Source organism: Priestia sp. LL-8, assembly GCF_036227845.1.
GTDB classification, from domain to species: domain Bacteria; phylum Bacillota; class Bacilli; order Bacillales; family Bacillaceae_H; genus Priestia; species Priestia zanthoxyli.
Genome location: NZ_JAZAQH010000001.1, coordinates 247,501 through 1,170,246, shown reverse-complemented (window position 1 = coordinate 1,170,246; position 922,746 = coordinate 247,501). Strand labels below are relative to the sequence as shown.

The following is a 922,746-nucleotide window of genomic DNA, read 5'->3' as shown; positions in this document are numbered from 1 at the left end:
ACAAAATTATTCGTTCCTTTTTTTTCAGAATCTTTTTTCATTTCAACACTTTCGGTAAATGTTTCGAAGTGATTGTAAAATTTACCGTTATACTTCTCAAAAGCAATATATCCAACACATTTTTCTTTAATATTCTCTAAATTAGGAATAAAAAAAATCCTTTGCTCATTATTCATAGGGAATTTCTCTACATTACCATTTGGATACGTTATAATAAATTCGATAAGCATATCTCCTAAGCCAACAATATCACTAGCACTAATTTCAAAATGTACTATATATTCATTTAATATCGTGGCTTGTTTCTCTATGCCCACACTCTTATTGCTAATCATTTTAACCTGAACAGTAGATCCTCTTAAATGAAGAAGTTCTCCATTTTCTCTTCGAAATTTAAATCCTAAAGACGTAAAACCCTCGCGTTTAATTATCGAACCATCCAATACTTGTTCCACTGAATTTCCTGCCTGATACATAGTAATTGCCTCCAAATTGATTTGATTTAATTTATATTATGCATTTAACAGAATCTTGTCCCATTATTTCGCCCTATAACCCAAAAAATTCACAAATCAATCTAATTTATAATCATTCTCCCAATTATGTAATAAATGATGCTCCACTTTGATTGTATCCTCAGGTGGAGATGAGAAGGGTAATACAGTTCTTTATACATAATAATCAACAGATGGAGCTTTTTCATGCTAAACTCCTAGAAATAAGGTTAATAAAGTTATCTTTTTATTGCTTTATTTAGGTTTGCTTAATAAATTCTAAATGCTTTCTTCTACAATCTCTATCAATTAAAGAGTATTTCACTTCGTCAGAATAGTACAAACTAAAGATATAGAAGAAAACCTATATAACTTAAGTTTTTTTTCTATATCTTACAAATAAGAACCTGCACCAAAACTGATGCAGGTTCTTATTTTCCAATCATACTCATTATTTCATGTTCATTTTTCCTTGTGAGGCCCTCTCGCTACCTATATCTGTTCATAACTAGGGTGCCAATCGTCAAATTAGAATATGCGCTTTTCGTGTGAAGTAATAAGTTTGCTGAAGTTGCTTCTAAGTACTCCAAACTAAACCAGTCCCTTCATTGAGCCAAGTATTCACCTTTCACAGCAGCACTGAGAAAATATTTACTGGATCTGTACTATTTGTACACCACGTCTCGATTTAGTGAAATAAAGAAATTTTCACTAAAGGAACATAACCATCAACAACCTAATATAAATGGAGCTTTACCCCTTCATGAGAAGCTGTGAATCCAAGCTTTTGATAAAAACGCAAAGCCTCTGACCGTTCCTTGTCGGTTGTTAATTGTACTAACTGACAATTACGTTCTTTCGCTCGTTCAATCGCCCATGTAATCAGCTGATAGCCAACCCCTTTTCCGCGCTGTGACGAAGCGGTTCGAACTCCTTCAATCGTGGCTCTCCACCCGCCTTGTCGTGCAATGTGGGGCGTAAAGGTTATTTGTTGAACACCTATTACTTCACTATCTTTACATGCGACAATCAGTTCATTGTTTGGATCCGCATCAATTGCCTGAAATGCTTGCACATAACAGTCTGGAAGCGGTAATTCGTAGCGTTCTCGTTTGCTTCCGAGCATATCATCAGCGAGCATTCCAACAATTTGATCTAAATCTTCCCGCACTGCTTCTCTAAAGGTTATCTCTCCCATTTCACACAGCACCTTTCCCGTGTCTATTTATGATATTAAAAAGAACACTGACGAACAAGCTCAGAATCGACGCCAAGAACAAAGCGACCGCTAAAGCACCAAGACCCATTCCTTCAAAGCCGCCAACTCCAAATATGCTATATAGAAATAGAAATATGCTTATTAGCATGCTGCTAAGTGAAATTCCGTACTGCACGGGCGAGTTCTTTCTATAGAAGAAATACGACGCACCAAAAAGCAGCACAAAGAAAGCACCCATTAATCCAAATAAAGAAATCATTTACACCCTCCTCCCTCTTCAAAAAAGGAATTTATATCCATTATATACTATCATTTTTATTTATTCTATCTATATTAATAGCCCTGCAGCCACAACTAAATAGACATGACCAAAGCGGCCATGTCTATTTTTCTACTATATTATTAAAAAGAAAGTTCTTTGAACCAAAAAGAATAAGGGGCTAAGCAAGCTTCATCAATTTCATTCATACGTTTTTTGCATCGCTGCAGCACCTCAGCAGGAATGTGTCTCTCTAAGTATGCAGATTCTCCGTTAGCTTGAATCGTTTCTTCTACTAGCTCTTCAAACACATCTAAGCATGCTAAAAACTGCGGGAAAGTTGTATTCACGAAACGCTCGCAGTCATCGTTGGACGTATCGAGCAGCACAACCGAACCGTTTTTTTGATGAAGACAAATTGGATCTCCAGCGCCTGTTGTTCCTAAAAACCAATAGTGCTGGTAGCGAGATGATAACTCAAATGTTTCGCATAGCGTTGTTAGCTTGCCTTTGGATGAAACGAACTCTAGAAATGGTGAAGCTTCTTTGGGCAATCCTTTCTCTGTTAGCAACTTCTTTGTCTCTTTATCAATATCAAGGGGTGCAAGCTGTTCGGCATCAAACTTCATTCGTTTTTCTTGTCGTTGCATCACATTTGACAACTTCTTTCACTCCTTTTCACCATTTGCTCTTTCTTTGCTTTTGTTTATTATAAAAGAAATCCAGCTCGTATTATATGCTACAAATGAACTTAATTAGACTGAAATTTTTTCCAATCTTTATTTATATAGCCCGATTTGCTCTTTATAAACACAGGTAAAAAGAAACCGCTCAGATTTTCTCCAACAGATTCTGCTTTTAAAAATAATTCTCATTCCCTTCTTTCCTTTTCAACGTACTTTCGCCTCTGATAAACAGGCTCAATCTTTATTATTCCAATTTTTTCTACTTTTTGCAACCAGGACTTATCTCACCATTTCTTATACGAGATTAATAACTTGACAAAATACTAAAATAAGCAACAGTAATTATTTACAAGTTTTTAAACTTTATGGTTTAATAGGTATGTAATTCCTGTTTTTTACTATATTTTTTTGGAGGTTTAACATGAAAAAAGGGTCAATTTATCGTTTTATTGCTTTTGCTTTAATGTTCACCTTGTGTTTTAGCCAATTAGGCTTACTGAAAACACAAGCGGCAGGCAATCCTCCTGCTAATGAAAAAACATTAAGCATTGGTAAAGCAGCAAAAGGAACATTTACAGAACCAGAACAAACACATTGGTACAAAATTAATCCTTCTAAGCAAGAGGTAGCAAAGTTTTCACACTACAGAATTAAGCTTCAAAGTGATGATGAAGTAAATATCACAATTTACTCTAGTCTTGAAGATGCCAAAAACAACGTGGCATTTGACCGTTATATGGGATACTCTTACAAAGATGAGCCTGCTCAGCTAGATTTTCCAATCGCTTGGACAGGTCCTTATTATGTAAAGGTTGAATATTACGGAGATGAAGATATCATCATCGAAGACGATACAGAAGAAGATGGAAAAAAACCTTCTGAACCTCAACCGGAATTAAAAACAGAAGTTCCTTACACAATCGGCTATGAAGGCGCTTCACTTCCTCCTTCTCAAATGATGGAAGAAGAATGCCCGGCTGAATTAAGTACAAGCCAAAAAGAAAACGGAAAAGGTATTTTAAAAGATTTGCGTACAATTCGTGACGCTGTGCTTTCAAAAACAGCAAGCGGAAAGGACCTTTCTTCTCTTTACTACAAAGCCGCTCCGTTTATCAGCTCTAAAATGATTATTGATAAATCGATGCGCGAACAAGTATACAAAGATTTAGTTCAGCTAAAGGGTCTATTTACAGATGTGGCGAAAAACGGCGCATCAAGCACATATATGATCACAAGTGCTGATCAAAAAGCAATCAATGATTTATACAGCATCGCTTATAAATCTGTTCCGACTGCTTTAAAGAAAGATTTAGAAAAAGTAGCAGCGCAGACAAAATTAAAAGACGTAACGGACTTAAACGTATCGTCTGTATTAGTAAGAGCTAAATTAGTCAGCGCAAACAGCGTTTCAACAAAAGCTGAAACTCGCTATATTGTTAAATTAAAAGATGGTGCAAATGCTAAATCATTTAAAACAAAAGCACAGTCAAAATCAGCAAGCATTGAATCTATTAATCCATTGAAACAATCAGCCGCTTCTTTTGATAATATGTTTGTTATTCAATTAGATGACAGCAATGGAAAAAGCTTCAGCACGTCATCTGCTCAAGGTAAAATGACGGCAAAACAAATTCAGGCACTTCCTGAAACTGAATTTATCGAGCCGGTTCAAGAGTACCACGCTCTTTCGATGGATTCACAATATCCGTATCAATGGTCATTAAACAACACGGGTAAAAATGATGGCACTCAACATGCCGATATTCAATATGAATCGCTTGAAAAATTACTAAACGGTCAAAAATTAAAAGATACGGTTATTGCCGTTGCCGATACGGGCGTCGATTCATCACTAGCTGATTTAAAAGGCGTAGTGGATACAAAGACAGGCTATAACTACGTGGATCGTTCGTCAAATGCAACTGACGACAACGGACACGGAACTCACGTAGCTGGTATTATCGCAGCCTCTGCAAATAATAACTATTCAATGGCCGGCATTAATTCTCACGCTAAAATTTTACCGGTTAAAATTCTAGACGCATCTGGAAGCGGAGATACAGAACAAATTGCGTACGGTATTAAATACGCGGTTGATCACGGTGCAAAAGTTATTAACTTAAGCCTTGGCGGATCTTACAGCCGCGTGCTTGAATATTCATTAAAATATGCATACGACCATAACGTAACGGTTGTAGCAGCAAGCGGAAACGACGGTATGGAAGAGCTCTCGTACCCTGCTTCATCTGCCTATGCGATTTCAGTAGGCGCATCAAACCGTTTAGATATCGTATCTGACTACTCAAACTATGGAAAAGGATTAGATATTACAGCTCCAGGCTCTGATATTCCAAGTCTTGTTCCAGACGGAAACGTTACTTATTTAAGCGGAACATCAATGGCAACACCTCACGTGGCAGCCGTTGCGGGATTATTGCTATCACAAAACCCAGGCTTAAAGCCAAAAGACGTTGAAAAACGCCTAACGGATACAGCTAAAGATATTAAATTCGATGAAAAAGATGCTCCTGTATACGATGACGAAGAAAGTCCAGCAGAACCTCCTGCTCCAGGCTACGATTACGTATCAGGATGGGGACGTTTAAATGCGTACAGCGCGGTAAGTGCACAGCAGCTGCAAGCGCAGGTAAATACATTTGTCAGCACGCAAAAAACAGTAACAGGTAAAGCTCAAAGCGGTTCAACTGTTAAAGTAATGAACGGCTCAAAAACACTTGGCACAGCCAAAGCTGATGCAAAAAATACGTTCTCTATGAACATTCCAGCTCAAAAAGCTGATACCGTTTTACAAGTGGTTGTAACAAACGGTAAAGCAAGTACAAGCATTCGTGCAGTTGTTCAAAAAGCACCTGCCAAACCAGCCTTAAAAGCCGTAACGAATAAAGATGAGTATGTAACAGGAACGTCTAAAGCGAATTTTACTGTAAATGTTAAAAACAGCGCCAAAAAAGTGATTGCTTCAGCAAAAGCTGACGCAAAAGGCGCGTTCAAAGTAAAAATTCCAAAACAAAAAGAAAACACAGTCTTGTACATCACAGCTACAAATAGCCAAAAACAAGAAAGTGAAGAAGTAAAAGTAACGGTGCGTGACGTTATTGCTCCAAATGCACCTAAAGTGAATCCAGTCAGCGACGCGGATACAGCTATTAAAGGAACAACAGAAGCAAACGCGTCCGTTGTAGCGAAAGTAAACAATAAAGAAATTGGCAAAGCAAAAGCCAATGCAAAAGGTCAGTACAGCATTGCCATTAAAAAACAAAAAGCAGGTACAGCAATCAGCGTAACAGCAGCAGACGCAGCCAACAACACAAGTAAAGCTACGACTGTAAAAGTAAGCGATAAAACACCCCCTGCTGCACCAAGCGTAAATGCTGTCACAACAAAAAGCACGGCTGTAACGGGTAAAGCAGAAGCAAATTCTACCGTAACAGTAACAGTAAACAAAAAAAGCATTGGCTCTGCTGCTGCTAACAGCAAAGGACAATACTCAGTAAAAATTAAAAAGCAAAAAGAAAAAACAGTTTTAAGCGTAACAGCAAAAGACAAAGCAAATAATACGAGTAAAGCAACAACAAAAACGGTGACAAAATAAAGCAAAAAGGCGCTTGGCTTATGGCCAAGTGCCTTTTTGTTATAACAGCTGTTTGTTTTTAAAGTATTTCCACATTCCCCACGTTAACACAATTAACATAACGATAATAACAGCAGTAGCCCAGTGGGAATTTTGATATGGAATCGGTACGTTCATTCCGAAAAATCCGGTTACGAACGTTAGCGGAAGCATAATCGTTGAAATTAACGTTAAGACATTCAGCTTTTCAGATGAAGTTGCATTGGTAATAGAATAATACGTATCAAGTGCACTGTTTACGAGGTCTCTAAACGTTTCGGCAGAGTCTACAATACGCTCTAAGTGGTCAAGCAAATCAATGTAGAAAGGAACATTTTCTTCTCGTATGTCGAATTTCCACTTTCCATTAACCGTTAAGAAAATTCGGCGCTGAGGCAGAATAACGCGCCGGATTAAGATAATCGTTCTTTTTAAAGCCAAGAACTCTTCCGTCACTCCGCGCACTTCTTTGTTGTAGATCTCATCTTCTAATTCATCAATACGCATGTCAATTCGGTCTAAAATCGGAAAGTATTCGTCCGTGATGCCATCAATCAAAGCATATAGTAAAAAGTCGGCGCCGCGGTTCATAAACTTCGGATAGCGTGAGCACACGGCATCCATTTTGCGAAGCCAGCCCATTTTATGTTTATGAATCGTCACTACGTAATTTGATCCGACAAAGGCATTTAACTCAAGCGTCGTAATCTCGTCATCACTTTCTTCGTTATAGCGAAGCGCGTGAAAAACGAAAAATTTATAATCTTCGTAATCATCCATTTTAGCGCGAGGACTGTCGTGTAAGCAGTCTTCAATCGCCAATGGGTGAAAATCGAATAATTTAGCAATTTGAGCAAGCTCTTGTCCGTGGACATCATACAAATCAATCCACAGCAAATTATCAGGATTGCGCAATTTCTCATGCACGTCTCCTAAATCAAGATTCGTTACCATTTCTTTTGTTTCATCATCATATAAGTATGTTTTAATCATTGATTTTTCACCTCACATCATTGAGGCATTAAGGAGTATTTTCCTTTGTTGAAATGAGAGGAACATATACACCTTTGTTGCCCCTATCTTGTTTTGCAGTAACCTTCATCGAAATGGGGTCATCAGTGCCCATTCATCTCACCTCCTAATTAGTTGAAGGAACGCTGACTTGTAATACAGCTACTTCACAAAGTTTAATTTTAACATACAATCCAACTCTAGCGTAGCGCTTTTTTCAAAACCTTTTCCTCTCTATTTAAAGTTTCAAACAAAACTTCCGATACTATAAAAGCAGTTATTATACTTCTTACGAATGCCTAACTAATATACCCGCTATTTAATAATCCGATAGTACTCACAATCGGCAACCGGTAGTACATAAGGCCACTTGAATCCTCCCACAAAGGTTCACCTAATCGTAGGCCACCAACCCCGCAAGGGGGGTGACCTACGATTAGGTCTAGAATATCTACCATGGCCGGTCTATGGCCATGGTAGATATTCTACATCGATAAACATTATATGGGGGATGGGGAAAAACGTGTAGGAATTTTTAGACTTTCATCGAATACTTACTTAACAAACTTAGATTACGAAAAGGACTGATGATACATGCATTTTAAACGTGAAGAACCGTTTCGCTTTTTATTCGAGACTCCCATTGTTGGAACGTTTTCCATTGCTAAATACGACAACAAAGAAATCGATTCTAAGCCAGGTCCTTTGTCTGTTATCGACCTTTCACCAAAAGGAATCAAAATAATTACGCCGCTTGATTTACCTATTTTCAACCATCAAATTCAGCTAAAAATCAGCTTTTATTTAAATGAAAAACCCATCCATATTACCGGACTTTGCGTGTGGAAAGAAAAACGGCACACCGAATACCTTTATGGCATTGAAGCGTTTAACGATGTGGAAGAACAAGCAATCTTAATTACGGAACTCAAAACCTACGCCAAGAAAAAGCAAGATAAGTAATAAAAATAGCGCTCATTTGTTTTACTCCCCTTTTAAGATGGCAATACTACGAACGACTTCGATAGAAAAAGGTGAGACGATGAGCAGCAAAGCAAAAAAAGAGTGCATTGGCGGTCTCGTACTATTTTTACTCGTCAGTTTTGTCAGCATCACATTTGCAGGCTATCATACGGTGAAAGCTGCCGTTGATCAAACGTATGTACCGCTTGAGCATGGTAACAAAACACACGTCAATTTGAAAAAAGGGCAACCGTTTTCCCTGCTTTTAATTCAAGAAAACCATCAAAATACGTCATTTGTGTATATGACTGTTAATAAACAGCATGAATCAATAAAGATGACCCACTTGCCAGGGTCAACTCAGCTCGGCAATGAAACACTGCGAACTATTTATCACCAAGGAAATATGAATGCTGTTGTAAAGAAAGTCGAAACGTATGCAAAGCTTCCTGTTGATTATTATGTCAAGACGGATCAGCAGTCAGTCGTCGATGCTGTAGATAAATTAGGCGGCATTATCGTCACAAACAAACGTGCTTTTGAACATAGCAACATTGTTTTTCCAAAAGGATCCATTCGCCTTAACGGAAAAGAAGCGCTTGTTTTTTTAAAGGAGCGTAATGAGCAAGACATCTTTACTGCCCATGAAAGACAGCTGTCTGTAGCGAAAGCTATTTTCAGTCAAGCAGCTACGATTCCCAATGTTGCAAAGCTGCATTCCCTTGTATTTACGCTGGCTGATCACATTGAAACCAATGCAACATTTAATGATATCAAACGGATTCAAAAAACCTACAAACCGGCAGTTTCCCATGTAGATAAGCAGCAGTTTCCGCAAAACGAATGGAACCAAAAACAAGTCACAACGCGACTGCATAAGCACTTAGAACGTGAAGAGCTGTTTTTATAAAAGACGCCTCACGAAAAAACCATTGACCACAGGCTCAATGGTTTTTTATATTACTTATCTTCAGCAGGCACCACTTTTTCATTTATTTTAACCACAATTCTTTCATCCTGTTCATCCTTAAGATAGCTCTTTTGATAAAAAGAATGATTATTAGGCGGTCCAATCACAACTGTATCCGTAATCGGAGCGACGGCTTCTGCTACTTCGCTTGCACTTACTCCGTATGCTTTTTGAAACACGATCGGAGGCGTTAAGCGCAGCACGTCGGATCCTTCTGTAGACTCAAATTGATCGTTGTTAAAAAAGAGATGCAGATGCGCTTCTTCCGATAGCGGTTCAATCCAATGCCACCAGCCCATCGGTATAAAAACAACTTCGCCTTCTTTTATTCGGTAATTGTGCATGCTGCTTGTATCAGGGTCCAAAATAGATACCTGCACTTCACCTGAAACGACAACATCTAATTCCCACGCATTTGGATGCCAGTGCGGTTCTCTCATATGCCCTTTCGTCATATATAAATCAACAAAAGCACCTCCGAGCATAGCAGGCAGCTGAGTTGAGGTTAGTTGATACGCTATATTTTGGTCGTTTCGTTTGAACAGGACATTTTGCTTATAATTCACTGACAGATTAGGCGTTCCTGAGCTTTTTTTGATATTTGAATTATCCGGCACAAATCCAGATTTACTCATAGTGTCATACCCTCTTTTCATTAAAAAGTTATATGCACTATCCTATTAAAACTCTTAGCTAAGGGTGTTTTAATTAGAAAAAATAAAAAACGAGCGTTTCCGCTCGTTTTTTATCCGACAAGACGTTCAATTTTCTTTTTCTTCCATACAAATTGATAATAGCTGTACTGCAGGATTAAGCTGACCACAAACGCCGCTGGATATCCAATCCAAATCCCTTTGATTTCAAGAGACGTGAACTGCGATAACACGTAGGCTACGGGCACTTCTACACACCAAATCGCCATAATACTAAATACCGTAGGCCAAAGCACCGTACCGCTTGCTCGCATCGTAGCGGTAATAATTTGCGCATGACCGAAAATCAAATAGCTCCAAAGCGTTATCACTAACAGCTCTTCGGCAATATGGAGCGTGTGCTGACTTGTTAAAAACAGTGCTAAAATTTGATTAGAAAAGAGATAAATAAGTAAAATCAACACGCTGCCAATAACGTAATTCAGCATAATTCCAGAGCGAATCACTTCTTTTAAACGCTCAAATTTATTGGCACCAATCGACTGCGCCGCAAAAATAGAAACCGCAATTCCTAAGCTGATTGCCGGCATTTGTACATAGCTTGCCACTTGGTTCACCGCTCCGTACGCCGCTGTAGCGTCTGAGCCAAATCCGTTTACAAACGTAATAACCGCAATTTCAGAAAGAGAAACTAAAATCATATTGATACTCGCGGGAATCCCTAAACGCATAAGCAGTTTTAAAAGCGTTCCGTCCATTTTTAATGAAATAGAGGAGTCAAACTTTAACGGATGATTTTTCTTGCGCAAATAAATGATCATAATAATGAACGTTAATACGGTTGAAAACACCGTTGCGTACGCAGCGCCGTACACTCCAAGCTTTGGCACTCCGATCCATCCAAAAATTAAAATCGGAAGAAAAATGAGGTTTAAGACCGTACTCACAACTAAAAAGTAAAAAGGCGTTTTAGAGTCGCCGGTTCCGCGCATAAACGTCGTATAAACAAAGTATAAAAACAAAACAGGAATCGCCACAAACAAAATGCGCGCATAGTGAACCGTTACATCAATAATATTAGCGGGCGTCCCCATAATCCGAAGAATCTCCGGAGCAAATATGCTTCCCAAAACAGCAAGCACAATTCCGACTAAAAATGTAAACGTGAGCGTGGTACCGATAATTTCTTTGACTCGTTTTTCATTTTGTGCCCCGTACGCTTGCCCGATTAAAATGGAACTTCCTGACCCAATTCCAATTGAAAACGACACAAGCAGAAAAAACAGAGGAAAAAAAGCGGAAATAGCGGCTAACGCATCAACTCCAAGCGCTCTTCCGACAATAATACTCCCCGCCAGCTGCCCAACGGACTGCATGGCGTTACTTAACATGAGCGGAATCAAAAACACAAGCATCAGCTTACTGACGGATTTTTCCGATTCCACTACTTCACTTTTCACATCTTGATTCTTCACACCTATTTCTCCTTTGTATCAGCTTTCGGCGAATGATAGCCTTTTTCGCCGTAAGGCTGCAGCTTCTCTAACCATTTCGCTTCTAGTTTCAGCAAATCCTTTTTTGAAAGTGCTTTTTCTTCTTCTCTTTTAATCGTTTCCAACATCTCAATTGAAAAAGCATCCGCTCCGTACGTATTCCACTCGTTTTGAAGCTCTTTATTTTGATGAGTGTTCGTCTTTAACGTGAACTTTACGCCGTTTAACGTTTTGATGTTAGGCGTAGAGCCAATGTAAATCTTATCGTTTTGAAGGTTTTTAATTTGATACACGCCGCCTTCTGTTTTTACTTCTTTCGCTAGCTGCTTCATTTGTTTTTTATAGTCTTTCGAATCAGTACTCATCTCTGTCTCTCCTTTTCTCCAGTAGCTGCTTCCGTCTGCGCTGCGCTCTAAGAAACCGTACTCAATTAAATAGCGTCGCAGCACCGCATAGTCGTCATAAAAAGGTGTTAACCTATCATTTACTTCTTTTTCGGTATACGTGCTACCAAAATCAAAATGCCCGCTTAATTCTTCAAGAACAACAAGACGGTGTTTTTCTTGCAAATGAAAAGTACGAAGCGGTCCGTTTAAACCTTGAGGAAAATTCTTCGCTAAAATTTTTTCACGCTCTTCATCACTGACGCTGTAGCGCTGACTTCTTCTAGTCGCCGTATTTGTTACAGGTACCGCCTTCTCTTCTTCCCCGTCGTTTAACAGTTCCATCAGCGTTAAAAACACTTTTGCCTGACGCTCTTTTTTCTTTAACGTAAAGCGGTGATTCCGAATGGTGGATGAACTGCCGATTCCCATTTCTTTTTGAATATCACTATCGCTTTTTCCTTCTTTAAAAAACTTCACTAAATTTTTTTGATGATCAGAAAGACCGGTTACCTCTTTATCTAGCCCTATTAAATGATGAAATACAGATCCGTGCTGCTGTTCCACATGAAGCTTCATATAGCGTTTTGCTTCATAAAAAACACCTTCCACCGGATAAATAATGCCTTTTTCAATACTTTCACCGCACAGTAAGCAGTGGTAGTGATCTTCGCTTTCCCCGTACCCTTTCTTCATATCTTCAAAAGATGATTCCCAAAACAAGTCGTTTACCATTTAAATAGACACCTTTCTATTTTGTTTATCGATTTATAAACAAATATATTATATGTTTATTATTATGTCAATCTTACGTTTATGATACATAAAAAAGGTTGAGACATAACGAAATGAATCCAACCTAAAGATGAACAAACGGGATACACGAGCTCGTATAGATCGCTTATGACACCGCAGTTAATTTCCATGCAAGACTTCGCTTTCCGCGGGCGGCCGCTGAGCCTCCTCGTCGCTTTCGCTCCTGCGGGGTCTCATCTGCTCCGCTTTTCCCGCAGGAGTCTTCGCCTTGCCCTCCAATCAACTGCTAGAAAGACCTACACATATGAAACCTACGTTTACCATAACTAAAAAAAAACGATCCACTAATCAAACACATTGATCAATGGATCGTTTTTCACTTGGGCTAAAATAATTTCGTCCCTGTCTCTTTATTCCATTCACTCAAATACGGAAAATCCTTAGATACGACAGGCTCATCATTCAAAAGCGTAATTAACTCCAAGCTGTTACCGTCAGGGTCATTAAAGTACACGCAAGCCGCCGGCATCCACGTATGAACAATTGGCTCTGTTTGAGGCTTTCCAAACGACGTTTCTTCCGGCTCAATACCTTTTGAACGCAGCCACGTTAACGCTTCATGAATATCTGCTGCTTCAATTCCAAAAGCAAAATGACTTCTTTTTAACTCTTTTTCGTTTGTTTCCCAAAGCCCGAGCATCTGCTTTTGTTCCCCAACAAAGAAAAAAGCACAGCGCCGCTCTTCAATTTTATGAACAAACGTCAGCCCAAGACGTCTATAAAACTCAATCGAATCCTCCAAACTCCGCACCTGCACATGCGTCTCATAAATACTCTTAATCATAGCCTCTCCTCCATCCTTTCCTACTACTATAAGCCATTTCACACCAAACAGCTTCCTAACAAAGAATGAAAAGTCATCAGTCTTAAGAACGAGAAACCCTCAAACAAACGTACAGCTTGGAAATCCCGAAGAGCACTATGGGTTTGACTTTGAATTTGACTTTGACTAAGGGTTTGAGGCTACCCCGCAAGGGGTGCCTCAAACCCTTAGGTCTAGAAAAAACCTCATGGCTGCACTTTAGCCATGAGGTTTTTTCTACATCGATAAATTAAGCGTGGGCTTTTGCGAGGCCGATACAGATACCGCCTGAAATAATCAGTACACTCGCAAGAGATACATAGAATAATTGACGCTTCGTTTTCTTTTCTCCCAAGAAGACAATACCGCCAAAAATTGAAATAACGATACCCATTTGCGATAATGAAAAGCTTGTTGCTACGCCTAGTCTTGATTGAGATAAGAATAAGAACATATTTCCAGATGCCCAGATTAGACCTGGTAAGATATTACGAATCGTATATTTGTTAAATGGCTTATGTTTGTATGTAATGATTAAACCGCCAATTAACATACCAATTGCTTGCGGGAATAGTGCTGCCCATGCGTCTACGTTAAAGATACGTGCGATAACTACGTAAACTAAGAATCCAAGACTTGAAATGATAAGAGTGATAACTCCTTTTTTCGTTTGTCCTGGAGTCCCTTGTGCCCCTTCTTTTTTACCGTCTAATGAAGAAAGCACAACGCCTGCTAGTATTAAAAGAATTGCAATAGATCCAAGTACAATCGTTTGAAGCGTTGACCATTCTTTAAATACAATAACACCAAAAAGAGCTGTTGATACTAATTGCATACCCGTTGAAATCGGCATTGACTTCGAAACGCCAAGGTATGGAACACTTTTAAACTGATTGCTTTGACCTACTGACCAGAACAAACCTGAAACAATTCCGACAATAACAAGCGTTGGCGTTAACACCGGCTGCACAATCATAAACTGAACAAATGAAAGAATCAAAGCTCCAATAATTGTTCCCAGCGTTTGACTGTAAGGTCCACCGCCCATCTTCATACTAACTAAAATCATGCTTCCCCACGCAACGGAAGGAAGAACACCTAGCAAAATATCCATCTTTCTCTTAACCTACTTTCCTATTTCTAATCTATGTACATCGTATGTAACGACCTGCTGCTTTTCTTTCATCAAGGGCCAAGCACTTATACTCCCTTGAATATTCCCCAAAAGGTCTAGAAAATATATAACGTTTTCATAAATAGTGGTAAAACTGCTACTTTTTGCTGCTCGTATTATACTAACACGAACATTTATTGTTTAGCTAGAAATTTTTTTGATTATTTTTTAAAAATAGAAAAAATTTTTTTCTTCTTGCTCCGCAGCTCGCTTTTTCCTCTTATGTGATCTGCAATCAGCAGAAACGGACGCCTCTGCTGATTGAAAATAAGAAGAGATAAAGCCTTTTCATTTTAGTTAGCTACAGGCTTACAAAATTGCTCTACTACTTCTTTGGCTGGAATGGAACTGATCGCACCTTTTCCAGTTGTCGTTAAGGCACCGCTTGCATTTGCAAAGCGCAAAATAGCATCGTGGTCGCGGTCAAGAATAGCCGTTAAGTTTTCTTGTGACACATCGCGGCTTAATAGCTGATAAAGGAATCCGCCAATAAACGCATCTCCTGCACCTGTTGTATCAACAACTGCTACTTTGTAACCGTTTGATTCATAGACAGCTTCTTTTGTATAAAGCGTTGCGCCTTCTGCACCTTTTGTGAACACAACTACTTGAACGTCACCTGTAAATAGAGACTGAATCGCTTGCTGTTCATCTTCAATGCCTGTGATAAACGCTAGCTCGTCGTCTGAAATTTTGACAATGTGCGCTTGAGGAATAAATTCTAAAATCGTTTGACGGCATAGCTCATGGTCTTTCCACAGTGGAAGACGTACATTTGGATCAAAGCTGATAACGCCGCCTTTTTCTTTCATGCTTTTAATCGCTTTCATATGAGCGTATTTCATAGGACTTTCAACTAAATCAACCGAACAGAAATGAAGAAGATCGTTGCTTGCAAACCAATCAGGGTTAATTTCGTCTTCAGTTAGCAATAAATCTGCTGAAGGATTACGATAGAAGCTGAAATCTCTTTCTCCGTCTTCACGCAGAGAAACAAAAGCTAAAGCTGTGTTTGCTTCTTCTGTACGATAGACCATATCAGTACCTACTCCTACTTCACGAAGCGTATCTACTAGAAAGTCTCCAAACGCATCTTCTCCAACTTTTGTAATAAGCGCTGACTCATTACCGTATGTAGCAACAACTGCCGCAACGTTTGCCGGCGCTCCGCCTGGCACACGCGTAAACGATTCCACTTCTTTTAATTGAAGACCTTTTTGAGCTGGAATCATATCAATTAATACTTCACCGATACTAAATAACTTACCCATTCTATTCACCTTACTTTTCTTTTTTGTCATATTGTCATACTATCATACTATGTTCCAAAAAATCCTTAAATCAAATTATACGTCCCAAACATCTTTTTCGTAAAGAGAAATTTCCCATTTTTTTAAAAAAAATCGTAAATTATAGTTTTTTTCTGACAATCCTTTATTGGCCAAATCCCTTCCATCCCTTGTCAAATCTGGGATTAAAATGACTTTCTTACATAAAGATAGAGGGATAAAAAAAGCAATGTCCAGTTTTAACTGTTTATCTACTCATTTTTCGTTCGACATTTCTTCTCTTATTTCCTGTTTATTCGCCTCGGATATGCAAATAATGATAAAATTTCGTGTTTTTACCCCTATTTAAGAAGGAATAGCTTAAAACGTGTCGAATAGACTTAGGTAGGTATATGACATTATGTATGTTACACTAAATACAAGGCAAGGAAGGGAGAATCAGTCATGAAAATCAATGTTTTTCTAGACGACTATCGCAAATGCCCTGACGGTCATGTTTTAGCCGAAACGATTGATGAATGTATTGATCTTTTAAGATCATTCGATGTTGAACATTTGTCACTCGATCACGATTTACTCAGCAAGACACGGAATGGATTAATGCTCGTGCATTTTATGGTAAAGCATCATTTATATGCCGATCGAATTACGATTCACTCCGCCAATCATTTAGGCAGCAAAGCAATGTACAACTGCTTTAAGGAAGCTCAAAAAGAGCATAAAATGCCAAACAACATTAAAATTCTAAGATGCCCTCTGCCTCTTCGATGATATCTGCACCCTCACACATTCATTTCAACAGAATCTGTCCGATTCAATTCTCACAGACATCCTGTTTCTATAAAATGAAGAACAATACTGCTTGTTCGATACGTATAGATGTGAATACGCTTTAAGCAGTTTATATTATATAGAAGAAACCGCTCTAAAATACCGTGATGATAGCTTTAAAAAGCAGACTATATGGTACAAAGAGCGGTTTTTGCTATTTAGACAGTTTTGCAGAATCCAAATCAGCTGAGAGAGCAGCCGGCTGTTTTTTAACTTCTTTTAGCTGCCTAGCGTTCACGAACCAGTAAATGCTTCCTACAAACAGTCCTCCCCCTACGATGTTTCCGAGTGTAACAGGAATTAAATTATGCAATAGTCCAGCAGCCGAAATCGCATCTGGATGCGGAAGCAATAAGGCTAGACCAAGAAACGTCATATTTGCCACGCTGTGCTCGTATCCTGAAGCAACAAATGCAAACAGCATCCAAAAAATAAGCATGATCTTTGCCGCATCGCTTTTAGTGCGCGAAGCGGTCCAAATCGCCAGACAAACAAGCCAGTTGCAAAGGATGCCCCGAAAAAACAATTCACTGACCGGCAAATTCATTTTTTTAGCTGCCAGCGCCATAAGTAAATGATTAGGTTCAATTCCTTTAAACAAACCGGTTCCGGTAATTAACAAACAAAGCCCAAACGCACCTATCGCATTTCCGATAAAACACCACGTCCAGTTTTTAAACGTATCTTTCCATGTCGTGACTCCTGATAGCGTACTGACCGTATAAACCATATGATTCCCCGTAAACAATTCGGCTCCTGCAAATACAACAAGCAGGAGAGCAACAGCAAATGTTAACCCCATCACAAGAGAAACAACCGGTAAAGAAGCAGAAGCTAAAGGCCCTCCTACCGATAGAGCTAATATAACACCAAGTCCTACGTAAGCACCCGCTAGCACGGCTAAAAGCAAATAACTCGGCAAATGATCATTCATAAGCTTCGTTTTTTCACGGGCTAACTCATTCATTGACTGCAGTGAATTCTTAAGCAAAAGTGTTTCCTCCTTTTATTCATCTTAGACGCATACTTTTTCTTCTGTTTTTTCCAAAAACCAAGAAAGAGCAGAAGCTTGCTTCACCACTTCACCAATCACAATCATCGCGGGATTGCTCACTTGCTGCTCAGCAGCCGTGTCTACGATTGTACCAAGCGTACCTGTAACCGTGCGCTGATAAACCGACGTGCCTTGTTCAATAAGAGCGACCGGCGTATCCGCGCTTTTTCCCGCGTCTAAAAGCTGACGGCAAATATAAGGCAAGTTTTTAACGCCCATGTAAATCGCAAGCGTATCAACTCCTTTTGCTAAGTGCTCCCAGCGAATACTTTCCGGCTTGCCGCTCAAACAGTGTCCCGTCACAACGGCAAACGAACGGCTCAGCTCACGATGCGTCACAGGGATTCCAGCATAAGCCGGTGCCGCGATGCCTGCTGTAATACCCGGAACGATTTCAAAAGGAATTCCATGCTGAGCGAGCACTTCTGCTTCTTCACCGCCTCTTCCGAAAATAAACGGATCTCCGCCTTTTAACCGCACGACGGTATTTCCTTTTCTTGCGTAGAATACAAGCAAATCATGAATATCCTCTTGAGAAACGCAGTGATCACCAGGCTTTTTCCCGCAGTAGACGAGTTCGGCTCCTTCTTTTGCATACTGAAGAAGAACAGGGTTCACTAAACGGTCATATAAAATAACATCTGCTTTTTCTAAACACTTTGCTGCTTTTATTGTTAGCAAATCTGGATCTCCTGGTCCGGCTCCTACAATGTACACTTTTTCTGTTCTCATTTTTGCTTCGCTCCTTTTAGTGTGTCCCCTTGAATTTTTGTGGCGCGTTGAAAGTCAACGCGCCACGGTACTTATTCTTCAATTAAAAGATACAGTAAATCTCCTTCAACAGACGCTTCGTACGTGTCTACACATCCGCTGTCAGGCTCTTGTACGTTACCGTCATGCAAGCAAATCTTCCAGTCGTGCATCGGACAAAACACCGAGTCGCCGCTCACGATTCCTTCACTTAGCACCCCCCCTTTATGCGGACAGCGATTTTCAATTGCCCGGATTTTTCCGCTTGATAGCTTAAACACCGCAATTTCTTTTCCGTTTACTTTCACTGTTTTACCCAGGCTTACCGGAAAATCATGAATCGACCCTACGCATACTTTTGTAATGTTTTTATTCACCATCTTTATTTCCCCCCAGCTTTATGATGTGACAACTGTTTCGAACAGCTCTTTTTTCGTCTTTTTGCTTTCGACGATTTCTTTCCAAGGATCACGGTACGTAGATAACGCTTCGTCCATACGCATATTCAGCTCTCTTCTCGTCTCAGCGTCATCAAGCACTGACTGGATGTGCGAAAGTCCCATGCGCTCAATCCATGCAGACGTACGTTCTAAATAATTAGCCGTTTCTCGGTAATACTGCAAATAAGCTCCTGTAATATCCATCAATTCTTCGTCTGTTTTTACTTTATACAATAAATCTCCGCCGCGAAGATGCGTACCTCCATTTCCGCCCACGTAAATTTCCCAGCCGCCGTCAATTCCAATAAAGCCAATATCTTTAATACCTGACTCCGCACAGCTTCTCGGACAAGCAGATACAGCCATTTTCACTTTATGAGGCGTCCATAGTCCTTCAAATTTTTTCTCAAGCGCAATTCCAACGCCCATTGAATCCTGCGTGCCAAAACGGCAAAACTGTTCGCCGACGCATGTTTTCACCGTGCGCAGCGACTTGCCGTACGCGTAGCCAGAAGGCATATCTAACTCTTCCCATACGCTAGGCAAATCTTCTTTTTTAACACCAAACAAATCAAGACGCTGACCACCCGTCACTTTTACGAGCGGAATTTCATATTTATCAACAACATCTGCAATTTTTCGTAAATCTTCTGCGTTTGTGACGCCTCCGTACATGCGAGGAACAACAGAATACGTGCCGTCTTTTTGAATATTGGCGTGCATGCGTTCATTCACAAATCGTGATTCGCGTTCATCAACGTATCCGGTTGGATTCACCATACCTAAATAATAGTTCAGCGCCGGACGGCATTTCGAACAGCCTTCTTCATTATTCCATCCAAGTACATTCATCACTTCACGCGTATGCGAAAGTCCCTTTGCTTTAATTTCTTCGACAACTTCATCTCTTGAAAGAGTCGTACAGCCGCAAATCGCTTCTTTTTGAGCCGTCGCGTCAAAGCCAGCGCCAAGAGTATGCTGAAGCACTTCCGCTACAAGCGGTTTACATCCTCCGCAGGAGCGAGAGGCACTTGTACAAGCTTTGATTTCACCAACCGATGAGCATCCTTGTTTTTGGATAGCTTCCACAATCGTACCTTTTGTTACGCCGTTACAGCCGCAAATAATATCATCCGCGCTCATGCTTGCTACTAAGCTTTCACCCGCGTTACCGCCAGATGGCTGTAAAATCGTCACTTTTGCGACATCGGATACATCTTCTTGCTTTTGAATCATTGAAAACAGTCGATTTCCGTCGCTGCTGTCTCCAAAAAGAACGGCTCCTACGATCTGATTGCCTCGCAGAACAAGTTTTTTATAAATGCCGTCTTGTTCATCGAACACTTTGATTGCTTTTTTCTCTTCATCTTCTGTGAAGTCTCCTGCTGAGAACACTTCAACACCTGATACTTTGAGCTGCGTGGATAAAACCGATCCTTCATAAGACACTTTTTCTGCCCCGCAAATCGCTTTTGCCAATACTTTTCCTTGTTCATACAAAGGTGCCACCAGTCCGTATACCAGTCCTCTATGCTCTGCACATTCTCCAACCGCGTAGATGTTTGGAATATCCGTTTGCATATAGTCATTCACAACAATTCCTCGGTTTACGTTAAGTCCCGCTTCTTTTGCAAGCTGAACATTTGGTTTAATTCCAACGGCCATCACGACTAAATCAGCTTCTAAAAACGTCCCGTCTTTAAAAGATAATCCTTCAACTCGCTCATCGCCGACGATTTCTGCCGTTTGTTTTTCAAGCAAAAACTTCATACCTTGTTTTTCTAATTCGTTTTGAAGCAATTTGCCCGCTGTTGGATCCAGCTGACGTTCCATTAAATACGGAGCTAAATGAATTACAGATACGTCCATCCCCAGATTTAACAGTCCCCGCGCTGCTTCTAATCCAAGCAGTCCGCCTCCAATAACCGCTGCTTTTTTATACTGCTGAGAAGCCTGCAGCATTTCATCCGTGTCTTTTATATCTCGAAAAGCGGTAACTCCTTTTTTATCGGATCCTGGAATCGGAAGAATAAAAGGAAGAGAGCCCGTTGCTAAAATTAACTCATCATACGATTCTACTCTGCCGCTATTTGTCGCTACTTCTTTTTTTACTGAATCGATACTCGTAACCGTTTCGTTCGTATATAATGTAATATTGTTTTCTTGATACCAGTTCCAATCGTTTAACGTAATGTCTTCAACATTTGTATCTCCTTGCAGCACTTTTGACAGTAAAATACGATTATAGTTCGGATGCGGCTCGCTTCCGAAAATCGTAATTTCAAACGCTTCGTTTGAAACCTTCAATACTTCTTCAATCGCTCGAACTCCAGCCATTCCATTTCCAATCAATACGAGTTTCTTTTTTTGCATCTTCCATTCCTCCCCTGGCGTCTATACCTGCTTGTTTCAAAGATATATTTTCTATGCATCTTTAAAGATATATTTAAGATATATGAATTTTCTGAATCGTTCAACTTATGTGTTAGGTTATCTAACATAATAGTTTTATGTATACGATTACAATATTGGAATATAAAGAAAAAATATTTATACGAAAAGTCTCGCATAGGGAATGGAATGCTTTTGAAGATGCTTAAAATAACGGAAACTCAGTCTCAAAAACTTATTTTTTACATGTTTTTACAGAATAAATATAGTAAAATATAACTTAAATTATATTACTACAGAAAAAGGCAAACTAATTGAAAAGTTAGGACGCAAAACTACAGATCTACGGTTTTTACACTATGATGGCTGAGTTTCCTTTACTAAAGGAGCAGACTTGATGGAAAAGCTGAACAAAGTATTTGATAACGAACTAGATAAAGAATGGCTACAACTTATTTACGAAGCAAAACAGCTGGGCTTATCTAGCAAAGAAATTAAGGATTTTTTACAACAAAATAAAGAACGATAATAAAAAAACCATTAGAACCTAGGTTCTAATGGTTTTTTTGCTGCTACGTATACTTTTGTTTTCTAGAGATTTTTGTTTAAGAAACTCTTCAAACTGATTCTTCGTTATATTTGAATCCATTGCTTCCTTAACAAGGGCCATCCATTCTGGAGGAAGCAATCTATCATTTTTTTCATTAATATCCATTTTATCCCTTCTTTCAACCTTTCTAATTATAAATCAAATTCTGTTGCAATATAACCCTCATACCTATTTTTTTACGTTAATTTAATAAAATTATACTAAACTCCCTAAACTATTATGTCAGTAAAACAGACATTATTCTAGAGAAAAAACGCATTTTTGTTTCTGATAAAGAACATTTTTTTATTTTGTTCTTTATTAAGGTTTACCAACCGAGGATTTTTTTGTATAATTAACTCAAATTTTGTAATATTAATCCATTTTATTCAGGAGGACCATAATGCCCTTATCTTATTCTTTAAAACGAATTAAAACACCTTTGCAGTTTTTTGGTATTACGCTTTATAAATGCCCAAGCACCGGCTCTTATTATTATAAAAGCAGAGCAAACAGGCACTTAAAAAAAGTAAAATAACACAATAATGTGAATGAAGTTTTCTAGCTTTATCATAGAAAGCTTCGTTCAGCTATTTTTACCTAGTAGTTGCTTAGTATAACATCAGAAAATCTATTATTTAATCTCTTTTTTAGTATCAGTGAACCAATTCACTAAATAGTCTCCCCACACTTCACCTCCTTTATTTGTTAACCTTCCGTCGTTTTTATTAATATACTCTCCTAAATGAAACGGCCAAATGAGCGAATGATTTAGATAATGCACCCAATTTTTTTCTGCCACTCCCCTGATAGCTTCTACGCCTTCTTCATAGGACTCCGTCTGTGAAATGTACGGTTGGGACGGCTGAAGGATCAGGGTTTTTTTCAAGTCTTTAAGCTGATAAATCAGCTCGTCTGTATTTTTAAGCGTATCGTCTAACGTAAGCTTCTGACAATCATTTTTAAGAGGTGCTTCAAATAAAATAATATCTGGCTGAAGTTGATTAATTTGATCCGCAATGTGTGAGGATAAAAGCTCACCAGTTGTTTGGCTGCCGTATGAGAGTGTTTTAACAGTGAATACATCACTTCCATATGTAGCTTCTAGCTCTTTCTTTAACTGCTGTGGCCATCCGCTTTCCTTCGCAGAAGTAGCAAGCACAAGAGTCAAAGGTTTTTTAGTTGCAATCGCCGACTCAATTTGCCTTGTAATAAAGTCTGGAAGATTTCTTGTATAAGCAGACACATCAGAAAACTGTTTTTCTTTATGTACAACATTCGCTTTCGTTTCACTTGCTTGAACCTGTGCCTCCGCTCTCTCCTGCCAGTGCTGCGTCCCTCCATATATAACCGCCCCGCACAAAACAGCCGCCGCCACATTTACCCCAACCATCGCCTTCATTCAATCTCCCCTTTACCCGTTTTTAAAAACCAACTATATTCTGCATTCAACAAAATAAACAAATGGACAAACACAAAAATACTTCACTGCACCTGCCCTAAAAGGTCCACCTATCCGGATGAGACCAGCCCGCAAGGGAGGGGCTCATCCGGATAGGTCTAGCAACTCTACCATCACTGCTCTTCCGTGATGGTAGAGTTGCTACATCGATAATAGATATATAAATAATTATAGATTAGTAGAAATTGGAATAGGGGACCTTTCGTACGTAAAATCTCTACAAATACACGTCTACTTCGCATATTTCCTAGCGAAACGTGAAGTTTCCGGGGAAATTACGTCACGTTTCTTAAAAAGAAAACATAATGTACGTTCATTCGCGCATATGACCTGTCCCTTGTACAGTAGAAATACCGGCGGAATACAGCAAAAACGCGTTTTTGAAAAAGGAATGCTACATGCAAAAAAGCTCTTTTGATCAAATCGCTTCATCCTTTCATCCATTAATTGTGTCAATGATTAAAAGATTTCACATTTACAAAGACTTTGATGAATATTATCAAGTTGCTTTAATTGGTTTATGGAGAGCACACCAAAAATTTGATGAAAGCAAGGGTTCTTTTTCCGCTTATGCTTACACAACCGTACGCGGTACAATCCTTTCTTATTTAAAAGGAAATGCATTGCGTAAAGAACGAGAAACTCCTGCTGAATATGATTTACTTGCGTTAAATGAAGACCCTGCTCCTATTGTTCCATTAGAAGCTGATACAATTAACCAATATATTGAACATCTCACCCCTAGAGAAAAAATCTATGTAATAGAATATTTGCTTGAAGGATATTCTTATAAAGAAATTGCATACAAATATCACGTATCAACAGGAGCCGTTAAGAACTGGGGAAAGACAGCCCGTAAAAAACTAAAGGTCCTGCTTCTTCAAGAATAAAAAAATAAGATAGGGGAAGCTTGTTTAAGCTTCCTCTCAACACACCGGGACCAAAATATTGACCTTATGTAAACAAGTGCGTTTGATAAAACGAACAGATTAAGAAAAAAAAAGCTGACTTTCTAAGCAATAGTTTCGAATAACGGCTGCTCTCGCTAACTTTTTTTCCAAACTGTAATAGGAAAGTTTGACAGTAATGAACGTGTCGTCTTTGAAGTAAATCACCGTAGAATTTGAACTAACTGAAGCAAGCGTATGTGAAGTATGAACATGAGAGGAAAAAATCCAGGCGCAGCTATAGTCGTTTGGTGAAGATGTCGGAAACGCAATGATGGCTTGTGAACGACTAATGACAAGAGGCGTAAGCTGTTTGTACGGAAACATTTTTCGAACGGCAGCGATGGAGCCGTTAAACGTACTTAATTCTCGAATACATGCTTCTTCTAATAGTTGTTTACATGTCTTGCTTATCATATATTCTCCTGTTTCATCTAGCACCTTTGTGCGGTAAATAGGATCATTCACGGGAACCAGCGCTTTTGTTGTCAAACTAATTCGATAATTTTCATTATTTGTCATACATCTACCCCCTTTTGTTACTTTATCACTATTCTATACTATCGAAATAAGGAAAATCTAGTATTTTTTTCTCATTATTTGAAATTTTTTTGTATTTCATTGTAAATAAGAAAAAAGCGCTGAAACCAGCGCTTTTTCTCTTAGATGAAAATGTCTAAAATAAGAACCATTGCAAACGCCGCAAATGATAGAATCGTTTCCATCACTGTCCACGTTTTTAACGTTTGAGCCACTGACATGTTGAAGAATTCTTTGATTAACCAGAAGCCAGAATCATTTACGTGCGATAGCATTACAGAACCTGCGCCTGTTGCTAGCACCAATAGCTCTGGGCTTACGTTTGGCATCGTTGCTGCAATCGGTGCGACAATACCTGCTGCTGTTGTCATTGCTACTGTTGCTGAACCAACTGCTGCACGAATCAAGCCGGCAATCACAAATGCTAGCACGATAGGAGAAAGATGTGCATCTTGAGCAAATCCTGCAATTGCATCACCTACACCGCTTGCTGTTAAAATTTTGTTAAAACCGCCGCCTGCACCGATGATTAAAATGATCGAAGCAACGGGTCCAAGACATTCATTTGTGAATTTTAATAGATCGTCTTTGTTGTACCCTCTTGCAAAGCCGAACGAATAAAAAGCAAACACTAACGAAATTAACAGCGCTACGATTGGACTTCCAATAAAGTTTGTTACGTAGCGAATCGTACTTGTTTCTGGATAAACAAAGCCAGTTATCGTTGCTAAAAGCATTAATAGTACCGGTAGTAAAATCGTGAATAACGTAATTCCGAAGCCAGGAAGATCTTTATGCTTTGACTCTGTGAACTGCTCCATAATTTCACCCGTTGGCTCTACGTGAACACGGCGTGAAATGAATGATCCGTAAATAGGACCTGCTACCGCTGCAGCTGGAAATGCCACAACTAATGAATACAAAATCGTTTTACCTAAATCTGCTTTAAAGATATCCACCGCTAGCATCGCTGCTGGATGTGGAGGTACTAAACTGTGAACAACGGCTAAGCCGGCAATTAATGATAAACCAATTTTAATAAGTGACGTACCCGTATGCTTGGCAATTACAAACACAAGTGGAATTAATAACACAACACCAACTTGGAAAAAGACTGGGATACCGCAAATAACGGCTACAACCATCATGGCCCAGTGTACGTTCTTTTCACCGAATACTTTAATTAACGTGCGGGCAATACGCTCGGCTCCGCCTGACTCTGCCATCATTTTACCTAACATCGTTCCAAGACCAAGAACAATCGCGATAAACCCTAAGACGCTCGCTACGCCTTCTTGGAAAGCTGTTACGATATCAGGCAGCTTCATTCCTGAAATAAGACCCATAAACAAAGCCGCGACAATTAGCGCTACGAACGGATTTGTTTTAAACTTAGCAATTAAAAAGATAAGTCCGACAATCGATACAATCGCATACAGCAAAAGACTTGCTTCATGACTTAATCCGAATACTGAATTCATATGTTCATCCCCTTAGTGTGACCATTTTTCATGTACGTACATCCAAATAATGTATACGCTTTCAAATATTTTCTAAAGTGAACGCACCTCGTACGTTCACTTCTGCTTATTTACTTAATAACTCAACCGTTTCACGAAGCGTTGTTTTAGCTCCAACATTCCCAGGGAAAATGATGTATGCAATGCCTGGAAACTTGCTTTCCTCTCCCGTTACCCATACCGGAATACCCGGCTTGATTTGTCCAGCAACCGTCGCACGCTTTACGGATAAGCCGTTTACACCAATATCACTTGACGTAATGCCGCCTTTTGCGACGATAAAGTTTGGACGAACGTTTAAGCGGCGAACAATGCTTGTCACTGCATCTGAAATTTTCACCGATAGTTTAAGCTCTTCTTCTTTTTTTCCTTCACCAAGATCTAAGCGCTCGCGTCTTGTATACACAGCCACCGTTTGACCTTTAGAAATAAGCTTTTCTGCTTCATTGATAATACGATTCACTTCTTCTTCAAACTTTTCAGGTTTTAAGACAAGATGACAGTCAAATTCAATAAATTCAATGAAGCTGCATTTCTTTAATTCTTCTAACTGCTCTGTTGTTTTTTTAACATGCGAACCGACCATAATTAATCCGCCGTTTGACGACTTTTCTTTAATGAGCTCTTCTTTTGTTAAAAGGTCTTTGTCGCTCACGCCGCCCATTACTTTTGTTAAAGCCGCAGCGCTTCGATACATAAAATGCTTTCCAAGCTTCATCGCGCGAAGAAGTGCAATCGTCACAACTTTTACATCTACATAATCCACTGCGTTCACGACTACTTTGTTAAAGTCTTTCACTTCCATTAACTGATTTGTGATCGTCACTAAATCAAGTGCACGAATACTCCCAAGCGAAATATACGTCGTATGACTTGCTTTAAATTTACCTTCTGACTTTTCTTCTACCCACTCGCCTAAATGAGACTTACTGTAGCCAAACGTACGGTCTTTTGCAAATTCTGTTTCTCCTGCCGGCACTAGGTAGTCTTCATCTTGCACGTAGTGAATGTTATCAACTGTGAATCGTCCGCCTTCTTTAAAGAAAGGAAAAATCACTTCGCCGTCGAGGACTTGATTCAAGTGCTGTTCAACGGTTTTCTTTAATACTTCTGTTTCTAGCGGGTAGTGACCACGAAGAGTGGAATCACCTCTGCTGATAATTAAAAACTCTTTATCTACTTCAGCCGCTACCTCTGTAATAACAGCCGCAATGTCCGCGTGGGCTTTTTCCGTTTCAGAAGCGGTAAATCCGCGTGAATTTGTTAGAATAAAAAACATGGAGTTTTCTTCTAAAAATCCTTGCTTGATGCTGTCTTTACTCCAGTCTGTATAAACGGAAATGCCGTTAACGGTTTGAACCCCCGTTGGATCATCATCCAGAACAATGATTTTTTGGTTGAACGTCAGAAGCTCTTCGTCGAGCATTTTTTGTACAAGTGCTTCATCGACCGCTGGAATGTCTTTAAACACATCGCTTACAAGGCGTTTTTCCTGTTGTTTAATCATGCTTCCACCTTCTTTTTCACTTCAACGTTTGCTAATTTTTCATAGTACTGTACAATTCCGCCGTGATCATCGCTTGCTTTTCCGTCTACTTTTAACGCATGGAAAATTTCTACAAGCTGACTTGAAAGCGGAAGCGGTACGCCAATGTCATGAGCCGTTTCCATCACGTTTGTCATATCTTTTAAGTTAATATCAATGCGTCCGCCTGCTACAAAGTTGCGGTCTAAAATAAGCGGCACTTTTGCATCTAATACAGCGCTTCCTGCTAATCCGCCGCGAATCGCTTGATACATTTTTTCAACGTCAATGCCTGCTTTGGCTGCTAGTACAAGTGCTTCAGACATCGCTGCGATATTTAAGTTTACAATGACTTGATTTGCAAGCTTAGCCGTTACGCCGCTTCCGTTGTCTCCAACAAGCGTTATTTCTGCTCCCATCGCATGAAGGATAGGTGAAACGCTTTCAAAGATATGCTCATTTCCCCCGACCATAATCGCAAGCGTGCCGTCAATTGCTTTAGGTTCTCCGCCGCTAACCGGAGCGTCTAGCATGTGAATTCCTTTTTGTGCAAGTTCAGCCGCAATTTCTTTTGATGCTACCGGTGAAATGGAACTCATATCGATGATAACGCTTCCTTCTTTTGCGCTATGAATCAACCCTTCTTCTCCAAGCACCACGCTTTTTACATGATGTGAAGCCGGAAGCATCGTGATCATCACGTCGCTGTTCACTGCAACTTCAGCAAGGCTTTCTGCTCCAAATCCTCCTGCTGCTTTCACTTCTTCCACTGCTGCTTTATTAATATCGTAAACCGTTACCTCAAAACCTGCTTTTAATAAATTGAGTGTCATCGGTTTTCCCATAATTCCAAGTCCAATAAATCCAACGCGTTTTGTCATTTCCGTTTCCTCCCCTTGTTGTATACGTTTTCAAATAGTGTTTAAAAAATAATGTATACGTTAAAATGTTTTTTGTATACATTTCTGATAATTTTGTATACACTCATCATATTCGCATTTTATTTATTTGTCTAGCCTTTTTTTAAATGAAATTTATTTCTAAAAGCGAAACTTTCCGTCCCACCTTTTCACAAGTTATAGTATGATTTGGGTATACGCGTACAAAATGATAAAAAATAAAGAGAGAAAGAGACGAGATTTTCTCGTGTCGAATGCTAGAGGTGAAGTAGAGTATGTTAAGAAATCAAGGTTCTCGTTCGTCTCATCACCCTTCTTATGAGATGATTCGAGATAAAATTTTAAACGGTGAGCTTGAAGGCGGTACAAAAATCGTCGAAGAAAAATTAGCGAGCGAGCTTGGATTCAGCCGAACGCCGATTCGTGATTCCATCAGACGCTTAGAATATGAAGGACTGATTGTTCGAAAAAAAGTGGTGTCGCCGACAGAAAAAGATTTACGCAACTTGTTTGAAGTGCGAATGCTGCTAGAAGGCTCAGCTTCTAAAGCTGCGGCAACTTTTTTATCTGATAACGAATTAGAAGAGTTAAAGGAATGCGTAGACATCGGAAGAAACGGCTCGTTTGAAGAAATCATGAGCGCAAATGAACGTTTTCACGCCATCATTGTGAACGCAAGCAACAATGACGTCATGATTAATATTATCGACCGCATGCAGTCCATCATTTACTTATTCCGTCATACGGTCGTGTTTTACAACCGCCCGTTTTTAATTGACGAACATGAAGACATTTATAACGCGATTAAAGAACGCAATGCTGAAAAAGCGGAAGCATTAATGCAAGAGCATCTTCAAAAAGACTTAGAGTTTTGCCTGCATTTACTTCAAAGAAGACAATAAAAAGCTGCCGATTGGCAGCTTTTTATACGTACATCTTTTCCTTTGTAGAAATATCAGCTAACTGTCCGCTGCTGTTTTTGAACACCACGTGTTTTTTTGAAAATTTCGTTGGCGAATCAATACCGGCAGCTGCGGCTAAATTAAACAACCCTTCACGTAATGACAGCACGTAGTTGCACACGCGGTATGATTTCTCTTCAATAATAAGCGCTTTTTGCAGCTTCGGATCTGTTGTCGCTACGCCCACTGGACAACGATTATTATGACAAACCTGTGCTTGAATACAGCCAACAGAAAACATAAAGCCTCTGGCAATATTAACGCAGTCGGCACCTAGCGATAAAGCCGTCGCAATTTTATCAGCCGTTAACAGCTTGCCCGATGCAAAAAGCTTCACTTCATCGCGAACGCCATATTTTCTAAGCAGTTCATCCACAAAAGGAAGTCCTGAAAACAGTGGCACGCCGGCTCCGTCCGCTAATTCTTGAAACGATGCGCCCGTTCCGCCTTCTGCTCCGTCGATCGTAATAAAATCAGGACCGCTTCCCGTCTCTTTCATATACGCCGCCATTTCTTCAAGATCATTTGTGTTTCCGACAACCATTTTAATACCTACTGGCTTGCCGCCTACATCTCGAAGTTTTTCAATAAACTGGAACATTTCAGGATATGAAGCGAATTCTTTGAAACGGTTGGGGCTGTCTACCGATTCTCCTGGCTTCAAGTTGCGGATTTCGGCGATTTCTTCCGTTACTTTTGAACCATCTACGTGACCGCCTCGCGTTTTGGCTCCTTGGGCAAGCTTAATTTCAAACGCTTTGATTTGCTTCATTTTACTTTTCTTTTTAAATTCTTCCCATGAAAATTCGCCTTCTTTTGTCCGAACGCCAAAAAGCCCGGGACCAATTTGAAAAATAATATCGACGTTTCCTTTTAAATGATACGGTGACAGGCCTCCTTCTCCCGTGTTCATCCACGTGCCGCCTGCTCGACCTAATCCTAGTGATAAAGCGGTAATCGCATGGTCACCAAGCGCTCCAAAGCTCATGCCTGATTGACCGATTAATCCTTTTACAACAAACGGCTTTTTGCATGAAGGCCCTATAACGACCGCCTCTTCATCCCGTAAATAAAATGGATCCGCTTCTTTTTCTTCGCGGTGCTCTCTTCGGCTGAATAAGTTATCTGCGTCCATTTTATATACTTTTGTTTTAATTTTTGTCGTATTATCCGCTTTCATTTCGTCGCGCTGCTTTGGAAACACCGCATTTCGAATATAGTAACCCGGTTCGCTAAAATCACGCTCTGAGCCAAACCCCATCATCCGGTTCAAGTATTTACCTGACTTAACGGTTTGCTCGTATTGATTTCTAGAAAACGGCTTGCCTTCATTATTATTTAAAAATAAATACTGACGCAGTTCAGGCCCCATTTTCTCAAAAATATAGCGCATTTTTCCGAGCAGCGGATAGTTTCTAAGCACCGAATGCTCTTCTTGTTTTTCATCTTTTAACCAAAGAATAACAGCGATAATAACCGGCACTACAATCACAAGCATCATGACCGCACCAAAAATAAGTAAAATGATTTCAAACACTCCCATGATATCCCTCCTAAAAAGACTCTCCTGTAAGGAGAGTCACTGATTAAAGCATTCTGCTTAGTCCTTTTCGAAGCGGCGGCATTTCAAGCTCATGTTCTTTAAAGAACTTTTTCATAATATGCTTCGAATAATTGGCTGCTTGTCCAAATGAAATTTTGCCTGGAAGCGGCGGTTCATCCGCGACAACGACATCAATCACAACAGGAACATTCGCAAGCGCTGCTTTTTCAAACGCTGTTTCGAGCTCCTCGTATTTTTCAACGCGGTAGCCAATTCCTCCGCACGATTCAGCGAACTTTGCAAAGTTCATTTCACCAAGCTGCGTTTGGTAATCCAAGTGACCTTGAATGGCTTGTTCATATTTAATCATCCCGATTTCACTGTTATTAAGGACGACGACAACGATCGGCAGCTTGTACTTCACAGCCGTCACAAAATCTTGCATGACCATCGTAAAGCCTCCGTCACCGCACACGGCTACCGATTGTTTTTCCGGATGGGCAAGCTTTCCTGCGATCGCAGCTGGAAGTCCGCAGCCCATCGTTGCCAGCCAGCTTGAAATCACAAATTTTTGATTCGTCATGCGGAAATGTCTCGCCATCCATACCGTAACGTTCCCGACATCAACAGATACAATCGCATCATCGTCAACAATTTTTTGCAGCTTAGGAATGACTTGCTGCGGCTTGATTGGCGTACTCACTTCGTTTTCTTCTTTTTCTACGTGTTTCCACCAGTTTTCCATATTAACTTGACACTCTTCTAAGAAACGGCGGTTTTCTTGGTAATCTAAATTATGCGTAAGCTGTGACAGCGTCGTTTTAGAGTCTCCGACTAATCCAATCGATACAGGATAGCGTCTGCCGATTTGTGTGGCATCGGAATCCAGCTGTATTGCTTCGACTCCATCTGGTAAAAACTCGCGGTATGGAAACGAAGTTCCAATCATAATTAACAAATCGGTTTCTTCCATCGCTTCATACGCCGGCTTCGTCCCAATTTGCCCGAGCTGCCCCAGGTTATAAGGATGATGATCAGGCAGTATTCCTTTACCCGGAAGCGTAAAGATAATCGGCGCCGCAATTTTTTCCGCAAACTGCGCTAATTCAAGCTTGGCGTGCTTTGCACCTGTTCCTGCTAAAATAACCGGTTTTTTTGCGTATTTAATCGCTAGAAGCGCTTTAGCTACATCTTCTGGGTCACTGTGAGAAATGGTTTTTGATACATTGGCAATTGGCGTTTTTTTATCAATTTTAATCGTTGAAGACGGAATATCATCTGGAATAACTAGAACCGCGACGCCTTTTTTAGCGTAAGCCGTTCGAATCGCTTGCTGCAGCAGATGCGGAAATGATTCAGGTGAATCTACTCGGTGATTAAACACCGACACATCGTCAAAAACACGTTCTAAATTCACTTCTTGAAACGATTCATTGCCAAGCTTCGCGCGTGGCACCTGTCCCGCTAGCACTAGCACTGGTGCTCCGTCCGCTTTCGCATCATACAAACCGTTTAACAAATGAATCGCACCCGGTCCTCCAATCGACAGACATACGCCGATTTTACCCGTGATTTTAGCGTAAGAAGATGCGGCAAGTGCGCCTACTTCCTCGTGACGGACTTGAATAAACTCAATTTCATCTTTTTCACTTCGCAGATTGTCCATAAAATGATTGATTGAATCTCCCGGCATACCGAAAATGTGATCGATCTTCCATTCTTTTAATACCGACATAGCTGCTTTTCCAGCTGTAGTTTTTATCATATTCAGCCTTCCTTTCTTTAACTTTGTTTCTATTCCATACCACAATGAAAGAAAGACAAAACAAGGGACTTTCCCGTTTTTATGGAAAAGTCCCTTGTTTTTAGCTAAATAATTTAAATAAACTAAATTTTTTCATCGGCTCAGGCTCTAATTGATGCACCGGACGACCGTCGATAATCGCTTCTGCATTTTCGATAAAAAAATAAAGTTCTGACGCACCGTACATATCGGAAATATAATCATACGCTTTTGAAAGTGAATAGTCGTGGTAATTGCGAGCATGAACGCCAGAGGCAATCACGTGGGCGAAGCGGTATTTAATAAACGTACAGGCCGCTTTTCTTTCTTTTTTTCCGTTTAAACCGAGAATACTAGCCGCACTTAGCTGAACGAGCACGCCTTTTTTAACAAGCTCATACAAACGCTCAGGGTGATCTCGGAAAATCGGATGACATTCTGGTGAACGTAGAATAGGCACAACGCCTTTTGTGAGAAGATCATACAGCGTTTTTTCAAAATAAGGTGAGACATCATAGTCAGGCAGTGAAAGAAACAAATATTTATCGGTGTGATTAAGCGTAAGAAGCTGATTTCGCTCATAGTTTCGCAGAAGTTGAGGCGATAAAGGGACAAGCTGACCTGGTAATACTTGAAGAGGAATACATGAATTCGTGAGCCATTCATTAGCTGCATTCACATAGAGAAATAAATGGTGTTTCATAAACTCTTGATCGCTGTCATAAAGCGGCGTAGCCACAACGGATTGAACGCCTTGATCCGTTAAGGAGCGTGCCATTTTCAAAAAGCCGTCTACTTCCTCAGGTCCGCTATCGATATTAGGCAATATGTACGTATGAATATCAATCACTTTATTTCCCTCCCTGCGTTTTGTATAGCTCTATTCTACGACGATTTCTAGTGTGAAACTATGTATTCTTCTCGACATTTACCTCCACGAACCCCGGAAAACCGCGTACTTTCCTGTCATCTACTTAACTAACAATATTTTACTATTACTCTATGTGAAAACGCAAACATAATTTGTAAAATAACTCCAAATAATGATGAAAAAAGAAGGGTCTGAAATAGGTCTTTGTATGCAAATACCCTGATTAAGCGAATGTTAATCAGGGTACAAAGGGAAAAGTTAAAAGATTCCTAGGAATTTTGTTTTTTTGATGCGTTCAGGCTCTTGTTTATAGACAGCCTTCCCGCTCGCAATGGCCTCAGTATTTTCCATGAAACGATAAAGCTTGCTGTTGCCGTATTTTTTAGAAACAGCAGAATAAGCTTTTTGGAGACCGTACTGCTGGTAATTTTCACGATTCACGCCTGATGCAATAACGTGTGCTAATCCGTGATCAATGAACTGATAAGCTCCTTTTTTAGCTTTACTGCCGTTGTCGCCCAGCACACTTTGTGCAGACAGCTGAACGACTGCTCCATTTTTTACGAGCTTGTATAAGTTCGCCGGATTATCTATAAATAACGGGTGGCGTTCAGGCTCATTTAAAACCGGCACGACTCCTTTTAGCTGCAGCTCATATGTAATATTTTCTACTACTTCAATTTCCATATCTTGCGGAATCTCCAAAAACATATATTTTTCATTTTCATTTATAGTCATCTTATAGAAATCTTGATTAAACAAAGTCATATGATTGGAGGCAGTTACTTTTTGTCCCGGTAAAATGGTTAGTGAGATAGAAGCTTTTCGCAGGTATTCATTTGCAAATCCTACCGCTGATGTGCAGCTTGAAGCAGGTCCTTCATATTTAGGAGTCGCAACCACTTTTGTTATTCCTTGCTTCACTAGTGCGTCTGCCATCTGCAAAAGTTCATCGTGGCTTTTAGGTCCATTTTCCATCTCCGGCAAAATGTATGTATGTATGTCAATCATTCGTTTGTCTCCTCTTTCTATGTCTCAATTCATGGGTAATATTCCATAAATTATATTATAACATACGTACTGCACGAACTTTTCCACATACAGGAAGACATCTTCTTATGTGCATGTTTTGAGTCCTAAAAGCTATATTTACGTCTTAAAATGCACTATATCATCATTTTTTAGTTCTTTATACCTATGAACATTTAAACAGATTAGCGGAAGAGGTAACCTGCTTGTTTCTATTATTCTGATGGTGAATTAGTAAAATACGCTTCCAAATACTGTGCCCATAGCTGCTCTCCCTTGTCATTAGGCTGACCAGAAGCTTTCCCTAAAAATGTTAAGATGTCTTTAGAACGATAATTAGGCCATGCATTCCAATGATCAAGATACTCGTATCCATTTTCTTTAGAAAATTCCTCTAACGCCTTTACATCATTTGGATAATTTTCTGCTTTATATACAGGTGCTGATGGCTGTAGAATAGTAACGAGTTCACTACTTTTCTCTTTTAAACGGCTCATAATCACAGTAATATTTTCTAGCGTATTATTGATCCCTACTACTCCGTTATCATTTAACAGAAACGGTTCAAACAATAAAACGTCTGGTTTTTCATTTGAAATTTGTTTGTAAGCTTCATCTTTTACAAATTCCAGCGTTGTCATATCTGTATATTCGTACACTTTTGTAGTTATTAAATCTTCACCGTACGTACTTTGTAAGCTTTCTTTCAGCAAAGCTCCCCAGGTCTTATCTATCTTCTCTTTAGGAGCAGAGCCTACAATTACTAGCTTAATAGGCTTTTGTGTTTTTTCAGCTTGCTCTATTTTTGCTATTACCGATTTGGGAAGGTTTTGCGCATACTTTTTCCAAGAAGCTTCTTCACCTTTTGTATAACTAGAACCTTCTATTTTTGTTGGCCTTACCGCTGACTGCTCAGAAGCTTGATGATTCCAATACATTTTACCCGCTACTAAAGATGCTATAAGCACAAGCAAAGCTAGAACATTGACCCATATTTTCATAAATTGTCTCCTCTACTATATCTTTCTTTTTTGCCTTTATTATAATATAATTTGAGAATAAGTGGATAAAAATAAGTCAATATGTCATATTTATATAGGCTTGCTGTTACGTATAAAAAAGAGATAAGAATTAATGAAGTACATAAGTAATTCATTTGTTTTATCAATATATTAAGTAAAGGAAGAGAAACCGATTATGACAGAGCCTCAAACTCGACGACGTAAAAGAAGAAAACCAAAGAAAAAACGCGCTTTAAAAATTACAATGGCCATTATTTTAGTACTAATTCTTGGAGTAGGAGCTTATGCTTATAGCATTTGGCATTCGGTTGAAAAGACTTTTACACAAACACATGAGCCATTAAACCGTGATGTTTCAGAGAAACGCTCGGAAAAAGTCTCATTTAGTAACCGTGACCCTATCTCCATCCTCCTTCTAGGAGTAGATCAGCGCGCTGGAGATCGCGGCCGTTCAGATTCGTTAATCTTAATGACCGTAAATCCAAAAGATCAATCGATGAAAATGGTTAGTATCCCTCGTGATACGCGTACAGAAATTGTAGGAAAAGGAACTACGGATAAAATTAACCATGCCTATGCATTTGGAGGCGTAGATATGGCTGTTAATACGGTAGAGAAATTCTTAGACGTGCCTGTGGATTATTACGTACAGGTTAACATGGAAAGCTTTAAAGACATTGTAGATGCAGTTGGAGGAGTTACAGTTAACAACGACCTGAATTTTGATTATGACGGATACAGCTTTAAAAAAGGAAAGCTTACGCTTGATGGAAAAGAAGCTCTTGCTTACTCACGTATGCGTAAACAAGATCCTCGCGGAGACTTTGGACGTCAAATGCGTCAGCGTCAAATTATTGAAGGAGTTATTGAAGAAGGAGCAAGCGTTCAATCTCTTGCTAATTACGGTACAATTCTAGATACAATCGGAACGAACGTTAGAACAAACCTTACATTTGACGATATGAAACAAATTCAGTCTAACTACAAAGATGCACGTCATAACGTAGAACAGCTGCAAGTGGATGGTAAAGGTGAAAAAATCGACGGCATTTACTACTATGCCGTATCAGATGCTACGCGCGAAGCGCTTTCTAGTAAGTTAAAACAACATTTAAATCTTAACTAATAAAAAAAAGTGATGAAGGAAACTTCATCACTTTTTTTATTAAAAATGAATGTTATACGCGTACTTTTTCTTGTTTCAACAATTCTTCCATAAATACAAGGAGATTTTCACGTAAATCTTCATGCTGAAGAGCAAATTCTAAAGATGTTTGAATAAAGCCTAGCTTTTCTCCTACATCATAACGTTTTCCTTCAAAATCGTAGGCAAATACACGCTGAATTTCATTTAGCTTTTGAATCGCATCTGTTAACTGAATTTCACCGCCCGCTCCTACTTCCTGCTCTTCTAAGAACTTAAAGATTTCCGGTGTAAACACATAGCGGCCCATAATTGCTAGATTAGAAGGTGCAGTTCCTGGCGCTGGCTTTTCAACAAACGAATTAACCTGGTAACGGCGGCCCTTACTTGAAGTTGGATCAACAATGCCATAGCGGTGCGTTTCATTATCAGCAACAGTTTGAACACCAATAACAGATGATAATGTTTGTTCGTATTCATCCATCAACTGACGTAATCCCGGCGTTTCTGCTTGTACGATATCATCTCCTAGCAATACCGCAAAAGGCTCGTTGCCAATAAAGTTACGCGCACACCACACTGCGTGCCCTAATCCTTTTGGATCTTTTTGGCGAATGTAGTGAATTTCCACATTTGAAGACTGACGAACTTTCTCTAGCAGCTCAATTTTTCCTTTTTCGGCTAAGTTTTGCTCTAGCTCAGGTGCGTTGTCAAAATGGTCTTCAATTGCACGCTTACCTTTACCCGTCACAATAATAATATCTTCAATACCTGATTCAATTGCCTCTTCAATAATATATTGAATCGTTGGCTTATCGACGATTGGAAGCATCTCTTTTGGCATGGCTTTTGTTGCTGGTAAAAAACGAGTTCCTAATCCTGCTGCTGGAATAATGGCCTTTTTAACTTTTTGCATATTCATTTCTCCTTTTAAATAAGTAGTTTAGTATAAATAAAGCACTTTAAAAGATGCCTAAAAACTTTTTCTTTTTAATCATCTCTGGAGGGTCTTTATAGCACATTTGACCCTGTATCACATACTGAGCATTTTCTAGAAACACATATACTGTATCCTGTCCATGCTCACTTTCTATTGCTTCTAAAGCTTCCCTCATATAAAACGAGCGGCCTTCAAGGTTATGGGCATCAGAGGATACAAAGTGGACGAGATTTGATTGAATCAACTGGTGAGAAAACTTCTTAATTTTTTTCCCAAAACGTCCCGTCACGCTTCCTGCTGTTAATTGAGCAAGCGCTCCGTTCGTTATAAATTTATAAAGCAGGTCAGGTTCTTCGAGCAAACGGCTGTTCCTTTCGGGATGCACAATAATTGGAATTAGCCCTTGTGATTGAATATCAAACAATAATCGTTCTGCATAGTGGGGAACCTGACTAGATGGAAATTCTATAAATAAATACTTCCCCGTATCATTTAACGTCAAAATTTTCTCTGCTTGATAATCTTCAAGGATTTCACCGTAAAGCCGTATTTCCTGTCCAGGTAAAATCGTTAATGGAAGCTTTTCCTGCTTCAATAGCTTATTTAATTTCTGAACATATTGTACAATATCTTTTTTCTCGTTAAGATAGCGACCATTCTGATGATGAGGGGTAGCTACGATTGTATGAATACCTTCTGCAACGGCTTCTTGGGCCATTTTCAAACTAATTTCTTCATTTAAAGGGCCATCATCTATACCCGATAGAATGTGGCAATGCAAATCAATCATCTATGATCCTCCTTTCCAATACCCTACCTTAAGACCTAATTAAAGTAGTGTTATAGTAGCATATTTTTTTCTTTATTTCTATGTGTTTTTTGTCAAATTCTTCATACCGAAAAAAACCTATATGCTAGATTCATATATAAATAAGACCTCGAAACGATTACGTTCCGAGGTCTTATTGCATATAGGCTAAGCAAAATCTAAAATTCCCTTAAAAAATTAGTTACTTCCATAATAATAATAGTAGTTTCCACTGTCTGTTTTACGGTTATTTAACACTGCGCCAAGCAGCTTTGACTTTGCATGAACTAGCAATTCTTTTGCTTTTACAGCCGCTTCTTTTTCTGTTTTCCCACTGCTTACTACTAAAATAGAAGCATCTACTTGATTAGCTAAAATTTGAGCGTCTGCAACTGCCAAAATAGGAGGCGTATCAAAAATAATCATATCAAACTGCTGCTTCATTTCTTTCAACAGCTCTTCCATTTGAGAAGAGGCAAGAAGCTCAGACGGATTCGGCGGAACAGGCCCACTTGTTAACACGTAAAGATCACTAACTTCTGTCCCCTGAACCGCTTGTCCCAAACTAGACTGTCTGGTTAGAACGTTTGTAAGACCACTATGGTTTTCTAAACGGAATGTGTAATGAACCGTCGGCTTGCGTAAATCTGCATCAACCAATAATACCTTTAAGCCCTGCTGAGCATAAACAGATGCTAAATTTGAAGCCGTTGTCGATTTCCCTTCAGCTGTTCCACTTGAAGTTAAAAGCAATGACTTAATGTCTTGATCCACACCAGAAAACTGAATATTCGTACGAATCGTACGATACTGTTCAGCAACCGGATCTTTTGGACTATTATGCGCAAGAAGTCGTCGCTTTAATGTTAGCATCTTGTCATTTTTATTTTCTTTACGAGCCAAATGTCTCACCTCTTTGCGGTACGCGAGTCTTCATATCAGGACGCTGTACGTTTGTTGCTTTAGGTACGTCCTTAATATTTGTAATGACGCCCATTACTGGAAGCTCTAGAATATTTTCAATATCTTGCTCTGTTTTAATCGTATTATCTAAATACTCTAATAAGAACGATAATCCAATACCTACCATTAAGCCTACAACCAGCGCAATTGCAATATTTAAGATAGGCTGTGGTTTGATAGGGCTATTACTTGCTGCAAGATCTGCCTTAGATAGAATACTAACATTATCAATATTCATATTCATAATCTTAGGAACTTTCTGTTGAAAAACAGATGCTGTTGTATTAGCAATCTCCGTTGCACGCTTTGCATTTGTGTCTTGAACGGTAATTACAGCAACCTGCGAATTTTCAGCGCTAGTTACTTGAATTTGTCCACCTAAAGATTTAGCTGAGCTATCTAATTTTAGTTTCTCAATAACTGTATCTAAAATAGCAGGGCTTTTGATAATATCATTGTACGTGCTAATCAATTGAACATTTGTTTGCACAGCCCCCGCATTATACAACTGCTGCTCTGACTTAGCCTGATTCACAAGGATTTGTGTGCTTGTTTGATACACGGGTGTTAATACAAAAAAGCTAATAACTGCACTAATAGTGGCTGCGATAATTGCTATTAATGCAATAAGCCATAATCGCTTACGCAATACTTGAAACAAATGTCGCAAACTAATTGTTTCTTCCATGATTGACCTCCGAACGTAATAGCTTGTAATAACATAGACATATATTTTATTATACTTGACAAAATATACAATTACTATATGGTTTCGTCAATATAGTTATTATTTTACTACTTATTTTCTTTTATATCGGTGTCGATAAAAGATTGTTTACACTTTCCATTACTTTTTTCTCTAATATTGCTAGAGCTTTTTCACTTTCTTTTAAGGAATCTTTCTTCACACCAAAATAGAATTTTGCTTTTGGTTCTGTCCCAGAAGGACGAATCGTAAACCAAGAGCCATCTTCTAAATGGTATTTCAGTACATTTGACTTTGGCAGTTGAATCGCTTCAACAGTCTGATTTACCATGTTTGTTCTTTCACTAATAAGATAGTCCTCGACAGTAGCTACTCTTAAATTGGCAACTTGTGTTGGAGGGTTAAGACGAAACTCAGTTAAGATACTAGCAATCTGTTCTGAGCCATCTTTTCCTTTTAATGTTAAAGACTGCAGGGATTCTTTATAAAATCCATATGTTTCAAAGATTTCTAATAAACCTTTATATAATGATTTCCCTCGCTCTTTATAGTATGCTGCAACTTCAGCTGCAAAAACTGCTGACTGAACAGCATCTTTATCACGAACAAAGTCACCAATTAAATAACCATAGCTTTCTTCATAGCCGAATTGAAATTGATATTCTTTTGTCTGCTCAAATTCATTAATTTTTTCACCAATGAATTTAAAGCCTGTTAGTGTATCAATGGTTGGTAAACCAAAGCTCGAAGCAATGGTACGCCCAATTTCAGATGTCACAATTGTTTTTACTACAATTCCATTTTCAGGTAAAATACCTTGTTGTTTCTTTTGTTTTAATAAATAGTGAAGCATTAAAGCTCCCATCTGATTTCCTGTTAGTACTACGTAATCACCTTTTTCGTTCTTTACAGCAACCCCTAATCGATCAGCATCAGGGTCTGTTCCCATAAGAATATCAGCATCGATTTCTTTACCATATTGAATTGCTAATTCAAAAGCATCGTGTTCTTCCGGGTTAGGTGATGTTACCGTTGAAAAATTAGCGTCAGGAAGTTCTTGCTCTTTTACAACTGTTACATTCGTAAAGCCAAATGCTTTTAACCCATCACGAACAGGTTTATTAGCTGTGCCGTGTAAAGGTGTAAAGACAATTTTTAAGTCTTTTCCCACTTCTTCACCAATTTCACGATTTAATTGGATTGTCTGTAGTTGTTCAATATAAGCAGCATCTACTTCTTCACCAATGTAAGTTAATAAGTTGTTCTGAAGAAGCTCTTGCTCTCCTTGAACAGGAATTGTTAACTCATTTTCCACTGCATTAACATATGAAATAATAGTGTCAGCAGCAGCTGGAGGAAGCTGTCCACCGTCTTCTCCATACACTTTGTATCCATTATACTCAGGAGGATTATGACTCGCTGTAATGACAATACCAGCAAAAGCATGTAAATAACGAACAGCAAAAGATAATTCAGGCGTTGGACGCAATTCATTAAAAATATATGTCTTAATACCATGTTGTCCTAATACTTTCGCTACTTCTAATGCAAATTCAGGAGATTTATGGCGGGAATCATATGCCACAACAACTCCTCGCTTCTTAGCTTTTTCTCCGTTTTCTTCTATATAACATGCTAACCCTTCTGTTGCCTTACGAACCATATAGATGTTCAAACGATTCGTCCCAGGACCAAGCTCTCCTCGCATTCCACCTGTTCCAAACTCTAAATTTTTATAGAAAGCATCTTCTGCTTTTTTTGAGTTTTCTTTCATTGTTAGTAATTCATCTTTTAAGTCTTTATTTAAATTATTAAACGTTAGCCACTTGTCTAGTTGTACCTGCCACCTCACGCTGACGACCTCCTTTGCTGTTTGGTTGTGAAGCAATTAATTGAATGTCACCTTCAATTATAAATGAATGCATTTCATTTGGAAGAATGAAATGATCACCAAAATTAATTGGATATTCTTTATCTTCTGAAATCAATTTACCCTCACCGCTAATAACACTTACTAACGTGAAGTAGTGTTCCTGAGTAAGTGCTAATGAGTTGGTAATATCCCATTTATAAACTGTAAAATAATCATCTTCTACAAACGTTGTGATACTCCCTCCGATTGTTTTAGCTATAGCCGGTTCGACTTTAGCTGCTGTATGTGGAATAGTAGTCACATCGATTGCTTTATCTAAATGAAGGTCACGAAGCTTCCCCTCTTGCCCAATACGATTGTAATCATAGACACGATATGTAGTATCAGAATTTTGCTGAGTTTCTAATACAAGCGTTCCTTTACACAAAGCATGAATTGTTCCACTTGGAACATAGAAAAAATCCCCTGGTTTAATTTTAATTCTCTGTAATAGTCCTTCCCAGTCTTCCTGTTCCACTAACTCAACAAATTCCTCTTTAGATTGGGCATGATGTCCATAAATTATATCTGCATCTTCATTACAGTCGATAATATACCAACATTCTGTTTTACCTAGTTCACCGTTTTCAAACTCATCAGCATATTCATCGTTTGGATGAACTTGGACAGATAAATCATCATGTGCATCTAGAATTTTAGTTAACAAAGGAAAACGGTCACTTTGAAAATGACCAAATAACTCTGGATAGGCTCCCCATAGTTCTCCCAAGCTTTTTTCAGCAAAATCTCCAGATGCTACAACACTTTGGCCATGTGGATGAGCAGAAATGGCCCAGCATTCTCCTGTGTTTGAGGATGGAATCGAATATCCATACTTTTTTTCAAGCTGATTACCACCCCAAATCCGCTCTTGAAATGATGGTCGTAAAAAAATAGGTTGTTTCAATGATTTTACATCTCCTCTATGATCACTTTTACATAAAATATGTTATTCTTATTAATCTAAAACTCTTAGCCTAGCATTTTATAAAAATAAAAAAAGAGCAGATACTCTCTACTCCTTTTTGTTACTATACTTTTTTCGCCTCTAAAACATGCTCTTGTATTTCGTCCCATGTCATGTATATTCGGACGATATCTTCTTCAATTAATTGAGAACCAGTTTGTACTTCGATAAACTCCAAATCAGTGATTGCTCTAATAGCATGTTTCTCTCCTGAAGGAATTTTAACTACATCTCCTGGTTTAACTATAGAAGTTTCCTCGTTTAAAATAACTTCACCTTGTCCCCCAACTATAGTCCATATTTCATCACGATAGTCATGAAGTTGATAACTTAAATTTTTTCCAGAAGCAATACAAATTCTTTTTGTTAACACTTCTTGTTCTTCAGCTAACTTTGTGTAATCAAGTACTCGGTACCAACCCCATCGTCTTTCTTCATACATAGGACGGCTGTTAAATTCCCCCACTAGCTCTTTAATCCGTGGACTGGCTTCTTTATCAGATACTAATATTCCATCAGGGCTAGCCGCTACTACTAAATTAGAAGCTCCTAATACTGTCACAGGAATATCTAGTTCATTAATCAAATGTACATTGCTACTGTCTTTACTGATAACTCCTTTGCCAATTTGACTAGTTGCCATTTCTTCCGTTAGCGTGTTCCAAGTGCCGAGATCTTTCCAATACCCTTCATATGGCAAGACTACAATTTCTTTTGTTTTTTCTACTACCTCATAATCGAAGCTAATCTTAGGAAGGCTTTCGTATCTTTTTAGAAGTTCTATATATTGAGTTGGCAAACCTTTAGCTTCCAAAATTGAAAGAATATATCCCAACTTAAATGCAAAGACACCACAATTCCATAATGCACCTTGTTCAATGAGATTTGATGCATCGGCTTCTGAAGGTTTTTCTGTAAATCGCTTTACGGAAACATATTCATTATTAGCAACCTTACGTTCTGGCACAATATATCCATACTTTGAAGAAGGATAGGTAGGCGTTACCCCAATAAGTGCAAGTTGAGTATCGCTGTTTTTAACAACTTCTTCTAAATCTTTTACTCTATTAAAAAATTCATCTTCTACGTAAGGATCTACTGGAAGGATAGCTACAACATCATCTAAATCTGCCTTTTTAACACTATAGATATAAGAAGCCGCTAAGGCAATAGCTGGAAAAGTATCTCTTCGAGCAGGTTCAATAATTAAATCTACTTCATCATTTAATTGGCTTTTTATCATATCCACTTGAGACTTTCCGGTAGCAATGACTGTAGATTCTCCAAGTTCTACATTAAGAATTTGATTCCAAACTCGTTGTACCATGGATTGTAAAGAATCCTTCTCGTGTTCTAAAACTTTTAAAAACTGTTTTGATCGAGAATCATTGGATAGGGGCCATAAACGTTTACCAGATCCGCCAGATAATAAAACTAGATTCATTGTCACACCTCGTTACTTAGCTTCTCAGCTACAAATTTGTTTACTTTACTTACTAAATCAACGACCTCTTCATTGGATAAGTCATTTTCAAGCATGCCGAGCTGTTGAGTAGCTTGCCGAATTAAATCTAAACCTTTCAATTCCATATTAATGTTTCTTGGAATTACATGAATATGAAGATGCCTAACTGCTTCGCTAATGCTAACTGTATACACTCTGTCTGCATAGACATTTTCTTTGAGAAATTCATCTAATAACTGCACCATCCTACTAGATTCAGTTATTTCTTCATCGCTTAGCTCACTCCATCTTTCCACATGACGTTTAAATTCGATATAAAAATATCCCTTAACTTGAGAAGTTAAGGGACCATGACTAACGACAATATATTTATTTTCATATGCATTATATGAATCTTCTTTGCTATGTTTGTTACAAATAATACAATTATTCAAGTATTTTCCTTCTTTCTATAATACGTCTATTGAATAACTTTGTTCTTCTCATATATAAACTCATGTACGAGTTCTTCAAAATTTGTTTGCTCACGTAAAATTGATTCAACCATTTCTCTTACAGCACCATTCCCACCTGAATGTTTCGTTACAATGTCTACAGATTCTTTAACTAGGCCCACTGCATTATCAGGGGCAAATGATACACCTGCCGTTTTTAAAATAGGGAGGTCGTTAATATCGTCACCCATATAACAAATTTCTTCCTCTTTTAGTCTTAACTCAGTAAGTAATTCAGACAGCACTTCTAATTTGTTACTAATTCCTTGATACACATAGTTAATCTTTAACTCTTTTGCTCTTTTAGCGACTGCTTCAGATTTACGCCCTGTAATAATGGCAGTTTTTAAACCAGCATAATGAGCAATTGTAATTCCCATACCATCTTGTGTATTAAACTGTTTATATTCCACTTCATTTGATCCTATATAAAGACTTCCATCTGTTAAAACACCATCGACGTCTAATACAATCAATTTTATGTTTTTCATTAATTAAATCCCCATTTTAACCACGTCTTGAATATGGATCATGGCCACAGGCTGTTGATGCTTATTTACCACAGGCAAGACGTTTACTTTATTATCTTCCATAATTTTCAGTGCTTCTGCTGCTAGTAATTCTGATTTAACAGTAATTGGATTTTCGTTATATAATTTGTTTACTTTTTCCTGTAAGATATTAATTTCTTTAGCAAGGCCTCTGCGGATATCTCCATCCGTTAAAATACCTTTTAATTTACCATTGCTATCAATAATGTTAATAGCTCCTAAGCCAAACTCTGTCATTTGGAACAGCACTTCATTAACGTTACTATTTTCGTTTGCAACAGGGTTTCGATTAGTCGTTGAAATAATATCTTCAACTGTTAATAACAATTTTCTTCCTAAAGACCCTCCAGGATGAAAAACAGCGAAGTTCTCAGGTTTAAAATCCCTAGCTTTTAATAAAGAAATAGCAAGAGCGTCTCCAATAACTAATGTTAAAGTTGTACTTGTAGTAGGTGCTAGTCCTAACGGACAAGCTTCTTCTACAATTCCATAACTTAAGATTAAATCTGCACGTTCTGCTAAAGAAGAATTTGAATTCCCTACTAAAGCAACAATTTTAGCACCAATTCTCTTAATTGAAGGAATTGTTTTCAGTATTTCTTCAGTTTCTCCACTATTTGAAATAGCTATAACAACATCATTATCCGTGACCATTCCTAGGTCACCATGCAATCCTTCTGCAGGATGTAAAAAGAAAGAAGGAGTACCCGTACTTGCCAAAGTAGCAGCAATTTTTTTGCCAACCAACCCTGACTTTCCGATACCTGTAATAATAACTCTTCCTCTGCATTTGAGAATAAAGTTTACACATTCACTAATTTGAGCACTTAGATATTCTTTTCTTTCAAGAATAACTTTTGCTTCTAGCTCAAGAACTTCAGAAATGGTATCTTTAAAATTAACCTTAAGGTGTGTAGAAGACATTGGGCAACTCCTCTCAATTTTTATCCTTTAATAATGTCATCGATTGCTTTAATAGGTTTTAGAACTTCTTCCAATTCATGAAGCTTTATCATATTAGGTCCATCTGAAAGTGCATTGTCAGGATCAGGATGTACTTCTGCAAATAAAGCATCTACGCCTACAGCCATAGCTGCTCTTGATAAATACGGAACAAATTCGCGTTTTCCACCTGTACTTGTACCGTTACCTCCTGGAATTTGAACACTATGCGTAGCATCAAATACTACTGGTGCACCTAATTCTCTCATTGTCGGTAAAGATCTCATATCCACTACTAAATTATTGTAACCGAACGTACTTCCTCGCTCAGTTAAAAGGATTTGTTCACAACCCGACTCTTTCAGTTTAACCACTACATTTTTCATGTCCCAAGGAGCTAAAAATTGTCCTTTTTTCACATTAATTATCTTTCCTGTCTTAGCTGCAGCTACTAGTAAGTCTGTTTGGCGGCATAGAAAAGCAGGAATTTGAATAATGTCTAGTACTTCACCAGCAAGTTCTGCTTGAGATGCATCATGAATATCCGATGTAACAGGAACACCAAAAGTCTCTTTAACTTTTGCTAAAATTTCTAAACCTTTTTCAATCCCAGGTCCACGATCTGAGTAAATGGAAGAACGGTTTGCTTTATCAAAAGATGCCTTGAATACAAAAGGAATATTTAATTTGCTAGTAATTTCTTGAATAGCACTAGCAGTTTGAAATACTAATTCTTCACTTTCAATCATGCAAGGTCCAGCAATCAATACAAATGGATTATTTCCTCCAAATTTAATTTCCTCATTTAATTTCACGATATTCGACATGTAATTATACCTCCAGCAGGTTTTCAATTTTTTTAATATCTTCAGGTGTGTCTACGCCTATAGAGTCATAGGTAGTTTCTAAAACCTTCATTTCATATCCATTTTCCAACAATCTGAGTTGTTCCAACATTTCCACTTCTTCATATTGGGATTTAGGTAAATTAACAAATTCCTGCAAAATATGTTTTGGATAACAATAAATACCTAAATGTTTATAATATGTAATATTTTTATCAGATCTGTTGTAAGGAATAGGTGAGCGAGAAAAATAAATCGCTTCTTTGTTTTGGTTAGTAATTACTTTTACAACATTAGGGTTTTCAACGTCCTCTTCAGATTCTATAGCTTTTTTAGCAGTGATTACATAATTATTATACTGTTTAGATTGTTCTACAATTTCTGCAATAAGCCTTTCATCTATTAATGGCTCATCCCCTTGAACATTAAGAAAGATATCTCCATCAATTAATTTTGATACCTCAGCCATGCGATCTGAACCTGACTCATGTGTATCTTTTGTCATTACCACTTCTCCACCAAAAGACAATACAGTATCGTAGATTTTTTTACTGTCAGTAGCAACTACTACTTTATCTAGATTGGAAACTTTTTTTACTCTTTGGTAGACATGTTGAATCATAGGTTTATTATTAATTAACGCAAGAGGTTTTCCAGGAAATCTGCTTGAACCGTATCGAGCTGGAAGAACAGCTATTACCTTCATATTTTTCATCTCCTTATTCCAAAATTAATTTAGTAATTCTTTATATTCAACCACAATCTTTTCGTTCATAGTTTGACTGGTAAATCTCTCTCGAAAGCGTTGATACGCTTTATTTCCCATTTTTTCTAGTTGTGGCTTACTAATATTTTGTAATATGTTATGCAGAGAACTTAAATTGTCTAAATCGAAAATAAAGCCAGTTTCTCCGTCTTTCACGATTTCAGGCAATGCTCCACGGTTACTAGAAATAACTGGTTTCTTGTTCTTCATTGCTTCAGTAGCTACTAGACCAAAACCTTCCCATCTAGAAGGGATAATGATAGCATCCGCCAGTTTGTAATACTCGTCAATTTCTTTGTTGTTAACCCAACCTAGCATCTTTACATTATCGCTATATGTAACGGTCTTTTGATCTGACAATACTTGGGCACCAATTACATACAGGTTAATGTTAAAAGACGAGTATTTATGAAAAAATTCTAGCAAAATATCTAAACCCTTTTGACGATCGAATCTTCCTACAAATAATAAGTTGATTTTTGTGGAATCTAACTCTATATTGCCCTGGATAGTTTTGGTTTCTTCATTCAAACTAATACCATTATGAATAACCACGGATTTATTTTCAGGTAACTTATATTCCAATGATTTGTCATGCTCATATTGAGATATATTTATAATTAAGTCTGTCTTAATACTTAACACTCTTTCAATTAAGCTGTATATTTTTTGTTTTGTTTGACTAGTATCCATTAAAAAAGCCCAACCATGAGAGCAGTAAACTACTTTAAATTTCTTTCTTCTGAAAAATAAAGGTAATCGAACAAAGAAACCAGCAAATGTACTATGAATATGTACAATATCTGGATTGACTTGATCAATGTAATTAAAAATTTGTTTAGCAGCTTTTATAAAAAACTTTGGTGAACGCTCGTATTTATAAAGCAAAACTTTTTCTTGTACTAGAGGAATTTCCTTTTCCGAGTTATGTTCGCTCATAGTAAGAAATACTTCTTCTATGTTAGAGTTATTTGTTTGATACTTAATTAATTCGTTAACGTATGTTGAAACTCCGCCTTTTACATATTCACCAATATGTAATACTTTCATATTATCTCCCACTCAATCATATTTTTAATGTAGTGACAGTGTCTATCAATTCTTGTGCACATTTAGTCCACGTGAATTTTGCAGATTGCTCATAACCTTTAGCGATCATTTCCTCTCTCAACGTTGGATTAGTAGTCACCTTCTTGATTTGTTCTGCTAGATCTTCAGGACTATCTGGATTGCAATAAAGAGCAGCTTCTCCTCCAACTTCAGGTAAAGATGCACGATTTGAGATAATAACAGGGCATCCTATACTCATAGCTTCTAATGGCGGTAGACCAAAACCTTCATAAAAAGATGGATAAATGAAGCAAAAAGCATTTTGATACAATGTTTTGAGCTCCTCGTCTGTAACATAGCCTACATGTTTAACCGTTTTAGGTAATTCAGTATCCTTAGAACTAAATACCTTTGGATCTGTTCCACCAGCAATAACAATATTAAAATCGTGATGTTCTACATGATCGAGCGCTTTTATGATTGCTCTAAAATTTTTGTTAGGGTTTAGACTACTAACCGCAAGTAAATAAGGTTTTTCATTTAGATTATATTTAGTTATGATACCAATATCTGTACTTTGTCTTGTGAAATGTTCTTTTCCCTCATAAATAACTTCAACCTTCTCTGAAGAGATATTTAGATATTTAACTAATTCACTTTTAGAAAAGTTAGAAACGGTAACAATTTTCTTAGAGAATTTTGCTTGAGATGTCAGCATAACCTTGTACCACATTTTAAATAAGAAAGAGAAATTTTCCCCATTGGAGAACACTGCCGCATCATGTATAACAGAGATTTGATCTTTCTTTAGTATAGGTCCGGTGTTACATAAATTGACTAAAAATTCCCCTTTACAAAACTTAAATAAATCTAGTTGTTCCCATAAATGTCCTTGTCGAGATCCTATTGTTTCTATTGAAATATGCTTAAACATAGATTTATTAACCTTTTCGAACTTTGGCGCTAAAATTGTTACCTTATAATCTTTAGAGAGGTCACCATTTTCATATAAATCATCAATGCCTCTCAATAACTCGATAGCAAATCGTTGAACACCTGTTATCTTTTGAGTTAAAAATCTTCCATTTATAAAAATGTCCATTACTTATTCGCTCCACCATGGTTATTTTTTCTTCGTAGCTTTTAAGCCAAAACTGCGTTGATTTTATCTTGAAGCTCCTTAGCATTGAATATTCCTTTTCGCCAATCACCTTCTATCTGGTAACTGAACCTCAGATAAAATAAAAATTTATTTATTGCTTCTCTATCCACATCTTGAGTCAAAGCTTTGTGAAAGACTTCATATAGATTTTTATAGTTACTACATTTATAAGCAATTCCATCTATACCATAATAAGAATTTCCTAATGTAATGACCGGTTTATAGCTTTGTAACGCTTCAATCCCTACAGTTGAATTAATAGTTACTACTAGATTACTTTTCTGCAATATCTCATTTGTGTTTCCACTTGTTAGAAAATTTACATGGGTATGGTTTTTAAATTTGTCATACAGGGATGAATAATTAACCCTACCTTGGTCTGCCGGGTGTTCTTTAAAAACAACGTGCAAATCTTTATTATGCTTTCTATTGTATTCATCCAGTTGAAAAATAATAATTTCTACCAATTGCTCCATGTTTTTTATGCTATCAGAGTTCATAATGATTTGAGAATCATCATGCACTTGGAAGGGAACGAACAAGTAATCTTTAGGCAATTCACTGTCCTTAGTGTGAATATTGTTCTTGTTATTTTTGCGCTTGTTTGAGATTACTCTTTTTATCTTGTTAGTAGGTTTTTCAAAAATAACTTCTAGTTTCAGCTCACGTTTAAAGATGTTTCTATTAACATAATCAACTAACCGCTCTTTTAAATAAGTATCCCCTACATTTTTTGTCTGACTTTGAAAAATGTGCTGTTTGTCTTTAATAGAAGATAAAAATTCCTGATAATCATTCATGTGGAATTGTACATCCTTATAAGCTGACATTTCCTGAGGTACAGAGTTTCCATAATTTACGCCTTTCCCATCTACTGTAATGGTATATGGGCGAAATATTCCTGCTTCAAAAATTAATACGGGAATATTGTTAACCTGTGCGAATCGCTTAGAAATGCTGTCAAACATGAAAGTATCGTTCCAACTAATAATAAGTTCTAACTTCTTGTCCGAATTTAATTTATTTAAAAAGTTTATATATCGTTTCGCATTAATTAGCAATTCCTGCTTATTGTAAGAAAAATGATTAATTTTATTAAATTCGAATGTGTAGTAAAGTAATTTTTCTAAATCATAATTTTTCTTATCATCTTCATTTAATTCAGAGGAAAAGGTCTTTAAAACTTTAGGTAAAAAATAAGGTTTTTTTACATTATGAGCTGTATATACAGCTTCTTCTAACCTACTAAAAGTTAAATGAATTGATTCGTATCCCTGAGTACTGAGATAATTGGATACGCTACTAAAAAAGATTGCTTTATCTCGCTCATGTGCATGAACAAATAAGCAGTTTTTATTCATTCTTAATTACCTCGTTACATTTAATTATATTGACTTAATTTTTTTCAATAGGTTCTCTTGCGTTTTTATACTTAATAGCAAATATTAGCTTTAGTATAAACAACATAAAAAAAGCACCAAATGTGCTAGTAGCACCACCAATCAAACCAAACTTCGGAACCAACAAAATGTTTAGTAAAAGTGAGACACCTAGAGAAATTAGACTAGAAACAATAATTGCTTTATCCTTAAACCTTACATACAAGGTTTGGTGAGGCAAAAGTGCCAGTACTGAAAAAGCATAAGCACCTATCAATGTCCAATATGCACTTAAATGCTCTGCATAAATAGGCTTACCTATTAATTTCGTAATGGGTATAATACCTATAGCTAGAGCTAAACTTATAAATATAGTAGAAATTATTACGCCGCTAGTCATTTTTTTCATTTGAATTTTATATGTTTTATAGTCTCCACTTTGGAAGTTACGAATGACTTTAGGTCCTAGGATCATAATGACACCTGTTTGAGCAAAAATAACGAGTAAATTAGACAAACTTCCATAGAAAGTATAGGCCCCTACAAGCGCCTTACCTTTATAGAATGTAATAAAATAACGATCAAGATACTCCGCTAATTTTAACGCAATATTTCCAACAAATAAGGGGAAAGATACGACAACCCCTCTTTTTACCCATTTCCAATCGATCTTTTTACTTTTAACTATATGCCAATTTAAATCTTTTAGATAATAGATACTTAATAACACACTAAACAAAACCCCACTTACCCAACCTATTAAAACAGTCCAAAGGTTATGGGTCTCATCTGATATAAAAAATAAAATCATAGCAGCATATGCCCAAGCTCCACTTCGGAAAAACAAAGTAATATTTGCTACAATCGGTTTAGACAGGGTAATGAACACTCTATTGAATTCTTGAGATAGATGTTCTAACACAAGTAATACATAAAATATAAACGCATATTTCACTGGTATAATGTTTAGTATGAATAAGATAATTAATATCGGTAAAAATATAACATAGCTAAAAATATGAAATAGAAATTGATCTCGAATAAAGAATTCTTTATTTTCTGATTTGCTACTTAAGATTTCCCTAGTATTAAAAACATAGAAATCCATTCCTACTATATAAATTGATAAGCCGATAGTAGTGGATAATACTCCATAAACCCCTACTTCCGCTGGTGCTAACAATCTTGTCATACCCATAATCAACAGAAACTTACTGCCTAGAGTAATAATTCTGAGAAGAAGATTAATACTACTAAGTTTTAACAATTAAAATCTACTCCAATTAATGATTTTTCTATAGTTTATTAATAAGCATCTTTTGATCCAAATAATAAACCTATTGTTTTAAGGATAATTTTCATATCAAATAACATGTTACGATTTTGCGCATAATAGATATCTAATTTTACCATATCTTCAAATCCTATATTACTTCTTCCACTTACTTGCCATAGTCCTGTACATCCTGGTTGAACTAATAATCGTTGTTTATCATATGTAGTATATTCTGAAACTTCTCTAGGTAAAGGCGGACGAGGACCGACTAAACTCATATCACCTTTTAAGACATTCCATAATTGAGGCAACTCATCTATGCTCGTTTTCCTAATAAAATTTCCTACTTTTGTGACTCTAGGATCATTTTTCATTTTAAACATAGCTCCAGTTGTTTCGTTTTGTTCAAGTAAATCTTTCAGCCTTGATTCAGCGTCTGTTACCATTGAACGGAATTTATACATATTGAATTCTTTCTCATTTTTACCAGTTCTCTTTTGCGAAAAAAAAATTGGCCCTTTAGGATCCTCAATCTTTATTAAAAGAGCAACTATCAGAAAAACCATTGAAAGAACTATTAATCCTACAAATGCACCAACTATATCAATAATTCTTTTCACAAAAAGGTAGATGGGTTTATCATTTATACAAACTTGAATTCCAGTAAAATCTTTGTTAACTTCTTTCTTAGCCATTTGAGTCATACTTATCTTCACTTCCCTTCTTAAATTTCCTCAATTTAAACCTTTATTTTTTGACATAGTTATTTATAGTTATTTATAGTTAAGATCCCTTTAAAGAAATTAATTAACTATAGTTTATAAGTGTATTCTATTGATATTAATCGTGGGCATCTAACCCATCCTCACACAGTACTACTGACAACTTCAGTGTCTAAGGTGCTTAATCACCCACAATACAGCCGAGTACCCCCATTGATAATGGTAAGGAGATATCACCACTGTTATTTTAACTAAATAATAAACTTTATTTATCGACACAAAAAGGAATTTGTCAGGATTTGAGACACATTTCACTAAAATATATTTATAAAAACAGCTGTTAATAATTTTATTTTTATATAGTTTTAATAGTTTTAATATTTTTAATAGTTTTAATAAAAAAATAAAGCAATATATAGATTCTTAAATTCTTAACTGCAAAGTACAAAAAATGATGGGGGGTGAAAAATTGTTTAATAAAGTTTCCAGACTATTAAAACCATTTCCTATAAACAACTTAGCAACAATACACTCACACTTGTCTTCACTCTTTATTAGGTCTTTATCTTTAATTTTAAAGAACTTCATAAAAAGTTCCAAAGACCTAATAATGTTACTAATACTAGAAAATACTAGCATACACCTTCCTCATATTCAATGTCTCATTTTGTCGAAATATATCAAATGTCATGTTTTAAACGTTTTCATACGGTATTTATATATATGAACGGTTCATTAAACTTTATTTAAAAAAAATATAAAATTTTAATATTTTCCTAATATGAAAATATTATCAATAATCTTATTATTTATCTTGGGTAATGAGAATTATTTATTTGCTTTTTTTAAGTAAAATATTATATTTTGATAGCGTTTACATTTTTTTGTATTTTTAAATATTTTTATTTTTTTGAATCGTTGGATATGTAAAATTACATTTTTTTCAAAAAAATTAGACTTATATTCCTTTATCAGCTTTAAAAACTGTAGTTAAGGTAAGTTTTACTACCTCTATCTTGATAATTTATAATAGGCTTATAGCAAAACACTCAACTAAGTTTTTTATTCAATAAAACTAAGCCGTACTAGTTATTCTTTTAGTACGGCTTAGTTTTATATTTTTTTATAAAAACTTCAAATATAGAATGTAAAAATTTATATCTGATGAATACTAAATCGCTGAAATTTAACTGAGACTTTTTACAATAAAAAAGACTTAATCAATTACAAGGTAGCTAGGGCTATTGGAAAAATTTAAAGGAGCATGTTGCTTCCAACTAATCTCTCTCGTAGCTCCTAACATAGAAATAATTTTACCTTTTCCTTTTTTTAATACAAAGTTCAGACTATGACTTTGACCTGTAGTCCAAAAGACAATTATTTTTTTATTACGATCGTTTACAAATTCTAATATATAATCTCCCTGTTTATTAGATTGATAATTTATATTTTTAGAAAACTTATACCCCTTCAATTGTTTGGTAAGTACCTGAATACTTAAAAAAGAGACTTTAGGATTTCCACTATTCCACATTACCCCAAAATTATGTTCTTTGTTTGCAGGATCAACTCCATCATTTTTCCAATCATACCAAATGCTTATAGGCACTTGTTGCTGTGCATTAATCATAATCATTCTCACTAGATAATTAGCCTGTTCCATTTCAGATAATGGCTTTTCAGTGGTATTCGCCATTGAGTACCCCCACTCCCCAGATATAATAGGAATATCTCTATTAGCATAATGCTTAATCAGCTTCTTTAAATTTTGATAATCTATAATACTTTCTTCAGGGGGGCCACTTCTGTACGGATGTACACTAATTGCGTCAATTTCATTTTTTAACATTCCTTCCTTTAATACTTTCTCTAACCAAGAAAAAGATTGAGAGTTTATTCCTGCTAAGGCTGGGGCCACAACAAACCCACTCTTATCGTTTTTCTTAATTATAGGAACAGTATCCTTAACTAATAAAGAATATTCTTCATAATTCGGTTGAGGATTCCAAAATGTTTCTGTATTTGGCTCGTTCCATATCTCCCAGATTGCCCCTTGATTCTTATACCTTTTAGTTACAAAGTTTACATACCTACCAAAAGCTTCTCTGCCTTCTTTTGTAACAATAGAGCGATTTTGCTCATAAAGTTTATTCGAATAATCAAGTATATAGTAAGGCTTCATCCCTTCATCTTTTAGCCACTTATTTAGTTCGTCATATTCTGTGTTTTCCAAATCATATGTTCCTTTTTCCGTTTCTATGTATTCCCATGGTAAATCAATACGAACCCATTTAAAACCTGCATTTGCTATCCATTTGATATCTTTTTTTTCTAATCCTGGATGAATACTCACTCCCAAACCTTCAGGTATTGTTTGATAATTTATTATGTTTTCTTTTTTTAATGGATACTGCTTACTCTCTTTAGAAACATAATGAAATACAATAAAAAATATAGAAATAACACTTATAGATATAACGCTGATGGTATATAAATTTTTATTCATCTAGCAAACACCTTCCTTTTTCTAATATAAATAAATTTTATTAGAAATATAGTAAATTTTTTCATAGTAAAGTATAATATCTTTAAAATTAAGGAGGCTTCTAATGAAAAAAATACAACGACAAAGAATAGATTTTTTAGACGCATTGCGATGTATAGCTGCTCTTTTGGTAATATTTCAACATATCGGAGAAAAATATTTTTCTTCTTTTTCTTACTTTACTACCCATTATTTTCAGTTTGGTATGTTCGGCGTAACATTGTTCTTCTTAGTAAGTGGCTTTATTATCCCAGTATCTCTGCAAAAGAAAACTTCATTAAAAACGTTTTGGATAAAACGTTTTTTCAGATTGTATCCACTTTATATTTACAGTATAATTTTGGCAATGATCTTTATAGGATTAGGATCCTATGCCCAACATCATCAATTATTACCCGTACAAGATATGCTATTACAATTAACAATGCTTCAAAAATTACTAGGAATTCCTTTATTGGTTAATTCTCATTGGACACTTAGTTTAGAAATGCTGTTTTATATCTCAGTAACTCTTTTATATATGTTGAATATATTACGTTATTCAACCACCTTAGCTTTTGTAGCATTGACATTAGCTTTAAGTGGGGGGATAATTCTACAAAACGGTTACGGTCTTTTATTATATTTTTCACTGATGTTCGTAGGTACCGTATTCTATAAATTTAATAGTGGACAAATTAAAAAGTTGCCAACTTTTCTAATTTGTCTATATGCAATTTTTTGTATCACGATCATATCTTATGTTAACATGTTTGGCAAAAATGACCTTAGTGAGTATGGCGCTCGAAACTTTGTTCCAGCCACTTCAGCTTGGATTTCGGCTTTACTTATATTTACTGTATTTTTAATTTTTAGAAATTATAACTACCCTCGCTTTTTACTCTTTTTAGGTAAGATCAGTTTTTCACTGTATTTAGCTCAAGCAGTCTTCATCTCAAGTGTACCTTATATATTTAATGATTATTTTACAGTAGTAGTTACACTATTGTTGATTTCTGGGTCTTCTGTAATAACATATTACTACATAGAAAAACCTTTTGTTAATATTGGAAATAATATAGCAAATAAGAAGTATGTAAGAAAGCACTTATCAAAAACCATATAAAAATTCTAAAAAACAAGAGCCTATGATAGACTCTTGTTTTTTGTCAACATATGCTCTCTTATATGTTTTTTATCCTTAATATTCGGTTGTATGCTATCCCTAAAAATAACCATGTAGAGAGGTATGAATACTCTGGTACTGCAATCATCATAGATAAAAAGATAATTACTAAGATTAATTTTAAAGTTTTTGAATGAGCATCATTGTGCAATTTCAATATAGGATATATAAATATCAAACTGAATAGCACTGTACCAAATATTCCAGTGTTAACCATGAGCGTACTAAATAAATCTGTTGATCGTATATAACCAAATCCCACTCCAAAAATTTGATTTAATAACGGAAGGCTCTTATAAAATTCCATATGAACTTGAAACCATCCAGACCTCGTACTTCCAGACACATCTAATCCGCTAAGTTTCTGCAAGACTATTGTATTAAAAATATCATAAAGTTTGTCAGAACTAAAAACATTCAAGTAAAAAATTAAACCTCCCAGAAAAAAGAAGGCTAAAGCAAGAGTTAACGTATTCTTTCTTATAGCTCTAATTAAATATTTAGCTCCTAAAAATACACAAATGACTATCCCGATAAAAAAAGTAGTTGACGTTGATAAAAGCAGTGAGACTCCTAATATAGTAGCAATAATTTTTTTTCTTAAATATAGAGCGTAAATAAAGAAAGGGGTTATTGTAAAAGCATACATCGAAGGTTCACCCGTTAAGCTTTTTAAACGTTGTAGAGTTAATCCGCCTATAACAATTTTCTGAAATCTACTTCCAGCATCAGTACCGTCTCCAAAAGTTCTATTAGATATAAAATCTCCTTGAGATCCTGTTATAAGGAAGTACGTTACTTCATAGATTCCATATAACGCTAAAACTGTTGCTCCTGCTAAAATGTATTTGTTCCAATTTTCATTGTATAGGACACGTACATAAGCAAAGGTTGCAAATGCAGCTACCATATACATTGATTGCGTAAACATAGAAGATTTTAATAAATATGTATTGTCATTAGGATCTATAAGTAATACACCAACAAAATTAATTCTAGGAGATAATGATAATGACAATTGACTAAGTAATAGAATAAATATATATATCGCTAAAATAAATACGAAAGTATAAAAATAGCTACGCATAGGAGCTCTATATTTTAATAATAAAGGAACTAATGCTAAACTAGCAAAAGCCATTAAGTAACCTATAGTTGTCCCCTGAATGGATGGTATGAGCAAAAAAGATGTAATAGGTAAAAAAATTGACCATATGTAAAAATATATATCTACTTTAAAATATGTTTTTTCATTTACTGTAAAATTTTCCAATTTAACCTCCCTCCTAGTTAGTGTTATTTTATACTTTAAAAAATACACATTCAAGTATTTTTTGAAATGATTTCTAAATTATAATTGGAACATTTATTACTAAATGATTAAAATAACAATATTTTTAGAGAGCGTAAAATATCTTGTGTAAATAAATACAAAAAAGAAGACCTTTTCTTGTAGAATTAAGTCACCACGACCAATTCAAAGAAAGAGGGTCTTTTTTTGAATTGGTTTACAACAGATCTTGTTCAATCTCTAGTCCAAAAAGAAGATGTGACGGAAATTTTCCATTCTCACTTAGAAACTGCGCTTAATAAAATCTTAGCGAGCAAATTGACAGCTTTTTTGGACTACGAAGAATATAATCGTATTGGATTTAATACGGGGAATTCACAAAATGGTTCGTACGTACACAGAGTTTGGAGAACTTCACCTTGTTATTCCTCGCGATCGGAATGGTGACTTTAAGCAACAGACAGTGGCTCCTTATAAAAGAGCCACTAATACGCTTGAATCGTTTCTCATTCATATGTTTCAAAAGGGTGTAGCGAAAGCTGAAATTACTCATTTAATGGAGCGTATGTATGGTCATCACTACACATTTCAAACCATTTCAAATATGATAAACTTACTGATTAAATTAAAACTCCTCCTATAAATCCTCTAACAAAAAATCTTGCGAGTTAAGATTTTTTGTTATATACATACTTCTCACCTGCTTATTCAACCCTTTTAATGCATAATAAAAAATGGTTATTAGTGGTTTAGTTTTAAAGTCATATAAATAACTGCAAAATAATCCCTTCCTCTCAAAATGAAAAGAGGACTAATGTAGTCCTCTCAAATTTGAACATTTACTTATTAAAATTAAACAATTAAAAAGTAGCATCTTATTAATCCCACATCCATCTATAAGACACTTAAGATAGATCCATAAAAATATAGTAACGTTCTTTTTTTAAGAAAGCATAAGATAGCTATCTTTTTTGAAAAAGAAATAAAATGTAATTTTTATATAAGTTGTATTTAAAATAAGGTATACAGTTATAAAGAATTGTTCTTCTTCAATCAATTACTAAGTAATTCGGACTGGATGAAATATTCAATTCTACTTTACGATCCCACTCTATATTCTGCATACCGCCTAGCATAGAATAAAGTTTTCCTTTTCCTGAATCTAAAGGAAAAAGAAAGCTATAACTGGTACCGGTTGTCCAAAAAGAGAGTAACTTCTGTTTGTCCGAGTTTTGAAACTCTAATATGTATGTATCATCTCGACCGTATTTTATAGCCCTTGAAAATTTATATCCATCTAACCTGCTTGTAAAAGTTTGAATAGCTAAATAGGACAATTTAGGTTTTCCGCTATACCACAATACCCCAAAGTTATGTTCTTTGTTATTTGGATCAAATCCATTATTTTTCCAATTATATAAGATACTTATAGGAATGCCCTCTTCAGCATTAACAAGAAACATTCTTATGACATAATCAGCTTGTTGCATTTCCGTTAAGTGCTGCGTTGGAGTATTTAATATAGAATAGCCCCATTCGCCTGATATAATAGGAATATCTCTATTTGTATACTGCCTAATTATTATTTTTAATTCTTTATAATCTTTGAGTGCATCCTCTGGATTAGTAAATCTATAGGGATGAACAGATACAGCATCAATGTATTTTAGTGTGCCTTGTTTAAAAAATTGTTGTAACCACTTTAAAGATTCTTGATGAATTCCAGCAAGTGCAGGAGCTACTACTCTACTATTAGGATCATTCTTTTTAATAATAGGAGCTACTTTTTTCACTAAAAGACTGTATTGTTTATAACTAGGTTGGGGATTCCAAAACATCTCAATGTTTGGCTCATTCCATATTTCCCATATTGCGTTTTGATTTTTGTACCTCTTAGTAACAACATCTACAAACTCCATATAAGCTTTAAGCCCATCACTTGTCATGATCGAACGATTACTTTCGTATAACTTATTTGAATAGTCAAAGATATAATATGGCTTGAGTCTTTTTTCTTTAAGACTTTTATTCAACTTATCATATCCGCTTTTCTCAAAATCATAACTTTCTTTTTTACTCTCTATATTCTCCCAAGTCATATCCACTCGCACCCATTTAAATCCGGCATCTACAATGTTTTGTAAATCTTCTTCTGAAGTTCTAGAATCTATGTTCACTCCTATGCCCTCAGTGAAACTTTGATATTCTGGAGAGATTTTAGGATCAGAGGACTTATCAAATACAAAATGAGAAACGATTAAACAAATGCCTAATAAAAAACTGAGTGAAAAAAGAAGTAACTTTTTTTTCATTTTAACGCTACTTTATTTCTAAACTTAATGCTGTTCGGTTTAGACACTCTATTTTTAGAATGTGATATTGGAAATTTATTTTCAATGAATAAAAGAATTCCCATAGATACAAATATATTAAAGAAATTTGCATACATTAAAGGCTCTGTTGCTGCTGATACAAAATAAAACAAGGTAAATGCTAATGCAGCAAAAAAACCTTTAATATCAATTAGTTTTATTGAAATAATTAATACTGGTATACAAAGAATTATAAATCCCAAAACGCCTTGTTGGAAAAGCAAGGATACAAAACCATTACTATTGGTAGAAAATCCTGTTAGAGCTTCAAACCCAGAGTTATTCAAGAAACCCCAGCCAAAAAGTGGCTTCTCATAAAAAAGCTGCAGACCTACTCCTAAGTCATCTGCTCGTAGGTCATATGAAGCAGATCCGTTATTTGCTTTTTGATTAAACACTGAAGTTCCTACATATATACCTCCAATTAAAAGAACTGGAAAAAGATAAACTTTTATTAACATTGATAACAATTCTTTGGATTTGAGTGAGACAAATTTGATAACTAAAATCACTAATGTTAACATTGTCCCCGTGGTTGAAAAGGTAGTAAACATACTGAAAATCAATAATGCCATAATTTTTTTATTAGCTTTCTTAGCTAAAAATAATTGATAAAATATTGCATAACTAATATAAATTTGGAATACCCCTGGTTCCCAGAAAATCGAATTATTTCTAGACACTCTCCACGAAAACCAGTTTAGATCCTGCCAATGGTAATGTAACCCCAAATAAATTTGGTATGGCTTATTATTTATAACTTCTACATGCGAAGAAGAAATCACATGCATAACATCCAAAAATACGTACGTAAAAACTGAGTAAATGCATATTCCAACAACTACATTATTTAACATTTTCAATATATCTATCTTTTCTAGAATACAATATCTCACGAAAATAAAAATTAGCGATAATTTTATGAGAAATAATAAGTAGTTAACTATAGTTGGACTATAATTAATATAATTCACAAGAATATAAATAGGGAAAATCATTCCTGCTAAAGCAATGTATTTCTTATTAATTACCCTCAGCAGAAACACCGAGCATAGAAAAATCAACAATATTTGAGAAAAGTTGAAATACTTTTGATCAAGTATTGCTCCACTTGAAAAGATAATAAAGAATACAACTGTGTACAAATAAAAATTAAAGAGTTTAATACTAGGTAAATACAACTTAGGTTTTTTAATCCTTAAATCCAACATAAATTCGCTCCCGTAATTATTTTCTTATTCCCCTACTTTATATTACCTTCTACCTAGCATCAATAGGTTTTTCATAAATAATTAACAAAAATTATAAAATTGACTCAAACCTTAGTAACCTATATTTCTTTAACTCACACATTGTATGCAAGATTTCAGGTTTCTGACTATATTTAATCCAAGTTGAGAATTCTATACTTCAGCTTCTCTAATTTTACATTTGAAATAGGATATCTAAATAGCTCACAATTAATATTTATTTTCTCTGTAGCTCGTATTAAAGATTTCCTTTGAACATTAATAATTTATTATACAAAAACATCTGTTAGCATCCGGTTTCCGGGTAAAACACTTCTATAATTAGGTTGACATTCAATCATTTGGAGTAATCCAAGTATATCAGGTATATAATAGAAACTATAAAGGATAGTGACACATCCTAGACATGGTTCAAACTATAGAAAGCATCAAAAAAAGATCATTAAATCTCCTTTCAAGAATATTTAAAGCCAATTCAGCGTATGTCTTTCTTTATAAAAAAGAGTTTCACAGCCCAAATACATACGACAGTAACCATCAATAAAAAATAACATTTAATACAAAATCCGTTCTTCATAAAGAACATTTTTTTGCATTAAATGTTATTTTTTTAATTTTATTGTATTGAAAACGCACAAAAATCCTTTATAATGAACAACAGATACTACATATAAAGGAGAGGTTTCCACGTGATTGGTGATCGCATTAAAGAAATGAGATTGCAAAAACGTTATTCTATTACTAGGCTAGCGGAGAAAGCACAAATATCAAAATCCTACCTTTCACAAATTGAAAAAGGTTCAAACTCAAACCCTTCCTTACAAATGCTTCATAAAATTGCTGCTTCTTTGGGCACAAGTGTTGACTATTTAATTGACGAAACAAATGAACATATTGAAGCTAATCCCTATATTACGGAAGAATGGATGGAGTTATTAAGCAAAGCTATAGGCCAGGGCATGACAAAAGAGGATTTTATTGAATTCTACCAGTACCTGTCCTTCAAAAAAAATCTACAGACAGTGAAGGATTCTGAGCATTAAGTAAAAACACTGCGTGACAATACTCTGATTAACTTCTTTTCACCTACTCTTATTCACACATAAATAATCCTTTATAACTATATTCTGCATAATATTTGCAAAGTAAAATTGATTGTTTGTATAATTGTTAATAAAAGTAAGTAAGGCTAGTATCGAGAGCTTCTTCAACCACGACAGCTTTACTCCTTAAGGTCTGGGGAGGAATAATCATGACTGACAAATTAAAAGAAAAAGTAGATTTAGAGAAAGAGTGGATTTTACTCATGAAAGAGGCCTATGAGATGGGTTTATCGATTGATGAGGTAAAGAATTTTGTTCAAGAAAGTAAACAAAATTAGCTGAATTTTGTTTCTTTTATATTAGTTTTATATTAGATTATTTAAAAATTTGTTATCAGCTCTTAAATTTCTTGCTTTTTTCTCTTTTTTTTCTTAAGCTAATACAATCAAGTAAAATAAAGGAAATGTCATCATGATAAAAAAAATCGCTGTTATATTAATGATGCTTGGCATCACCCATTTTTCCCACACACCTCATTTACAGGTCACAGCTCCAAGCAGCTGGAGTAACTCCTCTGTTTGGGACCATAATGCTACGCTCTGGTCTATTTTAAAACCTGGCAGTGAGTTTTACACTTCCTACAGCTACGGATTTAATCTAGAATTTATCCTTCGTAAAATTGCTCATATTTCCTTCTTTGGTGTATTAGCTGTTTTAATTTACTGGAACTTAAAAGAAAAGCCTGGGCGTTATGTAAAAGCAGGACTATTGCTTGCTTCCTTTGCTTTTTTGGATGAGGTTCACCAAGCTTTTATTATTGGTCGAGACGGCCGGATTGTAGATGTACTAATTGATTCATTTGGAGGCGCTTTGTTTTTGTTTCTTCTATATAAAAATAAAACAAAGCATAGAAAAGCGAAATGAATATAGTTCTTCTATTATAAAAAAATGAGCCCTTTAAATCAGGGTTCATTTTTTTATGTTTTTATTTACACCTACTCTCTTAAATACCTCTTGCTGAAGCTCTTTTATTCTTCCTTTACTTTCTGTCATGCTCCTGCCTGCTACTACGAAATAAAACTTAATTTCCGGCTACGTTCCCAAAGGACGAACAGCTACCCATGAACTATCTTGCAAATAGTATTTCAGTACATTTGATTTTGTTAAATCAATCGTTTCATACGTCTCTTCTACTGTATATATGCGCTCTTTGCTTTGATAATCTTCTCTCTTTGTAACAGGTACGGTTCCAAACTCTAAAGGCGGATCATCTCGTAAATCCGTTAAGATATCGTTAATTTGCTCGATACCTTTTTGTCCTTTTATGGTTATAGAAGAAAGAGCTCCTTCGTAATAGTCATATGTTTCAAAGAGTACCATCAAACGTTCGTAAAGCGAGCTTTTAATTGATTCATAGTAAGCAGCGGCTTTATCTCTTACAAAGTCTCCAATTAAATAGCCGTAGCTTTCTTCATACCCAAATTGAAAGATATACGTTTCGTTTCTATTATATTCTTCAATTTTCTCTGCAATGTATTTAAACCCTGTTAATGTATCAACGGTTTTCATTCCAAAGTCTTCGGCGATCGCTCTCCCTAATTCTGACGTAGCAATCGTTTTTAATATAACGCCGTTACTTTTGAGATCGCCTTTTTGCTGCTTTTGTGTTAGTAGATAATCAATTAGCAAGGCACCAACTTGGTTACCAGTTAGAAGTCTATACTCTCCTATAGAATCTTTTACAGCTATTCCTAAACGAGGGGCGTCAGGGTCCGTTGCCAGGAGCAGCTCAGCTCCTTCTCTTTTTCCGTAATGAATGGCCATTTGAAAAGCTTCCGGATCTTCAGGATTAGGTGATGCTACAGTTAAAAAGTCAGAATCAGGTCATGATTGCTCTGTGACCATCATAATGTTTGTAAACCCAAATGAGCGGAGAGCTTGAGGAACAACTTTGCTTCCCGTGCCGTGAAGCGGCGTATACACAACCTGCAGCTTTTCTTTTTCTAGTGAATTTCCTTGCTGCTGGAGACCTTTGACATAATCCACATATACATAATCCAAATTTTCTCCAATATAGCTTAATAGGTTTCGTTTCAGCATGACATGTTCATCTTGTACAGGAATATACAGCTCATTTTTGATTTCATTCATATAAGACATAATCTCATCTGCGGCTGCTGGAGGAAGCTGTGCACCATCTTGTCTATATACCTTATATTCGTTATAATTCGCGGGATTATAACTTGCCCTAATCATAATGCCTGCATACGCATGCAGGTAGCGTACGGTAAAAGACAGTTCAGGTGTCGGGCGCAACTCTTCAAATACATATGAATGTCGTGTATATCAAGTGTTTTAGCTGCTTCTAGCGCAAATTCTTGTGATTGATGACGAGAATCATAAGATATTACCACACCTCTTCTTTTTGCAACGGTTCCTTATTTTTCAATATACCTCGCCAGTCCTTCCGTTACTTTTCGGACTGTGTAGATATTCATGCGGTTAGGACACTCTCCTCTCATGCCTCCTGTTCCAAATGCTAGGTGTGTATAAAAAGCATCTTTCAGCTGCGATTTTGTCATTTGCTGCCGCTCTTCTTTTAATTCTGTCTGAAGGCCTCTAAAGTCTCTCCATACCTTGTATGCATTCATTCAGCTCATATTTATCTCTCCTTGTTCTATGTTTCTTTCTTTTATTGTGAATGCTATTTATGAACTGTGGGTGAATAACAGCTTGTAAATTAGTTAAAAACACTACTTTTCCAATTCAACCATTTTGCTATTCCTTAAAAAGAACCTATAAAGATGTAAATTAAATATTTTTTTAGAAACTCGACCTATTTCGACACCATTTCTGCTAGTTTTCCACTAAAATAATAATAGTTATTAGAAAAAATTATTCAGATAAAGGCAAAGCTGCTGAAAAGCAGTGACGCAAAGCTTCAGGTCTAAGGCAATGTTTACAACATGCTAAGATGGCTGGGTTCCCTGACAAGGGTGGATGAATAGTGATGAACACAGATAAAAAATTAGCAGTAGATCAGGAATGGATTGATCTAATAAAAGCCGCTCATGAACTCGGATTAAAAATAGAAGACGTCCGAGAATTCTTATTAACGAATAAGAACAACCAATAGTAAAAGCACGCTTCTTTTATATTGAAGCGTGCTTTTACTATTACTTATATTTTTACCCCTTTTGGCTGACGCTGATCAAACGTATAAATGTCCGTAAACCCGCACTGTTTCGCCATTTCAACTGCTTCTTTCATATGTGCCCCTACAGTTTCTGCAAAGTGTGAATCAGATCCAATCGTTAAGATTTCTCCGCCTAAATCGCGGTACAACCCAACGACTTCAAGTGCTGGCAGCGCTTCGCCTAGCTTCCCTCTTATACCTGAAGTATTAATTTCAATTCCAATATTGCGATCAATTGCTTTTTTCAAAATATCCGCAAGGATATCTTTAAATTGATGAAAGTCATAAATGCCGTATTGCTCAAACGCATAGCGCTTCATTAAATCTAAATGAGCCAATACGTCAATGTCGGCGTCGCTTACTAGCTTATACATTTCGTTAAAATAAGCGCGGTAAATCGCTTCTTTGTCGTTGAGTTCTAAATGTTTGCGAAGCTTGATGTTATTAATGTTGTGAACAGACCCTAAAATAAAATCAAAACTCTCTTGCATCATCGTTTCTTGATACTTCTCTTTTAAATAGTGCGGCTCGCAAATTTCAATTCCTTTTTTAATTACTAGCTGGCCTTGAAATTGATCTCTGCATTCCGTTAGTTCTCGTTCATATTTATCAAAATCCATATGACCGTACGTTGGCGCTAATGGATTTAATGAAAAGTGTTCGGTAAAACAAATTTCGTTTATGCCGTTTTTTACAGCTTGTTCGCACACTTCTTTCATGACTGCCTGTGAGTCAAATGAATTGTTTGTGTGATGATGGTAGTCTACTAGATACATAATTAGTCACCTCTAGGTTTATTATACATCTCTCCTGCACTTACTGCACATAGAGACCCTTTTCCTCTCTATTACACCTTTTTTGGTATTTTAGGAGAGGTGTTTTCAGCACATTAACTTAAAAAATTCTCCCTAAGACTGTTTTGGAGAACCTTTCTTCTATTTATATCCCCATGAATATTACGTATAAATCTTCCTTTTATGCTTTTGTTCACTAATCAAACTATTTTATGCCTTAAGTATCTTGTTTTAATTTTCAGAATTGTTTATACTCAAGACGTCTTTGTTTTTTCAGAAAAACAATGGAGGTGAATTTGCAGCACGATTTATACATAATCAAGGGGGATTTTTTATGTTGAAATTAATTGGGGTTTTGCTAGTGGCAGTGGGATTTTTATTTCGTTTAAACACGCTGCTCGTGGTAACTGTTGCAGGCATCGTGACTGGCCTTGTGTCAGGTTTGTCACTTCATGAAGTAATTACAATGTTCGGCCAATTTTTTGTAGATAACCGCTATATGTCTATGGCTATTTTACTTACTCTTCCTATCTTTGGCGTGTTAGAAAAATACGGGTTAAAAGAACAAGCGGAAGTACTGATTAAAAAAGCGAAAAACGCTTCTTCTGGAAATGTTTTACTTATATATCTTTTTATCCGTGAAATCTCAGCCGCAGTTGGATTAAATATTGGAGGACATGCTCAGTCTGTGCGTCCGTTAGTCGCACCTATGTCTGAAGGCGCTGCTCGTGCAAAATACGGAGAGCTTCCGCCTAAAGTAAAAGAAGATATTCGCGCTCATGCCGCGGCAGCTGAAAATACGGGCTGGTTTTTCGGCGAAGATATCTTTATCGCTACGGGTGGAATTCTTTTAATGAAAGGATTCTTCGACTCCGTAGGCATTCATGTTGACGTCTGGGATATGGCGCTTTGGGGAATTCCCACAGCCATCGCAGCTCTGCTGATCAGTGCCATTCGCTTCCGTCAGTTAGACCGAAGAATTCACAAAAAAATGACGAAGCACAAACCAACATCATCTTCCAAGACGGAGGCGAGCTAAATGAAAAGCATTCTGACGCTTGATACGATTTACTACTTACTCGGTATTATTGTCGCTTTTATCGCGATTCGAATCGCACGCGATCATAACCATCCTAACCGTTTAGGATCTTCATTATTTTGGGCACTGTTTTCCATTACGTTTTTATTTGGCAACGTGATTCCACCTTTTTATGTAGGGTGTTTAGTTATTATTATGGTGCTGCTTGCTTCATTTAACCGTGTCACTAAATCGAATGAAGCTGAAACACCAGCTGAAGAACGTGTGGCTCACGCGCAGCGATTAAAAAACAAAATCTTTTTACCGGCTTTATTTATTCCTATTTTTACGATTATCGGTACCCTTCTGTTTGGCAAGATCAAGTTTGCAAACTGGGCATTAATTGACCCAGAAAAAGTCACGTTAATTTCATTAGCAATTGCAGCTGTTATTGCGTTTATCGCTTCAATGGGCGTCACCAAAGCAAAAATGGACGTGCCTGTTAAAGAAGGAAGCCGCTTGCTTCAAGCAGTGGGCTGGGCGGTTATTTTACCGCAAATGCTGGCAGCGCTTGGCGGCATCTTTTCAAAATCAGGCGTTGGCACAGTCGTTTCGGATATTGTAAGTGATGTGCTGCCGACTAACTATGCATTTGTTGCTGTGCTTGCTTACTGCTTGGGAATGCTGCTATTTACAATTGTAATGGGAAATGCCTTCGCGGCGTTTGCCGTTATTACGGGAGGTATTGGTCTTCCGCTGATTGTACATATGCACGGAGGAAACCCAGCCATTATGGCAGCTCTTGGCATGTTTGCTGGCTACTGCGGCACGCTGTTAACGCCAATGGCAGCTAACTTTAATATCGTACCTGCCATGCTGCTTGAATTAAAAGACAAAAATGCCGTAATTAAAGCTCAAGTGCCGATTGCGCTATCCGTTTTTGTTGTTAATACACTATTAATGTACTACCTTGTATATCACTTTTAAAGGAGACTAGTAGAATGACAACTGTATTACTAACCGGCTTTGAACCGTTTGAAGGTGAAAGTATTAACCCGTCTTTAGAAGCTGTCAAAGCCTTAGACGGCGTAGCTGTCGAAGATTATCACATTATCGCTAAGCCTCTTCCTACTGTGTTTGGCGAATCAATTGCAAAGCTTCATACGTATATAGAAGAAATTAGCCCTTCTATTGTCATTTGCGTTGGGCAAGCAGGCGGTCGAGAAGGAATTACGGTCGAACGCGTTGCTATTAATGTGGACGACGCGCGGATTCCTGACAACATTGGCCAGCAGCCCATTGATCGCCCTATTATCGTAAACGGACCTGCCGCATACTTTTCGACACTGCCCATCAAAGCAGCTGTCGAAAACCTGCGCCAAGCACGCATTCCAAGCAGCGTTTCTCAAACTGCTGGAACGTTTGTCTGTAACCACGTATTTTACGGGCTGATGAACATGATTCAAAATTGTTCGATTAAAGGCGGGTTCGTGCATATTCCTTATCTTCCTGAACAGGCTGTGCATCATTCAGGGAAAGCAAGTATGGCTCTGGATTTGATTGTGAAAGGACTGCTTTCTATCATAAAAACTACAATTGTAACGGAAGATGATATTTTAGTTTCAGGCGGCGCTACTCATTAATACTAAAAAACCAGCTCATGTAGAGAGCTGGTTTTTCTTTTTATATACATACAAATTTTTCATTAAATAAATTAATAAAAGCTATAAACAACCTTCTCTCTCAGTCGATATATAGTATGAACATATTTTCCAAGGATGTTCAATTACTTTTATCCCATTTTAAAACGGGACACTTCTTGTATACAGGGATGTAAACCAAGAAGTAAAACCATTATACGGAGGTAAGGAAAATGAGAATTAATCACAATATTACAGCTTTAAACACGTACCGCCAGTTTAACAATGCGAATAACGCTCAGGCAAAATCAATGGAGAAGTTATCTTCAGGTCAGCGTATTAACAGTGCTTCTGATGATGCAGCTGGACTAGCTATCTCGGAGAAAATGCGTGGACAAATCCGCGGGTTAGATCAAGCTTCTCGCAACGCTCAAGATGGTGTTTCGTTAATTCAAACTGCAGAAGGTGCTTTAAATGAAACACATGACATCCTTCAGCGTATGCGTGAATTAGTAGTTCAAGCTGGCAACGGTACAAACAAAACTGAAGATCTAGATGCTATTCAAGATGAAATCGGTTCATTAATTGAAGAAATTGGTGGAGAAGCTGACAGCAAAGGAATTTCTGACCGAGCACAATTTAACGGCCGAAACCTGTTGGATGGCAGTCTGGATCTTACGCTTCAAGTTGGAGCAAACGCAGGACAGCAGGTAAATCTAAAAATTGGAGATATGAGTGCTGGAGCTTTAGGAGCAGATACTGATTCAGACGGTGCAGCGGATGCTTTTGTTAATAGCATTAACGTTAAAGATTTTACTGCTACATCATTTGATGATCAATTAGCTATTATTGATGGTGCTATTAACCAAGTGTCAGAGCAGCGTTCCGGACTAGGTGCCACTCAAAACCGTTTGGATCATACTATTAATAACCTAAGTACATCATCTGAAAACCTAACAGCGTCTGAATCAAGAATTCGCGACGTAGATTATGCTTTAGCAGCGTAAGCAGCAAAAAGCACAGTCGTCCTAGCTGGTAACGGCTAGTGAGTATAACCGGGTGAATTGCTGGAAACCCCTGAGAGCTTTTCTTACCACAGCGTAGTTGGAAACGACAGACGTAACGGTTTTAAAAAAGAAAAGATTGGGCAATCAGCAGCTAAGCTCCTGTGAGGAAACTCTGGAGACAGTTCAACGACTAGGATAAACCGTCTAAGGCAATGTGTGCTATGACGATGAAATCCGTAGGTATTTAATATGCCGTTCCGTATATTAATATCCGAAGTGCCCGGCCCCTGCTTTTTTAGAGGGTGAAGATATAGTCTAGTCATTTGTGAAAGCAAATGTTCGCACGATGGCGAAAGAAATGATGGAACAAACAAAGAATTCAATTCTATCTCAAGCTTCTCAAGCTATGCTAAGTCAAGCTAACCAGCAGCCACAAGGCGTACTTCAATTACTACGTTAATAAAAAAGCGAGCTTTCCTAAGAAAGCTCGCTTTTTTATATAAATGTTATAAGCTATTACTAGTAGATGCCGCAGTATCTTTACTCGTATTTACTAGCGCATCCCACGTTTGAGGACCCACTACTCCATCTGCCGTATAACCTTGTTTTACTTGAAATTCTTTTACGGCTTGCTCTGTTTCTAGACCAAAGTAACCGTCTGGATTAAGCCCTAAAGATTTTTGAACCGCTTTTACTTCTTCTCCTGCTGAACCTTTGCCAAGAGCTGCTACACTGCTAAGCGATAGAATTTGAGTTTTATCTTCTTCTTTAGCTTTAGCCTGCTGCATAAGGCTTGCGTATTCTTTAATTCTTTTTTCTTCAGCACTGCTTAATGTTTGTGTATGTTTGAAGTTAGACATAATAAAAAAGAATCCTGCCACGATAATAATAGGAACAAATATTTTCATAAGATTTCTTACAATAGTCATGGTACTCTCCTTTAAATACATAATTATTTAACTTTCCAAGTTCCTTGTCTTCTAGGGTCTGCTGCTCCGTAAATACGATTGTTTTTTTGATCAATAACAATCGCTTGTATACCGCCGTAGTAAATAGCAGAGCTCTTCTCCTTCACGTCATATCCCATTCCTTCTAGTTCTTCTCTTACACTCGTAGGATATTGAAACTCGGTATACAGATGGTTATTCTCTATTGAAAACCTTGGTGCATCAATTGCATCCTGTAAAGAATCCTTAAATAAAAGGTGGCGAACCAAAACTTCCGTAAGCATCATAGGTATTCTGCTTCCTCCAGGCGTTCCAATCCCGATAACCTCGTCATCTTTTTTAAGGATAGTAGGTGCCGTAAACGTTCGTGAACGCTTATCAGGCTCGTAATAATTAAGAGAAGTCTTTGTGTTATTAAAGTTGTTCAAATTGTTATTAAGGAAAAATCCCTCTACATTTTCTCCTGAACCAAAAAAGTTGCTGAGTGTATTTGTAACGGATACAACCGTTCCTTCTTTATCTGTTACAACAAAATGCGTCGTACTAATATGTTCTTCTTCAAGATCATCGCCTTCAAGCTTATACTTATCAGATAGCTTATTTAACGAGAGGTCTTGTGCAAGCTTCCTTGAATATTCTTTTGACGTTAACGCTTCATCATCTATATCAGAAAAAGCTGGGTCTCCAATATGAGCCACGCGATCACTATTCGCTCTATTAGTAATTTCAGAAATAACATGTGTAAAAAGCGCCGTATCTTGTTCTGTCTTTTGAATATTTAACATTTCAGCCATTTGCAAGGATTGTATCAGCGTAACCCCAGAAAATGGAGGAGGCGCAGAAATAACGTCATAGCCGGCAAATTCTCCGTGAACAGGTTCTCTTTCTTTCACAGAATACTTTTCTAAATCTTCTTTTTGTATTCCTGGCACGTCCTCTGCTATTTCTTCGGCAAGTTCGCCATTATAGAAGACGTCTGAACCTTTTTCTTTAATGAGCTCAAGCGTTTCGGCAAGTTCAGGCTGCTTGAGCGTTTTACCTTCTTCAATCGGCTTGTTTCTAGGGAAGAAATTAGGAATTTCCGCTTCTGATAGGCGGTACTGCGCACCTTTTAGACGCTCTGAAAGCTGCTGACCAACTGGAAAACCATCGTTAGCTAGCTTAATAGCTGGGTCGATTAATTGGTCCATGTTTTCACTTCCATATTTTTCATGAATGACTTCCATTCCTTTTACGAACCCAGGGACACCTATCTCTTTTTCAGAACCTTCAGTTGAAATTGGACTTGTTTCTCGGTAATCAAAGAAGGTAGGCTTGTCTGATTGATTGCCAGGAAGAATGAGCATCCCGCCCCCTCCTCCAATACCTGATCCGTAAGGCTCTACAACACCTAAAGCATACGAAACAGCAATAGCAGCATCTACTGCGTTCCCTCCATTTTCTAAAACATCTGTTCCAACTTCGACAGCAATTGAATTTGAAGAACTTACGCCATACTCACCAGAGCCATTCTTAATTGCTTGGCTAGACTCGAATTTATTAATTTTTTTATATAGTTTATTATCTGTTTGACTATTAAATTGCTGTAAAACAGCATACCCTCCAGCTGCGATAGCTATGAGGAATATCAACCAGTAAATCCATTTTCGCTTCATTTATTCAGCTAACCCCTTTTTTACTACTCTAGAGTGGTCGACCGTAAAGACTAACTTGTTGTTTTCCTCTTTGATAGCAAGAGCACTTGAAGAAGTTTTAGTCAAACGTTTAAAGATTTTTTCTTTGTAATACGCGTCCCACTTACTTAAAAGCGTAGGCGTAGCTTCTTTAATGAGTAAGGGTGTAACTTCAAATCTAGCTGTGCCATCCTTCTTCAACTTATACTGCACGAGCGCACTTTCTCGTGATGCTGACCACCCTTGATCAAATACAAAATTTCCTAAGCTGTAAAAAATCACAGTATTTTTGTACGTATCAATCGGCTGCAGCACGTGCGGATGATGACCTAGAATAATATCAGCTCCCGCATCTGCCATTGCTTTTGCCAATCCTTTTTGTCTAGGAGAAGGCGTTGTGTCGTACTCTTCTCCCCAGTGCGCATGCACGACAACTAAATTAGCTTTTTCTTTTGCTTCTTGAATAAGCGGAATAAAGATTTCTGGTTTAGCAGGAAGAATTCCCGGATCATTGTCATTCGCAGCTGAATAAGCAGTATATGTATCCGTAAAACCTAGGGTAGCTATTTTAATTCCATTAACCGTTTGATAGTTAATGTTGCTAGCTTCTTCGAGATTTCTCCCCATTCCTACAAAGTCCATTTTAGACTGGTTAAATGCCTTCACCGTATCATTTAATCCTTGCTCAAGGTAATCCATAGAATGACTGTTTGCTGCATTCAAGACGGAAAGATTAAGATTCTTCAAGGTCTTTACAGACTGCTCATCAGTTCGTAATACAATGGGTTTATCCTGCGCTGGATATTCGTCATTCGCTGTTACTGGATGATCAAAGTTTGCCGTAGAGTAATCTGAGTTTTTAAAATAAGATTCTACATCACGAAATAGATAGTCTTGTCCCTGACGATTTGTTACCTTTTCAACATTGCGTCCGAGCATAATGTCTCCAACCATTGTTGCTGTTACTAATGAATCATCTTTGGTATTGTTTTCTACTGCTTCACTTGGCTTACTGATCCAAATAGCTCCGTACATGAAAACTACCAAAATGGCCAGTGTAATCCATACATGTTTATCTGTATTCTTTTTTGTTGATTTTATAAATTTTAGTAACTTTTCTTTAAAATCCAATTTCCTATCCATCAAATCACCCTAAATAAAAAAGTTGTATACAAACATTAAGCTGAATGTAGCACCGCTGATTAAAAGCGTGCTTCCCATCGTCATTGCCAACCCTTGCTTTTGAATCGTATTTGCAATTAAGCCAGGAACAATGATCCCTATACCGCGAAACTCATAGATTTCAAAAGGCATAACAGGATAGAAGTAATCGAATATTAGTTTCAGTGAAATTCCCACTACTAACATAGCAGCAAATTTTCGACGACCGTACAAAATCACAAACCTTCCAATTCCGTGTTTTACAATGACATAGGTTAATAGACTAATAATTAATACCATAACTAAAAAAACCGGCTGATCAAAAATTAAGCCAATATAACCTGGCACAACTAGCCCTGCAGGAATAATCCCTGTTTTTTCTGTAAAGATTAAACTTAAAATAACCCCTAATACCAACGCTACATATAAATCCGAGCCAAACATGCACTTTCCTCCTAGACAACTTCCTCAATATGTTCATAATTCTTCATTGCTTCAATTAACGGCTCAGCAGCACCGTGAATATTTCCTACTCCGTAAATCATTCGATTATGTAACTCAGGTCTTAGTTTATTGATTATCTCTTCTGTACTATGACCTTCAAGATTCCAAATTTCTTTTGCTGGAATTATCCCTTCATTATAGGCATCCATAATAGGACTTGTTGTTTCCCCAATCAACACTAAAATGTCGGTATTAATATATGGTAAAACATCTCGCGCAAACTGCTCTGTACGATCAACACGATCAGGGCGGCAATTCATAATTACAATTGGCGAATCTACTGAATACCCAACTTCTCCTACTCTTTCCCAAATTCTCAATGTTGAAGCAGCATCGTTTGCAGCAAATCCATTTACCAAAAATGCAGGCGCTTTAGGATCACCAAACTGGGTAATTCTCATTGCACCGGGATCAGGATGAGCATTCAACATTCCTCTAAAAGCAACTTCTTCAGGAATATCTAATGCTTCTGCTACCGCTAACGCAAGCGACGCATTATCTGGAAATACCATATAATCAAATTTCCTTAAAAACTCATCCGTAACTTTTGAATTATCTGCTACGATTACCTTTGTTCTTCTTTTTGCAGCTGCTGTTTTGAAATACTCAAGATACGGACCATCTATTGTAATTAAATGCCCCTTATAAGGAATCGTTGGTAGAAACGCTTCTGCTACTTCGTCTAGTGTTGGTCCCATAACATCCATATGATCCTCTAATACATTTACAATAACTCCAATATTTGCCTGAAGCATTTTTTCTTGGAAAGTAATTTGATAATCAGGATTCACTGCCATACATTCACTGACTAATGCTTCAGCTTCAAGTTTGGCCGCTTCTTTTACAACGCGTCTCTGTTCTCCGATATTTGGCCCTTCAGGTCGTCTGACAATTGGCTTCTCTTCATCTGTAAACCAATAAATCATCCTGGCTGAAGTTCCCGTAGTCTTTCCAATAGTTTTATATCCAGCTTCTGTTACGATTCCAGTTATCAATCTAGTAACTGTCGATTTTCCGCGAATGCCATTAATATTTATTCTCACCGGAATAGAATCGATATTTTTTTGATGTTTAACCTGTTCCCATGCTCCGTAAGCAAAGACTAAAAACAAACAGATTAAGACAATACTAAGCACCATTTCGATTGTTTCCTCCTTATTTCGACTAGCTTTTGTTTTAATAGGAAGCTTCGACCATAAAAATAATTATAATTTCGCCCTATATTTCAAATTTTTTACTTAACTTTTATAGTTAATCATACCTAGCTAAGTTTATCAATAAGAGAATTAAATGTAATTTATGTTATTTACTAGTAATTATACCTCTTTGAATCTCCTGCTATTACGGCACCTGACGATCCTTAAGCAAACCACTTCATCTATAGTCTCAAAAACCTAAAACAAATAAAAAATCAGTCGAATATTGTTATACTTTTATAGGTAAAAAAAACTATTTATATGGTAAAATATAAAATAATATTCATTATAAAGTTTCTTTTTTATCTTTTATGTTCTTTTTAAAAAACAATTTGATACTTGTACAGACAAGGGCAAACCAGTTGAAAGGCTGGGACGCAAAACCTCGGGTCTAAGGTCACAGGACTAGGACGGCCGGGTTTCCTGATACATCAGGAGGTAAAGAAAAAAATGAACAATCAGCGTGTTGTTACTGGAAGTATTGGAGCTTCGTATATGAGGCCGCGCATCGTGGCTTTTATTCCGGCGCACAATGAAGAAAAATCAATTCGCGACTGCTTGGCAGGATTAGGCGATCAGCTTCTTCCCAATAACGTGGAGCTCGATGTGTTTGTGATTGCAGATAACTGTACGGACCGCACAAAAGAAAAAGCGGAGCTGGCTGGAGATGAATTTGATTTAAATGTAAAAGTACTGGTCACTGAAGGCAATAAACAACGAAAAGTCGGCGCGTTAAATACGGCTTGGAAAAAGATATATGGAGATACACTGGATTTATATAATACGACGCTGACGAAATATCAGCAGCTGTATAAAGAGTCGATTAAAGCGATTTTAGGGATGGACGCAGACAGCCGCTTAGCCCCGAAAGCACTCATTAATTTATGGGAAGATTTAATGACGTCGCGAAACATCGGCGGCGTGATGGCAAAATATACGATGAGAATGCCTAAAAAGAAAAGCTCATTGTCAAAAGATGATGTCCATTACGAGGAAAAGCTTGCAAGCGGCGAGTACGGCGGACCGATAGCCCGGTGGTGGACACATCAGCAAAAGCAGGATATGGCAAGCTGGCTGTTAGATCTTCAGTATCACGGCGGAAGCACGTACGTACTTGGGGGTCAGGCTACGCTGTTTCGCCCTGAAGCGCTTCAAAATATAGTAGAAGAAAATAAGCTTGACGGTCCTTGGCAAAATGACAGCGACGTTGAAGATATGCTTCTGACGTGGCAGCTGCAAAAGTCCAATTGGAAAACGTTAATCAGTCCAGGCGCTCGCTGCTTTGTGGATTCGATGAGAAGCTATCACACGTACCGTGAACAGCGTAATAAATGGAAGTCTGGAACCGTCGATTTACTGACAAACGGAAACTTAGACGTTAGAACCAAGCATAAAGGAAAGCTGTGGCGTTCACAGGTTAAAACGCTGTGTGATTTACTTATTCGCCTGCTGTTTATTTTATTGTTATCGGCTGCGCTTGCGACCGATCAATTTTACTGGTCGTGGCTTTGGATCATTCCAATTGCGTTAGCTTCTGTGTTAAATATTATGCTCGCTGTCAAAACGCCGATGCACAGGCCGATTGATGTAATACTGGCCGGTCTTTTGATTAGTCCGGAGATTTATCTGTGGGTGAATTTAATTACGTTTAGTCAAGTATGGCTGGAGAGACTTGCCGCTAACAAAAAAGACGGCTGGGCAAATCAATACAACGCAGAAAACGGAAAAACGCGGAGTAAATTAGGGCAAGGGATTTTAACGGGCTTTGCGTTTACAGGAATGATTGTTGTCCTGTGCATTTACTTCCGTGATTACTTAACGAGCCCTTCTGTACAGCAAGCCATTTATCCGTACTTAATGAACGGCTGGATTTTGCTGACGTATTTGACCATCTATCAGTCTCTTTATATGTTTTACCAAATTTGGACGCTTCGAAAACCTATTCAAGCGTAAAAAAAGTGATGTCTCGACGGAGACATCACTTTTTTTATAGAAATCGTTTCTTTAAATATTCGGCGATTTTTTGATGACTATCCGGCTGACTGACGATATAGCCCTGAATAAAAGAACATTTGTGCTTTTGTAAAAAGGCGAGCTGCTCTTTTGTTTCAACACCTTCTGCGATAACTTTCATGTTAAGAGCATGAGCTAAGTACAAAATGCTTTTTGTAATATCCTGCTGCTTTCCTTTATCAGTCGCGTGTTGAATAAACGTTTTATCGATTTTTAACGTGTTAAATTCAAAGTCTTTTAAATGTGATAACGAAGAAAAGCCGGTGCCAAAATCATCTAAAGCAAACGTTACACCAAATTTTTTTAATTCGTCCATGACTTTTTTTACGTGTTCTTCATACTGAATAATCGAGCTTTCCGTTACTTCAAATTCTATAAATGAAGGATCGATGTTGTAACGGGCTAGCGTTCGTTGAACGTGCTCTACGAATCCCCGTTTCAGCAAATGTTTAGACGAGACGTTAATCGACACAGGCACGGTTTGTAACCCTTGACTCCTCCACTGCTGCAGCTGCTTGCAGACACGCTCGATTACCCAGTCGCCGAGTTCAATAATTAAATGAGTTTCTTCCGCTAATGGAATAAAGTCTTCTGGTGATACGCGTCCCCATTCTGGATGATTCCAGCGAATTAACGCTTCAATACTATCAATCTCTCTGCTGTTTGTATGAACCTTTGGCTGATATTCAATAAAAAACTCATCTTGCAGAAGTGCATTGCGCAGTCCTTTTTCCAGATGATAGCTTTTATACGTCTCGCTGTCCATTAACGGAGAATAGAGCTGCCAGTCGCTTCGCCCCATTTCTTTTGCACGGCGCATAGCAAAGTTAGCATTCATCAATAAGGTTTTCACATCTTCACCGTCATGCGGGTAAATACTGATTCCTATACTGGCTGTGACGTAGAGAGAAAAGTCGTCAACAGTAATTTCTTTTTCGATTTCTTGAAAAAGAGCAGCAGCTAGCTTTTGGCACTCATTTATATGTGCCAGAGATAAAAAACAAATCGCAAGCTCGTCTTCTCCTACTCTGGCTAGCATCACACGGGGCGTCACGAATTTTTTTAAACGACTGGCAATACGCTGCAGCAAGCGATCGCCTACGTCATGGCCTAATGTATCGTTAATCTGTTTAAAACGATTCAGCCCTAGATGAAAGACCGCTAATGAACCTCTATCTTTTTTCATCTGTCGAATGAAGGTTTTTAATTCTCTTTCAAACTTTCTTCGATTCGGTAAGTTCGTCACATAATCATGAGTCGCAAGATATTCAATTTGATCCATATACTTTTTTTCTGCGGTGATATCTTCAATAATGCCATCTATGCGCACTAGCTTACCGTTCTCGTCAAGCGTCGGAATACATCGATCTTTTAGCCATTTCATCTCTCCCGCTTTTGTGTAGATCCGATACTGCTGGCGAATTGTTTTTCCTTTTTCTAATTGATACTGCGCTTTTGCAACAGCTGGTTTATCTTCCGGGTGAATAAAGCTTTCCCATAGATCCCTGTTCCCAAAAAATCTAGCAGCGTCTTCTCCGTAAATGTTGCTAACCCCTTTTGAGCATACAATTGCTTTATTACTTTGCACATCAACGGACCATATTCCAGCGTCCAAATTATTATAAATTGTTTGAAACTGCTGTTCTTTTTGCTTTAATTCATTCGTAATCACTTTTGATTCTGTAATATCATGAACAACACCAATCAGCTGTATAACGTTTCCTTGCTCGTCTGCTACTGCATCCGCTTGTTCAAACACCGTACGTTCTTCACCGCTCGGCCGCATCAGCACGTATTCAATTTTATAGCTGTCCCCGGTTGAAAGTGCCTCCATAACGGCTTTTTCTAACCTTTTTTGATCACAGTCATTAATAAATTGAAGAACGTCTTTAAAAGAAGGAGTAAAGAGCTGATTAGTGTTTAATCCGTAAATATTATACAGCTGAGGTGACCAATAGCTTTTATCTTCCGTCACATCGTAATACCAGCTTCCTACATTCGCAAGCTTTTGCTCCATTTTCAAATGTGTTTCTAATTGAGAAATGTGATTAGAGCGCTCTTGTTCTTTTGAATCATCTCGGCATACGGCATAGACACCCACTACTTGCTCATTTACGACAATAGGGATAAGAGTAATATATAAGTGAAATTCTTTTTTCATTTTGTGATCAATTGTCGTCGAAAACTGAACTTTTTCCCCTTTTAAAGCACGTTGAAAAAGATCTTGTGCCTGCTGTTGTTTCGATTTATGTATAAGAGCTGTCAGCTCCTGGCTTTTTTGTTTGTGTTCGTTTCCTGTTAGCTTGAAGGCTGCTTCGTTGCTAAACATGATATCTCCTTCACAGTTGATAAAAAAAATACCTTCACTGTATTCTTTTAAAAGCTGTGTATTCAAACGATCAAGATGTTTCATGATCATGATCGACTGCTCCTTCTCCGTGTTTTTATCTGGCAAGGTCTCATGCTGCCTCCTTTTATCTATTTCTTTTATATTATTATAAGCTATATTTGACATATATTTTACTTTATTTTCCCGAAATGAGGAACATATCAGGAAAAGATAGCCAAAGGTATTTTTTAAGGCTTTTTTGTTTGGTAAAATAAAACATGTAAAGGAGGGATTATTTGACTTACAGTGCTAAAAAACATGATTTATTTTCTAGAGGCTCTTTTCAAACCGCTACTTTTCTACTTCTTTTCTCGCCTCTTTTTACTCGTTTGTTTCAGCAGAACGTCTGGGCGTATATAATGGTGTCTTGCATCATCGTTCTTTTTAATTTCATCACCGAGTGTATTCTAGTAAAAAGAATCAGCGCTGCACCTAAAAACTACATTGCTTTTTTCCAAACGATTTGTCTGCCTGTGAACGTACTTCTGCTATGTTTCTTTTATTATGTTACGTAAAAAAGCATCTATCGATTTGATAGATGCTTTTTTATATTATGACTTTTTCAAAAGGCTCGATACATGCTTGGCTACAATCGCTCCTTGACCTGCTGAAGAGCTGATACTAGAAAACAAGGGAGTCGTGCACGCGTCTCCAATGGCATAAATAGCTGGGTTGCTGCTTTGATGCACTTCATTAATGACGATGAGTCCGCTTTGCGTAGTGGTGACTTTTTCTTTAATGAGTTCAACATTGGGCGCTACGCCTAGTCTGATCAGCACTGCGTCTACTGATAGGTTTTTACATTCACTGTTTTTACTTTTTAAATCGATCGATGTGACGTGATGCTTTCCGTGGATAGCCGTCACTTCGGTATCTGTCATTACTTTAACACCGGGGTCGGAAAGAACTTTTTTAACGTATTGCTCTCTTGCTTTAAAATGCGTAGAGCGATGAATCAAATATACTTGCTTTGCTTTTGATGCTAAAAGATGTGCTCCTTCAAAAGCCCGGTCTCCTCCCCCAATAATAGCCACTGTTTTACCTTTTAACCCCTCTCCGTCTGCTGAAGCTGAATATACTTCTCCTCGGTCAATCATTCGCTGTTCACCCGGCACTCCGAGCTTTCGCTGACTAGAACCCGTTGCTAAAATAAGATACGTATAGCCAATTTCTTTTTCTGTTTCCTGCTGCTTTACTTTTACTGTTTTAGAACGTTCGTCAATAGAAATTACTTTTGTATTCGCTTCATATAAGCAGTCCATATCGATAAAATGCTGAACCATTTTACGCTGCATCTCAATTCCATTTTCCGCTTGTATTCCGGGATAATCAATAATCTCATTATAAATCGTAAACAGCTGTCCGCCTAACTGTGCCTGCTCTTCAAGAAGCAAGCACTCAACGCCTAGCCTCTTACACCACACGGCAGCAGAGATACCAGCGGGTCCTCCGCCAATAATCAGTACGTCAACATGTTGCATACAGCTCACCTCGCTTCTGCCTCTCAGCTTATATGGCTTTTTGTTTCTTTACATTTGTCGCTGTAAAAGAGATAAAAATTCTCCTCGAACTTCTGGTTTTTCCATAAATGTTCCTCGAACGGATGAAGTGGCTGTAGAAGCTGAAGATTTTTTAATTCCTCTTCCGCACATGCACATATGCTTCGCTTCAATAATCACCATAACTCCTTTCGGCTCTAACACTTCTTCGATTGCATCTGCAATCTCATTGGTTAGACGTTCTTGAACTTGAAATCTCTTTGCATATCCTTCTACCGTACGAGCGATTTTAGATAGACCTGTAATTTTTTTATCCGGTATATACCCAACGTGGGCAACGCCAAAGAACGGCGCAAAGTGATGTTCACACATTGAGTGAAACTCGATATCTCGTATTAATACCAGTTCGTTGTGATTTACATCGAATGTTTTTTCCAAATGAGCTTTCGGGTCTTCTCGGTAGCCTTCCGTGTATTCCAAAAATGCCTTTAACACGCGGTACGGCGTCTCTTCAAGACCGTCTCTTTCCGGATTATCTCCGCATAAATCAATCAGTTCTTTCACCGCATTCATAAATGTGTCAGCTTGATCTATTTTTTTATCTATTTCAGTTGAGTCTGTTCCTACTGTTTCTAAAAATTTTTGAGCAATTAAATTTTGTGTACTAAGTGCCATGTTTCTATTTCCTCTTTCCTGTTTAATTAATTTTCTATCTCAATCGATACTTTGATCATCGCCGCTACAAAAAAATGATTCAAAGCCTTTTGCGCATAGCGGTCGACTAAATAAGTATCCTTGCATATGCACACAGCCATTTTTAAGTAGAAAATCTTTTTGGTAGTCTAGCTCGACGCCTTCTGCAATTACATTTAAATTTAAGCTTTCAGATAAGCTGATAATTGCTTGTATAATCTTACGGTTGCTGTCATCTTCGTTCATATCCATAATAAAAGATCGATCGATTTTCAAACAATTTATAGGTAAATTTTTCAAATAACTCAACGAAGAGTAACCTGTACCAAAATCGTCGATAGAAATTGATATACCATATTCTTTTAGTTCATGTAAAGCTTTAATTGTTTCCTGAGTGTTAATAAGCAGTGTGCTTTCAGTGATTTCCATTTCAAAGCTTCCTGGGTTAAGGTTATACAAGGAGAGAGCCCCCTTAACCTCATGAACTAGTAAAGAAGAGTCCTGAAACTGGCGTGGTGAAAAGTTCATTGCCAATGTTAATTCTTGATTGAACATTTTATTCCACTTGCTGATTTGACAGCAGGCTATGTTCATCACACTTCCCCATAAGGAATGAATCAAACCCGCCTCTTCCGCTATACCAATAAATACCTCAGGCGAAACAAATCCAAGCTCTTCATCATGCCAGCGAACAAGAGCCTCTACTCCTGTTACCGTATTATGTCTAGCATCTACTTTCGGCTGGTAGTATACCTCAATTGTTTCTTTTTGAATAGCTTTACGCAAACGTTTTTCAATTTGCATTTTTTCAGTTTGTTCTTTATTTAATAGCTGATGGTAGGTCACGACTTTGTTCCCACCTTGTCTTTTAGCAGCATACATCGCCATGTCAGCATACGTAATGAGTGTATCCAGATTTTCAGAATGCTCTGGATAAAAACTTAAACCGCTGCTTATACTTACAACTATTTCATCACTTTCGATATAGCAAGGCTGCTGAACATCTAAAATAATTTTCCTGGCCAGCTTTTCGACCTCTACAGGTGGAAAATCACTGAATAAAACTACAAATTCATCTCCCCCCTGCCTTGTCAAAAAGCTATTGTATGGAGGCAGGCAAGCTTTAATTCTATTCGCTACAAGCTGTATCAGCTGGTCGCCTTTTGAATGCCCCAACGTATCATTAATGTCTTTAAACCGATCTATATCCATAAACAGTACAGCTACATGTTTAATTGATTTTTGCTCAGATTCCATTAAACGCTTATTGAGTTCTTCCTTGAAATACCTTCTATTAGGCAGTCCTGTTAAAAAATCGTGATACGCATGAAATTCACTTTCTTCTTGACTGCTTTTCAAATCATCCAAATACGTTTTCAAGAAATGTGATAAATGATTAATATTTTCGATAAGACCTCCCAGTTCATCCCTTCTTCTTACAGTCGATAGTTCACCGAAATTCCCTTTTGCAATATAATTCACGTGCTCCACCAAATTTTTAATAGGGCGTGTAATAGACGTAGAAAAGATAATGCTGACGATCAGTACAAGGGTGATAAAAGGCAGAGATAAAAGCAGATGCTTCACTAATTCATCATGAAGCTCTGTTTCAATCAAATCATAATCATAGACGACCCCTATGACGTAGGAAGCAGATTTTTCTTCCTTGATTGGTACAAATGTTTTCAGTACTTTTTTCTTGTTGATTTCTGAAAGATAGCTTTGCGACATTCCTGTTTTCAAGGCATTTTTAATAAATGTTTTATCGCGATTCGTATTTTGATATGTATATGTTCCATACCAAATTGGCTGATCTTTCATTTTCACGTATCTATTTCCATTCAAATAGACGCTTTGATTTTGTTTCCCAAAATTATTGGGATTAAACACTGTTAATTCAAGAACACCCTCTAAACTCTTCGTAAAGCGATTCATAACATTAGTAGGGCCAAACTGCTTTTCAATATCTATTACATTCTTATCACGAAAATATGGGTTAATAATATAGTTAGTCGAACCATCATAATAATATCCCCATTTATCAACATGCTTTGGATTACTAGAAGCTACTTCAATTGGACCACTCCAAAAGTTGGGCAGAGCCATACCTTTTTTTGTAGTGACCGGTCTATTAGCCAGAAGCTCTTGAAAAGACGTGTACCAATATCCCCATTCTTTAGTAGACATATTAATTTCTTTTGAGTCTGACGACCTCACACCAATAATGTCATCTCCGCTAGGAGCTAATAATGTAATATGAGATACCCTGAGCTGCTTTGCTAACTCCTTAAGCTGCTCATTACTTATATCCTGATATTTAGAAGGCAGAGAACGCTGTATAGCAATTGAAGCTGTTCTTAATTCCTGTGCCATTCTATCTTCCATATACAAAGCGCTATTTTTAGAGTTTTCTACCTCGTATGCAATTTCTTCCGTTACAAGAGTAATTTCTTTTTGATTAAAATCTATTAATCTATTTTTAGATCTAATGTAATGCAAAGTGTTATTCGCCAGTAAAATACACAACACTAGCAAAGTAAAGAATAGCGATATTTTTTTCTTTATAGACACAAGTGCTGGCCTCCCATTGGTACCAAAACGCTCTTATATTTTTAAATATATAATAAATTTCTTCGTGTAGCGGTATATTTATTTTAATTTTCACAAAATAATCAACTCATGCAAAAAACCAACCGATGCGGTTGGTTACTCTCAAAAAACATATGTAAAATAATTCAATATAAAAACTTTTATTTACACAGATAGAATAATTTTATATTCTTATAATATTCTATCTGTTTTTTCAAAAATATCAATGGATAAAATTTGTCTTTTTCGTAAGATCAACTTTCTTTTAAGCTGCAAAGGTATCGTGACACTATCTTCTTTTTAACACACTTATATTAAATTACCTAAGTCACTTAAAGGAACTTTTTCTCTTTTCCAGACGACGATATCAATAGAATCTCTTAGTTCCTTAAGCTGTAAGCTGTCTAAAGTACTGATATGGCTTTTTATACAGCTGAAAGAATCATCCATACTCTCAGAACCCAGCTCTTTTATTTCCCAGCTTAAAAGAACAGCTGGGTGCACTTTAAGGGCCTGAGCCAGCTTTTCAACTACATCAATTGTTGGATTAATACAAATACCACGTTCTATATTGCTTAAGTAAGATTTAGCAATGTCAGCACGTTCGGCAAGCTGTGAAAGCGACAGCTTTTTTTGCATTCTTATTTCTTTTACACGACGACCAATCATTATTATTAAGCACTCTCCTTATTAAAATGTAGATTTAGCTTAAGGAACACCGTTAATAGTTATAAGTGAAATTTTTAATAATATTGCGCCTTTATTTTATTGTGAGTTAAACATCAAATAGATTATGCTGATAAATTAAGAGCGCTTACCTTTATTAAACAGTTTGAAATTGTCCTTCTAATAATTTATGAAACGCGCCTTCTTCAAAGGCCAGCTGATTAAAGCTCCCTTTTTGAATCACTTTTCCTTCTTCCAACACAAGAACCTGATCCGCAGCTTGTATAGTGGACAGCCTGTGAGCTACAACAACAATCGTTACTTTCCCTTTTAACCGGTCAATTGACTCTTTAATTTTATTCTCATTATTAGTATCTAAGGCGCTTGTAGCCTCATCTAAAATGAGAAGAGCTGGTTTTTTTAGAATTGCTCTTGCCAAAACAAGCCTTTGACGTTCTCCGCCCGATATCTTCATTCCTCTATCTCCGATAACAGTATCTAGACCCTGAGGCAAATTTCCTACAAACTGATCTGCCATCGCAAATTCTAATGCTTCCCATAATTCTCTTTCACTAGCTTGTGCATTCACCGTCAGTAAATTCTCTCTTACGGTAGTGTTAAATAAGAACGAGTCTTGAGGTACATAGCTGATGGCTTGTCTTAAAGACAGTAGGAGTTCATCTTTAAGCGGGTGACCATTTACAAGCACCTCGCCTCTTTCAGGAGAGTTCAGTCCCATTAATAAGTCAATAAGCGTACTTTTTCCAGCTCCAGAAGGACCTACAATAGCGGTCATTTGGTTAGGAAGAATAGTCAAGTTAATATCTTTTAACGTATAACTGTCTTTTTTGTAGCGGAAATAAACGTCTTTACACTCTATTTGCGTCTCTGTAATTGGCGAAAGCGCGTCTGCTTGCTTGAATTCTTGTTCTTTAGAGCAGTCCTCTATGAGCTTCTTAACAGCCTGACAAGCGGGAAGAGTAGCTGCTATTTGTTCAAAATTTGATTGAATCGCAATAAATCTCGGCCATAACCGAGAAAAGATAAGAATAATTAAAAAAAGCTGCTCGCCTTGAGCATGAAAAGCTTTTACAGATATAAATATAAATACTGCAACGAGAAGAGCCGCACTCACTTTATATACTAGCTGAGAGCTTGACTTAAGTTTTACATATTCAATTTGTTCTGCATTCATTCTTGAGGTTAAAGAACGCAGCCAATCAATATAGCTGTATTCTAATTTATTACTCTTAATATCTTTAATGCCACTAAGCTGATCTGTGATTCCAGCCATGTAGTCTTCCCCTAATTGAGAGGTTCTACGTCCTAAGTGTCTAGATTTTTGTACGAACTTTCTTGAAAGATACCCTAGTATCAAACCAAACAGCACGATAAAAAGAGTCATTTTGACAGACAGCCACAGGGCAATAGCTAATTGTATAATCATAAAAATAGTATTAGACAGCAGCTGAAGAGCAAAATTAATACCGCCTATCACACGTGCCAGCTCCGAAGTTAATAGATTAATAAGCGTTGACTTTCGTTTTTTTAAAAATAACGCCCACTTCGAGTGCAGCAGCAAGCTGTAAATTTCAATTCTTAAGTCTCTGCTGAATTTTTCTCTAATCTTAACATCTCGAATAGCTAAGCTTCTCTGCAGGAGATTCTGCCCAATAATAATTACTACATACATGCACAAGATTAACGGTAAATACAAAGACGACGGCAATGCGGTAAGGAAATTAAACAGCTGACTGAGCTTGCTAGACGCAGTATTTGCTTCTATTACTCCACCAATGCTTAACAACGGGATAATCAGCAAGATGCCGAATCCCTCCATTAAACTAGCAATGGCCATACCAAAAACATTAAAATATATAATTTTCCCTGCTGAAGAATGCAGTTTCTTAATATAATACAGTAACGGTTCCAATATACGTTCTTCTGCCTCCTATCAGTTTGACCTATAAAATATCTATCCCACCCGCGCTTAATTCACATATGCTAACCATTTCACAAGAAAAGTTTAAAATAACACTGGCTTCTTCAGTTTTCTCCACGACCACAAAAGTGGTCTTAGTAAGAAATATAAAAAATACAAACTTTTCGGCAGCCTAAAGGTTCGTTCGTCTAGAGGGTTGGGATAAAATGAAATAATGAAAAATTTACATTTTTGTCGTTTGGTTTTTATCGAGAATAAATAGTTTTTATAGGACTTTTCTAGATTTTTCGGCTGAGGATGCACATGTAATTGAACCATTTCCTTTATATAAGGGATTGCTTTGTCCGCTAATCGATTGGCTCTCCTTGTATTTACAATATCCTGAATCTCTTCATGTACCGGCGTTTGAAAAAACAGAGTAGATAATTGAAATGCCTGTCCTACTAAGTGCTTCTGCTGATGCCTGATTGCCAGTGCCTTAAAACGCACATAGTTGATATCTTTGTTCCTTACCATTTGGTCGATATCTTTTAACCAACGCAGACGAAACCAACCGTGACGAGCCCCATGAGAAATTAAATACAGCAGCAAATCCTCTGTACCCATAAAAGATATAGGATGCTTGGTTAATTGACTTTCTCTTTTTCCGTTCCACAGTTCTTCAAACCTCGTTCTTTTCATTGAACGAGGGTGCAGCCGCCAATGAACTTCAACCTGAATCTTTTTTTCTGGATGATAATAGGCAATGTGGTGATGGCGCCATTTTATTTCATTTAATACAGTTGGTATTTCTTCCTTTTCATAGCCTAGGCTGAGAAGAATATTTTCTGCTTTTTCCAGTTCTTCCTCTCTCACTAAAATATCCAGATCTTTGGACATTCGAAGAGAAATATCTCCAAAAAGATCATTAGCAATCGGCGGCCCTTTTAAAAACAAAGTTTCAATATTATTTTCATTGAAGACCTTATCTAGTGCTTCCATTTCTCCACTCAACTGAAGCATCTTAAAGGTATTTTTTTTATATTCTTGAAGCAGCACTTCTATAACGTGCGATGGAACAGCATCCGACTTATCTTTTAACCTTATATAAATTAACGGACAAACTCGATGATGCTTTACTAGCTCAAGAAAATGATTCCAATCAAGCTCTTTTAAGGGTATGATTTCTTCAGATGTGTTCTCTTCTCTTAACAGCGTCAATAAAAAATGAAGCTCTTTGGACTGACTTGTATCAATTATTGGTTGTTTGTCTATCATCGTTTTTCCTTTCGATTCCCTTTATTATTCAAGGTTTTAGAGAAGTTCCCTACGACTGTAAACCTTTCCATTCCCTCTGATCCTGTTACGTATGTTGAGCCGCTTCGCAGCCAGGCATGTGCAATAAAGTTTCCGTTTTCATCTTTTCCTGTACCTAAATACAGCGTACTTTCAATACGGCGCCTTTCTAGCATCTTCATACCTGCGAAGGCTTTCACAAGACATTGGCTTTCCCAAAAAGTGTACCTGCTCATTTGATAGATAGCTTTTGAAACATGCCTTAACGTTTTAGTTTCATAGCTATCTTCATCCATGCTACTCTCTTTCATATGCTCCCCTAACATAGGAGTAACCTTTGAAAATGGCAGTGCTTTAAGTATTCTTCCGTAAGCAAGATAATAAAAGGCTTCTAGTAACAGAAGCTTTTGACTGGTATCTAAGCATAAAAAATGTTTAGCTTTTTTTATCAATTTCATCACAGCTACTCCAATATTATTCATATAAAATACACATGAAAATTTATCCTTCCACAACCAGCTCAATCAAATTTTCTTGATACATGTTCTCTAAAAATGAAATAACTTCTTCTTTACATTTATCCGTTTGAACATCGTACTTTTTTACAATATGATTCACTAATTCGTTTACTTGTGTGGGTTTACTAATACTTTCCCAGATGTCTCCTCCAATTTCACCTAGGTTGTAGTACTTACCGTTTTCAATATTTAGCATAACTTTCTCATTTCCCATATCACTTACGATATTTCCCTCACTCTGTGTTACAACATGCTTAGGTAGAATCTGCTCTGATTTAGTCAATTAAATTCCCTTCTTTCACTATATTTAGTATTTTGGATACCGACTCATACGGCGTAAAGATAGAAGAAGATCGCGTTACTTGAAACGTATTTACGCTTTTAAGAATCTCTGAAGAATAAATGAAATGCCACTCCTTTAATCCCAGCCTTTGTAAGAGTGAACCTCGAAACGTATGGTGAAGTAAAATCCGAAAGCCCTCTAAGCCGTTTGTTTGACGAATTTCTACAGATTCCCCGCTCCCTTTTACAAGCTCAAAGATGCCAGCTAAAGGAATTGGTTGATTATAAAAACTGTCTTTTACGGGCACTGAATATTTTGTTTCTCTTTCAAACAAAGGATTATATTTTCTGGAATCAATCCCGAACTCGTTTAAGCTTTCTTCCCACAGCTTTTGCTGCGGATACGTTGGTTGAACCATCGGAATACGCTCATTTGAAAAGGTGACAGGAATTACGTCATCGCTTATAAGCTTATATCCTTTCTGAATAAAAGCTGACGCCAAGGTAGACTTTCCAGCTCCAGAGTTGCCAACAATAGCATAAGCTCTTCCATCTATAGCTATTGCACTGCCGTGGAGAGGCAAAGTTTGCTGCTGCATTAAAATGACTCCCATACAAGTTCCCAGTATATATAGCCTCGCCTTAGCTTCATCAAAGTCATTAAGGGGTGCTACTACAATTTCTTTTCCGTTCTTTATAGAAAAAATAGCTAGACTGGGAACTTCAAAGGCTACGTAATGACTTCGGACCGTGAAGCCGTTTTTTTGATCTAATTCAATTTTGTCTATTGATAAGTCTGAAAGTTTAATAGAAACGTCTATATGATCACCTGGAAAAACTGGACGATTTAATTCTGGCAAAGACAGCTCACTCAAAATATTTAGCCCAAAAGCATCGTAAGTATATTTTTTTTTGATACTAATCATTAATTTCACTCCAGATGTTATTAATTTTTTGAAAAGCCCTCATACAACTTAATGTGTATCAGGGCAATTGTTGTCTATAATCATTTATTCAAATTAGCTGTAGTGAACTGTTTCGTCTGGATCTGGCTGTACCGCATCAGGAATACTAGTTCCTGGACCGGCCATCGTCATATTTACATCAAGTACTTCTAGTACTGGCTTTTTCCATTCTTTTTTCATAGTTTCACCCCCCTTCAAAGAAACTTATTTATAAATCGATATACTATTAAGCTTCGCATTAACAGCTTAAAGTCAGTGCTGAATACAGATTCCGGTTTAGGATTGTCCCTTAAATTTGCCAAAGCGGCCTTTATTAAGTTCACATCAAAATATTCAGCTATAAAATCAGAGTTTGTTACTTTTTCCATTTCATTTATAAACAAATTCCATTCTGGTATCATACGCTGAATGCCATCGGCTCCTTGCAAGCCCCTTGTTCTTTGATTAAGCCTTATATCGTCCGGAAGAACATTCTTAGTTGCTCTTCTAATCAGAGATCTATCTTGACCATTTTGAACAAACTGCGTTTCAGGAACTGATAAACAAAAACGAATAACTCTTAAATCGTTTGTCGGATCACGATCCCATAAAGAATGATATAAAGAAAGCTTTGTTGTATATGTACCGTTAATACTCCAGTAATATGGCTGTAAAAACTGTGTTTTCTTTATTTCATAAGCACTTTTAGTAAGTAAGCCATCCATATTGATGTCATGTTCTTTTAGTCTGGCATATACATCAAATCTCTGGGCAAAGTCAGGATTAATGATAGGTGGATATGGTGTACCCTGCCTTGATGAGATGAGCGAATGCAACCTTGGAAAAGCTTTTTTCGCTACTATTGGAAGAACACGAGATCTTCCTACTCCTAAATTCCTGCTATACAAACGTAGCTCTCGCAAGAATTTAGCTAGATTTCCCTTCTTTAAAAGCTGTGCCTGATAATCTAGCGCTGGCCCCCAGGAAATTGTCCAATTCCCCCTCTGCCCATTTAGTAAAACTCCTACTCCTTTTTTAGAGGCTTGTTCATAAATACCTTTAAGCCAAAAGCTGTTTTCAAAGAACTTGTAAGGTGTTTCTAATATTTCAAGCCATTCATCAATTTCGGAAAAAGGACTTTTTTCTTCAAAATCAAAGTAATTATCTTCTATATTACCTATGTAATTGACAGTTGATTTGATAAAGGGCTTTTCATTTGCCACTCTGCTTTTAGGGGACCAATCCTCAAACTCATTTATTGGGATATAGCTAAATGTATGTAATTTTTTGTTTTCTTTATAAAGAGATTTAGAAGCAAAACCAGCTACTGATCCTGAATCCAATCCTCCGCTTAAGTGAGCGCCGACCTGTAATCGGGTTCTAAGCTTAGAATCCACGGCTTGCTGAAATACATCGCGAAATGCTTCTTCGTACTCTTCGTTTGATTTTAGTTTCAGCTTTTTCTCTTCTCGCACTATACAATACCTTTTCACTTCAAGCCGATTATGACAAATGGTTATTGAATGAGAAGGCGGTATTTGTTGAATTTCTTTATAAACAGTTGATGCAGCATCCGTTGACTCAAATGTTATTGGAATGGCTAAAAATTCTGCAAGCCACTCTTCATTTAAAGATTTTTTTATATAAGGTAGCGAAAATAACGGATTAATAGCGGTGCAAAAAGCCATGCTTGTAGCATTTTTGAAAAAATATAGAGTACGGTTTCCTGAAAAATCCCTTGCTCCAAATAACTTTTGCTGTTTCTCATCCCAAATGACAAAAGCAAAGTCTCCCACTAGAAATTTCGGAGCTTCTTCTCCCCATTTATGATACGCAAGCAAAATCAATTCACTATCTGTAATTTTCGTTTTATAGATATCCTTGATTTGCAACTGATCTACTAATTCTTCACGATTATCAATAATCGCATCTGCGGTAATAGCTAATTGCTTCTCGTAGTCATAATAAGGTAATTTTTCTCCAACAGATTCTGGCGTAATCCATTGAGTATGGCTCAAAAGTGCAACACTTTCTTTTTTCCATACCTGTATGTCATCAGCTGGATATTTGGATAAAGCTTGAAGAACGTTAGCTACCTCTTCATGAGATACGGGATTGTTATTGAAATGGTAAATTCCAGCTATTGCACTCATATTTTCTCCTCTCACGACTTCCTTGTTCTTTATTAAGAACAAAGATAACCACTATACCCTGTTATTTGTCATATATATCTAATCAAACTTTGTTTTTAATTCTTTTTTACTAAATAATCACCAAGTAATGACTATTATAGAGAACAAATGACAAAAAGTAAACCTCAATAAAGAACATTTTTCGATAAATATCCACTAATTAGTGCAAATGTCGTGTTCAATCAGATATTGATCTTAATCAAGAACAAACTTCCTTCTTATATTCTTACATCACCTAGAAAAAATAATTTATCTACTTAACAATCAGCGAGCACCTTTTTTAACTCTTCACTAATAAGCGTTTTGCTCATGGAATAATTTAACACACCCTTGTCCACACTATACTTATCTGTTTTTTATAAATACGTACCATTTTTATAGATAGGAGGAAAGCCAATTGAACGCAGAAAGCAAGCGTTTGACTTCGCCTGAAATAACGAGTCTATGCGCGCAGTATCAGCAGGATACGCTGGCGGCTTGCGTAGCAAAATACGTTCTTGCAACGGTAACGGATGCAGAGATTCGGTCGCTATTTGCCTTTTCGCTAGAGCTATCGAAAAAGCATATTGAGCTGCTGACTGCCATTTTTCATGCTGAACATTTTCCGCTGCCAAAAGGTTTTACAGATGAAGATGTGGACTTGCACGCACCTCCGCTTTTTACAGACTCGTTTTGGCTGAAGTATCTTCATGACATGACGATTCACGGCTTGTCAGGGTATGGCATTTCATTTAGCGTTTCGGTTCGCCGAGATCTTCGAGATTATTACCATCAGTGCAATTTAGATGCGATGGAGATCTATAATCGGTCGCTCGATCTGCTTTTAGCAAAAAATCTTTATGTACCCGCTCCTTATTTTTTAAATCCGAAAAAACAAGAGCCGATCACGGATTTGACTTACGCTCTTGATTTTGTAGGAAAGCAGCGCCTTTTAAACGCAACGGAAGCCGGTAATATTTATTTTAACTTACGCAAAAGCATGGCAACCAAAGCGCTTTTAATTGCTTTTAAACAAGTGAGCAAACGAAAAGATGTGAAGAAAGTAATGGAGACTGGACTTGATGTGGCCCACAAGCATATTGAGCTTTTTTCTTCCATTATGCACGAAGAAAACCTTCATACGCCTCCGCTTTTGGATAATGAAATCACAACGTCTACGCACGCGCCTTTTTCAGAAAAGCTGATGACGTTTCACGCAGGCGCAATGTTTAAAGTAGCCATTACCTATTACGCAACGGCAATGACTACTAGCATGAGGCTTGATATTGTTGGGCACTGTGAAGCGTGTATTTTACGAGACTTAAAAGTAGCGGGGCGCTGCAGCGAAGTGATGATTAAAAATGGATGGATTGAAAAGCCGCCTGAAGCAAGCGATCGTAAGCAAATGTAAGTTTTTTCATAGCAGCTCTTGACCTGAAACGCGTTTCATACTTTATGCTGTATTTATTCTCATCAGCCGGCGTGACACGAACGGTGGCGTTACGGTTGATATGTTATCCATAAAAAAATCCGGTGTGTTCACCGGATTTTTTTGTATGCTTACATATTCATTTCTTTTTTATACGCCAAGTACGAATACAGATAAGGAATCGCCACGCACAGAACGATACTCCCCCACATGGTAACTGACTTGTATCCATCAGGTAAAAAAGCGCTAATAAGAATTAGCAGTCCGCCGATAAAAAAGACCTTTCCGGATAAACGGTGCGTCTTTTTCCATACGTTTTCATTGCTCAATGTCCACGGTGTACGAATCCCCATAAAATAGTTAGAGCGCACGCGCTGCAAGTAGTTTCCGATAATGATAAAAACGAGTCCAGCCATAATCGGAGCAATGTACGACATCGGCACGTTATAGCCCAGCCCCTGTAAAATAGTGCTCATATTTACAAAAAAGAATAATAGCAGTACGGCGTTTAACAGGATGTTATATGTTTTTGAAAAGTACTTATAATTTTCTTTACGCGGGTCAATTCGCGGCACAAATGCGATGACAAAATAAATAAGCACCATGATTCCTACTGTTAAAATCATTGCATTTATCTTTGTGGCAAATCCGTCTGCTTCTCCATTTGCTCCCCAGTGAATGGGCATTGTAGCTGGAAGATGCGGCAGTGCAATCAGCCATGCAATTAGTGTGAAAAGGGTAATGCTTAAAGGAAATACGTGTTTTTTCATTTAACTCTCTCCTTTCTGAAAGCTGAAAAACCAGCCGATTAAATCTTGAAAAACGGTTGTATTTAACGAATAAATCACAAACTGCCCTCTTTTTTCATCTTGAACGAGGTCCGCTTGCTTCAAGATTTTCAAATGATTTGAGATGCTTGGTTTGGTCATATTAAAATACTCGGAAATTTCTCCTGCGGTTAAATCCCGCTCTTTTAGCAGCTCTAAAATCTTCCTGCGAGTAGGATCCGCTAAAGCTTTAAACGTTTCATTCAATTAAAGTTCATCTCCATCACATTTAAGTATTTAGATAATTATCTAAATATTAAACTATAAATTATACTATGTCAATATGTTGAAAAGAGTACGGGTTTGACTCATTTTTTTGTTTTTCCAAAGCAGTCCATGCATACAAACTGCGCCTCTTGATGTAAAAAAGCTTTGATTTCGGTCATTCCTCTTTTACTTGGATACTTCATTCTCATCCATACTTCTTCATTCGGCTGAATTTCTTTTTGACAAACGGAACATCGCTCTTTTATTCGAAACATACTACCCCTCCATTTCTTTATCTAACTATACGTTTGACTAGTCAAAAAGTTTCATAAAAAAGAGGCTGGAACGTAACCAAATCAATTCCAGCTAAAGACAAACAGATGAGAGAATGAGCTGAGTCGCTTGTGACACCGCAGTTGATTTCCGTGCAAGGCTTCGCTTTCCGCGGGCGGCCGCTGAGCCTCCTCGTCGCATATGCTCCTGCGGGGTCTCACCTGTTCCGCTTTTCCCGCAGGAGTCTTCGCCTTGCCCTCCAATCAACTGCTAGAAAGACTTACACACATGAAACCTATGTTTACCCTAACAAAAAAACCGAACCACGAATCAAACATCTTGATTAATGGTTCGGTTTTCACTTTGTCTAAAATCCTTTTGTCCCAGCCTCTTCCTTCAACTAAATTACTTATGTCCTAACCTCTTTTAAACATTATAGCGGCGTTACGTCTTCCTGCTGTTTTTGCTGTATTCTTTGTTTTTTCGATTTTCTAAAGTGAAGCAGTTCATATACAACTGGAATGACTACAAGTGTAAGCAGAGTTGCAACGGCTAATCCTCCGATTACAACGACTGCAAGACTTTGAGAAACAAGGCTTCCGCTTTCGCTTTGTTTAAATAAAAGCGGCAGCATCGCACAAATCGTAGCAGCAGACGTCATGACAATTGGACGCATACGCGTAGCGGCTGCTTCGACAATAGCATCGCGCATAATCATTTTCTTTTCATTTTGCTTCACGCGGTCTAATAGTACAATCGCATTCGTTACAACAATACCAATCAGCATCAGGGCTCCAAGTAAAGCTGTTACGTCTACTGGGATACGGCTGATTAATAATCCTAAAACGGCACCGATTGCAGCAAGCGGAAGTGAAAATAAAATGGCAAAAGGCGTGCGGATCGTTTTAAACGTAATGACCATAATTAAGAACACAATACCAATCGACACGAGCATCGTAATGAACAAGTCAGAGAAATCTTCTCCTTGCTGAGTGCTTGCTCCGCCGATTACAACGTCAACATCTTTTGAAATCGACAGTCCTTTATTCTTACCGTCTCCAAAAATGGTTGTTTGAATGTCTTTATTAATTTCTGAAAGCTTTTCTGGATTGACATCCGCTGTTACTTGAATATATGGGTCTCCATTTTTATGAAACTGATTTGTTGGCTTTTCAGCTTGCGTTAGCGAAGCCACTTTTGAAACAGGTGACGGTCCTGTCTCTGTCATAATAGAAATATCTTTTAACTCTTTTGGTGACGTTGGATTTAAGACAGATTCAAGAAGTACGTTTGCTTGCTTGCCTTCTAAATCTATCGCTCCAATCGGCGTTTTATTCAGCATAACGCCAAGCTGCTGCGCTACTTGCTGCGTGTTCGCTTTTGTTGGATCTACGTCTAAAGAGTAAATCGTTTTCTTTTCGTCTTGGTTCGTAGAAACTTTGTCTACTCCTTTTATATCGCTGATTTCTTTCTTAATGCTGCTTGCTGTTTTTTCTAACTTGTTCATGTCGTTTCCAATTACATCAACGGTAATGGAAGTAGTGGACGCTCCCATTAGTGAAGCTGCACTTACGCTAAGATCCCCTCCGTCATAGAGTTTCTTTTGATTTTGAATTCGTTTCATTAGCGAATCAGTGTTTCCACTGTCTTTTACGGTAATCGTATACGTAGCTTCAGTAGGCGAACCAACGTCTCCCCACTTGGCTCCTTCATCCGTATTACCAAGCTGCATATATACCTCTTTTACTTCTTTTTGAGCTAAAATGTAGCGTTCAAGCTGCAGTGATTTTTCTTCTACGGTTTTAATTGGCGTGTTATTTGGATAGCTTAACGTTGTGCCTACAAAGTCAGATGAAGAGTTATCAACCGCTCCTTTAGGCATCATCGTGTACGCGCCAATAGATCCGACAAATAAAAGCAGCGAAAGCAGCAGCACAACCCATTTATGATTAAGCGACCATGTTATAACCTTTGTAAAACGAACCGGCTGCTTGTGCTTGCGAAGTTTTTCATTTTTTAATAACCCGGCACTCATTAACGGTACAACGGTAAGCGCCACAATTAATGAAGACAGCAGCGAATAGGTCAGCGTTAGAGCGAACGGAAGCATAAAGTCTTGAAGCCCTCCGTTTACAAGGCCGATTGGTAAAAAGACGGCTACTGTTGTTAATGTAGAAGCGGTAATAGCAGAGCCTACTTCTTTTGTGGCATCAATAATCAGTCCAAGCGAAAACTCTTCTTTTTGCATTTTGCGGAAGATGTTTTCAATGACAACGATACTATCATCTACCAATCTCCCAATCGCTACCGCTACTCCTCCAAGCGTTAAAATGTTGAGCGTGACGCCTGATTTGGATAATAAAAAAAGCGTAAAGCAAAGCGATAGCGGAATGGATACAATTGTGATAAACGTAGAGCGAACGCTGCGTAAAAACAGCATGATGACAACGGTCGCAAAAAGTGCGCCTAGCAACACTTCTTTCATCATGGAATGAACAGAGTTTTGTACGCTGTCCCCTGTTGCAAAAAATACAGAAGCATTCACATTGTTATAGTCTTTGTTAATTTGCTGAGACAGTTTTTTTACTTCTTTTGTGATGCTAACGGCGTTTGAGTGACTGTCTTTTGTAACAATAAGTAAAAGTGCATCTTTTCCGTTAATATGCGTCACGACGCCTTCAGGCTTTTTCACCTCTACTTTTGCAAGGTCGCCTAGCGTTACACCCTGTGCAACCGGCAGCTTTTTCACTTTGTCCAAGCTGTCAATTTTACCAGTTACGTTGATATTGCTCGACTTGTTATTAATGACTTTTTCTCCAACTGCAAGCGACGTGTTTTTTCCTTCTAACACGCTGATGACTTTATCAATAGTCACGTTCTTTTGTGACAATTTTTTATTATCAACTTTAATAGACACGTAGGAATCCGCTGTTCCATACGTTTGAACACTCGCAATGCCTTTAACGTCTTTATATTTAGGGATCAGTTTTTTCTCTGCAAGATCCAGATTGTCTCTTGTTAATCCTTCTTTAAATGTGAGTGAAATATCTGCGATGGGAATCATAGAGGTATTTAATTGAATAACATTAGGCTTTGATACACTGGCTGGAAGCTGCACCGAAGACAGCGCTTCTTGGACGTTTGTTTTTGCTTCTTTCATATCCGTTTTGGATTCAAATGAAATATCGATTTTGGAATAGCCGTCTCCCGTCGTTGAATACACGTTGCTTTTTCCTTTAACACCGGCTACCGCTTCTTCAATCGGTGACGTCACTTGTTTTTCCATCGAGTCTGCATCCGTTCCTTGCCCCATAACTACTACTGACACTTGAGGCTGATCAGCGGTCGGCAGGAACTCCATCGGAAGTGTAAAATAACTAATGACTCCTAAAGCTAAAATTAAAATAGACATAATGGTAATAGCCGCTTTATTTTTGAACGACCATTTGGTGAGCCATGACATGAAATATCCCCTTTCACTTTTTCGTACAAACTCAGTCAAACATTTCTAAAATATGCTAAATAACCACTAAATTATACCTAATCTCCCTTACCATTTAAAGACTTATTTTTGTAAAAAGTCCCATTATTTGAACAAAATTATTTATAGATATGCTTTGGGTTATATAAGCAGCTTTTTTACAACGCAAAAAAAGACGCCGATACCCGGCGTCCCACATGTAGTAAGTGAAAGAAGAAGAAGAATATGCCTACGATTTCTCAGGCAATTCTATGACCTTATTTGGTTTCTTCCCGTTTTTTTATGAAATAAACATATTTAGCATAAATTCCCTTAACTAGCAGCTCGACTGTGCTTTGTTTCCGTATCGTTTTGAATCTTTAACGACGTTAATAAAGCCACGATGCTTCCGGCAAAGCCAAATAAAAACAAGTGATGAATGCCTGCCATAAAGCTTCCGCCTGAAGTCAGCAACGCACCCATAATCGTAACGCCGATTGCTGTTCCCATGTTTCTGCAAAACATAAAAAATGACGTTGAAATACCTCTTTCATGTCCTCCTACTAATTGCTGTACACCAATGACTCCAACCGTAGACAGCAGACCAAACGATAGCCCTTGTACAATCATGACGCAGAACACGTAGAAGAAACCGTGGCTTTCATTTAGCATCAGCAGAAGTGTTCCTGAGCCAACGAGCAGCACATTCCCGATTAACAACAGCTTTCTGTAGCCGTGTTTCAAAATCCATTTACCTGCAGGCACGGACACAGACATCCATCCGACCGCTGTTCCTAACAGCGCAACTCCGCTCATAAACAGTGACAAATGCGCTACTCGCTGTAAAAATAACGGAATGTAGCTTGACGTTCCGAATAAAGCCACCGTTCCAATAAACGCATTGATATTAATCCATGACAGCGTTTTGTTTTGGAACATGGACAGCGGTACAATCGGAGAAGCATGTTTTCGTTCATGGAGATAAAAAATGACCAATAAAATAAGTCCCGCTACTGCATACACAACTCGGTTTTGTTCCACTACCGTCACAAGCAGCAGTGACGTAACGCCAGCTCCAAACAATATAGCACCGATGTAATCGACTTTTGCTCTTTTCGGCTCATAGCTTTCCTGATACGGCATTAACGCTAGAAACGCGACGATACATACCGGCAAATTAATAAAGAAAATCCATCTCCACGTTAAATAATCCACAAAAAAAGCGCCTAAAAGCGGAGCCAACACAGCTGATAATCCCCACATCGTTGTAAACAGCGCCTGAATTTTCCCTCGTTTCTCGACAGGAAATAAGTCTCCGGCAATAATAGCGGGAAAGGCCACCATAAACCCGGCTCCTATTCCTTGAACCGCACGGAAAAGAACAAGCTGAATCATCGTATTTGCCACGCCGCAAAGCATTGAACCAATTAAAAAAGCAATAATTCCAAACCCAAATACTTTTTTGCGGCCAAATAAATCCGATAATCTTCCCGCTACCGGAGATAAAATCGTACTTGCAATCATGTACGAAGCAAACGACCACGCGTACAAATCAAATCTTCCAAGCTCTTTTGCAATAACGGGCATCGTCGTATTCATAATCGTTGAATCAAGCGAAGCCACTAGCATTGCCAGCACAATACTAACCATTACGGACGTTCTGCTCTTCATGTACCAATCTCCTTATCTCTATAATCTGAGCGTCTAGTGTACTCCTCCTTGCCGTTTGTTGTCTATACTTATGCATACAAAATGCTAAAAAGCTTCTCACTTTACTATGAGAAGCTTTTTACCCCCTTATTCACATATCTTCTTGAACCTTTTCTTGATCAGACAGTTCTTTGTTTCGAGCCATAACCGCAAATCCAGCCATTACAATGATGCTGCTTGAAATTCCGTATAGGATTGGCGTGGTAGAAGAAAGTCCTTCAATTAATAGACCTCCAAGTACTACTAGCGTACTAACAACAATCGCTGAAACTCCTGCTTTTGGATGAATGTCTTTCCAAAACAGCGAGACAACAAACGGAACAAAAATCGCTCCTGATAAAATCGCATACGCCACGTCTAAAGCAACAAGCACGTCTTGAATCCAAAGAGCAAAAATAATAGCAAGCACGCCGACAATAAGTGTATTCACACGGGTTAAAATTAAATAATTTTTCTCTGAAATATTTTTAAGCCACACTTTTTTAATGATATCGTTGCTAATGAGCGTAGAAGACGCAAGCAGTGTTCCTGAAGCAGTTGACATCAGCGCCGAACAAACGCCTGCAAGTACGAGACCTAATAACCCTTGAGGCAGAATTTGAATCGCAAGCGTCGCAAAAATGCTTTGACTGCTTTCTGCGTTTGGCAGCAGCAAATACGCACACATTCCAATTACACTTCCCGCAATTGCGTAGGCAATGCTGTACACCCCTGCAAAAATAGAGCCGTTTCGCGCAATTTTTTCTGTTCGCGCCGTAAATACTCGCTGCCAAATATCTTGAGAAACTGCCATACCAAGCGTATACAAGAGGAAATACTGAAAAATTTGACCGTATCCAATCGATGAAAAATCAAAATACGATGATGGTAAATCACCGGTGAGCGCTTTGAGACCCCCTGCTTCTGATACGCTCATTGGAAGCATAAATCCAAAAATCGCCACCGTCATCACAACAAATTGAATAATATCAGTAACCGTTACGCTCCACATTCCGCCTAAAATCGTGTAGAACAAAACAATCGAACCGCCAATTAACATCGATGCCGTCATGTTCCATCCAAGCAACGCATGAATGATGGTTCCCATTCCAATCACCTGAGTGACTGATACCATGAGTGTATAAATAGCGGCAACAACCGCGCTGATAATTTGCGCTTGAGCGTTATATCTTTTTCCTAGCAGCTCACTGATAGTCGTCACTTTCAACGACGAAATCCGCTTAATAAAAATCGTGCCAAGCGTAATGATTCCAAGTCCAATCATCGTCACAAACCAAATGCCAGACAGCCCGTGCTCGTAGCCAAGCTGAGCCGTTCCAATCGTTGACGCTCCGCCTAAAATAACGGCTGATAAACATCCTAAATACATAAACATCCCTAAGTTTCTTCCGGCTAAAATAAAATCTTCTGATGACTTTGCTTTTAACGAGCCAATAATACCCGCTACAACCAATACGCCAAAATAGACAAACATAACCGTCATATCCAGTCCGTTCATAACAGATTCCTCCTTATTATGGGTCAATTTATCTTTTGTTGAAACAAAGAGCTTCTTAAAGCTTTAGATCACGTGAAGACTTGTGATTTCTGTCAATGCTTCGTCTAACACGCGAAGCCCGGCGTCAATTTCTTCTTTTGTAATCGTTAAAGGAGGAATCATTCGAATCACTTCTCCGCTATTTCCACAAAGGTAAAACAGCACCCCTTTTTCCAAACATTTGTCTAAAATCTCAAGAAGAAGATTTCCGTCACCTTGCTTTGTTTTCGGATTAATAATTTCAATTCCAATCATTAGTCCCACTGAACGAATGCTCCCGATAACTTCATGCTTCGCTTTTAAATGCTGAAGCTGATCCGCTGCATATTTCCCCATTGCTTTTGAGTTCTCAATCAGCTTTTCTTCTTTTAATACGTCCAGCGTCGCAAGTGCTGCTGAACAAGCAATGGGATTGCCTCCAAAAGTTGTTCCATGTGTACCAATCGGCCACTTTTCCATGAGCTGTTTAGAAGCTACAGTAGCACTTAACGGAAGTCCTGATGCTATGCCTTTTGCGATTGCCATAATGTCAGGCGTCACGTCAAACGTTTGAGCTGCAAACCACTCGCCGGTACGTCCAAACCCTGTTTGCACTTCGTCAAAAATAAGCAGAATGCCGTGTCTATCACACACTTCTCTTATTTTTTGCAGCCATGCTTTCGGAGGGATTACGTAGCCGCCTTCTCCAAGAACCGGCTCTACAATCATGCACGCCACTTCTTCCGGCGTTACTTGATGCTTAAACAACGTGTCAAAATCTTTTTCTAACTTTTCCACGCAGTAGATTTCCGGATCTTCTCCTTTTGGACACTGAGTCACGTCTGCATAAGGCACTTGATACGTTAAGCCCGATGGCTGAAGAAATTTCCGGTATTTGCTTTTTGATGTCGTCACGCTAAGCGCTCCGAGAGAACGGCCGTGAAAGCAGCCCGTAAATGAAACCGTATAAGGTCTTTGCGTCACGTATTTTGCCAGTTTTAACGCTCCTTCTATTGCTTCAGTTCCGCTATTAGCAAAGAAAAAGCAGTCCAGGCCTCTTGGCAATACTGTTTTTAATTCTTCCGCCAGCTGTAAAATGGATTCATACATAATCACACCTGACGGGCCGTGCATAAGATGATCAACGCTATCTTTAATCGCTTGTACAACTTTAGGGTGACGATGACCTGTATTCGCTGTTGCAATACCTGATGTAAAATCTAAATACGTTTTTCCGTCCGCTCCGTAGTAGTAGCAGCCCTCAGCTTTTACCACCGGTAAATTAGGGTGATCTTTCGCCATGCTTGGTGCTAGTAAATCCGGTAAACTGTTCATTAACTGTGTAAGTGATGCCTGCGTCATCTGACTTCCTCCTCGCAATCTATCAAGTAATGTGTTTGTACTTGTTTTACATGCAAAGAGCGTGCCAAAGACGTTAAAAAACGGAATGTTTTTTTAATTTTCTAACAACTGAAGGCTGACTGATTCCGAGTGCTTCACCTATTTCTGTTGTCGTTTTATACTGTTTTTTTGCTCTTACTAATATCTCTTTTTCCAGCTCGTTTAACGCGTCATTAAGCTTCATTTCCCCATGTTCTTCAACGTACTGAACCCGTTTTTTCCTATGCAGAGAATGCGGCAAATGCTCCATTGTAATCAGCGTTTGTGAAGATACAACCACCGCGTGTTCAATCACATTGATTAACTCTCGTACGTTTCCTTTCCACTCGTGGGAAAGCAGTGCGTGAATAACCGCATTATCAAACGTTCTTTTTCGGTTATATTTCTTTTCAAACTGCTCGGCAAAATGTGTGAGCAGCGGAAAAATATCTTCAGGGCGCTCGTTCAAAGATGGAATGGTAATCGGTACGACGCTTAAACGAAAATATAAATCTTCTCGAAATTCTTTTTCGGCAACGGCTTTTTCTAAATCTTTGTTCGTCGCTGCAATTAAGCGAAAGTCCACGGTTTTAGGCTTTCTTCCTCCAACGGAATAAAACTGTTTTTCTTGAATGAGCTTTAAAATTTTCACTTGATGCGCCGGTGACAGTTCTCCCACTTCATCAAAAAAAAGCGTGCCCCCGTCTGCTAATTCGACCAGCCCCACCTTTCCGTTTTTCGATGCACCGGTAAAAGCCCCTGCTTCATAGCCAAACAGTTCCGCTTCAAATAAATGATCTGGAATTGCCCCGCAGTTCACTTCAATAAACGGCCCTTTGCTTCTTGTACTTTTGTTATGTATCAGCTTGGCTAAGTGCGTTTTCCCTACTCCTGACTGCCCTAAAAGTAAAATATTTACGTCCACGTTCGAAACGTGAACGGCCGTACGAAGAACGTGCTGCATCTTATCGCTGTTGCATACAATTCCTTCAGTTGATAGGTTTTGGTTTCTTAGCAGCATAAGCTCGCTCTTTACGCGCTGCATTTCGCCTTCCATCGCATCAAGATATGTCTTCATTTCCATCAGCTCCGTCACATCGTGAGAATAGCTGACAATTCTTTTAATCTCTCCTTTTTCATCTTTGACAGGAATGCCTGTAACGAGCACTTGCTTGCCTTGTTTAGTTGTTTGTACAAGCGTAATTTTCTTCTTTGTTTCAAGCACAATTGGGGTAACGATTGGCGTAAACAACCCTTGTTTTTCAAGTTCATACACAGACTTTCCGAGCAGTTTTTCAGCTTTTACATCGTAAATGTTTCCCGTTCCTTCATGTATTCGGACAATGATGCCTTTTTCATCCGTGACAAGCAAATCATCTTTTAATGAATGAAGGATCCACTGATTTTCATTCCATTCTGAATTCATGTATGCTCCCCGCTTTCTATTCACTTTTGAATAAAATACAATTCGTTTTTGAATAATGGCATTTATTTTTGAATAATCAATTTATTATATCACGAAGGCTTCTTTTTATTTTGAAACAGTAATTGAAATGAAGTTTAAAATGCATTAATATATCTTTATGAAGTTATAACTTCTTTTTTTAGGAGGCTATATGAATCCATCATTTCAAGAATTAATTAAACATAAATTCCCTGACCTTTCTCGCGGTCAGAAAAAAGTAGCGGAGTTTCTCGTTAATTTTATGGAAAAAGGCTCGCTGTACACGGCCGGGCAAATTGGCAAAGAAGCAGGTGTCAGTGAAACAACCGTTATTCGCCTAGCTTACGCACTTGGGTTAAATGGTTTTTCAGATTTGCAGGAGCTAATGCGAAAAGAATGGCTTTCTTCTGCCGAATCAAAAGAAGCAGCTAACAAGCATGCAGCTGATTCTGCAGCGGAAGAAAAGAAACCTTTTAGTGAATGGCTTTCCCCCGTTGACGAAAAGGATTTATCTCAAGCTGTAGATGCGCTTATCAAAAGTGATCAAGTGTATATTGCGGGTTTCCGTGAATCTCATACGGCAGCCTACTGGCTGTATTATAAAATGAATCAGCTTCGCAATCATGTTCTTTTATCTTTTCCAACTGGATTCTTGCTTGAAACGCTATGCAATCTCACGAGCGCATCAACCGTTGTGGTATTTTCACTGCCGCGCTATACAAAAGAAGCGCTTGAAGTAGCTCAGCAGGCTAAAAAACAAGGAGCAAAAGTCATTGCCATTACAGACCGCCGTCTGTCTCCGGTAGGCCAAATCGCTGATATCACGCTTTTAGCCGGCACAACCGAACATATTTTATCACTTCTTGCCCTATCGCAAGTTGTAATTGGCAGCATGCAAAAAAGAGATGAAAAAACGGCTGGAAAACGACAGGAACACTTGGAAAAGCTCTATGCCGAGCAAGGCATCTTTTTAGAATAAATGATCAAAAGAAAGGAAGTAAATATATGACTGAAGCTTTAACGATTCGTTCACTTATAACAACCAATGAACTAGAAGAAGTACGCGCATTAGAAAGCCGCGTCTGGGGAGAAGAAGAAGCAACGCCTGTTCACCAAACTTTGACCGCTGTTAAAAACGGAGGTCTTGTTCTCGGTGCGTTTCTAGATGAAAAGCTGATTGGCTTTCAATATAGCTTTCCAGGGTTTGATGGAACTTGCGTCTACTTATGTTCTCATATACTAGCAGTTGACCCTGCCTATCGCAGCATGGGCATTGGCGCTAAGCTTAAGCATGCGCAGAGACAGGAAAGTAAAAAAAAGGGTTATTCATATATCAGCTGGACGTACGATCCGTTAGAAAGCGCCAACGGGTATTTAAATATTGGAAAGCTTGGAGCCGTTTGTTCTACATATATTGAAAACTGCTACGGAGACATGAATGATCCGTTAAATGCTGACTTGCCTTCTGATCGATTCGTTGTAGAATGGGCATCTTTAGAGGATACAAAACGAGCTCAGCCTCTCTATACGCCAGATCAAATAATGGAGGCATCGCTTACTCAATGGACGTTAACGGATGAAGGGTTTCCTTCTGTTACAAATATTGATGAAAAACTGTTAAATGATGAGGTTGTAGCTGTAGCTATCCCATCTGCTTTTCAGCAAATGAAAGAAGTCTCTCCTTCTCTTGCATTGGACTGGCGGATGCGTACAAGATACGTATTTCAAGCGTGTTTTGCAAAAGGATTTGAAGTAACAGGTTTTATGAAGCATCCAGAAAGCAGCGCACCCGTTCATTTTTATATTTTAACGAAAAAAGAGGTGCAAAAATGAAGATAAAACACGTCATTTTACGGCATTTAAAAATGGATTTACTTCATCCGTTTACGACAAGTCTTGGAAAAGAAGTGGATCGAGATTTTATTTTAGTAGAAATTCAAGACGAAGACGGACAATCCGGCTGGGCTGAATCCGTAGCGTGCGCAGATCCTTTTTATAAAGAAGAAACGCTTAAAACAAACTGGCACATTATGGAGGATTTTTTAATTCCTTTGCTTCAACAGAAAGAAATTCAGCATCCTGATGAAGTATCCCAACGCTTTGCTCATATTCGAGGCAATTACATGGCAAAAGCGGCGTTAGAAGGCGCAGTTTGGGATTTGTATGCGCGGAGGCAAAACCTCTCTCTATCTAAAGCGTTAGGAGGCAGTAAAAGTCAAATTGAAGTTGGTCTTAGCGTTGGCATTCAGCCTACGATTGACGAAACGCTTCGCAAAATTGAAGTCGGATTAAATGAAGGATATAAGCGAATCAAAATTAAAATTAAGCCGGGCTGGGATCTTAACTTGACGCGCGCGGTTCGAAACGAATTTCCTTCTATTCCCCTAATGGTTGATGCGAACTCTGCTTATACGCTTGCAGATGCTGATCACCTTGCTCAGCTTGACGAGTTTGATTTAATGATGATTGAACAGCCGTTAGCTCATGATGATTTAATTGATCACGCTGAACTGCAGGCCCGCATGCGCACGCCTATTTGCTTGGATGAAAGCATTCATTCAGCTGAAGACGTTCGAAAAGCTATTAAACTTGGAAGCACGCAAATTATTAACATTAAAATTGGCCGGGTAGGCGGACTAACCGAAGCCAAAAAAATTCATGACCTTTGTCAAACTCACGGTGTACCCGTATGGTGCGGCGGTATGCTCGAATCAGGTGTAGGACGAGCACATAATATTGCCATTACCACACTGGCTAATTTTACGCTTCCCGGAGATACGGCTGCATCATCTAAATACTGGCCGCGTGATATCGTTCACCCGGAAATCACAGTCGACAACGGTATTATTTCCGTTCCTGATACACCGGGCATTGGCTATGAACCTGACCGTGACCAGATACAAGCGTTAACTTTACACGAAAAAACCTATACTTGCTGACCTTGAAGATCCTGGACCAAAAGTATGTTAGTTGAAGAAAGATCCGAACGATGAATCGTTCGGATCTTTTTATTGTGATGATAAACGTGAACGTAGGTTTCATGTATGTAGTGGCTTCTAGCTGTGGATTGGAGGGCAAGACGAAGACTCCTGCGGGAAAAGCGGAACAGATGAGACCCCGCAGGAGCGTATGCGACGAGGAGGCTCATCAACCGCCCGCGGAAAGCGAAGTCTTGCACGGAAATCCACAGCGGCGTAACAAGCGATCCTACTAGCTCATTTATCACATTTGTTCGTCTTTAGATTGGATTGATCTAGTCTTCTTGTAGGCTCCTCTCCCGAGATGATACGTGCCTTGGCAAGATAAACAAACATATTAGCAAAAATGGTCTTATGCACAATCCTTCTAGTAATAAATGAATATAAATAGAGTGTAAGGGACATGCAAGGGTATATTCATTACAAATTTTAGAAGAAAGGAGCATACTGATGAATATTGAAATTGGAATTGCCATTTTCGTGTTTACAATGACAATGCTCGTCATTTTTTGGAGGCCAAACGGCATCAACGAAGCATGGCCGGCAGCCATAGGAGCAGCCATTATCCTGCTTACAGGGATTGTATCCAAATCAGACATTGTTGATATTTTCGCAAAGATAAGCGGCGCTTCTATTACCATTATTGCCACCATTGTCATGGCCGTCATATTAGAAAGTTTTGGATTCTTCCACTGGGCAGCTGCACGACTAGTGAGTTTATCCAAAGGCTCAGGGTACCGATTATATTGGTACATTCAACTGCTTTGCTTTTTAATGACTTTACTATTTAATAATGACGGCAGTATTTTAATTACCACTCCAATTTTAATTCTACTTTTGAAAAACCTTCAGCTAAAACCCCACCAGCAGATCCCCTACCTTTTAAGTGGAGCGCTTATTGCTACCGCTTCCAGCGCGCCTATAGGTGTAAGTAATATTGTCAATTTGATTGCCTTAAAAATTGTTCACATGTCGCTTTATATGCACACGGCGATGATGTTTGTACCGGCGACACTTGGTTTATTATTTATGTCTTGGCTCATGTATACGGTCGTAAAACGCCATTTGCCAAAAAAACTGCCGCATGCTTCAAAAGATATAGAAGAAAGTTTCTTTACGAAACAGTTTCACCCCTTAAAAGGAAGCATTTCTGTTGAAACAAAACGTAAACGCACACAATTTATGCTGAAAGTTTTATTATTTGTGTTTGTTATGCGCTGTCTCCTATTTGTCGCCTCTTATTTCGGCATACCAATCGAATTGGTTGCTGTACTGGGCTCACTGATCTTACTCATTTGGAGATGGTATCACTTACGTACAAACCCAATTGATATTTTAAAGAAAACGCCATGGCACATTTTCGTTTTTGCATTTTCGATGTACGTTATTATTTACGGACTGCATAACGTAGGGTTAACGGAGCTGCTTGTAAAAGTTTGCGAACCAATTGTAAATCGAGGACTTTTTGAAGCAAGCTTTATCATGGGAGGACTTGTTTCTATTCTTTCCAACTTGTTTAACAATCACCCCGCCCTGATGGTCGGAACCATTACCTTGACTGAAATGGGGCTCGATCCTATTACTCTTAAAACCATTTATCTTGCTAATATTATTGGAAGTGATATGGGCTCGCTTTTATTGCCGATTGGAACACTAGCTTCTCTTATCTGGATGCATATTTTAAAAGAAAATCATATCAAGATAAAATGGAAAGATTATTTAAAAGTATCACTTATCGTTATCCCGCTTACCACGATCGTTACTCTTTTCCTTCTATTCTACTGGGTGCAGCTCATTTTTTCTTAATACTGATTTACAGGACGGATTGTACTCTTTTGAAGCTTACAGTCCGTCAGAAATAAACAAATGTCTCCCATAAAAACCCCACTATATTTTTCTATTGTTTTTTATAGATACACATTCACCCAATAAAAACATTTTTTTACATTCACTAATTATTTAGAACAATTTAAAAAGAAAATCAATAAATATATTGAATCGAATTTCGTTCATGTGATAAGATATGGTTATATTGTTACTTTAACAATACATAGAGCGAATGAAGTAGAAAATATGCAGATGCATAGAACTTTCTAAACCCCACACGCAACACTTAGAAAGTGACATTCATTTTCTCAGTAACACCCATACCTTTCTGAAAAGAGTGAGTACATTAGACTTGCTCTTTTTGTCTGTTTACTAGCAAGGTGCACTCCTTATGTAAGGCCTTGTTTTGCAATAAGACGACAAAAAAACAGGTAACTAAGCATGCCGCTTCTTACCTGTTTTTATATGCTAAAATGATAAAATCAAATTCTATCGCGCGAACGCCCTTTACGAAATTGATTTTAATTCTTCAATTAATTGAAAAAATTTCTCTTTGTTTCTTTCTTCTAATGTTTGATCGACTTCACGTAAAATTTGATCTCTTCTAAAATCTCGGATAGCCTTATTTAATACCATTTTAGCAAATATAGAATCGAGGATATCCATACGGATGGGCTGCGAGTCTGTCGGGTGCTTTTCGATATAAATCCACTCCTATCCTTTCCTCTATTATAACAAATTCTAGCAATGTATCAAAATTTCATCGAGATATGCGCTGTTGTGAAATAGCTTCGTATTCTGTTTCTAGTTCTTGAAGCGTAAGCTCATATAGCTGCTTGTTTCCTTTTTTATAAACCCCTGCATCCAGCAATAAATCAATCATTGATGTTTTTTTACATTGTATGTGAGAGTAAGGTTGTTTTGTCATCGTTACACCGCCTATTTTACACTTAAAAATGAAATGATTTCTCTATCTTTCACGACCTTTCTTTATCATACGGCCCGTCCTTTAGCTTACTGTGAAGAAAATGTTAAATTTATGTAATAATGCATAAAAAGAGGCCGGGACAGATGAAGCTGTATTCACCATAACAAAAAAAACGAACCACTAATCAAACTTGTTGATCAATGGTTCGTTTTTCACTCGGGCTAAAATACTTTTGTCCCAGCCTCTTAGTTCTTCTATTAAAAATCAAAGTTGTCCGGATCTGGACCTACTCGGTGATTTTGGTTTAATTCATTAATTTTACTTATGTCTTCAGCATCCAATTCAAAATCAAATAACGATGAATTTTCAACAATACGATGTTCTTTTGTCGATTTTGGAATCGTTACAACTCCGTTTTGCAGATCCCATCGCAGAATAATTTGAGCAACTGATTTACCGTGTTTTTCAGCAATTCCTTTTAACACATCGTTATCTAATAGTTCTCCTTGCATAAGCGGAGACCATGCTTCTAGCTGAATATCATGCTTTTGACAAAAAGCATGCAGCTCTTTTTGCGTCAAACGAGGATGATATTCCACTTGGTTAATAACAGGCTTAACATCTGTATCTTTCATTAAATCTTCTAAATGATGAATTTGAAAATTGCTTACGCCCACAGCTCTTACTTTTTCTTCTTTATACAGCGTTTCTAATGCTTTCCACGCTGCTTTATACTTACCTTCTACCGGCCAGTGAATTAAGTATAGATCTAAATATTCTAAGCCAAGCTTTTGTAAGCTTGTTTCGTAAGCAGCCAGTGTCTCTTCATAGCCTAAATCTGCGTTCCAAACTTTTGATGTAACAAAAATGTCTTCGCGTGAAAGACCAGCTTCTTTCAGGCCTTGGCGAATTCCTTCCCCCACACCTTCTTCATTTTCATAAATAGCTGCCGTATCGATGCTTCGGTAGCCTTTAACAATAGCTGTTTTCACCGCGTTCACTAATTCAGGCCCTTCTTCTACCTTAAATACACCTAATCCAAGCCAAGGCATTTTGACTCCGTTGTGAAGTGTTACTGTATCTTGCAAATGATTACTCATTATAAAAACCCCCTGCTAATTTCTTTACATTTGTTATTATGAAACAGGAAAAAAGAAAAAGATAGAACCCACTTTAAAGTAAGTTAGGAACTTCAAAGTTCTAAGGTAACTTTTTAGTAACCTTCTATCCCACTTAAAAATCACTAAAAAAGAATCCTCCGCAGAGAATTCTTTTTTGCTTTTATTTAACGTTTATATTGACTGCTGAACTTGTATTTCCAGCGGCATCTTTTGCCGTCACAGCCAGCTTTACGCCTGCTTTTTGTTTTGGAATCGTTACTTTAAACTGTCCTTTGCTATCTGCTTTGCCTGATCCGATTACTTTTGTACCGCTTTTAATCGTAATCACGGCATTTGCTTCCGTTTTTCCAGAGAGAAACGTGGACAAAGACGTAACGGCATTCACTGCCGGAGGTGCCGGCGGGGTTGTGTCTTGCACTTTTACAATTTTATACGGACTGTATCCTACTTTATTTTGCAGAACTGCCGTCACTTCCGTTCCTGCTTTTTGAGCAGGAATTTTCACGCTGAACTTGCCGGTTGCATCAATTTTCCCACTCGCAATAATCTTTCCGCCTACTTTAATATAAATAGACGCATTTTTTTCTCCTGTTCCCGTTACCGCTGTACTTTTTTCAGTAAGCGTATTAACGGCTGGAAGCGCCGGTTTTGTCTGCGCGGCACTAACTGTTACAAACGTGTTGGAGCTGTAGTTATTGGCTGCATCTTTTGCAATAACAGCTAATTTTGTAGCAGCAGGCTGCTTTGGAATGGTGATGCTGAACGTTCCATCCGATTTTGCATTTCCTTTGCCAATTACTTTTTTGTCAATTTTCACATGCACTTCTGCTCCTGCTTCTGTGCTTCCCGTTACTACTGTATCTTGATTGCTTACACCGTTCACTTTTGGTGTAACGGGTGCTGTTTTATCCTGCACGGTTACGGTTACAGCTGGACTTACGCCCGCTGCGTTTCCAGCCGTTACAGACAGCTTGCTTCCTGCTTTTTGTTTCGCAATCGAGATGCTGTATGTTCCTTTGGTATCTGCTTTTCCTGCTGCAAGCTGAAGACTTCCGTTTTTAATGATAACCATCGCATTTGCTTCTGCTGTACCCGTAACAGCTGTACTTCGATCACTCACTTCATTCACTGTCGGTTTTATCGGAGCTTTTTGCTTTGCTGTAACGATTACAGTGGATACAGAGCTGCTATTTCCTGCTGCATCTTTTGCTTGTACGCTTAGCTTTGTATTCGCTTTTTGCAGAGAAATGGTAACAGAAAACGCTCCATTTGCACCTGCTTTAGCCGTTCCCACAGTTGTTGTTCCTGCTTTTACAGTAACCGTCGCATTTGCTTCTGCTGTACCTGTAACTTTTGTATCTTGATCACTTACTGCGTTTACTTTTGGCGCAGCTGGTGCCGTTTTATCCTGTACGGTCACCGCAGTGGCTGAACTTGTTCCACCTGCATTTTGAACCGTCACGTACAGCGTGCTTCCTGCTTTTTGTTTCGCAATTGAGATGCTGTAATTTCCTTTAGCATCTGCGTTGCCTGCTGCAAGCTGAAGACTTCCGTTTTTAACGATGACCGTCGCATTTGCTTCAGCCGTTCCTTTAATCATTGTATCTTGATCACTTACTTCATTTACTTTTGGTGCAAGCGGTGCTTTTAACGTAGATTTAACCGCAAAAGAAGGCGCTTGGCTTTCGTTTCCTGCTTTATCTTTTGCACTTACCGCTATTGTTGTTCCGCCTATTTGTACTGGAATTGAAACAGTAAATGTACCGTTGCCATCCGCTACTGCAGAGAACGTTGCATCGCCTGCTTTTACCGTCACGGCGGCGTTTGCTTCTGTTACGCCTGTTACGGTCGTATCTTGGTCACTCACTTCATTTACAATAGGAACCGAAGGCGGCGTTTGATCCGTTACGGTCACTACTGTGGCCGTGCTTTCATTTTCAGCTGCATCTTTAGACGTTACCGACACTTTGGTATCTGCTGGCTGCTTGGCAATCGTAATTGAAAATTTTCCGCTTTCATCAGCAAGACCCGTTCCAATTACTTCATTTTCCACTTTGGCAATAACAGAAGCATTTGGTTCTGTCACGCCCGTAAGCGATGTTTGGTTATCTCCTAATGCATTAACTGAAGGTGCATCAGGCGCAACCATATCTTTCGGTGCTTCTTGCTCCTGCTCTTTTCGCGGATATTTTGTTGTATAAAAACTTAAAAGAGTAGTTGTTGGATAATAAAAATCTAAAATTTCACGATAGTCTTTTCCTAGGCTTGCCATTTTTTGAGCGCCGTATTGACTCATTCCAACACCGTGTCCATTTCCTTTCCCATTAAAAGTTGTTGATGTGCTTGTTTCATTTGTTTCCGTTACAAGCAGACTAAGCATCGCACGGCTGTTTAACATCGATTTTAGCTTCGTCGATGTTAAATCTGTCAATTCTAAATGATGAACCACTAGTTTTTGCGAACTGTCTACATCTCCTTTAACGAGATAGTCTACTGTAATCGCACCTTTAGTCACACGACCTCCTGATGAAGGAGCATAAAAACTCACCTTTGGAATGGACGTAATTTTAATCGTTTTACCAGGATGCTTATTGGCTACTAACCATGACTTCAAATTATCCGTAACGGTTTTATCTTTTTCAGAAACCGTATTCCACCAAGCGCTATAGTTGGCTAAATCTTTTTCTGTTAAATCAATTTGCGTTTTTTGAATAGCTAACGTCCAAGGCGTCTGCTTATCGTATGGATCTTCTTTCACCGGGAAATAAGAAAGCTGAGTTCCTCCCCAGGCATTGCTGTTTGATTCCGTTCTTCCACCGTTGCTTGATGAGAAAACGGCGTTGATTAATTTATTGTTATAGGTTACTACTTGTCCGAATGTCTGATCTACTGCTTGGTTTGTGCTGTCATACCACGTATAGCCACCGTACACTTGATAGCTTACCGTGTCATTGATTACTTTTCCTGCATAGCTCATTGCGTATGTTCTCGCTGCTACTGCCTGAGTTTTTAAGGCTTGCAGATTCCAAGATGTATAGACTTCATTTGGCACAACGCCTTTTAAATAGTCTTCAATCGGCAGCGTATTAACAGGTCTGACGTACGTTCCTTTTTCATTTGTAAACGCAACGTCCCCTAAGTATTGTCTGCCGTTAATAGATACGGGATTTTTATAAAGAGACGGTGTAATTTCAAAGCTTGTAAAATCACCTAAGACCGTGCTTCCTTGTTTTAAAGTGACACCTTGAGTTGTTGCGGTTACCGTATACTCTGTATTTGCCTTTAAGACCAAATCCGAGTTTTTAATAGTGTATAAATAAGACGGCTTAATTGTAATTGCATGCTGATCTCCTAAATAATTTACTAATTTTACAGACACAACTGGTTCTACCGTTTCAGCTTTCACGCTAGCAAGCGGCGTGAATTGAAACAGCAGTACGCTTAGTACTAAAGCTAATGCCGTTAACTTTCTCATCTTGTTCCCCCATTTTCATGTACTGTCTAATGCATGTTACTATCACTTTTTATATCGACACCGTTTTATAGAAACTGAAGCATTTTACCTAATTTTCTTTTCTGCTCGTCCACTTTTTTGTCGAAAAAACGCTTTTTTTATATCATATGAACGACAAAAAAACGTGTGACATAAATCAATTGATTTAGTCACACGCTTTTATAGGTCTTTTCACCTTTTATTTTTTCATTTCTTCATATGCCACGATACCGTCTGCAACATGATTCATCAGCTTTATAAGATAGGCCTGATCAGACAGGTTCCGGTCTTCTTCTGGATTCGTCATATATCCGAGCTCCACTAGCGTTACGGGTACAGTCGACCAGTTAAACCCTGAAAGATCACTGCGATAACGAATGCCGTCTACTTCGACAAACTGATCTTTTTTCACCTCTGTCAGAATAGCTTGAGATGCCTGCAGACTGCTTTGATAAATAGGTTTTGTATAAGAATTATCTTCTGCAGGAGTGAGCACAGAAAGTCCTTTTACAGAACTATTTTCAGAACCATCTGCATGTATCCGCACGTGTAAGTCAGCTTTCGAATTGTTCGCAAGCTCCGCTCGTTCCCGGTTGCTAATATTCACATCGTGAGAACTGCGAGTAAGCTTTACGGTTATGCCTTTTTCTTCGAGCAGTTGTTTTAATATCATAGACGCTTCTAACGTCAGCTTGTATTCCGGCTTCTTGGTGACCACACCTGATGTGCCTCCGGAAACCTTTATTTTTGTTTCTGCTGCTCCCGGTCCGATTGGCTCTTTCTCTAGGTTAGCATGAGCTTGATGACCAGGGTCAATGTAGACTAAAAATGGAGGCGGATCCGCTTTTTCAGGCATGTTGTTTTTTACATTTTTCATTTCATTACCTGCTTCATGAGGCTGTACTGCTTGGAACTGTGAGATGGGCTGCTTCACTCTTTCTCCCTGCGCATGAGCTTTTGGTACATTTCCGCTAACGACGGCTTTCTCTGTTTGACCTTTCATCATAAAGAAAAGTGAGAGTACTGCTACTATTGCAACAATACCTATTCCATAACTCCATACTAAGCGCTTCATCTTCGCTCACCAAACTTTCGAATAGAGTGGGATGTTCCTTATGTTAAAGTACAAAATGTGTTAACGTTATTATCTCATAGAATATGGATTTTTTTGTATAAAACGTTAAAAATAATATCGGCAATATGTTATGTATATGCAAACAAAAACAACACTACATAATGTAGTGTTGTTTTCCAAAAAAATGACGGATGGTTAAATCCGTTTTGCACCAATATAACGTGCTTTCCAGTAGCTGTTGCTAAGAGATGTAATTGTCACTCCTTTAGACGTAGAAGCTTGAAGAAACTGATTGTTCCCTAAGTACACGCCTACATGTGAAGGACCTTTTTTATACGTTTGAAAGAAAACTAAATCTCCTTTTTGAAGCTTTGCTTTTGAAACGCTTGTCCCTACTCGATACATTTGTTCCGTTGTGCGCGGAAGTGTTTTTCCAGCTTTTTTGAAAATGTATTGAATAAATCCAGAGCAGTCAAAACCTTTTGTTGTTGTGCCTCCCCATTTATAAGGAACACCCATTAATTTTTTACCAGTAGCAATAGCCGTGTCTTTGTATGAATATGACGCTGCTTCCACTGTTTGAGCAGGTGCAATAAACGGACTGGCTCCGCTAAATAAAACTGCAGCTGCCGCTATAGACCCAATGATGGCTTTTTTCATTTTTTTCCTCCATTATGTAACCGAACGTTACGTTTCTATGAACCTATTTTTCAATGTGTTCGGTTTAATTATAATGAAAAAAGCCTCAAAAACTATTACGCTATGATTAAATAATGTTACAAAATGGTTACTTAGGAATTTTTATCTTTAGTTGTTTATAAAAAAGAGGATGGGACAAAAGCATTTTTCACTTAGGGAAAAACGAACCACTAATCAGCATGTCTGATTAGTAGTTCGTTTTTTTGTGGTTGTGAACATAGTATTATTTGTTTCGTTCCTTCTAGCAGTTGATTGGAGGAAAAGGCGAAGACTCCTGCGGGAAAAGCGGAGCAGGTGAGACCCCGCAGGAGCGCAAGCGACGAGGAGGCTCAGCGCCCGCCCGCGGAAAGCGAAGCCTTGCACGGAAATCAACTGCGGTGTCACAAGCAGTCCAGGTCATGTATCTCATTTATTCGTCTTTAGGCTGGATTCATTTCATTATGTCTCAGTTTTTTTCTTTTTGCTGTTTCAAAATTAAGTCCTGTTTCGCTTTAGCATCATGATGCTGCGCTAACTCGCGTGAAAATTCTTCATTTGCTTGATCCGGAGCAATTTTTAACTCTTTTGGTGTTTGAGGCAGTGACCCTTTGTTGTTATGTGATGATTTGTGATTATTTGCTCTTCCCATGTTGTGACCTCCTTGTATCAATCATTTGTTTTTCATCTTTAGTTACTATTCCCAACTTTTCAAAGCAAATTCAAACGAAAAAATCCGAACGATTACTCGTTCGGATCTTCCTTCAACTAAAATACGTTTGTAATTACGATACTTTTTTCGTTACTTCGTTAATATAAGCTTCCTTGTCTTTATCGTTAAATTGACCTTCCCACTTCGAAATGACGATTGCACCAAGTGAGTTTCCAATTACGTTTACCGCTGTACGTCCCATATCTAACAAACGGTCGATTCCAGCGATAAAAGCAAGTCCTTCTACCGGAAGTCCTACAGATCCAAGCGTTGCAAGCAGTACAACAAACGAAACGCCCGGAACTCCTGCAATCCCTTTAGATGTAACCATTAAAATTAATATCAGTGAAATTTGCTGTGTGATGCTCATATCAATACCGTACATTTGCGCGATAAAAATCGCAGCAAGCGCTTGATAAAGAGTAGATCCGTCTAAGTTAAACGAATATCCCGTCGGAATAACAAAAGATGTAATTGCTTTAGGACATCCGAACTTTTCCATTTTCGCAATAATACGCGGCAATACCGTTTCTGAACTTGCAGTTGAAAATGCTAGCAGCAATTCATCTTTTAGCACTTTTAATAAGTGGAAGATGTTAACGCCTGCCCATTTAGCTACAAGTCCTAGTACAACTAATACAAAGAAAATCATTGTGCCGTAAGCAACAATTACAAGCTTACTAAGCGGAATCAGAGACGCTAGTCCAAATTTTGATACGGTTACACCGATTAATGCAAATACGCCAAACGGTGCAAACTTCATAACTAAATTCGTTACCCAAAACATCGCTTCTGCCGTGCCTTCAAAGAATCTTAAAACCGGCTTGCCTTTTTCACCGATTGATGCAATTCCAAGTCCAAATAGGACCGAGAAGAAAATAATTGGCAGCATGTCGCCTGCAGCAATTGACTCAAATACATTCGTTGGAACGATGTGAACAAATGTTTCTACAAATCCTTTTTGCTCTGTAGCTTCTGCCGTTGATGTGTAGCTGCTGATATCTGATTTTTCAAGACCGCTGCGGTCCACACCAGTACCGGGGTGAAGCAAGTTAGCTGCTAATAAGCCTACAACAATGGCAACCGTTGTAATGATTTCAAAGTAAAGAATTGTTTTTCCGCCTAATTTACCAAGCTTCTTAATATCACCAACACCCGCAACGCCCACAATGATACTAGATATAACAATCGGCACCACGATCATTTTAATTAAATGAATGAATACGTCTCCAATTGGCTGCAGCACTTCAACTGCTTTAGGATTTCCGTAAAAAATAGCCCCTACAATAATACCTGCAATCAAACCAATTAAAATTTGTCCTGCTAATCCAAGCTTTTTGAACATATCTTTGCACCTTCCTTCTTTTTTCTAACAGCTCGAAGCTGTTTATTTGCACTTAATGTATTCAACAGATACAATTCCATTAAGAACTGTTTATTAAGTAGTTCTTTTATTCATAAGATTACATTATCACAGGCATCACAAAATCTAACAAAAACCTACTGAAACTAACAAAAAGTTTTTAGAAAATTACAAAATGAAAACGCTGTAGTTTTTTTACTACAGCGTTTGTTTGACTTCATAATAGAGCATTTGAATAAATTTCTTTACATTTATACGACTTGGCGTACTGCTTTTGCCCGTGCCTTTTTCTATATCTCTCATGCGCTGATGCACCATTGAAAAATCGAAAAACTTAGAAGCATAATTTTCAAATTTAGGATTAAAGAAGTCAACCATACCAAGAGAGGTCAAATGATTTAAAGACTGATAAATAGCTCTTCTTACTCGCTGCTCGGCTGCTTTCATTTCTTTTTGCAGCACGTCTTCTGAAAAAGATGAACCAAGCTTTCTCACGGTAATTTTCTCAAAAATTTCTTTGAGAGAAGGAAAATGCTGTTCATACATCGTGCTTTTTTCCGTTTGATGCAGGTAATTGATGATTTCAATTAAATCTTTACTTCCGCTTTCTCCTAAAATCCCAAGTTCTCTTAAAAGAAACCTGCACGCTTCTGCCGGATCGCTTTCTTTTTTACCAAAAGAAGGCGTTTTTTGCTGGTTTCCTATATTAAGTACGGTATTTAACGATTCTTGAATTTTCTCCATTGATTGTTGAACATGAATTCGTTCAATTACTTTTTGAATGACCATGAGCACTTCCATACGATTAAGCGGCTTCGTGATATAGTATTCAATGCCAAGCGAGTAGGCTTTTCCAATCAAATCTTTTGTTTCTACCTGTGACATCATAATAATTTTGCCTTTAAAAGTATCCTTTATTTTGCGCACGGTTTCGATTCCGTCTTGAATGGGCATCAACAAATCAATAAATAAAATATCGATCTGCTGCAATAGAGAAGACTGATCATTTAAGACAATTCCGTCTTCTGCTTCCCCTATAACCTCTCCTAGATCATTATCTTCAATAATTTCAGCTAACATTGAACGAAAGACTTCGTCATCATCTATGATATAAAATCGCATATTAGTCCTTATCCCCCATTAACGTAGACATAGGTAAATCTATAGTAAATTGAACACCGGGGCTTGGAGACAGATTAATAAATTGAATACTCCCGCCCAGCTGCTCGGTCATTTGCTTAACGTAGACAAGCCCAAGACCTGTAGAAGGCGTCCCGTCCTTTGCATATTTGGATGTAAATCCCGCTTTAAAAATGAGACGTTCATGCCTTTTTTTCACGCCGGGACCGCTGTCTCTTACATACAATAAAATGCGGTCTTCTTCTCGGCATACGTCGATAATAATGGTGCCTTCTTTTTCAATCGCTTCGACTGCATTCGTTACTAGGTTATTAATTAATGATAAAAACAAGTACACGTGATAGCGAGGGTGCTCTCCTAGAATCGAATGTGAAAAATGAATATCTTTTGCTAACAGCGCTGCATATTTTTCATTGCTGCGCATGACGATTTGAAGCAGACTTTCGATTTCCATATACTCAGAAAATTCTTCTTTTGTAATGACCTTGGACAGTCCTGCTGATATCCGCTGATTGTCTTTTTTAATATCATGTACTTCTCCTGCAATTTGTAATGCTTTTTGGCTAAATTCGTGCAGCGAAGTAAGCTGGTGGATATCCGCTTCGTGTAATTCTTCATATAAATCATACGACTTTTTCGTAATTCTCTCAGCGTCTTGCAGCGTTTTTTTCAAATGAATGGATTCTTCATACAAATTTGAAAGCACAACAAGCAGCTGATCATTTTTTTGAGAGATTTGCCGTTCTCTGAGCTGCCCTTCGTAGAGTTTGATCATGCTAAACAGGCATAAAACAAAGAAACTTCGAAAGACCCCTACAATAAAAATTTGCATGAACTCTGGAAACATAATATGATGATGAACCATCACATACATACAAAGCAGTTCCATGCCGCCCGAAACCGTTTCGATGATGATGCTCCATATGCCAATAATCCATGGCTTTGAATGAAAATCGTTAATCTTAAACCAAGAAAAAGCAATCGCATAAACAAGATAATAAATCCCTGCTGAGCACCGGATCTGCAAAGAATGCAGAAAATCAAATGATTCGTAATTATACCAATCAAGGTACATCCGAAAGGCCACTATAGCACTAGCAACTAAAATACCTGGTATGACAGGAGATACCTTTCTTAAAAGCAGCAGTGAAAAGAAAAAAATGGGCACAGCAAAGCTAACTCTATACGTATCATGAAAAGGATAATATTTGAGCTCGCCTGCTAGCGGCACAACAACTATCATCACCAAAATGAGTAAAACATCTTTTTTTACTACCGTATCAACTTTCATTGTTCACGTCCTGCACTTTTTGAACATAAGTATATAGTTTAGCAATCTAAAAGACAATCGCTCTTTCCTATATTTTTTACACTCCCACTTCCATTTATAAATATAGCCCATATATAAACGATTATTTATTCTCTTTCATTATTCTTTGTAGTTTTTTAGATTTTCTTGTTTTATTTTGTAATTTTTGTTGTATAGTAGAAGTACCTTTTAAAATGTGAGGCTGTATCACAACTATTCAATTATTATTACATCACCTGATAGCTACACTAAAAAGGAAAACTATTATTTTATAGGGGGAGCTTATTTTACAATGTGGATCATTACCGTTTACTCGAAAAACCAAAGTCCGACTATGTTTGAATTTGAATCAGAGGTAGAGGCGAAAAAGACATTTCAGGAGATTAAAGGGTGTAAGATCCTATCGGAAGTTATTTACTATAACGACCGAGTTCCCGCTTTAGCGTAAATCAGTTGATGTAGGAAATTTTACAAATTATCGGTTAAAAGCCACGTAAAGAGCCAAAGGATGATCCTATTCCTTTGGCTCTTTGCTGTTTGATTAGAAAAAACGAGGCTGAGACATAATGAGATGAATCTAATCTAAAGACGAACAAACGGTAGACATGAGCTGAACCGCTTGTGACACCGCAGTTGATTTCCGTGCAAGACGTCGCTTTCCGCGGGCGGCCGTTGAGCCTCCTCGTCGCTTGCGCTCCTGTGGGGTCTCACCTGTTCCGCTTTTCTTCGTCTTGCCCTCCAATCAACTGCTAGAAGGGTCTACCGTTGACCCTAACAAAAAAACGAACCACTAATCAAACCTGTTGATCAATGGTTCGTTTTTCACTTCGTCTAACATACTTTTGTCTCAGCCTCGTTTTGCTTTGTGAGCATACTGACTGCCCACATTACGATAAAGTTGATAAGCAGCGCAATAAATCCGACGTTGATATCTTTCATTTGCTGAGGCAGTGACGGGAATAACGTACCAATAGTAGATCCGCTGATTGTAATATAGGCTACTACAATAATTCCGGCAACAATCCCCCACGCTGCTCCTTGTTTCGTTACAAAGTTATTTTTCTTCAAGCTGAAAAGCAGAGATGGAAACAGCTGTGTCATTAGACTATAGCCCATTAAAATAATTGTTGACAGCGTCGTTCCTCCGTTTAGCGTAAAGTAAACGGAAATAAGAGCCACAACCGGTACAAAGCTTTTCGCTAAACGAGCAATACGCGCTTCGCTTGCTTGAGGCGCAAACGGTTTGTATATGTTTTTCGCCAGCAGCGTTGACGCACTCATTAACAGCATCGATCCCGGCACAAGCGCTGTCAGCAAACCCGCTCCTCCTATAATTCCAATAAACCAAGGATCAAACGTTTGGATTGAGATCCTTAATAGCGCAAGATCCACGTCTCCTCCGCTTAAACCAGGAACTTTTAAGATAGCTGCAAATCCAACAAAAAATACAAAAAGCAGCATCAGCGTATAAAGAGGACTAATGATTGCATTTTTACGAAATACCTTTGCGTTTTTCGCTGTATAGCTTGAGCTAAACACCTGCGGCCACATATAAAAACCAAGCACTAGTAAAATAACGGTCGAAATAAACCATGAGACGCTTAATCCTTGCTCAGGAAACTTTAAAAACCCGGGCTTCGCTGTATTCACCGCTTCAAACATTGGACCGTATCCTCCGTAATAATGAAAAGGTAAATAAATGCCTAAAAATCCAATCACCGCAAGCATCATAATGTCTTTAATAACGGCCGTCCATGCAGAACCGTGGATACCGGATATCATCACATACAGCGTTAAACTGATAGCTCCCATCCAAATGGCTGCCGGCATTGAAATGGCACCGTATGATGCTTGTGATACAATAATCCCCAATCCTTTTAACTGCACAACAATAACAGGAATGACGGCGATCACTCCTACAACAGCTACAAGCACACCAAGGTAAGGGCTTTTATATTTGCTTACAAAAAAATCAGGCTGCGAGACGAGCTTATGATCTCTTGCATACTTCCAAATAACAGGAAGAAGCCAGTATGATAAGACATATGATAAGCTAATATAAATTAAGACATAAAGTGCAGGAGCTCCTTTTCCATAAGCCCATCCACTTCCGCCTAAAAACGAAAACGTTGTATAGATTTCTCCGGCCATCAGCACAAACACTAAAATAGCCCCGAAACCGCGTCCGCCTACCGTCCACTGCTCCAAGTTCATATCCTTGCCTTTGGTTGATCGTATGCCAAGAAAAATAGCTGCCACTAAAAATAGTAAAATAATAATAAGTGCACTATTCATTCTTCTTCCCCTTCCCGATTTCTGGGATCAAGCTTGTACATAACCCCTAAAATAATGGACGTAAGCACCACCCATATCACCATCCAAAACATATTGAACGGCATACCGAGAACAAACGGAGTCACTCGATTAACAAAGGGAAGAAACCCTAATATGCCTACGAACGGAAGGACAGACAAAATATAGATAAATTTCATGACTAAACTCCTCCGACTTTCTAAAACTAACTTCTTTATATTACCACATATTCTGTGTATTCAATGAAGGAATGCTTGCATTTAAACTGAAATAATCTCCAAAAGATAAAATATTCTGTACTATTTTACAAAAATACTGTTTTCATTTTTCTGAATAAATAGTATAATCTTTTCTTATAGTTCGCAGGAGGTATCGTACAGATGAAAACAATAGAGAAAATCAGTACATTTGCAGGAAAAACGTTTACGCTTTGGGTTATTTTAATTTCCGTTATTGCCTACTCATTCCCAGAGCACTTTGTATGGATTGGAAAGTACATCGTTCCGCTTTTAGGAATTGTCATGTTTGGAATGGGATTAACGCTCTCAGCGTCTGATTTCAGTGAAGTATTTCGAAGACCGAAAGAAGTAGCACTAGGCGTGATAGGACATTTTATCATTATGCCGCTTCTCGCATTCGGTTTGGCGATTGGCTTAGATTTACCAAAAGAAATAGCAGTGGGCGTTATTTTAGTAGGCTGTTGTCCAAGCGGCACATCATCAAACGTAATGGTCTTTTTGGCTCGAGGAAACGTTGCGCTCGCAGTTGCCATCGCTTCTGTTTCAACCATTTTAGCACCGATCGTTACACCGCTTCTCATTTTATTATTTGCAAGCAAGTGGGTCGATATTGATATCATGTCTCTTATTATTTCCATTATACAAGTTGTCATCATTCCGCTTGCTCTTGGATTTACGATCAAAAAGTTTTTTGGAAAAGCTGCAGAAGCAAGTTCCAAAGCTCTTCCCCTTGTTTCAGTAGTCGCAATTGTTTTGATTGTATCCGCTGTTGTGGCAGGAAGCCAAGCGCAGCTTGCTAAAACGGGCGGTATCATTTTTGCCGTAGTCGTGCTTCACAACATTCTTGGTTTCACAATCGGTTTCTTCTTTGCCCGCTTATGCGGAATGGACCTAGCCAAACAAAAAGCGGTCGCAATGGAAGTGGGCATGCAAAACTCAGGGCTCGGCGTTACCATTGCTTCCACTCACTTTTCGCCACTAGCCGCTGTCCCAAGCGCCATATTCAGCGTCTGGCACAACATCTCAGGCTCAATTCTTGCCTTTATCTTCAGCAAACTAAAAGACAAAAACCAGCCATCGTCTAACAAAAAAATGGCTGGCTAATACAATAAACTTATAAGGGAAGCACAAAAAGCTCCCTTGAACCTTCCCAAAAAGGTTTTAAAAAGTTCTTAAAAGCTTTTACCTAGGAGAATTTCACCAACCCCGAAAGGGGGGTGAAGTTCTCTTAGGTATAGAAAAAAAAGACATGGCGCTTTTTGCCATGTCTCTTTTTTCTACATCGATTCTAAACTATATTAGCCTCTTCCTGCTTGGAAAGAAGGATATTTCGTCATACCGCCATCAGCAAATAATGTAATACCTGTTACATAGCTTGCTTGTGATGATGCTAAGAATGCTGCAACTGATGCTACTTCTTCTGGTTTACCGATGTAACCCATTGGAATCATGCTTTCTACGTCCGCACGTTGTACAGGATCTGCAAATTTCTCTGCGTTGATTGGTGTGTTCATCGCACCTGGTCCAATGTTATTTACGCGGATACCTTTTGGCGCATATTCAAGAGCCAATGTTTCCGTCATTAGTTTCATACCGCCTTTACTTGCTGCGTAGTGAACAAATAATGGCCAAGGAATCATTTCGTGAACACTAGACATGTTAATAACGTTTCCTTTAATGTCGTTTTCAACGAAATATTTAATTGCTTCACGGCTTCCTAAGAATGCACCTGTTAAGTTTGTATCAATAACTTTGTTCCAGTTATCTAAAGATAGCTCATGAGAAGGAACTGGGTTTTCAACACCAGCGTTGTTAATCATAACGTCTAATGTACCGAATTCTTTAATAGCTGTTTGAACAAGATTTACAACGTCTTCTTCTTTTGTTACGTCGCCTTGAACGATGATCGCTTGTCCGCCTGCTTCTTCTACTTCTTTTTTCGCATCTAAAGCTTCTTCTTCATTGTTGTAATAGTTAATAACAACTTTTGCTTCTTCTTGACCGAAACGAACAGCCATTGCACGTCCTAAACCTGTTGATCCACCTGTAATTACAACTACTTTATCTTTTAAATCTGTATACATAATAAAATCCTCCTAGTGTTTTCATTTATTCATACATACTATCATTAACTTTTACGTAAACGTTAACTTTTAGCCATTCCGAGGAATACGCCACCTAAAATGATGAGCACAATACCAATCGTAATTGAAATAAGCTGACGCTTTGTTTTCTTTTCTCCAAGTAAGAAGATACCGCCAAGCGTTGAAATAACGATTCCCATTTGTGATAATGAGAAGCTTGTTGCAACCCCTACTTTAGGTTGAGAAATAAATAAGAACATGTTACCAGCTGCCCAAATGAGGCCTGGAATAATGTTGCGAATTGCGTATTTATTAAACGGTTTGTGTTTATAAGTAAGTATAAGTCCACCAATTAACATACCAATTGCTTGTGGGAATAGTGCCGACCAGCCGTCTACATTAAATAAACGAGCGACAACTACATACACTAAGTATCCAATTGTTGAAACAATAAGGGTAATGATCCCTTTTTTGAATTGTCCAGATTGCTCTGGGTTTTTTTCGCTTTCTAGTGATGTTAGCACGATACCAATAACAATAAAAATAAGAGCTAACACGCCTAAAATAACGGTTGTTGTTGTTGACCACTCGTGAAACACGATAACACCAAATAGTGATGTCGTCACAAGCTGCATACCAGTTGAAATTGGCATGGTTTTTGAAACACCAATATAATCAATCGTTTTCAACTGATTACTTTGCCCAACTGCCCAAAATAATCCTGAAACGATTCCGACAATAAAAATAAGCGGCGTCAACACTGGATGAACTACGAAATAAATAACGGCTGAAAAGATCAGCGCACCAATTGTAGTCCCAAGCGTTTGACTGTAAGGACCTCCGCCCAATTTAACGTTGAACAGGACAATACTTCCCCAGAAAATCGCAGGAAGAATAGCCAAAAGGATATCCATTTGATACTAACCTTCTTTCTCAAACTCTTGATGTAATTGTAAATTTAAAGTACCTTTTATTTAACTAGGTAACTTTATGTAACCAATCTTAGACCTTTTTTCTTGATACGTCAATAATAATATGTCGATTCTGTGACTTTTTTTTAAAACTTTACAATACAGCGTTTCCAAGCTACTGAAAGTTTTGAAAATAAAAAAAGATAGCCTTTTCATTATCCAAATGCTAGTATATAATAACATTATAAGGGTTACTTTTAATATCCTATATACGATAAAGTAGGTGGCATGAATGAATGAATTTGATGAGTTATGTCCAAAAGTGTGGAAAACGTTTGATATAATAGGAAAAAGATGGAACGGGTTAATTATTTATGTACTGATGAGCGGTCCTAAACGCTTTAGTGAAATTCACAGCAGCATTCCCTCTTTGAGTAAACGAATGTTAACCGAACGAATGAAAGAGTTAGAAGAAGAAGGAATTGTAATCCGGCACGTTATTCCTGAACGTCCGGTTCGTATTGAATATATCTTAACTAAAAAAGGATCAGAGCTTGGTATGATCTTAGGACCCGTGAGCAAGTGGGCAAAAACATGGATAAAATAAAAAAAGCCTCTTTGGAGGCTTTTTTTACGTTTGATAGAGGATATAATTATTTTTCCCTTCTCTTTTTCCTTTATATAACGCATCATCTGCATTTTTTAATAATGAAGCAGCCGATTCCCCGTCTTCTGGATAGATAGAGACGCCGATGGTAGTTGTTGTGCACAAACAATAGCCCCGTACATTCCAGCTTTGCTGAAGAGATACGTGAATTCGCCTAGCAATTTGTTCAATTTCTCGTCCATTTGTTACGTTTAAAATAATGATAAACTCGTCTCCGCCCAAACGATAAATACGATCGCCTTTCCTCACACAGCTCTTTAATCTCTTCGTGTATACTTTTAGAAATTCGTCGCCTATATGATGGCCATATTCATCGTTAATCTGCTTAAAATTATCACAGTCAAGAAACAAAAGCGCAAAAAACTCATCGCTTTTTTGCTGCCCTTTTTCAATTACTTTGTTTAACTCTTTTAATAACATCGCCCGGTTGGGAAGACCTGTTAAACTATCGTGAGTGGCTTCAAAATGAAGTTTATTTTCTAGCGCTTTTTGTTCAGTAATATCATTATGAATGGATACATAATGAGTAATATTTCCGTCTATATCTTTTAACGGCACAATTGTTTTCGATACCCAGTATGACTGATGATGCTTCGTCCCCATTTCAAGCTGTCCTCGCCATACTTTTCCGCTTTTTATTGTTTCAAGCAGCTCATGATGATCATGATTAAGCCCTGCATCTCGATAATACTTCCCTACTAAATCTTCTTTTTCGTAACCTGAATACTGTACATACATATCATTTACATAGGTAATAGTTCCACTTGCATTTATAATCATAACGCTAGCTGATTCATCAAGCGCATATTTTATATTTTCAAGTTCTTTCAGCGTATACGCCAGCTGTTCTTCTGCTTCTTTTTGGGGCGTAATATCGTGTAAGATTGCATAGGCGCCAACCGTTTGATTATTTACTTTAACAGGAATCGTTGTAATATACACATGTTGTATAGAATGTTGGCTTCTGCGGAATGTTAGCTCTGTACTATAGCTAATTTCTTCATATACATTCCAACGTTTGTAATTACAGGCTCCCAGTCTTTTAGCAACATCTCGGTAATTTTGGTGCAGCACATCGCTTGCAGAAAGCTGCAGCGTTTCTAAGAATGCGCTGTTAATATTTAAAATCGCACCGTCCAAATTCAGCATACAAACCGCGTGGTGGTGGTTTGTAAATAGCGATTTGTACCACTGTTTGCTTTTTATGAGCTCTAATTCTAATCTTTTAATAGCTGTAATATCTCGGTAAATCACTGAATAAGCGACCAGTTGATTTTGATAGTCATAAATCGGTGAACAGCTGACAGATACACACACGCTTTCGCCGCTTTTTGTGTACCTGACTGTTTCATAAGGAGACAGCGTCTTACCATTTTTTAATTCTGCTATTAATTTAAGGTTTTCTTGTTCCTCTTTCTTTGACACGATGTTCATCTCTTGACGGCTTTTTCCTATAACTTCTTCTTTTCTCCACTGAAATAGCTTTTCAAATGCTCCATTGACTGTTAAGACCTTCTCATCACAATCAGCAATCAGAATGGCGTCTACCGTGTTTTCTAGAAACGCATCGAGCAAACGCGTGCTCTCTTCCTGTGTTTTTTTATAATGAATTTCTTGAGCCATGACAAGGACATGTGAAGGGTTTGTCGCTTGATTAAATAAAGGGGTAAAAGTTACTTCATATGCATGCCGGTCGGGCTGAAAAAGCTGTATGTATTGATATTGAATCGGTTCTTTCGTGACAATGGCTTTTTCACAAAGTGTGTAAAAAAGCTGATTTTCTTCTTTATTGATTATCTTGTCTTCCATTTTGTCAAAGAATTGCTGAGCTGCTTTGTTACATTCTTTATAATATAGCTGATGTTTTTCTTGCTGAATTAAAATAACAGGCTGCGGCATATTCATAAAATAAAATTGGAATACCCCTTCACTATACATACTAAATATCCTCCATCTGCCTTTGGAATTTCACTAAACGTCTTGTTTCGATATGCAATTCACTCATTCTCCCAAACCAACACGTCTTCTTTACCCTTTAAAATATTTTAACAATCGCACAAAATCACATAATTTTATAAAAACTCAAGACATCTATGTTTCATATAGGTCTAATTACTCACTTTTATATTACGATAAATTATCTATTTAGTGAAGTGTATGGTTTAAGAGTTCAGCAGCCTTTCTCGTCTGAATAAACTGCGGTACTTATTATAAGTTAAGTAGGAAGAGATCGACTGCGGCGTGCCCAGCAAATAGCCCTGAGCAGCATGTAGGTTTAACGAAATCGCTGCGGCTAAATCTTTATCTCGTTCAACGCCTTCTAAAATGAGATTCGTATGCGGATAATAATTAACAAGCAAATCAATCAGATCTTTCTTTTGCTTGCAGTCAGCTAGCCCTTCCGCATAGCTTCGGTCCAATTTCATATAGTGAGGCTCATACATGCTCACCTGTCTCATCGCTGCGGCCCCTGCTCCAAAATCATCAATCGCAATTTTGAAACCGGCCTCTTTCAAACTCATTGCTCGGGCAAAAAGAGCAGGCGATTCCCATATTTTTTTTTCATGAAGCGTTTCATTTAACTCCCATACAATGCGATGTTTCGCATTTTTATAGGTGTTCAACAGATATGCTAAAAACCGTTGGAAATGCGGGTGGAGAAGAGTAGATGGAAACACGTTGATAAATAAATCTTCAGATTTCAATACCTCAAACGGAAAGTTCTTTATAGCCCCTTCAATTGCCATCGTATCAAGCTTGTACAAATAATTATGGCGTCTTGCCAGTGAAAACAACTCTTCAATTTGCCCTTTTGCGAAAGCTGTGCGCAGCAAAGCCTCAAAACCCAGCGTCTCCCACGAATTCAACGCATAAATAGGCTGATATACAAACTGAAAGTCTTCATACGTCAGTTCCTTTAAAACATGAGCATCCATTCTTTCGTTTAATCACCTTTCATTTTCAATATACTATTTCTTCCATAACCTAAACTTATAAAAATATATCCTAAAAACAGATAATTGTCCATTAAAAGTAAGATATTCCATTAGGCGATTTAGGTATTTTGAGACTTGCTGGAGGCTTATGATAGCAACAAAGAAGTGTTTTAGAGACTTTTATGCTTTTGATAGATAGGCTGTAAAGGATGTTTCAAAAAAGAGCGAAATCAATCTCATCTAAAACGAACAAATTGGATAAAGGAGCTGGACTGCTTGTGACACCGCGGTTGATTTCCGTGCAAGGCTTCGCTTTCCGCGGGCGGCCGCTGAGCCCGCAGGAGTCTTCGCCTTGCCCTCCAATCAATCGCTAGAAGCACCTAATATGTGAAATTTACGTTTACCATAACAACAAAAAAATTCGAACGATTAATTAATCGTTCGAATATCTCTTCGACTAAAATACTTTTGTCCCAGCCTCTTTAAAAAAAGCGGGATTTACGTGTTAATCTTTATACACTCGAGGCCTGAAGCAAGCCATGAATGAAACAATAAGGGCCCCGATCTCAAAAATAAATATGTAAACAGCTATTTGGTTTGTGTTAGGTTCCCATTCTTGCTTAGAAACTAATAGCATCATATACGTTAATACAAGAAATAAGTTTGCTTGTATAAAGCTTTTCAAGCCGCGATATACTGAGAATTTTTTTAATAACGACGTTCGTTTTACTTTATTAGGAGAATACGAGGATACTTCCTTTTTAAGCAGCTCAACTTTTGCATTTTCAATCAAACTTAAAAAATCATCCAATTTAGCACTTACAAAATGAACTTCTTTACTTTCTTTTTGAACATCTGGAAGCCAGCAATAACGGTTCCCAGGAATAAAAGAAAGGACAGTTTGGACGTGCTGATCGTTTTGGAACATAACGTGGACAATTTCTTGACCATTATCCTTAAAGTCTTGTAAAAACTTTTTCATTTGTACCTCTACTGAATCATCCTCAATCATCTTATTTAAAGCTTTTGATGACATATGATGAAGAGAATCATATGTACTATCAGATAAACTAACTTTAGTTTTGAAAACACAATTCTCTCCCTGATTTAACTTATAAAAATTTGTAACCTCTTCTCCAAAACCTAGAAGAGAATGAGTAAACGAAAAAGTATGTTTTTTCTGGAATTGTTGCTCTATGATTATATGATTATTATTTACCCAATAGAAATTCAGACTCTTACTTTTGTGCACAAACTTAATTTTCTTAGGTGCCTCTACTATGTGTTGAATGAGGCTGACCATTGTTTCATTTATTCCTACATCAGTTTCGTCATCCCATAAGTTAGATTTTTGCATAATAAAGTCCGGCCCATATAATATCTGGTCAAGCTCCATTTTTTTGATTTTTTGTTGTTTTCCTACACTTTGCGCTTCTTTTTCATATCCGCATAAGGTTAAGGCTGCGATTAGTTGATTCGTGCTTAAAGTAATAGGGCTCTGTGTCATTTTTTAAACTACCTTCCTTTATCAAATGTTATAAATCATCCCCGTTGTAAAGCCTAATATCCAAAAGCAAATGACAAAAATTAAGGCTAATAAACGATTCACAATAAATGGAGCTCTGTTAATCCTTTTTTGCACGTAATAGTTAGGTGTAAATACAGCCATAACTAAATATTTAGCGCAATAACCTCTTATCGTTGGCTTGTAATCATAGACAAATTGCTCATATTGATAAATAGACGCTCGTTGGAAAATTAACGATAATAGCCCATATAAAGCATTACAAAAAAACATGGCAAATAAATATGCTGACAAGAAAGGGAAACCTCTTCCGTTTCCCCAAAAAAACATTGTACCTACAGCTAATATACTAACAGCTAAAGCAAATCCTATAACTTTCTTCATTTAACGCGCTACCCCTCTTCGCTAATTACCTACTATTTTTCAACAAACCTTTATAGCTTTTCTCTTCTAGTAGATCTTTAACTTTGAAATAAAAGCCATCTGTTGAAAGAGGAACGATAAATATCTCATCTTCAGAGATATTATCGTACATTACATACCATATAAAGTCTTCACTAGGCATAAAAAATAAAATTTTATCAAATTCTATCTCATTGTCTAAATAGTTCATGTCTATAAGAGAAATATTATTAAACTTACAGTCATTTTTTTTAAAATCCTTGAGAAAATTTTTTAGAGAATCGTTTATATCGGCTTTATTAATGAGATTATCCAACTCTACATGTTTCAATTGTAGTAAATTGTTATAGATATCCTCAGATAACATCAGTGGTTCAATTCCGTCTAAATCTTCAGATGTAGATTTTCCTAATTCGAACTTTTTAATTAATAGTTCTTTAACGTCTTCCATAAGAAATTTCGTATAGAAATAATGACGTTGCTCCTCTATTACTTGTACAATAAACTCGTTTGAATTTACAAAATGAAGAAAAAACACCTCGTTTTCTCTAATACACCGAATCTTTCTTCTTGTATGTACTAATTTATCAATAAAGTGTTCTATTTCAGCAAAAAGTAAGCTCTTACTACTTTCGTCCCAGTATCCTTTATCTTTTAAGGTATACTCTGTTTGCTTAATAAATTTTTCAAATTTTAATTCATCTTCTAGCAGCTCTAAATTACTTAACACATCGTTTGCCATATCTTCATAACCACAAAGGGCAAGAGCACATCCCAGTTCAGTAGTTGAAAGTGTATAACACGGCTTCATAATTTTTGATACCCCCATATTTTACCTGAATATTCCTGTAACAAACTTACCTGCATTAGATAAATTATCAACTGATTTTGTCAATATATCACCTAGTTTTTTAGATTTTTCTTCAGCAAACCTTCCTAATTTTTCACCTGCAGCTTTTACTTTATCCTCTACCTTTAACGAAGTCACAACACCGATTGAAGCCCCGATAGCTCCTCCTATAAAGGTGCCTGGTCCAGGTGCAATTGCAGTTCCTATAGCAGCACCTGCTAGAGTAATTCCAGTAACACCTGCATCGAGACCTAATCCAGCACTAAAGCGTCCTATCTTTTCACCGGTAGATTTATTTCTACCCTTAGGACCGATAATTTCTCCTGAATTCATAACTACAGAAACTGCTATACCAGCCAATGGAATTTTTTTCAATAAAGTCGATACTCCCTTTGCATGTGTAGCCTGTTTTAATGTAGCCTTTACATCAACTGGAAACTTACTATAAGCGTTAACCTTCTCAGGGTTAAACTTCAAAAAGGAAAAATGTTCTTCCAGAATAGTACGGTACGCTCGCTTGGTAGTACCTTCCTTAAAGCCAGCTAAATGCTTCAAAAATTTCACTGGTTGATTTTTGAATTTTTCAAATTTATTTTGAACGAACTTAATATTACTACTAGCTCCCTTTTTTAGAACTTTATGAATAATATTAGCTAGCATAGAAGGGTATTTTCCATTTTGTTTCTTCCACCCTTGTCCTGCTACTAATTTAAATAATCCATTAGTACCCTTTGTTATTTTTAACTTACCTGATAACAACACTGTAGCTGCGGTTACACCTTTAGCAATATCTTTATATGCCGTCACCTTGCCTAATTTATCTAAAACGCCTGCTGTCCCAGTCAAGATATCTCCTTCACCATCATCTGCCGACTGTTCAAGAGCATTTTCCATAGCTTCATTAACCGAGTCCTTATTCATGTATTCATTAATTTCTTCCAAAGTAGAAGTGGTTAAATTCACACCACCCTTACTCCAATTAGAAACTTGATTAATCAGTTTTTTTAGCTCACTTAGTGTATCTACAGGGTCTTTCAGCCCCTTAACAACCTCTGCATCTAGTTCATTCAACTTAGTAAGCGTCTCTTTATTTATGGCTCTTGCCTTATGGAGATGTACATTAAGCTCTCCTGTAGAAATAGACTCCACCATTGCCACAGTTTTAATACTATCTATATGTTTATTAATGCTTTCCACTATAGTTTGGGTGGTCTCTTCAAGTCGTTTTAAGCTATTTTCAACCTCAGTTTCGATAAAATTCTCTCTAACCAATCCATCTTCATTTTCATATTCTTTAATTTTTGTTTTGATATCTTTTAGTTGTTTTGTGTACTCTTCTAAAAAATAATTAATTAATATAACTGTAGGATAGTGAAGATTCACTAGGTTTTCTTTAATAGCGTCTGCTCCTTTACCACTTAAAGAGTTGAGACCAATTATTCTGTTCATTGAATCACGAACGGCTAATATCTGTTTCTTCTCTTTTTCCTTACTAGAAATAGAGCTTGCTAACTCTGGTAATATTTCTGCAACCTTTATAACTTTCATATTATTTATGTACCTCGCTATTCTACTTCATTTTTGTTGCAATTTCTTCATCAGTTTGAATCATTTTTTCTACACTTTCCCACGCATTTAACTCTAACTGAGTTAAAATCTCTTTATATTGTGTAAGTAATTCATAGTAGGTTTGTTCAATTTCTTCAATCTTTTTAGTTACATCAAGTTTGCTTTCAGTAAATTCTACTTTGCCAGCAGAAGTTTCAAGAGATTGTATTTCATTTTTAAAACTCTTAAAAGCTACTTCTACTTCAGACTTCACAATTTTGATTTCTGACATATTTATCCTCCTTTACTCTTTTTCAATATTTAATTGATTAATTCTATTGTTAACGGAACTGATAGACTCTCCTAAAGATCTATTTTGATTTTGAAGGTATGTAATTTTAGTTTCGATAGTTTGCAGTACTTTTTCAACTTGATTATTGCCAATTTCTTTAAAGGCATGTTCTAACTTAGATCTATTTTCACTAAACTCTGTTGCATATTTACCTGCCCAACTCTCTGAAGATAATTGAGGATTATTCACTAAATTCGCATTATTCATCAATTCCTCTTGTTCAAGCGATATTTCATCATGAGCTGATTGTAATTGCATAATTTTTTTATTATTTAGTGCCATTTCTTTTTCTAAATGAGAAACATTGTTCGTTAGCATTTTTACCAATAATTCATCAAACATTTAAGACCTCCATAATTACTCTACTACTTTCAAAAAAACTTAAAAATTCTCTTTCGATACTATCATACTTATAATGGGAGAGTCATAAGCAGAACGAATCAAAGAACCATAATTAGGAAGTGGTTATTTTTTACTATCACTTACCCTTTCTATTAAAGAAATAATCACTTCTTTTTTTATCATTGTTACCTTTATTAATGATTTCTCTCAATAAAGAAAACCCCACTTTAAAAAAAGTGAGGTTGATTACATAATATAGGCCATTTACTGAACGCTTTGCTCTCCTTGCGCCAGCACATCAATTTCAGCATCAATCTTTACGCTGTGGGTTTTTCCATCAAGTCCAAGGATGACAATTTCGTATTGCTTGTTAGCAAGAACAATCGATTCGATAATGCCTTTATGCTGTCTTAACGCGTATGCTTTTGCACGGCTTTTAGTTAAAGGAATCGTTTTTTCTTTCAAAATACTGCCGGTTTGGGCATTAATTTTTACTTTATGCTCTTCTCCGTTTAACGTAAGGATGTCTACTATATAAATAGGAAGAGTGAGTATTTTACTCAGAGATATGGATTTGACAATGCCTTTATATTCTTTTAATGCGAGAAGCTTTGCTTGTTCTTTCAACAAAAGTGATCGTTTTTCAGAAATCATTTGACGCCATCCTTTCTAGTTTATAAAACGGACTGCTGTTTCAATTTCTTAACGTACCATATCCTATGTATACGTCTACTAACTAGTATAGCGGGCTTGTCTTAAATTTCTCTTAATATTACATGAAAGATAGCTGAAGAAAGCTGTTATTCACTGAAAAAACTAGACCTGGTTAGATCTAGCTTCTTATCGGTGAATGTGAACTCTACATTTTTTTCGTTTCGAATCGTTCTACGGCTCTCATTTGTTTGATTGACGGGGATTTGTGGACGCACATGCCTAGATGGACTTTTTGAAGCAAATAGGGATCAATGTAAAAACCATTTTGAAAGATGTTTTCTTTTTCCTGTTCGTCATGAAATTTGGAGCATCTTACACAGTAATACATATCATAACCTCCTTGCGGGCTATTTTATAAACGGGGATAGTTGTGAATGGTATATTTACCTACATCATATGGAAAAGAACAAAAGTCGTGCTTGTTTAGGGAAAATGTCCGAAAAGAAGAAGGCTTGTTCGTGGGCTAAAACACTGGATTTTAAAAATGATTATTTAGAACATAAATCAGTTTAATCTTAATAAAAAAGCCTCTTTTAAAGAAAAAAGAGGCACTTTTTATTAATTTGTTACTTTTGCGCTGTTTTGATGCCAGTTCCAAGCTGATGCGATAATTTTTTCTAATGAAATTTGCGCTTTCCAGCCTAATTCTGCGTGAATTTTATCAGAAGATGCGACTAAGCGTGCCGGATCTCCAGCGCGGCGGTCTGCCATTACGACATTCGCTTTTTTACCCGTTACTTTTTCGCACGTTTCAATCACTTCTTTTACAGAGTAGCCAAGGCCGTTTCCAAGGTTGTACGTTGCTGTTTTCTTCGTGCCGTCTAACAGTGCCTGAAGCGCTGAAATGTGAGCATTTGCTAGATCCGTTACGTGAATGTAGTCACGAATGCATGTTCCGTCTTCAGTATCGTAGTCTGAGCCGAATACAGAGATGTTTTCACGTTCACCGAGCAGGTGCTGAAGAATAATTGGAATTAAGTGCGTTTCAGGATCATGGCACTCGCCAATTTCTGCTGTTTCGTAAGCACCCGCTGCGTTGAAGTAACGAAGCACAACATATTCCATGTCGTAAGCACTTGCAAAGTCAGCTAAAATCTGTTCGATCATTAACTTTGAACGTCCGTACGGATTGATTGGGTTTGTTGCCGTATCTTCTGTAATAATATCTACAGAAGGAATCCCGTATGTAGCAGCAGTAGATGAAAAAATAAACTTTTTCACATTGTGCTTCATCATCGTTTGTAAAAGGGTTAACGTCGCAGCTACGTTATTTTGATAATATTTAAGAGGATCTGTTACTGACTCCCCTACTAAACTATTAGCAGCAAAATGCATGACAGCATCAATTTTATGATTTGTGAATACGCTTTCTAAATCTTTCTCATTACCTAGATTTCCTTCTACGAATACCGCTTTCTCATCGATTGCCCAGCGATGACCCGTTGATAGATTATCAAGTACCACAACTTCATTTGTTTTTACTAATTCTTTTACTAGGTGGCTTCCGATATAGCCTGCTCCTCCGATGACTAAAATCATACTGTCAGTCAGCTCCTTTTTATTAAGTGTCGCTACAGATATCGTACCCGTTTCTTTTCCATTTGTAAATATTTCATTTTTCAGTATATGATAACGCAGCTGTCTCTTTTAATTAGTATATCTACTAATTGTGAACTGAGTGTGAAGATATTCGTTTCTACTTAAAAACCCGCGCATGTAAGCAACGGGTTTTCTTCTTAGATTTGCTGAGGCACTTTCTTCATATCTTTCACTTTATTTTTTAATGGAAGCATGCCTTCAATATGGCATTCAATACAGTCCCCGTCTTCAATAACAGCGGGTCCCGGCGTTCCGGTTAAAATGATATCTCCTGGGTGCAGCGTCATGACTTTTGAGAAAAATGAAACACAGTATGCGATGTCGTAAATCATATTAGACACGGTATTTTCATGCTGCATGTCTCCGTTTAGCAACGTGCGCACTTGAAGTGATTTCACGTTTGATATGCTTTCTTTTGTGATAAATTCTGAGCCTATACTACAAAATGTATCAAAGCTTTTTGCTCGCATTAAGTAGCGATGATTCGCCGCGTGAATATCAGCTGCGGTTACGTCAATGGCTGACGTATAACCAGCAATTACGTTTATGGCTTCATCTGGCTCTATATCCTTACACGTTTCGCCGATTACCACCGCTAGTTCCGCTTCAGCCGTTGTTTTGTAGGACTGCTTTGGAATACGAATGCTGTCATCTGGTCCAATAATGGCGGTTGCGGGTTTTAAAAAACTAACTGGATCAATGGCACGGTCGTAGTCTTTTAGTTTTTCTTCAGAAGCTGCATAATTAAATCCAATGCCTAACAATTTTGACGGATTACTAATGATAGGAGCTGTTTTTCTGTCCTGCAAGTGAAGTGCGGGAAAAGAGCTGTTCATACCAAATTTATTATGGGCATACCATGTTTCGAGGTGGCGAAGTTCTTTATATTGAATAAGATCCCAAATTGTTGTAGACCAGTTTGTTAAATATTTAGTATTGATATCTTCTATAAGCAGAATGCTGTCATTATCTAAAACAGCTGCTTGTTCTTTCCCTTGCTCTATTATATTTACTAACTTCATGATACGCTCCTTACCGATGCTTGAATGATATGATCGCTGTTTTCTTTTACCCAATTTAATAATTTTTCATCTTGGTTGTATCCTGCAATAAAAGATAAGCCGATTGGCAAACCATCTAGTTCTCCTGCAGGTATCGTAACTTGCGGAAGTCCGCTTAGGCCGGCAATACACGTCATTTGAAGTGTTCGCAATCTTCTGTTTTCTAACTCCAGTCCTTTTGCATCTTTTACAGGCGCGGGTCCTGGAGCAGTAGGAAGGACTAATATTCCGTCTTCTCCAAGCTGTGAATACATAAAATAGCGAAGTTCACGACGCTTTTCTTCTATATAATTCATATTTAATAAGGTAAGAGTGCTCGCCCATTGAAAGCGGCTTCCGATATCTTCTCCAAACGTTGGATTTTCTTTTTGAATCCATTCTCCGTGCGTTTGCCAGATTTCTTTTCCTTGCAGCAAACGAAAAGTTTCCATATATGTAGAAAAACCCTGAGGGGCAATTACTATTTCTTCTGTAGTAGAAAAAGACTTCATTACGTGCTTAATAGGTGGTGCAAGAGCCTGCATGCTTTGTTCTTCCACAAGTTCCATTACGTCTGTTGGTACATAAAGTCGTGTAAAACCGCTAACAAGAGACGTTGAGTTCAATAAAACCGATCCAACTTTTTGCAGGGTGTGGCCGTCTCTAGCCATTACACCGACTGTATCAAAGCTTGGAGCCAGTGGAATCAGGCCGTTTGTAGAAATGCGTCCGTGAGAAGGACGATACCCAAAAATACCGCAGTAGCTTGACGGAATTCGAACCGATCCTCCCGTGTCTGTTCCAATTGCAAAATCAGTTATTCCCGCTGCCACAGCGACCGCTGAGCCGCTCGAAGATCCTCCCGGAATTCGATCTGCGCTTTTTGGGTTTACCGGTGTTCCGTAATGCGCGTTTTCTCCATTTAATCCGTACATAAGCTCATCAGTATGCGTAACTCCCTTTAGCGCAGCTCCTTCTTTTAAAAGAACAGCTACTACGTCTGCATGTTCGCTTGCAGGCTGATGCGTGGCGAGCCAATCCGGATTTCCTGCACTTGATATATGTCCTTGTACATCAAATACGTCTTTTAACGCAAAACTCAAGTTATTTAACATCCCCGTTCCCGTTGGAGGTACGTAAAGGTCACTGTCTACAAATGCGTTCCACGTATCTTTCATTCAACCATCTCCTCATTTCTTATATCTGTTTAGAATATAAAATTTGGAATAAGTTGGTCAATGAATGTGTCAGGTCTGTTAACATTAATATTATGTAAACCTCCCAGCTTCTCTTTCCCTAGAGAAACTAGCCGTTTTATTTCCCTTTTAGCACGTTTGCGAGTAAAGTAGAAACATATCATTTTACGAAAAGGACTATCGCGATGGAACAATCTACTACGCTTTTCTTATTTATTTTATTAGCTTTTGTGCTAACAAGAGGCATTCCATTTATAGGTTCATTTGCTCCTAGCATTAATACACTGCTTCGGCATATTGGACGTTATTTTTCAAATTTAAATACGATGTTTCATGAAGATGGCCACGCGTTAATGGGGCTTATTGTCGGAAAAGGCGTCAATCGCATTGAGCTTTATACCAATAACGAAGGTGTAGCTGTGACTGCCACCTACGCGGGATCCCGTGGATGGCTGCCGCGCGTCATTATTGCCTTAGCCGGCTACCCGTTCAGCTCAGCAATGGCGTATTTGTTTTTCTACCTGCTCATTCACCACCACTACGACTGGCTTTTTTACGGGTTAGGAAGTGTTGTTGTTATTAATTTACTGCTTTGGGTACGTAACGGATACGGAATTGTTTGGCTTTTTTCTATCGGTTTGATCCTCGGCGGTATTTATTATTTACAAGACCCACAGCTTATGCGCTACAGCATGATGTTTGTTGGTGCACTGTTACTTGTAGAATCTCTATTTTCTGCCTTTATTATTTTTGTGTTAAGCATCAAATACCCACACGATGCGGGTGACGCTACCAGTCTAAAGCAGCTTACCCATCTTTCAGCACGCTTTTGGGGTTTTTTATTTTTCGCACAGGCCGTGTATGTGGCTTATTTGATTTTCCAGCTGATTTATTAAGGACAAAATTCTATGATTCCCCTAAGAAAACTTTGGGATTTTTATAATTTAAAGGAATAATTTACTTTTATACGCTAATAGTGGTTTACGAGTTCCCTAAATGAGGTATATATTGGGTACTATGAAGTCGTAAAGAGGTGTGGGATACTTGTCATTATTTTTAAAGTGGAAGCAAAAGAAGCAGGAAAAAGAAGTAGAGCGTGTTCTTTGGGAATCAATCTCAAAAAGAAAAGACTACTGGAACACAATTGGACATGTCGACGGAGACGTATTAACTCATTTATTAAATCCCATGTTTTTTGGCGGGCCTGCTTGGCCGTCTGGACGTCAAACTTTTATTCGTGTTCAAAAAACAGAGACGGTTATTTTAGCAAGCGACGGCTTGTCCGATCCGTTTCAACTACCTGAAGAAAAGAGCCAAAGACAAGGAAAGGGATTAGAATTCTATATCGAATGCGATGATGAATCTCTTCGCGGACCTTTATCGGATATCCAGGATCACTGGGCATTTGACCTTCTTTATCAAATGAGTCAAAATGCTGCCGCTCACCCTAATATGCTAGAACTATTCATGAAACATGATGTTCTTTCAATTGAATTTACGGATTTGGACGTACCGCCTCATTTTGTAAATAAAAATGGAGATATTGGTGTATTGCTAGGAGTTCAGTCTCCTTCCGTTTCAACTAGCCTCTCTTTACCTTACGAATCTATTAAACTGATTAGCATGAAGCTTCTTACACCAAACGAATTAGATTATGTGCGCGAACAAGGAGCGCAAGGACGCAGGCAGCTCGCTGAAACATTTCAGCTGTCAAAAAGTTATCATATTACCATGACTAAAAGAGAGTCTCTTATTTAAAAGAGGTTCTTTTTTTATTTCTGCTATTGAAATAGAGCCATGTAGAATATACTCCTTATTTACGTGTAACTCAAGTTCACATACTTTTTTAAAGCTGCTTTTCATATGAGCGTACTATTTTTGATTCGTGGTATATTTTGCTATAGTAAAAAAGAAGATATAAAAAAGGAGATGGACGTTAGACATGGCAGAAAAAGTGCAGATTGGAAAATCCGAATTATATGTTAATCCTATTGGACTTGGAACAAACGCTGTAGGAGGACATAACTTATATCCTAACCTAAACGAAGAAGTCGGCAAAGACCTTGTTCATAAGGCGCTAGATAATGGCATAAATTTACTTGATACAGCGTTCATTTATGGTCCTAAACGTTCTGAAGAATTAATTGGCGAAGTGCTAAAAGAACGCGGGAATCGTGAAGAAGCGGTGATCGCTACAAAAGGAGCTCATAAAATTGTTGGAGATGAAGTACTGCTAGACAATTCTCCTGCATTTTTAAAACAGTCGGTTGAAGATAGCTTAAAACGCCTTCAAACAGATTATATCGATTTATATTATATTCACTTTCCAGATAAAAACACACCTAAAGACGAAGCGGTCGGTGCGTTAAAAGAATTAAAAGATGAAGGTAAGATCCGTTCTATTGGCGTATCAAACTTCTCGTTAGATCAGTTAAAAGAAGCAAATAAAGATGGTTATGTAGACGTGGTACAAGGCCAATATAACTTAATTCAGCGAGAAGCAGAAAACGATATTTTACCTTATACGGCTGCAAATCATATTTCATTTATTCCATACTTCCCTCTAGCTGCTGGTTTACTTGCTGGGAAATATGATAAAAATACAAAGTTTAATGACCTGCGCGAAGATATGCCTCATTTTATCGGCGAAGCATTTCAGCAAAACTTAGAAAAAGTAGAGCGTCTTCGTCAAATCTCTAGCGCAAAAGGCGTAGAAGTAGCTCACCTTGTTCTGGCTTGGTACTTAACGCGCGATTCAATTGATGTATTAATTCCAGGAGCAAAACGCGCTGATCAAGTACTTGATAACTTAAAAACATTAGATGTTCAGCTCACTTCTTCTGAAATTAAAGACATTGATCATATTTTTAAATAATATAAAAAGAGCTTTACCATAGGTAAAGCTCTTTTTTCTATACAATTCTGCCGGCTAATAAAACAAATCCCGTAAAGAAGAATCCCAGCTGTACAAAGCTTGTTACGTATTCTTTTGTTTCTTGTTTATATTTCCATTCATCTATGCTTTTCAGCAAAATATTCACGACTAAAAATAGGAAAGATACGATATAAGGCTCCACAAACATAAAGACCATATCGAGTAACAGACAAAGAACAAAAGCTATCGTCACATATTTATCCCATCGGCCTAAAGCTAGACTTTCATACTCATATTTTCCCCAAAATTTGCTGCGAGGGATATCAAGGACTTTTCTTAAAATAAAGTCTGCTAAGACCGCTGCTGCTACAAGTATTATTAATATATACATTGCCATCCCCCCTTCCTTTTTATGGTATCATTTCAACTCGTTTCTGTTAAGGTCTCAGCTACAAAGTGCTTAAACTGCTTTGTTTCTTCCGTTTCACCTTTTGTTACGATATATGTATGTGAAGAAGGTCGGATAATTTTCTGCTGTGAAATGACGCTTAACGTTTGATTTTCAACTTCCTTTTTCACCATAGAAAATGGCAAATAAGATACGCCTAAACCTTCTTCAATAAAGCGCTTTGTAATTTCTACTTGCGTCACAGGAAGCAGCTGAATGCGAGGATAACAAGCCTTGATTTGAAGGAGTAAATCTTCCCAATAAACAGGATGATTATTCGTAAGCAGCCGGTAGGAAGATAACAGCTCCTGTTCCGTACGTGCCTCTGCAGAAAACGGGGCAACTAAGACTGCTTTTTCTTTATGTATTAACTCATAAAAAACGTCTGCCTGACCCGGAAGCATCCTTGTTAATCCAATATCTGACCTTCTGTCGCTGATGTCTTTTCCCACTTGAAACGAATTTGTGATATTAACCGTGACTTCAATATGGGGATATCTCTCTACAAATTGTTTGATTAGACTCGGCAAAACAGATGCTGCTATTTGAGGAGCAGCGGATATAGTCAGTTTTCGGTTATATCCTTGCTTCCATAACTCAAAATTTCCTACTCCTTCTTCATATGCCCTCACCATTTTTTGTGCATGAGGCAAAAAAAAGCGTCCTGCCTCAGTCAGCGTGATATATTTACCTTTTTTTTCAAAAAGCTCAGCACCTAGCTCTTGCTGCAGTCGCTGAATATGCTTTGATACAGCAGGCTGTGTTAAAAATAAATCTTCAGACGCTTGCCTGAAATTTTCATAAGAAGCCGCTATGATGAATGTTTTTAACCATTTGATCTCCATTTTCTTCTCTCCATCTCTTTCTATTCATAACAAACTGGAATCAATACTGCCTATTTTTGTTTATTTTCTTTTCTACCAAACTTCTATACGATATATGTATCTCAATATTACCAAATAAAGGAGCTGTAAAAATGAAAAATAACGTTAAAGAAAAATTTAATGCCCATGCTTCTCAGTATGACGAGCAGCGCCGCAAACTTATTCCTTGTTTTTTTGATTTTTATTCCATTCCCGTTTCTCTTCTTCACTTTTCAAACAAGCCGCTTCGCGTACTTGATATCGGAGCAGGTACAGGATTGTTTTCTTCTTTTGTAAAAGAAAAATACCCAAATGCTCATTTCACGTTGATTGACGTGTCAGATCAAATGCTTGAAAAAGCTAAGGAGCGCTTTAAAAACGAACAGCATATGAAATTTCTTGTATCAGATATAACAAGCTACGAATTTGAGCATTCATTCGACATTGTGATTTCTTCACTTGCTATTCATCATTTAGAAGACCAACAAAAGCAAAAGCTGTATGGGCAAATTTATAATTTGCTGCATACAGGAGGAATATTTATTAATGCCGATCAAGTATTAGGCCATTCTTCTATTATTGAAGAGTTATATAAAAAAGACTGGAGTGAAAGAATTGCCTCAAGCGGATTAACTCATGAGCAAATTGAGGCTGCTCATGAACGTACGAAGTTAGATAAAATGGCAACTTTACATGATCAGTTAAATTGGTTAACAGCAAGCGGGTTCAGCACAGTGGATTGCATCTATAAATTTTTTAATTTTGTTGTAATGTATGCTCAAAAATAACGGTTTAAAAACTACTTGTCTCTTTGCAAGTAGTTTTTTTACTCTGTTCCTCCCTATATTCGAATAAGAATATTTATCTATTTCCGCAAAACTACGCATACTTCTTTTCCAGTTTCGTATATCTAATAATAGCTTCGTTCTCCTGAACTTTTGAATTTTTTGTACATAAAACCCATATAAAGTATTTTTATACTATTTTATGTCTTTTTATGGTATAAAAAATACAACTATGTTACAATATGATTACAAAACAATCTGTATAACGCTTTCATTTCTTTACACGAAAATGAAGAACTGGAAAGGATGTGCTGCTTATGTAAATATAAATCCGCTAGATTAGTAAACTTATATTAGTAAAATTATGCAAAACATCAAGAAAAACTTAGTTATTCTTATTATTATAAATTCCCGCTAGTAAAGTCTTTCTACTTAATGATTTCCTTATTAAGCGCATACATACAGGTATAGAAAATGCAGCTATTCGTCTTTTATTTTATTAGTGAAGAATTTATAGCACTGCCGCACCATACGTTTTTCATTAATGCAGCCTAAGGAGGCGCAGCACATGGCAAATAGAATATCAAGAACAACAATCGTACTCATAGCGGCTATTCTAGCTCTAGCCTGCTTGTTTGTAGGGGTTCCAAAAACAGAAGCTGCTTCAACACCATCTCATTTAATTATCATTAACAAAGCAACAAATAAACTCGCTTATTACCAAAATGGTTCACTTGTCCGAACGTTTTCAGTCGCAACAGGGCGCACGCAGTCTCTTACACCAGAAGGGCATTTCAAAGTAGTGAATAAAATTGTCAATCGCCCTTATTACTCAGGGAACATTCCTGGTGGAGATCCTAGAAACCCTCTTGGCAATCGCTGGCTAGGTCTAAATGCGAGAGGTACATACGGCACGACGTATGCTATTCATGGAAATAATAATCCTGCTTCCATTGGCAAATATGTAAGCAGCGGATGCGTTCGTATGTACGATGAAGAAGTGGCATGGTTATTTAGTAAAGTGACCGTCGGTACACCAGTTGTGATTACAACTTCTTCTAAATCGTTTAACGACATTGCAGCAGCAAACGGATACAATGTTTCTGGAAACTCAGGTTCTACTCCAGCTCCTTCTACAGGAACTGTTTTAAAGAAAGGCAGTAAAGGAAATGCAGTTAAAGAACTTCAGCAGAAGCTAACTTCACTTGGCTATAACACAAAAGGTACGGACGGTGTGTTCGGTGCCAATACAGATTCAGCTGTTCGTAAGTTCCAAAAAGACCACGGCTTAACCGCTGACGGCATTGTTGGTCCATCAACATATAAAGCTTTAGGAAGTTCAGGAACGAAACCGAACCCGACGACACCAACAAACCCAACAAATCCAAAACCAACAAATCCACCAGCAGATACAACAATTAACACAAAACAAACGCTTAAAAAAGGAAGCAAAGGCAGCAATGTTCAAGCTCTTCAAAAGAAATTAACGTCGCTTGGCTATGATACAAAAGGCACGGATGGTATCTTCGGTGCCAATACAGAAGCTGCTGTGCGTAAGTTTCAAAAAGACAATAAGCTAGCAGTTGACGGCGTTGCCGGACCTAATACTTTAACTGCTATTTCCAAACGCTAATAGAGCCTGAAATCAGGCTCTGTTTTTTTATTTATAAACCTCTTTTACATTGACTCCTTAATGAACCATTACGCCGTCTTTCTTTTCTATCACATACTTAATCAACTGATAAACGTTTCTCATAAGAATTTGCTGCTGATAGATATCGTTTTTGGCAGGAATCACACTTTCTATCACCCTGCTATATTTATACGGTTGATCGTCTTCTTTTTCTTTATAAAGAGCGAGCCAGTCCTTACGGGCATTTTCAAGTAGCTGTTCGTTGAAATAGGAATAAACGACGGTTGCGAACTCACCTGCCAACTCTTGAATAACCTGCTGTCGGTCGGTGACCGAATGATAGGTACTTGACCATCCAGACGGCTGGCTTAGAAAATGCTCGTAGACAGATGAAATAAAAGCGGACGCAATGACTGGCACCGGCCCTTCATGCTCTCCTAAGGAAATGTTCAAACACGTTTCTCTATCCATATAAGGAATGTTCAGCGACTCCATCGCCTCATAAAAAGCCTGGGAAACAGTTAAGTTTAAATAAATAGGATGAAGTTCTTGCTGCTTTTTTCTCGTTTCTAATACTAAAGCTGCCTTTAAGTCTTTATAAAGAAGGTGACTCTCTTCAAATTCCTCGTGTACACATTCTAAAATGGTAGTATTCCCTACTGTTAAATAGTAGTGAAGCTGCTTTTTCATAAGAGGTGATACGCTTTTAAGCGCACCATCTATCATTTTAGCCATGGCATGTTTTTTAGCATAATCCGTCCGGCAGCTTGGAGAGGTAAGCAAATCTCCGTGTGTAACACAAACGTTTACCTTAGCACCGTGACCATGTACGATAAGCTGTTGAAGAAATTGAATATCTAATTCTTTAAGCCCATGATGTACGTATAAAATAGAAGCTGCTTTTTTAAAAGAATCGTGGATGGTGCTCGTATATTCAACAGATGGGTGCTCGCAAATTGCTACCCCTTTCTTAAAAGAAAAAGGGCCGCAAACTTCAATTCTACGAAACAGTGGATAAATAAGACGTCCGTTATTTTCTTCTTCTTCATTTGTTAGCGGATCAAAGGAAGACAGCTCCTTTGCTGTAAGACGGCAGGATATTGGCCAGTCGTCTTCTCCTACTTCCCATATTGCTTCCTTGTATTCTTTCAAGCGGGATTCAATTGCCAGAAGCATTTGCTCAGTGATCTTCCTACATTCAAGCCGCTTATGCCATACCTCTGCAAAATCTCTTCCTTCTTGATCAACAGCGTCTTTTACTATTTCACTTTCTCGTTTAATTGCATCTACAAATTGTTTGAATGAACTATTTTCGTCGCTCATTCTTAAAGGAACATCATCATTAAAGTAACGGGCTTTGTATGGGATATCTCCTAAAAGAGCGCGCAGATTAAAAGAGGAATCTCCGTGTAATAACTCAAAGACCAAGTCATAATCCGTGCCTCCTTCAGCATACACTGCAGCGCTTCTTAGTAGGATATTCTCCAATTTTCTTTGCACTTCACTTCGCGTAAAAAAAGAGACAGCAGCTTCATAGTGTTGGGAATCCTTCACCTTATACGTAGCAGAATAAGCGCCTTTACTGCCTATTCCTAGAAAGCCACATTCCTTTTTTATACCAAGAAGCTGGCGGATTAAGGATGTTTTGCCGCTTCCTTGTTCTCCTATTACATGGACGTACTCATACTCGCTGTCAATTTGTTCGCTCGTCTTTTTTTCAATATCGTTATAAAAAGCATTTACTACTCGTTCATCATATCTTGCTTTTGCTCTTCCTTTTGCAGTACTTGTCCAAAAATCCTGCACTCTCAGCAGTTCATTCATCTCTTCAACCAGAATGTCAATTTCATCGTGTTGCTCTGTATGCATAAACCGTTTAACAAACGGGTGCGATCTTCCTCTTTCATCTTTTTTAAACGGATGCTGAAACATAATTGACCAGCCTTTTCGCGTAGGAGACTGACAGGCTTTTGCACGAAAAACTTTCATTCATTTCCCCTTCTTTCCCTAACATTGTCCTATTTGAAATGTATGGCTTTTAAAGGGGGGATATGTCTATCATTTTCCTCTTTTTAGAAGGATTTTTCCTGCATTTATCGAAGTAATTAATTGAGGTGATGGGAGAATGTTGACAAAAATTGTGAAATGCAGCATACCGACTGATAAAAAAGCATCTTTTTCATATACGCAACAGCATTGGGCTGCTCTTGCACACGTGAATGGTTTCATTGGCCAATTAGGGGGTTGGAACGTGGAAGATGAAACAGATGCTTGTATTCTAGCTCTGTGGGAAGATGGAACAACTTATCAAGAATTCATGAAGCATACTCATGATTCTATTTTTTATAAAAGCAAGCAGGATCAAACATATACGAATTTGGACGTTTCAACATCAGATCCGTCCTACTTCATAGGAGCACGCTACAATTATTATAGAAGCAGCGCCATTGAAAGCCGTTATTTAGTAAAGACGGAAATTGAAGTCGATTTTTACGACAAAGAAGATATTCATGAGATGGTAAAAAGCTTGATAAATCCTTCTTATCGTTGTTTATCTCACGTTGTATCACCAATCGAGCATAGCAAGCTTGTCATTTTTTCATTATACGGATCTGCTTGTCCGCAAAAAACAATTGATACTTTCGTTCATCCAAATGTACTGAACGCGTCTCAATACATATACCAATTAGAGAAAAATTGGAACGTTCTTTCCAATTAAAAAATAGAAGCCTAGGCCCGACGCCAAAGCTTCTATTTTTTTATGATATGAACCTCTTGATTTTGTACGGTAATGACTTCCTCCGTCATTCCTACAAACAATCCGCTTTCTACTACGCCTGGAACTCTTATCAGCTGTTTTTCCAACTCAGCAGGATTTTCAATTTCTGAAAAATGGCAGTCTAGAATGTAATTTCCGTTATCGGTGATAAACGGCGTATGATCATCTAAAAGCCTAAGCTGCGGTACACAACCTGCACTGCGAATATGCTTCGCCGTCATTTCCCAGCCAAAACGTATAACTTCAACAGGAAGAGGAAAAGCTCCTAGCGTCTTCACTATTTTCTTAGAATCCGCAATCACGATAAACCGCTTCGCTGCGTACGCAATCATTTTTTCTCGAAGCAGTGCGCCTCCTCCTCCTTTAATTAAAGAAAGTTCGCTATCCACTTCATCCGCTCCGTCAATTGCTATATCAATATATTCAACATCCGCTAAGGTAACAATAGGAATACCTAGTTTCCTTGCCAGCTCTTCTGTTTTTTGAGAAGTAGGAACGGCTTTGATGTTTAATCCATTTTTTACTCGTTCACCTAGTTTTACAATTGTATAATAAGCTGTTGAACCTGTCCCTAGCCCTACAATCATTCCATCTTCAACAAATTGTGCTGCTTTTTCACCAACTGCTTGTTTTTCAATCATACGAAGGCCTCCTTACTCATATTGTACCCGTTTACATAAAAAAGCAAAAGTATTATGAACCCTTACGTAAAAACTCAGCTGACTATTCAGCTGAGTTTTTTTGAAACTGTGTATTCAGAAGAATTTTTTCTACCCAATACTGCTGTTTTGTACTGTTTGTCTGTTCGTTGCTTTTTAGTTCAAACGTATAGTAAATATACTTGTCTGAATAATCATCATTCACATAAGCATGATAAATGCTATGCTTTCCATCTCTTGTTTGTTTTTTCACATAAATCGTTGCATTTTTACCTTTTAACATGTAATCAGGCTGAAACGCATCCATTTTTTTTTGAGCTGCTTTGCTTTTTTTCTTAGAAAATAAAGCCGTTATTTTCCCAGCATTGTATGAATCATTTTCCTTCGTTGATGCTGTCCATACTTCACTTTCATCTTCACTGCTTTTATAAGAAGATTTATGAATAACATACTGAAGCGGAAACCACATGCTATATTGATTGGTATCCGAAGTAAATAATTCAAATCCATTGTCTGTTTGTTCATGATCGACCAAAAACGTACTCGTAAACTTATCTGCCTGGGCTTCACTTTTAAATTTCCCGCTTTGAAACAGCCAAATTCCTACGGCAATGACCAATGCTCCAGCTACTGATGCGGCTTTTTTTCGATCCATTGTTTCCACACACCTTTTAATACCCCTTTAACTTTCGATATTACCATATTAACGTTTATACCGTCATAAGGAGAAATAACCAAAGGGTTAGAAGAGGCACATGATAATTTAACTAGAGAATATAAACTTTTTTACAATAGTAAATTTGATAGCAGGCGCTGAGCTAATAGCCGGTTAGCTTGGCTTGGTTGTATCGTGTAGGTTAGTAGTTCCTGCTTTTCAGCTTTCGCTTTTATCAAACATTCACCGGTGGGAGAAAGAAGAGAAGTCGTGCTTTTTTGATTTTCTAAGGCATAGTTCACGCTTGCAAAATAGATCCCATTCTCTGTACTTTTTGCAATCATTGCATAGTCATAAAACTCTGGATCAATCTTCATTCATTGCTCCTCCACTTCCAATATCATAAAAAACTCATGCTACTAGCGTAACATGAGTTTTTTATCTTTACGTAAATAATTTAATTAGCATACTGAGAAGAATACCTACCGCACTAAAGTCCGAATCTCCAAATGTTGTGCCTTTAAAACCTAGCGACGCGAGAACAGGCAGTAAAATAGCCGGTAAAAAACTAATTAAGATTCCATTGGCAAATGACCCGACCACTGCTCCTCTTCTTCCCCCCGTTGCATTTCCAAACACTCCCGCGGCGGCTCCAGTAAAAAAGTGCGGAACGAGGCCTGGCACAATAATACTTAGCCCAAATAAAGGCAAAAAGAACATTGAAATAAGGCCTGCGATAAAGCTTGAAAAGAATCCAATGACCACTGCGTTAGGAGCAAAAGGAAACACAGTTGGACAATCTAACGCTGGAATAGCATTTGGTACCACTTTGTCAGCAATTCCTTTAAATGCTGGCACGATCTCTGCTAAAAGCATACGAACACCCGCCAGCACGACATATACCCCTGCTGCAAACGTGATCGCTTGAATGAGCGAGTACACAATAAAGTTTTGACCCCCGCTTAATTTTGTTTCGATAAATGAAGGACCAGCAAAAAGGGCAACAACAATAAATAAAACGGTCATCGTGAGCGAGACAGAAACAGACGTATCTCGAAGAAACCCTAGGGATTGAGGAACTTTAATTTCTTCTGTAGTTTTTTCACGATTCCCTACTCGCTTGCCGACAAACCCTGCTACTAAGTAGCCTAGGGAACCAAAATGACCAACGGCAATATCGTTTGACCCTGTAATTTCACGCACATAAGGCTGAAGAAGTGCAGGGAATAAAACCATTAAGATACCTAATAATAGCGCACCGATAAAAATCAGAGATGCTCCTGTTAACCCGCCTGTAGATAAGATAGCTGCAATCAAACAAGCCATAAACATGGTATGATGCCCCGTTAAAAAGATATACTTAAATTTTGTGATGCGCGCGATAACAATATTTACAATCATACCTAAGAGCATAATCATCGCTGTTTCTGTACCAAACGTTTGTTGAGCTACAGCTACAATTGCTTCATTATTAGGGATGATGCCTTCAACAGAGAACGCTTTATTAAACATTTTTCCAAACGCTTCAAGTGAAGCAATTAATATGTTAGCTCCTGCTCCTAATATAAGAAAGCCCATAATCGTTTTTAAAGTGCCTGATACAATATCTGCACTTTTTTTCTTTTGAAGCAACAAACCGATTAGGGCAAACAAGCCTACTAGAATAGCAGGTGTTCCTAATATATCTTTCATAATTAAATCAAACATGGCTTACGCCTCCACGAAGTATTTTTGCAGTGCTCCTTTAATTTCCGCTTGATTTAAAATGTTTTGCAGTGCCACGACCGTTCGAGTGCCATCATCCAATTGATTTACAATATCTGCAGATCCTAAATAGATATCTGCCTGCTCCGTTTTACTAGTTGTTAAATCTGTATGAGATACCTGTGCTTCAACACCAAGTTCTACTAAAATTTTCTTTACATTCATTTCCACAATAAAACTGCTTCCTAAACCGTTTCCGCATACCACTAAAATCTTTTTCATTTTTCATCTCTCCTTTTAATTTGAGTAAGCTTCAATTAATGCAAGCATTTCTTGTTTTGTTTTCATTGCAATAAGCTTGTCAATATTATCGTTTTCAGATAGCATCATCGAAAGCTGAGACAGTGCTTTTAAGTGGGTTTCATTATCAGTAGCAGCAAGTACGATAATTAGCTGTGCTCCGTGCTGTTTTTCAGTAGAAAAATAGACGGGTTCCTTTAAGCGAAGCATGCTCATACCCACACGATTTACACCTTCTTCTGGCCTTGCGTGAGGGAGCGCAACTTTTGGCGCAATAACAATATAAGGGCCTAACTGTTCTACACTTTTAATCATTGCCTCTACATAAGAAGGTTCAATATATTCGTAGTTCAGCAAAGGCTTGGCAGCAAGCCTAACAGCTGCTTTCCAATCATCTGCTGAATCTGTAAGCTGCAAGAATGGCTCCTGCAATACTTCATGCAACATTGGCTTTCTATCCTCTCTTACCATTTTTTTAGATTGCTGTATAACCAGTTTTAAATTAGCTAACAGAGCTTTTTCATCTTGTATATTTGCATGCTGCTTGATAATACCCATGATGGCTTGAGTCGTTAGCTGAGAGGAAGATGGTTCAACTAAATCGATTAATCTCTGCTTTTCATCATCTGTTAAAATAGGATTCACAAGCATCACGTTCATTCGCTTTTTTAACGGCGTAGTTGTAATAACTAAATCATAGCTTTCCTTAAATTGTTCATAATCCCTTACCGTCATCGGCCCTATTAATTCAGCGTCTGTTAACAGTTGTTCAAGCTGATACTGAAGCATGCGAGACGTTCCAATTCCATTGGCACAAACAATAACAATACGCTTTTGTTTTTGCCTTCCCGCTTGTTTTTTCATCCATCCTCCAAAATGAAGAGCAAAATAAGAAATTTCGTCTTCATTAATACGTGTTTGAAGGCTTTTTTCTAAAGGAAGCAACGCTTTTTTTGTCAGTTCCACTATATCCTGATATTTTGTTTGAATAGCCGAAAGCATAGGATTAGGGAGATGAATATTATAGAGAAGCCTGTAATAAGCCGTCTTCAAATGAATATATAAATTTTGTTCAAGCCGGTTTCGATCTTCAAATACTACACAAGCATAGGCTTGAAACCGCGATACCATTTCTTTTACAATGCTTCTCATCCAATCATCACTATCTGCTTGATTTACTACATTTACTTTTGCACTTAGTAAGACAGTGGCAAGATAGTGCTTTTCTTGTGATGGAAGCCCCAACCCTAAAACGCTTTCAATTTCTTGCAGCGCTTTATATTGCCTAGTTTTTTCTAATTCGTCTTTTCTAGTAATCAAGGAGTCTACGTAGCGCTTGCTTTGAATGCGCTGGATGCAGCATGTGAGCATATACGCTAATTGCGTCAGCATCTTGTCTGTAAACGCCATTCCTAGTTTATCTTCACACTCCACAAGCCAGTTATAAATCATTGAATATTCGTAATCTGCTTTCATGACTCTTTTCAGCAATTCTTCTTGATGTTGACTTATTAATTCTGCGATGTGTATATAAAGCAAATTTCGAATGTCGCTTTCAGATCCTTGTGCCTCGTAACCATCTTTATAGCTGTATATCAAAGATATATCTTTTTTTGCCCACTTGTTTTTTAAGTCTTTAATGTCTTGCAGCACAGTATTACGACTAACTTCTGTTTCTTCCATTAGCTGCTGAGTTCCGATTTTTCCGCCTCGAAGTATACACATCAAAGCAACGTATATTTGCCGGTCCTCAACTGATAAATAAGCAGATGGCATAACATGAGAAAATTGTTTAGCAACTTGGTCCTTTGCCTGATCGTTTAGAAAAAAACCTTTTCCATATGTGTACTGAACAAACTCTAATTCTTGCTGACACAGCCAATCGTTAATTTTCTCAATATCGTAATAGATGGTACGTCTTGACACTTGAAACTGTTTCATTAACTCTTGTACCGGTATAAATGTTGCAGCTTGAAGCAAAACTTGCAATACGGCCGTACTGCGTTTGTCTAACACATGAATCACCTTCAGTCCAATTCGTGCACAAATTGAAATCCTTACTATGCTTTATGCTTTTACTATACTACGGGTCTCGCAAAATGATTAGACCGAATTCACCCACATACATTGTGCAAAAAACGTACTCAACAAAAAAAAGAAGTGCTGTATGCACTTCTTTTAGGGGTTAATTTTTAGTCTGCTGTTCCACTGCTTCTCCAATCGCTTTTTTTAAATGTCCGTCATGTTTATCAAGCAGCCGGTGCACTTCATCACCTTCTATAGAAGTAAGAAGCGCAAGGATAGCGGCTTTTGGTGTTTTGTATGTTTGTAAACTTTCCGCTGCCTCTTCTGATGAGACGCCTGTTAGTTCTGCAATAATATTTTTAGCACGCTGTACGAGTTTATCATTAGTCGGCTGTACGTCTACCATTAGATTGCTGTAGACTTTACCGATTTGAATCATAGAAGCGGTCGTCAGCATATTAAGAACAAGCTTTTGAGCAGTTCCGGCTTTCATTCTTGTAGAACCTGTTACAACTTCCGGCCCTGATTCTGCTACTATTGCATATTTTGCTTCTTGTTCCATAGCTGATTGAGGAGAATTTACAACGCAGCCCGTTACTGCCCCCAGGCTGTTTGCATAAGCAAGCGCCGAGAGTGTATAAGGAGTTCTTCCACTTGCAGCTATCCCTACAAGAATATCTTTATTTGATAAATTAATCGCTTTCAAATCTTCTATCGCTTGTTTCTTATTATCTTCTGCTCCTTCTAACGCATGCCGGAGCGCCTTGTCTCCCCCGGCTATGATCCCAATTACTTGTTCGGCAGGTGTACCGAATGTTGGTACACATTCAGATGCATCTAACACGCCTAGCCGCCCGCTTGTACCTGCTCCGATATAAATCAGACGTCCTCCTTGTTTAAAAGCACTGACAATTTCATCTACTAACAGAGCAATAACAGGCAGCACCTTATTGATTGCCTGAGGCACTTGGTGATCTTCTTCATTAATTTTTTTTACAATTTCCAGGCTTGATAATTCATCAATGTTTAACGTTTGCGGATTGCGTTTTTCTGTTAAGATATGATTTAAGTTCACTGTGATCCCCTGCCTTTTCCACCATCATTTTTTCTCTATTTATAATCATTCATGAACAGCTGATAAGCTCCTTTAGCAGATGATACTCGCTGTGTTGCCCACTGGATATGCTTTATTTCTTTCTCACATGCTTTTTTATAAACATCAAACACTTCTGGAATTTCCGTTAAAATGCTGCCTTTGCATGCCAGCAAGCAGCTCCCTTCAAACCGCTGTTTCTTATACAAATGAAGAGTCATGTTTGCAAGGTTCTTTCCAGCCTGTTGAAGGATGTCACTCGCTTCTTGTTTATGATTTCTTGCTTGCTGTACAACAAGCGGAGTGAGTGAAGCAACTTCTGATTTAGGAGATGAGTAGACAAACTTTTTTATGTCGTGTATAGTGTCTGCTTTTACATGTTGCAAGATTGTCTGACTAAGGCTGCTGTACGGACGGTTTTGATCATGCTCTTTCGTCAGCAATATAAGTGCTTGAAGACCAATCCAATATCCGCTTCCTTCATCTCCAAGAAGGTGTCCCCACCCTCCTCCGTATTCGTATACCCCGTCTTTTTTTCCAATGCTGACGGCTCCAGTTCCTGCAATGGTTAAAATCCCTTCTTTTCCATGCAGTAGTGCTTCATGTGCAATCATGGCGTCATCATATAAACCTACTTCTACTTGATAACGATTATAAAAATATCTTTTTATTTCTTCTTTGGATAATGATTTACTTCCAGCAAGTCCTAGTGAAATGCCTTTACATGTATGACCAGCAAGCTCAGTTTTGCACGCCATAATACATTCATCAATATGAGTAATAGCCGTGTTGTAATTAATGAGTAAATTGCCGTAACCGCTTTTTGAAGCAGCGAGCTGTTGGCCGTCTAAGCTGTACGCAACGGCTTCTGTTTTTGTTCCCCCGCCGTCAATACCAATAATATAGTCCATTTTATCACCGCTCACAAAAAGCAAATTTATCCCATGGCTGCAGTTCATTTAATAAGAAAATTTCCTCTTCCGCAATGCGGCCTACTACGTTTGTTTTACCTGAGTTCTCCATGTCTAACAGCGCAATTTGCAGCTCTCCTTTGTACTGACCGTAGAGTTCATTTTCTATTAAAATATCGCCTCTTCGAATGGAAGGAGTATGCGTAGGCTTGAATTCTTCTTTTTTATATTTTACTCGGCTTTGCGTAGAGCGAATTAAATAATCCGATACGTCTCCACGGTAAAAATGAAACTCTTCCAGCACAATTTTTTTCTCAAGCTCGGTAATCGTATCATACAGGTTCACATTAAAGGTAAAGCGCTCTTGCTGAACAACATCACGCAGCGCCTTCATTTCTTCTTCCGATGCATAAGCATTCGCAATGATTGCACAATCAATTAATCCCGTTTTAAAAAGATGCTTAGCCTGCACGTCGATCGGAAGCGTGCGATGCATTTCAAGCGTACAAAGCCCTTCAGTAACAGGCCACGGTCCAAAAGTAGCGCTTGGTGAATTAATAAACGCTGCTGTTTCAAGGTTATGTTCTTTAAACAACGCTGAACACTTCATAAAGTGATCATACGACAATCCCGCGTATCGATGAGGATAGAAGTTGTGCGACCCCAATAGCTGTTTTCGATTCGGCTGGTAACTTAAAATATTATCAACATACTTTGTTGCATTACTCATATTAATTTCAATTTTTAAGCCGTATGGATTAAAGGTCATAATGGACTCTTCATTTCCCGTATAGCCTAGATCAAGACGAATAGCATAAGCCCCTAATTCTTGAAAAAAAGATAGATCATCATAAGAAATGCCAAGCGCTCCAAATACGCGAGGAGCGATATCCACTACTACTTCCATCTCTAGCTCATTGGCAAACTCAATAATTTCTTTAAAGTTTGCCATTACCTTTTCCTGATCGCCTTCAACAGAAAGCAAGCATGTAAAAATACGTGTAAATCCGTATTGATGCGCAAGTGCTATATACGCTTTATCTTTTTCCACGGTCGAATGTTCCGGATAAATCGCAATACCTAGCTTTTTCATTAATTTTCGCCTTCTTTTTTAAATTTTTTAATAAGCTTAATCATATGTTCAATTAATTTTTGCTCTGAAATAGCCGTCATTAAATGATCTTGTGCGTGAATTAAAAGCAGCGACTTTTCAATTGTTTTTCCGTTCAATTCACGTTGAATAAGCGCAGTTTGCGTTTTATGAGCATGACCGAGCTCTTCTTGAGACTGTTTTAAAAGTTCGTCAGCTTTATTAAAATCATAATCTTCAGCTGCTTCTAATGCTTCGTATGCCAGTGACCTAGCATTTCCTCCGTATGCAATAAGTTCAAAAATTTCATTTTCCATATTTGCTGCTTCTGTCATTTCTTCCATCCCCTTTTTTATAGTGGTACAGGCGTAATGTTTCCTAATATTACAGGAGACACGGCGCCGGTTGCACTTGGTACATTGCTTGGATAACCCGAAAGTGTTTCATTTGCGAGCACTGCGAAAGCTACGGCTTCTTTTGCTTCTGAAGACATTCCTATTTCTTCTTGTGTATACACACTGCAGCGCTTCCCTAGCTTGGCTTTAATCATATTCATAAGCGTATTGTTATAACTTCCGCCTCCTCCAATAATTACTTCGTCAATAGAATAGGCAGGAAAAATAAATGTTTCATAGTGATGTACAATGGATGATGCCGTGAACATAGTAATCGTAGCTAGCAAATCTTCTTTTTTATGTTTGCTATATTTCTCTAGCAGTCTCCTTGTGTACTGTGTACCGAACAGCTCTCTTCCCGTCGATTTAGGAGGAGAAAGCTTCATGTAATCATGATTCATACAGTCTTCTAAAAGCTCTGAAATAATAGTTCCTCCAGCTGCTAAACGCCCATTTTCATCAAATGAAATATTAAAAAGCTGCTGACACGCTTCATCTATCATCATATTTCCCGGCCCCGTATCAAAAGCTACTACCGGTATAGGAGAGTGTTTTGGAGGAATCAACGTTACATTTCCAATACCTCCAATGTTTTGAAGCAGCCTTGTACGGTCAGCGTGGCTGTACAAAATCCGTTCTGTGTGAGGAACTAGCGGAGCACCTTGCCCGCCCGCTGCCATGTCCATCACCCTGAAGTTTGCTACTACCTTCGTTTTGGTTTCATAGGCAATAACAGCGGGCTCTCCAATTTGGAGTGTAGACATCGCTGTATTTTCTAAAGCATACGGCTGATGATAAATCGTTTGCCCATGCGATCCAATGACATCTACTTGTTCAAGAGAAAACCCGGCTTCTTGGCATACTCTTTTCACTGCATCTGCAAACGCATAGCCAAGTTTAAAATTTAAGCTGCAGATCAGCTGTACATTTGAATGTTCGAGAGAAAGCGCCTGTTCAATTTCTTTTTTTAACGGCGGTGAAAACGGCATGGTAATGAACTGAAGAAGTTTAACTTTACTTTCATAGCCGCTTCCTTCAATCTCCACAAGAGCTGCATCAATTCCGTCCAGTGACGTTCCCGACATAAGTCCAACGGCATACATACTATGCTTTCACTTCCTTAAAAAAAGCGGGTAAATACTTACGATGAGCTTGAAGCAGTTCATCTAACACCGACTTAGCCAATTCGTCACTTGGAACAAGCGGATTAATCGTAAGTGCAACCAGTGCTTTTTCGTAAGATCCTGTAACCGCAGCTTCTGCTCCTACTCGTTCAAACGATTTAATTTGCTGTACCAGTCCATTCACTTCTACAGGAAGTTCACCGACAGCGAGTGGGACTGGTCCTTGCTTTGTTACCACGCAGTTTACTTCAACCGCAGATTCGTTTGGGAGTGAGGAAATAGCGCCATTGTTTTTTACATTTAATGTTTGGATATCACCTTTATCGTTATAAATAGATGAAATTAAATTACATGCGGCATCGCTGTAGTAAGCGCCTCCTCGTTTTTCTAGCTGCGGAGGCTTAATTTCTAGATTTGGATTTTTGTAGAGTTCAAAAAGCTCTCCTTCCAGTACTTTGACCACTTCAGCGCGCGTAGTACCTGACTGAAAGGCCACAAGCTCTTCTGCTACTATTTCTTTTGTTTTGTAGTAATAGCGGTGATAAGGACATAAAATCACGCCAAGAGCTTCCAAAAAGTCTGGTTGCCATGGAATAGGAGCTATGTTTCTCATTGTTACTTGGGACTTTGGATCACTTAAACGCTGAATGACTTCTTGCGTTACTTCCTTTCCTTTTGCATACACGTGCAGCCCATATACCAAGTGATTTAACCCTGCAAATTCAATGTGAACATCTTCTTTTTCGATTTGAAGCAAGCTGGCGATTGAGTTTGTCATATGTACAGGCAGGTTACAGACTCCTACTACTTTAGAATGCTTTCCGTAGCGAAGCAGCGCCTCCGTTACCATGCCAGCAGGATTTGTAAAATTAATAAGCCAGGCATTTGGACAAATTTCGTGTATTTCCTCGGCAATTTTCAACAAAACCGGGATTGTTCGCAAGCCCTTAAATAACCCTCCTGCCCCGTTTGTCTCTTGACCAATCATTCCGTACTTAAGAGGAATACGTTCATCATGAATACGCGCATCAAGCTGGCCTACTCTAAGCTGTGTCGTTACAAAATCAGCATTCATTAACGCTTTTTTTCGATCAAGCGTTAAATGAATTTCCATATCAACACCTGCTTTTTTGACCATTCTTCTAGCAAGTGCTCCTACAATTTCAAGCTTCTCTTTTCCTTCTTCAACATCTACAAGCCATAGCTCTCGAATTGGAAGCTCATTATATCGTTTAATAAACCCTTCGACCAATTCCGGTGTATAGCTTGATCCTCCCCCTATTGTCACTACTTTCATTTTTTGACCCTCCTTGTTAAAAAACGGCTAAATATGTAACGGCTGTGCACCCTGCCCCTAGCAAAACAAAGCGTATACAAACAGCGGTTTTAGATAAAGCTGCGGTTGAAAGCCGAATAGAAATAAATGTTGTAAGCAAAGCTGCTGACAGACTTGTAATGCCAAATAAACTATGCTGTGCTGACAGACCAGCATACTGCAGCAGAGGTGTAAAAATAACGTTACAAAGAACCATGGTTAATAGAAATAAAAACACTGTTTTATAACGAAACCGAACAAACATTGACCCTCACTCCTATTAAAGAGATAGAAGCCAAACAAGTTGGCTTCTCTTTCTTTACATTTGAACTGAACTATCGGATGGTGTAACCGTTGCTTCATCGCTTTTTTCCATTTCAACCATTTTTCGGTCATAAATTTTAAAGAACGGAAGATAAATGACAACAGAAATAGCAATATTGATAACGACTAGCACAACCGCCCGCCAATCTCCTCCGGTTGATAGATAAGCTCCTATTGGCGCCGGGAGCGTCCAAGGAACCATTACGTAGGTTGGAGTAATAAGGCCTGTCGCCGTTGCTGCATACGAAATGATCGTTGTAATAATTGGGATGATGATAAATGGAATAATTAAAATAGGATTTAAGACAATTGGCAGACCGAAAATAATTGGTTCATTAATGTTAAAAACCGCTGGAATAAAAGATGTTCTAGAAAGCGCTTTCGAATATTTAGATTTTGAGAAAAACAGCATAGCTAAAACAAGGCCCAGCGTTGCTCCAGATCCTCCAATCCACACAAACCACTGAAAGAACGTTTCAGGTGCAATATACGGAAGTGTGGAAGCTCCGTCTGCCACCGCTTCAGCATTTTTCGCTAGGTACACTTCCCATACAGGCCGTGCCACTGTCCCAACAACAGAGACGCCGTGTATTCCAAATGACCAGAAAAACGTAATTAAGAAAACCGGTATTAACACTCCTGCTAAACTATCTCCGGCTTCCACAAGCGGAGCAACTAGTTTATCAACTAAATGGTGAAGATCGATACCTAAAACAATCGTAATAATCGTCATAAGTACAACAACAATCGCAACCGGTATTAGTGCTTCAAAAGACCTCGATACCGAAGGCGGCACTTGTTCCGGCATTTTAATGGTGACATTTTTTGCTTTACAAAACCTGAGAATCTCGACCGATAAAATCGATACAATCATCGTTACAAATAAACCGTGACCTCCCAGATTGGCCATTGGAAGCATAAACCCTTCTTCTTCAATCAGCTTTGGAGTCAGCGTAAGAAGTAGTGCAGCTACTGCAATTTGTGCTCCTGACAGCGGATCGAGATTATAGCTTTTGGACAAGTTATACCCTATCCCAAAGGCTATATATAAAGACATAATAAACATCGTTACTCGATACGGTATTAAAATGTTGGCGCTGTTGTCAGCTGCCCATTTCGCAATTGTGCTATCTTGAGGCACAGGCGGAAATGCTAGAATCAAGAAAAAACTTCCGATAATGATAAACGGCAAAGCGGAAATAACACCATCACGAATGGCTTGAAGATGCCGCTGTTCTGATAACCTGGCCATGGGTCCCGATAAATTGTTCTCTAAAAACGACACAAATTTGCTCATATACCCTTTCCCCCTCTATATTCTCCCCTTGTGTAATAAATCCCCTATTTATTTAAAAAGCAGGAATACACCTGCTTTCCTCAGCTAACGAGCTGTTGAACCGTTTTATAAAGCGTCGGACCTCCAAGCGGCGTATAAGCCTGCGGCGGAATGGGCCCGCATGGAACAGAAGCTTTATCCGCTTCCGCTTTCACTGCGTTAAACCGGTGACGAATCTGCGGTGCAACCATTACAACGTCCCAGCCCTTTTGAATTTCCTCTGCCACTTCATTTGTCCCAATTGCCAGCACTTCCATATCTGTTCCGTGCTTTTGTGCTTCCGTTTTTAATGCTTTTACCACAATTGAACTTGACATTCCTCCAGAACATACAAACAATACCTTCATTTTCTCGTTTCCCCCTACCTCTTTATTTTTTGAATTACATTATGTGTATCGATTATGCGTTCAAACACTTGATTGCCTTTTTGAATACATAACCGTATAAACATCGCATCTACAATGGCTAACTGAGCAATACGAGCGCTCATCGTTCCAATTCGAATATGCTGCTCTTCTACTGAAATAGTCAGTAGAATATCAGCTAATCTAGAAGCTGGAGATGATCCGTGCTGCGTTAGCAAAATAACCGCTGCTCCTTTATCTTTGGCTATTTGCATCAGTTCCACCACTTCTTTTGTTTGACCAGAAGTTGATACTACAAACAGCACATCATCTTTTGTCATATTCGTAGCCATCACCATTTGAACATGACTATCTAATGAAAACAGCGCTGAAATATCAATTCGAAGCAGTTTATACTGAGCATCTAGTGCAACCACTGATGACCCTCCTGCTCCGTATAAAAACACTCGCTTCGCTCCATGAATAGCTTCCGCAGCTTCATCAATTGCAGAAGAGCTCACTAAACGACTCGTGTTCATCAGTGCGCTCATACTTTTGCTCATGACTTTTTCAAGCACAGCTTCGGTATCGTCTTCAAAATTAACCGGAAGATTCGGCAGCTGCTCGTTATTCACCTTATGGGCATCTTTTGCTAATTCAATCTTTAATTCTTTAAAACTATTGATCCCTACACGCTGACAAAAGCGGATAATCGTAGCTTCGCTGCACTGACAATGCTTAGCTAGCTGTTTGGTCGTTAAGTTCAACGTGGTCGTAGGATTTTCTAACACGTAATCAGCTACTCTTCCTTCAGCAGGACTGTAATGATTCATTTGTGCATCGATTAAAGTAAGTACGGAAAATTGGCGCATGAATTCCTCCATCGTTAAGTAACGTATTTCTAAAATATTCTTTAAATTACCATTATTATATTTTTTCTGAAGTTTAATTTCAATATTTTTCTGATATTTTTAAAACTTTATTTTATTTTTCAGAATATTTTATTAAAATCTATTGTGAATATAACGACCGCATGCTATATTATGAAAGAAATTTTATCTCAACCAAAAAAAGAAGGAGGAACGAACATGCATATTAAAAAATGGGTTGGAGGCATCTTGTTTTTACTGCTGTTTTGTTCGAGCACATTACCTGCTAAAGCAGACGTACCTACTACGTATCAAAAACGGGAGCTTCGAGCGGCTTGGATTGCAAGCGTATACAATATTGACTGGCCTTCTCAGCCTGGTCTTCCCGTTGAGCAGCAGAAAAAAGAGTTTACTTATTTGCTAGATGAAGTACAAAAGATGGGGATGAATGCTGTGGTCGTTCAGATTAAACCGACCGCTGATTCCTTTTATCCCTCAAAATATGGCCCGTGGTCAGAATATTTAACCGGTACACAAGGAAAAAATCCCGGCTACGATCCTCTGGCTTTTATGGTGGAGGAAGCACACAAGCGCAACTTAGAATTCCACGCATGGTTTAATCCTTACCGTATTACAATGAATCATACCGATTTAAACAAACTTGCCGATAATCATCCTGCCAAACAACATCCTGATTGGGTCGTCTCCTACGGAAAACAACTCTACTACAACCCAGGTATTCCAGAAGTGAAAAATTTTATTATTGAAGAAGTGCTCGAAGTCGTAAGAAACTATGATATTGATGCTGTTCATATGGACGACTATTTTTATCCTTACAAAATTGCAGGTCAAACGTTTCCAGATCAAAAAACATATGAAACCTACGGTGCTCAAACGTTTTCGAATATTGAAGACTGGCGACGTGACAATGTTAACCAGCTTGTTCGAGATTTAAATACGTCTATTAAAAAAACAAAATCATACGTGAAGTTTGGCATCAGTCCGTTCGGCGTATGGCGAAACATCGCTAATGATCCAACCGGCTCTGAGACGACTGCTGGACAAACAAACTACGATGATTTGTATGCAGATACGCGTACATGGATTCAAAATGGATACATTGATTACATCACTCCGCAAATTTATTGGAATATCGGATTTGAACCCGCTGCTTACGATACGCTGCTCAACTGGTGGAGAGATGAAGTTCGCGGAAAGCCAGTCCACCTCTATATTGGACAAGCTGCTTACAAAATTAATAACAACGCGGTGGAAGCTTGGTCTGATCCCGATGAGTATCCAAGGCAAATTGCTCTGAATCACCAGTTTCCAGAAGTACAGGGGAGCATGCATTTTAGCCTGAAAGATTTGAACCGAAACCCGCTAGGAATAAAGGACAAGCTGCAAAACGATATTTATAAACATCCTGCTCTTATTCCGTCAATGCCTTGGCTTGATGATACGGCTCCAAAAGCACCAAAATTAAAAAACGCGGGCCCTCATACAAAAGAAGCAGCGTTTGAAATTCGAGATCACCAGCAGAATGATTCCGCATATTATGCCATTTATCGCTTCCAAGGCAATAAAAAAGGCGATATTAACAACGCAGAAAACTTGCTGACAACCGTTCGAAAAACAGGAGAAAAACAATTGTTTGTAGATCAAAACGCACTCAAAAATCAAACATACACATATGTTGTAACCTCTGTTGACCGTTTGCATAACGAAAGTGCTGTTTCCCGTACACTTACTGTAAAAGCATCTCATTAAAAAAGGTTCTATAGCAAAATGTATGGTAGGATAAAGAAATCAAATGATGCTTTATCAAGCCATTCTGTTATAGAAAGTAGTGAAAAAAGATGGAAGCAAACTATGATCGCGCTTTTGGCGTATATGGAATTTGTATGCGAGATGACAAGCTGCTTGTTATTCGAAAAAATAGAGGCCCCTATATTCATCGCTTTGATTTGCCAGGCGGACAGCTAGAACACGGCGAAACATTAACAGATGCGATGAAAAGAGAATTTAGTGAAGAAACAGGCTTTGAAATTACTATTATTTCTCAAGCGGGTACAACGGATTTTCAGTATCCCTGTAAGTGGAAAGAATTTACCCATGTACATCACATTGCCGTTTTTTATTACGTAGACATTGCCGGCGGTGAGCTTCTTTCCAACCCCGTCCAGTTTGAAGGACAAGATTCTTTGGAAGCATTGTGGATCGCACCGCAAGATCTTAACATCGATAATGCTTCTCCTCTTGTTCTAAAAGCAGTGGAATCTTTAAGCTTATTATCATGGCCTTATGAATCTCAGATTTATGATGAGTGGGAACTTAAAACCTCCGAATGATGATAGTGACTAAACAGTACTTCTAAATATCGCAGGCTTAGCTTCTGTTTAGGCCAAAATCAGAAAATATGTTTAATTTCTTTCTAACGGTGGAATAGACAAGTAACACTACTTAATCACTAATAGAAAGGAAGATTAAAATGAGTAAAGGTTTAGGAGATAAAGTTAAAGGAAATGTATCAAAAGCTAAAGGTGAAGTAAAAGATCAAGTCGGAAATGCAACGAATAACCGCGATCTTCAGCGTGAAGGAAAAGCTGAGAAAGCAAAAGGAAATGCTCAAAAAGCAGTAGGCGAAACAAAAGATACATTTAGCAATAAATAAAAAAGGACGAGCTTAATGCTCGTTCTTTTTTTATTTAATAAGCTGATTTAAGCTTTTAATGATTACGTTTGGCTGCAACTCTTTATGCTCAGCTACATTTCCTTTTCGGTTAACCCAAGCCGCTGCGAACCCGTAGTTTTTAGCACCGGCAATATCCCATGTATTCGATGACAGAAACAATACTTCTTCTCTTTTTGCATTCATTTTATTTTTTGCATAATGATAGCTTGCCATTGTAGGCTTGTACTGTTTGATTTCGTCTACGGAAATAACATCTTCAAATAAATGATTCATATTGTGATAAGAAACAAGCGGATCAATCATGTGCTTAGGACCATTCGTAAAAATAGCCAGACGATATCCTTTTTCTTTTAAATAGGCGAGCACCTCTTTGACCTCATCGTAGACATTCAGCTTCATGTAAGCACTCATCAGCATTTTTTCTTCATGTTCCGTTAAATCAATATCATTTGCTTCTGCTGCATATTTCAGGGATTGATTTGTTAATGTATAAAAGTCAACGTATCGTCCCATCAGCTGATATTGCATTGCATATTCAATTTGCTTCAAACGCCATAAATGGCTAATACTTTCTCCTCGTTCCGGATACAGCTTATCACACGTTTCAATAACGGTATGTACATCAAACAGTGTTCCATATGCATCAAATAAAATCGTTTTAAATTTCATCTGTGTTCGCCTCCTTCTTTCATTTTACCCACTCGTAAAAAAACATAACGTTTTTTCTGTTAAAAAAGAGGCATATTACCAGCTGAGGTATACTCATTTCTTATGAAGATAAAAAACAGCAGGCTCTCCTACTGTTTATAATCCCACACGACTTTCCATTCTCCTTTTTCACGAACAGCATACACTTTCTGCACCAAATCAAAGTTTCCATATTTCCCTTTATACGTTTGGATAACGGTCATTTCGTAAACAACAGGAAACGCTTTACGATCATTTTCCATCTTCCAGCTCTTTCTTTTTTCAACATCTTCAATGGAATACGTAAAAGTGTCTACTCCGAAATGATTGAGAAATACGTGTGCTCGATCTTGTATGTATGCACCTTTTGTCCACTTCTTTTTCATGGACGAATGAAAAAGGTTCCATGATTCCGAAAAGTTCCCTTCCTGTTCTAGCGTATAAAATTCTTTTACAGCAGATTTGGCTTGATGACTCGGAGAAAAGAATGTAAATTGAAACATCCAAATTCCCAGCGCAATCAAAGCAAGAAACACAGCTACTCCTAAACTTCGCTTCAAAAGCAGTGTTTTTTTTCGATACAAGTAAAAAGCCCCTTTATCAAAAATGCAGTATACAACAGCTTATTCAATATCAGGGCTTTTTAGTATTGCCGAACTAAACTTATCGGACATATCCTCAAAAAAGAGATTGAGACATAACTACACACATGAAATCTACGTTCACCTTAACCATAAAAGATCCGAACAATTCACCGTTCAGATCTTCCTTCAACTAAACTACGTTTGTCCCAGCCTCTTTCTGCGCTATACAATGTGAAAAGCCATTTGCATGGCTGCTAAAAAGCCCACGAACACAAGGCCCGTCACGAGACCCTCTTTCCAATCTGGCCGGTCCCCTCGAACAAATTTAGCAATATCATACGATAGCATGGCTGCTAAAAAAATCGTTAAAACGATATACAGCGGCTCCATCTTCTATCACCCACTATTTCTTTTCTTCAGTGTAACAACTTTTTCATAAGTATGCATGTAAGAAAAGCAACTTAAAATTCTTGACGAATGTGTGAAATTTCTCTTTTTTATGCATAAACTACTTAAAAGCGTGAAAGGAAGATGCCCTTTGTCTGCTTTTAATCCTCAGCAATTTAGCGTCACATACCGGCAAGGAAGCACGCCCACCTTTCCTTTTATTGGGCGACGCTATACGCTCACACATTCTGAACAAACAGACGATTTATTTCTTTGGATCGACGAAAAGTTTGCTGTTGATCAATTAAATGAGCAGCGAAATGAGCTTTTTGCCGAATGGCTCCACAAAGACGGTGTTGATACGCTGTATGTATACGTATTTATTGGAAATGAACAGACGGAAAAGTCTGTGCAAGCCATACGTTATGCTATTTTCAAACAAGAAATGCCTTACTTACTAAAAGCATTGCGCTACGGTGATGCCACCTTTTTCAACGCTCACCCTGCTTTAGATCGTTCCCCCATTTACGTACATTTTCATTCCAGTGACAAAGAATTTCATTCCATTCGATATTTTCAAACGCCTTCTCACTATGCCTAAGCATATGAGAAGGGGTCTTTACTTAGTTAATCTCCTGTTTTCCAAACCCCATTTCTTCTAGGGTCTCCCGCTCCTTCCATTTGTTTATCTTGAAAATTAATGATTAACGCTTGGATACCTCCATAAAAGACGTCGCTTTCCTTTGTTTCTATTCGAAACGCAGAAGGAATATTTTTTGTATTTAAATCGGGCTCTACATAAATAGTCGAATCGTCAAAAATAAATCGCGGTTCGTTTACAGCTTCTTGAAGCGGTTCATTTCCTGCGAGGTTTTTAGACAGTACCTGAGTTAAAATTTGAGGAATCCGCGTTCCGCCCGGAGAACCTATTCCCATCGCCCACTCGCCTTTTTCTCTTATAATAGTTGGAGCCGTAAAGGTTCTTGCTCTTTTTCCTGGCTCGCGATTATTCGGTTCTTTGCTTCCAAACGTATCAGCATTGTTATTAAGAAAAAATCCGTCAACTTGTTCGCCTGTACCAAAGAAGTTACTTAACGTATTGGTTGTAGATACGACGGTTCCTTCTGAATCAATAACTACAAAATGTGTTGTACTTTCGTGTTCTTCATCGCCTTCACCTGAAGAGCGTGTCGGGTGATTGACCAAGTTTGTTATATAATCATCACTAACTAACTTACTTGAGTTTTGATTATGAAAGTCAGGATCGCCGATTTGTTTTAACCGGTCGGAGTAAGCTGCTTTTTTAATTCTGTTCATCGTTTCGTAATAGTCTTTGTCAGGCATTGTTTCAAGATTTTCTTTCTCTGCCATTTTTAACATTTGAATCAGTGTAATTCCAGAAAAAGGCGGAGGCGCCGAAATCACTTCCGTTCCATTGTAAGCAGAAACGACAGGCTTGGTTTCTGTCACTTGATAGGAAGATAGGTCTTTTTTAGAAATAGGCGTTGCATCAGCAAGATCTTGTGCCAAATCCCCTTTATAAAAAGCAGATGCACCTTCTCGCTGAATTTTGATTAGCGTTTTAGCAAGCACTGGCTGCGAGAGCGTTTCTCCTTCTTCGATTGCTTCTCCCTTCGGATAAAAAGCAGATAGATCATCCACATCCATCCTTCCTCTAGAATAATACAATCGCGAAGATAAAAGAGAGTCTACTTCAAACCCTTTTTCAGCGTATTCAACAGCCGGCTGAATTAAATCACTCATTGATTTTGTGCCATACTTCTGCTGAATATATTCCATACCAGCAACAAATCCCGGCACGCCGTTTTTACCGCTCATAGAAGTTGGAGCGGTTTCCCGGTAATCGATAAAGGTAGCAGGCTGATCTTTTTTGGCAATCAGCATACCTCCACCTCCGCCAATTCCGGATCCAAAAGGTTCGACTACATTGAGGGCATACGAAATAGCAATAGCCGCATCTACTGCATTCCCGCCTTCTTTTAATACGTCCATCCCTACATTTGCTGCCAGAGAATTAGAAGAGCTCACACCATAAGAATGATCATTATTTTTTTTTAGGAGCTTTTCAGGACTAAGGTCTGTACTTGATTGAGTCATAAAGAAAACGGCTATAACGCCGATTAACAACAAAACAGCAACAATATTAAATAACAGTAATTTTTTATTCACACATTCCCCTCCATTTTTACTCATATGTATATTTTGTGAAGCGCTTTCATTTTTATCCATAAAATACATTAAACACAAAAAAGACATCGCCCCGGACGATGCCTTTTTATTACTATATATGTTTTATTTCCCAGACGCTGCTGCAGCATCATTTACTGCATCTGTAGCAGCTGATTTTGTTTGTTCAATCATTTTTACGTTATTTTCAATTTTTTGCTGTTCATCCGTTGAAAGAGTAGCTGGATGTTTTAAAGCTCCAAGTCCTGCTACTACTCCTGCTACAATAGCAATTGGTCCTACAATCCCTACGATTCGTTTTGCGATCATTTTCTATTCCTCCAATTAAGTTAGTCTGTACTTTTTTCCCATAAACCGTGGCGGCGCGGATCAGCGTCACCTTGAATTTTGTTTTTCTTTAAGTCTTTCACAAGTGCTTGAACGCCTCCGTAAAACATCGCGTTATCATTGTTTTTCAAGTCATAGCCGTACGTTTTTAAACCATCTTTAGTTGACTGTTTAAGCTTAGCTTCTGAATAAAACTTATGAGAATCAAAAATGACACGCTTGTTTTCTACTGCGTTTTTAATGGAATCTTTGTCTTCAAAATAATCCCCAATTACTTGTGTTAATACTTGAGGAATGCGATTTCCTCCCGGTGTGCCAATGGACATTACCCATTCATCACCTTCACGAATAATGGTAGGGGCTGTAAATGTTCTTGGACGCTTACCAGGTTGACGCTTATTAATTCCTTCTCCAAACGTATTGAGCGTATTATTTAAAAAGAATCCATCTACATATTCACCGCTGCCGAAGAAATTACTCAGCGTATTTGTTGTTGATACAACGGTTCCATCACCGTCCATAACAACAAAATGAGTGGTACTTTCATGTTCTTCGACGTCGCTTACTTTGGTGTGATCTGTTTCAGTATTATTTAATTTATTACGAAGTAAATGCACGTAATGATCGTCGATCCAATCATTTGGCGTTTCTTTTATAAAAGCCGGATCGGCAATTTTTTTCAAGCGGTCTTGATAAGCTACTTTTGAAATTTGACCAAGAAAATGATAATAAAGACTAGGATGCGATTCCTTCAGCTTCCAAATATCTTCTTGATCCGTCATTTTTAACATTTGAATGAGCGTAGCACCAGCAAAAGGAGGAGGTGCTGAAATAATTTGATGACCTTTATAATTCGTCGATAGAGGTTTGCGCTCAACAGGCGCATACTTTCGCAAGTCTTTGTGACTTACTTTTGTTTCTTCTGTAATATCGTCTGCAATTTCCCCTCTATAAAAAGCATTTGGTCCTTCTTCCTTAATCTTTTGCAGCGTGTTCGCTAATTCATGCTGTTTGACAATTTCACCTGTGTTAATGGCGTCCTTATCTGGATAAAAGCTAGGAATTTCATCTTCATTCACATTATCTTTGTATGAAACCAGCCTATCGTGCAAATCTTTGTCCACTTTATACCCATTCTCAGCATAGTTAAGGGCCGGGTCGATTAGTTTGCTCATCGACATAGATCCATAGTGGTGCTGAATATAATCCATACCAGCAACGAACCCTGGTACGCCAATCTCATCTTCTTTATCATTCTTAGGTGCAATTTCTCGGTAGTCAATAAATGTTGGAGAGGCATCTGCTGGATCAATCAGCATTCCGCCGCCTCCCCCAAGTCCTGATCCGTACGGTTCCACAACACCAAGCGTGTAGGAAATGGCAATAGCTGCATCAACTGCTGTACCGCCTTGTTTAAGGATTTCCATACCTACTTTTGTGGCGCGAGGATCTGAAGTACTTACTGCATATTCTTGTTTTGGAAACATAAATTGATAAACACATACACCTACTATGAGTGAAAAGATGACAATGGAAACAATAATCGTATTACGTTTATTTATCATCTTTTACCTCCTCTGTGTATGACGGCTATTAGTTAGCTTGCGCTTCGTTCTTTTTGCGCTCCTCTGCATGTTTTATAATGCGAGAATGATCTAAGTTTAATTCAAACTTGTTTCGTTCTTTTTCTAACAGCTCAGGGTTTGAAGAAAATTTGTTTAAATCGTTATAAATACGCTTCATGCGCCAAGGGTTATCCGTTGGAGTTGGTGTACCTGCTTTAATAACCATTGGAATAACATCAATTTTAGCTTGGCCCTGCTTGTTTAAATGATACTGAACCATCGCTGTATTTTTTGTACTTGACCATCCTTGGTCAAAAATAAAGTTTCCTAGGCTGTAGAAAATAACCGAACCTTTATATACATCATATGACTGTAGAACGTGCGGATGGTGACCAATGATAATGTCCGCACCAGCGTCTACCATCGCTTTTGCTAGTCCTTCTTGACGAGGACTTGGCTGTGCATCGTATTCTTCACCCCAGTGGGCATTTACTACAACTAAATCAGCATTTGCTTTCGCTTGCTGGATCGTGCTGAAAATAAGATCCGGATCTGCTTTTAAAATACCTGGGTTGTTTTTTCCAGCGGACATTCCGTCTGAATGTACATCCGTAAATCCTACGGTTGCAATGCGGATACCGTCAGCATCTTTATACGAAATATGCTTTGCTTCTTCAGAGTTACGGCCAGCACCAACAAAATCTAATTTGTTTGCTTCAAAAGTAGAGATCGTATCTTCTAACCCTTTTGCACTGTAGTCCATTGAATGGTTGTTCGCTAAGTTTAATACGTCGAAACCTGCATTTTTAACAGTCGCTAGATCAGCAGGCTTACTATATAAATGAATACCTTTTTCCATTGCTTTATATGAATCTACGTCATTTGTTAAAATCGGCGTTTCGTAGTTCCCGCTTACGTAATCCGAATTTTTAAAGAACGGCTCCACGTTGCGGAATACAAAATCTTCTCCGTAGCGTTCAGTTACTTCTCTTACATGGCGACCCATCATAATGTCTCCGACCATAGTCATCGTTAAATCATTATTGGCCTCTGGATTAGCCGTCTCAGGGTTTTCAAGAGCATCCGAACGCTCCATCCATCCTGAAAGAGCTAAAATTACGATTAAAATTGGCGTTAAGATAAGAGCTTGCTTGCCCGTTGTAGGCTTTGTTTTCTTTATAAACATCAATACTTTTTCTTGAAAGTTTAATTTTTTCTCTTTCAACGCTTTCACCTTCCTTTACCAGCTGCGGTTTGTTTGTGTATTAAAATAAATAATAAACTTGCATAATTCCAAATGTTACACCACTTAATAAAACCGTTGTTCCAACTGTTAAAGGAAGACCTTGCTTTTGCATTGTATTTGCAATTAAGCCCGGTACAATGATACCAATTCCGCGTAATTCAAACACTTCAAACGGCAAGATCGGGAAGAAATAATCAAATGCAACTTTAATCACAATACCCGTAATTAACATCGCTGTAAATTTGCGACGTCCATATAAAATAACTACTTTTGAGATTCCGTACACGACAATAACATACGTTAAAATACTAATTAAGAAAATCATTAAAATGGTAATTGGCTGATCAAATACAAGAGCTAAATACCCCGGTACGATAAGACCTGCTGGCAATACGCCCGTTTTTTCTGTAAAAATTAAGCTTAGTGTAACCCCTAACACAAGGGCAATATATAAATCTGATCCGAACATGAAATGGCCTCCTAGATTAAACTGCTTTTCTCATCTTTTTCATTTCAATAATAGCTTCAACAAGCGGCTCGGCTGAACCGTGGATATTTCCGACACCGTATACGATACGATCTTTTAAATAAGGCTTCATGCGCTCTAAAATTTCTTCTGTAGAAGCGCCTTCCATATCCCAGAATTCTTTTGTTGGTAATTCGCCTCTTTGGTGTGCAGCAGCGATTGGTGAGGTCGTCTGACCAATTGCAATCATTACATCCGCTTCAATGTATGGCATTACATCTTCAGCAAATTGCTCGGTGCGATCTACACGGTCCGGACGGCAGTTCATAATGACAATAGGAAGCTTTTCACTATAGTTCATTGAATCTACACGTTCCCAAATACGAAGCGTGGAAGAAGCGTCGTTGGCAGCAAATCCATTCACTAAAAATGCTGGATTTTTTTCATCGCCAAACGTTGTAATTCTCATAGCTCCTGGGTCAGGCTGGGCATTTAACATTCCTCTCATCGCTGTTTCAGCATCGATGCCAAGTGCTTCTGCTACTGCTAAACCGATGGAAGCATTATCAGGGAAAACCATATAATCAAATTCACGTAAATACGCTTCAGATACTTTATCATTGTCAGCTACAATAACCTTTGTGTTGCGCTCTGCGGCTATTTTTTTATAATATTCCAAATATGGACCTTCAATTGTAACAAGGTGGCCATCATAAGGAATAGTAGCAGTGAACGCTTGAGCAACTTCATCTAGAGTTGGACCCATTACATCCATGTGATCTTCTAGTACGTTTACAATAACGCCTACCTTGGCTTGAATCAGCTGATTTTGGAATGTGATTTGATAATCAGGCTGTACCGCCATACATTCACAAATAAGAGCTTCCGCGCCAATATCGGCAACTTCATTTACCACTCGTCGCTGTTCTCCAATGTTCGGACCTTCTTTACGACGAATAATTGGTTCTTCTTCACTTGTATGCCAGTAGATCATACGTGCTTGTGTTCCTGTCGTTTTCCCTACTGTTTTGTAACCTGCTTCTTTTACAATACCTGTAATCAATCGTGTAACGGTGGATTTTCCGCGAATACCATTAACATTCACTCGTACAGGAATTGAATGCAGCTTGCGTAAATGTCTGCGATACTCCCAAACGCCATACCCTACTAAAAATAGGCAGCAGAGGATAATTAAGATCATGTTTCATTCTTCTCCTTCCAAACTTCTCCTGTTGGATACGTTATGAATGCTTTTGATTCATAATAATAGATATACGATTTCATAGTTTCACTCCCTTTATATATGTATGGGAGCTAATCAATTAACAGCGCTAGCATGCTGCTAAAACACCTGCTTTGAAAAATGGACTCGAGTACCAATTTCAACAGCTCTAAAACTATCATCTGCGCTCATTAGTGGTCAATAGCTCAAATGTTATATATTCTTACAATTCCGATTGTCTATTTACAGAATTAAAAACTCATCGTTTTATTTAAAATTTACAGAATAGGTCTAAAGTTTAATTACCTAGAAAAATCCCATCGATACCTTTTTTTACCATAACAACAGGAATATTTTATACATCACTCTTACAATTAACACACGGAAATATTACGTAATTAAAAATTTCTTAACTTTAGAAAACGTTTTGTAATATAAAGGTGGAATAAAAAATAGTTTATCCCATTAATTCCTTTTTATGGATATACCAATTGAATTTGTCTAACAACCATACTTGTGAGGATGATAGATAGATATAAAAGTAAGAAAAATACATTTATTTATCATTTTCTGCTTACATTTAACTTACTTAAATAGAAAGGACATTAAATATTTTTTTCTAATTTTATAAGCATTTAGACTCCATATGTACCTAGTTCTTTTGTTGTTATTTTATAGATTCCCTTTATTTAATAATCAATTCAGTAAATCTAAATCTCTTGACTATGGCCTCTTTTCCTATTTTTATTTCAATATTTTCTGAATCTTTCTACCGATAAAGGCATCTTTTGTCCGTTAAGATTGCCTAGAAAAATGCATGATTTCTCACTTTTTTGGCATATGATGTTATCATAAAAAGAAGAAGTATCATCAAAAGGAGGAAAACAATGGTTGATACAATCCTTTATTTTCTATTTTCTTTTTGCTACATTGTCCTGTTTTTCTTTAGCATATATGTAGTACGAAAAAACACTTCGCCGTTTTACATGCTATTTCTTCCTTTAGTAATAGCTGGACTAATTTACGATAATGTAATGATTGGGATTGGTTCATTTATCGGTGAAGGCGATACTTTACGTTCACTCAGCATGCTTCGCTTTTGGTTTCACGCTTTATTTACCCCTACTTTGGTGCTCTTTGCGTATGGCGTAGCGAAATATTCGACGATCACATGGGCTAAAAAACCTGTTGCCAGCATTGTTTTTTTGCTAACTACGTTTGCCTTAATTAGCTATGAAATAATCGAGACGATTAGTCAGCGTATGGAAGTTGTACGTGAATATGGCATTGTTCGCTATACATTAGTGGGATCATCCGGTCCTCCTCTTATGGTTCTTATTGTGGCGATTATTTTGCTTTTTGTTGGAATTTCTTTATTTCGCAAGACCAGGTGGAGCAGCATGATGATTGGAGTAGCCGTGATGATTGTAGGAAGTGCCGTGTCAATTCCTATACCAAGCACAGCCGTAACAAATACGTTTGAGCTTATTTTTATCTTTTCTTTATTTTTAACTCAGCGTCATTTAGTAAAAATACATTAAAAAGAAGCGATTCCCTTGCTTCTTTTTTTTATATTTGATATCTTTTACCTAACGACCGTTAGTTAGATTGAGGAGGAGCTTTTTTGAGTGAATTATCAACTGTAGAAAAAATTAGAGCTGCCGCAATGGAGCTCTTTGGAGAAAAAGGCTATACAGAAACATCGCTTGCTGGTATCTCATCAAAAGTAGGCATAAAAAAACCTTCCCTGTACGCTCATTTTAAGAACAAAGACGAATTATTTTTACTAACCGTGCATGATTTAATGAATTTATTTTTAACAAAGTTATCTGTTATATACGAACAGCATAAAACAAAGTCTGCTAAAGAACAGCTTCACTGCTTTGTTGTAGATTTCTGCACGATGATTGAAAAAGATTCTTTTGGCCAGATGTACCGTCGTCTTATTTTGTTTCCACCTGAGCATTTGCAGTCGGAAGTAAAAGCTATTTTCTTAAGAAGCGAACGATTGTCTGATCAAATTCTGCATGCTATTTTTACACAGGGAATGGCTGAAGGCGAAATAATTAAACGTCCGATTGATTTGTATATCAATAGCTTTTATTGTTTAACCGACGGACTGTTCATTCAGCGCTTTTACTATGAACCAGAGTATTATGATCAAAAAATCCACGATGCTTGGACAATATTTTGGGAAGGCATACGCGCTAAATAGGCCCTGTAAAAAGGGCTTATTATTATGTAAGGAGGAATTAAAATGGCTTGGATTTACCTTATTATCGCTGGTTTGCTCGAGATTGTATGGGCAATCGGCTTAAAATATTCACACGGATTTACTGAATTAACTCCAACAATCATTACGATCGTCACAATTGTCATCAGCTTTTATTTCTTTTCAAATGCCTTAAAAAAAATTGCTGTGGGAACAGCTTATGCAGTGTTCACTGGTATAGGAGCTGCTGGTACAGCGATACTCGGTATGACTGTTTTAGACGAAGGCGTAAATATTGGAAAGATTTTATTTTTAGGATTAATGATTTTTGGAATTATCGGTTTAAAGTTAATTTCTACTGAAGAAACAGAAAGAGAGGAATCGTAACATGGCCTGGATTGCATTAATAGCTGCTGGTTTCTGCGAAGTGGGATTTGTGATTTTCTTAAAACTTTCGGATGGATTTAAGCGATTGCTTCCTTCAATTGGATTTATCCTTTTCGGTGCAGGAAGTTTTTATCTTCTCTCCTTAGCGTTAAAAGAAATACCTCTTGGAACAGCTTACGGTATATGGACGGGAGTAGGCGCTGCCGGAAGTGTACTTCTTGGCATGCTTTTCTTTCGCGAAGCAAAAGATATGCGTCAAATTCTATTTATTTTTTGTATTGTAGCAGGTGTAATCGGCCTTAAAATCACTGGATAAGGGTGTACTACTTCCCCTCTTTTCGTGCTATACTAAACTTGTAAACACTTTCAAAAAATAGGAGACGATGACAATGAACCTTGGGTTTGGAGAAATTGCCTTAATTGTATTTGTCGCTCTATTGCTTTTTGGTCCAAAGAAACTGCCGGAATTAGGCAAAGCTGCTGGAAAAACATTAAAAGAGTTTAAAAACGCTACAAAAGGAATTATGGAAGAAGACGAAAAAGAAAAAGCCCCTCCTAAATAAGAGGCTTATATCTCTTTTAAAAGCTGACTCAAACGTTTGAGTCAGCTTCTTTGTGGTGAGAATACACTGAAATTCGATTTCGACCCGTACGCTTTGCTTCATATAAAGCCTGATCTGCTCCATGGATAATTGAAATCGGCGGTATGTTTTCGGATGGAACGACCGTCATTATTCCAACGCTGATTGTGATACACTTAAACACTTCAGAAGCCTGGTGGACAATTCCACGCTTCTCCACTTGCTGTCTAATAGCTTCTGCCATTTTTATCGCTTCATATTGATTAGCTCGAGTTAACAATATACCAAACTCTTCTCCTCCGTATCTTGCGACAAAAGCCAATTCGTCAAAAACAACGCTTTTAGCAATATTCGCTACCTCTTTTAAGCATTCGTCTCCTTGAATATGGCCATAGGTATCGTTATACGCTTTAAAATAATCAATATCAAATAAAAGAAAAGAAAGCGGCTCTTTTTCTTTCCGTGCGTATTCCCACTCGATTTCCAGCTGTTTATCAAGAGATCGGCGGTTGTTCAGACCCGTTAAGCCATCTTTCATGGACAGCATTTCAAGCTTTTTATTAGCTTTGAGAAGATCACACTCAGCCTTCTTTTTCTCCGTAATATCTCGATATTCCCAATAGTGGCCAATATACACGTGACCTTCATAGATTGGAATGTAGTCACGCGCATAAATTTTACCGTTAATAAACGTAATTTCTTCATCTACTATTGACTCTTTTGAATAAACGGTGCTTTCTACCGTTTTTAAAAACCTAGCAGGATCTTTCAACATAGGAGCGTGAGATAAAAACAGCTGATTACTTTCCAGTCCAACATATTGATTAGGAGGCCCGGGTATATCAAACATGTCACAAAAAGTTTGATTAATAACGGCTACTTCGCGCTCCGGCGTTTCAATCATGGTACCTGTCTTTGCATTTTGAACCATAACCGAAAACATTTTAGACAGTTTTTTATGCTGACTTGTCGTTACGCGAGATACATATATATATCTACCTGCTAGATACACTAAACACCCCCCTATAAAGGAAGCAGGGAGTAAATAGACGATAGTCGCAGCGGCGTGCTTCATATCTTTAAAAAGAAAGGACAATGAGAAAAATACGCAAAGCAAGCTAATAGAATTCATTAATTGAAAACGAATAAATGGACGATAAGGTAAGCGAACCGTCCACCCAGACAGTAAAGCCATTACGATAATTGTAGCAGCGCCTATTATTCCGCTTTCCGTAATTCCAAATAAAAGCAAACGCATTACTCCTATAATACAAGCTGCAATGATAGCCGGTATCATTCCTGCATAAAGACAAACAATTGTCACCGCTAAAAAGCGAAGGTCAAGAATAATAGTAGAATCTATTTTAATTGTATATATCATTAAAATGCTGCCTAATAGTCCATAAGAACATCCGTAATAAATTAAGCGATACATTTTATACCGTTTTATTCCTTCTACTCTATAAATGATTTGCTCTCGAACTATACTCGCAGCAAACAAGAAAGAAATAATTAACGTGATATTAAAGAGAAGTTGACTCACTCTATTCTTCACCTCTTTCCAAAAGCTAAAACAAAAACAATAGGCTTCTTAGCTTACATATTGTTTACAGCTGCTTTTTTATAACTAGTACTGTTTGATTTATCGAACAGTACTATCATTTTTTTTCTTCATTAAATAAAACTGTTCTATACTCTATTTGTTGCCGACCATCCTCACTATATAAAGAGTGTTTATCTTCCTTTTCTACAAGAAATTCTACTTGTTAGTATACTACTAAACTCTATGTGTACACATCACCTTTTACCTTTTTTAAAATATTTATCCATTTTCTATTTTTTGTATTTTTCACTGAAAGGTACGTAGTCGAAATGCAGCAAAAATAAAAAAAAGAGCGTCGATACAACGAGCGCTCTTTTTTATTTATGGCGTAAAAATTCCCAAAGCCCTGGCGTTTTGGAAAAATCAAACGTCTTAACAGCGGAAAGAATTTTAATCTTTAAATCTTGCTTTACGTCTTCTCTCTCATGCAGTGAAAAGCTTTGGACAGCTTTATTTAGTTTTGGTTCCAGCTTTTTTAATAAACGCCTTGACGCTTCTTCATCTCCGGCTTTCACTTTATTTACAAGCTCATATAGAGTTTCCATTTCTTCACTTCTTTCTTAAGTCAGTTGTTAATTCTTCCACTTTTTCTTCGAGTCGCTTTATATTGTTTTCTACACGCAGTAATAAATAAAAAGAAAGGACAGCGGGAAATCCTACGTTTCCAACAAGTTGAAGCCATTGAGGATCAAACATATCTATCACTCACCTTCATAATTTTTTTCAACTTGCTTAGCGCACGTTGGTAATGGTTAGAAACCGCTTGCTGAGAAATAGAAAAATAAGCAGCTATTTCTTTATGAGTCCAGCGTTCGACAATAATCAAGTGCAACATACACTGCTGCTTGGCCGTTAATTGGCGAAATGCATGATGAAGAATACGATTTTCAAGTTGATTTCCTAAAAATTCATGCTCCCATACAGCTCCGTCCTGTACTCCTAGCATATCTTCAACTGTTCGATTTCCATCTAGCGCAGCCGGCTGCTGCAGGCGAAGAGGAATATATGAACGCTCTTTTTCTTTTACACGCATAACATCTCTGGAATAATGTCTGCAAAGCTTGTTAATATAATGAAGCAATCTAACTTCACTATAAAACTGATGAAATTCTTTGTTTAGAAGTCTTTGTTCTTTTGTATCATTTTTAACAACCGCTTTTTGTAATCGCTCATAGCGTTCTGGTGTCAAAAATGTATTCATTATATGAGTCTGAAGAGTTGCGCTGTGGTTTGTAAGAAATGTATGAAAGGTACATTCTTTGTCGTGCCGCTTTTCTTGCTGCGAATAGAGCTGAGTCATTGTGCAAATCTCCTCCTTTTTTTCTTATACTTATTAAAAAGGGAGAAAAGAGTAAAATAACAACACCAAAAACGAACGTTTGTTCTTATATAAATTTAACTATATTAGGTTTTTTATGTCAATATGATGAAATGCTCATTAATAATCAAAACGACTCAGTAAAAATAAAAAAAAGAGATTGAGACATAACGAAATGGATCCAATCTAAAGACGAACAAATAGGATACATGAGCTGGACTGCTTATTACACCGCAGTTGATTTCCGTGCAAGACTTCGCTTTCCGCGGGCGGCCGCTGAGCCTCCTCGTCGCTGGCGCTCCTGCGGGGTCTCACCTGTTCCGCTTTTCCCGCAGGAGTCTTCGCCTTGCCCTCTAATCACCTGCTAGAAGGAACGAAACAGATGAAATCTACGTTCTGCATAACAAAAAAAACGAAACACTAATCAAACATGTTGATCAGTGTTTCGTTTTTCACTTCGGCTAAAATATTTTTATCCCGGCCCTTTTTATTTCTTCTTCATGTATAGATTATTCTTCTCCTAAAACGCGATTGATACGTTTGCGAAGCATTGGCATTCCATTTCCACCCGCTTGGAAATGACGAAGCTGACCTTCTTTATCAAATACATAATATGCTGGTACATATTTATTTTCAAAAGCGTCTGTTAACTTATGCTCACTGTCTACATAAATTGGCTGAGTAATATCGTGTCCCATTGCCATTGCCTCAATAACACCCATATCTAAGTCATCTTCCGAACGAGGCATATGAACCGCTACAACATTCAATTGATCATCATACTCATCACGAAGATCATTAACTTCAGGCATTGCTTCTTTACATAAATGGCAGCTTACTGACCAAAAGTGGATAAGCGTTGCTTTATCACCTACTAAATCTTCCTTTGTTACTTCGTCGTTAATCCAAGATGTTGCTCCAGTTAATTCAGGCATTTGTTCACGTAATTTCATGTTAAAATCCTCCTCATAAATAAAACTGAATATTCTGTCTTTTATAATTAGAAAACTATCTTTTCTATCTTAATGGCAGCAGTAGAGGAAGTTCTCCTCTACGCCACCGTTATTTATTAAAGTGTTTTTTGACCTGGTTTCCAGTTAGCTGGGCAAAGTCCGCCAGTTTGAAGTGCTTGAAGTACACGTAATGTTTCTTCTACGCTGCGGCCGATGTTGTTATGGTTTACAACTGCATATTGTAATTCACCTTCTGGATTAATAATGAATAATCCGCGAAGCGCTACGCCTTCTTCTTCAATTAATACGCCGTAATCACGTGCTACTGCATGAGTTGGATCTGCAGCTAATGGATAATTTAAATCTCCAAGCCCATTATCTTTACGATCTGTGTTAATCCAAGCTAAGTGAGTATGAATTGTATCTGTAGAAACACCTACCACTTCAGCATCTAGATCCTCAAACTCTTCGTAGTGATCTGATAGAGCTGTAATTTCTGTTGGACATACGAATGTAAAGTCCATTGGATAGAAGAATAATACTGTCCATTTACCATTTTTCATATTTTCTTCTAAACTTACTTTTCCAAACTCCTTATTTGCAAGTACCGCTTCCATCTCAAAGCGTGGTGCTTGTTTTCCTACCATACGTTCTGCCATGTCAAAACCTCTCCTTGTGCAATATATTTCACAAGCTTATGCTTGTATGTATTATTTTTAATGCAATCAGCGCTATTTACTATTTGATAACGATTATTAGTATCATTATAAACTAGTAATAACTATTGATTACATTCTTTATTATACACGAACTATTATTATAGTCAATACTTTTTTATAATCATTTTAATCTAGGACTGATTATCGAATATTTACCACTCTTTTTATTCTTTCCCTTGATCAATCCTATGTATGCAGGGATGAATGAACATAGAAGATACTAAAAAACTTCCCTAATTTCAACATATTTGCTTTTAAAGTGTGCTGCAGCAAGATTTCGAATCTCAATTATGCTCTTTATAACCACGATAAAAGAGAATGAGACATAACGATCAGAATCCAAGTTAGAGACAAACAAATGGTATAAATCATCTAATAAGTATCACTACTTGTTACTTGAAACCTGCTTTTACCCCACCCACGAAAAATCCGACCGAGTTTGATTCTACATCAAGAATCAAACTCGGTCGGATTATCCTTCAACTAAACTATTTTTGTTCCAGCCTCTGTTATTTACTTCTTATCATTTGGATATACAAGACCAATTTGCTCTCGTACTTTATCCATTGCACGCATTGTTAGATACGAATTTTCATACGAATTTGTGTCTGATTCCGTCTTTCCTTGCTTCAACAGCTCTACGAATTCATTTATTTCATAGTACATAGCAGGATAAGGCTGATCGACCGTTAACTCTTCTACACGTCCGTCATTGTATCGAATTTCTACCTTTTCAGCGGTATGTATTTTGTCAATAATTATACTGCCTTTTTCTCCTTGAATTTCACTTGGTAAATGCGAATTTGTAATCTTAGAATACATGATGACCGCGTCGCGATCTTCGTACTCTAAAGCAACTGACCCTTCTCCATCTACTCCAGATTCTAGCATAAACGCCGTTGCCTTTATTTTATGAGGCCCTCCAAACAATGTAATCAGTGGATAAAGACAATATACACCTAAATCCATCAGTGCACCGTTGGCAAGCTCTGGCTTAAAGGCATTAAGCACGATACCTTCTTTATATTTATCATAACGAGAAGAATACTGACAGTAAGATGCAACGTATTTCCGAATTGGACCAATTTTATGTAAGTTCTCTTGAATCACTTTGAAGTTAGGAAGAAGGGTTGATTTCATCGCTTCCATTAGTAACACCTTGTGATTTTTGGCTGTTTGAATCATGCGAGTTACTTCTGCTGCATTGGCTGCGAGCGGTTTTTCACACAGTACATGCTTGTTATTTTTCAAAAATAAGATAGCTTGTTCCGCATGATAAGCATTTGGAGTAGCAATATACACTGCATCAATTTCCGCACTCGCTGCCATTTCCTCTAAATCAGTAAATATATGAGGAATGTCATATTTACCTGCAAATTCTTCTGCTTTTTCAATGGTTCGAGAATAAACAGCTGCAAGCTGAAAGTTGTCTACATACTGAGCTGATTCTAACAATCGATCTGTTATCCAGTTTGTTCCTATTACGCCAAAACGAATCATCTTTTCATCTCCTTTTTATCATCTATGTTGTATTGTATCGTTTTTAAAAAGAAAAACGAAGAAATAATAAAAAATCTATACCGTTTTCCATTGCTTTATATCTATTTTTATTTTGTTCTGTATAAAAAACAGCTCACAACAAATGTAAGCTGTTTCTCAATATGATTCAAACGTAAGCTTATGCTTTCTCACCCACTACAGCAAAACGTTCATTCACATGGTTTTTATTCTCTAACTCATCTATTAAAGCAATCGCATAATCAGCATAGCTAATATAGCTTTCATTTTGACTATTTGTGATCACATGATCTTTTCCTAATTGATAGGCTCCCGTGCGAGCACCTTCTGCATCAAAGAAGGCTGCTGGGCTTAAATAAGTCCAATTTATAGTCGACTTTTCAAGTTCTTTTAAACCTTTTCCCATGTTTGAAGCCGTTGGATAATAAGCTGCTGGAAAACCTTCTGTGCTCATTAAAGGCGTTGTTTTTTCTGCATCTACAAATAAACTTCCCGCTCCGCCCACTACTGCGAGTCGCGTTTGAACACCTTGAAATACTTTAATAAGTGATTGTATAGACTCAACGTGGAGCTGTTCGCTTCCAGGAGGTGCATTAAATGCATCTACCACAGCATCGAACTGTTCAATGTCTTTTGAAGTAATGGCAAAAATATCTTTTTCAATTACGTTTGTTTGATTTTTTAGTTTAGAAGCATTTCGAACAATGGCTGTTACTTCATGTCCTCTCTGTTTTGCTTCTTCCATAATTAATTGACCTGCTTTTCCTGTTGCTCCAATAACACCAATTTTCATTTTTATTCTCTCCTTTTATTTTCGTTGTAACCATCATAGTTACATTTGACACAAAAAAATTTGAGCTTTTTATAGCACTGCTAATTCTTCTCAGCTCGTTGTAACCATTATAGTTACACTTTATTCAATTTGTCAACCTCGCTATTCATTTTTTTACGAGATAAAAGATTTTAGGGATTGCTAAAAATCCACAAAACAATAGCTTGTTTGCCATTTCAAAATATATCCATATTTTCAACTTATTTTTATCTCAGAGTACTTTTTTATGAAAAAAGGTTTCTTTTTTATAAAAAAGTGTTATACTAGGTATATTATTTCTTGTTCGGTGTTAACAAATAGAAAGACTTTCTTTAAAGTGATTCTTATTGAAATTGAGCAGAGATAGTAATATATTCGTGGATTTTCCACACAGGAGGTACTACAATGGTACAAGGTAAAGTAAAATGGTTTAATGCAGAAAAAGGTTTTGGATTCATCGAAGTAGAAGGACAAGACGACGTATTCGTACACTTCTCAGCTATCCAAGGCGAAGGTTTCAAATCACTTGAAGAAGGTCAAGAAGTTACATTTGAAATCGAAGATGGAGCTCGTGGACCACAAGCTGCTAACGTTCAAAAGTAATTGATTAAGAAGCTGTCACTAATGTGACAGCTTCTTTTTATGCTTATTTAACCAATTAAAATTTGATTTTCCTGCCAAAGGTTGGTCAAGTTTGTATCCGCGAGCCGCTGATGCGTCTCTTTTACGCTAAGCCAGCGATGCTTGTTAAAAACAAAGCGAGTTTCAGGAAGTTCAGTCCATATTTCCTGTACAGACTGCACATTTAATAGAACAAAGTTTGCTTCGTTTCCTTCTTCGACTCCATACTTTTCTTTTCCAATCAGCCGGGCTGGTATACTTGTAATCATGCGGAGCAACTGCCGCTGATCATCCGGACTTCCCATATGTGCAGCATAGGCAGTTAGTAACCCTACTTGCAGCAAGTCTGCTTTTCCAAACGGATGAAAGGGGTCGTTCACGTTATCAGATGCAGTAGCAATTGGAATCGCTGCTTTTTGTATGTCTCGAATACGCGTTACGCCTCGTCTTACAATTCCTTTATCTTCTCTTCCCTGTAAATATAAATTAGAAGCAGGTAATGTGACAACTCCAATTTTTGCCTCTTTCAAAAGATTTAAGATTTCTTTCACTTTTGCATCAGTCATTCCTGCAAGCGAGCAAAGATGCCCCACTACCACTTTTCCTTCCATATTCAGTTCAATCGTTCTATGAGCAATATTAATTATTGTATCAACAGACGGATCATCGCTTTCATCCACATGTAAATCAAGAGGTTTGTTATAGGCTTGAGCCAGCGAAAATAGAGCATCAATCTCTTTTTCTGGATTTCTAGCTAAATGAGGACAACCTCCAATCGCATCAATTTCAAGATTCAATGCTCGTTCAATTTTATTCATCTTATGCATATCATCAATGTCTAGGTTAGAGAATAGCGGAACAACCTGCACGTCCATATATGGGCTTAATTCATCTCTCACTTCGACAGCCGCTTGTAAACTTCGAAATAAACTATCTTCTTCCATGCTGCAGTCAAAATCAATATGCGTTCGAATCGTAGTCGTACCGTTAGCTAATGCCTGCAAAGCAGTTTTAAACATTCGCTGCTTAATTTCTTCTTCTGGAAATGTCGGCAGGCTGCTGCTGTAATTTTTAATGGCTTCTTGAAGAGTTCCAGATAGATTGGGCACTTGAGGAAGCGAATGAGCTTTGTCTAAATGCATATGCATATCTACAAATCCTGGTAATAGCACACGACCCTGTGCATCAAGTGACGTTTCTTTTCCTAACACGGCTGCGTGTAGCGGAAAAAACTCGTCACCTTCAAGATAACCGTTTTGTAAAACGATAGAAGTATACATTCCATTTGAAATTTTCACTTCAAAAAGAGCGTGATCGTGCATAATTGGCAAGCGAACATTAATTAAGTGAAGCAATATAATTCCCTCCTCAATTTTTCAACTTCTTCATTTTTCATAGACCGCTTTATCTTCTCTATCATTTATTGTTTAAAGCATTAATTCGCCAAATTTCGCAAATCACCTTCTCTTTAGAGGCCTTTATTTACAGAGAAAAAAGCAAGAACAAAAAAAGGAGCAGCGTCCCCACGCTGCTCATCAAAGAAAAAATGCTAGAAAATAGATAGAATGTACTTCCCATGGTTAAATGAGGGCTTACAGATAAAGCTTCAGTGAGTGATTTCATGCTTTACATCGCTATTCTCCCCAGAAAGCAATGCAGATACAAACAAGAAATTTTCATTACTCGCTCATACTGTAAATAGACACATAAGAAAAAGCCCAAACAAAGGCAGGTCTCTCAAATACAATGAGCAAAAACCTACCCGCCTGGGCTTTTATCCCTTCGGTGTCATATCCACTTCTTTTTAAAAGTGAATATGTGAATCGCTTGGACCAAACTTTCTACTAACGTAAAAATGGGAACCTAGATTCACTTTTTACTCATAGTCCTATCATTTACGGTGATAAGGTAGAAACGTCTGAGCCATATTCTCAAACATATATGAGTGAACCGTATTTAGCTTTTTCTTGTCTACAAATATACTATAGGTCTCTCTATAAGTCAACTATAAACGAATAATCTTTTTAATTAAATTATATATAGTTCGCCTTTTACAAAAGTTTACTTTTTTAAAAAGTTTGTTAAACTATCTAACACAGTAGTTGCATCTTCCTATAATCCTGCTTATACTTCGAACTACTTACATTATCTATAAAGGTCTTCACTCTGTTGAAGACAAAAAGCGATCTAGGGTTCCGTTTAACACATGTTAAAGGCTGGTCCGAGAGAGAGCGTACGGAACGGTCCGTATACACGGAAGGATAAAAGCCTGGGAGAATGACATCATTCTCCCAGGCTTTTCTTTTTTACTAGTATAAAATAGAGGAAAGAAGGGATTTGTATGAACAACCAACCAGCGTTAAGTAAATCGCTAAAGGTATATCAAATTGTATTTTTGGGTCTTGCCTGGATGACTCCGATGATTTTCTTTACAGTTTACGGAGTAGCCTACGATGCGGCTGGAGGGCAAATGGTCCTTGCTTATTTAATTGCTTTTTTAGCTATCTTTTTTACCGCATATAGCTATAGCCGAATGGTAAAAGCATATCCAATAGCGGGATCTGCTTATACGTATACGAAAAAAGCTATACATCCTCGCCTTGGCTTTTTAGTAGGCTGGGCACTTCTTTTAGACTATATTTTCTCCCCTATTATCGCTATTTTAACATTTGGTATTTTTATGCATACGGAATTTCCTTCTATTCCTGTATACGTATGGGTCATTGTCATGAACATTATCTTAGCTTTAGTCAATATTGTTGGTATTAAATCTGTAGCTCGTATAAGCGGCATCTCTGTTGTAGTTCAGATTCTATTTATAAGTTTGTTTTGTTTATTTATTATCAAAGATATTGCAACAGGTCAAGCTAGTTCTTCTACTCTTTTTTCACTTCATCCTTTTTTGGCTTCAGATGTACCGTTTACGACTATCTTTTCTGGAGCTGCGCTCATTTGCTTTTGCTTTTTAGGATTTGATGCAGTTACAACAATGGCGGAAGAAACGATTCAACCGGAAAGGACAATTCCAAAAGCCATTTTTCTTATTGTTTGTATTGCAGCTGTTATGTACATCGCTATCTCGTATTTTACACAGATTGCTTATCCGGGATTCACATTTACTAATCCTGATAATGCTGCCTACACCCTTGTAAAATTAGTGGGCGGAAATCTTTTAAGCAGTTTATTTATTACGGTCTTAATTATCGCAACCTTTACTCAAGGAGTTTCTTCAGTCACAAGCGTTACTCGGTTTTTATATGCTTTAGGCCGTGAATCCGTACTGCCTCAAAAGGTATTTTCATATATTCATCCAACGTTTAAAACGCCCGTGGTGAATATCTTGCTTGTTACTACTTTTTCGTTTTTGGGAATGTTCATTGATTTAAACACAGCCGTCACTTTTGTCAGTTTCGGTGCCTTAACCGCTTTTACATTTGTCAATCTATCAGTCATTGCCCATTTTTATATTAAGTTAAAGAAACAGTCGTTTACTGAAACAATACTTTATTTAATCTTCCCTTTAATCGGAGCGGCATTTATCGGGTGGCTGCTTACACTGTTAAACAAAGACACTCTTTTGATTGGTGTCGCCTGGCTTACGATTGGATTTCTCTATTTATTTGTAAAATCTCGACTGTCCGCTCCTTTTGTAAAGAGAGATCGTTCAAAAGTGACGGTTCCTGAAAAATAAACTGAAAAATCAGTTTTTGTGTCAGGCATTCTAACAAACTGCTTGTCAACTTATTTTCACACATACTATACTACGATTAATCGAAAGCCACAAATGAATAAAGGTTCTTACAGCCGTTAAGAACAAAAAAGCTGTCTAGGGTTCCGTTTAACATATGTTAAAGACTGGTCCGAGAGAGAGCGATATGGCGCTATGCTGTATAACACGGAAGGATAAAAGCCTGGGAGACTACTCTCTCAGGCTTTTATCCTTTTTTTATTCTAAGGAGGTTATTTTATGAGTTATATGTGGAAGCAAACCATCCCGGCAGGCGGAAAATGGTCAGGACGAATTGGAAGAGGAAAATCGGTGACGTTTACCGCACAAGAATCCGGTGCAAACGTATCCGTACTATTATACAACGCTTATGATTTAACGGAACGATACAACATGCCTGATACCTTAAAAGCTCAGCATACTGCTCACTTAACAAAAGGACACGTTCTGATGAGTGACAACGGCAGAGCATTTGCAAGCATCACTGCCGACACCACCGGCTGGCATGATACGATTTCAGGCTACACTACGCGCAGCTTCACTCAGCAAAAATACGGTGTATCTACTTATCAAGAATCTCGAAACGAATGGAGAAGAAATGGAGAAGAAAATTTTTCAATGGAGCTTCTGCGCAACGGTTTAACAACACGGGATTTAGTCCCTAACCTTAACTTATTTTCAAAAGTATACTGCGACGAACAAGGCAATATGAATTTTGTTTCTTCTCATTGTAAAAAAGGAGATTTTATTACGCTTAGAACAGAAATGGATTTGCTTTTTGTACTGTCTAATACACCTAACCCTCTAGACCCGAGCGGAACGTATCCTTCTGTTCCGATTGAAATAACCGTTGATGAAGCGGCTCCGGTAAGCTCAGACGACTACTGTTTAAATTTTAGACCTGAAAATAAACGAGCGTTTGAAAACACATGGTCTTATGACCTATTGCTTGGAAATAAAACATTATCAACGATTTAAAAATGAAGGAGGCTTCTATAATGGCTGTATTTAATCGAGTGGAAAGCAACAGAAAAATAGAGAACGCAATTTATGATGAAACGGTACTGGCTGGGGACGGCTGGATGCACGAACTTAAACCAGGCCAAACTCTTAGAATAATAGATGTAGAAGGCAATCAAGCAGCGGATACTTTATTCTTTGATGCAGAAAATCCAGAAGATCATTACAGTGCAGTGTCTACGATTGCTAATCAAGGAAATATTTATTTATCCACCGGCACAGTGCTGCTTTCTCAATCTGGCAAAGAACTAGTCAAAATTGTAGCTGACACGTGTGGACGCCACGATACCTTAGGCGGAGCTTGTTCCGCACAAAGCAACACCGTACGTTATGCACATGACACGCTTCCGATGCATAACTGCCGGGATACATTTATGCTGCAGCTATCAAAATATGATAGCCGCTACACCAAAAGAGATTTAGCACCAAACGTAAACTTTTTTATGAATGTACCTGTGACGCCAAGCGGCGGATTAACGTTTGATGACGGGGTATCTGCACCTGGATACTATGTAGAAATGGAAGCTATCAATCCTACACTTGTATTGATTAGCAACTGCCCTCAGCTTAACAATCCGTGCAACAATTATAACCCTACCCCTATCCGCTTAGTTATTTGGGATTCACTATAAAAAGGAGTGTTCATCTATGTTTACAAAAGTATTAATTGCTAATCGAGGAGCAATTGCCGTTAGAATTGAGCGAACATTACGACATTTCGGAGTGAAATCTGTGGCTGTTTATACAGAAGCTGATCAAGACAGCCTGCACGTTGATGAAGCAGATGAAGCTATTTTAATCGGCAGTGGCCCGGTCAAAGAAAGTTATTTAAACGAAGACCTTATTCTAGATATTGCAAAGAAAACAGGCGCGGAAGCTATTCATCCAGGCTACGGTTTTTTAAGCGAAAACGCGGAATTTGCTCGTCGCTGTCGAGCTGAAGGAATTGTATTTATTGGTCCTACACCTCAACAAATGGAAGTATTTGGATTAAAACATTCAGCTCGTGAAATTGCGCAAAAAGCCGACGTGCCTTTGCTGCCTGGTACATCTCTTATTACAGATGTATCAGAAGCTATATGTGCTGCCGAAGAAATTGGCTATCCCGTTATGTTAAAAAGTACAGCGGGCGGCGGAGGAATTGGAATGCGTGTTTGCCAAGATGAAAAAGCGCTTCAAGCCGCTTTTGACTCAGTTTGCCATTTAGCACAAACAAACTTTAAAAACAGCGGTGTTTTTTTAGAGAAATACATTCAAAAAGCTCGCCATGTGGAAGTTCAAATCTTCGGGAATTCTTTTGGAGAAGTAGTGGCTTTAGGAGAACGCGACTGCTCTATTCAGCGAAGAAATCAAAAAGTAATTGAAGAAAGCCCAGCTCCAAACTTCCCTTCATATATACGGGAAAATATGCTGCAAGCAGCTACTAGACTAGCTAAAGAAGTAGGATACCGAAGTGCAGGAACGGTAGAATTTTTATATGACGCCGAAGCGAAGAAATTTTATTTTTTAGAAGTAAATACTCGTCTTCAAGTAGAACACGGAGTTACAGAAGAAGTGTTAAACATCGATTTAGTAGAATGGATGCTTAAAGAAGCATGCGATGAGCTAGTAAACCTTCCTTCTTTGCTTCCTGTGCCTTCAGGTCACAGTATCCAAGCGCGTATTTATGCCGAAGATTGCTTAAATGATTTTCGTCCAAGCGGCGGGCAAATCGACCAAGCCATTTTCTCTAAAAGTGCTCGAGTTGAAACATGGGTGCGAGACGGTATTACTGTAACATCACTTTATGACCCTATGCTGGCTAAAATTATCGTTCATGGAAAAACACGAGAAGAAGCTCTTCTAAAATTGAGCGCTGCTTTAAAAGAGACGAGACTATACGGCGTTACTACTAATCTTCAATACTTGCAGGGACTGTTAGAAGAAAAAGCGTGCAAAACAGGCGATGTGTATACTCAAATGCTTAACTCATATACTCCGAGCGAACAAGCAATTGAAGTATTAGACGGCGGCGTTCAGTCCACTGTTCAAGATTACCCGGGACGCACCGGGCATTGGAACGTAGGAGTTCCTCCGTGCGGTCCAATGGATCCTTTTGCTTTTCGCATAGGAAACAAGCTTCTCGGAAATTCACCGGATGCCCCGGGAATTGAAATGACTCTCCGAGGCGGCTCTTATAAATTTAGAGACGATGTATCTTTTTGCATTACAGGCGCCAACATGCATGCTACATTAGACGGCGCTGAAATTCATATGTATAAAACCATTCAAGCAAAGCCGGAACAAATTCTTTCATTTGGTGAAGCAACCGAAGGAATGCGTACGTATTTGCTGATTGGCGGCGGACTTGATATGCCTAAAATATTAGGCAGTTCTTCTACTTTTACACTAGGAAGCTTTGGCGGACACGGCGGAAGAGCACTTCGCACAGGAGATGTACTGCGTGTTTCTGACTACGCTCACGTTGAAAATGAACTTGCTCTTTCTGATCAGCCGACCATGTCTAAAGAATGGACAATCGGGGTGATTCCCGGCCCTCATTGTACAGAAGAGTTTTTGCACCCAGAGTACTTGCAGCAGCTAACAAATACAAAATGGGAAGTTCATTTTAACAGCTCTAGAACAGGTGTTAGGTTAATAGGTCCCGCTCCTTTTTGGACGCGTGAAGATGGAGGAGAAGCCGGTTTGCACCCATCAAATATTCATGATAATGCCTATGCCATCGGCACCTTAGACTTAACTGGAGATATGCCTATTTTACTTGGCCCAGACGGCCCGAGCCTTGGCGGCTTTGTTTGCCCTGTTACGACTGCTTCAGCAGAGTTTTGGAAAATAGGACAGCTTCACCCCGGAGATAAAATTTCGTTTAAATTAATTGATCTTGAACAAGCTGAAAAACTCAAATGTACGCAGGAAGACTTTTTACAGCGTATCGGAACATCTGCATCACTTCCTGTGCTTACAAATCCAGTAGCACAGCCGATCAAAAGCGATTATCCGCTGCTGATCAACGAAACGGAAAATAGACGATTCCCTTTTTCCGTCCGCTGCTCAGGCGATGCGAATATACTTGTGGAGTACGGAGAAATGGAGCTTGATCTGCTGCTTCGCTTCCAAGTGCATGCTTTAATGGAAACTATTCAAAAGCGTAAGGATTTACCAGTTCTAGATTTAACGCCTGGTATCCGTTCTCTTCAAATTCATATTGATGCAACAAAGATGTCTATTCTTGAACTTTGCCAGCACATTTCAGCTATAGATCGCGCACTTCCTCCACTTGAAGAAATGGAAGTTCCCTCTCGTATTGTAAAACTTCCACTTTCATGGGATGATCCTGCGACTCAATTAGCTATTGAACGCTATCAGCAAAACGTTCGCCCAGATGCCCCCTGGTGTCCAAGCAATCTAGAGTTTATTCGCCGAGTAAACGGTCTGGATCACATTGAAGATGTTAAACGAGTTGTATTTGACGCTAATTATCTTGTAATGGGGCTTGGAGATGTATATTTAGGCGCACCTGTTGCTACGCCTCTAGACCCTCGTCACCGTTTAGTTACAACGAAATATAATCCCGCTCGTACATGGACGCCTGAAAATGCGGTTGGTATTGGCGGTGCGTATATGTGCGTATACGGAATGGAAGGTCCTGGTGGCTATCAATTTGTGGGACGCACGATTCAAATGTGGAACCGACTTCGTCAAACGGAAAGTTTTGAAGCAGGAAAACCGTGGCTTCTTCGTTTCTTTGATCAAATTCAATTTTACCCAGTAGAAGCAGATGAGCTTTTAAAACTGCGCGAAGATTTCCTTCGTGGGAGATTTGAAGCAGATATTACGGAGACAACGTTTAAACTTGGAGAATATTTAGATTTTCTTTCATCTATTGAAGAAAGCACGGCTGCTTTTCGTCACACCCAGCAGGCTGCTTTTCAAACAGAGCGAGAAAATTGGAAAGCACTCGGCTTAGCTGAGTACGTCTCTGAACATGAAACCGCTGAAATTACGGAACAAGAACTGCCCGAAGGTACGGAAGCCGCGCGCTGTACAATGCCGGGAAGCGTATGGAAAGTTCTTGTAGAAGAAGGACAAAAAGTTGAAAAAGGCGATACGTTAATTATCGAAGAAAGCATGAAAATGGAGTTTCCACAGCTAGCACCTATGGATGGATATATCAGTTCTATTCATGTAAAACCCGGCGATGAAGTACAAGCTGGACAGCTGATTGCCGGTATAAAAGCCTTTGCTCCAATTACTAATTAAGGACGGTGGATACAATGAAAACAGTGAGCTTGTCTAAAACATTTTCGGTTCAATGGTTACGTGATATGTATATCAAAAAAGAATTAACTCCGGAAGATGTAGTACATCAAATTCTTACACGTGTAGAAGCTGATAAAGACATGAATATTTGGATTACCCCTCCTACACTCGGTAAGTTAAAACCTTATCTGGATCGCTTAGCTACGCTAAGCCCTGAAGCGTTACCTTTGTGGGGAATTCCATTCGCCGTTAAAGACAATATCGATGTAGCACATGTACCGACGACAGCCGGATGTAAAGAATATACGTATATCCCTTCTGAACATGCTACGGTTGTTCAACGCCTTATTGATGCAGGTGCTATTCCTCTTGGAAAGACCAACTTGGACCAATTTGCTACAGGACTTGTCGGTACACGAAGCCCTTACGGCGAAACGCACAACGCGTTAAAGTCCGAGCTCATTAGCGGTGGATCGAGCTCTGGGTCAGCTGTATCCGTAGCTCGGGGGCATGCTGCTTTTTCTTTAGGTACCGATACAGCAGGTTCAGGACGCGTTCCAGCCGGTTTAAACCGTTTAATTGGCTATAAACCTTCTCTCGGAGCGTGGCCATCTGCAGGTGTAGTTCCGGCGTGTAAAAGCTTAGACTGCGTCACTGCTTTTGCTCATGAATGGAATGATGTAGTGCTCGTAGATTCTATTATTAGAGGAATAGACGATCAAGATCCATGGTCACACTCTGTTGTTCGGGCTTCTTCGGCTCTCCCTGAAAAAATTTGTATGGTAAAAGAACCGCTCTCATTTTACGGACCGTTTGCTGAGCAGTACGAGGAAGCGTGGAAGCAAGCAGTGAAAAAGATTGAAGATTTATCTATTCCCATTGAATACATTGACGGCTCGTATTTAAGTGAAGCAGCTGCTTTATTGTATGACGGACCATACGTAGCGGAGCGCTGGGCTGACTTAGGAGAATTTATTACTTCTCATGAAGAAACAGCATTTCCTGTAACCGAGCAAGTCCTTCGTTCAGGAGCTAAATCAGAATATGATGCTGCTGCTTTATTTCAAGCTTCACATAAGCTTCAATCCTTTAAACATAAAGCATATCATCAGCTTAAAAATGCTGTTCTTGTTATGCCAACAGCAGGCGGAACGTGGACGCGGGAACAAGTAAGAGAAAATCCAATTGAAACGAACAGTGACATGGGGCGTTTTACAAATCATTGTAACTTACTCGACTTGTGTGCTGTATCTCTTCCATCTCAAGATGCAGATCTTGATTTACCGTTTGGCATTTCATTTTTCTCTACATTTGACGGCGAACAATTCATTTGCGGACTCAGCGAATTGTTTTTAAATGTTGAACGAACGGCTGATTCAAAAAAAGATACAACATTAGTAGCTGTTTGCGGTTTGCATATGCGCGGGTTCCCACTTGAATCTCAAATGCGTGAACACGGAGCTTCATTCGTACGAAAAGACCAAACCGCTCCTTATTACCAGCTTTTTAAACTGCCTACTTCTCCAGCAAAACCGGGGCTGTTGCGAACACATCAACAAGGAAAAAAAATTGAAGTTGAACTTTGGGAAATGCCTTTATCACTACTCGGCTCTTTTGCCGATTCTATCCCTTCTCCTCTTGGACTAGGCAAAATCACTCTCGAAGACGGCAGTGAAGTAGCGGGTTTTCTTTGTGAAGCTCATGCGACAGAAGATGCGGAGGATATTACGTCTTATAGAAGCTGGCGGGCTCTCTCAACTTACTAATAAATCGATTATTTACTAAGCTGTTGAGTACATTCTCAACAGCTCTTTTTCATCAAACCTTCAATGTATATAAAAATAAGAACTTAGCATTAACTATGACAAAGTGAAGGTATGATCTCACACTTTTATATTTATTCTTGATTCTTACGTTTACCGTTTTAACAGAGAATACCCCCACTTTAGGCTTGCTAAATGGGGGTACTTCAATTAAATAGACCTAAAAGGTAAGCTGCACAATACTCTCCAGAGCACCTATCTTGTAGAATGAAAACGCAGCTGATCTTGTCCCACAGCGTCATGAGAAACATACTTCTTGCGCGGATGCTTATCTAAGTATTGTTTAGCCGTTTGTAAACATTGGCGCGCAAACTCTTCATACCCTAATTCGTTGGCACGTTTTACATTTGGCAACTCTATGGAATAAGGAACCTGCGGGATACGATTAATAATACTTGCAACATCAATACCTTCTTCATTTAAGTACAATCGTTCTTCTCTAAGAACTCGCGTCATCTCCTCCTTTGAACTTGGAATCTCCGCAGAAGCATTGCAAAGATGAAGATAGCGAAACCACTCACGAGGCACGTCGTCCAAATCTTCCACCTTATCTCCTGATCGATGAAAATGGTGAATATCAATCATAAGACCTGCATTTTCACGGTTAGCGGTATGAAGAACATCCATTGCGCCTTTAAGGTTGTATACGCTCGCAATAGGAACAAATTCTAATTCAATGGTTAACCCAAAAGGCTTAGCTAGATCACAGAGTTCAGCAAAGCATTCGATACCAAAATTGCGATCGTCCGTCCAAATGCTGCTAAGGACGTGACGTCCTCCAAGTTCAGCAGCTGCTTCCATTGCAGGTAAGTAACGTTTTGGATCAACTCCTTCATAGATACGTGCTAACTCTATATCAAGGAGCTTCACTCCTGTCTCTGACATGGCAGATTTTGTTTCTCGCATCAGCTGCTTATTTTTAGCTAACGCATAATTAGGCTCTCCAGGCAACCCCATGTAAATAGGCCTTAAACTAACAAAATCATACCCTGCCTTTGCAGCCATATACGTCATTTCAGGCGGTGAACATCCAAGAACAGTAAGATATGCAAGGGAAAATTGATTAGACATTTTATAAATTCCTCCTTTATTCAAACGGATTAGATCGATCTAATCAAAATGACGATATATATTTATAAACGTCCTACATATTGATTTGGTTTTAATTCTCCGTAGGCAGTCTTAATACAATCATCTTCGTTTCAGTCATTTCTTCAACGGCGTAACGTGGGCCTTCTCTGCCAATACCGCTGTTTTTCACTCCGCCATATGGCCAATGATCTAATCTAAAGTTAGATGTTCCATTAATAACTACACCGCCCATTTCAAGAGAATGAGCCACTTTATAAGCCAAATCCATTTTGTTCGTAAAAATCCCTGCTTGAAGACCAAAAGCAGAATCATTTGTCTCTTCAATAGCTTCTTCAATCGTACCGTACGGGACAATACTAATAATAGGACCAAATACTTCTTCACAAATAACTTTACTTTCTTTAGAAGGGTTTAGTAGAACAGTAGGTTCCACCGTAGCTCCGCGGCGCTTTCCTCCGCATATCACTTGTGCTCCCGATTGTACGGCCTCATCAATCCAGCTCGTCACTCGCTCAGCTGCATGGACATCTACTACACACCCTACATCCGTATCAGGCAATAAAGGATCTCCGATTTTAAGTTTCAGCACCTCGTCTTTTAAAAGATTGGTAAACTCAGAGATCACAGATTGATGTACATAAATTCTCTGAACAGAGATACAGCTCTGGCCAGAATTGCTAAATCCGGTTTTAGCACACATAGCCGCAGCACGATTTAAATCTGCGTCGTTATGGACGATCGTTGCAGCATTTCCTCCTAGCTCTAGCAATACTTTTTTCATTCCAGCTAGCTCACAGATGTTCTTACTAGCTACTGTTCCACCTGTAAATGAAATAATATTCACACGATCATCTTTTACAATTTGCTGTGCAACCTGTCTTCGACCAAGCACCATATTTACAGCATTTTTAGGGAAGCCTGCCCGCAGCAGCAGCTTTAAGAGCTCTGTTGCAATTAAAGTTGTTTGCGAAGATGGCTTTAAAATCACGCTATTCCCAGCAGCAAAAGCCGGCCCAATTTTATGGCATACAAGATTTAAAGGGGCGTTAAATGGTGTGATAGCCGCTACAACACCAACAGGCACTCGGAAAGTAGATGCAATAGCTTGTGCCCCCCGTTCTGAAACGTCGCCAGGCAATGTTTCACCAATCAATCTTTTTGCCTCTTCCCCTGACAGTTCCAATGTTTCGATTGAACGGGCCACTTCGTCCAGCGTGTTTTTCAAAGGCTTTCCTAATTCTAAAGAAATAAGTCGAGCAAATTTTTCTTTCTCTTGTTCTAGTAATAGAGCCGCTTTCTTTAAAATTTTAGAACGCTGGTAAGAAGAAAGGGCGGCGACATGTTTTTTTGCTTCATAGGCTGATGCTAATGCTTTTTCAACATCTTCTTCATTCGCTAATAGCTGCTCACCTATGACTTCTCCAGAATAGGGGTTTTTTATTAAAGCTACTTCTCGATCTTCAATAATCCATTCACCGTTAATATAAGGCTGTGATTTCTTTTCAATAGTTTCTATCATGTTTAGCACCAACTTTTCATTTTTATTAAACAAACTTTTATATAAAACAAGGCCTGAACGTTTTTACATGAGAGGAAAATAGATCGATCTAATTCATTTTAATTTAAACGCTATCATCACCTCCTAAAAGGCTATCATGTTCACGGCTTAGTTATACTAATTTCTCTTGAACCTTTGGCTTGGCATGAAGTTCTGAACAAGGACCTGCTTGTAGCATGTAGCTTCCACCGTCATGACCAATTACGTGCTTCACCTCTTTTGCTGCTTGAATAAGCTTGTTAAGATCAATACCCGTATGAATTCCCATTTCACTTAATCCATGAACCAGGTCTTCTGTAGCTATATTTCCAGTGGCGCCTGGAGCGTAGGGACACCCTCCTAAACCGATAATAGAACTATCAAAATGAATAACACCCTGCTGCAAAGCAGCCACTACATTAGAAAATGCCATTCCTCTCGTATTGTGCAAATGCATAGAGAAAATAGTGCCGGGATAATTTTGTTTAAGAAACCCTAGCATACGATACACTTGCTGAGGATTTGCCATCCCGGTTGTATCCGCTAAAGAAATTTCTTCGACACCCATCATTCTGTATCGTTCTACAATAGAAGAAATGCGTTCTATAGCAACTTTACCTTCATAAGGACATCCAAACGCTACCGAAATTGAACCTCCCACTTTAACGTTATGCTTTTCTGCTAATTCGATAATAGGGTAAAAGCCTTTTTGGGCTTCTTCTACAGAACAATTTGCGTTAGATAAGCTGTGAGAATCTGTAGCTGAAAGCATAAGCTTTAACTTTTTCACTCCGGCGTCAATGGCTCTCTGTGCACCTTTTACATTTGGCACTAACGCGCGAAATTTGATATTGGTTAAATCTTGAACACTTTCTACGACCTGCTCGGCATCCTTTAACTGAGGAATCGCTCTCGGATGTACAAAAGACGTGATTTCCATTGATTGAATGCCTGTCTTGGCTAGCTGACGAATAATAGATATTTTTTCTTCTGTAGGAATCCACTCATGTTCAGCTTGAAACCCATCCCTTGGAGCTACTTCACAGATTATGACTTTTTCCGGTAATTCTATTTTTTGAATAGTATTCATTAAATAACCCCCTTTTCTTTTAACACCGCTAAGTCTTCACTTGATAACCCCAGTTTTCCACCTAGAATTTCTTCATTATGTTCTCCCAATTCAGGGGCACGATGACGAATTGCTCCCGGTGTATGTGAAAACTTTGGCACTACTCCCGGAACCTTAATTTTTCCTAGGCGGGGGTGCTCTACTTCTACAATGTTTTCTCGTTCTCTATATTGAGGATCATTAAATATATCTTCAATGCTGTAGATAGGACTAACTGGCACACCAAATGAATCTAACTTTGCCTGCAGCTCATCTTGAGTGAAGGACTTAATCCAATTTGACACAATTTCCTGAACTTCATGATCATGCTTTAGACGCTCTACGTTTGTATAGTATCGCGGATCCTTTAACATATCTTTTCTTTCCATTGCCTCTGCAAGACGATCAAAGGTAGAGTCTGTACTGCATACTAATACAACAAACTTTCCGTCTTTTGTTTCATATGTGCCTGCAGGGCTTGAGTGACCTGCAAGTCCAGGGCTTCTCTCTCTTACTTTTCCGTTTTGATCATATTCAGCGATTAAAAACTCCATCATTCGAAAAATAGATTCATATAATCCCATTTCTACTACTTGACCTTCCGGCTGTTTGTGTACATCTCTATGATAAATAGCGCTTACACAAGCGAACGCAGTATATATGCCCGTTACATAATCTAGTAAAGAGTAAGAAGGACTGACGGGCGGACGATCTGAATACCCTTGTAAATAAGTATGTCCGCTAAATGCTGTCCCCGGTGTACCGAATCCAGCTTTTTCTCGATAAGGACCTGTTTGTCCATAACCTGATACGCGCACCATTACTAGCTTAGGGTTAACTTTTTTAAGCTCTTCATATCCTAAGTTCCATTTTTCCAGTGTACCGGGGCGAAAATTTTCAATTAAAATGTCTACTCCACTAATTAGCTTTTTGAAAATTTCTGCTCCTTCTTCTGATCGAATGTCCAGCGTAACAGACTTTTTATTGCGAGCAAGTCCGGGCCACCTTAAGGGTTCAGTCCCTTTCCAAGGCCCTACAGTCCGAAGCGTATCTCCTTTTCCTGGAAGTTCAATTTTGGTTACTTCCGCCCCTAAGTCTGCTAGTAAAGTAGCTCCAAAGGGAGCAGCAATCATAGTAGAAATATCTAGTATTTGAACTCCTGTTAAAGGTCCATAATTTTTGGTTAACACGTTGAATCCCCTCCGGTAATAACTGTTTGTATGCTTAATTAAGATAATTAATTAGTAGATTTCCTTTGATATGTTAAAAATGAATACCATTAGTCAAAATATTAAGATTATTTATTTTTCTAAAGTTAACTCTTTTTCTTCTAATAGGATAGACTCTTTGCTTTCAATCGGGTCTAAATCTGTTAATAAAAACGTATAGCTTAAAATTCCAATCACTAAAAAAGCAGCTGCTAAAAGGAAAGCATACATAAATGAACCCGTGGCCTGAACAATAAACCCAGTCGTAATAGGTGCAACAATAGCCATCGAGTTGTTCCCAAATGTTAAAAGTCCCGTTAATGTTCCTACCGTTCCTTTTGGTGCAATAAATGTAGGAATACTGTAGGCAACAGCAGATGTGACAACAAGACCTCCAAGTGCTGTTGAAATCCAAAATACAGCTACATTTGCACTGTGAGTAAACGCTGCCCCAATAATTGACAAACCAAATACCATACCTATTACTAGAAAAAACTTGCTGACACGCGTCCGGTTATACCCTTTGTTAATAAGACGATCAACAAGCCAGCCCCCGATTACTATTTCAGTAATGGTACCTACAATCCAAGGTATAGCCGAGTACCAGCCTGATTTTAAAATAGACATGTTCATTTCTGCTGCTAAATATCCAGGAAGCCAAGTCAAGAACAAAAACCATGAATAGCCGTATGCCGCAAACCCAATGAATACTGCCCAGACTTTTCTTTTAGTTAGCAAATATCGAATGTTCTCCATTGCACTGCCTTTAACTTCTTCTGAACTTTGAGAACCGCCTTGAACAATGTAGTCATATTCTTCTTTCGTCAAACGCTCATCTTCATGAGGTTCACGATACCAGATCCAATAAACAATAGCATATATGAAACTAAGAATAGCAGTTGCTAAGAAACCACCTCGCCAGCCCCACTCTGTTACAATTAGCGCTAATATAGGCGCCCCGATGGCGTTGGAAAGTTTGGATTGAGAATCATAAGCTGCGATAGCTTTTCCGCGTTCCTGACGCGGAACCCAATGGCTAACTGCTTTAGCAGCAGATGGAAAAAATGGTGCTTCTCCAACTCCTAACAGCACTCGAGATAAAATAATTAACCCCCATCCATTTGCTACTGCAGTTAAAAGACAAGATACTGTCCATATCACGGTCGCTACACGCGTTACCCATTTTACGCCTATTTTATCTAGCAAAGGCCCTATAGGAAGTTGAAGTAAAGCGTAAGACCATGCAAATGCTGATAGAAAAATCCCCATCTGACCTGCTGTCAAGTTAAATTCTTTTTGTAACAATGGCATAGCAATGGACATATTAATTCGATCAAAATAGTTTACAACTACACCAACCGCAATCAAGAATACAATCGACCAACGATGTTTTTTCATTATCTTCCCTCACTCATAAGATTTTAAGTATGCGCTTTCATTTTTATGAAATATTTCTTTGCTCAGATCCCATTTACAATTGCTTACTTACATAAAGTCTGCCTGAACTAAAGTTGAAAGATGGCAATGCTGAAAACCTAATCCTCTAGCTATTTACTTGTTCTCTTATCCTTTCCGTAAAACTTTTATTAGTGGAATTAAAAAGATTAATAGAAAGTTCTAATTAGAACGATCTAATAAATTTTTATTAGAACGATCTAATTTCAGTGGGAATCTCTTCACATATTGCGGAACGATGCCGTATATTTTATGATCTACTCAAATATCCGAACATGATGTGATTAATGTCTGCTTTTTTAATTTCTCATTGTAACACCTGCCTTTTTTTACTAAGCGTCGTCTTTTGACACAGCCTAATGTAAAATTAATTCAAACTTGAGTTTTAGTATACTGAATTACATTTTTCTGCGCAATATATATTTTTAATTTTTAGAAAATTGAAATATATACTTTTTTAATATAACAAAACCTTTTATATATTAATCGTCTAGAATCATTTTTTTATTGTGCTAGAGGAAAAGAAGATATAGTCCCTTCATTTATACAAATTTCTAGCAAAGTTAAAAAATACGCGTTTTTAATACTGTAAGCTCGGTTCAAACATTTGTTCCTTAATATACTCCACAGGCATCTCTTTTCCTGTCCACAATTCAAACGCCATGGCCCCTTGCCAGATCATCATTCCTATTCCATTAACGGTGTGACATCCGATTGATTCAGCTTGTTCTAACAGTTTTGATTTCATAGGCATATACACGACATCTGTTACAATTAAATCAGGACGCAGCATTGATATATCTTCAATAATGCTGAATTCTTCTAACGGTTTCATTCCTACTCCTGTTCCATTTGTCAAAATATCGCTCGTTCTAATTTCTTCTCTTAACCTGTCTGTATCCTCAAGAGAATACAGCTTCGCCTTACATGAAACATGTTTCATCTCTTCATTAATAATTTTTACGTTTTCTACAGCTTTTGAATAAAATTCATCATGACGAGCAAAAATTGTTAATTCTTCAAGGCCTTCCAAAGCCGCTTGAATAGCAATAGGCGTTGCTGCTCCGCCCGAACCGACCAACGTCATTTTTTTCCCTGTGATATCCACGCCGTTCTCTTTTAAATTTCGAATGTAGCCCATACCGTCTGTGCTATGCCCAACTAGTACGCCATTATCGTTTACGACGGTATTGACAGCTCCTGAAAATTTGGCGCTGTCTGCTAATTCATCAAGAAACGGGAGAATTTTTGTTTTATTTGGCATGGATACATTAAAACCTTTAACATTTAACGCTCTCAGTCCTTTAATCGCATCTTCTAACGAGTCATTTCCTACCTCAAAAGCTAAATAAGCATAATTCAATCCCAGTTTTTTAAAGGCCATATTATGCATAGATGGTGACAATGAATGTCCAATTGGAGTTGCTAAAAGGCCTATGAGCTGAGTTTTGCCATTAATACGCCCTACGTTCTTCATGATTTTACCTCCTGTTTTATTAAAATTTCAGAAATACTTGGGGTACCTAACCTGTAATTTTTAAGCTTATTTTCATTTACGATCAAACACATTTCACATTCATATAGTACGGGTAATTAGATCGATCCAATTTTAAGCTATATTCATTATTTAACCAATCTGTAACAAGCTGCATTCAAAACGAAAGCTGCTCTACTCACATGTAAAAAGAAAGAAATCGCTTACAAATTTATGGTTTTAATAACATACGTTGGACGCGTGCTGTACGTCTTACCTCCCTTCGCAAGGCAGCATTTCTCAACATTACTAGAAACAAAGCTTTCACCTATACCTAGCTTCTTTTATTAAATGACTGCAGTAAACACCCGGTGAACCAAGACAACTCTTAGCGACCTTATGTACCATAGTATCACATTTTTTTAAAAGGAAAAATGTTTTTTTGTAACTTTTCAGAAAAATGTTTTTATTTAAATAATTTCTTTATATTAAAATAAAGCTATAACCATCATTATAGCTTTATTCTTGAGCTTGGCTTTCTCTTTTTTTTTTCATCCACCAGCCTGCACCAACTATCACTCCGATTATAAGAATAACAAATATTAAACGATCTACATCATGCAAATATTTTTGGATTTTTTCAATATCTCCAAGTCCTCCTACATAGAGCAAAAAAACAAACCACGGAAAAATTCCTAAGGTGCTGTATAAAACAAAGTCCTTAGATTTGATTTTACTAAGTCCTGCCAAATAGGTTATATAGTTTGCGATACTGATGGGACGAGAAATCGTAATACTCCATTTTCCATATTTATGAAACCATTTTTGGGCACGCTTTATATTTTTTTCACCAAACCAGCGCTTGGTAATAGATTCAAACCTGTATCCCATAACGAACGGAATATAGTTGAATGCGATATAAATAACGGTATTGACAGCTGAAACAATAAGGATTTTCCATATTGAAAGCTGCAGCACCGAGCCAATGAGCAAAATCGATAACGTACACGGAAAAGGAATTGCCGCAGCTTCGATTGCTGTAGCAATAAAGATGCCCACTATGCCTAAATTTTGTACAAAATCAATAAACCCTTGCACCTTTTTTCTCCTTTCAATCATACAAATTTCACGTTCTTTCATCATAACTCAAACTATTCAAAATTTCACGATTTCAAAGCAATTTTACTAGTAAAAAAAGCTCATACGCACCCGTTTGCTATATTTGATTATCTTCTATCATATGCAGTTCATAAGTGAAGTAACGCAAAAAAAGAAAATAGCAGAAAAAAACTCTTTTATTAGTTGTAATAAAAGAGTCTTTTCTGTCCTGCTATTATTTAATTTTAGCAATGATTTTCCCTTTCACATGGCGTTTTGAAAGCTCTTCTAATGCACTGGGCACTTCTTTTAACGAGATGATGCGCTCAATCATCGGAGCTACTTTCTTCTCTGCTACTAATGCTAAAAGCTCATCGCCCATTTTTGCTAAATCCGCTTGCGCCATCATGTCATCAATGTGGTGTGCAGCATTTAAAGCTACTTCATGATAAGAAATCACCTTTGTAAAAGGCTTTACTTTTGTATAATCAGGTGCACCAGCAATATGTGCTAAGTGTCCTCTATAGGCAATCATATCTAAAGAATCCGTTGCGTTCTTTGCGCTCACCGTGTCAAGCACAGCATCTACGCCGCGGCCATTTGTCAGCTCCAATACTTTTTCTACGACGTTTTCCTCGCGATAATCAATTACATAATCAGCTCCTAACGACTTCACATACTCATGATTATGTGCTGAAGCTGTTGAGAAAACGGTTTTTCCAGCATTTTTAGCAAGCTGCACGCCAAAGCCCCCTACGCCTCCAGCTCCTCCGTGAATTAAGATGGTTTGAATATGGTTCATTGGAAGTTTACGAAATAGTGCTTCATACGCCGTGTAGCCTGCAGTAGGCAATGCAGCAGCTTCTTCAAATGTAACGGCATCAGGAATGCGCGAAATTGAATGAGCAGTTGTAACCGCATATTCAGCATATCCGCCCTTTTTCATAAAGTCCCCGTGATAGACGACGCGGTCTCCTTTTTTCCAGTCAACTACTCCTTCTCCAACTTCATCAATTGTCCCAGCTACATCTAAACCTAGAATGTGAGGATATGTCCAATGAGGGTTTCCATTAGTAGCCGTCTTATAATCCACTGGATTAAGTCCCACTGCGTGAACTTCAACTACTACTTCTCCTTTATTTGGAAGAGGTTTTTCCACTTCTTCTACTTTCATTTCTGTCCATTTATTTTTATCTTGCAATAATAATGCTTTCACAGTCTAACTCTCCTTTTTAAGTCATGTTTAAGTTATATGGTGGTGTTGCTTTTATTATTTTATCTAAAAATGATTTGCTTACTATTTTTATTTTAAAGAGAGCTTGTCTATAATACAAATTAGAAAATAATTAGATATCCATAAATAAATTTATAAGAAAGGGTAGCGTAAATGATTGATTTTGAATGGTATCGCAGCTTTATTAGCATTTATAAATATCGATCCGTTTCTGAAGCAGCCAGAGCGAGGATCTTAACGCAGCCGGCCATGAGTCAGCACTTAGCTGCTTTAGAGGCTGAAATAGGCGAAGATTTATTTATCCGTGCACCGAGAAAGATGATTCCAACCGAAAAAGGCAAAGAACTGTACACGCGTATCGTCCCGTTAGTTGAAAGTCTAGAAGCTGCTTCACTTCAATTAAAAATGAGCGCATCATCTCCCGACGCGCTGCCGGTCGTAAAAATTGGTTCTCCCGTAGAGTATTTTACCGAACGAGCTTTAGAAAGAATAAAAGATGCAGGTATCCGCTGCTACAGCCAGTTTGGTATTGCTTCTGTTTTACTTGAAAAGATACAAAACGACGAAATTGATATTGCTATTACAACCCAAAGATTACAAATACCAGGAGTCGAATATACGGTCATTGAAGAAGAAGAGTTTGTCTTAACCGTCCCTCCTTCTTTTGAAATGACAGCTAGTAAAGACGTAGAAGATTTTTTATACAATCAGCGGTGGATTAGCTATGGCCTTGAACTTCCTATTATCAGGAGATTTTGGCGGCAGCATTTTAAAAAACGACCTGAAATCCAGCCTCATCATGTGATTCCAAATCTTCAAACGGTGTTAAAAGCCATTCAGCATCACATGGGAATCAGCCTGCTTCCCCGCTATTTGATTCAAGAAGCGCTCCGAGAAAAAAAGGTAAAAATCGAACTTGAACATTTAGCGGTAAAAAATCAGATCTTTCTTGCTTATAAACTTAAGCATCGAGATCATCCTGTCATTCAAAAAACGATACGCTCGTTAAAAAAAGAAGAGGTTGAGAAAGAATGACATGAATCCATTCTAAAGACGAACAAATAGGATACATAAGCTGAACCGCTTGTTACACCGCAGTTGATTTCCATGCAAGGCTTCGCTTTCTGCGGGATCTCACCTGTTCCGCTTTTCCCGCAGGAGTCTTCACCTTGCCCTCCAATTAACTGCTAAAAGGAACGAAAACAGATGAAACCTACGTTCACTATAAAAAAAAACCCGAGCCATTAGTCAAACATCTTGACTAATGGCTCGGTTTTCACCTCGTCTAAAATCATTTTGTCCCAGTCTCTTCTTTTTTTGACAGCTGCTGTGCTGAATCTACTCCTACTAGATCTAAAAAGAAAATAAAAATAGGAATACCAAGAATCAGCCCCCATACGCCCAAGAAGTGTTCACCAAATACTAAAATGATAAACGTAATGAACGTCGGCAAGTTGGTTTTAGATGACATAAGCTTTGGATTTAATACATAGCTTTCAAGTGCATGAAGTACTACCACCATTATTAACACAGATAGTACTTTTACACCGCCTCCTAAACTGTAAGCGATTGTACAAAGCGGAATGAGTGAAACAAATACCCCAAGAACCGGCACTAGCCCTAGTAGAAAGACCATAACGCCAAGCGCAAGCAAATTAGGAAACCCTAACACCCACAGCGCAATAACGGATAAAATGCTGTTCACAAAAGCGATAATAAACTGAACTTCTATTACCTTGCCGAAGGAATTAACAAATTTTCTTCCCAAATAGCCAGCTTCTTTGAAAAACCAGCCCAGCCTAGATTGTTCCAGTTGGACAAATAATCGGTGAATCCGCGACTTTTCAAGTAAAAAGAATAGGCTTAACAATAGTGCTAAGAAAACTTGTGCACTTACTTTTCCAATATTGGATAAATAGCTGTATACTAAATCAATATTCTGCTGAATATTTTCTGGTGATTTGAATCTCTTTAAATTATCGATAATATAGGTGACGAATGTATTATCAGGGGGGTGCTTGTAAAAATACATCAGCTTCTGTACAAGCTCAGTAACTTGCGTCATAATAACCGGGATATATACATATCCTACAATACCGAGGGCCCCAATCAGTGCGATATAGATGACGATGAGTATAAGCGTTGAATTAAGCGGAAGCTTTCTTCTTAACGCTTGTTGAAGACGACCAATTAAAAAGGTAAAAATAAACGTAAATAACAGCAGCTGAAGCATACTTCTAATGCTGACAAGTAAAACTGTAATGATAATAAGCGTAATGATGCGAACAGTAAGTTTGTTGTGAAGCCAACTTCTTGCAATATTCATGAAACCTTCAATTCTCCTATCTCTCTTTTTCCCAAGTCATTTGTATACATATAAATAAAACGGATACGCTAGACGCTCATATCCGCTTTCGCTATATATAGTGTATCATTTAATATTCAAATTTTACTATATTTCGGCGCTTTTTAGTATGTCTTTATTTTCTCTCCGCTATTCTTTTTCATTTTCCCATATATTATGATAAATTAGCTTGTCTAAATCCCTTCTTTTTTCCCAGTTAGCTTGTTCTAAGATTGGTTTCTCAGGGTATTTATCTGTATAGCCAATTGACATGAGCGCTACAGGATCAATATGAGGAGGAATATGTAAAATGTCACGTACATCATTTTTCTTATAAAAACTTACCCACCCCATTGCCAGTCCTTCTGCATATGAAGCAAGCCACATATTTTGAATCGCACATGCAGTTGACATCATATCGGTTTCTGGAATTGAGTTTCTTCCGAGAACATGAGAGCCTCCTCTTGTTGGATCACACGTTACGCAAATAGTTAACGGCGCTTCTTTTAACCCTTGAATCTTTAGCTCTAAAAAATCTTCTTTCTTTTCACCTTCATAATGAATAGCCAGTGCTCTTCTCTCTTTATCTGCTGCCCAGGCAAGTTTATTTTTCACTTCTGTATCAGATACTAGTATAAAATTCCAAGGCTGCATAAACCCGACGGAAGGTCCGCTGTGAGCAGCCTGTAGAATGTTATAAACGGTTTCATTCGGAATCTCATCAGACAAAAATGTTCGTACATCTCTTCTTCCGTAAATCGCTTTATATACCGCTTGCTTTTCGTCGTTTGTAAACGAGTTCATCTTCTTCAACCTCCATTAAACTCTCTTTTTAACTATTTTTCTCAAAAAACATTTAAAAAATGTGATCCAAACTTTATGTTTTCTCGTAGTACTATATGAATCTATCATAAAGGAGGTTGCAAACATGTTCAACGACGTTTTAATGAACTTATTTAACGCGGTAAGCAGCATCATTAACACAATTGGATAATTTGATTGTACATATTTAGTAAGAGAGGAGGCATATTACATGCTAAACGAGGTACTTATGAACTTTTTTAACGCAGTAAGCAGCATCATCAACACAATCGGATAAAAAAAGCACAAAGAAAAGGGTAACTGCCATTACCGCCGTCTTTATGCTTTACTAGTTCAAAATCATATATTTTACAATAAAAAGAACTCTTTGATTAGGAGTTCTTTTTACTTATCCTAACATGTTCCCTTTTATTTGTATATATGCCCTGCCATTTCAACAGATTCACTTATATGTTGCAAGCATACACATAGGTCTGCAGCTCGTAGTGCAGTTCTTTTAAGTCTTCAGCTGCTTGAGTCAATAACTTCTTTCGCTGAGCTGTATACACATCTAGAATAGCTCTTTCTACTTTTACCTTTTCTTCATATAAAATATCTAACTTATCTTCATTTCCTTCAAGGGAAATAGGCTTTAACATAGCAAATTGATAAATGGGTTGTCCATAATCCAATTTTGTTAAAATAGAACCTACTAATACATCCTGCGAGCATTCATATACGAAGTTTAACAGCGTACTTAATTCTTCTAGACGAGAAATATCCAGCTCTGCATTTTCGTTGATCACAGCCCCTATATATTGAAAGCACTCTTCTTCTAGCTCATTATAAATAGTTGTGATGCGGTGCAACACTTCATTCAACTTCATAAAGTTCCCCCTTCACACACGCTTCTTGATACAACCATATGACAAAACTTGGTGTTTTATACTAACGAAAAAGCGAGGAATATAAACCTCGCTTTTTCTCTTTATCGATACATACTGGCAATGTCTTCAATAAACATAAGCGGTTCTTCTTCTGTTAGTTGTTTAATTGGAGAATAATCCTCTCCACCAAAACTTTGATCTATGTCTTCAATAAACGAAGAAACTTCTTCTGACTCTTCACGATTAGCCGGCACTTCGTATTTCTGTAATTCTGTACGGTGCACGACGGATAAAATATGGCGAGGGAATTGCTGCTTCGTTTTTCCAAAACAGTATACCGGCTTGTGTTTCAAAAAGCGTTCTACTTCCTCTTGCCGGTTATAAACGCTTCCATGATCACCCCAAGCTACCACAACCAGTTCAGCATCTTCCACTGCTTTTTGAATATATTCACCTGTTCTTGTTCCAACAGCTTCTTCTTTTGAAAGCATGCGTAAAAACGAAACATGGTCGGTTTGATAGCTGAATAAATAAACGATTTCTAAGACTCCAAATCCCCACTTTTGCGCCAGTTCTATGCATTTGGATACAGCGGTATCGTCGCTGTATTCATACGTATTCTCTGGAAATGACAAGATAAACGTAAGTTTACGTTCGTTTACTTCACTCCATTTGCATAATAGAGAGTATTTGTATGTGCCTGTTTCATCAAAAATAACTTCTTTTTTCACTGCGTCCATCCCCCTGCCTTCTTACAATCTTGTTACTTATCTATTGCAAATGAGCTAAGCAGTAATCGTAACCTTGACTGTTAAAAGTTTTATTTTATATGTATTTCAAAATCATGCCTTCATGACAACTTTTCTGCCATTTTTTCAAAAAGCAATTTTTTTCTTCTATACATGCTTTTTACAGCTAGTGAACATTCACATATACATCTTTCCTCTTTTCGGACCTCCAGTCAAAATAGATAAAATCAAAAGAATGGTCTATAATAAAGAAATAACCAATGACTTTTTCACTCATGTTTTTGACCGTTACGGATTTTTTCTCAGCAGGTATGTTCAAAACTGATCCTCTGAGAAAATAGAAGATAAATTTGTGTAAAGAAAGGATTTTGTAAATGGCTACTACACACACATTTACAAGAGGAGAAGAAATTGCAAATGCGATTACACACGGCGTTGGAGCCGTACTCAGCATTGTTGGATTAACGCTTTTAATCGTACTTTCTTCGTTAGAAGGAACGCCTTGGCATGTTATCAGTTTTACTATTTACGGAGTAACCATGCTGCTTCTCTATGTCTCCTCTACGCTTGTCCATAGTTTTCCGGAAGGTAAGGTAAAAGACCTTTTTGAGATATTTGACCACTCTTCTATTTATTTGTTTATTGCCGGGACGTACACTCCATTTTTATTTATCGCAGTTAAAGGAACCACCGGCTGGACACTTTTTGGAATTGTATGGGGCATCGCTCTTGCAGGAATTGTATTCAAAGCTTTTTTTGTGAAGAAATTCCTTTTTATTTCCACCATTCTTTACGTATTTATGGGATGGATGATTGTGTTTGCGTGGGATTCGTTAACTCAAAACATTGCCCATCAAGGAATTGTCCTTCTCGTAGTTGGAGGCGTATTGTATACAATCGGGGCCGTTTTTTACGTATGGCGAGGATTTCGTTTTCATCATATGATTTGGCATATGTTTGTTCTTGGCGGAACCGTACTCCACTTTTTAGCAATCATTTTATATGTATTGCCTATAACCAATTAAAAAAGGGCCAGAAGGCCCTTTTTTAATTGGTTATAGCATTCCTTACCACAGTTTTGCCATTTGAGTCACAAGCGTATAGACTCCTAGCACAGCCATAATAACGACCACAAAACCGCCAAAAACGGTAAGCCAAGTCGGATGCTTGTAATCGCCTACTATCTTCTTTTTATACGCCGCAATAAGCATTGTACCGAGTGTAATAGGTAAGATTAACCCATTTAATGCTCCAGCTAAAATGAGCAGCGTGACCGGCTGACCAATCGTTAAGAAAACCAGGGTTGAAATTGTAATAAATGCAATGATAATCCAGTTTTCATATTTCTCAATCCTTTTGCTGAAGGATTTAATAAAGGAAACCGATGTATATGCCGAACCAATAACTGAAGTGATAGCCGCCGCTGCCATAACGACACCGAATAATTTATAGCCAATATCTCCTGCGGCTAACTGAAAAACAGAGGCAGGTGGATTATCAGGATTCAGTTTTAACCCTTGACTCAACACACCTAATGTCGCTAAAAATAGAAAAATTCGAATGATCGAAGCAATGGTAATACCGGATACTGCTCCTCTTGTTACTTCAGGAATCGCGGCTTTTCCTTTGATTCCTGCATCTAATAAACGGTGACCTCCTGCAAATGTAATATATCCTCCTACCGTTCCTCCTACAAGCGTAACAATCGCCATGACGTCAATTTTATCTGGCCAAAATGTTTTAGATACCGCTTCTCCTACTGGAGGAGCGGAAGAAACAGCAACATATACCATTAAAACAATTAATATTCCGCCCATTAATTGAGCAAAACGATCCATTAATTTTCCGGCTTCTTTGACTAAAAAGATTGCGATAGAAATGATGGCTGTAATGACTGCACCCGCTTTAGGAGAAATACCAAATAGCGCATTAAAGCCAAGACCCGCGCCTCCTACATTTCCAATATTAAATGCTAAGCCTCCGATTACAATTAAAATAGCAATAAATAAGCCGAGACCTGGCAAAACACTGTTAGCGATATCCTGTGCTCTTTTTTCTGAAACGGCAATAATACGCCATACGTTTAGCTGAACGCCAATGTCTAATAAAATCGACAGTAAAATGACAAAACCAAAACTTGCGGCGAGAGCTTGTGTAAAGACCGTCGTTTGAGTTAAAAAACCTGGCCCCACTGCTGAAGTAGCCATTAAAAATGCTGCGCCGAGCAGCACGCTCCAGTTGCGTTCTTTTTTCATGATGTCACCTCATTGTGGTTGAATAATAATTTGTTCTTCTTTTAGCTTGTCACAAATAGCTTTGGCAAATTCAACAGCATGTGCACCGTCTCCATGAATACAAACGGTATCTGCTTGAATGGAAATCTCTTCATTTTGCACAGTGAATACTTTCTTTTCTTTGACCATTTTAATTACTTGAGAAATAGCCGCTTCTTCATCTTGAATCACGGCGTTTTCAACGTTTCTCGGCGTCAGCATGCCGTTCTGTTGATAGGTTCGATCTGCAAATACTTCCTGAGACGTACGCAATCCCATTTCGTTTCCGGCTTTAATCAATTCACTTCCAGCCAAACCATATAGAATAGCTTCCTCACTAACATTATAAACAGCTTCAGCAATAGCTTTAGCTATGTCTCGATCCCCTGCAGCCATATTATATAAAGCACCATGAGGTTTCACATGATGAAGGGTCCCTCCTTCTGCACGTATAAAAGCTGAAAGAGCCCCCATTTGATACACCATTAAATCATAAGCTTCTCGAGGCGTAATTTTCATATATCTACGTCCAAATCCAGCTAAATCTTGCAATCCGGGGTGCGCGCCAATCGCCACATTTTCACTCAAAGCCAGCTTTACTGTTTCTCTCATAACCGAAGGATCTCCGGCATGAAAGCCGCAGGCAATGTTTGCTGACGTTACATAGCGTAAAATTTCTTTATCATTTCCTAATCTATAGTTTCCAAAGCTCTCCCCTAAGTCACAGTTCAAATCAACGGTAGCCATCTTCTTCTCTCCTTATATTTTCATTCGAAGTGCTCTTTTAATATGATTTATTTTCTTTTCCTGCTCCATATATAAATGCTGCGCTTCATCCAGTGAAATTGCTTGAAAAGAAACCTTTTTCCCTGGAGAAATTTGCGCAAGCGCTGAAAAATCTGCAGTTGCTACCTGTCCGATTCTAGGATATCCTCCTGTGGTTTGATGATCTGCTAATAAAACAATGGGCTGTCCTTCTTTTGGTACTTGAATCGTACCGAACGTCACAGCGCTAGAAAGTAGCTCTTTTTCCTGCTCAAGGACTAGTTTCTTCCCTTTTAGCCTATAGCCCATGCGGTCAGATTGAGGGGTAACGTCAAATTCTTGATTAAAGAAATGCTGTTGACTTTCTTTTGTAAACCAATCAAATTCCGCACCCTTCATCGTGCGGATAATAGGCGTCTCGTATGAAGGAATAAGTTTAGGATGAATCGTCCAAAAAGCCTGCTGAAAAGAGCGGTCCGTTTGCTGTTTCACCAGTTTCTTTATAATTGCTTCCCCTGTTTCTGTAAGAGGATGGCTTAATATTTCGTCTCCTGACTGTAATGCTTTACCATGCAGCCCGCCTATTCGAGCGCGAAGTGAAGTGGATGTACTTCCCATAACTGCCGGAACATTAAAAGCACCGGAAACCGATAAATAAGAACGGCACCCTAAAGTCGGAACACCAAACTGCAGCACGCTCCCTTTTTTCACATATAAAGGCCGCCACATCTTTACGGCTTCACCATTAACAGTTGGCGATAAATCCCCTCCTGTCAGGGCAATCAAAGCATCTTGCTGAAATTCCATTTTTGGTCCCATTAACGTAATTTCAATAACCGGCTGATTTTCTTGATTTCCTACTAATAAGTTGGCAATCCTTAAAGCAACTTTGTCCATTGCCCCGCTGACAATCATGCCGTCCTTTTGATATCCATGTCTGCCGATATCTTGAATCGTTGTTAATAAACCGGGACGTATCACTTTAATACTCATCTTCATCCACCTCCTTTTGGGCTTTATATTCCGTTTCAGAAATGGAAACAAATCGAATACGATCACCTGCTTGAAGCAAGCTTGGCGAATCTTTTTTTGGGTTAAATAGTGTAAGAGGAGTACGCCCGATTAACTGCCATCCTCCAGGTGTCTCAATTGGGTACACGCCGGTTTGCATTCCTGCAATGCCAACTGACCCTTTTGGTATGCTGCTTCTCGGTGATTCTTTTCTTGGAGTCGCAATTTCTTCGCTCATCCCTCCCAAGTAAGGAAAACCAGGAGCAAAACCTATCATATACACTAAATATTCTCCACTCGTATGAATGGAGATAACTTCATCAGGCGTTAAGGAATGAAAAGCAGCTACTTTCTCTAAATCCGGTCCGTACTTTCCTCCGTAACACACCGGAATATCAATTTGTCTAGCGACCGCTTCAGATTTTTCTTCCTGATTGGAAAGCAGTTCTTCAATATATGTAGATATTGCTGTGTAAGGATTTCTTCTTCCTTTTTCACTCATTATCCAAGGGTCATAATAGATTGTAACTGTTGTAAAAGCCGGCACATATTCAATCATTCCCTTACATAATGATTGCTCTAGTACCTGAGTAAACTGCTGAATGCGTTTATGTATGCCGAAATTAATTTCGTCTCCAAATGAAACGACAATGCCGCTGTCACCAAGAGGATAAAGTCGATAATCGTTACTCATTCCGTCTCCTCCTTTTTACTTAGTATTGTTTGAGCAGCTCTCTTTAATGCTGTAGATAAATACCTTTATTAGAATTACTAATGAAATTATCGTTTTTAAATAACAATTTCTTATATATCTAATAAAAAAAAGAACAATAAACCCCTATTCTGTATGAATAACATTATACAAATATAAAATAATCTTATGTTCTACTAAAACAAATTCTAAAGAAAAATTCAACCTTTTTAAAATTTTATCGTCAAAAGGATGATGCTTTTTCAATTTTTTACATAAAAAAACTGCTTTGTTTCCTATACCAAAGCAGTTTTTTGTGTAAGTATCTATAAATTCATAGGGAGTAGAACATTATACGCCTCTGCGAGCAAAATCTACAAAACGGAATTTATCAAGACGATGACGTGATTCCGTATATTGAAAAAGGCTTGCATCTTCTAGATACACATAGTTTCTTACTACCACAATATGTTCATAGTCTTTCAAATCTAAGTAACATTTATCTTCGTCCGTCAGCTCGTCAACGGAAATTTCTTTTTTAGCAAAGCTGATTTTCAGCCCAAGATCTTTTTCTAAGTATTCATAAATAGAGCCTTTGCATATGTCTTTTGTGAGGTGAGGAACATACTTTTTATGAAAAAAATCTTTATCTAAAATAATTTTTTCTCCATCGATTTCACGTGCTCGAATTACTTTCCATATGAGATCTTTTTTTGTCACCCCAAGCTGTGTGCACAGATCTTGATCGGCCTTGACTAATTCAAATTCTTCTACAATAGTAGTCGATGTATGTCCTAGCTTTTCCGCCACTTCTTTGAAGCTAACAAGTCCTGATACTGGAAAATCAAAGCGTGATACATCTAATACAAAAGAACCTTTTCCTTTCATTTTTTGAATGTATCCATTTTGTGAAAGTAAATTTAACGCTTTCCGTATCGTTTCACGAGACGTTTGATACTGTTCAACAAGCTCATTTTCAGAAGGAAGTTTTGTATTAGGACGCCAGTCACCACGTTTAATTTTATCGACTAACTGTTCGTAAATGCTGATAAATTTATTTTCTTTCAATTGCCATCACCTATTTTACTTTCTATATATACCCAATTGTATAAAAAGAACGATAGATTGTCACCCATCGTTCTTTTTACTTTTTTCTCTATTTTTTTAAATGATACACGATTGATTCATACGGCCGAAGTAAGACTCGCTTGAATTCCTTTGATGAACCTTCGTAGTTAGACAGCAATATTTCACTATCATATCCTTCAAAAGTTATATCTTCTGGCAGTTCAAAAATTGTTTCGCTGCCGTAGAAATTATTTATCACGAGCAGCTTTTCGTCTGCTCCATTTCGGATATAAGCGAAAATCTGCTCGTCTTCTCCAAGAATCAATTCATAGTTTCCATAGGTGATAATCTCGTACTGCTTGCGTAGTGCAATAAGCTTTTGATAAAAGTAAAAAATTGAATCTTTATCATCTAGTGCTTTTTCCACATTAATTTCACGGTAGTTATCAGCCGGATTAATCCATGGCTTTCCTTTTGTAAAACCTGCACTTGGCTCATCGCTCCATTGCACCGGTGTACGGGAATTGTCTCTTGATTTATGTTTTAAAATCTCCAAAATTTCAGTTTCGTCCATTCCTTGTGCACGTTTTATCTCATACACATTTAATGACTCCACATCTCTATATTCATCAATAGAGGAAAATTTCGGGTTTGTCATACCTATTTCTTCCCCTTGATAAATATAAGGTGTTCCCTGCATCAGATGAATTGTTGCAGCGAGCATTTTAGCAGATTTATTATGATAGAGTTCATCGTTTCCATAGCGTGAAACAACGCGAGGCTGATCATGGTTGCACCAAAATAATGCATTCCATCCTCCACCTTTATTCATTTCCGTTTGCCAAGTTGATAAAATCTCTTTTAATTTAATAAAATCAAAATCTGCTAGCGCCCACTTTTCTCCGTTTGGGTAATCAACTTTCAAATGATGAAAATTAAACGTCATGCTAAGCTCGTCCCGATCCGGATGAGAGTACTGAATGCAGTGGTCAACGGTTGTCGATGACATTTCCCCAACGGTCATACTATCATATTTTGAAAAAACTTCTTGATTCATTTCCCGCATATATTCGTGCACGCGAGGACCGTCGGTGTAGAATTTTCGGCCATCCCCTGGTGCAACCGAACCATCATCATCTAAGAAGCGCTGATCTTTTGAAATTAAGTTAATGACGTCTAGCCGAAATCCATCTACACCTTTTTCAAGCCAAAACGTCATCATGTCGTACACGCTGCGGCGCACACGCTCATTTTCCCAGTTCAAATCCGCTTGCGTTACATCAAACAAGTGCAGATACGATTGTTCTGTCAGCTTATCATGCTCCCACGCTGATCCTCCAAATTTTGAAACCCAATTCGTCGGAGCCCTCCCATCTTCTTTTTGATCTCGCCAGATATAAAAATCTCTGTACGGATTATCTTTCGATTTTTTAGCTTCTTGAAACCATTCATGTTCAGTTGACGTATGATTAACGACAATATCCATGATAATTTTAAGATCCCGCTTATGCGCTTCTGTTATTAAACGATCGAAGTCCTCCATTGTTCCGTATTCTTCTTGAATAACAAAATAATCACTTATATCATACCCATTATCCCGCTGCGGCGATTTATAAATTGGGGTTAACCAAACAACATCTACGCCAAGCTTTTTCAAATAATCTAGCTTTTCAATAATGCCAGCTATATCACCCACGCCGTTGCCAGTCGTATCATAAAAACTTTTTGGATAAATTTGATAAACAACAGATTTTTTCCACCAAGGTTCTTGCATTTTTAACACCACCATTTAATTCTTTGAATTATGTTGAAACGAGTCTGTACCCGCGACAGTTGATGTAACGGTTGATCTTTTCTGAAGCTTTCCAAGCGTTAACGTTAAAAGAAACGGTACTACGATTACGATTATCATTCCAATAATAAAAGGCGGCCAGCTCTGTGGAACAATTGATAACGGAGCAGGGATACCACCGATTCCCACCGATGCTGCTTTTACTCCCGCAACGGATATGACGACACCAGCAATAGCAGAACCAATCACTGCAGAAATAAAAGCAAATCTAAAGCGTAGATTTACACCAAACATTGCAGGCTCCGTAATGCCAAGCCACGCTGAAATCCCTGACGTTAAAGACAATCCTTTTAATTTCTCATCATTTTTTGAAAGAATCATTATCGCAAAAGCCGCAGAGCCTTGTGCAATATTCGATAATGCTACCATTGGCCATAAAAACGTACTTCCCACGCTTCCAATCAGCTGTAAATCTACGGCTAAAAATGTATGGTGCATGCCCGTAATAACAAGAAGAGCATATAAGCCTCCGTACACAAGCCCTCCAATAAATGGAGCCGTTTTAAACAGCCATACAACTGCACCTGTAATAACATTTCCTATTGCAAATGTAATTGGACCAATCACAATAAAAGCGAGAAACCCTGTTACTAAAAGAGCTACAGGTGCTACAATCAAAAGTTGAAAACCATCCGGTATGCGTTTTCGTAAAAACAATTCGATTTTTGCCAAGACGAATGAAGCAGCTAACACAGGTAAAACCTGTCCTTGATAGCCGACTTTCTCAACATGCAGGCCAAATAAATTCCAAGTATCGATACTTCCTTTTTTTAATGCTTCTCCGTAAGACCATGCATTTAGCAAATCAGGGTGTACGAGCATGAGCCCAAGGACAATTCCAAATAAAGGACTTCCTCCAAAACGCGTAACAGCTGACCACCCAATAAGAGCTGGCAAAAAGGCAAAAGCCGTATTCGCAATTAAATTAATCATACTTGCGAAGTCTTTCCACTGTGTATGAACATCTACGATTGATTTATCATCGTAAAAAATTCCGGCTCCTGTTAGTACATTATTGATTCCCATCAATAAACCCGCGGTTACGATGGCCGGTAAAATGGGAATAAAAATGTCAGCTAATGTTTTTATTGCGCGCTGCAGCGGATTTAAGTTTTTAGCCGCTTCGTTTTTCACTTCTTCTTTAGATAGTTCGCCTATACCTGTAAGCGCCACCATTTCTTTATATACTTTATCAACCGTGCCTTGACCGATAACAACTTGAAACTGGCCGTTTGTAGAAAAAGATCCTTTTACTAATTCGTGCTCATCTAGCATACGTTGATTGACTTTACCTTCATCTTTTAAAACAAGTCGAAGACGCGTTACACAGTGCGTTGCAGCAGAGATATTTTCTTTTCCGCCAACGGCTTCTACAATGCGCTCCACAGATTCTCGATTCATGTCTTTTCCCCCTTGTTTCCGCTTTCATTTTATTCCTGTATTTCCTATCCCCCATATAAATCTCACCACAAACCTGTATATACAAGTTTTATGTTTTTATTCTAACCTGTATATACAGGTTCGTCAACAAAAATAAAATTACTTCTTTTTCATTTCATGATATAGTCAAAAAGCAGAGTATATGGAAGGAGACGTTACATGCTACAAGTAAGATTAATGGGAACGCAAGAAGAAATTAATGAAGCAATCAAACAATTTGAACAGAACTACCATATAGAACATCAGTCAAAAGAATATACGCGAAGCGCTAATCCAAAATATGAGCGCAAAAAAGATACTCGCGTTTATCTTTCAGTGCATTTAAAAGATAAATAAAAAGAACAAGAGCATAGCATGCTCTTGTTCTTTTTATTTTATATCGAACCAATTTGATGGAAATGATTGCTCTCAGGACCCGTAACTTTTTTTGTTAACTGAATTATTTTTCGTAATTCATCAATTGGAACTTGCCCAGGAGCTGAGCTGCTTTTCCCTACAGCGAAAGTAACAGAAGAGCCGTACATCCACCCGACGATCCGGCTAATAGCTCCTAACCCTCCCATTGACATGGTAATGAGAGGAATGCTGAGCTCTTTTTCAGCCTCTCTTGTAGCTTCCAATAAAGTTAAAACATCTTGATTGTTCTGAGGCATGACAGCTGCTTTTGCTGCATCTGCTCCGTAAAATTCAGCTAGAAATAAGCTTTTAAAAATTTCCGCTTTAGGAGGCGTAAAAGAAAAATTATGATAAGAAAGCACAAGTTTCTTGTTATTTTCCTTGGAAACTTCACGCAAATAGCGGATGTGATCCGGCTGATTTGATACTTCAAAATCAATAATTGCTACATACGGGTGTTTACATACCTCTGCAAGTATGGCTACTACTTCCTTTTCTGATAAAGAAATAGGCTGCCCTCCTTCTTTTTGAGAACGTACAGTAAGCAAAATAGGAGTACGCTCGCTATTTTCATATATACCTTTAGCTGCACAAAGGACGCTGTTTATATCTTGAATTTCTTCATAAAAATCTAAGCGCCATTCAATTATATCCGGCTTTTTTAATAGAATGTCCGCCAGCTCTGTTAAAAGCTCTTTGTGATTTTTGCCTACTAAAGGCGTACAAATAGATGGAGAATGAGTTCCTTCCCCTCTCTCTAACATAGGAACAGCTCCTTTTTATCAAAGTTAAATATTTCCGTTTCTATTTCAGCATTTGTTCCATACTTGTTAAACAGATACATGGTGTACTTTCTTATCTGGAGAATAAATATCCATGATGTTCCAATGTCCTGATGTTGGTACGGGATTGTTTAACATCGCTACATCAATTACAACTGGTTTATTAGAAGCAACAGCTCTTTGAAGCGCCGGTTTAAACTCTTCGGCTGATTGAATTTTTATACCTTCTACTCCATAAGCTTTAGCGATACCTGCAAAGTCAGGAGAATATACCTCTCCATCTTTTTCAAATACTGTGCCTAGAGTGGTTCCAAAATGTGCTTTTTGCAGTCCCGCTATCGTACCAAACGCAAAGTTGTTCATAATGATCCAAACCACAGGAATATTCTCTTCGGCTGCCGTAGCAAGTACAGCTGGATTTTGGCCGAATCCCCCGTCCCCTACTAGAGAAACAACTACTTTATCAGGCTGAGCTACCTTTGCTCCTAAAGCTGCCGGCGCTCCAAATCCCATTGTGGCAAAACCTCCTGGAGTTAATATACTTCCAGCTTCATAGATTGGAAACTGCTGTCCTACCCCATTCTTATTCCAGCCTACATCAGTAGTAATATAGGCATCTTTCGGCAGGACTTCACGAACTTCATTTAAAATTCGCTGCGGCTGCATTGGGAATGAATTATCGTGAATATACTCTTCATTGCTAGCTTTAAACTCTTCACGATAAGAAGCAATCTCTTTGATTAATGCTTCATTTTTTTCCCCTTCTGGAATAAGCTGTTTAGCTACGCGATTTAAGACTTTAAGGGCTTGTTTTAAATCAGCTACTGCACCAATTTCGGCGGGATAATTACGCCCTATCTCGCTAGGATCAATATCAATATGAATCAATTTTGTGTTTGAAAAATCAAACGTATACTCCGGCTCCCATGAGCTAGAATCTGCTTCTGCAAACCGTGTTCCTAATGCTAAAATATAATCGGCAGTCCGGCACTTTTCATTAATAAACTTCGTGCCCCAAAACCCTGTCATCCCTAGAGTCAAGTCATGATCATCTGGAAGCGCTCCTTTTCCCATCAAGGAATGGGCTACCGGAATATTCAAGTGATCCACGAGCTCTTTTAGTTCATTTGCTGCATCTGCTAATAGGATACCTCCGCCTACATATAACACTGGATTTTTGGCATTAATTAGTTTTTGTACAATACTCTTTGCCGTTTCGTCATCGATAGAAGGTTTTTGCAAAGATTTCGTTTGGCGATGCAATCGATCAAATAAAGAAACATCGATCTTTTTTGAAAAGATATCCATAGGTACAGATACTAATACGGGGCCAGGATTTCCACTTTCCGCTAGTAAAAATGCTTTCTCTAATATTTCTGGAAATAAATCTGGACGGTCAACTCTCCATGCACGCTTAACGAATGGACGATAAATTTCATATTGCGAAGCATCAGCATGTAAATTTACCTCTTGATGCGGATGCTTTCCATAATAATGAGTAGGAACATCACCAGCGATGACAACCATTGGAATTGAATCTAACGCTGCATTGGCTACACCTGTAGCAGCATTTGTTAAGCCAGGACCTAAGTGACTTAATACTACTGCTGCTTTTTTCGTCACACGCGCATAGCCATCAGCTGCATGCGCTGCAATTTGTTCGTGTCGAACGTTGATAAATTTAATTTTGCTTTCTTCTAAGGCTGTTAGTACCGCTATGTTTGTATGACCACACAAACCAAAAATATGCTCGATGCCTCGCTCCTCAAGATAATTTACTAATTGATGTGATATTAATTTTTCCATTGTATATCCTCCTTTAAATTCACTATATAGTTTGTCAGGTAATAAACTCAGCTACGATAGCTGCAGGACAATCATTTTTGTTTCTGTCATATCTTCAATCGCAAAGCGAGGTCCTTCTCTACCAACGCCGCTGTCTTTTATCCCACCGTACGGCCAATGGTCGAGTCGAAAATTAGAGGTTCCATTAATCACAACTCCTCCTACTTCTAAAGATTCAGCAACACGGTAAGCTAAATCCATTTGATTTGTAAACAGCCCTGCTTGCAAACCGAATGATGAATCATTTGTTTCCCGAATAGCTTCTTCAATGTTTTGATAAGGAATGATGCTCACCACAGGGCCAAACACTTCTTGACACACTACTTTGCTTTGTTTAGGAGGATTTAATAGAACAGTAGGTTCTATAGAAGCTCCTGTCTTTTTGCCGCCACATATCAGCTTCGCACCTAGATCGACTGCTTCTTCAATCCAAGCCAAAACTCGGTTTGCTGCTTTTTCATCTACTAAACATCCAACATCCGTCTGCGGCAACAGAGGATCTCCAACTTTTAAAGACATTACCGCACTCTTCAGAAGCTCTGTAAATTCAGAAACAACTGAGTCATGTACATAAATACGCTGAACTGAAATACAGCTTTGACCGGAGTTGCTAAACCCTGTTCTCCCACACATTTCAGCAGCTTTCTTAATGTCTGCATCTTCATGAACGATTGTTGAAGCATTTCCTCCTAATTCTAGAAGCACTTTTTTCATTCCAGCCAGCTCACATATATTTCTGCTTGCCACTGTTCCACCGGTAAAAGAAATGACATTTACCCGGTCATCTTTTACGATTTGCTGTCCTGTTTCTACTCCGCCTAAAACCATATTGATAGCGCATTCAGGCATTCCAGCTTCTAATAATAGAGCTATAAACTCTGAAGCAACTAAGGTTGTTTGCGGAGCTGGTTTTAAAATAACGCTGTTGCCGGCAGCAAAAGCCGGTCCAATTTTGTGGCATACTAAATTCAAAGGTGCATTAAAAGGAGTAATAGCAGCAACTACTCCCACAGGCACACGGAATGTAGAAGCTATCGCTTTTCCTCCTCGTTCAGAAACATCTCCGGGGATCGTTTCACCGATAAGCCTTTTTGCTTCTTCCGCGGACTGCTCTAATGTTTCTACAGATCGAGATACTTCATCCAACGTATTCTTCAGCGGTTTTCCTAACTCATTTGAGATGAGAGAAGCAAATTTTTCTTTTTGCTTTTCCAAAAGCCTTGCTGCTTCTTTTAAAATTTTTGCTCTTTCATAAGAAGACAGGCCCGCAACTGTTTTTTTAGCTTCATAGGCGGCCGATAGTGCTCTTTCAACATCTTCTGGCGTTGCTATAACTTGCTCACCAATTACTTCCTGCGTATACGGACTTTGAATACTTACTGCTGATCGATTACCTTCAAGCCATTCTTTATTTACATAAGGCCTTGCTCGTCTAAAGCTCATTGTTATCTCTCCTTTTAACAATTGACCTGACTGCTTTTTAGATCGATCTAATTTTAAATATAGATCGATCTAAACTTGATGCAGTATTCTATAAATCCTATTAATTTAAAGTAATAACTCGTTTTGTAAACGTTATCATAATCCTACAACAGAAATTTTAATCTAGCAATAGTAAATTAAAGAATTTTCTAAAAATATTTATTTATACTGAGTCTAGTTTGCTTATACTCTCTTACGTAGTCTCACGTTCACTTCTTTTTTTCTTACATACACTGTAGGAGCACTGTCAATATGACAAAGATTAATGATTGTGATCGAGCTTACCTATTACTAATTTGCTTTGGTTACAGCATATCACCATCTGTTGACTAACAAAAATTTTATAAACGCGAGCTGATACTTGCTTCGTAGGACATAATATACCTTTCACTGTTTTTACAAACAGTAAAATTTGTATTATAATTCTAATAACTAAAATACAAAATAATAAGTTTTTTATTGTTAAAAACAGAAAGAGGCTTTGAAAAATGACTTACAGCGAGATGTCTCTTAGAGAAAAAAGCATTGTATTTATTGGCTTTATGGGCGTAGGTAAAACAACAATCGGCGAACTAGTCGCTAAGAAATTATACAGAGATTTTGTCGATATAGACCAAGAAATCGAAAAAATGTTTCAAATGCCTACATCACAAATCTTTAAAGAGTTTGGTGAAGAGTTTTTCCGAAATAAAGAAAAAGAAGTAATTAGCCAGTTATCTCAGCAGCGTTTAAAAATTATATCCGTTGGCGGAGGCGCATTTCTTCAAGAAGAAATTCAAAAAATATGCTTATCAAATTGTATTGTATTCTTTTTAGACCTTTCATGGGATTCATGGAAAGAACGCATCAGCCTCATTATTGACAGTCGCCCTGTTTTACAAGGAAGAAGTCTAGAGGATATTGAAGAATTATTTTATACGCGACAAGCAATTTATTCCAACCACCACTCCAAAGTAGAAACTGACAATTTGGATATTGAAGAAGTAGCAAATTATATTGTTGATTCCTTGAAAATGGCTTGGGATATTTACGAACCGTCCAAATAATTCACAAGGAAAAGAAGCAGTTCATTAACTGCTTCTTTTTTTTGATGACGATTCTCGAACAACTAACTGAGGCGTTAAAATAATGCGATGATGATGTTCTTTTTTATCAACAATTTGGTTATGAAGACACCGTGCAGCATCTTTTCCTATTTGTCTTGCAAAAGAAGAAACGGTTGTTAGAGTAGGGTGGCATACGGATGATTCCATGACATTATCAAATCCCACTACCGCTATATCTTCTCCCGGAGCGATCCCTTTCTCTTTTAAGCCTTGCATGACGCCAAATGCAACTAAGTCGCTAAAACAAAAAACTGCTGTTGGAGGCTCAGAAATGTTCAGTACTTGATGTGCAGCTTCTACACCGCCGCTTCTTGTCGGACCGCTCGGAATAACAAGCTCTTCATCAATAGAAATTCCTGCGTTCTTTAGCGCCGAACGGTAACCTTCCATTCTTTCTTTCCACGTTGTAGAACCGGTTGTTCCTCCTAAAAAGGCGATTCTTTTATGTCCCTGTTCAAGTAAGTGTTGAACCGCTTTTTGAACGCCTAAGCTATAATCTACCCCTACATAATCTGACTCCACTTCAGGCAATTCCCTTACTGCTAGTACTGAAGGAACATCTAAATGCTGAATTTTTCTTACCGTATCTTCCGATGTACCCGCAACAGGACATAAAATAATGCCCCCTACCCGATGCTCTAGCATCGTAGAAAGCAGCTGATCCTGTCGATTATCCGAATCAAACGTCGTACCTAAAAACACCGTATATCCGTCTTTCTCGAGCTCCTCGTGTACTCCAATTAACAATTCTGTAAAGAACGTATTAGATATATCCGTAATAATAACTCCGATTGTTGATGAAGTTTGAGATCTTAAATTTGCTGCAATACGATCATATACGTATCCTAACTCTTTCATCGAAGCTAGAACTTTTTTTCTTGTTTTTTCGGAAACACTTGGACTATTTCGTACAATAAGAGAAGCGGTAGCTCGAGATACTCCCGCGTGTTCTGCCACTTGTTGTAAGGTGACACGTTTGCGTTTACTTTGTTTCAATTTATTCCACCAACCCTTTATAAGGCACCTTTTATAATTATTTTACAATTATCTAAAATAAAAGAAAAGCTTCATTCTTTCACGATGTTCTCTGACAAGGACTCAGTAACAAAAAAAGACGTAGCTTGAGGCTACGTCTTTTCTTCCTAATGGGAACTCATATAAAAATTGATAAAAAAGGCAATGGTGATTACATACATCATCCAATGAATTTCGCGATGGCGTCCTGTAAACAGTTTAATCGCTGTGTATGAAATGAAGCCGAATGCTAACCCTTCTGCAATGCTGTAGGTTAACGGCATCATGACAATTGTTAAGAAAGCGGGAACAACCTCAGTAAAATCGTCGAAGTTAACGTTTCGAATGTCACTTAGCATAAGCGAACCAATAATAATGAGTGCTGGAGCAGTAGCAACGCTTGGGATAAATTGAATAAGCGGTGCAAAAAACAAGGTAAATATAAATAAGATGGCAACCGTTAATGCCTTTAAGCCGGTACGTCCTCCTTCGGCAATACCTGTTGCATTTTCAATATACGTATTTAGTGCTGTGCTTCCAAAAATAGCACTCGCCATTGTACCGATTGAATCCGCTGCAAGCGCACGATTTAAACCTGGAATTTTACCGTTTTTATCTACTAAATTTGCTTTTTTAGATAGTCCAATCAATGTCGCCAGCGTATCAAACAATTCTACGATGGTGAAAGAAAATACAACTGAAAAAATACCGTAGGCAACTGCACCTTTTAAATCCATTTGAAAGAATGTTTCTCCGACGCTTGGCGGCGTAGCTGAAAAAACGTCTTTCACCGAATGAGGAACTGCTTGTACTCCTACAATCATCGCTAATATTGTCGTAGCAAAAATACTTATAATGAGAGCGCCTTTTACATTTTTAGCCATCAGTACAGCTGCTAATATCAGCCCAAAAATAGCCAGTAAGGGGCCTTTATCCATGACATTTCCAAGTCCTACAAAAGTAGACTCGTTTGCCACAACTAATCCAGCGTTTTTCAAACCGATAAACGCAACAAAAAGACCAATTCCAACTGCTATTGAAGACTTTAATACGTTCGGAATGGCATCAATAATCTTTCCGCGTATTCCTGTTACCGTTAAAACAAAAAACAACACGCCGGATATAAAAACTGCTCCAAGTGCCGTTTGCCATGACAACCCTTGCCCTAATACGACTGAATACGTAAAAAACGCATTTAAACCCATCCCTGGACCGGTTACAATCGGGAAATTTGCCCATAGGGCCATCAGTAACGTACTAAATACAATGGCGTAAATGGTAGCTGCAAGAGCCGCTTCTCGGGGGATACCCGCGTCAGACATGATAATGGGATTGACGATTACCATATAACTGACCGTCATAAAAGTTGTAAGTCCTGCTAGTATTTCTTGTTTTGGTGTTGTGTTGCGCTCTGATAGTTTAAACAAGCGCTCTAATATTCCGTTACGCTCCAACACGCGCGCCTCCCTACTTCTAAAAAAAATAAAAAATCCTACCTATTCAAATGTCCTAAAAAGGACACGATTTAGGAGGATTTTACGTTTCAAAGTAAAATCTTTTGTCCTATTATAGTCTTAATTTGTAGATATGCAAAGGTAGAAAACGCTATCATTATAAAAATTTTTATCTTCCGTTAGTTTGGAATTTTGAAAATTTATTTCTCTTATCTTTTTAGTCTGTTGCAAGAGTACCCTTTTTACTCATTTATACAAAAAAGAGATTGAGACATAACTAAATAAATCCATTCTAAAGACAAAGAAATGGAATAACCGCAGAAGTCTACGCCTTGTCCTCCAATCAACAGCTAGAAGCAACTAAACAGATGAAACCTACGTTCACCTTGACAACAAAAAACTCGAATTATTAATCAATAACTCCGATTAATAATTCGAGTTTACTTCCACTAAAATACTTTTATCCCAGCCTCTTCTTCGTTTTACATCTTACGAAATTAAAAGTGGAATTCTTTTTAAAAGACGATCAATCGAACGATTTGCCTCTTTTAGCACGATTCCCTGGTCAATTGTTTTTAGCACGCGATTTTCCATCAGAATTTCTCCATCAACCATCGTTAACTCTACATCTCCTCGCGTTGCTGAATACACAACTCTGGAAATAGGGTCTACGCCGTAAGATGGAAAGGTATGAAGCTGATTTAAATTTAAAATGGCAAGATCCGCTTTTTTCCCAACCTCTAAACTTCCAATTTCTTTTTCAAGCCCAACTGCTTTCGCTCCGCCGATTGTAGCCATTTCGAGCACGTGCTTTGCATTCATGGCCGTTGGTCCGTAAGAGGGTTTATGAATCGTAGCGGCCAGCCTCATTTCGTTGAACATATCCAAATTATTATTACAAGGAGCACCATCAGCGCCAAGACTTAAAAATACACCTTGCTCTAATAAACTGGGCACATCTGCGATTCCCGATGCAAGTTTTAAGTTTGAGCCTGGGCAATGACTGACTTTTACTCCTTGATTCTTAATAATTTGCTTTTCTTGATCGTTTAGCCACACACAGTGCGCTAAAATAAGGCGCTCATTGGCTAATCCTAAATGGTCTAAGTACATGATATTTCTCATACCCGTTTCAGCTTCTACAATGCGAATTTCTTCTTGATTCTCAGAAGCATGAGTATGGACATGAACATTATAGGCAGCTGATAAATGGCTCACTTCACGCAGCAAATCTTCCGTACACGACAGCACAAATCTTGGGGAGAATGCATATCGAATACGACCGTTATTTGAATTATGCCATTTTTCAAGCAACTCTACACTTTCTTTGATCGAGTCAGCCGTTGTCTCCTGCAGAGCTTTTGGCAGATCGTCGCCTTTTTTATCCATCATTACTTTTCCTGCAAGAGCTCGGATTCCACTCTTAGATATAGCTTGAAAAGCAGAGTCCGTATGATGAACCGTTTCCATATCTACAATTGTTGTAGTCCCGCTTTGAATGAGTTCGCCGATCCCTAACAGTGCTGAATAATAGATAGATTCTTCATCATGCGAAGCTTCAAGAGGCCATATTTTCTTTTTAAGCCAGTCTAGCAGCTCTAAATCATCTGCTTGCCCTCTAAAAAGCGTTTGACATAAATGAATATGAGTATGTATAAAGCCCGGCACAATCGTTTTATTTGCTGCATCAATGACTTTATCTACCTTTTCCGGATGCAGGTTTTTCCCGATGGCTGCAATACGATTTCCCACAACATAAAGGTCACCGTAAATAATATCATTCTTCTCATTCATCGTAATAATCTCTGCATTTTTAATTAATGTGTGCGTCATACCTTCTTTCCCCTCTTTCGTAACATCTATCTATTTCTAGCTCAAGCCGAACACTAAATCTTCAAGCAATCTTTCTTACACTGGTCTTAAATATATATGGTGCATGCTCTGAGTTGAATAAGTGTAGATAACCTCATGGGCGATAGAGACTTTGGGTAAAAAAAATTCCTAGCTGATTATACAGCTAGGAGGTTGGATTTATGATAAAATCCCAAGTCCCTTTTTCAAGAGGTTATACGAAATCGCAGGAGAATAATGTGATCTTGTATATATAATATGGTGTTTTCAGTCTACATACCAGCTTTTTGTCAGAAGTTCTAACATTGTTTTTTTATTCTTTTTCGTTATGTGACTTTTCTTAACACCCTTAATTTTCATGTTATGCAATTTATTTTCGTTTCTTCTATGTAATATTGCCTAAAAATAAAGAATCTATCTTCTGTTTCTATACAAAATAGAAAAGTTATTTTATGATTTGTATGATTAAAAAACTACAAATCTATATTTTAGGGGTGATTAACTTGGAAAAAATAAATGTTGGCTGTCGTTTTACACTTTCCGTTATGAGCGATAACTTCATTGATATTATTTTAGGTGCACTGAACGAAGTGGATATGTCTAAAGTTCAGCGAAAAACGGACCGTGTTAGCACGTTTATTGAAGGAACTGCCAAAGACGTATTTGAAGTTGTGGAAGCCGTTTATAAAAGTGCTGGAAAATCAGAAAAGCATATTGTTCTGAATGCCACGTTTTCAACAGGGCGTCACGAAGAATATTTCGAAGAAAGAAAAATAAAACCAAAAGAAAACATGTCTTCAACCCAACAGCTTTGTGCTTCGTTCCCTGTATCCACTCAATTTTCTTTGTATCCATTAGATACGCCGCATTATGTAGACATCATCAAAAGCGGAATTGACGCAGTTAAACAACAGGGAGTATTTGCCGAAACCGTGCCTTTTGCAACAGCTTTAGAAGGAGATGTGGACAAAGTATTCGCTTCTCTATACGAATGCTTTATGAAATCTGTACAGCAAGCTCGTGTCGTGATGACAGTTAATACGTCAGCACACAGTCCTTCTTCAAAACGATAAATTACTTCTTATCTATTTATAACAATAGGGTACTAGAAAGGATTTATATAAATATGGCTACAAAAAGAACGTTTTTTTCTTTTTTCCTGATAATTGCATTATTATGTCTATTAATCGTACCAAACTCTGTTATGGCTAGTGAAAAACCTGCTCATTTGACGGTTGCTTCTTACACGCAGTTCTTGAAAGCACAAAGTGATAAAAGTTCACTGTATGAATTTTCAAAACTATCGCGTCAACAAAAGCAAAAAGTTGTACAATCACTAAGGGATCCATCTCTGTTAAAAATGGATATTGAAGAGATTAGCGGCACGGTCGAAGCTGCAAGTACAGCAGCATACGGAGCAAGAACAGCTTCACCTTTATTCAAAACAGCAGCTTATACGGCTTCTTATAAAGCGGCTGGATTTACAACAACAAAACTAACGGTGTATGTAGATTATTACACGAAAAGCTCCTCGGTAACTTCAGTTAAAAGTGTACGAGGTGTGGTCACAAAAAATGTAAACCCCCTTGTGTCTATTACAAAAAAGAGCTCAAAATCTTGGGTACAAAATAATCGCGCCTACGGGCGAATTGACTGGCAGTGGAAAGTTGCAGCTAAAAATGCTGGAATCAAAAGACAAACCGCTTATGGTACGGCTTCTGGCGTTTCAGGCGGATCTACAGCTACAGTCAATTGATAATGAGGAATAAACGATGAAAAAAATGATGTGGTGGATTATTAGTATTACGACCGGGGTACTTTTACTAGGAATTCTGGTAGGTTATTTATCATTTTACAGCATATAAAAACAGCAGGTAATTTCGCCTGCTGTTTTTTATTTAAATGTCATATTCTTGTCATAAAATTAAAACCTCCACTTACAGTGTCTAGGTGCCTGTAAGAAGAGGTTGGGATCACAATTGTTAGTAAACCTGGTCTCTTCTTATCTTTCAAGCACTGCTTGTGGGAGTTGGCACGGTTCTATAAAGTCCGTTGCCGAGGTTTCACAGGGCCTATCCCTCCACCTCTCTTGATAAGAAGTTTGTCGAATTTTGTTGATAATTGTTGATAAGATAAATATTATGTTACATGCTGCACAAACAGATGTCAACTACTTTTCAGAAAATTGTTTTCCCTCTAAAACTATGATATCGCTACCATTACTATGACAACTAGGTTACAAATATATAAATTTTTTATATTTTTTTATTACGCTTTTACAGCTGACTTTTTCTCAAAAGAAGTAATAGCTTCATCTAGCATACGAATGCCGGCATCTATCTGTTCTTTTGTTACAGTAAGCGGAGGTACCATGCGAATAACTTCACTTGCATTTCCGCAAAAATAAAATAACACGCCTTTTTCTAAAGCTAAGTCCAGAATCTCAAATAAGGCGTCTCCATCGCCTTCTCCCGTATCCGGATTAACAATTTCAATTCCAATCATAAGTCCTAAACCACGGATATCCCCAATAACTGAATGTTTGTCCTTTAAAAGATGCAGCTTTTCTAACGCATAAGCGCCCATTTTTCTCGTGTTATCGAGCAGTTGTTCTTCTTTCATCACTTCAAGAGTTGCAAGGGCTGCTGAACATCCAATAGGATTTCCTCCAAATGTTGTACTATGTGTGCCAAGAGGCCACTGCTTCATTAGTTCTTGAGAAGCTACCGTTGCACTAAGCGGAATTCCAGAAGCAATTCCTTTTGCTATAGCCATAATATCTGGTACGACATCAAACGTTTGTCCAGCAAACCATTCGCCGGTACGGCCAAACCCTGTTTGCACTTCATCGAAAATAAGTAATATTCCATGACGATCACAAATCTCTCTTAACTTCTTCATCCAACTTTTCGGAGGAATAATATAGCCGCCTTCTCCTAATACTGGTTCCAAAATAACGGCCGCTACTTCTTCAGGCGTGACTTGGTGCTTAAAGAGTATTTCAAAATCTTTTTCAAGCTTTTCAGTAAAGTATACATCGCTGTCTAGATCCGCAGGGCACTCTTTTGGATTGGCATATGGAATTTGATATGTCAGTCCCGAAGGCTGCTGAAATTGTCTATATTTGCTTTTCGATGTTGTAACACTTAAAGCTCCCATCGAGCGGCCATGAAAACACCCTAAAAAAGAAATAACATACGGACGTTTTGTAACATGCCTCGCTAATTTCAAGGCTCCTTCAATTGCTTCGGTGCCGCTATTTCCAAAGAAAAAGCAGTCTAAATTGCCCGGCGTTACTTTTCCTAACTCATCGGCTAATTTTAATATCGATTCGTACATAATCACACCTGAAGGACCGTGCAATAATTGATCTGCTCCGTCTTTAATTGCTTTTACTACTTTCGGATGTCTGTGTCCTACATTTGTCGTAGCGATTCCAGAAGTAAAATCGAGATATTCTTTACCATCCAATCCATAATAATAACATCCTTCTTCTTTCACAACGGGCAGATTCGGATGGTCTTTAGCCATCGTCGGTGCTAGCAACTCAGGCATTCTTTCAAATAAGTGACTCCAATCTTTTGACATACTACATCCTCCTTGAAATTATACAAATCAATTAATCTTATTCCGAAATATAGTTACTTATTAAACAATATTAGGAAATTCAGTTATACTAAACGCTTTAATAGAATAGTAATAAAACTTATTTTACTATGCATTTTTATTAAAATCAATTGTATAAATATTTATATATAAAATTAATATGCGGAGTCTCATCCCTTCCGCTTTTCACGCAGGAGTCTTCGCCTTGCCCTCCAATCAACAGTTAGAAGTACTTACATATACGAAACCTACGTTCACCATCACCATAAAAAAATCCGAACGATTAATCGTTCGGATTTCCCCTCAACTAAAATGCTACTGTCACAGCCTCTTTAAGTATATTTATTCAAGATGCTTGGCATCGTTGATCGTTTCAAGACGCCATTTTCCACTTTCATAAGCAAAAGTTGTAATTGATGTATTTTGTAAAATAGTAGTCCCTGTTCCTTGTTCTCCACTTGTTACATGATGAATGAATGTATTAATTGCTGCCCCGTGACTAACAACTGCTACTTTCTTTCCGATAGACTTCTTCATAATTTCCGTTAACCGCTGAACCATCCGTTCTTGAGCGGCTTCGAGTGTTTCGATATTATATAAAGGCTCTTCTCCCCAATTTGTCGCATAGTTTGGCACAAGCTCATGCAGAACTTCTACATTCTTTGATTCTAGTTCTCCAAAAGAGCGCTCACGCAGCTGCTCACAAACCTCGACTTTCTCTACTTTAGCAGCTGCTGCAATTTCCCTAGCCGTCTCCTGCGCACGAAGCAAATCGCTTGTATAGATTACATCAATATGGATATCTCGAAAACGTTCCGCTACGCGTTTAGCTTGTTGCTTTCCCGCTTCGTTGAGCAGAATATCAGCATGCCCTTGAATAAGTTTGTTTTTATTCCAATCTGTTTGGCCGTGCCTAATTAAGTAAAGCATCGTAATCCCCCTTTAATCTCGTTTTAGAAATTGATAGACAGCTTTATCAACCTCTGAGCTTTCATGTAAATCCGAATGTGCTTCATGAAACGTTTGGAGATGAATGTGTTCGGTAAACTCTTGCAGTCCGTACGCACTTTCTACTGTTACCACTCCATCTGTCTTATCTCCAACGTCTCCTGCTCCTGAAAAAACGTCGATTTCTTTTGAGAAATCTTGACGACTTTCGTACAGCTTATTTAACGCTATAGAGTGAAAAGCTAAATCACGAGCACCCATAGATTCAATATGATTGCGTGCATGAGGGTACATCTCCATTAACTCCTGATAATCTAATCCTTGAATTGGCGACCCTAACGTAACTAACTTTTGAATATATTGAGGGTTAGACAAACTAACAGCTGCTGCCGTTACTCCTCCCATACTATGTCCAACTAAATCAACAGAAGATGCTTTATATGTATCACGTACATCTTGTATAATAGCTTCAATCCATTTTTGCTGCTGTGCAATACTGGCATCTGGCTTTTTAAAGACGATATGAATAAGCGGAAGTTTTCCCTCTTTTGCTTTCATAATATGCTTCCACTGAATAGCTCCATCTTTTTGAACAACGCAGTAGCCTACTTTAGTTCCCCATCCGTTTTGTTCAAATCGTTTAATCATTTTCCCTAAGCTTTTTTGACTGCCTAAATAGCCATGAATAAATAAAACCGGCACATTTTTCGATTGGGCACCTCGTTTTATTTGTGGGGCAAAAATATAAAAACAAAGCGAAATAAATAGTATGATACTGATCAATAAAATTAACAGCCGCAAGTTCTCACCCTCCGATCGTCTCGTCCATTACACTCATTAATGAAAAAATTTGGAGTAAATTTTATTCTGATACGTCCTATAAGCTGCAGAACTTGTCATCTTTTTCTTGTCAACGAGCTGCTCAAAGCGCAAACGCTTTTCCGTAAGCATCTCTGTTAGCCTTTGTTCTTCATTAGCATCTGTGCATATAGAAATCAATTCTTCTATTGTAGCCATATCTCGTTTTAGCTCTTGTTCATCACTTATCATATTTGCATTTTTTAACATTCTATATGCTTGGCGCAGTTCTTCAGGTATATGTGACAAATCTTCTAACTTTAATGGTTTTCCTTCCCCAGGCAGCTTATCAAAGTCACCGTCTTTTATTGCTTGTCTAATTCTTTCTTCAGCAATTATATACGCAATATCCAAGGAAAGACCTCCTTTAAGCAAATATAAAATTCAATCTTACCTTCTATATAAAAGATGTATAACAAACACAGCTTTTATAACCGTATTTTTTATTATACTATGATTATAAAAATTGAACTACCTTCACTTCTTGGATAGACTCCCCTCCCTTTGTGAAATAATTCCCAGAGCTTCATGCCTTTCGCTATCAAACTTTCTTAACTAGCTGAAATTCAATAAACGATTCTGCATCAGGTTTTGTTATCTTATCTTACTATATTTATACAAAAAAGCCTCCTTACGCATGTAAGGAGGTGGAAAAAGGTAATTCTAAGGTCATCATGTTATGCCTACTTTCTATAAAACCACAATTTGAGAACGTTTTCAATGTTTTTTTATCTTACTTTACTAATTTTCTTTTTATATGGTGAGGCTCCGCAAAAATAACGGAGCTGCCCACATTTCTACTCTTCTTTATCCGAAGGAATCATAATTTCTCCTTCATGCTCTTGCCTTTTCAAAAGCAGATGGAGAATCGTTTTGGATAATTTACTAGGCTGATAAGGTTTAATCAGAAACTCACACACTCCAAGCTCTAATCCTTTGCTTCTTTCGTCTAAAGCAGATGAGATTAAAATAGGAATTTTTTCTGTCTCTGTATTTTCTTTGAGATGTCTTAAAACATCCCATCCGTCTAACTTATTTTCTCCTAGCATAATATCTAGAACAACCACTTCAGGCTTTTGCTGATGAATAGAGTTTAATGCGTCTTCTCCATTGTTAAAATACCGAACGTGAAAACCGCTTTCTTTTAATTCTACCTGTAAAAGCGTCGCTAAACTTTTATCATCTTCTACAATCACTACGCTTTTACGGTTATCATTCGTACTTATCATCTCTTCATCGTACTGAACTTCATATAGAAGCGGGAGAACAACCGTGAATGTTGTTCCTTTTTTCCATTCCGATTGTACAGTAATGTCTCCACCATGAGCTTTTACAATTTCTTTTACAATTGCTAATCCTAGACCCGTTCCGCCAATTTTGCGCATATCGGAGTTATCTACTCTGTAGAATTTGGTAAACAATTGACCTAGCGCTTCACTTGGTATACCAATTCCTTCATCTTGAATATCAATATAAACAGCGTGTTCCTTTTGATACACTTTAACTGTAACGTTCCCTCCATCGGGCGAATATTTCACTGCATTGCTAATTACATTATTAAACAATTGCAGCAGCTTATCTTTATCTCCCATTACTGTAAAATGCTCTTGATCAGAAATCATATCAAATTCATGCTTATTTGTTTGTATTTTCTGGACCTCAATCACCTGCTTAATAAGCGGCAGAATGTCTTGATACTTTTTATCGTAGGTTTGTTTCCCCGCTTCCATTCTTTGGACGTCCAGAAAATCGTTGATTAAAGACGTTAACCGCTGTGCTTCCTGATAAATAGTAGTTAAATACTTCTTCTGCCTTTCTTCTTTTAATGTTTTGTTTAGCATAAGCTCAGTGAACCCTAATACGCTTGCTAAAGGTGTGCGCAGCTCGTGACTCACAGTGCTTACAAATTCCGACTTCATCTGATCAACTTCAAATTCTTTCGTAATATCACGATGAACGAACAATACGCCAAACATCTGACGGTTTCGATATACGTATTCGCTATAAACTTTTATAACTTTTCTCTTACCCTCCGTGTGCAGGTAATAAACAAAAGACTTTTCTACTTGCTCTCCCTTACAAACGGCTTCAACGTATTGTCTTAGCTGCCCTATATTTTCGACTTTTTGAGAGAGCGCATCTAGCCATTGATCGAGAGAGAGCTGAAGAAGCCCGCTTTGATGCTCATATTGAAACAATTCGCTAATCTTCGTATTCACTTGTAGAATCGTACCGCTTGTATCTACAAGCTGCATTCCTTCTTGAATCGAATTTAAAATATCTTGAGATAGCAATCGGTCGTGCTCAGACTCTTCGTAAATATAAATTTTTTCAAGAGCAATTGTGATTTGTTTGGCCAGTATTTCAAATGTCTGTAATTCATGTTCTGTGTATTCATCCGCGTAGCGGCTGTAAAACATATAGGCTAGCATATCTCCCTGTGAAGACAGCACCGGTACGATAACATCATACAAATAAAACGTTTGCTGATGATATAGGCGCTCATGTTCTGTACACTCTCTTTTTACTACCATGCATTCTTTCGTCTGCTGTACATGATCAACATAATTATTATGAAGATTTGCTACCATCTGTTGAACACTGGATGAAGAAAGCCCAAATGAGGCATGTGTCTCTTCATCAGCTAGCATAATAAAGCCGTGATCAGCTTTCATCACCCGGCTCATGTTTGTGACAGCACTCGTGAGAACTTCTTGCTTGTGAAGAGAATTTGTTAGTCCGTGCACAAATAAATTGCGCAATTCTAACTCTCCTTCTCGTTCCTTTGTCAGTTCTAATGCGTGCTGAAGTTCATCTTGCTGGCTGTGCAACTCATCTTGCTGTGCAATCAGCTCCTCGTTTTGAGCCGTTAACTCCTGTTCATTATTTTGCAAAGTCGATACCATTTTGTAAAAGGCCTGAGATAGCATACCGATTTCGTCTCTTCTATGTTCGTCAAATGTTATAGGCATTTCTTTTCCGGCAGCAATCTCGCTTGCCGTATATGCTAGCTGACTCAGTGGCTTTACAAACTTATTTAGCAGTACCCGTGTAAGTAACAATAAAATGACCACTGTAAACGCTAAAAATAAAATAAAAAGCGTTTGACTTTTCTGCATGTCACTCGACGTATCATCGTACTGTACATTTAAGTCTTTGGCTAGTTCGTTTTGGTAATCATCAAGTTCTCTTTGCATTTGTTCAATTGATTTAGAAGCAGCTTTCCGCTCAGAGTTAGAGCGGACTCCTTCAATACCTTCTTTGTCATAAATATCTTTAAAATAAGGAAGCGTTTGATTAAAGTACGTATTTAGCATCACAGTCGCTTCATTTACAAACGTACGTTCACGTCTATCTGCAGCTAAACCTGAAAGTCGATTAAGATTTTCTTCAATGATTCTTTGCTGACTTGTAGCCTGTTTGTACATATCCTCTGAATCAAAAGCAATAAAACCACGAGCCTGCAAAAAAGCTCTGTTCATTGATTTATCAATTGTAGATAACAGCTGTGCCTTTTCTCGTACCTGTGCCCTGTACTGGGCATAATCAGCTGTAATTTCTTTTTGTCGTACGACAAGAACAGTTGAACCCGCCGCAAAAGCAAGTAAAAGGACACTTGCCAAGATAATAAACTGAGTTGAAATACTTTTTCGTTTTAGTTTAGTGTTCATGTAAAATTTCCTCAACACGTTCGGCCAGTAAAAGCGGGCTAAACGGCTTAGACATAAAATGCGTAGCCCCCGCTTCTAACACTCGACTTTGATCAGCAGCTTGATTCTTAGCTGAAAGCATCAATACTTTTGTATGGCACTTATCTTTCATTTCTTTCAGCTGCTGAATGACTTCAAGCCCGGTGAATACGGGCATCATATAATCCAAAATAATTAAGTCAAAATCACGTTCTTTAATAAACTCCAAAGCTTCTTCGCCATTTTCTGCTTCCGTCACATCATGTCCTTCATCTTCAAGCGTATCCACCACCAACATACGAAGCACTTCTTCATCTTCCGCTAATAAAATTTTGGCCATTGTTATTCCTCCGCTTGTAGTCGTCCATACGTTTTTTGCAATATGAAGTAGGACGGCTTTAGTCGTTCGTGAAAAGTTGGATACTCCCAATTTTTCCACTTGTATAAGTAAAAATCTTTTAATAAAAGTTCTCCTTTTTTCTGAGTCGGAAACGTATCTTCAACGTCATTGCTCTTCTTATTAACAGCTACGACTCCCACTTGAATTCCTTTTATTTTCTCGCTGGATTCCAATCCTTTTTTGGACCAAATATCTCCCATTATTTCTTTTTGACTCGGGTCTTTTACATTTAAAAGCGCCCAAGGAATGCGAAGTTCAGCAATTCCATTTGATTCGTTTACTTTAAAATCCGCAAGCGAATCAAATGAAGAAGAGTTAGGGTCGCTATTTCCTTCTTGGAGCTTCCCTGTTTCATAGGCGTCAAAAGGAATGGTTCTCTTATTTTCCCCCTCTCCAATCGCTAACTCTTTGTTAAGGGCGAGCCTGATTGGATTAAACATGCCGTTGTCTTTTGTATTGGTTCCTTTTACCGCCGGAATCATTTGAAGCTGATGAGCATATGAAAAATAATACGTATCGTAATAGCTGTCTATCCATAAATGACTGTCTTCTTTCCCGTTTAATTCTGCTACAAAATCAATTCCTTTTGTTTTTAAGGAAGGGATTTGAGGTATCTTTGACTGTCCCTGATTATTAATCGTGTTAAACAAGAAATAAAGCTTTTGATTTTCCAGTTCTTTTGTACTCACGTGTAGATATAAATAACCTTCATCACTTGTAATGTTCAATGCTTTTAACTTCTTAGACGGCTTATATGCCGACTTGCTGTTCAGCTTTTTCCAATCATCTGATTTACCGTCTACTTTGACTTTTAGCTTCGTTCCTGGATCAAAACTCAGCAGTCCAAAATGCTGCTCTCCCGTTTGCAAATTCGTCCAAAATGGCCTTCGATTCGGATTGTCGTACTCCATCGTATTCCACGTTCGCTTAAACCATTCATCTTGCCATGTAAAGACCATACCGCCAGCCATTTTTTCTTCGACAATGTCTTCATATAAGCGTGACAGAATCTTTCCTTGTTCTTGTTCCGTGTGAAAGCCTTGATCCCATCCGTATACGTTTCTATGGGTGAGTCCTCGCGAAGCCGGAATGCCAAATTCAGCAACAAGAACGGGCATATGATGAACTTCTTTCATATTTTGCAAATAGCCTGCATAGTTATTTTTCTCTCCTCGATGATCTTTATAAGCGAGATAACGAGGTTCATAGTTTAAGAAATCAGGATAGTACGGATAAATATGATAAGAAGCAAATAAGCCCGGCTCAAATTTTTTAGTTGTGTGAATTAAATTAGGATTAACAGACACTTTATCTTCGTCTTCAGAAGGCTCATATGGATGAGTAAGCAAATCCGTCGTCACCCAGTTTGTAAAGCTCATAGGCCGCTGCCAATCATATTTATCCTGCTCATAGGAAATTGTTTTTTCCATAAGCTGAGCAAGCCAAATTTCAAAGGGGTTGCCTGTTTCGGTATAGATATACTGCCCTTTAAAATCTTTCATTCCTTTATGTTTTTCATTTGTTGAAAAAGCTACCGTGGGATCCCATTCAACTCCTATAATCCACCCCAACACATAAGGAGAAACGTCTGCTGTATACGTTCCGCTAGCATGTCCCGTCCGTTTTGGCAGTGTTGCATTTCCATGAATAACGTTTACAATCCTTTTCATTTCAGCTTCAAATTCTTTTGTATTTTCCTTTGCAAAAGCATCTTGTGAATCATAGAAAACTTCTTCATTCACCCATACCCCATGAAAAAGATAAATGGGTTTCTTGGATTTTTGATTATACTCAGCAAGTGCTTCATAAAAGGCGGGAGGATGAATGGTGTATACGCGGATTGAGTTTGCATTCATCTTTCCAATTTCTTTAAACCAACGCAAATATTCTTCTTTCGAAATAGCAGTCTCACCGGGGAAATGTCCTGGCTTACTAATGCCCATATTCACTCCTTTAATCAACAAATTCTTCCACTTGCCATTTTGATAAACTTGCAAATAATCTTTTCCTACTTTCCCTGCTACTTTATGGTCAGCATCTTCATAAATTTCCATATTTTCATTAAAAGTAGCAGCGGCTGGCTGCGATTCGTTTTTCCGTTGCTCCACAATCTTGTTCATTAGCGGCAGGTAAACAGTCCAGTAAAATGAAGACTCATCTTCTTTTCCAATTTTCTCTGTCCACTTCTTCCACACCGGGTAAAAAGAGGTTTGATAAATGGAAGGTACTTCTCCTTGATCTGCAAAATCTCCTGCAAAGTAATAGGTATCATATCGCTCTTTATTATGATGAACGACTGCTGGTATGGACAAAGGAATACCATTTTCCTTTAGCTTGTTTTTTCCTTCAGAATCCAAGTGAAAGACAAACTGAGCCTGCACATCACTTTTTTGATGCGGTGTAATTACGTCAAACCAATATTGATAAGCAGATTCATCCTGTAAATTCAATGTTTTCTTTCCTTGTTTTGTATATTGAAACCATACTGGATTTTCTTTTAATTCTTTTTCCGTTATAATAACAAGCTTATTAGATTCATTAACAAACAGTAAGCCTTTGCCTGTAAGGTTCCACTCTTTGTTGTACTGCTTTTTGTAAGCACTTTTCACCCAAGCAGGAACTTCTTCACTGCCGAATTCCTCAAAATAGCGGCCAATCCAGCCGGACCACGTAACATTGTACAATTCATACAGTTCTTTACGAACGTCTAAAGAAGTAGGGCTTCCAAATGTATTAAACTCTCCAATCAGCGTTTTTGTACGTCCATTCATCGCTTTCTTAACGTAGCTCACGTCTTCAGAAGTCATGCCGCCATACACCAGCTGAGAGCGATCTCCTTTTTTAGCTTTTACGCCTAAATCTTCTTTGTATACGCCGTACGTGTCCGTGATATAAATCATATCTGCAGAGTTTGTCTTTGGCAGAGATTTAATGCTGTATGTTTTATCTCCATTCGGATAAAACCCTGCATAATCTTTTGAGATTTCATAAGGCTTCCCCTCTTTGCGTACTTTCGCTTGATTCAGCATCCACATTAAGCCCTGATGTTCTCGAAACGTTTGATTCGGCACTGTTTTATCAATGACAAGCATATTCAAATCAGTTGGTTTCTTTAGCTGCCAAATAAGAAATGGAGAAGCTGTTACTGCCATAACCAAAATAATGCTGCCGATTAATAACCATTTTTTCATTGTGAAACTCCTTTTCGCTGCATGTCTCCCCAGCCTTTTTTATTGCGAATAACATCCAACAATCCATGACAGCGCCATATAACAGTTAGAGGGCGATACCAAAAGGATTCAGTCAGGGAAAAGACAAACAGCTTAGCGATATCAGATACTTTTGGATATTTGCGAAGGCTCCACTCTTCTAGCAAAACGGCCGCCATCGAATAAAGAGAACCATATACAACCATTAAGAGAAAAAGCAAATAAGCAAATTCTACATAAATCCCGCCTACAACTAGAGAAATAACAATAAACAAATAGCCTAACATTTCCATGACCGGCCCGATTAGTTCAATAAACACAAAATAAGGCATAGAAATCATTCCGATACTTCCGTATTTCGGATTAAACAGCATCTCTTTATGCTTCCAAAGACTATCAAATAAACCGCGGTGCCAGCGGTTTCGCTGTCTTCGCAAATATTTGATTTCATCGGGTGCCTCTGTCCAGCATACGGGATCTGGAATATAAACAATTTGATTGTTGGCTTTTTTCTGTTTAATTAGTCGGTGCAGGCGAACAACAAGCTCCATGTCTTCGCCGACTGTATGAGAATAACCCCCAGCTTCAATTACCCAGCGCTTAGAAAATACGCCAAATGCCCCTGACACAATAAGTAGTAAATTATGGCGACTGAGACCAATGCGCCCCATAAGAAAGGCACGTAAATATTCAATAATCTGCATCACAACAAGCGGCTGCGTATCAAGTCCAATCGATACGACCGCACCGTTTTCGATTTTACATCCGTTAGCAATTCGAATACTTCCCCCTGAAGCAATTACTTCTCCGTCTGAATCAATAATTGGCTTCATAACTTTTAAAAAAGCGTCTCTTTCTAACACTGAATCGCCATCGATCGAACAAAAATAAGGATAGTTGGATAAATTAATTCCTGCATTTAATGCATCTGACTTTCCCCCATTTTGTTTATCGACTACATATAAATAATCGTATAATTTAGAACGATATACAGCTTTTACTTCTTTCGTCTCCACTTGCTTTCTCACAACTCGATTCATTTTCACAAGAGAAAACTCTTCGATGAGCTTTTCTAGCGTATCATCTGAAGATCCGTCATTTACTACAATTACTTCATATTCCGGATATTCAATTCCAAGCAGCGAACGCACGCTTCCAATAATCCCGACAGATTCGTTATAAGCGGGAACTAATATAGATAACGGCGTTGTATAGCTGACCGCAAGCAAATCTTCATAAGGTTCTTCATCATTTAATTGATATTGCTTTCGCAGTTGAAAAGCAGAGATGATAAACATCATAAAATAAAAACAAAGCACAAAAATCATATATGCAAATACAGCCCATCCGCAAATGGACAATAAAAGATGCCAAACACTATTCCACAACCGTAATTCCTCCTTTTTCAAGCCATTCTGCTGCCATATCTTTCGAAAACTTGTCATCAGTCGTTTTATATACATGAACTAAGTATTCTGTACCTGTTGGGATTTTCATCATTGACTGAGCAGCATTCGAACGCACAAGAAAATGAGAATCTTTTAGCGACTGCTCGAGAAATGACAATCCCTTCTCATCTCTCGTTTTGCCTACTAGTTTTGTAGCCATCATTCTTTCTTGCCACATATCTGATTGAAGATGTTTCGTGAGCTCCTCTATTTTTAATGGAAAAGATAAAGCGTTAAGTGATTTCAACGAACGAATTCGCAGTTCTTCTGATGAACTTTTCATATACACTTTTAAGAAATCTATATACTCTAATTTACGATTGATACCGATCATATCAATGAGTGGCAGCTGAATTTCTTCTTGCAGGTCTTCAAATTTATTAATAAATTGCTGAAACTGCTCACTGTTCATAGTTCCAAACAAAGAGCGGTACATAAATTCAGACAGCGGTTTAGAGGCATTCGTCATGTATATAACAAACTCAGGGCGGTTCAGCTTAACTAAAATCTTTAAAATTTGATTTTTTTCAGCCGCTGTACTATTTTTTTTCTCATACATTTCTAGTAATTGGTCTGTTAGCGTAGTAAGACCAAAGTCTTCAATAGCATAAAGGGCATTCATTCTGACACTCCACCTAGAATGATGCAGCTCTTTTTTATATTTAGGTGTAAAAACCTTCTCCGCATAGAGCGTGATGTTATTTAGAATGTCATCGCCTTGCACGGCTGCAGAAAAGCCGCTCAATAGTTCTTCTACACCTGTCAGCTCTATTTTATTTTTAGGCTCCACCCGATGCTCTTCATCTTTTCTATATAAGTAAATGAAAAGAGATTCTTTAACACTCTCTTTATAGGATTCTACTTTTGCTCGAAAAGCGTTTAAACGCGCTTTTTGAATAAGTAAATAACTTAAAAAACAAACCAACAGCAATAGCAATCCGCTAAATAAGATATATACCACTTGAATTGACATCGCCATTTATTTCACCTTCTTCATTAAATGACGTACGCGCGCTTCAAGCTCCATTAACTTAAATGGCTTTGTCATGTAATCGTCTGCCCCAAGTTCTAATGCTCTTTGAATATCTTGTTCACTGTTTCGTGATGTAAGCATAATAACCGTGTACTGATCGTGACGTTTCTGCTGTCTTAATTTTTGCAGAACTTCCAAGCCATCCATCTTGGGCATCATTCCATCTAAAATAACAAAGTACTGATCGCTAGAGTGAATCCATTGGGACTCAAAAAATTCGATGCCGTCTTTAAACACTTCTATTTTCACTTCATAGCGATCTCCTACATCAATCTTGCTTAAAAGCTCTTTTAGCATCGTTCGAATGATAGAATCATCATCAATAATAGCCATACGAAGCGTTCGCTTTTTAACCAGCTTGCTTTGAGAAGAAGCTACAATTTTTTGACGTCCTGATTCCTTCGCTATATATAATGCTTCATCAGCTTGATGAAGAGCTTTTTCTAACGGCCATTCATTGTTATGAACTTCTACAACTCCGCCGGAAAAGCTGCAATAAAACGAATCGCTTTGATGTGTGAAAACTTTTTTTACAAAGAAATCCAATAGCCTATTTAATACTGTTTCTGCCTCTTTTATATTGGTTTTTGGCAGTAAAAGAATAAATTCTTCGCCTCCATATCTAAAAATGTGATCTGTTGGACGAATTTCATGCTTCATATACTCTACAAATTCTTGCAGCACGCGGTCTCCCATAAGATGTCCATATTGATCATTTATTTTCTTAAAGAAATCTAAATCTAAAATCGCTAAACAAAAAGGATCTTTTAAGCGGTCGAAGCTCGACAGCTGCTGACTGTAGATTTCTTTTAAATACGTTCGGTTATAAGCTCCTGTTAATTCATCAAACATTAAATAGGAGTTAAACATCTGCTTTCGTTCAATATGGTGACCAATTCGAAGTAGACTTTCTTCCATATCAAGAGGTTTAACAAGGAAGTCATCGGCCCCTAATTTAAAAGCCTTCAAACGCGCCTCTCTTTGATTATCAACGCTCATCATGACAATCGGAACGAACAGTTGCTTTGTTTTATCACGTAAAAATGAAAGAATGTCAAATCCGCTACCGTCTTTCATATGTACATCTACAACAAAACAATCCGGCTTTAATTCGTAAAAAGCCGTAATGGCTTTTTCTTTAGATGCAGTTGCTAATACGTACCAGCCTTGTTTTTCAAACTGTTCTTTTAAATACATCAGCATTGAAAGATCATCGTCCACAAGTAAAATATTAGCTGTTTGTTCACTGATTTCTAGCGGTTTATTTATATCTTCTACGGATTGAATTTCATCTTGATAACAAATTTTAATAATATCTAATAAAAAAGTATTCAATTCGGCGTAATTCCAGGTTTTTTTCTGTTTTTTTTCAACAGCTTCCATTAACTCGCGGGAGCGATCTCCTAAATAATGCAGTCCAATAGTTGCAGACGTTCCAGAAATTGAATGCAAAAAGCGGTACACCTCTTCATGAAGTATTTCTTCATTTTGATCAGTCCACTCTTGCAGCTGCTTACGCACATTAGCTAATAATGCAATTTGATATTTATCCATCTTATACACCCTTTGTTCGATATAGTTAACACTTACCCCATATTACTCCATCCATTTTTCTATAATATTTTGTAAGTAAATGAAATATTTTCTTACTTTTATTTTAAGTATGTTTTTTCCAATTGAAAAGTAATTACTCTTTAACCATACTTTTCCTCCAATGATTTTACTTTAAAGTGATTCTTTTTTCACCTATTATTTTTCCTTATCAATAAGTAAAATGACCTGTTACCTCCTTTATAAATAGACCTTCAAACTTATTGACAAAATTAATGAGTCTTTGTTAACCTTATACACGTTGTGAAAAATTTAAAAGTAAATGTTAAGGAAAGCAGCCGTTTTGATGAACGATCAATCAAATCAGGTTCTTTCCTTTTTATATTTTTACTAAGGTAGATACTTTATAAAGTTTCGCTTTATACACCGTGTTCTCTTTGTCATAGGCGCGTTTAGACCGAAAACAGACGGAAAGGAGTATAAAATGTTTACTCAGCTTACAGAAAAAAAACAAAATGCAGACGAACTAAAAGAAACACTTGATGATTTAGAGTTTCAGCTGTTTCGCATGCAGGATAATTTAAAAGAAATAGCCAAAAAGTATGAAGTTATTGGTGTTGATCAGCCTGAAGATAATCAGTTAGTTATTGTATCGGCACAAAATGACGGAAGTGCATGTAAAATTATGCTAAACGAATGCACAAAAGCTTATAGAGGGTCTTGGGATTTTGCTATCGACGGGGTATATGAAGATAATCACACGATTTTTATCGGTGACATTAAAGGGCCTGCTAATAAAGGATATGGCTCTGTATGTATGAATTATTTAAAAGAAGTAGCGGTTGATCAAAATGTTCATGTCATTAAAGGCGATATCGCTGAGCGTGACTGGGATCATCTCGAAAGATTAATTCATTTTTATGAAAAACATAACTTTGAAGTAAATATTGATTATACAAATAAGTGCGGAGAGATTGAATGGACTCCAGCTTATCAATAAAAAACGAACAGACGCTGTCTGTTCGTTTTTTATTTGATATATGCTAAGCTTTTTTTAATACTGCTAAGAGGACTTTCTATGCACTGATCTTGTTCAACGATCCACCATTTTACGCCTGCTCTATGTCCTTCGTGCATTACAGCCTTTACATCTACTCCTCCGGTACCAAGAGGAGCAAAAAATTGCTCGCCGTCTGTTGTCATATCTTTTAAATGGATAAAAGGCGTCCGATTTTGATAATGCTTCATCCACTCCACTGGATCTTCGCCTGCTTTAGTCAGCCAATAAATGTCCAGCTCTACGTTTACCTCAGTTTCTTCTAAGATCGTGTGGAGAGCTGACTTTCCAGTTGACAATTTCTTCAGCTCAAAATCATGATGATGATAGCTAAACGACATGCCTTCTTTTTTACAATACGTATCAATATCGTTTAAAGAATCAATAAGTTCGTAATACCCTTTTTCCGTTTGACGTTCAGGCACTAAATAAGGACAAACAATATGTGAATTTCCAACTTGCTGTTCATAGTGAATCACTTGCTCTAAATTAGATTCTAATTGTTCAAGTGGAATATGACTAGAAGCTGGCTTCAGCTGCAAATCCATTAACCACGCTCTTACTTCTTGCGCTGTATATCCTTCATACCCTGCAAACTCTACCCCTTGATATCCTAATGCAGCTACTTTTTGAAGCGTTCCTTTAAAGTCTTTTTTCGTTTCTTCACGCAGCGTATAAAGCTGAACTCCTACAGGTATTTCTCCCATCTTCTCTCCTCCTGTTCATTGAGAAAGCTCCTATAATAGGAGCTTCTGCTTTTATTTCACTGCACTTCCAAGCATTCCTGAAATAAAATGACGCTGAAGTGCCAGGAAGAAGACAATGATTGGAATGGTTGCAATCGTTACCCCCATCATTACTTGACCGTAATCAATAATCGATAAGCCAATTAAGCTTGAAAGAGCAACTGGCAATGTAGCCATTTCGTTAGATGTAGTCGCAACTAGAGGCCACATAAAGTTATTCCACTGTGTCATAAATAAGAAAATAGCTGCTGCAGCCATAGCAGGCTTCATAGAAGGAAGCACAATCGTTAAAAAGATTCTCATCTCTCCAGCTCCGTCCAAACGCGCCGCTTCGATCAGTTCCGTTGGAAAAGCTAAAAAGTTCTGACGTAATAAAAAGATGGCGAACGGAAAGCACAGCTGCGGAACAATAAGAGCAAAATACGTATCAAGCAAATTAAAATTCGACATCAGCTGAAAAAGCGGAATGAGCGTTGCTTGATATGGAATCATCATGGACAATAAAAGCGTAGTGAAAATTGCGTTTCGGCCTTTGAATTCAAATTTAGATAGCGCATATGCAGCTGTAGAACAGACCATTAAAGCTACAATCACATACACGACTGAAACAAATACTGAGTTAAAAAAGACCCGCCCTAAATCAATTGAAGCATTTAAATTTTGTAGATTTGTCATAAATTGATCGCCAGGCTTCAGCGTTGGAGGGTTTGTAAACATTTTTCCTGATTCATTCGTAGCGCCGATAATCATCCAGTAAAAAGGAAAAATAGAGATAATCGTGAACAGCCCAAGCATGCTGTATAATCCTATTTTGCGCATGATGTTACTTTTCTTTTTAACCTTAGGCGCGGTAGCTACTGCAGTTGCTTCTACTCTCTCTAATACACTCATGATTTATCACCCGTAAATTTAAATTGGAAGAACGTTAAAATACCGACTAATAATACAACAACGTACGCAATGGCTGAAGCATATCCAAAATCAAAATATTTAAAGCCATTTTGATAAATATATAAGCCTAGCGTCATCGTGGAATCAGCAGGGCCGCCTTTTGTTAAGTTAAAAGGTTCGTCAAACAATTGAAGCGTGCCAATTGTTGATAAAATAGTAGCAAACAAGATAACGGGTTTTAATTGTGGAACCGTTACGTGGAAAAACTTTTGAATACGATTTGCCCCGTCTAAATCAGCTGCTTCGTAAACTTCATGAGATAAACTTTGAAGAGCTGCTAGAAAAATAACCATGTTATAACCTGTCCATCTCCAAGTCATCGCAACGATGATTGAGACTTTAGCCCAGAAAGGATCTCCCAGCCACTGAATGGCATCGATACCGAAAAATCCTAAAATAGTATTCATAATTCCTTCATCTTGAAGAATGATTGAAAACAAAATAGAGTAGGCAACTAGTGACGTTACTGCCGGCAAGAAAAATGAAACTCGGAAAAAACCTTTTAGCCTTAAAAGCTGACTGTTTAACGCGTTAGCTAGTACAAGTGCTAATAAAATCATTACGGGCACTTGAACGATTAAAATAATGCCGGTATTTCCAAGCGCTTTCCAGAAAATATCATCTCCAAGCAATCGTGTATAGTTTGATAACCCGGTAAATACATACTTTCCGCCTTCCATGCTCTGAAAGCTTAGAATAAAAGAAGAAAAAATAGGGTAGATGGTAAACAGCGCAAACAGCAAAAGTGCTGGAGCAATAAATAAGTAAGGCAATGATTTATTTGTCTTCATGATGACCTCCTAGTACCGCAAGAAGAAGAGATAGAAGGCAATTTTCTAAAAATCACCTTCTATGCTTCTTGATTATTTTTGAATTCGGTTTTCTAAGCGTTTTTGAGCTGCTTCAAGCGAGTCTTTAACGCCCTTACCATTTGTTACTTCTGACACAGCTTTGACTGCTTCACTGTTTGCAACTGAGTAATTGCCTGTAAAATTAACCGGTTTAATATCTTTCATTTCATCTGCGAATGTTTTCCAAATCGTTTGATTGTTAAAGTACTCATCTTGTGCAGTGAATAATTTTGAAGAATATACGGTATTTAATGATGGGAATAATCCACCCTTCATCGCTTCTTCTTGAACTTTATCCGTTGTTGAGAAATACTCCATAAATTTGTACGCTTGATCTGCTTTTTGACTAGTTGCTGAAATCACATAGTTGCTTCCGCCTAAGTTAGAAGCACGGTTGCCTCCTTCTTCAAACGAAGGTAATAAAAACACTCCCCATTTTCCTTTTAAATCTGGAGCCTGTTGCGTAATAGAACCGGATAGCCAAGCACCCGATGGTGAACTTGCTACTTTACCTTCTGCTAAAGCACTGATTGAAGCATCCCATCCCACTGTATTTTTAACAATGCCTGCTTCTTTTAACTTCTTATTTAATTCCATTGCTTTTTTCGCTTCTTTAGAAGTTAAATTTAATTTTCCTTTGTCATTAAAATAGAACGTACCTTGCTGTGTCAGCGTCATTCGGAATAAGCCATCGTCATTATTAAAATCTAATCCTAATAAATCAACGCCAACTTTTTCTTTAATTTTTTTACCAGCCGCAATGTAATCATCCCATGTTTTGATGCTGTTTGGATCTACACCTGCTTTTTCAAAGTAATCTGTGCGATAGAAAACCCCTGTTGGACCTGCATCAAACGGGAAGCCGTACATGTCTCCATCCTTTGATAAAAGAGCTCTCTTAAACTCTGGAAACTTATCTTCTTGTTTATCGAACCCTTTTTTAGATAGGTTTAAAAATGCTTTTGGAAATGCATCCAAGTATCCTTGGAAACGATCGTCTTCTACTAATACAATATCAGGAAGGCCTTTTCCGCCAGCTTGCAATCCTGTTGTTAATTTTGAATAAACATCTTCACGTCCCATATCCACTACTTTTAATTTAAATCCTGGGTTCTCTTTTTGGTATTCTGCTGCTGCTTTCTTTAATACCGGTACGTTAATATTCCAAGCCCATGCAACAACTTCTTTTCCACCGCTACCACTTGTTTCATTAGCGGACTTTCCTCCGCATCCTGCAAGTACTAGGGTTAAAATGAGTGCAAAACTGATTAAACTAAACCAACGTTTCAATGAATACCCCTCCTATAATCTCGTCTCCTAGTGTGGCAAGTTTTTTTGTAAACGCTCATGACTCTTTCTCCAGAGAATTATTGAAAAATAATTCTGTATATTGAAAGCGTATACAATTTACTTAATCTAAATTATATGAATGAATACCCTTTTCCTCAATGGTAAATATAAAAGGCAAAAACCTTACATTTTTGCCTTTTTCTAAATTGATTTTGTTATTATGGTTTCTATTAACTTTTTCGTTCATAAAAAAAAGCGAATGTACTGTTGTTGTTGAAACAGAACACAATCGCTTATTTAAAAAAATCCAATGTATACTATTTTTTTGCTACATAAGTAACACTTTCTTGCTTATTTGGGACGTTCTAAGGAAAATAATTGCCCCAATTTACTATAGTTAGAACCCGCAAGTCGACTGACCGGCTTCACACGTTCTGCAGAAACGCGATCGTTTTCTATCACTTTTTCACTAATATGAAACATCACAACTTCACCGATAAACAAATCTGAGCTGTATGCCTCATCCGTTCCTAATGGAACAATTTGGTGAAGCTTACATTCCATCCGAATGCTGGCTTCTTGAATTCCGGGAACTTGCACTTTTTTGCTCGGTGCTAGTGTTAATCCTGTTTCTTCGACTTCACTCACGGAAGAAGGATAAGAAGATGCCGCTTGATTCACCTGTTCCACTAAGTTTTCGTCTACAAGATGAACTACAAATTCTTTAGATGCACTAATATTTTTGGCCGTATCTTTCGTCATTTGACCTTCACTTCTCGAAACCGAAACAGCAATCAGCGGAGGCTCTGCCGCAACTACATTAAAGAAACTAAACGGCGCGGCATTCACTACACCGTCATCATTTTGACTTGTAATAAACGCAATCGGCCGGGGAATGACGACACCTGTTAGCAAATGATAATTGTCTTTTGCACTTTGTACCGCTGGATCCACGATCTTCATTTTACCCACTCCTTTTCTTCCATTTACTTTATTGTATGGTAACGAAAAGAGCATAGATTAGCTAGCAACTTGCTCACCAAACATGCAAAAAAGAGATTGAGACATACCTCCACCTAACCCGAAGACGAACAACTGGGAGTAATGAGCTGGTATAGATCACTTGTGACACCACTGTTGATTTCCCTGAAAGGCTTCGCTTTCAGCGGGCGGCCGATGAGCCTCCTCGTCGCTTACGCGCCTGCGGGGTCTCATCACTTCTGCTTTTCCCGCAGGAGTCTTCGCCTTGCCCTTCAATCAACAGCTAGAAGCAACTAACTAGATGAAACCTACGTTCACTAAAACAATGAAAAAATCCGAACGATTCATCGTTCGGATTTTCCTGCAACTAAAATATTTTCAGCCTATTTCTTTAATTTAACACCGTAATTTTTACTGTACGACGTCCGAATGCTTTTGCAGCTGAATCAGAAGGTACTAATACGTCAATTCGATATCCTTTAATCGCACCGCCCGTATCACCTGCTGTTGCCACTCCGTATCCTTCTACATATACTTTTGAACCTAATGGAATAACGGATGGATCTACCGCAATAATTTTATGAGTGCCTGAACTTACATTTTGTCCAGTGGCTGTTACGCCGCTACATCCTGCACAATTAGCTGTATAAGCTGTTGCTTCTACATACATTTCTTTTCCAGAATGCTTTTGTGTGCTTTCTTCTTTTTTCGTTTCTTTTGCTTCTGAAGAAACGGCTGCTTTCTTCTCTGTAGCCGCAGCTGTTTTTACTTCTTGTTTTGGCTCTGTTTTTACTTCTTTTTTAGCTGTTGCTAATTCAGCTTGACGCTTTGCTTCTGCATCAGCCTCAGCCTTTTCAGCCGCCTGCTGTTTTGCCACTTGCTCAGCTTGCTTTTGAGCTGCTTCTTTTTCTTTTGCAATCTTATCTTGAATGCCTGTTAGTTCAGACTGAAGATTTGCTTTTTCTGAAGAAGCTGCATCAATTTCATTTACGACCGTACTGTATTTTTCTTGCATAGTTGTTAACGTTGCTGTTTGTTTCGCAACGTTTTTATCTAATTCAGCTTGTTTAGCCGCTAGGCTACCTTTTGCTGCTTCTAATACTTTTTCTTGCTTATCGATTTCTTTTTTATCTTTTTCAATTTGATCTAAATCATTTTGATGCTGCTTTAAAATATCATTATCTGCTGACAATAAAGTTGTGACCGCACCCATACGTGCAACAAAATCTCCAAAGTTATCAGCATTCATTAATGTATCAATAACAACGCTTGTTTTATCGTCTTGCTGTAAAGCAACTAATCGATTTTCAATAATATCTTTACGACTTAACACTTTTTCCTGAAGCAAAACGATCTCTTTTTTCTTTTTCTCAATCATTTTGTTCGCTTCTGAAATCTGCTTTTCAGTCGATGCTAATTCTTTTTTATTGCTAGAGATTACTGTATGTAATGAATTTAATTGTGATTGAATGTTTTGAACATCTGAATTGATAGACTGTTTCTCTTTCTCTTTTTGTTGAACAGCCTTTTCTGTTTCTTTAATTTTATTTTCAGTAGTCTGGAGCGCTTCTTCATTCGATTGGGCGTGAGTCTCTGTAATGCCGGTCATGAAGAAAATTCCTGTGACTGCTGCAAGAGTCATACGCTTAAAAATTTTCATAAAGTAATAGTCCCCTTTCCTCATAGACATAGTTATACCATAAAAAACTAGCTGTTTATGTTACAATACAGTTAAAAGTTTCCCATAATCTGTATAACCAAGAATCTCTTTCTGGGAATTCATCACCAAAATCCCTTGATAGAGAGGTTTACTGTTTATTAAAAAAGATATATTTTTGTCATAAAGAGAGCAAAATCACTCTTTAAAAATCGAAATAAACGCTTATTATTACAGGTATATTACAAATTTTTCACAGAAAATTATGTGTTTTACCGTCTTTTTTCGGTGTTTTTTACTTTTTATTACATAAATTCCACCTACATAATTCCTACACTATTTATAAAGTTGTGACTTTTTCACTTCTTTTTTACACTTTATATACATAAAAAGACGCCCATAAATCAAATGAGCGTCTTTTTTCTCCACACGTATAAAACCATTATTTTTCAGAGGTTACTAGTTTTAAAGGCACGGGAATCTGCTTATCTACTTTTTTGCCTTGAAGAACATTTTTAGCAGACTTTACAGCAAGTTTACCAATTAAAACAGGCTGCTGGGCTACAGTTGCTCCTAGCTTCCCTTCTTTTACCGCTTTAATTGCATCGTCGTTTCCATCAAACCCTACTACTAGCACATCTTTTCCTGAGCTGTTAATCGCTTGAATAGCTCCTAATGCCATTTCATCATTGTGAGCAAATACGGCTTTGATACCAGGGTTTCCTTGAAGAACGTTCTCCATAACGTTTAAGCCTTTTGTACGGTCAAAATCAGCTGACTGTTTAGCCGTAATATCTAGCTTTTGATCTGCAACGTTGTGGAACCCTTTTCCTCGTTCACGAGTTGCTGAAGCTCCCGGTACACCTTCAAGTTCTGCTACTTGAGCTTTTTCACCCACTTTTTTTACAATGTAATCAGCAGCCATTTGACCACCTTTTACATTATCTGAAGCTACCAGTGTTTCTACTTTTCCTTTTTCTGCTGAACGATCTAGCGTAATAACTGGAATCCCTACATTGTTAGCCGATTGTACAGCTGTTGAAATAGCAGCTGAATCCGTTGGGTTAATAAGCAGAATGTTAACACCTTGCTGCATTAAATCTTCTACATCGTTAATTTGTTTGGCTGAATCATTTTGAGCATCTACCACAACTACTTCCATGCCCAGTTTTTTTGCTTCTTTTTGTACCCCTTCTTTTAGCGAAACAAAGAACGGATTGTTTAATGTAGACACGGATAAACCAATTTTAATATCTTTTAAATTTTTACTTTCAGATGGTTTCGCCCACTCAGGAGGCTGAAGTGAACAAGCCCCTAACAGTAATAATGAAAATGATAATAGCACGAGCCAAATTTTCTTCATGTTTTTCCCTCCTAAGCTGACTTTTTGCGATCAATTAATACCGCGATTAAAATAACAATTCCTTTTACGACCATTTGGTAAAATGACGAAACGCCGAGTAAGTTCAAACCGTTGTTTAACGTTCCGATAATCAGCGCACCAATTAACGTTCCAACAATGCGTCCACGTCCTCCAGAAAGGCTTGTTCCACCCAGTACTACTGCAGCGATAGCATCTAACTCGTAAGACGTACCTGCCGTTGGCTGAGCAGAGTTCAAGCGAGAAGTCAAAATCGCTCCTGATAGCGCTGCCAATAATCCTGCTAGTGAGTAAATCATAACCTTAACTTTCGGAACTTTGATTCCTGAAATAAATGCTGCTTTTTCATTTCCACCGATTGCATATGTTCTACGGCCAAACGGTGTTTTATGCAAAATCACCCATAGGACAGCAAACGCTAGTACCATCGTAATTGCTGGAACAGGAATACCTAGAAAATAGCCGCGGCCAAATAACTGGAAGTAATAGTTTTCACCTAAGCCCGTAATCGGATTTCCATCTGTATAAACAAGCGTTAATCCTCTAAAAATTGTCATCGTCGCTAGCGTCGCAATAAACGGCGCCATTTTTCCTTTTGTAATAAGTAAGCCATTAATCATACCCATTACAGCTCCTAACACACATCCTATTAAAATAGCTAAAATAGGATCTACACCTGACACAATCATACCTGCCATTAACGCACTTGATAGAGCAAGTATAGAGCCCACGGATAAATCAATTCCCCCTGTTAAAATAACAAATGTCATACCGAATGCAATTAAAGCATTAATAGCCACTTGACGCAGCAAGTTTAAAATATTTAAAGGTTCTAAAAAGCTTGGATTTAAAATGGATACAATGACAATAAGAATAAATAAACCTAGTAACGGACCTAGCTTTTGCATCACGTTATCAACGCGATTTTCTTTTATCGCTGTGTTTGCTTTCATTTTACTGACCTCCTGTTGCAAATGTCATAATTTTTTCTTGAGTTGCTTCTTCACTTGTCAGTTCACCTGTTATCTTTCCTTCATGCACAACCAAAATGCGATCACTCATGCCGAGTACTTCCGGAAGCTCTGAAGACACCATGATAATAGCCACGCCTCTGTCTGTCAGTTCATTCATAAGCTGATAAATTTCACGCTTCGCCCCGACGTCAACTCCTCGAGTTGGTTCATCTAAAATTAGCACTTTTGGTCCAATGCCAATCCACTTGGCAATAACTACTTTTTGCTGATTTCCTCCCGATAAATTAGCCGCACTCGTCTCAGACGACTCGGTTTTGATCGTTAAACGTTTAATAAGCAAATCTACAAATTGCTGCTCGCTTTTTTGTTCAATAAAGCCTTTTGGCGAAAAGCTGAATAGACTTGGAAGTGCAATATTTTCTCGAATAGAAAAATCCAGAACGAGCCCTTCTGTTTTACGATCTTCTGTAATGAACCCGAGACCTAATTTAATGGCTTGGTCTGGCTTTGTGATACTGACCCGTTTGCCATTTAAGATAATTTCGCCTTTTTCTAACGGATCAAGCCCGAAGATAGCGCGCATAATCTCGGTTCTTCCAGCTCCCATTAGCCCCGCAACGCCGACAATTTCTCCTGATCGCACTGAAAAATGAACGTCTTGAAACACACCTTTTCTCTCCAAGCCTTTTGCTTCAAAAACAACGTCTCCCTTAGGAGATGTCCTAGCAGGAAATCGATCCGTTAGCTCTCTTCCTACCATTTTGCGAACAACATCATCGAAGCTGGTTTCTGGAATCGGCTTTTTGTCTACCGTCTGTCCGTCACGCATGACCGTAATGGAATCACAAATAGCGAAAATCTCTTCCATACGATGTGAAATATAGACAATCGATACACCTTGTTTTCGCAGCGCATTAATTACGTCAAATAACTTTTGAATTTCTCTTTCAGTAAGCGCAGCGGTTGGCTCATCCATGATAATGACCTTTGCATTCGTCATCAGCGCTTTGGCTATTTCAATCATTTGCTGCTGTCCGACAGAACAAAGTCCCGCTTCTTGATCAAGAGGAATAGTAACAGCTAATTTTTCAAATTGCTTCTTTGCTAACGCTTTCATTTCTTTTGTTTTTAAAAAACCTAAAGATGTTTTTAATTCTTTGCCGATAAATAAGTTCTCAAGCACCGTCATTTCAGGCCAAACGTTCAGCTCTTGATGAATAAAGGTAATTCCGTTTTGTTCTGCTTCTTTTGGATTTTGAAAATACGTCTCTTTGCCATCAATCAGAATCTGCCCTTCATCTTTTTTATGAAGGCCGGTTAAAATATTCATCAGCGTAGATTTCCCCGCTCCATTTTCCCCCATTAGTGCGTGAACTTCACCTTCATGTAATTCAAAATCCACGCCTCTTAGTACACGGTTTGCTCCAAAGGCTTTATGAATCCCTCTCATTGCAATATGCATGCTGTTCACCTCTTTTAAAAAATAACTCCCGCTTGTAAAATACAGTTTGCATAAGGAGTTGCTTCTCCTGTACGAATCACAACTTTCGCTTTGCTTGTCAGCATTTTTAATTGTTCATGCGATACTTCTTCTACTAAGATGTTTTGCTTTTCCATCAACTCGTAAGCCTTTTGATTTCTTTCTTTCATCTCAGAAGCAATCACTATTTTTTCTGTAGCCATATCTTCTAACACAGCTACTACTACATCTTCAAAGCTAGGCACTCCTAGCTTTAAAGATAAATCAATTTTAGGCACATCACTCGGAACAGGTAACCCTGCATCTGCAATGACAATAGTGTCTGTATGACCTAGATCTGTTAGTATTTTCGTAATATGACTGTTAATCATTCCGTGACGTTTCATTTACAGACTCTCCTCCACTTCTTTGCGAGTCGGCATACCGCCTTGTGCACCAAATTTAGTGACGGATAGCGAAGCTGCGCGATTAGCAAACTGAATTCCTTTTTCAAAACCCATTCCTTCGGCAAGTGCCACAGCAAGGGCTGCGTTAAATGTATCTCCTGCTCCTGTTGTATCAATCGTTTCTACTTGATAAGAAGGAACCAATACTTCTTTCTTGCCGTTAAAATAGCGTACACCTTGTTTTCCTTCTGTAATAAACAATTTATTTGGATACTGTTTTAATACTTCTTCTTTTTCTTTTCCTTCAAATAAAAGCGCTGCTTCATGTTCATTTGGAGTGATGTAAGAAACTTGTTCAATCACTTCTGCTTTTAATGGTCTTGCAGGCGCCGGATTTAACAAAAGCGGTACTTTAAGTTCCTGACAAAGCTGAGCAACATATTCAACCGTTTCTTCTGGAATCTCTTGCTGAATAAGTACGATATCCGCTTCTTTAATTTTTTCTTTTGCTTTTTCCACGTAGTCTGGAGTAATATAATCGTTTGCTCCTTTGACGACTACAATGCTGTTATCTCCTTCAGCGAGTATAATGTGCGCTGTTCCGCTATCTGAATCTGTAACCGGTTTCACATTTTCCACGGATACACCGTTTGATTTGAAATTCTCCAGAATTGCTTTTCCGTAATGATCTTCGCCCACACACCCAATCATGCTCACATCAGCTCCAAGACGGGCTGCTGCAACAGCTTGGTTCGCTCCTTTTCCTCCGGGAACAGTTTTGAATGATTCTCCTAACACTGTTTCTCCAGCTCCAGGACGAATATTTGATGTTACTACTAAATCCATTGATGAACTTCCAATCACAGTTACTTTAGCCATGTTCCTCAACCTTTCGTGTCGTATTTCGTTCAATAAACGTAACGGGTAGTTGTACTTGCTTTTGAATTAAAGGTTCTTTCTTAATGCATTTTATTAACAGACCTGCTGCTTGCTTGCCCATTTCATAAGCAGGCTGACGAATTGTAGACAGGGCTGGAAACGAAAAGCGGCTTTGCGGAATATCATCAAAACCAATTACTTGCAGATCATCGGGCACGCTTTTTTCTAATCGAAACGCCTCGTGTAAAACGGCTGTGGCTACAATGTCATTACTTGCGATAATCCCGTCTGTTTCAGGGTACTTTTGAAAGATTTCCTTTGCCCATTTCTGCGCATCGTCAAATGCTAGAGAATTTGTATTTAATACGTAAAAGTCTGCATCAGACTGACTCAAGACAGAAAGAGAGCCTTGAAAACGTTCCTGAGCAGGCTTTACATTTACTGGACCTTTGATAAGAGTAATTCTTTTACTTCCTCTTTTGATTATTTCTTCTGCAGCGATTTTCCCGCCTTCAAAACCATCAGCATAAACGGATGGATACTGATCAGAACTTCTATCTAAAAACACGACGGGAAATGTAAGACCTTCATATAGTTTCTGAGCTAAACTTGTTGTTGCCGTAATCATTCCTACTACATGATTTTGCGTAAACGTTTGGAGATATGTCAATTCTTTCTCTAACTGCTCATCACTATTGCCAAGAATTAAACGAAATCCATGGCTATGTACTTCATCTTCTATTCCTCGTGCGAGCTGAGGGAAAAAAGGGTTTGTGATGTCTGGAAGCAATAGACCAATCAAACGTGATTCACGTGTATAAAGCGAACGGGCTACTTCGTTAGGGCTGTAGTTTAATTTTTGAATTGTATTCATTACTCGCACACGCGTGTCTTCTTTTACATACCCTGTACTGTTTAAAACACGCGAAACGGTCGCAACGGACACGCCTGCTTCTTTTGCTACATCACGAATTGTTACCACTTTATTTCCCTCCCTCCATATATGTAACCGTTTACACAAATAATATCATGGAAAAGTGAAGTTGACAATCTTTTTATCAAAAAAAAATCACTCCATTAAGAAGTGATTTTTCTTTCATTAGATATTAGCGTCTAGTTTCTTAAATAATTTCAAAAATTGCTCTTGATCTTTCGGCTCATAGCAAGAAAAGAAATGAGCAATCATCTTTTGCACAATTTCATTTGCTTCTTCAATCACTTGTTCACCTTTAGCAGTTAACTCAATGTTTACCTTACGGCGATCCTCTTTAGAGTGATAGCGTGAAACTAACTCTAAGTCTATTAAACGAGTAATAACAGGAGTGATCGCACTAGGCTTTACACGCATCTCCTCTGCCAGCTTGGTTACTCCAATATGACTGCATTTACCGATAATTAATAAGATATGATATTGAAAAGGCGTAATCCCTTGTGAAAGTAACCTTTCTTTTATCTCTGTCATTACCTTTTTGTTAAGGGATATCGAAATTCTCTGGACCTCTTCAATAAATGTGAGCTGTTCCATGTTTTGACGTCCCCTTTCTTATAATCAGGGAGTCGATTCTAACATGTCAGCCCCCTGCTGCACTCCAAGCGAAACCTAACCTGGGGAGAGCGGCTGGTTTCGCGGAATGCTTATGACCTATTTTCTATCTGTTTTATTCCGTACTATTATAATAGAAGAAACTCATTCATTATCGTTTTTCTTAAACGATCTTAAAGCTTTACGAAAAGCGTCATCATTCATAACGTCACGTTCTTCTTTTGTGAAAACCGTGTCGTCTTTTTCGCCTTCTCTAAACTTTTGCAGCACTTGACGATACATATCATCGTTCATGACATCTTTTTCTCTCTTATGTCTAGATGTTCTTGTTTCCGTCTTCGCCTGCGGCTCTTTTGGCTCTTCTTTTGGTGTTTCTTTTGGTGTTGCAGGTTTTTCTTCTGCTACTTTTTTCTCTTCTACTTTTGGCTCTTTAGGAGCATTTGAAGCAGCCGCTTCTTTTTTAGGTGGAACTGTACGCTGGCGCTTAGAAGATGATGCTTTAGCATTCATTGTAATAATTAGCACAACCAGAATCACAGCTACGACGATCAGTAAAATACCTAACATACCGTCACCTACTGTCCTTGTGTCATTCGTTTAGTCACTTGAACAACACGTTCTCCTAACGCTTTACCTAGCGCTTGGTCGTTCTCTGTTAATAATTCGTCACCTTCGATTGGACAAGTAATTCCCACACCGTAATAAGTACCGTACAGCGCATTTTCTGGAATGTTACCTGGTAAGCCAGCGATAACCATTCCTTGGTGAAGCATTGGTGTAATTAAATTTAAAAGCGTTGCTTCTAAGCCACCGTGCGTTGTAGCTGTTGTACAGAACACCGCACCTACTTTATCAATTAATTTACCTTCTGCCCATAAATAACCTAATTTATCAATCCACGTTTTTAACCCTGAACTGATTGTTCCAAAATGCCCTGGGCAGCCCCAAATAATAGCATCCATTTCAGGCAGTTCACGTACATCTGCTTCTTCGACATGCTTTACATATACAGTTGCTTCTCCAGACAGCTCGGCGCCAGAAGCAATCGCTTTTGCTAATGCCTCTGTATGTCCGCCTTCACTATCATATACGATACAAATTTTCATCCTTTATCCCTCCGTTGCTTATGAGTTCATATCTTTTGGTGCCGGTAACATACGAATATCGTCTGTTGTTTCTTTTTCTGTCTCTTCTACTTCTACCACTGGATCTTTACGAACATCACGTAGGAAGAAACTTAAAATCAATCCAATAATGGCAATGATAACTGTCCAGTAAAACGCGTCGTTAATTCCTTGTACAGTTGCTTGCGCTTGAACTTTTCCAGCTAATGTTGTTAAAGCTTGTTTTTGCGCTTCTGTTTGAGAAAGGTGAAGCGTTTGAGCAATCTTTTGCACAAATACCTGGAAGTTATTCATAAAGAATGGATCAGATGTAGTCATTGAACTGCTCATTTCATTCACATGATATGTTGTGCGATTTGTAAAGATTGTAGTCATTAAACTGATACCGATTGAACCACTCACCTGACGAAGCGTGTTCGACATAGATGTACCGTGGCTGCTTAATTTTGCCGGCAGCTGATTTAAACCAGCTGTCATAATTGGCATCATTAATAATGACATACCGAATGCACGAATCATATAAATAATAACAATATGACTAAACGGTGTTTCAAGCGTTAATTTTGTAAATTCAAATGTTGTCACAACCGTAATCAACATCCCGACAATCCCTAGTGGACGCGGTCCTAATTTATCAAACAGCGTACCAGAAATCGGTGACATGACTAACATAACAAGTGCACCAGGCAAGATTAATAAGCCTGAGTCAAACGCTGAATAGCCACGGATGTTTTGCAAATAAATCGGTAATAAAAACATACCAGCATACATGCTGATTGTAATGGCAATACTGATGATATTAGATAATGAGAAAATATTGTATTTAAATACTCTCACATCAAGCAATGGACTTTTAAGTCGAAGCTGCTGTACAACAAAGATGATTAATAAGACAATACCGCCGATCATCGTTGATAATACAACTGAATCCGTCCAGCCATCGTTTCCAGCTTCACTGAAGCCGTATAGAAGTAAAGCCATACCTGCAAGAGATGTAAACACAGAAATTAGATCTACTTTTACATTTTGAGGCGGTTTAATATCTTTTAATTTAAAAGCTGCAATAATAAGTACGAGTGCACCTAGTGGCACCATTCCCGTAAATAAAATGTGCCAGTCATAGTTTTGAATAACCCATCCTGAAAGCGTCGGTCCAATTGCCGGAGCGAACATCATGGCTAAACCAAAGATACCCATTCCTTTTCCGCGCATATGAGGAGGGAAAATAAATACGATAATGGTCATAACTAGAGGTGCTAGCACTCCGCCCCCGACTGCTTGAACCAGACGTCCAATTAGCATAATTGAGAAAGTCGGCGCGATTCCGCAGACAAGCGCTCCAATTGTAAAGCAGGCCATCGCAAATAAGAATAAGCGACGAACGCCAAAACGTTCAATTAAATAGGCTGATAATGGAATAAGTGCCCCATTTACAAGCATATATCCTGTAAGCAACCACTGTGCGGTATTAGCCGTAACGCCAAACTCTGTAATCAGATGCGGAATCGCAACATTTAGCAGCGTTTGGTTTAAAATTGCTAAGAACAATCCAAGCATAAGTACGACTAGTAGCGGGATATGCTTTTTAACTGAGCTTTCCTCTGGTTGTATCGTGTTTGCTGACATCAGTTCCTTCCTCCTTTCTTCTCTTCTTAATCATGTACGTTCTTAGTTTTTAGAGATTTTAACTTCTGCGTTCATACCTGGTAGTACGTTTTCAGAGTAGTTAGAAATAGAGATTTTAACAGGAACTGTTTGTGATACTTTCGTATAGTTGCCGTCTGAATTAGAGCTTGGCATTAATGAGAAAATTGAGTTTGTTGCATAACCGATTTCTTCTACTTTTCCATCGATTGTTGTTTTAGTATCTCCGTCAACTGTTACATCAACGTCATCGCCAGCTTCAATATCTTTTAATTTGTCTTCTTTAATGTTTGCAATGATGAATAAGTTATTCATATCTACTTCGCTAGCAATTTGTTGACCAGCTTGAACCATTTGATTTTCTTTTACCTGTGTTTTGATGATTTTACCGTCTTCTGGTACTGTAACTGTTTTTTCTCCATCTTCTGATTGGATTTTAGCTACCTCATCGTCTTTTGAAACATCTTTACCTTCTTCAACGTTCCAGCTTGCTACCTTACCTGCTGCTGGCGCTACTACTGTATAAAGGTCGCCGGACACTTTTGCATTGTCTGTGGATACATAATTAGATTTTTGAATATAATAGTATCCCCCACCAATAATTAAAGCTAATACTACAATAATTCCGATAAAGTTCATTAAAATTAAACGCCCTCTTGACATTTATTTTACCTCCTTAATATTTCATTCAGTTAAGTATTACGCTAGATAACTTTATCACAAAGATATTTAGTTGTAAATAACTTTGATTTTAATTTATTTTTAAAACTAAACATTTATGTTTCATAAAGTTTTCCCGACTGAATACTTTACTACATCTTTAACTGAAATACAACTTAAAAGTTTTGGTTTCTTTACAAGTACTTTACTTTACTTTAAAGTTAGATATATAAGCATAGAGTTATACACAAAAACAGCTTCTTTTTTTGGAACAAACTCCCTATATACATAAACCACAATAGGTAACTAGCAGCAATTGTTTAACACCTATAATGATAAAGAAAAGGTGATTATGATGGATCAGCAGTTAATAGATAAACTAGAAAAACTTGACCAAGTTAAAACCTCATTATTTGAACTCAAGCGAACGCTCTTAGAAGATAAAATCAATGAGCAGCCCTATAATTTAACCATTACGAAATTTTTAATTTTAAAATTCATCGGAGTCAGCTCTAAACGTATGGTAGCCGAAATTTCTTCAAATCTAAAGCTAACCTCCGGGGCTACTACCATTTTATTAAATCAATTAGAAGATGATGCACTCGTTCAGCGTGTACGTGACCAAAAAGACCGCCGAATCGTATGGATATCCTTAACAGAAGCTGGTGAAACATTAGTGAACTATGTAATTGAGCAGCGAAATTTATTTTGGCAAGACATGCTTTTTGCTCTAACTCCTGAAGAACAGGATGAGTACCTCCGCATGCTTGAAAAAATGGAAAAAAGAATTAGACAAACTGTAGATCGTTAATGCTAAAAAGCGTGTGTTCATTTATTTTATGGACACACGCTTTTTATGACCCGCTACTATTGACGACTTTAGGAAGCTTTTTGTTTCCTGCCTTTAAAATTCAGGATTATTTTTCAAAAATCCATTCCAAGCCTGTGCTGTAGCTTTCTCAATTTCTTCTTTGGAAGCTTGAAGCCTCTTAGCGCTATCTCCATAGCCAATTTCGATTTTACCTTTTTTCAATTCTTCAAATATCGAATCAGCAAAGTCATCAAGCGGTGCTCCAAATGTATGAAGTCCCGGTCCTCCTAAATCGGTGTTCACGGCTGGAGGAAGAATTTCTATCACTTCGGTATTTGTTTCTTCTACTTGATGTCTTAAACTAATCGTAAACGACCTTAACGCCGCTTTTGTTGCGCTGTAGATTGGCACCCATGCTCCAGGTGTTAAAGACAGCCCGGACGTTACGTTAATAACCGCAGCACGTTCTTGTTGAACGAAATGAGGAATCAATAGCGAAGTTAAATGAATAGGAGCACTTACATTACTCATTAGTTCTTTTTCGTAATACTGCCACTCTTCGTGCATGTGTAAAAGATTTACGCGCTGCTGAATGCCTGCATTATTCACAATAACATTTAGTTTTGGGAACGTTTCGGTCGCCCATTTTACTAGCTCTACTCTGCTTTCTTCTATTGATACGTCGCACACTTTTGTATGTAACGAAGGGAATCTTTCTTTTGCTTCTTGCAGCTTTGATTCCCTTCTTCCACAAATAATGACTTGATTTCCTTCATTTAAAAACCGTTCTGCAAGCCCCAACCCAATTCCAGACGCTCCGCCCGTAATCAAAATAGTATTTCCTGACATTTTCATTACTTTTCCTCCTCGTTCAACCATCACATTTCCTATTTAATAAACAAAGCGCTACTGCATGAATGACAATAGCGCTTTGTTTATTATTTATCTTACAAGACGTTTTAGTCTTGATTTAAAATTAAAAGTCAAAGTTATCCGGATCTGGACCTACGCGATGATTTTGATTTAATGCGTTAATTTTTTCAACTTCTTCTGCATTTAATTCAAAATCAAATACGTCTGCATTTTGGATAATACGATGTTCTTTTGTTGACTTAGGAATCGTTACTACTTCGTTTTGTAAGTCCCAGCGTAAGATAACTTGAGCAGTTGATTTTCCATGCTTTTCAGCAATTTGAGTTAACACTTCGTTATCAAGCAGCTCACCTTGTGCAAGCGGTGACCATGCTTCCACTTGGATTCCTTGTTTTTTGCAGTATTCACGCACTTCTGTTTGTGTTAAAAGTGGATGAAATTCGATTTGGTTTACCATCGGCTTAACTTCTGCATCTGCAATTAAGTCTTCTAGATGATGAACTTGGAAATTCGATACGCCAATTGCACGAATTTTCCCGTCTTTATAAAGCTTTTCAAGTGCTTTCCACGTATCTTTATACTTACCTTCAACCGGCCAGTGAATTAAGTATAAATCTAAATATTCAAGACCTAGCTTGTTTAAGCTTGTTTCAAACGCTTGAAGAGTTGTGTCATATCCTTGATCTGCATTCCACACTTTTGATGTAACAAATAGCTCTTCGCGAGAAACACCTGATTCTTTAATCGCTTGTCCAACGCCTTCTTCATTTTCATAAATTTTAGCCGTATCAATGCTTTTATATCCAGCTTTGATTGCATATTTAACTGAATCTACAACTTCTTGACCATCTTCTACTTTATAAACACCTAAACCTAACCAAGGCATTTTAACGCCGTTTGCTAAGGTCGTCGTTGACTGTAAGTTTTCCATGTTGCTGTTCATCCCCTTTTTTACTATTGAATTATTCGTAAAGAGTAATTGCTTGTGAAATTTGTTCTGCGCACTGTTTAACAAGTGCAGCATGTTCTTCGTCTTTCTCTTGTGAAATACGAAGCGATGGACCTGATAAAGCAATAGCCGCCATTATTTTTCCTTTTCTAAAAATAGGGGCTGCAATACAGCGAACGCCAGGCTCCCGTTCTTCATCATCGACAGCATATCCTCTTTCTTTACTTAAAGCCAAATCAGCTTCAAGCTCGTCCAGCTCGGTGATCGTTCGATCTGTATAAGCTTCAAGCGAAAGTTCGTGAAGAATAGATTTTTGTACGCTGTCCTCTTGATAAGCAAGAATACACTTTCCAATAGCATTTGCATGAAGCGGCTTTTTATTTCCTACTTCGGAATGCGTACGAGTGCTATATTGCCCGTTGACCACCTGAGTTGTAACCATTTGTTTATGATGGAGAATTCCCGCGTAAATGGTCTCTTTGGTCTCTTCACTCAGCTTCTGCATAGCAGGAACAGAGAGCCAATTCATTTCATAGTTCGTATGCATCGTATTTTGCACGAGTGCCAGCACCAGTTGTGGTGAAACCGTATAGCGGTTAGACGGGTTTCTTACAATAAATCCATTTTGCTCAAGCGTGCTCACAAGACGATACATCGTACTCTTATTAAAACCGAGCGCTTCCATCATTTCTGGAATAGTCATATTCGGACGGTTTAAAAGCAAAGAGAAGATATCTAATCCTTTTTTTAAAGTTCCAACCTCGGACATGCCCTTCTTCCTCCTTTTATCCGAACAACAATTTTATTATAAAACAAAGCTCTTTATCGTATCAAATAAGGAAACTCACCTAAGTTATTTTCCCTATATGAGAGAATACATGACGTAATTGTTCTTCTTAATCTATTCCACTGTTTTTTCTATTTAAACATAAAAAAAGCCTTAACAATAGAATTTTTTTACAGTTTTTTAAAATTAGTTTTGCTTTTCACTCTTTAACTTCTTCAAATCGCTTCAGCTGCTCCAGCTGATTTTCCTTTTTCATAATTTCTTTCTGACGCTCGCCTAGTAAATCGAAATGAGGATAGCCGGATCGATTATCAATATACTTAGCGGGAATACCATACTTTTTTCCCCACTTAATCAGCTTATTTAAGTCACTGCAACCTACTTTTGTTACGGTAGTTGCATGTGGAAAACGCTCATCAAGCCAATAATGAGTTAAAAATGCGATCTCTCCTCGCTTAACAGCTGCTTTCCATGCGTTTAGTTCCGGGCGTTTAATTCCAAATGCCATTCTTTCACCTTTTCTCTTTTATATAAGTAGTCACATTGTTTGTTTACTATAAAGAAAAACTATCATTCATTATAGAAATCTTTCATAATATCTTGTCTATTTATAACCATCTCTAAATAATAGCGTACTTTCTTTACCTGTTTTCTATTTAACATTATTGTGTGCTTATGATTTTATCATCATCTTCTTTTACTTTTCAAAAGATCAAACAAAAAAATGACGTTTAAATAATAAAGAAAAGCCTTATATGTAAAAGAAACTAAGGGTTAATTTCAACATTTCTGTTGCGAATGATTTTTCCTTTATATTGAATGTTGTTCTTTTTTTATTATGGCAGTATGCATTTAGTTTGAACCTTTAGTATATTAAAAAACTTCCAAAGTTACCATTCTCACAAAAAGACAGAATTTACTTTTTATTCCGAAAATAATATAATTCAAGTGATATGAAGCTTTTTGCTTCATTTATTTATTATCAAAGGGGGAATTCCGCTTGGCGATGAATGAAAATTCTTTAAAGAAGGTAAACAATGCTTCTTCCTCTCCTGATTACACAGAAATTGTACATTCTGCTTCATTTCAAAAGCTTTTGAAACAAAAACGCAATTTTATTTTACCGCTCTCTCTGTTTTTTCTTGCTTTTTATTTTACCTTGCCCATCTTAACGGCTTACACAACCGTCTTAAACAAACCAGCTTTTGCTTCTATGACTTGGGCGTGGGTATTTGCTTTTGCACAGTTTGTGATGACATGGGCCCTATGCATCTTATACACAAAAAGAGCCTCGAAATTTGATGAACTTGTTGACACGATAAAAAAAGAAGCTGCAAATTGAATAGGGGGTTAAATGAATGAACGTACTAGCTTTTTCACTTTTTTTAGCCATTGTAGGTCTTACGCTAATCATTACGTATGCGGCATCCAAGCGGACAAAAACAACCAGTGACTTTTATACAGCAGATGGAAGTTTAACCGGCTGGCAAAACGGCATGGCGATTGCCGGAGATTATATGTCTGCTGCCTCATTTTTAGGCATAGCTGGAATGGTAGCGCTTTCTGGATTTGACGGTTTTTTTTACAGCATCGGCTTTTTAGTTGCCTATCTCGTTGTGTTATACATTGTCGCTGAACCACTTCGCAACTTAGGAAAGTACACGATGGCAGATATGATAGCAGCTCGTTTTAACGAAAAGAAAGTGCGGGGAGTTGCTGCGTTAAACACGATCACCATTTCCATTTTTTATATGATTGCACAGCTTGTTGGAGCAGGAGCATTAATTCATTTATTACTTGGTCTAGATTACGTGTATTCTGTCTTGATTGTCGGCGTCTTGATGACGGTTTACGTTGTATTTGGAGGGATGACGGCGACTAGCTGGGTGCAGATTGTCAAAGCCTTGCTTCTAATGATTGGTACGTTCATTATTTCCATTATTGTATTTTCAAAATTTGATTTTAGCTTAGCTAAAATGTTTTCTGAGATGAAAACCGCAACTCCTCTTGGTGACGGCTTTTTAAATCCAGGAAATAAATTCAAAAATCCGCTGGATATGATTTCGTTGAATTTAGCTCTTGTTCTTGGTACAGCAGGCCTGCCTCATATCCTTATTCGTTTCTTTACAGTAAAAGATGCCATCACCGCACGAAAGTCTGTTATTTATGCAACGTGGATCATTGGCGTTTTTTACATTATGACAATCTTTTTAGGATTCGGTGCTGCTGCATTCGTAGGGTACGATGATATTATCAAAGCAAATGCAGCAGGAAACATGGCAGCTCCCCTGCTCGCTCAAGTTCTTGGCGGAGACTTTCTCTTTGCGTTTGTCTCAGCTGTAGCTTTTGCTACGATTTTAGCTGTTGTAGCTGGGCTGGTGCTCTCAGCAGCTTCAGCATTCGCACACGACTTCTATAGTCATATTCTCCGTAAAGGAGCTGCAACTGAAAAAGAACAGGTAGTAGCTGCACGATGGGCTTCTATTGGGGTATCCATTCTATCTATTATTCTTGCATTATTTGCTCAAAACATGAACGTAGCATTTTTAGTTGCACTTGCCTTTGCCGTAGCAGCGAGCGCTAACTTGCCAATTATTCTTCTTACTATTTTTTGGAAACGCTTCAATACAGCAGGAGCAGTCACTGGCATGCTGGTTGGACTATTCAGCTCACTTTTTTTAGTTGCCATTAGTCCAAACGTGTGGGCACCTGAGCCTGGAGCTGCTATCTTTGTAGGTGAACCGCTCATCACATTAACAAACCCTGGTATTATCTCTATTCCTCTAGGCTTCTTAGCTGCTTTTATAGGAACACTTCTTTCGTCTAAAAAAGCAGACGAAAAGAAATTTGATGAGATTTTAGTAAAAGCAAATACAGGTATGGGAATCGAAGAGCCTGTCAAACATTAATGCCAAAAAGCCTTGAAGCAGTTTGCTTCAAGGCTTTTTACTAGAATAAATCTTCTTGTAAGCCAATAGCGGCAATTTGTTCATTTCTAAACTTTACAGCTAACATATGCTCTTCTTCCCACGTACATTCAAAAAACAAACCAAGTTCTCTTGTATCATGAGGTGCTTCAGGAACAAAGATTTGAATACACTCAACTAAAAAACCGATGTCTTTTCGCTTTTTTACATTCGGAACTAATAAGTCTACCACGTCTTTTTCAACTTGAGTTCTGTATTCATCTCGCACCTGTTGATAATAATCAAAAAGAGCTTTTTCCGTCCTCTTTAACAATAATTCACCTTGAAGCCAAAATGCTTGAAAAGCCTCTTCTTGCCGTTTTTGAAATGGCTTCTCTTTATCTCCATCAATTGTCAGCAACACGTGTTGTTTTTGTCCAAAGAAAGTGACCTGTTTTTCTCCAACCCAGGCCGAGTCATATAACAAAGATCCAAAAAGTGGATGGTGTACTCGTAATGTTTGATTCATTGCATACCTGACCCTCTCAAAAAGTGGATTTCTGCTTGCATTGGCGTATAATAAATGGTGCTTGAAACAAACTTCTAAACTTATTCTATGTTACCATATTTTTTACAGAAAGGAGTGCCACAATGTGTGAATACAATTAAATCTTTGTACCCTTACTTAAAACCTTACAAATGGCTCGCGCTGCTTGCCCCGCTATTGATGGTAATTGAAGTGTTAGCTGACCTTCTTCAGCCTACTATTATGCAGCATATCATTGATTATGGCATTGCAAACAATAATCAAACATATGTTATCACCCGAAGTATCCTTATGCTCATGTTAGCAATCATTGGCTTAGCTGCTGGTATCGTCTGCGCCATTCTTAGTACAAAAGCGGCAGTAAACTTTTCGACCGATATTCGGAAAGCGCTGTTTGAAAAGATTGAAAACCTCTCAAACAGCAACAGAGACAAACTAGGAACCGGTCACTTAATTACGGTCATGACAAATGATGTAACGAGTGTTCAAAACGCATTGAATATGACGTTAAAAGTCTTAGTGAGAGGCCCTTTACTTTTTGCAGGAAGTATTGTGATCGTGTTATTAACCGCTCGTTCTTTGTTTCCTATTATCGTCGTGGTCGTCCCTATTTTATTTTTATGCATTTGGTTTGTGATCACAAAAGCTGGAAAACTTTTTAAAAAAGTTCAGCAAAGCGTTGATCGTGTAAACACAAAAGTTCAAGAGAATTTATCGGGGATGCGTGTAGTAAAAGCGTATGTAAGAGAATCATATGAAATCGATCAATTTAAAGAAGCAAACAGCTCCTTGACGCGAGCTAATATGAGTGCTGTTCAGCTTATTTCGCTTTTAATGCCCGTTATTTTATTTGTCGTAAATATCGGAATGGTAGCTACTCTATGGCTGGGAGGGCTTCAAGTCGAAGCAGGAAAAATTGAAGCAGGTGTGATTTTAGCTTTTATTAATTACTTAACGATTATTTTAAACGGACTTATGTCAAGCAGCATGGTGCTGATGCAAATTACACGCGCATTCCCTTCAGCTGAACGAATCGATTCTGTATTAAAAACAAAAATAGACATCCCTCCAGCAAACTCTGCTGCTCAAATCAACAGACTTAAAGGTGATCTATCGTTTCAAAACGTTACATACAGCTATAGTAAAAATGGCGAAAACGTATTAAAAGATATTTCATTTACTGCTAAACACGGGGAAACCATTGGCATTATCGGCTCTACTGGAAGCGGGAAGTCGACGCTTGCAAAACTTATTTCCCGCCTATATGATCCCGATGACGGCGAAATCTTCGTGGATGGAAAAAATCTTACGGACTATGACGTAAAAGTGCTTCGCTCATCCATTGGGTTTATTCCTCAAAAAGCTACGCTGTTTACCGGCACGATTGATATGAATATTCGCATGGGAAAAGATCATGCTTCTCCCTCAGAAATTGAAGATGCTGCAGCTTTTGCATGCGCAACGGAGTTTATTGAAAAACTCCCAGAAAGATATAAGTATCCTTTAACGCGAGGGGCGACCAATTTATCAGGAGGGCAAAAGCAGCGTCTTTCAATCGCGCGTGCATTTGTTAGAAAGCCCGCTATCCTGGTTATCGATGATGCAACTTCAGCATTAGACGCTGTCTCAGAAGCACAGGTACTAACACATTTAAAAGAAGAGTTTGCTGATGCGACCGTTATCATTATTGCTTCTAAAATTTCGTCTCTTCTCCACGCTGATCATATTGTCGTCATGGATGAAGGTAAAATTGCTGAACAAGGGACTCATGAAGAATTGCTTCGTTATCGCTCTCTTTATTACGACATTTATCTTGCACAAGGCGGAAAAGAGGTGTTGCCTAGTGAATAATCAAGGTAAAAATCAAATGAGCTCTATTCGCGGCCCTAGAGGAATGATGAAAGGTCCTGTAGTGAAGCCAAAGAATGCGAAAAAAACACTGCACAGAATCTGGTCATATATGGGGAAACGAAAACCTCCGCTTGCGGCTGCGATCATCTTAGTTATTGTGACTTCCCTGCTTAATTTATTAGGCCCTTATTTAATTGGGGTTATTATTGATGAGCATATTATTCCCAAAGATATCAGCGGAACGATACGAATGTCACTTATTCTTGCAGGAATTTATATTACGACATCTTTATTAACATGGCTGCAAACCTATTTAATGGTGAACGTTTCGTTTACGACCATCGGAATGCTCCGCCAAGATTTATTTGCAAAGCTTCAAACTCTCTCTCTTCGCTTTTTTGATAAGCGAGCTCACGGAGAGTTAATGAGCAGGGTAACTAATGATATTGATAATCTAAACAACGCTCTGAGTCAAAGCGTCATTCAGGCTCTGTCCTCTATTTTATCTCTAGTCGGTATTACCATTGCGATGTTCTCGCTCAACTGGATTCTTGCCATTATCACGCTGATTGTTATTCCATTGATGGTTATAATCGTTCGACAAATATTAAAACGAAGCAGTGAAAATTTTGTCAAACGCCAAAAAGACTTAGGTGAGCTAAACGGCTTTGTAGAAGAAGCAATCTCTGGAGGAGAAGTTGTTACGCTTTTTAGTAAGGAAAAAGATTTTTTAACTGTTTTTAATGAACGAAATGAACAGCTGAGAAGTTCAGCAACAAAAGCGGAAACATTTTCAGGCTTTTTAGGTCCTGTGACAAACTTCATCAACAACTTAGGCTTAGCACTAGTGATCGGAGCGGGAGCATTTATGGCTGTTCAAGGCAGCGTTACCGTTGGGATGATCGCTTCATTTGTTAACTACTCACGTCAGTTCTCTCGCCCAATCAGTCAAATGGCAAACTTAGTAAACACCATTCTTTCGGCTATTGCCGGCGCAGAGCGCGTGTTTGCGATTATGGATGAGCAGCCGGACGTCACAAACAAGCCAAACGCTCTTTCTATTACAAAATTTGCAGGAGACGTTGCTTTTGAGAACGTATCATTTGGCTATAACGATGAAAAAATGATTTTGAAAAATGTTACACTGACCGCAAAAAAAGGTGAAATGGTTGCTTTGGTTGGTCCGACGGGCTCTGGTAAAACAACAATCATAAACTTGCTCACACGATTTTATGACATTGCAAACGGAGACATTAAAATTGACGGCCGCTCCATCAGTGACTATAAAATACATGATTTAAGAAACCGAATCGGCATTGTTCTTCAAGATACCTATTTATTTTGCGGTACGATTGCGGACAACATTCGATTTGGCCGATTAGATGCCAACGATGAAGAAGTGAAAAGCGCGGCAAAAATGGCAAATGCTCATTCGTTTATCAAGCATCTGCCGCAGCAATACGATACCGTCATTTCAGCCGGTGGAGGAAATTTAAGTGAAGGCCAAAAGCAGCTTTTATCGATTGCTCGAGCGATGCTTTCTGACTGCGATATTTTAATTTTAGACGAAGCTACTTCCAATATTGATACAAAAACAGAAATTGATATTCAACGAGGAATGAGCAATCTATTAAAAGGAAAAACAAGCTTTGTAATTGCCCATCGACTCAAAACGATTGAAAACGCAGATCAAATTCTTGTCTTAAAAGACGGACAAATTATTGAAGAAGGAAATCACCTTGAGCTGTTAGAGAAACAAGGTTTCTACCACAAACTCTATACGCAGCAGTTTACGATTTAAAAAGGCAAGCACATTTATTGTGTTTGCCTTTTTCGTTCTATCATTTATCTATCACAGCTACAATTTTCCCTTTTACTCGACGAGTCGCCAGTTCATCTAATGCCGCCGGCACTTCATCTAGTGAAATAACTTTTTCCACAAGAGCATTCAGCTTATTTTCTTGTAAAAGCGAAAGCATACTATTGCCCATCTCAGCAAGTTTTCGCTGTTCTTTTACGTTATTAGACTGATGTACACTTCCTAATGCAACTTGATGAAACGATAGTGGATGCGCAAACGAAATTGCATCGTTTACATTAGGAGGTCCTGCGATAAATGCAATTTGACCATTAAAAGCAAGAGCCTTCACCGATTCGTCTGCATTGTCACGTCCAACGGTATCTAGAACTAAATCTACACCGAGTCCATCGGTAAGCTCCAGCACTTTTTTCACAAAATCTTCTTTACGGTAGTCGATTGCATAGTCAGCACCTAAACTTTTCACAAACTCATGATTGGCAGAAGATGCAGTTGTAAGCACTGTAAGCCCTGCATTTTTGGCAAGCTGAATAGCAAAGCCTCCAACCCCTCCAGCACCTGCGTGAATTAAAATCGTTTGTCCTTTTGAAGCGTTCATTTTGTGAAACAATGCTTGATATGCTGTATATCCCGCACATGGAATAGCCGCAGCGTCTTCAAATGAAACCCCTTTTGGAATAAGAGAAACTGTATGAGCTGTTGTCACTCCGTATTGTGCAAACCCGCCTTTTTTCGATAAATCGCTATGATATACAACGCGGTCTCCCACTTTAACAGTTGTCACTTCTTCTCCCACTTCCTCGACAACGCCAGCTGAATCAAGTCCTAATACGTGAGGATATGTCCAACTAGGATTACCGCCATTTCCTGTTTTATAATCTACAGGGTTTAGGGCAGTAGCTTTAATTTTAACTAAAATTTCACCTTTAGCTGGATGCGGCTTTTGGATATTTCCGACTTTCATCTCACTTACTTTCCCTTTGCCTTCTAGCAGTAAAGCTTTCATCAAGATCTCCCCTTTTACATTTCTTCCTTCAATTAAAAGTTCTTTTTCAGTATAATAAATACATGTTGTTTACAAAAGAAGGCACTTTCATGTAACCAGGTACCTTCCCGGTAACCTAGGTCTATGGATATTAAATTATTATATCCATATTTCATATCTGTTTATGAATGGAGGATTAGCGGTGAAAGCACCCCACTATAATGTACCTGTTGAAGCAACGCTTGAAGTAATCGGCGGGAAATGGAAAGTCGTTATTTTATGCCTATTAAAAGAAGGCGAAAAACGTTTTAGCGAACTTCAGCGAGCTATGCCTGCTATTACCAAAAAAATGCTGTCTCAACAGCTAAAAGAATTAGAAAAAGACGGTGTAGTTAATAGAAAAGTATACAATGAAGTTCCTCCTAAAGTAGAGTACTCACTCAGTGAAGAAGGCGAAACCTTACGAGAAATTTTAAATATGATGTGCGCATGGGGAGATAGAAGAATGGGAAACACTCCAAATTGCAGCTAAGTTCTCCTAGCAGCTTTGTTAAAACAACCGAATAGCTGCTGGGAAGACCTATTCGGTTGTTTTATCTATTTCCCTACTCTTTCTTCTGGGTCGCCCTTGTGTAAGAACATCTGACAACACTATAGAATTCTTTCGCATTTTCATATATGATGATGTCGAACGATGCAGCCAGAATTGTCGAAATAAAACTCAAGAATGATAGGTGATTCAATGATGCAATTAGGTTTAGATTTATCTCAAAAACAACTATTAAAATTGGCCATGACACCTGAATTACGTCAGTCTATCAACATTTTAAATTATTCTACGGCCGATTTAGTTCATTATCTTCATGAGCAAGTCAATGAAAATCCTGTAATTAAACTGTCTGCTGGCGATCCTCAGCAAAAAAATTCATTTAACACTCGAGAGCAGCGTTCATATTCAAAAGGTCACACCGATGACGAGTATAATCCGTTTAATTATATATCCGATCAAACTGTGACATTAGAGAGCCATTTATTAGAGCAGCTTTCTATGTTAAATCATTTACACTCACAGCAAAAACACATCGTTCAATTTCTAATTGGAAACTTAAATAAAAACGGCTTTTTAGCAATTGAGCCAAAATTGGCAGCCGAACTGCTGAACGTTTCAATTGACGAAGTCAACGATATGATTCACGTTTTACAAAGCTTTGATCCAATCGGAGTGGGCGCTCAAAACTTTGTCGATTCACTGCTTATTCAAATTAAGTCCAAAAAATCAAAGCCTCCTCTTTTATACGATGTGGTGAAACACGATATTGAAGATATTGCTAACAAAAAATATCGGAACATTTCAAAAAAATACTCTATTTCGATGCGCGAAGTACAAGAAATTGTTGACTGCTTGCGGACATTGAATCCTCGTCCAGCAGGAGATTTCTACGTTCCGCTTACGAAGTACATTTCGCCTGATGTAACGGTACAAAAAATAGACGGCCGCTATCATGTTATTCTTCATAGCGAGCTGCTTCCGCCCATCGAAATTAACAGCACCTACCAAAAGCTGGTTCATCGCTCTGCATGCGTAACAACCGATCGATACGTACAGGGAAAAATGCACGAAGCTACTTGGCTAATTAATAGTATCGAGCAACGTAATGCGACGATTTACAACGTGTCTAAAGCCATTGTGGAACATCAGCAAGGATTTTTCGAAGTAGGTATCTCGGGGCTAAAGCCGCTTACCTTAAAAGATATTGCTCAAAAATTAAACTGTCACGAATCAACGGTAAGCCGTGCGACCAACGGAAAGTATATTCAAACGCCGCGCGGACTGTTTGAATTAAAATACTTTTTCACTAATTCTTTAGAGAGAACCGATGGCGAACAAAGCAATTCTACTGCCTTTATAAAAGAAAAAATTAAAACATTAATTGCCGAAGAAAATAAATTAAAGCCTCTTTCAGATCAAAAGCTCATGTCTCTTCTTTCCAGCGAAGGAATTCAAATTTCAAGAAGAACAGTAGCTAAATACCGTGAAGAAGCAGGGATTGAAAGTTCTTCTAAGCGGCGACGATTTTAATATTACTTATCCTAAACTACAGCTCTATCACTACTAAAAAGAACCCGTTGATTTTACTCAACGGGTTCTTTTTATCGGTTTCCAATAAATAAAAGCCATATGATATTGATACGTATATTCATATATACCATTTACTTTTTTTACATGCTGTAAAATAATCTTCTCAGTTTCTAATTTGTCAACATCTTTCGAAAGCAGCTTTGTGGAGTTCTTCTTGATGAGATCTTCGTACGTCTCATACGTTACCGTTTTGGTTATAGGAACCAGCTTACAATCTGCATAAATGCCCAGTTCATATAAAATATTTAGTAAGTCAATATATTCCTTACGGCGCCATTTAATCTCGTACCCAAGTTTTCTATGTAACTCTATGTAATGAGGCTTTTCTGGACCCGTTGACATGCCGATAACCGCCAAACGATTAGCCGAATCATTCATATTTAAGAGACCATCGACAATATTATGCATACGGTAAAAGCAGTTTATTCCTACTACGACATCATAGTTATCTGTTAGACGCTCATACTCCCATTTACCTTCTATGAACTTTAGATTAGAGCGGGCATCTGATTGCGTTTGTAGGTAGCGAATAATGCTTGGCGAACAATCCATACACGTAAGTTCTTTTACATGATCCGCAATCGAAAACGTATAATTTCCCCAGCCAGGGCCAATTTCCATAACAGAGTCGTTTGGATTCAAAAAAGCAAGAAGTTCTTGTTGAAGCTGTTTTACCACAGAATCATTTTCTGAATTAAAAGACATTTTTTCTACATACCGCTGCCAAAATTCATCTTCAGCTCGGTCATTTATCATCCGTTCCGATATTGAGCCATCCCACTCTTTTAACCCTTCCTGCCACTTTCTTACCTGATCACTTTCATATACCGAAAATTTTGTAAGCTGCATGCATTCACATTCCCCTCTTTTATACGTAAACCTATACTAACATAAAGAAAAAGAGAGTTCCTTTTTAAACTGGAACTCTCTTTTTATATTAATTAAATTATGCTGCTGCCTCTTCCTCTGTGTGATGCTTCTCTTTTCTGGCATTGATATAAAACATTATCAATGAAAGAGTGATGAAGATTGCTGCAAAGATTCCAAGTACGCCAGCCTGATGCCATACATAGCCGAAATCATCACCAATTGAAATGATTTCACGGAAACCGCGAATTGCATAGGTCATAGGCAAGTATGGATTGATTGCCTGGAAGAATTCCGGCACAAGTGCTTTAGGGAATGTACCTGCACTGCCGCCAATTTGAAGCAGCAGAATAATAAACGCTAAATACTGCCCTACTTTTCCTAACCCTGTTGTTAAGAACAAGATCAGTGTAAAGAACGTTACACCTGTAATCATGGTGAAGATATAGAAGTGCCAAATGCTTGTTACGTTTAAATGCAAGCCCCATAGAAGAGCTGTAACAGCAATCGCCGCCTGCAGCATACCTACAATAGTGATGACACTAAACTTACTTAAGAACCACGAAATACCTGATGTCGGTCGAATTGATGGCTCTTTCATTGGGTACACCGCTGAAAACATTAATGTTCCCGCAAACAAGCCAATACATAAGATGTATGGAGCTAATCCGACACCGTACTTATCTACGTTGTTTTGTTTATCTGATTTTAAATCCGTTGGATTTGAAAACATACTGTATGTTTTATCGTCCGCTTTAACATCTTTTGCATCTTTTGCACCGTCCGCTAAAGATGAATGAAGCTCGCTTGTTCCATCTGATAATTTAGATGAACCATCATATAATTTTGACGAACCATTCGTTAACTCTTTAGATCCGTTTGCTAGTTTAGTTGCCCCGTTTTCTAGCTGCGTTAAACCATTTGCTAGCGCTGCGCTTCCTTGTTCAGACTTCTTAAGTCCATCCACAATTTGCTGCTGCCCGTCAGCAAGCTTTCCAGCTCCTGTATGAGCGTCAGCTATACCGCTGTTGAACTCGGCAAATTTGTTGTTGAACTGCTTTTCTCCGTCTGCTAGTTTAACAGCACCGTTGTATAATTGAGTTTGGGCATTATATAATTTTGTTTGGCCATTGTACAGCTGACTTTGTCCATCAGCAATTTTATTAATAGCGCTTTGAATATCTTCTCCGCCTTTAGACAGCTTTTGAAGAGCCGCAGATAACTCTTGCACTTTATCTACTTTTGCTTTTAGCTGCTCTGCTTTTTGCTGCTGTTCATCCATAAACTGCTGCGACGTGAGTTTTTTAATTCCTGCAATCAGCGTTTGTTTTTGCTCATCAGGAATGGACTCGTTGCTGTTAATGCTGTCAATGAGGGCTTGCTGTTGCTGTTCAAACTCTGCTTTTTTTGAATCGACCTGCTGTTTAATCTGCGTAATTTCCTGTTCCGCTTGATTAATTTGCTGCGTAACGCTGCTCACTTCAGCGTCCACTTGATTTAAGCCGCTTGTAAACTGCGGTAATTTCCCTTGAAGTGTCTTTGTTCCTTCATTGAGCTGTTGTGTCGCATCTTGCAGTTTTGCAGTTCCGTCTTGTAGTTGCCCTAATCCATTGCTAAGCTTTCCTGCACCTGTTTCAAGTTCTTTAGAAGCCGCATAAAGCTGTCCGCTCCCACTTTCTAACTTTCCTAAACCGCTGTTTAGGCTGCCTAAGTTTTCATTAATTGTGTCCGCACCGTTTAGTAGCTTAGCTGTACCAGCATTTAAATCTGTTGCTCCTTTACGTGCATCCGTTAATCCACTTGCTAATTTAGCTGTACCGTCTTCAAACGTAACTGTGCTGTCTGCTAGTTTCTTCATGTTATCTCGCAGCGTTTTCGATCCGTTTTCTAGATCACCTGCACCGTCACTTGCTTTTTGAAGACCGTCCGCTACTTGCTTAAAGCTGTCAAATACCGTTTCAGCATACTGCTTTGTGACTGCTTCTTTAATCTGATCATTGATTTTAGCCACTGCATTTGAGCTAATTTGAGCGCCTGAATAGTTCTTTCCGGCATTTGTATGATAGATAAATTTCATCTTTTTAGGATTCTCATCCATTAATGTTGTTGCATTTTTAGAGAAATTCTTTGGAATTTCTAAAACTAAATAGTAGTCCTCGTTCTTTAAGCCTTCTAACGCTTTTTCTTTGTTCGTGAATTTCCAGTCAAATTTATCGTTTTTCTTTAAATCATCAACAAAATCACGACCGACATTCAATTTCTTTCCATCTAACGTAGCACCTTTATCTTCATTTACCACTGCAACTGGAATTTGATCTGTTTTTCCATATGGATCCCAGTAAGCAGATAAAAAGATGACATTATAAAGTAATGGAACAAATAACAATCCGCAAATCACAACAATAGTCATTGGTTTGGAAAAGATTTTTTTCCATTCTCCTTTAATCATATTCATGTTTTTTAGCCTCCAATAATCCTTACTTCCGCCTGACTGTTTGACCGAAAAACATTTTCGGTCATTAAGTTCTGATTAATGTTACCATATTCACAAGAACAAGGTCAATCGTTATTCTGTAATTAAAAGCTGATTTTAACAGAAAGTTTAAAATCAGCTTTTTTTAAGATAACGTTCATGCTATAGGCTTAAATCATTAGCTTCATCCGCATCGTTTTTAACAAATGCCCTTCAAATTCATCGTCAAATTCATCCACGAGCTGGAAACCTTTTGATTGATAAAAAGCACGGCCTATTCCGTTTTCCCTTTCTACGTTAATGTAAACGATTTTTAATTCCTTCGAGCGCTTCATTCCTTTTTCTAACAATTGCGAACCGATTCCTTTTCCTTGATAAGCAGGCAGTATATAGATAGATCCTAGTTCTATTTCCCCTCTGTTTTGCAGTCGGAAAAAGTTAGCGTATCCTACGATTTTCTCATCAATAGTTGCTACGTAAATGAAAGAATTGTGCAAGCGCCACAGCAGCCTTTTATTGGAGTATGCTTCTGAAAGAAACCGATTCTGAACGCTCCTAGGAATAATTCCTTCATATGTATCGTACCAGCTCATCTTTGCGACGTATTGAACAGACGTAATATCTTCTTTTCTCATTTTGCGAATGATTACCTCCACTCACATCCCTCCTGACAATTTGCTGCTAAAATCGTACATAATTTCACCTGAAAAATATAGTTATAAATATATATTTTTAATTGTAACGCTCTAGAAGCATTGATTGATTTTAGAACCTTATGTATAATCGAGATAGATACAAATTGAAAATGATTATCATTAACAGGAGTGCTGAATGATGAATTTAACTACCGTGAGTATTGGCGACAAAGTAAAAGTTAAAAACATTGAATTTTTAGATAGATCATTAGAACGCCGCCTTCTTTCTTTTGGAGTAAAAAAAGGCTGTGAACTATGCATGAAGCAAAAAACCATCTTAGGAGGACCTTGTATTATTGAATGTCAAGGTCAAATGATTAGCATCCGAAAACGCGATGCGGCTAAAATTGAGGTTGAGACAGCATGAGTACAATTGCACTTTTAGGAAATCCAAACACAGGAAAAACTTCTTTATTCAATATATTAACAGATTCCTATGAATACGTAGGAAACTGGAGCGGTGTAACCGTTGAAAAGAAAGTTGGGTCTATTAAAAAGCAAAACAGCCAGCTGGTTGATTTGCCGGGTGTGTATGATTTTACTCCTCTTTCTTCAGATGAAGCAGTGGTAACTAACTTTTTGTTAACCGGAGAATTTAACAGTATGCTGAATATTGTAGACGCTTCTCAGTTTGAAAGAAGCATGCATCTCACTATTCAAGCATTGGAATATGGAAAGCCATTAGTAATCGGCTTAAATATGATTGATGTAGCGGAAAAACGCGGATTGACTTTTAATTTGGAGAAGCTTAGCAAATCATTACATATTCCGGTTTCAGCGATTATTGCCCGCAATGGAAAAGGAATTAATGAGCTTCTCACCACTTTGAAGCAAGATTTAAAAGCCCCTTCATTTCAATTAAATTATGGGGAAACCGCTGAACAAGCAATTCATATGATTCAAACAAAAGCGGACGTCAGCAGATGGATTGCCATTCAATTCTTAGCGGAAAATAGCGTAATCGAATCAACATTAAAAGAAAAAACGAGTTACCCAGAGCTGCTTGAGCTTCGAAAAGCCGCTGCACAAAAATTAACCAAGCCGCTTAGCGAGCATTTCTTCGACGTGCGTACAGCATTTATTGAGCGCATTTCCAGCGAGTGTATCGTAAAAGGCAGCGAAACACCGCTAACCTTCACAGATCGAATCGATCGAATTGTGACGCATAAGTGGCTTGGTCTCCCTATTTTTCTTGGCTTAATGTATTTGATTTTTAATATTACGTTTACGTGGATTGGCGTTCCGCTTTCTGATAAACTGGACGGCTTCTTTGGTGGAACGCTTAGTGAAGGCGCTGATTCTCTTTTAAATGCAGCTGGTGCCGCTCCATTTATTCACGATTTAATTGTGGATGGCATTATTGCAGGAGTAGGCGGCGTACTAGTATTTGTACCACAAATTTTTGTCCTGTTCTTTTTCATTTCACTGCTTGAAGATTCAGGATACATGGCTCGAATTGCTGTAGTAATGGATCGTATCATGGAATTTTTCGGTTTGAACGGAAAAGCATTTATTCCGATGATTATTAGCTTTGGATGTAACGTACCGGGGATAATGGCCGCGCGTACAATTGAACAGCGAAAAGAGCGCCTTATGACCATTTTAGTCAATCCATTTATGAGCTGCTCAGCACGTCTTCCTGTATACGCTTTGTTTGTAGGTGCGTTTTTTGTGCAAAACGGAGCAGCTGTGGTGTTTTCTATGTACTTGCTTGGCATTATTTTAGCACTTGTTGTAACGAAAATTTTATCAGTAACGCTTCTTAAAGACGAACAATCAACTTTTATTGTTGAACTTCCTCCTTACCGCGTACCTCAAGCCAAGACTCTTTGGAGAAGCACGTGGGAAAAAGGCCGAAATTTCGTCCGAAAAGCAGGTACGGTTATTTTAGCTGGCTCTGTATTTATCTGGCTATCATCTTACGCTGGTCCTGGCGGTTTTGGAGTAGATATGGAAAATAGCTTTATGGCTATTATTGGAGGTGCTATCGCTCCTCTATTTATCCCTTTAGGTTTTGCGACATGGCAAGCTGTAGCATCACTGATTACAGGCTTCCTAGCAAAAGAAGTGGTTGTTTCAACTATGAGCATCATTTATAAAGTACAAGAAGGACAGCTTGGCGACACAATGAAGACATTCTTTACACCGCTAACAGCCTATACGTTTATGGTGTTTGTTCTTCTTTATGTTCCGTGTCTAGCAACCGTCGCTGTTATTCGACGAGAAACCGGCTCATTAAAATGGACAGCATTTGCTGTGGCCTATCCTTTAGTTGTCGCTTATCTCGTAGCTTTGCTTGTACACACGGTCGGAAAAATACTTGGGTTTTCTTAAAAGGAGTGACTAACATTGATTATTAATATTTTAATTGGGGTTTTAATATTTGGGTATGCCCTTTATCATATGACAAAATTCTTCCGCAAGAGCACTCAGGGAAAATGCGCAAGCTGCGGACAGCAATCTTCTTGTACAACGGATGATTGCGGTATTGATTGGGATAAAACAATTCAAGAAGCTCAAAATCAATCATCTTAATACATTAAAAAAGCATCCTGATAGCGGGATGCTTTTTTAATGTTACGCAACTAGTTTTAAAATGAGATGAGAAAGAACTTCTTTTTCCTCTTCACTGCTGACTTTCCATAACTCATGAAGGACTTTTTCTTCTCGGTTTCGAGGTTCCTCATTTTTGGCTAAATAGCTAGCCACTTTTTTTGTAGCGGCCGTTAATTGTTCCTCACTTAACCCGAGCTTTTTCCCGACATAAACTTTTTGACTTAAATAATCAGTAAACGTATCAAAATTCTGCAAAATTGCTTCTTTCTTCTCCGTCCCTAAATTATCTGCCGTTTCTTCAATTTTATTCATGTCTTTTGTGGTGCCTTCATTCATTTGACTCACAGTAAACATCTCCTTTTTAGTGAATAGATTGGTATGTTCTTTCACGCTCAGCTTCTGGTTTTTCGTCTGGGGTCATTTTGTCCTTACTAATTTCAGAAGTTGCATCTTTCACTTTTTCACCAATTTGCTGTAAATCACTTTTAGCATCTTCTACCGTCGATTTTGCATCATGCGTAACGCTTTTCACATCCTCTGCTTGCTTAAAGAAATCTTCATTTACACGCTCGTACAAATGTTTGGCATCATTAATTGCATCTTTTAAAAGATTCGATGCATTTTTCATTTGTTGCACCATTTTTTCCTTTGTTTCTTGAGGGTTCTCTTTTACTTGATTAATCATGTTTGCAGAGGAGTCCTTTAATGTAACGGCTCTTCTTTTAACAGATGAGCGAGTTTTATTATCAAGCAATGTTATACATCCACCCACAACTGCTCCGACAACAACACCTTTTACTAGCTTGCTGCTGCAGCTTTTTCCAGTGTTAACAGCAGCAGTGCTATTAGCTGTCTGTGGATTGTTATTAATTCCTACATCGTTGTTAATGCCTGCGCTGTTGCTTAAAGCAGGGTTTTGTAATTCAGATCGGTTTCTTTCCATTTTTACTGCCTCCTTTAGCATCGTTATTGAGTGATTTCCCATCTTTTTTTATATTTAAACAATTGAATTCCTTAAAAATAAAAAACATGACTAAAGGCCACCTTTTACACCTCACTAGTCAAGAATAACTATATAGTAAGAAAAGCTAAGTTTTTTAATGGAAAGATACAAGCCGGATTTTTGTAAAAGGATTGTCAGCACCGGTATAATAAGAAGTACTGTAAAAGAAATTTTATACTATTGGTCATAGGGGTGAAACAATTGAGCCAGCTTAATAAGGAATTTAACTGTGAAAAAGAATTAACGCTTGCTATTATCGGCGGAAAATGGAAGATGCTGATACTATGGCACTTAGGACGTGAAGGAACAAAACGGTTCGGGGAACTAAAATCGCTTATTCCTGATATTACGCCGCGCATGCTGGTTAACCAGCTGCGGGAACTGGAAGAAGATCTAATTGTTAACCGTAAAGTTTATCCTGTCGTACCACCTAAAGTCGAATACTCACTTACAAAAGAAGGAGAAAGTTTAATGCCTATTTTGACAGCCATGTACGATTGGGGTAAAAATTACCGTGATACAGTGCTGATCAATCAAGAACAAAAGGCAGAAACGTTAATTAAATGATGGAAACTAATCCTTCTATTCCATAGTTTTTATTTTTTATGCGGATGATATTAATCAATATCATCCGTATTTTTAATGAAAATTAAGCGGTTACAAGACTGATATGTCCATTAGTATACTTCTGTATACTATCATTCCCCACACTATTTGTGGGAAAAGTGCGTACTTTTAAGAACCTCAAACTGCGGGTACAATAACTACACCAGCTGCTTTTTATGTAAAAAAGCACAAAAGGTATCTATAGATTTCTGTAAGGAGTGGAGTAGAATGGAATTACAATTAGCGTTAGATCTTGTTAATATTTCTCAAGCAAAAGAGGTAGTAAAAGAAGTTGAAGAACATATTGATATCGTGGAAATCGGTACACCTGTTGTAATCAATGAAGGGCTTCGCGCCGTTAAAGAAATTAAAGAAGCATTTCCTAATTTAAAAGTATTAGCTGACCTAAAAATCATGGATGCAGCTGGTTATGAAGTACAGCAAGCTTCTCAAGCTGGAGCAGACATCATTACCATCTTAGGTGTAGCTGAAGATATGTCAATTAAAGGTGCAGTTGAAGAAGCGAAAAAACAAGGTAAAAAAATTCTAGTCGATATGATTGGTGTAAAAGATATTAAAGGACGCGCAAAAGAGCTAGACGAATTTGGCGTTGACTATATCTGTGTACACACAGGATACGACCTTCAAGCAGTTGGCCAAAACTCTTTTGAAGATTTAGTAACAATCAAAAGCGTTGTGAAAAATGCAAAAACAGCCGTTGCTGGCGGCATTAAATTAGAGTCTTTACCTGAAGTAGTAAAAGCACAGCCTGATCTTGTTATCGTTGGCGGAGGAATCACGAGCCAAGACGATAAAAAATCAGTTGCTTCTCAAATGAAAGAGCTTATTACAAATTAAGGAGCTTTCTATGCAGACGAGCGAACATTTAAAAACGGTTATGAATGAGCTTTTACAAACAACAGCTCTAATCGCTGACGATGAAGCTGAACAGCTTGTAAATGGCATCATCTCATCTAAAAAAGTGTTTGTCACCGGAGCAGGCCGTTCAGGTCTTATGGGCAAGTCATTTGCTATGCGTATGATGCATATGGGCATTGATGCGTATGTCATTGGAGAAACCGTGACGTCAACTTTCACGAAGGATGATTTATTAATCATCGGATCAGGTTCTGGCGAGACGAAGAGCTTGATTCCTATCGCTCAAAAAGCAAAAGAACTTGGAGGAAAAGTTGGAGTAGTTACAATTTCTCCCGATTCCAAGCTTGGCAAGCTGGCTGATTTTATCGTGAAGCTGCCCGGTGCTCCGAAGGATCAAGAACAAAGCAGTTATCAAACAGTGCAGCCTATGGCGTCACTGTTTGAACAAACGCTTCTTCTCTTTTACGATGCGCTGATTCTTCGCTTCATGGAGAAGAAAGAACTTGATACCCATACAATGTACGGAAAGCATGCAAATTTAGAATAAAAAAAAGGTCTTGCTCTAGGCAAGACCTTTTTTGTTTTGAAACTTTCTATCTCACCAAATATTTATTTATCGCATAACTAAATGTACTTTATCGTTAACTTTTTCCAAAAACCCTATTCCAATTTTGTTGCATCTCCATAAAACGGCTGCCCTGCGACTTTAATGGATTCTGTTGGGCATCCTTCATACGCTTCCATCATCTCATCTTGCTGATGTTCAGGAACCTCTTTTGTTCCTTCGTTGTTATCTAGCACTGCATAAGCAAGACCTTCTGAATCGTAATCATAAAGATCTGGTGCACTCCCTCCACATGCTCCGCAAGCAATACATGTTTCCTTATCTACTATCGTAAAAGCCATAAAAAAACCTCCTTTACCTTTTCACTTTCTCGTTCAGAAAGTTACGTTCAGTATAAGAAGGTTTTTTTAAATTTGTTTTAAATTATTTAATTGGATTCTACAATATTCTCAAACATTTCAGCTACATTTGCCTTTTTCTTAATTAATCCTGACTCTTTTAACCAGTCCACATTTGACTGCCATGATTCTTTCGTTTGACTGCCAAATCCTTGTTCAGACTTCATTTTAGGAAGTAAAATATTTAAACTTTTTGTTTCCACGTCTTTTTCAAGAGGGAAGTTTGATTTATCTTGGTTATCTAATAGAATTTGAAGTGATTCTTTTGGATGTTTCTCTGTGTACTCATACCCTTTTGTCGCGGCACGCCAAAACGCTTTAATCGTATCAGAATCTTTTGCCCACGTTTGATCCCCAGTAACTGCCACTAGCTCATAGTACGATGGTACGCCGTAATCCGAAGGATCAATGTCAACTGTTTTGTACCCTTTTTTGTGAAGCAATGGTACTTCGTGATTAATATATGCCCCTATTACGGCATCTACTTTTTTACTAATCAGCGATGAATTTAACTCAAATCCTACGTCTACTAATTTTACCTTATTCGGATCTCCTCCATCGCTTTTTACCATTTTCTTTAGAACAGATTCACTTAATGGTGTTCCGCTGTAGCCTACTACTTTTCCTTCTAAATCTTTAGGACGCTTAATACCGCTATCTTTCAATGCCACAACTCGGTTTAGCGGAGATCTTACAATCGCTCCCACCGACTTTACCGGCACATCTTCATTTGCTCGTGCCATTGCTACATCAGGCTGATAATAAAGGCCGAGCGTAACTTTCCCCGCAGCTGCTAAATTAAGCGAGTCCGTTGGATTAGCAGGAAACTGTACTTTTACATTCAGCCCTTCTTTTTTAAAATATCCTTTTTCTTGTGCAGCGTAAATGAAGCTGTGCACTGCATTTGGGTACCAATCAAGCATAATTGTAACGTCTTTTAATTTTTTACTTTCACCAGCTTTATTTTCCTTGTTCTGACCGCAAGCAGCGAGCATCAAAACAAGCAGCAGGCTTAACCCAATCGCAAACCATTTTTTCATTCTGTTTTCCTCCACTTTAATGAACGTTTTTCGAAACCTACTACAATAATAAAGAATAAAATACCAAGCGCAGATAAAATCACAATTGGTGCAAATACACCAGCTGCATCAAACTGTGTCATCATGCGACGGCTGAAATATCCTAAGCCTGCTTGCGCACCTAACCATTCCCCAATGGCAGCACCTATTATACTAAAGGTAACCGCTACTTTGAGCCCTGAATAAAAATGAGGCAGTGCAGAAGGAATGTTCAACTTAAAGAAAATATCTTTTTTTGTTGCTCCCATCGTTAGCATGAGTTCTTTTAACTCTTTGTTTGTGGAACGAAGCCCGTCAAATGTGCTGACGGTAATGGGAAAAAACGTAATTAATACGGTCACAATCACTTTGCTCCAAATAGAGTAGCCAAACCACAGCACAAATACAGGAGCAATGGCAATGGTCGGAATCATTTGCGACGCAATAATAAGCGGATAAAAAGCACGCTCAATAAGCGGACTCCAATTCATCCATACAGCCAGCATAACTCCCAGCACCACGGATATAACCAGCCCAATTACGACAATAGATAGCGTAGCTGGTAAATGTTTAAACAATAGATCCATTCGCAAATCCCAAAGCTTTGTTAAAATACCGCTGGGCGTTGGTAAAATAAACGGATAGTTTACAATGCGTGCTCCAATTTCCCAAGCAGCCAGCAAAATGAAGACTAAAATCACTGAAGCCCCGTACTTTTTCATGTGTTCACCTTCGATCTTAGCTGTTCAATTAAATAATCTTTCACGTCAAGCACACGCTGTTGATTCAAATCTTTTTGCGTTCGAGGCCTGCTAAGCGGCACTTTAACCTCTTCAAGATAACTTACCGGCTTGTCTGAAAAGATAAAAATACGATCTGACAAAAAAAGCGCTTCGTTTACATCATGAGTGATAAATAAGATGGTGTGCTTACGCTTTTGCCATTGTTCAAGCAGCCATTCCTGCATCGACAAACGCGTGATTGCATCAAGTGCACTAAAAGGCTCATCTAAAAGCAGCACGTTAGAACCGCTTAATACCGTCCGCAGAAACGAAACGCGCTGCTTCATCCCTCCGGATAAATCACTTGGAAAACGGTTTTCATACCCTTTTAGGCCAAACTCTTCAAGCAGCTGAGACACTTGCTGATGAGCACTTGCTTTTGACACATTGTGCAGCTCAAGCGGCAGCGCTGCATTGTCTAAGATTGTACGCCACGGAAGCAGCAAATCTTGCTGCGGCATGTAGCCTACTTTTCCTAGTCGCTTTTCATAAGACTGCCCGTTAATCACGATATCGCCTTCACTCTGCTGTTCAAGACCTGTAATGAGACGAAACAACGTACTTTTTCCAGATCCGCTCGCTCCAACGATACTGACAAACTCGCCTTCTTTCACGTCTAAGTTTAATGATTTTAAAATCGCTTTATCACCATTTTTGTACGTAAAACTGACGTTTTGAAAAGATAACACAGAGTTATTCATGAATTGGCCACATCGCTTCGTTATAAGCCATATCCCAGAACATATACTCAAAACGCGTCGTATTTAAGAAAATTTCTTCGAGCTTTTCTAACTCCGCTTCTGATTTGTCTTCAGTAAGTGAGTCAAATAAGTTGATACACCACGTCGCAAGTTCTCCAAATTCTTCTGAGCTGTACATTTCAATCCACTCGCGGTAAAATTCATTGCTAGCTCCAGGCTTTTCACTGAGTTCTTTTCCTATTTCCCAGTAGCTCCACATACAAGGCAAAAGAGCCGCCACTAATTCAGCTAATGTTCCGCTTTGACCAACGTGTAGCATATAGTGTGTGTATGCAAGCGTTGTAGGCGATGGCTGCGCTTTTTCTAATTCTTTTTCGCTGATTTCAAATTTCTTGGCATACTCACGGTGAAGGCTCATTTCTTCATTTAACGTAGAATCTAAAAGGCCTGCAAATTTCCCCATCGTTTGAAGATCGGTAGCTTTCATGGCTCCAATTGCAAATAACTTGGCATAATCAATTAGGTAAAGGTAATCTTGAATCATGTAAAAGCGAAACTTTTCCTTTTCAAGCGTTCCGTCTCCCATTCCCTGTACGAAGGGATGATTATGATTTTGACGCCAAATAGGCTGCAGCTTTTCGTATAATCGTTCACTAAATTTCATGATGTTCACTCCTTATGCGTATGCAGCCACGTATAAATGAACTGCACCATCACTTTTGTATATTGAACAAGCTGATTAATATCTAATTGTTCGTTCACAGCATGTGCATTTGCTAAATTTCCCGGACCGTAAATAGCCGCCGGAATTCCCGCATCAGCTAGCCATCCCCCGTCTGTTACGCTAGTTGACACATCAATTGGAGGCTTTTTCCCTTCCATTTGTTCATGAGTATTTGCAAGCAGCTGCACTCCTCCATGATTTTCATCAATTTCTAATGACGGAAAGATTTCTCCTCTGTCTTCGATCATTGATGTGCCTCCCCATTCAAAGGTTGGCAGATTATCTTTTAACCATGGATCCGCTTTTGCAATAGCTAAAATGTATTCTTCCACTTCTTTTGATACTTGGTCGTACGATTCATTGGGATAATAGTGAACGGTGATCCACAGCCTGCATTCATCTGCAATAAAAGCAGCATGTCTTCCGCCTTCGATTACTGCTGGATTAATCGTATTTGTCCCTGGCAAAAATCCTGGATAGCTCTTTGTAACAGCCCAGTGACGCTCCAATTCTTGCAGCCCTCCGATCACTTTTGCCATCTTTTCAATAGCGCTTGCGGCTAAAAGCCCTCCTCCAGCATGAATCATACTTCGGCGTGTACCGTCATGATAGGTTTTACTGCTTTTTATCGTAATCCATCCCGTGATGACTCCGCCTTGACCTTGAATATGCAAATCACTTGTATCCGCTACAAGCGCAAAGTCAGCTGTATACCCTTTCTGACAGCATTGCAGCGTACCTGCCTCTCCTACTTCTTCTCCTACAACGGATTCAAAAATCAAGTCTCCCGGCAGCTTGATTCCTGCTTCCGTTAAAAGCTGAACTGCAAACAACGCTCCTGCCAAGCCGCCTTTCATATCAGCAACTCCGCGTCCGATGATTTTATTGTCTTTCACGACAGCTTCAAACGGATCTGTTTCCCATTTTTCATTTTCTTGTACCTCAGCAACATCCATATGACCGTTAATAATCAGGCTTTGATAGTCAGCTGATTTTTGTCCTTTTAACGTACCCACTACGATGGGGTCGTTAGAATATAAGTCCCACATATCAATGGAGAAACCGCAGTTTTTAAGAAAATTCGCTACGTACAGCTGCGCTTCATGAGAATTTCGTGCAGGAGGCGCTGGCGTTTTATACGAAACAAGCGTTGTTAATAACTGGATTAACTCTCCTTTGCGCTCCTCTACCTGTTTGACAAGCAAATCAATTGTTTCTTCCATGTATGACACCTTCCTTTACGCATAAAAAAACACTTCTTTCGCAGGAAAGAAGTGTTTTTGTTTATGTACACAAAATTATTATAACGAGTTCGTAAGGAAATCCCATACAAAACATCCATTACAATACCTCTTTCCTACGCTAGTATTACCTAGTTCAGGTTATAAGGGTTAAGACTTCTCGTCTCTCTCAGCTTCGAAAGCACCCCTAGTGGTGTTGTATCTCTATGAAATTAATCTATTATCATATGTTTACCTGTAATAGTTTTATCATAGTAAAGCGTTTTATTCAATAGAAAGGTTCATGATAGGGTAATGAAAATAGTTTCCTTTTTAGTAAAATAAAAAGCACACACCTTTTTCAAGCAGTGTGTGCTCTTTGTTTTTGTAAGATTACTAGTTAGCTATCAGCTTCTTTAAAAATACACGTTTTTTCCATTTAGACAGTAATAAGCTCAAGTTTTTGACCCGATCTCACTAACGAAAGCAGTTCATGATCTTCTTCTATCACATGCCCAATCACGTTAACATTAGCATTTGCAGGCAAATTCCTTTTAGCTATTTGAACCTCTCCTCTGTAACGTCCGTAGCCATCATTGTCCATTGTAATTGCTCCAATTCCGCGCTCGACTGTATGATATGGCGGCACTGGTTCTACAGATCGTGTATCCACCAAACGCAGAACGTCTCTTGATATATCCGGACGCACGCTGTACGTTCCCTGTATATGAGGTGAACGAATGCGTAGCGGAATAATGCGGTTTTCTTGATATTGAACTAAACGTTTTAATAAACTTGAACTGGCGTATGGATCTCCAATATAAACCTCCGTTACTCCGCATCCGTATAAATCTACTGCAGAGATAAAAGGACATCTATTACGGTCCTTCTCTCTAGTAGGAAGACCTTGATAAATAGGACCTCTCTTTTCGCCTTCTCCAGGAGTATAAGCACACACTGGAATACAAAGTTCATTGAATAAATCTGTCTGCTGTTGAAAAAACGTTTCTTCAAGCCCTGTTTCAGGCCGCGGATAAAAATTATGCCAAGCAAGCAGCTGATGATGATGAAGGCCTGCAGATAACAGCGCTTCTATTTCTTGTTTTGACAATGTACTTGCATTAAGGGCAATATAAAACTCATTCGCAAGTAAAATCGTTTCTTCTACGCTAAAGCCATCGTCTAGTCTAATACCTGATACGCCAAGTGAAGATAGAGTCATAAGGCTTTCGATACCTAAATGAACTGGTGTATCCTTGGATACATCTGCATACACGCTTATTCCACACTCTCTAGCCACATGAAGCAATTCTTTTGCCCGTTCAGCCAAATCTCCTTTTTCCTCTGGAATGTGAAGTGAAGTGAATGCGCGTGTAACGCCGCATTCACTCGCTTCTACTAATCTTTGTTTGGCATCTCTATCGTTCAAATAAAACGAAATGCCAATCATTCAAACTCCCTCGCCATTTCATCGTTAAATCCAAAGAAATAGGTACAAATAAAGCCTGCTGCGTAAGCAATAACTAATCCAAGTAAATAAAGAAGAATTTGATGCGCATGAACTAAAAACGTAAGCGGTAAACCTGATACTCCCACTGCTACAGTTGCAATATGGAAGTGCGCCTGAAACGCTCCGCCGATTCCAGCTCCAAGACAAGCGGTTAAGAATGGACGCCCTAAAGGAAGTGTGACTCCAAAAATAAGCGGCTCTCCGATTCCGAGCAGTCCTGAAGGAAGTGCGCCTCCAATTGCTCGCTTTAAACGTTTTTTCTTTGTTTTGATATAAATAGCAAAAGCTGCACCGACCTGACCGGCTCCGCCCATTGCTAGTATAGGAAGAAGCGGATCATCTCCAATTGAATTGATAAGCTCTAAATGAACAGGAGTAAGGCCTTGATGCAGTCCCGTAATGACGAGCGGCAAGAACGTTGCCCCTAAAACAAAGCCTGCTACAACTCCTCCAACCTCTAAAACTCCTAAAAGACCTTTTGTGATTCCGTCTGAAATCAAGCCGCCGATTGGCATGAATACCACATACGTAATAATTCCTGTAATTAACACCGTAACGGTTGGTGTAATAATAATATCCAGTGACTGAGGGACAAATTTACGTACTCGTTTTTCTAACACGGCCATAAAGATTGCTGCAAGCAATACGCCTATTAAGCCACCCCGCCCCGGCAGAAGTGCTTCCCCAAAAAGTTTAATATCAGCTACGGCAGGATTAATGACTAAAATACCGGCTAAGCCTCCTAGAGCTGGCGAACCTCCAAACTCTTTTGCGGCATTAATACCTACTAAAATACCAAGATAAGCAAATAAACCGCTTCCGATAACGGTTAAAAGAATAGCAATCTGTGAATCCGCCGGAAGCCACTTCGCTTGCACAGCTGCTTTTGTCACTCCAGTAATAAGTCCAGATGCTACAAGAGCAGGTATCAACGGAATAAAAATACTTGCAATTCGGCGAAGCAAGAGCTTAAACGGAGTTGCATTTTTTTCTTTTAGCTCCGATTTCCGCTGTGCTGCACGATTTTCTAAGTTAATACCGCCGGATTCATCAATTAACTTTCCAAACTCCTCTGTTACTTTGTTCACTTTGCCGGGACCAATAATGATTTGCAGCGTTTCTTCTTCCACTAACCCGAGCACGCCTTCAAGTTTTCGTATATCTGCTTTTTTAACGATTGAATCATCTTTTACAGTCACGCGCAGCCGCGTCATACAATGCGTATACGCTTCAATATTGGATGCTCCCCCAAGCATCTCCAAAACAGCCTTTGCTAATTGATGATTATCTAAAGACATGTTAATCCCCCTTTGTATTTTCCTCTTAGATGGATACGCCACTGAGGAAACAGACCACAAAATCCCCTTTTTGCAATCGCTTTCTTTTTTTATTTTTTATCTTTCAAAAACTGAATGGCATCTCTTGTTTTGTCAATATACTCAATCGTCTGGTCGTACTGCTGCGCTGCAATACTTAAAAATAAAACATCAATCACATAAAGCTGGGCTAAACGAGACGATGTAGCTGCGCTTCGAAACGGCGCTTCTTGAGAATAAGACGTATACAAACAAATATCTGCTAAAGACGAAACGGTAGACTGTCCGTATTTAGTTAAGCTAATCGTCTTTACTCCGCGATTTTTAGCTAAAGATAAGACATTGCTTACTTCAGGGGTCTCCCCTGAAAAAGAGATGCCCACAACTACATCGTCTTTACTTGCATTTGCGATGAGTGTAGCTGCTAGATGGCTATCTGCAAAAGCCGTCGCATTTTTATTAATTCGAAGAAATTTTTGTTGCGCATCCATAGCAATAATATGTGAAGCACCGATTCCAAAAAAATGAATGTTTTTGGCTTCAATCAATGTCAAAACAGCCCGCTCTGCTTCTTTATAATTCACAAGCTCGGCCGTATCACTTAAACTTTGAATGCTGTTGCTTACTGTTTTTTTGACAATAGTTTGAATCGTTTCGTTTGTTTCAATATCGCGGTATCCTTGTTCTGTATCTTTAGCTAAATCACCGGCTACTCTTACCTTTAATTCTTGAAAGCCGCTAACCCCGATAGATTTACACAAACGAATAACAGCGGCACTGCTCGCATTCGCTAGTCTTCCTAGTTCCCCAGCCGTACTGTTTACCACAGTATGCGGGTTGTTTAAAATATATTCAGCAATTTTCCTCTCCGAATCCGGAAGCTTAGCCACCGTGTTTTTAATCATTGTTAATCCGCCTGTTGACATCGTTTCTCTCCTTTATACGTAATGTTCAATCGCTTTTCTCACATAACCCCCCGCATTATTCAGTAACGTCTTTGCGGTATCGTAATTTTCATTTGTTTTGATCATAATCACTGCTGTTTTTACCTCATTATTTGCTTCTTCAAGCGTTTGACTTGCTTGCTCATAAGAAACACCTGTAATTTTACAAATAATACCTATCGCTCGCTCTTTAAGCTTTTCATTACTCACATGAACATCTATCATTAAGTTTTCATACGCTTTTCCTACTTTGATCATAGCCGCGGTAGAAATCATGTTGAGAATCATTTTATGAGCGCTTGCTGCTTTTAACCTTGTGAAACCTGTTAGCACTTCTGAACCTACTACCACCTCAATACTATGGTCCGCTTCTTTTCCAATAAGAGAATTACCATTGCAAGACAGCGCCACCGTTTTAGCTTTTACAGATTTTGCATATCTTAATGCACCAATCACATAAGGAGTGCGTCCGCTTGTTCCCGCACCGACATAAATAAGCCGGCCTTCCTTTTGAAATAATTCACTTACAAACTCAACTGCTACCTCTACGTTTGGAAGTACTTCTTGCACAGCCAGCGCCACTTTTTGATCTTCTTTATTCATTACGTGCAAAATTTCTTTTGTACTAGCCGTATCTATCTTCATGGTCTGCTCATTTTGGGACTCTGTGTTAATAATGTAAGCTGTTCATTCATTTTTTTAGCTACTTTTTCATCATGTAGTGAAGTTATGGTTATTATAATTCCTTTAAAATATAATTTCAATAATTTATTTTATTTTTAAAATTATATTTTAAACAAACATAGAAAAAGACTTCAGGCATATAGCTGAAATCTTTTTCTATGTCTATTTATGATTGTTGAGCAAATGTTAACAGATACTCATCTTGCATTAAAACTTCGTAATCTTTTTCACCATTTCTTATAACGTGTACAGGGACTGTTTTTGCCGGAAGTAATTCAACTGGCTCACGATAGCGTTTTGCTACTCCGTTAATAAGTTCGTTTACTAACTGCTCGTTACTCAGCTCACCCGCCTGATATTTTTCTGCAAGTGGTGTCATGACTTCCGCTAATACACTTGCATCGTTAAATCCTTGAATTTCGACTTGTACAACGTACGCATCATCTTCAGCACTATACGCTGTATCTTTAATGTTATATTTTGTAGATGAAAGAGCTTTTAGAAAAGCGCTGCTTACTTCGTTTAACTGCTCATCGGTTATATTTGAGCTCAATGATGATAAAGCACCTTTAAAATTCGTTTCAAAAAACTCTACAAACGAACTCTTTTGGAACTCCCCTTTTTCTTTTACCTGCTTCTTATCTTGCTGATTCGGATGTTTAGCAACAAATTGATCTGTATTTTGATAAACAGTTGCTTGAATTAAAGCATCCACGTATTGTCCCGCTTCCTTGGCATAGGCAGCTTGCTTTTCTTTACTTGGCGTTTCGGTGCTGCTATCTTTAGAAGCAGCAGCGGATTTTGCTTCCACTTTTGGTTTTGTTACATTGTCTAATTGATTATATGTATACGTATACGTTTGCTTAGACTTTGAGTTTTCTGTTTTTCCGTCTACTTTAACAGAATACGACTGTTTTTTCTCTACTTTCTTTACTTGCTTCGTTTCTTTATCAATTGTCACAACAAGTGAAAAATCTTTTCCTTTAATTTGATCAAGATCTACAGCAGTATCGCTGCCTTGATTTGTTATTTTATAATAAGCTTTAGCATCATCTGCTACAATTTTTTGCTTTTTGTCTTTGTCTCCGTTGAATGTTAATACATACTCTTTGTCTTTCTCGGTAACGTCAAATTCATTTGGAAGATTTTTATCATATTTTTGATAGTAGCGTATTGGATTTTGTTGAAGCTCCATAGCATTATTAATTAAAGCCGTAACGTACTTTTTTTCTTCTCCCTGTACTTTTGTGCTTTCTTCTCCAGCCACAGCTAACGTTTCATCTCCGTCATGATACATCTTTAGTTCTTCGCCGTTCATTCTTGTGTTAATGTAACCTGCTTTGCTTTTAAAATCAAACTCTTGTACTCCGTTGACTTTGTAATCAGAGGATCCTTCTTCTTTCCCAGTGACTTTCACTTGGACATTTTTCACCTTTTCTTGTGCTTCTTTCACGTCACCCGTTAATTCCTCTGAAGACGGCATCCCACATGCCGAAAGCAATAGAGCGAATGATAGTGCTAAGCCTGTATTCATTATTTTTTTCATGTAAGAAACTCCTTTTTAAATATTTTCCAAAATTAAGAATCTATGTACTTAGTAAATACACATTTTTACCATTTATGAAACTCAACTTTACTAATTTACCATATTTACATTTAAATGGTAAATGACAAAAGAAGGAAAATGAACAGCAAAAAAAGTCACGAACCCGTGACTTTTCTAACCATATTCATAACTCACATTTTGTTAACGCTTTCAATTTAATCTCGAATAATTCCATTACTTGTCCCTATCAGTACTTCTTTACCTTGTTGATTTCGATACACTGATTTGATTTTCACTTTTTGAAAACCATCTGCTTTTTCTACTTCAGTTAATACGCATTCACAGGTAATCGTATCTCCTGCAAAAACTGGACGAAGAAATTCACTCACCATTTCTCTTGCAATGTAGTTTAAGTCTCCACCTATTTTTGTCCCAATACTAGCAGTCATAAGTCCATGCACCATTAGCCGCCCTTTTTCGTCACGTTCTATATGATGTTTGCCCCGGTCTCCAGTCATTTCTGCAAACTGCATGATTTCTTCCTCTTGAAACGTTCTTTGCCACGTAAATGTATCTCCTGCTTTACATTCCATCTTATCCCTCCCCTTAAGAATATGCCTTTACTTTTTAACTATATCACAAGAATGAACAGCCGTTCATTTTCACATCAAAAAAATAGCAGAATAAATATATCCTGCTATTTTTGACAAGTAGGACAGTAATAAAGCCTTCTAGAAGCAGCCTGCACTTTTAAGATAGGCGTGCCGTCAATTCGGCAAGCTTCTCCTTCACGGTTAAAAACCCAGTGGCGGTATTCAGAGCGCTTTTGGCCTTTCTTTTTTAACGTTTCAGCAAGCTCTACGTCATTTGTAATGCCACCTGTTTCATAGGACTGTTTTACAAGAGAAATGGTTGCTTCAGCTGCCTTTTTAAGCTGTTCTTCCGTGCAGTCTACTGGACGAGCTGCAGGATTAATTCCCGCTACAAATAGAATTTCACTGCGCAAATAATTTCCAATCCCCGCTATAAAGCTTTGGTCTAGCAGCAGCGACGCCCATTTTCTGCGGTAAAATGCCTTAGAGTAAAAGCGGTCTAAAAGCTCGCCTGCCGTTACTTCTTCACTTAAAATATCCGGACCTACTCTTGATACAAAAGGATGAGCAGAAACTTCTTCATCACGCAATACTTCAATATCAGAAGCGCTATAGAGCAGCGCTGATTTCTTTTCATTATGAATAGCAAGACGCAGCTGTCTGTTTGTAGATGGATAATTGTAAGATGAACGTACATACCATTTTCCATAAAGCTGATTATGTGAATAAATGGTATAGCCGTTGTCAAAACGAATAAGCATAGCCTTCCCTTTTGTATCTACCCTTTTAATACGAGCACCCGTTAATACTTCTTCGTAATGCTGTAAAGATGGAAAAGCAAACCATATCTCTCTAACGGGAAGACTGATAATCGCTTTTTCCACTTCATCGGCTGCTCGTCTAATTTCTGGACCTTCTGGCATATAATGAAACTCCTTTCTTGCCTGACTTTCTTCATTTATTATTTCGGTTTTATTTCTGCTTTGCAAGAAAGAAGCGGTTGAGCTCTTCTTTTCCTAAAAGAACCTTTAAATTATGCATGAAGGTTACTCTTATAGTAAAATGTTGATACCTTTTTTTACTTTCTATAGTGTTTATCTTACTTCCTTTGACTTATACTAGTTAATAACCTTTTAGAAACTTGTTAATTATCTATATATGAGGAGTTTATTATGAACAATCAATCATTTTCTCCACTGTCAGCCGCCGAGATGGCTGTTATTTGGAAGCAATATATGAACGATAAAGCAATTTCTTGTATGCTTAAACATTTTCTGTATCATGTAGACGATTTGGATATTCAAAAAGCGATTCAAGGTACACTGCACATCACAACCAAAAACAGTGATGCGCTCACTGCTATCTTTTTAAAAGAAAATATGCCAATTCCGCTTGGCTTCGGAGACGAAGACGTTGATGCTGAAGCACCAAAGTTGTTCTCGGACTCCTTTTATTTGCTTTATTTGAAGCATATTTCAAATGTCCTTCTGCTGTCAGCAACTACGGGCGTCGATGTTGCCGCAAGAAATGATGTACGGTCTTTTTTTCGCAGCTTGCTGCTAAAAGCGGAAAAGCTCAATCAAACGATTACAGATTTGCTGTTAGAAAAACAAATCTTTATAGAGCTTCCTCCTATTCCGATTGCAGATGCGTCTGATATGAACGACAAAGAACTCTTTCTAGGGAGCTATTTTGATGAAAAGCGCCCGTTAACCGTCATTGAAATTTCTCATATCGTATCAAGTATACAGACGAATTTGATTGCAAAAGATTTAATTTTAGGATTTGCTCAAATAGCTCCTTCTCAGGACATTCAGGCTTTTTTATTAAAGGGTAGAGAACTTGTGCAGCAGCATATTGAATCCCTGTCACAACCGCTGATGGTAGAAAACATACCGGTCACAATGAAGTGGGATTACGGAGTAGAAAAGTCTTCCGTTCCTCCATTTTCAGAAAAACTCATGATGTTTCACCTAGCCGCGATGATTACTGAAAATGTACGTGGATACGGGCTGGCGATGTCAACGAGCCCGCGTTTAGATCTCGCGTTAAATTATACAAACTTCACAACTGAAATTTTGGAATATGCCAAAGAAGTATCAAGAATAAGTATTGAACAAGGATGGCTAGAAGAGCCTCCGCATATTCCATTCCCAAAAATTCATTTGGAATAAAAATAAGCTCGCGCTAAAGCGCGAGCTTATTTTTTAGATTCTCTCCACAATAAATAAAGAAAATACGGAGCGCCGATAATGCCAATAATTAATCCGGCCGGAATTTCAATCGGAGGAGCAATTCCTCGCCCAATTAAATCTGCTGCTAGTACAAACAAAGCGCCAAGTAAAGCGGCTGTAGGAATTAGTTGTTTATGTCTCGGTCCCACTAACCGTTTGGCCACATGAGGAATAATAAGCCCTACAAAGCCAATAGTGCCAACAACCGACACAACAGCAGCCGTCATTGCCACTGCGCTTGCTAGTAATACTAGACGAATTAACTCTACTCTAGCCCCTAGTCCTCGAGCCACTTCATCACCTAAATGAATTAAATCTAACCGAGCAGCTAACAGCCAAATCAGCGGTACTAGTATAACGACCCACGGAAGTAAACCAATCAATTGATCCCATGTTCTTCCCCATAAGCTGCCGCTCAGCCAAATGAGTGCCGCATTGACGTTTGGATTTGCTTTTGAAATTAACAAGTGAATACCCGATGAACAAAAAGCGCTGACTGCTACACCTATTAATGCAAATCGAATAGGTTCTACTCCTTTTTTATAAGCAAGCAAATAGACGATTACAAAGACAATAGAGCCTCCTGCAAACGCAGCGACTGATAAAACAGACGGGCTTGCTAAAGGCAGTAAAATAGTGACTGCAACAGCAGCTAACCCTGATCCGCTTGAAAGACCTAATGTATCTGGACTGGCGAGCGGATTTCTCATAATAGACTGTACGACGACTCCGGACACAGCTAGGCCGATTCCCGTTAAAATAGCCAGCAAAATACGAGGCAGGCGAAATTCTACCAAAATAGACGTCAAGTCAGGATCGCCAATGCCAATAAAAGACGTAATAATATCTAATGGCGGTATGTTAATGTCTCCTAAGCTAAGGCTTATCACGCTTAGCGCTATAATTAAGACAGAAAGAATGATAAACAGGCCGACAGACTTGAATCGAGATGGCTGCTTTTTTGTTTTATTGACAGTCTGCATATATACTCATGCCTTCCTTTCTGTTTTTTTGCGTCTCGCCAAGTAAATAAAGTACGGTGTTCCAAGCAATGCTGTTACTGCACCTACAGGGGTCTCATACGGATATGTAATAAATCGCGACAATACGTCTGCTAATAGCAATAAAGATGCACCAAGCAGCGCGCTCATTGGCAAAACAACTCGGTAATCTACACCTATTAAATAACGAACCATATGCGGAACAACAAGCCCTACAAAGCCAATGGGACCCGCAATTGCCACAGAAACACCTGCTAATACAATCACAACAACTGCAGTGAACGCTCTAATGGCAAAGACTCGCTGCCCGAGTCCTCTAGCTACATCATCTCCTAAAGATAACAAAGAAGACGCTCTTCCCAGACCAAACGCAATAAGCAGACCCACAATGCTAAAAGGAAGCAACACGTGAACATGTCCCCAATCCCGCCCAATAACTGAGCCGGTGAGCCAAAACATAACGCCTTCTGTTTTGCTTTCATTAAAAATTAACAGCGTTTGCGTAAGAGACATAAGCATACCTTGTATAGCAACACCCGTTAAAGCAAGCTTTACATCGCTGTCTCCTCCTTTAATCAACGAACTCATGACGTAGACAATAACAGCAGCAAAGGCGCCTCCTAAAAATGCTCCAAATACCCCACCAATCATGCTTACACTCGGAACTAAAACCGTTAAAAATACCATTGCCGCTGATGCCCCGGCATTAATACCAAAAATACCAGGAGAAGCTAATGGGTTTCTAGTTAATGCTTGCATCAACGCTCCGGCGACAGCCAAATTAGCGCCAACAAATGCCGTTACCAATAAGCGAGGCAGACGGACAGTTTGAATAATAGATTGTTCTTTTGATCCGTCAAAATTTAGTATAGCTTGCTTAATCGTTCCAAAAGAAATATGTATAGAACCGATGGAAATAGATAAAAACATAGAAATCAGTAAAAGAATAATAACCGCAAGGAAAATAGCTATTATACGAAGTGGAGATTTGTTTCTTTTGGATAAACCGTGAACAGCTTTCATAATAGACTGCGCCTCCTTTCATTTGAAAGTTCAATAAAAAGAAAAAAACAACCCCGCTGGATTGTTCTTTTCTTCGTTATTATTTGCCTTCAAATAATAACTTTTCTGCTTCATCTGCAATACCATTTGCACCTTGTACACTTCGGCGAAGAGACCATTTAAATACATCAACTTCATACACTTGATTGTTTTTAACCGCTTTTAGCTCTTTCCATAATGGCTGTTTTGCTAAAGGCGTATGACCTTTTTCATTTCGCATAACAATGAGTTTGTCCGGATCTGCTTTTACCAGCTGTTCCATTGTCATTTTTACACTGTACTCTTTTGTAGGATCTGTTAATGCATTTTTGAAGCCTAATTGCTCAAGAACACCCGTTGTAAAGAAATTTGAAGTTCTAGCATTAATATTACCATTTGCATCAGCGATAACAAGTACATTGCCCGGATTTTTTGGTGCTTTTGCTTTTAAATCCTTCATTTTTTGCTTATGCTCTTCTACCACTTTTTCAACTTTTGCTTTCTTGCCAACCGCTTCTCCTACTTTTAACTCCGTATTTAGTAAATCATCGTAATTAGCATTTAAGTTTTTTAACTCAATCGTTGGCGCGATTTTTGATAATTCTTTATATACATTTTTATGACGTTCTGAATCAGCGATAATCAAATCTGGCTTCAACAGTTTAATCGATTCCAAGCTTGGCTGTGCTCGCGTGCCAACTGATTTGTATCCTTTAATTTCTTTTAGTACATCTTTATCAATAAGCTGTTCTGCTTTATCATCATCAGCTACTCCTACAGGTTTAATCCCAGCATCTAACAATGCATCAATAAAACCTAACTCTAATACGACTACTCGCTTTGGATTTTCTTTTACTTTTGTCTCTCCAAGCTCATGTTTAACCACTCTTGTTTTTTCATTTTTTTCATCGGCTGAATTTTCCTTGTTCGTGCTGCTGCAGCCGATAAGCATTCCGATTGCCAGCATTGTAATAAAAGCCAGCAGTCCTATTTTTTTCTTATTCAAATGTCATTCCTCCTGCTTGTATCTTTATGTAGATAATTGACTCTTGAAACTGATAATCGTTATCATTATATCAGTTTTATCTATTTAAACAAGCTGATTCGTTATTTTTTAATTAAAAAAGTTATACCTATTCTAGTAAAAAAGAAATAGCTACATAATGAAATCCACCCAATCAACAGCTAGAAGCAACTCAATATAAGAAACCTACGTTCACTCTAACCATGAAAAAATCCGAACGATTCATCGTTCGGATCTTCCTTCAATTAAAATACTTTTGTCCCAGCCTCTTTTTAGCAGACTTTCTATGAATATGGGGTAATCGGCGGCAGTTCACTGCTAAGATACCATTTACCTATGTCACGCAGCTTGTAAGCAACAGGATCGTGTAAGCTAATTGTTCGTGCGTTGCGCCAGTAGCGATCAAATTTATACTGATCAGACGTGGCTCTAGCCCCCATCCCATCAAATATAGTGGAAGTAATATGTAAGGCCGTTTTGGCAGTAAATGTTTTAGCCATCGCAATGGCGACTCCGCACTCGCCCCGCTGCTGTTTCGTTAACGCGTCTTCTTTTTTCCATGCATGATCAAATTCTGCAACAGCTTTTTCGATAAGTGCTGAACAAGCATGAAGATTTAAACTCATTTCACCGTATTGCTGAATAATATAAGGATCTTGCTCTGCTGCTTCAACATCTGAACTTAGCCACGGTTTTGTATGAGCCTTCACGTAAGCTTTTGATTCTTCCAAAGCGCCTTGAGCAATACCGTACAATAAGTGAGTGAGCATAAGCTGAGCCAAATGCGTTCGTACCGTAGGAAAAACCTTTTGCTCTTCAGCTGCTTTATGCAATATTTCTTCTTCATACACGATAACACCTTCAAACTTTACGCTTCCGCTATCCGTTTGGCGCTGTCCAAATCCGTCCCAATTATCTTCAGTAACAATTCCGGCTCTATGAGTAGGAAGTACACATAGCAATACCTCACCGTTTTCTTCTTGAGCCGATACTAACAAACGATCGGAATCCGTTGCCCCAGAACAAAAACTCTTGCTTCCGCTGAGCATTAATCGTCCATTTTCTCGAACTGCTTTCAGCCCCGAATCTCTAGGATTAAAGGCATTGCCCCAAAAAAGCTGCTGAGCTGCCGTTTCTTTGTAAAAAGTTTTGTACTGCTGAGTACTTCCAAACAGAAACGTCGAACAAATCGTCAAATAATGATAACCCAACAAGTGTGCAAGTGAACTATCTGCTTTCGCAATGATATTCACGATTTTAAAAACAATCGGCCAGTCGGCTCCATAACCTCCGTATTCCTTAGGAATTGGGAAGGCTAAAAGACCGCTTTTTCTAAGCAGATTACGCTCATGTAGAGGCGTTCCGCCTTCTCTATCTCTTTTTACAGCAGTTTTGGAAAACTCTTTAGCCAACCGGTTAGCCAATTCAAGGATCTTTTCTTGAGACGCTGCAATCGTTTGGGTATTGTTCACTGTTTCCCTCCTTTCTCACCTTTTAGCCGGTGTTTTATCATTCACTTTCACTTCACCAAATGGACTGATAAATGTGCGCTCGTTCTCATCGTGCTTACGCTTAACTGGAAGCCTTGGAAACAAAAGCTCTGCTGTTCGATATGCTTCTTCTAAATGAGGATACCCGGATAAAATAAATGTTTCGATACCTAACTCTGCATATTCTTTGATTCGTTGTGCCACTGTATCAGCATCTCCTACTAAAGCAGTCCCTGCTCCTCCTCGAACTAACCCTACACCAGCCCATAGATTAGGGCTTACCTCTAAGTTTGAACGGTCGCCTTGATGCAAGGCGCTCATACGTTTTTGACCTTCTGAATCCATTCGAGAAAATACTTTTTGGGCTGATTTAACGGCTTCTTCATCAACATGTTGAATCAGTTCATCTGCCGCTTTCCAGGCTTGTTCTTCAGTTTCACGAACAATGACATGAAGCCTGATGCCAAATCGAATTTCTCTTCCTGTCTGCCTGGCTTTTTCTTTCATTCGTTCAATTTTTTCTTTTACTTGTGCAGGAGGCTCTCCCCAAGTCAAATAGACGTCTATATGCCTTGAGGCAACGTCCATCGCTACAGGAGAAGAGCCTCCAAAATAAAGGGAAGGATACGGTTTTTGGATCGGCGGATAAAGTACGTCTCCACCTTTAACACTCAAGTAGTCTCCGTCGAAGTGAACATCCGATTCATTTAATACCCTTCTCCATATGGTTAAAAATTCATCTGTCAGCTCATAGCGATCGTGATGGTTTAAAAACACTCCGTCTCCTTCTAACTCAACGGGATCTCCTCCTGCTACAACATTAATAAGAAGCCTTCCTTTAGAAAATCGGTCAAATGTTGCAGCCATTCTTGCGGCTTGTGTAGGCGACATTAAACCCGGGCGTACTGCTACTAAAAACTTCAGATTGTCAGTGACGGGCACTAAAGTAGATGCAGCAATCCACGCGTCTTCACATGACTTTCCCGTCGGAAGCAAGACCCCGCTATAGCCTAGCTCATCCGCAGCTTGTGCAACTTGTTTGCAATAAGAATAGCTTGCAGCCCTGGCTCCTTCATGGCTTCCTAAATAACGTCCATCCCCATACGTTGGAATAAACCAAAACAACTCCACTTGTATTCGCCCCTTTTTAAAGCTACATAAAAAAACTCCGTTATTACAAATAAACTGCAATAAGGAGCCTCAGTTGTCTGATAGCTTCATTTTTTACTATTTTTAAATCAAGCATACGGATTAGGTGTAGGGTACTGCTGATTCAACACCCAGTCCCCAACCGTTCGAAGCTTGTATTCAGCTGGATTATGAAGAGTATGAGTTCTTACATTACGCCAGAATCGGTCGTATCCGTATTCAGCATGAACCGAACGCGCTCCCATAACTTCAAATATCTTACTTGTGATATCCAGTGCGGCATTACCAGCAAAAACATTGGCAGCCGCTACGTGAACTGCTAGATTTCCACGTTCTTCTTCCGTTAGTTTTTTGCCTTTTTCCCACGCTTCATCCAATATGAGAGCTGCTTCATCTGCAAGTGCACTGGCTGCTTTCGCTTGAATCCAGAGTTCACCGTATTTTCGCAGTATACCTGGATCATCCGAAGCTTTTTTTACTCCTGATGTTAACCAAGGCCTTGTTTTAGAAGCCGTGTAGTTTTGTGCTTCTTCAATTGCTCCAAAAGCGCTTCCTATAAAGACATTCGTTAAAATAATTTGCGACAGCGAGGCTCCAATAGTTGAAAAAGGAGTAGGATTTTCAACAAAATCTTGAACCACTTCATGTTCTTCTATTCGTACATTTTTAAAATCTACATTTCCACTTCCCGTCTGTCTTTGTCCCATCGCATTCCAATCATCTTTGACGGTAATGCCTGTTCTGTCAGTAGGCACGACTCCGTTTAAATATTGCCCCGTTTCCCTGTCATTAAACGATAGCCATAAGTACTGAGAATCAGGTGAACCAGAACCGAAAGCTTTCGTTCCATTTAATAGATAACCTTGTGATTGCTTATCGCCTTTTAGACTTTCTACTAAAGGATTAGAGGCATTTCCCCAAAAAGCTTGCTGCTGAACAGATAAAGGATAAAAATAGGCCTGCTGTTCTTCTGTACCTTTGATTCGGATATCTGAGACAAACAAGGAGTGATAGCCATATAAGTGACCTAATGCTGCATCGCCTTTCGCCAACTCTCGAACAATAGCCAAAGCCGTTGACCATTTCCCGCCTTCTCCGCCATATTTTTGAGGAATTAATAAATTTAACAGCCCGCTTTGGCGAATAGCATCTTTTTGCTGTTTCGGTGTTCCCCCTTCTTTATCTCTTTGTGCTGCATCCTTTGCAAAAGAAACGGACAGCTTTTTTGCTTGATCAAGATAAATTTCTTCCTTTACAGTGGTCACAGTCATGTTAAACTCTCCTTTTGGCTCGTCTTTCGATATCGAGCGCCATAGTGTTCATCAGGCAAGAATTGTGATTTTTCAAATAGCTTTTCTCTATAAGTTCCTTCACTGTAATCCGTTTTGAATAAATCTCTTTCCTGCAAAACAGGAATCACTAAATCAATAAAATCAGCAAACGTCCCCGGTGTGGTTACATAAGCCATATTAAACCCATCCATGCCCGTATCGTTTATCCATTCTTCCATAAAATCAGCTACTTGTTCTGGACTCCCCACAGTAACTGGGCCCATCCCTCCGATACTGACAAATTTCACTACTTCTTCTACCGTCCACTTTCTATCCGGATCACTTATTGTAAATTTCTCTAAAGCGGAACGGACTGAATTTGTCGCAATAAATTCAATGAGCTGTTCTGGTTCATAGGCAGAAACATCGATTCCCGTCCAGCCGCTAAACAGCGTAGCTGCCCCTTCAAAATTCACATAGCTTTCAAAACGAGCAAGCTTCTCTTCAGCCTCTTTTTCTGTTCGTCCAACAATTGGGGTAAATAAATTAAAAATTAATACGCTATCTGGGTCTCTGCCCTCTGCAGCAATTTGAGTGCGCATTTTTTTCACATAATCTGAGGCTACTTTTTTAGTAGGAAAACTTGTAAAGATACATTCAGCGTGTTTGGCAGCAAATTCTCTTCCTGGTGCAGAAGCTCCTGCTTGGAATAAAACTGGAGTTCGCTGCGGTGAAGGTTCTGACAAATGTACGCCTGGAACACTAAACCACTTCCCTTTATGATTAATAGGATGAACCCGGTCTGGAAGTGTAAAGATCCCTTTTTCTTTATCTTTTACAACAGCTCCTTCCTCCCAACTTCCTTCCCATAACTTATAGCAGACTTCTAAAAATTCATCGGCAATATCATAGCGGGTTTCATGCGTAAAGTGTTCTTCTAATCCTAGATTGATTGATCCACTTTCAAGGTATGAAGTCACAATATTCCATGCAATACGGCCATTTGTTAAATGATCCAATGTCGAAAATTTACGCGCAAACGCATAAGGCTTCTCATAAGTAGTAGATACCGTTACCCCAAACCCTAAATGGTTTGTAGCATACGCCATAGCGGAAATAAGCGCAGTTGGTTCATTCACGGGAAGCTGAGTAGCTTGTTTAAGAGCTCCTTCGTTACTTTGCCTATAAACGTCATAAATGCCTAATACATCGGCTAAAAACAAACCGTCAAACTTTCCTTTTTCCAATAGCTTAGCTAACTCTACCCAGTAATCTAACGTTTTATATTCGGACGCCTGATCACTTGGGTACGTCCACAAACCAGGTGTCTGATGTACAACACAATTCATATCAAACGCATTTAAATAAATATGTTTCCCCATAGCAACCTCCAAAACTAATTAAATACATAAATTAACTAAGAATTAAATCTGTTTGGAAGTAATCTTAAAACATATTCTTCCAGAGTGTCAATGAAACTTCTTGCCTTATAACGAAACATAAATGAAGCTATTACTAATACTGAATTAGGATTTCTTTAAAGGTTATTGACTTATTATTCTAATAACTAAAAAGCATTACGACGGTGTCTATAACCCTGTAGATAATCCTTTTGATTTGACTGAAGAAGCAGTAAAACAATAAAAAAAGCGGTACATTTTCTTTTGGAAAATGTGCCGCTTTTAGCTTTAGTCTTCAATACAAAGATACTGAATCACTTCTTTTAAACTTTTCTCTTTCATCGATTCGATATGTAAGTGATATCTTTCGAATGACAGGTGTTTAGTTAACGGATTTGGTACAATTACACAGCGCAAGCCTGCTGCCATGGCAGCTTTTGCTCCATTAGAAGAATCTTCAAATGCTAAAGCTTCAGAGGGTTCTACTCCTAGCTTTTCAATTGCATTTCGGTAAAGAGCCGGATCTGGCTTCACTTTTTCTACATCATCGCGCGTTTGAATGACTTCAAAATAGTGCAGCAAATCTAGCTCTTTTAAAAATGCTGTTACCCAGTCGCGATACGAGCTGCTTGCTAAACCAATTTTTAATCCAAGTTCTTTTGCTTCTGCCAAGTACTCTGCTACACCTTCTCGGGCTACTAATGATTTCATTTTTTCTTGATGACGTCTTAACGATTCTTGAGCCAGTTCCTCTTTCGTGAACTCATTGTTAAACTGCTGAAGCAAGTAATCGTAAAGTGCCGTAGCATCCGTTCCCACATAAGAAGCAAACGTTGCAATTGGTAGATCTACTCCCCTGTCTTCTAACATTTCGCGGTACACTTCGTACCACACTGATTCTGTATCAATAATTAACCCATCAAAATCAAATACAACTGCTTTAATCATAATTTACCTACCTTTTTCTATCTTATCGTTCTTACATAGTAACACGTTCAAAATACGTAATCCATAAATGTGGCTTCTTTAATAAGATAGGCTTAAACAGGTAGTTTCTATCCTTACTTTTCTCCGACTTTCATCAAAGGTGACATTTCTTCTGTTTCCTTAAACTCAATGGAAGACAGCTGTCTTCTAAAACCTTTCGTTGCATACACTAAATAAACTAAACCGGCAATCGCCCAGCCAATACCAAGTAAAAATGAATTGCGCTCCAAGTTAAGCCATAAAACGCCAATCGCCGCTGCTCCTAATAGTGGCATAATAATGTATGACCAAAAACCCTTAGCCGACCGGTGCTGCTTTTGATGAACAGCATAGTGCGCAATAACCGAAATATTAACAAAAGAAAACGCAATGAGTGCTCCAAAATTAATAAATGACGTAGCCGTTGCCAGACTAAAGAAAATGGCAGTTGCTGATACCACTCCGACTAATACAATATTTCGCGAAGGTGTACGCAGCTTAGGATGAACATAACCAAAAAATGACTGAGGTAAAATTCGGTCGCGTCCCATTACGTATAATAAACGCGAAACGCTTGCATGCGATGACATGCCTGATGATAATGTTCCTGCAATTCCTCCAGCTAAAAAGACAATTTGAAACAGCGTACCGCTCACATACATAGCAATTTCAGGAGCCGCAGCGTCTGGATGCTTGAATCCTTCTAAAGTCGGAAAAACCGCTTGAATAAAATAAGATGTCACGGTAAACATGACTCCTCCGATTAACGCAACTAAAAAAATAGCTCGCGGAATCGTTTTTTTAGGATTGGGCGTTTCTTCTGATAACATAGCCACTGCATCAAACCCTAAATAGGAAAAACACATAAGTGTAGCTCCTGCTATTAGCCCTGATGACGTCATGTTCTGATTAAAGAAGGGCTTCATAGAAAAAAGTGTTCCTTCCCCCATTCCGCCTAGCAAGGCTTTGATTGAAACAGCAACAAACAATACTAAAATCGTCATTTGAAATACAACAAGAAACGTATTGAAATTGGCAGTGAAATTAACGCTTCGTAAATTTAGCAGCGTAACGATAATAACGAAGCTGACAACCCAAATCCACGATGGTACAGAAGGGAAAATAGATGATAAATAAATTTGAAAAATAAGTGCGTTAACCATCGGTAAAAAGAGATAATCCATTAGTGCAGACCAGCCAACTAAGAACCCTAAATGTGGATTGATTGTCTTTTGCGTATATGTATAAGCTGATCCTGCATTTGGAAACACTTGAATCATCTTTTTGTAGCTTACTGCCGTGAGAAGCATCCCGACAAGGGCTATGATATAAGACGTGGGAACGTGTCCATTCGTCATATCAGACGCAATCCCAAACGTATCAAACACTACCATCGGAGTCATATATCCGATCCCCATTAATACAATCTGCGATAATTTCAACGACCTTTTTAATGTTACTGTTTCATGTTTCATTTATCTTCCCCCTTCACTTTATTAAGAACATTCTGACAATTTAATCCATAAATGCATATGATTTAATTTCTTTATATAAAAATGAATGACTTTCATTCATTTTTATATAAAGGGTTGTTACGTTTACTATAGCAAATATATGATTTATTTCTTTAAGTTGGTAAGGGTTGCTAACAAACTATCTTTTTCTTTTATCATATTATGAAAGCGCTTTATTTTAAATAGCTATATGTTCCTAATCTCCTGCTATATCAACGCAGAAATACCCTCTGAATGAGAGGGATTTCTGCTTACAAGCCATTATTCAATCGTCGTATCCAATGACTTTCTTTTCGTTTTCACTGCAACTAAACTAGCAAAATCATGAATGATTGTAGCTGCAAGCAAAGAGGTTATCTGAGTTGGATCATAAGAAGGCAGCACTTCTACTAGGTCAAATCCAACATAGTTAAATCCCGTTAGAGAACGGATCATTTGCAGCGTTTCTCTGCTGCTGAATCCGCCTACTTCAAGCGTTCCCGTGCCTGGTGCACAAGAAGGATCAACAAAATCAATATCAAATGTTAAAAAGCACGGCGTATCTCCAATCGCTGTCTTCATTTGCTCCAAAATCATTGAAAACCCCTGACGTTCAAGCTCTCCTGCCGTTACTACATGGTAACCGAGGTCTTTGCTTTCTTGAACATCTCCCGGATGATTTAATGTCCCGCGAATACCAATTTGAAAAACTTTCTTCGGATCTACTAGCCCTTCTTCATATGCGCGTATAAAAGGAGATCCGTGCCAATATTTTTCATCATAATACGTATCCCACGTATCTGTATGAGAATCAAAATGAATCATAGCCACTGGGCCATATCTTTTAGCAGCAGCACGAAGGCTTGCTAAAGTAACGGAATGATCTCCTCCAATTCCAATTGGAACGATTCCTCTATCCATAAGAGCTCCTACCGCTTCTTCCATCAATTCATAGCTTCTGTGAATATTATGCGGAATAACCGGCACATCACCAATATCAATGGCATTTGTATCATCAAATGGGTATACGTCGTGTACCGGGTGATAAGGAAACAGCGTCATGGAAGCTTGCCGAATGGCTTGAGGTGCAAAACGCGCACCTACTCTGAAAGATGCCGCCGTATCAAACGGCATCCCTACTAGCCCTACTTTTGCATTTCCTCTTTCCGCTGGAAGCCTCATAAATGAGCCTGTTGTACAAAATTCTGGTTTGACATCTGGGGACAATGGATATTTCATGATTTACTCCTCCGTTTCGATAATTTCAGTTAGTCGCTAGGCATTTGTACTACTAAAATCATCGAAAGCAATACGGGAATAAGAAACGTTTGACGATTCATATTCATTGCTCCTTGTTACATTTATTGGTTGCTTAGCTCATTTAATACTTTTTCAAATGTAGAAATGACTTGATCTACTTCTTCCGCTGAAATAGTCAACGGTGGCTCAATACGAATTGTTTTAGAGTTTACAAGCGTCCCAGCTACTAGAATTCCTTCATCAAACATACCTTTAGAAAGCGCGTAGCCAATTTCATCTTGGTGAAATTCAATTCCAATCATTAAACCTTGCCCTCTGATTTCAAGTACTTTATCTCCATGTTTTTCAGCAGCTTTCTTTAAACCAGCAAGGAAGTATTCCCCTAGCTCTTTCGCGCGGTTTGGCAGCTGTTCTTCAATCAACACGTTAATAGTTGCAATAGCCGCTGCGCAGGCAAGCGGGTTGCCTCCAAACGTTGTTGTGTGCATAAACGGATTATCAAAGAAGCTTGAAAACACTTTTTCTTTTGCTACAACCGCGCCAGCAGGCATAACTCCTCCTCCAAACGCTTTAGCAAGACATAAAATATCGGGTACAACATCATATAGTTCTGATGCAAACATTTCACCGGTACGTCCCATACCTGTTTGAACTTCATCAAAAATTAAGATAGCGTCGTACTCATCACACAGTGCACGCACTTCTTTTAAATAATTTTCAGGAGGAAGAATAATGCCGCCCTCTCCTTGAATTGGTTCTAATAAAACAGCTGCCACATCTTCCCCTACAAGCGCGCACGTTTCAAATGTTTTGCGCATCATGTCAATATCACCAAACGGCACGTGACGGAAACCTGGAATTAACGGCAGAAATGGTTTACGGAACATTCCTTTTGCCGTACCTGATAAAGAACCTAGACTTTTTCCATGAAAAGAACGTGTTGTGGAAATAAACGTTGTTCGATCACTATACATTTTCGCTAGTTTTAAAGCGGCTTCTACGCTTTCTGTTCCGCTGTTTGTGAAAAAGGAATACTTCAAATCCCCCGGTGTAATATCTGCTAAAATTTTCGCAAGCATCGCACGAAGTGGATCTAATAAGTCTTGGCTATGGAGCGCTTGACGCTGAAGCTGATCTTGAACAGCTTTGACTACTTTAGGATGACGGTGCCCCACGTTATAAATTCCAAATCCGCCCAAACAATCAATGTATTTTTTACCGTTTACATCAGTAAAACAAGAACCTTCATCTGACCATTCAACAGCTGCAAACTGCGTATCCACCGTTACCGTTTTACGATATTCTAAAAAGCCTGGGTTGACATGCTCGCGAAATCCGTCTACTGTTTCTTTCGTAATCCACTGTGCTTCTTCAGCTGATACTTCGCTTTTTTCAATAAGTCCCAGCACTTTGTTGATATATTCGTTTACTTCACCGTATGCTTTGTTTACCTCTTGATTTTTCGTCACTGTATTCATTTTAATATCGCTCCTTCTCTACTTTTTAATTTTTAAACCAGCCGATTGGCTCTACTTGTAAATTAATATTAATTTGTTTTACTTCTTGAAATTCTTCCAAACCAAACGTTCCTAGCCCTCGGCCAATTCCGCTCTGCTTATATCCGCCCCAAGGCGCTTCATTAAACGTAAAATGATACGTGTTTACCCAAGTGATACCCGCACGCAGCTTTTTAATCACCCGAAGAGCTTTTGCACCGTCGTTTGTAAACACGCTGCCTGCTAAACCATATTCCGTATCATTTGCAAGCTTAATAGCTTCTTTTTCATCTTTAAACGTTTGAATAACGACAACAGGCCCAAAGATTTCATCTTGCACAATTTTCATATTTGACGTAACGTTACTAAAAACTGTAGGTTCTACAAAAAAACCTTTTTCCAACCCACTGCTGGTGATTCGGTTGCCTCCGCATACAAGGCGAGCGCCTTCTTGCTTTCCAATTTCGATGTACTTTAATACTTTTTTCATATGTTCTTCACTTACAAGAGGGCCCATTTCAATCTCTTGATCCATTCCATTTCCTACTTTAATTTTTTGAGCACGCTCTGCAAAACGTTCGATAAATCGCTCAGCAATGCTTTCTTCTACTAAAATACGAGAACCTGCAGCGCAAATTTGGCCGCTCCCTGCAAAAATTCCAAACAAGGCATAATCTACAGCTGTTTCAAAATCAGCGTCAGCAAATATAATGTTCGGTGACTTTCCTCCAAGTTCTAAAGAGACTTTCGTTACATTTTCTGCTGCTTGACGCATAATGTGTTTTCCAGTTACCGTTCCGCCTGTAAAAGAAATCTTATCAACACGCTTATCTTGAATAAGCGTATTTCCCACAGTATCTCCGGCTCCCATAACAAGATTTGCTACTCCTTTTGGCAATCCTACGCTTTCTAAAATCTCAAAAAGTTTTGTAGGAGTAACTGGTGTCACTTCAGAAGGTTTAAATACAATCGTATTTCCTGCAGCTAAAGCAGGTGCAATTTTCCACACGCTCATCAAGAGCGGATAATTCCAAGGTACAATCAGTCCGCACACCCCGATTGGTTCTTTTATAACCATTGCTTGCATAGGTGCAGGAACACTGTACGTTTGACCGTCTGGTTTTGTAATTAACCCAGCGTAATACCTAAAACAAGCAGCTGCATCTTCCACATCAGCCTCAGCTTCACGATATGGCTTTCCGTTATCCATTGTTTCTAGCGCTGCTAATTCCTCTTTCGCTTCCTCAAGCTTATCGGCAATTTTGAATAAGATGGCTGCTCTTTCAGATGCAGAAGTCTCAGACCAAATTCCGCTGTCAAAGGCTTCTCGTGCTGCTTCAATTGCTGCTTTCATATCTTCTGCGCTGCCTTCTGCAGCATATCCAATTACTTCACCTGTCGCTGGGTTAACAGTTGGACGCTGCTTCTCTGCTTTTCTCCACTCTCCATTTATGTACATATTCAAAGCTAAAGTTTTAACGGCTGTACGATCCATAAGATACCTCCTTATCAAATAACGACTGATTGTCAGTCATTTTAAACCTTTAAAAACTTATAATTCTGATAACTAATTGTATATTTTGAATGAATGTCAGTCATTTTAATGGGTGTAATATTAGCATCGCTAATATTACAATGGCACAAGAGAACGCTTTAAGAATTGAAAAAGTTCTTCCTTCGATTGTTCAAGTGTGACATCTTGCTCTCGCCCGATATAAAAAAGTTCAGCAGCGTTTTCAATCAAATTAATCATCGTCTTAGCTGTCCATTTAACGTTAAGCTGCTTGATGACTTCTTCTTTTTTCACTGCCTCATTTAATACCTCTTCAAACCAGTTGTAATAAGGTAAATAAATAGCTTCCCATGTTTCTAATGAATAGTCAAAAGCGAGCCCCGAATAGCATAAAACAAGAACATCTCTATATTCATCTGTTGTTTTATACGTTTCGTCAATCATCACCTCTAATGTACTTAAAAAATTTGTTGCTGTTTTAGCTCTTTCTTTAATTTTTTCAAGCGACAAAGAAAGTAAGTTTTCTGCAATAGCAGGAACAAGGGCATTTTTGGATCTGAAATAAAGATAAAAAGTTCCTTGAGCTACGCCTGCACGCTTTACAATGTCTGAAATTGATGTTTTATCAAGTCCTTTTTCAGATATAACTTCAATCGCTGCCTGTAAAATCTTATCGTATTTTTCACTTGTGCTTGTAACCAAATCTTTCCCTCCACCTATAAAATGAATGACTTTCATTCATTTTACTATAAGCAGCAGAAATTATGCAAGATAAAATTTTCTGAATCTTTAAATTCAATTAAAAAATCAGCCGTATACTGGCTTCATAAATATTTTTTATTTTATCAATTTTCCCTTACGCTTCTTATATGACTTGTTGCTATTTCTACTCCTTTTACAATTCAAGGTAAAAGCTGATACAACGCACTTTAAGCACCAAATCTTCTGAAATAATAACTTTATTAGAAAGATACTTTTCTGCGTTTATTTATACAGCTTGATCTCCTAATTACTCCTCACTTAAAGTTGACGGAGTAAAAAAAAGAGTGATAACATGTAAGACTGATTCTACAGTCACTTATTTTATCCATTTATTTCCCATAATTTCTCTTAACTACGATGTACATTTTTAGCTAAAAATAACTTTACAACGCCGAAAAATCACCCACTCTATTTCACATTTTATATTTTCTATGTTTATCACCTAAAAAAACCGGGTATACACTTCGTTGTGTTTAGCATCCGTTCTACATATCAGTCATATTGATTTAAAACTTTATAAAGGAGTTACATTGCATGAAGAAACTATTTTTAATCAGCATGATTTGTTTTCTTCTAGTTATTACTTCAGCTTGCGGCAACGGTAATGGCGCCTTTAAAGATAAAAAAACCATTACCATCGGCATGAATAACTATACTGAAAACATTGCCTACACGTACGTATGGAAACAGATTTTAGAAGATCAAGGTTATAAGGTTAGAACTGTTTTCTTAGAGAAAGCCGGTGTTTGGGTAGGAACAGCTAATGACGACATTGACATTTCGTTTGCACCATGGCTTCCTACAACAGATGCGCCTTTTTACAAAAAGTATAAAGACCAAGTGAATATCGAAGACCCTTGGCTTAAAAACGCACGCTTAGGATTTGCAGTTCCCGCCTACATGAAAGATGTGAACACAACGGAAGACCTTGCTAAGGTTGCTTCTGATGTCGATAACAAAGTTATTGGAATTGACCCAGGCTCCAGCATTAACGGATTAGCCGAACAGGCGTTAAAAGATTATAACCTTAAAAGCTATACGCTTGTAAAATCGTCTGAGGCAGCTATGCTCAGTGAACTGCGCAAAGCCTATGATGCCAAAAAACCAATTGTTGTTACTATGTGGAATCCTCACTGGGCTTTTGCAGACTTTGACATCAAATACTTAAAAGATCCTAAAAATTCGTTTGGAGACCCTGACAACATTTACACAATGACAAGCAAGGAATTTAAAAAGACAAACCCTCAAGTCATAAAATGGATGAATAATGCACAGATGAACGATAAATTAATCAGTCCTCTTCTGTCACAAGTTGAAAAATCTTCAAACCCTGAAGAAGCAGCACAGAAATGGGTAAAAAAACATAAAAAGTTAATCGACAGTTGGACGAAAGAGTAATGAACGTAAAAGAAAACAACAATTGAGGTGGACATATGGAACACGTAAAATTAAAAGTACAAAATATAACCAAAGTGTTTGGTAAGAATCCGTCAAAAGCGATTGATTTACTTCAAAAAGGAAAAACAAAAAAAGAAATTTTAGAAGAAACAGGAATGACAATTGGAGTTAATCAAGCAAACTTCGAAATCAAGTCCGGTGAAATCTTCGTCATTATGGGCCTGTCCGGAAGCGGTAAATCCACTTTAGTTCGCATGTTTAACCGCCTTGTTGAACCAACGTCTGGATCTCTTATTTTAGACGGTGACGATGTAGTAAAAATGAACAAAGAGGAACTTCGCGACATGCGCCGAAAAAAAATGAGCATGGTTTTCCAAAACTTTGCCTTATTCCCTCACCGTACGGTTCTTGATAACACAGAATACGGATTAGAAGTTCAAGGTACACCAAAAGCCGAACGTGAGAAGAAAGCAAAAGAAGCGCTTGAATTAGTAGGTTTAAAAGGATACGAAAATCAATATCCCGGTGAACTGAGCGGCGGTATGCAGCAGCGTGTCGGACTGGCCAGAGCACTTGCCAATGACCCTGACATTTTATTAATGGATGAAGCATTCAGTGCATTAGATCCCCTTATTCGTAAAGACATGCAAGATTTTTTACTAGAGCTTCAAGAAAAAATGGAGCGTACAATCATTTTTATTACCCATGATCTTGATGAAGCTCTTCGAATTGGAGATCGGATCGTATTAATGAAAGACGGCAGTGTTGTTCAAGTAGGAACACCCGAAGAGATTATGACAAACCCTGCCAATGATTATGTCGAGCGCTTTGTGGAAGACGTTAATGTAGCTAAAGTATACACAGCTGAAAGCGTGATGAATCGTGCCGAATCCATTACCGTAGACCGAGGTCCGCGTGTAGCTCTTAAAATTATGCAAGAAGCTGGTTATTCAAGCATCTACGTCGTAGACAAGAAAAAAACTCTTCTAGGAGTTGTAACGGCAGATGATATTAGCCGTGCGATTAAACAAGATAAACTGACAGCAGACGTATTAGATACGGATATTCCAACTGTTACAACAGATACGCTACTAGAAAACTTGTACGACAAAATGGTTATCAGCCGTTTTCCGCTACCGGTTGTAGATGAAAACCATCGTCTGCGCGGCATCATTAAAAAAGAACGAGTGATTGAAGCACTCGCCGGTACTGATAGTAATGAGGTGAACGTAAATGAATAGTATTCCTAAAATTCCCGTTGGCAATTGGATTGACCATTTTGTCACGTTTTTAAATGATAATATCAAAGGGTTTTTTGATGTTATTTCAGCTATTGTCGATGGTATTGTAAGTTTTATTGTACTAGTGCTAACCTTTCCACCAGCATTAATTTTAATCTTAATTGTCGGAATCATTGCTTGGTTTTCAAGTAAAAAATGGTCATTTACTATTTTATCGATGATTGGTCTATTATTTATTCTTAATCTTGGCTACTGGCAAGAAACAATGGACACACTAGCCCTCGTTTTAACAAGCGTACTGATTTCGATTATAGTAGGAATTCCGCTTGGCATTTGGGCATCTCAAAGCGAAAAGACAGCTCGGATTATTACGCCAATCTTAGACTTTATGCAAACGATGCCTGCATTTGTTTATTTGATTCCAGCACTTTTCTTCTTTGGAATTGGGGTGGTACCAGGTGTTATCTCATCTGTGATCTTTGCAATGCCTCCGACGATTCGCTTAACGAACCTAGGTATTCGTGAAGTACCCGCTGACTTAGTAGAAGCAGCAAATGCCTACGGTTCAACAACAAAACAAAAATTATTTAAAGTACAGCTTCCATTAGCTACAAAAACAATCATGGCCGGAATTAACCAAAGCATCATGCTATCTCTTTCAATGGTTGTTATTGCTTCTCTTGTAGGTGCTCCGGGACTTGGTGCGGAGGTATATCGTGCAGTTTCTCGACTTGAAGTCGGCACGGGCTTTGAAGCTGGAATTTCAATCGTTATTTTAGCGATTATTTTAGACCGTATTACGCAATATTTTGGAAATCGTTCAAAACAACGAGCATAAGTAAAAAAAGAAGCCAACTCCGGTGAGTTGGCTTCTTTTTATTTATTTTTGTAACACGCTACAAAGATTGCTTCTCCTTGAAACGATTCAATTCCCTGTTGATTCGTTTTGATGTCGAAAAACTGTTTAAATCCGCTTGGTATATTCAGCATATATTGAGTAAGCTCACTCTTTGTCTCTTCCGGAACATTCATCATCCCACACCAGTCATCAAATAAAAAGCGCTTTGGAAAAGTTGTCAGCACTTCTGTACGGAATCCTTGCATTTCAAGCATAGAAAGCCACTCTGTTTTTTTATAAGCACGATAATGGCTTGGATCTCTTGTCTTTTCAACTCGATTATAAAACTCGTCATAGGCATTCACTTCCGGCGCTACATTATCAATGAGCAAGAACTGTCCGCCGGGCTTTAACACTCGGTATACCTCTTTGATGAACTGTTTAATATTAGGAAAATGGTGCGGTGCAATTCTGCACGTTACCGTATCAAACTCGTCATCTTGAAATGGCATATCCTCAGCATCTCCTTGAACAAATGATACATTTTCATGACCATTTTCTTTAATGAAGCCTTCAGCACTTTGCAACATTTGAGGAGTTAAGTCAAAAGCCGTTACTTCTTGAAAGACAGGTGCTAACTTATTTGCCACGTGTCCTCCTCCAGTTGCTACATCAAGCAGCTTTCCCCCTCTATTTTCTTCAGCAATTTCCGCTAAAACAGCTAAATCTTTGCCTTTCGCATGACCTTTACTTTTGACGTACTTTCCAGCATTCCCCCCGAACTGACTGACCACCATTTCTTTATTACTCATCTATTCTCCCCCATTTCCCTCTTTAAAACTCACCCTTACTTTGCCTAGTGCATTCACATATTTATTATGAAACGTGTGAATGTATTCTTTTTCTTTCTCCCCACTGATGAAACAATCGAAATAGCGGAGGAAGAAGAAGCCAAATGGTTAAAATTCGAAGCACTTGGACCGCTACTACTAACGTCGAATCAGCCTGCAGTACAATGGATGTAGTCGCCATTTCTGCAATGCCTCCAGGAGCAAACGCTAAAATAGACGTGATAAGCTCAATTCCAGTTATTTTGGAGACTACTAGTGCACATACGAACATAGCGGCGATTAAGCCGATTGTATTAATAAGCGCGACAACCATAATTTTTTTTACGCCAATAAACATTTCTTTATGAAAGCGAGAACCAATGCTTGAAGCAATAAAAATTTGCGATAAAATCATCACAGAATGAGGCCAGTATGCTTGAAGATTATACCCCACGTACGATGAAGCAGCTGTTTGAACAATCGCAACAGTAAGCATTCCTCCTACTAACCAAGGAGCAGGAAATTTTAGTTTTTTTCCTATATAATAGCCTACTACTGCTGTAACGATTAAAACGCCTGTCCATAACAGTGATCCCCACCCAAAAACACTTGGAGTAACTGACACTGCATGCCGTCCTGTATTACTTCCCCAATAGACCACAAATAAAGGAACAGCAAGCACAACTAAAAACACGCGCATCGTTTGAATGATGCTTACAACTGCCGTATTGGCTCCTACCTCTTCAGCCATACCTGGCATTGCGCTCATTCCACCCGGAGTCGTACCGAAAAAGCTTGTTAATAAGTCTGTGGAACTGAACTTCCATAGCAAATAACCGGATAAAAGAGAAAATACAACGGACAGCAAAAGCATAATCGTAATGGTGGACCAGTGAGATTGAAACGTAGTCAACACAGACAAGTTAATCTTTTGACCTAATTCAATCCCTAAAATGCACTGTCCAGCGTACAGCCAATATTTTGGAATACCTTTTTTGCTTGTTTGAGATAAAAAACGCGGCTTTCGAAAAGCTAGAATAGCAGCTAAAATGAGAGTACCAAGCATCCAGCCAATGGATAAGCCTGTTAACGATAAAAGAAATCCTCCCACGCTTGTTAATAGAATAAAAAATATAGACTTTAAAAAAACAACTCTTGCGTTCATACCTACTTCCTTCCTTCTACAAGGCTTTTCTTTCTTACACCGAACATTCCTCTTCTTAACTATAGTATAATTTTAGAGATAATTAAAATATCGAAATTTTATTATAAACCATTCATTTTTTTTATTCCTGGAGGGGTAGTATGGACGATCGAGATTGGCTTATTCTACAAGTGTTGTATCGAGAAAAAAACATTACAAAAGCAGCCAAGGAGCTATTTATATCTCAGCCTGCGCTTACGCATAGACTGCAGCAGATGGAGAAGGAATTTCATGTTCAGATCGTGAACAGAGGGCGCCGCGGAGTTCAATTTACACCGCAGGGAGAATATTTAGTGAAGTGCGCAGAAGAAATGCTGCTTACGGTTCAAAAAATAAAAGAAAATGTGTTAAACATGGATGATCAATTAACCGGTACTTTACGTCTAGGAGTGTCTAACTTTTTTACTGACTACAAACTCCCTGGACTATTACGCTTATTTAAAGAGCGATTTCCTGACGTTGAATTCAAAGTCACGACCGGATGGAGCAGCGACATGGCCCACTTACTTTATAAGCACGATGTTCATATTGCGTTTGTAAAAGGGGATTATAACTGGCAAGATCAGAAAGAGCTGCTTTTTAAAGAAACAATTTGCATTGCGTCTGCACAGCCTGTCGACATAAACAATCTTCCCAATCTACCTCGAATTGATTATCATCAAGATCGTTTTTTAAAAACATCCGTTGATAACTGGTGGGCTGAAAATTACTCTCAGCCTCCCCTTGTCAGCATTGAAGTAGATAAAGCAGAAACATGCAAAAAGATGGTTGTAAACGGACTCGGTTATGCGATTTTGCCGAGTATGCTGCTTGATGACGCAGCAGAGATTTACAGATACACGTTAAAAACAAAAGACCAGCAGCCTTTAACGCGCAGCACATGGATGTTTTACCATGAAGATTCCTTAAAAATTAACATCGTAAAAGCTTTTATTGAGTTCATTCAAAACTTGGATTTAAAAGATGTACACTGATAGAAAGGGATTGAAACATAACGAAATGAATCCAATTCTAAAGACGAACAAATGAGATATATGAGCTGAACTGCTTTTGACACCGCAGTTGATTTCCGTGCAAGACTTCGCTTTCCGCGGGCGGCCGTTGAGCCTCCTCGTCGCTTACGCTCCTGTGGGGTCTCACCTGTTCCGCTTTTCCCGCAGGAGTCTTCGTCTTGCTCTCCAATCTACTGCTAGAAGGAACGAAACAGATGAAACCTATGTTCACTACAAGAAAAAATGAACCATCAATCAAACATTTTGATCAATGGTTCGTTTTTCATTTCGTCTAAAATCCTTTTATCCCAACCTCTTTCTATTGTATTTATTCATCATTTGTTCCGCCCATTAAGTCAGAATACAGCTTGCTTTGCTGTTCAAGAAAGACTTTAGCACCGCTGCTATTTTTATAAAAAGAGGTTAAATCGTTATCTTTAAGCAGCTGTTCCCATTCTTTTGTATGAACCATGTCATACACGGCCTTATTCCAATATGCTACCTGCTCTTTGGTCATATTAGGCGGTCCCATTAGACCTCTCCAATGGCTAAATGTTACGTCAATTCCCGCTTCTTTCCACGTTGGAATCTCTTTTAACTCTTCTAGCCTGCTGGGAGAAGAAACGGCGAGTATTCTTACCTGCCCTTGTTCATACTGCTTTTTTACTTCTGATAATGACATCGGTGCTACATCTAGCTGATGATGAACGAGTGCATCAATCACTTTATGACTGCTATTGTAAACGAAAAACTCAAGTTTGGAAGAATCTACACCTGCTTTTTTATTCAGCTGCATAAACGATAAATGATCATCGTTTCCTAAGCGGGGCGATATCCCCACTTTAATATTGGACTCACTTTGGTCTAAAGTGCGTATGAGCTGTTTTAAATTATATATAGGAGAGTTAGCAGGGACTACGATGACCTCCCATTCAGATGTTAAAATAGCGAGCGGAGTAAAGTCTTTATAGGTTAATTGACTTTGCCCCAGCAAATTATTTGTAATCAGCAAACTAGAATTTCCGGAAACAATGTTCCCTTCTTTTCTCTGTTTAATATATTTCCATCCTTCTTCACCTTGCCCACCTATTTTATTGCTCACAGAAACGGGGACCTTCACAATCTTCTTTTCCGTTAGCACTTGTTGAATAGCTCTCACTGTTGCATCTGCCCCTCCGCCTTTTGCACCGGCTGCCACAATTTCAATTTTCTCCATATCAATACGATCCTTTTTAGAGGGAGAAGAGCAGCTAACAAGACATATACTTATAAACACTATCATGAGCTTTTTGATCATATATACCATCCTTCAAGGGGAATGCTACGCTAAATAGTACTTGCGCTCCGGCCGTCCAATAATCCCATAATCATATTCAACGTGACACTCACCAGTTGATACTAGATACTCTAAATATCGTCTAGCGGTCGTGCGAGATACTCCCATGTGCTGCCCCATCTCTTCAATCGTAATTCCTTTGATGCTTTTTAAAATGTCTTTTGACTTTTGTAATGTGATACCATCAATACCTGAAGGAAGAGATTTATCCGCTTTTGGCTTTGTTCTGACATGTCCAAAGTACGCATCAATAAATGATTGATCAACTTCTTCATGCGTACTAAATAGTTCCTTTTTCTCTTGATATTGTTTAATAGCATTGATGAAGGATTCCATCATAACCGGCTTAATCAAATAATTAACGACGCCGTTTCTCAAACAGATTTCTACAATGTTTTTTTCTGTTGCAGCCGTTACCACGATAACGTCAACTTGTGGAAACTGCGCTCTAATTTTCGGCAGTAAATCCGTCCCCATTTCATCTGGCATATAAATGTCTAAAAGGAGCAAATCAACTTTCTTCTCCTTTAGCATTTCAAGCGTCTCTTTTGCATTCAACGCTTTGCCTACAACTTCTATACCATCTACTTCTAATAAAAATCGCTCTTGAACTTGAGCAATTCGAAAATCGTCTTCTGCAATTGCGACTCGTAACATTTCGACTCTCCCCTTACTTCTCATGATTCAGTTTTTTGGAAGGTAAACTGAAAAAATGGCTCCTCCTTCCGGCTGATTATACACTTCAATAGATCCTCCAAGTTCATCTATCATTTTCTTTATATTTGCCAGTCCGTATCCTCTGTCTGTACCTTTGGTTGAAAACCCTTTTGTGAAAATTTGATTTAGTACTTCTTCTGATATACCGGGTCCGTTATCCATCACTTCAATAATTAAATCATGACCAATATCGGTAATAAAAAACGACACTTCTTTTTTAGACTGCTGACTCACGGCTTCAAATGCATTATCAATTAAGTTCCCAATAATGATAATGAGATGCGAAATTTCAATATGTTCTGGGAGCGTATCGAGTGTACTCTCCGGATCAACCGAAAAATGAATTTTCTTTTCAGATGCTTTTCCAATCTTCCCAAGCAATATTGCTTGGACTTTGGAATCTAATATCTGATCAAATAGAATACGATTTTGCGTTTGGTGTACAGCTGATTCTTTTTGAATAAACTCCAATGCATCTTTGTACTGCCCTAACTGCAGCAAACCCGACAAAACATACAGCTTATTCGTAAACTCATGCGTTTGAGCTCGTAAATCCTCTGAATATTTTCGTACTTCTGAAATCGTATTGATTAAGCTTTTTAATTCTGTCTTATCACGAAAACTAGCGACCACTCCTACAATTCGCTGATGTTCAATAATGGGTGTTAAGTTTAAGATAAACGTTTTTTCATTCAAAAAAATCTCTTGATCGCTTCGGGCTATTCCTGTATCTAGCACTTCAATCATATTCGTATAAGGAAATACTTCAATAATATGATGCTGTAAGTATTCCGTCTGTAACCCCAGCATATTTTTAGCTGATGTATTCATCATCGTAATAAAGCCTTGATGATCAATAGCAATAATTCCTTCTTTTATCGAAAGTAAAATTGCATTTCGTTCACGGTATAAAGAAGCGATTTCATGGGGTTCAAGACCGAGAGTATCTTTTTTAATACTTTTAGCTAAAAAAACACCCCCGATCATACCAAGCAATAAAACAGCTAGTGAAAATAGGATAATTTGCTGAATACGCGTAATGAGCTGAGCATGAACATGAGACTTTAAAAACTCAACCGTCACCACTCCCACGACTTCCGTATACTTTCCGTGACTGATGACAATAGGCGCTTTCCCCATAATAGCAGGACCTGTAGTTCCCTCTCCGTCAAGCGTATAATATCCGCCAAACAGCAGTGCTCTATCGTTAACCGCTTCTTTATTTTTCTTTCCTATCCATTTTTGATTAGAATGAGAATAAATGATTTGCTCACGGTTTTGAACCACAATACTTGCTGCTCCGATTTGTTCCCTGACCTGCTCTGCGAGAGGCTGAATATAGCGACTCGGCTGTTTTTTTTGAAAAGCAGCTTTGACTTCCGGCATAAACGATATTGATTTGGCTGCTTGAAGAGCCAGCTGCTCGGCTTGCCTTTTAGATTCTACAAACTGCATGTAAGAGAAAATACTCGCTAAAAGAACAATAACAGTGATGATTAATGCTGCGGATAAACCTACGATTTTTGTTTGCAGCGATACTTGAAACCATTTTTTCATTTCATCGCACCTTTAGCCTTTACCTTATAGTTCTATTCCTCTTTTATTTTATCAAAATTTTTTGTATATCCGCTTCTTATTCTAAAAGCTTTTTAGACAAAAAAACTTATCAATTCCAAAAGCGGAATTGATAAGTTTTTAAGTTCGTGATCTTTACAGCGTAATAACTCCTGTAATAATAGCTACTAAAAGCATCACCATCGCTGTTCCAATCGTCCACTTTAAAGTAAAGCGCTGAAATTCACCAAGCTCGACTTTTGCCATACCGACCAATAGATACGTAGAAGCAACTAAAGGACTTAGTAAGTGAACAGGTTGACCAATCAATGAAGCACGGCCAATTTCTGCAGCATCAATACCGTATGCTGAAGCTGCTTGAGCAATAATTGGTAAAATCCCATAGTAGTAAGCATCATTTGACATAAAGAACGTAAATGGCATACTTGTGATGGCTGTAATCACAGACATGTAAGGCCCTAACGCATCTGGAATTAATCCTACTAAACTATTACCCATTGCATCTACCATTTTTGTACCTGATAAAATGCCTGTGAATACGCCTGCTGCGAATACAAGAGACACAACAGCAAGTACATTACCAGCATGTGCTGTGATACGCTCTTTTTGAACTTCTAGATTTGGATAGTTAATCATGATAGCGATTGCAAATCCAATCATAAATAGAATTTGAAGCGGCATAACTGCTGTGATGAGTCCTACTAATAATAAAGCTGTTAAAGCAAAGTTTACCCATAAAAGCTTCGGACGCTTGTACTCGATTCCTTCAGCGGCTGCTGCTTCTGCAAAAGCTACTTGAGCATTTGTAACATCTTGAATATCAATAACACCTAGGCGCTGGCGCTCTTTTTTCCCAAAGTAGTAAGCCGTGAATAATAACCAAACGGCTCCACCAATCATGGCTGGAATCAGTGGTGTAAACACCTGTGAAGCATCTAACTTCAATGCACTCATCACACGAGCAGTTGGTCCTCCCCAAGGTGTTAAGTTCATAACCCCACTACCCATAATCGCGATACAAGCTAAAATCATCGGCTTCATATTTAGCTTTTTATAAAGCGGAAGCATCGCTGAGAGCGTGATCATATATGTTGTTGTTCCGTCTCCGTCTAATGAAATAATAAGAACTAAAATAGCTGTACCAATTGTGATCTTTAGTGGATCACCTTTTACAATTTTCAAAATTCTTCCTACAACTGGATCAAACAAACCAGCATCAATCATAATTCCAAAATATAAAATAGCAAACATTAACATAACGCCTGTAGGCGCTAATTCTTTTACACCATTTAAAGCCATTTCTCCAATATCACTTGTGAATCCCCCTATGATTGCAAACAATACTGGAATAACCATTAAAGCAATAAGCGGCGTTAATCGTTTTGTCATAATCAGAAACATAAATGTACAAACCATCAAAAACCCAAGAATAGCTAACATTATTACCCCTCCTATTTTTGAATCCGCTTTCATAATAGTGGAAGCGATTCGTTTGTATGTATGACTCGCATATGTATGCCAGTTTGTCTATACGATTACAACATCGCTTGTTCACTATTAAGTTGTACCTTAAAACTTTAAAATTTTCTGTTTTTTCTTAAAATAATCATAATTTACAGGAGGGTATAGTGTAAATAATTCGTACTATAAAAACTTTTAAAACTTTATGAGTAATTAAATCCTTTTTGTTCATTGAAAGGATAAAAGAGAGAAAGAGGAAAAAGACAGGAAAGTAAAAAACGGAGAGAAAGGAACTATTCTCATGAATTATTCAATTTGAACTCTAAGAGAATACGCTCCAGGGTGAGGAGTTTTATTCCATTGAGTAAGAGATTCCTCTAAAAATGGAATGTTTTTCAACTTCTTTGTTTGGAACTTTTCTATTTTTGAATATTTCTCTAAAGCATACGTATTAGCAAACATTTCTTGCGTTCTATTTCCTTCTTTTAAAAGCGTTCCATTTGTCATACGATCCACATGATGGCCTAATTCATGCAAAATGATAAAAGCAAATTGATGAGGCTTTTTATTTTTTGTTGTATCGATAAAGATAATCGGGCATTCCGTTACTGTATATTTAATATAGTCAATTTCAAACTGAAGTTTGCGCTTCTCTTTTGGAAGGTTATCATTAAATTGGCCATAGTACACGCCTAGCACATCTTTTCCTTGCACCTTTACACTGCCTAAGCAATACACACCTTTTAGCCCATCCCAGTCCTTTTCGTCTGTTACATTAGCAATTTCCTGCAGGGCGGCTTTTTGCTTCGCACTCATGACTCCATGAAACGTTACGCCATGAATTTGGATTTTTTCACTACGCTTAAACATCTTCTTGCCTCCTTTACTAAATTCCTTCTACAACATATTATTTATTAATAAGTATATTCATTCACAATACATGGTTAAAAACATGAAGTTAATGTCAAGATTCCCGTTTTGATGTTTTTTAACCCTGCTTATATGCTGCTTCATTTATTTTCTATTTTTACTATATTACATATGTAGCCATTAATAAAATATCATTTTTTTATGATTTATCATTACTTTTTTTTATTTCTATTTTTGCTTATCGATAACCTGGAGCCTGCGTATCATTTTTAAATTTAAAACCATTGCTATATAAAGAAACGGATAGCAAAAAAACGAGTATAGAATCTTCCATCCATTATAATAAAACACTTCCGTTTGGGTACTCCTTTTGTAAAGAATCCATAAAGATCATATTTAACATCAAGATATATATCTGCTACCGATCCTAAAAACATGACAAACAAAGACGTTGTGTATATTTCTATCCAGCTGATGCGCTTTGGCATAACTAGTACACTCAGAATAGAAATCACCGTTGTAAGGATTAAGAGCACCATAATGAGGACCTCGTTTCCTATAGGAGATAAAAACAGCTTTCCCATTGGTTATTAAATTCATTCCTAAGCCTACATTCACCATCGCAATAAAAAATCCGAACAGGTTGGATTCTCTATCAAGAACCTCGATTCACCGTTCGGATTTTCCTTCAATTAAAACTACAAACTACTTTTTCTCAGCCTCTTTTTTTAACGAAAGGAAATGATGCAAGAACCAAGCTCTTGCTCTCCCCATTTAAGTGAAAGATGATCCTGATGTGAAAGCGGACCTACTCCTTCAGGTGTACCTGTAAAAATAAGATCTCCTTTATCAAGACCAAAATGTTTTCCTGTAAAATCAATAATCGTTTGTAAATCAAAAATCAAATCTTTGATATTTCCCAGCTGCACGCGTTTATTGTTTTTCACTAACGAAAAGTCTTTCTCCTTAGATGCTTCTACTCCTTCAAACGGCAGAAATTTTCCCACGACCGCTGAATGTTTAAATCCTTTTGCAAGCAGCCAAGGGTGCTTTTTTTGTTTTAATTCGCTCTGTACATCTCGAAGCGTCAAGTCTAATCCAATCGTCATCTCGTCAACAAGTTCATCCACTGCTATGCCTTCTTTGTAAGATTGTCCAATATGAAGAATCAGTTCGGTTTCAAAGTGCACCTCTCCTTGGTCGCTAGGAAGAGTGATTGATTGTCCAGCTGCTTCAACGAGAGCGTGAGTAGGTTTGGAAAATAAAAAAGGTGATGTTGGAATATCATTATGTAATTCTTTTGCATGCAGTGCGTAGTTTCGGCCTACACAATAAATATTTTTAATATCTTTCACTTTCATCATCCCTTCTTTCGTTAAAATAAACCCTTTTCAACTTTTCTTCTTTTATTTTACAAGAAGAAAAGAAGATTACAATGAATCTTCTTTTCTTTCAATCCGTTATTTTCTAGCCCATTTTGTAATGCCTTTAATATCATCTGGAGTTGTGCGACAGCACCCTCCAATTAACTGAGCTCCTGCTTCATACCAGCTGTGAGCGCTGCACCCGTAGGTTTCACCCGCAGATGTTCCGTTCCATGTTTTAGATTCAGCGTCATAATGCTCCCCTGAATTTGGATACACAATGACTGGCTTATCCGTTTGAGATTTAATTTCTTTAATAAGTGAAGAAATATATTGAGGCGGTGTACAGTTAACTCCAAGAGCCGCTATTTGCTCATAAGAATTCAGATAGCGGGCACACTCCGAGATTAATGTTCCGCTGCTAATGTGCAGGTCATCTTTTGCGCTGAACGTAATCCATGCGTACGCTCCTTCAAATTCTTCTAGCAGCCTCGCAATGGCTCTTGCTTCTATTACATTAGGAATGGTTTCACAAGCTAATACGTCCGCTCCAGCTTCAATTAATGCTTTCATACGAGGACGATGAAATTCCATTAACTCTTCTTCTGTTACGTCATACTGTCCAGTATATTCCGATCCGTTTGCTAAAAATGCTCCGTAAGGACCTACCGAAGCAGCAACAATTGGTTTTGGACGATTAAGACGATTCTCTTCTTGCTGCCAAAATTCATCTCTTGCTTCAGCCGCAATTTTTACAGATGCTTGAATTAGCTCGCGAGCCTCTGCTTCACTCAAGCCACGTTTAGCAAAACCTTCAAATGTGCTTTGATAACTTGCTGTAATTGCACAGTCAGCTCCGGCTGCAAAGTAGTCTTGGTGCACTCTCTTAATCTGTTCGGGCTGCTCCATCAACACTTTTGCAGACCATAAGCTGTCATTTAAATCACAGCCATATCTTTCAAGTTCAGTTGCCATTGCACCATCTAGTACAATCACAGGGAATGTATGTAAAATTTGTTGGATAGGATTCATTGTTTAATCTAGGGTTGTCCACTAGCAGTTAGCTTCGATTACCCTATCCTCCTTTCAGATAATTTAAAATATATGCAAAAAAGTCTAAAGGACTAGGCAACTTTTGTCAAGAAACCGAAAAAATGAGCATGGATTTATAACCAAGCTTTTTTTAATCGTTTTATTCCTTCTTCTATTTCTTCTCTCCCCAAACTTCCAAAGCCTAACAAAATATGAGGCTTTTGCTGGAGTGATTCTGTAAGCCAATAACGAGAGGTGCCGTAGACGGAGACATCTTGCTTTCGAGCTGCGTTAATTAATTGCTGTTCGTTCATATCGTTGCGCACGCGTACAAGTATATGTAAACCTGCAAATTCACCTGATATCGTAATGTTTTCATTAAACTCTTTCTGTAAAGCTGCTAAAAGAGTACCGTGTTTCAGTTGATAAGCAGTTCTCACTCTTCTTAAATGCTTATTCCACTCTCCATTTTTCATTATCAGCCCGAGCGTCTGTTGATGGAGAGTTGGAACAGCTTGCTCGTATAAAGAGAAACGTTCATGATATTCTTTTAGAAGAACTTCAGGTAATACAAGATAGCTGATTCTTAAAGAAGGCATAAAAGATTTTGAAAATGTACCTGTATAAATGACGCGCCCCTTAGTGTCTAAGCTTTGCAATGAAGGGATGGGAGAGCCTTTATAACGAAATTCTCCATCATAATCATCTTCAATAACAAATCCATTGCAGTCATTCGCCCATTTAAGAAGCTCTATTCTTCTTGAAACAGGCATGATCATTCCATATGGAAACTGATGAGATGGTGTAACATAAACAGCTCGTGCTTGGCTATCATAAAGCTCTTGAATGTTTATGCCTTTGTTATTAAGCGACACGGGCTTTAAGGAAAATCCATGCTGCTTAAATACAAAGCTAGCCCCGTCATAACAAGGATTTTCAAAGGCAATATCTCTGATGCTTTGCTTTAACATCTGCGCTAATAAACTGAGTGATTGCTGCGTACCTGCTCCAATAATAATTTGATGTTTTGAACAAGCCACTCCTCTTGACTGATAAAGGTACGTCGCAATTTCTTCACGCAGTGATTCTTCTCCTTGACTTTCTTGGTACGTGAACAAAGCTTCTCTATAAGTTTGAAGACTTTCATTGTATCGTTTTTTCCACTCATTCAAGGGAAACAAACGGCTATCAACTTTTCCATACCGAAAATCATAGGTACACGACTTTGTTTCTGAGTGAGGGTGTAAAAATACAGTCGGCTTTCTATCTGTTTGCAGTAAATCAAACTGTGTATTCGTTACGTACAGTCCACTTTTGGGCCTGCTTTCTACATACCCTTCAGCTAAAAGCTGCTGATAGGCCATATCTACAGTATTTCGACTTACGTTTAAGTAATCAGCAAGAGACCGGATAGAAGGCAGTTTGTCATTCACTTCTACCCTGCTGGATACAATTTCTTTTTTTATATATTCATATAGCTGGTGATATAAAGGCATATCATTCCTTCGGTTTAATAAAGGTGTGAACTTCACGCTAGCTCCTTTCATCTGTCCCTGTTTTATTTTTCAAATCTGGCTCTTTTAGAGGGGATACATTTCTTTTACTATAAGTGTAGATCATCTAATTAAAAAGGAGAAGATTTAATGACTACTATTACAATTCGTCAAGCTAATGCTGCTGACATGGAAGCACTTATTTCATTAATGAACGAATACATTGTTGGTTTTTACAAGCGCCCTCAGCCTGCCAAAAAACAGCTGAGAAATTTAATTGATCACTTGTTTCAACGTCCCGATACTGGCGTTCAGTTTATCGCGACTCAAAATGACGAGGCAGTAGGTTTTTCAACGCTTTATTTTACATTTAGCACCACGCGTGTAAAGCCTGTAGCGATTTTAAATGACTTGTACGTTACTGAAAAAGCAAGAGGTCAAAAAATTGGGGAAAAGTTATTTTCGATTAGTCACCAGTATACAAAAGAACATCAGTATGCAGCTATGTCTTGGGAAACGGCTTATGATAATACAAGAGCCCAAATGCTTTACAGAAAGATGGGCGGAAATGTAACGAACGATGAGTGGATTCACTACGACATTTCAAACGATATTTTATAATATTTTTCCATCCATAAAGTTTTAACATGTTCTTAATACTCCTTTCATAAATGTGTTTTATGATGAATACGACAAATAAATCAGTTTCTGTATGTATTTGTCACATTCTCTGTTAAAGTTTTCACAAAGTGTTCAAACTTTTAGTGAAAACGCTTTCTATTTTTGTGTATAATAAAAATATGCAAATGAAAATGAATGTTACAGCTCGTTAATCATACACATTTTAAATATGGAAGGAGTTTTGAAAATGATTTTAAAAGCATTAAGAAAAAACGGGGCCGTTACAATTAACTATTATAAAAACGGTTTGCTTCAAACATTTAAAGGAAAAGTACAGCGCTTAGATTTAACAGACCAAACGCTTTCATTAAAAGATGAACAGCAAAATACTTTCTCTATTCGCTTATCGGGAATTAAAGAAATTTATTGATGAATAGTTTACAGTAAAAAAGAACATGATGCTCATTCTGCTTTGCAGAAGTCATCATGTTCTTTTGATTTTAGCTTTATTTAGCTGATGTTTCTGTTTCTTCTTTCCCGTACATATATTTCGAAGGGTCGACTGTTTGGAAATCCTTCAGCTTGTGGAAACGAAGTAAGTCTCCATAAAGCACTTGATCAGATAACTCTAGTTCTTTCGCTACCTTCTGTTTATAAGCCTTCATTTGATTATTTTCTTTAAGCGTTTGGCCCGTCTTAGAATCATAATACGTTCCATCCACTAATGTATACTTCGGAGATACGTAGTTGCCATTACGGAATGCCACTACATCATCATGATTTTTAGAAAATAAATCTGTACCAAATTGGATAAATTCTTTGCTGTCAATCCCTACTAAATGAAGAAGAGTTGGCACAACGTCAATTTCTCCACCGTACGTATGATTAACTCCACCTTTTACTCCAGGAACGTGAATGAATAGAGGTACACGCTGCAGCTGAGCATTTTCATAAGGCGTAATTTCTTTGCCCATTACTTTTTCCATTGCCGCATTATGATTTTCAGAAATACCGTAGTGATCTCCATAAATCATAATCACAGAATTATCATAAAGCCCAGAGGCTTTCAGTTCTTGGAAGAAAGATTGCAATGATTCGTCTAAATAACGAGCCGTTTGGAAATAACGGTCAACTGTTGCATCCCCCGTGTTAGCCGGCTGTATGCTTGCCTCATTGTTTCCAAGTAAAAATGGAAAATGGTTTGTTAACGTAATTAAATGCGCATAGAACGGCTGTGGTAAAGACTGCAGCATTGGAACAGATTCTTTAAAGAACGGTTTGTCTTTTAAGCCATAATTAATTTTATTTTCACCCGTCATATTGTAATAACTTGCATCAAAAAACTTATCTACACCGAACTGCTTGTAAATTTCGTTACGGTTCCAAAACGTCTTATAGTCTCCGTGCAGCACAGCGCTCGTATAGCCAGCTTTTTGATCTAAAATAGCTGGTGCTGCCTGATACGTATTGCTTCCTTTCAGCACAAAGGCAGAACCTTGAGGAAGGCCGTATAGAGAGTTGTCCATCATTAGTTCAGCATCTGATGTTTTTCCTTGTCCTGTTTGATGAAAGAAGTTATCAAAATACGTAAAGTCATTTCCATGGGCCAACGAATTTAAGAACGGTGTCACTTCCTGGCCATTTAATTTGTAATCAATTAAAAAAGATTGAAATGATTCCAAATGGATTTTAATAATATTTTTCCCTTTAGCTTTTCCAAAATAAACGGGGTTAGGTTCCGCATAGTGACTATTTTTAAAATTAACGACGTTCGTTAAATCATTGCTGCTTGCAAATGCTCGCTGTTTAGAGTTTTGAGCAGTCTGAACACCATCATACATCGTATAATTATAGGCGCCTAAATACTTTACTAAATAATTGCGGTCAAAAGTTCGAGATAGAAGCTGCGGGCGATCAATTTCTGCTAATGTTAAGTTGACAGAAAAAACCATGAATCCTAAAGAAAGAATGGTTACAGCATTTTTAACCGATACTTTTTCATTATTCCAGTCAATTTTTTTACTAAAAAAGAAGAAAAAATAAATAATAAAATCAGTAAAATAAAAAACATCATGTGCTTTTAATAAATCCATAATGCTTCCGCCCATACTTCCTGCATTACTTGTCTGCAACAGTGTGGGAAGCGTTACAAAATCGTTAAAAAAACGATAATAGAGAATGTTACTGTACAACAGCAGCGTCATAATGAAACTGCCTGCAAGAATCCAAGCTCCTGCTTTCTTTCCTTTAAAAAATAAGCCGATTCCTAAAAAAATCAGCACTGAACTTACAGGGTTTATGAACAGCAGCATTTGCTGCATTACGCCGCTTACGCCTAAGTTAAATTCAGTTTTATAAGCCACGTACGACTTTATCCACATTAAAACAGCGGCTAATATGAAATAGTGCAGCGGCTTAGAAACGATTCGCTTCATTTTGATTTTCCTTTCTCGATTAGTTTATGAGTAGATTCACAAAGAACATATAGAAAACCTTTATCATTATACTCATAGAAAATGAAAATTAAATGAAATCCTAGCCTTCACAACTATAGATAGATTCTTTAAATTCATCTACTAGTTTACCTAATACCCACAAATAAATAAACTAAAATCACCTTTTTTATCATAAAACCCCTCCTCCCCTCATATACTGTATTCTGTTGCAACACCCGTACTGCAAACTTGTGCATTTTTTCACAATTTATCTACAAACTATTCTCATCTTGCTGTATAATAATAATTCTGCCTTGAGCATTCTCCAAATTCGTATGCTTAAGCCACAGCTTTCTTTTCATAACAGATGCACACATGAAAGGAGATGAATAAATGATTTTAAAAGCGTTAAAGAAAAACAAACATGTAACCGTGAATTATTACGAAAATGGCCTGCTTCAAACCTTCAAAGGAAAAATCCAAAATTTAAACCTAACCGACCAAACCCTCTCCCTACGAGATGAAAAACAAAACATTTTTTCCATTCGTTTGTCTGGCATTAAAGAAATTTATTAACAAAAAAGATCCTGAAGAATTCTTCTAGGATCTTTTTTTGTATTTTTTATCCATTACTTATTGAAAAATCATCCAATTGATGTTAAATTAACTTTACATAATGTTAAATCAACTTAACAAATTTATTAAAAAGGCAGCGGGTGATCATATTGACTCTTATTAATCACGTAAAAGAGCTTAGAGCTAAACATGGATATACGCAAGGAGATTTAGCTGAAAAAGTTGGAGCCACTCGCCAAACCATTGCAGCTATTGAAAAGGGAAATTACGTTCCCTCCCTACTACTTGGTTTAACAATTTGTGATGTCTTTCAATTAAAAATGGAAGATGTTTTTACACTTCAAAAGGAGGAGAAAAATGTTGAGTAATGTTATTAAATCTTATTTGTTGAATGTAGTGTCTCTGTTGTGCGTAGGTTGGTTTTTATACGATTTTTTAAGCCTAAATATTCAATTTAGTGAAGTTATGACCACCCCTGAACCCCCGTGGGAAATTACTATGTCTATAGGCTCTTTTGCTTCTTTAATTGTGCTTTTAATCGTCTCATTTTTTTACTACCGCGCGCGTAAAAAGACGAAGAACGTGTCGCCTTTATTGTTCCCTTTTGAATTTGCAGAAGAAGATGAACGTGAAAAGATGATAACAGCAGAAGCTTGTAAAAAAGCCTTTGTTTTTCTCCTATTTTCTATTCCTATAGGTGCTATCTTAATCGCTTTTTATCCGCTGTTACCAAATTCTTTTAGCTTCTATCCCATTGCCGTTCTTTTGCTTCTTTCTCTTGTACAGTTAACGGTTTATTACGTATCAATTAGTAAAATTTATCGCTGAATAAAAAAGGTTTGTTCTAAAAAGAACAAACCTTTTTTATTCTAATAGTTCACTTCATTCCTCATAAAAATAATCCACCCTACATCTATTTCACTATTTTTTCATTTTTTCTGTCTATATTGAACTATAACAATTGAACGATGTATGTTACCTTCCACTGCAATTTTTCTTCAGTGTTCAGTTGCAAAATATGAAAGATAAAAGGAGCATATCAATGGCAGCTAATAAATGGACAAAATGGATGGTTGGTTTATCGAGCGTTGCTGCATTTACAACATTTGTAGGGCTTTCTCAAAAATATGATCAAACAAATTCAACAGCTACAGCAATAAATAACGATACATCAGCCAATCATTCATCTCAAACTCAAACGGAAGATGAGACGGACCTATTTCCAGATTCAGGATCAAACTCCAATACAGAAAACGGAACCAACGGGCAAGATCAATGGTCAAATGATAACTCTAATGAACAGGGCGATCAATGGTCGGATGATAATTCAAACAGTCAAGAGGACCGATGGGGGAATGACGACGATTCGAGTAGCCAGCAAGATCAGTGGTCAAACAATGATTCCACAAATGGTCAGGATAATTGGGGCAATAATGATGATTCTTCTATGCAAACAAGACCTTCTTAAGGATGTGAAGACATGAGCTACTCATTTAAAGCGATGAATACCACATTTAATGTATATCAGCTTGAAACGCCTGTCAGCAAAAAAGTAGAGAGCTGGTGTTATCTTGTAGAAGAAACGCTAAGCCGCTTTCTTTCAACAAGCGAGCTTTCACAGCTTAATTCGCTGAACGGAAGATTATTTTTACCGTCAAAAATGCTGTATGAAGCTGTAAAAGCAGCCTATTACTATTACAATGAGACAAATGGAATTTTCAATCCATTTCTGTATCATCCGATTCAAACTCTAGGATATGACCAAAGCTTTGAGCAGTTGCCTACCGATCAGCTTCCTCAAAAAGTAGCAGCTTTTGATGCTGTCAACCCTATTATGATTCATAAAGGAATGAGAAGTATTCAGCTTGCTTCTAATGTCGGTCTTGATTTAGGGGGAATCGCAAAAGGTTGGAGCATTCAGCAAATGGCCAATCAATTAAAGAAAAAAGGAACTTCACTAGGAGCAATCGATGGAGGCGGAGATATTGTAACGTGGGGGCCTGCTAGCAAGCACTGGTCCATTTCTCTCTCTCATCCATTTGATGCATCAAAAAACCTCACGACCATTAAAGTAAAGAGCAACAGCGGTATTGCCACAAGCAGTGTAGGCAAGCGTTCGTGGAAAGTGAACGGACACACTCACCATCATATTATTGACGGCAGAAATAGCAAGCCTAGTTCATCAGAGCTTCTGCAAGTAACGGTCGTTTCTGAAGACTTGACCGTTTCTGAAGTCTATGCAAAGTGCATACTTATTCTCGGCTGGGACGCTGGATTAAAGTTAGCTAAAAGGCATCACCCTTCTTTAGAAGTAATTGCGGTTACGAAAGAAGGCAACGTACTAATCGAAAAACATGTGAAAGGTCAGGTATACCATTATGGCTACTCTCCTCGCGCAATTTAGTGCTCATTTTCCCGTATGGAACACCATTCGGGCAGCCGGCTTAACTTCTTATTTACTAATGTTTGTATCAGTTGCCGCTGGCATTTCTCACAGTTTTTCGTTTTTTAAACCAAAACGAAAAAAGCAGCTTTTGCTGGTTCATCAATCATCAGGGTGGTTCGGGTTATTGTTTGGCATGATTCACGGACTTGTTTTATCATTTGATCAATCTGTTCATTTTTCACTTTCTGACATTTTAATTCCGTTCACTTCCGATTACAAACCAATTAGCACAGGTCTTGGTACTATTTCGCTCTACATTTTATTTGTACTAATTATTACATCCGACTTTATAAAACAGCTTGGGAGAAAAACATGGAAAGCCATTCATTTTCTTGCTTTTCCAGGCTATTTACTGGCACTGTATCACGGCATTACTTCTGGAACAGATACACAGCACCCCCTTGTTCTTGGGATGTACAGCATCACTGGCGTTATCGTTTTAATCTTGCTTTTCTTACGAATTCAACACCAGTCAGCTCCTAAGAACCAAAAAAAAGCTCAGGAAAACTAAAAAACGCACTCTATCATAGAGTGCGTTTTTTCTTATCCGCGTCCTGCTTGGAATGATGGGTACTGTGTCATACCGCCGTCAGCAAAGAGCGTAATTCCTGTTACATAACTCGCCTCTGAAGAAGCTAGCCATGCAGCAACCGCTGCAATTTCTTCCGGCTCTCCGATGTATCCCATTGGAATCATGCTTTCTACATCTGCACGCTGCTCAGGATCAGCAAATTTCTCAGCGTTAATCGGTGTATTAATCGCTCCCGGTCCAATGTTATTTACACGAATACCTTTTGGAGCGTATTCTAATGCCAGTGTTTCAGTCATGAGCTTCATACCGCCTTTACTTGCTGCATAATGAACAAATAATGGCCAAGGAATTTTCTCGTGAACACTCGACATGTTAATAACTGTTCCCTTAATATCATTTTCAACAAAATATTTAATCGCTTCACGGCTGCCTAAGAAAGCTCCCGTTAAGTTCGTATCAATTACTTTATTCCAATCGCTTAAAGACATTTCATGAGATGAAACCGGATTTTCTAGTCCTGCGTTGTTAATCATAACGTCTAACTTTCCAAATTCTTTAATTGCAGATTGAACTAAATTGATTACGTCAGACTCAACTGTTACGTCACCTTTAACGGCAATAGCCTCTCCGCCAACTTTTTTAATTTCTTCTAAAACGCTGTTAGCTTCGTCTTCTTTAGAACGATAATTCACAACTACTTTGGCTTTTTCTGTTGCAAAACGAATCGCCATTGCTTTTCCTAAACCGGTAGATGAACCTGTGATGACAACTACTTTTCCTTCTAAATCTTTATACATTGTTAATACCCTCCTAGTTAGCTTTTGGCGAGCCCTAACATGACTCCTGCTATGATGATCAGTATAATTCCAATAATAATCCCAACTAACTGACGCTTCGTTTTCTTCTCACCTAAAATAATGATTCCGCCTAATGTTGAAATGACGATTCCCATTTGGGAAAGCGAAAAGCTTGTCGCTACGCCTACTTTAGGTTGTGAGATGAATAAAAACATATTACCAGCGGCCCAAATAAGACCTGGGATAATGTTGCGAATTGCATATTTATTAAATGGCTTATGCTTAAACGTCAGCAATACTCCCCCAATAACCATACCAATTGCTTGAGGTAATAAAGCCGACCATCCGTCTACATTAAATAGACGGGCTACTACAACATAAACTAAATAACCCACGGTTGAAATTAATAAAATAACAATTCCTTTTTTGAAGTTTCCTTTTCCTTCTTCAGCCTCTTTCTCTTCTTTGCTTTGAAGTGATGTTAAAATAATCCCTACAATAATAAAGATAAGAGCGAGCACACCAAGAATGATTGAAGTTTTTGTAGACCACTCGTGAAACACAATTACTCCAAATAATGAAGTGGAAACTAACTGAAGCCCAGTTGAAATAGGCATCGTTTTAGAAACTCCAATTAAATCAATACTTTTCAGCTGATTACTTTGTCCAACTGCCCAAAATAACCCGGATACAACTCCAACGCCAAAGATTAAAGGTGTAAGGGTAGGGTGTACAAAAATATAAATACCGATGGAGAAAATCAAAGCTCCCAATGTGGTTCCAAGCGTTTGACTATAAGGTCCTCCGCCTAGTTTCACATTGAAAAGCACAATGCTTCCCCAAAATATGGCTGGTAAGACGGCTAAAAATATGTCCATGTTTCAAAACCTTCCTGTGCTAAAATTAAATGTCAAAGTGCATATTCCCCGATTTTTCCGCCATTAATCCTTTTTCAGGGACATTTTATGAATTAATGACCGCACGAAATATTCTTTGGATAGCGAAAACTGTATACCTTAATTTGTTCTAGGAGAGAAAAAGATATACTTTCTAACGCAAAAAAACAGCTTTTCCAAATAAAAGCTGTTCTGTATGATTTAATTTATTTTTAACATATAGCGATTAATAGGTCTCCCCACTCTGCCGTATTCAACTGATAATTTCAGCTCGTTTTCCTGTTCCAAAAACTCTAAATACCTTCTTGCTGTAACACGCGCAATTCCTACACCGTCCGCCACTTCTTCAGCAGAAATTGGATGATTTTGTTCTGAAAGATATTGTTGTATCCTCCTTAACGTAACTGCATTTAGCCCTTTTGGAAGCAAATCGGCTTTTTCTTCGAATTGCTGAAACAGCATAGAATCTAATTCAGACTGAGTAATATGTTCTTTTTGACTTATTTTAACTTGAAAAGAACGATACTGCTCAAGCGCTTGCTTCATTCGCTCAAACTTGAACGGCTTCATAATATAATCCACCGCGCCGTATTGAAGAACTTTCCGTACCGTTTCAATATCGCTTGCAGCCGTAACTGCAATGACATCTGTTTTATAGCCATTTGCTCGAATTTGCTGTAAGGTGGTTAAACCATCTTGACTAGGCATATACATATCAATGATTGTTAAATCAGGCTGATGCTGTTTAATGAGCTGTATACCCTCTAAACCATTCGAAGCTGCAGCGATAACGGTGAACCCTTCAACTTGTTCAATAAATTGGCGGTTCACTTCTTGTACCATAGGATCGTCTTCTATTAGAAGCACCGTCCATTCTTTTTTATTCATTTCCCACTCCCCCTATAAAAAGAATGTAATGATAAAAGTCGTTCCAACACCTACTTCTGACTCTACTTCAATCTGACCGTTTCCTTTTTCAACAATTTGTTTTACTAAATGCAGACCAATTCCTCTATTTTCCTTTGCTTTGGTTGAAAATCCTTCATCAAAGATTCTCTCTACTTGATCCTCATTCATGCCACATCCGTTATCTTCAACTAATATAGAAAGAATGCCTTCATCTTGTTCCATACTTATATAGATCTTCCGTTCACGACGCTCTATATGCTGATACGAATCAAAAGCATTCTCAATTAAGTTACCAATAATAATCACAAAATCATGATGATCTAAGTATGGAGGAAATGAGTGAAGCTCGCTGTGGCGATCGATAGCTAACTCAATTCCAAGTTCTTTGGCACGGCTGACTTTACTCAACAGTAATCCCGATATACTTTCATCTTTAATATGCTTATGAAGAAATTGCGTGAGCTCTTCTTGCTGTTCAGACACTTGAAAAACGTACTGAAGAGCCTTGTCTTTATTTCCAAGCTGGATAAGCCCTGCAATCGTATGAAGTTTATTCATGTATTCATGGTTTTGAACTCTAAGAGCGCTTACAAATGATTTAACTCCTGTTAACTCTTCGGCTAATTTTTTAACTTCTGTTCTGTCTTGAAAAATAGCGACCGCACCGACTGTGTGATTATTAACCTTAATCGGCACACGATTGCTTAAAATATTCAAATTCCGAACTTGAAGCTCTCGATTATAAACAGGCTGATTAAGCTTCAGAATTTCTGGAAGCCTTGTATCTGGAATCACATCATAGATCTTTTTTCCAATTACCTCATCGGGTACATCCATCATAACTTTCGCTTTATGATTAAAAATAGTGATGTTCTCCTCTTTATCAATGGCAATGACTCCTTCATGCATGGCATTAAAAGTCTCCGTTCGTTCTACGAACAAACGAGCAATTTCATGAGGTTCAAGCTCAAACATCTCTTTTTTAATACGAGATGCAAGAGCCCACGCTCCCCATCCTCCAAAAAAAAGAGCAAGACCTGAGATAAGAAAAATTTCTTTTTTTAAACTTAAAATAACCTCTGTAAATTTCGGAAGAAGATAGCCTGAGACAACGACTCCTACTTGTTCATGCTGATCGTTTACAACGGGCACAAAAGAGCGAATGACCATTCCGCCTTCTCCTTTTGCTTTATCAGTATAGGTATGTTCTGCAAAAGCCTGGCCCTCATCCTCTCCTTTAGAAATTTTCCCAATCATGCTTTGCAAAGGGTGAGACAAACGTTCGTGATTCATGTTCATAACCACTACATAATAAGCACCGTGAATAATGCGAATCGGCTCTACAATTTGATTAATGTTCTTGCTATCTTTTTCAATTTTTTCTCGAATTTCAGGCATTTCAGCAACTGTTCTCGAAGTGATCAAAGCCCTTTGCTCTAAATCATTTTCTTTTGACTGCACAAAATTATTAATCACGACAATACTTGCTAAAAACAACGAAAAGACCACGATAAAAAAGATTAACCCCGTCATTTTCGTTTGCATCGATAAGCGCATCATAGCGGAACACCTACTGCTGATTGAAGTTTATTTTAATTTTACCACGTTGAGAAATTGCGTGTTAGAATATTTGTAGAGAAAAATTATTGAATCGCGGGGTTGGACATTTTGAAGATGTTTATAGGGGCAAGCATCATTGTTAGCGTTTTCTTGATGATCTATGTTTTTTTGCAGTATACGGTTATAAATCAGGATAATGTGTATCATGATGATGAGCAAAAAGGATTAAATAAGCAAATTGTGATTAATTTTAGCCACGTTGTAGCTGAAAACACTCCTAAAGGCTTAGCCGCTCAAAAATTTGCTGAAATCGTTAATCAAAAATCGGATGGCAAAGTTAAAATTGAAGTATATTCAAACGGTGTATTATATTCAGACGACGAAGAACTTGCCGCCCTTCGCCGAAATGATGTACAAATGATTGCGCCTTCCATTTCAAAGCTAAGTGACCTCTCCCCTACGTGGCAACTTTTTGATCTTCCCTTCATTTTCGATGGTTACAGCGAGGCAAAACAAGTGTTTACCGGAAAAATCGGACAGGATTTGTTAAGTACGCTGCAAGAGAAAAACATTAAAGGGCTTGCTTTATGGAGCAACGGATTTAAACAAATGACTAGCAATACGAAACCTTTGCTCCATCCAGCAGATTTTCAAGGTCAAACGTTTCGGATTATGCCGAGTGAAGTAATCAAAAAACAATTCGAACTTCTTGGCGCTAAGCCTCAGGCTGTCTCGTTTAATAAAGTATATCAATCCCTTGAACGACAGGAATTTGATGGACAGGAAAATACGATTTCTAATATTTATTCAAAACGTTTGTACGAGCTGCAAAAATATATGACCATCAGCAACCATGGATACTTGGGCTATGCTGTTTTAATGGATCAAAAATATTGGGACAGCCTCCCTGAAGATGTAAAACAACTATTAAGTGATGCAATGGTAGAGACAACTAACTGGATTTGGACTCAATCAAAAATGATGAACGATGAACAGCTGCAGCACATAAAAAATAAATCTGGCATGCGCGTTTATTACTTAAATGATACACAGAAAGCCGAATGGAAAAAGCAGTTCAACTCTCTTTATCAATCGTTTGAAGCCAATGCAACAAAACAAACGCTTGATATCATTCAGCAAATAAAAAATATCGAAAGCAAAAAGTGATGACTATATGTTCATCACTTTTTTTTGACCAAAATGACCAAAAAGAACATTATCACCAGAAATATAAATAGTTAAAATTATCAGTTAATATAAGGATAAGAATAATGTAAGCGTTAACAAAAAACATTCTCGAAAGGAGTATTACATATGAAATTAAGTTTTAAAAACCTAACTGTTCAAGTTGTCATTGGTATCCTTCTTGGTATTGCAATTGGCTTCATGTTTCCTGAATTTGGAGCTAAATTAAAAGTATTGGCTGATATCTTCATTAAACTAATTAAGATGGTGATTGCCCCAATCATTTTCTTAACAGTGGTCATCGGTATCGGAAGCATGGGAGATTTAAAGAAAGTGGGACGAATTGGAGGTAAAGCTCTTTTATACTTTGAGATTGTCACTACTTTTGCCTTAGCAATTGGAATTATTGTTGTAAACTTTATCAAACCTGGGGCTGGCTTTAATATCAATGGCGCAAGCGGAGCTGATGTTACTCAATATACGCAGCAAGCAGCTGAAGCGGAGCATGGCTTTATGGAGTTTATCATGGGAATTATTCCAGACAGCGTATTTGGCGCAATGGCAAATGGTGAATTATTGCCAATCTTATTCTTCGCCGTACTATTTGGGATGGCTACAGCTACACTCGGCGAAAAAGCGGCTCCTGTCATTACATTCTTTGAACGCTGTACAGATATTTTCTTTGGCATTGTTAATATGATTATGAAACTTTCACCTATTGCGGCGTTCGGAGCGATGGCTTATACGATCGGTAACTTTGGAATAGGCTCTCTTCAAAAACTCGGTTTCTTAATGGGATCTGTTTACATTACTATGTTCTTATTTATTGTATTTGTACTTGGAAGCATTGCTAAGATTTATGGATTTAATATTTTTAAATTCATTGCTTTTATTAAAGAAGAAATTCTTCTTGTATTAGGTACATCTTCTTCGGAATCTGCACTGCCAAAAATGATGGACAAAATGGAGAAGTACGGATGTTCAAAATCTGTAGTAGGACTTGTCATTCCAACTGGTTACTCATTTAACCTAGATGGAACAGCAATCTACTTATCCATGGCTGCTATCTTTATCGCTCAAGCGTATGGAGTCGACCTGTCGTTAATGCAAGAGATTACGCTACTTGGTATTTTAATGCTAACGTCTAAAGGAGCTGCCGGAGTTACTGGCTCTGGATTTATTACACTAGCCGCTACGCTTGCTGCGTTCCCGATGATTCCAGTTGAAGGAATCGCGTTGTTAATTGGGGTAGACCGCTTCATGTCGGAAGCTCGTGCCATTACAAACTTAATTGGAAATGGTGTAGCAACTGTAGTTGTATCAAAAATGGAAAATGAATTTCATCCTCCTGTAGAGACGATACAAGACGTTAATTCCGCACCTCCATTAGCTAAGTAATAAAAAAAGACCCCCTCACAGGGGTCTTTTTTATTATTAATGCGTTTCTTTTTTAGAACGTCCGCTAAGTTTCCCAACAACAACAACTAAAATAGCTAACAAAATAGGAACAATCGTATGCAAATGCGGATTTAATCCTTCTAATATATGTCCTACCGCTTTGTCTTTAAAGATCATTTCACCAGCAGTATAGCCAAGAAGCGCTGCTCCGGCAATGATGATAATCGGGAATTTTTCCATGATTTTCATTAAAAGCTGACTTCCCCAAATGATTAACGGAATGCTGATAACAAGACCAAGGATAATGAGTAGAATATTGCCGTTAGCCGCACCCGCAACCGCTACTACGTTATCTAAACTCATAACAAGATCCGCTATAATAATTGTTTTAATAGCACCTGCTAGAGTTGAATTCGCTTTAATATCTCCGTCATCTTCACCTTTTAAAAGACTAATCGCAATCCATAGAAGCAGCAGGCCTCCAATGAAATTTAAAAATGGAATTGTTAATAAATATACAGCGACAAACGTTAGCCCTACACGTAATACAACCGCTCCTAATGTACCGAAAACAACCGCTTTGTTTCGATGCTCGTCCGGAAGATTCCGACAAGCTAAAGCAATCACGACTGCGTTATCGCCACTCAGTACAATGTTAATTAGTAAAATTTCTAAAAGATTTAAAATAAAACTCTGATCCATAAAAAAACTCCTTGATTGATTTTTATTAGTCTATTTCTCTATCTCTTATTTCATTACTAGAAATAGAGAACTAAAACTCTATCAATATAACCCGTTCTTACCCTTTAATGAAAAGAAGTAGTTATTTCACTAACAGTATTTTATCACTAAAAAGAACTTTGAAATAGGTATTTGTAAAGGAAAAGTCAGTTCATTACAATAAATCAAACCTTATTCTTTATCTTTCATCTGTTTTTCACCATCATCCTCTACTATTAGTAGCAGGAGAGCATTTATAAAAAACAGAGTAATTTTTATAAATAATACAAGCCTCCAATGCTTCTTCATTATTTTGTAGTTTTTCGTCAGCTACGATATAAGAAGGGAGAAAATAGGTATGATTTTAAAAGCATTAAAAACGAATAAATTACTAACTATTAACTATCAAAACAACGGTTTTGTTCAAACGGTCAAAGGTTATATTCAAAACTTAAACTTGCTCGAACAAACTCTTCTATTAAAAGATGAAAATCAGCATGTGCGATCACTTCGACTATCAAGTATTAAAAACATTTATTGATTGAAAAAAGATCCGAACGATTCATCGTTCGGATCTTTTTTCAATTAAATAAAATATTTTTGTCTGACCCTCTTTTTATTTAGCTCACTGTATAGCGTGCGATTACTTCTTTAATCGATTCATATACAATTTCAACCATTGTTTTTAATTCTTCGTCTGTCATTGAAAGAATAGGCATCATCGTAATCACAGGACCTAGCTCTCTAATAATTAAACCTTTTTGGCGAGCCGCTAAAATAATGTCTCCCATCACTTTTTTATCTTCAAAAATAGACTTTGTTTGGCGGTCTTTCACAACTTCGATTCCTGCCATTAATCCTCTTTGTCTAATGTCTCCCACGTTAGGCAGTTCATAAAGCTTTAATAGATAACGTTTAAAAACTTTTTCCTTTTCTTTTACACTACGGATTAACTCCCTTTCTTCTATCAGTTCAATATTTCTAAGCGCTACTGTACAGGCCAATTGATTTCCCGTATACGTATGTCCATGGAAGAAGGTTTTATTTTCATCTGGATGAGCTAAAAAAGCATTAAATATCTGTTCGCTTGTTAACGTAGCAGCAAGCGGCATATACCCTCCTGTTATCCCTTTTCCTACACACATAATGTCCGGTACAACATCTTCTTGTTCACATGCAAACAGCGTTCCTGTTCGTCCAAATCCAACGGCTACTTCGTCACAAATCAGCAATACCCCGTACGCTTTGCACAGACGCTCTACTTGTTTTAAAAAACCGGGAGGATGTGTAATAATACCCGCTGCTCCTTGTACAAGCGGTTCAATAATCAAACCGGCTACTTCTTCTCCTTTGTTCTGCAAGAGCTTCTCTAGCTGGTGAATACAGTAAGCTGAAGCTTGCTCTTCCGTTTCTAACTCGTCCATACGGTAAGTATAAGGTGAAGGTGTGGGAATTCGTTCAAACAGCAAAGGCTTAAAGATGCGATGAAATAAATCCATGCCTCCTACACTGACTGCCCCAATTGTATCTCCATGATATGCCTCATTCAATGAGATAAATTTACTTTTGTTTTTGTACTTTACAGAGTCGAGATTTTGCCAATATTGATAGGCAATTTTCAACGCAATTTCGACAGCGGCGGAACCTGTATCGGAGTAGAAGACTTTCGATAAGCTGCCAGGAGTAATTTCCGCTAGCTTTTTGGCTAACAAAATGGATGGAACGTTTGCGGATCCAAGCAGCGTAGAATGCGCTAATTTTTCCACTTGTATATGTAAAGCTGTATTTAATTCCGGATCATTATGTCCATGCACGTTCACCCATAGAGAAGCATATCCGTCTAAATATTTGTTTCCCTCTACATCATATAAATAGCTTCCTTCTCCCCTTTCAATAATAAGAGGACTCGATTGACGGTAAGCTTTCATTTGTGTAAACGGATGCCATACGTATTCTTTATCCCATTTCTCCAGCTCAGCTTTTTGATACGGCACAGTCAAACACCTCCTGAATATGTTGAATAACACTTTTTTGCCTCATCATTTTCTCAATATATACATCTAACTCTTCATCGATATGTGTGAATACTGGAACGGTCATTAAAGATGATAGTTGAAGCAGCTTTTCAATTGTTCGAACATTATCGTTATGAATGATACTGCTGTGATTAAAACGATTAAAAATCAGCCCTTTGATTTTAAGCTGATGCTCACTTGCATATGAAAAGGTAGAAAGCGCATCGTGAATAGCTCCTAATCCTGTTGTTCCAACAGCAATAACCGGCATTTGTGCATCTATGACCAAATCTTTAGTCATATAAAACGCTGTTTCCTCTTCAATTAAAGGGACGGCAAGGCCTCCCGCTCCTTCCACGAGTACTATGTCAAATTCCTTTTTTAATTCATCAATGCGTTTTAAGACGATTGAAGGCTCTACCTTCCTGTTGCTCAGTGCAATAGCCAAATGAGGCGACGTCTCCGGCTTTAACTGATAAATACCTGTATTTGCTACTCCTATCTTCGTTTCAAACCAGTGAATATCCGGATAACCTCCAATTTCTTCTTGGTAGCCGGTTTGAAACGGCTTACAAATTGTCGTTTTTATTCCTAGACGGCCAAGTATTTTATACAAAATACTTGTAACCAGGGTTTTTCCAATATCTGTTCCAGTTCCCGTAATAAAATACGCTTTGCCCATTTTCTTTTTTCTCCTTTTTTTCTATGTCTTAGTTACCCCGCTTTAACCCGCTTTGATGACAAACGGCTAAACTGAGGCTGCATTCGGTGAATCAGCACTGAACATAAAATACACAACAAAAGATCTCCAGGCATTGGCAAAACAGCTCCAAAAAGAAGTGTATCCCTCAGTGAAAGAGGCTTGTCAATTATCCATTTCATTGCTCCGTAAAGCCAGAAGCAGCCGACTGCATACACAATAGCTAACGTAGATAAATTAGCTGAAAAGATAGCAAAAGGTTTCCTTAAGTCATATTTTTGAATAAGGTAGCCGTTGATAAATGCACCTGCAGCATAGCCAATTAAATAGCCAAACGTTGGTTTGAAAATATACCCTAAACCTCCTCCTTCTGCAAAAACCGGAACACCAATTAACCCAATACCTATGTAGCATAGCTGACTATACAAACCTAAACGCGGACCTAGCAGCGCACCGGCTAAATAAACAGGAACAATTTGAAGAGTAAACGGTATGTAGGGAATAGGAATTTTTATAAATGCACCGATCGCCGTTAAAGCTGCAAATAAAGACACATACGCAATTGTCTTCGGTTTCATATTCACCCTCCTTTCTCTTTTCGCTGCTTTAAGTTTGCAATAATTTCTTTTTATTTGTCAACTTAATTTTATTTTAAGTTTACAAATAAACAATAAAAAAAGACGCAAAAACCTGGGCTTTTGCGTCTTTTTGATTTTTATAAAATTACTTTTTTGTCGTCTTTAAGCTGCACTTCTTGACGGCTAATAGATAAATCAACTTTCTTTTTTACACGTGCATGATAATAAGCATAAAACAGCAGCGCTAGTGGAATACCGACATACAGTGCCATTCGCTGTTCTGCATCAAATGCCATGCTTCCCAATACGATTGTATTTAATACTAATGCGATTAAAGGTAATACCGGGTAAAGAGGGACTTTAAATTTTAAATCCTCGATTTGCCCTCCTTGATTTATATATCTTTTTCTAAATGCAAGCAGTGATGCAGCAATCGTAATCCAGCCGATTTGTGCACCTAAACCCGCTGCAGAAATGAGCCATACAAATACTGTTTCTTGAGCAAAGAATCCTGAAAGTAGAGATAAAAGCGCAATGCCTAAAGTTAAAAGCAAGGCGTTCATCGGCACACCGCGTTTATTTACTTTCATGAAAGCTGAACTTGCCATGTTATCTTTTGACAATGAATACAGCATACGCGTTGCTGCATAAAGACCTGAGTTAGCTACAGATAACAGTGCCGTTAGGATAACAAAGTTCATAATATCTGCTGCATATGGAATACCAATTTGATCAAATACAACAACAAATGGACTCTCCACTACGCCTGCTTTTTCAAGCGGAATCATACCTGCTAAGACAGCTACAGCTAGTACAAAAAATACAAGCGTTCTCCATACTGTTTGTTTAATTGCTCTTGGTACAGTCTTGTCTGGGTTTTCACTTTCCCCAGCCGCTACACCAATAAGCTCCGTACCTTGGAATGAGAAGTTAACTGTAATCATGGTAATCAACACGGCACTAATTCCGTGAGGGAACACGCCGTGAGCCGTATAATTAGAGAAAAGCGGTGCGCTGTCTCCATTACTTAATGGAAGAAAACCAAACATAGCAGCTCCACCAAGCACGATAAATAAAATAATAGCTAACACTTTAATGCTCGCAAACCAAAACTCCGCTTCACCAAATGCTTTAGCTGACAGTGCATTTAATGAGAATAATAAAAGCGCAAATATAGCGCACCAGATCCATACAGGAGAATCAGGAAACCATCTTTGCATGAGCTGACCTGCTGATAAAAATTCTAATGCAACCGTTACAGCCCAGCCCAACCAATATAACCATCCAAAAGCGAAACCAACACCAGGGCCAATAAATTTTGTTGTATATGTCTGAAACGAACCGGAAACTGGCATTGCTACTGCAAGTTCCCCTAAGCAAAGCATTGTTAAGTACATAATGAAGCCACCTACAATAAACGAAAGGATAGCTCCAATCGCTCCTGCTTGGCTAATCGTGTATCCTGTTCCTAAAAAGAAACCTGTACCGATAACCCCGCCGAGCGAAATCATAAACAAATGTCTGCTTTTCATCGTCTTTTTTAATTCATTTGTTTGCTGTTGTCCTTCTATCATATTAACGACATTTCCTTTCAACCTATTTATTACGAGATATTACCTAGAAAAAAATTAATAAACCTTTGTTTTCTATGCATATTTACTTACATATTTATGCGGCGTTCTCAATTTAAATGAAACAGCCATTTGTAATCTTAACATAATGCTCACTAGATTTAAAATGTTTTTCTGAAAAAGTAAAATGAATTTTTCTTGAATAGTGTGATTTTCTTTTACTGTTGATATTCATAACCGTTTTTCTTTAAATGAATAGAGGATGCAACAAGAAAAAAGCTGTGCTTTCGTCTTCGAAAGCACAGCTTTTTCACTCTTTACCAAACAAACAATCCAACAATCATAGCACTTAATAAAGAAACAGCGATACCGCTCACAAGCAGTTTCCATACGTTTTTTCCAATAATCGTTGATTTACCTTCTGATAACGTAGAATTATACGTCCCATAAATCATACCAACCGTACTGAAGTTAGCAAAAGATGTTAAGAATGTTGTAGCAACTGCAATCGTATGCGGTGGAAGTGTATCTAGATTTTTCTTCAAATCCATCATTGCCACGAATTCATTTGTTGCTAGCTTGATACCCATCAGCTGAGCTACGTACATTGCATCATGTCCCGTTAGCCCTAGTAAGAATGCGAATGGACTAAAGATATAAGAGAAAATCTTTTGTACAGTCAAGCCGTCTACGATAACGCCTAAAATACCGTTAAGCGCAGATGTAAGAGCTACATATCCAATAACCATCGCTAAAATAACAATTACCATGTTCATTCCGACTAACATACTGTTTGAAATGGTAGAGAAAAAGTCTTTTTTCTCCGACTTTGGCGGTACGTAAATCATATCTTCTTCTTTTGTAACATGAACTGGATTCAATAAGCTGACTAAAATAAGCGCGTTTAAACAGTTCAGTGGAATTGCTGTAAACACGTACGTAGCGGGAACCATTGTTAAATAAGCACCGATAATAGATCCGCTAATACTGCTCATACTCATAATTCCAAACGTAAGCAAACGGTTGTCTTTTAACACAGAAAGTTGATTACGAATAACTGCTAATGCTTCCGTATTTCCTAAGAACATCATTTGAATAGCGAAAAAGCTTTCTAATTTAGGCAAACGAGAAACTTTCGAAATGACCCAGCCTACTTTATCAATAATCCACGTTAAAATACCAAAGTAAGATAAAATATCAAAGAACGTCACGACAAAGATTATAGGCAGTAATGCACTGAAGAAAAAGTCAACCGTTTCATTCCCCATTACGGATGGGAACGCAAAAGCAATTCCATCGTTAGCACAGGAAATCAGCCAAGTAAAGAACGAAGCAATTTTATTAATAATCCATGTTCCGATTGAAGTTCCTAACATAAACCAAGTAATGAGGACTTCAACGACCAACAGTGAAGCAATCGGACGCCACTTTATTTCTTTCTTTTTAGGAGAACATAAGAAGACGACACCCATTACTACAAAAACGCCTAATAAATTTAATAAAAAGTACATGCAAGCCACTCCCAGGTGTGTATTTGAAAAACAAAAAAAGCTCTTACTTTTCATAAATTCTGACAATAACAGAAAGTATGAAAAGTAAGAGCTTTGAAAGAAGGCTGTATCTATGATAATACGCCCTTCTTTTTGCTGCTTATATCCAAACTTTCTTGTAGTCTAGTTTTTTACGGTTACTAGGTAGAGACTATCAGACCATATTACTGATAATATACAAGATCGTAATCTTAGCTGTATTCAATTGATATGAACAAATTCTACCCTTTATTTTTTTAATAATCAACACTTTAAAAGTTTTTCGGAATAATAAAATTGGTATGAAAATTCTATTTATTTATCACTTCTTTTGAACTACCCATCGGAAAATTACACAAAAAAAGTGAATTTAATCATCCTTTTAACTCAATTATTTTCCTATTTTTGAAACAAAGAAATTGATTCTTTAATGAGTATGTTTAAATATCTACTTCGCTTTTCATTTAATTCCTCGAAAAAAATGTTTCATTTTTACGACTTGAGACGTAGAAAAAAATAATCCTGCTGTTCGTTGAATTTAACCGCTTTTCAATTTACACTTTATGGTAGAAGAAAACAAACTTAATTTAGGTAGAAAGCGGGTTATAACGTGAAAAAAATGTTGGCTTTTATTTTAGTGATAGGTGGTACTGCAGTTCTCTTTTCTACTGCATTTGCGCCTTCCTCTTGGTCGTTAAGTTCATTCAAGACGTCCAAGTCTGAAGCGGCGTTATCAAGTGATATTCAGCATATTCAAATTGACTCTCCAAGCATCAGTACAACTGTCGTGCCGCAAGATCGTCAAGATATTAAAACAAAAGTAGAAGGTAAAGGAAAAGTAGATGTAAAGCAAAATGGAGACACCCTAGTCGTCACTTATCAAAAAAGTCCTTTTCAATGGCTTTCTATTTTTTCAAACACAAAAGTGACAATCTACATTCCTAGAGATTACCACCACAATCTTGCGCTTACGGTAGGTTCTGGAGACCTTCAAGTTGCTACACAGCCTGAGCAAGCGCTTCAGCTGAAAGATGTTTCGATTAAAGTAGGCTCTGGAAATGCAAGTATTTCAAACTTGAGCAGCACCTCTCTTCGTACGGATGTCAATTCTGGAGATTTACAGCTGAGTAATGTTGAAAGCCAAACGGCTAAATTTGCTGTAGGCTCTGGGGAAATTAAAGGAACAAACTATAAAGGAAAACTTCAGGCGCGCATTGGATCTGGTGATCTCTATATGGATTTTAAAAAGCTAGAAGAAGCCGTTTCTGTAGATGTAGGATCTGGAGATGCCATGTTGGTTCTTCCCAAAAGCGCTGGTTTTAAAGTGAATGGAAAAGTAAGCAGCGGTGATATAAACAATGACTTTAAGTTAAGCAATGCAACCGTAACAGAAGATGTATTAAAAGGAAAGCATGGAAATGGAAAATATCCTATTGATGCAGCTGTTTCAAGCGGAGAGTTAACGTTAAAATCAAAATAAAACGAACACGGAAGTGTTCGTTTTATTTATGGTCTCACTGCAATATACCATGCTACTCCTACAATTGATCCTATGAATACGACTCCGTAAATAATAGATAAATTCACTATACTTTTCTTTTTAGATTTCCCGTAATCTTCATCTACTTTCTTTGCAGCACTGATCGTACCTGCAAGGGCAGCAACGCCGATAATAATGACAAGAAGCAATGCTAATTTCATTCATTCTCTCCTCCATATTTCGGTGATTGAATAAGATTGAATACCAAGATATTATTTATTTCATTTTAAGCAGCACGATTTAATCAGAATATGAAAGCGTTATATCTTCTCTTTCTATCATAAAGCTAAATTATGTAAAATCAACCATCCAATCGTACATTATTTTCCTCTGCCACTTTACATACATAAAAAATTCCCGAGCTTCACTGCTCAGGAATCTTTACCTAATAGACATGACATTTTAAGGTTTTAAAATGACTTTAATGCAGTTATCTTGATGATTATTAAAACTGAAAGACATGTTTTCCTACCAGTACATCTGCCATCTTTACAAAGCGCTTAATTTCTAATACGTCATGAACCCGAACTATTTGTACGCCTTGTGCAATCCCAGCATATACAGTAGCTGCGGTTCCTTCCATTCTTTCCGTAGGAGGAGCATCGACTATTTGTCCAATAAATCCTTTACGAGAAGTAGCAAGCAGCACCGGATAACCCATATTCGTCAGCTGATCTAAATGCTGAATTGCTTCTACATTATGGGCAGCCGTTTTTCCAAAACCAACGCCTGGATCTAAAATAATTTGATCATCTCGAACTCCTGCAGTCTTTGCAATGGAGATGCTTTCTTTTAAATCACTTATCATATCTGTAATCAGATTTGTATAATTGGGCTCATGGCGATTATGCATTAAAATAATAGGAACATTATAGTCAGCTGCAACTTGAGCCATTTTGGGATCAGCCTTTGCGCCCCATATATCGTTAATAATATGTGCTCCTGCTTCTAGCGCATGCTTGGCCACTTCCGACTTGTATGTATCTACGGAAATCGGCACCTCTACGCGCTTAGCCACTTCAGAAATAACGGGTACAATCCGTTTAATCTCTTCTTCATCGCTAATTCTTGTATAACCAGGACGAGTTGATTCTCCTCCGATATCAATGATGTCTGCTCCGTGCTTCACCATTTCCTCAGCATGAGCAACTGCTTTATCTACATCGTAGTATTTTCCGCCATCTGAAAATGAATCCGGGTTTACGTTTAAAATCCCCATAATAAGCGTACGGTCCGCATAATTCAGTTCATACTTTCCGCATTTAATGACGGATTGAGACGTTAAAGTTGACACTATACTCAGCCCCTTCGTAATTTGCAAATTGATGTATATTTATAAATATCATGTATTTTGAGAATGTCATACCGTTCGTAATTATATCAAAAGTCACCAGTTCTATGTTATTTTTCTTGGAGTTTCTTTCTTCTATAGTGTGAGATAAACATTAAAAGCGAATACACAGATAACATTAAAAATCTTTGTAGGGCTTGTCTTTAGGGTCTTTTTTCCTCTTCTCACATCTTTTATGAGTCTTTTTATTCAAAAAGAAAGGAATCGCATAAAAAGCGTTTAATTTATAGCAATAGTTGGGAATTTATAATTAAGCAACTTCCATTTTTATGGAATTCATTTTAAGGAGGATGACTATGACTCAACAACCGTTACAAGTCAAATTAATTCCTTATACAATTGAGTCGATTATCGACTCAACAAACGAAACGCCTAAAGGAGTAAGCTTAATTCAAGCGCCGTCTATTTGGGAACAAAGCAATCAAGGGGAAGGCATTGTAATTGCAGTTATCGACACTGGTGTTGACACAAATCATCCTGACTTAAAAGATTGTATTATCGGAGGAAGAAATTTCACTTCCGATCATAATGGAGATTCTTCTATATTTGAAGACAATAATGGGCATGGTACTCACGTATCGGGTACCATTGCTGCTGCGCTCAATAATGAAGGGGTAGTAGGGGTGGCGCCCAAAGCAAAAATTTTAAGCTTAAAAGTACTTACCGGTGAAGGATCTGGAAATTACGAATGGATTATTGACGCTATTAACTACGCCGTCGAATGGCGCGGTCCTAACAATGAGCGAGCGCGAGTTATTTCCATGTCACTGGGTGGACCACAAGACGTTCCAGAACTGCACAAAGCTGTTCAAGATGCTGTTAATAAAGATGTTTCTGTCGTTGTTGCAGCTGGAAACGAAGGCGATGACCGCGAAGAAACACTTGAATATTCGTACCCAGGAAGTTACAACGAAGTGATTCAAGTAGGAGCCGTAGACAGCAACCTAGACTTAGCTCCTTTTACCAATGTTAATGAAGAAGTAGACTTGGTCGCACCTGGTGTTGACATTATCTCTACTTATTTAGAAGGTAAGTACGCTACGCTTTCAGGAACTTCTATGGCAACTCCCCACGTTGCAGGAGCTGTAGCACTATTAATTAATTTATGTGAGAAAGAATTTGGACGCTCTTTAATTGAAGCTGAAATCTATGCTCAACTTGTAAGAAGGACGCTTCCTCTTGGATATCGAAAAAGCTCCGAAGGAAATGGATTTCTCATGCTTAATCTAGTGGAAAAAATACACGATATTATCAACGTAGCCCGCATCAATATTAGTAAGTGACAAATAAGAAAAAGCGGATCATATAATGGTCCGCTTTTTCAAAAATGATTGGAAAGCTTTTCGTCAGTTTGAAATAAAAACATGCAAATGAATGTCTCTATTCATACCTTAATGCTTCAATTGGATCTAGCTTCGCCGCTTTATTTGCAGGAAGCATACCGAATACAATACCAATCGTCATGGAGAACAATACTCCTCCGAGCACTACTTGCCACGAAATTAATGATGGCCATCCAGCAAATAATGAAACAAGAGCTGCCCCGCCTGCGCCGAGGCCAATGCCAAGCAAACCACCAATAAGCGTGAGCGTAATGGATTCAATCAAAAACTGAGTTAAAATTTGTCTTTTGGATGCGCCTAGTGCTTTACGAATCCCAATTTCCCTTGTGCGTTCCGTTACAGAAACCAGCATAATGTTCATAACGCCAATTCCTCCAACAAGCAGTGAAATGCCTGCAATTGAACCAATAATTGTGGTCATAATGCGCGTTACATTTCCAATACTATCTGCTATTTCTTCTAAGTTCTGCACTTGGTAAGCATCTTCCGCATCATGCAAGTTATTTAACAAATCCGTTGCGTCATTGCCTACTTTTTTTAGCTGATCAGAGCTTTTTGCTTGAACGCTAAGGTTTGTGTAGTCAAGCTTACCGAAGCTTGATTTATACGTATTGTCTGGAATATAAATAGTTGGCATTTCAAATGCCAAAAACCCCGTTGGCTTTTTTGTCACACCAACAATTTTGATAGGCTGTCCTTGAACCCATACTACTTGTCCAAGGGCTTCTTTTTTATCAAACAGCTCTTTTTTCATATCGCTTGTGATAACACCTACTCGATTACCTGATAAAAAATCAGAGCTGTCTAACATTCTTCCTTTTGAAACTTCCAGCTGATTAACTTCAATATACCCTTCATTAATTGCATTAACAGTCGTATCTGATTCCTTGTCCCTATATCTTATTCCCATTCCCATTGAGCTAGAAGCCACCACATTCTTCACGCCGGGAATAGTCGAAAGAGCTTTAATGTCATCCTCTGTAAAGATCGGCTCCCCCATCATTGAAAGGTCATCAGCTTGCATCTCGTCTTCAGGAGGCTGATAGTATACATCAACTGTATTGCTTGCTCCTGTTATTTCCGACTTAATCATCTGTTCTCCGCCTTGACCAATGGCTACAACGATAATAACAGCCGCTACGCCAATGATAATACCAAGCATCGTCAAAACAGAGCGCATTTTATGAGCAAGAACCGAAGAGAGAGCCATGCGAATATTTTCTATCAAACTCATAAGCTATCGTTCTCCTTATCGCTATGACTTAGCACTTTACCGTCACGAACGATAACTGTACGCGATGTGTATTCTGCCACTTCAGGTTCATGGGTAATGACTACCACTGTTGTGCCGTCTGCATTAAGTTTAGAAAATTGCTCCATAATATCAGCACTTGTTTTTGTATCTAGAGCTCCTGTTGGTTCATCTGCTAAAATAAGCGTCGGATTGTTAACAATAGAACGAGCAATAGCAACGCGCTGCTTTTGCCCTCCTGATAGCTCGCTCGGTAAATGTTTCATCCGCTCACTCAGCCCTACTTTTTCAAGCGCAGCTTCTGCTCTGGCGCGTCTTTCCTTACGAGATACGCCGGCGTATACCATTGGAAGCTCTACGTTTTCTACCGCTGTTAAACGCGGCAACAGCTGAAATTGCTGAAAAACAAAACCAATATGAATATTTCTTACTTTTGCCAGCTCCTCATCACTATAAGTGGAGATTTCTTGTTCATTTAATAAATAGGAGCCTGAAGAAGCGCGGTCTAAACATCCGATAATGTTCATTAGTGTTGATTTACCGGAGCCTGAAGGACCCATAATCGCAACAAACTCACCGTCGTAAATCTTCAAATTAATATCTTTTAAAATTGGCACTTCCTCTTTGCCCAGATGATAACTTTTATGAATATTTACAAGTTCAATCATTGAACAGTCACTTCCGCACCTTCAGTTAAGTCCTTTGAAGGATTTGTAATGACTTTGTCTTTAGAAGAAACGCCGCTTTTGATTTCAATAAATTTATTTGTTGTTTCTCCAATCTTTACTTCCTTACGAACCGCCTTTTTATTTTTCACTACGTATACATATTTTTCTCCGTCTTCATTTACAACTGCTTTTATCGGCAGTGATGAAGCTTTTTTACTGCTTGTTTCAATCTCGAGCAGCAGCTTGAATCCCGGCTTAATCATCGTAATATCCTGGTCATCTACTTTTACTTCAATTGGATATTGATTAGCCGCATCATTGCCGGCTTCTGCTGATGCCTGCTGCTGAGGTAGATAGTCAATTTGTTTTACGCTCCCTGCCCATTCTTTATCAGGCAAAACATCTGATGTAATTTTGACAGCTTGACCGGTTTTAATTTTTAATGCATCGTACTCAGACAGCACACCAGTAGCTAAGTATTCATCGGTATTACCAATATGTATAAGCGGTTTTTGAACGTCACTTGTGTTATTAACCGCTTCTTTATCTACTTCTAGCACCGTCCCATTAATATCACTCGCTACATCTAAATTACGTTCTTTTTTAGCAATTGATTTGGCTTCTAGTTTGTTTCGTTCTAAATCAATTTTAGCCGTTTCTAAATCGAGATTGAGCTGCGTACGCTCCGTGTCGATTTGATCTCTCGCTTCTTGCTTACTCATTTCTTTTTCTAATTCTTTTTGTTTTTTATTTAAATTAGAAAGCTGTTTGCTTACTGAGTCAATTTGCAGCTGACTCGATTTTTTTTCTAGCTTGTTTTGTTCTTGCTCTAAATCAAGCGCATCGCTTTCGTACGTTACAAGAGAGGTTCCCTGCTGTACACGAGAACCTTCTGTTACGTGAAATCGTTCAACCTCGCCTTTTTCAGCATCAAAATAGACATATTGCTCATCAGCAAGCTTTAGCGTACCCGGAACCATAACTGTATTTCTTAACTTTTTTTCCTTTATATTCGCTACGTGAACATTGATTGCTTTCCCACTTACACTTTGTGCACGATATACGTTAATCCCAATAACCGCAACAATAACAACTGCTACAGCTGTAATAATTATTCCTTTTTTCATTTACAACCCTGCTCCTTTAAGCGCTTCTGAAGCAGCTCCTCCAACTCCTGAAATAGCCGCTCCTAAGATGAATAAAATAATCACTGTGATAATAGAAGCAGCTTTTGATACATTCGCCACTTTTTGTAGTCCTACTGCTGTCAGAATAAGTCCCCAAATAGAAAAGATTTCAATGGAATTAAATACTCCTCCCATAGCACCTTTAGCCCCAACCATTCCATTTAACGAAGTCACATTCGCTGAAGTATGTGCTAGTGCAGCGACTCCCGTATTAATTAGCTGACCGATTGTTGTGATGAACGTAACAAACAAATTCAAACTAAACATTTGGCGGTACGTTGTTTTTCCAGTTCCTAACTTTGCAATTAAAAACAGAATCAAACTTGTGAATGCCAGTGTAGCAACTACTGCAATAACTCCGCCAATTGCTCCGCCAATCATACTAAATGTTGAATTCACTTCAATGCCAGCTTCTTTTTGCTGTTGCAGCGCCTCTTGTGCCTGAGGGGTATAGACGGCTAGAATCGTTGTTGCAGCTGTTAAGATGAGGATAAGTAAAAGAGGTCCCCAGATGATCGGATTACTTTTCATTTTCTCAAACTGTACAACCGGACTCGTAATAAAACCAAAAATAGAAGGCTTTCCTTTCTCTTGGACTTCGGAAGATACGTTAACTTCTGTACTCATAATCAAACTCCTTTTATTTTGTTTTGTTAGTAGCTCTTAAGACCCGTCTTTCACTACTTTTTCAAGGCTTCTAGCAAAATCGACTCTGTCTAAAAAACTCTCAAACACCTAATATTCTAACATAATTATACAAATATATTGACATTTTTCTTACATTTTATATTTTTTATGGTATTTTTAACAATTAAAGAGATACATCGACACTGAATTATAGTATTGATCTTATTTATAATTTCTAAATATTCTAATTATTATTTGACATCATTCAGTAGAATTCGTATATTATGATTAAAGTTTATTATTCCTATGTTTTTTATACGTTTTTATATCTAAGGAGGAGTTTCAATGTCTGCTAAGAAATCATTTCGTCCTGAAACACAAGCCATCCATTCTGGTCAACAGCTCGATCCTGCTACTTTTTCGCGTGCCGTACCTATTTATCAAACAAGCTCATTTGGATTTAAAGATACGGAGCATGCTGCTTCTTTATTTAATTTAAGTGAACAAGGCTATATCTACACTCGAATTGTAAACCCTACTACGGACGTTTTTGAACAGCGAATTGCTGAATTAGAAGGCGGAGTTGGTGCTCTAGGAGTAGCTTCGGGTCAGTCAGCTACTACCTTTTCCATTTTGAATATCGCTTCCGCAGGAGATGAAATTGTATCAGCAAGCAGTTTATATGGGGGAACATATAACCTCTTTTCGTCTACGCTTCCTAAACTAGGCATTACTGTAAAATTTATAAACGCCGATAATCCAGAAAATTTTAGAAGTGCAATCACTTCCAAAACAAAGGCAATTTATGCTGAATCCGTTGGAAATCCGCAGGGAAATGTGCTAGACATCGAGGCAGTTGCAGACATTGCCCACGAACATGGAATTCCTCTTATTATTGATAATACTGTTCCAAGCCCTTACCTTCTTCGTCCCATCAATTTCGGAGCAGATATTGTCGTTCATTCTGCTACTAAGTTTCTTGGGGGGCATGGAACAGCAATTGGCGGTGTTATCGTAGACAGTGGAAAATTTGATTGGGAAGCGAGCGGGAAATTTCCAGACTTAACAACTCCAGATCCAAGTTACCATGGCCTCGTATACACAGAAGCCGCCGGTGAAGCTGCTTATATTACAAAAGCGCGCGTTCAGCTTTTACGAGATATTGGCGCTGCTTTATCACCTTTTAATTCCTTTTTACTCCTTCAAGGGGTAGAAACACTCCATCTGCGATTAGAGCGTCACAGCGAAAACGCATTAAAGGTAGCGAAATTTTTAGAGCAGCATGAATTAGTAGACTGGGTACATTATGCGGGGCTTCCTTCTCACCCTTCCTATTCATTGGCAAAAAAATACTTACCTAAAGGACAAGGAGCCATTTTAACCTTTGGTGTAAGGGGAGGAAAAAACGCTGCGGCTAAGTTAATTGATTCCGTTCAGTTATTTTCTCATTTAGCCAATATCGGCGACTCGAAGTCACTCATTATTCACCCGGCAAGCACCACTCATCAACAGCTATCTGAAGATGAACAAAAAGCTTCCGGCGTGACGCCAGAACTCATTCGTCTATCGGTTGGAACAGAAGCAATCGATGACCTTCTTGAAGATTTAGATTATGCCTTAAAAGCCAGCCAAAAAGTGAATACAACTGTTTAAAAGCTGTGATTTTTCACAGCTTTTTTTATATCGCCCAATAACTTTTTATACTTTCGCTTATGCTACAATAAACAAAACGAATGAAAAAGGAGCTACTATGAACACGTTCAATTCAATACCTGCTATTACATTTACAGACGTTCATAAAACATTTAAAGATAAAGAACATAGTGTTTTAAAAGGCATATCGGGTACAGTGATGCAAGGCTCGCTCGTCATGATGGTAGGGCCATCAGGATCCGGAAAAAGCACCCTTCTTTCCATGTGCAATCTACTTTCTGCACCTGATGAAGGAAGTATTGAAGTATATGGTAAAGACATTAGCAAATGGAATATTTCTGATTTACGAAAAAAAGTGGGCATTGCTTTTCAATCAGCTCCTGTTATTGATGGAACAGTACGAGAGAATATGATGCTTGTTCAAAAACTGCATGGCAAACAGGATATTATGCCTGACGAACTCTGTGCCTTAACCGGCCTTTCCCCTGACTTGTTAGAGCAGGATGCAAGAGATTTATCCGGTGGTCAAAGACAGAGGTTATCATTAGCGCGCACGCTGTCGAACGGATCGGACCTTTTACTTTTAGACGAAATCACTTCCGCTTTGGATGCCACTTCTGCTCATGAAATTGAACAGCTTATTTCTCATTTACATAAAGAACAGAATAAAACGATTATTTGGGTTACTCATAACTTAGATCAAGCCAAACGTTTAGGAGAGGAAGTCTGGCTTTTAATGAACGGAGTGATTGTAGAAAAAGCGAAGACGGAGACCTTTTTTCATGCTCCTGTAAAAGCTGAAACAAAACAATTTATTGAAGGAGCCTTTCTATGAGTTCACTTTCACTGATTTTCACCATTGTTTTTGTTTTTATTGCTCTTTTTTTATCAAAATCTTTTCGTATAGGACTCGAAAAAGATATTATCATTGCGAGTATTCGAGCAGCCGTTCAGCTGTTAGTGATAGGATATGTTTTATCTTTTATTTTTGACGCGAATCACCCTGCTTTTATGATTCTCATTTTATTTCTTATGCTGACGGTCGCTTCCCAAAATGTTGTAAAGAAAAAAAAGCAGGGGTTTAAAGCTTTCTTTCGTGTATTTGTCACTCTTTTTATTGTAGAAATCCTGACCCAAAGCGTTATGCTCGGCCTACATATTATCCCTGCTACTCCGCGATATGTCATTCCTGTCAGCGGTATGATTATTGGAAATTCGATGATTTTGGCCAATTTATTTTTAAATCGGTTAGACGCTGAAGTAAATAGAAGACGAGACGAAATTCAATTGATTCTGGCACTTGGCGGCACTCCTAAACAAGCTATTCATAGTATTTTAAATGCCGCAATCAAAGCTAGCATGATTCCTACTGTAGAAAGCCAAAAAACAATTGGACTCGTTCAGCTTCCCGGCATGATGACAGGCCAGATTATTGGAGGGGCAGATCCGATACAAGCAGTCAAATTCCAGCTGCTCATCGTTTTTACTATTCTAGCGTCTGCTACGCTTTCCTGCGTCATCTTAAGCCGCTTAACATATCCTACCCTTTTTAATAGCTATCAGCAGCTTATCCGTGAACATACATAAAAAAGAAGAAAGGAGTCTCCTTTCTTCTTTTTATTGAGCAGCTTTTTTTAACCTTGTTCCTATGTCACTTCCAAAGGTCACTCCTAAATCACCGAGCCATCTTCTATAGGCAATACTCAGTCGGTCCGGATTCAAATGAAGCTCTGCTTGTAAGTCAAGCGGCAGCTCTTCCGGTTTTTGACTTTCTACAATGCTCGTATCTTGTTCAATAATAAGCTGCTGAAAATCACGGAAATATTGATCAGGTTCATCAAACGAATAGTTTCTAGAAACCAATGCAAACACGGTCGACTTTCTTTCCTCTTCAGGTAAAACCGCAAACAGCATCGAAAAGATTTCACCCGTTTCATAGTTCACTTTTTTCAACCTTGCAACGGTAGGACGAAGAATTTCAAAAGTATAATAAATAGTTGCAAAGTTACCCGTACCATCTGCATCTGCGTACACAGCGATTTCATCAGAAACGTATCGGTTATCTTTCCAATGTACCTTATAATCAGGAATTTCGGCGTAGTCCGAGTGTCCAAGGCTTCCTTCGTGAACAAAAGCCAAATGGCTTACATCTAAAAAGTTTTCTACTACACGAGGAGCTGCTGCCTGCAGAGTATGAGGGTTGGCGCAAACCGTTTTAAATCCGGGGTTAAGGTATTCGTCATACTGAGGAAGAGGAGTATCACTTGCCTCGCTGTTCATCTTCACCCATATAATCCCGTACTTTTCAACGCAATCATATACCTGTGCTTTTGCTTTTGAAGGAATAGCTCTTCCCGGCGGCTGTTGAGGAATTTTCACACAAGCCCCGGCTTCATCGTATTTCCATCCGTGATAAGGGCACACAATGCAATCATCTACTACTTTTCCAAGAGATAATGCTGCACCACGATGGATGCACAAATCTTTAAATGCTTTAATGGCATTAGTTGTGCGAAAAAGCGCAACTCGCTCTTCTAAAATCGTTACTTGCAAGGGCTGATCCGTTAAATCATGTGAATAAGCTGCAGGCAGCCATTCCTTAGCCAATACTAAATCTTTAATCATCTGCATCGCCTCCGTACGATAAGTGAATTTATTTCTTGTTTATAAAAAAAACCGCAGAAATAGAAGGAGTTCTTCTAATTCCGCAGCTTTTTCATTCCGTAAAACAGACTATAAGCACGCGAAGATTTTACATAATTGCAGATAGAGCGACCTTAGCACTTCATCTACAATGACAATACGTATTCATCGCTATTTTTTTAATCTCAAAACCTAACCCTTATATATTGAATAAAGAGCGGCCAGCCGCTAAAAGCTTTTCTGTCCACTGATTTCTCTTATTTTCACTTTATCAATTTCCCACGGAAAAATCTCTTGCTTTGTAAGCATCTCTAACATAATTTTTTCGGTTAAACGAATAAAAGCTGCGGTTTTAAAAACCGCAGCTTCCTTTATCATGAGCTCATATAACTGGCTGTATATTTTTTCGTCTGTTTTTGTATTTCTTGATTTAAATGTTTGAAAAATGAGAGGGTTTCTTCATAATCCGTCGCTTTTTCATGAAACTTCAATGTAAGATTTTCTTCAAACAACGTTTCTCCTTGATGACCGACCGCTTTCAGCTGAACATCTGTAACAATACCTTGCGAAATTGAACATAATAAATAATTAAAGCAATGAACCGGAACGATATGCATCAGATGGAAATCATCGATAGTTCTATCACTTTTTGTTTTCTTAAATTCCACAGTGAGTTCTTCCGGATGAATAAACACATTTATATGCTGTTTGGACAAACAAGTAGGATTCATTTTTTGTGTATACTCACAAAATTCTAGTCCAATAAATACAGAATTCTCGGAGTCAGCTTCAATGAAAATTTGCGAATTTTTTACCATTATCCTCGTCCTCCATATTCAATCTAGTTACCCCACCACTGGCATTTGCTTGTAGAATATTACCATTTCCTCTCTATTTTATCATTGATTTTTCTCAGTGCCTATTTAACAAGCGGAAGTTCTCTTTAAAAGAGAGGGAACTGACAGGCAGTTCTTTATGTGAGAATAATAAAAAAAAAGACACCTCTTTTGTTTTCTTGAGGTGTCCTTTAATATCATCAACCTGTGTTACGCAACCCTGCTGCAATGCCGTTAATCGTTAATAACGCTTCTTTTAAAAGTTCTTCATTTAACGTTTCAGCCTCATCTTCACGCAGCTTGGAAATGACCTTAACTTGTAAGAAGGTTAGAGGGTCCACATACGGATTTCGTAATTTAATAGATTCTTTAATCGTAGGAAGATGATCCATTAATTCTTTTTGACCCGTGATTTGAAGAATCATTTCTTTCGTAACATTATACTCTGTTTTAATAGCGGTAAAAATCCGCTCTGAAATAACCGGGTCTTGTACCATTTCCGTATATTCTTTTGCTGCCATTAAATCTGCTTTTGTTAAGGCCATTTGCAGATTATCAACGGTCGAGCGGAAAAATGGCCATTCTTTATACATTTGCTGAAGAAGCTGTATATCTCCGGATTTCTCTACTAAGTGCTGTAAGCCCGTACCTGCAGCGTACCAGGCTGGAAGCAGCTGTCTGCTTTGCGTCCATGCAAATACCCACGGAATCGCTCGTAAGTCTTCAAAGCGATCACTTCCTTTTCGACTCATTGGACGTGACCCGATATTTAAAGCCCCCAGCTCAGGAAGAGGTGTAGCTTGTTTAAAATACGTTAAAAAGTCTGGATCTTTGAAAACAAGCTCTTGATATTTACGTAATGAAGCAGTTGAAATCTCGTCCATTGTTTCTTCCCATTCATGTGTACGAATATCACATTGTTCAGCTTCTTGGGAAACATTTGCTGCCGCTGTAAGAAGAGCTGAGACCGCTTGCTCAAGACTTCGGTAAGCAATGTCATATAAAGAGTATCTAGAAGAAAGAACTTCTCCTTGCTCTGTAATTTTAACGCCGTCTCCTAGTGTCTCAACAGGCTGAGATAAAATACTTCGGTTTAACGGGCCACCTCCTCGGCCTAGTGAGCCGCCTCGACCGTGGAAAAACTTCAGACGAACTTGATACTTCCTCGCCATATCGTGAATTTCCTGCTGCGCTTTGTAGAGCTTCCAATTAGCGGTAAGCGTTCCTCCGTCTTTGCTTCCATCTGAGTAGCCAAGCATGATTTCTTGCAAATCCTGCTGTTTTCTTAAGTGCTCTCGATAAAAATCTAATTGAAATAGCTGTTCCATAATTTTAGGGCCTGCTGTGAGATCATCGATTGTTTCAAGCAGCGGAGCTATATTTAACTTACTTTCAATGCGGCCATCTGCATGAAGGCGATAAATACCCGCTTCTTTGGCAAGTACCATGACTTCTAACAAATCACTTGCAGACTGGGTCATACTGATTAAATAGACTTCAATAGATCTTTCTCCAAATTCTTTATGTGCTCGATGAATCATGTTAAATACTTCAATTACTTGCTGCGTTTCTTTGGAGTAATTCTCTACAAACGATATCACAGGTCTTGGATCTTGAAGCACCTTCCCTAGCAGCTTAACTTTTTCCTCTTCTGTTAAGGCTGAATAATCTTCAGCTAAAGAAACAGCATGGAAAATTTCTTTGATCGCCGCTTCATGTTCTCCGCTGTGATTACGGATATCAAGCGTTGCTAAATGAAAACCAAACAGCTCAACTTGGCGAATTAATTTGCATAAGCTTTTTAACTGATAATCCTGAGGCTGGTGCTTTTGCAAGCTATCTTTGATTAGAAATAAATCATGTAGAAGTTCTTCCGACCTTTGATAACCTGCTTCTGACTCTCCAACTAAATTTAATTTATGAAGCATAATCGTAAGCTTGCAGCGGTATACTTCGTGTTTGATTCTCCATCGCTTTTTCTCAGGCAGCAGGGATATTTCTTGATTAATAGAATCAAGAAGGTTATCTGAAACTGCGACTCTTTTTGTAGACTGACTTAACCTTTGTCTCAATTGAGTAAGCGACTCTTTATATTTACGAATAGCTAACTTCCTTTGTTTGACAAGCGTTTGCCACGTTACTTTGGGAGTTACGTTTGGATTTCCATCTCGGTCTCCGCCAATCCATGAACCAAATCGAAGGATATTAGGCACCTTCCAATTTTCTTCGGGGTAATTCTCCTTCAAGGAATTTTCCAATTCCTGATGAAGTTGAGGAAGCACTTCAAATAACGTTTCATCAAAATAATATAATCCATTGGATACTTCATCCATTACGGTTGGTTTGCGATCTCGCAGCTCATTTGTTTGCCATAAAATCAACACTTCGCTAAACAGTCTTTCTTCAATTTCCGTACGTTCACGTTTTGTTAACGTTGGATTATCTAAGTTTTTCAGAAGCTCAGCCATTCGTTTATGAATATCAAGAACACTTCGCCTAGTGGCTTCTGTTGGATGAGCCGTAATGATGAGCTCTAGAGATAAAGTTTGAAGCAAGTTAGCAATTACGTCTGGTGCCACGCCATTATTTTTAAGGGAAACAACGGCACTTTCCAATGAGCCCGGCTGCATAATAGAATCTTCTTGCTGCTGATATTCGCGTCTGCGACGAATTCGATGATTTTGCTCTGCAATATTAACTAAATGAAAATAAACTGCAAACGCCCGAATAACCTGCTCGCGCATCGGCTGTTCAAGAGTAACGATTTCATTTTTTATTTCTTTATAGATAGCTTCATCTTTGTTTTCTCTAAGTGATTTTGCCACTTCGCGTATTTTTTCTACTTTGTTGAGCAGTTCTTCTCCACCTTGGTGAACCAGAACTTTCCCCAACAATTGACCGAGAAACTTTACATCACGGCGCAGAGCAGTGCTGCTGTTTTGTCTTTCTGCTGCTTCTACTGTTACCATTAGACTCGACACCTTTCTTCATAAATGTTGTACTTTTTAAACTTTTTAGAAAATTATATTAAATTCATATTACCATGAACGAAAATAAATTTCATATAATTTTATTTCCTCCTCTCGGTTAGGAGGAAAGATTCATCAAATATAAAAAAGAGGTCGAGACATAACGAAATGAATCCAATCTAAAGACGAACAAATGGGATACATAGGCTGAACCGCTTGTGACACCGCAGTTGGTTTCCGTGCAAGACTTCGCTTTCCGCGGGAGTCTTCGCCTTGCCCTCCAATCAACTGCTAGAAGTACCTACACACACGAAAGCTACGTTTAACACAACAAAAAAAACGAACCACTAATCAAGCATCTTGATCAATGGTTCGTTTTTCACTTGAGCTAAAACACTTTTCAGCCTCTCTTTTATCCTACCAAGGTTGTCCTAAATCCAATACCGAGGCTAGTTCATTGCTTTTTTTACGCACTTGTTTACGCGTGGCAGCGCGATCTGCCCCCGTTTGAAACAGGTATTTTTCTTCTTCTGTTTCTGGAATAAGCTCCGGTACTGTTCGGGGCTTTCCATCATCATCCATTGCCACAAAAGTTAAAAATGATGTGGCTGCAATTTGACGCTCCCCGGTTTTTAAATTTTCTTTAATCACTTTCACAAATACTTCCATGGATGAACGACCTGTCCATGATACGTATGACTCCAAACATACAGAATCCTGAGGCGTAATAGGGTGCAGAAAATGAATAGAGTCTGCTGAAGCTGTCACACACTCTGTACGACTGTGACGATAAGCTGAAATAGACGCAATCATATCAATATCACTCATTAACTTTCCGCCAAATAACGTATTGTGATTATTAATATCATTAGGAAAAATGCGGCTCGTTCGAACGGCCTTTGTATCTTTACAATAATTTGCTTTCATTAGTAAGAACCTCCATTGATGCCTATCATAATAAGAATAAAAGAATGAATGAACCTATACTAGCATATTTTGATAAATTTAGCTTTACAAAAAACTCGTTGATTTATTTACAGAAAACAAAAAAGAGAAGAAAAATTCTTCTCTTTTTTGTCTATCGAATATAGCTTGATCCAAACGTTTTACCTAAAGAATCACTGTATAGGTCACTTGACTTTACAGTCCATTTCCCATCTTCTTTCACCATAAAAATTCGTAGGGGACGACTTCCGTCTTTCGTTTCTAACTCATTTACAATATCTTTGAATTTAGAAGCCGCAAACTCTTCAGAGTGTTCTGTATCGTAATCTTTCGTTTCATCTGTATATGCTCTCTTAAGCTGCGATACGTATGAATATAAGTCTGATAAATTAAGAGTAGTGTACTCCACTTCTACTACGGCTTTATTATTTGCATTCGCAATCACATTTGTTTTCACGCTTGCTTTTTCTTTTAAAACATCTTTATACATGTTAAAAAAATCTTTTTTTGCGTTGTCGGTTAAACTGTTAGAAAAAGCACCTTTTAATTCCTCATTAAACGCTTTTTTCTGTTCTTCTATGACAGCTGTTTTGTCTGCTGTTACATATTTATCATAGTCTACGTTTTCTTTGTTTAAGTAAAGGACTTCTGTATAAGCTTGCAGAGCTTTTTCTGGGTCTTGCAGCTTATTATAGCTTTTCGCGTATTTTTTCGTATCCAGTGTTAATGTCACTTCGTCAATTTTTTCATCATAATCAGATGATGTTGGCTGAAGCCCAATTTTGTACTTTTTATCTTTTTTGACTTCAAAGACAAACGTTAAATTTTTTTGCTTTCCAGCGCCAATCTTGTCAGATGTACTGTTTTCTAGTCCGAGCTCACGACTGTTCACTCCCGTTTTTGGGGACAATTGTTCATCTCCTTCGTATAAATACACACCGTCATAATCTGATAAGGATATACTGTTTTTGGATACATTTTTCACTTTCAAATCAACTTTCAACAGCCCTTTTTCTTCACTTGTAGCTCCTTCATCACTATCTACTAAAATATAAGAAGCGCTGTCAATGGATGCTTCAATCGTCTTATTTTTAGCCGAAGTGGATCCTCCCGTTTCCTTAGAACTGTTGCAAGCCGCTAATACTAGCATAAGTACAAAAGCCAAAGCCAAAACATTCATTTTTTTCACAGCTGCCTAATCCCCTTTATTTTGTTTTTTTAGAACTTTATCCCAAATAAAGGTTCCCTCTATATAAATACTTAAACCTTAAAATCTATATTTTTTACAATATTTTGATAAAAACTAAGTCTAAATTCTCCTCTCATCTAAATAAAAAAAACACGAGCATCAGCTCGTGTTTTTTATTTAGATTGAAAATTTTCTTGATTGATTTGTTCAGCTTCTTTCATATATCGGTTAGATTTGCCACTTTTAATTCCCCAGTAATAAAAAGCTAATGATACACAAGCAATCACTACCATATCCCATCCGAAAGGCAAAATATTTTTGCCTCCGAATTTTTCGCTTCCTATGTAGGAAATAAAAATCATGCACGCTAAATAGATAATCATCCAAGCCCCGGTTAAAAATTCTTTTTTAAAGCCTACCCATTTATTTTTCGCTTGGTAATAAAAATAAATGGGCAGGCCAATTGCCATAATAAAGATCACTTCACCTGTAAGCGGCCACCTTGCCCAGTAAAGCGTCAAAGAAGCAAAAACGAAGCCGCATGGCGCAATAACTGATGCCCCTTTTAAATAAAATGGACGGTAAAAGTGTGAAGCCGTTTTTCTTAATGTTATAAGCGCTACAGGGCCCATAATATAAGAGATAAGCGTCGCTACTGAGATCACTTCTGCTAAGACACCCCATCCTCTAAATAAAAAGAGAAACAAAAAGCAAGCTGCTAAATTTAGCCACATAGCTGGGCGCGGAACATTGTAAAGTGGATGAAGAGTACCAAATATCTTTGGCAAATATCCATTTTTCTGCATCCCGTATAACATTCTAGAAGTAGTTGCCGTATATGTAGCACCTGTGCCGGAAGGGGAAACAAATGCATCTGCGTATAACACAATTGTTAGCCAGTTAATTCCAAGTGCAATCGCTAAATCAGCAAAAGGAGAATTAAAATTCAAATGATTCCATCCATCAGCAATTGATGACGGACTTACTGCTCCGATAAAAACAATTTGCAATATAATGTATACAATTCCAGCAATAAAAATTGAACCAATTACAGCTACCGGAATTGATTTATTAGGTGATTTTGCTTCTCCTGCCATATTTACAGGACTTTGAAACCCGTTAAATGCAAACACAATACCTGATGTTGCAACTGCCGTTAAAACACTGGCCCACCCATAAGGAGCAACCCCATGCTCACTTGAAAAGTTTCCACTATGAAAACCAGCAAAAAATAAAGCCCCTGCCGTTAAACCAGGAATAATCAATTTAACAATCGTAATAAATGAGTTTGCTTTAGCAAAAAGATTTACCGTCCAATAATTCACAAAAAAGTAAACGAATAATAACAAAGACGCAACTGCCAAGCCCTTGGGCGTTAAAATGCCATTATCTACTAATTCATGAGTCCAGCGAGCCCATTTCCACGGCCAAGTACTCATATATTGCACAGATGCAATAGCCTCCACTGTTATCGTTGAAGCGATTGAAATCCAGTTAGCCCAAGCAGCCAAAAACCCAATAAATGATCCGTGTGAATACTGAGGATATTTAACCATCCCCCCTGCTTGTGGAAACATGGCGCCCAGTTCAGCATATGATAGAGCAATGGTCAAAATAACCACCATTCCAATAACCCATGAAAAAATAGCCGCGGGTCCCGCAATTTGAGCTGCTTTCCATGCTCCAAACAGCCATCCCGAACCAATAATCGAACCTATGCCTGTCATGGTTAAAGCAAATGTTCCCATCTTCCTTTGCATATTGCTCATCCAAATCTACTCCTCTTCCCTAGGAAAATAAAAAAAACACTTGCGAAATTTTCTCAAGTGTTTGCCCAGGCGCGCGGCTTATACGCTATATGCTCCCCCATGGTCATCCATGTTGCGCCAGTCACATATAGGAATATATTTTTTATCAGTATATAATATTCATTACTATTACTCAATACACAAAAATATTTACATTGCTTTTCTAAAAATAATAAATTATTCGTAAAATTTCGAATAATCCTTCTGAAAACCTCTTTTAAATTACAAAAAGAACTAAAATCCTAACTTTCTCTATCATTTAATTTTTTTACTCCACGAGCAAATTACCTTCTACAAATTATATTAATATATATTATTCATTTACAAAATAAGAATTAACAGCTATATATCCATAGAATTCTTGCACTAGACCCTTTACTTATATACAATATGAAGAAAAGATACTAAAGTGAACTGCCCACCACTTAGCTACGCTTGAAGTGGGACACTGCTTTTGGGAAAACGTTAAAACCTACATATCATGCACTTCGCAACGAATGAAGTACTTCGAGCAAACTTCTCTGTTTACACAAGCAAAAAACAGGGAAAATTACGAAAAAAGATTGTTAGAGGGATGCTTATGAATTATGCAAATGTAAAAGTTCTTTATTTTGATGACGACGGAACCATTCCAAATCACCCTCGTCTCCCAGTTTTGTTGTATGAACACGTATTTATTAGTAAGAAAGAGAAAGTGGAGAGCATTTTTAATTCTCACAACTGGAAAAACAGCTGGGTAGGCGGCATATATGATTTCCACCATTACCACAGCAATTCTCATGAAGCACTAGGTGTAATTAGCGGATCTGCACGTTTAAAACTAGGTGGACATATGGGGGAAAATATCGTGGTGCATGCTGGCGATGTGCTCGTACTTCCTGCAGGCACAGGGCACATGCGTCTGCAGTCAACTGCTGATTTTAAAGTGGTTGGAGCTTATCCTGAGGGCATGGATTACAATTTACGAACAGGAAAACAAACTGATCGCCCTCACGTATTTGATGAAATTGCCCAAGTACCTATTCCTACAACAGATCCTGTTTATGGCGACAAAGGACCATTGACAGAGTGGTGGAACTAGACAAGCACTTATTGTCTAGTTTTTTTATTTGCTCTGTTTTATTCTTCCCATGAATCTCTATTGGAACATACAAATTCTTTTCTTATGATGCAATAGCAATATACTTTATCTCATCGAAATAACAAAAATTTCTCGGTCAAAACTAAATTTCTTCTTTTCCATTTTCTTTTTGCTTCAAGAGCAACTTCGCTTAGATTCCTCCCCTTTTTTTCTTTCATAATCATTTCAAATATACTCTCATTATAAGCTCTTTTTTGTTTTTCTAAAAAAATTTCCATGGATTATAACGAAATTTTCAAAAAACTTATTGCTTTACCATGTCAGACTTGCTATCATAGTGAACATTGTTAGATAAATTTTTAGTAGGAGGAGTAAAATTGAACAGAAAATTCATAATTTTTATTTTATTCATCATTCCATTTATTGCTCAATTCGCTTTTTTACCTTTTGTAAATAACATTCATCCAATTATTTTTGGATTACCTCTTTTGCATTTATGGTTATTTTTATGGGTCTTCTTAACGCCTGTGTGTACATTTATTATTTATCGTTTACAAAAATCTTGGGGGGACATTGAATAATGCAAGGAAATTTAACAGCACTTTTAATCACATCAGCAATTGTTCTTGTCGTTATCGCAATTGGCTTTATAGCGGGACGTGACAAATCATCTAGAAGCTCAGTTGAAGAGTGGGCTGTAGGTGGAAGACGTTTTGGAAGCCTGCTTGTCTGGCTTTTAGTAGGAGCAGATTTATATACTGCTTATACATTCCTAGGTCTTACGAGTACAGCTTATCAGGGAGGAAGCATCGCATTTTTTGCCATCCCTTACTCTGTTTTAGCCTTTTTAATTTCATACTTTTTTCTTCCAAAGCTTTGGACTGTTGCTAAAAAGCACAAACTTACTACACTTGCTGATTATGCCAGAGAACGTTTTAGCAGTAAATTTCTCTCCTCTTTAATTGCCATAGTAGGTGTATTGATGCTTATTCCATATATTGATCTTCAGCTTAGCGGTATTCAAGATACTCTTCGCGTTGCAGGAACTGGCTACATTAACGTAAAAGCTGTCGTTATTCTTTCATTCTTTCTTGTGGCTCTTTATACCTTTTTCAGCGGAATTAAAGGTCCCACATATACGGCAATTATTAAAGATATTTTAGTATGGGCGATTATGTTATTTATGGTTGTTTCTCTGCCAATTATGCATTTTGGAAGCTGGGGCAACATGATCGACAATGTTGCAAAGGATGCGCCTCAGCTATTAACGGTCCCAACACAAGGACCTAAAGGCATTCCATGGTTTATTACAGCATCACTCGTATCTGCTTTAGCTTTATTCATGTGGGCCCACGCTGCTACAGGTGTTTTCACTGCTAAAAGTGCAGATTCGCTTCGTAAAAATGCTATTTTCTTACCGCTTTACAATATTGTTTTAATTCTAGTCATCTTCTTAGGATTTATTGCTTATCAAGTATTACCTCAAGATACAACGGATCCTAGATTAGCATTATTAACCTTAATTCAATATTCATATGGCGGCATTGGCCAAGGGTTAGCTTATGCAACGATTGCTCTTGCTTCATTAATTCCATGTTCTATCATGGCTATCGGAGCGTCTAACTTATTTGCAAATAATATATTCAGAGATTTAATTAATCCAAATGTACAGGGTAAAACATTAACAATGGTTACTCGTTCTATGGTTTTCGTTGTTATTGGACTGGCACTTTTATTCGGTTTATTATTCCCTCAAGCACTTGTTTCCCTACAGTTACTAGGGGTATCCGGTATGGTACAAATCTTCCCGGCTATCGTTATCAGCCTGTTTTGGAGAAATCAATCGAAAGAAAGTACGATTGCTGGATTAGTAGTAGGGCTGGTTGTAACGTTTACCGTCCATGCCACAGGAAATTCATTTGGTCTTTATGAAGGGTTCTGGGGATTATTATCTAACCTACTCGTAGTTGTTATTTTAAATCCAATCTTTTCGGCAAAAACGAAAGCAGCAACAAATGGCGTGAAAGAAACATTATTTTCTAAAGGCACTACGCAAACTGAATTAAAGAAAAACGCATAAAAAAAGTTCAGCCAACTGGCTGAACTTTTTTTAGATAATATTCTCTTTTTCAGAAGGGGATGAAGTCGATTCTCTTTCCCAACATTCAATATTTTGATTGTTTTCTAACGCATCTTTATAAAAGACTGGATTTTTCCCTTCCTTTTTCTGCTGATTATAGTCATGCAAGGCAGAAAACGCCACTTTCGATAATAGAAAAATAGCAATTAAGTTCACCACTACCATCATCCCCATAAATAAGTCTGCCAAATTCCATACAAGCTGAAGCTGAGCGACCGACCCAAAAATAACCATCGCTAAAACACCTACACGATAAGACCAAAGCCACATCTTATTTGAATTTAAAAATTCAATATTCGTTTCTCCATAATAATAATTGCCAATTAACGTACTAAAAGCAAATAGAAATACCATGATAGCTAAAAACCCTGATGCCCAAGAACCGATATGTGTACTAAGAGAAGCTTGGGTTAATTCAATGCCGCTTAGTCCCTGCTTATAGGCGGGGGATAAGAGAACGATAAATGCTGTGCTTGTACAAATCACGAGTGTGTCCGTCAAGACACCAAATGCTTGGATAAGACCTTGTTTAACTGGGTGACTCGTCACTGCAGTTGCCGCCGCGTTGGGAGCACTTCCCATCCCTGCTTCATTGGAAAACAGTCCGCGCTTTACTCCGTTGATTAACGTTGCACCAATTGATCCCCCAAGCGCCTGTTCAAATCCAAATGCATTTTTCACAATTAGAGATAGAACGGCAGGCATTTGATCAATATTTTTAAAGATAATGAACAGAGCCATTCCAATGTATAAAACGGCTAATACGACAACGATGTATTCCGATATCTTGGCGATGCGTTTGATCCCGCCAAAAATAATTACCGCAAATATAACTGTCATAATAATCCCAATCAACAAGCGGCTCGTTCCGAAAGAGTTCTCAAATGCCAGCGTAATCGTATTAGACTGCACAGCGTTAAACACCAGGCCAAATGATAGTGTAATGAATACAGCAAATAGACCGCCCATCCATCTTTTATTTAACCCTTTTTCCATATAGTAAGCGGGTCCTCCTCGAAATCCGTTTGACCCTTTTACTTTATAGATTTGAGCGAGTGTACTTTCTACAAAACTTGATACTGAACCGATAATAGCAATAATCCACATCCAAAATACAGCACCCGGGCCACCAAGAGCAATAGCAATCGCTATACCGGTAATATTTCCCGTCCCTACCCGAGCTGCCATGCTTATGCAGAAAGCTTGAAACGGAGAGACTCCCCCACCTTTAGCCGCTCGTCCTTCTTTCAAAACAAGTACCATTTCTTTCAACATGCGAAACTGCAAAAAACGAGAGCGAATCGTAAAATAAATACCAATTGATACAAGTAAAATAATTAATAAATTCGACCAAAAAAAATCATTGATGACGCTAATCATACTTTCGATTGCTTGTTGCATGCCTATCACCTCATTAAAAAATTTGGTAGAACAAATGCAAAACATGAAAGTTTTTTCTCTTGGTGTTTATATTATTGAAGCGAATGAAGAGTACGTAAATAGGCTAAAAAATACTCAAATCCCATTCTTTTGCGATTTTTTTTAGCAGCATAACGCCTTTTACGCTATTCCCGTACTCATCAATAGCTGGACTGTAAATTCCGATACCGCATCCTTCAGGAAATGGAGACTGCTTTTTCGTATTAGGTGGCACCAATGACATGATTCCTCCTGATACACCGCTTTTAGCTGGCATACCAACAAATGCCGCAAACTTTCCGGAGGCATTATACATACCGCATGTAAGCATGAGCGCTTTTGTTAATTTAGCTACTTCTTTTGGAATGACTTGTTTGTGAAACACTGGATGATATCCGTCTAATGACAGAATTAATCCGATCAGCGCAATATCTTCAGTCGTTACTTCAATTGAGCACTGCTTTAAGTAAACCTCTAGAACTTCTTCTACTTCTCCTTGTAAGTAGTTTGTTTCTTTTAAATAGTAGGCAAGCGCACGATTTCGATGAGACGTTTGCCATTCTGATTCAAAGACGGTTTCATTAATGAGTGGTGTTTTCCCGGTAAGCATTGTTATCACATCAAACAAATAGCTTAATTTTTCTTTTGCCGTCTCCCCAGATAAAAGAGATGAAACCGTTAAAGCACCGGCGTTAATCATAGGATTGAACGGCTTTCCTGGTTTATGCATTTCCAGTCTTATAATAGAATTAAATGCATCTCCAGTTGGCTCTACATCCACTCTCTCTAGTACATAAGGAATGCCGCAGCATAAGCAGGCTGCTATAAAGCTAATGACTTTAGAAATACTTTGAAGAGTAAATACCGCTTCGTAATCGCCAGACTGGATAACCGTTCCGTCAGCACCAATCAAACAAATACCTAATTGAGACGAGTCCATATCTTTCAGTGCTGGAATGTAATCAGCCGTTTTTCCTTCTGACGAAAATTCTTTTATTTGTTGCACCCACTCCTGTAACCGGTCTTTTGCAGTGAGCTGTAAGTAAGACATTTCCTGTTCAATTTCTCTTTTCATTAAAATCACCTCATCACTTCATTAACTTTTTATTTTAAAGCGCTTTCATAAAGCGCGATTTCATTTTCGTTTTTAATGTACAATGCAACCTACGAGAGCATACAGAAACCTACAAAACTTTTTGGGATTATATTTTTATCTTTGGCACTCTTCTCCATTGTGCTGGACGCTGTCACAATGTATACTAATTCACGAATCACTTCAGGAGGTGCAATTATCTGAATTTTAAATCTTTCATTCAAAAAGATCCGTACATTTTATTGCTCATGCTCATTACTGTTCCGCTGGCGGGAGAGTTAAAATTTTATCCGTTAAATGAAACATTTCGAATTACATTTGGAGCTCCTACATTTTTCTTTTTCCTGTTGCTTTTAAAACGGAAAACCGTGTTATCTGGCGGCTTGTTAACAGCTTTAAGCGTCGTTCTCTTTCGCATCATGCTCGATTATATCATGCTCGATCATTTTCAATTTGCGGCTTCTGCACATACGCATTACCCTACGTTTTTCTTCTACTTTACGTATGCACTTTTATTTTTTGTTTTTAAAGTAAGCCGCATGAACTATAGTGCTATTGTAATTGGATTGATTGGACTCATCATTGAAATTGCTGCTGATATAGTGGAACTAACTGCGCAGTATATCGTTTTGCACACAACAATCCATGTCGATTCATTATCTGACATGGCCGTTATTGCTTTTGCTCACAGCTTCATTGTACTTAGCTTTTTTAATATGATGACGATTTATGAATCACAGTCACGAGAACGTCAAATTCGCAAACAAAATGAGCACATGCTAATGCTTATTACAAGCCTTTATGAAGAAACCGTTCATTTAAAAAAGACCCTTCATAATACAGAAGTGATTACAAAAGCCTCGTACGATTTATACCGTGTATTAAATCAGCAAGAAAAAGATCATTCTGTGCTAAACCAAACGCTCAGTAAAAAAGCGCTTCGGATTGCCGGAGATATTCACGAAGTAAAAAAAGACAACCAGCGTATTTTTGCGGGCTTATCTAAAACAATTTCAAATGAAAGTTTCCAAAATTATATGAAAGCAGAGGAATTAATCGAGCTGATCGTACGCATTAACAAAAAATATGCTGATTCCCTTCACAAACAAATTACCTTTTTTTCCTCTGTAAACGGGGAACATTTCAGCTACCACGTTTATACCATTTTATCGATCATTAATAACTTGGTAGCAAACGCAGTGGAAGCGATTAAAGATGAAGGAAGGATTGTTTTATCGGTACATAGACAAGCTGAACATGTAGAATTCCATGTACAAGACAACGGTCCTGGCGTGCCTTTGAAGTACGAAAAAGCTATTTTTGAACCTGGTTTCACCTCAAAATACGATCAATTTGGAAACCCCTCTACTGGCATTGGCCTTTCTTATGTAAAAGATATTGTTCAAGAGCTTGAAGGTACGATTAAAGCTACACAAGAAGACAGCGGAATGACGTTTATCATTCAAATCCCCCTTCGTAATCTAATTCAGAAAGGATGAGTTTATGCGATTTTGTATTACAGATGACGATTCAGCTATTCGTTCAACGCTCAGTCAGCTGATTGAAGATGAGGATTTAGGAGAAGTTGTAGAAGAAGTCGTCGACGGAAGCTTTTTAGATGCTTCTATGTTAAATTTAAAACAAATTGATATTTTATTTATCGATTTACTTATGCCAGGACGGGATGGGATCGAAACGATCCGTCATTTAAAAGATTCATTTAACGGAAAAATGATTATGATTTCACAGGTAGAGTCTAAAGAATTGATAGGAGAAGCCTATTCATTAGGAATTGAATACTATATTACAAAACCAATTAATCGAATTGAAATTTTAACGGTTATTCGAAAAGTAATGGAACGAATCTCCCTTGAGAAATCAATCGATGATATTAAAACCTCCTTGAACAGTTTAGCGACAGCTCATCACGCTCCCCCTTCAAGCCAGCCGATAACGAAACAAGTCCATCTATACGATGTAGGAAAATTCTTATTAGCCGAGTTAGGTATTGTAGGAGAAAATGGTGCAAAAGATTTACTGGATATTTTACAGTTTCTGTACACTTATGACCAAAGAGAAAGTGTGGAAAAACATTTCCCTTCTCTAAAAAATATTTTTGTGAATGTTGCTGAGAAAAAATTGGGAGCTCACGCGTCTTCCATTGAAATTAATCGTGAAACCAAAGCTTGTGAACAGCGAATAAGACGAGCAGTTACTCACTCACTAAATCACTTTGCTTCTATTGGATTAACAGATTTTTCAAATCCAAAGTTTGAAAATTATGCTTCTAAGTTTTTTGACTTTACAGCCGTTCGTAAAAAAATGAAAGAATTGCAGGGAGATTCTAAAATTTTGCCGATTCGCATTAACACCAAAAAGTTCATTCAAATATTCTTTTTTGAAGCAAAGCGCTTGTTAAGCAAGGAGAAAAGCTGGTATTGATATAAAAGACGGAAAAGGTGCAAATACCTCTTCCGTCTTTTATGCTAATTGATTCAGTTTTACTAAGGAAGGTCCATATACAGTACGCAGAAGCAGCGTCTCTTCGCCCTTTGCATATTCCGCTAGAGAAAATGCTCCTTTTTCTGTTTCTACCTGTACATCTACAGAAACTGAGCACCTCTTTAGCTTACTGACTATCATTTCCGCTTGTTTCACCGACAAATAAGAAGAAAGGCGAATAAGTACATCTAAATCACTGGTTGTCGTGACAACTTCTTCACCGCTTGCAAGCTCGAACCCTACACTGCCGGTTGGTCCCCACACAAATTTTTCAAAAATAATAGCCACCTTTTCTAAAGCGCGTATAGCTGGCATGTTTCTGGACTGGACGTTTTGAAAAAGTGAAACGAGATCTTCCGGCCTAATCCTTTGTTTAACGTTCTGCTCTGATACAAATGCTCCAAAACGCTGATTTCTTCTTTCTCCTCTTACTCCAACAGGTATCAGGCTACCTCGGTGAACAGCCCGTCTTACAACTACAAACGGAGCCTTCGCTAAAGAATGCTCCACCCAATCGGGGATAGGGGTATAACTGATAAGCTTTGCTTCCTCTTTTAACTGAAGCAAATCATGAACTATATATTCCATTGTTTTTCCAACTCATCTCTTACTAATAAAGAAGCTTTTCGCCCTTCCTTTCTTGCTTGCTCACTGTATAGCCGGGTGCTTAAATCGTACACACCTTCACGGCGTACATCTTCTACTGCTCCGGTCAAAATATCTTGAATCGTTTGAACGTCGCGCTCTGTGGGCTGCTCTGCTTGAATACCGCTAACTAGCTCATATAAAGCACCAAGTGAGGCAAATGATTCAATATCATAAGCCATGGATGGGACTTTCTTTGAAGCTTCTTCAAGTTCTTTTATACTTCTTTTAGTAATGCGCGCTGCCGACTGTTTGGACATGGCGTGAACATTCACTCCTTCGTCTTTTAAAGCCACAATTCGGTTTGATTGGTATCCATGAGCCAAAAATGCTCCTGAAATTGCTTTTCCGACAATTAACGTGATAACCGGATGACCTGCTAAGCGCGCTGCTGCATAAGCATCAGCCGCAGCACCGCAAGCATAGTGAATACCTAGAAGTTCTTCATGATAGCCATACGCTTGACTCGGTACGTCCACAATGGCAATTATAGGGCGCGGAGATTGATTTCGATCTTCTTTTATTACTTCACGAACGTGCTTGGCAATTGCCCAGCCTTCATCTAGTCCTACTTCCCCTTTTCGTGCACGTAAGAAACGATTATAAGGATTAGGTACAACCGATATATATCGGACCTTTTCTCTTCCTAGCAATGCGTCTTTATAAAGAACGGAAGGAATGTAAAAATCTGCTTCTTCATCATTTATTAAGGCGTTGATCCACACTCGGCCGCGGCTGTTGGGCATGTTACCTGGAACTTCATTCAGCGAGTAAGAGACTGTTGAAGAGATAGGTTCATTTTTTGTTGCTTTATACAATTCTTGAAACTGATCAGGAGCCATTTTTTTTGAAGGGTCAACCTTACTAAGCAAATGTCTGTAAAAATCTACTTGTTCGGTTTTACTAGTTACTTTTTCTTTCTTTTGAAACGTCTCTTGAACCGCTCGTTGAATAGCAGTGACATCATCCTGTGCTAAGGCATCTGCAAACCCGGTTTCATAGCGTTGAATACCGCCAATCGTTTTCCAGATTAAGCTTCGGTCCCTTGCATCAAACTCTTCAACACCTGCTTCTTGTTCGATCACTTCAGGGCCATTAAGGCCAAACCTTGCTTCTTTTGTCATAATAAGATAACTAAAGAGTGAAGCAGTGATAGACATTCCTCCAAAGCAGCCTACATTTCCTGAAATAACTCCGACAACAGGTGTGTGCTCACGCAAAGCAACCACAGCTGAGCCAATTTCAGATATCGACAAAAGTCCATAATTCGCTTCTTGGAGCCTTACCCCTCCTGTATCAAATAGAAAAACAGGTCTAACAGGAACACCTTTTTTATGATTATTAAGGGCTAGTTCTAAAGCTCCTGCAATTTTAGCTCCCGATACTTCACCAATGCCTCCTCCTTGGAACCCTCCTTCTATTGAAATGACAATGGCTGGCTCTCCTGCTATTAGCCCACTTGCTATGATGACACCGTCATCGCTTTGAGGAACAATATCTTGCTTAGGTAAATGAGGCGATTCGATCCCGTCAAAAGGGCCGAGCAGCTCACAGAATGTGCCTTTATCTAAAATTGCCTGTGCTCGTTCTCTTCCATTTAACTCAATAAAGCTTTGATTATTCACTCCCATTTTCACTCACCTCCAAAGCTTGTGCAAGACGCAAAGCGACTACACCAGGCGTAGCACCGAAATCATTGATGACAATTTCCGCTTGAATCGTATGAACATTAAAGAATCGGTCTAATACGGCTTTCCATGTTTCACTAAACCCTTCACTTCCTGTTCGTACTGATACGCAAGCATGTTCTTCATCAGAAGGAACCATTAAAATTTCTAAATCTCCTGAACCAACAACGCCTACATGTGCACGCTGACTTAACTTTCGATCGGCTTTATATTTAAACACTAACGTTTCCATTGGCCACTCCTCCCTGCAGACGTTTACGATTCTTTAAAAAGAGATATTCGGTCTAAAAATAATACGGCAGCCAGTAAATCTGCGCTTCCACCTGGAGAAGCGTTAGATGATAGAAGCATATGATCCAACACTTCTAGCCGCTGTTTTCCCATTAATGTAGCTACCCCTCCAGCTTCTAACACATTGGATGCAGCCATTTTAACCTCCTCCAACACAGCCGGACCAGCACGATGCAAAATACACGTATCATCAAGGTTGGCGATTAATGTTACTAAAGTATCAATCCTTGCTGATGTTTCATGTATGCCTAGCTTGCGAGCTTTATGTAAAGCAGGCAAGCCTATGTGAATCACATGGGGAAACCCTTGCTGCGCTTCTCCAGCCGCTCCTTTTACGCCATACTGTTTTTTTACACGAAGTCCATTAGATGAATGCAGAGGACAGAAACGATCTGCATAACGAGCAATTTGTCCTGCAGCTTCTGCGATGGATGCTGGTGACGCTTGAATACCGCAAACTGCTGTTGCGGAAGCAAGGAGACCTAATGCCCAAATAGCTCCTTTGTGTGTATTAACACCATGCGTAGCTGCGTACATAATTTGTTCGCCCTCGCGTCCAATTCGAGCAATTTCTTCTCTTAGCGTCTGACTTGGCTGCTTTCCTTGGCTATATAATGCAATCTGTGTAAAGGTCGGTTGTAAAGCATAAGCCGAAGTTAACAGCGTCTCAATATTCATGTCTTGATGAGATCCAGTTGTTGCTGCATCTACGAGCCCAGGCTTAGGTGTAAGTACGGCTTCATCAACTAGAGCAGTAACAGCCATTTTGGCTATTAGACGTGAATAAAATACAGCAGCTGTTTTTGACTCTTCTTGAATACTCTGCATACGCATATTCCTTACCAGCTCCTAAATTTAGCAGGAGGACTATACAAACCATCTGACCATTCTACTAAATCTTCTACACTTCTTGCAGCCAATAATGAACGCTTTGCTTCTGTACGGGGAATCTGTAAATCTTCAGGAAAAGCCACCAGGCCATCTCTGCGCATCTTTTCTACTTTATCTTGGTTGTGCCGCAATCCTATAGGCGTTACCCCTGCTACTGCTGCAAGCGCTGCTTTTCTTTCATCTAAGCTTTGTGCTTTGTATAAATAGGCAATTCCTTCTTCCGTCACAACATGCGTTACATCATTCCCGTAAATCATAACAGGAGCGGTAGCTAAATTTGCCTGTTTAGCTACATTTATTGCATCCAAAGACTCCACAAAAACAGGCTCATTTCCCGCTTGAAAGGTTTCAACCATTTGAACAACTAGCTTTCTGCCTCTTGCTAGTTCGTGCTGCTCGTTTATCATATCCAACCAAGCAGGCGTAGAATGTCGGCGACCTCTAGGGTCATGCCCCATGTTAGGCGCTCCGCCAAATCCTGACAAACGTCCGGATGTGACGGTAGAAGAATTTCCTTCTCCATCTATTTGCAAAGTTGATCCTACAAAAGCATCTACCGCATATTGACCAGCTACTTGACACATCGCACGGTTTGAACGCAGGCTGCCGTCGCGTCCTGTAAAAAACACATCTGGACGTGCCGCTGTGTATTGTTCCATTCCTACTTCTCCACCAAAGCAGTGCACGCTCTCAATCCATCCGCTTTCAATAGCTGGAATTAACGTGGGATGAGGGTTCAGCGCCCAATGCTTGCATATTTTACCTTTCAATCCTAACTTTTCTCCATAAGTAGGCAACAAAAGCTCGATAGCAGCTGTATTAAAGCCAATGCCATGATTTAATGATTGTACGTTGTGGCGCTCATAGATCCCCCGAATTGTCATCATGCCCATTAAAATCTGAAGCTCTGTAATATGACGAGGATCTCGTGTAAATAAAGCTTCCAATTGATAGGGTTGGTCTGCCACGACGATGCAATCAACCCAAGAAGCTGGAATATCGACTCTTGGAAGTTCTTCCACTAGTTCATTTACCTGCACAATAACAATTCCATCCTTAAACGCGGTTGCTTCTATAATGGTCGGTGTTTCTTCCGTATTTGCTCCTGTATATAAATTACCTTGTGCATCCGCTTTGTCAGCAGCCACTAAGGCAATGTTAGGAATTAAATCAATGAAAAGGCGTCCGTAAAGCTCTAGATATGTATGAATTTCTCCCATTTTCAACGTATCATCTTCAATCATTTGAGACACGCGAAGGCTTTGAGCACCTGCGTACGAAAAATCAATTTTTTCAGCAATTCCTTTTTCAAATATGTCGAGATGTTCCGGACGTGAAATACTAGACATAATCATATGAAGGCCATTTATTTTATCAGCGCTTACTCCATTCAGCGCCTTTGATAAAAAAGATGCTTGCTTTTGATTGTCTCCTTCAAGCACTACTTTATCTCCGGGTGATATAAGCAATTCTAACGCTTCAATAATGTGTTCATTACCCAATAACTTTCCTTTAAGAAGATGATCTATTTTCGCAAGGCGAGCTGCTTTTTGATCTCGGCGAGTTGTCCATGATTTTGAAGTTTTTTTTATGCCACTCATGTTCTAGCTCCTTTCTTCTATCCCTAAATTAAGGCGCTTACATTTTTTCTTTTTCCATTAAAATTAACACAGACTTCATGGTAGATTCGGCTGCCGAAATAGCCCTTGCTTCCGGAAAGCTCTTAGCAGTCAAATCCGTTAGTACTCTTCCTGGAGCCATTTCAATATATAATCTTGTACCCATTTCATACATAACTTCCGTCGCATCATGCCAACGAACGGGTAGTGCAACACTCGCTGCCAAATCTTCCTTAACATCAGCAGCTTTCCATAATTTCCGAGCTTTACAATTACCTATAAAAGGAACGACCGGGTCTTTTCCTTTCACTTCAGTTATTGTTTTTCGTAACTCGCTCGAAACTCCTTCCATAAGAGGACAGTGAGAAGGCACCGTTACATGAAGTATTTTAGTTTTTCTAGCCCCTTTTTTAGATGCTTTTTCAAGAACTTTCTCAATTGCTTTTAAGGTGCCAGAAATCGTTATTTGATCAGGAGCATTTAGATTCGCTACGTAAACAGGAGCTGCATCAGTTGATATTTCATGTACAATAGAGAGAAGCTGATGTTCGCGCAGTCCCATTACAACCCCCATACCATAATCATCAGGATAAGCTTTTTCCATCAGTTCCCCTCTTTTTTTCACAAGAAGAAGAGCTTCTTTAAAAGATAACACTTCAGATGTAACTGCTGCTCCAAACGCCCCTATTGAATGCCCTCCTACTACGTCTGGCGAGTATCCTGCCTTTTTAAACGCTCTAGCCGTAGCCACTCCTGCAACAAAAAGACATATCTGAACATTTTTATTATATTTTAATTTTTCTGACGAATCTAACGATAATACATCTTGATGTAAAGCCTCACTTGCTTCTTCAAACGTACTAGCTAATCCCCATTTATTTTTTATATCATGAAGCATATCAGCATATTGTGCGCCTTGTCCTGGAAATAAAAATGCAACACTCATCGTGTTTCTCCTTTCGACTTTGTATCATCCAAGGAGATAATGGATACTTTTATTATAAAGAACATAGGATCAATAACTCTAATACATATTTCTTATATATCCTATAACTTGAAATATATAAAAAGAGATTGAGACATAACGAAATCAATGAAATCTACGTTCATCCTACCAATAAAAAATCCGAACGAGTTAGATTCTCCATTAAGAATCTAACTCGTTCGGATTTTCCTTTAACTAAACTGCTTTTGTCCCAGCCTCTTTTTGCTACATATGACCTGGAAAATGCGGAAGCACTTCTTCACCAAGCTCATGTATGACTTCTTCAGCCGGACGCTTACTATCAAAAAGAGCAAAAAAGAGGTGATTAACTCCTATTTCTTTATAAATAGAAAGAAGCTCAATTAATGTATTACGACCTGCTCGAAATCCTAAACGAATTGGCGTTGGCATTTCATTTGGATCTTCTGCCAAATCTAGATGCATAGGCTGTGTAAAAGGTTTAAAAACGCCTGGATGATAGCTGTCAACCAGTTTCCTCCATTGTGTAATAGCTTCTGCCTGAAAATGCGGATGACGAGGATAATACATCCAGCCGTCTCCATACTGTGCAAACCACTCCATATTTTGCTGACTGTATCCCGTAATCATCGTTGGAATACGTTTCGTTGGCTTAGGAACAACGTTTGCTCCTTGAATGGATCCCAAAGCAGACTGGATAGATGGAAATTCTTTATTTAACGCTTCTTCTAAATAATGAAAAGCCTCTACAAATCGCTTTCCTCTTTCTTCATGAGGAATACCTAACCCTCGAAAATCTGCTTGACGGTCTCCAGAAGATACGCCCATAATCAAACGCTCAGGAAAAAGCTGATCAATGGTTGCCATTTCTTTAGCTACACGAAGCGGATGGCGTAAAGGCAGCACAATAGCAGATGTACTGAGAGCAATTTCTTTTGTTTGACTAGCAAGATAAGTCAAATAAATAAGCATATCATAAATTTGACCCGTGGCTGGATCACCAAATGATGGATCTTGAAGAAGGACATCACGGAACCATAAGCTTGTAAACCCATATTGTTCTGCAAGCTGCGTGAGCTCTACTTGTTTCTCCATCGTAGGCGTCGCATACTGATAATTTTCAAGCGGCATATGCAAACCTAATGTTAACTCATTTTCCTTGTACATACGACGATATGCCTTGTGATCTTGAAATGTAGTCATTTGCTTCCTCTCCTTTTATAACTAAGAGATCATCGCAAAAAGCGATGATCTCTTTTTTTATTTTGCTTTTGCTTCTATTGAACGGCTCCATGCCGTTAATAAGACCGCTCCTAAAACCATAACTCCTCCAATCCAGGGAGTATGAACAAGACCAATGGAATCAACGATTAGGCCGCCTACAAAAGAACCAATGGCAATCCCAACGTTAAATGCAGCAATATTAAGCGCAGAGGCTACATTTACTGCTGAAGGGACATACTTTTCAGCTAAGTTCACGACCAGCACTTGCAGTCCAGGTACGTTCATAAATGCCAATAAGCCCATGGCAAAAATCGTGATTGTTCCCGCTACTTTAAACGACGCGGTAAACGATAAAATAACTAAGATAACTGCTTGAATTAAAAACATCCAAAACAATGCTTTTAATGGATTTTTATTAGCAGCTTTTCCTCCGATCGTATTTCCGATAGCTACCGCTACACCATATACCAGTAGCAAGATACTAACTGCGCTTGGTGCGTATCCTGTTAGCTTTTCAAGAATAGGCGCTAAATACGTATAAGCTACAAACGTTCCCCCATACCCTAAAGCAGTAATAGCAAACGATAGTAAAAGCGGCCCGTTTTTTAAAATTTTCAATTGATCACTAAACTTTGCCGGCGGCGCTTCTTTTAAGTTTTTAGGTACTAAAAGAGCACTTGCAATAATAGCAATAACGCCAAGTAAAGCTACTCCCCAAAATGTTGCTCTCCAACCGAAAGCTTGTCCAATAAATGTACCAAGCGGAACACCTGTAACAGTTGCAACTGTCAAACCTGTAAACATTAAAGCAATGGCACTTGCCCGCTTATCTTCCGGCACCAAATCAGCAGCGATAGTCGCACCGATAGAAAAGAAAATCCCGTGTGAAAATGCAGTAATAATTCGTGCTATAAGCAGCAGACCAAAGCTTGTTGATAAAGCTGCTACTGAGTTTCCTACGATAAAAATAACCATCAATAGCATCAACAGTGATTTTCTGCTCATTTTACTTGTTAAAGCTGTTAATACGGGAGCTCCAAATGCAACCCCCATTGCGTATCCTGAAATTAATAACCCTGCTAGTGTGATGGAAATATTTAAATCATCTGCAAGCGATGATAATAAACCTACTGGAACAAACTCTGTAGTCCCGATTCCAAAGGCGCTAATAGCTAGCGCTAATAGCGGCAAAGCACCGCTTTTTTTACTTTGTTGCGTTTGTGAAAGTGTGTTCACTTCTTAACGCCTCCTGTTCATTATAATAACTTCTTTATAATAGCTTCTTTTACGGCTGATTAGCTTAGGTACCTTTCATATATTCGCTAACTCGCCATCAACAATTGTTATTATGAGCGATGTAAAACCAAAGAAAAAGTACGCACTTTCAAGTGATATAGGTACCTGGAGGTTACAATAAGCGTAAATACTAAAGTCATGAACTATTGGGTATTCTAAAAAAATGCTTACACCTAGAAAATTCTGCGCTATAGTGGTATGATAAACATCAGAAAAAATGCGAAACCATGCATTTAACCGTTATCTCTAGAACAAGGAGAGTTGTTAACGTGAAAAAATATAATATTCCAGTGGAAGCGGCACTAGAAGTCATTGGAGGCAAGTGGAAAGTCGTTATTCTTTGCCACTTAATTAAAGGGACAAAGCGCCCTGGAGAATTAAAAAGAATTATGCCGCGCGTTACACAAAAAGTATTAACGCAGCAGCTTCGCGAACTTGAAGCAGACGGCATCATTGTTAGAAAGATATACAATGAAATGCCGCCTCGAGTAGAATATTCTTTAACAGATTACGGATGGTCTTTAAAAAGCATTCTTGATTCATTATGCTCTTGGGGAGAACATCATATTGAAAAAACGTACCCTGATAAAGAAGCTGTACTTATGCAGCCTGTAGAAGAAGTCACTGTTTCTAATTAAAAAAAGCTGACTAGATAGTCAGCTTTTTCATTCCCTTACTTTCGTTGTTTTTTAAACGATGTACGTATTCAGGAGGAACCCTTATGACAGAACAACTTAAAAAGAAAATTAGTCTTCAAGATGCTATCAAACAGCAGCTTGCTAATAAGAAAAATCAATCTTCAAATAAAGCTAAGAACGGCAGCACCAATCAAGCAACCAAAAAGCTGACGAGTCAACAAACCAAAAAAACGAATAATCAGCGAAAGAGAACAGGTGTATAATGAACGGTCAAAATAGAAAAGACATAGCTCCTGGAACTAAAGTCGACATTGTTTTAAAAGCAGATCAGCGTTCTGGAAAACTTACACACGGAACGGTCAAAGACATTCTGACCAATTCAAGCTTTCATCCACACGGCATCAAAGTCCGTTTAACAGATGGACAAGTCGGACGTATAAAAGAAATTTACCCAAATTAAAAAAGCATGTATTCTACATGCTTTTTTAATTTACACTTTAAATAAATCTACTTATTATTTCCTACTTTTGTTAAAATAAAGAAGCACTGTCGTCCCCTTTCTTTCCCTTGGGAATTCACGCAAGGAAGAAAAAGGTGGTGGATAGTCTGAGACGAATCCTCAAGTCATTTTTCCTAGATGCCGAGAATGTTCAGCTCCTAACGGCTTACGTAGAGCTTTTAGGAGCCATAGTCGCTCTTATTTTGCTATTTTTCCAGTAGTAAAATAAGTAATCACCGATAAGTATCCTCTAAAAGGTTCTTCATCCATAAGGCTCGTGTGCTGATTGTCTTTAGGGAATCGTGTTTGGCGGCACTTCCCTATAGTAAAAAGACAGCTTCCTTGCAGAAATGGACAAGGTGTAGTCAGCTACGGCCGATTATGGGTGCGGGACCTTTTTCTTTATTAGTCTATGTCTTTTTTAAATTTCCATACACAAAAATAAAAAAACCTCCGAGTTGGCGGTCTCGAAGGTTTTTTCTAGTGAATCGTTTTCGACAAATCCTCATCCGGGCTAACAAGGTTCAGATCTAATAAGATTATGTGATGAATTTCTTCACCTTACAAGTTACACTTGTGAAAGCTAAGAATTCATTCGCTTGTTAAGAATAACTGAACGTGCGCTCCAGATTATCATTTTTCCTAGCCTCAGTATATCATACTTGTTGAAAACAGGTAAAAAAAGTGTTCGACAAAGCTTGTCAGTAGCTCTTCACCTATGTCATATTTTTCAAAACAAAAAACATTTTACAAATATGAAGGAATTTCATACTATTAGATAAAAGATAGAAGATAGAAGTATTCTGACTTGGAGAGGATTTCAATGAAGCAACCTCAGTTAGAAAAAGAAATTCGAGCCTTACAATCAGATATTTACCAATTAGCTAAGAAAACAAGCAGCTATTCTCACGGTGAGATTTTAAAATTAAGTCAAAAACTAGATCAAAAAATTGTTAGTTACCAAAAGCTTTTTAACCATACCAAATAAGAGCCGCGTAGGACTTTCACTTGCTATCCCTCAAGTACCATAAACCTACAAATAAAACAGACATGTTTTATTCGCAATAGGTACATCTCTGCTTCCCTAATTAATAGGGAAGTTTTTTATTTAGAAAATTAAAACCTTCTCCTTTCCTTTGGTTAGTTGTCATACAAATTGGGTATTCAATCAGTAGACCTTAAAACTTATTTAAAAAACATAAAGGAGAGAATGCACGATGAGTAATGCCGATACTACTGAAACAAAAAAAGGCGCCGATTTACTAGTAGAAAGTTTGGCAAGTCAGAATGTGCCTTATATTTTTGGCATTCCAGGAGCCAAAATTGATGGCGTATTTGATGTTTTGAAAGAGAAAGGACCAGAAGTAATTGTTTGCCGCCATGAACAAAATGCTGCGTTTATGGCAGCTGCTATGGGAAGACTGACAGGTACGCCGGGCGTTTGCCTTGTCACATCAGGTCCAGGTGCCGCAAATCTAGCCACTGGCCTTGTTACTGCTACTTCTGAAGGTGATCCAGTGGTAGCCCTAGCAGGAGCCGTCCCAAGAGCAGATAGATTAAAAAAGACGCATCAATCAATGGATAATGAAGGACTATTTAAATCTATCGCCAAATTCAGCGTTGAGGTAGAAGATGCTGCAAACGTTCCAGAAGTGATAACAGACGCCTTTCGCGAAGCTGTTTCTTCTCCTTCAGGAGCATCTTTTGTCAGCTTGCCGCAGGATGTAATGGATAGCGAAACATCAGCTTCCACTCTATCCGTTCTAAAAACTCCTACGATTGGCGCTGCTAATTTAGACGCTGTTGCCCAAGCTATACACACTATTCGCATAGCAAAACTACCTGTTTTACTTTTAGGTATGAGAGCAAGTAAATCTAAAGCAGTGGAATCAATCCGTCAACTTATAGAAGAACATGACCTTCCTGTGGTGGAAACGTTCCAAGGTGCGGGAGCTGTTTCACGAGAGCTTGAAACTCACTTTTTTGGACGAGTAGGTCTTTTTCGCAATCAGCCTGGAGATGTCTTATTGAAGCATGCTGACGTCGTCTTAACAATCGGATATGACCCAATTGAATACCCTCCTTCTCTTTGGAACTCAGAAAGTCAAAGAAGCATTATTCATTTAGATGATGTACAAGCGCAAGCTGACCACCATTATCAGCCGGAAATTGAGTTAGTAGGGGATATTCCAAGCACAATTGACATATTAACGGATAAACTCCCACATTTAATACGTTCAAAAGAAAGTGCTTCTTTTTTAAAAACATTAAAAAGCAAACTTGAACAACCTGACGATCAGTACGAGTTTTCTAATGACACTCACCTTCATCCCCTACAATTAATTGAAATTTTGCAGAACTTTGTTGAAGATGACACTACCATCACATGTGACGTTGGTTCGCATTACATATGGATGGCTCGTTATTTTCGTTCCTATGAACCTCAGCATTTACTATTCAGCAACGGCATGCAGACGCTAGGTGTTGCTTTGCCTTGGGCTATTTCAGCTGCACTCGTTCGCCCCCATAAAAAAGTTCTGTCCATGTCTGGAGACGGCGGTTTTTTATTTTCAGCTATGGAGCTCGAGACAGCCGTTCGGTTAAACTTACCAATTGTTCACATTATCTGGAACGATCAAACCTACGATATGGTTGGCTTTCAACAGCAGATTAAATATGGCCGAAAATCTGCGGTAGAGTTCGGCAGTGTAGACTTTGTTACGCTTGCTGAAAGTTTTGGTGCCAAAGGATTTAGAGTTAACTCACCAGAAGAATTTTCGGACACTCTAGCAAGCGCTTTTCGTGAACAATGCCCCGTTATCATCGATGTGCCTGTAGATTATAAAGATAATGAAAAATTAAATACACAGCTACTGCCAGATCAAATTAACTGAAAGGACTGAGTAAAGAATGAGCAATGAAGAAAAATTAACGATTTACCAAACTTCCACTATGATCGCTTTATTAGACGGAGTATTTGACGGTGTTGTCACTTACAAGGACTTAGCTAAAAAGGGTGATTTCGGCATCGGTACGTTTAATCAATTGGACGGTGAAATGATTGCCTTTGACGGAGAATTTTATCATATTGCTGATGGGAAAGCCGCCCCTATTAGCGAAGATGCAAAAACACCATTTGCCATTATGACAACCTTTTATGAAGATATCTCTTACCGTGTAGAAAAGGAAATGAACCGTGAACAACTAGAAACCTTAATGAACAAGCTTATTCCAAGCCCTAATTTATTCTATGCAGTTCGCATTGACGGGAAGTTCAAAGAAGTAAAAACCCGCACGGTTGCAAAGCAAGAGAAGCCCTATCCTTCTATGGTAGATGCAGCGGCTGATCAGCCTACATTTACATCTTCTGATGTAAATGGAACACTAGCAGGTTTTTACACGCCAGAATATTCCTCAGGCATCGGTGTTCCCGGCTATCACCTGCATTTCATTGATGAATATAAAAAAGAAGGTGGACATGTTTTAGACGTCTCCGTTCAGGATGTTACAATTCAAATCTGCAAAAAAACGAAATTAAATCTCAATTTATCGGAAACAAGTGAATTTTTAAATGCTAATTTAGAAGACCATGATGTAGAAGAAGAAATTGCGACGACTGAATAAGCAACGATACTTTTACTGTAAAAAAACTCTCATCGTTACGCATGACGATGAGAGTTTTTTCACTCGAGTTCACCCCGCATATCTATCACAACACAGAAACCTTCCGCCTATACGTAAAAAGAATCCGTGTCTTTTAAAACATAGAAAAAAGGTATTTCAGTCTCATTTAGACATCTAGTCATTCGATCCTTAAAGTTATCTAATTTAATGATGCCTTTTGCTTCTTCGAACGTAAAATATCCTACATCCTGCGTTTCACTAGAAACTGAAATTTCCCCGCTAATCGCTTTTCCCTTTAATAAAATAACAGTAGTAGATCGTTTAACATCTTGTTCTACTCCGAGAAAGTTTGTCACTTCAATAACAATTCCAGATTCTTCTTTAACTTCTCGTATACCCGCATCTGTTATCGATTCACCTGCTTCGACAAAACCACCGGGAAATTCCCATCCCCGTCTATGGTTTTTGACTAGAAGCACGTGATGATCTTGATTTACCACCATAACTGCTACAGCTAATTTTTGATTCACTTTTTTCACTCTCCTTTTAAAGTGTTAAGATATTGTTCAAGAAGGTGAAGAAATCTTTCTATATCTCTATACGTGATATTACCAATATTGGCTATTCGAAACGTTTCTAATTTATCGATTTTACCGGGATAAATAGTAAATCCTTGTTTATAAAAAAAATCATGCATGATATCAAAATTATAATTTTGATAGGAAGGTTCGAGGATAGAGGTAATAATTTTAGAATGATGTGTTTCAGGAACCAAATAGGTCAACCCAAGCCGAGTAATTCCATCCGTTAAAGTAGTCCATGATTTTGAATAGCGTTCATATCGTCTCTCGATTCCTTCCCACTGAGTTTCTATAATTGCCTGCTTTAAGGCATACATAGTCTGAACAGGAGGAGTAAAACGCATTTGTTTATTCATTTGGAAATAGCGATACTGATCATATAAATGAAGATAAAGGTTGCGAGGCTTCATTTTCTTCGTTTTTTCTAACCTTTCTTTATTTGCTATAACAAACGACACGCCTGCCATTCCTTGAAGGTTTTTATTTGCACTTGCGGCCAGATAGCTTATATTCATTTTTTGCATGTCAATTGGAACAGCTGCATAGGAACTCATTGCATCTACAATCATCTCGATATTTTCCACTGCGCAAAGTTTCCCAATTTGCTCAATATCATTAAGAAGCCCTGTTGACGTTTCACAATGAACAAGCGCCAGATAAGAAACGTTCGCCGAAATCTTTTTTATAAAAACTTCTAAGTCATTCATATCAATAGCCCGCTCAGCGGAGCTTTTATATTCTGCATAATCCAGCCCATAAATTTCAGCGATTTTACACATTCTTTCACCGTATGGACCATTATTAATAATAACAACCGTACCGTTATCAATTACTGAACTTAAAATCGATTCCACGGCCGCCGTTCCAGATCCGCCGAATAGTACCGTAGTATATTTATCTGAATTCCCAACAAACTTTGTTAATTCAGCAGAGATAAACTCCATCGTCTCTCCAAATTCTTTTTCTCTCGGGCAAATGTCTTCCACTATTTGAGCATATTTTACGGTGTCTGTTGTAGTTGCCGGTCCAGGATTCAGGAGGATATTTCTTTTAACGGCGTGCGGAATACCTTCACGAGCTTTAATAATCGGATAAACAATAGTAGTTGCTCTTGCCCAGTGATCTTCATCATCCACTTCACACCATGCCAAATTATCCAGTTTATGAACATACACATTTGCTTTTTCGGAAATTTTAACAAGCCCGTATTCATAATCAATCGCTTGATTTAGCTGAAACAGCGTATTTGCTTCATCACAAAGTCTCTGAAATGTAGCATAAGAGAGTTTGGTTAAACCAACTAGTTCTGCATAAATACTATTCAACTCTTCTTTTTGTTTTGACATATTCTTAAGGTTATTATTTTCATCAGCTTCGATATACACTTCATCGCCAGCATCGTTCAATTTACTCGCTAGTATAACATCTGATCTCGAATGATTTATTAATGTTTTCAACGCACTCTTTTCATAAATTACATCTGATTCCAATAGTAAAAAATCTTCTTTAATATAACTTTTAAATTGATACAGCGTAAACAGACTTCCCGTTGTTTCGTATCTAGAATTATAAACACATTTTATTTGAGGGTATCTAACCATTAGCTTTTCATATTCTTCTTTCATATAACCTGTTCCAATAAAAATCGTCTTAACTCCTGCTTCTATTAACTTTGAAATGGAATGTTCAATAATCGATTTTTCATCAATCATCAAAAAACCTTTAGGGCGGTTTCCAGCTCTTTTACGAATCCTGCTCCCCATCCCCGCAGCTAGAATAACAGCTGTCTTAATCATCTAAAAACACCTGCAGTCTTTCTCTGACTTCATAAGGCTTCATTTCAGGACGCCCCAGGTTCTTTTTAGATCCCTTCGCTATTTTAAGATATAAAAATGTTAATTTTTTATCATTTTTCCACTGTTTGATATACATCTCTAACTCATTTAAGTTATGAACATGAATGGAATTTTGATACCCACAGGAAGAAGCAATATCTACAAAATTAATGTTATGAGAGACCGTATGTTGTCCCCCTGTAGAATCATGGGTTTGATTGTCTAAAAGAATGTGTAATAAATTTTCCGGACAATAGTATCCGTTGGTTGCTAGATTTCCCATGCGCATAAGCAAAGCTCCGTCTCCATCAATCGTAATGATGTTCTTTTCATTTCTGCTCAAAGCTAAGCCCAAACCAATGGAACTAACGCACCCCATAGATCCAACCATATAAAAATTATTTTTTGCGTCTTCTATTTCGTAAAGCTCTCTTCCCGTTTTTCCTGTAGCGGCCAATTGAATGGTATCATTGTCCTTTAGTGAATTAACTACTTGTAGTGCCTCATACCTTGAAGGTAACTCGTCGGTTGTTATCTGTTCACTTTTCATTTTAGGAGTAACGTTTTTCATTGATTTTTCTGAAAGCTTAACTGACTCAAACGTTCCTTTTTTCACAATAAAGAAGTAGCTTTCATTATTTTCAATAGCTTGATTAGCCCGCCGTAATTGGTTTTTAACTTCGGTAAAATCAAAAGATAAATATTCCCATTTTATTTTCATTGTATTTAGCAGAGCAGGAGTAATTTCTCCCATTAATTCATGCTGCGGTTCATCCGGAAATCCAGGTTCTCCGCGAAAACTGACAAATCCAAGGACAGGAATTTTAAACGGATGAATAAGAGAGGTTAAAGGGGAAACAGCATTTGCTAATCCGGAGTTCTGCATTAAAACAACCGCTTTCTTGCCAGCAATTGATGCGCCAGCAGCAATTGCTACTGCTTCTCCTTCATTTGCTGCTGCAACGTATTCACATTCGTTGATAGCGTAATTAATTAGAGGTTTAAGATAGGAACAAGGAACCCCACTATAAAATTGAAAACCTAGTTTTTTTAATTGATTCCCAAATGATGATGTACTAATCATTTTTCCCACCATCTTTTTGAAGCTTTATATACGTTTCGGTATCTATCCATGATCCCATCGTATATTTAACAGCAACCGGATGAATTAAATTAATATAATTAAAAAAATCAGAGAACGTGAGCTGAGCAAAATCTTCTCTTTGTGCCAGTTCTTCCAAAACTTTTTTTACAACCTCAGTGCCTTTTCCCGAAACTTTCCAAAGACCAATGAATTCACCATGAATGTTTTTAGAATTGGGACTGGATGACATTTGAATTAAGTCTACTGTTTTGGAATAAAGCTTTTTGGAATAGGGAAATTCAGCCGTTACATAAGATGTTTGATCCCCTTTTAAATCATAATCAGCTCCTGCTACGATAGTGATATCGCCACTTTCATGAATTAACTCCTCAAAAACATGAGTTTTATACACGATGTTACTATCACTGATTAAAGTAGCCGTTCCTAGCTTATCTCTTGCAGCATAAAGATCATATAATTCTCCTTGATTAGGAGACTCCTTGTCTTCCATAGCTTTGTTACTGTCTACTTTTATACTATTTGTCACGCCAACTTTTTTTAACTGATTCATTTGCTCAGTTATTAAAACGTCATTTGCTGATTTTTTTACCAGAATCATAGCGTTAATACTATGATTGGCAGAGCTTAAATAAAGTTTCTCTGCCATATCGAGCTCTTCAGCTTTTTGAAGACGGAAAACTTCCTCAAGCGGAGAGACATTTTTTTCTACGTTAATCAAACTTTTATCGTAATAAATCTGAGCGGACGTTTTCTGCATAGCTGTAATAGAAGATCTTAAATTATGGTTGGCCCAAATGCTTAAGCTAATTCCTAAATCACTAAATTTATCAGTTGGAACCGAATAATATTTGGTTGGAACAATAATAACCGGAAGCCTGTTTCCCCACTCTTTCATAAAAGCTTCAATCTCTGTCATATCTGACCTTTTACTATGAATCAAAACGGCATCGGTTCCCGCTTGGCGATAAGCTTCTGCACGTTTTAAAGCTTCTTTCAGCCCCCACCCTGCAATAAATGCTTCTACACGCGATACCACTACAAAATCTTCGTCATTTTGGCTATCTTTCATTGCTTTAATTTTGCCGCAAAATTCATTAATATCTGCGAGCGGCTGTGCTTCACCTTTAATAAATGAGTTTGTTTTTGGAAACAATTTATCTTCAATACATACGCCTGGAATGTCTCGCTGCTCCAACTTCTTAACTAATCTTCTTGCATTATTAAAATTCCCATAGCCTGTATCACCATCCAGAAGAATGGGAACGGACGTTGCATCACTCATAAACTCTAAGATATCTAATACCTGTGTCCACGAAGCCTCATTATTATCTCTTACACCCAGTGCTGCGGATAAAGACAGGCCGCTGGCCCATATCCCTTTGAACCCTGCTTCTTCTACAATCTTTGCAGATAGCGCACTGTGAGCCTCCATAATAAACTCTAGCTGTTTGCTTTCTATCAACTCTCTTAGCTGTTTGGTCTTTTTCATGTCTATCCTCCTTTTACTCTTCGTTGTCTAGAATAAGTTTATTTCTTAATTCTTTAAAAGTAGGTTTTGTCATAACACGATGTGTTACTTTTAATAAAATTATTGTATTTTCATTTAAATATGGAGCTAGCACATTGTATACTTCATCACCAGTTTTACAAAAATAGACTCTATTAGGGTCCATTCCATATTTTAAAGCTCCTGTTCCAATAGCTTTTGCTTCATCTCCCACTACAACTAGAATGTCAATTTTGGATTCCGCTGCTTTTTTTCCCATATCTTCATATTGTTTAATTGCATAAGGTCCTTCTCCTAGCTGAGGCATGTAGCCTAATAAAGCGATAGATTGTTTCTCTTTTGACATATCACTGAGAACTCCAAGAGCTGTAGCCATCGATAAAGGTGAAGAGTTCCATGTGTCGTTAATTACCGTACATTCATTCATTCCTCTTTTAAATTCCAAATGTTCTTCTACTTGTTCAAATAAGCTTAGTCTTTGTATGGCAACGGAAATATCAACGCCCACATAAGATACTGCAGCAATGGCAGCCAGTGCATTATACACATTATGTTCACCATATCCAGGGATAAAAGCATCGTATTCTTTGTTTTTGTGCTTTAAAGTAAAAGTCATTCCCCCATTAGCATATTTAATATCTTTTGCTTGAAATTGGGAATCATTATTCTTACCTATATATACAACATTTTGAAGATGCTTTACATCAAGCACTCTCTTAATATTTTCGTCATCTGCGTTTAAAATTAAAATTCCGCTATTTGGATCTAAGCCTTCTACAATTTCGGCTTTTGCTTTCATATATTCTTCAGGTGTTTCACAATCAGCAAGATGGTGCACGCCTATATTTAATAGAATTCGTATTTGTGGCTGAAAGTAGCGGCACGCAACTTTTAAATAACCTGGATAAGCGACCGGCATTTCAAAAACAGCTACTTCTGTCGTATCATCAATACCTGTTAAATAACGTAGATTTACAGACATAGAATTCATACTCATCCACGTAGCTTTCACTTTATAGTCTTCAATTAATATTTGTCGGATCATCTCTTTCGTGGTCGTTTTTCCACAAGTTCCTGTAACTCCAATAACAGGAAGATCAAAAAGCCCTCGGTAGTATTCGATAAATTTCCAATAAGCCTCTTCTAATTGAGCTGTTTTAACAAGAATAATATCTCCCTCTAAGTTCGTGCACAGCTCAGGGTGATCTGTTATAACGACAATTGAATGATTTTCTTTCCAATACTTTCCTCTAATCGGTTCTCTATCTAAATGAAAGATGAGTGTATGATCCTCTATATCCTTTTTAGCGTAGTTTATAGCATGTTTAATAACAGGATTTCCTGATCCATAACAAAGGTCTCCCCCCGTTTGTTTAAGGATTTCATTTAATGTAAAGTGCTTCATGTTAAATCCTCCTTTTCTTCTTCGTAACCAGCCAGTGAAGACGCATAATTAAGCAGACGAATCCCCGCCAAAGTACGCAGCTTATAAGCTCTAATTTGTGAGAACAGACTATCTGGTTTTGCATTTATTTCAAGCAACTTTATGGAACCGTACTGATCTATACATAAATCTACCGCTAGCTCTCCAAAAGGACCCACTTTCTCTTCTACTGTTGCCACAATATTTTTAGATATTTTAGCTAATTGGTTTATAATGAGCCTCCTGTCTGTTGGATCGGGATATAAACTATTCAATATTTTACTGAGACGCATATTCGTTTCTGAATCTTCCGTTAGCACATCTTCACCGGTGAGACGCGCAACCATGCCCGTTCGAAGCCAAATTTGCTTTTCATTTTTTTGCATATAAACCCGTATTTCTAAATTTTTATCTTTATGCTGTTTTCTGCGAATTCCTTCTTGAACAAGATAAGGATTGTTTTTCATCAAAGGGGAGAGCAAAGCAAATAATTCTTCCATATTACTGAATTGATGTAGCTCTTTTTTATTAAGATCAAACCAAAAGATGCCTGTTGGTCGGCGAACGATGCGCATGACTCCTTTACTTAAGGCCCCGCCAAGCGGTTTTAAATAAACTTCTCCGTACCTATCAAGCATTTCTGCAATGTCTTTAGGACTTTGTACGAGACGTGACTCTGGAAGAAATTCTTCATATTCTTTCATAAGAAGTTCATATGTTGCCCACTTATCTCCCGTAAGCTGAAACAAGTTTGAAGAATTAACAAAAGGAATTTTATAAATCGCCTGAAGTTTTGCTCTTACTTCATCTATTAAAATATTTTTTCTGCCATCTATGAAATAACGGTCATAAATAACAGCAGGAAAAGGAAAGAGCCCTTCACCGTTAATGGTTGTTCCTTTAACCAATTTTTTCTCCCAATCAATATCTTCGGGTTCAAACACATATACAAGCATTCGCTTTTCATTTGCTAAGCGACATAGATGGTGGAAATAAGTTGTTTGTCTTTCAAAAGGACGGTTAGCAAGAATGCCAATGATAGGACCTAAAGTTATAATGCCTTCTGAAGCTGATAGCTTGGGGCACCAATCTTTTGGGAGAGATAGTTTATCACGGAGAGATTTAGAGAGTTGAACCATATTTGGATGGCGAAATGAAAAAGGATAAGAATGCACAGTTGCCGTTGATATTGCCTTTCCTGCACTAATAATCGTAGACTGCCCCTCTTGGAGGCCGTATTTTAAACGGAGCTTTTTGGGGATTTGGATAATATGTCCGCGGTCATAGATTTCTTTAGAAATCTTTGCATTCCAATTCCTGCGAATATCATTTGATTCATCACAAGGAATTTCTTTTTCGATCATTTCAAATAGAAAAGATAGTTCATTTTGATAGTATGAATAGCTGGATGTTTTCATAAGATTGGCCTTGATATCTTTCCACATTCGTTTAAGAAAGATTTTATTCCCTTGATAGTAGGCACGCTGCGTAAGTGGATGAAATAAAAATTCGCTTTTTAATTCATGATGATGGGTAGCAACTAGCTGAGCAAGAGCTAAAGTGGAGAGAGTAATTCTAGGGTCGATAATCCAAGAGCTTAAAGTTAAATACTCAAATCCATACGGTTTCTCACGATAGCGTCCAAGACCTCCATGGTTCGTTTTTCGTCTGAGTTTAGCGGTCTTAGATTCTTCTATCAGCGCTACGGGAATAGCAAGGTAGTGGTCAAGAGCTCTTAATAAGGATAAAGAAAGCGGAATGCCAAAATGAATATGTCCTCCACATTGATACCCTGAAAACGGCATGCTGCCTGCTCGAAAATGAACATTTTCATATGGTACCTGTGCAGATGCTTTTTCTATTAATTTTTGGATATTCTCAAATAGCTCTGTTGATGAATTCGCTTTTTCAGGCCTAACTTCTACTAATGCATACTCACCGCTATCTTGCTCTATTTGTCTTTCATCACAGCCTACCGGACCTTCAACAGAAAAAAAAGTAGAAGCTGGTAGAAGCTCTCCATCACAACTTAACATAAACTCAACATCAGCACCCATGCTAAAAGGAAGACTAGGCTTTAATGGATTTTCTATCCATTCACTCTCTGATGAGTTAATATCGGTGACGATACACTCTCCATTTTCTAATACCCCCATTTTGACAAAGCCGCTTTTAGCTCCCGTTACGTAGAGCGCTCGAATGGCTACGTTCGTCAGCATTTCCGGTACATCCATGCTGTTTATCTGCTCTAATTTCCAACCGAAGGCTTGCGTTCGAATGGGTATTTCATTAAATACAACATGTTCACTGGTTACTACTTGTACTTTTTTCACGCTCAGTCCTTCTACTTCTAGACAATATTCTTTGTCTATTGCATATATTTTCGTAAAATAATCATATCCTTCATATATTGCTTGGTCCTTTGTATTGACGATAACAATATCTCTTCCGCTATAGTGACCATATTTCCTACCTATCACTGGATATGAACAGGTTTTTGGGTCAACTAATTCAACAGACGGTATATTATTCAGATTAAGAGTTTGCAACGTCATTTCTTTATCAGATAATATCCCTAACTCTTCTCTCATTGGATCCATTTTAAAGCCTCCTAGTTAGAACTTTCTATCGTATTTTGCTCCTTTAATGCCCTATAACAACAATCAGCTACTCATATAGTATGTAACTATACAAAATACTCCTGTACATATATCTATTTATTTCCACCACCTCCGAAAACTTTTTATGTATGTATTTAACTTCTGTAATAATTCACCGATTTTATTTTTACTGCATTTATTATAGAAAGGATAGATTTCAAACGATATAAAAGGAGAAATAGTAAATGACATTAAAATTCATTCATGGAAACTACTTAAAATACAATAAAGGAACTGGCTTTATAAGCTGTCATGTGGATGCACTTCATGCAGAACCACCCGCTGCTGATTTATTTACGGATAAAATTGTAGAGAATTTAGTCAAGAAAACAGGATGTGCAGGAATCGTTAGTACGGTTTCTAGAACCACAGCAGATTTAAATAGAAATCTAAATGAAACAAACTATGAGGGAATACAAGAATATAGAAGAACAATCCAAGAAATTGTTAAATCTTTAAAGATAGTAGATAGTAATAATTGCCTTCTGACACCCTACCTGCATTTATCTTTTCATGGAATGAAGGATACACATTACGGGCCTTATGCAATTGAAGTGGGGACTTTATATGGACAATCCTGCTCAAAGGAAGTTAAAGATTGGTTTCAACAGGCCCTGACTAAAAAAGCTGAAGATTCGTTCCCTAAAATCCATGTAATATTTGATAATAAATTTGTTGGAAACGAATCAATTGCCTTTCACAGACAAGGTGACAATAAGAACTATACAGGTTACAGTCATAATTTTAATACGTTTCAAATTGAATTATCCCGAACTCTGCGCAGCAAACACAGAACTACCATAATAAATATATTTTCCGAGATTATTGATGACTTTCAACAAACATTCGTCGCTACTTAGTTTTTAGGAATCTTTTCCGTCTACTATTTCTTTTATATATTTAGGTAAAACAAATGATGCACGGAAAATTTCAGGATCAACATATTGAGTATGTGTATGCTGTAGCTTCGTCAGATCGGCCTGAAGAGGATCCATTTTTTTAGAAGCAATTGTAAAACTCCAAATGCCACAAGGGAACAGAGGTATAGTCACTAAATATGTGCGGACAATTGGAAATAGCTCCTTTAAGTTTTTAATTGTGCCTTGTAACGTAGAAGTATTGTAGTAAGGAGATCCTGATTGAAAAACAACCACGCCATCATCTTTAAGGCTGTTGTAGACATATTGATAAAAATCAGGTTGAAATAGTTTTTTTCCCGGTCCAACAGGGTCAGGTCGATCAATTATGAGAACGTCATAAACTCCCTTTTGTTCTTGAATCCAATCTATTCCATCGCGATGTATCATATTGAGCCTGGTTTCACCATCGTAACAAGAAGCCGGAGTTAGCCATGTGCGGCAGATTTCTGTAACTTTTGGATCGATTTCGACTACATCAATTTGTTGAATTCCGTCATACTTCATTGCTTCACGTGCAGGACCGCAGTCTCCTCCGCCAATCATTGCAACTTTTTGGGGATTTGAATGCGTTATAATTGGCACATGGCTAATCATTTCATTATAAATAAACCCTTCTCCTGTTGAAATTTGTGGGGTACCATCTAGCACCAGCATTTTCCCATACCATTTTGTATCCACAATACTGATTTGTTGATAGGAAGATTGCTCATAGTGAAGCAGACTTTTTACTTTATACCCCATTTTCACTCTAGCCTGTCCAACGTAACTCCATATCCAGAGAACTCCATTATCATCCTTTTTATAACCTGAAAGAGGATGCTTTTCTGTCACTTTTTCCACCTTCTATTTCGAAAATTTGTGTTCTATATAAAATATGAATTATTTTTGATTTGGCTATAATTCGATAGCACAAATTTATAGGTGCTGACTCTATTAATCTCTCTCATTTTGAATTTCTTTCCCAATTTCCACTATATTTTCACTTACTTTTTTAAAGTCTTTTAACCGTTTCTTTATGAGCACTTAGAGTTTACGACTAGGTTATCCTTTCACTTTTTTCTGCATCCTTTCTCCAGTAAAACCACGGAAGAAAACCTAACACAAAATGATACATAACAAAGAAAGCGTAGTATCATAATTACCATATTGCAACAGCTTTGCGCTGCATATAAAAAAGGAGGTTTTTAAGCAATGTTTTCTAAACGGCCCTTATCTGTACTTCTTATCTCGACTTTATCTATGATTATTGCTTTTTCAGTATGGTCTGTCTTCGCACCTATCGCTGCAGATATTCAAGTGATGTATTCATTAACCAATGCTGAAAAAAGTATTTTAATTGCCACTCCCGTCTTACTAGGTTCTCTGATGCGAATTCCAATGGGGATTTTAACAGATCGCTTCGGGGGAAGAAAAGTGTATTCGTTGACTATGCTGGCTCTTTTGCTCCCCACCATTTGTGCAGGCTTTACTCATTCTTACTCCATGCTGCTCTTTTGGGCATTTTTTATCGGCATGGCTGGAACAACATTTGCTATTTCCATTACATATGTCTCTAAATGGTATTCACCTCAAAAGCAAGGTTTTATTTTAGGAATTGCCGGGATGGGCAACTTAGGATCGGCGGTAGCAAGCTTTAGTGTTCCACTTATCTTTTCTTCTTTTGGCTTGCCTTGGGTATTTTGGAGTTTAGCAATTGCGGTAGCCTTGATGGCTCTTTTATTATGGGTAGGAACTTCAGACCACCCTTCTGCTGCTTCTCCTAAAACGCTTCAGGAATCTTTATCGGTATTAAAGTTTAAAGAAACGTGGTTTTTATCCATTTTCTATTTTTTAACATTTGGTGGATTTGTAACGTTCAGCATCTATCTTCCTACCATTTTGCATGATCAATTCGATGCTTCAACTGTAGACAGTGGGCTAAAAACAGCTGTTTTTGTTATACTAGCGACGTTTGTACGGCCTCTTGGAGGATATTTATCGGATGTATTCGGAGCAAAAAAAGTACTCACCCTCGTCTTTACCGGAATGCTACTAATAGGGTTATTTATTGCATTTACCATCACGGCCTTCTCCCTATTTAGCGTAGGTTGTTTACTTGCAGCTCTTACTCTTGGTATCGGAAATGGAGCTGTTTTTAAAATGGTTCCATCTGTTTCAACAGGAAACATTGGAGCTGTTACCGGGATCGTAGGAGCATTCGGAGGAGTAGGCGGCTTTTTCCCTCCTATTGTGCTAGGCTTTATAAAAGATACAAGCGGAGATTACGTTGTCGGTTTTTCCTTGCTAGCGCTTTTTTCCCTATTCTGTCTCTTACTGAATTATTCTGGATTCAAAAAACAAGATGTACGTATTAACCAAAAGCACCTTGCCTGATTCCACGTAAAAAGCCTCTTTTTTCAAGAGGCTTTTTGCATCAGCATTTTTAATAGCTGCTTCTTTTTACAGAAGGGCTAATATTCACAGCACTTACTTTAAACCCCGGCATCTTACAGGCGGGATCTAATTTCTCAGAGACAAGGTTATTAACATTTTGAGAATCCGCCCAGTGAAAAGGAACAAATACGGTATCTGGCCGAATGCCCTCTGAAAATTTGCTTCTTACCACAATCCTTCCATATGAAGATTCAATTTGTACTAATTCTTGATTCGAAATTTCATATTTTTTCGCTGTTGAAGGGTGAATTTCCATAAAAGATTCGAAATTTCTAGCAGATAAAGACGCACTTTTTCGCGTTTGTACACCCGTTAAATAGTGTGACATCACTCTCCCTGTTGTTAAATAGAGAGGATATTTTTCCGTTATTTTTGCCTTAGGAACAATAGCTTGATTCGAGACAGGGACCATCATCGCTTTTCCATCACTATGAGCAAAACGCGTTTCAAACAGGCGCTCGGTTCCTTTATCTGTTAAGCTTCTGCATGGCCATAAAATTCCTTTTTCCTCTCGTAATCGTTCGTACGTAATACCGGAGTAATCAGCGATCCCTCCTTTACTTGCCGTTCGCAGTTCATTGAATATTTCTTCAGCTGATGAAAACGAAAAATGTTCCTCTTTCCCCAAAACTTTAGCAATTTCACATAGTATTTCCCAGTCGTGTTTGATTTCGCCGCGGCATGGAAAGCTAGCTTCGCGTAATGTAACTCTTCCCTCTACATTTGTCATGGTTCCTTCATCTTCCAAGTAGGAAGATGCTGGTAAGATCAAGTTTGCTAATTTTGCCGTTTCTGATTCAAACATATCTGCTACCACTAGAAATTCAAGCTTTTCAAAAGCCTTCTTAACAAAATTAGCGTTTGGATTTGAAACTGTTGGATTTGAACACATCAAAAACAGCCCTTTAATTTCACCGTCATGAATTTTTTCAATCATCTCATATGCAGAAACACCTTTTCTAGGAAGATCTTTCTCCTCTATGTTCCACACATCTGCTATATACATCCGGTGCTCATGATTTTCGATTGAGCGGTAGCCTGGAAGCTGATCCGCTTTTTGACCATGCTCTCGGGCTCCTTGCCCATTTCCTTGACCGGTAATGGCCCCATATCCGCAGCGGGGTTTACCGATTTTCCCAACAGAAAGTAGAATATTCAAAAAATTTCGCACCGCATCACTTCCGTCTGTTTGCTGCTCTACTCCTCTAGCAGTAAAAATCATTCCTGTTTCTCTTTGACCAAACATACGGGCAGCTTGATACATTTCCTCCAGTGGCACTCCCGTTATTTCTTCAATGACATTAAACTCTAGAGACGCCACATATTGCATCACCTCTCTAAATCCATTAACACGTTCTTGCAGAAATCGTTCATCCAGATAATTTTCTTCAATAATGATCTTTAAAATTCCATTGGCTAATGCTGCGTCGCTTCCCGGTTTAAGTTTTAGATGTAAATCTGCTATTTTAGTTGTAGCTGTTTCTCTTGGATCAATGGCAATAATAAAAGCTCCGTTTTCTTTTGCTTTTTCAAAATAAGGCATAATCGTTGGCTGACATTCTGCAATATTTGTTCCAGCTAACATAATACATTCAGTAAACGGAATCTCTTGCAAGCTATTCGTAAATCCTCGGTCCATGCCAAATGTTTTACTAGCAGCAGAAGCAGCAGCCGACATACATAAGCGTCCATTGTAATCAATATACTTTGTTTTTAATGCAACTCGAGCAAATTTCCCTAATAAATAAGCTTCTTCATTTGTAATAGAGGCACTTCCATAAACACCTAGCGCATCTGCTCCATTCTTCTCTTGAATCTCTGTAACCTTTTCTTTAATATAGTGAAGAGCTTCTTTCCAAGAAATCTTTACAAACTCTCCGTTTACTTTTAATAAAGGGTATTGAATCCGATCTTTATGCAAAGGATGCTGATGCGCATTCATTCCTTTGATACATAACCTTCCTTGAGAAGTAGGGTTGTCTGTTCCAATTGTTTTATACGTTTTCCTTTTTACATGTGTTTGTTCAACTAACTGCATTTTACACTGCATGCTGCAGTAAGGACACTGCGTATTATAGATACGCTCGGTTTCAACATGCTTTTGCTGCTCACGAAAATATTTCAATAGCATCTCAGTCATCGTAGTTCACCCTTCTTTCCTATAATAAATATGTGATTGCACGAGAGCGTTCTGAGCTGAGCTGCTTCATTAAATACTCTCGATTGTCTACCTCAAACAAAACTTCTCTGACATGAACAATTCCTACTCGTTCGATCCAGCTCCCGACAGTTTCTAAATAGTTCCCCGTTTCACGGTAATATTGAATCAAAGAACAGCTGATTTCTACTGCTTCTTCGTTTGTTTCGGCCACATAAAACAGCTCCCCGCTTCTGGCTTCTGCGCTGCTTCCGCCAGCATATATTTCCCATCCTCTTTCTATTCTTCTTAATCCTATATCACTTGTTGTTACACTCTCTGCAATGTGAGAACACGAAGCAATACTGATTTTGATATCACATGGGGTCTTTACATATTCAAGCTGTTTATCCAATTCATTTGATAAAGCAAGAGCAGGTTCATACTGACAAATACACGTTCCTTTTCCTATATAAACAGATACATTTTTAACTGTACGTTCATATAGCTGCTGAAGTCCTCTATCTACTTCCTCACTTATCAACGGAAGATATTCTTTTTTCACTCCAATAAGTTGAATGCGCTGATCACTTGTTAAACGAATATTAGAGATGTTGTACCTTTCAGCTACATTTGCTATGTTCCTTAATTCCTGTACATTTGTCAGACCACCATGAATTTGCGGTACCACTGCATAAGTCCCATCGTGAAGCAAAACTGCCTGGTCATTCTCCGTAGTAAATAAAGAATGTCGATTGTTTTTATAATGAGGATTCATCATATCTAAATAGTAATGAAGACCGCCTTCACATAACGAACAGCCTTTCATGTCTTTAAACTTTAATATTTCTCTTACTTGCTGAACCGTTTCAAATTGATATTGCTGCATTTCTCTTACCAGCTCATCTTCTGATAAATATGTACATGTACAAAAGGTTTTTTGTTCAATGATTTCATCAAACTCATCGCTTTGAATATATGTTAAAAGATCTGTTACAAGGGGTTTGCATCCTCCGCATGAACCAGAAGCTTTCGTGCAATTTTTTATTTCATCTACTGTCGTTAAATCATTTTTCTGTACTGCTTCAATAATGGCTCCCTTTGTTACACCGTTACAGTTGCATACGGTATCTGTAAGTGGCATAGAAGTTACTGCATTTTCTTTTTCATGTTGAGAAGGAAATAGTTGTACTTTTTCCGCTTGCGACAAATCCTTTTTTTCATTAATCATTTGTGACAGCTTTATAGCCTCACTGGTATCTCCAAAAAGAACAGCTCCCACTATTTTCCCTTCGCGAAAAACTACTTTTTTGTATATACCATCTAACATATTCGAAATCGTAATGGCTTTTGCACCTTGATTTTCTTTGAACTCTCCGACTGAGTAAACGTCTATTCCTGATATTTTTAATTGAGTGGAAAGAACGGACCCGCGATAACCATCGTTTGTTATTTGGCAAAGGTGTCTTGCTAAGACTTTTCCTTGTTCGTAAAGAGGAGCAACAAGGCCGTATGTTATCCCTCGATGTTCAGCACATTCACCTACTGCATAGATATCCGGGATGCTCGTTTCTAAATAATCATTTACGATAATTGCTCTATTTGTTTTTATTCCGCTTTTTTTAGCTAGATTAACATTTGGCCTCACTCCTGTAGCCATTACAACTAAATCAGCTGCAATTTTACTGCTATCGTTAAATCGGACGCCTTCTGCTCGGTTGTTCCCTATAATCTCATCTGTATGTTTGTTTAACAGAAAACTCATGCCTTGCTTTTCTAATTCTTCTCTTAACATAGCAGATGCTGCTCTGTCTAACTGTCGCTCCATTAAGAAACCCGAACGATGAATCACTTGAACGTCCATTCCCAAATTTAATAGTCCTCTAGCGGCTTCCAGCCCTAACAGACCTCCTCCAATAACCGCTGCTTTTTTATACTGTTTAGAAATTTCAATCATTTTTCGGCAGTCTTCGATGGTACGAAAACCGAGGACACCTTCTTTGTCAGACCCTTTAACGGGGAGCATATACGGGCTCGAACCAGTAGCAATAATAAGCTTGTCGTACCTCGTCTCTCTGTTTTTATCTGTTTTTATTATTTTTCTCTCGGTGTCTATGTGCGTAACGCTTTCTCCTTTACATAAAGTGATATTATTTTCCTTGTACCATGCAAAAGAATGAATATTTATATCTTCAAGCTTTGTACTACCTTGTAAAACGGTTGATAATAAAATTCGATTATAGTTAACGTGAGGCTCACTTCCAAAAACAGTAATATCAAAACAACCTGGAGAATGAATAAGAATTTCTTCAATACAGCGCATTCCCGCCATTCCATTTCCGATTAATATCAGCTTTTGTTTCGTCATATAAAAACCTCCAACACATAGATTCAGACCGTAAAATATACAGTTTTTATTATTTCATAAACTGCTCTAAAAGAAATGAACCTTGTTATAACTTCTAACACTAAAATCTGTTTAAAGCGTATGAGTACGCCGATACCGTTCGTTGAAAGCAAGCTTTTATATAGAAGATTAATATGCTTTAAAAAGGGGTAGAAAAAAGGATGCTGTGCTTATATCACCTTTCCCTACGCCTTATAAGTAATCTATATAAAATTTTGTTATCTTCTTTTTGCCTACTATTTATTTATTTTGAAATCAATTATGATAAAAGAAAGAGTCTGAATTGGAGGTTTAAAACATGTCAATAACCGTTCACGCCACTCAGTGGATTCATTTTCAGATTAAATTGTATAACCTTCATTCCAAAACGAGATCGCTTAAAGATCAAAAACTAGAATTACCTCTGCCAGAATTCCATCAAAACCTGATCATATTTACATCAGCAGCTCATCATGGCCTTACGTTTGGATATCAAGCCATTCAATGGGATACACCCTATACTTCCTGTCCGATTTACATAGAGCATCAGTCTATTCCATGGTCCACTTTAGAACAACGTTCCCATAAGCACATAACCGAACATATTACAGCTATTTTCTTAGAGACAATGTTTTATAGACAAAGTCAATTCAAACAATGTCAATTTTGTTTTGAATTTATCATTCCTGAGAGTCTTTTTGACCATACAACCTGTCAAAACTGCGCATCACGACATTTTGGAGTGGTGTATTAATTAACAAACAAAAGCCTGAAGGAGTCAGAGGTTCTCTGACTTCTTCAGGCTTTTGTTACATAACTAGCTGAACAAAAAGTGGAATAACGGCAACTGTAACGACACCTACAATAACAACGGCAATACTTGCCATGGCTGCCTCTACTTCTCCCATTTCAATCCCTACGGCTACCCCTAATGCATGTCCAGAAGTTCCAAGAGCTAACCCTTTCGAAATTGGATTTTTCACCTTGAATACTTTTAAAAATAAAGCGCCAAGCGCATATACGATGACTGCATTAAAAATAACAGCAAAGGATGTAATAGCAGGAATCCCTCCAATATCTTGAGACAATGGAAGCGCAATCGCTGTTGTAGCTGCTTGTGGAAGCATTGATTTCATCACGACTTCGTCCATATGAATACCTTTAGCAATCGCAAAAATAATGGCTACCGAACAAACTGACCCTACCGCAATAGAAGAAAGAATTTGCCACCAGTACTTTTTTAATTTATCGGCTTGCTTATATAAAGGGATGGCAAAAGCAATTGTTGCCGGTTCTAAAAAGAAGCTGATAATCTTCCCACCGCTGCTATATTCCTCATAAGAAAAGTGACCAATTTTCAAAAAAGCAATTCCGAGTACCATTGCCACAAATAAAGGAGTAAATAAGAAAAACCCTTTTGACTTTTTAAATAAATACGTTCCAATGCCGTACGCAGCTAAAGAAACCACGATTCCAAAATACGGATTCATCTTTCCAACCACCTTGTCTCTTTATAATTGATGTTAAGCAATACCTTGTTTTTTTGTTTTTTCACTCATAGCTACATCTTTTATTTCTTCTTTTGCTTTATTATCTTTTGTCATGCCAAGTATAAGCTGTGAAAATAAGCCTGTAACACCTAACAAAATAATCGTTGCCACGATGATGACTAAACAAATTTGAATGCCGTACTGCTGCATAACACCTAATGAATTCATAACAGAAATACCTGCTGGCACAAATAAAAATCCGATCAAAGAAGTTAAAGCCGTTCCCAGTGATTCAACTTGCTCTAGTTTAATAATCTTCAAGCAGAGTGCAAGAAATAACAGCACAAGTCCAATGACTGAAGCTGGCATTGGAAAAGGCAAATGCTCTGCAATAAAATCTGAAATCAACATAATTACGGAAAAAATAAATGCTTGTGTTAAAAAGCCATACACTTTTTTAGCACTCATTTCTTTCACCTCTCTCTGTTTGTTGACTTCATTATATAAAATGAAAATCAATTAGAAAGCGTTTTCAAACCGAAGAGTCAAATATTTATGCTCACTTACAAAAATCGAGCCTTGAAATGCAAAAAGCAGCTTGCCAAAATGCATACGCAAGCTGCTTCTTACTTAAATTCCTAAACGTTTCTTCAATTCTTTAGCATATGTACGGCTGACAGGAACTCGCTCATCGTTTTTCATTACTAAATTATACGTAGAATTAAACCATGGCTGTACCTCAGAAATATGATGTACGTTGACGATATAACCACGGTGCACACGAATAAACGACTGAGAAGGAAGCTTTTTTTCTAGCATAGCCAGCGTATCAGCAGTATGATAGGATTCTGTTATGGTCTGAACCGTGACTTCTCCTTCTATCAATCCTGCAAATAAAATATCCTCTATATTCACTAACACAATCGAATCATCTACAGAAATCGCTAACTTTCCAGTTTGTGAAGAAGAATCTCCTATCGATTCTTCTTCTTTGACAGGGTGATGAGGAATACGCATTTTTTTATATTTATGAATGGCCTGCACAACTCTTTCTTCATCGAAAGGCTTCAAAATGTAATCAATTGCATCTACTTCAAAGGCTTGTAAAGCGTACTGATCGTACGCAGTTGCAAATATAATAGCAGGCGGGTTTTTCATTTTTTTAAGCCTTTTAGCAATATCAAAACCGCTGTCATCTGACAATTGTATATCTAAGAATAATAAATCCGGTTTTTCATCCATCATTTTATCCAACGCCTCTTCGATACTTTCAGCTTCTTCAATGAAGTCTACTTCTTTCGTTCGGTGCAATAAGTATTTTAATTCATCTCGCGCTAACATTTCATCGTCTACTATTAGTACTCGCAGCATATTACATACCCTCGCTTTTTAATTCAATTGGTATAACAAACGAAACCGCTGTTCCTTCTGTTACGTCAAACTCCAGCGCTGTTTCTTTTCCAAACAATCCATGTAAACGTTGTTTAATATTGTAAAGAGCCGTCCCCGTTCCTTTTTCTGAAAAAACGGGCTGATTGCCAAGCAGTTCCAATCGTTTTGTGTCTATACCTTGTCCATTGTCTTTTACCTTTACGTATACATATTTATCTTTTGTCTCAATATAAACTTCTACGCGACAGTGCTTTTGTTTGCGCGGAAATGCGTGCCGAATGGCATTTTCCACAAGTACTTGAAGAATAAACGGCGGAAGCAAGACATCATCTAGCCCTTCTTCAATATACATGTCAATTTCGTATTTATTAGGGAACCTGGCTTGTTCAAGCGATAAGTACGCGTGAACATGATCAAGCTCTTTTGATAACGGAATCAGCAGCTGCCTTGCACCTTGCAAATTGGAACGAAAATAAATGCTTAGCTGCAGTAGCAGCTTTCTGGCTTTTTCTACGTCCTGTCTGCACAGCGCCGATATCGTATTAATGGCATTAAATAAAAAGTGAGGATTCACCTGTGCCTGTAAAGCTTTAATCTCCGCATCTTTTAGCAATTTACTTCGAAGCTCTGCTTCGCCGAGCTCTAGCTGAGTTGAAAAAAGTTTAGCTAATCCTTCTGCCAGCTCTTCCTCCACCCGGCTTAACCCGCTCGCATCTTTAAAGTACATTTTTAGTGTTCCAATGGTAGTACCGTGAGAAGTAAGCGGCATCACAATAGCGGCATGAAGCGGGCAGTCTTTATGCTGACAATCAATTTGTTCTCTCGATTTTGCTTTCATAATTTTCCCCGTCTTCAGCACTTCATGAGACAGCCCGGTAATTAAACTATGGGAAGGAACGTGGTGATCAATTCCTTCTCCCACATGAGCTAAAATTTTGTGCGTATCAGTTAACGAAACAGCATCCGTACCTGTGAAGCGATGAATAATATTTGCAACATTTTCACATGATTCACTAGTGAGGCCCTGACGAAAATGTGGAAGCGTTTGATCCGCGATTAATAATACTTTGTGTGTCTGAAGCGCTCTCATTTGTTCCTCTTGCCGTAAAATGGACTGAATAATTGATAAGAAAATATAGCTTCCCGTACCATTTACAATAATCATTGGAATAGCAATGATACTCACTAGCGTCCATGCCGCATCAAACGGTTTAGCAAATAATAAAATAATCAGCATCTGAAGCGTTTCCATCGCTATGCCTACAAGTGCAGCAAAGCGCGGTGTAATCGTTCGACGTTTTTTCCGGTAGGCATAGCCGATATATCCAGTTAACACCCCTGCTAAAACGGACGAAACTGCACAGCTAAACGCCGTACTCCCTCCTAACATAAAGCGATGAACACCAGCAAGCAGTCCGACTCCTAAACCAACAAAAGGACCGCCAAGCAGACCGCCCATTTCCACACCCATAATTCGCGTATTTGCAATCGAGCTTGATGGATCTACTTTTAATAATAAATCTTCACTTCGAATAATGGTTCCTTGAATTTCAATTCCCGTGTAGTTACTAATAATGCTAAAAAGAGAAAAAATAAAAATAAGTACAGCCTTTCCTTTATACCCTTGCTGTTTGCGGAGAAATTGCCGAAAAACTTTTGTATGTGCCAGCAAAAAACCTAAAATGACAATAACTCCGACTCGTTCTACCATCATAATTAATAAGTGAATCATTTTTAGCCACCCTTTGCTGTCTGTTTCTATTTTATATTGTTACACTGATGGTGGCAGAAATCTAGCTTTACACATATAAAAAAGCTGTTCGAATACGTACTGTATTCGAACAGCTTGACTTTAAGCTTGAACCGTTTTAAAAAATTGAGGCAAGTAATCTTTATGAGCTTCTAGCATCTCATCGACAATTTGTTTAGCTAGTTTATCAGAAGCCACAAGAGGATTAATGGTTAATGCTAAAATAGCTTTGTCATAATCTCCTGTCACTGCTGCTTCAGCTGAAATCCGCTCAAATGACTTAATTGTTTGAACAAGACCTCGGACAGGTACGGGAAGGTCTCCGACTGAAATTGGTTTTGGACCATCTTTTGTAATGATACAGCTCACTTCTACAGCAGAATCAGCTGGAATGCTTGCAATAGCGCCATTGTTTACTGTGTTTACAGGTTGAATATCCCCATTATCCGTATAAATGGATGTAATCAATCGTACCGCTGCATCACTATAATAAGCACCGCCGCGCTGTTCTAATTGAGGCGGTTTAATGTCTAGGTTAGGATCTTTGTACAGTTCAAACAGCTCTTTTTCCAACTGTTTTACGACTTCTGCTCTCGTTTCACCTTTTTCATAATTAACAAGCTCTTTTTCTACCATTTCACGCGTTTTGTAATAGTACATGTGATATGGACAAGTTAATGCATTCAGCGATTTTGTAAATTCCGGCTCCCACCCAAGTCCCGCTACATTCTTTACAAAGCTGCTGTTAGTTGGATCACTCAATAAATCAATAACTTGATCTTTGACACTTACCCCATCTACATATACATCTAATCCGTAGACCATGTGATTTAAACCAGCAAAATCAATTCGAATGCGAGAGTGGTCTACATCAAGCAGCTTAGCAATCCCCATTTCCATTCCGATTGGCACATTACAAAGTCCTACAATCTTTTTAATGTTACTATAGCGGAGCACAGCTTCTGTTACCATGCCCGCAGGATTTGTGAAATTAATCAGCCAAGCTTCTGGACATAACTCTTCAATGTCACGGCAGATATCTAAAATAACGGGAATTGTGCGAAGTCCTTTAAATAATCCGCCCGGTCCGTTTGTTTCTTGACCAAGCACCCCGTATTTAAGCGGGATTCTTTCATCTTTCGCTCGTGCATCTAACAAGCCAACTCGAAATTGAGTCGTTACGAAATCCGCATCTTTTAGTGCTTCTCTTCGATTTAACGTTAAATGAACCTCGATTGGCAAACCTGATTTTTTCACCATTCGCTTCGCTAAATTTCCAACAATCTCTAATTTTTCTTTTCCTTCTTCCACGTCTACTAGCCACAGTTCTCGAACTGGAAGTTCATCATATCGTTTAATAAACCCTTCTATTAGTTCAGGCGTATAGCTTGAACCTCCGCCAATCGTTACAATCTTAATACCTTTTGTCATAATGTAATCCCCCCAGAAATTTTGATTGCTTCATATAAATCTACAAATTCAGTAGCCATTTCTTTTACCGTCATCGCATTCATTAAATGATCTTGAGCATGAATCATGAGCAGAGAAATGTCTGTGCTATCCCCTCTAATTTCTCCTTGAATTAACGACGTTTGGATATGATGAGCAGCATTTAATTCTTCCGCAGCTTGTGTAAGCTTTTCACGTGCTTCTGAAAAATCCCCATTTTTGGCAGCCGCTATCGCTTCCATTGCTGAACTTCTGCCGTTTCCACCATGTAAGATTAATTTAAAAATATATTCTTGAACGCTTTCCATTCTTTATCCCCCCTCACACAATATCTTTCTGTGTATCATTCGGTACCCCTTCAACTGCAGGCTGTATACCATTTTCTTCAGTGAATTTTTGTTTATCCCACATTCTAAAGAAAGGATAATAAATGCAAACAGAAATTCCGATGTTAATAGCTTGCATAACTGCACCCGATAATTTTCCTCCTGTGGCCAAATAGCCAGAAATAATCGGAGGCATGGTCCAAGGAACCGCAATACCTGCTGGTTTTGCTACCAGTCCTGTCGACATGGCAATATAGGTTGCTACTACCGTCACAAGAGGGGTAATAATAAACGGAATAAGCATCATTGGATTCATCACCATCGGAAGTCCAAAGATGATTGGCTCATTGATATTAAAAAGAGCTGGCCCTATTCCTAATTTACCAAGCTGCTTCATTTGTTGACTGCGCGCTTTTAAAATCATGGCAACGACTAGAGCTAGTGTCGCTCCGCTGCCTCCGATATTAATCCAAATATCAAAGAACTGCTGTGTAAAAATATTTGGTAATGCTTCATGGTTAGCAAATGCAATTCGGTTTTCATCCATAGCTCCATACCAAATTGGAGCCATAATTCCACCGACAATATTCGCTCCATGAAGTCCACATGACCACATGAGCATAATAACAAGCTCGGCAACTAGCGTACCGCCTAAACTACCGCCTAACACACCTAAAGGCTTTCCAAGCAATTCTCCAACAATATTGTGAAGACTTCCAAAATGCGTTTGTTCTACTAACAAACGTAAAATCCAAATAAATGCTATTACCGTGAAGCCAGGAATAAGAGCGGCAAACGATTTTCCAACAGCGGGTGGAACTCCATCAGGCATCTTGATGACAATATCTTTTTGAATAAACCATCTGTAAATTTCCGTAGAGAGAATCGCGACAATCATTGCTACAAAAAGTCCTTTACTTCCCATTAAAGCGGTTGGAATTCCGCCGTCTACTAAAATGGCTTCTTTAGCGCCGCTTGGGAGAAAGGACACTTTATACGGAGTAGCAAGTAAAAAAGCAGCAAGTGAAATAGCACCTGCGGACAAAGCATCTACTCCGTATTTTTCGGCTAATCGATAGGCTATTCCGAAACAAGCAAGCAGCGCCATAATATCGAATGTAGCTCCAACTGGATAGGCCATTTTTGTTGCCCATTCTTTTCCGAAAATCCCTGCCATAAAGTCGTTGTAACCTGGTATCGGTAAATTCGACAGTATTAAAAATACTGAACCTATAATAATGAGCGGCATTGTCAGAACAATACCGTCTCGAAGTGCTTGTAGATGGCGTTGACCCGCCATTTTTCCGGCGATAGGCATTACTTTGCTTTCAAGCATACTATTAAATTTGCTCATGTAGTCCACACTCCTATTTTGAAACTAGTTGAACTGCAAATTTTAACACTTGTTCTCCATTACACGTTCCGTAGTGAACAGGATTTATAACGTCAACTGGCACTCCTTTTTCTTCACCTAGCTTCTTAAGCTGCGGCAGCAAGTAGCGCACTTGAGGTCCTAATAAAAGTACATCTGCTTGATCAATATGGTTGCGAACAGAGTCACCAGGAACCGCCCAAATTTTATACTCCGTACTTTGGTCCTGAGCACTTTTTTCCATTTTTGTTACTAGTAAACTTGTAGACATTCCAGCTGCACAACATAATAGAATATTCATTTGTCATTCCCCCGTTTTTTTATTTTGCTATCTGTTTTGTTGATAGTTTTATCTTAAAATAAAAGCGCTTACATTTATACACAACCTTTTTCCGCTACTAACGGAAAAATTATGTTTGAACATTCAGATAAAAAAAGAAGTCCCTCTCTCAGACTTCTTTTTTTATCTAATATTTTTCATAAACACCTCGATAAATTCCTCATAATCCTTGCACTTTACTAAGCGCTGCACGACCTGCTTATCATCCACAACGCGGACTAACAAACTGTACATCTTCTGCAAATCGCCTTGATTATTCGCTTTTACACTTAAAAGGCAAATAAATTGTACGAGGTTTCCTTCCCACATAATCGGTTTTTTCAACGTGCAAATGGCCCAAAACGTCGTATCCGTTTGAGGAACCATAGGATGAGGAATCGCAACGAGATTGCCAAAACTTGTTGGTGATGCAGCTTCTCTTTCAAAAACAGATTCTATAAATTGAGAAGGAACTAGTCCTAGATGAGTTAATTTCTCTCCTAAAAAATGAAGTACTTCTTCTCTCGTTTGAAATTCTTGCTGTAAATATACTAATTCTTTTTTCGTGTATTCTAACGAAGACTGCGGTTTATTCTTCATTAAACATTCAATTTTTTTAAAATCATTGTTTCCTAGAATTGTGCTTACTTGTACTACAGGAACAGGAAGATCCTCTGGAATTGGAATGGTACTAACAATAAAATCTAAAGAGTGCAGCGACATTTGGTGAAGCTTATAATACTGAGTTGTTCCTAAAATAGTAAGATTTAATCCAAACGTAGCCTGCAGCTTATATGATAATAGCTTGGCACTCCCTACTCCCGATGCACATACAATCAAACAGCGCTTAGGCTGATTGATAATTTTCCGACGTTCAATGGCCCCTCCAATATGTAAAGCTAAATAGCCAATTTCCGTTTCATGCATGTCAATTTCAAGGCGATTTTTTAAAACCTTCCCAGCAATAATTCCAGCTTCAAAAGCAAGAGGGTAATGACTCTTAATTCCTTCAAGCATCGGGTTTCGCAAATTCATTCCATATTTATAGCGGTTGATAGCCGGTTTCAAATGTAAGCTCATACCAAGAATCAGCTCTGAATCTTGACTAATTCCTAAATGAAGCTCTTTTTCAATTGCTTCTAATATAGCCGCTGTTAATTCATAAATATCTGCGGCAATAAACTGCTTCACTTCTTTGTCTTCATGATTGCTACTGTTGAGCATTTTTGTACCTAACAAATGAATGGCAATATACGCTGTTTCTGATTTCGGAAAACGAATCTTGAATGCCTTTTCAATTTCCCTCACAATTTCAGCTGCTACTTCATATTCTTTATGCTCCATAATTTCAAGCAAGTCTTCTGAATACAAAGAGATAAAATTTTCTTCTTGTATTCGCTTACAAGCTATTGCTAAATGAATGATTAAATTGTTTAATCCAATATCTGAAACCATAATATTATATCGTTTTATTTGATTTAAAATGTGGGCTTTAATCGTTAAGATTGATTCTTGGGGCAGGATGGATATTTCATTGTATACCATATCTACTTCTTTATCTTTTCGGTTAAATATGTACTCAGAAATACAAAACCTCATTTTCATTTCGTCCCCTTTAGCTTTCAAGCCGTAGTTAGGACGTTTTTCTAAAAGAACATCATACTTACACAGCTGTTTTTTAACATCTCTTAAATCATTTTGAACCGTTGATTTGCTAATATACAACTCGTCTGCTAAATCTTCGAGCTTCAAATATTCGTCTGCTAGCAGCAGTCTTTTAATTAAATAATGCACACGGTCATCAGGAACGGTTGGAATAGAAGTTGAATCAAATAATTGATTAGCCGAAAGTTCTTTTAATAGCTGATGAAATTGTTTTTCATCTAAAACGCTAAGCTCATATCCTGTCCCTCTAGCTGATTTAATTTTGGCCCCGTACTGAGACAAAATGTCATCTAACTGTTTTATATCCGTTCGAATAGTTCGAGAAGATACCTGATTTACTGTTGCTAAATATTCACTCGTAACGGTTGATAATGTAGACTGTACGGACATTAGTTCTCTTAATATGACGATCATTCTTGAATTAAGCATGTTTGTTTCTCTCCATTCTCAGAAGATTTCCCCTTTATAACATAAATTAAAAGAGCTGGTTATTTTAAACAAAAGCAAAAAATACCTAAACAGCAACAAACAGAAACTATCTTTTCTGTCCTTGCAGCTTAGGTTTTGCCTGCTTCATCAGTAACAACCCTAAAACAATAGGAATAAATGTCTTTATTTGTAATCTATCATTCTTTCTGTTTTTTTTCAATTTCCACTAAAGCGTTAGGCTTAGTGGCATTAATGAAATTTATGGGGTCTGTTCATACCGGTGTAACCCCAATACGAACGTACGAATTAAAAAATCTAGTGTCTCATCAGTACTTAACGGCATCCCAAATCCCCCTTTTTTCTCCAAAGAAGAAAACCCATGTAAAATGCTGCGAAGACTTCTAACAGCATGAAGGGCTTCATTTTCCGGAAGATGATACGGTTTCAACACCTCCAGCACTAAAAACACGATGTTATCAGATGCTTTTTGTACTTCCTCATCCTGTATCCTTGGTGCTACCGTTGCCGTTGCTTCGTATATTCCGGGAGACTTTCTTACAAATGAAACGTACGCTTTACTTAGCTGATAAACAGCGTCTTCTGCAGAAGCATGTTCAACAGCACTTTTTAGAAGATAGTGTAGCTGCTGCAGTCCACTTAAAGCCAGTTCTTTGCGCAGCTCTTCTAACCCTTTTATATGGTTATATAAAGACGGTGGACGAACATTTAATTCTTTGGCTAATGAAGCAATTGTAACAGCATAAAATCCTTCACGATTGGCTAAATTTTCACCTGTTTGAATCACCTTTTTGAAATCTAGTCCTTGTCGTGGCGACATCCCTTCATCCCCTTTTCTCTATTTTTATTTTTGCTTGTTGTATTGCTTTTTCCATCAATTTTAGCGGCTGAGAAATAATTCTTCCGTGTCCAACAGCAAGAAGTGACGGATTTAATTCATATAACTTTTCTGCACTTTTAAGCGCTAGCTCTTTGCTCCACGTTCCAAAGGCAGGAAACGGAAACAGCGGTTTTAACTGACCTGATACCGCAACTCCTCCCCGCACTTGGAAAGAATCTCCGGCAATTAATGCGTTCGTTCTCTGGTCTAAAAATGACATAGACCCAGGTGTATGTCCAGGTGTAAAAATAGGAGCAAGTGAGCCTATATAAGACTCTTCTTCGATGAAATGATCAATTTTAGTTGAAATCTTTCCTGGTTTTGGTATTCCTCCACGGATTGGGTTTTGAGGTTCTTCAGAATTCAGTATGAAATCTCCTGAAAATAATCGATAATCTCTTTGCGACATATAAACAGAAGCATTCGGCAAACTTTTCTTCAAATTATCAATCGCTCCGATGTGATCTTCATGAGTATGTGTAAAAACAATGCGAGTAATCGGTTTTCCAATTTGATCTGCAGCTTTCAAAATACCTGACGCGCTGTAAGGAAGAGCTGCATCAATTAATGTAAGACTGTCTTTCTCTTCGACTAAATAGCAATTCACTGGAAAAAAGCGAGGCAAAAACGTCAATTGATACAACATTTTCTCACAAACTATTCTCATTTCCTCATCCCCTATTATCAAAATAAAAACTAATAGTATTAGTTTTTATTTTAACTAATGCCATTAGTTTTATCAATCATATATTGGAAAAACAGAAAAAAGATAGATGCACCAGCACCTATCTATCAAAACTAAACGTCTTTTCTTTCTCCCGTAGCAGCCACTACAATCGCACTACCTTTCTTTAACTCTTCTTCATATTTTTTAGTTTCGTCTTTTGATAAGCCTAGTGAAGCCATTTTTGTTCGAAGCTCATCTTCTCTTGTTAAGAATAAACTCGCTGCTGAATGTAAAGGACCTTCTTCAGACAGTCGAATAATATTTGTATCCGTTACTTCTGTTAAATTTTTAGAATTTTCCTTGTCATAGGTAAAAACGTATACTTCATTTTTCTCAAAACCTTTATCTGTAAATTGATTAACTGCTTCGTTAATATTCGCTCCGTTTTCTACTACTTCAACATGTTTCATAATTTATAACCTCCTGTTTCTATTGCGCATCTTTCTTTTATCCTTAGGAAAAAAATAAACTTCTTACTACTATATATACCCGTTTTCAGAAAGGAAAACCCGCATTTAGCGCTTTACAGAGAGTTTGAATCTTATTTCATATTATCTTTTAATTAAATATATACCTCTTTTGATTAACGCATCTAAAACAATCATTCAGCTTATTTTCAGCTACCATTCATAAGAAATTCATCTACATTGCTTACTATAAGAAAGGGAAAAGACGCTAATCAGGTACTTTATACGCATAATGAATGTCTGTGTCAGAGTAAGCCAGATATGGATGCAACAATTCATATCCGGTTTTTTTACATGAAAGAACTTCTAACAATATCCTGTCCTTGCACCTTATAACATACTATAATTCTCCATATTAACTAAAAATTCAGGTTATATAGGAGGTCACAAATGAACAGCCATCCACAGCCACAGTTAAAAAAAGAGTTAAAGATCCGGCATATCACAATGATTTCTCTTGGAGGAATTATTGGGGCTGGATTGTTTATCGGAAGCGGATCACTTATTAACACCGCTGGACCTGGCTCTATTTTTTCGTACGCATTTGCTGGTTTGCTCGTTATTTTAGTCATGCGAATGCTTGGCGAAATGTCTACTGCAAATCCTTCCAGCGGTTCTTTTTCCACTTATGCAAAAGAGGCATTAGGCCCTTGGGCCGGCTACACAATTGGCTGGCTATACTGGTTTTTCTGGGTTATCGTTATTGCTGTTGAAGCCATTGCAGGTGCAAATATTATTCAATACTGGTTCCCGTTTTTGCCATCTTGGGGAGTAAGCCTGGCTCTTACTTTTTTATTAACAATGACCAATCTGTACTCTGTTAAATCTTTCGGAGAATTTGAATATTGGTTTTCCCTCATTAAAGTCGTCAGTATCGTTCTTTTTTTACTTTTAGGTATAGCTATTATTTGTGGATTCATTCCAGGAATCGATTCTCCCGGCACTTCCAACCTTTTGCACAAAGGCGGCTTTTTACCGAATGGAATTAGTTCTGTATTTTTAGGCATTGCCCTTGTGATGTTCTCCTTTATGGGAACAGAAATTGTCGCAACCGCAGCAGGTGAATCTTCTCAGCCTGAAAAAGCCATTACCATCGCGACCAATACCGTTATTTATCGCATTTTGTTTTTCTATTTAGGATCTATTTTTATTTTAGTAACCGTTCTTCCTTGGAATTCATCAAGCCTAATGAAAAGTCCATTTGTATCTATCCTTGAATTAGTGAATATACCTGCTGCAGCTCAAATTATGAACTTTATTATTTTAACAGCTGTTCTTTCCTGTCTGAATTCTGGTCTATATACAAGTTCTCGTATGCTGTTTTCCATGTCTCAAAATGGTGATGCGCCAAAAAGCTTTTCAAAGTTAAATAAAAAAGGCGTACCGGTTAGCGCGATATTAGCGTGTACAGTTATCTCGTACATCAGCGTCATCTTTAACTACATTTCACCGGACAAAATCTTTTTATTCTTGGTAAATGCATCAGGTGGCGTAGCACTTCTTGTCTATCTGGTTATTGCATTTTCACAGATTAAAATGAGAAAAAAATATGAAAAAGAAAATCCCGAAGCATTAAAAATTAAAATGTGGTTATTTCCTTACTTAACTTACGCTACAATCCTTGCCATCACTAGTATTTTTATAGCCATGGCATTTATTGATTCATTACGTTCTCAGTTCTTCTTAACTCTTTTAATTGCTGTACTCGTCGTAGGTTCTTTTTTCTTTCAGCGTACCAAAATGACGAGCGGCTTAGCAGGCAAAGAAAATACATCAAAATAAACGCGGTTGAGACATAACTAAATGAATCCAATCTAAAGACGAACAAGTGAGATAGATGAGCTGGACTGCTTATTACACCGCAGTTGATTTCCGTGCAAGGCTTCGCTTTCCGCGGGCGGCCGCTGAGCCTCCTCGTCGCTTGTGCTCCTGCGGGGTCTCATCTGTTCCGCTGTTCCCGCAGGAGTCTTCGCCTTGCCCTCCAATCACCTGCTAGAAGGAACGAAACACATAAAACTATATTTACCATCACAAAAAAACGAACCATCAATCAAACATGTTGATTAGTGGTTCGTTTTTCACTTTGACTAAAATATTTTTGTCCCAGCCTCTTTTTATTTAATCCGATAAATCTCCTACAATTTTTGTTCCGTGTAATTCGGCTGCTTTTGTTTCTTTCATAACCCGCTCTGCGTCGCCTTCATGAATTCCTCCGCCGGGCAAAATAATAATACGGTCATTAGCATATGTGATCAATTCTCGGATCATATGCAAATTTTGCAAAGCAGATCCTTTCCCTCCTTTGGTCAAAATACGGTCTGCTCCCAATTCACTAAGTATATCAATTGCTTTGTATTTATCTTTAATCTCATCAAATGCCATATGAAACGTAACGCTTAAAGGACGAGCTTCTGTTATTAACTCTTTAGTACGTCCGTAGTCGATTTCACTTTCTTCTGTTAATATGCCGAATACTACTCCATTTACTCCAAGGTTTTTACATGCTTTAACGTCTTTTTTCATAATTTGAAATTCTGCTCCCGAATATACAAAGTTGCCGCTTCTCGGGCGAATAATCACGTTGATATCTGTATCAAGATGTTCGCTTGCATATTGAATGGTGCCGTAACTTGGCGTAGTGCCTCCTTGACTGAGATTGTCACATAATTCAATGCGGTCTGCTCCTAGCTTTTCCGCTTTTTTTGCCTGCTCATACCCTTCTACACACGCTTCTTTTATGTACTTCATACTCTCAACTCCTTTATTGGCTGTATAAATAAAGCCCACCTTTAAAAAGATGGACTTCCTTCTGCTATTTAATCGCTTTATGAACTTTTAATTTCTTTCCTTTAATCGTTTTGTTTTTCATTGCTTGTAACACTTTTGGACCTTTTCCATTCAAAATCTCTACATAAGAGACATTTTCTTGGATCGTAATAATTCCAATATCGTCTGCGGTTACTCCGTCTAATTTCGCAATTGTTCCCACAAAATCAACCGCTCGAATTTTCTTTTTCTTTCCTCCGTTAAAATACAGCTTCATAATGTCTTTATTTAATGACTCACTTTTATCTTTTTTAACTTCTGGACGTTCATTGATTTTTTCAGTAAAAGCGAATGCTGCCTGCTGTACTTCTTCTTTAGAAGGAGGAGTAGATGTTGGAATTGAAAAACCGATATATTCTTCAATTTCCGATAGCATTCTCTCTTCATAAGGCGTTACAAATGTGATAGCCTTCCCTTTTTTACCGGCACGTCCCGTTCTTCCTGTACGGTGAACGTAGCTTTCTTTTTCTAACGGAAGGTCGTAGTTAATAACGTGTGTGATATTATCAATATCAATTCCTCGTGCAGCTACATCTGTTGCCACTAAATAGCGGAATTTACCTTTTTTGAAATCATTCATAACCTCAAAACGGTCTTCTTGTACCATTGCCCCATGAATTTTATCACAAGGATACCCAAAATCATCTAAATCGTCTAACAGCGTATTTACCTGCTCTTGTGTGCGGCAAAAAATGATGCAGCTGTCCGGGTTTTCTACTGTAGTTACGTCTTTCAGCAGTTCAAACTTACGTTCATTTTCTACTGTTATAACAGAATGGTCAATCGTGCTTGTTGTTAATCCGTTCGCTTTGATTTCAACATCAACCGGCTTCTTCATATATTTGCGAGACAGCTCTTCAATATCTTCAGGAAGCGTAGCCGAGAAAAGCATCGTTACACGCTCACTAGGAAGATGTTGAATAATTGCTTCCACTTGATCAATAAAACCCATATTTAGCATTTCATCTGCTTCATCAATAACCAAATAACGAATTTTCTCTAATGCAAGCGTTTCTTTTTCTATATGATCAAGCACTCGTCCAGGCGTTCCCACGACAATATGTGTTTTTTGCTTTAATTCTACTTTTTGCTTGGCAAATGGTGATTTTCCATAGACAGCTGCTGCTTTAATTCTCTTAAAACGGCCGATATTGGTAATATCTTCTTTTACCTGTGCAGCCAGCTCTCGTGTAGGCGTTAACACTAAGGCCTGAGGCTTATTTTCTTCCCAATTAACTAATTCACACAGTGGAATGCCAAAGGAAGCCGTTTTTCCACTTCCTGTTTGAGACTTCACGACAACATCTCTTTCTTCTAGCGCGATGGGAAGCACCTTGCTTTGTACTTCCGTAGGATGATTGTATTGCAGGCTAGAAAGTGCCTTAGCTACCTTGTCACTAAGACCGTATTGACTAAAACTTCTTTGATTCATTTTGTACCCTCATTTATTTTAAATTAGTGATTATCTTTATCATGACCTGATGCACTATGTTTCATTATACTTTAATTCTTCTATACGCGCTCAAAATTTCAAATCACATCAGCCGCTTTTGAATATAAACTCATTTTTAAAGTCCAACTTATTTTCAGTTCATACACCTACAATATACAAAATCAGTAAACTAACTAAGAAATAATAAGATAATAGCGCGCACTGTTAATAGTTTGTTTTGAATATGTAGCATAATCTGTGCAATCTATCCACTTGTATCTATCTAATTTCTTTTCTAACTTTTCACTAATTTCGTCTTCAACCTCGTGCATTAAAGCAACCGTTTCGTAAATGCTCATCCCAAAACGTTCAGCTGCTTGGTGGTGAGGAGACTGCTGTTTAAGAAGTGTTAAAAAATGTTCTTTCGTCTCAGCTTTTTGCGCTAAACGATCTTCGACTCCCTCAATGAATTGATACAGCATTCGCTTGTTAAAAGGAAGAGAAGCAACTATATCTCTTGCAAAAACCTCCATCATCTTTTCATTCATCGTCGCTCCACCCTTCATCTTTAAAACAAATCATAGTTTTACTTATTTAGTTTCAATTATTATAAACGTAATGATTACGATTTACAATGTGGCATTCTTCCTAAACCAATGAAGAAAGTGAAAAAGCCGCTCTCTTATTAATAAGAAAACGGCTTTGGTATGAGCGATGAGGGATTCGAACCCCCGACCCCATCCCTGTCAAGGATGTATTCTCCCACTGAACTAATCGCTCGTAATATGTATTGACTATATTATAGAAAGAGTTATCCAATTTTGTCAACTATTTTTCCACAGTTCCCAAGTTGGAAGGATCGTCTTTACTTTTGATAAAATAAAAACATGCCATAAAGGAGCGTGATGGGATGAAAACGCATATTGAATTTTATTTTGATTTTGTCTGTCCACTATGTTTTCTAGTAACTAAGCCTTTAAGAGAAGTCATTAAAGAACAAAAAGCTAAGATTGAAAGGATTCGCTTCCAAAGAGACAATCGAAAAAGCGCTGTTACATGAACATTCTGCTAAAGACAGAGAGAAATGATTCACTAAGAGGTGTATTTGATGAATATTAATTATTACTTTAGTCGGTTTTTAGCTAAGAAACCGGATAGCCCAACCTATGAAAACTTAGCTGCTTTACAGAACAAGCACATGCTTCATATTCCTTTTGAGAACTTAGACGTTTTGTCTCAAACTCCTATTATCATTGATTTAGAGAGGATTTTTCAAAAAGTAGTTATAAATTTGCGTGGAGGATTTTGCTACGAATTAAACGGGCTATTTGGCTGGCTGTTAAAAGAAAGCGGATATGAAGTCTCTTACGTTTCAGCTACCGTCAAAAAACCCGACGGCACGTGGACAATTGAAGGAAGTCATGCTACAAACCTTGTGAGGGTTGAAAATCAGTCTTACATCGTAGACGTTGGATTTGGAGATTCTGTTCGCAAACCAATGCCTTTAAATGGCGAAGTAGTAAGAGATGTAAGCGGCTCTTACCGCATGACAAACGTTGTTGAGCATACGTATGATTTGCAGCGATGGGAAGATGATGTATGGAAAACGCTGTACCGCGTGTCTACGCTTCCTAAGAAACTGACCGACTTTACTCCTATGTGTGAGTTCAACCAAACGTCAGCCGATTCTCCGTTTGTACACAAACGTCTTGTTACGATCGCAACCCCTACAGGGCGCATTACCCTCTCTGGTGAAACGTTAACTGTAACAGATGGCGAAAAAAAGACGAAAAGAAACGTTTCAGAAGAAGAAATAACTGATATTTTACAAAATCATTTTTATATTATTAAAGGATTTTATTAATATGTCCTTACACAAAAAACCGGCCTCTTATGGGGTCGGTTTTTGTATAGGGGTAATCATTCTGTTTTCTACAGGCGACTTTAAAATAATTGAGGTATTCACATTTCCATAAGGAATCAGTTCATCCACTAGCATTCGAAGTCCATCCATTCCAGATACGGCTGCTTTGATAAAGTAAGAAACCGGTCCTGTTACGCGATGACATTCAAGCACGTCTTCATTTCGCTCAATAAAGTCTTCAAATTCCTCTGGTTTTCTTTTTAATTCGCTTACTTGAATAAACAGCTGTGTATCTCTTCCTAAAGCTTTCGGAGACACCGTAGCGCTGAAACGTTGGATCACTCCTCGTTCCTGAAGACGCTGCAGTCTTTCTGATACGCTTGGACGGCTAAGAGCCAGCTTTTTTGATAAATCACTAATTGTCATACGCCCGTCCCTTTGCAAAATAGATAATAATTGTGCATCGATTTGATCCATACAAACCTTTCCTTTCAAAATGAATATAATAAATAAAATCTTTATTCAAGTTGATAACAGAACAATCATTATTTCCTTCATTTATACATGTGTTTTCTTTATTTAATATCCTATCATTAAAGTAGATGATTGAAAATGAAAATTCCGAAAAAACAAACAAAGGGGTTTATTTATGAAAAAAGTTTTATGGATTATTCTTGGATGTACGATTGCGAGTATTGGTGTTCTTATCTTGCGGCACTCTCACGTAGTGACGGGGGGAACAGCTGGTCTGTCTCTTAGCTTGTCATATGCCCTTCCCTTATCGTTTGCGGTGATCTTTTTTCTCATTAATATTCCTTTTTATCTCTTTTCCTTCTTTCAAATGGGATGGAAATTTACCGCCACAACTATAGGATCAGTGTCGTTGCTATCGCTTCTCACTTCACTCGATCACTTACTTCCTTCTTTTACCCTTCCCAGCCTGATGGGTGCTGTTACGGGCGGACTAATTGCCGGCCTTGGCTTATCCATTTTATTTATGAACGGAGCTTCTCTTGGGGGTGCTAATATTTTAGCGTTATTCGCGCAGCGAAAATTCGGTTGGGATCCTGGAAAAGTGAATTTTTCATTTGATTTCCTTGTCGTGCTGTCGAGCATGTATTCAATTGGACTTTCAAAAGGAATTTTTTCGGTTATGTCCATTGCCATTACAGGGTTTGTCATTAGCTACTTCAAGCAAAAGATTGCTTTACACAATCAACCGACATCTCCTTCTGCCACACAGCCTTTAGATAATGCGCTTTCTAAATAAAAACCACAATTTAGCTGTGGCTAAATTGTGGTTTTTTTTACATTTTTTCTACTTTTATAAAATCAAATTGGGCTTCATATCCTTCTCCTTGAGGACTACAAGCGTAAATGCCAACTTGAACAGGTTCTTTGGTTGAGTTCAATAAGTGAGCGAGTCGGAGCTGAGTCCAAGAATCTCCATCACTTGAATAACAAACGGTGTAATCATCGTTTTTGCGCTGAATTTTAAAATAAAGCGCCGATTTGTTTTGAGTAAAATTTTGACTGGACCAATCTGAGAAGCCATGGTTGGTTACGACTGCTCCTAATTGGTTAGGACCATCGGGATTGTATTCAACTGACGTTTTGATCCACGTATCTTTTGATACACGAATCATGAGACCTGCCTGATCGTAGCGATTAACTGGATATGTATGCACCTTTGTCATGATTTCAAAGTCGCCTTCTACTTCACGGTAAAGAAAGTGTCCATTGTCCGCTTCAAAGCCATAATGAGTACGCTGCCAAAAATCTGTTTTAGCGTCTGTTTTAATCACTAATCGATTCGTTTCCGTATCAATTTGAAATTGAGCTGGTGGACAATACCAAGAAACGTCTGAATCTAATTTTCCTTCTGAAAAGTTTGTGAAAAATACTAGTTGATTACTCACTCTCTGTCATTCCCTTCTTAGAAGCTATTATTCTTCTATATCTATTTTGCCATAATTTAACGAATAAATAAAATATTTTGATTATTTTTCTTGTAAATTCTTTTCTTTCATAAAAAAATAAGACTCTTTTACATAGAGTAAAAGAGTCTTACTTTTAAATAATTGCATTTAGAATAAGTGCTCCTGCAAAAGCAATAAAGGATAGAAGCGTTTCCAGAACGGTCCATGTTTTAAACGTTTCTTTCACTGTTAACCCTAAATATTCTTTCACCATCCAGAAGCCTGCATCATTCACATGAGAGAACATTAACGAACCCGCACCCGTAACGATAACAAGAAGTTCTAAGTTAACACCGGACATGTGCTCAATGATTGGTGAGACAATACCAGCTGCCGTTGTTAATGCAACTGTTGCTGAACCTGTAGCGATACGGATCAAACCGGCGATTAAAAATGCAAGTACAAGTGGTGATAGAGACAGATGTTCAGACATTTGACCAATCGTTGTACCCACTCCGCTATCGATTAATACTTGTTTGAAGCCGCCGCCTGCACCAATAATTAAAACAATAGATCCTACAGGAAGCAAACATTCTTCCGTTAGTTTTTTAATAACATCTTTTGTCATACCTTGACGTTTTCCAAGCAGGTAAAACGCTGCAAAACAAGCAATTAAAAGTGCAATTAATGGACTTCCTATTAATTCTACAAACTTCACTACGCCGCTTGGCAATCCGTTAATAACAGGTGCTATAGCTGCTAAGACCATTAATAAAACAGGAAGTAAAATAACAAAGAATGAAACTCCTGTACCAGGAAGATCTTTAGATGTTGTCGTGATACGAATTAAATCAGGCTCTCCTTCTGGAATTACTCGTTTGTTAACCCATTTTGCAAAAACGGGGCCAGCGATAACTGCGGCTGGAATAGAAATGATTAACGCGTATAAAAGCACTTTCCCCGTATTTGCTCCGTAAATACTAATAGCTGCCATCGCTCCTGGATGAGGAGGAACGAGACCGTGAACAATTGATAATCCTGCAATAACTGGCAGAGCAATCAATAATATATTTTGTTTTGTTGTTTTATGAATCGAAATAACTAAAGGCAGTAAGATTAAAATTCCTACTTCGAAGAAAACAGGAATACCAATAATGAAACCTGCTACTAGCATTGCCCATGGCAGTCTTTTCACACTGAATATTCTTACGAAATAATCCGCTACCTGCATGCCAGCACCTGAATCGGCCATCAGCTTACCTAAAATTGTTCCCAGTGCTAAAATTCCTACTAAGTGGCCTAAAACACCGCCCACTCCCGTTTCGTAAGCGGCAACAATTTTATCCATTGATAACCCAGAAGCAATTGCTAAAAACAAACTTGCAACCGTTAAACTAATAAACGCATGCCATTTAAAAACTGAAACACCTACAATAACAATAACAATTGCGGCAACTGTAATAGCTAATAAGTATGCATCCATCTTGCTTTCCACCTTCCCTTTAAGTAAACGCTTTCTCTATGTAGCAAAAAAGCTCTACACCCTGTAAATTTTAAAAAATAAGTTCAAATTATCGAAATCGTTTACATTAATTAATTTAGAAAACGATTTCATTTTTTTATTACTTAAATTATATGAAAAAAAAATTCTTAAATCAATAAAAAAACTCAAAAAAATTTTATCAATTTTCTTCCATAGCGTTTTAACATATAAAAAAATCCAATCATGTTAATGATTGGATTAACCTTATTTATTTGGTGATGGTTGGATCAGCCGTTTGACTATCGATAATCGTTTTTTCGCTTGTTTTTAACGTTATTTCTTCATATTCCCCCGGCGCTAATACACTTTTATCTCCTCTCATGAGATACGTGTAAGCGATGATAGAAATGAATAGACCAAATGTCCAGGCATTATCCCATAAAAAGCGCAGTCCAGGAATGAGTAAGCCTAAAACGGGTATGGCCACGCCAATTACTAATGCATAAATCCCGTTTTTATTAAAACCTGTTGAATAACTGTAGCGACCGTTTACCTCATATAAATCCTTTAATGCCATCTGTCTCCTTCTTACAAGCCAGTAGTCAGCAATGGCGATGCCGTCTATAGGGCCAAGCAGCGCTCCGTATGTTCCAAGCCAGCCGAAAATATAGTTCCCGAAATTAGACATGATGTACCATGGCTGAAGTAAAATAGCAAAAATACCGGTAACTAGCGCCCCCATCGCAAACGTGATTTTCTTTGGATTCAGATTCTCAATTGCACGGGCTGGCGCAACAATATTTGCTCCCACATTAATCGTTAAAGAAGAAAGCACGATAACGATTGTTCCTAAGAAAATGATAAACGGAGGGAATTTAGCTACTAACGCCACTGGATCCCAAATAGCCTCTCCAAATATAACGATTGTTGCTGAGGTAACAGCAATTCCAATAAATGAAAAAATACTCATCGTCAATGGCAAAGAGAAGGTTTGCGCAACCATTTGAGATTTCTGACTTCTAGCATATCGACAAAAATCAGGAATGTTCAAAGCGAGCGTCGCCCAAAATGCAATAACTCCCGTTAAAGCTGGGAAAAATACGGCTAGAAATTCTCCGGTTGATGTAAATTTAGAAGGCGTAGATAAAATGGGGCCCCACCCTCCTGAGTTTGTATAAGCCCATATAAAAAGAATAATAGCTGAAATACCAATAACCGGAGCAGCAATTGCTCCTAATACTTTAATTGCTTGCGGTCCTTTATATGCCACTCCTACATTTAAAAGCCAAAAGAGAGCAAATACAATGGCTGTATGACCTGCTAACCCATTCCAAGACGAAAACGAAGCGCTTAGCAGCGTATCAATTGCTTCCGTTCCAATCCATGTATTAATTCCAAACCACCCAGCAGCCACAATAGCCCTAGCCAGTGCCGGGATATGTGCTCCTTTATCTCCAAACCACAGACGGGCAAATACTGGATAAGGAATGCCAAACTTGGTTCCAGCGTGAGAATTAAGCAAAATAGGAATAAGAACAATCACATTTCCTAAAAAGATTGTACCAATTGCTTGCCACCAGTTCATTCCAAGCGTCATCATTCCACTTGCCATTGTATAAGCTGGAATACACAAACACATCCCAATCCAAAGCGTAGCAAAGTTAACTCCTTTCCAAGAGTGTTCCTTCATCGTAGTCGGACGTAAATCTTCATTCCAAAGATCGCTGTCGCTCAGCTGATTGTGCGTCTCATCTGTGAGCGTCACAATCCCATCTTGCTCGATTTGTGTTTTCATCCATAAAACCCCTTTTCATAAATAAGTTCATTCCAAAAAACTAATTTTATTTGAATTTTCTGAAATATAAAGGCGTTTGTGACGATTCCTTCTAGTATGTGATAAATACTAACGTTATCCCTTATTATATTTAATGCGAAACGGGGATACACTGGACAAATTGTAACATTATTTGAGGGAACTTTTATATATTGTGTAGTGTTAACTCTTTTGATTGTTAGATAACCTAACACACAAAAGATCATCGCCTGAAAGCTTCAAGCGATGATCTTTGAACTTAATGTACGTATTTTTTTTGAAAAGCCGTAATGCTTTCGTATTCTTCTTTAAATAAGCGAGCCAAACGAATATAGATAGTTGTTAACTCTTTATATACTTCACTGTTTTCTTTGATTGGATAATGGTGGTTAGTCGCTCCAACCATATCAGAAACAACGTTTAATGAGTCAACCTCGCCAAGGCTATATAAGCCAAGAATAACTGCTCCTAAACATGAACTTTCAAAGCTTTCCGGTACAGATACTTCTTGGTTGAAAATATCTGCCATCATTTGACGCCAAAGTGCGGAACGTGCAAATCCGCCTGTTGCCTGAATTTTTGTAGGCTCTCCAATTAACTCTTCAAGTGCCAATAATACCGTATATAAGTTAAAAATAACGCCTTCTAATACGGCGCGAATCATATGTTCTTTTTTATGATGCAAACCTAGGCCGAAAAATGAACCTTTCGCATTTGCATCCCAAAGCGGCGCACGTTCTCCTGAAAGGTATGGGTGAAACAATAAGCCGTCTGCTCCAGGTTTCACTAATGCCGCAATCTCCGTTAATACCTCATATGGATCTTTTCCAAGGCGTTTAGCGGTTTCGACTTCAGACGCTCCAAATTGATCGCGAGCCCATCTGAAAATCATGCCTCCGTTATTTACAGGGCCGCCAATTACCCAGTGGTCTTCTGTCAACGCATAACAGAAAATTCGACCTTTAGGATCGACTACTGGCTTGTCAGTAACTGCTCGAATAGCTCCGCTTGTCCCGATTGTTACCGCAACAACGCCTGGTTCAATCGCATTTACGCCTAAGTTTGATAATACACCATCACTTGCACCTACAATAAAGGGCGTATCTGGAAGTAAGTGCATCTCAACTGCAAGCTCTGGGTTTAGCCCTTTCACTTGATGCATAGTTGAAACAGGAGTGGATAGCTGATCTGTTGTCACACCTGCTACTTTTAATGCTTCTTCATCCCACGCAAGATTTTTCAGATTAAATAAACCTGTTGCTGATGCAATCGAATAGTCGATAACATATTCGTTAAACAACTTAAAGAATACATATTCTTTAATTGAAATAAATTTATGTGTTCCCTTCACTAATTCAGGCTGTTCATTAGAAAGCCATGTTAGCTTGGAAAGCGGCGACATCGGGTGAATAGGCGTGCCCGTACGTAAATAAATCTCATGGCCGTTGTATTCATTTTTAATTTTTTCTGTCCATTCTGCACTTCTATTATCGGCCCACGTAATACATTTTGTCAGCGGCTTTCCGTGCTGATCAACGGCAATAACACTGTGCATAGCTGAGCTGAATGAAACGCATAAAATATCCTCAGGTTTTACATCGCTTGTTTTTACAACCGTTTGAATGGTACGTACAACTGCTTGAAAAATTTCTTCAGGATCTTGCTCAGCCATCGCGGGCGTAGGCGAGTATAGTGGATACTCAATCCCATGGTTAGAAATGACTGTACCGTCTACTGAAAATAATACAGACTTTGTACTCGTTGTTCCGATATCTACACCTATTGCATATTTTTTGCTCATGCTGCTGTCCCCCTACTTTACTACTTTACTTATTTACAACACCGTGACCGCCGAATTCATTTCGAAGTGCTGCTACAACTTTCCCTGTAAATGTATCTTCCTCTAATGAACGATAGCGCATCATTAGCGATAAAGCAATAACAGGAGTTGCCGTTTGAAGATCAAGAGCAGTCTCTACGGTCCATTTCCCTTCACCAGAAGACTGCATAACTCCTTTAATACTATCTAGTTTAGGATCTTTTGAAAACGCATTTTCCGTTAGTTCCATCAACCAAGAGCGAACAACAGATCCGTTATTCCAAACGCGCGCTACAGCTTCATAGTCGAAATCAAACTGACTTTTTTCCAAAACTTCAAATCCTTCAGCAATGGATTGCATCATTCCATATTCTACACCATTATGAACCATTTTTAAAAAATGACCGCTTCCGCTTTTACCTGCGTACATAAATCCATTTTCTACGCAAATATCACTAAAAATTGGTTCAATTGTACGGAAGGCTTCAGCATCTCCGCCAATCATTGTACACGCTCCGTTTCTTGCACCTTCCATTCCACCGCTTGTCCCTACGTCAAAGAAGTAAATACCTTTTTCCTGAAGATCGTTAGCACGTCGAACAGATTCTTTATAATTAGAGTTTCCTCCATCTATTACAATATCTCCTTCTGACAGAAGTTCTTTTAGTTCTGTAACAACATTTTCCGTTACTTCTCCAGCCGGAACCATAACCCATACAACTTTAGGTGAAGCCGGCAGTTCGTTGACTAACTCTTCAATAGTAGCAGCACCAGCTGCTCCTTCATTTGAAAGTTTTTCTACCGCTTCTTTATTCACATCATAAGCTACTACTTCATGATGATTATCCATTAAATTTAATGATAAATTATATCCCATTTTTCCTAAACCGATTAATCCAATTTTCATTTTACAAACTCCCTTTGAAAAAAAATTTCACATTACCTCCATTATACGAATTATTTTTCATTTTGCAATCGTTTACAAGAAAATTTTTTTCACGCATATTTTTGTGCTATACTCTTTTTACTACTAAATTCGTGGAAAGGAACATCAGTTATGACGCAAAATTGCTTAGGAAAAATTCGTTCTCACTATGCTAGATTCAGTGAAAAAGAGAAGAAAATTGCAAATTATATTTTAGAACAGCCGGAACAAATTATTCACAGTACCATTAACGAAGTAGCAGACGATTTAAATGTAGCTGATGCAACGGTCTTTCGCTTTTGTAAACGAATTGGCTTCAAGGGCTATCAGGCGATGAAAATAGCGCTGGCTGCTGAAATTATGACGCCCATTCAGCAGATTCACGAAGAAATTGCTGAAACGGATAATGAAAAAACGATTGCTGAAAAAATCTTTCGCTCTAACGTGCGAACGCTTGAGAATACATTACAAATACTAGAGGGCAATGCCATTGAAAAAGCCGTCAAACTTCTTATGAAGGCTGATAAAGTTCAGTTTTATGGCACTGGAGGCTCTTCAGTAGTAGCTATGGATGCTTTTCATAAATTTGTGCGAACAGGAATTAAAACGTTTGCATTTATCGATTCCCACTTCCAGCTTATGTCCGCTTCTCAATTAACGAAACAAGATGTAGCGGTAGTGATTTCTCATTCGGGAACAAATAAAGACACGATGAACATTTTAAATACAGCAAAAGCGAACGGTGCCAAAACAATCGGTATCACGGGTTTCCCTAAATCTCCATTAAGTCAAAACGTTGACGTTTCTCTTTATACAAGTTCAGAAGAAACCGAATACCGATCTGAAGCTCTCGCCTCGAGAATTGGACAGCTAAGCCTCATTGACGCTTTGTATGTTAATGTAATGATTGCAAATAAAGACACTTCTAAACACTCGCTTGAAAAAGTACGCGATGCCATTGCTGAAACGAGAATTTAATGTTTCATCCTTATATTCTTCAATTCCAACATCAAACAGAGCATAAAATATATGCTCTGTTTAGTACGGTTCTTCACTTGAAATTTTCAGGTTTTCATTCTCATTTAACATTTTCTAAGTTGCTACATATGATAAAGCACAACTTTTAAAAAGTAGGTGAAGTGTGTATGGATATTATCTATCGCACTGCAAAACTAGATGAGTATGCAGAAGTGAATAAAATATTAGGGGAATCACTAGAACTCCACGCAAATGCGCTTCCTTCTATGTTTGATAATCAAATGGCTGTTTTATCTCCTGAACAATATCAAGCTACTCTTTATTATGCAACCATTGATATTCTTGTAGCTCAATATCGGAATCAAATTATTGGGGCTTCTGTTGTTGAATTAAAATATAACCCTCCCACTACATTAGCTCCTCTTTCCTACACAGCATACATCCAATATTTTGGTGTAAAAAAAGGCTTTCAAAATTACGGCGTAGGAAAAGGTCTTTTTTCTGCTACAAAACAGTGGGCTGTACAAAAAGGAGCAAATGATCTCCAGCTTACCGTATGGGCATTTAATGAAAAAGCACGTGCTTTTTATGAAAGTCTTGGACTGAAAAACTTAAGCTACCTTATGACTACTTCACTACAGCCATAAATTGTTCCATTAACGGAGACTAGGCACGTAGGTGATACGTGCCTAGTCTCCGTTATGCAAATAAAAGACTAAATCATTTCGACGTGTTAATTTACGCAGCTTGTATACATACTAAAAGAAATTTATTACGTAGCTGGATTTCCTTCTTGCAGCTGTTCTTGTTCATCACGCTGACGGTGAGCTAAACGACTTGCCGCACTAGAAGCTACGCTCGCTACCAAATCATCTAAAAAGGTATTAACTCCTTTTTCTTTTTTGCAGTCCAGCTTTTCAATAATGCCTACTTTTACTTTATCTAAATAGCCAAAGGTCGTAACAGCGATACTGCCATAGGTTAAAACGGCACCTAAAGCAATCGTTTCATCAACACCAAACAACCCTTCGTCTTGTTCTACAATACTTTGAAGAGGTTCTGATAATTTATTTTGCTCAGCTAACTTATCAAGTTCGATTCCAACTAGAAGCGCATGCTGAATTTCTCTCTTTTGCAGTACTCTTTCTACGCTTTCAGCGCATTCCTGAATGGTTAGGGCTGGATGATAAGGAAGCTGTAAATCATACACAATTTCAGCAATATCCAAAACTGTTACGCCACGCTCTTGCAGCAAATCAAATGTTGCCTTTGCTACTTCTTTGCTCGTTGGGATTTTTTTCGCTGTCATGTCTCTCTCTCCTTTTCAAGTTGTTGTCTCTCTTTATACTAAATTCGATGAGAGGCGCTAAAAACCTTTTTTGTTCATCCGCCTGAGTTCATAAACTCGTCACATATCTCTTTAGGCGCTCATTACATTTACTTGCTATAATGAAATTATCTAATCAGGAGGTTTGTCTACTGTGGAAGAAAAACAAAGTAAATTTAGCAGAGGCTTATTATTATTTTTCATTGGCGCAACAGCCCTTTTCTTTATCGTCTTAATCGTTCTGTTTCTCATGTCTACTTTTGGAAAAAGCGAAAAAGAAGCCGTAGCTCTTCTAGCTGGGAATCACTACGCTATCGTTAAGGAAGAGAATTCATATACTCTTTATGATCAAAAAGAAAACAAGCCTATTTTAGAAGATGTAAATGGCTATTTCGGTGCTCGCAATATCCGAAGTTATGTAAAAAATGAAACAGAATTGGTTTCAATTGATGAAAAAGAAGAAGAATATACGAAAAAGCCGCTAGAAAAAGCCACTCAAGCAGAAAAAGATATGTTTAAAAAGATGAAGAAATTAGATTAACGAAAAGAGGCTTCGACAAAAGTAGTGTAGCCGAAGTAAAAAACGAATCATTAATCAAACTGTTTGATTAGTGGTTCGTTTTTTTTGTTAAAGTGGACGCAAATTTTATCTGTTTCGTTCCTTCTAGCAGTTGATTGGAGGGCTCCTGCGGAAAGCGGAGTCTTGCACGGAAATCAACTGCGGTCGAGCAAGCTGTCCAGACTATATATCCAGATTGTTCGTATTTGGATGAAATTCATTTCGTGATGTCCCAGGCTCTTTTTTAGCGAATGCCTCTTTCTCGTCATTCGCTAAAAAATTCGTTACAATAAAATAAAGAACGGTTATTAGAAAATGTGTTACAATAAAGGTAACGCTTTCATTCAAATGCATAGGAGTCGATTATTCATGTCAGAAAGTAAGCGGAAGTTAGAAGAAATTTCTTTTTATAGTGACGCACTACAAGAAGATGTTACGTTACTAGTCTATTTGCCGTCAAACTATTCTACGCTCTATAAGTATTCTCTACTTATCGCCCAAGACGGAAAAGATTATGTTATGTACGGGCGTACACCTCGTTTAATCGATGATTTAATGAACGAGTCAGAAATCGATCGTACTATTTTTGTTGGAATTCCATATAAAAGCGTGGAAGACAGACGCGATAAGTATCATCCAGAAGGAAAGCAGGTAGATGCTTACATTCGCTTTTTAGCACATGAACTTGTGCCATTTTTGGATAAAACATATCCTACATATCAAATGGGAAAATCACGTGTTCTAATTGGTGATTCGCTTGCTGCTACAGTTTCACTGCTGACGGCCATTGCGTATCCTCACACGTTCGGGAAAGTAATTATGCATTCTCCTTTCGTGAACGATGCTGTATTACAAACGGTCAACTCATTTGCTTCTCCTTCACTTCTGGATTTGTATCATGTTATTGGAACGGAAGAAACGGATGTCAAAACAACACAAGACGGTATATTGAATTTTATTGAGCCTAACCGCCTGTTGCACGAACAAATGAAGCAGCGTAGATATTCTGTTTTCTACGAAGAATTTGATGGAAATCATACCTGGAAATACTGGCAAAAAGACGTAAAGCGGTCGCTTCAATATATGTTGAAGTAGAAAGATATCATATTTTTTGAAAATTTGTTATAATAAGCTCGCTTTATACATATTTTATGATCTTACTTTGGAGGGATTTTTTATGAAATTTGGCGTTGTACTTTTTCCATCTAAAAAATTGCAAGATGTAGCGAATTCTTATCGAAAGCGCTATGATTCTCACTATTCATTAATTCCGCCTCATCTTACATTAAAAGAAGTCTTTGAAGCTACAGAAGACCAAATTGATGAAATTGCGGCTAACTTGCGTAAAATTGCCGAAGAAACAAATCCATTTACATTAAATGTAACGAAAGTAAGCTCATTTTCACCAGCCAATAACGTTATTTACTTAAAAGTGGAACAAAAGCCAGAACTGACGTCACTTTACAATAGACTGCATGAAGGCAATCTCGAACAGCCAACTGAGTATTCATTTATTCCGCATATTACAATTGGTCAACGCCTTTCAGATGATGAGCACTTAGATGTGTATAGCCAGTTGAAGCTTGTAGATGTCGCTCATGAAGAAACAGTAGATCGCTTTCATTTAATGTACCAGCTTGAAAATGAAACATGGACTGTGTTTGAAACATTTCGTCTTGGAAAGGGATAAGATACGTGAACATCAAAGTACTAACGAACAAACAAGATCATTCTGATGCTTACTTCGTACGTCAAAAAGTATTTGTAGAAGAACAGCAGGTTGATGTAGAGCAAGAAATCGATGAATACGATTCCGAAGCCTTGCATTTAGTTGTATATAAAGGAACTGCACCAATTGGTGCAGGACGCTTCCGTATGGTAGAGGACTATGGAAAAGCCGAACGAATCTGCGTTCTTTCTTCTTATCGAAAAGACGGTGTAGGAAAGCTTTTGATGGATAAGTTAGAAGAGCTCGCAGCGGAGCATGAGATTGAAAAGATTAAGCTGCATGCTCAAACGCATGCGGAAGGATTTTATAAAAAGCTAGGCTACGTAACGGTTTCGGGTGAGTTTATGGATGCTGGAATTCCACATGTAGAGATGGTAAAGAAACTAAGTAAAAAACACTAGGAATTGAACCTGGTGTTTTTGCTTTTTTAAAGGATAAGAACCTTTGCTTTGCTTATACTAATACCTAATCATGTGAATTAGGTGAAAATATGGATGAACTTATCGGAATTGCACTAGAACTCTTTATCGGATTTATCTGCTTGTTTATTTTAACTAAATTTTTAGGCAGAGCGACGATCACTCAGCTTACCACTTTTGATTTTATCTCTGCTCTTGTATTAGGAGAGTTAGTAGGAAATGCGTTATATGACTCAGAAGTAGGAATAGGCAAAATTTTATTTGCTGTTATCTTTTGGGGAGCGCTTATTTATGTCACCGAAGTTATTACTCAAAAAAATATTCGCCTGCGTTTGTTTTTAGAAGGACGGCCATCTATTATTATTCGAAAAGGGAAAATTTCGTACAAAGAACTTAGCAAAAATCGATTAGATATCGATCAGCTTCTTCATATGTTGCGTTCAAAAGACATATTTTCCATTCGTGAAGTTGAATATGCGATTTTAGAAACAGATGGATCACTAAGCGTATTGCCAAAATCTGATTATGCTAAGCCAACAAGAAGCGATCTGCAGCTTCCTCCTTCTGAACCTGTTTTATCTATCGCCTTCGTCAGTGATGGACGTTTGCTTTTGAAAAACTTAATTCAGTCAGGCTTTGATGAAGACTGGCTAAAGACACAGTTGAAAAAACAGGGATTTACCGATTATAAACAGGTGCTTTATGCTGAATGGCAGCAGGGCCGTACACTTTTTATTGAATCTTACTAAGGTGTTTTTTTACTTGTTCATTACTTTGTGAAAAAATCGTGAGCGCATTTATTCTGCTGCGTTCACGATTTTTTCTATTATACCCGTGTATTAATCACTAGGCCCTTATTTGTCAGCTTGCTGTATACACGCTCTGCTGCTTGAAGCTTTTTTCGCTTTTGTACTGAACTTGGCGTCAATTCCAGTGAGTGAGAACGCGATTGAAACTCTTCGTCAAAGCTTTTTTTCTCAATAGGCCAAATACGATTTGAAAAAGAAGCATTATTTTTTTGAAGGCGATTTGCATATTGAATAGATTGATAAGGCGTGACGGGCAGTATATATCCCATATGAACCCTCCTCTTTTTCAAGATACATTCTACTTCCAGACCTCAGTATTTTTCTCAAGAAGTATCGACATTGAAACAGGTCACTTAAACCCTCTGCTTTAGACTTGTTCAAAACAGATGACCCCTTGTATCTATACCGCCTTTTTTGAACATATGTGAGGTCTTATTCAATATATACCCTTTTTCACATCCTATCCCTCCAAAAATATCCGTGCTCTTTTTAAAAAAAGGTGATTTTGATATGATAGACTTTGACTATAAAACAAAAACTGTGCGTATACACACATCTATATCGATGTAGAACGAGAGCGGCTTCTTGCTTTAACTCCCTCTTATTTACTATTGATTGTTCATGTTTTAAAAAGGAGGCCATGTTTTTTGCAACGTGCACTTTATCAAAATCAGATACTTAATCTTTCTATAACGGCTAGAGACCGATTTCAATATTTATATGAAGCTAGTCTCCGAGGAGAAATGACGTGTGCTCACTGCGGAGAATCAGTTAAATTATATCTGGGGATTGAGCATTCTCCTTACTTTTATCATGCTCAAGTTCCTCATGAAAGAGAAGAGTGTTCAGACACACTATCAGAAACAACAGCTGTACAACAAATAAAAGAAAATCCGGCTGAATACAGAGAAACCAATGGATTTCGTATTCCTAAAGGACGAGCTATCGGTGAGAAAAGTTCAACTGTAAAAGAGAAAGCGACATGGAGGTCTTCCGCACCTTTTTCAAGTGTTCCTGCTTTTCGCTTAAAACCAGCTGTTCCTAAACACTCTGACTCTCCTTATTTAAATGAATTTAAAGAGAGCGGTATTGAATTAGATTCGAACCAATGGAAAGCTGTTACACATTCAGAAGGACCGCTCCTTATTCTAGCCGGTGCAGGAAGCGGAAAAACGCGTGTATTAACAGCGCGCACCGCATATATGATACAAGAAAAACAAATTGATCCAAAATCTATTATGCTGGTGACTTTCACGGCTAAATCAGCTAAAGAAATGAAAGAACGATTGGCTACATATCCAAAGATGTCCGGCTTACATCTTCGTCAAATGCTAGTTGGAACTTTTCACAGCATTTTCTTACGTATGATTGTTCATCACAATCCTCAAGCGTGGCAAATGGATCGCCTGCTAAAATGGGATTGGCAAAAAGAACAGATCGTGAAAGAAGCAGCAAGAGAGCTCCACGTGGATGAAAAAGATTTCCCGTTTGATCAGGCACTTCAGCAAATCGGCTATTGGAAAAACACGCTTGTTGGCGTGAAAGATGTTCGCCCAAAAGACAAATGGGAACAAGATGTGCACTTTTTATATCGTCGCTATGAAGAAGTCAAAAAGCAAAAACAGCTATTCGATTTTGATGACATGCTGTATGGATGTTATGAAATGCTAAAACAAAATCCCGATTTACTAACTCGTTATCAAAAAAGGTTTCGCTATTTTTTAATTGACGAATTTCAAGATATCAATAAAGTTCAATATAAAATTATGAAAATGCTAAGTGAAGACTCTAAAAACTTATGTGTCGTAGGAGATGATGATCAATCAATTTACGCTTTCCGCGGAAGCGACCCTTCGTTCATTTTAAATTTCGAAAAAGATTTTGCTAATACAACTGTTATTACGTTAAACCAAAATTATCGTTCAGCTCACGCCATCGTTTCTTCCGCTAATAAAGTCATTGCACGAAATACAGCGCGCCGACAAAAAGAAATGGCTGCCCAGTTTGATAATGAGTTGCGACCTACCTTCTTCTTTCCATATGACGAAGAAGAAGAAGCAACAATGATTGTAACGGATATGAAAGAAAAGATTAAGCAAGGGGCTTCTCCAACTGACTTCGCAGTCTTGTACCGAACTCACGCTTCTTCACGCGCCATCTTTGAACGTTTATCGCAGTCAAACCTGCCATTTTCAATCGAACAAGATGCGGATTCGTTTTATAAAAGGCGAATGGTTCGAAGTTTACTTTCATTTCTACGTTTAAGCGTGAATCCAAATGACGCAAGTTCGCTTCAAGATTTAGTAAACGCACTCTTTTTAAAGAAAACAGCAGTCAACGACTTAAAAGCAGCAAGTATTCTTCATGATGGTACATTTATTGATGCGCTTGAATATCTTCAAGATTTAAAACCGTTTCAGCAAAAAAAGCTCAAGAAAGTAATTCCTTTATTCAAGTCGCTAAAATCAATGTCTCCTTCTTTGGCACTTGAAACGATTTCTAAAGATATGGGATTCGATGATTTTGTCAAAAAACGCGGAAATGAAGGAAATATGATGGAAAAAGGTTCGGATGACGTACGGGATTTAAAAGTTGTAGCACGTAAATTCAAAACCGTACCTGAACTGTTAGAGCATGTGGATCATATGATTGCCATGAACACAGAGATGAAAGCTTTAAGCAAGCAATTTAATGAAAGTATTCAGCTAACCACTATTCACCGAGCAAAGGGTCTTGAATATAAGCATGTATACGTACTGAGCAGCGTAGACGGAGGATTGCCTCATGATTATGCACTCGAAGCTTATCGAGGCGGAGATGATGTGCCGCTTCAAGAAGAACGCCGTCTTTTATATGTAGCAATGACGCGTGCACAGAATTCACTTTATTTATCTGTTCCTCAAACTAGAAGAGGTAAAACCGCTTATCCTTCAAGGTTCCTGAAGTCTTTTATAAAAAAAGTATAAAGTAAAAAGAGGCTGGGATAAAAGTATTTTAGTTAAATTGAAGTACGAACTGTTAATCAGAATTATTGATTGACGGTTCGTATTTTTTATTGTCATGTGAATGTAGATTTAATATGTTTAGTTGCTTCTAGCTGTTGATTGGATTGATTTCGTTACGTCTCAACATCTATTATTAACCAAATATTCCACTAAGAAGTAGATATTCATACATAGATGCGTTACACTACGTTATGTACTGTACTACTATATTTTAGGAGGTTCCATTATTGAACGCAAAGCTTATTCATGAAAATGAAAAGATTTTTTTCATTCTGTGTATGGTTATCAGCTTATTAACCTATTTGTTTTTAATTATTTCGCTCGTTGGTATTATCTACCTTGTAATCGGTTTTTTAATTACATTTATACTCCACGGTTTCTCTATTGCTCAAATTCGCAATGATGGGGTTAGATTGACAGAGAAGCAGTTTCCGCACACTTATCAGCAGGCAAAACAGTTATCTTCAGAGCTGGATTTAGAGCTGCCCGATATTTATATTGTTCAATCAGGCGGCTTGTTAAACGCGTTTGCTACACGCTTTTTTGGACGTCACTTTGTCGTTTTATACTCCGACATTGTTGAAATGATTGAAGATAATCAAGAAAAAGAACTTTCTTTTATTATTGCCCATGAATTAGTTCATATTAAACGTAAGCATACATTCTACCACTCACTTATTCTACCTGCTCTTTGGGTTCCTTTTTTAGGAAAAGCTTACTCTAGGGCCTGTGAATATACGTGTGATCGCATAGCTTCCGTTGCGATTGGTAATGCCAAAGCTGCCACTCAAGCACTCACTATACTTGCGGTTGGTCATTGCCTAAATAAAAAAGTAAATCAGGAGGAATTTGTTCGTACGCACTCACAGGAAAAAGGTTTTTTTATGTGGTTGAATCAAGCTACTTCAACTCACCCCCCTATCGCTCATCGTATTAAAGAAATTAATTACTTAGCACAGCATCCGGAACTGTTTGATCTTGATTCTAACGCATTTCAAAAAAATGAAATTGCATAAATGGAAAAAAGCCCTGACACGTCAGGGCTTTATATAAAAACATTAAATTATTTTTTCTCATTTAGCATTTTAGCGATCGTCGCAAAATCAATGGATTGATTATTGTTTGCAATCGCCTTAACAATTTGTTCCTCTTTTTGTTTTGAAATTGGCTTATTCGCAATTTGTGCTACTCGCTTCACAATATTACGTACCGTTTGCTCATCTTTAAAGTTAGCATTTTGTACAGAATTCGCAAGTTCAAAAATATCCTTCATATTAACGCCTGTTTTCTTTTCTATATTTTTAAACATATTATTATCCATTTTGCATGACCTCCTTTATTTATACTTCATCGTATGCACCATGTGCCTAGATGGTGCCCTTTACATTTAATAAAAAAATAAAATGCGAGTGAAACTTCACCCGCACTTTTCGGTGCCTTATTCATAGAAGGGATTAATTGTAAAAACAAACACAACCAACAATAATTAATAGAATGAATAATACAACGATTAACGCAAAACCACCGCCGTAGCCACCACCGTAACCACAACCACCGTAGCCAAATCCGCAGCCCATAATATTACACCCCCTCTGTTTTACTCTCTATACTGTATGTTCACTAATATGATTTTGTATGGGCTTTTCAACTGTGTACATTAAATTTCATTGTCCAAACGGATCTTCAGCATCTTGCTCATCAAGTCTTTTTACATTTTGCTGCAGTTTCCTCTCTTGCTGTTCCATCTGATTTTCTGCTTTTTCTACTTTTTTCATTCTCTTTCGATGTTCTCCCATCATATGCTGTTCAAAAAACCGTTCAAATTCATCGAAAAAATCTGGCATCTCTACACCTCTCTCCACTCCATGTAAAAAAGCATTGTCCGAGTGACAATGCTTCTATTGCTTATCGCTTTGGTAACTTTGAACCGCAGCCGCAACCACCTTGTTTTGGAGAAGGGTACTGGACTGGCTTAGGAATAGCATGCCCTTTCTTCACCGATTGTTTTGTCATTGGTTGTGGATGATAAGGCAGGGGCTGAGGGTATTGATTAGGATTAGGATTATAATTATAATACATCATGTTTCCCTCCTTTTCACAGCATCCTATCTATAACATTATATTCAGGACTAAAGAAAGACGTTCTATCTTATTTGTCCATTTTGCGCTGCAGGGACAAAAATAAATCCGTGCTGTTTTTTGGTTTCCTCACTCTCGGTCTTTCTCCTCCCTTTTGCTCTGTCACTTCACGCAGCCGATTTTGCAGTTCTTGAATTGTCCCTTGAGCTTGATGATTGTACTGTACAATGGAATGTTCGTTTTTTGATTTTTGTTCATTGACGCATGCTTTAAGCCAATCTATTTTTTCCTCTAGCTTCTTTTTTTCTTCTTCATGCTTTTGCTGTAATTCCAATAACTCTTCCTTAATATCTTCATATTCAAATTCTTGGTGCTTGAATTTTTGATATTCTTCTTTATAAAAAGCCAACTCCGACTTCAATGAAGCAATATATTGTTTTGTTTTTTCCTCGCTCATGCCCTTCACTCCTCCATTATAAATAACCCACAGCTTCTAAAAAATCAGTTAAAGATGAATAACACTTTTTATTAACATGAATATGCTGTAATTGAGTTTATTATTTCCTTCATTTTTTATGCTCGCTCCAACTAGGATTTATTCCGATAAATTCCGCTTTTACTAAGGAACATAAAAGCAGGTCATTCATACACTATAGTAGTCCGATACCTAGTAACGAAAAGCGTAAAGGAAGGACAATTACAATTAGGAGGTTTAAAAATGGCAGAACTTTTTGAATCATTATGTATCCGCGTACCTAAAGTGTACGACTGGGTTAGACGTCAAGTTGTTTTACCACAAATCTTTACGAACGACACTTCATTATTTGAAGAAGAAGCACTTAAAGATTTAGGCCATGACGTAGAAGTGGAAATTGTTTTAACAGATAGTGAAGGTCACCCTGTAGATCCTTCAGATGAAGACGCACTTGATAACGTGATTGAGCTTGTGCCGCACGGTGGTCGCAGACCTAAAAAAATTGTGTTACCAGATGGAGAAGTTGTTGTTCTTCATGAAGTAAAATTATCAATTAGCGGCTTTTACCGAGTTAAGTTAATTGAATTGAATGGACATCACAAACACGATGAGGTTGAATCTAGCGTTATTCCTTGGAAAATACATCAAACATTCTATTTATGCGCCCCGGAAGGAACAGAACCTGTTGTCCACCTTGAATCTTTTGAAGGAACTGACGGTTCTCTCAGATTATCAGATTGTCACTTACAGCAATTAAGCTTTGATCTTATGTTATGCCTAAGTGTTCAAATTGAAAAAGATGTTAAAGTTGAAGTAGAAGGAAGCTTCTGCTACCCTCGCCCTGAAATCATTTCTACAAGCAGCTGCTCACCTATTGAATATCCACCTCAATGTGATGCTATTTTCCCTGGAAGACCACATCACGATGATTTTGATGGAGACGACGTAGAGTCAGGCTTCGACCATCACGACTTTGATTAACAAGACAAAAAGCCAGAGGAGAATATTTCTCCTCTTTTTTCATCGTTTACAAGCTTTGTGCATACATATAAATAAAACTGCTGTGGGCAGCTTAGGTTTACAAAATTAATTCATAGCTCAGCAGGAAAGGAGACTACTAGATGAGTCGTAACTCCCCTTCCCCTAAAGATGATTTAACTCAATTAAAACAAAAGCTCATTCACTATAAATCGGAAATTCGGCACGTACAAAACCAACTAAAAAGCTATGAACGAGCTTTAGAGCGAGAAAAAGAAAATACATCGTTTTGGAAAAAGAAACACGCTGAAACGCTTTCTACATCTGAAAAAGAAGTAGAAATTGAAGAATTAGAAAAAGAACTGGATCTACTGAGAAACGAGCTTTCCGAACAAAAAATTATTGCCGAAGCGTTTCGAGAAAAAGCTTCAAGGAAACAGCCCGTTATTGAAGAAAAAATCGTGGAGAAAGTAATTGAAAAGATTGTAGAAAAACCCATAGAAAGGTTCGAAAAAAGCGATATCCTCTGTTTCTTCCAACATTCCATACTGCTGCCAGAACAAGATGAAAGCGAGCTGATGATGTTCGGCAACGTAATTATTCAAAATCAAACGAGCAGTACTTTATACTCTCCAACACTTTGCTTAAAAATGAAGCCTACTGCTTCTGCTATGTTAAGCGGGAAGATCATTGATGAAAAAGATATTGAAGCTTCTAGTATCCCCTCTTCTTCTTTAGAATGGCGCTACGCTCATCCGAAATGGAACGAAAAAATTCAAAATGACGGTGAATATTGGATTAAACCCATTAAGCAAACAGTATTAAAGCCCAAAGGCAAATTACTATTTGACTCTTTTCAAGTAGTCATTCCTCTCTCCACTGATACGACTTCGTTTATTCTAGAAGGCTTTTTCTATAGTGAAGAGTGGCAGGAAGGTATTCCTTTTTTAAATAAAGTTGTGCTAAATTTCCCTTAATCATTAAAAGACATATTGACGATCAATATGTCTTTTAACTCGTCCATTTATTTCATAAAAGATTCTATAATTCCTGCACACCCTGCAATAGCTAAGATCGTAATAATAGGAATAGCAATGTGCGGGACCGCTACATAACTAAAATAAATTCCTACCGCACACCATATGCCTGTACACCAATAGCAGCTGAGCAGTTCTCCAATCCACCTTTGCAGCCCCTTCCCTTTTATCTCCAGGTACGTTACCGTATTTCCTTGTTCATCTTGATCTTCTACAATTTTGTGAAACGGCTTCCGAATAAAAGCCGTAATTTTATCAAAAACAATTAGACGAGTAAGTCGAAACGTTGCAAAGATAAATAGCGTTAGATAAATCCATGTCATCTTCATTCCTCCGTACATTCACAAACTTATGAAAATAAAAGCTAACGTGCTTTTTCACTGTTAGCTTTTAAAATTACTTAAATTTTAACGATAGATATGGTTTGAATATCATTAAAGGTCAATACTGTTTTTTCTTTATTAGGAGGAACGCTTACATATAAACTTCCTTCTTTTAACTCTAGAATTGTTCCTATATATTTTTGATTTTGGCACGTAATTTCACAAATTGGCTGAGACATATGAGGCGGGAAGCTGCATAGAAATTCAACTTTTTCTTTAATCGTCATAGACTGAAACATTTTATTTGGCTTTTTAGTCTCTGATTGCGGTATATCCACGGGAACAATTGAACGCTCTTCCTCTTTTTCTTGCTTAATCTCTTCCACTTTTTCTACGTCAGGCTCTTTGACTTCTTGAATGGAAGAAAAGCTGGGCTCTTCTTTTAACACAGGATCTTTCTCTATTCCTTTATTGTCTTCCTGTTTTGAACTGAAATAATATTGCATAGAACGCTGATTTTGCGTAGCGTTTGGCTGGACAATGTACATTAGCGGCTCGTTTTCTTCTGACTTAGATTTTGAGTTAGTCATGAAGCATACCTCCAATTGCTTGTTATCGTTCTTTTAAAAATGTATGCTTGCACACGGAAAAACTTGTTTATTTTTTTGCCGCAGCTCTTTTGGAAACAAAATCAGCACTGTACTTTTGTATCCAGCATTTGAGAAAACACAATAAAAAAGGTTGAAACATAACGAAATTAATTCAATCTAAAGACGTACAAATGAGGTACACGAGCTGAACCGATTGTTACACCACAGTTGATCTCCATGCAAGACTTCGCTTTCCGCTGGAGTCTTCGCCTTGCCCTCGGATCAACTCTATAAGGAACTAAACAGACGAAACCTACGTTCACCATAACAAAAAAAACGAACCACTAATCAAACATGTTGATCAGTGGTTCGTCTTTCACTTGGGCTAAAATACTTTTGTAACAGCCTCTTTCTCTCATTCAATAAGGTAAAGAATTAAACCTACTACCTAAATGTCTTTATCTAATTTTATACTCAAGAAGCATACGCAGTTCATTCACATACGAACGAGACCCTGTGACAATCAAACGATCATCAAATTCAAGCTCTGTATCGCCATGAGGTACAATGGAATCTTTGCCCCTAAAGATTCGAACAAAAATCACATCTCCTGTAAATGGGAACTTACGAAGCTCTACCCCCTCGTATTTAGGATTACGCATATTGATTTGATAAAGTGCTGTTTCTTGATTCGTTAAGATATTTAGAATATTTGGCGATTCGATTAATGCTTTTAGCAATGCAGTTGTAGATAACAGCACAGAAAAAACTTCAATGTTATTTTCTTTCATCTTTTCGTCTAATACAGGACTTTCTACGCGGGCAATAACCCGTTCTGTACCATATTCTTTTGCAAATAGAGCAATGTCGCTATTTCTCTCTTCTTCCCCTGTTGTTACAACTAATACATCCGCATCTAAAATCCCCGTACGCTTTAACGTTTCTTTACTGTACCCATCGATGTCGACGATATTAAAAATAGAATCAGACGTACGGTTTTCGATCTTGTCCTGAGTAGGGTGATAGATCGTCACATCATATAAATCAAGATCCATTTCTCGAATAACCGGGAGTGTAAATTGATTTGCACCAAGCATATTAACCTTCAGCTTTCTGTCACTGATTTCTGGCTTTGGAAACAGCTTTCTAAAGATAATAGGTGTAATAATACATGTAATAATCGCCACCAAAATCAGCGCACCGGACATTTGTGAATCAATAACACCAATATTTTCACCAACCGTTGCTGCCGCAATAACGAGTGATAAAGTCGATGTTAAAAGAAAACCCGATGCCAAAACAGTTTTCATATCATACCATTTTCTTAAGATTAACGCTGGGACTAGCTTGGATATTAATAATGCAATGAATAATAAAGGCATTAAAATCAGCACTTTTTTATCACTGAACAATGACCAAACGTCAAGCTTCACTCCTACCATCACAAAAAAGATAGGAATTAAAAATCCATAGCCAAACGAATCTAATTTATGAACTAAGTTTTTGTTAGGCGCAAGAAGAGAAACGAGTGCCCCCGCTAAAAAAGCGCCTAAAATGTTCTCAACGCCAATTGACTCCGAAAGACCCACCAGAATAATAATGAGTGCAAATACGGCGCGCGTGTCGATTTGAATTGTACCTTTAGACATTGTCTCAAGAAACGATCGGTTTTTAAACTGCTTCCCTATGAAGTATAAAATCACTCCTACTCCAAACAAAATTAAAATCAACCATGTATTGCTATTTCCTGATTTATCATAGACAGAAGCAAATACGGCTAGTAAAATCATCGTGACTAAGTCTGCAATAACCGCAATCAATAAAATGGTTTGTCCAATCGGCTTTTTCATAATCTGTGCATCTTTTAAGGTCGGCACTACTACTCCTAGTGAAATGGTAGAAATAATAAGCGTCATCAAAAAGGCATTATCAATAAAACCGGTCCATACAAAAACATAGGACAAAAATAGTGAAACCGCAAAGATAGCTGCAAACACTAATATAGAAACGGAAAAAGCATTTGGCACCTTCGCTCCTGATGCCTTTTTGTCTTTTGAATTTCCTCCAGCAAAAGCAGAAAAATCAATTTCTAAACCACTTAAAAACATCAAAAAGATAAAGCCTAAAGTGGAAAGTGTTTCAAGCCACATATCCTGCTCCACAAGGTCAAAACCACTTTTCCCTATAATTAATCCCATAATAATTTCAGCTACGACTACAGGTATAATGTTGAGTTTAAACCGATGCAACAGTATAGGCGTTAAAAAGGCCAAACTAATGACGATAACAAGTGATGTAAAGGACGCGTGCTGTTCCATTAGATTCCCCTCCTTTTACCTTCGCTATTTATAAAACGAAGACGTTAGTATTCAAAATTAAAGGTTAATCATAAAAGCTTGAAGGTTCTCTGTCAACTATATGAACTGATAATGAAAATCCGACATGATTACTCATGTCGAATTCTAAAGTCCCTTCATTATTTTAAATAACTCATAAATGTTGTCGCTAGACCGAAGTAAATTAAAATACTGATAAGATCATTGATGGTTGTAATAAATGGCCCTGATGCGACTGCAGGGTCAATTTTGAACCTGTGCATGAGAAGCGGGATAAACGCTCCTGCTAGTGTAGCCACAATCAATGTTGAAAATACAGAGACGCCTACCAAAGCGCCTAAAATCAGATCTCCTTGCCAAATATAAACAATTAATACAACTAAAAGTCCACATGATGCGCCCGTAATCATTCCGGTAGCTGCTTCTCGGATTAACAGCTTAAATTTGCTTTCTTCTTCGATTTCTCCCGTCGCCAGTCCGCGAACCGCAACGGCTAGTGCTTGTGTTCCTGTATTACCAGCCATACCGCCAATCAAAGGTATAAATACAGCTAAAATAGCTACTTGATTCAACGTATCTTCAAAACGTCCAATTAAGCTCGCTGTCATCATTCCTAAAAACAGCAAAATGATAAGCCAAGGCAGCCTCTTTTTGGCCGCTACTAAAGGGTTGTGGTCAATCGTATCATCTACATCACTAATACCGGCTAATTTAGAATAGTCATCCGATGCCTCTTCATCAAGAACATCCATCACATCATCAACCGTAATAATCCCGAGAAGATGCTGCTGAAAATCAACAACTGGAAGCGCAAGAAAGTTGTAATCGCGCATAATACGCGCAACTTCTTCTTGGTCTTCTGCTACTGACACGGATACGACTCGTTCATTCATAACTTCGCTTATCATCGTATCTTCATCTGCTATAATTAAATCACGAAGAGAAATAACACCTGCTAGATGCTTTTGTTCATCAATAACAAATACGTAATAAATCGTTTCCGCTTCTGGAGCTTCCCTGCGTAGAATGTGCATAGCTGAATGTACGGTTTGATTTTCACGAATGGCCACAAACTCAGTCGTCATAATACTTCCAGCGGTATATTCCTCGTAATGAAGCAGCTCTTTAATTTCATCGGCTGCTTCTTCATCCATAATTGTTAAATAGCTCGCCACTTGTTCTTTATCCAATTCATTTAATACATCAACGGCATCATCCGCCGACATTTCCGACAGCATGTCTGCTGCAAAATTGGGATGCATTTCTGAGAGAATTTCTTGATAATCTTCTTCTCGTATCTCTACATTTTCAAAGATATCCGCCATTTCTTCCGGAGATAACATCTCGTACAGCGCAAATCTAGAAGGCTCATCTAATTCTTCAAAAAATTGAGCTTGGTCATACGTATGCATATGTAAAAATTCTTCACGAAATGCATCGATTTCATTTTTTTCTAAAAGTGATAATAAATGTTCGGCGAACCATGCTTTTTCTTCTTTTTCAATTGAATCTGTCATGTCTTCAACCTCCCTGTCGTACAAAACTCATTTAACTTTATGATGAATTTTGTTTTTTTTCAACTCACAGCTCTTTACTCTTTTCCCAATAATATATAAGTTCTACACATAGTTTGCTCCATATAAGGGTAATTTTATATCGTCAAAGGAAAAACCTTTTAAGGATGTGGATAAAAGATGAAAGTAGATATAATAGGTGATATCCATGGGTGCTATGATGAATTAAAAGCATTAACAGAAAAACTTGGGTATGAGTGGCAAAATGGGATTCCTGTCCACTCTGACGGACGGCGCCTTGGATTTGTAGGTGATTTAACAGACCGAGGACCTCATTCACTAAAAGTAATTGAACTCGTATGGTCACTTGTAATAAAGCACCAGCAAGCTTACTACTGTCCAGGCAATCACTGCAATAAGCTATATCGCTTCTTTTGCGGTAACAAAGTGCAAATTACTCATGGGTTAGAAACGACAGTTGCTGAGTACGAAGCTTTACCTTCCAGAGAACAGAAATTCATTAAAAAAAAGTTCATTGAGCTTTATGAACAATCACCTCTATATGTGCAGCTTGATCAAAACCAATTAATTATTGCTCACGCTGGTCTTAAAGCTGAATACATTGGCAGAACAGATAAAAAAGTAAAAACCTTTGTGCTATACGGAGACATTACGGGTGAAAAACATCTAAACGGCATGCCTGTCCGACGGGATTGGGCCAAACATTATAACGGAAAACCTTTTATCGTGTATGGGCATACACCCGTAGTAAAAGCCAGAAAAATTCATAATACCATTAATATTGATACAGGCGCAGTTTTTGGAGGGGCTTTAACGGCATTTCAGTATCCTGAAGGGAATATTATATCGGTGCCTTCATCTATGCCTCATGTAGAGGAAAAATTTAATCACTTCGTGTAAAAAGAAAGTCGCTTTTCATTAAAAAAAGCGACTTTCTTTTACGATTTGAAGTTTCTGCATATCTGGCGGCAAAGGTGCTGTAAAAGACAAAGTTTTTTGTAAAAAAGGATGAAAAAAAGTGAGCTCATAGCTGTGAAGAGCTTGACGAGAAATAAGATGATTCGTTCCGCCATATAAGGTGTCTCCAAGCAGTGGATATCCTTTATAAGCCATATGAACACGAATTTGGTGAGTTCTCCCCGTCTCAAGCGAAAGAGCAACTTCTGTAAAAGAAGAATACTGACGAAGCGCCGTATAATGTGTAATAGCAAATTGCCCATCTTCTCTTACTTCTCGTTCGATGATACTTGACTCTTTTCGGCCAATCGGAGCCTCTATCGTTTCTTTGCCAACAAGCTTACCATGAACAAAAGCTCGGTACACGCGTTTAATTTCATGTTCTTTTTGTGCTTTAGAGAATAAGTAATGAACGTGCCTATGCTTAGCGACAATAAGCAGTCCAGATGTGTCTCGGTCCAACCTATTTACAAGATGAACAGTCGAGTTAATGTTATTTTCCTCATAATAATAGAGCACAGCATTACTTAGTGACCACGTTAGATGTTCTCGAGAAGGTATACTTGGCATGTTTGGCTGCTTATTCAAAACTAAAATATACTCATCTTCGTATACAATATCCAAAGGTATAGCTTTAGGAAGAAGGCTTTCACTTGCTTTTTCTGGTGGAAACGCCACCTTGATTTCGTCACCTTTTTGCAAAATATATCGAACGGTTGCATGCTTTCCATTTACTTCAATTGCTCCTCCTCTAAACTTAATATCCGTCAGAGAAGCTTTGGAAATATCATGTTTTTTTAAAAATTCACGAACCGCTACACCCTCGAAAGAATGATCTACGGTCCAACTCAACGTAAAAACTTGTTTCATTCTCTTCCCTGCCTTTAATCATCACATACAAAAGAGTCTCTGACACGCTGCCAGAAAGGAAACGCACGAAAGCGAGCAAATCGAATTTTTTCGCTTGCTACCCGAAATTGAATCGACTTTACATCTTTATGTAAAAGAGTTAAATGATCAATGGTAATTTGAAAGTCTGCGTCGTTAACAGGCTTTAACAGCGCTGTATGATGTCCAGGAAGAACCAATGGAGAACCTATCGTACGGAACACTCGATTGTTAATAGAAGCCATTTCAGCAATTTGAATAGCTTGAAGCGAAGGATGTAAAATCGCGCCTCCAAGGGATTTGTTATAAGCTGTACTTCCCGAGGGCGTGGATACGCAAAGACCGTCTCCTCGGAAGGTTTCAAATCGCTGCCCTTTAATTTCCACATCCATTACTAAAGAACCTTCTACACTTTTTACCGTACATTCATTCAGAGCTAAGTATCGAGCTTCGCGTCCACCGTTTGTGTAGCGAATAATCACTTCGAGCAGTGGATACTCTACAGTCTGATAGGGTGTCTTTGCAATAGCAATCACCAGCTTCTCAATCTCATCAGGTGTCCAATCTGCGTAAAAGCCTAAATGGCCGGTATGAACCCCAATAAAAGCCGTCTTGTCAAGTCGGTTTCGATAGCGGTGAAACGCATAGAGAAGCGTTCCATCCCCTCCTACTGACACTACAATATCAGGCTGGTTTTCATCATATTCTAAATGAAAATCTAATAAATACGTTTTCATTTTTTGCATAAGCGTATTTGATATTTGGTTGCCTTTTGATGTAATAGCAAATTTTATTTTCTCCACCTAATTCTCTCCCCCTATCCATCCAATGTACAAAGCTGTTGCTGAGTCATACCTAAGATTCTTCCGCCGATTCTTTTTTTCGTGAGAAAATAGCCTGAGCTTCTTGAATCTCACCTCGTATTTGAGACATTTCTTCATCGAGCTGAGTAGCCGCTTCAGAAGCACGCTGAAGTCGCTTTTTGATATTCTCAGGAAATTTCCCGCTGTACTTATAATTTAAAGAATGCTCAATTGTAGCCCAAAAATTCATAGCCAGTGTACGAATTTGAATTTCCACTAAAATTTTCTTTTCACCTTTAATTGTCTGAACAGGATAACATACGACCACATGATATGAACGATAGCCGCTTTCTTTTTTATGAAGAATATAATCTCTTTCTTCAATCAATTCAAAGTCTGTGCGCTGACGAAGGAGCTCTACGACCGCTTTAATATCGTCCGTAAATTGACACATCATACGGAGTCCCGCAATGTCCTGCATCTCTTCCTCTAAGCGATCGAGAGAAATTCCTTTTCGAGTTGCTTTATCCAAAATACTGGCGATAGGCTTTACTCGTCCCGTCACGAATTCAATAGGTGAATGCGTAGACTTCATATCATACTGTGAACGAATTCCTTTTAATTTCACCTTAAGTTCTTCAACGGCTTGTTTATACGGTGCTAAAAATAAATCCCAATGCCTGATCATTAATAACACCCCCCTTTTTTCTCTCTATTACTTATTTTCTTTATCTAAAAAAACTTCCTCTACTCTTGCTACCATCTCGTCTCCATAATTCACATTTCCTTCGATGTTACTGATGAGATAAGATAGCTCTTCTTTAACGGCTGATAGCTCAATTACTTCCTTATTAATTTCTAAAAATACTTTCATATCTTTATGTAAGACGTGCTTTAAATTTGCCCAAATATTATCACTAAGGCCAACATACATAAATTGATCATTAATATCTACAACATATACAAATGACATGTTATCTGAGTCAACAAGCATTTGTTTTGTATCTTCCAATTGTTCAATTTCCGTCTCAATAGGGTCTGCTTTTAAATGTAATTCATTTGATTTCATCACACAGGTAGTGATGTCAATTCGATTGTGCATAAATAAACTCCTTCCAACTATACAATTCGTTACTATTTTAACACATTCCAGGAACGTTTAATAAAGGTAAAACCTAAACAATCCGTATTTCTTCATTTTCCAAGTTCCCCATATGGATATTCCTGTTAGGAAATGTAGTTTTACTGTCTCAAAAAGTGTGATAAATTAAGATGGAAAGTGACTTACCAAAAGACCTAAATTAAAAGGATGATTTCATTGAAACAAGAAATTGAAATTGAATTTAAAAATATAGTAACGAAAGAAGAGTTTGATCGTCTCCGCTCACACTTTCAATTAACTGAAGATCAGTTTGTTTCTCAAGAAAACCACTATTTTGATACACCTGCTTTCTCATTAAAAGACTGCGGGGCTGCTCTGCGAATTCGAAGCAAAAAAGATAAGTTCGTTCTCACGCTCAAACAGCCTCATCAAGAGGGTCTTTTAGAAACACATGAAGCATTAACAAATGAACAAGCTAAAGAATTGCTAGATGGCAGCGCCAAGATTCCGTCAACAATTCAACAGCTTATTAATGATTTACAAGTCAAGAGCCATGCGCTAACTTATTTTGGCACTTTGCGTACAAGTCGAGCAGAAATTCCATATAAAAACGGGTTACTTGTACTCGATCATAGCTTTTATCTAGGTGCTGAGGATTATGAACTTGAATACGAAGTAACCGATGCCAATGAAGGAGCCAAATATTTTGAGCAATTACTTGCGGAGCTTGATATTAAAAAGAAACCAACGGAAAACAAAATTCGCCGGTTTTACAAGCGAAAGTATACGTTAATGGATGGAGAATAAATTCATGAGCATGAATATTAACAATTACATGTCTTCCGTTCAAATTCCTGGCACTCAGCCATTTTCAGTTAACAACCAGCTGCCAACAGCTAACGTGATGCTTGGTACAACTTTACTCTCTGTATTTGCTCAGCTTTTTCAAGACTACGTCAATCAAGAGCCTCAAATGAGTACTAATCTTTACTTGAAGGCAGCGCAGATGTTTCCATCTACGGCGGTTCAAATCCAGTCCGAGCCATCTGTTTCTTCCTCAGGTAAGACAGCGGCTTCAAATGCTGCTTTACCAGCACAAAAAAACGAAACCGCAAAGTCCAGTTCTCAGGATGTACAAACAATAATCACAGAAGCAGCTGCACGCTACCAGCTGGATCCTAAACTTATTCGTTCTGTTATTAAACAAGAATCAAACTTTAATCCATCTGCCAAAAGTTCTGTAGGAGCGGCTGGGCTTATGCAGCTAATGCCAGCAACGGCTAAAGCTCTTGGTGTAGGAGATCCGTACGACTCCAAGCAAAATGTATTTGGCGGAGCCAAATATCTTCGGCAAATGTTAGATAAATACAACGGAAATGTGAAATTAGCGTTGGCGGCCTATAATGCTGGACCAGGTAATGTCGATAAATACGGCGGAGTACCTCCTTTTCAAGAAACGCAAAAATATGTAAATAAAATTATGTCTTCTTATCTTGTGTAAAAGAGCCAAAGCATTGGCCACTCGAACGTGGAATGGCTATAGTTTGTCGAGGTTACACTATATAAATAGAAGGAAACGTTTGTGAAAGTATTCCTTTGTTTCTCATAATTAGTGATTCGCCACAGCAACATAGACTTTTCTTATGTAAAATTCCACTTTATCTCTTTTCCAGTAGAAGAAGTAAGCGGATAGTTTGAGTTAACGAAATGACACTGCTAAAATTAAGGAAAGTAAAAAACACCAAAGAGTTAAGACGTATATTTCTTATAACAAAGGAGTTATCAACATGAGAGAAAAAATCCACTCCCCTTACGAATTATTAGGCGGTGAACATACGATTTCAAAACTTGTTGATGCTTTTTATACACGCGTTGGACAACATCCTGAGCTCGCGCCAATTTTTCCTGATAATTTAACAGAAACAGCACGAAAGCAAAAGCAATTTCTGACACAATATTTAGGAGGGCCTTCGTTATACACTGAAGAGCATGGTCACCCTATGCTGAGAGCTAGGCATCTTCCTTTTGAAATTACACCGTCAAGAGCCAAAGCCTGGCTGACGTGCATGCATGAAGCAATGGACGAAATTAATTTAGAAGGCCCTGAGAGAGATGAACTTTATCATCGTCTTATTTTAACTGCCCAACACATGATTAATTCACCGGAACAGACAGATGAGAAAGGATTTTCACATTGAGTAATCTAAATAGCCAATACCCATCCTTGCATCAGCTTTGTCAAGGTTCAAATAAAAAGCCGCTTGAAATCTATGTATTTGTTGACCCTCTTTGCCCCGAATGCTGGGCACTCGAGCCTATTCTAAAGAAGTTACAAATAGAATATGGTCAGCTGTTATCCCTCAAGCATGTGCTTGGCGGAAACTTACAGCAATTAAATATTGGAGCACAGCAGAAATTTGAACATATTGCAAAATCGTGGGAGAAAACTGGAAGCCGCTCCGGTATGTCATGTGACGGCAATCTGTGGCTTGAAAACCCAATCGATACTCCCTACGCTGCATCAATTGCGATTAAAGCGGCCGGTCTGCAAGGAAAGAAACAGGGCATTCGCTTTTTGAGAAGACTTCAAGAAGTAGTATTTTTAGAAAAACAAAATGTTACAGAAGAATCTGTCTTAATACAATGTGCAAAACATGTGGGGCTAGATGTTAATGAATTTGTAAAAGATTTGCATTCAGATTACGCTGCGAAGGCCTTTCAATGTGATTTAAAAATCACGTCGGAAATGGATGTCGATGAGATTCCAACTCTTGTGTTCTTCAACGAAAAAGTTGAAGAAGAAGGCATTAAGATATCAGGATACTATTCGTACGAAACATATGTACACATCATTAAAGAGATGTTAGAAATTGACCCAGATCCAGCTTGTCTTCCGCCTCTTCGTTCATTTTTAAGCTATTTTCAATTTGTTGCTTCAAAAGAAGTTGCAGTTGTGTATGGTTTGTCATTAGAAGAGGCTGAAAAAGAATTGAAAAAACTTCAGCTTCAGCAAGTTGTTGAAAGAGTTCCTGTCAAATACGGAACCTTTTGGAGAAGTACTGAAAAGAGCTGTTAATCATTACATGTTGATGCTTCTCCTAAGCATCAACTAAACAAAAAAGACTTGGCTTTCGCCAAGTCTTTTCGTTTGTCTTAAGACAACAAGGGGATGGGAGAAATTTTTCACGGTCAAACAAAGGGGTATATGTTTGTTTTGTGATAAACTTCACGATTAATACTATAGCAAATTATGTCGACTTTTGGCAACCCCTTTTTTCAATTTTATTCACTTTTTTATAAAAAAACTTCATAAACAGCCAGATTCACTCATATAGTACAACCAATTATGCTTTTAATAGAGGTGTTAACTATGAAAATTGCTGGAATTACTCTAGGGGTTGTTATTCTTTTGTTTTCTTTTTTATTCTATATTTTATCTCTTATGCAGCTTGTTCCTCTCATTATCGCAGGCCCTCTCTTATTTTTAGCTATTCTTATTATTTTTACATTGCTTAACAATCACAACAAATTTCGAGGATTTAAAAAATGAAGCAGGATACAGCTCCTGCTTCATTTTAATTTTATTGATTTAATAAACGTTCCATTTCCGTTAATTTCTCTTCAAATACGGCTAGCGCTTCTTCAATAGGCTGAGATGTTGTCATATCCACTCCTGCCTTTTTCAACACTTCAATTGGATAATCAGAGCTTCCTGACTTTAAGAAACCTACATAGCGCTCAACAGCTGCATCTCCTTCTTCAAGGATTTGCTTACTTAATGCTGCTGCTGCACTGAATCCTGTAGCATATTGATAAACGTAGTAATTGTAGTAGAAATGCGGAATACGAGCCCATTCTAATCCAATCTCTTCGTCAATTACTAAATTGTCTCCAAAATACTTTTTATTTAAGTCATAATACAATTTTGTTAATAATTCAGGTGTAAGCGGCTCTCCGTTTTGAGCACGTACGTGCACATCGTGCTCAAATTCAGCAAACATCGTTTGACGGAATACAGTACCGCGGAACCCTTCTAAATAATGGTTAAGCAAGTACAAGCGCTGCTTTTCATCATCGATTGTTTTTAGTAAATAATCGTTTAGAAGCGCTTCATTACACGTGGAAGCTACTTCTGCAACGAAGATTGAATAATCTCCGTAAGGATATGGCTGCGTTTTTCTTGTGTAATAACTGTGTACAGAATGGCCAAATTCATGGGCTAGTGTAAACAAGTTATTTACGTTATCCTGCCAGTTCATTAAGATATAAGGATTGGTACCGTACGTTCCTGAAGAATAAGCACCGCTTCGCTTGCCTTTGTTCTCATGAACGTCTACCCAACGATTTTCAAATCCTTCTTTTAACACATTAAGGTAGTCTTCACCTAGTGGTTTCAGACCTTTTAAAATATAATCTTTAGCTTCTTCATAGGTTACTTCCATTTTTACGTCTTTTACTAAAGGCGTATAGAGATCATACATATGAAGCTCTTCAATTCCCAATACTTTCTTACGTAAATCAATATATCGATGCAGTAAATGCAAATTATCGTTCACTGTTTTAACTAAGTTATCGTATACTTCTTCTGGAATATTATTTGTGCTAAGAGCTGAGTGACGAGCTGAATTATAGTGACGAACGCGAGCGCTAAAATTATCTTTCTTCACGGTGCCGCTTAATGTACTTGCAAACGTATTTTTAAATTTACCGTACGTTTCGTAAACCGCTTTAAACGCTTCTTCTCGTACGCGGCGATCGCTGCTTTCTAGGAAACGAATATAGCGCCCGTGCGTAATTTCTACTTCTTCTCCATTTTCGTCTTTAATGGAAGGGAATTCTAAATCTGCGTTGTTTAGCATTCCAAACGTGTTACTTGAAGATCCTAGCACTTCAGAAGCCTGAGCAAGAAGCGCTTCTTCGCTTTCTGATAAAATGTGCGGACGCTCGCGAGTAATTTCATCTAACGCATGAGCATATAACTTTAGCTCTTTATGTTCCGCCATGTATTGTTTAATTTTTGATTCTTCAATAGACAAAATTTCTGGTGTTACATACGATAGTGCACTTGCAATTTGGGTATAAAGTGTTTTGATACGATCATTTAACCCTTGATAAAAAGAGTTAGTGGTATCTTGATCGTAGCGCATATGAGCATATGTATAAAGTTTACTAACGCGCATTGTGAGCTCGTCTTGCTCTTGAAGAGCGTCGTATAAAGTTTGAGCGGACTCTCCAAGTTTCCCTTTGAATTTCTCCATTTGCGGAATAAGAGCTTTTACTTCTTCAAATTCTTTTTCCCATGCGTCATCTGAAGCAAAAATATCTTCTAGTTTCCACCTATCTTCTACTTTTATCTCGCTTCTACTTGGTAACTTTTTTACTTTTGATTGTTCACTCATGGTCATCCCTCCATCTTTTTCTACCTGTCTATAACTGTTCGCTTTTTCTAAGGCGAATCCTTTTTATTTCTTTCGTTATTGTATGTTGTTTTAAAAGAATTAATCAAAAGTCAGTACGCTTTTGAAAAAAGGATTCTTTCTTAAGCGTACTGATTTTCAGTGATTATGTCACTTCTTTTGCTTGATTTAACCACCTTTTCATCATTTGTCCATCTTCTAAAAAAGCATCAGATGTTTGCTTTGGAATCGTGTAGTGCCTTCTGATTTTGTATACCCCAGAAGTTACATACGTTAGCATCCCTAACCGGCATAATACCTCTATATACTCAAACAGGGGCTGTTCCACAGCAACAGGGGCCATCGGCAAAGACCGAAATACAATGTGCCGCTTATGAATTCTGTAGAGCCATAGCCGGCATAACTCTTTTTCTGTAACTAAATCCCCTACTTGCTTCTGCTGCATTAAATCAAGAAGCAGCCACGTTTGCCATATAGTAGCAGACGTTTCAACCATGTATAAAGAAGGCAGCGGTATGCCTGCTTCTGCTGGAATATGGGAGGGAGGAATATTATTTTCATAAAGAGCTTGTAAAAAAGGCTGAAGCTTCTGATTAGGATAGAGGATATAATGCGTTCTCCATGCCTTCTTTTTCTTTATCCATGAAGAGAAAAATTGAGGTTGTGTATGTGTAGAAAAAAGATCATGAAAGGTATGCTCATGAGGAGAGAGCACGACAAGCTGTGCATAACAAATCTGAGACGAAAAAGGAATAAGATGTTCAAGTTTCAACAGTTGATTAGTAGAAGGTGAAAAATAAAGAAGTGTGGGCGTATAATCGTAAAGAGTAAGAAACTGCCACTCTTGAAAAGAAAGTTGATACATATAAGTGGATAAGCGCTTCATTCTTTTTGCCCCCATAATCCAAAGGGGCATATAATTTCCTTTCTCATAATGAATAGAACGTTTGGTTAGCACTGAGGAAGATAAGGAAGCACATTGAAATTCGATTGCATATTTTTGCGAGGGCGTATCTACAAGAAGATCTGGACGTTGCATAATGTCAGGAAGATAACTTTCTAACTCGACTTCAAGATGAGAACTAAACCAGTGAAACAGCTTTCGTTTTCCGTCGAGGTGATAATCTGTTTCACCTTCATGCTGAGCGACGCACGTTTTTTTCAGGTGAGCAAAATGAGGGATTTTTTTTGTACCTACCTTTAACTGTACAGGGGCTTGACAAGAGGGACAGTAGAACTGCTTTTCTTTTTTCCACAGCTTAAGCTGTTCAAGCGAAAAGCGCTGAGCTAGTGAAATGAGGCCTTCTTCTGTTCGGGCAACTAACAATCGTACATTTCTCCTTCCTATAGTAGCGAGCTATATCCTTGTATTCGACGCCTTTCTACTAAACCCTTTTCTTTCAAGAAAAAACCACATTGCAGCATACGCAATGTGGTTTTCAGGGATTATAATAGCGGTGAAAGCAAACGGGCCGTTGATTCAAATAGCCGCTGTATAAATGGCCGCTTTTCAAAGTCTTTAAAGTGAAGCTCACTCGTTTCTTCTAAATCTTGCATATATTCATATACGAGCTTTTGGGTACTAGCTGTGCGATATAAAAAAGCATTTACTTCAAAATTCAAATGAAAGCTTCTCATGTCCATGTTAGCTGTTCCAATAGAGGCAATTTCTCTATCAACAATCACAATCTTGCTGTGCATAAATCCTTTTTTATACTCGTAAATTTTCACACCTGCTTCTAGCAGCTCCGGAAAATAAGAGCGTGATGCATGAAAAACAATTTTTTTATCAGGCTTCTGAGGTACAAGAAGCCTTACATCTATACCGCTTAGAGCAGCTACTTTGAGGGAAGTAAAAATATCTTCATCAGGTATGAAGTAAGGAGAAGCAATCCAAATGGACTCTTTCGCAGACGTAATCATCGAAAAAAATAAGTGTTTGATAATTTCCCATTCACGGTCTGGTCCGCCAGCAATCATTTGAACACCGCCGCACTTTTCCATATCAATGTCAATTAAATCCGGCGATAGATACGTTTGAGTAAGCATCGTCTGACCTGTCATATAATACCAGTCTTGCAAGAAAATAAGCTGCAATGAACGGACTGCCTCACCCTTCACCATCAAATGTGTATCTCTCCAAAAGCCGAAATGCCGACTTTTCCCGAGATATTCATCACCGATGTTCAAACCTCCTACAAATCCAATTGTTCCATCAATGACTACAATTTTACGATGATTACGGAAGTTGATTTTATTATTAAGAAAGGGAAGTCTGACCGGCAAGAATGGAATCATTTCTACGCCCGCGTTTCTTAACTCGTGAATATAATGCGGTGAAAGCTGAAAACTGCCCACGGCATCATACAAGAAACGTACATAAACTCCTTCTTGTACTTTCTGAATTAAAATATCTTTAATTTGTTCTCCTAAGTGATCATGTCGTACGATGTAATACTCTAAGTGAATATGGTGCCTTGCATGCTTTAATGATTCCATAATTTCGTGAAACGTCTCTTTTCCATTCGTCAATGCGCGCGTATCTGATGAAAAAGAAATTGGACTCTTGCCAAGCCTGACGGCTAGCTTCAGCATTTGCTTTCTACTGGTACCCAACTGTTCAAAGTGATTTTCTAATATACCGGAATCTCTTTCCATCTTTAAAAGCACCTGTTCATCCAGCTTTGCTTTTTTAGCAAATAAACGCCGTTTTCGCGTATTGCGTCCAAATAACAAATAAAAAAAGAACCCTATTACCGGGAAACCGCCTAATACTACGAGCCACGTTAGCGTTTGAGTTGGATGCCGGTTTTCTAATGAAATAACAAGACCGATGAAAACAACACTAATCGTAATTAAGATACTTAGCACGCCAATAAATTTACCGTCCCAATACCCTTTTGTAAAATAAAGCAAAGCAATAATACCAACAACAAAAATTAAAAGCTGTAATCTATTTTTCAACTTGTTTTCACCTATCCTAAAACCAATCTTTCATCATTAATAACAGGTCTCTATACCGTTATTATCCTCAAACTTGTTATTTTAACACTACACTTTCCCGTGTAGGAACCAGCCGTCTGCTTTTTCCACCTATATTGTTCGACATGAGCGGAGAGCTTTTCCAAAAAAGAGGGCAAAACAAAGACCGATTTCATATACATGAAATCGGCTGCTATTATCGTAAAGGAAAATACTGCTTTACTTGTTCAAGTGCATTTTCACTGATTAATTCTTTTCCATATTCCATTAAACGATGAACTGTTACATTTGATTCATTTGCATATTCTAAAATGATACTTAAAATGTTATCAATTTCAGCTACAAAATCTTCATCATCTGTAAACTCAACGTATAAATAATATTTCCCTTCAAACACGTACATGCTGTTAATGATATCATCTAACTCTAAATGGTGACTTAAGGAAATTAAATGTTCTAAGTCTTGAAAGCGTGCGACGAACTGTAGCCCTTCGTCTTCTATAATTTCTTCTTCAAAATCAGCTTTTTTATTTTGATTTGCTTGATGATCAAGCAACGCTTCAATTTTTCCATCTACAGGGATATCGATTTTATCATTTTCACCAACAGGTACTTCGAACTTTTGACCGTCTTTTGAAACTTGTGCTCTTGTTACAATAACCTCTAGCCCCTTCTCAAGCGCATGTACTTGAATCCAAAGAGGACCTTCTGCTACAAACTCTTCTTCTTGATGAATTTCGTCCATCATCTCCCAGAATAGCTCTTCACTGCGCTCTCGGCTAAACCAAATTTCATTGCGATCAAATCCACGTTCTTCAATATCTACGTAAGTGACAAAGAATTTTACTGTGTTTTCATTAATGCGTTCGATTTCCATTATCATCTCTCCCTTCGGAAAAATCAGTGAAGGTAATCCGGCCATTTCGAACATTACCCCTAAACGATGAAGGGACTATTTTACCCCCGTGTTAAAGCAATATTACATGTACTTTCTCACTTTGTAAAGCATTCTAACTTGGGATATACAAGCATACACTATTTGAGTGAACCTTGTATATCTATTTTATGACAAAATGCGAAAGAAAGGAAATAAAAAATACTCTGACAACTCATAGCCACCTTACACCTTACTTTGTTATATACATAATCTCTTTACCCTATGAACGCTTTTTGTTAAAAATGAACACAGATAAAGCAATATGAGCTACTTATCCTTACATATTGGGAGGGAAGACTATTGGATTTAGAATTAATAACCTCCATTCTTCTTATTATCGGTATCGATATTGTATTAGGTGGAGACAACGCTATTGTTATTGCCTTAGCAAGCCGCAACTTACCTGAATATCAGCGAAATAAAGCTATTTTTTTAGGGACTGGCTTAGCTGTGATAGTTCGCATTGTACTTACTATTTTAGCTGTTTATTTACTAACTATTCCTTACTTGCAGCTCATCGGCGGTTTTTTATTAGTGATCATTGCCTTTAAGCTTCTTGTATCAGACGGTGATGATGCATCTTCAATCCGTGCAGGTGTGACATTAGGGGCCGCTGTAAGAACGATTGTATTTGCTGATATTGTAATGGGACTAGATAATGTAATAGCTGTAGCAGGCGCAGCTCATGGAAATATTATCTTGGTTGTTACCGGATTACTCGTATCCGTCCCCATTATTGTTTGGGGAAGCAAGCTCATTTTGTATTTGATGGAACGATTTCCCCTGCTTGTTTATGGTGGAGCAGCTATTTTAGCTTATACTGCTGGAAATATGATTGGTCATGAAAAGAACTTACATTCATTCTTTGCAGAGCATACATCTCTAGGAACATTTATTCCGTTTATAACAATTGCTGTTGTGCTGATAAGCGGCATGGTTGTTAATACCTTTCGTTCAACTAAATGATAAAGAAAAGGCCATACTAAACATTTTTATTTAGTATGGCCTTTTCTTTAGTTTAATGAGCACAGCAGTCTTTTATTCATAAAACACTTTGTACACTTAAAAAATAATCTCTGTGAGTAAAAAAAGAATAGATGGTACGAGTAAGCAACCCAGACCTGTATAAAATGTAGCTGTCATGGCTCCATAAGGTACAAGTTTTACATCTGTCGCGGCTAAACCAGCTGCTACACCGCTCGTCGTCCCCATAACTCCTCCATAGATCATTGCTGTACGAGGGTTGTTTAGTTTGATTTTCTTAGCAAATATCGGTGTCAAAATCATAACTGAAATGGATTTAATTAAACCTACAGCTATACTTAACGCGATAATATCAGAAGAGGCTCCAATCGCAGTTCCAGAAACCGGCCCCACAATATAGGTCACGGCTCCTCCTCCGATTGTGGTCAGAGCAACGGGATCTCTATATCCAAAACAAAGAGCAACAATTACACCTATTACAAAGGAATAGAAAACCCCAAAAAACAAGGCCGTAATCCCGCTGATTCCCGTTTTTTTGACTTCGCTAAAATTGGCGCCGAACGCCGTAGCAATAATGGCAAAATCTCGCAGCATCCCTCCGCCCATTAAACCAATTCCTGAAAATAACTGTACATCAGAAATTCCTTTCTCTCCTCCTGTGTTCACTCCACCGATATAAGCAAGGATCAATCCAAACATAATAGCAATAGCAGATCCGTGAACTCTTCCTTTTGTTAGTTTATCTGATAAAAAATAAGCAAGATACATGACAATCCCAATAATAGCAAATGCCGTAATCAGTCCGTTATTTTCTAATCCTTCTTTGATCATATTCATCATTTTATCTGCTCCTTAGGTAAAATAGAAAGCTCTATTTCTTGTTCTTTCACCTTCGCTTTCTCTCCTATTCTGCTGATAAATGGTATGGATAAAAAGCCTACCACGACTACTACCACCCCTGCAAGAAGGGCCATGCCTCCTCCATCAAGAGCAGCTACAACATTTTGCTGTGCAGACATTGCTACCACGATAGGAATATAAATACCTCCCCAAAAAGCAATGCCTTCTTCGGATTTTACTTGGAGCTTATTTTTCTTCTTTAAATAATCCACCGCTAGTACAAGAAGAAGCATGGATACCCCTACTCCTCCAACGTTGGCTTCTACTCCCATCAGCCCTCCTAATGCGTCCCCTACAATTACCCCTATCAACATGCAAATAGACAGCAGCGCTACACCGAAGATTATCATATTACTTCCTCCCCACTCCATTATTGAGAGCGTTTACTTTACAGTTTAAAAATAGTGTAAAGGAAAAAAGTTGAATAACCTATGCATTTTTAGTTATATACTTATATCAAAAATGACATAATGCAGCTTTTCTCTACGGTGCACTTTAGATTTATTCGAAAAAGGAATAAAAATCATGACATTTAGTCATGATTTTTATATGTATTCATGAGTCGTACCAGAGGGTAAATGTTTAAAATAATCAATCACAAACTGCCTGAAGATTTGTTGTAAATCTGTCACGTAGCCTCCATTGTTCCAGGCTAAAAAGATAGTACGTTCAAATATTTCCTCTTCCATCTTCAGCAGCTTTACATCTTTTCCTGTAGAACCTCCCCAAGTTACTTCAGGAATAAAGCCTATTCCTTGCTTCGCTCTAATCAACCCCCTCACTGTTGCTGGATCATCGCTTTCAAACGTAATTTGAGGTACAAAATTCTGTTCCTTACAAATTACATCCGTTATTTTCCTTAGCTCTTTCCCTTTCTTTAGCACAATGAATTTCTCATTTTTGAGTTCACTTAACTTTACACGTGATTGCTTGGCTAAAGGATGATCAAGAGGCACTGCAAGCAAAATCGATTCACGAAGCAAATGGGTATGTTCGATCTGACGGGTTATTAATGGAAAAGCTGAAATACATAAATCAAAATCAGGCTGTGAATTAGAATTAGTCAAATGCTGCATCAGTCGAAAACGCACCTGAGGATATTGCTCACGAAACCTGCTTAATAGCTCTGGGAGTAAATGTGAACTAGCTAATACAACAAGGCGAATTTCTTCACATGGATCGTTCGACATATCCTTTAGCTCGTGCTTTGCATCTTCCAATGTTTTTAAAGCAAGTTCTACTTTGGCACAGAATGCTTTACCATACCGATTTAATTTAATGTATTTACCGTTTCGATCAAACAAACGAATGCCCAGCTCTTTTTCTAACTGTGAAATTGTTTTGCTGAGCGCAGGCTGAGATACGTATAGTTCTTCGGCCGCTTTACTGATATGTTCTAGTCTAGCAACTACTTGGAAATATTTTAGCTGTAAAAGCTCCAATCCGTTCACCACCACTTTTATATGTTTAGTTACTCTCTTTCTTTACTAATTACATATATACTTCATTTTCCCTGCTATTTCGACAAAAAATAAGCAGCAGGGGGCCACTGGCTCCCTGCTGCTTATTTTTTATATACCAACTTCAAGCAAACGTTACTTGGTTGGTTTCTTATTTAAATCTTAAACAGACAAATATAAAAATTAACCATTCACAAGTCTTTGAGCTTCGCGAAGTTGGAAAGTACGCACTTTACGTGGTAAGAAACGACGGATCTCGTCTTCATTATAACCAACTTGTAGACGTTTTTCATCAATGATAATCGGACGGCGCAATAAGCCAGGATTTTGCTGAATTAATTCATACAAATCTTGCAAAGGCATAGCGTCTACCTGAACGTCTAGTTTTTGGAAAGTTTTCGAACGTGTTGAAATGATTTCATCTGTTCCATCTTCTGTCATACGTAAAATTTCTTTAATCTCGTCGATTGATAACGGCTCTGAAAAGATATTACGCTCTGTATATCCAATATCATTTTCCTCTAACCAAGCTTTCGCTTTACGACAAGATGTACAACTTGGTGATGTATATAATGTAACCATTTACTCCTTCACTCCTTCTATCATAATCGGTCATAACATTTAAAACATGAACTGTAAATCATGTTGTTTTATACAAACTTCAACGAGTGTAAATATTTAATGACTGATAATGAAAATCGATACTACTTTATAATTACTTTTAAAAAATAATATCTATTTGCATTATACTATAAACTTCATCGGAATGATATACTTTTTGAAGTGAACTAGTACATTAGTTCGTTCCTTCACTGTCATTATTTTCATTGCCGATTTTCTTCATTATTTATTTACCACACTACTATTACGAATAAACCTGTAGATTAGTTTCATTTTTTTATTATTTTTTCTTTCACAAATTCCTCAACTTTTTCAGTCACTAAAAAAGCCTTGCAGAAGAACTGACTTTTCTGCAAAGCTTTTGAGATAACCTCTTATTTATTTCATAGCTGATGTGCTTTTTCCTCGTCTCATTAAGATAGGATACAGTAACAGTCCGATTACAAATAAGCCAATACCTAAGAAAAATGTTTTTAAATCAGCTGTACCTGTCTTAATCACCCAAAGCGAATAAATAAGTGCTAACGAGGCAATGATTCCGTCTTTTACTCGCGATCCTTTAATCGTGTCGTACGTCTCCCCCGTCACAATAAGCTTTAATTGATAAACTGTCGTCACGAAATAAGGAACTAAATAAGCGAGAGTAGCTACAACGATAGCGAAATTATAGGCTTGCGAAACTGTACCTGAAATAGTCGCGAACAAAAACAACTGTGTTAAGCCATTTGTTAATGTTAGTGAGCGGGCTGGACTATTATTCTGATTCGTTTTAGCGAACCACTGTGGAAACAACCCTGATTTTGCTGCTTGATAAGGAACTTCTGCACTAACAACAATCCATCCAACAGTAGAACCTAATAAAGAAATAAGTGCTAAAATGGCCATTACGTAAGCACCTTTATGTCCAATCACCATTTCTAACGTATCTACCAAAGGTTTTTGAGACTGCTGAAGCTGAGCTGTTGAAAGAATCCCCATAGCTAAAAGCGTAATCCCCACATAGATAACCATTGAGATCAATAATCCAAGCAGCGTTGCTTTCTTCACTACTTTTTGTGATTTTGCACGGTTAGATAACAGTACAGCCGATTCAATTCCGATAAACGCCCACAGCGTAGCAATGGCTGCCCCATTGACCTGACTTCCCAATCCTACATTTATACCCTTTGAATTAACAAATTCTGTACTGACCAGATTGGATGCGCTGAATAGCGATAGCGCCACAACAATAAATAAACCGAATCCAATAATTTTAGCTGCCGTTGTGATAAAGTTAATATTACCGGCGCTATTAATATCTCGCTGCAAAATAGCTTGAATTCCCCATAGGACAATAGAACATACTAAAAACGTAATGAATTTTCCAGCTTCTAATTGAAAATTTCCGACTGAAAATAAAATATCCTTACTCTCCATTACTGGAAAGAACGTTGTTAAATATCCCGCAAACGATATGATGACAGATGCTGTTGCAGCCCAGTTAGCTGCCCAATAGCCCCAAGCCATGCTATACCCTGCTACTTTACCCGCTTTAGGTGATGAAAAAAGATTGGCTGCATAACTTTGAGGCCCTCCTTTTAATTCGGGCTTTCTCATGACTAAATTCCCGAATACAAGAGCAATCATGAACACGCCAAGACCTGTTGCAATCCAAGCAAGTGTTGAACCGATTGGACTTGATACGTTTGCTAAATTAGAAGGAAGCATAAATACTCCGCCGCCTACCATGTTACCAACTACAAAGGCTGTTAAAAACCAAAGGCCCCATTTTTTATCTTTCATTTGCTGTGTCTCCTTTTGCTTTCTAAGAGCTTAAACTTTTGACATAGAAAGCGCGATGCTAATCTATTAACACGTAAAAATTATTTGTTTTTCCATTCATCTCTTCATTTGTTTAACAATATAATATATTAGCACACTAAAGCAAAAAGTGAAATAATAAATCCTTCATTTTCTTTTGGAAAAAAATGCGGCTGAGACATAACTACATTAATCTATAGATGAACAAACGGGATATATGAGCTCGTATGGATTGCGCTTGTTACACCGCTGTTGATTTCCGTGCAAGACTTTGCTCTCCGAGGGCGGTGAGCTTCCTCGTTGCTTCCGCTCCTGCAGGATCTCACTTTTCCCCAGGAGTCTTCGCCTTACCCTCCAATCAATAGCTAGAAGCCCTACATACAGTAACCCTATGTTCACCATAAAAAAATGCGAACGAGTTGGATTCTTAATCAAGAATTCAACTCGTTCGCATTTTCCTTCAACGAAACTACTTTTGTCTCAGCTTCATTTTTTATCTTTTATGAAAACCTTTTGAGTAGTAGACAACAACCAATAAAACAAACCATACCGGACCTACAATAAGGGCTATTCTTGTATCAGAGGAAAAACTCATCACCACTACTACTCCCGCTAAGAAAGCAAGAGCGAGATACGACGTATACGGGAAAAACGGAAGCTTATATTTTAAATCACTTACCTGCTGATCGCTTAATCCCTTGCGGAAGCGAATTTGGGAAAGTAAAATAATTCCCCATGTCCAAATCGCTCCAATAGTAGCAATACTTGTTACCCACGTGAACACCTTATCAGGAACAACATAGTTTAAGCCAACTCCGAGTAGCAGTACAACAGCTGAAGCAATAACTGCTGCACCAGGCACGCCGCCTTTTGTTAAGTTGGCATAGCGTTTTGGAGCTTCCCCGTGCTGAGCTAAATTAAATAACATACGGCCTGTACTAAAAATTCCACTGTTACAAGAAGATAAAGCCGCTGTTAACACTACAAAGTTTATAATCCCTGCTGCAGCGGGAATTCCAGCTTTATCAAAGGTTAAAACAAATGGGCTTCCTTGTGTTCCGATCTCTGGCCAAGGATAAATAGACATAATAACAAACAAAGCTCCGATGTAAAAAATCAAAATTCTCCACAGTACATTATCAATTGCTTTTGTTAATGTCTTTTCTGGATTTTTTACCTCTCCTGCGGTTACCCCAATCATTTCAATACCAAGGTAAGCAAACATAACCATTTGAAGTGATAAAAGAACACCTTTCATACCATTCGGGAAAAAGCCCCCGTGATTCCATAAATTACTGATCCCTGTTGCTATACCGCCATTTCCAATTCCAAAGATAATCATGCCTAGTCCAAGCACAATCATAAGGATAATCGTTACTACTTTAATAAGAGAAAACCAAAACTCTAGTTCGCCATATGCTTTTACAGCTAAAAAGTTAACCCCTGTCATGATAACGAGCGCTGCAAGTGCCCATATCCACTGAGGTACACCCGGGAACCAAAACTCCATATATACTCCAACAGCTGTAATTTCAGCCATACATGTAATAATCCACATAAACCAGTAGTTCCAGCCTGTTAAATAACCAGCAAGTGGCCCTAAATAGTCGTTAGCATACTTACTAAAAGAACCGGCAACTGGATTTTGTACTGCCATTTCACCTAGCGCTCTCATAATAAAAAACATAATAAGACCACTGATTCCATACATGATAAGAATACCAGGACCCGCTAACCGAATAGCGGATGCAGAACCTAGAAACAGTCCAACTCCGATAGCTGCACCTAAAGACATTAAGCTAATATGTCTTTCCTCAAGTCCACGGCTTAATTCTTTTTCTTGCGTGTTCCCTTGCATAATTCTCTCTCCTAACATGTCCATTTCATTTAATAGCGGCTAATTGTGTAGCATTACGTTATTTTTCAGCTAAATAATTCCAGAGATTGTATGTACTAAAAATCTGATGCTGCAAGTTCCAAACCTGCACTTTTACCGCTATTACATCTATAAAATACAATATTAAAAAAACTTCACTTTGTTCATTTTATCAAAAATCACAAAAAATGCGATAGTTTTTTGTGATTTTCACAAATAAACTTACGATTTAAATATAATTAAACTCATTTTTACCATTATATGTTCTTATACCACTATAATTATTTAATTATTTTGAATAATCTATCTTTTTTGGTCTATATTTTCAATTATAGATGCTTACTTTTCCCTAAAAAGGGTAAAGATAAGATAACTGTTTAAACACTATTATGAACATCATCATGAAAAGATCAGTAGGAGGGTGCTATGAATTGGTACGAAAAACTCAGTCAATATTTTCCCATTGAAGAAATGAAATCAAAGAAGCATATCGAAACGCTTTTACAAGAACGCAGCGATATTTATCATAAAAATGAAGGACCTCATCACGTATTAATGTACGTGGAAACAGACCAATTTATCTTTATTGATTACCTCTTTGTTTCAAAAGACGCTCGAGGTCAAGGGCTTGGCGGTAAATTAATTGATGAGTTAAAACAGCATAACAAACCAATTATCTTAGAAGTAGAGCCTGTAGACTATAAAGATTCAGACTCAGCAAAACGACTGCATTTTTATAAACGTGCAGACTTTAAGCATGCTCAAACAATTGGCTATAACCGCCGCTCATTAGCTACAAATGAAATTAACCAGATGGAAATTCTATATTGGTCTCCTACCTCTGAAACAGAGGAAAGCATTTTAAATAAAATGAAAAAAACGTACGAGTTGATTCATACGTACAAAGACAAAGAAATATACGGTGCGTCTTATCAGCCGGCAGATCAAGTGTTAAAAATTGACAAAAACCGTAAAGACGGCGACATTTTAGCAGATTTATAAAAAAAGAAGGTAGACAGATGTCTACCTTCTTTTTTTATTTTTTGAATTATTATTCAATATAAAACATTATTAATCACTTATATTCCTTTAGTTATAAGGTTTGTATATAGATATTTTGTCTTAAATATAAAATTCTGAAAATTTTTAATAGTATTTTTCAACCCTTTACTGTATAATACCTGTAAAGCGCTAATGTTACTTGTTCTTACATGTTTTTTGCAACTTGAAGCTTAGTGTTCTTTGATAACTAAATAAAAAACGACCTCGTTGTGAGATCGTTTTTGTTATGTTGTATATGTGGCAAACTCTGCTTGAGAACAAGACACATAGTGACCTGGAGATACTTCTCTAAGCTCTGGTTCTTCACCGTTATAGTCGTGAATACTTGGATCATAAATTTTGCGCTGACGCGTTTTTTCACTATCAGGATCGGGAAGCGGGATAGCTGAAAGCAACGCTTTTGTATATGGATGAAGAGGGTTACGATAAAGTTCATCACTTGGTGCAAGCTCTACAATTTTCCCTCTATACATAACGCCGATGCGATCGCTGATGTATTTCACCATTGACAAATCATGGGCGATAAACAAATATGTTAGTCCACGTTCACGCTGTAACTTCTTCATTAAGTTAACAACCTGAGCTTGTATAGATACGTCCAAAGCTGAAATTGGCTCATCTGCGATGATAAAATCAGGTTCTACTGCAAGTGCTCTTGCGATACCGATACGTTGACGCTGTCCGCCACTAAACTCATGTGGGTAGCGATTTGCATGTTCTTTGTTAAGACCTACTGTTTCAAGAAGCTCATGAACCTTTGCCATACGCTCCTTTTTGGTTTTGGCTAAGCCGTGAATATCAATGCCTTCTGCAATGATATCTGCTACGGTCATACGAGGATTAAGCGACGCATATGGATCTTGGAAAATCATTTGCATTTTACGATTGAATTTTTTAAGCTCTGAGCGAGATTTACGACCATGTACATTTTCGCCATTGAACAGCACCTCACCGCTAGTAGCATTGTATAAACGAATAATCGTTCTGCCTGTTGTTGACTTTCCGCAACCAGATTCACCTACAAGCCCTAATGTCTCTCCGCGGAAGATGTCAAACGTCAGACCATCAACTGCTTTAATTGTCCCTTTGTTTGTGAAAAAATGTTGCTTTAATCCTTTAATCTCTAATAATTTATCTGTCATGTTATTCACCATCCTTCGCTACAAGTACGGGTGTGCTGTATACATTATCAACTTTACGCATGCGGCGTTGAACTGAAGCAGGCGGCTCTACTTTTGGTGCATCCGGATGTAACAGCCATGTTTTCGCATAGTGCGTATCAGATATTTTGAACATTGGAGGTTCTTGCTCAAAATCAATTTTCATTGCGTATGGATTTCGCGCTGCAAATGCATCTCCCTTTGGAGGGTTCGTTAAGTCAGGCGGCGTTCCAGGAATAGCAGCCAGTTCTTCTTCTGCCTCGTTATCTAAACTCGGCATAGAGGCTAACAGTCCCCACGTATACGGATGTTTTGGATCGTAAAATACTTCATCCACTGTGCCCATTTCAACAATTTGACCAGCGTACATAACGGCTACTCGATCGGCTACGTTCGCTACTACACCAAGATCATGGGTAATAAAGATAATAGACGTATCCGTTTTTTTCTGAATGTCTTTCATCAACTCTAAAATTTGAGCTTGAATTGTCACATCAAGCGCCGTTGTTGGTTCATCAGCGATTAGTAACTTCGGATTAGAAGCAAGAGCCATCGCAATGACAACACGCTGTCTCATCCCGCCGCTGAATTCATGGGGATATTGATTCACACGCTGTTCTGGAAAAGGAATCCCTACAAGCGTTAATAACTCGACTGCACGTTTTTTCGCTTCCGCTTTAGATACTTTAGAATGCTTGATTACGACTTCACCAATTTGAGCCCCAACTTTCATCGTTGGATTTAAAGAAGTCATTGGATCTTGGAAGATCATACCGATATCTTTACCGCGAATAGCTTCCATTTCTTTATCCGTTTTCTTTGCTAAATCAATGCCGTCAAACAGCATTTCACCGCTTTTAATTTGGCCAGGAGGCATCGGAATAAGGCGCATGATCGTTTGTGAAGTTACACTTTTACCGGATCCTGATTCACCAACAATTGCTAGTGTTTCACCTTTATTTAAGTGGAAGTTAACGCCGCGAACAGCCTGAACTTCTCCGCCATATGTTTTAAAGGATACAGCTAAATTCTTTACTTCTAATAAACGTGACATATGAGTTCACTTCCTTACTTACGTAGTTTTGGATCTAACGCATCTCGTAATCCATCACCAATTACGTTGAACGCTAAGATTGTTAAACAGATAAACAAACCTGGGAAAAATAAGCGCCAAGGATAGTATTCCAAAGCAGGTAAGCCCTCTGAAGCCATTGTTCCCCAGCTTGCAAGCGGCGCTGGAACACCTAGTCCCAAGTAGCTTAAAAACGCTTCTGTAAAGATTGCTGAAGGAATCGTTAGTGTCATTGTTACTAAAATTGGACCTGTTGCATTAGGAATAAGATGTTTAAATAAAATACGTTTTGTTGTTGCTCCTAATGTTTGTGAAGCCATTACGTATTCTTGGTTTTTCAATTGTAAAACTTGTCCACGCACAATACGTGCCATGTTAATCCAGCCGGTAATGGTCATTGCCAAAATCATTGTGCCCAATCCCTGGCCTAGCATAACCATTAAAATAATAACAAGTAAAAGGTAAGGAACACCGTATAAGATATCCGCAACACGCATCATTGTTTCATCTGTACGTCCACCGCGGTATCCAGAGATGCTTCCCCAAACTACGCCGATGAATAAATCAATTAAAGCTGCTGCTAACCCGATAAATAATGAAATACGAGCGCCTTCCCACGTACGAGCAAACACATCGCGTCCTAATTCATCTGTGCCGAACCAGTGCTCAGAAGATGGTGCCTGATTGGCATTCAATAAATCATTGGTTGCATAATCGTATTTCACCATCAATGGACCAAATATTGCCATAAAAACAAGGAGAACCATTAGTACTACACCAAACATAGCAAGCTTATTTTTGCGAAAACGAATAAAAACATCTTGCCAGAACGAAAGACTCGGTTTTTCAATCTTTTCTGCTTGAGCATGGTCAATCCCTGCTGTTTCAAACATTTCTTTAGGAATTTTCGGAAGTTGCTGCATAGTTACTCTCCTTTCTTAGCACCTGTAAGTTTAATTCGAGGATCAATAAAGCCGTATGCAATATCTACAAGCAGGATACATACGAGTAGTAAAATACTGTAGAACACTGTTACGCCCATAATCGTTGTATAATCTCGGTTTGAGATACTGAGTACAAAGTGTGAGCCTAATCCAGGGATACCGAATATTTTTTCAATAACAAAGCTACCTGTTAAAATCCCTGCTACTAAAGGTCCCATATAGGATACGACTGGAAGCATCGCATTTCGCATTGCGTGCTTAACTGTAATAACGCCTCTGCTTAAACCTTTTGCTTTCGCCGTACGAATATAATCATTACTTAATACTTCAAGCATACTTGAACGAGTTAATCTTGCGATAAACGCCATAGGGGTCGAAGCAAGTGCAAGAGCCGGCAACACCGTATGCGCCCATGATTCCCAGCGCGCAACAGGAAAAATTTGCAGTTTCATAGCCAGAACGTATTGTAATACCGCTGCCATGATAAAACTCGGTACTGAAATTCCTAGAACCGCAATAACCATCGCCGTATAATCTTGCCACTTATTATGCTTTAAAGCTGCAATAACACCTAGCAGTACACCAATAGCAATCGCTATTAAAATAGCTTCCATCCCTAACATGAATGAAACAGGGAATCCGCCGTTGATCAAATCATTTACCGTTTGGCCTTTATATTTGAAAGATGGACCAAAATCCCACTTTAAAATTGATGTTAAATAATCAAAGTATTGATGGTACCAAGGCTGGTCTAAACCGTAATACTGATTTAGATTTTTTTGAATTTCAGGGGGAAGCTGCTTTTCTGATGTGAATGGACCTCCCGGAACAGCACGCATTAAGAAAAAGGTCGCTGTTACGATCAGCCATAATGATAGAAACATATAAACAAGTCGTTTTCCTATATATTTGAACACCCTGACACACCTCCATATTTTTACAAAATTCGCGCACAAGAAAGAAAAGTATATGGAGCACCAGGCCCCATATACCCTTTGTCATAATTGATGTTACTTACTCAAAATGAGCCCATTTAATCTGAATGTCTCCAAGACCAGACATCACAACATCTTTCAGCTGCTTGTCTTGTACCCAAGCATTTGTGTAGAAGTAGATTGGTGCCACTGGCATTTCATCCATGAAGATACCTTCTGCTTTTTTCAACATTGCCTGACGTTTTTTAGGATCTGTTTCTTTTTGAGAGTCAATTAATAACTTTTTATATTCTGGATTTTCCCAGTTTGTATCATTGTTTCCGCCTTTTTTGTCACGGAATAATTCTAGGAAGTTGATTGGATCGTTAAAGTCTCCTAACCAGCCCATACGCCCAACTTGATAATCTCCTTGGTGTAACTTTTCAATGTAAACAGCCCACTCAGAGTTGTCTAACTGTACTTTAATACCAAGGTTTTTCTTCCACATATCTTGAACAGCTTGTGCAATTTTTGCATGTTTTTCATCGGTGTTGTATGAAACCTTAATTGCTGGTAGTTCTGAAGCATCTTTAAGGCCCATTTCTTTCAAGCCTTTTTCTAAATATTCTTTTGCTTTTTTCACATCATTGTCTTTGAAGTAGCCTTTTTTGTTATCTTCAAACATTGTTGGTGGTACAGCCGCCATCGCTGGAACTGAACCGTCTTTTGTAATTTGCTCTGTAATACCTTTACGATCAATTGCATAAGCTAATGCTTTACGAATGTTCACGTTGTCTAAAGGTTTTTGTTCTGTATTAAACTTGTACCAGTAAGTACCTGCAATCTCTTGAATGTTTAATGAACCGTCTTTCTTTAATTCAGGAAGTGCATCAGCTGGTAATTGACCAGTAGGCATACCCGCCCAGTCTAATTCACCGTTTTTGAACATTGAAAGTTCAGTGTTGTTATCATTGATCATGTACATTTCAACTTTTTTAAGTTTTACAGCATCTTTATCCCAATAGTTTTCATTAGGAACTAACTCGATTTTGTCATTATGTTTCCAAGTTTTTAGCTTGAAAGGACCGTTTGACGTATAGTTTTCGCCTGCATTTGTGTACCATTTTTCATTTGATTCAGCAATTTTCGTATTCACTGGGAAGTACGTATAGAAAGCTGTTAATTCTAAGAAATATGGCGTTGGGTTTTCTAATGTTACTTCAAGCGTTTTATCATCTGTTGCTTTAACTGCAACATCATCTAATGAACCTTTTCCTTCATTAGCAGCTTGTGCATTTTTAACATAGTATAATTGATATGCATATTGAGATTCGTTTTTAGGATCTAACGCCCATTTCCATGCATATTCGAAATCTTTTGCTGTTACAGGGTCACCATTTGACCATTTTGCATCGTCGCGAATAGTAAACGTATATTTAGTTTGATCATCGCTGACCTTCACATCTTTCGCCATTGCATTTTCAGGTTTTCCATCTTTACCGATACGAGTTAAACCCTCAAATGTTTGTAATAATACGTTTGATGACGTTGAATCATTAGCTAAGCCTGGGTTCAGTGAAAAAGGCTCAGTTTTAATGTTTACGCGAAGCTCTTGCTCTTTCTTCTTGTCGCCGCCATCACTGCTAGCATTTTCACTGCCACCAGATTCTTTGTTAAATCCACATGCAGCTAAAAACAAGCTCATGACAAGCAGCAAACTGAAAAGAATCGACAACCTTTTCTTCATTGCGTGTTACCCCCTATTAAATTTTGTTTGTGTGGCAACCATATTTTTTTGATATGCACTAATTTCTTAATCCTCTTTCAATACAAAATAATCAGTTATTTTTTCACATAGTAGAGTGCTAAAGACCTCACTGCAAAATTATTCTTCTACCCTATGAAACTGTCATCAATTGTTTACATGCTGTAAATCCAATGTATGCGCTTAATATGTAGAAGACTCATTCATTACAAAATTCGCTAATTGAAACAAAACATTGTCTATTTTGTGTTTTCTGAAAAATTAAGAAATTGTAATACCTTTGTAAAAAATATGTTTGTTACGCCTATTATAAATATTTTAAAAATTTATTGCAATACTATTATTTAATGGTATTTTTTTGTCATAAGGGAAAAAACCTTATCTTATAAGGATTGTGCCTACTTGTCAGACGTCTAAAATCTTTTTTGTAGTATAGGTATTACAATAGTATTACAAAGTCATTAGAAATACTAAACGAGCGATTTTTACCAAATCCTCCACCAAATTTTCATCAAGAAATGCTTTAATTAAAAGGTTCTTGTCTTTTTTTGCCGCAGAAAAATTCCAGTAAATTGTCTTATAAAACTTTTTAGTAATAAGATGTTTAAATTCCTGCTTTTTCGCGTTATAATAACGAATAACTATATATGATTAAAGCTGTGAAAAAGAGTAGTATGCAGAATTTTCATTTTTAGAGAGTTTGTGGCTGGTGGGAACAAACATTGAAACCTGCAGAATGGACTTTGGAGCTTTCAAGTGCAAAGCTTGAACGTTGACCTCAACGTTACATGAATAAAGATAGTTCACAGTTATGTGTGCTAATTAGGGTGGCAACGCGGTTCATTCGCCCCTAGCTTATGCTAGGAGCGGATGGGCCTTTTTATGTTGTATCCGTAAATTAGCATCATATATGTGCAGATGAAAGGAAGATTTGATGAAAACAATTTTTTCAGGTATTCAACCAAGCGGTACCATTACTTTAGGTAACTACATTGGAGCGATGAAGCAATTTGTCGAACTTCAAAATGACTATAACTGTCATTTTTGTATTGTAGATCAGCATGCGATTACAACGCCTCAAGATCGTTTAGCACTTCGTAAAAACATTCGCAGCCTTGCTGCCCTGTATGTAGCAGTAGGAATTGATCCAGCAAAATCGACTTTATTTATTCAATCAGAAGTGCCCGCCCACACAGAAGCGGGATGGATGTTACAGTGTGTAGCGTATATCGGTGAACTTGAACGTATGACTCAGTTTAAAGATAAGTCCGCTGGAAAAGAAGCAGTATCAGCAGGATTACTAACTTATCCTCCATTAATGGCAGCTGATATTCTTTTATACAACACCGATTTGGTTCCAGTTGGTGAAGATCAAAAGCAGCATTTAGAATTAACGCGTGATTTAGCTGAGCGCTTCAACAAAAAATACAATGATATCTTCACTATTCCTGAAGTACGTATTCCAAAAGTGGGCGCACGCGTCATGTCTCTTCAAGATCCTACGAAAAAAATGAGCAAGTCCGATCCAAACCAAAAAGCTTTTATTACGCTTTTAGATGACGCTAAAACAATTGAAAAGAAAATCAAAAGTGCCGTAACGGATTCAGAAGGTATTGTTCGCTACGATAAAGAAAATAAGCCAGGTATTTCAAACTTATTAAGTATTTATTCAATCCTAGCAAATAAATCAATCGAAGACATTGAAGCAATGTACGAAGGCAAAGGTTATGGTGACTTTAAAGCTGACACAGCTAAAGTAGTAGCTGAAGCACTCGCTCCAATTCAAGAAAGATATTATGAATTAGTTGATTCTAGCGAGCTAGATGATATTTTAGATCAAGGTGCCGATAAAGCAAATGCAACGGCTAATAAAATGCTTCGCAAAATGCGAAACGCAATGGGAATTGGCCGTAAACGTTAAAAAAACGACTGCTATGCAGTCGTTTTTTTTAATTAACTTTTGGCTCTTGTTCAATTTCCCAAAGTTTTTCAAAGAAAGGTTGTCCTTTTACTAAGCGCTCGCATAATAATTTATGTTTCGGTGACCACCCTGACTTCGTTTCGTCGTATAGCTGATTCCATACGTCTTGAAACGACATCTCTTGAATGTCTTCGTATTTCGTTGGATTCCACTCTGTGTACCAGTAGCGGATTTGAGCTGTATTTTTTGTAGTATGTAGCTGATCAAGTGCCATAAATAACAGCTGTTTTAGCTGACGTTCTTTACGTGTTAGTCCTCTCATCGTTTCAGGAGACGGTGAAAGAATATGATGCTCTTTTTTATTTAGCTCGTCTTCACTGAACTTATATTCTAGCTCTTCTTGATCCGCAATCATCTCATAGACTAACTGTTCTTGTCTTGGAATTAAGCGGCTTTTTCGAATCGGAATATGATATCCCATCGTATCAATTGCTAAAATATTCGTTCCATCTGTAACGATAAAACAATATTCAACCTGCGTGCGTTCATGATTTTTCCGAATGTATGCTTTCTGATAGACATCTTGTAGTAGTTGTTGAGGTAGCTCGGAAAGATCATTTTCAATGTAATGAAATAAAAGCGGGTTTACTTTTAATAACGGTGCTTGATCGAGCAGTTCTACACAATCGTCTTTTCTCCACTCATGGAAATGACACACATTATAACCGTTTTCTTCGCCTTCAAACCAATTAACCCATACATCATGAAGATATAGCATAATTTACCCCTCACTTACTATCTGTTTGTTATCCATCAGTATAGGCAGAGAAAGGAATTTTTATTCCAAATGATGTTATTTTTCTAAAAATTAATTGTAAAATACCTTCATTTTTGGCTATTATTCAAATGTACTTATTTCGAAGCCCAGACATAACGCCAGTGCTAATGATTATTAAACGCTTCATGAGCTATATCCACCCCTATAAGCAACAAAAAATCCGAGTTTCTTCTATAGTAATAGGTTTGTCAGGAGGTCTGACAAACCTAAAAAAATCTATCACACTTTTGTGATAGATTTTTAACGAAGAGATTTTGGATTCAACGCATCTTTTAATCCTTCACCAATGAAGTTGATAGCTAGGATTGTAAATGTAATAGCTAAACCTGGCGGAACCCACATCCAAGGCTTATTCTGCAGCACATCTGATTCCCTTGCTTCTGTCAGCATATTCCCCCAGCTTGGCGTATCAGCCGGCACGCCAAAACCGATAAAGCTAATCGCTGACTCAAACACAATAAGGATGGCCATCTGCAAACTGGCTTGAACCACAATCGTTGAAAACACATTTGGCAGCAAATGTTTAAAGATGATTTTAAACGGGCTGCACCCAATGGAAACAGCTGAAAGCACATATTCATTTTCTTTTTCAGCCAAGACTTTGCTTCGCACCAGCCGAGCCGTACTTCCCCAGCTTAGGAAACTAACAACTAGGATGAGCGTCCAAACGCCTGAGATCTTTCCAATTAGAATTGTATTTAACACTACAACAAAAACAATTAGCGGAAAGTTTAAGACAAAGTCTGTAAAACGCATTAAGAATTGGTCCACTTTGCCTCCGTAATAACCTGCAATCGAACCAATAAGAGTTCCGATTAAAATAACGAGTGTTGTACAAGCAACTCCAATCAGTAACGACGTTCTTCCTCCATACAACGTACGTGCAAATACGTCTCGCCCATTAGTATCCGTTCCAAACCAATGCTCACTAGAAGGCGCTGCATTCATCGCCATATAGTCAATACGCGTAATATCTGCTTTTGTAAGCAGCGGTGCAAAAATAGCAAGAAGCGTAATCACAATCATGAAAGCTAAACTGATCATGGCTAGTTTATTTTTAACAAACTTCTTTCGCGCAATCGCCCATGGAGAAAGGTTTTTAGGAGCTTTCATATTCACTTCTGGCTGCACATCTTTTTTCGTTACAATTTCCATACTTTCTCCTCCTAATCCAAACGAATACGCGGATCTGCTACGCCGTATAACAAATCAGCAACCAGATTCCCAACCAGTGTTAAAATTGAAAACAACATTGTAAGCGACATCATAACTGAGTAGTCACGAGTTGCTACAGAGTCAACAAACAACTTTCCGATTCCTGGATACGTAAAGATCGTTTCTGTAATGATAGAACCGCTAATGATTGTTACAAGATCAAACCCTAAAAACGTAATAAGCGGAATCATTGAGTTGCGTAAGATATGAACATTATAAATTTTAGATTCTTTTGTTCCTTTTGCTCTAGCTGTGCGTACAAAATCTTTGCGACTGTTTTCAATAATATCATTGCGCAAAAATTGGGTATACTGCGCGGTCGACATCAAGCCAAGAATCAGCGCGGGTAATATAACGTGATGAATTCTACTTTGAATAAAGTCCCATGATCCCTCTTTCAATCCTACTTCAACAGAACCGCTAAATGGAAACCAACCTAACTGAAAGGAAAATAAATAAATGCCTACGATTCCTGCGATAAACGATGGAACCGCTAATGCAAAGTAATTATATCCTGCAATAAAGTTATCTGCTAAGGTATACGGTTTTCTTCCTGCATACATACCTAAAATAAATGCAAACACATACGTAATCAAAAGCGAAGTCAAAGCTAAAAAGATAGTATTAGGCATACGCTCTAAAATAATATCTAATGTCGGTAGCTTATGAGTTGTTGACTTTCCTAAATCTCCTTGTGCCACTCCCTTTACCCAGTTCCAATATTGAACGTAGATAGGATCGTTATATCCTAGCTTATCACGCATTTCCTCAATGTATTTTGGATCTGTATTACTAGGGTTGATTTCTCCCCCAAAAGGGTCCCCTGGCATCATTTTTGCCAGGGAAAACACAACAAAGGAGATCAGAATCAACATTGGAATCATCCCTAAAATACGTCTTAGTGAGTACTGCAGCATCGTTGACTCTCCTTTACATGTAAAATACTTATTCCGTTACAGACCATTTCTCAGGATCTACAACTACCGTTGATGGATCTAAAGTTACATTTTTCACACGCTTATTCACAGCATAAATATTGATATTTTCCCATAAAGGAAGTGCTGGCAGCTGCTCGTTAAAGAATTTTTGCCATTTTACATATACATCTTTACGGTATTTATCATCAAATGATTTTTCACTCAAACCGTCTTTAAGCATTTCATCAGATTCCTTATTTACCCAACGGCCATAGTTCCATTCAGCATCAGAGCTCCATAATCCTGTAGGATCTGGATCTGAACCAGTGTCCCAAGAACCAAAGAACGCTTCTAACGCCTTATCGTCGTTATCTTTCATTTCATTGTACAAGTTAAATTCAACAAGTGAACCCGTTGCTAATTTTGTTTTAATACCAATATCATTCCATGCTTGCATAATAGCCTTCGCACGACCCTCGAAGTTGGCTGGACCAGCATAGTGACCGAATGAGATCGTAAATGGTTTTCCGTTTGGATCTTCTACAAAACCGTCATTATTCTTGTCTTTATAACCAGCTTCAGCTAATAATTTTTTAGCTTTTTCAGGACTATACTTGTACTTTGTTAAATCTTTTTGGTCAGCAGCAATCCAGAATACAGACGGAATAACTGTGTTAGAAACAACCGCTTTGTCGTTCATAAATGCTTTTACCATTGCTTTTCTATCTATTGCATAAAGCAATGCTTGACGAAGTTTTAGATCTTTGAACTTTTCGTAATCATCTACGTTTTTACCAGCTTTTTGATCACGATGTCCAAATCGTAGACCAATATACGAATAACTAGTTGATTTTCCTTCCAAAAAGTCTAAGTTTTCTGCTTTTTCAACTTGCCCTAGATCAGCTGGGCGAACATCCATAATGTCGACATCACCTTTTTTCAATGCTCCAGCGGAAACAGATGGATCCAGTACTTTTACAACAACGCCATCAAGATGAGGCTTACCTTTCCAATAGTCATCATTGCGTTCCATCTGAACATATTCACTTGCTACCACTTTTTTCACTTTAAATGGCCCAACGCCGATTGGCTCTTTACGAACTTGTTTGGATTCTGCAAGATCTTTTACAGCAATTCCTTCGTAGTATTTTTTCGGCATTGGATATGGCCATAGGTTGTCTAAGTTATTTACACGAACTTCTTTAAACGTTACCTTAAATGTTTGGGGATCTACTACTTCAACTCCAGAAATAGAATCCGCTTTGCCATCGTGATATTCTTGAGCGCCTTTAATATGCTCAACGTTTACATAGCGTGGACCTGTATAGTCTTTATCGGCAATCGTTTCATACGTATATTTAAAATCATCTGCAGTTAATGGATCTCCGTTATGCCACTTAATGCCCTTCTTTAATTTAAACGTGTAAGTTAGTTTATCTCCACTCACGTCCCAAGTAGCTAAGTCAGATTTAATCTTTAATTTCTTATCATAAGTAAAGAGACCTTCATTGATAAATTCTAAGATTTGGCTATCATATGCACTACCATACAACGCATACTCAAAAAGGCCTTCTGGCGCTCCGTCAATTCCATACGTAATCGTTCCGCCATCTTTTGGCTTGTCTGTTTTTGCACCTTCAGTTTTTGTTTCTCCGCCTTCTTTATTACTAGAAGATGAAGAACTGCTTCCACCGCTGCATGCCGCTAGAAAAAGCGATAGCACAAGCAAAATGGAAACAAGTGATAAAAACGATTTCTTTTTCATCATGACGTTCCCCCTATTTAACTAATAATCTGTTCGTATGTAGCTTTTACGAGTTATATAAATGGCAAGCTACTTGATGGCCAGGTTTCACCTCCTTTAAGGCAGGTTTTGTTTGGCTGCACTCTGCCATTGCATGTATACAGCGAGGATGAAACGCACAGCCTTTTGGCGGATCAATTGGGCTTGGCACATCTCCCTGTAAAATAATACGCTGTTTTTTCTTTCGGGGATCGGGTTCAGGTATAGCCGATACCAGCGCTTGCGTATAAGGGTGCAGCGGCTCTGCATATAGACTTTTCTTGTCAGCAATTTCTACTAAACCGCCTAGATACATAACACCGATACGGTCACTCATATGTTTAACAACACTCAAATCATGGGCAATAAATAAAAAGGTTAGGTCGAATTCTTGTTGAAGTTCTTTAAGAAGGTTTAAAACTTGTGATTGGACAGAAACGTCAAGTGCTGACACCGGTTCATCAGCGATGATAAGTTTTGGACGAAGTGCAAGTGCACGTGCAATTCCAATACGCTGTCGCTGTCCACCAGAAAATTCGTGAGGATATTTATAGTATGCATCTTCTGGTAACCCTACTTTTGTAAGTAGATTCATAACTTCTGATTTTAATTGATTAGTTGATTTTCCTGTAAAATTCCGAATTGGTTCAGAAATAACATCTCCAACCATTTGCATTGGATTAAGGGAAGCATAGGGGTCTTGAAAAACCATTTGGAAATCTTGTCTGATTTTACGGAGAGAAGTCCCTTTTACTTCTGTGATATCTTTACCATCAAAAATAATTTTGCCACTAGTTGGTTCCAACAGCCTTAGAATCGTTCTTCCAGCTGTGGATTTTCCACATCCAGATTCTCCTACCAGACCGAGCGTTTCTCCTTTTCGAATCGCAAAGGAAATACCGTCAACTGCTTTTACATCACCAATTTTCTTTCGGAAAAATCCGCCGTGAATAGGATAGTAGGTTTTTAAATGTTGAACTTCTAGCAATACATCTTTCACCGCTTTAGTCATTAGCTTGACTTCACTCCTTTTGACGGATAGCTATTTTCATACAGCAGACATGCGACATCATGCCCCTGTGAATCGGGGTGAAGAACAGGTGTAACGGAACTGCAGTCTTCCATTGCATGAGGACATCGGTTAACGAAACGACAGCCTGTCCGCGGCATGTTTACAAGAGAAGGCACAATTCCTTTAATCGTATTTAATACTTCTACATCATCTTCCATGCGTGGAATTGAGTGAAGAAGCGCTTTCGTGTACGGATGTTTTGGGGCATAAAATAACGTATCAACATCTGTATGCTCAACAATTTTCCCACCATACATGACGATCACTTCATCACACATCTCAGCAACTACTCCCAAATCATGTGTAATCATAATAATAGACATGTCATTGCTTTCTTGAATTTCTTTTAACAACTCTAAAATTTGAGCTTGAACCGTAACGTCTAAGGCGGTTGTCGGCTCATCAGCAATTAAAAGCTTAGGCTGACAAGCTACCGCCATGGCAATCATGACACGCTGCCTCATTCCTCCAGACAGCTGATGCGGATATTCATCGATGAGCTTTTCGGATCTCGAAATACCAACGCTTTTTAAAAGCGCAATGCTTTTTTCACGCGCTTCCGCTTTCGATATATTCATGTGGTTAAACAGTACTTCCTGCAGCTGATATCCAATGGTTAACACAGGATTGAGAGAGGTCATCGGTTCTTGGAAAATCATTGAAATGTCTTTTCCACGAACGTCATTCATCTCATCTTCTGATAAGTGTGTAAGATTCTTTCCGTTAAATACAACGCTTCCGCTTCTAATTTGACTATTTACTTTAGGTAATAATCCAATAACGGATAAAGACAATACGCTTTTTCCACATCCAGATTCTCCTACAACTCCTACAATTCGCTTTCGTCCGACTTGAAACGACACGTCGTCCACAGCATTATGCCAGGAATCATTAATGGAAAAAGCAGTTTGTAAATTCTTCACTTCTAGTAAAGGTGTCGATTCGACGGGCTTTTTATCCATTTATAGTGCACACCTCTTTTTTCTAAAAATTGTTATATTTGAATAAGATATTATTACAATTTCATTACAAAATCAATATATTTTGAAAATTAATTATATTTTTTATTTTTAAAATAATGATTTTTGAATATCTCTTCAGCACTTTAACGCATAAACCTCCTAATTTTTTGTTGAAAACAGGATAAAATTTACTATTTTTTGTTTTAGGTATATAGAACTTGTTTTTTTACAGTTGGAACGCAGATTTTTTTAAGATAGTATTGGTACTAAGAGGAAGCAGCTGGGTAGTAGTTAAAGTGTGAGGCTTCATACTTGAAGTAACAAGATGATAACCAATATTGTAGCCCATCATTTCTGGATACCAATTTTGGCCGAATAACAGTTGATCATATTTTTTTTCGTCAGCGCGCAGATTGTAATAAGGTTTAACATGCTTTTCCCACATTTTTTTAGCTTCTTCAATGGTATAATAATTTGTCCAAGGAGCTAAATATTTTTTACCACAATATTCCTCTACAGCTCTTTCAGCTAACCCTTCCATCATCATAGCGTCTAACAAAGTAATCGTTTCATCAGATTTGTTAATGGCTTTTAGCCTGCAAACGTGATGGTACTCATGGGTAAGTACCGCTAACATTTCTTCATCAGATGTATGACTTGTCATAAACACAAATAATTTATCGGTAAAGGCGACACCTGCTCTTCCGTTAAATTCACGCTGCATTTTTCGATTTCTAGGATTGCTTGGAAGCACTAGCACCGCTACATCCGGCCCATTCCATGCTTTTTTAAGCTTTTCGTAATGTGCTTTAACTTTCTTCCACACCTGCCTTTTCTTCATTTCTTCTAATTCTTTTATAAACATTAAAGAAGGCGGACACATTCCATAGTTAAAAAGTAATTCCATATATTCTTTTTCTTTTAATTTCTTAAAATAGCGCTCAAGATAACAGCTTATTTCTTTCGGCTCCGTCCAACTAGAAGTTGAAACAATCGGCATGTTTTCCCCTCTCTTTCTTCATCCTTTTGTTTCATGATATGTTCACAGCTACTCTTTTGGTTATTAAAAATAAAAAAAATTCTAGGCATCCGCCTAGAATTTTTCATTATGCTTCGTATTTTTTAAAGATGATTGTTGCATTGTGACCGCCAAATCCAAGTGAGTTGCTTAGCACCGCTTTTACTTCTTGCTTACGCGCTTTGTTTGGAATGTAGTCTAAATCGCACTCTTCATCAGGTGTTTGATAGTTAATTGTTGGAGGAAGAATACCGTCTTGAATTGCTTTCACACTAAAAATAGCTTCTACTCCACCAGCAGCTCCTAGCAAGTGGCCAGTCATTGACTTTGTTGAACTAATTGCTACTTTTTGAGCGTGGTCACCAAATACTTCTTTAATAGCCATTGTTTCAAATTTATCATTGTATCCTGTACTTGTACCGTGAGCATTGATGTAATCAATATCACTTGGCTGTAGGCCTGCATCTTCAATCGCATGACGCATTGCACGAACGCCGCCTTCTCCTCCTGGAGCTGGTGCTGTGATATGATGAGCATCTCCAGTTGAACCATAGCCCACAATTTCAGCATAAATATGTGCGCCGCGTGCTAGTGCATGTTCAAGCTCTTCAAGTACAATAACACCCGCACCTTCTCCCATAACGAAGCCGTCGCGGTCTTTATCAAACGGACGAGATGCCGTTGCAGGATCTGGATTTGTAGAAAGTGCTTTATTCGCACAGAAACCAGCAATAGATAAACGCGTGATTGGTGCTTCCGTCCCGCCTGTAATCATCACATCTGCATCTCCGCGTTGAATGACTTTAAACGCATCACCAATAGAGTTTGTACCCGTTGCACATGCTGTTACCGTACAAGAGTTCACGCCTTTCGCTCCTAAAGCAATGGAAACTTGTCCTGTTGCCATATCAGGAATCATCATCGGGATGAAGAATGGACTTACACGGCGAGCACCTTTTTCTAATAACGTTGAATATTGATTTTCAAACGTTTCCATACCGCCGATTCCAGAACCAATCCAAACGCCGACGTTTGGAGCAATTTCTTCTGTAATAGTCAAATCAGCATCTTTAACAGCAGCCAGTGCAGCTACCATTGCATATTGAGTAAAGCGGTCCATCTTACGAGCCTCTTTGCGATCAATAAAATCTTCCACGTTAAAATCTTTTACTTCAGCCGCTACTTTAGCCGGGAATTCATCTGCATCTAGTCTTGTTAAAGGACCAACCCCAGATACGCCTGCTACTGCGTTTTTCCAAGCTGTTTCTACGTCGTTTCCAATTGGTGTAAGTCCACCAAGTCCTGTTACAACTACACGTTTTTTATTCATCGTACATTCATCTCCTTCAGTTGCTTTAAAAATGTAGTGTTATTTTCCCCATCTAATAGCAATAGCTCCCCATGTTAAGCCGCCTCCGAAGCCAACCATTACAATTAAATCATCATCTTGAATTTTCCCTGCTTCAAGCTCATGAACAATTGAAATTGGAATCGATGCTGCTGATGTATTGCCGTAGTATTGGATTGTTTTAGACATTTTTTCTTCAGGCAAGTCTAATCGCTGTCTTGCAGCTTCCATAATACGAATATTCGCTTGATGAGGTACAAGAAAATCAACATCTTCTTTTGTTAAACCTGCTTTTTCAATTACATTAACAGCAGATTCCCCCATTTGTCGAACAGCAAACTTAAATACTTCACGTCCGTTCATGACAATATGATCAAGCTCGTTTTGATACAAGTGCTTGCCTCCCGTACCGTCGGATCCTAATTCAAAGGATAAAATGCCTCGTCCTTCTGATACTGGTCCCATTACAACCGCACCTGCACCGTCTCCGAATAAAACAGCCGTGTTACGGTCGTCCCAATCTGTAATCTTAGAAAGCTTTTCTACACCCACCACTAATATATGCTTGTAAGCATTAGTTTCAATAAATTGCTTAGCTGTAATCATGCCGTACATAAATCCTGCACATGCTGCACTCACATCGTAAGAAGCTGCTTTTTTTGCTCCCAATTTTTCTTGTAGCATACATGATACTGTAGGAAACGGTTGATCTGGCGTTACCGTAGCAACAATGATCATGTCAATATCTTCTGCTTTGACGTTAGCTTTATGTAAAGCTTCAACTGCTGCTTTATAAGCTAAATCAGATGTGTCCTCGTTATCGGCTGCGATTCGGCGCTCTTGAATACCTGTGCGCGTACGAATCCACTCATCTGATGTATCCATTACTTTTTCAAGATCTAAATTTGTTACAACTTTCTCTGGTACATAACGTCCAATTCCTAGAACACCAGCGTTCATATCAACCTCTCCTTTAAATAAAAGGCTTATATTCCTATAAAACCTATATCCGTCATTTCATTTATCGATTATATAATCAATTATTATGAGTTGGTACTAATTTTACTTCATTTTTTATTTTTTGTCTATATAGGTGTTCGTCCTACTCAGGTATCTATCATGCTACATATAGTAATCATACGGGTCCCTCTTACTCTAGTATGGGACATTAGGTAAGAACTTACCCACCATTAAAATAGTGAAAGGAATGAGTATCATGGCAAGAAGACAAAGAAATGAAGCTTTTTCTGATTTTATGTTTGGCGCTGGGCGCAGAAAATCAAGAGAAGAAAGAGAGCGAGAGGAGTGGGAAAGATTATTTAAACAAATCGATGAAATTGTACTCGCCGTCGAAGAACTAGCTCCTCTTCTTAAACAGTTTGCCCCTTTAGTCGATTTATTTTCCAAACAAAAATAACAGCTCGGATTCTACCGAGCTGTTTTCTTTAGTTGTTTTCATTTTCAGCTAATGCATCTTGCTTGCCAAGCTCATAAGCGTCGTTCATTACTTTTGTTAGTAATGTCAATACCGGCTGTACGTGTTCCATTGATAACTCAACGCCTGTTTCATCTAAGATCTGCTTTGCTTCTGGCAGGTACTTCATTGCAATTTGCATGAATTGCATATTTTGCTCTTCCATAGTGAAATCTCCTTTATTAAAAACATTTATTCCTCCTTATATTAGCGAATCTATTCTATAAGTACAACTTTCTCCTTTTAATGAAGAGGTAAAAAGAATGTTCTCATATGTTTTTTTTGCAGATAAATGCCTTCTTTAGCCGTTACTTTGGAAGAAAAATGCAGCAGTTCTTTCGCTTTCCTGCTGATTTCATATTTTTCTTGAGCCGCTTCTTCCTTCACCTCCATATGAGTAATGTTTGCTCCTGCGCTCCAAGGCTGTAACTTTTCTTCAACTAAATGAACCACTTCATATGAATATGCAGAAGTTTTACAGCGTCTAAGTGCACTGACGGCGTCTTCAATATAAATAATAAAATCCGTGCCTTCCATAATGGTAAAAGCTTCTTCGTACCCGGCAATATTTTTGGAATAGCACATTGACAAAGGCTGCCAAGGTCCGTAAAGAGTCGGCGTTCTGACAATCATAATGGGCCATCCATCATCTTTATATTTTTCTATCATTCGCTCAAAATGAACGTATAGCCTTCCTTCACTACTGTCCGGTTCTGGAATCGTTGTTTCTTCAATCTTTCGCTGCTGGTCTCCAAATACGCGCATGGTAGAAACAAACACAAATCGAATGTTGAATTGACGGCATTTATTAAGTGCTTGAATGAGTACTTGCTGCGCTTTTTGCATTTCTTGTCTTAAAAAATCTGGATGATAAAAATCTCCTCCATCGAAATACGTGAAGTAGACAATATCCGTTTCTGAGGTAATCATATCTAATGAATCGCCTACTTCAGTCGATATATAATTAGCGTTTCGCCCTAAGAAAAATTTCATCTCTTCCTGCAAGTCATCTTCTTCTTTATGAGCAGAATGTGTATACCCTTTTACTTCTGTACCTTCGTCTAAAAAAGCCATACATAAATGAAAACCAATAAAGCGGTTTGCCCCTATTACTACTACATTTCCCATATCGCTTCCTCCAATTCTTCATTCATCATTTATTCAACAAAAAGCTTAAAGCCCTATAGTTATAGAGAGTAATCATTCCTTATTTCAAAGAAGTTCATCCGTAAAAGCATCATGAACTCTCTTTTTCCTTTTATCTCTTATACAAAAAGCCCCTATGATATGTATAATCATAGAAGCTTTGCTTATAACACTTTTTCATGCTGTTTATAAAATTGGAGAAGGGACCGTTCAAATAAATAGTTTTTTTCCGGCAAATAAAGTGAAAGCATAATCGGAGAGTGAAGTTCTTCACGATGTAGTTCATATTTTTTACTGTGTGCAATTGGATAATGAGTAGAGGCATTAGGCGCGGTCCATATCTTCACGGGCAGCGTTGATTTTAATTCTGTAACGGAAGGGTACTCCTTAATTAGCTTTGATACTTGCTTCCGCTCCACTTTATAAGCTTGAGTCAAGTCCTTCGTGAATTGTTTATAAAAGAATTTATTGTTTTTTTCATGTTCTGCATGCGTATGAAGATCAATACATGGATTTAGTAAACCAGCTGATCGAATGAACGTATTCCCGTCATTTTCCATTAGCTGCAGCGCTAACAGAGCCCCCATTCCTTCAGCTAAAATATGAATTCGTTTATTTAAAATTTCTTGTTTCATTACTAAATGATAAAGTTGTTTTGCAAGGTGATATGCTTCAGGAGACCCCCAATGCCGGCCATATAAATTGGAATAAAATACTGTGTATCCTTCATCTTGTAAACATTGCAACAGCTGTGACCTTCCGCCGTGCTGAATCCATAAGCTAGTTGAACTTTCAACAAAATGATCTTTATCACCCAATACTAACACACCGAAACCATTCGGTCGTTCAGGGACATGTACGACATTCCATTGCGTATCTAAGCTAAAAAAGCGTCGATGTATCATAGCTCTTCCTCCGTAACTTACTAGTTGTTCCATACAGTGTATGATAGAACCATCAAAAAGCGCACTAGAATAATGCCTATTTCTGACTTATTGCTCTTTTGTTTCTAGATGGGAACACGCCCCTTATTTATTCATAAAAAATTCAATTTCTTATTTGACTGCTATATGCTAAAATGAAATCAAACTGTACTGTAAACGAGGTGAATAGAATGCGTGTCGTAATGGCTTTTGTTTGGGGCTTTTTACTAATGAATATGGCAGTGTACGTAATCTCTGCAATGACGGGCGGTACTTACAGTTTCGCAACCGCTTCCATCCTTGGAGTAGTTTTCACCCTAGTTGTAATTTTGATTGGAGAACTGGGTGTACCGAATAAACCAGCAAATAATCACCACTAAAAAGTGTTGGCTGTAAAGCCAGCGCTTTTTTTATCTTTTGGCATAGGCTTTTGGCATAGGCTCTTCTCAGTACTGCCTTTCCTTACCTCGTATTCAAGACACAGAACTGAGAGTACTTTTCTAGATTTATATATAGTCGGAATCATTGATTATCCCAACCTTTAACTATATAATTTTAGAATAATCAAACTATTAACTTTAGGAGTGAATACTGCTGTGACTAAAGAAAAAATTGGTTTTATCGGAACAGGCGTTATGGGTCAAAGCATGGCCGGGCATTTAATTGACGCAGGATACGAAGTCGTTGTTTATACACGAACAAAAACTCGTGCTCAAGCACTACTTGAAAAAGGGGCCAAATGGAAAGAAACCGTTCAAGAAGTGGCCGAACAATCTGATGTTATTATCACCATGGTAGGCTATCCCCACGATGTAAAAGAGATTTATTTAGGAAAAGACGGCATTATACATAATGCAAAGAAAGGCTGCTATACAATTGATATGACGACATCGAGCCCTATACTTGCTCGTGAGATTTATCAAGCAGCAAAAGAGAAGCACATTCATGCGCTTGACGCTCCTGTTTCAGGAGGAGATATTGGGGCTCAGAAAGCAACCTTAGCGATTATGGTAGGAGGCGATTCTGAAGCATTCTCTGCCGTTACGCCTATACTTAAAAAAATGGGAACAAACATCGTTCTTCAAGGAAGCGCTGGTGCTGGTCAACATACAAAAATGTGCAACCAAATTGCTATCGCCTCTAATATGATGGGTGTCTGCGAAGCGATACTTTATGCTGAAAAAGCCGGATTAGATCCGAATACCGTTCTAAAAAGTATTGAAACAGGCGCAGCGGGAAGCTGGTCGTTAAGCAATTTAGCTCCTCGCATGATTAAAGGAGACTTCGAACCAGGTTTTTATATTAAACACTTCATTAAAGATATGAAGATCGCCATTGAATCAGCTGAAGAAATGGAGCTGTATACACCAGGATTAAAATTAGCCAAATCTCTTTATGAACAGCTCGAAAAACAAGGCGATGACAATAAAGGAACACAGGCTCTATATACCCTGTTAAAACAGCATGCATTAACTGTATAAAAACAGGCAGCTCGTTATGAGCTGCCTGTTTTTATTAATGATTTACTCTTCATTTAATGAATTCATAAAACGACTGAACGCAAGCTGCCCTTCAGCAGTTTGTTTAAACACACCTGCATGTTCTAAAATAGTCGCAAAGACCAAACCGAGCTCTTGTTGAAGAATGCTTTGGACATTTTCCGCTTCAATATGCGGATACTTTTTCTTGATTTTTTCGGCCCACTTCACGTGTTTTTTCACTTGATCATGTCTGCTGGCTACTTCGCTCAGGTTATTCTGAACTAACCCTTTGGCCACTAGACTCATTTCATCTTTCAAACGACCGGGTAAAACCGCAAGTCCCATTACCTCGATTAAACCTATGTTTTCTTTTTTTATATGATGAACTTCTGCATGCGGATGGTAAATACCATCTGGGTGCTTGCTGTTTGTTCGATTGTTTCGCAGTACTAAATCTAATTCGTACAAATCTCCTCTTTTCCTAGCAATAGGCGTGACCGTGTTGTGAGGAGTTTGATCTGTAAAAGCTAAAATACCGGCGCTTTGATCACTATATGATTTCCATTTCTTCAAAATAAAATCCGCTGCTTCCACTAATGATGCATGGTGCGAACTTTGAAGACGAACGACCGACATTGGCCAATGAACAATTCCAGCTTTCACGTCTGGATGCGCTTCAAGAGAGAACAATTTATTTATTCTTGCTTTAGCCATAGGAAACTCATGATAGCCTCCTTGAAAGTGATCATGCGTTAAAATAGATCCTCCCACGATGGGTAAATCTGCATTTGACCCTAAAAAATAATGTGGGAATTGTTCAACGAAGGCAAGCAGCCGCTTAAACGTTTGCTTTGAAATATGCATAGGTGTATGCTCACTCGCAAAAACAATAGCATGCTCATTATAATAAACATAAGGTGAAAACTGCATGTACCACAGCTCTTCCTGCAATTCCACAGGAATAATCCGGTGATTTTGGCGAGCTGGGTGATTGATTCGACCTGCATAACCAGCATTTTCTTTACAGAGAAGGCATAGCGGATAGTTGCTTTCCTTCAGTGATTTGCTTGCTGCAATTGCTTTTGGATCTTTTTCCGGCTTTGATAAGTTGATGGTAATTTCAAGTTCTCCAAAGTCAGTGTTTGTTACCCATCTTTCGTTTTTAGCAATTCGATCTCTGCGAATATAGTGAATGTCTTTTGACAGCTTGTAATAATAGCTTGTGGCTTTTTGGGGGCTTTGCTGATAGTAATCATAAAATGTCCGATTAACCTCTGAAGGCATGCTTGTAAAGCATCCCATTATTTTGGTATCGAATAAATCTCTATACGTGATAGAATTCTCGGCGATTCGATTATTTTTGGCAGCCCAATCAAGCATGTTGTCTAAAATAGCAACTGGGTGTTCCAGATTCTCTTCTTTGACTTCTACCATGATACATTCATCGAGCTCTAACACTTCCAGCAGTTTATTTCTCACCACATCTATATCCCATTTTGTTAATAGATTCTTTTGTAAACCATATTGAATAAGTCGGGTGATTTCTTCATGAATGTTGACTGACATACACTCGTTCCTTTCTCTATCTGTTTTCTCTTATACTGCTTCTAATGTGAGTTCACGCGCTCCTTCTCCAACCGTAACCACATAAAACTCAGCTTCTAAACTCGTTTTCTCATAATAGGTATTCCTTACTTGTTCAATAAACCTATCAACCTGTGCTTTTTGTACAATGCTGATTGTACAGCCGCCAAAGCCTGCACCCGTCATGCGTGATCCAATCACACCATCTTGCAGCCAAGCTGCTTCTACAAGAGCATCTAGTTCTTTTCCACTTACTTCATAATCATCTCGCAGCGAACAGTGCGACTCATTCATCAATTGGCCAAACCCTTTTAAATCACCGTTTTGCAATTTAGCAACCGCTTCTTTTGTGCGTTCATTTTCATATACCGCATGTTTAGCGCGCTTACAATCTACTTCGTTTTGTATTAAAGATTTGTGCTTTTCAAATTGCTCTTTCGTTAAATCACCAAGCGAATCAATGGAAAGTGAAGTTTGCAAATCTGACAGCGCTCTTTCACACTCCATGCGGCGTTCATTGTATTTAGAATCTGCCAGCCCTCTTCGTTTGTTTGTATTAGAAATAACGAGCACAGCATCTGTTAATTGCAGGGGGCTATACTGGTATTCAAGAGTTTGACAGTTTAACAATACGGCTTGATTTTCCTTTCCCATTCCAATGGCAAACTGATCCATAATCCCGCAGCTTACGCCGATAAATTCATTTTCAGCTTGCTGCGCCATTTTCACAAGATCCATCATATCAATATTCAATTCAAGAATTTTATTTAAAAGTACGCATGTGACTAACTCAATTGATGCCGACGATGAAAGCCCTGCTCCGTTAGGAATGTTGCCGAAGAACAAGATATCAAAACCAAAAGGAAGATCATATCCGTGCTTTTTAAAGGTGTCCATTACTCCTTTTGGATAATTAGCCCAATCATCCTCGGTTTTGTACGTTAATTGCTCTAAAGAGGATTCAATAACGCCTGCTTCAGAGAAGTTTTTAGAGTACATACGTATTTTTAGATCATGACGTTTTTGTACTACCGCATACGTTCCTATACTCAATGAACAAGGAAAAACATGCCCTCCATTATAATCAGTATGTTCTCCAATTAAATTGACACGTCCTGGCGCAAAAAAGCAGCGAATAGCTTCTGACGAATGAAATATTTGTTTGAACTCTTCGATTAATTTTCCCAGCATTTATTATCACCTATTTTAAGTAGTTTTTTGGAAACGGATTCATATGTACATTGTAAAGTCCAATTTTCCTTGCCTCAATGGTAAAATTACTATCGATAATCGGTACTTTTTTGCTTATCACTTTAAAAATGATTCTTTTGAATTGACGATGAACTACTCTTACCCAAAAAAGGTGTTATCTTTATGTGAGCCTTGACTTGCAAATTATAAGAAAATAATAGATTTAGAGACATTCCCTAAAAATAATCACGATATTTTCAAAAAATTATAGAAAAATGAAAGCGATTACGTTAAAGTAAGAATTAAGTACGACTTTATTTCAAAAAGAAGGTGAAAATTTGCTCTCACATTTCCAAGCTCAAGAATATTCAACGTACGCATACAGGTTTTTAGAATCCCGCACAAATGAAGTTGCGCAGCTATGGTCGGTTGGGTGGGATGAAGTTTTCTCTCCCCTTTATAACTGGAGCGGAAATCAGCGAAAAGACGTAGGGAAATATATTTTTCAATACACGGTTTCTGGGTACGGGATGATTGAAATAGATGGACAAGAATATAAAGTGGATGCTGGGAAAGCATTCATCGTCAATATACCTGGAAATTACCGCTATTACTTACCAAAGGAAAGTGAAAACTGGGAGTTTATTTTTCTTACATTATACGGAGATGAAGTACAAAAATGCTGGGATTATATTCAGTCAACCCACTCCCCTGTAATTAGGTTTCATCCTGAATCAGCACCTGTTCAGCTGCTTGCTCAAATATATAAGCGGGCAAGTGAAAAACATATAGCAGATCCATTTCATGCCTCAAGCTTATCTTACCGCTTTGTAATGGAGCTGTACCAATATATTAAAAGCATGGACAGTTTTACAGAAGATTGGCCTGAAAGTATCATTAGCTCTATTTTATTTGCCCGTAACCATTATCATGAAGAAATCGGTCCGGATGAAATGGCAGATGCAGCTCATTTATCTCGCTATCATTTTAGCCGGTTATTCAAACAAACAACTGGGATTACGCCTATTCAATATTTAACGAAGCTTCGCATTCAAAAAGCGGCCGAGCTATTGCATCAAACCAAGTATTCAATCGAGGAAATTGCTGAAAACGTCGGCTATGCAAATGCCAATTATTTAACAAAAGTATTTCGCAAAACAACCAATATGACACCGGGGCAGTATCGAAAAAGTGATGCATCCATTGATGAGCACTTTGCATTGCCAAAATAAAAACGACTTCCATAAAAGGAAGTCGTTTTTATTTTTTATCGGGAATTTCTACTACCACAGAACCTTTTTCGTAAATAAAAGTCAATTTTTTACCCGGGATAATCATATTTTCTAAAATATCTCGTGCAGCTTGAAGTGCAAACTCTGTCCGTTCTGCCTTTTCCTGCACTTCTTCATTTTCAGCTTGAAGATCATTTTTATCCAGCGCTCTTATTTTAGTTAATGCCTGATCTATAAAATCATATGCTTCGTCATATATAAGCTCTATACGGTCCTTCATGTGCTCATTCATGCTCCTTTGCCCATTTTGTATTATCATAAATGAATTAGATATATTCTACAACCTAAAACTGAATAAGTTTTTACGCTTAGCTCTCACGTATTTTCTTTCATTTCTTTTTATTTATTTTAAAAGGAGAACTGCTTTTAATAGCAAAAAAAGACCATTCAATTTATCATGAATGGCCTTTTTAGAAAACTTATACGCTGACAACAAACTCATCATCTTTTACATCCACTGTCACTTGACTATAATCTTCAATTTGCCCTGCAATTAACTCTCTGGCAATTTTTGTTTCAATATATTTTTGAATAAACCTTTTTAAAGGGCGAGCTCCGTATACCGGATCAAACCCCGAGGCTGCAATATAATTTTTTGCTTCTTCTGTTAACGTTAACGAAATATGACGATCGGATAAGCGCTTTTCAAGCTGAAGCAATAGCTTATCGATAATCCCTTTTACTTCATGAACAGTTAGCGGTTTGAATAAAATCGTGTCGTCTACTCGATTTAAGAATTCTGGACGAAAATGCTGTCTTAATTGAGCCATTACTTGCTCTCTCGCTTTTTCAGTAATCTCGCCTTCACTTGTTAAACCGTCTAATAAAAATTGAGAACCGATATTCGACGTCATAATAATGACTGTATTTTTAAAATCAATGACTTTTCCTTTTGAATCTGTTGCTCTTCCATCATCTAGTATTTGAAGGAGCACATTAAATACTTCGGGATGAGCTTTTTCAATTTCATCCAACAAAACGACTGAATAAGGCTTGCGTCTCACCGCTTCCGTTAGCTGGCCGCCTTCTTCGTATCCTACATAGCCAGGAGGCGCTCCTATAAGCCTAGAGACCGCATGCTTTTCCATATACTCAGACATATCAATACGAACCATTTGTTCTTCACTGTCAAATAAAGAATGGGCCAACGTTTTGGCTAGCTCCGTTTTTCCTACTCCGGTAGGTCCTAGGAAAATAAATGATCCAATCGGACGGTTCGGGTCTTTAATACCTGCCCGTGCGCGAATTACGGCATCCGTCACTAAGGATACGGCTTCGTCTTGTCCAATCACACGCTGCTGTAAAATTGACTCAAGCTTCAACAGCTTTTCTCTTTCCCCTTCAACTAGTTTTGATACCGGAATTCCCGTCCATCTTCCTACAATTTCAGCAATTTCTTCTTCTGTTACTTCTTCTCTTAACAAACGATTTTCCTGTGCTTTTTGAGCAGCTGTTTCTTCCAGCTGTTTTAGTTCTTTTTCAAGAGCTGGAATGCGTCCGTGGCGAAGTTCAGCTGCTTTATTTAAATCATATTTCCCTTCAGCTTCTTCTAGGTCTCGCTTCGCTTTCTCAAGCTGCTCCCGGACATCTTGCACCGTTTGAATCGACTGCTTTTCTTTTTCCCACTGCAGCTTCATTGTATCTGCACGTTCTTTTAAATCAGAGACTTCTTTTCGAATTGCCTCTAACCTTGTGATGCTTGCTTGATCTGTTTCTTTACTTAATGCCGCTTCTTCAATTTCAAGCTGCATGACACGTCGTGTTACTTCATCTAATTCTGATGGCATCGAATCAATTTCTGTTCGAATGGTTGCGCATGCTTCATCAATTAAATCAATTGCTTTATCAGGTAAAAAGCGATCTGAGATATAACGATCAGACATAACCGCTGCTGAAACAATCGCTCGGTCATGAATGTTTACACCGTGATGAATTTCAAATCGTTCTTTTAAACCGCGTAAAATAGAGATTGTATCTTCTACGGAAGGCTCATCGACAAGCACCTGTTGAAAGCGTCTTTCAAGCGCTGGATCTTTTTCAATATACTGACGGTACTCATCAAGAGTTGTAGCTCCTATACAGTGAAGTTCTCCTCTAGCAAGCATTGGTTTTAAAATATTCCCTGCATCCATCGCTCCATCCGTACGACCTGCTCCAACGATTGTATGAAGCTCGTCAATGAATAAAAGAATTTGGCCGTTGCTTTTCTTAACTTCTTGAAGAACAGCTTTTAAACGCTCTTCAAATTCTCCCCTGAATTTCGCTCCTGCTACTAAAGCTCCCATATCTAATGAAAAGATGGTTTTATCTTTTAATCCTTCAGGCACATCTCGGCGAACAATACGCTGTGCTAGACCTTCAACAATTGCTGTTTTACCCACGCCAGGTTCTCCGATCAAAACTGGATTGTTTTTTGTTTTTCGCGATAAAATGCGGATAACGCGGCGAATTTCTCCGTCTCGTCCAATGACTGGATCAATGTTCCCTGCTCGTACTTCTGCCACTAAGTCTCTTCCATATTTCGCTAAGGCTTCATATGTGACTTCCGGGTTTTGACTTGTAATTCGCTGATTTCCTCGAAGGCTGGTAAGAACATCTTGCAGAGCTTTTTTTGTTATACCGTGACTTGAAAATAACTTGCCATATTCATTAGAAGATGGTTCCTGTGCTAACGCTAAAAAGATGTGTTCAACTGAAACATAATCATCTTGCAGACGAGATGCTTCTTCTTGAGCTTTCACAAACAGCTGCTGAAGTTTATTTGTAATATAAACCTTCCCTGCTTCAGCACCACTTCCTGTAACGGCTGGTTTTTTCGCAAGCAATTGATTTACCTGCTGCTGAAAAGATTGATGATCTATATGTAAATGATCTAATATGCGAGGAGCAATACCATCTTGTTGATGAATGAGCGTATAAAGCAAATGAGCAATATCCACTTCCTGCTGATTTCGTTTAATAGCTTCGGACTGCGCTTCCATCACGCCTTCTTGCAATTTTTGGGTCATTTTATTTATATCCATTGAACATCCTCCTTCGATACATTTGACCTTTATTGACCTTTATTTCATTATACCCAGCAATAGGAAAACAAGTAAAGCCATTCAATTTAGAATGGCTTCTTTATTTTTTACTATTTAAGGCTTACGCATGTACGTCCAGTGGCGATCATCGTTGGCCGTCTCTGGAAAACGCTCTCCTGCTTTTAATTTAACCTTTTGAGGATTATTTACGTTGCTTCCTGTTTCACCAATTTCAATATACACTCCGTTATTAGGAGCTTTTTGACCCGGTGTGAAATGACGATTTTGTCCCATTGTCCTGCCTCCTCATTCCTGAAATGAAATGTTCTCCTATACTATTCCCTTAAGATTTCTGTTTCATAATGGAGATGTTTTCATATTAGGAAGAGAAAAAGAGCAGACCTTTAGATCCGCCCTTTTGTATCAATGAGTAAATTTGATAGCTTGTTCGATTTCAGTTTCTCCAGCTAGCATTTCAAACGTTTTTCCTATTGTAGCTTCTTCGTTTAGACATTCTACAAGCACAGTTGCTACATCTGCTCGGGGAATCGTCTGAGATTTATCTTCAATATCATTATTGATATCAATTTTCCCAGTAGCTTGATCATTCGACAAAGTTCCTGGTCTTACAATTGTATACTGTAGATTAGACTGCTTTAGGTATTCATCCGCTATCGCTTTCGCACGCAAGTAAAGCTGTAAGCCTTCTGGTCCTTGTTCAGGTGCGTCTGTTCCCATTGAACTTAACATAACAAAGCGCTTTACACCTTGATTTTTTGCTTCATCAATGATATTTTTAGCACCGTTTTGATCTACAGCGATTGTTTTTTCGTCTCCGGTATGCCCTCCAGAACCTGCTGCAAATATGACAGCGTCCATACCTCTTAAAGCATCTGAAACATCTTGCTCCAAGTCAGCAAGCACAACGTTGGCACCTAGCTTCTTTAACGCGTCTGCTTGCTTTTCGTCGCGAATCATCGCATAAGCTTCGTGCTGATTGCTGTTTGCAACTTTTTCTACCACTTGTTTTCCCGTTGTTCCGTTTGCTCCAACAACTAATACTTTCATCATAAATCACCTTTCGTTCTGTTTAGTATACAATTGGTGTTCCCTCAATTAATTCCCTTTAAACAAAAAAACCTTTCTGATATTCTCAGAAAGGTTTCTTTCTTAGCCTAAAATGGCTTGAAGCAAGGCTTTTTGTACATGCATACGATTTCCAGCCTGCTGAAAGACAACAGAATTTGGTCCGTCAATAATGCTTGCTGTCACTTCTTCTTCACGATGGGCAGGCAAACAGTGTAGAAATAAATAATCTGACTTAGCATAGGCAGCTAGTTCTTCGTTCACTTGATAAGGAGCAAATATTTTCAAGCGCTGCTGTGCTTCTTCTTCCTGTCCCATACTTGTCCATACGTCTGCATAAATAGCATCGGCATTTTTTACAGCCTCTACAGGATCTTTTGTAATCGTAACTTTTGCACCCGTTTTAGCAGCTACTTCATTAACATATCCTGTTACAAAGTCTTTTGGCTCATATCCATCAGGGCAGCCAATTGAAATATCTATACCCATTTTTGCACATGCAATCATTAACGAATGCGCTACATTATTTCCGTCTCCAACATAAGCTACTTTTAGACCTTCAAATGATTTCTTGTGCTCGTAAATCGTTAATAAATCAGCTAGCGCCTGACAAGGATGATAATCATCTGTCAAACCATTAATGACGGGAATGGATGCGTAGTCTGCAAGCTCTTCAATCTTAGCATGTTCAAACGTACGAATCATGATAGCATCGATAAATTCAGATAGTACGCGAGCTGTATCAGCAATCGTTTCTCCGCGTCCAATCTGTAAATCCTGGCTGCTTAGAAAGAGAGCGTTCCCTCCAAGCTGCATCATTCCCGCTTCAAATGAGACTCTTGTTCTTGTTGAAGATTTTTCAAAAATGAGCCCCAGCGTTTTTCCTTTTAACGATGTTACGATTTCACCATTTTTATGCTTTTCTTTCAGCTCAATGGCGCTTTCCAAAAGTGACATAATATCGTCTGATGATAAATCTTTAAGCGTAAGCAAATCTTTTCCTTTTAAATTGGTATTTACCGATAATGTACTCATGATACTGTCACTTCCTTTTTAGTTTTTTGAAACCATTCTTGTAGTGATGAAACGTGATATTCATCCACTTGGAACGATTGGAAAAATAGCGAAGCCGTTTCAGCCTCCGTCATGACCTTCAAACCGTGTTTTAATGCTGCCATGCGGCTTTCTTTATCTTCAGGCTGCAAGCTTACGTATAATAAAGCTTCCTTTGTCTTCACCCATTCGCTAACTTCTTTATCTTTAACAAGGGTTAAGCCGGCGCTTTGCACAAGTTCTTCAAGACCCTGTGCTTCTCCGTTGATATATACTTCCGTAGCACCTTTTTTGCTTAACACATACTGATGGAACACTTTTTTGGCCGCTTCTTCAATCGTTGAAGAAATCGCAATTCCTTCACCAGTTGACTTCATTTCCGGTCCAACAAGTGGATCAACTCCTGATAATTTACTTGTCGAAAATACCGGAAACTTAATAGTTGTGTAAGCCGGATCTGGCAATAAACCTAGCTTTTCACTAATTTCCGACAATGATTTCCCAAGCAATATTTGAGTTGATAGCGAAACAAGCGGCGTGTTGCACACTTTGCTTACTACAGGCACTGTACGGCTGGCACGCGGATTAACTTCCAGCATGTAGACTTCATCGTTGTAAATAACATATTGGATATTCATAATCCCTTTATATTGAAGTTTATTTACAATTTTTTGAGCGTAGCTCACCATTTTTTCTTTATGTGATGCTTCTACTGTTTTTGCTGGTAAAAGCGCATAGCTGTCTCCTGAATGAACGCCCGCTTTTTCAATATGTTCAACGATTGTCGGAATCAACACATCTTTTCCGTCTGCTACAACATCAATTTCTGCTTCTTTTCCGGGGAAGTAAGCATCAATAAGCATTGGGAAATGAGACGCTTTAATAGCCGGTAAACAAGCCTGCAGCTCCGTTTCGTTTTGAATTGTCAGCATTCCTTTTCCGCCAATCACGTAAGAAGGACGAATAAGTAATGGGAAGCCCATATTTTTTGCTTTTTGTACAAGTTCTTGCTCATCTTTCGCCATTTCACCTGGGATGTGCGGAATATCGCAGTCATCCAAAAGCTTATAGAACAGGTCACGATCTTCAAGTGCATCAATGACATCATTTGTAATCCCTAATAAATTAACGCCAGCTTCTTCTAGACCTTTAACAAGCGAAATAGCCGTTTGACCTCCGTATTGAACAATTACATCCGTCACGTTTTCAGCATCAAGAACGTTTAGCACATCTTCTACTGTTACAGGTTCAAAATATAAGCGGTCTGCTACTTCAAAATCCGTACTTACCGTTTCTGGGTTGTTGTTAATTAAAATTGTTTCGTATCCTTCTTTTTCAAGAGCTAACACACCGTGTACAGAGCTGTAGTCGAATTCTACTCCTTGGCCGATACGAATTGGTCCAGAACCGATAATCGCAACTTTTTTATTCGTTGATGGTTCAATTTCGCTCTCCCCATAATAACTAGAGTAGAAATAAGCCGTAGAAGATTCGAACTCTGCTGCACATGTATCCACCATTTTGTAGCTTGGCGTAATATGTAGTGCTTTACGTTTCGCTCTTACGTCAAGCTCTGGCACGTTCCATACGTTTGCTAGATACGCATCTGTAAAACCATGCTCCTTCACTTGTTTGAAGTGTTCAGCTGTAATCGAATCAAAACGCACTTCCTTTAAAGAGGCTTCCATCTTAATCAGCTGTGTAAAATGTGTTAAATAGAAATAATCAATTTGCGTTACTTCATGGATATACTCAGGCGTTGTGCCGCGGCGTAAAAGCTCAAGGATAACAAAAATACGCTCATCACTTTGTTCGCCAAGCTTGCTTTTTAATTCATCCGTTGAAAGTTCTTGCAGTTCTTCTACTTCTAATCCCTGTAAGTCAATTTCTAAAGAAGACAATGCTTTTTGGAAGCTGCGTGTAAAGTTACGGTCAATAGCCATTACTTCTCCAGTTGCTTTCATTTGCGTGCCAAGCGTTCTCTCAGCGTAGAAAAACTTGTCAAACGGCCATCTTGGAAATTTCACTACTACATAGTCAAGAGCAGGTTCGAAGCTTGCATATGTGTCTCCTGTTACAGGATTTAATAACTCATGAAGCGTGTAGCCTACCGATAGCTTTGCAGCAATTTTAGCAATCGGATAGCCCGTTGCTTTTGATGCAAGAGCAGACGAACGGCTCACACGCGGATTTACTTCAATTAGATAATACTGCTTACTTTTTGGATCAAGTGCAAACTGAATGTTGCATCCCCCAATAATGCCAAGCGATGAAATAATTTTAACTGAAGCAGAGCGAAGCATTTGATATTCCACGTCTGTTAGTGTTTGAGAAGGAGCAACGACTACCGAATCTCCAGTATGAACGCCTACGGGATCAATATTTTCCATGTTACAAATTGTAATGCACGTATTGTTCACGTCACGCATAACCTCGTACTCAACTTCTTTGAATCCAGCGATACTTTTTTCAATCAAGCATTGAGTAATAGCACTTTCACGTAAGCCTGACGCTGAAAGTTTTTCAAGCTCTTCCATAGAATGAGCAATTCCTCCACCCGTTCCGCCTAACGTATAAGCAGGACGTACAATAACAGGAAAACCAATTTTCTCGGCAAAAGCCAATGCTTCTTCTACTTTTGTGACAACTTCACTTTCCGGCACCGGTTCATTCAGTTCATTCATTAATGCACGGAACTCTTCACGGCTTTCACCTTTTTTGATTGATTCAATCGGTGTTCCTAAAAGTTTCACATCGTATTTTGGCAAAATGTTTTGTTCATGAAGCTCAAGGGCTAAGTTTAAACCCGTCTGTCCGCCTAATGTGGCTAGCAAACCATCCGGCTTTTCTTTTGCAATAATTTTCTCTACGCAGTCTACTGTTAATGGTTCAAAATAGATTCGATCTGCTACGTGAGTGTCCGTCATAATTGTAGCTGGATTATTATTGATTAAGATAACTTCATAACCTTCTTCTTTTAATGACAAGCATGCCTGAGTTCCTGAATAATCAAATTCTGCTGCTTGCCCGATTACGATTGGTCCTGATCCGATTACTAAAATCTTTTTTAACGTTTGGTCTTTAGGCATATACTTTTCCGCTCCCTACTTGCTGTACTTTCGTCATAAATTCATCAAAGATATACGTGCTGTCACTTGGTCCAGGGTGTGCTTCTGGATGATATTGCACCGATATAACAGGAAGGTCTTTATGCATTAAACCTTCAACCGATCCGTCATTTACATTTTTAAATCGAACGTTTAATGGCGTAGACATAATCGTCTGTTCGTCTACTACATAGCTATGATTTTGAGAAGTCATACACACTTTGTTAGTCGTTAAATCAATTACAGGCTGATTAGCTCCTCGGTGACCGAACGCCAGCTTTTTGGTTTGTGCTCCAAAAGCGAGCCCAATTAACTGATGCCCAAAACAAATTCCCAAGGTTGGGTACGATGAAATAATTTCTTTTAATTCATCCAGCTGACTGCTCACTTGAGTTGGATCTCCAGGTCCGTTTGATAAGACAATGCCATCCGGCTGCAGCTCTTTTACTTTTGAAGAACTTGTAGAATAAGGAACAACTGTTACTTTGCACTCTCGATTTAACAGCTCTTGTAAAATTGATTTTTTATAGCCAAAGTCCATTAATACAACGTGTTTTTCACCGTTCCCATAAGTAACAGGTTCTTTTGTTGATACTTCTTTTACTACATATCCATCGCATTCAGCAGTAAATGCTGGCGGTTCAGCAGATGTCGAAAAGGCAGATTGCATCGTACCTTCTTTTCGAATTCGTTTTACGACCGCTCTCGTATCCACATGTGTAATAAGCGGAATGTTCCATTTCTTTAAATATTGTTTGAAGCTGTACATTGCTTCGTAATGGAACCCTTCATCTGAACATTCGTATACGACAACGCCTGCTACGTGAGGCTTTTTGCTTTCATAGTCTTTTTCATTGATACCATAGTTCCCAATTAAAGGGTACGTAAAAACAATAATTTGATCTTTGTAAGATGGATCAGTCACAACTTCTTGATAACCAGTCATTCCAGTAAAGAAAACAATTTCTCCTTCTGCCTGGTGCGTTGCTGTATGTTCAATGTGTCCGGCGAACGAATCGCCGTTTGCTAAGTGTAAATATCCGTTCATTGTGCATCCCTCTTCGAATAATTATTTATAAAACAGAATTTTTATACAAACATATTCAAAAAAATTTGTATTATGAAGTAATTTTTGTTTGGCTAAACGCTTCTTCAATGATATGAATCGCTTGGTCCAACTCTTCTTTTGTTACAGTTAAAGGCGGCAGCAATCGTACCACATGCGGTCCTGCTCCCAGTGCTAACAAACCTTTTTCACGCATTTCCGCAAGCAATGCCGACTGATGTTCCCCGCATTCAATTCCAATCATAAAACCTTTTCCACGAACATCGGTAACAAATGAATAATCTGCTACGCTCTTTTTCAAAGCGTTAGTAAAATAAAGGCTTTTTTCTGCAACCTCTGCTAAAAATGCTTCATTAAAAATAATGTTTAAAGTTGCTTTAGCTGAAGCTAGTGCAATTGGGTTTCCTCCAAAGGTTGTTCCGTGAGTACCAGGTCCAAATGCTTCTTTGAGATATCCTTTTCCAATCATCGCACCAACCGGCATTCCGCTTCCTAATCCTTTAGCTGCTGTAATAATATCTGGTGAAACGTTAAAATGCTGATAAGCAAATGGTTTTCCAGTTCTGCCAATTCCAGTTTGCACTTCATCGACTATAAACAGCGCTTCATGCTTTTGGCAAAGCTCTTGAATGGTTAATAAAAATGCTTCGGTTCCTGGAACCACTCCGCCTTCTCCTTGAATGACTTCAACCATAATTGCTGCCACGCTATCATTCATCTCTTGTTTTAATGCTTCTTCATCATTGTATGGCACGTAAACAAACTCATTAACAAGAGGACCAAACCCATCATGAATTTTTGCCTGCCCTGTAGCTGTCATTGTAGCAAATGTACGTCCATGAAATGATTTTGTAAACGTAATGATTTTATGTTTTTGCGTGTACTTGCGGGCTAATTTAATCGCCGCTTCGTTGGCTTCTGCACCGCTGTTACAGAAAAATACTGCATCACCGTTTGAGTGTTCCACAAGCTTACCTGCTACGTCTTCTTGAATTGATTGATGAAATAAATTTGACACGTGCCACACTTTATTTAACTGCTCTTCGACCGCTTTTTGAACATCAGGATGACGATGACCTACGTTACAAACAGCGATACCTGAAATAAAATCTAAATACTCATTTCCTTTGTTATCTATTAATTTTGTTCCTTGCGCCTCTTCTACATGGATATCAAACCGTTGATATGTTGGAAACAATGAACTCATCGCTATCTTCTCCACCTTTTCCACTATATTTAATTGCTGTACCAATCAGCTTTCCTTCCTTATCTAAAAATCCATCAGTTCCGCTAATAATATGAACTTCTTCAAGTAAAGGAGATAACGCATTTACCGCTGATGTTACTTTTGGAATCATTCCGCCGTAAATTACTTTTTCTTCAATAAGTGCATCAATCTCTGACTGTGTAAGTTCAGGAAGCAATGTTCCATCCTTTAGCACTCCTTTTACATCCGTTACAAACATCAGCTTTTCAGCATTTACTGCTTGTGCAACGGCTCCGGCTGCCACGTCAGCGTTAATATTATAGCTATTGCCTTCTTCATCTGCTCCAATGGAAGAAATAACTGGAATATACTGACTGTCAGTTAGTTGTTTTAATAATGTATCGTTTACGCCTTTTACTTCTCCAACGTAACCTAGACGTTCTACATCAATAGCCTCTGCTTTAAGCAATAATCCATCAATTCCTGATAGTCCTACCGCTTTTAAATTCGCTTGTTGTAGATCTTTTACAAGCTGCTTATTAACCTTGCCTGCTAATACCATCGTCACAACTTCTAATGCTTCTTTGGACGTTTTTCGAAGCCCATCTACAAATTCCGTTTCAATGTGAAGTTTGGTAAGCGTATCTTGAATATCAGGCCCGCCTCCGTGCACAACGATGATCTGATATCCACTCGCTTTTAACTGCTGAATACTTTCAAAAAAAGCGCTTGTTAACTGATTGACAATGCTGCCTCCGCATTTTACAACGACGATTTTTTCACTGCTCATTTCACTCTCTCCTTACGTTCGATAACTGGCGTTGATTTTGACATAATCGTAAGTCAAATCGCAGCCCCACGCCTTGCCAATTCCATTTCCCTGCTGCAAGTCAACATAGACTTCAACCATATCATTTTCTAGATAAGCCTTTGCTTCTTCTTCACTAAATGAAACAGGCTGACTGTTTTCTAACATCTGGATATCACCTAACGAAACATTCACTGTTTCTGGATTAAGTGCTACTCCGCTGTACCCGACTGAACAAATAATTCGTCCCCAATTAGCATCGGCTCCATACATGGCCGTTTTCACTAGGTTCGAGCCCACAATTTGTTTAGCAATCACATTTGCTTCTTCGTTTGTATGAGCCCCAGATACGTTTACTTCAATTAGTTTTGTTGCTCCTTCACCGTCGCGTGCAATTTGTTTGGCTAAATCTTCACACGTCAAACGCAGTGCTTCATAAAACGAATTCCATTCAGGATGATCTGGTGTAAGCGACTGGTGATCAGCGTTTCCATTTGCTAAAACAACAACCATATCATTCGTTGATGTGTCACCATCCACTGTAATTTGATTAAAGCTTTTATTTGTAATAGAACCTAGCGCATCTTGTAACACTGAAGCTTCAACCTTAGCATCCGTTGTGATAAAGCTAAGCATCGTAGCCATATTTGGGTGAATCATTCCTGATCCTTTCGCTGTGCCGCCAATGGTAACTACTTTGCCATCAATTTTTGTTTCATAGCAAGCTGACTTCATTACGGTATCTGTTGTTAAAATAGCCGTTTGAAATTCTTCTGCTTTTTCTTTGTTCGATGAAGGACTTAATAACCCAATGCCCTTCACGATTTTTTCCATATCTAGAAGCTCTCCAATTACCCCTGTAGAAGCTACCGCTACATGATGAGGTAGGATATTAAGCTTTTGGGCACATGTATTTCGCATTTGGTATGCATCTTTTAATCCTTGTTCTCCAGTACATGCATTTGCACATGCGCTGTTCACAACGATTGCTTGCAGCTTCTGCTCCACTGCTACACTTTCTTTTGTAACAGCTAAAGGCGCTGCTTGGAAGGCATTAAGCGTGTAAACAGCTGCGCAATTAGCTGGCACATCGCTTACAATAACTCCTAAATCTTTTTTAGCATAACGTAAACCAGCGTGAACGCCATCTGCTGAAAAACCTAGCGGCGTTACAATTGTACCGTTCTCTATTTTCTTTATCTTTTCTTTCGTTTGTTTAACCGTAATCACTATACGTTCCCTCCTGCTTTTATCGTGATTAGTGATGCTTTGCTTTTATGGGAAGACAGGCAGTAGTCCAATACCCGTTTGCTGTTCAAATCCCATCATAATATTGGCATTTTGAATGGCCTGACCGGCTGCCCCTTTAACTAAGTTATCAATGACAGAAACAATCGTGACACGCTTTGTTCGTTCGTCAAATGCAATACCAATATCGCAATAATTTGATGCACTTACTTCTTTAGTAGACGGAAATTCACCAGCTTTTCGAACGCGTACGAACGGGGAGTTTTGATATGTATCTACATATAGCTGATGAAGCTCTTGTACTGAGCTCTCTTCAGAAAGTTCAGCGTATATCGTACTCATAATCCCTCGAGTCATTGGAACTAAGTGCGTACTGAACGTAACATGGCCAATTTCCTCATCCCACTTTTCTAAAATAGATTCGATTTCTGGGATATGTTGATGTTGATTAACTTTGTATATTTTCATATTTTCATTGATTTCAGCATAATGAGCCATTTGCGAAAGACCGCGTCCTGCTCCTGAGATTCCGGACTTTGCATCAATGATAATAGAGTTTGATTTTACCATTTGTTTACTAACGAGAGGAGCTAGCCCAAGCAGTGTAGCTGTTGGATAACAACCCGGGTTCGCAACAAACGTACTGCTTTCGACTTCGTCTGCAAACCATTCTGATAATCCATACACAGACTGTTGTAAAAACGCTTCGGCTGCAGCAGGCTTTTTGTACCATTTTTCATAAAGCGCTTCTGTTTTTAATCTAAAATCTCCAGATAGATCTACCACTTTTATTCCTTCTTCTATTAATTGAGGTACAAGTTTGCTAGAAACACCGGACGGAGTTGCTGTAAACACTAAATCTAATTCTTCAGCCATATTCTTAGGGTTTATATCTTGCAGCGTATATACAGTATTAGAAAGGTGAGGATAAACTTCTGCTAGTTCCATCCCATCCTGAGAAGATGAATAAACTGCATAAACATGAAAATGTGGATGATTCGCTAACAAACGAATCAGTTCTACTCCTCCATACCCTGTTGCTCCAACAATTCCTACCTTGTATTCTTTCATTTTAAAACTCCTTTTTCCACGTATCTATTTGAATTATTTATCATTATAATACCGTATAAAAATAAAATCAAATGAATATTTAAAAAATCCAACACTTTATTCTATATTTTTAAACATTTTTATTTATTCATAAGTTTTTATTTTTATAACTATCTTTCTATTTTTGTTTAGAAATTGTTCACAGATAGTTTTGGAAAACACTGGTTGTTTTTGTGTATAATAAGAATATCGATAAAAATCATCCGTATGACATTTTTTCATACGGCTAGTGGACGTACAGCATATACAGACTGTTCTAACTTAATAGATTAATAAGTAACAGTCGCAAAAATTTTAATTAAAAGGTGATAACATGATGAACATCACAACGGATTCTTTTTCAAATGAGCTGCAGCAATTTTTTATGGACTTTGATCATAAAATTTCGTTTAAAAAAGGTGACTTTCTCTTTCAAGAAGGTTCACCTTCAACTCATTTATTTTTTATTACTTCTGGAGCTGTACAAGTAGGTAAAGTGACGCCGGAAGGACGCGAACTGACGCTTCAGCTGGCAAGCTCAGGAGACTTAATCGGGGAAGTTATGCTGTTTTGCGGATCTACTCCCCATATGCTTCAAGCAAAAGCCATTGAACCTTGTACAGCGATCAGCATTCAAAAACAGGTGTTAGAAAACGAACTAGCACAATACCCTGCTCTTTCTATGGAGTACATGAAGTGGATGGGACTCCAAATTAAGCGAATGCAGACGAAGTTTAGAGACTTAATTCTAAATGGAAAAAAAGGAGCTCTCTATTCTACTCTGATTCGCATGTCCAATAGTTTTGGGGTAATGAAGCCAAATGGTATTTTATTAAACGTAACGTTGACAAATCAAGAGATCGCTAATCTATGCGGGACATCCCGAGAAGTGGTCAATCGCATGCTCGCTGAGTTGCGAAAAAATGAAGTAATTTCAATGACAGATGGAAAAATTATCATTCATAAGCTCTCTTTTTTAAAGAAAGAAATAGACTGTGAAGACTGCCCTGTGGAATTGTGCAGAATTGAATAAGAAAAAAAGCCATCATTGATGGCTTTTTTTCTTATTGAACACCTAATGCAATTTTAGCGTAGCGCGTCATGCGATCTTTATCCCATGGCGGATTAAATGTGATATTCACTTCTACATTTTCTACTTCTTCAAGCGAAATTAATTGTTTTTTTACTTGTTCGCCAATCACACCAGCTAGCGGGCAGCCAATAGAAGTTAACGTCATCGTCACGATGACTGTGTTGTTCTCTTCCATTTCTACACCGTACACTAAGCCTAAATTTACGATATCAACGCCAAGCTCCGGATCAATCACTTCTTCTAGTGATTCCATAATTTTATCTTCTAACTGTTTATCCACATTCATTCTCCTTTCTTTTACTTCCGTAATTATCTTCACGTATTAAATATACCCTGAAACAATTTATCGTAAGCAATCAATAACTATGACTTACACCGTAACAAGACAATTTTTACATGTCAATCGTTCTGCTTTTCTCATAGGAAAAAGTTGTGTAAAATATGGGAATACAAGCATGAATACTGGTAGAATTCAATATAATCGTATAACTACTTCAATTTAAAAGGAGCCTATATGAGAAACGACCAACACTTAATCGCATTAGATCTAGATGGAACATTATTAACGAATGAAAAAACTATTTCCTCTAAAACAAAACGAGTATTAGAAAAAGCCAAACAAGAAGGACATATTGTAATGATTGCCACTGGCAGACCTTATCGTTCCAGTGCTATGTACTACAGCGAATTAGATTTATCCACCCCTATCGTAAACTTTAATGGAGCGCTGGTCCATCATCCCCTACAGCCTAATTTTGGCACGCATCACGAACCTTTAAACCGAAGTACTGTTCATGAGATTGTAACCGCTATGCAAGACTATCGCATCAACAACATCATGGCAGAAGTGCAAGATGATGTATACCTTCATTTTGAAGATCGAAAGTTAATGGATGTCCTTAGCATGGGGGATCCTAAATTACAAACAGGTGATCTGCGTCATACGCTGCAGCACGATCCAACGTCTATTTTAATTCACGCAGATGAAGAACATGTACAAGATATACGCTCTCATCTTTCAGATGTTCATGCAGAAGTACTAGAACATAGACGCTGGGGAGCACCTTGGCATGTTGTTGAGATTGTAAAAAAAGGACTGAATAAAGCGGTAGGTCTTGAGCGCGTAGCTAATCATTATCAAATTCCACGCGAACGAATTATTGCGTTTGGAGATGAAGACAATGATTTTGAAATGATTAAATTTGCAGGACATGGAATTGCCATGGAAAATGGTATTAACGAATTAAAACAGCTAGCGCGTGAAGTAACAAAATCTAATGAAAATGATGGTATTGCTTATTATTTGGAAAAAACGTTAAATTTATAACTTAGCTTTTTTTGAAAAGCAAGGTAAATTTTTATCGCTATCATTTTTTTTATTTAGCACACACTATAACCGACACTTCTTAAGGTGTCGGTTTTATTTATATTACGAGGAGGAATTTATGATGGGCAGAGGCAATCGATCAAAACGTTTTGTGAAACAAGGTGCAGACGCAGTTCAAAAACATGATGAACGAATTCCTTATCATATGACTATGGCGGAGGCAGAAGCATTTCAAGCTCAGCAGCGCCAAACTCCTCATGGAGGACAGTAACTTATGAAAAATTCACTTTTTGGTCAAGTAAAAGATGCGATTCGAAATGCAGTATCCGGCCATTCAGAAGATCAGCTTCACCGTCAAAAGAATGGCAACGGTGAACTTGATATTTCAGAAAGCGTATTAAATAGCATTGCTTCTAACGCTTCTCCACAAGAACAAGAGCAGTTAAAGCAATTCCAAAATTCATTGCATCAAGCGTATCATACAGATGGAGAATCACATTCGCGAGAGAAAAGCGCAGATATTACGTCGGATACGCTGTCTCATATCGTTCAGAATGCTTCTTCCGAAGAGAAGGCACAGCTTGAACAGCTTCAAAGCACTTTAGAAGGCGGTCAGTCTCACGCTCACGGTGAAGCTCACACGTCCAGCGAGAGCGTTGCAGCTGATATACTATCTCATGCACAGCAAAATGCTTCTCCTGAAGAAAAGAGCCAGCTTGAACAGCTTCAAAGCACTTTAGAAGGCGGTCAGTCTCACGCTCACGGTGAAGCTCACACATCTAGTGAAAACGTGGCAGCTGACATGCTGTCTCATGCACAGCAAAGCGCTTCTCCTGAAGAACAAGCTCAGCTTCAGCAGCTTCAGAATACTTTGGGAGCTTCTGGTCAAAATCATCAAACGTCTCAGGCTCATACGTCTGCAGCTTCTGATGAAAACATTGCAGCTGATATGCTGTCTCATGCGCAGCAAAATGCTTCTCCTAAAGAACAAGCTCAGCTTCAAGAACTTTCTAATGACTTAAAAGGTACACATTAATACAAAGGGTCCAGGTAATTAATACCTGGACCTTTTTAATCTTTGCGAAACAAACCAAAGATTCCCGTTGTCTGAACAATATTGGTAAATGCCTTAGGATCTACCTCTTTAATTACTCGTTCCAAGTCAAATAATTCATATCTAGTCAAGACAATCATTAGCATTTCTTTATCTTCGTTTGTAAAGCCGCCTTTAGCCGGTACCGCCGTAATGCCTCGCACGAGTTTGGCGTGAATCGCCTTTCTTAGCTCCACTCCTTTTTTCGTTACGATCATTGCTGTGAGTTTGACATGACGCGTATGAATAACATCAATGACGCGAGTGGTCGTATAAAGCGTCACAAGCGTATAGAGTGACTTCTCAGCACCATATAAAAGACCTGCTAGCACGATAATAATTGCATTTAATATGAACATATAAGTGCCAATTGGTCGGTCTTTTACTCGAGACAAAATTAGGGCAATAATATCGAGTCCACCAGTTGAAGCTCCAAATTTTAACGTAATTCCTACCCCTACCGCTAAAATAACGCCTCCAAAAACTGCGTTAAGGATGATGTCTTTAGAAAGTGCTTGAATAGGAATAATTCCAAGAAACAAAGTTGTTGCAGCAACGCTGATAAAGCTGTAAACAGTAAATGACTTCCCAACTTTTTTCCACCCTAAAATAGTTACAGGGATATTTAACAACAGCAGCAGCACTCCAGTGGAAATAGTAAAAGGGGTGTAATCTGTCACGATACTCGAAACAAGCTGCGCTACTCCCGTAAAGCCGCTCGAATATACATTAGCAGGTATCAAAAACAAGTTGAGCGCAAGCGCATTCAATAATGCTCCTACCAAGACGACTATCGCTTTTTTTGCTTCAAGCCACATATTCAAATGACCGACCTCCGCTTTTTTAAAACTTCTTACTTTCTTATACCCATTTATAAAATGAATAAAGTCAGCATCTTTAAAATAGTTAGTACATATAGTATGTACGATTTGGCAGAATTAAAAAAACTTATTCAAAAATTGTATTTTCCTCAAAGTGCTTATACACTAATACTATGTCGTATATAACGTTTCTCAATGTTTATACATCAAACTCATTTAATATTTTATAAATGCAATTAGGAAGGTGACATTTATGTCAATTAAACTTTTAACCGATAGTGCAAGCGATTTGCCTTTATCTTTTTTTAAAGAAAATAACATTGGCTTTTTACCGCTTCGCGTAAGCTTGGATAACCAAGAATATTTAGATCTACAAACGATTGAACCAGCCTCTGTCTACGAAGCCATTCGTAAAGGCAAGATGCCAAAAACATCTCAAGCGGCTCCAACTACTATGTATGAAGTCTTTGAGAACATAGCTAAATCAGGTGATTCGTGCATTTATTTAGCATTTTCTTCAGAATTATCCGGTACATATCAAACAGCAATGATGATTCGAGAAGAGCTCCTAGAAAAATATCCTGATTTCCAATTAGAAATAATCGATACGAAATGTGCATCTCTTGGCCAGGGAGTAGTTACTTATTATGCAGCACAATTATTACAACAAAACCTCTCACTAGTAGAGATGACAGAAAAAATAAAGCAATACGCTCTGCATATGGAGCATATTTTTACGGTAGATGACCTAGATTTTCTTGCTCAAGGAGGCCGCGTGAGCAAAGCTTCTGCTTTTGTAGGAGGTCTGCTTAATATTAAGCCGCTGCTTCATGTGGAAGATGGAAAATTGATTCCAATCGAAAAAATCCGCGGTCGTAAAAAAGTATTTAAACGCATGCTTGACGTGATGGAAGAGCGAGGAAAAAATCTCTCTTCTCAAACCATTGGAATTAGCCATGGAGATGATTTAGAAACAGCTCTTCAGCTGAAAGAGATGATTCAAGAACGTTTTGGAACCAAACATTTTATTATTAATATTATTGGTGCAGCCATAGGTTCTCACTCTGGCCCAGGGACGATTGCAGTCTTCTTTTTGAACGAAATCACCGAATAATTTAAAGAGGTCAGGGCATTCTAAAGGTACGATCAAAAAGGGGTGTATCACAATGCCAAAAACGAGCGATAACGATAAAAAAGCAAAAGATAATAACGCAAAGCTTCACGAAAAGAATCTGCAAGCTAAGCATAACGGTGAGCTTGGAAAACATTCATTTTCTAAAAAAACTGATCACTTATAAAAAGAAGCCGCTGAAAATTCAGCGGCTTCTCCTTTTAGTTTTCTTCTTTTTTAAAATATGTCCATCCTTCTTCTTGATAAACTTTTCCTTCTTTCATCATTTTACCAAGCGCACGCTTAAACGCAGCTTTACTCATATTAAAGCGCTCACGGATATCTTCTGGATAGCTTTTATCCCAAAATGGCATAACGCCACCGCGACTTTCCATGTAATCGTATAGTACTTGTGCATCTTCATCCATGCTTTCTTGTTTGCGCGGAAGAAGTGATACGTTTAAGGTTCCGTCTTCTTTTACATTAATGACACGGCCGGTTACATACGTACCAAGCTTTGGTTCTCTACGTCTTTCGCTTTCGTGGATAAACCCAACATACCCTTCATCTGTCATAATAAATGAACCTACGCGCAGGACGCGATAGATATATCCGCTCACTTCACGATTAAAAAGTTCAGGTGGAGCATCTAATGCCATTGCTTTCATCACATCATCTGTAGCAATTTTCCCGTACATCTTACCGCGCTTTGAAATCTTCATCGTACAGTAAACTTTGTTTCCAACTTCTGGCCACAGCTCTTCTAGAGCAGGTAAGTCGGTTGAACCAATTAACATATCTTTGTTCATGCCGATATTTACAAACACACCTAAACCTGGATTAACGTCTACGACCTCAACCCACTCATAGACACCTTCTTCAACAAGGGGTAAGTGCATCGTTGCCGTTAAGCGATCATGCTGATCAAGGTATAGGAAAACTTCTACTTCTTCTCCTTCAGCAAGTTCTCTTGTTGTTTCATTTTTATGTAGCAAAATTTCTTCTTCGCCTTCTGCTAACATATAACCAATCGGCGTTTCCCGGTTTACTGTTAAATACGCTTTCATCCCAGCTTCTACATTCATCGTTCTATCCATCCTTTATATAAATTAGTAGTGATTGTTCCTTCACCACATACCTTCTCACTTTGCATCAAACAGCATTCTAAAGTTCAAATTAACTTAAATGCATACGTTTTGTTAAAAAGCTGCTTCTATAGCTTACAACAAAAAGCATAACTTGTATTGTATCAATTACCGGCTCTCTATTCAATATCAGTTGTATACAGTTTGTGTTTTATTTATAATAAAAGAACAAACTCTTTACATATGGAGGTTATTATGGCTAAAGATAGTTCATTTGACGTTGTGTCACAAGTCGATTTATCAGAGGTAACAAACGGCATTACCATGGCAACAAAAGAAATTAAAACCCGCTACGATTTTAAAGGCAGTAAAAGCGAAATCTCGCTTGAAAACGAAGAGCTTGTTCTTATTTCTGATGATGAATTTAAGCTTGAACAGTTAAAAGACGTACTGATTTCTAAGCTCATCAAACGCGGCGTACCTACACGCAATATCTCCTACGGTAAAATTGAAAATGCTTCTGGAGGAACGGTTAGACAGCGCGCTAAGTTAATTCAAGGTATCGACAAAGACAACGCTAAAAAGCTAAATACAATTATTAAAAATACCGGTTTAAAAGTAAAAAGCCAAATTCAAGATGATCAGCTTCGCGTAAGCGGTAAAAATCGTGATGACCTGCAGCAAATTATTTCAGCTATTCGCAGCGCTGATTTACCTATTGACGTACAATTTATTAATTACCGCTAAAAATGGATGCCCCTGGCATTCATTTTTTCTTTCAAAGCCTTTTTTTATCCGTTTAGGCTTATCCCTGTGCATAGATACACTCTCTTAACAAATACTAGTATACGCTTACATACTTATATTAATTAAGGAGTGTATACCAATGAATCAAAATCAAAAACAAAACTTCCCTCCTCAGCATCAGCAAACTCAGCCAGGTATTGAGAAAGATATGCATCCAATCCCTACCTCTATCGCTCCAGACTATAAGGCAAGCGGAAAATTACAGAACAAAGTAGCCGTTATCACAGGAGGAGACAGCGGAATTGGGCGTTCTGTCGCTTACCATTATGCGAAAGAAGGTGCAAACGTTGTTGTAACCTATCTTAATGAACACGATGATGCAAATGAAACTAAAAAACAAGTTGAACGAATGGGAGCTTCTTGTTTGTTGCTTGCTGGTGACATAGGAGATGAACATTTTTGTCAAGAAGTCATCTCAAAGGCCATTCAGACTTTCGGAAAAATAGACATCTTAGTCAATAATGCAGCTGAACAGCACCCTCAAAAAAGTATTACGGATATCACGACTGAACAGCTTACCCGTACGTTTCAAACGAATATTTTTTCAATTTTCCATTTGACCAAAGCTGCATTGCCTCATTTAAAACAAGGAAGCGCTATTATTAATACAACGTCTGTGACAGCCTATCATGGGCATGACCAGCTGATTGATTACTCTTCAACCAAGGGTGCTATCGTGGCTTTCACACGTTCTTTGTCAGCTTCGCTCGCAACAAAAGGCATTCGTGTAAACGGCGTAGCTCCAGGACCCATCTGGACACCTCTTATTCCGTCTACGTTCGACGAACAGCAAGTTGCAACATTTGGATCTAACACACCTATGAAACGCGCAGGACAGCCTTCTGAGCTCGGAGCGGCCTATGTATATTTGGCAAGCTCTGATTCTTCTTATATGTCAGGGCAAGTCCTTCACATTAATGGAGGATCCATTGTAAACGGATAACATTTCTCTTCGGTCATTCATTTATTTTTATGTGGAAACACTATCAGAATTCAGCTATTTTTGTTTAAATAGAGATATGAACACCGCTAAAGGAGAGTATTTGAATGACCGATACATTAAGCACTCTTAAACATATATATGAAACCATTTTAAATAAAGTCGATGCTGGTATCCATGCGGTCGATGAAACAGGAAAGACGATTATTTACAATGAAAAGATGACAAAGATGGAGCTGATGGATGAACAAGACGTTTTACATAAAAACTTGCTAGATGTGTTTATGTTCAAAGAAAATCAGCAAAGCACGCTTGTACAAGCGCTGCAAAAAGGAAAAGAAACGGTTAACGTCAAGCAAACGTATTTTAACAATCAAGGGCAAGAAATCACAACGATTAATAACACCTTTCCTATTTTAAAAGACGGTGTCATTCACGGAGCGGTTGAAATTGCTCAGGACGTGACAAAACTAGAGCGTCTAATCCGGCAAAACATTAGGCAAAAAGGAAACACACGCTTTACGTTTGATAGCATCATCGGAAGCAGTCAAGCCGTTCACGATGTGATTGAAGACGCCAAACGCGCCACTAGAACTCCTTCTTATGTCTTAATTATTGGAGAAACAGGCACGGGGAAAGAACTGTTTGCTCAAAGCATACATAATGGCAGCAGCCGCTCTTCTGCTCCTTTTATTTCACAAAACTGTGCTGCGCTACCGGATAATTTAATTGAAAGCCTTTTATTCGGTACGAAACGCGGAGCTTTTACAGGTGCAATGGATAATCCTGGTCTTTTCGAACAAGCGCAAGGAGGCACATTACTGCTAGATGAAATCAACTCGTTAAACCCAAATCTGCAGGCTAAGCTTCTTCGAGTACTGCAAGAAAAAACCGTACGAAGAATTGGGGATACAGTGGACAAACCGGTGAACGTTCGAGTCATCGCGAACATGAATGAAGACCCAATCGATGCGATTGCAGAAAATCGATTACGCAAAGACTTATATTATCGACTTGGCGTCGTGACGCTTTTTATTCCTCCTCTTCGTGAACGAAAAGAAGATATTATTGAATTAACAAAGTTTTTCATCAAAAAATACAATGATTTGTTTCAGATGAATGTAAAAACCATAGATCACCAAGTCATGTCTTCGTTTCTCTCTTATGACTGGCCAGGGAACGTACGGGAATTAGAACACATTATTGAAGGTGCAATGAACTTGGTGATGGATGAAGATGTTATTCACTATTCTCACCTGCCTTTCCAATACAGAACGAAGTTCCAGCTAAAGCAGCATGAACACTTTGAAAATAAAACAAGCAGTGAAGCACCTTCTTATCCAAGCGCTTTTCAACCTTCTCTTCCTTTAAAGGAACAGCTGTTAGCGTTCGAAGCAGAATGTATTAAACAAACGCTTGAACAACACAGCCACAACATCTCAAAAAGTGCTAAGATACTAGGGCTGACTAGACAAAGCTTGCAGTATCGTATGAAACGATTAGACATCCGCTCTAAATAAAAAAGAAGTGCACAGTGCACTTCTTTTTTATTTTGCTTTATAAACCGGTGAATCCGATTGTTTTTGATTAATATTTTTCTTGATTCCTACGTGATAATACACGTAGAGTACAATAATTAAAGGGACCCCGCAGTAAAGACCAATTCGTTGATCCGGAATAAAAATTAAGCTGATTAATACAAGTCCATACAAACAAAAACCTAGAATAGGAACGAACGGATAAAGGGGCGTTTTAAATTTCAATTCCTTTACATCTCCCCCTTCCGCTAAAAAACGACGGCGGAACATAAATTGAGAGGCACAAATGGACATCCAAACAATAATGGTCACCATTCCTGAAATCGAAATAAACCAAAGATATACGGTTTCAGCAGCCACGACGCTTGTAATCAACGAGCATCCCGAAATAATCATCGTCACAATTAACGCGTTAATTGGAACACCTTTTGAAGATAATTTCTTTAAAGGTTTTGGCCCCATATTGCTGTTTGACAATGACCAAAGCATACGGGAAGCAGCGTAGACCCCAGAGTTCGCCACGGATAACACAGCTGTTAAAATGACAAAGTTCATGATATCCGCTGCATAGGGAATTCCAATTTGATCTAATACGGCAACAAACGGACTTTCAATAACTCCCGCTGTTTTGTATGGCAGAATAGAGACTAAAACAAACATAGCTAACACAAAGAAAAACAGCGTTCTCCAAATGACGTTTCGAATAGATCTCGGCAACGTTTTCTCAGGACTTTCACTTTCTCCTGCTGCAATGCCAACAAGCTCCGTTCCTTGAAACGAAAAGTTAACCGTTACTAAAGTCAATAAAACTGCCAGTATTCCATTTGGAAAAAGACCTGCGCCTTGGGTAAAATGTGAAAGAAACGGTGCGGGTTCTCCTCCCTTAAAATCAATAAAACCAAAAACAGCAGCTCCTCCAATTAAAATAAATAGAATAATAGCCGTAACTTTAATACTCGAAAACCAAAACTCAGTTTCAGCATAGCTTCGAGCAGAAAGAGCGTTAATTAAAAACGTAATGACCCCAAAAATCAAGCACCATGACCATATAGGTACATCAGGAAACCACCTCTGCATTAAAATTCCTGCTGACGTAAATTCAAGCCCTGTCGTATTTGCCCAGCTGAACCAGTACAGCCATCCAATCATAAAGCCTGTAGAAGGTCCTAAAAACCTTGTAGCGTATTCTTGAAAGGAACCTGAAACCGGCATTGCTACCGCTAGCTCTCCTAAACAAAGCATAACTAAGTACATGAGGAAGCCGCCTATTATATAAGCAAGAATGGCTCCTCCCGGCCCTGCCTGGCTAATAGTAAAACCCGAACCTAAAAATAGGCCTGTTCCAATCACGCCTCCTAACGCAATCATAAATAAATGTCTGCTTTTCATTGTTCTCTGTAATTGGTTTTGTTCTGTATGTCTATTCATCGGTACCTCCGTTCTTCATTTTCTTATATGTGGTTTGTACAAGCATGCCTACTTTTTAGCATCTGAACAGTTGTTTCTTGAATCAGCTTAGGAAGGACGCCGAACGAATAAGGCTTATACACTCGCTCTGTCCACTTATGTCCGTCTTTCCCATATACTCCTATATTGATGGACGGAATATTTAACTCTCGAATTTCACGGAAAGGAATCGCCCCTGCAATCCCCCACCCCGGAAAGTTACGTGTAAAAGCATCGATTTCCTCATCTGTCTCATGAAGAGATAAAAAGCTGCCATCCGCTAGGTAGGGAAAAAATTTTTTAAACTGAAACGTCTCTCCCGTCTGTTTTCCAACCTTCTCCACAGCCGCTTGTAAAGGATAAAGAAGCTGCTGATCTCTACTTTCGTCTTTCTTCAAGTGATTATGAGGCAAGTAAGGCGGTGCAAAAAAGACAATTACGCGCGGACTTTGATGCGGATCTAACTTTTGAAGTTCTTCAATTACTTTAAAGCACCTTGTTCTAAGTTCTAAATGCGCATACTGTTCGAAAGCTCGTTCAATACAAGCCTGAGCATTTATCCCTTTTTGATCCAATTCTTCCAGATAATCTTCCAAACTCACAACATCCACTTTCCAAGACAAGTTTCGCTTTGGTAAATTCGTTCTTCGCGCAAAAAGTTCGTAATAATCAGAAAGTTTTTTCTCTACTTTTTCACATGCTTCGATTGATAATCCAATTAATTGACTCATCACTTCTTTTGCCGTTCGTTCATAGATGAAATAGTTAAAATACAAATGACTGCTTACGGCGGTTTGCACATTATAAGCCTCTTTATTATCTCGTTGATACAGACAGGAAGGTGGCAGTACCAGCTCTCCTTCAATATTTTCAGCTAGATTAATATTGTTATGGATGCTTCCCGTAATCTCAGATGCAATCAAATTAGGATCTATACCAGCAAGCGTATCTCCTACGTGTACCTCCCTTCCGTAAATATAAAAACATGGAAGCAGTTTCCCAGCAGCTCCTGTATAAATATAGCGCGTGGAATCTCCATCGTAAAGAGGTGTAATAAAGTCGGTATTAATCGCTGCTACATATGAAAGATTTTTCTCTTTTTTCAAACGGTTCAGTTCAGAAACAGCAGAAATAATTCCAGCATGCTGACTTTCCTCATCTGGGTTGACCATAAAAAGGACGTTTCCTTCTAATTGATTTGGATGCTTAGTAAAATGCAGCACATTGGCTAAATGTACAGCAATTCCACTTTGCATATCAACGGCTCCTCTTCCAAACATCCATTCACCTGAACGAGCATCTCGCTGTACATCTTCATTAATGTTATGCATAGAGAAATAGTGCTGAAGTTCTTCTGGATCTAACGCTATGTCTTTTAATGGACCAAAATCTTCAATGCCAACCGTATCTAAGTGAGCGTGATAAATCATTGTTTGAGCATTTTTTTTGCTGCCTTGAATAAAAGCAAATACATTTTTTCTACCTAGCGTATCGCCATTAATTTTCTGTTCCCAAACGTGAAGGGGATTTTCTTTGAAATAAGGAAAACTTTGAAGCGTGTTTTTAATGAAATCAGCAATCTTTACTTCGCCGCTTGTCCCATTGATACTTTTGATTTTCACTAACGCTTTTGTTAAACATTCAACTTGCTCTTCTATGCTTAGCTGTGAGAGTTGGGTATACACTTCTATTCCTCCTGCCTATCAAATAAAAACGTTATTTAGCTGCATATGAACAAAAATAGTACGATATATACATATCGTACTATTTTTATTTATTTTAAACCGATTACTCAGCAAATACTTTTTCAATTCGTTCAATTGCCCAGTCCAACTCTTCTTTTGAAATCGTTAGGGGCGGAGCAAAACGAATAACCGTACTATGCGTTTCTTTACAAAGCAAACCTTGGTCTTTTAATTTTTCACAATAAGGACGAGCCTCTTCGTGTAATTCTACCCCGATGAACAGGCCTCGGCCGCGCACTTCTTTAATAACTGGATTGCTTAAGCTTTGGAGCTTCTGCTTGAAATAAGAACCTAATTCTAATGAACGCGCTGGAAGTTCTTCATCTTCAATTACTTCCAAAGCAGCTAATGATACGGCACAAGCAAGCGGGTTTCCTCCAAATGTTGAACCATGAGAGCCAGGGTTAAAGACACTTAAAATGTCTTCGTTAGCGACTACGCAAGAAATAGGGAAAACTCCTCCTCCAAGCGCTTTACCTAAAATCAGCATATCTGGTTCTACACCTTCCCAATCACAAGCAAACATCTTCCCTGTACGCGCTAAGCCGACTTGGATTTCGTCAGCAATAAATAGCACATTGTTTTCTTTACATAAGTCAGCTGCAGCTTTTAAGAAGCCTTCTGGAGGTAAAACGATACCTGCTTCGCCTTGAATTGGCTCAATTAAAAATGCGGCCGTATTTGGTGTAATAGCAGCTTTTAACGCTTCTAAATCACCGTAAGGAATCGTTTGAAGTCCTGGAAGCATCGGTCCAAAACCACGTTGATATTCTGCTTCAGATGATAATGAAACAGCTGTCATTGTACGACCGTGGAAGTTGCCCACACATGCGATGATTTGTGCTTGATTTTCAGCAACACCTTTCACATCGTAAGCCCAGCGGCGTGCAGCTTTAATGGCTGTTTCCACCGCTTCTGCTCCCGTATTCATTGGAAGAGCCATATTTTTATTTGTTAATTTACAAATCTTTTCATACCATGGACCAAGCTGATCATTATGAAACGCTCGTGACGTTAACGTTACTTTATCAGCTTGACGTTTTAATGCTTCAATAATTTTTGGATGACGATGTCCTTGGTTAACAGCAGAATAAGCACTTAGCATATCCATATATTTATTATTTTCTGGATCGTGTACCCATACGCCTTCTGCCTTTTCAATTACAATCGGCAGCGGATGATAGTTGTGTGCCCCAAATTTTTCTGTTTGTTCAATGATTTTCACCGTTTTTTGTGTTTCAGTTGTCATATTTACTCCTCCTTATTTCCCAATTAGAATGTTTCAGATGTTGTTTTTGCTTGCATGTGAAGAACAAGATAATCCGGTCCGCCTGCTTTTGAATCCGTTCCTGACATATTAAATCCACCAAAAGGCTGGTAACCAACAATCGCTCCTGTACATCCTCTGTTAAAATACAGATTTCCAACATGGAACTCTTCACGAGCGCGTTCAATATGCTCGCGGTTATTTGATAATAAAGCGCCTGTTAATGCATATTCTGTATTGTTTGCAATCTCCATCATATGATCAAAATCTCGCGCTTTAGAGAATGCTACTACCGGACCAAAAATTTCTTCTTGCATGAGACGAGCTTTTTCATCTACATCCGCAAAAATAGTTGGCTGAATGAAGTATCCAGTTGAATTGTCTGCTTCTCCTCCCGCAACGAGACGCCCTTCTTCTTTTCCAATTTCAATATACGATAATACTTTATTGTACGAAGCCTCGTGAATAACAGGTCCCATATAAGTCGAAACTTCTTCCGGGTTGCCAACGGTTAATGTTTTTGTTAGCGCAACTGCTTTTTCAAGCACTTCATCATATACATCTTGATGCACAACAGCACGAGAACCTGCGGAGCATTTTTGCCCTGCAAAACCAAATGCAGAATATACGATTGAAGAAGCTGCTAAATCAAGATCTGCATCTTTGTCTACAACCACCGTGTCTTTTCCGCCCATTTCAGCAATAACTCGTTTTAGCCATTTTTGTCCCGGCTGTACTTTTGCTGCTCTTTCGTAAATGCGGCAACCTACTGCGCGCGAGCCGGTAAATGAAACAAAGCGTGTTTTTGGATGTTCAACTAAGTAGTCACCGATTTCAGGTGTAGCACCAGGAATAAAGTTTAATACGCCTTTCGGTAAACCTGCTTCTTCCATTACTTCTACAAATTTCGCTGCTACTACAGGAGTGGCATCAGCTGGCTTTAATAAAATCGTGTTGCCTGTTACGATAGCTGCTACTGCTGTTCCAGCCATGATAGCTAACGGGAAGTTAAATGGTGAAATGATAATACCTACGCCAAGCGGAATATAATTGTACTGATTATACTCACCGTCTCGACTCTGTACTGGAGAACCATCTTTTAACGTCAGGACTTGACGTGCGTAGTACTCTAAAAAATCAATTGCTTCTGCTGTATCAGCATCTGCTTCGTTCCAAGGCTTTCCTGCTTCTTTTACAAGATAACTAGAAAATTCATGCTTTCTGCGACGAATGATGGCCGCTGCACGGAAAAGAATATCTGCTCGATGTTCTACTTTCCATTTTTTCCACGTTTCAAAAGCTTTTAAAGCTGACTGCATCGCTTGCTCTGCTAGATCTTTATTTACTGTAGATACATATCCAATCACTTCTTTTATATTCGCTGGGTTAACAGACGTAATTTTCTCTTCGGTTTCCACTTTTTCACCGTCGATCACAAGCGGGTACGTTTTGCCAAGCTGTGTATTTACATATGTTAATGCTTCTTGAAATGCCTTTTTATTGTTTTCGTCCTTAAAATTTGTAAATGGTTCATGAGAATAAGAAACTACCATGATATATACCTCCTAGTATGCAAATCTTTGTTTACTTTATAGTTATGCAAATAGCGTGCCAACTTTTAATAAAACTTTACAGCCTATTTGTCATCAAGGTTTTCGCCACTTATATGATTCTTTCTTTTTGATAAAAAAAAAAATAATTGGCATGTGTATATTTTTTTTGCGCTTTAAATGCCAATTTATTTGGCATAAAAACATATTGAGACATACCTAAATCAATCTAATCTAAAAACGAAAAAATCCGAACGAGTTTGATTCTCCATCAAGAATCAAACTCGTTCGGATCTTCCTTCAACTACAATACTTTTGTCTCAACCTCTTTTCTATTTGTATATAAAGTTATCTTTTCGTCATTTGAATGGTTTTGCAGGACTGTCTTTTAATCATTTTGTGAGGAACGCGCACTTGTTCTGCAACAGCATATGGCGTTTCAATCTGCTTAATTAAGCAGCGTACAGCCTGATAACCAAGTTCAAAAATATTAATATCAATAGATGTGAGAGCTGGTCTAGCCATTTCGGCGATTAAGACATTGTTAAAACTGACAATTGAAATGTCTTCAGGCACTGAAATCCCCAATTCATCTAATGTATTTAAGACACCTAATGCCATTAGATCATCTGCTACTACTAGAGCCGTTGGACGTTCTTTTAGAGATAAAAGTTCGCAAACAGCTTCTTTTCCTCCCTTTTGTAGAAATTCTTCATGAATCACATACTCGTCCCGGTAAGGAATGTTGGCTTTTTGAATCGCTTTATCATAGCCTGTTAAACGGTCAATGGTAACGACTAATTCAAGACTTCCACCAATAAACGCAATACGCTCATGACCAGATTCAATTAAATATTCCGTCGCTTCTTTTCCAGCTTTAAAATTATCATTATCAACAAACGTGATGCTTTCACTATGTTTAAACGGCTTTCCAATAACTACAAACGGTACGCTCTGCTCTTGCAAATAAGAAAGCACCTGATCATCAACTTTGGAGTACAACAAAATTAATCCATCCACTCTTCTCCCTTGCACCATTTGAACAACTTCTGCAAAAATCTCTTCTTCCGTTTCCCCAGTGGACATATAAATCGCTCTTTTGTTTTCATGAGCTCCAGTGCTGATTCCTCTTAGCACTTCAGGAAAGAATGGATTTTGAAACACCTTATCCGCTGAGCTCGGCATCACTAGGCCGACTGCCTCTGTCGTTTGATTTGCTAGACTTCGTGCAATAATATTTGGGTGATAACCAAGTTCTTTCATAGCCGATCGCACGCGCTGTTTTGTTTTTTCACTAATTCTTGAGCTGTCTGCAATGACGCGAGATACTGTCGAAGGGGCTACATTTGCTAAAATTGCCACATCTTTTATTGTTACACCCATAATTCCACCTCTTAATTATGTTTTCTTCAATACTTATCCAATATAATTTGACAACTACGACGCGCTGTCCTTTTTACGAGATTGAAAAATTTTCTTTTCTTGTCTTCTTTTTGACGATGCTTTGTACAAAAAGATGCCAAATCCCGTATAAACAGCGGCAACCGCTGCGATATATCCAATATTAAGCCCTGACTTTTTCACTACTTTATATATATTTGTGGTCTCAGGCTCCAATGAAATGTTGTATACATCGTCAACTGGCCGTATAATTCCTTCCGTTATTAACCCTCTTAGTTCATTTCCTTTTCCAACTTTTTCAAGCGGGACATTAATGGCCGATGTTTCCTTTGTATTATTAATCACAACAAACGTCGTTTCATCCTCATATTTTCTCTTATATACAGCCACACCTTCTTGTTCAGAAACAAGGGTAAAGCTTCCATTTCGAAGGGAGGGTGACTTTGCTCTAAGTTCAGCCAGTTTTTTCAAATGATCTATAATATCAGGATTAGCTAAAAAATTCATCATGCCATAATTTTCTGCTCCCTTTCCCCCATTCAGCGCAATTTCTGTTCCATAAAAAACGATTGGTACACTCGGCGAAGTATAAAGGTAGGAAAGCCCTTGCTTTGTTCGGGCTCCAGGGTGATTTTCACTCTTTAATGCTTTTGCTGTAAAACGTGTGCTATGAACATCATCTAAAAAGTTGGCTAAAGGCTGATTACTTCCTTTTCCCCACTTGTCATACAACATTTTCTGCGGATGATTAGTACCGCTAAACGTAGCGGCAGTGGCTTCGGCTAGCGTTCTATCTACAAGCAAATCCATTCCTAACGAATCAGTCTGCTCATTTTTTTTAAATCGTTGCCCGTTTATTTCTCCTATTAATAGAAAAGAAGGATCCATGCTTTTTAGCGTCTGAGAAAATGATGAAATAAATGCAGAAGGAGCTTGATCGATATCTTTAACGTAATATCCGTCAATATCTGCTTGTTTTCTCCACCAAGCAGCATTTTTAATAAGGTATTTCTGCACAGCGCTTTCTTTTAGATTAAGATGAGGCAATGCTTTAATTACTTCGTTATCTGTACCGGATTCATTACTTATCCATGTTTGTTTTCCTTCATCTGCTAACCAGGTATGATCGTTGCTGATTGTCAAAGGAAATTCGACCATAATTTTTATATTGCGCTCATGTGCTTTCTTCACAAGATTTTGTAAGTCTTTTAACGTTCCAAAATGATCGTCTATTTTATAATGGTTGGTCACCGCATATCCATGATAGCCTGTCTCGTCATTTTCCATAAAAGGAGTCAATAAAACAGCGGTAAATCCCATCTCTTGAATATAGTCTAACTTTTGTGCTACTCCCTGTAAATCGCCTCCATAATAGGCATCTGAGCGTTCATAGTTAACATTTCGATCATTTTGTTCACTTCCGTTATAAAAACGGTTAATCATCAATGAGTATATCACCTCATCACGTATATCTTTATGATCTTGCGCTGAGGCGCTGCTTCCAAAAAGCAATAATAGTATAAGTAGCATACTTGTCCTTTTCCATTTCATCTATTCCCCTCCTATAGACGAACTGTTTCAAACTCACTTTTGTTTCCATTATAACGTTAACGCTTACATTATTGTTAAATAAGTTGATAAAAACAAAAAAAGTGATTAAAAGTTTTTACTTTTAATCACTTTTTTCCATCTATATACTGCTATACCGTCTCATTTACGTTCGATATATGAGGTTTGTCCGATACTTTACCAACTTTATTTAATCGATCAATCAATCCAACACCAAATTCAGGATGAAGATTACCGTCTCCTGTCGCTACAAAACTTTCACGAAATTCGTAGGCGGATGAACCGTGTTCAGCAAAATCTAAACCAGCAATTTCTTCTTCGCTTGATACTCGAATAGAAGAAAAACGCGTGAGAACAAATAAGAATAACCCAACCGTTCCAATTGTCCAGCCCATCACAGCTATAATTCCAAGAGCTTGAATACCTAATAGCTGTATGCCGCCGCCATAAAATAAACCATTAGTCGTATCAAACAGCCCCACTGCTAACGTCCCCCAAATACCGCAAATTCCATGAACAGTAATAGCGCCAACTGGATCGTCTAACTTCATTTTGCTATCGATAAGATGCACAGCTTCTACTAGAATAATTCCTGCAATTAGCCCAATGACGATCGCACCTGGAATCGATACGTTTGCTGTTCCAGCTGTAATCCCTACAAGTCCAGCTAAGGCACCGTTTAATGTTAAGCTAGCGTCAATACGTTTGTAGCGAAACTTTGTATATAAAGCAGAAGACAGGACTCCACATGACCCAGACATTAATGTAGTTGCGATGATTCCTGGTACAAGGGCAGGATCCGCTGCTAATGTACTTCCTCCATTAAATCCAAACCAGCCAAACCAGAGGATAAATACACCTAATGCGCCAAGTGGAATGTTATGTCCTTGAATAGCATTGACTTTTCCATCGCTTCCATACTTTCCAAGGCGTGCTCCTAGAAAAGCAACTGCTACAGCCGCACCAAGAGCTCCAGTCAAATGAACAACTGTCGACCCTGCAAAATCTACGAAGCCTAGTTTAGACAACCATCCTCCTCCCCATACCCAGTGGCCTACAACTGGATAAATAACAGCTACCATCGCAATTGTGAGCAGCATATAGCTGGATAATTTCATACGTTCCGCTACCGCTCCTGAAATAATCGTAGCGCACGTTGCTGCGAAAACAATTTGGAAGACAAAAAAGCTCATTTGATCGCTTTCTCCATTTAAAAAGAAACCGCTTGAACCGATAAATCCGCCTTTAGAACTTCCGAACATAAGAGCAAAACCAATTACAAAATACAAGACGGAGGATACAGCTACCGTTAGCATATTTTTCATTAAGATATTAAGCGAATTTTTCGAACGAGTGAAGCCTGTTTCAACCATTGCAAACCCTGCGTGCATTAAAAACACCAATACTGCCCCAAACATTACCCACATCATATCAATTGATGCGCTGACTGATTCAACAGTTGGATCAGCGGCATTAACGCGTGTTGCTGCCAACAAACTAATAAACAAAACCGCACTAATTTTCTTTTTCAACGCTTAACTCCCCCTCTATTAAAATAACACTCTCTTTTTATAAAATTGCTTCTATACCTGCTTCTCCTGTTCTAATTCGTACAGCATCCTCTACCGGATATACAAAAACCTTTCCGTCGCCTATTTGATTCGTAGAACAAATTGATTGAATGATCTTAATGACTTCATCAACTTGTTCTGTTTCTAAAATCATTTCTACTTTGACTTTAGGTACTAGTTTTATTTCAAAACTTTGTCCTCTGAACAGTCCCTGCTCTCCTTTTTGCTGACCGCAGCCTGCCACTTCTGAGACCGTTAATCCGTTTATTCCTACTTCCTCTAATTTTACGCGCAGTGCTTGAAATTTTTCTGGACGAATGATAGCTTCTACTTTTTTCATCGTAATCCCTCTTTCATGTTAGTTTTATTCACATTTAATGTTATATATATTATCATATAGTTAATTTTCTGAATATTCAAGTTAATATATCGTAAAAATGAGACTTTTTTCTTATTTACATAATAGTTAACGCTTTCATATCTTTTCAAAAAAAAGTAACGCAAAGGAAAAGTAATTCCTTTGCGTTACCCCGTAGAAATAGATGTCATAATTTTCTTTTTCACTTGACTTGTGACAAAGTGCTTTTCTGTAAATACGTCATAATTTTCTTTTCGAATTTTATCAAGAATCGCTCGGTATAGATGCGCCGCTCCTGTAAGAGGTAAACGAGAAGCCACGGGATATTTATGAATCGACTGAAGCCCTTTTATATAATACATTTCCGCTTCTTTGGCCATGTGCTCCCACATTTCTATAAATTCAGAAGTGACCCACCGGTTCTCTAATAGCGTGCGCGTATATCCGTAAGAATTCATAAGGTCTTTCGGTAAATAAATGCGCCCTCGCTCTAGGTCTTCTCCCACGTCTCTTAAAATGTTGGTCAGCTGCATCGCAATGCCTAATGCAACTGCTTCTTCTTCTAATTCTTTATGAGTAGTTGGAGCTAAAATCGGTAACAGCATTAACCCTACCGTACTCGCTACGTGATAGGAGTATGTTTTCACTTCATCAAGCGTATCGTATTCTTTTTTTACTAAATCCATTCGCTGGCCGGTAATCATATCATCAAACGCTTGAACATTCATCTCATATTGTTCAAATACATTTCGCAGAGCTACCCACATGGGGCTTTCGTTTAATAATTCTCCATTTTTAAACCGGGCAAATTCTGATTCGAATTGCTGCAGCTCTATTTCAGGGTTGCTTCCTTCATCTACAATATCATCAACTTGACGGCAAAATGCATATACCGCCCATACTGCCTTTCTTTGTTTTGACGGCAGCATGGAAAAAGCTTTATAAAACGTTTTTGAGTTTTCTTTAATAATTTCTTCACACTGATTGTACGCTTTGTCTAACGAAATGTTCATCATATAGGACCCCTTTCTCTATTAAAGGATAAACCATCATTTCCTTATGGCTTCACAAGATCTTAAGAGAGCTTTGCAACCGTTTGAATAGACGATTGTTCAATAAGATGATCAGCCAACATTTTTGCTCCTTGCATAACAATTGGCACGCCTCCGCCTGGATGAATAGATGCTCCGACCGCAAAAACATTTTTGTATTCGTACGGCTGATACTGGGGTCTGAATACGCCTGATTGAAACAGCTCAGGAGCAATACCAAAGCTTCCGCCTTCGTAAAGTCCAAATGCTTGCGCATCATTTGGCGTGCGTACTTGTACCCACTCTATTTCTTTACGAAGGTCTTCAAACCCTTTTTCTTCCAAGGTGCAAATAACTCTATCAACAAATTCTTGCTGATTGCTCCAGTCAATATGTCCACCTGATGGAACCGGTACAAGTGCATACAGTACACTTTTTCCTTCAGGAGCTAACGACGGATCAATAACAGAGGGATTAAATGTATAAATAGCTGGATCTTCAGGAATCGTTTTATGCTTAAACACCGCTTCCATATGTTTAGCCAAATCATTGCCCATGAAGTATTGATGTACATTGTGATGATCATATCTTCTCTTCAAACCAAGGTAAAGCAGCAGACAGCTGGACGAAGGTACATATTTTTTTTCTTTTTTTTGAGCAATTTTCGCCATGTTAGGAAAGTCTCCATTTAAAATAACTTGATCAAATGGGTAAAGTTTTTCGTCAACAATAACCCCTTCTGTCTTGTCTCCTGATATAGAAAGTTCCTGAACCGCCTTATTCAAATGAATGTTTACACCCTGCTCCATTAGCGCCTTTTCAAGAAGTGGCACAAGACTTGCGTATCCACCTTTTACATAATAGATGCCGTGAGCGTGCTCACTGTAAGGAACAAGGGAATAAATAGCTGGTGCCGAATAAGGATTCCCTCCAATATAGAGAGATTGCAGAGAATAAGCATCTACTAGACGCTCGTCATCGAAATACGTTGAAACAAATTTTCTCATTGATTTATTTGCATTCATTTTTTTTAATGTCTTAATGTTTTGCCATGTCCAAAAATCTCGTTTATTTACAAATGTTTTTTCCAAAAATGCCTTGCTTCCTAATTCAAATCGTTTTTTTAACTCCTCCATAAAGCGCCGGTAGTTTTGCTCTTCACCTGGAAATAAACGGCTAATCTCCTCTAACTGATCTTTTTCAGTCGCTTTTTTGGTATAGGTCGTTCCATCTGGAAAGTGAATATCGTAAAGTGGATCACAGCGTATTAGTTCATATTGAGAAGCAGAAATGCCCGCTTCATCTAAAATACGTTTAAGCATTAAAGGCAATAAGACAATTGTTGGGCCTTCATCAATTTTATAACCGTCTTTTTCTACAAACGCCAGCCGGCCGCCCAGCTTGTTTTCTTTTTCGAAAATATCAACAGAAAAACCTCGTTTACTTAATAACAAAGCGGTGATTAAACCGCCTATGCCGCCTCCAACAATTGCTGTTCTCATAATGCACTCTCCATTTCCTTCATGTTTTTAAACGGCTCATTCAGTAATTGTCCGTCTCTTTTTAAGATGAGCTTTGTCGTAATGCGAGATGATTCCAGAATAGTTGGTAGACCGCTCCCTGGATGAGTTCCTCCTCCAACTAGCCAGCAGTTTTCTAATTCTTCAAATTTATTATGCGGACGCAGCACCATCATTTGAGTGAGCTGATGTCCAAGGTTAAATGTCGCTCCTTTATAAACCAGCACGTCTTCTTCCCACTGCTTAGGTGAAATGATTTTTTCAACTTCAATATGACTCTCTAAATCTTTGAAACCCGTTTTCTTTTCTACAATTTTTAATACTGCATCTCGAAAAGCTTTTTGTTTTTCATCCCAGTTTACACCGCTGAAATTATTCGGAACCGGCGCTAAAATATAAAGAGCGGACTTTCCTTCCGGCGCTAAAGTTGGGTCTGTTACAACTGGGTTTTGGATGTAGATGGAAGGGTCTTCTGAAAGAGCTAACGTTTTTGTGATCTCTTCTACATTTTTCTTATAGTCTTCAGCAAACACAATCGTGTGATGAGGCAGGTCTTTGTACTGTTTGTCTATGCCTAGATAAATCATAAAAGTAGAACAAGAGTATTTTTTCTTCTCTAGCTTTTTAACTGCATATTTTTTAAGCGTACCTTCATCTAGTAAATTCGTCATCGCATGGGCAAAATCTCCATTGATAATGACGTCATCTGCCCCTATTCGCTCTCCATTTTCTAGAATAATTCCTTTTACTCTCTTATTTTCAACCCAGAGTTTCTGAACACCTTGGTTTAAGTGGATGTGCCCTTGATGTTCTTCCACTACTTTTGCCATTGCTTGAGATAGCTGATTTACTCCTCCTATTGGATGGAAGATACCGTAAGCATGTTCCATAAAAGATAAAATAGAAAAGGCTCCTGGACATTCCCAAGGGGACATTCCCAAGTACTTTGATTGAAAGGTAAAAGCTAATTTCAATTTCTCATCAGTGAAATATTTGCCAAGTACATCATAGAGCGTTTTACCTAAGGATAAATGCGGAAGTGCTCGAATTGCTTCGGGCTTTAAATAGTGATGAAAACGATCCATCTGGCCCTGCAATAAAGGCAACAAAGCCGCCATCTTTGCTTCGGTGTCTTTCATGAAACGCTCATACCCTTCTCCGTTTCCTGGGTATAAACGTTCAATTTCTTCTTTCATCTTTTTATGGTTATCCGTCATCTGAATCTTTGCATCATCAAAGATAAGCTCATACATGAGATTTAGACGTTTTAAGTCCATGTAATCATGCGCATTGCGATTAGCAGCTTGAAATAATTCTTCAAAAATCTGTGGCATGCTCAAAAATGTAGGGCCCATATCAAATGTATAACCTGACATTTTAATCGCTGAATTTCGCCCGCCCACGTATCCTTGCTTTTCATATACATCTACTTTATAGCCATGACTTGCTAACAGCATCGCTGCCGCTAGTCCTCCTGGACCTGCTCCAATCACGATTACGTTTTTTTGCATACATACACTCCTAATCCTATACAATAGTTATACAAACATTATACAAACCTTTATTATTAAACACAACGATAAACTGCTTGTCTTTATCCAAATCATAAAATTACCAGTAACTACACCATTGAAATATGACGTTTGTACCATTTTTCCGGGGTTTCAATACACTTTCCCTTTATTCGGTGCTTTCAAGCGTTTATTTTATATCTATGTAAAGTTATACAAAAATAGACTGCAGTCTCCTTCTCTACTTAAACGTACAAAAAAGAGAAATAGATGACTAATGTCATAAAAAAAACCCTCTGTACTGAGAGGGTTCTGTCATTCAACAACCTGAATATTATTGTGAGTAAACCAGACGTGAATTTGAGCTAGATGAGCTAGCAGCTGAGGCCCTGTCATTAATTGACCAAACCACGGTGCTTTAAACCCTTCTCCGCCTGTATCAATAATATGCTTTAACTGCTGCTTATCAAAAAATTCATGAAGAGGTGACTGTTTATCTTGTAAAAGGGATTGAAGCCATACAGTTACAGCCTTTGTATAAGCAGGATTATGCGTTTTAGGGTACGGGCTTTTCTTGCGATAAAGAACGTCATGAGGCAAAATCCCTTCAAGGGCTTTACGTAAAATGCCTTTCTCTTTATTGCCCGTCATTTTCATCTCCCACGGAATGTTCCATGCATATTCCACAAGACGATGATCTGCAAAAGGTACGCGTACTTCTAAGCTCGCTCCCATGCTCATGCGATCTTTACGATCTAATAAAGTTGTCATAAACCAAACCTGATTTAAATAAAACAGCTTTCTCCGCTGCGCATCTTCTAACGATTCACCTTCTAATTCAGGCACTTCCTTTAATGTTTCTTCATATCTTGCACGCACATAATCTTCTAACTGTAATTTCTTTCTCCATGAACTTTGCAGCAAATCAATTCGAGCATCTAATGAACGCATCCACGGAAAGGTATCCGAAGACAAATCGTGTTTTCGGTGAAACCACGGATATCCTCCAAAAATTTCATCTGCACATTCTCCTGATAAGCTCACGACAAAGTCCTTTTTGATTTCACGGCAAAACCAAAGCAGCGATGAATCTACATCAGCCATTCCAGGAAGGTCTCTCACCTCTACAGCCTCTGTTAAATGCTGCACAAGGTCCTCCGTTGAAATAATGCAGCGGTGATGATTTGTTTGAAACGTATCCGACATGAGCTTGATATAAGTTCCATCAGAATTGGGCTGAAACTCATTTGCTTTAAAAAATTTATCATTGTCTTCATAATCGATAGAATACGTATGAAGAGAGCCCTTGCCGCTTTCTTTGAACGCATTTGCAGCGATTGCTGTAATGGCGCTTGAGTCTACTCCACCGGATAAAAATGTACAAACCGGAACATCGGAAACTAGCTGTCTTACAATAGCGTCTTGCACTAAAAATTTAACTTTTTCTGTCGTTTCACCTAGATCATCTGTATGCTGCTCACTTTTTACGTTCCAGTATCGCCAAATCTTCAACCCGTTACGCGTAAGCGTGAGCGCGTGAGCCGGACGCAATTCATTTATTTCTTTAAATACGCCGTGGCCGGGAGAACGAGAAGGTCCTAAGCCAAATACTTCTGCTAATCCATCTAATCCTACTTCCGCTTTCACTTCAGGATGAGCTAATATCGCCTTTAATTCTGATGCAAATTGAATTCCGCCTTCATAAGATCGATAGAATAGAGGCTTCACTCCCATTCTGTCACGTGCTATAAATAACTTTTCATTGGCTTCATCCCAGATTGAAAACGCAAAGATACCGTTAAAATGATCTACGCACGCTTCTTTCCATTCTATATAAGATGTTAGAAGTACTTCCGTATCGGAATGCCCTTGAAATTGATAGCCCCTTTTTATTAATTCTTTCCGAATATCTTCTGTGTTGTAAAGCTCCCCATTATAGCAAAGCGTGTAGAGCTGTTCGTTTTTTTCTCTCGTCATCGGCTGTCTTCCGCCTTGAGGATCTACTACGACTAAGCGTTTGTGTCCAAAGGCAACATGCTGCTGTGTCCATACGTTGGTGTCATCAGGACCTCTTTTCGATAAAGTATCAGCCATTTTTGTTATTGTTGCTGTTTCATTTAAAAGCGATCGCTTTAAGTCGACCCAACCCGTTATACCACACATCGTTTATCATCCTTTCTTTCACGCTCTTGTTTATGAATGAAATAATGCCATTGTATGCACGCAATAGGTACAGTTGAATTGTCCTTATATTTTATTTTCACTTTCGAGTTATAAAGACAGCTTTTTTAGGCAATAAAAAAATATGGATAAATTTCACACGGAGGTTTGATTATGAATCATTATTCTAAACAACAAGCTATGAACAATCAGCCGCGTTCCTTCGTGATTGGTACGGTTGAATGTGTTGATTCACAGTGGATTTTCTTTGAAGATGAAAGTGACGAAGCTTCCATGCTCCATGAAGTAATGGATGATACATTAGAACTTCTTATTGATACACGCTGGGAAAAAGCCATTATGGTTGATGACCGTCAAATAAAGCTTCACGATGGAACGTATTTATTGCGAAATGGGGATAAGCTAAGACTGACCAAAAAGCTACCTTATGCATACGAACAGCTGCTTCAATCACTGCCGAAAGAGACCTTTTTATCATTTACTCATCACTTAAACTCATTAAAATTCTCTCTTTATGATTGTATTTACTGTCACAACACATTATGTTTTTTACCGACAGACGGTGATACAAAAGGTGCTAATTTTATCATTTATGACAATGAGGAAAAAATTTGTGCGGTTCAGCATTTATTCGAACGAGGCACGCATCATCTAGACCGGTTTGAATATACGGTTAACGATGGAGAACGTTCAATGAATCTTTTTTTAGATTAAAGCAAAATAAAAAAGCTATCTTGTTTAAGATAGCTTTTTTATTATCCTAGTACAACATATCCGTAATAGAATACTAAGATAAGCGCAATTGCAAGAACTGCCCAAGCAACGCCTGTACGCTTGCTTTTTTCAGTACGAACAAGTACCATTTCCATTCCAACAAGCACTAACACTCCGGCAATTCCTTTAATAAGAGCTGCGCCTTGAAAATGATACCAAGCTGCTAACATATGCAGACCTGACACTAATACTAATAAGTATAAAAGTCTCGCTACCATATGTAAGATCTTTTGACCTTTAGCTTTACCTGCTCGATGTAAAATCAACGAAACCACAAACGAGATAATCAATAATGTCCAAAGCGTTACATGAATATGTAGTGGAGCCATTTATCTCACGTCCTTTCTGAAAATATCATATCATGAAAACCTTTCCTTCACCAATAATAAAAGGAAGGAAAAGGATTTTTAGCGACTTCGTCCATAAGTAGCATACCGAATGAGTTTTTCAAGGGGCCCATCTGAAAATAGGCTAATCCATATCCAGCTTCCCAGCAGTTGAATAGAAAGGATAATCGCCGCAATAGACAAACCTTCTACAATTGAAATATGCCCATAGTATCCCAATCCATATGAGTAAAAAAGAAATGTACATACAATAGACTGGACAATATAATTAGTTAAAATCATTCTTCCCAAAAAAGCAAATGGCTGCATGACTTTTTGAATAGATACGCTTCGCATAGCTAATGTAACCAACGTTACAATAAAAATTGCTCCTGCCGTTCCTCCGATTGTATCGTGAATATAGGATGTGGCTACATTGTGATCTAAAGTATAAGGCAATACAGATGATGCTCCGTATACGATGAATGAAATAAGACAAATCCACTTTGTCTCAACTATATATTCTTCTATTTCTTTAAACCATTCGCTTTTTGCTATAAAGCCGCCTAATAAAAACAGCGGAAATAGTGATAAAAACATAAAAGGAACCGTATTTAAATTATAAGCGTAGTACCAATCAAGCAGGCGCTGATGAAAGATTGATGCAAAACTTCCGTGTCCATATACTTGAAGAGCTTTATCAATAATTGGCTGGTAAATTCCTGCTGCTGTCTCTCCTTCATTAGCAAAAGCAGCTACTGTTAAAATAACAGTCATAATTACAGCGTAAATACTAAATATTCCAGTTCCCCACGCTAATAACACTTCTTTCTTTGCTTCTTGAAAAAACAGCATAATCAAAGCAAAAAAGCTGTATATCACAATCATATCACCATGCCAAATAAATAAAGCATGAATGGCTCCAACGATAAGCAAAGCCGCCATTCTTCGTACATAAAAAGGAGTAAAACTTATTTGTCTTTCATATGTACGCTCGAACATTTTCATAAAACCAAACCCAAACAAAATAGCAAGCAGCGCGTATCCTGTCTGCCCTACAACTACATCAACTAATCCGTTAGCAACATAATTCATTCTTGAACCGTCTAACAAATTATTGTCGTAATACGAAGCAGGCGAATAAAAATTCGGCATGTTTATGAGCAAAATACCGATAAGGGCAATTCCTTTTAATACATCCGCCGCTTCAATACGCTGTTCTTTATCAGCTGCATTCATTTTAAAACGTTTCATTCTTTCACACCTTACATGATTTCATTATTGCCTTCACATTATATCGAACGCAAAAGTTTTTCTTCAATGTTTACTATTTCCATTCCTCTTTTTAATGTTTTACTTCTCCTCTGCATATAGATAAGGAAAAAGCATTAATCACCTTTTTATCTAGGCTTCATATGCTGTTACTAGACTAAATTAAAAGGGTGTTTGCCTATGCCTGCCATTGTTGGTGTTGTTAATCTTAACAGTGTTGGTTCAGCCAGCGTCTTTCATATTGGAGATGTTTATACAATAGCCCCTATTTCCACTGCTAAAACATTTGCTGGCGCAGGTTCGTTTAATACAGGTGACGGATTATATGTTGTGAATCAGCAGAGCTCAACCAATACGTCAGACAATGACGTAAATGACCAAAATGTCGCTGGAAATCTATAATAGAAATGAAGCTCATACAGGGGGATGCTTATGAACTTTTACGTGAATCAAAGTATCTGTATTCAAAGTATGAAGATTAGTGCTGTAAGTAACTCGTCGGTACTTCAAATTGGAAGCGTAGGTGTTATTAAACCGAACTCAAATCTCTTTAATACAGGAGGATTTACAGGCGCTGCACCTACTGAAACAAAAAAAGGAATTCTTGGATCTGTCTCTCCTTCTACCTTTACTCCAGGAACCGGCGCAGGAGCCGCCCCAGCCCCTTTTTCACAGTCGCTAACTCCTCCAGCTCGAGACAACGACTGACATGTTACAGCCTTCAGCGCCATATGTATATATATAACTATTTTCTTTATCAGAAGGTAAGGAAATCGAGGTGATTGAAGGTGGATAACATGGACTATATTCAGCAGGTACATCAGTATGTTCAGCAAATGTCTTCGTATATTCAGCAGCAAGAAGGACGAATTGCTCAGCTTGAAAAAAACGTACAAGAACTTCAGCAGAAAATAAAAGAGTTAGGTGAACAGCCACCTATTAAAATTGATAAAATTGAATATAAATTTGAACAGTTAAAAATTGATTCTTTAGATGGAACACTTAATATTGGATTAAACCCTCTCACACCTGACAATTTAGAAGATATCATTATTAATGAGAAACCAGAAGTAACATTTTCGCAAGGAGCTCAGCCACAAGGGCAGCCGCCTCAAGGTGAGCAGCCGGGACAACCCGGAGGCCCTGGACCCCAAAATCCTAGCTTAAAACCATTGGAACGTCACTTAGAAAAACAGTGGGTCTCAGATATTCACGAAACGATTATAAGTGAACTGAATCAACATGGATTTTCGATGGTTCAACATGTGCTTGATGAGCGCTCGATGATGATTGATGAATCGTACTACGAGTTTATTTTAGAAGATATTAAAAAGCAGCTGCAGCAGCGAATTACTTTTTATATACAGCAAGTTCAACCGGAAGAAATGGAACGAAATTTCGAACAAATCAAACCTCAAATTATCGGTAAACTTTATGAAGATATGAAAAAAGGAATTGACGCATTTTTAACGTATTTACCTGAATCTTTAAAGAAAGGTGGACCCCCTTCATGAACTTTAACGTTGTAAACCGCGAATTGCTTGTTGGAGACGTTAGTATTACAGGCGTATCTTCTTCCTCTCTTTTTTTAATTGGTGATGCAAACTATATCTCTTTATCCTCAACATTTGATACGCCAGCTGAATCTTTGATTATCGGCCCTTATGTCCCACTATCGTTATCATAAAGGAGCTTATGTATGCTTTCACGCACATCTTCTGTTAATTATATAGAAATTAATTCCTTGTCGGCGAGCTCCTTTTGCCAAATTGGAGATTCAACAGAAATTCACTTACTTAATAGAGCTTTAGCTGATCGGAGACAGTATCCGTTTTTCTACGGCAGAGAAGGAAATTTTGATGATTATGCTATCTTTAGTGAGCCTATTCCCCATGGTGACTACGAACCTATTCCCGTTCAAACGTGGAATGAAATACCTTTAATCCGCGTTAACAGAATTGATATAAAAGGGTGCTCATTCTCGTCAGTTATTCATGTTGGCTCGACCTGCAATGTTTATGCAGAAGCCCGCATTAAGCATATTCGTGAACTGATCAACGATGAACCTTCAAAGGAAGCTGAAGCCGGAACATCGAAAAAAGCTGCCTCAGCACCTAGCGGCAGTGAGTGAACCTTTTAAGAAATGGCTCATATACTAAACTAATATCACGAAAAAAAGGGTGTGAACCTCATGCCAGCAATAATCGGACCCGTTAGTATCACGAGCGTCGGGGGCGGTGTCGTAACGTTTGGAGATACGTTTTATGTTTCTCCAAAAAGCGCTGCTAAAACAGCCTCAGGCTCCGGCTCTTTAAATACAGGTAACTTTGTTAATACAAATAACGGCATTTCAGGAACAAATACGTTAGATCCAGATTTATTCGATCAAAATATAGCGGCAAATGCTTAAAAAAACCCCTTATCTTTGCTACTAAAGCAGATAAGGGGTTTTTTATTCACTTGGATTTTCGGCTGTTTGATTTTTTGGTTTTAGGTAATTTAGAAGAAGGCTGTTTACGAATCCATTTAATAAAAGAGCTAATTTTAGAATCAGCTTGTAATAAAGAAATCGTATTAAGACGAATGGCTAATTCATCATTTGTGTATAACGCATGAATTTGTTTATGACACGGAATACATAAGTTTGCCGTCGGTTCAAACGCTCCGCCCATTTCCTTAGGCGTTAAATGATGTACGGTCGTCAAGACATCCTGCCTTCCGCATAATTCGCATGTTCCTATTCGCCTGTCTTTTTTCTTCATATAGATTTCCTTCCCTATAAAGTTTCTACTCTTACACTAGTTCCTTTGCCGGAAGGCTCGGACGGCTCAACAATCAAACGTTTTGGCAGCCGAGCCCGAAGTTCTTGCACGTGACTAATGACTCCAATTGATAAATTATTGGACTGAAGTTTTTCAAGCGCCGTAACCACGGTATCAAGAAGCTCGCCATCAAGCGTTCCAAAGCCTTCATCTAAAAAGAAAAACTGCAGCGGATATTCTCCTCTTAGCTGAATTTGTGCAGACAATGAAAGGGCCAAAGCCAGCGAAGTTAAAAACGTCTCTCCTCCGGATAAAGTTGAAACCGGACGTTTCACCCCTCCATTTGCATCATCTCTCATGATAAAGCCGCCTTGTGAATCAACTTCAATCGCATAGCGCTGACGTGTTAATATACCCAGACGCTCTGAAGCATCTCGGCTAACGGACATCAGCTGCTCTTCAGCAATATATTCCACGAAAGCATTCCCTTTAAATACTGTTTGAAGCTTCTGATACTGTTCAAATAAAGCTTGTTTTTCTTCACGGTTCTGTTCAAGCACTAAAAATCGCTCATGTCGTTCTTTGACGCTTTTTAACGTTTGCTCAGCCGCTCCCTTAAGCTGAACCGCTTCTTTTACAGCCGCTTTTATATCATGAAGCAGCTGCTGAGTTTCTTCAAATTGCTGCTCTTCTATGGACTGGTGATTCAGCTGGATATTTAACTGTTCAATTGATGACTTCATCTGTTTTATGTTGTCCCAATAAGCCTGAACAGTTTCATCCAACAATTTCATCTCATCATTTGATAACAAAGCTTGCTGAACTTCTTTTCCTTCGCTGAATAAAGAATTCCCTATAGCTTCTTCCCATTTTTCAGCTGCTTTTTTATACTGGATATGAGCTGTTTCTAGAGATTCGCTCGCTGCTTTTTCATCCATTTGCAGCGTTTGATACGCTTTTTGAACAGTCTGCCAATGCTGATACGCCTGCTGTTCATTCGTCTCTAACTCCGTAAGTAAGTGCACTGTTTTTTGCAGCGCTTGTTCAATATCTTCTTGATCTGTAAGCGTACGCAAGCGTTCAATTTGCGAGTGAACAAGAGATTGTTTATGAGACAGCATTGCTTTTAATTCTGTAAATTCTTTTTCGCCCGCATATTTCTCTTCTTTTAGACCTTCGATTTTCTTTTGCTGATTTTCAAAAAATATGCTACTTTTTTCAATTCGAGCCTTTATTGTCTGCTCTTCTTTTTCTCGCTCATTTAGCTGTTCATTAATTTTTTCCATCTCTTCAAATACAAAGGAAGGATAATCTTGTTGAAAAGCTTCTTTTCCTGCTTGTAACGCTTGTTTTTGCTGATTGACTTTTCCTTCTAATTCAATTTGTTCTTTTTGATAATGAGCAAGCTCTAATTCAATCTTTTCAAGACTTTGCTGGACCTTTTGTACCTGCCCTAGAATTGCCTGCTGTTTTTCACTTACCTGCAAATAATCCTGCTCAAGAGATTTGATTTCAACTTCTATTTTCTTAGCATACTGGCCAAAGGCATCTGTACCCATTTCTCCTAAAGCAGAAACTTCGCCAGCTTCGTTCATAAACTCAGCTAACTCAGGTATTTTTTCAACAAGAGGTTTAGCTAGCTGTTCAAGCTGCATTTTGAGCGACGAATAGCTAAATCGCTGTTCACGCAATTGATTGACTTGATCTTCGAACTGATCCGCTGACTCAGTTGTGACGTCATCTTCTTGTTGGTGTAACACGGGGTTAGGATGATGCTCAGAGCCACAAACTGGACAAGGCTCTCCTTGGGTCAGCTGCTCAGCTAATTGATGAGCCAGACGGCGTGACCATTCTTTTTCTTTGCGTCTTTTTAGATCGCTCATTAAACGATCTGCTTGTTGAAAAAGCTGCTGAAACTCTTTTTCCCGCTCACATACAGTATGATACAAGCCTTGAATATCTGAAAATAACGCTTTACTTTGTTCTATTGTTTGCTGATATCTCTCTTGGTGTGTCTGTTTTTGTGTATGCAAATGCTGAAGCTGTTCCGCTTTTTCTTTATACGTTTTTTGGCCTTCATCTAGATTTTTTTTATCATTATTCCATACTTGATAACGGTAAAATGCTTGCTGAACAGCCTGCCGATAATCAGGTTGAATCTCCACCTTTGTTAATGCTTCTTTTAACTCTTTTTGAAGAGTCAAGCCTTGCTGATACCGCTTATCCGCTTCCATTAATTCATCGTTTTTCGCTTGAAGTGCCTGCTGCTTTTGCTGAAGAGAAACTTCCGCTTCTTTTATTTCTTGCTGACCTTCTTTAATTTGTTTTTGAAGATCAGAAGCTTGTTGAAGCTGTTCTTTTTGAACAACTAATTTGGGCTGCTGTTCATTTTTGTACAAGCGAGCCTGCTCATATAAGCTATTCGAACGCTTATATTCCTCACTTTTTTGAACAATTTGTGCTTTTAAATTTTCTACTTTATCTTCATAAAGCTTCTGCTGTTTTTCAGCTTGTTCAAATGTTTCTAAATAAGGAAAAAGACGCTCAGCCTGCTGAGCTTTCGTCAGCACATCCTGCTTTTGTTTAATCTCCTCTTCCTGTCTAGAAGCATGTACTAGCTTTTCTTCTAGCAATGTTTTTTCCTGCTGTGCTTTCCAAAGAGACGCCTGCTGATCGTATCGCTCTTGCAAATCAGCCGCTTCTTTTTCTCGTTTTTCCAAAAGTACAATGCTATCACTTACAAGCTGCTCAGCTTCCGTTACTTTCTCTGTTGAAGCTTCACCTAATCCCGTTTGTTCTGCCGTAATTTTATCTAGGTCTGTTTTTAGCTGCTGAACTTGATAGCGTATTTTCTTACTAAGCTGATCCCCGTACTGCTCGAGATTAAAAAGACGCTGAAGCATTTGACGACGCTCCGTCCCTTTTAATGATAAAAACTCCGCAAATTTTCCTTGTGGTAATACAACAGCTCTTGTAAAATCATCAATTGTTAAACCAAGAAGTTCCTGTACCTGCTGGTTTACATCATTTGTTTTATCCGCTAATACGTACGTTTCATCTTCGATTTCAATCAACCGACTGGAAGCTGATTTCACACGCAGCTCATCCGTCCGTTTAAAGCTTCGTTCAACAGTATAGCGTTTTTTATGATTAGCATTTTCCAGTTCGAACGTAAACGATACTTTCAGTTCATTTTCCCCGTGATTTAAAATTCCTTGTGTATTATTAGCTGCACGCTCTACTTTTCCGTATAAAGCTAGTGTAATGGCATCCAAAATGGAGGATTTCCCGCTTCCAGTAGGACCAAATATTCCGAAAACACCGCCTGAACACAGCGCTTCAAAATCGACAGTTTGTTTTTCTCTAAAACTGTGAAGCCCCGAAACGGTCAAGTTAATAGGTTTCATTTTTCATCCTCCTTTCCCGATATATCTTCGTCGTTAATCAAGGTTAAAAACAGTTTGACTAATTCAGTATCAGGTGCCCCTCCGCCGGTTTGCCTGCTGTAGAACTTTGTAAACAGTTCTTCGATTGGCACTTCGCGCTGTGAACGTGTTTCAAGTGCTAGTTCTTCTGCTTTGAATACCGGACGGATATGAATAAAGCCTGGATGAAGCTTGCGAAGACGATGGATTTCTTCTAGTGAAAGTGCATCTTCTACGTGAACTTCTAAATCAACCCATGCCTGCGTATCTTTTTGCTCATCAAGCCATGTATATACTTCTGCCAATCCGTTTTTCGCTTTCCAACGCGTCAAGGGCTTTCCGCTAGATAATGGAATTTCAGTCATCTCAACCTCTTTTCCTGGCTTAGCATCTAAAATGGTAACCGACTTTGCGTATCCTGACTCCGAAAAGCTGTAAGCAAGAGGTGAACCGGAATACCTTGCCAGAGTGTGGGCGCGATTGATCATTTGCGGACGATGCAAATGCCCTAACGCTACATATTGAGCGTTGGCAGGTAAACTAGTTGCCGCCACCGTATAAGCTCCTCCTACTTCAATTGGACGTTCTGAGTCCGTTGAACTTCCTCCTGCTACGTAAATATGGCTCATCGCAATGTTAACGCTATCTGTAGTAAACTGCTCACTCATTTTATCGAAAATACCTTTTACTCTGGCATCATATGAATTTCGAAGAGCCAGCTCATCATTTTCTTCTGCTAACAGTTCTTTTAATCTAGATTCAGATGGGTAAGGAAGAGCCGCAACCCTTAATATTTCATCTGATGTAGGAATGTGAATGCTTTCTACATCGGTAGTAGGCAAACCAAGAAGCGTAATATTTTGATGAACAGCTAATGGAGAAGCTGCCGAAAGCCGATCTGGATTATCATGGTTACCCGCAATAACAATAATTGGACGTTTACCATTGTTGCTCAGCCTAGACATACTTTCGTAAAAAAGCTGCTCTGCAGCTGCTGGAGGGTTGACCGTATCAAAGGCATCGCCCGCCATGAGAATAGCATCTATCTTTTCCTCTTCCACAATGTCTGCCAGTTCATCTAAAAACTGTGCTTGCTCAGCTAGACGGCTTCGGCCTTCTAACGTTCGCCCCAAATGCCAATCCGCTGTATGTAATAAACGCATGTTACTCTCTCCTTATTGGTGAAAAAGAAGAAGACTATCGCCTTCTTCTTTTTTTATATTTCAACAGCATGTCCACCATCTAAAAAGTACAGATAGCGATGCTGCACAGGTTGTTTTACAATCCGCTCAATGGCCTTTGCGTAAAGCTCTAACTGAATGCGGTACCTTTCGATTAGAAACGGTTTTGCTCGTTCAAAATCCCCTTCAAAACGATCCGAAATATTATCCGTTTTAAAATCAAGTAAAACGAGGCCTTCTTCCGTTTCATACAAACAATCAATAATACCTTGCACTAAAATCGTTTCGTCTTCCTGCTCCCAATGATCATAGATTTCTTTAGCCGAGACACCTAAACTAAAAGGCATCTCTCTATAAACCTTGCGAGCCGTTCGAATACCTTGTGCAATGTCACTGTCTAAAAAGTCTGCTACATCATTTGCATCAACGGCATCCGCTTGTTCTTGCGTCAATAATTCTTTGGTAACCATTGATTGAATAAAGTCTTGAACCATTTCGAGGGTATAAGCTTTATTTAATGGAAGCTGCTGCATAACGGCATGTGTGGCTGTTCCTTTTTCAGCTCCTGTGAGAGATTTTTCTTGAAGAAACAGCGGACGGTTTTCAAGAGGTGCTTTAGATCCCCGAACGAGATCGTCGCTTCCACCTGCATCCGTCAGCTGCTGCTGCCTTTTTAGTTCAGAAACAGATTGCTTCGAACGATGAACGGAAGCTACACGATAATCATAAGACCAATTTAATCGTCTATACACTTCGTCTTTATAATCGCTGGACTCTGAAACTGGCTCATGCTTTTGAAGAGCGTTCAAGAGCTCTTCATGATGCTGCTGCTCTTCAAGAGGCTGTTCGGCTAAATCAACCGCTAATAACGTTGAAAGTTTCCAGCTTGAAGCATGCTGATGAACCATCTCAGCCGGCTGGACCTCTCCTTCAACCATGTGACTAACATTTTGGTGACGAATTAAAGAAGGTCCAATCCAGTCTAAATAACATTTTGCATCTCTTCTCACGTGAGCTGGAAGCGTCCAATCTTCATGTGCCATAACAGAGCTCCACTGTCTAAGCTTTTCTGGTGCATCTTTTACTGTTCCGACTAAAATAAGCTTTTCTTTCGCACGCGTCAAAGCTACGTATAATACCCGCATTTCTTCTGCCATGCTTTCTTTTTTCATTTTTTTCTTCATGGTCTGCTGAAGAAGAGTCGGGTACGTAATACGCAGTTTTGGATCAATATATTTAGATCCAAAACCTAGTTCTTTATCGAGTAAATATGCTTTATTCAAGTCCATTAAGTTAAACTGACGAGCAAGACCAGCTACAAAAACGACAGGAAACTCAAGACCTTTACTGCTGTGGATCGTCATCAAACGCACCACATCTTCTTGTTCTCCCAGCGCTCGAGCAGCTCCTAAATCGTTCCCTCGATCCTGCATCCGTTCAATAAAGCGTAAAAAGCGGAACAGACCTCTAAATGAAGTCGCCTCATACTGGCGAGCGCGATCGTAAAGAGCACGTAAATTGGCTTGACGCTGTTTCCCGCCAGGAAGTCCGCCAACAAATTCAAAGAAACCCGTGTCGCGGTAAATTTGCCATACTAGTTCTGACAAAGAGCTTTGTCTAGCTTGTGTTCTCCATGCTTTTAACTGCTCATAGAAATATTTCACTTTATCGCGAAGTTCTTCATCATCTGAAACCGCTAAGTACGTTTTCAACGCATCATAATACGTTCCTTTCTTTTGCTCTGCTCTCAGTGTAGCCAACTCTTCATCTGAAAGCCCTACTACCGGTGAGCGAAGAACAGAAGCTAACGGAATGTCTTGATGCGGGTTATCTACTACTTTTAATAAAGACATCATAATCATCACTTCAGTAGCATCAAAATAGCCTGTTGATAAATCCGCATAAATCGGCACGCCTTCTTGTTTAAATTCATCCATAATCTGCGCAGCCCAAGGCATGGAACGAAGCAAAATAACAAAGTCACGATACGTTACGTTTCTCATGATATCGAGCTTGCGATCATATATTTGAAAACGGTTTTGAACGAGTTCTTTGATTTTGCGCGCCATTGCTCTTGCCTCTAACTGAGCCGTTTCAAGCTCTGCTTCTGAAAACGCGACGAGAGAAGAATCCGATTCTTCTTCCGCTCCTTCTTCTGCATTTTCTTTTGCAATCAGCAGAAGCTCCGTTTCCATTCCTTCCACTTTTGGATACGATGCTCCTAATTTTAAAGAAGCATCATCGTCATATGCAATTTCTCCTACTTCTTCATCCATCAGCTGGTTAAAAATAAAGTTTGTGGCGTCAAGCACTTGAGAACGACTTCGGAAGTTTTTATTTAAGTCAATACGTTTTCCAAATTGTCGTCCATCTTGCGTAAATCGCTTGTACTTCGTCAAAAACAAAAATGGCTCCGCTAAACGAAAGCGGTAAATGGATTGTTTTACATCTCCAACCATAAATAAATTCCCTTGTTCTTCACTATCTCTCGTCACTAATTTAATTAGTGTTTCTTGAACCATATTTGTATCTTGATATTCGTCAACAAGCACCTCTTCAAACTGAGTGCGATATTTTTGAGCAATGGACGAAGGCTTAAGCACCCCGTCTTCTTTTACACTCAAGATTTGCAGGCAATAATGCTCTAAATCAGAAAAGTCCACTAAACCTTTCTCTTTTTTGATGTGTTCATATCGTTCACCGAAGCGCTGAACTAAAAAGATTAGCGTTTCAATAACGGGCTTCATTTTTTCAAAATCAGCCATGTAGCCGTGCAAAGGCCTAGAAAACAAATCAGCATGAAGCTTCTCAAGGCTTGTTTTCGCTTTTTTGCGAAGCTCTCCAAAATCATCTAAAAGCTGCGAGTCGTACGCATCTCCTTTACATGGCTTTAAACGAGTAAAATTCAAACTCTGCATTTCTTCATGCAAATCAGCAAAAGAATGCTTAGAAGCGCTGAGCAGCCGATGAATTTGAGCCAAGTCTTCCTCTGCATTAACAGCGCGAGGAGCAGGCCCTCCCGGCAGCTTTGTTAGCTCTAAGCCCTGTTTTAAAATCGACTCAATGCCCATGAGCTGCGTTGTTACTTCTTGTAAAAGAAAAGACAGAAACGGAAGTGAATCAATAGAAGAGTCCTCTGTGACATCATATTGACTCACAATCATTTTAAGCCATCCGTTTGGGTCGGGATTAGATCGTGCAAAGTCATATAGCTTTCTTACCATAAGCTGAATATCTAAGTCATTTCTGTCGCTTGTATAACGATCAATTAAATCAAAGAATCGCTCGTTCTGTTCAATACTGTACTGCTCTTCAAACAGTTCTTCCAATACTTCTTCACGAAGGAGCTCTGCTTCCGTATCATCCGCAATTCGAAAACCAGGGTCTACATCAATCATATAATAATACGTACGAATGACTTCTAAACAAAAAGAATGAAGCGTAGAAATCGACGCACGGTTTAATAAATTAAGCTGTCTGCGCAAGTGTAAAGAAGATGGATTCTTTTTTAACTCTTTTTCCAATGCTTCTCCAATTCGATTTCTCATTTCGGCTGCAGAAGCATTTGTAAACGTAGCAACTAGTAATCTATCAACATCGATTGGTTCCTCGCCCATCGTAATCTTTTTAATAATACGTTCGACTAAAACCGCTGTTTTTCCTGAGCCAGCCGCCGCGGCTACTAATATATCTTGACCGGATGAAACAATGGCGTTCCACTGATCATCCGTCCACTGGGAGTCGGCCGGTTTTACGTGTATATCTTCACTCATCTCGTTTGGCCTCCTCTCGAATTTTATCTAAAATAACATTTTGACTCTCTGTACTAAGCTGACGATATTCGTTGTTTTCCATTGATTCATCGAACTGACAGATTGAGCGGTATTCACAAAACGCACATGGTGTTTTATCTTTTAGCTTATAAGGCGAAATATCAATTTTTCCATTTGTAATCTCAGTACCTGCCTCTACAAACTTACCTCGCACATACTGACGGAGATGTGTAAAATCTTCTTCGCTCGCAACCGAAGAATTGGAATAAAAGCCCCCTGTCTTTTTAATACCCGCCGATATAACCTGTGAGTGCCCTGATTCTAACGTTTCGTCCATTAATCGGACTGCTTCCTCGTCCCCTAAAAGCAGTCCTTTCATTTTAAACTTCTTGAAGATTTCGGCTTCAATTTGATCAGGTTGTAATGCTTTAGTACTGTTGATCATTGGATTATGAACATGGAAATAAAGAACGCCAGCAGGCAATGCTCCTCTATTATCATGAAGAAGCTGTTCAGCATACGTCACGACTATGTCTAAATAAGCTAAAATTTGAAGAGATAAACCGTAGTACACTTCCACTAAGTTTAATGCTTTATCGCTTGATTTATAGTCGACAATACGCAGTAAAAGTCCTTTGGAGCTTTCCGCTTTATCTACCCTGTCAATTCGACCAACGAGTTCCATCGTATGGCCATTTGGCAGTGTAAACTGCATAGAAGGCAGCTCCGCGCTAGGTCCAAATCCAAGCTCCAATCCAACAGGAACAAACCCACTCACCTTAGCGTGCTCACTTAACACAAGCGACGCCCGTTCAATAATTTGCTGCAGCTTATGCGTTAAATAATGGTGACGATTAGAGCTCAATAAAATCTCGTTTTGTAAGCGCGGAGCAAGTTCGTGCACCGCAGCCGTAGAAAGCTGCTGACAGTCTTTTCTCGTTAAGTTCTTCCATTCTTTTTGACCGCCGCGAAGCTCGTCTGAAATCATCTTCAGCGCCGCGTGAAATAACTCGCCTATGTCAGGAGCTGCTAATTTGAAAACTTTTCGTTCTTTAAGTTTGAGCCCATGAGAAGCAAAATGAGCGTACGGACAGGCTTCAAATTTCTCCATTCTCGATACGCTTGCTTGAATATGCTTTCCATACAGACGCTGACTCGTTTTCTTTGTTAACCTTTTTGCTTCGTTTTTATAAAATAAGCTGCTTAGTACCCTCTCACTGTATGAGTTCCAATTTGGATTTTCTACATAAAAATTATATACATCCCACCAAGCCGAACTCATCGGATAATGACGTTTCCAACCTTGCAGCTGGCTGGCTAAATGCGCGATGCTTGTTAAAGGATTTGTTATATAATCAACTTGCTTTTCTTCTTCTAAATCCGTAGGCTCCATCATTAACAGCTTTTCCTGCAGGAGCGGAAACAGCTCTTTTACTCGATTAATAACGAGTGAAGGCAGCAGAGTCTTCCCTTCCTCATTGGCAAGAGGATACGAAACATAAAGTTTTTCAGAAGAGCTGGAAAGTGCTAAATAAATGAGAAATTGTTCGTCAAACAACTTTTGCCTTCCAGTTGGCGCAAGTAATAAACCTGATTCAAGCAGCTGCTCTCTTTCTTTCTCAGATAACAGGCCATCGCTTTTTGGTTTAGCTGGAATCACACCGTCATTTACACCTAACAAAAAGCTTGCTTTGATACCGGATAAACGCGAACGCTCGAAGCTTGCCACAACCACTTGATCCAGTGCAGGCGGAACAAGTGCAAACTGCATGCTGTCAAGCCCTGTCTCAAATAGATCTGCGAACAAAGAAATCGATACTTTCTCTTCTCCCATCATTTCAACAAACTGATCAAATAAGTGAAGAATTGCTTTCCATACCTGCTCGTGCTCTCTTGCTTCTTGAAGCTTTCCTTCTTCTTCACATCGATTGCGCAGCGCTTCTATCTTTTGTGGAATATCTAAATTCGTTAAAAAACGATAGAGTGCTTCTGCTTTTTCTTTTCCTATTTTCGCTTGCTTTAATTTTTGCTGAAGCGAATAAATAGGAGGAACAATCATATTTTTTAATTCATTTATTTTTTGCTCAAAAGCAAGCTCTTCGTCCGTTTTCCCAAGGTTCATATCTTCAAGCGAACGATATTTTCTGTAGGTAAATGGTTCCTTACTCGTCCACTTAGATCCTTGAATACCGTAAGCAAGTACGTAATTTTCTAATTCATCCATCTCTTCGCGAAGCTGGTGCACATCAGATGACAAAGGAAATAAAAGATCTGTTTTCACTGCTCGAAAGATGGTTTCATATCGCCATGACCCGCTTACCACCTCTAAGACTGAACGAATAAATTCAACGAGTGGATGATGAAACATCGCTCGCTTTTGGTCAATAAAGTATGGAATTTCATAATCTCGAAAAATGGTTTGAAGCAAGTCATGATAGTCTTCTGCATTTCTAACAATCAAAGCAATGTCACGATAGCGATAGCCCTGATCACGCACAAGCGACAGCACTTCTCTTGCAATCCCTTCTACCTCTGCTCTTCGGCTAACCGCCGGCAGCAGCTGAATGTGCTCGGGCTCTGACTGAAATTCCGGCGTTGGCCGTTCATCATAATATCGTTCTAAATAGGCAAGCTCTGGACTGTTTTGATGCCTTTTTTGTTCATTAAATACGTTTGGCTCTTGAACTTCTATCCCGTTTTCAGCCGCCAGACTCATTATTTCTTGATACGTTTCGCTCGTTAATCGAAACAAGTGCAAGTCATTTGGAATAAAATCTTGATACGAATAATCAGAAGTCACCGCTATTTTCACTTCTCTACAAACTTTCATCAGCTCTACTAATACCGTTAATTCTTGAGGAGTATAGTGATGAAATCCATCTACATAAATCGTTGCTTGAGCAAGGTAGGCAGAAGACGCTACTTTTTCACTCAGCAGCTTCAAATAATCTTCTCCATCTACATATTTTGTCATCAGCTGTTTTTCTAATTCTCCGTAAATAAGATGTAAATCATGTAATTTATCAGCAAGGACCTTCTCATCTTCTACTTGCAGCTTTTGCTTTATCTCTTCAAGAGACGGTGCATCCACCGTGTACTGTTTAAACTCTTTAACCATTTTTTCTAATTCTTCAATAAACCCTGCTTGTTCTGAAGAATTCGCAAACAATCGAAGCTCTTTTTTTTGATGCTCGATAATTTTTTTAAGCATCATATGAATACCTGTTTGATCCACATGATAGCGGCTAATACCTCCGACTTCTTGCAGGATACGCCACGCAAGACGTGTAAAACTATAAACTTGAGCACGCATCATTCCTTCTAACCCAGGTGTTTGAACAAGCGCATACTCCGACTGAAATGTCATCTGTTCAGGTACAATATAAATAAGTGGATGCCCAAGCGGAGCATTTAACAGCTCGTGGCGCATGCTATTTAAAAGATATTCCGTTTTCCCGCTTCCTGAACGTCCTAATAAAAACTGTAGCCCCACGTTTTCACCCCTTCATTTTTCTTCTCTATATTTTTAGTTGTTTAAGTGCAAAATGGATAAACGCCACGCAAACACGTGACGCAGTCGTCAAAATTTTATAGTGATAATCAGCTAAATCTCTCTATCTCTCTCCTTATTATTTTACTGAACTTGCAGACAAAATTCCACTTTGCACATATGTGAAATGCTGGATGCAATAAAAAAACTTTTCAGTAGCCAAATGACCACTGAAAAGTTTTAGGAAAGAGAGTTATTTTCTACGTTTACATCATGATTCCACCATCTACATGCAGTGTTGTGCCGTTAATATAGTTGGACTCATCAGAGGCTAAATAAAGATAAGCATAACCAATGTCAGAAGGCTGACCTAACCTTTGTAAAGGAATAGTGGATTTCATTTGATCAATGATTTTGTCCGGCATCGCCTTCACCATATCCGTCTCAATAAACCCGGGAGCTACAGCGTTTACATTAATTCCTTTTCGCCCAAGCTCTTTAGCCCATGTTTTGGTCATTCCCACTACGCCGGCTTTTGTCGCCGCATAGTTCGTTTGACCAACATTTCCATATACGCCGGACACTGAAGACGTGCTGATAATTTTCCCTTTACCTTGAGCAATCATATGCGGTACAACGGCTTGCGTACAGTGAAAAACGCCTGTAAGGTTTACGTTAATGACCGCTTGAAAATTTTCAACTGATAATTTAGTTAGCATTCCATCTCTGGTGATACCTGCATTATTAATTAAAATATCTATTTTAGAGAAGCGTTTCACGACTTCTTCTACCATTGCATCTACACTGTCTCGATCCGCTACGTTCACTTGAAAGAATGCTACATCTCCGCCTTCTTCTTTTAGCTGAGCTGCTCGTTCTTCTCCTACTTTTGCATCGTAGTCAACCATAGCGACCTTTGCACCCTCTTGTGCGAAAATTCGAGAAGCTTCGAACCCTAACCCATTTGCTGCACCCGTAATAATTGCCACTTTATCTTTTAATCTCATGTCACCCGCGCTATAAGACGCTTACTAACAACGATTAATCAGCAAGTCGCTTGAATCTTAGTAGCGCATTCCCCTCCTCAAAACGACGCCAAGCACGTCTTAATGATCATTCGGTGCTTTTCTAGTAATGATCCCTCTACTTACATCTTAGTAGTCAAGCTCAAAAATCATTCATATAATTTTCAAGAAAACGTTTTGAAATACATGAGGTGATAATACATGTTGAGAAAAAACATGTATATCTCGAGAAAACAAAGGGTTCATTACTTAGGTGCAACTAGGAATAGATATCTAATTTATTCCCAGTTTTTTCTTTTATTTTAGCATATTTTTCATAATTGATAAACAAAAAACTTGTTCATTACTGGACAGATATTCTGTATGTGCATTGTTCTTCCAACCGAATAAACAGACAAATAACTTCTTTAAGAAAAATTTTAAGATCCTTTCAAAAATGCTGCTGTATTCCTATAAGAAAAGGCTTCTCTATAGTTTACGATACCCTTTTTGGCTGCATGTATAACAAAAGACTGCCTATTAAAACGCAGTCTTCCATCACTATTTGTTATATATAAACAAACTATTTGTCATACTGTTTCACTTTAGATTTTTCATTTAACCTTCGTTCAATTTGCTTTCCAACAAGCCATAGGACAAAAATGATCACTAAAACAAGTACTGCTTTTAAAGGCTGTTTCACAAATGAAACAAAATCGGCCCCAATAAAACTCATCATAAATATCATGACCATTTTACCCGCTAATACAGCAAGCATAAACTGAGCCATACTGACACGTGATAGTCCGGCTACTACATTAATCGCTGAAGATGGGGTAAAAGGGAAACAAAGCATAATAAACAGCGGTCCAAAACCGTGTCGTTCCACCCAAATCATGATTTTTCGAATTTGCGCATGGCGGCTGATGAAATGTAAAAACCTCGCCTGTCCATATTTTCTAAAAATCAAAAAGACAAGCAGTGATCCAATGCAGCTCCCAATCCATGAAATTAAAAAGCCTAACCATAAGCCAAAGGCAGCAGCATTAGCCATTACAAACGCAAAAAGCGGCAAGATAGGGATAAACGCTTCTAAAATAGGCAACAGCAGCCCCGGAATGATTCCAAATGATTGATATTGTTTTAATAACTCGAGGACGCCGTCTAATGTCAAATAATGCTTTAATGTTTCAAAATCCATCGAATGTTCTCCTTATTTAAACAACTGTGCTACTTTTCACTTATTGTACTACTTTCCTTTACCAAACAAAAGTTTTACAGCGTTTTATCTTTCCTGCCCTTTTACGTTTGTCATACAGCCTTTATTTACGCACACATATTTGGTTGAACAGCCATGCACTTTTTACTGAGACTGTTTTAAATAACGTTTAAACCAGCTTGTTAAATATTTTAGTCTCGCCGTTCGTAAATTGGGCTTACCGCTTCTAGAGAGTTCATGGTTAGACTGAGGAAACCGAATAAATTCTACTTCTTTATTTTTTCTTTTCAGCGCTACATAAAGCTGTTCAGCTTGTTCAATTGGACATCTATAATCCTGTTCGCTATGTAAGATTAAAAGTGGTGTTTTAACGTTCTCTGCTAAACGAAGCGGCGAGTGACTCCAAAGTTTTTCCGGGTTTTCATAAATATCAGCTTTTAACTCCCATTCGGTAAAATAATAGCCAATATCACTAACGCCGTAAAAGCTCGTCCAATTTGAAATAGACCGTTGCGTCACCGCTGCTTTAAACCGATTTGTACTTCCTACAATCCAGTTTGTCATAAACCCTCCGTAGCTTCCTCCTGTTACGCCAAGCTTATCTTCATTAATATAAGCGTAGCGGTTAATTGCTTCGTCGGTCACTGCCATCAAGTCCGTATAATCCATGCCTCCGTAATCTCCTCGAACGGCATCTGTAAAGGCTTGACCATACCCTCTGCCGCCTCTTGGATTAGAAAAGATAATATTGAACCCTTTTGATGCAAGTACTTGGAATTCAAGCATAAATGTATGACCATACATAAGATGCGGACCTCCGTGGATTTCTAAAATGGTTGGAGATCCATGGTTTGTGGCAGCAGCTTTTACTACCCAACTATGGATATGTATACCGTCCGTAGAAGTCGCGTAAAAAGATTCTGCTTCTGTGAGCTGCACATGCTTTAAAAATAAGTCATTAACGTTTGTCAGCTTCACTAGTTCCTCTGTTTTTAAATTTAGAGAATAAAGATCTCCGGGATGTGTAAATGTGCTGATTGCCACGATAGCCTCCTCACAGTTTGGAAGAACAGATATCCCATATACGTGAGCATTGTCCATAAGCACAGGATCTAACTTCCCATTTACATTTCCTTTATATATGCCTACAGACCCCTTTTCACTTACGACAAAATAAAATTCTTGATTACTGCTCCACATAATTCCCGCTGCGGTTCTTCCAAAGTGGAAATCTCCCGCTACCATATCTCCTATTTCTACGTCTATACCGGCAGTGATACAAGCTGTTTTTTGGTTGGAAATCTGATAAATATATATGTCATTCATTGAAGCCGATCCGTATGTACGTTCATTTCCAATGTAAGCTATGTATGATCCATCTGGTGACCACGAAACTTGATGAAAATATCCTGTTTCTGCTGTAATAGATGTTAATTTTTTAGTATCACGATGCAAAATAAACACGTCCATGGTTAACGATAAATCCGGATTCTCTCCTCGGCTGCTGCAAAATACAATTGAGCTTGCATCGGGAGACCAGCACCCTACAGAGTGATGATAAGGTCCATCCGTTAAAAACGTCACTTCTTTATTTTTAAGTTTAACGACAGCAACTTGCGTATATTCACCTTTTAAATAGCCGCTACCATCGGATTTGTACAGTAAACGTTCCACTTCATACGGCTGGGGATGTTCATGATTTTGTTCAACTCTTACAGCTTTTTCTTCTACTTTTGTGGAAAACATAATTTCGTCACTATAAGGAGACCACACTGGATTACTAACGCCTTTTTCAAGATCTGTGAGTGCTTCTGCTTCCCCGCCTGTCGCTGCTAATAGGTAGAGCTGAACGGCTTGACTGCGATCGGATAAAAAAGCAATCCACTTGCCGTCCGGGGACCAGGCGGGAGAATGATTATTCCCTTTATAGTACGTTAATTGCTTAGTTTCTTTCGTTTCAAGATCTAATATAAACAGCTGCGTTTCATACGCGTTCTCTATTTTCTTCGTTTCTCGAACCGTATAAACTACACTTTTTCCATCTGGAGAAATCTGAGGATTATAAACAGACTTCAATTCATACAAATCCTCTATCGTTACCGTACGCTTTTTTAAATGATTCAATTTCTTCGCCCCCAAGCATTCATTTTTAAACCAAATAGTCAATCGATAAAAACGAAAGTAGCGTTTCCCTCTTACTTTATCATTTCCAAAAATAAAAATCTAAAAATTTAGAAAATTAGTTGTTTTTTCTTCTTTTAATCTATATAATAATAAAAAGGGTGCAGAGGTGATGAGGTATGAACAATGAAAAATCGTACACGGAAATGATGAAGTCCCTCGCTCGCAAGAAAAAAGTAATTGATACTGTGAGTATGTTGGATGTTTATATCGAAATGGTAATTGATGAATCGCTTTTTAAGCGTCAAAAAGAACTGTTAGAAACAAACATTAACACGGCATTAGATCAACGTGATGAAATTGCTTTTTATGAGCTATCAGCACAGTACCAATCCCTGCTTCAAACATCTACTTAATATTTTAAGAACTTAATTCATGTTAATGATTTATATGTACGTTTAACAGGCAGATACTTTCTTCTCAGGAAGAACAGCTGTCTGTTAAATCGTGTTTACTACATAAAAAAAGATTCTTACAGATGTAAGAATCTTTTTTGTTAGGATTTTTCCTATGAGTGGAAGTAACTAACCGTTCCACTCATAGATTTTTTGTTATTTATGTGCCTGAAACTGCTCTTCTTCCGTTGAACCTTTTAAAGCTGTGGTAGAAGAAGTCCCACCAGAAACTACTTGCGCCACTTCATCAAAATAACCCGTTCCTACTTCACGCTGATGTCTTGTAGCAGTATATCCATTTATTTCACTAGCAAACTCTCTCTCTTGTAACTCTGAATAAGCTGCCATTCCTCTTGTTTTATATCCTCGTGCCAGCTCAAACATGCTGTGATTTAAAGCATGGAAGCCAGCAAGCGTAACGAATTGGAATTTGTAGCCCATTTTTGCGATTTCTCTTTGGAACTTTTCAATCGTTTTCTTATCTAATTTTTTCTTCCAGTTGAAAGATGGTGAACAGTTATAAGCAAGCATTTTACCTGGGAATTTTTCATGAATAGCATCTGCAAATTTTTGTGCTTGTTCCAAGTTTGGTTCAGACGTTTCACACCATACTAGATCAGCATATGGCGCATATGCTAAGCCACGAGCAATAGCTTGATCGATTCCGGCTCTCGTGCGATAAAAACCTTCAGCGGTGCGTTCACCTGTAATAAACTGGCGATCTACAGGATCAACATCACTTGTAATTAAATCAGCGGCATCAGCATCGGTACGAGCAATCAGAAGTGTTGGAACACCCATTACATCAGCAGCTAAACGAGCAGCAATCAAATTTTTCACAGCGGTCTGAGTTGGCAGCAATACCTTGCCGCCAAGGTGGCCACACTTTTTCTCAGAGGATAATTGATCTTCAAAGTGTACGGCAGATGCTCCCGACTCAATCATTCCTTTCATTAGTTCAAATACGTTTAACTGTCCTCCAAACCCTGCTTCTGCATCTGCTACAATTGGAGCAAAGTAATCGATATCCCCTTCTCCTTCTAAATGCTGAATTTGATCGGCACGCTGCAGCGCTTGATTGATTCGTTTCACAACATGCGGCACGCTGTTTGCCGGGTATAAACTTTGATCAGGATACATGTTTCCTGAAAGATTTGCATCTGCAGCTACTTGCCATCCGCTTAAGTAAATTGCTTTTAACCCCGCTTTTACCTGTTGTACTGCTTGATTTCCTGTTAAAGCTCCTAATGCATGAACGTATGGCTCTGTTTTTAATAAGTTCCAGAACTTTTCGGCTCCTCTTCTAGCAAGCGTATGTTCAATATCAATGGACCCTCTTAGCCCAATGACTTTTTCTGCAGAATATGGACGTTCAATTCCTTTCCAACGCTCATCGCTTTTCCAGTTCTCTTCAAGGTTTTTTACACGAATGTCTTTCATTCTTTATACCCCCTAATGAATTTAAAATTCTATATTCATAAAAATATAAAACGCAGCAGTTAGAATATGTCTGTTTCATGATGAAGTAAATTAGCAGTTTGCCATAGTGTTAGCGAGAACGTAGATGAAATAAGTAAGTAGTTGAAGGACATGTAGTAAGACTTAGCTGAGGTGAATATACGCTGAGAATTTAGACTGCTATCTTTTCAATCACAAATAACTATTCCTCCCTATTGTTATAAAACAGTTTTTATTTTACATACGTTATTATATAACAGTACTTTCGAAAATGAAACCTCCTTTTAGAATTTTTTTCCTACTCGCAAGGAGGCTTTTCTATTAATACCTACGTATAAAAGGCTTCATATATCCTTTACTTTTTCTTATATCACTTATTCATTTCTTTCATACTTCTCAACAAATGAAATTCTTTCCAGTATTGTTGGGTGACCATATCGGAAAATCTTCACTAAATACGGCGGATTTACCTGAGACAGTCCTGATTTCGTTAAGTCCTGAAACGTTTTAATAGCAGCTTGCTTATCTCCTGTTAGGTCCATGGCGTACGTGTCAGATTGAAGTTCATGATGACGCGACTGCATATTTGTTAACGGACTCACAGCAAATGTAAGAACAGAAAAAATAAGTAGAATAAGCGGTAAAGAATTTAAATCACTAAGAGAAGTAATTTTTAATGCTTTTCCCCATCTCTTAATCACAAAGCGAGCTAAGTGCTTCGTTAGCCATAAACCTACGATCGATAAAACTAATGCTGAAGCAATCCCCACATAAATATGTTTCTTTACATAATGACCCATTTCATGCGCCATGATAAACAAAATTTCACGTTCTGTTAATTTATTAAGAGTAGTATCCCATAACACAATTCTTGAATTAGAACCTATTCCCGTCACATATGCATTGAGAGAGTTCGTTTTTTCAGACATGTTTACTTCATATACATGCTTAGCAGGTATATGAGCTTCGTCTGCTAAATGTAAAATTTTCGTCTCTAGCTCTTTATTCTTTAATGGATAAAAATCGTTATATAACGGATCGATAACCACTGGTTGAATAAACGTCAAAAATAGCGTAAATGGAATAGATACTAGCCATGCATACAGCCACCATCTTTTTGAAAACTTACGAATGAATGCATATAACACAGCAATCACTAAAAACATGGTGGCATAGTTTACCCAAAAATCTGTAAAGAGATCCTTCATCCATCCTTGGAAAGGTTGCGTCGTAATATGGTAAGCCTTTGAAAGCTTAAAGCTAATCCAGTCCATAGGAAAAGAATAGATCAGCAGCAGAACGGATAACCAAAATACATAAATAGCAGTTTGGAGAAGACTGAAACGGCTGATGTCTTTAGACCACTTATTAACTTTCTTAGATACACCTAACACTAAAATTAAAATAAACCCTAGCCACTCATATGGAATTCGGATAAAAAAGAGTGCATCTCTAATTTTTGAATATTTTTCGGTCAACATAAGTTCTCGTGCATTCATAAACGTAGCCGGGTCTACGCTGGTGCCCTTTAATGATTGTGGAATAGAGGTATCGCTTATATAGAATAAATACACCCAAATACACGCTCCATACACAAGAAAAACTCCGATGGACCACCAAACAATTTTTTTCACGCATTCCCCTCCTTTTGTACAAACAGTATGCCGTTATTACTATTGTAGGTTTTTTTTCGAAATTTAGAACAAGCTTTTATAGATGTGCTATAAGAAATGCAATTCGGAGAGAGGCAATCATAGAAAAACGAAAAATAGAGTTTAGACAAAAGAATAAACTCTGTTTACAAACAAAAAAAGCAGTTTGCATATGCAAACTGCTTTTAAGATGACCCGTACGGGATTCGAACCCGTGTTACCGCCGTGAAAGGGCGGTGTCTTAACCGCTTGACCAACGGGCCAGTATGGCTCCACAGGTAGGACTCGAACCTACGACCGATCGGTTAACAGCCGATAGCTCTACCACTGAGCTACTGTGGAATATGGTGGGCCTAAGTGGACTCGAACCACCGACCTCACGCTTATCAGGCGTGCGCTCTAACCAGCTGAGCTATAGGCCCATTATTTGGAGCGGGTGATGAGAATCGAACTCACGACATCAGCTTGGAAGGCTGAGGTTTTACCACTAAACTACACCCGCGTTACTTAAGATGGGGCGACTGATGGGAATCGAACCCACGAATGCCGGAACCACAATCCGGTGCGTTAACCACTTCGCCACAATCGCCATCTTAAAATGGTGGCTCGGGACGGAATCGAACCGCCGACACAAGGATTTTCAGTCCTTTGCTCTACCAACTGAGCTACCGAGCCTTTATGTAAATGGCGGTCCCGACGGGAATCGAACCCGCGATCTCCTGCGTGACAGGCAGGCATGTTAACCGCTACACCACGGGACCACTTTGGTTGCGGGGACAGGATTTGAACCTGCGACCTTCGGGTTATGAGCCCGACGAGCTACCGAACTGCTCCACCCCGCGATGATATGAATATGATATAAATAAATGGCGGAGGAAGAGGGATTCGAACCCCCGCGGGCTTTAACACCCCTGTCGGTTTTCAAGACCGATCCCTTCAGCCGGACTTGGGTATTCCTCCGTATATTTATAACAAATGTAACTTATATGGTAGCGGCGGAGGGAGTCGAACCCACGACCTCACGGGTATGAACCGTACGCTCTAGCCAGCTGAGCTACACCGCCATATTATTCGTTACAATTATTTAATTTAATTGGTGGAGCCTAGCGGGATCGAACCGCTGACCTCCTGCGTGCAAGGCAGGCGCTCTCCCAGCTGAGCTAAGGCCCCATAAATGGTCGGGAAGACAGGATTCGAACCTGCGACCCCTTGGTCCCAAACCAAGTGCTCTACCAAGCTGAGCTACTTCCCGTTTATGGCGCGCCCGAGAGGAGTCGAACCCCTAACCTTTTGATCCGTAGTCAAACGCTCTATCCAATTGAGCTACGGGCGCTTTATATGGAGCGGAAGACGAGGTTCGAACTCGCGACCCCCACCTTGGCAAGGTGGTGTTCTACCACTGAACTACTTCCGCTTATTAAAATGAGCCATGAAGGACTCGAACCTTCGACCCTCTGATTAAAAGTCAGATGCTCTACCAACTGAGCTAATGGCTCTCTATGGCTGGGCTAGCTGGATTCGAACCAACGCATGACGGAATCAAAATCCGTTGCCTTACCGCTTGGCGATAGCCCAATAAAGATGGTGGAGGGGGGCAGATTCGAACTGCCGAACCCGAAGGAGCGGATTTACAGTCCGCCGCGTTTAGCCACTTCGCTACCCCTCCGATATAAATGGTGCCGGCAAGAGGACTTGAACCCCCAACCTACTGATTACAAGTCAGTTGCTCTACCAGTTGAGCTACACCGGCACGGTGGTGGAGGATGACGGGATCGAACCGCCGACCCCCTGCTTGTAAGGCAGGTGCTCTCCCAGCTGAGCTAATCCTCCAAATATCATACACAACATTCAGTGTGTATTGTATATAAGTTTTTTACAAATGAGCCAAATAAAAAACCCCTAGACTCTTTTACAAGAGCATAAAAAGGGGTCTTATTCATTGCCTGGCAACGTCCTACTCTCACAGGGACAAAGTCCCAACTACCATTGGCGCTAAAGAGCTTAACTTCCGTGTTCGGTATGGGAACGGGTGTGACCTCTTCGCTATCGCCACCAGACAAGAGATTGCTCTCTCAAAACTAGATAACAGTTCGCTGAGTAAAGCTTACGCTTTTAAAAGTTTGGTTAAGTCCTCGATCGATTAGTATCAGTCAGCTACACATGTCGCCACGCTTCCACCTCTGACCTATCAACCTGATCATCTTTCAGGGATCTTACTAGCTTACGCTATGGGAAATCTCATCTTGAGGGGGGCTTCATGCTTAGATGCTTTCAGCACTTATCCCGTCCACACATAGCTACCCAGCGATGCCTTTGGCAAGACAACTGGTACACCAGCGGTGTGTCCATCCCGGTCCTCTCGTACTAAGGACAGCTCCTCTCAAATTTCCTACGCCCACGACGGATAGGGACCGAACTGTCTCACGACGTTCTGAACCCAGCTCGCGTACCGCTTTAATGGGCGAACAGCCCAACCCTTGGGACCGACTACAGCCCCAGGATGCGATGAGCCGACATCGAGGTGCCAAACCTCCCCGTCGATGTGGACTCTTGGGGGAGATAAGCCTGTTATCCCCGGGGTAGCTTTTATCCGTTGAGCGATGGCCCTTCCATGCGGAACCACCGGATCACTAAGCCCGACTTTCGTCCCTGCTCGACTTGTAGGTCTCGCAGTCAAGCTCCCTTGTGCCTTTACACTCTACGAATGATTTCCAACCATTCTGAGGGAACCTTTGGGCGCCTCCGTTACATTTTAGGAGGCGACCGCCCCAGTCAAACTGCCCACCTGACACTGTCTCCCGGCCCGATCAGGGCCGCGGGTTAGAATTTCAATACAGCCAGGGTAGTATCCCACCGACGCCTCCACCGAAGCTAGCGCTCCGGCTTCTCAGGCTCCTACCTATCCTGTACAAGCTGTACCAAAATTCAATATCAGGCTACAGTAAAGCTCCACGGGGTCTTTCCGTCCTGTCGCGGGTAACCTGCATCTTCACAGGTACTATAATTTCACCGAGTCTCTCGTTGAGACAGTGCCCAGATCGTTACGCCTTTCGTGCGGGTCGGAACTTACCCGACAAGGAATTTCGCTACCTTAGGACCGTTATAGTTACGACCGCCGTTTACTGGGGCTTCGATTCAGAGCTTCTCCCAAAGGATAACCCCTCCTCTTAACCTTCCAGCACCGGGCAGGCGTCAGCCCCTATACTTCGCCTTGCGGCTTCGCAGAGACCTGTGTTTTTGCTAAACAGTCGCCTGGGCCTATTCACTGCGGCTCTCTCGGGCTATACACCCTACCAGAGCACCCCTTCTCCCGAAGTTACGGGGTCATTTTGCCGAGTTCCTTAACGAGAGTTCTCTCGATCACCTTAGGATTCTCTCCTCGCCTACCTGTGTCGGTTTGCGGTACGGGCACCTCCCGCCTCGCTAGAGGCTTTTCTTGGCAGTGTGGAATCAGGAACTTCGGTACTATAATTCCCTCGTCATCACAGCTCAGCCTTTACGATGAGCGGATTTGCCTACTCATCAGCCTAACTGCTTGAACGCGCATATCCAGCAGCGCGCTTACCCTATCCTACTGCGTCCCCCCATTACTCAAACGGCGGGGAGGTGGTACAGGAATATCAACCTGTTGGCCATCGCCTACGCTTTTCAGCCTCGGCTTAGGTCCCGACTAACCCTGAGCGGACGAGCCTTCCTCAGGAAACCTTAGGCATTCGGTGGACAAGATTCTCACTTGTCTTTCGCTACTCATACCGGCATTCTCACTTCTAAGCGCTCCACCAGTCCTTACGGTCTGACTTCGCTGCACTTAGAACGCTCTCCTACCACTGACATCAAAGATGTCAATCCACAGCTTCGGTGATACGTTTAGCCCCGGTACATTTTCGGCGCAGAGTCACTCGACCAGTGAGCTATTACGCACTCTTTAAATGGTGGCTGCTTCTAAGCCAACATCCTGGTTGTCTAAGCAACTCCACATCCTTTTCCACTTAACGTATACTTGGGGACCTTAGCTGGTGGTCTGGGCTGTTTCCCTTTTGACTACGGATCTTATCACTCGCAGTCTGACTCCCATGGATAAGTCTTTGGCATTCGGAGTTTGACTGAATTCGGTAACCCGTTGGGGGCCCCTAGTCCAATCAGTGCTCTACCTCCAAGACTCTCACAACATGAGGCTAGCCCTAAAGCTATTTCGGAGAGAACCAGCTATCTCCAGGTTCGATTGGAATTTCTCCGCTACCCACACCTCATCCCCGCACTTTTCAACGTGCGTGGGTTCGGGCCTCCATTCAGTGTTACCTGAACTTCACCCTGGACATGGGTAGATCACCTGGTTTCGGGTCTACAACCACATACTAAACGCCCTATTCAGACTCGCTTTCGCTACGGCTCCGCCTTATCAGCTTAACCTTGCATGGGATCGTAACTCGCCGGTTCATTCTACAAAAGGCACGCCATCACCCGTTAACGGGCTCTGACTACTTGTAGGCACACGGTTTCAGGATCTCTTTCACTCCCCTTCCGGGGTGCTTTTCACCTTTCCCTCACGGTACTGGTTCACTATCGGTCACTAGGTAGTATTTAGCCTTGGGAGATGGTCCTCCCAGCTTCCGACGGAATTTCACGTGTTCCGCCGTACTCAGGATCCACTCAAGAGGGAACGAAGTTTCAACTACAGGGTTGTTACCTTCTTCGACGGACCTTTCCAGGTCGCTTCATTTACTTCGTTCCTTTGTAACTCCGTATAGAGTGTCCTACAACCCCAAGAGGCAAGCCTCTTGGTTTGGGCTAATTCCGTTTCGCTCGCCGCTACTCAGGAAATCGCATTTGCTTTCTCTTCCTCCGGGTACTTAGATGTTTCAGTTCCCCGGGTCTGCCTTCAATATCCTATGTATTCAGATAAAGATACTGTTCCATTACGAACAGTGGGTTTCCCCATTCGGAAATCTCCGGATCAAAGCTCACTTACAGCTCCCCGAAGCATATCGGTGTTAGTCCCGTCCTTCATCGGCTCCTAGTGCCAAGGCATTCACCGTGCGCCCTTTCTAACTTAACCATTAGCGAATAAATGGTACAACATATTGTTGTGTTATTTATTGGTTTGATTAAAGAAAAGTTTCACTTTTCCTCAGCAATTACTGTTATCTAGTTTTCAAAGAACAAAACAACTGACTTCAATCACATCATGATGAACATCACTGTGATATCTACGTGCAGTTCTGCGCCGAGTAATCGCAGGCGCAATTATTAATGAGAGATTGAACTCTCAAAACTGAACAAAGTGTCAAAACGTACGTCATGTAAAAATCCTTAGAAAGGAGGTGATCCAGCCGCACCTTCCGATACGGCTACCTTGTTACGACTTCACCCCAATCATCTGTCCCACCTTAGGCGGCTAGCTCCTTACGGTTACTCCACCGACTTCGGGTGTTACAAACTCTCGTGGTGTGACGGGCGGTGTGTACAAGGCCCGGGAACGTATTCACCGCGGCATGCTGATCCGCGATTACTAGCGATTCCAGCTTCATGTAGGCGAGTTGCAGCCTACAATCCGAACTGAGAATGGTTTTATGGGATTGGCTTGACCTCGCGGTCTTGCAGCCCTTTGTACCATCCATTGTAGCACGTGTGTAGCCCAGGTCATAAGGGGCATGATGATTTGACGTCATCCCCACCTTCCTCCGGTTTGTCACCGGCAGTCACCTTAGAGTGCCCAACTAAATGCTGGCAACTAAGATCAAGGGTTGCGCTCGTTGCGGGACTTAACCCAACATCTCACGACACGAGCTGACGACAACCATGCACCACCTGTCACTCTGTCCCCCGAAGGGGAACGCTCTATCTCTAGAGTTGTCAGAGGATGTCAAGACCTGGTAAGGTTCTTCGCGTTGCTTCGAATTAAACCACATGCTCCACCGCTTGTGCGGGCCCCCGTCAATTCCTTTGAGTTTCAGTCTTGCGACCGTACTCCCCAGGCGGAGTGCTTAATGCGTTAGCTGCAGCACTAAAGGGCGGAAACCCTCTAACACTTAGCACTCATCGTTTACGGCGTGGACTACCAGGGTATCTAATCCTGTTTGCTCCCCACGCTTTCGCGCCTCAGCGTCAGTTACAGACCAAAAAGCCGCCTTCGCCACTGGTGTTCCTCCACATCTCTACGCATTTCACCGCTACACGTGGAATTCCGCTTTTCTCTTCTGCACTCAAGTTCCCCAGTTTCCAATGACCCTCCACGGTTGAGCCGTGGGCTTTCACATCAGACTTAAGAAACCGCCTGCGCGCGCTTTACGCCCAATAATTCCGGATAACGCTTGCCACCTACGTATTACCGCGGCTGCTGGCACGTAGTTAGCCGTGGCTTTCTGGTTAGGTACCGTCAAGGTACAAGCAGTTACTCTCGTACTTGTTCTTCCCTAACAACAGAGTTTTACGACCCGAAAGCCTTCATCACTCACGCGGCGTTGCTCCGTCAGACTTTCGTCCATTGCGGAAGATTCCCTACTGCTGCCTCCCGTAGGAGTCTGGGCCGTGTCTCAGTCCCAGTGTGGCCGATCACCCTCTCAGGTCGGCTATGCATCGTTGCCTTGGTGAGCCGTTACCTCACCAACTAGCTAATGCACCGCGGGCCCATCTGTAAGTGATAGCCGAAACCATCTTTCAATCATCTCCCATGAAGGAGAAGATCCTATCCGGTATTAGCTTCGGTTTCCCGAAGTTATCCCAGTCTTACAGGCAGGTTGCCCACGTGTTACTCACCCGTCCGCCGCTAACGTCATAGAAGCAAGCTTCTAATCAGTTCGCTCGACTTGCATGTATTAGGCACGCCGCCAGCGTTCATCCTGAGCCAGGATCAAACTCTCCGAAGAAATGTTTGACTTGCTCATTTAAAAAATAAAAATTAACGTTGACGTTTGTCGCTTTGTTCAGTTTTCAAAGTTCAACCGCCGCTCTTAAGCGACTTTATTATCTTATCAAGTTATCAACGTAATGTCAACAACTTTTTAAAATTCTTTTTTTGCTTCGTTGTTACTGTTATATCTCAACGACGCTTTATAATAATAAAATATATCCTTATTAAAGTCAACAATTTTTAAGAAAAAAATTCGAAATCATTACTTTTTGATTCAGATAGTTGTTTTATCTAGATGATATCATCATATTATAGCCAAAAGCTAGGTTTAAACTTTACCTTTTATATTCTTGAACCCTTTACTTTTTTCAATTTCTTCACAAATGAAGAAATTGAAAAAGAGCTGTCCATTAGACAGCCCTTTCTTATCTCCCTTTAAAACTAGGTCTTCTCTTCTCAGCAAATGCTTGAAGCGCCTCGAGACGATCTTCTGTCGGAATCGTTAATTCATATGCTTTTCGTTCAATTTGCAAACCAGTCTGCAAATCGGCCTTCATTCCTTCTTTGATAGCAAATTTTGCTTGCTGAAGTGCAATTGGCCCATTTTTCAATAAAAGAGAGATAAAAATATCTATTGTTTCTTCTATTTCATATCCGGGAGCCACCTTCGTTACTAGACCACATTCTTTCGCTTCTGATGCTGAGAGACGCTGAGCTGTTAAAATTAGTTCCATTGCTTTTGCTTCTCCAACTAACCGAGGGAGACGCTGTGTTCCTCCTGCGCCTGGTATAATCGCTAAGCTTGTTTCCGTTAAACCCATAAGCGCTTCGGTTGAAGCAATCCGGAAATCACATGCTAAAGCCAGCTCCATTCCTCCTCCAAATGCATATCCATTGATGATTGCTATCGTTGGCTGAGGAAGCTGCTCTATCTTCGAAAACACTTCTCCTATTTTGTAAATATTGCGCTTTACTTCTTGATCAGAGAGGGTTTTACGTTCTTTTAAATCGGCCCCTACGCTAAAAGACTTTTCACCTGCCCCTTTAAACGTCACAACTCGAATATCTTTTTGAATACGAATTCCTTCAATTACTTCTTCCAATTCTTTAAGCATATCGTAATTAAAAGCATTCATCGCTTCCGGACGGTTCAGTATCACATGGGCGACGTGTCCCTTCATTTCATAAGAAATAGATGACATCCTTTTACCACCTCCAAATTGGAATCGCTTTCATTTTATCGCTCCTGAGATACTTGTTGCTTCAGTGCACGCCGTAAAATTTTTCCCGTTGTATTTTTAGGAAGTTCTTTTAAAAATTCAATTTCACTTGGCACTTTATATTTAGCAAGGTGCTCTTTGCAGTAGGCAATAAGCTTCTCTTCTGTTATCTCTTGATTATTGCAAACCACGTAACACTTGACACATTCACCTAAGGAAGGATCAGGGACTCCGATAACAGCCACTTCTACAATATCTGGATGCGCATATAGCACTTCTTCTACTTCGCGAGGATAAACATTATATCCTCCTACAATAATTAAATCTTTTTTACGGTCAACGATATAAAAATAACCTTCCTTATCCATTCTTGCTAAGTCACCTGTATACAGCCAACCATCTCGGAGAGCATATTCCGTGTCTTCAGGAAGCTTGTAATACCCTTTCATCACGTTAGGGCCTTTGACAATAAGTTCGCCAACTTGTCCTACTTCTACTTCTTCTCCTAGTTCGTTTACCACTTTATTTTCAACATTCATAATAGATGTACCTATAGAACCGGCTTTTCTCTCTCGGTCAATCGGATTGAAACACGTCACAGGAGAAGCCTCAGATAAGCCATACCCTTCTGCTACCATTACCCCAAACTTACGTTCAAAATTGGTTAGAAGTGCCACCGGCATTGATGCCCCGCCTGATATACAAAGCCTTACCGTGTGAAAGTGCTCTTTTTTCCCTTTGTCATGCTGAAGTAAGAAATTATACATTGTGGGAACGCCGGCAAAAATAGTCGCTTGTCGATTTTGAATTAATTCAAATATAGAAGATGGACTGAATTTTGGTTCAATTAATACTGTTCCTCCATTCATTAAAGGCGCATTCAATGAAACAGTTAAACAAAATACGTGAAACATCGGTAAAGCAGCTACGACTCGGTCATTCCCATTTATACTTAAATAATCTGCTACGTCTTGAGCATTTGAATAAATATTTTTATGTGTAAGCATAGCTCCTTTTGGTTTTCCAGTTGTTCCTGACGTATAAAGAATGATAGCCACATCTTCTTCTTTTAACTCCTGAAAATTATATGTAGCTTCTCCTCTGTTTACAACTTGCGAGAACGAGTGAAAATAAGAAGGTATATTTTCCGCTTTGTGTGTTGTTTCGCATAAAATAACATGTTCCAGAAACGGAATGTGCCCAATGATTTTCTTTAAAATAGGTAAAAGTAAATCAACTGCAATAACTGCTTTTACGTCTCCATCCTGAAGCATGTAGCTAATTTCATCCGCTGTGTAAATAGGATTAATGGGTATAACAGTAGCTCCCACTCGAAGAGCACCGTACAATCCAATAACAAAATGAGGCGAGTTGCCGACAATCAAAGCGATATGATCTCCTTTTTTTACACCTAATTGCTTCAGACCATTAGCAAACTTCGATACCGATGCATCAAGCTCTGCGTAAGATGTTTCATGGTCCATAAAAACATATGCCGATTTTTGTGGAAATTGCTCAGCTGTTTTATGAAGCTGTGCTGACAAATTCATCTCATAACTTCCTCCTTTTAATAACGAATGAATGAACAACCATTCATTATTAAGTCATAATAATGTAAAAATTCTTACTTCTTCTATCCTATTATAATGTTACTGCTGTTCTATTGACAAGACTCATCTGTTTAAAAAGAAAAAAAGCCTGATATAGCAGACTTTTTTCTTAATAGATTAATTCAACAAACTCTTCTTTTGTAATATTACCAAAATAATGTGGAATATCGATGTCTTCTAAGGCTTGTTCAATAGAAGCTTTTTCATAACGAACACCTGTTAATTTTCCCTGTACTTCCTGGACGTCACCCACTCCAAAGAAATCTCCGTAAATGGTGCAAGCATCGATTTTTCCTTTATTCACTTCTAAACGAACGTCAATTTGTCCCACAGGAAAGCGGTGAGAGTGCTGTAAGTTAAATTTAGGTGATTTTCCATAGTTCCAATCCCATGACTGATAGCGCTCTTTAGAAATTTGATGAATCTTTTCCCAATCTTTTTCCGTTAGTTTATATTCTGTTATATTTTCTTCTCCGTCAAAGATATACCGAAGCAGCATTTCTCTAAATTCTTCTACCGTTACTTTCTGTTCTAAAAATTCACTGATATTTGCTACTCTATTTCGAATGGATTTAATGCCTTTAGATTCAATTTTATCTTTTTTTACTTTTAACGCTGATACGACGTTTTCAATTTCTGAATCAAAAAGAAGAGTTCCGTGACTGAACATTCTTCCTTTCGTGGAAAACTGAGCGTTCCCAGAAATTTTTCGTCCTTCGGCCATTAAATCATTTCGTCCGCTTAGCTCAGCATTAACTCCTAACTTCTTTAACGCTTCCACGACCGGCTCGGTAAACTTTTTAAAATTATGAAAGCTATTTCCATCATCTTTTGTAATAAAGCTGAAGTTTAAATTTCCTTTATCATGATAAACGGCACCGCCTCCAGATAGACGTCTCACTACATGAATTTGCTGATCTTCCACATATTTTGTATTAATCTCCTCAATGGTGTTCTGGTTTTTCCCAATAATAATAGAAGGTTCATTAATATAAAACAGCAGATATGTCTCATTAATGTCTAGATGCTTGAGCGCATACTCTTCAATTGCTAAGTTAATTCGGGGATCATAATTTTTTTGATTATCAATAAATAACATTCATTTTCCTCCTTGTTATTCCCATACATATCCTGATTCAGCTAACGTGAGCGTACCTCCATAAAGAGCAGCAGCTTCCTCTACTAGCTGTTGATGTTCTCCATAGTGCGGAAGGTGAGTAAGCACAAGGTGTTTGACACTTGCTTTAGAAGCAAGTGTACCGGCTTCTGTACTTGTCATGTGTCCAGCGCCGCTTCCATCTTGATTTCCATAAAAATTACATTCGCATATAAGAAGATCTGCTTCTTCTGAGAAGGAAACAAATTCGTCTAAATAACTCGAGTCCGCTGTGTACACGACAGTTTGATTACCGGCGCTTATTCTCATGGCATAACAAACGACTGGATGTTTCGTTTTCATAAATTCGATTGTAAAAGGTCCAACTTCAAGTTTTTGGCTCGGATCGTACTCTACTCCTTTAGTAATCCCTTTATGAGTAAGTTTGTTGAAGCTTTCTTGATCATATGTATGTCCGTAAATAGAAAGTTCCTTAACAGCGTTACCTAGATGAGTCTGAATGAGGCGTGCATATTGAAATACTCCGACATCAGCCACGTGATCATGATGATAATGAGATAAAATCATAGCATCTATTTCTTCTGGCTTTGTATATTTTTGCAGCTGAGCCAATGCACCGCTTCCACAATCAACAAGCAGCTGAAATCCATCGTGCTCAACTAAATAGCTAGAAGTAGCTTCTGAAACCGCGGGATATCCTCCCCAAAAACCAATAACAGTTACTTTCATTTCAATCACCCTTTCGTACTATTTTTATTACGTTCAGTATACCCTACTTTTTTTTGAAAACTAACTGAAAGGCACTCGTTTCCGCCATTTTATCGAAATAACTCATTGTTATATAACAAATAACCACTTAGAATAGCAAAATAGGCTAAATTGTTATAAAACATAATTGACATTTTACCATCTGTTATAATACAATGTTAGTAACAAAACCAACGGAGGGGATTTAAAATGTTAGAAAAAATGACTGAATTTTTCAAAAGATTACCCAATAAAAAATGCGTAGAATGCGGAAATGACATCGAGGAACAGCATGAGTGCTACGGAAATAAATGCGATCACTGTCTAGATATCATGAAATAAAAAAAGCTGAAACTGTTTTATAACAGTTTCAGCTTTTTTTATACGGTCAAACTGCGATACTCGTTTGGCGTAATGCCCTCTACTTTTTTAAACACTTTTCGAAAGTATTTATCATCATGATAACCAATCATATTCGCAATTTCATAGATTTTTAGTTCTTCATTTAGTAAAAGTGATTTGGCTTTATTCATTCTGACTTTCACCATATAATCTGAAATGTTTTCTTGAAATTCTTGCTTAAACTTCCTCGAAATGTATTCACGGCTTAAATAGAAACGTTCCGATATTTCTTGAAGCTTGACATCTCGATGAAAATTTTGCTGCAAATATTGTTCGATCTCATAAATAACGTCGCGATTGTTTTGCTTGCTATACCTTTTTATTACTTTTAAAAAGCGCTTTACTTCACGCTTCTTTCTCTCTACATACTTTGCTATCTGAAACTGCCCATCTTGGTTATAGGAAAAAGAAAGAACATATTCAGGACCGTTATTTATCGTATAAGGAATGTGATATCTTTTTAACCAATGCTGGCTTAACAGCTGATATTCCTGCTCAAAATGCAGAATTTGCTTTAATGATAGATAATTTTGTGCTTCAAAAGCTGCGATAATTTCGTTGAATACCGGCAAAAAGGCTTCAAACTTCCCTACTTGCAGCGCTTCTTCAATTTTACTGTTATAATCCATCATATTTATTAATAAAGCACTTGCTAAAACGTCTTGCTCGCCGTAGACCTTCACTTTATTTTGATCAAGAACATTGCTTAATAAAAGCGAGTTTTTCGCATGTTCATAGGATTTCATTAGCTGATCAATAGAAGAGACTTTGCACCCTCTTGCAATCCGACAGCTCACGTCTAACGTACGGCGAATTGCTGTATGTAAAGCCGTCAGCAAAGCGGTGATGCGTTCAAAATCATTCCAAAATATAATGATAATTTCCCACTTATTTGATAAGTAACGGAAGGCTACCCCATTTTCTCCTGCCATCAGCATTTCATTGATTACATTTAAAATTGAAAAATAGGCTAAATCCCGATCACCTCCAAAAGAACGAATAATGGATTCATCTACACGTACAATCCCCACTTCATATTCTCTAGTCAGATGGAAACCAAACTCTTCATAGATTGATTGATTTAGCAAATAATTGTTCATTAACTGCGTCAGTTTTCGATCTCGATAAATCGGCTTCATTTCATTGATTAAACGATAGCTGCTATTATGGACTTTTCTGGACTCTTCTTCTTTCTTCCATTGGGTTACAGCTCGTACAAGCGTATCGTTTAAAATCGAAGGATCTACTGGCTTTAGAATATAATCCGTACTTCCAAAATGAATAGCTTTACGCATATAGTGGTAGTCATCATACCCTGTTACCACAATCGTTTTGCTAGAAGGTGAATTCTCTTTAATCCACTCCAACAAAGCAATTCCATCGATATTAGGCATCTTCATATCAGTAAAAATGATTTCCGGTCCATGATCCTCGATAAGCGCAATCGCTTGCTCACCGCTATCAGCTTCTATCACATCTGTAATTTCATGCTCTTCCCACTGTCCAAGCAGCTTTATTCCTTCTCTTACATGCTCTTCATCATCCACGATTAATACTTTCATCACTATCCCTCTTTTCTTCAATTGTTGTTAGCTTTATGACAACGGTAAAATCGTGATTTTCTTGACTGCTAATTTGCATTGAAGCATGATCTCCATAGTAGATGCGAAGTCGTTCATAAATATTTTGCAACCCAATATGCTCATCTGTTTGATTATACGATTGCTGAAGTCTCGTTTTTAATTGATTCAACTTTTGCTCTCCTATCCCTTTTCCGTTGTCAGAAACAGTTAGAATCAGTTCTTCTCCGTTCAACTTCGCTGAAATCAACAGCTTTCCGCTTCCTGTGCGGGTTTCGAATCCATGCTTAAAAGAATTCTCAACAAGAGGCTGTAAAATCATTTTCGGTATTCGCATAAGCTCTGCCTCTTTTTCGATATTTAACTCATACTCAAACTTTGAACCAAACCGCTGCTTCTGCAGACTCAAGAAAGCTTTTACGTGATCGACTTCTTGCTTTAAGCTAACGATATCCTCTTTCATATTCATGCTGTAACGCATAATGTGAGAAAGTGAGGTTAATAAAGAATATACTTCAACTGCTTTATGCTTAAGAGCAAGAGTTCCAATCGATTGAAATGCGTTGTATAAAAAATGCGGATTAATTTGTGACTGCAGCACTTTTAGCTGCGTTGATTTATTTTCTAATTCCAATCGAAATTTACGTTCAATCAAGTCATTAATTGTTTCTACCATAGAGGTAAAATGCCTTCCTAAAACACCAAATTCATCGTTTCCAAGCGACTTGAACCGCACCTCAAATGATCCTTTTTCCACTTCTTTCATATTGCGAATCAATACGTTAATCGGCTGTGTAAAACGTACTGATATAAAAAGCGTAGCGATAACGAGCATACACAAAAATGGCAGGCCAATTAATACATTCATAAGTGCTGTCTTTCTTGCATCCTCATATAAAACACTGTAAGGAATTCGTTTCACAATGTACAAGTCCTCAAAGGGCTGCTTAAGCTTTTCATACATTAATACGCCTGAGAAGCTTTTATCTTCCCATTCCATGCTATGGTCTTTTTGAGAAGTGAGCGCCTGCACCCACGCGTAATTTTCATTTTTTCCAATAACCTTTGAATCAGAGGAATACAAAACCTTCCCTTTATTGTTCATTAAATAAAAATCTTCTGACTCTTCATTATATAAACGCTGCGATATAGATTGAATCTGGGTCATATTAATGTCTAAGGATAGATAAGCTAACAGCCTGTCTGATGGAATTTCATCAATCCGCTGATGAAAGCTAATAACTTGATTCGGCAGTGAGTCAATTAACGTTGATAAATTATTGTAGCTATAAATTTCATGGGTAGGCTCAATGGCAAGAAATTTATGATTTTTATTTAAATAAGAATAGTAAGGCTGAGTGTAAATATCATCGTACTTCCCTCTGCTGCTCACTTTCGAATTATAAGCTGTATACGAGTCATGCCCGTTCTCAATATAAAGATGGAGCTGTTCAATCTCTGGACGAGTATTATATAAATAAAGAAGAGTGCGTGATATTTCCAGCTGATTGGCTCCTAAGTCACTTGATACGCCTTCATCTAACACTTTAATAAATGGGTGGTAGCCGTATAGCCTTTTTGTAATATTAGCAATTTCATTTAAGTAATCACTCAAATCATTGCTTCCATTTTTAATAACTTGATAGTTGGTAGAAATAAATCGATTCTTAACCGTTTCTTTTGTGTATTGATACGTAAAAATCGTTGAAATTAGAAATGGAATAACGGTTGCGAATAAGAAAAACAAAATTAATTTCTTGCGTATGCTCCAGCCTTTCACAAACAACCTCCTTTGACTAATGTCATACATTATGACTATTATTATACATTAAAAGCGCTTTCAATTAACTATTATTTTTCATCACTATGAATCTAGACGTCTATTTTTTCACACTAAAAAGTCCGCGGTTTCCACGCGGACTTCTTGTTTATTTCTTCATTTTCGCCCAAATTGTATCTAATTTCTTCATAAACTCTTCTTCCGTCATTTGTTTGCCTGCATAAGACTGCATTGCTGCGCCTACTTCTTGAACCGTTCCTTCCGGATATTTAAACCAGTTCCAAGACAATGTTTTACCTTCTTCAGAGTATTTTAAGATATCATCAGATAAAGAATCGATTCCTTTTCCGTCGATGTTTTTGAACGCTGGAATGAACTTGAACTTTTCAACTAAGAATTTTTGACCCTCTTTAGAAGAAACCATCCAATTTAAGAATTCCTTCGCTGCTTTTTTATCTGCATCTGGCGCATTTTTGTTCACTACCCAGTTATTTGGAACCCCGATTGCTAATTTATCATTTTTCTTCGCATCGTTGCTGATTGGCATTGGGATAAAGCCCATTTTCATGTCCGGATTGATTTTCGTGATCATATTTACCGTCCAGTTACCTTGTTGCATCATCGCTGTTTCACCAGAAGCAAATTGAGTAACTTGTGTATTGTAGTCTGTCGTTAGTGGATTTTTATTTCCATACTTTAACGTTAAATCGAACAGATTCATAAATTGCTTAAACGTTTCATTGCCTTCAAATTTTGCTTTTCCTTCGTTTAGACCTTTAATAAACGCATCTGGATCGTCTTGCTGCGCCATTGGAATATTAAATAAGTGGTTACCTAGCACCCACCACTCGCCGTATCCGTTAGAAAATGGCGTAATGCCTTTTGCTTTAAGCTTTTTAGAAGCTGCTTCTAATTCTGGCAGCGTCTTAGGCAATTCTTTAATGCCTGCTTTTTCAAATAAATCTTTATTATAAATAAAACCATAACCTTCTAAGTTTAGCGGCTGACCATAGATTTTCCCGTCCATTGTCATCGGTTCTTTAGCGATATCATACAAATTATCTACCCACGGCTGATCAGATAAATCTTCTAATTTATCCTTCCACGTTTGCGCTTCTTGGAACCCTCCATTATTGAAGATATCAGGTTCATTTCCAGAGGCAAACTGTGCTTTTAATGCTGCACCATAGTCCGCGCCTCCGCCGACTGTTTGGATGTTAAACTTTACGTTTGGATGTTCTTTTGTATATTCATCCGTTAATTCTTTCAGCTGATCTGCAATTTCCACTTTAAACTGGAACATATCAATAACAACTTGATCACCTGAGCCTGTTGATTTACTTGCTTTTGAATCCGTACCTGAGTTTGAACATGCTGTCGCAAATAAAAGTGATGTTGCTAACACGCCAGACATTATTGAAAGCCTTTTCATTTTCATTCGTTTTGCCCCCCTTGATATCTATCTCTCTTTATTTTACCGATTCTAGGACATTTGAACAGGTAACAATATTGAACAACCGAGTGGAAAATATTGAACACCCTCTTTCAGCACCCTTCGACAGGTCTCTCTTCTTCCGCAAAAATTTCTATAATTTTTTTTGGCTGTTTTATTCCACCTAATAACATTTATAGACAAAATTATGTTAATATGTAGAGTGATAGATTCATAAGAAAATTTATGAATTTTTTTAACTTGTATAAACGAAGTGAAGGGGTTTACATGAAAACTAAAAAGCGCAAAAAAACACATGTCTCATTTAGAATTAACTGGCTGTTTATTGTGGTTTTCCTGCTTTTTTCTGCACTCATTTTACGATTAGGCTTCGTACAGATCGTGTACGGAGAGAACTATAAACGAGAAGTTGAAAAAACAGAAGATGAAACGGTAGATTCACCGGTTCCTCGCGGAAAGATGCTAGACCGCTATGACCGCGTTATCGTGGATAATAAACCGTTGAACGCTGTCACGTACACGCGTTTGAAAGGCGTCACTCAAGAAGACAAGCTAAAAGTAGCTAAAAAGCTTGCCACTCTTATTGATGTTCCTGTTACAACAGACGTTTTTGGCAAATCGGATAAAAAGAAAGATAAGAATACGATTAAGCTAACAGAACGTGACTTAAAAGATTATTGGATTGCAACTCACCCAAAAGCAGCAGCGAAAAAAATTACCGCAGCGGATAAGCAAAAAGTAAAAGAAGGTCAACTTTCTGAAGATGATTTGTATCCTCTTCAGCTGAAGCGCATCACAAAAAACGAACTTTTGTCGGTGAAAGATGACCTTGAAGTGATTGCTATTAAAAGTAAGATGGAAGGCGGCTACGCGTTAACCGCTCAAATTATTAAAAGCGGCTTAACTGATAAAGAGCTTGCCGTTATTAGTGAGCAGCTGGGTGAATTACCGGGCGTTGATACAACAACTTATTGGGATCGTATGTATACATACGATGACTTACTTAGCACATTGCTTGGTAAAATCACATCAGCTGATGAAGGCTTACCAAGCGAAAACTTGCAGTACTACTTATCACACGGCTACAGCCGTAACGACCGAGTAGGAAAAAGTTACTTGGAAAAGCAGTATGAAGACGTCCTTCGCGGTCAAAAAGCTCGCGTACAAAACGTAACGGACCGCTCTGGCAACTTAGTTAGTCAGGAGACCGTTACTGAAGGTCAGCGCGGCAGTGACTTAATTTTAACGATTGATATGGAGCTTCAAAAGCAAGTTGAAGATATTTTAACAAAAGCTGTGACATCCGGAGCAGCTGGTTCACGATTAATGGATCGCGCGTTTGCTATTATGATGGATCCTCACACTGGAGACATTTTAGCAATGGGTGGCAAACAGCTCGTTACAGATAAAAAGACGGGAGCGCGAAAAGTACAAGATTTTGCTCTTGGTAACATGACCACTTCTTATGAAGTAGGTTCGGCTGTAAAAGGAGCTACTGTTCTTGCAGGTCTTGACTCAGGCGCTATTCAGCCCGGAACGGTGTTTTATGATGCACCGATGACATTTGCTGGGGGCACTAAGAAAAAGTCTTCACATAATATGGGAGCTACTGGAATCGAAAAAGCTCTAGAACAATCATCAAACGTATTCATGTACCGCACGGTTATGAGCATGGCTGGTGAAACGTACCGCCCTGGCGGCAGACTGAACATTCCACCTTCTACCTTTAATAAGCTGCGCTCATACTATAGCCAGTTTGGTCTTGGAATTTCAACGGGCATCGAATTAGAAAACGAATCAACGGGTATTCGTAACAGCGTCACAAATGAACCAGGTAAAGCACTAGATTTTGGTATTGGACAATATGATACGTACACGCCGCTTCAGCTTGTTCAATACATTTCAACGATTGCAAACGGCGGCTATCGTATGAAGCCACACTTAGTAAAAGAAATTCGTGAGCCTGAGCTTGATAGCGAACTAAAAGGAAGCGTACAAAGCTCGTTTGAGCCGGAAGTATTAAACCGTATTACAATGAGTCAATCGGAAATTGATATTGTTAAGCAGGGCTTCCGCCGCGTAGTTACTAGCTCACATGGTACAGGTCGTTTACTTAATGCAGGGAAATACCGTCAGTATAATATTGCGGGTAAATCAGGTACAGCTGAAACCTTTAATAAAGGCGTAAGTGTCCGTAACTCTACATTCGTTTCATACGCGCCTTATGATAATCCGGAAGTAGCCGTAGCGGTTGTCATCCCTTCTGCTTATGTAGCAGGTACATCTAATACGTTAAGTAAAACTATTACAGGCGATTCTATTAAAGCTTACTTCGACCTTAAAAAAGAAGGCGAAAAAGAAGTAGAGCAAAAAGAAGAAGATGCAAAAACAGGAAATACAGAATTAAACGGCGTAAAAAAAGATGATAATGAACAATAAAAAAGGTCTCGTCATGAGACCTTTTTTGTTTTTTCTATAAAAAAAGCCCATCTCACTGAGACAGACCGCGTAAAAAGTATAGTTCAATTAATTCAGCAATTTTTTCTTCTGAAAGCGGCTCATGCCGTTTTTCCCAATCATAGACGAGTGCAATGTACATTTTAAATAATAAAAAAGCTGTGAGCTCCGGGCTGCACGGTTTGATTTCTTTTTTAGAAATCGCAATTTCAATTTTATTTTTTATATAAGTCAAAATCTCTTCTTCTACTCGCACCAGCACTTCCTGTACTGCTGTAGTGCCTAACTGCTGTTCTTGCACGAGCTTTAGCATGAGCTGATGCTCCGTGCGGAACTCTAAGATTCGAAAAATAGCTGCTTGGGCATTTTCAAAAAAAGGACGGCTGCTGTCAATGACAGTTTCAGCTGCATCTGTCATTTCTCGAATCATTCGTGTAACAATTTCATCGAATAACTCTTCTTTGTTTTTAAAAAAAGTATAAATCGTTCCTTTTCCGACATTTGCAAGCTTCGCCACTTGCTCCATAGTCGTTGCTTTATATCCAAACAGCGCAAATGATTTTGACGCTGCGTCAACAACTGATTGCTTTCGGTCTATAGCCACGTTATCCCCTTCTTTCTGACCAAATGAATATTTCAGTCAACAAGTACGGTTTTACTATAGCATAAGTTTCTTTTGCTTTTCAACCACAATCTCTTCTCTTAGCATAACCTTTCTCTTCAGGTAGTAGACAAAAAAGCGGAGCATTGATTCATCGCTCCACTTCTACAGCTGCTGCACGTATTTAACCGCTTTTTTAGCCACATCTTCTCCTTGCTCTACACATTCTGGTATACCTAGACCCTCGTACGAGCTTCCTGCTACATAAAGGCCGGCCAGCTCTTTTTCGAGCTGCTCGTTCATTGTATCTAGCATATCATGATGCCCGACCGTGTACTGAGGCATTGACTGCTTCCATCTCGTTACGGCGTAAAATTCAGGCTCAGCAGAAATTGTGATGAGCTTCTTCAAATCGTCTAGGACAATTTTGAAAATTTCATCGTCAGGCTGATCCACAATAGCTTCGTCTCCGGTTCGTCCAACTAAACATCTCAGCAGCACTTTTCCTTCCGGAACTGCGTGGGGCCATTTTTTATTTAACCATGTGCACGCCGTAATCGTGTAATCGCTATTTCTTGAAACGGCAATGTTCATTGCATCTAGATTGTCTTGCAGCGCTTCTTTTGCAAAGGCTATCACAACAGTAGCTACTGAAGTGGAAGGCATATGCTTCAACGGCTCGAATATTTTATATTCCGAAAGCATAGACTGAGCAGCTGCATGAGGAGAAGTTACAATAACGCTGTCTGCTTTTATGACTTTCCCGCTATTTAACGATAATTCATATGTGGTATCTTCTTTATAAATTTTCTCTACCTTTATTCCTTTTGTAATAATATCAGGATCTATTGCTTTTTCTACCCCATCTACTAGCGATTGAAGACCTTCTTTTAATGTTAAAAAGACGCTATTTTTTTTAAACTCCGAATCATCACCGTGCTGTGGGTGAATTTCTTTTAGCTTTTTCATTCCAACAATTAAGCTTCTATACTTATGTTCAGCATGCAAAAACTGTGGAAATGTTGATCTTAAACTCAAACGATCAACGTCTCCTGCGTAAATTCCTGATAATAGAGGCTCAATTAAATTTTCAACAACTTCATCACCAAACCGTCTTCTAAAAAATACGCCTAGCGAACGGTCATCCTGATTTTTTGTCTTCGGTATAAAAAAATCAGCTGCTGCGCGCAGCTTGCCAACAGGCGAAAATAGCCCTGTTGTGATAAAAGGAGATAACTTGGTTGGTATCCCCATTACAGCACCATCAGGCAGCGCATGCGGTGTATCTTTTACCAGAATATAGGATTTTCCCTTTTCATTTCCGACTAGCTCCCGACCTAGCCCCACTTCTTTTGCCAGTTTTGTAGCAGCTAGCTTACGCGCTAAAAATGAATCAGGACCTTTTTCAAATAAATAACCGTCTCGTTTGACCGTTTGAATTTTCCCGCCAAGCCGATGCGTCGCTTCTATTAGTTGAAGATCAATAGGCAGCTGATGATCCTTTATTTTTTTTTGCAAATAATAGGCAGCTGAAAGACCTGTTATTCCTCCACCGATGATGACAACCTTTTTTCGTCTATCCGTCATGTTATCATCGCCTTTTCTGTAAAATTCAATATAAAGAGAAGCGATTATGGAAACCCATAGCTCGCTTCTTACTTTTCTTTATATTGATTATAAGTTACTTTTCGTCCCTGTTCAACGTACAAAGAATCTATATTGACTTAACGGGCAATTCGTTTTAACACAACTGTAGCTAACCCATCGATAAATTCAGGCTGTGCATTCGGCATTTCAGGACGGTAATAATCAGCCCCAATTTCATCTGTCACCACTTTGCATTCGTAGTCGTTATCATAAAGTACTTCTAAGTGGTCCGCGATAAATCCAACCGGGGTATAGACGAACGACGTATAGCCTTTTTCTTCATGCAGTTCTCTTGTTAAATCTTGGACATCAGGACCTATCCATGGCTCAGGCGTATTTCCAGCACTTTGCCAGCCAATTTCGTAATGTTCAATACCAGCTGCTTGTGCAATTAAATCCGCTGTTTCTTGAAGCTGATTTGGATATGGATCTCCTGCTGCAATAATTTTTTCTGGCAAGCTATGCGCAGAAACAATCAATACGGCTTTTTGGCGTTTCTCTTCGTCTATTAAATCAAACGTTTGTTTAACACGTGTAGCCCAGTACTGAATGAACTTTGGCTCACTGTACCAGCTTTCTACGGAATGAATGATTGGTCCTCCTAATTTTTCAGCTGTTTCTTTGGCGCGTCCATTATAGGATTTTACGCTAAACGTTGAAAAGTGAGGTGCAAGCACAATGCTGACCGCTTCTTTAATTCCGTCTTTATGCATGGCTTCTACTGCATCTTCAACAAACGGTTCAATATGCTTTAAGCCAAGATACGCTTTAAATTCAATTTCATCCTGTACTTCATTCAAGCGCTTTTCTAGACTTTCCATTTGCTGCTGCGTAATTTTTGCAAGAGGTGAAATGCCCCCAATTGCTTCGTAGCGGTTTTGTAAATCTTCCAAGGCTTCCGGTGAAGGTTTACGTCCGCGGCGGATATGTGTATAGTAACGTTCAATATCTTCTTCTTTATATGGTGTTCCATATGCCATTACAAGTAATCCCATTACTTTTTTACTCATGTGTTCGACACCTCTTTGTTAGATTCAATACTTGTCTTCATTTTGCCATGAATAAAAAGAAAAATTCAAAGTTTAGCGCTCCAAATTATTTGACAATTTATTGTCTATTTGCAGAATATTCATGAATAAAGGTTGTTAAACGCTTCAACGTTTCCGGCTGAACCTGTGGAAAGACGCCGTGCCCCAAGTTGAAGATGTAACCAGGACTGGCCATCCCTTTATCTAATATTTCTGTTACACGTTCTTCAATAACTTCCCATGGAGCTAACAAAATAGCAGGATCTAAGTTTCCTTGCAGTGTTTTTGTTAAGCCTAGTGCACGTGCTTCATCCAGCTGTGTTCTCCAATCTAATCCCACTACATCCAGCGGCAGATCATGCCATTCTTTTGCCAAATGACTTGCTCCTACTCCAAACATAATGAGAGGTACATTTTTTTCGCGCAAAGAGGTAAAAATCCGCTCCATAACAGGCTTTATAAAATAACGATAATCCGCTACATTTAAAGCCCCCACCCATGAATCAAAGATTTGAATGGCTTTTGCTCCAGCGTCAATTTGCGCTTTTACATATGTAATCGTCATATCTGCTAACTTATCCATTAGCGCAAACCATGCTTTAGGTTCCGTGTACATAAATGCTTTTGTTTTATTATAGTTTTTTGAAGGTCCTCCTTCAATCATATAGCTTGCTACTGTGAAAGGAGCACCGGCAAAACCAATTAGAGGTACGTTTAACTGTTCTGTTGTTAACAGCTTAATCGTATCTAATACATACGGAACATCTTCTTCCGGGGTAATTTCTCCTAGCTTTTCTACATCGCTTAAAGATTGAATTGGATTAGAAATGACAGGACCAATTCCTGACTTGATTTCAACATCCACTCCAATTGAAGGAAGCGGTGACATTATATCTTTATATAAAATAGCTGCATCCACTCCGTACTGTTCAACGGGCAGGCGTGTTACGTATGCCCCAAGCTCCGGCTGATGAGTGATTTCAAATAGAGAGTACTTCTCTTTTAGCTTTCGGTATTCCGGCTGTGAACGCCCTGCTTGGCGCATATACCAAACCGGAACATGATCCGTTTTTTCCCCTCTACAGGCTTTTAAAAAAGTATCGTTAAACGTTCCTTGACTCATAATTTCCACCTTTCTCGATTGTCTTCCATCCGTATTTTCTTCGATTAGACAGACAATAATCAGCAAAGGAACATACCGGTTCCTCTACTGATTAAAGTTTCACGTTATATTCTCTACTTGTCACTATACCCATTTCTTTACGACTTGTATAGCCACCTGCTAAAAATGTCAAAAAATCGCCCTACTCTTCTTTTTTTATTGAAAAAGAGCAGGTGTTACTTCGGTGGATTTTTTTCCTTTTTGTTGTGTTTGGGAATTGTAAGGAACTACATAATAAGTAGGACTGTCGAGCAGATTCACACGCTCTTTTTCAAATGCTCCTTTTCCCTTCACTTTGCCAATCAATTCGGCTTTATCCCCTTTTTTCTCATAAACATAATAAACAGCTCTTTTATCAGGTGAAGGTGTCCACGATAAACTTACCGTTAGCAAACCAAATGGATGGAATGTTAATTCTTGTTTTAAGTCTTTAACTTGCTCTAAACGTATTGGTTTTGGCAGATCTTTAACGCCTGCTGGCTTTTGAAATGCAGCTTCGTCGTAACCAGCTCTTGTTAGAATGTCTTTAAATAATAGAGTTGGATAAGAACTTCCCTTTGTTAAATAGTGCTGGTCATTTGTAGAATCATATCCCATCCACACGCTTCCTACAACATCTGGGGTATATCCAACAAACCAAGCATCTCTTGTGGCTCCTTTAACATTCGTATACGAAGTAGACCCTGTTTTTCCTGCTAACTCTCCTTTAAACTCTCCATTTTTTGCCGTTCCTTCTTTAACAACTCCTTGAAGCATTTTTGTCACATACCAAGCCGTCTGTTTTGAAAATGCTTTGTGAGTGTCGGGAACAGCTTTTGCAATCACTTTTCCATCTTGATCTTTTATCTCTTGAATAAAGTACGGTTGGATGTTTTCTCCATTTTCAGCAAATGCCCGGTACGCTCCTGCTAATTGAAACGGTGTAATTCCTTCTTTTAATCCTCCAAGAGCAATCGCAAGCCCTTTATCTTCTAACGGAATTCCTAGCTTTGTGAGATACTGCTTGCTTGTTTCAACTCCTAGCTGATTCAATGTCCAGACGGCAGCTGCGTTTTTAGAATCTTTTAGGGCATCGTACATCGTTACCTTTTTAGCATATTGCCCGTCTACGTTTTTAGGTGTGTATCCCCCGTAGCTTCTAAGCTTGTCTTGCAGCAACGAATAAGGCTTGAATTGACCTTCTTCTAACGCAGGGCCATATACCGCAATAGGTTTCATCGTAGAACCTGGCTGTCTTTTGACATTTACGCGGTTGAGCGATTTTTGTACATAATCTCGTCCTCCCATAACAGATAAAACTCCTCCGCTTTTGTTATCGACTAATACAAAAGCACCTTGGGCACTGTTATCTGTACCTGGAAAATAACGATTTTCTTTCATCAGCTCGTAGGCGGCTTCTTGTACTTTTATATTCATCGGTACTTTGACCGTATAACCTCCGCGCAGAAGCTCATTGCCCGAAATGCTGTATTTCTTCTCTGCTTCTTGGATAACCATATCGATATAGGTTAAATACGCTGGATTTTTAGCCTGCTCCTTTATGTTCAACCCCAGCGTTCTTCCTTGCAAACGGACATTTTTTTCAGCTGATAAATAACCTGCTTTTTGCATGGCATTTAACACAACATTTCTACGTTCTATACTTTTTTCTGGATGTAAAATAGGAGAATAGGAATTCGGTGCTTTTGGCAGTGCAGCGAGAAGTGCACCTTCTTCTACCGTTAATTCGGAGACATCTTTATTGAAGTAAAGCTTGGATGCAGCTTGGATTCCATAGGCTCCGTGTCCAAAGTATATTTGATTCAAATACATTTCAAGCAGTTTTTGCTTACTGTAACGCTGCTCCAAGTTAATGGCCACCACTACTTCTTTTGTTTTTCTAAGCAGCGTTTTATCATTCGATAAAAACACATTTTTAGCCAGCTGCTGTGTTAAAGTACTTCCTCCTTCAACACTTCCCCCAGCCAATATATCTCGGTATAATGCTCGGCCAATAGATTTAAAATCGATTCCGTGGTGTTCATAAAAACGAACATCTTCAATTGAAATAAATGCTTGTTGCACATGCTTTGGAATCTTGTCAATTGAAACCAAGTCCCGATTTTTCACATAGAGCTTTGTTAATTCGTCTCCATTTTCATCGACTAATCTCGTAGCCGAGTCCATGACGATTTTTTTCTCATCAATTACATAGTTTCCAAGAAACAAGATGATAATATATCCAATCAATCCTAATAGAAAAATTCCAGCTAAGGCAGCAATTGCGTATAAGCCTTTTTTGTACATCGTGCCACCCCTTTTCTTCTGCTAAACTTTTGATAATATGGAAAACAACTTCATCAATGTTTTACTTTACCATCTTCATTAGAAGTTCACAATTTTTGAATTTTTGTGTGTAAAATTTTATAATTTTAGTATGATTTACAATTGTAAATTGTATGCAATTCCCAATTAGAAAGGAAGTATAATCCATGAAGATCTTTATTACTTACGGAACAGGCCCTTACCTTCAAAAGTTGATCGACGAACATCCGAGTGAACGTTTATTACTGCTTCACAAAGATGACGATCAATTTGCACTAGTCCACGAAACAGATGGAGATACAATTTTTAAAGAAGGACATGCTTATGAAGTATTAGATGCTTCTGGAGATCTTGCAGATAGCGGATTTGCTGTACTAAATAATATTTCAGTTACAGATGAAGGCCGTCCTTTGTTTGAACAGCGATTTAGCCAACGCGCTCGTTTAATTGAAAATGAAGCAGGCTTTTCAGCTATTCGTGTGCTTCGTCCACTGCAAAATGACACATACATTATCTTTACAGGATGGAAAGATGAAAGTTCATTTAGCGATTGGCAGTCTTCAAAAGCCTATAATGAAGCACACAAAAAACGCGGTACGTCAGAAGGCGTGGATCAGCAGCCATCGATTTTCTCTCGCCCTTCTTATGTGACTTCCTACCACGTAGTTAAATAAGTAAACCTCCTCCCAGTAGGCGAGTATCACAATAGGCACAAACGTCATATTGTATACTACATCACCTATTGGGAGGAATTTTTATGGGCATAGAGCTTGGAGCTCTTCATTGGATGTATGTCCTTTTTATCGCCTTCATTATTGGCTTTATGATTATGCGGCGAGATACGAGTATCCTTTGTATACTCGGGATTTTTTTGCTTTCCTTAACGGCTACCTCTTCGTTAAGCCACTCCGTCAGCGCTGTTTTTTCCAGCTTCATTTATGCCATTACAGAACTGCTTCCTACCATTTTAATTATTTCAATTATTGTATCCATGAGTAAAGTCTTAATGGCTACAGGAATAAATGAATCGATGATTTCACCTTTTGCTCGCCTCATTAAAACACCTACTCTTGCCTATTGGGTTATTGGATTAGTTATGATGACCATCTCCTATTTTTTCTGGCCTTCTCCAGCCGTTGCTTTACTTGGAGCCGTGCTTTTACCAGTTGCCATCCGCGTAGGGCTTCCAGCTATAGGCGTAGCTGTAGCGATGAATTTATTCGGCCACGGCGTTGCGCTTTCAGGAGACTTTGTTATTCAAGCTGCCCCTAAGATAACCGCTGACGCAGCAGGTCTTCCGGTTCACGAAGTTGTTCAGGCAAGTATCCCTCTTGTCATTGTGATGGGAGCCGTTACAACGATTTCTGCTTTTTACTTCCTAAAAAAAGATATGAAGCACAATAGAATTCAGGCTCAACCGACCATTTTAACAAGCAGCTCTTCTAACCAATCCACACCTCTTTCTCCTTCATTACGCCGGGCTTTAGCCATTATAGTTCCTCTTTTCTTTGCTATAGACGTATGGGCAATGTTCGCTCTTCATTTACAGGGAGGAGATGCCACTGCTCTCGTTGGAGGTACAGCTCTATTTATTTTAGTAGTGGTGTCGCTTATTGCTCACAAAGGAAAAGGTCTCGAACAAACAACTTCCTACTTGATTGAAGGCTTGCAGTTTGGGTTTAAAGTATTCGGTCCCGTTATTCCGATTGCCGCTTTTTTCTATTTAGGAGATGCTGGATTCACAGCAATCATTGGTGACTTTCTTCCAAAAGGATCACATGGACTTGTCAATGACCTAGGCGTTGCGCTTGCTTCGACTGTACCGTTAACTGCACAGGTCGCTACTGTGACGATAACTGCGCTAGGAGCTATTACAGGGTTAGACGGTTCAGGCTTTTCAGGTATTTCACTCGTAGGCTCTGTCTCTCATTTATTTGCATCTGCTTTAGGATCGGGCGCTGCCACGCTAACTGCTTTGGGGCAAATTGCTGCGATTTGGGTTGGAGGGGGAACGTTGATTCCATGGGCGCTCATTCCAGCTGCTGCGATTTGTGGAGTCAGTCCGTTTGAACTCGCTAGACGCAATTTAAAACCTGTAGCGATTGGATTAGTTGTTACAACGATTGTCGCAATGTTCCTAGTTTAAACAAAAGCCCCCTTCTTTTGATGAAGGGGGTCATATGTATATATTTGTTACATACCTTTTGGAAACTCTTTTTCCGCTGACGGCCTTACATACGCATAAACAAGCGTATAGAAGAAAATGCCTACAATTAGCCACATAAGCCCTAAGCTGTAGCCAGCTAATACATCTGTTAAAAAGTGTTCTCTTAACAGAATACGGCTCACGCCGATTAACAAAACAATTAAAGTAATTGCCCGCTGATACCACTTGGCCACCTTTTGATTGTTTATATGCTTGATCAGAAAAAAGAAAATCAGACCGTAGATAAGAATTCCCATCATTGCATGGCCGCTTGGAAAACTGTAGCCTTCGATGCCTTCAAGAGGACGGGCTCGTTCTACCGCATCTTTAACTGCTTTATTAATAATATCGCCGCTTAAAATAAGTAAAAATGAGGATATCATGCCAATATAGTCTTTTTTTAAAAATAAAAAAACAATAAGTACAGCTAAAAGAACCATAATCATCACTTTTGAAGCTAAAAAAGACAGGCCGTGAAAAACAGATGACGCTGACTGAAGAATAGTGCTGTCATCTATAGCTGAAACAAGCCAGCGGTCTCCTTGAAAAGAATCTGTCGACACAGCAAACAACACTCCTAAAAAAACGAGACCCGCAATCCCAAACGCCCACATCAATTTTTTGTACAGAGATACAGTTTGTGAATCTACCATATCGTTACCTCCTATTATCTCACGAGAAAATTGGTAAAAAACTCATTCTTTGTCCCTATTTCTCATCTTATGTATCTATTATGTATATAAAATATTTCATGATTCAATTACTTTTTTCAATAACAACGCTTACATTCTTTTCTTTTTTATAGATAATGATATAATGATTAAAATGTCAAAAAATTCAAAACTTTATTCAACTTACACAGAAAGGATATGGTTATGTGAACTCCAAGCTACATACTTTACTTGAAGAAAAATTTGATGAAATGGTTCAAATTCGCCGATATCTGCATCAGTATCCAGAACCGTCTTTTAAAGAATTTCAAACTGCTGCCTACATTCGGTCTTTTTATGACAAAATCGGTATTTCTTATCGAGCAAATGTAGGAGGAAATGGCATTGTAGCAAGTATTCAAGGAGGAAAACCTGGTCCTACTGTAGCTTTGAGAGCCGACTTTGATGCCCTTCCTATTCAAGATGAAAAAGATGTACCATATCAATCAACTGTTCCGGGCGTGATGCATGCTTGTGGTCACGATGGTCATACGGCTACTCTTTTAGTCCTTGCTAAAGCGCTTTTTGAAATAAGAGATTCTCTCCCTGGTAAAATCGTCTTCATTCATCAACACGCCGAAGAGTACGCTCCCGGAGGCGCCAAGTCCATGATTGAAGACGGATGCTTAGACGGTGTAGACGCAATATTCGGAACACATTTATGGTCATTAACTCCGACTGGTGTGATTCAATATCGAACGGGCCCTATTATGGCTGCTGCTGATCGCTTTGAAATTACGATCAAAGGAGCAGGCGGACACGGTGCACAGCCCCATAAAACAAAAGATTCAATCGTCATCGCCTCTCAGCTTGTTGTTAATTTACAGCAAATTGTAAGCAGACGTGTAAACCCAATTGATTCAGCGGTTGTGAGCATAGGTTCTTTTGTAGCAGAAAATGCCTTTAATATTATTGCTGATTCTGCTCGACTAATTGGAACGGTAAGAACATTTAATGAAGATGTACGAAACGATGTCGAAAAAGAAATCGAACGAATTGTCCAAGGTACGTGCTTAACAGCTGATGCTTCTTATGAGCTAAGTTATACGCGCGGCTATCCTTCCGTCGTCAACCACCCGGAAGAAACGGCCTTTCTTGCTTCTGCTGCTTCTCAAGTCGATGAAGTTCATACAGTTGAAGAAACAGAGCCTCACATGACCGGGGAAGATTTCTCTTATTATTTGCAGCATATTAAAGGAACGTTCTTTTTTACAGGAGCTCAGCCAGAAGGTGTAGATACTCCTTATCCTCATCATCATCCTAAATTTGATTTTAACGAAAAAGCAATGCTTATCGCAGCTAAAACGCTTGGTACAGCTGCTGTTGAGTATTTAAAAGAACAAGCTCATTTTAAAAACGTAATAAAAGCGAATTAATTATTCAGCAAGCATTCGTACAGATAAGCAGACGAGTGCTTGTTGTTTTATTTTAGGAACCTTTTTCTCACTTAAAACGTAGTATTTATATCGACTGAAATGAGGTGACTTTTTGAATACGTATGAAGAAAAAGTGTTACAAGAAGCTGAACATTGGAAATTCAGCATGTTGAAACGACCTTCTAAATTCCAAAGGACTGCAAAATCTTTACAACTTAAAATCAATGAAAAAATTCCTGCTAAAGTCCATAAGATTATGACTGAAAGCATAAAAAAAATGGTTGAAACCACGCTTGTTGGATCCGATTTCACCACTAAAAAAAGAGATGTCAGCGGTCTTTCATTTGAAGAAAAAGAGAAAAAAATTTTGGAGTTCATACCTAAGTATAAAAAAACAGCTGCTGTAGAAGGCGCTGGTACTGGTGCGGGAGGTCTCCTTTTAGGTGCAGCAGATTTCCCGCTTCTTCTTTCCATTAAAATGAAGTGCTTATTTGATATTGCCTCTACGTATGGTTTTGATGTAAAAGAAAAAGAAGAACGCATTTATATGCTGTATATTTTTCATCTTGCCTTTTGCAGCGAAGACCATAGAACGAAGCTGCTTGAAGTAATAGAAAGCTGGGAAGAAAAGAAAGAGGAACTTCTTGAGCTCGATTGGAAAGCTTTTCAACAAGAATACCGCGATTACATTGATGTTGTGAAAATGTTTCAGCTGATGCCGGGAATTGGAGCAGTTGTAGGTGCGTATGCCAATTATCAGCTTCTTGATCATCTCACAAAAGTAGCGATGAACGTCTATCGCTTTCGAATATTATCTTCGTCTCAAAAGTAGTCTAAAAACGTAAAAAAGCTCCATTCGGAGCTTTTTTACGTTAATTTTTTATTTACATATGCATTTACAAATAAGTGAATAAATATAGCACCTGCTGCCACGGAAAGCAGTGCAGCAACTATATTAGAAAAAGCCACCACTATGGCGAGCACAAGAATTTGTACATACAGCGCTTTTTTCCATACGTCCAAAAATGCCCTTTTTCGTTCTTTAGCTTCGACTGGATAAAGAGAAAGCCATAAAATTTGCTTGTGCTGCTTCCAAAGCGGGAGTAATTGAAAACCCGTCATGTATACAACAAATAAAACAACCACTATATTCCCGTATTGAAACGGCGCAGCTACAATTAAAAATCCGCCAATGACAGTTAAGCGAACGAGCAAACTTAAATAATCTCCTGATCGCAAAAATGTTCTGGTGTACAAGTAATGGTAAGTGGCATTTTGACGAAATGGAATACGTGCTAAGAGCCAATCTAAATATCTACGGCGTTTGATTCGTTCTTTTACTTGTGGAACATCCGTAAATAAATTAGCTAATCGATAAAAATAGCCCATGCGCTTTTCTTCTAAGTCAATTAGCTTTTCCCATTTAATCGGCTTTCTTTTTGTAAGCGAGCGATAATAAATGGCTAGCGCAATCATAATTACCGCTACGATTCCTGTAAAGAATGCGTATGCATGCGAAAATAAGAAATACGTAAAAACTGCATTCAAGAAAAACCTGACGATATAATCTGTCCACTTCGCCCACTTTTCTTCAAACCATACGGCCCACCAAGACATGCCTAAGTTTACAACTTTCAGAATGAGTAATAGCAGAAAAAACACAAAAACGTTTGAGTAAGAATCGTGCATTACCTTTACTTGAAGAGGTGCTGCTGCACCAGTTGCAAATAATAAAATATAAAGCTGAATCGTAAAGGTAAACCAAAAAGATTTTTTAAAATAAGGCTGCAGCTTCGTCTCCAAAGGAAGTAAAAAGACTAAATCAGGTCGTTTTAAAAACGTTTGAATTTGACCCATGGTTAAAATCAATCCCATAAGAATCGCAATCACTACAGCCGAAGGAAACGCAGGTGTTAATGTACTCAGCCACTGTTGATAATAGTAGGCTAAACCGCCAATCGCAAAAATTAACACTAATTTAATATGGTCATTTAAGATATATTTTGTATATCTTCTTACATCCACTAAATATTGCTGAAATCGTTGCTTCCATAATGCATCAATCTTACTCATAGCCTTCTTCCTTTGTTAATTCAATATAAATTTCATCAAGAGTAGCATTGCGCATCTGAAATTCTTCTTGAAGATCTTTAAGCGTTCCTTGCGCTCTTACTTCTCCGTTATGTAAAATAACAAATTTATCGCAGTAGCGTTCCGCGGTCGCCAAAATGTGTGTGGACATTAAAATGCCTGCGCCTTGCTTTTTCATATCCGTCATCAAATCAAGTAAAGATTGAATACCAAGCGGGTCTAAACCTAAAAAAGGTTCATCAATAATATAAAGAGACGGCTGAACCAAAAAAGCGCACATAATCATAACCTTCTGCTTCATTCCTTTTGAAAAATGCGCAGGGAACCATTTTAACTTCCGGTCTAAACGAAATTCTTTTAAAAGCGGCTGCAGACGTGCTTCATATGTTTGAGGCTCAAGTCCATAAGCCATAGCTGTCATATCTAAATGTTCTTTTAATGTTAGTTCATCGTATAGCACAGGAGTTTCTGGAATAAATGTAAACTGACTTCGATAACCTGTTGGGTCTTGTTGAAAGGTTTTATTATTAATGGATACACTTCCTTTTTTTGCTTCCATTAATCCAATGATATGTTTAATCGTTGTACTTTTGCCGGCTCCGTTTAAGCCGATTAACCCAACTAATTCACCTGCATTTACATCAAACGATACATCTTTTAAGACGGGAGTTTTTGTATATCCCCCTGTAATATTGTTAATTTGCAATAAAGAACCCATCACGATCTCCTTTTATTTGTTCTTTTTTGTCTCCAAGCGCAAGCGCTATTTGCTCTATTGTACCAAATCTTTTTCTTCCCCACATCGTTTTCAATTTTTTTCGGTTAATTTTCCCAGAATATAATCGAAATATCGGGACATTCTATATAGGGAAGAAGGAAAACAAGTTATTGATTACAACTAATCATTACAAAGCTTCTTACATTTGGGATGAGGTGTCTACAGCAGGCATATTTCAGAAAACCTTATTGTAAATCGATGTATGTTTGATTCATAAGGGGATGGTAGTCATGAACGTAGTAAGAATATATATAATGGGTAGACAATAATGTTCATTTATTACTGTGTAAATGAGGTGTTTGTCAAAGACCAAGAACGATTTCGTTCACATTGTATATTTTTTAGCTCAATGCTTAAATGAGGTGTTTGTTAAAGAGAATATACTTTTTCAAGTGACTGTTTCATTAGGCAATGCAATTACGTAAATGAGGTGTTCCTTAAAGATCATATGCTGCATTAAAAGCTATTTTTTCCTTCTTCACATGACGGGATGCATAATCGTTTGCATCCCGTTTTTGTGTATAAAATGCCAGTAGCTATTTCTTGCCTACTGATTGCATTTCTACTTTGTGGTAAAATAAACGTACATGTATACCCATACATTTATATTGGTAACGGAAGGTGAACATAATGAGCACACATGATGAAAACTGTATTTTTTGCAAAATTATTCGCGGTGAAATCCCAGGTGCAAAAGTATTTGAAAATGAACATGTATTAGCTTTTTTAGACATTAGTCAAGTAACAAAAGGTCATACGCTGGTGATTCCAAAAGTACATAAAAAAGACATTCACGAACTAACGCCGGAAATTGCGCGCAATTTGTTTGAAGTGGTTCCTCAAATCGCAAATGCAATTAAAGAAACATACAGCCCAATCGGCTTAAACATCTTAAATAATAATGGTGAAAAAGCTGGTCAATCCGTGTTTCATTATCATATGCACATTATTCCTCGCTACGGGGAAGGCGATGGCTTTGGCGCGGTATGGAAAGAGCATACAAGCGAATACACGCCTGAAAAACTTCAAGAAATCGCTGGCAATATTTCTTCTCGCCTTTCTTGAAACAAAAAAAGCTTACACATGTAAGCTTTTTTTGTTTTATCTATTGTTTATAATATAAAATTCAATGCTTTCTCTCGCTCATTATGAAGGATTTTCTGCCTTCACTTCTAAATTCATGCGATCTTCAATTAATTTTGTTAATGCTCTTGATCCTTCCGGCACCAAATGTACACCGTCTGATGTAAAGTATTCAGGGTGCTTAGAAGCCTCAGAGTACCAATCAACGAGCGTGACGTGATCAAACTTTTCAGAAGCAGCTTTCAAGTTCTTGTTCACGGTGCTTTCCCAAGAACGGGGAACGCGCGTATTTACTAAATAAACATCCGCGTGTGAAAAAGCTTTTAACAGTTGTTCAAGTTCTTCATTTGTAAAATAGCCGTTTGTTCCCAACTCAATAATCACTGCGCTGTTCGGATTATTAAACGCTTGATAACTAGGAGTTAGCTGCAGCGCTTCATTAAGCTGCCTTCCTACTTTTCCATCAATCGTAATACTAAGCGGCATTTCTTTAAGATTAGGAGCAATATCCAGCATGACCGAGTCTCCAATCGCAAGAACATCTCTGTAAGGATTCGGCTGCTGCTTTTCTTTTGCATGCGATTTTTCTTCCCCGGAACTCTTTTCAGCGCTTTCTGCTTTTTTATCATCCGCTTTGTTCTTATCTTTGACAGAAGTTGAAGCATTTTCTTTATGATTCGTTTGAATCTTAACCTCTGTCTCTTTTGCTGCCGTTTCATCCTTTTGTTGCGTACTAATAGCAAAGCTTGTCATATCCGCTGTAAACAACGCCAAAAAGAAAATGAGACTGCCCAAAACCGCTTGTCTCGAACGAGAGAGATTACGCCATTTAAAAAGCTCTCTCGGATGGTAGTGCCGGAAATAATAGCGAAAGCCGCGTGTACGGATAGGCACCTCGATGTAACGGTACGAAAGTTCAGCAATGATAAACGTAAGTCCTACTTGTAACAGCGCATGCCAATAGACCGGGCGGCCAATCTCGGCTACAGGCGTTGTAAGAACAATAACCGGATAATGCCACAAATAGATACCGTATGATCTAGTACCAAGCCAGCGAAGCGGTTTAAACGACAGAGCTTTTCCTAAAAAACTACTAGGATGACTAATCGTTGCAACCAGTACAGCAGCGTTTAAACAAATCAGCAGCATCCCACCTTGATAAAGAAAAGATGCATGCGTATATTCATCAACGCTCCATACGCAGAGAATAAATACAAAGAAACTCACCATACTTACCGCGTTTAATACTTGCTTGCCTACAGCTGGAAGATTTTTTGATGATAAACGATACATCGGCCAGACAAATGCAAGTAAACAGCCGATTAAAAGGGCAAACAGCCGAGTATCGGTTCCATAATAAATGCGGCTAGGATCCCCTCCTGGCTCATATAAAAAAGACATTAGAATAGCTGAGGCCATTACTCCAGCTAAAATGAATAGAGAAAGAATTCCTCTCTTTTTGATAAATTTTAAACCTAATAATAAAACAAGTGGCCACACAATATAAAACTGCTCTTCAATAGCAAGTGACCATAAGTTCTTTAATGGTGAAGGTGACCCAAAACTATCAAAATATGAAACTTTATGAAAAATAAACCACCAGTTACTCATATAAAAAATAGACGATAATGCATCGCCTCGTAGCGTTGTTAACAATGGCCGGTTAAATAAAATAACCCACGCTGCGGTTAATACTACCATCACATACACAGCTGGAAGAAGTCTTCTCGTTCGGCTGATCCAAAAATGTTTCAAATTTTTTAAAGGATTTTCCCAAGATTGCACCAGTAAAATCGAAGTAATTAAATACCCTGACAATACAAAGAAAACGTCAACCCCTAGAAATCCTCCAGATGCCCATCCAAAGCCTAAGTGATAAGCAATCACAGCCATGACAGCAAAAGCCCGAAGTCCGTCCAAACTATATATATACCTATTTTTCTTTTCTTTTGCACTCATAAAAATGCCTCCAAGCAATATGTACAACAAATTTCTTTTTCAATAAATATTAAGAATATTACGTAATTGTTACATTTTTGTTACAAAAATCATTATATACAATATTATTACTTTCTTCAATATATCACTTACTGAAAATCAAAGAATAAGTAAAAAGAAACAAATTCATTATCTATCTTATTCATAAATTACTAATTTAGTAGTAGTCATATCGATTCTATCTGCGTGCCACTAAACCCTACACGTTTCTTTCACCTTACCCGTTTTAAAAATAGAAAAACTTCACACAATTGGTGAAGTTTCTAAGGTGTCTTTAGCATATCTACGTGTGGGAGTCCTTCATCTGAATAAATATCGGAAATAGGTCTAAAACCAAACGATTCATAAAATGTTTGAAGTCTGCTTTGAGCTTGAATTTTAATTGTCTTCTCGTGCAATTGATTTTCTAGAAAATCAATTCCTCTTGCTACTAGTTCTCTTCCAAGGCCTGTACCGCGCTGTGCTTGTTTTACAATAATGCGCCCAAGAGAAGCTTCCCGATAGCTAATTCCTTTTGGTAAAACTCTAAGGTATGCAATAATTTCCTCATTCTCTTTTTTGAACAAGTGATAAGCCAGTTTGTCTTTTCCATCTACTTCTAAGTAAGCACACTTCTGTTCGACAACAAAAATAGCGGTGCGAACCTGTAGAATTTCATAAAGCTCCTCGTTTGTCAGCTCTTGAAATGATTTTATGCACCAAGTCATGATCCGCTCACCTTTTCCTATTGTTCTTTTTCAATTAAATTCAGCGTACGTTCAAGCCAATTGATATAGCTTGTCTCCCTGTCTTGAGCGCGAGAAAGCACCAAATAATGACCAAATTGAGGAGATGAAACGGTAATGTGATGATTAACTTGTTCCAAAAGGTCATCCATTCGTTTCTTTAAAAAAGTTAGCTTCACTTTCCTGCTTGATAGTTGATTATCTATTTGTTGCTTTAATTCTTCTATTGACATGGATGAAGCAAAATAAGCTTTTAACATAAATTCATCTTTAGTTGTTTCAGGAATAGGATCAATTGTAGTGAGCCACTTGCTTAGCTCGCCTCTTCCTTCTTCCGTTATCGAATACATCTTTTTTTCTAATTTCTTGCCTTGAATCACGGTTTCATAGCGAATAAATCCCTCTTCTGTTAATCGCTTTAACTCGGGATAAATCTGGCTGTGCTTAGCACTCCAAAAATTGCCGACCTCTTCTTTAAAAAGTCTGGTAATGTCATACCCGCTGAGCTCCTTCTGATCTAAGAGCCCTAATATTGCATATTTTAATACTCTCATTCTGTTCCTCCACATTATTTCTTCCATCAGTATAGCATATAAACATTTCATTTACATGTTTGCCAAAACATGTTTGTGTATACTTTTTATTTATCTTTTTTCTATTATTTTCTCTTTACAGATTAATTTAAATTTTTGAAAAGTTACCTCCACAATCAATGGTTTTCATGATAGTATAATGATATTCTTTCTGACATCAGTCATTAGCCATTTTGTATGATGAGTGTTCGAACTAATTTGAGGAGGAATTAATGTGATTACGTTAAACAGAGCTTATAATTTTAATGCAGGTCCGTCTGCGCTTCCCCTACCTGTCTTACAACTTGCTCAAGAGGAGCTAGTTAATTTTAAAAATACGGGTATGTCTGTGATGGAATTATCACATCGCAGCAAAGAGTTTGAAGATGTATTAACACATGCTAAAGAAACACTCACGGAATTGCTTAACATTCCAGATACACATGAAATTTTATTCCTGCAGGGCGGAGCGAGCCTGCAATTCTCTATGATTCCAATGAACTTTTTAGCTCCCGATCAAGTCGGTGCATATGTGCTAACGGGATCATGGTCAGAAAAAGCGTTAAAAGAAGCAAAGAAACTTGGGAAAACAGCAGTTGTTGCTTCTACTAAAGAAGAGAACTACCGCTCTATTCCAGCTTTAGATGATGTAAAGCTTCCAAAAGAAGAGATTGGATACTTGCATATTACGTCCAACAATACCATTTTTGGTACACAATGGGCTGACTACCCTTCTATTGAAGGAGTAGACTTAATTGCTGACATGTCAAGCGACATTCTTTGCCGTCAAATTGATGTATCTAAGTTCTCACTCATTTATGCTGGTGCTCAGAAAAACCTCGGACCATCTGGTGTCACAGTTGTCATTTTGAAGAAAGAATTGCTTAAACGTATTCCTGAGGGCTTACCAACAATGCTGAATTACGAGACACACGTAAAGAGCAACTCCCTTTACAACACTCCTCCAACGTTTGGTATTTATATGCTTTCACTTGTTTTAGATTGGATTAAAGAACAAGGTGGCGTTAAAGCAATTGAAGCTCAAAATCATAAAAAAGCTAAGTTACTCTACTCAAGCATGGAACGTTCAAGCGGTTTCTATACTCCTCATGCTACTGAGGAAAGCCGATCAATTATGAACGTAACGTTTACTTTACCAAACGATGAGTTAACCGCTGCGTTTTTACAGCAAGCAAAAGAAAAAGGCTTTGTAGGATTAGCTGGACACCGTTCAATTGGCGGATGCCGCGCTTCTATTTACAATGCTGTACCGTTTGAAGCGTGTGAAGCTCTTGCCGTCTTTATGGATGAGTTTGCGCAGGCAAACGCGTAATTGGCAGAATTAGCTGATTCTTTTTTCATATAAATATGTTATAATTAGTATGTAAATATATGCAATGGGCATAGACGCACTATTGGTATATTTCGAGCTTAGCTTAGAAGAGGAGAGATGAGAAATGAATACAAAAGTTTTAGTTTCTTTAGCGTTATTAGTCGGAATTGGAGCGGTTCTCCACACGGTGGTACCTCCTATTTTATTTGGAATGAAGCCAGATATGATGTTAACGATGATGTTTTTAGCAATCCTGTTGTTTCCTAGCGTAAAAAATGTTGCATTGGTTAGCTTAACCACAGCGGTTATTTCTGCTTTAACAACAAGCTTTCCTGGCGGACAAATTGCAAACTTGATTGATAAACCAATTACAGCATTTATCTTCTTTGCATTATTTATGCTTGTGAAAAAAGCAACAGGCATGAAAACACCAGTTGCCGCTGCTTTAACAGCCGTTGGCACGCTCGTATCAGGGACCGTATTCTTGTCAGCTGCCGCGCTAATCGTCGGCTTACCGGGCGGAAATAGCGTCATGGCACTTGTTGCTGCAGTTGTATTACCTGCAACAGTAGTAAATACAATCGTAATGGTCGTTATTTATCCAATTGTTCAATCCGTTCTAAAACGCACAAGCATCAAAGCAAAATTATCGTAACGTCAAGAGCCTGATTTAGTTAAGAATCAGGCTCTTTTTTTACACTAAAAGCTAAGGTCCGCCAAGCTTGGCGGACCTTTAAATAAAAGTTGCTGATTTTTTTTGCGACAACCTACAGTTTGAACTTTACCTTTTTATTTAATAAAAGATGGTACAGTTCTTTCACTTAAATTTCATTTGCAGCTAATACAATACGTATGAAGACTTACTATGTAATAAAGGTTTAAGTTCTCCATCCTAGGTTACATAATAAAGTATAAGTGCCACGAAAAAACTCGCAAAAGCCACTGTTGCACATGTAAGAGACTTTTGTTTAAGAACATGTTTAGGTGGATATGAGGCCGTTCTAGTCGTAAGGCTAAACCATTTAAAAGCAGCCAGAAAAAAACTCAGGCTGATCATCAAAAGAATGAATAAAGCTATCCCATGTTGATAACCTCCTTCTTTTGTATAAATCTATGCTATTTTTTTATGATTATGTCAGAAGGAAGTGTTAGCAATTACTTTACTACATAGGAGGAAATAAACAATGAGTAGAATAAAAAAACTAGCAGCTGGAGCAGCAATCGGAAGCACCGTAGCTGCTATTACAACGCTTCTTGTTACTCCATATTCAGGACGAGAACTTAAGGAGCGTGTAAGTTCCCGAAAAGACCGAGTTAACGCTTCGCAACAAGAGCTCTCAACAAAAATAAAAGCTGTTTCTCAACAAGTACAAATGACCGCCAGAGAAGGAAATACTATAGTGAAAAATATCGCAAGTGACCTTTCTAATACCATTGGTCAGTTTAAAGAAGAAATTGTCCCTCATAAGGAATCCATTCAGCATCATTTGAAAGAAATCCAAAATTCTTTGTCAAACCTAGAAGAACATGTACAGACAACTAAAAATCCCAATGAAAAAATTGACAAAAAAGAAGGTTAAAACGCCTTCTTTTTTAATTTTTTAAAATTTTGTAAATTTACATCTTTATAATTTTTTATTTTATTGGCATAATAGAAGATAAATAAAAAAAGAGACTAAGTAGGTGGGAGAAGATGAAAAAGACTAGTGATCAAGATTACAGTTTGAAAGAAGCACTTCTATTTAGCCAACGCATTGCCCAATTAAGCAAAGCCCTTTGGAAAACCGTAGAGAAGGATTGGCAGCAATGGATTAAGCCTTATGACCTTAATATTAACGAGCACCATATTTTATGGATTTCATATCATTTAAACGGGGCTTCCATTTCTGAAATTGCCAAATTTGGAGTTATGCACGTTTCTACTGCATTTAACTTCTCCAAAAAACTAGAAGAACGAGGTTTACTTGAGTTCTCTAAAAAAGAAAGCGACAAGCGAAATACGTACATTCAGCTGACAGATAAAGGAGAGGCCATTTTATTAGATTTAATGGAACATTACGAACCTTCTAATAATTCAGTGTTCAGCGGCGCACTTCCGTTGCGCGACTTGTACGGCAAATTCCCTGAGTTTATGGAACTAATGACCGTCATTCGCAAAATTTACGGTGAAGATTTTATGGATATCTTCGAGCGATCTTTCCATCATATCGAAGAAGAATTCACTGAAGAAGATGGTAAACTTGTCAAGAAAGATAAAGAAAACCATCAGGAGACTATTTCAAACTCTTAATGGTTAGTCCCTTATCCATTGAATAATTTCAAAAAATTCATTCATCACATCTTGATAAGAAGGTTGATAACGAAGCGATTCAACCGTCTCTCTAGGATTTAATTTATAGTTCAGCATACCAACAAATTGTGTAAGAAGCGGAACAAAGTCTGTCAGGCCTTCCGCTTTTTGCTCAATATATTCGCTTTTTGTATCTTCACACAGAATTAAAATCTCCTCTACTTCCTTCTTTGTAAGCTGATTTCGCACCACTAGATCAATAAATGGTTTAGCTTCTTGTTCAGATGTCCCAGATAACAGTTTTATGTAATATTCTAAACGTGATACTCGAGATTCTAAAGTTTCCATCCGCTTCCCCTACTCCTTCAACGTTCATATACCTCTACTCCATATTGTACATGATTCATTCATGTTCTTCCAAATAATTCTTTCTTCGTCATTCACATTTCCTGTTTAAGTAGCATCGTATAAAGATTTTCATATACTGATTATGTACTCACTGCATATATTAATATAAATCCCTCTGTCCTTTTTAACAATCCTTTTGCACAGTAGCTAATCGTTACTCATTTCTTATCCATTCACTTTGCTATTTGGTTTAAAACCTATTTCTCAACTTCTTAACTACCCTTTATAAAATAAAAACCGCATTTCTGTGTAAATACCTCTTGAAATTCTTTGCTCAACTGTATATATAACTATCTATTTTACCGCTTTTTTGGTAATGTTAATATAGATATTTGTAAATTCATACAAAGCTGTACTATATAAATGACTATAAGACTTTTTGTCTTCGTCACACTGATTTTGTTAGGGGGATTTTTATGTACATATTCTTTATTGTATTTGCACTATTCATTTTATTCTACATCAATGCACTAACAAATACATTGTGTATTCAAAAAGAAATTCCAGCTGAAAAACAGCCTAAAGTTTTTCGTACGATTAATGTATTAATTACCATTTTATTAGTTTCATCTTATATTGAAGTATCATTTACATAAAAAACGGTGAGATGTCTCACCGCTTTTTTATAGGCTTAGCAAAAACAGCTAGCTCCGATGATAACTAATAAGATGAATAATACGACTAATAGCGCAAATCCACTGCCGTATCCGCATCCGTAAGAACCCATATCTATCGCCCCTTTCCTTTTATATTCACCTGTTTTTTAGTGGTAGCATGCACAACCAACAATGACTAATAAGATAAATAGCACAACTAATAGTGCAAAACCGCCTCCATATCCGCATCCGCTCATTTGAGCACCCCCTTTGTTTACTAATACTGCATCTTATGCATTAGCTCAAAAAACGTCTAGGCTTTTAGCCCAAACTGCATAATTTATTTCTTTTGCCTATTATTTGGACGCTACTCCATGAGTTTGCGCCCCTATTTGAAAGCGTTTTATAAAAAAGCAGCCTGAAGCGTATATTTGCTTGACACTATGTGGAAAATAAATGTAAATTTACGTGCTTTTAACTTCATTTGCTAACATCAGGAAATGTGATATAGTAAATCTTGAGTCAAGCTACATAAGTAAAAATGATGAGTAGGAGTGTTTACGTATGAAAAAAAGCTTAGTTGCACTAACAACGGCAGCCAGTCTCGTTGCATTATCAGCATGCAGTGGGGGCAGTGATGCTTCAAATGCAAACGATTCTTCAAAAGTAATTGTAGAAACAAAAGCAGGCAATATCACACAAGGTGATTTGTATAAGCAAATGAAGGATACAATTGGACAAGACCAATTTAATACACTCGTACGAAGCGTTACTGAAGAAAAAGTATTGAGTGAAAAATATAAAGTAACAGACAAAGAGCTGGATCAGCAGCTGAACATTTTAAGAGAGCAATACGGAGATCAAGTGGATTCAGTTATTAAGCAAAAAGGCGAAAAAGAAGTTAAAGATATGCTAAAAGTAGATATTCTTCGTGAAAAAGCTGCTACAGCAGGCATTAAGGTATCGGACAAAGAACTGAAAAAAGCTTATGATGAATATAAAGCTCAAAAACCTCAAATTCGCGCAAGTCATATTTTAGTAAAAGACGAAAAAACAGCAAATGAAGTAGAAGCGAAAATCAAAAAAGGCGATGACTTTGCTAGTCTGGCAAAAGAATACTCAACGGACCAGCAGTCTGCAGCTAACGGTGGCGATTTAGGCTACTTCGGTGAAGGCCAAATGGTGAAAGAATTTGAAGAAGCAGCTTATAAGCTGAAAAAAGGTGAAGTAAGCAAGCCAATCAAAACGGAATACGGCTATCACATCATTAAGCTAACGGATAAAAAGAAAGTAGAATCTTTCGAGAAAAAGAAACCCGAACTTGAGCAGCAAATCAAACGTTCAAAAGTAGACCAAGCAGAAGCAAACAAGAAGATTCAAAAAGAGCTTGATAAAGCAAAAGTAGAAGTCAAAGATAAAAATGTAAAACCAATTTTCGAAGAAGGTGCGACAGACAGTCAATCTGGCGTAGAAACTCCTCAGCAGTAATGCTAAGAGCCTGTCACTCATGTGACAGGCTCTTTTATATAATCAGATAGAATCGCTGTTGCGTCTTTCTTTCTCCACTTGCATTCTTTCGATGAAGACTTGTCCCTCTTTTTCAATAAACGAATCATCCACTTGCTTATCATGTTGTGCAGCACGAATCGCCATAAATCCACTAAAGAAAATGCCTGCTACAACTAAATAAATCCAAATTGGTAGTGTCACCATATATTGATCCCCCATCACAGTTATTTACAACCACTATATGCGAAGGAAGAAAGACTTATACCTTTTTAATCAATCGTTGGTTTATAAAATGAGCGATTATCAAGTGCAAAAATACGCTCTGTAAACTCACCGGGCTTCACTTTTGTTAATGCTCGGTCCAGCATATTCATTTTAGCGTCTACATTGTCAATCAAATGAAGCATCTCAGCCTCTTTAATCAAAGGCTTTTTCGGACTTCCCCACTCTTCCTTACCGTGATGCGATAACACAAGGTGCTGAAGAAGCATAACCTCTTCTCCTTCAATCGCTAATTCTTCTGCCGCTTTTCCAATTTCATTCACCATAATCGAAATATGGCCAAGCAAGTTCCCTTCGACTGTGTATATCGTCGAAACAGGACCTGAAAGTTCAAATACTTTGCCAAGATCATGAAGAATAACTCCAGCGTACAGCAAGTCGCGGTTTAAGCTTGGATAAAGGGTGGAAAATGACTCAGCCAGCTTAAGCATAGACACCACATGGTAGGCAAGTCCCGATACAAACTCATGGTGGTTTTTAGTCGCTGCCGGATATTCTAAAAATTCCGTTTGATATTTTTTAAACAAATGGCGAGTAATGCGCTGGACATTCGAATTTTTCATTTCAAATATACTCTTTGTAATATGTTCGACCATTTCTTCTTGAGATAAAGGGGCCACTTCTAAAAAGTCAGATGTGCGCACTCCGTCTTGGGGCTGTGCAGGACGAATGTTGCGTATTTTCAGCTGGTTGCGCCCACGGTAATTCATTACTTCTCCAGCAGCTCGCACAATCTTTTGAGCAGCATAATTTTCCTCGTCATCTGGGGATGCATCCCACAGCTTGGCTTCAATATCACCTGTTTTATCTTGTAGGATTACCGTTAAAAACGGCTTTCCATTGCTTGCAATTCCTCTCGTTGAGGATTTAATTAAAAAATAAAGATCAACTTGCTCTCCTACTTCGTATTGAGCAATTCCTTTTGTCATGATCTTTTCCTCCTTACCACTTCATTCTATGTATTTGATAGCAAAGCTCTTATCGCTTCGTCCGCTTATTTACAGCTCTTTACATTTCATTTTACCATCGCTTGGCACCGAATGCACGGGTAGACGCTTTTTCATAAAAGATGAGGTTGCGACATAACAAAACCAATGGCATCTAAAGACGAACAAATTGGATAAAGGAACTGAACTGCTTGAGACACCGCTGTTGATTTCCGTGCAAGACTTCGCTTTCTGCGGGCGACCGCTGAGCCTCCTCGTTGCTTCCGCTCCTGCGTGCGGGGTCTCATCTATTCCGCTTTTCCCGCAGGAGCCTTCGCCTTGCTCTCCAATCTACAGCTAGAAACAACTACATACATGAAAACTATGGTCACCATAGCAATAAAAAAATCCGGACGATTTGGATTCTCCATTAAGAATCTAGGTTGTTCGTCCGGATCTTCCTTCAACTAAATTACTATTGTCTCAGCCTCTCACTTCTTTATGTTTCTTTTTTCGTGAGCTGCAGCGCCTTTTTAATATCTTTAAAAGAGGTAGATTGACCATACATAAGGACTCCTCCTTTATACACACGGGCACCAAATATAGCTAAAGCAGTAATCGTCACAACTAAAATTCCTATCGACACGCTCACTTCCCACACAGGAACATTTAACATACCTACACGCAAAAACATAATCATCGGGGCAAAAAATGGGATAAAAGATGTGACCGTAATGATTGTGGCTTCAGGATCACCAAGTCCAAACATAGCAATTAAAAAAGCGGCCACAATCACAAGGGTCATGGGCGTAATCATTTGCTGTACATCTTCAATACGACTCACAAGAGAACCTAAAAAAGCCGCGAGCGTAGCAAAAAGAAAGTACCCCAATATGAAAAAAACAAATGCATACACGAATGTAGTCAGCGGAACATCATTAAATCCAAGATAAGAAAAGATACCGTTATGATTTGTTTCTACATTGGTTTTTAACGATGTGTACCCCACGCTCAGTATAACTGCAAGCTGCGTTAAGCTGAGCAGTGCAATTCCAATGATTTTAGCAAACATTTGGGTAATAGGTGATACGCTCGATACAAGGATCTCCATAACGCGGGATGATTTTTCAGTAGCTACTTCCATCGCAATCATGCTCCCATACATAATAACGGCAAAATAAATAACAAACAGCAGCACATACACAAGACCTCTTGCTTGATTTAGCTCTTGTTCTGTTTTGGCATTTTCAACTAACGCTTCTTTTTTAAATGAAACAGGGCTGTAAAGCTGATCAATTTGCTTTTCTTCTAACCCGATTTTCACTGTAGCCATAGCCACTTTTGTTTGCTGCACCGCCTGTTCTAAGGTAGAAGAAAGATTTGATTCGGCCAAAGAGTTAGCTTTGTACACAGCTTGAGGCAGCTGCTTATCGTTTAAAGATAAAAGTAAATAGCTATCGAGCTCCCCGCTTTTTACCGCTTGCTTTGCTTTAGACTCAGACGTAAATTCTTTTAAATGAATGTCTTTATCCATGGCATTTACATTTTGTTTGAACAATGTATATACGCTTTCCACTTCATAGATGACACCCACATTTGTTCCATTATCGTCTGAATTAAAAACGTCGATAATTTTCTCCATATTTGTAAGAGCAACTAGAATAAGAGCAGTAATAATCGTCGTAATAATAAAAGATTTTGTTTTTAATTTATTAAGATATGTATGAAAGACAATGACCCAAAATTTATTCATAGGAAGCACCTACCTTTTCAATGAAAATATCATTTAATGAAGGCTCTTCCACTACAAATTTAGATACAAATGAAAAGTGTTTAAGTTCTTGAAAAATGAGCTGCGATACGGATTCATGCTGGATTTGAACAATCATGCCTTCAACCGTTTTTTTCACCTTTACAACGCCTTCAAGTTCCGTAATTCTCTCAAAAGGACCTTTTCCGTGTACAATGACGTTTTTCTTTCCAAATGAACGTTTGATCTCCGGCAGCCTTCCATACACAACAGGCGTACCATGGTGCATAATACATAAATATTCACAAAGTTCTTCCACATGTTCCATTCGATGACTAGAAAAAACAATAGTCGTTCCGCGTTTTTTTAAATCAAGCACCGCTTCTTTTAATACTTCCACATTTACAGGATCCAAGCCGCTAAAAGGTTCGTCTAAAATAAGCAGCTCGGGTCGATGAATAACGGAGGCAATAAATTGAATTTTTTGCTGATTTCCTTTGGATAGCTCTTCTACTTTTTTGGAAGCATATTGAGGAATATTAAATCGAGATAACCAGTGCTCCATTTCTTGCAGCACGTTCGCTTTTTTCATTCCGCGCAACCGTCCAAGGTACACAAGCTGATCTTTGACTTTTAATTTCGGATATAATCCCCTTTCTTCTGGAAGGTAGCCAACTAGATGACTTCTACTGTAAGTTAAAGATTTATCATTCCATTGGATGTGACCTGAGGTTGGCTCAATGAGCCCTAAAATCATTCGAAACGTCGTCGTTTTGCCAGCACCGTTTGCACCTAAAAAACCAAACACTTCGCCTTTTGGAATTTGCAAGGATAGCTCATTTACAGCTGTAAATTCACCGTACCTTTTTGAAACTTCACGGATAGAAAGAGACATTTAATTCCTCCTTTGTAAATAAACCTACGTTTATTGTATGGAAAAAAATGATATCTGTAAACCTTAGCAGGATTTAGGGGAATAAGACGAGAAATATGTTGAATACGCTTACAATTATACTATAAGAGGAGAGTAGATTTTATGAGTACTTACACATTAACCGCTTTTGAAAAGACTGGAGAAAAATTAATAGATGAAAGTTTCGAAGCAGCTTCTGATACAGAAGCAAAGACTATCGGCACAAAAAAGTTAGAAGAGCTTTCCTATTTAGAAAAAACGCATCGGTGCGTTAATCCCAGCGGAAAACTTGTATTGTTTCATCGTTAATACAAAACGCCGGAAAGGTTTAGCTTTCCGGCGTTTTATATTACTTTACAGCTTCTTTTAGTTCTTTACCAGCTTTAAATGCCGGTACTTTTGATGCTGGAATTTGCATTTCTTCACCCGTTTGAGGGTTACGGCCTGTACGAGCAGCACGCTCGCGTACTTCAAATGTACCGAAGCCGATTAACTGAATTTTCTCACCTTCACCTAGCGTTGATGAAATTGTTTCTAGTAATGCGTCAACTGCTTTAGATGCATCTGCTTTTGTTAACTCTGATTTTGTTGCCACTGCGTTTACTAAATCTGTTTTGTTCATTTCCAATCACCTCATTAGTTTCTACATTATCTTGTGTTACCACTGTTTTGCAACTTTTAAACATGCTCTATCAATATGATAGACAAAAATATTGGCTTTTAAACTAGTTCACTTAATTTTCGGAAAGATCTTTTTCACTTTGATTAAAAACAGGCGCTCGCTTTTCCAGAAACGCACGTACACCTTCCTTATGATCCGAACTTTGGCTCATAGCAAACTGACTTCTTTTCTCAAGCGCGAGCACTTGCTTTAATTGTGAAACGGATGTCTCCACATAAATTCGCTTTGTTTCCTTCAAAGCACGTGAAGGTTTTTTTAGCCAATATGAGAGATAATCTTCTACATGCTTCGCCAAATCTCCTTCTTTTATTTCATCAATTATGCCAAATTGATGAGCTTCCTCTGCTTTTAATGTCTTTCCTTCCCAAATCAGCTGTTTTGCACGATGAGCACCGATGCGCTTTTCTAGCAAAAAGTGACCGCCTCCGTCTGGAATTAGAGCAATACCGATGAAGTTCATCGCAATTTTTGTGTGTCTTTCTGCAATAATATAATCAGAAGCAAGCGCAATGCTGAGCCCTAGCCCTGCTGCCGCACCGTGCAGTACACTTATCGTCATTTGAGGGAGGCTGTATAAAGTCAGCACGGCTTCATTAATCAAGTCCATCACCTGCTCAAAACGTTCTGATTGTGAAGGTGACATCATCATATTAATATCTCCACCTGCTGAAAATACTTTTCCGTTTCCTTTTACTATTAAAAAATCTGCTTCGCTTTCTTCGACAACTTTTAAACATTGAATAAACTGCTCTAGCACTTTTTCGTTTAATGCATTTAACGCATCCGGCCTGTTAAACGAAATTGTGGCGACACGCTCTTGCAAAACTAGTTTTACTACTTTTAATTCGACGGTCATATTACTCACCCTTTCTGATAATGATTGACGACTTGTTCACGAAGCGTACGTTTTAAGAACTTTCCTACCGTTGTCTTCGGGATTTCATCCATAAATAAAATGTCATCTGGAAGCCACCATTTCGCGAACTGCGGCGCTAAAAATTTGAGCAGCTCTTCTGACGAAACGATACCTTTGTATGCATCTTTTAACACGACACAAGCCACTGGACGCTCTTGCCACACCTTATGAGGGACTGCTATGACGCAGGCTTCAAAAACAGCTTCATGGGCAATAAGCGCGTTTTCTAGATCAACCGATGAAATCCATTCTCCTCCGCTTTTAATCAAATCTTTTGTTCGGTCTACGATTTTGATCGTTCCCTCTTCGTCAACCGTCACAATATCTCCGGTATACAGCCAGCCGTCTTTAAACGTATCTTCTGTTCTTTTATCCTTATAATATTCAGAAGCTATCCATGGGCCCTTTAGTAATAGCTCACCCATTTCCACTCCATCCCAAGCAACTTCTCCATTTTGACCTATTACTTTCATTTCAACCCCAGGAACTAAGAAACCTTGCTTCGCTTTTACGCTGAGCTGATACTCAAAGTCTTCGCAGTACTGATAGCTTTTTAAGCGGGAGACGGTCACCACAGGGCTTGTTTCCGTCATTCCGTACGCATGCATAAATTCAATTTGATATTTTTCCTGAAATTCTCGAATGACGCTTTTTGGGGCCGCTGATCCGCCACATAAAATAGCTCGCAAACTATCAACTGAGTAAGGTTTTTTTTCTAACTCTTGTAAAAAATTCAACCAAACTGTAGGCACAGCTGCAGCAAGAGTTACTTTCTCTTGTTCAATCAGAGAAGCAATCGTCTCTGAAGTACAAAAAGCACCCGGCAGCACGATCTTTGTTCCAAACCAAACCGCCGCAAAAGGAATTCCCCATGCGTTCACGTGAAACATTGGAACGATAGGCATAGATAGCGGTATCAGCTTCTGATAAACCAGCACTATCAGCAAGCCCTAGCGCCATACAGTGCAAATAAATAGCGCGATGAGAATATACAACGCCCTTTGGCTCTCCTGTAGTAGCAGATGTATAGCAAAGACCTGCTGGTTCTTCTTCGCTTAAATCTTGAACAAAGGAATGCGATGAGTGCCCTTGCTTAATCCAATTTTCGTAATGATACACTGGTAATTCCGTTTCTGGCAGCTCATCTTCATCTGACATAACGATATAGGCTTCAACATGTGGAAGCTTTTGATGAATACTTTCAAATAAAGGTAAAAAGCACTCATCAAGTAAAATGACTTTATCGCGTGCATGGTTAATGATGTATACAATTTGCTCAGAATCTAACCGAATATTAATTGTGTGAAGAACAGCGCCTATTCCCGGCACGGCAAAATAAGCTTCTAGATGCCTATGATGATTCCATGCAAACGTTCCGACTCTTTCTCCTCGCTTCACTCCAATTCCTTCTAACATACTAGAGAGCTGCCGAGTCCGTTTTATTAACTGAGTATAGGTTAAACGCTGAATTCCTTTTGAAGATTTAGAAACCACTTCTTTTTTACTAAACAGCTTTTCAGCTCTTTCCATCATAGATGGTACGGTTAACTGTACATTCATCATTAAGCGGCACCTCGCATCGTCATAATAAGAAAACGCTTACAACTTTTTTATATATTCAACAGATTCCGACATTTCCCTGCTGAAAATAAAAAAAGATCACTAAAAAGTGACCTTTTTATTTACTAAACAATTCATCTAAAATCTTGAGTTTTTCATTTGTGTAGTGCTCGAATCCATCGTTGTACGATTTTGGATCTTTTGGATTCGCAAACCTTGTAATGATACCTGTTTCTGGATGCACGAATTTACTAGATGCCCCGCATCCAAGGCCAATAATCGTCTGCTTTTCTTCCATGATCATAATATTATACAGGCTCTCTTGACCAGGGAATGAGTAACCAACGTTCTCTAAATTACCTAAAATATTTTTTTGGCGATATAAATAATAAGGCTCATACCCTTGTTCTTGAGTCCACTCAGTCGCCAAATCCATCATTTTACCAATTTCATAGCGATCTGCCACTTTGTATTTTCGTTTATTTTGAGTCATTTCAGATGCGCGTTTAAACGATAGCGTATGAACAGTTAAAGATTCAGGAAGCAATTTTTTAGATTCGTCTAGCGTATGCTGAAATTCTTCTACACCTTCATTTGGAAGCCCAATAATTAAGTCCATGTTAATGTTATTCATTCCCATTTTTCGAGAAAGATGAAATTTATTAATGGTTTCTTCAACTGTATGATGACGTCCGATAGCTTTTAAAGTTTCTTGAATATAAGACTGCGGATTTACACTAATACGATCAATGTTCCATTTGTTCAAAACAGCTAGCTTTTCTTCCGTAATCGTATCGGGTCTTCCTGCTTCTACCGTAATTTCACGGATATTTTGTACATCAGGAAACGATTCATACATCTCTTCATACAGCATGTCCATTTCTTCAGCGGTAATGCTAGTTGGCGTGCCTCCGCCATAATATACAGTTGTAATCTTGACGTTATTTTCTTTTAACCATTTTCCCACTTCGCGCATCTCATAATGCAAGCCGCCTAAAAATGACGTAACGGATCCTTGACGTCCGTTAATCGCATAGGCTGGGAATGTACAGTATGCACACTTCGTCGGACAAAACGGAATGCCTATATAAATACTTACCTCGTTCTTTAACTCATGTAAATCGGGAATAGCTGCTAATTGACGATCCACAATATGCTGCATTAAATTAATCTTGTCATCGGTAATTAAATATTCTTCCTTTAACTCACGATGCGCTTGTTCTTTACTTTTGCCCGACTGCAGTTTCATATGAAGCAGCTTCGTCGGACGGATACCAGTTAAAATACCCCATTTTTGAACAATGTTTGTATACTCCTGTAATACAGATAAGTAAACGCGAAGTACCACATTTTTTATTTGCTTAAATTTTTCTTTTTCTGTTTCATAAGGCGTAAACGATTTAGAAAGCTCTTCTGTAAACACCTTCTCTGTTTCAGCGTCATGCAGCACTGCTTTCGCATAAATTTCTTCATGAACTTTTAGCTCTACTTCGACCTTCAGTTGAGCTTCGTTATCATCCTCAAAGGAGACGTTGCTTTCTTCAAAAAACAAATCTGAAATTCGGTGAAGCGGACGTAAAAAACGCTCATCTTCTATACCTTTTATATAAATGTTCAATATAATCACCTTTCAAATCAATTGTATCTAAGTAATCAGTTTACAAAACCTACGTATGTCCGGTCAAGGTGCTCAGCTCAAGGGAATGCGCGGACAGCAAACAAACGGAAAAAGAGATTGAGCCATAACTACATTAATTCAATCTAAAGACGTGCAAATAGGATAAATCAGCTCATATAAATCGCTTGTTATACCGCTGTTGATTTTCATGCAGGGCTTCGCTTCTGCGTGGTCTCATCTCTTCCGCTTTTCCCGCAGGAGGCTTCACCTTGCCCTCCGATCAACAGCTAGAAGCAGCTACATACGTGGAACCGACGTTCACCCTACCAATAAAAAAATCCGAACGAGTTTGATTCTTCGTTCGGATCTTCATTCACCTAAACTACTTTTGCCTAACCTCTTTTTTCCTTAATTTATTTTAAACGAAAGCTGTCAATTTGATGAAGATAACCAAGGCGCTGCTGCTTTCTAAATAATTCTTTTACCATGTAGGCTACACCATTTTCATTATTAGAACGAGTAACCCAATCCGCCAGCATTTTTAATTCTGTTGGTGAATTGCCCATGGCCACACCCATTCCCGCATGTTCAATCGTTTCTAAATCATCATAGCAATTTCCAATTGCTACTACGTCTTCCATTGGTATCCCTAGACGATTTGCTACATAACGAACGCCGGCAGCTTTTGTGGCTCCTTTTGGCGTAATATAACATCTATTTTCATTTGGATACGAAAACCATTCAATATCCGGAACTGCACTAGCAATTGTTTGCTCGGCGTATTCTTTTTCTCTACGATCTGCAAAATACACTTCTATTTTTGGCGTAGAAACAGGTTCATCACGAAGCGTATCTCCTAAGGAATCTACGAACTGCACAGGATAAAAGAGCGGTTCTCCCGTTTTTAACACGCTTTTAGCTACAATATTATTAGGAAGCTTTACACGATTTCCAATTGAAAACCTTTCGTGTAAAATGCGGACATGACAATTAAAATTTTCAAAAAGCTGAATGAGATTAAATGTTTTTTCCTCGCTAATTCTCTTATCTAGTATCGGTTTGTCTATCGATGTTCCGATAAAGGCACCACTATGAGTAATTAGCATTGCTGGATGAACTTTAAGTGACCGAGCAATTTTTTTAGCAGACGGAAAATGCCTGTTTGTTACTAACGTAACGTAAACCCCTTTATTTTTCACGAATTGAATTGCGTCTTTCGTTTCTTTTGTAACGCGCCCTTGGCTATTTAAAATGGTTCCATCAATATTCAACGCTAGCAATCGATAAGCCATATGAGAACCCCTTCTTTCATAGATGTCTAATCCGTTAGGATACGGTTATAAATGACCTTTTCATGTTAGTCGGCATGTGTAGCCTTGTTACTAAGCTTATGAGTAGAACTGCACAATTAGAAGAAATTTCCGCATAAAAAAAGAGGAAAAGATTTCTCTTTTCCTCTATCTCTTATTCAGCCGCACCGTAAAGTTCTTCAAGTGGCTTCATGATAATTTTGTTTAATTCACCAATTACCATGCTCATACGTTGCTCAGCTTCCATTAGCTTCGCGATATTTTGATCTTGTTGAACGATTGCAACTGTTTGCTGAGCTTGCTGAACTTCTTCTTCAGTGATTTCTTGGCCCATCATTTGCTTTTGTTGCAGCTCCATTTGCATTGTACGGAAGCGCTCAAATAATTGTTTTGAACCTGCATCAGCGTTTACTGCTGCATATAAGTTTTTTAAGTTTGTGTAATCGTCGCTTTGACGAATTGCTTTTTCTAAATCATTTGCTACATCATGTAAGTTTACAGACACGTTAAGTTCCTCCTAATTAAGTTCTATAATTTCTTGACTTCCCTAACTATAACAAATTATTATATAAAATTCAGCTTAAGACCTTTATTTTCTCAGAAAACGATAAATTCTCTTCACAGATTGGGCTAATTCCTCATAGTATATATCAGCATTCGCCTACTAAAGGAAAGAAAAAGAGGATTCGTTTATGAATACTTTTACCATTTCTCTAAAACCACTAGAGAACCATATGAGCAACGACATTTACATTAGTTCTGCTCTGTTCTCCCGTGTGAAGTGCAAGCACGAGTTTACGTTAACAGTAGGCTCCATCACGAAAGAAGTCGAAGCCACCGTGTTTCAGCATCGAGAATGCTGTTTCATGATGTCAGAAGCTCTATTTACAGACTTTCGCTTTCCGTATGAAACGCATCAGCTGAGAGGCATTTATGAAGAAAACACGTTTAGGTTGGGGCCCGTAATTAGCATCGTAACAGAAGTTCGAGAAGATGAAGAACTCTTCGGCTCTATTTCTGTATTTTGTAAGGAATTTGTTCAAGCTTGCAAGGAGCTAGGGTGTTTTTGCTATGTGAGCAAATTAAGCGACGTGAAGTCATTATCCCCTAAAGGATATGTTTATCGCGCTGATCGATGGGTTTATTCAGACGTTCCCTTTCCGGGAATCGTACACAACCGGATTCATGCCAGGAAAACGGAGCAAACCGCTGATTTTCAAACCTTTAAAACATTTTTAAAAGAACATGACGTTCCTTTCTTTAACGCACGCTACTTAAATAAATGGACGGTTTTTCAACAGCTTAAAGATGTTGTACACTTGCTTCCATATTTGCCAAAAACGTATCAACTTCGTTCACGTCAAGATCTTCTTGACGCTTTGGAACTTCATGACGATGTTTTTTTGAAGCCTGTTCATGGCAGCCAAGGAAAAAATATTTTTAAAATTTCAAAGAAAGAGAAGTATATTTTAGACTATACAACGTTTACGCAGACGTATGAAAAAGAATATGAATCTCTTTATGACTTATTTGAAACGCTTTATAGTCAATTAAAAAGGCAAGGATTCCTCATCCAAGAAGGAATTTCACTGCAGACATACAAACAGTGCCCTTTTGATTTCCGCATTCTCTGTCATAAAAAAGACGACTTGACGTGGAAAATCACGTCCATTGTCACACGTGTATCAAAACCCGGCAATTTCGTCTCAAATCTTGCCCGTGGAGGAGATATTCATCCTCCTCAACAAGTGTTAACTCAGCTCTATGATTCAAAAACTACGCGCCATATCCTTTCACTTTTAAAAGAGATTGCGATTGAAATTTGCACGCAGCTTTCTCATCCGTCTGAACTTTATGCAGAATTCGGTATTGATTTAGCGATTGATCAAGAAGGAAAGCCTTGGATTATTGAAGTAAATGTCAAACCTTCCAAACAATCAGATTCAAGCTCTTTCTCTGTCCGTCCATCAACAAAAGCACTGCTTGATTATTGTCTGCACGCAACGAATTTTCAATTTGCCAAGGAGGATTTACGATGATTTCATTAGGCTTTTTAACGATTCACCCACAGCAAGAAGTAGAGTACGTGACCGAAATTGCTAAACATGCTTCTGAGTTTTCCATTGAAATATACCGTTTTACTCCTTTTAACATTCATCCTAACACCGAAAGTATTGAAGGCTTCCGCTACGATTTACAACAAAAGAAATGGATAGAAGATTCCTTCTTACTTCCTTCATTTATTTACGATCGCTGCTTTTATCGAAAAGATTCGCTGTCTAAAAAGGCTCGCCCTATTGTAAACTGGCTTAAACAGCGGGAAGATGTTACATTTTTAGGCCATGGATTACCCAATAAGCTAGATGTCTATGAAGTAATTAAAAAAGATAGCTATTTATCTTCATATATTCCTCCTACCACTCCAATCGAAAGTGTAGAGCAGCTTGTTCAGCTGCTTCGAACCAACGATAGCCTAATGATTAAACCTGCCAACGGCTCACAAGGTAAAGGGATTGTGAAATTAAGACAGCGCGGACGTGAAATTGAAGCTTCTTATCAACAAAATGACATTGTAAACACCATTTTATTTTCCTCTTTTCAGGAGTTTAAGAACTGGTTTACGAAAACGACCCGTGATGTACTGTATATTGCTCAGCCTCATATTTCATTTTTCCCTTATGAACGCACTCCTTTCGATATAAGACTGCTATTACAAAAAGGAAACGATGGTGCTTGGAAAGAAATTGGAAGAGGAATTAGACAAGGTGAACGGGACTCCATCGTAACAAATGTAAGTTCAGGAGCATCTATTGTACCTTTTGAGAACTTGCTACCTCGCATCCCTCGCGTTCATCGTCAATATGTAATGGATGAAATCAACACCATTTGTAAAACGATTCCGTCCGTGCTGGAAAATCACTTTCCTTCTCTTTTTGAATTAGGTATTGATTTATGTATCTCGAGAGACTTCAGCATCTGGATTCTAGATTTAAATTCGAAACCGGGAAGAAAAATAGTAATGGAGACAGCACCTGAACAAAAAGAAGTCATGTATAAAAATGTCCTGTCTTACTGCGTCTATTTAGCTAACACACTATCGTATCGTAAGGAGTAATGCTATGAAAAAAACTCTTACTCGCCTTGTTGTAGTAGAGCAGCTAGGCTGCGATCTTTCTGTTCCTGCATCTCTTTACAAAGACTCCTTGAAACAAGCAGCTTTTGGAACAATGACAGCTCCATGCCTTATACAATCTTCAGAACGTGAAGAAATTCAGATTTCAGCTGAGCTAATGACAAAACTTCAAATTCCTTTCGCCCATATGATGCAACCTATTATTGTGAATGAGACCATTCACTTAGGACCTTTAATCGGTGTGTTATCCGCTGGTTTTACTGGTTCTCTGCTACGGCCAATTGGAAAGCGTTCCCTTCACTTAGCTAAACTTCTTTCTACTGCAAGTATAACAGGGGGACTGCCTTTTATTTTTGGAACTCATCATATCAACTGGGAAACCGGGACCATAAACGGCTATTTTTATGAAGAAAGCGGCTGGACACAGCATGAAATCCCGCTTCCTAACGTTGTATATAATCGTTTGCCAAATCGAAAAACAGAGGGGTTAGCGCCTTTTAAGTTCATTAAAGAAAAGATGATGACTGATTACGGCATTCCATTTTTTAATCCTGATTTTTTCAACAAGTGGGAAATTCATGAGCTTTTAAAACTGAACGAGCAGACAGCCTATTTGTTACCTTACACAGTTGAAAGTCCTTCGTGTGAGCAAATAAAAAAACTTCTGTTTCTTCACCAAACCGTTTATTTAAAACCGAAAAACGGAAGCTTAGGCCGCGGCATTTATACCCTATCTTTTAAGGATTCCATGTACACGCTGACTTACAAAGGAGAAAAAGGTCTTCATGTTCAAGAAAAAGAAACCTTAGAGGATCTATTATCAGAATTTGAATATTTACTTACTAATCCTTCCTACATTGCTCAGCAGGGTATTTCATTAATCAAAAAAGAAAAGCGCTGTATAGACTTTCGCGTGCATACGAATAAAGACGGCAATAACCAATGGGTGCTTACTGCTTTAGCTGCTAAAGTAGCCGGTCCCAACAGCATCACTACGCATCTTGATTACGGCGGAGAAATTGAAGCTACAGCCAAAATATTCACCAACCCTTCTTACAAAAAAGAAATTGAAAATAAGCTAAAAGATGCCGCCATCTCAATTAGTCATGTGCTTGAACAGGAGTTGAACGGATTAATTGGAGAGCTTGGATTCGATTTTGGAGTGGATTATCAAGGAAATGTATGGCTGTTTGAAGCTAACTCTAAGCCCGGTCGCTCTATTTTTTCACACCCTGCCTTACGAAAAGCAGATCAACAAACTAGAAAACTTTCTCTAGAATATGCGATTTACTTATCTGGATACTATCTAAATACACCTGAAGGCATCAGCATATGATTACAATTTACTATCACAAAGAAAAGCAGCAGTGGTTTCATCATAACCCTTCAGCCTCTTACACATGGGGAGTTCAAGAAATTGAACTTCCCTTTACTCAAAACATTTCTTCTACTCAAGCTTTTCTTGGTTTAAAAGGAGAAAAAGTCGGCCCTATTGTGGGAGTTTTAACGAACAAAGATGTTTTGGAAAAACTGAATGTAAAACAGCGCCCTTTATTAGAACTCTTACATCATACCCTGCAAGAAAAAGGCGGGCTTCTTGCTTTATTCGCTGAAGAAACAATGTCTCATCACTTCTTTGAAGGGTATTGCTTTGACGGTGCAAAAAAGCAGTGGATCAAAACAACTTTGCCGCTGCCAAACGTTATATATAATCGTTATCCAGGAAGAAAATCAGAAACCAAGAAGCTGACATCTTTACATCAAAAAATTAAAGGCAAGCACATCCCACTTTTTAATTCCGCTTTTTTTTCAAAATGGAAAGTATATCAATTATTTTCAAAGGATCCACTACTATCTTCTCACCTTCCTAAAACCTATCGTTTAACACCAGAAATTGATATTGCTAAGCTTCTGCAAAAACACTCTTCCCTTTACTTTAAGCCTATTAACAGCAGTAAAGGCGCTGGAATTTTTCGATTATCTTCCCATAAGCATACGATTATTTACCAAGATCATAAACGCAAAGAAGAATTTTCTTCTTTAAAAGCAATTGACCTTCCCAGGTCTGCTTATCTCATTCAAGAAGCGATTGAGACGCAACCATTCAAAGACAGGCGCTATGACTTACGTATTTTAGCGCATCACAAAGATAGCCGATATGTTATTAGCGGCGTCGGTATTCGACATAGTCCCTATCAATCCATTACAACACATACTTTAAACGGCGGAAGCATTTCACCTTTTCAAGATCTTGAAGATGAAGTAGATACTTCCTTTCTTTCGTCTTTTGTAAATAGGTGCGGGCAAGTCCTTCAAAAGTCCTTCCCTCTAGTTGAAGAATTTTCTCTTGATATGGCAAAATCAGCTCAAGGGCAGTATTATTTGTTTGAAGTGAATGCAAAGCCGATGATTTTTGATGAAACAGATATTCAAACCCAAGGTGCTAAACACATATGCAACATATTTTACAAATTAACAAAATTTTTAGATTAAATGATTTTTCATCTCCTTTTCTCATGGTAAGCTTATAATAACTAATTGAGAAAGGAGATTTTCTTTATGGTTTCACACTTTCAGGTTAAACCACTGTATCAAAATAATCGAATGCCAGGCTGGCACATCTCGTTTTATATGAATCGGGTTTATTATGAGGCTGATTATTTAAAAGATGGACAAATTGTATGGAAAACTGCGCTTTCTAATCAAATAGATGAAACACAATTAATTGATTATATTCATGAGCTTATGCTTTTTCACGTTTATGAATAGTAAGCTTTCACCGAAGGGAACGAGCACAGATGAAACAGCTGCACACACTATTTGGGGATAAAATGATTAAGGCTAAAATCCCTTCTCAATTTGAACGTTACAAATGGTTTTCATGTGATGAAGGCTTCATTGGAATTGAACACACGGCTTTATCTCAAAAAGAGCAGGCGTTACTTTCTGCTTTTTTAACTCCTTATGATGAGAAAGTTTCTTTCCTAACGCCAGAGCAATTGTATTGGTCAAACCTGTTATTTGAAGCACCTGAAAAAGTCATTCACTCTCATCATACGCACCATTCTTTTCGCTTCACCCAGTTTTTAATTAAACGTTTGTTTGAACAAAAAATAGAGTTTGAAAATGCGCTTCACGCCTTGTATTCTACCTCCATTACTGTGTTGTGGATTGATAAACAATCAGGTATCGTTATCGAAACCTTTAATGATCCTAATGACTTAACTGAAAATTTATCAGATTCTATCGAGGTGCTATGTCATGATTTTGAAACTTCGATTCAGTTCTTTGAAGGACAAATTCACTTGTTTCCGTCTTCACCGCGATTAATTCTTGAGCGTGAAAAGAAATGGTTTTATCAAATCAAGCATACAGTGGAACAAAACCATGTTATCCATTTTACTGACGTTTTACCCCATTTGGTTCTACAAGAGTCTTCAGAGGCAATCCAAAATCATATGATACATTTACTTGACTTAGTAAAAGATGATGGAGATCTGTTAGAAACGATTAAAGTTTATTTAGAATGTAATTTAAACGTATCTCTTGCTGCTAAGAAATTGTACATGCATCGCAACAGCTTGCAGTATAGAATTGAGAAATTTATTGATCGCACACACCTTGATATCAAACACTTCACAGGAGCTGTGTCTGCTTACTTAGCCATTCTTGCTTTAAAAAATTCTCAAGATGGAGAATAAAATGAAAGGGTTTTCGTAAATAGTGCACGAAAACTCTTTCTCTTTTTTGTGCATGTTTGCCATTTACTGTTTCATTAAAAAAAATTACACTAGAGTTAAGAAAACGGTTTCACAGAGTACATACAAAGGGGAAATGGAAATGGCTGAATTACGTTTAGAACATATTTATAAAATGTATGATAAAGATGTGACGGCAGTAAAAGATTTTAACCTTCACATTCAAGATAAAGAATTTATTGTATTTGTTGGGCCTTCAGGCTGTGGGAAATCAACAACGCTTCGTATGGTTGCAGGGCTAGAGGAAATTTCCAAAGGTGATTTTTATATTGACAGCAAGCGTGTAAATGACGTGGCTCCAAAAGATCGCGACATTGCAATGGTATTCCAAAACTACGCATTGTATCCGCATATGAGCGTATATGACAACATGGCTTTTGGTTTAAAACTTCGTAAATTACCAAAAGATGAAATCGACCGCCGCGTAAAAGATGCCGCTCGTATTTTAGGACTTGAGCAATACTTAGAGCGCAAGCCAAAAGCATTATCCGGCGGACAGCGTCAGCGTGTAGCCCTAGGTCGTGCAATTGTTCGTGATGCTAAGGTCTTCTTAATGGACGAGCCTTTATCAAACTTAGACGCGAAATTACGTGTGCAAATGCGTTCTGAAATTGCGAAGCTTCACCAGCGTTTGGGTACAACGACAATTTACGTAACACATGACCAAACCGAAGCAATGACAATGGCTTCTCGTCTAGTTGTTATGAAAGATGGGATTATCCAACAGGTTGGTACACCAAAAGAAGTATACGAAAAACCTGAAAATGTATTTGTAGGCGGGTTTATTGGTTCTCCTGCTATGAACTTTTTAACCGGAACGTTAAAAGACGGAAAGGTTCAAGTAGGCGATTCGCTTCTTGCAGTTCCGGAAGGTAAAATGAAAATACTTCGCGAGCAAGGATATTTAAACAAACAAATTATTTTAGGCATCCGTCCTGAAGATTTTCATGATGAGCCTGTATTTATTGAATCTTCACCTGGCACAAAAGTTACAATCAAAGTCGATGTATCCGAGTTAATGGGAGCTGAAACCATGCTTTATTCTAAACTTGGCGGACAAGATTTTGTAGCGCGCGTGGATTCCAGAACAGATATTAAACCGCTTCAATCTCTAGACTTAGCATTAGATATGAACAAAGCTCATTTCTTTGATGCAGAATCAGAACAGCGCATCCGTGCTGAGCACGAATAAAAAAAGACCTCTAGGGGTCTTTTTTTATTCCTGTATTTGCTGCAATTCTTCACTGTGACAAGTAGAGCAGTAAAAGAGATGAATACATTGGTGATTTGCTAAATCACTAGGATACCCATTTTCTACTTTTAACTGATCGATTTCCATGTAAGCACTGTAATCATCAAAATAATCGCTGACTTTTCCCATATCCCCCAGCACTCCTCCACATGTTTTGCACGTCATTTGTACATCACTAAACCCATTACATAAGGAACAAATCGACATCCGCGCACCTCGCTTTACCTGATCAATATGTACCTATAATATGCACGGAATAAAACTCTCTTACTCTTTATCAAACTCCATATAAAAATTTCTATAAATTACCAATAATTTTCTATGTATATGTTTTTTTACCTTTCGCCATAATACTAGTAACAACCGAGCACAACAGCTCGCAAACATTGAGTTACGCCGCGGTAGGCAAGCAGGTCTAATCGATGTATCTGCTCGGCTGGTTCAACTCCAGCTAACTCAACCATTACAATCTATTTTATCTAACGAGGAGATGAATACACATGGCAAATTATCAAAACGCATCAAACAGAAATTCATCAAACAAGTTAGTAGCGCCTGGTGCTCAAGCTGCTATCGATCAAATGAAGTTCGAAATCGCTAGTGAGTTTGGTGTAAACTTAGGACCAGATGCAACAGCTCGTGCGAACGGATCTGTTGGTGGCGAAATCACAAAACGTTTAGTACAATTAGCTGAGCAAAACTTAGGCGGCAAGTACTAATATTAACTAATTTCATATTATGGCTTTAGCGCTCCAAGATCTCTTGGAGCGCTTTCTAATTTCTTTTAATCAGCTTCCTCATTCTTATTCGCAAATGATTTTACGGAAACTTTGCGAATACGTCGATTTTCTACTTCCTTAATGGTAAACAATATCTCTTCATATGAGAAAAAGTCTCCTTTAGCAGGAATATGATCAAACTGCTCATATATCCATCCCCCTAAGGTATGGCACGTACTGTCAGGAGAACTAACCGCTATATAGGTTAAAAATTCATCAATAGGGATGTCGGCGTTAAATTCGTACTCCTTTTCCCCTATCTGGTGTACATACTTAACAGCTTCATCATGTTCATCCCAAATTTCTCCTACAATTTCTTCTAATATATCCTCTAAGGTCACAAGACCGGCCGTTCCCCCAAACTCATCAACTACAATTGCCATGTGAACCTTACTTTTTTGGAGCTCTGGCAATAGAACAGATATTTTCATGGATTCTACTACAAAAATAGGTTGTCTCAACAAATCACGAATAAAAATCTCTTTTCTTTGGACTAAACAGGTTAAAAATTCTCTTTCTGATAAAATGCCAATAATATTATCGATATGATCTTCGTATACAGGGACTCTCGAATATCTCTCTTCAAGAAACATTTGACAAACCGAATCAATATCGGCATTTACGTCAACTGCTGTGACATCTATTCTAGGTTTTAAAATTTGCCCCACCACAATGTCATTAAAATTGAGTGAACGATGAACTAGCTCTTTTTCAATATTATTAATCGTTCCTTCTTCTTCGCTTAAATCTACCATCACTTTAATTTCATCTTCTGTAATCGTTGGTGTAGGGGCAGACGCTAACAAGTGAGCAGTTCCTTTTTTCACCTGTAAAAATAAGAAGGAAATCGGGGTTAACAATTTAATAATAATAAATAACAAGGAAGAAATCATCAGCGCAAAAGATTCAGCATGCTCTTTAGCTAACGATTTTGGCAAGACTTCACCAAAAATCAAAATGATGATGGTCATAACGATGATACTAATCACGAGTGCTAGGTTTCCTTTAAACACATCGAGGGCAATTTTAGCTGCCAAAGAGGAAGCAGCAATGTTTACGACAACATTTCCTACTAAAATTGTCGATAGCGTCTGTTCAAAGTGTTCAGCAATATGCAGCGCTTTTTTACTTCCCCGATGTTTTTTCTCAGCGTAATGTTTTAAACGAATTTTATTTACGCTTGAAAAGGCTGTCTCAGCAGATGAAAAGAACGCTGATAACATAAGCAAAACGACTAATATCATCATTTGATTCAGAGGCAAGTCTCCCAAAAGACATTCACACTCCTGTTTTTTGATTTTTCTGTCTTTTTGTCATATCAAATTTTTTTGTTGTTGAATATTTCATTCATCAACTTTGTATTACTTTATGCTACGCATGCTTTTTATTATGAATAAGTATACAGATTGTATATCCTAAAGAATAGATACTATCTTTTATAGAGGGGTGTAGCCAATGAAAATTTTACTATTAGGCTCTACAGGGCGAGTTGGACAGTCTTTATTAAAAATGATGCTCAAAGATGAAAACGACGTTACTGTACTTGTCAGAGACCGCAATAAGCTAAAAATCAGTCATCCAAACCTACATATCTTACAAGGCGATGTACTTCATCAAGAAAATATCAACTTTGCCCTCAAGCACCAAGATATTGTAGTCAGCGCGTTAAATACAGATGGTGCAGAGACGATTTCAAAAAGTATACCGCTAATTATAAACAGCATGAAGCATTACGGCGTTCATCGTATTCTTACTATTGGAACTGCAGGCATCTTACAGTCACGAACAGAACCAGAAAAGTATCGTTTTCAATCAAATGAATCAAAGCGTAAAACGACCAGAGCAGCAGAAGATCATTTAAAAGGATACTTACACTTGAAGGAAAGTGATCTAAACTGGACTGTTATATGCCCAACATACTTGCCTGACGGTGAAGTAACAGGCACTTATCGAGTGGAAAAAGATATTTTACCAGCTGATGCGGTTAAAATTTCAACGGGAGATACCGCTCACTTTACCTACCATGAGATATGGGCTCAAAACTTCTCCAAATGCCGCGTTGGAATTGCTTATTGAAAAATCAGAAGAACTTTTCGTTTTCAAAACGAGAAGTTCTACATCCAGAAAATACCGATTATAGCTAATCCACCTAGAACAAAACCTCCTATTTGACCAACGAGAGCCGGTGTCAAAACAGGCTTTCCTTTTTCTTTCTCTAATGCGCTAATATCAAGCTTCATCTGATACATTTCTTCTTTTAAATCTTCAATCTGGCCGTGCAACGCTTGAATCTGACGTTCTTGGTCACTCATCGACTATCTTCCCCTCCCTTTTTATTTTTATCATATGCGTAAAAAAGTTAAAGCTTTACTTTTCAGCATCACTTTTTCTAAATGATAAAAACTCCTTTCCCCGGCTTTAGGATAAAAAACTCTTTCCTTCTCATAATAAAAAAGAATAGAGTCCTTAGTCACTGTTGAAAGGAGAACACGATGATAAAACTTGTGTTGATTCGGCACGGACAAAGCGTGTGGAATCTTGAAAATAAATTTACAGGCTGGACGGATGTAGATCTTTCTAAAAATGGATTGCAAGAAGCGCGAGAAGCTGGAAAAGTGCTAAAGAAAAACGAATATACTTTTGATATTGCCTATACTTCTGTTTTAAAACGATCCATTCGCACTCTATGGATTATCTTACATCAAATGGACTTCATGTGGATTCCTGTATACAAATCTTGGAGGTTGAATGAACGACACTACGGAGCTCTTCAAGGTTTGAACAAAGAAGAAACCGCAAAAAAATTTGGCGAAGAGCAAGTACATTTGTGGAGAAGGTCGATGAACGAACGCCCTCCTGCTTTAAAGACAACAGATATTCGCTATGAAGCTTCCAACCCTAAGTATAAGGAATTAGCTAAGGGACAATTTCCTGTAACGGAAAACTTAGCTGATACAGAAAAGCGGGTTCTAGAATATTGGAACGAAACTATTGCTCCTTCTATTAAAGCTGGCAAAAGAGTTATTATTTCCGCTCACGGTAATACGATTAGAGCTCTGATGCAGTATTTGGATAACATTTCACCTGATGGCATTGCGAACTTGAATATTCCCACAAGTGTGCCGCTTGTGTATGAGCTTGATGATAATTTAAAGCCCATTAGACATTATTACTTAGGCATCGACGGAGAGATTCCTACACATATTCCTTCTTCATAAAAAACGTGCCTAGATTGTAGGCACGTTTTTTTATGTGTTTGAACGAAAGTATTTTCTATACGCCCAGTGATTAGTAGGACCGTGTCCGGAACCAATTTCAAGCGTATGCTTAATCGCATAGTGAACAAAATCCGAGGCGGTTTGAACTGCTTCAACCACGCTTTTGCCTTTTGCTAGTTCAGCCGTGACGCAACCAGCAAACGTGCATCCCGTTCCGTGTGTATGCTTTGTATTCATCTTTTCATGCGTGATTTCAACGTACGTATGACCATCATACACTATATCAATCATATCTTGATGAGATTGATCATGTCCGCCTTTAATTACCACGTGCTTTACACCCAGCTCATGCATCTGTTTTGCCGCTTCTTTTCTGTCTTCAATCGTGTGAATTTCTTTACCCGTGATGACTTCCGCCTCCGGTATGTTCGGCGTAATGACTTCACAAAGAGGCAACAATTCTTTTAGAGCCTGTACAGCTTCTCTTTGAAGAAGAGATTGACCACCTTTTGCAATCATAACGGGATCAACTACAATATTTTGCAGTCCGTACTGTTTGATTTTACGAGCCACTGCGTAAATAATATCAGCACTGAACAACATACCTGTCTTCACTGCATTGGGAAATAAGTCAGTGGCAATTGAATCTAACTGCGTTTCAACTGCTTCTACTTCTAAAGGATAAACTCCTTGAACGCCAACTGTATTTTGTGCAGTCACAGCTGTAATAACAGACATGCCAAAAACGTCACGCTCTTGAAATGTTTTTAAATCTGCTTGAATTCCTGCTCCTCCACCGCTGTCTGATCCAGCAATGGTTAATGCTTTTGGTACTGTCATGCTTGAAACCTCCATCTCTTTCTTACCCAATATACCGATGATAAAGTGACTTTGCTTCTACTATATCGTTTGTTCCATGGACAAAGACTCGTCCATCTTGAAACATCACTAAACGGTAATCATCTACATAAAAAGAAAGCAGATACGGATTTTGTTCAATTTTATATCCTTTTTCTTTTAATCGTTCACCTAAAGACTGCAGCGGCTGCTTAGCTGATTTGCCCGGACGGATTTGTACCGTGTTTCTTCCGCATAGCACAGCTGTTTTCGTTTGATTTTCATATTGTAAAAAGGGATACGTTTGTTCACTGCCGCATGAGCGGCAAGCAGATTTGCGAAACACGTTCACATTGATGCTCGTATACTCATTTTTCCATACGTCAAACGAAACAAGTTCCCTTCTGAGCGCATTCCAGTCTCCGACTAATATTTTTAACACTTCTGTTACTTGATGAGCGACTACCATTTGTACAGCAGGACTAATAATCCCCACTGTATCACATGTTAACCCTCCAAGCGGTACAGACTCAAGCAAACAGGATAAACACGGTGTTTCACTTGGTATGATAGTATAACTAATTCCATAACTTCCTACACATGCTCCATAAATCCAAGGAATATCATATTTTTGTGATAAATCATTCATTACAAGGCGTGTGTCAAAATTATCGGTCGCATCAATCATAACATCTATCCCCTCAACAAGCTGTTCTAAAACTTGAGGGGTACCGTCTGCTACGTGCGCTTCTACTTTTACATCATGATTAATATCGTGAAGCCGTTTTTTAGCGGCAATTGCTTTTGGGATTCTTTTATCAGCATCTTTTTCACTATACAATTGCTGCCGCTGAAGGTTGCTCCACTCTACATAGTCCCGGTCAATGAGCGTTATTTTCTTTACCCCCGCTCGCGCAAGGGCCTCGGCGTTCCCTGTTCCAAGAGCACCTGCTCCTACAATCAGAACATGCTTTTCTTGAATTTGCTGCTGTCCGCCTTTTCCAATAGGTTGAAACAGTTCTTGGCGGGAATAACGATTAATCAACCGATACTCATCCCTTCTGTTGGACTGCTTGCCGTTGCATATTGTTTCTTTTCAATACGTCCTGCTTCAAATGCTGCTCTTCCTGCTTCAATCGCTAGCTTCATAGCACGAGCCATTTTCACAGGATCTTTTGCTCCTGAAACAGCTGTATTTAATAACACACCATCTGCTCCTAGCTCCATAGCTTGAGCCGCATCTGAAGCCGTTCCAATACCTGCATCTACAATTACTGGAACAGTTGATTGTTCAATGATAAAACGCATGTTCAACGGATTAATAATACCTTGACCTGAACCGATAGGCGAAGCTCCTGGCATAATGGCATGTACGCCTAACTCCTCTAAACGACGCGCAAGTAAAACATCATCTGATGTGTAAGGTAAAACGGTAAAGCCCTCCTTTAACAGCTCTTCACTAGCTTTTAATGTTTCAACTGGATCAGGAAGCAGCGTTTTATCACATCCAATTACTTCTACTTTCACCATGTCACAAAGTCCAGAAGCTTTAGCTAATTTAGCAATACGTACCGCTTCTTCTGCAGTTTTTGCTCCAGCCGTGTTAGGTAACAGAGTGAAACGCTTCACATCAAGCGCTTCTAGTAAATTAGGCTGATTTTGATCAAAAATATCCATTCGTCTAACAGCAAATGTTAAAATTTCTGTTTCCGACTCTTCTACCGCTTGACGCTGAGTCGTAAAGTCCGGAAATTTCCCTGTTCCTAATAATAAACGTGAATTAAATGTATATTGTCCAATTTTTAACATACTCTTCATCCTCCTCCTACAAATGAAACGACTTCTAATGTATCTCCATCTTTTAAACTTGCATCACTATGTTCTTCTTTTTGTAAAATGTTCTTGTTTAGCTCAACAATTACCACTCGTTCATGCAGGTTCTGAGCCTGCAACAAGTGCTCGACCGTTTCAATTTCATCTCCAACAGTAACGGTCTTACCATTAATGATTAGATTCAATGAACTCCCTCCATTACTCTCGTTAGCTGAAATGATGTAAAAAATGAATGATTCGGCTCTTTCCCTACCAAAGCATCAGCCATAATTTTTCCAGTTGCAGCACTTAATAAAATACCGTTTCGGTAGTGGCCAAACGCCATGTGTAGATTCGCTATTTCAGGATGCTCTCCTAAATAAGGCCAGCCATCATTTGTTTGTGGACGAAGACCTGCCCATGCTTTTTCAAATGTGGCTTCTTTAATAGCCGGCAGAAGCACAGCAGCTTTATCCAGCAGAAATTGAATACCTTGTGCAGAAACGGTCTTAGTAAAATCATGCTGCAGCTTAGTTGCCCCGATTACGATTCTTCCACCAGCCTTTGGAACTAAATAAAAACCTTCATCTAAAAAAATCGTTTTAGAAAGCAGCGGCTTATGACTTTGAAGAGCAATACACTCTCCTTTTACAGGAAATACCTGACCTAAATGTTCAGAAGAAATAAAACGTTTAGCCCATGAGCCTGCTGCGATCACTACTTTTTCTCCATAAAAAGAGCCTTTAGACGTCTGTACACCTTTTACTGTTTCATTTTCCGTAATAAGAGAATGAACGTCACAGTATTCAAATACATCTGCTCCGTGATACAAGGCTCCATGAGCAAGAGCATGTGTTAACTTAGCCGGAGCTAGCTGGCCGTCTCCAGGTATTGTAATGGCTCCGTATATGTCTGGAGAGAGCCCCGGTTCTAACAACCGCGCTTCTTTTACGTCGATCCATCTTACATCTTTGTCCCATTGATGATGCTGATCGGCTTTTTTCTTTAATACGTGTGCATCTTCTTCTGTTACAGCGACTTTTAATAAGCCTTTTTGAATAAGCTCTACGTCGATTGCCGTTTTTTCTTTTAGTTCCTTCACCAGTTCAGGAAACATACTTCTGCTCTTAATAGCAAGGTCTAAAAGAGGACCTTCTTCATCAATTTCAGCTTGAGCACCTAAAATACCAGCAGCTGCACTTGAAGCTTCACAACCAATTTGATTGCGCTCAAGAATGGCTACTGACGCTCCTTGTTTTGACAAATGATAAGCGATAGAAGAGCTAATTATGCCTCCTCCGACTAACAGTACATCATAATGCTGCTTCATTTTCTCCACCTCCAGATGTCCATATATGAGAATATTGTTTGATTGCTTTAAGCGGATCTTGCGCAAGCATGACACCAGACATCACAGCTATACCGTGTGCTCCTGTTTGCAGCACCTCTTTGGCATTTACAGGTGTAATTCCACCAATCGCAATAACTGGTATCTTCACAGCGTCTACTACTTCTTTTAACGCTGCTATCCCTCGGCTTTTTAATTCTTTTTTTGAATGAGTTGAATAAATATGTCCGTATAGAATATAGTGAGCTCCATCTTTTTCAGCTTCTAGAGCTTCTTCCACAGAGTGAACTGATTTTCCGACAATAAGAGAAGGAAATGCGTCTCTAACGCACGAAACGTCTAAACTATGATAGGCAAGCTGCACCCCTTTTGCTTTTAAAGCATGCGCTACATCAACTCGGTCATTTACAATCATTTTAGAGCGACAAAATGGCAGGCTTTCTAGTAAACATTGAATCTGCTTTGCCGTTTTCTTTTTTTCTCTAATATGAATGGCACCCGCAAAAGGCACGATAGCCGTTAAAATGTCCCGAACCTCTTCAATTGGCTGCTTATCTGTTGTAATGACATGAAATTTAGGAATATCCATATGATCGAAACCTTTCCATTCAGAATAAAGAGAAATTTCAATCACTTTATCTTGTGTAGAGGGCTTTATTACATACAAAAAAACCACCCTACAACGTAGAGTGGTTAGCATGTATCGTTATGTAAACATGATCGCCACTTCCCTACGCTGGTACAAACCAGATCAGGTTCAAAGGGTCCGAAATACATTCGTCTCAGCTTCAAAAAGCTCCCCTAGTGATTGCTATTTATTGATTTTGTTTTTGCACTTAAAATTATAACACAACTAGATGTAAATACAATATCTCTTTATGCTCTTACGGCTCTCTTCCTTTTATAGATGTATCTTTTAAGCTTCTTTACTAAGAGGCCCGGCGCACCGCACCATTCTGCTTTTTATATGGTTAGTAATCGGTATAGTCGTCAAATTCTTCTTTGTCTTTTTCCTTTTTCCGATCCCATATAAACAGCAGGAGTAACATAATAAAAGTTAGAATATAAAAACCGTAAAAAATAAATGCCGCCACAACATTTATAAATAAAAATAAAAAACCGATGATCTGACCTGCAACAGCCACAATCAACAAAATGTATTTCCAAACTTCTGCTTTTCTATCCATTCTCTACTTCTCCGTCTTTTTGTTTTTCCCTACTAGAAACTACTAGAAACGTTCTCTTTATTTAAATAAAAACGTTCCTGCCAGTAAACCGACTGTAAATAAACCAATTGTTCCAAATGCTGAAATCCCCACGTACACCAACATTTTCTGATAAGATTTTTCTCGAATTAACTGCACGGTTTCCACACTAAACGTTGAAAAAGTGGTAAAAGCCCCGAAAAAACCAATGCCGATCATTAGAAATATTGAATCATTATAAGCATGACTCGGAACCTTTCCATAATAACTACCGTAAAAAAGACCAAGTCCAAACGCACCAAGCAAGTTAACAAACAGCATTGATACTGGAAAAGGAGGATTTGAAGCTGTTTTTGTAACCTTTAATCCCAAAAGATAACGGCATATGCCTCCAGCTGCCCCCCCAAGTGCCAAGCTCACTATGCTCATTTACTTCACCTCATGTACTTTTACTAAATTTTTTCCTGCCGCTTCACCGCATAGATAGCCTGCTAAAGCAAAAAGGATTCCACCTACTAAAGAGACAATGAAATAAATGGCTCCACCCCATAAATAATGCTGAGTGAGAGAAACGAAGTCTCCTGCAAACGTTGAATACGTGGTAAAACCGCCGCATAAGCCCACGCCTAGTCCAAGCTTGATCCATTCCTTTGGCTGTTTCCATGCAAAAAATCCCGTTAATAGTCCTAATATGAAGCTACCTAATAGGTTTTCAATTACTGTTCCTATTGGATACCCCGTATATAATAAGGAAAGATTTAGAAAATAACGTGCATATGTACCAGCGATAGCACCAAAGGCAATTGAGATTAAGTTTATGGCTTTCATCATATCGCTCCGTTTCATAAATTCTTCTTTAAGTGTACCATAAGGAATTTATTTCTACCTTAACATTTAACTATATGTTTATTGCACCAAAAGTCATGAAAAAATGAAAGAGAAAATCGTCGCATGAAACTTCCTTTTTACTCCTCAAACATCCCTTAAAAATCCATTTAATCCAAATTATAAAATCTTTCTGTATCCTTATGACAAACCGTGTATAGAAGGTATATTTCCCTTATTTTAAGTCACATTAATCGTATAAGTTTTTTTTGTTGACTTTTGCTGTGTTCTTGTTTAGTATCACAGAGTATCATTTCCTATCAGAATACTAGGGGGTTTAGAAAATGAAGAAATTTGCTGCACTTTTGTCGCTACTATTAGCTTTCACAGTTGTGCTTGCCGCATGCGGTTCTAGCTCAAAAAATGAAGCAAACAATGGAGACAATAAATCTTCACAAGAAGATTTATACAATAAAGTGAAAAAAGATGGCGTATTAACAATTGGAACTGAAGGTACATACCCTCCGTTCACTTTTCATGACGACAAACAAAAGCTAACTGGGTTTGATGTAGAATTGGCTCAAGAAGTAGCTAAACGTCTTGGCGTAAAAGCTGAGTTCAAAGAAACACAGTGGGATGGCATGTTTGCTGGATTAGATGCTAAACGATTTGACATGATTGCTAATGAAGTTGGTATTCGTGAAGATCGTCAAAAGAAATACGATTTCTCTGATCCATACATCCAGTCAGGGGCTGTATTAATTGTTCGTAAAGACGAAAAAGATATCAAATCATTTAAAGATTTAAAAGGAAAAAAATCAGCGCAGTCATTAACAAGTAACTATAAAGACATGGCTCAATCTTATGGTGCAAACATTACGAGTGCTGAAGGTTTTGCTCAAGCAGTAGAACTAATGAGCGCAAACCGTGTTGATGCTACAATCAACGATAAATTATCGTTCCTTGACTATAAGAAAAAGCACCCTAACGCACCTATCAAAATCGCGGATGAAAAATCCGATGGTGCTGCAAGCGGCTTTATGTTTAGAAAAGACAGCGGTAAGTTAGTGGATGAAGTAAACAAAGCATTGAAAGATATGAAAAAAGACGGAACATACGCAAAAATTTCTAAGAAATGGTTTGGCGAAGATGTTTCTCCTAAATAATATTTTCCCTGATGGAGAGCGATTGAATCAATTGATTTCAATCGCTCAATCATCTCTCTTACCAATGCTAAAGGGAGCTATTCAATATTCTATTCCACTAACATTAATCACGTTTGTACTCGGTATCATTTTAGCTGTCTTAACAGCCTTGGCTCGTTTATCATCTATAAAAGTTTTAAATATAATTGCGCGCATCTATGTATCGATTATTCGAGGTACACCGCTGCTTGTGCAATTATTTATTATTTTCTACGGCTTACCCAATTTAGATATAACAATTGACCCATTTATCTCTGCTATTATTGGATTTTCATTAAGTGTAGGTGCGTATGCATCTGAAATTATCCGAGCAGCGATTCAATCTATTCCTAAAGGACAGTGGGAAGCTGGCTACTCACTTGGTATGACCTATTCCCAAGCGTTAAGACGGATTATTTTACCGCAAGCAGCACGTGTATCGATTCCGCCATTATCTAACTCTTTTATTAGCCTTATTAAAGATACGTCACTTGCATCGCTTATTCTTGTTTCTGAGATGTTCCGTAAAGCTCAAGAAATTGCTTCGACTAACTATGAATTTTTACTTCTTTATAGTGAAGCAGCGCTCTTGTACTGGATTATGTGTACAATCTTATCCATTATCCAAGGACGCATTGAAATAAGACTAGATCGTTACGTATCTAAATAACCGTTTCGAGTAGCTAAAGGAGTTTTTCATATGATTAATATCAAAAATTTGCATAAATCATTCGGTGATTTGCAAGTATTAAAAGGGATTGATTTGGAAGTTGAACAGGGCAAGGTAATTGTATTAATTGGTCCTTCTGGATCGGGTAAAACTACTTTTTTACGTTGCTTAAATCTTTTAGAAATCCCAACAGACGGCACGATTGAACTTGATAAAAAAAGCATGAATTTCACCAAACCTGTTCGTAAAAAAGACATTACTTCATTTCGAAGCCTAACAGGTATGGTCTTTCAAAACTATAACTTATTTCCTCATAAAAGTGCGCTTGAAAATGTTATGGAAGGTCCTGTAATTGTAAAAGGCGTTTCTACTCAAGAGGCAGAAAAAAGAGGTAAAGAATTGTTAACACGCGTTGGCTTAGGCGATAAGCTCGACTTTTACCCTTTCCAGCTGTCTGGCGGACAACAACAGCGTGTTGGCATCGCCAGAGCAATGGCGATGGACCCAAAAGTTATGCTATTTGATGAGCCTACTTCAGCTCTTGACCCTGAGCTTGTAGGAGACGTTCTTCAAGCGATGAAAGACCTGGCAAAAGAAGGAATGACGATGGTGGTGGTAACTCACGAAATGCGCTTTGCCCGTGAAGTAGCAGATGAAGTTATTTTTATGGATCAAGGTGTCATTATGGAAAGAGGTACACCGGATCAAATATTTTCAAATCCTCAACAAGAGCGGACACGTCAATTCTTGAATATGATTCATTAAAAAGGTTGCACATTTTCACGTGCAACCTTTTTCTTTATTTGGCTACTGCTTTTTTCATTAAATCTGTAATGTACGCAAAGAATGCTTCAGCTGTGACGTCATACACGACGTCTACAGGTCGTCCCTCTTCAGAAATTTCTGTTCTTCCTTGTCTTGGTGTTTCTGTATACACAATACTCGAAACGGTTTTTACCTTCACAAGTGTTGAATTCCCTGTAAATGCTGTTGTGAGTACACCCCACAAATAATAAGTCGAATTGGTTTCAACATGCACAAGCGGTGGGCAAGCCGCGTAGCACTGCCCTACAAAGTCTACTCCTTCATACCTGCGAAGTGAAGCCCACATTTGGCGAATAGCCGGCGTTAATGGAACTTGATTCGTGCTTTCTAAAGCAACCATCTCAATTTTAATGCTGCTTTCCCATACTTTTGCTACTGCTTCTGGATCCCAAAAAGAATTCCATTCCGCCGTTCCATCATGTTCAGGCTCCTGCACATTTCCTACTTCTTGAAATGTACCGCCCATCCACACTAACTTGTCAATTTTCTCTTCTATTTCCGGCGCTTTTTCAAGTGCTCTTGCCAAATCAGTTAGCGGTCCTGTAAATAATAAAGTCGTTTTTCCGTCGGTGTGCTGCAATGTTTCAATTAAATGATCATGAGCAGGAAGCTGACTTATTTTTGTTTGCACTTTCCCTTTTTCATTTAAAATCGGGAGCGCATCTACATAAAACGTATGCATGCGCCATTCTTTTGGAAATGGATTCATACCGCGTGACGTAGATTTGGCTACCTCGATATCATAACTTCCAAAACGATCAATAATTTTTTGGCTTGCGCTGATACCTGGCTCTAGATATCCGTCAGCAGGAATAACAGATACCCCCGTTACCTTTACATCATCCATTTGCAGCAGTAAAAAAAGCGATACTAAATCATCAATGCCTGCATCATGGTTAAAATATACGTTTGTGCTCATGTCTCTTCTCCTCTTTTCTATGTATTGCTAACTAATAGCTATACCGCTATTTTATAATGAAATGATCTCTTTCGTAATCAAAGTATTAGGAACTTCTTTTACTATTTTCTATAATGGGTATAGAAATAAGGTAATCTATGTATAGATGTATACATCTCAGTATAGAAAGGAGAAATAAAATGGAGCAATCATTTTCAGCATTAATAGTAGATAAAAAAAGTGAAGACCAAGTGGAGGCGTCTGTCCAAGAACTGACGCTAAACGATTTGCCAGAAGGCGATGTACTTATTCGCGTTCATTATTCAGGGGTGAATTATAAAGATAGCTTAGCCAGCATCGCAAACGGCAATATTGTGACAAGCTATCCATTTGTTCCAGGTATTGACCTAGCAGGAATCGTTGTATCTTCTGACAGCCCTGATTTTAAAGAAGGTGATCGTGTCATCGCAACAAGCTATGACATTGGCGTATCACACTTTGGAGGCTACAGTGAGTATGCGCGCGTACCCAGCGAATGGATTGTCCCTCTTCCTGAAAATTTAACGTTAAAAGAAGCAATGATTATCGGAACAGCGGGCTTTACAGCTGCTTTATCTGTGCATCGCTTAGAGGAAAACCATACTAGTCCATCTAACGGCTCTGTGCTTGTAACAGGCGCTACGGGAGGTGTAGGAAGCTTTGCGGTTGCCATTCTTTCAAAATTAGGCTACAAAGTGGAAGCAAGTACGGGAAAAAGCTCGGAAGCAGCTTATTTGAAAGAGCTTGGCGCTTCCTCTATTGTAGCGCGTGAAGACGTTTATAACGGCAAATTAAAAGCATTAGGCAAGCAAAAATGGGCCGCTGCGGTTGATCCTGTGGGTGGAGAGCCTCTAGCTTCTGTCCTCAGTCAAATTCAGTACGGAGGCTCTGTAGCGGTCAGCGGGCTAACAGCTGGAGGCAAAGTGCCAACAACCGTCTTTCCCTTCATTTTAAGAGGGATTAATTTACTCGGTATCGATTCTGTTTACTGTCCAATGAATACTCGAAAAGAGATTTGGAATAGACTCGCTAATGACTTTAAGCCTGAAAGCTTCGAACCTTTCATTCAGCAGGAAATTTCACTACAACAGCTCCCTGAGGTACTTCCGACTTTATTAGAAGGACAAGCTCGAGGACGAACAATTGTGAAGCTATAAAAAAAACGGAGAAACCTAGGTTTCTCCGTTTTTTACAAACAGAAGCATGTTATTATGCATCTATTTTTGCTATTAAATCCGTCACTAATTCTTTCATGGTCACATCGGCTAAGACTTGTTCCATGGCATCTTGAGAACGTTTTAAAATCAATTCAAGAACACTTTGAATATTGGCTCCTACAGGACACTCCACATTCGGATTTTCATGCATTTGAAACAATTCTCCTTCTTCCACTGCTGCCACCGCTCGATAAACGTCTAACAACGTTATCTCGTCTAAATCTTTCAATAGATACGCTCCGCCAGCTCCGGCTTTTACACCCACGAGTCCAGCTTTCTTTAACATCCCAATTACTCGTCTTATAACAACAGGATTTGTATTTACACTGCTAGCAATCCACTCTGAAGTACTAGGATGACTGCTATCTACTTTAATTAAAGATAGTATGTGAACGGCCACGGTGAATCGACTGCTAATTTTCATTGCTCTCACTCCTATTTTGTTGTAATCATTATAGTTACAACATTTATGAAAGTCAAGCATGCTTTTTTAGAAAAGAATGTCCTCTTCTACCGCCTCATAAAAACGCAGCGTTTTCTTGATTTCCATAGCTTCAGAACATGCTTTCGTTTTCTTTTTATTCGCTTCTTTATGTTCGTTCACATGTTCTTCTCTTGAGATCCACGCTTGAAAGAACTGCTTATCTTCCCACTTGGATACAAAGACATATTCAACTTTATCTGCGGAATCTTTTTTCCAGCATTCGAACGATAAATTTCCTTTAGCTGCTTCAATTTCCGCTTTGTTTTTCTTAGCTTTTTGCTTGAGCTGTTTTTCAAATTTCTTTTCCGTTTCAAAACTTGCGTTTACAACAAACATCTTATCTCCCTTTCTAAATGAAAATGATTCTCACCAAATTATTGCATAGTAATTTTATTTTTTCAATTTATATGGATAATAAAATTACAGAAGCACAAAAAGACCGCTATTTAAGCGGTCTCCTTTTTATAAATGTTTTCGATGCACTGTTTTCCCATCATACGTGAAGGCAATTGGCTTGCCTTCCATCATCGTTTCTAAATGAACCGGTCGGCCCCAAAGCTGATGAACATACGGTACCACTTTTTCTAAGTATTTGACATCTAATTCAATTCCTTCATACCAGTGCTTTAAATAAAGCTCTCCATTTTTTAAATAGTCTCCATTCGTTACTGTGATATAAGGAAAGCCTCCGTTTACGCGCATGTTAACAAGCTGGTCTCTGACTTCCGTCCATTCTTTGTCGACGATTTTATAATCTTTTCCTTGCTTTTGGAATAAATACATGTCCTCGCGCATAACTAAATCTTTTGTTAAGTAATTGCGGATGAAGGAAATATCTGATTCAACTTCACGTACCTCAAACATCTTCTCTCTTCCTGACCCCGGCTCTACGCCTCGGCGAATCATATCTTCTGTTGGATTGTTGTAACGTTCTTCAATATCTTCAAATATTTTTAATCCTAAATAATATGGATTGATTCCCGTCTTAGATGGCTGCACAACCCCTGCATTTAGCTTGGCGAATTCTATCGCTTCATCACTCGTTAAGTCCATTTCTCGAATAATGCGCTGATGCCAAAAAGAAGCCCAGCCTTCATTCATAATTTTTGTTTCAAGCTGCGGCCAGAAATAAAGCATTTCTTCTCGCATCATCGTTAAAATGTCCCGCTGCCAATCCTCTAAATAAGGACTGTATTCTTCAATAAATAATAAGATGTCTTTTTCAGGCTGAGGCGGAAATTTTTTAAAAGACTTTGGAGGTTTTGGTTTTTTCTTTTCTTTATAGTCCAAATTCCATAAATCATCATAAGGAGAAATGATTTCTTCTTCCGATGATTCTACATCATCTATGCTCCAAGAAAGCTTGGCACGCATAAGAGACGGATCAATATGTTCCTGAATCGATAAGACAGCATCCAAAAACTTTTCTACTTCACGCTTACCGTGCTTTACTTCGTATTCTTTAATTCGATCAGCGGTCGCTGCCATACTTTCTACCATATCCCGTTTCGTGTTGGCAAAACGGCTGTTATTTTTAAAGAAGTCACAGTGGGCTAACACGTGAGCTACAATTAATTTATTTTGAATAAGCGCATTGGAATCCAATAAAAATGCATAACAAGGATCTGAATTGATAACTAATTCATAAATTTTACTCAATCCAAGATCGTAGTGTAATTTCATTTTGTAAAATTGTTTTCCAAAGCTCCAATGTGAAAAACGAGTTGGCATCCCATATGCACCAAACGTATAAATAATATCTGCCGGGCAAATTTCATAGCGCATCGGATAAAAATCCAGGCCGAAACCGCTAGCTATTTCCGTAATTTCATCAATCGCACGGTATAATTGCTTATAATCTGCTTCTTTCACGACAGCTCCCCCTTTCACTCCTTACTTCAATCTATGTACAAACATGTCAATTCATGTGTTTTCATCAAAAAGAAGCTTTATTTTTTCAAGAAAAGGGGATTTTTATTTAGTTGTCTTAAATAATGGATGTAATTTAAGTGTTACGCTGCATCATTCTTTGCCTTTCTTATCATTTAGCTGGTGCTGTACGTTTATTCTTCTTACATAATGACTACAACCTCTTTTAATTATGCACTGGTCTTTTGCCCAACATTTACAGCGTAAGAATTCCCGCAAATATCATACACTAATTTCAACTCCTCAAAAGGAGGAACGTTATTAATGGATGTAATTGATTATGATCGAGCTTTATATTACACACACCGTTCACAATGGGATAACTTATTAATTTTAATGGTTCGAACAGACGACGATTTTCTTTCAAAAAAGATTGAACATTTTTTGCACGCCTACAATTTTGAACGAAACTACCGCATCATTCAAGAAGAGCTCTATTCTTTACTACGCTACATTGATCATGCAACGGAATATTCGGAGCACAACCCGGAGCTTCTGGAAGAATCATTGTACTAGTATTTTTGATACACACACTTGGACAAAGAAGGGATGAATTCCCTTCTTTATTTTTTTATGTTGCACTAAAAATATGCATATTTTATTTCAAAAAACATCAAATAATATATGTAAACATATTTATTTTTATCGTTGACATAAAAGTGAATTCGACGTACAATCTTCAGTACATACGCTAAGATATTTCAGTACATACTGGGAGGAACATATATGAATACTAAAAGGTTTCGCACATTAGATTTAACATTAGCTGGTATGTTTGCAGCTCTTATGGCTATTGGTGCAAACATTACTTCTTGGGCACCTTTTTTACAAGTAGGCGGCGTGCCTCTTTCGCTTCAGCCTTTTTTTGTTATATTAGCAGGACTTTTACTTGGGAGCCGAATGGGTTCTATTTCGATGCTTGTATATGTATTAATTGGCATTGCCGGCGCTCCGGTATTTGCTCAATTTAAAGCAGGAATTGGTATTTTATTTGGAAGCACCGGCGGCTTTTTGCTTTCTTATATTGTCGCTGCATTTATCACAGGAAAAATTATGGAAATGCGCGGCAAGCCGACTTTTTCTATCTTTTTAATTTCATCGCTAGTTGGTATTGCCGTTATTTATTTAATTGGTACTACGTATATGTATATAGCGGTTAACTACTGGCTTGAAGCTCCTGCAATGACATATGCAGCTGCTTGGAAGATTATGTCGTGGTTTGCCGTAAAGGATCTTATTTTCACTGTTCTTGGGGCTATGCTTGCTCCGAGAATTTATAAGGCCCTACGATCTTCTTCATATTTGTCAAATACGCAATCAAATAAAGTATCCTAAAAGAAGCCTGCTCAAGTTTGAGCAGGCTTTATTTTTATACCGTTTTCACTTTATCTAGTACACGCTCCACTTCACCCATTACAGCTGTTTGTACAGCTTCTAAATGGGCAATGCTCGTTGCTTCATCTTCTGACACGACGCCAAAATAGAACTTCACCTTTGGCTCTGTACCAGACGGACGAAGGCAGAACCAAGAACCGTCCTCTAAGATATATTTTAATACATTTGATTTTGGTAATGTAATCTCTTCTACTTTTCCTGCTTTAATATGCTGGCGCTCACTTAATGTATAATCCTCTACAACCGAAACATTTAACCCTGCAATGTCAGTAGGAGGCTCATTTCTAAATGTAGCCAAAATATGCTGAATTTGCTCAGATCCTTCTTTTCCTTTAAGCGTTAAAGATTTCAGACCTTCACGATAGAAACCATATTTAGTAAACACTTGCTGAAGCGCTTCATATAGCGTCATGCCCTGCTTTTTATAATAAGCACAAGCTTCTACCGCTAGAATGGCTGCTTGTACAGCGTCTTTGTCACGAGCAAAGTCACCAATTAAATAGCCGTAGCTTTCTTCGTAGCCGAATTGGAATGTATACTCGCCCGTTTGCTCATATTGCTTAATTTTTTCACCGATAAATTTAAAACCTGTTAGAGTGTCAACAACTTGCAATCCAAATGAACGAGCAATTTGTGCGCCGATTTCTGACGTTACAATCGTTTTTAACACAACGCCATTAGCAGGCAGCACACCTTTTTCTTTCTTTTGAGAAAGCAAATAGTGAAGCAATAAAGCACCGGTTTGGTTTCCTGTTAATAACGCATATTCGCCGCTTGGATCTTTGACAGCAATTCCTAAACGGTCTGCATCTGGATCCGTTGCGATTAAGATATCGCCATCAATTTCTTTTCCTTTACGAACAGCATATTCAAATGCAGCCGGCTCTTCAGGATTCGGAGATTTAACCGTCGAGAAATTCGGATCAGGAAGTTCTTGTTCTTCAATAACCGTAACATTTCCGTAACCGATGGATTGAAGCGCGTTGCGAACTGGCTTATTAGCTGTACCATGTAGAGGTGTAAAAACTACCTTTAAGTCTTTACCTATTTCAGAAGCTAGCTCTGGATTAATTAAAATCGTTTTTAGCTTCTCATTGTATGCTTCGTCAATCGCTGAACCAATCATTTCAATAAGACCTTTTTCTTTTAGCTCCGCTTCAGATTGAACAGCTAATGTAAGTTCATTTTCCACAGCATTTACAAAGCCAACTAGTTCATCAGCTTCTTTTGGCGGCAACTGACCACCGTCTGGACCATATACTTTGTATCCATTATATTCAGGAGGATTGTGGCTCGCTGTAATAACAATACCTCCAAATGCGTTTAACTCACGCACTGCAAATGAAAGTTCAGGTGTTGGTCTTAGCTCTTCAAATACATACGTTTTAATTCCGTGACTTGCTAATGTTTTTGCTGCTTCCATCGCAAATTCAGGCGATTTGTGGCGAGAATCATATGCAATGACTACGCCTTGCTTGATAGCTTCTTCGCCAGCTTGTTTAATGTACTCAGCAAAGCCTTCAGAAGCTTTTCGGATTGTATATGTATTCATACGGTTTGTACCCGCTCCAATTTCTCCACGCATTCCGCCTGTTCCAAATTCCAATGTTTTGTAAAAACTATCTTCTAATTGTTTTTCATCACCTTTGATTGCATCCAAATTTTGACGTAATTCAGGATCTAAATTTGGGTGATTAATCCAAGATGTATACGTTTCTTTCCAACTCATAAAAAAAAAGCCCCCTTATATAAATGTAAATATGTATGAAAAGAGAAAAACGAGTAATCGTCTTTCTCTTTTTTTAACAGTCATATTATATTTCTTCGTCAAAATTTGACTTCCTGCTATTATATTATGGCTGTATTGACAAATTTTGAGGTACTTTTTTATTTTATCATGAAATACCTGTCATACGGTTAACTTTTTCATCTACTGGTACAACTGCGTCATGAAGGTGCTGTTCTAATTCATCCGTATAAGTTTTTGTTTGCTCAGGCGTCCACTTTAACTCTTCGGCCATATGAGCAATCACTTGTTTTTTCCAGCTTCTTACCCAGTTGATATCAAAGAATAAAGCGCCCGTACGTCGAATGAAGAAGTCCACTGGTTTCGAAACCATTTCTTCTTCGATACCATATTGAATTTGCAAAAATACACTAGCTGGAAGGTCGCTGTTTTTTAGCTGATCCGGACGTTCAATCATGTAGCGGTATACTTTGTCTACGTTTGAGCCATAGCGTTTTACAAGCTTTTCAGCAGCGTCACGTGATAACCCTAGTTTGATGCCTTCTTTGACTTTTTGCTCTACAAACGTTGGGAACCCGCCTGAACCTCCTACATTACCTCCAGAAATCGGTAAATGTTTAGTTTGACAGCTTTCAAATTCGCGTCCTTCTGCTTTAAAATCTTCAGCTACGCGATTTACGACAATTTCAGCCATTTTACGGTACCCAGTTAATTTCCCTCCAGCGATTGTAATTAAACCTGATTCTGATGTCCAGATTTCATCTTTACGCGAAATTTCAGAAGGATCTTTTCCTTGTTCGTGAATAAGTGGACGAACACCCGCCCAGCTTGATTCTACGTCGTCTACTGTAATATCAACCGTTGGGAACATATAGTTAATTGCATCAATAACATATTGACGGTCTTTTACAGTCATACGCGGATGTCTAGCGTCTTCTTTATAGACCGTGTCTGTTGTGCCTACGTATGTTTTTCCATCACGCGGAATCGCAAATACCATACGTCCGTCAGGTGTATCAAAGTAAATGGCTTGTTTTAACGGAAAGCGCTCTTGATCAATAACTAAGTGAATTCCTTTTGTTAATTGAAGCTGCTTGCCTTTTTTTGAATTATCTTTTTCACGCAGCGTGTCCACCCATGGACCTGCAGCGTTGACGATTTTTTTTGCATAGATATTATATTCTTTATTCGTAAGCTGATCGCGAACAACAGCCCCTACTACTTTTCCTTTATCGTAGATGAAGTTTTCCACTTTTGTGTAATTGACTAAATCTGCTCCTCTTGCGGCAGCTTCTTTAGCTACTTCAATCGTTAAACGTGCATCATCTGTTTTATATTCAACGTAGTAACCGCCGCCTTTTAACTCTTTAGATTTCACCAGTGGCTCGCGTCTAAGCGTTTCTTCTGCACTAAACATTTTGCGGCGCTCTGCACGTTTTACCCCTGCTAAGAAATCATATACGCGCAGTCCAATTGAAGTTGAGAATTTCCCAAATGTTCCACCCGTATGGAAAGGTAACAGCATCCACTCCGGAGTCGTTACATGAGGGCCATTTTCATATACAATGGCACGTTCTTTACCAACTTCGGCTACCATTTTAACTTCAAACTGTTTTAAATAGCGTAGACCGCCGTGAACAAGCTTCGTTGAACGACTAGATGTTCCTGCTGCGAAATCCTGCATTTCAACTAATGCCGTTTTCATGCCTCGATGAGTCGCATCAAGTGCAATACCTGATCCAGTAATTCCCCCACCAATTACTAATAAATCATATTGATTTTGTGTCATGTCTACCAATTTATTCGAACGTGTTTGACTTGAAAACATACGTCATTCCCCTTTCATTTTTCAAAGATATCAAAATTTTCCAATATACAAAAAGAGAGACCACAAATCACATATATAGTATGCCTACATATGGATCTGTGGTCTCTCCGATTCTCCAACCAATTTATTAACTTGAATACATTATATCATACATGCGCTTTTAATTAAAGGGTTTTCATCAAATAATTACTTAAAAGCCATTGTTGCATGTACGGCTTTTTTCCAGCCGCTATATAATTCTTCACGTTGTTCTTCTTCCATATTTGGTTCGAAAGATTTTTCCATATTCCACTGCTGCGCAATTTCATCACAATCTTTCCAGTAGCCGACCGCTAGACCCGCTAAATATGCTGCCCCAAGAGCGGTTGTTTCATTCACTTGAGGACGCTCAACAGGAACATTTAACACATCACTTTGGAACTGCATTAAGAAATTATTCTTAACTGCTCCTCCGTCTACACGCAATGTTTTTAATGTAATTCCAGAGTCTGCTTCCATCGCGCTTAATACGTCTCTTGTTTGATAAGCTAGTGATTCAAGCGTTGCACGAATAAAGTGTTCTTTTTTTGTACCGCGAGTCAATCCAAACATCGCTCCACGTACATCGCTATCCCAATATGGCGTTCCAAGTCCTACGAAAGCTGGCACAATATATACGCCGTCTGTAGACTCTACTCGTGTTGCATAGTTTTCAGTTTCAGCCGCATTTTTAAACATTCTTAAACCGTCGCGAAGCCACTGAATAGCAGATCCTGCTACAAAAATACTGCCTTCAAGCGCATATTCTACTTTTCCGTTAATCCCCCATGCTAATGTAGTTAATAAGCCGTGATCGGACTTAACTGCTTTTTCACCCGTATTCATGAGCATAAAGCAGCCTGTTCCATAGGTGTTTTTTGCCATTCCTTTTTCATAGCAAGCTTGTCCAAATAAAGCGGCTTGCTGATCCCCTGCTGCTCCAGCAATTGGAATGTTTTTACCAAAGAAATGATAATCTACTGTATGAGCGTATACTTCAGAAGAAGGCTTTACTTCTGGAAGCATTGATTTCGGTACCCCTAAGATATCTAGCAGTTCATCATCCCATTTTAAATCGTAGATATTGAACATAAGCGTGCGGGATGCGTTTGAGTAATCCGTTACATGCGCCTTTCCGCCTGATAACTTCCAAATTAACCATGTATCAATTGTTCCGAATAACAATTCACCGTTTTCTGCTTTTTCTCGTGCACCTTCTACGTTATCTAAAATCCACTTTACTTTTGTTCCAGAGAAGTATGCATCAATTAATAATCCCGTTTTGTCGCGGAACGTATCGTTTAATCCTTTTGCTTTTAACTCTTCACAAATACCAGACGTTTGTCGAGACTGCCATACGATTGCATTGTATATCGGCTTTCCTGTTGCTTTTTCCCATACTACTGCTGTTTCACGCTGATTGGTAATTCCAATTCCTTCAATTTGATCAGCATGAACACCTGACTCAGATAGACAAGATGCAATAACGGCAAGGATAGAACCCCAAATTTCACTAGCATTATGCTCTACCCAACCTGGTTTTGGGAAGTACTGCGTAAACTCTTTTTGAGCTACATGTACAACTTCACCTTTTTTATTAAATAACATTGCTCGTGAGCTTGTTGTTCCTTGGTCTAAAGATAAAATAAATTTTTCCATATCAATATCCCCTATTCTCTGTATAGTGTCGTTTCTTTATTGTACATAGTTAGATGGTAAAGCGCATTCATTTTTTTGGTACTACTGCTGATTGAATTTGTGCTGCTTTTTGTTTAGAAACAGCGTAAATAACAGCTAAAACAATCACCGCAATGCTTAAGACAATCCATAAGCTGCTAGACGTTTTATTTAAGAATGCCGCTTGATAAAATACTGCGCCAATTGATCCGCCTAATAAAGGACCCACTACTGGCACCCAAGCGTATTTCCAGTTCGAGCTGCCTTTGCCAGGTATCGGCAAGATAGCATGAGCGATACGTGGTCCTAAATCACGAGCAGGGTTTATGGCATAGCCTGTTGTTCCTCCTAATGATAAACCGATACTTACGATTAAAAACCCTACTACTAAAGGATTTAATCCATCTGTAAATTTATTTGCTCCAATTGCTAAGATTCCTACAACTAATACAAACGTCCCAATTGCCTCACTTAAAACGTTTGCAAATGGGTTAGCAATTGCTGGTCCCGTTGCGAATACGCCTAATTTTGTACCGGCATCTTTTGTTTCTTTCCAGTGTGGAAGATAGTGTAAATAAACAACTGTTGCACCAAGAATCGCTCCAATAAACTGAGCTAAGATGTACATCGGTACTTGTGACCACGGAAAATCACCTGTAATAGCAAGAGCTACGGTTAACGCTGGGTTTAAGTGTGCCCCACTCATATTACCAACCGCATATGCTGCCATCGCTACCGCCATTCCCCATCCCATTGTGATAACGATCCATCCTGAATTAGCAGCAAACGATTTTTTTAAATTGACGCCCGCACATACACCAGCGCCAAGGATAATTAAAATCATTGTTCCAATTATTTCTCCTAAGAATGCTTGCATATAAATAACCTCCCCTTTGTATGAAAACGATTAAAATAACAAGAAAATAAGAAAATCCACCATACATCCCCCTAATAAAATCATTAAAAGGCTATACCGTGGATCTCCTATTCTCCCTCACATCTATTAACTTATCTAGAAGTTTACTAGATGATGAAAGCGTTGTCAAACAGTTTTTTTAAGTTGAAATACTCCACAGTTCTCTATTTGATGTTGTAACAGCAGAAGCCCCGGCTTCTAAAGCATTATGAACTTCTTCTGCCGTTCGTATTAAACCTCCAGCTAACACAGGAATGCCCGTTTCAGCTTTAACTTCTTGGATTAAAGTGGGCACAATTCCAGGAAGAAGCTCAATATAATCCGGTTTTACTTTCTTCATTAACTCGTAGCTTTTCTTCAAAGCCGTGCTGTCTAATAAAAAGACCCGTTGAATGGCATAAATCCCTCTTTGTTTAGCTTTTAAAATAACGTTTGTTCTTGTCGAAATAATTCCCGCAGGCTTAAACTCCTGACACAAAAAATCAACCGCATATTCATCGTGCTTTAAGCCATGAATTAAGTCTAAATGAATAATTAGCTTTTTTTCATGCTTATGGACTTCTTTCATGATTCCTTTTAGCATGCCCACTTGATTGTCTAAAAGAACTCCGTACTCATAATTACTTGCTAAAAACTTTTCCAATTGCTTCATATCTCGAACAGCGGGTAATACCGATTGTCCATGAAAACTCATGTTTTCCCCTCTTTTCCATGGTTAGTCCACAAAATTCATTGTAATAGTTTTTATTATGGCAAAAGTTGAAATAAAAAACACCATGCATTTGCATGATGTCTTTAGAAACTGCGTTATTTTTTATATTTAATATTGTAAACGTCGTGGCGTCGGTCTTTTAATTGACGAACCGTTCCTGATTGACGCTGGCGGCGAAGAATTTCTAAATCTACATCTCCAATAACCACCATTTCAATATTAGGATTACATTCTCCTACAATACCGTCTCGTGCAAATTCAAAATCAGACGGTGCAAAAATAGCAGACTGCGCATACTGAATATCCATGTTTTCTGTTTCAGGCAGGTTTCCAACTGTACCTGCGATAACCGTATAAATTTGGTTTTCGATCGCGCGCGCCTGAGAACAGTATCTTACGCGCAGATAGCCTTGACGGTCTTCCGTACAGAATGGCGTAAAAATAATATTTGCACCTTTATCGGTAGCAATACGAGCAAGCTCCGGAAATTCAATGTCATAGCAAATTTGGATGGCAATTTTACCGCAATCTGTATCAAACACTTCAACTTTATCTCCTGGACTAATTCCCCACCATTTTCTTTCATTAGGTGTAATATGCACTTTATACTGCTTTTCAATTGTTCCATCTCGGCGGAATAAATACGCAATATTAAAGATATCTCCATTATCTTCTTCGACGAAGTGGGATCCTCCAATAATATTTACGTTATATTTAACCGCTAAGTTGGTGAATAGCTCAATGTACTCTTCTGTATATTCTGCTACGCGCTGAACCGCTTTGCTTGGAATCTTTTCATTCAAGAAAGACATTAGCTGAGTTGTAAAAATTTCCGGGAATACGCAGAAGTCGGCTTTTGCGTCATAAGCAACATCTGTATAATATTCTACCTGTGTTGCAAACTCTTCAAATGAATTGATCTGTTTCATCATATACTGAACAACACAAATACGCACTGGGAATGACGTTTTAAAATGGCGTTTTGAACGGCGAACGTAATCTACGTTGTTCCATTCCATCAGCGTTGCATACTTATTAGAAGCTAGATCATCGGGAAGATAACCAGGGTTTATACGCATAAGCGTAAATCCGTTCATTAGCTGAAAAGATAGCACTGGATCATAAATTTTATGATGAATAACTTGCTCTACATACTCTCTAGGCGACATTTCAGCTGAATGCTTATGGTAATTAGGAATTCTTCCTCCGATGATGATACTTTTCAGGTTCAATTCACGTGCTAAATCTTTACGCGCTTCATATAAGCGGCGTCCTATTTTCATGCCGCGATACTTTGGATGAACCATTACTTCAATCCCATACAGATTGTAGCCTTCCGGGTTATGATTTGTAATGTATCCTTCGTCCGTAATATCGTCCCACGTATGCTGATCATCGTACTCATCAAAGTTCACAATCAAGCTTGAACAAGATCCGATAATTTCCCCGTCGTACTCTGCACATATTTGTCCTTCTGGAAAAATGGCCAGATGACTTTCAAGCTGTTCTTTTTTCCACGGATCCATTCCCGGGAATGATAGCTTTTGAAGTGCTAAAATTTCATCTATATCGTCCGGTTTGATGTTACGAATAATCATTTTTTTCTCGAATTTTGATAAATCTATTGTAGACATACGCTAAAACAACCCTTTCTCTCTCTTCATTAGGCAATTAGTTTCCCTGTTTTTTATTATAATAAACATTATTAAAAATTCAAAAAATGAGGTTAAGATATAACGAAATGAATCCAATCTAAAGACGAACAAATGGATACATTACCTCGTATGGATAGCTTGTGACACCGCTGTTGATTTCCGTGCAAGACTCCGCTTTCCGCGGGAGTCTTCGCCTTGCCCTCCCATCAACTGCTAGAAGGAACGAAACAGATGAAACCTACGTTCACCATAATAAAAAAACGAACCAAGAATCAAACATTTTGATCAATGGTTCGTTTTTCACTTAGGCTAAAATACTTTTGCCTCAGCCTCATTTTCTATTTGCAAATATCTAATTTTATGGATGTCTTTTTATTAGGATAATTTTCAATAAATCCTGGTCCTAAAGAGACTTTAATGCCATTTATTTTATATACATTATAGCGTTCACCGCGATTTAACGTGCGAATCTTTACCCATTTTCCTTTTTCTTCTTTTAACAAAACCATCGGTGATTGAATCGTTACAAAACCAATTTGGCCTTTTGAGAGCTTTTTTGTTTTACAAAGATTCTGGGCGACTGAAGCACTGCTTACTTTGTATTTGTTTTTAACAGCGATTGAATCAAAACTTTGAGAATGAAATTGACCAATAACCACTTTTGTACCGGTTTGAACGCGGTCAAACAGCCAGCGTACCTCTTCATCATACATACGAATGCACCCTGAACTTGCGTAAGTCCCGATAGAACTTGGATTATTATTTCCATGAATAGCGTACGTCGTGCCATACGTTCCGCGCGCATTTAATCCTAGCCAGCGATCACCTAGCGGATTTCTAGGATCTCCTCCCCGAATGTTGTCTTTATAATAAGGCCGGTTTTTAATTTTATTCACAATGCTAAAGGTACCTTCTGGTGTATAACTCATCTGCCTCCCTGTCGCAACTTTGAACGTCTTTACCAATTTGCCTCCATCATAAAAAGCAAGTGTGTTAGTAGATTTGTTAATGATAACAAGTTGATTGGACGCCGCAGAAGCGTTGCCTGTCAGACCCATCCCCGCGAGTAAAAAAACAAGCCCAACAAAAAAAACAGCCACCTTTTTCATTTATCGACTCCCCCAATTTCTCTTATATCTATATAAGAAAAGTATAGGATGAAAGGCAAACCATCAGAACACTTTTTACCTTATAAGTCAAAATACAATAAAATCTTTCACGCACCCCTTTTTACTGACAAAAAGCAATAATGTACATAACAAAAAAACGGCCCTTTAAAGGGCCGTTTCATTTGTATTTAAAGCTTCACTTCAACTTTTGCGTTTTTCTTGAGTTCTTCAACTTTTTTCTCTAATGCTTCTTGTTTCTTTTGTTGTTCAAGCTGCTGCTTAATTTGAGGCTTTACGTCTTCAAGCTTTGGCATTTGAGATTGTTCTTTACCGCCGCTTGCTTGACTTTGGCTTTGTTTTGCAAATTGATCGTAATAATCTTGAATTTCTTTATCTGTTACTTCTGGTGTTTGGATGTCTTTATCTACGTACTGCTGATATTTAATGCTGTCAGCCAGCTCAGACTTTAATTGTGATTGAGTTATTCCTGCATCTTTTAATGCCGCTTTAAACTGTTTATCTGTCTTGAACTGCTTTTTCGTTTCTTTGAACTTTTTATCTACTTCTTCATCAGTTGCTTTATAGCCTTTGTTTTCAGCTTCTTGCAATAGCAGCGTTTGACCTACTAAATTGTCAATTGTTTGCTGCTTTACTTGTTTAGCTGCTTCTTTAGAAGTTGGGTCTTGTCCCATTTGTTGGTACTGATTTTGTGATGTAGCCAGGGCTGCATTATATTCTTCACCCGAAACTTTTTTACCGTTTACAACTGCTACGGTTTTCTTTTCATCTACTTTTTGTTTATCTAATTTCTTCTGCATTTCTTTTGCTTGCTTTTCCTGCTTTTCCTGCGCCTCTTTTTGCTGCTCAGTTTGTGCAGTTTTTTGATCATCGCTCTTTGATTGCTTTGCATCATCGTTTGAACCACAAGCTGTTAAAGCTGCAGCAATTAACCCAATGAGCAATGTATACATCAGTTTTTTCATGATTAATCTCCTTTCATAATCCCAAACGATTATTAGCTATTCGAAAAAATCATCTAGGGGGCATTGTATATGATATAGGCGTAAAAAGAAACCATTTAGGCTCATTTTAAACATATGTAATAAGATTGAAACGTTCTGTAATCTTATGAAAGGTAAATGCTTTCGTTTATACGACCTGTCTAATCATAACATTATTTAGTATGATTTACATAATTTGCAGCTAGTTATTCGTGGTACATTTTCTTTAAGTCGAGTTTTCAGTAACTTTATAGCTCTCGTTACATTAAAGATGACAGTATTTGATCACATAATCTCATCGTTTTTACATTGTCGCTCCCACTGGAAAGAGGTTCTTTTTCACTTACACAACACTCAATAAAATGAGCCATCTCTCCAACAAACCCACGAAGATAAAGATCTCGATAAGCTCCCGACATTGGAGAAGCAGAAGGTGTAAACACACGATCGTTTTCTTTTAATGATTTCCACGGTAATTCATCAAAAGTCTGGGATTCGTGAATAGTTAATGAATTTATTTCGTCAACAAAAGCAAAACCATCATCAAATGTCACTAATAAGTTTTCACTTTCTCGAGACCACGCTGTCATGCCGGTAAAATAAAGACTCCCGACCGTACCATTTTCAAACTTTAGCGAAATACTATTTGAAATATACTCACGATGATTATTTCTAAAACCTGTCACGTGAACAACTTCTCCGAACAAGTGACGAACAAGATCGACAATATGTATAGCAGCCAGCTTCACAAACTGTTCTTCATTTTTACAAAAAGGGGTGCTGTCTACAGCAAATCTTGCTTGAAATGAACGAACACTTCCTAGGCTACCTTCTTCAATTAATTCTTTTAACTTCATATAAAAAGGCGCATAGCGCTTCATAAAACCTACCATAACTTTTACGCCAGCTTGCTTAGCAGCATCTGAAATCTCTTTTGCTTCTCTTTCATTCATCCCCAAAGGCTTGTCCACATAAACATTTTGTCCTGCTCGAATGCAATCAAGCACCAAAGCAGGATGATCTTTAGGCTGTGCCACAACCACTACTCCATCGCACTTTTCTTGTTTTAGCATTTTCTTATAATCATCGTACGGCGTACCGCTGCTCCCAAATCGTTGAAGAGCAGTTTTTGATCTTTCGATACTGCGTGTGGAAATTGCTTTAATTTCTGCTCCCGCTTCAATAACAGAGGGGTAAATGTTCGTTGATGCGTGAAAGCCTGCACCGATAAAACATAATTTTGCTTTCGTCATGTTTTCGCTCCTATTTATTTTTTGATGGATTTATACAAGTTTGACCATATCACAAGCTCTTTTTGAATGTCCAATAGAAGTCTGAAATATATGATTCAAAAGAAAAAAAGCATGTGATACATGCTTTTTTTCTTTAATTTATGTATGAATTGTAAAACGATTCATACGAATACGTAATCAAATTGTTTTCTTTTGCAAAACACTCAATGGAAACAGGAAATAAGAACCCGTATTTTTTTAAAATTGCAATATTTTTTTCGAATTGCTCGCAGTCGCTTTCTTCAATCGGCCGATGTTGAATCGCTTCAATCACGGCAATTATTGTCTGAAGGCTACTAATGACTTGCAATGCTTCATCGAGTAAGCCATTATATAAATGGTCTGTACAATAATCTGGATTTAATAATTGATCAGGATTAAGCTTATCTACAGATACATACCGAGGTAACAAGTCATAGCGAAGCTGTTCAGTCAACTCTTCTATGTAATTCTCCATTTCTGGCGGAGCTGCTTGGGCAATTTTCATGGTTACCCCCCCTTTTTTCTCTTAACTTATGTCTCTTTATTTAGCATAACATAAACATAAAACGAGAACTTCAGGTAGTTATTTCCTCCTAATTATTTACAAGTTCTTTTTAAAGATTAAAGGATATTTACTAGTATGTAAGGAAGGGATTAAATATGAGTATACACGGCCAATGGCTAGAAGATAAAATCACAAAAAATGATGCAGGGCAAACAATTGAAGATTATTTAAAAACGAAATGGCATATTCCCAAAAAAACGTTGCATCAGTTTCGGATGAATAAAAATGTGCTTATAAACGGTGAGCCTGTACCATGGAGGAATACTCTTAAGGAAAATGATAGAGTATCACTCCCTTTTTTTGAAGCAGAACCTAATGAAATAACACCTTACAATGTTAATATAGAGATTTTGTTTGAAGATGAACACGTGCTAATCGTAAACAAACCAATAAACATAGATACTCATCCTTCATCAGAGCAGGACCAAAAAACTCTTTTAAATGCTGTAGCTGCTTATTTTCAAAAAATAGGCCTCCAAACAAAACCTAGACACGTTCACCGTTTGGACAGCGATACATCAGGTGCTATCTTATTCACGAAGCATTTTGTAGCAAGCTCTGTGTTTGACCAGCTGCTGGCTGAACGTAAAATTAATCGGACTTATGTTGCTCTTGTCCAAGGAATCATGAAAAAAGAGCAAGGAATCGTTAATGAACCTATTGGACGCGATCGCCATCACGCTACGAGAAGAAGAGTATCTAGAACGGGACAAGCTGCCAAAACATCTTATCGGGTGTTAAAGCGCAATACGGCCAAAAATGAAACGCTTATTGAACTTTCGCTCGAGACCGGACGCACTCACCAAATTCGTGTTCATATGAGTCACATCGGCTATCCATTACTTGGTGATACTCTTTATGGCGGAAAGAGATTAAAAGATCAGCAGCAAGCTTTACATGCCATTAAGCTTTCTTTTATACACCCGTTTACACATCAGCGCGTGTCAGCCGTTGCACCTCCAACTCAGCAGGTTTTTTTACCGTATAGCAACTTGTTTTCCTATTAAATAAAAAAGAGCGCCAATATGTTATTGGCGCTCTTTTTTATTTAATTTTAAATTGACGAATCAAGTTCGCCAATTCTTCACTAATCTCTTGCAGATGTTCAGCCGATTGAGAAACAGTAGAAATAGCTCTAATTTGTTCTTCTGTAGAAGCCGTAATTTCTTCAGTTCCCGCAGCTGATTGCTGTGCAATAGCTGCTATGCTTTGAATGGCCGCTACCACGTCTTCCTTATGCTCATTAATACTATCCATGCTGCTTGTCACATGTTCGACAGCCGCCGCCACTTGTTCAATCGTGGTTGCAATTTCATGAAAAGCTTGTTCTGTATCTCCTACCACAAAGTCTTGAGACTTTGAAAGCTCTTCTGTACGGTTGCATTCTTCACGCGCAGCTGCGACTTCTCCTTGAATCGCTGCAATCGTATGGCGAACTTGTTCAGTGGCCTGAGAGGACTGTTCAGCAAGTTTTCGCACTTCTTCAGCTACTACCGCAAATCCTTTGCCATGTTCTCCTGCACGAGCTGCTTCAATACTAGCATTTAATGCAAGTAAATTTGTCTGGTCTGAAATACTATTAATCGTGAAAATAATAGATTCAATTTTTTTCATCTTATTTGTTAATTCTTCCATTACAGCTTGAACAGCGTGAATCGTTTGAGATGATTCAGTGGTTTGGTTGCGAAGGAGCTGCATTTGTTTTAAACCTTTTTCATTGATGCTTACAGCTTCAATCGTCATTTTATTAATCTGTGCGTTTTGTTCAATGACTTCTTCAATTTGCGAAGATAAACTCATCGTTTTATGATTAGTAGAGTCAGCATCAGAAGCTTGCTGCGTCGCCCCGCTCGCAATCTCATGGATAGCCCGGCCGATTTCCTCACTGGATGCAGTTGCTTCTTCAGATACGGCACTCAAATCTTCAACAGACGTTTTTACTGTCTCAACAGACGTCTGAACTGTTCCAATCAACGTTTTCATTTTAGCAACCATATCATTAAATAAATGAGTAAGCTCCCCAATTTCATCTTTTGACTTCGTCTTCACCTGAACCGTTAAATCGCCCGCTGTTACTTTGGCTACTTCATCTTTTAAGCGGCGAACCGGGTTAGTAATGATTCTTGAGAAAAAGATGGTTAACACGACTGATAATAAAATACCAATTAACGCAATCCAAATAATTACATTTAATAAATGATGAGCGCTTGCGAGCATTTCATTATAAATAAAGGCATTCCCTATCTTCCAATTCGTCCCTTCAAGAGTTTCGTATGCCATCACTCTCTCTTCGCCTTGAAAGGTATATTTCATGAAACCACTATTTCGATCTGCTTCATACATTTTTTGTATAAATGGCTGTTCCATTAAATTCTTTCCAGTTTCTGTTGGATGGACAAGAGCGGTAGCATTTTTGTCAAATAAAAATGCATATCCACCATAATTTACTTCCGCTTTTCCTACGATTGCTTTTAATGCATCTAAATCTAAATCAGTAGCTATAACGCCCAGCACCTTTTGAGTATCTGGGTCCAAAATGGCCTTTGCAATCGTCACGACTGTCTTTTTTGTTGCTGCATCCTCATATGGATCCGTATAAATTACTTGATCAGGTGATGCCACTGCTTGTTTGTACCAAACTCTTGAAGTCGGGTCATAACCTGATCCGTACTCTTGCTTAGGAACAGAATACATTCCTTTATTTTTTGTGCCTATGTATTCAAGTACTAAGTTAGGATACTTTTCTTTAAACTGTGTAAACTCTTTTTGAACTGTGTTCCATGTAAAATACGGATTTTTCTCTTGGTTTGTTTGATCTCCTTCTTGCTTAACAAAATTAACAATTACATCATTTTCACTATACGTCAGCAAAGAACGACTATACATGTCTAAGTACGTATGAATCGTTTCTCTTAACTCTTTCACTTGACTTTGAGACTGAACTTCTACATCTTTTTCTATTTGTGTTTTGGTAAATTGATAAACAGCCCCTGAAACAACTAATAATAAAATAGCTATAAAAATACTAAAAAATACTACGAGTTTTGCACTTAACCTCTTCATTCCCTCACCCTTCTACAAAAATCTTTATATTACTAATAACGGCTTTTCATTTTCACTTTTGAAGAAGTTTTTGTGATTTATTTCAAATTTCCCCAAAAATAAAACCAGCTCATCCTTTCATAACGAAAGAACGTGCTGGTTTTATTTTTGCTTTTCGTATGCATCAGGTTCAATATGAACAAGCGTATCTTTAATCTGATGCTCATCGTTCATCATATGTTCAATTTGATCAGCAATTTCATGGCTTTTAATAACATTTAAATGAGGATCTACTTTAACAGTTACATCAATCACGACTTGATTACCAAGCTTGCGCGCTTTCACATCTTCTACTTCTTTTACCCCTTCTACAAGCCCAATGCTTTCTTTGTAGTGTCCTAACTTTTCTTCATCAAATCCGTCCGTTAAAGAATGAGCCGCTTCTTTAAAAATCTCGATGGCTGTTTTACAAATAATAATTCCCACAGCAAAAGCAGCTACCACGTCCAGCCAGGGCAAGCCGAATTGCGAGCCGAAAATTCCCACAACAGCCCCTATGCTCACAAGTGCATCAGACAAATTATCTTTAGCAACCGCATATAAAGACTGGCTATCAAGTTTTTTAGCAAGCTTAATATTATATCGGTAGACACCACCCATAACAGCAGCCGCTCCAAGACCTACCCAAGCAGCCAGTAAATTGGGCGCTTCAGATTTGTCCATAAATAATGACTGACCCGCATCGACCAATACTTCTAGTCCAATGACCATCATGATAAAAGAAGCAATAAGTGAAGAGATATGTTCCGCTCTGGAATGTCCATAGGGATGATCATTATCACGAGGTTTTTTAGAGATTTTTAAGCCGACTAAGACGGCAATTGATGCAATAATATCTGTAACATTATTAAGACCGTCGGCTTTTAATGCAGAGGAAGCGGTGACACCCGCAATAATAAGTTTACATGCTGATAAAAAGATATATGATAAGATACTAACCCAAGCGCCTTTTTGGGCTTGCTCATAGTAGTTCTCCATCCCTTCAACTCCTTTATTCAAAATAAGCAAACTTAGTGTAACAAATGGATTTCGTGTGGGTCTATAGAAACATTATTGGCTGTTAACATACAAATAGAGAATGTTAAACTCTTTAGCTTTCTGCAAAACAAGTTGCCTTTACTCAACACTTTAAACGTTTGAGATTTTTCTAAATGTGGCACTTCATGTAGAAGGACCCTTTTTTTAAATCGCCCTGTAAAATTGTTTACTATTTTTTAAAGGGTGTGATTTTTATCACAGCCGAGGGTATTTATTCTTGTTACACTAACATTGTGAAAAACATCACAAAATAAAATTCAAAGGATGATACAAATGAAAACACAATTTACACCAAAAACACGAAAAGTTGCTGTTATCGGAACTGGTTTTGTTGGCTCAAGCTACGCTTTTTCAATGGTGAATCAAGGTATTGCCAATGAATTAGTGTTAATCGATATGAACAAAGAAAAAGCGGAAGGTGAAGCACGCGATATCAATCACGGTATGCCATTTTCCACACCGATGAAAATCTGGGCTGGAGATTATAAAGACTGTGCTGACGCTGATTTAGTAGTTATTACAGCGGGCGCTAATCAAGCTCCAGGGGAAACGCGCTTAGATCTAGTTGAAAAAAACGTTAAAATTTTTGAATGCATTGTAAAAGATATTATGAACAGCGGATTTGACGGCATCATTTTAGTCGCAACAAATCCAGTTGATATTCTCGCACACGTTACACAAAAAGTATCAGGATTACCAAACGAACGGGTAATTGGTTCAGGAACGATTCTTGACACAGCTCGCTTCCGCTACTTGTTAAGCGACTATTTCGAAGTAGATTCTCGCAACGTCCACGCTTATATTATGGGGGAACATGGAGATACGGAATTTCCTGTTTGGAGCCACGCGCAAATTGGCGGCGTGAAGCTCGAACATTTTATCAATACTGCTGCTATTGAAAAAGAACCGGATATGAAGCATCTATTCGAACAAACCCGCGATGCGGCTTACCATATTATTAATCGAAAAGGAGCGACTTATTACGGAATTGCAATGGGGCTTGTACGAATTACCAAGGCTATTTTAGATGATGAGAATTCTATTTTAACGGTATCTGCTTTATTAGAAGGACAATACGGTATTTCTGACGTGTATATCGGCGTACCAGCTATCATTAATAAAAACGGCGTGCGTCAAATTATTGAATTGAATTTAACTCCTCACGAACAGCAGCAGCTCGAGCACTCTGCTAGCATTCTTAAGCAAACTCGCGACAGAGCTTTTGTGTAACATCAAAAGATTTTTGCGGGGGACTCCCCCGCTCCTTTGTTTTAAATATGTAGTAGAGGTGTATGAATATGACGTGGACTCAGGTATATAATCCGTTAAATAATATTTGGCTTTCTGCACTAATTGCACTTATCCCCATTATCTTTTTCTTTATTGCTTTAACTCTTTTGAAATTAAAAGGACACATTGCTGCTGGTATTACAGTACTTCTTTCTATGATTATTGCTATTTATTTTTATGATATGCCTGCCTCAATGGTCTTAGGAGCCACAGGCTATGGGTTTCTGTATGCACTTTGGCCCATCAGCTATATTATTATCGGAGCGGTGTTCTTATACAAACTAACTGTCAAAAGCGGACAGTTTACTACCATTAGACAGTCTATTATTTCAATAACCGATGACCCCCGCTTGCAAATGCTGCTTGTTGCTTTTTCCTTTAATGCTTTTTTAGAAGGGGCAGCGGGATTTGGAGCTCCAATTGCCATTACAGCAGCGCTTCTAGTTGGACTTGGGTTCAAACCGTTAAAAGCAGCGGCGCTATGTTTAATTGCTAATACAGCTTCAGGAGCGTTTGGCGCTATGGGGATTCCTGTCATTGTCGCAGGACAAGTATCTGGCATAGATCCAAAAGAAATTGCTCATTTTCTTGGCACGCAGCTTCCGATTATTTCTTTTCTTATCCCTTTTTTACTTGTCTTTATTATGGATGGGATAAAAGGATTAAAAGACGTATGGAAAGCAACGAGCATCACAGCCGTTTCCTATGCACTAACACAGTATTTAACTGTTACATACATCGGCCCTGAACTTCCAAATATCACATCTTCTATTGTGAGTTTGCTTGCTCTTGCTTTTTATATTAAACGAACAAGCCCGGCAGCAGCTAAAAGCTTCAGCCTGTCACCAAAACAGATTTTAAAGGCTTGGTCTCCTTTTATTCTATTAACGATACTCGTTACGGCTTGGAGCATTTCTTTTGTCAAAACGATGCTTGAACATATGAACCTGCTTATTAACGTCCCATTTTTACACAATCACGTAATTAAAGCAGCGCCTTTAGTAAAGGATCCTACGCCTTACGCTGCTATCTTAAAAATAGACGTATTCGCAGCAACAGGTACAGCAATTCTTATCGCTTGTATCCTTTCAGTTTTCTTGCTTAACGTATCGCCAAAGGTGGCATGGACTACTCTTTTAGAAACCGTAAAAGAACTAGCAAGACCTATTATTACGATAATGATGGTCATTGCGTTTGCCTTTATTTCAAATTATTCAGGACAGTCTTCTACACTTGGATTGGCACTCGCTACTTCAGCTGCTTATTTTCCATTTTTATCTCCATTTCTTGGCTGGATTGGCGTATTTCTAACGGGGTCTGTCGTATCAAATAATGCGCTGTTCGGCAACTTACAGCTAACTACAGCTCAGCAAATTAATGTCTTGCCAGTTATTCTTGTAGCTGCTAATACTGCCGGCGGCGTAATGGCTAAAATGCTTTCTCCTCAATCAATTGCTGTCGCTGCCGGAGCAGTGGGACTGGCTGGAAAAGAAAGTGAATTGTTTAAATACACGCTCAAATACAGCATGGGATTTTTGATACTAGGGGGATTTGTTACCTTTTTGTTAGCTTGGTGGTTATGATAAAAAACTGCTAAAAATCCTGTTATTACCTTGTTTCTTTCATTTAAACAAACGTTTGATTATATAAAAAGGTCCTCAGTTAGCGCTGGGGACCTTTTTATTCTGAAATAAGTAAACCTATATTGCCAAATTGTTTTCCTTTATCTAATCGTTCGTAAGCTGCGACTGCCTCTGACAGCGGATAGAATCTATCGACGATTGGTTTAATTTGATGTTTCTCTATAAAATCCATCATGTCCACAAATTCTTCCTGACTTCCCATAGACGTGCCAAGTATATTGAATTGAGGATAAAAAATAGTTCTTAGAGGCAATTCAACTTTATTTCCAGAACTCCCCCCAAAATTAACAATTCTTCCATTTGGCTTTAGTATTTCAAGATACGTCGGAAATAAAGCTGCCCCCACACTATCAAGTATGATATCTACTTTTCTATTGTTGATTTCTTCTGTTAGGTTACTTCCACTGTCTAATGCATAATCAGCTCCATACTTTAGGGCTTGCTTTCTTTTTTCATCACTTCTAGAAGTAACCGTTACGTCAGCTCCGATAGCTTTTGCGAATAACAAGCCATAAGTCGCGACTCCGCTCCCTATACCAGGAATAAGTAGATGTTCTCCTTTTTTTAACTGCCCTTTTGTAAAGAGAGCTCTATACGCAGTTAAAGCCGATAATGAAAGAACGCCCGCTTGTTTCCATGATAGATAAGGCGGCTTTTGCACAACATTATCCGCTTTTATGATTACATACTCTGCAAACGTTCCATTCGATGGACCACCTAAAATTTTAGGCGTAAACGGAATGTCCTCTATACGATCCCACTCCAGACTTGGATTAATGATCACTTCTATTCCAGTTTTTAAACCTTTTACGCCTTCTCCCACTTCTTCTATAATACCTGCACCGTCTGAACCGGGAATAAACGGCTTATCTCCTTTGCCTCGATTATTCATAACAAATAAATCTCTCCGGTTTAAACCTGCTGTTTTTAACCTTACTTTTACTTCTCCTCTTTCAGGGGGCATCTCCTGAAAATCTCTGTAATTCATGCCTGCTATCCCGCTTTTCTCACTATGTATAATGGCTTTCATGATTTCGCCTCCTCTTAATCTACTCTACTAAAAAGCTCAAAACCGCAAAAGAAATATGCCCAAAAAAAGGAAAATAAACTTTTAGAATCGCTTTTTCACCGTTTTATCTTTATTTTTCTGTATCGTAAAAGTATTCAGCTTCTTTTGTTACATTTTTGTTACAAAAAGATTGTTTGTAACAAAACGAATGCAAAACAGAAAAATTGGTTTAAAAAACCTGATAAATCAACATTTATCCGCAATTTATTTATTATATCTACTTCAGAAACTAGTAAAAATCTAAAAAAATTTAAGAAAAAAAGACAAAACACTTTCTTTTATTATAGATTTATTGTAATATAAATGTAACAAAAGAAATATAAAACACATAATTGTTACATAAATAAGGTTAATTAATTAGGAGTGAGTTAGAAATGAAAAAAATTGGACTAGTTTTATCATCAATCGCTATTTTCTTTACACTAAGCACTGGAGTTACAGCACAAACAACATCTACAACACTAACGGATGCAAATGCTGTCAAAATTGCAGCTAGTGCCAGCAATCATTTCTGGAGTGCTCTGCACGGTTATAAAAACAAACCATGTACAGAACGTACATTTGAATATAAAGGAACTGAGTACGTGTATCTTTGCCCTGAATTTGATACAAAAGCTGAGCTATCAAGCTACTTATCTGAAACATTTACAAATAGTGCAGTAGAAAAAGGACTAACAAATTACGGCTATATCACATATAACGGCAAACTTGCACACCCAATCGGCGACGGATTCAGCATGTTAGAATGGTCAAAAGCAAAAACAAAGCTTGTGTATCAAACATCAACAGTTCGCTCTTATGAATTCACAGTCCCAACTGTAGATGGAGGCAGCGTAAAACGCACTGTCACATTCTATAAATCTGGTTCACAGTGGAAAGTAAATAAATTTGACGCTGTTCAATAAGAAAAAAGCAGGCCTGCTTGAGCAGACCTGCTTTTTTCTTTTTTATCGATAACATAAATAAAACTTCTACTTACAGCGCTCTAATAGCTGTAAATAGAAGTTGAGATCACAAGTTTAAGTAAATCAAATTTTGTCGAATCCTGTAGAAACAGTGATAAGTTACGTTTTATATTACAGGCTAACTTGCTTATTGTCAACATAATTCAGCAAAAAGATAGGGCAATATATTCAGAGCATAATAAAGACATTAACTTGGATTTTGTTCATGTTCCTCTGGGTTATCATGTACAGGATGAGCGCCTGGAAATAATCTTTGCGCTTTTTCATGAAGATTTTTGTTTTCATAATTAAATGCGCTATACGTTCGCTGCCCTTCTTCCCATGAAGTAGATTTCCCCAGTTTTTGATTAACAGGAGAGCCGAAAGGACCGTCTGGAAATTCTTCAGCGGTTATATACTCATGGCTTTTTTCTACTGTAGAGAAATCATCATACGATGGCTGTTTGTCTTCTTTCAATGATTTCACCCCTTCTTTCTAGAAGATTTTTTACTAGTATGCACACTTCTTTGTAAAAAACCCTCTTAAATTAGTCCAAATCAGGGTATGATAACTATACATTTATTTTTAAAAGGAGTTGAACAGCTTGGAACCTAGACCTCAGAAAGGAACTTTTTTCCGAGAAAAAATCTTAAATAATAAATTTGTTGTATATACAATTATTATTTTTATTCTCAGCATGACTATTTTTTCGTTATCAAAAATCGGATTTATTTTAATTCCTATCTCTATTTTTATTAAAACAATCGCACTGCCGATTATCTTAGCAGGAATTTGCTTTTATTTATTTAATCCGCTTGTTGACTTTTTAGAACGAAAAGGTGTAAAACGAATTATTTCCATTCTTGTTTTATACATAGTGATTATCGGCGCATTAGCCATTATTATTTCATCGGTTATTCCGCCTCTAAAAAATCAAGTTGACCGTCTTATTGATAATATCCCAGAGCTGACGCATGACGTTCAGCATGCGGTGACGAACCTTTCGAATAACCGATATGTCGAACAAGGTCTTCAGTCGGCTAACACGGACCTAGATAAGATTTCAAAAGATGCATCAAAACACTTGAGTAAATATGTTTCTGGATTTTCAAGCGGTATTGTAAACTTTGTCGGCACCATTACAGAAATTATATTATCGGTTGCCGTTTTACCCTTTATTCTTTTTTACTTATTAAAAGATGGGAAAAACTTACCTAATTACATTGTAAAACTGCTTCCAAACCGCTCTCGTTCTGAAGCTAAATTCATTTTAGCCGACATGAACCACGCATTAAGCGCATATATTCGCGGGCAAATTTTTGTTGCGATTTGTATAGGTGTACTGCTTTTCATTGGCTATCTGATTATTGGATTAGACTATGCGTTACTTCTAGCGATCATCGCCATGGTGACTAATGTTGTGCCTTACCTTGGTCCGATTATCGCCATTATCCCAGCCATTATTATTGCGTTTATTACGTCTCCTTTTATGCTTGTAAAACTAGCCATTGTCTGGGCGGTTGTTCAATTGCTTGAAGGGAAAGTAATCTCTCCGCAAATTATGGGAAGAAGCCTAGACATACACCCAATTACGGTCATTTTTGTCATTCTAACGGCTGGAAACTTATTCGGAATCGTCGGTATTATTTTAGCCGTCCCTGGATATGCCGTTTTAAAAGTTATTATTACGCATATTTACCAATTCATCCGTTTAAATTCTACTATGTATCCAGATAAAAAAGCATAATAAAAAGCCCATCGAAAATCGATGGGCTTACCTTTTTACTTTTGTTCTTCTTCATCTTCACGATCAAACCAAAGGAGCTCTTGATCATCTTCATCCCCATTATAGTTGATGAGAATTTCTTCTCCTGCTTGGATATCGGTATATGCATAAAAATCAAAGGTATGATTGTCAAAATTAATTTCATACGTAGCATTCGGTGTATACGAGTGATTAAACAGCATACCGTATCCCAAAAGAATAGCCGTATGATTCACTCCATATTCAAAAGCATAATCCGCTAGTGTTGTTTTCTCAATAAAATCATGCTCTTTATTAGGATAAGCGATAACAGGAGCTTCGTGAATAAGCGTTCCTTTTTTAATATCTTGCTTAGCAAATACACCTCTGTTAAATTCTCCGTCGCTTATCGCAGACGCTTTTATTTCGATCATATTCGTCACCTATATATTCTTTCCTCTAAGATTTTTTTCTTCCTTAAGCTTGACAGTTTCTAATGGGGAAATCAACTGTTTTTCATAACCACTTGAATATAAGCTGAAAGAGTGCTTATCATGCACACTTGTGTAAGCACTTACCTTGTTAGAAACACGCAATTTGATTTTATTTTAGACATGGAAAAGCAATGACCTTGCGCATAGCGTTTGAGCCATTCAACATGTGAAGAATCGTTTTTCTCTGTGATATAATCGTTTATGCTGCTTTTTTATGTTAATCTATGACTTTTATTACTGATTTTATCTTATGTTAGAAAGAAGGTTTCACATGAACTTAAATCACGACAAAGATGGTGTGATGTATGCGGTCTTTTCTTATCTTATGTGGGGGCTCACGCCAATTTATTGGAAGCTGGTTCACCACGTAGCACCAGGTGAGATTTTGGCTCAGCGCGTTTTTTGGTCTTTTATTTTTATGCTTATTCTTTTATTAATAACAAAGAAATGGCGTACATACATTACGTTTGTAAAACAAATAGTGAAAAAACCATCCTTATTTTGGTCTCTTTTTATTGCATCTGTACTTATTAGTGCAAATTGGGGCATTTTTATGCGGGCTGTCATTAATGGAAAAATAGTAGAAGCGAGCCTTGGACAATATATTAATCCCCTAACAAGTGTTTTATTAGGTGTTATTTTCTTAAAAGAGAGATTAAGCGGGGCTCAAATTTTTGCCTTTATACTAGCAGGAATCGGAGTATTAACACTCAGTCTTCATTATGGTGTAGTTCCGTGGGTTTCACTTAGTTTAGCTCTTACCTTTGGATTATATGGGTTGGCAAAGAAAAAGATTAAAGCTGATTCAACAATTGGATTAACTCTTGAAACGATGGTCATCTCTCCTATTGCATTAGCATACATAGGCTACCTCACGTTTCAATCACACTTGCAGTTTTTTGATTCTTTTTCAACAAGTCTTTTATTAATGGGAAGTGGAATGGTCACAGCTCTACCACTCTTATTATTCACAAAAAGTGCTAAAAAAGTATCATTATCAATGCTTGGTATTCTTCAATATATTTCACCAACCTTGTCTTTACTAGCAGGAGTGGTTCTATACCATGAATCGCTAACAAAAGCTCATGTTATTGCTTTTAGTTTCATTTGGTTAGCTCTTATTATTTATACGTTTGCATCTATTACCAAACGGGGGAACGCAAGTAAAAAGCAAATAAAGAATGAGATGAAAGCCTAGCAGAATTATACATTTTTTTACGTATTATCTCTAAACAAATTGGGGCTGGAAGGAATGGGAATTATGAAACAAATCATTGACTCTCATATTCATCTCGATCAATATGATCAGAAAAGTTGGAAAGACATAATTGAGCACGACCCTTCGTTACAAGCTCTTATTTCTGTATCTTCTACTCTACACTCTTGCCAACTTAATCAAAAAATCAGCAAGTTGTATTCCTGCGTGAAACCCACCTACGGATTTCATCCTGAACAAATGCTGCCTTCTTCAAATGAATTAGCGGAGCTGTTTGCCTGGATTGATCAAAACAATGAAGAAATGATTGCGGTTGGTGAGGTAGGTCTACCTTATTACTTAAGTCAGACATATACTCTTTCTCTAGAGCCCTATTTGGAGCTGCTTGAAGCTTTTATTATTCATTCAAAAAAGTGGGGAAAGCCGTTAATTCTTCATGCTGTATATGAAGATGCTGAGATCGTATGCGACTTACTAGAAAAGCATTCCGTGTCTAAAGCTCACTTCCACTGGTTCAAAGGAGCTAAAAAAACAGTTGAACGAATGAAAAACAACGGCTACTATATTTCCGTTACACCCGATATTGTGTATAAGCCTAAAATCCAAGCCCTTGCCACGGATTATCCTCTTGACTACTTGATGGTCGAAACAGATGGTCCGTGGCCATTTGAAGGACCTTTTCAAAACCAGACAACGGTTCCATCAATGATACATCAATCCGTTCAGGAAATAGCACGTCTCAAAAGGGTTTCTGTAACGGAGACATATGATTTTTTATATCGGAATACAGCTCGTTTTTATAATCTCTCCACATAAAAAGCCTTTCCCTAAGGAAAGGCTTTTTATATCTAAATTCGTTTCACAAGTTTTACAATCAGCACAATCACTGCAATGACAAGAAGAATGTGAATGATGCCGCCGCCAATATGAAAAACTAATCCTAATAACCAAAAAATAAATAAAAGTCCAATAATCGTCCACAACATAATTTTTTCTCCTTTTTTTTATATGTAGTATTTGTTATAATTTTATATTTCCCTAAATGTGCATAAATAAACGTATTTCATATACATCTTTTCACTGAGGAAGGTTCACATAATGTACAAAAAGCACTCATGTTCTCTGTGGTAAAATAAGTATGTAATCTTATTTCATTTAAACTATAGCGGAGATGATTAACTATGACGTGGATTGTATTACTTTCCATCATTCTTGTAAGTGCACTCAAAATATTAATAACGTGTCTTCCAACTCCAGTGGTCAAATGGCTTATGACTAAATTTCAATTACACCCAACACTTGATGATCAAAACGTTACTGTCACAGTTGATGGGAAACATTTAGAAGGCAAAGACAAAATGCAAGTGATTGATTATTTTAATAAAGCAACATTTTTAAAACAATATTACGTCCACGAAGGAAATAAGGACTATTATAAACACCTAGAAGACAGTGAAACTCCACTGGTTATCGATACGAAAAAAGGGAAAAACGATGTTCGATTATGCGTATACAGTTATCATGATCACGTCGATGTCGTAAAACAGTATAAAAGGAAAATTATTGCTTACAGCCTGCTGTCTGATCACCTTCAAAAGCAGTCCATAACAGCTGACCTAGCTTAAACCAGTCGCCTATAAGGCGGCTTTTTTAGTTTTTAGTTTTAGGTTAAAGCTATCTTATTTAAAAATACCAAACTTTAACATTAAATCTAATGCTATAATATAAATTAATAGAATTTTCTAACTTTTTAAGAGGTGATGGATAATGCTTTCTTTGTTAGGGTTTGGCATGATTGCAACTTTTCTATTTCTCGTCATTAGTAAACGCTTGTCCGTGGTTGTTGCTTTTATTTTTGTCGCTATCCTCTTTGGTGTAATTGGAGGTTTTAGTGCTGATATGGGCAATATGATGATGAATGGTATTTTAAAAGTAGCTCCTACGGCCATTATGATCGTTTTTGCTATTTTATATTTTGGACTAATGATTGACGTCGGTTTATTTGATCCTATGATTTCCCGTATCCTAAACATTGTGAAAGGCGATCCTTTAAAAGTCGTAATGGCAACTGCCGTTATTACAATGCTCGTTGGCTTGGATGGAGACGGCTCTTCTACATTTTTAATTACAGTTTCCGCCTTGCTTCCTTTGTACACAAAGCTGGGAATGAACCGACTAATACTGGCTTGTGTTATTAGTTTAAGCGCAGGTGTTATGAATATGATTCCTTGGGGAGGTCCTCTCGTAAGAGCCGCAGCAAGTTTACAGTTAGAAGTATCAGATCTATTTAATCCTCTGATTCCAGCTATGGCAGCGGGATTGATGTGGACTTTATTTTCAGCATACTTACTCGGAAAAAGAGAGAAAGCGCGCTTAGGAACCATTCATTTAAAAGGTTCATCCATGGCTTTTGCTGAACAGCTTTCAGTTCATGAGACTCCTAGGAAGCCACCTAGACTCTTTTGGTTTAATGCCTTATTGACACTGTGCTTAATGGCTCTCTTAATCATAGACATACTCCCTATTCCCATTTTGTTTGCTATTGCTTTTGCCATTGCTTTATTTGTTAATTTTCCTCATCCAAAAGAACAGCAGGAAAGAATCTTAAGTCATGCAAACAGCTTTGTAATGGTTAGTACATTGGTTTTTGCAGCCGGAATTTTTACAGGCGTTTTTACAGAAACAAAAATGATGGATGCCATGGCCAATACAATTGTCAGCCTTACTCCTGAATGGCTAGGCTCTCACCTTCCCTTAGTTGTAGCAATAACGAGCCTTCCTCTTAGCTTTGTATTTTCACCTGATGCTTATTACTTTGGCATTTTACCAGTTATTAGCCATACAGCAACTAATTTTGGTGTAGACCCTGTAGAAATAGGACGAGCAGCTTTATTGGGACATTCCACAACTGGGTTTCCTCTATCCCCTTTAGTGCCTGCTACTTTCATTCTGATTGGGCTGGTTGAAGTAGATTTCGGCGAGCATCAAAAGTTTCTTTTCAAGTGGGCATTCGGGACCACTATTGTCATGACGATTACAGCCATTTTAACGAACGCTATTTCCCTTTAGACTTCTACTATAAAAAAAGGAAGCCGACTACCATAAGGCAATCGGCTCACACATGTAGGATATTGATTTAACACTAACAAAGTACAACACAACACTAGTAATTATATAATATATTTCATTATTTTGAAAGCGATTTCATATATATTTTTAAAAATATTTTGTTATTTGTTTTTCATAGAAAAAAACCACGTTTCAGCCAATTCGAAACGTGGTTCTTTTCTGTAAGGACTTGCCCTACAGGCTATAAATGTAAGTTACGTTCATTATAGCATGAGCCCATATACAGATTCCATGGTAATTACTGTATGATCTCGTTACATTACAACTCGTTGTATTCTTCTGTCCATGTGCAGCGTATTCCAGGGCTCATCCTGTTCAGCTAGCCTTTTGATAAAGCCTTGTGAAGCCCAAAAAGGAATAGCGCCAGGTAAAAAAGGATGAGTATGCAGATACAACGTGTCATAAAAATGATTTTGGGCAAATTGTTCCACTGCCTTTAACAGCTGCTGTCCGATACCTAGACGCCGGTACGCTGGATCCACATAGCACTTTACAATCTCGGCTGCAGTTCTATGTTCATATCGCTCTTTTAATGCATGAAACCGTCCATCGTAAGCGTATAAACCAATGGTACCAATTACTTGTTGATTTTCCGTGACAGCTGAAAAAAAAGCAGCGCCTTTCGCTTGAACATAATGTTCATTAAAATAAAGCAAATCCACAGGAAGCTGATTTTTTTCCAGCATAGGAAATAGCTCATTCCGCATATTCATGACAAACTGAATCACTTCAGCATCCTTTTCTTTTACTTCTTTAATTTGATACATTTGTACTTCTTGCACGTCTACTGTCACATCCTTTTATCTGTCATTGTATACTTTCTCTTTTTCCTATAGGAACAAAAATATTGACTATGGCGTTATGTCTAAATGCTGAGTCAGCATATAATACTCGCTTGGATTTGTTGTCCAGTTTTTCACTTTTTGATTATAAGCAACAACAATGTTTGGATGTACAATCGATGACGTCAGCATTTTCCCATTAATCAAAGCGGTTGCTTGCTTAGCTAACTGATCTCGCTTTGCGTCTTCTACGGTTGAATTTAACTGCTGAATCATTTTTGTTAGTTTATCATCATTAATCCGGCTGGCATTTAAACCACCGCCCGGCAAATAGTTCGTACTCAAATAATAGCTGGCATCTCCTCTAGGTGCTGTGATAAGGCTATACAATGCTAAATCCCAATCGTCTTTTGCCATTAAATATTCATCGCTGTCCTCAACGAGATGAATCTTAATATTGATTCCTAACTCTTTCGCATTAGACTGTATAAGCTGCGCAATTAAAGGAAGTTCTGGCAAAGAACTGTATGTGACAAGAGAGAGCGATAATGGCTTTCCGTTTCTGATTGTTTTTCCGTTTTTGATTTGATAACCTGCTTTCTCTAAGTATCTTTTAGCAGATGCGATACCTCTTTGATCACTAGCAGTATTATCGGCAAACGGAAATTGGGGTAAAAATGGCCCTCGAGCCGCTGCCGCTTGATTGTTCATGATGCTGCTGACAACTTCTTTTCGGTTCAATAAGGCATCGATAGCTTTTCGTACATTTTCGTCTTCTAATGCGTCATTGGTTTGATTATAAAGCAATAAATGGGTGCGCACACTAGGTACTCCACTTACCTTAAAAGACGGATCTGTTTGTAAAGTGCCCAAGCTTTCTAAAGGCGGGCGATAAATAATGTCGGCTGTTCCAGATTGAAGAGCAGCAACTCGCGCATTAGCATCTTCGTTAAATGCAAAGATCGCGCTTTTCAACTTTACTTTTCCATTCCAATAATCCTTATACCTTTCTAATTTCACTTGATTTCCTTGATCAAAAGATAAGACGTGAAATGGACCTGTGCCAATGGGTTTCTTAGCTATATGAGAAGCATCAACGTCTATAATAGCTGTATTTGGATGCACTAATTCAGAAGGAAATTTAGGCATTTGCTCTTTTAATGTAATTGTGAGCGTATGACCATTCGCTTTCATTTCTTTGATTTTTAAAGCGTTTCCCATCGCATAGCTTTGAGTTATTGCTCTTTGAAGAGAAGACCTCACGGCATTTGCATCCAGCGCTTTTCCATTTTGAAACGTGATGTTCTTTTTTATCGTAAATGTCCACGTAAGACCGTTATCTTTTGTTTCCCACTTTTCAGCAAGCCAAGGCTTTATTTTTAAATCGTCGCTGATTTTGACAAGCGTCTCCCCCACTCCTGCACGGACTGCCGTATAATCATCATCGGTATGAGGATCAAGGGTTGCAGGGGTGAAATTAAATAAAAATGTAGCGCTTTTATTCGTTTTCTTTCCTTCTTTTATACTCATACTCTCTTCATGAGGCGTACAAGCAGTAAGACAAAGTAAAACAAAAATTAATATAGATACGAGCTTTTTATTATTTATCATTCATTTTTCCACCTTCTATTTTAATACACAAAAAAAAGCACTTCTAAAAAGAAGTGCTTGTCTTCACAACAAAATTAGATAAACATATCCCCTTGTTTATCCTATTTTTCATTCTGCCAAAACACCTCCCTATCCTCGTAGGTTATTGTGTGCTGTAATTTATGGCAGGTCTCCTGGCTTCAAGTCACTGCCTTATACCGCCTTCCCGTCTCTAAATAGACAGTGGCTTTTTGACATAAGGCTCCTTGTTACAGTGGCGGGACCGCTCCGGATTTGCACCGGATTCCCTTTTAAGGCAATTGAAAAACAATTGCCACCATAAAAGCTGGTTATTTAATTTAGTAGCGTGCTCTTGAAACTCTAGAAGTAGAAGCTGATGGTGAAATATCTTCATCATCAAATCCAGTCGCAATAACGGTTACCATCATTTCGTCCTTTAAATCTTCATTAATCACAGATCCAAAAATCATATTTAAGTCCTGATCAGAAGCGGACGTGACAATATCTGCTGCTTCCTGTACTTCGTAAAGACTCAGGCTGCTGCCGCTCGTAATGTTCAACAGCACGCCTCTTGCTCCATCAATCGATGCATCTAGCAGCGGACTAGAAATCGCTTTTTTCGCTGCTTCAATTGCCCGGTCTGATCCGGAAGCTCGTCCGATACCCATAAGCGCAAATCCTTGATTAGACATGATGGTTTTTACATCAGCAAAGTCAAGGTTAATCAGGCCTGGAACAGCAATTAAGTCTGAAATACCTTGAATACCTTGGCGAAGAACATTATCTGCTTCACGGAATGCTTCAAGCATAGGCGTCTTTTTATCAACAATTTCAAGCAAACGGTCGTTTGGAATGACAATAAGAGTATCTACTGATTCATTCATCGCAGTAATACCGCCTACTGCTTGCTTGGTACGTTTATTTCCTTCAAACTTGAACGGGCGAGTAACTACTCCAATTGTTAAAGCATTTAGTTCACGGGCAATTTGAGCAATAACCGGAGCTGCTCCAGTACCGGTTCCTCCGCCCATGCCAGCTGTTACGAATACCATGTCTGCACCTTGCAGCACTTCTTGAATTTGTTCTCTGCTTTCTTCGGCTGCTTCTCTTCCTACTTCTGGATTAGCTCCTGCACCTAATCCTCGCGTTAATGCCGCACCAATCTGCATTTTCACATCTGCTTTAGATAAGTTAAGCGCCTGAGCATCCGTATTAACGGCGATAAATTCTACTCCTTGTACACCGTGTTCAATCATACGGTTAACGGTGTTATTTCCTCCACCGCCGACCCCAATTACTTTAATTCGCACTAGTGGCGATACATCTGCATCAAATCCAAACATTCTAAGTTCCTCCTCAATGATCAAAATTACTTTCTCTTCTTATCCGAAAAAACATGTGAAGAACCTTTTACTCCTATGTGTAACGCGTAACTGTTCTTTTGTTTTACAGATTTTGTACATTTCTCTTTTAACCTTTAAATCTTTACATCTTTATGTAAATTTATTGTTGTTCTAAAATTAGTACGCCGAACTCTTTTATGGCTTTTCCACTCAAAACGGCATATAAGCTTATTGTATCATTCATTTGACAGATGTCTGTATTTAATTTTGAGTAAGATGTGACTAAGAGAATAATATTTTTATAGGCAAAATGAGAAAAAGCCCTTAGAAATAAGGGCTTCTCTAAATAATAAACCGTTTTATAATTTCCCAGTTAAGAATTGAGCTTCTCCCATCCCAAAGCTCCAGTCAGCATTACCGTTCTCAACAATTGAAATCATAATGTCGTTTGGCTGAATACCGCAGCTTTCTCCCAGCTCTTTTACAATTAATCTGTAAAGAGCTTGTTTTTGCTCTTCTGTTCGCTGTTTGCTCGTTACGCTTATAATAACCAAATCCTTGCTTCTCTCAAAGCCCAGACCTGTATCTTCAATGATCATTTCATGAGCAGGATGCTGATGTACAATTTGATAACGATCGCGCTCCGGCACGCCAAAGGCTTCTAGCATCGCTCGGTGCGTAGCGTCTAGCAGTGTTTTTAACTCTTTTTCATCTCTTCCTTCTATTAGATCAAATCTAAGTAATGGCATACTAAGTAACCTCCAGCCTTTTGTCTAATGTATTATTGCTTCATCATATCACAACTATCATTTGTAAAAAAAAGATATGCTATTCATAATGTGCTCTCTAGTGAAAGAGACCTCAAACACTTTAATAAAAGCTGAACCTAATAAAAAGAAATGAGCAGCATAACGGCTCATTTCATTAGTATAAAAACATTTATAATAAGAGCTAAAATACATACAGATACAATGGCAATGAGTACGTTCATCACAAGGTTTTGCGAGGATGTTTTGGCTTGTTTTTTCATATCAGCCCGACTCATCTGTTGCTTTTCATGATCACTTTTAGACATCACGTAGCCTCTCCTATTCATCAAAATGTCAGCAGTGTGTAAATGATTTTTTGAGAAACCTTATTTCAGTTCTTTTGTATAAACAGCAGCATATGCAGGTTACCATCAGTTATTTTAGCATGTTTTGTCAAATAAGTGGACTATGAAGCGCTTCAATTTAGTATTCACGGCCAAAGATATTTAAATTCGTTGCTTTTCTCTTCTTTTCTCGCTATTGTTTGAGAAGAAGGATAATTAGATACGATAAAGGATGATACGATATTGAATAACCATACGCAGCTGCCTCAGTATATCTACACATACGCATGCAGCGAAGAGGAACTCTCACTATGTCAATTAGAGAGACGCTCTCTTTTTGAAATTGAAACTGAGAAACCTATCATAAAAAGTGCCGTTAAACTTGATCCAAGCAGAAGCCCTTTTATCAAAGAGCGATTAGATATTATGTATGAATCAGATGACCTTGCAGATATTTGTAAGCAAGTAGAAGATATTGACCTTGGAGACAAAACATTTAAACTCATTTTCATGAAAATTAATGACTTGGAAAAAGATCAAAAAATAAGTTATAAAGGTCAGCGTGCGATTGAACGTGATGTGGGTTGGCATTTTGTAGCAGAAGCAGACCTGCATAACCCTGACCATTTGTTTGGCATTGTTCCATTTGAAGGACGCTGGTATTTTGGGAAATACCAAAAAAGCGAAGCTGTATGGCTGCATCATTTGAAGAAACCGCGTGAATACTCTACAGCACTCAGTACCCGCCTTGCAAGAGCTGTAGCTAACATTGCCGTTCCAAACCCTGAAGGAATCAAAGCGATCGATCCATGCTGCGGTATCGGTACAGTCCTTGTAGAAGCCCTGTCAATGGGCATTGATATTGTAGGACGCGATATCAATCCACTTGTGACCGACGGATCTCGTGAAAATATTGCGCATTTCGGCTTAAGCGGTGATGTCAAAACCGGACCGATTTCAGAGGTTACCACTCACTATGACGTAGCTATCATCGACATGCCTTACAATCTCTACACCCACGCGACGCCTGAAGATCAGCTTTCTATTTTGAAACACGCTCGCCGCTTTGCGGATAAAGTAGTCGTGATTACAGTAGATACGATTGATCATATGATTCATGAAGCTGGCTTTTCTATTTCAGATCGCTGCGTAGCGCGTAAAAGCGTATTTTCTAGACAAGTAGTTGTATGCGAATAAAAAAGACACCAGTCTAACAGGCTGGTGTCTTTTGATTTACCACTCTTTAGGTTCATAGTCTAATTCTTTGAATAGCTGCGTACGCTCTTTTTTCGTTAAATCTCTCCATTGCCCAACAGGTAAGTTGTTTAAATGGATATTCATAATACGCGTGCGCTGAAGGCGGTATACCTCATATCCGAGCACTTCACACATACGGCGAATTTGACGATTTAAACCCTGTGTTAAAATAATTTGAAACTCATACTTAGACAGCTGTGTCACTTTACAAGGAAGCGTTTTTGTGCCTAAAATTTTTACTCCCTCAGACATGTTTTTGATAAACTCTGGTGTAATCGGCTTATCTACTGCAACAATATATTCTTTTTCATGCTTGTTTTCTGCACGTAAAATTTCGTTAATAATATCGCCGTCATTTGTAAGTAAAATTAAGCCGTCTGAATCCTTATCAAGTCGTCCAACGTGGTGAATACGCAAAGGGTGATTGACTAAATCAATGATGTTTCCCTTTACTTTTTTTTCACTCGTACTTGTAATGCCGACTGGTTTATTAAGCGCAATATATACATTATTTCGAGCAATCCGAAGCTGTTGGCCGCTTACTCGAATATCATCGCCAGGCTTAACTTGATCTCCGATTTTTGCAACCTTTCCATTAACGGTTACTCTTCCTTCACTAATTAACTTATCTGCCCCGCGTCTTGACGCCTTTCCAGATTCGCTAATAAATTTATTCAGTCTCAGGTGAATCACAACCTTACATTTAAAAATTTTAAAATTTGTCTCTTCTATTAGAAAAAGACATATGCCAATTTCTATACCGTCCCTATCGTAACATGCTATACGCTTCTCGTCTTCTTTTAATTTCATTACTTAATCATATTTTTTTAACAGTAATAGAAGTATAGGTCCAAAATACTTTGTAACCTTATTCTTAACATTTCAATCAATGCTTACACCTGTGAAACCTGCATCAATCTTCACTCCTATACAAGACCTAGACGTCTGGATTGACTGATCAGTATAGAGTTGCTACCATCAGGTTTTCTTATGCTTCCAGGAGGAGTAACGCTGGCTTTAACAGCTATGGCCGGAGGACGTTTGTTTGATAAAATTGGATTTAAACGGCAGCTATTTTATACGCTGCCTTTACAATTGGCGTAGGTTTAAGCATAGGACCCGTGATGACGCTTGCTTTAAATCAAGTGCCAAAACCGCTTCATGCTCATGGTTCAGCTATTTCAAATACGATTAACCAAGTTTCAGGCGCGATTGGTCCTGCTTTGTATACAAGTATTATGACTATGGCTTCTCAGCACTTTATTCAACAATCAAATGAAACGAATAAAACGCTATTATAAATAAAAAGCATGACAAGCGGAGTTCATACCGTCTATTATGTAGCCATCGCTTTCGCTGTCGTCTCGTTCCTGCTCGCTCTTACGTTAAAGAAAAAAGATCAACAGATTGAAACACAATAGATAAGAAACTACCAGGAGCTGCTCATGATTTGAGCAGCTCCTGGTACGTTTGGAATTTATATTACAAATGTAAGAGCAATCATAGATACTATGAAAACAAGGATAACAATACTTCTCTTTCTTTCTGTTTTCCATGCTTCAACAGCGCCCACGATACCACCAATAGCTAAAATAAAAATACCTATAACGTGCAGAGGCAGCAGAGATAATACTCTACCTAAACTCGCCATCACTCCTCCAATCAATATAAACCCTATTGTTACAATAGATTTTAAAGATGTTAAGTCTCGTATAGCTTCTTTTTTTTCAGTTTTACTCAGTTTAAAATACTCTATTATACTAAAAACAGCCGGTGTTCCCCATAAAATGAAGAAGCTAACTAATCTATCCGTGTCTACACTCACTGTTCATTCACCACCGCTATCAGTTTCTTATACACTTTTCCTAACCCATTTTTTAGAGATAAAAAAAGCGGCTGTAGCTGCTACAGCGGGAACCATAAAAACAAAGCTACCAGAATAACTGCCAAACGTTACTTTACTTGATAAGCCTTCGATTGAGCTCCACATAGTCGAACTTTCTGGAACATATAAGAGCGTAAGAATCATTCCTGATAGCAGTTGAAAGCTACCTAAGAAAACGATGAAACTAATGATAAATATTCCATATCTCTTCAATAAAATCTCCCCCTTGATTTATATACGATTTCACGCTTCATAAGTTCCATCATTTAACAAATCTATGTATTATTCTCGCTTCAAAGATCCTCCAAAAGAAAATTGATGGTAGTCATCAATTTCATTCCAATACCCTATGCACTTTACGTCAGGCTCATCAATAGCTAACACTTCTTTATTAATTCCTTTATAAGGAAGAAATGCAGTTAACTTTACCTTTTGTTTTGGCTTAATATTTAACTTATTGCCTTCTGCTAACACCTTAAATTTATTTTCAGAATAACCGTTTTTCATTTTTAAAGGATAGGATAAAAAGACATTATTTTGTTTGATGGTCAAATCGCTCTTGTTTACTAATTCCATTTCATATGAAATCCCTTGCTTCATCTTTTGTTCTTTGATGACGTTAATATGGATCTTTTCTAGCTCTTGTAAAGGAGCTTTGCCTTCTTCTTTTGAACATCCGGAAAACACGATGGCTAACGCTAATAAAACAAGAAGTCCTAACTTTCTGCTCAAAAAATAATCCCCTCTCTCGTAACAAAAATCACCTTACAATTATAACTCAAAATAGTAATTTAATGGTAAAAACACACAATTAAAAAAGCAAACCGTCATTGGTCTGCTGTTTTAATTGCTACGCATAGGTAATGTGTTGTTGTGCGAAAAACTTTTCGATAAGGAGTTTGCCAACTATATGTATATCGTAACAAAAGAAAAAAGAACGCGCTGTGAGATTTGTCACTCCTTCTTTCAAAATAATCTAATTGAATACTCGCTATTGCGTTACGCAAAAAGAGCAGAACGCAAACGCGACCTGCTCTTTTTACATGCTAGATATGGGTAATTTGTCCATGCGTGAAAAGCTCTTCAATAATAAGGGGTTTATCACTACACTTATAGAATAACAAAGAAAAAAAGATGTGGCTGTGAGATTTATCACAGCCATATCTTTTTATCCAACTAGCTTATTAAATTGTACACGTTTATTAATTGCCGCCATAATTGGTGCTCCAACAAGCATAACCACAAACTCACCAACAGCTGTTGTTAACCATGTAAAGAAAAATGGTAAATCAAATGCTAGGTGAAGTTCAAACGCAATAATAAACATCGTAAATGTAAATACAAGTGTATTAACAAGCATACGAGCCCACATATTTTTAATGTAGCGCATAGAAACAATGGTAATGAGTAATGATAGTACGGATTGTCCTACCCCAAACACCAGGTCATAAGCGACCATTGGTGAAAAAAACAAATTCGTCAGAAATACCCCTAGTACAATGCCGTACACGTACTTTTTATTAAATACAATCAAATGATTGAACATTTCTGATATACGAAATTGGATATTGGTGAAGCCAAACGGCTGAATTAGCATGCTGACAGCAATATACATAGCAGCTAAAAGACCGTTGACGCAAAGTGTTCTTATATTCATCTTACTATTCTCTCCTTAGTTTTTTAACGTGGGATGGTTACGAACCACGTAAACACTCAAAGAATCATACAGCAAGCTTAAGCTTTCGTCAATCGAGCTGTTTACAAACTACTGCTGCTTTCATGTCTTCCATATTGACTGCTCTTTTTTCTTACTTTCCCTTAGTATAAAATAGAAGACGTACCAGTATACATAGGTGACATAAAGTAGTTAACCCTTTTGATTTGAAATACGAAAGGATTTGTAGCGATGTTAGATAATACAGATAAACGCATACTAGAAGAGCTATCAAAAAATGGACGTATAAAGATGAAAGAATTAGGAGAAAAAGTGCATTTAACCGGACAAGCCGCTTCTGCTAGAGTATTAAAGTTAGAAGATGAAGGCATTATCAAAGGCTATACAATTAACATTGATGAACGGAAACTTGGCTACACCACCCATGCATTTTTAAATATCTATACGCAGAGCATTCATCACCACCCCTACCTTACATTTTTAGAAAGTCAGCAGGAGTACGTTATCAACAACTTTAAAATCAGCGGTGATGGTTGCTACTTACTAGAATGCAAATTTCATTCAAATGAAGAATTAAATGATTTTTTGACAGAGCTAAATCAGCATGTCAATTACAAACTTTCAATCGTCATTAACCAATAATTTTTTTAAAAATAAAGGTATATTAATTTATGAAAATGGCAATTCTAATAACGTATTCCCCCTATTCCAATAAATTTGAAAATCCTTTGCGCCGTCGCAAAGGATTCTTTTTTTATGTAGGAAACCGCCTTCTATTTTTTGAAAAGTTGAACATCTCCCATAGCGTTGACATAGCGGTCAGAGGTTTATATAATCGGTGACATCGAAGCATAGAAACGCAGACTCAAGACATATACACGTATCGTAATTCTTCGTCTTAGAAGTTGATCAGTTTTATAACTAGACAATTTCTAAGACGTTTTTTATTTTATCATTTGTGAAACACTAGTAAAAACAAGATTCCACATGAAAATATCCTAATGATCAGGGAGGTTTGCATATTGAAAACAATCTATAAAGACATCATTTTAATTATTGCCGGAGCGCTTTTAGTTGCTGCATCGATTGATTTTTTTGTCATTCCAAATAAATTAGGTGACGGAAGTACGGTTGGTATTGCTCTTGTTTTATATTATTTGTTTCATATACCTACAAGTATCAGCACATTTCTTGTGAACCTTGTATTCATTGCCTTAGCTTATAAATTTCTAACTAAAAAAACCATTCTTTATACGATTCTAGGAGCTGTCATGACGTCCGTTTTCCTCGGCTTAGTCAGTTATATTCCCTTTCACGTTCACGACATGATTTTAGGAATTGTATTCGGCGCCTTACTCATGGGAACAGGACTGGCTCTTATTTTTATCGCGGATGGATCTACCGGTGGAACAACTCTTTTAGCTTATTTATTAAACTACACAAAAGGCTATAATATCTCGAAAAGCATGTTCTACATGGACAGCGTCATTATCTTAGCATCGATTTTTGCCATTGGCGTCAACAATACACTCTATACTTTTATATTCGTCTATCTTTGTGCCAAAATCGTCGACATCGTTATCGAAGGTTTCCACAACAAAAAAGCAATGACCATTATGTCTGATCAGTACAAAGACATCGCACAAGTTATTACCAGTGAATTTGGAAATGCAGCCACCATCTTTTACGGATATGGCTACTACGCCAATAAAGATAAACGTATTATTTACGTTGTTATTAAAAAGAACGAGTTATTAAAAATTAAAAAGAAAATCCAGCAAATTGACCCGAATTCTTTTATTGTCATCCACGAAGTAAAAGAAGTTGTCGGCGGAAAATTTGGATTCATCGGCAATTCGCCTCATGAAACAAAAGCCGCTGCTAAATAAAAAAATCCACCTCTTGGTGGATTTTTTTATGAAAAAACCGTTAGAAAAAACGAAAAGATACCTGCTAAAAAGTAAACCGACCCTAACGCAATTGCTCCTGTAACGACCGTAAATAAACTTAATCCGATAGCCACCTTCATTTTCATCCACATCCCTTTTTAGATTAGTAGTATAAGTATGTCCAAGGATAGAAGATTTATAACTATGCCATTCTATTTATTTCATATATCGATGCAACAATTGTCTATTCAATGTGTTCTAAAACCACCCCTGACGACATAATATATAGGAAGAATTTCATATACACATCTTTGTATCACACATATCATATGAAATTAGGTGAGATAAAATGGTGGCTGTCCACTTTTTTGAAAACAAAAAGCTTCTATTAAGCCAGCTGCGGGAAAACATTCCTTCTACGGGTGATGATTTAAAGATTAAAGGACGAAAAGGAACCGTCGTGCTTGTGAATGATATCGATGAAAAAAATGTTCACGTGGAAGTTACTTTAGAAAAAGTAGTGAAAAAGAACTTAGCATTAGATAACGCTAAAAAGAAAAGGAGATAAGCGGCTTACGCTTATCTCCTTTTCTTTTTAATTTACATGCGAATCGTCTGTATTTTTTGCTTCTGTTTCCAAAAAAAGAGACTCCTAAAAAGGAATCTGCAGCAAAGAGCGATATCATCGCCTGAATATTAATACAAGCTATATTTTAACATATAAAAACATATTTTACAAAAATAAACTATTATTTTACGCATAATTATTTTTTTATTCGAGCTTTTTCAACATTTGAAACCCATTTCGTATAAAGATCTTTATTTATTTTTCAGGCCAAATTTTTGCATCCGGCTCTAATAACCACTTATGCTCTTCTTCCATAATACGGTCTGTCCAAGGATTATTGTCAAGATGGCGAATCATCCAGCAGAAGTACATCGCATAGCCGGGAGCCGTTGCTTGAGGGTGATCCAATTCACCAGGAATTGTAATAAAACTATTATCAACTACACGGTATGCATCTTCTCCAACCATTGCACAGCCAAATCCTTGCGGCTTGTCAAAACGATAGTAATATACTTCAGGCTGATCATGATGATGAGGCGGATAGCTCGACCATCTTCCTGGATAAGAAATAACTTCTCCAATAACAAGGTTAGAATAAGGAGCGTTGTTGTAATCAAATATTGTCCGAATGACACGCTGAGCAGTACCTTCCCATACTCCTTCACCAGCCACTGTGTTTTGACAATCTTCAGGCGTATATAATTTTGATGAAAATTCTTTTTCATTGTCCGTTTTTTGAACTAGTACTTCACTATCGGCAAGCCCAGTAATTTTAACCTCCACATTTTTTGAAACGTGCAAACACCAAGGCTCTTCTTCAAAAAGAGATTGACGCTGAATTTCCTTCGAATGGCCTTCCCATTCTAGCTTTACCTTTCCTTCTAGTAAAAGAATAGCCGTTTCACTGCTGCTGTCTAGCAAGGTTTCCTCTTTTCCTTGGGACATTTTATAAATTCCAATATCCATCAGCATATCTTTGTGCTGACCGGTCATTTCTGTAAGTACGTTGTATCCTTTATTTAATTCACCTAATTTACCTAACATACTTAAATTCCTCCTTTATGTAGTAGCGCAATCAGAATTTACTAATCACTCATTTTTTCTTCATAGACTCTATAAATTCTCTTGAATATGTGACTATGAGGATTTTTTATTAACGGCAATATTCTTGATTGTGTTCAATTATTTGTAGCTGGTGTGGCGCCCCTTCGTAACGGAGCCGTTGATTTCCGAACAATCAATTTTGGCTCAAGAAGCAAATGTTCTTTATGCATCGTTGGATATTCCATTTCTCTAACCAGCAAATCCACTACGTTTATAGCCATTTCTTTTGTCGGCTGTGCTACCGTCGTCAACATGGGCGTGATGGTAGTAGAAAGAACCGTATTATCAAAGCCAATCACTGATAAGTCTTGCGGCACATCAATTTTGAATTCCTTTGCGGCTTGCATAACTCCGATAGCCAGTAAATCGTTACAAGCAAAAATAGCCGTCACTTTCTCCTTCATTGAAAAAATTTGCTTAGCACTTTCATATCCTTTTTGAATACTTGCTTCGGTCGTAATAACGTGCTGAGGCGGCACAATTATTCCATTTTCTTGCATAGCGTCTCGAAAAGCATCTAAACGAGCGTGATTACTTTTTGCATTTTCTGTAATAATCGCAATTTTTTTATGATGCAAAGATAGCAAATAATCAGTCGCCAAATAGCTTCCCTTATAGTCATCCACTGTCACTGTATTAACGGATATGTGAGGAATTTCTGAAGCAATAACGCTAATCGGTATATCTTGCTTCAGCATATCTTTTAAAAGATTAGCATTGCGAAAAGCAGATGCTACAATTAAACCATCGATTCTCTGACGAATTAATAGCGATAAATACTTTTTCTCTTTTTCCGCATTGTTATCGGTATTACACATTACAACATGGAAACCTCGCTCATGGCTTCGGTCTTCTATGCTTCTCGCCAAATCGGCAAAAAAAGGATTGGAGATGTCGGGTACGAGAAGCCCAATCGTTTTAGTGGGTTTTCCTGTTAAAGCAGATGCTACGACGCTTGGATGGTAATTCAACTGCCCCATAACCTCAATTACTTTTTGTCTTGTTCTTTCACTAATATGACCGGTTTGATTGATAACTTTTGATACGGTGGAAATTGATACACCTGCTTCTTCAGCCACACTGTAGATGGTTGGCTTCATTTCATCTCCTCCTTTCCTTTCATAAACACATAAAAGGCGTAAACCTTTTACAATGGAAATTAAAGACCGCTTTTTTCTTTAATAAAGTTTCTTGCTTTTAACGCATATTCAAAAGGGTTAGCAAGCGCTGGATCCTGTTCTGCTTCTACGACAAACCAGCCGTTATAATCAGAAGCGGCGAGCGTAGTAAATACTTCATCAAATTCAATAACTCCGTCGCCTGGAACAGTAAAGGCTCCTTCTTTTACCGCTTGCAAGAAGCTCAGGTCTTGTTGTTTGACTCGATCAACTACTTCTTGGCGAATATCTTTTAAATGAACATGCTTAATACGATGAAGATATTTTTTTAAGATATAAAGAGGTTCTTCGCCTGAAAAAACAAGATGACCGGTATCGAATAGGAGCGAAACAAGCTCCGGATTGGTAAGCTCCATTAACTGCTCAATTTCTTCTGTTGTTTGTACGCCTGTTCCCATGTGGTGATGATAGACAATATGCATATCTTTCTCTCTTGCTAGTTTCCCAAGGTGGTGCAGGCCTTCTATAAGGCTGCTCCACTCTGTTGGCGTGAACACTGGCTTTTCTTTGAATAACGGAACATCCATTAGCCCTTGAATGCTGTGTCCTTGTTCAGATACAACAATTACTTTTGCTCCCATTTCGTATAAAAAATCGCGATGTTCAATAAATGGCGTCACCGTTTCTTCCAGCGGCTTTGTCGTTAAAAATGTACTAAACCATGCGCTTGCAATTTCCAAATTCCGAAGTGATAATGCCTTCCTTAAGATCGAAACATTCCGCGGATATTTGTTGCCGATCTCGCTTCCTCTAAAACCGGTTAAAGCCATCTCACTGATACATTGTTCAAATGTATTTTCAGCTCCCAGTTCAGGCATATCATCATTTGTCCAAGCAATTGGAGCAATCCCCAATTTTACCGTGTTTTCCTTGAACATCTCTTCCTCTCCCTTGTATGAAATTAAAACCTGTTTTATATTTATCGGATGTTTCTCTTCAACAATCTCATTTTCTTCTGCTTCTTAATAAACTCTTGCCATTTCAAGGTTTTTCACCTTATCTTTATAAGCTTCCTGTACATGCTGATTTTTAGATACCTCTGCTACTCCTACATGCCACCATGATTCATAACCGTTTGTCATAGTTTTTGGCAGCACTTTAATATCAATTAGCGTAGAAACCTCTTGTTTTTGTGCATCTTCTATCGCCGTTTTTAATCCTTCAAGAGAACTTACGCGATACGTTTTCACACCGTAGCCCGCGGCGCTGGCTGCAAAATCAATTTTCATCACGTTCCCATTTAGCTTTCCTGTTTCACCGTTTCGATAACGAAACTCTGTGCCAAAGCTCCCCATACCATTTGACATTTGAAGGTTATTAATGCACCCGAAGCCGGAGTTATCAAACAGTAAAATGTTTATCTTTTTTCTTTCTTGAAGGCTTGTAATAAGCTCTGAATGAAGCATTTGATAGCTTCCATCTCCAACCATCGCATACACTTCTTTAGCTGGTTCTGCCAGCTTAACTCCAAGGGCGCCTGATACTTCATATCCCATACATGAATATCCATATTCCATATGGTAGGTATTAGGTTTATTAGACTTCCACATTCTCTGTAAGTCGCCTGGAAGACTTCCTGCTGCACCAACAATGACGGAGTTGTCATTAAGGAGCTTATTCACCTCTCCAATTACTTCTGTTTGCGTTAATTGAGTACCAAGTGATTCTACATATTCAGCCAAGCTTTCATCTAAATGACCTTGTATTTCTGGAACAAAATCTGCACCAGTAAAACGTATGCTATGTAGACGCTCTAATTCTGTATCCCATGCGTCTTTAGCACTTGTAATTTCTGTTGTATAAACAGACTGATAGCCAATTGATTTTAGCTCTTCCCTAAGAGCAAGCAACCCTTCTTTTGCATCAGCTACAAGTTTCACGGCATCAAGTTTATTTGCATGAAATTCAGACGTGTTAATGGTAAGAAATTGCACGTTGGGATGTTGAAAAAGCTGTTTAGATGCTGTTGTAAAATCAGTAAATCGAGTGCCTACTCCAATTACTAAATCTGCTTCTTTAGCGATTGTATTAGCAGCTGAGTTCCCTGTTACACCTATTCCGCCCAGATTATAGCGATAGTCACTTTCAACCGCACTTTTCCCTGCTTGAGTTTCTCCAAATGGAATATGGAACTCACTAGCAAATTGTTTTAACTCTTTTGCAGCTTCTGAATACCGAACGCCTCCTCCACAAATGATGATTGGCTTTTTCTTTGTTTTCATTAATTGAATTGCATCTGCTAGACTGTCCCTAGTCGGAAGGCGGCGCTCAATGCGGTGAACGCGCTTTTGGAAGAAATAAGCTGGAAAATCCCATGCTTCTCCCTGCACATCTTGAGGCAAACAAATAGTTACAGCTCCTGTATCTGCAGGATTCGTTAACACACGCATCGCATTAATCATAGCTGTCATCAATTGTTCAGGGCGGCTTACGCGATCCCAGTACTTACTCACTGGTCGAAAGGCATCATTTGTAGAAATAGATAAATCATATGACTGTTCAATTTGCTGCAAAACGGGATCCGGCTGTCTAGTTGCAAATACATCACCAGGAAGCAGCAAAACTGGAATATTATTAGCTGAAGCAGTGGCTGCCGTTGTAACCATATTTGCTGAACCTGGCCCCACTGAAGATGTGCAAGCCATAATCTGCTTCCGATGTTTTTGTTTCGCAAAAGCCATCGCTGCATTGGCCATTCCTTGTTCATTACGCCCTTGATATACATCTAGATTTCCTGGGTTTTCTTCCAAAGCTTGCCCAAGACCTACCACATTTCCGTGCCCGAAAATTGTAAAAATCCCTTTAATAAACTGATGCTGCTTTCCATCAAATTCAACATACTGCTGATTTAAAAACTTCACTAATGCTTGTGCCGTCGTCATCCTAACTGTTTCCATGCTTCTTTCTCCCTTCTAGTAGTAGATTGCGATTTAAAAAAAGGAAGCATAAGGAATATCTTTAATTCCTGATACTTCCTTTTAAAATGAGATGCGATTTTTAATGACTCACTTACCAGCGCGTTGTTACCATTTTCTTTCTTGTATAAAACTCCACGCCGTCCGTACCATTTGCATGAAGATCACCATAAAAAGAATCTTTCCAGCCAGAGAATGGGAAGAATGCCATAGGTGCCGGTACCCCTACATTTACTCCTAACATACCGGATTCAATATTTTCGCGGAATTCACGTACGCTTGCGCCGCTATCTGTATAAATGCAAGCACCGTTCGCAAATCGAGAGTTATTGGCTACTTCAATGGCTTCTCCTAATGTTTTCACGCGTATAATAGACAGCACAGGTGCAAAAATTTCATCTTGCCAAATTTTCATTTCTTGCGTCACACGATCAAAAATCGTTGGTCCGACAAAGTAGCCATTGCCATTTACTGCTGCATCTGTGCGACCGTCACGAATAAGCTCTGCTCCTTCTTGCACGCCTGATTCAATATAGCTGAGCGTACGCTCTTTATGATTTTCACGAATAACTGGTCCTAAAAAGACGTTTTCTTCTAAGCCGTCGCCAATTACAATATCATTTGCTTCCTCTACTAATCTTTCAATTAGCTGATCCGCAATTTCTTCCTGTACAGTCACAACAGATGCTGCCATACAACGTTCACCTGCTGAACCAAAAGCGGCTCCGATAATTTGTTTTGTTGCTACGTTTAAATCTGCATCATTTAATACAATTGAATGGTTTTTAGCACCGGCTAAAGCTTGAACACGCTTTAAGTTTTCCGTGCCTTTTTTGTACACATACTCAGCTACGGGCTGGGAACCTACAAACGAAATAGCTTTCACTAATTTATGTTCAAGAAGACCGTTGACCACATCATGCGCGCCGTTTACAATGTTTAATACGCCTTTTGGCAAACCAGCTTCTTCAAACAGTTCAGCTAACCTTGCAGCTAAAAGAGGTGTACGCTCAGACGGCTTTAACACAAATGTATTGCCGCAAGCAATCGCAAGCGGGAACATCCAGCAAGGAACCATCATTGGAAAATTGAACGGCGTAATTCCTCCAATTACACCAATTGGATAGCGATACATGCCAGATTCAATGTCTGTTGCGATGTCAGGAAGCTGTTTCCCCATCATTAACGTCGGAGCACCTGCCGCGAATTCTACACATTCAATTCCACGCTGCACTTCACCTCGCGCTTCGTTAAAGCTTTTTCCGTTTTCAACCGTCACTAACTTTGCTAATTCATCCCAGTTATCTACTAATAGCTGCTGATACTTGAACAAAATTCGTGCACGTTTAGGCACGGCTGTTTTTGCCCACCCTTTGAAAGCTTCATTTGCTGCTTGCACCGCTTGATCTACATCTTCTTTTGTAGAAAGAGGCACCTGTGCGATTAATTCACCTGTCGCTGGATTATACACAGGTTCCGTTTTTGATGCAGCTGATTCAATCCATTGTCCACCAATATAGTTTTTTACTGTTTTTACTGCTGTTTGTGTCATACAATCTCTCTCCCTTTATCTGATTTTAATAAGCTTCTATTCCTTTAATCTCTCAAGATTTTCCCTTTGTTTATTAAGCTTCCTGCAAAACTTCCGTTGCTGTCTCTATAAAGTTGAAGAGCTCAACGCTTGTCGGCATAGCATCTGAACAGCTGTGTTTTGAAATTACAATCGAAGCTGAGGCACCCCCAAATCGCATTGCCTGTGGAATTTCCAGTCCTTGCATCAATCCATAAATAAAGGCTGAAGCATAGGAATCACCAGCACCAAACGTTTTCAGAACTTTTGTTTTAAATATTCCTCCGCGGTGAGACTCACCATCTCTTGTATAGGCAATAGACCCTTCTCCACCATGTTTAATCACGACGATTTGAGCATGGTGAGAAAACCAGCGCTCTGCTGTTACTTGGTCATTAGATTCTTTATAATTTAAAAGTTTTTCCATCATGTCAAACTCTTCTCGCGTACCGATGATCACATCTGATTTTTCAGCAGCTAAATTAAAATAGACAGCTGTTTCAGCTTCTGATTCCCATGTATATGGACGATAGTCAATATCAAAAAACACTACAACTTCATGCTTACGTGCATATTCTAATGCTAGAAACACAGCTTCACGGGAAGGACTTTTTGCAAGAGCGGTTCCAGATATTAAAAGAGCCTTTGACTTCTTAATATATTCTTCTGATACTTCTGTAGGATCTAGTTTTAAATCTGCTACGTTATCACGATACATTAAGATGCTGCAATCTGTAGGACTCTTGATTTCCGTAAAAGCAAGCCCCGTTACGGCTCCTGTTTTATCAACAACAATGCTTTCTGTGTTAATCTTATTTTTCTGCAGATAATCCGTAATGAAGCGGCCCATTTGATCATCAGATACTTTTCCGATAAAACCGGTTTTCAAGCCTAGCCTCGATGCTCCAATCGCAATATTAGCTGGAGAGCCTCCTACATATTTAGTAAATGTTTTAGTCTCTTCCATTGGACGCTGTGTTTCATTTGCATTTAAGTCAATACATAAGCGGCCGATAGCGATAAAATCTAACTCACGATTTTCTTTAAAAACAAGCGGATTCATCTTTATTCCTCCTTAGTTAAGCGCTTTCCTAAAAGGGTAGAAAGATCAATTTCTTTCATCCCCACGTTTACCGTCATTAATTCACTGCGTATTTTTTATGTTCAATCTTCACTGGCTGCCCGGATAGTAAAGATTCTTTTGCTGCTTTAGCAATTCGTTCTGCCTGTAATCCATCGTTCCCTGTACAAATAACGCTTTGATTTTCCATAATTGCTCTTGCAAACTGTGTTACTTCATCTATGTACGCTTGTGTATAGCGTTCAAGGAAGAAATATAGCGGCTTCTCTTTCACTACACTTTCGCCTGTTGATATTTCTACTGTAGTTGGACGGCAATTATCAGCAGCAGCGGCACCTTTTTCACCAAATACTTCAAGGCGCTGGTCGTAACCGTAGACAGCTTGACGACTGTTATCAATTACACCTAAAGCTCCATTTGCAAATTTTAATGACACAATTGCCGTATCTATATCTCCCGCTTCTTCAATAGCAGGATTGATGAGCGTCGTGCCGTAAGCCGATACTTCTACTACTTCGCTGCCCATTACATAACGAGCCATATCAAAATCATGAATCATCATATCCATAAACAATCCTCCTGAAGCGCGAACATATTCGAGACTCGGAGGCTGAGGGTCTCTGGAAGTGATTTTTAAAATATGCGGCTGTCCTACCTCTCCCTGCTGTACAAGATCATGCACTTTTTTAAAGTTGGGATCAAAGCGTCGGTTAAAGCCAACTTGAAGCTGTACCCCGTGTTCTTTTACTACTTCTAACGCTTGGATTGTTTCTTCTACTGAAAAACTAACGGGCTTTTCACAGAAAATATGTTTTTTCGCTCGAGCGGCTTCTTCAATAATCGATGCGTGCGTATTCGTTGGCGAACAAATGAAAACGGCATCAATTTCTGGATCAGCTAATAAATCTTGATAATTTGTTGTTAACGTCGAAATTTCTTTACTTGCAGCCCATTCATGTAAATGGTCTACTACCACATCTGAAACCGCTTTAATTTTTATTTGCGGCATTAATTTTAAATTATCAACGTGTAATTTCCCTATGCGTCCAGCACCAATTATTCCAATTGTAAGAATTCCCATCTTATTTTCCCCTTTAATTAAAAGTTAAGAAAACATTCGCTCAAACCTCTATGTAGGTTAAGCGCTTTCCTGATTCCAATTATACATAACGTTTTCTGAAATGCAAACATTTTTTATAGATTATTTAGAATATTTGTTTTTTGGAAATCTAAACGTATATTATAAAAAACTTTTTTTATTTTTTTATCTATTTATCGATGAAACATAAAGAAATTCTCTATATTTGAGTATTTTTATCATGAATTCAGTGATTATTGCCTTACATACTAATATTTTTATGATTAAAATAATTTAATTGAAAATTATATATATTTAAAATTTTAATTGACGTTCAAAAAATGTAAGCGTATACTTTTTATCAAATAGATTAAGCGCTTAACCAAATTAGTTTGATGTTTTACACAAAATAATCGATCTGGTGGTGTGGAAAATGAATGAATTTATTTCCAGAAAAACGACTTTAGACAGGATTGGGATCCCTTCTCATTTAACGTGGGGATACATAGGTATTATTGTTTTTATGATTGGCGATGGTTTAGAACAAGGATGGTTATCTCCTTATCTCGTAGAACGAGGTTTAACCATTGAACATGCTGCTTTACTGTTTACTGTTTACGGCATTACGGTCTCTGTTTCTTCCTGGTTCTCGGGCGTACTGGTTCAGCTGTGGGGTCCTAGAAAAGCAATGGCATTCGGCTTGATATCCTTTATTATTGGTTCAATTGGATTTATAGGTTTAGGACTTCATATTATGAATTACACAATTATACTAATTTGTTATGCTCTTAGAGGATTTGGTTACCCTTTATTTGCTTACTCATTCTTGGTCTGGGTGTCTTATCGCACGCCCCAGGAAATGCTTTCAAAAGCAGTAGGCTGGTTTTGGTTTGTCTTCCAGCTTGGATTAAGCGTAATCGGAGCCTTTTACTCAAGTTATATGGTTCCGAAAATTGGCGAAATCGCTACCTTGTGGAGTGGTTTACTTTTTGTTTTGATCGGTGGAATCTTTTCGATTATTATGAATAAAGACAAGTTTACCGTCCAAAAAGTAAACGATAATAAAACAAAAGAATTAATGAAAGGGATTACAATTGCATTTGAGAACCCTAAAGTAGGGATCGGTGGCATCGTAAAGATTATTAACTCTGCTGCTCAATTTGGATTTGTTGTTTTCTTGCCAACATATATGATGAAACATGATTTTACGATGAGTGAATGGTTGCAAATCTGGGGTACATTGTTTTTTGTGAATATGGCTTTTAATATTATTTTTGGTATTGTTGGAGATAAGTTTGGCTGGGTAAATACAATCAAATGGTTTGGCGGGGTTGGATGCGGAATTGTAACCCTTGCTCTCTACTATGTACCGCAATTCGTCGGACATAATTATTGGGTGATGATGATTGTCGCATGCTGTTACGGTGCAACACTAGCGGGTTATGTCCCTCTTACAGCGTTAGTGCCTTCTTTAGCTCCAGAGAATAAAGGAGCTGCAATGTCTGTGTTGAATTTAGGATCTGGACTTTCTGCTTTTGTAGGTCCTTTAATCGTGACCGTTTTTATTGGTCTTTTGGGCACGGGCGGCGTAATTTGGATCTTTGCTTGCTTATACTTCTTTGGTGCTTTTCTAACTGGTTTCCTTACGATTCCAACAGAGACAACTATTAAAGGCGAAACAATAAACGAAGTCAAAAGTTCGGTCTCTCTATAAATATGCTTAAGCAGAAAAAGCTGCAGGTGCCTCAACACCTGCAGCTTTTTTACCTTCTCTATTTTATAGCTTTTTTACTGACGCACGTTCTACTAGTTCTGGAATAATTGTTATTCGCTGTTTCGCATGCTCTTCTTTTTTCATAGACTTTAACAGCTGTTCAAACGTACTAGTAGCCATCTGAGAAATGGGTTGTTCAATCGTTGTCAAACCCGGCTCAGCAATATCAGCATAAATCGTATTATCGAATCCAATTACCGACAGATCTCCCGGGATTGAAAGCCCCTGCTTCCTTGCCTCGTTTATGAGCGATACCCCAATTAGATCTGTACATGCAAAGACTGCTGTTGGCCTATTAGGCAAGGAAAGCAGCTGTTTACTTGCTCTCCTGCTATCTTCTACCGTTGAATAACAGCTGATAATGGACTGATTTTCTAGTGATAAATTTGCCTCTGTGAGCGCTTGTTTAAATCCCGCTAATCGCCCCTCACTGCTTTTTCTATCTTTTTCAGTGATAATCGTTACCGATTGATGACCTTTTTCTATTAAATACGTACCTGCGATATATCCTCCGCGAACGTTGTCAATTGTCACTACATGAGTTGAGATAGAAGGATGATCAACTGAAAACAATACAAGCGGTACATCATGCTTCACAATTTTCTTTACGAGCTTCGTATCATTTAGTTCGGTTGCGATAATAATTCCATCTACTTGTTTTTTAAATAAAAGATCTATGTATTCATGCTCACGTTCTGTTTGATGATCTGTACTGCATAAAAAAAGCGTGTATCCCGCTGCTCTAGCACTATTCTCAAAAGCTCTTGCTACCTCTGCAAAAAAAGGATTCGAGATATCAGGAACTAGAACACCGATCGTGTACGTCTTTTTTCCTGTTAACGCCGCTGCAACACTGCTAGGCTGATAATCTAATTCCATCATTACTTCATTCACTTTTTTTATCGTTTTTTCACTAATACGGCCTGTTTGATTGATTACTTTGGATACAGTGGCTATCGATACCCCTGCTTTTTTCGCAACATCGTAAATGGTTGGTTTCACTTTCACTGTTCCTTTCTTCGTGATCTCTTTCCTTATTTTATCACGAAAGTATTCAATCGTTTATTTTAGATATATGCTTTAGCTTTAAAAGAGAAATAAAAAAAGCTGCTCTACTTGAAACAGCTTTTTTATAAATGATTAATTGTTGTTCAACGATTGTTTACTCATCCATTCCATTATGCTTGTTGTAGCTCCATTTATTTTAGCGTTGGGTTCATTATTATACAGATATATCCAAGATGAATGTCCGTTATACTGATAGGGCGAACCATCATTATTTTTGTATAAACCCGTGGTGTCATGCACATCTTCAAATAGTGATAAATAAACATTATTTGCGTGGCTTTTCACCAAACGTTCATAAGTTGGAAGAGTGTTAATCGTTGGTGGAAGAACCGTATCATTTTTAGCGGCTACGAACCAAATAGACGTTTCTTTCATCTTTTCAAGATCTTGCTCCGTAATTAATCTATCATTTAGTCCTTCACATACTGGAAATGCTGCTGCAAAGTATTTTGGATAATCACGAATCATAAGCATAGTCATATATCCGCCGTTAGATGCCCCTCCAATATAGATTCTATTAGGATCAATATCAGGGTTTTTAGAAACATATTCTTGAATTAATGCCATCAATGATTCTTTATAAATAGAAGTTCCATCCGCTTCACCGGTATAACCATCCATCCATTTTGTTGGTGCTTGCGGTACTAAAACGTAGGCGCCTTCAAAATAGGCCTGAGTTTCTTTTGTGACAAAGCTAACAGCTTTATTGGCAGATAAGGGAATTGTTGCATCTGTTCCTCCCTCTCCTCCACCATGTAGCCAAATGATTAATGGATTCTTTTTCTTATCTTTTGCCGGCGCATAACTTGCGTATGCTAATTCTATATTGTGATATATACCTTTTTTAATTGTAAAATCATCTACGAGTTCTCTTTTCTCTCCCGTAAACTGTTTCACTACAAGCCCTGACAACTTTCCTTTCTTTGTTATCATATCTTTTTGCTGAGTAATAGTGTATTGACTGTCTATCCATGCATTTAATCCTGTACCATATTCATCATAATTTAATGGCGCCCCTAATGAAACGGCCGGTCCAACTTCCATTTCTAAAACTGCATATTTTCCAGTATGTACGGCTGGTTGTCCATCTTTATCGGATACATATGCTTTTTTTACTGTACGATCTCCTTGTTCCAATAAAGACGGTTCTAATCGACTATCACTTCGAGCCACATGCACCTTAAACGTTTCTTTTGTAAGTGAATTAGTTGGAACAGGTTCACCTAAGTCAATAATAATTTTTGTGATAGCCGCTCCCCAGTCATGAATCTCTGTTACTGTACGATAAGATGTAGCTTTTTCGTGCGCCTGCTTCGCAAGCGCTGTTTTCTCATAAGAGAGTATAATGCCAATTGCTAGACTCCATGTAACAGCCAATAGTACATACTTTTTTAATCTTTGATACATGATGGACTCCTCCTTTTAAATTAGAATAGAATTATTACATTCTCATTCTATTCCGAATAATATGTAACCGCTTACTTACTTGTGTTCTATTTTACGTGACCTCTCTCTCTTTCTACACATAATTATTTTCCGTTGCCTAGCGGAAAATTTTGTAACTATATTCCAATAAGCATATTCTATAAATCCTTGAAAAATTTTTTTATTTTATGTATAAAAACTATCTATTAATCAAATCATAATCTTAACCTTATAAAAGGAGTTGATTATGATGGCAAACAGCAGAAATAAGAGCAGCAACGAATTAGCAGTACACGGTGCTCAACAAGCAATCGATCAAATGAAGTATGAGATCGCTAGCGAATTTGGCGTAACTCTTGGTCCTGACACAACTGCACGCGCAAACGGCTCAGTAGGCGGCGAAATCACAAAACGCCTTGTGCAAATGGCTGAACAGCAACTTGGCGGCGGACGTTTCTAAATCACTATCATAAGCAATACGGCTGGAGGAAGAGCGAATGACCGTTCTTCCTTTTTCCAATTTTTATATAGTCTCTTATCGCGTTTCTTCTCCTCTATATGTATCTAAAACAAAATCACTATCCCCATAACGTTCACATCCCGTTATATACGGTTCTCTTTCTCTCACAATAGATTGGATAAAACTTAAAAGAGATTGAGACATAACTAAATCAATCTAATCTAAAGACGAATAAATTGGATACATGAGCTAGTATAGGTCGCTTATGACAACGCTGTCGATTTCCGTGCAAGGCTTCGCTTTCCGCGGGCGGCCGCTGAGCCCGCAGGAGTCTTCGCCTTGCTCCCCAATCAACAGCTAGAAGCAACTAAACATATGAAACCTACGTTCACTATTACAAAAAAAACCGAACGATTAATCGTTCGGATCTTCCTTCAATTAAAATACTCTTGTTCTAGGCTCTTTTATCTTTCTTTATAAATGTGCAAGTTCTTTAGATATCTTTTCGGTCTTTGCTTTGAGCTGTTCTTGCTGACCTTCTAAGTCAGCGATTACAGCTAAAACTTCTGTATTGTTCGGTTCTTCTTCATACTGTTTTAACGTAGCGACAAGAGACTGTGATACTTTGATGAGCTCTTGATTAACTTCTTGCTGCTGTTTTAAATAGTCAAGTTCATACTCTGTTTTTTCCAGATTTCTCATCGGTCCCCTTCCTTTCGTTAACTAGCTTTTATTTAAGCACGCAGCCTTTTATTTTCTCAGTGAGCTACTTCGGCGTTACTTTACTTTATTTTCGTGATTGCCGTATAGCATTTTTTCATTCATTGGGTCAGCTGATTTTTCAGCGGGTGTCACTGTTTGTCCTAGAGCTGAATTGTGTTTATCATGCTCAACGGCGTCTACCATCAGCAAAACTTTTCCGTTTTTAAGATCAGATACATACGAGGAAGCTTCTGCAGCAGGTACACCATATTCGGTTAATTGATTTTCGATTCGATTAACATCTTGATCCATTTTTTCTTCAGACGGCGTAAAAGCATTTTTTATTTTGTCCATGAATGATTGATGGTGCTTTGAGTGTTGATCTGTATCAACTGTTTGCACATCAATTCCTGCAGAATGCTCAATCGCTTCTGTATTTTCATGATGGGGACCACTGTTTGTCAAAACAGAAAGTGCGCTGTCTGGATATCCCTGTGTTTTTAAATTTCGAATCGCTGTAATAACGGCCTCTTCTGTGTTATACGTACCTACTACATTTTTTGTCATTTTTTATTCCTCCTAGGTATTATCATTTTTTAGCTTATTATAGTATTAATACCCTTGGATTTTTTAGTAAAACTTTTTAACTTTATCTCTAGCTCTTCTTACAAGGAGAAACCCATAAAATAAAAGACTTGAATCTAACAATTCAAGTCTTTTTCATGATATCAATAGTTTTCGCTATAAAATGGGTGACAGCAAGCGAGATACTGCTTCTTTGAATTTTATAAACAGAGAGCGCTCCTTATATCGTTCAAGTGTTAACTTTGAACTAAACTGTACGTCTTCAAGAAACAGGTTCTGCAACTTTTCCGCAATAGGTTGATCATATACAACTGCATTCACTTCAAAATTAAGGCTGAAACTTCGCGGATCAATATTCGTCGTTCCTACAGAAGATACTTCATTATCTACTACAATTGTTTTAGCATGCAAAAAGCCTTTTTCGTAGAGATAAATATTTGCACCGTATGCAAGCAGTTCACCTACATGAGACCATGTCGCCCAATATACAAAAGGGTGATCGGGTTTGTTTGGAATCATAATATGAATCTGTACTCCAGATAATAGAGCAATTTTACAAGCATCCATAAAGCTTGCGTCAGGAATAAAGTAAGGCGTTTGAAGGTACACGCTTTCTTTGGCCGACATAATCAAGGAGATATACATGTTTTTCAGGTGCTGGGTAGTCGAGTTTGGCCCGCTTGCTACAATTTGTACAGGAACCGTTCCAGAATGAGTTTCTGTACGATGCAAAAATTGTTCCAGTTCAATTGGCTGCTTTGTTGCTTGATGCCAATCTAAAATGAATCTCCCTTGAATATCGTTCACTGACTCTCCTTTAATGCGAAAATGAGTGTCTCTCCAATAACCCATTTTTGGATCTAACCCTAAATATTCATCTCCTACGTTAAATCCTCCTATGTATGCTACTTCACCATCAATAATACAAAGCTTTCGATGATTTCGATTGTTAATTCGAAAATTAATTAAGCGAAGAATTGAAGGGAAAAATGCCTGTGCTTCGCCGCCATATGAAATAAGCTCCTTAAAAAATGATGGCGTCATTTTTCTAGATCCTACTTCATCATAAAGAACGCGAACCTTTATGCCTTCTTTTGCTTTTTTTGTTAGCTCATCTCTTAATTTCTTCCCAAGATTATCTCGTTGAATAATATAATATTGAATATTAATTTCTTTTTTAGCATTTTGAATGTCCTCAAACAATGCATCAAATTTCTGATTACCATCACTAAAGATATCAATTTCATTGTCGGTGCGCACAAGTGACTTAGAAGAATTTAAATTAGTGAACAGCAGTTTATTATGTTGAATCAATAAATCATTTCGATATTCATGGGTAGCTTTAAGTTCTTTCAATTGTTCATCTACTGAAGATCTTAAATATTCCCGCTCATCAGATGATAACTTATAAAAGTTCTTCTGTTTTAGCTGTCTTCCAAAGAATAGATATACAATAAAGCCGACAATCGGTATAAAAAATAAAATAAGAAGCCACGCCCATGTAGATCCTATATCTCTTCGTTCGATGAAAATAAGAATACCGGCTAATAAAATATTAATAGCTGTTACAACAGATACACTTAGTGTAAAGATATGGGCAAATTCCATCCTGTTACTCCTTTCTTTCTATTATATCGCTTTATTAACTCATTCCCTTTTTTAACGTTCTCATTCACTTTACTATACATAACACAGATGGCTTCCTTTTTCATCTTTAGAATCCAAACTTTATTGCTTTTTTATTTTTCGCTATACCAAAAATGTAAAATATTTCTTTTTATTGTGTATTAAAAACAAGGGGGGGAAATAATTTGTTTTTTTCGTTTATTTTTCTTAGCCTCATCAATGTATTTATCAGTATTAGCCTGGGGTATACGGCTTATCAATTATTTAGAAAAGCATTTATCGGGGGTATTCTTACATGTATCCTTGCTTGCAGCGCCCCTATTATATTTGTATGGCCTTCCCTGTTTTTATCAACGGGCATATCACTTTTTCTCTACTTTCTCATTATTCACTCAAAAAAGCACATATTATCTAATATGTAAATAAAAAACACGAAAATCTAAGATTTCCGTGTTTTTATCTACAAGCTGTATACGTAATAATCCTGCACGTGATATGAATTGAAACCGCATGTTTCGTAGAGTTGCAAAGCGCGTTTGTTTTTCGCTTCAACCTCAAGAAATATATCATATCCTAGCTGAAGCTGCTTTAAAACAACTTGTTTTAAAGCAGCTTTTCCTATTCCCAATTTTTGATAAGAAGGCAAAATACCAAATCCATAAATCCATGCTTCGCTTTTATCATAAGATACCCTTAACTTTCCAACCGCTTGACTATTGTACTCTACGATAAAATGATTTTGCTGTTCTTCCGTTTTCGTTTGTTCATAATAAGCAGCTGCTTCTGTTAAAGACATACCAAAGCATTCCACATCAACTTGCATTTCCATTTTCATATCGGTATCTGATTGGGAAGAGCGAAGCGTAACAAAGGGATTATCATCTTCCAATTCTCTCTCTGTCCACTTCATTTGATATTCTGAAAAAGTAAATGAACATGGAATTTTCTTTAAGAACTCCCTGCCTGAAACCGAATCGCCAGGAGCATTTAATAAAATCTCTGTATACCCTCGCTTCTTACATATATGTAAAGCTTGAGAAAACAGCTTTGAAAAAATCCTTTTTCGGCGATAGCTAGGAGCGACCATTCCGCATATTTCTACTGTATTCCCAAACCCATAAAGACCAATAAACCCAACAAGCTGATTATCTTCATAATGAAAAAAATCGTTAACTTCATTTTTTTTTCGACTTCGTAACATATCAAAATTCAGCTTCAGCTCTATGTGCTCTTCTTGTTCGCAAATAGACTGTAGCTTTTGTATATCTTCTAACACATGTTGTTCTAACATAAAACGCCTCCTGCATTCTTCTTTTTATTATAAGTTCGGCTTTATTTAACTTTTTCCTTTCATCTTTAGCGCAATAGTCGAATAATTATAGGGTAAAAGCAAGATCAAAAAGCATATAGAGTAATCAAACTAAATAGGCGGGGTGCTTATGAAAAAGACCATTTTAATAAGTTTTATTGCACTAGTTGCTTTAACGATTATTTATTGCCTGCAGAAAGAATTTATTTTTGCTTTAGCTTTGTGGAGCATTTATGGAACAGTATTATCTGTTTTTGTATATTTTTCTTTTTACAAATCAACGGAAAATCGCGAAGAATAGTAACGATAAAGCTATTAAAAGGTCTGTGAAATAAACCTTTTACAAACCTTTTATAAATTTACATCTGGGATATATGTTGGTAACAATTTAGAAACAAGTCATCCTTATTCTTAGTGTTATAGAAAAGTTATTACCTATTTCACTAAGGAGTTGGATATTTGTATGAAGACAATTACAAAATCTATGTCGGTTTTAGCATTAGCAGCGGGCTTTACTTTTTCATCTCTATCTGCAACACTGCCATTCACTCACGAGCAAACAGCAAGTGCAGCAGAAAAAATAAACGCACCGTTCAGCGTATATGAAGTGACCGCGAACGTACTCAATATACGTTCAAAACCTAGCACTCAGGGAAAGATTCTTGATACATTAAGAAAAAAAGATCAAATTGAAGTAGTCAAGTTTGTAAATGCAGACTGGGCTGCCATTAAAATAATTGGTGGCACTGGATATATCAGTACTTCCTATTTAATGAAAGTCCCTACTACTGTTCATACAGCTGCTAACCTTAATTTACGTACAGGGCCCAGCACAAGCAACAAAGTTGTCACAACTATTCCTAAAGGAAAAAGCGTCAGCTTCTTAGCTTGGGGCTACACAAAAGATAACAAGCTTTCATTTGATTGGGCTTTTGTAGAATACAATGGCTTCAAAGGATATGTGAGCACTTCGTACTTACAGCTACCTACTTATAGATAAAAACAGATAACTCCCCTGAATTAATTCAAGGGAGTTTGTTTATGGACACCTTATTAATAGTGGCCTGCCCATGAAGCACCGATGATAATTAGTAAAATAAATAGCACCACGATTAACGCAAAGTTATTTCCGTGTCCTGCTCCGTATCCGTACCCATAACCATAACCTCCGTAAAAACTCATTTTCTTTCACCTCCCTTTTTTGTAGAATATGTGAAGGGAAATGAAAACGAACATGAGTATTCTTTATCACAAAATTCATTATAATTTATAAGCGTTAACTCTTTTACTAGTAAGGCATAGGATATAGCATCCCGTGGTTCATCTCTACATCTTTCCCACTTTTAAAGTAAGGGTATATTCCAGCAATACAAAAAAAGAAGAGTTTATATAACTCTTCTTTTTTATTGAACTGGATTATCAACTTGCATGTAGTCATTATAATATTCTTCTAACGTAATTCCTTTCTTATACACCTTAGAGGCGAGTTCTTTTCCGACAAATCGTATATGCCACGGCTCATATTTATAACCTGTAATCTGCTGCTTTCCTTCCGGATAGCGAACAATGTATCCATATTTATATGAATTTTTTTCAATCCATTTGGCTTCAGGAGTATCTTTAAAACAATCTTGAGCCGCACACTTACCTGTGCTGCTTGATACATCTATACTTAGACCAGTCTGATGTTCACTGCTGCCTGGGTGAGCGCTGTAATGATTAGCTGCCGTTTCTCCATCTTGTTTTATATACGCTTGATAAAGAGATTCTTGACGGCTTTGAGAACGATAGGCAGAAACACCTGCTAGGTAAATTCCTTCTCGTTCAGCAGCTGAAAACATCCTTTCTAACGCTTTTGCTGGTTCTGCACGCATTTGGCGTTTTTCAATTTTTTCTTTAAATATAAACCGAACGTCTGGGTATACAAGGTCAGTGGGTTCATAGTGATCAGGAAGAAGATTTTGCTTGTTTACTAACACGGCAATGGATTCGGGGTTCCCAACAACTTCTATGCCATTTTGCTTCTGTTTGGAAGAAGATAAAGGATTATGTAAATCAGACGTATTTAAACGATCATCATGCTGAAAGAATCCTTGATAGCCTAGATACGAGAATCCTGCGATAACACCCAGTACTATTAGTAACGCTATTTTTTTATAAAATTTCATATTTCTATACTCCTGACATAATTTAAGCTTTTTAAGACACTCAAACATTGTATATAAATTAAGAAATAATTACTAATATAACAAACTAATTCCTACTATAAATTTCAGTATGCCCCGACCTATTTTTTTCAAACGTTTATTTTAAGCATAAAAAAGAGATGTCTTCTAAAAGACATCTCTTTTTACTTCTATTATATAAGACTAGTATTAGTCGATAACTGTAATTTTAACTGATCTTCTGCCCCAGTCTTGTGCAGCACTATCTGAAGAAACGAATACATCAATTCGATTTCCTTTGATTGCGCCACCTGTATCTGCTGCTACAGCTTGACCGTAACCTTCAACGTATACTTTTGAACCTAATGGAATAACGCTAGGATCAACCGCAATTACTCGTTGATTTGGATTTGATTTTAAATTTACTCCAGTAGCTGTTGTACCACTGCATCCAGCACAGTTAGCTGTATAAGCTGTTGCTTCAACAGTCATAGACTTGCCGCTAGCTTGCTGTTGAGACTGCTGTTGTTGTTGCTGTTGCTGTTGTTGCTGCTGAGCTGCTTGTTCTTTTTGTGCCTGCTCTTGTGCTGCCTGTGCTTGTGCCGCTGCTTGAGCTTGCTCTTGTTCTTTTTGTGCTTGCTCTTGTGCTGCCTGTGCTTGTGCTGCTGCTTGAGCTTGCTCCTGTTCCTTTTGTGCTTGCTCTTGTGCTGCCTGTGCTTGTGCTGCTTGAGCTTGCTCCTGTTCCTTTTGTGCTTGCTCTTGTGCTGCCTGTGCTTGTGCTGCTTGAGCTTGCTCTTGTTCCTTTTGTGCTTGCTCTTGTGCTGCTACTTGAGCTTGCTCTTGTTCTTTTTGTGCTTGTTCTTGTGCTGCTACTTGAGCTTGCTCTTGTTCTTTTTGTGCTTGTTCTTGTGCTGCTACTTGAGCTTGCTCTTGTTCTTTTTGTGCTTGTTCTTGTGCTGCTACTTGAGCTTGCTCTTGTTCTTTTTGTGCTTGTTCTTGTGCTGCTTGTTCTTGCTGAGCTTGTGCCGTTTGAGACTGCTGCGCTTGTGGAGCTGTCTTTGCTACTGGCGCACTAGCTGTTTGAGATTGAGCTGCTTTTGCCGTTTTAATTTTAAATTGTTCTCCAGGGAAAACTAAGTCTGATGTTAAGCCGTTCCATTCTTTAATTTCTTCTACTGTTACGCCATAATGTTGACCGATTGACCACAAAGTGTCACCACGTTTTACAGTATGTAAGATTTCTTTTATGCTAGATAAGTTTAGTGTCTGATTTGGATAAATTAGTGTTGATGTTAAGTTATTAGCATCTTTTAGCTCGTCTACGCTCACATTATGATTTTGAGAGATTTTCCATAAAGTGTCACCTTTTTGTACTTCATACGTTCCGCTTGTAGAGGCAGATGCCGCACCTACAAATCCTGCTGAAAGAATTGCCGTTGTCCCTAGAGTAAATACAAATTTCTTCATTTTCCGAATACCTCCTTATTTACTCAATGACTGAATGATACCACCTGTTCATTTCACTTCCATTACAGGAATATTTTACTTTTATTACGGATTTAATTAATTTTAAACATTTTCTTGTAATATTTCTGACAATTCATTTTTGAATAATGATTAAATTTCATCAAAATCATGTAAAAATTTGACGAAAAACCTATAAAAAGTCGGAGGTGTATTCGGTGATAAAAGTAACTTATAAGTAAAAAAAACCTTCTAAAAGCCATTGACTTTTAGAAGGTTTTTTTTACTTATATGAAACAGTTAAAGTTGGAGCATATGCAGAATGATCGCCCCCGTAAATTTCAACTACATCACTTAAAAAGTCAGCTGGACCTGAGTTTGACAAGCGAAACTGGGTCTTTCCAGTCTTATTTATATATCCCCAAAGTGAGGAAGGAAGTTGAGTAGTTGTATATCCATTATCGAGTGAAGGGACTGACATTTGGAATCCTCCTGAAATAGATGGAGAAGCCTGGTAATCTATTTGTTCTAAAGTACTGCTAGTTCCAAATACACCGCTTTTAATATCACTTTTTAAAAATGTAACATTGCCAGTTAAAGATTTACGATAAATTTTTAAAGATACGTCCGTAATAATTGCATCATCAGGTAAAGAACTTGTATCAAAAGATAAAATGGTTCGGTATGTGTCGATATTGTACATTCCTTTATCCCCAATTTTATGAATAGAACTACTCATACCGTCAGCTGATAAGTTTCCGATAAATCCATCTTCAGCAGCAAGCGAAGAAAATACTGAAGATTTCTCTGAAGTTCCAGAAATTTGATAAACTTCCGTCTTTACTTCCTCTTGGTTACCCGCTGCGTCTACACTAAAAAATTTTATTGTTCTGCTAGAGTTGATGGTAATAGGCTCAGAGTACTTTAGAGAATTAACAGTTGGTATGCTTCCATCTAATGTATAGTAAGTGGTGGCAGGTTCATTGGTTGATAATGTAACAGAAACAGAACTTCCATACGTTCCTCCCGCTGGTGAAGCAGCTGTAAAGGGTGGGGATATATCTTCCGGATCAGGAGCATCACCATTTTTCGGATGGCTTTTAAAAAAGTTCCAGCTTAATTTAGTTGCATTTGGTCCTTTAGGATCTGTATAAGAACCGGATGTACTTCCCCCTGACCAAGCATGTCCCATCCCTTCTATCATGTACTTTTCCATTACTGTTTTTCCAACTGTATCTTTGTAAATATATTGCGTATAGCTTCTTCCACCAGATACTGTACCAGTTACAGTTTGATCCGCCGTATCATCAATATTGTTATTATCCAGCCCATCAGACGCTCTATCATTTGTTTGAGCCCATTGCGATAATATTTGATGCGCATTTATAGGCGCAACAGTGTAGTCAGCTGTTCCATGAAACAAGATAACTGGAACCACTCGTTTATGCTCTCCCATGGCTAAATAGGCTAAATCCCCTTGTTGGATAGGATTAGGACCTCCACTGCTCATTGCTGTATAAGCACCTGTCACACTAGTCGCTGCTTTATATTCTAAGCCGGCCCCAACGCTGATAGCCGCAAATATGTCTGGATAAGTAGCTCCCATAATAACACTCATAGCTGCACCAGCAGATAGCCCTCCAACAAAGACTTGGTCGGCATCTATTGAATAACTGCTTTTTATTTGATTGACCATTCCAACAATTAACGCTGGTTCACCGCTTCCCCTTGATTGATGAGCGGTATCAAACCAGTTCCAACACTTATTTGAATTAGCAGAAGAGGGTTGTTCTGGATAAAGAACAAGAAACTTCTCTGTCTCTGCTAGTGCATTCATTTGGGTTCCTGCTGCAAATTGATCAGGATCTTGAGTACAGCCATGTAACATAACTACTAGAGGTAAGGCACCACCTCCCTGATAACTGCTAGGTACGTACAGTTTGTATGTCCTTCCGTTATATGTTTTAGAAGTAAAACTTCCTGCAGCTGAAGAAGACACAGCACCTAAAGATAAAAAAAGCATAAAAATAATCCCTGCTACAAACAATCGTTTCATCTTCCTGGTTCCTCCTTATATCGATATGATTATACTTGGTAGCAAACGTACATATCGCGATAATATAGAAGTGAATAAGGGCCACTAGTAAGATGATAGCAAGGTTTTATGTAATAAAATTTATATTAACTGCACGATTTGCCTAGGGTTATGAGGACGAATAAAATTTTTCATCTTCCAAATTTAGAAAACGCTTACATAAAATTGTAAACGATTGTGCCGATAAATACTATAAAAAAGACATACCTTTTAAAAATAGGCCGGTATGTCTTCTATGGATTGCTTACTTAAGTATTCATATTGTGACTCGCTGCAATTTACCATAGCAATGGATTGAGGATAACGCTGTAAATGAGAAGGGAGCTCCTTAAACCCAAACTGATGATAATATTCAGGAAGAATATCGCTATAAAGCATAAAAATAGCGCTGCGCTTCTCTATCTTCATCTTTTCAAAAAAGTCTTCAAGCATATCGCGGCCATACCCCATTCGTTGATAAAGCTGGTGTACAACAACGGATCCAATACCATGCAAAGCAAACTTTAATCGAGGAGTTTGTAAAAGAAGCAAAATAAATGAACCAATAATTTGATTCTCTTCATTTACGTATACATACCGAATTCCATATGTTTCTTCTTTTTGATTATCTCTAACATACTCTTTGTACGTCCTGCCTTTAGGCCATGCGGCATATCCCATTTGATAGACTTCTGCCAATTCTTCAGACTTTATTTTTCTTAATAACATGAACATCCCCTCTTTATTTATAATCCCATACGTCAGCAGACATTTTTTATAAAGTTAAAAATAGTTCCTGTATGTATATATTATACTTCATCCTACGGAAGCTTTCTTGCTCTGAGTGCTATTAACAGCTAATATGTGAGCTGCTTTCTCAAAAAACTAGAAGAATTCCTGATAGTTGTTCTTCACCCATATCAGTCATATATGTAAAGATACTCTTTATCATTCCATAAAAACATAGAGATGTAAATGTATTTCCAGCTTCATTTAACATTCATTATGTATCACCTATCCAAAAAGAGATTGGGCCATAACGAAATGAATCCAATCTAAAGACGAACAACCTGGATAAATAACCTGGAATGCTTGTTCTACCGCTGTTGCTTTCTGTGCAAGGCTTCGCTTTCCGCGGGCGGACGATGAGCCTCCTCGTCGCTTACGCTCCTGCGGGGTCTCATCTGTTCCGCTTTTCCCGCAGGAGTCTTCGCCTTGCTCTCCAATCAACAGCTAGAAGCACCTCCTACTGAAACCTACGTTCACCATGACCATTAAAAAACACGAACTATTCATCTATTTTTGATAGATAGTTCGTGTTCAACGTTAACTAAACTACTTTTGTCCCAGCATCTTTATAGTAAAAGTAATCATCATTTCTTAAGCTTTTTCGTTCTCTACATACTCCACTAGATGAAAGAAAAAACGATATGTAAGAACAAGAGCTTCACCTATCGACATTTTTTCATCAAACTCTTTTATAGCATCTAACTCAATATTCACATCCCATAATCCATCTTTATCATTAAATAAAAGCTGAACACTTGTTGGGCTTTCGTTAAGTTCCTTAGCAAAAAATTGTTTTAGTAAAGATCCGAACTTTTTTTGCATATGTAACCCCGTTAATACTTTGTATGTGCCAAACACATCATCCACTTCAAAAGAACATCCATCAAGCTTAATAAATTCGAACCATTTTGATTCTACATATAGAAATTCACTTCTGTGTTCTTTCAAGTAAGAAAGAGGGGTATCTAAAAAAGAAAGAGGAGATTCTTCTGCGATCAGCTCGTCTGTTTCTTTATCTACTCTTTCGATATAAGAATCTTTAAAACGTGAAGATGCCTCTTTTTCTTCTATTGTCAGGTTTTGCGGTATCAACTCTTTTTGCAACGCATATTCCTTTTCTTCTTGGTATAGAGATAAAGATTGACCTTGAACGTTCATTTCTTTTTCAATATAAGTTTGAATATTACTTTGTAACATGAAAAAACCTCCTGATTAATCTGCATCACTATCTTATATCATAACCTAAACAAGTGTTTATAAATATAGCCAAACAAAAAATCCTTAGGCTATGCCTAAGGATAGTAATGATATATTCAAGTATGTATAAAAGATAATTTGGTTGCGGGGACAGGATTTGAACCTGCGACCTTCGGGTTATGAGCCCGACGAGCTACCGAACTGCTCCACCCCGCGATAATAAAAATGCCTGGCAACGTCCTACTCTCACAGGGACAAAGTCCCAACTACCATTGGCGCTAAAGAGCTTAACTTCCGTGTTCGGTATGGGAACGGGTGTGACCTCTTCGCTATCGCCACCAGACAAGAGATTGTTCTCTCAAAACTAGGTAACAGTTTGCTGAGTAAAGCTTACGCTTTTAAAAGTTTGGTTAAGTCCTCGATCGATTAGTATCAGTCAGCTACACATGTCGCCACGCTTCCACCTCTGACCTATCAACCTGATCATCTTTCAGGGATCTTACTAGCTTGCGCTATGGGAAATCTCATCTTGAGGGGGGCTTCATGCTTAGATGCTTTCAGCACTTATCCCGTCCACACATAGCTACCCAGCGATGCCTTTGGCAAGACAACTGGTACACCAGCGGTGTGTCCATCCCGGTCCTCTCGTACTAAGGACAGCTCCTCTCAAATTTCCTACGCCCACGACGGATAGGGACCGAACTGTCTCACGACGTTCTGAACCCAGCTCGCGTACCGCTTTAATGGGCGAACAGCCCAACCCTTGGGACCGACTACAGCCCCAGGATGCGATGAGCCGACATCGAGGTGCCAAACCTCCCCGTCGATGTGGACTCTTGGGGGAGATAAGCCTGTTATCCCCGGGGTAGCTTTTATCCGTTGAGCGATGGCCCTTCCATGCGGAACCACCGGATCACTAAGCCCGACTTTCGTCCCTGCTCGACTTGTAGGTCTCGCAGTCAAGCTCCCTTGTGCCTTTACACTCTACGAATGATTTCCAACCATTCTGAGGGAACCTTTGGGCGCCTCCGTTACATTTTAGGAGGCGACCGCCCCAGTCAAACTGCCCACCTGACACTGTCTCCCGGCCCGATCAGGGCCGCGGGTTAGAATTTCAATACAGCCAGGGTAGTATCCCACCGACGCCTCCACCGAAGCTAGCGCTCCGGTTTCTCAGGCTCCTACCTATCCTGTACAAGCTGTACCAAAATTCAATATCAGGCTACAGTAAAGCTCCACGGGGTCTTTCCGTCCTGTCGCGGGTAACCTGCATCTTCACAGGTACTATAATTTCACCGAGTCTCTCGTTGAGACAGTGCCCAGATCGTTACGCCTTTCGTGCGGGTCGGAACTTACCCGACAAGGAATTTCGCTACCTTAGGACCGTTATAGTTACGGCCGCCGTTTACTGGGGCTTCGATTCAGAGCTTCTCCCAAAGGATAACCCCTCCTCTTAACCTTCCAGCACCGGGCAGGCGTCAGCCCCTATACTTCGCCTTGCGGCTTCGCAGAGACCTGTGTTTTTGCTAAACAGTCGCCTGGGCCTATTCACTGCGGCTCTCTCGGGCTATACACCCTACCAGAGCACCCCTTCTCCCGAAGTTACGGGGTCATTTTGCCGAGTTCCTTAACGAGAGTTCTCTCGATCACCTTAGGATTCTCTCCTCGCCTACCTGTGTCGGTTTGCGGTACGGGCACCTCCCGCCTCGCTAGAGGCTTTTCTTGGCAGTGTGGAATCAGGAACTTCGGTACTATAATTCCCTCGTCATCACAGCTCAGCCTTTATGATGAGCGGATTTGCCTACTCATCAGCCTAACTGCTTGAACGCGCATATCCAGCAGCGCGCTTACCCTATCCTACTGCGTCCCCCCATTACTCAAACGGCGGGGAGGTGGTACAGGAATATCAACCTGTTGGCCATCGCCTACGCTTTTCAGCCTCGGCTTAGGTCCCGACTAACCCTGAGCGGACGAGCCTTCCTCAGGAAACCTTAGGCATTCGGTGGACAAGATTCTCACTTGTCTTTCGCTACTCATACCGGCATTCTCACTTCTAAGCGCTCCACCAGTCCTTACGGTCTGACTTCGCTGCACTTAGAACGCTCTCCTACCACTGACATCAAAGATGTCAATCCACAGCTTCGGTGATACGTTTAGCCCCGGTACATTTTCGGCGCAGAGTCACTCGACCAGTGAGCTATTACGCACTCTTTAAATGGTGGCTGCTTCTAAGCCAACATCCTGGTTGTCTAAGCAACTCCACATCCTTTTCCACTTAACGTATACTTGGGGACCTTAGCTGGTGGTCTGGGCTGTTTCCCTTTTGACTACGGATCTTATCACTCGCAGTCTGACTCCCATGGATAAGTCTTTGGCATTCGGAGTTTGACTGAATTCGGTAACCCGTTGGGGGCCCCTAGTCCAATCAGTGCTCTACCTCCAAGACTCTCACAACATGAGGCTAGCCCTAAAGCTATTTCGGAGAGAACCAGCTATCTCCAGGTTCGATTGGAATTTCTCCGCTACCCACACCTCATCCCCGCACTTTTCAACGTGCGTGGGTTCGGGCCTCCATTCAGTGTTACCTGAACTTCACCCTGGACATGGGTAGATCACCTGGTTTCGGGTCTACAACCACATACTAAACGCCCTATTCAGACTCGCTTTCGCTACGGCTCCGCCTTATCAGCTTAACCTTGCATGGGATCGTAACTCGCCGGTTCATTCTACAAAAGGCACGCCATCACCCGTTAACGGGCTCTGACTACTTGTAGGCACACGGTTTCAGGATCTCTTTCACTCCCCTTCCGGGGTGCTTTTCACCTTTCCCTCACGGTACTGGTTCACTATCGGTCACTAGGTAGTATTTAGCCTTGGGAGATGGTCCTCCCAGCTTCCGACGGAATTTCACGTGTTCCGCCGTACTCAGGATCCACTCAAGAGGGAACGAAGTTTCAACTACAGGGTTGTTACCTTCTTCGACGGACCTTTCCAGGTCGCTTCATTTACTTCGTTCCTTTGTAACTCCGTATAGAGTGTCCTACAACCCCAAGAGGCAAGCCTCTTGGTTTGGGCTAATTCCGTTTCGCTCGCCGCTACTCAGGAAATCGCATTTGCTTTCTCTTCCTCCGGGTACTTAGATGTTTCAGTTCCCCGGGTCTGCCTTCAATATCCTATGTATTCAGATAAAGATACTGTTCCATTACGAACAGTGGGTTTCCCCATTCGGAAATCTCCGGATCAAAGCTCACTTACAGCTCCCCGAAGCATATCGGTGTTAGTCCCGTCCTTCATCGGCTCCTAGTGCCAAGGCATTCACCGTGCGCCCTTTCTAACTTAACCATTAGCGAATAAATGGTACAACATACTGTTGTGTTATTTATTGGTTTGATTAAAGAAAAGTTTCACTTTTCCTCAGCAATTACTGTTATCTAGTTTTCAAAGAACAATCGCAACCAAAATTCTTCTTATGTAATAAGAAGAAAGTAGTGTGCTTTCTATAATTGAGAGATTAAACTCTCAAAACTGAACAAAGTGTCAAAACGTACGTCATGTAAAAATCCTTAGAAAGGAGGTGATCCAGCCGCACCTTCCGATACGGCTACCTTGTTACGACTTCACCCCAATCATCTGTCCCACCTTAGGCGGCTAGCTCCTTACGGTTACTCCACCGACTTCGGGTGTTACAAACTCTCGTGGTGTGACGGGCGGTGTGTACAAGGCCCGGGAACGTATTCACCGCGGCATGCTGATCCGCGATTACTAGCGATTCCAGCTTCATGTAGGCGAGTTGCAGCCTACAATCCGAACTGAGAATGGTTTTATGGGATTGGCTTGACCTCGCGGTCTTGCAGCCCTTTGTACCATCCATTGTAGCACGTGTGTAGCCCAGGTCATAAGGGGCATGATGATTTGACGTCATCCCCACCTTCCTCCGGTTTGTCACCGGCAGTCACCTTAGAGTGCCCAACTAAATGCTGGCAACTAAGATCAAGGGTTGCGCTCGTTGCGGGACTTAACCCAACATCTCACGACACGAGCTGACGACAACCATGCACCACCTGTCACTCTGTCCCCCGAAGGGGAACGCTCTATCTCTAGAGTTGTCAGAGGATGTCAAGACCTGGTAAGGTTCTTCGCGTTGCTTCGAATTAAACCACATGCTCCACCGCTTGTGCGGGCCCCCGTCAATTCCTTTGAGTTTCAGTCTTGCGACCGTACTCCCCAGGCGGAGTGCTTAATGCGTTAGCTGCAGCACTAAAGGGCGGAAACCCTCTAACACTTAGCACTCATCGTTTACGGCGTGGACTACCAGGGTATCTAATCCTGTTTGCTCCCCACGCTTTCGCGCCTCAGCGTCAGTTACAGACCAAAAAGCCGCCTTCGCCACTGGTGTTCCTCCACATCTCTACGCATTTCACCGCTACACGTGGAATTCCGCTTTTCTCTTCTGCACTCAAGTTCCCCAGTTTCCAATGACCCTCCACGGTTGAGCCGTGGGCTTTCACATCAGACTTAAGAAACCGCCTGCGCGCGCTTTACGCCCAATAATTCCGGATAACGCTTGCCACCTACGTATTACCGCGGCTGCTGGCACGTAGTTAGCCGTGGCTTTCTGGTTAGGTACCGTCAAGGTACGAGCAGTTACTCTCGTACTTGTTCTTCCCTAACAACAGAGTTTTACGACCCGAAAGCCTTCATCACTCACGCGGCGTTGCTCCGTCAGACTTTCGTCCATTGCGGAAGATTCCCTACTGCTGCCTCCCGTAGGAGTCTGGGCCGTGTCTCAGTCCCAGTGTGGCCGATCACCCTCTCAGGTCGGCTATGCATCGTTGCCTTGGTGAGCCGTTACCTCACCAACTAGCTAATGCACCGCGGGCCCATCTGTAAGTGATAGCCGAAACCATCTTTCAATCATCTCCCATGAAGGAGAAGATCCTATCCGGTATTAGCTTCGGTTTCCCGAAGTTATCCCAGTCTTACAGGCAGGTTGCCCACGTGTTACTCACCCGTCCGCCGCTAACGTCATAGAAGCAAGCTTCTAATCAGTTCGCTCGACTTGCATGTATTAGGCACGCCGCCAGCGTTCATCCTGAGCCAGGATCAAACTCTCCGAAGAAATGTTTGACTTGCTCATTTAAAAAAATAAAAATTAACGTTGACGTTTGTCGCTTTGTTCAGTTTTCAAAGTTCAACCGCCGCTCTTAAGCGACTTTATTATCTTATCAAGTTATCAACGTAATGTCAACAACTTTTTAAAATTCTTTTTCCAGCTTCGTTGTTACTGTTATGTCTCAACGACGCTTTATAATAATATAATGCTCTGCACATAAAGTCAATATGTTTCGAGAAAAAAATGTTTTTTTCTCTTATTTGACTTCTTCCCTTACTGAGAAGTAGTTAAACTTAAATAAACTAAATTTTCTATCTTTTTCCCGAAAACCACTTATTATCTATATAAAAAAAGAAGCCCTTCACAAAAAGAGCTTCTTTCTCATCTCACTGATTAAGGTAAATAACGGCGTGCACCTGCATACTCTTCAATATATCCCTTCGTGTTTAAAGGAATAATCTCTACTGTCCGCTCGGAGTTCGGCGAATGAATCATCATGCCATCTCCCGCATACATTGCTACATGGTGGACGCTTCCTTTTCCTTGGTTATAAGCAAAGAACAATAAGTCTCCGGGTTGAAGGTTGTTCATATCTACTGGTTTCCCTGCTCGAGACTGTGGCCCTGAGTCACGTGGAATCGTAATACCATGGGATTGGTACATCGTAAACGTAAATCCAGAGCAGTCAAATCCAAAACCACTCATGCCAGCCCATAAATATGGAAGATTTAAAAATGCCTTTCCACTTTCAACAAGTTCCGTACCAGTTGGTACAGGAATATCTTTTTGAGACGTGTAGATTTTTCCTGCTTTTGTAGAAATCCATGCTGTCTTTCCATTTGGTTTTAATACTTTATATGCACTCTTTGATTTTACCAAAAGAGGTAAGCGCGTATTATAGCTAACTTCAATACCTTTCTTTTTCAAAGAAGGCGAATGATATAAATAAGTAGTCGGAGTCGTCACCATTACAAAAGGCTTCTTTGCATACTGTTCGTACCTTTTGCTATAGGTTAATTGTTTAGTAGGCATCCATCCGGGATATCCTAATTCATTTCGAGAAGTAGGCTGTCCGTCTACAGCTACTTTGACCCAGTCTCCTTGTTTGTCTAAAACCGTTACTTTGTTTCCATATAACGCTTGTGTCTCAAGCATCCCATCGCTAGATAACTGCTGCTTCTGTTTCAAATTCATCGATGTGGTCCACTTTTTCATATCTACAGGATTAGTGGCTGACGGAGCGTCCACTTCACGCAAGATGTTTGGTGCTGTCCACAGAGTAGCTGCTGCGACATCTATATAAGCAGTTTCTTTTTCTTCAGAAGCATGAACAGAAGGAGCTGCACTGACCCCAAATGTAGTTAAAATAACTGTTGTTACCGTCAAAAGCCAACCTTTTATATTCATCGTCTCTCTCCTTCTACTATATTACTATCCTTTTATTTTGAGATAGGAACGGTGATTTCTCCTATTCCAGGAAGATCTGATAAGAAAACCTCTTGACCGCTGTACTTTAACACATCTAGTTCAGTTGAAAGCCAAAGAGGAGCATCTAAGTCAAAATACGTGATATTCGGATGAGCAGCTGCCAGATGAGCAGCTGCTCCCACGGAAAGTGATGGTTCCATCATGCTTCCAATCATACATGCAACACCGTTCGCCTCAGCAATACTCGCGATTTTTCTTGCTTCATTAATTCCTCCGCACTTCATTAGCTTAATATTCAAAAGATCCACGTACCGACCGCTTACAAGCCTTAATGCATCTTTGGCAGAAAATAGACTCTCATCTGCCATAATGGGTACGTTTACTCGTTCAGTCACAAACTTTAATCCTTCCCAATCATGAGCAGGGACAGGTTGTTCTACCAATTCAATACCAAAGTTGAGAGTTTCCATTTCATTAATTAATTGCACTGCTTGTTTTGGAGACCACCCTTGATTTGCATCCAAACGAAGTTTTACATGAGCCGGAATGACAGATCGAATATGTTTAATGCGCTTAAGGTCTAGCTCAGGAATTGAACCTACCTTTACTTTTAAAATGTCAAATCCGTCCGCTGCACTTTTTTGTGCGTCCTCAGCCATTTTCTCAGGTGTATCAACACTTATCGTCATACAGGTAGAGATAGGCTGCTTATCACCCAAGAAAGCATATAAAGGAATGTTGAGAAACTTTGTATAAGCATCATGCAAAGCGATGTCAGCAGCCGCTTTGGCACTTGAATTGTGAATACAGCAGCTTTGAATTTTTTTTAAGAGTTTTTGAAACTGACGTATATCCTCTCCTATTAACGCTAGTTTAATAGGCCCTTGAAGTGCAGCTTGAATGCCTTCTAAAGAATCGCCTGTAATAACATATGTTGGCGAAGCAGCTCCTTTTCCTTTTATTCCGTTTTCTAACTGAATTTCTACACTTATGCTGTCTATCTCCGTTGCTGTTCGAAGCGCTGTTTTAAACGGAACGAGCAGTGGAACGGTTTGATGCTTTACAGTTATGTCTTTAATTATCATTTCAATCGCTTCCTTTCGGTTCAGCACAAATATTCTTTCATACGTATTTTTGGTTTATTCTTAGATCGCCCCTAAAATTTTGGCGATCATCATGCCAAAATAAGTACCTAAGAAGGAACCCATCAGAGCCATAATGACTCCTACCGGAATCAGTGCACGGTTATAAGCAGCTGCAAGCATTGGAGCAGACGCCATTCCACCAATATTAGCTAAACTTGCCACTCCGAGCGTAAATAAATCATATTTAAATAGTTTAGCTAGCAACAGCATAATCACTAAGTGCACAAACATAATGAGAAAACCAGATACTAAGTAAATAGGAGCCTGAGCTAAATTTGAAAAATCTGATTGAGAAGCAATTAGCGCTACAACGATGTATAACATAACATTGGATACATCGAGCGTACCTGGAATTTTTGCCGCTGGGGTTACAGCAAGCACTAGACCAACGATAGAAGCAATCATAATTGTCCAGCTCGTTGCATTGATAACCGCTCCCACTTCAGGCAAACGTCCTCCAATAAATGTAGAAAATGCCGAAACGAACAAACCTAGACCAAGTAAATAAAGAAGATGCTGAAACTGAGGGCCTTCTTTGTCGCTTTCAGAAGTTGCTGCGACTTCATCTATACTATTCTCAATAAAACTGACGTCTGCTTTTGTCCATTTATTAAATTTAGATGCAAATGGTACGAGCCAAAACATAAACATAACCCATACGGCATAGTTAATCGTATCCATCATGAGAGCGTAGCCAAATATATTTTCTGGAACATCCAAAATCCCTTGGAGAGCAACCATGTTAGCTGATCCTCCGGTCCAACTTCCTGATAAAGCACCAAAAGCTTTCCACGTATCCTCTACATAGAAATTCTTAAAAATGGCATAGACAAGGATAAAACCTACCATTATGCTAAAAACCGCAACGATGAATCCCCCCAGCATTCTTGGACCAAGTTTAATTACACTTCGAACATCACACTTTAACAGCATAAGCATCAGCATGGCTGGAAGCAGTGCATTTTTAACACCCGTATACATGGCGACATTTGACTCGCTATCCCCAAATAACCCTGCCGTTTGCATAAGAGCAGCTCCTATATAGATAAGCACAATACCCGGGATAAATTTAAAAAATCGATTGCCTTTAAATCTTTTTTCAATTCCTACCATGAGCGCAGCAAAGGCAGTTAACACACTCACATACATAAATCCATCTTGAATCATTTATTCTTCCCCCTTCATCTCCCCGAAAATGTTTTTATACAAAACAAAATCCAGCCCAACGTTTGAAAACGTCAGGCTGGATTTCGTCTAGGTCTATGTAGACAAAGCAGCTGTTATTTGCTGATATTTTTTCTGTGCATCATGAAACGCTACCACCAGCGCTTTTTGGGAAGACCCGAAGTAGCGGCTGTTAATTTCGTCTGTAAGGGTGGGATCACTTATGTGACGTCCAATAAAAATCGATTGAACAAATCGAACGGTCAACTCAATCGTCGCTGAGCATTCCACATCAATAATTTTCCCATTTGTTTTATCAACTACCAACCCTAAAAAATACTGATTGAACTTTTTAGTAATCGGATTGCTTTGAGGAGCTTTAGCATCTCCAATAATATAGATAGTATCTTGATCATACATGATTTTTTATTCCTCCTAAAAGAGATAACAGACGATGCTAGGGACCGGCAAATGAACGTTTGCGGAGCTACGCAACATGTATTCGCTTTCACAAGGAACATTATAATCTATTCTCAATATATCATCTATAAAACAATTTCACAATATAACTTTTATACTATTCAGAATAAAATAATATTTTTTGCAAAAAAAAAGCGATTGAGATATAACTGACTTAATCCAAACTAAAGACGAACAAATGGGATACATGAGCTGAATCGCTTGTGACACCGCAGTTGATTTCCATGTAAAACTTCACTTTCCGCAGGCGAGCGCTGAGCCTTCTCGTCGCTTTCGCTCTTGGAGTGCTTCACCATAACATAAAAAACGAACCACTAATCAGACATTTTGATTAGTGGTTCGTTTTTTAATTCGGCTCAAATATTTTTGTTCCGGCTTCTTTCTACGTCATCCTTTGAATACCGTAGAGGAAAAACGATTAGGGTAATCTGTCATCACTACTTTTACTGAAGCCTGCTGGAGCTTCAAAAAATCATTCATTTCATTAATCGTATATACCCGCAAGTCTAATCCTTCTTGCTTTGCTTTTTTCCCGTACGAAGAAAGAGCAAAAGACATATCGCAGTGAAGATGCGCTCCTATCGATTTTGCTTTTCCAATCGCATCTTCGCTCACCCCTTCAAATAAAAAACCTGTTGGTATATACGAATGGAGAGATCTCACTTTAGCCAAGCTATCATAGTTAAAAGATGACAAAATAACTTGATCTTCTAAATCAAACTCATCGATTAGACGAAGAACTTTTTCCTCAAGTTTTGGATAGTAAATTTGGTCATTTTTTAATTCAATGTTCACGGTCATTTCTGTCTTTTTGTCCATCATCCACTCAAACACTTCTATTAATGTGGGAATTGATTGTTTAGAAAAACGAGAATCATACCAGCTTCCAGCATCGAATAATCGCAGCTGTTTATATGAAAAGTCTTGAACGTATCCCATTCCATTCGTCGTTCTGTCAATTCGTTCATCGTGAATAACTACTATTTCCCCGTCTTTTGTTAATTGTACATCCAATTCAATACCTGCAACCCGCATTTTTCTTGCTTCTTCAAATGCAATCATTGTATTTTCAGGATACCGTCCGCTAAAGCCGCGATGCGCATAAAGATCAATTGAAGTGTTCATTGTCTTCTATCTCCCCTAACTAGTGATTCACTAAATAAAAAGCTCGTCCTCAAAATAACTTGAAAGACGAGCTTCGTAATCATAGGTTATTTTTGATTCGCTACTTCTAATGCTCTATTTGTTTCTTTTGCAGCTTGATCAAGTGCTTCTTTCGGCTTTACTCCTTGATACAGACTTTCCATTCCTGTTACTACCTTTTGACGTGATTCAGGAAATACCGAAATCAAAGCGCCTTGTGTTGCCGGAGTTGATTTAGTTTTATGAAGCTGATCAACCGTCACTTTTAACTGCGGGTATTTTTCCCACTCTTTCTTTACAATGTCTTGGTCATATGCTTTAGGATTAACCGCAAAATAGCCGCTTTCTACGTGCCATTTTGCCTGAACTTCTGGTGTTGCTAAATATTTCATGAAGTCCCACGCCGCTTTTGATGTTTCATCACTAATTCCTTTAGACATCCATAAAGATGCTCCCCCGATAGCTACTCCTTGGCGATCCTCTTCTTTTGGAACAGGAAGATCTGATACGCCTACATCAAATGGCGCATTGTCTACTAGTGTTTTAATACCTGCTGATGAGTCTAGGAACATTGCAATTTTTTTAGATTGAAATGCTGCGCGCATATCGTCCCAGTTTTGTCCTACGTTGTAGAATGTACCTTCTTTGTACATATCATTGATTAAATTAAATGCGTTTTGTCCTTCTTTTCCATTAAATACTGCCTTCTCAGCATCACCTTTACGGCCGTTTTCGTGATCTACATACAAACCGCCTTGAGAAGCAACTAGCTCTTCAAAGAACCATCCGTAATTTAGAATTGAAAAGCCGTATTGTGATGTTTTATTTCCTTGTTTCTCTGTTAATTTTTTTGCAGCTGCCTTTAATTCATCATACGTTTTTGGAGGATTTTCAGGATCTAATCCTGCCTTTTTAAAGGCATCTTTGTTGTAAACTAACACAGGTGTTGAAGAGTTAAACGGCATTGAATATTGCTTTCCATCTACTTGGTAATAGCTTGAAATGTTTTTCTCCCACTGCGAAGTATCGTAGTGGTCTTCATCAATAAACTTTTGAACAGGCTGGATCTTACCACTGTCTATCATGAATTTCGTTCCTACTTCGAACGTCTGCATAATAGCCGGTGCATCCTTTGTTCCTGCTACTGTATTAAATTTTGTTTGTGCTTCCTCATACGTTCCTTGAAAAACAGGCTTTACTTCCACTTTGTCCTGAGATTTATTGTACTCATCGACAATTTTATTGAGTGATTTTTCAAGGTCACCGCTCATAGCGTGCCAAAAAACGACTTCTGTTTTACCTGATGCTGTTTTTTTAGTTTCTTGCGCTTCCGAAGAACCAGTTGAATTTGAGCAAGCACCTAGAACGACTAGCAAGCATGCCGTTACGATAGCCAATATCTTTTTCATCACATTCACTCTCCTATTTAATTGCACCTTGTGTTAATCCTTTTTGAAGACGTTTTTGACCTAGGAATAATAGTAATAATGTCGGTAAGATCACAACAACGACAGCGGCCATAACCACTCCCCAATCAGTTGAAATCTCCTGCGTTTGCATTTGCTTTAAACCAATCTGAACGGTACGAACATCCTCTGTATTTGTCACTAATAGTGGCCATAAATACATATTCCATGTTGTTAAAAAGCTATATACGCCAAGCGTAACTAAGCTTGTTTTAGACACAGGAAGCACCACGTTCCAAAAGAAACGAAAGCGGCTGATCCCTGCAACTTGAGAAGCTTCATATAACTCATTTGGAATGGTTTTAAACTGTTGACGCAATAAAAAGGTTCCAAATGCTAAAGCAAAAAAAGGAATCGTTAGTCCTAAATAATTGTTAATCCATCCTAGCTTTTGTGCTGTTAAAAAGTTAGGAACCATCGTTGCTTCCCATGGAATCATCATCGTAGAAATAAAGAGAAAGAAAATAGTATCTCTTCCTTTAAATTTAATAAATACAAATGCAAAAGCGGCCAAACTTGAAACTAACAGCTGCCCAGCCATGACGAAGATAGATACGGCAAAACTGTTGATTAAATAATGAAGCAGCGGAACTTTTTCAAAAGCGTCCCGATAATTTTCAAATGAAAAAGATGACGGCCAAATCTTCCCTTCCAACACTTCCGCTCCACTCATAAAACTAATGGAAAAAGCGTATAGAATAGGAAACATCAATACTAACGTAGCTGCAATGAGTAACAAATAAGTTGTCCATTTTCTCGTGATGCTCATTGATAATGTACCTTCCTTTCTCCAAGTTTGAATTGAAGAGCGGTAACCAGTAGAATACAGAAAAATAAAATTGTAGCTTGAGCACTTGCAGAGCCAACATTATAGTTTACAAATGCATCTTTGTAGATTGAATAAACAATGACATTTGTGGAATCTGTAGGTCCGCCTTTTGTTAAAATGTCAATTTGTCCAAACGTTTGAAACGCGTTAATAAACGAAACGGTGATAATAAAAAACAGCGTTGGCGAAAGCATAGGAAGCGTAATTTTACGGAGCTGATACCAATAGCTAACTCCAGCAATACGCGCGTTTTCATACAGCTTTTCATCAATATTTTGTAACCCGCCAAGTAAAATTAAAAAGGTAAACCCAATGTTCATCCAAATCGTAGAGATGGACACAGCAATCAGCGCATACTTAGGATCTAATAACCACTGCACATCATGAATGCCTACAAGATTTAATACTTTATTAATAACACCGATTGTCGGGTTATACATAAACATCCAAATTACAGAAGAAGCCGCTACGCTCATTCCCATCGTAGATGAAAACATTGTTCTGAAAAAACCAATTCCTTTTAGCTTTTCATTTGCGATTAGCGCTAGGAATAATGCAATAATTAAGCCAATAGGCACCGTGTATAGTACAAATAAAAAAGTGGCTTTCATACTTTGTAAGAAGTTTGGATCTGTAAATAGATAAAAGAAATTTTGCAATCCTACAAATTTCAAGGGATTTCCCTGTGTGTCTGTAATAAAAAGACTTAAATATAAGGTCTTAATCATTGGGTAGAATAGAAATACCCCAAATAACAACAATGATGGAAGCAAGTAAGATAATCCTACCAATAGGTTAGGCATTGACTTCTTTTCTTTTGGATTTGATGAAACAGAAACAGGCGAGTTTGCTGTTTTGGTAACAGCACTCATACAAATGCCCCCTTTACAGTTAAATCTTCCGTTGATGGTTCATAGTGCAAGCATGAACCTGTACCACTATCAAATAAAAACAGATGTTTTGGATCGATAAAAATAGGGACGCGCTCTCCCACTTTTATATTCCATTGACCGTTCCACTTAGCCATCCACTGCTTGTCTCCCATTTGAAATGTAAGCAGTGTTTCCGTTCCTAGAATTTCGACATTATCTACCTCTACGATAAAGCTGGTGTTGTCGTTTGTCGCAAGCTGAACGTGCTCAGGTCTTACTCCAACCACAACTTCCTTTTTACCGCTAAGGTTGCTGTATGATGCACTCATAGAAATAGCTCTTCTATCTTCAAAAACGAGTAAGTTATTTTCTATAGAAATGTTTGATAAGTTCATAGGAGGAGAACCTATAAACGATGCTACAAACGTGTTTGCCGGTGCATTGTAAATATCAAGGGGACGCCCAACCTGCTGAATATTACCTCCATTTAAAATCATCATTCGATCCGCCATCGTCATCGCTTCCGTTTGATCATGCGTGACATAAATCATCGTAATACCTAACTTACGCTGAATCTGGCGAATTTCTGATCTCATCTTTGCTCGCAGCTTCGCATCCAAGTTTGATAACGGCTCATCCATCAGGCAAATAGGCGAATGAGTAACAATAGCACGTGCGAGTGCTACACGCTGACGCTGTCCTCCCGAAAGCTGTCTAGGCTTTCGCTTTAAATATTCACTTAAACCAAGCATTTCTGCTGCTTCCCTGCAGCGCTTATGCTGTTCTTGCTTTGAAATTTTCTTTGTATGCAGACCAAAAAGAATATTTTGTTCTACTGTCAAATGCGGATATAAAGCATAGTTTTGAAACACCATGGACAAATCGCGCTGACTTGGAAGCAGTTTATTTGCTTTTACATCTCCAATTAGCAACTCTCCCTGTGTGACTTCTTCTAATCCGGCAATCATTCTCAGCATTGTACTTTTCCCGCACCCTGAAGGACCTACTAATACGAAGAATTCTCCAGGTTCAATTGTGACGTTAATATCTTGAATAACATTTGTTTTTTGATCGTATGACTTTCCAACGTTAACTAGCTCTACTTTTTTCATTAAAAACGCTCCTTTCTCGCTCATTCATATTTTTTCCACAGCCATGATTTCCCTGTAGAAACTGCCGTAGCCCCTGCTTTTAAAGCAGCTTGGATATGGCTTTCATGTTGAATGAGTCCACCTGTAATAATAGGGATATTTGTTTTTTTAACGATTTTCTCTATCATCTCCGGAATCAACCCTGGCATTAGTTCTAATGCATCCGGTTTAATATCTTGAACTGTTTTTAACCCTTGTGCTACTGCGTCTGTATCCACTAAAAACAGCCGCTGAATAGCAACCAGCCCTTCCTGTTTTGCGTAATTAATGAGTGAACTTTTAGTGGTTACGATACCTGTGGGCTTTACAAACTTAGCGAGAAATTTCAGCCCTTCCCGGTCATAGCTAATTCCCGGAATTTTTTCAATGTGTAAGAAAACCATTCGATTATGCTGTTTGAGTAAATCTACATAGCGTTTAATTACACTAATGTTGCCCGTCAACAAAAAGGCGGCCTGGATCTCTGTTTCTAAAAATTGTTCTAAATTTTTCGGACTTTTAATGGATGCAATTAAACGATCTTGTCCAAGCTGTTGTAAGAAATCTGCTTCCTTATTCAAAACGATTCCTTCCTTTCATTTATAAAAAAACCACAAAAAACGCATAGGATGTTTATATAGACCTATTGTTTTTTGTGGTTTCTCAATTTCATAACCTTAGTAACTATTCACTTATCGTTCACATGTTTTATAATAATGGTTATTTGTGAAGGCAATATAAAGAAGCTGTTGAGTTTTGTAAAGTAAACGTATAGTTCCTGTAAATCGCCTAAAGATAAAAAAAAGCCGTTGATTTCTCAACGGCTTCACAGTGCACATTCTTCGATTTCAAATCCTAAATCTTCAATTAATCTCCAGTCAGCTGTAGGTTCTTGACCTTGAGTCGTTAAATAATCACCTACAAAAATTGAGTTTGCAGCAAACAGACCAAGCGGCTGAAGGGATCTGAGATTGACTTCTCTGCCTCCTGAAATCCGAATTTCTTTCGTTGGATTTACAAAACGCATCATCGCCAACAGCTTTAAGCATTGCATTGGCTTTAACGCCTTTTTGTCTTCTAGAGGCGTTCCTGGAACGGCAACAAGAAAGTTGCATGGAATAGAATCTGCATCTAACTTTTTAATTTGAAAAGCTAATTCAACGGCTTGCTCATTTGTCTCGCCCATTCCAAAAATCGCACCGGAACAAGGTGACAAACCTGCTTTTTTAGATGTAGTAACCGTATCGACTCGATCTTCATAGCCATGTGTAGAACAAATATTGTCGTAATTATCAGCGTGAGTATTTAAATTATGATTATAGCGATGAACACCCGCCTCGACTAGTTCGTGTGCTTGATCATCTGTTAAAAACCCTAGACAGGCACAGATTTTCAAGTCTGTCTTTTGACGAATTTCTTTTACCGCTCCCACTACGTGCGCTACTTCTTTATCAGTAGGGCGACGGCCTGACGCCACGATACAATATGTACCTGCTTTTCTTTTTTGAGCTTCAAAAGCACCTTCTACAATTTTCTCTTTTGTTAACCACGCATACTTATCAATCGGCGCTTCTGATACAATCGACTGCGAACAATATCCACAGTCTTCTGGGCATAAACCCGATTTAGTATTAATAATCATATTAAGCTTTACTTTTTTTCCATAATGATGATGACGAATTAAGTACGCGGCGTTCATGACCTCTAACACTTCTTCATCCGGTACATGCAGAAGTTGAAGCGCTTCATTATATGTAATTTCTTTCCCTTTAATAATAGACTGAGCAAGTGCTTTCCAATCTCTTAAACTTGTGGTTTCCATCGATTCCCCTCCACTTTAGTAAACTAAAAAAATATAAAGTTAACAATTATAACTAAAAGTTACCATTACTTCTCCTTTTATGTCAACAATATATAATTAATAGTTAACTCAAAAAAGCCACTTCTATGATATAGAAGTGGCTTTTTGCTTATTGCGCTTGCAGTGTGTAAATAACCGATACAAAGTCTCCAGATTTTTCATCATATGCTTCAACACCCGGATACTCATGAGTTAGAGCGATTCCTGCGTACATGAGCTCATCTCCATAAGCTGTTTGGTCTGTTTCCATCACTGTATATTCATAATTAGGATGAAGCCCTTTTAGCTCAATGCGTTCATAAGAAGGATTTGGTCTAGCTAACACTTGATAATAGCCGATGATTGCCTGTTTTTGATCGGATGAAACAACCATCCAGCTCGTCACATTTCCATCTTGTTCAAACGGACTTTTTAAGCGATAGAATGTGCCATTTTGAATAAGAGATCGGTGTTTTTTATAATACTGAATTTGTTTTTTTACCGTTTCTTTGTCATCTTCTGTCATCAGCGTAACATCTAACTCATAACCAAATGCGCCAAAATACGCAACGTCTCCTCTTGTTTCTAGACTTGTTACTCTGCGTACTTGATGATTTGGTACGGCTGATACGTGTGCTCCCATTGAACTGATTGGATAGGCAAAAGACGTGCCGTACTGAATTTTTAGACGTTCAATCGCGTCTGTGTTATCGCTCGTCCAGGCTTGAGGAGCATAATAAAGCATTCCCGGATCAAATCTAGCGCCCCCGCTTGCACATGATTCAAATAAAATATCCGGAAACTTCCTTGTTAGTCGCTCATACAAATCATACACACCTAAAATATAGCGATGTACTACTTCAAACTGACGGTTCGCGGGCAGCCCAACAGATCCAATCTCCGTTATATTTCGATTCATATCCCATTTTATATAAGAGATAGGTGCTTCACTTAAAATAGCTTCCATTCGTTCATAGATATAATTCACTACTTCTTCTCTGGAAAAATCAAGCACATATTGATTTCGTCCATGAGACTGATGACGATTTGGCACATGAATCAACCAATCTGGATGCTTTTCATACAAGTTGCTTTGCTTTGAAATCATTTCAGGTTCAAACCATAACCCAAAGTCCATACCTAAATCCGTTACTTTTTGAGCCAATGACTTCATACCGCCCGGAAGCTTATTTTCATCTACAAACCAATCTCCAAGAGAGGTTGTATCATCATTACGTTTACCGAACCAGCCGTCATCCAATACAAAAAGTTCAACGCCTAGCTTTTGCGCTTCTTTGGCAATATGTACAATTTTCTCTTCGTTAAAATCAAAATACGTCGCTTCCCAGTTATTAATTAAAACTGGTCGCTCCAAATCCCGCCATTTTCCTCTGGCCAGACGCTTGCGATATAGCTCATGATACTCTTGGCTAAGGCCGTTTAGCCCGCTATTTGAATAAGCCAGTACTAGTTCTGGTGATTGAAAAGTTTGTCCACTTTCTAGTCGCCACTGAAAATCAAAAGGATGAATGCCCATCGTTATTCTTGATACATTATAATGATCTACTTCCACTTGTCCAAGAAAGTTTCCGCTGTATACAAGACTAAAACCATATGCTTCTCCACTGTGTTCAGTTGCAGCTGGATTCTTTAAAATTAAAAACGGGTTTTGCTGACTGCTGCTTGTACCTCTCGCACTAGAAATACTTTGAATACCAGGCTGAAGCATTCGTGTTTTAACGTGTCTTTCTCGAATCCACGCACCGGAAAGCTGAACCATCTCATAATTTGATGTAGGCAAATCAATGCTGCCGCTCATGATACGCAAAATATCGACTGCTTCTTCTCCTCTATGCTCAAATCGTGCGTGACGCGTAATAATATTTCGGTCTTCGTAAACGGTATACGTTAAAATAAGTGATGCATTGAGCAATTTATCAATCAGTTCAACTTCTACAGTTGTGGCTTCACTTTCTTCTTCTACATATGTAGCAGGTAAGCCGTTTAATGGCTTCTTGCCTTTGTAAATTTTATGGTTATCGTATTCAAAATTCGTGATTCGGCTTCCGTTTTGCTGAAGAAGTTGATAGGCTGGCTCTCTGAAGTCTGTTGTTCCATAAGAAGGATACTCTTGTTTGATTGTTTCAAGAGAAAATGCTAGTTCTCCTTCATATACTGAAGCGCTAGCTCCTCTTGTTTCTACGCGTAAAAAATGCTGAAAAGATGAACGGTGCTTAAGCTTTTTTCCATAGTACAAGTGACCGAGCTGCCCGTTTCTCAACACTGAAAAGATATAACTTACATCGCGTCCCTGCAGATGAAACTCCTTTGTACGTTCATTAAATAAGATTCCCATTTTATCCCTCTCCTTACCATCAAATATCTAACGAGACATTTCCTTTTTCATCTATTGCCGTTGCATGCTCAAAAGCAGATGCTAGATTAATCTCTTTTCTCTCATACCATTTCGCTAAATCTTTGAATAACTCTTCTGTTTCAATCATTCTTGTGTCTACTCGCAGTTCAGTTTCATAGCTATGAAGAGACCAATTGCTTTCACTAAATAAGGTCATTTCTACATCTAGACACATGTCCTTCCAATTGGGAGCACACAGAATAGGATGACGTATGTCTGAACATGCAATGGTGTAGCGGTTAGAACCATTCTTATTCATAAAACAATGAACAAAAGAGGCATTCACATCGCCCTTACTAGTTTGCAAAGATTTATACAGTTGGATATCTAACAATGGAACGCTCCATTTTAATTTCATTTTTGGAAGAATTCTTTTTTTAACCGACTTGACCGTTAATTTAATAAAGTAAACACCATCTTTTTTTGTTTCATCCAATACGACATGCACACCTGGTTCCTTGTTGATCTCCAAGTTTATATAGGGTGTAGCAATCACTTCCTTCATCTCCTTCACCATCATTCTTAACTTTGTACACCAACAAAAATGTAACCGCATTCAAAAATTTGTTTTCGTATTTACAAGTAGACCACCCTAAACGAAGCTTTTTTACTTTCTTTCATTTTATGTAAAATACTTTCTAGACTCAATGGTAAAAATCAAAGTGAAAAAAAGCATTTTTTTGCTTTGTCTAGTAATTAACTAAATGCTCTTTATCTCTTAGCGCGCAATTTTCTCTTCTTTTTCAAAAAAAGATGACAAACCTAATAATATAGTATAATAATAAATAATGAAGAATGATTATACACAGAAAGGATGACAAATATGAATCATGAACCTTCTCTTCTTAAACAACTAAAATTATGGCATATCGTCGTGATAGGGTTAGGCTACATGGCACCTATGGCCGTTTTTGATACATTTGGCATTGTAACTGAATCAACAGATGGACATGTTTCAGGCGCTTATGCATTCACGTTGATTGCTATTTTATTCACAGCCATTAGTTATGGAAAAATGGTAAAAGCTTTTCCCGGAGCTGGTTCTTCTTATACATACGCACAGCAAGTAATGAATCCAAGCATTGGTTTTTTGGTAGGATGGACGGCTCTTCTTGATTATCTATTTCTACCGATGATTAATGCACTTTTGACAAATATTTACCTAAGCTCTCTGTTTCCAGGTGTTCCAAAAGCCGTATGGATTATCAGCTTTGTTGTCATCATGACCATAATGAATATTTTCAGCGTTCATTTAACCGTTTCTTTTGGTACGCTATTAGTTGCTTTTCAAATTTTAGTCGCTATTATCTTTATTATTTTAAGTGCTACAACTCAAGGCCAAGAGCTGTCATTTAAACCGTTTATAAGTGAATCGGCCTCTATATCTCTGTTATTAAACGGAGCAGCTATTTTATGCTTTTCTTTTTTAGGATTTGATGCTGTAACCACTATGGCCGAAGAAACACTTGAGCCTGAGAAAACCATTCCTAAAGGGATTCTTATTATTGCATGTACGGGAGGCGCCTTATTTATCACGGTTTCTTACTTTGCTCAGCTTCTTTTCCCTTCAGCCTCTTTGTTTCATGATTTAGAAGGTGCATCAGCGGAAATTGCTTATAAAATTGGCGGCCAGCTTTTTCAATCTATTTTTGTAGCAGCGGCCTTGACTTCAACTATTGCTTCTGGACTTGTCTCACATATGAGTGCATCAAGACTTCTCTATGCAATTGGGAAAGATGGTTATCTGCCTCGAGGAATTTTTGGCTATATTCACCCTAAAACAAAGACGCCTATTTGGAACGTGGTGATTATTGGTGGCCTCTCTTTAATTTCACTAGGTCTGTCTCTTGAAAAAGCTACCTCTTTAATTAATTTTGGTGCTTTAATTGCGTTCAGTTCAGTGAACATAGCGGTTTTTATCCATTATTTTATTCATCAAAACAAACGATCTCTCAGTGGGTATATTTCATATGTACTTATGCCTTTACTCGGCAGTTTATTTTTATTTTTTATGTGGCTTAACTTAGAAAAAACATCTTTATTTATCGGTATTGTATGGAGTATAATCGGAATTATTTATTTACTGATTGCCAGACGAAAAAATACTATTACCATTCCTACTTTTCATTTTGATTAAGGAAATAGACTTAACACATGAAAGCTGCATTTACTATACCAATGAAAAAATCCGAACGCATTCGATTCTTAATCAAGAATCAAACGCGTTCGGATTTTTCTTCAACTAAAATAATTTCGTACCAGCCTTTTTCTATTTTTTAGATTGTGAGACTTTTTCCAAAATACGCCTTTTACGGTAAAGCATCATTCCAACTTCTCCTATATCGCTAATCGCTTGTTTGTTAATATACGCCCCAAATACCATTCCTGCTATAGGAATCATTTGAAATAGCTTTTTCCATCCCAAGTTGTCTCTATAGGTTAGAAACACTTCTCTCCAACCTTGGAGCTGCTGCAAGCTCTGCGTTCGATTGCCGCTTGCTAATTCTTCTAAAATCGCACGCTTTCCTACAATATCAGAGGATGAAAACTGCATGCATTTGACCATAAAAATGCGTTCCTCTTGCTCAGTGGGATCGTAACCATAAGAAACAGCCACTTCTTGCAGTGTCTTAAGTGTAAGTCCCAATACAAAAGGAATATCAATCGCCAGTGTAAAAATTCCACCTACTCCGGTTGTAGCTCCTTGCAGCTGTGCATTCTTTTTTCGGACTTCAATAAAATACTCCGCCAATTCATCCATTTCCTGCAGAGATAAATGCTGAATATCCTCTATTGAAAGCTGCTTATTTTCTTTTAATTGGGCTGATGCTTTCTCTAGCGTGGCAGACGTATTAGCTAAATACTGGCCTCCATTATCAACATACTTAGCAATTTCATCTAATAATTTTTCTATTTTTTGATGAATGAACTTTGGCGTTACTTTATCTAAAGCTGAAAAAGGCAAGCGAGCCAGCCGCTCCCAGAAAAAAAGTCCTTTTTGGTCTTTCTCCCACTTTTCAATTTTTCGTAGTTCTATTCTCAACTGTTCATGCTCTGACATATCCTCACTCTTTTCCTCGATTTATCAGCTCTGTCCTACTTGTTTATTCCGCACATACTTAATGATAAAAAACAACGCAATTAAAACAACAATTCCGATTCCAATCGGCTGCATATATTGAGACACAATCGGCCCCACCTCTTTCCACTTAGGTCCTAACTTATATCCTAAATATACGTAAATAGCCGTTACTGGAAGCATCGCAACAAATGTGTAAATAGAAAACAGCCAGACATTCATTTTTGCCATCCCGCACGGAAAAGAGATAGCGGTGCGCACTCCTGGAATAAACCGTCCAAAAAAAGCGACCCCGCTGCCGTACTTATTAAAAAAGCGATCGGCAGCGTCGATTTCTTTTTCTTTCACCAAAAAGTATTTTCCATATTTTAAAACTAGCGGTCGTCCACCGTAACGTCCCAGTGCATAAAGAGTCAACGGTCCACAAACACCCCCTACTGTACCTGCAAGGATAGCCAGATACAAGTTCATATCACCTTGGTACACCCAATACCCTACTAAAGGTAAAACAAGCTCTGCCGGGACAAACTCAAACGTTAATGCTAAAATTACGCCAAAATAAGAAAGCTGTTTTAGCGCTTCAATTAAAGAAAGTAAAACCGACTCTAACAAAAATTCTCCTCCTCATGTTATTAAATCTAAGACCACAAAACTATAATTTAGCCGATTGATAGATAAAAACCAATGCGACATAGTTTTTTCCTTTCCCTCTTTACGTATGACGTACTACAAAAGTTTCAATAAAAAAAGCGCTAGTTTTATCCAGCGCTTTTATAGTTTAAAGTTAATTTGAATAATACCTACTTTACGAAGAGCATCGTATAAAATAACTAAAGCCGGTCCTAAAAATAACCCGACAAAACCTAAAAGTTTAAATCCAATGTACAAACTAACTAGTGCAGCCAAAGGTGAAATACCCATATTTGTAGAAAATACTTTTGGTTCTACTACACGTCTTACTACCGTAATGACTCCAAATAGAATAAATAAGCCGATTGCTAATGAGTCATGCCCTTGAGTAAGAGCAAAAATCCCCCATGGAACGAGAACCGAGCCTGTCCCAAGGATTGGCAAGATATCGACAATTACAATTAATAAACTAAGAAGCGCGGTATACGGAACATCTAATAGCCAAAGCCCTATATAAGCCATTACAAACGTCATGACACTTAAGATAATTTGTGCCTTGATAAAACCAACCCCCGCTTGGATAAGCTGAGTGATGACAACTTGTAGCTTATATTTCGTTTCTTCTGTTAAAAATGACTTAATTTTATTTTTAATAGCAGGCAGCTCAAGGCTGATAAATACAAGCGCTACTAAATAAATAAGAAACTCTAATAGAAACCCAGGAACAGTAGCGGCAAAGCTGATGATAATTTCCACCGTACTTTTTAACAGAGAATCTAATGAATTTACGGTTTTTTCAAGCGTGCGCTCGATAGAAGAAATCACTTCTGTAGGAAGAGCGTTTGAATAGTACTTCCACTTAATAATGGTTGGGTAAATCGCGGTTTCATAGATTTCTTTTACAAATGAAGGCGCTATTTTTGAAAGAGCAACCACTTGCGTAACGATTGTCCGAACAATAAAAAATCCAATAAGTATCAGCGAAACAACATATAAAATGAAGGTGGTAAGCACTGCATAGACTCTCTTCATTTTAAAAGATTGATGCAATTTCTGAACAATACCCTCAAGTGCTAATGCTGTTAATAAAGCAAACACAATCGGTAAACTGTAAGGGATTAACAAACATACGATTACTATCGAGGCGATGACCCATATTCGCTTTTTCCACATACTCTACTATCCCCCTACTAGCTAAGCTATCTCTATATTTACTGATAAAGAAAGGAACCAGTGACTGCTTTATGTAAGAATAAAATTTGGATATTTTTATACCTGATGTTACATATTATAGGGTCAATTCCCATAATAATAAAGGAATTATTATGAAAAAAGCTACTTATTCTAATTTTTTGAATAGAATAAGTAGCTTTTTAATTTATAAATTAGCCGGCCCTCATGACCTCTGTACCTTTTTTAGGATCAAATTTGCCTTCGGATTTAGACATTACAATTGCTGCTAGTGTGTTTCCTACTAAGTTAACAACCGTACGTGCCATATCCATGATTCTGTCTACTCCAGCAATGAAGGCTAATCCTTCTGCGGGAACACCGATTGTTCCAAGAGTAGCCAGTAATACAACAAATGATGTTCCTGGCACTGCAGCCATTCCTTTCGATGTAACCATCAATACAAGAATGAGCGTCAGCTGTTGAACGATCGTTAAATCAATACCATACACCTGCGCTAAGAATAACGCTGCAATCGCTTGATAAAGAACGGAACCATCTAGGTTAAATGTATAACCAATTGGTACAACGAACGATACGATAGCTTTTGGACAGCCCATCTTTTCAAGTTTTTCCATGATACGCGGAAGAACTGTCTCAGAACTAGATGTACTGTATGCTAACAACAGTTCATCTTTCATATAGCGGAATAAGTGGAAGATGTTAATTCCTGCCCATTTAGCAATTCCTCCTAATACAACAAGTAGGAAGAAAATTAACGCTAAATAAACTAAGATAACAAGCTTTCCTAATGAAAGGAGTGAATCTAAGCCAAATTTTGAAACCGTTACACCAATTAAAGCAAATACACCAATTGGAGCCACTTTCATTACAAGGTTTACCACGTGAAACATTGCGTGAGAAACGCCGTCGAAGAATTGTACAACTGGCTTTCCTCTTTCCCCAATTGCTGCTACTCCAAGTGCAAACAACACTGTAAAGAAGATAATTGCTAGCATATCTCCTTCAACAATTGATTGGAAGAAGTTTGTCGGAACAATGTGCAAGAACGTTTCAGCCACTGACTTTCCTTCTTGCTGTTCGGATGTTTCAACGTATTGTGAAATATCACTCTTCTGTGCTGATTGAATGTCTACACCTTGCCCAGGATGAAAAATATTAGCAATCAATACACCGATTACAATTGCAAAAGTCGTAATAATTTCAAAATAGAGAATTGTTTTAACGCCGAGCTTCCCGACCTGTTTACCGCTACCTGCTCCTGCAACCCCAACGACTAAGCTTGAGATAACAATTGGAATAACAATCATCTTAATTAATCTTAAAAATAAGTCTCCTAGCGGCTGTAGGTATGTTACTACACGCGGATCGTTAAACCAAATTACCCCTACAAGAACACCGAGGATTAATCCGGTAAAAATCTGCGTAGCCAAACCAAAACGAATTTTTTTCATAGATGTACCTCCCCAAAGATGTATGACATTTGTATATACTTTTCTGAAAAAACAAAAAAAGACTATTCTTAAGAAAGAACAGCCTTTTACTTACGCTATTTTGGGCTCTTTCTCTCAATAAAGCAAACGGGGTTAACTGTCGGATTCGGAATTGAGAGTTTCCTACCTTTTGTAAGGATTCACCCCAAGGCAGCTTTACTGCCGATAATGATTCCCCCGCTCTATACGATTAAGCTTATTATTCAGTTTTTATAAAATTAAAACGATCTATACGTTGTCATACGTTTTTTACAGTCAATAAAACTAAACAGAAGTCTTACTTTTACTTAACTTTATACTGCACAAATATTAATTTACTATTTTTCGACACGTTTTGTCAATACCTATGTTTATAAAACGCTTTCAAAAGGCGATAATATATATTTATGCAAAAAAGCTATTGCAACATTGCAATAGCTTTTTCTTGCTCTTTGAGTCTCTATTAGAAGTTTAAGGGACTAAAGAACACGCGTATTTATTTTATAAAAATACAAAATATAGAATAGCTGCTAAAACAATTCGATAAATTGCAAATGGCACTAATTTGATGCGATTAATTAATTTTAGGAAAAAGCGAATGGATACCAGCGCAAAAATAAAGGCGCTGATAAAACCGGCAATAAAAAACGGTAGTGCATCTGATGTGAAGTACTGCCAGTTTTTAATCAATGAAAGTCCGCTTGCTCCTGCCATGATTGGCACTGCCATAATAAATGTAAAATCTGCGGCTGCCTTATGGCTCATTCCAAGAAGAACCCCTCCTGAAATCGTTGAGCCTGAACGAGAAAAACCTGGCCAAAGAGCAATACATTGAAACAGTCCTATACCTAGTGCTTGTCCATAAGACATTTGGTCCACCGTCTCTACACGCGGACGTTTAGGTCCAAACAAATCTGCTAGAATCATTAATACAGCTCCAACCACTAAGCCAATTAGCACCGTATTTAAAGAAAACAAATGTTCATCAATGTAATCATCAAACAAAAGTCCTAACACTCCTGCGGGTAACAGACCAACAATTACCTGCATTAAATTCAAGCGATTTGTCGGTCCAATTGGAGCAGCTGGTTTTTTTCCCAATCCTAATAAATTAATAAAACGATCTTTAAAAATAACAACTACTGCTAAGATCGACCCTAGCTGAATAACAATTTTAAATGTATTAGCTACTGGAGATGAAAATAATTCTTTTGAATTCAACCACAGGTCATCCACAATAATCATATGCCCAGTTGACGAAACAGGAGCAAACTCTGTTAAACCTTCTACAATCCCTAAAATGATTGCTACAATAATTTCCCACATAAAGCTATATACCTTGCCTTTCTTTCAAATTAATAAGCTTATCGCTTCGTTTTACATGCTCAACTATTTTCCTATTTTGACACTTGCTTTTTTATCATAATTGTTAAAACTATGAAATACAATGTGTATTTGCAAAAAGATAAGAATCTTTAATAATTTGTAATAAAAACCTTACATGCTAGAACCCAAAAACAAGATATCAGCTTTTATTTGTTTTAAAAAGCAGTCGCTGTGTTCGGTATACATTCCGGGCCCTTAGCTAAAAATGAATCATCTAGACTATTTTTCTTTGGTGTGAAAAAATGACTAAATCATTATGTTTTTTCCATACCCTTTACTGTCATCTATCATTTTAATCAACTAGTGCTTGCTTATACGACATATCCCCTAAGTAATTTGAAACTTTTTTCTCTCTTTTCTCGTATATAATAGTATCTTTTTTAGGAGGCTTTTTACTATGAATGGAAATGTACGTACAATGAAATGGGTTACTGCTGGGTATGAAGCGTTACTCGGAATTCCTTTAATTGGCGCTGGGATTGTTATGGGCTTTAGTTATACCCCTCTTTTTATTGGATTTATTCTTCATGCTATCACACTCATTTTAGCGAATAGACGCGGGTTATCTGCTTATGGAAACATACTAGGGCTTGTTACCTCACTGGTTGCTTGGATTCCATTTTTAGGATTTATCATGCATATTATTACAGCTATTGTAATTGCAATCGACGCTGCTAGACAACGCTAATTGTCTAGCTTTTTTATATTAAGGGTTGATTTTTTACCGAATGATGGTAAACTTAAGCCGTAAATTGAATAATTCGAATGTTATTTCTACTAGGGGTGTCTGATAGCTCAGACTGAGAGAAGAGTGCAATAAAACTCTTTAACCCTTTGAACCTGATTTGGGTTATACCAGCGGAGGGAAGTAGTCTTGAAAAGAATAGTATATGTTTATTCTTTTTTCGCCTATTCCATCGGGTTCTGTCTATCACAGAACCCGATTTTTTTATGGTTCGGTATAGCTACACTTTATGCGAAACCGGAGGAATATGTAATGTCAAAACAAAATGTATCAGTTTCTATGAAAAAGCCTTTTCCAAACAGTCACAAAGTATATGTCCAAGGATCCAGAGAAGACCTTAAAGTACCTATGCGTGAAATTCATCAGTCTCCTACTACAGGATCTTTTGGTGAAGAAGAAAATAGTCCCGTACGTGTATACGACACGAGCGGTGTTTATACAGATCCCCGTTATGAAATTAATTTACAAAAAGGATTACCGGCTCTGCGCGAAAAGTGGATTGCAGAACGAAACGATGTAGAAACATATCAAGGCCGTACTGTTCAGCCACAGGATAACGGTTATTATGATGGTGATCCAAGAGATCAGTACGAGCGCTTTAACACTAGTCGTTTACCGCTGCGCGCAAAAAAAAATCAAAATGTAACGCAAATGCACTATGCGAAAAAAGGAGTCATCACGCCCGAAATGGAGTTTATCGCTATTCGTGAACAGATGGATCCTGAAGTTGTGCGTGAAGAAGTAGCAAGAGGACGTGCGATTATCCCTAATAATATCAATCACCCTGAGAGCGAACCGATGATTATCGGCCGCAAATTCCATGTAAAAATTAATGCTAATATCGGAAATTCAGCTATTCGTTCAGCTATTGAAGATGAAGTAGAAAAAATGACATGGGCAACGCGTTGGGGAGCCGATACAATTATGGATTTATCAACAGGAAAAGATATCCATACAACACGCGAATGGATTATCCGCAACTCGCCTGTTCCTGTAGGGACCGTTCCTATTTACCAAGCGCTTGAAAAAGTAAAAGGCGTAGCAGAAGATCTAACGTGGGAAGCATACCGCGATACATTAATTGAACAAGCAGAACAAGGTGTTGATTACTTTACTATTCACGCAGGTGTTCTTTTACGCTATATTCCTCTAACAGCGAAACGTACGACAGGTATTGTTTCACGCGGAGGATCCATCTTGGCGCAGTGGTGTTTAGCTCATCATGAAGAGAACTTTTTATATACTCGCTTTGAAGAAATCTGTGAAATCTGTAAAGCATACGATATTTCTATTTCCCTTGGCGATGGGCTACGTCCTGGTTCCATTGCAGATGCTAATGATGAGGCACAGTTCGGTGAATTAGAAACGCTTGGCGAACTAACTAAAATTGCTTGGAAACACGATGTACAAGTTATGATTGAAGGTCCTGGACACGTCCCTATGCACCTTATCAAAGAAAATGTAGATAAACAAATGGAAATATGCCAAGAAGCTCCCTTCTATACTCTTGGACCGCTTACAACCGACATCGCTCCAGGCTATGACCATATTACATCAGGTATTGGTGCTGCAATGATTGGATGGTTTGGGACAGCTATGCTTTGCTACGTAACGCCAAAAGAACACTTAGGTCTTCCAAATAAAGAAGACGTTCGAGAAGGGGTTATTACCTACAAAATTGCTGCTCATGCCGCTGACCTAGCAAAAGGCCATCCAGGAGCACAAAAACGCGATAACGCGCTGTCTAAAGCAAGATTTGAATTTAGATGGAATGATCAATTTAACCTGTCACTAGATCCAGAGCGCGCAAAAGAATATCACGATGAAACACTTCCCGCTGAAGGTGCTAAAACAGCCCATTTCTGTTCAATGTGTGGACCTAAATTCTGTTCAATGCGTATTTCCCAAGATATTCGTAACATGGCTCAAGAAAATGAAAAAGATGTAAACGAAGTAAGAGAAGAAGGAATGAAAGAAAAAGCTAAAGAGTTTGTTAACAGTGGTTCAAATATCTATCAATAATGAAGTAGAACAGCTTAAAGAACAAATTAAGCTGCTTGAAAGAAAGTTATTATTTGTTCAGCAAAATTGTCAGCACATTATCGTTGAATCCTCACATTCTTCCGTAAAGCGCTGCATTAAGTGTTTCTATCAACAAGATGCAAAAAGGACTTCGTAAAGAAGTCCTTTCATCTTTTTTTGAAACGTGCTTTCAGCATGTTCTTAACCCAATATAGTATTTTAATAATAACCCAGCCTATAAATGTACCTAGCGTGTTCAAAAAGATATCATCAATATCAAATACTCGTTCCGTTAGCTTGTACTGTAAAATTTCAATCAGAAAACTGATTAAGAAACCCGTCGTAAACACTTGAATAAAACCATCAAACCACTTCATAAACATAGGAATAAACATTCCAAGCGGCGCAAACATCACAATATTTCCCAGTATATTTGTCAGAGTGAGCATTATATTCCCACTGTCCCACATCAGACGGATCGTGCTAAATAAATCCAAGTTCATTGCTTTTCCGTAAACATGTTCGTTTTCCCTTATGAGAGTTGCATAAATGACCACTGCCGTATACGCAATAAACAGAGTGAACATGACTTTTTTAACGATTGATCTGATGCTTGCCTTCACTTCAACATCACCTTCTTTGACTCCCAAAACCATTTATTATTATCTATATGTACCCGTCCATTGCTTTCATTCGTAGTGAATGCATGTACATGCTTTTTTATCCTATCACATCAATAAATAAATACAATTCCCTTTATACAATTTTATTAAACTTGATTCTTTATAAATAAAAATCCTCATCATTTTATTCTACTCATTTCATTAATTTCTACATCTATAAATAATAAGAAGCAGCGAGATAACACTTCGCTGCTTCTTATTTAATCTGGATAATAAGGATTCAAATGGATTAATACTTCCTGAATATTATCATGCTTTTTCATAAGTGTTGCTTTGATTTCTCGTCCTAAATCATGACCTTCCTTAATTGTTTTAAAGTGGTCAATTGAAATACGTACATCCACTAATATGTAATGGCCATGTTCTCTTGCTCGAACGCGATCAATCCGCTTCACATCTTCAAATTCATAAATGCTTTCTTCAAGTTCTTTCAGTAGCTCTTCATCAATATTGCCTTCCATTAAGATTTGAAAAGACTCTCCCATCATTTGTCTGGCAATGTTAAAAATTAAATAAGCAACAAAGATACTTGCTATTTTGTCTCCATATAACAGCAGTTGAACGTCCATTTTATCACCAATAATGGATAATAAAACACCAATTGCCGCTGCAATAGAAGCAACAATATCTGCTTTATGATCGAATGCAATTGCCTCAATTGCCTTACTGTGGTGCTGCTTCGCTACGTTTAAAGAATAACGGTACAACAATACCTTTGCTATGTACGAGATAACAGCAATCCACATAGCTAAAATATTTGGAGATTCGACCGGATGGAATAAACCAACGACTCCTTCAAATACCACATAAAATGATACAAGCAATAAAATAATTCCTACGATTCCTGAGACAATTACTTCTGCTTTTCCATGCCCATATGGATGGTCATCATCTGCTGGCTTATTCGCTACTCTTATAACCAATAATACAATAATAGAGGCAAATACGTCCGCTGCAGAGTGAATACCATCAGCAAACACGGCATCACTATTTCCAATCCATCCTACTATTACTTTTCCTAGCGTAAGGGCAATATTGCTCCATACGCTAATCCACGCTACTTTTTTCGCAATGGACTCCCTTATACTATTGTTCATTTGCACACCTCGACTTACTTCTTGAAAAATCAGCTTTTTTATCTTATCACTGTTCCTTCAAGTGGGTCTAGAGCAACCTATTTTCGTTTAGCTATATATGTTTCAGCACCGCAAAATTACTGATAATCGACAACATATTCTTTTTTATTTCTCCGCCAACTTCTTACGATCAGTTGCCATTGGAGGTTCTTCCATCCAACCTTGCTCAATCATAATCCGAATTCCATCTTTTCCGTACTTTCCTATACGTCCAATTAGCTGAGAAAATTCTACTGCTACATCCGAACGGAACGACATAGACAAACCAGCACCACAGTTATCAATAGCGATCGTCACCGCTGTGGAAGTATGATACATCATCAGTTTATCTGAAAACGGTGAAATCGTTGAGTTGGTTACATATGCATCAAGCAGCCTCGGACTTGGTAAATCAGCTTCAGACAGTAACTCGGTGAAGTGCTTGATTTGCTTACTCGCAAGTTTGACTCCATCAAAAAAATAAGAGCGTAATTTTTGTGTGGTAGCTACTTGACTAAATGCCAGCATCAGCGTTTTACCTAATACATTTGTATTAACAATTTCTTGAATAGCCGTAACCTCCAAAGAAGTTAAAGGATGCATTTGAGAGAAAAGTGGTGATATAAACGTTTTCTGGTCCACAAAATTCACTTTTACAGGATAAGGAATAACTGGAGGTCTCATCAGCATGCTTTTGCTTAAAATAACGTGGTTAGAACTCTCTAAAAGACTGTCGCTTTCTTTTACACATCGGGATAGATGGTCATAAATATCTTGCCTTCTCACTGCGCTTAGCGCTCTGGCATATTTCTTCATACCTCCAATAGCCATTTCATTGACATAGATAGCCATAAAAATATCATCAAATAAAGCAGGAACTCCTTTGTTCACATCTTGTTCCCCAAAACCTACTGGGATTGGAATTTTTTCCGAACTGAATAGTTCCGTCAATTCGTCTACATGAGTTTGTGAAATATGATGTGCTTTTTTTAAGAGGTCCTTAATCTCGGGATCTTTTACAACAGATAGAAAATACCCAAGAACACATACATATAGCGTATCGCCTAAATATTGCGCCCATAAGTAACCTAACTCGGCTGCGTTCAACCGCTGATTTTGTTGATGTTTTTGCATTTCCCTCTTTATATTTTCGTTCATTCACTTATTCTCCTTTTGGATAAAGTCGTACTTTTACTATCTCCAAAGAAGCGTTGAATAAACCGCATAAAAAAGACCTAGATAATAAGTCTAGGCCTTTTAGGTTATGCATATTTCTGGTCTTCTGTCTCTTTTCTAAAAAAGCTTTTCATCGCGTGAAAAACGTCTGATTTTTGTTTTAAAATAAAATGTCTAAAACTTTCGTCTTGAATGTTTTTGTACGCGGACATTAAAGTAGAATGTCGATTGTACTGATTTACTTCTCCATACCCAAACATATTTGACACTTTCATCAATTCATTTACTAACTTTACACACCTTGCGTTATCTGAAGTTAAGTTATCGCCATCTGAAAAATGAAACGGGTAAATATTATAGCGGCTCGGGTCATACTTTTGATTAATTAATTCAAGCGCTTTTCGGTAAGCAGATGAGCAAATGGTTCCTCCGCTTTCTCCTTTTGAGAAGAAGTCTTCTTCTGACACTACTTTTGCCTCTGTATGATGTGCAATAAATTCAATTTCTACTGTTTCATATTTCGTACGTAAAAAGCGTGTCATCCAAAAGAAAAAGCTACGTGCCATATATTTTTCCCATATGCCCATCGAACCGCTCGTATCCATCATAGCTAAGACGACCGCTTTCGATTCCGGCTTTATAACTTCATTCCACGTTTTGAATTTTAAATCCTCTGGATAAATAGGATGAAAAGTAGGCTTTCCTGTCATTGCATTTCGCTTATAAGCGCTCATCATCGTTCGTTTTTTATCAATATTCCCCATCAAACCTGTACGTCGTATATCATTAAATTCAATGTGTTCCACAACAATTTGATCAGATTCTTTTCGCTGAAGATTAGGCAATTCTAATTGAGCAAATAAAGCCTCTTGAAGCTCCATGAGGGACACTTCCGCTTCAAAGTAGTCTTCTCCAGCCTGGTCTCCTGCTCCTTGACCTTTTCCTGCTCCTTTTTGACCATCTCCTGCAGATCCGTCACGTGCTACTACATCCCCAACTTTACTGTCTCCATCACCTTGACCCACATGTTTGTTTTTATCATAATTGTACCGAATTCGATATTCATCCAATGATTTGATCGGAATTTTAACGACTTCTCTTCCATTGGACATCACGATATTTTCTTCTGTGATTAAATCCGGTAAATTATTTTTAATGGCTTCTTTAATTTTTTCTTGATGTCTTTTTTGATCATCGTGGCCTTTACGATGGAGGGACCAGTCTTCTTTTGAGACAGCAAAACTTTTATCTACTTCTTTTCCCACGCTATTCCCCTCCTTATTTAAAAAACACCTGCACGTTTTTACTTGGCATGCATAAGCTATACCGAAAGTTTCTGACAAATACCTTTAGTTCAAAGGTTGGTTACTCTTATCCTATGCGCAAGAATGCTATACTTGCTAACTAATTCTTTCACTATTAACTATTCATTTTATAGTGTCTAGTGTCATGTATATGTTTATGACTTATCATATGATGGTTAAGTACAATGCGTACTACACATTAGCCTAATTATGCAGAGTTTATTTGAAGAGATAAGAAAAACATGGCACAAATCGGAAGTGCCATGTTTTCTTGTTAGTACTGAGTTATCGATTTAACAAACTTCCTACATAGCGCAGCAATTCATTAGCAGATACTGAATTGTACCCATGTTCATCAATCAATCGAGCCACCACTTCATTCACTTTCTTCAGCTGCTGCTCATCTGGTGTTTTAGTAGACGTTGTAATTTTCACTACGTCTTTTAAATCTGCAAACAATTTTTTCTGAATCGCTTCACGTAAGCGCTCATGCGAATTATAGTCAAATCGTTTTCCTTTACGTGCATAAGCGGAAATACGAATTAAGATTTCTTCGCGGAATGCTTTTTTCGCGTTTTCTGAAATACCAATTTGTTCTTCAATTGAGCGCATTAATTTATCATCTGGATTTAACTCTTCTCCTGTTAGCGGATCGCGAAGCTTATTTTTATTGCAGTATGCTTCGACATTATCTAAATAATTATCCATTAATGTTTTAGCAGACTCTTCGTACGAATAAACGAACGCTTTTTGCACTTCTTTTTTAGCAATTTCATCATATTCCTTACGCGCCAGAGAAATATAATTCAGGTAACGCTCTCGGTCCTCAGCAGAAATAGACGCATGCTGTGCTAACCCTTCTTTCAATGAACGCAGTACATCTAATGCATTGATTGATTTAATATCTTTTCGAATGATGGTAGATGAAATGCGATTAATGACATAACGAGGATCAATACCGCTCATTCCTTCATCCGTATACTCTTTTTGTAACTCTTCTACGTCTGCATCGTTATAGCCTTCTACAGATTGACCGTCGTATAGACGCATTTTCTTTAATAAATCGATATCGCCTTTTTTAGGCTCTTTTAATCTTGTTAACGTAGTAAAGATAGATGCAATACGCAACGTATGAGGGGCAATATGAACATCTGATACGTCACTTTCACGAATCATTTTGTCATAAATTTTTTCCTCATCACTCACTTTCAAGTTATATGGAACAGGCATTACAATAATTCGTGAATGCAAAGCTTCATTTTTCTTATTGGAAATAAACGAGCGATACTCTGTTTCATTTGTATGCGCTACGATTAATTCATCTGCACTAATTAAAGCAAACCTTCCTGCTTTAAAGTTTCCTTCTTGGGTTAAAGAGAGCAAATGCCATAAAAATTTCTCATCACATTTTAACATCTCCTGGAACTCCATCATTCCCCGGTTTGCTTTATTAAGCTCTCCATCAAAGCGGTAAGCACGCGGATCTGACTCAGATCCATACTCTGCAATTGTTGAAAAGTCAATGCTTCCTGTTAGGTCGGCAATGTCTTGAGATTTCGGATCAGAAGGACTGAACGTTCCAATTCCAGTTCGTTTGTCCTCTGAGAAGAAAATGCGTTCGATAATGACGTCTTCAATTCTGCCGCCATACTCTTCCTCTAATCGCATTGTATTTAAAGGAGATAAGTTTCCTTCGATTCGGATACCATACTCTTCAAAGAAGTCTTTACGCAAATGATGTGGAATTAAATGCAGCGGATCTTCATGCATTGGGCATCCTTTAATAGCGTAAACAGCTCCTCGATCAGTAAGCGAATAAGCTTCAAGCCCTCTTTTTAACATGGTCACTAGCGTCGATTTACCACCACTTACTGGACCCATTAAAAGTAAAATACGTTTACGAACATCTAAACGCTTTGCAGCTGGATGAAAATATTCTTCCACCAAGCGTTCTAGCGAATCTTCAAGTCCAAACATTTGTCCACTGAAAAATTTATAATGTCTTTTACCATTTACCTCTTCAATTCCTGCATCCTTTATCATGTTGTATACTCTAGAGTGTGCAGGCTGAGCAATTAAAGGCTCATCTTTAATCAGCTTTAGGTACTCTTCAAATGTCCCTTCCCACTTAAGACGATTCTCTTCTTCGCGGTATCTTTCAACTTTCTTTAATATATCCATTAAAGGACCTCCCCTACTAGTTATGGTGCTAGTGAACAAGATTAATACAATCTATGCAGCAAAATGTTTGAACATGCTTTTTAAATTGTAAAATTCAGAAATTTGTCCTTGCTAGGCATTCACAGTGAAGTATTTATTAGCTATAATAAAAGAGTAAGAAGGAACGGTTAAACTTTATTAGAGAACTTACGTCTCTAGAAGAGTTATTTTGTCATTATTATCATCATGAGATATGGGAAGTCGGTTTTAACTGCAGTAGCTGTATAATCCTTTTAATTAGATTGAGGAGGAAAATCAATGCGCTTACTTTTAGTATTAGGAGTAACAATTGCTTTTTTAGCATCCATCTTCAGAGCGGGATACAATGATAAACCGGGCGTTAAAAAATAACCACTACATATCATCGTCGACATAAATAAAAAAGCGAGGTTCAATAAAATTTGAACCTCGCTTTTTATTTAAGATAAACCAGCGTAATTTTGTTGACGCAGCGCTTCATAGATTAAAATAGCTGCTGTATTAGATAAATTTAAAGAACGAACATTTTCTGTCATCGGTAAACGAAGACATCTTTCCATGTTCTCTTCAATAATGTGCTTTGGCAGACCCTTTGTTTCTCTTCCAAATACGAAGAAATGATCCTGCTCTAAGTCACTATAATCAAATGTTGTATGTGGCTGCTGACCAAATTTTGTGATGAAGTAAAAGCCTGCTTCAGGATACTTCTCGAATACTTCTTCTAATGAATCATGATACACCACATTTACAAATTCCCAGTAATCCAATCCAGCTCGCTTTAACATTTTATCATCTGTTGAAAAGCCTAACGGCCGAACTAAATGCAGCGTCGTATTTGTTGCTGCACATGTTCGCGCAATATTTCCTGTATTTGCTGGAATTTCTGGTTGAAATAACACTACGTGTACTCCCACAAATTTTCACCTCTGCTAACAAATCTATTCATCATTATACCACTAACTTGCTAAAACGAAAGACTTACCGGTCAACGATATGGAAAAAATCATACTTAATCTTTGGCGTGTAAGCCGTTGAATCTTCATAAGCCCAATATCTCATTCGACTATTATACGTGTTCGCATTCACAAGAGGCATACCATGACCGTCTTTTGCTACAACAATCGTCGTATGATTCCATCTTCCATCTCCTTCAAAATCGTAGCAGATAACGTCTCCGGGGACAAGTTCGCTTGCTGAAGATTTCCGCACGGCCCGAAGTCCTGACTTGGAGTTACTTAAATAGCTGTGCATGGAATGAGCAACGGCCCAGCTATAGCTCCAGGCGTTCCCTCTCATCCACCATCCGTTTGCTTTTTTAGGATATCCCCGCATCGGCGCCTTTCCTGCATGCAAACACTGTGAGATATAGTTGGTGCAGTTTACCTCAAACTGCTTATAACTTTCATTAGGTTTATCCCAATGTTTTTCTGCATACTGAACAGCCGCAAGACGATCATAATAAGAGGCTCTTTCTTCGTCTTCCTCTACTTCTTCTACATCCATTTCAACCTCATCTTCAGAAAAATCCTTTACCAGCAGCTCATCTTGAATAAGTGTATCTTTATAAAAAAGCGCTAAACGATCTTCAATTTCCTCTTCTATATAGAAAAAATCGTTTTGTTTTAAAAATGCCTGAATGTGCACCTTATATAATACTCTTGTTTCTTCCTGATCCGTATGAGCAGATTGAATAGAACCTTTCATATTACATTTTAAAACATCAACTTCTCTTTTTTTTATAAGAGACCGCTTTAGCTCACACTGCTGTTCAATGAAAGGCTTAAAGTCTTCATGAAGCTCACCTTTTACGTAGCTGTCCGCACGCGCTTTAATTAAAGTATATAATACATTCCTTTTTGTTAGCATAATGTCACCACTTTTCTAAGCGTTTATTATACGCTATGACTCATTAGCTAACTTTATCAATAAAAATACGGTTTAGATCTCTTGAAGCATCTCTATACCTTTTGACATTTCTTCAATTACTTCTTGGTCCTTTTCTTTTTCTCTTAAGTTCATAAGTGTATCTAATGCTTCTTTATCACCAATTTTGCCTAACGCCCATGCCGCCGTTCCTCGAATAACAGGGCGAACGTCATTTTTAATTAACTCAATTAAATCTGGAACGGCGGTTTGATCTTTAAAATGGGCCAGTGCAATAATGGCATTACGCTGAATTGGCTTTTTCCCTCTCCAAGATCCTGAAACATGTCCAAATTTCTCTTTGAACTCACGATTACTCATCGTTAAAAGCGGTTTTAATTTAGGCTTCGCAAGTTCTGGGTCAGGCTCCATCTCAGGGTGAAAATGAAAGTCTTTTCCTTTATTTTCAGGACACACAGTTTGACATGTATCACAGCCATATAAACGATTGCCTAATTTACTTCGAAATTCTTCAGCTAAAAATCCTTTTGTTTGGGTTAAAAAGGCAATGCATCGCTGCGAATTCAGCTGACCGCCTGTTACAAGCGCGCCGGTAGGGCACACGTCCACACACTTATTACAAGTACCACAACCGTCCTCTATCGGTTTATCAGGAGGAAACGGGATATCTGTAATCATTTCTCCTAAATACACGTAGGAACCAAATTCAGGTGTAATAATGGCACAGTTCTTACCGCTCCAGCCAATACCAGCTCTTTCTGCTACAGCTCTGTCCGACAGCTCGCCTGTGTCTACCATCGATTGAAGGATAGCTGCAGGTACTTTTTCTTGTATGAAGGTTTCAAGCTTTTGAAGCCTATCACGAAGAACCGTATGATAATCTTGCCCCCAAGAAGCACGGCAAAAGATTCCTCGGCGATCTTCCTTTGTGCTCTTTGGTGCATCTTTTAATTTAGAAGGATACGCAAGTGCAATTGAAATAATAGATCTAGCTTTTGGAACAACTAACGTGGGATCTACTCTCTTTTCAATATCAGGTTCTTCAAAGCCCGAAGCATAACCTAACTCTTTCTGTGCTAACAATCGATTCTTTAACTCATCAAACATAGAAGCACTCGCAAATCCAATCTTATCAATTCCAATCTCTTTGCTGTATGAAATAATTTCTTCCTTTAACTGATACGCATTCATAGTGAGTAATGGCCTCCTTTCTAAGAAATTCTATATATTCATGCATTGAACTGTTTTCTCACTCAATGAAATGATAGGATGGTATCTATAAACGAACAAATACTAATTATAATAGAAAGGATCAAAAAAATGAACTTTACATTATCACCCGCTATTAAACAGCTTTGCCCTTCTTTTAAAATGGGAATCATTCAGTATAAAAATATTGAAGTTGGCGATTCTCCTCAAATGCTAAAAGGACGTCTGCGCCTCTTTCAAGAATCCATTTATTTCGACCTTGAGTCAAAAAAAGCAGCAGAATTTGAAGGTGTTAGCGAGTGGAGAAAGCTTTTCAAAACATTTGGAACTGATCCAAGTAAATACCGTCCTTCAATAGAGGCTTTAATTCGGCGAATAGGAAAACAAACGTATTTGCCTTCTATCAATTCCGCTGTGGACATTAATAACTTTTTTTCATTGCAATATGAAGTACCAATTGGAATTTATGATTCCTCTAATTTAGAGGGCCCCATCGAATTTACTATCGGTAAAAAAGAAGAGTCTTATGAAGCTCTAAATGAACGTAACATTTCTTTAGAAAATAAAATCATTTCAAAAGATGCCTTAGGAGCTTTCGGAAGCCCTTATGTCGATTCTAACCGAGCGTACGTAACTGAAAAGACAACACAAGCTGTACAGTTCATTTATTTAAAGCCTTCACTTTCAGAAGAACAGGCTTATAAACTAACTAAATCCCTAAGTGACATGTTCATTCAAATTCACGGCGGCGAAGCAACCTATCAAGTCATTAACTAATGTACGCAAATATAGCGTCTATCTTTTCAAGATAGACGCTATATTTGCGCTAAAAATAAAAAACGCAACATCTCAGCTTTGAAAGCGAGACACTGCGTTGTGATAACAATATGTATGGAGCGGGTGATGAGAATCGAACTCACGACATCAGCTTGGAAGGCTGAGGTTTTACCACTAAACTACACCCGCAAATATTATCAAAATTTGTCGACCGATAAGTAAAAATAAAAACAGGAATCATCCTGTCAAGTAAAGCTAAAGTACCGATGGTCGGGGTCGAACCGACACTCCCGAAGGAACACGATTTTGAGTCGTGCGCGTCTGCCAATTCCGCCACATCGGCAAAATAAAAAAGGCAAGTTAAAATTATAAATGGTGCCGAGGGCCGGACTTGAACCGGCACGGTAGTCACCTACCGCAGGATTTTAAGTCCTGTGTGTCTGCCAATTCCACCACCCCGGCAGCTTGTAAATAAATGGAGGCGGCAACCGGATTTGAACCGGTGATAAAGGTTTTGCAGACCTCTGCCTTACCACTTGGCTATGCCGCCATTTACTCAAGACTAAGTAACTTTATTAAAATTAAATTGGAGCGGAAGACGAGGTTCGAACTCGCGACCCCCACCTTGGCAAGGTGGTGTTCTACCACTGAACTACTTCCGCAAATATGGCTGGGCTAGCTGGATTCGAACCAACGCATGACGGAATCAAAATCCGTTGCCTTACCGCTTGGCGATAGCCCAATATTGGAATATGCATATCGTTTATAAATGGGGCGACTGATGGGAATCGAACCCACGAATGCCGGAACCACAATCCGGTGCGTTAACCACTTCGCCACAATCGCCACGTATATATGCAATGTTATTTTTATAATTGGCAGGGGCAGTAGGAATCGAACCCACACTGACGGTTTTGGAGACCGTAGTTCTACCTTTAAACTATGCCCCTGTAAATGGTGGAGGGGGGCAGATTCGAACTGCCGAACCCGAAGGAGCGGATTTACAGTCCGCCGCGTTTAGCCACTTCGCTACCCCTCCACAATAACTGTGGTGCCGGCAAGAGGACTTGAACCCCCAACCTACTGATTACAAGTCAGTTGCTCTACCAGTTGAGCTACACCGGCATTTTAAAAACAAATGTTTTTAAAATGGTGGCTCGGGACGGAATCGAACCGCCGACACAAGGATTTTCAGTCCTTTGCTCTACCAACTGAGCTACCGAGCCTTATTAAATTTAAAATGGCGGTCCCGACGGGAATCGAACCCGCGATCTCCTGCGTGACAGGCAGGCATGTTAACCGCTACACCACGGGACCACTTGGTTGCGGGGACAGGATTTGAACCTGCGACCTTCGGGTTATGAGCCCGACGAGCTACCGAACTGCTCCACCCCGCGATGATAATAGATAATATATGGTGGAGGATGACGGGATCGAACCGCCGACCCCCTGCTTGTAAGGCAGGTGCTCTCCCAGCTGAGCTAATCCTCCACTATTATGTAGATGAAAATAAATGGTGACCCGTACGGGATTCGAACCCGTGTTACCGCCGTGAAAGGGCGGTGTCTTAACCGCTTGACCAACGGGCCACTGTGCTAATTAAATGAAAATGGCGGAGAGCAAGGGATTTGAACCCTTGAGACAGCGTTAACCGCCTACACGATTTCCAATCGTGCTCCTTCGGCCACTCGGACAGCTCTCCAAATGGCTCCACAGGTAGGACTCGAACCTACGACCGATCGGTTAACAGCCGATAGCTCTACCACTGAGCTACTGTGGAATAATAACAGCCTGGCAACGTCCTACTCTCACAGGGACAAAGTCCCAACTACCATTGGCGCTAAAGAGCTTAACTTCCGTGTTCGGTATGGGAACGGGTGTGACCTCTTCGCTATCGCCACCAGACATATTATATTATACATGATTTAATAAAGAAAGCAAGACTTTTTTTGAAAAGTTTTGTTCTCTCAAAACTAGGTAACAGTTTGCTGAGTAAAGCTTACGCTTTTAAAAGTTTGGTTAAGTCCTCGATCGATTAGTATCAGTCAGCTACACATGTCGCCACGCTTCCACCTCTGACCTATCAACCTGATCATCTTTCAGGGATCTTACTAGCTTGCGCTATGGGAAATCTCATCTTGAGGGGGGCTTCATGCTTAGATGCTTTCAGCACTTATCCCGTCCACACATAGCTACCCAGCGATGCCTTTGGCAAGACAACTGGTACACCAGCGGTGTGTCCATCCCGGTCCTCTCGTACTAAGGACAGCTCCTCTCAAATTTCCTACGCCCACGACGGATAGGGACCGAACTGTCTCACGACGTTCTGAACCCAGCTCGCGTACCGCTTTAATGGGCGAACAGCCCAACCCTTGGGACCGACTACAGCCCCAGGATGCGATGAGCCGACATCGAGGTGCCAAACCTCCCCGTCGATGTGGACTCTTGGGGGAGATAAGCCTGTTATCCCCGGGGTAGCTTTTATCCGTTGAGCGATGGCCCTTCCATGCGGAACCACCGGATCACTAAGCCCGACTTTCGTCCCTGCTCGACTTGTAGGTCTCGCAGTCAAGCTCCCTTGTGCCTTTACACTCTACGAATGATTTCCAACCATTCTGAGGGAACCTTTGGGCGCCTCCGTTACATTTTAGGAGGCGACCGCCCCAGTCAAACTGCCCACCTGACACTGTCTCCCGGCCCGATCAGGGCCGCGGGTTAGAATTTCAATACAGCCAGGGTAGTATCCCACCGACGCCTCCACCGAAGCTAGCGCTCCGGTTTCTCAGGCTCCTACCTATCCTGTACAAGCTGTACCAAAATTCAATATCAGGCTACAGTAAAGCTCCACGGGGTCTTTCCGTCCTGTCGCGGGTAACCTGCATCTTCACAGGTACTATAATTTCACCGAGTCTCTCGTTGAGACAGTGCCCAGATCGTTACGCCTTTCGTGCGGGTCGGAACTTACCCGACAAGGAATTTCGCTACCTTAGGACCGTTATAGTTACGGCCGCCGTTTACTGGGGCTTCGATTCAGAGCTTCTCCCAAAGGATAACCCCTCCTCTTAACCTTCCAGCACCGGGCAGGCGTCAGCCCCTATACTTCGCCTTGCGGCTTCGCAGAGACCTGTGTTTTTGCTAAACAGTCGCCTGGGCCTATTCACTGCGGCTCTCTCGGGCTATACACCCTACCAGAGCACCCCTTCTCCCGAAGTTACGGGGTCATTTTGCCGAGTTCCTTAACGAGAGTTCTCTCGATCACCTTAGGATTCTCTCCTCGCCTACCTGTGTCGGTTTGCGGTACGGGCACCTCCCGCCTCGCTAGAGGCTTTTCTTGGCAGTGTGGAATCAGGAACTTCGGTACTATAATTCCCTCGTCATCACAGCTCAGCCTTTATGATGAGCGGATTTGCCTACTCATCAGCCTAACTGCTTGAACGCGCATATCCAGCAGCGCGCTTACCCTATCCTACTGCGTCCCCCCATTACTCAAACGGCGGGGAGGTGGTACAGGAATATCAACCTGTTGGCCATCGCCTACGCTTTTCAGCCTCGGCTTAGGTCCCGACTAACCCTGAGCGGACGAGCCTTCCTCAGGAAACCTTAGGCATTCGGTGGACAAGATTCTCACTTGTCTTTCGCTACTCATACCGGCATTCTCACTTCTAAGCGCTCCACCAGTCCTTACGGTCTGACTTCGCTGCACTTAGAACGCTCTCCTACCACTGACATCAAAGATGTCAATCCACAGCTTCGGTGATACGTTTAGCCCCGGTACATTTTCGGCGCAGAGTCACTCGACCAGTGAGCTATTACGCACTCTTTAAATGGTGGCTGCTTCTAAGCCAACATCCTGGTTGTCTAAGCAACTCCACATCCTTTTCCACTTAACGTATACTTGGGGACCTTAGCTGGTGGTCTGGGCTGTTTCCCTTTTGACTACGGATCTTATCACTCGCAGTCTGACTCCCATGGATAAGTCTTTGGCATTCGGAGTTTGACTGAATTCGGTAACCCGTTGGGGGCCCCTAGTCCAATCAGTGCTCTACCTCCAAGACTCTCACAACATGAGGCTAGCCCTAAAGCTATTTCGGAGAGAACCAGCTATCTCCAGGTTCGATTGGAATTTCTCCGCTACCCACACCTCATCCCCGCACTTTTCAACGTGCGTGGGTTCGGGCCTCCATTCAGTGTTACCTGAACTTCACCCTGGACATGGGTAGATCACCTGGTTTCGGGTCTACAACCACATACTAAACGCCCTATTCAGACTCGCTTTCGCTACGGCTCCGCCTTATCAGCTTAACCTTGCATGGGATCGTAACTCGCCGGTTCATTCTACAAAAGGCACGCCATCACCCGTTAACGGGCTCTGACTACTTGTAGGCACACGGTTTCAGGATCTCTTTCACTCCCCTTCCGGGGTGCTTTTCACCTTTCCCTCACGGTACTGGTTCACTATCGGTCACTAGGTAGTATTTAGCCTTGGGAGATGGTCCTCCCAGCTTCCGACGGAATTTCACGTGTTCCGCCGTACTCAGGATCCACTCAAGAGGGAACGAAGTTTCAACTACAGGGTTGTTACCTTCTTCGACGGACCTTTCCAGGTCGCTTCATTTACTTCGTTCCTTTGTAACTCCGTATAGAGTGTCCTACAACCCCAAGAGGCAAGCCTCTTGGTTTGGGCTAATTCCGTTTCGCTCGCCGCTACTCAGGAAATCGCATTTGCTTTCTCTTCCTCCGGGTACTTAGATGTTTCAGTTCCCCGGGTCTGCCTTCAATATCCTATGTATTCAGATAAAGATACTGTTCCATTACGAACAGTGGGTTTCCCCATTCGGAAATCTCCGGATCAAAGCTCACTTACAGCTCCCCGAAGCATATCGGTGTTAGTCCCGTCCTTCATCGGCTCCTAGTGCCAAGGCATTCACCGTGCGCCCTTTCTAACTTAACCATTAGCGAATAAATGGTACAACATACTGTTGTGTTATTTATTGGTTTGATTAAAGAAAAGTTTCACTTTTCCTCAGCAATTACTGTTATCTAGTTTTCAAAGAACAATCGCAACCAAAATTCTTCTTATGTAATAAGAAGAAAGTAGTGTGCTTTCTATAATTGAGAGATTAAACTCTCAAAACTGAACAAAGTGTCAAAACGTACGTCATGTAAAAATCCTTAGAAAGGAGGTGATCCAGCCGCACCTTCCGATACGGCTACCTTGTTACGACTTCACCCCAATCATCTGTCCCACCTTAGGCGGCTAGCTCCTTACGGTTACTCCACCGACTTCGGGTGTTACAAACTCTCGTGGTGTGACGGGCGGTGTGTACAAGGCCCGGGAACGTATTCACCGCGGCATGCTGATCCGCGATTACTAGCGATTCCAGCTTCATGTAGGCGAGTTGCAGCCTACAATCCGAACTGAGAATGGTTTTATGGGATTGGCTTGACCTCGCGGTCTTGCAGCCCTTTGTACCATCCATTGTAGCACGTGTGTAGCCCAGGTCATAAGGGGCATGATGATTTGACGTCATCCCCACCTTCCTCCGGTTTGTCACCGGCAGTCACCTTAGAGTGCCCAACTAAATGCTGGCAACTAAGATCAAGGGTTGCGCTCGTTGCGGGACTTAACCCAACATCTCACGACACGAGCTGACGACAACCATGCACCACCTGTCACTCTGTCCCCCGAAGGGGAACGCTCTATCTCTAGAGTTGTCAGAGGATGTCAAGACCTGGTAAGGTTCTTCGCGTTGCTTCGAATTAAACCACATGCTCCACCGCTTGTGCGGGCCCCCGTCAATTCCTTTGAGTTTCAGTCTTGCGACCGTACTCCCCAGGCGGAGTGCTTAATGCGTTAGCTGCAGCACTAAAGGGCGGAAACCCTCTAACACTTAGCACTCATCGTTTACGGCGTGGACTACCAGGGTATCTAATCCTGTTTGCTCCCCACGCTTTCGCGCCTCAGCGTCAGTTACAGACCAAAAAGCCGCCTTCGCCACTGGTGTTCCTCCACATCTCTACGCATTTCACCGCTACACGTGGAATTCCGCTTTTCTCTTCTGCACTCAAGTTCCCCAGTTTCCAATGACCCTCCACGGTTGAGCCGTGGGCTTTCACATCAGACTTAAGAAACCGCCTGCGCGCGCTTTACGCCCAATAATTCCGGATAACGCTTGCCACCTACGTATTACCGCGGCTGCTGGCACGTAGTTAGCCGTGGCTTTCTGGTTAGGTACCGTCAAGGTACGAGCAGTTACTCTCGTACTTGTTCTTCCCTAACAACAGAGTTTTACGACCCGAAAGCCTTCATCACTCACGCGGCGTTGCTCCGTCAGACTTTCGTCCATTGCGGAAGATTCCCTACTGCTGCCTCCCGTAGGAGTCTGGGCCGTGTCTCAGTCCCAGTGTGGCCGATCACCCTCTCAGGTCGGCTATGCATCGTTGCCTTGGTGAGCCGTTACCTCACCAACTAGCTAATGCACCGCGGGCCCATCTGTAAGTGATAGCCGAAACCATCTTTCAATCATCTCCCATGAAGGAGAAGATCCTATCCGGTATTAGCTTCGGTTTCCCGAAGTTATCCCAGTCTTACAGGCAGGTTGCCCACGTGTTACTCACCCGTCCGCCGCTAACGTCATAGAAGCAAGCTTCTAATCAGTTCGCTCGACTTGCATGTATTAGGCACGCCGCCAGCGTTCATCCTGAGCCAGGATCAAACTCTCCGAAGAAATGTTTGACTTGCTCATTTAAAAAATAAAAATTAACGTTGACGTTTGTCGCTTTGTTCAGTTTTCAAAGTTCAACCGCCGCTCTTAAGCGACTTTTTAATCTTACCAGTTTATCTCTTTCTTGTCAACAACTTTTTCAAGAAGTTTTTTCAAGTTTTTGATAAATTTAGTATCGCTCATCGGCGACGTATATAAATTTACCACGGATATTTTAAAGCGTCAATAGATTTTTTTAAATAAATGGTGTTTTTTTAGAAAAAGCTTTTATCAAGGATAAACCAATGCTGTCAATTTATACGTCGGGGTATCTATACATCATAGTCGAGCCGTATCAGATACCCCTTATCTCTCTATCATTTCGCCACATAGTGTCTATGGTACAAACTCTTTCCTTTGGTTTCTACTTTTTTCACCATAATGATGTCTTTTTCAATTAAAAACTCAAGCAGTATTCCTAAATCAATAGCATAAGGTCGTATTTCCGGATGATGAACAAGTTCATTAAACGTCCATTCCTGCTTTTCACTTTTCATAATATGAACAAGATGCTTCGCACCCAGTTCAGTTTTTTTATTTACTAGAAATTCACTTGCTAAGAAAAGCAGCTCTAAACGCTTACTAACCTCTTCTTGGCTAATAATTAACTCTTCGTAAAGACGATGGATTTCAGGTTCTATTTTTTTCACTTGGTTCCACACTGTCACTTCTGGGTGAAATCCATTTTCCAGTACAGACAGTCGTGCTAAATGATGAAGAGCATGAATCACATGATTGAATGCATCTAAATAATGATTAGACGTATAGAAGTCTTTTCCTTCTTTAAATCGACGAATCAGCTTAGCAAACTCGATCCCTATTCTCGTTGTCCGATCTTCTTTAGGGAAATCAATCAAGCGTTTCTTTAAGTTTTCCATATATTCATTTCGATCAAATAACACTTTACCATTTAAGATCCAATCAATAATACGGCGGTTCGTCCCATTCATAATCCATTCACTCATTTGCTGTTCAGAAGCCATATAAAGTGCTGCACGCTCATTTTCATATTCGTATTGTTTAATAAAAAGAGACGTTTCTGTCGTTTTGGTCACAATAAATAAGATAGCATCCAAATTATCCGTCACTGGAGATTCCGATTTCTTTTTTTCAATCAGCAGAATACCTAGTGTGTCTTTATTGCTGGCTCTTTCTTGGTATATTGGCCGTAAAACATCTTCCATTTTGAGCTCTCCTAACTGTAATAGACAAATATTTTTCGAAAAATTGAAGGGTATGGACTAAGATTTCTTTTTTTATTATATACGATGTATAACGGATATCCCACTCAGAATTATGGAAATCATTCAGAAAGCTCAAAAACCAACGATAATTTTCTGAAGATTCATTTTTTATTATCATTCACTGTCTCACTCTATGATATATTGGTAACAGGGGGGATACTGATGGGGATAAAGTATTCAAATAAAATTAACAAGATTCGCACGTTTGCACTCAGCCTGATCTTTGTTGGTTTCATTGTTATGTATGGGGGAATCTTCTTTCGGTCTTCAGTCTGGCTAATGACTATTTTTATGCTTCTGGGGCTGCTGTGCATCGTAGCTAGTACCGGCGTTTATTTCTGGATTGGCATGCTTTCTACAAAAGCGGTTCAAGTAACCTGCCCTACATGTCAAAAGCAAACCAAAATGCTAGGGCGCGTAGATATGTGCATGTATTGCAACGAGCCGCTTACGCTTGACCGGTCTCTTGAAGGAAAACAATTCGATGAAAAGTATAATAGAAAAAAACAAAAAGAAAGCTGATAGTATCACTACTATCAGCTTATTAATGCGCTTTTTTAGCCGTACAATCAGGACACGTTCCGTAAATTTCCATTCGGTGGTGACTAATATCAAAGTCAGTAATATGAGCGGCCAGCTTTTCTACTTCGTCTAAACCAGGATAATGAAAATCCACAATTTTTCCGCAGCTTTCGCAAATCACATGGTAATGCTCTGTTGTAACATAATCAAACCTGCTTGATGCATCACCGTACGTTAGTTCCTTTACAATACCTACTTCGCGAAATACTCTTAAATTATTGTAAACGGTTGCTACACTCATATTTGGAAACTTACCTTCCAGCGCTTTATAAATATCATCTGCTGTTGGATGTGTCATGGAATTGATTAAATACTCTAAAATAGCATGACGTTGTGGTGTAATACGAACGCCAGTACCTTTTAACGTTTCAAGGGCTTCTTGTAAATGATTTGACACGTCATGCACCCCTCTTCTGTAAGTATTATTACTTTATAATTCTTATAATTAGTCTACATGTTTTACCCACGTTTTGTCAACTTGATGCATATTCCTATTTTATGTAATAAGTAGAAATTATTCATATATTTTATGCAAAAAAAGAAGTGTGGAAATCAATCCACACTTTTAAATATATTAACATCTGAGGAGGTATGCCCTACACTGATATTGTATGTTCAAAGACTAAAACTGCTCTAGTTATCTGCCTGTTTTTATGCCATTTTTTCTTTAATAAATGATAAAGCTTCTTCCACATGCCCTTTTACCCGAACCTTGCGATACTCTTTTACGAGCATTCCTTCTTTATTAATGATAAAAGTGGAGCGTTCAATGCCCATATATTCTTTTCCAAAGTTTTTTTTCAGCGTCCATACTCCATACTCTTCAGCTACGCTGTGATCTTCGTCAGCCAACAGTAAGAACGGCAGGCCGTGCTTATCAATAAACTTATGGTGTTTGTCGATTGGATCCGGGCTCACTCCTAGAATCACCGCATCTAGCTCTTCAAAATTTTCATGCTGATCTCTGAAATCACAGGCTTCTGTTGTACAGCCTGGCGTCATATCTTTCGGATAAAAATACAGCACGACGTTTTTCCCTTTCATCGAAGCGAGTGATACTTGCTCTCCATTTGTAGACATCAATACAAAATCAGGTGCTTTTTCTCCAACTACAGCTGTCATATTTATCTTCTCCTTTACGCTTTTCATTTTCTTTGAATAGCGTACCCAATATCGGATAAGATGACAAGTTTAAGTGCGGGTGACAGTTCGCATCACAAAGATTGCAGGCATAATATAGCCGATAAACGCTTCAAAAGTTGCAAACAATTTCCCAATTCCAACCGGATACATATCTCCATATCCTACTGAAAATAACGTCGCTGCGCTAAAATACATGCTGTTAAACAGCGTGTAAAAATAGTGACCTTCATGTTCAAATCCTCCGCTTAACACCGGAATACTTCCCATTTCACACACCGTATAAATAAGGCTAAATCCCAATAAAACTGTGATATATGAATAAAACAAGACAAAGAAATGACCAATTGAGAAAAAATGAAATTCTCCAAGTTCTTTTTCAAAGAGAAACTTCATACTACCAATTACAAAGACAATGATAACGAGGATTAGAAAAATTACCATCATTCTACTCCTTTAATTTATACTCTATTACCACTATACGCGCGTTCTTGTCCGTTCATTACTACTCTGAAGCCACGAAAAAGAGCAGGCATTTAATTGCCTGCTCCTCTGTATTTTTTGACACCTGTATTCCATAAGAAAATAGAGATTCCAAAAAAAACGATTCCCATCACTGGGGTTAAAAATGCATATCCGTACCATTCAGCCCTTCCTAAGAAATAAGCAGCTGGATATACGCCTACAAATGCAAAGGGAAGAATCCACGTTAAAACATATCGAATGACATTATTATAAATATCTACAGGATACCTTCCGTAGTTTCCAATATTATAAATAGTAGGCATAATAGAGGTTCTGGCATCCGACCAGAAGCCTATGCTTGCTAAGGCGATGAAAATTCCTGCGTAGACAAGCGCTCCTCCTAAAATAAATAATAGAAAAATAAAAACATCATACCACTGGAAATGAAGATGTAAAGAAGACGCAGCGTAAGCCATTACTGCAATCCCTGTGATACCACCAAACAATGATTCTAGTTCCATCCGCTCTAAAATAACTTGAAACAAACTGTGAATCGGCCGCGTTAAAATTCGGTCCATTTCGCCTTTAACAATGTAGCGCTCGTTGAAATCCCAAATGTTAAAGAAAGACGAAAAAATAGCAAAAGGGACCAAAAAGAAACCATAAATAAAGATAATTTCCTCTCGTGACCATCCGTGCAGCGACTGAGTATGTCCAAATACAACTAAAATAAAAATCAAATTAACTGTTTGAAACAATAAGTCTGAAATGATTTCAACTACCATGTCGGTGCGATACTGAAGCCGTGTTTTCATATATTGACTAATGTACTGAAAGAAAATCGAAAAATAAAACATTTTCATAGACTACCCTCCTTGAATAACCATTTTTTTCTTCGCTATGTTCCACAAACATGCAATAGGAATAAATAGAAGTCCTGACCAAACTGCTTGTGTGATAAGAGCATTTATTACTTCCTGCCCTTTAAATCCATTTGTGAAAATCATGCTCGGAATATAACTAATGGCCTGAAAAGGGAAATAGCTCATAATATGTTGCGCCCATAAAGGATAGAAACTGATGGGCAGAAGAAGTCCTGAAAACAAATCAATAACAACGCGCTTCGCTCGAATGAGTCCATCATTGTTAAAGAGAAAGAAAGTCGTGATACCCGTTAATAAATTGATTTGTGTATTAATAATGAAACTAAAAATCAAAGACAGTCCAAAATAAAGCCATGTTGCTGCATTTGCTGAGAACTGTACAGGAAATAAAAACGCGACAATAATCATACCGGGCACTGAGAAAAACAGCAGCCGAAAAATCCCTTCTCCCAGTCCTTGCATCGTTTTCATACCAAGGTAGCTATAAGGCTTAATTAACTCTACTGCCACTTTGCCATCTTTAATTTCCATTGCCATTTCACGGTCAATGTTATTAAAATAAAAGGCTCTTGCCATCCATGAAACGGCTACATACGTTGTCATTTGAATAATGGATAAGCCTTGAATATTCTCTTTTCCACCATAAATAGCGGACCATAAAAAGTAGTAAGCACCAATATTAATCGCATAAATCAATATTCCGCTGTAATAATTCGTCCGATACGCCAGCATCATTAAAAAGCGAATGCGTATCATCTCTATATATTTATCCATTCACAACACCTTCTTCATAAATGTTGCGGATGATTTCTTCCGTTGAAATTTCTTCAATGTTAATATCATTGATTTCATGCTTTGCCACCACTTTAGCAATCAGCTGTGACATTAAGTCCCCTTTATTTTGAAGCTGTGCTGTCCACAAATATTTTTGATCACCTTCAATCCAGTTAACAGGCATCCCTTGCGTCAATAGCTTCAACTGCTCTTTATTTGGCGCGGTTCCAAATTCAAACGTAACTTGTTTAAGGTCTCCCCAATTCGAACGCAGCTTTTGCAGCGAACCATCATAAATAATACTGCCTTCATCCAGCATTACAACGCGTTCACATAAAGCTTCAATATCTGCTAAATCATGTGTCGTAAGCAAAATTGTCGTATTATATTTTTCATTAATTTCTTTTAAAAATTGGCGGATTTTTAATTTAACTAGTACATCTAAACCGATCGTCGGTTCATCTAGAAATAGAAGCGGCGGATTATGAATAAGAGCAGCAGCCAGCTCACAGCGCATTCTTTGACCTAGAGAAAGCTTTCGCACCGGCTTATCTAGTAGCGGTCCAATATCTAACGTTTGAATAACGTGCTCCATATGAGCGTTATAATCTTCATCTGATACTTTGTATACTTTTTTTAACAGGCGAAAAGATTCTTGTACAGCAATATCCCACCACAGCTGAGAGCGTTGACCAAAAACAACTCCAATCGTTTGGGCAAACTTTTCCCTTTCTTTATGAGGGTTCATGCCATTTACGGTAATGTCGCCTGAAGTAGGAGTTAAAATTCCTGTCAACATTTTGATTGTAGTCGATTTTCCCGCTCCGTTTTCTCCTATATACCCTACCATTTCCCCTTGTTTTACGGTAAACGAAATATCGTTCACAGCTTTCATAACTCTATAATTACGGGTAAATAAATCCCGGAATGCCCCTTTAAGGCCAGAGCGGCTAGAATAGGCTTTAAATTCTTTCCGAAGTTGATTCACCTCAATAGCATTTTTCATTGTATTCCCTCCGTTACGTCGACGTATTAGTGGTTTCTTTTATTGTTTCCGGCGCCCTTGCTAGCAACTCCTCCAAGAGACGAGGAACTATTTTCTAGCAGTTAGCTCACAAATTTCTATCATACACGTTCTCGAATGTTTTTCAAGAAACAAATAAGTTTGATAGAATAAAGAAGTTGAACTTTTCATTAGGAGGCATAACATGCAATTTACAAAATCAGAACAATTACACGCTGAAGCGCTCGAACATATTGTAGGCGGCGTTAACAGCCCTTCACGTTCATATAAAGCCGTAGGAGGCGGAGCACCTGTTGCAATGGAAAAGGCAAGCGGAGCTTATTTCTGGGACGTCGATGGAAATAAATATATTGACTATTTAGCAGCTTACGGTCCTATTATTACAGGACACGCTCATCCTCATATCACGAAAGCTATTACAAAAGCAGCTGAAACGGGTGTTCTTTACGGTACTCCAACTGCTCATGAAGTCACATTTGCTAAAATGCTCAAAGAAGCGATGCCCGCATTAGATAAAGTGCGCTTCGTCAACTCTGGAACAGAAGCAGTTATGACAACGATCCGTGTAGCACGCGCTTATACTGGACGCGATAAAATCATTAAATTTGCAGGTTGCTACCACGGCCATTCTGACCTTGTATTAGTAGCAGCTGGATCTGGTCCTTCTACACTCGGAACTCCTGACTCTGCTGGTGTACCAAAAAGTATCGCTAATGAAGTCATCACGGTTCCTTTTAACGATATCGAGCCTTACAAGGAAGCATTAGAAAAATGGGGCGATCAGATTGCGGCTGTTTTAGTAGAACCGATCGTTGGAAACTTCGGAATTGTTGAGCCCGAACCCGGCTTTTTAGAACAAGTAAATGAATTAACTCACGAAGCTGGAGCGCTTGTTATTTACGATGAAGTTATTACAGCGTTTCGCTTTATGTACGGTGGAGCTCAAGATTTGCTTGGTGTAAAACCTGACCTCACTGCATTTGGAAAAATCATCGGGGGCGGTCTTCCAATCGGAGCCTACGGCGGTAAGAAAGAAATCATGGAAAAAGTGGCACCACTTGGGCCCGCTTATCAAGCAGGTACAATGGCAGGAAACCCAGCTTCTATTCTTTCTGGGATTGCTTGCCTGGAAGTACTAAAGCAAGAAGGCGTTTATGAACAGCTGGATAAGCTAGGGGCGATGCTCGAAGAAGGTATTTTAAAACATGCTCGTACATATAACATGCCTATTACGATCAATCGATTAAAAGGCGCTCTTACTCTCTACTTTACAACAGAAACGGTTAAAAACTATGAACAAGCAGAAAATACAGACGGCGAGTTATTCGCACGCTTCTTTAAACTAATGCTCCACCAAGGTGTCAATTTAGCTCCTTCGAAATATGAAGCATGGTTCCTTACTACAGCTCATACAGAACAAGATATTACCGACACATTAGAAGCAGTGGAAAAAGCATTTAAACAGTTAAGTGAAGAACGCTAATTTTTACTCTAAAGCACTCGTTTGAAAATGAGTGCTTTTTTGTCTTATCTTTGGGTTTTCTTATAGAACATCCTCACCCTTCATAACCATTTCTTACACGTCATCTCCTTTTTGTCAGCCTGTCGAAAAATCCCGAGAAATACCCTTATTTTTCTGCTTGTTTTCTCTTGATATCCATTCTTAAACCTTGTATAGTATGTTATTGTTTATATTATTTCCAACAGGTTATGTAATAAAGAAGGATTGATTTTTGCAATTTATCATTTGTTTTGGGGAACATTCTTCATAACGAAAAAACTTTTTTACAGAAAGGAACTACGAACGCACATGAAACTTGGTGCCCGCATCTTAAAAACGGGAATTGCCATTACACTTTCATTGTTATTAGGTGAATTTCTAAGTTTACCATCTCCAATATTTGCGGCAATTGCGGCTGTTTTTGCAATTCAACCGTCTATTTACAGATCTTATTTAACGATATTGGAGCAAATACAGGCGAATGTGATTGGAGCTGCTTCTGCAGTTTGTTTTGGACTTATTTTTGGTACCCATCCCATCATTATTGGTTTTACCGCTGTTGTTGTCATCGCAGTCAACTTAAAATTACGTATTAATAATACAATTGGACTTGCGCTTGTGACAGTAATTGCAATCATGGAAAATCCAGGAGATAATTTCGTTGAATATGCGCTTATACGCTTTGGTACAGTGTTACTTGGTGTATTCTCAGCATTTATTGTCAATCTTATTTTTATTCCGCCAAAGTATGAAACAAAACTGTATTATAAAATTGTAAGCACAACGGAAGAAATTATTAAATGGATTCGCATGAATCTTTATCACGCATCTGAGCACACATTGTTAAAAGAAGACATTGAAAAAATGAAAGACAATATGGCGAAGATGAATCAACTTTTCGACTTTTATAAAGAAGAAAGAACTTATTCAAAGAAAAAACGTTTTGTTAAATCACGCAAGCTTGTTTTATTTCGTCAAATGATTACCGTAACAACACGGGCTCTTACAACTTTGAAACTACTTCACCGAGTAGAAAACGACCTTCAAGTCATGCCTCAGCAATTTCAAGATTTAATCAAATCTGAAGCTGAGTGCCTTCTAATGTACCATGAGCAAGTATTGTTAAAATTCATTGGGAAATTACGCGTACAGCCAACCACTACTGTACCAAACGAAGCCTGCGTTGGAAAACGAGCTTTAATCGATAAATTTATGCAGTACAAAATATACGATAATGATGAAGAGAATAAAGTTATTTATCATATATTTCCTTTAATTTCTGTTATCATTGAGTATAGTGAAGAGTTAGAACATCTTGATAAGCTGATTGATACGTTCCAAAACTATCACAAAGATGACAACTCTTTTGATATTAATCATCAGCGACAAGAGGATTAAAAAACACCCCCTATGGTGAACCATAGGGGGTGTTTTTTAAATGGTATCAAGCTGCTGAACGTTAAAGAGCTCATAGTAGTGACCTTTTTTCTTAATTAACTCTTCATGAGAACCTCGTTCGACTACTCTTCCATTTTCTAAAAGCACAATTTCATCAACATGAGTAATTGTAGATAAACGATGGGCTACAATAAAGGTGGTACGGTCTTTTGCCAGTTCAGCTAACGCTTCTTGAATATAGTGCTCGCTTTCCAAATCTAAAGCTGAAGTGGCTTCATCAAAAATAAGAATAGCCGGATTTTTTAAAAATACGCGCGAAATGGAAATACGCTGTTTTTGGCCTCCAGACAGCTTCATTCCTCGCTCTCCCACTTTTGTATCATATCCTTCGGGCAAGTTCATGATAAAATCGTGAGCATTTGCAGCTTTTGCCGCAGCGATGACTTCTTCATCTGTCGCCCCTGGCTTTCCAAGCAGTATGTTGTTTTTAACCGTGTCACTAAACAGCACCGTATCCTGCAGGACGATTCCAATCTTATCTCGCAGGCTGCGTACTTTATAAGTTTTGATATAGATGTCATCAATAAGGATTTTCCCTTCTGTCACATCGTAAAAGCGGGGAATTAAGCTGATAAGCGTGGATTTCCCTCCTCCGCTCATTCCAACAAACGCAACGGATTTTCCTTTTTCTACATCTAAATTAATATCATGAATAACAGGTTTTTCTTCTTTCTCATAAGCAAATGAAACATTCTCAAACTGAACCTTTCCATGAAGCTCAGCGCATTCTTTTGCATCTTCTTTATCCGTAATATCATATTCTTCATCAATGAACTCAAATACCCGATCCATAGATGCAACAGACTGTGTGAGGGTAGTAGATGAATTGACCAATCGACGAAGCGGATTATACAAGCGATCAATGTAGGCAACAAATGCTACCATCGTTCCTACGCTAAGACTTTCTGTGATGACTTGATATCCAGCAAATGTAATCACGATTAAAGGCGCCAAATCAGTAATGGTATTCACTACTGCAAATGTTTTGGCATTCCAATTCGTATGATTGATTGCTTTTTGTAGAAAATTTGAATTTTGCTTATCAAATTGTTTCTGCTCATGAGGCTCAATAGCAAAGCTGCGAATAACAGAGATTCCTTGAACTCTTTCATGCAAGTGACCCTGCACTTCCGCTAAGGCCTGCGAACGGACTCTGGTTAAATGGCGCAGACGACTGTAAAAATATTTTACAGAGAACGCATAAACCGGCAGCAAAATAATCGATACCAGTGTTAAAGGTACATTCATCGTAAACATAATCACAATGGCTATTACAATCGTCATCATATCAAGCCATACATTCATTAAGCCTGTGATAACAAAGTTTTTTGTTTGCTCTACATCATTGATGACTCGTGAAATCACTTCACCCGCTCGAGTATTTGCATAGTAACGTAAGCTAAGCTTTTGAATATGGCTAAACAGCTGATCTCGAATATCATATAATACTTTGCTCGATACCCACTGAGCATAATACTGCCTGTAATATTCAATGGGAGGTCTTAACACTAAAAATATAACAAACGAAATTCCCATAATCGTCACCATTTTATGAACTTTTTCAGAGGAAGACATGCCATGTCCATTTACGATATCGTCCAAAACATATTTCAAAAGCAGCGGAATTAATAAAGGAATAGCAAATTTAATAATACCAATTAATACAGTGCCGACAATTTGCCATTTGTATGGCTGTACAAACTTCATGTAGCGTCTTATACTTCCCATAAAATCTCCCCTTTCTATCTATGAGGGCAAGCTTTCTTAGTATATGTACACGCGTCGATTTTTTAGTGCTTTTATCTCTTCTAAAACATGGTGAGCATAACGCCAAAAAGAACATTATATCAAACAGTCAGCTTTAGACGGCCTAACATAATGTTCTCTAGATCATTCATCAAGAATGCCGATATGTTAAAAAACGCTCATACCAAATGTCAATGAAATCTGGAGCAAACGGGCCTTTTCGCTGTCGAATCCAACCTTTTAACTCCTCTACGTGATTATGTAAAATACGGTCAATCACTTCTGGATAATTCATTTCTTTTCGATGCTTTTCATATTCATCTTCATCAAGAAGGGTGTATGTCATATCTGGATAGACTTTGATATCTAAATCATAATCAATATATTTGAGCGCTTCATTGTCATCATAAATGAACGGCGAACTGATATTGCAGTAATAATAAATTCCATCTTCACGAATCATCCCAATGACGTTAAACCATTGCTGAGCATGAAAATAACAAATTGCAGGCTCTCTTGTGACCCATGTTCGTCCATCTGATTCTGTAACGACCGTACGATCATTTCCTCCAATCACTAAGTTATTAGTTGCTTTTAATACGGTTGTCCGATCCCACACGCGATGAATATGTCCATTATGCTTGTAGCTGTGTATTTGAATTGTTTCTCCTTCCACCGGAATTCCCATCTCCAATACCTACTTTCATTTTAGCACTTAAAAAAATTCATATAACGTCTCCATTTGTCTTATGTTTATTATAACGGTTTCTCTCTCATTTTAACACAAATGTGCTAACCTTCTTGAGTTCAAAAAAGTCACTTCCCCTACTTTTCCTTTGCTTGGCAGCCTTAAAAAAGAGAGGAAGTGACACATCAATGTTCATTAAGCAAGTGTAGAGCAAGCCCCTTCACTTTTATATGTACGAATAATGTCTTCGGTTTGTGCTTCAAACGTCAATTGAATCTCTTTTAATTTTAGCTTCATTTCACTAATTTCATCTTGCACAGAATGAAGTTTTGCTTCTTCATGAAGTTTTACTAGTTCACCTTCAATTTCCTGACAGCGCTCAATCTCAGACTGCAAAAACAGAAGTTGATCCATGGTCTCCAATTGTTGAGTCACTAGCTGATCAAATTTTTTCATACGATAGCTCCTCCCTATTTGCTTTAACCATACACGCGGCACTTCTGTTAACATTCTGTTTAGGTGAGACAGATTCCTTTGACGAGTTGTGTAAAGTTTCAAGAAGTTTTGTCATACTTTGTTGCTTTTTATATAAGAAAAAGCGAACTTAACATCGCCGTTTGAAAGACGTTAAGTTCGCTTTTGATATTAACCTTGGTATTTACCAGAGTTTTGGTTTTTCTTTGCTTCAGCTTGTGCGTTTTGTTGTCTCACTTCTTGAGCACTTGTTTCGCTAGCAAATTCAGTACCGAAGTTGTTTTTAGATGCTTGAGCATTTTGGCTTTTGTTTGCCGCTGCTTGTGCATTTTGTTGTTTCACTTCTTGAGCACTTGTTTCGCTACCAAATTCAGTACCGAAGTTGTTTTTAGATGCCTGAGCATTTTGGTTTTTCACGTGTTGTGTGCTTGTACCAGATGCTGTTTTGTTTGTTTGTTTTGCCATTGTAATCACCTCCACGAAAATTAATATGCCCGGGAGGTAAATAGGGTATGCAAACTTTTTTTCAGTATTTTAAGGCGCAAGCACAAAATACATTTACCTTACATTAAAAGTGAACGCCCTCCGTCAATAATAAGCGTTTGACCGCAAATCATATTTGCTTGATCGGAGACTAAGAACATCACTGCATCTACCATATCTTTTGGCTCCACCATACGACCAGCTGGAGTATGTTTGCGCGCATCATCTAACAGTTCATCACGATTTGGGAAGTGCTTTAATGCTTCTGTATCCACAGCACCTCCAGATACAGCATTTACCACAATATTCTTTGGAGCCAGCTCCACTGCTAAATAGCGGGTCAATGCTTCTACAGCAGCTTTTGACACACCTACTGTTGTATAATTTTCTAAATAGCGAATAGAACCAAGCGAACTGATGGTAACAATCTTTCCTCCGCCTACTTTTTCCATACGTTTAGCCGCTTCTTGTGCACAGAATAAATATCCTTTGCTATTGATGTCCATTGTCCAATTCCAGTGAGTTTCTTCTAATTCCATAATAGGACGTAAAACTCCTGAAGCCGCATTACTTACAAACACGTCTAAGCGACCGAATGCTTCATCAATTTGCTCAAACATTTCTTTAATTTTTTCTACTTTTCCTACGTTTGCTTTAACAACTAATGCTTCTCTGCCTAATGCTTTAATTTCTTCCGCTACTTCCTGCGCTGCACTTTTGCTTCGTGCATAGTTTAATACAATATCGTATCCTTCTTTAGCAAGACGTAAAGCAATCTCTTTACCAATACCTCTGCTGCTTCCCGTAACTAGTGCTACCTTTTGTGACATGATGTCATCTCCCTTATGTATCATATTATCTTTACATTGTACTGATTTTATCGCATAAGAAACAAGTAATATAGGGAAAATAGATAAAACTTGATGAAATGAACGAGGTGAATAGAATGTATGTAGGTCGAGACATGACGGCTCTTTCAATGATTTCTAAAAGCGAGTGGAAAGACAGCGAGCTTGCGTTTTTCCATCACTCTTTACAGCAAATGACGCCGTATTTAAATGCTGAAGGACAAAGTATTCATCAGCAAATTATTAAAGAAATTGAAGCACGCGGCGGGTTACAGCGCCACGAAGCAGATTATACACACGGCACGCACGTATCATATGATTAAATAAAAAGAAGCGCGGAGTTTATCCACGCTTCTTTTATTTAACAAGTAAATATTCTTTTAAGATTTTTTGATGGGAAACAGGAAATGCATATTGTTCTAAATCTTTTTCAGAAACCACTTTCAAATCTTTTAATGTACTGATATCACTTACAAGCTCTGCTTCATATACTGTGATGTTCCAGACGATATGAGAAAACACGTGCTGAATTGTGGTAAACGGCGCATTAATTTTAATATCAGCTCCGTACTCATTTTGAATAAATGCCTGAAGCTGCTGATGATCTGGCGCTATACTAAGATCTACTTCTATATTTGGAAATTCCCATAGGTTAGCTAAAAGTCCTTTGCTTGGACGCTTATGAATTAGATAATTTCCTTCACCGTCTTTAATCACCGCTGCAGCAAGCTGAAGAGCACGCGGCGCTTTTTTCTTTGATTTAACAGGAAGCTCATTCTGCACTCCTTCTTCAAAAGCGCGGCAGTGTTCGCGAACTGGACATAACAAACAGGAAGGAGAAGTTGGTGTACAGACAATGGCACCAAGTTCCATCATGCCTTGATTGAAATAGGAAGGATTATCTTTTGAAATAATTTCATGCACGATTTCTTCAAACAGCTTTCTTGTTTTCGGTTTTGCAATATCATCCCAAACGGATAAAATGCGCGATAGCACACGCATGACATTTCCATCTACAGCAGGCTGCGGCACTCCGTATGCAATACTTAAAATGGCTCCTGTTGTATAAGGACCCACTCCTTTTAGTTTGGAAATTTCTGCTGGCGTATTTGGAACTTTTCCCCCGTATTGTTCGTGAACTTCTCGAACCGCGGTTTGCAAATTACGGGCACGGGAATAATAGCCTAACCCTTCCCACGCTTTTAACACATCATCTTCATTTGCATAAGCTAAGTCTTTGATCGTGGGAAATTTGCTAATAAAATTATTAAAATAAGGAATGACCGTATCTACTCTCGTTTGTTGAAGCATAATTTCAGATACCCACACCTTATAAGGGTCCTGATCTTGACGCCAAGGTAAAATGCGCTGTTCCTGCTCAAACCAAGAGATTAAGTCATTTTGAAATGCTCGAATATCAAAATTTTGTACAATATCTTTACTTTGTTTCACGTCATAGCCTCCGAGGTATTAACTATACATATACAATGTGTTGCTTTTTGAATCTTAGTAACTTTATGATAACCTTATAACAACTACAAATATGAATAGTAAAATGAATTGTTCAAATAATGAATAAAAACAGCTAATTTGCTGCGTTAATAATAAAATGAGATTTTTTGCTTTAAATCAAGCTTTCATGCTGAATTAGAATAATCTAAGATCGTCATCTTACAAAGGAGGAGTTCGCTCTGGATACTGGTACACACATTGCAATGGGAATCGCTCTGGGCGGCCTTGCAACATTAGACCCCACTGTATCTGCGAATACAGCCACAATGGATGCTGTGATGATTGGCGTAATGGCCGGGTCATTAGCACCTGATTTAGACACTGTTTTAAAGCTGCGAAACAATGCACAGTATATCCGCAATCACCGTGGAATTACACATTCTATCCCGGCTGTTATTTTATGGCCTTTGCTTATCGTGCTCATTCTTTCGCTTCTGCTACCAGGAGCTAACTTGCTGCACCTATGGATGTGGACCTTTGCAGGCGTCATTATTCACGTTTTTGTTGATATCTTTAACGCTTATGGCACGCAGGCTTTACGGCCTTTCACAAATAAATGGATTGCGCTTGGCGTAATCAACACGTTTGATTACGTGATTTTCTCAGCTCACGTACTTGCGATTTTAATCTGGTTTATTGGAGCAGAGCCAGGACCAACATTCATTACGCTGTATGTGTTATTGGCGTTTTACTATGGACTGCGCTTTTATATGCGCCATCAAATCGCCAAGAAGCTTCGAAAACAGTTTCCTGATGTTATCAAGCTCAATATCTCTCCTACGCTGCGTTTCACTCACTGGCACTTAGCCGTGACGACCGAAAAGTACTTTCATGTAGGAAGAGCAATCGGAGAAGAAATTTTTATTTATGATACGTTTGATAAAGTTCCAATTCCTGAGTCGGCCGTAATTGAAGTAGCGAAAAAAGATGAAAATTTATCTGCTTTTCTTTCCTTTTCACCTATTTATAGATGGGAACTGGACGAATATAACGACCACATTGAAGTGCGCTTTATTGATTTGCGCTACCGCAGCAAAGACTACTATCCATTTGTAGCCGTAGTACAGCTTGATTACGACTTAAATATTATTTGTTCGTACACTGGTTGGATTTTCAGTGAGAAAAAATTGCGTAAAAAGCTTGATTACCTCCCGCACTAATCATAACAAGAACAAATATGAAACCCAAAAACGAACCGTCTTGAGAAGACGGTTCGTTTTTATTTAATGTTTTAAATAGTCATCGTTATTTAATAAATGCTGATATTTAGGGTTTTTAACCGCGATTTCATGAAGTTTGTCACCGTAGCTGTTGATATACATCGTAACAACCTTTTCCGTCGCTTCTTTCCCTTTATAATCATATCCGGCTTTTGCGTAAGATGACTCAAAATCTTCCCAGAAAAGTTCGACCCACGTACGGGCTTGAGCATATGAAAGCGAACTGTTTTTATTTAATAGCTGATTCGTTAATCTTTCGAATATATCGTTCATAAGAACACCTCGATTACCAAAATTCTTTATGAGTATGTTTGCACTTTTAACTTACACTATAAATGCGGAGTTATTCACTCCCTCATGTACTATATCATAACCGCAACGCTTTCTGTTGTAAAAGGAGAGGTATCGATGCGCAATAAAGCAAAAGATTTTACAAACCAACATCATACTAAGTTTGAAGGCGAGCCTCGAGCAAAAGCAGAATACGCATCAAAACGTGCAAATGGAACGATCAATACGCATCCGCAAGAACGTATGCATGCTTCTAATGAGCGCGAAGAATAACCGCTTGCTTTGCTTATTTGTTTAAAAGTAAAGCGAATATAGAAATCAAACAAGCAGCACACTTCGTGCTGCTTGTTCGTCCCTTTATTTTTTCAACATGGAAATAGGCAATGCCTCTTCATTTTGCGGTGAGCCAAGTCTAAACCCCCATGCAAAAACTCCGTTCATATAATCAATTTTAAAATATGAACCCGGATCTCCTTGAATTTCATATACTTCCCCTGCTTTAAACGTTTCAGGATCCAATAAATACGATCTAGCCATTGTTACTTTTCTTTCTAATACTGCATACTCGTTGACCATGCCAAGCTGTTCAGCTTTTCGTGCTTTTTCTTGAAGAGACCCAATTTCTTGTTGAAGTTCATACGTCGTCATATCACTATAACGTTTTTCAGACATGCTGTTTTCCCCCTTGTTTGCTTTCATTTTATTATAACAAAAGGTATAACTAAAGGGAGACTATGAAAAGGGAGTTTTGGGAATGAAAACAGTGCTAATCACAGGCGGTGCGACGGGTCTTGGAAAAGAAATCGCAAAACTTTACGCAAAAGACTACAACGTCATTCTAGCTGGACGCAATCAACAGAAATTAAAAGAGGCGCAGCATGAGCTAGGAGACAACGTATATACGATGTCTGTAGATATTACACAGTATGAAGAAGTAGGAAAATCTGTAGAAAAACTGCTGATGCAGCATTCAGTAGATATCCTTATCAACAACGCAGGCATTGGACATTTTGGTCCTTTGACAGATTATACAAAACAAGCAATCGATGAAGTCATCGATACAAATGTAAAAGGAACTATTTTTTTAACGCAAGCGCTTATGCCTCATCTCTTGACGAGACCTGAACCTAAAGTTATGAATATCATTTCAACTGCAGGACTTCGAGGGAAAGCCAATGAAAGCGTCTATGTGGCAAGTAAATTTGGCGTAAGGGGATTTACAGAAAGTTTAAAAGTGGAGTACCAAGATACCAACCTTCATGTGATTGCAGCGTATATGGGAGGCATGAATACTCCTTTTTGGGATCACAACAACCATATTAAAGATAAAAGCCGCTTGCGCTCAGCTTCAGAAATCGCTGAGATTATTTATAAACAGCAGAATGACTCAGAAGATATTTTGTTTTAAAAAGATTGAAACATAACTACATCCATCTAAAGATAAACAAATTGTATAAATGATCTTATAAGAATCTCTTGTTATACGGCGGTTGATTTGCGTGCAAGACTTCGCTTTCCGCGGGCGGCCGGTGAGCCTCCTCGTTGCTTACGCTCCTGCGGGGTCTCACCTGTTCCGCTTTTCCCGCAGGAGTCTCTGTCTTGCCCTCCAATCAACCGCTGAAAGCAACTAAATACTTGAAGCTTATGTTAAACATCACAATAAAAAAATCCGAACGAGTTGGATTCTCTATCAAGAATCTCGATTCATCGTTCGGATCTTCCTTCAACTAACATACTTTTTTCCCCGCTCTATTCCTCTTCAATAGAATCTAGAAATGATTGAATTTGTTCAATGGAAAATCCTTTTCTATAAAGAGCCTGCTTCATTTTTTGCTGATATTCCCAGCCTTCATACTTTGAAAAACGACGATGAGCTTTCATTCCTTGATATTGCAGAGCTTCCCAAACCTCATCACTTTCTTTTTCTGTATCCGTTAGCTGAAATGCTTCTTGAATAACAGAAAACGAATAGCCCTTCACTGCCAATGCTTGTTCCATTTTTTGTTTCATCATCACTTGAGATAATTTCTTGTATTTCCCTTTTAACTTTTCAATTAATTTTACAGCAGTTTGAATTTGCTGTTCTTCAGGGTATTCACATAAACTAAGGGTAATAATGGAATCAGAAATCCCCTTTTCTTTTAATTCTCTTTGAATCACATTTGGTCCTTTTGATGTCGTGTTCATCTGAGTTAACACAAATGCTTTGGCAAACTCTTCATCATTTAAATAACGGTGGCTGACTAGTTTCTGAATAACTTGTTGAATAATAGTAGAGTTAATTTCTTTTTTCTTTAAATAATCATGTACCTCTTTTTCAGAGCGCATTCGATAAGATAAGTAAATGATCGCTAAATTATAAGCTTTTTTCTCGTCATCTGCATACTGAATTTCCGTTAATTCAAATTCATCAAGCTCACGACCTTTTTTTAAGTCATATTTGATGAGGACATTTTCGTCAACACCAAAGCCAAACTCTTCACCTTTACCGTAATCTAAATACACATTATAACGTTCACCGCTATTCTTTTGCGTTGTGATCTTTGTGACAACAGGCATTAACCTTCACCTCATATTTCTTATTAAATTGATGGCTGAAGAACCGCCAAACGTATCATACACATTTTTATTTATCTCAATAAAGGAGGAAGTTCGTATGAAAATTGTTATTGCTGGAGGAACTGGATTCGTAGGTAAAGCTTTAACAAAACATTTTTTAACACAAAAACATTATGTATATATTTTAACACGCAATGCAGATAAAGCTGCAAGAGATCCGAAACTTAAATATGTAGAGTGGATGCAAGAAAACAGCCAACCTGAAGAGCATGTAGAAGGAGCAGACGTTTTTATCAATTTAGCTGGCGTTTCACTTAACAGCGGCCGCTGGACGGACGAGCGCAAAAAAGCCATCGTGGAAAGCCGCCTTTCTTCTACTCAAGAAATCCTTCGTATTATGGCTGCCTTGCCCGAAAAACCGTCACTTTACGTAAATGCAAGCGCCGTTGGTTATTACGGGACATCAACGAAAGAAACGTTCACAGAAGCTTCTCCATCCATCGGCACAGACTTTTTAGCTGAAACGGTAAAAAAGTGGGAAAATGAGGCCCTAAAAGCGATGGAACTCAATATTCGTACTGTCTTAACAAGATTCGGCGTTATATTAGGGAAAGGTGGCGGAGCACTTCCTTCTACGGCCCTTCCTTATAAATTATTTGCAGGAGGAACAGTCGGTTCCGGAGAACAGTGGATGTCTTGGGTACATCTTCAAGACGTCGTGAAGATCATCGATTATTGTATCCATACCGAACAAATAGAGGGACCTGTTAATGTAACTGCCCCAAATCCCGTTCAAATGAAAGAGTTTGGAAAGACGATTGGAAAAGTGTTGAATCGTCCTCATTGGATGCCCGTACCTAGCTTTGGCCTTCAGCTGCTGATGGGAGAAATGAGTATGATTATTTTAAAGGGACAGCGCGTTTTACCTGAAAAATTGATTCAACAGAATTACATTTTTACATATACTGTATTAGAAGATGCATTGCGAGATTTACTCTAGTTATTTTCTGTTATTTCCCTAAAACAGGTGACTAAGCTGCCGATAGATAGGAGTAACTTTATGAAAACCATTCTCTTGAAAAATGCAACGCTCTATCCTATTACGTCAAAACCTATTTATAATAGTGATGTGCTCATTCAAGATGGAAAAATTGTTTTAATTGGGCCAAACTTGCAGCCACCTCTTCGAGTAGAAGTCATTGACTGCAAACAGCGTTATTTATTCCCTGGATTTATTGATGTTCATACACATCTAGGATTATATGATGAAGGAACCGGCTGGGCCGGGAATGATGCTAACGAAACCATTGAACCTATGACTCCACATATCCGAGCTTTTGACAGTGTACATCCTTTAGATCCTGGGTTTAAAGATGCCATTGAAGCGGGTATTACGTCTGTACACATTATGCCAGGAAGTGCAAATGTGATTGGTGGCACAACTTCCGTTATTAAAACAGCTGGAACAAGCATTTCTCAAATGTTAATTCAAGAGACAGCTGGACTTAAGATTGCGCTAGGAGAAAATCCAAAACGAATTCACAGCCACGGCAATAAAGAATCGATTACGCGAATGGGCATTATGGGGATGCTACGAGAAGCCTTTTATCAAGCAAAAAGCAGTGACAACAAAGATGATTTGCGCATCAAACCTCTCACTCAAGCACTGAATAGAGAGATTCCAGTTCGAATTCATGCTCATAGGGCCGATGATATTCTATCAGCTCTTCGCTTAGCAGATGAATTTCATTTAGACGTTCGTATTGAGCACTGTACAGAAGGCCATTTAATTGCCAAAGAGCTGGGTGGAAGAAATTTAAAAGTGAGCGTAGGTCCAACTTTAACACGCCGCTCAAAGGTTGAACTTAAGAATAAAACGTGGAAAACTTATCAAGCTCTTTGCAATGAAGGAGTAGAAGTTTCCATTACAACGGACCATCCTTATACGCCTATTCAGTATCTAAATATTTGCGCATCCATTGCCGTACGTGAAGGACTCGAAGAGCAAAAAGCATTAGAAGGCATCACGATTACTGCTGCTCGGAATCTCCGTATTGATCATCGAATCGGCAGTATCGAAGCAGGAAAAGACGCTGATTTAGTGCTATGGAGCCATCATCCCTTTCACTACCTAGCAAAGCCTATTTTCACCATGATAGATGGTAAAATATTATTTAAAAAAAATTAACATTTTACCTATTTTCTTTTTTTATTTTTTTTAGTATGATACGTTTAGAAGCATGTGAATTTCACAAAAGCATAAACATCACACGTTGACTTTTTATGTTTGTTGACTTGTAATGGGAAGGCAAATGGTGCGCCACCAGGTAACTGGTTCTAGTGGGTTCGATTCCCACCCCGAAATTTTTTTAATTATTAAAAAATTTCGAGGGTGGGGACTTGATTGGAGTCTGTATATACCCTCGATCAGGAGGGAAAAGTTATGTTAAAAAAACGTGACCTAAATGACTGTCAATCTCTATACGAACTCATGGTACATCCTGATGTCTTCCCTTTTGTTCGTCATAAAGCCCATTCCTATGAAGAATTTTTATTTGTGACTAAACAAACGATGGAAGCAGAAGATCATGGAGAGATTATTTCTCGCACGATTTTAGACGAATGGGGTAACCCTATCGGCACCATTAATTTATTTGATGTACAGGATCAAGCCGGTTTTTTAGGCACTTGGCTTGGCAAACCATTTCATGGAAAAGGATATAATCAAATTGCAAAAGAAGCGTTCTTTAATGAACTGTTCTTTGAGTTAAATATAGAGCGAATTTTTATGCGAATTCGTAAAATCAATATCAGGTCTATTAAGGCTGCCGAAAAACTGCCTTATGCAGTACTTGCGAATGAAACACACAAAGCTTTATACGATGAAATTAATCAACATGAAGACGTATATGATTTATACGAAATTCCAAAAGACTTGTATACATTATACTACCTGCGTCACGAACAAGACGTTCAAGAAGATCACCAGCTTAAAGAAGCGTAAGAGTCTCTCCGTTACACGGAGAGCTTTTTTATGATTAAAAACGAGAGATTCTGGAAAAAATAAGTAGTATGATCGAAAAACGTTAATTGGAGGTTTTTTTATGTCTGAAAAAAAACGAAAAGAAAACGCAAAAAATACGTTAAGTAGCGCTCAAGAAATCTATTACGGCCGCGAGTTTAAAAAAGCAGACCGTGCAGGCGGCTACACGAAAAAATAAGTGAGGCAAAACATCTCTATCCAACGCTTGATCATCCCAACGTCCTTTCTGTAAACTGTGTATCGGAAGGACGTTTTATATTATGTAAAGATAATAACGCGAAGATTTTATGCGTATGATTTACGATTTTTTAATACTTTACTATATCCACAAAGTTTACCCACAATTATGTGGATAATGTGTATAACTTTATCAGATATGTATATTACCGCTTTCATAACTTGAAATGACAGTGGGTAATTTTTATGTAAATTTTCTGAAAAAATGTGAATAATGTGGATAAAGTTGTGAATATCCTATACAATTCAGCAGTTAACTTCTTGTTAACCTGTGGATATCTTCTTTAGCACTTTCGTTTGTTTTAGTAGCATGAAAGCTTTTGATGTATTATAAGTATAATAATAAAAAGTAGGGGAACTTCCCCTACTTTTTTATTATTGGAAACAATATATCCACACTTGTTCCTTGATTTAACTGACTAGAAAATGTCATCTTCGCATGGTGAGCTTTAATAATCCGATAGCTGACCATCAGCCCTAAACCTGTACCTTTTTCTTTTGTACTATAAAAAGGCTCGCCTATCTTCGCTAACCGTTCAGGAGGAATACCTTGCCCTTCATCAGCAAGCTGCAGCCAAAGGTGGTTTTCTTTTGCTTTAATAGTAATATGAATACTCCCTCCTTCAGGCATTGCTTCGATAGAGTTTTTAATAATATTAATAATTACTTGTTTTAACTGATTTTTATCTCCATATACCTGTGGTAACTGGTCGTCCCTTTCAAATATGAAAGCTACCTTTTTTTCTACTGCTTCAGGTTCAAGAAGCGAGCACACTTCTTGAACAAGCGCTTGCATATTCAAGGGTTCAACATTCATAACCTGAGGTTTTCCTAACATCAAAAATTCTTCTACGATTCCATTCATTCGTTCTAATTCAGTTTCCATAATATCTATATACAAAGCATCTTTGGGATTTTGTTCTTTTAATAAGTGAACAAAACCTTTTAAAGAAGTCAAAGGATTTTTGATCTCGTGGGCAATTCCAGCTGCAAGTTCTCCTACAACGGCCAGCTTCTCAGAAGTTCTAAGCTTCTCTTCTGCTTTTTTACGCTCCGTAATATCTGTCGATACGCACAGCATTTGAATTACTTCCTGTTTTTCATTCATAATAGGAAGTTTTGCTGTTTCGACCCAGCGCCTGTTTCCTTTTGAATCTTTAAACTGTTCTTCTAATACCATCCCTTTTTGGGTACAGTTTGAAAACGCCCCTTTATATAAAAGATCTGATTGAAGGTTGAACTGATATTTATCAATTGATTGTCCAATCAAGTCATCAGATTTTTCACCTAGCAGCATCGCAAAAGATTCATTAACAAGAATGAACTCCCTTTTTTGATTAATGGCATAAATATAGCTTGGATTAATATCAATGACTTGTCTTAAAAACGTTTTTTGTTCCTGCAGCTGATTTTCTTTTTGCTGTAAATTTGCTTTAGAATGGCGTATATAGCTAATCATTTCATTAAACTGTTTAGATAAAGTACCGATTTCGCCACGGTCAATTTCTCGTTCCGGAATTTTTTGATTAAAATTCCCTCGCGCTACTTGTCCCGCCAATTCATATAGTTTACGAATAGGATTCACAATTTGCCTTGCATATAGCGCAGTAAAAAAAGAAAGCAGTAAAATCGTAATAGCTGAAACGGTCCAAAGCGTTTTTTCAAACGTTTCATAAGGCCTATAAATTTCTTCAACGGGTAATTCAGCGACAATTCCCCAATCCAAAACAGGAATATATTCAAATGACGCAAAAAAGTACTTACCTTCGGTGTTCACAACGCGCTGATATCCTGATTTATGATTCATCGTTTCCTGGACGATTTCATTTTTCCTGGCATTTTCACCGATTCTCTGTTTCTCCGGGTGTGAAATAATTCTACCATTGCGGTCTACAATAAATGTATAGCCGTTCTCTCCTATATCGAACGTTTGAAAAATGGATTGAAAGCTTTTATTTTCTTCAATGCGCAGCGCTAAATTTATAACTTTTTTTACATTTTGCTGCTCATCCAAAATAGGAATCGCCATCACCACAATGTAATGCTTTGTGTCTGCTGAAACGACATCGCTTAAATATATTTTTTTAGTTCGCAGTGCTTCTTGAAAATATTTTCTTTTACTTAAGTTCACGTGCTTCATACTCTTTAAATCATCTGGGTAATAATGCTCCACATACCCTTTTGTATTAAAAATGGTTCCGCTATCGATATACGGTGAAATATTAACTATTTTCTGCAGTTCTTTGTCTATCTCTTGTTCATCATCCGATAAAAAAATAGGATCTTGCTGTACCTCGTCTCCCAAGCTCCAAATATCTTTAATAACGACGTTGATTTGCTCTTTCATTCTCTTGACGGTTTTATCAGTTACCTGTCGATATTGATCTTGAGAAATATTAGGAAGCATCACTCTTGAAACTATAAACATTAGCGTCAGTACGGTACAAATAAGAAGCACATTAATCGTGAAGATTTTCCAAAACGTATGAGATTTAAACCATTTCATGTTTGTTCACCTTAATCTAATGAAGTCTACCTCCATTGTACTGCAAAATGAAAACTTTTCCATGTAAATGATAGAATTCCATCTTTAGACATAGAAGAAAAGCATTTGGTTCTACATTACTATCAGAAAACTATGAGCTTTTTCACTGTATTTTCTGTTAAAACTTTTTTTAGGGTTCTTATATAAACTTTGCTTCCTGCATTTTCTTCATGCAGTAGAAATCAATTATTTATCCTCCAATAAAAAGACCCCATCACGAAATGATGAGGTCACCAATTTACTATTTCTTTTTCCTTCTAGCCCCGTAAAAACCAAATAAGAGAATAAACCAAACGGGTGTCAACAATAAGGCTGGGCGCGTCGCATCAGAAAACAGCATAATAATAAGAATCACTGCAAACAACGCTAGCACAACATAGTTTATAAATGGTGTTAACGGTGCTTTGAATGTTGATGCTGCATGCAGCTGCGGACGCGTTTTTTTATATCTTAGATGGCAAATCAAAATGATACTCCACACCCAAATAAAACAAATAGCGCTAATGGTTGTTACGATGCCAAAAGCTTGATCTGGTATCAGTTTGCTTAACAAAGCTCCCGCCGAGATAACCAGCGTAGATACAAACAATCCGTTGCTTGGTACGTGGTTTTTGTTCAGTTTTGCAAACGTAGATGGCCCTTGGTCATTTTTACTTAAATTATATAAGATACGGCTTGTTGAAAACATTCCGCTATTACAAGCAGAAGCGGCTGAAGTTAATACAACAAAATTAATAATTCCAGCAGCAAGCGGAATTCCGACTAAACTAAAGGTTTTAACAAATGGGCTTTCTGCTGCATTCAATTCCATCCACGGGTTAATAAATAAAAGGACGATAAGCGCTCCAACATAGAAAAATAAGATTCGCAGCGGAATTTTATTAATGGCCGATGGAATATTTTTTTGGGGATTTGATGTTTCCGCTGCCGATACCCCTACCAATTCAACCCCGACGTATGCGAAAATAACCATTTGGAATGAAAGTAAGAAACCGGAAACCCCGTTTGGAAACAGTCCTCCATGATTCCAAAGATTTTGAACCGTAACCGATCCTGCATCCGTTTTAAATCCCATTACCAGTAAAATAACGCCAATAATAATTAACGCAAGAATCGTAATAACCTTTATTAAAGCAAACCAAAACTCTAATTCTCCAAATAATTTTACGGTTAATAAGTTAAGCCCTAATAAAATAATCACACAAATAAGTGCAGGAACCCACTGAGGGATATCGAACCAATATTTCACATATACGCCAACGGCAATCACGTCAGCCATAGCTGTCATGATCCAGCAAAACCAGTACGTCCATCCCGTTACGAATGAAGCCCACGGTCCAAGATATTCCTCAGCAATGTCTGTTAACGATTGATAACCTGCCTTAGACAGCAGTAGTTCTCCTAGCGCTCTCATCACAAAGAAAAGCGCAATACCCACAATTAAATAAGCAAAGATGATAGAGGGACCTGCAAGCTGTATTGCTTTACCAGAACCTAAAAATAATCCCGTCCCAATGGTTCCTCCAATCGCGATTAGCTGAACATGACGATTGGATAAATCCCTCTTTAATTCTCGTTGTTCCAACTCTAATTCCTCCTAACAATAAAACCTTTGATGCAATCGTGCGGACTACAAATAAAGTCCAATAAAAAAAGAGATTGGATGCGCTCCAATCTCATGGTCATAAGAATAACAAATATTATGGTACATGCTACCAATTAGTAACATGCCAAATAAATATCCGGTACTCTTCTGTCCTTTTGCCTGAGATTGTGAACCCTTCGGCGTCGCGAAACTATCGCGATCTCTCCAGAAGCTGCTCCTGCTATAGTGTGATCCATAGCAATCATAGCTTTCTACGTATTAAATTTTTCAATCAATAGAATGACTGTCGAATAGTTGTTTATTCTAATACCAGTTGGATGCTTTGTCAATAGGAGAAATTAGTTTCATTTATTTTCCTTATTTGAAATATGATACTACATAAAAACCTTGTTCCTTTACTTGTGATAAAGACCTCCTTATTACAAAGAAAAAAGAGCAGAATCAAATCTGCTCTTTTACTCTTTTTCTATTCATTTCTTTAACGTCAAACTCACTACATTCTCCACGTGCGCCGTATGAGGGAACATATCCACAGGCTGAATGTAATCCACATGATAAGCCTTCGACAGCTGCTGCACATCTTTCGCTAATGTGGATGGATTACAAGATACGTAAACCACTTTCTTTGGCTTTACTTGTAAAATCGTTTTTAGAAGCTTGTCATCACAGCCTGTTCGCGGCGGGTCAACGACGACTACGTCTGGCTTCCATCCTTCTTTCACCCACTGCGGCATCCACTTTTCAGCTGGACCCGTCACATACGTGGCATGTTCAAATCCATGATCTTTGGCATTTTTTCGCGCGTCTACAATGGATTCTTCAATCGTGTCCATTCCGCGAATTTCTTTGGCATCTTTAGCAAGCCATAAGCCAATTGTCCCTACTCCGCAGTAAGCATCTACGATTTTTTCACTGCCCGTTAGCGCAGCTGCTTTTTTTACTTCGTCGTATAGCTTCACCGTTTGAAGAGGATTCAGCTGGAAAAATGCACGCGCTGAAAGTTCGAATGAAATGTCTCCTAACGTTTCTTGAATCACCGATTTTCCAGATAGCGTAAACGTTTCGTCTCCAAAAATAAGCGATGTTTTTTGACCGTTTACGTTTTGTACGAGCGATTTCACTTCCGGCAGGCGGCGCTGAATTTCTTTAATCAGCAGCTCTTTTTTCGGAATTTCTTTTTTAGCCGTGATTAAGACAATTTGCACTTCACCCGTTTCAAATCCTACTCGAGATACGATGGTACGTACAATCCCACGACGTTTACGCTCATTGTAGATAGGGATTTGAAGGTCTTGTAAAATTCGTTTTATTTCTTTTGTCACGTGATTTGTAGCTTTATGCTGAATCGGACAGTTTTCAATATCAATCAAGCGGTGAGAATTCAGTCCGTACAAACCAGCAATGACTTTTTGTTTGTCCACACCTACTTGAAACTGAGATTTATTGCGATAGCGCCACGGATCTTCCATTCCAATGGTTTGGCGTGTTTTTTCGTCTACTTTTTTTAAGGCACTGTGACGTTCGAACGCTTGCAGAACGATATCGCGCTTTGATTCTAGCTGACCTTCATAGGATAAGTGCTGAAGCTGACAGCCTCCGCACTGTTCGTAAATCGGACAGGGTGCTTCTACGCGATGAGGAGATTTTTTGCGAATTCGCTTGATTTTCCCTTCCGCAAAATTGCGCTGAACGTTTGTTGCTTCTACCACCACTTCTTCATTTGGTAATGCTCCCGGCACAAAGACGACTTGGCGCTTAAAATAGCCCACGCCTTCTCCATTAATACCGAGTCTTTTTATAGTCAACGGAAACGTTTGTCCTTTTTGAACTTTCATTTCAGTTTTTGGTTTATTCATGAGACCAACTCCGATTAGTTTAAATTCTTTATATAGTTATTAACGGTCCTTAACTGCTTAAAACCTATTAGACCGTATCGCTTTAAAAAAGACATCAACGCATATTATAACACTTCAACAGCAAAAAACCGACAGGAGAAACATTCCCATCGGTTTTTATCGTTATTTCGTTTTAGAAGGACTTTTCTTCATTTGTTTGCGTTCGTTCATTAAATCATCAATGCTTTTAAACGTATAGCCCTGCTTTTTTAAATCTACAATTGCTTGATCTAACGCATCCGCGTTATCTTTTGAAACGGTATGCAAAAGCATAATCGCACCTGGATGTATTTGAGCCATCATATTGTCGTACGAGTAGCGCCAGCCTTTTTGTTCATTCACTTTCCAATCAACGAATGCAAGTGACCAAAATACATTCGTATAGCCTTCTTGCTTTGAAAGAGCTAGCGTTCGTTCACTAAATACACCTCTAGGTGAGCGAAGATACTTCATTTCATCACGACCCGTAATATTCTTGTATTCATCTTTTACTTTTTGCAATTCCTCTTTAAAACGTGCATCATCCACTTGAGTTAAGTCAGGGTGATGCCATGAATGATTGCCGACAATATGCCCTTCTTTTACCATTCGCTTAATTAGCTTAGGCTCTTCTTTTAAATAGTGTCCTGTTACAAAAAATGTGGCAGGAACCTTTCTTTTTTTGAGCACGTCTAATACCTGCGGTGTATAACCATTTTCATAACCGTTGTCAAATGTTAAATAAATATTTTTTTTATTTGTGTCTCCGAGGTAAAAAGCATCATACTTAGCAAGAATTTGTTCATAAGCTGTACCTGCGGATGCGGGCTTGTGATTTTTACTTTTTTGAAATCCCCAGCTGATCGGAGTGTTTGGATACATTTGTGCTTCAACAGATGCTATGCCTGTTGACATCACAAATAAAAAAACGAGAAAAAAGGTGAACCGGCGCATAAGAAGCTCCTTTCGGAAGTCATTTTACGCTTAGTATCCACTCTATTTTCTCGTTCATGAACGTTACTTTTTACCATACGCTCCGGACGTATGTTTATTTAAATACAGGTTCTTTAAATTGCTCAAGCTTTTCAAACGAAGATTTGTCTACGTCTGCATGCAAGCTGTTTCCGTGTGAATCCATCGTCACTACAGCTGTAAAACCTTCTACTTTTAAATGCCACATTGCTTCAGGAATACCGAACTGCATCAAATCAACGCCTTCTACGCTCTTGATACAATCAGCATAGTACTGTGCAGCTCCGCCGATAGCATTTAAGTATACACCGCCGTGCTCTTGAAGAGCAGCAAGCGTTTTAGGACCCATACCGCCTTTACCAATAACCGCGCGGATACCAAATTTCTTCATAATATCCCCTTGATAAGGTTCTTCACGAATACTTGTTGTTGGTCCTGCAGCGGTTACGTGCCATTTTTCATCTTCATCTTTTAACATAACTGGGCCACAGTGATAAATGATTTGTCCATTTAAATCAATTGGCGCATCGTGATCTGTTAAATGTTTATGAATAGCGTCGCGTCCTGTATAAATCATACCGTTGATGCGCACCACGTCGCCAACTTTTAATTCACGAATTTGCTCTTCTGTAATAGGTGCTTGTAATACAACTTCTTTTGTTTCATCCGAATTTTGTTTCTCTTCTGCACCTGCATTTTTATTAAAATCTACTTCTTCGCCTTCTTGATACAGCCACTCTTGAACGCTTCCTGTATCAGCATTGATTTTAACGCCTAAACGGCGGTAAGCCCAGCAGTTATACGCAACTGAAACATAGAAGCTAGCAGGAATACGATTGATTACGCCGACTTTACAGCCAAGTAATGTCGTTTCTCCGCCGAAGCCCATTGTACCGATTCCTAACTTATTGGCATTTTCCATTACATACTCTTCTAATTCTTTCAGCTGAGCATTTGGATTTTCGTCATCTAAGTTTCGGAACAGCTGCTCTTTTGCTAATTCATAGCCTGTTGTACGGTCGCCACCGATTCCAACACCAATGACGCCGGCGCTACAGCCTTGGCCTTGCGCTTGATATACAGAATGCATGACACATTTACGAATGCCGTCCAAATCACGACCAGCTCTGCCTAAACCTTCTACTTCACAAGGGAGGCTATACTGAATGTTTTTGTTTTCACAGCCGCCGCCTTTTAAAATAAGACGCGCATCAATATAGTCATTTTCCCACTGTTCAAACTTAATAACCGGCGTGCCGCCGCCTAAATTATTACCGCTGTTTTCTCCAGTTAACGAATCTACAGAGTTAGGGCGAAGCTTTCCGTGCTTTGTTGCTTCTTCAATTGCCCAATAAATTGCTTCTTTAATTTGAAGCTGATTCACTCCTACAGGGGTTTTAATTTTAAATGTCGGCATACCTGTATCTTGACAAATTGGCGATAAGTTATCGTCCGCCATCTTAATATTATTGGTAATGGTCGCTAAAGACATTGCTGCACGCGTTCCTGCATTTTCACGCGCTTTTGCCTTTGCGATAGCACGTCGAACGTCTTTTGGCAATTTTGTAGATGTTTCAACAATTAAATCGTACATGCTTTGTTTTAAAGCTTCAATCATCACTTAATTCCTCCCATATCCCGATAATGTATGTATTTATCTATCTGTCGTACAACTTTCAAAATTTATTATACTCCTTCAAAAATTGTTTCGAAAGACCTTTATAGGAGGATTTCCACTTCAAGCAAAAAAGCGCTAGTTTTTCTAGCGCTTTTTCTCTCGTTCTTTCTTTATTCTTTATCTTTTTTAAATTGCTCACATTTTGCTTCTAGGTCATCAATCATCGTAATTAAACGGTCAATGTCTTCTAGGTCTGTATTTTCAGGCTCCATGGAGTCTAATACGTGTACAAACATATTCAAACGATCTTTTAAATAACGTACTTGTGAATCTTTATCTCGAACGGCGTTTCCCATTTTAAACCCTCCTGATATAGCTTTTCATTCGTATTTCTTTATATCCTAACGAATACTTTCATATTTGACAACTAAAAGCAATAAAATCCATAATAGTCACTGGTGTCCGTTTTGAATGAGACGTATAATTTAGTCTAGCAGGATGGACGGTGAGATGCTTTCATAATCATTTCACTTTACGGAAAAATAAAAGGAGTTTTTTTATGGCCACTTTACAACGAATTACCCCGGAGTTCGATCCGTGGGAAGCGTATTTAGATATGAAACAATACGGCAAACCGACGCTCACAAACGTTGAATTTACAACAACAACGCTTTGTAATATGCGATGTGAGCACTGCGCGGTTGGATATACACTGCAGCCAAAAGATCCAAACGCACTGCCGCTTGATTTAATTTTAAAACGTCTCGATGAAATTCCAACTCTTCGGGCGTTAAGCATTACGGGCGGAGAGCCTATGATGTCCCTATCTTCTGTGAAAAATTATGTGGTGCCTTTATTAAAGTATGCACATGAACGTGGTGTCCGTACACAGATGAATTCAAATTTAACATTAGATCTTGCTCGTTACGAACAAATCATTCCTTATTTAGATGTTTTACATATTTCTCACAACTGGGGAACGATGGACGATTTTGTGGAAGCTGGCTTTGCAATGATGGATCGAAAGCCTACTTATGAGCAGCGCGCCAAATATTTCGACCGAATGATTGAAAACAGCCGTGCGCTTGTAAAAGCTGGTGTAACGGTATCAGCTGAAACGATGTTAAATAAACGTACGCTTCCTCATATGGAAAAGATTCATCGTCAAATTGTGGATGAAATGCTTTGTCAGCGTCACGAAGTACACCCTATGTATCCAAGTGACTTTGCCAGCACATTAGAAACATTATCTCTTCCTGAAATGCGCCAAGCAATTCGTCACCTTCTTGATATTCGAGATGAAAATGTGTGGATGCTATTCGGCACGTTACCTTTTTATGCATGCAGTAATAATGAGGAAGACTTAGCGCTTTTACAACGCTTGTATAGCAGTAAAAATGTAACTGTTCGAAACGATCCAGACGGGCGCTCTCGCCTAAATGTAAATATTTTTGACGGAGATATTATCGTAACGGATTTTGGTGATACGCCTCCTCTTGGCAACATTCAAGATACAAAGCTTACAGACGCTTTTGATACGTGGCAACAAAGTACGATTTCAAAAGAACTTAGCTGTCATTGTTCAGCGGTCTCTTGTTTGGGACCTAATATTTTGGTGAAAAACAGCTATTATCAAGATACTGATTTTAGCAAACTCCAAGCGAACATCACAAAATAACAAAAAAGAGATTCCAGCACTGGAATCTCTTTTTTGTTATCTCGGCTGATCGTAAGCCCCAAAGCTTAAGGAAACATAGTCTTGTACAGGAATCCATGCTCCAATTCCTTGAGACGTTACATTTCTCACAACAATTGAGCGCTTACTTCCTTTTACCGTTACATACACTTCTCCATACGTCACTTTTCCCTTTTCACTTACAGCAGGCGTGTACGCATAGAGATAACCTACTTTTTTAGGAGCTACGTTATAGACCTGGTCTTTTTTCGTTCCAGCACCTACAAACGTTTGAAAAGATAAAGCAAGCTTTGTTTTTTTAGCTGCTTCGATTAGCATCATTTGTTTAACATGATCAGGCTGAGGCACTTTTGCTGTTAATCCGCCTTTTACATGGCTTTGATTTTCCTGACTGTACATCATTTTATACTGAGTTTTTCCTGCTCTGTTATCATAATGATTCGTATTGATTCGCTGGTGCTGCCAGTTAACGTTTGTTTCTGCGGATTCATAATTTAACGGCCACTGTCCTAAAAAGATGGTTGCTCTAAAACCAATTGCCCATGGAGTTTTAGAAATGTTTGATTCATTTAATATACGAATTAAATCAGGGTTTTCAATTTTTACATTTGACGTTTCAATAAGCTCTTTTGTGAACTCACTCGGCTGCAAATATGGCGTGTCTTGACTAGCATTTGGATACGTATTTTCTTTTGAGATATTTAAAGCTGAAGAAGGCACGTTGATGGTAGGCTGAGCTGTTTTCGCAATGGCGATCTTCGTTGAACATGAAAATGAAATAATGATGGTAAACACAAATAAAAGCAATTTACGTAACATCTAGAAACTCCTTTCAACATCGTTAATGAATGCAACCATAGTTTTTTCAAACAACCCCTGTTTTATCCTGAATAACAAAAGGGAAATTCTTCTATTCAATTACACAAAAAGAAACGTTCACATAAAGTGAACGTTTCTTTTTTAAATAAGATAAAAACCAATTCCCATAATAATATAAGCACCTAAAAGAGTTGCACCTTCAAACCAGTTTGTATCTCCGTCATTAGAAATCGCAATGGTTAAAAATACAGCTGTTACCATCGCAATCAACTCAGGCCAAGTAAAAACTAGAGACATTTGGTTTTCGAACATTAGCGAAACAAGTACTAATATCGGCGCTACAAACATCGCTACTTGTAAAGTTGACCCAACAGCAATTTCAACAGCTACACCCATGCGATTTTTAACGGCCATAATAATAGCGGAAGCATGCTCTGCCGCGTTCCCAACAATCGCTACAATGATGACCCCGATGAACAGCTCACTCCAGCCAAAGCTTTCCGATACAATTTCGATTGTACTTACCAAGCTTTCGGATACGTAAGCTACAGCTAAAGTAGACAAAAAGAGAACCGCAATCGCTTTCCACATTGACCACTCTGGCTCCTCATGTTCTTCCACTTCTTCACTTTTATGCTGATACACGCCTCGATGCGTTACCAGCTTAAAGAATAACGCCGCTAAGTATAAGATGATGAGAATAATGGAAATCCCGACACTTAGAGACATGGTCTTCGCTTCGTTCATTTCGCTAGCAAACACTTCAGGAATAACAAACGCAACGATAACGGCAAAGATCAATAATCCAGAATTATGTCTTGCATCATAGACATTAAATTCTTGACGCTTAAATTTTAATCCCCCGATGAAGAATGAAAGACCGCCTACAAGAAGGAGATTTCCTAATACAGAACCGGTTAACGATGCAAGCACCACTGCTGTAAGGCCTTCTTTTAGAGCAAAAATAGAAATAATCAATTCTACAGCGTTACCAAACGTAGCATTTAATAGACCGCCTATCCGAGGACCAGCTACAACAGCTAAACTCTCTGTTGCTCTCCCCATAAAAGCTGCGAGGGCAATGATTGTTAAACAGTAAATAATAAACATAAGAACATCTGACCAGTGCATCATGTGCCCAATAACAGATAGCGGTACCCCAAGAATAACCGCTATAAGAAAAATCCGATTGATCATCGATATGTACACCTACCTTATTCATTTTTTGACAACAAAATCAATCATATCAAATTAATGGAATTTGTATAGACTCACCGTCAATGTTAGTATTTTTAACCTATTTTTATAAATGATAAACCCTTAATTGATTTTTGATTAAGATATTTAAAAATCAGCCAAACTACCAAGGGTAAAAAGATATAATAAGGAGTGAAAAAATGAGCAGTAATGATGTGAAAAATCAAATTTTATCCGTACTGGATGACTATACAATTGGAACGTTAGCTACAATTCAAGATGGAAAACCTTATTCACGCTTTATGATGTTTTTTCATGAAGATCTTGTGCTTTACACCGCCACCAATAAAGATACCCATAAAGTCGAAGAACTAGAAAAAAACCCTTACGTTCATATTTTGTTAGGCTATGATGGGCAAGGTTGGAGTGATCCGTATGTAGAGGTAGAAGCCAAAGTAAATGTAGAAACAAACGAAGAGTTAAAAAAGAAATTTTGGAATGAAAAGTTAAAAGAGTGGATTAAAAGTCCAGACGACCCAAATTATTTGCTTCTTCAGCTGACCCCTGAACGCATGCGCTATTTTGATAAAGCCGGAAGCAAACCAAAAGAAATATAAAAGTGGACATTGTCCACTTTTATTTTATTTCGAAGGTTTCTGTCACTTCTATACTGTCAATAACCGACTGTAGCATTGAGCAATTTTTTCGGGCTAGCTCAATCGATTTTTCAATTTTGTCTAATGGCAGGTCTTCTCCTGTGATGATATAGTGCAAGTGAATTTTTTCGATTCGCCCCGCTTTTTCATCATTGCGCGTTACATCAGCTTGGATGCGTAAATCAGAAAAAGCGATTCTTTTTTTCTCTAGAATTTTTCTTAACACGCCTCCGCTGCAAACGGCAATGGACGATGTCATTAGCTGATAAGGACGAAAGCCATACTCTTCATCTCCTGCGATATGTAGCTCTCCATAAGGAAGATCTGTCGTAAATCCCGCTTCTTTTTTCATGTTAAATTCCATTTTCTTCACTCCTTTACTTCATTATAAACTCCTTTTTATATAACCACCTACTCTCAATATGGATCACTTGTTACACCGCGGTTTATTTCCGGGCACCATCACAATAAAAAAATCCGAACGAATTTGATTCTTGATCAAGAATCAAATTCGTTCGGATCTTCCTTCAACTAACATACTTTTGTACTAGCCTTTTTTATGACTCCGTATTAAACTAATTTTCCAGCGCGAATATCATCCGTCATTCCTTCGTAAGGCGCTTGAGCGATAACTTCCTCATTATTCACTCCGACATTTTTGATAAATGTAATGTCAGCAAATTCCGGAACCACGTATTTTGGATATGTCTCATATTTCTCACGAGACTCATGCATTAAATCGAGATGATCATTTTGATAGCATACTGTGATTTCAGGATGTTCATGTACCCATTTTGGGAAGAAGATAATGCCGTGCATGCGTTTTTCATCAGGCATAAAGTTCAAAGATACATCTGTTCCCGTTGGTTCAGTCCACGATACTTTATATACACCTTCTGTTAATTTCACAATATCTACTTTTTGGTCGCGAACCCATCTTCCTGCCACCATTCCGCTATGAATACGGTAATCAATTGTATTTTCGTTTTTAATATAAATTTCATATTCCCATCCGTTTTCGTATGTGTAAATCATATGATTTCCAATAAATTTTTCCATGTTTATACCTCTCCTTTGGTCTGGTTTATAAAACTTCGTATATATCTAGCACAACGCTGTCTGGCTTTCTTACAGCAGCGCCTATAAACATGCGGTTCTGTAACCACTTATACTTTGCACTTCCTGTTTCAAAGACAGGAATCGTACGGAAATATACATGCTCTGGAGGTACAATTTTACCTTCAGCAGCCTGGTCTCTAAATTCTTCGCTAACCTGACGAATTCCGTTGTTTTCAATATAGATAAGTTCATCATCTTCTGTTTGAATCACATAACGAGCAGATAAATCCACGCGTCCATCCCAACGAATAATTTGAGAATCTGCTCCGCTCGGAAGGATTAAGCCTTTTATCTTTCCATATGCAGTACCTGACTTAATGGGAATAAACTGTTTTTTCCCCAAGCCCGTATGACCAATAACAACAGGTGTACCAACATTAATTGTAAATGTCGCTATTTTTTTAAGCTCTGGTTCTATCATAGCAATCACCTCTTAATTGTAAACAAAAACATGTAACTATTTACATGTTTTATTCTACTCTCCTTACATAAAGATGTCAAATGGACAGCACAGCCTGTTTATATCCTTGTCAATAAAGCGTTTTCCTTGTACGATTAAACAGTTGGATTGACAAAATATAGATAAAAAGAGGTTGAATGCTATGAGTGCTACTCATCAACAACGTTTCTGGATTTTAGTTAGCCTTGTCGCCATTTCTGGATTCAGCCAAGGCATGCTGCTGCCTTTAATTGCTATTATTTTTGAGAAAGACGGCCTTTCCTCTACTATAAACGGATTAAACGCAACTGGATTGTACCTGGGCATCTTATTTATTTCTCCGTTCATGGAAGCGCCGCTTCGCAGATACGGATATAAACCAATTATCGCAGCAGGGGGACTTTTAGTTATTGTATCTTTAGCTTTGTTTCCCCTGTGGAAATCTGTTGTATTTTGGTTTGTGCTCCGTTTATTTATTGGAATAGGAGATCACGCGCTGCACTTTGGAACTCAAACTTGGATTACATCGTCTTCCCCTGCTGATAAACGAGGTCGAAATATTTCATTATACGGGCTTTTTTTCGGTATTGGTTTTGCTGTTGGACCTTTAATGACGCCGTTAATTGAAATTAATCAAGCGCTGCCTTTTATGATTTCATCCGCTCTATGTCTTCTAACGTGGGTCTTTTTATTTTTGATAAAAAATGAATTTCCCCTACAGGAAGTGGAGGTTAATTCATTAAAAGAAACGGCTAAACGATTTTCTAAAGCGGCGAAATATGCTTGGATTGCTTTTTTACCGCCTTTTGGATACGGTTTTTTAGAATCATCACTGAACGGAAGCTTTCCTGTATATGGTTTACGAATTGGTTTGCAAGTAGAGTTTATTTCACTTCTGCTGACTTCTTTTGCAGTTGGAGCTATTGTGTTTCAGCTTCCTCTTGGCATACTGAGCGATAAATTGGGACGGAAATTGGTATTAGGGTGGATTTTATCAATTGGAGCCATGACTTTTTTTACAGCAAGTCTCTTGGAAGACACCTCTATTCCATTAGTAGCTTGTTTATTTATAGCAGGCATGGTTGTAGGCTCTACGTTTAGTTTAGGAATCAGCTATATGACGGACTTGATTCCTACTCGTCTACTGCCTACAGGTAATTTGCTATGCGGCATTGCTTTTAGTATCGGAAGCCTTGCCGGCCCTTACATAGGCGGCACGTTTATTCAGTTCTTTCACCATATCAGCTTTTTTAATATTATCAGCGGGATGCTTTGCTGTATTTTTATCGTTCTTTTTGTATTCGGACAAAAAATGCCTATGCAACAAAAAACAAGCGAGAACATCTAAGTTCTCGCTTGTTTTTTAAACTTTTAGCGTTGTGTGCTGAAGAGCTGATTTTTCAATTTGAATCGTCGTATGCTCAATACCGCAGTGATCATGTACTAAATCAATGGCTTTTTGCAAAATCTGCTGACAATCTTTTTCATCTTCTACGCGCATATGACAGCTCAATGAGTCCAGTCCTGAAGTGATCGTCCAAATGTGTAAATCATGCACATCTTTGACTCCTTCAATGTTTTCAAGAAGGTTTTTTATTTCACTGTGATCCACTCCTTCAGGAGAGCCTTCCATCAAAATATGAACACTATGAGCAAGCACGCCCCAAGCGCTTTTTAAAATTAATACAGACACAACTACAGAAATAATCGGATCAGCAATATACCATCCAAACAGCATCATAAGAAGCCCCGCTACAATAGCTCCAATAGATCCTAAAGCATCTCCCAATACGTGTAAGTAAGCGCTGCGTAAATTTACATTTCCTTTTACATCGCCTTGTCTCATAAGTGACCATGCGCTGATTAAATTAGCCAGTAAACCAACAGTAGCAATCAGCATCATGCTGCCGCTGGCAACAGACTGCGGCTCTAATACGCGCTGATAGGCTTCATATATGATAAATCCTGCTATTACAAACAGTGCCACTCCGTTAAAAAGAGCCGCTAATATTTCAAAACGATAATAACCGTACGTTTTTTTAGCCGATGCAGCTCGATTAGCAAACCATATCGCTACAAGGCTAAGAGCAAGTGAGCTTGTATCAGAAAGCATGTGTCCGCTATCGGATAATAACGCTAAACTATTTGTAAAAAGCCCTCCAACAAACTCAAGAACCATAATACCCGCTGTGATAATTAGTGCAATGAACAGACCTTTTTTGTTGCCTTCACGCTGTGTATCAAAATGGTGATGGTGACCATGATGGTGGTGATGATCATGACTCATCTAAAGTCCTCCTTCTATTCGTTATGTGCGCATTCTACGTGCTGAATTACTTGATGCAGTATTCCAACTACGTGTTCATCATCGTACGTATAGAAATACGTATTCCCTTCACGGCGATATTTTACTAAACGTAAATGACGCAAGTGAGTTAACTGATGTGAAATAGCTGATTGTGAAACACCAAGCACTTCAACCATATGACCCACTGAACACTCTTCTTGAAATAGCAAATAAAGAATTTTCATTCTCGTGGGATCTGAAATAGCTTTTAGTATTCTTGATGCTTCTTCTACTGTTTGAGGTGATAAAAACGAATGTTCATCTTTTTTCATAACATCTCTCCGTTCATTATATGCAAGTATATGAGCATATGTTCATATATAAATTATAAAACACATTTTTCTATATAGTCAATTATTTACGTCTTTCAAAATTTTTTTGCCTATTTTAAAAAAAAATCCACACAAAATACTTTTTCTGTTATATAATACAATTAAATATAATAAACTGTATTAAAACAGATGGAGAGGAGAATAATAAATGAGCAGACAAGAACGTAAAAACATGATTACATTTATTGAAACAATGAAGGGGATTGACCGTGAAACCTTAATGTACATGACGGATGCCGATATCGAGCACATTTACACTTCCGCTTATAAATATTATGAAGAGCATTTAGATATGTAGTACGTTTTTTACAGAATGCAGACGTCCAGCTGCATTCTGTTTTTATTTTTTAAGCATTAGTTGTTACCTCCTTGCTTGTTCCGTGCTATACTATACTAAATATCCCAATTCAAAAGATAATAAATGGAAAAAGTATGCTGCTATCGCTGAGATGGCAGCTTTCGTGCTTTTTTAGGGGTAATGATTGTGATTATTTTTCTCAATTATCGTTCAAGGAGGATTTGTATGGAAAATGCGTTACCTAAAAAACAAGAACAAACGCCGCAAACATCTTCTGCTGTCAACGTATTAAAAACACATGGTGAACTCATTGCTGCACTATTGAGCGGAGTGCTTATTTTAGCCGGCTGGCTGCTTTCAAAACAGCAGGATACAGCTGTATCTATCACGCTCTTTGTATTAGCTTATGTGATAGGTGGATTTGCTAAAGCAAAAGAAGGCATTGAAGAAACGATTGAAAATAAAGAATTAAACGTGGAAATGTTAATGATTATCGCAGCCATTGGAGCGGCTGTAATTGGCTACTGGACAGAAGGTGCTATGCTTATTTTCATTTTTGCCTTAAGCGGTGCACTAGAAACGTACACCATGAATAAAAGCAACCGAGAAATTAGCGCCTTGATGAATTTACAGCCGCAAGAAGCAACGCGTCTGATTGGAGACCAAGAAGAAATTGTCTCCATTTCGGATTTACAAATCGGTGACTTGCTGCTAGTTAAGCCGGGTGAACGAGTGCCATCCGATGGTATTGTTGTCTCAGGTCAAACAACGATTGATCAAGCTGCTATTACAGGGGAATCTGTTCCTGTACTAAAACAGCTCGATGATGAAGTATTCGCGGGCACGGTGAATGTGAAAGGCGCCATTACCATCAAAATGACAAAGCCAAGTGCTGAGACGCTGTTTCAAAAGATCATTCAACTTGTTCAAACAGCTCAAAGTGAAAAGTCGCCTTCTCAATTGTTTATTGAACGATTTGAAGGCACATACGTAAAAATTGTTCTATCGGTTGTAGCAGTTATGCTGTTTCTCCCACACTATGTGCTTGGATGGAGCTGGACCGAGACATTTTACCGTGCAATGATTCTCTTAGTTGTAGCGTCTCCTTGCGCTCTGGTTGCATCTATCACCCCTGCTTCGCTGTCTGCTATTTCAAACGGAGCAAAAAAAGGAATTTTGTTCAAAGGCGGCGTGCATTTGGAAAGATTAAGTCATTTAAGCGCAATTGCTTTTGATAAAACAGGAACGTTAACAAAAGGAAAGCCAGAGGTGACAAATGTCATTGTCCGTTCTGATATGAACGAACAGGAATTTCTTATTAAAATAGCATCAATTGAACGCCAGTCCAATCATCCGCTTGCTCAGTCCATTGTTGACTTTGTGAAAAATAAGCAGGAATTGACGCTCGTTCAGCCAGATTCGCTTGAAGACGTTCCCGGATACGGTGTCATTGGGTCTCTTCAAGGAGATACGTGGAAGATAGGAAAAGCAGATTTTGTAGGTAAAGAAGATGCAGCTGAATTTGAAAATGGGATTTCATCTACGCTTGCCAGTGAAGGAAAAACGATTGTGTACGCAAAAGACCAGCATGGTATTGTAGGATTGCTTGCCCTAAAAGACGTTGTACGAACAGAAGCTGTAGACGCTGTTAAATCTCTTAAAGAGCAGGGGATTCATACCGTCATGATTACAGGAGACAGCGAAAAAACAGCCGAAGCCATTTCAAAAGAATGTGCCGTCGATGAATACATTGCAGAATGTTTGCCTGAAGCGAAAGTAGATAAAATTAAAGCTTTAAAAGAAAAATTCCCTACCGTTTCAATGGTGGGAGATGGCATTAACGATGCACCTGCTCTGGCTACTGCTAACGTTGGAGTAGCCATGGGAGAAGGAACGGATGTCGCACTTGAAACAGCCGATATCGTTTTAATGAAAAATGATTTATCAAAAATTTCGGATGCAGTAGCTCTTTCCAGACGGATGAATTCAATTGTGAAACAAAACGTTATTTTTTCTATTGCCGTCATCTTTCTATTAATTTGTTCGAATTTTTTCCAAGTGCTTGATATGCCATTTGGTGTTATAGGTCACGAAGGCAGCACCATTTTAGTTATTTTAAACGGCCTTCGCTTGCTAAAATCTTAACTCAAAAAAGCCTAACGTATTTGTTAGGCTTTTTATTATGGAAATCAATGCCTTAATGGTAACCGTTTTGTCCATTTTGGCTGTTGCTTGTTTTATGCTTGGGCTGGCTCTTTTTATTTTGCTTTGTATTGCTTCCGTCTTTTTTCGTATGCTTTGTCATGATGTAAAACCTCCCTTTCACTTTGTTAGTATGCTCATATCTTGCGAATGATTTCATCCCAATTTGTGACTATGAAGATTTAACTCGACGGTCGTAGAAAATAGCGTTAATTTCTCCTCCAATAACGATAATCATACCTGATAGATACAGCCAAATAAGCAGGATAATAATTCCGCCCAAGCTTCCATATGTAGCTGTATAGTTATTGAAATGATTTACGTAATACGCAAACAGCATCGATACCACTGTCCATCCGACCGTAGCAAAAGCCGCTCCTTTTACAACATTTCGAATCAGCAGCTTTTTATTAGGAGCAAAGTAATATAACCCCGTAAAAACGGTAAACAAAATGAGACCGCTGATAATCCAGCGGGAAGCAGACCATAAAGCGAGAAAAGTTTCTGAAAACCCAAACGTAGACGATAAATAAAGACCAATCATATGACCGAAAACCGGAAGTAAAAGCGCTACAATAATAACAAATATCATCGCAAAAGTAAGGAGAACTGCCATACCTCTCGCCACTAAAAAAGGCCGATTTTCTTGTACGTGATACGCTCGGTTAAATGCTCTTACAATCGCATTAATTCCATTTGAAGCAGACCACATCGTCGCAATGATACCAAAGGACAATAGCTTTTCATTATGAGAACCAATGATATGGGAAACGTTGCTTTCAATCATGTGCAGCGTTTGCTGTGGCGCTACATTTTCGACCAAGTCAAGCAGGTCTGTTGATTCCAATGGCAAAAATCCAATCAGCGTAATTAAGAAAATTAAAAAAGGAAATAGCGAGAGCAGCAAATAATAAGCCAATTCAGCTGATAAACTGGGCAGCTCATCTCGATGAATGCGGCCCATCAGTTCTTTGCCAAACCTTACGATGTTATTTATGTACATTCCAGCCATATGTGCCTCCTTATTTATTTCTGTTCATCACCATACTTCTCCGCAAATGCTTCTTTTGTATCGTTTACAATTTCCATCACCTGAGGCGTTGTTTCTTTTAACTTTTCTACTTTTCCTGCTATAAATGATACATCTTCAGAAACTTGCTCGATGGTCGTGCGAATGGTTTCATATTTCTCTTTGACAGTATGCGTTACAAGTTCAGGGTGCTGAATAAGAGTTGTTGTTTTGTCTTTCAGTTTTTTGCTTCCTTGAATGACGGCGCTTCTTGTTTCTTTATCAAATAAAGAAACAGCTCCTCCTATAATTGCTCCAATGACAATACCTTCTACTAGCTTATTTCGTTTACCCATTTGTCGTTTCTCCTCCGTTTTTTATTTTTTAAGTATCTCTTATTCCGAGAAATGCTTCTCTATAATTTCGTCTAACAGAGCCTTGCATCCTTCTTGAACTAAGTCATATACTTCGTCAAAATTCCCCGTGAAATAAGGGTCAGGCACATCTTCAATATGTAAATCGGGCACAAAATCCAAAAGCCTTGCAATATAACCTGTTTTAGTATGTCCAGCCATCCTTCTCAGATTTCCTACATTTTCGACATCCATTCCAATAATATAATGGAATTTAGCTACATCCTCTTGAATCACTTGTCTTGCTGTTTGCCCTTTAAAATCAATGTTGTTTTTCGTTAAAATAGACTGCGTCCCTTCATGAGGAGGATTGCCTTTGTGCCAGCCTCCTGTGCCTGCAGAATCTACGTGAATTTGTCCTTCTAGCCCTTTTTTCTTCACCATATCTTTAAAAACCGCTTCTGCCATCGGTGAACGACAAATATTTCCCAAACAAACGAATAATACGTTAATCATAGTCTCGACTCCTTTCCCTTATTACAAACATTATATACAATCATTTTTAAACTAAAAAATAGTTTTCTTTTATTTATATCGTTTCCACTCTTCTGTGGATAAGAACCTGACATAAAAGTGTTCACACGATAAAAACATGTTACAATAAAAAAAACGCAACTGGAAGGATGAACAAAGTGGATTTATCAGTAAAATCTCCAGAGAATATTAAACATATGGTCGATAGCATTAGTGAAAAATTGCGCATGCTAAATATCGGAGCAATTAAAGCTGAAGCTTTTGACGAAGAAATGTATGAAGACTTAAAGTACTTATACGATATGGTAATGAGAAAAGATTCTTTTAGCCCAAGTGAAATGCAAGCGATCGCGGAAGAATTAGGTACACTGCGTAAACAAGCTTAATGACAACTCCGTCAATGACTAATAGCCATTGACGGTTTTTTCTACATTTTTTTCTATACATGAATGCTGCACCTTTTAGCGAGCAAATAAGAGTTAAATCGTTTACATACACATAGATGAAATATTCCCAAAAATCTTTCTTTTTTATTAGGAATTGACGTTTTTATTATTTGTCTATAGAATGTATCGAAATACCTAAAGCTCGTATAGTCTTGGAAATAGGGTCCAAGAGTTTCTACCGAACTACCGTAAATAGTTGGACTACGAGGGTTGAACATCATTCATACTGCATTTTTATTCTTCTTTATGTTCTCCCTTACATAGTCCTTCATTGTTATTCAGTTATACAATGAGAGGAGTCACATTCATGTCAAATACAAAAACAACCTTAAAAAAACAGCTTGCTGTTGCCAATAAAAAAATACCTGCAGATCTTGTAGTGAAAAACGGGAAAATTATCGATGTCTTTACGCTTTCCATCATCGAAGCCGATATTGCGATTGCAAATGGAGTGATTGTTGGAATAGGTCAATACGATGGGAATAACGTCGTGGATGCAAAAGGAAAATACATTTCTCCTACATTCATTGATGGACACGTTCACATTGAATCATCAATGGTTACACCTAAAGAGTTCTCAAAACTTCTTGTACCTAGAGGCGTCACAACTGTCGTAACGGACCCTCATGAAATTGCGAATGTTTCAGGGAAATCTGGCATTGAATTTATGCTTCAAAACTCGGATTCCATTCCCTTAGACGTATTTGTGAACTTACCTTCAAGCGTTCCAGCAACTCCTTTTGAAAGCTCTGGAGCCGTCTTAAAAGCAGCTGACTTAGCGCCATTTTTCTCTCACCCTCGCGTGCTTGGATTAGCAGAAGTGATGGATTTCCCTGCTGTGCGAGATGGAGATAACGATATGCTCGATAAATTACAAGCAGCTAACGATGCAAATGGCGTAATTGATGGGCACGGCTCAGGGTTAGATGCTACGGGCGTTAATATTTATCGTACCGCTAACATTTCAACAGATCATGAATGCGTAACAGCAGAAGAAGCAATTGAACGTATTCAGCGCGGGATGTATGTTCTGATCCGCCAAGGTTCTGTCGCTAAAGATTTGAAGCAATTATTACCCGCTGTAAATGAACGCAACGCACGCAGATTTTTATTCTGTACAGATGACAAACACCTAGATGATTTATTAACGGAAGGTTCTATTGATTATAATGTTCGTTTTGCTATTGAACTCGGGCTGGATCCATTAATTGCTATTCAAATGGCTTCATTAAATGCCGCCGAATGCTACGGGTTAAAAGATAGAGGTGCCGTTGCTCCTGGTTACAAAGCTGATTTTATTCTATTCGACGACTTAACCGATATATCTGCAGGACACGTCTATCAAAACGGAGAGCTCATTGCTGAAAATGGAGAGATGCTTTCTGTTCATGAAGAACAAATTGATCTTCCAACAGAACTAATGAATTCTGTTCATTTGAAAGAGTTTTCTATCAACAAACTTACGATACCACTTCAGCACAATCGCGCTAATATTATTGAAATTAATCCAAACAGCTTGCTTACAAATCATATTGTAGAAGAAGTTCAGGTGAAACAAAATGAATTTCAGCCTTCTATAGAAAACGATCAGCTGAAAATGGCGGTTGTTGAGCGTCATCATCTGACAGGAAATATTGGTCTTGGAATTGTAAAAGGATTTCAGTTAAAGGACGGAGCGATTGCTACTACGATTGCTCACGATTCACATAACATCGTAGCGGTAGGAACAAATGACGAGGATTTAGCAAAAGCAATTGCGGCAATTGAAGAAATCGGCGGAGGTATTGTTATTGTAAAAGGCAATGAAGTGATTGGCTCCCTCCCTCTTTCCATCGGAGGATTAATGTCACCTCATCCTTACAATGAAGTGAACAGCTTACTTGAGCAGCTTCACGGAGCTCTTCATGATCTCGATATCTCACAGAAATTCAATCCGTTGCTGACTTTATCTTTCTTGAGCTTACCTGTTATTCCATGTCTAAAATTAACCGACAAAGGATTATTTAACGTAAAAGAATTTAAGCATATCCCTGTTCAAGCATAAAATAAAAAGGACTCTTTCGAGTCCTTTTTATTTATACCCTTTAGAGGGGGTAGTTCGAGTTTTACGATTTTTATAATGACGATATCCTTCTTTTAACAGGATAGGAAAAACAGCGACTAGAATTTTTTTTACTATACGTCCCAATTTAAGGCACTCCTTTACGTGTTCTTACTTTACTATACCCAAATTGGACAGCTAAAAACGCAAAAAAGAGCAGGTATATCCTGCTCTTTTTGTATTACTTACCGATAAATTGTTGAGTCCAGTACGTAGTATCACCTTTGACGTATCCAACACCAATTTCAGTGAAATCAGGGTTTAGAATGTTTTTGCGGTGACCGTCACTATTCATCCAAGCATTCATTACATCCTCAGGAGATTGCTGACCTTTTGCAATATTTTCACCTGCAGTTGTATATTCAATGCCAAATTGTTTCATCATATCAAATGGTGAACCATACGTTGGTGAATTGTGGTCAAAGTAGCCTTTATCCATCATATCTTTTGATTTAGTGCGTGCAACGTCACTTAATTCTTTGTTAAGTGTTAGAGGTTTCAGACCTTGTTTTTCACGCTCTTGGTTCACTAAATCTACTACCTTTTGTTCAAATTGACTAGCATCTTTTGTTTGTTCTGCTTTATCAGTATTTTCTGATTGTTGAGCTTTTGTATTTTGCTGTGTTTGCTCAGGAGCTTTTGCCTCTTCACTTTGCTCTGGTGCTTTTGCTTGTTCCTGTGGAGCTGCTTCAGCTTGCTCTGGTGTTTGTGTTTCTTGTTGTGGAGCTTCTGCTTGAGCAGATTGTCCTTGAGCGTTAAATTTCTTTAATAGCTCATCTACATTTATATTTTGTGCTGCTTGAGCATCTTTAATGTTAATTTGTTTTGGAGTGTTGCAATCAGGAGCTGCTGCATTTGCTTGTCCTGCTGTTAGTAATCCTAATGATACGGCACCTGCGACAGTGGCAATACGAAACCTTTTCTTCATGTTTGAAATCCTCCTATGTGATAATAAAGTTTTTTGTAAAACCGCAACGCATCTAAGCTTGTAGCAAGCCAATCTCGTGATGCACCCTCATTGTTGCATGAAAACTATGAAACTCGCAACGCCTTTTAAGCTACCAAAATTATACTCACACTTATGTAAAAAATATTTCGATTATGTTACGCGGCTTCCATCTATTGATAGTAAAAGGTTTTCATATACTTTGAGAAACAGCTCCATCCAATGCGGTAATATAACTGTAAATTCCTCGTCAAAAACGTTACATACAAAAAAGGCGACAGCAGAGTGATAAATCACCCTGTTATCGCCTTTTACAGAAAGTTTTACTAATATTATTTGCTTATTTTAAGACATTTACTGATTCACGTACGAATGCTTCCATATCGTCTGGTGTACGGCTTGTAACTAGTTGATTACCGCATACCACCACTTCTTTGTCATGGAAGTTTGCACCTGCATTTTTCAAATCAATAGCAATTGATTTGAAACCAGTTACGTCACGTCCTTTTAATGTTTCAGCATTGATTAGCAGCTGTGGTCCGTGACAAATAGCCATAACAGGTTTGCCTTCATCCATAAATGATTTTGTGAAAGCTACGACTTGATCGTCCGCACGCAAGATATCTGGTGAGAAACCTCCCGGTAAAAACAATGCGTCAAAATCTTCTGGTTTTACATCCCCAATTGCTTTATCAATTGTTAATGTTGTTTCGCCTTGTTTACCTGTTACTTCACCTGTTTTAACGTCGATTTTTGTTAGCGTATGGCCTTCTTCTTCAAAGGCTTTGGCTGGATCTGTATATTCCACATCTTCAAATAAATCTGTTACTAATACTGCAATTTTCTTACTCATTCTAAGCAACTCCTTAATTGATTTGTGTACTAATGTTCTATAAATAAAATACCCGTACACTATTCTTTTAAACATAGTTTATGAGTAAAAAACTTTTCTACAATAATCAAAAACCATATTGAAGATTTTTATAAAGCAGAAATTCAAAACAAATTAAATGTCTGGAACGTCATCTCTTCTGGAACTGGGTACACATCTCTCCCTGCAATCACGTTCAGAATACGCTGATTGCGCTGAACGGATAAACCAAGATTTGTTGCGCCAGATCCATGTGAATGTTCGATATTAGTTAACGTAAAAAAGTGGTGGTTACGGGGGTGTTTAAAGACAAGCCGGTAATCTTTTGTGACTTTGAAACGCTTGTCATCTTCCCATTCGATATCATCTTTTATTCGTTCGATGAACGGCGAAATCTTTGGCTTATAGCCCGTGGACAATATCAAACGATCTGCTTCGTATTGAAAAGAGCGTTCAGCCTTTAATTGTTTGCACTCCAGCTCATATGCATTTCCTTTTTTATGAATATCACTTACTTCAGTCGAAGCTTGAATCGTAACGGGTACTTTCCCTTTAAGGGAACGATGATAAAGTAAATCATATATTTTCGTTAAGGTAGAAGATTCAATTCCGTGACGTAAAGGATTTAAATCTTCTACCGTACTTGTACGTTCCTCAAAAGGCAGCGAATGAAAGTAATCTACATAATCTGGCGAAAATAACTCTTGAGCAAGCTTGGATTGATCAAGCTGAAAAAAATTCGAGGATCTTGTAAACCATGTAAGGTGGTAATGATGTTCAGTCTGTTCTTCTAGTAAATCAAGAAAAATCTCTGCAGCACTTTGCCCTGAACCAACGATCGTTACATGCTTTCCTTTTTGAATCTCTTCTTTTTTATGTAAATAGCCGCTGCTGTGTAAAATATGCTCACTCAGCTTTTTGTCAAAAGCCGGAGGCACAAGTGGAATGCTTCCTGTTCCCATTACAACGTGTTTAGCATTTACTGTTTGAATTCCCTCAGGTGTTTCTACCTTTACTTCATAATACTCTTCTTCATTTTTCGGTATCACGTCCACAACTTTTGAAGAAAAGTGGCAGGAAGATAGCTGCTCCGCTACCCATTTTGCGTACTCGTTGTATTCTTGACGCGGAATGTCAAAACGATTAAAGAAAAAGAACGGATACAAGCGTTTTTGCTTGTGAATATAATTTAGAAAAGAATAGGGGCTTGTTGGATCCGCAAAGGTAACTAAGTCTGCTAGAAATGGAATCTGCAAGTCCGTGCCGTCAATTAACATGCCCGGATGCCATTCAAATTTCTCTTCTTTATCAAAGAAGACGGCATCAATTTCATCAAGAGGCTCAGCAAGGGCCGCTAAGCCTAAGTTAAAAGGTCCTATTCCTATTCCCACCATGTCATACTGCTTATTTGTCATCTTTAAACTCCCTTTCATAAAAAAAGCTAACAGTATTGTCTACTGTTAGCTTTTTACCCTTTTTCCATACATTTATGCGGAAGGAGTCATACTCATTTTCGGACCAAACGATTCATACATGATATTTTCTTGGGAAATACCCATTTCAGCTAGGCCTTCTAACACCATTTGCGTAAATGAAGAAGATCCACAAACATAATAATATGCATGTTTATCGCCGGCATATTTAGCTAGCTCTTTTTTAGTTAAGCGACCGTACGTTATATGTTCATCCTGCTGAGCTGTTTGCGCTTTACTATAGAAAACATGTTGTTCAAACGTATATCTCTCTGACAACGATTGAAGCTCTCGTTTCATTGCATGAAACTGCTCATTTTTAGCACTGTGAATAAATGTTACTTCTTGATTGTTTTCCAGAGCTTGATGAAGCATTGACATCATTGGAGTAATTCCTACACCTCCACTAATAAACACTGATTTATTATTTTCTTTTAAGACAAAGTCTCCTGCTGGAACGCTGACTTCAAGCAAGTCTCCTTCTTTCAATTGATCATGTAAATAAGTTGACACGACCCCGTCTTCCATTTGCTTTTCTTTTTTTACCGTAATTTTATAGTATGGTTGGTTTGGATAGCCAGATAAGCTGTATTGGCGAATGGATAAATATTCTTGACCAGGAATTCGTACACTCACATATTGACCTGGCAGAAAAGCAGGCAATGCTTTTTGATCAGGTGATACTAAATAAAACGAGTACACGTCTTCTGCTTCTTTTACTTTTTTATGAACCATTAATTTTTTATAATCTTTCCATCCTTTTTCTTCGGCTTCTTCATATAACTCTTGCTCCACACTTATGAATACGTCTGCAATGGCACCGTAAGCTTCTTTCCAAGCTTCCATAATCTCATCGGTAGCAGCTTCTTTTAAAACATCTTTAATTGCCTTTAGTAAGAACTCGCCGACAATTGGATAGTGCTCTGCTTTCACGCCGATACTGCGATGTTTATGGGCGATTTGCTTCACAACTGGAAGCAGCGTTTCAAGCCGATCGATATACTGTGCAGCGGCATAAACTGTATTAGCTAACGCCATTTGCTGACGTCCTGTTTTTTGATTTGTTTGGTTGAATACATTTTTTAAAGAAGGATACTGTTCAAAAAGCATTTCATAAAAACGAGTTGTGATTGCTTGACCATGCTTTTCTAAAACAGGAACTGTACTTTTTACAATAGAAATAGTTGTTTGTTTCATAACTTTCGCCTCCGAAAGATTCATTTTAAAAGATATATTTTTAATACACCTTTATAATACTCATATCCTACTTAAAAAGATATATTTTATATACATATTTAAAGGAATGTTCACAAATTCACCCTGTCAAAAATGTGAGCATTCTTTCTGTATTTCTTAGATATAGACATGCTATTATAGATATATCAGCTGCTGATAAGAGAAGAGGTAAAAAGATGAGGCTCACACAATATACAGATTACTCACTGCGAGTTTTATTATATTTAGGCGTTCGCGATAATAATAAACTAAGCAATATAAAAGAAATTGCTGAAGCGTATAATATTTCAAAAAACCATCTTATGAAAATCATTCACGAGCTTGGAAAACTTGGCTTAATTGAAACAATCCGAGGACGAAACGGCGGTATTCGTTTAGCTCAGCTTCCAAAAGACATTAATATTGGAAAAGTGGTACGTCAAACAGAAGAAGACTTTCATATCGTTGAATGTTTTGACTGTGAAGGAAATTTCTGCATTATTAGCCCCGTCTGTAAGTTAAAAAGTGTCTTACATGAAGCCATGCAAGCCTTCATTAAGGTTTTAGATCAGTATACATTAGAAGATCTAATCCAAAACAAAGACGAATTAAACCTCCTCCTTCTATCCCAAAAAAACGAGGAATGAGTAAACTAAAATTCACCTGAAATCATTCTCGTTTTTTTAACCTTTTCCCTTTCATCATAAAATAAAAGATGTTACAATGAGGCACGTATTGGAAAGACAAGATGTCTCCATTCGAGCAGACAATGAACCTCATTCTGTTCATCCTAAAAAAATGACGAAAGGGTGTTTGAGTATGCACGTAGGAAGCAAAGGTTGGTATGTTGAGGAACTTAAGAAACGAGGAGTTCGCAACCATGAAGGCCGCAAAGTGGAAAAGTACAAAACATATGTACTTGCTAACTTGCTTGATAAACACAAAAATTAATTAACGTGTAATAAGAGAGTACACATGTGTACTCTCTTTTTTGTTCATTTAATAAGCAGCTTCTTGATAAAAATAGTTTGGTGATAATACTTTATTTTTATAAGGCTTATGAAAAATATGTGTAGTAGCTGGCGAAACCGGTGGAATTAACCACGTCCAGTTCCCAGTCACTTCGCGGCCATTTTTTTGCTCTCGTTCTTCAAACAAGTGAAATTGCTGAGCAGCCGTGTGATGGTCTACAATGCTAACGCCTTCTCGTTTAAAAGAAGAAAGCACTGCAACGTTTAATTCCACAAGAGCTTTGTCCTTCCAAAGCGTAGCATTATAATTCATGTTCAATCCCATTATAGAAGCTACTTTTGGAAGTTGATTATAGCGATGCGTGTCCGCTAAATTTCGGGCACCAATTTCAGTCCCCATGTACCATCCATTAAACGGTGCTGCGACGTACTCAATCCCTCCAATTTCTAGCTTCATATCTGAAATCATTGGGACAGCGTACCACTTTAACTGTAAGTCTTCAAATTCAGGAAGTTCTGGATGCGTAATAGCTACTTCCTTCACTAAATGTTTTGGAATCTCAAAATATCGAGGCGACTCTTCATTCACTTGCAGGACAAGAGGAAGAACATCAAAGTGAGTTCTCTCACCTTCCCATCCTAATTTTTGACAAACTTCCGTGAACGCAACAGAATCAGGGTCTCCTATCATACCATATTCCGTCTCGTACCCAGCATAGCGGATTAGCTGATGATTCCATATCCTGACCGGTTCTTTTGCCTTCATTTTTGGTTTAAACACCGTAATAGTAGGACGGATTTTCCCGTCATTTGTTGCATATTCAATATGATGAAAAAGGGCGTCTCTTACCTCTTCAACTGTGCTCGCCTCTCGCTTATCAAATACATTAAGCGATTGCCAAAATAGTCGTCCGATACATTTATTGCTGTTTCTCCAAGCCATACGAGCTCCGTGCTCTAGCTCTTCAAATGTATGATCATAATGTCCGAGTGACATAATTTGCTGATGAATTTCTTTTAATCGCTTGTTTTTATCCGCTTCGCTTTTTTCAAGCTCAGCGTAACACGTCTCTATAAATACACGTGCTTGTTCAAATAATTCTTCTTGCTTCAACGTTTGTTCCCCCCTAGAAGAACAGATTTCATTCTTTTCGTTCAAGAAAAGCAAGTTTCAGTATACCATTCTCATAGCGGAAACGCGCATCATAATGCTTTAATAACCTCTTTCAATATTAACCAAGTTAGAAGGCAATTCACCTTGCTCAACTTTTTGCAGCGTTTCAACAAAACACTCGACGGCTTCTTCAGGCGTAGTGACCGCTGAAATATGAGGTGTTATGATGATATGTGAATGATGCCACCAAGAAGATTCTTTTGTTAACGGCTCACGTTCAAACACATCTATGTATGCTTTTCGAATACGCTTTTGTTCAATAGCTCCTACTAACGCATTTTCATCTACAGTTGCACCTCGTCCAACGTTTATAAAGTATGCATTTTTAACTAAATTCATCCATTTTTGATCAAAGTAGCTTTTTGTTTCACTCGTTAATGGCATGGTGCTAATAATCCAATCCGCTTCTTTTAACAATTCTTTTTCTTTTGAAATGGAGAAGACTTGATCAAATGAGGGCTTTTCATTTCCATTTTTAGATACGCCTATCACTCGTACACCAAAAGATTTTAAAACAGCGGCAAGACGTCCGCCGATTTCACCTGTTCCATAAATTATGACCGTTTGAGTAGAAAGCTGCTGAGGCTCTACCACTTTCCACTGCTTTTGTTTTTGCTGATGCTGAAACTGTGTGTGGTGCTGAAGTTCAGCTAGCATATAGCTAAGACAATATTCACTGATTCGCTGACCGAATGAACAAACCGTACGTGTTAACATCACGCTCTTTTTCCAATTCCCACTTTCTAAGAACCGATCGACTCCTGCGCCGAGAGAATGAATCCATTTAAAGCTATGATCTTCAAAGCAATTCGTTGGACCGAAGGATAAAAGCGCATCAGCCCAGTTTAAATCTTCGATTGTAACGTCTTGCTCTTCCATAAACCGAAACGTCTGTGTGAGCTTCTTTTGATTGATTATCTCCTGCAGCTCTTTATACATTCTTCCTGCCACTAGTATCGTATGAATCTTCATTTCTTGTTCCCCTGCCTTTTTATTCTTCTTTTGCATACTCTATTTAAGTACTTCGGTATAACCGTTCCTTCATCATGACGGATTTTCTACATTGATATATATAGTATGAATGAAGTGAAAGGAAGACGCGAGTGAATTTTATATGACTTTCAGGCCTAGAAAACTCATATGGATTTATGTATATAAGTTCGCTATAATCGTTATGAATCAATTTGTTTATAACGAAACGTACGATAGATATTTTAAAAGAAAAGGTGTGTCAGCATGAGTGTATTAAACGTAAAAAATCTAAGCCACGGTTTTGGTGACCGTGCGATTTTTAACGATGTATCATTTCGATTGTTAAAAGGTGAACACGTCGGCTTAATTGGAGCAAACGGCGAAGGTAAATCAACATTTATGAACATCATTACAGGCAAACTAGAACCGGATGCGGGGAAAGTAGAATGGTCTAAAAAAGTGCGCGTCGGCTATTTAGATCAGCACACAGCATTAGAGCGCGGTCTTTCTATTCGTGATGTACTAAAAAGTGCTTTTCAATACCTATTTGATTTAGAAGCTCAAATGAATGGACTCTATGAGAAAATGGCCGATGTATCACCAGAAGAACTTGAAAAACTTTTAGAAGAAGTCGGTACACTTCAAGACCTCTTAACAAACAATGACTTTTATGTCATCGATGCAAAAGTTGAAGAAATTGCACGCGGATTAGGATTGGAAGATATCGGCTTAGATCGCGATGTACAGGATTTAAGCGGTGGACAGCGTACAAAAGTATTATTAGCCAAACTGTTGCTTGAAAAGCCAGAAATCCTATTACTTGATGAGCCTACAAACTACTTGGATGAACAGCATATTGAGTGGCTGCGACGCTACTTGCAAGAATATGAAAATGCCTTTATTTTAATTTCTCATGACCTTCCGTTTTTAAACAGCGTCATCAATTTGATTTATCATATGGAAAACCAAGAGTTAAATCGCTATGTAGGTGACTACGACGATTTTATGAAAGTATATGAGATGAAAAAACAGCAGCTTGAAGCAGCTTATAAAAAGCAACAGCAAGAAATGGCAGATTTAAAAGATTTCGTAGCGAGAAACAAAGCCCGTGTTTCGACACGAAATATGGCCATGTCCCGTCAAAAAAAGCTCGATAAAATGGAAGTAATTGAACTAGCTCAAGAGCGTCCAAAACCAGAGTTTAACTTTAAGAGTGCTCGTACTTCAAGCAAATTAATTTTTGAAACATCTGATTTAGTCATTGGATACGAAGAGCCGCTTTCTAAGCCATTAAATTTAAAAATGGAGCGAGGTCAAAAGATTGCCCTTGTAGGAGCAAATGGAATTGGGAAAACAACTCTTTTAAAAAGTATTTTAGGAGAAATCAAACCGATTTCAGGCTCTGTAGAAAAAGGAGATTATCAGCATATTGGCTATTTTGAACAAGAAATCAAAACGGCTAATTACAATACGTGTATTGAAGAAGTATGGAATGAGTTTCCTCACTTCACCCAATATGAGATTCGTGCAGCTCTAGCTAAATGCGGATTAACAACAAAACATATTGAAAGTAAAGTAGAAGTTTTAAGCGGTGGAGAAAAAGCAAAAGTTCGCCTATGTAAGCTGATTAACAATGAAACCAACATCCTTGTACTTGATGAGCCTACAAACCACTTGGATGTAGATGCGAAAGATGAATTGAAACGAGCTTTAAAAGAATATAAAGGAAGTATCTTAATTATTTGTCACGAACCTGAATTTTATCAAGACGTTGTCACAGACGTATGGAACTGCGAATCTTGGACGACTAAATTATTTTAAAAAAACGGGTTAAAAGAGGCATATCTTTTAGAAAAAGTGGGAATGATAAGATTAAGTTCCCCCCCTTTGTGTGAGTAGCCATTTTTTAAATGGTTACTTTTTTTATGTATAGTCCTTTAATAAAATGGCTATATTGTATCTATACTCCCTAAACCCAAAAAGGCCGCTGCAGCGATGCAGCGGTTTTTTCGTTGTCATGGCTTCATCTGTAGCCAGCTATCAAAATAATGAACAGCTATACTGCTTGGAGGATTTTCAGCTTGACACTCCGTAAGCAACATACCCAGCTCTTGCATCATCTTTTCTTCTCCTTTAGCAGAAAAAGAAATGTATTCTCCTTCATCTGAAGCCATCGTTTCTACCCCTATTTCAATCGGAGTGGATAGTACACGTCCCCACTTGCGTTCATTTTCTGTTATTTGAGCAATACCGTTTTCTTTACCTGCATGATTTCGGTACGCCATGATTGTGACTTCATCAGCGTACTGAATAACCCAATGCCCCAACGAACCAGAACCCCTGCTATTTTTGAATGGAACTTCGTCAAACCAAAACGGTATATCTACAGCAAGAGGCAAGTGTAACTCATGAGACTGTACAGCAGCTTGAGAAATAACATATTGATACTGCAGAATACTTTTCGCTCGATTATCTTCCCAACTTTTATACAAATAAGGCTCTACATCCAAATGAATCCCTGAAAATTGCTGTTGCTCGTCTGCTGCTGCTTGGTAAGCTGTTATCCAATTAAAAAATGCTTCCTGCTCTTCTATACCAGAAGGTCCTATCCAATAAGGAGCGCCGTCAAGTGCGTAAACACTTATGCCCTTGGCTTGTGCTTGTTGGATAAAATGCCTATATACGGAAGGTGAAAGATGAGTATCAATTTGTAAATAAACGTTTGTCACTTTTTTTTCTTGAAGCTTTTCGAGGATAGCTTCTTGGTTTAGCATCCATTTCTTTGTATCCCACACCCACGTCGACAGCGGTATATTCATCTCTGCATTCACCTTTGATCCACATCCTATTCCTTTCCCCATATTAAACAGCCATACAACCACCAGAAAAATAAGAACGCACTTGCTTTTCAAACTCTTTTTCCTCCTTTATACGAGCCAGAACTCATATAAAGAGAGTCTGACAGCTTGGCACAACTTTATGGTGAATTTCCCCCTTAAATCTGTAGCTTTTAGCAAACTCCTACTTATCAATTTTTTGCAGTTTAATCTCTATATGTTCTATCGGTTGCTTGATTTATTTCTCTATATCTTTCTTATTAAATAAATATGCCTGTTTTGGATGGTTTGGCTGATTTGGATATTTCAACTGTAATTGTCCTTTTCGTAATAGCTTTGTTAAATAATTATTACGTACTCCATCCGGCGTTCTTTCTAGTAAATAAGCAAACTCTTTAAGCATGAGCGGTTTTTCTTTACATAACTCAAGAATAATATGTTCCATCTGATTCGGCGAAAGCCGTTTTTTTTCACGAGCCAGCGCTGCAATATCCCATAGTTTCGTATCAATATTCTCCACATTCACCGAATCGGAAGAATCCTCTTCTCGCTCCTTATTATAGGAGTTCCAACTATTATTAGAGGAGTTTATGTCGTTATTGTATAAGTTTATTTCATTATTATAGTAGTTATCCTCTTTATTATAGGAGTTTATGTCGTTATTATATGACCTTAACTCCTCTATTAAATTTTTATTATAGGAGTCACTGTTTTTATTATAGGAGTCACTTTCGACATCGTTTTCAGGTTTATTTTGATATTTTTCGACACCTTTAAAATTATTTCCCGAATCGGTTATGGACGTATTGTAAGTGTCTTTTTCAGAAGAACTTACCTGTCTTTCTTGAGTGGACAGAGATAACATGACCACTGTACGATGCATAGAAACATCTTGATCAATAGCCGGCGTTTTATAATGATGCAAGCTCCAATTTTGCTTTACTTTTTTCAAACCAGAGCCCGAACGTTCACATAATCCTAGTAAACTGAATAGCTTAACTATATTTGGGTTTCGAAGCTGACTAACGGTATTGCTAAAAACTGAATCTGTAGGTACTAATAAAAGACCTGGATTAGAAAAAACGTAATGAGAAGGTTGCTTTTCTAAAATAACGCCGCCCTCGCCATTATAATCTGCATGAATAAGCATATTAATCAAAACTTCTGTTAAAGAGGAAGCGATTGACGACTGCGGTTCGCTATTGCGAACAATTTCATGAATATGAAAATAAAAATCAAAAATATTTCCTGACCACGTCCCGTCTTGAGAGGTAAAGCGCTCTGTCCATTCTTCGTTTCCTTTACTTTCCCGGTATTCTAAAAAGTATTGTGGTAAAACTTCTGTGATAATCCGTTCTTCACTGAATAAAAGCAGGCCTGCGAGTGTGACTCCTTCTTTATGGGTATCTCTCACCTTTCCCCAAGCTCCTACTTTGTATAAAAACTCCTTTGTTTCAAGCGCATTCCAAGGATGAGCTGGTTTTACTTGAGCAAACCGGTCTCGGTAGCTTTTGATCGTATCAAAATTTAATTCATTTAATCCATAGTGCTCTAGGATGAGATTATCTTGTAACATATTCAACTCTCCTATTATCTTTGTATATTTATTTAACAGCGCGAATATGCTGTTTCTTACCCCTTATTAATAACGTACTAATTTTATTTATCTAGATATCGCATAGATCCTGCTTCTGTCGCCCAATCTTTTCTACATCTATATATACACCTCATCTATTCTATCATTTTTTCTTTCTTCTCTCCTTCATTTTTCAATCTCCAACACAGTCGAGTTTATTGTGTAAAAGCTGTGGATATTTACCTTTATCCACAGCTTTTACACAGACTACAAACCCTTTTCTAGCTGTTTCAATATAAATTTGTTATAATACCCTTCATAACAACGGATTAAGTGAGGGATTACGTATGGAAAAAGCTACATTTGCAGGTGGATGTTTCTGGTGCATGGTTACACCTTTTGAAGAGCTAGAAGGTATTCACGGCATTGTATCAGGATATATGGGGGGAACTGTGGATAACCCTACTTATGAGCAAGTAAAATCTGGAACAAGCGGTTACTACGAAGTGGTTCAAATTACATTTGATCCTGAAGTGTTTCCGTATAAACGTTTATTAGATCTTTATTGGCCACAAATTGATCCAACAGATGACGGAGGTCAATTCCAAGATCGCGGCTCGCAGTATCGAACAGCAATTTTTTACCATAACGATAGCCAAAAGCAGGAAGCTGAAGAGACAAAGCTAGAGGTCGCAAAAAGCGGACGTTTTAAAAAACCAATCGTGACAAGCATCCTTCCTGCCTCTGCGTTTTATGAAGCCGAGGAATATCATCAAGATTTTCATAAGAAAAATCCAGATCACTATAAAGAAGACCGCGCTAAGTCCGGTCGGGATGAATTTATTCAAGCGAATTGGAAATAATTCTTGTGTTCAAAACAAAGCCGCATAGCGTTTGCTATGCGGCTTTGTTTTACCAATTATCTGTATAAGTCGTTGCTGTTGACGGCACGCTCCAATATTGCTGCGAAGGCTGCCATGCTTTTAAAGATCCATCAGCTTTCTTCACAATTGCTTTAAATTGAACACTTTGACTGGCAGGAAAATAAACGGTTCCTCTCCAATCAGCTGTAGATGCGTTATATGTTAATTTAATTGGATATATAGACGTATCCCACTGACCTAGCTCAGCTCTGTCTCCAACGATATAAACCGTTTCTCCAACCGTAGTTGGCGCATTTTTTACTACAACCGTTTGCGCAACTGGTGTAACGCCCAACGTATTTTTAAATTGCCCCATAAGCGTATCATTATTAATTACATCGTAGAAACGAAGCAAAGTAAATCCTGCAAAATTATAATTAAATGCCATTTCAGCTGCTTTTTTATATTGATCTTCACTGCCTATGGTTAAAGCATTTTCCCCGTTTAAAACAATTCCTTTTGCATTCGCAATACCTGCTACTTGGCGTACAAGCGTCTTAGGCATAGAATATTCCGGATAATTCCCGCTGTCCGTCATTTCTAAGCATGTAAAGGTGATATCTAATTTAGCCGTTTTAAACGCGTCCAAAAGCCCGTTATAATCATTGTATCCAGCTGGCTTTTCTGCAGCATGAGGGATCGTCGGATTATTGTACTGCCAATGGATTCCTGCCACTTTTGCACCAATTGGTACGTTAAAAGTGGCATCAAAAGCCTGATGAGCTAATTGTCCAATACGTTTTGTGTGGTCCTCCAAAGCTACTTGGTACCATGATAAGAAATCTTTTCCATAAGCCGTTGAATAACCATCTTTTAAGAACTGATAGCCATCTGATGGCGGTAAAATTTGCGATGTAGATGTTAAATTGGTTCCCCATGCCTGATTAACGCCGGCGAGTGAGCCGTATTTAGTCAAAGCATATGATTGAAACTTGCTTTTAGCAAAGTTCGTATACACCTGAAATTTCCCTCTAGAGGGATACCCTGTGCCGTCTGCTGCTGTATAAGACGGATAACGAATTTCACCTGCAGGGCCTCCTGATAAATAGATTTTAGCAATCACGTCTTTATAAGGTGCTAACGCTTGCGCAAATGCCGTGTAGAGCTCACCATATTGCTTAGAAATAACATCTGTTGCAAGCGGGCTTAGCGTTTCTTTATTTATCGTGCCCGTTTCAGATTTAAAGTACAGGCTGTCATCACTTTTTAAATTCCATACCCACGATGGAAGCGGAACGTTACAATCATCTCCTACATTACCGCCGCACTGATGAGTAGAAATGATTGGAACAATCTTTATACCTGCATTACGAGCAGCTTGAGCAAAGCGCTGCGCATAGGAAAAATCGAACTTCTGATCGCCGTTTTTCTCCATATCTCCCCACCAGAAGTCTACTGTCACTGCATAAAATCCATTTTGTTTCGCTTTGCGTAAATCGTTCTCAAAAGCTTCCCATGTTGTATAGTCTGTTACCTTTTTTAAAGGCGCCATTAAATAGGTTTTGTAACCTGGATTCATTGATTTTCCATCTACGGCAGCCGCTCCGTTAAGTGGATTCAAAATGAAAGCGTTAACAAAAATGAGCATCAAAACGAAAGCCAATCCTTTTTTACATAGCTGTTTCATATCTTCCCTCCATTTTTTCAAAATCACCTATAGGTATTCGGCAGATTTTGATTTTTTCCTTTTTCTTTTATAAAAAAAGACGCCCTGCCAGGACGCCTCCTTCATTAGTTCCAAATCTCATTCACCCATTCAGGATGGTCAATAAACGGATTGCGATTATGCTGATAATCTGAATAAATAATGTCATTTCTGCGTCGTTCTCGATCATCTACTGGATCTTGGGCGTTCCATTGAAGAAGCACAGATAATTTCCCGTGATAAGGAGCAGTGCCATTATTCACTGTGTTATTAAGTTCTAAGTCAGGCTCATCACTTACATCGCCTTCATAGCGCACGGCCATATAAAACAACATACGAGCCACGTCGCCTTTTACTTCATCTCGAGGTTCCCACGAATCACTGTCAAAATAATTTCCGAGTGCTTCGCTATGTTCCGTCCCTCCGTTATCAAAATCTAAGTTTCCTCTCGTACTGTTTACAGACACATCGGTTGGACGTAAATGATGAAGATCTGTTCCAGGTCCCATGGCTGTTCCAAAATCCCCGTGAGACTTTGCCCAGACGTGCTCACGATTCCAATCGTCCACTCCGCCTCCATTTGTACTCTTAGCCTGTGAACGCCCCGTGTAGAGCAAAATAACGTTATTTGCGTTAGCTGGATCTTCATCCGTTTTCTTTAAAGCTTCCCATACCGCTGAATACGACAGTTCTGTATGATGGTCAATAATGTTATGAAGCTCTGTCTTTAAGGTATTTCCTGTTTTTCCAGCTGCAGTACGATAATAGTCTTCTACTGGAACGGTTGGCTCTGTGGGATCTGGAGTCGGATCAGTTCCTCCTGTTTCTGTACTGATAGAAGTAACTGATTTTATTCCTGGGTGTGAAAAATAAGGAGTAAGTGTGCCCGTAACAGTAAGACTTTTCCCTTTTAACTCCGAGTGACTTTGAAGTCCAAATGTACTTCGCAAATTTGAAGGAATTTGAACGTACACCATCTTGTCTGTATTGGTTTCATTTGCACTGTCAGCAAGAGCAAGTGCATAATCGTTTGGGTAATTGCTCGTAATAACTGTAGATGTGCCTGTAGGTTGACCTACTACATATCCTTTAACCGTTTGTACACTGTTGTTTTGATTCTCAAGAGCTTGTGCAACAGATAAAAACGCGGCTGCTTGACTAACAGGAGTTAAGCTCACTAAAAGAACAAAAATAAGCAGAGACATTGCCCATGTTTTTTTACACAGAGCGTATAATTTCACTTTTTTATTCCTCCTTATGATAGGTTTGAAAACTAGTTTTCTTCCACCTCTTTATATTATTTTTTCAATGTGAATTCCCTGCCTATTTTTTGTTAAGTTTTATAGTGAAAAAGATGTATTCTTCTTTACAGTGACAGCCACTTTATGCGAAGGGTTATATTTTCAAAAGTCCACATTGGAAAAAGCATTATGTGTCTTTCTTTATATATGGTATAATCAACCGAATCGTAAAAGAGCTTATACCATTTCAGAAAATGAAATGATTTAAATAGAAATGAGGATTGTCTATGCTTAGTTTTGACGAAAAATTAGCTATTATTTCATCGTTTCCAGAGCTGCATCGAAAAGATGTATCTTTAGGACGCGTGAATTTTCACTATGAAGAGAGCGTGTACGATAAAACGGTTGTTGTGCATCATCTGCACCCTAACGGAAATGGATTTGTATATGCAGGGTTTTTAAAAGGATATGAAACAAATGACAAAGGTCTTGTAAATATCCGTGATTATACAGCAGAAGAGCTTCGCTCAATTATTGAGGCTTCTATTGAATCTTTGTCTACCCTTCCTGATACAGCTAGAGAAGAAGCTATTGTAGGGAATGGAAATGAACAGCGCTGGAACGGCCCAGACAATGCAACGCTTTTACTTGTTCATGAAGATGACCTGTGGAATGTTTATTCTGGCTTGAATTTAGAGGCAGCATTTCTATCTTACGAAGAAGCAGAAGATTATTTGTTTGAAGAAGGCTTCCGCCGCCTGTAAATTTACGTCTATACGAAAAAACCTCGCTGTTGATTAACAGCGAGGTTTTTTCATTTTTTTACAGAAGGCTGAGGGCTAATGCGCGGTATTAAAACCGCAAATAATACAACAACCCCCACACCAATCAATAATAAATAAAACCATTGTAGGTCTGATGACTTTTCAGAAGCCGTTTGTTCTGTTCGATCTTTCTTGTAGGAAGTGTTTTTAGAAGAAAACAAGTTATATTCTTTTGCTTTCGCAGAAATCGTATTATCTTCAGCTGATGCGTTCACGAAAAGATTTTCTTTTAAACTCTCTTTCTCTACATCTTCCTCTTTTTCAAATGTAAGATCCTTTATTTCCTCCGGAATATTTCCTACTTCTTTTTTATCTTCTAGCAAAGATTCGGGGTCTAAGTTAATGGGATCATCTTTATATACATTTGGTTTAATCTCTTCAACGTTTCCGTCATCAGCTTCAGCCGCTGCTGCTACAGGGAAACAAAGAAGTGAAAAAATAAGAACAATACTTCCAATCTTCTTATTAAGCACTATAGGTTTCATCATTTTCAACCTCTTTAGTCGTCTTTAACGCACGAATAATAGATGGCAGAACACTTAAAACGGCAGTCATCCCCAGTAATACAATAAGCGCCTGTCCAAATAGAGACTGCGTATCATATTGAATTGACATATATACTTTAGATACTGGATCTTTGTAATTAAAGTTTGGCATAGATAAGTTAAGAAGCGGGGTAATATAAAATAAAATCAACCCTACTGTCGTCACCCATCCAGCGAAGCTTCCTAATAAGAAAGCAACACGTACGAGTGTAGATGAAGCAAGCAATAAGACGATCGTAAAGATTGACCATTCCATTGCCCGGTCTCCCGATAACGAATAAATATTAAGGCTAAAGATACTTACCATTAACCCTACAATCAAATTCAATAACCCAAACAGCGTACCTTTTACAAGCATAGGTGCATGTCGGTAGTATTGACTGAAGTAGCCAATTAGTAAGCTGCTGATTAAGATAATAACCAAAATGACAACCGGAGGAACCTCTTTTACTTTTTCAGCCGGCACTTCACCGCTTACTTGAAGAGGATTTGCTAAATAATGATAAACGTAATCATTATTCTGTCCATCTACTAATGTATTATTTAACAAGCGGTATACCTGGCCTCGTACCAACTTCGTTGAATCCACGTTTTGGGCCCACTTGCTGTTAAGCGTGTCAGCCTTATCCTGAACTTCATTTACACGCTTCTGCAATTCATCTGTGTACGTGACAACATTAGCTTGTCTTTCACCTAAAGATGAAATGAGTTCGTTCATTCCCTTTAACTCTTGACCCATGCTTTGCTGCAGCGTCATTAAGCCTGTTACGTCCGGAGCTTCTTTCTTTTCTAATGCTTGATCTTCACCTGCGCTAGATTGAAGCTCTTGATTCATTGCATTTGCTTTTTCTTGAATAGCTGATAGCTCTTCCATAATCGATGCTTGTTCAGCATCAACTGTTTGTCCATATTGGTCAGCAAAATCTTGCACTGAACTTTGGAACTGTGCTAACTCTTCTTTTGTTAGTGACAGGTTTTGTTGGATTTGCTTACGCGCGTCTTGAGAAGAGACGGTGCCAGCTAACGCCTGCTGCAAACTTCCTTTAATAGAGTCGTTGTTAAGGACGCTGTTCTGTATGTCCGTATTTCCTACTTGAGCTAAAGTCAAATCATACTGCGATAAATCACCGTAGTACTTTAGCAGATCTTCTGCACTGCTGCTTTTAATCTTACCTGAGAATGTATTGCTCAGCTTTTCCTTGCGAGAAGCTGAAAGGTTTGGAGAAGATAAGATTTTATCTTCTTTGTTTTTAATCATCGTGATGAGATTATCTACATCCACACTGCCTTTAGAAGGCTTTTTGCCGTCTTCTTTCAACTTTTCATTCTCTTTTTTTAATCGTTCATTTTCTTCTTGAAGCTTAGCAATTTGACTGCTCGACGACTTGGTTGCTTCTTCTAAGTCTTTCTCTGCTTTATTTTTCTGTGCTGTTAAAGACTTAACGTCGGCTTCCAAACTGGCAATTTTCTGCTTCAGCGCATCCGTATTTTCTCCTGAAGTTTCAGGCTGAACGGTTACATTTTGCAGCTCATCTTTGACTGCCTGTACCTGTGTTTTCAGATTAGCCACTTTTTCAAGCGCACTTTTCACAGCATTGGATGTGCCTGATGTATCAGGTGTATCCGGTGTTTCAGGCGTTTCCGTGCCCTCAGGTGTCTCAGGTGCTTCAGGCGCTTGGGGTGTTTCACTCGTCATGCCTTGAAGCTGCTTTTCTAAATCATCAAGCCCTTTTGATATATCATCAAGCTTTGCTGTTTGCTGAGATAAATCCACTTGAATTGGTTCTGACGTTCCTTCGCCTTGACCGGAATCTGGCTGAGTTCCATCATCTTCTCCAGGATCCGTCGGCGTCTCTCCACCTTGATTAGGATCTGGCTGAGTTCCGTCACCTTCTCCAGGGTCCGTTGGCGTCTCTCCGTCTTGATTAGGATCTGGCTGAGTTCCATCACTTTCCCCTGGATCCGTTGAGCCCCCGCCGCCATCATTTGATGAAGCTGTCTCTAGCTGCGCACGAAGCGGCTTTAACTTACTTTCAATTTGGTTTAGGGTTGTTTGCTCAGACTGCTGTTTGTATGAACTGATGATTTGGCCGTTCAAATCTTGCAGAGCTTTTTCTTGTTCACTGACGTTATCTGCTTGTTGATCTCCAAGTTCTCCAACGGCTTTTTGATTTTCATCCAGCTGCTGTTGAATGGAAGACAAACCACTAAATACTTGATTGGCCTGCTCATTAAAATTTTGCTTAGAGCTTGGCTGATTAGATTCAAGGGAAGACAACCCTTGTTGAATCGCAGCGACGCTTTGAGCCTGCGTTTTTTCAAGCATTTGTTTCTGTGTTTCTTGATATGTTTGATATTGATTTACATATTCAATAAAGTTATTTAAATTCTTTTCAACCTGTTCTACGTCGCCTTGTCTGTCGCTAGAACCTTTTTCTGCTTTATTTACATTATCTTGGATTTGCTGAAGAATTTTCTTTTGATCATTTAATTCACCTGCTAAATCTTTTGAATTCGGTTTATAAAAAGCGACCATTGTTTTTTGAAAGGCGATTTCTTTATTTAGAATTTTATCGAACTGTCCGCGTACCTTATCCACTTCCTGTGATACATAACTCCAGTACAAAGAGGACATTTCATTATTAACCTTTGTAGTAGCATCTTCTAATTCCCCTACTACTTTTTCCTTATTAACTGCGTTAAGCTGGCTTTGAACTTTGTATTCCAAAGTAGCTTTTTCTGGCTTTTTTTCCTGATACGATAAAATATTTTGTGAGAAAGTCGAGGGAATATAGATAACCGCATCATATTTCCCATTCTGTAAACCGCTTGTAGCCGCGCTTCGTCCAAGCACGGTCCATTGATAATCCGACCCCTCCTGTAAAAGAGGAGTCACTTTTTCTCCAAATTCTATCGCTTTTTCACTGTTTTCTTTTACTCCATTATCTTCGTTAACAACCGCAATCGTTCTTGTTGAGTTTTCTGTGACTTGCAGCGGGTTGTCTCCAATATACTGAAAAAAGAAAGAAGGAAGAGCCAAGATTAAAACAACAGCTAATATGACTTTAAGTGTATACTTACGCTGTTCGGTCATGTTAAGATCTTCCTTTCACTTACACATAGCGGGATTTGAATTCTTGTTTCTTTTCCACTTTTAATATAATAACCGAAGCCAGGGTTAACGTCGGCTTCTTTTCGGTCATAAGGAAGTGTAAATAAGCTTTGCTCTGTTTTCTTCATCAACAACACAGCTTGGCCAATTTGCTTCACTTCTGTTGTTAACGCGTCAAATCCTTTTGAAAACTCATTGTTGTTCCCTGCAACAATCAAGTTAAAGCCGAGGTGGCTATAATTTTTCATCAATTTTGTAATGCGATCCTGCAAGACACTGTCTAAGTTTTGCTGGAATCGCACAAATCCGTCTACTACAAGCATGATCGGGGCGAATGAAAGGCCGTGTACGGTTCCTTCCTGCACTGCTTCCAAATACTTATTTTCACGTCGCTGCAATCGTTCTTCGGTTAGGTCAAGCCAGTCGACGATCTGTTCTTTTGTTTCCATGTAAACAACTTGCTCTTCAGCTGCATAGCTTGATAAACCACGGTCAACCGAATCAAATAATCCGATTTGCTTCACGCCTTGTTCAAGCGCTGTTTGCAGTATGACTTTCACTACATTTGTCTTTCCTTTTTGCGTCTGCCCCATGACGATACAATGCTTATTTTTCATAAAGTTCATATGCACCGGTCGAACAAACTCTTCATCTAATCCAAGAGGAATAACTCCTTTTTCGCGAATAACTCTTCTGTCTGTCATAAACTCAGCAAGTACAAGTTTCGATGACAGCATTGGCACCGGCTCCGGAAGAATAGCACCAGCATATTGATTCTTTAATCGTTGAATGTGCAGCTTAACTGCATCAAAAATTTCAAAATCATCTTTTCCTTCCGCAGGTAAAAACAGCTGTACAAAATAAGGTTGATCCGTTTTGATAATAGCCCGGCCTGGAATAGACTCTAGCGCATACGGCGTACGTCCTAAAATAGAATACGCTTCTGAATGATCCATTAAGTAATGAACCACCTTCGTTTTCAAGTTATTCATAAGTGACTGACGAATAGAATTCACGCGCGTCGCGGTAAAGATCATATAAATTCCTAAAGACTGGCCGTCACGCACAAGCTGTGTGAACTGCATTTCTAGATCTTGCATTTCTTCTTTGACAAGATCAAAATTATCAATCGTGATAAAAATTAGAGGAAGCTCTTCTGAACTTAGAGCATTATACATTTTAATATTGCTAACTTCATGCTGTTGAAATAACTGCTTTCGCCTTGCGATTTCTTGTTTGATAATGGTCATGAATTTTTCAATTTTACGCATTTGATCCATTAAGAAATAATCCGCCGTATGAGGCAGCTGACGAAGCGGCAGCAGCGTACCGTTCCCAAAGTCAAAAATGTAATAATGAAGCTGCTCTGGGCTCTGTCTTTCAGCTAGACTAAGAAGCAACATCATGACTGTAAACGATTTACCGTATCCTGACGAACCAAATATACCAATGTTTCCATCGTCCATCAGCTGATAGTTATATACCGTTTGACTTTGCTTTTCAGGTTCATCAATTAAGCCAATTGGGAATACGCCGTCTCGCTTCTCTTTGTACTCACTGCGAAGCAATCTCTCTTTAAGAGGCGGCAGCCATGGACTATTTAATTTTTTGATACCTAATTCCTGCTGCGTTTGTTCGATTTTTTGCACCACAACATCAATTTCTGCTTCCGCTTGTTTGGATGACGTCTGCTGAGTAGATACATCAGATAAAGGAATCAACCCGAGATCTGTTACAATGGCTACTTCATCTTCAGCCCCATACGTATCTTCCATGTACGGCGCGCCGCTCCAGGCTGACTGAAACAGTTCATACACTTCATTATTTCCAACCTGCAGATAGCCTCGACCCGTCACCGTAATAGAAGCAGCATCCGCATTTTTTAAGATTTCTTTACTATCAGCGGCATCTTGGACTTTTAACGCTACTTTAAAGCGGGCATTACTCCAAATTTGATCGTCAATAACACCGCCTGGCTTTTGTGTTGCTAAAATTAAATGAACGCCTAGACTACGTCCAATTCGCGCCGCGCTGACTAATTCGCGAATGAACTCTGGTTCTTCACTTTTTAACTCAGCAAATTCATCCGAGATTAAGAATAAGTGAGGCAGAGGTTCTTCTGCCATACCTTGCTTATATAAATCTGTATAATCATTAACATGATTGACTTCATATCTATCAAACAAGCGTTGGCGTCGCTTTAATTCACTTTTAATAGAAGCTAAGGCTCTTGTACTAAAATTCTTACTTCCTTCAATATTTGTAATGGTTCCAAGCAGGTGAGGCATGTTCTTAAACGGCTGAGCCATTCCTCCGCCCTTATAGTCAATCAATAAAAATGCGACTTCATGGGGGTGGAAATTCACCGCTAGAGAAAGAATGTACGTTTGTAAAAATTCACTTTTCCCTGACCCCGTCGTACCTGCAAGCAATCCATGAGGGCCGTGAGCTTTTTCGTGAAGATTTAGTTCAACAATATCTTCTTTTCCTTTTAAACCAATGGGAACTGCTAGCGACTTAGCTGATTCATTGCTCTGCCACCTTTGTACGATATCCAATTCACCAATTTCTCTTGCTTTAAATAATTCTAAGAATGAAACGCTATTTGGAATTGAGTTGGTCATACCAACTTGGTGATCCAATGTCCGCAGCATCCTTGCAAATCTTTCATTATAATCAAGCGTGTGTTTATCAAGCTGAAATGGAATATTCACAGCTTTTTGCTTTTGAATTAATATATCCCCCTCGGATTCGTTAATATAACGAACGAGTGTGTGAACATGCTCCGTTAAGCTTTCCTTTGTCTCTGCCGCAAATATTGCAGAGAACCCAAGGTGAGGGTGATATCCTTCTAAATACTCTAAGATAACATGATCTGCAATTAACTGCTGATTCGTAATAATAAAAACAAAGTGAGGCAGGAAAACCCCTTCTCCTTTTGCTTCATCTAAATCGCGTTCTCTCAGCATTTCATAAATAGAAGATAGAAGCTGATCTCTCGTTTTTTCATTATAGATGAAACCTTTCGCAAAAGAATGCGGAAGCTGAAAATGAGGAAGCCATTTCATCCATTCCCACTCTTTATATTCTTCTTCATCAAAAATGAATACGAACCTTACGTCATGATAACTGTGGGAAAATGCCAGCTGCCCTACAAGCTGATGCAGTTCATTCTTCACCGTTTTCATCTTTCCTACCAGACCGATAGAGCCTAAACCTAAATGAGCGGTAACAGGGGCATTTTTGACTTCTCGATAGACCTTCTCCATGTGCTGAGACTGCTCAAGCAAATCATCAATTTCTCGATTAGCCATATCTCCGCTATTTAGCGAAATTTGGTAGCTTCCAGGAACTGTTCCTGTCCCAAGACGCACCTGTAAGAAATCACTGCTTTCTACAGTTCGTTCCCAAATTCGATCAGAAATCTGTTCTGTTAAATATTTCATTCGTTCAAACGTCGGAAAATGATAAGATAATACATCTCGTTGAACTGATACTAGTTCTTGTAATTCCTCGCGCTTGTTTTCTAGATACTTTGTATAGATTCGACGACGACGCTCCTGCCGCTTCTTGCGCTGTTTTTTATCTTTGAAATATTGAACAGTAGATACAATCAGCGTGGTCGTAAACATCATGACAGATATAATAATAAAAATTCCCCTGGGCTGAATAATCGATACCGTACCCATGACTAAAAGCATGACTAATGGGGGTAAAATGGTAAGCCATAAGCTTCGGTTATTTTCATCATTATCTTGAGACGGAAAGGACAAGCTCACCTTATCATTAGGCAAATCATATATCATGCGCGGTGTCCGTCTATAAACCGGGTACTTCTTTTTCATTTCAGAAATAGGTTGCGCCGTAGCCGGAAGCTTAGATGCATAATCATAGTAGCTTTGAATCTTCAGCAAATCTTTTTCGATCAATTGAATCGTCATAGAAGACCATAAAATAAGATCTCCGGGCTGAAGGTTCTTATTCTCTTCTATTCGGTGTCCATTAAGATAAAGCGGTTCTTGGTTATAAAAGACCTTCCACTTCCCGTTTATCTTTGATAAGTAAAATCCTTTTTTTGGCTCTACTACACACTTTTCTTTCTGCTGATACACATCAGCTGCTTCATCACTTGTGGAAAACGAGACTTCTGATCCGTAATCAATATAATAGACAGCTTCTTTAACAGCCGTCTCTGTAAGGGCAAAGGTTAAAGCCTGTCCTTGTTCTCGCCATACAAACGACTCAGAAACAGATAGCTCTGCTATCCTTTCTTCTCCGTAGGAAATCAAGAGCCGGCCGTTCTTTTCAGATGACAGCGTCATTTGCCCTTTCTCGAACGGATAGGAAAAAGTAAACGTTTGATGCTGAGTGTTTCCAACCGTTGCTTGGCGAAAGGTTTTAAAATCTATAGGCAGCTGCTGATACGTTTGCCCACTAACTATCCAAAGCATATTCATACAACTACCTCCCTACTTCGATTGATCTTCCTGCTGTTTTTTCTGCTCTTCTTGTTTCTTTTTCTCAGCTTCTGCAGCTTTCTGTTCTTCTTCCTGCTGCTTGGCCGCCTGTTCTTCCTCAGCCTGTTTCTCTTCTTGCTGCTTGGCTGCTTCCGCTTCTTGCTGGTCATTTTCTTTCTTGAATTCTTCAAGTTCGTTTGCTACTTTATCAAGCTCTTCTTGCTTTTTATCAGCCGCTAAATCGTTGTCTGTCTTTAGCTGACCTTCGTATTTCATTAATGCATAGATAATTAACGAACGTTCTTCTAACAACCTGCTCACTTCTAAAGCTTTTTTGTTGTCTCCTCGGCCAATGTAAAACCAATAGGCAAAGTACTGAGGATCTGACTGAAGCGTAATAGCCTTTAAAGCATTTGCCTTTTGCTCCTCTCCTAACTTTTCATTAACAAGATAGGAGGTTGCTATTTCGTATTGCACAATTTTAGGCATGCTTTCAATGTCATAATCTTCAAGTTTGTCGACCACTTTGCTGTAGTTTTTTTCAAGAAAGTATTCGTTACTTTCTACAAATGCTTCTTGTTTCGGCTGCGCAAAAAAGTAAGAGTAAAACGTATAAATAAGAGCTGGAATTAATAAAACAAGTATACCCACAGATGAAAACTTAAAAATGGTCCAGCGTTTTTGAGGAAGTTGAACGAGTGTCTTTTGATGCTTTTCAATTTGGGTTAGCTTATGCTGAACAAATTGACTCAACTCTTCCTCATTGCTGATATGCATTATTTTTTTAGCGTCTTCTTTTAATTGCAAGGTCTCATACAACTTAAAATATTGTTCAAATGTATGCGATGAGTCAACGGCCGCTGCTATCGTAGCTTTTAACTCTTGAAAGCTTTGTTCCTCGTTAGGCTCATAAGGAGGTAAACTTTCTTTCACTCCATAATGTAAAAAAGCAGGACTTAAACTTTTATCAAAAATGATATTTTCTGGACAAATCAACAAATGCAGTCTTGAAAAAGAATGCTGCTTTACCTGTTTGATAAGCTGATCTGCAAACAGCCACTTTTGCTGTTCTTCTTTTCCTCTTAATGCTGTAAAAGGTTGAAATTCAGAGGTAGGCTTAATTGCTATTTTAAGTTCATCATCGCTCATCATGATTTCTTTTTGAAAAGTCGTGTTTACATCCTTTAACATTTCAATTTCAACAGAACGATTAAGTCGAATTTTTTCTTTTTGAAAAACAAATGTATATTCATTATTATGACGTGTCATTACAGCTTCGAGCTGTTCTTCTAAGTAAGTCGGTTTCTTCTCTGACATTCTAATAGACTCCTTTAGAGAATTTCGATACAATCACCTGTGGTAATTCCGCAGTTAATCATCGTCTCATTTCCCGAGAAAATAAGATTTTTATTTGAAACACGTATCCACGCACCATCCTTTGGTGATTGAGTAATCTTTTTAGCTTGCCAAACGATCTCGACTACTTTTTTGAGTGAATGATAGTTTGAAAGTCGCAAATCGAACCGATCACCTGTATAGTGCTTTAAGTCTACTGTTACTTCTATATACATAGGGTTTCATCACCTCAAAACATAGAAAAAGCGCCTTCATCTTTTGAGAATAGGGCGCTCCTTTTATTACTTCACTTAGATTATTAGATGAAGTTAACCGCGGATTTGGCTAGCGATTTGGTTATCTGTATCTTCAAGAACATTTGCAGAGTCATCTAATTGCTTAGCAATCTTTGTAAGTAGGTTAGACATTTCAACGAAAGAAGGCTTTAATTCTTCGTATTGAGCAGCAAACGCTTCGCTCGAAGCACCTTCCCACATGTCTTGAAGTTGATTTTTCATTGTATCAAGACGGCTTACTAATTCTTGAACTTGACCGCTTTCATTAGTATATCGACCTGCCATGTCGCGAAGCTCTGCTGGTGTTACGCGAATAATTCCTGACATACATATCTCTCCTTCGGTTTATATATTTACTATTATTGTAAGAAACTCTAGTGATAAGGTCAAAGGTTACTTGCAAAAGCCTCCAAAAATGAGAATATGTATCTACAAATACCCCTAAAAAATGCAAATAAAACCTGCATAACCAAGATTTTGTTCTCATCCAAACCTTTTACATCTGATCTATAGGTACCTATTTAAAGGAAAATAAAAACTATAAGACTATTAAATTACATTTTTATTCATTATCTATAGAACTATTTACTAGTAATAAAAAAGCAGCAGCCTATTTAAGACCCCTGCCTCTTTACATACATCTTCTATTTATTTAAGATTCAGACATGCTTGGAAAAAGCACATGCGCTTGTTAGTGCTTTGGCTACTGCTTAAAATAATTTTGATCTTCTTTTAACATCCTTATTTCTTCGGGGATGAATAATTTTGAGAGAGGCGTGTCAGGATTAAGTAATATCGCTATTTCTTCATTTAATACAGGCAGCATGTCCTTAAATGATACGCATACGGTCTTTTCATCTTTTAGCATCTGTTCGATAGGATATTTTGACGAAAACACAGGTAAATATCGGTACGCTGCGCTGTTCATCGTCTGGACGTAGTGCTCTGCAATTAATATATCTGATGCTCCATGCTCTGAACTAACAACTAGCCATAAATTGCTATTCATTAAAGTTTTATAAAATTGAGCAATTTTCTTATTATCTTTCATTGCTTCAATTAACGATTTTTCTAATAAGTTAAATGTATATTTCATCGCCGAGACAACCCTGTAAGGAACTGTACCATTTCACTTCCAGCGCCATCATATACTTCATTCATTCTCTCTTCACTTCCTCTGTGCTGTCACTAAACATAATGTTTGAAGGATTCATTTCCTGACTTAAAATGCCCAACCCCATTTGAATAACGCCATAAGTAAAAAATTCCGTTCGACTGCATGTAGAACCATTCACTACTTTTTCTTCCCAAGACATAGAAAGCGAATTCCACATAACATTAAGAGTACCTAAAGGTTTTTCAATCGTTCTATGCATATTGTCATACGTATTCCATTCTTTTAAGTTCTTTATGTTATTCCACGTATCTTGTGAATGGGTGCTCCCATCGCTCCATACGCTCGACCAAAACTCCGTCCAGCCTGAAGAGCCTTCTAGCTCTCCATCTGCTTTTCTCATTTGTTCTGCAGTGTCTCTTACTAATAAATGTGCGTTTTCCGTTAGCGAATCAAGTTTGCGAATCATATGCTGTAACTCTTCCTGTAAGTCCAGCACTTTATCAATATCTGCAACAGACAAGAAATGTAGATTTGTAGCTTCCCAGCTTAGTTTTTGAAGTGCATCAGCCGTCTGTGAATGAGACTGCTGAATTCGCTCTGCAAATGCCTGCAGCACCTCTGGATTTACTTTTATCTCCATGTATGTCCGTCCCCCTATCTCTTGTAAGCCTTCAGTCATCATCCAAACATTTTTTAAGCCTATACGGAAAGACTCACTTTCTAAAGGAGTGAGTCGATAATGTTATTTATTACGCCGATGCTAACTCTCTTAATCGTGAAATTTCTAAGCGTAAAGTTTGAAACAATTCATCCCTTACGTCGTACAGATGAAAAGTAGATTGCGTAATATCATTATAAATATCCTCATATGAGCTCTTAGAACGCCCTGACCAATCTGACGCATATTGTTGGTGCGAATTTTGAAACAGATAGATACCCTCTTCAAGAAATTCCATGATACGTTGAACTTCATGTAAATATGATTCTAATTGATCTGCATCTCGACTATATTCTTTACTTTTTCTTCTTCGCTCTATGTCGTCAAAGAGATCATCAATTGCATCCATAAAATGTCCCCACGTCCTTCTTCCTCTTTTATTAGAAGTCTCTTAAAGTAATGTTAAAATAAGGTTACAAAAAACAAAATCCATCATTCAAACTATTTTCATACCTAGGAAAAAATATCTACATTTCTCTTTTTTTACTTATTTATACAGGGAAAATAGAGAAAATAAACAACGCCAGGCTGCTGTAATAAAGCAGTAGACGTTGCTTTTTAGGTTGTGACACTGCTGTTATAAAAAGGCAGAATACCTAGTTTACATTCGACCTTTTTGTTTCTTTTTCTTGTTAAATGGCTTTTTTGAAGGTTTTTTAGCTGTACGAGACTGCTCTTTTGTTCCTTCATCCACGATTTCACCCATATAAAGTTCTTTTTTCGCTAATGAAAGTTGAAGTTCACGTGCAATTTGTTTTAAATTTCGTTCTTCTCGTTCAGTCACAAGAGAAATAACTGTACCTTCTGCTCCCGATCTGCCTGTTCTACCTGAGCGATGTACATATTGATCCGCATCTTGAGGAACATCGATGTGAATCACATGCGTCAGTCCCTTGATGTCTAATCCTCTAGCTGCGACATCCGTTGCTAATAAGATAGGGAAATCTCCTTTTCGAAACCCTTTAATCGTCGTAGCACGATCTTCTTTTTTCGTTTCACTGTGTAAAGAGCCGGCTTCTACACGCTTAAATGTTAATTTTTCTTCAAACTCGATGAGAGTATCAATCCCTTTAAAAAAGGCTAAAGCTTTCATTTGTTCTTGGCGAACTAGTTTTCTAAGCACGTCCACTTTATCTCTGGCTTCACTTTTAATGTATACATGCTCTACCTTAGAAGCTGGGAGTTCATCTCTTCCTACTTCTATTTCAAGAGGATGGTTCATCATGTCTTTTGCTAACGATTTGGTACGTTCTGATACGGTAGCTGAGAAGACTAGAATTTGACGATCACTTAACGCCATTTTCACAATCTGTTGAACCGTTTGAACATGTTCAGGCACAAATAATTGATCCGCTTCATCAATCACAATTGTTTTGACTTCGTGCATTTTTAATTTCTTCATTTTAATTAATTCGTTCAAGCGTCCTGGAGTACCAACAATGATATTAGGACGTTTTTTTAGTTTTTCCAATTGACGTTTCATATTCGCTCCGCCGATAAACGCTGCGCTTGAAATGCCGCTTCCCTGTGACCAAGTTTGAATTTCACCATGAATTTGCATAACCAATTCATGGGAAGATGCTAAGATAACCGCTTGAATATGAGATGGCCCCGGCTGAATACGGTGTAAGACAGGCAACAAATATGCCAGCGTCTTTCCTGTTCCCGTTGGGGATTCTCCTATTACATCTTTATTAGCTAAAATCTCTGAAATAGCTTTCGTTTGAATGGCAGTAGGCTCATTGAACCCTGCTTTTTTCCACGCCTCTTGTAAAAAAGGCTGTAAAGTCTCTATAAACTGACTCATATCTATCTCCTTTTCCATGCTTTTCTCGATATTATAAACGATTTTTTCATTTCAATTAAACGAATGTACCAGTGGCCATGTGCGTTAATACTGACCTTAATTTCTATTTATAAATAAACCTTTCTTATCCCAAGGGACCCTGTCAATCCGTCAGTAGAAAAATCGGTTGTTTCCTTAACTTTCCTACATCAATATACATAGCTTCAACTATGATACACTATTGCTTCTATAGAAAACAATATGATCCTCTTTATTATGGACGAAAACTTGTATAAGAAGGAGTTTTTATGTCCTATATGGATCCAGACGCAAAGGGCTCAGCTGCTTACTTCCTCTTTTTCAAGAAAACAGCCGCCTCTCTGAACTACGAGAGGCGGCTGTTTCGTTCTATAATTGGCATATCAATAGTAACCGTTGTCCCTTTTCCTTTACCGCTTTTAAAATGCATGGTACCTTGATGACGCTCCATGATTTTGTAACACACGGCCAGCCCTAAGCCAGTGCCAGCTTCTTTTGTAGAATAAAACGGCGTTCCTACTTGTTCAATCCTCTCTTGACTCATTCCGATTCCATTGTCTTCAAAGTGAATCAATGCTCGTGTATCTTTTTCTTCAACTGTTATTGTAATATGACCTTTCTCCATAATAGCTTCTACACCATTTTTGATCACATTGATGAATACTTGTTTCAACTGATTTGCATCAGCCGAAACATAAATAGGCCTTTTTGCTGTTTCTTTCAATAAAATAGAAACATTATTTAAATTGGCCTGCGCTTCCATTAGCGTAATAACTTGTTTTAAAATCTCACATAAATTGGTCTTTTCAAAAGATACATGCTGCTTTTTTCCAAGAATAAGCATTTCACTGGAGATTAAGTTGATGCGGTCGATTTCAGACATCATAATGTCTAAATAAGTGTCATTTGTTTCCTTAGAGGCTTGCATAACTTGTACAAAGCCTTTTAAAGAAGTAAGCGGGTTCCTAATTTCATGTGCGACGGCACCTGCCATTTGTCCAATAACCGACATTTTTTCCGAGGTTATCATAAGCTCTTCATCTTGGCGGTATGTAGTGATATCACGTGCAATCATAAATACGCCTACCACCTGCTTATGAACGACGATGGGAAGCAAAGAACACCTAAGCAACCGCCTTTCTTGTTTTTTATTGATGACATTCATTTCGAACTTAGCACCTTTTCCATTCAGTACTTCTTTAAAATACTCTTTACACATATCAAATTCTTCAGCTGCAATAAGAGCTGAAGGTTTCATCTTTTGCAATTCTTCACTGGAGTATCCAACGATTGCTTCACCTTCCGGGTTAGCAAGAAGAACTTCCCCTGTTTTGCTTATTTCAAAAACGCCATCGGGGTTATGTTTAAATAAAGACTGATAGTGCTGATTGCTCGTTTGAAGTTCGTGTTCTTTCTCTATGAGCTCCTGCTGGGACTTCACTAGTTTATAAGCTCTCCTATATACCAGACCATATAAAATAATCCCCGTAGCTAAAATAAAAAACCAACCTTTGTACTGTTGAAAAAAAATATATACTTCAAAACGACCTTGCGCTAATGTTCTAGATATATTGTCAGATATCAAGATCCATACAGCGCCAATAATGATATATACAATCGAAATTCTTAAAGCTACTTTACGCGCGTGTTTCACCAAATTTTAATCACCTGTTTATCAGTATTGATTCCCTGTCTTATTGCCTTTATATGAATTGTTGACTTTTCGTAGCCATTTCATGCCGTTGTAAAAAATTGATGAATGGCCTGACCTAAGTTACTAATAGATTTTACATTTGCTTGAAAATGATACTGGTGAAGCCATTGGCTATGATCGGGTGTCACACCTGTTAGATAAATCTGTACGCCCATTAGCTGAAATTCCCATATTAAATGTTCTAGCGCGGCAACACCTCGTTCATCAATTTGACCGATTCCATTAAAGTCAATAATAACTCGATCAACGGTTTCTTCATCTATCTGTTTGAGCAACCGATGTTCATTTTTCATGATGACTTCTTCAAATAAATCTCCAAACAAAGGGATAAGTACCATGTTATTTGATAAATGAATAAACGGTCCTGAAAGTTCTATAACTCGGTTCATGGCCTTTTCTAATCGTTCTTTTTGCAGCAGGAGTTCTAAGTCCGTTTCAGATAAACGCGCTGTGTGTTGTTCGATTTTTTCTGAAAGAATTTTAATTTGGGAATCTTCCTCTACACATATTACATGCGCCTTATCTTGCTCCCATTTGCAATTCACGGTATAAAGAGACATCTTAGCTTTGCGCGAATGCATGACTAATTCTGTTTTTATTTTTTTCTTCTGCCCTAATCGTTTTCTAGCTTTGTTCTGACTATCTTCGTCAACAATTTCTAAAAAATGTTGAACTTCTCCGAATAAAGCGGCTGCTTCATCAGATTGCGCTAGAATATTCATTTCCTCATCCATAATAAAAACAGGAAGCGGAGCATATTTAATAGTCGACAACCTTAATCCCCCTAATTGATTGATAATGAAAAAACTCTTTCAACTCCTCTAACTGTGCAATAAATCGAACTTGATTTGTTTGAACAAGAGGAAACTTATAGTTTGAAACTACTCGGCCTCCAACTAAAATAAGTGGCTGATGTTTTGTCTTTTGTAATCCTTCTATATATTCGTTTGCTTTTTCTATATGATGAGTTAAACTGAACGAGATTCCTACTAAATCAGGTTTCCATTGTTCAACAGCGTGCGTCGCATGTAAAAGCGGAGAATCTGCTCCCAAAAGTTTCGTCTGCCAGCCGTGCTCTTCAAAGAGAATGGAAATCATTTTTAAACCTAAAAAATGCTGTTCATTTTCTATACACAAAAACAGACCTTTTTTTTCATGTTTAATAACTTCTTGTCTTATACACAATTGATAGCGTGACAAAACATAGTCACAGGTAGTAGTAGCTAAATGTTCATCAGCCACTGAAATTTCATCTTCTTCCCACATCATACCGATTTGAGCCATTGACACTGAAATGAATTGCTGAAAAATATAAAATGTATCGAAACCCTGCTGTCTTTTTTTCCAAACAATATTCCAAGCTTCATCTTGATTCCCTGATAACAGTAATTCAGTCAAGCGTTCTATGCTTCCAATCAAGAAACCACCTCTTTTTCAGTCAAACGACTTGTTTTTTTTCCTTTGTTATTATCAACCATACCACTTAACTCACCGGCACTCTACAGTAAAATATTCTCACACCAACAAAATAACACCGGACGTCTCTGACAGGTCAATCTCTTTATTTTTCAAAATCAACGAGGTAGTGATGCAGCAAGTGACGGTTTTGTTCATTGTATAAGTACGCATACACAGGACGTCCTATTGTGCCGTAAGTCATTCTTTCTCCAAGAAGACCTATATCTGTTAGAAATTTTAAATATTTCCGAATAGACACTCTTGAAATCCCCGTTTTTTCAGCTACATCATCGGTCGAAAAAGGGTGATCTTTAAGATGCTCAATGGCTTCTATGATAACTTCTAATGTTCCTGTCGTTAAACCCTTAGGCAACGGCTCTACCGGAGCTTCTTTTATTTTTTTATTAGACAGCAGCCCGTCTAATTCCTGTTGATTAAGCTGAGGTTGCTGTTTTAACGTACGAAATGTTTGTTTGTAAGCCGAAAGTGCTTGATAAAAGCGTTCAAATGTAAAAGGCTTAATCAAATAATCAATCGCTCCGTAGCGTAAAGCTTGCTTAATCGTTTGGGCATCCGAAGCAGCGGTGATAAAAATGACATCTATTTCCTCTTGTTTTGTTCGAATCTCTTGTAAAACTCTCAAACCATTTTGCCCAGGCATAAAGATATCAAGCAGCACTAAATCAACTTGATGTTCATTTATCTTCACCAAGGCTTCATGACCCGAATGAGCAACAGCGACCACTGTAAACCCCTCTATCTCTTCAATGTACTTTTGATTAAACTGAGCAACCATGGGGTCATCTTCAACAATTAATACTTTAATCAACTTGATCTCTCCTTGTTTCGTACGGAATATCAATATAGAATGTGGTACCGCTATTTATAAATGAGTCAATGACGATTTGGCCACCTAGTTCATCAATCGTTTGCTTCACTAAATGCAGCCCAAACCCTCTGCTCGTTCCTTTTGTAGAAAAGCCTTTCTTGAAAATCTGATTCATTGTATCGGAAGGAATGCCGCAGCCTGTATCCGTGACTTGAATTGTAAGTTTATTGTTTTTATACACAAGCATAACAGACACTTTTTTAGAGGCTTGATGACAAACTGAATCAATTGCATTATCAATTAAATTTCCAATAATGGTAATGAGATGATGAGTAACATGTGGATCTGAAGGTTCTGGAATAACTTCATCAGCGGAAAAAGTCAATTCTACGCTTTCTTCTCTAGCATAACTCATTTTGCCCATCAGAAAACCTGCCAACGCATGATCTTTAATAGATTTAGTCACTGAACTAGATTCATCGACACGGTGATTAACAAGCTGATGAATATACGTTTTTAGCTCATCATAATAATTCATCTGCACCATTCCTAAAATCACATGAAGTTTATTCATAAATTCATGCGATTGTGCTCGAAGCGCTTCCACATACATTTTAACACCTGTTAGCTGTTCTGCTAAGATATTAACTTCTGTTTTATCCCGAAACGTAGAAAGTGCCCCTACAATCTCTTCGTTTACCACTAGCGGTACCCTATTAACCACAATGGCTACTCCATTTATGACTTGCTCTTCATCGTAATGAGATTCCCCCGTAGACAAAACGTCGTCCAACCTGGAGGTGGGCATATATTCTCGAATAGACAAACCGATTGGCTCTGATTCTAATCCCGCTTTAACAAATAAGCGGCGTGCAGAACGATTAGCAAGTGTAATATTACCTTCTTTATCAACAGCTATCACTCCTTCACGAACCGACTGCAGCATGGTGCTTCTCTCTTCTAGAATTTTAGCAATTTCAGAAGGTTCCAAGCCAAATAAAATTTTCTTTATGTAATTGGCTAATAAAATAGCACCAAGAACGCCTACAAGTAAACCAATTAATGAACCTAAAACAATTCGACGATGCCCATCTCTAATTGCTTCATTTACATTATTTAAAGAAATCCCCACAGCTACTGCACCAATTTGTTGATTTTTTTCATTATAAATAGGTGCAAAAGCACGCAGAGATTTATCAAGCGTTCCTTTTGATACAGATACATAAGATTTCCCGTGCAATGATTTTTGCTCATCGCCTCCGGCAAACCTCTTTCCTATCTTTTTAGGATCTGGGTGAGATTGGCGAATTCCATTCATATCCATAACAACGATAAACAAGACGCTTGATTTTTCACGAATTCGTTTAGTAAATTCTTGAATTGACTGAGGTGTTTTTGTCTCTAGTCCTTCTTTCACGTTCGTTGATTCTGAAATAATCGTAGCAATAGTCCGAGCTTTTTCAGCCTGTTGATCTCGAATATTTTTTCCAATTGAACTGCTAACTAATAAATCCGTTAACAATAGCGATAGAATCACCACCATGCATACAAGCAGCACCGTGATGCTTCGCAGCCCCATTCTTCCGTGTTTCACATTCTTCCCTCGCTTCCCTGCTTTTCTTGTTTATAGCACAAGAAAAAGATCTTATCTAGAGTGAGATAAGATCTTCGCTTATTTAATTTCATTTTTACTGAGTTGATTAACATTTATACAGGAAGGTTAACAATCTACTTTATAGTTTAGGTCCTTTTCGATATTTGAACCATCCCATTTTATAAAAGGCAAAGACCATTACGCCTACAAGCCCAATCATAATGCCAAGTACAATAAAATAATTATATTTCCCCGTCAGTTCCGGCATATATGAAAAGTTCATGCCATAGAGACCAGCAATAAACGTCAACGGTAAGAAAATAGCTGACATAAGCGTTAGCGTAAACATGATTGAATTCATACGATCCGAGTTAATGGACATAAAGCTTTCTCGAATATCATTTGACAAATCTCTGCTTGCTTGCATAATTTCAATCATATTTAATAGGTGGTCATAAATATCATTAAAATAGCGAACCTGCTCTTTTGCTTTTAACGCATTCGTTGACATAATACGATACATTAAATCTCTCATGGGATTTAAAATGCGGCGCATTCGTGACAAATCACTTCGGATGTCATAAAGCTGCCTCATTAATTCATCCATAGGTTCGTCTTTTGCATTGTCTTCAATGTCGTCTATGTGATCTTCAAATTTATAAAGCACAGGGAAGTATTCGTCAACGGTATGATCTAAGAGTTCATACATGATATCCCATGTTCCATCTTCGGTAGCCTCAGGGTCTTTTTTGATAAGCTCCCACACTCTAGCCACGCTCGTTAGCTTGTCCAAGTGGTAAGTGACTAAAAAGTTATCTCCTACAAATGCAGATACTTCTAAGTGCTCAAGCTCTTCTTTATGAAGTGCATAATACACTAAAAAATAATGCTCATCATACAACTCAAATTTAGCCCGCTGACCTTGATTCAAACAGTCCTCAACTGCTAAAGGATGAAAATTAAATTGTTCAAGCTGCTTTTTTTCTTCCTCGGTGGGATTGTAAAAATCAACCCAATACCATTGAAAGTCATGGCTTGAACGAATCTCATTCATTTCTATTTCTTTAATAGCTCCTTCTTTGGTTTTAGCTACAATTTTAATCATAAGATAACCTCTGTCTTTTTTGATACTATTCTCTGCACATACCCTTTTTACCATTTTGTTAAACTTTTTTCTTTTAATGTACGCCTTTTCTTGTCTATACATACGATGATGGTGACAACAAGAGAACAAAACGGTGAGGAGGTATATCCATATGTATGAATTTTACTCCCGGCATGAAGAATATTGGGAAGATGATACCAGACTAGACCAACAGCTTTTAAGAGATATAAACAAAGCTGTAAACGATGAGTTTTCCGCTATTCACTACTATACACGCTTAGCAGAGCTGGCTCCTAATAATCAGTTTCAACAAGCTATATTAGGTATTCGGCAGGATGAAATTAAACACTTTGACTGGTTTTCTAAAGCATACTATGATTTATCAGGCAGCTACCCACAGATTTCATTAAACATAAAATTGCCAAATACTTTTCAAGAAGGGGTCTCTGAATCCATTAAAGATGAAGTAGAAACCGTTCCATTTTATCAATCAATCGCTAGAAAAATCACAAATGCTCGAATTCAAAGCCGCATTGTTCGAGCTGCGAACGATGAACAGCGCCACGGTCAAATTTTCCGAACCATTCAGTCCCACTTCTCATACTAAATAATACGCTTGCAGTCGCAAGCGTATTATTTAGTATGGTTTTATTATTATCTCTTACTTTGTAGCACTAAATTCTTCTTTGATTTTTTGGAGCAACGTTTGATTTGTTAATACGTCATACCCTGTTAATGCCATTGTTTGTGCCCCGAGTATCATTGCTTCTCTTCCTTGCTCACTTAAAGCTGCTTCTCTAAATTCGTGCGTATGACAAACAAAATAATCATCACAAATTTGAATATACGGATGAATAGCCGGAACAACCTGACTTACATTCCCCATATCTAAAGATCCATGATCGCCTTGGTCTTCTGTAATGCTTTGTTCGCTCACGCCTAATGAGATGAGATTATTTGTATAGACATCGGATAATGTTTGATTCGTTCGCATATCATCATAAGAAAACTCATAGTTTGAGATTTTTAATTTTGTTCCCGTAGCTAAAGCAGCACCATGTGCACATGCCTTCACCTTATCTGTTACTTCATCTACATATGCACGAGTTGAAGCCCGGACATAAAATTGTGCTACTGCATAATCCGGTACAACGTTGGCAGCCTTGCCACCCTCTGTAATGACTCCATGAATACGGACATCCGGCTTCACATGCTGGCGAAGCGCATTAATGCTGTTGAACGTTTGTAATACGCCGTCTAACGCGTTGATTCCTTCATGAGGAGCAGCAGCTGCGTGCGCGGATTTTCCGAAGAACTCAAACTGAATGGCATCCATCGCAAGAGAACGCCCACTTTTTTGGTGGCAGTAATAAGGATGTACCATCATAGCTACGTCTAAATGATTAAAAATGCCTTGCTCGGCCATCGTTACTTTACCGCCTCGTGTTTCCTCTGCAGGCGTTCCGTATACGTATACTTTACCGCCTGTTTCTGCAACTGCTTTACTAAGACCAATACCAGCTGCAATGGACATAGTTCCGATTAAGTTATGTCCGCATGCATGTCCGAGATCCGGCAAAGCATCGTACTCAGCCATAAACCCAATCGACGGACCTGGCTTTTGACTGTCATAAACAGCAGTAAAAGCCGTTGGCAAGTCACATGTACCAATTTCAACTGTGAACCCTTGTTTTTTTAAAATATCCGTTAATGCTTTACACGCTTTGAATTCTTCGTGACCAAGCTCAGGGTTTTGCCCAATATATTTGCTTACATCGTAAAATGTATCCTGTAATTTATTAATTGTTTCATTTATCAATTGTTTCATTAGTTGTACTCCTCTTTTAAATATTTAAACAAATTATAGTATATTTATTCGTTTTTTAAAAGCTAGTTTTTAAGACGTGTTTTCCTATCACCTTAATATGCCTTATAATTAAACTACTAACTGTTTTAAAGAAGGTATGCATAATGATTAACGTAAAAAAATTTAATTTTTTAGGCGGTCGTATTATTAAAACAGGCATTGCCGTTTTTTTAACTGCGCTCATTTGTCAGTCGATTGGCTGGCCTTATATGCTGGCTGTTATTACAGCTATTGTTACGATTGAACCAACCGCTGCCGATTCTATTAAAAAAGCGTTTATACGCTTTCCTGCTTCAGCAATCGGAGCTGCTTTTGCCATGCTTTATACATTTCTTCTCGGCGTGACGCCGCTTACCTATATGCTTGTTGCCGTTTCTACTATTATATCCTGTTCTAAATTGCGTTTGCATGCAGGAACACTAGTTGCCACGCTAACAGGAGTGGCTATGCTGACGATTGTGCACGACCATTACTTTATATCGCTTTTAATTCGCCTAGCGACCACCAGTATTGGACTGCTTATTTCTTCACTTGTAAATATCATCGTTCTTCCTCCTAATTATACACCGATTATTACGAGGAAAATTCAAAATCTCTCAAAACAAATGAGCAGCGTCCTACAGCAAAGAGGAGTTGAACTTTCTCAAGTACACGCTTGTCATAAACAAACAAAACTTCAATTCCAACTGCTTTCTGCTGAAATTGAAAAAATTGAGACACTTTGTGAGTATCAGCGAAAAGAATGGAAGTTTCATCATTTCACTCGTACAGCTATGAGAAAGTTCCACTATGAATATAAGAAACTTTCTCTTATGAGGCAGCTTGTCTATCATATTGGTAATTTAATTTATTTGCCTGCTCATCAGCTGCAAAGTGCAGAACATCAAGTGATATGGGATACTTTCACTTCCTTTCATAACGTCTTACAAAATGAACAATATAAAAGCTCTTTTCAGCATCAAACGCTTATTTTAACTTTAAAACAAAGGTTTTGGGCACATAAACACGAAGAAAATACAGTAGATCAGCCTTTTTCAACAGAAACAACAATGCTGTACGAACTGCTTGCCATTCATCACCTGCTTGAAGAACTACACCGTATTCATTGTTTGAAGGATCGATATAACTTAAATAACTCATCTGTCTCACTTTCTTCATAAAAAAATCCTCACATACGTGAGGATTTTTTTGTTTACGAAACTTGTGACTCATCTTTCTTATATTCTTTCTCCCAATAGTCTGCATTTTTAATTCCTAGCTTAACAGGATCAAACACAGGGTCTAGCCCCTGTTTTTTCTGAGTTTCATAGTCTTTTAATGCAACTAACGCAGGCTTAGCTAAAATTAAGATAGCAATTAAATTTAGCCATACCATGATACCAAGCCCCACATCACCTAGCGCCCAAGCTAGTGATGCTTGTTTAACTGACCCGTAGAACGTAGCTCCTAGAAGGACAAGCTTTAATGCAAACATAGCCCACTTTCCGTTCTTTCCGCGAGTTAGATAAGCAATATTTGTTTCGGCGATGTAATAATAAGCCATAATCGTTGTAAATGCGAAGAAAAATAGAGCAACTGCCACGAAACCAGCCCCAAATCCAGGTAACACTGTTTCAATAGCAGCTTGTGTAAATCCAGGTCCTGCTTCTACACCCGGTAAATTCGAAATAATAAATGAACCGCCTGGTCCTTCCGTATTGTACATGCCTGTGAATAAAATCATAAAAGCCGTTGCTGAACAAACGAACAGGGTGTCAATATAAACCGAAAAAGCTTGTACAAGTCCTTGTTTCGCCGGATGCGAAACTTCTGCTGCAGCTGCTGCGTGCGCCCCTGTTCCTTGTCCTGCTTCATTTGAATAAATGCCCCGCTTCACTCCCCAAGAAACAGCTAAACCAACAATTCCTCCAAAAGCAGAATCTAATGCAAAAGCACTTTTAAAAATAAGAGCGATAACTCCCGGCAACTCGGAAATGTTCATGGCAATAATGATAAGAGCTAAAATAATATACCCAAGTGCCATAAAAGGTACAACGAATTGGGCCACCCCTGCAATACGCTTAACGCCTCCAAAGATAATAAAAGCAAGAATAATAACTAATCCTACTGCTGTAACCGTTGGACTAACGCCAAATGCGTTGTCGATGCCAAGCGCGATGGAGTTAGACTGAACGCCCGGCATTAGGATACTCATCGCAACAAGTGCTGCAATAGCAAATAAAATGCCATACCATTTCATACCTGTTCCTTTTTCAATATAGTACGCTGGACCACCTCGATATTGGCCATCTTGTTTAACTTTATAAATTTGAGCAAGTGTTGATTCGATGAATGCACTAGAAGCACCAATAAAAGCAACTGCCCACATCCAAAATACAGCTCCTGGACCTCCAAAAGCGATAGCTGTTGCCACTCCAGCAATGTTTCCTGTTCCGACTCGTCCCGACAGCGCTAAAGACAGGGCTTGGAAGGAAGAAACTCCTGCTTCTGAGCTTTTACCCTGAAACATAAGCATAACCATGTCTTTTAAGTGTCTTACCTGCAAAAACCTCGTTAAAATTGAGAAAAACAGGCCGATCGCAAGACACCCATAAATAACAGGTGTGCTCCATAGCACATTATTCAAACTCGTTACAAATTGCTCCAAACGATAACCCCCTTATTTTTTCATTCAGACTATTTTAAATTATAAGTTAAATTATAAATTTTAACAATAAAACTCTAAATTAAAACTTTTTTTTAGTTAAAATACACAAAAAAACTTATAAAATCCTCAAAAACATCCAACGATGAACCGTTTACATTCATTAATTCTCGCTTTCAAAAGAGAGATATCTGCACCTTTCTTATCAGGAACACATAGGCTATAGGAGTTATTTTCTATTAGAAGGTGTGAAAAACAATGATGAGAATAGAGCCTTTATTTTATCGTCCTTTAGCTCTAGACCTTCTTTATGCGTGCGTCTTAGCTTATAAGCAATACGCACAGGGAGGAACATTTGATGTACCTGAAGGCTACCGGCTTATTAAATCGTTTAAAGCTTCTGCCGTAGGGGTTCAAGAATGGTTTGGTTTTATTTTAGAATCTGATGACTCTATCGTAATTGCCTTTCGAGGAACTCAATCTGAGGCAGATTGGATTGCTGATGCTCGCATTAAGCAGCGCCCTTATCCATACAATCAACAAGCCGGTCTCGTCCACGAAGGTTTTTTAGCCGTTTACGAATCATGCCGTGATGAAATTTTTGAAACGTATCAGTCCCTTACCCCAAAGCCACTTTATATAACGGGGCATAGCCTAGGTGGTGCACTCGCTGCTCTTCATGCCTTAGATGTCGCCACAAACGCATCTTTTCCAGAGGTTACAATGTACAACTACGGAGCTCCTCGAGTAGGTGATCCTCAATTCGTTCAAACATACACAAATCTTGTTTCAAATAGCCGCTGCTTTGTTAACACGACGGATACGGTTCCTAAAATCCCTCCGAAGCGACTCTATTCCCCTTCCACCAAGCAAACAATTTATTACGATCAAGACCCTCTTCAACTCTCATTTACCATTCAAACAGGTTCTACCGTAGGGAACCATAATCCCCAAACGTACAGTGTTGGCATTTGGATGATGTCGGATTATCCTATTTTGGTCCAAAAATAAAAAACAGGCGGAATGCCTGTTTTTTTATGCACCGATTGCTGCTTTGATTTCTTCTATTTGTTCTTGATGACGCTTTTCGTGATAACCAATAAAGTCAATCCATTGCTTTAAATCCATTAACCCAAATACAGGGTGTGGAAATGATTTTTGCTTTAGCTTATCTTCACTTGCTGTTTCTTCTAACTCTGCTAAAGCCTCTCTTGATTCTGCCAGCTTACTCTTCATTTCTTCTAATGTCTGCTTTTCATTAGAAGGCGTAACTTGAGCCGGTGCATCTACTTTTCGCGAACGGTCTACCGCTAAATGAAACGGCTTATCTTCAGTGGGCTGATCTACACCGTTTTCTAACTGATCCTTTACACGTGAAACAATCATGCGCTCCATCAAATATAAATGTTCTAATACTTGCATAACGCTCCATGTATTAGATGCTGGCTGCTGATTTAATTGTTCGTATGTTAATGATTCTACACTGTTCAATACATCATTTCGAAACTGTTCATTTTTGTTCATTTTTCATCCTCCTCCAGGATTCCTCTAACTTATCGTACCAAAAAACTCTTCCATATAAAAAAGATATCCCTTTACTTAACCTTGTTTTAACTGCAATTGTTTCACGTGAAAAAATCATATTTTCTATTTGACATTGGTTAACCAGGGTGTTATATTTAGATTTCTGGCTTTTCTTTAAGAGCTAGACATAGTGAAAGTAACTTGAGAGGATGTATCGTACAATGCAAGGTAAAAATACTGGCATTCGACACATGTCTTTGAACAAAACTTATTCACACTGGATCGGCTTCGGAGCCGTAAGGATGCAAGAGAGGTAGGGCTTGCGTCGTTTAGGTTAATCGATCATGTGGAAAAACAAACCGCGGCAATGGATGAAATCCATGCAAGCACAATCAATGCTAATTGTGCCCTAACAACAACGAAACATACAAAAACCGTAATCATGGATTTTATAAAGAAAGTAATCATTTTGTTTTTACACTTGCAAAAAGCAAGTTACTGATAAGAAACACGAACAAAAGCGAGCAGATGCATCTGCTCGCTTTTTTAATGATTATTTTTTATTTACTTTATCATTTCTTTTTTAGCGGATCTTATAAAAAAAGCCGAAACCACACTGGTTTCGGCTTTTTCTTATTGCTCTGCTAGTACATCAGCAAATGCTTTTGCATAAGGAGGAAGGTCTGGCGGACGGCGGCTTGAAATGATGTGGCCGTCGATTACGACTGCTTCATCATGCCAAATAGCTCCCGCATTTTCCATATCATCTTTGATTCCTGGCGTACTTGTTACGTTTCGGCCATCTAAGATTTTTGCAGAGATTAATACCCATCCTGCATGGCAGATTTGGCCGATTGGCTTTTGCTGTTCATCCATATGACGAACCATTTCAATTACTTCAGGGTAGCGGCGCAGTTTATCCGGCGCCCAGCCTCCAGGTACTAAAATAGCGTCATATTCAGCTGGATCAACATCTTTAAAAGCATAGTCGGATACGGCTGGAACACCGTATTTCCCCACGTACGTTTCGTTTGCTTTTTCTCCAACTAAATGTACTTCTGCTCCTTCTTCTCGAAGACGCATCACTGGATACCATAGTTCTAGATCTTCAAAGTCTGCACTAACAAGCGCAATAACTCTTTTATTTTCTAAACGCATCGTAACACCTCCGCCATCAGTATAGCATGTTGGAGAATAAGATTGAAAATAAGGGACTAACTTGTACATAATTAAAGGATTTTTCAAGTGCTCTTCCGAAAATTTTTGTATGCCAAATGGTCCAATTTTATATTTTCACTTGACTGGGGACAAACATCACACTACAATGTGTAGTGTGATGTTCATAATGTTGTAAAATTATCCAAATAAGAAAGACTTTCTGATTTAATTGCTACATTTCTTTTTTCGGGCTTTCACACTACATAATGTAGTGTTTTTCAAATACACTTAAAGGAGGAAGTAAAGTGAATAAAAACGTCGAAATTGGTTCACTTATTATTCGTTTAGTATTAGGTTTTACATTTTTAGTACACGGCTTTCAAAAATGGCAAGGCGGGATTGAAAATACAGTAGGGTTCTTCGATAGCTTAGGAATCCCTGGTTTCATGGCATATATTGTTGCAACGATTGAACTTGTAGGCGGTATTCTTATTATTCTTGGTTTAGCAACAAGAGTCATAGGTGCTTTATTTATAGCAGTAATGCTCGGCGCTATTTTCACAGCCAAGCTTAAAAGCGGATTTGTTGGCGGATTTGAGTTTGATATCACCTTAATTGCAATGTCTGCTCACCTATTTCTTGCAGGAAGCCAGTTCCTTGCTCTTGATAAAGTGGTATTTAAAAAGAAAGAAACTGCTTTTTCTCTTCAAGAAGAAAGCAGTAAATAAAAAAGAAAGCTTATACTCTCCCAATATAAGCTTTCAGGTTAGTCCCGCCGTTTGAGGCGGGCTTTTTTTATATTTGAAGCAGTAAATTCGCAAATAAAGAAGAGCGCTCGGACAACGTATCAATTTGAATATGTTCATATTCCGCATGTATTCCTTTTCCGCATGCTCCTAATCCATCCAACGTGGGAACACCAATGGCCGCTGTAAAATTGCCATCACTTCCGCCGCCAACAGCCGCTTCTTCTAATTTCATACCCAGTTTGGCCGCAATTGACTGAGCGCATTCAAATAACTCTTCCGTTTGTTTAGACTTCACCATCGGAGGACGGTTCATGCCTCCCGTTACTTCGAGCTTTATCCCTTTTAAGATGGGTGTTAAGTTCAAAATAATATCCGTCATACGTTTCGCTTCTTCTTCTGTAGAAACACGTAAATCTACGTGTGCTTCTGCATATTCCGGCACTACATTTGTACCGCTGCCTCCTGTAAATGTTCCAACGTTCACCGTTGTACCTTTTTCATAATCTGTTAAGCCCTGCAAGAAAATCACTTGGCGCGCAAGCTCTTCAATCGCATTGATTCCTTCTTTGTGGTGATTACCCGCGTGTGCTGCTCGTCCCCATACTTTTACGGTGAAAATTCCCGCTCCTTTGCGCGACGTTTTTAACGCACCTGAACCCGCCACAGCCGGTTCCGCTACTAGCACTGCTTCACTTCTTTGTGCTTCTTCTTCAATGTATTTTTTAGAAGAAATTGACCCAATCTCTTCATCCGAATTGCAGAAAAACACAATTTTTTTATCGAGCGATAAGCCAAGCTCTTGAATCGCTTTAATCGCCCATATAGATTGCACAATGCCGCCTTTCATGTCTAAAATTCCCGGACCGTACAGCTTGTTTCCCTCTGTTCTTAGACTTAGCCTTCCCTTTTCCCATACCGTGTCAAAGTGACCGATAATTAAAAGCTGCTTTTCTCCTTCTCCAATCGTAAATTTCAAATGGTTTCCTACTTCTTTTTCTTCTATAATTTCGTAGCCTACTCCTAAACGCTTTTGAAACAGCTCCGTTAAATACATTCCACACTGATCTACTAACTCTTTACTGTAGGACGGTGATTCTTTTTTCACAAATCCAACTAAATCTTCAAGCATCTCTTGTTCGTGTTCTTTTAAATAACTAAATACACTTTGTTCTACCATTACCTGACTCAAATCAATTCCTCCTCCAAACAACCCCTGCTGCTTGCATTAAATGCTTTTATTTATCGTACGTATAACTATGTTCTACGTTTCACATAACGACCTTAAATTATCCTTAATTATAATGGTTTTCAGACAATTTTCCATCCTTTAAATACAGATAATACTTTAACTTATTCATAACCGACCGAAAATAGCCATAAACTTCAACAAATTCATACAAAAAAGCTTCAATCTTTAACAGATTAAAGCTTTCGTTTGACTAATTGACATTTATTTTAATATTTTTCCCTTTTGACTTCACACTCACAAAAACAAACATAGACACTAAAAAAATAAACAAAATAACGCCAACCATTTCAAAGTTTACTTCGGCCCATGGGTTAAAGAAAGTGAATGCTAAATAGAGTGACACACCATACGCGAGGACAACAATAACCCAGCCCATCAAGCGGGAAGCAGATCGCCCAAACTTACTCGATTCATTCACCATTTTATGTACAATCAGTGAATCGATTGTATCTGTCAGCATCATACCAAACATAAATACTAGTCCTAATAAAAGCGGCGTATACTTGCCTGCGTTCCCTACAGCTAGAGACCACACGGCCGTTTGACTGACCGTTTCGGCTGCTAAAGCGAACAATGCTCCTACAAGAATAATTAAAAAAGGATTCGTTGTTCCTTTTGCGATTTTCGGAATAAACTTCCCTTTTAACCCGCTCAGCTCAAACTCTTCCTCTTTATTTTTGGTTCGAAGCAAATGATATGTGTTTAATGTCCCGATTAGAAAGAGGGAGATAATGGATACCCAGGATGCAAAATGATCGAAATACGATGGAAACGTAAAATTCTTCATCACCACGCCAAGCACCCCGGCCGTGACGGCCACCATTCCTCCGTGACCTAGTGAAAACAGCGTGCCGACCCACGGGGCAAAACGGCTCCCCATTCGCCAATTATATCGGGTCTGGCCATCAATAAAAGCTAAGTGATCTGCATCCAATCCGTGCCTGATTCCTAATAAAAAGACAAGTAAAAAAACTGATAAACCTTCCATTTCCTACACTCCTTTTTTTAAAATAAAACATAAAAAAGCCTCAATTCTATAGAAATTGAGGATGTGTCGGCATATGAAAATAAACAGCAATTGCTCACTGCGTACCTTGATACACCGCCTCTTTCCTAGAAGAGTCAAGTGTACAGAATAGGTAGGTCTCCTGGCTTGAGATCATCATTTTCTACCGCCTTCCCCGTTTTGAGTGACGATAAGATAGAAAACTCCCTGCTTACAGTGGCTGGACCGCTCGAGATTTGCACTCGATTCCCTGTTACCTCTTACGCTATGTAAGAGCACCTAAACTGTGCGAATGATTCATTTTCTTACTCATTATACTAGTACCGCTTACAAATGAATAGAGAAAATTCAAATAAAAAAGCCCTGCTAAGCTTTACATGCTTAGCAGGGCTTTTTAAAGCAATTAAATTACTTCTACCGTTACGTCTACGTTACCGCTGATTGCTTTTGAATACGGGCAGTATGAGTGAGCTAGGTCTACATATTTTTTCGCTGTTTCTAAATCTAAGCCTTCGATATGAGCTTCAAGCGCTACGGCAATTTTTACTCCTTGATCAGCTTTATCTGGAAGCAGCTGAACAGTAGCTTTTACTTCACTGCTTTTGATTTCTACGTTATGTTTTTTCAACATAAATTCTAACGCACTGTTGAAACAAGCACTGTATCCAGCTGCAAATAGCTGCTCTGGGTTTGTTGCTGTTGTTGCTTCTCCACCAAGTGCTGGAGGTGTTGCAACATCTAAATTAAAGATATTATCTAAAGAATGAACTTCTCCTGTTCTTCCACCTGTGTTAACGACTGTTGTTTCATATAAAGCTTTCATGTATAAATCTCTCCTCTTTTTTAGTAATTTTATTAAAAATTTTTTATTTATCGTTTCTGTAATTTAATTGTACACAATTTAATTTTAAAAAACAAGTATTAAATGCATTAAAAATTTCCCAATAAAAAAAGCCGCGTATTTGCGGCTTTTTCTTAATAATATTGAGACTGCCCGTCATAAGCTGATTTTCGAAAAATAGACAGATTGGTAATAGCTCTCATAATTTTGGTATTGAAAATAACATAATGAATAAACAACGCGAGCAAGCAGCCTAGAATAGCTCCTGTTAACACATCGAATGGATAGTGAACGCCAACCCATACGCGTGAAAATGCAATGAGTGCACCCATTACAACCCACATGCGCCCTGAACGTTTGAAATGTAGCCAAATGGTAAAAGTGATAACTAATGCAGACGTAGCATGATCGCTTGGAAATGAAGAATTCGCGGCGTGATCAATAAGCTGATTCACGTGGTGAGAGATAAATGGACGATCTCGATAAGCAAATAAACTAATCACTTTATTAATAATGACTCCTGTGGCACAAGCACATAAAGCTTGGAATGCTACAACACGGCTGCCGTTTTTATTAATAAGTAAAAACAAGCCGAGTAAAACAATAAGTACATACTGGGCATAATCTGCAAAGAATACCATCAGCGAATCTACAAACTTCACATGCGAGGCGTACTGATTCACCGCATGGAAAATGGTATAGTCTACTGAATTAATAGCTGATAACATAATCGAAATCCTTTCTTATTTTTAAATGTCATTAGCTATCTTATCAGTTTCTGAAGAAAATGAACATGTTTTTGTCAGAAGCTTCCTAACTGGTATTTATAAATAACGTAGTCAGGCTGAGTGGTAAGCCAACAGATTTTTGCCCATTAACTTACCTGCGAATGATCCACGATGTTTTTTTGCAAAAAGATTTCTTCTAAAGAAGGCTCTTCTACGTGAATTTGATAAATATCGATGCCGCATTGAATCAATTCGCGAATAATCAGAGGGATATTTCTCTCTTTTTGAAGCATCACTTTTGTGTACGTGTGATGGTATTCCACGTCCGGACTCACCGTACGGAAAAACTGTTGAATATATTCTTTATGACTGCTTGGGTAAGGATCATGTTTAATCATCACCGTTTTTTTCGCTTGGTATTGAAAACGCAGTTCTTCCATTGTCCCTTCTACTAAAATAACACCATTTTTCATAATCGCTACACGTGTACAAATCTTCTCAACTTCATTTAAATTATGAGACGTCATAAAAATTGTCTTGCCCTGATTTTGAAGTTCTCTTATTAATTCATGAATGTGGAGAGCAGATTCAATATCTACTCCAGAAGTTGGTTCATCTAAAAAGATAAGATCTGGGTCTGTTACAATCGCTTGAGCAATTCCTAACTTCTTTTTCATTCCAAATGAAAACTTTCCAACTTTCTGATGGTCATGTCCTTCTAATCCTACTTTCTTCAGTACATTACTACAGTGTTCTTTAGAAAAACGATGTCCGTTTATCTTTAAAAAATAGCGCAAATGATTGAGTGCCGTCATCTCATCATAAAAGGTAGCATAGTCAGGAAGCACACCTATTTTCTTCTGAAGCTCTAAATCAATATCACTCTGTCCCAGCAGCATAAATTCTCCTGCTGAAGGGAATGAAACGCCGGTAAGCATATTAATAAATGTAGACTTCCCTGCTCCGTTCCTCCCTAAAAATCCGTAAATTTCTCCTTGTGGGACTTGCAAATTAATACTATTAACAATTGTTTTAGATCCATACTTTTTAGTTAATTTACTTGTTTCAATAGCATACATATTATACTTCTCTCCTTTTAAAACTCCAAAGTGCCGTACATAAACAGAGTGCTGCAAAAATAAGAAGAACCGTTAAATACCCTTTCTCCAACTTTAAATAGTAGTAGGGTGTCACATACTTAAACCATGCAATGTACGCTTTTGATGAAAATATGCTCCATCCACTCAGTACCGGTAGAACAAACGATAAAATAATTGATAAAAACATAGTATGAGTTGGACTTGGTATTAAAGCTGAAAGCATTAAAACAAATGAAATGATACAAACGGTGAATAGCAGGCACTCTAAAAATATATAAAAAGAAAAATGATGCGAAATAAACCCAATCAGTAGAAAAGAAATAGAGATACAAACAAGCCAGAAACAACAAATTCCTAAGAATTTCCCTAGTACAATACGCTCTCTTGATGTTTTGGTAACTAAAAACCTGGCTGTTCTTGTTTTAATTTCTTGATTAATAACATTATGAGAAAGACTTGAAATAAACAAAGGTCCGAACCCGAGAAGCATCACCAAAATCCCCCCGTTGGCTCCATCTCGAATCTGTGCGCTCGTCAGTTGACCTCCAAGTTGACTAACTAGATGGGCTATTCCATAGGAAGCACCGCATACGATTAAAATAACGATAATTGATTTAACACTTTTAAATAAGCTTTGAAACTCTTTCACACTAATGGCCCACATTTCGAAAATCTCCTCGTAAATAAGTTTGACTGCTATCATCCAATAAAAGGATGATTTATTTCCTCCGGTAAAGCTTTTTTCTCTTTGGGCTTTCCGTTCCAAGAAAAATTTGTCCATATGCGCAGCAGCTTTTCCACCGGTCCAGTTTGGAATTTTTGCACGTACATATAACTGCCGATCAGCTGAATTCCGTATATACCGATGCAGACAAAAATCCCTGCTATCATGCCGAGCTTTCCGAAATAACCTAATCCATAACCGTAAAAAATCGTCGTGCATATAACCGTTTGCATTAAATAATTACTAAGCGATATCCTGCCTACGCTTTCAAAAGCCTTCATCAAAAATGACCTCTCGCATTTCGCATATACCCAAGCAAATCCTGCAATATAACCAAGAGATAGGAGACTCCCACCTAACATATGTGTAGAACCAGCCCAATTAGCATCTGGCCATACGTACATAGTTCCTTTTAACAGTAAGCTAAGCGGAATCAACACGGCCGCCCAACGGCCATACTGTTTTTGATTATCTGAGACGTCGTAAAACCACTTTTTCTTCCCTGCGTACATACCAAACAAAAATAAAGCACCCATTATAAATGGTGTAAACAAGAAGGCAAAAGCAAATTTATATCCTGCTATATTCATCGGATCAACGTTGTTGCGGTGGTCTTTAATTTGTTCATAAGTTCCACTTCCATACACATGAATCGTATCTTTTACGTATGTGGTAAGCGTTTGTTTATCACTAAGAAGATACATATTATCGTTTAATGAACCGTAACCAGCTGCTCCCGTAAGAACTAGTAAAATCGATGCCCATACCAACAGCGTTTTAGCTTTACGGTTTAAAAAGAAAACTAATAAAAATATCCCCATCATTCCGTAAAACGTAAGAATATCTCCTTCCCATAAAAGTACTCCATGCAGTAGGCCAAACCCTAGAAGCAGAAGAAAGCGGCGAAAGAAATGCCTTTTTACTCCTAACTGCCTTCTTTCTAAACTTTCTTTCATCTTCACCATTGAATAACCGAATAAAAAAGTAAAGATTGGCATAAAACTTTCTTCTACCGCGACTTTTAAAAAGACATAGGCTGCTGAATCACTTGGTGATAGCGAGAAGAGATGAATCATATCCTTTCCGTAAATACCATATTGAAAAATCAGCATATTCGCTAGTAAAATACCAAACAAGCTGAATCCTCTCATACTATCAATTACTTTAACCCGCCTAACATCATTACTCATCCTTTTAACTCCTTTACTATGTGTCTGTATATTTAGTATATGAAATGAAGTTTTCAAGAAAATAAACGGGAGATTATCTTTTCTTTAACATTTTCCAATTTTGTTAATCTTTTCGTAATGTTCTTATGCTAAAATCGAATACGTATGAAATGAAACAGAGGTGATTTATATTGGAAGATGCATCTATCTTGCTAGTTGATGATGAAATTGCTATTGTCAAAATGTTGGAGACAGTATTAAAAAAAGAAGGCTTCAACCAAATCTATAAAGCTCACACCGCTCAAGAAGCGCTAGATGTTTTACATAATAAAACGATTGATATTATTTTGTTGGACGTCATGCTTCCCGATAAAAGCGGATTTGATATTTGTCCTAAAATTCGTGAGCTCTCAAACGCATATATCCTGTTCATAACAGCCAAAGTATCTGACTTGGATGTGTTAACGGGTTTCGCCATGGGCGGAGACGACTACGTCACCAAGCCATTTAATCCTTTAGAGATTGCGGCACGAATTAAAGCACGATTGCGCAGAAAACAAACGCTGACGGAAAGAAGTCCTGTAAAAATGGAATTACAGCCTTCAAATCGCTATGAGTTTGATCGTTTTATTGTAGATGAATCCGCTGGAGAGCTCATTGTAGATGGTCAAACGGTTGCTTGCCCCGCACAAGTATTTTTGCTGCTACTTCATTTTTGTAAAAACATGAACGTGGTTCTTTCTAAATCACAGCTGCTTGAAGCCGTTTGGGGATATAACCAGTTCGTAGACGATAATACGGTAACCGTTCATATTCGAAGAATTAGAGAAAGAATCGAAGATAACCCTAGCAATCCAAAACATTTAGTTACGGTACGAGGGCTTGGATATAAATTAGTGAACGGCAAAGCCCTATGAAATCAATTAAAAGAAGGTTGACCTTTCATTTTTCATTTCAGTTTATTGCGATTATTGCATGTGTTTGCTGCGTTCTTTTTTGCGCTTTAATGTTTCTAGCTTATTACCTTTCAAAGCAAGATATAAAAAGAGACTTACCCTCTGGATCACTTAGCGTATTAACCGGGGATACAACAGTTGAAGGTGGAAAAGCAACCGTTTCAGATGATTTAGCAAAACAGCTTAAACAGGAAGGGTTATGGTACCAAGTACTGAACAAACAAGGAAAAGTAATTGGAGAAGTTAACTCCCCAAAAGACTTACCTAAGCACTACGGTCTTTCAGAGTTATTAGAAATGGATAAAACCAAAAAATTTAGAAACTATAATGTCGTAACAGAACTTGATACCTTTTTGACTACACCTACTTATTATATTTTGGGCTATAAAAGTGATTTAAAAGAACAGCTTCAGGCTTTGTATGGTAAATATAATAAAGAAAGGGTACCTCCCAAAAGCGATATCCCTCTTATCAAAAAGGCGTTAAAAGAAAAAGATGCTTCGCTTCAAATTTTAAATGAGAAAGGTGATATCTTAGCTTCAATTAGAATGCCTAAAGAAAAAACACGTTACGATCCTTTAGAAATTATTTCCCGAAAAATTGAACAAGATAAATATGATTCAACAGCTACTGTATTCCATGATCCAAAGAAGAAAATTTCATGGGTTTTTTACACTCCTAATAATTACCACAGTATAACCGATGAATCTATTATCCGAAAAGCTTGGATGATCTCCATCATCGTGGCGGTTTCTGTTCTTATAGCCACTATCACTTTCTCCATCTGGAACGCTTTTCGCTACGGTGGCCCCTTACTTCTCTTCACCAGCTGGCTCGGGCGCATGGGAAGCGGAAACTATTCAGAAGTGCTAACAGAAAAAGAGCGGAAGCGCGTCTTTCGGAAGAATGGAAAAGTACGCTTTCAATATCGTTTGTATTCAGAAGTAATCACAGCTTTTTATGAGATGGCGGAGCAGCTTAGCTTAGCTGAAAAAGAACGAAAGCAGCTAGAAACCACTCGTGAAGAATGGATGACTGGAATATCACATGATTTGCGAACACCCCTTTCGACGATTCAAGGATATGGTCATATGCTTGAAAGCGGCTATTACAATTGGAACGAAGAAGAGCTAAAAGAAATTGGCCAAACGCTGCGTGACAAAAGTGAATATATGGTGGGGCTTGTAGAAGATTTTTCACTGGCCTTTAAGCTTAAAAATAATGTGGTTGCCTTAGAAACGAAAAAAGTGGACGTTCATCAATTGCTTCAGCATATTGTTTTAAAATTCGTTAACGATCGAACTATTAAAAATGTGCAATTCTCTTATGTACCCGTTCACCTTCAACCTTTTATTCAAGCTGACCCGCGCTGGTTTGAACGAATGGTTGATAACCTAATCTTTAATGCTATTAAACATAATCCGGAGAACACCACTATTACAATTTTGACCGTTCTAAAAAGTGACAACGTCTTGATTACAATTCAAGATGATGGGATTGGAATGGATGAAGAAACGCAGAAAAATTTATTTGACCGCTATTACCGCGGCACAAATACAACCGAAAAAACAGAAGGTGCTGGACTCGGCATGAGTATCGCAAAGGCCATTTGCGAACTTCATAAAGGGCATATTGAAGTGAAATCCACTCCTAACCAAGGCACTGCCATTACCTTGCATATTCCTCTTTCAACCAATCAGCAGCCGGGCTAACCTCCAGCTGCTTTTATACACCTCAATCCTCTCCATGCTATAATGTACGCAACTATACATAGACACAAGGGGGAATTTTTTTGAGTAAAGGCAGAATTTTAATTGTAGAAGATGAGCGCAAAATTGCTCGTTTAATTCAGCTCGAACTTGAACATGAAGGCTATGAAACCGGCATGGCTTATACGGGCACAGAAGGATTGGCAGAGTTTCAAGAACACGATTGGGATTTGCTGCTTTTAGATGTGATGCTTCCTGAACTGAGCGGGCTCGAAGTACTTCGTCGCATTCGAGCAAACGATGATCAGACGCCCGTTATCTTATTAACCGCTCGAGACGCCCTTCCTGATAAGGTAAGCGGACTAGATTTAGGAGCGAACGATTACATTACAAAGCCCTTTCAAATTGAGGAGCTTTTTGCACGTATCCGCGTATGGCTTCGCCATCCTGCGTCAGCATCTCCTGCTGAAAAAGAAGCAGATACTCTGCAGCTAGGAACTTTAGTTGTTAATGAAAAAACGCGAGAAGTCACGCGTGAAAATGAAGCTATTGAGCTGACTCCTAAAGAATATGATTTACTTGTCTATATGCTTCAAAACAACAATCAAGTGCTAAGCTTTGAACAGCTTCTTACAAACGTATGGGGATTCGATTACTACGGAGACACGAATATTGTATACGTATACATTCGTTATTTGCGCAAAAAAATTGATGCTCCATTTTCAACACCCTACATTCAAACAGTGCGCGGCGTTGGCTATATGCTTAAGGAGTAGCTTATGAAACTGCAAACAAAGATTATCCTTACATCAACTGCCCTGCTTTTTATTCTCTTAGTAATTGCAAACAGTTCGATTTACTTCATTTTCAAGAAAACCATGGAAGACAACGCAATTGAACGTTTGCAAGCAGAAACAAGCAACGTAACAAATGGGCTAAAACAAACGAGTGCGACGGTTAAACAAGCCAATTTGCTTCGTGCCTATTTGCCTCCTAACGGGATGATTCGCATTTTGCCTAAATCAGGGAGTCCTTTAGTTGTATCGGTTACTGATCAAACCAAAGAACTTCAGGACTTACCTTATTCTTATTATTCAAATGAACAAACAACCATCAAAGAAGACGACGGCCACCTATACGCAATTTCGCATACTCCCGTCATTTGGACGGACGGCGAAGTTGTTTCTTTGGAAGTCACAGAACAGCTGGCAGATGTGGAACAATCTCTGCAGACATTAAAATTTATCTTGCTCATTGCCTCTCTTGTTATATTAATTCCGACCATATTTGCCGGACGGCTTTTAAGTAAAATTATTTTGCGGCCTATCAAATCTCTTATTCATACTATGGAAGAAATTCAAGTGTCTCGCACATTTAAAAAAATTGACCTCTCTTCTTCTTCTAAAGATGAGTTAGATCAAATGGCCAATACCTTCAATAATATGATGGATTTATTAGAGGAAAACTATAAAAAGCAAGAGCAGTTCGTATCCGATGCTTCTCATGAATTAAAAACACCGCTGACCGTTGTAGAAAGCTATGCCAATATGCTAAAACGATGGGGAATGAAGCGTCCAGATATTTTAGAAGAAGCCATCGAAGCCATTCACTCTGAGTCTTTACGCATGAAACAGCTTACGTCTCAAATGCTGGTGCTTGCGAAAGATGAGTCGCAGTGGAAGCTTCACATGGAACACGTAGATGCGGCGGCCGTCTGCAGACAAACAATCAAACATCTAGAACAAGCCTTTGAACGAACCATTTATTTAAACGTAAAAACCGATCAGCCCGTCGTAACAGCCGATGAAAAACGCTTAAAGCAGCTGCTGTACATCCTCTTAGATAATGCCATTAAATATAGTGAAAAAGCAGTGGAAGTAACTATAACAAGAAGTGAAAGCTTTATGATTACGGTCACAGATCAAGGAATTGGTATTCCAAAAGAAGACTTATCAAACGTGTATGAACGCTTTTTTCGCGTAGATAAAGCAAGAAATCGAGAAACCGGTGGTTCAGGGCTTGGATTATCCATTGCTCGAAAGATTGCAGAAACTCATAGCGGACGTATTGAGATTAGCAGCGATGAAGGAAAAGGGACATCCGTAACGGTTTGCTTTCCTCTTTAATTTCTCACCGTTTCTTAGAGATTTTTAAGAATTGCCTGCTATACTACTTTTTAAGATACTGGAGGTGAATGTATGAAGAAAACGGTGCTTTTTATACTTATTTTTCTTGCCGTTGGTTCAGCTTGCTTTTACGGAATAGCAAAAGCAGTGAATCGGCCTGATACACTTTTATCCGAATCGGACGTCAGCAGTATCATCCAGCAAAAATATGGCGGCACTATTGAAAATGCAAGCTTTTCTCAAAAAGATGATGAACCGATTTATCAAATAACTTTGCTTAAAGATGATATTCCATACCACATCACAGTAAATGGAAAAAATGGAGAAGTCCAGTCATTAATCAAACAAAAAGTAGAGAAACAAACGTCTACTCAAACTAAAAATGATACAGAAGAAGAACAAAAAAAGAGCGAGCAGCCACCAGTTTCTCCTACATCCGACGAGCCTCTCATTTCAATGGAACAAGCAAGAGATATTGCTTTACAAAAAGTAAAAGGAACGTTTTCCTCAGTTGAAATAGAAGAGGAAGAAGGCCAAACCTTCTACGAAGTCGAAATTGATCAGTCTAAAACAAGAGAAGCTAAAGTAATGATAAATGCTTACTCTGGACATGTAGATTCCATCACCTATGAAAATGATGATTAAAAGGTACAGCCGAAAGCTGTGCTTTTTCTTATCCATTTTTATTTATTTCTAAGAAAATTTTAAACTTCTTCTTCTTTTCCTTTAAAGTTCATTGGCTAAGATAGTCTTAACAACAAATCAAGGAGGCCGTAACATATGAAAGTTATTACAACCGTTTTAGCCAGTGCAGTATTAGTCGGTGGATTAGGTGCAAGTGCATATGCCATGACAGATCAGTCCAAAAGCAATGACAAGAAGCAAACCACAACGATTGAAGAAGCAAAGGCAAAAGACATTGCTCTTCAAAAAACAGACGGCGGTGACATTACAAATATCCAATTAGCCGTAGATGACGGCGTTAAACAATATGAAGTAGACATCACAAAAGGTAATAAAGAATACGATGTAGATATTGACAGCAGCAGCGGTAAAATCATTGAATTTGATGAAGACCCAAAAGATGATGATGAGAAAGAAGAGAATCTCCAAAATGCTTCCCCTGCCATTTCATTAGATCAAGCGATAAAAACAGCTTTAAAAAGTGCTAAAGGAACCGTTAACGAAACGGATTTAGACCAAGAAAACAACCGTTTAGTATATGAAATTGAAATTGACACTGCTGATCAACGTGAAGCAACTGTTTCAGTAGATGCGAAAAACGGTGACGTAATCAGTGTAGAAATAGATGATTAATAGAAAAAGCACGCTCCAAAAGGAGCGTGCTTCTTTTTTATACCGCTAATTTAATAACCGTTAATACAATACCAATCAAGAATCCACATAGAGCGCCGTTCACTCGAATCCACTGCAAATCTTTTCCGACATTGTTTTCCATCATATCCACAAGTGTTTCATCATCTAATTTATCTAAGTTTTCTTGAACAAGCTGTCCAATTTTCGAATGATTCTCGTCTACAAAGCCCATGATTTGCTTTTGAATAGCCGTATCAATTGCTTCTTGACGCTCTGCATCCGCTTCAAGAGCATTCAGCCAGCTCTCTACGTAAGGAACGGCGTAACTTTTCATAAATTCAGGGCTTTCAATGAATGCTGTCACTTTCGTTTTCATTTTATCAACGATTTCTGTTAATTGATTCGTTACATTTAACTCATTAATCGATTTTTGTTTCCATACTTCTAATTTTCCAAGAAGTTCTTCATTGTGTTCCAAGCCTTGCAGCTCTTTTCTAATTCCATTTACCAAAGCAAGGCGGTATTCATCATCTTCATTACGAAGACGACCTGTAATAGAAAGCAGTAGATTTTGCAAAATAGACCCTAGCTTCTCTTCGTTAATCATGCTTTGAAATGATTTGAGAGCAAATTGTAAAATACCGTCAAGCTCAATATTATCCAGCGCATTTTTAGCAATACTTCCGAGCTGATACTGCGTTTCTTCTTTTTTAATCCAGCTCTCTCCTTTATTTAAAAGAACATCGAGCGCTTTTTCATCATACTGATTTTTCACCACTTCTCCGACAATCGAATGCACGATAGGTTTTAACTCTATTGCTGAAAGCGATGATTTGAGCTCTTTTTCAATAATAGGAACTACTTTATCTGTATCCACACGATTAATCGCATCAACAAGCAGTGCTGTTCCTTTTTGTTGAATCGTTTCCGAATGAACACCTTTTCGAACAATCGGAAGCAAACGTTTTGTAAACGCAATTCTTTTTACTTTTTCTTGAATACTTTCTTTTGACAGCCAGTCGTTTTCAAGCGTTGAGACTAACCCTTTTGTAATACGCTGTCTGTTTTTAGGAAGCAGCGCAGTGTGTGGAATAGGAATGCCTAAAGGGTGACGAAAAAGCGCCGTAACGGCAAACCAATCCGCTAAGCCGCCGACTAATCCAGCTTCGAATCCACCTTGAAGCAACCGACCCCAAATTGAATCACCAAAAGGCATTGTCGCAACGAAGCCCACTCCCATAATCGCCAAAGAAATCGTGGCTAAGTGCTTTGATTTCTTCTTTGGGTTTGTTTTTAATACATTATTTGATTCCATTGTAGTCCTCATCCTTTATTTATTTAACTAAACATTTCATCTAGAAATATGTAACGTGATGCAGAAATTTCCGCAAAAAAAGAAAGACAAGCTTTCACCCTCGTCTTTCTAGTATATTGCCTTTTTGCTATACTTCAAACTTTTTTTCTTTTCGACTTTTGTTAACAAATGAAAAAATAAGGAGTACGACCAGGATAACCGCACATACGCTTGATCCAATCACATTGTTTTTGTTAAACATAAACGATACAAAAATAACAAGCAGTGCTGCTGTTGCAAAAAGAGTTGTATAAGGAAACCACTTTAATGCGAAAAACGGCTTTTCTTTATATCCTTTACGCAGCTTTAATTGAGCTAAACAAATACTCACCCAAATAAGAATGATTGTGAAACCAGGAATGGTCATTAAATAACTAATTACATTATCCGGCGTTTTATAGGCTAAAAACACACCTATTAAAATACAAGCAGCCGTAATCATCAAACCGTTAATCGGAATACCGTTTTTTGAAACTTTCAAGAAGCGCTTGGATGCTTCTCCGCTTTGAGCCATAGCATAAAGCGTACGCGACGTTGCATACATCCCTGAATTGGCTGCTGATAAAACGGCCGTCAATAAAACAAAGTTCATAATATGAGCCGCACCCGGAAGTCCAGTGATACTAAACACTTGCACAAACGGACTCTCTTGCCCTGATACAGAATTCCAAGGCATAAGGCCGCAAATAATTAAAATAGGCAAAATATAAAATCCAATCACTCGCCATACTGTGCCTTTGATTACTTTCGGTAACACATTTTTTACATCTTTTGTTTCCGTTACGGCCACACCAATTAGTTCAGCTCCGCCGTAAGAGAACATTACAATTAAAAAGGCACTAAGCACACCGCTCATGCCGTGAGGGAAAAAGCCTCCATGAGCCGTATAATTTGCCCAAGGATTTTGCACATCGCTTGGAATCACACCGAATAAAATACAAGCTCCCAAGATGATAAAAGCGGTAAGAGCAATTACTTTAATACCGGCAAACCAAAACTCAATTTCTCCGTAATACTTCACTTGAAATAAATTCATCCCTACAATCAGCACTGCACAAAGAAAGCTTAAGAGCCAAAGAGGTACAGAAGGGAACCAAAACTTCAAAAAGCTTCCTCCCGCAAGCAGTTCAACAACCGTCACGACAATCCAGTTTACCCAGTACAGCCACCCTACAATAAAAGAGGTTTGCGTACCGAATGCCTTATGCACTAAATTTTGTACGTTCATATTCGGATAGACAATTGCCATCTCCGCTAGTGCTGTCATTACAATAAATAAGATAAGACCGCCAAATAAATACGCCAGTACAACACTTGGTCCTGCAATACCTAGCGTATCAGCACTGCCTTTAAAAATGCCTGTCCCAATCATACCGGCAAGCGCAATGAGCTGCACATGACGAGGCAACAGACCTTTTTTTAAATTTTGATCTTGTTTTTCCATGATGCCCGTCCCTTCTGTTCATTTTACGTGTTAGTTTAACCAAATCACTTCTTGCGCAAAAACCCCTACCGGATATTCAGTAGGGGGTGAACCAACACTGTTTTTCTTCTCTATGATGAATGAAAATGATCTGATTTAACCACTGTTACTTTAGTCATTTTATGCGTTGAATTAATACATTGTCAATGTTATTTATTTTCCAAAAATAAAGTCAAAAGAGCCTCTATACTCTTTTGACTTCTAGTTTCCGTGCAATGATTGATAAAGCATAATTCACAATAAAATACATCATCGCGATAATCAAAAACATCGGCACCACATAACTTTGTTTCTGACCGTAAATAATTTGAGCATTATGCAGCAAATCAGGAAGTGCGATCACTACTGCAAGCGACGTATCTTTTAATAAGGAAATAAACTGACTAACTAAAGGAGGTACCATTCGCCGCAAAGCTTGGGGCAGCACAACGAAACGAAGCGTTTGATAATAGTTTAAACCTGATGAACGTGCCGCTTCGATTTGTCCTTTTTCAATTGATTTCAATCCGCTTCGGATAATTTCTGAAATCATAGCAGATTCAAATACAGTGAGGGCCACAATCGCTGCTGACGTAATTTCCATATCAATTCCGATTTCAGGTAAAGCAAAGTATGTAAAAAAGATGATTAAAAGCAGCGGCAAATTCCGGATAATTTCTACGACAAAAGCGAGTACATGAGACAGAACTGGAATGCGGGCATACCTTAAAATACCTACTATACTTCCAATAAGAAAACTTAACACAATCGAAATGAATGCCACTTTTAAAGTGACCCAAAATCCTTCCATTAAGAAGGAAAGGTGATCAGGAGAATAAGCACCCACAAAATCCATCACTTTCACTCCTTTCAGCTTGTTTTACCAAGACGTTTCTCAAGATAACCAACTCCTAAGCTCAACGGAATAGTTAGAACTAAATAGAACAGAGCCACAAAAATATACACATCAAACACTACGTAAGTTTGAGAGGAAACAAGATCCGCCTGATACATTAAATCAAAACCAGCAACAATCCCTAACACGGATGAGTTTTTTACTAAATTAATAAATTGATTCCCTAGAGGAGGAATGACGATTTTAATCGCTTGAGGCAATATAATGAATCTCATCGCCTGACCGTACGTAAGGCCAGATGAACGCGCCGCTTCAAGCTGCCCTTTTGGAACAGCCATAATTCCTGCTCGTATAGCTTCGGCGATAAAAGCTGCCGTATAAATAGTGAGTCCCAGCACTCCGGCTGCTGTACCGCTGATTCCCGCCACAATAAAAATAAAAAAGACGATAACCACAAGGGGAATATTCCGAATGAACTCTACGTAGACCGTACCAATTACATTTACTATTTTGAGAGGGGCTATTCGCATTACCGCAATGATCGTACCGAGTACAAAACTGGCCACTAAAGCGATCAGACTGGCGATAATGGTGTACTTAAAACCTTCTAAATAAAGATCCATATTGTTCGTCAGAATTGAAAAATCCAACAATTTTCTTCCTCCTTTCAACTAAACAAGCAGGATGAGCATAATGCTGCTCATCCTGAGAAAAGAAAACTGTACGCTTATTGTTTGATCCACTTGTCGTGAATTTCATCATATTTTCCAGAGTCTTTTATCTTTTTAAGCGCGTCGTTTAATGCATCTACAAGCTCTTTGTTTCCTTTTTTCACAGCAATGCCATAAGGCTCTTCTGTGAACGGCTTTCCTACTAATTCATAAGAAGAATCTTCATCAGCCATTCCATAAAGAATAGCATCGTCAGTTGTTAAAGCATCTCCTTGCTTAGATTTTAAAGCTGTAAATGCTTCTGCATAGTTTTCAAACTCTAATACCGTTGTCTCTGGTGCTTTTTCTCGAATATTAATAGCTGAAGTTGATCCTTTAACAGCCAACACTTTAGTACCTTTCTTCAAATCATCAACGCTTTTAATTTTACTGCCTTTTTTCACAAGAAGAGACTGGCCAGCTTGGAAATATACATCCGTAAAATCCACTTCTTTTTTACGCTCATCTGTAATGGTCATTGTTGCAACAACAGCGTCAATATCTCCTTTTTGAAGAAGAGGAACCCTTGTTTTGGACGTAACTTCTTTAAATTCTACCTTATTTTCATCTCCTAAAATCTCTTTAGCCAGCTGCTTAGAAATATCAACATCAAAACCTTCCACTTCACCCGTCTTCGGATTTTTTAATCCAAACAAACGCGTATCATTTTTAACTCCAATGACGATTTTCCCTCGGTCTTTGATTTCAGTGAGCGCATCTTTTTTAGCTGATGATCCACTCGTTTCTTCACTTTTCCCTCCACAAGCCGCTAACATCATAGCCGCTGCTAATGAAAGCACAGCTGCCTTTAAAAACGTTTTTGATTTCTTCATGTTACTCCCCCTATTAAACAATTAATGATTTAAAATACGGCTAAGAAATAAACGTGCCCTTTCTTCTTGCGGGTTTTCGTAAAACTCAGCCGGAGTTGCCTCTTCTAAGATTTTTCCATGATCCATAAATACAATGCGGTCCGCTACTTCTTTTGCAAACCCCATTTCATGAGTTACAACTACCATGGTCATTCCTTCTTTAGCCAATGTTTTCATGACATCTAGCACTTCTCCGATCATTTCTGGATCAAGAGCAGAGGTAGGCTCATCGAAAAGCATAATCTCTGGTTTCATCGCAAGTCCCCTCGCAATGGCTACACGCTGCTGCTGGCCGCCTGAAAGCTGGGATGGATAGGCGTTAGCCTTTTCACCGATTCCTACTTTATCTAAATAGTATAGAGCTGTTTTCTTAGCTTCTTCTGACGACTGTCCCAGTACTTTCATAGGCGCTAAGGTGATATTTTCTAAAACCGTTTTGTGCGGATATAAATAAAAATGCTGAAACACCATACCTATATTGCGGCGCAGTTTATTAATATTTGTTTTTTTATCTGCAACCAATATATTATTTACTGTTAACTGCCCATTAGATATTGTTTCTAAATAATTTATGCAGCGCAGCATCGTACTTTTACCAGAACCCGAAGGGCCAATTACAACGACCACTTCACCTTTTTTAATTGTTAAATTGATATCTTTTAATACGTGAAAATCACCGTAATATTTATTCACTCCCTCAAAAACAATCATTTTCTCCCTCCTAATCTGTAAAAAAATCAAAAAATGTTTAAATTTTTAAAATATGTTAAAAATTATATTCTTACCCTTAAAATAAAGTCAACATTTGACAAATTATCTCTTTTTTGTAATCAAAATGAACTATCTTCAAATAAAATATGCTAGAAAAATAAAAGGTTTTGTCGGCAGCTGCCGATATGTAAGTATACATTCGCTAGGCTGAAGGTACTTGTATAAGCTTAATCAATAGATTATATTAGTTAACGCATATCTTTATACGAATTGTCTTTCGTTTTTATGAAGCAGTTCTCTACAATCCTACCTCTTACTAACTTCCTGTCCGCATTTTTGTTATATCAATATATAAAAATCTAATATCTATAAATTAATAAAAAAAGAAATTACAAGTCTCAAGTCGTGTTAGAGGTTCTGACATAAATATAGTGAAATTATATTACTCATCAAAAAAACACACGCTTTGTTAGCGTGTGCGGTTTGTTATATTTTCCGGACTCATTTGAAAATGCGGATAGTCTTTAAAACCTTGCCAGTCTCCTCCCCATTCGAACCCTAAATTTTTTGCGATGTCTACAACTTCCATCCAATCAGATTGATTATTGTTATTACCGTCATATTCCATATCCCAAATAACTCGTCCATCTTTTAACTGAATAGCAAAATCAATAGCTAATCCATAGTTATGATAAGACTGGCCGCCCTTTGAGTAGGTAACAATGTTACCTTCTTCCGTTCTGCCTTTTGCATACAGCCTATCTTGTTCTTCTTTTGAACGGAAACCTTCCGTAATTACAATCGAGATTCCTTGGTCACTTGCTTGTTGAACAAGTTTATTTTTCTTTTCTTCTACGACAGGATGCAACTCAGTTGCTCCTGAAAAATCTTCTAGCGTTGGACCTGGCTTTAACTCATCGCGAAACAAAAATACCAGGCTTACCGCTATCACAACTATCAAAGCTATTGCCAATTTTTTAAGAACGTTCATCTATATAAAATCTCCATTCTTTTATGCTATTACTTAGATAAAATCATATCGAATTTCATTTTGTTATCCAATAAAAGAGCTGTAGTGTTCAACAAACGTCTATATTTTTTCGTTTTTTATCTATTTTCACCATTTTTTCACTATTGGTGGTTACATTAACAATTGTGGACAGCTCTGTACCACACCCCTATAACTTTTAAGGAGTGACAACAGCATGAAAAAGAAACTATTCGGTTATATCATGGCAAGCGGTTTAACACTAGGAGTTATGGCCGCTGCAAACTCCACAGCATTTGCAGCAAGCAAAGATGAAACAAACTATTCAACAGTTGTAGAGCGAACAAATGGCAGTACAACAAATACGGATGATGCAACACAACAAAAAGTTGATGATATTATGAAAAAAGCACAGGAACAATTACAGAAACTCGGCGTAAGCTTACCTCAGCACAAAGAAGGCCCCTTCAGCAATCTAGATGCTGCTACGAAGAAAAAAGCCAAAGCTATTATGGACCAACTTCGCGACGGCACGCTAACTAAGGAACAAGCTGAAGCCAAATTAAAAGAACTCGGCGTAGACTTTCCTGAACATAAAGGCGGTCCTTTTAGCAATCTAGATGCAGCCACTAAGAAAAAAGCCAAAGCTATTATGGATCAGCTTCGCAACGGCACGCTGACTAAGGAACAAGCTGAAGCCAAATTAAAAGAACTTGGAGTTCAACTTCCTGCTAAAAAGAAAGATTTTCTAAGCGGGTTAGATGCTGAAACAAAAGCTAAAGCCGAAACCATTTTAGAAAATGCCAAAAAAGAAATTCAAAAACTTGGCGTTACAATGCCTTTTGAAAAGCACGAGCACAAAGCTCAATAACTAAAAAAGCTACTTGGCTGTTGAAAGCCAAGTAGCTTTTTTATGATGCAGTTTTCCTTCTCACTAACGTCATGTACACACCTAATGCTAATAAATCACAAACCATAATCACAATGCCCATCGGCAGAGCATTTTGCCCTCCTCCAAGTCCAACAAGAGGAGCTACGGCTGCTCCGAGCAAGAACGGAAGCAATCCTAGAAGCGCTGAAGCACTTCCCGCGTTCGAAGCTTGATTTTGCATAGCAAGTGAAAAAACGGTTGTGTTCACAATTCCTACGCTTGATACCACAAAGAAAAGCAAGATGCAGACTAAAATAACGGACATGTGAGTAGCAATCACCGCTACTAAAAGTACGCTTCCAACGGCTGCTTGAAGCAATCCATATATAAGAAGAGTAGCTTCTTTTACTTTCCCAGCTAAACGTCCTGTCACTTGAGTAGCTATAATGAGACCAAAACCGTTAATAGCAAAAACAAAGCTGAACATCTGCGGAGACAGCCCGTAAATGTCTTGAAGAACAAAAGTAGAACCTGAAATATAAGCAAACATAGCACTCATAATAAAACCTTGCGCCAGTGCATATCCTACGAAGACACCGTCTTTTAGCAATACGCCAAATGTACGCAGTACTTCGGTTAATCCGCCTTCTTTACGGCGTTCGACCGGCAGCGTTTCTTTTAAGCCAAATAAAACGGCAAAAAACATTAGTGCACCAATTACAGCTAACACACCAAACACTCCGCGCCACGACATAACCGTCAGCAGCTGTCCACCGGCAACCGGAGCTAAAATAGGAGCTAAACCATTTACGAGCATAAGCATGGAGAAAAACTTTGTTAAATCCGAACCCGAAAACAAGTCTCGTACGCTCGCTCTTGAAATAACCATTCCTGCTGCTCCTGCCATTCCTTGAATAAATCGCAAAACGATAAAAATCCAAATAGAAGGCGCAAACACGCATAAAATAGATGCAACCGCATAGGTGATTAATGCTGCTACAAGCGGCTTTTTCCTTCCGCGAATATCACTGAATGGCCCCATAACCACTTGCCCAAATGCTAAGCCCAATAAGCAAGCTGTCAGACTGACCTGGGCTAAAGAAGCTGAAGTATGCAGTTCTTTCGCAAGCGTCGGCAGCGCTGGCAAATACATATCGATTGATAACGGTCCAAATGCGCTTAGTGAACCCAAAATTAAAATAAATAAAATGCGATTTCCTCGGCTTAAAGACATTCCTTGGGAAATACTTTGCTGATTCATCTATTGTTGTCTCTCCCTTCAGCAGTTTTACAATAGTCTCATCTTAAACCCTCCAGCTACTGGATAGTCAAGACGTAATTCGAATTTGAATTTCAGTCAGCCGCTCTTCTTCATGATGTGAAATAAATGAATCTACAATCCGCCGAATTAAGAAAGGACCTTCTGCTTTGTATCCTTCCGCTTTAATAAAGTTCAGTAATGCATCGTAATAGACTCCTGTGGTATCTCTTTTTTCTCTCATATAAATAGATGCGTAATCGCCTTCAGGTATTAACGTAACGAGTTCATGCTTAAAAGAAACATCGCTTTCGACTAATAAAAAAATGCCATCGTAATCTGTAAATTGTTGTTTTTTCGTGTTTTCTACCGATAGCATAAACCCTACTTTCCCAATCATAATCGGGGTAATATGGCTGATTTTCTTTTTTAAATCACGCAGAACACTTTCAGTCCCGTCTAACGTACCTACCTCTGCTTTTACTTGAACAACTTCACGAGAAGGAAGGTATTTGATAAATGGGGCTCCTATTTGGTTAATATGTCTCGTCTGTTCTAATTCCTTCATTCGAGTTGTTAACTGCACATTCACTCTTTGAAGGTGACGAATTTTTTCTTTTGTTACCTGCTGATATTCCGCTAAGGTTTCAATAAATTCATCCAAGCTGCTATGCTCCATCTTCCTTTTAATTTCTTTTAAGGGAACTCCCATCAGCTTTAGATAGACAATGATATCTAATTTCTTAAATTGCTCTAACGTATAGTAACGATATCCGGTTTGCTGATCAACTTCGTAAGGCTCAAATAGACCAATTTCATCATAATAACGGAGTGTTTTAATCGGAATATCGTGCAGCCTGGCCATTTGTCCAATTGTAAATTTGTTTTGCACTATAAATTCACCTTCTTTATGTAAAGCTGCTCGCACTCACAGCAAGCAACACCATCATTCTCATCATTTATTTAGTTCTTGTATAAGCTCTTCCACAATAAGATGCGCAGGCAGTTTTTTTGCCATCGCAAACCCGGTTCCTGCCCACAAAGAAGTGTACTCTGGATTATTCATTTGTGTAGCTTTTGTTCGAATAGGCTTTGTCATATAATGAATATGAGGGTAAGCGGATGGTGCCGATTTATCATAGGAAGTAAAAAAAGAATTCACAAATCCTCTAGCACATTTTCCTGTAAAAGCTCGTGTGACACCTGTTTCATTAAAACGCTTTTGAAGAATGCTTTCTTTATGAAGAGCACTCGCTCCGCTTTCTGGACAACAAATAAAAGCTGTACCTAACTGTGCAGCAGAAGCTCCTTCTTGTAACACGTGTTTAATGTCAGACCCCCTCATCAACCCTCCCGCAGCAATCAATGGCTTTTTAGTGATTAGACGAACTTCTTTTAGCAAATGCATAAGCTGATAGTCCACCGAACTCTCTAAAAAAGTAGACCGGTGGCCGCCGGCTTCAATTCCTTGCAAACATAGCGCATCCGCTCCTGCTCTCAAAGCCACTTCCGCTTCTTGAGGTGTTGTAACCGTAACGAAAACACGGCTTCCAATTCCTTTTAAACTTGCTACAATCTCTCGATCCGGGCACCCAAACGTAAAGCTCACAGCAGGTACTCGATGTTTTTGAATGATGTCGAGCTTGGCACTCCATTCATCATCATCATTCTTTGGTATACCAACTTCACACTCCAAATATTCAGCTGCTTTTAACAGTTCTTTTTGATAACAATCAAGCACTTCAACTGCTACTTTTTCATTTGTGGGAACAAACAGATTCACTCCAAAAGGTTTTTTCGTAAGTGAGTGCATCTCTATAATTTCCTGCTCCAATTCACGCGCACTTTTATATCCCGCAGCTAAAAAACCTAGCCCTCCGCTATTAGATACAGCGGCAGCTAATTTAGGCGTCGAAACTCCTCCTGCCATGGGAGCTTGTACAATTGGATATGTACATATACCTTCCACACTTCTCACCTCGCCCTTTCATGCGTTCTCTCTTCATTCTACTACAACCCCAGAAAAAAAAAGCCCTCCAAAAGGGCTTTTCTTCCATATATAGATAGATTATAAATAATGCTAAGGAACGCCCACTACCTGACTATTACCTCAAAGGTTCACCTATGCGGATGGCACTAACCCTGCAAGGGGAGTGACAGCCGCTTAGGTTTGAAAGCGAGACCTGATTGTTCTTTGATCAGGTCTTGCTTTCTACATCGATTACTTATAGTGGAGGAACTTTACGCACACAGCTTCTGGAACCGTAACGTTAGATTGAAGAAGCGTTAGCTTTCCACTTTCTTGGTCTCTTTCAAACAGTACCAAGTTTCCTGTTTCTTGATTAGACGCTACAATAAATTGTTCCGTTGGATCCAAAACAAAATCGCGCGGCCAATCGCCTTCAGTACCTGTCCATTCTACGAACGTTAACTGTCCAGAATCCTGATCTACTTTGAATGTTGCAATCGAGTTATGTCCGCGGTTTCCTGCATAGACAAAGCGACCATCTGAAGAAATGTGGATCGCACTCCCTTGATTATTTTCTGTAAAATCAGCCGGGATCGCTAAAGTAGCTTGTTGTTGAGTAAAGCTTCCTTGGCTTTCGTCATAAGTTAAAAATAAAACTTCAGAGCTGAATTCTGTCATTGCATACGCATAGCGGCCATTTGGATGGAACGTTAAATGTCTAGGGCCCGAACCAACAGATGTAGAAAGGCTGTTGACTTCCTTCAATTTATTCTCTTCCACTTCATATGTCACGATTTCATCAATACCTAAGTCCACAACGGCCACGTGCTTTTCTCCAGGAGTAAAATCGGCATAGTGTACGTGTGGTTTTCCTTGTTGTCCTTTTTTGAGATCTGAATGAGGATGTTCCACTACGGATGCTACATATTCAATTTCCCCTGTTTCTTCATTAACAGAATACGTCTCAACGCTCCCTTTATGAAAGTTAGCAGATAAAACAAGCGTATTATCTTCATTCACTGAAACATAGCAAGGAGGCGCGCCGTCTAGCAGCTGTTTGTTTACAAACTTTAGTTGACCCGTGTTTGGATCAACCTTAAAAGCAGCTACTCCGCCTTTTTCTCCTTCTTTAATAACTGTATAAAGATGTTCGTTGTCTTTGCTTGCATTTAAGTATGTAGGATTTTCAATTTTAGCCACGGCTTTTACTTCTACAATCTTTTTAGCCTTCGTATCTAACGTAAATGTATAGACACCTTCACTGCCTGCTTTTGTATATGTACCTGCAAATCCAATAAATTTTCCATGTTCACTCATTTTCCTATACCCCTCCTAAAGAATTGTTCGTTTCATTTATTTTACTATATCATACCGCATTTGTTATAGAGAATGCTCCAATTCAACGTTCATTTATCAGTTTTCCCTACATGCCTATCGTCAAACCCTTCCTTTTTAAGCCTGCATCTTGCATTTTCCTACCATTGGGCGTTATGATTAAGGATGATTTTATATCGCCCCATAGCAGACGGCTTCTGTATTTCTTGGATTTTCAAATAAAGAAGAATGAACTGATGAATAGTCGACTTTTATCGCTATAACCACTGCTCAACTTTTTTCGTAAAGTTACATCAAAAAAGGAGTGAACAACAATGATCACATTAAAAAGTGAACGCGAGATTAATTTAATGCACGAAGCAGGTAAATTATTAGCTTCTTGTCATAAAGAAATCGCTAAAATGATCAAACCAGGCATAACAACAATGCAAATTGATAAATTTGTTGAAGAGTACTTAGCACAGCACGGAGCAACGCCGGAACAAAAAGGATACAAAGGATATCAATATGCAACGTGCGCTTCTTTAAATGATGAAATTTGCCACGGTTTTCCAACAACTAAACCGTTAAAAGACGGTGATATTGTAACCATTGATATGGTTGTAAATTTAAACGGAGGCTTAGCGGATTCCGCATGGACTCACACCGTTGGAGACATTTCAGACGAAGCACAGCGTCTAGTAGATGTTACATACGAAGCGCTTTTAAAAGGAATCGAGCAAGCACAGCCAGGAAATCGCACAGGTGACATTGGCCACGCTATTCAAAGCTATGTAGAAGGCGAAAAGTTCTCTGTAGTACGCGACTTTACAGGGCACGGAATTGGAAATACGATGCACGAAGCGCCTACCATTCTTCACTATGGAAAAGCTGGCAAAGGTACACGTTTAAAAGAAGGAATGGTTATTACAATTGAGCCAATGGTAAACGCTGGTACATGGCACTCTAAAATGGACAAAAACGGCTGGACTGCTCGTACAACAGACGGTAAGTTATCTGCGCAATTTGAACATACACTTGCGATTACGAAAAACGGTCCTCTTATTTTAACAGCACATTAAAAAAACAGCCCTTTTGAGGCTGTTTTCTTAATGTAGAGGAAATTTAATAACAAAAACTGTGCCGCGGGAAGAAGTAGATAACAACTTGATTTGTCCTCCGTGACTTTCTAGAATACGCTGAGCAATTGGCAGACCAAGACCTGTTCCACTATCTTTTGAAGTGGAAAACGGCTGGTATAGCGACTGCCGCATATGTACAGGGATTCCCTTTCCTGTATCCTCAATATATAGACAATACCTATCTTCATGGATCTGCGAGTAGATTGTAATCACTCCTTCTCCATCCATGGCTTCCATACTGTTTCGAATTAAATTATGAAGAACTTGTTTGATTTGTTTTTCATCTACCTTTAATATATACGGCTGCAGTTTCACATCAAAGATAAGCTTATCTTTTTCTGTAAATTTGCTTGAGCGAGTAATCAAAGGCAATAGCTCATCAATAATATCCTGCATGCTGACTTTTCTCATCACTGGAGTTCCTGGTTTTGATAACAACAGCATTTCTTCAATGATGTAATTAATCCTCTCTAGCTCTTTCATAAGCAGCGGCAGATAAAAACGCTCTTTCTCTTCATCGGAAAGAGACTGATTCATCAGAGATATAAACCCGTGAATTACGGCAAGCGGATTACGAATCTCATGAGCGGCTCCAGCTGCAACTTCTCCAACAATGGCAAGCTTCTCAGACTGATGCATTCGCTTTTCTAATTCCTCCGTATCTGATATATCAATGAAATAAAAAATTCTTCCGATGCTTTCGTTCTGTTCATTAAACAGCTGCGTTTGAGAAACTAAGAAGCAATAGCAAGCCTCTTTCGTTCCAAATAACACTTTTTTATTTTCATGAATTTCTCCCGAATTCAACATGCTCCAAAATTCAGTATTATATTCAGGACATTCCTCCATATACTCGCAAATATCCTTTTCATCGAGATCTAAAAACTGCTTTGCTGAGGTATTGGCAAATATACTATTTGTCTCATCTTCCATTGTAATAATTCCAACAGGCAGTGAATTTAAGATCTGCTGACGATACGCTTTATCTTTAATGATTTTCCAAAATGAATCTTCTAAACTAACCGACATTTGATTAATAGAAGCCGAAAGCTGCTTCAGCTCAATTTGCTTTGTGTCTTGAAGAACAAGACCGTATTCTCCGTCTGCAATGTCATTCACCTTTTCAATCATTTGTTCAATTGGTTTCGTAAGGCTCGCACTCATGCGATAAGAAACATAAAGAGAAGCCACAATAGCACTTACTGTTAAAATTAATAGTAAAATTAATGAATCTTTAATAATGACAGACAGTGTATCTGATAGTATATCAAGTGAATCAACCGTCTCTTCTTTTGAACTATTAATATCTTTTTTTATCTGATGCAAATCCGGCAAATAATTTTCCTTAAGATACTCTTTTGCTCCCTCTATATCTCCATACTTCAGCAGTCCTTGTACGTTATTAGAAATCTTAAAATCCAGCAGCTCAATTTTTTCCTTCAGTGGAATCAACGATTTTGGCACAGGCTGCTTATATCTTTCATTATTTTCGATAACTCGTGTATCATATGATTGATATTCTTCTATCAAAGAGACAGTGGGGTTCTTTAGATTATTTTTCACAATGTATTCTTTTATGTTCAGCTGCTCTTCCCAATAAGAAAGCCACACCATTTGAGGAACATCTTCATCTTTAATTTCGTTGCTTACATGATTCATTTTATCAACGGCATGAACTAAAACTAAAGAGAACCCGCTTAACATGAATGTAATCAAAAGAAGAATCGTTAATATTTGGCTACGGAACGACATGTTGCGAAATAATTGATTCATAATCATCTCTTTCTTTTTCATAGTTACTTCGGCTGAGTAGACATTCTAACTTTCGAATATAAAATTTGTTTTTCCCCTTTACTGTACATCGGTCCAAAAGGCGCTAGTTTATAAACACCGTCCCTGGCGTCAAGTTTAACTTCTCCAGTTGGAAGACCTGTTTTACTAAAATAGTCTTTCATAATCACGTTGTAAGCTTGAGGAACATCATTGATCACACTGGTTAAAATAACAGACCTACCCATGTACGCCTGATCATCTAAATATCCTATTACGTACATTCCTTGTACTTTCGCTTCTTGAATAACTTCTTGATTATACGAATTTCCTTTAGCATAGACGATATCGACGCCTTCATCTTTTAACTCACGGAGCAGCTTTACTGCTTTTACTCCATCGTCTCGGCTGTTTACAACTCGATAATAAAAAGCAATTGAGGAATCAGACGCTTTTATGCCTTTTTCAAACCCTGGATTTTTTTCGCGCGCTTCAAATGCATCAATTAATCCAATTTTTTTCGTTTTTGTCTTCATGGCAGCTGCCGTACCTGCCAGATACTCTATTTTTGTTTGATCAAATGTATATACCGTTTGGTTTTTATAAGTTGAAGTACCGTGAATGGTGACGAAATGAACATGAGGATACTTAGGAGCAAGTTCTGTAAAAACGGTAGAAAATTCTCTTCCATGTCCAATTACGACTTTTGTTCCATTTTTAATAACTTTTTCAGCTGCTTCCTTCATTTTTTGGTTCGTATTTACTTCGCTAATAACTTGAGCTGAAACAGGATACTGCTGCTCGATGTTGATTTTTCCTTTATAAGCTAGACTGCCCCAGCTTTGATCCGTCAGTACATCAGAGGTGAGAATTGCAACGCTTGTGTTTTCTACTTTTTTTGTCGTTTGCTGACTTATAATCCCTTGTGTTTTCGAAATAATAATAATTAAAAACGAAGCGATAACAATCAGGGCAAGCAATAAAATCAGCCTTAACTGTCTTGATCGTTGCATAGACCTTCTCCTTTTTGTTTAGCATACTTTCATTATATAAAAAAAGCATCTAAAAAGACTACATCTTTAACGAAATTCCAACTTTTTTCGACATTTCTTTCATATCTTACCTTTTTTAACACTTTCACACCAAAAGAAAAAGCAGAAAACATTTGTTTTCTGCTTCTGCCTTCAATCTTCATCTTTTACGTCCATATCTTCAGGGATTGGCTCATTTAGGTATTCTTCAATTTGTTTTTTGTACTTTTCCATTTGCTCTAAATGGGTGTTAAACTGCTCTTTATTTAATAAGTAGTTTTCACCATCAAATATAGCCCGTACTTTTCCTTCTTGAATCAATTTCTGTACATATTCTTCAGGAAAAGATAGATACTCTGCTGCTTCTTTTATCGTTAAATACATCCTGCTCCACCTTTTAGACGTTATAGTGTACTTCTTCTGTAGCTTTAACCATTAACTCATACTGACGCAAGCGAAGCTGGAATAATGTTAACGGATCATAGTAAGCTTCAGGATTGGCTTTCATATGACTTAACACGTCTTGATTTTCATTAATATGCGCCTGTGTTTCTTCAATCGTTTCTTTTAAAACCTCTTTTGGCTTTTCAAAGAACAGTTCAATATCAACTTCTAAATTTTTCTCAAATAAATTAAACTGCATAAAAAACTTTGCCAGCATAGATTCTGTGATATCTTGATAGTCTTGACTTTCAATGTACTTTTTATATTGATTATAAAGCAGCGTTTGGTTTTGAAGAATGGAAGAAAACAGCTTTCCTGCTCCTTTTAACAAGAGCTGCGTTGGATTAACGCGAAGTAAAATATTTTCTTCATCCAGCTGAACCCGATTAGCCATACGATTAACGTCGCGGCGCCAGTCGTCTAGCACTTTAAAATCGCAGGCTAACGTTAATTTTTGCTCATTGTACATCTTATTTAATGACTCTGCTACTTCTTCAATATCTACTTGACTCGCAATCAGCTCTTCATTTGATGTAGCAATCCAGTCCTTTAAAGAAATGCGGAACTTAGGTAGGACATCTTGCTGCAAGTGCTCTTCCACGCGCATATTCATTTGTTTATTCAGCTCAATATGAACCGTACTAAAATCACTGTCTTCCTTCACTAATTCTGAAGACTTTTTGAGTAAACGAGGAATTTTATTTTTTAACTTTTTGCTAATATCCTCTTTGATGCCGTGATAAGCTGAAACAATACTACTCGCTTTTTCTTGTTCTAAGTCATCCACTCGATGCAAGAAGCCATTTAATCGCACAAGCATATCTTCGTTCCATTTAATGCTTTCAATCAAATGATTTTCTGTTTGATTTCTCTTCTCCACTAAGCTCTTTAGCATGCTTTGAATGAAGAACAGCAGTCTGCGCGCACGCTCTTCTACTCCAACGTCGTTTGGATCGTAATAGAAATTAGCTTTAATAAACTGAGCCAAGTCTCCGTGATGCTGACTCGATACGTAGTGAGGCGTATAGGCTAATACATGCGCCTGAGGGAAATCAGCTCCAATGCTTGCCTCAAATTCTTTTGTAATTCGCTCAATTGTTGCTTGATTATAAAGACTGTCCATATTGTTGATGACAAAATGAACTGGCGTATTTGGCGCATGCTCTTTAATCTCCAGCAATAATTCTCTTTCTTCATCAAGCAGCGATTCTTTTGCATCAAGCACAAACAGTAAACCATCTGCTAAAGGAGCATATTTAAATGCATCCTGCTCACGCGCCTCTTGTTCTGTAAAACTTGGCGTAACAATGCATGAACAATTATGCTTATCAAGGAATGCAAAAGGTTTTTTCACTTCTACAAGCGCCTGATGAGGAGATTGCTCCGCTCCGTCAATCGTTTCCATCGGAATGATTTCTTGATCAGCGATTTGCTGGATAGATTCTTCCTCATCATGAATGAACACAAAGGTTGTTTCGTGATTTTGCGGTACCTTTTCTTCTGTAATTGATCCCACAAATGAGGACGTTGCAGCATTTGTTCCTGTAATTAATAAGTGTGTCGTATGAGCATCTAATAAAAAATCCACCCACCATTTAAAGGTGTGCCCCACTTCTAAACCATTTTCATTAGCCCATTTAATAATGCCATGGCAAAGCTTGTAGTGATATTCAAGACCATCAATGTCGTTACGCGCCTCAAAAATTAATCTGCCCGCATTTTCGATTGTAATGGTATCAATAGTTGACGGAAACTTTTCATTCCATGAAAGTACGGCCGCAGACGGAAATAACGCACGTGACTTATTGGTAATTTTAAGCCAGTTTGTTAATACGTTCGGAATGACTTCATGCAATTCCTTTACAGAATGATCACTTTCCATTAAGTCGGTATACGTCTCTTGATAAAGAGTTGAAATCTCTTGCCAATAATCATAGAGGCCCACTTCAATATTCAAGAAAATATCATTGATAGTTTTAATCCAAGCAAGATAAGGAGGCTGACTCTTATATTGTTTCCATAAAGCTGAGACAAGCTGTTTGAAATATACTTGGTCTACTTTATAAAATGAAATCATCACTTGATAAAAATAGTTAGGGATAAAGTTTGCTGTATATCCTTTATCTACGTAAGTCTTTAATACCGCAAACCAATTTAACGATTCCGTTCGAATACACTCATCTACCGCAAGCTCCACTGCGCTGTTAAAGTCTTCTTGCTCTTCATAAAATCTGCGTGCAATTGCCGTGACGTTTGGATAATCCGGCTGAGAAGCAACCAGCTCGTTAATGACTTCATAAGCTCGTTCAATATTGTTATGGTCCGTATAAAGCGAAAACAGCTTTAGCGCTATTTCAGCTTTTAATACTTTTGAATCCGTTTCGATGGATAAGTAAAGCTCTTCAGCGAGCGTAGACAACCCCAATTCATAATGCGCGTCGGCTGTATTTTTCTTCGCCCACAGCTTAAACTCGCCATTTACATTCTCCCACTTAAAAATCGCAGATTCAAAATCTTGGTTGTGGAAGTACACTTCTCCCTGAGCTAAGCGAATGAGCGATAAGTCGTACCACTCTTTTTGCTGCTCTTCGTAATAAGCTTGTCCAAGGACTTTTACAGGCGGCTGATTTTCATTTTCTTGCATAAACGTTTCGTAATATTTCTTTTTCGTTAACTGATATTCTACCGTCATATAGTCTCTCCTTTTTGATGTCAATATTTTATGTACTCTATCAAATTCCCTTTTTTATACTTTTCATACACGATATTTTCTTACTCATATTTTACGCAAAAAAAGCCTCAAGAACTACTCTTAAGGCTTTTTTTATAACTTTTATACTATAAAAATGGCTATTTATCATAAATCGGTGCTGAAATAACAAATAGATTAATAGGCATCCCGTCGAAACAGCCCCATTACTTCTACCGTTTCCGTAATATTTACGAAAGCTTCAGGATCAACCGATTGAATTAACTGCTTGAGGTTTGCAAGCTCATAGCGTGAAATCACCGTCATTAATATTTTACGGTCTTCTCTTGAATAAGCTCCTTCACCGTTCATTAACGTCACGCCGCGCACCAAATTCGTAAGAAGCTGCTGCTTCATTTCTTCGCCTTTTCTCGTAATAATGGTTAACGTGAGCTTAATGTGGCGAGTATGAATCGCATCCACTACTTTTCCTGTGACGAAAATCGAAAGCATCGTATATAAAGCCGCGTCCCAGTTCACAAAAAAACCTGAAACAAATACGACCACGGCATTCATCGCTGATAATATAGCGCCAAGCGGAAATTCTTTTTTATGCGTAAGAAGCATCGCAATGATATCAAACCCACCTGTCGAAGCCGACTGACGAAAAACAAATCCTACGCCAATTCCAGTTAAAACTCCTCCAAAAACAGCTGACAGAATAGGATCTGTACTAACAGCTCTCAAGGGAATCACGTATAAAGCAATTGATAAAGCCACAACGGACAGCAGGGTATGTAAAACAAACCGCTTTCCTAACTTCATAAAACCAATAATTAAAAGGGGTAAATTTAACAAAAAATTCATTGTTCCCGTGCTTGCAGGCGTTAAAATTCCTATAATCATAGCAATACCGCTAATGCCGCTGCTTAGCACTTTATGGGGGATTAAAAACCAATTGTATGCAAATCCAATTAACACAGAACCTGCTATAATAGCAATTGCTCTATACATGATGTCCCTTCACCTCTTACCACAAATATAATGTTTTCATTTATTGCTTCTTCATTATAATTCCTAAAATATTGAAAACCTTAAAAAAAGTATATTCAGAAATTTGCTGTGTTGGTGGGGTGGACAAATGGCAAAATAAAACGGACATAACGGCAATTAGTGCTTTTATATTGAGCTTTATCTGCTTTTTTGTATGAGCCACTCTAACTTTGTCTTTTTCTTGCTTATTCAAAATAAAAAGCTGCTTTCTTTACTAAGATAGCAGCTTTGATGAAGAGTTATTTTAATTTTAATACCGCTACATTCTCCACATGCGTCGTATGCGGAAACATATCAACAGGCTGAACTTCAACCGTCTCATATCCGCCTTTTTCTAAAATAGCTAGGTCACGCGCCAGAGTTGCTGGTCCGCATGAAACATAGACTACTTTTTTCGGTTTCATGTCAATGATGGTATTCAAAAGAGCTTCGTCGCATCCTTTTCGCGGTGGATCTACGACGATGACGTCTGCTTTGATGCCTTGTTTGTACCAGTTTGGAATGACGACTTCTGCTTCGCCTACTGCAAATTCAGCGTTGTGAATACCGTTTAGCTCAGCGTTGCGCTTTGCATCTTCAATCGCTTCAGGGACGATTTCAACGCCATATACTTTTTTCGCTTTTTGAGCGAGAAATAACGAGATTGTTCCGATTCCACAGTAGGCGTCAATGACCGTTTCTTCTCCTGTTAAATCTGCATACTCAAGCGCTTTGTCATACAGCACTTTCGTTTGCTCAGGGTTTACTTGGTAGAATGATTTTGCTGAAATGGCAAATTTAACATCGCCGATATAGTCGTAAATATATTCTTCTCCCCAAAGTACGCTCGTTTGGTTCCCTAAAATGACGTTAGTACGCTTGCTGTTTACGTTTTGAACAATTGATTTCACGTTCGGCACGGCTTCGATAATGTCTTCTATAATACGCTTTTTGTTTGGCAACTCAGCTGTACGAGTAACAATTACAACCATAATTTCACCCGTTACAAGTCCGTAGCGCGCCATGATATGACGAAGCGAGCCTTTATGCTTTTGTTCCTGGTAAGCAGAAACCCCATGCTTTTCACAGATTGATTTGACAGCTTGAACAACATCATCATTTGCCTGCTGCTGAATCAAACAGGCATCCATGTTAATGATGTCGTGGCTTCGCTGCTGGTAAAACCCAGCGACCAAACCGCCTTCTCGCTCTGCTACGGGAACTTGAGCTTTGTTTCGATAGCGCCAAGGATCGTTCATTCCTAGCGTCGAATGTACCGGAACGTCAGGTAAATGGCCAATTCGCGCCATGACGTCTTTTACTTGCTTTTGTTTAAATTGCAGCTGTCCTTCATAGCTTACATGCTGCAGCTGACAGCCTCCGCACTGCTTGTATACCGGACAGGGTGCTTCAACACGCTGCTCACTAATTGTATGGTGCTTGATAAGCTTGCCAAACGCATAGCCTTTTTTTACTTTAATGACTTTTACTTGGCCGCTTTCGCCGGGCAGCGCATTTTGAACGAAAATAGGAAATCCGTTCACTTTCGCTACACCCGCTCCGTCATGCGTTAAATCTTCAAACGCAACATCTATATATTCATTTTTTTCTACAGGTGGTTTTAATTTTTCCATTTATCGTTACATCCTTTTAGTCATTTGAAAATGCTGAACTGATTGTACCATAAGAGCCAAAGCCAAACAAAGAAAAGCATGAAAAAAGATCGCAATTAGGCGATCTCATTTTTTTCCATCAATTCAGCTGTTGCTTTTGGAACAAAGATTTCTACATGGCGATATAAGTTTACAAATTCCCCAGGCAATAATCCGCCGTACTCGCCATCTAGATTTAACTGCATTTTATCATTTGTATGAATTTTAACACGGTTCGCTTTTGTATAAATAATATGAGGATCATTGATGTGTTCCCCTCGCAGCGCAAGTGTCGCAATTCGAATAAATTCAGCTAAATTTGCTTTCTTTAAAATAATTAAATCAAACATGCCGTCATCTAAAGAGGAATCTGGTGCCAGCTTTTCAAAACCGCCGACTGAGTTCGTTAAGGAAACAAGGAAGAACATAATCTCGCCGCCAAAGAATTTTCCGTCATACTCAATTTCAACAGATGTTGGTTTAATAGAAGGAAGCATTTCCATGCCTTTTAAATAGTAAGCTAGCTGTCCAAGCATTGTTTTTAACTTGCTTGGCACTTCATATGTTAATTCAGTTAAACGGCCGCCTCCGGCGATATTTACAAAGTAATGCGTTTCTCCATCGTTTGTTACACAGCCCAAGTCAATTGGCTTTGTTACGCCTTCTACAATGACATCAATAGCGCCTTCAATCGTACGCGGCACATTAATGGCACGAGCAAAGTCATTGGTTGTTCCAACAGGAATAATACCTAGCTGCGGACGATAGTCTTGTCCAGCGATACCGTTTACGACTTCATTGATGGTACCGTCTCCACCAGCTGCGATTACAACGTCAAAGCGACGTTCTACTGCTACTTTAGCAGCTTCTGTTGCATCACCAGCACAAGTTGTAGCATGACAAGATGTTTCGTAGCCTGCTTGCTCTAGCTTTTGCAAAACTTCCGGTAAGTTTTTCTTAAAAATTTCACGGCCCGATGTCGGGTTATAAATAATTCTCGCTCTTTTCATATTCATCATCCTAATAATGATAATTTGTCACAAATCTTTGCCTACTTTTATCAGTGAAAGAATGCCCCCTCACATTACATCATCAACAAGAGGGGGCATGAACAAACATATTATAAAGAAATTAACCTTGATATACAATATTCACGTTTCGGTTTTTATTCATACCTTCAGCGCGATCGCCCTTACTCATAATAAATGTGAGATGGATACCCACCTCACATTTAGTTATCAAATTTAGCGTTTATTAATTTCTTCTAAAAGAATTTTATTAACCATCGGTGGGTTCGCTTGGCCTTTTGAAGCTTTCATAATTTGACCAACTAAGAAGCCAATTGCACGATCCTTACCGTTTTTGAAATCTTCAATAGATTGAGGGTTTGCATCTAATGCATCTGTTACGAATTTGCGTAAAGTTGCATCATCAGAAATTTGTACAAGACCTTTTTCTTTTACAATTTTCTTTGCATCTCCGCCATTTTCAATTAATTCTTTGAATACTTTTTTCGCAATTTTAGACGAAATTGTACCTTCTTGAATTAATTGAATCATACCAGCTAGGCCTTCAGGTGTTAAGGCTACATCTGAAAGTTCTTTTTGGTTTGAGTTTAAGTAAGCAGAAACTTCGCCCATTAACCAGTTAGAAGATAGCTTCGCATCTCCGCCCGCAGCAAGTGTTGCTTCAAAGAAATCAGACATTTCTTTTGTTAGCGTTAATACCATAGCATCATAAGCAGGTAAGCCAAGCTCTTCTACATAGCGCTTTTTACGAGCATCTGGAAGTTCAGGAATTGAAGCACGAACGCGTTCTTTCCACTCTTCGTCGATGTGTAATTCTAATAAGTCAGGCTCTGGGAAGTAGCGATAATCGTCAGATCCTTCTTTTACACGCATTAGAATTGTTTCGCCAGTAGACTCATCAAAACGGCGTGTTTCCTGCTCGATTAGGCCACCAGACAATAACACTTTTTCTTGACGAATTTCTTCGTGTTCAAGACCGCGGCGCACATAGTTAAATGAGTTTAAGTTCTTTAACTCAGCTTTTGTACCGAACTCTTCTTGTCCAACTGGACGTAAAGAAATATTGGCATCACAGCGAAGTGAACCTTCTTCCATTTTACAGTCAGATACGCCTGTATATTGAATAATTGATTTTAATTTTTCTAAATAAGCATATGCTTCTTCAGGAGAACGCATATCTGCTTCTGATACAATCTCAATTAGAGGTGTACCTTGGCGGTTGAAGTCTACTAGTGAATAACCATCGCCTGTATGCGTTAACTTACCAGCATCTTCTTCTAAATGAAGTCGGTTGATACGAATACGCTTCGTTTCACCTTTCACTTCTACTTCAATCCAACCGTTCTCGCCAATTGGTTTATCAAATTGAGAGATTTGATAAGCTTTTGGGTTATCCGGATAGAAATAGTTTTTGCGGTCAAACTTTGTATCTGTTGCGATTTCACAGTTTAGCGCAAGCGCTGCTTTCATTGCAAAATCAACTGCTTCTTTGTTTAACACAGGTAATACGCCAGGATAACCTAAGTCAATTACACTTGTGTTAGCATTTGGAGCCGCACCAAATGCGTTTGGACTTGCTGAGAAAATTTTAGATTTTGTCTTAAGCTCAACGTGTACTTCAAGACCAATAATCGTTTCAAAGTTCATCTTTATCTCACCCCTTACAGTGCTGGTTTCGCTTTATGATGCTCAGTTGCTTGTTCGAATGCATGAGCAACACGATAGATTGTGCTTTCGTCGAAATGCTTACCGATAATTTGTAACCCTAATGGCAATCCATTTGATAAGCCGCAAGGCACAGAAATACCAGGTACTCCAGCAAGGTTTACTGGGATTGTTAAAATATCGTTTGCATACATTGTTAATGGATCATCTGTTTTCTCACCAATTTTGAATGATGGAGTTGGTGTAGTTGGTCCAATGATAACGTCATAGTTTTCAAATACAGACTCAAAGTCTTGCTTAATTAACGTACGTACTTGCTGTGCTTTTTTGTAGTAAGCATCATAATAACCAGAGCTTAACGCAAATGTTCCAAGCATGATACGGCGTTTTACTTCGTTTCCAAAGCCTTCGCTTCGAGACTGCTTGTACATTTCGATTAAGTTCTCAGCATTATCTGTACGGTATCCGTAGCGAACTCCGTCAAAACGAGATAAGTTAGCAGACGCTTCAGAAGAAGATAATAGATAATACGTAGCTAATGCGTATTTAGAGTGTGGAAGCGATACTTCTTCCCAAGTTGCGCCTAGTCCTTCTAACACTTTTAGCGCATCTAAAACAGACTGGCGAGCTTCTTCGCCCACACCTTCGCCTAAGTATTCTTTTGGAACAGCAATTTTAAGGCCTTTTACGTCACCTGTTAAAGCAGATACATAATCCGGTACATCAACATTAGCAGAAGTAGAATCCATTGGGTCTACGCCTGAAATTGCTTGAAGTAAGTATGCATTATCTTCAACAGAATTTGTGATTGGTCCGATTTGATCTAAAGAAGATGCAAATGCCACTAATCCGTAACGAGATACGCGACCATACGTTGGTTTTAATCCGACAACACCGCAGTAAGCAGCTGGCTGACGAATTGAACCACCTGTATCAGAACCTAAAGAGAACGGAACTTCGCCTGCTGCTACAGCTGCAGCTGAACCACCGCTAGATCCACCCGGTACGTAATCTAAATTCCATGGGTTGCGCGTTAACTGAAGACCTGAGTTTTCAGTTGAAGAACCCATTGCGAATTCATCCATATTTAATTTACCGATTGTTACCGCTTCAGCTGCCTGCAATTTTTGAACAACTGTTGCATCATAAATCGGATCAAAGTTTGCTAAAATTTTACTAGAGCAAGTTGTACGTAAATCTTTTGTGACAATATTATCTTTTACACCGATCGGCATACCAAATAATAGGCCAAATTCATCTTTTGTTTGTAATGCTTCATCTAGCTCTTTTGCATAAGCACGAGCATTGTCTTCATTAAGCGCTAAGAACGCACCTACTTTATCATCTACTTCATTAATACGTTTGTATGATTCGTCTACTAAATCTTGTACACGTACTTCTTTCTTGTGTAAAAGGCTATGTAGTTCTGAAAGTTTACGATCGAATAAAGACATCGTAAAGCCTCCTTCCTTATTCTAAAATAGTTGGTACTCGAATGTAGCCATCCTTGTGGTCTGGCGCGTTTTTTACTACGTCTTCAATTGGTAAGCCTTTAGCTGGCTTATCTTCACGCATCACGTTTTTCATATCCAATACGTGAGAAGTTGGTTTTACATTTGTAGTATCTAACTCATCTAATTGTTCTGCATATGTAATAATAGCATCTAATTGTTTTGTAAATAGTTCTGCTTCGTCATCCGTCACCGCAAGTCTCGCTAAGTTTGCAACGTGTTTTACTTGATCAACAGAAATTCTTGACATGTTCCTTCACCTCCGAATATTCGTCCCACTACAATATACTGATAATACCAAACTTCACTAGCAACAGGCAACATTTCTGAGACTAGTTCCTAAAATATTAAAAACCCCGCCAGACAAGACAGGGCTTACATTTATCACTTCTATTTTATACCAAATCTATTTCATTCAAACAACATTCCATACTTTTCCTTCGTCATAAAATATTTCTCTCTTGCATAGGTATAAAATAACCTTCTTTTTAGAAAAGATAGATAGAAAGAGAAACATGCTTTAGAAGAACACACCACCATGTTTTAATTTCACTAGTCTTTGGGAAAGTAAAGAAAACGAATAACTACTTTACCGTAAAAGAGGTGCTATAAAAATTGAATAAAATACTTATACAGTCAGTCATCCACCAGCGCCCTGTGTATCAGCAAAGCGGAAGATGGTTTGTATTAGATGAAGAATTCAAGTGGGATTTGTCCACCTTGCAAAAAGATGTTTTTGCTTGTTTAAATAAAACCTTTCATATTCCTATCATTTTTTGTGATTCATGTGAAGCCAATAAAATTGTCTCCGCTCTTGGAGAAGAAGAAGCAGAATACCTGCAGTTTGCCTCAGGTGTTTACTGGCGAGAAGTCGGCATTATATTTATTTTTAAATTTGATGACTACCTTCCGCTTGTTGAAACCATCTTTCACGAGCTGCGTCACTATATTCAAGATCACATCCCTTATTATCAGAAAGAATTTGAGCTGGATAAAAAACGCCCGTATGAAGAGCGGACAACCGAACAAGATGCGTTTGCATTTGCTGCTTATTATCTTGCTAAGTTTACAAGACAAAATTCTCACGCCATTCCTTCATAAAAGGCAATTTCATAGAATTAGAAAAAGACACTGCTTTCGCAGTGTCTTTTTTGCTTACTCTTCGTAAATATGAACGAACGGCTTGTCTTCATCTGCTTTTCTAACAATGAGAGCTTCCGGTCCGCTTACTGAGTTAATAGAGATACTCGTTTCCATATATGAAGGGAAATGATCAAGCATTAAACCAGCAACGTACTGAGTAAATCCTACAATTTCACCTTTTCCATAAAATTGTACGGGAATATCAATCGTCATTTTTTGAAGCTGTCCATCTTTGTAATACCCTTTCCCTACTACGCTTGTAAAGTTTGGGAAATAGTCTTCGATTTGCGCTTTAAACTCATCAAATTTCATCGCATCATCTCGGTGATCTTTTGTTGCATCTGATGATGGGAATAAATAATATTGCTCGTCTAAATTATCCCAGCTGCCAACGGCCGTATCATTTGAACCTGCATTTCCGACAGCTATAAAGTTACCCGGTGTTAAAGAGGACTTAGCACTTTGTTTGAATAATGCTACTCGAACTGGCACATTTTCTAAGCCTTTGATGTTGCGCATACGCTTAACAATTTCATCTGCCATTTGCTTTCCTTGCGCTTCAATCTCTTTATTTGTAAGCTTCACTTCACGTGCATAACCATTTTCTTCTGTATAATAATGAACAGAATTCATCGCTAAGCCAATTGTGACGCCTCCAAGTTTTACCTTGTCGTCTCCGTCTTGGATAAGGTAATCTTGCTCAGTAATGTTCGCTAAGTACATTGGACTTGTTTCGTTGCGCGTTTTCAAATCGCCTTTTTCTGTATCAATTGGGTTTAACCCATTGTTTTTAAGCTTCTTTTTCGCCGTATCATCTTTTGTTTTGCTTTGAAGATCTTTAAACTGTTTATCACTCAGCTTACGGCTTAACCATGAGCGAATAGTATCTTTATCAAGGTACTGGCCTTCTTGATACACATATTTTTTCGGAGAATAGCTATCTGTCGATAAGCGCATTAAGCCTGTTTCAAATTCTTGCGCATCCAAGCGGTTATTTAAGTTTGCTGCTACTAAGCCTCTTGCCACTCCCGCTTTAAATGGAAGAATTGTTCGGTAATAATCATCTGAAATACTATACTTCGGAATAACTGCTTTTTCTTTCTTGTTGTTGGTTTGTTGAACAGTCTCTTTATCGTCCGAAAGGTTCGGTGCACACGCTGAAGTTACAAGCATGACCGCAAGAGAAAGTAACAATATCTTTTTCAACTACACACACCTCTTATTTATTTAATTCCGTAAGTAGCCTTGCCTCATCCCATACTTCAATTTCAAGCTCGTTAGCTTTTGTCAGTTTGGAACCAGCCTCTTCCCCTGCCACAACAAGGTCTGTCTTTTTACTTACGCTTCCTGTGACTTTACCGCCAAGTGCTTCAATTTGTGCTTTTGCCTCATTGCGAGATAGCTGTTCAAGCTTACCTGTTAATACAACGGTTTTACCAGCAAAAACAGAATCTACATTTTCTACACTTACAAGCTTGGGTCCTTTGTATGTAAGGTTTACTCCATACTCTTTTAATTCATGTATAAGTTCTTGAACCTCTTCTTGTGTAAAGTAAGCGACAATAGCATCAGCCATTTTGGCACCAATTTCATTAATTGCCACTAATTCATCATACGTTGCTTTTGTTAACTTGTCTATGGTTTCAAAGTGCTGAGCTAACGTCTTTGCAGCTTTTGCTCCGACATGGCGAATGCCCAAACCAAAAAGCAAACGCTCAAGCGAATTTTCTTTAGAGGCTTCGATGGCCGAAATCAAATTATCAGCAGATTTCTCACCCATGCGCTCAAGCTCGATTAACTGCTGTTTTGTCAGCGTATAAATATCCGCTACATCTTTAATTAACTGTTCGCGAAATAATTGTGATATAACTTTTTCACCAAGTCCATCAATGTTCATCGCATTGCGGGACACGAAATGAATAAGTCCTTCACGAATTTGAGCAGGACAGCTTGGGTTAATGCAGCGAAGCGCCACTTCTCCTTCTAAACGCACCAGTTCACTTTCACATTCCGGGCAGTGAGTAGGCATCGTAAACTCTTGCTCTTCTCCCGTTCGCTTCTCCTCAATTACATTCACTACCTCAGGAATAATATCTCCTGCTTTTTTCACCACGACATAATCTCCGATACGAATGTCTTTTTCACGAATTAAATCTTCATTGTGAAGAGACGCACGCTGTACCGTCGTACCTGCTACTTGAACCGGCTCCAAAATAGCTGTTGGCGTAATAACACCTGTCCGGCCTACCGTCAGCTCAATATTTACAAGCTTGGTTACAACTTCTTCAGCAGGAAACTTATAAGCAATAGCCCAGCGTGGACTTTTGGCCGTTGTTCCAAGCTCAGCCTGCTGATCAAATGAATCTACTTTTACAACAATGCCATCAATATCATAAGATAGTTCTGGACGTTGCGTTTGCCAGCTTTCGATGTAAGCAATCACATCATCAATGGTTTCACACGTCTGTCTTTCCTTATTTGTTTTAAAGCCAAGCTCATCGAGTAAATTCAAACTTTCACTGTGAGAGTCGATTTCTAATTCTCCTGTATCAGTCATGGCATAGACAAAGATATCTAAATTACGTTTTGCCGCAATTTTAGGATCTAGCTGACGCAGTGAGCCTGCAGCTGCGTTACGCGGGTTAGCAAACGGAACTTCATCTCTTTCCATTTTTGCTTCATTAAGTGCTTCGAATGATTTTCTCGGCATAAATGCTTCTCCGCGAACTTCCATTGATAACGGTTCTTTAATTCGCAGTGGAATAGAGCGGATTGTTTTTAAGTTTTCAGTAATATTTTCACCAGTCGTACCGTCTCCGCGCGTAGCCCCCAGCACTAAGTATCCATCTTCATAGCGAAGAGATACAGCAAGCCCGTCAATTTTAAGTTCGCATACATAAGAAAACTCATCTCCGACAGTTTGGCGCACTCGGCGGTCAAAATCCCGAAGGTCTTCTTCATTAAATGCATTTCCTAAACTCAGCATAGACGTTTGATGCTGAACCTTCTCAAACGCATCGAGCACTTGGCCGCCGATGCGCTGAGTAGGTGAGTCAGCTGTTTTTAATTCTGGAAATGATTCTTCTATCTCAATTAACTCATTCATTAATTTATCGTATTCTGCATCTGGAACAGATGGCTGATCTAACACATAATATTCATATCCATATTGATTTAATAAGTCGCGTAATTCTTGAACGCGTGATTTTGCTGTCTCAAACTCCATATTCTAGCTCCTTTTCACGATTACACTTTCGTAACCGGGGCAAATTTAGCAAGCAGTCTTTTTACACCTGTAGGACTAGGAAAAGCAATGTCTAATTCTTTTGAGTCTCCTTCTCCTTTTACACTTACAACTGTACCAATTCCCCATTTTTTGTGTTCGGCCTTATCTCCAACGCTCCATCCAATTGACTCACTGCCCGTTGATACAAGCTTCGTTTTTGCCACGGCCGCTTGTCGGCGTGCTGCAAACGGCGAAGCTGAAGACCCTGAACGACCAGCAGCAGGCTTGCGCATCGTTTCATTTAAAGATTCCACAAGCTCGCTTGGGATTTCTCCAATGAAGCGCGATTTTGGATTGACGTTTGTTTTACCAAATAGTGTACGCATTTGAGCATTTAATAAATACAATTCTTGTTCAGCACGTGTAATCCCTACGTAGGCTAAGCGTCGTTCTTCTTCCATTTCATTATCTTCGAATAATGATCGGCTATGAGGGAATACGCCTTCTTCCATACCCATTAGGAAAACAACCGGGAACTCTAGACCTTTTGCTGAGTGAAGCGTCATCAGAATCACTTGTTCGTTCTCTTCTTCTTCCTCATCATCAAGCTTATCGATATCAGCAACAAGTGCTAAATCGGTTAAAAATGCTACTAAGCTTTTATCTTCGCTTGCTTCTTCAAACGTTTTTGTAACAGATAAAAACTCATCAATATTCTCTAAGCGACTTTGTGCTTCAATTGTTTTTTCTACTTTAAGCGCTTCACGGTATCCTGTTCTTTCTAATACTTGTTCCACAAGCTCTGTTACAGACATATAGTCTTGCATTTGAGCTAAGTTTGAAATCATTGATTGGAAATCACGCAGTGCCTTTGTTGCTTTGCCCGTTAACCCCATCAATTCTACTTCATCAAGCGCTTTGAAAATAGAAATGTCATGAACGTTTCCGTAATTGGCTACTTTATCGACTGAAGTAGCTCCAACTCCGCGCTTTGGAACGTTCACAATACGAGCTAAGCTAATGTCATCATCTTGGTTGGCAATTAAGCGCAAGTACGCAAGCAAATCTTTAATCTCTTTGCGGTCGTAGAACTTAATGCCGCCGACAATTGTATAATTAATATTGGATTTTAGCAGTACTTCCTCCATTACACGGGACTGTGCATTTGTACGATACAAAATGGCAAAATCGCTATATTTACGTTTGCCGCTGTCTACTGCTTCTTTAATTTTACGTGCTACAAACTGTGCCTCATCGTGCTCACTCATTGCTTGATAATGATAAATCTTCTGGCCTTCATCGTTTTCCGTCCATAAGTTTTTCACTTTACGGTTCATGTTATTTGCGATGACGCCGTTTGCCGCAGCTAAAATCGTTTTTGTTGAACGATAATTTTGTTCAAGCAAAATGGTTTTAGCTTTTGGGTAATCTTTTTCAAATGACAAGATATTTGTAATATCAGCCCCGCGCCAGCGGTAAATAGACTGATCTGAATCCCCTACTACGCATACATTTTCAAATCGTGCAGCTAGCAAGCGAACCAGCATATATTGTGCATGGTTTGTATCTTGATACTCGTCCACATGAATATATTGAAACTTGCGCTGATAGTACGTTAACACTTCAGGAACTCGTTTAAATAACTGAATCGTTGTCATAATCAAATCATCAAAATCGAGCGCTTGGTTTTTCTTTAAACGCTTTTCATACTCTTTGTAGACTTTACTTACAACTTCTTCATATGGTCCCGCTGCTGTTTTATCAAATTCTTCTGCTACTTTCAGTTCATTTTTAGCTGAACTAATGCTTCCTAATAGCGAGCGCGGATCGAATTTTTTTGGGTCGATGTTTTGATCTTTTAAAATGTTTTTAATAACGGACAGCTGATCCGTTGAATCTAAAATTGTAAAGTTACGATTAAAGCCAATACGATCAATATCTCTTCGTAAAATACGCACGCACATCGAGTGGAACGTTGAAATCCAGATATCTTCTGCCACTCCGCCAACGATACTTGCCACACGCTCTCTCATTTCACGAGCTGCTTTGTTTGTGAAGGTAATAGCTAAAATATTCCAAGGTGCAACTTCTTTTTCTGCCATTAAAAACGCAATTCGGTGCGTTAATACACGTGTTTTTCCACTTCCTGCACCGGCCATAAGTAATAACGGTCCGTCTGTTGTTTTAACTGCCTCTTGCTGCTGAGGGTTTAATCCTGTTAATAATTTTTCACTTAAAAAATTCACGTTTTCACCGCCTATATCGAACATATATTCTCTATTCTACTTTATTTATTTTTCACTGTGCAATATTCTTTTTTACCGCTTTTACAGTTTTTAACGCTTCAGATAAATCCGTATAGATAACATTTCCTACAATAACCGTGTCCGCTAGCTCTCCCATCTCGCTCGCTTGCTCTTTTGTTACAATACCCCCGCCGTAAAACAACTTCGTCTCATTTAGAGAATTTTTCACTTCTGCCACTAATGCAGGGTCTCCATATGTTCCGCTGTATTCTAGATAGAAAACGGGCAAATGAAACATGCGTTCAGCCATGCGAGCATACGCTACAACGTCTTCTGCATCCAAATCAGTTTTCGCTTCCGTTAGGCCAGCCACTTTTGCTTCGGGGTTAAGAACGCAGTATCCTTCTACAAAAATTTCATCCCAATCCATAATCTCTCCGTATTCCTTCATCGCCGCATGATGTAAGTCAACAATCCACTTTGGATCCTTGCTGTTTAAAACGGTCGGAATGAAATAAGAATCAAACCCAGGCGTTACAGAGTCAATGGTTGATACTTCTAGCGCACACGGCACCGTGTAGCGGCGAATACGCATTAACAACTGCAGTACATTGTCTAGAGTCACTCCGTCAGATCCTCCGACAAGAACCGCATCCGTGCCGGATTCGCAAATTTTCTCTAAATCTGCATCTGAAATCTCTTTATTAGGATCTAATTTAAAGACATGTCTCCACTCTTTAATATCATACATATAGGTTCCTCCATTTCTTTACACTTAAAAGTTCGCGCTCGTCCATTTGTTCATTATAACAAAACTAGGAGGGTGAAATGAAAGGAAAACCGAACTTTTCATCACGTTTTTTGTTTTCAAAAAATATGGATAAAAGATACGGTTTTATCCTCAAATTCCGAAAGAAAACATCACAAAAAAAGCCCATTTTGCACAAGGTTATTGTTTCTCTGCATAGGATATGCTAATATATAGCTACTAAAATTCATATGATATACGCTGAAGGATCAATAGTACTTAAATCCTCTTCACAAAGCGAACTAGGGACGGTGAGAGCCTAGAGAATGGTTTAAGGAAAAGGCAATCTGGAGTATATACAGACGAAGGTGGATACATTTTGTATCAACCAGGGTGGAACCGCGGGAAAAACTCTCGTCCCTGGGCATATTGTTGATATGCCCAAGGACGAGAGTTTTTTTGTACCCGCTCTTTTTGTTTCGCTTGAATTACTACCATTTACAGGAGGAATTAGAATGTCAAAAACAATGGATCAAATCGTATCTCACGCCAAACACCGTGGCTTTGTATTTCAAGGTTCTGAAATTTACGGCGGTCTTGCAAATACATGGGATTACGGCCCGCTTGGCGTAGAATTAAAGAACAATATTAAAAAAGCATGGTGGAAAAAATTCATTCAAGAATCTCCATACAACGTTGGTTTAGACGCTGCGATTTTAATGAATCCAAAAACATGGGAAGCTTCTGGTCACTTAGGAAACTTTAATGACCCAATGATCGACTGTAAGGATTGTAAAGCTCGTCACCGTGCCGATAAATTAATTGAAGAAAAGCTTCAAGAAAAAGGCATTGAAATGATCGTAGACGGCCTTTCATTTGATGCAATGGCTGACTTAATTAAAGAACACGAAATTACATGCCCTGAGTGTGGTTCAGCTAACTTCACTGAAATTCGCCAATTTAACTTAATGTTCAAAACGCACCAAGGTGTAACTGAAACATCAACAAATGAAATTTATCTTCGTCCTGAAACGGCTCAAGGTATTTTCGTAAACTTTAAAAACGTTCAGCGCTCAATGCGTAAAAAGCTTCCATTCGGTATTGGCCAAGTGGGTAAAAGCTTCCGTAACGAAATTACACCTGGTAACTTCACATTCCGTACGCGTGAATTTGAACAAATGGAACTTGAATTCTTCTGTAAACCAGGCACTGAATTAGAGTGGTTTAACTACTGGAAAGAAACATGTAACAAATGGCTTCTTTCTCTTGGTATGAAAGAAGAAAACGTTCGTCTTCGCGACCATGATGATGATGAACTTTCTCACTACAGTAATGCAACAACAGACTTTGAATACAAGTTCCCATTCGGCTGGGGCGAACTATGGGGCGTAGCTTCTCGTACTGACTACGACTTAAAACAGCACATGGAACACTCTGGAGAAGACTTCCAATATGTTGATCAAGAAACAAACGAACGCTATGTACCTTACTGCATCGAGCCTTCTTTAGGGGCTGACCGTGTAACATTAGCTTATATGATTGATGCATATGAAGAAGAAACGTTAGAAGATGGCTCTTCTCGTACAGTTATGCAGCTTCACCCTGCTTTAGCACCATTTAAAGCTGCTGTATTACCACTTTCTAAAAAGCTTTCTAACGAAGCTCGCGCTGTTTTTGAAGATTTAGCAAAATACTTTATGATTGACTATGATGATGCTGGTTCAATCGGTAAACGTTACCGTCGCCATGATGAAATCGGTACGCCGTTCTGTATTACATTCGACTTCGATTCATTAGAAGACAATCAAGTAACAATCCGTAACCGCGACACAATGGAACAAAAACGTGTAGCAATTAGCGACCTTAAAAATATCATTGAAGAAGCAACTCAATTTTAATTAAAAAAATAAGCGTATGGCTGCTTCAGCCATACGCTTTACTTTTGATTTGAATCTTCTTGAAGGCGTTCTAACACCATTTGATACGCATCGCTTCCATAATTCAAGCAGCGTTTAACACGGGAAATCGTCGCTGTGCTTGCTCCAGTTTCCGTCTCAATTTTATGGTACGTGTTGCCTTCTCTTAGCATTCTTGCTACTTCTAAGCGCTGTGCTAATGATTGAATTTCATTAACTGTACATAGGTCATCAAAAAATTGATAGCATTCTTCAATGTTTTCTAATGATAAAATCGCTTGAAATAGCTGATCTAATTCTTTTCCTCGTAGTTTGTTGATTTGCATCGTATCGAACTCCTTTATCATTGGCTTTCTTTACTGGTTGTTTCTATCTATAAAATACAGTTTCTATATTTATTTGCACATACATTCATTCTGTATGAAGACAGCCAATTTCATACAAATTTCAAATTCCTTTGATACTTTTATATTTTAACGCATTATAGACGGAAAAAGTACTTTTTTATTCATAACGTCATAAATTCCTACTGGCGTGATACGAATATAAGGCAAATGTGTAGATGAAAAGAACAGCAGTGAATAGACAGGATCATCGTGTTTGTATCCTCGGTCACCCAGCACTTTCTTGAGTTCCACCTCTCGTTTACTTAACTCTTCCATCGGCAGATTCGACATGACTCCTTTTAACGGAAGATCCAATTCATATACTACCTTCTCTCCTTCTGTAATGACAATACCGCCGCCAATTTCTTTCATACGTTTAAATGCACACATCATATCTTTTTTCGATTTTCCAATTAAAATAAAATCACCTGTATTTGAAAATGAACTCGCCAATCCAGATACATTTGTCGCAAATCCTTTTAACAGCGTATTGATGCGCCACTTGCCTTCTCGGTCCACCAGCACTAAAAAGCTTTCATCATGATCAGAGGCTAATACATCTCCGCTCACATTTAAGTGAATGGAATACGGCTCCATAATAACAGCATTTTTCATTTTTACGCCTACTGGCATTGAAAATTGAAAATCGTCCATCGTTAAATCAAAGTCTAACTTTAACGGTGAAAAACCAAACTTTTCCCAAGGAAATTCTACCGAGGCTAATGCTTGCTCTTTGCCTTCTTTTTTCATCCACTTTCCTTTTGCTAGCACAGATACCGGAGTAGGCCGCATAGGATCTTCTAAAATATTAATATTAGCCACACAGCCTGTTGCTACATGGCCATGCAAATGTTCCATGTTATAATAGCGAGCAATATTTACAGACACCATATTATAAGCATCTAACACGGGAACTCCTTCTGAAATAGCTAATGTAATTAACATGTCTGACACGCCGTTTTGGTAAAAAGAAGGCGGAGAGCCGTCTGTATTCATCGTAATGTGGTCAAAATAATCTACTCCCAGCTCTTTTAACTCCTGCAGCAACTTTGGTAAATCCGGACGAATCGAGGAGTGGCGCAAAGCGACGTCATAGCCTTGCGTTAACCGAGCAACAACATCTTCCCCTGTCATAGACTCATGATCGCTGTCTGCCCCGAGCAATTTCATTTTTGCCAAGGTAAATGCTGATGCCCCCGGGAAATGTCCTTCAATGTGCTTCCTCATTCGTTTTGTCTCTTGAACCCAGTGAAGCATTAAATCATCTCCGTCTAAAAGCTTCGGCCAACTTGTCAGTTCGCCTCCTTGTAAGACAGCTTCATTTTGTAGCCAAGAAGTAATGTTTGTATGTGAGAAGATATCAGACTCTTCATCAATTTCCGTCTGCGAATCAAATCTGCACCACCAATACAGCGATTGTGGTAACGTTTTCATTTCTTCAATCAATGAAAATGCCGTTTTTTGTTCAAGCTGTAAAGCGAGAATTAAATTATCATTAAATAAAGTCGTTGTTCCGTGCTTGGCTGCATATTGGGAAAAAGTCTGGGGATTATATAACTGAAACGGGTGAACATGCGGCTCAATATACCCAGGAACCACATATTTATCACTGCAGTCTATAATCTCTGTAGAAGCGTCTGTGTGCTTAGGCATCTCTGAGCCAACGTATACAATACGATCTTGGTAAACCCAAATATGTGCTTTTTTCCACTGCTTCATTCGAGCGTTCAAATATGTTGCATCTTTTAAGACAATAGTTGGTGCTTTTTGACCGTTTAATACTAAGAGCTGCTGTCTAATATGTTTGCTTTTCCAGCGGTATCTTTGTTCCGGCATGCTAAATTCCCCCTAATTTACTATGTATTTTTATCGTAACACATCCGTGATGTAAACGCATTCAGAAACTGTTATTAATTTTATGAATAAAGGTGATAAAACATGAAACCAAATATCGGCATTGTTAACGCATTAATTCGACTTACATTGGGCTTTACCCTTCTTTCTTGGACAACATCTCGTTTATCTCGCAGACCGTACAAAGATTCATACATCTTCTTGGGGTTAATGGGAGCTTTAAAAGTTGCAGAAGGCATCACGCGTTTTTGCCCCCTTACGTACGCATATGATTCATGTCAAAAACATGATGAGCATGAACACCATCCAAATGGAAACGAAGAAACGTATAATCCTTCATAAGGTAAAAAGGAGAGCCGGAGCTCTCCTTTGTTATTTTAAAGCTGCTTTTGTTAATGCACGATGGCCGATGTCTTTGCGATAGAAAAAGCCTTTTTCTACATCGATATGAGCCATTTGTTTGTATACTTCTTGCTGCGCTTCTTGAAGGGTTGCTCCTTTGGCACCTACTAATAGAACACGGCCGCCGTTTGAAACGTATGTGTCGTTTTCTAAAGCTGTACCAGCGTGGAAAACAAGCGCGTCTTCACTAATCGCATCCAATCCGTTAATTGGCGCACCCTTTTGATAAGCTTCTGGGTAGCCTGCTGCTGCTAATACAATTCCAATAGCTGCTTCGTTATCCCATTCAATTTCTACTTTTTCTTCTTTCAAAATGCGAAGAAGCACATCGACTAAATCGCTTTTCATACGCGGCAGTACAACCTGTGTTTCAGGATCTCCAAAACGCGCATTAAATTCAATAACTTTTGGTCCTTTTTGTGTTTGAATCAGACCAGCATATAGAATTCCTGTATACTCACAGCCTTCTTCAGCTAATCCTTTAGCCATTGGAAGTAAGATGTTTTCTACAGCCTCTTGTACTTCTGCATCACTGATTTGCGGAACAGGAGAGTAAGCTCCCATGCCTCCTGTGTTCGGACCTTGATCGCCGTCAAAAGCACGCTTATGATCTTGTGCAATTACCATTGGATATACATTTGTACCGCGTACAAATGCCATTAATGAAAATTCTTCACCATCCAAAAATTCTTCTACAACTACTTTTGCACTTGCTTCTTTAAATTTTTGGTCAACTAGAAAATCACGTAATGTATCTACAGCTTCTTCCACTGTTAAAGCAACAGTTACACCTTTTCCAGCTGCTAAGCCGTCTGCTTTGATAACAATTGGAGCGCCTTGCTTTTCCACATATGCTTTTGCTTCCTCGTAAGACGTAAATGTTTCATACGCTGCGGTTGGAATATCATACTTTTTCATGAGCTCTTTTGCAAAGCTTTTGCTTCCTTCAATCATCGCTGCTTGTTTGCGCGGCCCAAAGACCGGAAGACCTTCTTGTTCAAATCGATCAACAATGCCTTCAATTAGCGGATTTTCTGGTCCAACAATTGTTAACCCAATCTTGTTTTCTTTTGCAAACTGCACAAGCTCTTCTTGGCTGCTTTCATCGATTGGTACAATCGTTGCCACGTCTCTCATACCTGGATTCCCTGGTGCTACAAATACTTCGTTAACAAGTGGACTTTTTGAAGCTTTCCATGCAATTGTATGCTCTCTTCCGCCTTTTCCAATAACTAAAACATTCACGTTCTTCACCTCATTAATGTTTAAAATGTCTTACGCCTGTAAATACCATTGCGATGCCGTATTCATCTGCTTTTGCAATTGACTCTTCATCACGAATTGATCCGCCTGGCTGAATAATAGCTGTGATTCCTGCTTTAGCTGCTGCTTCTACTGTATCGCCCATTGGGAAGAACGCATCTGAACCTAAAGCTGAACCTTGTGCTTTTTCACCAGCTTGTTCAATCGCAATTTTTGCAGCGCCTACGCGATTCATTTGACCAGCCCCTACGCCAATTGTCATGTCATCTTTTGCAAGTACAATAGCATTAGACTTAACATTTTTAACAACTTTCCATGCTAATTTTAAATCTGCCCACTCTTTTTCTGTTGGCTCACGTTTCGTTGGAACAGTAATCGTTGCATCATCAAATCCGAATACGTCTTCATCCTGAACAAGCACGCCGCCTTTTACAGATGTTAAGAAAGCTTCTTTTTCTGCTTTTTCATCAAGCTCTATCGTTAGTAAACGAAGGTTTTTCTTAGCTGTTAATACATCTAATGCTTCTTGATCGAACGCAGGAGCAATGATGATTTCTAAGAAAATTTCTTTTAACTGAATAGCCGTTTCACGGTCGATAGGACGGTTAGCTGCTACGATGCCGCCAAAGATAGATGTAGGATCCGCTTCGTATGCTTTTTGATAAGCTTGAGCAATTGTTTCACCCACACCTACACCGCAAGGATTCATATGTTTGATTGCTACGATAGCCGGCTCTTTGAATTCTTTTACGATTTGAAGAGCTGCGTTTGCATCGTTGATATTATTGTATGATAACTCTTTTCCATGCAGCTGCGTAGCTGTTGCAATAGAACCTTTTTGTGTTAACGGCTTTTTATAGAAAGAAGCTTGTTGGTGAGGATTTTCTCCGTATCGTAAGCCTTGAACACGCTCATACGTTACTGTTAATTTCTCAGGAGTTGTTTCACCTGTAATATTTGTTAAGTATTCAGCGATTAATGCATCATAAGCTGCCGTATGACGGAATACTTTTGCTGCTAATCGTTGGTTGGTTTCAAATGAAACATTGCCATCTGCTTTTAACTCTTCTACTACGGTTGCGTAATCGCTTGGATCTACTACAACTGAGACAGAACGATAATTTTTCGCAGCTGAACGAAGCATTGTAGGTCCACCGATGTCAATATTCTCAATCGCTTCAGCAAGCGTTACATCCTCTTTTTCAATTGTCTTTTTAAATGGGTATAAGTTTACAACTACAAAGTCGATTGGCGAGATATTATGCTCTTTCATTTGAGCTTGATGCTCTTCATTATCGCGTAACGCTAATAAAGCACCGTGAACGTTAGGATGCAATGTTTTTAAACGGCCGTCTAAAATTTCTGGGAAACCAGTTACTTCAGAAATTCCGATAACGTCAATGCCGTTTTCTTCTAGGGTACGCTTTGTACCGCCAGTTGAAATAATTTCTACTCCTAAGTCCTTTAATTCTTGTGCAAATGAAACAATACCTTCTTTATCAGATACACTAATAAGCGCGCGTTTTGCTGTCATTTTGTAAACTCCTCCTGATCCGATCTCTCATTTAAAATCTTTCTTTCACTACTACTCTACCATAGTAAAGGATTAAAACTTTTTTGACAAGGTTACATCCTATTTATTTAACTGCGGCTTGTTCAAATAATTCATTCAGTACCGCGGGATAAAATTGATGTTCAATTTCATGAATACGGGCCTCAACTGTTTCTCTTGTATCGCCTTTTTCAATGCGAATAGCCTGCTGGTCAATAATTGGTCCTGTATCCATGCCTTCATCTACAAAATGCACGGTAATTCCAATCACTTTTACTCCTGCATCAAAAGCTTGACCAATAGCATCAATCCCAGGAAATGCAGGTAAAAGCGAAGGGTGAATATTAACAATACGATTTTTGTATGGCTTAAGCAACGTCGAACCAACTAATCGCATATATCCTGCTAAAACAAGAAATTCTACTTTAGCTGATGTAAGCTCTGCAAGAATTGCTGCTTCATACGCTTCTTTATTTTCATAGTTTTTAGGCGAACAAACAAAGCATGGTATTCCACATGCTTTTGCTCGTTCAATTACGTATGCATCCGGTTTATTACAAACAACAAGCGCAATATTTGCTTTTAATCGACCTGACTGAGTTGCTTCGTAGATGGATTGAAAGTTACTGCCGTTTCCAGAAGCAAACACTGCAATATTTATCATGCAAACGTCCCTCCAGCAAATTCAACACCTGTTCCTTCTTTTACACGTCCGATAACAAATGCTTTTTCGCCTTCGTTTTCAATTGCTTCAATGACTTTATTCATATCTTCAGGTTCAACAGCTAAAACAAATCCGATTCCCATGTTGAATACTTCAAACATTTCTTTACGGTCTAGCTTGCCTTGCTCTTCAAGGAAATCAAACACGTATGGAATTGGCCAAGAACCGTAATCGATTTCGACACCTAAACCTTCAGGAAGCATACGAGGGATATTTTCAACAAATCCGCCTCCAGTAATATGAGCCATACCTGCCACCTTAGCTGCATGTAATGCTTTTAGGACTGGCTTCACGTATATTTTTGTTGGCGTTAATAACTCAACTCCGAGCTTTTCATTAAAACCAGCGTAAGTTTCGTGAAGATTTAATCCTTGATCATCAACAATTTTACGTACAAGAGAGTAGCCATTGCTGTGAATACCGCTAGATGAGATACCGATCAACAGCTGTCCAGCTTTAATCTCATCTCCAGTGATAATTTCTGACTTTTCTACTGCTCCTACTGTAAACCCTGCAAGATCATATTCATCTTCTTCGTATAAACCTGGCATTTCAGCTGTTTCTCCGCCAATTAACGCACAGTTGGATTGTTCACAGCCGTCTGCAATTCCTTTTACAATCGATTCAATTTTTTCAGGAACTGCTTTCCCGCAAGCAATATAATCTAAGAAGTAAAGAGGCTCTGCTCCTTGTGCTAAAACGTCGTTTACACACATGGCCACTGCATCCACACCGATTGTGTCATGCTTATCCATTTGAAAAGCAAGTTTCAATTTTGTTCCTACTCCATCTGTACCAGAAACAAGAACAGGCTCTTTTAAATTCAATGTAGATAAATCAAACATTCCGCCAAAGCCGCCGACTGTTCCCATAATACCTGCACGAGCAGTGCGTTCTACGTGCTTTTTAATACGTGAAACAGCTTCATATCCTGCTTCTAAGTCAACTCCAGCTTGTTTATATGAATATGACATGTTGTCACTCCTTTTTTACGTTAAAACTAACAAGTTACCTTTTCATGAGGGTGTACAGTATCTGGATAAATTTCAGTTGGATACTTTCCAGTGAAACATGCCATACACTGTCCGCCATTGCCTTCATACTGTCTGCCGATTGCATCTACTAACCCTTCGTTGCTTAAGAAAACAAGTGAATCTGCTTCAATTAATTCACGAATTTCTTCAACAGAACGCGTAGCAGCAATTAGCTCAGAGGATGACGACGTGTCAATTCCATAGAAACATGGATTTTTGATAGGTGGTGAACTGATGCGTACATGTACTTCAGTTGCTCCTGCTTCTCGAAGCATACGAACAATGCGTCGGCTTGTTGTGCCGCGAACGATAGAATCATCTACCATAACAACACGCTTACCCTCTACAATTTTACGTACGGGAGACAACTTCATTTTTACACCTTGTTCACGCAGTTCTTGTGAAGGCTGAATGAATGTACGGCCTACGTATCGATTCTTAATTAAACCTAATTCGTATGGGATCCCGGACTGTTCTGCAAAACCGATTGCTGCTGAAATACTTGAATCCGGAACGCCTGTTACAACGTCTGCTTCAATTGGTGACTCAACTGCAAGTTGTTTCCCAAGGTTTTTACGAGCAGAGTGAACATTGATTCCATCAATATTGCTATCTGGTCTTGAGAAATAAATATATTCCATACTGCAAATTGCGCGGTTTACATTTAATGTGAAACGTTCTGATTGAATACCTTCATCGTTAATAATAAGTAATTCACCAGGCTCTACATCACGCTCATGAACCGCTCCAACAATATCAAACGCACACGTTTCAGAAGCTACTACATAGGCATCACCTAATCGTCCAATCGATAATGGACGCAGTCCGTGAGGATCAAGTGCAACCATCATTGTATCTTCTGTTAAAATAACGAATGCGTATGCGCCTTTAACCATTGATAAAGCATTTTTCACTTTATCTTTCATATCTTCATAGCCGCTTCGTTTAATTAAATGAGCCAGTACTTCTGTATCAGATGTTGATTGAAAAATACTCCCTTGGTTTTCCAGCTGATGCTTTAATGCATTTGCATTAACCAAGTTTCCATTATGAGCTAACGCAATGCTTCCGCTATGAGAGCGGAAGTGAAGGGGTTGAACATTTTCAAACCCTCCGCCTCCAGCTGTTGCATAACGAACGTGTCCAATTGCTGCTTTACCGTTTAGTTGCTCTAACTCTCCGTGGCCAAATACTTCGTTAACAAGGCCGACGCCTTTCATCACTGTTACTTTTTCACCGTCTGTTACAGCAATACCAGCGCCTTCTTGTCCGCGGTGTTGCAAGCTATGCAAACCGTAATAAGCAATCTGGCTTGCGTTTTCATGTCCCCATACACCGAATACGCCACATTCTTCGTTTAAGCCTTTGATTTCAGCAAGCATGGAAGCGCTCCTTTCCAAGCAGTAGTTAATTCTTCAACTGATAACTGAACAAGAACACTTTCTTGATGTTTAACAGTTAATGTTGCATCTTCTGTTACGCGACCTACTAATGCTGCATCTTGTACAAGCATTTCGAATTTTTCTTTATTCTCTGGTGAAACCGTTACGATAAAGCGTGATTGTGTTTCACTGAATAGCTCTGCTGTTGCTTCACCGTTTACCGTTACGTTTACACCTAATCCGCTGCCGTTCATCACTTTTTCAGCTAGAGCTACCGCGAATCCTCCTTCTGCAATATCGTGAGCAGACTGAACTGCACCTTCACGAATTGCTTGAAGAAGCTGATCTTGACGTGTTTTTTCAATTGCTAAATCTAATTTAGGTGAATGGCCGAATACCGTACCGTTTTCTAGTACTTTTTGAAGCTCAGTACCTGCGAATTCTGCTTCAGCTTTACCAATAACATAGATTAAGTCATCTTTTTTCTTCGCATATTGAGTTGTAATATGGTTGATATCCTCGATCAAACCAACCATTCCAATAACAGGAGTTGGGTAAATTGCTTCACCTTTTGTTTCATTGTAAAGAGATACGTTACCACCGATAACCGGAGTCGATAGCTCACGGCAAGCGTCGCTCATACCGTCTGTTGCTTTTTCAATTTGCCAGAAGATTTCTGGTTTTTCAGGGTTACCGAAGTTTAAGCAGTCTGTAATCGCAAGAGGCTGTGCACCAGAACATACAAGGTTACGAGCAGCTTCTGCCACTGCGATACGGCCGCCTACTTCCGGGTCTAGGTATAAATAGCGAGAGTTACAGTCTGTTGTCATCGCTAATGCTTTATTTGTATCACGTACACGAACAACCGCCGCGTCAGATCCAGGAGATACAACTGTGTTTGTACGTACTTGGTAGTCATATTGGTTGTAAACCCACTCTTTGTTTGCAATCGTAGGCTGTTTTAAAAGCGTTACTAACATATCACTGTGATTTTCAACAGTAGGAGCATATGCTGACTGCTCTTGGAACTCACGATAGTATGCTGGTTCTTGAGATGGTTTGTGGTATACCGGTGCATCTTCTGCTAATGCATCTACAGGAACATCTGCTACTACTTCTCCGTTGTGAGTTAAACGAAGGCGCTTATCGTCGGTTACGTGACCAACTGAAACAGCTTCTAATCCGTATTTTTCAACGATTTCTACGATTTCATTTTCACGGCCTTTTTCAACAACGATGAGCATGCGCTCTTGAGATTCTGAAAGCATCATTTCATATGGTGTCATGCCTGTTTCACGCTGAGGTACAAGATTAAGGTTCATTTCAATACCAGAACCTGCTTTACTTGCCATCTCTGCTGAAGAACTTGTTAAGCCCGCGGCACCCATATCTTGAATGCCGACTAAAGCGTCACACTTGATAAGCTCTAAGCAAGCTTCAAGAAGAAGTTTTTCCATAAATGGATCTCCTACTTGTACAGCAGGACGTTTTTCATCTGACTGATCAGATAGCTCTTCAGAAGCAAATGTAGCGCCGTGGATACCGTCGCGTCCCGTTTTTGCTCCTACGTACATAACCGTGTTGCCAACGCCTTTAGCTTGACCTTTTTGAATGTCTTCGTGGTTAATTAAACCAACACACATAGCGTTAACAAGCGGATTTCCTTCATATGAAGCTTCAAACTGAATTTCTCCTCCTACTGTTGGGATTCCTACACAGTTACCGTAACCTGCGATTCCCGCTACTACTTCCTCAAACAAATGACGAACCTTTGGAGATGTTAATTCACCAAAACGTAAAGAGTTTAAAAGTGCAATCGGTCTTGCTCCCATTGAAAAGACGTCACGAATGATACCACCTACGCCAGTTGCTGCTCCTTGATAAGGCTCAATCGCTGATGGATGGTTATGACTTTCGATTTTAAATACAACGGCTTGGTTGTCACCGATATCGACGATACCAGCTCCTTCACCAGGACCTTGTAATACTTTTTCACCCGTGATAGGGAATTTTTTCAGTACAGGCTTAGAGTTTTTATAACTGCAGTGCTCTGACCACATAACAGAGAATAAGCCTGTTTCTGTATAGTTAGGAGTACGACCAAGCAGTTGCTCTACATTTGCAAACTCTTCGTCTGTTAATCCCATGTCTCGATATAACTTTTGTTCTTTAATTTGCTCTACATTTGGTTCAAGAAGTAACGACATTTTGTTCCCTCCACTGCTTTACGATTGATTGAAATAATTTAAGTCCGTCCGCGCTTCCTAAAAGATCGCTTACCGCTCTTTCTGGGTGAGGCATCATTCCTAATACGTTGCCTGTTTCGTTCGTAATCCCTGCAATATCTTGAAGACTTCCGTTTGGATTATCACCTGCGTATTGGAAAAGAATCTGGTTGTTTTCAATCAATTTTTGTAACGTGTGTTCATCACAATAGTAGTTGCCTTCACCGTGTGCCACTGGAATAGCAATTACTTCATCTTTGCCATAAGCATTTGTAAACATTGTTTCGTTATTAGCTACTTTTAAATTCACTGTTTTACAGATAAATTTTAAGTTTTCATTACGGCGCATAGCACCTGGTAGTAATCCTGCTTCTAATAAAATTTGGAATCCATTACATACGCCTAGTACTGGCTTTCCTTGGCTTGCTGCTTTTTTTACAGCGTCCATTACATTTGAGAAGCGAGCGATAGCACCTGAACGAAGGTAATCTCCATATGAGAAACCGCCTGGAAGCAAGATACCATCATATTGATCTAATGATTCTGTATCGTGCCAAACGTAATCTACTTCTTCACCAAGCTCATCTTTGATAGCATGATACATATCTACGTCACAGTTTGATCCTGGAAAAACAATTACAGCAAATTTCACTGTACGACAACCTCCTCAACCTCGTAACGGTAATCTTCAATTACTGTATTAACTAAAAGCTTTTCACACATTTCTTTTACGCGTTCATCTAATGAATCTGTGCTGTCGATTGTTAGCTCTAAAAATTTACCGATGCGTACTTCTTGAACTTCTTCATAAGACATACGGTGCAATGAATTTTTAACGGCTACTCCTTGAGGGTCTAATACACTTTCTCTTAATGTGACAAATACTTTTACTTTATACATGGTTGGGTTATCCTCCGATTCGCTGTAAGATTTTTTCGTATGCTTCTGTTAAACCGCCTAAGTCTCTGCGGAATACATCTTTATCTAATTTTTCGTTCGTATGAACATCCCAGAAGCGGCAAGTGTCAGGTGAAATTTCATCCGCTAAAATAATGTCGCCTTGAGAAGTACGGCCGAATTCTAATTTAAAATCTACCAAGAAAATGTCTTTATCTTTGAAAAATTCCGATAATACTTCGTTGATTTGAAGTGCTTGTGCCTTTAAACTATCAATCTCTTCTTGAGTTGCAGCCTTAAGGAAAATTGCATGTTCTGCAAGAATTAACGGATCACCAAGCGCGTCATCTTTATAGTAAAGTTCAACGATTGGCTGTTCAAAGCGAATACCTTCTTCTACGCCAATTCGCTTCGCAAGGCTTCCTGCTGTAGCATTTCGTACAACAACTTCAAGCGGAACAATCTCTACTTTCTTAACCGCTTGTTCATGATCTGAAAGCTGCTTCACAAAGTGAGTTGTAATCCCTTGCTCATGTAACATTGAAAATAGTAAACTACTAATTTGGTTGTTCAGCTGTGCTTTCCCGCTAATCTCTGCCTTTTTCTGACCGTTGAATGCTGTAGCTTCGTTTTTATAAGCAACCCACAATACATCTTGCTCATCAGTAGCGTAAATTTTTTTCGCTTTTCCTTCATAAAGTAACTCTTGCTTTTCCATGCTGTCACCTCTACATACAGAATATTCAGATACACTTTCTTAGATAAAGGCAAGGACGTGCCTTGCCTTTTTTATTAAAGACCTAAACGTTCAAAAATCATATCTACATTTTTTAAATGGTGCTTATGATCGAAGCAATCTTCAATCTCTTCTGGTGATAAGTGGCGAGTAATACGCTCTTCGCCTTCAATTAAAGAACGGAAAGGAACTTGAGTTTCCCATGCTTCCATTGCTTTTGGCTGTACTAAGTCGTATGCTTCTTCACGTACCATACCTTTATTAATTAATGTTAACAGTACACGCTGTGAGTAAATTAACCCTAGTGTACGATCCATGTTGCGCTTCATGTTGTCAGGGAATACTGTTAAGTTTTTAACAATATTTGCAAAACGATTTAACATGTAATTTAAAGCAATCGTTGCATCAGGTAAGATGACACGCTCTGCCGATGAATGAGAGATGTCACGCTCATGCCAAAGCGGTACATTATCATAAGCTGTAACCATATAGCCGCGAATTAAGCGAGCAAGTCCCGTTACGTTCTCAGAACCGATTGGATTACGTTTATGAGGCATTGCAGATGATCCTTTTTGACCTTTTGCAAAGTACTCTTCAACCTCACGTGTTTCACTCTTTTGAAGACCGCGAACTTCTACTGCAAATTTCTCAATAGATGTCGCAATTAACGCTAGGACTGACATATAGTGTGCATGACGGTCACGCTGTAATGTTTGCGTAGAGATTGGTGCTGGTGAAATCCCTAGCTTCTCACATACGTATTTTTCAACGAAAGGATCGATGTTAGCAAACGTTCCAACTGCTCCTGACATTTTACCGAATTCCACTTCAGCTGCAGCACGTTTTAAACGCTCTAGGTTACGCTTCATTTCTTCGTACCATAACCCCATTTTCAAACCAAAAGTCGTTGGCTCAGCGTGTACACCGTGCGTACGTCCCATCATAACCGTATACTTATGTTCTTGAGCTTTTTCCTTTAGTACTTCTACAAAGCGCTCTACGTCACTTAGCAAGATTTCATTAGCTTGCTTTAATAAATAAGATAGTGCTGTATCAACTACGTCAGTTGAAGTCAAACCGTAGTGTACCCACTTGCGCTCTTCACCAAGCGTTTCAGATACTGCACGAGTGAAAGCTACTACGTCATGACGTGTTTCTAGTTCAATTTCATTGATGCGGTTAATATCAAAAGATGCATTTTGACGAATTAACTTCACATCTTCTTTCGGAATGTGTCCTAATTCTGACCATGCTTCGCAAGCTAGAATTTCAACTTCTAACCAAGCTTTAAATTTATTTTCTTCTGTCCAAATAGCTGCCATTTCTGGTCTTGTATAACGTTCAATCATGTTGTTACTTCCTCCGTTCTTTCCCAAATTCCTAGAGATTCGGCTTTTTCTATCGCCTCATCTATCTTATCAGCTAATACCGTGATATGTCCCATTTTTCTCTTCTCTTTTGCAACTTTTTTTCCGTACAAATGCAAGTGCATATCATCTAAACATTCGATTTTTGCCATTGTGTTCTCAATATGTTCCCCTAATAGGTTAACCATAACAGCAGGTTTTAATAAAGTCGGCTGTGCTAGGGTCCAGTTACAAATGGCTCTTACATGCTGTTGAAATTGAGAAAGATCACAAGCATTGATTGAATAATGACCTGAATTATGAGGTCTAGGCGCCATTTCATTTATATAAATCTGACCTTCTTTAGTTAGAAACATCTCAACTGCTAACGTACCAACTAAATCTAATCCTTTTGCTATTTCCTGCGCATATTGAAGAGCTTTCGCTTCTTGATCTGCTGTAATACGTGCTGGAACAATCGTTTGGTGCAAAATATGATGCTTATGAATGTTCTCAGCTACTGGTAAACATACCGTTTCGCCTTTTGCATTGCGGTGTACAATAACTGATACTTCTTTATCTAAGTTCATCCACTGTTCTACAATACATTCTGATTGCGCTAATAGCTCAGCTGCTTCACGAATATTATTCTCATTTTTCACTAGAACTTGCCCTTTACCGTCATATCCGCCTCGGCAAGTTTTTACGACACATGGATAACCAATTGTTTCGACAGCTTTTAAAAGTTCTTCTTCAGTCGTAACGATTGCGTAATCAGGAACATCTAGATTAAGCTTTGTAATCATTTCTTTTTCTAAACGGCGATTTTGTGTAACGGCTAGTAAATGACTGCCCTGTGGCACGTAGCATTTTGTTTCTAGCCATTTCATCATCTCAACATCAACGTTTTCAAATTCATAAGTGATGACATCTGACACTTCAGCAAGCTGTTCAACCGCTTTTCTATCATCATAGTTGCCAATGACTTTAATATCTGCTACTTGACCGCAAGGAGAATCCTCTGTTGGTTCAAGCACTGCAATGTAATAACCCATTTCTTTAGCAGATAGTGCAATCATTCTCCCAAGCTGTCCACCGCCTACGATTCCAATTGTTTTACCAGGAGGTATAAGTAAATTAGACAAGTTGATCACTACTTTCTAACACAGATGATTTAATAGACTCTCTACGATTTTCAAGTTGATCACTTAACGTTGAATCCTGTGTTGCTAAGATTTGTGCTGCTAGCAACCCAGCGTTTGTAGAACCAGCTTTTCCAATAGCTACTGTAGCTACCGGTACGCCGCCTGGCATTTGAACAATCGATAAAAGTGAATCTAAACCGTTTAAGTTACTTGATTTAACTGGTACACCTATTACAGGTAAAATTGTTTTTGCAGCAATCATACCAGGCAAGTGAGCAGCACCACCAGCGCCAGCAATAATAACTTTAATCCCTCGTTCTTTAGCAGTTTCAGCATATTCAAACATATAATCCGGCGTTCGATGTGCTGATACAACTTTCTTTTCATATTCAATATTTAATTCATCTAAAATGTCACACGCATATTTCATAGTGCTCCAGTCTGACTGACTGCCCATTACAACAGCAACTTTTACATTCATGAATAAAAGCTCCTTTTTCACGTTATAAAAAAACCTAGGGTATGTTATGGCTCACTAAAGGAAAGCCACAACTACCCTAGGTTTCATGTATCAATATTCCTTTTGAAAAGGAATCATGTTTACCTATTTAGTAATTGTACTCTCCTCATAGTCCAATGATTTACGGTCATCGGGTAGAAACTCGTGGGCCATATTCCCACTATTATATGAGGTTTCGGATATCTCAATTGACAACTTAATAATAACAGCCAAACCAGAAAAAAGTCAACCCAAAAATCGAATGTTTACTATTTTTATCATTAAAATGTTCGTATTTAGAGACTTTTCCCTTCGAAAACAATCTGTTGCTTTACCGGAACATACTCTTTTTTACCATTTATTTCTTTTTCTTCAAAGATAGGCTTTTCCATTCGTCGAACGGGCATATACCCATCTTTTTTCATCCGATCTAAACAACTTGCGATTGTTTCATTTTCCTGTAATTCGTATAGTACTTTTTTTGATTTCTTACCCAAAATGCAGCCTCCAGTTTGAAAGAAGTTTCTTACAACGTCAAAAAGAACTTTTATAATAAAAAATTAAATGAATCCACTATAGTGTAACATAATTTAAAAGTTAAATTCACGCTGTAATTTTTAGAAACAAAAAAGACTAGTCATTGAATGACTAGTCTTTTTATTGGCCTGGCAACGTCCTACTCTCACAGGGACAAAGTCCCAACTACCATTGGCGCTAAAGAGCTTAACTTCCGTGTTCGGTATGGGAACGGGTGTGACCTCTTCGCTATCGCCACCAGACAAGAGATTGCTCTCTCAAAACTAGATAACAGTTTGCTGAGCAAAGCTTACGCTTTTAAAGTTTTGGTTAAGTCCTCGATCGATTAGTATCAGTCAGCTACACATGTCGCCACGCTTCCACCTCTGACCTATCAACCTGATCATCTTTCAGGGATCTTACTAGCTTACGCTATGGGAAATCTCATCTTGAGGGGGGCTTCATGCTTAGATGCTTTCAGCACTTATCCCGTCCACACATAGCTACCCAGCGATGCCTTTGGCAAGACAACTGGTACACCAGCGGTGTGTCCATCCCGGTCCTCTCGTACTAAGGACAGCTCCTCTCAAATTTCCTACGCCCACGACGGATAGGGACCGAACTGTCTCACGACGTTCTGAACCCAGCTCGCGTACCGCTTTAATGGGCGAACAGCCCAACCCTTGGGACCGACTACAGCCCCAGGATGCGATGAGCCGACATCGAGGTGCCAAACCTCCCCGTCGATGTGGACTCTTGGGGGAGATAAGCCTGTTATCCCCGGGGTAGCTTTTATCCGTTGAGCGATGGCCCTTCCATGCGGAACCACCGGATCACTAAGCCCGACTTTCGTCCCTGCTCGACTTGTAGGTCTCGCAGTCAAGCTCCCTTGTGCCTTTACACTCTACGAATGATTTCCAACCATTCTGAGGGAACCTTTGGGCGCCTCCGTTACATTTTAGGAGGCGACCGCCCCAGTCAAACTGCCCACCTGACACTGTCTCCCGGCCCGATCAGGGCCGCGGGTTAGAATTTCAATACAGCCAGGGTAGTATCCCACCGACGCCTCCACCGAAGCTAGCGCTCCGGCTTCTCAGGCTCCTACCTATCCTGTACAAGCTGTACCAAAATTCAATATCAGGCTACAGTAAAGCTCCACGGGGTCTTTCCGTCCTGTCGCGGGTAACCTGCATCTTCACAGGTACTATAATTTCACCGAGTCTCTCGTTGAGACAGTGCCCAGATCGTTACGCCTTTCGTGCGGGTCGGAACTTACCCGACAAGGAATTTCGCTACCTTAGGACCGTTATAGTTACGGCCGCCGTTTACTGGGGCTTCGATTCAGAGCTTCTCCCAAAGGATAACCCCTCCTCTTAACCTTCCAGCACCGGGCAGGCGTCAGCCCCTATACTTCGCCTTGCGGCTTCGCAGAGACCTGTGTTTTTGCTAAACAGTCGCCTGGGCCTATTCACTGCGGCTCTCTCGGGCTATACACCCTACCAGAGCACCCCTTCTCCCGAAGTTACGGGGTCATTTTGCCGAGTTCCTTAACGAGAGTTCTCTCGATCACCTTAGGATTCTCTCCTCGCCTACCTGTGTCGGTTTGCGGTACGGGCACCTCCCGCCTCGCTAGAGGCTTTTCTTGGCAGTGTGGAATCAGGAACTTCGGTACTATAATTCCCTCGTCATCACAGCTCAGCCTTTATGATGAGCGGATTTGCCTACTCATCAGCCTAACTGCTTGAACGCGCATATCCAGCAGCGCGCTTACCCTAT

General features: G+C 38.4%; 853 protein-coding genes, 39 tRNA genes, 11 rRNA genes, 4 pseudogenes, 19 riboswitches and 1 other annotated feature (2 of these 927 cut by a window edge). Of the genes and pseudogenes, 238 read left to right on the top strand and 669 right to left on the bottom strand.

The features are described from left to right. From U9R83_RS05920 to U9R83_RS05905, 4 genes are all read right to left on the bottom strand, one after another. On the bottom strand, positions 1-476 hold the start of the coding sequence (locus tag U9R83_RS05920) for a hypothetical protein (RefSeq protein WP_328575153.1). It extends 1,903 nt beyond the left edge of the window; the window shows 476 of its 2,379 coding nt (coding positions 1-476); the start codon lies at positions 474-476; its stop codon lies beyond the left edge, outside the window. Positions 477-1,230: 754 nt separating this feature from the next. Next, positions 1,231-1,692: a GNAT family N-acetyltransferase gene (locus U9R83_RS05915; protein WP_328575152.1), complete on the bottom strand. Its 462-nt coding sequence runs from the start codon at positions 1,690-1,692 to the stop codon at positions 1,231-1,233. A 1-nt stretch (position 1,693) separates the two neighbouring features. Further along, a complete protein-coding gene (locus U9R83_RS05910) occupies positions 1,694-1,972 on the bottom strand; it encodes a YesK-like family protein (protein ID WP_014461152.1) in 279 nt (92 codons plus the stop codon). A 143-nt stretch (positions 1,973-2,115) separates the two neighbouring features. Further along, positions 2,116-2,625, bottom strand: a complete 510-nt coding sequence (locus tag U9R83_RS05905; RefSeq protein ID WP_223546654.1) for an SUKH-4 family immunity protein — start codon at positions 2,623-2,625, stop codon at positions 2,116-2,118. A gap of 454 nt (positions 2,626-3,079) precedes the next feature. Between U9R83_RS05905 and U9R83_RS05900 the strand changes: the two genes are divergently transcribed. Beyond that, positions 3,080-6,271 (top strand): S8 family peptidase, encoded by a 3,192-nt coding sequence (locus U9R83_RS05900; RefSeq protein ID WP_328575151.1) that lies wholly within the window; start codon positions 3,080-3,082, stop codon positions 6,269-6,271. A gap of 39 nt (positions 6,272-6,310) precedes the next feature. Here U9R83_RS05900 and corA (U9R83_RS05895) read toward each other — a convergent pair whose 3' ends face one another. Then, entirely contained in the window at positions 6,311-7,282 is a 972-nt protein-coding gene (gene corA, locus U9R83_RS05895; protein WP_013055874.1) for a magnesium/cobalt transporter CorA, read from the bottom strand. Between the two features lie 612 nt (positions 7,283-7,894). Here corA (U9R83_RS05895) and U9R83_RS05890 point away from each other — a divergent pair. After that, positions 7,895-8,263, top strand: coding sequence for a PilZ domain-containing protein (locus tag U9R83_RS05890; RefSeq protein ID WP_115653295.1), 369 nt, complete (start codon positions 7,895-7,897; stop codon positions 8,261-8,263). Between the two features lie 79 nt (positions 8,264-8,342). Further along, entirely contained in the window at positions 8,343-9,173 is an 831-nt protein-coding gene (locus U9R83_RS05885) for an LCP family glycopolymer transferase (RefSeq protein ID WP_328575150.1), read from the top strand. Positions 9,174-9,223: 50 nt separating this feature from the next. Here U9R83_RS05885 and U9R83_RS05880 read toward each other — a convergent pair whose 3' ends face one another. The 7 genes from U9R83_RS05880 to U9R83_RS05850 all read right to left on the bottom strand — a co-directional run bounded on the left by U9R83_RS05880 (position 9,224) and on the right by U9R83_RS05850 (position 15,825). Beyond that, positions 9,224-9,868 (bottom strand): cupin domain-containing protein, encoded by a 645-nt coding sequence (locus U9R83_RS05880; protein WP_014461158.1) that lies wholly within the window; start codon positions 9,866-9,868, stop codon positions 9,224-9,226. Positions 9,869-9,978: 110 nt separating this feature from the next. Then, positions 9,979-11,301, bottom strand: a complete 1,323-nt coding sequence (locus U9R83_RS05875) for an MATE family efflux transporter (RefSeq protein ID WP_205689713.1) — start codon at positions 11,299-11,301, stop codon at positions 9,979-9,981. Positions 11,302-11,363: 62 nt separating this feature from the next. Then, on the bottom strand, positions 11,364-12,497 hold the full coding sequence (locus U9R83_RS05870) for a DUF2087 domain-containing protein (protein ID WP_328575149.1): 1,134 nt from the start codon (positions 12,495-12,497) through the stop codon (positions 11,364-11,366). A gap of 166 nt (positions 12,498-12,663) precedes the next feature. Continuing rightward, positions 12,664-12,801: a hypothetical protein gene (locus tag U9R83_RS05865; protein WP_275211438.1), complete on the bottom strand. Its 138-nt coding sequence runs from the start codon at positions 12,799-12,801 to the stop codon at positions 12,664-12,666. Positions 12,802-12,903: 102 nt separating this feature from the next. After that, positions 12,904-13,362, bottom strand: a complete 459-nt coding sequence (locus tag U9R83_RS05860) for a VOC family protein (RefSeq protein ID WP_289578800.1) — start codon at positions 13,360-13,362, stop codon at positions 12,904-12,906. Positions 13,363-13,630: 268 nt separating this feature from the next. Further along, on the bottom strand, positions 13,631-14,494 hold the full coding sequence (locus tag U9R83_RS05855; protein WP_014461163.1) for a GRP family sugar transporter: 864 nt from the start codon (positions 14,492-14,494) through the stop codon (positions 13,631-13,633). Between the two features lie 353 nt (positions 14,495-14,847). Beyond that, on the bottom strand, positions 14,848-15,825 hold the full coding sequence (locus U9R83_RS05850; protein ID WP_289578799.1) for a carbohydrate kinase family protein: 978 nt from the start codon (positions 15,823-15,825) through the stop codon (positions 14,848-14,850). A gap of 462 nt (positions 15,826-16,287) precedes the next feature. Between U9R83_RS05850 and U9R83_RS05845 the strand changes: the two genes are divergently transcribed. Further along, positions 16,288-16,614, top strand: a complete 327-nt coding sequence (locus U9R83_RS05845; protein ID WP_014461165.1) for a cyclic-phosphate processing receiver domain-containing protein — start codon at positions 16,288-16,290, stop codon at positions 16,612-16,614. 214 nt (positions 16,615-16,828) lie between these two features. On the opposite strand, the gene U9R83_RS05840 is transcribed toward U9R83_RS05845, so the two are convergent. The 4 genes from U9R83_RS05840 to nirB (U9R83_RS05825) form a co-directional block, all read right to left on the bottom strand. Next, positions 16,829-17,665, bottom strand: coding sequence for a formate/nitrite transporter family protein (locus tag U9R83_RS05840; RefSeq protein WP_328575148.1), 837 nt, complete (start codon positions 17,663-17,665; stop codon positions 16,829-16,831). Positions 17,666-17,689: 24 nt separating this feature from the next. Beyond that, positions 17,690-18,460 carry a uroporphyrinogen-III C-methyltransferase gene (gene cobA / locus U9R83_RS05835; protein ID WP_221817971.1) on the bottom strand — a complete coding sequence of 257 codons (771 nt, stop codon included), beginning with the start codon at positions 18,458-18,460 and terminating at the stop codon, positions 17,690-17,692. 71 nt (positions 18,461-18,531) lie between these two features. Beyond that, positions 18,532-18,858 (bottom strand): nitrite reductase small subunit NirD, encoded by a 327-nt coding sequence (gene nirD / locus U9R83_RS05830; RefSeq protein ID WP_013055862.1) that lies wholly within the window; start codon positions 18,856-18,858, stop codon positions 18,532-18,534. A gap of 18 nt (positions 18,859-18,876) precedes the next feature. Further along, positions 18,877-21,291, bottom strand: coding sequence for a nitrite reductase large subunit NirB (gene nirB, locus U9R83_RS05825; RefSeq protein ID WP_328575147.1), 2,415 nt, complete (start codon positions 21,289-21,291; stop codon positions 18,877-18,879). Between the two features lie 312 nt (positions 21,292-21,603). Continuing rightward, positions 21,604-21,688: riboswitch (cyclic di-GMP riboswitch) on the top strand. Between the two features lie 18 nt (positions 21,689-21,706). On the opposite strand from nirB (U9R83_RS05825), the gene sinI (U9R83_RS05820) reads away from it, so the two are divergent. Continuing rightward, positions 21,707-21,838, top strand: coding sequence for a DNA-binding anti-repressor SinI (gene sinI / locus U9R83_RS05820; RefSeq protein ID WP_014461169.1), 132 nt, complete (start codon positions 21,707-21,709; stop codon positions 21,836-21,838). 18 nt (positions 21,839-21,856) lie between these two features. Here the strand turns inward: sinI (U9R83_RS05820) and U9R83_RS05815 are convergent, their stop codons facing one another. Both U9R83_RS05815 and U9R83_RS05810 read right to left on the bottom strand, forming a co-directional pair. Then, positions 21,857-22,024: an anti-repressor SinI family protein gene (locus U9R83_RS05815; RefSeq protein ID WP_014461170.1), complete on the bottom strand. Its 168-nt coding sequence runs from the start codon at positions 22,022-22,024 to the stop codon at positions 21,857-21,859. A 508-nt stretch (positions 22,025-22,532) separates the two neighbouring features. Continuing rightward, positions 22,533-23,300, bottom strand: a complete 768-nt coding sequence (locus U9R83_RS05810; RefSeq protein ID WP_328575146.1) for an SGNH/GDSL hydrolase family protein — start codon at positions 23,298-23,300, stop codon at positions 22,533-22,535. Positions 23,301-23,758: 458 nt separating this feature from the next. Here U9R83_RS05810 and U9R83_RS05805 point away from each other — a divergent pair, with 458 nt between their 5' ends. Beyond that, entirely contained in the window at positions 23,759-24,250 is a 492-nt protein-coding gene (locus U9R83_RS05805; protein ID WP_328575145.1) for a sigma-70 family RNA polymerase sigma factor, read from the top strand. 99 nt (positions 24,251-24,349) lie between these two features. Here the strand turns inward: U9R83_RS05805 and U9R83_RS05800 are convergent, their stop codons facing one another. From U9R83_RS05800 to garR, 4 genes are all read right to left on the bottom strand, one after another. Continuing rightward, a complete protein-coding gene (locus U9R83_RS05800) occupies positions 24,350-24,829 on the bottom strand; it encodes a competence protein ComK (protein WP_014461174.1) in 480 nt (159 codons plus the stop codon). A 140-nt stretch (positions 24,830-24,969) separates the two neighbouring features. Continuing rightward, positions 24,970-26,328 carry a GntT/GntP/DsdX family permease gene (locus U9R83_RS05795; protein WP_013055857.1) on the bottom strand — a complete coding sequence of 453 codons (1,359 nt, stop codon included), beginning with the start codon at positions 26,326-26,328 and terminating at the stop codon, positions 24,970-24,972. A 106-nt stretch (positions 26,329-26,434) separates the two neighbouring features. Further along, positions 26,435-27,874, bottom strand: a complete 1,440-nt coding sequence (locus U9R83_RS05790; RefSeq protein WP_328575144.1) for a four-carbon acid sugar kinase family protein — start codon at positions 27,872-27,874, stop codon at positions 26,435-26,437. Beyond that, on the bottom strand, positions 27,871-28,773 hold the full coding sequence (garR, locus tag U9R83_RS05785) for a 2-hydroxy-3-oxopropionate reductase (protein WP_028414246.1): 903 nt from the start codon (positions 28,771-28,773) through the stop codon (positions 27,871-27,873). The genes U9R83_RS05790 and garR overlap by 4 nt, the downstream gene beginning before the upstream one ends. Positions 28,774-29,066: 293 nt before the next feature. Here garR and U9R83_RS05780 point away from each other — a divergent pair, with 293 nt between their 5' ends. Continuing rightward, the gene (locus U9R83_RS05780; protein WP_047751465.1) at positions 29,067-29,693 is read left to right on the top strand and encodes a GntR family transcriptional regulator; all 627 of its coding nucleotides are present in this window, start codon (positions 29,067-29,069) and stop codon (positions 29,691-29,693) included. A 22-nt stretch (positions 29,694-29,715) separates the two neighbouring features. On the opposite strand, the gene U9R83_RS05775 is transcribed toward U9R83_RS05780, so the two are convergent. The 5 genes from U9R83_RS05775 to U9R83_RS05755 form a co-directional block, all read right to left on the bottom strand. Then, positions 29,716-31,296 carry an FMN-binding glutamate synthase family protein gene (locus U9R83_RS05775; protein ID WP_328575143.1) on the bottom strand — a complete coding sequence of 527 codons (1,581 nt, stop codon included), beginning with the start codon at positions 31,294-31,296 and terminating at the stop codon, positions 29,716-29,718. Between the two features lie 43 nt (positions 31,297-31,339). Continuing rightward, positions 31,340-33,061 (bottom strand): pyruvate oxidase, encoded by a 1,722-nt coding sequence (locus U9R83_RS05770; protein WP_034271213.1) that lies wholly within the window; start codon positions 33,059-33,061, stop codon positions 31,340-31,342. A 100-nt stretch (positions 33,062-33,161) separates the two neighbouring features. Next, complete coding sequence (locus U9R83_RS05765; protein ID WP_182420798.1) at positions 33,162-33,929, bottom strand: tyrosine-protein phosphatase; 768 nt, start codon at positions 33,927-33,929, stop codon at positions 33,162-33,164. A 279-nt stretch (positions 33,930-34,208) separates the two neighbouring features. After that, positions 34,209-34,961 (bottom strand): tyrosine-protein phosphatase, encoded by a 753-nt coding sequence (locus U9R83_RS05760; RefSeq protein WP_328575142.1) that lies wholly within the window; start codon positions 34,959-34,961, stop codon positions 34,209-34,211. Positions 34,962-35,194: 233 nt separating this feature from the next. Further along, positions 35,195-35,980 (bottom strand): SGNH/GDSL hydrolase family protein, encoded by a 786-nt coding sequence (locus U9R83_RS05755; RefSeq protein ID WP_328575141.1) that lies wholly within the window; start codon positions 35,978-35,980, stop codon positions 35,195-35,197. A 196-nt stretch (positions 35,981-36,176) separates the two neighbouring features. Here U9R83_RS05755 and tagU point away from each other — a divergent pair, with 196 nt between their 5' ends. Then, positions 36,177-37,127 carry a polyisoprenyl-teichoic acid--peptidoglycan teichoic acid transferase TagU gene (gene tagU / locus U9R83_RS05750; protein WP_316909772.1) on the top strand — a complete coding sequence of 317 codons (951 nt, stop codon included), beginning with the start codon at positions 36,177-36,179 and terminating at the stop codon, positions 37,125-37,127. A gap of 52 nt (positions 37,128-37,179) precedes the next feature. Here the strand turns inward: tagU and galU are convergent, their stop codons facing one another. From galU to U9R83_RS05660, 18 genes are all read right to left on the bottom strand, one after another. Continuing rightward, positions 37,180-38,061: a UTP--glucose-1-phosphate uridylyltransferase GalU gene (gene galU, locus U9R83_RS05745; protein ID WP_308358539.1), complete on the bottom strand. Its 882-nt coding sequence runs from the start codon at positions 38,059-38,061 to the stop codon at positions 37,180-37,182. Between the two features lie 46 nt (positions 38,062-38,107). Beyond that, positions 38,108-38,875, bottom strand: a complete 768-nt coding sequence (locus tag U9R83_RS05740) for a tyrosine-protein phosphatase (protein ID WP_328575140.1) — start codon at positions 38,873-38,875, stop codon at positions 38,108-38,110. 216 nt (positions 38,876-39,091) lie between these two features. After that, positions 39,092-39,766 (bottom strand): CpsD/CapB family tyrosine-protein kinase, encoded by a 675-nt coding sequence (locus U9R83_RS05735; RefSeq protein WP_328575450.1) that lies wholly within the window; start codon positions 39,764-39,766, stop codon positions 39,092-39,094. A 19-nt stretch (positions 39,767-39,785) separates the two neighbouring features. Next, positions 39,786-40,544 carry a YveK family protein gene (locus U9R83_RS05730; RefSeq protein WP_328575139.1) on the bottom strand — a complete coding sequence of 253 codons (759 nt, stop codon included), beginning with the start codon at positions 40,542-40,544 and terminating at the stop codon, positions 39,786-39,788. 121 nt (positions 40,545-40,665) lie between these two features. Then, positions 40,666-42,414, bottom strand: coding sequence for a phospho-sugar mutase (locus tag U9R83_RS05725; protein ID WP_328575138.1), 1,749 nt, complete (start codon positions 42,412-42,414; stop codon positions 40,666-40,668). Beyond that, positions 42,374-43,381, bottom strand: coding sequence for a mannose-6-phosphate isomerase, class I (gene manA / locus U9R83_RS05720; protein WP_328575137.1), 1,008 nt, complete (start codon positions 43,379-43,381; stop codon positions 42,374-42,376). The genes U9R83_RS05725 and manA overlap by 41 nt, the downstream gene beginning before the upstream one ends. Positions 43,382-43,505: 124 nt before the next feature. After that, a complete protein-coding gene (locus tag U9R83_RS05715; protein WP_328575136.1) occupies positions 43,506-44,885 on the bottom strand; it encodes a sugar phosphate nucleotidyltransferase in 1,380 nt (459 codons plus the stop codon). 2 nt (positions 44,886-44,887) lie between these two features. Next, positions 44,888-45,340 carry an HIT family protein gene (locus tag U9R83_RS05710; RefSeq protein WP_328575135.1) on the bottom strand — a complete coding sequence of 151 codons (453 nt, stop codon included), beginning with the start codon at positions 45,338-45,340 and terminating at the stop codon, positions 44,888-44,890. Positions 45,341-45,366: 26 nt separating this feature from the next. Beyond that, entirely contained in the window at positions 45,367-45,891 is a 525-nt protein-coding gene (locus tag U9R83_RS05705) for a KdsC family phosphatase (protein WP_328575134.1), read from the bottom strand. A gap of 3 nt (positions 45,892-45,894) precedes the next feature. Next, positions 45,895-46,875: a KpsF/GutQ family sugar-phosphate isomerase gene (locus U9R83_RS05700; RefSeq protein WP_328575133.1), complete on the bottom strand. Its 981-nt coding sequence runs from the start codon at positions 46,873-46,875 to the stop codon at positions 45,895-45,897. Between the two features lie 20 nt (positions 46,876-46,895). Then, positions 46,896-47,720, bottom strand: coding sequence for a 3-deoxy-8-phosphooctulonate synthase (gene kdsA, locus U9R83_RS05695; protein WP_328575132.1), 825 nt, complete (start codon positions 47,718-47,720; stop codon positions 46,896-46,898). A 4-nt stretch (positions 47,721-47,724) separates the two neighbouring features. After that, positions 47,725-48,444 carry a 3-deoxy-manno-octulosonate cytidylyltransferase gene (gene kdsB / locus U9R83_RS05690; RefSeq protein ID WP_328575131.1) on the bottom strand — a complete coding sequence of 240 codons (720 nt, stop codon included), beginning with the start codon at positions 48,442-48,444 and terminating at the stop codon, positions 47,725-47,727. A 24-nt stretch (positions 48,445-48,468) separates the two neighbouring features. Next, entirely contained in the window at positions 48,469-49,554 is a 1,086-nt protein-coding gene (locus U9R83_RS05685) for a glycosyltransferase (RefSeq protein WP_328575130.1), read from the bottom strand. A gap of 16 nt (positions 49,555-49,570) precedes the next feature. After that, on the bottom strand, positions 49,571-50,656 hold the full coding sequence (locus tag U9R83_RS05680; protein WP_328575129.1) for a glycosyltransferase family 4 protein: 1,086 nt from the start codon (positions 50,654-50,656) through the stop codon (positions 49,571-49,573). Between the two features lie 41 nt (positions 50,657-50,697). Further along, the gene (locus tag U9R83_RS05675; protein ID WP_328575128.1) at positions 50,698-52,077 is read right to left on the bottom strand and encodes a capsular polysaccharide export protein, LipB/KpsS family; all 1,380 of its coding nucleotides are present in this window, start codon (positions 52,075-52,077) and stop codon (positions 50,698-50,700) included. Between the two features lie 34 nt (positions 52,078-52,111). Next, entirely contained in the window at positions 52,112-53,362 is a 1,251-nt protein-coding gene (locus U9R83_RS05670; protein ID WP_328575127.1) for an oligosaccharide flippase family protein, read from the bottom strand. Between the two features lie 38 nt (positions 53,363-53,400). Then, the gene (locus tag U9R83_RS05665; RefSeq protein WP_442956756.1) at positions 53,401-54,066 is read right to left on the bottom strand and encodes a sugar transferase; all 666 of its coding nucleotides are present in this window, start codon (positions 54,064-54,066) and stop codon (positions 53,401-53,403) included. A gap of 1,243 nt (positions 54,067-55,309) precedes the next feature. After that, positions 55,310-56,599: a cellulase family glycosylhydrolase gene (locus U9R83_RS05660; RefSeq protein WP_328575125.1), complete on the bottom strand. Its 1,290-nt coding sequence runs from the start codon at positions 56,597-56,599 to the stop codon at positions 55,310-55,312. Positions 56,600-56,702: 103 nt separating this feature from the next. Between U9R83_RS05660 and U9R83_RS05655 the strand changes: the two genes are divergently transcribed. Then, positions 56,703-57,743, top strand: a complete 1,041-nt coding sequence (locus tag U9R83_RS05655) for an acyltransferase family protein (protein ID WP_328575124.1) — start codon at positions 56,703-56,705, stop codon at positions 57,741-57,743. A gap of 58 nt (positions 57,744-57,801) precedes the next feature. Here U9R83_RS05655 and U9R83_RS05650 read toward each other — a convergent pair whose 3' ends face one another. Beyond that, on the bottom strand, positions 57,802-59,076 hold the full coding sequence (locus U9R83_RS05650) for a hypothetical protein (protein WP_328575123.1): 1,275 nt from the start codon (positions 59,074-59,076) through the stop codon (positions 57,802-57,804). Between the two features lie 225 nt (positions 59,077-59,301). Between U9R83_RS05650 and U9R83_RS05645 the strand changes: the two are divergent. Next, a pseudogene (locus tag U9R83_RS05645) lies at positions 59,302-59,713 on the top strand (transposase); the annotation flags it as partial. 430 nt (positions 59,714-60,143) lie between these two features. Here U9R83_RS05645 and U9R83_RS05640 read toward each other — a convergent pair. Both U9R83_RS05640 and U9R83_RS05635 read right to left on the bottom strand, forming a co-directional pair. Beyond that, positions 60,144-61,406, bottom strand: coding sequence for a cellulase family glycosylhydrolase (locus U9R83_RS05640; RefSeq protein WP_328575122.1), 1,263 nt, complete (start codon positions 61,404-61,406; stop codon positions 60,144-60,146). Next, the gene (locus U9R83_RS05635; protein WP_328575121.1) at positions 61,403-62,251 is read right to left on the bottom strand and encodes an O-antigen ligase family protein; all 849 of its coding nucleotides are present in this window, start codon (positions 62,249-62,251) and stop codon (positions 61,403-61,405) included. The genes U9R83_RS05640 and U9R83_RS05635 overlap by 4 nt, the downstream gene beginning before the upstream one ends. A gap of 1,154 nt (positions 62,252-63,405) precedes the next feature. Between U9R83_RS05635 and U9R83_RS05630 the strand changes: the two genes are divergently transcribed. From U9R83_RS05630 to U9R83_RS05620, 3 genes are all read left to right on the top strand, one after another. Further along, positions 63,406-63,759 (top strand): helix-turn-helix domain-containing protein, encoded by a 354-nt coding sequence (locus tag U9R83_RS05630; protein ID WP_328575120.1) that lies wholly within the window; start codon positions 63,406-63,408, stop codon positions 63,757-63,759. 209 nt (positions 63,760-63,968) lie between these two features. Next, the gene (sinI, locus tag U9R83_RS05625; protein ID WP_328575119.1) at positions 63,969-64,097 is read left to right on the top strand and encodes a DNA-binding anti-repressor SinI; all 129 of its coding nucleotides are present in this window, start codon (positions 63,969-63,971) and stop codon (positions 64,095-64,097) included. A gap of 133 nt (positions 64,098-64,230) precedes the next feature. Next, on the top strand, positions 64,231-64,683 hold the full coding sequence (locus U9R83_RS05620) for a VanZ family protein (RefSeq protein ID WP_328575118.1): 453 nt from the start codon (positions 64,231-64,233) through the stop codon (positions 64,681-64,683). A gap of 45 nt (positions 64,684-64,728) precedes the next feature. On the opposite strand, the pseudogene U9R83_RS05615 reads toward U9R83_RS05620, so the two are convergent. Further along, positions 64,729-66,410, bottom strand: a pseudogene (locus tag U9R83_RS05615) (phospho-sugar mutase). A 247-nt stretch (positions 66,411-66,657) separates the two neighbouring features. Continuing rightward, positions 66,658-66,750: riboswitch (cyclic di-GMP riboswitch) on the top strand. 19 nt (positions 66,751-66,769) lie between these two features. Between U9R83_RS05615 and U9R83_RS05610 the strand changes: the two are divergent. Beyond that, positions 66,770-66,895 (top strand): anti-repressor SinI family protein, encoded by a 126-nt coding sequence (locus U9R83_RS05610; protein WP_102055986.1) that lies wholly within the window; start codon positions 66,770-66,772, stop codon positions 66,893-66,895. 44 nt (positions 66,896-66,939) lie between these two features. Here the strand turns inward: U9R83_RS05610 and U9R83_RS05605 are convergent, their stop codons facing one another. Beyond that, positions 66,940-67,731, bottom strand: coding sequence for a histidinol-phosphatase HisJ family protein (locus U9R83_RS05605; protein WP_328575117.1), 792 nt, complete (start codon positions 67,729-67,731; stop codon positions 66,940-66,942). A 352-nt stretch (positions 67,732-68,083) separates the two neighbouring features. Between U9R83_RS05605 and U9R83_RS05600 the strand changes: the two genes are divergently transcribed. From U9R83_RS05600 to U9R83_RS05580, 5 genes and pseudogenes are all read left to right on the top strand, one after another. Beyond that, the gene (locus U9R83_RS05600) at positions 68,084-68,788 is read left to right on the top strand and encodes a DUF969 domain-containing protein (RefSeq protein ID WP_016766474.1); all 705 of its coding nucleotides are present in this window, start codon (positions 68,084-68,086) and stop codon (positions 68,786-68,788) included. Continuing rightward, complete coding sequence (locus tag U9R83_RS05595; protein ID WP_328575116.1) at positions 68,789-69,754, top strand: DUF979 domain-containing protein; 966 nt, start codon at positions 68,789-68,791, stop codon at positions 69,752-69,754. 14 nt (positions 69,755-69,768) lie between these two features. Further along, positions 69,769-70,410 (top strand): pyroglutamyl-peptidase I, encoded by a 642-nt coding sequence (gene pcp, locus U9R83_RS05590; protein ID WP_328575115.1) that lies wholly within the window; start codon positions 69,769-69,771, stop codon positions 70,408-70,410. Between the two features lie 230 nt (positions 70,411-70,640). Continuing rightward, positions 70,641-71,414 carry a flagellin N-terminal helical domain-containing protein gene (locus tag U9R83_RS05585; RefSeq protein ID WP_154989413.1) on the top strand — a complete coding sequence of 258 codons (774 nt, stop codon included), beginning with the start codon at positions 70,641-70,643 and terminating at the stop codon, positions 71,412-71,414. Between the two features lie 346 nt (positions 71,415-71,760). After that, a pseudogene (locus tag U9R83_RS05580) lies at positions 71,761-71,874 on the top strand (flagellin); the annotation flags it as partial. A 46-nt stretch (positions 71,875-71,920) separates the two neighbouring features. Here U9R83_RS05580 and U9R83_RS05575 read toward each other — a convergent pair. The 5 genes from U9R83_RS05575 to pgsB (U9R83_RS05555) are packed head-to-tail and all read right to left on the bottom strand — an operon-like array spanning position 71,921 to position 76,838. Further along, complete coding sequence (locus tag U9R83_RS05575; RefSeq protein ID WP_014461217.1) at positions 71,921-72,343, bottom strand: peptidoglycan-binding protein; 423 nt, start codon at positions 72,341-72,343, stop codon at positions 71,921-71,923. Positions 72,344-72,366: 23 nt separating this feature from the next. Then, positions 72,367-74,016: a gamma-glutamyltransferase gene (ggt, locus tag U9R83_RS05570; RefSeq protein ID WP_328575114.1), complete on the bottom strand. Its 1,650-nt coding sequence runs from the start codon at positions 74,014-74,016 to the stop codon at positions 72,367-72,369. Beyond that, positions 74,017-75,177, bottom strand: a complete 1,161-nt coding sequence (locus U9R83_RS05565; protein ID WP_098999265.1) for a CapA family protein — start codon at positions 75,175-75,177, stop codon at positions 74,017-74,019. It lies immediately after the preceding gene. A 9-nt stretch (positions 75,178-75,186) separates the two neighbouring features. After that, a complete protein-coding gene (gene pgsC, locus U9R83_RS05560) occupies positions 75,187-75,639 on the bottom strand; it encodes a poly-gamma-glutamate biosynthesis protein PgsC (RefSeq protein ID WP_014461220.1) in 453 nt (150 codons plus the stop codon). Positions 75,640-75,650: 11 nt separating this feature from the next. Further along, on the bottom strand, positions 75,651-76,838 hold the full coding sequence (gene pgsB, locus U9R83_RS05555; protein WP_014461221.1) for a poly-gamma-glutamate synthase PgsB: 1,188 nt from the start codon (positions 76,836-76,838) through the stop codon (positions 75,651-75,653). Between the two features lie 399 nt (positions 76,839-77,237). Further along, a riboswitch (cyclic di-GMP riboswitch) is annotated at positions 77,238-77,322 on the top strand. A gap of 23 nt (positions 77,323-77,345) precedes the next feature. On the opposite strand from pgsB (U9R83_RS05555), the gene U9R83_RS05550 reads away from it, so the two are divergent. Beyond that, complete coding sequence (locus U9R83_RS05550; protein ID WP_328575113.1) at positions 77,346-78,848, top strand: glycosyltransferase family 2 protein; 1,503 nt, start codon at positions 77,346-77,348, stop codon at positions 78,846-78,848. 34 nt (positions 78,849-78,882) lie between these two features. Here the strand turns inward: U9R83_RS05550 and U9R83_RS05545 are convergent, their stop codons facing one another. From U9R83_RS05545 to U9R83_RS05490, 12 genes are all read right to left on the bottom strand, one after another. Next, positions 78,883-81,327 carry a sensor domain-containing protein gene (locus U9R83_RS05545; protein ID WP_328575112.1) on the bottom strand — a complete coding sequence of 815 codons (2,445 nt, stop codon included), beginning with the start codon at positions 81,325-81,327 and terminating at the stop codon, positions 78,883-78,885. Positions 81,328-81,848: 521 nt separating this feature from the next. Further along, on the bottom strand, positions 81,849-82,778 hold the full coding sequence (locus U9R83_RS05540; RefSeq protein WP_014461226.1) for an NAD(P)/FAD-dependent oxidoreductase: 930 nt from the start codon (positions 82,776-82,778) through the stop codon (positions 81,849-81,851). A gap of 48 nt (positions 82,779-82,826) precedes the next feature. Next, positions 82,827-83,471, bottom strand: a complete 645-nt coding sequence (gene folE, locus U9R83_RS05535; RefSeq protein WP_014461227.1) for a GTP cyclohydrolase I FolE — start codon at positions 83,469-83,471, stop codon at positions 82,827-82,829. 39 nt (positions 83,472-83,510) lie between these two features. Continuing rightward, complete coding sequence (locus tag U9R83_RS05530; RefSeq protein ID WP_328575111.1) at positions 83,511-86,060, bottom strand: EAL domain-containing protein; 2,550 nt, start codon at positions 86,058-86,060, stop codon at positions 83,511-83,513. A gap of 327 nt (positions 86,061-86,387) precedes the next feature. After that, a complete protein-coding gene (locus tag U9R83_RS05525) occupies positions 86,388-86,747 on the bottom strand; it encodes a helix-turn-helix domain-containing protein (RefSeq protein WP_328575110.1) in 360 nt (119 codons plus the stop codon). Positions 86,748-86,901: 154 nt separating this feature from the next. Next, positions 86,902-88,677 carry an ABC transporter ATP-binding protein gene (locus U9R83_RS05520; RefSeq protein WP_328575109.1) on the bottom strand — a complete coding sequence of 592 codons (1,776 nt, stop codon included), beginning with the start codon at positions 88,675-88,677 and terminating at the stop codon, positions 86,902-86,904. Positions 88,678-88,770: 93 nt separating this feature from the next. Further along, positions 88,771-89,943 (bottom strand): nucleotidyltransferase domain-containing protein, encoded by a 1,173-nt coding sequence (locus U9R83_RS05515; protein ID WP_328575108.1) that lies wholly within the window; start codon positions 89,941-89,943, stop codon positions 88,771-88,773. Further along, a complete protein-coding gene (locus tag U9R83_RS05510; protein ID WP_328575107.1) occupies positions 89,940-90,419 on the bottom strand; it encodes a lasso peptide biosynthesis B2 protein in 480 nt (159 codons plus the stop codon). Before U9R83_RS05510 ends, U9R83_RS05515 begins: the two co-directional genes overlap by 4 nt. 43 nt (positions 90,420-90,462) lie before the next feature. Further along, a complete protein-coding gene (locus U9R83_RS05505) occupies positions 90,463-90,762 on the bottom strand; it encodes a lasso peptide biosynthesis PqqD family chaperone (RefSeq protein ID WP_328575106.1) in 300 nt (99 codons plus the stop codon). After that, the gene (locus U9R83_RS05500) at positions 90,755-91,687 is read right to left on the bottom strand and encodes an aldolase (protein ID WP_328575105.1); all 933 of its coding nucleotides are present in this window, start codon (positions 91,685-91,687) and stop codon (positions 90,755-90,757) included. Before U9R83_RS05500 ends, U9R83_RS05505 begins: the two co-directional genes overlap by 8 nt. A gap of 93 nt (positions 91,688-91,780) precedes the next feature. Beyond that, on the bottom strand, positions 91,781-91,906 hold the full coding sequence (locus U9R83_RS05495) for a paeninodin family lasso peptide (RefSeq protein ID WP_014461234.1): 126 nt from the start codon (positions 91,904-91,906) through the stop codon (positions 91,781-91,783). 14 nt (positions 91,907-91,920) lie between these two features. After that, the gene (locus tag U9R83_RS05490; protein WP_328575104.1) at positions 91,921-93,858 is read right to left on the bottom strand and encodes an asparagine synthase-related protein; all 1,938 of its coding nucleotides are present in this window, start codon (positions 93,856-93,858) and stop codon (positions 91,921-91,923) included. A gap of 436 nt (positions 93,859-94,294) precedes the next feature. On the opposite strand from U9R83_RS05490, the gene U9R83_RS05485 reads away from it, so the two are divergent. Then, complete coding sequence (locus U9R83_RS05485; protein WP_328575103.1) at positions 94,295-95,287, top strand: DUF3231 family protein; 993 nt, start codon at positions 94,295-94,297, stop codon at positions 95,285-95,287. Positions 95,288-95,436: 149 nt separating this feature from the next. On the opposite strand, the gene U9R83_RS05480 is transcribed toward U9R83_RS05485, so the two are convergent. The 9 genes from U9R83_RS05480 to U9R83_RS05440 all read right to left on the bottom strand — a co-directional run bounded on the left by U9R83_RS05480 (position 95,437) and on the right by U9R83_RS05440 (position 106,104). Continuing rightward, the gene (locus U9R83_RS05480) at positions 95,437-96,075 is read right to left on the bottom strand and encodes an SdpI family protein (RefSeq protein WP_328575102.1); all 639 of its coding nucleotides are present in this window, start codon (positions 96,073-96,075) and stop codon (positions 95,437-95,439) included. Continuing rightward, the gene (locus U9R83_RS05475) at positions 96,076-96,339 is read right to left on the bottom strand and encodes an autorepressor SdpR family transcription factor (protein ID WP_013082079.1); all 264 of its coding nucleotides are present in this window, start codon (positions 96,337-96,339) and stop codon (positions 96,076-96,078) included. It abuts the gene before it with no gap. A 101-nt stretch (positions 96,340-96,440) separates the two neighbouring features. Beyond that, the gene (locus U9R83_RS05470; RefSeq protein WP_033578251.1) at positions 96,441-96,614 is read right to left on the bottom strand and encodes a hypothetical protein; all 174 of its coding nucleotides are present in this window, start codon (positions 96,612-96,614) and stop codon (positions 96,441-96,443) included. Between the two features lie 91 nt (positions 96,615-96,705). Continuing rightward, complete coding sequence (locus tag U9R83_RS05465) at positions 96,706-96,879, bottom strand: hypothetical protein (protein ID WP_328575101.1); 174 nt, start codon at positions 96,877-96,879, stop codon at positions 96,706-96,708. A gap of 166 nt (positions 96,880-97,045) precedes the next feature. Beyond that, entirely contained in the window at positions 97,046-100,075 is a 3,030-nt protein-coding gene (locus U9R83_RS05460) for an efflux RND transporter permease subunit (protein WP_328575100.1), read from the bottom strand. A 330-nt stretch (positions 100,076-100,405) separates the two neighbouring features. Beyond that, positions 100,406-101,743 carry an MFS transporter gene (locus U9R83_RS05455; protein WP_014461243.1) on the bottom strand — a complete coding sequence of 446 codons (1,338 nt, stop codon included), beginning with the start codon at positions 101,741-101,743 and terminating at the stop codon, positions 100,406-100,408. Positions 101,744-101,873: 130 nt separating this feature from the next. After that, positions 101,874-103,280: a sodium:solute symporter gene (locus U9R83_RS05450; protein WP_034275543.1), complete on the bottom strand. Its 1,407-nt coding sequence runs from the start codon at positions 103,278-103,280 to the stop codon at positions 101,874-101,876. A 63-nt stretch (positions 103,281-103,343) separates the two neighbouring features. Continuing rightward, on the bottom strand, positions 103,344-104,660 hold the full coding sequence (locus U9R83_RS05445; RefSeq protein ID WP_014461245.1) for an aspartate aminotransferase family protein: 1,317 nt from the start codon (positions 104,658-104,660) through the stop codon (positions 103,344-103,346). Between the two features lie 73 nt (positions 104,661-104,733). Beyond that, positions 104,734-106,104: a sigma-54 interaction domain-containing protein gene (locus U9R83_RS05440; RefSeq protein WP_014461246.1), complete on the bottom strand. Its 1,371-nt coding sequence runs from the start codon at positions 106,102-106,104 to the stop codon at positions 104,734-104,736. 190 nt (positions 106,105-106,294) lie between these two features. On the opposite strand from U9R83_RS05440, the gene U9R83_RS05435 reads away from it, so the two are divergent. From U9R83_RS05435 to U9R83_RS05420, 4 genes are all read left to right on the top strand, one after another. After that, on the top strand, positions 106,295-107,101 hold the full coding sequence (locus tag U9R83_RS05435) for a MurR/RpiR family transcriptional regulator (protein ID WP_014461247.1): 807 nt from the start codon (positions 106,295-106,297) through the stop codon (positions 107,099-107,101). A gap of 26 nt (positions 107,102-107,127) precedes the next feature. Then, complete coding sequence (locus U9R83_RS05430; protein WP_014461248.1) at positions 107,128-107,955, top strand: GNAT family N-acetyltransferase; 828 nt, start codon at positions 107,128-107,130, stop codon at positions 107,953-107,955. Then, positions 107,952-109,061 carry an o-succinylbenzoate synthase gene (gene menC, locus U9R83_RS05425; protein ID WP_328575099.1) on the top strand — a complete coding sequence of 370 codons (1,110 nt, stop codon included), beginning with the start codon at positions 107,952-107,954 and terminating at the stop codon, positions 109,059-109,061. Before U9R83_RS05430 ends, menC begins: the two co-directional genes overlap by 4 nt. Before the next feature lie 489 nt (positions 109,062-109,550). Then, entirely contained in the window at positions 109,551-110,906 is a 1,356-nt protein-coding gene (locus U9R83_RS05420; protein ID WP_014461251.1) for an arsenic transporter, read from the top strand. Between the two features lie 528 nt (positions 110,907-111,434). Here the strand turns inward: U9R83_RS05420 and U9R83_RS05415 are convergent. The 13 genes from U9R83_RS05415 to U9R83_RS05355 form a co-directional block, all read right to left on the bottom strand. Continuing rightward, complete coding sequence (locus tag U9R83_RS05415) at positions 111,435-111,593, bottom strand: IDEAL domain-containing protein (RefSeq protein ID WP_013055775.1); 159 nt, start codon at positions 111,591-111,593, stop codon at positions 111,435-111,437. A gap of 94 nt (positions 111,594-111,687) precedes the next feature. Beyond that, positions 111,688-111,855: a Fur-regulated basic protein FbpA gene (locus U9R83_RS05410; protein WP_014461252.1), complete on the bottom strand. Its 168-nt coding sequence runs from the start codon at positions 111,853-111,855 to the stop codon at positions 111,688-111,690. Between the two features lie 257 nt (positions 111,856-112,112). Then, positions 112,113-112,955 (bottom strand): aldo/keto reductase, encoded by an 843-nt coding sequence (locus tag U9R83_RS05405; protein WP_155010379.1) that lies wholly within the window; start codon positions 112,953-112,955, stop codon positions 112,113-112,115. 181 nt (positions 112,956-113,136) lie between these two features. After that, a complete protein-coding gene (locus U9R83_RS05400) occupies positions 113,137-116,451 on the bottom strand; it encodes an Ig-like domain-containing protein (RefSeq protein ID WP_328575098.1) in 3,315 nt (1,104 codons plus the stop codon). Between the two features lie 217 nt (positions 116,452-116,668). Continuing rightward, positions 116,669-117,544, bottom strand: coding sequence for an N-acetylmuramoyl-L-alanine amidase family protein (locus tag U9R83_RS05395; RefSeq protein WP_328575097.1), 876 nt, complete (start codon positions 117,542-117,544; stop codon positions 116,669-116,671). 195 nt (positions 117,545-117,739) lie between these two features. Beyond that, positions 117,740-118,204 (bottom strand): C40 family peptidase, encoded by a 465-nt coding sequence (locus tag U9R83_RS05390; protein ID WP_060746550.1) that lies wholly within the window; start codon positions 118,202-118,204, stop codon positions 117,740-117,742. A gap of 484 nt (positions 118,205-118,688) precedes the next feature. Next, positions 118,689-118,871: a YfhD family protein gene (locus U9R83_RS05385; protein ID WP_098626094.1), complete on the bottom strand. Its 183-nt coding sequence runs from the start codon at positions 118,869-118,871 to the stop codon at positions 118,689-118,691. 133 nt (positions 118,872-119,004) lie between these two features. Next, positions 119,005-120,276: a cation:dicarboxylate symporter family transporter gene (locus tag U9R83_RS05380; RefSeq protein ID WP_028407730.1), complete on the bottom strand. Its 1,272-nt coding sequence runs from the start codon at positions 120,274-120,276 to the stop codon at positions 119,005-119,007. A 216-nt stretch (positions 120,277-120,492) separates the two neighbouring features. Then, positions 120,493-121,416, bottom strand: a complete 924-nt coding sequence (locus U9R83_RS05375; RefSeq protein ID WP_098626092.1) for a response regulator — start codon at positions 121,414-121,416, stop codon at positions 120,493-120,495. A gap of 1 nt (position 121,417) precedes the next feature. Further along, positions 121,418-122,725 carry a sensor histidine kinase gene (locus tag U9R83_RS05370; RefSeq protein ID WP_014461260.1) on the bottom strand — a complete coding sequence of 436 codons (1,308 nt, stop codon included), beginning with the start codon at positions 122,723-122,725 and terminating at the stop codon, positions 121,418-121,420. A gap of 595 nt (positions 122,726-123,320) precedes the next feature. After that, on the bottom strand, positions 123,321-123,485 hold the full coding sequence (locus U9R83_RS05365) for a hypothetical protein (RefSeq protein WP_181170523.1): 165 nt from the start codon (positions 123,483-123,485) through the stop codon (positions 123,321-123,323). Positions 123,486-123,574: 89 nt separating this feature from the next. Further along, on the bottom strand, positions 123,575-125,038 hold the full coding sequence (locus U9R83_RS05360; protein ID WP_140451564.1) for a sodium:solute symporter family protein: 1,464 nt from the start codon (positions 125,036-125,038) through the stop codon (positions 123,575-123,577). Beyond that, positions 125,035-125,235 (bottom strand): DUF3311 domain-containing protein, encoded by a 201-nt coding sequence (locus tag U9R83_RS05355; protein WP_013055761.1) that lies wholly within the window; start codon positions 125,233-125,235, stop codon positions 125,035-125,037. Before U9R83_RS05355 ends, U9R83_RS05360 begins: the two co-directional genes overlap by 4 nt. A 201-nt stretch (positions 125,236-125,436) precedes the next feature. Between U9R83_RS05355 and U9R83_RS05350 the strand changes: the two genes are divergently transcribed. Then, the gene (locus tag U9R83_RS05350; protein ID WP_328575096.1) at positions 125,437-126,399 is read left to right on the top strand and encodes a bile acid:sodium symporter family protein; all 963 of its coding nucleotides are present in this window, start codon (positions 125,437-125,439) and stop codon (positions 126,397-126,399) included. Positions 126,400-126,593: 194 nt separating this feature from the next. On the opposite strand, the gene gdh (U9R83_RS05345) is transcribed toward U9R83_RS05350, so the two are convergent. Both gdh (U9R83_RS05345) and U9R83_RS05340 read right to left on the bottom strand, forming a co-directional pair. Beyond that, positions 126,594-127,379 carry a glucose 1-dehydrogenase gene (gene gdh / locus U9R83_RS05345; RefSeq protein ID WP_014461262.1) on the bottom strand — a complete coding sequence of 262 codons (786 nt, stop codon included), beginning with the start codon at positions 127,377-127,379 and terminating at the stop codon, positions 126,594-126,596. Between the two features lie 62 nt (positions 127,380-127,441). Continuing rightward, positions 127,442-128,293, bottom strand: coding sequence for a GRP family sugar transporter (locus tag U9R83_RS05340; RefSeq protein ID WP_028412283.1), 852 nt, complete (start codon positions 128,291-128,293; stop codon positions 127,442-127,444). A 289-nt stretch (positions 128,294-128,582) separates the two neighbouring features. Between U9R83_RS05340 and U9R83_RS05335 the strand changes: the two genes are divergently transcribed. Beyond that, on the top strand, positions 128,583-128,897 hold the full coding sequence (locus tag U9R83_RS05335; protein ID WP_013055757.1) for a winged helix-turn-helix transcriptional regulator: 315 nt from the start codon (positions 128,583-128,585) through the stop codon (positions 128,895-128,897). A gap of 24 nt (positions 128,898-128,921) precedes the next feature. Here U9R83_RS05335 and U9R83_RS05330 read toward each other — a convergent pair whose 3' ends face one another. The 14 genes from U9R83_RS05330 to U9R83_RS05265 all read right to left on the bottom strand — a co-directional run bounded on the left by U9R83_RS05330 (position 128,922) and on the right by U9R83_RS05265 (position 141,443). Beyond that, on the bottom strand, positions 128,922-130,895 hold the full coding sequence (locus tag U9R83_RS05330; protein ID WP_328575095.1) for a diguanylate cyclase domain-containing protein: 1,974 nt from the start codon (positions 130,893-130,895) through the stop codon (positions 128,922-128,924). 224 nt (positions 130,896-131,119) lie between these two features. Next, entirely contained in the window at positions 131,120-131,893 is a 774-nt protein-coding gene (locus U9R83_RS05325) for an EAL domain-containing protein (protein WP_328575094.1), read from the bottom strand. Between the two features lie 214 nt (positions 131,894-132,107). Further along, positions 132,108-132,260: a hypothetical protein gene (locus U9R83_RS05320; RefSeq protein ID WP_181170517.1), complete on the bottom strand. Its 153-nt coding sequence runs from the start codon at positions 132,258-132,260 to the stop codon at positions 132,108-132,110. A 138-nt stretch (positions 132,261-132,398) separates the two neighbouring features. Next, positions 132,399-133,400, bottom strand: a complete 1,002-nt coding sequence (locus U9R83_RS05315) for a hypothetical protein (RefSeq protein ID WP_182420870.1) — start codon at positions 133,398-133,400, stop codon at positions 132,399-132,401. A gap of 21 nt (positions 133,401-133,421) precedes the next feature. Next, positions 133,422-133,802 (bottom strand): hypothetical protein, encoded by a 381-nt coding sequence (locus U9R83_RS05310; RefSeq protein WP_140451569.1) that lies wholly within the window; start codon positions 133,800-133,802, stop codon positions 133,422-133,424. Between the two features lie 25 nt (positions 133,803-133,827). Beyond that, positions 133,828-134,631, bottom strand: a complete 804-nt coding sequence (locus tag U9R83_RS05305) for a hypothetical protein (RefSeq protein WP_182420871.1) — start codon at positions 134,629-134,631, stop codon at positions 133,828-133,830. 21 nt (positions 134,632-134,652) lie between these two features. Next, a complete protein-coding gene (locus U9R83_RS05300; protein WP_182420872.1) occupies positions 134,653-136,218 on the bottom strand; it encodes a T7SS effector LXG polymorphic toxin in 1,566 nt (521 codons plus the stop codon). A 22-nt stretch (positions 136,219-136,240) separates the two neighbouring features. Further along, a complete protein-coding gene (locus U9R83_RS05295; protein ID WP_328575093.1) occupies positions 136,241-136,510 on the bottom strand; it encodes a DUF5344 family protein in 270 nt (89 codons plus the stop codon). Positions 136,511-136,522: 12 nt separating this feature from the next. Further along, complete coding sequence (locus tag U9R83_RS05290) at positions 136,523-136,912, bottom strand: YwqH-like family protein (RefSeq protein ID WP_328575092.1); 390 nt, start codon at positions 136,910-136,912, stop codon at positions 136,523-136,525. 264 nt (positions 136,913-137,176) lie between these two features. Next, positions 137,177-137,566: a PepSY domain-containing protein gene (locus U9R83_RS05285; protein WP_328575091.1), complete on the bottom strand. Its 390-nt coding sequence runs from the start codon at positions 137,564-137,566 to the stop codon at positions 137,177-137,179. A gap of 205 nt (positions 137,567-137,771) precedes the next feature. Next, positions 137,772-137,954 carry a DUF3973 domain-containing protein gene (locus tag U9R83_RS05280; protein ID WP_013055747.1) on the bottom strand — a complete coding sequence of 61 codons (183 nt, stop codon included), beginning with the start codon at positions 137,952-137,954 and terminating at the stop codon, positions 137,772-137,774. Positions 137,955-138,184: 230 nt separating this feature from the next. After that, positions 138,185-139,165: a UDP-glucose 4-epimerase GalE gene (gene galE / locus U9R83_RS05275; RefSeq protein ID WP_013055746.1), complete on the bottom strand. Its 981-nt coding sequence runs from the start codon at positions 139,163-139,165 to the stop codon at positions 138,185-138,187. A gap of 197 nt (positions 139,166-139,362) precedes the next feature. Then, the gene (locus U9R83_RS05270) at positions 139,363-140,247 is read right to left on the bottom strand and encodes a fumarylacetoacetate hydrolase family protein (protein WP_328575090.1); all 885 of its coding nucleotides are present in this window, start codon (positions 140,245-140,247) and stop codon (positions 139,363-139,365) included. Next, positions 140,244-141,443 (bottom strand): amidase, encoded by a 1,200-nt coding sequence (locus tag U9R83_RS05265; RefSeq protein WP_154973432.1) that lies wholly within the window; start codon positions 141,441-141,443, stop codon positions 140,244-140,246. The genes U9R83_RS05270 and U9R83_RS05265 overlap by 4 nt, the downstream gene beginning before the upstream one ends. Positions 141,444-141,646: 203 nt before the next feature. Here U9R83_RS05265 and U9R83_RS05260 point away from each other — a divergent pair, with 203 nt between their 5' ends. From U9R83_RS05260 to U9R83_RS05250, 3 genes are all read left to right on the top strand, one after another. Further along, positions 141,647-142,357 (top strand): M50 family metallopeptidase, encoded by a 711-nt coding sequence (locus tag U9R83_RS05260; RefSeq protein WP_217028590.1) that lies wholly within the window; start codon positions 141,647-141,649, stop codon positions 142,355-142,357. A 148-nt stretch (positions 142,358-142,505) separates the two neighbouring features. Continuing rightward, on the top strand, positions 142,506-143,219 hold the full coding sequence (locus U9R83_RS05255; RefSeq protein ID WP_328575089.1) for a hypothetical protein: 714 nt from the start codon (positions 142,506-142,508) through the stop codon (positions 143,217-143,219). 184 nt (positions 143,220-143,403) lie between these two features. After that, positions 143,404-144,336 (top strand): aldo/keto reductase, encoded by a 933-nt coding sequence (locus U9R83_RS05250; RefSeq protein ID WP_098999743.1) that lies wholly within the window; start codon positions 143,404-143,406, stop codon positions 144,334-144,336. 37 nt (positions 144,337-144,373) lie between these two features. Here U9R83_RS05250 and U9R83_RS05245 read toward each other — a convergent pair whose 3' ends face one another. Both U9R83_RS05245 and U9R83_RS05240 read right to left on the bottom strand, forming a co-directional pair. Next, positions 144,374-144,727 carry a DUF4181 domain-containing protein gene (locus U9R83_RS05245; RefSeq protein WP_224979874.1) on the bottom strand — a complete coding sequence of 118 codons (354 nt, stop codon included), beginning with the start codon at positions 144,725-144,727 and terminating at the stop codon, positions 144,374-144,376. A 32-nt stretch (positions 144,728-144,759) separates the two neighbouring features. After that, positions 144,760-145,629 (bottom strand): LysR family transcriptional regulator, encoded by an 870-nt coding sequence (locus tag U9R83_RS05240; RefSeq protein ID WP_154989474.1) that lies wholly within the window; start codon positions 145,627-145,629, stop codon positions 144,760-144,762. Between the two features lie 131 nt (positions 145,630-145,760). Here U9R83_RS05240 and U9R83_RS05235 point away from each other — a divergent pair, with 131 nt between their 5' ends. Next, positions 145,761-146,435, top strand: a complete 675-nt coding sequence (locus U9R83_RS05235; RefSeq protein WP_328575088.1) for a class I SAM-dependent methyltransferase — start codon at positions 145,761-145,763, stop codon at positions 146,433-146,435. 565 nt (positions 146,436-147,000) lie between these two features. After that, positions 147,001-148,065 carry a L,D-transpeptidase family protein gene (locus U9R83_RS05230; protein WP_116742301.1) on the top strand — a complete coding sequence of 355 codons (1,065 nt, stop codon included), beginning with the start codon at positions 147,001-147,003 and terminating at the stop codon, positions 148,063-148,065. 57 nt (positions 148,066-148,122) lie between these two features. On the opposite strand, the gene U9R83_RS05225 is transcribed toward U9R83_RS05230, so the two are convergent. Further along, positions 148,123-150,054 (bottom strand): hypothetical protein, encoded by a 1,932-nt coding sequence (locus tag U9R83_RS05225; RefSeq protein WP_328575087.1) that lies wholly within the window; start codon positions 150,052-150,054, stop codon positions 148,123-148,125. A gap of 136 nt (positions 150,055-150,190) precedes the next feature. Between U9R83_RS05225 and U9R83_RS05220 the strand changes: the two genes are divergently transcribed. Then, positions 150,191-150,784, top strand: coding sequence for a YdbC family protein (locus U9R83_RS05220; protein ID WP_013055735.1), 594 nt, complete (start codon positions 150,191-150,193; stop codon positions 150,782-150,784). Positions 150,785-150,816: 32 nt separating this feature from the next. Here the strand turns inward: U9R83_RS05220 and rpiA are convergent, their stop codons facing one another. From rpiA to U9R83_RS05140, 16 genes are all read right to left on the bottom strand, one after another. Next, positions 150,817-151,485: a ribose-5-phosphate isomerase RpiA gene (rpiA, locus tag U9R83_RS05215; protein ID WP_226700969.1), complete on the bottom strand. Its 669-nt coding sequence runs from the start codon at positions 151,483-151,485 to the stop codon at positions 150,817-150,819. 82 nt (positions 151,486-151,567) lie between these two features. Next, on the bottom strand, positions 151,568-152,158 hold the full coding sequence (locus U9R83_RS05210; protein WP_042992282.1) for a hypothetical protein: 591 nt from the start codon (positions 152,156-152,158) through the stop codon (positions 151,568-151,570). A 131-nt stretch (positions 152,159-152,289) separates the two neighbouring features. Then, complete coding sequence (locus U9R83_RS05205) at positions 152,290-152,535, bottom strand: hypothetical protein (RefSeq protein ID WP_286171378.1); 246 nt, start codon at positions 152,533-152,535, stop codon at positions 152,290-152,292. Between the two features lie 67 nt (positions 152,536-152,602). Next, complete coding sequence (locus tag U9R83_RS05200; RefSeq protein ID WP_328575086.1) at positions 152,603-153,865, bottom strand: PTS ascorbate transporter subunit IIC; 1,263 nt, start codon at positions 153,863-153,865, stop codon at positions 152,603-152,605. A gap of 3 nt (positions 153,866-153,868) precedes the next feature. Further along, positions 153,869-154,144: a PTS sugar transporter subunit IIB gene (locus U9R83_RS05195; RefSeq protein WP_013055730.1), complete on the bottom strand. Its 276-nt coding sequence runs from the start codon at positions 154,142-154,144 to the stop codon at positions 153,869-153,871. Between the two features lie 15 nt (positions 154,145-154,159). Further along, entirely contained in the window at positions 154,160-156,178 is a 2,019-nt protein-coding gene (locus U9R83_RS05190) for a BglG family transcription antiterminator (RefSeq protein ID WP_115653194.1), read from the bottom strand. Positions 156,179-156,347: 169 nt separating this feature from the next. Further along, positions 156,348-157,262, bottom strand: coding sequence for an N-acetylmuramic acid 6-phosphate etherase (gene murQ / locus U9R83_RS05185; RefSeq protein WP_014461291.1), 915 nt, complete (start codon positions 157,260-157,262; stop codon positions 156,348-156,350). A 35-nt stretch (positions 157,263-157,297) separates the two neighbouring features. After that, complete coding sequence (locus U9R83_RS05180; RefSeq protein WP_328575085.1) at positions 157,298-158,191, bottom strand: BadF/BadG/BcrA/BcrD ATPase family protein; 894 nt, start codon at positions 158,189-158,191, stop codon at positions 157,298-157,300. Between the two features lie 4 nt (positions 158,192-158,195). Further along, positions 158,196-159,284 (bottom strand): DUF871 domain-containing protein, encoded by a 1,089-nt coding sequence (locus tag U9R83_RS05175; protein WP_328575084.1) that lies wholly within the window; start codon positions 159,282-159,284, stop codon positions 158,196-158,198. Continuing rightward, positions 159,284-159,616, bottom strand: coding sequence for a PTS lactose/cellobiose transporter subunit IIA (locus tag U9R83_RS05170; RefSeq protein ID WP_226556066.1), 333 nt, complete (start codon positions 159,614-159,616; stop codon positions 159,284-159,286). The genes U9R83_RS05175 and U9R83_RS05170 overlap by 1 nt, the downstream gene beginning before the upstream one ends. Before the next feature lie 17 nt (positions 159,617-159,633). Further along, positions 159,634-160,779 (bottom strand): anhydro-N-acetylmuramic acid kinase AnmK, encoded by a 1,146-nt coding sequence (anmK, locus tag U9R83_RS05165; protein ID WP_328575083.1) that lies wholly within the window; start codon positions 160,777-160,779, stop codon positions 159,634-159,636. A 1-nt stretch (position 160,780) separates the two neighbouring features. After that, positions 160,781-162,097: a 6-phospho-beta-glucosidase gene (locus U9R83_RS05160; protein WP_328575082.1), complete on the bottom strand. Its 1,317-nt coding sequence runs from the start codon at positions 162,095-162,097 to the stop codon at positions 160,781-160,783. Between the two features lie 16 nt (positions 162,098-162,113). Further along, positions 162,114-162,380, bottom strand: a complete 267-nt coding sequence (locus U9R83_RS05155; RefSeq protein WP_014461297.1) for a hypothetical protein — start codon at positions 162,378-162,380, stop codon at positions 162,114-162,116. A gap of 54 nt (positions 162,381-162,434) precedes the next feature. After that, a complete protein-coding gene (locus U9R83_RS05150; RefSeq protein WP_328575081.1) occupies positions 162,435-163,736 on the bottom strand; it encodes a PTS sugar transporter subunit IIC in 1,302 nt (433 codons plus the stop codon). Between the two features lie 80 nt (positions 163,737-163,816). Beyond that, the gene (locus U9R83_RS05145; protein WP_013082023.1) at positions 163,817-164,122 is read right to left on the bottom strand and encodes a PTS sugar transporter subunit IIB; all 306 of its coding nucleotides are present in this window, start codon (positions 164,120-164,122) and stop codon (positions 163,817-163,819) included. A 14-nt stretch (positions 164,123-164,136) separates the two neighbouring features. Then, positions 164,137-164,991, bottom strand: coding sequence for a MurR/RpiR family transcriptional regulator (locus tag U9R83_RS05140; RefSeq protein WP_316911493.1), 855 nt, complete (start codon positions 164,989-164,991; stop codon positions 164,137-164,139). Between the two features lie 216 nt (positions 164,992-165,207). Here U9R83_RS05140 and U9R83_RS05135 point away from each other — a divergent pair, with 216 nt between their 5' ends. The 3 genes from U9R83_RS05135 (at position 165,208) to U9R83_RS05125 (ending at position 167,662) form a co-directional block, all read left to right on the top strand. Continuing rightward, a complete protein-coding gene (locus tag U9R83_RS05135) occupies positions 165,208-166,758 on the top strand; it encodes a glycoside hydrolase family 10 protein (RefSeq protein ID WP_014461300.1) in 1,551 nt (516 codons plus the stop codon). Between the two features lie 89 nt (positions 166,759-166,847). Then, entirely contained in the window at positions 166,848-167,339 is a 492-nt protein-coding gene (locus tag U9R83_RS05130; protein ID WP_115653187.1) for an NUDIX hydrolase, read from the top strand. A gap of 140 nt (positions 167,340-167,479) precedes the next feature. Then, positions 167,480-167,662 (top strand): CsbD family protein, encoded by a 183-nt coding sequence (locus U9R83_RS05125; protein WP_014461302.1) that lies wholly within the window; start codon positions 167,480-167,482, stop codon positions 167,660-167,662. Positions 167,663-167,692: 30 nt separating this feature from the next. Here U9R83_RS05125 and U9R83_RS05120 read toward each other — a convergent pair whose 3' ends face one another. From U9R83_RS05120 to U9R83_RS05110, 3 genes are all read right to left on the bottom strand, one after another. Next, positions 167,693-168,352 carry a haloacid dehalogenase type II gene (locus U9R83_RS05120; protein WP_115653186.1) on the bottom strand — a complete coding sequence of 220 codons (660 nt, stop codon included), beginning with the start codon at positions 168,350-168,352 and terminating at the stop codon, positions 167,693-167,695. A gap of 128 nt (positions 168,353-168,480) precedes the next feature. After that, positions 168,481-168,954, bottom strand: coding sequence for a hypothetical protein (locus U9R83_RS05115; protein ID WP_028412244.1), 474 nt, complete (start codon positions 168,952-168,954; stop codon positions 168,481-168,483). A 222-nt stretch (positions 168,955-169,176) separates the two neighbouring features. Further along, the gene (locus tag U9R83_RS05110; protein WP_014461305.1) at positions 169,177-169,344 is read right to left on the bottom strand and encodes a hypothetical protein; all 168 of its coding nucleotides are present in this window, start codon (positions 169,342-169,344) and stop codon (positions 169,177-169,179) included. Between the two features lie 148 nt (positions 169,345-169,492). Between U9R83_RS05110 and U9R83_RS05105 the strand changes: the two genes are divergently transcribed. Beyond that, positions 169,493-169,942, top strand: a complete 450-nt coding sequence (locus U9R83_RS05105; protein ID WP_045293206.1) for a staygreen family protein — start codon at positions 169,493-169,495, stop codon at positions 169,940-169,942. Positions 169,943-169,968: 26 nt separating this feature from the next. Here U9R83_RS05105 and U9R83_RS05100 read toward each other — a convergent pair whose 3' ends face one another. The 6 genes from U9R83_RS05100 to pgsB (U9R83_RS05075) form a co-directional block, all read right to left on the bottom strand. Continuing rightward, positions 169,969-171,531 carry a gamma-glutamyltransferase family protein gene (locus U9R83_RS05100; RefSeq protein ID WP_328575080.1) on the bottom strand — a complete coding sequence of 521 codons (1,563 nt, stop codon included), beginning with the start codon at positions 171,529-171,531 and terminating at the stop codon, positions 169,969-169,971. Between the two features lie 123 nt (positions 171,532-171,654). Continuing rightward, complete coding sequence (locus U9R83_RS05095) at positions 171,655-171,858, bottom strand: CapE family protein (RefSeq protein ID WP_014461308.1); 204 nt, start codon at positions 171,856-171,858, stop codon at positions 171,655-171,657. Positions 171,859-171,878: 20 nt separating this feature from the next. Beyond that, positions 171,879-173,441 (bottom strand): gamma-glutamyltransferase family protein, encoded by a 1,563-nt coding sequence (locus U9R83_RS05090; RefSeq protein ID WP_014461309.1) that lies wholly within the window; start codon positions 173,439-173,441, stop codon positions 171,879-171,881. A 28-nt stretch (positions 173,442-173,469) separates the two neighbouring features. Continuing rightward, a complete protein-coding gene (locus U9R83_RS05085) occupies positions 173,470-174,666 on the bottom strand; it encodes a CapA family protein (RefSeq protein ID WP_013082012.1) in 1,197 nt (398 codons plus the stop codon). A gap of 40 nt (positions 174,667-174,706) precedes the next feature. After that, positions 174,707-175,156 carry a poly-gamma-glutamate biosynthesis protein PgsC gene (gene pgsC, locus U9R83_RS05080; protein ID WP_013055707.1) on the bottom strand — a complete coding sequence of 150 codons (450 nt, stop codon included), beginning with the start codon at positions 175,154-175,156 and terminating at the stop codon, positions 174,707-174,709. A gap of 16 nt (positions 175,157-175,172) precedes the next feature. Continuing rightward, positions 175,173-176,354: a poly-gamma-glutamate synthase PgsB gene (gene pgsB / locus U9R83_RS05075; RefSeq protein ID WP_014461310.1), complete on the bottom strand. Its 1,182-nt coding sequence runs from the start codon at positions 176,352-176,354 to the stop codon at positions 175,173-175,175. 908 nt (positions 176,355-177,262) lie between these two features. Here pgsB (U9R83_RS05075) and U9R83_RS05070 point away from each other — a divergent pair. From U9R83_RS05070 to U9R83_RS05050, 5 genes are all read left to right on the top strand, one after another. After that, positions 177,263-177,916: a hypothetical protein gene (locus U9R83_RS05070; protein WP_098999758.1), complete on the top strand. Its 654-nt coding sequence runs from the start codon at positions 177,263-177,265 to the stop codon at positions 177,914-177,916. 83 nt (positions 177,917-177,999) lie between these two features. After that, entirely contained in the window at positions 178,000-178,590 is a 591-nt protein-coding gene (locus U9R83_RS05065) for a TetR/AcrR family transcriptional regulator (protein ID WP_328575079.1), read from the top strand. A 42-nt stretch (positions 178,591-178,632) separates the two neighbouring features. Beyond that, positions 178,633-178,974, top strand: a complete 342-nt coding sequence (gene sugE, locus U9R83_RS05060; protein WP_028412237.1) for a quaternary ammonium compound efflux SMR transporter SugE — start codon at positions 178,633-178,635, stop codon at positions 178,972-178,974. 1 nt (position 178,975) lies between these two features. Continuing rightward, positions 178,976-179,290 (top strand): DMT family transporter, encoded by a 315-nt coding sequence (locus U9R83_RS05055; RefSeq protein WP_098999759.1) that lies wholly within the window; start codon positions 178,976-178,978, stop codon positions 179,288-179,290. 73 nt (positions 179,291-179,363) lie between these two features. Beyond that, the gene (locus U9R83_RS05050; protein ID WP_013055701.1) at positions 179,364-179,537 is read left to right on the top strand and encodes a twin-arginine translocase TatA/TatE family subunit; all 174 of its coding nucleotides are present in this window, start codon (positions 179,364-179,366) and stop codon (positions 179,535-179,537) included. A gap of 28 nt (positions 179,538-179,565) precedes the next feature. Here the strand turns inward: U9R83_RS05050 and U9R83_RS05045 are convergent, their stop codons facing one another. The 9 genes from U9R83_RS05045 to U9R83_RS05005 all read right to left on the bottom strand — a co-directional run bounded on the left by U9R83_RS05045 (position 179,566) and on the right by U9R83_RS05005 (position 186,459). Further along, entirely contained in the window at positions 179,566-181,098 is a 1,533-nt protein-coding gene (locus tag U9R83_RS05045; protein WP_328575078.1) for a GGDEF domain-containing protein, read from the bottom strand. A 377-nt stretch (positions 181,099-181,475) separates the two neighbouring features. After that, on the bottom strand, positions 181,476-181,703 hold the full coding sequence (locus U9R83_RS05040) for a helix-turn-helix domain-containing protein (RefSeq protein WP_013055697.1): 228 nt from the start codon (positions 181,701-181,703) through the stop codon (positions 181,476-181,478). 4 nt (positions 181,704-181,707) lie between these two features. Beyond that, positions 181,708-181,854 carry a YvrJ family protein gene (locus U9R83_RS05035; RefSeq protein ID WP_013055696.1) on the bottom strand — a complete coding sequence of 49 codons (147 nt, stop codon included), beginning with the start codon at positions 181,852-181,854 and terminating at the stop codon, positions 181,708-181,710. Beyond that, positions 181,847-182,458 carry a sigma-70 family RNA polymerase sigma factor gene (locus U9R83_RS05030; RefSeq protein ID WP_048020133.1) on the bottom strand — a complete coding sequence of 204 codons (612 nt, stop codon included), beginning with the start codon at positions 182,456-182,458 and terminating at the stop codon, positions 181,847-181,849. Before U9R83_RS05030 ends, U9R83_RS05035 begins: the two co-directional genes overlap by 8 nt. A 244-nt stretch (positions 182,459-182,702) precedes the next feature. Then, a complete protein-coding gene (locus U9R83_RS05025) occupies positions 182,703-182,837 on the bottom strand; it encodes a hypothetical protein (RefSeq protein WP_255293446.1) in 135 nt (44 codons plus the stop codon). A 148-nt stretch (positions 182,838-182,985) separates the two neighbouring features. Beyond that, positions 182,986-183,429, bottom strand: a complete 444-nt coding sequence (locus U9R83_RS05020) for a TlpA family protein disulfide reductase (protein ID WP_013055693.1) — start codon at positions 183,427-183,429, stop codon at positions 182,986-182,988. A gap of 116 nt (positions 183,430-183,545) precedes the next feature. Beyond that, positions 183,546-184,088: a peroxiredoxin gene (locus tag U9R83_RS05015; RefSeq protein WP_014461319.1), complete on the bottom strand. Its 543-nt coding sequence runs from the start codon at positions 184,086-184,088 to the stop codon at positions 183,546-183,548. A 573-nt stretch (positions 184,089-184,661) separates the two neighbouring features. Next, entirely contained in the window at positions 184,662-185,648 is a 987-nt protein-coding gene (locus U9R83_RS05010) for a Gfo/Idh/MocA family protein (RefSeq protein ID WP_243548836.1), read from the bottom strand. A 178-nt stretch (positions 185,649-185,826) separates the two neighbouring features. Beyond that, the gene (locus tag U9R83_RS05005; protein WP_221780544.1) at positions 185,827-186,459 is read right to left on the bottom strand and encodes an NAD(P)-dependent oxidoreductase; all 633 of its coding nucleotides are present in this window, start codon (positions 186,457-186,459) and stop codon (positions 185,827-185,829) included. 423 nt (positions 186,460-186,882) lie between these two features. Between U9R83_RS05005 and U9R83_RS05000 the strand changes: the two genes are divergently transcribed. Beyond that, positions 186,883-187,080, top strand: coding sequence for a cold-shock protein (locus U9R83_RS05000; RefSeq protein WP_013055689.1), 198 nt, complete (start codon positions 186,883-186,885; stop codon positions 187,078-187,080). 47 nt (positions 187,081-187,127) lie between these two features. Here U9R83_RS05000 and U9R83_RS04995 read toward each other — a convergent pair whose 3' ends face one another. Beyond that, complete coding sequence (locus U9R83_RS04995; protein WP_223260296.1) at positions 187,128-188,453, bottom strand: amidohydrolase family protein; 1,326 nt, start codon at positions 188,451-188,453, stop codon at positions 187,128-187,130. A 508-nt stretch (positions 188,454-188,961) separates the two neighbouring features. Next, positions 188,962-189,063: riboswitch (purine riboswitch) on the bottom strand. Between the two features lie 211 nt (positions 189,064-189,274). After that, positions 189,275-189,376: riboswitch (guanidine-I (ykkC/yxkD leader) on the top strand. A gap of 63 nt (positions 189,377-189,439) precedes the next feature. Here U9R83_RS04995 and U9R83_RS04990 point away from each other — a divergent pair. The 5 genes from U9R83_RS04990 (at position 189,440) to atzF (ending at position 197,871) form a co-directional block, all read left to right on the top strand. Next, the gene (locus U9R83_RS04990) at positions 189,440-190,789 is read left to right on the top strand and encodes an APC family permease (RefSeq protein ID WP_243548834.1); all 1,350 of its coding nucleotides are present in this window, start codon (positions 189,440-189,442) and stop codon (positions 190,787-190,789) included. A gap of 124 nt (positions 190,790-190,913) precedes the next feature. Next, a riboswitch (guanidine-I (ykkC/yxkD leader) is annotated at positions 190,914-191,018 on the top strand. Between the two features lie 47 nt (positions 191,019-191,065). Further along, positions 191,066-191,803 (top strand): urea amidolyase associated protein UAAP1, encoded by a 738-nt coding sequence (locus tag U9R83_RS04985; protein WP_115653180.1) that lies wholly within the window; start codon positions 191,066-191,068, stop codon positions 191,801-191,803. Positions 191,804-191,823: 20 nt separating this feature from the next. Next, on the top strand, positions 191,824-192,477 hold the full coding sequence (locus tag U9R83_RS04980) for an urea amidolyase associated protein UAAP2 (RefSeq protein WP_115653179.1): 654 nt from the start codon (positions 191,824-191,826) through the stop codon (positions 192,475-192,477). 16 nt (positions 192,478-192,493) lie between these two features. Beyond that, the gene (gene uca / locus U9R83_RS04975) at positions 192,494-196,105 is read left to right on the top strand and encodes an urea carboxylase (RefSeq protein WP_328575077.1); all 3,612 of its coding nucleotides are present in this window, start codon (positions 192,494-192,496) and stop codon (positions 196,103-196,105) included. A 14-nt stretch (positions 196,106-196,119) separates the two neighbouring features. Then, positions 196,120-197,871, top strand: coding sequence for an allophanate hydrolase (atzF, locus tag U9R83_RS04970; protein ID WP_243548831.1), 1,752 nt, complete (start codon positions 196,120-196,122; stop codon positions 197,869-197,871). Between the two features lie 252 nt (positions 197,872-198,123). Here atzF and U9R83_RS04965 read toward each other — a convergent pair whose 3' ends face one another. From U9R83_RS04965 to U9R83_RS04930, 8 genes are all read right to left on the bottom strand, one after another. Then, positions 198,124-198,999, bottom strand: a complete 876-nt coding sequence (locus U9R83_RS04965) for a sugar phosphate isomerase/epimerase family protein (protein ID WP_243548829.1) — start codon at positions 198,997-198,999, stop codon at positions 198,124-198,126. Between the two features lie 91 nt (positions 199,000-199,090). Next, positions 199,091-200,539 (bottom strand): aldehyde dehydrogenase family protein, encoded by a 1,449-nt coding sequence (locus U9R83_RS04960; RefSeq protein ID WP_243548827.1) that lies wholly within the window; start codon positions 200,537-200,539, stop codon positions 199,091-199,093. A 151-nt stretch (positions 200,540-200,690) separates the two neighbouring features. Further along, positions 200,691-201,647, bottom strand: a complete 957-nt coding sequence (locus U9R83_RS04955) for a hydroxymethylglutaryl-CoA lyase (protein WP_208732696.1) — start codon at positions 201,645-201,647, stop codon at positions 200,691-200,693. Continuing rightward, positions 201,647-202,855: a CaiB/BaiF CoA transferase family protein gene (locus U9R83_RS04950; protein WP_014461331.1), complete on the bottom strand. Its 1,209-nt coding sequence runs from the start codon at positions 202,853-202,855 to the stop codon at positions 201,647-201,649. The genes U9R83_RS04955 and U9R83_RS04950 overlap by 1 nt, the downstream gene beginning before the upstream one ends. Before the next feature lie 111 nt (positions 202,856-202,966). Then, complete coding sequence (locus tag U9R83_RS04945; protein ID WP_209368338.1) at positions 202,967-204,271, bottom strand: MFS transporter; 1,305 nt, start codon at positions 204,269-204,271, stop codon at positions 202,967-202,969. Positions 204,272-204,908: 637 nt separating this feature from the next. Beyond that, a complete protein-coding gene (locus U9R83_RS04940) occupies positions 204,909-205,805 on the bottom strand; it encodes a shikimate dehydrogenase (RefSeq protein WP_014461333.1) in 897 nt (298 codons plus the stop codon). A gap of 516 nt (positions 205,806-206,321) precedes the next feature. Continuing rightward, a complete protein-coding gene (locus U9R83_RS04935; protein WP_014461334.1) occupies positions 206,322-206,900 on the bottom strand; it encodes a DedA family protein in 579 nt (192 codons plus the stop codon). A 235-nt stretch (positions 206,901-207,135) separates the two neighbouring features. Beyond that, complete coding sequence (locus tag U9R83_RS04930) at positions 207,136-208,116, bottom strand: zinc-binding dehydrogenase (protein WP_034269761.1); 981 nt, start codon at positions 208,114-208,116, stop codon at positions 207,136-207,138. A gap of 171 nt (positions 208,117-208,287) precedes the next feature. Here U9R83_RS04930 and U9R83_RS04925 point away from each other — a divergent pair, with 171 nt between their 5' ends. Continuing rightward, a complete protein-coding gene (locus U9R83_RS04925) occupies positions 208,288-209,169 on the top strand; it encodes a LysR family transcriptional regulator (RefSeq protein ID WP_140451596.1) in 882 nt (293 codons plus the stop codon). Positions 209,170-209,425: 256 nt separating this feature from the next. On the opposite strand, the gene U9R83_RS04920 is transcribed toward U9R83_RS04925, so the two are convergent. The 4 genes from U9R83_RS04920 to U9R83_RS04905 form a co-directional block, all read right to left on the bottom strand. Then, complete coding sequence (locus tag U9R83_RS04920) at positions 209,426-210,460, bottom strand: AI-2E family transporter (RefSeq protein WP_014461337.1); 1,035 nt, start codon at positions 210,458-210,460, stop codon at positions 209,426-209,428. Between the two features lie 168 nt (positions 210,461-210,628). Next, positions 210,629-211,282, bottom strand: a complete 654-nt coding sequence (gene bluB / locus U9R83_RS04915) for a 5,6-dimethylbenzimidazole synthase (protein ID WP_034269758.1) — start codon at positions 211,280-211,282, stop codon at positions 210,629-210,631. Positions 211,283-211,746: 464 nt separating this feature from the next. Next, positions 211,747-212,166, bottom strand: a complete 420-nt coding sequence (locus U9R83_RS04910) for a hypothetical protein (RefSeq protein WP_014461339.1) — start codon at positions 212,164-212,166, stop codon at positions 211,747-211,749. A 101-nt stretch (positions 212,167-212,267) separates the two neighbouring features. Next, positions 212,268-212,906: a DUF1643 domain-containing protein gene (locus U9R83_RS04905; protein ID WP_226700960.1), complete on the bottom strand. Its 639-nt coding sequence runs from the start codon at positions 212,904-212,906 to the stop codon at positions 212,268-212,270. Between the two features lie 383 nt (positions 212,907-213,289). Between U9R83_RS04905 and trhA the strand changes: the two genes are divergently transcribed. Next, the gene (trhA, locus tag U9R83_RS04900; protein ID WP_013055671.1) at positions 213,290-213,940 is read left to right on the top strand and encodes a PAQR family membrane homeostasis protein TrhA; all 651 of its coding nucleotides are present in this window, start codon (positions 213,290-213,292) and stop codon (positions 213,938-213,940) included. A 42-nt stretch (positions 213,941-213,982) separates the two neighbouring features. Here the strand turns inward: trhA and U9R83_RS04895 are convergent, their stop codons facing one another. From U9R83_RS04895 to treP, 7 genes are all read right to left on the bottom strand, one after another. Next, on the bottom strand, positions 213,983-215,170 hold the full coding sequence (locus U9R83_RS04895) for an NRAMP family divalent metal transporter (RefSeq protein ID WP_140451597.1): 1,188 nt from the start codon (positions 215,168-215,170) through the stop codon (positions 213,983-213,985). A 9-nt stretch (positions 215,171-215,179) separates the two neighbouring features. Beyond that, positions 215,180-215,935 (bottom strand): LamB/YcsF family protein, encoded by a 756-nt coding sequence (locus U9R83_RS04890; RefSeq protein WP_221780532.1) that lies wholly within the window; start codon positions 215,933-215,935, stop codon positions 215,180-215,182. Between the two features lie 12 nt (positions 215,936-215,947). Beyond that, the gene (locus U9R83_RS04885; RefSeq protein ID WP_243548825.1) at positions 215,948-216,946 is read right to left on the bottom strand and encodes a biotin-dependent carboxyltransferase family protein; all 999 of its coding nucleotides are present in this window, start codon (positions 216,944-216,946) and stop codon (positions 215,948-215,950) included. Beyond that, entirely contained in the window at positions 216,936-217,658 is a 723-nt protein-coding gene (gene pxpB, locus U9R83_RS04880; protein WP_243548823.1) for a 5-oxoprolinase subunit PxpB, read from the bottom strand. Before pxpB ends, U9R83_RS04885 begins: the two co-directional genes overlap by 11 nt. A gap of 348 nt (positions 217,659-218,006) precedes the next feature. Then, positions 218,007-218,723, bottom strand: coding sequence for a trehalose operon repressor (gene treR / locus U9R83_RS04875; RefSeq protein ID WP_042992290.1), 717 nt, complete (start codon positions 218,721-218,723; stop codon positions 218,007-218,009). An 88-nt stretch (positions 218,724-218,811) separates the two neighbouring features. After that, the gene (gene treC / locus U9R83_RS04870; protein ID WP_243548822.1) at positions 218,812-220,497 is read right to left on the bottom strand and encodes an alpha,alpha-phosphotrehalase; all 1,686 of its coding nucleotides are present in this window, start codon (positions 220,495-220,497) and stop codon (positions 218,812-218,814) included. A 15-nt stretch (positions 220,498-220,512) separates the two neighbouring features. After that, positions 220,513-221,976 carry a PTS system trehalose-specific EIIBC component gene (gene treP / locus U9R83_RS04865; RefSeq protein ID WP_328575076.1) on the bottom strand — a complete coding sequence of 488 codons (1,464 nt, stop codon included), beginning with the start codon at positions 221,974-221,976 and terminating at the stop codon, positions 220,513-220,515. 198 nt (positions 221,977-222,174) lie between these two features. On the opposite strand from treP, the gene U9R83_RS04860 reads away from it, so the two are divergent. After that, entirely contained in the window at positions 222,175-222,351 is a 177-nt protein-coding gene (locus U9R83_RS04860) for a YvzF family protein (protein ID WP_226700956.1), read from the top strand. A gap of 38 nt (positions 222,352-222,389) precedes the next feature. Here the strand turns inward: U9R83_RS04860 and aroD are convergent, their stop codons facing one another. The 3 genes from aroD to U9R83_RS04845 all read right to left on the bottom strand — a co-directional run bounded on the left by aroD (position 222,390) and on the right by U9R83_RS04845 (position 226,481). After that, positions 222,390-223,175, bottom strand: a complete 786-nt coding sequence (gene aroD, locus U9R83_RS04855) for a type I 3-dehydroquinate dehydratase (RefSeq protein ID WP_226700955.1) — start codon at positions 223,173-223,175, stop codon at positions 222,390-222,392. Positions 223,176-223,241: 66 nt separating this feature from the next. Then, positions 223,242-224,999, bottom strand: a complete 1,758-nt coding sequence (locus U9R83_RS04850; RefSeq protein ID WP_014461353.1) for a thiamine pyrophosphate-binding protein — start codon at positions 224,997-224,999, stop codon at positions 223,242-223,244. Positions 225,000-225,050: 51 nt separating this feature from the next. Continuing rightward, complete coding sequence (locus tag U9R83_RS04845; protein ID WP_014461354.1) at positions 225,051-226,481, bottom strand: aldehyde dehydrogenase family protein; 1,431 nt, start codon at positions 226,479-226,481, stop codon at positions 225,051-225,053. 527 nt (positions 226,482-227,008) lie between these two features. On the opposite strand from U9R83_RS04845, the gene U9R83_RS04840 reads away from it, so the two are divergent. Next, positions 227,009-227,566: a shikimate kinase gene (locus tag U9R83_RS04840; protein ID WP_013055659.1), complete on the top strand. Its 558-nt coding sequence runs from the start codon at positions 227,009-227,011 to the stop codon at positions 227,564-227,566. Between the two features lie 24 nt (positions 227,567-227,590). Here the strand turns inward: U9R83_RS04840 and U9R83_RS04835 are convergent, their stop codons facing one another. The 3 genes from U9R83_RS04835 to U9R83_RS04825 form a co-directional block, all read right to left on the bottom strand. Next, positions 227,591-228,622 (bottom strand): LacI family DNA-binding transcriptional regulator, encoded by a 1,032-nt coding sequence (locus U9R83_RS04835; RefSeq protein ID WP_115653162.1) that lies wholly within the window; start codon positions 228,620-228,622, stop codon positions 227,591-227,593. 146 nt (positions 228,623-228,768) lie between these two features. Next, positions 228,769-230,094: an NCS2 family permease gene (locus U9R83_RS04830; protein ID WP_013055656.1), complete on the bottom strand. Its 1,326-nt coding sequence runs from the start codon at positions 230,092-230,094 to the stop codon at positions 228,769-228,771. A gap of 489 nt (positions 230,095-230,583) precedes the next feature. Then, positions 230,584-231,927: a 5'-deoxyadenosine deaminase gene (locus tag U9R83_RS04825; RefSeq protein ID WP_014461356.1), complete on the bottom strand. Its 1,344-nt coding sequence runs from the start codon at positions 231,925-231,927 to the stop codon at positions 230,584-230,586. A gap of 521 nt (positions 231,928-232,448) precedes the next feature. Here U9R83_RS04825 and U9R83_RS04820 point away from each other — a divergent pair. Both U9R83_RS04820 and U9R83_RS04815 read left to right on the top strand, forming a co-directional pair. Beyond that, positions 232,449-233,018: a YkoF family thiamine/hydroxymethylpyrimidine-binding protein gene (locus U9R83_RS04820; RefSeq protein WP_328575075.1), complete on the top strand. Its 570-nt coding sequence runs from the start codon at positions 232,449-232,451 to the stop codon at positions 233,016-233,018. A gap of 53 nt (positions 233,019-233,071) precedes the next feature. Beyond that, positions 233,072-233,701, top strand: a complete 630-nt coding sequence (locus tag U9R83_RS04815) for a hypothetical protein (protein ID WP_209368324.1) — start codon at positions 233,072-233,074, stop codon at positions 233,699-233,701. A 243-nt stretch (positions 233,702-233,944) separates the two neighbouring features. Beyond that, positions 233,945-234,044, bottom strand: a riboswitch (SAM riboswitch). Between the two features lie 169 nt (positions 234,045-234,213). Here U9R83_RS04815 and U9R83_RS04810 read toward each other — a convergent pair. From U9R83_RS04810 to U9R83_RS04765, 10 genes are all read right to left on the bottom strand, one after another. Continuing rightward, positions 234,214-235,533, bottom strand: coding sequence for an aspartate aminotransferase family protein (locus U9R83_RS04810; RefSeq protein ID WP_226700953.1), 1,320 nt, complete (start codon positions 235,531-235,533; stop codon positions 234,214-234,216). Positions 235,534-235,893: 360 nt separating this feature from the next. After that, the gene (locus U9R83_RS04805) at positions 235,894-236,481 is read right to left on the bottom strand and encodes a histidine phosphatase family protein (protein ID WP_226700952.1); all 588 of its coding nucleotides are present in this window, start codon (positions 236,479-236,481) and stop codon (positions 235,894-235,896) included. Positions 236,482-236,493: 12 nt separating this feature from the next. After that, a complete protein-coding gene (locus U9R83_RS04800; RefSeq protein ID WP_042992294.1) occupies positions 236,494-237,300 on the bottom strand; it encodes an alpha/beta fold hydrolase in 807 nt (268 codons plus the stop codon). A gap of 36 nt (positions 237,301-237,336) precedes the next feature. Next, positions 237,337-237,711, bottom strand: a complete 375-nt coding sequence (locus U9R83_RS04795; protein WP_226700951.1) for a J-domain-containing protein — start codon at positions 237,709-237,711, stop codon at positions 237,337-237,339. Positions 237,712-238,154: 443 nt separating this feature from the next. After that, positions 238,155-241,028, bottom strand: a complete 2,874-nt coding sequence (locus tag U9R83_RS04790; RefSeq protein ID WP_226700950.1) for an ATP-binding protein — start codon at positions 241,026-241,028, stop codon at positions 238,155-238,157. Then, on the bottom strand, positions 241,018-241,386 hold the full coding sequence (locus tag U9R83_RS04785; protein ID WP_115653157.1) for a response regulator transcription factor: 369 nt from the start codon (positions 241,384-241,386) through the stop codon (positions 241,018-241,020). Before U9R83_RS04785 ends, U9R83_RS04790 begins: the two co-directional genes overlap by 11 nt. 2 nt (positions 241,387-241,388) lie before the next feature. Beyond that, the gene (locus U9R83_RS04780) at positions 241,389-244,637 is read right to left on the bottom strand and encodes a hypothetical protein (RefSeq protein WP_226700949.1); all 3,249 of its coding nucleotides are present in this window, start codon (positions 244,635-244,637) and stop codon (positions 241,389-241,391) included. Continuing rightward, the gene (locus U9R83_RS04775) at positions 244,634-246,043 is read right to left on the bottom strand and encodes a glycosyltransferase family 2 protein (protein WP_140451606.1); all 1,410 of its coding nucleotides are present in this window, start codon (positions 246,041-246,043) and stop codon (positions 244,634-244,636) included. The genes U9R83_RS04780 and U9R83_RS04775 overlap by 4 nt, the downstream gene beginning before the upstream one ends. Beyond that, positions 246,033-247,082 (bottom strand): HEAT repeat domain-containing protein, encoded by a 1,050-nt coding sequence (locus tag U9R83_RS04770; protein WP_182420886.1) that lies wholly within the window; start codon positions 247,080-247,082, stop codon positions 246,033-246,035. The genes U9R83_RS04775 and U9R83_RS04770 overlap by 11 nt, the downstream gene beginning before the upstream one ends. Then, positions 247,083-248,690: a GGDEF domain-containing response regulator gene (locus U9R83_RS04765; RefSeq protein ID WP_226700948.1), complete on the bottom strand. Its 1,608-nt coding sequence runs from the start codon at positions 248,688-248,690 to the stop codon at positions 247,083-247,085. Between the two features lie 481 nt (positions 248,691-249,171). Here U9R83_RS04765 and U9R83_RS04760 point away from each other — a divergent pair, with 481 nt between their 5' ends. Beyond that, positions 249,172-249,687 (top strand): GNAT family N-acetyltransferase, encoded by a 516-nt coding sequence (locus U9R83_RS04760; protein ID WP_116742230.1) that lies wholly within the window; start codon positions 249,172-249,174, stop codon positions 249,685-249,687. A 29-nt stretch (positions 249,688-249,716) separates the two neighbouring features. On the opposite strand, the gene U9R83_RS04755 is transcribed toward U9R83_RS04760, so the two are convergent. The 17 genes from U9R83_RS04755 to U9R83_RS04675 all read right to left on the bottom strand — a co-directional run bounded on the left by U9R83_RS04755 (position 249,717) and on the right by U9R83_RS04675 (position 266,294). After that, entirely contained in the window at positions 249,717-250,451 is a 735-nt protein-coding gene (locus U9R83_RS04755; RefSeq protein ID WP_221780517.1) for a sugar phosphate isomerase/epimerase family protein, read from the bottom strand. Positions 250,452-250,502: 51 nt separating this feature from the next. Further along, positions 250,503-251,309 (bottom strand): carbohydrate ABC transporter permease, encoded by an 807-nt coding sequence (locus tag U9R83_RS04750; RefSeq protein ID WP_013055640.1) that lies wholly within the window; start codon positions 251,307-251,309, stop codon positions 250,503-250,505. Between the two features lie 68 nt (positions 251,310-251,377). Continuing rightward, positions 251,378-252,232: a carbohydrate ABC transporter permease gene (locus tag U9R83_RS04745; RefSeq protein ID WP_014461372.1), complete on the bottom strand. Its 855-nt coding sequence runs from the start codon at positions 252,230-252,232 to the stop codon at positions 251,378-251,380. 72 nt (positions 252,233-252,304) lie between these two features. Continuing rightward, entirely contained in the window at positions 252,305-253,582 is a 1,278-nt protein-coding gene (locus tag U9R83_RS04740; protein WP_014461373.1) for an ABC transporter substrate-binding protein, read from the bottom strand. Between the two features lie 351 nt (positions 253,583-253,933). Next, positions 253,934-254,545, bottom strand: coding sequence for a flavin reductase family protein (locus U9R83_RS04735; protein ID WP_014461374.1), 612 nt, complete (start codon positions 254,543-254,545; stop codon positions 253,934-253,936). A gap of 409 nt (positions 254,546-254,954) precedes the next feature. Then, a complete protein-coding gene (locus tag U9R83_RS04730; protein ID WP_182420889.1) occupies positions 254,955-256,223 on the bottom strand; it encodes a 3D domain-containing protein in 1,269 nt (422 codons plus the stop codon). 439 nt (positions 256,224-256,662) lie between these two features. After that, positions 256,663-257,583: a ribose ABC transporter substrate-binding protein RbsB gene (gene rbsB / locus U9R83_RS04725; RefSeq protein WP_014461376.1), complete on the bottom strand. Its 921-nt coding sequence runs from the start codon at positions 257,581-257,583 to the stop codon at positions 256,663-256,665. 11 nt (positions 257,584-257,594) lie between these two features. Further along, entirely contained in the window at positions 257,595-258,554 is a 960-nt protein-coding gene (rbsC, locus tag U9R83_RS04720) for a ribose ABC transporter permease RbsC (RefSeq protein WP_025749709.1), read from the bottom strand. A 1-nt stretch (position 258,555) separates the two neighbouring features. After that, positions 258,556-260,037, bottom strand: a complete 1,482-nt coding sequence (locus U9R83_RS04715) for a sugar ABC transporter ATP-binding protein (RefSeq protein ID WP_243548820.1) — start codon at positions 260,035-260,037, stop codon at positions 258,556-258,558. Between the two features lie 14 nt (positions 260,038-260,051). After that, positions 260,052-260,441 (bottom strand): D-ribose pyranase, encoded by a 390-nt coding sequence (gene rbsD, locus U9R83_RS04710; protein WP_013055631.1) that lies wholly within the window; start codon positions 260,439-260,441, stop codon positions 260,052-260,054. Then, a complete protein-coding gene (gene rbsK, locus U9R83_RS04705) occupies positions 260,442-261,320 on the bottom strand; it encodes a ribokinase (RefSeq protein ID WP_034269674.1) in 879 nt (292 codons plus the stop codon). After that, positions 261,313-262,302 (bottom strand): LacI family DNA-binding transcriptional regulator, encoded by a 990-nt coding sequence (locus tag U9R83_RS04700; RefSeq protein ID WP_033578165.1) that lies wholly within the window; start codon positions 262,300-262,302, stop codon positions 261,313-261,315. The genes rbsK and U9R83_RS04700 overlap by 8 nt, the downstream gene beginning before the upstream one ends. Positions 262,303-262,419: 117 nt before the next feature. Then, positions 262,420-262,845, bottom strand: coding sequence for a MarR family winged helix-turn-helix transcriptional regulator (locus tag U9R83_RS04695; protein WP_028412182.1), 426 nt, complete (start codon positions 262,843-262,845; stop codon positions 262,420-262,422). 162 nt (positions 262,846-263,007) lie between these two features. After that, a complete protein-coding gene (locus U9R83_RS04690) occupies positions 263,008-263,430 on the bottom strand; it encodes a hypothetical protein (protein ID WP_243548819.1) in 423 nt (140 codons plus the stop codon). A gap of 8 nt (positions 263,431-263,438) precedes the next feature. Further along, entirely contained in the window at positions 263,439-263,969 is a 531-nt protein-coding gene (locus U9R83_RS04685; RefSeq protein ID WP_014461382.1) for an NAD(P)H-dependent oxidoreductase, read from the bottom strand. 18 nt (positions 263,970-263,987) lie between these two features. Continuing rightward, complete coding sequence (locus U9R83_RS04680; RefSeq protein ID WP_028412180.1) at positions 263,988-265,613, bottom strand: DHA2 family efflux MFS transporter permease subunit; 1,626 nt, start codon at positions 265,611-265,613, stop codon at positions 263,988-263,990. 42 nt (positions 265,614-265,655) lie between these two features. Next, a complete protein-coding gene (locus U9R83_RS04675; protein ID WP_013055624.1) occupies positions 265,656-266,294 on the bottom strand; it encodes an HlyD family efflux transporter periplasmic adaptor subunit in 639 nt (212 codons plus the stop codon). A gap of 352 nt (positions 266,295-266,646) precedes the next feature. Between U9R83_RS04675 and U9R83_RS04670 the strand changes: the two genes are divergently transcribed. Next, positions 266,647-267,102 carry a MarR family winged helix-turn-helix transcriptional regulator gene (locus U9R83_RS04670; protein WP_042992296.1) on the top strand — a complete coding sequence of 152 codons (456 nt, stop codon included), beginning with the start codon at positions 266,647-266,649 and terminating at the stop codon, positions 267,100-267,102. A 93-nt stretch (positions 267,103-267,195) separates the two neighbouring features. Here U9R83_RS04670 and U9R83_RS04665 read toward each other — a convergent pair whose 3' ends face one another. The 4 genes from U9R83_RS04665 to U9R83_RS04650 form a co-directional block, all read right to left on the bottom strand. Continuing rightward, positions 267,196-267,957: an SDR family oxidoreductase gene (locus U9R83_RS04665; RefSeq protein ID WP_243548810.1), complete on the bottom strand. Its 762-nt coding sequence runs from the start codon at positions 267,955-267,957 to the stop codon at positions 267,196-267,198. A gap of 121 nt (positions 267,958-268,078) precedes the next feature. Further along, entirely contained in the window at positions 268,079-268,906 is an 828-nt protein-coding gene (locus U9R83_RS04660) for an aldo/keto reductase (protein WP_028412173.1), read from the bottom strand. Between the two features lie 31 nt (positions 268,907-268,937). Continuing rightward, positions 268,938-269,693, bottom strand: coding sequence for an IclR family transcriptional regulator (locus tag U9R83_RS04655; RefSeq protein WP_014461387.1), 756 nt, complete (start codon positions 269,691-269,693; stop codon positions 268,938-268,940). A gap of 217 nt (positions 269,694-269,910) precedes the next feature. Then, entirely contained in the window at positions 269,911-270,219 is a 309-nt protein-coding gene (locus tag U9R83_RS04650) for a hypothetical protein (protein WP_014461388.1), read from the bottom strand. Positions 270,220-270,711: 492 nt separating this feature from the next. Here U9R83_RS04650 and U9R83_RS04645 point away from each other — a divergent pair, with 492 nt between their 5' ends. Beyond that, positions 270,712-271,053, top strand: coding sequence for a DUF485 domain-containing protein (locus U9R83_RS04645; protein ID WP_115653146.1), 342 nt, complete (start codon positions 270,712-270,714; stop codon positions 271,051-271,053). A gap of 16 nt (positions 271,054-271,069) precedes the next feature. Further along, on the top strand, positions 271,070-272,620 hold the full coding sequence (locus U9R83_RS04640; RefSeq protein WP_013081928.1) for a solute symporter family protein: 1,551 nt from the start codon (positions 271,070-271,072) through the stop codon (positions 272,618-272,620). A gap of 40 nt (positions 272,621-272,660) precedes the next feature. Here U9R83_RS04640 and U9R83_RS04635 read toward each other — a convergent pair whose 3' ends face one another. Continuing rightward, positions 272,661-273,146, bottom strand: a complete 486-nt coding sequence (locus U9R83_RS04635; RefSeq protein ID WP_057239197.1) for a DUF6985 domain-containing protein — start codon at positions 273,144-273,146, stop codon at positions 272,661-272,663. A gap of 126 nt (positions 273,147-273,272) precedes the next feature. Between U9R83_RS04635 and U9R83_RS04630 the strand changes: the two genes are divergently transcribed. Further along, positions 273,273-275,015 (top strand): ABC transporter ATP-binding protein, encoded by a 1,743-nt coding sequence (locus U9R83_RS04630; protein ID WP_209368311.1) that lies wholly within the window; start codon positions 273,273-273,275, stop codon positions 275,013-275,015. 16 nt (positions 275,016-275,031) lie between these two features. Then, entirely contained in the window at positions 275,032-276,816 is a 1,785-nt protein-coding gene (locus U9R83_RS04625) for an ABC transporter ATP-binding protein (protein WP_243550291.1), read from the top strand. 40 nt (positions 276,817-276,856) lie between these two features. On the opposite strand, the gene U9R83_RS04620 is transcribed toward U9R83_RS04625, so the two are convergent. Beyond that, a complete protein-coding gene (locus U9R83_RS04620) occupies positions 276,857-277,840 on the bottom strand; it encodes a zinc-binding dehydrogenase (RefSeq protein ID WP_115653143.1) in 984 nt (327 codons plus the stop codon). A gap of 163 nt (positions 277,841-278,003) precedes the next feature. Here U9R83_RS04620 and U9R83_RS04615 point away from each other — a divergent pair, with 163 nt between their 5' ends. Together U9R83_RS04615 and rpoN are read left to right on the top strand one after the other, a co-directional pair. Continuing rightward, the gene (locus U9R83_RS04615; protein WP_014461394.1) at positions 278,004-278,351 is read left to right on the top strand and encodes a winged helix-turn-helix transcriptional regulator; all 348 of its coding nucleotides are present in this window, start codon (positions 278,004-278,006) and stop codon (positions 278,349-278,351) included. A gap of 210 nt (positions 278,352-278,561) precedes the next feature. Then, positions 278,562-279,899 carry an RNA polymerase factor sigma-54 gene (rpoN, locus tag U9R83_RS04610; RefSeq protein ID WP_243548809.1) on the top strand — a complete coding sequence of 446 codons (1,338 nt, stop codon included), beginning with the start codon at positions 278,562-278,564 and terminating at the stop codon, positions 279,897-279,899. A 57-nt stretch (positions 279,900-279,956) separates the two neighbouring features. Here the strand turns inward: rpoN and U9R83_RS04605 are convergent, their stop codons facing one another. The 3 genes from U9R83_RS04605 to U9R83_RS04595 all read right to left on the bottom strand — a co-directional run bounded on the left by U9R83_RS04605 (position 279,957) and on the right by U9R83_RS04595 (position 283,955). Then, the gene (locus U9R83_RS04605; protein WP_140451615.1) at positions 279,957-280,808 is read right to left on the bottom strand and encodes a class I SAM-dependent methyltransferase; all 852 of its coding nucleotides are present in this window, start codon (positions 280,806-280,808) and stop codon (positions 279,957-279,959) included. A 97-nt stretch (positions 280,809-280,905) separates the two neighbouring features. Further along, complete coding sequence (locus U9R83_RS04600) at positions 280,906-283,281, bottom strand: YhgE/Pip domain-containing protein (RefSeq protein ID WP_243548808.1); 2,376 nt, start codon at positions 283,279-283,281, stop codon at positions 280,906-280,908. Between the two features lie 188 nt (positions 283,282-283,469). After that, positions 283,470-283,955 (bottom strand): GNAT family N-acetyltransferase, encoded by a 486-nt coding sequence (locus U9R83_RS04595; protein WP_014461398.1) that lies wholly within the window; start codon positions 283,953-283,955, stop codon positions 283,470-283,472. A gap of 175 nt (positions 283,956-284,130) precedes the next feature. Between U9R83_RS04595 and U9R83_RS04590 the strand changes: the two genes are divergently transcribed. From U9R83_RS04590 to U9R83_RS04580, 3 genes are read left to right on the top strand one after another with little or no spacing between them, the layout of a single operon-like run. Beyond that, on the top strand, positions 284,131-284,361 hold the full coding sequence (locus U9R83_RS04590; RefSeq protein ID WP_013055605.1) for a FeoA family protein: 231 nt from the start codon (positions 284,131-284,133) through the stop codon (positions 284,359-284,361). Beyond that, positions 284,358-286,328 (top strand): ferrous iron transport protein B, encoded by a 1,971-nt coding sequence (feoB, locus tag U9R83_RS04585; protein WP_014461399.1) that lies wholly within the window; start codon positions 284,358-284,360, stop codon positions 286,326-286,328. The genes U9R83_RS04590 and feoB overlap by 4 nt, the downstream gene beginning before the upstream one ends. A gap of 15 nt (positions 286,329-286,343) precedes the next feature. Next, positions 286,344-286,529, top strand: a complete 186-nt coding sequence (locus tag U9R83_RS04580; RefSeq protein ID WP_014461400.1) for a FeoB-associated Cys-rich membrane protein — start codon at positions 286,344-286,346, stop codon at positions 286,527-286,529. A 42-nt stretch (positions 286,530-286,571) separates the two neighbouring features. On the opposite strand, the gene U9R83_RS04575 is transcribed toward U9R83_RS04580, so the two are convergent. Together U9R83_RS04575 and U9R83_RS04570 are read right to left on the bottom strand one after the other, a co-directional pair. Next, the gene (locus tag U9R83_RS04575; RefSeq protein ID WP_014461401.1) at positions 286,572-286,895 is read right to left on the bottom strand and encodes a DUF3243 domain-containing protein; all 324 of its coding nucleotides are present in this window, start codon (positions 286,893-286,895) and stop codon (positions 286,572-286,574) included. A 16-nt stretch (positions 286,896-286,911) separates the two neighbouring features. Then, on the bottom strand, positions 286,912-287,493 hold the full coding sequence (locus tag U9R83_RS04570) for a hypothetical protein (protein ID WP_182420896.1): 582 nt from the start codon (positions 287,491-287,493) through the stop codon (positions 286,912-286,914). A 261-nt stretch (positions 287,494-287,754) separates the two neighbouring features. Here U9R83_RS04570 and U9R83_RS04565 point away from each other — a divergent pair, with 261 nt between their 5' ends. From U9R83_RS04565 to hxlB, 3 genes are all read left to right on the top strand, one after another. After that, positions 287,755-288,120 (top strand): winged helix-turn-helix transcriptional regulator, encoded by a 366-nt coding sequence (locus U9R83_RS04565; RefSeq protein ID WP_013055600.1) that lies wholly within the window; start codon positions 287,755-287,757, stop codon positions 288,118-288,120. 267 nt (positions 288,121-288,387) lie between these two features. Continuing rightward, positions 288,388-289,017, top strand: coding sequence for a 3-hexulose-6-phosphate synthase (hxlA, locus tag U9R83_RS04560; protein WP_013055599.1), 630 nt, complete (start codon positions 288,388-288,390; stop codon positions 289,015-289,017). A gap of 10 nt (positions 289,018-289,027) precedes the next feature. Next, positions 289,028-289,585, top strand: a complete 558-nt coding sequence (gene hxlB / locus U9R83_RS04555; protein ID WP_182420897.1) for a 6-phospho-3-hexuloisomerase — start codon at positions 289,028-289,030, stop codon at positions 289,583-289,585. 113 nt (positions 289,586-289,698) lie between these two features. On the opposite strand, the gene U9R83_RS04550 is transcribed toward hxlB, so the two are convergent. From U9R83_RS04550 to nei, 13 genes are all read right to left on the bottom strand, one after another. Then, the gene (locus U9R83_RS04550) at positions 289,699-289,944 is read right to left on the bottom strand and encodes a ferredoxin (protein WP_182420898.1); all 246 of its coding nucleotides are present in this window, start codon (positions 289,942-289,944) and stop codon (positions 289,699-289,701) included. Between the two features lie 86 nt (positions 289,945-290,030). After that, the gene (locus tag U9R83_RS04545; protein ID WP_243548807.1) at positions 290,031-291,041 is read right to left on the bottom strand and encodes an ABC transporter substrate-binding protein; all 1,011 of its coding nucleotides are present in this window, start codon (positions 291,039-291,041) and stop codon (positions 290,031-290,033) included. Further along, on the bottom strand, positions 291,038-291,781 hold the full coding sequence (locus U9R83_RS04540; RefSeq protein WP_014461408.1) for an ABC transporter permease: 744 nt from the start codon (positions 291,779-291,781) through the stop codon (positions 291,038-291,040). The genes U9R83_RS04545 and U9R83_RS04540 overlap by 4 nt, the downstream gene beginning before the upstream one ends. Continuing rightward, a complete protein-coding gene (locus U9R83_RS04535) occupies positions 291,778-292,542 on the bottom strand; it encodes an ABC transporter ATP-binding protein (RefSeq protein WP_042992303.1) in 765 nt (254 codons plus the stop codon). Before U9R83_RS04535 ends, U9R83_RS04540 begins: the two co-directional genes overlap by 4 nt. After that, positions 292,535-293,206: a thiaminase II gene (gene tenA / locus U9R83_RS04530; protein WP_014461410.1), complete on the bottom strand. Its 672-nt coding sequence runs from the start codon at positions 293,204-293,206 to the stop codon at positions 292,535-292,537. The genes U9R83_RS04535 and tenA overlap by 8 nt, the downstream gene beginning before the upstream one ends. Before the next feature lie 5 nt (positions 293,207-293,211). Beyond that, the gene (locus tag U9R83_RS04525; protein ID WP_014461411.1) at positions 293,212-294,489 is read right to left on the bottom strand and encodes an acetylornithine deacetylase; all 1,278 of its coding nucleotides are present in this window, start codon (positions 294,487-294,489) and stop codon (positions 293,212-293,214) included. A gap of 114 nt (positions 294,490-294,603) precedes the next feature. After that, positions 294,604-294,706: riboswitch (TPP riboswitch) on the bottom strand. 219 nt (positions 294,707-294,925) lie between these two features. Further along, positions 294,926-295,936 carry a MupG family TIM beta-alpha barrel fold protein gene (locus tag U9R83_RS04520; RefSeq protein ID WP_014461412.1) on the bottom strand — a complete coding sequence of 337 codons (1,011 nt, stop codon included), beginning with the start codon at positions 295,934-295,936 and terminating at the stop codon, positions 294,926-294,928. Further along, on the bottom strand, positions 295,933-297,294 hold the full coding sequence (locus U9R83_RS04515; protein ID WP_042992305.1) for a PTS transporter subunit EIIC: 1,362 nt from the start codon (positions 297,292-297,294) through the stop codon (positions 295,933-295,935). The genes U9R83_RS04520 and U9R83_RS04515 overlap by 4 nt, the downstream gene beginning before the upstream one ends. Before the next feature lie 89 nt (positions 297,295-297,383). After that, the gene (locus tag U9R83_RS04510) at positions 297,384-298,238 is read right to left on the bottom strand and encodes a MurR/RpiR family transcriptional regulator (RefSeq protein WP_042992307.1); all 855 of its coding nucleotides are present in this window, start codon (positions 298,236-298,238) and stop codon (positions 297,384-297,386) included. 12 nt (positions 298,239-298,250) lie between these two features. Further along, on the bottom strand, positions 298,251-298,901 hold the full coding sequence (locus U9R83_RS04505) for an N-acetylmuramic acid 6-phosphate etherase (RefSeq protein ID WP_243548806.1): 651 nt from the start codon (positions 298,899-298,901) through the stop codon (positions 298,251-298,253). A gap of 205 nt (positions 298,902-299,106) precedes the next feature. Beyond that, positions 299,107-300,486 carry a DUF6612 family protein gene (locus U9R83_RS04500; protein WP_014461414.1) on the bottom strand — a complete coding sequence of 460 codons (1,380 nt, stop codon included), beginning with the start codon at positions 300,484-300,486 and terminating at the stop codon, positions 299,107-299,109. Positions 300,487-300,701: 215 nt separating this feature from the next. Then, a complete protein-coding gene (locus U9R83_RS04495; protein ID WP_014461415.1) occupies positions 300,702-301,079 on the bottom strand; it encodes an FAS1-like dehydratase domain-containing protein in 378 nt (125 codons plus the stop codon). Between the two features lie 104 nt (positions 301,080-301,183). After that, positions 301,184-302,002 carry an endonuclease VIII gene (gene nei, locus U9R83_RS04490; protein WP_014461416.1) on the bottom strand — a complete coding sequence of 273 codons (819 nt, stop codon included), beginning with the start codon at positions 302,000-302,002 and terminating at the stop codon, positions 301,184-301,186. 249 nt (positions 302,003-302,251) lie between these two features. Between nei and U9R83_RS04485 the strand changes: the two genes are divergently transcribed. Next, positions 302,252-303,253 (top strand): DUF3231 family protein, encoded by a 1,002-nt coding sequence (locus tag U9R83_RS04485; RefSeq protein WP_014461417.1) that lies wholly within the window; start codon positions 302,252-302,254, stop codon positions 303,251-303,253. A gap of 26 nt (positions 303,254-303,279) precedes the next feature. On the opposite strand, the gene U9R83_RS04480 is transcribed toward U9R83_RS04485, so the two are convergent. The 13 genes from U9R83_RS04480 to U9R83_RS04420 all read right to left on the bottom strand — a co-directional run bounded on the left by U9R83_RS04480 (position 303,280) and on the right by U9R83_RS04420 (position 319,119). Next, complete coding sequence (locus U9R83_RS04480; protein ID WP_115653127.1) at positions 303,280-304,296, bottom strand: FecCD family ABC transporter permease; 1,017 nt, start codon at positions 304,294-304,296, stop codon at positions 303,280-303,282. 6 nt (positions 304,297-304,302) lie between these two features. Beyond that, on the bottom strand, positions 304,303-305,337 hold the full coding sequence (locus U9R83_RS04475) for a FecCD family ABC transporter permease (protein ID WP_115653126.1): 1,035 nt from the start codon (positions 305,335-305,337) through the stop codon (positions 304,303-304,305). A gap of 79 nt (positions 305,338-305,416) precedes the next feature. Continuing rightward, positions 305,417-306,361 carry an ABC transporter substrate-binding protein gene (locus U9R83_RS04470; RefSeq protein WP_028412138.1) on the bottom strand — a complete coding sequence of 315 codons (945 nt, stop codon included), beginning with the start codon at positions 306,359-306,361 and terminating at the stop codon, positions 305,417-305,419. Between the two features lie 302 nt (positions 306,362-306,663). Beyond that, positions 306,664-307,851 carry an acyl-CoA dehydrogenase family protein gene (locus U9R83_RS04465; RefSeq protein ID WP_328575074.1) on the bottom strand — a complete coding sequence of 396 codons (1,188 nt, stop codon included), beginning with the start codon at positions 307,849-307,851 and terminating at the stop codon, positions 306,664-306,666. Between the two features lie 15 nt (positions 307,852-307,866). Beyond that, positions 307,867-309,000 (bottom strand): FMNH2-dependent alkanesulfonate monooxygenase, encoded by a 1,134-nt coding sequence (ssuD, locus tag U9R83_RS04460; RefSeq protein WP_042992310.1) that lies wholly within the window; start codon positions 308,998-309,000, stop codon positions 307,867-307,869. A 107-nt stretch (positions 309,001-309,107) separates the two neighbouring features. Then, positions 309,108-310,289, bottom strand: a complete 1,182-nt coding sequence (locus U9R83_RS04455; protein WP_115653124.1) for an acyl-CoA dehydrogenase family protein — start codon at positions 310,287-310,289, stop codon at positions 309,108-309,110. Beyond that, the gene (locus U9R83_RS04450; protein ID WP_328575073.1) at positions 310,286-311,671 is read right to left on the bottom strand and encodes an LLM class flavin-dependent oxidoreductase; all 1,386 of its coding nucleotides are present in this window, start codon (positions 311,669-311,671) and stop codon (positions 310,286-310,288) included. Before U9R83_RS04450 ends, U9R83_RS04455 begins: the two co-directional genes overlap by 4 nt. A gap of 306 nt (positions 311,672-311,977) precedes the next feature. Further along, positions 311,978-312,637 carry an HAD family hydrolase gene (locus tag U9R83_RS04445; protein ID WP_014461428.1) on the bottom strand — a complete coding sequence of 220 codons (660 nt, stop codon included), beginning with the start codon at positions 312,635-312,637 and terminating at the stop codon, positions 311,978-311,980. A 113-nt stretch (positions 312,638-312,750) separates the two neighbouring features. Continuing rightward, entirely contained in the window at positions 312,751-314,130 is a 1,380-nt protein-coding gene (locus U9R83_RS04440; RefSeq protein ID WP_328575072.1) for an APC family permease, read from the bottom strand. A gap of 300 nt (positions 314,131-314,430) precedes the next feature. Next, positions 314,431-315,387: an agmatinase gene (speB, locus tag U9R83_RS04435; RefSeq protein ID WP_014461430.1), complete on the bottom strand. Its 957-nt coding sequence runs from the start codon at positions 315,385-315,387 to the stop codon at positions 314,431-314,433. A gap of 122 nt (positions 315,388-315,509) precedes the next feature. Continuing rightward, complete coding sequence (locus U9R83_RS04430; protein WP_028412134.1) at positions 315,510-316,886, bottom strand: putrescine aminotransferase; 1,377 nt, start codon at positions 316,884-316,886, stop codon at positions 315,510-315,512. 25 nt (positions 316,887-316,911) lie between these two features. Continuing rightward, positions 316,912-318,399 (bottom strand): aldehyde dehydrogenase family protein, encoded by a 1,488-nt coding sequence (locus U9R83_RS04425; protein WP_226556116.1) that lies wholly within the window; start codon positions 318,397-318,399, stop codon positions 316,912-316,914. A 135-nt stretch (positions 318,400-318,534) separates the two neighbouring features. Then, entirely contained in the window at positions 318,535-319,119 is a 585-nt protein-coding gene (locus tag U9R83_RS04420; RefSeq protein WP_014461433.1) for a TetR family transcriptional regulator, read from the bottom strand. A 594-nt stretch (positions 319,120-319,713) separates the two neighbouring features. Between U9R83_RS04420 and U9R83_RS04415 the strand changes: the two genes are divergently transcribed. From U9R83_RS04415 to U9R83_RS04405, 3 genes are read left to right on the top strand one after another with little or no spacing between them, the layout of a single operon-like run. Next, positions 319,714-320,577 carry a glycine betaine ABC transporter substrate-binding protein gene (locus U9R83_RS04415; protein ID WP_014461435.1) on the top strand — a complete coding sequence of 288 codons (864 nt, stop codon included), beginning with the start codon at positions 319,714-319,716 and terminating at the stop codon, positions 320,575-320,577. Positions 320,578-320,612: 35 nt separating this feature from the next. Then, on the top strand, positions 320,613-321,818 hold the full coding sequence (locus U9R83_RS04410; protein ID WP_013081886.1) for a quaternary amine ABC transporter ATP-binding protein: 1,206 nt from the start codon (positions 320,613-320,615) through the stop codon (positions 321,816-321,818). Then, a complete protein-coding gene (locus U9R83_RS04405) occupies positions 321,811-322,656 on the top strand; it encodes an ABC transporter permease (protein WP_014461436.1) in 846 nt (281 codons plus the stop codon). The genes U9R83_RS04410 and U9R83_RS04405 overlap by 8 nt, the downstream gene beginning before the upstream one ends. A gap of 38 nt (positions 322,657-322,694) precedes the next feature. Here the strand turns inward: U9R83_RS04405 and U9R83_RS04400 are convergent, their stop codons facing one another. Next, on the bottom strand, positions 322,695-323,468 hold the full coding sequence (locus U9R83_RS04400; RefSeq protein ID WP_014461437.1) for a class I SAM-dependent methyltransferase: 774 nt from the start codon (positions 323,466-323,468) through the stop codon (positions 322,695-322,697). A gap of 64 nt (positions 323,469-323,532) precedes the next feature. Beyond that, complete coding sequence (locus U9R83_RS04395) at positions 323,533-324,651, bottom strand: AbrB family transcriptional regulator (protein WP_221780487.1); 1,119 nt, start codon at positions 324,649-324,651, stop codon at positions 323,533-323,535. A 140-nt stretch (positions 324,652-324,791) separates the two neighbouring features. On the opposite strand from U9R83_RS04395, the gene U9R83_RS04390 reads away from it, so the two are divergent. After that, positions 324,792-325,664: a LysR family transcriptional regulator gene (locus U9R83_RS04390; protein ID WP_014461439.1), complete on the top strand. Its 873-nt coding sequence runs from the start codon at positions 324,792-324,794 to the stop codon at positions 325,662-325,664. Between the two features lie 346 nt (positions 325,665-326,010). Here U9R83_RS04390 and U9R83_RS04385 read toward each other — a convergent pair whose 3' ends face one another. The 8 genes from U9R83_RS04385 to pdxR form a co-directional block, all read right to left on the bottom strand. After that, positions 326,011-326,979 (bottom strand): tripartite tricarboxylate transporter substrate binding protein, encoded by a 969-nt coding sequence (locus U9R83_RS04385; protein ID WP_226556119.1) that lies wholly within the window; start codon positions 326,977-326,979, stop codon positions 326,011-326,013. A 24-nt stretch (positions 326,980-327,003) separates the two neighbouring features. Then, positions 327,004-327,675, bottom strand: coding sequence for a response regulator (locus U9R83_RS04380; RefSeq protein WP_014461441.1), 672 nt, complete (start codon positions 327,673-327,675; stop codon positions 327,004-327,006). A gap of 27 nt (positions 327,676-327,702) precedes the next feature. Next, positions 327,703-329,292, bottom strand: a complete 1,590-nt coding sequence (locus U9R83_RS04375; RefSeq protein ID WP_226556120.1) for an ATP-binding protein — start codon at positions 329,290-329,292, stop codon at positions 327,703-327,705. A 153-nt stretch (positions 329,293-329,445) separates the two neighbouring features. Continuing rightward, positions 329,446-330,750, bottom strand: coding sequence for a CitMHS family transporter (locus tag U9R83_RS04370; RefSeq protein ID WP_028407583.1), 1,305 nt, complete (start codon positions 330,748-330,750; stop codon positions 329,446-329,448). A gap of 327 nt (positions 330,751-331,077) precedes the next feature. After that, positions 331,078-331,641 (bottom strand): ImmA/IrrE family metallo-endopeptidase, encoded by a 564-nt coding sequence (locus U9R83_RS04365; protein ID WP_014461444.1) that lies wholly within the window; start codon positions 331,639-331,641, stop codon positions 331,078-331,080. A 728-nt stretch (positions 331,642-332,369) separates the two neighbouring features. Continuing rightward, the gene (locus U9R83_RS04360; RefSeq protein ID WP_115653119.1) at positions 332,370-333,002 is read right to left on the bottom strand and encodes a fumarylacetoacetate hydrolase family protein; all 633 of its coding nucleotides are present in this window, start codon (positions 333,000-333,002) and stop codon (positions 332,370-332,372) included. A gap of 99 nt (positions 333,003-333,101) precedes the next feature. Continuing rightward, positions 333,102-334,037 carry a homocysteine S-methyltransferase gene (mmuM, locus tag U9R83_RS04355; RefSeq protein WP_243548804.1) on the bottom strand — a complete coding sequence of 312 codons (936 nt, stop codon included), beginning with the start codon at positions 334,035-334,037 and terminating at the stop codon, positions 333,102-333,104. Between the two features lie 134 nt (positions 334,038-334,171). Further along, a complete protein-coding gene (pdxR, locus tag U9R83_RS04350) occupies positions 334,172-335,533 on the bottom strand; it encodes a MocR-like pyridoxine biosynthesis transcription factor PdxR (RefSeq protein WP_243548802.1) in 1,362 nt (453 codons plus the stop codon). A gap of 147 nt (positions 335,534-335,680) precedes the next feature. Between pdxR and U9R83_RS04345 the strand changes: the two genes are divergently transcribed. Together U9R83_RS04345 and U9R83_RS04340 are read left to right on the top strand one after the other, a co-directional pair. Next, positions 335,681-336,151 carry a GNAT family N-acetyltransferase gene (locus tag U9R83_RS04345; protein WP_014461449.1) on the top strand — a complete coding sequence of 157 codons (471 nt, stop codon included), beginning with the start codon at positions 335,681-335,683 and terminating at the stop codon, positions 336,149-336,151. A 229-nt stretch (positions 336,152-336,380) separates the two neighbouring features. After that, complete coding sequence (locus U9R83_RS04340) at positions 336,381-336,581, top strand: YolD-like family protein (protein WP_074893948.1); 201 nt, start codon at positions 336,381-336,383, stop codon at positions 336,579-336,581. Between the two features lie 76 nt (positions 336,582-336,657). Here the strand turns inward: U9R83_RS04340 and U9R83_RS04335 are convergent, their stop codons facing one another. Continuing rightward, a complete protein-coding gene (locus U9R83_RS04335; RefSeq protein ID WP_226700936.1) occupies positions 336,658-338,586 on the bottom strand; it encodes an LTA synthase family protein in 1,929 nt (642 codons plus the stop codon). Positions 338,587-338,979: 393 nt separating this feature from the next. Between U9R83_RS04335 and U9R83_RS04330 the strand changes: the two genes are divergently transcribed. The 6 genes from U9R83_RS04330 to U9R83_RS04305 all read left to right on the top strand — a co-directional run bounded on the left by U9R83_RS04330 (position 338,980) and on the right by U9R83_RS04305 (position 342,119). Further along, positions 338,980-339,162: a YolD-like family protein gene (locus U9R83_RS04330; protein WP_013081871.1), complete on the top strand. Its 183-nt coding sequence runs from the start codon at positions 338,980-338,982 to the stop codon at positions 339,160-339,162. Positions 339,163-339,311: 149 nt separating this feature from the next. Beyond that, positions 339,312-339,530 (top strand): helix-turn-helix transcriptional regulator, encoded by a 219-nt coding sequence (locus tag U9R83_RS04325; protein ID WP_013081870.1) that lies wholly within the window; start codon positions 339,312-339,314, stop codon positions 339,528-339,530. After that, on the top strand, positions 339,520-339,990 hold the full coding sequence (locus tag U9R83_RS04320; protein WP_182421355.1) for an MFS transporter: 471 nt from the start codon (positions 339,520-339,522) through the stop codon (positions 339,988-339,990). The genes U9R83_RS04325 and U9R83_RS04320 overlap by 11 nt, the downstream gene beginning before the upstream one ends. Before the next feature lie 214 nt (positions 339,991-340,204). Further along, on the top strand, positions 340,205-340,630 hold the full coding sequence (locus tag U9R83_RS04315; RefSeq protein WP_014461453.1) for a hypothetical protein: 426 nt from the start codon (positions 340,205-340,207) through the stop codon (positions 340,628-340,630). 12 nt (positions 340,631-340,642) lie between these two features. Further along, the gene (locus U9R83_RS04310; RefSeq protein ID WP_115653115.1) at positions 340,643-341,566 is read left to right on the top strand and encodes an FAD:protein FMN transferase; all 924 of its coding nucleotides are present in this window, start codon (positions 340,643-340,645) and stop codon (positions 341,564-341,566) included. Further along, positions 341,541-342,119, top strand: coding sequence for a ferric reductase-like transmembrane domain-containing protein (locus tag U9R83_RS04305; RefSeq protein WP_226556124.1), 579 nt, complete (start codon positions 341,541-341,543; stop codon positions 342,117-342,119). Before U9R83_RS04310 ends, U9R83_RS04305 begins: the two co-directional genes overlap by 26 nt. 32 nt (positions 342,120-342,151) lie before the next feature. On the opposite strand, the gene gdh (U9R83_RS04300) is transcribed toward U9R83_RS04305, so the two are convergent. From gdh (U9R83_RS04300) to U9R83_RS04285, 4 genes are all read right to left on the bottom strand, one after another. Next, entirely contained in the window at positions 342,152-342,937 is a 786-nt protein-coding gene (gene gdh / locus U9R83_RS04300) for a glucose 1-dehydrogenase (RefSeq protein WP_014461456.1), read from the bottom strand. Between the two features lie 17 nt (positions 342,938-342,954). Beyond that, complete coding sequence (locus tag U9R83_RS04295) at positions 342,955-343,815, bottom strand: RhaT/GlcU family sugar-proton symporter (RefSeq protein ID WP_014461457.1); 861 nt, start codon at positions 343,813-343,815, stop codon at positions 342,955-342,957. Between the two features lie 219 nt (positions 343,816-344,034). Continuing rightward, positions 344,035-344,721 carry a response regulator gene (locus tag U9R83_RS04290; protein WP_014461458.1) on the bottom strand — a complete coding sequence of 229 codons (687 nt, stop codon included), beginning with the start codon at positions 344,719-344,721 and terminating at the stop codon, positions 344,035-344,037. Positions 344,722-344,733: 12 nt separating this feature from the next. Then, positions 344,734-346,302, bottom strand: a complete 1,569-nt coding sequence (locus tag U9R83_RS04285) for an ATP-binding protein (RefSeq protein WP_226556125.1) — start codon at positions 346,300-346,302, stop codon at positions 344,734-344,736. A 108-nt stretch (positions 346,303-346,410) separates the two neighbouring features. Between U9R83_RS04285 and U9R83_RS04280 the strand changes: the two genes are divergently transcribed. Together U9R83_RS04280 and U9R83_RS04275 are read left to right on the top strand one after the other, a co-directional pair. Beyond that, a complete protein-coding gene (locus tag U9R83_RS04280) occupies positions 346,411-347,469 on the top strand; it encodes a DctP family TRAP transporter solute-binding subunit (RefSeq protein ID WP_014461460.1) in 1,059 nt (352 codons plus the stop codon). 147 nt (positions 347,470-347,616) lie between these two features. Further along, a complete protein-coding gene (locus U9R83_RS04275; RefSeq protein WP_014461461.1) occupies positions 347,617-348,885 on the top strand; it encodes a dicarboxylate/amino acid:cation symporter in 1,269 nt (422 codons plus the stop codon). Between the two features lie 36 nt (positions 348,886-348,921). On the opposite strand, the gene U9R83_RS04270 is transcribed toward U9R83_RS04275, so the two are convergent. Continuing rightward, positions 348,922-349,587, bottom strand: a complete 666-nt coding sequence (locus U9R83_RS04270) for a TerC family protein (protein ID WP_014461462.1) — start codon at positions 349,585-349,587, stop codon at positions 348,922-348,924. Between the two features lie 376 nt (positions 349,588-349,963). Between U9R83_RS04270 and U9R83_RS04265 the strand changes: the two genes are divergently transcribed. Next, on the top strand, positions 349,964-350,146 hold the full coding sequence (locus U9R83_RS04265; protein ID WP_013081858.1) for a YolD-like family protein: 183 nt from the start codon (positions 349,964-349,966) through the stop codon (positions 350,144-350,146). Positions 350,147-350,225: 79 nt separating this feature from the next. Here the strand turns inward: U9R83_RS04265 and bioA are convergent, their stop codons facing one another. From bioA to U9R83_RS04240, 5 genes are all read right to left on the bottom strand, one after another. Beyond that, the gene (bioA, locus tag U9R83_RS04260) at positions 350,226-351,599 is read right to left on the bottom strand and encodes an adenosylmethionine--8-amino-7-oxononanoate transaminase (protein ID WP_182421360.1); all 1,374 of its coding nucleotides are present in this window, start codon (positions 351,597-351,599) and stop codon (positions 350,226-350,228) included. Next, positions 351,580-352,302: a dethiobiotin synthase gene (bioD, locus tag U9R83_RS04255; RefSeq protein ID WP_014461465.1), complete on the bottom strand. Its 723-nt coding sequence runs from the start codon at positions 352,300-352,302 to the stop codon at positions 351,580-351,582. The genes bioA and bioD overlap by 20 nt, the downstream gene beginning before the upstream one ends. Before the next feature lie 32 nt (positions 352,303-352,334). Beyond that, positions 352,335-352,898, bottom strand: a complete 564-nt coding sequence (locus U9R83_RS04250) for a biotin transporter BioY (protein WP_014461466.1) — start codon at positions 352,896-352,898, stop codon at positions 352,335-352,337. Between the two features lie 137 nt (positions 352,899-353,035). Continuing rightward, positions 353,036-354,472, bottom strand: a complete 1,437-nt coding sequence (locus U9R83_RS04245) for an amino acid permease (RefSeq protein ID WP_013055535.1) — start codon at positions 354,470-354,472, stop codon at positions 353,036-353,038. 314 nt (positions 354,473-354,786) lie between these two features. Then, positions 354,787-355,980: a NupC/NupG family nucleoside CNT transporter gene (locus tag U9R83_RS04240; protein ID WP_013055534.1), complete on the bottom strand. Its 1,194-nt coding sequence runs from the start codon at positions 355,978-355,980 to the stop codon at positions 354,787-354,789. 138 nt (positions 355,981-356,118) lie between these two features. After that, positions 356,119-356,220: riboswitch (purine riboswitch) on the bottom strand. Between the two features lie 397 nt (positions 356,221-356,617). Here U9R83_RS04240 and liaG point away from each other — a divergent pair. After that, positions 356,618-357,478 carry a LiaG family protein gene (gene liaG, locus U9R83_RS04235; protein ID WP_226556154.1) on the top strand — a complete coding sequence of 287 codons (861 nt, stop codon included), beginning with the start codon at positions 356,618-356,620 and terminating at the stop codon, positions 357,476-357,478. A gap of 26 nt (positions 357,479-357,504) precedes the next feature. Here the strand turns inward: liaG and U9R83_RS04230 are convergent, their stop codons facing one another. Both U9R83_RS04230 and folP read right to left on the bottom strand, forming a co-directional pair. Further along, positions 357,505-357,699, bottom strand: coding sequence for a hypothetical protein (locus U9R83_RS04230; protein ID WP_013055532.1), 195 nt, complete (start codon positions 357,697-357,699; stop codon positions 357,505-357,507). Positions 357,700-357,983: 284 nt separating this feature from the next. Continuing rightward, the gene (gene folP, locus U9R83_RS04225; protein ID WP_080564783.1) at positions 357,984-358,832 is read right to left on the bottom strand and encodes a dihydropteroate synthase; all 849 of its coding nucleotides are present in this window, start codon (positions 358,830-358,832) and stop codon (positions 357,984-357,986) included. Between the two features lie 353 nt (positions 358,833-359,185). On the opposite strand from folP, the gene U9R83_RS04220 reads away from it, so the two are divergent. Next, the gene (locus U9R83_RS04220) at positions 359,186-360,172 is read left to right on the top strand and encodes a S8 family peptidase (RefSeq protein WP_014461470.1); all 987 of its coding nucleotides are present in this window, start codon (positions 359,186-359,188) and stop codon (positions 360,170-360,172) included. 97 nt (positions 360,173-360,269) lie between these two features. Here the strand turns inward: U9R83_RS04220 and U9R83_RS04215 are convergent, their stop codons facing one another. From U9R83_RS04215 to U9R83_RS04200, 4 genes are read right to left on the bottom strand one after another with little or no spacing between them, the layout of a single operon-like run. Further along, positions 360,270-361,466 (bottom strand): ABC transporter permease, encoded by a 1,197-nt coding sequence (locus U9R83_RS04215; RefSeq protein ID WP_014461471.1) that lies wholly within the window; start codon positions 361,464-361,466, stop codon positions 360,270-360,272. Continuing rightward, positions 361,463-362,152: an ABC transporter ATP-binding protein gene (locus U9R83_RS04210; protein ID WP_014461472.1), complete on the bottom strand. Its 690-nt coding sequence runs from the start codon at positions 362,150-362,152 to the stop codon at positions 361,463-361,465. The genes U9R83_RS04215 and U9R83_RS04210 overlap by 4 nt, the downstream gene beginning before the upstream one ends. Continuing rightward, a complete protein-coding gene (locus U9R83_RS04205) occupies positions 362,149-363,279 on the bottom strand; it encodes an efflux RND transporter periplasmic adaptor subunit (RefSeq protein ID WP_115653104.1) in 1,131 nt (376 codons plus the stop codon). The genes U9R83_RS04210 and U9R83_RS04205 overlap by 4 nt, the downstream gene beginning before the upstream one ends. After that, a complete protein-coding gene (locus U9R83_RS04200) occupies positions 363,280-363,966 on the bottom strand; it encodes a Yip1 family protein (RefSeq protein WP_014461474.1) in 687 nt (228 codons plus the stop codon). Positions 363,967-364,311: 345 nt separating this feature from the next. Here U9R83_RS04200 and U9R83_RS04195 point away from each other — a divergent pair, with 345 nt between their 5' ends. From U9R83_RS04195 to U9R83_RS04185, 3 genes are all read left to right on the top strand, one after another. Continuing rightward, the gene (locus U9R83_RS04195; protein WP_328575071.1) at positions 364,312-365,619 is read left to right on the top strand and encodes a homocysteine synthase; all 1,308 of its coding nucleotides are present in this window, start codon (positions 364,312-364,314) and stop codon (positions 365,617-365,619) included. Between the two features lie 97 nt (positions 365,620-365,716). Next, positions 365,717-366,454, top strand: a complete 738-nt coding sequence (locus U9R83_RS04190; RefSeq protein WP_014461476.1) for an ABC transporter ATP-binding protein — start codon at positions 365,717-365,719, stop codon at positions 366,452-366,454. Next, entirely contained in the window at positions 366,451-367,206 is a 756-nt protein-coding gene (locus U9R83_RS04185; RefSeq protein WP_014461477.1) for an ABC transporter permease, read from the top strand. Before U9R83_RS04190 ends, U9R83_RS04185 begins: the two co-directional genes overlap by 4 nt. A gap of 30 nt (positions 367,207-367,236) precedes the next feature. Here the strand turns inward: U9R83_RS04185 and U9R83_RS04180 are convergent, their stop codons facing one another. From U9R83_RS04180 to U9R83_RS04150, 7 genes are all read right to left on the bottom strand, one after another. Further along, positions 367,237-368,244, bottom strand: a complete 1,008-nt coding sequence (locus U9R83_RS04180) for an aromatic ring-hydroxylating dioxygenase subunit alpha (protein WP_042992318.1) — start codon at positions 368,242-368,244, stop codon at positions 367,237-367,239. Positions 368,245-368,636: 392 nt separating this feature from the next. Then, complete coding sequence (locus U9R83_RS04175; protein ID WP_014461480.1) at positions 368,637-369,080, bottom strand: hypothetical protein; 444 nt, start codon at positions 369,078-369,080, stop codon at positions 368,637-368,639. A gap of 218 nt (positions 369,081-369,298) precedes the next feature. After that, the gene (gene ppc / locus U9R83_RS04170) at positions 369,299-372,067 is read right to left on the bottom strand and encodes a phosphoenolpyruvate carboxylase (protein ID WP_014461481.1); all 2,769 of its coding nucleotides are present in this window, start codon (positions 372,065-372,067) and stop codon (positions 369,299-369,301) included. Between the two features lie 135 nt (positions 372,068-372,202). Beyond that, positions 372,203-372,355: a hypothetical protein gene (locus U9R83_RS04165; RefSeq protein ID WP_181170519.1), complete on the bottom strand. Its 153-nt coding sequence runs from the start codon at positions 372,353-372,355 to the stop codon at positions 372,203-372,205. Between the two features lie 129 nt (positions 372,356-372,484). Then, positions 372,485-372,994 carry an acyl-CoA thioesterase gene (locus U9R83_RS04160; protein ID WP_014461483.1) on the bottom strand — a complete coding sequence of 170 codons (510 nt, stop codon included), beginning with the start codon at positions 372,992-372,994 and terminating at the stop codon, positions 372,485-372,487. 151 nt (positions 372,995-373,145) lie between these two features. Further along, the gene (locus U9R83_RS04155; protein ID WP_226313317.1) at positions 373,146-374,192 is read right to left on the bottom strand and encodes a DUF5105 domain-containing protein; all 1,047 of its coding nucleotides are present in this window, start codon (positions 374,190-374,192) and stop codon (positions 373,146-373,148) included. A gap of 182 nt (positions 374,193-374,374) precedes the next feature. Further along, the gene (locus U9R83_RS04150) at positions 374,375-375,970 is read right to left on the bottom strand and encodes an APC family permease (RefSeq protein ID WP_108674395.1); all 1,596 of its coding nucleotides are present in this window, start codon (positions 375,968-375,970) and stop codon (positions 374,375-374,377) included. Between the two features lie 56 nt (positions 375,971-376,026). Then, positions 376,027-376,105: riboswitch (ZMP/ZTP riboswitch) on the bottom strand. Positions 376,106-376,490: 385 nt separating this feature from the next. Between U9R83_RS04150 and U9R83_RS04145 the strand changes: the two genes are divergently transcribed. From U9R83_RS04145 to U9R83_RS04135, 3 genes are all read left to right on the top strand, one after another. Further along, positions 376,491-377,090 (top strand): cupin domain-containing protein, encoded by a 600-nt coding sequence (locus U9R83_RS04145; protein WP_014461487.1) that lies wholly within the window; start codon positions 376,491-376,493, stop codon positions 377,088-377,090. Between the two features lie 377 nt (positions 377,091-377,467). Beyond that, the gene (locus U9R83_RS04140; protein WP_013055514.1) at positions 377,468-377,671 is read left to right on the top strand and encodes a DUF3311 domain-containing protein; all 204 of its coding nucleotides are present in this window, start codon (positions 377,468-377,470) and stop codon (positions 377,669-377,671) included. Then, a complete protein-coding gene (locus tag U9R83_RS04135) occupies positions 377,671-379,170 on the top strand; it encodes a sodium:solute symporter family protein (RefSeq protein WP_014461488.1) in 1,500 nt (499 codons plus the stop codon). Before U9R83_RS04140 ends, U9R83_RS04135 begins: the two co-directional genes overlap by 1 nt. A 30-nt stretch (positions 379,171-379,200) precedes the next feature. Here the strand turns inward: U9R83_RS04135 and U9R83_RS04130 are convergent, their stop codons facing one another. Together U9R83_RS04130 and U9R83_RS04125 are read right to left on the bottom strand one after the other, a co-directional pair. Continuing rightward, positions 379,201-380,631, bottom strand: coding sequence for an alanine/glycine:cation symporter family protein (locus tag U9R83_RS04130; RefSeq protein WP_243548794.1), 1,431 nt, complete (start codon positions 380,629-380,631; stop codon positions 379,201-379,203). 103 nt (positions 380,632-380,734) lie between these two features. Beyond that, positions 380,735-381,724, bottom strand: coding sequence for a glutaminase (locus tag U9R83_RS04125; protein WP_243548791.1), 990 nt, complete (start codon positions 381,722-381,724; stop codon positions 380,735-380,737). A 266-nt stretch (positions 381,725-381,990) separates the two neighbouring features. Here U9R83_RS04125 and U9R83_RS04120 point away from each other — a divergent pair, with 266 nt between their 5' ends. Together U9R83_RS04120 and U9R83_RS04115 are read left to right on the top strand one after the other, a co-directional pair. Then, positions 381,991-383,241 carry an ATP-binding protein gene (locus tag U9R83_RS04120; protein WP_243550290.1) on the top strand — a complete coding sequence of 417 codons (1,251 nt, stop codon included), beginning with the start codon at positions 381,991-381,993 and terminating at the stop codon, positions 383,239-383,241. Between the two features lie 4 nt (positions 383,242-383,245). After that, positions 383,246-384,184, top strand: a complete 939-nt coding sequence (locus U9R83_RS04115; RefSeq protein ID WP_115653094.1) for a response regulator — start codon at positions 383,246-383,248, stop codon at positions 384,182-384,184. A gap of 39 nt (positions 384,185-384,223) precedes the next feature. Here U9R83_RS04115 and U9R83_RS04110 read toward each other — a convergent pair whose 3' ends face one another. The 8 genes from U9R83_RS04110 to U9R83_RS04075 all read right to left on the bottom strand — a co-directional run bounded on the left by U9R83_RS04110 (position 384,224) and on the right by U9R83_RS04075 (position 392,802). Next, positions 384,224-384,832: a malonate decarboxylase holo-ACP synthase gene (locus U9R83_RS04110; protein WP_243548789.1), complete on the bottom strand. Its 609-nt coding sequence runs from the start codon at positions 384,830-384,832 to the stop codon at positions 384,224-384,226. After that, positions 384,820-386,520: a biotin-independent malonate decarboxylase subunit beta gene (gene mdcD, locus U9R83_RS04105; protein ID WP_182421367.1), complete on the bottom strand. Its 1,701-nt coding sequence runs from the start codon at positions 386,518-386,520 to the stop codon at positions 384,820-384,822. Before mdcD ends, U9R83_RS04110 begins: the two co-directional genes overlap by 13 nt. After that, a complete protein-coding gene (locus tag U9R83_RS04100; protein WP_014461493.1) occupies positions 386,507-386,809 on the bottom strand; it encodes a malonate decarboxylase subunit delta in 303 nt (100 codons plus the stop codon). Before U9R83_RS04100 ends, mdcD begins: the two co-directional genes overlap by 14 nt. 23 nt (positions 386,810-386,832) lie before the next feature. After that, positions 386,833-387,702 carry a triphosphoribosyl-dephospho-CoA synthase gene (locus U9R83_RS04095; RefSeq protein ID WP_243548788.1) on the bottom strand — a complete coding sequence of 290 codons (870 nt, stop codon included), beginning with the start codon at positions 387,700-387,702 and terminating at the stop codon, positions 386,833-386,835. Between the two features lie 5 nt (positions 387,703-387,707). Further along, entirely contained in the window at positions 387,708-389,360 is a 1,653-nt protein-coding gene (gene mdcA / locus U9R83_RS04090; protein WP_243548787.1) for a malonate decarboxylase subunit alpha, read from the bottom strand. Between the two features lie 37 nt (positions 389,361-389,397). After that, on the bottom strand, positions 389,398-390,324 hold the full coding sequence (locus U9R83_RS04085) for an ACP S-malonyltransferase (RefSeq protein WP_140451644.1): 927 nt from the start codon (positions 390,322-390,324) through the stop codon (positions 389,398-389,400). Between the two features lie 264 nt (positions 390,325-390,588). Further along, positions 390,589-391,545: an LLM class oxidoreductase gene (locus tag U9R83_RS04080; RefSeq protein ID WP_208732719.1), complete on the bottom strand. Its 957-nt coding sequence runs from the start codon at positions 391,543-391,545 to the stop codon at positions 390,589-390,591. 57 nt (positions 391,546-391,602) lie between these two features. Then, positions 391,603-392,802 (bottom strand): MFS transporter, encoded by a 1,200-nt coding sequence (locus tag U9R83_RS04075; protein WP_014461498.1) that lies wholly within the window; start codon positions 392,800-392,802, stop codon positions 391,603-391,605. A 329-nt stretch (positions 392,803-393,131) separates the two neighbouring features. On the opposite strand from U9R83_RS04075, the gene U9R83_RS04070 reads away from it, so the two are divergent. The 6 genes from U9R83_RS04070 to budA all read left to right on the top strand — a co-directional run bounded on the left by U9R83_RS04070 (position 393,132) and on the right by budA (position 397,623). Then, the gene (locus tag U9R83_RS04070; RefSeq protein WP_014461499.1) at positions 393,132-393,500 is read left to right on the top strand and encodes a winged helix-turn-helix transcriptional regulator; all 369 of its coding nucleotides are present in this window, start codon (positions 393,132-393,134) and stop codon (positions 393,498-393,500) included. Positions 393,501-393,583: 83 nt separating this feature from the next. Further along, entirely contained in the window at positions 393,584-393,763 is a 180-nt protein-coding gene (locus U9R83_RS04065) for a hypothetical protein (protein WP_014461500.1), read from the top strand. Next, positions 393,763-393,960: a YwbE family protein gene (locus U9R83_RS04060; protein WP_014461501.1), complete on the top strand. Its 198-nt coding sequence runs from the start codon at positions 393,763-393,765 to the stop codon at positions 393,958-393,960. The genes U9R83_RS04065 and U9R83_RS04060 overlap by 1 nt, the downstream gene beginning before the upstream one ends. A gap of 862 nt (positions 393,961-394,822) precedes the next feature. Beyond that, positions 394,823-394,987 (top strand): aspartyl-phosphate phosphatase Spo0E family protein, encoded by a 165-nt coding sequence (locus tag U9R83_RS04055; RefSeq protein WP_014461503.1) that lies wholly within the window; start codon positions 394,823-394,825, stop codon positions 394,985-394,987. A 229-nt stretch (positions 394,988-395,216) separates the two neighbouring features. Continuing rightward, on the top strand, positions 395,217-396,893 hold the full coding sequence (gene alsS, locus U9R83_RS04050; protein ID WP_328575070.1) for an acetolactate synthase AlsS: 1,677 nt from the start codon (positions 395,217-395,219) through the stop codon (positions 396,891-396,893). Between the two features lie 16 nt (positions 396,894-396,909). Next, positions 396,910-397,623, top strand: a complete 714-nt coding sequence (gene budA / locus U9R83_RS04045) for an acetolactate decarboxylase (RefSeq protein WP_182421369.1) — start codon at positions 396,910-396,912, stop codon at positions 397,621-397,623. A gap of 107 nt (positions 397,624-397,730) precedes the next feature. Here budA and U9R83_RS04040 read toward each other — a convergent pair whose 3' ends face one another. The 6 genes from U9R83_RS04040 to U9R83_RS04015 are packed head-to-tail and all read right to left on the bottom strand — an operon-like array spanning position 397,731 to position 406,674. Further along, on the bottom strand, positions 397,731-398,153 hold the full coding sequence (locus tag U9R83_RS04040; RefSeq protein WP_116742051.1) for an NUDIX hydrolase: 423 nt from the start codon (positions 398,151-398,153) through the stop codon (positions 397,731-397,733). Positions 398,154-398,158: 5 nt separating this feature from the next. Further along, entirely contained in the window at positions 398,159-400,000 is a 1,842-nt protein-coding gene (locus U9R83_RS04035; protein ID WP_014461507.1) for a 2-aminoethylphosphonate aminotransferase, read from the bottom strand. Then, positions 399,993-401,123 carry a phosphonopyruvate decarboxylase gene (gene aepY / locus U9R83_RS04030; RefSeq protein WP_226556131.1) on the bottom strand — a complete coding sequence of 377 codons (1,131 nt, stop codon included), beginning with the start codon at positions 401,121-401,123 and terminating at the stop codon, positions 399,993-399,995. The genes U9R83_RS04035 and aepY overlap by 8 nt, the downstream gene beginning before the upstream one ends. Beyond that, on the bottom strand, positions 401,116-402,633 hold the full coding sequence (gene aepX / locus U9R83_RS04025) for a phosphoenolpyruvate mutase (RefSeq protein WP_014461509.1): 1,518 nt from the start codon (positions 402,631-402,633) through the stop codon (positions 401,116-401,118). The genes aepY and aepX overlap by 8 nt, the downstream gene beginning before the upstream one ends. 13 nt (positions 402,634-402,646) lie before the next feature. Further along, positions 402,647-404,056: a Mur ligase family protein gene (locus tag U9R83_RS04020; RefSeq protein ID WP_014461510.1), complete on the bottom strand. Its 1,410-nt coding sequence runs from the start codon at positions 404,054-404,056 to the stop codon at positions 402,647-402,649. Next, positions 404,053-406,674 carry a putative amidoligase domain-containing protein gene (locus tag U9R83_RS04015; RefSeq protein ID WP_243548784.1) on the bottom strand — a complete coding sequence of 874 codons (2,622 nt, stop codon included), beginning with the start codon at positions 406,672-406,674 and terminating at the stop codon, positions 404,053-404,055. Before U9R83_RS04015 ends, U9R83_RS04020 begins: the two co-directional genes overlap by 4 nt. 245 nt (positions 406,675-406,919) lie before the next feature. Between U9R83_RS04015 and U9R83_RS04010 the strand changes: the two genes are divergently transcribed. Next, positions 406,920-407,594 carry a hypothetical protein gene (locus tag U9R83_RS04010; RefSeq protein ID WP_226556132.1) on the top strand — a complete coding sequence of 225 codons (675 nt, stop codon included), beginning with the start codon at positions 406,920-406,922 and terminating at the stop codon, positions 407,592-407,594. Positions 407,595-407,597: 3 nt separating this feature from the next. Here U9R83_RS04010 and speE read toward each other — a convergent pair whose 3' ends face one another. Continuing rightward, complete coding sequence (speE, locus tag U9R83_RS04005; RefSeq protein ID WP_042992322.1) at positions 407,598-408,485, bottom strand: polyamine aminopropyltransferase; 888 nt, start codon at positions 408,483-408,485, stop codon at positions 407,598-407,600. 360 nt (positions 408,486-408,845) lie between these two features. Here speE and U9R83_RS04000 point away from each other — a divergent pair, with 360 nt between their 5' ends. Further along, complete coding sequence (locus tag U9R83_RS04000; RefSeq protein WP_014461515.1) at positions 408,846-410,027, top strand: MFS transporter; 1,182 nt, start codon at positions 408,846-408,848, stop codon at positions 410,025-410,027. Positions 410,028-410,076: 49 nt separating this feature from the next. Here the strand turns inward: U9R83_RS04000 and nasC are convergent, their stop codons facing one another. Next, the gene (gene nasC / locus U9R83_RS03995; protein ID WP_243548782.1) at positions 410,077-412,227 is read right to left on the bottom strand and encodes an assimilatory nitrate reductase catalytic subunit NasC; all 2,151 of its coding nucleotides are present in this window, start codon (positions 412,225-412,227) and stop codon (positions 410,077-410,079) included. 19 nt (positions 412,228-412,246) lie between these two features. Then, a complete protein-coding gene (gene nirB, locus U9R83_RS03990) occupies positions 412,247-414,592 on the bottom strand; it encodes a nitrite reductase large subunit NirB (protein WP_243548780.1) in 2,346 nt (781 codons plus the stop codon). A gap of 337 nt (positions 414,593-414,929) precedes the next feature. Between nirB (U9R83_RS03990) and U9R83_RS03985 the strand changes: the two genes are divergently transcribed. Next, on the top strand, positions 414,930-415,364 hold the full coding sequence (locus tag U9R83_RS03985) for a hypothetical protein (protein ID WP_016763097.1): 435 nt from the start codon (positions 414,930-414,932) through the stop codon (positions 415,362-415,364). Positions 415,365-415,419: 55 nt separating this feature from the next. On the opposite strand, the gene lrgB is transcribed toward U9R83_RS03985, so the two are convergent. From lrgB to U9R83_RS03925, 12 genes are all read right to left on the bottom strand, one after another. Then, positions 415,420-416,100: an antiholin-like protein LrgB gene (gene lrgB, locus U9R83_RS03980; RefSeq protein WP_013055484.1), complete on the bottom strand. Its 681-nt coding sequence runs from the start codon at positions 416,098-416,100 to the stop codon at positions 415,420-415,422. A gap of 33 nt (positions 416,101-416,133) precedes the next feature. Then, on the bottom strand, positions 416,134-416,568 hold the full coding sequence (gene lrgA / locus U9R83_RS03975; protein ID WP_028407516.1) for an antiholin-like murein hydrolase modulator LrgA: 435 nt from the start codon (positions 416,566-416,568) through the stop codon (positions 416,134-416,136). A 162-nt stretch (positions 416,569-416,730) separates the two neighbouring features. Then, on the bottom strand, positions 416,731-417,471 hold the full coding sequence (locus tag U9R83_RS03970) for a LytR/AlgR family response regulator transcription factor (RefSeq protein ID WP_048020050.1): 741 nt from the start codon (positions 417,469-417,471) through the stop codon (positions 416,731-416,733). A 1-nt stretch (position 417,472) separates the two neighbouring features. Then, positions 417,473-419,224: a sensor histidine kinase gene (locus U9R83_RS03965; RefSeq protein WP_014461521.1), complete on the bottom strand. Its 1,752-nt coding sequence runs from the start codon at positions 419,222-419,224 to the stop codon at positions 417,473-417,475. 120 nt (positions 419,225-419,344) lie between these two features. Next, positions 419,345-420,673: a 6-phospho-beta-glucosidase gene (locus tag U9R83_RS03960; protein ID WP_243548760.1), complete on the bottom strand. Its 1,329-nt coding sequence runs from the start codon at positions 420,671-420,673 to the stop codon at positions 419,345-419,347. Then, entirely contained in the window at positions 420,670-420,999 is a 330-nt protein-coding gene (locus tag U9R83_RS03955) for a PTS lactose/cellobiose transporter subunit IIA (protein WP_014461523.1), read from the bottom strand. Before U9R83_RS03955 ends, U9R83_RS03960 begins: the two co-directional genes overlap by 4 nt. Before the next feature lie 13 nt (positions 421,000-421,012). Beyond that, positions 421,013-422,371, bottom strand: a complete 1,359-nt coding sequence (gene celB / locus U9R83_RS03950; RefSeq protein WP_014461524.1) for a PTS cellobiose transporter subunit IIC — start codon at positions 422,369-422,371, stop codon at positions 421,013-421,015. Positions 422,372-422,384: 13 nt separating this feature from the next. After that, complete coding sequence (locus U9R83_RS03945; protein ID WP_014461525.1) at positions 422,385-422,690, bottom strand: PTS sugar transporter subunit IIB; 306 nt, start codon at positions 422,688-422,690, stop codon at positions 422,385-422,387. 162 nt (positions 422,691-422,852) lie between these two features. After that, positions 422,853-424,802, bottom strand: coding sequence for a BglG family transcription antiterminator (locus U9R83_RS03940; protein ID WP_115653082.1), 1,950 nt, complete (start codon positions 424,800-424,802; stop codon positions 422,853-422,855). A 259-nt stretch (positions 424,803-425,061) separates the two neighbouring features. Next, positions 425,062-425,640: a TetR/AcrR family transcriptional regulator gene (locus U9R83_RS03935; protein WP_243548758.1), complete on the bottom strand. Its 579-nt coding sequence runs from the start codon at positions 425,638-425,640 to the stop codon at positions 425,062-425,064. A 4-nt stretch (positions 425,641-425,644) separates the two neighbouring features. Further along, positions 425,645-426,367: an MBL fold metallo-hydrolase gene (locus U9R83_RS03930; RefSeq protein ID WP_014461528.1), complete on the bottom strand. Its 723-nt coding sequence runs from the start codon at positions 426,365-426,367 to the stop codon at positions 425,645-425,647. A 131-nt stretch (positions 426,368-426,498) separates the two neighbouring features. Then, entirely contained in the window at positions 426,499-426,837 is a 339-nt protein-coding gene (locus tag U9R83_RS03925) for a general stress protein (RefSeq protein ID WP_014461529.1), read from the bottom strand. 447 nt (positions 426,838-427,284) lie between these two features. Here U9R83_RS03925 and U9R83_RS03920 point away from each other — a divergent pair, with 447 nt between their 5' ends. Beyond that, positions 427,285-428,676: an amino acid permease gene (locus U9R83_RS03920; RefSeq protein ID WP_014461530.1), complete on the top strand. Its 1,392-nt coding sequence runs from the start codon at positions 427,285-427,287 to the stop codon at positions 428,674-428,676. 72 nt (positions 428,677-428,748) lie between these two features. Here U9R83_RS03920 and U9R83_RS03915 read toward each other — a convergent pair whose 3' ends face one another. The 5 genes from U9R83_RS03915 to U9R83_RS03895 form a co-directional block, all read right to left on the bottom strand. Continuing rightward, positions 428,749-428,883, bottom strand: coding sequence for a hypothetical protein (locus U9R83_RS03915; protein WP_014461531.1), 135 nt, complete (start codon positions 428,881-428,883; stop codon positions 428,749-428,751). A gap of 129 nt (positions 428,884-429,012) precedes the next feature. Continuing rightward, positions 429,013-429,642: a copper homeostasis protein CutC gene (locus tag U9R83_RS03910; protein WP_014461532.1), complete on the bottom strand. Its 630-nt coding sequence runs from the start codon at positions 429,640-429,642 to the stop codon at positions 429,013-429,015. A 64-nt stretch (positions 429,643-429,706) separates the two neighbouring features. Next, positions 429,707-431,152 (bottom strand): DEAD/DEAH box helicase, encoded by a 1,446-nt coding sequence (locus tag U9R83_RS03905; protein ID WP_182421375.1) that lies wholly within the window; start codon positions 431,150-431,152, stop codon positions 429,707-429,709. Between the two features lie 194 nt (positions 431,153-431,346). After that, positions 431,347-431,700, bottom strand: coding sequence for a hypothetical protein (locus U9R83_RS03900; protein ID WP_328575069.1), 354 nt, complete (start codon positions 431,698-431,700; stop codon positions 431,347-431,349). Positions 431,701-431,860: 160 nt separating this feature from the next. Beyond that, a tRNA-Val gene (locus U9R83_RS03895) sits at positions 431,861-431,932 on the bottom strand. 328 nt (positions 431,933-432,260) lie between these two features. Here U9R83_RS03895 and U9R83_RS03890 point away from each other — a divergent pair. Continuing rightward, positions 432,261-433,016, top strand: a complete 756-nt coding sequence (locus U9R83_RS03890) for an arylamine N-acetyltransferase family protein (RefSeq protein ID WP_115653079.1) — start codon at positions 432,261-432,263, stop codon at positions 433,014-433,016. Positions 433,017-433,043: 27 nt separating this feature from the next. Here U9R83_RS03890 and U9R83_RS03885 read toward each other — a convergent pair whose 3' ends face one another. Next, entirely contained in the window at positions 433,044-433,493 is a 450-nt protein-coding gene (locus tag U9R83_RS03885) for an Lrp/AsnC family transcriptional regulator (protein WP_014461537.1), read from the bottom strand. Between the two features lie 172 nt (positions 433,494-433,665). Between U9R83_RS03885 and U9R83_RS03880 the strand changes: the two genes are divergently transcribed. After that, positions 433,666-434,286 (top strand): YitT family protein, encoded by a 621-nt coding sequence (locus tag U9R83_RS03880; RefSeq protein ID WP_014461538.1) that lies wholly within the window; start codon positions 433,666-433,668, stop codon positions 434,284-434,286. A gap of 37 nt (positions 434,287-434,323) precedes the next feature. On the opposite strand, the gene U9R83_RS03875 is transcribed toward U9R83_RS03880, so the two are convergent. The 5 genes from U9R83_RS03875 to gnd form a co-directional block, all read right to left on the bottom strand. Next, positions 434,324-434,935: a DUF1349 domain-containing protein gene (locus U9R83_RS03875; RefSeq protein ID WP_014461539.1), complete on the bottom strand. Its 612-nt coding sequence runs from the start codon at positions 434,933-434,935 to the stop codon at positions 434,324-434,326. A 154-nt stretch (positions 434,936-435,089) separates the two neighbouring features. Then, on the bottom strand, positions 435,090-436,418 hold the full coding sequence (locus tag U9R83_RS03870; protein ID WP_243548753.1) for a GntT/GntP/DsdX family permease: 1,329 nt from the start codon (positions 436,416-436,418) through the stop codon (positions 435,090-435,092). A gap of 268 nt (positions 436,419-436,686) precedes the next feature. Then, a complete protein-coding gene (locus tag U9R83_RS03865) occupies positions 436,687-438,213 on the bottom strand; it encodes an NCS1 family nucleobase:cation symporter-1 (RefSeq protein ID WP_014461541.1) in 1,527 nt (508 codons plus the stop codon). Between the two features lie 277 nt (positions 438,214-438,490). After that, a complete protein-coding gene (gntK, locus tag U9R83_RS03860) occupies positions 438,491-440,032 on the bottom strand; it encodes a gluconokinase (protein WP_243548751.1) in 1,542 nt (513 codons plus the stop codon). 25 nt (positions 440,033-440,057) lie between these two features. Then, positions 440,058-440,957 carry a phosphogluconate dehydrogenase (NAD(+)-dependent, decarboxylating) gene (gene gnd / locus U9R83_RS03855; protein WP_014461543.1) on the bottom strand — a complete coding sequence of 300 codons (900 nt, stop codon included), beginning with the start codon at positions 440,955-440,957 and terminating at the stop codon, positions 440,058-440,060. A 150-nt stretch (positions 440,958-441,107) separates the two neighbouring features. Here gnd and U9R83_RS03850 point away from each other — a divergent pair, with 150 nt between their 5' ends. Both U9R83_RS03850 and U9R83_RS03845 read left to right on the top strand, forming a co-directional pair. Continuing rightward, on the top strand, positions 441,108-441,953 hold the full coding sequence (locus U9R83_RS03850) for a MurR/RpiR family transcriptional regulator (RefSeq protein WP_014461544.1): 846 nt from the start codon (positions 441,108-441,110) through the stop codon (positions 441,951-441,953). Positions 441,954-442,120: 167 nt separating this feature from the next. Next, a complete protein-coding gene (locus U9R83_RS03845; protein ID WP_014461545.1) occupies positions 442,121-442,600 on the top strand; it encodes a GNAT family N-acetyltransferase in 480 nt (159 codons plus the stop codon). A 125-nt stretch (positions 442,601-442,725) separates the two neighbouring features. Here U9R83_RS03845 and U9R83_RS03840 read toward each other — a convergent pair whose 3' ends face one another. Further along, a complete protein-coding gene (locus U9R83_RS03840; protein ID WP_014461546.1) occupies positions 442,726-443,262 on the bottom strand; it encodes a phosphatidylglycerophosphatase A family protein in 537 nt (178 codons plus the stop codon). Positions 443,263-443,434: 172 nt separating this feature from the next. Between U9R83_RS03840 and U9R83_RS03835 the strand changes: the two genes are divergently transcribed. The 5 genes from U9R83_RS03835 (at position 443,435) to U9R83_RS03815 (ending at position 446,736) form a co-directional block, all read left to right on the top strand. Beyond that, positions 443,435-443,821, top strand: a complete 387-nt coding sequence (locus U9R83_RS03835) for a hypothetical protein (protein WP_014461547.1) — start codon at positions 443,435-443,437, stop codon at positions 443,819-443,821. A gap of 387 nt (positions 443,822-444,208) precedes the next feature. Further along, entirely contained in the window at positions 444,209-444,934 is a 726-nt protein-coding gene (locus tag U9R83_RS03830; RefSeq protein WP_243550258.1) for an alpha/beta hydrolase, read from the top strand. An 82-nt stretch (positions 444,935-445,016) separates the two neighbouring features. Further along, entirely contained in the window at positions 445,017-445,529 is a 513-nt protein-coding gene (locus U9R83_RS03825; protein WP_014461550.1) for a YjcG family protein, read from the top strand. A gap of 5 nt (positions 445,530-445,534) precedes the next feature. Further along, positions 445,535-445,969, top strand: a complete 435-nt coding sequence (locus U9R83_RS03820; RefSeq protein ID WP_013055454.1) for a GNAT family N-acetyltransferase — start codon at positions 445,535-445,537, stop codon at positions 445,967-445,969. An 89-nt stretch (positions 445,970-446,058) separates the two neighbouring features. Continuing rightward, entirely contained in the window at positions 446,059-446,736 is a 678-nt protein-coding gene (locus U9R83_RS03815; RefSeq protein WP_014461551.1) for a DUF421 domain-containing protein, read from the top strand. A gap of 77 nt (positions 446,737-446,813) precedes the next feature. Here U9R83_RS03815 and U9R83_RS03810 read toward each other — a convergent pair whose 3' ends face one another. Further along, on the bottom strand, positions 446,814-447,065 hold the full coding sequence (locus tag U9R83_RS03810; protein ID WP_014461552.1) for a hypothetical protein: 252 nt from the start codon (positions 447,063-447,065) through the stop codon (positions 446,814-446,816). 378 nt (positions 447,066-447,443) lie between these two features. On the opposite strand from U9R83_RS03810, the gene U9R83_RS03805 reads away from it, so the two are divergent. Beyond that, complete coding sequence (locus U9R83_RS03805) at positions 447,444-449,762, top strand: ATP-dependent helicase (RefSeq protein WP_115653076.1); 2,319 nt, start codon at positions 447,444-447,446, stop codon at positions 449,760-449,762. A 266-nt stretch (positions 449,763-450,028) separates the two neighbouring features. After that, complete coding sequence (locus U9R83_RS03800) at positions 450,029-450,817, top strand: M48 family metallopeptidase (RefSeq protein ID WP_243550256.1); 789 nt, start codon at positions 450,029-450,031, stop codon at positions 450,815-450,817. 47 nt (positions 450,818-450,864) lie between these two features. Here the strand turns inward: U9R83_RS03800 and U9R83_RS03795 are convergent, their stop codons facing one another. The 5 genes from U9R83_RS03795 to U9R83_RS03775 all read right to left on the bottom strand — a co-directional run bounded on the left by U9R83_RS03795 (position 450,865) and on the right by U9R83_RS03775 (position 452,337). Beyond that, positions 450,865-451,122, bottom strand: coding sequence for a stage VI sporulation protein F (locus U9R83_RS03795; protein ID WP_013055449.1), 258 nt, complete (start codon positions 451,120-451,122; stop codon positions 450,865-450,867). A gap of 133 nt (positions 451,123-451,255) precedes the next feature. After that, a complete protein-coding gene (locus U9R83_RS03790) occupies positions 451,256-451,378 on the bottom strand; it encodes a YjcZ family sporulation protein (protein ID WP_013055448.1) in 123 nt (40 codons plus the stop codon). A gap of 87 nt (positions 451,379-451,465) precedes the next feature. Then, the gene (locus U9R83_RS03785) at positions 451,466-451,645 is read right to left on the bottom strand and encodes a hypothetical protein (RefSeq protein ID WP_243550254.1); all 180 of its coding nucleotides are present in this window, start codon (positions 451,643-451,645) and stop codon (positions 451,466-451,468) included. A gap of 61 nt (positions 451,646-451,706) precedes the next feature. Then, positions 451,707-451,883 carry a hypothetical protein gene (locus U9R83_RS03780; protein WP_181903686.1) on the bottom strand — a complete coding sequence of 59 codons (177 nt, stop codon included), beginning with the start codon at positions 451,881-451,883 and terminating at the stop codon, positions 451,707-451,709. 67 nt (positions 451,884-451,950) lie between these two features. Then, positions 451,951-452,337 carry a hypothetical protein gene (locus U9R83_RS03775; protein WP_208732727.1) on the bottom strand — a complete coding sequence of 129 codons (387 nt, stop codon included), beginning with the start codon at positions 452,335-452,337 and terminating at the stop codon, positions 451,951-451,953. 261 nt (positions 452,338-452,598) lie between these two features. Here U9R83_RS03775 and U9R83_RS03770 point away from each other — a divergent pair, with 261 nt between their 5' ends. Together U9R83_RS03770 and U9R83_RS03765 are read left to right on the top strand one after the other, a co-directional pair. Beyond that, entirely contained in the window at positions 452,599-453,336 is a 738-nt protein-coding gene (locus tag U9R83_RS03770; protein WP_208732728.1) for a hypothetical protein, read from the top strand. A gap of 140 nt (positions 453,337-453,476) precedes the next feature. Next, positions 453,477-454,310, top strand: coding sequence for a hypothetical protein (locus U9R83_RS03765; RefSeq protein ID WP_014461559.1), 834 nt, complete (start codon positions 453,477-453,479; stop codon positions 454,308-454,310). Between the two features lie 47 nt (positions 454,311-454,357). Here U9R83_RS03765 and U9R83_RS03760 read toward each other — a convergent pair whose 3' ends face one another. The 4 genes from U9R83_RS03760 to mgtE all read right to left on the bottom strand — a co-directional run bounded on the left by U9R83_RS03760 (position 454,358) and on the right by mgtE (position 459,136). Further along, complete coding sequence (locus U9R83_RS03760; protein WP_033578057.1) at positions 454,358-454,693, bottom strand: DUF1360 domain-containing protein; 336 nt, start codon at positions 454,691-454,693, stop codon at positions 454,358-454,360. A gap of 77 nt (positions 454,694-454,770) precedes the next feature. Then, a complete protein-coding gene (locus U9R83_RS03755; protein ID WP_014461561.1) occupies positions 454,771-455,283 on the bottom strand; it encodes a CotO family spore coat protein in 513 nt (170 codons plus the stop codon). A 458-nt stretch (positions 455,284-455,741) separates the two neighbouring features. Further along, the gene (locus U9R83_RS03750) at positions 455,742-457,601 is read right to left on the bottom strand and encodes a monovalent cation:proton antiporter family protein (protein WP_014461562.1); all 1,860 of its coding nucleotides are present in this window, start codon (positions 457,599-457,601) and stop codon (positions 455,742-455,744) included. A 158-nt stretch (positions 457,602-457,759) separates the two neighbouring features. Continuing rightward, complete coding sequence (gene mgtE / locus U9R83_RS03745) at positions 457,760-459,136, bottom strand: magnesium transporter (protein WP_014461563.1); 1,377 nt, start codon at positions 459,134-459,136, stop codon at positions 457,760-457,762. A 177-nt stretch (positions 459,137-459,313) separates the two neighbouring features. On the opposite strand from mgtE, the gene prpE reads away from it, so the two are divergent. After that, positions 459,314-460,054, top strand: a complete 741-nt coding sequence (gene prpE, locus U9R83_RS03740; RefSeq protein WP_014461564.1) for a bis(5'-nucleosyl)-tetraphosphatase PrpE — start codon at positions 459,314-459,316, stop codon at positions 460,052-460,054. 18 nt (positions 460,055-460,072) lie between these two features. On the opposite strand, the gene U9R83_RS03735 is transcribed toward prpE, so the two are convergent. The 4 genes from U9R83_RS03735 to U9R83_RS03720 all read right to left on the bottom strand — a co-directional run bounded on the left by U9R83_RS03735 (position 460,073) and on the right by U9R83_RS03720 (position 462,904). Beyond that, on the bottom strand, positions 460,073-460,981 hold the full coding sequence (locus tag U9R83_RS03735; protein ID WP_014461565.1) for an RluA family pseudouridine synthase: 909 nt from the start codon (positions 460,979-460,981) through the stop codon (positions 460,073-460,075). A gap of 14 nt (positions 460,982-460,995) precedes the next feature. After that, positions 460,996-461,793 carry an NAD kinase gene (locus tag U9R83_RS03730; RefSeq protein WP_025749877.1) on the bottom strand — a complete coding sequence of 266 codons (798 nt, stop codon included), beginning with the start codon at positions 461,791-461,793 and terminating at the stop codon, positions 460,996-460,998. Between the two features lie 61 nt (positions 461,794-461,854). Next, a complete protein-coding gene (locus U9R83_RS03725) occupies positions 461,855-462,490 on the bottom strand; it encodes a GTP pyrophosphokinase (protein WP_014461566.1) in 636 nt (211 codons plus the stop codon). A gap of 27 nt (positions 462,491-462,517) precedes the next feature. Further along, the gene (locus tag U9R83_RS03720) at positions 462,518-462,904 is read right to left on the bottom strand and encodes a hypothetical protein (RefSeq protein ID WP_014461567.1); all 387 of its coding nucleotides are present in this window, start codon (positions 462,902-462,904) and stop codon (positions 462,518-462,520) included. 216 nt (positions 462,905-463,120) lie between these two features. Between U9R83_RS03720 and U9R83_RS03715 the strand changes: the two genes are divergently transcribed. From U9R83_RS03715 to U9R83_RS03695, 5 genes are all read left to right on the top strand, one after another. Further along, positions 463,121-463,711 carry a CYTH domain-containing protein gene (locus U9R83_RS03715; RefSeq protein ID WP_014461568.1) on the top strand — a complete coding sequence of 197 codons (591 nt, stop codon included), beginning with the start codon at positions 463,121-463,123 and terminating at the stop codon, positions 463,709-463,711. Between the two features lie 4 nt (positions 463,712-463,715). Next, on the top strand, positions 463,716-464,405 hold the full coding sequence (locus U9R83_RS03710; RefSeq protein ID WP_014461569.1) for a lytic transglycosylase domain-containing protein: 690 nt from the start codon (positions 463,716-463,718) through the stop codon (positions 464,403-464,405). 286 nt (positions 464,406-464,691) lie between these two features. Beyond that, positions 464,692-465,102 carry a globin domain-containing protein gene (locus U9R83_RS03705; protein WP_014461570.1) on the top strand — a complete coding sequence of 137 codons (411 nt, stop codon included), beginning with the start codon at positions 464,692-464,694 and terminating at the stop codon, positions 465,100-465,102. Between the two features lie 26 nt (positions 465,103-465,128). Then, a complete protein-coding gene (locus U9R83_RS03700) occupies positions 465,129-465,980 on the top strand; it encodes a ClpXP adapter SpxH family protein (RefSeq protein WP_013055432.1) in 852 nt (283 codons plus the stop codon). Between the two features lie 294 nt (positions 465,981-466,274). Next, positions 466,275-466,454, top strand: a complete 180-nt coding sequence (locus U9R83_RS03695) for a hypothetical protein (RefSeq protein ID WP_014461572.1) — start codon at positions 466,275-466,277, stop codon at positions 466,452-466,454. Between the two features lie 31 nt (positions 466,455-466,485). Here U9R83_RS03695 and pepF read toward each other — a convergent pair whose 3' ends face one another. From pepF to mecA, 4 genes are all read right to left on the bottom strand, one after another. Further along, positions 466,486-468,303, bottom strand: coding sequence for an oligoendopeptidase F (gene pepF / locus U9R83_RS03690; protein WP_243550252.1), 1,818 nt, complete (start codon positions 468,301-468,303; stop codon positions 466,486-466,488). A 163-nt stretch (positions 468,304-468,466) separates the two neighbouring features. Continuing rightward, positions 468,467-469,648: a competence protein CoiA gene (locus U9R83_RS03685; protein ID WP_042992327.1), complete on the bottom strand. Its 1,182-nt coding sequence runs from the start codon at positions 469,646-469,648 to the stop codon at positions 468,467-468,469. A gap of 119 nt (positions 469,649-469,767) precedes the next feature. Continuing rightward, positions 469,768-471,285 (bottom strand): cardiolipin synthase, encoded by a 1,518-nt coding sequence (gene cls / locus U9R83_RS03680; protein WP_025749882.1) that lies wholly within the window; start codon positions 471,283-471,285, stop codon positions 469,768-469,770. A 214-nt stretch (positions 471,286-471,499) separates the two neighbouring features. Next, positions 471,500-472,180, bottom strand: coding sequence for an adaptor protein MecA (mecA, locus tag U9R83_RS03675; RefSeq protein WP_013055427.1), 681 nt, complete (start codon positions 472,178-472,180; stop codon positions 471,500-471,502). Positions 472,181-472,540: 360 nt separating this feature from the next. Here mecA and U9R83_RS03670 point away from each other — a divergent pair, with 360 nt between their 5' ends. After that, a complete protein-coding gene (locus U9R83_RS03670) occupies positions 472,541-473,206 on the top strand; it encodes a TerC family protein (protein ID WP_014461577.1) in 666 nt (221 codons plus the stop codon). A 96-nt stretch (positions 473,207-473,302) separates the two neighbouring features. Here U9R83_RS03670 and madM read toward each other — a convergent pair whose 3' ends face one another. The 6 genes from madM to U9R83_RS03640 form a co-directional block, all read right to left on the bottom strand. Beyond that, a complete protein-coding gene (gene madM / locus U9R83_RS03665) occupies positions 473,303-474,064 on the bottom strand; it encodes a malonate transporter subunit MadM (RefSeq protein WP_115653071.1) in 762 nt (253 codons plus the stop codon). Then, complete coding sequence (gene madL, locus U9R83_RS03660; RefSeq protein WP_013055424.1) at positions 474,061-474,474, bottom strand: malonate transporter subunit MadL; 414 nt, start codon at positions 474,472-474,474, stop codon at positions 474,061-474,063. The genes madM and madL overlap by 4 nt, the downstream gene beginning before the upstream one ends. A gap of 195 nt (positions 474,475-474,669) precedes the next feature. Further along, a complete protein-coding gene (locus U9R83_RS03655; RefSeq protein WP_014461579.1) occupies positions 474,670-475,566 on the bottom strand; it encodes a LysR family transcriptional regulator in 897 nt (298 codons plus the stop codon). Between the two features lie 201 nt (positions 475,567-475,767). After that, complete coding sequence (spxA, locus tag U9R83_RS03650) at positions 475,768-476,166, bottom strand: transcriptional regulator SpxA (RefSeq protein WP_013055422.1); 399 nt, start codon at positions 476,164-476,166, stop codon at positions 475,768-475,770. Positions 476,167-476,583: 417 nt separating this feature from the next. Further along, positions 476,584-477,987 (bottom strand): amino acid permease, encoded by a 1,404-nt coding sequence (locus U9R83_RS03645; protein WP_014461580.1) that lies wholly within the window; start codon positions 477,985-477,987, stop codon positions 476,584-476,586. A 511-nt stretch (positions 477,988-478,498) separates the two neighbouring features. Then, positions 478,499-479,863 carry an amino acid permease gene (locus tag U9R83_RS03640; protein WP_014461581.1) on the bottom strand — a complete coding sequence of 455 codons (1,365 nt, stop codon included), beginning with the start codon at positions 479,861-479,863 and terminating at the stop codon, positions 478,499-478,501. A 444-nt stretch (positions 479,864-480,307) separates the two neighbouring features. Here U9R83_RS03640 and U9R83_RS03635 point away from each other — a divergent pair, with 444 nt between their 5' ends. Next, positions 480,308-480,883, top strand: coding sequence for a GNAT family N-acetyltransferase (locus U9R83_RS03635; RefSeq protein ID WP_013055419.1), 576 nt, complete (start codon positions 480,308-480,310; stop codon positions 480,881-480,883). 284 nt (positions 480,884-481,167) lie between these two features. Here the strand turns inward: U9R83_RS03635 and U9R83_RS03630 are convergent, their stop codons facing one another. The 5 genes from U9R83_RS03630 to U9R83_RS03610 all read right to left on the bottom strand — a co-directional run bounded on the left by U9R83_RS03630 (position 481,168) and on the right by U9R83_RS03610 (position 486,780). After that, positions 481,168-482,085: an ABC transporter ATP-binding protein gene (locus U9R83_RS03630; protein WP_042992328.1), complete on the bottom strand. Its 918-nt coding sequence runs from the start codon at positions 482,083-482,085 to the stop codon at positions 481,168-481,170. 1 nt (position 482,086) lies between these two features. Beyond that, a complete protein-coding gene (locus U9R83_RS03625; protein ID WP_014461584.1) occupies positions 482,087-483,157 on the bottom strand; it encodes an ABC transporter ATP-binding protein in 1,071 nt (356 codons plus the stop codon). A 14-nt stretch (positions 483,158-483,171) separates the two neighbouring features. Next, positions 483,172-484,098 carry an ABC transporter permease gene (locus tag U9R83_RS03620; protein WP_014461585.1) on the bottom strand — a complete coding sequence of 309 codons (927 nt, stop codon included), beginning with the start codon at positions 484,096-484,098 and terminating at the stop codon, positions 483,172-483,174. A gap of 2 nt (positions 484,099-484,100) precedes the next feature. Beyond that, positions 484,101-485,036, bottom strand: a complete 936-nt coding sequence (locus tag U9R83_RS03615; RefSeq protein ID WP_014461586.1) for an ABC transporter permease — start codon at positions 485,034-485,036, stop codon at positions 484,101-484,103. Positions 485,037-485,133: 97 nt separating this feature from the next. Then, positions 485,134-486,780, bottom strand: a complete 1,647-nt coding sequence (locus U9R83_RS03610) for a peptide ABC transporter substrate-binding protein (RefSeq protein WP_014461587.1) — start codon at positions 486,778-486,780, stop codon at positions 485,134-485,136. Positions 486,781-487,448: 668 nt separating this feature from the next. Continuing rightward, positions 487,449-487,653: a binding site (T-box leader), on the top strand. A 79-nt stretch (positions 487,654-487,732) separates the two neighbouring features. Between U9R83_RS03610 and trpS the strand changes: the two genes are divergently transcribed. Next, a complete protein-coding gene (trpS, locus tag U9R83_RS03605; RefSeq protein WP_042992329.1) occupies positions 487,733-488,719 on the top strand; it encodes a tryptophan--tRNA ligase in 987 nt (328 codons plus the stop codon). Between the two features lie 28 nt (positions 488,720-488,747). Here trpS and U9R83_RS03600 read toward each other — a convergent pair whose 3' ends face one another. The 9 genes from U9R83_RS03600 to U9R83_RS03560 all read right to left on the bottom strand — a co-directional run bounded on the left by U9R83_RS03600 (position 488,748) and on the right by U9R83_RS03560 (position 498,832). Further along, on the bottom strand, positions 488,748-489,497 hold the full coding sequence (locus U9R83_RS03600; RefSeq protein ID WP_013055412.1) for a YjbA family protein: 750 nt from the start codon (positions 489,495-489,497) through the stop codon (positions 488,748-488,750). 300 nt (positions 489,498-489,797) lie between these two features. Next, entirely contained in the window at positions 489,798-490,712 is a 915-nt protein-coding gene (opp4C, locus tag U9R83_RS03595; protein ID WP_013081753.1) for an oligopeptide ABC transporter permease, read from the bottom strand. An 11-nt stretch (positions 490,713-490,723) separates the two neighbouring features. Further along, positions 490,724-491,689, bottom strand: coding sequence for an oligopeptide ABC transporter permease (gene opp4B, locus U9R83_RS03590; protein WP_014461590.1), 966 nt, complete (start codon positions 491,687-491,689; stop codon positions 490,724-490,726). A gap of 28 nt (positions 491,690-491,717) precedes the next feature. Further along, positions 491,718-493,457, bottom strand: a complete 1,740-nt coding sequence (gene opp4A, locus U9R83_RS03585; protein ID WP_013055409.1) for an oligopeptide ABC transporter substrate-binding protein — start codon at positions 493,455-493,457, stop codon at positions 491,718-491,720. A 43-nt stretch (positions 493,458-493,500) separates the two neighbouring features. Next, positions 493,501-494,484: an ABC transporter ATP-binding protein gene (locus tag U9R83_RS03580; protein ID WP_208732734.1), complete on the bottom strand. Its 984-nt coding sequence runs from the start codon at positions 494,482-494,484 to the stop codon at positions 493,501-493,503. Then, positions 494,484-495,506: an ABC transporter ATP-binding protein gene (locus U9R83_RS03575; protein ID WP_208732735.1), complete on the bottom strand. Its 1,023-nt coding sequence runs from the start codon at positions 495,504-495,506 to the stop codon at positions 494,484-494,486. Before U9R83_RS03575 ends, U9R83_RS03580 begins: the two co-directional genes overlap by 1 nt. Before the next feature lie 226 nt (positions 495,507-495,732). Further along, positions 495,733-496,506: a DUF2268 domain-containing protein gene (locus U9R83_RS03570; RefSeq protein ID WP_328575068.1), complete on the bottom strand. Its 774-nt coding sequence runs from the start codon at positions 496,504-496,506 to the stop codon at positions 495,733-495,735. Positions 496,507-496,612: 106 nt separating this feature from the next. Beyond that, positions 496,613-497,854 (bottom strand): beta-ketoacyl-ACP synthase II, encoded by a 1,242-nt coding sequence (fabF, locus tag U9R83_RS03565; protein ID WP_208732736.1) that lies wholly within the window; start codon positions 497,852-497,854, stop codon positions 496,613-496,615. A 39-nt stretch (positions 497,855-497,893) separates the two neighbouring features. Next, the gene (locus U9R83_RS03560; protein WP_028407464.1) at positions 497,894-498,832 is read right to left on the bottom strand and encodes a beta-ketoacyl-ACP synthase III; all 939 of its coding nucleotides are present in this window, start codon (positions 498,830-498,832) and stop codon (positions 497,894-497,896) included. A 256-nt stretch (positions 498,833-499,088) separates the two neighbouring features. Here U9R83_RS03560 and U9R83_RS03555 point away from each other — a divergent pair, with 256 nt between their 5' ends. After that, a complete protein-coding gene (locus U9R83_RS03555; protein WP_045291919.1) occupies positions 499,089-499,289 on the top strand; it encodes a hypothetical protein in 201 nt (66 codons plus the stop codon). A gap of 28 nt (positions 499,290-499,317) precedes the next feature. On the opposite strand, the gene U9R83_RS03550 is transcribed toward U9R83_RS03555, so the two are convergent. The 3 genes from U9R83_RS03550 to U9R83_RS03540 all read right to left on the bottom strand — a co-directional run bounded on the left by U9R83_RS03550 (position 499,318) and on the right by U9R83_RS03540 (position 501,397). Then, positions 499,318-499,512 (bottom strand): ComZ family protein, encoded by a 195-nt coding sequence (locus U9R83_RS03550; protein WP_013081746.1) that lies wholly within the window; start codon positions 499,510-499,512, stop codon positions 499,318-499,320. Positions 499,513-499,589: 77 nt separating this feature from the next. Then, positions 499,590-500,474: an NAD-dependent epimerase/dehydratase family protein gene (locus U9R83_RS03545; protein ID WP_115653061.1), complete on the bottom strand. Its 885-nt coding sequence runs from the start codon at positions 500,472-500,474 to the stop codon at positions 499,590-499,592. 182 nt (positions 500,475-500,656) lie between these two features. Then, entirely contained in the window at positions 500,657-501,397 is a 741-nt protein-coding gene (locus tag U9R83_RS03540; protein ID WP_013055401.1) for a hypothetical protein, read from the bottom strand. A gap of 209 nt (positions 501,398-501,606) precedes the next feature. On the opposite strand from U9R83_RS03540, the gene U9R83_RS03535 reads away from it, so the two are divergent. Both U9R83_RS03535 and U9R83_RS03530 read left to right on the top strand, forming a co-directional pair. Next, positions 501,607-501,795, top strand: coding sequence for a YjzD family protein (locus tag U9R83_RS03535; protein WP_013055400.1), 189 nt, complete (start codon positions 501,607-501,609; stop codon positions 501,793-501,795). Positions 501,796-502,011: 216 nt separating this feature from the next. Further along, positions 502,012-502,896: an NAD(P)-dependent oxidoreductase gene (locus U9R83_RS03530; RefSeq protein WP_014461597.1), complete on the top strand. Its 885-nt coding sequence runs from the start codon at positions 502,012-502,014 to the stop codon at positions 502,894-502,896. A gap of 42 nt (positions 502,897-502,938) precedes the next feature. On the opposite strand, the gene galT is transcribed toward U9R83_RS03530, so the two are convergent. Next, positions 502,939-504,462, bottom strand: coding sequence for a UDP-glucose--hexose-1-phosphate uridylyltransferase (galT, locus tag U9R83_RS03525; protein ID WP_328575067.1), 1,524 nt, complete (start codon positions 504,460-504,462; stop codon positions 502,939-502,941). A 30-nt stretch (positions 504,463-504,492) separates the two neighbouring features. Beyond that, complete coding sequence (locus tag U9R83_RS03520) at positions 504,493-505,671, bottom strand: galactokinase (RefSeq protein ID WP_014461599.1); 1,179 nt, start codon at positions 505,669-505,671, stop codon at positions 504,493-504,495. Between the two features lie 338 nt (positions 505,672-506,009). On the opposite strand from U9R83_RS03520, the gene U9R83_RS03515 reads away from it, so the two are divergent. Beyond that, the gene (locus U9R83_RS03515; protein ID WP_013081740.1) at positions 506,010-506,903 is read left to right on the top strand and encodes a helix-turn-helix domain-containing protein; all 894 of its coding nucleotides are present in this window, start codon (positions 506,010-506,012) and stop codon (positions 506,901-506,903) included. A gap of 28 nt (positions 506,904-506,931) precedes the next feature. On the opposite strand, the gene U9R83_RS03510 is transcribed toward U9R83_RS03515, so the two are convergent. The 11 genes from U9R83_RS03510 to argC all read right to left on the bottom strand — a co-directional run bounded on the left by U9R83_RS03510 (position 506,932) and on the right by argC (position 520,632). Beyond that, the gene (locus tag U9R83_RS03510) at positions 506,932-507,183 is read right to left on the bottom strand and encodes a hypothetical protein (protein ID WP_014461601.1); all 252 of its coding nucleotides are present in this window, start codon (positions 507,181-507,183) and stop codon (positions 506,932-506,934) included. A gap of 199 nt (positions 507,184-507,382) precedes the next feature. After that, complete coding sequence (gene clpB / locus U9R83_RS03505) at positions 507,383-509,986, bottom strand: ATP-dependent chaperone ClpB (RefSeq protein WP_115653057.1); 2,604 nt, start codon at positions 509,984-509,986, stop codon at positions 507,383-507,385. 114 nt (positions 509,987-510,100) lie between these two features. After that, positions 510,101-510,280, bottom strand: coding sequence for a YjzC family protein (locus U9R83_RS03500; protein WP_013055394.1), 180 nt, complete (start codon positions 510,278-510,280; stop codon positions 510,101-510,103). Positions 510,281-510,409: 129 nt separating this feature from the next. After that, positions 510,410-511,054, bottom strand: a complete 645-nt coding sequence (locus U9R83_RS03495) for an SDR family oxidoreductase (protein ID WP_014461603.1) — start codon at positions 511,052-511,054, stop codon at positions 510,410-510,412. Between the two features lie 102 nt (positions 511,055-511,156). Next, positions 511,157-512,107 (bottom strand): ornithine carbamoyltransferase, encoded by a 951-nt coding sequence (gene argF / locus U9R83_RS03490; protein WP_014461604.1) that lies wholly within the window; start codon positions 512,105-512,107, stop codon positions 511,157-511,159. Next, complete coding sequence (locus tag U9R83_RS03485) at positions 512,104-515,214, bottom strand: carbamoyl phosphate synthase large subunit (RefSeq protein WP_014461605.1); 3,111 nt, start codon at positions 515,212-515,214, stop codon at positions 512,104-512,106. The genes argF and U9R83_RS03485 overlap by 4 nt, the downstream gene beginning before the upstream one ends. Next, on the bottom strand, positions 515,207-516,280 hold the full coding sequence (locus U9R83_RS03480) for a carbamoyl phosphate synthase small subunit (RefSeq protein ID WP_014461606.1): 1,074 nt from the start codon (positions 516,278-516,280) through the stop codon (positions 515,207-515,209). Before U9R83_RS03480 ends, U9R83_RS03485 begins: the two co-directional genes overlap by 8 nt. Positions 516,281-516,350: 70 nt before the next feature. Then, positions 516,351-517,505 (bottom strand): acetylornithine transaminase, encoded by a 1,155-nt coding sequence (locus U9R83_RS03475; protein WP_014461607.1) that lies wholly within the window; start codon positions 517,503-517,505, stop codon positions 516,351-516,353. Then, entirely contained in the window at positions 517,471-518,295 is an 825-nt protein-coding gene (argB, locus tag U9R83_RS03470; protein ID WP_014461608.1) for an acetylglutamate kinase, read from the bottom strand. The genes U9R83_RS03475 and argB overlap by 35 nt, the downstream gene beginning before the upstream one ends. Positions 518,296-518,307: 12 nt before the next feature. Next, the gene (argJ, locus tag U9R83_RS03465) at positions 518,308-519,540 is read right to left on the bottom strand and encodes a bifunctional ornithine acetyltransferase/N-acetylglutamate synthase (RefSeq protein WP_371906089.1); all 1,233 of its coding nucleotides are present in this window, start codon (positions 519,538-519,540) and stop codon (positions 518,308-518,310) included. Positions 519,541-519,588: 48 nt separating this feature from the next. Beyond that, positions 519,589-520,632, bottom strand: a complete 1,044-nt coding sequence (argC, locus tag U9R83_RS03460; protein ID WP_014461610.1) for an N-acetyl-gamma-glutamyl-phosphate reductase — start codon at positions 520,630-520,632, stop codon at positions 519,589-519,591. Between the two features lie 352 nt (positions 520,633-520,984). Between argC and U9R83_RS03455 the strand changes: the two genes are divergently transcribed. Continuing rightward, positions 520,985-521,683: a Crp/Fnr family transcriptional regulator gene (locus tag U9R83_RS03455; RefSeq protein WP_328575066.1), complete on the top strand. Its 699-nt coding sequence runs from the start codon at positions 520,985-520,987 to the stop codon at positions 521,681-521,683. Between the two features lie 31 nt (positions 521,684-521,714). Here U9R83_RS03455 and U9R83_RS03450 read toward each other — a convergent pair whose 3' ends face one another. Beyond that, positions 521,715-522,023, bottom strand: coding sequence for a metal-sulfur cluster assembly factor (locus U9R83_RS03450; protein ID WP_013055384.1), 309 nt, complete (start codon positions 522,021-522,023; stop codon positions 521,715-521,717). Positions 522,024-522,257: 234 nt separating this feature from the next. On the opposite strand from U9R83_RS03450, the gene U9R83_RS03445 reads away from it, so the two are divergent. From U9R83_RS03445 to U9R83_RS03435, 3 genes are all read left to right on the top strand, one after another. Further along, positions 522,258-523,070 (top strand): Cof-type HAD-IIB family hydrolase, encoded by an 813-nt coding sequence (locus tag U9R83_RS03445; protein WP_014461612.1) that lies wholly within the window; start codon positions 522,258-522,260, stop codon positions 523,068-523,070. A gap of 118 nt (positions 523,071-523,188) precedes the next feature. Continuing rightward, positions 523,189-523,341: a hypothetical protein gene (locus U9R83_RS03440; RefSeq protein WP_013055382.1), complete on the top strand. Its 153-nt coding sequence runs from the start codon at positions 523,189-523,191 to the stop codon at positions 523,339-523,341. A gap of 3 nt (positions 523,342-523,344) precedes the next feature. After that, positions 523,345-524,106, top strand: a complete 762-nt coding sequence (locus U9R83_RS03435; protein ID WP_328575065.1) for a DUF3813 family protein — start codon at positions 523,345-523,347, stop codon at positions 524,104-524,106. Between the two features lie 35 nt (positions 524,107-524,141). On the opposite strand, the gene U9R83_RS03430 is transcribed toward U9R83_RS03435, so the two are convergent. Continuing rightward, positions 524,142-524,981 carry a YitT family protein gene (locus tag U9R83_RS03430; RefSeq protein ID WP_042992588.1) on the bottom strand — a complete coding sequence of 280 codons (840 nt, stop codon included), beginning with the start codon at positions 524,979-524,981 and terminating at the stop codon, positions 524,142-524,144. Positions 524,982-525,237: 256 nt separating this feature from the next. Between U9R83_RS03430 and U9R83_RS03425 the strand changes: the two genes are divergently transcribed. Both U9R83_RS03425 and U9R83_RS03420 read left to right on the top strand, forming a co-directional pair. Continuing rightward, positions 525,238-526,098, top strand: a complete 861-nt coding sequence (locus U9R83_RS03425) for a DegV family protein (RefSeq protein WP_182421379.1) — start codon at positions 525,238-525,240, stop codon at positions 526,096-526,098. 52 nt (positions 526,099-526,150) lie between these two features. Further along, complete coding sequence (locus U9R83_RS03420; RefSeq protein WP_014461616.1) at positions 526,151-526,282, top strand: DUF3941 domain-containing protein; 132 nt, start codon at positions 526,151-526,153, stop codon at positions 526,280-526,282. A gap of 34 nt (positions 526,283-526,316) precedes the next feature. Here the strand turns inward: U9R83_RS03420 and U9R83_RS03415 are convergent, their stop codons facing one another. Continuing rightward, entirely contained in the window at positions 526,317-527,180 is an 864-nt protein-coding gene (locus U9R83_RS03415; protein WP_014461617.1) for a CvfB family protein, read from the bottom strand. 255 nt (positions 527,181-527,435) lie between these two features. Between U9R83_RS03415 and U9R83_RS03410 the strand changes: the two genes are divergently transcribed. From U9R83_RS03410 to U9R83_RS03400, 3 genes are all read left to right on the top strand, one after another. Next, the gene (locus U9R83_RS03410; protein WP_014461618.1) at positions 527,436-527,927 is read left to right on the top strand and encodes a YajQ family cyclic di-GMP-binding protein; all 492 of its coding nucleotides are present in this window, start codon (positions 527,436-527,438) and stop codon (positions 527,925-527,927) included. Positions 527,928-528,066: 139 nt separating this feature from the next. Beyond that, on the top strand, positions 528,067-528,930 hold the full coding sequence (locus U9R83_RS03405) for an SDR family oxidoreductase (protein ID WP_014461619.1): 864 nt from the start codon (positions 528,067-528,069) through the stop codon (positions 528,928-528,930). A 104-nt stretch (positions 528,931-529,034) separates the two neighbouring features. Continuing rightward, a complete protein-coding gene (locus U9R83_RS03400) occupies positions 529,035-530,447 on the top strand; it encodes a sigma-54 interaction domain-containing protein (protein ID WP_014461620.1) in 1,413 nt (470 codons plus the stop codon). A gap of 27 nt (positions 530,448-530,474) precedes the next feature. On the opposite strand, the gene U9R83_RS03395 is transcribed toward U9R83_RS03400, so the two are convergent. From U9R83_RS03395 to asnB, 12 genes are all read right to left on the bottom strand, one after another. Continuing rightward, positions 530,475-531,893 (bottom strand): amino acid permease, encoded by a 1,419-nt coding sequence (locus tag U9R83_RS03395; protein WP_098113546.1) that lies wholly within the window; start codon positions 531,891-531,893, stop codon positions 530,475-530,477. A gap of 23 nt (positions 531,894-531,916) precedes the next feature. Then, on the bottom strand, positions 531,917-533,596 hold the full coding sequence (locus U9R83_RS03390) for a M20/M25/M40 family metallo-hydrolase (protein WP_014461623.1): 1,680 nt from the start codon (positions 533,594-533,596) through the stop codon (positions 531,917-531,919). A 103-nt stretch (positions 533,597-533,699) separates the two neighbouring features. Then, positions 533,700-534,905 carry an ornithine--oxo-acid transaminase gene (locus tag U9R83_RS03385; RefSeq protein WP_014461624.1) on the bottom strand — a complete coding sequence of 402 codons (1,206 nt, stop codon included), beginning with the start codon at positions 534,903-534,905 and terminating at the stop codon, positions 533,700-533,702. Between the two features lie 23 nt (positions 534,906-534,928). Further along, positions 534,929-536,476: an L-glutamate gamma-semialdehyde dehydrogenase gene (gene pruA, locus U9R83_RS03380; protein ID WP_014461625.1), complete on the bottom strand. Its 1,548-nt coding sequence runs from the start codon at positions 536,474-536,476 to the stop codon at positions 534,929-534,931. A 345-nt stretch (positions 536,477-536,821) separates the two neighbouring features. Beyond that, entirely contained in the window at positions 536,822-537,856 is a 1,035-nt protein-coding gene (locus U9R83_RS03375; protein WP_014461626.1) for a LacI family DNA-binding transcriptional regulator, read from the bottom strand. A 54-nt stretch (positions 537,857-537,910) separates the two neighbouring features. After that, positions 537,911-539,425 carry an alpha-amylase family glycosyl hydrolase gene (locus U9R83_RS03370; RefSeq protein WP_140451664.1) on the bottom strand — a complete coding sequence of 505 codons (1,515 nt, stop codon included), beginning with the start codon at positions 539,423-539,425 and terminating at the stop codon, positions 537,911-537,913. A 149-nt stretch (positions 539,426-539,574) separates the two neighbouring features. Continuing rightward, positions 539,575-540,975 carry an ammonium transporter gene (locus tag U9R83_RS03365; RefSeq protein WP_042992335.1) on the bottom strand — a complete coding sequence of 467 codons (1,401 nt, stop codon included), beginning with the start codon at positions 540,973-540,975 and terminating at the stop codon, positions 539,575-539,577. A gap of 37 nt (positions 540,976-541,012) precedes the next feature. Beyond that, a complete protein-coding gene (locus U9R83_RS03360) occupies positions 541,013-541,354 on the bottom strand; it encodes a P-II family nitrogen regulator (RefSeq protein WP_014461630.1) in 342 nt (113 codons plus the stop codon). A 185-nt stretch (positions 541,355-541,539) separates the two neighbouring features. After that, positions 541,540-542,388 carry a phytoene/squalene synthase family protein gene (locus U9R83_RS03355; RefSeq protein ID WP_042992336.1) on the bottom strand — a complete coding sequence of 283 codons (849 nt, stop codon included), beginning with the start codon at positions 542,386-542,388 and terminating at the stop codon, positions 541,540-541,542. Between the two features lie 59 nt (positions 542,389-542,447). Beyond that, a complete protein-coding gene (locus tag U9R83_RS03350) occupies positions 542,448-543,905 on the bottom strand; it encodes a phytoene desaturase family protein (protein WP_115653045.1) in 1,458 nt (485 codons plus the stop codon). Further along, entirely contained in the window at positions 543,902-545,434 is a 1,533-nt protein-coding gene (locus tag U9R83_RS03345) for a phytoene desaturase family protein (RefSeq protein WP_116741876.1), read from the bottom strand. The genes U9R83_RS03350 and U9R83_RS03345 overlap by 4 nt, the downstream gene beginning before the upstream one ends. A 315-nt stretch (positions 545,435-545,749) precedes the next feature. Next, a complete protein-coding gene (asnB, locus tag U9R83_RS03340; protein ID WP_014461633.1) occupies positions 545,750-547,597 on the bottom strand; it encodes an asparagine synthase (glutamine-hydrolyzing) in 1,848 nt (615 codons plus the stop codon). Between the two features lie 171 nt (positions 547,598-547,768). Between asnB and U9R83_RS03335 the strand changes: the two genes are divergently transcribed. Continuing rightward, positions 547,769-548,329, top strand: a complete 561-nt coding sequence (locus U9R83_RS03335; protein ID WP_014461634.1) for a DUF2777 domain-containing protein — start codon at positions 547,769-547,771, stop codon at positions 548,327-548,329. Between the two features lie 41 nt (positions 548,330-548,370). Here the strand turns inward: U9R83_RS03335 and U9R83_RS03330 are convergent, their stop codons facing one another. Continuing rightward, a complete protein-coding gene (locus U9R83_RS03330) occupies positions 548,371-548,718 on the bottom strand; it encodes a DUF1516 family protein (RefSeq protein WP_140451665.1) in 348 nt (115 codons plus the stop codon). A gap of 78 nt (positions 548,719-548,796) precedes the next feature. Next, a complete protein-coding gene (locus U9R83_RS03325) occupies positions 548,797-549,969 on the bottom strand; it encodes a DUF418 domain-containing protein (protein WP_208732742.1) in 1,173 nt (390 codons plus the stop codon). A gap of 198 nt (positions 549,970-550,167) precedes the next feature. Between U9R83_RS03325 and U9R83_RS03320 the strand changes: the two genes are divergently transcribed. From U9R83_RS03320 to U9R83_RS03295, 6 genes are all read left to right on the top strand, one after another. Continuing rightward, positions 550,168-550,389, top strand: coding sequence for a spore germination protein (locus U9R83_RS03320; RefSeq protein ID WP_013055358.1), 222 nt, complete (start codon positions 550,168-550,170; stop codon positions 550,387-550,389). Between the two features lie 30 nt (positions 550,390-550,419). Further along, positions 550,420-550,695, top strand: a complete 276-nt coding sequence (locus U9R83_RS03315; RefSeq protein ID WP_014461637.1) for a spore germination protein GerPB — start codon at positions 550,420-550,422, stop codon at positions 550,693-550,695. A gap of 89 nt (positions 550,696-550,784) precedes the next feature. Continuing rightward, positions 550,785-551,501: a spore germination protein GerPC gene (gerPC, locus tag U9R83_RS03310; protein ID WP_014461638.1), complete on the top strand. Its 717-nt coding sequence runs from the start codon at positions 550,785-550,787 to the stop codon at positions 551,499-551,501. Continuing rightward, positions 551,498-551,674 (top strand): hypothetical protein, encoded by a 177-nt coding sequence (locus U9R83_RS03305; RefSeq protein ID WP_013055355.1) that lies wholly within the window; start codon positions 551,498-551,500, stop codon positions 551,672-551,674. The genes gerPC and U9R83_RS03305 overlap by 4 nt, the downstream gene beginning before the upstream one ends. 12 nt (positions 551,675-551,686) lie before the next feature. After that, positions 551,687-552,118: a spore germination protein GerPE gene (locus tag U9R83_RS03300; RefSeq protein ID WP_014461639.1), complete on the top strand. Its 432-nt coding sequence runs from the start codon at positions 551,687-551,689 to the stop codon at positions 552,116-552,118. Between the two features lie 60 nt (positions 552,119-552,178). Next, positions 552,179-552,397, top strand: a complete 219-nt coding sequence (locus U9R83_RS03295; protein WP_013055353.1) for a spore germination protein — start codon at positions 552,179-552,181, stop codon at positions 552,395-552,397. A 46-nt stretch (positions 552,398-552,443) separates the two neighbouring features. Here the strand turns inward: U9R83_RS03295 and U9R83_RS03290 are convergent, their stop codons facing one another. From U9R83_RS03290 to U9R83_RS03255, 8 genes are all read right to left on the bottom strand, one after another. Further along, a complete protein-coding gene (locus tag U9R83_RS03290; protein WP_013081707.1) occupies positions 552,444-552,749 on the bottom strand; it encodes an HNH endonuclease in 306 nt (101 codons plus the stop codon). 14 nt (positions 552,750-552,763) lie between these two features. Beyond that, positions 552,764-556,156, bottom strand: a complete 3,393-nt coding sequence (locus U9R83_RS03285) for an SbcC/MukB-like Walker B domain-containing protein (RefSeq protein WP_140451667.1) — start codon at positions 556,154-556,156, stop codon at positions 552,764-552,766. Beyond that, positions 556,153-557,337 carry an exonuclease SbcCD subunit D gene (locus tag U9R83_RS03280; RefSeq protein ID WP_014461641.1) on the bottom strand — a complete coding sequence of 395 codons (1,185 nt, stop codon included), beginning with the start codon at positions 557,335-557,337 and terminating at the stop codon, positions 556,153-556,155. The genes U9R83_RS03285 and U9R83_RS03280 overlap by 4 nt, the downstream gene beginning before the upstream one ends. 53 nt (positions 557,338-557,390) lie before the next feature. After that, positions 557,391-561,128 carry a helicase-exonuclease AddAB subunit AddA gene (addA, locus tag U9R83_RS03275; RefSeq protein WP_243550238.1) on the bottom strand — a complete coding sequence of 1,246 codons (3,738 nt, stop codon included), beginning with the start codon at positions 561,126-561,128 and terminating at the stop codon, positions 557,391-557,393. Continuing rightward, the gene (addB, locus tag U9R83_RS03270) at positions 561,121-564,621 is read right to left on the bottom strand and encodes a helicase-exonuclease AddAB subunit AddB (RefSeq protein ID WP_243550236.1); all 3,501 of its coding nucleotides are present in this window, start codon (positions 564,619-564,621) and stop codon (positions 561,121-561,123) included. Before addB ends, addA begins: the two co-directional genes overlap by 8 nt. A 263-nt stretch (positions 564,622-564,884) precedes the next feature. Further along, on the bottom strand, positions 564,885-565,625 hold the full coding sequence (gene fabG / locus U9R83_RS03265; RefSeq protein WP_014461644.1) for a 3-oxoacyl-ACP reductase FabG: 741 nt from the start codon (positions 565,623-565,625) through the stop codon (positions 564,885-564,887). 580 nt (positions 565,626-566,205) lie between these two features. Then, a complete protein-coding gene (locus tag U9R83_RS03260; RefSeq protein ID WP_014461645.1) occupies positions 566,206-566,823 on the bottom strand; it encodes a TVP38/TMEM64 family protein in 618 nt (205 codons plus the stop codon). A 162-nt stretch (positions 566,824-566,985) separates the two neighbouring features. After that, positions 566,986-568,965 carry a S9 family peptidase gene (locus U9R83_RS03255; protein ID WP_014461646.1) on the bottom strand — a complete coding sequence of 660 codons (1,980 nt, stop codon included), beginning with the start codon at positions 568,963-568,965 and terminating at the stop codon, positions 566,986-566,988. Between the two features lie 176 nt (positions 568,966-569,141). On the opposite strand from U9R83_RS03255, the gene U9R83_RS03250 reads away from it, so the two are divergent. Then, positions 569,142-569,378, top strand: coding sequence for an IDEAL domain-containing protein (locus tag U9R83_RS03250; RefSeq protein ID WP_013055344.1), 237 nt, complete (start codon positions 569,142-569,144; stop codon positions 569,376-569,378). Between the two features lie 195 nt (positions 569,379-569,573). Here the strand turns inward: U9R83_RS03250 and aceA are convergent, their stop codons facing one another. From aceA to U9R83_RS03110, 28 genes are all read right to left on the bottom strand, one after another. Further along, positions 569,574-570,857 carry an isocitrate lyase gene (gene aceA / locus U9R83_RS03245; RefSeq protein ID WP_014461647.1) on the bottom strand — a complete coding sequence of 428 codons (1,284 nt, stop codon included), beginning with the start codon at positions 570,855-570,857 and terminating at the stop codon, positions 569,574-569,576. Positions 570,858-571,249: 392 nt separating this feature from the next. Next, complete coding sequence (locus U9R83_RS03240; RefSeq protein ID WP_115653039.1) at positions 571,250-572,509, bottom strand: M48 family metallopeptidase; 1,260 nt, start codon at positions 572,507-572,509, stop codon at positions 571,250-571,252. Between the two features lie 209 nt (positions 572,510-572,718). Continuing rightward, positions 572,719-572,790, bottom strand: a tRNA-Glu gene (locus U9R83_RS03235). Positions 572,791-572,794: 4 nt separating this feature from the next. After that, a tRNA-Asn gene (locus U9R83_RS03230) sits at positions 572,795-572,869 on the bottom strand. 3 nt (positions 572,870-572,872) lie between these two features. Further along, positions 572,873-572,949: transfer RNA gene (locus U9R83_RS03225), tRNA-Ile, on the bottom strand. 6 nt (positions 572,950-572,955) lie between these two features. Beyond that, positions 572,956-573,029, bottom strand: a tRNA-Gly gene (locus tag U9R83_RS03220). Positions 573,030-573,040: 11 nt separating this feature from the next. Then, positions 573,041-573,116: transfer RNA gene (locus tag U9R83_RS03215), tRNA-His, on the bottom strand. A gap of 10 nt (positions 573,117-573,126) precedes the next feature. Further along, positions 573,127-573,202 (bottom strand) — tRNA-Phe (locus U9R83_RS03210). Between the two features lie 10 nt (positions 573,203-573,212). Further along, positions 573,213-573,288 (bottom strand) — tRNA-Asp (locus U9R83_RS03205). A 4-nt stretch (positions 573,289-573,292) separates the two neighbouring features. Continuing rightward, positions 573,293-573,369, bottom strand: a tRNA-Met gene (locus tag U9R83_RS03200). A 25-nt stretch (positions 573,370-573,394) separates the two neighbouring features. Next, positions 573,395-573,487: transfer RNA gene (locus tag U9R83_RS03195), tRNA-Ser, on the bottom strand. Positions 573,488-573,514: 27 nt separating this feature from the next. After that, positions 573,515-573,591: transfer RNA gene (locus U9R83_RS03190), tRNA-Met, on the bottom strand. 30 nt (positions 573,592-573,621) lie between these two features. Beyond that, positions 573,622-573,697 (bottom strand) — tRNA-Ala (locus U9R83_RS03185). Between the two features lie 5 nt (positions 573,698-573,702). Then, positions 573,703-573,779: transfer RNA gene (locus U9R83_RS03180), tRNA-Pro, on the bottom strand. 4 nt (positions 573,780-573,783) lie between these two features. Further along, positions 573,784-573,860, bottom strand: a tRNA-Arg gene (locus U9R83_RS03175). 6 nt (positions 573,861-573,866) lie between these two features. Continuing rightward, positions 573,867-573,941 (bottom strand) — tRNA-Gly (locus U9R83_RS03170). Between the two features lie 9 nt (positions 573,942-573,950). Next, positions 573,951-574,023: transfer RNA gene (locus tag U9R83_RS03165), tRNA-Lys, on the bottom strand. Positions 574,024-574,027: 4 nt separating this feature from the next. Further along, positions 574,028-574,102 (bottom strand) — tRNA-Gln (locus U9R83_RS03160). A 7-nt stretch (positions 574,103-574,109) separates the two neighbouring features. Beyond that, positions 574,110-574,193: transfer RNA gene (locus U9R83_RS03155), tRNA-Tyr, on the bottom strand. A gap of 8 nt (positions 574,194-574,201) precedes the next feature. Further along, positions 574,202-574,277, bottom strand: a tRNA-Thr gene (locus U9R83_RS03150). A 4-nt stretch (positions 574,278-574,281) separates the two neighbouring features. Then, positions 574,282-574,357: transfer RNA gene (locus U9R83_RS03145), tRNA-Val, on the bottom strand. Between the two features lie 111 nt (positions 574,358-574,468). Next, positions 574,469-574,584, bottom strand: a 5S ribosomal RNA gene (gene rrf, locus U9R83_RS03140). Positions 574,585-574,647: 63 nt separating this feature from the next. Further along, positions 574,648-577,583, bottom strand: a 23S ribosomal RNA gene (locus tag U9R83_RS03135). Positions 577,584-577,841: 258 nt separating this feature from the next. Beyond that, positions 577,842-579,393 (bottom strand): 16S ribosomal RNA (locus tag U9R83_RS03130). Together the 16S, 23S and 5S rRNA genes with 19 tRNA genes alongside form the textbook arrangement of a ribosomal RNA operon. Positions 579,394-579,802: 409 nt before the next feature. After that, a complete protein-coding gene (locus tag U9R83_RS03125; RefSeq protein WP_014461651.1) occupies positions 579,803-580,579 on the bottom strand; it encodes an enoyl-CoA hydratase-related protein in 777 nt (258 codons plus the stop codon). A 35-nt stretch (positions 580,580-580,614) separates the two neighbouring features. After that, on the bottom strand, positions 580,615-582,147 hold the full coding sequence (locus U9R83_RS03120) for a fatty acid--CoA ligase family protein (protein ID WP_014461652.1): 1,533 nt from the start codon (positions 582,145-582,147) through the stop codon (positions 580,615-580,617). Positions 582,148-582,316: 169 nt separating this feature from the next. Then, positions 582,317-583,306 (bottom strand): lipoate--protein ligase, encoded by a 990-nt coding sequence (locus U9R83_RS03115; protein ID WP_014461653.1) that lies wholly within the window; start codon positions 583,304-583,306, stop codon positions 582,317-582,319. A 15-nt stretch (positions 583,307-583,321) separates the two neighbouring features. Beyond that, positions 583,322-584,053, bottom strand: coding sequence for an MBL fold metallo-hydrolase (locus U9R83_RS03110; RefSeq protein WP_014461654.1), 732 nt, complete (start codon positions 584,051-584,053; stop codon positions 583,322-583,324). 228 nt (positions 584,054-584,281) lie between these two features. Here U9R83_RS03110 and yhfH point away from each other — a divergent pair, with 228 nt between their 5' ends. After that, complete coding sequence (gene yhfH / locus U9R83_RS03105) at positions 584,282-584,413, top strand: protein YhfH (RefSeq protein WP_013055337.1); 132 nt, start codon at positions 584,282-584,284, stop codon at positions 584,411-584,413. Positions 584,414-584,451: 38 nt separating this feature from the next. On the opposite strand, the gene U9R83_RS03100 is transcribed toward yhfH, so the two are convergent. From U9R83_RS03100 to U9R83_RS03090, 3 genes are all read right to left on the bottom strand, one after another. Next, complete coding sequence (locus U9R83_RS03100) at positions 584,452-586,035, bottom strand: response regulator transcription factor (protein WP_243550234.1); 1,584 nt, start codon at positions 586,033-586,035, stop codon at positions 584,452-584,454. After that, positions 586,013-587,833 (bottom strand): cache domain-containing sensor histidine kinase, encoded by a 1,821-nt coding sequence (locus tag U9R83_RS03095; RefSeq protein ID WP_042992339.1) that lies wholly within the window; start codon positions 587,831-587,833, stop codon positions 586,013-586,015. The genes U9R83_RS03100 and U9R83_RS03095 overlap by 23 nt, the downstream gene beginning before the upstream one ends. Before the next feature lie 148 nt (positions 587,834-587,981). Further along, complete coding sequence (locus U9R83_RS03090) at positions 587,982-589,271, bottom strand: ABC transporter substrate-binding protein (protein WP_034654463.1); 1,290 nt, start codon at positions 589,269-589,271, stop codon at positions 587,982-587,984. A 282-nt stretch (positions 589,272-589,553) separates the two neighbouring features. On the opposite strand from U9R83_RS03090, the gene U9R83_RS03085 reads away from it, so the two are divergent. Further along, complete coding sequence (locus tag U9R83_RS03085; protein WP_014461658.1) at positions 589,554-591,725, top strand: peptidoglycan D,D-transpeptidase FtsI family protein; 2,172 nt, start codon at positions 589,554-589,556, stop codon at positions 591,723-591,725. A gap of 52 nt (positions 591,726-591,777) precedes the next feature. On the opposite strand, the gene U9R83_RS03080 is transcribed toward U9R83_RS03085, so the two are convergent. The 5 genes from U9R83_RS03080 to U9R83_RS03060 all read right to left on the bottom strand — a co-directional run bounded on the left by U9R83_RS03080 (position 591,778) and on the right by U9R83_RS03060 (position 598,467). After that, a complete protein-coding gene (locus U9R83_RS03080) occupies positions 591,778-592,347 on the bottom strand; it encodes a TetR/AcrR family transcriptional regulator (RefSeq protein ID WP_042992340.1) in 570 nt (189 codons plus the stop codon). 162 nt (positions 592,348-592,509) lie between these two features. Then, positions 592,510-593,931 carry a protoporphyrinogen oxidase gene (gene hemY, locus U9R83_RS03075; RefSeq protein WP_028412543.1) on the bottom strand — a complete coding sequence of 474 codons (1,422 nt, stop codon included), beginning with the start codon at positions 593,929-593,931 and terminating at the stop codon, positions 592,510-592,512. Positions 593,932-594,068: 137 nt separating this feature from the next. After that, positions 594,069-595,001, bottom strand: a complete 933-nt coding sequence (gene hemH, locus U9R83_RS03070; RefSeq protein WP_028412544.1) for a ferrochelatase — start codon at positions 594,999-595,001, stop codon at positions 594,069-594,071. Between the two features lie 97 nt (positions 595,002-595,098). After that, complete coding sequence (gene hemE / locus U9R83_RS03065; protein ID WP_013055329.1) at positions 595,099-596,142, bottom strand: uroporphyrinogen decarboxylase; 1,044 nt, start codon at positions 596,140-596,142, stop codon at positions 595,099-595,101. A 195-nt stretch (positions 596,143-596,337) separates the two neighbouring features. Further along, complete coding sequence (locus U9R83_RS03060) at positions 596,338-598,467, bottom strand: transglycosylase domain-containing protein (protein WP_243550232.1); 2,130 nt, start codon at positions 598,465-598,467, stop codon at positions 596,338-596,340. 185 nt (positions 598,468-598,652) lie between these two features. On the opposite strand from U9R83_RS03060, the gene U9R83_RS03055 reads away from it, so the two are divergent. Together U9R83_RS03055 and U9R83_RS03050 are read left to right on the top strand one after the other, a co-directional pair. Next, entirely contained in the window at positions 598,653-599,159 is a 507-nt protein-coding gene (locus tag U9R83_RS03055; RefSeq protein WP_013055327.1) for an antibiotic biosynthesis monooxygenase family protein, read from the top strand. An 83-nt stretch (positions 599,160-599,242) separates the two neighbouring features. After that, positions 599,243-600,631, top strand: a complete 1,389-nt coding sequence (locus U9R83_RS03050; protein WP_243550230.1) for a hypothetical protein — start codon at positions 599,243-599,245, stop codon at positions 600,629-600,631. 47 nt (positions 600,632-600,678) lie between these two features. Here U9R83_RS03050 and U9R83_RS03045 read toward each other — a convergent pair whose 3' ends face one another. After that, positions 600,679-601,344, bottom strand: coding sequence for a phosphatase PAP2 family protein (locus U9R83_RS03045; protein ID WP_028412547.1), 666 nt, complete (start codon positions 601,342-601,344; stop codon positions 600,679-600,681). Between the two features lie 224 nt (positions 601,345-601,568). Between U9R83_RS03045 and U9R83_RS03040 the strand changes: the two genes are divergently transcribed. Next, entirely contained in the window at positions 601,569-602,777 is a 1,209-nt protein-coding gene (locus tag U9R83_RS03040) for a M20 family metallopeptidase (protein ID WP_042992343.1), read from the top strand. Between the two features lie 112 nt (positions 602,778-602,889). Continuing rightward, entirely contained in the window at positions 602,890-603,609 is a 720-nt protein-coding gene (locus U9R83_RS03035; RefSeq protein ID WP_014461668.1) for an EcsC family protein, read from the top strand. A gap of 35 nt (positions 603,610-603,644) precedes the next feature. On the opposite strand, the gene U9R83_RS03030 is transcribed toward U9R83_RS03035, so the two are convergent. Together U9R83_RS03030 and U9R83_RS03025 are read right to left on the bottom strand one after the other, a co-directional pair. Further along, positions 603,645-604,850 carry an ABC transporter permease gene (locus U9R83_RS03030; RefSeq protein ID WP_014461669.1) on the bottom strand — a complete coding sequence of 402 codons (1,206 nt, stop codon included), beginning with the start codon at positions 604,848-604,850 and terminating at the stop codon, positions 603,645-603,647. Beyond that, positions 604,843-605,586: an ABC transporter ATP-binding protein gene (locus U9R83_RS03025; protein ID WP_013055321.1), complete on the bottom strand. Its 744-nt coding sequence runs from the start codon at positions 605,584-605,586 to the stop codon at positions 604,843-604,845. Before U9R83_RS03025 ends, U9R83_RS03030 begins: the two co-directional genes overlap by 8 nt. Positions 605,587-606,276: 690 nt before the next feature. Between U9R83_RS03025 and U9R83_RS03020 the strand changes: the two genes are divergently transcribed. Next, positions 606,277-606,711 (top strand): HIT family protein, encoded by a 435-nt coding sequence (locus tag U9R83_RS03020; protein WP_014461670.1) that lies wholly within the window; start codon positions 606,277-606,279, stop codon positions 606,709-606,711. A gap of 81 nt (positions 606,712-606,792) precedes the next feature. Here U9R83_RS03020 and U9R83_RS03015 read toward each other — a convergent pair whose 3' ends face one another. The 3 genes from U9R83_RS03015 to U9R83_RS03005 all read right to left on the bottom strand — a co-directional run bounded on the left by U9R83_RS03015 (position 606,793) and on the right by U9R83_RS03005 (position 610,006). Then, entirely contained in the window at positions 606,793-608,688 is a 1,896-nt protein-coding gene (locus U9R83_RS03015; RefSeq protein ID WP_328575064.1) for an acyltransferase family protein, read from the bottom strand. 302 nt (positions 608,689-608,990) lie between these two features. Next, the gene (locus U9R83_RS03010; protein ID WP_014461672.1) at positions 608,991-609,434 is read right to left on the bottom strand and encodes a GNAT family N-acetyltransferase; all 444 of its coding nucleotides are present in this window, start codon (positions 609,432-609,434) and stop codon (positions 608,991-608,993) included. 17 nt (positions 609,435-609,451) lie between these two features. After that, on the bottom strand, positions 609,452-610,006 hold the full coding sequence (locus U9R83_RS03005) for a PadR family transcriptional regulator (RefSeq protein ID WP_014461673.1): 555 nt from the start codon (positions 610,004-610,006) through the stop codon (positions 609,452-609,454). Positions 610,007-610,259: 253 nt separating this feature from the next. Between U9R83_RS03005 and serC the strand changes: the two genes are divergently transcribed. The 4 genes from serC to U9R83_RS02985 all read left to right on the top strand — a co-directional run bounded on the left by serC (position 610,260) and on the right by U9R83_RS02985 (position 613,647). After that, positions 610,260-611,357: a 3-phosphoserine/phosphohydroxythreonine transaminase gene (gene serC / locus U9R83_RS03000; RefSeq protein ID WP_209368227.1), complete on the top strand. Its 1,098-nt coding sequence runs from the start codon at positions 610,260-610,262 to the stop codon at positions 611,355-611,357. A 124-nt stretch (positions 611,358-611,481) separates the two neighbouring features. Next, complete coding sequence (locus U9R83_RS02995) at positions 611,482-612,012, top strand: tryptophan transporter (protein WP_209368225.1); 531 nt, start codon at positions 611,482-611,484, stop codon at positions 612,010-612,012. A gap of 529 nt (positions 612,013-612,541) precedes the next feature. Continuing rightward, positions 612,542-612,937 carry a YtxH domain-containing protein gene (locus U9R83_RS02990; RefSeq protein WP_014461676.1) on the top strand — a complete coding sequence of 132 codons (396 nt, stop codon included), beginning with the start codon at positions 612,542-612,544 and terminating at the stop codon, positions 612,935-612,937. 113 nt (positions 612,938-613,050) lie between these two features. Continuing rightward, on the top strand, positions 613,051-613,647 hold the full coding sequence (locus U9R83_RS02985) for an HTH-type transcriptional regulator Hpr (protein WP_014461677.1): 597 nt from the start codon (positions 613,051-613,053) through the stop codon (positions 613,645-613,647). A 3-nt stretch (positions 613,648-613,650) separates the two neighbouring features. Here U9R83_RS02985 and U9R83_RS02980 read toward each other — a convergent pair whose 3' ends face one another. After that, complete coding sequence (locus U9R83_RS02980) at positions 613,651-613,995, bottom strand: DUF1878 family protein (RefSeq protein ID WP_014461678.1); 345 nt, start codon at positions 613,993-613,995, stop codon at positions 613,651-613,653. A 476-nt stretch (positions 613,996-614,471) separates the two neighbouring features. Between U9R83_RS02980 and U9R83_RS02975 the strand changes: the two genes are divergently transcribed. Further along, positions 614,472-614,651, top strand: coding sequence for a hypothetical protein (locus U9R83_RS02975; protein ID WP_013055312.1), 180 nt, complete (start codon positions 614,472-614,474; stop codon positions 614,649-614,651). A 35-nt stretch (positions 614,652-614,686) separates the two neighbouring features. Here the strand turns inward: U9R83_RS02975 and U9R83_RS02970 are convergent, their stop codons facing one another. Together U9R83_RS02970 and U9R83_RS02965 are read right to left on the bottom strand one after the other, a co-directional pair. Next, positions 614,687-614,782, bottom strand: a complete 96-nt coding sequence (locus U9R83_RS02970) for a YjcZ family sporulation protein (protein WP_016762974.1) — start codon at positions 614,780-614,782, stop codon at positions 614,687-614,689. Between the two features lie 36 nt (positions 614,783-614,818). Then, positions 614,819-614,908, bottom strand: coding sequence for a YjcZ family sporulation protein (locus tag U9R83_RS02965; RefSeq protein ID WP_074682953.1), 90 nt, complete (start codon positions 614,906-614,908; stop codon positions 614,819-614,821). 307 nt (positions 614,909-615,215) lie between these two features. Here U9R83_RS02965 and U9R83_RS02960 point away from each other — a divergent pair, with 307 nt between their 5' ends. After that, complete coding sequence (locus tag U9R83_RS02960; protein ID WP_014461679.1) at positions 615,216-616,139, top strand: peptidylprolyl isomerase; 924 nt, start codon at positions 615,216-615,218, stop codon at positions 616,137-616,139. A gap of 42 nt (positions 616,140-616,181) precedes the next feature. Here the strand turns inward: U9R83_RS02960 and U9R83_RS02955 are convergent, their stop codons facing one another. The 5 genes from U9R83_RS02955 to U9R83_RS02935 all read right to left on the bottom strand — a co-directional run bounded on the left by U9R83_RS02955 (position 616,182) and on the right by U9R83_RS02935 (position 620,013). Beyond that, the gene (locus U9R83_RS02955) at positions 616,182-616,364 is read right to left on the bottom strand and encodes a sporulation YhaL family protein (protein ID WP_013055310.1); all 183 of its coding nucleotides are present in this window, start codon (positions 616,362-616,364) and stop codon (positions 616,182-616,184) included. Between the two features lie 65 nt (positions 616,365-616,429). Next, the gene (gene yhaM / locus U9R83_RS02950) at positions 616,430-617,371 is read right to left on the bottom strand and encodes a 3'-5' exoribonuclease YhaM (RefSeq protein ID WP_013055309.1); all 942 of its coding nucleotides are present in this window, start codon (positions 617,369-617,371) and stop codon (positions 616,430-616,432) included. Between the two features lie 131 nt (positions 617,372-617,502). After that, complete coding sequence (locus U9R83_RS02945) at positions 617,503-617,676, bottom strand: hypothetical protein (RefSeq protein ID WP_226556410.1); 174 nt, start codon at positions 617,674-617,676, stop codon at positions 617,503-617,505. Positions 617,677-617,867: 191 nt separating this feature from the next. Next, positions 617,868-619,121, bottom strand: coding sequence for an ABC transporter permease (locus U9R83_RS02940; RefSeq protein WP_014461680.1), 1,254 nt, complete (start codon positions 619,119-619,121; stop codon positions 617,868-617,870). Continuing rightward, complete coding sequence (locus U9R83_RS02935; RefSeq protein ID WP_014461681.1) at positions 619,114-620,013, bottom strand: ABC transporter ATP-binding protein; 900 nt, start codon at positions 620,011-620,013, stop codon at positions 619,114-619,116. The genes U9R83_RS02940 and U9R83_RS02935 overlap by 8 nt, the downstream gene beginning before the upstream one ends. Positions 620,014-620,154: 141 nt before the next feature. Here U9R83_RS02935 and U9R83_RS02930 point away from each other — a divergent pair, with 141 nt between their 5' ends. Continuing rightward, positions 620,155-620,340, top strand: coding sequence for a YhzD family protein (locus U9R83_RS02930; protein ID WP_014461682.1), 186 nt, complete (start codon positions 620,155-620,157; stop codon positions 620,338-620,340). A gap of 40 nt (positions 620,341-620,380) precedes the next feature. On the opposite strand, the gene U9R83_RS02925 is transcribed toward U9R83_RS02930, so the two are convergent. The 6 genes and pseudogenes from U9R83_RS02925 to U9R83_RS02900 form a co-directional block, all read right to left on the bottom strand. Continuing rightward, positions 620,381-620,653 carry an HU family DNA-binding protein gene (locus tag U9R83_RS02925; protein ID WP_013055305.1) on the bottom strand — a complete coding sequence of 91 codons (273 nt, stop codon included), beginning with the start codon at positions 620,651-620,653 and terminating at the stop codon, positions 620,381-620,383. Between the two features lie 112 nt (positions 620,654-620,765). Then, the gene (locus tag U9R83_RS02920) at positions 620,766-621,569 is read right to left on the bottom strand and encodes an enoyl-CoA hydratase (RefSeq protein WP_328575063.1); all 804 of its coding nucleotides are present in this window, start codon (positions 621,567-621,569) and stop codon (positions 620,766-620,768) included. A gap of 5 nt (positions 621,570-621,574) precedes the next feature. Beyond that, positions 621,575-623,192, bottom strand: a pseudogene (locus U9R83_RS02915) (long-chain fatty acid--CoA ligase). A gap of 115 nt (positions 623,193-623,307) precedes the next feature. Continuing rightward, a complete protein-coding gene (locus U9R83_RS02910; protein WP_042992344.1) occupies positions 623,308-624,807 on the bottom strand; it encodes a coproporphyrinogen III oxidase in 1,500 nt (499 codons plus the stop codon). A 413-nt stretch (positions 624,808-625,220) separates the two neighbouring features. After that, positions 625,221-626,099, bottom strand: coding sequence for a Cof-type HAD-IIB family hydrolase (locus U9R83_RS02905; RefSeq protein ID WP_013055300.1), 879 nt, complete (start codon positions 626,097-626,099; stop codon positions 625,221-625,223). Between the two features lie 172 nt (positions 626,100-626,271). After that, positions 626,272-626,622, bottom strand: a complete 351-nt coding sequence (locus U9R83_RS02900; RefSeq protein WP_014461686.1) for a YlbF family regulator — start codon at positions 626,620-626,622, stop codon at positions 626,272-626,274. Between the two features lie 187 nt (positions 626,623-626,809). On the opposite strand from U9R83_RS02900, the gene U9R83_RS02895 reads away from it, so the two are divergent. The 7 genes from U9R83_RS02895 (at position 626,810) to U9R83_RS02865 (ending at position 634,200) form a co-directional block, all read left to right on the top strand. Next, positions 626,810-628,156, top strand: coding sequence for a YheC/YheD family endospore coat-associated protein (locus U9R83_RS02895; protein WP_014461687.1), 1,347 nt, complete (start codon positions 626,810-626,812; stop codon positions 628,154-628,156). Continuing rightward, a complete protein-coding gene (locus U9R83_RS02890) occupies positions 628,153-629,232 on the top strand; it encodes a YheC/YheD family endospore coat-associated protein (RefSeq protein WP_014461688.1) in 1,080 nt (359 codons plus the stop codon). The genes U9R83_RS02895 and U9R83_RS02890 overlap by 4 nt, the downstream gene beginning before the upstream one ends. 4 nt (positions 629,233-629,236) lie before the next feature. Continuing rightward, positions 629,237-630,586, top strand: coding sequence for a YheC/YheD family endospore coat-associated protein (locus U9R83_RS02885; protein ID WP_042992346.1), 1,350 nt, complete (start codon positions 629,237-629,239; stop codon positions 630,584-630,586). Next, positions 630,583-631,743, top strand: coding sequence for a YheC/YheD family endospore coat-associated protein (locus U9R83_RS02880; protein ID WP_042992347.1), 1,161 nt, complete (start codon positions 630,583-630,585; stop codon positions 631,741-631,743). Before U9R83_RS02885 ends, U9R83_RS02880 begins: the two co-directional genes overlap by 4 nt. A 66-nt stretch (positions 631,744-631,809) precedes the next feature. Then, on the top strand, positions 631,810-632,019 hold the full coding sequence (locus U9R83_RS02875; protein ID WP_013055294.1) for a YheE family protein: 210 nt from the start codon (positions 631,810-631,812) through the stop codon (positions 632,017-632,019). 29 nt (positions 632,020-632,048) lie between these two features. Then, complete coding sequence (locus U9R83_RS02870) at positions 632,049-632,951, top strand: PucR family transcriptional regulator (RefSeq protein ID WP_209368223.1); 903 nt, start codon at positions 632,049-632,051, stop codon at positions 632,949-632,951. 139 nt (positions 632,952-633,090) lie between these two features. Next, positions 633,091-634,200 (top strand): ABC transporter ATP-binding protein, encoded by a 1,110-nt coding sequence (locus U9R83_RS02865; protein ID WP_013055292.1) that lies wholly within the window; start codon positions 633,091-633,093, stop codon positions 634,198-634,200. 24 nt (positions 634,201-634,224) lie between these two features. On the opposite strand, the gene U9R83_RS02860 is transcribed toward U9R83_RS02865, so the two are convergent. Continuing rightward, positions 634,225-634,389 (bottom strand): hypothetical protein, encoded by a 165-nt coding sequence (locus U9R83_RS02860; protein WP_223260234.1) that lies wholly within the window; start codon positions 634,387-634,389, stop codon positions 634,225-634,227. Positions 634,390-634,647: 258 nt separating this feature from the next. On the opposite strand from U9R83_RS02860, the gene U9R83_RS02855 reads away from it, so the two are divergent. Together U9R83_RS02855 and U9R83_RS02850 are read left to right on the top strand one after the other, a co-directional pair. Beyond that, positions 634,648-634,723, top strand: a tRNA-OTHER gene (locus U9R83_RS02855). 37 nt (positions 634,724-634,760) lie between these two features. Beyond that, on the top strand, positions 634,761-634,979 hold the full coding sequence (locus tag U9R83_RS02850) for an alpha/beta-type small acid-soluble spore protein (protein ID WP_013055290.1): 219 nt from the start codon (positions 634,761-634,763) through the stop codon (positions 634,977-634,979). Positions 634,980-635,044: 65 nt separating this feature from the next. On the opposite strand, the gene U9R83_RS02845 is transcribed toward U9R83_RS02850, so the two are convergent. Beyond that, complete coding sequence (locus tag U9R83_RS02845; RefSeq protein WP_014461691.1) at positions 635,045-636,310, bottom strand: hemolysin family protein; 1,266 nt, start codon at positions 636,308-636,310, stop codon at positions 635,045-635,047. Positions 636,311-636,494: 184 nt separating this feature from the next. Here U9R83_RS02845 and U9R83_RS02840 point away from each other — a divergent pair, with 184 nt between their 5' ends. After that, the gene (locus tag U9R83_RS02840) at positions 636,495-637,115 is read left to right on the top strand and encodes an NAD(P)-dependent oxidoreductase (RefSeq protein ID WP_014461692.1); all 621 of its coding nucleotides are present in this window, start codon (positions 636,495-636,497) and stop codon (positions 637,113-637,115) included. A 38-nt stretch (positions 637,116-637,153) separates the two neighbouring features. On the opposite strand, the gene U9R83_RS02835 is transcribed toward U9R83_RS02840, so the two are convergent. Continuing rightward, entirely contained in the window at positions 637,154-637,351 is a 198-nt protein-coding gene (locus U9R83_RS02835; RefSeq protein WP_014461693.1) for a hypothetical protein, read from the bottom strand. A gap of 180 nt (positions 637,352-637,531) precedes the next feature. On the opposite strand from U9R83_RS02835, the gene gpmA reads away from it, so the two are divergent. Continuing rightward, positions 637,532-638,257, top strand: coding sequence for a 2,3-diphosphoglycerate-dependent phosphoglycerate mutase (gene gpmA / locus U9R83_RS02830; protein ID WP_014461694.1), 726 nt, complete (start codon positions 637,532-637,534; stop codon positions 638,255-638,257). Between the two features lie 30 nt (positions 638,258-638,287). Here the strand turns inward: gpmA and thiD are convergent, their stop codons facing one another. From thiD to U9R83_RS02785, 9 genes are all read right to left on the bottom strand, one after another. Beyond that, the gene (gene thiD / locus U9R83_RS02825) at positions 638,288-639,097 is read right to left on the bottom strand and encodes a bifunctional hydroxymethylpyrimidine kinase/phosphomethylpyrimidine kinase (RefSeq protein WP_042992349.1); all 810 of its coding nucleotides are present in this window, start codon (positions 639,095-639,097) and stop codon (positions 638,288-638,290) included. Between the two features lie 22 nt (positions 639,098-639,119). Next, positions 639,120-640,139 (bottom strand): thiazole biosynthesis adenylyltransferase ThiF, encoded by a 1,020-nt coding sequence (locus U9R83_RS02820; RefSeq protein WP_014461696.1) that lies wholly within the window; start codon positions 640,137-640,139, stop codon positions 639,120-639,122. Further along, the gene (locus U9R83_RS02815) at positions 640,136-640,903 is read right to left on the bottom strand and encodes a thiazole synthase (protein ID WP_014461697.1); all 768 of its coding nucleotides are present in this window, start codon (positions 640,901-640,903) and stop codon (positions 640,136-640,138) included. Before U9R83_RS02815 ends, U9R83_RS02820 begins: the two co-directional genes overlap by 4 nt. A gap of 5 nt (positions 640,904-640,908) precedes the next feature. Continuing rightward, positions 640,909-641,112 carry a sulfur carrier protein ThiS gene (thiS, locus tag U9R83_RS02810; RefSeq protein ID WP_014461698.1) on the bottom strand — a complete coding sequence of 68 codons (204 nt, stop codon included), beginning with the start codon at positions 641,110-641,112 and terminating at the stop codon, positions 640,909-640,911. Next, complete coding sequence (gene thiO, locus U9R83_RS02805; protein WP_014461699.1) at positions 641,109-642,236, bottom strand: glycine oxidase ThiO; 1,128 nt, start codon at positions 642,234-642,236, stop codon at positions 641,109-641,111. The genes thiS and thiO overlap by 4 nt, the downstream gene beginning before the upstream one ends. Then, the gene (locus U9R83_RS02800) at positions 642,220-642,843 is read right to left on the bottom strand and encodes a thiamine phosphate synthase (protein WP_042992589.1); all 624 of its coding nucleotides are present in this window, start codon (positions 642,841-642,843) and stop codon (positions 642,220-642,222) included. The genes thiO and U9R83_RS02800 overlap by 17 nt, the downstream gene beginning before the upstream one ends. 122 nt (positions 642,844-642,965) lie before the next feature. Then, a riboswitch (TPP riboswitch) is annotated at positions 642,966-643,067 on the bottom strand. Positions 643,068-643,225: 158 nt separating this feature from the next. Continuing rightward, positions 643,226-643,441 (bottom strand): hypothetical protein, encoded by a 216-nt coding sequence (locus tag U9R83_RS02795; RefSeq protein WP_013055279.1) that lies wholly within the window; start codon positions 643,439-643,441, stop codon positions 643,226-643,228. Between the two features lie 57 nt (positions 643,442-643,498). Continuing rightward, complete coding sequence (crcB, locus tag U9R83_RS02790; RefSeq protein ID WP_014461701.1) at positions 643,499-643,888, bottom strand: fluoride efflux transporter CrcB; 390 nt, start codon at positions 643,886-643,888, stop codon at positions 643,499-643,501. Then, positions 643,889-644,305 carry a fluoride efflux transporter FluC gene (locus tag U9R83_RS02785; protein ID WP_245229107.1) on the bottom strand — a complete coding sequence of 139 codons (417 nt, stop codon included), beginning with the start codon at positions 644,303-644,305 and terminating at the stop codon, positions 643,889-643,891. Positions 644,306-644,628: 323 nt separating this feature from the next. Here U9R83_RS02785 and U9R83_RS02780 point away from each other — a divergent pair, with 323 nt between their 5' ends. Genes U9R83_RS02780 through U9R83_RS02770 form a run of 3 tightly spaced genes read left to right on the top strand, consistent with a single transcriptional unit; the run spans position 644,629 to position 646,903 of the window. Beyond that, positions 644,629-645,450 (top strand): amino acid ABC transporter substrate-binding protein, encoded by an 822-nt coding sequence (locus tag U9R83_RS02780; protein WP_013081647.1) that lies wholly within the window; start codon positions 644,629-644,631, stop codon positions 645,448-645,450. After that, positions 645,434-646,138 (top strand): amino acid ABC transporter permease, encoded by a 705-nt coding sequence (locus U9R83_RS02775; protein WP_013055275.1) that lies wholly within the window; start codon positions 645,434-645,436, stop codon positions 646,136-646,138. The genes U9R83_RS02780 and U9R83_RS02775 overlap by 17 nt, the downstream gene beginning before the upstream one ends. 30 nt (positions 646,139-646,168) lie before the next feature. Further along, positions 646,169-646,903 (top strand): amino acid ABC transporter ATP-binding protein, encoded by a 735-nt coding sequence (locus tag U9R83_RS02770; RefSeq protein WP_013081645.1) that lies wholly within the window; start codon positions 646,169-646,171, stop codon positions 646,901-646,903. A gap of 34 nt (positions 646,904-646,937) precedes the next feature. On the opposite strand, the gene U9R83_RS02765 is transcribed toward U9R83_RS02770, so the two are convergent. Then, on the bottom strand, positions 646,938-647,882 hold the full coding sequence (locus U9R83_RS02765) for a nucleoside hydrolase (RefSeq protein WP_328575062.1): 945 nt from the start codon (positions 647,880-647,882) through the stop codon (positions 646,938-646,940). Between the two features lie 179 nt (positions 647,883-648,061). Here U9R83_RS02765 and U9R83_RS02760 point away from each other — a divergent pair, with 179 nt between their 5' ends. Then, the gene (locus U9R83_RS02760) at positions 648,062-649,057 is read left to right on the top strand and encodes an NADPH:quinone oxidoreductase family protein (RefSeq protein ID WP_014461704.1); all 996 of its coding nucleotides are present in this window, start codon (positions 648,062-648,064) and stop codon (positions 649,055-649,057) included. A 52-nt stretch (positions 649,058-649,109) separates the two neighbouring features. Here U9R83_RS02760 and U9R83_RS02755 read toward each other — a convergent pair whose 3' ends face one another. The 3 genes from U9R83_RS02755 to U9R83_RS02745 form a co-directional block, all read right to left on the bottom strand. Continuing rightward, positions 649,110-649,541: an Rrf2 family transcriptional regulator gene (locus U9R83_RS02755; RefSeq protein ID WP_014461705.1), complete on the bottom strand. Its 432-nt coding sequence runs from the start codon at positions 649,539-649,541 to the stop codon at positions 649,110-649,112. Between the two features lie 66 nt (positions 649,542-649,607). Then, entirely contained in the window at positions 649,608-649,937 is a 330-nt protein-coding gene (locus U9R83_RS02750) for an antibiotic biosynthesis monooxygenase family protein (RefSeq protein ID WP_014461706.1), read from the bottom strand. A gap of 126 nt (positions 649,938-650,063) precedes the next feature. Continuing rightward, positions 650,064-651,473 (bottom strand): SpoVR family protein, encoded by a 1,410-nt coding sequence (locus U9R83_RS02745; protein ID WP_014461707.1) that lies wholly within the window; start codon positions 651,471-651,473, stop codon positions 650,064-650,066. Between the two features lie 321 nt (positions 651,474-651,794). Here U9R83_RS02745 and U9R83_RS02740 point away from each other — a divergent pair, with 321 nt between their 5' ends. Both U9R83_RS02740 and U9R83_RS02735 read left to right on the top strand, forming a co-directional pair. Further along, complete coding sequence (locus U9R83_RS02740) at positions 651,795-652,046, top strand: YhdB family protein (protein ID WP_013055267.1); 252 nt, start codon at positions 651,795-651,797, stop codon at positions 652,044-652,046. Positions 652,047-652,256: 210 nt separating this feature from the next. Next, positions 652,257-652,865, top strand: coding sequence for a biotin transporter BioY (locus U9R83_RS02735; RefSeq protein ID WP_243550217.1), 609 nt, complete (start codon positions 652,257-652,259; stop codon positions 652,863-652,865). Positions 652,866-652,899: 34 nt separating this feature from the next. Here U9R83_RS02735 and U9R83_RS02730 read toward each other — a convergent pair whose 3' ends face one another. From U9R83_RS02730 to U9R83_RS02685, 10 genes are all read right to left on the bottom strand, one after another. After that, positions 652,900-654,654 carry a phospho-sugar mutase gene (locus U9R83_RS02730; RefSeq protein WP_328575061.1) on the bottom strand — a complete coding sequence of 585 codons (1,755 nt, stop codon included), beginning with the start codon at positions 654,652-654,654 and terminating at the stop codon, positions 652,900-652,902. 166 nt (positions 654,655-654,820) lie between these two features. Continuing rightward, on the bottom strand, positions 654,821-656,500 hold the full coding sequence (locus U9R83_RS02725; RefSeq protein ID WP_115653016.1) for a glycerol-3-phosphate dehydrogenase/oxidase: 1,680 nt from the start codon (positions 656,498-656,500) through the stop codon (positions 654,821-654,823). Between the two features lie 186 nt (positions 656,501-656,686). Beyond that, on the bottom strand, positions 656,687-658,177 hold the full coding sequence (gene glpK, locus U9R83_RS02720; protein ID WP_014461712.1) for a glycerol kinase GlpK: 1,491 nt from the start codon (positions 658,175-658,177) through the stop codon (positions 656,687-656,689). A gap of 67 nt (positions 658,178-658,244) precedes the next feature. Next, positions 658,245-659,072, bottom strand: coding sequence for an MIP/aquaporin family protein (locus U9R83_RS02715; RefSeq protein ID WP_115653014.1), 828 nt, complete (start codon positions 659,070-659,072; stop codon positions 658,245-658,247). A gap of 178 nt (positions 659,073-659,250) precedes the next feature. Then, on the bottom strand, positions 659,251-659,805 hold the full coding sequence (locus tag U9R83_RS02710) for a glycerol-3-phosphate responsive antiterminator (RefSeq protein WP_028412593.1): 555 nt from the start codon (positions 659,803-659,805) through the stop codon (positions 659,251-659,253). 113 nt (positions 659,806-659,918) lie between these two features. Further along, positions 659,919-661,457 carry a carbon-nitrogen hydrolase family protein gene (locus U9R83_RS02705; RefSeq protein ID WP_013055260.1) on the bottom strand — a complete coding sequence of 513 codons (1,539 nt, stop codon included), beginning with the start codon at positions 661,455-661,457 and terminating at the stop codon, positions 659,919-659,921. A 359-nt stretch (positions 661,458-661,816) separates the two neighbouring features. After that, positions 661,817-662,587: a L,D-transpeptidase gene (locus U9R83_RS02700; protein WP_014461717.1), complete on the bottom strand. Its 771-nt coding sequence runs from the start codon at positions 662,585-662,587 to the stop codon at positions 661,817-661,819. A 188-nt stretch (positions 662,588-662,775) separates the two neighbouring features. Then, positions 662,776-663,570, bottom strand: a complete 795-nt coding sequence (locus tag U9R83_RS02695; protein WP_014461718.1) for a SurA N-terminal domain-containing protein — start codon at positions 663,568-663,570, stop codon at positions 662,776-662,778. Between the two features lie 278 nt (positions 663,571-663,848). Next, positions 663,849-664,841 (bottom strand): Gfo/Idh/MocA family protein, encoded by a 993-nt coding sequence (locus U9R83_RS02690; RefSeq protein ID WP_243550212.1) that lies wholly within the window; start codon positions 664,839-664,841, stop codon positions 663,849-663,851. A gap of 133 nt (positions 664,842-664,974) precedes the next feature. Further along, positions 664,975-665,367 (bottom strand): YhcU family protein, encoded by a 393-nt coding sequence (locus U9R83_RS02685; RefSeq protein WP_014461720.1) that lies wholly within the window; start codon positions 665,365-665,367, stop codon positions 664,975-664,977. Between the two features lie 155 nt (positions 665,368-665,522). Here U9R83_RS02685 and U9R83_RS02680 point away from each other — a divergent pair, with 155 nt between their 5' ends. After that, on the top strand, positions 665,523-666,434 hold the full coding sequence (locus U9R83_RS02680; RefSeq protein ID WP_243550210.1) for an RluA family pseudouridine synthase: 912 nt from the start codon (positions 665,523-665,525) through the stop codon (positions 666,432-666,434). Between the two features lie 37 nt (positions 666,435-666,471). Here U9R83_RS02680 and U9R83_RS02675 read toward each other — a convergent pair whose 3' ends face one another. Both U9R83_RS02675 and U9R83_RS02670 read right to left on the bottom strand, forming a co-directional pair. Continuing rightward, positions 666,472-668,490: a methyl-accepting chemotaxis protein gene (locus tag U9R83_RS02675; RefSeq protein WP_140451888.1), complete on the bottom strand. Its 2,019-nt coding sequence runs from the start codon at positions 668,488-668,490 to the stop codon at positions 666,472-666,474. A gap of 141 nt (positions 668,491-668,631) precedes the next feature. Beyond that, positions 668,632-669,507 carry a cation diffusion facilitator family transporter gene (locus tag U9R83_RS02670; protein ID WP_028414323.1) on the bottom strand — a complete coding sequence of 292 codons (876 nt, stop codon included), beginning with the start codon at positions 669,505-669,507 and terminating at the stop codon, positions 668,632-668,634. A 333-nt stretch (positions 669,508-669,840) separates the two neighbouring features. On the opposite strand from U9R83_RS02670, the gene U9R83_RS02665 reads away from it, so the two are divergent. Further along, positions 669,841-670,797, top strand: a complete 957-nt coding sequence (locus U9R83_RS02665; RefSeq protein ID WP_014461724.1) for an L-lactate dehydrogenase — start codon at positions 669,841-669,843, stop codon at positions 670,795-670,797. A gap of 62 nt (positions 670,798-670,859) precedes the next feature. Continuing rightward, on the top strand, positions 670,860-672,440 hold the full coding sequence (locus U9R83_RS02660; protein WP_042992351.1) for a lactate permease LctP family transporter: 1,581 nt from the start codon (positions 670,860-670,862) through the stop codon (positions 672,438-672,440). Between the two features lie 97 nt (positions 672,441-672,537). Here U9R83_RS02660 and U9R83_RS02655 read toward each other — a convergent pair whose 3' ends face one another. Continuing rightward, positions 672,538-673,530, bottom strand: a complete 993-nt coding sequence (locus U9R83_RS02655; protein ID WP_243550208.1) for a zinc-binding dehydrogenase — start codon at positions 673,528-673,530, stop codon at positions 672,538-672,540. Positions 673,531-673,943: 413 nt separating this feature from the next. Between U9R83_RS02655 and U9R83_RS02650 the strand changes: the two genes are divergently transcribed. After that, complete coding sequence (locus U9R83_RS02650) at positions 673,944-674,474, top strand: IseA DL-endopeptidase inhibitor family protein (protein WP_014461728.1); 531 nt, start codon at positions 673,944-673,946, stop codon at positions 674,472-674,474. A gap of 247 nt (positions 674,475-674,721) precedes the next feature. On the opposite strand, the gene U9R83_RS02645 is transcribed toward U9R83_RS02650, so the two are convergent. Then, positions 674,722-674,991, bottom strand: coding sequence for a hypothetical protein (locus tag U9R83_RS02645; protein WP_014461729.1), 270 nt, complete (start codon positions 674,989-674,991; stop codon positions 674,722-674,724). Between the two features lie 127 nt (positions 674,992-675,118). Between U9R83_RS02645 and U9R83_RS02640 the strand changes: the two genes are divergently transcribed. Continuing rightward, complete coding sequence (locus U9R83_RS02640) at positions 675,119-676,261, top strand: AI-2E family transporter (RefSeq protein ID WP_014461730.1); 1,143 nt, start codon at positions 675,119-675,121, stop codon at positions 676,259-676,261. 35 nt (positions 676,262-676,296) lie between these two features. Here the strand turns inward: U9R83_RS02640 and U9R83_RS02635 are convergent, their stop codons facing one another. Further along, positions 676,297-676,692, bottom strand: a complete 396-nt coding sequence (locus U9R83_RS02635; RefSeq protein ID WP_025753011.1) for an SET domain-containing protein — start codon at positions 676,690-676,692, stop codon at positions 676,297-676,299. 331 nt (positions 676,693-677,023) lie between these two features. On the opposite strand from U9R83_RS02635, the gene rarD reads away from it, so the two are divergent. After that, positions 677,024-677,950, top strand: coding sequence for an EamA family transporter RarD (rarD, locus tag U9R83_RS02630; protein WP_208732755.1), 927 nt, complete (start codon positions 677,024-677,026; stop codon positions 677,948-677,950). Positions 677,951-678,013: 63 nt separating this feature from the next. Continuing rightward, complete coding sequence (locus U9R83_RS02625) at positions 678,014-678,784, top strand: TatD family hydrolase (protein WP_208732756.1); 771 nt, start codon at positions 678,014-678,016, stop codon at positions 678,782-678,784. A gap of 32 nt (positions 678,785-678,816) precedes the next feature. Here the strand turns inward: U9R83_RS02625 and U9R83_RS02620 are convergent, their stop codons facing one another. Next, complete coding sequence (locus U9R83_RS02620) at positions 678,817-678,954, bottom strand: lmo0937 family membrane protein (protein ID WP_013055244.1); 138 nt, start codon at positions 678,952-678,954, stop codon at positions 678,817-678,819. 195 nt (positions 678,955-679,149) lie between these two features. Between U9R83_RS02620 and U9R83_RS02615 the strand changes: the two genes are divergently transcribed. Further along, entirely contained in the window at positions 679,150-679,593 is a 444-nt protein-coding gene (locus U9R83_RS02615; protein WP_115653009.1) for a YfmQ family protein, read from the top strand. Positions 679,594-679,735: 142 nt separating this feature from the next. Next, positions 679,736-681,037: a CitMHS family transporter gene (locus tag U9R83_RS02610; protein ID WP_014461736.1), complete on the top strand. Its 1,302-nt coding sequence runs from the start codon at positions 679,736-679,738 to the stop codon at positions 681,035-681,037. Positions 681,038-681,351: 314 nt separating this feature from the next. Here the strand turns inward: U9R83_RS02610 and U9R83_RS02605 are convergent, their stop codons facing one another. The 5 genes from U9R83_RS02605 to U9R83_RS02585 all read right to left on the bottom strand — a co-directional run bounded on the left by U9R83_RS02605 (position 681,352) and on the right by U9R83_RS02585 (position 685,908). Continuing rightward, the gene (locus U9R83_RS02605) at positions 681,352-681,879 is read right to left on the bottom strand and encodes a GNAT family N-acetyltransferase (protein WP_014461737.1); all 528 of its coding nucleotides are present in this window, start codon (positions 681,877-681,879) and stop codon (positions 681,352-681,354) included. Positions 681,880-681,948: 69 nt separating this feature from the next. After that, the gene (nikA, locus tag U9R83_RS02600) at positions 681,949-683,490 is read right to left on the bottom strand and encodes a nickel ABC transporter substrate-binding protein (protein WP_115653008.1); all 1,542 of its coding nucleotides are present in this window, start codon (positions 683,488-683,490) and stop codon (positions 681,949-681,951) included. 146 nt (positions 683,491-683,636) lie between these two features. Continuing rightward, positions 683,637-683,826: riboswitch (cobalamin riboswitch) on the bottom strand. Between the two features lie 2 nt (positions 683,827-683,828). Continuing rightward, on the bottom strand, positions 683,829-684,833 hold the full coding sequence (gene ftsZ / locus U9R83_RS02595) for a cell division protein FtsZ (RefSeq protein WP_014461739.1): 1,005 nt from the start codon (positions 684,831-684,833) through the stop codon (positions 683,829-683,831). A 359-nt stretch (positions 684,834-685,192) separates the two neighbouring features. Continuing rightward, complete coding sequence (locus U9R83_RS02590) at positions 685,193-685,582, bottom strand: tautomerase family protein (RefSeq protein ID WP_208732757.1); 390 nt, start codon at positions 685,580-685,582, stop codon at positions 685,193-685,195. Between the two features lie 167 nt (positions 685,583-685,749). Continuing rightward, positions 685,750-685,908 (bottom strand): hypothetical protein, encoded by a 159-nt coding sequence (locus U9R83_RS02585; RefSeq protein WP_014461742.1) that lies wholly within the window; start codon positions 685,906-685,908, stop codon positions 685,750-685,752. A gap of 261 nt (positions 685,909-686,169) precedes the next feature. Between U9R83_RS02585 and U9R83_RS02580 the strand changes: the two genes are divergently transcribed. Beyond that, positions 686,170-687,123, top strand: a complete 954-nt coding sequence (locus tag U9R83_RS02580) for a TRM11 family SAM-dependent methyltransferase (protein WP_042992352.1) — start codon at positions 686,170-686,172, stop codon at positions 687,121-687,123. 36 nt (positions 687,124-687,159) lie between these two features. Here U9R83_RS02580 and rluF read toward each other — a convergent pair whose 3' ends face one another. Next, positions 687,160-687,876 (bottom strand): 23S rRNA pseudouridine(2604) synthase RluF, encoded by a 717-nt coding sequence (gene rluF, locus U9R83_RS02575; protein ID WP_014461744.1) that lies wholly within the window; start codon positions 687,874-687,876, stop codon positions 687,160-687,162. 431 nt (positions 687,877-688,307) lie between these two features. Here rluF and U9R83_RS02570 point away from each other — a divergent pair, with 431 nt between their 5' ends. After that, positions 688,308-688,484 carry a transporter, drug-export protein gene (locus tag U9R83_RS02570; protein WP_014461745.1) on the top strand — a complete coding sequence of 59 codons (177 nt, stop codon included), beginning with the start codon at positions 688,308-688,310 and terminating at the stop codon, positions 688,482-688,484. 176 nt (positions 688,485-688,660) lie between these two features. Here U9R83_RS02570 and U9R83_RS02565 read toward each other — a convergent pair whose 3' ends face one another. The 4 genes from U9R83_RS02565 to U9R83_RS02550 all read right to left on the bottom strand — a co-directional run bounded on the left by U9R83_RS02565 (position 688,661) and on the right by U9R83_RS02550 (position 690,725). Then, a complete protein-coding gene (locus U9R83_RS02565; RefSeq protein ID WP_115653006.1) occupies positions 688,661-689,008 on the bottom strand; it encodes a hypothetical protein in 348 nt (115 codons plus the stop codon). A gap of 27 nt (positions 689,009-689,035) precedes the next feature. Next, positions 689,036-689,281, bottom strand: a complete 246-nt coding sequence (locus U9R83_RS02560; protein ID WP_116740565.1) for a hypothetical protein — start codon at positions 689,279-689,281, stop codon at positions 689,036-689,038. A gap of 69 nt (positions 689,282-689,350) precedes the next feature. Further along, entirely contained in the window at positions 689,351-689,800 is a 450-nt protein-coding gene (locus tag U9R83_RS02555) for a hypothetical protein (RefSeq protein WP_140451893.1), read from the bottom strand. A gap of 436 nt (positions 689,801-690,236) precedes the next feature. Further along, positions 690,237-690,725, bottom strand: a complete 489-nt coding sequence (locus U9R83_RS02550; RefSeq protein WP_014461750.1) for a QueT transporter family protein — start codon at positions 690,723-690,725, stop codon at positions 690,237-690,239. 9 nt (positions 690,726-690,734) lie between these two features. Then, a riboswitch (PreQ1 riboswitch) is annotated at positions 690,735-690,779 on the bottom strand. A gap of 195 nt (positions 690,780-690,974) precedes the next feature. On the opposite strand from U9R83_RS02550, the gene U9R83_RS02545 reads away from it, so the two are divergent. From U9R83_RS02545 to U9R83_RS02535, 3 genes are all read left to right on the top strand, one after another. Beyond that, positions 690,975-691,385 (top strand): Lrp/AsnC family transcriptional regulator, encoded by a 411-nt coding sequence (locus U9R83_RS02545; RefSeq protein WP_014461752.1) that lies wholly within the window; start codon positions 690,975-690,977, stop codon positions 691,383-691,385. 380 nt (positions 691,386-691,765) lie between these two features. After that, entirely contained in the window at positions 691,766-692,632 is an 867-nt protein-coding gene (locus U9R83_RS02540) for a YitT family protein (protein WP_014461753.1), read from the top strand. A gap of 349 nt (positions 692,633-692,981) precedes the next feature. Next, the gene (locus U9R83_RS02535) at positions 692,982-693,200 is read left to right on the top strand and encodes a hypothetical protein (RefSeq protein ID WP_014461754.1); all 219 of its coding nucleotides are present in this window, start codon (positions 692,982-692,984) and stop codon (positions 693,198-693,200) included. Between the two features lie 255 nt (positions 693,201-693,455). Here U9R83_RS02535 and U9R83_RS02530 read toward each other — a convergent pair whose 3' ends face one another. From U9R83_RS02530 to iolG, 7 genes are all read right to left on the bottom strand, one after another. Further along, a complete protein-coding gene (locus U9R83_RS02530; RefSeq protein ID WP_014461755.1) occupies positions 693,456-694,244 on the bottom strand; it encodes a 5-deoxy-glucuronate isomerase in 789 nt (262 codons plus the stop codon). Between the two features lie 134 nt (positions 694,245-694,378). After that, entirely contained in the window at positions 694,379-695,404 is a 1,026-nt protein-coding gene (locus U9R83_RS02525; protein ID WP_115653000.1) for a LacI family DNA-binding transcriptional regulator, read from the bottom strand. Positions 695,405-695,463: 59 nt separating this feature from the next. Further along, positions 695,464-696,360 carry a myo-inosose-2 dehydratase gene (gene iolE, locus U9R83_RS02520; protein WP_140451896.1) on the bottom strand — a complete coding sequence of 299 codons (897 nt, stop codon included), beginning with the start codon at positions 696,358-696,360 and terminating at the stop codon, positions 695,464-695,466. Positions 696,361-696,444: 84 nt separating this feature from the next. Next, positions 696,445-698,379, bottom strand: coding sequence for a 3D-(3,5/4)-trihydroxycyclohexane-1,2-dione acylhydrolase (decyclizing) (iolD, locus tag U9R83_RS02515; RefSeq protein ID WP_014461760.1), 1,935 nt, complete (start codon positions 698,377-698,379; stop codon positions 696,445-696,447). A 112-nt stretch (positions 698,380-698,491) separates the two neighbouring features. Next, complete coding sequence (locus U9R83_RS02510; protein WP_014461761.1) at positions 698,492-699,949, bottom strand: CoA-acylating methylmalonate-semialdehyde dehydrogenase; 1,458 nt, start codon at positions 699,947-699,949, stop codon at positions 698,492-698,494. A 73-nt stretch (positions 699,950-700,022) separates the two neighbouring features. Next, complete coding sequence (iolC, locus tag U9R83_RS02505) at positions 700,023-701,030, bottom strand: 5-dehydro-2-deoxygluconokinase (protein WP_042992353.1); 1,008 nt, start codon at positions 701,028-701,030, stop codon at positions 700,023-700,025. Between the two features lie 76 nt (positions 701,031-701,106). Continuing rightward, positions 701,107-702,129: an inositol 2-dehydrogenase gene (iolG, locus tag U9R83_RS02500; protein WP_328575060.1), complete on the bottom strand. Its 1,023-nt coding sequence runs from the start codon at positions 702,127-702,129 to the stop codon at positions 701,107-701,109. Between the two features lie 430 nt (positions 702,130-702,559). Between iolG and U9R83_RS02495 the strand changes: the two genes are divergently transcribed. After that, complete coding sequence (locus U9R83_RS02495) at positions 702,560-703,840, top strand: MFS transporter (RefSeq protein ID WP_014461764.1); 1,281 nt, start codon at positions 702,560-702,562, stop codon at positions 703,838-703,840. 63 nt (positions 703,841-703,903) lie between these two features. Here U9R83_RS02495 and U9R83_RS02490 read toward each other — a convergent pair whose 3' ends face one another. Then, positions 703,904-704,902 (bottom strand): LacI family DNA-binding transcriptional regulator, encoded by a 999-nt coding sequence (locus U9R83_RS02490; RefSeq protein WP_014461765.1) that lies wholly within the window; start codon positions 704,900-704,902, stop codon positions 703,904-703,906. A 138-nt stretch (positions 704,903-705,040) separates the two neighbouring features. Next, the gene (locus U9R83_RS02485; RefSeq protein WP_328575059.1) at positions 705,041-706,375 is read right to left on the bottom strand and encodes a prolyl oligopeptidase family serine peptidase; all 1,335 of its coding nucleotides are present in this window, start codon (positions 706,373-706,375) and stop codon (positions 705,041-705,043) included. A 268-nt stretch (positions 706,376-706,643) separates the two neighbouring features. Here U9R83_RS02485 and U9R83_RS02480 point away from each other — a divergent pair, with 268 nt between their 5' ends. Continuing rightward, positions 706,644-706,853, top strand: a complete 210-nt coding sequence (locus U9R83_RS02480) for an alpha/beta-type small acid-soluble spore protein (protein ID WP_016762907.1) — start codon at positions 706,644-706,646, stop codon at positions 706,851-706,853. Between the two features lie 474 nt (positions 706,854-707,327). Here the strand turns inward: U9R83_RS02480 and U9R83_RS02475 are convergent, their stop codons facing one another. The 4 genes from U9R83_RS02475 to U9R83_RS02460 all read right to left on the bottom strand — a co-directional run bounded on the left by U9R83_RS02475 (position 707,328) and on the right by U9R83_RS02460 (position 711,057). Next, a complete protein-coding gene (locus U9R83_RS02475; protein ID WP_014461768.1) occupies positions 707,328-707,555 on the bottom strand; it encodes a hypothetical protein in 228 nt (75 codons plus the stop codon). Between the two features lie 75 nt (positions 707,556-707,630). Beyond that, a complete protein-coding gene (locus U9R83_RS02470) occupies positions 707,631-708,122 on the bottom strand; it encodes a general stress protein (protein WP_014461769.1) in 492 nt (163 codons plus the stop codon). Positions 708,123-708,296: 174 nt separating this feature from the next. Next, on the bottom strand, positions 708,297-709,748 hold the full coding sequence (cls, locus tag U9R83_RS02465) for a cardiolipin synthase (RefSeq protein ID WP_328575058.1): 1,452 nt from the start codon (positions 709,746-709,748) through the stop codon (positions 708,297-708,299). Between the two features lie 478 nt (positions 709,749-710,226). Then, positions 710,227-711,057, bottom strand: coding sequence for a GNAT family N-acetyltransferase (locus U9R83_RS02460; protein WP_014461771.1), 831 nt, complete (start codon positions 711,055-711,057; stop codon positions 710,227-710,229). Positions 711,058-711,205: 148 nt separating this feature from the next. Between U9R83_RS02460 and U9R83_RS02455 the strand changes: the two genes are divergently transcribed. Together U9R83_RS02455 and U9R83_RS02450 are read left to right on the top strand one after the other, a co-directional pair. Beyond that, positions 711,206-711,376, top strand: a complete 171-nt coding sequence (locus U9R83_RS02455) for a hypothetical protein (protein WP_014461772.1) — start codon at positions 711,206-711,208, stop codon at positions 711,374-711,376. A gap of 162 nt (positions 711,377-711,538) precedes the next feature. Continuing rightward, positions 711,539-712,075 (top strand): SH3 domain-containing protein, encoded by a 537-nt coding sequence (locus U9R83_RS02450; RefSeq protein WP_014461773.1) that lies wholly within the window; start codon positions 711,539-711,541, stop codon positions 712,073-712,075. Between the two features lie 53 nt (positions 712,076-712,128). On the opposite strand, the gene U9R83_RS02445 is transcribed toward U9R83_RS02450, so the two are convergent. The 24 genes from U9R83_RS02445 to U9R83_RS02330 form a co-directional block, all read right to left on the bottom strand. Continuing rightward, positions 712,129-712,257 carry a YjcZ family sporulation protein gene (locus U9R83_RS02445; protein ID WP_014461774.1) on the bottom strand — a complete coding sequence of 43 codons (129 nt, stop codon included), beginning with the start codon at positions 712,255-712,257 and terminating at the stop codon, positions 712,129-712,131. Positions 712,258-712,478: 221 nt separating this feature from the next. Further along, complete coding sequence (locus tag U9R83_RS02440) at positions 712,479-713,243, bottom strand: M15 family metallopeptidase (RefSeq protein WP_014461775.1); 765 nt, start codon at positions 713,241-713,243, stop codon at positions 712,479-712,481. Positions 713,244-713,450: 207 nt separating this feature from the next. Further along, the gene (locus tag U9R83_RS02435; RefSeq protein ID WP_209368210.1) at positions 713,451-714,707 is read right to left on the bottom strand and encodes a LysM peptidoglycan-binding and 3D domain-containing protein; all 1,257 of its coding nucleotides are present in this window, start codon (positions 714,705-714,707) and stop codon (positions 713,451-713,453) included. A gap of 280 nt (positions 714,708-714,987) precedes the next feature. After that, the gene (locus U9R83_RS02430) at positions 714,988-716,760 is read right to left on the bottom strand and encodes an extracellular catalytic domain type 1 short-chain-length polyhydroxyalkanoate depolymerase (RefSeq protein ID WP_014461778.1); all 1,773 of its coding nucleotides are present in this window, start codon (positions 716,758-716,760) and stop codon (positions 714,988-714,990) included. Between the two features lie 249 nt (positions 716,761-717,009). Beyond that, the gene (locus U9R83_RS02425; RefSeq protein ID WP_014461779.1) at positions 717,010-717,507 is read right to left on the bottom strand and encodes a GNAT family N-acetyltransferase; all 498 of its coding nucleotides are present in this window, start codon (positions 717,505-717,507) and stop codon (positions 717,010-717,012) included. Positions 717,508-717,792: 285 nt separating this feature from the next. Next, positions 717,793-718,008, bottom strand: a complete 216-nt coding sequence (locus U9R83_RS02420) for a hypothetical protein (protein ID WP_014461781.1) — start codon at positions 718,006-718,008, stop codon at positions 717,793-717,795. Positions 718,009-718,158: 150 nt separating this feature from the next. Further along, entirely contained in the window at positions 718,159-718,764 is a 606-nt protein-coding gene (locus U9R83_RS02415; RefSeq protein ID WP_208732762.1) for a hypothetical protein, read from the bottom strand. A 139-nt stretch (positions 718,765-718,903) separates the two neighbouring features. Next, positions 718,904-718,980 (bottom strand) — tRNA-Met (locus U9R83_RS02410). A gap of 11 nt (positions 718,981-718,991) precedes the next feature. Beyond that, positions 718,992-719,107 (bottom strand): 5S ribosomal RNA (gene rrf, locus U9R83_RS02405). Between the two features lie 63 nt (positions 719,108-719,170). Continuing rightward, positions 719,171-722,106 (bottom strand): 23S ribosomal RNA (locus U9R83_RS02400). A 225-nt stretch (positions 722,107-722,331) separates the two neighbouring features. Then, positions 722,332-723,883 (bottom strand): 16S ribosomal RNA (locus tag U9R83_RS02395). A gap of 387 nt (positions 723,884-724,270) precedes the next feature. After that, a complete protein-coding gene (locus tag U9R83_RS02390) occupies positions 724,271-725,284 on the bottom strand; it encodes a C40 family peptidase (protein ID WP_014461784.1) in 1,014 nt (337 codons plus the stop codon). A 32-nt stretch (positions 725,285-725,316) separates the two neighbouring features. Next, entirely contained in the window at positions 725,317-726,390 is a 1,074-nt protein-coding gene (locus U9R83_RS02385) for a dipeptide epimerase (RefSeq protein WP_014461785.1), read from the bottom strand. 60 nt (positions 726,391-726,450) lie between these two features. Further along, the gene (locus U9R83_RS02380) at positions 726,451-727,617 is read right to left on the bottom strand and encodes a DUF819 family protein (RefSeq protein WP_014461786.1); all 1,167 of its coding nucleotides are present in this window, start codon (positions 727,615-727,617) and stop codon (positions 726,451-726,453) included. 93 nt (positions 727,618-727,710) lie between these two features. After that, positions 727,711-728,034, bottom strand: coding sequence for a DUF3870 domain-containing protein (locus U9R83_RS02375; RefSeq protein WP_014461787.1), 324 nt, complete (start codon positions 728,032-728,034; stop codon positions 727,711-727,713). A 447-nt stretch (positions 728,035-728,481) separates the two neighbouring features. After that, on the bottom strand, positions 728,482-729,219 hold the full coding sequence (locus U9R83_RS02370; protein WP_014461788.1) for a glycerophosphodiester phosphodiesterase: 738 nt from the start codon (positions 729,217-729,219) through the stop codon (positions 728,482-728,484). An 86-nt stretch (positions 729,220-729,305) separates the two neighbouring features. Then, positions 729,306-730,646: an ABC transporter substrate-binding protein gene (locus tag U9R83_RS02365; RefSeq protein WP_042992356.1), complete on the bottom strand. Its 1,341-nt coding sequence runs from the start codon at positions 730,644-730,646 to the stop codon at positions 729,306-729,308. Positions 730,647-730,659: 13 nt separating this feature from the next. Further along, positions 730,660-731,472: a carbohydrate ABC transporter permease gene (locus U9R83_RS02360; protein ID WP_115652986.1), complete on the bottom strand. Its 813-nt coding sequence runs from the start codon at positions 731,470-731,472 to the stop codon at positions 730,660-730,662. Beyond that, positions 731,469-732,404, bottom strand: a complete 936-nt coding sequence (locus tag U9R83_RS02355) for a carbohydrate ABC transporter permease (RefSeq protein WP_014461791.1) — start codon at positions 732,402-732,404, stop codon at positions 731,469-731,471. The genes U9R83_RS02360 and U9R83_RS02355 overlap by 4 nt, the downstream gene beginning before the upstream one ends. Beyond that, on the bottom strand, positions 732,401-733,516 hold the full coding sequence (locus tag U9R83_RS02350) for an ABC transporter ATP-binding protein (RefSeq protein WP_209368208.1): 1,116 nt from the start codon (positions 733,514-733,516) through the stop codon (positions 732,401-732,403). The genes U9R83_RS02355 and U9R83_RS02350 overlap by 4 nt, the downstream gene beginning before the upstream one ends. 20 nt (positions 733,517-733,536) lie before the next feature. Beyond that, positions 733,537-734,115: a glycerol-3-phosphate responsive antiterminator gene (locus U9R83_RS02345; RefSeq protein ID WP_014461793.1), complete on the bottom strand. Its 579-nt coding sequence runs from the start codon at positions 734,113-734,115 to the stop codon at positions 733,537-733,539. 245 nt (positions 734,116-734,360) lie between these two features. Continuing rightward, entirely contained in the window at positions 734,361-735,356 is a 996-nt protein-coding gene (gene bioB / locus U9R83_RS02340) for a biotin synthase BioB (protein WP_243550197.1), read from the bottom strand. 148 nt (positions 735,357-735,504) lie between these two features. After that, positions 735,505-737,730, bottom strand: a complete 2,226-nt coding sequence (locus tag U9R83_RS02335) for an alpha-galactosidase (RefSeq protein WP_014461795.1) — start codon at positions 737,728-737,730, stop codon at positions 735,505-735,507. 19 nt (positions 737,731-737,749) lie between these two features. Further along, the gene (locus U9R83_RS02330) at positions 737,750-738,295 is read right to left on the bottom strand and encodes a hypothetical protein (RefSeq protein ID WP_226556570.1); all 546 of its coding nucleotides are present in this window, start codon (positions 738,293-738,295) and stop codon (positions 737,750-737,752) included. Positions 738,296-738,613: 318 nt separating this feature from the next. Here U9R83_RS02330 and U9R83_RS02325 point away from each other — a divergent pair, with 318 nt between their 5' ends. Further along, on the top strand, positions 738,614-739,927 hold the full coding sequence (locus tag U9R83_RS02325; RefSeq protein WP_208732765.1) for an APC family permease: 1,314 nt from the start codon (positions 738,614-738,616) through the stop codon (positions 739,925-739,927). A gap of 132 nt (positions 739,928-740,059) precedes the next feature. Here U9R83_RS02325 and U9R83_RS02320 read toward each other — a convergent pair whose 3' ends face one another. The 5 genes from U9R83_RS02320 to U9R83_RS02300 all read right to left on the bottom strand — a co-directional run bounded on the left by U9R83_RS02320 (position 740,060) and on the right by U9R83_RS02300 (position 745,488). Beyond that, positions 740,060-740,851: an EcsC family protein gene (locus U9R83_RS02320; RefSeq protein WP_208732766.1), complete on the bottom strand. Its 792-nt coding sequence runs from the start codon at positions 740,849-740,851 to the stop codon at positions 740,060-740,062. A gap of 24 nt (positions 740,852-740,875) precedes the next feature. Beyond that, the gene (locus U9R83_RS02315; RefSeq protein ID WP_013055189.1) at positions 740,876-741,481 is read right to left on the bottom strand and encodes a DedA family protein; all 606 of its coding nucleotides are present in this window, start codon (positions 741,479-741,481) and stop codon (positions 740,876-740,878) included. A 159-nt stretch (positions 741,482-741,640) separates the two neighbouring features. Continuing rightward, complete coding sequence (ytvI, locus tag U9R83_RS02310; RefSeq protein ID WP_014461801.1) at positions 741,641-742,672, bottom strand: sporulation integral membrane protein YtvI; 1,032 nt, start codon at positions 742,670-742,672, stop codon at positions 741,641-741,643. A gap of 212 nt (positions 742,673-742,884) precedes the next feature. Further along, on the bottom strand, positions 742,885-744,144 hold the full coding sequence (locus tag U9R83_RS02305; RefSeq protein WP_014461802.1) for a cation:dicarboxylate symporter family transporter: 1,260 nt from the start codon (positions 744,142-744,144) through the stop codon (positions 742,885-742,887). Positions 744,145-744,250: 106 nt separating this feature from the next. Next, a riboswitch (cyclic di-AMP (ydaO/yuaA leader) is annotated at positions 744,251-744,390 on the bottom strand. A gap of 273 nt (positions 744,391-744,663) precedes the next feature. Beyond that, a complete protein-coding gene (locus U9R83_RS02300) occupies positions 744,664-745,488 on the bottom strand; it encodes an undecaprenyl-diphosphate phosphatase (RefSeq protein ID WP_014461803.1) in 825 nt (274 codons plus the stop codon). A gap of 457 nt (positions 745,489-745,945) precedes the next feature. Between U9R83_RS02300 and U9R83_RS02295 the strand changes: the two genes are divergently transcribed. Together U9R83_RS02295 and thiC are read left to right on the top strand one after the other, a co-directional pair. After that, positions 745,946-746,236, top strand: coding sequence for a hypothetical protein (locus tag U9R83_RS02295; protein WP_014461804.1), 291 nt, complete (start codon positions 745,946-745,948; stop codon positions 746,234-746,236). Between the two features lie 81 nt (positions 746,237-746,317). Continuing rightward, a riboswitch (TPP riboswitch) is annotated at positions 746,318-746,432 on the top strand. Positions 746,433-746,545: 113 nt separating this feature from the next. Continuing rightward, on the top strand, positions 746,546-748,315 hold the full coding sequence (gene thiC / locus U9R83_RS02290) for a phosphomethylpyrimidine synthase ThiC (protein ID WP_014461805.1): 1,770 nt from the start codon (positions 746,546-746,548) through the stop codon (positions 748,313-748,315). Between the two features lie 167 nt (positions 748,316-748,482). Here thiC and U9R83_RS02285 read toward each other — a convergent pair whose 3' ends face one another. The 8 genes from U9R83_RS02285 to queG form a co-directional block, all read right to left on the bottom strand. After that, a complete protein-coding gene (locus U9R83_RS02285; RefSeq protein WP_226556568.1) occupies positions 748,483-748,938 on the bottom strand; it encodes a VanZ family protein in 456 nt (151 codons plus the stop codon). A gap of 260 nt (positions 748,939-749,198) precedes the next feature. Further along, positions 749,199-750,095 carry a cation diffusion facilitator family transporter gene (locus tag U9R83_RS02280; protein ID WP_014461808.1) on the bottom strand — a complete coding sequence of 299 codons (897 nt, stop codon included), beginning with the start codon at positions 750,093-750,095 and terminating at the stop codon, positions 749,199-749,201. Positions 750,096-750,239: 144 nt separating this feature from the next. Further along, entirely contained in the window at positions 750,240-751,271 is a 1,032-nt protein-coding gene (locus tag U9R83_RS02275) for a DUF3231 family protein (RefSeq protein ID WP_328575057.1), read from the bottom strand. A 104-nt stretch (positions 751,272-751,375) separates the two neighbouring features. After that, the gene (yhbH, locus tag U9R83_RS02270; RefSeq protein ID WP_014461810.1) at positions 751,376-752,554 is read right to left on the bottom strand and encodes a sporulation protein YhbH; all 1,179 of its coding nucleotides are present in this window, start codon (positions 752,552-752,554) and stop codon (positions 751,376-751,378) included. Between the two features lie 324 nt (positions 752,555-752,878). Beyond that, entirely contained in the window at positions 752,879-754,774 is a 1,896-nt protein-coding gene (locus U9R83_RS02265) for a PrkA family serine protein kinase (protein WP_013055179.1), read from the bottom strand. 458 nt (positions 754,775-755,232) lie between these two features. Continuing rightward, on the bottom strand, positions 755,233-755,706 hold the full coding sequence (gene trmL, locus U9R83_RS02260) for a tRNA (uridine(34)/cytosine(34)/5-carboxymethylaminomethyluridine(34)-2'-O)-methyltransferase TrmL (protein ID WP_016762878.1): 474 nt from the start codon (positions 755,704-755,706) through the stop codon (positions 755,233-755,235). A 64-nt stretch (positions 755,707-755,770) separates the two neighbouring features. Further along, positions 755,771-756,658 (bottom strand): amidase domain-containing protein, encoded by an 888-nt coding sequence (locus U9R83_RS02255; RefSeq protein WP_014461813.1) that lies wholly within the window; start codon positions 756,656-756,658, stop codon positions 755,771-755,773. Positions 756,659-756,730: 72 nt separating this feature from the next. Continuing rightward, positions 756,731-757,867, bottom strand: a complete 1,137-nt coding sequence (queG, locus tag U9R83_RS02250) for a tRNA epoxyqueuosine(34) reductase QueG (protein ID WP_014461814.1) — start codon at positions 757,865-757,867, stop codon at positions 756,731-756,733. Between the two features lie 129 nt (positions 757,868-757,996). Between queG and U9R83_RS02245 the strand changes: the two genes are divergently transcribed. Next, the gene (locus U9R83_RS02245; RefSeq protein WP_014461815.1) at positions 757,997-758,662 is read left to right on the top strand and encodes a B3/B4 domain-containing protein; all 666 of its coding nucleotides are present in this window, start codon (positions 757,997-757,999) and stop codon (positions 758,660-758,662) included. Positions 758,663-758,777: 115 nt separating this feature from the next. Here the strand turns inward: U9R83_RS02245 and U9R83_RS02240 are convergent. From U9R83_RS02240 to U9R83_RS02140, 21 genes are all read right to left on the bottom strand, one after another. Beyond that, positions 758,778-758,851: transfer RNA gene (locus U9R83_RS02240), tRNA-Gly, on the bottom strand. A 72-nt stretch (positions 758,852-758,923) separates the two neighbouring features. Further along, positions 758,924-759,005 (bottom strand) — tRNA-Leu (locus tag U9R83_RS02235). Between the two features lie 30 nt (positions 759,006-759,035). Beyond that, positions 759,036-759,124 (bottom strand) — tRNA-Leu (locus U9R83_RS02230). A gap of 14 nt (positions 759,125-759,138) precedes the next feature. After that, positions 759,139-759,212: transfer RNA gene (locus U9R83_RS02225), tRNA-Cys, on the bottom strand. A gap of 37 nt (positions 759,213-759,249) precedes the next feature. Beyond that, a tRNA-Gly gene (locus U9R83_RS02220) sits at positions 759,250-759,324 on the bottom strand. A gap of 5 nt (positions 759,325-759,329) precedes the next feature. After that, a tRNA-Gln gene (locus U9R83_RS02215) sits at positions 759,330-759,404 on the bottom strand. Between the two features lie 28 nt (positions 759,405-759,432). After that, a tRNA-His gene (locus U9R83_RS02210) sits at positions 759,433-759,508 on the bottom strand. A gap of 30 nt (positions 759,509-759,538) precedes the next feature. After that, positions 759,539-759,612 (bottom strand) — tRNA-Trp (locus U9R83_RS02205). Between the two features lie 5 nt (positions 759,613-759,617). After that, positions 759,618-759,701 (bottom strand) — tRNA-Tyr (locus U9R83_RS02200). Between the two features lie 10 nt (positions 759,702-759,711). Next, positions 759,712-759,787: transfer RNA gene (locus U9R83_RS02195), tRNA-Thr, on the bottom strand. A gap of 25 nt (positions 759,788-759,812) precedes the next feature. After that, a tRNA-Phe gene (locus U9R83_RS02190) sits at positions 759,813-759,888 on the bottom strand. 15 nt (positions 759,889-759,903) lie between these two features. Then, positions 759,904-759,979 (bottom strand) — tRNA-Asp (locus U9R83_RS02185). A 3-nt stretch (positions 759,980-759,982) separates the two neighbouring features. Then, positions 759,983-760,059 (bottom strand) — tRNA-Met (locus tag U9R83_RS02180). An 18-nt stretch (positions 760,060-760,077) separates the two neighbouring features. Then, positions 760,078-760,153: transfer RNA gene (locus U9R83_RS02175), tRNA-Val, on the bottom strand. 23 nt (positions 760,154-760,176) lie between these two features. Next, positions 760,177-760,251, bottom strand: a tRNA-Glu gene (locus U9R83_RS02170). Positions 760,252-760,272: 21 nt separating this feature from the next. Further along, positions 760,273-760,364 (bottom strand) — tRNA-Ser (locus U9R83_RS02165). Positions 760,365-760,367: 3 nt separating this feature from the next. Further along, positions 760,368-760,442: transfer RNA gene (locus U9R83_RS02160), tRNA-Asn, on the bottom strand. Positions 760,443-760,451: 9 nt separating this feature from the next. Then, a 5S ribosomal RNA gene (rrf, locus tag U9R83_RS02155) occupies positions 760,452-760,567 on the bottom strand. A gap of 110 nt (positions 760,568-760,677) precedes the next feature. Next, positions 760,678-763,613 (bottom strand): 23S ribosomal RNA (locus U9R83_RS02150). Positions 763,614-763,838: 225 nt separating this feature from the next. Beyond that, positions 763,839-765,390: ribosomal RNA gene (locus tag U9R83_RS02145) — 16S ribosomal RNA — on the bottom strand. 353 nt (positions 765,391-765,743) lie between these two features. Then, on the bottom strand, positions 765,744-766,610 hold the full coding sequence (locus tag U9R83_RS02140; RefSeq protein ID WP_014461816.1) for a nucleotidyltransferase-like protein: 867 nt from the start codon (positions 766,608-766,610) through the stop codon (positions 765,744-765,746). A gap of 222 nt (positions 766,611-766,832) precedes the next feature. Here U9R83_RS02140 and U9R83_RS02135 point away from each other — a divergent pair, with 222 nt between their 5' ends. Then, positions 766,833-767,192: a YgzB family protein gene (locus U9R83_RS02135; RefSeq protein WP_014461817.1), complete on the top strand. Its 360-nt coding sequence runs from the start codon at positions 766,833-766,835 to the stop codon at positions 767,190-767,192. 22 nt (positions 767,193-767,214) lie between these two features. On the opposite strand, the gene perR is transcribed toward U9R83_RS02135, so the two are convergent. The 6 genes from perR to U9R83_RS02105 form a co-directional block, all read right to left on the bottom strand. Then, the gene (gene perR, locus U9R83_RS02130) at positions 767,215-767,649 is read right to left on the bottom strand and encodes a peroxide-responsive transcriptional repressor PerR (protein WP_013055172.1); all 435 of its coding nucleotides are present in this window, start codon (positions 767,647-767,649) and stop codon (positions 767,215-767,217) included. Between the two features lie 254 nt (positions 767,650-767,903). Then, positions 767,904-768,374: a thioredoxin-dependent thiol peroxidase gene (bcp, locus tag U9R83_RS02125; protein WP_013055171.1), complete on the bottom strand. Its 471-nt coding sequence runs from the start codon at positions 768,372-768,374 to the stop codon at positions 767,904-767,906. A gap of 69 nt (positions 768,375-768,443) precedes the next feature. Beyond that, complete coding sequence (locus U9R83_RS02120; protein WP_013081554.1) at positions 768,444-768,836, bottom strand: ion channel; 393 nt, start codon at positions 768,834-768,836, stop codon at positions 768,444-768,446. A 92-nt stretch (positions 768,837-768,928) separates the two neighbouring features. Beyond that, positions 768,929-769,714, bottom strand: a complete 786-nt coding sequence (locus tag U9R83_RS02115; RefSeq protein ID WP_042992595.1) for an ABC transporter permease — start codon at positions 769,712-769,714, stop codon at positions 768,929-768,931. 9 nt (positions 769,715-769,723) lie between these two features. After that, positions 769,724-770,515, bottom strand: a complete 792-nt coding sequence (locus tag U9R83_RS02110) for an ABC transporter permease (RefSeq protein ID WP_014461819.1) — start codon at positions 770,513-770,515, stop codon at positions 769,724-769,726. Further along, positions 770,508-771,521: an ABC transporter ATP-binding protein gene (locus U9R83_RS02105; RefSeq protein WP_014461820.1), complete on the bottom strand. Its 1,014-nt coding sequence runs from the start codon at positions 771,519-771,521 to the stop codon at positions 770,508-770,510. The genes U9R83_RS02110 and U9R83_RS02105 overlap by 8 nt, the downstream gene beginning before the upstream one ends. A gap of 202 nt (positions 771,522-771,723) precedes the next feature. Here U9R83_RS02105 and U9R83_RS02100 point away from each other — a divergent pair, with 202 nt between their 5' ends. Together U9R83_RS02100 and U9R83_RS02095 are read left to right on the top strand one after the other, a co-directional pair. After that, complete coding sequence (locus tag U9R83_RS02100) at positions 771,724-773,022, top strand: glutamate-1-semialdehyde 2,1-aminomutase (protein WP_014461821.1); 1,299 nt, start codon at positions 771,724-771,726, stop codon at positions 773,020-773,022. Positions 773,023-773,349: 327 nt separating this feature from the next. After that, positions 773,350-774,438, top strand: a complete 1,089-nt coding sequence (locus tag U9R83_RS02095) for an FUSC family protein (RefSeq protein WP_014461822.1) — start codon at positions 773,350-773,352, stop codon at positions 774,436-774,438. 36 nt (positions 774,439-774,474) lie between these two features. Here U9R83_RS02095 and U9R83_RS02090 read toward each other — a convergent pair whose 3' ends face one another. From U9R83_RS02090 to fabL, 5 genes are all read right to left on the bottom strand, one after another. Further along, complete coding sequence (locus U9R83_RS02090) at positions 774,475-776,226, bottom strand: ABC transporter ATP-binding protein (RefSeq protein WP_328575056.1); 1,752 nt, start codon at positions 776,224-776,226, stop codon at positions 774,475-774,477. 169 nt (positions 776,227-776,395) lie between these two features. Further along, a complete protein-coding gene (gene ntdP, locus U9R83_RS02085; RefSeq protein ID WP_013055163.1) occupies positions 776,396-776,932 on the bottom strand; it encodes a nucleoside tri-diphosphate phosphatase in 537 nt (178 codons plus the stop codon). Positions 776,933-777,127: 195 nt separating this feature from the next. Then, on the bottom strand, positions 777,128-777,388 hold the full coding sequence (locus tag U9R83_RS02080) for a YgaB family protein (RefSeq protein ID WP_014461824.1): 261 nt from the start codon (positions 777,386-777,388) through the stop codon (positions 777,128-777,130). 189 nt (positions 777,389-777,577) lie between these two features. Further along, positions 777,578-777,871, bottom strand: a complete 294-nt coding sequence (locus tag U9R83_RS02075; RefSeq protein WP_014461825.1) for a gamma-type small acid-soluble spore protein — start codon at positions 777,869-777,871, stop codon at positions 777,578-777,580. A 98-nt stretch (positions 777,872-777,969) separates the two neighbouring features. After that, positions 777,970-778,719 (bottom strand): enoyl-[acyl-carrier-protein] reductase FabL, encoded by a 750-nt coding sequence (gene fabL / locus U9R83_RS02070; RefSeq protein WP_016762867.1) that lies wholly within the window; start codon positions 778,717-778,719, stop codon positions 777,970-777,972. 116 nt (positions 778,720-778,835) lie between these two features. Here fabL and U9R83_RS02065 point away from each other — a divergent pair, with 116 nt between their 5' ends. Further along, a complete protein-coding gene (locus tag U9R83_RS02065; protein ID WP_014461827.1) occupies positions 778,836-779,060 on the top strand; it encodes a hypothetical protein in 225 nt (74 codons plus the stop codon). A 34-nt stretch (positions 779,061-779,094) separates the two neighbouring features. On the opposite strand, the gene mutY is transcribed toward U9R83_RS02065, so the two are convergent. Beyond that, positions 779,095-780,189, bottom strand: a complete 1,095-nt coding sequence (gene mutY / locus U9R83_RS02060; RefSeq protein ID WP_014461828.1) for an A/G-specific adenine glycosylase — start codon at positions 780,187-780,189, stop codon at positions 779,095-779,097. 239 nt (positions 780,190-780,428) lie between these two features. Here mutY and U9R83_RS02055 point away from each other — a divergent pair, with 239 nt between their 5' ends. Continuing rightward, positions 780,429-781,409 carry a metal-dependent hydrolase gene (locus tag U9R83_RS02055; RefSeq protein WP_074682687.1) on the top strand — a complete coding sequence of 327 codons (981 nt, stop codon included), beginning with the start codon at positions 780,429-780,431 and terminating at the stop codon, positions 781,407-781,409. Between the two features lie 63 nt (positions 781,410-781,472). On the opposite strand, the gene U9R83_RS02050 is transcribed toward U9R83_RS02055, so the two are convergent. After that, on the bottom strand, positions 781,473-781,742 hold the full coding sequence (locus U9R83_RS02050) for a YfhJ family protein (RefSeq protein WP_013055156.1): 270 nt from the start codon (positions 781,740-781,742) through the stop codon (positions 781,473-781,475). A gap of 135 nt (positions 781,743-781,877) precedes the next feature. Here U9R83_RS02050 and U9R83_RS02045 point away from each other — a divergent pair, with 135 nt between their 5' ends. Further along, positions 781,878-782,033, top strand: coding sequence for a small, acid-soluble spore protein K (locus U9R83_RS02045; protein ID WP_028412433.1), 156 nt, complete (start codon positions 781,878-781,880; stop codon positions 782,031-782,033). Positions 782,034-782,117: 84 nt separating this feature from the next. Here U9R83_RS02045 and U9R83_RS02040 read toward each other — a convergent pair whose 3' ends face one another. Continuing rightward, the gene (locus U9R83_RS02040; protein WP_013055154.1) at positions 782,118-782,432 is read right to left on the bottom strand and encodes a YfhH family protein; all 315 of its coding nucleotides are present in this window, start codon (positions 782,430-782,432) and stop codon (positions 782,118-782,120) included. Positions 782,433-782,514: 82 nt separating this feature from the next. Here U9R83_RS02040 and U9R83_RS02035 point away from each other — a divergent pair, with 82 nt between their 5' ends. Further along, positions 782,515-783,168, top strand: a complete 654-nt coding sequence (locus U9R83_RS02035; RefSeq protein ID WP_243550189.1) for an SDR family NAD(P)-dependent oxidoreductase — start codon at positions 782,515-782,517, stop codon at positions 783,166-783,168. A 71-nt stretch (positions 783,169-783,239) separates the two neighbouring features. On the opposite strand, the gene U9R83_RS02030 is transcribed toward U9R83_RS02035, so the two are convergent. Together U9R83_RS02030 and recX are read right to left on the bottom strand one after the other, a co-directional pair. Continuing rightward, a complete protein-coding gene (locus U9R83_RS02030; protein WP_258873763.1) occupies positions 783,240-783,374 on the bottom strand; it encodes a hypothetical protein in 135 nt (44 codons plus the stop codon). A gap of 135 nt (positions 783,375-783,509) precedes the next feature. Further along, a complete protein-coding gene (gene recX / locus U9R83_RS02025) occupies positions 783,510-784,319 on the bottom strand; it encodes a recombination regulator RecX (RefSeq protein ID WP_014461833.1) in 810 nt (269 codons plus the stop codon). Positions 784,320-784,416: 97 nt separating this feature from the next. On the opposite strand from recX, the gene U9R83_RS02020 reads away from it, so the two are divergent. The 4 genes from U9R83_RS02020 (at position 784,417) to U9R83_RS02005 (ending at position 787,540) form a co-directional block, all read left to right on the top strand. Continuing rightward, positions 784,417-785,319: a TIGR01777 family oxidoreductase gene (locus tag U9R83_RS02020; protein WP_014461834.1), complete on the top strand. Its 903-nt coding sequence runs from the start codon at positions 784,417-784,419 to the stop codon at positions 785,317-785,319. Between the two features lie 60 nt (positions 785,320-785,379). Further along, positions 785,380-786,507, top strand: a complete 1,128-nt coding sequence (locus U9R83_RS02015) for an amidohydrolase (protein WP_014461835.1) — start codon at positions 785,380-785,382, stop codon at positions 786,505-786,507. Positions 786,508-786,762: 255 nt separating this feature from the next. Further along, positions 786,763-787,323 (top strand): GNAT family N-acetyltransferase, encoded by a 561-nt coding sequence (locus U9R83_RS02010; protein ID WP_013055149.1) that lies wholly within the window; start codon positions 786,763-786,765, stop codon positions 787,321-787,323. Between the two features lie 100 nt (positions 787,324-787,423). Beyond that, positions 787,424-787,540, top strand: coding sequence for a YfhE family protein (locus U9R83_RS02005; protein WP_013055148.1), 117 nt, complete (start codon positions 787,424-787,426; stop codon positions 787,538-787,540). A 423-nt stretch (positions 787,541-787,963) separates the two neighbouring features. Here U9R83_RS02005 and U9R83_RS02000 read toward each other — a convergent pair whose 3' ends face one another. The 6 genes from U9R83_RS02000 to U9R83_RS01975 all read right to left on the bottom strand — a co-directional run bounded on the left by U9R83_RS02000 (position 787,964) and on the right by U9R83_RS01975 (position 796,570). Further along, positions 787,964-790,105: a PAS domain-containing sensor histidine kinase gene (locus U9R83_RS02000; RefSeq protein ID WP_033580771.1), complete on the bottom strand. Its 2,142-nt coding sequence runs from the start codon at positions 790,103-790,105 to the stop codon at positions 787,964-787,966. Positions 790,106-790,385: 280 nt separating this feature from the next. Next, positions 790,386-791,729: an amino acid permease gene (locus U9R83_RS01995; RefSeq protein WP_033580770.1), complete on the bottom strand. Its 1,344-nt coding sequence runs from the start codon at positions 791,727-791,729 to the stop codon at positions 790,386-790,388. Positions 791,730-791,887: 158 nt separating this feature from the next. Then, positions 791,888-791,968, bottom strand: a riboswitch (glycine riboswitch). 252 nt (positions 791,969-792,220) lie between these two features. After that, entirely contained in the window at positions 792,221-793,606 is a 1,386-nt protein-coding gene (rlmD, locus tag U9R83_RS01990; RefSeq protein WP_140451864.1) for a 23S rRNA (uracil(1939)-C(5))-methyltransferase RlmD, read from the bottom strand. Between the two features lie 162 nt (positions 793,607-793,768). Continuing rightward, the gene (gene pdaA / locus U9R83_RS01985; protein ID WP_034654793.1) at positions 793,769-794,578 is read right to left on the bottom strand and encodes a delta-lactam-biosynthetic de-N-acetylase; all 810 of its coding nucleotides are present in this window, start codon (positions 794,576-794,578) and stop codon (positions 793,769-793,771) included. A gap of 94 nt (positions 794,579-794,672) precedes the next feature. Further along, on the bottom strand, positions 794,673-796,214 hold the full coding sequence (locus U9R83_RS01980; RefSeq protein WP_115652966.1) for a fumarate hydratase: 1,542 nt from the start codon (positions 796,212-796,214) through the stop codon (positions 794,673-794,675). A 170-nt stretch (positions 796,215-796,384) separates the two neighbouring features. After that, positions 796,385-796,570 carry an SE1561 family protein gene (locus U9R83_RS01975; RefSeq protein ID WP_013081532.1) on the bottom strand — a complete coding sequence of 62 codons (186 nt, stop codon included), beginning with the start codon at positions 796,568-796,570 and terminating at the stop codon, positions 796,385-796,387. 203 nt (positions 796,571-796,773) lie between these two features. On the opposite strand from U9R83_RS01975, the gene yfkAB reads away from it, so the two are divergent. Then, on the top strand, positions 796,774-797,892 hold the full coding sequence (yfkAB, locus tag U9R83_RS01970) for a radical SAM/CxCxxxxC motif protein YfkAB (RefSeq protein WP_115652965.1): 1,119 nt from the start codon (positions 796,774-796,776) through the stop codon (positions 797,890-797,892). A 36-nt stretch (positions 797,893-797,928) separates the two neighbouring features. On the opposite strand, the gene U9R83_RS01965 is transcribed toward yfkAB, so the two are convergent. After that, positions 797,929-798,729 carry a YfkD famly protein gene (locus tag U9R83_RS01965; RefSeq protein ID WP_014461844.1) on the bottom strand — a complete coding sequence of 267 codons (801 nt, stop codon included), beginning with the start codon at positions 798,727-798,729 and terminating at the stop codon, positions 797,929-797,931. Between the two features lie 141 nt (positions 798,730-798,870). Beyond that, a complete protein-coding gene (gene cax / locus U9R83_RS01960) occupies positions 798,871-799,926 on the bottom strand; it encodes a calcium/proton exchanger (protein ID WP_014461845.1) in 1,056 nt (351 codons plus the stop codon). A gap of 200 nt (positions 799,927-800,126) precedes the next feature. On the opposite strand from cax, the gene U9R83_RS01955 reads away from it, so the two are divergent. Next, on the top strand, positions 800,127-800,543 hold the full coding sequence (locus U9R83_RS01955; protein ID WP_014461846.1) for a pyridoxamine 5'-phosphate oxidase family protein: 417 nt from the start codon (positions 800,127-800,129) through the stop codon (positions 800,541-800,543). Between the two features lie 19 nt (positions 800,544-800,562). Here the strand turns inward: U9R83_RS01955 and U9R83_RS01950 are convergent, their stop codons facing one another. From U9R83_RS01950 to U9R83_RS01940, 3 genes are all read right to left on the bottom strand, one after another. Then, positions 800,563-800,946 carry an OsmC family protein gene (locus U9R83_RS01950; RefSeq protein ID WP_028412448.1) on the bottom strand — a complete coding sequence of 128 codons (384 nt, stop codon included), beginning with the start codon at positions 800,944-800,946 and terminating at the stop codon, positions 800,563-800,565. A 206-nt stretch (positions 800,947-801,152) separates the two neighbouring features. After that, positions 801,153-801,641, bottom strand: coding sequence for a phenolic acid decarboxylase (locus tag U9R83_RS01945; protein WP_014461848.1), 489 nt, complete (start codon positions 801,639-801,641; stop codon positions 801,153-801,155). A 25-nt stretch (positions 801,642-801,666) separates the two neighbouring features. Next, positions 801,667-802,122, bottom strand: coding sequence for a DUF3237 domain-containing protein (locus tag U9R83_RS01940; protein ID WP_014461849.1), 456 nt, complete (start codon positions 802,120-802,122; stop codon positions 801,667-801,669). A 181-nt stretch (positions 802,123-802,303) separates the two neighbouring features. On the opposite strand from U9R83_RS01940, the gene U9R83_RS01935 reads away from it, so the two are divergent. Continuing rightward, positions 802,304-803,488, top strand: coding sequence for an MFS transporter (locus tag U9R83_RS01935; protein WP_042992359.1), 1,185 nt, complete (start codon positions 802,304-802,306; stop codon positions 803,486-803,488). A 15-nt stretch (positions 803,489-803,503) separates the two neighbouring features. On the opposite strand, the gene U9R83_RS01930 is transcribed toward U9R83_RS01935, so the two are convergent. Next, positions 803,504-804,427: a cation diffusion facilitator family transporter gene (locus U9R83_RS01930; RefSeq protein WP_243550186.1), complete on the bottom strand. Its 924-nt coding sequence runs from the start codon at positions 804,425-804,427 to the stop codon at positions 803,504-803,506. 14 nt (positions 804,428-804,441) lie between these two features. Continuing rightward, on the bottom strand, positions 804,442-804,759 hold the full coding sequence (locus U9R83_RS01925) for an ArsR/SmtB family transcription factor (protein WP_013081523.1): 318 nt from the start codon (positions 804,757-804,759) through the stop codon (positions 804,442-804,444). 208 nt (positions 804,760-804,967) lie between these two features. On the opposite strand from U9R83_RS01925, the gene U9R83_RS01920 reads away from it, so the two are divergent. Both U9R83_RS01920 and U9R83_RS01915 read left to right on the top strand, forming a co-directional pair. After that, the gene (locus tag U9R83_RS01920) at positions 804,968-805,117 is read left to right on the top strand and encodes a BH0509 family protein (RefSeq protein ID WP_013055132.1); all 150 of its coding nucleotides are present in this window, start codon (positions 804,968-804,970) and stop codon (positions 805,115-805,117) included. Positions 805,118-805,342: 225 nt separating this feature from the next. Further along, positions 805,343-807,262, top strand: coding sequence for a heavy metal translocating P-type ATPase (locus U9R83_RS01915; RefSeq protein WP_033580743.1), 1,920 nt, complete (start codon positions 805,343-805,345; stop codon positions 807,260-807,262). Between the two features lie 229 nt (positions 807,263-807,491). Here U9R83_RS01915 and U9R83_RS01910 read toward each other — a convergent pair whose 3' ends face one another. Genes U9R83_RS01910 through U9R83_RS01900 form a run of 3 tightly spaced genes read right to left on the bottom strand, consistent with a single transcriptional unit; the run spans position 807,492 to position 809,197 of the window. Then, positions 807,492-808,331 carry a YihY/virulence factor BrkB family protein gene (locus U9R83_RS01910; RefSeq protein WP_013081521.1) on the bottom strand — a complete coding sequence of 280 codons (840 nt, stop codon included), beginning with the start codon at positions 808,329-808,331 and terminating at the stop codon, positions 807,492-807,494. A gap of 14 nt (positions 808,332-808,345) precedes the next feature. Beyond that, complete coding sequence (locus tag U9R83_RS01905) at positions 808,346-808,684, bottom strand: YtxH domain-containing protein (RefSeq protein ID WP_243550185.1); 339 nt, start codon at positions 808,682-808,684, stop codon at positions 808,346-808,348. 39 nt (positions 808,685-808,723) lie between these two features. Next, entirely contained in the window at positions 808,724-809,197 is a 474-nt protein-coding gene (locus U9R83_RS01900) for a low molecular weight protein-tyrosine-phosphatase (RefSeq protein WP_013055128.1), read from the bottom strand. Between the two features lie 176 nt (positions 809,198-809,373). On the opposite strand from U9R83_RS01900, the gene U9R83_RS01895 reads away from it, so the two are divergent. Beyond that, positions 809,374-809,601: a DUF1128 domain-containing protein gene (locus tag U9R83_RS01895; protein WP_013055127.1), complete on the top strand. Its 228-nt coding sequence runs from the start codon at positions 809,374-809,376 to the stop codon at positions 809,599-809,601. Positions 809,602-809,783: 182 nt separating this feature from the next. After that, positions 809,784-809,885: riboswitch (purine riboswitch) on the top strand. Between the two features lie 83 nt (positions 809,886-809,968). After that, entirely contained in the window at positions 809,969-811,705 is a 1,737-nt protein-coding gene (gene ade, locus U9R83_RS01890) for an adenine deaminase (RefSeq protein ID WP_115652963.1), read from the top strand. A 238-nt stretch (positions 811,706-811,943) separates the two neighbouring features. On the opposite strand, the gene U9R83_RS01885 is transcribed toward ade, so the two are convergent. From U9R83_RS01885 to hmpA, 4 genes are all read right to left on the bottom strand, one after another. Next, complete coding sequence (locus U9R83_RS01885) at positions 811,944-812,690, bottom strand: CAP domain-containing protein (RefSeq protein WP_014461857.1); 747 nt, start codon at positions 812,688-812,690, stop codon at positions 811,944-811,946. A 358-nt stretch (positions 812,691-813,048) separates the two neighbouring features. Then, the gene (locus U9R83_RS01880) at positions 813,049-813,561 is read right to left on the bottom strand and encodes a type 1 glutamine amidotransferase domain-containing protein (protein ID WP_014461858.1); all 513 of its coding nucleotides are present in this window, start codon (positions 813,559-813,561) and stop codon (positions 813,049-813,051) included. Between the two features lie 143 nt (positions 813,562-813,704). Beyond that, positions 813,705-814,994: a lysine N(6)-hydroxylase/L-ornithine N(5)-oxygenase family protein gene (locus U9R83_RS01875; protein ID WP_014461859.1), complete on the bottom strand. Its 1,290-nt coding sequence runs from the start codon at positions 814,992-814,994 to the stop codon at positions 813,705-813,707. A gap of 72 nt (positions 814,995-815,066) precedes the next feature. Continuing rightward, positions 815,067-816,248 carry an NO-inducible flavohemoprotein gene (hmpA, locus tag U9R83_RS01870; RefSeq protein ID WP_014461860.1) on the bottom strand — a complete coding sequence of 394 codons (1,182 nt, stop codon included), beginning with the start codon at positions 816,246-816,248 and terminating at the stop codon, positions 815,067-815,069. Positions 816,249-816,463: 215 nt separating this feature from the next. Between hmpA and U9R83_RS01865 the strand changes: the two genes are divergently transcribed. Together U9R83_RS01865 and U9R83_RS01860 are read left to right on the top strand one after the other, a co-directional pair. Further along, positions 816,464-816,913 carry an Rrf2 family transcriptional regulator gene (locus U9R83_RS01865; RefSeq protein WP_013055121.1) on the top strand — a complete coding sequence of 150 codons (450 nt, stop codon included), beginning with the start codon at positions 816,464-816,466 and terminating at the stop codon, positions 816,911-816,913. A 172-nt stretch (positions 816,914-817,085) separates the two neighbouring features. Beyond that, the gene (locus tag U9R83_RS01860) at positions 817,086-817,217 is read left to right on the top strand and encodes a YflJ family protein (RefSeq protein WP_016762840.1); all 132 of its coding nucleotides are present in this window, start codon (positions 817,086-817,088) and stop codon (positions 817,215-817,217) included. Positions 817,218-817,265: 48 nt separating this feature from the next. On the opposite strand, the gene U9R83_RS01855 is transcribed toward U9R83_RS01860, so the two are convergent. Together U9R83_RS01855 and U9R83_RS01850 are read right to left on the bottom strand one after the other, a co-directional pair. After that, complete coding sequence (locus U9R83_RS01855) at positions 817,266-818,351, bottom strand: nitric oxide synthase oxygenase (protein ID WP_014461861.1); 1,086 nt, start codon at positions 818,349-818,351, stop codon at positions 817,266-817,268. Between the two features lie 99 nt (positions 818,352-818,450). Next, the gene (locus tag U9R83_RS01850) at positions 818,451-819,383 is read right to left on the bottom strand and encodes a D-2-hydroxyacid dehydrogenase (RefSeq protein WP_042992360.1); all 933 of its coding nucleotides are present in this window, start codon (positions 819,381-819,383) and stop codon (positions 818,451-818,453) included. 264 nt (positions 819,384-819,647) lie between these two features. Here U9R83_RS01850 and U9R83_RS01845 point away from each other — a divergent pair, with 264 nt between their 5' ends. Beyond that, positions 819,648-821,204, top strand: a complete 1,557-nt coding sequence (locus tag U9R83_RS01845; protein WP_014461863.1) for an ABC-F family ATP-binding cassette domain-containing protein — start codon at positions 819,648-819,650, stop codon at positions 821,202-821,204. 194 nt (positions 821,205-821,398) lie between these two features. On the opposite strand, the gene U9R83_RS01840 is transcribed toward U9R83_RS01845, so the two are convergent. Both U9R83_RS01840 and U9R83_RS01835 read right to left on the bottom strand, forming a co-directional pair. Continuing rightward, the gene (locus U9R83_RS01840) at positions 821,399-822,295 is read right to left on the bottom strand and encodes an amidase (protein ID WP_140451858.1); all 897 of its coding nucleotides are present in this window, start codon (positions 822,293-822,295) and stop codon (positions 821,399-821,401) included. Between the two features lie 163 nt (positions 822,296-822,458). Next, positions 822,459-823,796 carry an ATP-binding protein gene (locus U9R83_RS01835; RefSeq protein WP_014461865.1) on the bottom strand — a complete coding sequence of 446 codons (1,338 nt, stop codon included), beginning with the start codon at positions 823,794-823,796 and terminating at the stop codon, positions 822,459-822,461. Positions 823,797-824,143: 347 nt separating this feature from the next. Between U9R83_RS01835 and msrA the strand changes: the two genes are divergently transcribed. Then, the gene (gene msrA / locus U9R83_RS01830; RefSeq protein WP_115652957.1) at positions 824,144-824,659 is read left to right on the top strand and encodes a peptide-methionine (S)-S-oxide reductase MsrA; all 516 of its coding nucleotides are present in this window, start codon (positions 824,144-824,146) and stop codon (positions 824,657-824,659) included. 49 nt (positions 824,660-824,708) lie between these two features. Here the strand turns inward: msrA and U9R83_RS01825 are convergent, their stop codons facing one another. Next, positions 824,709-826,346: a family 14 glycosylhydrolase gene (locus U9R83_RS01825; RefSeq protein WP_209368176.1), complete on the bottom strand. Its 1,638-nt coding sequence runs from the start codon at positions 826,344-826,346 to the stop codon at positions 824,709-824,711. 104 nt (positions 826,347-826,450) lie between these two features. After that, positions 826,451-827,605 carry an endonuclease gene (locus U9R83_RS01820; protein ID WP_140451856.1) on the bottom strand — a complete coding sequence of 385 codons (1,155 nt, stop codon included), beginning with the start codon at positions 827,603-827,605 and terminating at the stop codon, positions 826,451-826,453. Positions 827,606-827,892: 287 nt separating this feature from the next. Between U9R83_RS01820 and U9R83_RS01815 the strand changes: the two genes are divergently transcribed. Next, positions 827,893-828,369 (top strand): hypothetical protein, encoded by a 477-nt coding sequence (locus U9R83_RS01815; RefSeq protein WP_014461869.1) that lies wholly within the window; start codon positions 827,893-827,895, stop codon positions 828,367-828,369. Between the two features lie 50 nt (positions 828,370-828,419). Here U9R83_RS01815 and essA read toward each other — a convergent pair whose 3' ends face one another. The 16 genes from essA to corA (U9R83_RS01735) all read right to left on the bottom strand — a co-directional run bounded on the left by essA (position 828,420) and on the right by corA (U9R83_RS01735) (position 848,534). Beyond that, positions 828,420-828,917: a type VII secretion protein EssA gene (essA, locus tag U9R83_RS01810; protein WP_182421558.1), complete on the bottom strand. Its 498-nt coding sequence runs from the start codon at positions 828,915-828,917 to the stop codon at positions 828,420-828,422. After that, entirely contained in the window at positions 828,895-832,068 is a 3,174-nt protein-coding gene (esaA, locus tag U9R83_RS01805) for a type VII secretion protein EsaA (protein WP_182421559.1), read from the bottom strand. The genes essA and esaA overlap by 23 nt, the downstream gene beginning before the upstream one ends. Continuing rightward, positions 832,065-836,543: a type VII secretion protein EssC gene (gene essC, locus U9R83_RS01800; RefSeq protein ID WP_182421560.1), complete on the bottom strand. Its 4,479-nt coding sequence runs from the start codon at positions 836,541-836,543 to the stop codon at positions 832,065-832,067. The genes esaA and essC overlap by 4 nt, the downstream gene beginning before the upstream one ends. 12 nt (positions 836,544-836,555) lie before the next feature. Further along, complete coding sequence (gene essB / locus U9R83_RS01795) at positions 836,556-837,860, bottom strand: type VII secretion protein EssB (protein ID WP_182421561.1); 1,305 nt, start codon at positions 837,858-837,860, stop codon at positions 836,556-836,558. Positions 837,861-837,874: 14 nt separating this feature from the next. Beyond that, positions 837,875-838,114: an EsaB/YukD family protein gene (locus U9R83_RS01790; protein WP_013055106.1), complete on the bottom strand. Its 240-nt coding sequence runs from the start codon at positions 838,112-838,114 to the stop codon at positions 837,875-837,877. Positions 838,115-838,207: 93 nt separating this feature from the next. Further along, positions 838,208-838,501 carry a WXG100 family type VII secretion target gene (locus tag U9R83_RS01785; protein ID WP_013055105.1) on the bottom strand — a complete coding sequence of 98 codons (294 nt, stop codon included), beginning with the start codon at positions 838,499-838,501 and terminating at the stop codon, positions 838,208-838,210. A gap of 376 nt (positions 838,502-838,877) precedes the next feature. Further along, complete coding sequence (locus U9R83_RS01780; RefSeq protein WP_014461874.1) at positions 838,878-839,270, bottom strand: SseB family protein; 393 nt, start codon at positions 839,268-839,270, stop codon at positions 838,878-838,880. A gap of 61 nt (positions 839,271-839,331) precedes the next feature. Beyond that, on the bottom strand, positions 839,332-839,931 hold the full coding sequence (locus tag U9R83_RS01775; RefSeq protein WP_182421562.1) for a WXG100 family type VII secretion target: 600 nt from the start codon (positions 839,929-839,931) through the stop codon (positions 839,332-839,334). Between the two features lie 109 nt (positions 839,932-840,040). After that, on the bottom strand, positions 840,041-840,358 hold the full coding sequence (locus U9R83_RS01770; protein WP_013055102.1) for a hypothetical protein: 318 nt from the start codon (positions 840,356-840,358) through the stop codon (positions 840,041-840,043). Between the two features lie 252 nt (positions 840,359-840,610). Next, positions 840,611-841,816, bottom strand: a complete 1,206-nt coding sequence (locus tag U9R83_RS01765) for a DEAD/DEAH box helicase (protein ID WP_182421563.1) — start codon at positions 841,814-841,816, stop codon at positions 840,611-840,613. A gap of 364 nt (positions 841,817-842,180) precedes the next feature. Next, a complete protein-coding gene (locus U9R83_RS01760; RefSeq protein ID WP_243550286.1) occupies positions 842,181-843,488 on the bottom strand; it encodes an ATP-binding protein in 1,308 nt (435 codons plus the stop codon). Between the two features lie 80 nt (positions 843,489-843,568). Further along, complete coding sequence (locus U9R83_RS01755) at positions 843,569-844,321, bottom strand: STAS domain-containing protein (protein WP_014461878.1); 753 nt, start codon at positions 844,319-844,321, stop codon at positions 843,569-843,571. After that, complete coding sequence (locus tag U9R83_RS01750) at positions 844,308-844,967, bottom strand: cobalamin B12-binding domain-containing protein (RefSeq protein ID WP_014461879.1); 660 nt, start codon at positions 844,965-844,967, stop codon at positions 844,308-844,310. The genes U9R83_RS01755 and U9R83_RS01750 overlap by 14 nt, the downstream gene beginning before the upstream one ends. A gap of 142 nt (positions 844,968-845,109) precedes the next feature. Further along, the gene (locus U9R83_RS01745) at positions 845,110-845,835 is read right to left on the bottom strand and encodes a response regulator (protein WP_182421565.1); all 726 of its coding nucleotides are present in this window, start codon (positions 845,833-845,835) and stop codon (positions 845,110-845,112) included. Next, complete coding sequence (gene dcuS, locus U9R83_RS01740) at positions 845,828-847,414, bottom strand: DcuS/MalK family sensor histidine kinase (RefSeq protein WP_182421576.1); 1,587 nt, start codon at positions 847,412-847,414, stop codon at positions 845,828-845,830. Before dcuS ends, U9R83_RS01745 begins: the two co-directional genes overlap by 8 nt. Before the next feature lie 154 nt (positions 847,415-847,568). Then, entirely contained in the window at positions 847,569-848,534 is a 966-nt protein-coding gene (gene corA, locus U9R83_RS01735; RefSeq protein WP_028412482.1) for a magnesium/cobalt transporter CorA, read from the bottom strand. A gap of 151 nt (positions 848,535-848,685) precedes the next feature. Here corA (U9R83_RS01735) and U9R83_RS01730 point away from each other — a divergent pair, with 151 nt between their 5' ends. Beyond that, on the top strand, positions 848,686-849,141 hold the full coding sequence (locus U9R83_RS01730; RefSeq protein WP_140451851.1) for a ferritin-like domain-containing protein: 456 nt from the start codon (positions 848,686-848,688) through the stop codon (positions 849,139-849,141). Positions 849,142-849,195: 54 nt separating this feature from the next. Here the strand turns inward: U9R83_RS01730 and U9R83_RS01725 are convergent, their stop codons facing one another. Further along, positions 849,196-850,362 carry a M20 family metallopeptidase gene (locus tag U9R83_RS01725; RefSeq protein WP_243550180.1) on the bottom strand — a complete coding sequence of 389 codons (1,167 nt, stop codon included), beginning with the start codon at positions 850,360-850,362 and terminating at the stop codon, positions 849,196-849,198. Positions 850,363-850,505: 143 nt separating this feature from the next. Here U9R83_RS01725 and U9R83_RS01720 point away from each other — a divergent pair, with 143 nt between their 5' ends. Then, a complete protein-coding gene (locus U9R83_RS01720) occupies positions 850,506-851,561 on the top strand; it encodes an aromatic acid exporter family protein (protein ID WP_140452035.1) in 1,056 nt (351 codons plus the stop codon). A gap of 32 nt (positions 851,562-851,593) precedes the next feature. Here the strand turns inward: U9R83_RS01720 and U9R83_RS01715 are convergent, their stop codons facing one another. Then, on the bottom strand, positions 851,594-853,048 hold the full coding sequence (locus U9R83_RS01715) for an alanine/glycine:cation symporter family protein (protein WP_042992364.1): 1,455 nt from the start codon (positions 853,046-853,048) through the stop codon (positions 851,594-851,596). A 255-nt stretch (positions 853,049-853,303) separates the two neighbouring features. On the opposite strand from U9R83_RS01715, the gene U9R83_RS01710 reads away from it, so the two are divergent. Then, the gene (locus U9R83_RS01710; protein ID WP_115652948.1) at positions 853,304-854,056 is read left to right on the top strand and encodes a lipase family protein; all 753 of its coding nucleotides are present in this window, start codon (positions 853,304-853,306) and stop codon (positions 854,054-854,056) included. A gap of 24 nt (positions 854,057-854,080) precedes the next feature. Here U9R83_RS01710 and U9R83_RS01705 read toward each other — a convergent pair whose 3' ends face one another. Both U9R83_RS01705 and U9R83_RS01700 read right to left on the bottom strand, forming a co-directional pair. Beyond that, a complete protein-coding gene (locus U9R83_RS01705; protein WP_014461888.1) occupies positions 854,081-854,569 on the bottom strand; it encodes a DinB family protein in 489 nt (162 codons plus the stop codon). A 633-nt stretch (positions 854,570-855,202) separates the two neighbouring features. Then, positions 855,203-855,727 (bottom strand): type 1 glutamine amidotransferase domain-containing protein, encoded by a 525-nt coding sequence (locus U9R83_RS01700; protein WP_014461890.1) that lies wholly within the window; start codon positions 855,725-855,727, stop codon positions 855,203-855,205. A gap of 305 nt (positions 855,728-856,032) precedes the next feature. Between U9R83_RS01700 and U9R83_RS01695 the strand changes: the two genes are divergently transcribed. After that, positions 856,033-856,455: a DoxX family protein gene (locus U9R83_RS01695; RefSeq protein WP_243550178.1), complete on the top strand. Its 423-nt coding sequence runs from the start codon at positions 856,033-856,035 to the stop codon at positions 856,453-856,455. 67 nt (positions 856,456-856,522) lie between these two features. On the opposite strand, the gene U9R83_RS01690 is transcribed toward U9R83_RS01695, so the two are convergent. The 7 genes from U9R83_RS01690 to U9R83_RS01660 all read right to left on the bottom strand — a co-directional run bounded on the left by U9R83_RS01690 (position 856,523) and on the right by U9R83_RS01660 (position 863,314). Continuing rightward, complete coding sequence (locus U9R83_RS01690; RefSeq protein WP_063248475.1) at positions 856,523-857,686, bottom strand: M20 family metallopeptidase; 1,164 nt, start codon at positions 857,684-857,686, stop codon at positions 856,523-856,525. 229 nt (positions 857,687-857,915) lie between these two features. Beyond that, the gene (locus tag U9R83_RS01685) at positions 857,916-858,713 is read right to left on the bottom strand and encodes a HoxN/HupN/NixA family nickel/cobalt transporter (protein WP_014461893.1); all 798 of its coding nucleotides are present in this window, start codon (positions 858,711-858,713) and stop codon (positions 857,916-857,918) included. A gap of 133 nt (positions 858,714-858,846) precedes the next feature. After that, positions 858,847-859,029: riboswitch (cobalamin riboswitch) on the bottom strand. A gap of 105 nt (positions 859,030-859,134) precedes the next feature. Beyond that, positions 859,135-859,554: an organic hydroperoxide resistance protein gene (locus tag U9R83_RS01680; protein WP_014461895.1), complete on the bottom strand. Its 420-nt coding sequence runs from the start codon at positions 859,552-859,554 to the stop codon at positions 859,135-859,137. 152 nt (positions 859,555-859,706) lie between these two features. Beyond that, a complete protein-coding gene (locus tag U9R83_RS01675; RefSeq protein ID WP_209368161.1) occupies positions 859,707-860,300 on the bottom strand; it encodes an undecaprenyl-diphosphatase in 594 nt (197 codons plus the stop codon). A 146-nt stretch (positions 860,301-860,446) separates the two neighbouring features. Beyond that, positions 860,447-861,379, bottom strand: coding sequence for an ABC transporter ATP-binding protein (locus U9R83_RS01670; RefSeq protein WP_243550176.1), 933 nt, complete (start codon positions 861,377-861,379; stop codon positions 860,447-860,449). Between the two features lies 1 nt (position 861,380). Next, on the bottom strand, positions 861,381-862,064 hold the full coding sequence (locus U9R83_RS01665) for an ABC transporter permease (protein WP_014461898.1): 684 nt from the start codon (positions 862,062-862,064) through the stop codon (positions 861,381-861,383). Positions 862,065-862,099: 35 nt separating this feature from the next. Then, positions 862,100-863,314 carry a DUF418 domain-containing protein gene (locus U9R83_RS01660; RefSeq protein ID WP_243550174.1) on the bottom strand — a complete coding sequence of 405 codons (1,215 nt, stop codon included), beginning with the start codon at positions 863,312-863,314 and terminating at the stop codon, positions 862,100-862,102. A gap of 170 nt (positions 863,315-863,484) precedes the next feature. Between U9R83_RS01660 and U9R83_RS01655 the strand changes: the two genes are divergently transcribed. The 6 genes from U9R83_RS01655 (at position 863,485) to U9R83_RS01630 (ending at position 869,401) form a co-directional block, all read left to right on the top strand. After that, positions 863,485-864,210, top strand: a complete 726-nt coding sequence (locus tag U9R83_RS01655) for a response regulator transcription factor (RefSeq protein WP_209368155.1) — start codon at positions 863,485-863,487, stop codon at positions 864,208-864,210. Next, a complete protein-coding gene (locus U9R83_RS01650) occupies positions 864,207-865,961 on the top strand; it encodes a sensor histidine kinase (RefSeq protein ID WP_115652942.1) in 1,755 nt (584 codons plus the stop codon). The genes U9R83_RS01655 and U9R83_RS01650 overlap by 4 nt, the downstream gene beginning before the upstream one ends. An 80-nt stretch (positions 865,962-866,041) precedes the next feature. Continuing rightward, positions 866,042-866,734, top strand: coding sequence for a response regulator transcription factor (locus U9R83_RS01645; protein ID WP_028412498.1), 693 nt, complete (start codon positions 866,042-866,044; stop codon positions 866,732-866,734). A gap of 3 nt (positions 866,735-866,737) precedes the next feature. Next, complete coding sequence (locus U9R83_RS01640; RefSeq protein ID WP_014461903.1) at positions 866,738-868,084, top strand: HAMP domain-containing sensor histidine kinase; 1,347 nt, start codon at positions 866,738-866,740, stop codon at positions 868,082-868,084. Between the two features lie 72 nt (positions 868,085-868,156). Next, the gene (locus U9R83_RS01635; protein WP_014461904.1) at positions 868,157-868,729 is read left to right on the top strand and encodes a PepSY domain-containing protein; all 573 of its coding nucleotides are present in this window, start codon (positions 868,157-868,159) and stop codon (positions 868,727-868,729) included. Between the two features lie 135 nt (positions 868,730-868,864). Then, positions 868,865-869,401: a PepSY domain-containing protein gene (locus tag U9R83_RS01630; RefSeq protein ID WP_014461905.1), complete on the top strand. Its 537-nt coding sequence runs from the start codon at positions 868,865-868,867 to the stop codon at positions 869,399-869,401. A 37-nt stretch (positions 869,402-869,438) separates the two neighbouring features. Here U9R83_RS01630 and U9R83_RS01625 read toward each other — a convergent pair whose 3' ends face one another. The 7 genes from U9R83_RS01625 to U9R83_RS01595 form a co-directional block, all read right to left on the bottom strand. Next, entirely contained in the window at positions 869,439-870,716 is a 1,278-nt protein-coding gene (locus U9R83_RS01625; RefSeq protein ID WP_115652940.1) for a DUF445 domain-containing protein, read from the bottom strand. 127 nt (positions 870,717-870,843) lie between these two features. Next, positions 870,844-872,199: an amino acid permease gene (locus tag U9R83_RS01620; protein ID WP_243550172.1), complete on the bottom strand. Its 1,356-nt coding sequence runs from the start codon at positions 872,197-872,199 to the stop codon at positions 870,844-870,846. 223 nt (positions 872,200-872,422) lie between these two features. Further along, on the bottom strand, positions 872,423-873,073 hold the full coding sequence (locus U9R83_RS01615) for an amino acid ABC transporter permease (RefSeq protein ID WP_014461908.1): 651 nt from the start codon (positions 873,071-873,073) through the stop codon (positions 872,423-872,425). 14 nt (positions 873,074-873,087) lie between these two features. Further along, a complete protein-coding gene (locus U9R83_RS01610) occupies positions 873,088-873,726 on the bottom strand; it encodes an amino acid ABC transporter permease (protein WP_013055074.1) in 639 nt (212 codons plus the stop codon). A 74-nt stretch (positions 873,727-873,800) separates the two neighbouring features. Beyond that, positions 873,801-874,616: a transporter substrate-binding domain-containing protein gene (locus U9R83_RS01605; RefSeq protein ID WP_042992369.1), complete on the bottom strand. Its 816-nt coding sequence runs from the start codon at positions 874,614-874,616 to the stop codon at positions 873,801-873,803. Positions 874,617-874,637: 21 nt separating this feature from the next. Then, the gene (locus tag U9R83_RS01600; RefSeq protein WP_115652938.1) at positions 874,638-875,366 is read right to left on the bottom strand and encodes an amino acid ABC transporter ATP-binding protein; all 729 of its coding nucleotides are present in this window, start codon (positions 875,364-875,366) and stop codon (positions 874,638-874,640) included. 469 nt (positions 875,367-875,835) lie between these two features. Further along, positions 875,836-876,357, bottom strand: coding sequence for a M15 family metallopeptidase (locus U9R83_RS01595; RefSeq protein WP_014461911.1), 522 nt, complete (start codon positions 876,355-876,357; stop codon positions 875,836-875,838). 214 nt (positions 876,358-876,571) lie between these two features. Between U9R83_RS01595 and U9R83_RS01590 the strand changes: the two genes are divergently transcribed. Then, a complete protein-coding gene (locus U9R83_RS01590; RefSeq protein ID WP_243550170.1) occupies positions 876,572-877,225 on the top strand; it encodes a hypothetical protein in 654 nt (217 codons plus the stop codon). A 40-nt stretch (positions 877,226-877,265) separates the two neighbouring features. Here the strand turns inward: U9R83_RS01590 and U9R83_RS01585 are convergent, their stop codons facing one another. The 4 genes from U9R83_RS01585 to U9R83_RS01570 form a co-directional block, all read right to left on the bottom strand. Next, a complete protein-coding gene (locus U9R83_RS01585) occupies positions 877,266-878,486 on the bottom strand; it encodes a multidrug effflux MFS transporter (RefSeq protein ID WP_014461913.1) in 1,221 nt (406 codons plus the stop codon). A gap of 67 nt (positions 878,487-878,553) precedes the next feature. Further along, positions 878,554-879,375, bottom strand: coding sequence for a MerR family transcriptional regulator (locus U9R83_RS01580; RefSeq protein WP_014461914.1), 822 nt, complete (start codon positions 879,373-879,375; stop codon positions 878,554-878,556). Positions 879,376-879,438: 63 nt separating this feature from the next. After that, positions 879,439-880,452, bottom strand: a complete 1,014-nt coding sequence (locus U9R83_RS01575; RefSeq protein WP_243550168.1) for a nitronate monooxygenase — start codon at positions 880,450-880,452, stop codon at positions 879,439-879,441. Positions 880,453-880,704: 252 nt separating this feature from the next. Further along, positions 880,705-881,769, bottom strand: coding sequence for a lactonase family protein (locus U9R83_RS01570; protein WP_243550166.1), 1,065 nt, complete (start codon positions 881,767-881,769; stop codon positions 880,705-880,707). 332 nt (positions 881,770-882,101) lie between these two features. Here U9R83_RS01570 and map point away from each other — a divergent pair, with 332 nt between their 5' ends. Then, positions 882,102-882,848, top strand: a complete 747-nt coding sequence (gene map / locus U9R83_RS01565) for a type I methionyl aminopeptidase (protein WP_014461917.1) — start codon at positions 882,102-882,104, stop codon at positions 882,846-882,848. Positions 882,849-882,875: 27 nt separating this feature from the next. Here the strand turns inward: map and U9R83_RS01560 are convergent, their stop codons facing one another. The 11 genes from U9R83_RS01560 to gatC form a co-directional block, all read right to left on the bottom strand. Continuing rightward, positions 882,876-884,681: a sensor histidine kinase gene (locus U9R83_RS01560; RefSeq protein WP_042992372.1), complete on the bottom strand. Its 1,806-nt coding sequence runs from the start codon at positions 884,679-884,681 to the stop codon at positions 882,876-882,878. Positions 884,682-884,704: 23 nt separating this feature from the next. Continuing rightward, positions 884,705-885,691, bottom strand: a complete 987-nt coding sequence (locus tag U9R83_RS01555; protein ID WP_115652934.1) for a BMP family ABC transporter substrate-binding protein — start codon at positions 885,689-885,691, stop codon at positions 884,705-884,707. A gap of 171 nt (positions 885,692-885,862) precedes the next feature. After that, on the bottom strand, positions 885,863-886,093 hold the full coding sequence (locus tag U9R83_RS01550; RefSeq protein ID WP_013055062.1) for a helix-turn-helix domain-containing protein: 231 nt from the start codon (positions 886,091-886,093) through the stop codon (positions 885,863-885,865). 13 nt (positions 886,094-886,106) lie between these two features. Then, a complete protein-coding gene (locus U9R83_RS01545; protein ID WP_014461921.1) occupies positions 886,107-888,845 on the bottom strand; it encodes a GTPase domain-containing protein in 2,739 nt (912 codons plus the stop codon). Positions 888,846-889,040: 195 nt separating this feature from the next. Then, positions 889,041-889,856 carry a YitT family protein gene (locus tag U9R83_RS01540; protein ID WP_013055060.1) on the bottom strand — a complete coding sequence of 272 codons (816 nt, stop codon included), beginning with the start codon at positions 889,854-889,856 and terminating at the stop codon, positions 889,041-889,043. Between the two features lie 40 nt (positions 889,857-889,896). Next, a complete protein-coding gene (locus U9R83_RS01535) occupies positions 889,897-890,088 on the bottom strand; it encodes a hypothetical protein (protein WP_014461922.1) in 192 nt (63 codons plus the stop codon). A gap of 46 nt (positions 890,089-890,134) precedes the next feature. Beyond that, complete coding sequence (gene rlmD, locus U9R83_RS01530; protein ID WP_014461923.1) at positions 890,135-891,508, bottom strand: 23S rRNA (uracil(1939)-C(5))-methyltransferase RlmD; 1,374 nt, start codon at positions 891,506-891,508, stop codon at positions 890,135-890,137. Positions 891,509-891,603: 95 nt separating this feature from the next. Then, complete coding sequence (locus U9R83_RS01525) at positions 891,604-892,536, bottom strand: diacylglycerol kinase (RefSeq protein WP_016762783.1); 933 nt, start codon at positions 892,534-892,536, stop codon at positions 891,604-891,606. Positions 892,537-892,770: 234 nt separating this feature from the next. Then, positions 892,771-894,201, bottom strand: a complete 1,431-nt coding sequence (gene gatB, locus U9R83_RS01520; RefSeq protein WP_013055057.1) for an Asp-tRNA(Asn)/Glu-tRNA(Gln) amidotransferase subunit GatB — start codon at positions 894,199-894,201, stop codon at positions 892,771-892,773. A gap of 14 nt (positions 894,202-894,215) precedes the next feature. Further along, positions 894,216-895,673, bottom strand: coding sequence for an Asp-tRNA(Asn)/Glu-tRNA(Gln) amidotransferase subunit GatA (gene gatA, locus U9R83_RS01515; RefSeq protein WP_013055056.1), 1,458 nt, complete (start codon positions 895,671-895,673; stop codon positions 894,216-894,218). Between the two features lie 16 nt (positions 895,674-895,689). Then, positions 895,690-895,980, bottom strand: coding sequence for an Asp-tRNA(Asn)/Glu-tRNA(Gln) amidotransferase subunit GatC (gene gatC, locus U9R83_RS01510; RefSeq protein WP_013055055.1), 291 nt, complete (start codon positions 895,978-895,980; stop codon positions 895,690-895,692). Positions 895,981-896,345: 365 nt separating this feature from the next. On the opposite strand from gatC, the gene U9R83_RS01505 reads away from it, so the two are divergent. Continuing rightward, complete coding sequence (locus U9R83_RS01505) at positions 896,346-896,831, top strand: DUF3920 family protein (RefSeq protein WP_328575055.1); 486 nt, start codon at positions 896,346-896,348, stop codon at positions 896,829-896,831. 54 nt (positions 896,832-896,885) lie between these two features. Here the strand turns inward: U9R83_RS01505 and U9R83_RS01500 are convergent, their stop codons facing one another. The 4 genes from U9R83_RS01500 to U9R83_RS01485 are packed head-to-tail and all read right to left on the bottom strand — an operon-like array spanning position 896,886 to position 903,096. After that, positions 896,886-898,079, bottom strand: a complete 1,194-nt coding sequence (locus tag U9R83_RS01500) for a CamS family sex pheromone protein (protein WP_014461929.1) — start codon at positions 898,077-898,079, stop codon at positions 896,886-896,888. Positions 898,080-898,092: 13 nt separating this feature from the next. Next, the gene (ligA, locus tag U9R83_RS01495; protein ID WP_014461930.1) at positions 898,093-900,099 is read right to left on the bottom strand and encodes an NAD-dependent DNA ligase LigA; all 2,007 of its coding nucleotides are present in this window, start codon (positions 900,097-900,099) and stop codon (positions 898,093-898,095) included. A gap of 20 nt (positions 900,100-900,119) precedes the next feature. Next, entirely contained in the window at positions 900,120-902,345 is a 2,226-nt protein-coding gene (pcrA, locus tag U9R83_RS01490; protein WP_042992602.1) for a DNA helicase PcrA, read from the bottom strand. Positions 902,346-902,397: 52 nt separating this feature from the next. Next, positions 902,398-903,096, bottom strand: coding sequence for a heptaprenylglyceryl phosphate synthase (locus U9R83_RS01485; protein WP_014461932.1), 699 nt, complete (start codon positions 903,094-903,096; stop codon positions 902,398-902,400). Between the two features lie 512 nt (positions 903,097-903,608). On the opposite strand from U9R83_RS01485, the gene U9R83_RS01480 reads away from it, so the two are divergent. Further along, a complete protein-coding gene (locus U9R83_RS01480) occupies positions 903,609-904,991 on the top strand; it encodes a glycine--tRNA ligase (RefSeq protein WP_013055049.1) in 1,383 nt (460 codons plus the stop codon). A gap of 38 nt (positions 904,992-905,029) precedes the next feature. Here U9R83_RS01480 and U9R83_RS01475 read toward each other — a convergent pair whose 3' ends face one another. Together U9R83_RS01475 and U9R83_RS01470 are read right to left on the bottom strand one after the other, a co-directional pair. Beyond that, positions 905,030-905,335 carry a YerC/YecD family TrpR-related protein gene (locus U9R83_RS01475; RefSeq protein ID WP_013055048.1) on the bottom strand — a complete coding sequence of 102 codons (306 nt, stop codon included), beginning with the start codon at positions 905,333-905,335 and terminating at the stop codon, positions 905,030-905,032. Between the two features lie 147 nt (positions 905,336-905,482). After that, complete coding sequence (locus U9R83_RS01470) at positions 905,483-907,231, bottom strand: adenine deaminase C-terminal domain-containing protein (protein WP_243550154.1); 1,749 nt, start codon at positions 907,229-907,231, stop codon at positions 905,483-905,485. A 102-nt stretch (positions 907,232-907,333) separates the two neighbouring features. On the opposite strand from U9R83_RS01470, the gene U9R83_RS01465 reads away from it, so the two are divergent. After that, positions 907,334-907,591, top strand: coding sequence for a YgaP family membrane protein (locus U9R83_RS01465; protein WP_016762773.1), 258 nt, complete (start codon positions 907,334-907,336; stop codon positions 907,589-907,591). A 30-nt stretch (positions 907,592-907,621) separates the two neighbouring features. On the opposite strand, the gene purD is transcribed toward U9R83_RS01465, so the two are convergent. From purD to U9R83_RS01390, 15 genes are all read right to left on the bottom strand, one after another. Next, positions 907,622-908,896, bottom strand: a complete 1,275-nt coding sequence (purD, locus tag U9R83_RS01460; protein ID WP_042992374.1) for a phosphoribosylamine--glycine ligase — start codon at positions 908,894-908,896, stop codon at positions 907,622-907,624. Between the two features lie 13 nt (positions 908,897-908,909). Then, positions 908,910-910,448 (bottom strand): bifunctional phosphoribosylaminoimidazolecarboxamide formyltransferase/IMP cyclohydrolase, encoded by a 1,539-nt coding sequence (gene purH / locus U9R83_RS01455; RefSeq protein ID WP_025752921.1) that lies wholly within the window; start codon positions 910,446-910,448, stop codon positions 908,910-908,912. A gap of 103 nt (positions 910,449-910,551) precedes the next feature. Next, complete coding sequence (gene purN / locus U9R83_RS01450; protein WP_014461934.1) at positions 910,552-911,130, bottom strand: phosphoribosylglycinamide formyltransferase; 579 nt, start codon at positions 911,128-911,130, stop codon at positions 910,552-910,554. Further along, entirely contained in the window at positions 911,127-912,164 is a 1,038-nt protein-coding gene (gene purM, locus U9R83_RS01445; RefSeq protein WP_014461935.1) for a phosphoribosylformylglycinamidine cyclo-ligase, read from the bottom strand. Before purM ends, purN begins: the two co-directional genes overlap by 4 nt. 26 nt (positions 912,165-912,190) lie before the next feature. Further along, positions 912,191-913,606: an amidophosphoribosyltransferase gene (purF, locus tag U9R83_RS01440; protein WP_042992377.1), complete on the bottom strand. Its 1,416-nt coding sequence runs from the start codon at positions 913,604-913,606 to the stop codon at positions 912,191-912,193. Beyond that, positions 913,582-915,813 carry a phosphoribosylformylglycinamidine synthase subunit PurL gene (gene purL, locus U9R83_RS01435; RefSeq protein WP_182421572.1) on the bottom strand — a complete coding sequence of 744 codons (2,232 nt, stop codon included), beginning with the start codon at positions 915,811-915,813 and terminating at the stop codon, positions 913,582-913,584. Before purL ends, purF begins: the two co-directional genes overlap by 25 nt. Further along, positions 915,797-916,483 carry a phosphoribosylformylglycinamidine synthase subunit PurQ gene (purQ, locus tag U9R83_RS01430; RefSeq protein ID WP_013055039.1) on the bottom strand — a complete coding sequence of 229 codons (687 nt, stop codon included), beginning with the start codon at positions 916,481-916,483 and terminating at the stop codon, positions 915,797-915,799. The genes purL and purQ overlap by 17 nt, the downstream gene beginning before the upstream one ends. Next, on the bottom strand, positions 916,480-916,731 hold the full coding sequence (purS, locus tag U9R83_RS01425; protein ID WP_014461938.1) for a phosphoribosylformylglycinamidine synthase subunit PurS: 252 nt from the start codon (positions 916,729-916,731) through the stop codon (positions 916,480-916,482). Before purS ends, purQ begins: the two co-directional genes overlap by 4 nt. 7 nt (positions 916,732-916,738) lie before the next feature. Beyond that, positions 916,739-917,446, bottom strand: a complete 708-nt coding sequence (gene purC, locus U9R83_RS01420; RefSeq protein WP_115652926.1) for a phosphoribosylaminoimidazolesuccinocarboxamide synthase — start codon at positions 917,444-917,446, stop codon at positions 916,739-916,741. A 74-nt stretch (positions 917,447-917,520) separates the two neighbouring features. Further along, complete coding sequence (purB, locus tag U9R83_RS01415) at positions 917,521-918,813, bottom strand: adenylosuccinate lyase (protein WP_013055036.1); 1,293 nt, start codon at positions 918,811-918,813, stop codon at positions 917,521-917,523. After that, positions 918,810-919,955, bottom strand: coding sequence for a 5-(carboxyamino)imidazole ribonucleotide synthase (purK, locus tag U9R83_RS01410; RefSeq protein ID WP_042992379.1), 1,146 nt, complete (start codon positions 919,953-919,955; stop codon positions 918,810-918,812). Before purK ends, purB begins: the two co-directional genes overlap by 4 nt. Then, positions 919,948-920,436 carry a 5-(carboxyamino)imidazole ribonucleotide mutase gene (gene purE, locus U9R83_RS01405; RefSeq protein ID WP_014461941.1) on the bottom strand — a complete coding sequence of 163 codons (489 nt, stop codon included), beginning with the start codon at positions 920,434-920,436 and terminating at the stop codon, positions 919,948-919,950. The genes purK and purE overlap by 8 nt, the downstream gene beginning before the upstream one ends. Before the next feature lie 128 nt (positions 920,437-920,564). Then, a riboswitch (purine riboswitch) is annotated at positions 920,565-920,666 on the bottom strand. An 84-nt stretch (positions 920,667-920,750) separates the two neighbouring features. Then, positions 920,751-920,951, bottom strand: coding sequence for an NETI motif-containing protein (locus U9R83_RS01400; protein WP_014461942.1), 201 nt, complete (start codon positions 920,949-920,951; stop codon positions 920,751-920,753). Positions 920,952-921,117: 166 nt separating this feature from the next. Further along, positions 921,118-921,233, bottom strand: a 5S ribosomal RNA gene (gene rrf, locus U9R83_RS01395). A gap of 63 nt (positions 921,234-921,296) precedes the next feature. Beyond that, a 23S ribosomal RNA gene (locus U9R83_RS01390) occupies positions 921,297-922,746 on the bottom strand; it runs 1,486 nt beyond the window's last position.

Excerpts from the sequence above, each read along its gene's own strand:
- U9R83_RS02650 (WP_014461728.1), top strand. The coding sequence starts at position 673,944 with ATGAAAAAAATTGGACTAGTTTTATCATCAATCGCTATTTTCTTTACA.
- U9R83_RS03295 (WP_013055353.1), top strand. The coding sequence starts at position 552,179 with ATGCCAGCAATAATCGGACCCGTTAGTATCACGAGCGTCGGGGGCGGT.
- U9R83_RS02295 (WP_014461804.1), top strand. The coding sequence starts at position 745,946 with ATGAATGGAAATGTACGTACAATGAAATGGGTTACTGCTGGGTATGAA.
- U9R83_RS02665 (WP_014461724.1), top strand. The coding sequence starts at position 669,841 with ATGAAAACACAATTTACACCAAAAACACGAAAAGTTGCTGTTATCGGA.
- U9R83_RS04600 (WP_243548808.1), bottom strand. The coding sequence starts at position 283,281 with ATGAATATGATTAAAGGAGAATGGAAAAAAATCTTTTCCAAACCAATG.
- U9R83_RS05300 (WP_182420872.1), bottom strand. The coding sequence starts at position 136,218 with ATGAAAGTTATAAAGGTTGCAGAAATATTACCAGAGTTAGCAAGCTCT.
- U9R83_RS05235 (WP_328575088.1), top strand. The coding sequence starts at position 145,761 with ATGAAAAATAACGTTAAAGAAAAATTTAATGCCCATGCTTCTCAGTAT.
- U9R83_RS05010 (WP_243548836.1), bottom strand. The coding sequence starts at position 185,648 with ATGATTCGTTTTGGCGTAATAGGAACAAACTGGATAACAGATCGATTG.
- U9R83_RS01765 (WP_182421563.1), bottom strand. The coding sequence starts at position 841,816 with ATGAGTCAGTTTATAGAGACTTTACAGCCTTTTTTACAAGAGGCGTGG.
- U9R83_RS02750 (WP_014461706.1), bottom strand. The coding sequence starts at position 649,937 with ATGTTTGTTGTAAACGCAAGTTTTGAAACGGAAAAGAAATTTGAAAAA.
- U9R83_RS04695 (WP_028412182.1), bottom strand. The coding sequence starts at position 262,845 with ATGGAACAGCTCACATTTATTGAAGAGGTCCAGAGAATTTCGATATCC.
- U9R83_RS02990 (WP_014461676.1), top strand. The coding sequence starts at position 612,542 with ATGAGTAGAATAAAAAAACTAGCAGCTGGAGCAGCAATCGGAAGCACC.
- gdh (WP_014461456.1), bottom strand. The coding sequence starts at position 342,937 with ATGTATAAAGATTTAGAAGGAAAAGTAGTTGTCATCACAGGTTCATCT.
- U9R83_RS05660 (WP_328575125.1), bottom strand. The coding sequence starts at position 56,599 with ATGAATAAAAATTTATATACCATCAGCGTTATATCTATAAGTGTTATT.
- U9R83_RS03385 (WP_014461624.1), bottom strand. The coding sequence starts at position 534,905 with ATGACAACTGAAACACAAAAAACGGTGAAAATCATTGAACAAACAGAA.
- U9R83_RS03900 (WP_328575069.1), bottom strand. The coding sequence starts at position 431,700 with ATGAATGAAAAGATGATGGAGGTTTTTGCAAGAGATATAGTTGCTTCT.
- U9R83_RS02330 (WP_226556570.1), bottom strand. The coding sequence starts at position 738,295 with ATGAAGGAAGTGATTGCTACACCCTATATAAACTTGGAGATCAACAAG.
- U9R83_RS05360 (WP_140451564.1), bottom strand. The coding sequence starts at position 125,038 with ATGAATAGTGCACTTATTATTATTTTACTATTTTTAGTGGCAGCTATT.
- U9R83_RS05250 (WP_098999743.1), top strand. The coding sequence starts at position 143,404 with ATGGCAGAAAAAGTGCAGATTGGAAAATCCGAATTATATGTTAATCCT.
- U9R83_RS04390 (WP_014461439.1), top strand. The coding sequence starts at position 324,792 with ATGGACGATCGAGATTGGCTTATTCTACAAGTGTTGTATCGAGAAAAA.
- U9R83_RS02530 (WP_014461755.1), bottom strand. The coding sequence starts at position 694,244 with ATGTTAGGTAAATTAGGTGAATTAAATAAAGGATACAACGTACTTACA.
- U9R83_RS03370 (WP_140451664.1), bottom strand. The coding sequence starts at position 539,425 with ATGAAATGGAAAAGGACAAGTATGCTACTTATACTATTATTGCTTTTT.
- glpK (WP_014461712.1), bottom strand. The coding sequence starts at position 658,177 with ATGGAAAAATTTATTTTATCTTTAGACCAAGGAACAACAAGCTCACGA.
- U9R83_RS01825 (WP_209368176.1), bottom strand. The coding sequence starts at position 826,346 with ATGAAACAGCTATGTAAAAAAGGATTGGCTTTCGTTTTGATGCTCATT.
- U9R83_RS03415 (WP_014461617.1), bottom strand. The coding sequence starts at position 527,180 with ATGAATGTAGAAGCTGGGATGAAAGCGTATTTAACAGTAAACCGGGAA.
- U9R83_RS04450 (WP_328575073.1), bottom strand. The coding sequence starts at position 311,671 with ATGGGGAAACATATTTATTTAAATGCGTTTGATATGAATTGTGTTGTA.
- U9R83_RS02970 (WP_016762974.1), bottom strand. The coding sequence starts at position 614,782 with ATGGGTTCTTACGGATGCGGATACGGCAGTGGATTTGCGCTATTAGTC.
- iolG (WP_328575060.1), bottom strand. The coding sequence starts at position 702,129 with ATGGGAATTCTTACAATTGGAATAATTGGTGCTGGACGCATAGGGAAA.
- U9R83_RS03750 (WP_014461562.1), bottom strand. The coding sequence starts at position 457,601 with ATGGAACAGCACGCGTCCTTTACATCACTTGTTATCGTCATTAGTTTG.
- U9R83_RS05540 (WP_014461226.1), bottom strand. The coding sequence starts at position 82,778 with ATGCAACATGTTGACGTACTGATTATTGGCGGAGGACCCGCTGGTATC.
- pepF (WP_243550252.1), bottom strand. The coding sequence starts at position 468,303 with ATGAGTGAACAATCAAAAGTAAAAAAGTTACCAAGTAGAAGCGAGATA.
- U9R83_RS04080 (WP_208732719.1), bottom strand. The coding sequence starts at position 391,545 with ATGACTACATTTCAAGATCACAAGGCATATCGTCGTATGTACAAGGAA.
- clpB (WP_115653057.1), bottom strand. The coding sequence starts at position 509,986 with ATGGATATAAATAAAATGACCCAAAAATTGCAAGAAGGCGTGATGGAA.
- U9R83_RS04945 (WP_209368338.1), bottom strand. The coding sequence starts at position 204,271 with ATGAAAAAACATCGTTGGTCGATTGTATTCTTGATTGCGGTTGGTGTA.
- U9R83_RS03260 (WP_014461645.1), bottom strand. The coding sequence starts at position 566,823 with ATGGATTTTGAAACATTAAAGCATTATTTGACATTAGACGGCGTCCTC.
- U9R83_RS03420 (WP_014461616.1), top strand. The coding sequence starts at position 526,151 with ATGCCAAAAACGAGCGATAACGATAAAAAAGCAAAAGATAATAACGCA.
- U9R83_RS05005 (WP_221780544.1), bottom strand. The coding sequence starts at position 186,459 with ATGAAAATTGGTGTTATTGGAGCAACAGGAAAAGCAGGTCAATTAATT.
- U9R83_RS05490 (WP_328575104.1), bottom strand. The coding sequence starts at position 93,858 with ATGAGTGCAATAGCTGGAATTTACCATTTCAATAACAATCCCGTATCT.
- U9R83_RS03885 (WP_014461537.1), bottom strand. The coding sequence starts at position 433,493 with ATGGATCAAATCGATGCACAATTATTATCTATTTTGCAAAGGGACGGG.
- U9R83_RS05030 (WP_048020133.1), bottom strand. The coding sequence starts at position 182,458 with ATGACTCAGCTCTATTCGCAGCAAGAAAAGCGGCACGACAAAGAATGT.
- U9R83_RS05855 (WP_014461163.1), bottom strand. The coding sequence starts at position 14,494 with ATGGATATTTTGCTAGGTGTTCTTCCTTCCGTTGCGTGGGGAAGCATG.
- U9R83_RS03015 (WP_328575064.1), bottom strand. The coding sequence starts at position 608,688 with ATGAGTGCAAAAGAAAAGAAAAATAGGTATATATATAGTTTGGACGGA.
- U9R83_RS04115 (WP_115653094.1), top strand. The coding sequence starts at position 383,246 with ATGCGATTTTGTATTACAGATGACGATTCAGCTATTCGTTCAACGCTC.
- U9R83_RS05415 (WP_013055775.1), bottom strand. The coding sequence starts at position 111,593 with ATGGATATCCTCGATTCTATATTTGCTAAAATGGTATTAAATAAGGCT.
- U9R83_RS05790 (WP_328575144.1), bottom strand. The coding sequence starts at position 27,874 with ATGATTAAACAACAGGAAAAACGCCTTGTAAGCGATGTGTTTAAAGAC.
- U9R83_RS03775 (WP_208732727.1), bottom strand. The coding sequence starts at position 452,337 with ATGAGCGAGGAAAAAACAAAACAATATATTGCTTCATTGAAGTCGGAG.
- U9R83_RS05160 (WP_328575082.1), bottom strand. The coding sequence starts at position 162,097 with ATGAAAGTAGTGACAATAGGGGGAGGATCAAGCTATACACCGGAATTG.
- U9R83_RS02680 (WP_243550210.1), top strand. The coding sequence starts at position 665,523 with ATGAGTATACACGGCCAATGGCTAGAAGATAAAATCACAAAAAATGAT.
- U9R83_RS02735 (WP_243550217.1), top strand. The coding sequence starts at position 652,257 with ATGAATACTAAAAGGTTTCGCACATTAGATTTAACATTAGCTGGTATG.
- U9R83_RS02860 (WP_223260234.1), bottom strand. The coding sequence starts at position 634,389 with ATGGGAAAAGTCAGCGATTATTTTGATGATTACAGTGCTTACATGGAA.
- U9R83_RS03550 (WP_013081746.1), bottom strand. The coding sequence starts at position 499,512 with ATGGAAGAGCAAAATATGCAATTCATGCAAATTGCAATGAAGTACCTG.
- U9R83_RS01945 (WP_014461848.1), bottom strand. The coding sequence starts at position 801,641 with ATGGAAAAATTTATTGGAAATCATATGATTTACACATACGAAAACGGA.
- U9R83_RS01625 (WP_115652940.1), bottom strand. The coding sequence starts at position 870,716 with ATGGAATCAAATAATGTATTAAAAACAAACCCAAAGAAGAAATCAAAG.
- U9R83_RS04605 (WP_140451615.1), bottom strand. The coding sequence starts at position 280,808 with ATGCAGCTTACAAAATTTTCGGTATATGAAAGTGATCAGGTAAGAAAG.
- U9R83_RS05090 (WP_014461309.1), bottom strand. The coding sequence starts at position 173,441 with ATGATAAATAAACGTAATACGATTATTGTTTCCATTGTCATCTTTTCA.
- U9R83_RS02015 (WP_014461835.1), top strand. The coding sequence starts at position 785,380 with ATGAAAACCATTCTCTTGAAAAATGCAACGCTCTATCCTATTACGTCA.
- U9R83_RS03315 (WP_014461637.1), top strand. The coding sequence starts at position 550,420 with ATGAACTTTTACGTGAATCAAAGTATCTGTATTCAAAGTATGAAGATT.
- tenA (WP_014461410.1), bottom strand. The coding sequence starts at position 293,206 with ATGAAATTTAGTGAACGATTATACGAAAAGCTGCAGCCTATTTGGCGT.
- U9R83_RS04415 (WP_014461435.1), top strand. The coding sequence starts at position 319,714 with ATGAAGAAACTATTTTTAATCAGCATGATTTGTTTTCTTCTAGTTATT.
- U9R83_RS03955 (WP_014461523.1), bottom strand. The coding sequence starts at position 420,999 with ATGGAAAGCGTTCAAGAATATATTTTTAAATTAATCTTACATGGTGGA.
- U9R83_RS05550 (WP_328575113.1), top strand. The coding sequence starts at position 77,346 with ATGAACAATCAGCGTGTTGTTACTGGAAGTATTGGAGCTTCGTATATG.
- U9R83_RS03290 (WP_013081707.1), bottom strand. The coding sequence starts at position 552,749 with ATGAAGAAAAAAGACAGGCGAATAGGAACATGCGAATTATGCGGAAGG.
- yhaM (WP_013055309.1), bottom strand. The coding sequence starts at position 617,371 with ATGACAAAAGGAATTGCTCAATACGAAGTAGGAGAGCAAGTTGATCTT.
- U9R83_RS05460 (WP_328575100.1), bottom strand. The coding sequence starts at position 100,075 with ATGTCATGGCTCACCAAATGGTCGTTCAAAAATAAAGCGGCTATTACC.
- U9R83_RS02715 (WP_115653014.1), bottom strand. The coding sequence starts at position 659,072 with ATGCAAGCATTCTTAGGAGAAATAATTGGAACAATGATTTTAATTATC.
- U9R83_RS02695 (WP_014461718.1), bottom strand. The coding sequence starts at position 663,570 with ATGAAAAAACTGATGTATACATTGCTCATTGGGTTAATTGCTGCAGCT.
- U9R83_RS02275 (WP_328575057.1), bottom strand. The coding sequence starts at position 751,271 with ATGAACGAAAATATAAAGAGGGAAATGCAAAAACATCAACAAAATCAG.
- U9R83_RS02255 (WP_014461813.1), bottom strand. The coding sequence starts at position 756,658 with ATGCTAACAAAAAGGAATGTATTATATACTTTAATTAAAGCGCGTGCG.
- galT (WP_328575067.1), bottom strand. The coding sequence starts at position 504,462 with ATGTCAGTCAACATTCATGAAGAAATCACCCGACTTATTCAATATGGT.
- U9R83_RS05170 (WP_226556066.1), bottom strand. The coding sequence starts at position 159,616 with ATGACAGAAGCAGCAAATATGGAAAATGAAATTTTTGAACTTATTGCA.
- U9R83_RS05140 (WP_316911493.1), bottom strand. The coding sequence starts at position 164,991 with ATGCGCCAATTTTCCGTACTTACTTTAATCGATGCACAAATGAATCAT.
- U9R83_RS01555 (WP_115652934.1), bottom strand. The coding sequence starts at position 885,691 with ATGCAACGATCAAGACAGTTAAGGCTGATTTTATTGCTTGCCCTGATT.
- U9R83_RS03115 (WP_014461653.1), bottom strand. The coding sequence starts at position 583,306 with ATGTTATTTATTGATAATCAAAAAAATTATGATCCCCGAATTAACTTA.
- U9R83_RS05145 (WP_013082023.1), bottom strand. The coding sequence starts at position 164,122 with ATGAAGGTATTGTTTGTATGTTCTGGAGGAATGTCAAGTTCAATTGTG.
- U9R83_RS04660 (WP_028412173.1), bottom strand. The coding sequence starts at position 268,906 with ATGGAAAACTTACAGTCAACGACGACCTTAGCAAACGGCGTTAAAATG.
- msrA (WP_115652957.1), top strand. The coding sequence starts at position 824,144 with ATGGAAAAAGCTACATTTGCAGGTGGATGTTTCTGGTGCATGGTTACA.
- U9R83_RS02685 (WP_014461720.1), bottom strand. The coding sequence starts at position 665,367 with ATGAAAATTGCCCAAGCAGCTCCGCCAGAAATGGAGAATTACATAGAA.
- rlmD (WP_014461923.1), bottom strand. The coding sequence starts at position 891,508 with ATGGAAAAATTAAAACCACCTGTAGAAAAAAATGAATATATAGATGTT.
- rlmD (WP_140451864.1), bottom strand. The coding sequence starts at position 793,606 with ATGAATAAACCAAAAACTGAAATGAAAGTTCAAAAAGGACAAACGTTT.
- U9R83_RS03345 (WP_116741876.1), bottom strand. The coding sequence starts at position 545,434 with ATGCAAAAAAACGTAATCGTGATTGGAGCAGGTCCAGGAGGACTAGCG.
- U9R83_RS05470 (WP_033578251.1), bottom strand. The coding sequence starts at position 96,614 with ATGTTTCGAATAAAAGAGCGATGTTCCGTTTGTCAAAAAGAAATTCAG.
- U9R83_RS03455 (WP_328575066.1), top strand. The coding sequence starts at position 520,985 with ATGATGAACATCACAACGGATTCTTTTTCAAATGAGCTGCAGCAATTT.
- U9R83_RS05095 (WP_014461308.1), bottom strand. The coding sequence starts at position 171,858 with ATGATCGCAAAACGAATCGTAGGGATTGTAGGACCAATTGCTATTGTA.
- U9R83_RS05135 (WP_014461300.1), top strand. The coding sequence starts at position 165,208 with ATGCATATTAAAAAATGGGTTGGAGGCATCTTGTTTTTACTGCTGTTT.
- U9R83_RS03960 (WP_243548760.1), bottom strand. The coding sequence starts at position 420,673 with ATGACAAAAGGTATTAAGATTGTAACGATTGGCGGAGGTTCAAGCTAT.
- U9R83_RS03300 (WP_014461639.1), top strand. The coding sequence starts at position 551,687 with ATGCTTTCACGCACATCTTCTGTTAATTATATAGAAATTAATTCCTTG.
- yhfH (WP_013055337.1), top strand. The coding sequence starts at position 584,282 with ATGTTAGAAAAAATGACTGAATTTTTCAAAAGATTACCCAATAAAAAA.
- U9R83_RS01545 (WP_014461921.1), bottom strand. The coding sequence starts at position 888,845 with ATGACGGTAGAATATCAGTTAACGAAAAAGAAATATTACGAAACGTTT.
- budA (WP_182421369.1), top strand. The coding sequence starts at position 396,910 with ATGAGCAATGAAGAAAAATTAACGATTTACCAAACTTCCACTATGATC.
- U9R83_RS04160 (WP_014461483.1), bottom strand. The coding sequence starts at position 372,994 with ATGAAAGCAAATTATTGTAAAGATACAAAGGCCGTTCGAACGAGCCGC.
- U9R83_RS03645 (WP_014461580.1), bottom strand. The coding sequence starts at position 477,987 with ATGAAAGATAAAAAATGGGGCCTTTGGTTTTTAACAGCCTTTGTAGTT.
- U9R83_RS03350 (WP_115653045.1), bottom strand. The coding sequence starts at position 543,905 with ATGAGAACAGCAATTGTTGGAGGCGGCATAGGCGGTTTAATCACCGCT.
- hmpA (WP_014461860.1), bottom strand. The coding sequence starts at position 816,248 with ATGAAACAAACAACTATTTCTATTGTAAAAAGTACAGTTCCTGTTTTA.
- rbsK (WP_034269674.1), bottom strand. The coding sequence starts at position 261,320 with ATGGCTAAAGTAACTGTGATTGGAAGTTCATCAATGGATTTAGTAGTA.
- U9R83_RS02480 (WP_016762907.1), top strand. The coding sequence starts at position 706,644 with ATGGCAAACAGCAGAAATAAGAGCAGCAACGAATTAGCAGTACACGGT.
- U9R83_RS05435 (WP_014461247.1), top strand. The coding sequence starts at position 106,295 with ATGAATCCATCATTTCAAGAATTAATTAAACATAAATTCCCTGACCTT.
- U9R83_RS03905 (WP_182421375.1), bottom strand. The coding sequence starts at position 431,152 with ATGAATCAAAGAAGTTTTAGTCAATACGGTCTTAGTGACAAGGTAGCT.
- U9R83_RS04685 (WP_014461382.1), bottom strand. The coding sequence starts at position 263,969 with ATGAAAATTTGTATCGTATATGATAGTGAAGGCGGACATACAGAGGCA.
- U9R83_RS05220 (WP_013055735.1), top strand. The coding sequence starts at position 150,191 with ATGTTGACAAAAATTGTGAAATGCAGCATACCGACTGATAAAAAAGCA.
- purM (WP_014461935.1), bottom strand. The coding sequence starts at position 912,164 with ATGTCATATTCATATAAACAAGCTGGAGTTGACTTAGAAGCAGGATAT.
- U9R83_RS02755 (WP_014461705.1), bottom strand. The coding sequence starts at position 649,541 with ATGAAAATTAGCAGTCGATTCACCGTGGCCGTTCACATACTATCTTTA.
- U9R83_RS04625 (WP_243550291.1), top strand. The coding sequence starts at position 275,032 with ATGAGCTCTATTCGCGGCCCTAGAGGAATGATGAAAGGTCCTGTAGTG.
- U9R83_RS01525 (WP_016762783.1), bottom strand. The coding sequence starts at position 892,536 with ATGAAAAGAGCGAGAATTATTTATAACCCGACATCGGGCCGTGAAATT.
- U9R83_RS01640 (WP_014461903.1), top strand. The coding sequence starts at position 866,738 with ATGAAACTGCAAACAAAGATTATCCTTACATCAACTGCCCTGCTTTTT.
- U9R83_RS03705 (WP_014461570.1), top strand. The coding sequence starts at position 464,692 with ATGAGAGAAAAAATCCACTCCCCTTACGAATTATTAGGCGGTGAACAT.
- U9R83_RS04905 (WP_226700960.1), bottom strand. The coding sequence starts at position 212,906 with ATGGACGCAGTGAAAAAAGAAGTTATTTTTGATGAAACAGGCACATAC.
- mmuM (WP_243548804.1), bottom strand. The coding sequence starts at position 334,037 with ATGAATCCTATCCAACAAATTTTACATACATTCCCTGTGATTGTACTA.
- U9R83_RS03435 (WP_328575065.1), top strand. The coding sequence starts at position 523,345 with ATGAAAAATTCACTTTTTGGTCAAGTAAAAGATGCGATTCGAAATGCA.
- U9R83_RS05430 (WP_014461248.1), top strand. The coding sequence starts at position 107,128 with ATGACTGAAGCTTTAACGATTCGTTCACTTATAACAACCAATGAACTA.
- U9R83_RS02380 (WP_014461786.1), bottom strand. The coding sequence starts at position 727,617 with ATGATTCAAGATGGATTTATGTATGTGAGTGTGTTAACTGCCTTTGCT.
- U9R83_RS02690 (WP_243550212.1), bottom strand. The coding sequence starts at position 664,841 with ATGACGAAAGCAAAATTATGTTTTATCGGTGCAGGCTTTCACGCATCA.
- opp4A (WP_013055409.1), bottom strand. The coding sequence starts at position 493,457 with ATGATGAAAAAGAAATCGTTTTTATCACTTGTTTCCATTTTGCTTGTG.
- U9R83_RS02370 (WP_014461788.1), bottom strand. The coding sequence starts at position 729,219 with ATGAACACTTCAATTGATCTTTATGCGCATCGCGGCTTTAGCGGACGG.
- U9R83_RS05450 (WP_034275543.1), bottom strand. The coding sequence starts at position 103,280 with ATGAACGGACTGGATATGACGGTTATGTTTGTCTATTTTGGCGTATTG.
- U9R83_RS04265 (WP_013081858.1), top strand. The coding sequence starts at position 349,964 with ATGATTTTAAAAGCATTAAAAACGAATAAATTACTAACTATTAACTAT.
- U9R83_RS04535 (WP_042992303.1), bottom strand. The coding sequence starts at position 292,542 with ATGAATAACTCTGTGTTATCTTTTCAAAACGTCAGTTTTACGTACAAA.
- U9R83_RS04100 (WP_014461493.1), bottom strand. The coding sequence starts at position 386,809 with ATGGAAACGTTAGTGTTTAAATATAAAGCCGATCGAAAGTTAAGTCAG.
- U9R83_RS04670 (WP_042992296.1), top strand. The coding sequence starts at position 266,647 with ATGGATCAGCAGTTAATAGATAAACTAGAAAAACTTGACCAAGTTAAA.
- U9R83_RS02795 (WP_013055279.1), bottom strand. The coding sequence starts at position 643,441 with ATGGATAGAAAAGCAGAAGTTTGGAAATACATTTTGTTGATTGTGGCT.
- essB (WP_182421561.1), bottom strand. The coding sequence starts at position 837,860 with ATGTCAGAGAAGAAACCGACTTACTTAGAAGAACAGCTCGAAGCTGTA.
- U9R83_RS03710 (WP_014461569.1), top strand. The coding sequence starts at position 463,716 with ATGAGCATGAATATTAACAATTACATGTCTTCCGTTCAAATTCCTGGC.
- U9R83_RS05780 (WP_047751465.1), top strand. The coding sequence starts at position 29,067 with ATGTTAAGAAATCAAGGTTCTCGTTCGTCTCATCACCCTTCTTATGAG.
- addA (WP_243550238.1), bottom strand. The coding sequence starts at position 561,128 with ATGAGTGAAGATATACACGTAAAACCGGCCGACTCCCAGTGGACGGAT.
- U9R83_RS04955 (WP_208732696.1), bottom strand. The coding sequence starts at position 201,647 with ATGAATACTATTCAAAAAATAGAATTACCGGAAAAAGTCATAATCTGT.
- rbsC (WP_025749709.1), bottom strand. The coding sequence starts at position 258,554 with ATGAAAGCAAACACAGCGATAAAAGAAAATCGCGTTGATAACGTGATG.
- U9R83_RS03375 (WP_014461626.1), bottom strand. The coding sequence starts at position 537,856 with ATGGGTGTAACAATAAAAGATGTGGCAATTTTAGCAAATGTAGCCCCT.
- U9R83_RS01865 (WP_013055121.1), top strand. The coding sequence starts at position 816,464 with ATGAGGCTCACACAATATACAGATTACTCACTGCGAGTTTTATTATAT.
- cax (WP_014461845.1), bottom strand. The coding sequence starts at position 799,926 with ATGATCAATCGGATTTTTCTTATAGCGGTTATTCTTGGGGTACCGCTA.
- U9R83_RS02485 (WP_328575059.1), bottom strand. The coding sequence starts at position 706,375 with ATGTATCAAAGATTAAAAAAGTATGTACTATTGGCTGTTACATGGAGT.
- cobA (WP_221817971.1), bottom strand. The coding sequence starts at position 18,460 with ATGAGAACAGAAAAAGTGTACATTGTAGGAGCCGGACCAGGAGATCCA.
- U9R83_RS01700 (WP_014461890.1), bottom strand. The coding sequence starts at position 855,727 with ATGCGTTTAGAAAATAAAAGAGTTATTGCGCTTGTTAGTGCAGACTTT.
- U9R83_RS04015 (WP_243548784.1), bottom strand. The coding sequence starts at position 406,674 with ATGGATCCAATGAGAGAAGAGTTAGGGATATTATCTGATAAAGAAATG.
- hemE (WP_013055329.1), bottom strand. The coding sequence starts at position 596,142 with ATGAGTCAAGGAACGTTTAACGATACTTTTTTAAAAGCCTGTAGAGGG.
- kdsA (WP_328575132.1), bottom strand. The coding sequence starts at position 47,720 with ATGTCGAATATCGTGAAATTAAATGAGGAAATTAAATTTGGAGGAAAT.
- U9R83_RS04310 (WP_115653115.1), top strand. The coding sequence starts at position 340,643 with ATGAGCTACTCATTTAAAGCGATGAATACCACATTTAATGTATATCAG.
- U9R83_RS01950 (WP_028412448.1), bottom strand. The coding sequence starts at position 800,946 with ATGGAATTTAACATGAAAAAAGAAGCGGGATTTACGACAGATCTTCCT.
- U9R83_RS04345 (WP_014461449.1), top strand. The coding sequence starts at position 335,681 with ATGACTACTATTACAATTCGTCAAGCTAATGCTGCTGACATGGAAGCA.
- U9R83_RS05125 (WP_014461302.1), top strand. The coding sequence starts at position 167,480 with ATGAGTAAAGGTTTAGGAGATAAAGTTAAAGGAAATGTATCAAAAGCT.
- U9R83_RS05015 (WP_014461319.1), bottom strand. The coding sequence starts at position 184,088 with ATGGCAGAACGTATGGTAGGAAAACAAGCACCACGCTTTGAGATGGAA.
- U9R83_RS03010 (WP_014461672.1), bottom strand. The coding sequence starts at position 609,434 with ATGACTTGGTGCATAAAATCATTTCAAGAGCTGACAAACGAGGAGCTT.
- U9R83_RS02335 (WP_014461795.1), bottom strand. The coding sequence starts at position 737,730 with ATGGGAATCTTATTTAATGAACGTACAAAGGAGTTTCATCTGCAGGGA.
- U9R83_RS02975 (WP_013055312.1), top strand. The coding sequence starts at position 614,472 with ATGTACATATTCTTTATTGTATTTGCACTATTCATTTTATTCTACATC.
- U9R83_RS03360 (WP_014461630.1), bottom strand. The coding sequence starts at position 541,354 with ATGAAAAAAGTAGAAGCTATCATTCGTCCAGAAAAATTTCAAGCACTG.
- U9R83_RS02880 (WP_042992347.1), top strand. The coding sequence starts at position 630,583 with ATGATTACAATTTACTATCACAAAGAAAAGCAGCAGTGGTTTCATCAT.
- U9R83_RS01550 (WP_013055062.1), bottom strand. The coding sequence starts at position 886,093 with ATGTATTTAACGATAAAAGAAGCAGCAGAGTATCTATCTTTTCCTGAA.
- U9R83_RS01470 (WP_243550154.1), bottom strand. The coding sequence starts at position 907,231 with ATGCCGGAACAAAGATACCGCTGGAAAAGCAAACATATTAGACAGCAG.
- U9R83_RS02020 (WP_014461834.1), top strand. The coding sequence starts at position 784,417 with ATGAAAATTGTTATTGCTGGAGGAACTGGATTCGTAGGTAAAGCTTTA.
- U9R83_RS01775 (WP_182421562.1), bottom strand. The coding sequence starts at position 839,931 with ATGGAGATAAAAGTAAATCCAGAGGTGCTGCAGGCATTTGCAGAGCGA.
- U9R83_RS05585 (WP_154989413.1), top strand. The coding sequence starts at position 70,641 with ATGAGAATTAATCACAATATTACAGCTTTAAACACGTACCGCCAGTTT.
- U9R83_RS03865 (WP_014461541.1), bottom strand. The coding sequence starts at position 438,213 with ATGAAAACACAAATCGAGCAAGATGGGATTGTGACGCTCACAGATGAG.
- U9R83_RS01670 (WP_243550176.1), bottom strand. The coding sequence starts at position 861,379 with ATGTATGCTATTGAAACAAGTAAATTAACTAAAAAGTATGGATCTAAA.
- U9R83_RS05775 (WP_328575143.1), bottom strand. The coding sequence starts at position 31,296 with ATGGGAGTGTTTGAAATCATTTTACTTATTTTTGGTGCGGTCATGATG.
- U9R83_RS05800 (WP_014461174.1), bottom strand. The coding sequence starts at position 24,829 with ATGACAAATAATGAAAATTATCGAATTAGTTTGACAACAAAAGCGCTG.
- U9R83_RS02815 (WP_014461697.1), bottom strand. The coding sequence starts at position 640,903 with ATGTTAAAAATTGGACAATATACATTTAATTCACGTTTATTATTAGGA.
- U9R83_RS02110 (WP_014461819.1), bottom strand. The coding sequence starts at position 770,515 with ATGGATAAATATATAGAGATGATACGCATTCGCTTTTTAATGATGCTG.
- corA (WP_028412482.1), bottom strand. The coding sequence starts at position 848,534 with ATGATTAAAATTGTAGCTAAAACCAAAGAAGGAGCTATTAAAGAAATA.
- U9R83_RS04920 (WP_014461337.1), bottom strand. The coding sequence starts at position 210,460 with ATGAATATTGCAAGAAGTTGGCTTCACAACAAACTTACTGTTCGCATC.
- U9R83_RS04035 (WP_014461507.1), bottom strand. The coding sequence starts at position 400,000 with ATGATTAAGACAGCTGTTATTCTAGCTGCGGGGATGGGGAGCAGGATT.
- U9R83_RS04840 (WP_013055659.1), top strand. The coding sequence starts at position 227,009 with ATGACTTACAGCGAGATGTCTCTTAGAGAAAAAAGCATTGTATTTATT.
- U9R83_RS01965 (WP_014461844.1), bottom strand. The coding sequence starts at position 798,729 with ATGTTACGTAAATTGCTTTTATTTGTGTTTACCATCATTATTTCATTT.
- U9R83_RS03125 (WP_014461651.1), bottom strand. The coding sequence starts at position 580,579 with ATGTCATCTATTTCTTATGAAATGAAGGGACACGTCGCCCATGTGATA.
- U9R83_RS02305 (WP_014461802.1), bottom strand. The coding sequence starts at position 744,144 with ATGAAAAAAATTCGTTTTGGTTTGGCTACGCAGATTTTTACCGGATTA.
- U9R83_RS02080 (WP_014461824.1), bottom strand. The coding sequence starts at position 777,388 with ATGAAAAAATTTGATCAGCTAGTGACTCAACAATTGGAGACCATGGAT.
- U9R83_RS01790 (WP_013055106.1), bottom strand. The coding sequence starts at position 838,114 with ATGTATATAGAAGTAACAGTAGACTTAAAGCACTATACAGGTGATCGG.
- prpE (WP_014461564.1), top strand. The coding sequence starts at position 459,314 with ATGAAAGTAGATATAATAGGTGATATCCATGGGTGCTATGATGAATTA.
- U9R83_RS02450 (WP_014461773.1), top strand. The coding sequence starts at position 711,539 with ATGAAGACAATTACAAAATCTATGTCGGTTTTAGCATTAGCAGCGGGC.
- U9R83_RS03620 (WP_014461585.1), bottom strand. The coding sequence starts at position 484,098 with ATGCAGCAACTTCCGAAAATTCCTAAAGAAATGTTTGAAACAGCAGGG.
- celB (WP_014461524.1), bottom strand. The coding sequence starts at position 422,371 with ATGAGCAAATTTAATAGTATGCTTGAAAGCAAAGTAATGCCTATCGCC.
- U9R83_RS05055 (WP_098999759.1), top strand. The coding sequence starts at position 178,976 with ATGGCCTGGATTGCATTAATAGCTGCTGGTTTCTGCGAAGTGGGATTT.
- U9R83_RS02625 (WP_208732756.1), top strand. The coding sequence starts at position 678,014 with ATGAAACAAATCATTGACTCTCATATTCATCTCGATCAATATGATCAG.
- argF (WP_014461604.1), bottom strand. The coding sequence starts at position 512,107 with ATGAGTACATTATCGGTAAATACCAATTTAAAAGGAAAAGATTTGCTT.
- purS (WP_014461938.1), bottom strand. The coding sequence starts at position 916,731 with ATGTATAAAGTAAAAGTATTTGTCACATTAAGAGAAAGTGTATTAGAC.
- U9R83_RS04205 (WP_115653104.1), bottom strand. The coding sequence starts at position 363,279 with ATGAAAAAAGGAATAATTATTACAGCTGTAGCAGTTGTTATTGTTGCG.
- U9R83_RS05700 (WP_328575133.1), bottom strand. The coding sequence starts at position 46,875 with ATGTCTTCTACACACCTTAAGGTTAATTTTAAAGATACCATTTCTGAA.
- asnB (WP_014461633.1), bottom strand. The coding sequence starts at position 547,597 with ATGTGTGGTATAACGGGTTGGGTCGACTTAAAGCGATCGCTTTTAAAT.
- U9R83_RS04640 (WP_013081928.1), top strand. The coding sequence starts at position 271,070 with ATGAACGTACTAGCTTTTTCACTTTTTTTAGCCATTGTAGGTCTTACG.
- U9R83_RS03560 (WP_028407464.1), bottom strand. The coding sequence starts at position 498,832 with ATGAACGCTGGTGTTCTAGGAATTGGACGTTATGTACCAGAGAAAGTT.
- U9R83_RS05280 (WP_013055747.1), bottom strand. The coding sequence starts at position 137,954 with ATGTATTACTGTGTAAGATGCTCCAAATTTCATGACGAACAGGAAAAA.
- U9R83_RS01910 (WP_013081521.1), bottom strand. The coding sequence starts at position 808,331 with ATGGCTGGAATGTACATAAATAACATCGTAAGGTTTGGCAAAGAACTG.
- U9R83_RS04985 (WP_115653180.1), top strand. The coding sequence starts at position 191,066 with ATGAGTTATATGTGGAAGCAAACCATCCCGGCAGGCGGAAAATGGTCA.
- U9R83_RS02545 (WP_014461752.1), top strand. The coding sequence starts at position 690,975 with ATGTTAGATAATACAGATAAACGCATACTAGAAGAGCTATCAAAAAAT.
- U9R83_RS03100 (WP_243550234.1), bottom strand. The coding sequence starts at position 586,035 with ATGAAAGTATTAATCGTGGATGATGAAGAGCATGTAAGAGAAGGAATA.
- U9R83_RS02875 (WP_013055294.1), top strand. The coding sequence starts at position 631,810 with ATGGTTTCACACTTTCAGGTTAAACCACTGTATCAAAATAATCGAATG.
- pdxR (WP_243548802.1), bottom strand. The coding sequence starts at position 335,533 with ATGCCTTTATATCACCAGCTATATGAATATATAAAAAAAGAAATTGTA.
- U9R83_RS02955 (WP_013055310.1), bottom strand. The coding sequence starts at position 616,364 with ATGGTGACACTACCAATTTGGATTTATTTAGTTGTAGCAGGCATTTTC.
- U9R83_RS05890 (WP_115653295.1), top strand. The coding sequence starts at position 7,895 with ATGCATTTTAAACGTGAAGAACCGTTTCGCTTTTTATTCGAGACTCCC.
- essA (WP_182421558.1), bottom strand. The coding sequence starts at position 828,917 with ATGATGAAACCTATAGTGCTTAATAAGAAGATTGGAAGTATTGTTCTT.
- U9R83_RS02470 (WP_014461769.1), bottom strand. The coding sequence starts at position 708,122 with ATGACAAAAAATGTAGTAGGTACGTATAACACAGAAGAGGCCGTTATT.
- mdcD (WP_182421367.1), bottom strand. The coding sequence starts at position 386,520 with ATGGGAGTGAATAATCAAAGCTTTATTGAGTTAAATGGAAGAGAACGA.
- U9R83_RS02635 (WP_025753011.1), bottom strand. The coding sequence starts at position 676,692 with ATGATCGAAATAAAAGCGTCTGCGATAAGCGACGGAGAATTTAACAGA.
- U9R83_RS04885 (WP_243548825.1), bottom strand. The coding sequence starts at position 216,946 with ATGAGTATTAAAGTGATACGTCCCGGTTTATTAACAACGATTCAAGAT.
- U9R83_RS02115 (WP_042992595.1), bottom strand. The coding sequence starts at position 769,714 with ATGTTTTATTTTTCGATTTTCTTTCAGTACATTAGTCAATATATGAAA.
- galU (WP_308358539.1), bottom strand. The coding sequence starts at position 38,061 with ATGCAAAAAGTTAAAAAGGCCATTATTCCAGCAGCAGGATTAGGAACT.
- map (WP_014461917.1), top strand. The coding sequence starts at position 882,102 with ATGATCACATTAAAAAGTGAACGCGAGATTAATTTAATGCACGAAGCA.
- U9R83_RS05575 (WP_014461217.1), bottom strand. The coding sequence starts at position 72,343 with ATGACTATTGTAAGAAATCTTATGAAAATATTTGTTCCTATTATTATC.
- U9R83_RS01680 (WP_014461895.1), bottom strand. The coding sequence starts at position 859,554 with ATGAAAGCTTTATATGAAACAACAGTCGTTAACACAGGTGGAAGAACA.
- U9R83_RS03935 (WP_243548758.1), bottom strand. The coding sequence starts at position 425,640 with ATGTCGCCACGACAAGGACTAGATTTCAAAAAGGTGATTCAAACAGGT.
- U9R83_RS05355 (WP_013055761.1), bottom strand. The coding sequence starts at position 125,235 with ATGAAATTTATCTATATTTTGTCTGTCCTTCCGTTCGTAGGCATATTA.
- U9R83_RS03845 (WP_014461545.1), top strand. The coding sequence starts at position 442,121 with ATGGATATTATCTATCGCACTGCAAAACTAGATGAGTATGCAGAAGTG.
- U9R83_RS03050 (WP_243550230.1), top strand. The coding sequence starts at position 599,243 with ATGGGCATAGAGCTTGGAGCTCTTCATTGGATGTATGTCCTTTTTATC.
- U9R83_RS05845 (WP_014461165.1), top strand. The coding sequence starts at position 16,288 with ATGAAAATCAATGTTTTTCTAGACGACTATCGCAAATGCCCTGACGGT.
- U9R83_RS02460 (WP_014461771.1), bottom strand. The coding sequence starts at position 711,057 with ATGTTAGAACAACATGTGTTAGAAGATATACAAAAGCTACAGTCTATT.
- U9R83_RS05740 (WP_328575140.1), bottom strand. The coding sequence starts at position 38,875 with ATGATTGATTTGCATTGCCACATTCTATCGGGTATAGATGATGGCCCT.
- U9R83_RS05270 (WP_328575090.1), bottom strand. The coding sequence starts at position 140,247 with ATGAAGTTAGTAAATATAATAGAGCAAGGGAAAGAACAAGCAGCTGTT.
- mecA (WP_013055427.1), bottom strand. The coding sequence starts at position 472,180 with ATGGAAATCGAACGCATTAATGAAAACACAGTAAAATTCTTTGTCACT.
- U9R83_RS05480 (WP_328575102.1), bottom strand. The coding sequence starts at position 96,075 with ATGAAAAAACACGTATTTCCTTTAAGCATTACCCTTTTCACACTAATT.
- U9R83_RS04500 (WP_014461414.1), bottom strand. The coding sequence starts at position 300,486 with ATGAAAAAAATAATGAATACAGGCTTAGCACTATCATTCGCTCTATTG.
- U9R83_RS02945 (WP_226556410.1), bottom strand. The coding sequence starts at position 617,676 with ATGAGACCCCGCACGCAGGAGCGGAAGCAACGAGGAGGCTCAGCGGTC.
- U9R83_RS05150 (WP_328575081.1), bottom strand. The coding sequence starts at position 163,736 with ATGAGCAAATTTGTGTCGTTTTTAGAGAACAATTTATCGGGACCCATG.
- U9R83_RS05240 (WP_154989474.1), bottom strand. The coding sequence starts at position 145,629 with ATGGAGATCAAATGGTTAAAAACATTCATCATAGCGGCTTCTTATGAA.
- U9R83_RS04515 (WP_042992305.1), bottom strand. The coding sequence starts at position 297,294 with ATGTCTTTAGATAATCATCAATTAGCAAAGGCTGTTTTGGAGATGCTT.
- nasC (WP_243548782.1), bottom strand. The coding sequence starts at position 412,227 with ATGACTGAGATGCTATTGAAATATTTTCGTGAGCAGCAAAAGCATGTT.
- U9R83_RS05200 (WP_328575086.1), bottom strand. The coding sequence starts at position 153,865 with ATGTTTGATTTAATTATGAAAGATATATTAGGAACACCTGCTATTCTA.
- U9R83_RS01975 (WP_013081532.1), bottom strand. The coding sequence starts at position 796,570 with ATGGGAAACGCCGTTCGAGATAAAGATTCACAAGTACGTTATTTAAAA.
- U9R83_RS02620 (WP_013055244.1), bottom strand. The coding sequence starts at position 678,954 with ATGTTGTGGACGATTATTGGACTTTTATTTATTTTTTGGTTATTAGGA.
- U9R83_RS05390 (WP_060746550.1), bottom strand. The coding sequence starts at position 118,204 with ATGAAAAAAGCCATCATTGGGTCTATAGCGGCAGCTGCAGTTTTATTT.
- U9R83_RS03635 (WP_013055419.1), top strand. The coding sequence starts at position 480,308 with ATGAATTGGTACGAAAAACTCAGTCAATATTTTCCCATTGAAGAAATG.
- kdsB (WP_328575131.1), bottom strand. The coding sequence starts at position 48,444 with ATGAAGGTAATAGCTGTTCTTCCAGCTCGATACGGTTCAAGCAGATTT.
- U9R83_RS04065 (WP_014461500.1), top strand. The coding sequence starts at position 393,584 with ATGACAGAACAACTTAAAAAGAAAATTAGTCTTCAAGATGCTATCAAA.
- U9R83_RS02890 (WP_014461688.1), top strand. The coding sequence starts at position 628,153 with ATGATTTCATTAGGCTTTTTAACGATTCACCCACAGCAAGAAGTAGAG.
- U9R83_RS04135 (WP_014461488.1), top strand. The coding sequence starts at position 377,671 with ATGCAAGGAAATTTAACAGCACTTTTAATCACATCAGCAATTGTTCTT.
- U9R83_RS02360 (WP_115652986.1), bottom strand. The coding sequence starts at position 731,472 with ATGAGCATCACGAGAAAATGGACAACTTATTTGTTACTCATTGCAGCT.
- U9R83_RS03495 (WP_014461603.1), bottom strand. The coding sequence starts at position 511,054 with ATGAAAGTATTAGTTGTTGGAGCAAACGGAACAACGGGAAAACAAGTG.
- U9R83_RS05815 (WP_014461170.1), bottom strand. The coding sequence starts at position 22,024 with ATGGATATTAATGAAAAAAATGATAGATTGCTTCCTCCAGAATGGATG.
- mgtE (WP_014461563.1), bottom strand. The coding sequence starts at position 459,136 with ATGACAGATTCAATTGAAAAAGAAGAAAAAGCATGGTTCGCCGAACAT.
- U9R83_RS05350 (WP_328575096.1), top strand. The coding sequence starts at position 125,437 with ATGAAAACAATAGAGAAAATCAGTACATTTGCAGGAAAAACGTTTACG.
- U9R83_RS05440 (WP_014461246.1), bottom strand. The coding sequence starts at position 106,104 with ATGAATTCAGAATGGAATGAAAATCAGTGGATCCTTCATTCATTAAAA.
- U9R83_RS04925 (WP_140451596.1), top strand. The coding sequence starts at position 208,288 with ATGATTGATTTTGAATGGTATCGCAGCTTTATTAGCATTTATAAATAT.
- U9R83_RS03600 (WP_013055412.1), bottom strand. The coding sequence starts at position 489,497 with ATGCTATATCTTCATGATGTATGGGTTAATTGGTTTGAAGGCGAAGAA.
- U9R83_RS04750 (WP_013055640.1), bottom strand. The coding sequence starts at position 251,309 with ATGCGCAAAATAGGATTATACAGCATGCTTGGGCTGTTCACGATTATC.
- pxpB (WP_243548823.1), bottom strand. The coding sequence starts at position 217,658 with ATGAGTAACGATTATCGACTTTATCCTCTTGGTGACAGCGGCATTGTC.
- purE (WP_014461941.1), bottom strand. The coding sequence starts at position 920,436 with ATGAATGTAAAAGTTGCTGTTGTAATGGGCAGTCAGTCAGACTGGAGC.
- U9R83_RS04655 (WP_014461387.1), bottom strand. The coding sequence starts at position 269,693 with ATGTCCGAGGTTGGAACTTTAAAAAAAGGATTAGATATCTTCTCTTTG.
- U9R83_RS05070 (WP_098999758.1), top strand. The coding sequence starts at position 177,263 with ATGGTTGATACAATCCTTTATTTTCTATTTTCTTTTTGCTACATTGTC.
- U9R83_RS03110 (WP_014461654.1), bottom strand. The coding sequence starts at position 584,053 with ATGAAAGTAACTGTTATTGGTTTTTGGGGAGGATATCCCGCGGTTTCA.
- thiO (WP_014461699.1), bottom strand. The coding sequence starts at position 642,236 with ATGAAGCAGCATTATGATGTACTGTTAGTCGGAGGAGGCATAATTAGC.
- U9R83_RS03790 (WP_013055448.1), bottom strand. The coding sequence starts at position 451,378 with ATGGGCTGCGGATTTGGCTACGGTGGTTGTGGTTACGGTGGTGGCTAC.
- U9R83_RS05260 (WP_217028590.1), top strand. The coding sequence starts at position 141,647 with ATGGAACAATCTACTACGCTTTTCTTATTTATTTTATTAGCTTTTGTG.
- U9R83_RS02895 (WP_014461687.1), top strand. The coding sequence starts at position 626,810 with ATGAATACTTTTACCATTTCTCTAAAACCACTAGAGAACCATATGAGC.
- bcp (WP_013055171.1), bottom strand. The coding sequence starts at position 768,374 with ATGACAGCTGTAGTTGGAGAAAAAGCACCTGATTTTGTATTGATGTCT.
- U9R83_RS02105 (WP_014461820.1), bottom strand. The coding sequence starts at position 771,521 with ATGAAAAATGCTATTGAGGTGAATCAACTTCGGAAAGAATTTAAAGCC.
- U9R83_RS02765 (WP_328575062.1), bottom strand. The coding sequence starts at position 647,882 with ATGAGCACAAACGTATATTTTAACCATGATGCAGGCATTGATGATTTA.
- U9R83_RS04430 (WP_028412134.1), bottom strand. The coding sequence starts at position 316,886 with ATGAATACAGTGACGAAAAATCAAGAGGTAAACAAAGCATACGGTGAA.
- U9R83_RS02325 (WP_208732765.1), top strand. The coding sequence starts at position 738,614 with ATGAATCATGAACCTTCTCTTCTTAAACAACTAAAATTATGGCATATC.
- U9R83_RS03030 (WP_014461669.1), bottom strand. The coding sequence starts at position 604,850 with ATGAGTAAGATTGATGCATTATGGAAGCAACGATTTCAGCAATATTTA.
- opp4B (WP_014461590.1), bottom strand. The coding sequence starts at position 491,689 with ATGCTGCAGTACTCACTAAGACGTATTTTAGGGATGATTCCAATGTTG.
- U9R83_RS05760 (WP_328575142.1), bottom strand. The coding sequence starts at position 34,961 with ATGATTGACATACATACATACATTTTGCCGGAGATGGAAAATGGACCT.
- U9R83_RS05665 (WP_442956756.1), bottom strand. The coding sequence starts at position 54,066 with ATGGCTAAGAAAGAAGTTAACAAAGATTTTACTGGAATTCAAGTTTGT.
- U9R83_RS04620 (WP_115653143.1), bottom strand. The coding sequence starts at position 277,840 with ATGAAAGCTTTACTGCTAGAAGGCAAAGGGAAAGTAAGTGAGATGAAA.
- U9R83_RS02045 (WP_028412433.1), top strand. The coding sequence starts at position 781,878 with ATGCGCAATAAAGCAAAAGATTTTACAAACCAACATCATACTAAGTTT.
- U9R83_RS02265 (WP_013055179.1), bottom strand. The coding sequence starts at position 754,774 with ATGGATATATTAAAGAAAGTTGAAAGATACCGCGAAGAAGAGAATCGT.
- U9R83_RS04730 (WP_182420889.1), bottom strand. The coding sequence starts at position 256,223 with ATGAAAATTTTTAAGCGTATGACTCTTGCAGCAGTCACAGGAATTTTC.
- U9R83_RS05915 (WP_328575152.1), bottom strand. The coding sequence starts at position 1,692 with ATGGGAGAGATAACCTTTAGAGAAGCAGTGCGGGAAGATTTAGATCAA.
- U9R83_RS05155 (WP_014461297.1), bottom strand. The coding sequence starts at position 162,380 with ATGTTTGTTCGGTTTCGTTATAAAACAGTGTTTTTATTTCTATTAACC.
- U9R83_RS04195 (WP_328575071.1), top strand. The coding sequence starts at position 364,312 with ATGTCTGCTAAGAAATCATTTCGTCCTGAAACACAAGCCATCCATTCT.
- U9R83_RS03810 (WP_014461552.1), bottom strand. The coding sequence starts at position 447,065 with ATGGGATATATACTGCCCGTCACGCCTTATCAATCTATTCAATATGCA.
- U9R83_RS05605 (WP_328575117.1), bottom strand. The coding sequence starts at position 67,731 with ATGTATCTAGTAGACTACCATCATCACACAAACAATTCATTTGACTCA.
- U9R83_RS03395 (WP_098113546.1), bottom strand. The coding sequence starts at position 531,893 with ATGAATAGACATACAGAACAAAACCAATTACAGAGAACAATGAAAAGC.
- U9R83_RS02525 (WP_115653000.1), bottom strand. The coding sequence starts at position 695,404 with ATGAAGCCAACCATCTACAGTGTGGCTGAAGAAGCAGGTGTATCAATT.
- U9R83_RS03870 (WP_243548753.1), bottom strand. The coding sequence starts at position 436,418 with ATGGATGCATACTTATTAGCTATTACAGTTGCCGCAATTGTTATTGTT.
- gatA (WP_013055056.1), bottom strand. The coding sequence starts at position 895,673 with ATGTCTTTATTCGATCGTAAACTTTCAGAACTACATAGCCTTTTACAC.
- U9R83_RS04715 (WP_243548820.1), bottom strand. The coding sequence starts at position 260,037 with ATGCATATTGCAATGAGAGGGATTCATAAAGCCTTTGGAGCAAACCGT.
- U9R83_RS01475 (WP_013055048.1), bottom strand. The coding sequence starts at position 905,335 with ATGCAAATCAACAAACTACGAGGAAAAGAATTAGATCAGCTATTTCAA.
- U9R83_RS02010 (WP_013055149.1), top strand. The coding sequence starts at position 786,763 with ATGTTAAAAAAACGTGACCTAAATGACTGTCAATCTCTATACGAACTC.
- U9R83_RS01860 (WP_016762840.1), top strand. The coding sequence starts at position 817,086 with ATGCACGTAGGAAGCAAAGGTTGGTATGTTGAGGAACTTAAGAAACGA.
- U9R83_RS01905 (WP_243550185.1), bottom strand. The coding sequence starts at position 808,684 with ATGGGTAAACGAAATAAGCTAGTAGAAGGTATTGTCATTGGAGCAATT.
- U9R83_RS03755 (WP_014461561.1), bottom strand. The coding sequence starts at position 455,283 with ATGACTAACTCAAAATCTAAGTCAGAAGAAAACGAGCCGCTAATGTAC.
- U9R83_RS01570 (WP_243550166.1), bottom strand. The coding sequence starts at position 881,769 with ATGAGTGAACATGGAAAATTTATTGGATTTGCAGGTACATATACAAAA.
- U9R83_RS05515 (WP_328575108.1), bottom strand. The coding sequence starts at position 89,943 with ATGATAGACAAACAACCAATAATTGATACAAGTCAGTCCAAAGAGCTT.
- essC (WP_182421560.1), bottom strand. The coding sequence starts at position 836,543 with ATGAATATGCTTTGGATAGTTAGTGGGCAAACGTATCAGCAGCTGCCT.
- U9R83_RS04445 (WP_014461428.1), bottom strand. The coding sequence starts at position 312,637 with ATGATTAAAGCAGTTGTATTTGATTTTGATGGGTTAATTATTGATACA.
- U9R83_RS04085 (WP_140451644.1), bottom strand. The coding sequence starts at position 390,324 with ATGAGTGTTGCATTTTTATTTCCAGGACAAGGCGCACAATATGCTGAT.
- U9R83_RS03355 (WP_042992336.1), bottom strand. The coding sequence starts at position 542,388 with ATGATGAACATTTCGTTAGACAAAGCGTACAATCAGTGTGAAGAAATT.
- U9R83_RS01705 (WP_014461888.1), bottom strand. The coding sequence starts at position 854,569 with ATGAACAAAAATGAACAGTTTCGAAATGATGTATTGAACAGTGTAGAA.
- U9R83_RS05040 (WP_013055697.1), bottom strand. The coding sequence starts at position 181,703 with ATGGAAACTCTATATGAGCTTGTAAATAAAGTGAAAGCCGGAGATGAA.
- U9R83_RS02850 (WP_013055290.1), top strand. The coding sequence starts at position 634,761 with ATGGCAAATTATCAAAACGCATCAAACAGAAATTCATCAAACAAGTTA.
- aepY (WP_226556131.1), bottom strand. The coding sequence starts at position 401,123 with ATGATTAGTACATCATCATTTGGGAATCAATTAAAAAAACTAGGTTTT.
- U9R83_RS05395 (WP_328575097.1), bottom strand. The coding sequence starts at position 117,544 with ATGAAGCGCTTAGTATGGAGTTATGGAATAGGTATTGTTGCAATAGTA.
- U9R83_RS02120 (WP_013081554.1), bottom strand. The coding sequence starts at position 768,836 with ATGGTAATTTTTCTAATCCTCGTTATCATTGTCTTTGTAATTGGTAGT.
- U9R83_RS02140 (WP_014461816.1), bottom strand. The coding sequence starts at position 766,610 with ATGGAAGATGTTTTACGGCCAATATACCAAGAAAGAGCCAGCAATAAA.
- U9R83_RS02610 (WP_014461736.1), top strand. The coding sequence starts at position 679,736 with ATGCTTTCTTTGTTAGGGTTTGGCATGATTGCAACTTTTCTATTTCTC.
- U9R83_RS05000 (WP_013055689.1), top strand. The coding sequence starts at position 186,883 with ATGGTACAAGGTAAAGTAAAATGGTTTAATGCAGAAAAAGGTTTTGGA.
- U9R83_RS04110 (WP_243548789.1), bottom strand. The coding sequence starts at position 384,832 with ATGGAATATATAGTTCATGATTTGCTTCAGTTAAAAGAGGAAGCAAAG.
- U9R83_RS05245 (WP_224979874.1), bottom strand. The coding sequence starts at position 144,727 with ATGTATATATTAATAATACTTGTAGCAGCAGCGGTCTTAGCAGACTTT.
- U9R83_RS01560 (WP_042992372.1), bottom strand. The coding sequence starts at position 884,681 with ATGAATCAATTATTTCGCAACATGTCGTTCCGTAGCCAAATATTAACG.
- U9R83_RS02700 (WP_014461717.1), bottom strand. The coding sequence starts at position 662,587 with ATGAAAAAGGTGGCTGTTTTTTTTGTTGGGCTTGTTTTTTTACTCGCG.
- U9R83_RS04185 (WP_014461477.1), top strand. The coding sequence starts at position 366,451 with ATGAGTTCACTTTCACTGATTTTCACCATTGTTTTTGTTTTTATTGCT.
- U9R83_RS03430 (WP_042992588.1), bottom strand. The coding sequence starts at position 524,981 with ATGTGGCTTGAAGCAAAAAAAGCGATAGTCGTCTTGGTAGGAGCATTA.
- U9R83_RS02095 (WP_014461822.1), top strand. The coding sequence starts at position 773,350 with ATGAAACTTGGTGCCCGCATCTTAAAAACGGGAATTGCCATTACACTT.
- U9R83_RS01665 (WP_014461898.1), bottom strand. The coding sequence starts at position 862,064 with ATGTGGGCCATTAGTGTGAAAGAGTTTCAAAGCTTATTTAAAAGTGTT.
- U9R83_RS03545 (WP_115653061.1), bottom strand. The coding sequence starts at position 500,474 with ATGGGAAATGTAGTAGTAATAGGGGCAAACCGCTTTATTGGTTTTCAT.
- U9R83_RS05375 (WP_098626092.1), bottom strand. The coding sequence starts at position 121,416 with ATGCGATTTTATATCATAGATGATGACGAAGTCTTTCGTTCAATGTTA.
- U9R83_RS03625 (WP_014461584.1), bottom strand. The coding sequence starts at position 483,157 with ATGTCACGTTTATTAGAAGTAAAGAATTTAGCTGTATCCTTTAAAACA.
- U9R83_RS04525 (WP_014461411.1), bottom strand. The coding sequence starts at position 294,489 with ATGGAAGAAACAATTGATTTGCTTGTCAAACAGGTAGAGGAGCGCAAA.
- U9R83_RS01835 (WP_014461865.1), bottom strand. The coding sequence starts at position 823,796 with ATGTTACAAGATAATCTCATCCTAGAGCACTATGGATTAAATGAATTA.
- U9R83_RS05680 (WP_328575129.1), bottom strand. The coding sequence starts at position 50,656 with ATGGACATTTTTATAAATGGAAGATTTTTAACTCAAAAGATAACAGGT.
- mdcA (WP_243548787.1), bottom strand. The coding sequence starts at position 389,360 with ATGAGTGGCATAAAAAAAACTTCAAAATCATGGACAACTCGCCGAGAT.
- U9R83_RS02245 (WP_014461815.1), top strand. The coding sequence starts at position 757,997 with ATGAACTTTACATTATCACCCGCTATTAAACAGCTTTGCCCTTCTTTT.
- U9R83_RS03945 (WP_014461525.1), bottom strand. The coding sequence starts at position 422,690 with ATGAATATTCTATTATGTTGTGCAGCTGGAATGTCTACAAGTTTACTA.
- U9R83_RS03500 (WP_013055394.1), bottom strand. The coding sequence starts at position 510,280 with ATGGGACAAAATCGTCATTTCACACCGGGTCAAAAAGCTCCTAATAAC.
- U9R83_RS05510 (WP_328575107.1), bottom strand. The coding sequence starts at position 90,419 with ATGAAATTGATAAAAAAAGCTAAACATTTTTTATGCTTAGATACCAGT.
- U9R83_RS01875 (WP_014461859.1), bottom strand. The coding sequence starts at position 814,994 with ATGACAAATAAGCAGTATGACATGGTGGGAATAGGAATAGGACCTTTT.
- madM (WP_115653071.1), bottom strand. The coding sequence starts at position 474,064 with ATGATGAATATGATCAAAGAAGGATTAGAAAATAACGGACTGATTACG.
- U9R83_RS01725 (WP_243550180.1), bottom strand. The coding sequence starts at position 850,362 with ATGAAACAATTGATAAATGAAACAATTAATAAATTACAGGATACATTT.
- U9R83_RS04020 (WP_014461510.1), bottom strand. The coding sequence starts at position 404,056 with ATGAAGCACTTTACATTAAATGAAATCCTTAAACAAACGGGGGGAGAC.
- U9R83_RS01980 (WP_115652966.1), bottom strand. The coding sequence starts at position 796,214 with ATGATTGAAGCTTTAAAACAAAGCATGTACGATTTAATTGTTGAAACA.
- U9R83_RS04550 (WP_182420898.1), bottom strand. The coding sequence starts at position 289,944 with ATGGCTTTTACGATAGTAGATAAGGAAACATGTATTGCTTGCGGAGCA.
- U9R83_RS04410 (WP_013081886.1), top strand. The coding sequence starts at position 320,613 with ATGGAACACGTAAAATTAAAAGTACAAAATATAACCAAAGTGTTTGGT.
- gntK (WP_243548751.1), bottom strand. The coding sequence starts at position 440,032 with ATGAGCAAAAAATATGCAATAGGTGTAGATATCGGAACAACGAGTACA.
- U9R83_RS03410 (WP_014461618.1), top strand. The coding sequence starts at position 527,436 with ATGGCTAAAGATAGTTCATTTGACGTTGTGTCACAAGTCGATTTATCA.
- pcp (WP_328575115.1), top strand. The coding sequence starts at position 69,769 with ATGACAACTGTATTACTAACCGGCTTTGAACCGTTTGAAGGTGAAAGT.
- U9R83_RS01785 (WP_013055105.1), bottom strand. The coding sequence starts at position 838,501 with ATGTCAGGAATTATTCGCGTAACACCAGCAGAGCTTCGCGACATGGCA.
- U9R83_RS03840 (WP_014461546.1), bottom strand. The coding sequence starts at position 443,262 with ATGACAGCGAAAAAAATCCCAACGAGCAAAGAAGTAGCAAAGGCAACA.
- U9R83_RS05640 (WP_328575122.1), bottom strand. The coding sequence starts at position 61,406 with ATGAAAAAAAAGTTACTTCTTTTTTCACTCAGTTTTTTATTAGGCATT.
- U9R83_RS02100 (WP_014461821.1), top strand. The coding sequence starts at position 771,724 with ATGCAATTTACAAAATCAGAACAATTACACGCTGAAGCGCTCGAACAT.
- U9R83_RS04180 (WP_042992318.1), bottom strand. The coding sequence starts at position 368,244 with ATGATTAAAGATTTAGTATTGGCTAAGGAATGGCTGCCTGCAGCTTAT.
- U9R83_RS04335 (WP_226700936.1), bottom strand. The coding sequence starts at position 338,586 with ATGAAGCGAATCGTTTCTAAGCCGCTGCACTATTTCATATTAGCCGCT.
- U9R83_RS02050 (WP_013055156.1), bottom strand. The coding sequence starts at position 781,742 with ATGAACGATATATTCGAAAGATTAACGAATCAGCTATTAAATAAAAAC.
- liaG (WP_226556154.1), top strand. The coding sequence starts at position 356,618 with ATGTTGGCTTTTATTTTAGTGATAGGTGGTACTGCAGTTCTCTTTTCT.
- U9R83_RS04810 (WP_226700953.1), bottom strand. The coding sequence starts at position 235,533 with ATGTCAAAAGATTGGAGTCACTTATTTGAAAGAATGCCTGAGTTGCTA.
- U9R83_RS01590 (WP_243550170.1), top strand. The coding sequence starts at position 876,572 with ATGAAAAAGAAACTATTCGGTTATATCATGGCAAGCGGTTTAACACTA.
- U9R83_RS04760 (WP_116742230.1), top strand. The coding sequence starts at position 249,172 with ATGTTTACTCAGCTTACAGAAAAAAAACAAAATGCAGACGAACTAAAA.
- U9R83_RS02495 (WP_014461764.1), top strand. The coding sequence starts at position 702,560 with ATGAATGAATTTATTTCCAGAAAAACGACTTTAGACAGGATTGGGATC.
- U9R83_RS04940 (WP_014461333.1), bottom strand. The coding sequence starts at position 205,805 with ATGAAGAACGTAGGGCGTATTAATGGCAAAACTCAGCTCATAGGCCTT.
- U9R83_RS05900 (WP_328575151.1), top strand. The coding sequence starts at position 3,080 with ATGAAAAAAGGGTCAATTTATCGTTTTATTGCTTTTGCTTTAATGTTC.
- U9R83_RS03910 (WP_014461532.1), bottom strand. The coding sequence starts at position 429,642 with ATGAAGTACATAAAAGAAGCGTGTGTAGAAGGGTATGAGCAGGCAAAA.
- U9R83_RS01615 (WP_014461908.1), bottom strand. The coding sequence starts at position 873,073 with ATGGATTTTGTGGGTGCTTATTCTCCTGATCACCTTTCCTTCTTAATG.
- U9R83_RS01940 (WP_014461849.1), bottom strand. The coding sequence starts at position 802,122 with ATGATAGAACCAGAGCTTAAAAAAATAGCGACATTTACAATTAATGTT.
- U9R83_RS02785 (WP_245229107.1), bottom strand. The coding sequence starts at position 644,305 with ATGAAACGGAGCGATATGATGAAAGCCATAAACTTAATCTCAATTGCC.
- U9R83_RS03580 (WP_208732734.1), bottom strand. The coding sequence starts at position 494,484 with ATGACTAAAGCGGTGAAAGATGTATTGCTAGAAGTTCAACATTTAAAA.
- U9R83_RS02930 (WP_014461682.1), top strand. The coding sequence starts at position 620,155 with ATGAGTACTTACACATTAACCGCTTTTGAAAAGACTGGAGAAAAATTA.
- ppc (WP_014461481.1), bottom strand. The coding sequence starts at position 372,067 with ATGGTAACAGTAGAAGCAGCAGAAAGACAAAACAGCAGCACTGCTCTG.
- U9R83_RS03020 (WP_014461670.1), top strand. The coding sequence starts at position 606,277 with ATGAGCACACATGATGAAAACTGTATTTTTTGCAAAATTATTCGCGGT.
- U9R83_RS02280 (WP_014461808.1), bottom strand. The coding sequence starts at position 750,095 with ATGAACAATAGTATAAGGGAGTCCATTGCGAAAAAAGTAGCGTGGATT.
- U9R83_RS03890 (WP_115653079.1), top strand. The coding sequence starts at position 432,261 with ATGAATATTAATTATTACTTTAGTCGGTTTTTAGCTAAGAAACCGGAT.
- U9R83_RS04190 (WP_014461476.1), top strand. The coding sequence starts at position 365,717 with ATGAACACGTTCAATTCAATACCTGCTATTACATTTACAGACGTTCAT.
- U9R83_RS04745 (WP_014461372.1), bottom strand. The coding sequence starts at position 252,232 with ATGAAGACAAATAAATCATTGCCTTACTTATTTATTGCTCCAGCACTT.
- U9R83_RS02590 (WP_208732757.1), bottom strand. The coding sequence starts at position 685,582 with ATGCCATTACTTAGATTTGATCTAATAGAAGGAAGAGATGAAAAAGAG.
- ligA (WP_014461930.1), bottom strand. The coding sequence starts at position 900,099 with ATGGAGTTTGAGACAGCAAAATCACGCGTTCAAGAATTACGCGACTTA.
- U9R83_RS04980 (WP_115653179.1), top strand. The coding sequence starts at position 191,824 with ATGGCTGTATTTAATCGAGTGGAAAGCAACAGAAAAATAGAGAACGCA.
- sugE (WP_028412237.1), top strand. The coding sequence starts at position 178,633 with ATGGCTTGGATTTACCTTATTATCGCTGGTTTGCTCGAGATTGTATGG.
- U9R83_RS03725 (WP_014461566.1), bottom strand. The coding sequence starts at position 462,490 with ATGATCAGGCATTGGGATTTATTTTTAGCACCGTATAAACAAGCCGTT.
- U9R83_RS05565 (WP_098999265.1), bottom strand. The coding sequence starts at position 75,177 with ATGGATAGGAAATTGGATTTTAAAGAAAAGTTACTAAAATTTATAAAA.
- U9R83_RS02300 (WP_014461803.1), bottom strand. The coding sequence starts at position 745,488 with ATGTGGGAAATTATTGTAGCAATCATTTTAGGGATTGTAGAAGGTTTA.
- U9R83_RS04150 (WP_108674395.1), bottom strand. The coding sequence starts at position 375,970 with ATGAGCAATATGCAAAGGAAGATGGGAACATTTGCTTTAACCATGACA.
- U9R83_RS02065 (WP_014461827.1), top strand. The coding sequence starts at position 778,836 with ATGTATGTAGGTCGAGACATGACGGCTCTTTCAATGATTTCTAAAAGC.
- U9R83_RS04330 (WP_013081871.1), top strand. The coding sequence starts at position 338,980 with ATGATTTTAAAAGCGTTAAAGAAAAACAAACATGTAACCGTGAATTAT.
- U9R83_RS05685 (WP_328575130.1), bottom strand. The coding sequence starts at position 49,554 with ATGAAAGTATTACATATTGGTGAATATGTAAAAGGCGGAGTTTCAACA.
- U9R83_RS02350 (WP_209368208.1), bottom strand. The coding sequence starts at position 733,516 with ATGAAAAAAGTAGAGCTAGTTAACGTTGGAAAGTCATACGATCAAAAA.
- bluB (WP_034269758.1), bottom strand. The coding sequence starts at position 211,282 with ATGAACTCGTTTACAAACGACGAAAAGCAAGCGGTATATAAAGCGATT.
- nei (WP_014461416.1), bottom strand. The coding sequence starts at position 302,002 with ATGCCAGAAGGTCCAGAAATTAGACGAGCAGCCGATGAAGTGGAAAAA.
- U9R83_RS04145 (WP_014461487.1), top strand. The coding sequence starts at position 376,491 with ATGCACTTCGCAACGAATGAAGTACTTCGAGCAAACTTCTCTGTTTAC.
- U9R83_RS05880 (WP_014461158.1), bottom strand. The coding sequence starts at position 9,868 with ATGAGTAAATCTGGATTTGTGCCGGATAATTCAAATATCAAAAAAAGC.
- U9R83_RS04380 (WP_014461441.1), bottom strand. The coding sequence starts at position 327,675 with ATGTTACGAGTCGCAATTGCAGAAGACGATTTTCGAATTGCTCAAGTT.
- U9R83_RS03735 (WP_014461565.1), bottom strand. The coding sequence starts at position 460,981 with ATGAAACAAGTTTTTACGTTGAGTTGGACCGTAGATCATTCTTTCGAG.
- U9R83_RS05715 (WP_328575136.1), bottom strand. The coding sequence starts at position 44,885 with ATGAATCTAGTTTTATTATCTGGCGGATCTGGTAAACGTTTATGGCCC.
- U9R83_RS05885 (WP_328575150.1), top strand. The coding sequence starts at position 8,343 with ATGAGCAGCAAAGCAAAAAAAGAGTGCATTGGCGGTCTCGTACTATTT.
- rpoN (WP_243548809.1), top strand. The coding sequence starts at position 278,562 with ATGATGCAATTAGGTTTAGATTTATCTCAAAAACAACTATTAAAATTG.
- U9R83_RS04615 (WP_014461394.1), top strand. The coding sequence starts at position 278,004 with ATGAATGGAGGATTAGCGGTGAAAGCACCCCACTATAATGTACCTGTT.
- U9R83_RS01540 (WP_013055060.1), bottom strand. The coding sequence starts at position 889,856 with ATGTATAGAGCAATTGCTATTATAGCAGGTTCTGTGTTAATTGGATTT.
- pruA (WP_014461625.1), bottom strand. The coding sequence starts at position 536,476 with ATGGTAGTTTCTTATTCTCATGAACCATTTACAAATTTTAAGGACGAA.
- U9R83_RS03085 (WP_014461658.1), top strand. The coding sequence starts at position 589,554 with ATGAAAACTAAAAAGCGCAAAAAAACACATGTCTCATTTAGAATTAAC.
- U9R83_RS04680 (WP_028412180.1), bottom strand. The coding sequence starts at position 265,613 with ATGTCAGCAAACACGATACAACCAGAGGAAAGCTCAGTTAAAAAGCAT.
- U9R83_RS05290 (WP_328575092.1), bottom strand. The coding sequence starts at position 136,912 with ATGTTTGATGAATTATTGGTAAAAATGCTAACGAACAATGTTTCTCAT.
- U9R83_RS04805 (WP_226700952.1), bottom strand. The coding sequence starts at position 236,481 with ATGCTTTACTTAATTAGGCACGGCCAAACAGATTGGAATAAAAACAAA.
- U9R83_RS01480 (WP_013055049.1), top strand. The coding sequence starts at position 903,609 with ATGTCAAAAACAATGGATCAAATCGTATCTCACGCCAAACACCGTGGC.
- U9R83_RS03930 (WP_014461528.1), bottom strand. The coding sequence starts at position 426,367 with ATGAGAATAGTTTGTGAGAAAATGTTGTATCAATTGACGTTTTTGCCT.
- U9R83_RS05810 (WP_328575146.1), bottom strand. The coding sequence starts at position 23,300 with ATGAAGGCGATGGTTGGGGTAAATGTGGCGGCGGCTGTTTTGTGCGGG.
- U9R83_RS05130 (WP_115653187.1), top strand. The coding sequence starts at position 166,848 with ATGGAAGCAAACTATGATCGCGCTTTTGGCGTATATGGAATTTGTATG.
- treP (WP_328575076.1), bottom strand. The coding sequence starts at position 221,976 with ATGAATCGAGAATCTGTGGAGCGCATTGTAGAAGCCGTTGGCGGAAAA.
- U9R83_RS04860 (WP_226700956.1), top strand. The coding sequence starts at position 222,175 with ATGCTACAAGTAAGATTAATGGGAACGCAAGAAGAAATTAATGAAGCA.
- U9R83_RS03570 (WP_328575068.1), bottom strand. The coding sequence starts at position 496,506 with ATGCCGATTGTTTCAACTTCTAGTTGGACGGAGCCGAAAGAAATAAGC.
- U9R83_RS05875 (WP_205689713.1), bottom strand. The coding sequence starts at position 11,301 with ATGCTTGTGTTTTTGATTCCGCTCATGTTAAGTAACGCCATGCAGTCC.
- U9R83_RS01600 (WP_115652938.1), bottom strand. The coding sequence starts at position 875,366 with ATGATTGTTTTTGAGGGAGTGAATAAATATTACGGTGATTTTCACGTA.
- U9R83_RS04305 (WP_226556124.1), top strand. The coding sequence starts at position 341,541 with ATGGCTACTCTCCTCGCGCAATTTAGTGCTCATTTTCCCGTATGGAAC.
- U9R83_RS02035 (WP_243550189.1), top strand. The coding sequence starts at position 782,515 with ATGAAAACAGTGCTAATCACAGGCGGTGCGACGGGTCTTGGAAAAGAA.
- U9R83_RS05175 (WP_328575084.1), bottom strand. The coding sequence starts at position 159,284 with ATGAAAAAGCTAGGTATTGCGATTTATCCGGAACATTCGACCGTGGAA.
- U9R83_RS02840 (WP_014461692.1), top strand. The coding sequence starts at position 636,495 with ATGAAAATTTTACTATTAGGCTCTACAGGGCGAGTTGGACAGTCTTTA.
- U9R83_RS05330 (WP_328575095.1), bottom strand. The coding sequence starts at position 130,895 with ATGTATAGTGAAGGGGTATTCCAATTTTATTTTATGAATATGCCGCAG.
- garR (WP_028414246.1), bottom strand. The coding sequence starts at position 28,773 with ATGACAAAACGCGTTGGATTTATTGGACTTGGAATTATGGGAAAACCG.
- U9R83_RS05495 (WP_014461234.1), bottom strand. The coding sequence starts at position 91,906 with ATGAAAAAAGAATGGAAAAAGCCAGTACTAGAAGTACTTGATGTAAAT.
- U9R83_RS02005 (WP_013055148.1), top strand. The coding sequence starts at position 787,424 with ATGTCTGAAAAAAAACGAAAAGAAAACGCAAAAAATACGTTAAGTAGC.
- U9R83_RS04510 (WP_042992307.1), bottom strand. The coding sequence starts at position 298,238 with ATGTCAACAGGCGGATTAACAATGATTAAAAACACGGTGGCTAAGCTT.
- U9R83_RS01720 (WP_140452035.1), top strand. The coding sequence starts at position 850,506 with ATGATTAACGTAAAAAAATTTAATTTTTTAGGCGGTCGTATTATTAAA.
- U9R83_RS04010 (WP_226556132.1), top strand. The coding sequence starts at position 406,920 with ATGACATTAAAATTCATTCATGGAAACTACTTAAAATACAATAAAGGA.
- U9R83_RS03250 (WP_013055344.1), top strand. The coding sequence starts at position 569,142 with ATGAACAATGAAAAATCGTACACGGAAATGATGAAGTCCCTCGCTCGC.
- U9R83_RS03045 (WP_028412547.1), bottom strand. The coding sequence starts at position 601,344 with ATGGTAGATTCACAAACTGTATCTCTGTACAAAAAATTGATGTGGGCG.
- U9R83_RS01595 (WP_014461911.1), bottom strand. The coding sequence starts at position 876,357 with ATGAACGTTCTTAAAAAATTGGCAATAGCTTTGATAGTTGTGATAGCG.
- bioD (WP_014461465.1), bottom strand. The coding sequence starts at position 352,302 with ATGGGCAAAGCGTATTTTATTACGGGAACTGGAACAGATATTGGAAAA.
- U9R83_RS04385 (WP_226556119.1), bottom strand. The coding sequence starts at position 326,979 with ATGATCAAAAAGCTCATGATAGTGTTTATAAGTATATGTCTTGTTAGC.
- U9R83_RS05755 (WP_328575141.1), bottom strand. The coding sequence starts at position 35,980 with ATGAAAATATGGGTCAATGTTCTAGCTTTGCTTGTGCTTATAGCATCT.
- U9R83_RS05910 (WP_014461152.1), bottom strand. The coding sequence starts at position 1,972 with ATGATTTCTTTATTTGGATTAATGGGTGCTTTCTTTGTGCTGCTTTTT.
- U9R83_RS03475 (WP_014461607.1), bottom strand. The coding sequence starts at position 517,505 with ATGAGTTCATTGTTTCCAACATATCAACGGTTTGATATCCATGTAGAA.
- U9R83_RS05675 (WP_328575128.1), bottom strand. The coding sequence starts at position 52,077 with ATGAATAAAAACTGCTTATTTGTTCATGCACATGAGCGAGATAAAGCA.
- hemY (WP_028412543.1), bottom strand. The coding sequence starts at position 593,931 with ATGACGGATAGACGAAAAAAGGTTGTCATCATCGGTGGAGGAATAACA.
- U9R83_RS02770 (WP_013081645.1), top strand. The coding sequence starts at position 646,169 with ATGATTAATATCAAAAATTTGCATAAATCATTCGGTGATTTGCAAGTA.
- U9R83_RS05370 (WP_014461260.1), bottom strand. The coding sequence starts at position 122,725 with ATGAAAGTTGATACGGTAGTAAAAAAAGATGTTTTACTCATTTTGGTG.
- U9R83_RS02550 (WP_014461750.1), bottom strand. The coding sequence starts at position 690,725 with ATGAATATAAGAACACTTTGCGTCAACGGTCTTTTAGCTGCTATGTAT.
- pgsB (WP_014461221.1), bottom strand. The coding sequence starts at position 76,838 with ATGGTGCTTAGTATTGTCTTAATCTGTTTGTTTTTAGTCTTTGCTTAC.
- pgsC (WP_014461220.1), bottom strand. The coding sequence starts at position 75,639 with ATGTTTGGCTCGGATTTATATGTAGCGTTGGTATTAGGGGTTATTTTA.
- U9R83_RS05595 (WP_328575116.1), top strand. The coding sequence starts at position 68,789 with ATGAAAAGCATTCTGACGCTTGATACGATTTACTACTTACTCGGTATT.
- U9R83_RS05600 (WP_016766474.1), top strand. The coding sequence starts at position 68,084 with ATGTTGAAATTAATTGGGGTTTTGCTAGTGGCAGTGGGATTTTTATTT.
- U9R83_RS03850 (WP_014461544.1), top strand. The coding sequence starts at position 441,108 with ATGACGCAAAATTGCTTAGGAAAAATTCGTTCTCACTATGCTAGATTC.
- U9R83_RS03425 (WP_182421379.1), top strand. The coding sequence starts at position 525,238 with ATGTCAATTAAACTTTTAACCGATAGTGCAAGCGATTTGCCTTTATCT.
- gerPC (WP_014461638.1), top strand. The coding sequence starts at position 550,785 with ATGGACTATATTCAGCAGGTACATCAGTATGTTCAGCAAATGTCTTCG.
- U9R83_RS04360 (WP_115653119.1), bottom strand. The coding sequence starts at position 333,002 with ATGAAAGTGAAAGATATTAAAAATATTTATTGTGTAGGCCGAAACTAC.
- U9R83_RS02615 (WP_115653009.1), top strand. The coding sequence starts at position 679,150 with ATGACGTGGATTGTATTACTTTCCATCATTCTTGTAAGTGCACTCAAA.
- U9R83_RS01935 (WP_042992359.1), top strand. The coding sequence starts at position 802,304 with ATGAGTGCTACTCATCAACAACGTTTCTGGATTTTAGTTAGCCTTGTC.
- U9R83_RS01465 (WP_016762773.1), top strand. The coding sequence starts at position 907,334 with ATGAAACCAAATATCGGCATTGTTAACGCATTAATTCGACTTACATTG.
- U9R83_RS04060 (WP_014461501.1), top strand. The coding sequence starts at position 393,763 with ATGAACGGTCAAAATAGAAAAGACATAGCTCCTGGAACTAAAGTCGAC.
- U9R83_RS02585 (WP_014461742.1), bottom strand. The coding sequence starts at position 685,908 with ATGTCTAAAAGTGATCATGAAAAGCAACAGATGAGTCGGGCTGATATG.
- madL (WP_013055424.1), bottom strand. The coding sequence starts at position 474,474 with ATGATAATCTTCGGTGTAGCGCTGCTGTCTATTTGCATGTTGATAGGG.
- U9R83_RS02905 (WP_013055300.1), bottom strand. The coding sequence starts at position 626,099 with ATGGCTTATCGATTGCTAGCGTTGAATATTGATGGAACCATTTTAAAT.
- U9R83_RS01770 (WP_013055102.1), bottom strand. The coding sequence starts at position 840,358 with ATGGATGCAATTGATGATCTCTTTGACGACATAGAGCGAAGAAGAAAA.
- U9R83_RS02940 (WP_014461680.1), bottom strand. The coding sequence starts at position 619,121 with ATGAATAAATTTTGGGTCATTGTCTTTCATACATATCTTAATAAATTA.
- U9R83_RS03720 (WP_014461567.1), bottom strand. The coding sequence starts at position 462,904 with ATGCACAATCGAATTGACATCACTACCTGTGTGATGAAATCAAATGAA.
- U9R83_RS04340 (WP_074893948.1), top strand. The coding sequence starts at position 336,381 with ATGGAAGGAGTTTTGAAAATGATTTTAAAAGCATTAAGAAAAAACGGG.
- U9R83_RS04520 (WP_014461412.1), bottom strand. The coding sequence starts at position 295,936 with ATGATTGGCATTTCGTTTTATTTGAACGATAGAGATGCCAAACAAAGA.
- U9R83_RS04365 (WP_014461444.1), bottom strand. The coding sequence starts at position 331,641 with ATGTTTAAGCGTAGTGAAAAAATCCAAATTCATGGCGTAACGTTTCAT.
- ntdP (WP_013055163.1), bottom strand. The coding sequence starts at position 776,932 with ATGGGAATTCCGGTGGAAGGAGAAACAATTCAAATACACAGCTACAAG.
- U9R83_RS03920 (WP_014461530.1), top strand. The coding sequence starts at position 427,285 with ATGAACAGCCATCCACAGCCACAGTTAAAAAAAGAGTTAAAGATCCGG.
- U9R83_RS01930 (WP_243550186.1), bottom strand. The coding sequence starts at position 804,427 with ATGAGTCATGATCATCACCACCATCATGGTCACCATCACCATTTTGAT.
- U9R83_RS02375 (WP_014461787.1), bottom strand. The coding sequence starts at position 728,034 with ATGTATGATCAAGATACTATCTATATTATTGGAGATGCTAAAGCTCCT.
- U9R83_RS02800 (WP_042992589.1), bottom strand. The coding sequence starts at position 642,843 with ATGGATATTCCTAAATTTCATGTCATTACAACAGATAAGCAGCCAATT.
- dcuS (WP_182421576.1), bottom strand. The coding sequence starts at position 847,414 with ATGGGGCTGCGAAGCATCACGGTGCTGCTTGTATGCATGGTGGTGATT.
- U9R83_RS04440 (WP_328575072.1), bottom strand. The coding sequence starts at position 314,130 with ATGAAACATGAAACAGTAACATTAAAAAGGTCGTTGAAATTATCGCAG.
- U9R83_RS05445 (WP_014461245.1), bottom strand. The coding sequence starts at position 104,660 with ATGACGCAGGCATCACTTACACAGTTAATGAACAGTTTACCGGATTTA.
- nirD (WP_013055862.1), bottom strand. The coding sequence starts at position 18,858 with ATGGTGAATAAAAACATTACAAAAGTATGCGTAGGGTCGATTCATGAT.
- U9R83_RS04275 (WP_014461461.1), top strand. The coding sequence starts at position 347,617 with ATGAAATTAAGTTTTAAAAACCTAACTGTTCAAGTTGTCATTGGTATC.
- pgsC (WP_013055707.1), bottom strand. The coding sequence starts at position 175,156 with ATGTTCGGATCAGATTTATATATTGCCCTTGTGTTAGGGGTTACACTA.
- U9R83_RS04455 (WP_115653124.1), bottom strand. The coding sequence starts at position 310,289 with ATGACTGTGACCACTGTAAAGGAAGAAATTTATCTTGATCAAGCAAAA.
- U9R83_RS02365 (WP_042992356.1), bottom strand. The coding sequence starts at position 730,646 with ATGAAAAAGATATTGGCTATCGTAACGGCATGCTTGCTAGTCGTTCTA.
- U9R83_RS03025 (WP_013055321.1), bottom strand. The coding sequence starts at position 605,586 with ATGGGTTCTTTATTGCAAATTAACAATATTACAGGGGGATATACAAAA.
- U9R83_RS03335 (WP_014461634.1), top strand. The coding sequence starts at position 547,769 with ATGAATCATTATTCTAAACAACAAGCTATGAACAATCAGCCGCGTTCC.
- U9R83_RS04210 (WP_014461472.1), bottom strand. The coding sequence starts at position 362,152 with ATGATTGAACTTGTAAATATTCATAAAAGTTATCATCTGGGCAAAGAG.
- U9R83_RS02075 (WP_014461825.1), bottom strand. The coding sequence starts at position 777,871 with ATGGCAAAACAAACAAACAAAACAGCATCTGGTACAAGCACACAACAC.
- U9R83_RS03765 (WP_014461559.1), top strand. The coding sequence starts at position 453,477 with ATGAGTCGTAACTCCCCTTCCCCTAAAGATGATTTAACTCAATTAAAA.
- lrgB (WP_013055484.1), bottom strand. The coding sequence starts at position 416,100 with ATGAATCCGTATTTTGGAATCGTGGTTTCTTTAGCTGCGTACGGCATT.
- U9R83_RS05020 (WP_013055693.1), bottom strand. The coding sequence starts at position 183,429 with ATGAAATTACGTGAACAAATGCCTGAATTAACTGGAGCAACATCTTGG.
- U9R83_RS04545 (WP_243548807.1), bottom strand. The coding sequence starts at position 291,041 with ATGAAAAAATGGTTTGCGATTGGGTTAAGCCTGCTGCTTGTTTTGATG.
- U9R83_RS02425 (WP_014461779.1), bottom strand. The coding sequence starts at position 717,507 with ATGTTATTAAGAAAAATAAAGTCTGAAGAATTGGCAGAAGTCTATCAA.
- U9R83_RS01485 (WP_014461932.1), bottom strand. The coding sequence starts at position 903,096 with ATGTATGATATTAAAGAGTGGAGACATGTCTTTAAATTAGATCCTAAT.
- trpS (WP_042992329.1), top strand. The coding sequence starts at position 487,733 with ATGAAAACAATTTTTTCAGGTATTCAACCAAGCGGTACCATTACTTTA.
- U9R83_RS02965 (WP_074682953.1), bottom strand. The coding sequence starts at position 614,908 with ATGAGCGGATGCGGATATGGAGGCGGTTTTGCACTATTAGTTGTGCTA.
- U9R83_RS02455 (WP_014461772.1), top strand. The coding sequence starts at position 711,206 with ATGAAAAAGACCATTTTAATAAGTTTTATTGCACTAGTTGCTTTAACG.
- U9R83_RS02435 (WP_209368210.1), bottom strand. The coding sequence starts at position 714,707 with ATGAAGAAATTTGTATTTACTCTAGGGACAACGGCAATTCTTTCAGCA.
- U9R83_RS04000 (WP_014461515.1), top strand. The coding sequence starts at position 408,846 with ATGTTTTCTAAACGGCCCTTATCTGTACTTCTTATCTCGACTTTATCT.
- U9R83_RS04370 (WP_028407583.1), bottom strand. The coding sequence starts at position 330,750 with ATGTTAGCTATTCTTGGGTTTTTGATGGTTTGTACATTTATGTTTCTG.
- U9R83_RS04245 (WP_013055535.1), bottom strand. The coding sequence starts at position 354,472 with ATGATAGAAGGACAACAGCAAACAAATGAATTAAAAAAGACGATGAAA.
- gatB (WP_013055057.1), bottom strand. The coding sequence starts at position 894,201 with ATGAACTTTGAAACGATTATTGGTCTTGAAGTACACGTTGAGCTTAAG.
- U9R83_RS03575 (WP_208732735.1), bottom strand. The coding sequence starts at position 495,506 with ATGGATAAAAAGCCCGTCGAATCGACACCTTTACTAGAAGTGAAGAAT.
- U9R83_RS03285 (WP_140451667.1), bottom strand. The coding sequence starts at position 556,156 with ATGAAACCTATTAACTTGACCGTTTCGGGGCTTCACAGTTTTAGAGAA.
- thiD (WP_042992349.1), bottom strand. The coding sequence starts at position 639,097 with ATGACAGTACCAAAAGCATTAACCATTGCTGGATCAGACAGCGGTGGA.
- U9R83_RS03090 (WP_034654463.1), bottom strand. The coding sequence starts at position 589,271 with ATGAAAATGAAAAGGCTTTCAATAATGTCTGGCGTGTTAGCAACATCA.
- U9R83_RS03815 (WP_014461551.1), top strand. The coding sequence starts at position 446,059 with ATGGATGAACTTATCGGAATTGCACTAGAACTCTTTATCGGATTTATC.
- hemH (WP_028412544.1), bottom strand. The coding sequence starts at position 595,001 with ATGAGTAAAAAAGTAATGGGATTACTTGTAATGGCATATGGAACACCA.
- U9R83_RS04675 (WP_013055624.1), bottom strand. The coding sequence starts at position 266,294 with ATGTCAAGAGGGCGTTTAATTTTAATGAACTTTATCGGAATTATTGTA.
- U9R83_RS04495 (WP_014461415.1), bottom strand. The coding sequence starts at position 301,079 with ATGGAATGTAAAGCAGGAGATACATTTACGTGGCAAAGAACGTTTCAA.
- fabF (WP_208732736.1), bottom strand. The coding sequence starts at position 497,854 with ATGAATAAAAAACGTGTAGTTGTAACAGGACTTGGTGGACTTACACCA.
- U9R83_RS05380 (WP_028407730.1), bottom strand. The coding sequence starts at position 120,276 with ATGTTCAAAAAGCTTGGATTAGCAGGACAAATTTTAATTGGTTTGATT.
- iolC (WP_042992353.1), bottom strand. The coding sequence starts at position 701,030 with ATGAATCCGCTTGTTTTTAAAGAAAATCGTGAGTTAGATTTTATCGCT.
- U9R83_RS04250 (WP_014461466.1), bottom strand. The coding sequence starts at position 352,898 with ATGAAACCGAAGACAATTGCGTATGTGTCTTTATTTGCAGCTTTAACG.
- U9R83_RS01920 (WP_013055132.1), top strand. The coding sequence starts at position 804,968 with ATGAGCAGACAAGAACGTAAAAACATGATTACATTTATTGAAACAATG.
- U9R83_RS04850 (WP_014461353.1), bottom strand. The coding sequence starts at position 224,999 with ATGGAAAAATTAATATCACATCAATTAGTAAATTATCTTGAGGAGCGA.
- U9R83_RS02760 (WP_014461704.1), top strand. The coding sequence starts at position 648,062 with ATGGAGCAATCATTTTCAGCATTAATAGTAGATAAAAAAAGTGAAGAC.
- U9R83_RS02475 (WP_014461768.1), bottom strand. The coding sequence starts at position 707,555 with ATGAGAAATCTGGAAAAAACAGAGTATGAACTTGACTATTTAAAACAG.
- U9R83_RS04590 (WP_013055605.1), top strand. The coding sequence starts at position 284,131 with ATGATGAATTTAACTACCGTGAGTATTGGCGACAAAGTAAAAGTTAAA.
- U9R83_RS03280 (WP_014461641.1), bottom strand. The coding sequence starts at position 557,337 with ATGCGTTTATTACATACAGCGGATTGGCATTTGGGGCGAACGTTAGAA.
- U9R83_RS04765 (WP_226700948.1), bottom strand. The coding sequence starts at position 248,690 with ATGGATAAATATCAAATTGCATTATTAGCTAATGTGCGTAAGCAGCTG.
- U9R83_RS03120 (WP_014461652.1), bottom strand. The coding sequence starts at position 582,147 with ATGAATTTGTCAGCACAGCTTCATAAAACAGCTGAGCAATTTCCACAA.
- U9R83_RS02660 (WP_042992351.1), top strand. The coding sequence starts at position 670,860 with ATGAATATGACGTGGACTCAGGTATATAATCCGTTAAATAATATTTGG.
- rbsD (WP_013055631.1), bottom strand. The coding sequence starts at position 260,441 with ATGAAACGTCACGGAATGATTAACAGTCATATTACGAAAATACTAACA.
- corA (WP_013055874.1), bottom strand. The coding sequence starts at position 7,282 with ATGATTAAAACATACTTATATGATGATGAAACAAAAGAAATGGTAACG.
- nirB (WP_243548780.1), bottom strand. The coding sequence starts at position 414,592 with ATGACGAAACAAAAGCTGATATTAATCGGAAATGGAATGGCGGGAATG.
- U9R83_RS05795 (WP_013055857.1), bottom strand. The coding sequence starts at position 26,328 with ATGAATTCAGTATTCGGATTAAGTCATGAAGCAAGTCTTTTGCTGTAT.
- U9R83_RS04400 (WP_014461437.1), bottom strand. The coding sequence starts at position 323,468 with ATGAGTAATAAAGAAATGGTGGTCAGTCAGTTCGGGGGGAATGCTGGA.
- U9R83_RS04120 (WP_243550290.1), top strand. The coding sequence starts at position 381,991 with ATGCTCATTACTGTTCCGCTGGCGGGAGAGTTAAAATTTTATCCGTTA.
- argB (WP_014461608.1), bottom strand. The coding sequence starts at position 518,295 with ATGAGCAGTGAAAAAATCGTCGTTGTAAAATGCGGAGGCAGCATTGTC.
- rpiA (WP_226700969.1), bottom strand. The coding sequence starts at position 151,485 with ATGATTGAAAAACAAGCAGTTGGTGAAAAAGCAGCACAATTTGTTGAA.
- U9R83_RS02925 (WP_013055305.1), bottom strand. The coding sequence starts at position 620,653 with ATGAACAAAACAGATTTAGTAAACGCAGTGGCAACAAAATCAGAGTTA.
- U9R83_RS04480 (WP_115653127.1), bottom strand. The coding sequence starts at position 304,296 with ATGCAGACTGTCAATAAAACAAAAAAGCAGCCATCTCGATTCAAGTCT.
- U9R83_RS05205 (WP_286171378.1), bottom strand. The coding sequence starts at position 152,535 with ATGAAGATTGATCCAGAGTTTTATGACTATGCAATGATTGCAAAAAGT.
- U9R83_RS03695 (WP_014461572.1), top strand. The coding sequence starts at position 466,275 with ATGAAAATTGCTGGAATTACTCTAGGGGTTGTTATTCTTTTGTTTTCT.
- trhA (WP_013055671.1), top strand. The coding sequence starts at position 213,290 with ATGGCTACTACACACACATTTACAAGAGGAGAAGAAATTGCAAATGCG.
- U9R83_RS04845 (WP_014461354.1), bottom strand. The coding sequence starts at position 226,481 with ATGAGCTTTAGACGAGCAAGGCCTTATGTAAATAAAGAATGGCTTGAA.
- U9R83_RS02040 (WP_013055154.1), bottom strand. The coding sequence starts at position 782,432 with ATGTCTGAAAAACGTTATAGTGATATGACGACGTATGAACTTCAACAA.
- U9R83_RS02445 (WP_014461774.1), bottom strand. The coding sequence starts at position 712,257 with ATGAGTTTTTACGGAGGTTATGGTTATGGGTACGGATACGGAGCAGGA.
- U9R83_RS02670 (WP_028414323.1), bottom strand. The coding sequence starts at position 669,507 with ATGGAGAACTACTATGAGCAAGCCCAAAAAGGCGCTTGGGTTAGTATC.
- U9R83_RS05620 (WP_328575118.1), top strand. The coding sequence starts at position 64,231 with ATGATAAAAAAAATCGCTGTTATATTAATGATGCTTGGCATCACCCAT.
- U9R83_RS05295 (WP_328575093.1), bottom strand. The coding sequence starts at position 136,510 with ATGTCAGAAATCAAAATTGTGAAGTCTGAAGTAGAAGTAGCTTTTAAG.
- gnd (WP_014461543.1), bottom strand. The coding sequence starts at position 440,957 with ATGAAAATTGGATTAATCGGTTTAGGAAAAATGGGATATAATTTATCA.
- U9R83_RS03555 (WP_045291919.1), top strand. The coding sequence starts at position 499,089 with ATGGCAAGAAGACAAAGAAATGAAGCTTTTTCTGATTTTATGTTTGGC.
- U9R83_RS05655 (WP_328575124.1), top strand. The coding sequence starts at position 56,703 with ATGAAAAAAATACAACGACAAAGAATAGATTTTTTAGACGCATTGCGA.
- nirB (WP_328575147.1), bottom strand. The coding sequence starts at position 21,291 with ATGCAAAAAAAGAAACTCGTATTGATTGGAAATGGAATGGCTGGAGTT.
- U9R83_RS05050 (WP_013055701.1), top strand. The coding sequence starts at position 179,364 with ATGAACCTTGGGTTTGGAGAAATTGCCTTAATTGTATTTGTCGCTCTA.
- U9R83_RS03610 (WP_014461587.1), bottom strand. The coding sequence starts at position 486,780 with ATGAAGAAAAGGTTGTCGATTCTTTTCAGTTTGCTGCTTGTCATGAGC.
- U9R83_RS05180 (WP_328575085.1), bottom strand. The coding sequence starts at position 158,191 with ATGGACTATATTATTGGTATTGACGGCGGGGGAACAAAAACAGAAGCC.
- U9R83_RS04665 (WP_243548810.1), bottom strand. The coding sequence starts at position 267,957 with ATGAAAATGTCAGGAAATACTATTTTGATTACGGGCGGAGCGTCTGGA.
- U9R83_RS01675 (WP_209368161.1), bottom strand. The coding sequence starts at position 860,300 with ATGTTATCAGCTATTAATTCAGTAGACTATACCATTTTCCATGCGGTG.
- iolD (WP_014461760.1), bottom strand. The coding sequence starts at position 698,379 with ATGGAAACAGTTAGGATGACGACGGCACAAGCATTAGTGAAGTTTTTA.
- uca (WP_328575077.1), top strand. The coding sequence starts at position 192,494 with ATGTTTACAAAAGTATTAATTGCTAATCGAGGAGCAATTGCCGTTAGA.
- U9R83_RS04405 (WP_014461436.1), top strand. The coding sequence starts at position 321,811 with ATGAATAGTATTCCTAAAATTCCCGTTGGCAATTGGATTGACCATTTT.
- U9R83_RS01710 (WP_115652948.1), top strand. The coding sequence starts at position 853,304 with ATGATGAGAATAGAGCCTTTATTTTATCGTCCTTTAGCTCTAGACCTT.
- U9R83_RS02870 (WP_209368223.1), top strand. The coding sequence starts at position 632,049 with ATGAAACAGCTGCACACACTATTTGGGGATAAAATGATTAAGGCTAAA.
- U9R83_RS02835 (WP_014461693.1), bottom strand. The coding sequence starts at position 637,351 with ATGAGTGACCAAGAACGTCAGATTCAAGCGTTGCACGGCCAGATTGAA.
- opp4C (WP_013081753.1), bottom strand. The coding sequence starts at position 490,712 with ATGGAAATTGTAACGAAAAAAGATGTGCAGCCAGAAGTGAATATGAAA.
- U9R83_RS05195 (WP_013055730.1), bottom strand. The coding sequence starts at position 154,144 with ATGAAAAAGATTTTAGTGGTATGCGGAAACGGTTTAGGAAGCAGTTTT.
- U9R83_RS02730 (WP_328575061.1), bottom strand. The coding sequence starts at position 654,654 with ATGAGTTGGAAAGAAACGTATACATCTTGGATTAATCACCCAAATTTA.
- U9R83_RS05805 (WP_328575145.1), top strand. The coding sequence starts at position 23,759 with ATGCAAAAAAGCTCTTTTGATCAAATCGCTTCATCCTTTCATCCATTA.
- fabG (WP_014461644.1), bottom strand. The coding sequence starts at position 565,625 with ATGAGATTAAAAGATAAAGTGGCAATTATTACGGGTGCAGCAAATGGG.
- U9R83_RS03630 (WP_042992328.1), bottom strand. The coding sequence starts at position 482,085 with ATGACAGATAAATTATTAGAGATTAAAGGATTAAAGCAACATTTTTTC.
- queG (WP_014461814.1), bottom strand. The coding sequence starts at position 757,867 with ATGAATGCGTATCAGTTAAAGGAAGAAATTATTTCATACAGCAAAGAG.
- U9R83_RS01925 (WP_013081523.1), bottom strand. The coding sequence starts at position 804,759 with ATGAAAAAAGATGAACATTCGTTTTTATCACCTCAAACAGTAGAAGAA.
- U9R83_RS03770 (WP_208732728.1), top strand. The coding sequence starts at position 452,599 with ATGGCAGAACTTTTTGAATCATTATGTATCCGCGTACCTAAAGTGTAC.
- U9R83_RS03330 (WP_140451665.1), bottom strand. The coding sequence starts at position 548,718 with ATGGCTCCACTACATATTCATGTAACGCTTTGGACATTATTGATTATC.
- aceA (WP_014461647.1), bottom strand. The coding sequence starts at position 570,857 with ATGAAAGACATTCGTGTAAAAAACCTTGAAGAGAACTGGAAAAGCGAT.
- U9R83_RS05225 (WP_328575087.1), bottom strand. The coding sequence starts at position 150,054 with ATGAAAGTTTTTCGTGCAAAAGCCTGTCAGTCTCCTACGCGAAAAGGC.
- aroD (WP_226700955.1), bottom strand. The coding sequence starts at position 223,175 with ATGTTAGAGAGAGGGGAAGGAACTCATTCTCCATCTATTTGTACGCCT.
- U9R83_RS05610 (WP_102055986.1), top strand. The coding sequence starts at position 66,770 with ATGAACACAGATAAAAAATTAGCAGTAGATCAGGAATGGATTGATCTA.
- U9R83_RS05315 (WP_182420870.1), bottom strand. The coding sequence starts at position 133,400 with ATGACACAGAGCCCTATTACTTTAAGCACGAATCAACTAATCGCAGCC.
- U9R83_RS02775 (WP_013055275.1), top strand. The coding sequence starts at position 645,434 with ATGTTTCTCCTAAATAATATTTTCCCTGATGGAGAGCGATTGAATCAA.
- U9R83_RS04240 (WP_013055534.1), bottom strand. The coding sequence starts at position 355,980 with ATGTACTTTTTATTAAATTTATTAGGCGTTTTTGTAGTAATGGGTGTC.
- purH (WP_025752921.1), bottom strand. The coding sequence starts at position 910,448 with ATGACAGCAAAACGCGCGCTTATTAGTGTATCTGATAAAGAAGGTATT.
- U9R83_RS03485 (WP_014461605.1), bottom strand. The coding sequence starts at position 515,214 with ATGCCTAAAGACCAAACGTTAAAAAAGATTTTAGTAATCGGATCAGGA.
- U9R83_RS02705 (WP_013055260.1), bottom strand. The coding sequence starts at position 661,457 with ATGTCTACAATAGATTTATCAAAATTCGAGAAAAAAATGATTATTCGT.
- U9R83_RS01660 (WP_243550174.1), bottom strand. The coding sequence starts at position 863,314 with ATGAGTAATGATGTTAGGCGGGTTAAAGTAATTGATAGTATGAGAGGA.
- U9R83_RS02740 (WP_013055267.1), top strand. The coding sequence starts at position 651,795 with ATGGATGTAATTGATTATGATCGAGCTTTATATTACACACACCGTTCA.
- U9R83_RS04375 (WP_226556120.1), bottom strand. The coding sequence starts at position 329,292 with ATGAAAAAATGGTTTCAAGTATCGCTGCAAACAAAAATCGTAGGTTTA.
- U9R83_RS05850 (WP_289578799.1), bottom strand. The coding sequence starts at position 15,825 with ATGGGTAAGTTATTTAGTATCGGTGAAGTATTAATTGATATGATTCCA.
- U9R83_RS01585 (WP_014461913.1), bottom strand. The coding sequence starts at position 878,486 with ATGAATCAGCAAAGTATTTCCCAAGGAATGTCTTTAAGCCGAGGAAAT.
- U9R83_RS02090 (WP_328575056.1), bottom strand. The coding sequence starts at position 776,226 with ATGGGAAGTATAAGACGCTACATGAAGTTTGTACAGCCATACAAATGG.
- rbsB (WP_014461376.1), bottom strand. The coding sequence starts at position 257,583 with ATGAAGAAAATTTGGCTCGTGCTATTATCATTTTCATTATTACTGTTA.
- U9R83_RS03055 (WP_013055327.1), top strand. The coding sequence starts at position 598,653 with ATGAAGATCTTTATTACTTACGGAACAGGCCCTTACCTTCAAAAGTTG.
- U9R83_RS02935 (WP_014461681.1), bottom strand. The coding sequence starts at position 620,013 with ATGTCTCTTTCTATCCGTGAAGTTTCAAAAAGGTACGGTGAATTTACA.
- U9R83_RS02440 (WP_014461775.1), bottom strand. The coding sequence starts at position 713,243 with ATGAAATTTTATAAAAAAATAGCGTTACTAATAGTACTGGGTGTTATC.
- U9R83_RS03965 (WP_014461521.1), bottom strand. The coding sequence starts at position 419,224 with ATGATTCACTTATTAATTATGATGGTAGAACGAGTCGGAGTTATTGTC.
- U9R83_RS03880 (WP_014461538.1), top strand. The coding sequence starts at position 433,666 with ATGAAAAAAGTTTTATGGATTATTCTTGGATGTACGATTGCGAGTATT.
- spxA (WP_013055422.1), bottom strand. The coding sequence starts at position 476,166 with ATGGTTACATTATATACATCACCAAGTTGTACATCTTGTCGTAAAGCG.
- U9R83_RS04890 (WP_221780532.1), bottom strand. The coding sequence starts at position 215,935 with ATGGCTACCGTTGATTTGAACTGTGACTTAGGGGAGAGCTTTGGAAAC.
- fabL (WP_016762867.1), bottom strand. The coding sequence starts at position 778,719 with ATGTCACAAAAGGTAGCACTAGTTACGGGAAGCAGCAGAGGTATTGGT.
- U9R83_RS05525 (WP_328575110.1), bottom strand. The coding sequence starts at position 86,747 with ATGATTGGTCGTCGTGTAAAAGAAATAAGAATGCAAAAAAAGCTGTCG.
- U9R83_RS04475 (WP_115653126.1), bottom strand. The coding sequence starts at position 305,337 with ATGAAAGCTGTTCACGGTTTATCCAAAAGAAACAAATCTCCACTTCGT.
- U9R83_RS02995 (WP_209368225.1), top strand. The coding sequence starts at position 611,482 with ATGAATACAAAAGTTTTAGTTTCTTTAGCGTTATTAGTCGGAATTGGA.
- U9R83_RS03305 (WP_013055355.1), top strand. The coding sequence starts at position 551,498 with ATGAACTTTAACGTTGTAAACCGCGAATTGCTTGTTGGAGACGTTAGT.
- U9R83_RS03440 (WP_013055382.1), top strand. The coding sequence starts at position 523,189 with ATGATGGGCAGAGGCAATCGATCAAAACGTTTTGTGAAACAAGGTGCA.
- sinI (WP_328575119.1), top strand. The coding sequence starts at position 63,969 with ATGACTGACAAATTAAAAGAAAAAGTAGATTTAGAGAAAGAGTGGATT.
- iolE (WP_140451896.1), bottom strand. The coding sequence starts at position 696,360 with ATGTTCAAGGAAAACACGGTAAAATTGGGGATTGCTCCAATTGCTTGG.
- U9R83_RS05770 (WP_034271213.1), bottom strand. The coding sequence starts at position 33,061 with ATGATAAAAACTACAGCTGGAAAAGCAGCTATGTCGGTATTAAAAGAA.
- ade (WP_115652963.1), top strand. The coding sequence starts at position 809,969 with ATGTCAAATACAAAAACAACCTTAAAAAAACAGCTTGCTGTTGCCAAT.
- U9R83_RS04815 (WP_209368324.1), top strand. The coding sequence starts at position 233,072 with ATGGCTACAAAAAGAACGTTTTTTTCTTTTTTCCTGATAATTGCATTA.
- U9R83_RS03940 (WP_115653082.1), bottom strand. The coding sequence starts at position 424,802 with ATGCTTAATTCAAGAATGATCGTCATATTAAGAGAACTAATGTCCGTA.
- U9R83_RS04735 (WP_014461374.1), bottom strand. The coding sequence starts at position 254,545 with ATGAAGATCGTGGATCCAGCGGTACAAAGTGCAAAAGACAATTATCAT.
- lrgA (WP_028407516.1), bottom strand. The coding sequence starts at position 416,568 with ATGAGTGCTAAAAAAGTGTATGGCTTTTTAACACAAGCATTTATTTTT.
- U9R83_RS01780 (WP_014461874.1), bottom strand. The coding sequence starts at position 839,270 with ATGAAATATACATTTAACTTATTAGAAAAATCGTTAATTGAAGCAATG.
- gdh (WP_014461262.1), bottom strand. The coding sequence starts at position 127,379 with ATGTATACAGATTTAAAAGATAAAGTAGTTGTAATTACAGGTGGATCA.
- feoB (WP_014461399.1), top strand. The coding sequence starts at position 284,358 with ATGAGTACAATTGCACTTTTAGGAAATCCAAACACAGGAAAAACTTCT.
- U9R83_RS02570 (WP_014461745.1), top strand. The coding sequence starts at position 688,308 with ATGACGCTTGCTTTAAATCAAGTGCCAAAACCGCTTCATGCTCATGGT.
- U9R83_RS01685 (WP_014461893.1), bottom strand. The coding sequence starts at position 858,713 with ATGGAAGGTTTATCAGTTTTTTTACTTGTCTTTTTATTAGGAATCAGG.
- recX (WP_014461833.1), bottom strand. The coding sequence starts at position 784,319 with ATGCCTGTTGTCACAAAGATCACAACGCAAAAGAATAGCGGTGAACGT.
- purF (WP_042992377.1), bottom strand. The coding sequence starts at position 913,606 with ATGCTTGCTGAAATCAAAGGCTTAAACGAAGAATGTGGCGTATTCGGT.
- U9R83_RS03400 (WP_014461620.1), top strand. The coding sequence starts at position 529,035 with ATGACCGATACATTAAGCACTCTTAAACATATATATGAAACCATTTTA.
- U9R83_RS05870 (WP_328575149.1), bottom strand. The coding sequence starts at position 12,497 with ATGGTAAACGACTTGTTTTGGGAATCATCTTTTGAAGATATGAAGAAA.
- U9R83_RS04270 (WP_014461462.1), bottom strand. The coding sequence starts at position 349,587 with ATGGATCAGAGTTTTATTTTAAATCTTTTAGAAATTTTACTAATTAAC.
- U9R83_RS03785 (WP_243550254.1), bottom strand. The coding sequence starts at position 451,645 with ATGCCAGATTTTTTCGATGAATTTGAACGGTTTTTTGAACAGCATATG.
- U9R83_RS02000 (WP_033580771.1), bottom strand. The coding sequence starts at position 790,105 with ATGAAATGGTTTAAATCTCATACGTTTTGGAAAATCTTCACGATTAAT.
- U9R83_RS04785 (WP_115653157.1), bottom strand. The coding sequence starts at position 241,386 with ATGGCCAAAATTTTATTAGCGGAAGATGAAGAAGTGCTTCGTATGTTG.
- U9R83_RS05730 (WP_328575139.1), bottom strand. The coding sequence starts at position 40,544 with ATGGAAGAAACAATTAGTTTGCGACATTTGTTTCAAGTATTGCGTAAG.
- U9R83_RS03760 (WP_033578057.1), bottom strand. The coding sequence starts at position 454,693 with ATGACATGGATTTATCTAACGCTATTTATCTTTGCAACGTTTCGACTT.
- U9R83_RS03825 (WP_014461550.1), top strand. The coding sequence starts at position 445,017 with ATGAAATTTGGCGTTGTACTTTTTCCATCTAAAAAATTGCAAGATGTA.
- U9R83_RS02780 (WP_013081647.1), top strand. The coding sequence starts at position 644,629 with ATGAAGAAATTTGCTGCACTTTTGTCGCTACTATTAGCTTTCACAGTT.
- U9R83_RS02675 (WP_140451888.1), bottom strand. The coding sequence starts at position 668,490 with ATGAAGAGGTTAAGTGCAAAACTCGTAGTATTTTTTAGTATTTTTATA.
- U9R83_RS05385 (WP_098626094.1), bottom strand. The coding sequence starts at position 118,871 with ATGGGAAGAGCAAATAATCACAAATCATCACATAACAACAAAGGGTCA.
- U9R83_RS04485 (WP_014461417.1), top strand. The coding sequence starts at position 302,252 with ATGAACAATCAATCATTTTCTCCACTGTCAGCCGCCGAGATGGCTGTT.
- U9R83_RS05210 (WP_042992282.1), bottom strand. The coding sequence starts at position 152,158 with ATGGATCGAAAAAAAGCCGCATCAGTAGCTGGAGCATTGGTCATTGCC.
- U9R83_RS03830 (WP_243550258.1), top strand. The coding sequence starts at position 444,209 with ATGTCAGAAAGTAAGCGGAAGTTAGAAGAAATTTCTTTTTATAGTGAC.
- U9R83_RS04755 (WP_221780517.1), bottom strand. The coding sequence starts at position 250,451 with ATGGGAGAAATACCTGTAGGAGTTCAGCTTTATACGCTGCGTGAAGAA.
- U9R83_RS03320 (WP_013055358.1), top strand. The coding sequence starts at position 550,168 with ATGCCTGCCATTGTTGGTGTTGTTAATCTTAACAGTGTTGGTTCAGCC.
- folE (WP_014461227.1), bottom strand. The coding sequence starts at position 83,471 with ATGGCACTTAGTACACAAAATTTAATTGCTCAAAAATTTTTAGAAACA.
- U9R83_RS05310 (WP_140451569.1), bottom strand. The coding sequence starts at position 133,802 with ATGAAGAAAGTTATAGGATTTGCTTTAGCTGTTAGTATATTAGCTGTA.
- U9R83_RS04095 (WP_243548788.1), bottom strand. The coding sequence starts at position 387,702 with ATGCGTATGCAGAGTATTCAAGAAGAGTCAAAAACAGCTGCTGTATTT.
- U9R83_RS02710 (WP_028412593.1), bottom strand. The coding sequence starts at position 659,805 with ATGAGTTTTCATGGACAATCGGTATTACCCGCTGTTCGAGATATGAAG.
- U9R83_RS04570 (WP_182420896.1), bottom strand. The coding sequence starts at position 287,493 with ATGGAAAGAAACCGATCTGAATTACAAAACCCTGCTTTAAGCAACAGC.
- U9R83_RS04295 (WP_014461457.1), bottom strand. The coding sequence starts at position 343,815 with ATGGACATATTTTTAGCCGTCTTACCAGCCATATTTTGGGGAAGCATT.
- U9R83_RS05285 (WP_328575091.1), bottom strand. The coding sequence starts at position 137,566 with ATGATTTCTGAAAAACGATCACTTTTGTTGAAAGAACAAGCAAAGCTT.
- U9R83_RS05860 (WP_289578800.1), bottom strand. The coding sequence starts at position 13,362 with ATGATTAAGAGTATTTATGAGACGCATGTGCAGGTGCGGAGTTTGGAG.
- tagU (WP_316909772.1), top strand. The coding sequence starts at position 36,177 with ATGACAGAGCCTCAAACTCGACGACGTAAAAGAAGAAAACCAAAGAAA.
- U9R83_RS04290 (WP_014461458.1), bottom strand. The coding sequence starts at position 344,721 with ATGAATAAAAAAGAATGGACGGTGCTTCTAATAGAAGACGATCCTATG.
- pgsB (WP_014461310.1), bottom strand. The coding sequence starts at position 176,354 with ATGATCTTAATTATCCTCTGCTGCCTATTTTTAGTAGGGTATGGCGTT.
- U9R83_RS05305 (WP_182420871.1), bottom strand. The coding sequence starts at position 134,631 with ATGAAGCCGTGTTATACACTTTCAACTACTGAACTGGGATGTGCTCTT.
- purC (WP_115652926.1), bottom strand. The coding sequence starts at position 917,446 with ATGGAAAAGCAAGAGTTACTTTATGAAGGAAAAGCGAAAAAAATTTAC.
- U9R83_RS04990 (WP_243548834.1), top strand. The coding sequence starts at position 189,440 with ATGAACAACCAACCAGCGTTAAGTAAATCGCTAAAGGTATATCAAATT.
- U9R83_RS01635 (WP_014461904.1), top strand. The coding sequence starts at position 868,157 with ATGAAGAAAACGGTGCTTTTTATACTTATTTTTCTTGCCGTTGGTTCA.
- U9R83_RS01630 (WP_014461905.1), top strand. The coding sequence starts at position 868,865 with ATGAAAGTTATTACAACCGTTTTAGCCAGTGCAGTATTAGTCGGTGGA.
- U9R83_RS03535 (WP_013055400.1), top strand. The coding sequence starts at position 501,607 with ATGCGTGTCGTAATGGCTTTTGTTTGGGGCTTTTTACTAATGAATATG.
- alsS (WP_328575070.1), top strand. The coding sequence starts at position 395,217 with ATGAGTAATGCCGATACTACTGAAACAAAAAAAGGCGCCGATTTACTA.
- bioB (WP_243550197.1), bottom strand. The coding sequence starts at position 735,356 with ATGGAAACCACAAGTTTAAGAGATTGGAAAGCACTTGCTCAGTCTATT.
- U9R83_RS03405 (WP_014461619.1), top strand. The coding sequence starts at position 528,067 with ATGAATCAAAATCAAAAACAAAACTTCCCTCCTCAGCATCAGCAAACT.
- U9R83_RS03510 (WP_014461601.1), bottom strand. The coding sequence starts at position 507,183 with ATGAAGGACCGTATAGAGCTTATATATGACGAAGCATATGATTTTATA.
- U9R83_RS03640 (WP_014461581.1), bottom strand. The coding sequence starts at position 479,863 with ATGCAAGGGAACACGCAAGAAAAAGAATTAAGCCGTGGACTTGAGGAA.
- gatC (WP_013055055.1), bottom strand. The coding sequence starts at position 895,980 with ATGTCAAGAATTTCTGTTGATCAAGTAAAACACGTTGCAAACTTAGCG.
- U9R83_RS05335 (WP_013055757.1), top strand. The coding sequence starts at position 128,583 with ATGAATGAATTTGATGAGTTATGTCCAAAAGTGTGGAAAACGTTTGAT.
- U9R83_RS01955 (WP_014461846.1), top strand. The coding sequence starts at position 800,127 with ATGAGCAGTAATGATGTGAAAAATCAAATTTTATCCGTACTGGATGAC.
- U9R83_RS04395 (WP_221780487.1), bottom strand. The coding sequence starts at position 324,651 with ATGAACGCAAGAGTTGTTTTTTTAAAGTCTATATTTTTTATTCTATTA.
- U9R83_RS04200 (WP_014461474.1), bottom strand. The coding sequence starts at position 363,966 with ATGAGTACAGAAGTTAACGTATCTTCCGAAGTCCAAGAGAAAGGAAAG.
- argC (WP_014461610.1), bottom strand. The coding sequence starts at position 520,632 with ATGAAAGAATACAAGGTAGGAATTGTTGGAGCAACAGGGTATGGAGGA.
- U9R83_RS02920 (WP_328575063.1), bottom strand. The coding sequence starts at position 621,569 with ATGACCGTCGAATTAAAAGTAGTAAAACTAGTTTTGCAAGAGCGTGTC.
- U9R83_RS04770 (WP_182420886.1), bottom strand. The coding sequence starts at position 247,082 with ATGGCGATGTCAATTCAAGTGGTATATATCTTATTTAGCGGATTGCTA.
- U9R83_RS01815 (WP_014461869.1), top strand. The coding sequence starts at position 827,893 with ATGCTTAGTTTTGACGAAAAATTAGCTATTATTTCATCGTTTCCAGAG.
- U9R83_RS03520 (WP_014461599.1), bottom strand. The coding sequence starts at position 505,671 with ATGCTGGGAAAATTAATCGAAGAGTTCAAACAAATATTTCATTCGTCA.
- U9R83_RS02390 (WP_014461784.1), bottom strand. The coding sequence starts at position 725,284 with ATGAATATAAAAGGTTGGCTTTTGACGGTAACAACAGTTATTTTAACT.
- U9R83_RS03005 (WP_014461673.1), bottom strand. The coding sequence starts at position 610,006 with ATGAGAGTATTAAAATATGCAATATTAGGGCTCTTAGATCAGAAGGAG.
- U9R83_RS03325 (WP_208732742.1), bottom strand. The coding sequence starts at position 549,969 with ATGAAACGTTTTAAAATGAATGCAGCTGATAAAGAACAGCGTATTGAA.
- U9R83_RS03780 (WP_181903686.1), bottom strand. The coding sequence starts at position 451,883 with ATGATGTATTATAATTATAATCCTAATCCTAATCAATACCCTCAGCCC.
- U9R83_RS04055 (WP_014461503.1), top strand. The coding sequence starts at position 394,823 with ATGAAGCAACCTCAGTTAGAAAAAGAAATTCGAGCCTTACAATCAGAT.
- U9R83_RS03985 (WP_016763097.1), top strand. The coding sequence starts at position 414,930 with ATGTCAATAACCGTTCACGCCACTCAGTGGATTCATTTTCAGATTAAA.
- U9R83_RS02985 (WP_014461677.1), top strand. The coding sequence starts at position 613,051 with ATGAAAAAGACTAGTGATCAAGATTACAGTTTGAAAGAAGCACTTCTA.
- U9R83_RS04175 (WP_014461480.1), bottom strand. The coding sequence starts at position 369,080 with ATGGTAAAAAATTCGCAAATTTTCATTGAAGCTGACTCCGAGAATTCT.
- U9R83_RS04780 (WP_226700949.1), bottom strand. The coding sequence starts at position 244,637 with ATGAAAAAATGGTTATTAATCGGCAGCATTATTTTGGTTATGGCAGTA.
- purL (WP_182421572.1), bottom strand. The coding sequence starts at position 915,813 with ATGTCGTTACTTCTTGAACCAAATGTAGAGCAAATTAAAGAACAAAAG.
- U9R83_RS03540 (WP_013055401.1), bottom strand. The coding sequence starts at position 501,397 with ATGATACATCGACGCTTTTTTAGCTTAGATACGCAATGGAATGTCGTA.
- U9R83_RS02960 (WP_014461679.1), top strand. The coding sequence starts at position 615,216 with ATGAAAAAAAGCTTAGTTGCACTAACAACGGCAGCCAGTCTCGTTGCA.
- U9R83_RS02385 (WP_014461785.1), bottom strand. The coding sequence starts at position 726,390 with ATGATAATTAAAGACATAACTGTAAAGCATCAAACCGTTCCACTGCTC.
- ftsZ (WP_014461739.1), bottom strand. The coding sequence starts at position 684,833 with ATGTTTGGATTTGATGCAGATGTATCGCCACTAGTGCGAATTAAAGTA.
- U9R83_RS04230 (WP_013055532.1), bottom strand. The coding sequence starts at position 357,699 with ATGAAATTAGCATTGCTTCTTGTCATTATTATCGGCGTTGCTGCCCTT.
- U9R83_RS03480 (WP_014461606.1), bottom strand. The coding sequence starts at position 516,280 with ATGAACGGATATTTACACTTAGCAAACGGCGATTCGTTCGCCGGACAC.
- U9R83_RS04895 (WP_140451597.1), bottom strand. The coding sequence starts at position 215,170 with ATGAAAAAAGAACGCAACTGGAGCGTGCTGCTCGGCGCAGCATTTTTA.
- U9R83_RS04650 (WP_014461388.1), bottom strand. The coding sequence starts at position 270,219 with ATGGCATTTGGAATTAAACGCCCGGAACTAAACGCATGGAAAGCAGCT.
- esaA (WP_182421559.1), bottom strand. The coding sequence starts at position 832,068 with ATGACCGAACAGCGTAAGTATACACTTAAAGTCATATTAGCTGTTGTT.
- U9R83_RS04425 (WP_226556116.1), bottom strand. The coding sequence starts at position 318,399 with ATGGATCGTACAGCCGTTAAAACTTTAGCTTTGAATATGTACATAAAT.
- U9R83_RS05420 (WP_014461251.1), top strand. The coding sequence starts at position 109,551 with ATGAATATTGAAATTGGAATTGCCATTTTCGTGTTTACAATGACAATG.
- U9R83_RS02510 (WP_014461761.1), bottom strand. The coding sequence starts at position 699,949 with ATGACACAAACAGCAGTAAAAACAGTAAAAAACTATATTGGTGGACAA.
- U9R83_RS05500 (WP_328575105.1), bottom strand. The coding sequence starts at position 91,687 with ATGATTAGTATCAAAAAAAAATATACTTACGATGCTTTTGGGCTAAAT.
- ytvI (WP_014461801.1), bottom strand. The coding sequence starts at position 742,672 with ATGTGGAAAAAGCGAATATGGGTCATCGCCTCGATAGTAATCGTATGT.
- U9R83_RS04960 (WP_243548827.1), bottom strand. The coding sequence starts at position 200,539 with ATGATAGAAACTATTGAAAAGAAATCACAGCCTTATATTAACGGTGAA.
- galE (WP_013055746.1), bottom strand. The coding sequence starts at position 139,165 with ATGATTTTAGTCATCGGAGGAGCAGGCTATATCGGAAGCCACCTAGTA.
- atzF (WP_243548831.1), top strand. The coding sequence starts at position 196,120 with ATGAAAACAGTGAGCTTGTCTAAAACATTTTCGGTTCAATGGTTACGT.
- U9R83_RS04320 (WP_182421355.1), top strand. The coding sequence starts at position 339,520 with ATGTTGAGTAATGTTATTAAATCTTATTTGTTGAATGTAGTGTCTCTG.
- yfkAB (WP_115652965.1), top strand. The coding sequence starts at position 796,774 with ATGGCCACTTTACAACGAATTACCCCGGAGTTCGATCCGTGGGAAGCG.
- U9R83_RS05545 (WP_328575112.1), bottom strand. The coding sequence starts at position 81,327 with ATGATCATGAAACATCTTGATCGTTTGAATACACAGCTTTTAAAAGAA.
- pdaA (WP_034654793.1), bottom strand. The coding sequence starts at position 794,578 with ATGCGCCGGTTCACCTTTTTTCTCGTTTTTTTATTTGTGATGTCAACA.
- U9R83_RS05265 (WP_154973432.1), bottom strand. The coding sequence starts at position 141,443 with ATGAAAGATACGTGGAACGCATTTGTAGACAGTGACCTTTACGTACCT.
- sinI (WP_014461169.1), top strand. The coding sequence starts at position 21,707 with ATGGAAAAGCTGAACAAAGTATTTGATAACGAACTAGATAAAGAATGG.
- nikA (WP_115653008.1), bottom strand. The coding sequence starts at position 683,490 with ATGATAAATAATAAAAAGCTCGTATCTATATTAATTTTTGTTTTACTT.
- U9R83_RS01730 (WP_140451851.1), top strand. The coding sequence starts at position 848,686 with ATGTATGAATTTTACTCCCGGCATGAAGAATATTGGGAAGATGATACC.
- U9R83_RS04315 (WP_014461453.1), top strand. The coding sequence starts at position 340,205 with ATGGCAGCTAATAAATGGACAAAATGGATGGTTGGTTTATCGAGCGTT.
- U9R83_RS01605 (WP_042992369.1), bottom strand. The coding sequence starts at position 874,616 with ATGAAGAAATCAAAAACGTTTTTAAAGGCAGCTGTGCTTTCATTAGCA.
- U9R83_RS02415 (WP_208732762.1), bottom strand. The coding sequence starts at position 718,764 with ATGTTACAAAGTAATATTCAAACTTATATTGAAAAAGAAATGAACGTT.
- treC (WP_243548822.1), bottom strand. The coding sequence starts at position 220,497 with ATGCAAGAACCTTGGTGGAAAAAATCTGTTGTTTATCAAATTTATCCA.
- U9R83_RS05035 (WP_013055696.1), bottom strand. The coding sequence starts at position 181,854 with ATGTTTGATCCTCAATGGCTTCAACTTGTTGGAAACGTAGGATTTCCC.
- U9R83_RS02980 (WP_014461678.1), bottom strand. The coding sequence starts at position 613,995 with ATGGAAACTTTAGAATCTCGAGTATCACGTTTAGAATATTACATAAAA.
- U9R83_RS03795 (WP_013055449.1), bottom strand. The coding sequence starts at position 451,122 with ATGGATAATAATATGTTTAAAAATATAGAAAAGAAAACAGGCGTTAAT.
- purB (WP_013055036.1), bottom strand. The coding sequence starts at position 918,813 with ATGATTGAACGTTATACAAGACCAGAAATGGCAGCTATTTGGACAGAA.
- U9R83_RS04285 (WP_226556125.1), bottom strand. The coding sequence starts at position 346,302 with ATGATGCGCTTATCGATGCAAACGAAAATGACGGGGTTAATCTTTTTT.
- cls (WP_328575058.1), bottom strand. The coding sequence starts at position 709,748 with ATGGAATTTGCCCATATCTTTACACTAAGTGTATCTGTTGTAACAGCT.
- U9R83_RS04825 (WP_014461356.1), bottom strand. The coding sequence starts at position 231,927 with ATGACGCACACATTAATTAAAAATGCAGAGATTATTACGATGAATGAG.
- crcB (WP_014461701.1), bottom strand. The coding sequence starts at position 643,888 with ATGAGCATAGTGAGCTTGGCACTTGGGGGGGCAGCTGGAGGCATATGC.
- U9R83_RS02725 (WP_115653016.1), bottom strand. The coding sequence starts at position 656,500 with ATGTTTTCAAGTCAAACACGTTCGAATAAATTGGTAGACATGACACAA.
- U9R83_RS02535 (WP_014461754.1), top strand. The coding sequence starts at position 692,982 with ATGGTGGCTGTCCACTTTTTTGAAAACAAAAAGCTTCTATTAAGCCAG.
- U9R83_RS05400 (WP_328575098.1), bottom strand. The coding sequence starts at position 116,451 with ATGAGAAAGTTAACGGCATTAGCTTTAGTACTAAGCGTACTGCTGTTT.
- U9R83_RS03970 (WP_048020050.1), bottom strand. The coding sequence starts at position 417,471 with ATGCTGCGAGTACTAATAGTAGACGATGAAATGTTAGCGCGAGATGAA.
- U9R83_RS04790 (WP_226700950.1), bottom strand. The coding sequence starts at position 241,028 with ATGAACACTAAACTAAAACGAAAAAGTATTTCAACTCAGTTTATTATC.
- U9R83_RS02320 (WP_208732766.1), bottom strand. The coding sequence starts at position 740,851 with ATGTCAGAGCATGAACAGTTGAGAATAGAACTACGAAAAATTGAAAAG.
- hxlA (WP_013055599.1), top strand. The coding sequence starts at position 288,388 with ATGGAATTACAATTAGCGTTAGATCTTGTTAATATTTCTCAAGCAAAA.
- U9R83_RS04635 (WP_057239197.1), bottom strand. The coding sequence starts at position 273,146 with ATGAATCAAACATTACGAGTACACCATCCACTTTTTGGATCTTTGTTA.
- U9R83_RS01850 (WP_042992360.1), bottom strand. The coding sequence starts at position 819,383 with ATGAAGATTCATACGATACTAGTGGCAGGAAGAATGTATAAAGAGCTG.
- U9R83_RS04215 (WP_014461471.1), bottom strand. The coding sequence starts at position 361,466 with ATGAGTTTGATAGAAAATATTCGCATGGCTCTCTCTTCGGTTCTTGCT.
- aepX (WP_014461509.1), bottom strand. The coding sequence starts at position 402,633 with ATGAAAAAGACCAAACAGCTAAGAGAGTTGATAGAAAGCAAACAGCTA.
- U9R83_RS04155 (WP_226313317.1), bottom strand. The coding sequence starts at position 374,192 with ATGAATGTTTTGGCTTTGGCTTTTGTACTTATGCTAGTATTAGCGGCT.
- U9R83_RS05325 (WP_328575094.1), bottom strand. The coding sequence starts at position 131,893 with ATGGATGCTCATGTTTTAAAGGAACTGACGTATGAAGACTTTCAGTTT.
- U9R83_RS04505 (WP_243548806.1), bottom strand. The coding sequence starts at position 298,901 with ATGAAGATAGATACGGCTAGTACAAAAGAAATTTTGCACGTAATGAAT.
- U9R83_RS02430 (WP_014461778.1), bottom strand. The coding sequence starts at position 716,760 with ATGAAACGATTGTTTGTAGCAGGGATTATTTTTATGCTTTTTTTATCT.
- U9R83_RS05705 (WP_328575134.1), bottom strand. The coding sequence starts at position 45,891 with ATGAAAAACATAAAATTGATTGTATTAGACGTCGATGGTGTTTTAACA.
- U9R83_RS02655 (WP_243550208.1), bottom strand. The coding sequence starts at position 673,530 with ATGAAAGCCATTATACATAGTGAGAAAAGCGGGATAGCAGGCATGAAT.
- menC (WP_328575099.1), top strand. The coding sequence starts at position 107,952 with ATGAAGATAAAACACGTCATTTTACGGCATTTAAAAATGGATTTACTT.
- U9R83_RS01880 (WP_014461858.1), bottom strand. The coding sequence starts at position 813,561 with ATGAGTAAGAAAATTGCAGTATTAGTAACAGATTTATTTGAAGATGTG.
- U9R83_RS03060 (WP_243550232.1), bottom strand. The coding sequence starts at position 598,467 with ATGTACAAAAAAGGCTTATACGCAATTGCTGCCTTAGCTGGAATTTTT.
- U9R83_RS01845 (WP_014461863.1), top strand. The coding sequence starts at position 819,648 with ATGAGTGTATTAAACGTAAAAAATCTAAGCCACGGTTTTGGTGACCGT.
- U9R83_RS05230 (WP_116742301.1), top strand. The coding sequence starts at position 147,001 with ATGGCAAATAGAATATCAAGAACAACAATCGTACTCATAGCGGCTATT.
- U9R83_RS05110 (WP_014461305.1), bottom strand. The coding sequence starts at position 169,344 with ATGGAGCCGCTGTATATCGTTTTAACGATTTTTTTAGCAGCCATGCTA.
- U9R83_RS01620 (WP_243550172.1), bottom strand. The coding sequence starts at position 872,199 with ATGGAAAAACAAGATCAAAATTTAAAAAAAGGTCTGTTGCCTCGTCAT.
- U9R83_RS04540 (WP_014461408.1), bottom strand. The coding sequence starts at position 291,781 with ATGAAAAAGTACGGGGCTTCAGTGATTTTAGTCTTCATTTTGCTGGCT.
- ggt (WP_328575114.1), bottom strand. The coding sequence starts at position 74,016 with ATGAAGCGAAAATGGATTTACTGGTTGATATTCCTCATAGCTATCGCA.
- U9R83_RS05405 (WP_155010379.1), bottom strand. The coding sequence starts at position 112,955 with ATGAGTAATCATTTGCAAGATACAGTAACACTTCACAACGGAGTCAAA.
- speB (WP_014461430.1), bottom strand. The coding sequence starts at position 315,387 with ATGAAATATCCATTGTCCCCAGATGTCAAACCAGAATTTTGTACAACA.
- U9R83_RS05340 (WP_028412283.1), bottom strand. The coding sequence starts at position 128,293 with ATGGATATCCTTTTGGCTATTCTTCCTGCGATTTTCTGGGGAAGTATT.
- U9R83_RS04965 (WP_243548829.1), bottom strand. The coding sequence starts at position 198,999 with ATGTCTAATCAATTTTCCCTTGCATATCTTACTGTTCTTGGATGTTCA.
- rarD (WP_208732755.1), top strand. The coding sequence starts at position 677,024 with ATGAACTTAAATCACGACAAAGATGGTGTGATGTATGCGGTCTTTTCT.
- U9R83_RS03445 (WP_014461612.1), top strand. The coding sequence starts at position 522,258 with ATGAGAAACGACCAACACTTAATCGCATTAGATCTAGATGGAACATTA.
- U9R83_RS04690 (WP_243548819.1), bottom strand. The coding sequence starts at position 263,430 with ATGTTAGGTATTTTACTGATCGTCGTAGCTGTGATTCTGGTTGTGCTA.
- gpmA (WP_014461694.1), top strand. The coding sequence starts at position 637,532 with ATGATAAAACTTGTGTTGATTCGGCACGGACAAAGCGTGTGGAATCTT.
- hxlB (WP_182420897.1), top strand. The coding sequence starts at position 289,028 with ATGCAGACGAGCGAACATTTAAAAACGGTTATGAATGAGCTTTTACAA.
- U9R83_RS01900 (WP_013055128.1), bottom strand. The coding sequence starts at position 809,197 with ATGATTAACGTATTATTCGTTTGTTTGGGAAATATTTGTCGTTCACCG.
- U9R83_RS03925 (WP_014461529.1), bottom strand. The coding sequence starts at position 426,837 with ATGAAACATGTTGAAGTAGTAGAAAACGGAGCGAATATTAACGAAGCA.
- U9R83_RS04130 (WP_243548794.1), bottom strand. The coding sequence starts at position 380,631 with ATGCAACAAGCAATCGAAAGTATGATTAGCGTCATCAATGATTTTTTT.
- U9R83_RS05455 (WP_014461243.1), bottom strand. The coding sequence starts at position 101,743 with ATGAAGAGCAGAACGTCCGTAATGGTTAGTATTGTGCTGGCAATGCTA.
- U9R83_RS02135 (WP_014461817.1), top strand. The coding sequence starts at position 766,833 with ATGGGGATAAAGTATTCAAATAAAATTAACAAGATTCGCACGTTTGCA.
- U9R83_RS05735 (WP_328575450.1), bottom strand. The coding sequence starts at position 39,766 with ATGCTAACATTAAAGCGACGACTTCTTGCGCATAATAGTCCAAAAGAT.
- anmK (WP_328575083.1), bottom strand. The coding sequence starts at position 160,779 with ATGTATGCCGTTGGACTTATGTCGGGAACGTCACTGGACGGAATTGAT.
- U9R83_RS02885 (WP_042992346.1), top strand. The coding sequence starts at position 629,237 with ATGAAAAAAACTCTTACTCGCCTTGTTGTAGTAGAGCAGCTAGGCTGC.
- U9R83_RS02865 (WP_013055292.1), top strand. The coding sequence starts at position 633,091 with ATGGCTGAATTACGTTTAGAACATATTTATAAAATGTATGATAAAGAT.
- U9R83_RS01885 (WP_014461857.1), bottom strand. The coding sequence starts at position 812,690 with ATGAAGAAAAGGTTTCGTATTGCCACTGTCGCAGGTGCCGTATCATTA.
- U9R83_RS01650 (WP_115652942.1), top strand. The coding sequence starts at position 864,207 with ATGAAATCAATTAAAAGAAGGTTGACCTTTCATTTTTCATTTCAGTTT.
- thiC (WP_014461805.1), top strand. The coding sequence starts at position 746,546 with ATGTCAAAACAAAATGTATCAGTTTCTATGAAAAAGCCTTTTCCAAAC.
- U9R83_RS05410 (WP_014461252.1), bottom strand. The coding sequence starts at position 111,855 with ATGACAAAACAACCTTACTCTCACATACAATGTAAAAAAACATCAATG.
- U9R83_RS01915 (WP_033580743.1), top strand. The coding sequence starts at position 805,343 with ATGGAAAATGCGTTACCTAAAAAACAAGAACAAACGCCGCAAACATCT.
- U9R83_RS05120 (WP_115653186.1), bottom strand. The coding sequence starts at position 168,352 with ATGAAATTTAAAACGATTTTATTTGATGCATATGGAACACTGTTTGAT.
- U9R83_RS04910 (WP_014461339.1), bottom strand. The coding sequence starts at position 212,166 with ATGAAGTTGAATGAAGTGTTGCACCGCATCACAACTATTTATAATGAG.
- U9R83_RS04220 (WP_014461470.1), top strand. The coding sequence starts at position 359,186 with ATGACTCAACAACCGTTACAAGTCAAATTAATTCCTTATACAATTGAG.
- purN (WP_014461934.1), bottom strand. The coding sequence starts at position 911,130 with ATGATAAATATTGCAGTGTTTGCTTCTGGAAACGGCAGTAACTTTCAA.
- U9R83_RS04125 (WP_243548791.1), bottom strand. The coding sequence starts at position 381,724 with ATGAAAAGAGAAATTGAACAGGAAATGTCTTACTTACAGCTCACTGCA.
- U9R83_RS02355 (WP_014461791.1), bottom strand. The coding sequence starts at position 732,404 with ATGAGTGCTGTTACCAAAACAGCAAACTCGCCTGTTTCTGTTTCATCA.